This window comes from Bradyrhizobium sp. BWC-3-1 (genome assembly GCF_032917965.1).
GTDB lineage: Bacteria > Pseudomonadota > Alphaproteobacteria > Rhizobiales > Xanthobacteraceae > Bradyrhizobium > Bradyrhizobium canariense_D.
On sequence record NZ_CP136625.1, the window covers coordinates 7,625,081 to 8,547,826 of the forward strand.

Genomic DNA, 922,746 nt, shown 5'->3' on the forward strand with positions numbered 1-922,746 from the left:
AGCGGCGCTGCCGCAGCGCACCGGAAAGGCTCGCCTTCCCACCAGGACACAAATACCGCGGCAATACCGTACCCGATAATGTTCGTAAGCGCACGCACCTCGCTCATGAACTTGTCGATCGAGAATACGATCGCAATGCCCGGGACAAGCTCAGGACTGACCACCGTCAACGTTGCGGCCAGGGTGACGAAGCCGGCACCGGTAACACCGCTTGCGCCCAGGGGCGATGAACCAGAGCAGGGCGGCCAGCTGCAGCACAACATTGAGCACTGAACGCCGTCTGATACGCGATTGAGGGGTAGTGTCCGTCCTTTGCCGGCCATTGCTCGAGAATTAACCCCGTCCCGTACTGAACCAGGAAGGCCCACCCGAAATGCAGAACGTTGAGCACGCCGTTTGCGCGGCCGGTCAATTCGGCCGGAAAGTAATCTCCGATGATCGCGTAGCTGACGGCGATTGCTGATCCGACCACCGCCACAATGATCCATGACGGTAGCGACAGGAAAGGTGGATGCAAGATCAGCGCGAGTTCGGCTGCAATGAACACAGCAGCTATGATCGCGAGCAACGTTTCAATGTTCTTGCCATTCCGGCGCAGCGAATCGGCGACCGTACCGAGCAGCAATGCGCCAATGCTTAGGGCTATCGCCATGATGAGCAATTGTGTGACAAGGCTTGTTCGATCCAACCCTTTCACATCACTCAGCCAAGACGCTGCCCACAAGGACTGCAGGGCGCATGCGGATCCGATACACGTTGAAGAAATCGGCGCAATTCTCCAGAACCACCCATCCGTATAGACGGTCTTCAGACTGACTATGCCTCGAGGGCTCTTCGTAGCTGCGTCTTGCTCTGGAACTAGGGTCTGTACCTAATTAGCGAGTTCTGATTCCCTCGTGCCAAGTTGATTCGGCACGGGGGACTTCGATGCGCAAAGGACTGTTCTGGCTCAACGACAAGCAGTGGGCTCAGATAGAGCCGCATCTGCCAACGAACCAGACCGGCCCGGCGCGCGAAGACGATCGACGCATTATCAGCGGTATCATTCACATGCTCCAGTGCGGCGCACGCTGGCGCGATTGCCCGTCCGACTATGGCCCTTACACGACGATCTACAATCGGTTCAATCGCTGGGCTAAGCGCGGACATTGGCAGGCGATCTTTGAAGCGCTCGCCCGCTGCGGCAAGGACCGAGTGGCTTTGTCGATCGACTCCACCTCGATCAAAGCGCATCGCTCGGCGAGCGGCGGAAAAGGGGGGAGTGTGAACAGGCGATCGGCCGCTCGCGCGGTGGGCGGACCACGAAAATCCACGCGCTGAGCGACCCTGATTGCAAACCTTGCGCATTTCATCTCACTCCGGGACAAGCCGCAGACATTGCCGCAGGGCCGGCCCTTTTGAAGCTCGCGCCGCCCATGTCTTCCCTCGGGGACAAAGGCTACGATGGCGACGGCTTTCGCGCCGAAATCGTCAATCGCGGCGCGAAACCCGTCATTCCAAACAAATCCAACCGGGTAACCCTCCACAGCTTCAGCAAGCGCCTCTATAAAGGGCGCAATGTTATCGAGCGCTGTTTCTGCCGGCTCAAGGATTTCAGGCGTGTTGCTACTCGCTACGACAAACTTGCCAGAAACTTCTTGGCCGCCGTCCACCTCGCCGCTCTCGTCGCTTATTGGATCAATTGAGTCTGAACCCTAAAAAATAGATCACAGCTGCTGTGGTGGCACTGGATGCGGCAAGCACCTCAAATAGACCGCGCCAGCCTATCCAGTTAAGAAATGCCTCGGCTGGTGCGGTTGCCGTCACCGCGCCCAGTGCACCCAGCATGGTCATATAGCCATTGACGAGCGCCACGCGCTCTCTCGGAAACCAGAGGACAATTGTCTTCAGGCCAGACATGAGGGAAGCTGCAGTGCCAAACGCTATCATCGCGCGACCAAGCAGAAGCGACAGGAATCCGCTCGATAATCCGAAAAACGCAGCGCCTGCGGCGGCCAGCAGCAAGAGCGCACTTTGGACCCGGCGCGGACCAAAGCGATCCAAGAGCATGCCCAGCGGAATCTGGCTGCCGGTAACGACCAGAAAGTAGATCGAGGCCAACAGCCCCAAATCGGCTGTACCAAGCTCGAATTCAGAGGCGAGGTGGCCGCAAATGAGCGTATTGATCATCCGAAACAGGTAGGAAAGATAATATCCGGCGGCAAAGGGAAGGAACACGCAAGAGATGATCCGCCAGCTCCAAGGCCGGATGACCAGCTTTTCGCGTGATATCCGCCCAGCGGCATCGCTGCGCGTGCTTCTCCGAGCGCGGCTATTGGCTTTAACAGAAGGCGTTTGGCAACTGTCGAAAGTTGATCTTGCTGCCGCCCTCCTCGGCGACAGCACACGCTTCCGATTTTTTCACCTACGGCGGCCACACAGTGGCGTTCTTCTTCAATTGGCACTCGCGCAACAGCGCGTGACGCCCGGCCGCCCATTTCAGACCCGGATCGGCTGGAATTTCCAAGGCGATCGATTGTCTCCTGCAGCAAGGGCTGACCAAACCGTACGCGCTGGTCGACCTGCTCGGCAAAGGCCTTGAAGCGCTCAAGCCCGAGTAAGCACGCCTCGTGCTGCTTGGATGGCGGCATCGGCGGCGTCAGAGTGAGGTGGTATCGGGCATGGAGGGTCACTATTTCCGCCATCATCGCGACGTCCGTACGCAGACTGAGCACCTGCTCATTCGTTCGCTCGATCGCCTCGTAAACAAGACCCTCTGCAGGCGACGCCGGATCCAGGAAGCGCTCAAGAGCCGCCTCTACGACGACACTCTTGCCCATCCCTGCGCGGTCAGTCGCGGCTTCAAGTCGCCGGAAAATGCTCTCCGAAACTTGAATCGTTATCCTTCTGGTCGGTTGAGCTTCGCTCGGGCTCGGCTGCGCGTCCACCTCAGCTTCATTCCGACTTGAGCTCGGTTCTTCCCGGCGTTCGCCGCCAAGCTGCATACTCCAGCTTCCTTCTCTCTGCGACTGCACACCGCCCGCGCTTGCACGCGCGTGTGGATGTTCGGTCGAAATGGATGAATCGCCCTGCGATGACGCAGGACAAAAGGGCCGAGACCGCATGCCGCTTCAACCGCAGGGACATTCTGGTCGCAGTCTGGCGTACTGAAAGAAGGAAACGGCGGACTCTCCCAAAAGCCAGCGCCAGCGTCTCGTAGCCTCGTGTCCCTCAGACAGTCAGGTCGCCGACAGACAAGCGAGTTCGCGGACGGTACCTGCACCCTTCCTTGAAATCGAAAAAGCTACTGATCCGAAAAAGACGTCCAGAGGGATCTAGACGGCGCGCTCGCGCCGAGACGTCGCGAACGACCGCCGCGGATGCGCCGGCATCATCCCTTTCCGCCAAATGCGCCTCATACCAAGCGCACCAGCTCATGCGCGCGCGGCGGAATACACCCGCGCCTCGTCGATTTCCGGCATGCATCACCAGCGTGCAGTAGAACCTTACAACCGTTCGCGTGCCGCGCGTCGAGCCCGGCTCGTATCTGCTGGCCCGGTACGATCACTCACTTGTCGGGAGGCTTCAGGGGAACTGTCGGCCCCACTGGCGGAAGGCTGGATCGTGAAGCGGGCCCCTCGCTGTGGCTGCAGACGTAGCGCTCGTTGTGCCCGTCCTCGCCAGCGGCGAGATTCATCGGTCCCCCCGCGTTCCGGGCGTCGCTTGCGGATCCGATGGAGGACTGCCATGTTAATTGCCGCTGCCGACGGCGAACTTAGTTGCATTAGATCGGCTGCTATAGGCTCATCGCAGAACATTCCGCGACGGGCCCACCCTGCTCGCCCGCCTTGACGTCGGAGCCGTCGATGTACTTAAGTGCGACCCTGGTAAGCGTCGAGTTGGGGCACATCATGGATGTCGAGTTCTACAGGGGCTTTGCACAGCGCGCCCGCGATCTGGCCGATAAGGCCGACCCGTTCACGCGAAAGCGGCTTCTGGTGCTGGCCGAGAGATACGATGGCTCGGCAAGCCGTCGCCGGCCAGCCGCAACCTTACGCACGCTGCCGCTTCCCCGCACCGTGCCACCCGTCAGCTCCGTCTCCGATGCTGGCGAGGCTTGAAGAGCGCCGGCAGCGAGGTCGACTGCGACGCCAGCAGCGGCAGCAAGCATCAGCCCTCGCATGGGGCTCCAAGGCGCTGGATTTTCCGGGAACGATACACGACCTACACCGTGGAAGGATGCGCACCCAAACCGGAGTGAGCATGCGGGACGTCACGGGTCGACCGTCCTCACCGCGCGTCGGAAGCACTCGGTCGCCGAGCAGCTTGCCGGTGGAGGCATTCACCAAATTGGACCGATGAGCATGCCGGACAAACGACCGGCAGATGCGTGTCGGGACCGATCTGCTCCAGTCCTGTCAGCAGGTGCTGCACGTCTATGCCGGAGCGCGGGCACCTGAAAATTACTGATTGCTCCATCCGGCCAGCATAGGCCTGGATACTGCGCCCTGAAACTACGGTTGTTTACTGAGGGCGGGCGCGCACCTCCGGAGCACCGTGCGGCGACAGTAATGAAGCTTGATGGCGTCTGGAGGCGGCTCTGCGACGGGCTTGCGTATTCTTTGGCCCAGTGCTCAAGCCGCGCGGCTGGGTTCGCATCGTTGATCGATCGCGCAAGCGGGGGCACCTTCTCGGCGGCAATCTGGTTTTATCGTCCTCCATGGAATTCCTAACTCGAAATGGGCGCTCGTGTTGCGCGCTCTTGCATGGAGATCACGTACCTATAGTGCGCGTTTCACTTTCAGCCGGCAGCTTCCCGGCAAGGGTCGCTCGGACCTGACCTCCCGCCGGTGGGGCGCCGCTCGGAAAGACGTACCAAGACGAGCCGTCTCGAGCTGACGACGTGGACTTCCGATATGAGCGGATCCTCATCCGAGGCAACATCCAGATGTCGAGAGGAGGCGCCGCCAGGATGGACAAGGCGGCCGCCAGCGTAACAGTTCGGACGCCTGAAGCGGACTTGCCGCTGCAGTGACGAGGTGCGCTGTAGCCTGGCGGTTGGCGACGCTCCGCAGCAGGGCATTTCTCCAACGGAGAATCGGTCGCTCCGGCTGGGAGGACCATTGAGACCTAAGCGGCGTCCGCAGCACGGTCCTCACGGTGAAGGCCGCTTGTAGCCACGCGCCTGGGAGGAACAATCCGTTCGTGGACATGCGAAGAAAGTGTACGGTCGATTAGGAGGCTGATCAGTTTAGGGCGACTGTAGTGACCGCTTGTATCCATCACTCTCTTGCCCGTCGATTTCGATGAAGTCGAGATCGGCAATCACCTCTCCTTCACCTTCCTTCAGGGACTCGCCTATCAATTGACCGTCGGGGGCAACGATAGCGGTGAAGCAACCGCCCGAAATCGGACCGATAGCACCGCCCGTGTCGTTGGCCTGGTCGGCGTTGTGTCATGCGGTTGCGCTGACGACGAAGCAGGCCGACTCAAGGGCATGCTGCCGGGTGCTCACTTCCGTTTGTTGGGAGAGAAGGGGGCCGAAGATCGAACCGGGGTACATCGCTGAGTGGATCTGCTCGCCATCGGCAATCAAGGCTTATCTGGCCAGCGGGAGATAAGCTCCCAGCACGCGAGCTGGCCGATCCGGCCAACGGCGCTGTCTACGGCGCGAAGGCTGCCGCCACCGTCGCCTTGGCCCAGACCATCCGCTCGTGATAGGTGGGGGTGATCTTTTGGCAACGCTGAATCAGCGTGCCGTCCGCATCGAACAGGAGCTGAGTGTTGTAGATCGATCCTCCGTCCCGCTCGTTGGCGCCGATTGAAAGGACCATTTGGGCATCCTTCGCGGCTTTGGCGATCGCATGCGTCTCCGCAGAGGGAACCGTAGGGGATGGCTCAAGCAGCCTCTGATGCTTCTTGGCAAGCGTGAGGGGCGGCTGGACGAACGAAAAATACGGGTAGTATGGAATGATGGTCTCCGGAAACGTGGCGAAACGCACCCCTTCTTGCCTAATTTGCGAATCTTTTTCGTCATCTTCTCGACCGCCCCCTCTCGGCTGTACAACAGGGGGTGATCTGTACGGCGGCTGCTTTGACGATGTTTGTCATTGTATTCTGCTCATTGTCCGCATCGGAGGCGTGGCATTGGAACTGGTGTAGAGGACGACGGATGACTCTCACGGGGCGGGTTCGAGCACACCGGAAGGGATTATTGGACTCGGGGGTACGTACGTCCGCCATCGACAGCCACGTCGATGCTGGTGATGTAGGATGCGTCGTCGGAAGTGAGGAAAGTCACTCCTCGCGATCTTCCGCGGCTTCCCGAACTGCTTCGCGGGTATCTTCTCCAGCAGGGCCTTTCGGTGTGCTTGCACGCTGACCTCGGAAATGCCGAGCCTCCTAAACAGCGGGCCTTCGATGACGCCCGAGCTCTCGGCGTTTACCCGGACGCTCCGGCGGATCAGCTCGGCGCCAAGCCTTCGCGTGAAGTTGCGCCGTACAGCCTTCGATGCCGATACGGTCGATTTCGCCGCGATTCCGGCCTGATCGGACAAAGAAGACGTGAAAACGATCGCGCTGCCGTTGTGCATCAGCGCAATGCCTTTTGAACGTCGAAATAGGATCTGCGAAATTGACGTTCAAGACGTCAAAGCTCTTCTGCGTTGCTTCCGCGAGCGAGCCGAGATTCGCGGTGTCGGCACTGGCATAGAGACCGTCGAAATGGGGTACGATAGTCTCGCGCATTCCTTCGAAGAGGGATAGATGTAGAGCGTTTTGCCTCGAGAAATGATGACGTCCTTGATGGCATTGCGCATCGCGCTCGAAATGCCTCCAAGCACGAGGCCTGCCAATGTCCGCCTTGCTGCCCGAGACTCGACGGCCGGCTCGTGGACGCACCGCTCGTTTGCCCTGACATGCTCGGCTTTTGTCACCCCAATCCGCCGATGCAAGCGCAAAAGAAGTTTATGCGGCCAATGGATGATGAGTTCGCATCCTGGCTGATCGGCGACATCACGACGGGACATCGGCAGCGACAGGACCGGCCTTTTTTCTATTCGCTCGTTCGGCATCTCGAGGCTTGCACACCTCACTATCTTCAAACGAGCGCAGAGCTCGCGGCTCCAGATGGAGTTCACCCAGGAAGAGCGGGAGATGTACACGACCCTGCGCGCCAACCCAGATCTTGCGAAGCTGATGTTCAACGCGATGGCCCTGCGCTCGTTCGCGGACGATTATGACCGTTCGCCGATCCAGGTGGCACGATTTCCGATCCCGCTCCGGTCTTCGACCACGCCCGTGCTGGCCGCGCCTGCCCCTGCACGTGCCGCGACGGATTTGCCCCTCCCGGGGATGGTGCCGTTCCAGCGCGTGCTGGCGGTCGCCCCGCACAGGCTGACCTTGGTCGTCGTCGGCAACTTGGGGTTTCGTGAACGGGGGGATGCCGATCGAGCCGGCGCACGGCTTCAACCGGGTGGATGGCCTAATCGCAGCGGAATAGCTTGGCCTATTGGCAGCACTAAAACTCGCGGTCGTCACTCTCTGCACATTCCCGGTCCGAGCCTAATCCAATTCCCGATCTCATCCTGGCGCCATTGCAATGCCCATCATCGACCATCGCAGCGTCGAGTTAGCCGCTCTCGGGCGCGATGTGCTTCAGGGGTGCAAGGCGGTGTTTCGGTCCGAGATGCTAAAATTCGACGGTATGCCGTAGAGCAGCATCCGATGGGCCACGGCCATTCCCTTCGCTAGCCCGACCTTCGACTTGGCGCATGTTTACCCGTCTGGCGGCCCGCGTTGCCAAGCTCTTCAACTCCAAGCAGCCCTTGACCCTGCACGACGTCGTTCGTAGTGCGCTCAAGTTCATCTTCTCGGCCGCGTACTGATCCGAATGGGCGCTCCAGCATGCGCCGGACGCGCACGGGCTCAGGACCGATGTGGAAAGCCGATGCCTGCTGATCCAACGCACGCTCTGACTGCGTCGAGCGGTTGCGCTGTCGCAAATAATCCAGCCATGTCGGACAGTGATAGCGTTCGGTCCAAAGTTCGGGATCGGCGATATCGCGCGCGATGGACCAGCCGTAGGCGCCGCTGCGCTGCCTATACAACTGCACGTGCTGCATTACATTGTGAAAGTCCCACGCATTCTCTTGCGCCACCTGATATTCGATTTCGACTACAAGCGGCCCACTACGTCCGGTAATTGCAAGCCGTACTTCGGGATCAGCCAGCATCTCGGCGTCTTCCTCACGAGTGCTGATGCGTGGCATACGCAGCCAGAGTCCCAACACTGGAGACGCCAGCATTAGACCGGCCGAGATTAGGAGTGTGGTTTGCACACCGGCGGCGTCAGCCAAACAGCCCCAGGCCCAGCTCCCGACGGCAATCCCGCCTGATCCCGCCGCCTGGTAGGCCGCGAGCGAACGGCCCGCTACCCAGCGCGGAGCCGAAAGCTGCACCCCAATATTGAACAGCGCCCACGCAATCATCCATACGGCTCCCGCTAGGAACAGCGCAGCCGCTGTCAATACGGGCTCGCGGCTCAATGCTACTGCCGTAATCGCCCCGCCCATAGACAGAGCGCAGGCTCGGATCGCCGCTTCGCCATTTATGCGCTTGCGCACCTCGGTGATGTTGAGTGCGCCGATCACCGCGCCCACGCCAAAGGCGCTAAGCATGATGCCGTAGGTCTGAGCGCCACCATGCAATAGATCGCGCGCTACAAGGGGCATGAGAGCGATGATCCCGCCGCCGATCACGCCGGTTACCATGGAGCGGGCCAGTACAATCTTAATCGACGGCGAATTGATAATGTAGCGAACGCCCGAAATGATAGCGCGGCTAAGCCTTTCGGGGGGAAGACGCGAGGGGACGGGGATGCGTTTCCATAGGAACAGCGCGACTATCAGCGGAAGATAGAGCAACGCGTTGAGCGCGAACGTAGTCACCGCACCCGCGGTTGCAACTACAATGCCGCCAATGGCAGGTCCCACGCTGCGCGCAACGTTGTAGCTGATGCCGTTCAGCGTGACCGCCGCGGGGAGAGTTTCCAACGGAACTTGCTCACTGACCGAGGATTGCCAAGCCGGATCCATGAGCGCCATGCCGCTGCCGACCACGAAGCACAGCGCCAGCAAAAGATTCGGCGTGATCAGCCCGAGCCAGGCGAGCGTCGTCAACGCGGTCGCGCCGGCAAGCGCGATAACCACCGAGATCAGCGCCACGATACGCCGGTCATGCATGTCAGCGATCGCGCCGGCCGGCATCGAGATCAACATGACCGGCAACATCAGCGCGGTCTGCACGAGCGCGACCATGTCGGCCGACGACGTCATCTGCGTCATCGCCCAAGCCGCGCCGACGCTCCGAATCAGGGCGCCCAGATTGGCTAGCACGCTCGCCAGCCAAATTCGTCGGAAGGTGCTGTAACGGAGCGGCGCAGTGATGCCGTCGGCGCTATAGGTGTCTGGCTTGGGGGTATCGGTCATCTGCCTCGCCTCCAACGATTAGGGTCTGGACCAGATCGCTGATGGTCTTGAAAGTCCGATCGCGGCAACCGAGCAACCGCCTCATTGATTGGCGCAGCTGGGGTATGAGGCTCCTGCGAGACTTGCTAATTGCTCTGGGTATTCCTAAACACTGTTGCTTGCCACAGCGAGCGAGAGCCCCCTCTCGGCTTTTCAATTTCGCCCATACAAGATTGTGCAGTGCGATGATGTTCCGCCTCTGAGCAAAGCTCACCCCAGTCGGATCAGCCATGTCCTGCTCGATCATGGTATCGGCTACAAAATTGATGCACCCAACCGGTGAGCGCTGCATGAGCATCACTATCGCTATCGAGATATTGTTTTGTTAGCTGAAGTGCAGACCAGATGATCGTCGCAGCAGCCCGCAATTTGGCCTATCCGGGTCGCATTCGCTATGCAGAATGCATCGTTCTGCTTGAGTCAAACACGGCGTTATCGCTGCCTCAAATCGTGTGGTCGGCGAGCGCGGGCTGAGCTCCTGGCTTCGACCGCCACCATGTGACGTAGAGGGCGACCAGCCAGAGCACGGGCAGAAGCATCAGCAACGACGCCACGGCGGCGATTGTCGGGTCGATCTCGTGGCGCACGTTCTCCCACATCTTGAGCGGCAAGGTACGGACGGAGAAGCCGCTGACCAGCGAAGAGATGACGACTTCGTCGAAGGAGTGGATGAAGGCGAACACGGCACCGCCGATAATGCCCGGTTTGATCAGCGGCAGTGTCACCCTCAGAAAGGTTTGCAGCGGCCCAGCCCGCATGCTCATGGCTGCCTGTTCCAGCCGCTGGTCGAAATTCGCTAGAGTCGCAGAGACGATTACAACGACGTAGGCGATGGCCCCGATGCTGTGCGCGAGGACGATGCCGGTCCTTGAGCCGATCAGTCCGAGCTCAACCACGCCGAGGTAGGTGGCGATGCCGACGACGATAAGCGGAAAGGTAATTGGCGCCAGGATCGCCATCGTCAGGACCGCGCGCAGCCGCGGAAAGGTGCGGCTGATACCGTAGGCTGCGAGCGTTCCGACGATGGTCGACAGGGCTGCGACCGCAAAGGCGATTTGAATACTGGTCCAGGCGGCGCTTGTCCAGGAGGAATCGCCGAAGAAGGAGCCGTACCATCGCAGCGAAAAACCTGTGGGTGGAAATTCAAGCAACGACCCTGGGCTGAACGACATGATGATGACCACTAGCTCGGGAAACAGCAGGAAGATCATGACGAGTGCTACGAACACGGCTCCGACACTTTGCGGCCAGCGGCTTTCGCGCCCGGCTTTATAGAGCTGGACCACCCAGCGCTTTGCTCGATAGTGCGTAGTAAGCTCATTGAGATTGCGCGTCAGCCGACCAAATAAGGCCACCTGGTTTAGCCAGGACCTTCCCCGCGGTAGCGCTGCGCGGCTCTCTGCTCCGGAAAGGTCAAGCCCGAATATGGATAGCATGATGGCAGCAATCGCCAGCAAGATGAATGCCGAGGCGGCGATAGGTGCCAAGTTGAGCGAGCTCGTGACCTGCGCCGCGATGAATGTTGACAGCATGGCGTCGCGCAATCCGCCGAGGGCTTGCGGCGTGATATAGAAGCCGAGGCAAAGCACAAAGACGAGCAACGAGCCGCTGCGCACGCCCGGGAGGCTGAGCGGGAAGAAAACGCGCCAGAAGGCGGAAAAGCGCCGCGCACCCATGCTGCGGGCGGCTGCCATCAGCGAATTATCAATGCCCATCATGACGCTAAGCAGCGGCAACATCATAATCGGCAGCATGATGTGCACCATGCCGATATAAACGGCCATGCGGTTGTAGATGAGCGGGAGCGGACTGTCGACCACCCCAAGGTCCAGCAACAGATCATTGATTAGGCCGTGGTCACCGAGAATCACGGTCCATGCATAGGTGCGGGCGAGCCCGCTCGTCAGATAGGGAATGACAGTGAGCACGATGAGAGCTACACGCACGCGCTTCGACGCGGTCGCGATCAGATAAGCCGCAGGGTAGCCGATGCTGAGGCAAATGGCCGTGGCTATAAGACTTATCTCGATGGTCTGGAAGAGCACACGGACATTCGCAGGTTGGTCGATAAAGGCTCGATAGTAGACGACCGAGAAGGCGGGTGCATCGAGGCTAGTCAAGAAGAGCCCGACCATCGGTATGCCGAAGACTATGAGCAGGATGGCGAATGCTGGCACCGTGAGCATTCCCCCCCATTTCTGGATTTTCATTTGCGTGCCCCTCTCATAAACTCATACTGCCACGAAGCGGACGTCGGAACGCAGCCAGTCGATCCGCACATTGTCGCCCGGCCGGAATATCTCCTGGCCAGATGCGACGTGCTCGCGCACGGTGAGCACCGTGCACCCAACCCGAACTTGGTATTTGCGTAGCGGACCAGCATAGATCATGTCACTTACTATGCCAGCGATGAACTGGCGCTTGTCTGCATCTACGCGCTTCGGTGCTGTGGGAGCGGCGACGCAGATGCGTTCCGGCCGGATCATGGCCATAGTGCCGGACGGTTGCGTGGCATCGGAGTCGACGGCGAAACCGGGATTATCCAGGATGTTTGCCTCGCCCAGAAAATTCGCCACAAAGCGCGTCGCAGGACGGTCGTACAAGGCTTCCGGCGAGTCGCTCTGCTCGATCCGCCCGGCTCGCATGACGACGATGCGATCCGATAGAGTGAGTGCTTCATCCTGATCGTGCGTGACGCATATGGTGGTTTTCCCGAACTCCCGATGCAGGCTCTTGATCTCACCTTGCATCTGCTCGCGAAGGTTACGATCGAGGGCCCCGAGCGGCTCGTCGAGCAGGAGGATCGGTGGATCGGCGATGAGTGCGCGGGCAAGCGCCACGCGCTGCTGTTGGCCGCCGCTCAGTTGGGAGGGCATGCGGCCACTAAACTCCTTGAGATGCACGCGCTCAAGTATGCGATCGACCCGTGTTGTCCTGTCCGCGGCTTTCATACCGCGCATCTCTAGCGGAAACTCTAGGTTTCGGCGCACTGTGAGGTGCGGAAACAAAGCATAGCTCTGGAAAACGATACCTTGATCCCGGCGATAGGAAGGCACTGCGGCGACCGATTTCCCAGCAATGAGGATGTCGCCCTTAGTGGGTGCGACGAAACCGGCAAGCAACATCAGCGCAGTCGTCTTTCCCGAACCGCTAGGACCGAGAATGGTTAAGAACTCGCCGCGGTGAACTGTCAGTGACAAGTCTTCGACCGCGGCGACTTGCCCGTACATCTTAGTAACGCGGCAAAATTCGATCTGGGCGGAAACGGGAGCTTCCTTCAACGCATCACCATCAGCAAGTGGAAAAACGGTACTTTTGTCATGAAAGGTCACGAATAGCGCTCCAGTGCGATCGGGATGTGGCCCCCGAAAAAAACAAAGGGTGTCAGCCGCACTCTGTTCCTCCCCAGAGGTCGGCAAGGCGATCGTGGGATCGCCGCGCCGCGCAATGCTACTGAAGGATCCACTCGTTCCAGCGCCGAATCAGCCGCTCAGTGTTCGTCAGGCCATCGGATCCGGCCTCGAGGTACCATTCTCCATTTATGCGAATGCTATTTTCCATGTAGCGTGGATTGCTGGCGAGCTTGCTCGCCACGTTTTCCGGTATCAGCTTAAATGCGTTGAGGTTGGTCGGGCCATAGGAGATGAGCTTAGAGAAGGCCGCTTGGCGGTCAGCCCGCAAGGCGAATTCCAGGAACTTCTGCGCGTTGCGCACGTTCGGGCTGCCTTTTGGGATGACCCAATAGTCCCACGTCAGCTTGGCCTGGTTATGATTTATCTCGAGGGGCGCGCCTTGGTCTATCAACAAGTTTGCCCGTCCGTCGTAGGACTGAGTAACATCGAGGACCTTATCGTGCATCATCTGCTGAATCTCGGACCCATTCGCCCAAAACTTGCGGATATATGGCTTGATCTTGTCCAGGCTGGCAAAAACTCGATCGATATTCATCGGATAGATGGCGTCCGGAGCCACGCCGTCTGCCAGCAGAGCTTCCTCCCAGGGGCCCTCACCTCCGGTTTGGCCGGAGACGAGCGAACGAGCGCCCGGAAATTTCTTGACATCCCAGAACTCGGCCCAGGAGTTCGGCCGGGACTTGCCAGCCGGGAACTTCTGGGCGTTATAAACCATGACGAAGGAATACACGATCGGGGATATGCCGAAAGGGCGCTTGGCGAAATCCGCGATGCCAGCCAACTCGTCCTTCTTGAAGATCGAGTAGTCGATCTCCTCGAGCAAGCCTTTCCGACCTGCTATAGTGGCACTGCCTTGGGTTAGCGGGACTATGTCGACAGTAACGGATTTCGTCTTTGCCATCAGCTCAATCTGAGCCAACGTAGTCTGGTCGGTGATCGGGGTTACCTTGATGCCAGTCTCTGCTTGGAACGGTTTCACGTAGGCTTCGATGACCGCTTTTCCTGCGTCACCACCCCAGACCAACATTCGCAGCTCGTCAGAGGATTGCGCCGAAGCCCGGCGGATGCCGGAAGATAGCGCCCCGGCAGCTACGACAGACGACGTCGCCTGTATGAAGCGTCTGCGATCAATCAATTGGCTCATTGTTCGTCTCCCCTCCGTTTGGTTTAGCGCCCTAGTCGACAAGGGTCACTATCACACAAATTTACCGAGCCCCCGGAGGACAAATTCCTTTATATCGGTGCCAATAACGCAGAAGTTCTGCAATTGGGGCGCGGGATGCGAAGGTTTTCAGCCATTAAGTCCTAGTCTTTTGGGACTGGGGGATGTCCCGGGTTCTGTTGAATTTCTGAAGAGGTCGGCGTTGCCCACCTTGAGCCGGTAGGCTCGGGGTGCTGATTCCACAAAGGAGAGCAACGCCATGACGAGAGATATCACACCGGCTGGTTCGCCGGCGACCGGGGCTGTGGACGAAGCGTTTGCAGAAGTGCGGGCGAGCTTCGATCGGTTCTGCCTTGCGGCAGGGATCGAGGCGCTCGGCACGATGGTGGAGGCGGATGTCACGGCGGCCTGCGGGCCGCGCCACGATCGCGACGCGGCGCGGCGGGCGCACCGTTGGGGCCGAACGCGGGGACGGATCGGCTTCCACGGCGGCAAGATCGAGGTCGAGCGCCCGCGGGTCCGGGGCGTGGATGGCGGCGAGGTCACGATCCCGAGCTGGGAAACGGCGGCGCAGGAGGATTGGCTCGGTCGCTGGGCGATGAACCTGATGCTGATCAATGTGTCGACGCGCCGGTTCGGCCGCGCCGTCCGGCTGCCCGAAGGTGACGTGCCGGCACCGCCCGGATCGGGGGTTTCGAAGTCGGCGGCCTCGCGGAGGTTCGTAGCGCTGTCGGCGGCGCGGCTGGCTGACTTCATGGCTGCCGATCTGTCCGCGCTCGACCTTCTGGTGGTCCAAATCGACGGGCTGCATCTCGGCGACGATCTCGTGCTGGTCGCCGCGATCGGAGTTGACGGCGAAGGCAACAAGCATCCGCTGGCGCTGGTGGAAGGGGCGACCGAGAATGCCGCAACGGTTCAGGCCCTGCTGGACAACCTGGTCTCGCGCGGGCTCGACCCGACGATGCCAAGACTGTTCATCGCCGACGGCGCGAAAGCGTTGTCGAAGGCGATCCGCCGCACCTTCGGTTCGGCCGCTGCGATCCAGCGCTGCCAGATCCACAAGGCGCGCAACATCATGGAACGCCTGCCGAAAGAGCATCATGCGCCCACCCGTCGGGTGCTGCGCCAGGCGTGGGAGCTCGATGACGCCGACAAGGCTGAAAAATTGATCCGCAATCTCGCGCGTCGCCTCGACCAGCAATGGCCCGGCGTCGCGGCCAGCATCCTCGAAGGCCTCGACGAAATCCTGACTGTCGTCCGGTTGAAGCTGCCGAAGGAGCTTCGTCGATCGCTCGCCTGTACCAACATCGCCGAGAACATGATGGGCACCATTCGCCGCGTCACGCGCAACGTCAAACGCTGGCGGGATGCCGGTATGGCCTTGCGATGGGTCGCGGCCGGCATGATCGAGGCCAACAAGGGCTTTCGACGATTGAAGGCGCATAAGCAATTGTCGGTTCTGCGTGCAGCCCTTCAAGCTCACCACGATCGCATGACGATCAAGCCCGTTGCCCACGTCTCGAGGGCCGCGTAACATTCATCCCGGCAACGTCGGCCCGACGTAGTTCAACACCGATCGGGACATCCCCTGGGACTGAGCGAGATCGATAGCCCGCGCTTATAACGTCTCGTGGGCCGTCATGAACCAGGGGCCTTCAGTAAGGCAGACGCTCGTTTTGCTGCGAAATCACATTTCGATTATCTCTTGCGACAGGCGGGAGCGGGTTTCGGCATCGGTTTCGGGGACGCGGCATAGCCGAAGTATTCGTCGATCCAATTTCCAAGCATCAGATGGAACGTCATATTTGGCATCAGAACAGTCAGATCATTCTCCGGCTGATGACCGTCGGTTCTGTCCAGTCGATTCCGCTGGCGTAGCCGCACCGGGATTCTTTTAGCCGGCGATTTCGCCTTCGTGAATTCGCAGGCGGTCCGAAGGTTTGCCGATCGAGAACGTCCGCATCAGGGCTGAGACATAGCCTGACGCATACCGCCGAATTCGAGGCTGATCTGGGAGCCCTGCCGGAAAACATCTGCAATCCACCGGATACGAGCTGTAGTCGAACGTAAACGCTCAGCCTGGGCCCTGTTGAGGCTGGCTTGACGTTTTTGCGGAATCGCCACGGCATGAGATCTTCAATTCTGCTATTGGATGGCCGTCGATGATCGCCCCGAGAGTTTCGGCGATGTAGGTGGCCGGGCTGACATCGTTGAGCTTGCAGTCGCGATGATCGACGCAAGCAAGGTCCAATTTTCAGCCCCGAGCTCATGACCGGCGAAGAGCGCATTTTCCCGGTCGGGCAGACTGGCCGGAACGAGTGCTCCTTGCGCGGGGCTAGCCGGATAGCCTGCGATGACCGTACAATAGCTTCGATGGCGTATAGCTGTGCGATGTGCCGAACGGCCGGCGATTTACTGTTCCGGCCAATTTGACGAAGCGCCAGCGCAAATGGCTCCAGCAATGCACGAGGTCCATGGCCCTTGCAGTCGAGCGACTTCGGTAAACCGGTCATAACCGTCATAGGCATCGCATTCCAGGAAGCTTCCGCAAAAGCCATCCAGGACTGCTCCGCGAAGGCGCCGCTGCGAGCTGGGCATATCGGAACAGCACGATCGGAGGATTTGGGCCACGACCGGGCGTTCGAGGGCACCTGCACGGCATCTACGATAACATGAAGACCGCGGTGGAGACGATCTTTGTCGGCAAGGATCGTGGCTAAACTCGCGTTTCCTGCAGATGTGCAGCCACTACCTGGTCGACCCGGTTGCCTGCACGCCGGCCTCGGGCTGGAAGAAGGGGCAGGTCGAGAACCAGGTTGGGCTGGTCCGGGAACGCTTCTTCACGCCGCAGCTGCGGTTCAAAAACCTGGACGAAAGGCGCATCGCCATCCGGAGTTGGCCATCAGACGATCTGGGAGGTATTCGAAGGCGAACGTCCTAAGCTCGTCCCCTATGTCGGTCGGTTCGACGGCTTCCACGCGGTGCCGGCGTCGGTCTCGAAGACCTCTCTGGTGCGCTTGGTGCGCGGCGCGAGCTCACGGCGGCGGTGGTAGAGGGCTATCGATCAGCAGGGCGGGCAGATACGGGGCGCATACTCGACGAGCTTTGCGCGGTGACGGGCTGGCATCGCAAGCACGCGGTTCGGGCGCTTGCCAACCATGGCGCAATTTCTCCGGAGGCTAGGCGGAAGCGAAGGCCGACCTATGGCGCCCCTATAAGGATGCGCTGGTGGGGCTGTGGGAGGCCTCGGATCGGATCCGCGGCAAGCGGCTCAGGGTAATGATTCTGCTGCCTTCGCTTGAGCGGCATGGCCGGCTCAAGCTCGACCAGGCGGATCGAGCGTTCGTGCTCCGCGTCAGCGCAGCCACGATTGATCGTCTGCTGGTCGAGACCAAAACGGCCGCGGCCGGCGGTAAGCGCCGGCGGGTCGGCTTTTATTCGGCGGTACGGCGTGAATTCCCGATCCGGACGTTCAACGACTGGCACGATCCGCCGCCGGGGTTCTGCGAGCTCGACATGGTGGCTCATGGCGGCACATCTGTAGCTGGTTTATTCAGACGTTGACGATGGTCGACGTCGGCGACTGGTTGGACCGAATGCATGCCGCTGATGACGCGCGAGAGCGGCCTCGTCGTGCGAGCCATGGAGCGCGCACAGAACCTCTTTCGCTGGCTCGTTCTCTGCGCCGACTTTGACAATGACAGCGCGTTTAGAACGACGTTGTCGTGCCCTGGTGCCGCACGCAAAAGATCGAGGTGAGACGTTCGCGCGCCTACAAGAAGAACGATGAGGCTTTCGTTGAGCAGAAGAACGGCGCGGTCGTCCGGCGACGTGAGATATGGTCGCTTCGATGTTGTCGAGACGACGCGGGTGCTTGAACGTTTGTATGAGCATCTCATCTGCACACCAACTTCGCCAGCCGTCCTTCAAGCTGAAGAACAAGCGACGCGAGGGCGCGAGGTGATCGAACGCTATCATGTTCCAGCCACGCCGTATGAACGCGCGCTGGCGTATCCGAGGTTGCAGCAAGGTCGTCAAACGGCGCTCTCGAGAGCTTTAGCGCGCGCTCGATCCCGTGGCGCTGCTGGCCGAGATGAGAGACGCCCAGGCGGAGCTCCGCACGCGCGTCGACGCCCGATCGGGTAGGCTCGCGGCAGCAACCAGCCCATAGGCGCCGACAAAGAACGCAACAGCGTTCGCGAAGGGGCTCGGCAGTGACGTGCATCTGGGGGGAGCAGCGCATCATCCATCGGCGCATGCACAAGCCAAAGAAGCGCATGAGAATGCGATCAATGCTCGATCCGCACCTCGCCAACATCGAGCGCCGGCTGGCGGCCGAGCCCCGTCTGACCGCGCTGGCAATTCTCGGTCGCCTCGTCGAACAATGCCCAGGTTCAGCCCGCCGCAGCACACCATCGTGCAGCTCTTGTTGCGATCCCTCACGCGCAAAGCAGCCGAGACGATTATCCCGCGCACGCCTGAGGGTGCGGCACTGGCCGGTGATCCCGGCACTGGGGCCGCAGCGTATGATGGGCACTCCGCGACGTTCCCAGTCCCTCCGATCCTGCGAGCGATGACGCAACCTCGGACCGGCCGAGAGTCGGAGCTACATCCGTGAGCGAAAGTAACACCCTCAGGCGAGGCAAAACGGGGCTCAACTTTGAACGCCGATTGACACACACGGTGCCCCGACGGCCCTTCAAGAACGTCCAGCCGGCTCACCGATCCTACCGATGAGCCGTCCAAATGGACGTCCTTTTTACATCCCATCCCGAACCTCCGTCCAAGCCGGAGGCTTCTTTGCAAGGCTATCCAGATCCCGAAGCAAGGGCTCCGGCTAAGCGCTTATCGAATGCGGCGACGCACACAAGAAAAAGGCCGACAGATTCGTGCCAGCTTACCGTCTGCACGGCGCACCAAGGTCGCAATGATCTCTGCGGCCGCATCAATCTCACTAACATCCGGACGAACGACTTCTTTCGCCCGCCGCATTCCCGCATCCGCATGCCAGCAGACTGCGCACCTAACGCGCTCGGGCGACGAACCTCAGGCAACTAGCACCGTCTCTACCAGGTTCACCCAATAACCGATGCCGTAAGGCATCGCCTCGTCATTGAAATCGTATGCCGGGTTGTGCAGCGAAGCGGTCGATCCGTTACCAAGGAATATGAAAGCCCCCGGCCGCGCCTCGAGCATGTAGGAGAAATCCTCAGAGCCCATGCGAGGTTTATGCTTGTCGCTCACCGAGGCAGATCCGACAAGATTGCGTGCTGCCTTGATCGCAAGATCGGTCTCATCTGTATGGTTGACCGTGACAGGCTCGAGCCGCCGATACTTAAATTCGATTTCTGCACCAAATCCCTGCGCAATGCCCCGGGCTGCGGCCGGAATCTGTTGTTCGGCGAAATCGCGCAAGCTAGGCACGAGGGTCCTGACGGTGCCGGCTATTTCAACATCATCGGGAATGATGTTGTAGGCCGTTCCCGCATTCAGCTTGGTGACGGAAATTACGAGCGATTCGGTCGGGTCCGTATTACGCGAGACCAAGGTTTGCAGACCCATGATAATCTGTGCCGCGATGACAATTGGATCGATGTTCCTGTGCGGGCTAGCCGCATGGCCTCCCCTGCCCTTCACGATAATGTCGAATTCATCGAGCCCGGCCATGATCGGACCGTTGCAAATGCTGAACTTGCCAATGTCCAAGCCCGGCGAGTTGTGCATGCCAAAGACTTGGGAGATGCCAAAGCGGTCCATGATGCCTTCCTGGACCATCTTTTGGCCGCCGCGTCCATCTTCTTCTGCAGGCTGAAAGATGAGGGCAACGGTGCCCTTGAAGTTGCGGGTATCCGCAAGATACTTCGCAGCACCCAGCAGCATGGCGGTGTGACCGTCGTGTCCGCATGCATGCATTTTACCTGGTATTTTCGAGGACCAAGGCTTGTTTGATGCTTCAAGGATTGGCAAGGCGTCCATATCCGCCCTCAATCCGATCGTGGGCCCCTCTCCACCCTGCCCCTGAATCAACGCCACAATACCAGTTTCAGCTATCCCCGTTTCGATGTGATTGATACCGAAGGAAGCTAGTTTCTCAGCTATGAACTCCGCAGTATTCGGCAACTGGTAATCGAGCTCGGGATTTTCGTGGAGATAGCGGCGCCACGCGGTTGCCTCTCTCTGTAGATCCCAAAAAGTATCAATGTTATGCATGCCCGGTCCCAACCTTTCGAATTAGGCGCGATAGAGCGTGTGTGGTGTACGGCTGAGTATTTCGTTGCCACGCTCCGTCACCAAGACGGTTTCGCTGCAGCCACTCATGTAACCGCCCTCTCCGAGGAGAATGACCGGCATGTGAACGGTCATGCCAGCTTCAAGGACATCGATTGCGCCAGGTTCCAAGCTCATGTTGCCGCGCTCGTTCCAGGGAGCGCCGGTTTGATAACCGACCCGATGGTTTAGCGCCCGCGGGCGCCCAGATCGCTCGACCACCTTGCGTGCCGCCGCATCCACCTCTCCCGCTGTGACGCCCGGACTGATTGCGGCGATCGCCGCTTCAAGGGCCTCCTCTGCCAAAGCGTGGAGAGATTCGGTCTCAGAATGCCGGCCGAGCACGGCGCTGCGGACCAAAGGTCCGACGTATCCTTGCTTCGTCCCGCCGACTTCAACCATGGCAGGCTCGTTGTTCCTGATCGGATGTCGCGTCAGTTTGGTGTGTGGCAGCTTGGTCCGATCACCGAACCCGATTGAAACCAGCCGGACCTCGTCGCCACCCGCCTCCCTGACCTTGCCCTGAATGGTCGCGGCCATTTCCGCTTCGGTAACCCCATCCCGTAGCGCTCGCTGAAACGCGAGCACCGCCATGTCGGTCATAGCCATAGCATCGCGGATGGCCTTGATTTCCAGCTCGTTCTTCACGGCCATCACCGATGGGACAAGACGGGAGGCATCGGCGATCTTCATATCCGGAAGGCGGGCCTGAAGCGCACTTACATCGGCCGGCGCAAGATTCCAGCAGCCGAGCTCAAAGCCCACCCTGCGGCTTGCTAGGCCCAACCGCCGAAGAGCATCGGCGCACACGTTGGCAAAGTCCGGCTGCTCGGCATAAGCAATGATCTCATCGATGCAGCTTTCTGCGCGGACGCCGTTCAGCTCGAATTCGCGAACCACGTATGTCGGCGCCCGCCCGGGCACCAGGATCAACGGGAATGGCATGAAGTAGGCCCCCATTCCATCGTACCCGGTGAGGTATCGAAGATGACCATGGGCCGTGACCACCAGCGCATCGAGGTCAGCGCGAGCTACCGCCTCAAGCACCTCTTTCTGACGGCGCTCGTATTCTGATTTCTGAAATGGTGCTCCGGTGAAAGGAATCGGTGCGAATGCTGCGGTCATACAGTTAGCTCCATTGGTCAGCGCCTCGTGGCCAGATTAGACTGGCACCGTGGGGGGTTTGATGCTACTTTTGGCTCGGATGCGCAGCCCTCCTGCATTTCCATGAGACAAAGTGCGGGAAATCCGCGAGAAGGCAAGCGGGTAGGACCCGGCCATGCTGTCCTAGTAACCTCACGATCGTGATCGTGCCCGCCAAGCTCCTCGAGTCATGTGGTCGGTCGCTCATCCAACTGTACCACGGTGTGAATGCAGCAAAGCCCCTAACTGGCTCCGGTACGATCATCCTTTTCTCGTCAAGCGAAAACGGTTTCGACAACTCCTCCGCGTTGGTGCCATTCATTCGACGGTTTCGATCGCCCGCGCATATTCGCCCAATGCTTCGGCCGCGGTCTTGGTGCCGCTGCTGCAGCGTCGACCTTTCTTTTTAGAATTCGTGCGGCGCGAACGAGAAGCGGGCCCCGTTACATTGGCGTGTATGTTGGACCAATGCAGCAGACCGGTTGGTGCTGACGTCAAAGCATCATCGAGATCCGAACCGCGGCTATGGGGACGCGCCGAATTCGTGCTCCGTCGCCGGATTCATAAGGGCCAAGTCGGTGTCGTTATCGCCTGAGCGCCACGACCCGCTGATAAAACGTTTTTAGCTTGGGTCGTCTGACATTCCTAACTGTGCCTGCCCGCCTTGAGGATGCGCCTGCCCGATCACAATTTGCGTTTATTGGCTAGAAACCTCACTCCCGATCAGACGCAGGATTTCAGCCTTACCAGCGCAGAATGAGCGGAATCCGGCCGCGAAGGGCTGGTATGGATGAAAACAATGCACACACTCTCGGAGGCCCCAAATGGCATCACAGACGCCACGCTCTCTCGGAATCTTGAACCTTGAACGTGGTCCGGAAACCTTCAAGCCGAAGCCCGGCTCGTTAATGAACCCGGACACCTTCAAGTTCCCGGTTATCTCTGAAACCGTTGCGGGAGCTTGGGCTGACGTCGTGATCCGCGGCGATCAAGCACTCGAACCGGCCTACATCGCTGCTGCTCGGCGATTGGTCGAACGCGGCGCTGTCGTAATAAGCTCGAACTGCGGCTTCTCGATTCGGCATCAGGCAGCGGTGGCGGCGGCGGTGAATGTCCCCGTTGTGATGTCGAGCCTGCTCTTGGTGCCTTCTTTGCTTCGACAGCTGCCGCCCGCCGCAAAGCTTGCGGTCGTGACGGCTGATTCGACTCATTGCGGCAAAGATCTACTCGGGGTTGACGATCCGGCTGAACGGGCGAGGGTTGTTGTCGGAGGTATTGAAGGTGGGAAGTTGCTGCAAAACGAGATGCAGCGTCCGCCGGTGCCTACTGATATCGCCGATATTGAAACGGATGTCGCCGCCTGTGTTGCACGACTTGTCCACGCGCATCCGAACATCGGGGCGTTCCTATTTGAGTGCACGGGCTTCCCGATGGTCACAGCGGCGATCCGTCGCGCAGTAAGGCAGCCCATCTACGACGTCGTGGACCTTTGCCGGATCACGTTGGCGTCCGTTGGCTGAGGGGCCGTTACGGGACATGGAAGTTTCAACGCGCTGGAACCATACGGAATCAGCGTCCGGGAAAACATGTGCCGAGCGCTTTTTTGTGCAGAATTCCTTCAAATGGCGGCGCGTTGCGCTGTCTTTCTGCGCGACCTGCTCTTTAGTATCTGCCCAAGTGGCTCGCCAAGTCCGGCCGATAATCAGCCCACCTTCGACGGACAATACACTTACGAAACCCCAAACTCTGGAGAAACGGCGCGATGAAGGTCGTTAGCTTGTGGCATGCGACAGACGATGAGCTCAATTACATCAAAAAGAAGTTGCCAAGTTCTACCGAGCTTGTTGCACCAAAAGGCGAGTACTTTTCTCGCTTTGAAGCCTCCTACTCCGATTTGGAGCGCCACGCGGTGGACGCTGATGCGTTCATCGGCTGGACTCTTCCAGCGGGCATACCGGAAATTGCGCGCAAGCTTAAAATCTTGTCTTGGTTTCACTCCGGCGTTGACGACCTCGCTGAAACAGGGGTTCTCAGGCTAGCGAAGGAACGCGGTTTCAAAGTGACGAATATTCGTGGTGCAAATGCGGTTGCGGTTGCCGAGCAGGCGATGATGTTTGTGCTTGCCCTCGCGAAGCAGACCGTTATCAAGCACCAAGCAATGCACGATATGCGTAAGTTTTTTCCTCTGTTCGGAGACGAGAACCGATCGGCGATGCTGAGTGGTTGCACGATTGGAGTGGTCGGGGTTGGAAACATCGGAAGTCGCATTGCGAAACGAGCGAAAGCATTCGACATGCAGGTTATCGGGGTGCGTCGCAACAGGGACCTGCCCGCGGAATACGTAGATTCAATGCACGGGCTTGACGAATTGCATTCGGTGCTCGGGAAATGCGATTATGTAGTTCTGGCAACTCCCAATACGAATGAAACGTTTCGATTCTTTGGAAAGGCTGAGCTGGCTTCTATGAGGCCATCGGCGTTTCTCATTAACATCGCCCGGGGTAACTTGGTTGAAGAGAAGCCGCTTTATGAGGCGCTCACAACCGGTCGTTTGCGGGGGTACGCCGCTGATGTTTGGCCAACATACAAATTTGGGCGCGCGTTTCCAGTGAGCTATCAATCTCGTCTGGAACTGCACAGGCTTCCGAATGTACTCGGCTCCAACGACCAATCTCACAATGCCGATGGCGTTCTGGAACGGTATATCGAGTGGGGCGTAGAGAACATCGTCGAGTTTACGGCGGGAAGACCACTTTCGCGCGAGATTAACCTGGATCTCGGCTACTAGGAGCGGATAATCGAGTTCATGGATCGCCGAGAAATCGGCGATCCATGAGAGTGTTTGATCGATTCTTCTGCCGAACGGATACGGGTTCTCGAAGAGCTATTGTTGCCGACCAATGCCGTGGTAGATCTCCCGAGCGCGTAGCGATCGTCGCAATCTGTAATCCCCAGTAACAGAGCGAGCAACAGCTTCCTAGGCTGAACGAAGTAACGCCACGACCGGTTCACATGCCTCTGCGCGCATAATGGGCATTTCTTTTTTTCATAAGCTCAATGATTGGTGTTGGCGGAAGCATCCCGACCTAGACTAATTCGGACTCTGGATACGGCACCAGCCATCGATTTGGGTTGATCTTGTGAACGAAAGAACTCGTCATCTTTTGTGCAATTGATCTTCTACCGAAAACAATGGACAGGATTAAGCTGCTTTCAGCTCCATCTCGATTGGGCTGATGTAGCCGACGGCCGAGTAGCGACGCGTTCCATTGTACAACAAGGCTCGAGGACGCCCACAGGACTGTTCTTCGCGAAGTTCTTTATCGAGATCATCCCTGGTTTGGTCGGCGTTTACGTTCATGGAAGGGTCGAGAAGGCTGATGATGTTGCTTTCCGTGGCTCTCTGGATGGATCGCAAACAGATCGGCGCCCGGAAGGTTCAGCGTGAATGTTTGATCGGACGGCCTGCCGTGACGGCGAGCCTTTGACAGCTCAGCCGTTTGTCAGCATTGACACACTTGCGGCGCTCTGCGCTTCTCGATCTTGGCGTAGAAGGATCGAACGCCGTCAGCGGCTTGCTTTCTGTGGCATTCCAGAGCCTCTCACGACCAGAATCGGGGAGACACTCATGTCACGGCAGGCGGCAATGCGAGGGAGCGGGTCCGACAGGCGCTCTGCTGGCTCCACGAGATGCAATCTCGATCTGCCGGTGAAGCAGTCCAACGGCGACACGGCTTGGCGGCGACCGAGTTACTTCGCCATCCACCGGATCATGGAGAACCCGTTCTACGGCGGCGCCTATGCCTAAGGTAAGACGGCTGTAGCGCGGGATACAGCACTGCGGGGATGAGCGTGAAGATCCGCCGCAAGGCGCGGACCGAATGGCTGATGCTGAAGCCCAACTCTCACGAAGGGTATGTGAGCTGGGAGAAATTCGAGGCGATTCAGTAGGCATTACGGCGCGGCCAAGCATGGTGACGTGCTGTTGGTCGCTCTGATCCGGTGCAAATGCTGCGGTCGTAAGCTCACGCTCCGGTACTCCGGCATGGAACCATATTCCGCGCCACAGCTGCAGCCGCGCCTGGAAGGACGATGGCGGGGCCCACTGCATCGCCTTCGGCGGGTTGCGCGTCATTGATGCCATCGAAGAAGCGCTGCTTGGCGTCATCGGTCCGGGTGCTGTCGCTGCTGCAATCGCCGCCGCCAAGGAAGCCAGGGAGCGGCGCGACCAGGTGCGCGATGCTCTCAATCGCGACCTCGAAGTGGCGCGCTATGCCGCCGACCGGGCGTTCCGGCAAAATGAGACCGCTGATCCCGCGAACCGGCTGGTGGCCTGTGAGCTGGAAATCCGCTGGAACAGGGCGCTCGCTCACACGGGCGAGAGCGAGGGCAAGATCGCCGTGCATGATGTGGCGACGCCCGCACCCATTGCTGATCCTGCTTCGTTCGGCATTCTGCTTCGAACCTCAAAACGATCTGGGATGCGCCGACGACGGTTGCTCGTCTTAAGAAGTGCATTGTGCGCACCCTCATTCGTGATGTCGTGGCCGATATCGACGACGTGGCCTCGGAGATCGTTTTCATCATCCATTGGGTGGGTGGCGCCCACAGCGAGTTGCGCTCGCCGAGCGCCGGCGCGGACAGCGCAACAGCACCTCTGCAGACATCATCCAGGCCGTGTATCAACTGGTGCTGATCGCCAGCGACGATCTGATTGCCGGCCTCCTCGATCGCAACGGCCTCACCACCGGCAACGGCAATCGCTGGACCCGCGAGCGCATCACATCGATGCGCTCGAACTACCACATCCCGGTGCTCAAGCTCGCGGAGGACGGGATCGAGCCATGGCTCAATCTTAGCAACGCCGCAAAGCTCTTGAAGATCGCGCCCAAAACGCTCCGGCTTGCCGCTGAATGCGCATTTCGCTGATGGTGAGCGGTGATTTCACGCGATGGTGAGCAGGCATTTCGCGCGATCGTGAGCAGCCGCTTTGGCCGACATGGTGATTGGGTCAGGGGTTTGAGTTGGCGTCAAGAGTTTGATTGCGGGCGTTTTGTTTTCGCATGCTTTCTCCGGAGAGTTGAAGGCGGTGAGCGTTGTGAACGAGGCGGTCCAGGATGGCGTCGCCGAGGGTTGGGTCGCCGATAACGTCGTGCCAATGTTCGACGGGGACCTGACTGGTGACGATGGTGGAGGCGCGACCGTGGCGATCGTCGAGGATCTCCAGAAGGTCGCGCCGTTCGGGCGGATTTAGAACTGACAGGCCCCAATCATCGAGGATTAGGAGTTGAACGCGGCCGATGGTTTTAAGCAGTCGGCCATATCGGCCGTCGCCGCGAGCCAGGGCAAGTGCCTCGAACAGACGCGGGACGCGATGATACTGGACCGAACGATTGTCGCGGCAGGCCTTGTGGCCGAGGGCGCAGGCAATCCAGCTCTTGCCGTGCCCGGTTGCCCCTGTGACGAGCAGGTTCTCGTTGCGGTCGATCCAGTCGCCGCCGACGAGCCTGGCGAAGACGGCGCGATCGATACCGCGTGGCGTGCGCAAATCGACGTCTTCCACGCATGCGCTCTGGCGCAACGCGGCGTGAGACGGGTCGTGAGACGTTTGGTGTCGCGCTCGGCGGCTTCGCGATCGACCAGCAATCCGACGCGCTCCTCGAACGACAGGGCATCGAGATCCGGTGATCGTCGCTGCTCCTGGAGGGCCTTGGCCATTCCGGTCAAGCCGAGCGTAATCAGCCGTTCATGGGTCGGATGTGTCAGCATTGGGGGGTCTCCCTATCAGTGGAAATAGCCCTGACCGCGGATGTTGCCGTGGCGCAGGGGCTGGTGGTCGGAGGTCTCGTCGAGAAAAGCGCGATCAAGGCCGCTCTTGAGGATCGAACGGATCGAGGCGACGGAGCGAGCCTTGATCAGGATGCCGCGTCGGCAGGCGGCATCGACACGCGCGTTGTCGTAGCTCCTGGCCAGCGACAGGATACCGAGGCAGGTGCGAAAGCCTTGCTCGGGATGCGGCCGGGCCGCGATGACGGCCTGCAAAAACGCCGCGGCAGAGGGACCGATCTTCTCGCCGGCAGCGATCAATCCTCCCGGCGTCCATTTGCCGTAGCGGCGGTGGGCGCTCGGCATATGATCGGCGATGGTGGTATGGCCACGCCGGTTGGGCGCGCGGGCGTGGCTGGCGATCCTCTGTCCCTTGTGGAAGACCTCGATGGTCTTGTCGGCGATGCGGACATCGACGAGTTCACGGATCAGCCGATAAGGGGGTGGAATACCAATGGCCGTCGATCTCGACATGATAGTCGGGCGCGACGCGGCAACGCTTCCAGCGCGCAAAGACGTAGGGCTGGTCCGGCAGTTCTCCCAGCTTGGGACGATCGATCTCGGCGAACAGCTCGGTCCGGCTGGAGCCAAAACCGCGCATCTGGCGGGCGTTGAGTTCGACGACGAGGCCGCGGATGGCCGCATTAAGCTCCACCAGGGAAAAGAAGCGCTGGTTGCGCAGGCGGGCCAGGATCCACCGCTGGGCGATCTAGACGGCGACCTCAACCTTGGCCTTGTCCTTTGGCCGCCTCGGTCTCGCCGCCAGGATCGCGGTGCCGTAATGACCGGCCATCTCGGCATAGGTTCGGTTGATCCCGGGATCGTAGCGATCGGGGTTGGTCACGGCGGCCTTGAGATTATCGCAGACCACGAACTTCGGCACGCCGCCGAGATACCTGAACAGGTTGGCATGCACGCCGATCCAGTCGGACAGGCTCTCGCTTGGGCAGGCCTCGGCGTAGGTGTAGTTCGAGGCCCCCATCGCCGCGACGAACAGCTTCATGGCGCGCACTTCGCCGGTGATGGGATCGAAGATGTCGATGGTGTCGCCAGCGAAATCGACGAACACCTTCTCCCCACCGATGTGGGTCTGACGCATGCTCGGCTGCGCCCGCTGCTTCCAGGCCTCGAAAGTCGTGCAAAACCAGGTATAGCCAAAGCCGTCTGGATTGGCGGCGCGATACTCTTCCCACAACAGCAGGCGTGTCACGCTGCGCCGGCGTAGCTCCTTCTCCACATAAACCCAGTCGGGGGACGGTCGTCGGTCGCTTTGCGAGGCAGCCTTTGGCGCCGGGAACAGCAGCAGCTCCAGGCCCTCGTCATCCATGCCCTCCGGCAGCGGCCAGCTTAGCCCGGCAAGGCGGGCGCGACGCACGTAGCCATGCACGACACCATTGCTCACTCCTAACGTCCGCGCGATGACGCGCTCGGTCAGGCCCTGATGCCTCAAACGTAGAACTTCTCGGATCCGGCGCATCGACAATCTCTGGGTAGGCATCAGGCTTCCTCATTGGTTGAATGAGAAACCCGTAGCCCGGTTGAGTTGTCGGCCGAAGCGTCCGGCACCGCCAACCGGTGCTCACGATCGCCTGAAATCGCTGCTCACGATCCTCTGAAATCGTTGCTCACCATGCGGTGAAATCCGTGCTCACGATCCCGCGAAACACGCACGCTGAAGCCGGCGAAATCGATTCCATCCATCCACTGCCGGATGGTCCTTGGATCTTCGCCCACAACTCGCTCATAGCACCTGTTGCTCAATTAATCGCCGAACGAGCGCGCTCGGGCGCTGCTGCTCAACGCCCGTTCGTACAAATCGGTCGCCGCCATCCTCAAAAACGGCACTGACAGGACCGCGCCGCCCGCCGAGGAGGCGCCCATCCTCTTCCACGCGAACATCCGTGGCCGCACTTACCACAATTGATCAGGAGAGATATCAGCATGCTCATTCATCCCACCGTCGATCGTTTGCGCGCCCTCGGCCTTGCCGGCATGGCCGACACCTTCGTCGAACTGCAGAACAATCCCGAGGCGGCCGAGATGCCGCACGCCGATTGGCTCGGCCTCCTCGTCGATCGCGAGGTCACTGCCCGCGACAACCGCCGCCTTACGCGCCGTTTGAGCAGCGCCAAGCTGCGTCAAGCGGCCGCCGTCGAGAACGTCGACTTTCGCACCGCCCGTGGTCTCGACCGTTCGCTTTTCCAAACCCTCGCCACCTGCCAATGGATCCGTGAGGCCAACCACCTGGTCATCGTCGGCCCAACCGGCACCGGAAAGTCCTGGCTTGCCTGTGCGCTCGGCAACAAAGCCTGCCGCGACGGCTTCTCCGTGCTCTACAAGCGGGCACCCCGCCTGTTCGCAGATCTCGCGCAGGCGCGCGGCGAAGGCCGTCTGGCCCGCCTGATCACGGTCCTCGAGCGCGTCAATCTCCTCATCCTCGACGACTGGGGACCTGAACCGCTTACCGCCGACCAGCGCCGGGATCTGCTCGAGATTGTCGATGATCGCTACGACAAGGGATCCTTATTGATCACAAGTAAGGTCCCCGTATCGCAATGGCACGACGTCATTGCCGACCCCACACTTGGCGATGCGATATTGGACCGCATCATTCACAATGCCCACCGCATCGAACTCAAGGGCGACAGTCTGCGGCGTCAAGCTGGTGAAAAGAAAAAGCCGTGAGCACCTCCCGCACGATCGTTCCACCGGCCCACAGGCCCCTTCGGCGCGCGTCGCTGCGTCGCTCGTGGGGGCACTCCGCGCCGCGCACGGGGCCCTCCCATGGACCGCCGGAACGATCTTCGAACCAACCCGCCAGCCTTGACGAGGAGGCCGTTTCCAGCACACATAAACTCGTCAGTCGTGTTCGTCTCCAGTGATCGCCATCATCTGGAATCCGTGATCACCATCGCCTGGAACGCCTGATCACCATCTCTGGAATGCGCACGTCGGAGACGACGAACTCGACGGTATGCAGGCCGCGGGCCTTCAGGCCTTCCAAAAACTCCTTCCAGCTCGACCGGCTCTCCCGGTTGGCAAGCTCGAGCGCGAGCACCTGACGCCGGCCCTCCCAGTCGACCCCGATCGCGATCAGCACCGCCTGGCTCGCGATGATGCCATCGTCCTCTGACGCGCTCGTAGCGGGCGTCCAGGATCAGATAAGGGAACGGCTCCTTGAGCTTGCGTTCGCAGAACGCCTTCAGCGACGCATCCAGCCGCTTGTTGATCGCGCTGATCGCAGAGTCCCCCAAGCCCAGGAGCATCTTACAACCTACCATCTCCGTAGGCGTCTGGCGCACGGACCTACATCAGTGCGCATGCTAACGGAAGCAGCACAGTCGCATGCTAACGGAAGCAGCAAAGTCGATTGCACTGCGTGGAGCGGAAGCCATGGTCGTAAATGCATTATTGGTTCAGCGACTAGCCAGCGCGCGAACAGAGACACACAGTTCGCTGCGGGAAACGCGTCCCTCGAGGAAGTATCGCCGCAGCAGGTCAGGATCGTGATAGTGCCGCAGTTCCGGCCAGAGCGCCAGTTCCGCCACATTGAGGATTGATTGCCGCGTCCGCAATCATCGGTATCGAAGACTTGTTGATCGATCCATTTTTGGATGGAGTGCGCGTCGCTTGCAACATCGCGTAATCCCAAAGCAGCATTGGAGAACGACTCCCCTACGACCCGGTGGTCGCTCACCTCAGCTTAGCTTGCGCGAAGCAATACAGGTGCATCGGAGTATCCGCCCCTGACTGCCGGAACTGCAGAACGACTTAAGCGATCAATCCAACTTTCACCGGTAGCCAACCGAAGACCGACGTAATCGCAACGACGTGGGTTCGGCCATATGCGGGATCTTCACGAGACTTTCGGCGAAGTCGAAAGTTGCGCGTAAACTAGCGTCGTCGGCTGTTGCTCAACGGTCGCGGCAAATCTGCGGCCTCGCGACCGCCATTGACACACCACAGCCCTGCAGAGCCGTCGAGCGCTTTGCGGCCATCGATGGTCGTGTAGTGCATGCCTCCGGCGGAGACGCCGCTGCCTTGAACTGCCTGGCCGTGAACGGCATTCAGAATGATTTCGAGCTGAAGCGTGTTTGAAATCCGGTGAACCGTCACAGTGGTGTTCCCTTGCGTGACAGTCCTGCCGACTAAGCGCGCAGCATCCGCCCCAGAGCAAGCATCTGAGGCAAAGTGATTGGGTCGTTGGCGACACTCGACGCCACCGGGTGCGACGCGAAGCGTGCGACCACCATCTCCGCCTTAGGTGCGACATAGAGGCGTTGGCCGTGGATGCCCTTGGCTTCAAAGGCGTCCAGCTCATTGTGGCTCACCCACCACATGTTCCGATACGAATAGCCTGGCAGCCACGCGTAGTGGAATTTAGCGGGGTCATCGCCCTTTCGCACCTCGTGCGCCACGGACCTGGGAATGAGCTGCTTTCCATTCCACTCGCCTTCGCAACGCATCAGTTCGCCAAAGCGCGCGAGGTCGCGCAGGCTCGCGTTCAGACCGCCGCCGACCAACGGCATTCCGACCGCGTCGACAAGGACGTAGGCGTCCTCCTCGCAGCCGAGCGGCGCCCACAGCCGCTCTTGCAGCAACTGTGCGAACGAGCGGCCGGTCACGCGCGCCATCACCCAAGCCATCACGTCCGTGTTGACGGTCTTATATGCGAACTCCTCGCCGTGCGCTCCCTCCTTCTTGACGGTGCGCAGGTAGTCGCATAATGTCTGTGGCCCGTCGTAGCCGACTGGCCGCGGCCGTCCACCACAGGCGCGCGAATACGCCCGAACGCCGGAGCGCTCGTCGTCATAGATCTCCGTGTATGCCAGACCGGTCTGCATATCCATCACCTGGCGCAGTGTCGCATTATCCCAAGCAGTCCCGCGCAGCTCGGGCAGGTAATGCGGAATCACCTTGCCGTCATCGAGCACGCCCTCGTGCACGAAGGCCGCGGTGAGCGTACCCGCGTACGACTTCGTGACCGAGAAGCATGCGTGCGCCAAGTGCGGCTCGAGTGCGCCGAAGTAGCGCTCGTACACGATGCGCCCGCGATGCAGCACCACGATGCCGTCGCAGTAGGTGTCGAACAGCGCCTCGTCGAAGCGGCGGGTACGGCCGCTCATATCGTCGAATGTGAGTGCGTCGATGTTGGCTGCCTTGTCGCTGCGATCGAATGGCGAAGGCCCGCCCCGCCCGCGCCACACGTTGACACTCGCCGCAAGCTCACGCCTGTGCGACAATGACCAGCGGATCTGCGGGAAATTGAGGAAAGTGCCGCCCTCGAATGTGATACACTTGTCTGCTGGCGGGGGCGCACCGCGCATCCAGCCGAGGTCGCGCGGATCGGACGCGCGGCCGTCGAGGTAACGTTTTCCGTCGAATTCGAGGAAGGCCATTGACTTCGTCTCCTCCTCCGCATTGCCGATAGGGCTATGCCGCTTGAGATCTCTCACGATTTTGTTCCTGCGTTTGCGGACGCAAGCGCTCAGCCTTGCGCCACGCCCCAGATCTCCACAGTAGTCCTGGGATTGTGCATCATGGGCTTCGGCACCAGTGTCATGGGCGGAAGGGCGCCGCCCACGCAGTCGGCGAGGGTCTTGGCAAAAGCGATCGTCTCAGCTTCGGTACCAGTTGACGTGAAATAGCAGACCATGAGCTTCAAGTCCGAGGGCGCCCGACCGAACGGACGCAGGAGGTCCTCGATATAGCTCATAGTGAAGCGGGTCTGCGGCATGAGCTGGCCTTCCATGACGGGTTGCCCTTTGTTGTCGTAGGGTTGCGCAGGCACCTGGCCGCCGAGCCACACCGTATCGCGCAGCCGGATGGCTTGGCGGTAAGGTGTAGCGTAGGTCCAGTCCCACACGCGTGCGGGCCAGTGGTCCTCACGCGGGATGTACTTGTCGTAACCGTTCCGCAACTCGCGCATAGCCATGACCTCGACCTTGGTCAGAGCCTCCTTTGGATTGAGGCGGTGGCAGGGGACTACGGTCCCAGCGGGCCCAGGCTCGCGGAAGTGGCTCGCCCGCGCCTTGGAGAGCGGCATCCATTGTTCGCGCGTGTTGCCGAAGTAGTAGCCTTCCAGCTTGACGCTGTCCTGGAGCGAAGCGCCGAGCGCCGCCAACGTCTCAGCGTGTTTCTCCATGATGAAGTGGCTCTGGCCGACGCCATCCTCGGGATGAAGCACCACGCCATTGGCATCTTCTGCCGTGCGGTTGGCAACGGCGATGAACTCGCCCGCGCGCAGCCCACCCGTGACCGTTCGGCCGTTGAAGAGAGCCCGTCTCTGCGGCGGCACCGGACGCGGCACCGCTCGAACATCGGCATGCGTCCGCCAGCTGCGCTGGGCGATGGCCTGGATCTGGATCGTCTGGCCGGAAAACGGCTGCAAGGGCTCGGGCATCGTGCTGATCGCAGGCATGGGATCCACTTTGAAGAAGCGTGCCAGTGCTGCGATCACCTCCCAATCGTCGCGTTCAGAGGTGTAGTGCGCCTTGAGCCGCACCACGTCGTCGAGCGTGCAGGATTCGCTAGCGAGCGCCTCCGCCACGTTGGCCATTGCGCCCTTGATCTGCTTGTCGAGGTCGCCCGGATTGCGAATCCGTCCCGCTGTGTCGAAGTCGCCCGCGCCGCCGACAAAGCTCAACTCGCCTGCGCTAGCGGACAGATGGTGGGTGTCCGCGATGGGAAGATGCCATATGATCGGCGCAGTCATGTAGTTCTCCAATTCAACAGTCGATCGAAGTTGCCACCACATCCGCCGATATTGAGCAGGATGCTTTCACAGTTCTTCTCTGAGCTCGCACCAGAGCGGTCCCACCCCTGCGAGCCCTGACGACCATCAGGTCGCGTAATCCGGGCTGATGCGATCGAGGCGCCGTTTGAGGGCCGCCCACGTGCGGGAACCATAGCTCTTGCTCTCGCGATAACCGTTGCTCTGCGCCACGGTGTGAGCGACGACCTCATCAGGCGGCAGCGTGATCTTTTGCCCGCCCTGCGTGGCGGCGATCTGGATGCGGCAGGATTGCTCCAGGTAGTACAGGTTGTGGAACGCCTCAGCCACGGTGCGCCCGATCGCGAGCAAGCCGTGGTGTTTTAAGATCATCACCTCTTTCTCGCCGAGATCACGCGCCAGCCGTTCTCGCTCGTCTAGGTCATCCGCGATGCCTTCAAAGTCGTGATAGGCAATGCGCCCGTAGAGCTCCATCGAGGTTTGGTTCAGCGGCAGCAAGCCTTGGTCCTGCGCGGCCACGGCCATGCCGGCCAAGGTATGTGTGTGCATCACACAATGGGCATCAGCACGGTTCATGTGCACGGCGGAATGGATCGTGAAGCCGGCGCTATTGATCTCGGACGCTTGCTCTTTCTCGAGCGCATGACCATCGGGGTCGACGACAACCAAGCTTGACGCGGTAATTTCGTCGAACATCATGCCGTACCGATTGAGCAGGAAACGATCTTCTTTACCAGGCAGGCGGGCCGACAAATGAGTGTAGATCAGATCGTCCATGCCAAAATGGGCAATCAGGCGATAGGCTGCGGCCAGATCGCAGCGAATCTCCCATTCTGGGCTGTCGATATTGCGCATGTCGTTTCTCCTCTTTATCTCTTAAGCCAGACCACGATTGTCTCGAAGCGCCGACCGGGTTGATCAGTATCCTCGCTTTAGGTCGATCACGTTTCGTAGCGGCTTGTTTTCGAGGAATCGCTGCAGATTGTCGCCGAAGATCTCCAGAACGCGAGTGTTATAGTCGCTCAGCCAACCCGCAACATGTGGAGTGACAATGACGTTGGGCATCGCCCAGAGCGGACTATCCGCTGGAAGTGGCTCTCGCTCGAATACGTCGAGGAGAGCTCCGGCAATTGTGTTCGCCTGGAGTGCCTCGATGAGCTCGTGTTCTGCAATTACCGAGCCGCGGGCGATGTTGATCAGAAAGGCATCCCGCTTCATGAACTGAAGCTGCTCGCGCCCGATTAGCCTCGCGGTTTCCGCAATGTGTGGAACAGCAAGAACGACGAAGTCCGAGAGCCGCATCAGCTCGGCGAGTCCCTCCGGTGGGAAGAGCCTGTCGATGCCCCGAATCGGCTCGCTTACATCGCGTTTCGAGCCGATGACGGTCATGCCGGCGCTCTTGCCTCGACGTGCGATGCAGGCGCCGATCGATCCGAGCCCGACAACGCCGAGCGTCCGCTCCGAGAGGGGGGCGATCGATCGCGGACGCCACTCCTTGCGAGATTGCTCTCGCATGAACCGCGGGAAGTCCCAATGCAGCATTGTCATGCCCGCCATAACGAAGTCGGCGATGACTTCACCGTGCATACCCCGGACATTGGTGACGATGAGGTCACCGATGCGGTCGCGAAGCGGCATGACCGAGTCGACGCCCGCGCTGGCGCACTGGAACCAGCGCAACCGCCGCGCTTTGTCGAAGGCCGCGACAGGAAAGCTGTGTGCGACGAGAACGTCTGCCTCCGCCACATGCTTATCGAGCGACGCCGGATCCTTAGCTGTCAACACGCGAACATGGGGGAAGCGCTTGTGGATGAACGCGGCATGCTCATCTGCGCCGAAGGCATAGAGGAGGACCGTGACGACATCGTCAAGCGCGGATGTGGAGGATGGCATGACCTGACTTATCCGAATCAAACTTCTTTGACTGAGCTAACGCCACTGCAGAAGCGGCAACCGAACTGGATGAGGCTACAAAGATCTTCTGCGATGCATACATTCCCTACCTGTGATTACTCAGTTACATTTCTCAGAGCGTTCAGATCACCTCAAGTCGACACGCACACGGCTATCACTTCCGCTATCTTTGAACAGACGTTTTCTTCGATGCCGTAAGTCATTGAACATTCTTGGGAGTGTTTGATAGATCGAACATCGCACCCGAGCTGACGTAGGCGGCGGATCCGACTCATTTGGCGTGGAGTGCCGTTAGCCCACGGCCTTGCCGGCGACCTAGAGCAGCCGGAAGCGCTGGCCCCCGGGGGGGTGAATTCGGGAAAGAGTACGAAGGTCTCCGCGGGCTGATCGGCGAAGACATAGTTGTTGTGGATGAAGGCCGCGGTGGTGAGCTGTGCACTCCGCAGTCCGCTTGGAGGATGGCCTTGGGCCTTGGAAGCCGGCCACGACGCGGCGAACGCCAGAGTTCAGACGCCCTGCCAGCTTGAGCGTGCTGTGCGGTTATGCTTTGGACCGAGTAATGCTAGCGATCACGTTCGGTCTGATCGCCGCCGCACGACACCTGCTCGGTCGGCAACGTTTGAGGATGAAAATGCTCTTCACGACACCGGCCCCCGGGTCGCCGACGATAGTTGGACAGAACCTATGCTGTTCCTCGCGTTGTCCATTACTGTTCCTGGTCTTCCTCTCTTCGGCGGCCTAGCTCACCTTTGCGCCGCGTTGCATCTACTGATGATATTATTTCCTGTTTCGGCAGCCCCGGCCTGCGCATCGAATTCGCTTGTACGTCCCCATCCAAGCCATTGTGGCCGGAGGCTTCGACAGTTGGGGAACCGCAATGGGCGGAGCACGATTTTGGCACCAGGTCGCCAGACTGGATCAAAGTCCCCCCAAAGTCTAGCTCCTCCGGCTAAGCAACGGCTCCGTCGGGGCAGCGTGAAGCTCTTGCCCCCCTTGCGCGGCTGCGATCTGAATGCGGCGGGTTTGCTCCGGTAGCACATGTGGTGGAACGGGCAGCTCGAACGCGATGGGTTGCGATTCGTCGCCGAGCTTGAACTGACTAAAAAGCGCTTCACCGCCGCGACAAATGCCGATCCGAATCGGGTGGACCGCACGCCCAAGCCGCATTCCCGCCGACCTCAGACGACGGAAAACAAACGGGAGAAGCGATCGACTAAGGATTTGCCTTCCCCATCTGATCTACTTCTCAGATGACCTCAGTACGAGCTCAGAAGACGAGCAGGTGCTTCCGCTAACGTCCTAAAGAGTGACCGAGAACGTTGTTTGATTTAGAAAGCACCACCGATAAGATTCAAAGACTTACGGCCTCGAAGAAAACGTCTGTTCAACCATGGCGGCATCGATAATGTCGACGTGAGAATTGATCGCTCTCCAAAAAAAATACCAAACTTAGGCAATGGAGTTCAGGGGGAGCCAAAAATGGACCGGCACAGTTACTCAATCGGTGCGTACATCTGAGGGGTTGCCGCGCGCTTGCGGGGGCTAGCGAGCACGACCACCCTCTCATGCCGAACGCAAACCGCCGCATCACTGACCATGATCGGGCTTTGCCCGGGTTTCACGAGCGTCATTGTGCGCACCGGCTACTAACGCAAACACGTTCCTACAATGATTTTGCCTTCCGAGGGATGAGACCATGCACAACCATCGTTCTCCACTGCTTCTCAACCGCCGCCGCGCCGTCGGCCTGATCACCGCCGGGCTTGCAGGACCCTTCGTCGTCCGCTCGGCAGGCGCCCAATCCACCTTGCCCGAGCAGACCACCATTCCAGATACCTTAAAGGGCTCGGGAGAGCTCCGTATCGCCAACTATGGTGGCACAACGCATGAGGCACAGCAGAAGGCTTATTTCGAGCCTTTCGAGAATGCGACGGGCATCAAGGTTCGGGTCTTCCCGAGCGCCGATACGACCAAAGTCAAGGCGATGGTCGACACCGGCAATGTCGAGTGGGACCTGATCCACACCAGCCGCGGCGGGATCATGAGGCTGATGAAGACTGGCGATTATTTCGAGAAGATCGACTACTCGCTGATCGACGACGGCGTGGCCAAGGAGCACCGCTTCGAATATGGGGTGGAGCATTTGGTGTGGGCCAACGTGATGGCCTACCGCACCGATGCGTTCAAAGGCGCCGCGCCTGGAAGCTGGGTCGATTTCTGGGACACGAAGAAGTTCCCCGGCGATCGTGCCATGTACGGCATCGGCGCTGGCATGAATCCGGAGTTGGAATGCGCGCTGATGGCGGCCGGAGTGCCGGCCGACGCGCTCTATCCGCTCGATGTCGACAAGGCACTGGTAAGCTACGACAAGATCAGAAAGAGCATCGTCAAGTGGTGGGACACCGGCGCCCAGCCGCCGCAGATGCTGACGGACCGGGAGGTCGTCATGACCACGGTTTGGAACGGCCGCATGGCGGCGTTGCAGGAGCAAGGACTGCCGGTCGCGATTTGCTGGAATCAAGGACTGGCCATGCGCGATGCGTGGGGAATCCTCAAGGGCGCCAAGAATAAGATGAATGCCATGAAGTTCGTGGCCTATTCAACCATGGCAATCCCGCAGGCACGCTTCGCGCTCACTATTCCCTACGGTACGGTCAACGACGGCTCCAACAAGTACATTCCGCCCGAGCGACAAAAGGTGCTGCCTAGCGCGCCCGATATCAAGAAGCAGCTCGTGCCCTACGATTACGACTGGTGGACCGATAACCGCGATATGGTCAGAGCCAAGTTCACCAAATGGATGCTGGGCTAGTGCGCCCGTCTCGATCGTGGTGAAGGGCCTAGGGTCAACCCCAACGGATACTGTATGCTATGGAGCAGGCGTTAATTCCTTTGACTTCGCCTCAGGGCAATTACATGCGCGGCGCGTCGGTGTCGCTAACCGGTCTGGAAAAAAGCTACGGCCGCGTCATGGCCGTGGCCGGGGTGTCGCTCGACATCCGATCCGGCGAATTCCTCACCTTGCTGGGCCCCAGCGGCTCGGGCAAGACCACGACGCTCATGATGATCGCGGGCTTCCAGACTCCCAGCGCGGGCGACATCTCCATCGACGGGGCCTCGGTGGTCGCCATGCCACCCTATCGCCGCAACATCGGCATGGTGTTCCAAAACTATGCTCTGTTTCCGCACCTGACTGTGTGCGAAAACATCGGCTTCCCACTTAAGCAGCGTGGCGTCCCGAAAGATGAGCGAGCGAGGCTGGTGGGTGAGGCGCTTGAGTTGGTGCATCTGCCAGACTATGGCGGGCGCTATCCGCGCCAGCTCTCCGGCGGCCAGCAACAGCGCGTGGCGGTGGCGCGGGCCATCGTATTCAAGCCGCGGCTGCTGTTAATGGACGAGCCGCTGGGTGCCCTCGACAAGCAGCTGCGCGAAAATCTGCAGCTCGAGATGCGTCGCCTGCACGCCGAGCTTGGCGTCACCTGTATCTTGGTCACGCACGACCAGGACGAGGCGCTCACCATGTCCGACCGCATCGCCGTCATGAACGATGGCAAAGTGGCGCAGATCGGGAGCCCGGAGGATCTCTACGACCGGCCCAGCAATCGCTTCGTGGCGGGCTTCATCGGCCAGTCAAACTTCTTGCCCGGGGTCGTTTGCGGTGCGGAGAACGGCATCGTTGTGGCCAAGTGCGAAGGCGTGCTGGTGCGGGCCATGACTTCGCTGCGCCCGGCAATCGGCACCAAGGTCACCCTGACGATACGGCCCGAGCGTCTGCGCTTCGCCGACAGGGTTGTCGAAGCCGGACCAACCGTCAACCGCATGGGTGTCATCGTGACCGAAGCCGTATTCGCCGGTGAGCGCTGTCGCTACCTGCTGAAGGCCGACGACGGGACCTCGCTGGTACTTAAGGAAGCTTCGAGTGCGGCCGTCCGCCGCCGAGCCGTAGGCCAGCGCACAGCGATTGCCTGGTCGGTCGCAGACACAATCCTCGTGTAGGGCAAGCTATGTCTGAGGCGACGATCCCCCCCTCTTGCTCACTCGCAGCCAGGCCAAGTGAATGGTCTGCGTGGAATCGCGTACTCCCACGCGTCATTCCGCTGCTGCTCGCCGCACCGCTGCTGCTGTACATGGTGGTGTTCTACGCCTTGCCTGTGGCGTCAATGCTGCTGCGCAGCCTCAACGATCCCAGTTGGTCGATGGATCACTATGCGGCGCTGCTGGGCGACGTCGTCTTTCTCAAGGTCTTCTGGATCACGCTCAGCACGTCATTTGTCGTCACGCTCAGCACCTTCGTGCTCAGCTATCCGGTAGCGCTCGCGCTGTCCCGCGCACGCTCCAGCGCACCTTTCATCCTGATCGTGATCCTGCTGCCGTTCTGGACGTCAGTGCTGGTGCGCAGTTACGCCTGGATGGTGCTGCTGGGCCGCCATGGCCTAGTTAACGAAGGCCTACTGGCGCTCGGCCTGCTTGAACACCCGATCCGGCTGCTCAACACGACGCTAGCGACCCAGATCGCCATGACGCACATCATGATGCCTTACATGATCCTACCGATCGCCAATGCGCTGCGGCAGATTGACCCCTCGTTAGCGCTCGCCGCCTCGGGTCTGGGCGCTACGCCTTGGGGCGTCTTCCGACAGGTCGTCTTGCCCTTGTCCATGCCTGGCGTGGCCGTCGGCGTGCTGCTGGTTTTCGTGCTGGCGCTCGGGTTCTATATCACGCCCGCCCTGGTGGGCGACGCGCGCGAGATCACCCTCTCGATGCTAATCGCCAACGAGGTCGACCAGCTCCACTGGGGATATGCGGCGACTTTATCTGCCGTGCTGCTGGCGACGGCACTCGGCTTGATCGCTATTGTGCAGTTCCTGCCCGGCGTGGGCAACGCCTTCAGGATGAACCTCCAATGACTGCCTTGCGCTTCCTGCCGGCGACGATCGTCGGCCTAATCCTGCTGTTCCTCGCCTTCCCGATCATGGTGGTGTTCGTCGTATCCTTCTCCTCGGCAAACTACCTGACTTTCCCGCCGCCCGCCTTCGGCTTCAAATGGTACGTTGTTTATTTTGCCAGCGCCGACTGGCTGCGCGCAACTTGGCTTAGCCTCTGGGTGGCGGCCGCCGTCGTGGGGCTTTCGACGACGCTCGGCACGCTCGCCGCGATCGGCATCACACGCCTGCCACAGCCGCTGCGCCTCGTCGCCACCGGCCTCATCCTGTCGCCTCTGATCGTACCCGTGATAGTCGTTGCGATCGGTGTCTACTACACTTTCTCTCGTTACGGGCTAGTCGGCACGCCGGTGGCGATCGTGCTGGCGCACACTTGCCTTGCTGTGCCGTTTGTTGTCACTAGCGTCAGCGCCAGCCTCGCCGGCATCGATCGCAGGCTTGAACAAGCTGCGTTGAGCCTCGGCGCAACCCAGGCCGGCACGTTCTGGCAAATAACCTTGCCGCTGATCCGGCCGGGCATCCTCGTCGGCGCGCTGTTTGCGTTCATCACCTCGTTCGACGAGCTGGTCGTGTCCCTGTTTCTGTCAGGGTCCGGCGCTGTCACGTTGCCGCGCCGCATGTGGGACGATCTGCGCTTCCAGATTGAGCCCACGATCGCGGCCGTCTCCACGCTCACGGTCGTCCTGACGACGCTGCTGCTCGCCACCGCGCAGTTCTTGCGCAAGCGTAGCGAGCAACTGAGAACGACTTCCTAACGCCGGCATCCTAGTAAGACTCTTCGTGAGGAGCTCCCTTTCTAGCTTCAGGCGCAGCATCCATAAGGGCGAGGCCACGCTCTCGCAATACCTCGCGGCGATCGGCGCCCACGAAATGAATATCGGCGCCTTTGTCAGCCGGACGAAAAGCCTACGAGCCACAAATAAGGGGGGGCGCTGCCCCGGTATTGCAGTCGGAATTAACGACATCATCGATACGTCGGAGCTTTCGACCGAAATGGGCTGCCGATCTGCAAGTGCTGGCAGCCCCCGCGGATGCTTCTGTGGTCATGATGCTCAAGCGGGGCGGGTGCGACCATTGTCGGCAAGACGATAGCGACCGCTTTCGCGGCTACGGATCCGGCTGCGACGCTGAATCCGCGCAATGATGATCACACGCCAGGTGGCTCGTCCTCAGACTCAGCGGCCGCCGTGACCGCCCGTATGATTCCACTCGCATTAGGCACGCAGGCCGGAGGGTCCGTGATCAGGCCGGCATCCGACTGTGGCGTGGCTGCGATGAAGCCGTCCTATCGGCTGCTGCCGTCCGTCGGTGTGAAATGCTCTTCATGGAGTTTCGACACGGTCGGACTGTTCGTGGACCGGCGTGCAAGATCTTGCGCTGCCACTTGCAGCAATGACCGGTGGGCGGAGCGCGCGGAGCATCAGGTCGCGGCTCCAGCAGCGGGGCGTGCCGGCGCCACCGTCCGCATGGTCAAAGTTCCGGAAGCTTTGCGCGCCAACCTCACCGTTCTGACTTTCGAGGAGTATCGCGCGGTGTCCTGGGAATAGAAGGTGCATCGCGACGCGATTGCGCCGAAGCTTCGCGGGCACCGGGCACATGATCTAAAAGGCATCAGTGCTGCGGAGAGAGGAACCGCGGGCAGACGATCGCGACAAACTAAATGCAAGACGCTTCTCGTCTACATGGCGACGAATGATCCTGCTCGTACAAGTTTCGCAGCGTATTCGCGAGCCGTTCATCAAATACGCTGCCTTGTAACGATGACTGACAGTTGCTCCCCTTCGTCATTATCAGGCAGAGCAATCGACTCTCCAGCAAGCGCTTGCAATGAGGCGTGGCCGGTCATGAATGCGGGGCGAACAGTCCGTCCTTGACCGCGCTGAAGCACATCTGGATGCCTTTCCGATTAGCTGAGCGTTTTCGCCGACAAGGCAGAGTAGATCTTCTTCAGAGACAAAGAGCCAAGCAAACCGAAACGGGCTTTGCTACTGATAATAAGGTTGGGCTGGTCAATTCAGATTCTGAAGGAAAGCAACATATGCCGGATACTTGAGTTTGGTCGGAAAGCTCACCGAAGCAGCAGTATTAAACTACAACTCGCAATCAACAGTAACCAGGACGCGCGGAATTAGTTGACGATACTGTTTGGCCGCACTTATTCGAGCCGGCATCGCGCCCGACAGGGCTGGCGAGCCTGTTCCGGCCGCGGCACCGACAATGATACTAGCTGAGGCGGCGCGCGACCTCAATGTGCCCTTCATTCACGTCGGGCTCAGCACGGGCTTGATCGGATCTCGGCAAGCTGGCAGCCAGCCATGGCTGGTACCCACTCTACTCCGCCAAGGATCCGTCGATCTGCGAGGACATGATCAAGAGCATGAACGACGCCGGGCTCAGGTCTCTCGTATTCACCGGCGTGCCAATAGGCTCGAACCGTGAGCGCGACATCCGGAACGGCTGGGGCAGGCCTCTGAAGGTACCTGGAAGACAAAGCTCCAAGCGCTGCACCTCCCGGCTGGATAATACAGTGGCCGCAGCACGGCAGGCCATATTTCGATAGTTGGGCCAAGTAAGCAATTGCCAACGCCAGCGCGGATGAATTGGGCGATGTCGTCGTCGACCAGAGCTACGCGCCGATGGCGTGGAAGCATGTCGCGCGCTATCGCGATCTATGGAAAGGCGCTTTCGTGCTCAAGTGAATCATGCACCCTGACGACGCGGTCCGCGCGCACTCGGGTGGACGGCATCATGGTTTCCAATATGGTGCGCGGCAGTTCGACAATGCACCGTCGCCATTGGAGGTGCTGCCTGCCATCTGCGATGCTGTGGGCAACATGATGACCGTGATGCTCGACGGCGGCATCCGCCGCGGCCTCGACGTGCTGAACCAATCTGCATGGGCGCAAAGTTCGCATTCGACGAGGAGGACTTGCGCCGCAACAGGCGCTGAGCGATGCAAACCGTCGGCTTATAACTCGGTCTCGGCAGCGATATTCAGATTTCGGGAGCCAAATCGATAACATTAGAGGCGGAGTACGGCTGCTGTTGCAGGTAGATGAGCGGCGACCTTCATTAAATGAGCCGCTTACGCCAGCGCCAAGAAAGTCCACTTCGGTTAACAGATACAATTAGAGAAGCGCGCTCGGGTGCAATGTTCGAAATAGAAAACACTCCCGATGATATTCAAGGACTTACCGCATCAAAGAAAACGTCTGTTCAACCATGGCGGCGATGATAGTCATGTCGTGTGTGTCGGCTAGACACGTTCCGGCCGCTGTCGAGAAATACAACTAAGCAGTCACATTAGATGTATGGGTCGCCAGCTTCTGCGGCGGCGCGAGCTGAAGACATTGAAGGCGTCCTGTTCAATGTCAGCGGTTCGATCGGCTGTTGAATTGGAGAACGACATGACTGCGCCGATTTGGCATTTTCCGATCGCGGACACCCACAATCATCCGCTAGCGCGGGCCGGTCGAGCTTCGTCGGCGGCGCGGGCGACTTCGATGCAGCAGGACGAATGCGCAACCAGGGCGACCCTCAGAGATCAGATCCATGGCGAACATGGCGAAGGCGTTCGCCAACGAATCCTGCACCTTCGACAACGTGGTGCGCCTCAAGGTGCTTTCCACTGCCGAACGCGACGATTGGGAGGTGCTCGCTCGTGCCGTAGTCATGATGTATTCTCGCCGACAAGAGTGGAAATTTGCAGGGCCGCTGCGCCATGCGACCTGACGGCCCACCAACGATGAGTATGGGGACTTACCGGCCAGTCAATGAGTTAATGAAGTCAACTGGAGGATAGCATGAACGTCTTCAAAAAAATTGTCCTTTTTACCGACACCGACGGCCGCGCGCGCTTTCGCGAAGAAACGATAGACCTCACCGAAGGCACCCCGCAGATGCAGCTGTCAGCACGATTTGCGTGCAGTAGTTATCAGCTGCGTCAGACCCCCGCCGGGCTAACCTCTAAATTCCATTGCTCCGGCACTCCTTTGTGGGTCTTCATTCTCGGGGGGCAAATGGAGATCATTCTGCAGGATGGGAGTTCGCGTGTTTTCAAACCTGGCGATTGCTTTTACGGGGCCGACACGCCGCCCATCGGCGCACCTTTCAACGAGAAAGTGCATGGGCACGCGACGCGTACGGTTGGCCCCGATCCGTTAATCACCATGTTCGTGCACGGGTGAGTTGGTTGCCTCTTTGGAAGTCGATCCGCGCTCTGATCTATTGTCGCCGAGCGCCATCAGGCCGTCGACGACTTCCTCTATGCAGTTGCCCAGGTTCGCGTGTTGACAGCGATGGTGTCGAGGCATGCGTTGGCGGTGGGCTCAAACTCGCCGCCGTTTTATTGCAGATGCGCTATCTCTTGCCGTCTTTTAGCGCCCCTTGAAGTTTGCCTTTTGCTTCTCGAGCCAGTCCCCAATGCCTTCCTTGCGAATCTCGGTCCCGGTTAATGCAAAGTGATAGAGATCCTTATGGCTTTATGGCTCGCGAGATCATCAAGTGCACTGGCGAGCCGATTGACCATCTGCTTGGTCATTGGCAACCGGGGATGGGCGGCTGGGCGGCGATCTTCTAAGCGAGCCTCAACGGCACGTAACAAATGACCGAGCGGACGGCTTCGACCGAGGTCGCCAGGCCATACGCATGCAATGAGGCCGTGAGCTGGTCCAAGGACGCGCGTCGAGCGCCGCATCGGCGATCTGTCAGCCTGTGCTGGACGGTCGGCTCTGGAGTCCACTGTTTGGTCAGAATGATGGTGGCGTACAAGCGCTCACAAGCTCACACGGCTCTCCGCCAATGCACCTAAACCGATGTGGCCGGCGGCTGGAGAAGTAATATGCGTCGCCAGGACCTAGAATACGCCGTTGATCGTCGACCGTAACCTCCAAGCGTCCACTAATGATGACTCCGCCCTCTTCACCGTCATGAACCAGGTTGACCTTTCCTGTATCGGACCCCGGCGTGTATGTCTCCTTCAAGATCTGCATCGCGCGACCAACCGTACCATTTCCCACCTGCAGAAAGGAAATTCCTCCCTTGCCGATCTCCGTCAGATCTTTACTTTTGAAGAAGATCTGCTCCCTGTCCTCCTCCTCAAGCGAAAAAAACTCTGCCAAGCTGATTGGAATGACGTCCAATATGCGCTTCAACGCACCCACGGACGGATTCGTCTGCCCTGATTCGATCAAAGATATGGTCGAGTTGACCACGCCGGCCCGCTTTGCGAGCGCGCGCTGTGAGAGCCGATTGCGCTGTCTAATGTAACGCAGGCGAGCGCCGATTTTCTCGTGGACGCTGTCAGTCACCGCCCGAAGCCGGAACGTCCCAACGGTGGCTTCGCTACATTCTCCGGTCAAAGCCATGCCATCAGCCTTCTTATGTACATGCGATGCGGAGCCGCCAAAAATGCTGGCCGGCCGCGATTCCGCTGATCCGAAGTTTGACGCCGGTCATTCTCTTTGATCGTGAAGCAGTTACATTTCCGCGTCTGTACATTAGCGATAAGTCAATCGTGATTAATGCAACTGGTCCCGCACTGACGCCTAAATTCCTCGTCGAGACACCATTTTTCGTCGGATTTCATCACGCTATTGCTTGGCACATTCAAACCTAGCCGTGATACGACTATTCGGATGTGCGGCGAACAGGATGGGCGCTTTCCGACGCCATACTGGACAATGCGGTCTTAAAGGGCCTCCTATGAAACTCTGACCCGCCCCGCCCGTGCAAGGTCGTTTAATGAGGACGATGCAGTCTGCACAAATGTATCCGGCCTCTTGCAAGTGGGCCGCTGTTGCGGCCAGGCCATGATGAGATCCGCGCGTGCCGTTCCCAGATAAATGGTTCGGGCTCGAAGCCCGCTTTTTTGCACAGGGTTTACGGCGCGCCGATCGACTGTTTCGTCATCACCTTCACGAACCTCGCAGTCTGGAACAAACGGGATCAGCTAAAGGCCGGCCGTTCATAGCTTGCGCCGGGCTTGGTCATCACCACCCATGCGATCCGCGCAATCTTGGCCGCCAAGGCGACGGTGACCTTGTTAGTGTGCATGCGTGCCTGAAGTCCATCAAGCCACGCGCCAAGGCGGTATCGCGAGCGATCAAGATGAGTCACGCAGGAACGGGCGCCATGGATGATCATCCGGCGCAGATATCGATTGCCGCGCTTGCTTATCCCCAGCAGCTTCGTTTTGCCTCCCGTAGAATATTCTCTCGGGACAAGACCTAGCCAAGCTGCCATATCGCGGGCCTTTTTGAACTGGCGGGCAGATCCAGCTGCTGCCAAAAGCGCCGTCGCGGCCAGCGGACCAATGCCCGGGGATGGTCATCAATCGACGTGCGGTATCGCTTTGAGAGGCAATTGCCTCAATCTCGCGGTTGACCTCGGCAATCCGCAGCTCCAGCTGCCGCAGCTCGTCAAATGTAGATGCAAGAATGCGACGCATCGCCGAGGTTAGATCATTCGACTGATCGGCCAAAACCCTCGGCAGATCAGCCTTGAACTTGCCGGCGCCCTGGTGAATAGCGATCCCATATTCCAGGCAAAAAGCGCGCATCTGATTGATGAGGCACGTCCGTTGCGACATCATCCGATCGCGAACACGATGCAGCGCTTGCAGGTCAATGTGCTCAGGCGACCTTAGCTCGACGAAGCGCATCGTTGGTCTCGTCACGGCTTCGGCGATCGCCGCGGCATCGATGATGTCATTTTTGTTGGACTTCACATATGGCTTCACGAATTGAGCTGGGATAATGCGAACGGTGTGCCCCATGGCGGCGATCTTGCGGGCCAACCATTGCGAGCCGGAGCAGGCCTCCATCCCCACCAAAGCCGGTCCTGCACGTTCGAAGAACTGCAAGAGCGTATCGCGCCGAAAGGTCGCCTTCTGGATCGGCATTCCGGCGGCGTCGAGCCCAACGACGTGGAAAAGGTTCTTGCCAATGTCGATCCCAAATACCGTTGCCGGCCTGGGCTTGTTCCGTGTCCTCATTGCTTGCTCCTTTCAAAAGCCAACTCAGTCTGACTGAGAGGACGGGGCGGGTCATCCCATTCTGATGTCCCCAGTCAAGCACACAGCGCACGGTTTCTCATCTCCACGAGGACTCATCGTGAAGTTCTTGTGCCGATGGATCGTGCAGAGGAGAAGGCGGGACTCAAAGACGTCGGTGAACAGGCTCTGATTCGCGGGTTGGATACCGCATTTCCGTTTTTTCGTCTGGGGCTGTCCCTGGTCTAGCGTCGGGCGTCGATCGGATGATCGGCCACATAATGGATTTCAGGATTTCCCCTGCCGTGGTCCCGCCTTCACTTCTGCACGATTAATGTCTGCGACTGCCCCCTGATCTTGATTGCAACAAAGGGGGCTGTGGGCCGGTCGAGCGCACCTCACGACTCGAGCGGTCCACAGCCCCCAACGATGTCACGCCTGTCGAGGTGGCATGAGCTCGCGATTGATCGCCCAAATGAAGGCGGATAGCTCTCGGGCAATCGCCGTGACGATTACGGTTCGCCGCTTGCCCTTCCGCTCGAGTGAGCGGAAGCGTCCGCACAGCCTGGTTTGCGCTTTCCACGCAATCTCGCGCGCGACTCTCGGTGCGGCCTCCACCTTTGGCTGCTTGTCTCGGCTCACGCGCGGCGGATATCGATAGCTCCAGGCCGCCTCTACAAGAATACGTCGCGCCCGCCCATTACCGGCTTTGGTGATGCCGCCTCGCTTGACTTGGTCGCCAGTCGAGTTTTCTGTGGGCACCAGACCCAGATAGCCCATCAACTCGCGCGGATTTTGAAAGCGGGATAGATCACCGATCTCAGCCAGCACCCCCACAGCCGCAATGAGATCAATCCCACGCACCGCCTGCAGGGCCGACACAACCTCGGCGAGCGACCACTCGGGTACTACCTCGCGGATGGCATCTTCCAAACGCTCCAGCCGCTCACTTTCCTGGCGTATCCCCTCAAGTAACTCTTCGAATGCGATGCGCTGCTCGCGATGCTCGAGCTTCTGCGACATGAGCCATCTCATGTGGGCTGGTCCCCACGTTGTCTTGCCCGGATAGATGCGTCCCAGCCGCAGCATCAATGACGAGATCTGTTGACGCTTGCCCTGGAGGTCCTTCTTCACTGCTTGACGGGCGCGCGAGAGATCGCGCATAGCCTCATGGCGCTCGTCCGGCACCCACACCGCCGTGAGCTCGTCCGCGCGCAACAGCTTGGCGAGGCTTACCGCATCGCGCCGGTTCGTCTTCACTCGATCGCCGGCCTTCTTCGGAACGAGCGAGGGGGCCACCACCAGGCAGTCATGGCCGAGGCTCTTGAGCAGTCTGTAGAGACCGTATCCTGTTGGCCCTGCTTCGTAGCAAAACGTCAACTGACAGCATTTCGCTGCAAGCTTTGCCACCAGCTTTCGGATCGCTGCCTCCGTGGCAGGAAACTCCCCGAGATATCGTACCTCGCCGCCACGGCCGCCATCGGCAATGGCTATAGCATTGCGCGATTTTGACGTATCGATTCCGACAAAGACCTCGGTATGATGACCCACGACTCGCCCTCCTTGTTTGAGGCTCTACCCGGTCCATCCGGGCAACCCTCGTCGCAACATCGAGGGTGAGTCGCCTCATTTTGTGGGGGGACATACAGTCTAGTGGTGATGTGCATTGATCATCATCGCGCCAGAGCGCGGCCGCCCTCGCCTCCGAACAACGACGGACGATCCGGAAAATGGTCTTCGAGATAATTCGCGATGGTCCAGGAATCGACCACGGGCTTGTCATCGTGCAACAGCACGGGGACTTTTTTTCGAACCGTGCGCCGCAATCGCGCTCTCTCGGTGAAGCGCCAGGGCAGCGTCTCCGCCGACATCCCTTGTGTGCCAGCGCCATCCGCGTGCGCCGGCAATAGGGGCTGAACGGACGCGAGGCGTGTGCCGACGAGTTCGAAGAGTTTGAGTGACATGATTGCTCCCGTTGCTGCGGTTGGTGAACAGAATGGTTCCCGAGCTCACCGCCGCCTGCAACAGCGGCCGGAACTTTATACCTCCGGCCGGTGTTGTGAACGCGTTTTTACTTGCCGAGCTTGCCGAGCGCCTCGGTGAGCTCAGGAACCGCTTGATAGAGGTCGGCGACCAGGCCGTAATCGGCAACCTGGAAGATCGGCGCGTCCTCGTCCTTGTTGATCGCGACGATCACCTTGGAGTCCTTCATGCCGGCCAGATGCTGGATCGCGCCGGAAATGCCGACCGCGACATAGAGCTCGGGGGCCACGACCTTGCCGGTCTGGCCGACCTGCCAGTCGTTCGGCGCATAGCCCGCATCCACCGCGGCACGCGAAGCGCCGACGCCGGCCCCGAGCTTGTCGGCGAGCGGCTCGATGTACTTCGCGAAGTTCTCGCGGCTCTGCATGGCGCGGCCACCGGAGACGATGATCTTGGCCGAGGTCAGCTCGGGACGGTCGCTCTTTGCGACTTCCTCGCCGACAAAGGACGACAGGCCCGGATCGGCCGCCGCCGCGACGCTCTCGACCGACGCGCTGCCGCCTTCTCCCGCTGCGGCGAAGGTGGAGGTGCGCACCGTGATGACCTTCTTGGCGTCCTTCGACTTCACCGTCTGGATGGCGTTGCCGGCGTAGATCGGGCGCTCATAGGTGTCCGGGGCGACCACCTTGGTGATCTCCGAGACCTGCATGACGTCGAGCAGGGCCGCGACGCGCGGCATCACGTTCTTGAAGCGCGAGGTCGCGGGCGCGACGATGGCGTCGTAGCCGGGAGCCAGCGAGACGATCAGCGCGGCCAGTGGCTCGGCCAGATCGTGCGCGTAAAGCGCGCCGTCGGCGAGCAGCACCTTCTTCACACCGGCAAGCTTTGCGGCGGCGTCGGCCGCAGCCTTGGCGTTCTCGCCGGCCACCAGAACCTCGACATCCGCGCCGAGCGCCGCCGCTGCGGTCAGGGCTTTGTTGGTCGCATCCTTGAGCGACGCATTGTCGTGTTCGGCAATCAAAAGCGTCGTCATCAGAGCACCCCGGCTTCGTTCTTGAGTTTCGACACCAGCTCGGCGACGTCCTTGACCTTGACGCCCGCCTTGCGGCCCGCCGGCTCGGTCGTCTTGAGAACCTCGAGGCGCGCGGTGAGATCGATGCCATAATCGGCGGCAGTCTTGTCCGCAATCGGCTTCTTTTTGGCCTTCATGATGTTCGGCAGCGAGGCGTAGCGCGGCTCGTTGAGACGGAGATCGGTGGTGACGATCGCCGGTCCCTTCAGCTTCACGGTCTGCAAGCCGCCGTCGACTTCGCGGGTGACCTTGAAGTCGCTGCCTTCGACCTCGAGCTTCGAGGCGAAGGTCGCCTGCGACCAGCCGAGCAGCGCGGCCAGCATCTGGCCGGTCTGATTGCTGTCGTCGTCGATCGCCTGCTTGCCGAGAATGATGAGGCCCGGCTGCTCTTCGTCCGCAATCTTCTTCAGGATCTTGGCGACCGCGAGCGGCTCGACCGCACCCTCGGCCTTCACCAGGATGCCGCGATCGGCGCCCATGGCGAGACCGGTGCGGATCGTTTCCGACGCCTGCGCCGGTCCGATGGAGACCACCACGACTTCGGTCGCCTTGCCGGCTTCCTTCAGGCGCAGCGCTTCTTCGACCGCAATTTCGTCGAACGGGTTCATGGACATTTTGACGTTGGCGAGTTCAACACCCGATCCATCGCTCTTGACGCGGACCTTGACGTTGTAATCGACCACCCGCTTTACCGGCACCAAGACCTTCATCGATCCTCTTTCACTCAATTTGGGAAGGGAGTTATCACGAACTGATGAGTTGATCCGCGTTGATCGCGATCAAAGTGCAGATTTTGTGCGTAAGGGATGGTGCTATCTGTGGGGCTGGGCGATGAATGGAGCATGGAGGAGCAATCATGCAAGCCTGCCACACCTTCTGCGCGGAAGCGCTTGACCCATTTGGCGACGCTCTTAGGGCGTCGTGTTGAACCGGTGCGCCGCGTCGGCTTGGCTCAGCCACCTTCCACGCTTCCTGGCCATCGCCTTCGGGCGTTGGACGTCAATGGCGCATCCTTGTGTGAACGTTCATGTGGTCTCTGCTTGGACACAGGGAAGTTTTGCAACCTCAGCTCAGTTCAGATCGTCAACCTCATGAGAGACACAACTAATCCGTGCCAAGCGGCGAAGAAACACCGCGGCGGCGGCAGGCCGCCTCGACCGTATTCCTGAGCAGGCACGCGATGGTCATCGGACCCACTCCGCCCGGAACTGGTGTCAGCGCGCCGGCGACGCTGCGCGCACCCTCGAAATCCACATCGCCGACCAATTGCTGCTTGCCGTCGCGTTCAATGCGATTGATGCCGACGTCGATGACGATTGCACCGGGTTTGATCCAATCGCCACGAATGAACCCTGCTCGTCCGGCCGCCGCAACCAGAATGTCCGCACCACAACAGACCAAAGGAAGACCCTTGGTCCTGGAATGCGCTATGGTAACCGTACAGTTTTCTCGCAACAGGAGTTGTGCTAGCGGCTTCCCGACTATGTTGGAACGGCCGACGATGACTGCGGAAAGCCCGGCAAGATCCTTACGGACGCCCTTGATCAAAAGCATACATCCGAGTGGCGTGCAGGCGACCAAAGCGGGTGCGCCGAGCGACAGGTTGCCGACATTAATAGGATGGAAACCGTCCACGTCCTTTGCCGGATCGATGGCGGCAGTCACTTTCTGGGCATCAATGTGAGGGGGTAGCGGCAGTTGAACGAGAATGCCGTCAACGTCTTCGGCCGCGTTCAGGCGCTTGATCAACGCCAGAAGATCACTTTCACTGGTTGAGGCGGGTAGCTCGTGATGGAACGATCGCAATCCCGCTTCGACCGACCTACGCACCTTGTTGCGAACGTAAACCGAGCTTGCAGGATCATCGCCAACAAGCACAACGGCAAGACCAGGGGTCGCCCCCCGTTCCGCGAGAGTTTCGACGGCACTGCACAACTCGTCGTGAAGCTGCCTCGCAGCGGCAACGCCGTTGATCAGCGCTGCGCTCATGTCCCGTTTGCCCGTATCGTGATGCTCATCGAAAGACCACCGTGCGATCGCCGTTCAACAGGACCCGGTTCTCGGCGTGAAACTTGACGGCTCGCGTCAATACTGCGGCCTCCACATCTCGTCCGACCGCCGAGAGTTCCTCGGGCGTGAGGGAATGATCAACGCGTAAGACGTCTTGCTCGATGATCGGCCCCTCATCCAGGTCCGCGGTGACATAGTGGGCTGTTGCGCCGATCAACTTGACACCCCTTAACTGGGCTTGATGATACGGACGCGCTCCCTTGAAGCTTGGCAGGAACGAGTGATGGATATTGATGACCCGTCCGGACATCTTCTGACAGAGCCCATCCGACAAAATCTGCATGTATCGGGCCAAGATAATCAAATCGATGCGTTCCTGCTCGACCCGCGCCATTAGCTTTGCTTCCTGGACGAGCTTTGTGTCGGCAGTGATCGGCAGATGATGGAAAGGAATGTCGTAGGACGCGGCGAGGCGATAGAAGTCCTTGTGATTCGAAACGATCAACGGAATTTCGACATCGAGCATTCCCGTGGAATACTTAAACAGAAGGTCGTTTAGGCAGTGTCCGGCGCGGGAGACCATAATCATGACCCGTGGCTTCGAACTGGAATCATGCAATTGCCACGTCATGTCAAATGACTTTCCGACTTCGGAAAACTCCGACTGCAAGCGTGAGATTGCGATTTTATCCAGCGCGTCGAATGAAATGCGCATGAACAGTTTGCTGACGCTGCGATCGGAGAATTGAGCGCTGTCTCGGATATTGCATCCATGGCTCGTGAGGAAGCCAGAGACAGCGTGAACAATGCCGATCCTATCCGGACAGGAGAATGTCAGGACAAAGTCGGGCCGATTGACTTGTTCCTTCAATCCCGGGACAGGCGAACTCTGTGCAAAGGGGCTGGCGGATACGGCGCTAATTTCAGACATGACACCCTACCGATCAGGAAGCCGCCGCAGACACGGCCACGGCACCTTCGACGTCCTTCACCCGATTGTTGGCGGGATCATAGAACGCACGTAGCGAAGCACGGGCGGGCACACGCACGCCTGCGACCTCGACCTCCAATTTGCCGCCCTGCAAATAAGCCGCATCGACTCCTCCGCCGCCGGGGTTCTCGACATAGCCCAGACCAAGAGAGGCTCCGATGCTGTGACCGTACATGCCGGACGTGACGCGCCCTACGAGACGACCATCGTGCCAAATCGGTTCATTGTGGTAGAGCAACAGCGCGGGATCCTCGAGCGCAAGATGGACCATCTTGCGCTTGAGCCCGGCTTCCTTCTGACGCAGCAACGCATCGCGCCCAACAAATCCTTGCGGCTTCGACCAAGCGACCGCGAAGCCGAGCCCGGCCTCCAGCGGAGTATCTTCATCGGTGATGTCGTGGCCCCAGTGCCGGTATCCCTTCTCCATCCGCAATGAATTCAGCGCGTGGTACCCGGCAAGGCGCATGCCGAATGAAGCACCCTCTTCGAAAAGAACGTCGAATACGCCCTGGACGAACTCCGTGGGAACGTACAATTCCCATCCCAGTTCTCCGACATAGGTAATGCGGCTTGCCCGCACCTTGGCATAACCAAGATCAATGACCTTCGAGGTCGCGAATGGAAACGCACCGTTCGACAGATCGGCACCCGTCAGCTTGCTCAACAAACTCCTGGACTTCGGACCCATCACGCCGAGGACCGAGTAGGCCGAACTGACGTCGACGGCCAGCGCCCGTGCACCTTCCGGAATGTTGCGCTTCAACCAGGCCAAGTCCCTGACCTGCGTGGCGACGGCGGTTACGATGAGGAAGCGCTTTTCGCTTTCGCGGGTGATCGTCAGATCCGCCTCGATGCCACCACGCTCATTGAGCCACTGAGTGTATACGACGCGCCCGATCGGAACCGAGACGTTATTCGCACAAATCCTATTAAGAATGTGCTCGGCGTCCTCGCCCTCGAACACGAATTTGGCGAAGGACGATTGGTCGAATAGCCCGACGCTCTCGCGCACCGCGAGATGCTCCTCGGCGGAATAGTCGAACCAATTTTGCCGCCCGAAACTATATTCGTACTTGGCCTCGTGCCCCTTTGGCGCATACCAATTAGGTCGTTCGAAGCCCGCGACCTCACCGAAGCAGGCCCCCCGCGAGAGCAAGCGATCGTGTAGCGCGGAACGTCGGACACCTCTCGCTGTCTCCGGCTGCCGGAACGGCCAGTGCATCGCGTACAGCAAACCAAGCGATTCGACCGTTCGATCGCGGAGATAGCGACGGTTGGATTGGAACGGCATCACGCGTCGTATATCGACGTCCCACAGGTCCATCGGCGGGTGACCATCGACGATCCAATCGGCAAGCACCTTGCCCGCTCCACCCGCGGAACGTATACCAATGGAATTGAAGCCCGCCGCCACGAACAGATTTCGCACCTCCGGCGTCTCGCCAAGCATATAGCGATCGTCCGGGGTAAAACTCTCCGGTCCGTTGAAGAACAACTGGATTCCCGCCTTCGCCAGCATCGGAACGCGACGGATCGCCCCCTCAAGCAGCGGTTCGATATGATTGAGATCGTCCGGCAGCGTATCGAACTCGAAACTGTCGGGTATCCCCTCCATCCCCCAAGGCTTCGCAACCGGTTCGAACCAGCCGACCAGCAGCTTGCCGGCATCTTCCTTGAAATACGTGCAAGCATCGGCATCACGCAGCACGGGAAGATGCCTTTTGATCTCGGGCAGCGGCTCGGTGACAATATAGAAGTGTTCGGCCGCGTGAAGCGGGACGGTCGTACCCGCGCTTGCACCGAGGTCCCGCGCCCACATGCCCGCGCAATTGACCACAAATTCGGCGGCGATTTCGCCGCCCTTCGTGCGCACACCGACCGCGCGACCATTTTCGATCACGATCTCGGTTACAGCGGTGCCCTCAAATATCTTCGCCCCACGAAGCTTGGCGCCCCTCGCGAGCGCATGCGTCGTGTCCACCGGATTGGTCTGCCCATCCTTGGGAAGATGAACCGCACCCACGAGATCTTCGGTTGCCATTGACGGCCAAAGATCGCCCGCCTCCTTCGCCGTGAGGACGTTTACCTCCAACCCAAAACAACGAGCCATTGACGCTCCGCGCTTCAACTCCTCGAAGCGCTCCTGATGGGTCGCAATTGCCAGTGACCCGATCTGGCGGTAGCCAGTGTTTTGCCCCGACTCTCGTTCGAGCTGCCCATAGAGTTCGGTCGTATATTGGGCCAACCGCGTCAGATTGTGGGTAGCCCCGAGCTGACCCACCAAACCGGCGGCGTGCCATGTCGTTCCGGAGGTGAGTTGCTTACGTTCAAGCAGCACGACATCGGTCCAACCGCGCAGAGTCAGATGGTAGGCCAGACTGCAACCCATGATACCGCCGCCAACGATGACGACTTGAGCCGACTTTGGAAGATCCGTCATACCTAAAGCTCCAAACGACCGTTTGTGAAATTACCTAGCATTTTTTCACAAACATGAATAGCTTTTTCATGCTTATAGGTGTTTTTTCCAAAGTCGTCTCATATAAAGAATCGAGGCAGTCTGGGGCTCGGGTCGCAGACGTTCCAACGATTGAGCCGTGATTGACTGTCGAAAGTGGGTTGCTTGACTAAGTTGCAGGCCGGCTGGTCGTGACAGCAACGCGCCCGCCTTGGAAGGACGAGAGACGATGGCCATTAGATCGATACGCGCAGCCGATGAATGGGCCGCCTCCGAAGCGAAAGAAGGCTTGGATCTGGAGGCCGCCATCGGCGGACAGATTCGCGAGCTACGCAAGATCAAGAAGCTGACGCTGGCCCAGCTTGCCCAAGCCGCCGACATTTCGGTCGGCTACTTGAGTCAGCTCGAACGTAACCAATCGAAGCTGCCGATCGGGATATTGAAAAAGCTGAGCGACGTTCTCGGCGTGCATATGAACTGGTTCTTCAACGGCAACATGCAGGCCACGGCCGACGAACGGGATGTCGTCGTTCGCAAGGCGCACCGCCGCCGATTGACCTTCACCGGCCTCGGCATCGCCGAGGAGCTGCTCTCTCCCAATCTCGCCGGCCCGCTAGAACTTCTCATGAGTACAATCGAGCCGGGGGCCGACAGCGGGGAATACAGCCATGATGGCAATGAGGCGGGGGTGCTAGTCGCGGGACAACTGGACCTGTGGGTCGACGGGAAGCTGTTTCAGCTCGAGGAAGGAGACAGCTTCTCCTTTAGCAGCACTTCGCAACATCGATGCGCGAACCCCGGGACGGTGCCTGCTAAAGTCGTGTGGGTGATCACTCCTCCGCACTACTAGCAATGCTCACCGTTTCGCAAGCGCCGGCTTATAGCAACCGGGCGAGAGAAACGGCGTATCGCGGCTCGTCATCACTTAATCACCTGGCCTCCTTGGGGCGGCGGCGATGCAACGATCGAAAATCCGTTCCCGAGGGGCCGGGCCGCACGATAAAGGCCATAGCTAAGGGGCGGCCCGTAATAGAAATGAATACGCTCGAACGGCTCGCGGCCGGCACTGTGAAGAGGCGCATGTTGCGGAATCCGAGGCAAAGCGGCCACCGATTCCGACGGAAGGCGGCCAGCGATTCCGATCGAAAGCGGCCACCCAATCCGAACGAAGGCGGCCACCCTGTTGATAGGGTGAGACGGGGGGCGTTGTCGGCAATCTGAACGGGGCAAGGTCCCTCCTTTTGCGGTTCACGCAATGGGAGGTCCGATGCCCGCCGAGAGATTGCCGATGCGGAAGATTCGAGAAGTTCTACGCCTGAAGTATGCCTGTGGGGTGAGCGATCGGGTGATCTCCCGATCGGTCGGGATCGGTCGCACGGCGATCGCGGAGTATGTCCGCCGCGCCGCGGTGATCGGCATCACCTGGCCGATACCGGAGGAGCTCGACGACACAGCACTGGAGCGCAAGCTGTTTGCGCCAGCCGGCTACAACCCGCCGCGATCGAAGCCGCTTCCGGATTGGGGGCATGTCCATGCCGAGTTGCGCCGCCGCAGCGTAACGCTGGCGCTGCTGTGGGAGGAATACCGCGGCCATCATCCCGACGGCTACGGCTACAGCCGGTTCTGCGACCTCTACGTCGAATGGCGCCACGGCATCACGGCGACCATGCGGCAGACCCACGCGGCCGGCGAAAAGCTGTTCGTGGACTTCGCCGGCGATACCGTGCCGGTGTTCGACGGGCTTACCGGGGAGGTGCGCGCCGCCAAGATCTTCGTCGCGGTCATGGGAGCGTCGAACTACACATTCGTCCAAGCCCGGTTCAGCGAGGCGCTGCCCGACTGGATCGGCGCCCATGTGGATGCGCTCACCTTCCTGGGCGGAGTGCCGAAGGCGCTCGTCTGCGACAATCTGAAGGCCGGGGTGACGGTGGTGAGCCGCTACGAGCCAGGCGTCAACCGGACTTACCAGGATCTTGCCACCCATTACGGCACCACCATTATGCCGGCGCGGCCCCGCAAGCCGCGCGACAAAGCCAAGGTGGAGGCGGCGGTTCTTATCGTCCAGCGATGGATTTTGGCGCGGCTGCGCAACCGGCGCTTCTTCTCGCTCGCCGAGTTGAACGTTGCGATCCGCATCCTGGTCGACGAACTCAACGCCCGCCTGATGCGCAAGCTCGGTGCCAGCCGCCGCGAGTTCTTCGACACCATCGATCGTCCGGCCCTGATGCCGCTGCCGGCCGAACCCTATCAGTACGCCGAATGGCGTCGTGCCCGTGTAGCGCCGGATTACCATGTCGAGGTTCAGGGGCACTTCTACTCGGTGCCATCCCGCCTGATCCGCCAGGTCGTCGAGGTGCGGGCCACCGAGGCAACCATCGAGGTGTTCCATCGCGGCACCCGGATCGCCAGCCACGCACGCTCAGGCGTCAGGCGCCGCCACACCACGATCCCCGAGCACATGCCGAGCGCACATCGCCGATACGCCTTCTGGACGCCGGCACGTCTGCTGGCCGCCGCCGAGAAGATCGGTCCGTCCACGATCGCGCTGTGCCAGGCGATCATGCGGACAAAGCCCCATCCCGAGCAGGGCTTCCGATCCTGTCTCGGCATCCTGCGGTTGGAAAAGACCTATGGGACGCAACGTCTGGAAGCCGCGTGCCGCCGTGGGATCAGCATCGGCTCAGCGAGCTATCGGTCGATCGCCTCGATCCTCAAGACCGGCCTGGACAAAGCCTTCCTTCCCGACACCGCCCCCGAGGCCGATCCCATCCAGCACGGCAACATCCGTGGCCGCGGCTATTACCACTGACCACGAACAAGGAGACCTTATGCTCAGCAACCACACCCACGAACGTCTCGCTGCTCTCGGGCTCGCCGGCATGGCCAAGGCCTTCGACGATCAGCAACGCCAACCGGACGTTACCGCGCTGACCTTCGAGCAGCGCCTCGGCCTGATGATCGATCGCGAAGCAACCGAGCGAGAGAACAAAAGGCTCATCGTGCGCCTGAAGTTCGCCTCGCTACGGCAGGCCGCAATCGTCGAAGATGTCGATCTGCGCGCTCCGCGCGGCATCGACCGCGCCTTCTTTGCCAAGCTCGTCGATGGCGATTGGATCAGCCGCAAGCAAAATTTGCTCATCACCGGGCCGACCGGCGTCGGCAAGAGCTGGATCGCCTGCGCACTCGGCCACAAGGCATGCCGCGATAATCGATCCGTCTTATATCATCGCCTGCCAAGGCTGTTCGAAGCTCTTGCGCTCGCCCGCGGGGACGGACGCTATGCGCGGCTCCTCAAGACACTATCGAGGGTCGATTTGCTCATCCTCGATGATTGGGGCCTCGCACCGCTTACCGGCGAGCAGCGTCGCGATCTCCTCGAAGTCGTCGACGATCGACACCAGCGCGGATCGACCATCATCACCAGCCAGGTGCCGATCGAAAATTGGCATGAGGTCATCGCCGACCCGACCATCGCCGATGCCGTCCTGGATCGGCTCGTCCACAATGCTCACCGCCTCACACTCAAGGGAGACAGCATGCGAAAGATCACTGCGCAGCGCGCCAATCTTGACGCAGCCAAGAAAACCTGACCCAACTCCTCATGCCGGCAACGACACTCCGGCCGCCTTCGTCGGAACAGGTGGCCGCCTTCGATCGGAATGCATGGTCGCGTTCAATCGGAATCCCTGGCCGCAATCCCCGGAATCCGCAGCATGTCAATTGAAGCGTCGATCCCGCCGGCGGCGAGCCTCTCCGCTCCTGGCGCGCTTTAGGTAGTTGCGACGGCGATCCCCTGCTTGGTTGATCGCGACGAATTGTTCAGCGCACTCTGCATGAATGACCCGGCTCAACCGGCCCATGGTTGATCATGAGGCCGTTGCCGTTGCTCTATTTGCTTTGGCTTACAAAGTGGCGTCGGCCGCTTCGGCCGCGCGCCCAGCAAATCACGTATATGAAACTTCCAATAGAATATTCATGTTGACAGAATTGTCACACCAATTTATGTAGACAATCGCTTCGTCGTTGCGGATTTCAGTGGTGATCCAACCACGCGCACTTCGTACAGGAAATCTATGGTGGGCGACGGACGGGCGTGACCGTTGCCGCAGGCTCCGAGGATATGCCGCGATGTTGCATTTCGCCCGGGAGCAACAATTGCCGGTTACGATCGTGTCCGGCTTTCTGGGTGCGGGTAAGACGACTCTTCTGAACAACATACTGCAGCAGACGAGGCAGAGGCTGGCTGTTCTCGTCAACGACTTTGCCGCGCTGAATATCGATGTGAGGCTCGTCGCATCGCAGAGCGACTCCATCATTTCTCTTACAAATGGATGCGTTTGCTGCAGCATCAAGGATGATCTCTTAGGTTCAATTCTGTCTATCGCGTCTTCAGAACCGAGGTTCGATGGAGTTTTGCTCGAGACGAGTGGCGTGTCGAATCCGATGGCTATCGCCGATGCATTTATGCAGCCGGCGGTGTCTCGCCGACTAAAGGTTGATCGTACAATTTGCGTTGTCGATGCCGAGAACTTTCCGGGCCTCAACTTCGAAAACACCGAGTTGGCGATCGATCAGGCCGCGGTCGCGGACTATGTGTTACTCAACAAGACCGACCTAGTAACGCCGGCAGTCGTCGACGAAGTTATCACGACGCTCCGCGGCGCGTTGCCCATGATGAGAATCATAAGAACGCGCAACGCCGTCCTTCCGGCTTTCATGTTGCTCTCTGATAGCGACGTTGAGGCGCCACACCAGTTTCGTTCGAATCGGAAAACAACATTTCGGTGCGACCAAACCGAAAGCCCATGCCGCGATCGAGCCTGTGCCGCCTGCGGCGGCACCTACACGACTCGTGATCACTCCGGCGTGTTTGAGAGCTGGTCCTGGTCAGGCAATGTCGGCAGCCAAGCCAACTTTGCTGCGATCGTAAAGGCTCTTCCTGCCTCGATCCTGCGCGCGAAGGGCATCGTTCGATTCTCGGATTTGACCGATCAGAGCGGCGTTTTCCAGCTGATCGGCAAGCGCTCGACGATCGATCTACGCCTTTCATCCTCGGGCGATCAGCGAAGCGAGCTCGTATTCATAGGAATGCGCGGCGAACTGCCAACCGGCAGACTCGCGGAAATGTTTGAACGGCAAACCAACGGCGCTTGACGCCCGGAAGCAGGCAGGAGGAGCACAGATGGGTGCAGATACGATTTTTTACGGCGGGCCGATCGTCACGATGGATCGCGACCAGATGCAAGTTGAAGCGGTCGCGATTTCCAAAGGAAAAATACTCGCAGTTGGATCTTGGGAAGCCGTAAGCAGCTACCGCGATTCCGAAACCACCATGGTCGATCTCGCCGGGCGCACGATGTTACCTGGTTTCGTCGAAGCACATGGCCATCCTCTGCTTAGCGCCCTGTGTTGGGGCGATCCGGTGGTCGATATTCGCTCAGTGCACACGCCTACCTACGAGGCGGCTCTCGCCAAGATCAGAAGAAGGGTTAGCAAGGCAAAGAAAGGAGATTTCCTCTGGTTCCTGGGCCTTGACGCCCAGCTCCACGTGGGCGCCAAAGAGCCTAGCAAAGCAGAGCTCGACGAACTCTCACCGACGATTCCGATTGCCGTGCAGGTGTCGAACATGCACGGCATTTTTCTCAATACGGCGGCCCTTAAGGCACTTAAAATTACCCGAGAGACCCCGGTCGTTCCTGGCGGGCATGTTCGTTACGACGAGAATGGTGAACCATGGAAATTTGAGGAGCGCTCGCGCGACTACATCGTCGAGAGTTTCTATGCGATCTGCGGCGAGCAGCGTGGTATCGACTCGTTACGGGATTGGCTGTGGAAGTTCTCAAAGTCTGGATATACAACCAGCTCGGAAATGGGACTGACGCCAATGACAAGTGTCTTCTACAAGAAGACTCTGGAGCGCGAGCAAATGCCCATTCGGGTCTTTTGCTATCAGAGAGCTGTTCCCGAAGGAATCGAGACGATTCCCTTTGAGGGAGGAAACGATCGGTTTGCGATGGCCGGCATCAAGATGTGGGGTGATGGGTCCGTCCTCATGGGGAACGTGTGGTTGACGAAGCCATACCTCAACAACGAAATCACCCTTACGAGCATGGGTCTTCCGCGCAATAGCGTCGGTCATATGAACTACAAGCCCGAAGAGCTGAAGCGAATAATAAGGGCTTACGCGGCCCGCGGGCATCAAATGTCGGTCCATACGCATGGCGATCGCACGATCGATGCGGTTCTGGATGCGTACGAGGTGGCGCTCAATGAGTTTCCCGAAGCAAAGCGTCCATTTCGGCTCGAGCATTGCGGAACGTTGCGCGAAGACCAAATAGACCGCTGCAACAAGCTGGGCGTCGTCTGCAGCTTCTTCTTGCCTTACCTGTATTATTGGGGCGAAGCACTCCGCGACGCCCTCCTTGGGCCGGAAGCGGCCGCGAAGTTTGTGCCAGCCGGGAGCGCCGTCCGAATGGGGATGCGGAGTTCGCTCCACTGCGATCCGCCAATGACTTGGCCGCACGCGCTCCTTTGCCTACATCTAGCGACTACCCGTCGAAGCCGCGCCGGAAACGTCATCGGTCCGGATCAGATCATGGATATCGACTCGGCCCTTCGCTCCGTGACAATCGACGCCGCCTTCCACCTCAGAAAGCACAACGAAATCGGGAGCATCGAGGTCGGCAAATATGCAGATTTCGTGCTCCTCGACAAGAACCCTCGTACCGTCGATCCCGAGCACGTGCTCGATCTCAAGGTCCTCGGCACCTATGTCGAGGGTGAACGAATTTGGGAGTGCTCGGCTGATGAAGCGCCGACCGGACGGCACGCGGCATAGGATGGACGGCCACTTCTGGCCGTTGTCCCGACCATCACGAGAACTTCAAAACTGGCTGGACAGTGACCAAGAGCTGACCGCAAGCAGCGGTGGCAAGCTCGTTGAGGCGAGTGCATCGAGGACGCGAATGAAAGTGTCGCGTGCATTGATGTGCCTTGGCAGTAGCGAGCAACAACCAGTTTTCCATCCCAAGGATTTTGTGGGCGGCATCGATCGGCCGCGTATTCGCGATTCCGAGTAAACCCGCACCAAGTCTTTGCGGTCGCTGCACAGCGGGGCCATTCACAACCCATAATCAAAACGGAGATCAAGGTGGAAAAGACGACCATCTACAGGGCGAAGACCATCCGCACGATGAACCCATCCTTGCCAGTCGCCGACACTGTGGTGGTTCGAGGTTCTCGGATACTCGAGGTTGGCACGGCCGAGTCCGTGCGGCCGTGGTTCGCAGGCCAAACACCTCAGATCGACGATACCTTTCGAGATGCCGTGCTGATGCCCGGCTTTATAGACCCGCATGTCCACCCCGCTCTGGCTTCGATTCTCCTTCCGATGCATTGGATCACTGGCGTGGATTGGAAATTGCCCGGCCGCGCGCTTACCGCCGTTCGTGGACAAAATGAATTCCTCAATCGCCTGACGGAGATTGAAAGCCAGCTTCCTGAGGATGAGCCGCTCGTGAGCTGGGGTTATCACGAGTTGTGGCACGGACCCTTGAGTGGAGGCGCGCTTTCGCGTATCTCCAGCAGGCGACCAATCGTCGTCTGGCACCGTGGCTTTCACTCGCTTTACCTCAATGACGCCGCGATGGCATGGGCCGGAATAACGCGTGAGGACGCGGAAAAGCACCCTCAAGTGGATGCCGAGCGACAGTTCTTCTACGAAAGCGGCATGGCCATGGTGCTGGCACGCTTACGGAAGCATCTCCTCGAACCCGAACGTATCAAAGCTGGATATCGAGCCTTCAAGGACGTTATACATGCTGGCGGTACCACCACGATCGGCGACATGGCCTTTGGCAAAATCGGCGGAGAAGAGCTGGAATGGCAGCTTTGCCAGGAAGCCTTCGACGAAAATACGCCGTTCAGAGTGCAGATGACTCCGGTCGGGATTCCCTTCGGCGCGGACTCGGTCGACATTCCTGCGCGTATGGCTGATCTCAGATCTATTCGTGCAAGGAAAACCGTCCGCGCGCACTTCGGCAAATCGGTCAAGTTGTTCGCCGACGGTGGATTCTTCTCCAACCTGATGCAACTCAACTGGCCGGGTCGGATCGAGGGCCAAGATGGCCACTGGATAACGTCGCCTGAGATTCTACGCCAGGCTGCGGAGGCCTATTGGGATGCAGGAAACGTCATTCATATTCATACCTCCGCCGACCTGGGTCTAGAACTTGTTCTCGACACGCTCGAGCATCTGCAAGCTCGCCGGCCGCGATTTGGGCGCAAGCTCGTGATCGAGCATCTGGGAGTGAGCACACCAGAACAAATTCAGCGTGCAGCCGAGTTCGGAGCCAATGCTTCGGTCAACATCTATTACGTTCATGAGCTGAGCGACCGCTTCTACAAGGGCATACTCGGTTACGAGAGGGCATCGCAGATGTCCCGGCTCGGCACTTTGGCATCCAACAATATTCGCTTCTCCTTGCACTCAGACTTCAGCATGGCGCCCGCTGCACCGCTGGTGAACGCCTGGGTTGCAGTCAACCGCCTGTGCGAAACGGGTAAGGTTATGGGAGAGCACGAGCGCGTTTCGGTCGAGCAGGCGATGAAAGCCATCACTATCGACGCCGCCTACATCCTCGGAATGGATAGCGAAGTCGGCAGTATTCGCTCGGGCAAGAAAGCGGACTTCACTGTGCTGGACCGTGATCCGTTCGAAGTGCCACCCGAGTACATCCGCGAAATCAAGGTTCTCGGCAGCGTTTTCGAAGGAAAGTACTTTCCTAGTAGCTTTTAGAGCCCGTCAATGACGCTAGATGTCATCATAATTGGCGGATATCTCGGCTCGGGAAAATCAAGCCTTGTCAATCATCTCTTGCAGACATGGGACCCCAAAGAGACAGGAGTTATCGTAAACGACCTCGCGCCAATCAACGTCGATGCTCAACATGTGATTAAAGGGGCTGGACTGACGCTAGGCATTCAAGATGGTTGCGTCTGTTGCTCCGTCACCGATCGCCTCGGAGAAGCCTTTGATTGGATGGCCGCCTTTCGCCCGCGCCTCAAGCGCGTTCTGGTCGAGGCCAGCGGAGTTGGCGACCCTTGCCGCATTTCATACTACAGCCGAGGCATGCGAGAATTGAGCCTCAATGCCATGATTACTGTGGTCGACGCTTCAACTATCATCGATCGTCTGAACGACAAGTTTGTCGGCAATCTGGTCAAGCGACAAATCGAAGCGGCCGACCGGCTGATCCTTAACAAGATCGACCTTGCACCTGCAAGTCGGCTGTCCAAAGTCGGCGCGATCTTACACGAACTAAACCCAGAGGTGATCATTATACGCGCCCATCATAGCCAAGTCGATGCCAGTGCCATCTGCTTGCCGGATGGCACACCTACTCTGAGGCGCCGCCCCTCAAAGATGCTTCCCGCCGCGAGCGACGCTGAAACCGCCGATAATGCATTTAGCACCATGGTTCTGCGCACGAAAGATTCGGTCGACCAACGGGGGATGCGCCGATCTTTGACTCAACTGGCAAAAATAGCAGAGCGGATCAAGGGGGTTATTGTCACATCTGAGCAAGCAAACAATAGCTATCTCGTTCAAGTCGCGAGCGGCGACGTTCAGCTAATGCCGGCCAATCCGTTGGCTGCGTACCATGAGAGTGTACTGGTGTTTGTCCTGAGCGGTGACAATACGAACCTGCAAAAAGAGACTATTGAGGCGGCTCTTTCCAGGCACGCCCGTTGGACCAGTTCCGTTATCGGCTAGATTGATTCGCGCCAGTCCTGGTGTGACAAAATCTCGGATCTAGGCCGCTCCGCGCGGAGCCAATGCATCTGAATCCTTGGTGCTCTCGATTGCCATGTGACGCCGTCTCGTCCGCTAAGCGGCTGTGGAGAAGCGGTCTGATGCATCCACCTCCGCTTCCCGCCACCTCAGTCCAATACGAAGGAGGCCCTCGCGGCCTTCACGGATCCGAAGATGAACCGATGCACCTCTTGGACCCCGCGTGTCTCGTGCGTATCGGATGAGAGGGGTCCAATAATTGCGCACGAACCGGACTTCGGGCAGGAAGCGCTTCTGTTCCGGATACCTTGGCGCCGCATAGTCGTGGAGGATTCCTACGCCATACCCGGCACGAACCGCTTCCATTTGCGCGACCACGCTGCCGCATTCGTATCGACGTGAGATGAGCCGACCGAGAACGGAAGCATAGTCCAAGGCGCGGCTGTAAGTCATGTCCTCGACATGCGTCACGAACAAACGGCCGGCCAATTCGTCCTGGCTTATGATCGGGCCATCGCACCCAAGGTATTGCTCCGCCGCATAGACGCTGAGTGTGTAGTCGGTCAGCTTCGACAGGATTAGTCGCCCCTGTTTGGGTCGATCCAACGTAATAACGATGTCGGCCTCTCGCCGCGACAGCGAAAATGCTCCCGTTTTCACGATCCGGCGCATCACTCGCTGTACGTTCACCCCGCCGGGTTACTGTCGGGTCAAAAGCTGCACCAAATGGGCGGTATATGCACAAATGCATCATCTCCCAGCGAGGTAAAGCTCAAAGTATCCGCAGGAATGAATGCTAGAATGAAGCGCGCACTCGGTTCGCTCGGAACGAGCCTCTTATTCTAGGAGCCGTAGCAACTGTGCACTTCATCTCGTATTGACGTTGTGGCCAAAGAGCCGCCGACTGGGAGCTGCGAAGACGATGACCGCCCAAATCACCCCCTCAAGTCAACTCGATCACCTCCCGCTGTTTCTCTCTAAGCAGCATCCGGAGTTCATAAAAGTGTTTGAGGCCGTGAACGATCTGCCGATCGACGACACGCATTGTCACCTCATCACCGATCGAGATGCCGTAACAACTCCGCAGCGCTATCTGGAGCGCATATCCTTGGCCGGTTATGGTACCGCATATTACTTTCCACAGGGCGTGTATGACCGGTGGCTAAATGGTGACGAGGCAACCAGGCACGAGCTCAACAAGGCATTTGATATCCAGAGTAAGGTCGCTGGCATCACTCGTGATATCGCAGAAAGCGTATTCATGAAGTTTGTTGTTAAGGAGCTCTCGCAGTTTTTGAGCTGTGAACCAAGACTTGAAGCGGTCATTGAGGCAAGGAATGAACGCGGAAAGAATTACTGGGGTTACGTAAATAGCCTGCTTCGGGATGTGAACTACGAGAACATCATGCTGGATACGGGATATGCAGAAGGTTGTGGGGCGGTCGAGATATCGCGGTTTGAAGAAGCCATACTGCCCTGCCGAACCAACCGTCTCGCCAGGATAGAGATGATCCAAAGAGAGCTCTTTCCTCTCGACATTTCATTCGAGGAGTACGAGCAGCGCTTCGGAACGAGGATGCACGAAATGCTCGATGGAGGAGGAGAGGGAAATTATGGAAAGAAATCCTATGGGATGAAGTCCTATCTTCTCCCCTTTATAGGGTTGATCAGGCCACTTTACGATCGTGAAGTGGCTCGGGACTCCTGGAAGACTCTTAGGGACTCCTTTCACAAGATTCCGGCCACAGATCGAGAGGCCACGTACAATCTATCGAAAGATCTCCGCCGCTACAATTTCACAATCGCACTAGAAGAGTGCTTAAAGCGCGACATTCCAATGCAGATTCATACCGGAGATGGAGAACCTCCTTTTGTGATACTTCGCAATCAAGATCCCTTTTTTCTTGAGGAGGTGTGCCGCTTCGATCGAGATGGTGTAATGCGTATGCCGAAAATAATTCCTCTACACGCAGGTTATCCGTCAGTAGGAAAGGCCGCTTGGCTTAGTCATTTGTACCCAAACTGCTATTTTGAATTGTCGATCATGACACCACATGTGCATCAGAGTCTGTTCCAAAGATACATGCAAGTTATGGAGGTAGTTCCACTCTCCAAAATAATGTATGCAAGCGACGCCGCTCATATTCCTGAGCTCTATTGGCTCGCTGGTCGCTGGGGCAAGCGATACTTGGCACAGGCTCTCACTGAACACGTTGTGGGAGGAAGCCTTAGTTTTGATGAGGCAATTGAGGGGGCCAGAAAGATATTATACAAAAATAACAGATCGCTTTATAAGCTGGATTAAACGAACAGCTATTTCCTCTTCTATAACTCTCAAAAAGAAACGGAGTCTGAGCTGGTCCCGGTTGTCTGAACAAAAATTCCGCGTCGATAAGTGGAGCCTCTGCCGGGGTTAGGCCGCCGCGCGGAGCGGCGGAAGGTTGAAGTAGGCTTGATCCGGGGTCATGTCGTCAAGACTCGAATGCGGACGTCGTCCGTTGTAAAAATCGAGATACCGGCCAATCGAATGTCGTGCCTCGCCGACGGTTTCGTAGGCTCGCAGATAGACCTCCTCGTATTTGATGCTGCGCCACAGCCGTTCGACGAACACATTGTCCCGCCAGGCCCCTTTGCCATCCATGCTGATGGCGATGCGGTGGCTGGCAAGCACGCCGGTGAAGGCCGCACCGGTAAACTGCGAGCCTTGGTCGGTGTTGAAGATGTCCGGCTTGCCGTGACGAGCCAAGGCATCCTCCAGCGTCTCGACGCAGAAGGCTGCTTCCATGGTGATCGACAGCCGCCACGACAGAACACGACGGGTTGCCCAATCGAGCACGACCGCGAGGTAGACAAAACCGCGCTCCATCGGGATGTAGGTGATGTCCATCGCCCAGACCTGGTTCGGTCGCGTGATCTCCATGCCGCGCAGCAGGTATGGATGGATCTTGTGGCCGGGCTCGGGTCTGCTGGTGCGCGGACGGCGATAGAGCGCCTCTATCCCCATCCGCCGCATCAGCGTCTTCACATGCCGACGGCCGATCTTGCACCCCTCGGCAGCCAGCAGGCCTTTCAGCATACGCGAACCGGCGAAGGGAAACTCCAGATGCAGCCGGTCGAGACGCCGCATGATCGCGAGATCGGCGTCCGGCACCGGGCGCGGCTGGTAATAAACGCTGCCGCGGCTGATCTTCAAAACTTCCGCCTGCCTGGTGATCGACAGATCGTGCTCACGGTCGATCATCGCTTTGCGCTCAGCAATCCCGCCTTGGTGAGCGCGCCTTCTAAAAAATCGTTCTCCAGCGTCAGCTCCCCGATCTTGGCATGCAGCGACTTCACATCGATCGCAGGCGCCGCCGGCGCAGCGCCGCCAAGTCCAAAAACTCCGGAAGCGCCACCCTCCAGCTGCGCCTTCCACGCCGTGATCTGATTGGGATGGACATCAAAGTGCTCGGCCAGTTGGGCTATCGTCCGGTCCCCCTTCACCGCGGCAAGCGCCACCTTCGCCTTGAAAGCCGGAGTGTGGTTCCGGCGTGCTCGTCTGCTCATCGTCGCTCCTGATTCGCAGACACCAGCGTGCCCGCTGTCAGGCAGAAACTCCACTTACCGACCTGTTCAAATTTGCGGAGCCGGCTCTGTCACCTGAGACAATAAGCAACGGGCTCGCGATCACACTCGCGTTGATCGGCGATTGGAATCGCCGATAAAGATGTGGACGCCGAGCTCGTAGCAATCGGCGAAGGCGTCTGCGACTTGCTCCGGCGCGCGTGGCCGAGACGGCCGGACTCGAGGCTCAAGTCTGCTGCAACAGCAGACATCGCGCCGGAACTTTCCCGCCCAACCGCCGCGGCGGCGCTGGTTCACCGGGCGCCGACGGCGAGCCCTTGTCTGCGGCGGTATCGTTTCCTCTTTACCGAACCAGACCACGATCGTCTCAAAGACTGAGCGCGCTGGTTAGTACCCTCGCTTGAGGTCGACCACGTTCCGTAGCGGCTTGTTGTCGAGGAATCGCTGCAGATTGTCGGTGAAGATTTCTAAAAGCGAGTGTTGTAGTCGCTCAGCCAACCGGCCACATGTGGAGTGATGATGACGTTAGGCATTGTCCAGAGCGGGCTATCCGGTGGAAGTGGTTCTCGCTCGAATACGTCGGAGGGCTCCGGCAATGGTGCCCGCCTGAAGTGCCTCGATGAGCTCGTGTTCAGCAATTAAAGAGCCGCGCGGGCGATGTTGGTCAGAAAGGCATCGCGCCGCATGTACTGAAGCTGCTCGCGACCGATTAGCCTGGCAGTTTCCGGAACATGCGGAACAGCAAGGACGACGAAGTCAGAAAGCCGCATGAGCTCGGCGAGGCCCTCCGGCGGGAAGAGCCTTATCGATGCACGGGACCGCCTCGCTCACATGCGGTCGAAGCACGCAATCCGGTTGGCGACGCCTACTTCATCGAAGCTGGCGATCTCGCGGGTTGTGACTCAAAGACAGAGCGGCCCCTTGGGACAGCAGTGGTCGGCCGTTTTGGCTTCTCGGTATCTCGGTTCTGCTGGGAACGACCGCTGGCTCGCAGCGCGCTCTTGTACTAATGCCCGGTGTCGCGTTGCACATCTCGGCGCACGAGCTTCGTGCGGCAATGCGCATTGAATGCGAAACTGACCATTTCCTGGCTCCTATGTATGCCGGGTTCGCCGAATTGAGATCGGTTCGACCGTGTCTCACTATCATTGCAGGTCCCAGAACAATCTGGCTCGTGAAACAGCGTTGCGTTTGATTCCGACAGTAGCAATATGTCCATTTTGATTACTGCAACGAACCCCCTGTCGGCGCTCGAATTCAGCGTTCAAGCGTCTTTCGAAGGATTTCACTAGGCGATCGTCCGCCGTCCTGGCCGCAAGGCAGCCGTCGGCGATTTCAGCGGCGCAAAGGTGATTCGGAGATTCGGATGTGAGCACTCCGCAACGACCCGTCAATGCGGCGGCAGTATTGATGCGAGCCTCACGGACAAGGGGCATCGATCGAGACAACTGTCGACATGACTACCAATCCGAACGGCCGCACGGTATCCTAGGCTACCTACCGTACGGCTCGCGGAGCCGTGAGCGTGCTGCCGGCTCCGCGATCAGGTCATACGAACACTGAATATGGGTCAATCGAGACGGTGGCAGTCACGATCCAGCTTGGCCGGAAATCAGATCGACGTAGTGCTCCATCTCCTTCAAGCCGCCTACTCCGTTGCTCCCGGCGGCGATGTGCTGTCGTAGTTTTTCGATGCGCATCAGTTTCTTGTCACCGCGGTAGAAGATGCTTCGGAAGACAGGGACTATCTCGCATTTCGCAATGTAAGTACGATTTGCGCCATCTATCTGGCCCTTGGCCAACTCGATATCCAAAATTATGCTCAGAATGAGATGTGGTGCCGTACACCAATCCCAAGTCAAGCTTCCCAAGGAGTACGCAATGGTGGCCACACGGTTCGGATCCCTTTGTGTTCTGTAAAATTCGATTGGCTGAACCACGTGCGGGTGATGTCCAAGCAGTAGATCGACACCCTCCTCAACCAATGCATGGGCGGCCTCAATTTGTGAGAGCCTAGGAAAAACCTCATGCTCGAAACCCCAATGCACGGACGCCACGATGAAGTCACTGCCCTGCTCCTTGCAATCTCTGATCTGTGATTTAAGAAGCTCCAAGTCAGCTGGCACGTGTTTCGAGACGAGCCTTGAAACATGGACTCGATGGCCATGACCGTCCGGAAGTTGATGGGCATTAAGACCAAAAGTGGCCGACACAAACCCTATCTTGATTCCTTGTTTGGTAAGAAGCCGACCTTTGCCATACTCTTCGGCACGTCGCGGTGCGCCAATATCTAGAATTCCGTTCTGCAAGCAGAGATCTTGGGTGATCTGGAGCCCTTTAACGCCCAAGTCAAGTGAGTGATTGTTCGCCAAGTTCAGCACTGAAAAGTGCCTCCCCAGATGCTGCGTCAGCGCCGAATATTGGGCGGCCGAGCAACACATCGTGGCTGAACGGCCATCCCCCATGGCATCCCTGACGACAGCTTCTTCTCCCACAGGAGACTCATAGTTTCCGAACGAAATGTCTTTCCCAAAAACTACATCCTCGACGCCGTCGAAGAGTAGGTCCTTGGAGTGTTCTAGTCCATTGGCCTGGATCAAGTCTCCAACCGCGCCCATGGTCACTGATCTGCTCTTTTCGAACCGATCAGGCAGTTTGACGATCGAACTATCATTCAAAAAGATCGCGTCAGACACCTCTTTTGAAGTTCGCGTAATAGGGTTAGCGGCCTTGTAAAACCAGTACGCCCGATCAATCTCATTCATTTCTTCCCGGTCCGTGGCGGCACCCTCGAGCGGATGATCCCACCAGCCGAATAGCTTAGCCTTCCGAATAATCTCCAAGACTTCGGGGCTCGCGCGAAAAGTGTCCATAGCGGTGCGCGGAAGTTTTGGGAGCATAGCTCAGGTCTCCGGATCGGTTTGAGAGGGTTGTACTTCCAGGGCATACCTGTGCGCGATTGGACTTGCGATCGGGTTAGACTAGGAGGATTGATTGTCTCTGCGCAAGAATTTGGCTGCTTCTATTAACGCAGCAGCTTGAGAGAGGCTGCAGGAGCCTACGAGTATCGGGCGTTAGGTCGTTAAGCATCACGAGCCCGCTCGTTCGGTACGTACCCCAGACGTCGCCTGGATGAGCTCGATCGGACGATGCATGCTCGGTATCATAGAAAGGAGCGACTCGGTGTAAGGATGTCGCGGATGATTAAAGACGTCATCCGCCTCCCCAATTTCACAGACTTGACCCTTTTGCAGCACCGTGACTCTGTCGCAGATTTGACGAACCACAGGCAAATCGTGACTGATAAACAGCATCGTCAGCGATAGCTTTTCTTGAAGGTCCTTCAGAAGATTCAAAATCTGGGCCTGAATTGAGACATCCAATGCCGACGTCGGTTCATCACAAATCAGAAAGCTCGGACGGCTAGCCAAGGCACGGGCAATTGAAATGCGTTGCCGTTGGCCGCCCGAAAACGCATGCGGATATCGGCGGGCGGCGCTTGCTTCCAACCCGACAGCGTTCAGGAGTTCCAACATCAATGGTTCTGCCAGTTGCCTATTCTTTGCGAGTCCAAAGTGAATCATTGGCTCCATGATTATGTCTGCCACTCGCATATGCGAGTTTAGAGACGAGTATGGATCTTGGAACACCATCTGGGTCTGGCGGCGGATATGTTGGCGCACCTCGAACGTCGCGGCGTAGACATCCTTCCCATTGAAAAGCAGTTCACCGGTACTCGGAGGGTTCAGGCCAGCGACAATCCTAGCGATCGTGCTTTTCCCGGACCCGGATTCGCCGACAAGCCCCATCACCTCTCCGCGGCGGATGCATAGGCTCACATTGTCCAACGCTTTGAATGCCCCGTGCGTCACGCTTCCAAACAGCCGCGGAACTCCAAAAACCCGATTGACTCGGCGCAGCTCCACAAGTGCATCAGCGCCTCCAGAGCCGTGCTGCGAGTTAGATTCCAGCAACCACTTCATGGCGGCATCGATATTCCTAGCGCCCCCAGCGACCGGAAAACGACTAAGCTTCACGTCACCACGCGGAACGACCGATAGCAACGCTTGGCTGTATTCGTGACATGGACGACTAAGCACTGTCGATGTCGTTCCTAGCTCAACGACTTCCCCTGATTTCATTACCGCGACGCGGTCGGTGATTTGGGAGATCACTCCCATGTTGTGGGTGATGAGCATCACCGCTACCCGACGTTCACGAGCCAAGTTCTGAATCAGTTTCAAAATCTGTGCTTGGACGGTCACGTCGAGTGCCGTCGTCGGCTCGTCCGCAATGATTAGTTCGGGCTGCGAGCAGAGGGCGAGCGCGATGACCGCGCGCTGTCGCATGCCGCCCGAAAATTCATGCGGCCAGTTCTTCACTCGTTGGGCGGGCTCAGGGATGCCTACGGCCTCCAACTGACGCACCGCCTCGGCTCGCGCTTCAGCCCGTGACAAAGCCCGATGGGCCCGGATCGTATCAACCAGTTGCCTCTCAATCGTGAAGAGTGGATTAAGGCTGGTCAACGGATCCTGGAAAATGGTCGAGATGCGTCTCCCGCGCAACGCCTGCATAGCTTTGACGTCTCGCGCATCGATGATGTCGCCGGAAAGCCGAACTTCGCCCGCGCTAATTAGTCCTGGAGCCTGGAGCAAGCCCGTGATCGCCGCCCCGACAGTCGATTTGCCTGCGCCGGACTCGCCGACAATCCCAAGTATTTCGCCAGGTGCTATCTCGAGGCTGACATCGCGGACAGCATGAAGCGTGCCATGACGGCTTGGAAAGTCAACGCAGAGCCCGCGAATTGAAAGAACGGGAGGTCGGCCGGATGTCATGTTCAAAGGCCCCTCGGGTTCAGCACATCCCTCAACCAGTCCCCTAGAACATTGATTGCGAGCGCGAGCGTCAGGAGTGCTGCGGCGGGAAACACTAGAATCCACCACTCCCCCGCGAACAGAAAGTCCTGACCGCTGCGTATCAACGTTCCCAGAGAGGGCTGGGTGGGAGGCAGGCCCGCGCCGAGGTAGGACAAAGTGGCTTCTGTTATGATGGAAAGCGCAAGCGAGATTGTTGCGATAACGAGAATGGGACGGCGAACGTTTGGAAGGATGTGGCGCAGAAGCATCGTGCGCGTCGGCAGCCCGATCATTAGCGCAGCCTGGACATATTCGCGCTGCTTTTCCACCATGACCGCGCCGCGCACCGTGCGTGCGTAGGTGACCCATCCGGAAAATCCAATGGCCAAAATGACCATATAGATCGCGAGCGTATCGCGAACTCCGGGAGCCAAAAGCGTTCGAGACAAGCCCGAGATCAACAGAGCAATGAAGATGGCAGGGATAGACAACTGAACGTCTGCAATGCGCATGATTGCCGCGTCGGTACGCCCGCCGAAATACCCTGACACCAGACCTAGTGTGACGCCGATCGACATCGACAACAGGACAGCTACAAGGGCCACCAGAAGGGAAACCCGCGTTCCGTAAAGAGTCGCCGAGAGAACATCGCGACCTTGGTCGTCTGTGCCAAAGGCGTAAAAATGTCCGGCAAGATCGTTTGCGCTCCACGGGGGTGTGTTTGCCGATAAGAGGTCGAATGTGCGCGGGTCGAGAATGTCCTGCGGAGCCAGCAGAGGGGCGCCCAAGGCTGCAGCAATGAGGATTAGCAGGACCAAGGTCGAGAAAAGTGCCCCGGGAGAGCGCAAGAAGGAGTGACCGATATCTGAACCGAACAGCGCCGCAAACTTTCTGGTCAATCTCTTCACTTGATGCCCCCTACCGCGCGCAAACGAGGGTCCAAGAGGTAGTAGATGCAATCCACCACCATATTGATGGCAACAAAAATAAACGACACAATGAGAAGGTATGTTGCCATGATCGGCACATCTGAAAAACGAATCGAATTAACGAAGAGCAGCCCGACGCCGGGCCACTGGAACACCGTCTCCGTTACTACGGCGAATGCGATAATCGATCCTAACTGCAGGCCAGCAACAGTGACCACCGGGACCATGGTGTTCTTCAATGCATACGAGAAATAGATGAGCCGCTTAGGTAAGCCCCGCGCTCTCGCGAACCGGATGTAGTCGGAGTGCATGACTTCAAGCATTTCAGCGCGAACCAGTCGCAAGATCAGCGTAAGCTGGTAAGCTGCCAGTGAAATTGCCGGCAGGAGAATGGCCTTCCAACCGCTTTTGGTCAGTAATCCAGTTGTCCACCAGCCGATCTTTACTGTGTCGCCACGCCCGAATGAGGGCAGCCACCCAAGTTTAATCGAAAAGACATAGATCAGGCCGATGCCGATCAGAAAGTTAGGTAGCGATACCGCAATCAGCGAGCCAGTCATGCTCACCCGAGACAGTGCGGAGCTCGGACGCAGCGCCGTCATCACCCCGAGCGCAATGCCTGCCGACATCGCGAAGAAAAACGACAGTAGCGCTAGTTCGAGTGTCGCAGGCAGCCGTTCAAGGATTAGATCCAACACGGGCCGTCCCACGCGAGTGGAAATGCCAAAATCACCCTGAAGTGCAGAGCCGACGAACCGGAGGAATTGGATGTAAAAGGGGCGGTCGAAACCCAGTTCGGCCGCCAAGCGTGCGCGGTCCTCCTCGCTGGCCTCCTGCCCCAGCATGTTCTGCAGCGGATCACCGATAAAATGAAAGGCGGCGAAGGACAGGAAGGCCGTGACCAGCATCACCGGAAAAACAGACGCCAGTCTGCGCAGGAAGAAGCCAGTCATTTATCTACCTTGACGTTCTTTACATAGATCATGTTGCCGACGTGTGATGTGACCTGAATCTTGCTCTGCATTGCACGCGCTAACATTTGCGCGTGAATCGGAAGATAGAAACACTCGTCCTGGACGACCTTCCAGATTTCAGCGACGGTGGCGTTGTACTTTTCAATGCTGGCCTCCGAGCTAAGCGAATCAATTTTCGCGTCGATCTCTGGGTTCTTGAAATTCACCCCAGCCCAAGTGCCCCGAGAGTGAACAAGGTTTTCAAAAAAGATTTGAGAATTGAACCCACCCCAAGTCATCAGGTAGAAGTCGGTCTTCCGGTGAAGAACCAGTGGCCAGACTGCGGCGGAGGGCTGCACGTCCAGGTTTACAGTTATGCTAATCTTCGCCAGCATTGCCACTAGCGCCTCACAGATGCGTTCATCGCTAACCATGCCATCGTTGGTGCAATTAAGGGTTACAGAAAAACCATCGCCGTAGCCCGCTTCCATCATGAGCTGCCGCGCATTCGCGACGTCGAACTTCGGCATTCTTCCCAATTCTTGAGTAAAGCCGCTGGCGGATGGCGGAAGGATCGTCCCAAGCGGGATGGACTGACCCCGCATGATCGTCTTCTGGATGGCTTGACGATCAATAGACATATTCATGGCTTGACGGACCCGCTTATCCGCGAAGGGATTCCCCTTCACGTTTCCGCTTGTAAGTTTATCCTCCCCCATGTTGACGCCAAGAAAAACGGTACGGGATTCAGGGCCCTTAACCACTCGCAGATCGGGGCTCTGTTCGAGGCGCGAGACATCCTGGGGAGGAACATCTTGCAGAAAATTGACCTGGCCGCTAATCAAGGCGGATACGCGCGTCGCGTCCGACTGGATAGGTGTATAGATAATTTGATCGATGCTCAGCGGGAATTGACCGATACCCCAGTACTTGTCATATGCCACCAGTTCTGTCCGGCGATCGGACTCGCGGCTGACGAGCCGGTATGCGCCCGTGCCGTTTTCATGGCGCGCCGCATAGTTCTCTTTCTTCGCCATATAGTCCTGCGGGGCCACGGAATCGTTCTTCTCGGCCCAAGCTTCGTTCATTATCAAGACGGCCGTCAGATTCTCCGCCATCAGGAGGCTAGGGGCCTTGGTCTTGATCTGCACGGTATTGGCATCTTTTGCGACGACGGACTCGATCGCTTTTACGTATGTCCGCATGTTCGACGTCGGCGCCATGGCTCGTCGGATCGAAAATACAACGTCTTCTGCCGTGAAAGGAGCTCCGTCGTGGAAGGTGACGTTCTGGCGAAGCTTGAACTCCCATATGTCAGGCCGGTCGGGGAGCATGTGCCATTCTGTCGCCAGCACACCGATGAGCTTGCCATCATCGTCTCGTGACACGAGGGGCTCATAGATCTGCTGATTAAACGTATAGGTGGTGCCCTCGTTATAGGCATGCGGGTCAAGCGTTTGAACATCTAAACGGCGAGCCCATTTCAGCGTTTCCGCATTCGCGGAAGAAGCAATCGCAAGCAGCGCCGCCGCGCCCACGAAGGGTGCAAGGCGCACGTTCGCACGACGCGCCAAATATTTGAGCATAGACATTTTCTCCCTCTGGACAGCTGATTAGGATTTGTTTTGCGGCAGTCTGCTCGTTTGGCGTCGGCCGTCGTCTGCGAATTCGGACAGCTTTCTGTAGAAATTGTGCAAACTTCGTTGCAATGATGCAGGATCTCTGTGTGGCCAGCGGCTAACCGGTCTCTACCGGTCGTCGCCAGCTCTAGGCCGGCGCAAAAGCCGAGGGCGAGTAGCGTCCTGATCGAGAAGTACGGGCAGCACCAGCCGCTCAACCGACAGGCCGTGCGCTATGCGTGGGAAGGTGTCGAGCTAGACTTGTCGATGCTGGCCGACCAAGTCGGCGGCTGCGTCATGCTGCTGCGGCCGCTTTACGACCTCCTACCGCCTATGTGTTCGCTGCCGAGCGCCTGACGGCGGCGACTCCACGGTGCCAGTGTTGGCCAAGCGCCAAACGCGCACCGGCCGGTTATGGGCTATGTACGGGACGACCGCCCGTTCCCGGGCCATGCGCCGCCGGCCGCCCTGTTCTTTTACTCGCGCGACGGGCGGCGAGCATCCCGAGCGCCACCTCGGCTGCGCCGCCGGGATCCTTTAGGCCGATGCCTATGCGGGCTTCAACGCCCGCTATGCCATCCGATCGTCGCCCGGCTCCCGTAGGCCAATGACTTGGCCGCACGCCGTCCTTTGGCTACATTTATTGACCACTCGTCGAAGCCGCGCCCGAAACGTCATTGGTCCGGATCAGATGATGGACAGCGACTCGGACCTCCGCTCCGTGACAATCGACGCCGCCTTCCATCTCAGAAAGCACAACGAGATCGGGAGCATTGAGGTCGGCAAATATGCAGATTTTGTGCTCCTCGATAGGAACCCACGCACCGTCGATCCCGAGCACGTGCTCGATCTCAAGGTCCTCCGCACGTATGTCGAGGGAGAACAAATTTGGGAGTGCTCGGCCCATCAAGCGACGATCGGACGCGAGGCGACATAGCGCGGGCGACCAAACCCCCAAGAATGCGGATCCGCTTCCCGGGACTCCGTGGGGCGCCATTGGTCGGTCATCTCGTCGGGAACTGCGAGTCCTGAGCCCGCGTCAAGTAAGTGCCTTGAGCTCGCGGTCGGCGAGATCACGATCCTTGGCACGGCCACGGCGCCGTGGCCGACCGGCCGCACACGCCAAAGACCCCGCAGACCGGCCTAACGGCGATCAAAGAGCGGCTGGTCTGTGAACTACGGCTGTTCTGCGCCGATAGGTTGTTCTGCACCGATCTCTATTGTGGTTCAGCCCCAAGTGAGAACTCCGTCAGTGTTTCCAATATTTTCTACCGGATGAGACTGCCCATCAGGCGGCAATCGCGTCCGTGCTCCGCCGAATCTGAAGATTTTCACTGCGGAGTTCGCCGCCACGGCATCGTCGGATCCGCTCTTCCGCCGATCCGCATCTCCAGCATTCGCGCACGCGGCGCCCTCTTCGCCCAACGCAATCGATCTCAAGGCGCCTTCGCGGTGGGGATCGCACCCGGACGATCATCGCCCGGCGCCCAGCTGGTTCCCTGCCAAGTGTGGCCCCCCGCTGTCGATCAATTCCAGCGCCAGGCGTGGCGGCCCGGCTGCAATCCAGCGCTGATGGATGAACTTCGCCCAAAAACCCTGCGGCCCGGATGTATTTTGCCTTGCCCGCCGGGTTGCTATGCCCGAGCGAGCCGTGGAGAGCGGACCAACGATGGATTTCCGGCAGGGCTGGACGTCCGTGGAGCGGGCTCATCAGGAATTCGGGAACGGGAAACTGAGGCATGGCGCAGAAATTCGGGATCGCGGTGATGATGCACGAGACGAACACGGTCTCGCCGCCGCCCACGCCAATCGAGGACCTTTTGCGCGTGGTGCTCCTGTGATCGGCGGCGACGACGTGGCGCGGGTCACCGAGGCGGCGAGGACTGGCCCGAAAGGGGCGATTCTGCCGGTCATCGACGAGATCGCCCAACGTCTATTGGGGCATCGGCTGCTGACCGTGATGCGTCTGCACGCTGCGACCGTGGAGCTCGAGCGCCTCTACAGCAGCCACGCCGAGGCCTATCCCGCCGGAGGCAGGAAGTCGAAGCGCGGTCTGCCCTGGACTGACCATGTGCTGGTGCGGGGCGAGGTGTTCATCGGAACCCACCCGCACGACCTTAAATGGGCCTTCGATGACCATGCGAAACTGGCCGGTCTCGGGCTGGGCTCGGTGATCAATACGCCGATCCTGTTCGACGGACGCTGCCTGGGCGCCCTGAACCTTCTGCACGAGCCCGGGCGCTATCACCCCGGCGACGAGGCGGTTACCAAGCCGCTGGCCTATCTCCTGACCCCACTGCTGCTCGCCGCATGACCACGCCCGTCACCACCCTCCGCCGTCTGAGGCGCGACTCGTTCACCGCCGGCATCTGGCGCCTCTTGTGTTGGGGCTCCTGGTCCCCAGTCGCCGCGAGGCCGCACACATGCTCGGCTAGGCCTCGAAAACCGGCATCGGCCCGCTCTTCTTCCTGCACGGGGCGAGGCTGTCCCGTGTCGGGCGCGTCCCATTGGCGGCCGCACCGGGCGGTGCTGGTGTCTCGTGTTGCCCCTGCTGGGATTGGCCATCCGTCGCCTGCCCGCACCCGTTCTCAGCCCCAGCTTGGCGGCCGATTTTCTGTTCCTGACCCTGCTTCCGTCGACCGTGCAGTCGTCGATCGCCTTCACCGCTATCGGCTGCGGCAATGTGTCGGCGGCAGTTTGCAGCGCCTCTCTTTTCAACGTCTTGGGCGTGTTCATGACGCCGCTCTTGCTCGGTCTGTACATGAGCGCCCACAGTGCCACGCCTCTGGTCGGGCCACCTCAGTCCGATACGAAGGAGGCCCTCGCGGCCTTCACGGATCCGGAGATGAACCGATGCACCTCTTGGACCCGGCGTGTCTCGTGCGTATCGGGATGAGAGGTGATCCAATAGTTGCGCACGAAGCGGACCTCGGGCAGCAAGCGCTTCAGTTCCGGATAACGTCGCGCAGCATAGTCGTGGAGGATTCCTATGCCATGCCCGGCACGAACCGCTTCCATTTGCGCGACCACGCTACCGCATTCGTATCGACGTGACATGAGGCGACCGAGAACGGAAGCATAATCCAAGGCGCGGCTGTAAGTCATGTCCTCGACATGCGTCACGAACAAACGGCCGGCTAATTCGTCCTGGCTTATGATCGGGCCTTCGCGCCCAAGGTATTGCTCCGCCGCATAGACGCTGAGTGTGTAGTCGGTCAGCTTCGATAGGATTAGTCGCCCCTGTTTGGGTCGATCCAACGTAATAACGATGTCGGCCTCTCGCCGCGACAGCGAAAATGTTCGTGGTAACGGCACCAGCTGAACGACGAGCCTCGAATATTTCGCGGCGAGGATGCCGAGCCGATCTGCAAGGAAATAGTTGCCAAGACCGTCTGGCGCACCGACGCGCACAGTACCCGCGAGTGCTTGGCTGGCACCGCCGATGCTGGAGCCTACTCTGAGAAATTCGCTCTCCGCGCGCTCCGCCGCCGCGACTAACGACTCGCCCGCCGCGGTCAGAACGCACCCGGACGTATGTCGTTCGAGCAGCTTGGCGTTCAAGCTTCGCTCAAGGGCACTAAGTTGTCGCGCTACCGTGGCATGATTTAACCGAAGACTCTTCGAGGCCTTCAGGATCTGTCCTGCTCGCGCGACCTCAAGAAAGATCCGAACCCGTTCCCAGTCCATCGACTACAGTTTCTGCACAACGGAGCCGCACATTCGCTCGTTGATGCGCAGTTGTATGCGCTGCATACCAACGGCGATCAAGCTCTGTTTGCAGGAAATGCTCAAATGCCGACGAAGATTTCGAATTTCATTAATGGCCAGCTGGTGCCAAGCTGCGGCACCCGTACCGCGGCCATATACAATCCCGCCACGGGCGAACAGTCGGGCACGCTTGGATTGGCTTCGGTCCAAGACGTCCGTGCGGCGGCGACAGCGGCGCGAAAGGCGTTTCCGGCCTGGGCGAGCACCCCTCCTTTGCGCCGCGCCCGAATTCTCAACCGCTTCCTGCGAATTCTAGAGGATCGGATCGACGAACTCGCCCAAGTCATCACGGCCGAGCACGGCAAGGTGCTCTCGGACGCAAAGGGGGAGATTCAGCGCGGCATGGAAGTCGTGGAGTTTGCCACCGGCGCACCTCAGCTTCTCAAGGGAGAGGTCACCGAGAACGTCGGAAGTCGCGTCGACAGTTACTCTCTACGTCAACCGCTCGGCGTTGTTGCCGGGATTACACCATTCAATTTTCCGGCGATGGTGCCGATGTGGATGTTTCCGGTTGCCCTCGCGTGCGGCAACACTTTCATTCTCAAGCCGTCCGAACGCGATCCGTCCGCCTCGCTCATACTGGCGAAGTGGCTGAAGGAGGCCGGATTGCCCGATGGCGTCTTCAACGTCCTTCATGGAGACAAGGAAGCGGTCGACGCCATCTTGTCCGATGCCGACATAGTGGCCGTGAGCTTTGTCGGGTCCACTCCGATTGCCCGCTACATCCACGAAACGGCCACTCGAAACGGAAAGCGCTGCCAGGCGCTTGGCGGCGCCAAGAACCACATGATCATCATGCCGGACGCCGACATGGATCAGGCGGTTGACGCGCTGATGGGCGCCGCCTACGGCGCCGCGGGCGAGCGTTGCATGGCGATTTCGGTCGCGGTCCCGATCGGAGACGCGACAGCCGACCGGCTGATCGAAAAACTTGCGCCCAAGGTTCGCGCTCTGAAGATCGGCCCGGGAACAGATCCCGATGCCGAGATGGGGCCACTTGTGACCAAGCAGCATCTCGACAAGGTCCGTGGCTATATCGACATCGGTGTAGACGAGGGAGCAAATCTGATTGTCGATGGGCGGGACTTCCGGCGCCAGGATTACGAGAAGGGATATTTCATCGGTGGAACGCTGTTCGACTACGTCACGACCGATATGAAGATCTACAAGGAGGAGATCTTCGGACCGGTGCTCGCCGTCGCACGCGTCAAATCATATGACGAGGCCGCCGAGATGATCAACGTGCACGAGTTCGGCAACGGCACCGCCATCTTCACAAGGGACGGAGATGCCGCGCGCGAATTTGCGCATCAAATTCAAGTCGGGATGATTGGCATCAACGTACCGATCCCGGTTCCAATGGCATTCCACTCATTCGGTGGGTGGAAGGCGTCTCTGTTTGGTGATCACAACATGCATGGACCCGAGGGGGTACGGTTCTACACCAAACTAAAGACGATCACGACACGGTGGCCTACTGGCATTCGCTCTGGAGCTGAGTTCGTCATGCCGACGATGAGTTGACGGCGAAGAGCACGGATCGTCGATCTTCGTTTTCGGGCTCAGCTGTCTCGGCCTTCGCGAGTGCAATGTCCGAGCGTTGGAGCCCTCGATGGTAGGTCTCGGCAACGCCTTCGGATATAGAGAAGAGGCTTCGCGCACTAGGCGTTCCGATGTCTCCAACGCCGGCGCGGGCCACGGCAGCCCGCTTCTCGTTCTTCCCATTCGTCCTTGCAAGGAAAATGCACAGTTCATGGCGCGGCTGGAGCAGGTAACGACGGCCACCTTAGCGGTGAGATCGAACGGGGCATTTTCATTGTTGTTGCCTTCCCTGATTCCGCCTGCTCCGCCATTGCCGAGAAGCGCAAGCAACGAAGCAATCCAGACTGTCTCCGCGGAAACGATACTGGATTGCTTCGGTTCGCTCGCACTGTACCGCCAGAACCCGGGCTCATCGCTTCCGCGTTCGCTCTTTGAGCTTCGGCGGACGAATCGCGATGCCCCGGGATGACGACCAGTGTCAGATCAACCCACCCGCGTCCGCGACGCGGCGTTGGAGGTAGTCGGTGTCCCCAAAGGTGTTCTCGATCATGGTCAGACGTTTGAAGTAGTGGCCGATCTTGGCCTCCATGGTCATTCCGATACCGCCGTGGAGCTGGATCGACTGCTGGCCGACGAACTTGGCCGACTTGCCGATCTGCACCTTGGCCGCGGCGATCGCGTTGGAACGCTCTCGCGCGTCCGCGAAATCGCCGGCCATGGTCGCGAACATCGACATCGACCTCGCCTGCTCGGCGGCGACGAACATGTCGGAGGCGCGGTGCTGGAGCGACTGGAACGAGCCGATCGCGACGCCGAATTGCTTGCGCGTCTTGATGTACTCGACCGTGGTCTTGAGCGATTCGTCCATCAGGCCGACCGCCTCGGCGCAGAGCGCGATGCGGGCTTCGTCCACCACGCGCTCGATCAAAGCGAGACCATCCTCGGCATTGCCGAGCACCGCATCCGCGCCGACCTCGACGCCGGTGAAGGTAATGTCGGCGGCGTGCAGGCCGTCCTGGGTCGGGTAGGACTTCTTCGCGACACCCTTGGCATTCGCAGGCACCAGGAATACGCCGATGCCGGTGGTGTCGCGGCGGTCACCCTTGGTGCGCGCGGTGACGATCAGCGTGTCGGCATTCTCGCCGTTGAGCACGACGAATTTTTCGCCGTCGATGATCCAGCCGTCGCCCTTCTTCTTGGCGGCCGTAGTGATGTCGAACAGATCGTAGCGCGAGTTCTTCTCGAGCTGGGCGAAGGCAAAGGTCTTGCTGCCGTCGACGATGCCGGGCACGTGCGCGGCCTTCTGCGCCTCGCTGCCGGCGTGGCGGAGGAAGCCGCCGCCGATCACCACCGCCGGGAGATAAGGCTCGACCGCCATCGCCTTGCCGAGCGCTTCCATCACGATCATGGTCTCGACACCGCCGCCGCCGAAGCCGCCTTCTGCTTCGCTGAACGGCAGGCCGAGCAGGCCCTGCTCGGCAAGCTTGCCCCAGACGGCTTTGCTCCAGCCGCCCTTTTCCTTCATGTACTGCCTGCGGCTCTCGAAATCGTACAAATCGGCCAAAAGGCCGTCGATGCTGTCCTTGAGAAGCCGCTGCTCCTCGGTCAAATCAAAATCCATCTTGCTCTCCAAATCGGCGGAAAATCCGGCCGTCGCCTCACGCTCAGACATCAGTCCCGCGAAGGCGGGGATCCAGTAAACGCGGCCGCCTGCCGTGCTCGCGACTGGCGCGGCGTGTTGGGTCCCAGCCCACCGCGCAATTGCGTATAAGGGGTGACGACACCGTTTGTTACGCTGCTTCGCGGGTCAAAGTCCTAGCACCGCTTTGGCAATGATGTTGCGCTGGATCTCGTCGGAGCCGCCGTAGATCGAGACCTTTCGGTTATTGAAGTAGTTCGTCGCGATTTGGGCGGTCCACTCCATGGCTTCGTTCGAGCCATCATGGCCGTGTACATCGTAGGGCGCCGCAAGCGGGCCGATGACCTCCATCAAGAGCTCGGTGGTGGTCTGCTGTATCTGGGAGCCCTTGATCTTCAGCACGGAGGATGCCGGGTTGGGTTTTACCTTGCCGTGCTTGCCTTCGGCGGCGACGACGCGGAGCTGGGTTAGCTCGAGCGCCTTCAGCTCGATCTCGCAGGCCGTCAGCTTCTCGCGGAACGCGGCATCCTGGATGAGGGGCTTGCCGCCGGAGTCCATCTTTGAGGCCAAATCGCGGATGCGGCGCAGCCGCTCCTTGGAGAGACCGACGCGAGCCAAGCCGGTCCGCTCATTGCCGAGCAGGAATTTGGCGTAATCCCAGCCCTTGTTCTCCTCGCCGATCAGGTTTTCGTAAGGAACTTCCACGTCGTCGAAGAACACTTCGTTCACCTCGGTGCCGCCATCGATGGTCTGGATCGGACGCACCGTGAGCCCCTTCGATTTCATGCTGCAGACGATGAAGGAGATGCCCATCTGCTTCTTGGCGGAAGGATCGGTGCGGCAGAGGCAGAAGATCATGTCGGCATGCTGAGCCAGCGTGGTCCAGGTCTTCTGGCCGTTGATGATCCACTTGTCGCCCTTGCGCTCGGCCTTGGTCTTGAGCGAAGCGAGATCGGATCCCGAACCGGGCTCGGAGAAGCCCTGGCACCACCAGTCGTCGACATTGCCGATGCGCGGCAGGTACTTTTTCTTCTGCTCCTCGTTGCCGAAGGTGTAGATGACGGGACCGACCATGCTGACGCCAAAGGCGAGCGGCGGCTGCGCCGGATAGGACTGCAGCTCCTCGGTGAAGATGTAGTGCTGCACGCTTGTCCAGCCGGTGCCGCCATATACCTTGGGCCAGTGGCTGACGCCCCAGCCCTTTTTGTTGAGGATGCGCCACCACGCCACCATCTCGTCCTTGGAGACGTGGCGGCCCTCGACCAGCTTGCGCCTTGTATCCGGCAGCACGTTGGCGCGGAGGAATGTCCGCACTTCCTCGCGAAACGCCTGCTCTTCCTTCGTGAATGCGAGATCCATCGGATCCTCCTGTAAGATTCCTTCGGCGTCCCTAAGGCCGCGATCCATAACCGCCGGCCTTCGTTGTTACGAAAGCCACTCCCGTCCTTGTCCCAAAAATCCGGCCGCAGACCGTGGGTCCCGGCCGCGCGTGCGCGATTGCGCGACTAGGCCGTGACGATATGAATTACGGCAAGACCTCGAACAAACCCGCAGCGCCCATGCCGCCACCGATGCACATGGTGACGACCGCGTATTTGGCTTTGCGGCGACGGCCCTCGATCAAGGCGTGGCCGGCCAGGCGCGCGCCGGACATGCCGTAGGGATGACCGATCGAGATCGCGCCGCCGTCGACGTTGATTCTGTCGGGATCGATGCCGAGCTTGTCGCGGCAATACAGCACCTGCACAGCGAAGGCTTCATTTAGCTCCCAGAGATCGATGTCCTCGACCTTGAGGCCGTGGCGCTTGAGCAGGCGCGGCGCGGCGAAGGCCGGGCCGATGCCCATCTCATCCGGTTCGCAGCCGGCGGTGACGAAACCGCGGAAGATACCGAGCGGCTGCAGGCCACGTTTGGCCGCTTCCTTGTCGCTCATGATCACGGAAGCGCTGGCGCCGTCCGAGAGCTGACTGGCATTGCCGGCGGTGATGGTGAAACCTTCGCCGCGCACGGGCTTGAGTCGGGCGAGTCCTTCGGCCGTGGTTTCTGGACGCGGGCCCTCGTCCCGCGACAACGTCACCTCCTTGAAGGAAACCGCGCCGGTCGCCTTATCCGTCACCGCCATCTGGGTCGTGATCGGCGCGATCTCCTCCCCGAACTTGCCGCCCTGCTGGGCGGCCGCCGTGCGGCGCTGGCTCTCCAGCGAATATTCGTCCTGCCGCTCGCGCGAGATGCCGTAGCGCTTGGCCACGACTTCAGCGGTGTCGATCATGGCCATGTAGGCATCGCCGTTGATCTTGAGCAGCGCCGGATCTCGCACGTGGAAAGAATTCATCTTGTCGTTCTGCACGAGGCTGATCGATTCGCCACCGCCGCCGACGGCGATCTCGACTCCGTCAAAAATCACCGAACGCGCGGCGATTGCGATGGCCTGAAGCCCCGAGGCGCATTGCCGGTCGATCGTGGTGCCGGCAACGGTGACGGGCAGGCCGGCACGGAGCAGCGCCTTGCGCGCGATGTTGCTGCCGGTTGAACCCTGCTGAAGCGCCACCCCCATCACGACGTCCTCGATCTCCTTGAGGTCGAGCTTGGCGCGGGCGACGGCCTCGCCGATTGCATGGCCGAGCAGCGTCGCGCCCTCGGTGGCGTTGAGCGCACCGCGATAGGCCTTGCCGATCGGGGTGCGTGCGGTGGAAACGATGACAGCGTCGGTCAAGAACGACCTCCTGATGCGAGTTGGGTGGATTGTGTCGATTTCCGCTGGCGCGCGCCTGGCCATCGCCGCGAGTTCGGTACAGCTGATTGGGCGGTCGCGAAACGCCAGCGCGTGCGCGAGCCGTAATCAGCGGCTGCCTTCGACAATAGGTTAGGGAGCGTGACCTGGACGATGTTGTCGTCCCAAGGCGCGCCCTCGGGATAATACTGTTCGCCGGGACGGGTCATATTCCCCAACACATCATTCGCCCGCGCAAAGCGCGCCCGATGACAACGTCCGTCGCGAACCCTAACGCGCAATGCGCATCGGAGGGTCCAGCGAGCAGCGTACTCGAAGGCGAGATGACGTTCGGGTCAAGCCCTTCGGGCCACCCACGTCGCGCAATCGCGCAACATGAAATAACGAGAAGATTGGCAGCAACCATCACGCCGCTTTCGACGCAGCCGCGAGCGAGGCGAAGGTCTTGCCTTCGGCTGCGAGCTTCTTCAGCAGCGGCGCGGGCTCGAGGCTGGGGTCGTTGGTCTCCTTGGCGTAGAACGACAGCCGGTCGGCGATGTGCTTGAGGCCGACGCTGTCGGCCCAGTACATCGGGCCGCCACGGTAGATCGGCCAGCCGTAGCCGTAGAGCCAGACCACGTCGATGTCGGACGGGCGCGCCGCGATGCCCTCTTCCAGGATCTTCGCGCCCTCGTTGATCATCGGATACATCATGCGCTCGAGGATCTCGTCGTCGCTAACGATTCGCTTCTTGCGGCCGAGTCGGAGCAAGGTCTCGTCGATCAGCTTTTCGACCTCGGGATCGGGCATCGCCGAGCGCGAGCCGGCTTCGTATTTGTAGTAACCCTTGCCGGTCTTCTGGCCGAAGCGGCCGGCTTCGCACAGCGCGTCCGCGATCTCCGACTTGATGCCGCGATCCTTGCGCGAGCGCCAGCCGATGTCGAGACCGGCGAGATCGCCCATCGCGAACGGCCCCATCGGCATGCCGAATTTGGTCACGACGGCGTCGACCTGCTGCGGCAGCGCGCCTTCGAACAGCAGCTTTTCCGACTGCTTGCCGCGCTGCGCCAGCATGCGGTTGCCGACAAAGCCGTCGCAGACGCCGACCACCGCCGGCACCTTGGCGATCTTGCGCGCGATGCTCACCGCAGTCACCAGCGCATCCGGCGCGGTCTTGTCGGCGCGCACGATCTCGCACAGCTTCATGACGTTGGCCGGCGAGAAGAAGTGCATGCCGAGCACGTCCTGCGGACGCTTGGTCGATTTCGCGATCTCGTCGATGTTAAGGTAGGAGGTGTTGGACGCCAGCACCGCGCCCGGCTTGACGTACTGGTCGAGCTTGCCGAACACTTCCTTCTTGACCGCCATCGTTTCGAACACGGCTTCGATCACCAGGTCAGCATCACCGACGTTCTCGATGCCGACGACGCCGTTGATCAGCGCCATGCGCTTGGCAGGCGCATCCGCCGGGATGCCGCCGCGCGCCGCGGTCGCTTCCCAGTTCTTCTGCATGATGCCCATGCCGCGCTTGAGCTGCTCCTCGCCGGTCTCGATCAGCGTGACGGGAACGCCGGCATTGGCAAACGACATCGCGATGCCGCCGCCCATGGTGCCGGCGCCGAGAATGGCGACGCGGTTCACCGGCCGCGACTTGGTGCCCTCGGGCACGCCCGCGATCTTGCTGGCCTCGCGCTCGGCGAAGAAGGCATAGCGCTGCGCCTTGGACTGGTCGCTGGCGACGAGCTTAAGGAAGCCCTCGCGCTCCTTCTTCAGACCCTCTTCGAACGGCAGGTCGATGGCGTAGCCGACGGCGTCGGCCGCCGCGAACGGCGCTTCCAGGCCGCGGGACTTCTTGGTCATCGCGGCGACCGCATTGGTGAAGATCGAGCGGTCGGCCTTGGCCGCCGCGATCTTGGAATCGTCGTCGCGCAGACGGCGCAGCGGGCGCTTCTCGGCCAGCAGCTTGCGGACAAAGGCTTCGCCGCCGGAGGCCGGCCCTTCGACGATCTCCTCGATCAGGCCGTGCTTCAGCGCTTCCGCAGCACCGATCGGGTCACCGCCCACGATCATCTTGACGGCAAGCTCGGGACCAACCGCGCGCGGCAGGCGCTGGGTGCCGCCGGCGCCCGGCAGCAGGCCGAGCTTGACCTCGGGCAGGCCGAGCTTGGCCTCTTTGACCGCCACGCGGGAATGACAGGCCAGCGCGACCTCGAGACCGCCGCCGAGCGCGGTGCCGTGGATCGCGGCCACGATCGGCTTCGGCGAATTCTCCATTTCGGCCAGGACTTCGTTGAGGCCGGGCGGCTTCGGCGGCTTGCCGAATTCGGTGATGTCGGCGCCGGCGATGAAGGTGCGGCCGGCGCAGGTCAGCACGATGCCCTTGATGGCGGGATCGGCGATCGCGGCCTTGATGCACGTCAGAATACCGCCGCGCACTGCGGCACTCAGCGCGTTGACCGGAGGACTGTTGACCGTGACAATCCCGACTTCATCATGACGATCAAGCTTGACCACTTCGCTCACGCTGGGCTCCTCGGTGAAACAATAGAATCGGGTGGGTAGCGGACCAGTCTAGCTAGCAAGCCTCAAAGGCTCGGGGCGATGCTTCGAACCCAGCCTGGTGACGGTGACTGGCAGACTGCGCTCTGCCGTTGCATGTGAGTCGCAACCGACGATTTTCGGCAGACCGATTTCTTGCTGGACTGGTTGGATCGCTCTTTTGGGCCACCCGGGGCCGCGCTGTTCGTTTCCGAGCAGCATCAGGTTGCACGGCCACCGGATCATTTGCTGCTTATCCCGCGTGCTGCGTTGAAACACTCGGCATGCTTGACCATGCGGAGACGGTAATCTAACCATGCCAAGCTACCATGTCGTTCGGATAACCGCCTTTATTGGAACCCATCCGTTCAGCTGGGAGGCCATAGAGTAACAGGATGTCCATATCGATTAATGCAATGGCCCGCAGATTTACGCTTAAATTCTGCGCAAGCTCCTCTTTTTCGGCCTGAGTTGATCATGAGCCCGTCCGGGCTGGTCGATTCCGAGCAATCCCATGCGAAGGATTTTGCGCCCTTTGCGAAGTGCCGATTGCCCAGCATCCGTGGCGGCGTTACGCGAGACCGCGCGCTGAACTCTGCCAAGCTGATGCGCCATGTCGGCGAAAATCTGCACCATCCTGCTAGCGGACAGTTCTTGCGCCGACTGATGAAGTTAAATGCGACTCGCCTGCAATTCGCACATACGATCTACAGCAACCGGCCAAGCCTGAGGTGGTAGTTCCTATGGGCGAGTGTCGGTCATTGCTGGCCGCCGCGCGACCGCAGGAGCCACTCGGCACCGGCCATCAACACGAGCGAGAGAACGATTATGTGGCCAATGCGGTGGCGATACAGCTGGATTGATAGTCCGGGGGACCGTTGGGACCCGGATCTTCCAGTCATCACGCAAGTCAATGCCACGTTCAGCGGGGTCCGGCTTTAGGTCCGTACTCACAAAGATCAGCCAACGTCTCGAATCCGTGTGTTCGGAATGGCGCTTACGTTTAAGGCGGCTCTGCGAGGTTTTTTATGCGCCTAAAGCGGCCTGCACTCAAGCAAGACATGCGATGAGAGCACCGCTGGCAGCGCGATGCGTATGCGGCGCTTTGGAGCTAGTACCGAAGGGGTCGAATGGAAGACGGCAAAAACTGCCGTTGCCGATATTGCCCCGATTTGCCTCAGCTGCGCAATTTTGTCTTGATGATAGCCAAGCTTGCCGGCCAGCACATCTTGCGTGTTCTCGCCGAGCAGCGGCGGGGCACGCGGTATTCTGTGATCGGTGTCTCAGAGAAGGTCAGCGCGTTGCGGATCAAGGCCAGCTCGGATCCGACTTGTGCTTCACATTCACCCGCATGCCTCGCTGTCGGCGACGTGCGGATCCACGAACACTTAGTGAAAGTCGTTTACCGGACCACAAGGGACGCCGGCCTGCTCCAGCTTGTAGAGCCAATGCGCGACCGTATTTTTCGATAGAAGATCAGCAAAGATCGCCATGATTTCCCTGCCGTTGGCGACGCGATCGTTGTTCTTGAGGAATTTCGGATTGGTGGCGAGTTCAGGTGCATCGGGAGCGGCGCATACCCGGGCGAACTGCCGGTCATTGCCGACCATCAGCATCATCTCACCGTCCGCGCGGCGAAACGCGCCAACTGGCAATGCACCATTGCCCCATGTGCCGCAGGGGGGCTATTGCCATTCAGGAGATAAATTTGGAGATAGTGGCTGAGCGAGGCGATCACGGTGTCGAGCAGGCAGACATCGGTGTGCTACCCTGCCCCGCCATTGATCTTACGGTGATAGAGCGCCGCCAGGATGCCGATCGAGGCCTTCATGCCGGTCATGTAGTCGACGATCGAAGGACCGACCTTCATCGGCCCCGCACCCGGTTCACCGTCCATGTAGCAGGTGACACTCATAAAGCCCCCCATAGCCTGGCAGATCCCGTCATAACCGGCGCGCGGCGCATAGCGCCCGATCTGGCCGAAGCCGGTGACCGCGCAGTAGATGGCGCGGGGATTGATCTTCTTGAGCGACTCGTAGTCGAGCCCGTAACGCTTAAGATCCCCAACCTTGAAGTTCTCCATGAAGACATCTACGTCTTCGGCAAGCTGACGGATGAACTCCCGCCCCACCGTCTTGGCGATGTTGACGGTAACCGACTTCTTGTCGCGGTTTGCGCAGAGATAGAACGAATTGTTGTTATTCTCTTTGCCCTCGGGGCGCGCGCGCCGTCGCCGGTGCCGGGCCGCTCGATCTTGATCACCTCCGCGCCGAGATCACCCAGCATCTGGGCCGACAAGGGTCCGGCGAGCACATGCGTGAGGTCAAGGATCTTGTTCGCAGAAAGCGGCAGCACCGACATGAAGGTTTTCTGCTTAATGACTCTTCTGAGGCGGAACACGCACGTTCGCGCCTCGAGCTCTGTTCGTATACTCATCGCCCCGAAGCAGAGAATGTCCTGTTCCTGGTCAGTGGTGCTTCTGCGGAATCATCGAGCCGACTCATGCAAATATTACGAGGTGCCATCGCGCTTGCTTGCAGCATTCCGCAAGACCACGAGTGCGTCCACCGCGACTCCGTTTTTGGCAGTGAGTAGAAATGGATTGATGTCGATCGAGGCGATGCGACCACCAGCATCGGCGATCAAACTGGAGACTCCGACTAGCGCCTTGATCACAGAGCCTTCGTTCAGGGCTGGTTTGCCGCGGTAGCCCTTTATCTTCACGCCGGCCTTGGTCCGACGGATCAACTTTGTGGCCTCGGCGGCATCGATCGGCGCGCCAGCGAGCGCTACGTCTTTCATCAACTCGATATCGACGCCCCCCGTACCGAATAGCACCACCGGTCCCATCTCGGCATCAAGGGACGCGCCTATCACGAGCTCGAGATCGGCCTTGACCTGCCGCGCAATCAAGATGCCTTCAAGGTGCGGCTTTCCCTTTGATTTCTTGACACGGGTGGCGATCTCGTTGAACGCCCTTGTAACCTCGGCTGTGCTATTGAGATTGAGCACCACGCCGCCGATATTCGATTTGTGCAGAATGTCCGCGCTGACCACTTTTGCCACGACGGGAAAGCCGATCTTCTTGGCGACGCTTGCAGCCTCGTCGGCCGTCCGCGCTATTGCCTCCTTCGAGATCGGGATGCCATAAGCCTTGAGCAGCTTTTTGGAGGCGATCTCGTCGAGCGCGGCGCCGCTGGCACCATTCAAGGTCTTTTCCAGGAGCGCCCGGGCCTGAGGGTTGGAAGAGGAAACAATATCCGGCACGTCCTTTTCGAGTGCGGCATAATCGATCAGCGCCTTGATTGCGCCGACCGCGCGGTCCATACCTTGCATGACAGCGATATTAGGCAATATCTTGCGCAAGGCGGTTGTATGTTCGGTAAAGCCCATGGACACCGGGCTGATGTAGATTACGGGCTTCGTCGCACCGCCCGCCATGCCGTTGACGATGCGCAAATTGCGTTCGCGCAATTCATGCGGCATCTTCGGCAAGTCGGCGTCAATGATGACGATGTCAATATCTGGGTCGTCGATCATGATTTCGATCGATTTGATGTAAACTGATGGATCCACGACCGCTGCAAATCCCGCGTCCAGCGGATTGCCGATAATAGAGCCCGGCCCGAGCATCGTTGCGAGCTTCTCGCTGGCATTCTCGCTGAGTGGAGGAAAATTGAGCCCCACCGAATGGAATGCGTCAATCAAGAGCCCACGCTTTCCGCCGGACAGCGTCACCGCAGCGAGGCGGTTGCCTTTAGGCAGTTGCGCATGAACGAAACATTCGGTGGTTTCCACGAGTTCGTCGAGTCCACGCACTCGGATCACTCCCTCGCGCGTCGATATTGCATCAAAGGACTCGATGGAGCCCGCCAGCGACCCGGTGTGCGCCATGGCGGCGGCGCGTCCACCTTCGGAACTCCCGAGTTTCAACGCAATAACAGGTTTGCCAGCAGCACGCGCTGCCTTGCAGGCATTCCGAAAGGCTTGAGCGTTTCGCACGCCCTCGAGGTAAACCACGATCACTCGGACGGAAGGATCGGCGGCGAAATATGTCATCAGATCCGGGGTCTCTAGCCCGGCCTCATTGCCTGTGGTGACCATATAGCCGACACCGACGCCGCGATCCTCCAGCGCCTGACGAATCATCATCACGATGGCTCCGGATTGGCCAGCGATTGCGACCGCCCCCTGCTCCATAGTGACGATCCGATCGTCGAGATTGGTGAAGAGCCTTTCACCCGCACTCAGATTGCCGAGACAATTTGGGCCTGTTATTGCAATTCCTGTCTCACGCACCGCGACGTTGAGTTCGGCGGCAAGCCGCTGACTCTCCTCGTCCTGCAGCTCGCTGAAGCCCGATGTGACGATCGTTGCCGACCGCGCGCCTGCCGCGGCAGCATCCCGCACGACTTGAACCACGAAACGCGCCGGAACCAGCACGAGCACATGGTCCGGCTGTTCCGGAAGGGAAGCAAAATCCCTGTAACAAGTCACTCCCCAGACCACGTCTCTCCGTGCATTTATAGGGTAAAGGCCCCCATGATACTTGTACTTGATGAGATTATTCCAAATGCGCTCGGCATAATTGCCCGGCTTGTCGGTGGCGCCGACCAGTACAATGTTGCGCGGGTGCAGCATCGCGTGAATGCCTTTGACGGCGGGACTTGCATCATGCGCTGGCACCCAGCTGTTTGCTGGCAACGCGGTGGTCGGAACACGCTCTTCCATGGTCAATACTCCTTCTCTATTTCGTGCGCACACCGATACACTTAGGCTTGGCGGCTACGATGTCGACACGCCCTCACTGCTATCTCGATCGACCGCTTTCATTGAGGGGAGCTATCGAGCGGGTACACTGGAATTTCGACCTGGAATGGCCGGCATGTCCCTCGGATCCGCGACAATCCAAATCAACGCTTCGTTCTTCTGATGATGCGGTGCTGATTCCTAGAACCACTCTCGTAGACAGACACGCGACTTGCGCGCACGGACAGCATTATTCGAACCAAGCCGCACGACCAAAAGAACTCGGCGTCGGATGAATGGCCTGAAGAAATTTGGATTCCTCGGCTTGCTGCCTCCAAGTGGCACGAGACCTCAGTTGCGTTGCAGCTCTTATTCCGTCGCATTCTTAGTGAGCTCGGTAGCCGAAGTTCTTCAATGTAGAGGATTGCCCGGCCGAAATTCTGCGCATCGCTGGACGATCGCGCCGCTTTTCGTGCGACGGGAGACCATGAGCGAGAGCTCGCTGACCTTCTATGGCGTGGTTACCCGCAATTTTCGCACTACGTCGCTTGGCCAGACGCCCTGGTCTAGATCTTTCCAACTCACTGCATGATTGTCGCAAACGACGGTCGATCGGGCCGGCATTTCGCGCGTGCCGAGCTTCAATCAAGACGCTTCCTTCGCCCCACCCGCGCTACGGAGTTGGCTGAAGTATCACGTTGTCGATAAGCCTCGTCGAGCCGACATATGCCGCCACGCACAGTGCCGCGGGGCGGTACAGCGGACTAAGGGCGGGCTTGAGCGTGTCGGCGTCGACGAGCTCAAGGTACTGTAGGCGATCGACCGTTTCCAAATGCCTCTTGGCGATTGCAATCAGCTTGTCCGCGTTCCGCTCCCCCAAGCCGAACTCCTCCGCCGCGGCGAATAGGCCACGACTTATGGCGAGGGCCCGCCCTCGGTCTTCCTCGCCGAGATACCGGTTGCGGCTGCTCATTGCGAGACGGTCCGCTTCCCGGACGGTCGGCACGGTAACGATGTCGATCGGAAGATTGAGATCAATGGCCATCCGGCGCACAACCGCGCACTGCTCAAAGTCCTTTTGCCCGAAGAACGCGACGTCGGGCTGTACCATATTGAACAGCTTGCTTACGACCGTCGCGACCCCGCGAAAATGTCCTGGCCTGAAAGCTCCGCAGAGCGGCTTCGCGAGCTCGCCCGGTTCGACGAAGGTCTCGAATTGATCCGGATAGACTTCCCGCGCGGAGGGCGCGAAGACGATCGCAACACCGGCGTCGCGGCACAGCTTTTCATCGCGCTCGAAGTCGCGCGGATAAGTGCTGAGATCCTCGTTCGGCCCGAACTGAGTGGGATTGATGAATATACTGACCACGGTGACGTCGCATTGCGCATGGCTGGCCTCGATAAGCGCCAGGTGGCCGTCATGCAGATAGCCCATTGTCGGTACAAATCCGACACGTTTGTCGACTCGGCGAGGCTCCGTGAGAGCGCGGCGAAGCTCGCCGACCGCCGTGATTGTCCGCATTGTTACGCTTCGCATCGGGTTCGGTTGGAAGGCGTCCAGTTTGCGATCGTCTCAGCCATGCCTTCGGGAAGCCGATAAGCCTCCTGCGGTGCCGGGAATGTGCCGTTGCGGACATCGGCAACCCAACGCGACAGCGCCTCCTGCAACACTCGAAACCCATCGGCGTAGGTACGAACGAATTTTGGGACGTGGCCTTCAATTAAGCCAAGCACGTCGTGGAACACCAATACCTGCCCGGAGCAACCAGGACCGGCGCCAATCCCGATGGTAGGTATGGTCAGAGTTTCCGTCGCTCGCGCGGCGAGCTCGGCCGGGATGCCCTCCAGGACCAGAGCGAAGCAGCCGGCCTCCTGCAGGCGATGAGCGTCGTCGAGCAGGCGCAAGGCGTCATCGGCCTTGCGCCCCTGCACCTTGAATCCACCCATTACATTCACGCTTTGCGGGGTCAGGCCGAGATGACCCATCACGGGAATCTCGCAGTCGACCAGCGCACGTATCAATTCGACGCGTTTGGATCCGCCCTCGAGTTTTACGGCGTCGGCGCCACGCTGCAAGAAACCTCCGGCGTTGCGTATCGTGTCCTCCGGACTGAGGTGAAAGCTCAGAAATGGCATATCGGCCACGAGCAAGGCTTGAGGTTTCACACGCGCGACCGCATCGACATGGTGATTCATCATCGCCATGCTGACCGGCAGCGTGTTGTCGAACCCGAGGCAGACGTTCCCGACGCTGTCTCCGACAAGGATCATATCGACGATCGGATCCGCAATGCGGGCCGTAACCGCATCATAGGCGGTCGTCATCACGAGGCGCCGCCCCTCCTCCTTCCACCGTTGCAGCCCTGGTAGCGTGACTCGCTCGCCCGTGGCTTCTGAGGTGTGGCTCATGCTCGCCCCCTGTTTCGTCAGCCGGTCTTAGTTCGATTCCGCGCATCGAAGTGGTATAGGTTTCACGTCGCCTGCCTCACCTAGTGTCTCGAAGCAATATCGATCGGTACGATCGCGAGTGACCGGATAGGTCATGCGATCGGCAATGCATTTGTCGCGATCGAAGGCGAGGATTCTTGGTCTCAGCGGAGCGATCTCTTTCTCATCTAGGTAGGTCGAACCGCGGACGATGATCTGGTCGCCCACTTGGCAGGTGTGCGCGGCGGCCCCGTGGAGGGCCCAACGACGTGAGGCGGGTGCGCCGAAAATCACGTTGGCCGAAATTCGCGCCCAGGAGTTCTTGGTCCAGATATCCACGAATTCCATCGGCAGAATCCCTTCGCTCGTGCACTGATCCGAATCGAGCGTAATCGAGCCGCGATAGTGACTATTGGCCCCCGTAACGTGGATGTCATGCGGCTTTGCGGCCACCACTGTTCTCATCTGAAGGATCCCTTGAGCTGGGCTCGCGTCCTAAAGCCGACGCTCTCCTATGGAGCACGAGATAAAACTGTCAACTCAGAGGGAGGAAAAGAAAATACCTGCCAAAAAACGCCGGTGGACGGATTAGAACGTCCAATGGTCGCGCAACCATCGTGTAAGAACTTTCCACCCAATCGCCAGGGAAAAGCGGAGTGGCCCCAAGCTGGGCATTCGAGTGCATCGAGCGTCCCACATGGTCAACCGAGGATTCCAGATCTTGTCGGATCTGGCCGGCCGTCGGACCCATCATTTTAAGAGTAGACAGCCATTTCGAAGCCCGTATAGATCGCCGGGCAACATTCATCGCGAACAACCAGAACCGTCATGATTCGTCACATCGTCTTCTTCACCGCGAGCAGCAAAGCCCATGTCGATCAGATAATCGATGGTTTGTCGGTTCTCACCACGATCCCGCATGCGCGCCGGCTCGAGGTCACGCGTAACCGCAAAACTGACCAACTCGGGAATGACATCGACATCGTGGTTTATGGTGAATTCGACAATGAGGCTGAGCTCGCGGCTTACAAAGCGCACGAGCTCTACCGGGAATCGATCAGGCGGGTGCGGCCACTGAGGGAGCTGCGCTTCGCGGCCGACTATAGTTTGGCTGATGTCGCCTCGTAAGTCCGATGCACGTCGCAGAGCTTTCCTGGATCGAGCCAACCACGGCGTTGCGATGTCTCGCGGATCGACCATACCTCACGTTTCTGGATAGCGCGGCAAGCGACGCTCTGCTCGGACGCTATTCGTACCTGACTTGCGATCCATTCAGCACCTACGTAATCGCGGACGGACGGGCGAGCTGCGATGGTAAAGCTCTCGAGGGCGATCCCTGGGCCGCCCTCAGCGCGCACCTTTCCAGCTACCGGCAACAGCATCGCGGTGACCTCCCGCCGTTTCAGGGCGGTGTCGCCGGCTTCTTTTCTTACGATCTGAACACGACACTCGAGCGGCTGCCGTCTCCCGCGGCGCAGGGCCAAGGCTTTCCGCAATCGATCCTCAATTTCTACGACGTGGTGCTCGCCTACGACCATTCCGACAAACGGTGTTGGATAGTTTCCACCGGATGGCCCGAGCAGGACATCACACGTCGCGACAGCCGCGCTCGTCGACGAGCCGATGAACTGGCGGCCTTGCTTGCGTATCCACCTTTGCAACAGAGTTGCTCCCCTACCCAGGCAAGCTCATGGCAGTCGAACTTCAGCCGCAACGCCTATATCGCGGCCGTCCAGCGTGTAATTGATTTAATACTGGCGGGAGACATCTTCCAGGCAAACATCGCGCAACGCTTCAGCACTAGAGTTTCGAACCCATGGGATCCGCTTGAGTTCTATTGTCGACTCCGCGCGTTGAACCCGGCGCCGTTTGCCGCGTTCCTGCGTTACGGCAGGCGGACCATAGCATCCAGCTCGCCGGAACGATTTCTCAAGCTCGATGGTCGATGCGTTGAGACGCGCCCGATCAAAGGCACGATAAGGCGCTCAGCCGATTTGCGGGATGATCGCAAACGCGCTGAGGCCCTGCTTGCGAGCGAGAAAGACCGTGCCGAAAACGTGATGATCGTCGATCTCCTTCGTAACGACCTGTCGCGCGTTTGCGCTCCGCACTCGGTCGAGGTACCAGTGCTATGCGGCCTCGAATCCTATGCTTCGGTGCACCACTTGGTTTCGGTCGTCCGCGGCAAACTCGCTCATGATCATGATGCCGTCTCTCTGCTGCGCGCCTGCTTCCCCGGAGGCTCCGTCACCGGGGCACCGAAAGTACGGTCGATGGAAATTATCGCCGACGTAGAACGTGTCGCACGCGAGGTCTATTGCGGTGCGATCGGCTTCATTGCCTTCAACGGGCAGATGGACACAAACATCGCGATCCGAACCGTTACGATCAATGATGATCTCGCGGTCTTTCACGCCGGCGGCGGAATCACGGCGATGTCGGATCCAAGAACAGAGTACGAGGAGACACTCGCGAAGGCTCAACGCATCTTTGACGCATTTGGCGCAGGAGCATTGGGTCGCTCATGATCGCGATCATCGATAACTACGATTCCTTCGTCTTCAATATCGCTCGCTACTTTCGGGAACTTGGAGAAGTACCAGAGGTGATCCGGAACGATGCGACCAGTGTTAGCAATCTCGTCAGTCTCGGGCCGCGAGCGATTGTCATCTCACCGGGCCCGTGCACACCCACGGAAGCCGGCATCTCGACTGCCGTTGTTCGCGAGCTCTCCGGTCACGTTCCGATTCTAGGCATCTGTCTTGGACATCAATGCATCGGAAGCGTTTTCGGCGGACGGATCGCACGCGCACGTCGCCCCATGCACGGCCAGGCCTCGCACGTAACCCATGACCGTGAAGGCCTGTTCCGGACGCTGCCATCTCCACTTCACGTTGGCCGTTACCATTCTCTTGTTGTCGAGCTAGACGAGGCTTGCGAAGCTCCCCTGATGGTGACGGCGCGTTCAGACGATGCCGAAATCATGGCTCTCGCGCATCGCCATCATCCAACCCACGGCGTGCAATTTCATCCGGAATCGATACTTACTCGAGACGGACACACGCTGTTTTCGAACTTCTTGCGACTGGCCAAGGCTTCCTGCGTGTGAGAGCGATTATTGTTTGGTACGCGTGTGAGAGTCTGGCGGCGCATGATTCGAAAAAGGATCATAAGCAAGTTTGAGCTAGCTCCGCCAAGTGCCAACCTTGCATATGGATAAGTTCTGTCGCTGCGTTTGGAATCCGCTGTCCGAACGGAACCCGCGACGAGACGTGACGTAAGGTGCGTCGACGGCTCGGCCGGCTGCTGCCCTTCGAAACTGCCAGGGCATCGTTATGCCCCAACGAAGGAAGGAGACACGCAATAGTGAATTTCCAGATGCGACCAACGGGTCGCGCACGTGGGACGCAATTGATGCGCGAGTTTCGCAGAGCAATTCACCGAAGCCGCAAGCTATGTGACTTGGCTCGGGGATCCGCTGATCGGACGAGAAGCGATCGACGGCATGCGGGCGCCCCGACTGCCGAAACCGTTGCCATTCCCTGCCAGGCCGGTCAGTGAAACGGCCTGCCCTCCCCAAAAAACCGCTGCTGGATTTCTCCGACAGCGGCTCAGTCTAGGGAGAAAGCAGACAAGCCGGCCTGCCAGCGGGTTCGCACCAAGAGACCTCAGCTAGCTGCAACTCGGAGGGTTGCCCCTCTCGGTCCAAATGGCAGAGGCCGATGAGCTGCTCGATCCGGAGCGCGCCGTGCCCTAAGCGCAGGCGGCACCCCCGTCTAACCGAATATCCGAATACCGAAGAGGACAACGTCCTTGATCTCTGCAACAATGTCGGACCGAATCTCCTCCGGCAGCTAACCGCACTTGCAAGTTCGCCAACAAACAGCTGTGCATGCAAGGCGCGAAGCCCGGCAGATACAACGCCCACTTTGGCTGGATTTGTTCGATCCTTGTGGTGATCTGCAGACATCAACAGTGCGGCGACTAGGTCAAAGCAAGATTTTCCACACGAATGGCGGGGCCGCAGTCTTGCGCATGTACTCGTATAGCTCTTGCAGAGTCAGTTCAGCATCGAAATACACCTCGCAGTTATCCAAACGCACTTCGATTTTGAAGGTCCCCGCCGGTCCAAATGACCTTCTCCTCCCATCTATTGCCGTGGGCGTCTACATCTTCGCGGGTTGCAATAGTCATGTGGCAGTTCCTTAGATACGCAAGTAGGCAGGCCTCTTGGCCGCTGTTCAGCACGAGGCTGCCGTCAGTTGACATTTCGATCACCCTTTGGCTGGAGGAACTCCGCGTGATCTCGGTCTTGGCGTTTGATCTGACCGTAGCGCCCATTTCGGTAGCGATTAATGCGGCCAGCCGCGTGCTCACGCCTAAATTCCACGCCTGCTCTCTTTTCTTGACGGATTTCCGCATGCGCGGATGGCCGATCGCGTGCTTAAATTCCACGGCGGCGGCAGCTAGCGCGACGGAACGATTTCGAATTGGCGTGCGTGCGTCGTCTTTCGTCGCCGGCGGTTGACCGGCGCGTTATTTCCCACGCTTGTTGCGAGATACTGCTATGACCCGCAGTCGATCTATGGTGACAATGGCTTCCGATCCCGCTGACAACACCTCGGTATTGTGCGCTCGTATGTCTTTGTCGTCGAACTTCGCGCAAGGAGCCCAATGCTGATGATAAAGCCGTCCGACGCCTTCCGGATCGCGCGCATCGATCGCCTTCGAGAGCTGCTTCAAGGGAAACACTTGGGAAGTCCAACTGATCTGAGCGGCCGCCCAGAGCCGGACGCAGGTTCCCGATCCGGACGAGTTGGTCCAGACAAGTGCCGACAGCTGGAAACGGGCGCAACACTTAGCGGCATTGACGGCCTGCATCAGCATGAGAGCGATGGTACCGCGCGGTCGGCGGCCGGGCGTGATTGACACCAGCGAAGGCTTCCAAGATCGCGCCTTCGACGAGTGTGCTTATCTGCAAGACGGGCGACGTCTTGGTGCGATTTCTTGCCGCTACCGCGGCCCATTCTCGGGCTCGTGTTCCTACGTATTCTACTGCTTGCTCGCGTCGCTTCGTAGTAATCGCCCGCAGACCGCTCCGAGACAATGGCGTCGAGAATATCCGCCTCCAACGTTGGCGTGCGCGCCGACGAACCAGCGTTGCTCGACGCTAGAGATGGGCCTAGGAGCCGCGATGACGGCATTCGGGTCCTTCGGACGCCGGACGTCCCAGAGCGTCGGCGCGAACTCGCCGCGATGTTCATCGATGGCGAGCGCATGGTATCCATTGAGGATGTGAATCCGAAGCCCTGTTTCGAGGAAATCGAAGGTCGACCTGCTAATCCCCTCGATGCTGAACGCCTTGAGGCTGAGCGAGCCGACCGTATCCCAAACTCCGACCATCTTCACGTCAGCCCGTTGCGAGTACTTCAGCAACCAGCGCTCTTCGGTCGTAATATTCTGAAGGTTTGGCAAGCACCTCGGTAATCATCTTAGCGAACTCACTTACAAGAAGGGTCGAGAGATCTACGGTGAGAAAGAGACAGCCCAGTATGTTTATCAGGTCAAACGCGGGGCGGTGCGAAGTTACAAGCTGCTCTCGGACGGCCGACGTCAGATCGGTGCGTTTCATTTGGCCGGCGATATTTTCGGGCTCGAGAACGGCAATCTACATCGATTCACGACAGAAGCAGTCGTCGAGAGCACAGTTCATCTAATCAGACGCGAAAGTCTTGAAATCGCCGCCGAGAGCGACGCAGCAGTCTTTCGCAATCTGCTTGGCCTAAACAACCAAACACCTGCAGCATGCGGAGGATCATATGTTGCTGCTGGGACGGAAAAACTCACACGAAAGGATTGCGGCAGTCTTACTTGAAATGGATGAGCGGCTCACTGCCGCTGCCGTCATGTCGCTCCCAATGTCTCGTCGCGATATAGCCGATTACCTTGGCTTGACGCTCGAAACCGTGTCACGAGCGGTGTCCCTATTGCACAAAACTGGCATTCTCGACTTCATCGGCAATATGCAACGCGAAATCGTGATCTTGAATCGGCCCTCGCTTGCGCACTTCGATCGGCCACACTAGCCAGGATCAGATAGACGGGGCCGGGTCGGTGAGCAGCATCGCCAGATCTTTGTATTCCTCTGGCGAGTCGGGCCGGGGGCTGCTTTCTTCGGCTTTCCAACGGATTTTACCTCTGCCCCGGACGCATTAAAGAGGGACATGATCGTGGGACGATATTTTGTGACCACTTGACCTAGGGTGCCGGAGTTAGTGGAGCAGATGTGAGTCGGCGTGCGTGGCTTCAAAACCATGCCGAATCGGAGAAGGCTTGATCGCGACTATTAAATGAACACAAATGCGAGCAGACTAGAGCAGAGCGAACCCCGCGGCCGTTAGTGCCAAAGAGGCTAGCTGAGACAAGGTCGTGATTGCGCATGAAAGGCCTCGCGGCGCGCCATAGGGCGAGAGCAGCGACCTGCCTCGCAGTCACTCGATACGAATTCGCTGCATTGTTCCTGCCAAAACGCGAAGAGAATGCACTTTTTCCTCATTGTATGGGCTTTCTTCGCAGCCTCGCATCAAGATTAGCCGGTATCGGATCTTTGCAACTCGCGGCTGCACGCCTCATTCCAGGGCCGCTATCCCTTTCTCAATTCCTTCTGCTTCACCCCAGACACCCGCTCTAAGCCTTTTCATAATTGCGATACAGCTCTTCGAGTAATCTCATGACAATGCGCGGACTCCTGATCCTACTCGCCGTTTTCGTGGTCATGTTGGCGGCGCGCGGCCAGCATCAAAATGGTTTCACGCCACACTCGACCGCGCCCATGCCAACAGTCAATGTACCCTAGCCCACGCCTTCGGTCGGACCGAAAAGATTCGATTCACTCATACAACATTGGGGGCGCCTCGAGATGCTGCTCAGACTGATAATGTGTATCGCTACCTTGATAGCGAGCACCGCTTCCGCCTTTGCGTGGGGGCAACTGGGTCATTCGGTTATTGCGGAACTGACCAGCGACACTTGAGCCCGGCCGCACAAGCCAAGCTCAAGGAGTTGATCGGGGGCCAGTCTCTTGCTGCTGTCTCAAATTGGGCCGATGACTACAAATTTCACGCTGGAAGGAAAGAACACCTATCGATGGCACTTCGTCGATATCGACGTCGAACGTTCGACTTACGATGCGGCGATCGATTGCAAGGACGTGAACAACCACGGGTCCTGCATCGTGGAGGGCCTTCCGGCCGCGATCGCGATCCTGAAAGACAAGTCGAGCTCCAAAGATGACAAAATGCGCGCGTTGAAGCTCGTCGTTCATCTTGCGGGAGATCTGGAACAGCCGCTGCACGCAAGCGAACGAAACGGCGATCAAGGCGGCAATAAACTGCATGTTGTGTTGCATGCGAAGCGCTCCGATGGCACGCCCTACACCCAAGCATCAACATTCCACGGCATGTGGGAGGACTCTCTAGTCGACCTGCAGGCATACTCGTGGGGCAGTTACGCGGACGCGCTCGATGCGAATCCGTTGCCAGGGGTGGAAGCACCTCCATATGATGAGGCACGCATCGCTGGCTGGGCGAACGACACGCACACTCTTGGAATAAAAGCTTACCAGCTGCTGCCGGCTGGAACGCCCGTCCAAAATGACGCCGGTCATCCCGTGGACATCAGCAACGAATACGCCTCGGCCATCAAGGCGGATCTGGACAGCGAATTGGCGAAGGGAGGGCGCGCCTCAAAGCCATTCTCGATGATGCGCTTGGCTCTTAACTGCCAACTTTTCTCGCAACATTGCCGGCCAGGTCGACATTTTTCCTCAGCTCGCCAGCGATGCAACCGACGATGCCACGCCTCGTCGCCTGCGGCGGATTGCATCGCCCTCGCATTTGCGCATTGTCATAAAACAACTCACTTTGCCGTGTCGAAGATCGTCGAGCAGACATTGACGTAGATGTCGCTGCCCAGTCACTGTAAAATCAAGCAGCCTTCGGAGTGCGGAGCCTTGACGTTCTTATAGGCTTCTCGCTACAGCACTCATCAGCGCTCAATGGCGCGATTCCCTCCTTAGCCGCGCGCCGAACGCCACGGTGCGCGTTGCCGTAATCGTTAGCCGTATAATGCTGGGTCGCGCGATTGTCCCAGATCGCAACGTCGCCGGCCTTCCAGCTCCAGCGAACGGTATTCTCGGGTGAGGTAACGTAAGATAGGAAAATGTCGAGCAACCTTTGACTAGTCGCCTTCTGTAAGCCCACGAAATGTTGAACACCATTTCCAAGCACGAGGCTGCGCTGACCGGTCTGAGGATGAACTCGAACCACCGGATGCTTAGTTGCTCTTGTCGTGGCGGTGAGGCCCCCGTCGAAATGGTCTCTATCGGCTTCCGTGGCCCGACTCTTCTTCGCCTCATTGCACGGCTCGCTGTAGACAGCCCAAAGGTCGTCCGCAAGCTTCTGAAGCGGCGCCGGAAGGTCCAGATATGCGGATGCTGTATTCGACCATATTGTGCCCCCGCCGAACTCTGGAATTGCGACGCCGCGTAATAAGGAGAGCTTAGGCCCTTCGTCGGCGAAAGCGAGGTCAGTGTTCCGTTGATCGACGTGACCGCCACCGTAAGACGATTCCTTGATTGCGCTGACAGATGGATGAGCCACGAGCATTCCGAGGCGTACGGCAAAGCGTTCCCGCTCGGCAGCAGCGAGATAGTTCTGACCGCGGAGAAATAGTACTTTATGCTCGACGAGCGCGTGCTTAATCGCACGAATGACTTCGTCAGGCATATCTCCCGCCAATTTAAGGTTCTTGATCTCGGCTCCAAGCCTGGCTGATCGCGCGATGATGTCCATCCGCCGAATGCAGTTCTCCAGTGCCGTCGTATTGCTCATCATCTTCTCACCACCGCGATCACCTTGGACAGTTCCGACGTGGCCCGATCGCGAAGCGACGTCGGAAAAAACTGAACTTGTTACGTGACAGTTAGGTCCAAAGTACCCCTTCTGCTTGACCGGTTGTTAGTTGGTTCTCATGCACCGGTCTCAGATTGGCTCCTCAGCCTATTGCCTTGCGCTAAGTTGGACCCGCCGAAAGGCGGCAGTATCGTGATCGTACTGCACCATAGTTGCATGACCTCGCTTTGAGACCAGGGATCGTAAAAGCGATAGAAATCCAGTCAATGAAACGAAATCAGTTTTGTTTTGCGCGACAAGCAATGATCTCTTCGCCAAAAACGCAGGTGCTGAAATATTGCCGTGGTCGCCGTCCAGCGGTTCTCGCGCGCTGGACGAACATAACGTTTTCATAAGCGACCACTTATCCGACTCACATGGAACGCCGGACGAGAATTTCAAGAGTCCCTTACAGAGCGGACACCACTGCAGCCTCTGCTACGCTCTCTCTGTCGCCTTTTCATGATGGATGAGAGCAACGAGGCAAAAGGCCATTCAGCCGGCCATGCTGCCTAAGCCCTCGCGCACCGCTACCCTCGGCTGCATTTAGACGGCACCATCACGCAGCGCATCACAATCGTGCTGCTACTGATAGAAGCGCGCGCGTTTCGAGCGCGAGTCCTATAGCTGGCAGTTTTTCTAGATCCAAGCCTTGCCTGACGCCCGCACGGGTTTCGTCCGGAAAAGCGGTGGTGTGCGCCGGTAAACTGTCTCAGACATCACAGCAACACACGAGCTAGGCCACAGCGGTCCCACCAGCTAATATCAGATGCTTGCGCAGGATCGTCATTGTGCCGGCAAACCGTCGATCATCTACGGGATCTTCAATGTTAGTAGCCGCTCATGGCCAGGCGTTTCGTCTCCGGGTCCGTATCAGCCGGGAATGCGATTGCCTCGGCTTTGTCCTCGGCTGCGCGAACGCCGGCGCCGTGTCCTGCTCCGCCCTGGACCATCGCCCTGGACGGAGGATCTTTCAGAGGCCGTGGCGTCTCTTTTCAGACCAAAGGAAAATAGTGGCGGACGTGCTTCGGAAGCAGGGGATTCATCAGACAAGCCGTCATTCAAAATATGGGCGCCTGTACCCGGCGACTCATTTCGAGTAAGCGGCGGTCCCGGCGCACGCGGCGGTTACGATGAGTGCGCATGGCAGCCAAAGCCTGGCTCGTGGCAGCCGAATCCTCTTTGGGTGAGCGACGCTACCGCGACGAGAACTGCGTGCTGTGAGCCCGCTCGACCATCCATCTCGGGACTGGACGAGGCGATGCGCCGGTTGGCGAAGGATACTCAGACAGCAACTATTTTGTTGCTTTTTAGGGCTGATCGGAGGATTTTCTGCATTAAACGGGCATTTCGCGATGAAATGCACCTCTACGTGCTAGAGCCCCTTCTATGCAGTATGACAGGATCGACGCTCGGATCCTTGAGATCCTGCAGAAAAACAACCGTCTTACGAGCGAAGCCATCGGCGAACTCGCGGGACTTTCTCCTACTGCATGTCAGCGTCGTCTGAAAAGGCTGCGTTCAGAGGGTATCATCGAGGCCGATATATCGATCATTTCACCGAAGGCGGTAGGCAGGCCTATCCAAGCGCTTGTGTTCGTCAACCTGGAGCGCGAAAACTCCGAGATTATTGACCGATTTAAAAAGGCCATCAAAGAGTGCTCTCAGGTCGTTAGTGGTTTTTTTGTCACCGGTGAGGCCGACTTTGTCCTCTACGTTACCGCCCGTACGATGGAAGAATATGAGCAGTTCACCCGTCGTTTCTTTTATGACAACGCGGACATCAAGGGTTTCAAGACAATGGTGGTCGTGGACCGTGTAAAGGCAAGCTATGCCATTCCAGTTGAAGATCCTTCGGGGGATTGATCATACTCATACCGCAGAGTTCCTGCTTTCGAGTGTCTAGCCGCTCTTCGCGCCAACGGCGGACGGCAAGCATCGAATGAACGAATGAGCGGGGCAAGACAGCGGAAACCGGAATTGTGGGCCGCGATAGAGTCCTCCGGGATTCGGGCAGGGTAATTGGCCTTGCGCGGTCGACGCTGGCTTCCCTCACGCCGGCATCGGCATCGCCTTTAGATTCGCCACCGCATTTCCGCAACAGCGGATTGAGCGTGCTTCCATCAGATCGAGTACCTCGCGGCCCTTATTCGTGAGGCGCCACACACCATTTTTCGCGTTCAACGAGTTGCTGAGAAAAAATGTCAAGGTTCGGCAGTCGCGCGGCCATTCTTTTGGTGCGTTCATCCCAATCAGGACCGCTCGTTGCCAAAATGGCCATGTCCCGCTTAAGATCTGCCATCGATGCAAACCCAGATGGATAGCTCACTAGGATCTTCAAGACTGTGACTTGGAAATTCACCTGAACGACATCATCAATATCTTGCCTAACGCCACATGGCGGGGGCTTGACGAAGCGCTTCGACGCCGACTTGCTTGAGGCGTTCGCGCGTCCTCTCACCTCCGGTCGCGGCTTCCAGCAGTTTCGATGCGACATGCGCGCGGATGCCGCTGTCGCTCCAGGACACCTTCGCGCAGACCTCCTCCAAGACCGCTCGTAGGAGCGCTGTGGTATCGCTATCCAACATTGGTCATTCCCCCATCCTCAGGAGGAATCATAACATGAGCGACCGCACACCTGAATTCAAATGGATGGATCCGACCAAATCAAATCACGCTTCAATCGCACCTTCGCCCCCGCAGGAATCTGGATAATGTGCGGGTTGGTCTCACCGTTTCCTGACCATGCTCCTGCTAAGTGTTGCGCGCCGGTGCCCGATATCAGATGACTGAATCCTGCAATTATGCGACAGCTTTTGACGGAATTCACTACAACGCCTGTGCGACATTAGCGCTGTCTGGATCGGCGGGCGCCATTCCTGGATGGCATTTTGGAAGCGATTGCCTGGATCAGGCGATTGGCTTTAACACTCGCTAGCCTACCCTGAAGCGCAGCTGCACTTTCAACGTAAGCGCCAAGCCGAGGCCGTTCAGGCTTTGCGAAGTGCCAAGGCATGAGAGCTTCGATCTGAGAGATCGGCCAGCCCTGCGCGATCCGTTCGAGAGTTTGGGTAAGCCAGGCGTGCGGATCGACATCGTTCATCTTCGCGGTCTGCAGAAGCGCGGCGACGGTCGCCCAGGTCCGGCCGCCGCCATGGCTGCCCGCAAAGAGCGCATTTTTTTTGTGATGGTTTGCGGCCGGATTGCGCGCTCGACGGTGTTGGAGTCGATCTCGATACGACCGTCGCCTAGAAAGCGCTCGAGGGCGGTGCGTCTGGATGTGGCATAGCGGATCGCCTCGGCGACTTTGGATTTGCCCGACAGGCGCGGCAACTCCTTGTTCCACAGATCGAACAGCGCCGCGACAATTGCGGCGGACTTTTCCTGGCGCGCTTTCACCCGCGTCTCAGGATCCTGGCCGCGGATGTCGGCCTCGATCTCACACAGCCCGGCCATGGTGGTCACGGTCTGGGTCGCCAGGTGCGAGCTCTCGTTGACGCGAAGCTCGTAGAACCGTCTCCTGACCTGGGCAAGGCACGCTGCCAGCGTCACGGCCTCATTGGCACCCACTGACCTGGCGAGCCGATTGTAGGCGGCATAGCCATCGACCTGCAGGACGCCGGTAAAGCCCGCCAGATGCCGTTCGGCGCATTCACCGCCGCGACTGTCCTCATAGCGATAAGCGACCATCGGCGGACCGATGCCGCCAAAGGGCCGATCGTCGCGCGCATAGGCCCACAGCCAGGCCTTTTGCGTCTTGCCGGATCCGGGAGCCAGCGTCGGCAGGGTCGTCTCGTCGGCGAAGATCCGGTCGCCCTGCTTGATCTTCTCCAGCACATAGTCGGCCAGCGGCTGCAATTCGAAGCCGACCTTGCCCATCCATTGCGCCATCAACAACCGGTCGAGATCGACGTCGTCACGCGCGTAGATCGCTTCCTGCCGGTACAGCGGCAGCCCGTCGGCATATTTAGCCACTGCGATCTGGGCGAGAAGCGCTTCGGTCGGAAGGCCGCTCTCGATCAGATGGACGGGGGCTGGGGCCTGAAGCACGCCGTCGCGGTTGGGTAGACGTATTTCGGGCGCGTCACGATCGCGCGGAACTTCGCCGGCGTCACGTCCAGCCGCCTCGACATATCCTCGTCGATCAGGACCTTCTCCAAACCTTCGCAACCAGGGGGCACCTCGGGCTCGACGATGATCTCAACTCACTCCAGATTCGCCCTGAACTCCTTGGGCCGCGGCGCGCGTTTCGGCTTGTCCTGGCCGCCCGCCTTGGCCAGTTCGGCTTCAATGGCCGCCATCCCGGTGGCGATCTCGTCAAATACGAAGGCGATCTGCTCGTCGCTCGGCGTGTTGCTACGCAAGCGTTCCGAGCGCGTGCCCTAAAGCGTGCGCTCCAACATCTTCACGATCGCCCTCAACTCCACGATCCGCGCGTCGGCCGTCTGGTTGACCGCGGCAAGATCGGAATTCGTCGCAGTCAGTGTTGCAATCTCGGAGGCGATCCGGCTGTTCTCGGCCTCGATCGCCGCCCGCTCTTCTGCCAAGGCGAGGATCAGCGCATGGGCTTCGGCAAGGGTCGTCGGAAGCGCTGCAACGGGCGTCGTTATCACCGCCATCACAGCAGAGTCGTCGCCAATCTCCCAAACCTTTTAGCCGCCCTGGTTCAATTCGCCGCAGTTGGTCAGCCCACCGTTTGTGGGCGCTTCACACCCACCGGCCGCACCTTCGTCCAGTCCAGCCCGTCAATGAGTGCAAGCAACTGCGCCTGGTTCAGCCGCACCCGGGTCGACGCAACCTTTCGCCAGCAGAACTGCGTTTCCTCAAGCGTCTTCGCAAACAGGCATACCCCGCTGCCATCCCACCAGACCATTTTCATCTTGTCCGATCTTTTCGAACGGAAGATATAAAGCGCCCCGATGAACGGATCCGCGCCTCGATCGCGCACCAGCGCCATCAAGCCTATCGCGCCCTTACGGAAGTCGACGGCATGCTGGCCACGTAAACCTGAACGCCTGCCGGGATCATGCCTGCCGAACCGCCCGGATCACCGCAGCGAGCCGCGCAGGCTCCACGTCGCCACCGACCCGCACCACCACATCGCCGATAACGATTTCCACCATGTCGCTCGGCACCGCATCAAACCGTACGAACTTAACCGCATGACCTCGCGCCCCAGAAACCGGTGCGACCAGTCCCGAGGCCAGCGCCTTGCGTCGGCACGCAAACAACTGCGATGGATCGAGCCCGTGAGACCGCGCGATCACCGACACGTTCGCCCCCGGCAAAAACGTTTCCTTGACGATCCGTTCCTTCGCCTCCCGCGACCAAGTGCGATAGCTTCGCCCTGGACTGACCGCAAGCCGCTCGGGTGTGGCCGTGATAACTTCGAAATTCTTGGTGTCAGAGGTATGCTCGCTCACATGAGCTCCTGGCGAACAAATCACCAGGAGATCCTCTGACAATCGAACGTCATCCGCTACGTAGGGGCACCTACACGCTTACCTTTCAACGCTCCCAATCCCATGGAGCCTAACGCTTTGGCTCGTTACCGGCATCGTGAGAACATGCCCCATGCCTAGCCTTCGGAAGTCGCAGCCTTGAGAAAACTCTCTGCGCGAGCAGGGCGCCTCTTGCTTGACTGTCATCTCCAACCTTCAGTCTATGACAGAGGTTTGCGGTAGTTCGGCGCGTCGGACCCAGTGTCACAATCCATGTCGGCTTAGGCCGGAGAGAGTGGGTCATCCGCTCGATGTACGGCTTCATATGTCGTGGCATTGATCCACGACATCGAGATCGCCCCTACTCGGAGGCAGCAGGAAGCGGCTGCCGTCAGGGCCACAAGTCCTAAAGGGACCACGTCATCCGTGCCAGTCCAAAAGAGACGCGACCATTGCACGAGGGGGACAATGCCCTCCTCCGACCGTCGATAGCAATTGTGGTCGCAATATTCCTTCCGCGACGCGACATCTCGCACGTATCCCGAACCTAGAGGATGCGAACACGCGGAGCAGGCTCCATCTCCAAGTGGGGTTCTCTGGTTCACAAGTATAAATCTCATATGCGTCTCTCAGCGATCCGCCCGCGCAGCTGATCTTCGCAAATCACGAGCATTCAAGGCCATTGGGAAGAACGCATGCGCGCCGCTATCCTCAATTCGTATGTGGGTGATTCGATAAGCTAGCCAGCTCTCATCCAGCGAAGCCATTTCGATCGGCGTCCCGGCAGGCCGCGAAACGATCAACGCACTTCTTCGAGCAAAGTGCGGTTCGCCACCAATAATACCGGATCAGCCCGAATTTTCCGCCACATACTGCGCAACATTTTACTGAACCAACGCGCGACATATGGGAGATCTTATTCATTCCTCGACTCCTGTTGGCATTTAGCGGGTTACCCCCTTCGCTACAGGACCACTTTGACGCCACATTCGGGCGTCTGTTCCTGCCAACACTCGCTGCTTTGAGCAACTACGACGGCCAGTTTTGTTTTGCCAGGCGTTTGACGAAGCTAAACGCATATCCACGCGCTTCGTACCTGATTTCTGAGTTGTAATGAGTTTTCTATCTCGATTAATGCAAGCGCTGGCCTATCTTCGACTAAATAACGCATCCGATCGTCGCGCCTCGGTGGATTTCAGCGCATTGAGCCATTTCAACGCCGCAGGCAACGAAGCGAAGTTCTTGCGTTCGTCCGCGAGCTCCTTGAGCCGGCGGCACGGGATCGCCGCAGACATCGACTTGTGCCCAGGTAAGCGGCGGCGCGGAGCGCGGCGGGGCCGCACAGAAATCGACAAGCTCAATGTACTCTACCCTCCAGGACGAGCGCGAAACATCCAGCTTCCTGAAGAAGCTGCGCATCCTCCAGGAGCCGTAAAGCTCGCGGGCGTTTCGGCCGTTAACCTTGAAGCCGCGCGGCGCACATATTGCGCGACTTTCGGCTCAACCACGCCGGTTTCCTGCCAACCGCTCAAGCGGAAGTGTCAACGGCGTCCCATGACGCTATAGATCTCACTGACATCTGCGGCAGTCGTGCAGTATGGCGGCATTACGTTGTACTTCCGAGCGGCCGCAAAAGCAGATTTCGGTGCTAAGAACGCTGCAGCTTCGGACCGACGTCCGCCAAGTAGCCTGCATCCGTCCTTCTTAAGTCGAGTGCTGTGATGGTCCCGATGCGGCGGACGTCTGCAAGCCGAGTGTCATTTTGAAAAACTCGCGATGGCCTGCTCTTGCAGAGTGGCTAGGGAGTCGATTCGTTGACGAGCGTCCGGCTAGTTCCAGAGATCCAGGTTTGCTTTTGCGGCAGCGCAGGCTACTGGATTAGCAGTGTACGAACTGGAGTGAAAGAACGTGCGAGTCCGGTCTTTGGAATAATGCGCCTCGAAGATTTCCGTACGGCAGAGCAGGCGATATCTGGCGTGACGTTCGCCTGCTCGCACGCAAATAAGCTTCCGGTACGGCCCTAGCCGGTCATGACCTCGTCGGCGATAAATAAAACGCGGGCGGACTCGCAGATCCGCTTCATCTCAAGAACCCAGCGTGGATACATCCGCATCCCACCGGCCCCGAGCACCAAGGCTCCACGATGAACGCGGCTGGCTTTTCGGATCGGCATGCTGCTTCCAGCGCATCGAGCGTCGCCTGCTCACGAGCGGTGTCCGGAAACGGAACTGAGGTTACCTCGAAGAGTAACGGCGTGTATGCCGCATTGAATACGCCTCTCGCGCGACATCGCTCCGACCGTGTCGCCATGATAGGAATGCTGCAGGACCAGAATTCGCTGCGGGGCTCACCAATATTGTGCCAGTAGCCGAGCGCCATCTTGAGCGCCACTTCCACGCTGGTCGACCCGCTATCAGAGAAAAAGACGTAGTCGAGGCCCGAGGGACGAGCTTCAAAAGACACGCCGCAAGCTCTTCAGCGGGGTCCTGAGTATGGCCAGCAAAGATGATTTGATTAAGCCTGCCTGCCTGCTCCTGAATAGCGCCGACAATATGGGGATGACTCATGCGTCACCACCCAGCACGAGGAGATTGAATCGATGACCTGACGACCATCGGCCGTGTAGAGATAAGTACCGTCAGCATGCACCACCCTCGTCATTTCGGGCTGAACCGCATGTTGGGTAAACGGATGCCAAATGGGTGACCTCCGCTCTCGCATCATGGCCCGAAATCACCGCCGAGGAATGCCGCCTTAAAAGCTGCCTGGAGGGTATCTGCCGCGAGAGGAGAGATCCACGGCAATCTCCCTAACCAACGTACTCGTCCGATGTCGCAAACTGCGCTCTCAGTCTCCGCGTTCCTTTCGCCGACGAAAGCAACGCCGAGAACTTGGATCTGGCGCCTCCGTAACGCTTCTATCGACAGCAGCGAGTGATTGATTGTGCCGAGCGCTGTCCGCGCGCAAAGTACAACGGGAAGCCGCCACCGCTCGAACACGTCGATATAGAGTATACCTCCACCTAGCGGTACCATCAGCCCGCCGGCCCCTTCGATGACCAAAGATTGCTCTCGAACCTCCGGCACGTTGAGCGAATCAGCGTCGATGCGAACGCCGTCAATGTCGGCCGAATAGTGCGGCGACGCCGGTGTTCGGAGCCGATAGATCTCCGGTATGATGCGATCGACTGATAGGCCGGCCAACCTCGCGACGACCTGGCTGTCTGTTTCGCCTCCGAGACCAGCCTGAATTGGCTTCCAATAGTTGGCACCGAGGAGATGGGCAAGGCCCGCAGAGAAGATTGTCTTCCCAATTCCCGCATCGGTGCCGGTCACCACGATCCGCCGGCTCATCGAGACAAGCTCCTCGTCTCCTCGGCAAGCGCATCCAGCATCGCGCGAACCTCATCGTTGGCTACGTTGAGCGTTAGTGAGATTCGTAACCGAGCTGTCCCGGCCGGGACGGTAGGCGGCCGGATACCGCGAATATCGAAGGCGTGCGCCAGCATCGCGCAGGCGAGCTGCATGGCTCTCGCGTTGTCGCCGACATCGTGTGGCAAGATCTGCGAGGTCGATGACATTCGCAAGCCGCGGACCGCCATTTCGCGGTGCGCAAACGCCACAAGATCTGTTAGCTGCTCCTGACGCTCTGGCTCCTGCTGCAGGATGAGGAGCGCCTCTCGAACGGCAACGGCGATCAGCGGTGACGGCGCCGTGGCGAATATAAGCGGCCGACAGCGATTGACCATGAAGTCACGCATGGCTGTCGGGGCGGTTACAAGCACGCCAGCAGCCCCCAACGCTTTACCGCAAGTATGAGCGACGACCAGATTTTCGCGCCCCCGGTACAGCGCCGTGAGTCCTCGTCCTTCCTTCCGTAAACGCCAGTTGCATGGGCCTCATCCACCATCAAGAAGGCCTCGTGACGGTCGGCGATCGCGACTAGCTGCCCGAGCGGAGCGAAATCGCCATCCATGCTGTACAGGCTTTCAACGACGATCCAGATTCGGCCCATTCCACCATCAGCGCGCCAATCCCCAATTGTGGCTTCGATCGAGTGCGGATCGTTATGGCGACTGACTCGCAACTCGGCGCGTCCGCTTCGCGCGCCGTCATGGATGCTCGCGTGAACCAGAGAGTCGAGAACAACGAGGTCGCCGCGCTGCGGCAGCGTTGTTAGGATAGAAAAATTCGCGAGATCCCCCCCGCCGAACAAGAGCGCCGTCTCAGCGCCAAAGAATCGAGCGGCTTCCGTTTCAAGACGTTCATGCTCTTCGCAATTGCCGCGCAGAAGCCGCGAGCCACCGGCACCTGTTGGAGTGCCCGCCCAGATCGGGGCGGCGATAGCCCTCTGCATCCGCCGGGCGCTCGCGAGCGCCAAATAGTCATTTGAAACAAAATCGAGACCTGAACGCGGTCTGAGGGTCCGGAGTCGTCCCTCCTTGCTGAGAGTATGCAACGCTGCCAATTGATTTGACATTTTGGTTGGACGAGAAACATTGGGTTTCGATTGGCTACAGTGAGGTTGTCTCGGTCGACCAGACCACGCGTGGCGTAAATGCTTTTGCTTCCTCCCGATCAAACCAGGCGTAGGCGTGATCTTATCGCCTGGCATCGCGAGGCGCGCGGCTGCACCATTGAGATCGGGCCGTCATAGTGCAGATCAGTCTCAGTCACCGAGACCTGATGGATTTTGCCCCTCATCACCGTGATCAGCATTGTCTTCCTAGAGCAGCAATGTACGTGCCACGAGTCGACCGGTCATCCCCGTCCCGATTTGATGCCGAGCCGGTTCAGCAAACTCGCATCGCGATCGCGTTGTGGGTTCTTCGTTGTTAAAAGCATCTCGACGATGAAGATTGAATTCGCGCCGGCAAAAAAACACACCGCTTGCGACTCGTCGAGTGCGATCTGAGCAGTTGAGGTATCGAATTTTTCGCGTGCTGGAGAGCGCATGTCGGCCTGCAAGCTGAGGGCTTGCGTATTTCGTAACTACGTGGGGGGATCTGCGCTTAACTGCTACCATGGATTCTTCGAGACCGAGAGATTGTTGCGGGCTCTGCGAGCGCAGATGCGGATGGACTTAGCTTCATCGCGCCGCGATAGCAATCCGGCGGAGCAGTCCGATGTCGGACTGATGCCTTATTCCGACCGAAGAATGCATCAAACGTGCCGTGCCCATCGCGCGGCTGTTCGGTTTTCTCCGCCGCCGCTAACATGAGGAGCAAGGCCGATTGCTTTCGGCGACCCATGGGAAGCTTCTTCCAAATGCTGAAGACCGCAGTCGTCTGTCGTTGCAGATACGAAATTGCCGCGCGGCGTTGTCTCATCACGGCTCCGCAAATCATCAGCCGCGCGAAGTGTGCTCGTGCAGAGAACTGGGAGTCGCGAAGCCCAGTGCAAGCAGCACAAGACCGCATTCCTTGAGACGAGTGATCTACCTGTGCAACCGTCAAAGTTCGGGAGAGATAGTCGTACGTGAGGCTGGAGCTTATACCCCATCAGGAATTCTTACGCCTAATGGGGGAGCCGAGACGATAAAAGGTCCCCGGCGGGCATGCCGGGGACCTTCTTGGAGGTCAAGTTAGATTCATAGAGCCGCTTCTTGTCTCCTCTTGCTAGTTTGACAGAAACTTACCAGTTGCGCTGGGCACGGAACATGACCTGCAGAGCGCCCTGGTCCTTCAGCTCGTACGCGCCGGCCGGCTTGGCGATACCTGACTGCAACGGCAAGGTCACCGTGCTTCCGCTCGCGTACTTTTGGTCGAGGATCGCGTAAGCGACTTCGGACGAGAACGTCAGATTCTTCACGGGCGACCAGCGGGTGCTCAAACCGACGACCGAATAGTTGAAGTCGGGGTTGCAACCACCCAAGCCACTGGAGAGCGCAAGTGTCGCGACGAACGCGCCGCAGATGTACCCCTTCGCCGTCCCGTTGTACCGAACAGCACCGAAGCCGCCCCAGATGGCAGTGTTCCAGTATGGGTTCCAGTTATGGGTGTAGGCGCCGTTGAAACCGTACGTGGTCGTCAATTGCTGGCCAGCACCAGCAACGAAGACCGAGTCAGAGACACCTGCCAAGCCGACGCTTTGGTAAGCTCCCGCCAACCCACTACCGCCGTACATGGCGAAAGTGAACGGCATATACTGCTGGAAGTTGTAAACGCTAGCACCGTTCGTATACACCCCTTGGACGTTGATCGTGTCACCGGCGCCCGTCGGGACATTTTTGATGGACAACGCAAGCTGGCCGGCCCAGCCCCACTTGTCGTCTGGATGGCCCGTCGTTTCGTCGGCACCATAATAGCCAGCGTGGTTGTTATGCGCGACGACCGATGCCTGGAAAAGGCCCCAAGCCTGGTCGACACGCAGCATCGCCACGAGATCGGGGGACCGCGAACCGCCGATGTTGCCAGCGCCGTAAGCACCGGTGGCAAGACCCGCGGCGGTCGCACCGCTCACGTTCCAAATGTTTGTAGTATCACGAGCGACCTGATCTTCGGCCGAAAAGCTGGCCGTGATGCCCTGGCCGAAGTCAGCCGTATAGGCGAACTGATTGACAGCCTCCCAGCCTCCGCCACCAGGCAAGCCGTCGAATGAGTTTCCAGGGTAGTTGGTCCAGGGTGAAGAGAACTGTGACTGTGCGCGGCCAAATGTAAAGCCAGCGAACTGCATGAACGCGTAGTAGACAGAGAGCGAGCCGCCGGAGATCGTACCGCTACCACTTCCGGCGGGGTTATTCCCGGTATAAGCCGTCGCGCCATTGATGGCAGTCGTGCCGGCACCGCCATAGCCACCCGCGGTCCAGGTGAAAGCCAGTTCAGCGTACGTGCGAAGAAGACCATACTCGGTCGCGGTACGCGTATCGATGCTTTGGTCGAGACGGGATTGAGCCGTGTAGTAGTTGCTCAGGCGGTTGTGCGCGCCACCAAGGCCGCTAGCGGCGGCGCCCCAGACACTGTTCGTACCCAGCTGGGCTGAAGCGCGCACGTAGCCACCGAGTTTGATGCAAGTATCGGTGCCCGGGATGTAATAGAATCCGGCGCCATACAGCGTGCAGATCTTCACGTACTCAACCGCCTTGGCCTTCATGGGAAGATCAGCAGCCTGGACCCCGGCGCTCGCGAACATCGCCGCAGAACCGAGCATAAGACTCTTCGTAAGTTTCATGAATGAACTCCAAGTTGGAAACGTCGTTTCCGTCCTTCAAAGATCCGCCGCTGCTAGCCTCACCTACTAGGCGGGTGCTTGACGGACGACGTCGAGGCGCCCCCTCTCCGTCAGTCCAAGGTCTAATTCGCCGGATCAATTCTCGCAATTAATTAATTTATACAATCGACTCTTCACTGCTACATGTTGCAATTTTGCCACGAAAAAACAACGCCACAACAGGGCCGGCATCATCACTCGAAAAAAAGAACCCCCAGGGGGCATCCCGGAGGTTCTCCTTGGAGATTTTACATAATCGCTGAAAGCCTTTTCAAACGATCCGGCGCTCACATTGATGAAATTACTTGTACATGTCAATTGATGATTTACATAGCGCCCATGCCCGGCGCGGCCTTTCATGAGGCAGAGAACCCAGATACCTGTCAGGGGGACGTCGCGCAGCGGCCCATAGGGGTTTCTGGGGTTTGGCGGAATAACCAACATGGCTGAAAAAACAACAATCGACCGGGCCGTTAAGGACTTCATCTGGAATGTTGTCGAGATCCATTCCCAACTTGAGGAAATACATAAGAGCTGGGCAGAGCTACTGGGCCTAACCGAGCCACAGTGGTTGATCCTCATGGCTATCGACGAACTCGATGAAGGTCGTGGCGTCTCGGGGATAGCTGTTGCAAGCAAACTCCGAATTCATCCCGCGTTCGTTACCAACCAAACGAAAAAGCTAGAAACAATGGAGTTTCTGGCGCGCGAGCCATCGCCAGATGACGCAAGGTTCATTCAAATGTCCCTGACTGAGAAAGCTCGTGCGGAAATCTCGAAGCTCTCGACCAAGAGGGAAGCTCTCAACTCCACGTTATTGGAGGGGCTGGACGGGGCGTCACTAGACTATCTCAACAAGCGGCTAACCTCGATCGCGAAGAACAGCCGATTGGCATCGCAAAAGCTGAGTATTGGCGTGTTGTAGGCCTGAATGGATGAGGGCCGCATTAGCCTGGCCGCTTCCATCATTTGCCTCAACATGGAGATGGACCTGATCGCTGCAGCCAAGCGCCGGAGGCCGGCGACAAGTATTTGAGTCCATCCTGGTAGTTACATTCTATGGACTTCTTTGGGTCGTGCATCGCTCCCGTCCACTGAGCATCTATTCAAGCCCGCACGAAGATCATCTCGCGAACGATTTGTAGGTCCACGACAACTCACAATTTTAATGAGACCCACCGCAACAAGATCGGGAGAGAAAGGTAGCGCCGTTCGAGGCGCCCTAGCCGACGAGTCGTCCTAGGTTGAACCTTGTGAGAGCCTCTGCGCCAGCCACCTAAAGATGCAGTCATCCGAGGTAACGAAGTTGTCAACCGCCTCGCCTTGGCCTCCTCGAATGAGTTGAGGCATGACCAAGTCCACGTCGACGCGCGCCGCTATGCAAACAGCCTGTAGTTTGATAGCCTCGGACACGCTGACGACACCGCGCCCACCGGCGACCACGAGTATTGGACAATTTAATCGTCGAGTCAGCCGTGAGCGATATGCCGACGCCACGTCGTTATCCGCGTCATCGTCGGTGGACGTCACCCAACCAATGGATCTTAGGGAGCGCGTCCAATTCCAAACGCCACCATCACAAACCGCCGCGGCAACGCGGCGATCGAATGCGGCGAAATCAGTAGCTAAAGGGGCCGATAATCCGTCTCCGTAAACGCCAATCCGACTACTATCAACGTCCGATCGGACCGACAAATAATCCAAACAATGAGACAATACGACTTCCGATTCACCACGCGCGCGATTTGCGACGTCCGCGTGGGAGATAACCAAGACAGACATCCCGCGGCCAACCGCCACAGGCAAGACCCTGCCCAGCAGGGTCGCTGCTTTTTCTTCTTCGCTGCTGACGCAAATGACTGCCGGCGCGCGCGGATTGGGAGCACCAGCGGGCAAATAATAGCCTACAATCCCCCCCAGATCGTCGCACGCAATCTGCACGCTCTTCACCTCGCGGCCGAAGGATACTCCTACCCTCCGAAGGCCTGCTTCGACTTTGGCGGAAACGTCCGCGCTTCGTGGATCACCGTCGGGCACCAGCCTCCTAGCCACCTCGAAGGCAGTTAACGCACACAGCCACGCTTCCGTGGCTTCATCGAACTTTTTTTTGTGTATGTTGAGGTCAGCGATACGGCAATAAGCATCTCCGGTCCCGGTCCAATTCGCGTGCCAGGCCTGCCGAACTATTTGGGCGCAGTCGTCCACCGGCGGCAGACCGTCCAGGAACGCCGAAGCGCTCCGCCGTGCGGACGCAAGATCGCCCCTAACATGATGCCAAGCACCACAGTCCATCGATTTGCCCCTCGGTGAAGATCCTTACCCCTTCGCACAGCTTGAGCCCCTCATTCAGCTGCTCCTGTGGAGATCGACTTATTTTTAGAGAATTGCTTCTCAGGGTCGTGTTGTCTTATCTCCTTGTAATAAATTTACCGAGAACAGAGCGCCGAAATACCCCAATGGAGAGGGGTTCAAGTTAGAAAATCTGTACGCGAAGGCAGCTGCACGAGCTTTTTATGCGCGTCAGGCGGTCCGGCTTAGAGAAGCAAGAAAATGCGATACGAGGCCCACTCCTAGTGCAACCCCCGAGGCCGATAAGTGTTTAAGTCATTGTGACCACAGGGTCGGCCGTTTAAGCAGTGGTCTCTAGTAAGGCGCCAGCAACTTTCGGCCTTGACCGCTCCCAAGTAACGTACAAAGCGATTAGCCAAACCACATGCAGAAGCAAGAGCATCGATGCTACTAAAGCAATCGTTGAATCGATCTCATGCCATATGTTTCCCACATCCTCAATGGTAACGTGCGGATCGAGAATCCGGTGACTAGTGGCGTTTTAACGACTTCGTCGACAGAGTGAAGGAAGCAAACAAGGCCACGGCCCGCACCATTTCCACGAGCCGCTGCTACTCGCGCCTTGGTAGAGCATCGCGGCCCAGCACTTCGCCCGAAAACGACCGGCGAGCTCACTGAGATGGTGCAGTGCACTGGAGAGCCGAATGAGCGCACCGGTTCTGTGGAGACTTTCACACTGATCTAGGCGCGACCTTGAGTGCCGGACAGATCTAGCCCAAAGATCGCGAGCATAAGCCCGGCCAGTACCAGGAGAATGAACGCCCAGGTAGCGATTGCGCGCGAGAGCAAAGAGTTATCGACTTGAGCAATGCGAAGGCGTGAGACATGACTAGAAACGGCTTTTCGGTTAGCCAGCTAATCCCCAGATCCAAGTCCATCGAGTGCTTGTCGATGCACCAAGTGCGCCCTCCACAGAACCATCTCGTTCCAATCTGGTTTTTGCGGGTAGAAAAAGCGTTTGGTCCCGGTCCGTACTTGCCGTCCCAGCTCGGAATCGACAGCGTCCAGTCTGTACCTAAACAGCCAGTGTTCATCGCGCAGGACAGGTGTACCAGCATATGTTCCGTACTCGAGGGCAACATAAGTGTGCCGATCCCCCAAGAGCCGCTGCCAGTATTCATCTTGTGTCCCGTGCAGGTTGACGGAGGAGGAGGTCCCTAGATCTGGCAATGTTACGGAGGGCCCAAAGATTTTTGCAGCTCGCTCGTACCCTTTTTGCCCGGACGGTTGCTCGCACTGCAGCTCTCCATAACCGTAAGGACCCAGCCCGGTGTGGTAATCGATGATGATGACGTTGTCGCGGGCCGCCACATCAAGCTCGGCGACTATTTGTTCGAGGGTTCGGCGCGCTTCGGTCGGCCCGCTTCCCCCGTAAACAGTCCACCGGGCCTGGTGTACTGACCGCGCATCCTCGCTGAGCGGAATGCCTGTTCGCCGTGCAGCTTGCGATATTCGGCAATCGCAGCTTCTGCGCAGCGAATCCCCTCTTCTGTTCTGTCCGCAGGAACACAATATTGATCCAGCTCCTCATACTCCGGATTTGGGGGAGCCGGCTTTGAAAAATCGACAAAGTTGCGGTTGAGGTCGCACCCCTCTGCAGTCGACCTACGATCCCAGGCAAACCCGTAGCAATTCAGGGCGTGGATGAAGAGCACTGCGGTCGAGCGCGGCAGCTCCTCGTGAAACTTTGCTCGCAAAAATAGCAGTTGGGCTGCGGACCCGTGGTACCCCTCTGGACCGTGCGTGCCGGAAACCAGGACCAGGAGCTTCTTGGCATCCGGACTGCCAAAGTACGCCACATCCGTGAACAGCGCCTCGCCGGATGGCCCCTTTGAGCTGCACGGGTACGATCTCGATGTGGGCACCGCGGCCACGAATTTTTCCCGAGCTTCCAAATAAGAGTCGGAAAAAACGACAGAAGCGGTTTTCTGTGCGATGTCAAAGTTCACGCTGTTTTACCTCCACCTTCGTTCGCCTGCAGTATGCGGGACGAACGGTCAAAACCTCGCGAGGACTTACCCTGAACGGATCGCCCGCGATCTATTGCCGACACGTCGATCAAGTCGTCAGCCCTGCCAACGCTACGGGCTCCATGAGCCGCTTTTTTGCAATGTAGGTCCCCTCACCCCAGAAATACTGCGGCTCCTGGAGCAGCACGACACTTTACGACGTGTGTCGGGTACGCAAATTTCGCGCGTGCCACGGCGGTGGCATAATCTGTTCTCATGTTCGCCAAGCAGAAATGCAACGCATTGTCACGACCTGCTTGAGGCATCTGCGGCTCACTAAAAACGCCTCGCTTATTGCCGTTTTTGTTTACCGACTTCGATTCTTCGGACATTTCATCTGTTCGGTAAATCTGATTTTCAACATTGCTCTCACAATCGCGGAATTTTGCGCCGGCTTGGTAGGCGCGGGAACGTCCCGCCCCGAATTTCATCCACTCGCTGGCGAGACACCGTGATCGGGGCGCCTGCGCCTGGTATGGTCGGGGTTCGGCAGCGTGAATAACGCTCTGCGAAACCGCCATTCTAGGGCGGGAGCTCTTACAGATGCGCCCTTTTGCAATCGCTGCGTTTGGCTATCCACCTCCAGTGCTCTGCGTATCACGCAATTCCACGGCGTCTCTTCCTCTTGCGCCCGCTGTGCGCATTCTGCCGCGGATCAGCTACGACTATGAGCGATGCCATAGCCTCATTATGAATGCTGAGCGCAACAGCTGCTGTCGCTTCCGATTACCCAGCCCCTCACCCCTTCCGAAACTCGTTGCGCAGCCTCTCAGAGTCCGCTCCGCAAGCAGGTACAGATCGGAATTCGTCGACTCCTTCTTCGGGAAAGATTGCGCCAGGCGCGATCAAATGAACCTCGCCTGCTGGCGTAGACACCGGTATCCGTCGCAGATGTGGATGCTTCGATACATCCTCGATCTGGTTGAGCCGTCCATATGCGACTCCGGCCGCCTCCAGCCCTGTCATGGCGTCCTCACTTGAGATTTGCGAGAAGTGTTCGTTGACGATTTCATCCAAGGCTGTCCTGCTGCCGATTCGCTCCATGTTATCTGCGAAACCTAGCCGTCGGGTTAGTTCAGGTCGCTTAAGGAATTTGGTACAGAAGTTAATCCATTCGCGGTCGTTTTGAACGGAAAAGATGACGTCTTTTCCGTCTGCGCAGCGGTACGCTCCATAGGGGGCTAGAGATGGGTGATTGACACCTGCTCGTGCTGTCCGATATGCGCTGTAGTCGAACTGAAGGACGGGAACGTTCATCCAGTCTGCGACGGCATCGAAGAGCGATATCTGAATACTAGTGCCTTTCCCCGTGCACTGCCGGAGGAGCAGCGCCTGAAGAATAGCGTTGAGAGCTGTCATACCGGCTGCGATGTCGCACACAGAAACACCAACGCGCGCGGCACCGTGTGAAGTGCCGGTGATGGCGCAAAGCCCGGTCTCAGCTTGCACAATCAGGTCGTACGCCTTCAGACTTGAAAGCGCACCGCCATCGCCAAAACCAGAGATGTCACAGGTTATGAGGTCAGGAAAGCGCTTTCGAAGTTCGACAGAACCAAAGCCAAGCTTTGTTATGCTACCAGGCTTCAAATTTTGAATGAAGACATCTGCCTCGGCGATCATCGCGTCGAGAACCGCTCGGTCTTCCTCGATGGTCAGGTCGAGACAAATCGATTCTTTTCCACGATTCAACCAAACAAAATACGCGCTCTGACCTTTGACGAGCTTATCGTACTTTCGCGCGAAGTCACCGTCAGGACGTTCGACCTTGATGACACGGGCACCAGCATCCGCGAGCCTGGAGGAAGCATAAGGCGCCGCTACCGCCTGCTCGACGGCAATGACGGTAATACCTTCGAGTGCCTTTCTCATGCGGACGCCGCTTCGGCATGAGGCCATGCCCCTTGGCGGCGTCTGTAGTTGAGAATGCAAAGAAGTCTATTTTGCTCATTGCCCACAATCGACAGACCTTCATCTACGCCCATGCCCGGTCTGGCGAGGATCATGTCAGCCTGAGTAGCGACTGCAATATTAACCGCTGCTCGCGCCGACAAGTCCGTTTCGGTGCAGCTCCCACCAACGTATGCACCAACACCACTTTCCTTGCAGGCCAACACGGCTCTCGCAGTATCAGCTATGGAACCAACGTCGGGCATCTTGATCTGAACTAGGTGCGCCGCCTTCGCGTTCGCAAAGAGGCGGACGTCATCGAGCGTATTGCATTGCTCGTCGACTACAACTCGCGCTTCTGTGCCGCGCCTGTCAAGGCTTGCGACAATATTGGCGTATCCCTCCAATTGAGCTGCGGTTGAACCGAAGTCTGCTGGGCATTCAATATGCAACCGATAGCCTGGAACGTCATCCGCAACTCGCGCGATGAAATCAGCGATTTTTTCTGCGTGCATACCAATCTCGAGTCCGATCCAACCGTAGACATCAAAATGCAGGATTGGATGATAACCTGGCTCGCCGATCTCTTTTGTGCGTTTTGCGACCCATTTGACGAATTCACGAAATCTTTCGCCGGAGGGGCCGAATTTTTCACGCGAGTTGATCAGTCCATGCGGAAGCACATCCACAGACTTGAGGATCATCTTGTCGACGTTGATTTCTCTTGAATCCCCACTCTGAGCGTAGATCGGCACTGGCTTATCCGGCAGTGGCAAGTGGTATTCAGAGCAGATCACCTCCACCATCGTGGTCCGGGCAATGTGCGCAGCGGCGCGCAGCAACGCCTGGCTCACCCCATATTCGACGGCGAGCGGTAGCCGTTTATCCTCGTGGTACGCAAGCACGCGCTCGCAAGCACCAAGGAACTGAGAAACGTCAGCCGCAAGAAGTCGCGGGATCACGACGGATTTCGTGAGGGCTTGTATTGCCTCGAGCTGAAAAACTGGGTCACGACCGCCTGTGCCCGAATATTGTACGTTCATCATGTCGCCCCACACGATCACATCGTCCCACAAGACGAGGCCGATGCTGAGCGAACGCGCCGGCATGCGGATGCTCGTGAAGCCGGGCGTCAGCGGAGTCCCTAAGTAGCGAAAGCCATCCTGAGCCGCGCCTGCCCGTATTGCAGACTGATCGTCGTAGAAGAAGCTTCCGTTACCGGGGGCCAGAATAACATCTCTTACAGTAGGAGAGATTTTCATTTCGCTCTCAATCCAGCTTGTTACATCTCGACTGCCGTTGTGCTGCGGCGGGCATTCAATCCGGTAAGCTCTGCGGTCTGCGAGCGATTTTCTGCCAGGAGAGCCAGATCAACTGATCTGGAACCTCGACGTCCTTTGATCGGCTGCTGACCCCTTAGGTGAGAGGCACTGCCTTAGCCCCATTGACGAGCTTCAGAATTTGGAAGGCCCTCACGCCTTCCACGCCGCCTTCATAGCCATAACCGCTTTGTTTGATCCCGGCGTTTGGTGCATCCGCAGATACTCCCTTAAGATGATTCAAGCTAATGGCCCCCGCCGAGAGGCTGCGGATCATGCGCTTCTGAATTTCAGGGGACTCCGTGAAGAAGTAGGATGCAAGGCCATATTCCGTCGCGTTCGCCTCCTCGATCGCCTCTTCGATTGTACTGAATGGGGCGACAGTGAGAATTGGCCCGAACGGCTCTTCTCGTAAGACGTGTGATCCAGGGGGAACGTTGCTTAGAATTGTTGGTGACCAATAATATCCCGGCCGATCAATGCGTTTACCACCGGTTTCAACTCGCGCTCCGCGATCGACAGCATCCTTGGTCAGGCGCTCCATCCCTTCGACGCGTCTCGAATTCGCCATCGGTCCCATGTCTACGTTAGGATCATCGGGTGCGCCGACTCTGATTTTTTCTGCCGCCTGAACAAGCCTCGCCAGGAATTCCTTATAGATCGATCTGGCGACTAGAATGCGACTAGGAGCATTGCAGCTTTGACCAGCGCACTCGAACTTGTATTCGGATATCGCCGGAATGGCCTTTGTCAGGTCTGCGTCTCCAAAGACAACAACGGGGGAGTGACCGCCGAGCTCAAGAACGCAGCGCTGAAGATTGGTTGCCGCGGATTTGGCGAGTTGTTTGCCGACCGGCGTAGAGCCCGTGAAAGACAAAGCTCGGACGATAGAGGAACCAAGCAGGTATTCAGAGATCATCGCAGGATCTCCGAAGACCAGGCTCACAACGCCCGGCGGGATTCCCGCTTCCTGCAGGGCCTCGATTATGTGGGCTCCGGCACTCGGAGTTTCCTCTGCTGCCTTCAGGATTACAGGGCAGCCCGCGGCGAGGGATGCGGCAAGTTTTCGAGCATTGAGGACAGCTGGGTAATTCCATGGCGTGAATGCCGCAACGACTCCGATCGCTTCCGGTACGATTAGCCTTTCTGGGTCTATCGGCCATGGCGCAGATAATTTCGCTGCCTGAGCACCATTCCACTCGATCGTTTCGACGGCGCGAGCGTACTCGCCCTTCGCTTCTATTAGGGTCTTGCCTTGCTCCCTGGAAAGTGCTGCCGCCGCCACTTCCATTTTTTCTTTGAGAATCCGCGCCGCTCGAATGAGAAGCTCGCCACGCTCCTCGGCCGAGGTGTTTGCCCAAAAGAGCAGGCTAGCTTGCGCGGACCTCAGACAATCATCCAGATCCGAAGCCGACGCAACGGCCACTCGGCCGAATTCCTTCTCGGTGGCAGGATTGATAACGGGCAGATCCGCGCCCGTTCCGCCCGAGCGCCACGTTCCATTGATGAAAAGCTTGTAGTTTATGCTGTCGGACATTCGTGTATCGCCGCTCTGCCGTTCGCTGACGCTAGATTTTCGGTTCGCTGGCCAAGCCGGGCTCGGACTAAGTGATTGTCCCGGTACTGGCTCGCCATCACATTCAGTCAGGGCGCTTGCGATTGAGCAGCGCCATCGCTTCAGATATCTATGTACGCGCAAAGGCCCGCCACCACCCTCCATTGAAGCGCTGGCCGGGGGGGGCGGACTATCTCCGGCCGCCGTCTTTTAGATTTTTTCACCGTCGCGGACGAGTTCGTCCATGACGGAGCGGATCGCAGCCTCGGCAATTGATACGATCTCATCTACTTCGGCCTTGGTGGTCACGAGCGGCGGGGCGAAGCCCAGGATGTCACCATGCGGCATGGGGCGGGCGATCAGACCCCGATCTCGCGCTGCCTTGGAAACGCGAGCGCCAACCCGGAGAGACGGATCGAAGCGCTTCTTGTTGTTGCGGTCGGCGACGAACTCGATTGCACCCATCAGGCCAACACCGCGCACTTCACCAACGAGCGGCAATTGCGCGAACTTCTCCTTGAGTTGGGCTTGGAAGTAACCGCCGACTTGGCGAGCGTTACCAGGAAGGTCCTCCTGCTCCACAATGTCGAGAACGGCATTCGCCGTGGCGGCGCCGATCGGATGGCCCGAATAGGTGTAGCCGTGCGAAAATGCGCCAACCTTGTCAGCACCGTCTTCGAAGACCTTGTAGACCTTCTCCCCCACGATCGCGGCCGACAGCGGGAAGTAACCCGAAGTCAAACCTTTGGCGACCGTGATTAGATCGGGCTCGATTCCATAGTGCTGCGAACCGAACATGGAGCCCGTGCGGCCGAAGCCGGTGATTACCTCGTCGGCAATCAGCAGGACGTCATACTTCTTGAGCACCGCCTGGATCGCTTGCCAGTAGCCCTCTGGCGGCGGCGTGATACCGCCCGTGCCAAGCACCGGCTCGGCAATAAAGGCACCCACGTTATCCGGCCCGATGCGCGATATGAGCTGGTCGAGCTCAGCGGCGCGACGAGCGGAGAATTCGAGTTCGGTTTCCTCTGGATTGGCTCCCCAGTAGTGATGCGGAGCGCCTGTTCGCGCAACTTGAGGCAGCGGGAGGTCCATATAATCGTGGTAGAAGCTCATACCGGTCATGGAGCCGGAGAGAACGCTGCAGCCGTGATAGCCGCGTTCACGAGCGATGATCTTCTTCTTGCTCGGCTTACCTCGAAGATTGTTATAGTACCAGACGAGCTTTGCCTGCGTCTCATTGGCATCAGAGCCCGACATGCCGTAGAAGACCTTGCTCATTTTTCCGGGCGCCATCTTGACTAGACGATCGGAAAGAATCGCAAGCTCGTCCGTGGTGTGTGCAGCGTAGCAGTGGTAGTACGCGAGACGATAGGCTTGACGCGAGATCGCTTCCGCCACCTCGCTTCGCCCATAGCCAACATTGACGCAGTACATGCCAGCGAACCCGTCGATAAGCTGGTTGCCGCTCGCGTCCTGAATGCGAATGCCCTTGCCAGTCTCGATGATTACCGGCTCACCAAGCTTGCCCGTCGCAAAATCCTTGAGCTGCGTAAAAGGATGCAGAACGCTGTTTTTGTCCTTTTCACTGATTTCTTTGACATTAATGGCCATTTTTCACCACTTTCTTCGAGGCTGCGAGGTCCGCAAAGCGGATCTGTTCGGATTCAGGATTATCGGTGCGGCCGTACTTGAGACCTTCAGAATCAGCGACGCCGCGAGCACCATCAACTCGCCCGGGTCTCCAGCACGGAGGCAGGCCAGCCAACGATCGCAATCATCAAAGCTCACAAAACTTTCCTCCTCATCATCGAAAGCCAAGACGTCGCTAACTTGCCGAACGCCTCCGCTTTAGCGATCGGCGCCAGCTGCGAAATACTTTGAAAGATCATCTGAAGGTCCAGCGCCGCCTTTTGTTGAAATGCCTATCTATTCAGGATACTGATGTTAGATACATATTTGCGTCGTATCTCCTGTCGTTCGGAGTATTTCCTGCATCGCACAGGTATTTGACGCTGCGATTCATCCCAAGGCTGGAGCCGTTATGCAGTATGATCGGACAGACGCCCGCATCCTCGAGATCGTGCAAAAGAACAACCGCCTAACTTCCGAAGTGATCGGCGAGATGGCGGGGCTTTCTGCTACGGCGTGTCAACGACGTCTGAAGCGTCTCCGCTCAGATGGCATCATCGAGGCCGATGTCTCCATCGTTTCGCCGAAAGCCGTTGGAAGACCGCTTCAGATGCTCGTGCTCGTGAGCCTCGAGCGGGAGCGCGCTGACATAATTGACCGGTTCAAGAAGGCGATCAAATCATCAACTGAAGTCGTTAATGGATTTTATGTCACCGGGGACGCTGACTTTGTCCTGTACATTACGGCGCGCACCATGGACGATTATGAGCAATTCACGCGTCGGTTCTTCTATGAGAATCCGAACATCAAAGGCTTTAAGACCATGGTTATAGTGGATCGCGTAAAGGTGGGCTTTGCAATTCCAATCGAGTCTCCCGAGGACTGAGCGACCCTGCGTGGGCCCACTCCGCCGATGCGTGCGTTCACACGTTTTTTCTCGCTTGCGGCACCCATCGCTGGCGATATCGCGGAGGCCCGAACTATGGACCGAGCGCTAACAGTCCCCAGCATGCCTGGACTATGTGCGACAGCGCAACCGCTCGATTGAGTCGGAGCGCACGCTAGATCGGCAGTTCCCCCCCCGTGCGCATCCGCGGACCCGTTCGGTTCGGTGCGCTGGAAGGAAGATGCGCCCGAACTCGCTAGGAGCGAAGTTTTAACTGGCGATTCCAAACGCGCTACCAAATAGCTTTGGTCACCCGCTGCAGGAGGTTTTCGAATTGCGGGTATGTGCATTCTCGGTGGCGAGACGACCCACTGGTTATGGGCGGCCGCTTGGATGTCGGCCACCGGCCAATATTCAGCAGCATGTTCGTATTACTGAAAGATTCTCAGTACATGATCGCAATTCGCAAACGTAACGTGCGCCGCTCGCGGCCTATTTGACTGGCATGCTTTGCAACCGGGACGCGCTGGCCCCGCTTTTCGAACAGCGAGTTACATCCGTTGGGCTGCCGCAAAAATGCGGGCCACTCCCGAAGGAGTGGCCCGCCAAGTCAGGGAGGAAACGTCCCAACGAGGGACCTCTGGGATCAGGCCGCGGCCTGTTCGATCGGTGAAAACGGCAAGCCGAGACTTTCAGCCACAGCCTTGTAAGTCAGCCGGCCTCGGTAGACATTGAGACCTGCGCGCAGATGCGGATCTTCAAGCACGGCAGCAAATCCCTTTTTGGCGAGAGCCAAACCAAATGGAAGAGTCGCGTTGTTCAGTGCCTGGCTCGAGGTGAGCGGAACTGCTCCCGGCATATTGGCGACGCAATAATGGATGACGCCATCAACTTCGTAGGTTGGGTCGGCATGCGTAGTCGGATGCGACGTCTCGAAACATCCGCCCTGATCGATTGCGACATCCACGATCACCGAGCCTTTGCGCATCGAACTCAACATGCCGCGACTGACAAGCTTTGGCGCGCTCGCGCCGGGGACAAGCACCGCGCCAATGACAGCATCCGCCGCGAATACCTCCTGCTCGAGGGCCTCTATTGTCGAAAACCTGGTACGAACGCGGCCTTCGAACAGTTCATCCAGTTCACGGAGCCGGGAAATCGAACGGTCAAGAATCGTTACCTCGGCACCCAAACCTGCCGCCATCCGTGCCGCATGCGTACCAACCACGCCACCGCCTATCACCACGATGCGGGCCGGGGGGACACCAGGTACGCCACCAATCAGCAATCCCCGTCCACCGGCGTTGCGCCTGAGGGCGCTACCTGCCGCTTCGATGGCAAGCCTACCTGCAACCTCGCTCATTGGTGCAAGAAGAGGAAGTCCGCCGCGCGCGTCAGTCACGGTCTCGTAGGCGATTGCCGTGCACCCAGACTTGAGGAGGCCCTTGGCCTGCTCGGGATCGGGCGCCAAATGCAGGTAGGTGAATAGAATTTGGCTCTCTCGTAGCTGGGTCCATTCGGAAGGCTGAGGCTCCTTGACCTTCACGATCATCTCGCTAGATGCGAACACCTCCCGAGCGGAGCCCACGATCGTTGCGCCCGCCTTGCGATAGTTCTCATCCATTGCGCCAATGCCAGCGCCAGCATTCGTTTCGACGAGCACGCTGTGACCGGCGGCTGCGTATTCACGGACGGCTCCTGGCGTAAGGCCCACGCGGTATTCGTGGGTCTTGATTTCCTTGGGAACACCGATCTTCATTTGCGATCTCCTTGAGACTGCTTTTAATCGAAAAAGCGGTACCACCCGCGCCATAGATGGCTCAATCTTGCGGAAATTCACCATCTTTGCCTGCAATCATGCAGGATTCCAAACTGATAAGAGCCTGAGAAGGAAGCCTCAAGCCTACCAACTTAGCAAAGAACGCAGAATCGAATCCGACTAGCCCCGGCTTGTCGAGGTTGCAGCTAACCTGGGCCCAGCATACTTGGATGCAAGTTTCGCGAGCAGCCCGCTCAGAGAGCGTGCCATTCGCCTCATTAATCGCCGAGAACACCATGTGGTCATCCGCGCTGCATCGAGCCTTTCAAAAACTCGCCGACCGGCTCGCCGAAAGCACAGACCGTGACTCTGCCCAGCAGGGCATGGCGGATTTCGCCGAGGCGCTGAATCTATCTTGCTTCGCCTATCTTGCGCTCCCCCACAAACCGGGCGGCGCCCCGAACCTAATCTCGACGTATCCGCAAGCGTGGACAGCATACTACCTTCGACACAAGTATGAATCCGTTGATCCGGTGGTGCGTCAGGCGATCCGAGATAGTCAGCCATTTCAATGGGGGCTGGAATTTGGCCCGCCCATCCGATCGGAACGGGAGCGCGAATTATTTGAAGAGGCTGCTAAATTCGGCATCCGTTATGGATTCACACTTCCAATCCACGATGACAACGGTCCGCTCGCCGCGCTGAGCTTTGCCACCGATGACCGTCGCACCAATTTTGAGTGCTCGGTACTCAAACATGCCCAGAACCTGCGACTAATCGCTACGTTCTTCCATGCACATGCAAGGCGTTTCTGGACCGCCGATCGCATCGTCGGCGGTGTGGTGCTATCTCCCCGAGAGCTCGAATGCCTTGAATGGTCTTCGCGCGGCAAATCTGCTGGCGACATCGGGATTATTCTCGGCATCTCAGAGCGTACCGCGTGCTTTCACCTGGATAACGCCCGAACGAAGCTCGGCGTTGGCTCCCTCCGTCAAGCCGTCGTCCTATTGACCGAGGCAAAGTTTCGAAGATAGGGCGCCGCCTCGCCATAGACACCTGTGTGACTGCACAGGATGCGCCAGCCTCGACTTCTCTGCTTTGTTTGACGAAGCAAAGCAGGGAGGCAAGAATGATGCAGCTTATCACCCCAGATTATTACGGCGAGTTCCTCGATGATCTCGCCGAGATGCATCGACTGAGGTATCGTGTCTTCAAACAGCGCCTGGATTGGGACGTCGGGGTCAGCGGCGACATGGAGGTCGACGAGTTTGACGTCCTTCGGCCGGTGCATCTACTGAACCGCTCAACCAATGCATGCCTTCAGGGATGCGTCCGGCTTCTGCCTTCGACCGGCCCCACCATGCTGAGAGACACCTTCCCGATCCTTCTGGACGGGCAGCCGGCGCCACGAGGCGATCGGATCTGGGAGAGCAGCCGGTTTGCGCTCGATGTTCCGTCGGACGCACCGAAAGCCAAGGGCGGACTTGCTGCTGCCACTTACGAGCTGTTTGCGGGCATGATTGAGTTCGGCCTTTCCATCGAGTTGACCGAAATCGTCACTGTCACCGACGCCCGGATGGAGCGCATTCTTCGGCGCGCAGGCTGGCCGCTCCGCCCGATCGGAAAAGCTCGTCCTCTCGGAAACACCACGGCCATTGCTGGATATTTGGAGGTCTCGCCCGACGCGTTGCATCGCATCCGCAAAGCGGGACACATCTCAGGTCCGGTGCTCTGGGCACCAGTCATCCGAGCGGCCGCCTAGGATCTGGAAGCAAGTACAAACGGGTCATCGCTGCACATTGGAGCGGAAAGCCCATCTGCTTAAGACTTACGATGCACAAACCACGTCGATCAAGACCCTCCCTTCACGCCAGCAAGGCAATCGAACTGAAGCACCTGAGATCGGCTGTTGCTGCGGCCGATTGCGGCAGCTTCCGCGGAGCCGCGGAGTTGTTGAGGTCGCAACAATCGAGTCTAAGCCGAAGAATCGACGAAATCGAGCACCACTTGGGCATCGCAATCTTCGAGCGCTATAGCGGAGGCGTGCGACCGACGCAGGCCGGCCGCGCCGTGCTTCGGCTGGCAAGGACCATTCTGGAAGAATTCGACGCGCTCCTCGCCACCGCGATATCTGTCCATAACGGTGAAACCGGCCGTCTGACCGTCGGCTTCTGCACCTCACTTTCGGCAGGCAATCTGCAAACGTCGCTACTCGCGTTCAAAGAGCGATTCCCGCAGATCGAACTTGTGACGGTCGAACGATCGCGGACGCGTTTGGTCGCGGCGCTTCGAAACGGCGCAATCGATGTGCTGATCGTGACAGGGAGGCTCCCATTGTTGGACACTGAAGAAATGCCGCTTTGGAGCGAGCGTGTTCTGGTGGCCTTGCCCCATGATCATCCGCTCGCCGGGCGCGAGACTCTGTGCTGGACTGACCTGTGCGGCGAGACAGTGCTACTCAGCTATTATGACGCGGAAAAGGAGCTCGAAGATCTGCTGATTTCCAAGCTCCTCTCGCCCGTGGATCGCCCCAAGATCGAGCGCCACGACGTCAGTCGCGGAATCGTCAAAAGCCTCATCAGCATGCACACAGGAATAAGCCTGGTGCTCGAGTCCGATATGGGGGCAAATTTTGCGGGCCTGACCTACCGAGAGCTGCGCGATGGCACGGCTCCGAGCCGTTTCGACTTTTTCGCCCATTGGCGAGCTGGAAATAACAATCCAGCCCTGCAGGAGTTCCTGAAGCTGCTCTCTGAGCGCTATTCCCCGCCACCCGTCGGACGTTGACGCGCCCGTCGAACTTTCCGAAAGCTCCTGTCGGCAGCCATGAACCGCGCCAGCATGGGTGCAATGAGTTTCGATGGATCCTGGATTGGCTGTCCAGTCTCCTGGGCGAGGATTTCAGCGTATGACACCAGATCGCGGTGCACGCTTGCAGGTAGTTCGTGTGTCACCTTGATGGGCTTATCGTCTTCTAAGGCTCCGAGTTTGAGTTTTGACATCGTCCTCATCCTCTGTACGGTTCGAGCACCAGGTCACGGTTGACGATCACCCGCAGGGGAAATCCCGGACGAATCGTCAAGGTCGGCTGGATGTTGAGATTGCGGCGGACCACCTGCTGGCCCGTCTGGTTCATCGAGTCCGCCGCCCCGCGGCGGAGCGCAGCGATGAGGTCGCTGTTGGTGCTACCCGTATCCGATCCGGAATTCACCTCGGTGCCGACGGCGAGCAGCGTCGAAAGCGCAGCGGCCCCCAACAGCTCCTTCCAATGATTGTCGACCTCATCCTCAAGCCCAGAGTAGCCGGCGACATCTGCGCCCGGCTGCCGCTCCAGGACGATCGACCGTCCATTTGGCATGATGAGACGCGTCCACACCAGGAGCACGCGCGATTGGCCAAATGCGACTTGGCTATCATACGTCCCGATCAGCCTTGCTCCTTGCGGAATGAGGCGAGCTCGCCCAGTAGGGGAATCGTATACCGCTTCTGTGACTTGGGCCGTAATCTGCCCTGGCAGGTCGGACCGAATGCCCGTGATAAGAGCGGCCGGAATGACCGTTCCCGCCTGGACCACAAAGGGAGAGACCGATCTTGCCAGGCGATCGGGACTGGTGGTTCGACGGTCAACGGAAGCACTGACAAACGCAAGTTTTCGATCCTGGCCATTCTGGGCAAATGCTTCGTCAGATGATGGCGCTGCATTTGACGGGGCGTCACTTGGCGATGTGACAGGGGCCTGTGCGCGGACGTTCGTGCTGGCAAACACCTTGCTGGTGCGTGCCGCCTCGCTCTCCTGATTGACCCGCTGCTGTTCAGCGTCAACACCGAGCGGGCTGGGCGTCGAAGAGCCCTGTGCTGCGACGATCGGCCGGCCAAGATCGCCGGGTAAAGGTGGTCCAAGGCGCGGCACCTCCTTCGGGATCTCAGCATAATCCTTCGGCAAGGTTGCAAGCTGATCAGCGACATTGTGGTGGTCGGTCGCGTAAAGCTCCTCGGCGGCCGGCGAGCGCGATCGCTTCTCCTGCAGAGCCCAGAAGACCGCACCAGAGATGAGCACCAGCAAAAGGGCGCTGCCGCCCGCAAGCACCTTGCGCGATAGGCGCGTAACTTGCGGCCGATCTGGCCGGAGCCGAAGGGTTTCGGCGATATCTTCCGGCGGCTTAACCCGAGGAGCGTCCTTGGGCGTGTCATTCGGCTGGCCAGTCTCTGTCACAGCGACCTCCCGTCGGTTCGGAGGATCCTGACCCTCTGCTGGTGATCCTCGCCCAGCCTCAGTTCCGCGGCCGCGAACAGCCGGTCGACGATCAGCACATTGCCGTAAGCGCGATAGTTGACGAGCTCGGTCTTGCCATCGGGCCCGATCACGAACAGCGGCGGCATCTCGCCCTGGCCGATGCCGGGCGAAAACTCGATGTAGACCTTGCGCCCATCGTCATAGGCATTGACAGGACGCCACGGTGGGCTGTCTCCCTCGATGGCGTAGCGGTGACGGCGCTGCGCCTGGTCCGGGATGACGGGTGTGGGCGGCAGAGCTCGACCACGCGCGGTCCGATCCTCCGGATAGAACCACGCCACCTGTGGCATGTAGGGCTTTTCGCGGGACCGGAGCTCGACCAGGTAAGTACGCCGATCCGTGTTGACGACGAGATTGGTCTCGATCGCCGGACGTGTGGGCTTCACCATGATGTGCACACGTCGCGTGTCGCCACTGCCGCTTTCGGTGTCGCCGACCACCCAGCGCACGGTATCACCCGCGGCAACTGGTCCCGAGCCGATCAGCTGCTCGCCGGGCTGCAAGGCGATGTCGGTGATCTGCCCCGGTGCGGCATAGACCTGATAGAGAGCGCCCGGACTATACGAAAACACCTGCACCGCATTGAAGTAGCCGGCTTTGCGCGGCTGCACGCGTGCGGCGTCATTCGCGGTCTCAATCCGCTCGACGGGTTCTTTGGCTTCCGCGTTCCTGCCGCCGCGCGCCGCCTTCCAGGCCGGCGGGACATGCAGCGGGCGCGGCCGATCGTCGGCGAGCGCCGACAGATCTGGAGCTGGCGGGACATCGCTATCGTAACTGATTTGCGGCGGCTTGAACGTGGTGCACCCGCCAAGGGTGGCCACACCAATAACGAGAGCCAGAGCCAAGCTCGGGCGGCCCCTCTGTGACGCAATAACGAGACCTGACGGCATTGCTAACCCAGCTCCTTCGACCAGTTGATGGCGTTGACGTAAATGCCAAGCGGATTCTTGCGCAGGCCTTCGAGATCGCGAGGCATCTCCACGACGATCGTGAGGATCGCGCTCCACCGCTCGGTTGCGGCAAGCTGACCGTTGTCGTAGCGGCGTTCGACCCAAGCGAGGCGAAAGCTCTCGGGGGATGCCCGAATGACGCTCGAGACCTCGACCGCAATTTGCGTCTTGCCGAGCTTGGCGAAGGGATCGTTGTTACGGGCGTAGTCATTCAGTGCGGCCGCGCCGCGATCGGTTGTAAAGTCGTAGGCACGGAGCCAGTTTTCGCGCAGGACAATGGCGTCCATCGGCAGGCCGCGCACATGCTCGATGAAGCGCGCCAGGTGAAAAGCTACTTGCGGATCGGTCGGTTGATAGCTGGCGTTTGCTGGAGCAACGGCTTTGGCTTCGCCCAATTGATCGACCTCGACCACCCAGGGCGTGATCGTCCCGTGCGCCGATTGCCAGACCAGGGCGCCGGCGAGAGCAGCCGATAAGAAGAGGGAGCCAAAGGCCATCAGGCGCCAGTTCTTGGCCTGCACGCGCGAAGACCCGATGCGATCATCCCAGACCTGGGCTGCGCGTTGATAGGGAGTGACGGGCTCCGGCGTGCGGCCATAGTGAACAGCCGATCGTTTGAACATTGCTTGACCTCAGGAGATGGCAGGGAACCGAATTCGAAAGAAAGGAGGCGTCAGTGATCCTCCTGCGAAAGGTCGACAGATCCGCCGCCGCCTCCGTGATCACCTGAGCGGATCGCGTGCGTTGCCGCTGATGCGCCATGACTGATCGTCTGCGCCCGCTTCATCCGCCGCACCCATGCGGGCGCACTGTCGGAAGCTCTCGAGGAATCGCCTTCCCCCTTACCGGTATCGCTGGCCGCTCCACCAAGACCAGCTGCGACCGAGCGCAAGGGACTTGCAGCACCGGACGCGCTCGCCTCCGAGCCGGACTGACTCCCCGCCCGAAACACGCTCATGGTTCCACTTGCGATCGCGCTTCCACCGCGTGCGGCACCTGCAATCGCGCCGCCGGCGAGACCGGCAGCGCCGGCCGCAAGGCCAGCGCCAGCCGCAACGACACCACCGGCGGCAAGTCCTGTCCCGACGGCGCTGCCTGCGCCGAGCTGCGGACCCCCGGAGACGATGCCGTTGGCAATGCCGGGTCCGAAAATGCCGAAGCCCAACAAGGCGAGAGCGCCGAGCACCAGCGCCATCGCGTTCTCGATGGTCGGCTGGTTGCCGCCGAAGCCTGCCGTGAACTGCGAGAATAAGGTCGATCCAATGCCGACGATGACGGCGAGGACCAAAACCTTGACGCCGGAAGAGATGACGTTGCCCAGCACCCGTTCGGCCGCAAAGGCGGTCTTGCCGAACAGACCGAAGGGGATCAGGACGAAACCTGCAAGCGTCGTCAGCTTGAACTCGATCAGCGTGACGAAGAGCTGGATGGCGAGAATAAAGAAGGCGAGCAGCACCACGATCCAGGCGAACAGCAGGACCGCGATCTGGACGAAATTTTCGAAGAAGCTGACATACCCCATCAGGCCCGAGATGGAGTCCAGGATCGGACGGCCGGCATCGAGCCCCACTTGCGCGATCCGACCTGGCCGCAAGAAATCTGCCGATGACAGGCTCGTGCCCGAGGCTTTGAGGCCAAGACCTGCAAAGCTCTCGAAGACGATGCGGGCAAGGCTGTTCCAATTACCGATCAGGTAGGCAAAGACACCGACAAACAAGGTTTTCTTGACCAGCCGGGCAAGAATCTCCTCATCACTTCCGAGGGACCAGAACAGGCCCGCAAGCGTGAGGTCGATTGCAGCTAACGTGGTGGCGAGATATCCGACTTCGCCCCCGACCAGGCCAAATCCGGAATCGATGTAGCGGGTGAAGGTTTCCAGAAACTGGTCGATGACGGAGGTGCCACCCATTGCTCACTCGCTTTGGCTTGGAATGGAGGGTGAGAGCGACGGCAGCCGGCTTTCGTCCTTACGCGGCCGCGGGGAGGAAAATGGCGCCGTGCCCGCATTGCTATCCGAACCGTTTACCGATCCGCTTTTCCCCAAGAACTGGCTGCGCCGTTCCGCCCAGATCCTCTCGCATTCGAGAAGAGCCTCTTTCTGCTCGTAGGTGACGGTGCGGCATTGCTCGAGCTTTGCCGCCGCCGGATCGGGCTTCGCAGCGAGCGAGGCGGAAGATTGGGTCGCACTGTCGTCGCCGCGCAGGCGAATGGCGCAGGCGGCGACGACCAGGACTGTGAGGCTAACTGCCACCGCCATCAGCAGCCGTTCAAATCTGTTCTTCATCATCAGTGGAACATCTGCACGGTTGTCGGTTGATAGCCCTGACCTTGGGTCAGAAAGCGCCGCAGCTGCTCCCTGCCCTGATCCTGAGCGACGGCCCGCTGCGCGGATTCGAGCGATTGCGCGCGCCCTTGCGCGGCAACGGTCGCGATGAGGTCCGCAAGCTGCTGAGCTTGCAGCGCAAGGAGCTGGTTGCCGGCCTGACTTGCCTGCAGAGCACCTGACGCGCCCTGGCTCGCCGTGACCAGGGCCGACATCTGGGTGCGGTTGGTATCGAGATTGCCGACGACGGTTGCCTGCACCCGCATGGCGTCCTGCAGCCCGGCAACCGCATTCTGCCAGCGTTTCTGGGCGTTGGCGACGAGGAGCCCATTGGACATGCTCGTGGACGCCGGCGCATAAGTTGTCGAGAACGCACGATCGATCTGCTGGACATCGTAGGCAATGCGCTGCGCTTGACTGAGCAGCTGCTGGGTGCGCTGAATCGATTGCTCGAGCTGCTGCAACGACGAATACGGCAGGCCCGCCAGGTTCTTCGCCTGATTGATCAACATCTGCGCTTCGTTTTGCAGCGAAGTGATCTGGTTGTTAATCTGCTGCAGCTCGCGCGCGGCGGTCAGCACATTTTGCACGTAGTTGTTGGGATCGAACACGATCCACTGTGCCTTTCCTTCCCGGGGCCCTTGGGTCAGGCTAATTGCGATGATACTTGCTGCTAGAAGCGGACGGATTCGTTTCATGACAAGCCACCTTCCTTGGCAAGCTGCGGAATGAGATTGCAGGCCCAGCCGAGGTCGCGCGCCTTGAGCCAGCCGGTGACGAAATCGTCTCGTCCGTGCTCCTCAAGAACACTCTCGATGAGAGCCTGGTCGGTCTTGGACGACGCGGCCGCAAAAGCCAGCGCGACTTCGCCAAGACCAAGCTCGAACAGGCGGTTGCCCCGGCGCGACTGGCAGTAGTAGTCGCGCTTTGGCGTCGCGCGGGCGAGGATCTCGATCTGCCGGTCATTCAGTCCAAAGCGCCGGTAGACCGCCATGATTTGCGGCTCGATCGCGCGGTCATTGGGAAGCAGGATCCGGGTCGGGCAGCTCTCGATAATTGCGGGCGCAATTGCGGAGCCATCGATATCGGCCAGCGACTGGGTCGCAAACACGACGGAGGCGTTCTTCTTGCGCAGCGTCTTCAGCCATTCGCGGAGCTTGCCGGCAAAATCGGCATCGTCGAGCGCAAGCCAGCCCTCATCGATGATGAGAAGGGTCGGACGGCCGTCGAAGCGATCCTCAATCCGGTGAAACAAATAGGAGAGAACCGCCGGCGCGACACCGGTCCCGATCAACCCGTCAGTCTCAAACACCTGGACGGAGGTCTCTCCCAGCCGCTCACCTTCGGTATCCAGAAGCCGCTCAAACGGACCGCCGAGGCAATAGGGCTGCAGCGCGCGCTTCAAGGCATTGGATTGCAGAAGAACGGACAAGCCCGTCAGCGTCCGTTCCCGAACTGGCGCCGAGGCGAGCGAGGTCAAGGCCGACCAGACATGATCCTTGGTCTCGGGCGTGACCTCGATTCGCTCGCGCGCAAGAATCGATGCGATCCAATCGGCTGCCCAACCGCGCTCCGCGACATCGTCGATGCGCGCAAGCGGCTGGAGCGCGACGAATTCTGCCGAGTCGCCACCAACCGCGCCGCCGAGATCATGCCAGTCGCCACCCATGGCGATCGCCGCCGCACGGATCGACCCACCGAAATCAAAGGCAAAGATCTGGGCTTGCGGATATCGCCGGAACTGCAGCGCCATCAGCGCGAGCAGCACCGACTTCCCGGCGCCGGTCGGTCCAACGATCAGAGTGTGTCCGACATCGCCGACATGGAGCGAGAAGCGGAAAGGGGTCGATCCTTCCGTCTTGCCGAAGAACAGTGGAGGCTCCTTGAAATGGTGATCCCTCGCCTCTCCCGCCCAGACCGCGGAGAGCGGGATCATGTGGGCGAGGTTCAACGTCGAGACCGGAGGCTGGCGGACATTGGCGTAGGTTTGTCCCGGCAGGCTGCCGAGCCAGGCTTCGACGGCATTCACTGTCTCGGCCATGCAGGTGAAGTCCCGGCCCTGGATCACCTTTTCGACGAGGCGGAGCTTTTCGTCGGCCGCGTGCGGATCCCTGTCCCAGACCGTGACGGTTGCCGTCACAAAGGCTTCACCGATCTGATCCGAGCCGAGTTCCTGGAGCGCGTGATCTGCATCCATCGCCTTGTTGTGGGCGTCGGTATCCAGAAGCGTTGAGGCCTCGTTGGTCATCACCTCCTTCAGGATCGCGGCAATCGACTTGCGCTTGGCAAACCATTGCCGCCTGATCCTGGTCAGGAGCTTTAGAGCATCCGTCTTGTCGAGCATGATCGCCCGGGTCGACCAGCGGTACGGGAATGCGAGCCGGTTGAGATCATCGAGGATCCCGGGCGTGGTCGCGCTCGGAAACCCCACAACGGTCAGAACGCGCACATGAGCGTCACCCAGCATCGGCTCAAGCCCGCCTGTCAGCGGCTGATCGGCAAGGAGCGCGTCGAGATACATCGGGATTTCCGGCACCCGAACGCGATGCCGCCTGGTCGAGACCGTCGAGTGCAGGTAGGTGAGCGTTGCCTCGTCATCGAGCCAGCCGCATTCCGGCATAAACCCCTCAACGAGCTGCAGCACGCGGTCGGTCCGGTCGATGAAGCCACTCAGCACCTCGTGCGCATCCGCTCCCGCGCTGCGATGGCCGCCCTCGTACAGGAGACGCTCGGCCACAGCTGCAGTTTCTGCCGGCGGCAGACAAAGGAAGGTTAGGTAGTAGCTCGATTCATAATGGCTGCCGGCCTCCTCGAATTGCGCTTTCCGCTCCGCATCCACCAAGGCGGATGCGACATCCGGGAATGTGTCGGGCGGATAGCGCCCAGCCGAATGCCGTTGCGCCTCGACGAAAACCGCCCACCCCGATCCGAGACGCCGGAGCGCGTTGTTCAGCCGGCTTGCGACCGAAACGAGCTCAGCCGGCACGGAACTGTCGAGATCCGGTCCCCTGAACCGCGCCGTCCGCTGAAACGAGCCATCCTTGTTCAAAACAATTCCCTCGTCGACGAGCGCGGCCCAGGGCAGGAAGTCGGCAAGGCGCGTATTCGAGCGGCGGTATTCGGCAAGATTCATCATGGGACTATTCTCAAGCGCTGAGGTGACCGGGAACGCGAACGTGCCGGCGCACGACCTCGACGAATTCCGGATCGCGTTTTGCGGCCCAGACCGCGGCCATGTGGCCGATGAACGCCAGCAGAAGGCCGGCCAGCCACAAGCGCAGACCGAGGCCGAGTGCGGCGGCCAATGTGCCGTTGAGAATGGCAACCGATCGCGGTGCCCCGCCCATCAGGATCGGCTCGGTCAGCGCACGGTGGACAGGGGCGACAAAGCCCGGGACTGGCTCATCCATCAGATCACCACCCCGCCGCCGAACGAGAAGAACGACAGGAAGAAGCTCGAGGCGGCAAATGCGATCGACAGACCAAACACGATCTGGATCAGCCGCCGGAAGCCGCCCGAGGTGTCGCCGAATGCGAGCGAAAGACCGGTCACGATGATGATGATGACCGCAATGATCTTGGCGACCGGACCTTCGACCGATTGCAGGATCTGGTTGAGGGGCTGCTCCCAGGGCATGTTCGAGCCGGCGGCCCAGGCCGGCACGCTGGCCAGGTACAGGCAAGCGAATGCTGCAACTGACGTGAAACCTCGCCCGAGAGATGATCGTTCGTTCATGACTGATCTCCACTTTTCGAAAGGGTGTAGTCGCCCGATGGCCCAAGCCCGGTGACAGAAGCGAGTTCGCTCAATCGCCGTTCGGCACCGCGGCCAGAGAGCACGGCGATGACGTTGATGGTTTCGGCGATCAGCGCGCGCGGGACCGTGACGACCGCCTCCTGAATGAGCTGCTCGAGCCGGCGGAGCGCGCCAAGCGCGGTGCCGGCGTGAATCGTGCCGACACCGCCGGGATGTCCAGTCCCCCAGGCTTTGAGCAGATCGAGGGCCTCGGCTCCGCGCACCTCGCCAATCGGGATACGATCAGGGCGCAGGCGAAGCGACGAGCGCACGAGTTCGGACAGCGAGACGACGCCATCCTTGGTCCGCAGCGCCACGAGGTTCCGCGTCGTGCACTGAAGCTCCCGCGTATCTTCGATGAGAACGACGCGATCCGAACCTTTGGCCACTTCCGCCAGAAGCGCGTTCGTCAGCGTCGTCTTGCCCGTCGATGTGCCGCCCGCGACCAGGATGTTCTTGCGTGTAGCGACCGCATCGCGGAGCGCGTTCGCCTGCGCCGAGTTCATGATGCCGGCAGCGACATAGTCGTCCAGCCCGAACACGGCGATCGCGGGTTTGCGGATCGCGAAGGCGGGCGCCGCAACCACCGGCGGCAGCAGGCCCTCGAAGCGTTCCCCGGTCTCCGGCAGCTCAGCCGAAATTCGGGGCGAGCCGGCATGAACCTCGGCGCCCACGTAGTGCGCGACCAGCCGGACAATTCGCTCGCCGTCGGCAGCGGACAGACTCTCGCCGGTATCGATAAGGCCGCTCGACAGCCGATCGATCCACAGCCGGCCATCGGGGTTCAGCATCACCTCAACGACGGCCGGATCTTCCAGAAAGCCTGCGATGGCAGACCCAAGCGCTGTGCGGAGCATGCGCGCTCCGCGCAACTCGGCTTCCGAATGAAATGAATGGATCGCCACGACTGCCCCCCGGTTGACTGAGGGAGCTAGCGTCTAGCGGCCTCACATGAGGACAACTAGAAAAAGCAGAACATGCGCTACAGCAACAATGGGACCAAAGTGATCGTAGTCTGGCGTAGAAGAAGAAAGATTCGGGACGAACGCTTTGACGTGCCGAACATCATGACCCTGGACATCAGCCCGGCGACATGCGGGCTTCACCACTCCACATGATCATCCGCCTCCAGGATGGCGAGCTCGGCTGGTGGAATAACGACCTCAACCGAGTTCCAGCCTCCCGCCGGTTGACGTGTGACCGAAGCGCAAGCCTTCCGTTTCCGGCGCTCGAGCCACGGGACGGCGGCGAACCAGACCAGCGCTGCCACCTGCAGCAAAACGTTCACACCGAACGCGGTCTGATAGGCCGTTAAAGGATAATGCCCCGCCTCTAGAGACCATTGCTCCAGAATCAGTCCCGTCCCGTACTGCACGACGAAAGCCCAGCCAAACTGCAGGACATTCAGACCGCCATTGGCACGCGCAACCAGCTCGTCCGGGAAATAATCCGCTATGATGGCGTAGGTCAGAGCAGTGGCTGATCCGGCCACCGACACCACGCACCACGGGAGGAATGACGGCCAGGGCGGATGCAGGATCAGCACAAGCTCCGCCACCACAAACATCGCCGCGACCAAACCAAACAGAGCCTCGGTCTTCTTGGCCCGACGGCGCACCGAGTTGGCAAGGACGCCCAAAATCAGAGCGCCGAGACTCTGAGCGACCGCCATCACGAACAATTCGTTGACGAGTCTCGTTCGACCCAGCCGGTCCACATCGGAAAGCCACGGCGCCGCCCATAAGGATTGCAGTGCCCACGCGGACCCGATGCAGGTCGCCGATAAGGGCGCCATTCTCCAGAACCGCGCATCGGAATAGACTGTTTTCAGAGTGGCGGACTTCGTGCTGCCTTGTGGGCCCGCGGCTCGCTCGGGAACCACGAGATAGATCAAAATGGCAGCAAGCGCGCTTGCGGCGCCCAGCACGCCGAATAGACCCCGCCATCCGATCCAGTCCAGCAGCACCTCGGCAGGAGCCGTTGCGGTAACGGCCCCCAATGAGCCCAGCATGATCATATAGCCATTGATGAGGGCCATTCGTTCTCTTGGAAACCAGAGGACGATGATTTTCAGCCCGGACATCAGGGCTGCTGCACTCCCAAGTCCGACCATCGCGCGAGCAAAAAGAAGCGACAGGAATCCCGTCGATAGTCCAAAGAGCGCGGCACCCCCTGCAGCAACAGCCAAGAGCACGCTCTGGACCCGGCGCGGCCCGAAGCGATCAAGTAACATGCCGATCGGAATCTGGGCCGCCATAACGACCAGGAAATAGATTGACGTGAGCAGCCCGACATCGGCAGCGCCAAGCCCGAGATCAGAGGCGAGGCGCCCAGCAATGAGCGTATTGATGGTCCGGAACAGGTACGAAAGGTAGTACCCGGCCGCGAAGGGAAGAAACACGCAGGCGATGAGCCGCCACAAGGGACAAGGCTCAACGCGTTTTGCGGGCGATGTTTGCGCGCTCATTTGCTTCGGCGCGCTTCTGCTGGCCCAATTGGTCGCCTCAACAAAAGGAGTTCGGCAGGTTTCGAAAGTTCGAATTGCTGCCGCCCTCCTCGGCGGCAGCGCTCGGCTCGGAGTTTCCATCCGCCGCGACCGCGGACAGGCCTTCCTGACTCGGCTGTTCTTCCGCGCGCTGTGACGCGCCGGCATGAGCTTCACTGGCAGGTCGACTGCGCCTGCCCAGCCGATCGATCGTCTCCTGGATCAATGGCTGACCGAGCCGTACCCGCCGTTCGACCTGCTCCGCCAACACCTTGAAACGCTGCTGTCCGAGCAGGCACGCCTCCCGCTGCCCGGATGGCAGCATGGGCGGCGTCACGGTGAGGTGATAGCGCGCATGCAGGGCTACCGTCTCGGCGATGATCGCGATCTCGCGCTCGAGCCTGGCCATCCGGCCACTGATCCGGTCCAGAGCCTCATGAACGAGCCCTTCGATGGGCGGTGCAGGATTCAGGAATCGTTCAAGCGCCGTCTCGACGACTATGCTCTTGCCGAGCCCCGGGCGCTCGGTCGCAACTTCAAGCCGCTGAAACATGCTCTCGGAGAGCTGAACGGTGACCTTCTTGGTTCGCGCTCCTTCGTTCGGGCTCGGCTGCGCATCGCTGTCGGCTTGATTCACAATCGAGCTGGGCTGGCCTCCAAGCTCTCCATCGACTTGCATTGCTTGTTCACTCCCAACTTGCGGCCGCGACCTGCCCGCGCACCGCGGCACGCGCGGCGTCGATTTCGGAATCGAAACGGCCAAATCGCCCCCAGCGATGATGGACTTGCCACAAGGGCCAATCCGAACGTCACTTCAACCGCACCAACATCTGCGTCGTAGTCTGGCGCAGCCAAAGAAAGACAAGGCGGTTTCAAGAAGAGCTGGATTTGTAAGCCTGTGTCATTCGCGGGCAGCTAACGGCCTGTTGCAGCGGGCCCGGGCGCCTTGAGTGACGCGCCGATCCCTTGCGCGCTTCGTGGCGTGCTGCCGACCTGCGGTCGGCTTGTCTGACTCAGCGCAGCATCCATTGCTAGGAGCTGCCAGAGCATTGGGGTGCGTACTGATTACTCGTCCTTCTCAGAGCCGTGCATGTCGATGCTTACCTCTTTCAGGACGGTGGATCCGCTTGCAAGCCGCCGTCCGAGCGCCTCAACAAAACGATCGTAACGTTCCGCGCCCTTGGCGCGCGCGGCGGGCGTCGAATGTTCGGGGAGCGCCGGCGTTGAGGTCAGCCAGAAACGGATGAAGAGCGCGATGGTCTCAAGCGTGATGCCATCATTGCGCTCCAGGCGTTCGAGCACGCGCGCGATCCGGTCCAGACGCTTGGCGATCGCCGCCTCGCGCCGATCGGAATCATCGGGAGAAAGGAACGCGCCGATCGCGGCCTCGGCGACCAGGGACTTGGGCTGCCCCCGGCGTTGTGCGAAGGCCTCGAGGGTTTTGAAGGTTTCCGGATCGAGATAGATGCTGAGCTGGATCTTTTTCACGCTACCCCGCTCACAGATCCATCCCATCGTCCTGGTCGAGGCTGACCGTCCGCGCAACGCCCTGCATCGAGCGGTTCAGAGCTTGTGCCTGGACGGCATCGGCATCACCCTCATCGAGGTCGGTGTCGAACTCGTGTTCGCCGAGCGGCGCCTTGACCTCGATCTCCTCATGTTGTGGCAATTCCGGCTCGCGACGCAAACCACCGTTCGCCTCATCACTCCTGCGCTTGCGTCTGGTCAGTAGCTCGACTGACGGCGGAATTGGGGCGCCGGCCGACCAGTCATCCGGTCCTGCGGACAAGGTACGCGGATCGAAGCGGGCTGGCTTCAGCACACGTCGCTGGAACTGCGGATCCTCGTAGTAGCGGGCTTTCGTAGCGCGCACCGGGTGCACCCCGGAAATCATCACGATTGCCTCTTTAGGCGAGAGTTGCATGACCTCGCCTGGCGTCAGCAGCGGCCGCGAGGTCTCCTGACGGCTCACCATCAGGTGTCCAAGCCAGGGGCTCAACCGGTGCCCAGCATAGTTCTTCATGGCACGCAACTCGGTCGCAGTTCCGAGCGCGTCGGATACGCGCTTGGCGGTACGCTCATCATTGGTCGAGAAGGCGATCCGGACGTGGCAATTGTCGAGGATGGCATGGTTCGGCCCATAGGCGCGTTCGAGCTGATTGAGACTCTGGGTGATCAGAAAGCTGCGGATGCCGTAGCCTGCCATGAAGGCGAGCTGGCTCTCGAAAAAGTCGAGCCGGCCGAGCGCTGCAAACTCATCGAGCATCAGAAGGAGTTTGTGCCGGCGTCGGTCTGGATCCAGGCTCTCGGTCAACCGCCGCCCGATCTGGTTGAGGATGAGCCGCATCAAGGGTTTGGTGCGAACGATGTCGGATGGAGGCACCACGAGATAGAGTGAGACGGGCTCGGCGCCGTCGACGAGGTCGCGGATGCGCCAATTGCTTCGCGCGGTGATCTTGGTAACCACCGGATCGCGATAGAGCCCCAGGAAGCTCATCGCGGTTGAGAGCACGCCGGAGCGCTCGTTCTCGCTCTTGTTGAGAAGCTCGCGCGCAGCCGAAGCGACAACGGGATGAACGCTACCTCCAAGATGCGGGGTTGCGAGCATTGCGGTGAGTGTAGCGTCGATCGAGCGGGAGGGATCGGACAGGAAATTGGCGACGCCTGCGAGGGTCTTGTCGGCCTCGGCGTACAGGACATGCAGGATTGCGCCGACAAGGAGAGAGTGGCTGGTCTTTTCCCAGTGGTTGCGGCGTTCGAGTGCCCCTTCCGGGTCGACAAGGATATCGGCGATATTTTGAGCATCTCGCACCTCGCAATCACCACGACGGATCTCGAGAAGCGGGTTGTAGGCGGCGCTGGCCGGATTGGTCGGGTCGAACAAGAGCACTGGCCCAAATCGCGCGCGCCAGCCGGAAGTCAACTGGAAATTCTCGCCCTTGATGTCATGAACAATCGTGGAAGCCGGCCAGGTCAAAAGAGTCGGTATGACGAGGCCAACGCCCTTGCCAGAGCGCGTGGGAGCAAAGCAGAGCACGTGCTCAGGCCCGTCATGCCGCAGATAATGGCCCTCAAGCCGGCCGAGCACGATGCCGTCAGATCCCAAGAGACCCGCCCGCCTGACCTCGCGCGCATCCGCCCATCGTGCCGAGCCATAGGTGGTTACGTCCCTCGCCTCTTGCGCCCGCAAGACGGAGAGCATCATCGCTAGCGCAATTGCTGCGATGCCACCGCTCGCGGCAATGGCGCCGCCCTCCAGGAAGATCAATGGTGCGTAAGCGTCGAATTTGAACCACCAAGCGAAGAAGGCTGCCGGCTGGTAAATCGGCCAATGCCCAATCCTGAACCAGGCTGGTCCAAGCTGCGGTTGGAAGGCGAGCCGCCATGCCGTCCATTCGGTAGCCGCCCAAAGAAAGGCGAGTACGACGAGACAAACCAGGATGACCTGATGCCATATGATCTTTGTTGCGGACATGGATTGGAGATGTGGAGGCATTCATGGGGTGCGCACAAGCGGTGCCGCCCGTGCATCGTACTTGCGCGCGTCAGGGCGCAGAAATCAGCGGGTCAGGCGAACGGTCGCATTCGTGAAAGAAGATCCCCAACGGTCCGGTACTACCGGTGATACTAGCCACAACATGCAATGATCCATGTCGCGCTCCGAAAACGACTGGAAGAGCCGGCGATTATCCTATCGTTGCGTGACCGTCGCGGCTACGGCGTCGGACCTTACCCAACGTTTGCTCGATATGGAGGATTCGCCCTTGCTCCGATCAATTGGTGCTGGTCGCGTTCTCTTTCGGAAGTTGTCGTGCTCGACACGAGCGACTTGGCGACTTGGCGACCTGTCGACTATGCCCAAGGTCGGGCCAGGATGCTTCCCAGCAGAGAGGGCACGGAAATAGGTTCAATCATTAAGAACGCCGCGTTCATCGCATCAGCCGGGGCCTAACGACGCTTTTTGGCCCGATATGCCATTGATGCGCAGAAATCCCGCTAGCGACATCGAATATCGTACGGCGCGCACGATTTTGCGCAGCAAGCAAAGTCACGCCGGGGGCGATGGCAAACAGGCGTTTGAACAGATTGGCATCATGGCTTGCCCGCGCTGCGGCCGTGGTGTTCGCCTGCAATGGCATCGCTAGGGCGACCGACTGCCCGCGGCAGGACGCATTGGGAACGTCGCGCGTACTCGCTGTCAATCCGAAGGCCTATCCGCGCGTGGGATCGAATGAGTTTCCGAAGACCCTTCCTCTGGCAGATCACGAGGTCGTCCTCACCTTCGATGACGGTCCGAGGCCGCCGAACACACAAAAGGTGCTGGAAGCGCTCGCGCAGGAATGCGTGCGGGCCACATTCTTCCTTGTCGGCAGATCCTCGGCAGAATTTCCCGAGCTCGTCCGCCGCATCGCCTCACAGGGCCACAGCATTGCGCACCATAGCTGGTCGCACCAGATGATGTCCAAGATGCCGTTCGAGCAGGCAATGGACGACATCGATCGCGGCATTGCGGCCGATGAACTGGCGCTCAAGGGCGTGTCGACCAACGTGCCCTCGACGCCATTCTTCCGCTTTCCCTATTTCGGCTCGTCGCCTGCAATGCTCGACGCGTTACAGTCGCGCGGGATCGTCGTGTTCGGAACCGACCTTTGGGCGAGCGATTGGGAAGACATAAGCTCAGACCAAGAGCTCATGAACGTGATCGCGCAGCTAGAGAGCGCGAGAAAGGGCATCATCCTCCTGCACGATGCCCAAGCCCGCACTGCCGCGATGATGCCGGCGTTGCTGCGATATCTGCGCAAGAACGGTTATCGAGTCGTGCATTTGGTATCGGCTGCGCAGGCCGAGAAGAAGGCTGAGACGCGCCACTCCCTTTTGAGTTCGCTGCAGGCTGGTGATGGCCGAGAGTGGAAGCTGCTCGATTTCCGATCCTAAGGGGGATTCGAATCTCAATTGGTGCAATGCATGCTGAGTTGACAGCTAGATCCTGCGTCCGAATGGCAATATCCGTTGCATTCTAGCTGGTGAGCTGATGTCGGCGTGTACAAGGGTTGGCCTAAGGTCGTCGGCCTACATTCCACTGTTACGACTTGATGAAGCCAACCGCCTCAACATTGAACGGGTAGAATGGTCTCAAAACCTCATGAACTCTGCCGGCTCTCGTTGAGAAATGGAGATCCAGTCGTCAAGCCGGACCCTCAAGATTGCCCCTTTGACGCGAACAGGGTTCGGGTTGAATAGGAACGATGTGCAGCTCAATGATAGCCCGTCGTGCCCAGCAACTGCCGGCGGCCCCAAAGCAGAAATCGACGGGTCAGAGCGCGAGCCCCCGTTTGCGTCCAAAGCTCCACTCGACATTGGCCGGTCCCGCGATGCCGCTTACTTGTTTTCCCAGTTGGTGCTCAAGTGAAGGCGTCCACGGCACGAGCTGGAAACCAAGCCCATTGTCGATCATGGCGAACCGCCCAGAGGCCAACGATAGGCGCCGGCGATAGACCCCCGAAATCTGCTCACCTGCCTCAGTGGGCAAATGCGCAAGCCCTGATTCCTCGGCCAGACGTCGTCCGAGGGCTTCCAACTCACGGCGGCGAAGGGTCTCGACCAGGTTACGACCGAGTGTGATCTTTTCGCCGTTACGGCGGGCAAGTCCCTGCTGTGCCAGGACGTCGATCCGCCGATCGAGCGCGGTCCGCACCTCGGCGCCAAAGCCAGCGCGTGAGAGATCGGTAGGCTCGCGTGCCACAAGCTGTCGGTCGAGCCAGGTCGCTCCCTCCGCCGAGACCTGCTGCTCCAGCGCCACGTCCGAGCGCACAGCGAGCGCGATCCGTGCTCGACCGCGCGCATCGTCAAAGTGCCGGACCTCCACAATGGCGCCGATCGCCCCGTTGCCAGCCGACTCGATATCGGGGAGTTTCAGGTGATGCACGCGCCCGTCGATCCCGTCGATGATGGCAAACGCCGTGCCCTTGAGCTCGTCGTCGAGCCCGCGCGCCATAAGACGCCCGATGACCGGTTCGCCATGGCGTTCGCCTTCGAGTGCCCAGGACGAGGGCGCGCGTGCCGTGCCCTCTTTCGAGATTGTATTGTGCAGCCGCTTGATGATGTCGCCGCGCTCACCGAGCGCACGCAGCCGCGGCTGGGCGTCTGCGGCCAGTACCCACTGCGCAGGACCGGCGGGCGCGGCCACGCCGAGCCGCTCGAGTGTCCGCATCCGCCCGATGCGAATCTCCCGTAACGGGTCGCCCCCGGCAATCCCGTCCGGCCTCAGATCGATCACCCCGTCCGCCGCACCCGCTTCCCGGGCAAGCGCCCGGTCGAGCCTGGTCCAGCGTTCGGCCGTCACCTCCGCTTCAAGAACTTGGCGGATCTCGAGCTCCGATCGCGGGCCAAGCTCGCGCGTGACGAGATCGCCGGCCCGGGCGCGCAAGCCCGTCGAGATATAGTCACGGCTGATGACAAGGTCATTTCCGTCATCCGCGCGACCGCGCACCAGGATGTGGACATGCGGGTGCTCGGTGTTCCAATGATCGACCGCAACCCAATCGAGCCGGGTGCCGAGGTCGCGCGAGGCCTGATCCATCAGCTCCCGGGTAAAGATCCGCAAGTTCGCGAGTTCACCAGCATCGTCGGGCGAGACGATGAACCGGAAGTGATGCCGGTCGCCCTCGCAGCGCTCGGCGAACGCGCGGCCGTCGGCGTCATCGCCCGCGGCGTCAAAGAGCTTGCCCGGTGTCCCTTGGCGGCTGACCCCGTCGCGCTGGAGATAACCGATATGCGCGCGCAGCGCGCCCGGCGAACGCATCCGGCGTACGACCCGCGCCTTGACCATGGCGGATCGCGCGCGGTTGTTGAGGAGCCGCGTCGCGGCAAGGCTCACCGCGCGACCGCGCCCAAACTTGCTGCCACGGCTGCGGCTGCCCCGCGACACACCGCCGGCCTTCTGAGCAGCCTTTAACGTCTGCGCTAAGAACGGCTTCGTCCGAGGGGCGCGCGTCGAACGGATGCGGCCCGGGCGGATGCGGAAATCGTCGGGACCGGTCATCGCGCCCGCTGCAATCTGTCGAAAACGGAGCAACAATGTGGTGTTACCGCAAATCGCAAGTTGCTTCGGCCATTCGCAATGTTTTGCGGATCATTGAAATCTAAGCAATATCGCCCACAACCGACCGGCCGCACCTTGCGGCTTTTATCCTGCCCTCCCCGGTCGCTCACTCCCGGCTCTCTGCCCACCACTCTCAACGTTGCGACTGGCTTCGACATCACGCGACAAAATGCGATTGGGATCATCGGGACCGCACCTCGTCTGATCGCCGCACAAACAGCCCCGTCGCATGAGGTAGGAGTGCAGTGGTACCCGCCTTAGCCGCTGCTTTCGACGAATTCATTGTGCGGACGCCAGATGCCGAGTTGCCGTCCGGGAACAAGCTCTTGGACCGCTCAACAAGGAGTGGCGCTTGCTGCCACGCGGCGAAGCGTCTGGCGGCCGAACCACCGCTGTTGCGCTGCTCAATACCGATCAATGGTGCAAGTCGAGCGATGTAGATCTGTGTTTCATCCGGAAGCGGTCGACCGGTGGCCAGGTGCTCCTCGTACCGTCTTGGTCCAGCATTGTAGGCTGCGAGAAACCCTTCCGGTCCGAAACGATCGAGCATCTCGCGAAGGTACGCTGCCCCAGCCATAATGTTGTCGTGCGGATCAAACGGATCGATACCGAGATCGTAACGAACGCTAAGCTCGACCCAGGTCGCGGGCATGATTTGCATCAACCCGAGCGCTCCGCGAGGTGATACGGAGTGCGCATCACCACCGCTTTCGGCCTGCATGACAGCACGGATCCAACGCTCCGGGACCGCGAACCGATGTGAGGCTTCGGTCACGAAGGCGGCGTATGCACGGCCTGGAAGCAGGTTTGGGGAGCGCGCAGCTTGTGCCCGCGGTCCAACCTCCGCTCTGCTGGTCGATGGCGCTCCTAACGTCAGCAGAATTGCCAAAAAGCAAGCAGCGGCTCGAGATAGCAATGTGCGGACAGCCGCCAAGGACAGAGCTCTTCCCGGCCGGCACTGAGCCGGCGCGAGACGGCCGCGACGCGCGCCGATTGCCGACAATTCGGCCAGAATGGAGAAATGACGGTGCGATCGGCCGACTAGAGAGAGCGCAAACCATTGGAGCAATGCCGCCATTTGTCAGTCCTCCCTGGTCCACACCGGTACCGCATGCCCTACGACGGCCGATCTCGGGAGTGGTCCGAAATATCTGCCGTCCAAGGACCCGTCCGACTGCCAGTTCATCAGAAACACTTGGTCCTCAGCGACGACTCGGCAGCCCCGCCAAGCCGGCAATGGCCTGCCACGGCGGTCGCGCTCGCGTGCCTGGCCCAATTCGATGCCGTCGACGACGATTGTGAGTCCCGTTCTGCAGACGGTTTGTCCGGGCAACGCCAGCACGCGCTTGAGCATCGGAAGACCGCTCGGCAAATAGCCGTTGAAGTCGAGGAAGCTCGCAAGCGGCTCTGGTGGCCGAACGGCCACGAGCTCAGTAATGTGCAATCGTGCGGTCCCTTGCAAACGATAGAGGCCGATCGGCACACTTTCGGAAGCGTTCCAGATGTACGACAGTGAGGTGTCGGTGACCGGCCAAAGCGCGAGCGTTGTGGCCCCACATATCGCAAGGATGATCCTTAGCCGTCCCATCAGAGCACCATCCTGCGCCGGCGGAGCCACGCCTGGTGGCGCGCACGCGTGTAAGGTCGTGGCGTTTCGTTGACGGAAAGGCGGTTGTGGACGTGATGCCAGTATTCGGGGGCCGCATCGGCAGGATCGATGCCGAGTGACTCCACGGCATCGATCAACTGGAGAACGCGCTCGACCTTTCGCCAGCCCGCCAGTCGCAGCAGGCTTTCGCCGCCAGGGCTGACCCAAGGCACGGTCGAATACCGCTGCCCCGGTGTAATCGCGCGCAGAATGTCGATTCGAGACAGGATGGTCCCGAAGTCATTGGAGGTCCAGCGCACGAACGCAAAGATGCTGCCGGGAACGAACGAGAGAATGCGCCGGTGCTGGTCAATGATCTTCTCCGATACAGGCTTGCCGAACCTGATTCGGTTCTCGATCCGCTTTTCGAGCCACAAGAGCTCAACAGTCGTGAGGTCGCTCACCCGGCTACTCCATAGTTCTGAGTGAAATTTTGGACATGCCAACGGGTGCGCTGTCGCCAGCGCATCGACGTCAGAGCCTTGGTTTCGGCAGAACGGTTGTGATGATGCGCCGATGATCGGCGTTGTCGAAGCGCTGCAGCGTTCCTGCTGCTGCCGAGAATCACAGCCGAGTGGCTCCAATTCGTTAGAAGGAATCCGAAGGAGAGTACGTTAGCCGGGGTACTGACCGGTGCCCCTTCGCCGGCCGTGGTGCTGCGAAAATGCTTCACAGCGATTCGCGAACGGAACGCGCGGTGCGTGCCGGCGATCGACGGTGGAGGCGCATGACGGACGTCTATGCAGGGCTTGATGTGTCGCTGGAGGCGACGAACATTTGCGTGGTGGACGGCGACGGCAAGGTGGTCCGGGAGGCGAAACTCGCGACCGATCCGGACGCGATCGAGCTGTTCCTGGCGGAATGGGGAATCCAGCTGAAGCGCGTCGGGCTGGAAGCGTTCTCGTACAGTGCCTGGCTGTTCACGGCGCTGTCCGACAAGGGCCTGCCCGTGATCTGCATCGAGACCCGGCACGCCAAGGCGGCGCTGAACGCGATGCTGAACAAGACCGACCGCAACGACGCCAGGGGCATTGCGCAGATGATGCGGACCGGCTGGTTCCGCGCGGTTCACGTCAAGTCGGAGAGCGCACAGACGTTGCGGGCGCTGCTGGTCGGGCGCAAGGCTTTGCTCGGCAAGGTGCTGGACATGGAGAACATGATCCGCGGCCTGTTGCGCCCGTTCGGCCTCAAGGTTGGCGAGATCTCGGTCGGCCGTTTTGAGGCGCGGGTGCGCGATCTCCTGGCCGGGAAGAAGGAATTGGAAGCGATCGTCGTGCCGCTGCTGGACGCCCGCAACGCCATGCGGCTGCAGTTGGCAAAACTGCACCGCCTGGTGCTGGCGGCCGCACGCGGTGACGAGGTGGTGCGGCGGATGATGACGGTGCCGGGCGTCGGCGCGCTGGTGGCGCTGACATTCCGCGCCACCGTCGACGATCCGTCGCGATTCAAAAAGTCGACCAATGTCGGCGCCCATTTCGGACTGACGCCGCGGCGCTATCAATCCGGCCAGACCGACCGGATCGGCAGCATCTCCAAATGCGGCGACGAGCTGACGCGGGCGATGCTGTACGAGGCTGCGATCGCAATCCTGACGCGCATTCCGAAGACCTTCAAGCTGCGGCTCTGGGGCCTGCGGCTGGCCAGGAAGAAGGGTCTGAAGCGCGCGGCAACCGCGGTGGCGCGGGCGCTCGCCGTGCTGCTGCACAAGATCTGGATCGATGGCACCACCTTCCGGTTTGGCGCCGGCGGCAAGCGCGGCCGGGTCGCTGCGGCGGTGTAAGGGCCTCCGCGACCCGGCCGCTTCCACGCGCGCCTTTTCCTTCCGCCACGGCGGAGCGGCGTCTCCCGAGGAGACGGGGATCTGGGTGAGATCGCAACTTTTCTTGCCGGCGGCTTCATGACGAGGTTTGAAGCCATCAAGCACGGCGCTGGTTAGCCTGACCACCCTTTCCTCAGATTCCGGCTTGTGGTGGCCATCGTGCCAACCACGGATGTTAGCGAGTTCTCCTCGACGAGCGAGTGGCTGCAAAAGGACGTGACGCGCACCTGGCAATGATGTCGACGCCAGCGATCGCGAAGATTTGCGCGCGATCGCGTTCGCGCGCGCAGACTGGAGATAACAATCGTATTGCAGCGAAGCTTTGCGCGTGAGAGAGTCGAGGCCTGAGGCATCCTCGCTGCACGCGCCGCCGACTTGTTCACAACGTACTGCACAACTGGAAGTTAGTGTCAGTATGTTAGGAAAGTTACGGGAGCAGGAAGTCTTGGAGCCGCAGAACCTTAGCTTTGTTTCCGGTCCCCGATAGCACGAGCATCGCGTCCCCGATGGCACGAGGGTTCTGGTCCCTGATAGCACGAGTGAATTCACAGCTTATCCCCAGCAGGAAGGACGACGCCGCGCTTGCGCAGTCGCTTGCTCAACGGGCCGATGGGGACTGGTGCGAAATTTAGTCGCTCGGCGCCGTTTGGGTCCTGCGTGATGATAAGTTTGTAACCCGGCAGCGTCTGCCGACGGACGATCTGGCGCAGGTCGTAAGCGAAGTGCTTGATTGGCGATAAGCTGCCGGATTTGGCGTGGAGATGTACGACGTCGAAGCTCCAGCCACCGCCCTGACGACCGCCATGCTTGCGCACCAGCCGATAGAGCCAACGCTCCAGCCCGCCGGTTAGATCGAAATACGCGCGGTCAATCGTCAGCACGAGCGCTTCATCGAGAACGCCAGTGTAGAACCAATCGGGCAGGATCAGCTCGATTCCACGGGCATGCCCGTGCAGATCGGCTGTCTCTTTCCATTCGTTGATCCAGGAGAAGCGATGCCGCCGCCGTTCGCTCGGCTGCCGGATCGATGTCATCACAGTGGTCGATTGCAGCCGGTCGAGCGCAGCCTTCAGGCGGTCGTAGTCGCGCACGCTGCTGCCGCGGCCGACGAAGGTCAGGATCTCGTAAGGGGTCGCTGCCATCAGGCGAGACGTTTTCAGGCCGGCATCACGGGCTTCGACAATCTGCGAGGCAGCCCAGATCAGAACGTCCGCGTCCCAGATCGTCGCCATGCCATGTTCCGGCACGGCTTCGACACGAATGGTGATGGTCCCTGCGCGGAAATCGATGGGAACATTGCGCTTTGATTTTGCCAGCGAAAAGAACGGATACGCCATCAAGTCTTGTGCGTCCCGTGGCGCCAGATCGCCCGGGAGGGCGCGAAACAGACCGAGTTGGTCGCGCTCTGATCGCCGCCTGCTGCTTGCAGTGGAGTTGCTGTCCGGCATGGGTCAGCGCCGCTCCTTGCCGGCATACGGAATCGGTGTGTGCCGTTTCGCGGGCAGGACCGTGCCTGTGCCGGGATCGCTGGTGGACGTTTTGGCGCCACGGTCAACCCACGCCTTCAGGTCCTCGATCGCATACACAACGCGACCGCCGAGCTTGCGGTAGGTCGGGCCTGTCCCATAGGTGCGGTGCTTTTCCAGAGTTCGGCCGGAGAGTCCGAGAAAGCGCGCCGCTTCGGGCGTGCGCAGGTATCGCGGCGGCAGGCCGGCGTTCGGATCTGGCATTTGCGAGGCTCCGTGGTCGTCTGGAGCGCGGCCGGCTCGGCCCGCGCGTCGACGGTCACGATGGCGCAGTCAGCGTGCCAATGGGGATGCCGAAGATCGAACGATGATTTCCGGCACCCCTGCTCTACTCCTTGCGAGATGAAGGACGTAGCAATGCGCGATAGCCGCCGCGCATCAGAGCCAAACCAGCCTGCACCAGGCGGATGGTCCGGCTGCGCAATTCGTGGGTTTTCCAGGCGCGCTCGGGCATGCGTTTTCGGCCGAACAGCACCTCGGCGATGACGCGATAGGAAGCACCCTCCATGTGTCCATCGAGCGCACGCAGCACCAAGACGAGTCGTTCGCGCCGCTGCGCCGAAAGCTGATGAAAGGGAGGTCCCGGCGGGCGGCCGTTGATTGTGCGCCACAGCCGATGTGAGGCGTGGGCGCGGATCTCAAAGTCCGCATCGAGCGGCAGTTCGGCCGCATAAGAGACACCAAACTGCGGCGCCTCTTTGAGCCAGAGATGATGTTGTGCCCCTTGAATGCGCAATACGGCATGCCAGCCATCAGATGCCTGTCTGATGGCGCCCGATGAAAGGTCGGCAAGCTGTAGCCCCGCGCCGACCGTTTTAGAGCCGGACGCGCTGCGAACGACCGGCACCACCGTCGGCAACGCCTCAGGTGCCCAGAAGATAGTCTGTTGGTGAAAGGACCCCTGCGGGTCATGGGCGAAAGCAGACGCCCCATCTCCTTCGGAACTCGGAGGTCATCTGGGATCGATTTTCACGATAGGAAGCTCGATAGTTCGGGCTGCGCCGCAGTGACTCCCAGGCGAAATCCGCCATCTCGCCCGACTTGATAGCGTGCTGATACGCCTCCGGTGAGCGCCAGTCGAACTCAGACATTGCTGTTATCTCCTGCCGTAACTCGATTGCGGCGCAATGTCTATGAAGCTTGGGATTGTCGGGGAAGTCACCAATTATGCATTGCGTGATGCCTGCAGGCGATCACGCGTCAGCGGGGAAATCTGTTCTCAAGTGCGAATTCTTCATGACAGATTTTGCTATTTAGGAGCGCCGCCGCGAAGCAAGTCACGGTAGCCGTGGTCTGCCATCCATTTTGCGCGGGCCAGATGACTATCAAACGCATTGCGAGCGCGATCCGGTTCACGATCGGGATCGATGTGCAACACGATCCGGGTCACTTCTTTCCAATCCGCGCCATCGGCTTCGGCATCAAGAAGTCGCCAGTACGTCACGAGATGCTGCTCGTCATAGGTCGTCAGCACCGGCTCATGCGGCGCAACATCCGCGACATCGGGATCTAACGGTGGCTTCGTCATGTAGGCTTATGCGCGCACTTCGCTAATCTGCATTGTAAGCGAAACTTACCAAAATAGTTCGGTTATAGCCAGTGGTTTGATGGTCTGCCTAATGGCTGTTTGAGCGCATGAAAGCTCGTGCGCTCGTTGCCTGGAATGTGCGCCGGATCCGCGTGGATCGCGGTATTCCGCAAGAGCAACTGGCCTACGATGCCGGGATCGACCGCTCATATATGAGCGGCCTTGAGCGGCAATCCGAGAATCCGACAATTGATCTTCTCGACCGGCTCGCCGAGACGCTAGGCGTTCATTTATCTGAATTCTTTGTTCAGCCACCCAGGGGAGCGGCCACACCCAAGACATTGCCTAAGGGTCGCAAGTCAGCGCGTCTGCGTTCCAAGAAGCAATAGCATTTGGGCGAGTTCAAGCCATGCGGACAAGCGCCACGTAAGTGCGTGTCTTAAACTTGAAAATCGACGCGACCAAGCCGGTCCAGCTGCAGCTTTGCTCGGTCGGCTTTTCTCCAAGAGGGAGCCCCGCCCGAGGTCGTCGGGAGGGGCTTGGCGGTAATGAGCCTCACTCTCCGTTCTTGCGCGGCCGCGACCAGAGCAAGGTGTAGCCTTCGCCGCCTTCCTCATCGAACAGGTTCGCGTAGATCGGCGCGTTGAACGAGGGGTCGTCGAGCTTGAGCGAGAGGTAGTCGCGTCCCTCTTCGGAGCGCTTCGACCAGGCTGCCCCGATCTCCGCCCGGCCTACATAGATGCGGTGGCTGGGAGCGTTGTCGTTGGAGCGGTTGGTCTCGGCGACGATGCGGACGCCCTTGGCCTGCAAGCTCAGGGTGATGATCTCGCCCTGGAAATCGTTGCCGACCTTCTTGAAAGAACCGATGTTAGCCATGTCTCTTCTCCTGTTGTGTTTCGAGCCCGCGACCACCGCGGCCTCGATGGCGATCTAAAGGCCGAGGACGATCGGCGACGCACCCGTTCGGGCCGGAGCGCAGCGGAGGACGCCGTTGTGGCGAATTTCTTGCCTCGCGCGAGGAATGGGCGAAGCCCAGGGGAAGAAAATCGCATCAAAGGCGTTGCGGCTCAGACGATCGAGGCGCAGCCGGTCTTCGGCCAGATCAAGCCATCAAAGAGGCCACGTGGTCTGCGTGCTGAATCGCAATCTTGAGGAGAAGACTGGCGAATCTCGGTTCTGCTGAACAAGGGGTTGGTAGGGTTCGGCGCAGAAAGAGAAACAATCTGCCGCAAAGGGCGGTATCGTCCCGGAAGGAATGATCGAACGGAGCGCAGCTCCGCCGCAGCTATGTGGGCCAGACAGAGACCGGTACGGCTTGCTTAAGCGCCCCGAGGAGGGAACGCGGTTACCTCTCGCTCAAGCTCGTCGACCCCTCGTTCAACGTGACGCCCTGTGCCGTCTTACTCGGCCGATGATGGCGACGAAGCCTCAACGCCCGTGCGCGGCGGCTGTGAGAACTGGTTCAGGCGCATTCTCCACCACCCCGGCCGACTCCGACGGGGGGGGGTCCCCGCGAACACGACCAAGCGTGTCCATGCCGTGCCGCCGATGCAAACCGCACCTCCGCATGCGAACGCCTCGCGCCAAGCCAATGAAGGCACCCCGATCTGCGACAGGGCAAAAATCACCTGATAGCCGGTGATCGCTGCGGGGACCGCGAATACGGTTGCCATCGCAACGCGCAAGGTCAAGGACCGACTAACGGCGACGGCGACCTGACCAGCGGCAAGCGTCAGCGTGCCAGAAGCAATTCCGATAAGCAGTGCGCCGAAGACGCCCGCGCCATGACGAAATGCCAACATCCCGACACTGAGTGCGACGAAAAACGGTAGCGCATACACAGCAAGGGCAAAGATAGCCCAGCAGAACAAGCCAATGCCGAGTGTGTTGAGAACAAGCCCAATAGCGAGCATGGTGGTGGCTCCATGTGCATGGATTTATCAATCGCGCCTTCCACCACCACCACGGCGCAGTTTTGGATGTAAAAACGAAACGAGGCGGAGTTGCGGCGTGCAACTCCACCTTGGCGTCTTCGAGGCGACGGCGCTCACGCGCCGCCGAACCTCCAGACGGGAATGCCGAGCCGCTTCGCCTTGTCGGCGAGATTGTCCTGGATTCCCGTGCCCGGGAAATGCATGACGCCGATCGGCAGGAGTTCGAGCATCGCATCGTTGCGCTTGAACGGCGCCGCCTTGGCGTGTTTCGTCCAATCGGGTTTGAAGGCGATCTGTGGCACCTTGCGGGTGGTCGCCCATTTCGAGGCGATCAGTTCGGCGCCTTTCGGGGAGCCGCCATGCAGGAGGACCATGTCGGGATGCTTGGCATGTACCTTGTCGAGCCGATCCCAGACGAGGTGGTGGTCGTTGAAGTCGAGCCCACCGGTGAGTGCGATTTTCGGCCCTGGTGGCAACATGACCTCAGTCTCGGAACGACGCTTGGCGGCGATGAAGTCGCGGGAGTCGATCATTGCCGCGGTGAGGGTTCGGTGATTGACCAATGATCCCGACCGAGGACGCCAAGCTAAGCCGGTGTTGACCTCAAATCGCTCGATGGCCTGATCCCGGAACAGTTCCAGGCAGTTGCGGCGCTCGATCAGCGTGATGCCTTCGGTCGTCAGGCGCTCGAGTTCGACCGAACGTACTTCGGAGCCGTTCTGTTCGCGCTGGCTTTGGTGCTGCGCCTGCTCGTTGTCGTCGAGGTGGCGTTCGATGCGATCGACGGCACGGTGGAACAGGTTCACGGTCGACCAGAGCAGATCGTCGAGGTCCGGCTCGAGCCGCGTGTCGTTCAAGGTCGCAACCAGGGCATCGAAGATATCGGCCACGGCGCCGGCGATCATTTTGTCCTCCGGAAGGGGTCTTGGATCGGGCTGGTCGTCGAAGGGGCGGTAGCCGAAGAGTTGTATTTCCGTGAGGATGTGGTCGGTCGGGGAAGAGGCATGCGGCGGTTCGATGTCGTCATGGTCGGTCATGGGAAGAGGTCCTTTGCCGGATCGGCCGCGACCATCGCGGCCTTCGTGGCGATCCTCTGACGGCGGGCGGGCCGGGCCAGAACCCGACAGGGCCGAAGCGGCAGCGGAGGATGGCAGAGGCCGGCTATTTTGCTTCGCGATGCAAAGCGCGCGGCCAACTGCATGATGTGTCTTCACATCTCTGGCGCGCGGCGGAAAATAGCCGGACGTTAGCCATTGCCGGCCCTGGCCGCTTGCCGTCCGATCGCCCCCTAGAAGGCCGAGGTCGTGTCCTCTTCCGGTATTGACCTCGCCTATGACCGGCCTATCAACGTCGATCGAAGACCGGGAGCTATTCCGCGGCCACCGTCGACGAATGCAGGAAGCGAACGACATCCTCTGGCACAAGCTGAAACCGCAGCGCTGCTCGGAGGGCTTCGAGACCGAAGACATGCAGATCTTCGTTGAAGTCGCCCAGCTGGGGCGACAGCACGACCACTTCAATGCCGGCGTTTGCTGCGCGCTGACTGAGAATTGCCAGCACCGCATCACCGGCGGCATCGGCATCGCGCGCAATGTAGAGCCGGCGCAAGCTAGACGGCAGCGTCATGGCGGAGAGGTGATTAGCCGAAAGCGCTGCCGCCATCGGCATTGTCGGCAGCAGGTAGCGCAGCGACAGCATAGTTTCGATACCCTCGCCGGCAGCGAGCACGTCATCCACCACGCCGAACCGAACGGCGTTGCCGATCAGATCGCCCATCGCGCGTCGTGGGGTATCGATCGGAGCCTTGCCGAGCCGAACACCATCAAAGCAGTCCGGATCGAGCCAGGTCCGGTGCACGCCGGTGATCCGACCGTCAAGATCCGTGACGCGGGCGATCATCGCCGGCCAGGTTTCAGTCGGCAGATGGTCGTCGGGCCGATAGTAGCAACGTGGGTGGAAGCGCAGGCTGCCATCATGGTGGACGCGGGTTATTCCGCGGCGCTGCAGGTACGTTTCAGCCAGTGTCCCCTCGATCGGGCTGGATATCGCAAAGAGCCGACGGGCGGCTACCTGCGATCCGGGCGGTACGGCTGGGGGAATAGGTCTTGGGGCGGGCTTCTGCTCAGAACGAGGCAGGTTCAAAAAGCGCCTCGCCTCCTCGGCGACCTCACGAAAGTGTCGCAGAGCCAGAGTTTCGCGGATGATGTCGAGGAGATCACCATGCGCGCCGGTTGCGGCATCGGTCCACTTGCCCGCCGGCCCCTTCGGCGATTCCTGGAGCCGCACGAATAGCGAGCGGCCCGGGGTGTTGTGGACGTCGCCGACCAGCCAGTACCGGCCCGCCCGCTTGCCATTGGAGAGATAGTGTCGGCACACCGCCTCCGCCTCGCGCGCGAGGCGGCCTGCCAGTTCGGAAGCATCGCGGGGCATCAGGCGGCCTCCCGCTCACCGATGCGCGCAACCGGATAGGTATCGAGCACCTTCGACAGGATCTCGACGCCGCTCGCGTCCGTCGGCACGAACATGCGCAGCTTCCAGGAGATGATCTCTCCAAAGAGGCCGTAAGCCCGCAAGCGATCGCGCATGGTGTCGTTGAAGCCCGAGAGTTCGATGCGGTGTGCGCCCATCACTCGGACACGGCGAAGTTGGAATCCCTCCGCAAGCTCGAGGACGGTCCGTCCCTCCATCAGCGCGGCGAAGGCAGCGTCCGGCGTCAACGCCGGCGCGTCCGCCGCAAGGGCATTCGCGACCCAGGTCGCCGAGACCTTGCGGCCGATGATCCGCTCACCCGCATCGGTCTGCAGCCGATAGACCCGGGTCGACTCGTTCGGCAGCCGCGTCCAAATCGGCAGCAGCAAGCCGGCCACGACGTGGATCGTGCTGTCCGTGAACTCGGGCACCTCGGCAAGCTCCGCGAGCCAAGCCGCGGCGAAGCGTTCACGGTCCGCCCCGACCCAATGGCTTTCCGCCATCATGTCGAGGGGGATGCTGTGCTGCTCCATCGGCCGGATCAGGCGGACGCGCCGCTCGATCTCGCCGTCGTCGAGCATAAAGCTTGGGGCTGGGACATGCACCGCGGCTCGCCCCGAGCGCTCATTGATCATCAAGACAGCACGAAGATCGGAAAGACGACCGAGAGCGTCATCCAGGCTCACAGGATGATTGCGCTGGCGCTGGGTGATCGTGAGCAGCCGGGTCTCGGCGCTTGTGCTCGGATGGACGTAGATCGTCCGCCGATCGGTGACGACAAAGCTCTCAGCTCGGAGCGTTTCCAGCCCGACGTCATAGCTGCCCGACGCGACCGCGCCGTCGATCCGATCGGTCAACAGCTGCTCGAAGACGGTGAACAGGATATTCTGAAGATCGATCGTGAGCGCCAGCAACCTGTTCAGGAAAGTCGTGATCGGCGGCAGGTCATCCCTGAGCCCATTGGGATCCGTGAGCTTCAGGCCGGTCGCATCCTCGAACCTCTCGAGCAAGCAGCCCTCGACCTTGCCGCGCGCGAGCAGCGTGTGGAGTTGGCGCAACGCATCACGCCCGTATTGACTTTCGAGATTGTTCTCGGGCCGGAACAGGCCCTGCCCTCCGGTCTGGCGCTGGCCGCGCGTGATCGCGCCCAACGTGTCGAGCCGACGGGCAATGGTGCTCAGAAATCGCTTTTCGGCCTTCACGTCGGTAGCGATAGGACGAAACAGCGGCGGCTGCCCCTCGTTGGTCCGGTTGGCGCGGCCGAGCCCCTGGATCGCGGCGTCCGCTTTCCAGCCGGGCTCGAGCAAATAGTGGACGCGCAGGCGGCGATTCCGCGCCGACAGCTCGGCATGGTAGCTCCTCCCCGTGCCGCCCGCGTCGGAGAACACGAGGATCCGCTTAACCTCATCCATGAAGGCCGACGTCTCGGCGAGGTTTGCGGAAGCGGCCCGGTTTTCAACGACCAGCCGGTCTCCTTTGCGAACGATGCGGCGCGAGCGGCCGGTCACTTCGGCGACCATGTCGGTGCCGAAGCGCTGGACGACCTGGTCTAGCGCCCCAGGCACCGGCGGCAGCGAGGCGAGCTTCTCGATGAGGCGGTCCCGGCGGGCGACGGCCTCCCGGCTCTCGACCGGTTGGCCGTCGCGATAGACGGGCCGGGAGCAGAGGTTGCCCTCCGAGTCCGAGAAGGGCTCGTAGAGCTGGATCGGAAAGGAATGGGCGAGGTAATCGAGGACATACTCGCGTGGGGTGATGTCGACCCGGACGTCGCCCCACTCCTCGGTCGGGATCTCGGCGAGCCGGCGCTCCATCAGCGCTTCGCCCCTCGAGACAATCTGGATGACGGCGGTATGGCCGGCGTCGAGATCGCGTTCTATCGATCGGATCAGCGACGGCGTCTTCATCGAGGTCAGGAGGTGGCCAAAGAAGCGCTGCTTGGCGCTCTCAAAAGCAGATCGCGCGGCCGATTTGGCCTGGCGGTTCAGCGTGCCGGTCTCGCCGGTGATGTTTGCGGCCCGCATCGCGGCATCGAGATTACTATGGATGACGCTGAACGCGCCCGCGTAGGCATCGTAGATGCGAACCTGCTCGGGCGTGAGCTGGTGCTCGATGAGCTCATAGGCGACGCCCTCGTAAGAGAGCGAGCGGGCCGTGTAGAGACCGAGCGCCTTAAGGTCGCGCGCGAGGACCTCCATGGCGGCGACGCCACCCTCCTCGATCGCCTCGACGAACTCGGCACGCGTGGCGAACGGGAAATCGGCGCCGCCCCATAAGCCCAGCCGCTGGCCATAGGCCAGATTGTGCACGGTCGTGGCACCGGTCGCCGAGACATAGACGACGCGGGCATTCGGCAAGGCGTGCTGGAGCCTCAGCCCCGCGCGCCCCTGCTGGGAGGCCGCCTGGTCGCCGCGCTCGCCCTTCTGGCCTGCCGCGTTCTGCATCGCGTGGCTCTCGTCGAAGACGATCATTCCGTCGAAGTCGGAGCCCAACCATTCGACGATCTGCCGCACGCGCGAAAGCTTCTCGCCGCGCTCGTCGGTGCGCAGCGTAGCGTAGGTGGTGAATAGGACGCCTTCCGCGAGCCGGATCGGTGTGCCCTGCCGGAAACGTGACAACGGCGTCACCAGCAACCGCTCCATGCCGAGCGCGGACCAATCGCGCTGCGCGTCTTCGGTCAACTTGTCGGATTTGCTGATCCAGACGGCACGGCGCCGCCCCTTGAACCAGTTATCGAGCAGGATGCCGGCGACCTGCCGCCCCTTGCCCGCGCCGGTGCCGTCACCCAAAAACCAGCCGCGGCGAAAACGCACGGCATTCTCTGCGTCGTCGCGCGCGGCCGCCACCACGTCAAAGGTCGCATCGACCGTCCAGGAGCCCGCAAGAAATTCGGAATGCGCCTCGCCTGCATAGATGACACTTTCAAGTTGGGCGTCGGACAGGATGCCGTCCGCCACGACATTGGCCGGCAGATGTAGCCGGTGCGACGGCTTCGGCGGCGCGACCGAGGCCATCGCGGCAGACTGCACGAGTTTCGTCGGATGCGCACGCGAGTCCGGAATGCGGATCGCCTGCAGTCCATATTCCTCATAAAGCGCGTCGGTCAGTCGGGCGCCTTCGGGCGGCGACCATTCGACCGTCTCGTTGATCAGTTCTACGCCTTCGGGCGCTACGCGGCTCGAAGCGGACGATGGGCGTGGCGCAAATGCGCCGACCACTCGTGATACTGCAGGGCGCCTGATGACGTCGACCGCTATCGGCGTCGCGATGGGCAGCCTCGGCGGCACATACTGGGTCACCCAGTCAAGCAAGGTGGCGACATCGCGAAGTGAAGCCAGAAGGACTTTCGGATCTGCGGCGGGCAACTTGTCGATCACAAGCAGCCTTGTGTCGGTCTGCGTTCCGTGTTTCGCATAGACCGCGCCGTCGATGGCGACAGAAAATACCACCCGCCCGCTCTCCTGGAAACGAACGAAGGCGTCTCGCCACGCCGGATTGTCCGGCGCAAAGCTCGCGCCGGTAATGGCGACCAGACGCCCGCCATCGCAAAGGCGCGCCAAGGCTGAGGCGATGTGCCGGAAAGCCGCGTCCGCCATCCGTCGATCGACGTTCGCCAACGCGGAGAACGGCGGGTTCATCAAGACGACGCTCGGTACGACACTCGCATCGAGGTGATCATTGATCTGGGCGGCGTCGAACCGCGTGACCGTAACGTTGGCAAATAGTTGGTCGAGCAACGCCGCGCGGGTCTCGGCCAGTTCGTTCAGTACCAAGGTGCCTCCAGCGAGCTCGGCAAAGATGGCGAGCAAGCCGGTCCCCGCAGAGGGCTCCAAAACCCGATCGGACGGCGTGATGCCGGCCGCGGTGCATGCGGCGAGCCCAAGCGGGATCGGCGGCGAGAATTGTTGAAGGGCCTGGCTGTCCTCCGAGCGGCGTGTGTGGGTGGGAAGAAGACTGGCGATCTTCGCGAGCATCGGCGGCATCGCGGCCGTCGAGTCAGCCTTGGTCCGGATGGCCGGACCGAACTTGCGAAGGAACAGAACGGTTGCCGCCTCGCAGACATCGTAGGCGGTCTTCCAGTTCCAGACGCCAGTGGCGTCGGAAGCGCGGACGGCAGCTTCCATGGCGCCGCGCAGGACAGCGGCATCGATGCGCCGGCCGCGCTCGAGATCGGTCGAGAGCTGTCGGGCGGCCCTGACGGCGGCGGAGGTGAGAGATGCAGCGGCGCGCATCGAGAGCGGCGCGGCGGCCGCGCCGCCGGCGAGAGATTCGGTCATGGCAGGGTTCTTTCGGAGAGCAGGAAACGGGTCGAACCATCAGGTGCTCTCCTTAAGACCCGACGGCTCAAACCCTTCCCGGCCCGGCTCTCCCTCTCAGCTCTCGCCCATAAAAATGGGGACCGGCGCGGCACACCGGTCCCCAAGCAATTGCCGGACGGCCGGAGCCGTCCCTTCTGCGATATCACTCAGCCGCGTCGAGCTGTTGCGGATCATCGTCGCTCGCGTTGTCCCGATCCTCGTCCTCGGCGAGGAATTAGGGCAGCGGGCCCGCTTCACTCTCCTGCTCCCCTGACGCCGCATTGGGATCGACAAGACGCAGTGGCTCCGGCAACCAGCCCGAACCATCGAGAAGACGCTCGGCCTCCTTGGCCATGTCCGCCTTTTTCAGGTGGTCGATCAGTTGCGCGGACGATTCGCCTCTTGCTTCCCGCACCGCCTCCAGAATGCGCGGCTTGGTGACCCGGCCGAGATAATTGTCGACGGAGGGCTTCCAGCTCGCTTGAACCATGTCGAGGCCGGGCCGGCCGCTCGTGCCAGCACGTCAGCCCGGGCGAGCCGGGTGCGGACGCCGGGGGCGGATACGCGGCCCTGATTGTAGCGGTTGGCCGGCTCATGGACGGCGTTGACCGCAAATGACGCACAGTGAGCGAACAGGGATGCCTGTGCGGCGCCGTCGAGGGCTGTGAGCGCATCCCAGAGATCATTCTCGCCCTTCGGCACCGTGCTTTCCAGGAATCGTGCCGGGCCTCCACGGCCTTCGCGGACGCGCTTTCCCTCAAGCCAGTCGCTTGAGCCGGAAAGGTCGGCGTGCGAAGGCTGATCTCAAGGCAGCTTCCGGTCGATGCGAACCGGTAAAAAGCCATCAGCACGAAGTTGTACAGCACCGCCTGGAACGCAATTGCAGGATTTTCCGCCAGCGCATCCCGCAATGCCAGCGTGCGATGCGCTGTCAACTCCGTGATCAGGCGATCCGGCAGAGGTTTGGTCGCGTCCTCGTCATCGTCTTCAGTATCAGCAGCGCCGCCAGCAAACGCGATGACCGTGCGCTGGACGGAGCTACCTGCCTCCTTCGCCTCGATCCATTGTGTATCGGCGCCCTGACCGACATCAGGATCGACCGCGGCCACCTCGTCCTCCGGCCGGACGTAACCCCGATCCACCGAGAGGCGCCCTTCGAAATCGATGCTGACGAAGACGCCGGCGCGGGCGATCTCGGCCGGATCGTAAACCATCGGCCGGTCTTCGAACGCGAGTAGTGCCGTCTCGATTTCGCCGAGACGCTGGTCGACGTCGTCGGGCAACTCGTCGGCATCCTGATAGTCGGCTTCAAGCTTGGCTTGCTCCGCGCCGAGGGTGTCGACGGTGGCCTGATCCTCCAGGGAAAGATCGACAGGTTTGCCCTCGATTTTGCGCAGGCCCTCCGTGTGGCCGTAGGGGAATTCGACGGCGACCGAGCCTTCGGCTGCAATCGTCTCGGCTTCGGCTTTGAGCTTTTCTGTCACGAGACGGTCGAGCAAAGCAACGTCCTGAAGCCAACCGCCATCATCGTGCTCGAACAGATCCCGCAAAACGCCGCCACCAGCCTGCTCGTAAGCATCCAGCCCAATGAACTAAACGCGGCGATCGGACGCGCGCACGGTATTTTCCGTGAGCATTCGCCGGATCTGATAGGACTCATCATAGCCGGATCGGCTGACGTTCTCCCAGACCTGCTCCTGCCTGGCGTGGTCGGCTGTAACAGAGAAAGCCATGAGCTGCTCGAGTGTCATGCCGTCTTCGGCATAGACGTCGTGGAGCTTTGGCGACACCGACGCCAGCCGGAGGCGTTGCTTCACGACGGCCGGTGTCACGAAATGCCGGGCAGCGATATCCTCGTCGGACAATCCGGAGCCACTCAAGGTCTGGAATGCCCGGAACTGATCGAGCGGATGAAGCCCAATTCGCTCGCCATTCTCCGCAAGCGAATCGTCCTCAGCGATGCCCCCTCGCGCACAACGCAAGGAACTGCCTGGGTCTTTGCCATGCGCTTCTGCTTGACGAGAAGCTCCAGCGCCCGATAACGCCTGCCGCCTGCCGGCACCTCGAACATGCCGGTTTCATTGCCTTCGGTGTCCACAACCGCCCGCACATTTAGACTTTGCAGCAGCGTACGCTGCGCGATGCTTTCAGCGAGCTGCTCGATGGAAATGCCCGCCTTCACATGCCGGACGTTGGACTGGCTGAGGACCAGCTTGTTGAACGGAATGTCGCGTGAGGGGGACAGCGTGATCTTTTGGACAGCCTTCGTCATATCGATTCTCCACGACGGGCAGCCGAGAGCCTCTCTCTCGACCTCCAACCCGTCGCGGAAACGCCCCTGCCCTCTCACTCTCGTGCTCGCGGTGACGGAGGAGAACCTCACGCCGCTTCCTGATCCGCTCTCTCCGTGGTGATGTCGACAACCACTTCCGGCAAGAATCCAAGGAGATAGTCCGCGACCTTGCTGGCCTGGGAAGCGGCCCGGACAATTGCACGATTGTCCTCGCGCAAGACTTCAAGCCACGAGCCGATATAGTCGGCGTGCCGCACCGTGGGCACGATACCGAGCGAGGCGCAACCGAACGCGGACGAGATTTCCGCAACCAACTCCTCGAAGGCGTACTTCCTGGTACCAAAGCTGCCCGACAAGTCGCGGTTGAGACGTGATGGATGGCCGCTGGCATGCGCCAATTCGTGCAGGGCCGTTCGATGCCAATTGATCGGTTCGAAATAGGCTTGCGGTGGGGGCACCTGCACATAATCTTCCGTCGGCGCATAGAAGGCGCGGTTGCCGCCGATCCGGAAGTCGATGCCGCTCGCCTTGATCAGAGCATCGACCGTCGGCTCGATCATGCCGGGTGGCGGTGGTGGCGCAGCGGTTACGATGTCCGAAGCCAGCCCGTCGCATTGATCGAGATTGAAAACTGTGAAGCGCTTCAAAAATGGAACAGCTTGTGCCTCTTCGCCGGTCTCATGTGCGCGGCGCTTTTCGTCGACCGGCACAAAGCGGTCGGCATAGACGACGGTCGTGCCGCGCTCGCCCTTGCGGACGTGACCACCGAGCGACAGCGCCTGGCGGAAGGTAAGCCAGCTCTGACCGCTGAATCCACGTTCCGTGGCGGTACCCCAGAGAATTAGAATGTTTATGCCGCTGTATTGACGGCCGGACGCTGCGCTTTTCGGCATGGCCAGAGGCGCCTTTGCCGCCGCGGTACCCCAAGGCTGCACCCATGGCACTCGGCCAGCCTCCAGTTCGGTGATGATCTTGTTGGTGATTTCGTCATAAAGGTTTGCCCGGTCCTCACCGGTGCGCGTCCGAGTATGGTGTCTGGACATCGCGGATCTCCGCGACGGGCGCCGCGAGCCTCTCTCGCAGCCTGTAACCCGTCACGGCAAAACCCGGCCGACACTCTGACTCTCGCCTCTACCTGAGAGAATGCGACATCTGCGACGCGGCCCGCCTTTGGCATTGAGTCTCTAGGCCGCAGGCCCGACCAGGCGTGCGCCAGGGGCGCATCGCCTCCCAATGGCACCCGGAGAGCGTGAGCATAGCGACCCGAAGGGGCACGCGGGTCCGAGTGCCGTGACGAGACCGGTTCAATAGCGGCACCCGGGAACGGGGCAGTGATAGCGATCGCCGCAGGCGAGCCCCTTTTCCGAGTGCCCCCGGCGAGGAGCTCCGCATCCCCTTGCGCGAGGGATTAAAGCCGGATCGCCGAGACGCAAAGCGGCTCGGTTCACGAAAGCCCGATGCGGCGGAGCCGCACGCGCGCGAGCGGAAGAACTCCCCCAAAGCTTGAGTCGGAGAACCTAGATTTCCTCGCGCGCATGCGTCTGCGCGTCATAGATCCTGATCTGAAGCATGGGAAAACGCTTCTTGAGCTCTTCGCCACCTGCCCTGGCGCCGTCTCTCGTTGTAAATTCGGCTTTGAGCCGGCCGTCCACTTCAAGCGCGTAACCAGAGGCCGGCAATTCACGAGTGGCAGCAACCATTTCATTCCCATTGTGCAGTGAGGTGACTGGGAATGATGGGTAGCGTGAGTCGCCCAAACCGCGCCAGAGCCACCGGCCCAAGTTCGGTGATTGGCCAATGCACGTTGTGGATTGGCGCCTTGCCGGGATCGCATCAAGGATGGGCATTTGCATCATCCGAACAGGCGGACGGCTTTCCACGTGCGCGGATGCATGCACGATAGAGCCACGGCTCCACGTAACTGCCGTTCCAGAGACCCTGGCCGGTGCGCTCAGCCTCGCGCAGAGCTTCGCGATATCTGCCCTTCGAGTATTGGGGCCAATCCAACGCAAGACCGTTGCGTACAAGCCATTCCCCGAGATCCACACTAGCGACCGAGCAGGTCGCAACCGTGCGGCCATACGGGTCGAGGCTGACCGGGACACAATTGACAGGACGGCGGGCAATGAAGGCGTCAAGGTCGTTTGCGGCCTGCGCACCGCAACGATATTGCAAGCTGTCTTCGCCGCGGCACAGCTGGCTGCTTTCCGGTGCATCAATGCCCCAAAGCCGGATGCGCACGCCATGCATGTCCAGCGTGTCGCCGTCGATCACGCTGGCCTGTCCGACAAAATCATCGGCCAAGGCCCCGCTCGACAGAATGGCGAGAATCAATGCGACAGCGGTTCGACGCATTTGCAATGACCTTGTAGGTACCGCAAACCATGCGGACTGGATTTCGGCCAGTTATCGAATGTGCAGCGCCGGCGGGTGTTCCAGCCGCTTGGAATCATGAAACTGGCGTGCCGCGCAGCCAGCGCTCCTCGAAACGAGCCCAGAACAGAATTACGTCCGGCTGCCAAGTGAATTCATAAGCCTTCCAGACGCCGTCATTCTTTATATCTTGGCCGGTCGCGTTGACTGCCAGGCCGCCCAGCCGGCAAAATCGCGTAAATTTCGTCCCGGCGCGCCCGTTGGGATGAGGCAAAGGCGCTGCAGCGCCCTTACCGGACCTAGCGCTGAAAGTCGTCATGCGCGAGGTGGACAAGGAAGACAAGATTGCTGCGTGGCTGGTCTTGCACAGAGCGGCGGAACACGTGGACAAGCACCCGCCCCGACGATTTGGAATCGCTGCTCTGTGTTAGCAACCGGAACGAATCGAGGGCTGCAAGGATTCGTCCCTTGGCGGAGGAGCGATCGTGATGCTGATGACCAAGGAGAGCCGATTGATCCCTCGCCCGCCATCGACCAGGCCGTGAATGGCGACTTCCCCTGGCTGGAGATCCGGTGCGCGCGCTGCAAAACGCCGAGCGACATCGACCTCGCGGCGATGAGGCATCCGCCGACCACCTTCGTGCACGATCTCGCCAGCCGGCTTCGTTGCCGCACATGCGCCAAGGCGGGCCGGCGTCCGTCCACGACTCTGTTAAACTTTGCGTGGCAGCCGCGCCACCTTCGTACCGAAGGCTGACCGATGTGCTGGTGTGGACGGCCTCTCATCCCCACGGTTTGATGGCGCTCTTGGCGTCACAGAAGATGAGAGGAAAGTCTAATGAATGTCCCGTTCGTATCGACATGGATACTTCGAAGTCCGTGTTCCAGCTTCACGGTGTTGATGAGAATGAGATAGTGGTCGTTCGGCGCCAGTTTCGGCGAGCCGAGATGATCCGCTACTTCGAGCGGCTTCCGCCAGTTCTCGTCGCCATAGAGTCCTGCGGCAGCTTGCATCATTGGGGGCGCCTGCTGCAATCGTTTGGACACGATGGGTCGAGGGCGGTCACACCCAGAGCAGCGCGGCTCAGCGCTTCCTCGCGTCATAGGCCGACCAACTGGGAAATTCTGACTTGGGCGGAAGCCGATTGGCATAATGCGAATAAGAGTATTGGGGCCAATACTCTCGCCGATACGGCGAAACGACGGGAGAAATTGATCATATCGCAACAACCATGGGCGCGTCGTGTTATCCTACAGGCGCGAAGCCCACGTCGCAAAACCAGTCACTCGCTGCCCAGGCTTTATATGTGGCGGCACGCCAACCGTTACGTCGAGCCAGCGAGCAACTCGCCGCGCGCGTCTCCAGCTCGCTACGCACGACTTCTAGCCCTCCGTCGCGATGCATCTCAACCAGCTGATGGCGAATATTGACAAGTTCTTCCGCCGCTTCCGACGCATAGAGTTTTCCGAGGCCAAGCGTTTGGAAATGGTTCTTCACGCGTGCCGCGAGAACGCCATCCCGGCCGGCGGGCGTGACCACATGAAAACGCAGTGCCGCTGGTGCCGTCTCCACGACGCGTGCGGCAAGCCAGACCTCGTCATCAATTTCATCGTAATACGGATGCAGGCCGACCTCAGTGGCCTTTTGGGGGACAGCGCTTAGCTTCGCCTTGTTACAATCGGAGCAGGATGGAACGAGGTTTAGAGGAGTAACAGCCAATGCTGGATAATGCGCCTTGGGAAGGTGATGATCTAGCGTTGCCACGGGGCGCTGGGCACATAATGGGCATCGCCCTTGGGGTGAGGAACTAAAAATCTCGTCGTAGATGGCGCGCCCCGGAGCGCCGCTCTTCGCCATGCGCTGGGTATATACCTTCTCCATCTCCTTCGTGGTGACGGTGCCACCGACGAGTGGATCCTGCCCGAGTTGATGCAAGGCGTGCCGCTTCGCGGCTGCATCAAATGCAGTCGATGCATCGACGACTGCCTGAGTTACACCCTCCAAGCGCGCCTTAAGCGCTTGATTCCGCACCCGGCTGATGCAAGCAGTGAAGGATGCACGTGGCGTCGGTGCCGGTCGATCAAGCGTCCACATTAATTATCGTCTTCGCCATCAGCGCCGCGCGCGGCGAGTAGCCCTCGAATAATGGCCCTCGCCTCACCACCGAGCTCATTATTGAAACTTTCGACTATGGCGTCAAAATCGGCCTCGCGAGCAACCGCGTCTCTGAGCATCTTGTGAAAGCCAGAGTTTGTAACCTCGAGACCAAAAACTTCACGCGTTAGAATTCCTACATTCTCCCCGAAAGTCTCGATGTCGGGTCGCTCTGCTACCGAGCGCGCACCGGTACGACGAATCTTCCAGGCGCAACTTCGCGGCACCTCTTGGAGAACGACGGGAGAATGGGTGGCGATGACTGCCACTCCGTTTCGGTTGATTAAAAGATCGGACAGTGCGCGCACAAAAGCTGATAGAAGAGGTGGATGAAGGTGCGCTTCCGGTTCGTCGAGAAGGACGAGGGTCTTTTCTTCAACAGTTTCGACGAGCCGGGTAATCGTCAGCAGAACAATCTTGTGTCCAGAACTCAGCTTTGCGAACAGCTTACGCGCTTGCACTTTCAGTTCATCGTCGTCGATAATGTCATCGGCCAAGGCTGCGACTTCGGCGTCACGGAAGATCGGGTCAGCCTCCAACATCTCGAGCGCGCGGCGCCATCTGCTAGCCCGAGCCCCTTGCCGGCAAACTGAAACGCTGGTCCCGAACTCGATCGACAAGCGCTCCGGCGATTTTGGCGGAAGCGGCTTCCCGTCCTTGCTGAGGCCTGCCCGTTTGAGACCAATATATGCGTATTGCACACCTTCCGATTTATCCTGCCGAACCGGTAGTGGCTCGAATGGATCGAACGCACTGAAAGTCACTGACACCAAATTGGTGAAGAGCCGCTCCTCCAGCAAGTCATCAACCTCGATCGAAAACGCGCCAACCTCGGACGCCTCCGCATTCTTCTCGACGATTGCGCGGGTCATATTGTTGAGCAGTGTCGTTTTGCCGACACCATTTCGACCGATCAAAACATGAATGTTCGTTGGTGGCTGAGACTCCGGCTCGACAACGAACGCCAGGGTCAGCGGGTTGATGCGTCGCGAGGTCGGTCGTGGTGCTGTATAGCTGAATTCGTAGCGCGTCAGACGGACGCCGCCCCTGGCCATGCGATGGAATTGACCGCGAACGGTTGCCGGCGACACTGAGCGCAGCAGCGATGTGCCTGTGACTTTTTCATCGAGGGCGCGTTCAAATAGCTCGGGGTCAAGTGCGACATCCCGGAGACCGTGCAAAATTCTATCGCGCATCTCAGGGCCGAGATTGTTCAGGTCATCATAGTAACTGTCATCTTGCCCGAGGGAGAAGAACCTCTGGTCAAGCTCATCAAAGCTAGTTGGGATGTCCGGTCGGCGTTGGTTTTCAGCCATGCCGAACTCACCGATCTTGACACCACCAATGTCGTGCCGCTCGCCGCATCGAAGATGACCAAAGAGTAAAGAGTTGAGAATTTGAACCAATCGTCCCAGTTATCCGTTTGAAGATAGGCTGTCGACTGCGCTTGGACCGGCACCCGGGTGCCATGAGACAAGACAACAAAATATCCTCTTTGGCCCTCCACCATTCAGCTACCCCCTTCGCGGTCCGTCTCGGCTTCGGCCCGATTGGCTGTCGCTTCCAGTGTCGCTAGGGAGGCAAGGATGGCGTCGAAGTCCGGGGCGCGGCCGAAGATCATTGCCTGTGTGTTCGCATAGTCCCGGCGCAGCGCATCCACCATCGCCGGCGACGGTGTAATGGCGAACGTGCCCGGCTCGGCGGTAGCCAGATCAAAGTCCGGCCGGTCAAAGAACATCCTTGCATGGCTGACGCAGTCTTTCGCGAGCGTGACGTCGGCGAGGGCCGCTTGACCAGCATCCGACGAGAGTAGGCAATGCAGATCATAGTAGTGACGCGAAATCCGCTGGCCTTCCTGGCGCAAAACGCCACGACGTTCAAACCACCGTCGCAATCCGTGCGCGATCACGACCTTGTCCCAAAAAGTTCTACCGGATTCGATGGTCGTCACCTCTGGCACCGAGAGGTCGAGCGCATCTGTTTCGTCGGCTACATAAGGGCGGACCAACGCGGGTCGGTTCGGATCGAGCGCTGACTTGGCACCGGACTCGATACGCACCGCTGGACGTACGTAGCCTGCGTCGCGTGGCTCGACTTCGGGATACCACACGAGAAGCGTCTGTCCATCGGGGTCCTCGACATCAACCTCGATGCGGCCGGCCCCTGCGGTATCCTCGGCAAGTGCGGCCGCCAGGGCATTGCGAAGATCCCCGGTGACGTAAGCGTGGCAGGCATCGCGGATCGCGTCGAGACGCGCCCTTCGCTTATTTCCCGATAGTCTCTGAAGCTCCTCGACGGAGGCGGCTTGGTCGAGATCGTCCCGAAAGACTGTGACGTCGATGTCCTCAGAAAACCGTTGAATGAGCCCGTAGGCTTTGGAGAGCGACGTACCGCCCTTGAACAGAAGGCGCGGACCGTCTGATGAGAGTCGGTGATAGAGTGTGTTCAAGGTCCAGCAGACCCAAAAATCCTTCTCCACATTGCCGATCGGTGCGCCCAGCCGATTGGCCGCGGCTAGAAAGAGGTCAAGACGATCGCGCGCGGGCGCGGCAATCACTTCCCGGTAAGCTTCAGCACTCATGCCTGCGCCTCCGGCGCCGGTGAGATCAGCTCACGCAGGAAGTCCTGCATCCAAATCGGCAGCGCCGAGAAACCTTGGCGCAGGTCATCGCGGAGCGCAGGTCCATGTTCTGGGTCGGCAAAAAGGCGGCGAAGGTGGTTCGCCACGCGCTCATGCTCCTCTGGAGTGGCCAAGACGTCTTGCATCCAATGGAGCGCCTGGACGACCCGCATGGCGGGACGACCAGCCCAGAAGAGGCGGCTCGGCGCCGCCGGCTTGAAGTGAATTTCCTGGGCGCCAAGTTTGATCGGCTTGAGCCGCGTATCTACCAGCACTTCGATTCGAGCAGGTACGGCCGTCGTCAGACCAAGATCGTTGGCGGCGGTCATGCCGTCGACAACAAAGCGGGCCTGGTCACGGCGGGTGACAGCGCGGATCACCGCGCGATAGTCAGGTACGGTATCACGCCCTGTTAGCTGATTTCGGCGAGGACGATCATAGAGTCCACGATCAATCCGGCGCAGCTCTCCGGCGTCAACGAGTCGTTGCAGTACTTTATCCACGGCGGCACGTCCCCCGAGGTCAGCGAAGTCCGCTGGCGTCCATACGGTGTCGCCGTCGGACTGGATACGCGGGAGCAAACGGGAGCGGAGATCAGGGCTAGCTGAATCGGGCATGTCCGAAGGATTACGCATTTTTCGGACAAGTCAAAGTTCCGTTGTCCGAAGAAGGCTACATTTTTCGGACAATAGTGCTAGATTATGGCTGTCAGCGACTCGCCACATGGTATGTTCCTATTTTGTTCACGCGAGTCGGCTTGAAAAAGGCGATCGGAGTTTCGGAAGACCATGGCGCGCCCCTATGCGAGTGAAATGGCAAAGTTGGCTGACACCTTTGAGTGGGCGGCCTCGGCTGACGTCAGCCCATTGCGGAAAGCAGTCCGAACAGCTGGTCTGTCTGCCTTGCGCGCCATCGGCTCCGGCGGCTCCCTCACGGCTGCTCACGCGCTGGCAAGCTTCCACCAGCGTTTTACGGCACGGATCGCGGCTGTGGCCACACCTCTGGAAGCCGTCGAAGAACCGCTAGACCAGACTGTCACCACCTGGCTACTCAGCGCCGGTGGTGGCAACGTCGATATCATCGCCGCCGCCAAGGCGCTGATCGGACGCGAACCGCGGCAGCTGGCCGTCCTGTGCGGGCGCGAAGACAGCCCTCTCGCCCAGCTCTGCCGCGCTCATCCGTTCGTGGATCTGCTCATCTACCCACCCCCGGCAGGCAAGGACGGCTTCCTCGCCACGAATTCACTGCTTGGCTTCACCACGCTCCTTGCCCGCGCCTACGAAGCGGAGTTCGGCTTCGAGACCGAATGGACTGACGCCGCAGCGAGCCTCCGCCCGCTCGTGCAAGAGGATTCGAACGCAGCCGCCACCTGGGAAGACGCAACCACGCAGCTATGGTCGCGGCCAACGACGCTTGTCCTCCATGGTTCCTCGACCCGCATTGGCGCCATCGATCTGGAGTCCAAGTTCACAGAAGCCGCGCTCGGCAATCTCCAACTCGCGGACTATCGCAACTTCGCCCATGGCCGCCATCACTGGCTGGCCAAGCGCGGCGAGACGAGCGGGGTTCTCGCTTTCGTCACCGATGACGACCGGTCATTGGCCGAGCGGACCCTGGCGTTGATTCCGCCGGAGATTCCTCAGGCGCAGCTGAGTTTTGCCGGAAACGCCAGCGCCACCGCGCTCTCAGCTCTGGTTGCGGCCCTACGTGTCAGCGGTTGGGCCGGCGCCGCGCGCGGTATCGACCCGGGCCGGCCGGGTGTGCCTGATTTTGGTCGAAAGCTGTACAATTTACCGTTGCCTCGTGCAGGGCGAGCAGAAAGCCTTACCGGCCTCACGGCGCGGGACGCTGCGGCTATAGCGCGCAAGGCCGGCGTTGCTCCCAAGCGTATGGCGGGCGCCGGCGAGCTCGATCGCTGGCGGCTCGCGCTCGACACTTTCCGCGATGGGCTTCGTGCGGCGGCCTTTGCAGGCGTCGTTCTTGATTACGATGGCACTATTGTCGATACACGCGACCGCTTCATGCCAGCCAGCGAGTCGATGTGCGCGCAGCTAGAACGCATCGCAACAGCGGGGGCTTGGGTTGCTATCGCGACCGGCCGCGGCGCGTCGGTCCGCCGAGATCTTCAGGCTCGGCTTCCGAAGACGCTTTGGCCGAAGATTCTGATTGGTTATTACAATGGCGCCGAGATCGCGCGGCTGGACGACGAAGACGCACCGGATGGCTCCGAAGGCACGTGCGCTGCGCTTGCATCGCTCGCCGCAGCGCTGCGCAATCAGCCCGAACTCGCACAGGTCGCTCGGCAAACCGAACGGCGCTATCAAATTACGCTGGAAGTCACTCGAGTCATACCCGAAAGCCGGCTTTGGGACTTGGCACGGCAGATCATCATGATGACCGGTACGGCCGATGTCTCCGTCACCAGATCGAGCCATTCGGTCGACATCGTGGCGGCCGGAGTTTCAAAGCTAAATGTTCTGACTCATCTTCGTGATCTGGCCGGCACAGCGCCGTTGCTTGCCATTGGTGACCGGGGCCGCTGGCCTGGTAATGATTACGAGCTCTTGCGTGGGCCTTACGCACTCGGCGTCGACGAGATTAGTGTCGATCCTGCCACCTGCTGGAATCTGGCGCAGCCGGGACAACGTGGGCCTGCGGCCACGTTCGAATATCTCTCGTCTCTACAAGTGCACGACGGCATCCTCGGCTTTGCAAAGGACGCCCTCGCGTGAATCAGGACCTTGGCCTCAAGATACTGGGCCAGATCATGGACTGGCCCGATGAACGGGCGCGACAGGAATTCCAATGGCTCCGGCTCATGGCACGCCTGAAATACGACGGCTACCGAGACTTCCAGGCCGGCATGCGCTTTATCGAAAGCCTCGCAACCTGGCTGCAGCAATTTACGCCCGCCGAGCGCGAAACCGCATACGCATTTGTCCGCTACACCCTTGTCTATATTGGAACCAGCGAAATGCACCGCCTGGTCGAGCAATTTTATCCTCGAACCGTTCGGGACCGGATCATCCGCACGGTTGCAGCCGAGCGGGGTATCCCGACGTATCGTGTTCTCGCTGACGCCGACGCCCGCGCAGCGGCTGAACGGCTTCGGCGGCAAACCCTGTTCATGGGCCTAAGCGATGGTGCCCGGATCGACACTGTGCGGCACGCTAATGTCGGCTTGATCACCAATGAGCAGCTGGTTCTGGCTACACAGGTCGACAGAGACAAATGGGCGGACTTGCTCGAAAACCTGCGCGCCGACCTCGGCGATCCCGAAGCGCGCTTTCGTTTAGTCTATCTGATTGACGACTTTACCGGCACCGGAACCACATTTCTCCGGTACGATCAGAAAAAGCAGAAGTGGAAGGGAAAGCTCATTAAATTTCGTGAGTCGATCGAAAGTGCGGTGACAGCGCTGGGTGGCGATCGAATTCTCGCGCCGGGCTGGGAATTATGCATCCACCACTACGTCGCTTCGGCCGGCGCTGCCCAAGCTATCGTCCAGCGCCATCAAGAAGCACTGCCGGCACTCAACGGCGATGGATGGGCCAAACAGGTCCACGCTTCCTTCGGCACGATTCTGCCGCAGGATCTGCCAATCAACACCGATAGCCGGCATGCTGCGTTCATCAAGCTGACGCAGACTTACTACCATCCAAAGATCCAGACGAAGCATACCGAAGTTGGTGGCGCGCCCCATCTGGGTCTTGGCTATGGCGGCTGCGCGCTTCCGCTGGTGCTTGAGCACAACACGCCCAACAACTCGGTCGCGCTGTTGTGGGCCGAGACTGACGGTGGTGTACAGGAGAACGCAGTCGTGCCGGCGATGCGCCCCCTGTTCCGCCGCCGTCAGCGGCACGCTTAAAAGGGACGGCATGGCGAACCCTTTCGAGAAACGAGCGACCGAATATCTCCGAGACGACGAGGCTTTCTTAGCCGTCGTGACGCCGGAGCCGCTTGCGACCTTCTTCCAGAAACCTGCCAAAGAGGGGCGACTGTACGACAGGCTTGCGATGATCATCGGAACGCCGGGCAGCGGTAAGACCACTCTGGCGCGGCTCTTCCAGTTCTCGACGCTGACGACACTGCTTCGCAACCGCGGCCTGAACACCTATAAGGCATTGATTGACACCTTGACGGCTTGTGGAGCGATCGAAGACGAACGCCCAACTGTGATCGGCGGCCGCCTGCCGCTTGAAGCCGAGTACCGCGAGTTTTGGGAATTTCCCTATCCTGAGGATCTCAAGACGGGCCTCATGATCGCGCTGTTGCAGGCGCGAACCGTACTAACTTGGCTCCGCAACTTTCAAGCCGCTGGGATACCGCTCGATCGCGTGGAAATCATTCCGCGCGCTGAAGCTGACGCCGCGCTCACCGCGATTGGCGGAACGCATGGTCCCGCCCTGCTTACGCGGGCGCGCGAGGTTGAGCTGGCGATCTATAAAATCTCGGCGGCGTTGATGCCTCCCGACATCGAGGACATCGATCGCGAAGCCGCGGCCGTATATCGGCCGTTCGATGTGATCGAGTCGTTCCGTATTACCGACGGCGAACAGGTACTGCAGCTCAGGCCGCTGGTCATTTTCGATGATGCCCATAGCCTGCATCCGACGCAACTCGCTGCGCTGCGCCGGTGGCTCACCCGGCGCGAAATGAAGGTCGCCAGATGGGTGCTGACCCGTTTGGATGCGCTAACGCCCGGCGATGTGTTGCTGGATAAGATCCCGGGGCCCGAGGAACCCGGGCTGAAGCATACGCGCGAGATCACTGACATCTGGATGCAGAGCAGCGATGATCGCGCGGGCCAGCGTCGCGCGTTCCGCAAGATGGCGAAGGACATGGCTGGCCGATATCTGAGTCAGATGGAGGTGTTCAACCGACGGCGCCTTAATAACCTCGGCGACTTGCTTGCGACCGCGCCCGAGACGATACCGCTTGGCAAGCGCGACAGGCTTGCCCAACAAGTCGAGGTCTTGCAACACCGCTACGGCGTTTCCGCCGAGCGGCGGCGAGCGCTGGAACAAGAGGTCGAAACCTATCTGGCCGGCGCTCACGAAGATGGCGAGGACTTGCGGCTTGCCATGCTCGCGATCCTGCTGGAGCGCTACGCCAAACGCACCCCGCAACGGGGCTTGTTCGAGGAAGGCGGCGATGATGCCGAGCCAAACCGGCCCCTCACCGCCGACGCCGACGTGGCCGATGGCGCGCGCATTCACCTGATGCACCGTCACGATCGGCCGTATTATTTCGGTATCGACGCTCTTTGCGACGCCAGCTCCGAGAATGCGGAGCAATTCCTGCAGCTCGCTGCCCGTTTGGTGTCGCAATCGGAAACCCAGCTCATCCGCGCCAAAGCAGCAACCCTAAAGAGTGGTATTCAACATAAGCTTTTGCGCGAGCGCGCCGGTGAGATGGTGCGAGAATGGGACTTTCCCCAACACCAGCAGGTCCGTCGGCTGGCCGACGGAATCGCAGCCGAGTGCCTCGCCAAGAGTCTTGAAGGTAATGCCTCTCTGGGCGGCGGCGCCACAGCGTTTGGCATCCCGCAGGATGAATTCGAGGCGATTCCGGAGACCAATCCAAAATTGGCGCGCGTCCTGCAGTTCGGGGTGGCCTACAACGCTTTCGTGCTTGTGCCGAACCACGGCACCAAAAAGCGGGTGTGGTGTCTGATCGAATTGGGGGGGGTGTTTCTGCTCCATCAAGGACTGACCTTAAAGCGAGGGGGCTTTCTCGAACGGCGTGCTGAAGACCTCCTTCGCTTTCTGGGCGAGGGCTGAAATGGCACGCGACCGTCGCTGGGACCCCTGTATCGCCCATCACGGCCCGGAGGCGGATGCGTTCGTGGCGGACTACTTCGCCCTGAAGGATCGACGCGTATTGTTCGTTGCTGGCGCTGGGTTCGACCCCCGGTCTAGGACCGTAGCTGAACGTCTGGTTGCAGCAGGCGCGTCGGTCCGAGCCATCTTCTTCCAGGAGAATCGTCCGAATGCGCTGCAAGGCTTGATTGACCGCGCAAGCGCAAACACGGATGCGCTTCTTGCGGCGATCGCGGACCGCGAGGTCGTGCCCGTGGATATTTTCGGCGCCGATGGTGCGGTGACCGGTGGCCGAAATGTGGTAGCCATCCTCAATCGCCAGCAATTCGACGGGATCACGGACATCGTGATCGACATCAGCGCACTTTCGGTTGGCACCAGCTTCCCGATTATCCGCTATTTCTTGGAGCGCATCGAGCGGCGGAAGGGTCCAGCAAACCTGCATGTTTTTGTCGCGCACGATCCGAAGCTCGATGCGGACATCCGGTCGGTCCCGAGCGACTCACCCGGGTATGTGCACGGTTTCAAGGGAGGGTCGACCCTCGACAGCTTCGCGACCGCAGCGAAACTCTGGCTACCGCAACTTGCGGCTGGGCGTCGAAGAGCGCTTGGTCGGTTGCACGACTTCGTGGCGCCACACGATACCTGCCCGATCCTCCCCTTCCCGGCCACCAATCCTAGACTGGGCGATGCTTTGGCCGAGGAATACCTCACGGAATTGGAGAGCGGCTGGTTGGTAGACACGCGCAACATTGTCTATGCCGACGAGAGTGACCCCGTCGACCTCTACAGAACCATTCTTCGGCTGGACGACCTGCGAAAGCCCGTTTTCGCGGAGACGGGCGGCTCGCTCCTCGTGCTCTCGCCCTTCGGAAGCAAAGTCATGGCCTTGGGAGCGTTGATGGCGGCGCTTGAGCGCGATTTGCCGGTCGCGCATTTGGAGCCGATCGGCTACGATCTGGGCTCGTCGGTTCCCACGGAGATCGCCGCACCCAATCTTGTTCATATTTGGTTGGAAGGGGACGTGTATCCTCAACCCCGGCCGGCACTACTCATAGAGGGAAAGACTGCAAAATGACTGCTGTGGAGCGACCAAAAGCCTTTGGAGCTGGCCTAATCGCGCTCGATCTAGTCATCGGCTTGGATCCGCAGGCGCCCGTTCGTTCATGGGCGGGCGGAACCTGCGGCAATGTCCTCTCTGCTCTGGCTTATTTAGGCTGGGACAGTTATCCCATAGCCCGAATGAATGGCGATCCGGCCTCGGTCCGCGTTCGCGACGACATGGCGCGCTGGGGTGTCCGACTGGACTACGCCAACTGCGGTCCAACGGCACATACGCCTATTATTATCCAGGAGATCCGACGCGGGCGCGACGGCAGGCCCAAACATCGATTTTCCTGGTCATGCCCGCAGTGCGGGCAATGGCTTCCCGGCTTTAAGGCCGTGACGATCGAAGCCGTCGAAAAAGTAACCCCGGCATTGAACGACGCGTCGGTGTTTTTCTTGGACCGCTTGTCTCGGGCGACGCTGATGCTCGCCGCGCAAGCGGCCGAGCGAGGCGCGGTGGTGGTCTTCGAGCCATCGAGCAAAGCAACCGACAAACTATTCGCCGAGGCGATCGGCATCGCCCATATTGTCAAGTATGCGGACCAGCGGCTTGCTGGCGTTCAGGGCGTGATGAAGGACGGTACGGCAACGTTGGTTGAAGTCCAGACCCTGGGTGAGCAAGGCCTCAAGTATCGCCACCGCCTCGGACGATCCGTTTCAAACTGGCTTCATCTCAGCGCCATTGCTGCTCCACGTCTGGCAGATACCTGCGGTTCGGGCGATTGGTGCACGGCAGGCCTCATCGCGAAGGTTGCCGGGCGAGGTCAGGCGGGACTGCGACAGTCCGGCGCACAAGGCCTACGCGCTGCGCTTCGTTATGGACAGGCTCTTGCCGCCTGGAACTGCGGCTTCGAAGGAGCTCGCGGCGGCATGTATGCAGTCAGGCGCAAAGCTTTTGACCAGCAAGTCACAGCTCTACTCGCTGGCGAGCTCGATAACTTTACTGAAGGCGCGGTGGAATTTGGACCGGAAAGCATCATTGCCTGCCCTGCCTGCCCTCCAAAATCAGCAAATCGAAGACCCTTGGCCCGTGGGCGCGCTCGCTTGAAGAGGGCGGCCGCGTAGACCGCGGTCGCAATTCCGTCGATGGCCCTTCAGCAGCTCGAAGTCGCTCATGACGGCGAAGTCTCGATTGGATGCTCTCAGATCTAACCTGTTTACGACGGCACTGTTTGATTCTTTGAGGGATTACGTTTTTGGTGGCACCGGATCAGCCGCCGCGATGCCAAAGAGGGGAAACCAAAGTGGTGTCCGCCTGCTTGCACTCAGTTTGGAGAATGCGCTTCAACCATCTGGAGCGAGTTCATGCAGCGGGACGAATACAGAATATGACTGATTAGTGCGCAGCCGTCATGATAGCCAAGCGGGCTAATCATCTTAAAGCGCCGTCGAAATTCTTCCGAACGAAATCTCCCGGCGAGCGCCTCCAAAGCGGCGTGCCGTAGTCTTCCCCGTTTGCGGTCGGCGACGACGAGATCGAGTACCGGTCCTTCGGCCTTCACAGCGCCGCGTGGTAGAACGTGAGGTGGTCAACAGCGTGCGCTCGGTCTTTGGACGGACGTTGCGCGGCACGCCGCGCGACGGATGACAAGCCCGTTCGAAAGCGTACATCGTCCGCGAACCTCAGCGACTCGTGATATGGGTGATCATGCAGTTTCAACGCTATATGGCCACCGACGCGTTCGCGCGCGAGCTGGGCTCCCTTCACGCATTTCATGGCCGGAAAGTCGGGTCAGGGTTGCTTGAATATCTTGAACAGCAGGGACTGCTCTCTCCGCGGATGCGCATCCGCTATCCTGACCCGGTAGCGCGCCGATTTTGGCTGATGGCGCACGAACATTGGGGCCCACGCCAGTTGCGCCATCCAACCGAGCCGGACGGGCCACGTTGGGACGCCGCTGTCGAGCTGGATGAGGCGCTTTATCGTTGGCGAAATAGCTTGGCCTATGGCCCGTCAGACAATCCGCTCGACGATCCCAGCACCGCGCTTTTCCGAATTCATCCAACACCCGTCAGAAACGACGTTTGAAGTCTTGCTGGATATGCGCGTCGACGTAAGCAATGATGTCGAGACAAACATGTTCGACGCCATAAATGTCGAGACGTACTATTCTACGTGGCAAGTGCTGTTGGCTGCCGAGGTAGCAGACGCAGGGGTGCACATCAGAATTAATCTGGGCGACAAAGCTACCTTCCAGCGCACCATGGAAGCGCTGGACGCCGGCAGGCTTCCTCACGGTTCTGGCCCTTCCTATGATTTTGCGCCGTTCCATGCGGCGCGAAGATTTGCAGAGCATCAAGCAGCCCTGGATGCGGTCGTTTGGTTCGCCGAGGAGCGTTCGCGTGTTCTGTCGGACATCATCAAGGTACAAGGCGGCGGGCGCTTTCGGCTCAGGCCGACGCAGAGCGCGCAGTACGAACAAGAGACAGTCGCGTTGTCGGCGGCGGCGGTTGGCCGCTTTACCGTAAATCTCGACCAACTCGTTGCGGCAATCCGGTTTCTTGTGGAACGTTGGTCCGAATGGAAGCGAGAGGGGCGCCCGCTGATTGCGGACGGCTATCAAGCCGTTCTGGCAAAAGCCGTCATCCTGGCCCGGCTGGCCGGCAATGTGAATTTCGCCGAGTTGCGCGACCGTATCGGACGGGTCGGCGGATGGTTCAAGCCGGCTTTAGATGTCATATGGCCGGATTGGGCGGCGGAGGAGAAAGAGCGCGTACATGTTACGCTCAAGGCATCGCTGGCGACGGTCGGTTCAACGAGCGTTTCGGATGCTGATATCACCGCCTTTGTCGACTTCTTGGCAAAGGAGGGCCAAGAAGCGCTCTTCTGGCGGCTGCGATCATTCGAGGAGCATGCGCTGCGCGGCAACGAATTCGCGATCGAGGCCATGAAAAGCGATGTGCAGGGACTATCCGTCGTCGTCGAGCACATTGCGGCTGCCTTGGGCGGCACCGGCACCCAGCTTTTTCAGAAATTCAGGCACCTCTGGAAGGATTCGCAGGTCTTGCGTCTACTCGATCGCAGTCACGTTACGGATCTGCGTAAGCAGTATACGCTACCGAGCAACTGGGCGGCACAGAAAGCGGCGTTCCAGGCCTTGCGCGCGGAACCGGGCGGCGAGATTGTGGCCGACCTGGTAGCGGCACATCGAATCCGCGCATCTGTCCACGAGGCGCTACCGGAAGACGACCACTTCGAACTGGAAGCATTCTTTGTGGGTTTGATGCGCGCTGCGCTGCTTACATTTCTGCAGGTCCGCGGCTAGGCGAAGCGACACCACTCCTTCGACGCCGACAATGCGCGCAGACCGTTACTGGCGGACGGTATGTGCTCTTATGGTCCAAGGCATCGACCAACTCTTCAGAATGGGAATGTCCCACGACCCACTCAGGCAGTGTTGTAGCCCGGTCTGGCCGAAGGCCTTACTATGTGACGGATGCGCAATGGACCGATCGCTACTTTCACGGCCGACGGCGTGAACGGTCGCCTGAGTAGCCGACGTGGATTGTTTCTTAGATAAGCCGAGGAACCGCGAAGACGATATCCTTTGTTGGCTTTTCTTCCCCGAACAGAAATCGAGCACATTCGGCCAAGATTTTAAACGACGGTCTTTGTTTCTCGTCGTGAGGCGCTGCTTTCAAATATTGCTCGGTCTGTGGTCCCGCGCAAAGTGTTTGCCTGACGTCATGGGCGAAGACGCTTTCCTTTGCGAGCATACATCGGCTCGTAAGAATTGCGCCCTCCGCAACTGAGAGCGTGACTCCCCTGAGAAGCACCTGTTCATCGTCAAAAATAATATTGAACAAGGACATGCGCAAATCCACGGAGCTGCGTGGGCTTGCGATGATATACAGATTCTCATCCGAGCAGAAATAGGCGCCAAGCGACCGGCGAACCCCGCCTGGGACTTGACGCCACGATCGATAAATCGGCGCGTAATCAGAGCCGCGTTGTTTCGATAGCCGGCTTCTGGCCACAACCACATTTTGTTCTTCGTCTAATGCAAAGTGCAGATAGTTGCCGCTGTATTTCTGGATGACCTTGTCACTGAGATCGGTATCGATACCCAGCGCTGAAATGAAAGAGTGAGGCCGCGATCTTTTGTTGTCGCTCCATTTTGGCTCTCCTGAAACGTGCTCGTCATCGGGTGAAGGTCCAGTATCGGAGTGATTGTCTTGCGCCGCGCGCGGGGGCTCCTTAAGAAAAGCCAGACTTTCTACCGCTGTGTTGCCAGGGGTGAGATGTTCCGCTAGTTCGCGGTCTTCCCGCCATTTGGCCGATTTCGCTTCCCAATATTCCAGCAGGACGATTGCCAGGTTCTCAGATGGCCGAACGCGCGGCCTGCCGTTCGCGGTGTAGGCGACGCCAGCCAAGCGCTGGCCCGGCGTGACCTTTTTCGTTTCGTTGAGTATCAGGGGCCTGCCATTGGCCAGCTTGAACAGCTCCGTATGTAGATCTTCCCAATCCAGCCCCTTCGAGCAATCTTTTGCCGCGGTCAGAAGCGCTTGAACCGCCTTTTGGGCGTTAAGATCTAAAGGCATGCATCCCCCCGGTCAGCCCCCGATACAAGAGTATGCGGGCTTTTTACACGGAAATCGCAGAGGTTGCATACTTTCATCAGTTCATTAGCGGGTACGGATTTCGCTCTCGCGACTTGAACCGTCGAGACACCGCGCCGGGATATTCCCATCGCGAGTAGTCCGGACGAGGAGCAAGTGATGAAGACTTTTCTACTGGCCAGCGTCGCCGCGGTCGTGCTGGCGACCGCCGCCTTCGCCGAGGATAAGCCGGTGACCGAGCCGCAGCCCGCCGTAGGCTCCACGGCCGGACGCGGCAGCACCAGCCAGTACATCGTGCCGACGGCGCCCGGCGGCAATCCCGGTGCCCAGGCGGGCATGAACTGGACGTCGCGGAGCGGCAACACCAACCTCGGCGGTTACGTCGGTGGCAACACCGGCGGCGGTTACGAGGGCGGCGCGCGCGTTCAACTTCACTTCTAGCAAGACCGGTGTGTCCCGGCCTATTGCGGCGGGGACACACCATTCCCTCTCACGCCAAGGAGTTACTCCATGAAACGTCTCGTTCTGTCTGCCACGGCAGCTGTGGCCCTTGCGGGAGTGGCATGGGCCGATCAGCCCGACCGCCGGACCGATATCCATCACACCGACGGCTCGACGACGACGGTCACGACTGACCGTTCGGGCACCTTGGCCGTCACGCCCGGCCATGGCGGCGGTCAGGCTGGCCGCGGTATTCCGCACGACGATATCGTGAAGGAATACACGCGACCGGGAAGCCAAGTCCAACCGATCGAGCGTCGGTAGAACGGATACACCCCAACAACGTCTCATAACAACAGGAGAGAAAGATGAAGTCAGCACTGAAAATGGCCGCTTACACGCTGGGCTTTCTCGCGGTGATGCAGTCCGCTCACGCGGCGGATTGCACGCAGATCATGGGCAACGCCGAAAGCAAAGAAGGGGTCAGCGTCTGCAGCGACGGCAGCGTCGAGGTCGGCGGCAAGATCAAGGACGTGTCCACGCACACGCCGCTCGGTGGGCCGAACGGCTTTCCCCAGGAGACAGGCCGTAAGGCCGAGGAGACCGTCCATGCCGTCGGCGCGGGCGTTGAGCATGCGACCCACGAAGTGGGCAAGGCCTTCGCCAAGGCGTTTGGCTGGTAGCCCAAGGGACGACTCTCTTGTCCCGACTACAGGTGGGTCTCGTAAGATTGGATGGAGGGCCGATTTTCGGTCCTCCATTTTCCTAGTGGGTTTCCCGATTTCTTGGGTGCCTCGAGATCCGATCTTTTCCTGGCAGATCAGACCCAGATGTCGCTTGGCGCCGGAACAATGCGCTTGGTAGTGCGCTAAGGGATATCCTTGGCTCCGCCCGGGAATTGAGGGTGCAAACCGGCTGCCTCGTTTCGAGGTAACCGGCCTCAACGCTTCGGCGGGGATCTCCTCGTTCGTCGAAGCCTTACCCGTCGGAAATTCACTTCCGGAAATGAGAGATGGGTTTGCGACCCGGTCGGACCTCGATCATCCCAGGTTGATTCAATTGCTCTCATTCCCTCGCGTTGCACGCTGCTATTGTAGCACCCTCGAATCAAACGACTCCTTCGGACCAGGCCAGTTGCTCAGCCATGTCACCAACAACCACTGCCTCCTCCACCCCATCATCCATCAAGCGCTCGTTTCGAGACCTGTCGGATATCGAGGTCGCGGATATCGAAAGAGCATCAAGTCTCTCGCGCATGGGCTGGAGCGGTGGTTTTGGTTGGGACGAGCTGTTGCGCTCGCAACGCGTGGTCATGGTTTCCGAAGCTGGCGCGGGAAAGACTTACGAGTGCCAAACACAGCAGGCCAGGCTCTGGAAGGCTGGCGAACCAGCATTCTTTCTGGAACTCGCGACGCTGGGCGGCAGTTCAGTCCGCGATATGCTGACCTATGACGAGGAGCAGCGCTTCGAGGCGTGGCTACGCTCCCAATCCGAGATTGCGACCTTCTTCCTGGACTCTTACGACGAACTTAAGCTGACGCTTGGGAGCTTTGAGCAAGCGCTGAAACGTCTCAACAAGGCGCTGGCGGGGCAGCTCGGACGCGCGAGAATAATCGTCACAACGCGGCCGGTTCCGATCGACCGCGAGCTTTTTGCCGAACATTTGCCGATACCAACTGCGAGAAAGGCGACGTCTACAGCCGAAGCGTTCGCCGACATGGTGATGGACCGGCACCAACAAAAGATCAAGGATGAAACCAGGCCAAAGCCATGGCGCAATGTCAGTCTGATGCCGCTATCGACGGAGCAGATGCGCGAGTTTGCCGTTCTCCAGGGCGTGACCGATCCCGACAAATTGCTGGCCGACATCCGGGAGCGCGATGCGGAACAATTCGCGGAACGTCCCCAAGACTTGATCGAGTTGTGCTCGGATTGGCGCGAGCATCATCGCATTCGTTCCCATCGAGAACAGGTTGAGAGCAACATCGCCACCAAGCTGAAGCCGAGGACGGCCCCGAAGGAGAGAGTGGAGTTCTCGCAAGAAACGGCAATTGAAGGCTCCAGCCGCCTGGCTCTCGCTGCGTTGCTGACCCGGAAGGTTACCCTGCGCCACTCGGCAGATGCGGACAGCGTCCACGCAAGCGAGGCAGCGCTGGACGTATCCAAGATCTTGCTGGACTGGAGCGACGCGGCACAATCGGTCCTCTTGGAGCGAGCGTTGTTTGGCTTCGCCAGCTATGGCCGCGTTCGCTTTCACCACCGGTCCGTGCTCGAGTTTCTTGCCGCGAAGCGGCTCGACGCCCTGCTCGCCCGCGGTGTTTCGATCAAATCCATCAAGCGGCTCTTGTTCGTAGAGACGGCGCAAGGGGTACGGACGGTCCGCCCCTCGATGCATCCGGTGGCGGCGTGGCTTTCTCTTTGGCACCACACCATCTTTGATGATATCGTGGAACTTGATCCGGCTGTCGTTTTGGATCACGGCGACCCGCAGTCGCTGAGTGTGGCCCAGCGGATCAGAGCGCTCGAAGCTTATGTCGAGCGCTACGGCCGCGGCGGCTGGCGCGGCCTCAGCACCCCGGAAATCCAGGTTCATCGGTTCGCCTCGCCGGAACTTGCGCCGAGTGTTAGGAGGCTATGGAAATCCGGGATCGAAAATCCGGAAGTGCGAAGCCTTTTGCTCCGGATCGTTATTGCCGGAAAGCTAAAGGCGTGTGCGGACATCATTTATGCGATTGCGATGGATACTGCCGGCGATGATTATGAACGCAGCCTCGCAACTGAAGCCTTGGTGCACCTGAGCGACGAGCATCTCGAAGCACTGGCAGAGTCGCTCGAAAACGAGCCTGCTCGATGGCCTGACGCGATGGCCCGCCGTGCGCTGATCACCTTGTTCCCTACCCATCTTTCGGTAAGCCGATTGTCACGAATATTGAAGCGGGTAAAGCAGAATGTCCGTAGCATCGGCGAACTAAATCACCGTCTGCCACACGAGATTGAGATCGCGGGCCTCTCACCAGAGGATCTTGATGAATTGCGCCAAGCGCTGACGGATCTGATCCTTGATGGGATCGCGTGGGCCCCTGATAAATACCCGCATGTACGAACCAAACGCTACGAGCTGTTGCCGGCACTTATAGCAACATGCCGCCGGCAGGAGGCTGAAGGCGTCCGGACGGAAGCGTGGATTTCGTCGAGCCTACTTGCAATTCGGCTCTCAAAGAACGAGCATGGCACCGAGAGAGAGGCTCTAGCCAGATTGCGGCACGCGCTCGGAGAACTTTCTCCGGAAGCGCGAGAGACGGCCTTTTGGAAGGAAGATGCTTTCGTCGCGACGATTCATAAGGTCAAGGACGCCTGGCAACGCATCTTCGACGTGTCCCACCATGGTGGCATCCCGCTCGGCGAAAAGGATGCTGCATGGGTTCGAAAACGCCTCGCCGAGCGTCAGGAGCCGCTCGACCATCGCGAGATGATGCTATGGGCCGAGATGGTCTTGCTCACAAGCAACGCGACCGATCCTCAGACGCTGCTTGAAAGCCTCAAGCCGCTTGTTTCGGACTCGTCCGCCCTCACCACGATCATCGATAATCGCCTGAAGACGCAGGATGGCTCAGCCGAATACCGCCGGATGGAGGCGGAGCGAGCAAAACAGGCAAAGCAAGCCGAACGTCGGACAGCCAAGGCACATGCAAGCTGGATGATGTTTTGGCGTGAGATCGTGCAAAATCCGGGCGCGGTCTTTGCTGCGGATCGCGCCGCCGGTACAGCCTGGGATCTATGGCGGGCGGTCGAGCGCTCAGGTGAAAAAAGCCGGGCTTCAGGATGGAATCGACGCTTCATCCAGGAACAGTTCGGCGCGGCCGTCGCTAACCGACTTCGTGAAACAATGATGGCCGCGTGGCGCAGGGATAGACCGACGCTGCGCAGTGAACGCGCGGAAGAACAAAAGGACTCGTTCTTGGTTCGCTGGCAGTTTGGCCTCGCCGGGATTGCCGCAGAGGCGGAGGATCCAAATTGGGCCAAGCGGCTAACGGAGAGCGAAGCTGAGCTCGCCTGCCGCTACGCGCCGATAGAGCTCAACAGCTTTCCGTCGTGGCTCGAAGCACTTGCGGTCGAGTATCCGCAAACCGTGGATCGCGTCCTTGGTCAGGAACTCAGCGTCTCCCTGCAAGAGGTCACGAGAACGAACGGCTATTCGATGTTCCTGCAGAATATCAACCACGCACCGGCCATCGTAGCCGCCCTCTTTGTTCCGCGTATCCGCACTTGGTTGGCCGAGGTGGCGCAGAGTCAGACTCTCGCCAATGATCCGCAGTATGAGCAAAACCTGCGTCAGGCGATCGAAATCCTAATCAAATCGGGTAGCGATGACGATCGCAGCTTTGTAGAGCTGGCCGCACAGCAACGTCTCGCTGTGGGACTCACCCTTCCTTTCGCAAAGGTGTGGTTGCCAGCGCTTCTAAACCTAAATCCGGGCGCAGGCATCGATCTCCTGGAGAAGGGTCTCGCGAATATGCCGACCGCCAAGCTGGGCTCGGGCGTTCAGTTATTTGCGGACCTTTTCGGCCACGAATACGGCGGTCTTGGTTTCGATCTCCACGGGCCTGGATTTACACCACCGCTTTTGCTTCGCCTTCTCCGGCTCGCCTATGCCCAAGTTCGGATAGGCGACGATACGCAGCACGAAGGGTCGCATTCTCTTGACACGCGGGACCACGCTGAGCGGGGGCGGAGCGCAATCTTAAGCGCGCTGTTCGCTTCAATCGGCCCTGAAGGCTGGGCGGCAAAGATCGAAATGGCCGGCGATCCGTTGTTCGTGCATATCAAGGACCGCACCATGGCGCTCGCGCAGCAAAAAGCGGCGGAGGAAGCGGACAGCGTTGCGCTTACGGAGACGGAATTCTCAATTCTTGACAAGACCGGAGAGGCGCCACCAAAGAACCGCGAAGCGATGTTTGCGCTCATGCAGGACCGTCTCGATGACATTGACGACCTGTTGCTTCAGGACGTGTCGCCTCGCGAGCTATGGGCCAGCATCAGAGACGAGCACGTGATGCGGCGAGCATTAGCTGGCGTCCTTCGGGACGCCGCCAGGCAAAACTACACCATCGATCAGGAGGCGGTGACGGCAGACGAGAAGGAGACCGACATTCGGTTTCGATCGACTGTGTCCGGACAGCAAGGAACGATTGAACTCAAACTCGGAGATGAGCGCTCCGGAACCGACCTGTTCAACACGATCCACGATCAACTCTTGACCAAATACATGGCCGCCGACGAGTGCCGTACAGGATGTCTTCTTGTGACCATCGCAAAGATTCGCGAATGGGAGCATCCCCAGACCGGCAAGCTCATCGGGTTCGAGGAATTAATGTCCTTACTGAACGATGAAGCGCAACGAATATCGAGGGAACTCGGAGGGACAGCCAAGCTCATGGCAAGGGGATTGGACTTGAGACCTCGACTGTCTTCGGAAAAGAGCTCTCGGGCAAAGTGCCGCCTGGACTAGGTTACTTAATGGCCTGTCGTATCAGCCTCACCCGCTTGCCTTGGCACGACTGATGACACCTCCATAAAACTGACCAGCTTTGTATCGATGCCGTGAAAGACGGCGGCGAACTTCGGCTGGAACGGGCCCCGCTTGGTGACATTGTGACGTGCCTGACGGCCGATCGCATGCATGATGAAGTCGGCGACTTCGAGGCCGGGTCCGCCCTCCCGCCTTCGCATGAAATAGCACTCGACCGGCAGCGGCTTCCCATTTTGCACGAGAGTGAAGTTCTGGAACGCTGCTCGCGTGCGACGGTCTCCGAGCGTGCCTTCAACAGGTAGATCTGTCGTTAATGGGTTGCAAAACAGACGGCGCTCACCCATTGTGCGATACTGGGCAAGCCCGCTGGGCACTGTGATTCTGATTGCCGCAGCATCACAGCCTAGCGCTGTGAGGATATTCTCTTGGACAATCTTGCTATTCTCAACGCAGAGCTTGCTCATTGCCGTGCAGAACTCGAAGCAATCGGACGAGACGTAACTAGGCTGCTCGCTTGCGCTGCAACGCGAGGCGCCGCGGAAATCTTGCCCGAATTGGAGAAGGCATCGACGCGAATGCGCCAGGCGGCACAGCAGTTCGAGGCAGTGACGCGGGCGATCGCTGAAGGCAGCCAACGGCGTATTCATTGAAAACGGCTGCAGTCTGGTTGCGATCGGCCCCGCACTTCAATGCCCTGGGCCAGCGGCAACAAAGCAGCGTTTTAGATTACGCCAACTTGCATTTCCGAATTCCGATAGCCTCTTGAAGCAACTATGATGTTGCGCATTTTACGACACCAGCGGCATTCGTTGGCTAATTGGCAGGAAGAACAACCATCCTCACCTCAACCGCCCCCGGCAGGTGAGCTGGTGGTGTCGTCATTACATCAAAGAATGTAAAGTGGTCGAGGGCGGCTTGAGATTGACGGGTCCACCAGTTGCCCAGCCGCCCTCCCTTACGCTTATCGAACGGGAATTTTCGCAATCTCGATCGTTGGACGAAGCGTCTCCTGCTGCTCTGCCGAAAAACGACAGGAAAGTTAGTGGGAATGTAATCACCGCATGGTAACCTGCACATCCAATATCGGTCCACTAGCCGCGCGTTTTTCGATCAAGGCGTCCTGCTTTTCCCTAGTTCCGGACGTCTTCATTTCAGCTTGGGGCTTAAATGAATGTCGCAGCGAGTTTGCCGACTTGTTCCGCGACATTGAACGTCGCCAGCGATGCATACGCGATCAGGAATTTCTTCTGGAGGTGTTGGAACGCGACGGTCACGACGTGACCGAACAGAGGAGGCCGCTAGAGACAGATCGAGCGCACCTCGCTTCTCTCATTGCCGAACAGCTGAGGCTTTGCACGAAGTAAGTCGGTCGTGGAGCTGAACAGAACAGACCACACCCGGATGACGAGCACTGGTCCAAAGGAGTGTTCGACAAGGGCCATGCCGTCTTTTCCAGTTTGCACCGTGCGGATTCCGATCGATGTCGCCCAGGATTCCGAGATGATCTCGCCCACCATTCCGATTTGAAGTCGCCCACCCGTACTCTTTCGGCTTTGCGAAGGGGACCCTGGATGCCGACGGAGAGGCTTGCGATGCGCCGTGTGCGCGATGTGATCAGAATGAAGGCGGCCGGGCTGCCGAGCCGCGAGATTGCGCGACGGGTGGGCGCGGCGCCCTCGACGGTGCGCCTGGCGCTCCGGCGGTTCGAGGCCGCGGGCTTGAGCTGGCCGTTGCCAGACGACGTCACCGACACGGTTCTGGAACTTCGCCTGTTCGCGAAGACCGGCAATGGCAACCGTCAGGGTCACCGCCGCATCGCCGAGCCCGACTGGGCGACCGTGCACCGCGAGCTCAAACGCAAGCACGTGACGCTGTCGATCCTGTGGGAGGAATATATCGCCACCGAGCCCGGCGGATACCGGTACTCGCGCTTCTGTGAGCTCTACCGCGCCTGGGAGGGCCGCCTGTCGGTGACGATGCGCCAGGCCCATGCGGCCGGCGACAAGTTGTTCGTCGACTATGCCGGCGATGGCGTGCCGGTGGTGGTCGACCGCCTGACCGGTGAGCGCAGAACGGCGCAGATCTTCGTCGCCGTGCTCGGCGCATCGAGCTTCACCTACGCGCAGGCGACGTGGACGCAGGGGCTCGCCGACTGGATTAGCGCCCATGTTGGCGCCTTCGCGGCGATCGGCGGCATACCGGCGCTGGTGGTGCCCGACAACACCAAGGTCGCGGTCATTAAGGCGAGCCTGTACGACCCGCAGATCAATCGTACCTACGCGGAGATGGCGGCGCATTACGGCACCGCCATCTTGCCGGCGCGGCCGCGCAAGCCGCGCGACAAGGAAGGTCGAGCAGGCCGTCCTCATCGTCGAGCGCTGGCTGCTCGGCCGCCTGCGCCATCGCACCTTCTACAGCCTGGCCGAGGTCAATGCGGCGGTCGGCGAACTGCTCACGAGGCTGAATGAGGAACGGCCGATCCGGCGGCTCGGCGTGACACGCCGCCGGTTGCTCGAGGAGGTCGACCGGCCGGCGCTCAAGCCATTGCCGGCGTCCCCCTATGTCCTCGCCGAGTGGCGGATCCGCCGCGTCAGTCTCGATTGCCACGTCGAGGTGGAGAAGCATTACTACAGCGTTCCGCATCGCTTCGCCCGCGCCGAGGTCGAGGTGCGGTTCACGGCCCGTACCGTCGAGATCTTCCACAAGGGCGAGCGGATCGCCGCGCATCAGCGCATGAGCGGCAATCACAAACACACCACCGTGCCGGAGCACATGGCCTCCAGCCATCGGCGCTACGCCGGCTGGACCATCGCGCGTATCCGCCAGGACGCCGCCGCGATCGGGCCGGCGACCAGCGCGTTGTGCGACCTCATTCTCGACGAGCGCTCGCACCCCGAGCAAGGCTTCCGCGCCTGCCTCGGCATCCTCAGGCTCGCCGCCTCCTATGGGCGCGAACGGCTGGACGCCGCGGCTGCGCGGGCAATCGACATCGGCGCGCGCACCTATGGTTCGGTCAAGTCGATCCTCGCCAACAATCTCGATCGGCGTTCTGCTCACCAGCGTTCCGCGGACGATGCGCCGATCCTGCATGCCAACATCCGCGGACCGCGCTACTACAATTAGGAGATCATCCCTTGCTCACCCATCCGACCCTCGACCGCCTCAACGCCCTCGGCCTCCACGGCATGGCCAAGGCCTTCGCCGACATCGAAGCCACCGGTGAGGCCGCAAGCCTCGGTCACACCGAATGGCTTGCGCTGCTGCTCGAACGTGAAGCCTCGCTGCGGCACGACAAACGGCTCGCCACTCGCCTGCGTTACGCCAAGCTGCGCCAGCAGGCGTGCGTCGAGGACATCGACTACCGCACCCCGCGCGCTCTCGACCGCTCGCTGTTCGCTAAGCTTGTCGAGGGCCGCTGGATCGACGACCACGTCAATCTCCTGATCTGCGGCCCGGCCGGCGTTGGCAAGAGTTGGCTCGCCTCGGCGCTCGGCCACAAGGCCTGTCGCGACAATCGCTCCGTGCTCTATCAGCGCGTCCCGCGACTGTTCGACGATCTGGCGCTCGCCCGCGGCGACGGCCGCCATCCACGCCTGTTGCGCGGCCTTGGCCGTGTCGATCTGCTGATCCTCGATGATTGGGGACTCGAGCCGCTCGACGCCGGTGCCCGTCACGACCTCCTGGAAATCCTCGAAGATCGCTACGGTCATCGCTCCACCATCGTCACCAGCCAGCTCCCCGTGGACCAGTGGCATCTGCTCATTGGAGATCCCACCTATGCCGACGCCGTGCTCGATCGCCTCGTCCACAATGCCCATCGGCTCGACCTCACCGGTGAGAGCCTGCGCCGAACCCGGCAATCCGCCCGAAAGACTTGAGCCCGTGGCGCTGTGGACATGCCGCTGCGCTTGGACAACGCAATCGCGTCGCCCACATGCCCACAGCAACCGCAGAAGAAGAAAAACAGGTTGAAGTCGCGATTCCAGATTGACCACGCGGCTTGACCGATGCCAGAGAACCAGCCGGCCAGAACGCCTCGCCGCTGGGCGAGATCAAATCGGAAAGGTGGGCGACATCGTCTCGGAATCCACGGGCGACTTCATATCGGTACGCCTGGGCGACTTCGTCGGAATCCGCAGCACCGCAATCAGCGTTCTAAAGAAACTATGTGAATTGTGACCAAAGTGATTTTCTTGTGCCCTAAATGCGCAGGTGCCTTCGTAGCTGACCAAATCCGCCGGGAAGTCCGAGAGCCTGGTCACTTCAGGTGCGCATTCTGCAAAACCAACGTGCACCGGTGGCGGGACGAATATGATTTTGCGAACTGGCGCTCCGTACCGAGAAGCGATGGCTAAGAACTTCTTGGGAACTACACATATCGCCGCTTCGGTCCTAAGCGGATCATCTCCTTCCCATCTTGGTGTGCAGATCCTCTACGCGGCTAGGCTGGAGATGAATGTCTAAAGCCTTCTCCCCGGAGTGTGGGAAGAAAACGCGGTTCGGCTTCGCGTGCAGACTGCGGACGTAGTAGCCTTGTGCCCGAACGGCTGATTTGATTTCGTCGCTGACCTTGAGAACTCTTGCTCTTCTCTTGCGCCACTTGTGTGCAGAGTAAAGCAGGGGTACGGCAGAGCCTGTACTCAGAACGAGCAAGTCGCGCTTGCTGCTGCGATAGACATCATACATTTCGCCCCCGCGATCATATTGAAGTACGCATGAAATATATTTTGGTTGGCTCGATGAAGGAGCTTAGTATCTCGAATGGCAGCGCGGGTTGTAAATATGCAACGCGCGCGAGTTTTGGCTCGCTGCCTCCCAAATGATGGCAAACTGAGGTAAGATTGTCGATAAAGACAAGGAGTTCGTCGAAGCCGACCATGCCGTACGCCCGCTTGATCTCGAATTGATTGTCGAGAGAATCAAGACAACCACGTTGGAGCCCGAATTGGAGCAACAGGCCTAGGCTTTGTGGCTCGTCTTGTGATGCAGTCGCAATCAAGCCCCCGAGTTGAGCCGAACAGTCGCCCCACACCTAAAGGGGCTCTCCAGATATGACGTTCGCGCTCTAACGCCGATCGGCGGTGATACTTCTTTTGACCGTTGGTCGGGCCGACACAGGTGATGCAATGCTGTCTGACCTGGCGTCCATGTTGCTTGCAGAGCGTCCGTCGCAGTGCGGCAAATTACGCGAAATGAACTTCGCCATCGATCACGAGTCATCGAAGTGCCGGCCGCACGGAAAGCTGCAGCGCCAGAACCTTGGCTGTCCAACGTCAATTCACGATGCGATCGCCTCGGCTGGCGACACCTCTTCGCCCTGCGGTGGTCAGACACGTCGTCCAACCCGAGTTTGCGTGCTTAGATAGCGCTTCCGCGTGTGGATGCCGGTAGACGTTGCGATAACCGTAGGAAATCACCAGTTGTCCATGCCTGTTATTCGGCATCGGCACCGACGCCGCGTCCGCATTGAAGCGCGCACCATGATGAGTTGCGACGAGGTGATCTACCTTCGTGGCATTGGCATGCATGAGGTACGCATAGTCCGCGTCTCCGGTCAGCAAGGCCGACCGTCCGCTAGTGAGGGTGGCAAGGATGGTCAATCCGCTATCATTGAGATCGCGGGCCGGGCCTCGACTCCTTACCAATTCACCAAACGGAAAGCGGATTCTTGCGTTGGCGGGGCGTACGAGCAGATTGCCCTTTTGGGCGAGTATTCGCGCCAGTCGCGCCGCGCCAGGCCCCAGCCGCTGATTGGGAACAATCCAGCGACATTCTAGCAGATGGGGGAGGTGGAAGGCACCGTGAAGATGATCCCAATCCCAATGCGACAGAACGATCGGGGGCGCCTCGCTTCGATTGATGTCGAAATTGGAGGGGAATGTATGGCGATTGAAGGAGATCGGAAATCCGACATCGAAGTGCAGAATGGCGCGGCCGCGATCATCGCATAGGGAGACAAAGTTTGCCTGACCGACATCCCTGACCAGGACAGATGCCGCTTGTTGGACCCTTTTGAGAACAGTCGATATTGCGGCGCGCGTTGCCGGCTTCGGCAATGGCGCACAGGCAGTGACGAGCGAACGCGGCAGCCCTAGCCGTGGGGCGGCAGCGGCACCGAGAGTTTGGGGTCTCGATCGCGGCCCTCGGGTCTCGTCCGGTGTATCAAGCTGCCGCGCGTAGGTGAGGACTCCGCGTGCGTGCGCCGAGTAGCCGTTGCCTTCAAGTTGAGCGTGCCATGCCGGCAGGCCGGAGCCATCCCGCTCGATCTCGAGATAAAACCAATCGGCTGGCGCCGGTGTCGCGCCCGCAAAGTGGCCAAATCGGGCTGGTGTCGTCACTACGCGCATGAGCGCGAATGGTTTGGTCTGTTCAGCACGAAACCCGTCCAAGAGCCGCGGTCCGGCGCCATCAACATAGTCGGCATCGATGCAATCAAATTCGAAGGATGCACGGCGATGAGGGCTCGTGCTCAATGAATCCACTCGCGAGACGCGCGCGTACAGTCCTCTGCGGGGAAACTCTGGCGGGATGCGGATAAAGAAGAAAAAGAAGATAACCTCCCACGGTCAAAACTCACCGATGCGGCGCGTCTTAGCTGCGACCACGCCGATTGAGGGCGCTATTTTTTATCAAGAGGTCGACCAGCCGACAGGCCCAATTCAATGAAGGTGGCACTCCGACACAGTCAACTCGCCGTTCCAGAGTCTTTCGAGAAAGCCGCTTGATAAAGCTCCTCAATCCTCGTGACTTCATCCGGCGTTAGTTCGGAGAATTCGTTGTCGCGGGCACGCTTTGAGAGTTGTCCTCCATTCTGTTGCAGGAATCCGAAGAGGTTATTGAGCGTCCGCTCCGGCATTTCGATCATGTTCTCGATGCCCGCGCGGAAGGTATCGAAGCTCCGTAAAAATTGCGTTTCCTTTGGAAGATCTTGTTCGATGGTCCTCTGCACGCATTCGTACAGAAACTCGGCGTGGGGCGTCGCGTCGAAGAAACGATAAAAATCACCGGTATCGTTCAAGACCTTGACGTTGCCCTGTGGGGTCGATTCCCATTCAACACATGGAAGCAATCTAGTCGAATAGCTTTCCAACACGGTCTTGTATTCGCTGATCTTGTCGAGAATCGCGGCAGAAACCGGAAAGTGGATCCCGGCGGGATTGAATCCGCGCCGTGCCAGAACATGGTGCATCAGGTATCGGTGAATGCGTCCGTTGCCGTCCTCGAACGGGTGGATATAAACGAACCCGAAGGCGAGCACGGCGGCAGCGACGACAGGATCAAGCTCGTTTTCCGCCGCATGATCGAACGCGATCAGTCCGCGCACGAGGGAGGGGATATCTTCGTGACGCGCGCTGATATGATCCGGGACAGGTCGCTGCGTCTCACGGTCATGCTCGCCGACGAAACCACCTTCGTTACGGAAGCCAAGTTTCACGAAGCGCTCATCGCCGATCACGATGCGCTGCAGGCGTAGAAACTCCGCCTCGTCGAGCGGGGCCCGTCCCGCTTCACCGATGACCCGGCCCCACCGCTGGATACGGTCCTGTGGCGGTCTCTCTCCTTCAATGACGTAGCTTGACCTTGAATCCTTGAGAAGAAGGAAGGCGGCGGTTCGCGCCAGCAGATCCTTTGGAACCTGGCTCACCACGAAACGGGCGCGCTCCTTGAGATCCTGCGCAATAAATTCGCTCAGCGCTGCAGTCTTGAAAACAAGCGGACAAAATTCCGGCGTTCCTGGCAAATTGTTCCGGACGCGGTGTCGTGCCGAATTCTGTCCGGAGGTCGCATGTTGAAGTTCGGTATCGACGGCGTCGACGTAAGAGACTTTATCTGCCGCAGGCAGGTTGAGTTGGCGGCCCAATAGCCATTCATGCAGAAACCAGATACGACGCGTATACAGACCGGTCGGCTTCTGTCTCACAAGATCCGCAATCTCATCCTCGTTCACAGTGAGGAAAAGCCGTTTCAGGATTGCAAGGTCTAGTCCTTCATTCTTGAGAGCGAAGGTGAGATGCCCCTCAAGCGTCGCGTCCGGCGCATGGCGCGGCGTGTAGATGCGCCACCCCTCCTGCTCAATGATCCGGTGCTTTGTTCCGATTGCGGAAAGCACGCGCGGGACCGGGACGGATAGGCTGTAGGCGTCAACCAGCGCAGCATAGCCAACAGGAGTTGCTATCTCCGGCAGCCGCCGGTCATGAATAACAGACACTGGTCCTGAAAACTTTGTCTGCATTGTCCCAGATCCATGAAAAACGCTCTCGAATCGTGAATTTCACTCTCAACTTGGCCTTTGAGCCGCAAAACCCTTTTACACCGTGAAAAACACTCACACAACCCGGGAAATGTGAAATGTCTTCGCGAAAACCGTTGGGGTTCTCCCTCGCCCCACCCAAGGGAACACTTTTGAGAGGACCAGCAATCCATTTCTGATGTCCCCAGTCAAGCACACAGCGCACGGTTTCTCATCTCCACGAGGACTCATCGTGAAGTTCTTGTGCCGATGGATCGTGCAGAGGAGAAGGCGGGACTCAAAGACGTCGGTGAACAGGCTCTGATGCGCGGGTTGGATACCGCATTTCCGTTTTTTCGTCTGGGGCTGTCCCTGGTCTAGCGTCGGGCGTCGATCGGATGATCGGCCACATAATGGATTTCAGGATTTCCCCTGCCGTGGTCCCGCCTTCACTTCTGCACGATTATGTCTGCGACTGCCCCCTGATCTTGATTGCAACAAAGGGGGCTGTGGGCCGGTCGAGCGCACCTCACGACTCGAGCGGTCCACAGCCCCCAACGATGTCACGCCTGTCGAGGTGGCATGAGCTCGCGATTGATCGCCCAAATGAAGGCGGATAGCTCTCGGGCAATCGCCGTGACGATTACGGTTCGCCGCTTGCCCTTCCGCTCGAGTGAGCGGAAGCGTCCGCACAGCCTGGTTTGCGCTTTCCACGCAATCTCGCGCGCGACTCTCGGTGCGGCCTCCACCTTTGGCTGCTTGTCTCGGCTCACGCGCGGCGGATATCGATAGCTCCAGGCCGCCTCTACAAGAATACGTCGCGCCCGCCCATTACCGGCTTTGGTGATGCCGCCTCGCTTGACTTGGTCGCCAGTCGAGTTTTCTGTGGGCACCAGACCCAGATAGCCCATCAACTCGCGCGGATTTTGAAAGCGGGATAGATCACCGATCTCAGCCAGCACCCCCACAGCCGCAATGAGATCAATCCCACGCACCGCCTGCAGGGCCGACACAACCTCGGCGAGCGACCACTCGGGTACTACCTCGCGGATGGCATCTTCCAAACGCTCCAGCCGCTCACTTTCCTGGCGTATCCCCTCAAGTAACTCTTCGAATGCGATGCGCTGCTCGCGATGCTCGAGCTTCTGCGACATGAGCCATCTCATGTGGGCTGGTCCCCACGTTGTCTTGCCCGGATAGATGCGTCCCAGCCGCAGCATCAATGACGAGATCTGTTGACGCTTGCCCTGGAGGTCCTTCTTCACTGCTTGACGGGCGCGCGAGAGATCGCGCATAGCCTCATGGCGCTCGTCCGGCACCCACACCGCCGTGAGCTCGTCCGCGCGCAACAGCTTGGCGAGGCTTACCGCATCGCGCCGGTTCGTCTTCACTCGATCGCCGGCCTTCTTCGGAACGAGCGAGGGGGCCACCACCAGGCAGTCATGGCCGAGGCTCTTGAGCAGTCTGTAGAGACCGTATCCTGTTGGCCCTGCTTCGTAGCAAAACGTCAACTGACAGCATTTCGCTGCAAGCTTTGCCACCAGCTTTCGGATCGCTGCCTCCGTGGCAGGAAACTCCCCGAGATATCGTACCTCGCCGCCACGGCCGCCATCGGCAATGGCTATAGCATTGCGCGATTTTGACGTATCGATTCCGACAAAGACCTCGGTATGATGACCCACGACTCGCCCTCCTTGTTTGAGGCTCTACCCGGTCCATCCGGGCAACCCTCGTCGCAACATCGAGGGTGAGTCGCCTCATTTTGTGGGGGGACATACAGTCTAGCGGCGTGGCGGCTCGTTCACCGTTCAACAGACCGGCGCCCCGGCCACACGTTGGGGATGGAATTCTTAACAAGATGCAAGATTTTTAACGGAACACGACGCAAATTTTGGATTAAAACAGCGCCGCGATTGCAATCAGTTCTCTTTTTGTTCTATGGTGATGAATGTCCTTCCTTACTGAGCAGGAACTCGAAAGCCTGCGCATCGATCAGAGCGTTTTTCATATTGTCGGCCCGGGAGAGGAACATTTTCAGCTACTGACTGCGTTCGATGCCGGTCGACACGCAGCTTTTTTCCTGGGCCGCGTCCGATCGGTCAACAGCGGAAACCGATACGAGTTTCTCGCGGACGCGCCGGTGCGGGCGCAACTGGCGCGGATCAGCCGGGATAGGGCAACTTTCCAGGAGCAAAGCGAGAAACTCGCGACAGCGTTCAATGAGGCTCACGGAGGCAGCACGGCTGTCGGTGCCTTCTTGATCTTCTCGCTGTCTTGTTCAGGTGGCCGGTTATATGCACTTCTGAAATTCGAGGACGAAAAGGTTCTCAGCTACGACTACGACGTCAGCCGCGGCCGTTCGGGCAAGCCGAAGCCGACCTTCGGCGAGATTGAGCGGACTTTTGTCCAGAACCGCAATGCCCTGCAGAAGGCCGCGCTGATCAAGCTCGGCAAAGAGCGCGACGAAATCTGCGTTGTCGATCGTCAAAATCCGCAGCGGCCTGCGGCCTATTTCGAACAGTTCTTGCTCGTGCGACGCCAGCGAACGGAAGAGGAGCTGACAAGGACAATCGTCGAGGTCACGCGCAACATTGCGCACAAGCACAAAGACATACTTCCGCAGGACACGATGAAAAATCTGGCGCAACGCCTCTACGACGCCAGCCAATCAGGCGGTTCCGTCGACGGCGAAAGTGCTGAAAATTGGCTGAAGAGCATTTTCGGGCCGCTGCCTGATGATAGCCCCGTGCTGACCGACTTCAAGGCAAAGCTGAAGCGCGAAGGAATGGCGGGCGAATCGTTCGTGCTCCAAAAGAACGCAATTCAGGCTCCCAAGAACCGTCGCGTTGAGACGGCAAGCGGGGTCAAATTGACCTTCCCTGTCGGTTTGATGTCTTCAGTCATTTCGGTGAACCGCGACAGGGGCGAGATTATCATCAGGGACAAGATCACACTCGATGACTTCGAGATCAACACATCTGGTCGAACGCGTACGTGAGCTTGTCGCGAACGGCGCCGTGGCGGACGAACGTATTGACGCCCTCGTGTTGCGAGGCCGGCTACCGTCCGTCGATGCGCAGGTCGCCTGGCTCGGCTTCGTCGACGATGTCCCACCGCCGTTCTCGTCCTTGCAAGTCTATAATCCGGGTCTCGGTGGTGATCTCGTTGGGAGTGATATCTTTGATTCGACCCGCGAGATCGTGATCACGCTCGGAAAGCCAACTGCCGACGGCTGCGCCTTCTTTATCTTCCAGTCCGACATCCCACAATACTTGGCGCAGCGAACTGTCCTTCCGCGCCTCGCGATCGCCGACTTCAATTCCACTCAGGCATTTCGCGCACGAGGATTGGAGTTCGCTTCATGGGATTTCGCGCAAACGCCACCGCGAGCCGAGCCTTTGCTTGGGTCTATCGACCCCACTCGCTATGTTCGTGACTTTGTCCCCGACCGTGAAATCGTTACCGATCTCAATCCCTGGCTATTATTGGCCGCGCCAGCGGTTTCATCGCCGGCGTATCAAGCTTGGGAAACGGTTTCTGCCCGCAGACTGTTGGGCGGTCTCGTCTCCCGCGCCTGGCTCGAGGATGGCCAGGTCTGGCTGCAAGCGGCGGCGACGCCTCCGATCTATCGCATTAGAGCCGATGATCCTGCCCTGCCCGGCGCTCGTTCTCGATTGACTGAATCCGCCAACTGGGTTTTTCTTTCGGGGACAGATGTCGAGGCACGCCACCTGCTCTTTTCCGGTGAGTTGGCTCGGGCGAGCCGTCCTCAGCAAGATCTCGCCACGACATTGGAGCAGGCGCTTGAGGCGGCCAAAGCTGCCTATGAAGCTCACGTCCAATCATCGAGCCGCGAGACTCTGAAGGCGCTCGCCGATCTCCGCAAGACCGTGATTGATGAAACTCAGAAGGTAGCGCAACGGGCGCAGGATCTTGCGGCTACGCTCTGGCGCGACCTGGCCGTCTCGGCTGCGCCTTTTATACTGAAGATCCTGGGAGATGCGGCCAAGACACCGGGTCCTCTCATCTCTTCCTTATTCTACTTTGCGGCCGCCGTATTCATCGGTCTGTCGTTCGCGTTGCAGTGGCGGATCAATGGCGCGTTCTTCCAAAGCCAAGCCTCGTCCCGACGGAGCTGGATGCAAAGTCTTTTTAGTTACATCTCCGTTCGCGAGCGGGAAGAAATCGCTGAAACGCCGATCGAACAAGCGATGAAGAACTATCGGGAGACCCGCGGCGTACTGCTTGTGGTCTATGGACTGTTGATCGGAGCTCTCGTTGCCGCCGGTGTCCACACTCTACACGATGTAACGCCGTCACCTTCGAGCCCCGTTACAGGCGTCGCGCCCAGCCCAGTACCAGTTCCGCCGCCTCCGGCAAAGCCGCCGTAAATTTGAGCGGTTAAGATTTCTACTAGCCGCGTATCCGCGATCGAGATCCAACAGGGCTTGATAATAGTCGAATGCAACTGCGATAGCGTAATCGCCCCGTCACATTTCGGCACCAAATTCCATCGAAACTCTCGAGCGCGTAGCTGAATCTCATGCCCGCAGTCGATCAGACCGCCATTCCAGCCCAACCGAAGCGGTTTCAGCACCATATGCGGTGGTTGTCGGGACGCTTGGCCGGCGTCGGAGCAATCAAGATCGTGGCGATCGGCTCGTCGACCACAGCGGGTGAAGGCGACATCGTGCCCTATCCGCAGCGTCTCGAGCGGGCGCTGCGCGCAAGCTTTCCGGGCAGGAACTTCGATATTCTCAACCGCGGCGTCGGCGGTGAAGAAGCTCCAGACGAGCTACGAAGGATTCAAGGCGACGTACTCGGCGAGCAACCATCGGTCGTGGTCTGGCAGGTTGGTACCAACGCGGTTTGGAAGAACCAGGATCTGGACGCCACCGCCGGCGCGATCCAACGCGGTCTCGCGATGTTCGCAAATGAATTGATGGACGTCGTGCTCATGGACCTTCAGTACGTGCCGGCCGTGCTCACTCCGATCATGGAGGAGCGAGCACACCGAATGGTGGCATTGATTGAGACGGCAGCCGGCCGGGCCGGCTTCCCGGTCAACGTGTTCCACCGCTTCGCATTGATGAAGCAGTGGCATGAGGCAGAACGGGTCTCCTTTGACCGGATGGTCGATCCCACCGATCCTGACCGCCTCCACCACAGTGACTGGAGCGCCCGCCGGATGGCAGAGGCGCTCGCCAACACGATCGCGATCGGCGCCACTGGAGGCTCATGAATGAAACGAAGTGTTGAAGTTTTTCCCACGCGAGGATCCGTCATGGCTAGAATTGCTGCCAGCGTCATTGTGCTCTTGAGCCTCTTCTTGGCAAAGCCCGCGTCCGCTTGGGGACCCGACGGACACCGCTTGGTCGGGTCGATTGCTGACCAACTACTGACCCCGAATGCCAAGCAGCAGGTGAAGACCTTGCTGGGCGTCGACCTACGGCAAGCCGGGCCATGGCTCGATTGCGTGAAGAGCGTCCACAGGCAAAACGATGGCAGCCTCGCCTACGTCGTGGATCCCCAGTACGAACCTCCCTGCACCCCCTTCGCGAACGACCGTAACGCCATGGTCGATTACGCCGGCCGAAACTGGATCGATTGCGTCTATCCGGAAGGAGCGAGCGCGACCGCCAATCTTGGCTGTCACAATACGTACCATTTCGACGACGTGGCCGTTCAGCGCGACAAGTTCGATCGAAACTATGCGGGTACCAATGATCATGATTTGGTCGCGACTACCAACGCCGCGATCGCCGTGCTGCTTGGCCGGCCGGCTCCGCCGCCCTTCGACATCAAGGACAAGAAGGAGGCTCTGTTCATACTCGCTCATCTCGTGGGCGACATGGCACAGCCCCTTCATGTCGCTGCGCCGTACCTCGATCCCAACGGAAGCCTGGTCGATCCGGACGTCACGCACACGATCGACCCGTCGACCGAAACCGCGGGCGGCAACTGGATCCACGATAAAGCCGTCACCGTCGGAAACGACACTTTCCATCATGCCTGGGACGACACCCCATCCGATCTGGGAGACACCGCCCCGCTGGCTTTGGTGAACGTCGCAAAGGCCGTTCCGGCCGATACGGACCGCATCGAGAACTGGTCAGCAATTTGGGCCACGGACACGATCGTGGTGGCGAAACAGACGACGTCGAATGTGACTTACACGAAGATAGGTCCCAGGAAATGGACGATCTCCTTCTCGGATCGAGCTGCGTACCTTCAGTCGGCGGATACTATCAAGCGACAGCAGCTTGCCAAGGCGGGAGCCCGTCTCGCCGAGATCGTGAACCACGTTTGGCCCTAGTCAGAAAAGCACTCTCGCGGAAACGATCCGTCAATCTTCGTGCTCGGCAGCCGCGGGCGGCTCTTTGGGGGACAGCCCGGGCGTCGTCGTATTCTGTTTCTTGATCCGCATCGCCAGGATAGTCGCATAAAGATCACGCGGAGAGGCCTTGTCGAGGTCCTGCAGATCACGATAGTTGGCCAAGAAATCCAGGATGCTCGGCCTCAGTGGCCGTGTGTCTGTCGGCGCTCGAGTTTTGAGCTTGCGGTCGAGGTCGAGCTTGGTGAGCTCGATTGCATGCTTACGCCATTCGACCTCTCTATCTTGTCTGTCGCGCGCGCCTACGACAAATTTGGTGATCACCCCGGTAATGACGCCAACGATCACGGCGCCGGTCGCACCTACGACGGCCGTTACGGCCGTCAACGTAGCCGGCTGCAGCTTAGACAGCTCTTGAAAAAACTCTTGAAGCGCGCTCATGGAGAGGATCTCAGGCTGACATGGCTCCGCCCGCCTGACCTTCCGTTTTGCCGACAATGAATTTCCGTTCTAGGACCTTTCCGGTCGAATCCTTGGCGATCACGACCAATTCCGTCCCGCCCGCGCCCTGCGGCATCCGCATCTCTTCGTGACACGGCGGGTCGGGACAATCGCTCTCGTGCACCACCTTCCCGCTCAGCCGGACGGTAATGCGGGTCACGCCGATGCCACCCAGGATCGTGAAACGGAAATTCCTGCCTTCGACGGGCGGCTTTGCATCCAATTCCATTCGTGAAACCATTCGCTAGTGAAAGGATATCGCACCACTCACCGTCGCAGTGCCTTATTGAACGCTACTGTGGACACCATACTGCCAAGTGCTTCTTGCGCGAAGCGGATAGATAGCGGCCCTGCCACGCGGGATCGTCCGACAAGTGCGACCACGGTACCTTGCCCTGATCGAACTGCCGCTTGACGTAGGCACGCCAGGAATAGTGCTCATAGGTGGCAAGACAGGCGACACTGTACGCCTCCGCCAGAGATCGATTGCCGTGCACCACGACAAAATTGTCGTCGTTCTGCTCGCTGGCGGACCCGGAAAAGTTGTGGGATCCGGTGACCACCTTGCAGTCGTCTGAAAAGGGGTCGATCACGATCATCTTTGAGTGCGTGATCGCATGGCCGATGCCCGGGTTCTGGTTGGGAAACAGAAACTGGCTGCGCGTCACTTCCCCAATCCAGTCCGAAAAGGACTTCACGACGCCTTCGGGCTGCACCAGAGCCGTCTCAAACTCATGGGACTCGGTATCGAGACCTCTCAGCGAGAATTTTTCGCGGTTATCCGACGTGACGGTGCTGATGACACCCCTGACGTAGATCTCTGAGGCCCTTGCGACAATATCAGCGAGTGGATCGGGACCGGGCTGGAACATCACATAGAGGATCATGTCCTTGGCGCCCGTCACGAGCTCGATGAGCGCCTCGATGTCGATACCTTTCCGGACATTCTTCTTCGACTTGCTTCGGACCCGGGTGAACCAGACGTCTGTCCCGTTCGCCGGACGCGGCGATTTGGCGTTGTCGCCCACGAGATCCGGCGTGAAGTCGCTGCCAGCATCTCTCAGGCGGCCCCACTGCTCGAAATACAATCCGGCGATCTTTGGGTCGACAAACAGAATTCCATTATTGGCCTGCGTGCAGAGGCCGGTCGGCGCCCAATTCGTGCTTCCGGTCCACACCTTCGTTGCGACGTCGCCTTTGGTGGACACAACGACGGCGAACTTGTTGTGACCCAGGCCCTTTGAGCCGAGGATCCTGTCGTGGACGTCAACGCCGGCCGCCTTCAGCTCCTCGCGGACATCCGCGTTGCCGTCGCCCCCCTTGTCGGAGCCATTCGATAGCACCAGGTGCGCGCGCCGCTTCAAAAGCTTCAGCCGCGCGATCAGTTCCTCATCTGAGAGCTCGTAAATCGCCAGATAAAGCTCCAGCCTGGGATCCCCGATGACTTCATCGAGCAAGCGCAGGAGCGCCAAGCGAAGTTCACCCGAGAGAAATCGCCTCAAAGGCTCTTCGAGGTCGGCTATGTGATCCTTGATGTCGCGCGGCTTCCAGTTCTTCTCACGCGCGATGCGTGCGACGAATTGAGACATGACGAAGCCGCGATTGAAATACGCCTCTATGCCGTTGCCGGCTTGGCCATTCACGTGGATGGCTTCGGTCCAGCCGGAATCCGCCAAGGACAGCAGCGTGTTTTCTCCGACAATGCCCTCCCCGGACGATCCTACCGCATTGATGCGATAGCGGACCGTCTGGCCGTTGTTGGCGCCGTGATCCGTCCATTCGTATCTTTGGAAAGGCCATACATTCGACGGCCTTGAGCTATTTGCGTCATCAGCGCCATCGGCGGGCGGCTGATCGGTAAAGCCCACGCGATTGCGCAGGATCTCCGTGGGCGACCAATTCCCACCCACCTGGCGCTGGCGCTCAATCATGAAGCCCAGGCATCCGGGGATCGGTACGTCCGAAGCAGCACCGCTGGAGACGCGCCAAAAGAGCTGGACATCGTCGCAATCATGATAGGCAGTTGCTCGTATCTGAGTTCCATTGACCGTATTCGAAACCGCACCCGGCATGGCGATGCCTCCTCCCCTCGATGGGCATGTGACCCTTTGTCAGGCTCGGCTCAAGAAGCTGGTCGACACCTTCATCGGCTCGTCGGCCAGCGCAAACATCAAGTTCTGCAGCGCTATGCCAGAATGAAGCCGCAGCACATCGCCTATCTCCTTCGCGTCTACAGTGAATCTGACCTTGAGCAGACAGGCCGCGCCATCTTTCTTGCGAGCTCTCGCCAAGGTGAACAGGTTGCGGACGGTGTCGTCGACCTTGACGCCCTTCTTTGACGGAATGGGATCACCATTCGCATCGTATTCGGCATCGCGTTGCCAGTAGCGGTTCTCGTCGAAGAAAATCATTGGCGTGAACGATTTTGCGTCAGGGACGTAGCAGTTTCGCTCGGCGTCTTCGAAGATTTCGCGCATCGTGCCGCCGCTACCCCGGGCGTAGACGATGCCGGCGCGCGAGTTGGTGATGAGTGTCTCCTCGCGAATGCTATTGAGGAAGAACTTGGCGTAATGCGTCGCAAAGGGCGTGGTCGGCTCCTGACCATAGAGCCAGGTGGGCACACCGAGGCTGAGGCTCGGCTTGGCCGGTGCACGCGTCCTGGCGTCCAGAGCGGCGTTGATCCAGCGCCTCGCGTCGTCGAATTGGGTCTCGTGGCCCGGCGCGACCCCTCCGTCGCTGGTCACGAGCTGATCCAGCACAGGAAGCAGGGGCTCCTTCCCGAGGATGAACAGCGCCGCCGAGAAGGCCGCATCGTCGGCGCCCGCGAAAGTTGCGCCGACGTGAGCGGCCTCCATCGCACCGGGGCCGCCGCCCGTAACGATCATAAAGCCCTGTTCGGTCAGTTGACGCGCCAGCCTTGCTAGCGTCGCATAGGCAGGTTCCGCCCTCGACAGCTCGTGCCCACCCATAATGCCGACGAGCTTTGGCGTCTCCTGCGTCAGGAAGCGTCTGAGCGCGTCAGAAATGTTGGCATCGTGGTCGGCCTGCTTCCTCCGCACGTCCAGAGTCGCCGGGTTGTCAGCGCCGTCAGCGACATATTGCCGGAAGACCCGGAAATCCCACGCCTCCGCCAGTCCCATCTTCGAAGTCGGATCGTAGCCGCGCAGAAGATCTTCGGAAGAATACAAATCGGTGGGCAATTCGTAATCCAAGGGATGCTCCTAAAAAACTCAGTTCAGATCGAAGGGACGGGGAATCCGCCCAGCGGACGCCGGCCGGCCAACCACGGCAAACATTCTCGGTGCAAGTCAAATGCCTTAAACTACAGGTAGAGTGTGACATTCACTTCTCAGGTAGGCAAGGCCAAATTCCTTTCGTTCCGCCACGGCCATCCGGAGGGATCTCAGCCACCGCTCGTTTGCTCGCTGAAATCGTCAAGCCCATGCCGGCACTGAGCTCCCTGCAATTGGAAGTGCGGACAACGGCGAGGCTGACGAGGGTCGTGTCCCCGGTGGTGGTGTAGCTCGGTAGAGCAAAGCCGCCCGGACGCGCGCCTTCAAATAGCGCCGTAGCGGGCGGGCGGCTTTGCGGTGGTCACCGGCAGTTCTCCGGTAGGATCGGGTTGCGACACGCCAACGCAACCGAGGAACCACCGATGACCGAAGACATGATGAACCTGCGCACGCTGGTAGAGAAGACCCCCGACGCCGATCTGCTGCGCGAGATGATCGGCTTTGCCGCCCAGCGCCTGATGGAGCTGGAAGTGGAAGGCCAGACCGGGGCGGCCTACGGCGAGAAGAGCCCCGAACGCCTGGCCCAGCGCAACGGCTACCGCGACCGGATCTGGGAGACCCGCGCCGGCGCGGTTGAGCTGCGCATCCCCAAGCTGCGCAAGGGCTCCTACTTCCCGGGCTTCCTGGAGCCGCGACGCATGGCCGAGAAGGCGCTCACCGCCGTGGTTCAGGAAGCCTATGTGCAGGGCGTCTCGACCCGCTCGGTGGACGACCTCGTCCAGGCCATGGGCATGACCGGCATCTCCAAGAGCCAGGTCAGCCGGCTGTGCGGCGAGATCGATGACAAGGTGAAGGCCTTCCTCGCCCGTCCGATCGAGGGCGACTGGCCGTATCTGTGGATCGACGCCACCTACGTGAAGGTGCGCCAGAATGGCCGCATCGTCTCAGTCGCGGTGATTGTCGCGGTCGGCGTCAACAGCGACGGCCGACGCGAGGTTCTCGGCATGGACATCGGCCCTTCCGAGGCCGAGACATTCTGGACGGCTTTCCTGCGCAAGCTTGCCCGCCGCGGCCTGCGCGGCGTCAAGCTGGTCGTGTCCGACGCCCATGAGGGCATCAAGGCCACCGTAGCCAAGGTGCTCAACGCCAGCTGGCAGCGCTGCCGCGTCCACTTCATGCGCAACGCGCTGGCGCATGCCGGCAAGAGCGGGCGGCGCGTCGTGTCCGCCTTCATCGCCACCGCCTTTGCCCAAGACGACGTCGAGGCCGCGCGAACCCAGTGGCGCAAGGTCGCCGACCAGCTCCGCCCCAAGCTGCCCAAACTTGCCGGCTTCCTCGACGAGGCCGAGACCGATGTGCTCGCCTACATGACCTTTCCGCCACAGCATCGGACCAAGCTGCACTCGACCAACCCGATCGAGCGTCTCAACGGTGAGATCAAACGGCGGACCGAGGTGGTCGGCATCTTCCCCAACGAGGACGCCATCACTCGCCTCATCGGCGCGATCCTGCTCGAACAGAATGATGAATGGGCCGTCCAGCGTGCCCGCTACATGACACTGGAAACCATCGCGCCGTTGAGCGATGATCCGAGCGTCAGCATCACGGCTATCGCCAGCTGACCAGCCCGGCTCCAGCCGGTGAACGCGGTGACCCGCCGCCAGCTACACCACGCCACGGGACACGATCCTGACGAGAAGCAAACAAAGCTAAGTCGTTGGGTTGTTCGCACCATCCCACTCAAAAGCCAATTGAAGGAGACGCCCCTCGATGAGCTCCTCGCCGAATCCATCGAGCAGGGCAAGAATGAACCCAATCGATGACATCCTCGATATGTTCGAGACTCTGCATGAGCGGCTGGTGCGGGCGGAGGGCATGGTCGCTGACGAGATCCGGCGGCGTACGCGATGACTCCTCATGCCGCAGTCAGCGCGGTTCAGTGCCGTAAAGCCAGCTTGTACCAACGCGAGCACCGCGACCGCGCGCGGCCGACACCCGGACCGGTCGATGAAAATATAGAAAATCGACGACCGGGCCGCGATCCGACTACTCTTAAGCTTCGCCCGAGCCGGAAAACAGCACCGTCGGTGGCGCCGCGCGCGGCGGCGGGAGAGTCCGACCGCCCGGGGCTCCCGGTCTGCTCCTGAGATCGTATCGCTGGGCCAGGTCGAGTAGCCGCCGCTTGGTGAATGGGTCCGCGTTTTCCGCCAGATCGCGCGCCCGCTGTGCGAAGCCCCTATAAAATTCTTCCACGACGCCACCCCGCAACATCACTGAAAATCGGATTTCAACGTGAGACGCGCTCCGCGTCAAGCGGCCTGGTACATAAGAACAATTTTCGGCGATTGACTTGGGCTCGCGGCAGGAGGGGAACTAAGCTGCTCCCAGCAGGCAAAAAACATGACTCGGCTCTACCTCAGCCGGAAGCTGTGCCCGAAGTGCGGTAAGCCGATGACGGCCGTACCCGACGACGTCGCGCCCGGCCGGCCGCGCTACGTCTGCGTGGTCTGCGAGGACGATCCGCTGCGATCCCGCCGCCCGGAAGCGGGCGGAAGCCGCAGGGCTCTTCCTCGGAGGTCGCGCAAAATGTGCGTGATCCATCAGATCGAGTATGCTGTCGCGCAGAAGCCCGCTGATTAATCCTCATTGTCTAGCAAGGAAGTAGCCTACGACTTGCTGCTCCTCAGACTTTGCGTCCGGAGCGACGGTTCACGAGCCGTCTTCAGCGACTACGCGATCGGCTCCAGCTCAGAAAGGCACTTTTCCAGATTGGCCTTTGCTTGAGAGAGATAGGTCCTCATGGAAGAAAGCTGACCGACATCCGGCTTGGCTCGTCCAGAACTGGCAGCGCCCAAATGCTGACAAACCTTGACCAGGTCGCTTGTCATGTCTTCCAGAACAAACGTCAGGTTCTCAAGCGTCATCAATTGATAGAATAGTGGGCTTGAAATTGCTGCATCTTCCGCAAGCGGTCCATTTAGCCTCACGTCTACCAAAGGGACAAGCACATCGGGCGCGTCCTGACTTACTTTGCCCATGCAAGTGAGCAATGTGGTGTAGGTAGAGGGAACATAGATGACACGATCGACTACCGATTGGCTATAGAGAACGAGCGTTTCCTCGGTGAGGCCTTCGGTCGGCGTTAGATCAGACTGATCCTCAGTCGACATGATTTTCGCTTTCCTCGTTGTAGGCGTGCATTATAAAGTGCGACACTTTTGGCTGCACCGGCTCGACGAGCACGTGCGTTCTTTGCGCTTCCGACTTCTTTTCGTTTGCCGTTACCACCTGGGCACCTCGATAGGAGCGCTTTCCTACTACCTTCACATGATGCGCTTGCGCCGGCACGGGCGCGGGTGGCGCCATCGTCGGCGGCTCATGATTTGCCAGCATTTGCAGCACGTCAAACATGTTTAGTCGGGGAGGTCTATTGAACGGCAAGCCTCCGATCTGCACCAGGTGATCATAATCTGACTTCAATACCGGATCATGAACTGCCTTTCTGAGAATGTTGAGATAGAGTTCTCCGGCGTCCGCAGCGATCTGGGCCGGTGCATGCGGGAGAAGAGGCTGCACATGACGGCCGAACAGCGCCGGACGAGCCGGCTGCACGGCGCGCGGGGGTTGCACTGCGCGAGCCGGTTGCGCAGCGTTAATGGGTCGTGCAGGACGCGCGGCAGAAGCTTCCTTTTTTGAAAGCGCAATCGCGCCATCTCGTGTCATGCAAAAATGAGCTTCTTTCCCATAAGTCGTTCGCTCCACAAGACGGGCATTCGCCATCATGTGCAGTATCCGGCTCAGATTGGCCGGTTTGAGTCCGAGTTTTCGAGCGATCGCGGCCTTTTCCAGAGGCTTCCCGTCAGCGGAGCGAAGAAGCCTTAGTATCGCTAGGACGTGTTGCCGACTGAGAATTTCACTGACGTTCGCGACTTTGGATGTCGCAATCGACATCTCCAATAGATCGTAGAACGCACGCAAACGCTCCGCATAGGCCGCGTTCTTCGTCAAGAGGGCGGCGCTCGAACGGCGAAAGATATCAAACCACTGACGCAACTCGTCGTCGCGGCGCCTTCCGTCAAGCGCCTTCCAGAGCCAAGCGCCAAGCGCAGAATACAGGCATGCGTAACTTGCCTCGGACCCCTCCTTCAGGAGCGCAGACACGGCAAGCCTAGCTTCCGAAGCCGAAGCGTCGCCTAATTCGATTCTTTCGAGCGCGGCATCCATGACCATGTCCATACATCATAACGGTTAATAACGCTTTAGTACGCTTTACCGTGATTTTGCCTCTTGAATCTAGGTGGCCTGAGGCCAGCGATAAGAGTTCCAAACGGTTTTTTGTCCCAGTTGCTCAATGGGAACCTTATTGGGGCGCTTGGGCATAGGTAATATAGCACCTATGCGCCCGTCTTTGAACTCGGTGTCCGTAATGTGTTGAACGACGAAGGTTCGGGTGCCGAACTTCACTCCCATTTGGGCCGCAGTCGTCTGATGTCCCTCCATGGTTTGATCGTTTCCCATCGAGGGAATGAGCATCAGGTCGATATCCATTTTGGTGAACGGGTTCGTCTCGGCATCTGCGTCGCAGAAGTCCAAACAGATCGCGAAGCCGATAATTGCGGCCTCCGTTGCGAGAACGCACAACTTGGTACCCGGCGTGATGTCTTCCTTGCCCCAGCCCCCACCCGAGAAGGGAGCAATCTTATCGTAAACCAGCCGCTCGATCCCGTAGCCGTCGAAAACGAGCGCGCGATTGACGACCCCCTCTTTCGTAGCTTCGTGCCAGGTCCCCGCAACTACGACTTCGGGTGGCAACCGATCATCAGCCACGTCACGATCTTGAAGAAGAGCCTTAATCCGACCGCGTAGCTTTGGAGGTACAGCCAGTTCAGGCCAGACCACGGCAACGCACTCTTCGTCCAAACACTTCGTGATCTGCTCTTCGACGACCGCATCCGCATAGGGAGAATTCGCGCCCTTTACGACAAAGCGTTTCTCTCCGAGATGTTCGGAGACGTCTGTATCGAGCTTCAACTCCTCGAAAAGGCACGCGCCCATCTTCCAGTTGCTTTTATCCGCCGCAGAACAATGTAGGGTTCGGCCATTGAAAACCTCAACGGCGTACCCATCGATCTCCTTGGGAATGATGCGATGAAAGACCAAGCCACGCCGCTGATATGGTTGCGTTTGCGATAGCGACCTCGCCGTGCTTACGCTGTCTCGCGGGATGACGTAACAGTTATCCACGATCCATTGCGACGGCTCCTTCGGCCATTGAGAGCGGTACTGGCCCAGTGTCCAATCGACCGCTCGGATCAAACCACCGATCGTCTCCGCGATCTCTTCCAGCCCGTCGGGCAGCGTCCAAGCGATCGATCCCGTCGCGAGGGCATCCGTGAATTTCCTCTCCCGGCCCGCGATCCTTCCGTCAGCCATGGCACGATAAGCCTTGAGGACGGGCCCCGTCGAACTCAGAAACAGTCCATTCAGTTGGACAAGAACGCGCCGAAGGTTCTCGGCGCTGAAATCGTTAACGGTGGCATGCGTTGTCGCAAGCGCGCGTGCACGCTCCTTCCATGCACCGAATTCAACACTATCCTTGGAGTCTTGGCTAAGCGCCACCGTGCGTGACCTGAATCAAACGACAAATATACGATACGACTGTTAGTGGCTTCACTCTCAAATCGCAACCGCTAACGATCGTAATTCGAGCCGGTCAAAGCTTTGAACGCGGCAAGACGACACGGCGACCGCGCATTGAATCACCGTCGGCGGAAATGAGCTGCTGAGCACCAGTGGCGCGAGCTGAGTGCTCGCGGCGAACCGACGCGATTCGCCGCCCCCAGGTCCGTTTGCGCCGTCTAGGCGAGGCAGATAACAAGCCGACCTTAAGGTCTTCCCTAGGTTTCGCATGCGCCAACTCGACGAGGAGCGCTGCTCGATCAACCTTATCGAACGGATCATATGTCCCGTGTATCCAAGCCAGCCCGGGCGGGGGTCCCCGCCCCCCCGCAATTCAGCTGAAAGGTATAAGCTGCTGCGCAAAAAAACCGCAGCCGTGGAGATTTGTGCCCATCATGCCAGCACCGCTACGCCGACGCAGTCACAACACGCGCAGCTCAGGTGCTCATCCATTCTGGCCGCCCCGTCGTGCTGACATCTCCAAACAGGTATGCTATCTAGGATTGATATAATCTAAAGTTATAGCGAGCATACTGTCGCCGACAGCCTGGGTCGGCCGCCTTGTACAGAAAAGGGTTGTGATCATGCCCCTTGAGACAAAGCCTGCCGAGATCATCGGCACCCATATCGTGCAGGATCAGCTCATCTGGTACCCACGCGTAGGGCACGACAACAATACACGATGCGTTATATTCGTCCATGGCGTGACCGGCGATATCGTCAAGACGTGGCAAAGCAAGGAGCTCAAGGCCGGCTTTGTCGAGCTCATCCTCGCCGATGTCGCGCTACAGGACTACGACGTCTATGCCTTCGGATACTACACCAAAAAATACCGCGGGCCGCCGATCGACCACGCCGCCAAGGACCTCGCCAGCGCGGTGTCGAGCCTGCCAAGGCACTACGACAGCATCGTCTTCATTGCGCACAGCATGGGTGGTCTGGTGTGCATGCAATATATCATTGACAGGCTGCAGCGCCCGGACGGGCCTCCTCCGATCAGCGGGCTCCTGTTATACGGAACGCCGACCACAGGCAGCGATCTCCTCAAGGTCGCAAGGCTGGTTGGTTATGGAGTCGGCATGAAGATTCCGGTCATCAGTCATGCCATTGACCTGTTCCGGAAAAGCCAGCAACAGTTCGTGGACCTTGAGACCGGGAGCGAGTTTCTCACGCGCCTTTTCGATCAGTGGGCGCTGCGGGTCGTCAATGGCGGTCACGAAGAGGCCGGCGACCAGCGCATGTGGCTTGCCGTTCGCGTCGTGACCGGCAACAACGATATCGCGGTGAGCGAGGCCTCGGGCAAGGGGGTCTATGGTGCGATCGATTGGAAGCCCCTGCAATTCGATCACATCCAACTGGTCAAGCCTGCGGCCGCCAACGATAGGCGATACTTGGAGGCCAAGAGCTTTCTGCAGATCGCGCGCCGAACGGACCCCGACGTGCTGGATCGTGTCTGGAGGGCAAGCCAGGACACCTGGGCCAGTCGATTTGGCCGCGTCAGTAAGGATCTCGTGTTCTTCACGGAGATCGATTTGCGCAAGAGCACGCGGAGGAGCGGTGCGCTGGCAGCCTACGGAACGTGTACCACGATCTGCGAATACCGCTTCATCCTCGGCAGCGACTTCATCGACTTCGGCATCTCGTTTGCCGCCTCCGCCGAGCTCTGGGCCCGCCAGCCGGCGCCGGTCTACATTCACCAGGTCGGACTGGATCTGCTGCCGCAAGCCGAGCAGACTGCGCTCCGGCAATCCATCGACTCCACCCTCAGGAATGAGGACGATGAGGCGGTCTGGTCGACGTTCTTTCCCCGGCTTTCAATCAGCATCGATAACGTCGTGCTGCAAGGAGACGAGTTCAATTGGCCGACGACCACCAGGACATCAGCCCCCTGGCTGCTGCGGAGATTCCGTCTTCCCGCAGGGCTCGCGGCCAAGATCGGCACTATGGTGACGCTGAGAATGCGATACGATTCCGTCGTGCCGTCGTCACTCCCCCACTTTACCTTCTCGGCTCCCTGGATTGTGCACAAGGCTAAAGTCGACGTGGTGGTGAAAGGAGACTTCGAGTATTTCGTGCTGGGTCACAGGCTCGTTCCGGACGGCAAGGTCGAGCGACGGCTGGAGCAGGTGCTCGAGGGCCGCAAGGCGCATTTCTCCCATGAGGAGATCATGCTGCCCGGTTCCGGGATGGACGTCCGCTGGCGGCTGAGGGATCACAATCAAGCAACGCTCTCGTCGCCGGAACATGCAGGAGAAGCCTCATGAACGGATATGGCACCGTCGAGGCGATCTACCGTCAGCTGGGTATTGGGGTCATCAAGAAGGAAAATGGGGAGCGGATCATTTTCACAGCCGGCTCCGTCAAAGGCGGCGATCAGGGCTTCCAGGATATCGAGGAAGGCGAGGACGTGTACTATCGCGTGTTCAATGACAAGATCGACTCGATCGGCATCGCTCGCGACGTCTGGAAGAAGCACGATGGCGGCAAATAGCGGTTCTGGCGCGAAAGCTGTCCGTGAGGCGACATGAACGGTTACGGCAACAACCTCGTTATCTGCTGTGACGGCACCGGCAACGAGATCTCCGAGAACATTTCCAACGTCCTCAAGGTCTATCGCTGCCTGCGCAAGACGGACAACACCCACCCGACGCAGAAGGTGTTCTACGATCCCGGCGTCGGCACCGTGACGGAGCCGTCGACGTGGAATCGCTGGAAGGCCGACGTCAATTTGGTGCTGGGGCTCGCCACCGGCTTCGGGCTCGATGAGAATGTGCTCTCCGCCTACCGCTTCCTGGTCGAGCATTACAAACCGGGCGACAAAATATATCTGTTCGGCTTCTCGCGCGGCGCCTACTCCGTGCGGGTGCTGGCGGGGCTGATCCACAAGATCGGGCTGATCTCGCCGGAGCAGGTCAACCTCGCCGGCTCCGGCCTCGTCGCCTACAAGCAATATTCCGGCACCGGGCGCGGCAACGACATCGAAGACCTCAAGGATATCGCCATCGACGCCGACGGGCCGCTGCCGAAGGACCAGTTCGATCTCGCCGCGCAATTCGCGCGCATCACCTCGACGCGCTGGCCGACCATCCATTTCATCGGCGTCTGGGACACGGTGGCGAGCCTGATCGTGCCGCGGCGTGACAATCTCTTCTATCTGTTCAGCCTGGAGGAGCTCGCCTTCACGCTGCGCAATCCCAGCGTCAACATCTTCCGGCAGGCGATCGCGATCGACGAGCGGCGCTGCATGTTCCGCCTGAAAGCGTATGAGGAGCCGCAGGAGTTCTGGAGCCACCGCTACGTGCCCGACGAAAAAAAGGTGCCGCAGGACATTCTCCAGGTGTGGTTCGCCGGCGTGCATTGCGACGTCGGGGGCGGCTATCCGGAGGCCGAGAGCGGGGACTCGAAATATCCGCTGCTCTGGATGATCGAGGAGGCGACCAAGGCCGGCCTCAATTTCAACCCGCGCACGGTGAATCAGCTCGCCTGGGGCATCCAGCGCAAGAACAGCCCGTTCAGTTACGTCGCGCCTGCCTTCACCGGCAAGGCGGGCGAGCTGCACGATTCGATGAGTGCGGCCTGGCGCGTGCTGGAATTTCTGCCGAAGAGCGCGAGCTACAAGGAATGGCCGGACCGGAAGGTGGTGCTCGGCTTCTACATCCCCGATTGCGAACCCCGATTCATTCCCGAAGGCGCGCATGTGCACGAGAGCGTGCTGAAGCGGATGGCGGTGGAGCCGAAATATCGCCCGGTGAATCTGCCGAAGGATTATGTGACAATGCCGATGCCGGTGGGGCCGCTCACGGAGGTCAAGGTGGAAGCGGGGTGAGGTGCGCGTGGGCTCGCGATGAGTGAGGGAGCAACCTGCTCGCTTTAACCCGCGCCGCAGACGTATGATTCGGCGCGTTCAGTCGAAAGTGGCCGATGCGGTGGCAGGCACCACGAGCCCGACTTCGCGCCGGCCAATGCGCGCGCGGCCCACACCGGGCAATCAGATCGTGCCGCACACCGTTCCGTAATATTGCTCAACCAATCGAGCGTCGTTTCCTCGTCAACGAAGACCTCACCGAGGAACACGCCGATTTCTTATGCTCGCTCGTTGTTCGACGCAAATTCAATCGATGATCTTCATGTCGATTTGTTCTGGTCGGACATCGTCACCATTCCCGGCATCGGATCGTGTGACAAGGGACCAGATCGAGGCGCCGCCTTTGCGCGCTGATCTGATAGGACCGCCGCTCGAAGTCGGCGGGCCTAATGGGGCCGAGCGCGTCACCTTGCTCAATATGCTTGTCGGTCCTAGCGAACACGTCCTTGGTGACGGATAGACGCTCGGATATATTGAGTTGCCGGTAGACCATCAACATTCAAACATGCAAGGATTTGCGCTTCCCCAGCTGACCATGCTCCATCCGGCGGGGCTCTGAATCGATGTTGCGAGAAAAATTGGGTTCCTATTCGCCTGTGACGTAAAGACGTTGCACTTGCGCAACAGCTCTTCATGTTCCGCCTCGGAACAGTTGCTTTTGGACTCACCCCCCGAACCAAGTTCTGGAATCATCACTGGTAACCGGGCTGGAAGTGCTCATTCCGTAAACAATCAATTTTCCCGGACAGGCCGCAGGATCCACTCAGATCCTGGGGCCTTTTTCATGTCAGCGGCACCTGGACGTTCTGAGAAAAAGGTACACCATAGCTATGGAAAACGACGAAACAAAAAGGCTGCCCCAGGGACGGAGGAGTCCTGACGCATCCGCCTGCCGGACCCCGCTGGCGGGGATTGTGTCAAACATCGCGATCGGCCCCAGCCGTGGCGCGCGTCAGAAGCATTGAATCAAGCTGAAGCACCCGCGATAGCGGACCCTAATCGTTGTCTCGGCGCTTTGTGAACTGCTTCACACCTCCGTCACCGTTGGCCTGCTAGGCTCACTCTGCCGGGGATTTCAGGGGCCCGGCTGAAATAAACGCCGCTAGGACGCCGTATTTCGAGCCGGGCGGCGTAAGTTTGTGACCAGATCGTTTGCGGCGAGGCCACTGATCCGGTGAGGCATGGGGCAGCATTGAGCCTTCGAAGCGCATGAAAGAGGCCAGTGTGAGATGCCGATGATGGAAGCAGAGCAATCGGCTCGAACACAAGCTTGTCACAACAACATCCAACGATACCGCCGTTTGTTGCGAACCCGCCTGACCGAATTTGAGCGCAAGTTTATCGAAAAGCGCTTGAGCGAAGAGCGATCAGAGCTGGAGAGATTAGCCAACGCTCTTCGAAACAAACTTCAATCAGATCGCCCGGCTGCCCTGGATAATCGGTAGCGGCTGGGCGCAAATCAGCTCAGGCGTGTTTGTGCAATCCACAGAACGCGATCAGCAAAAGGTCCCTGACGTCAGCAATATGAGAATGGCTTCCAGCATGAGGAATAAAGCTCCTCAGGCGTGCTATGACGAACGCAACGTTTGATGGCGTAGCCTTTTTTTGCGTGGTGCCCTGATGAATTGGTGAGTTTTGCTGTCTCTTTTCCAGAGCGCAGTAGTCTCACTTTTTGCTGGCTTTTCCTAAACGGGAGCTGCAGACTTCCTCGCATTAGAAATTCAATTATTACGAGGAAGTGGTGATGGCGAAGCCCGCTGTTACTCGCGACGCATTCCGTGGGCTGTTTGCCTTTTACGCGGCCAAGGCTCACCACGACAAAGAGCCCGACGGGGAACGATCTCTGTTGAAGCTGTTCGGCTCGAGCCAAGACATTCCCGACGATTTGCTTGAGCTTTGGTCGGATCGCACTGAGGTGCTCGGGCCGGAGATCGTGGGCGACATAATCGGCCCCTGCACCCGGCAGCTCACCAACGGCAGGGCACACTATGACCATGCCAGCGACTTTCTCCATGCGCTCCTTAGTGAGATGGACCGTCACAAGCACTGACAAGCCGTAGCTCTTGATCTCCGAGTCCACGAAGCCAATCAGCTTCCTATCGGTGGATGTTGCGGTCATTAGGCCGCCTCCTTGCGTTCGTACCGGCGCCAAAGAGTGCTCAGCGGGAACAGCATGAGGATGAAAACGGCGCCATGACGATGCTGAAGAGCAGAACGTCGAATCGGCCGAGGGCCCCTTAGCCGGCCGGGCGGGCCAGCTGAAGCGAATCCCGCAAGGTCGAGCCGTCATACTCCGTGCGGAATAAACCGCGACGCTGCAGCTCGGGCACCAACTCGTCGACCAGCACCTATATGGCACCTGCAACATGAAGCCGTCGCAAGCTCCGGCGTCGAACCACTCCTGCATGCGGCGTTCCGAAGCGAAAATCATCCTGTAGCTGTTGATTTCTCGGGTCGCGTGCGTGCCTCAGTCGAAAAAGACATCAGTGCGGTGTGAGGTTAGAGCCCGCTGTCCGGAGGCCAGCTCGAGGTCGCACGATGCGTCGACTTGCACGAAACGCGGCCGGTGCTTCACGAGCGTCAATCGCGCCTGTAGCCGGAACACAGCGCCGGGACATACCGGATGGCGAAACCGAACCGCACGGAGGCTCACCGCTCGGCCTTGCGCGGCACCGGTGACCACATACGCCTCCTGCAAAAGAGCTGGAACGAGCGCCAGCAGCAACTGGCCCGGCACGATTGTCGCACCTCCGTCCAGTTCGCGCCTGGCACGCTCCGCATCGGAATGAAGCCAGTTCCGATCATCCGTCAGCGCGACGAAACGATCGACCTCATCCTGCGTCACCGATCGCCAGCGGCCGGGAGCAAGCTCGGTGCCCACAAAGGCTGCAAGATCGACCGCGCGCGCAACGCGAAGTGCGCCCGCGTGTGTCGGTGGTTCGGAGCGTGGTGGCATTTGAATCATCGCGGCCCGTCCTTCTTCAAACTGTCGCAAGCAGAGCGCTGCCGAGCCCGCCCGCAGCCGCGATCGCCGCCAGCCCGATCGCACCGGATGATTCCGATTGCATCTCGTGCCAGAGGCGTACGGCTAGGATCGCGCCGGATGCACCGATCGGATGCCCCCGCGCTAGTCCGCCGCCGCAGCGATTGAGCGAAGACTCCAACACCCCGATGCCGTCGATACAGGCAATCACTTGGGCCGCAAAGGCCTCCATGATCTCGGCCACGGCAATCCGAGCAGGCGCGATCCGTTCCGCTGCAAGGAGGCGCTCAGCCGCCGCAATCGGCGCCGTACCGGGCATGGCCGGGTCGCCGCCGCGGCGGGTCGCCGATATGATCCGCAAGGGCCGCCTCGCGTTGAGTCGTCGGGCCATCGTCTGGGAGACCACCAGCAGGGCTGCTGCCGCGTCAGCTTCGACCGCCACCGTCGCGCGCGTCACGCCGAATTCAGTGTCGCCCGCAAGTGGTGCAAGGCGTGTGCAGGTCGCCCCCGTCAGGGCACGGGGAAAGGGATCGTGCGACAGGTCGGCAAGCGGCGTGATCTCGGCCGCGCCGAGTGGATTTTGCAGCGCTTTGCGATGGCTTGCGACGGCGAATTCATCCTGCCGTGCACGCGAAATGCCGTATCTTTCAGCCAGCGTCGCGGCGGCGGCAATCATGTCAGGGTCCCGCTCCGGCCATGGCGCGAACGGAGGACGTTCGTAGGGCTGCGGCGCCTCGTCCGCATGGCGCGGCCGCACCGCGCGCAACGGCGCACGGCTGAAGCTCTCGACACCGCCGGCCATGACGGCGTCTGCTCGTCCGCTCCCGATACGCTCGGCGGCTAGCATGATCGCGTCGAGGCCTCCGCAGCATTGGCTATCGATGGTCAAGGCCGGGACGTGATCCGGAAGACCTGCTCGGAGCGCGGCGAGCCGTGCCGGGTTTCCGCCGCCGCATAATGCATTGCCGAAGATGACGTCGTCGATCGCCTCCGGCGCGATGCCGGTGTCGGCCAGCACGGCCCGAATTGGCGCCGCGCCGAGTTCGTCGACCTCCACCGCCTTGAACGCGCCGCCTCGAGGAGCGACCGCCGTCCGCCGTGCGGCGACGAGATAGGCGGCGCTCATCGCAGCACCTCGCAGGCGCCGGATTCCCACAGTCGCCGCAGCGCATGGAAATCAGTCTTGCCGGACGAGGTCATGGGCCAGTGCGGTGGCACGGCAAACCGGCGCGGGACCTTGTAGAGCGGCAGGCTCAGGCGCGCATGGCTGATCAGATCGGAAGACGCTACGCGCCCATCCAGACTCAGTCTCAGCAAAGCCACCAGCCGCTCGCCCCGAAGTTGGTCGACGGCGCCAAGAACCCCCGCCGCGGCCACGGCGGGATGTCCTTCGAGTACATGCTCGATCTCCTCTGGATGGACGTTCTTGCCGGCAGTGATGATCATGCGGCTGGCACGGCCAGCGAGTCGCAGGAAACCACGCTCGTCCAGCATGCCGATGTCACCGACCGACACCGCGTCGCCATGACGTGGCAGCACCGTTTCGCTTCCGCAGGCATACTCCATGAAGAGGAAAGGACTTGCCACGAACACTTGACCGGGCTCCCCGGGTGGAAGGCATCGCCCGAGATGGTCGCGAATGGTGAGACTGACGGCTGCGAACGAACGCCCGACGGAGTCCGATGGGACGTCCTCGTCGTCCTTCGCCACGGTCACAAAGCTCAACTCGGAGGCGCCGTAGAACTCGGAAAACCCCGTCGCGGGAAATTGCCGTCGCAGTTCGACCAGCGCGCGACCTTGCCATTTGGCACCTGACGACAGCATCCACCGCACGTTTGGGAACGGCGGCAGGCCGTCACGCATGGCGGCCTCAATCATCATTTCGAGCTGGGTCGGCACGCCGTAAATCACGCTGACCTGGTGGGCCGCGATCAGGCGGTTGACGAGATTTGGCCGGAACTGGCGGCACAGAATGACGGTTGCCCCGACATAGAGCCCATGCGCAAGACCGTAGAGAAATAGCGAATGCGTCAGCGCGCCCGGTGCGAGAACGATGTCGCCGGCGCCGATATCGAACTCGCGGTCCCCCGCCCGAAAACTCTCGATCCACGATTGATGGTGGCGGCGATATCCTTTCGGCATTCCAGTCGATCCCGAGGTAAAGCCGACATAGAACGGCGTCAGCGGATCTGGCTCGGCAATTGCCGCGGGCGACGGACCGGCGCCAATGGCATCCGCGACGGACTCGAACGGGCCGTGAGGATCGACAACCGCAAACACCTCTGTGTCTCTGGCCAATCCTGCATCGCCACTGACGACGATCCCAGGCGCCAGCGCCGTGATCGCAAGCCGCGCCGTCTCCGTCGGCCAGGACGGATCGAGAATTTGCGCTTCCCGACCTGCGCGGCAGGCTGCGAAAAACAGCAACACGAATGCCGGCCCGTTCGGTAGGTGCAAGGCGACGCCGCGGCCGGCCGGCACCACCTTCGCCAGATGTCCGGCTAGACGATCCACCGCCTGATCGAGGTCTTTCCAACTCACTGCAAAATTGTCACAAACGACGGCCGGTCGGTCCGGCGTTTTGCGCGCATGCCGCGATAGCGTTGCAGTGATGGTGGCGGCCGCGATCATGAACGGCTGACGATTGCGGCCGGATAGCTCCGGTGCGCCGCCTCCGCGACGAAGGCCGACGCCAGCGCCTTCAAGAGATCGCCCGGCACGAACACCGCGATTGCAACCAAGGCCTGCGGCAAGCTCATCCTTGCCATCCCCATTAGGCCGAGAATGCCGCAGGCATACTCCACGACGATACCGCCCATCGTCGCGGCAACGAGCGCCGCCGCGAGCACCGGCACAGTCCTCAGCCGGGCCATCACGAGACCCGACACGAAGGCCGCGGGAGCCCAACCCAGCAGGAAGCCGACGGAGGGTCCGAACAGCACGCCGAGCCCACCGCGTCCGCCGGACAGCAGCGGCGCTCCGAGAAGCACCACGAACAAAAACAGCAGCACCGCCAGCGCGCCATGGCGAGGGCCGAGGACGATCCCGGCCAGCATGACGCCGAGCGTCTGGGCCGTGATCGGCACCCCCACGGCGATCGGTAAGACGATGCTGGGCACCATGCCAAGCGCTGCGATGACGGCGGCTAGCAAGGCGATACGAACGATGGCGCGCGACTCCACGGGATTTTCTCCTACAACGGGGCTGACTGACGATCGACGGTCGACCGGTCGAAACCGCGGGCATCGAGTGCTTCCGCGACGCGGTCGGCCAGTTGCAGAATGTCGGCGACGAAAGCGGCCACCAGTCGCAGCGGAACTCGCCGGCACGTGCGTGCCTTCCAGGCCTCCTCGCGCGCGCGCCACCGCGTCATCAGGACGGGCACGAAACGCAGGACAAGAGCGACTGCGAGCGCCATCTTGCGAGGATTGACCCCAAGCGGGCGCAGCAAGCGGAGCACCGGCGTCAGCACATCCATCAACGCGCTCATCGTGGTGGTCATGCTGACGAGATCGGCAAGCAGAAGCATCGCTAGGAGCCGCATGGTGACGACGGCGCCGGCATTCCAACCAACCGATGCGGTCTGCACGCCGCCAACGACCACAAGCAACGGCAGCAATGGCCGCAGCAAGCTGATGCGCGCCATGCCGACGCGGCCGAAGCCAGCATAGACCCCGGCAATCATCGCCAAGGCGCCCGCCAGAATTCGCCAGTCGCCGACCGGCAGCAGAAGTACGCTGAGGAGAGCGAGCCCCGCAAGCTTGATGCCAGCCGGTACGCGGTGCAACCAGGTCTGTGGGGCGAGGCCGCCGGTCATCATGACGTTAGGGCGTCCCCTGACCAACGATCGTTGCATGGGCCCGGTAGGCAGCCAGGACTTCGACAGGTCGGCCGTCGAGACGGATGCGGCCCTCATCCAGCCAGATCACGCGATCGAACGCGGCGAGCAGCTCAAAATCATGAGACGCCATCACCACCTGCTCCGGCAGCGCCATGATCCTGCCGTACAACAACAATCGTGTCGGCAAGTCGAGACTGGAGAACGGCTCGTCCATTAGCAGGATCGACGGCTCCGTTGCGAGCAGCGCCAGGATGCAGACAAGCTGCTTCTGACCGCCGGATAGCTCATTGACGTTGCGTTCCGCCCATTGCGCGCAGCCGTGCCGCTCCAGCAGTGCCATCGCCTGTTGGCGCGCCTGTGGCGCTGGCTTTCCCCGCTCCGCAGGCCCAAAAGCGACCTCCTCAACAACCGTGGGGAAGATGAGCTGGTGGTCGGGGTTCTGAAACAGAAAGCCGACCTTGGCCGGAAGGTCTTTGCGATGCCGTACGGTATCGAGCCCCGCCACCTCGACGCGGCCACGTGTTGGCGGAAGCAACCCGTTCATAAGCCGCAGCATCGTGCTCTTGCCCGAACCATTGTCACCAATCAGGCCGATCCGGCGCTCAGCCAAGCAAAGCCCGGGAATGACAAGGACCTGACGGTGCGCGCGCCGAAGCTGCACTTGTTCGAAGATGATCTCTTCAGCCGCCCCGCAAGGGTGAAGACGGCTTGCGGGAGGCGCTTCGCGTCGGGCAGCTTCAATCAAGACGATTCCTTCTCCCCTGTCGCCCTACGGAGTTGGCTGAAGTAGCACGTTGTCGATAAGCCTCGTCGAACCGACATAGGCCACCACGCACAGTGCTGCGGGGCGGCGTAGCGGCCTTACAGCGGGCACTCCACGACCGGATGGCGATGGCCCGCCCTCGGTCTTCATCGCTGAGATACCGGTTACGGCTGCTCATTGCGACACGAGATTGCGAGTCGGTTTTTCGAAATCTGATGCCGCGCCGGCACGAGTACTGCAATGTAGCTGCCCAGATCGAAATCCGAGAAATGACGCATCGAAGAGGCCGCTTCAGTTGAGTCCCCCGATATGGAAGCTCTTCATTTCAAGATATTCCTCGATTCCGACCTGGCCCCCCTCTCGACCAAGCCCGGACTGCTTTACTCCGCCGAAGGGTGCGACTTCCGTCGAGATCAGCCCCGTGTTCAGGCCGATCATGCCGAATTCGAGCGCCTCGCCGACGCGCCAAGCGCGCTTGAGGCTCTCGGTATAAAAATAGGCGGCCAATCCGAAAGGCGTTCCATTGGCAATGGCGATTGCTTCATCTTCCGTCTCGAAACGAAAGAGCGGTGCGACCGGACCGAAGGTTTCCTCACTTGCAAGTTGCATCTGCGTTGTTGCGCTGGTCAAGACGACAGGTGCGACATATTGCGTGCCCGGCGGCAGAACGTGCCGCTTCGTGATGACTTTCGCGCCCTTCGCGAATGCATCTTGAAGATGCCGATTGATCTTGAGCACGGCCGCTTCGTTGATCATTGGACCGATCGAGACGCCAGGCTGTGTGCCGTCACCGACTGTCATCATGTCTACGCGGGCGCTCAACTTTTCCGCGAACGCATCATAGATGCCGGCCTGGACCAGAATGCGGTTCGCGCACACGCAGGTTTGACCACCATTGCGAAATTTGGAAACGATGGCTCCCTCAACCGCCGCCTCGAGATCGGCGTCATCGAATACGATGAAGGGTGCATTGCCGCCGAGCTCGAGAGAGAGCCGCTTCACACTATCGGCTGCACCCCGCATCAGTACGGATCCGACGCGTGTCGATCCGGTGAACGAGATCTTACGAACCGTCTCGTTCTGCAGCAGCTCGTTACCAATTTCCGTCGGCATGCCTGTGACAATGTTGACGACGCCCGCTGGTATTCCGGCTCGCTCCGCCAATAAACCAAGCGCGATTGCGGAGTAGGGAGTGAATTCAGACGGCTTGATGACGACAGTACAGCCTGCTGCCAGCGCGGGGGCAACCTTTCTCGTGATCATGGCGTTTGGAAAATTCCACGGAGTGATGATGCCGCAAACCCCGATCGGCTCCTTCAGCACCACAATACGGCGATCGGCTGTCGGAGACGGAATCGTATGACCTCCAATGCGCCGAGCCTCTTCCGCGAACCATTTCACAAAGGAGGCACCGTAGCGGATTTCGCTCCGTGCTTCGTCCAGCGGCTTGCCTTGCTCCAAAGTGAGAAGGTGCGCGAGATCCTCCAGATTCTCGATCATGAGCCTGTGCCAGGAGTCCAGCAGGCCCGCGCGCTCGGCATGTGTTTTCCTCTTCCACGGTCCGAAGGCTCGTTCGGCGGCTTCGATCGCAGACCGCGTTTCAGCGCGAGCCATATCTGGGACGGTACCGACGGCCTCCCGAGTGGCCGGATTCATGACCGCAATCGTGTTTCCTGTAACTGCGCCGACCCACTTACCGTCAATCAGGGCAGCCTGAACGAACAGATTGCCATAGCTTTTATGCTTCATGTCCATAACTCCGGTCGTCTTATTGGAGGGCCGCAAGTACCGCGGCAGTGATGAAGTTCGTCTGTCTTTTCCAGGAACGCCGCCGATGCTCTGAGCTGTCGCGCTTTCGAATTCGATCCGTCGCGCAAACCGAAAAAGCTTGCATTCGAATGCTTTACGCGCGGCTCGCCTCCAGCTCACGGGCGGCCATCCAGCTCTCCAGCCAAGCTGTGTGGAAAGCTCCCTCACCCACTTCAATATCCGTGGCAAGCGCCCGATGCAGTGGCACTGTCGTGTGGATCCCTTCCACTTTCAGGCTGTTCAACGCGGTCTGCAGGGTGACGATCGCGGCGCGACGATCGGGTGCCCAAACAATCAGCTTACCTACAAGAGAGTCGTAATAGGGCACTATCCGATAGCCTTCGAACAGCAGCGTATCGAAGCGGATATTGTCGCCTTCCGGTGAACTATATGTTGTCACCAAACCAGGCGATGGCATGAACATCTTGGCCGGATTCTCGGCGTTGATACGCACTTCAATCGCGTGACCGGTTTGAGTGATGTCGCGCTGCGCGAACCACAATCGTTCACCCCCGGCGATCCTGAGCTGCGCCTGCACAACATCAATTCCCGTAATTGCCTCAGTCACCGGGTGTTCCACCTGGATCCGCGTGTTCATTTCGATGAAGAAGAATTCCTGAGTCTTGCTGTCATAGAGGTATTCGAGCGTACCGGCATTGCGGTAGTTCACCCGCCTTGCCAGTGAAACAGCTGAATCACAAAGGGCATCGCGGACCGCTTTCGAAAGCATGGCCGCAGGTGCCTCCTCCCACACCTTCTGGCGCTTGCGCTGAAGCGAGCATTCCCGCTCGAACAGATGCACGACGTCGGTCCCGTCCCCCAGCACCTGCACCTCGATATGACGCGCATGCTGGATGTACCGCTCCATGTACAAACCGTCATCGCGGAAGGAAGCACGCGCTTCCGCCATGGCCTGCGGCACCAGCCTTTCCAGGCTTGCCTCGTCCTCCACGACACGGATGCCGCGCCCGCCTCCTCCCGCGCTGGCTTTGATCATTACAGGATAGCCGATGCGGGCGGCTTGTCGGCGCGCATCGCCGAGGTCACCGATCCGGCCTTCACTGCCTGGAACGACGGGAACCCCAGCTGCCACCGCCTCAGCGCGCGCCATTGCTTTATCGCCCATCTTCGCGATCGTTGCCGCGTCCGGACCGACAAATGCGATCCCCGCCGCCTCTACAGCTGAGACGAACCGCGGGTTCTCGGACAGGAAGCCGTAGCCCGGATGCACCGCGTCGGAGCCACTTGCCTTGATTGCCTGAACGATCGCCTGCACGTCCAGGTAAGACTTTGCGGCTTGCGGTGGACCGATCACAACCACCTCGTCGGCCATACGACAGGCGAGCGAATCCGTGTCGGCCTCGCTGGCGGCCTGAATGGTCCGAATACCCAAGGCCTTTGCCGCTTTATTAATTCGCACGGCAATTTCGCCGCGATTGGCGATGAAGAGCGACTTGATAGCCATTCCCACCTACTCCAATTCTGCAATGGCTTGATCGGCGTCGACGGTCTCGCCATCCTGCACCAGAAACCGAGCGAGCGTGCCGGCAACTCCCGCCTCAACGGGGAAGAAGGATTTCATGGCTTCGATTAGCCCGATCGTTTCGCCGGCCACGACGGGATCACCTTCTTGCTTGAACGGAGCGTCGTCCGGGGAAGATTTGCGATAGAAAAGGCCCGGTAGGGGCGCCAAAATTTGTTTGACCATGTCGGACATTTCCTCTTCTCTCGATCAGGCGTTTACAAGAATCTCGCGCACGCAACGTTCTGCGATTTGCGTAGCCATGCCTTGAGCTTCCGCAACGCTGACGAGCCGGAAGTGCAGGTGCTCCCCGGGCTTTGCTTGGCCCAATTTCCAGAATGCAGCTGAGGGAACCGTATAGGGGTTGATGAAGCCTCCCATCGAGGGACCGTCATTCACCAGAATGATCGGCGTCTGGCCGGCGAGATTAATCGCTCCCATGGGATAACCGTGATCGATAATGTTCGACGGTAACGATCCATGTTCTTTCGGCTTGTTGTAAGCCTTTTCCGTGAACGTCCATTCGGGGCCTTGCAGCCGGAAGCCGGTGCGATCCGACTTAGCGGAAAGTGTCCACGCGGAGCTCAGAAATCTTTCCTTGGCGGCCTCGTCGATCCAGTCATCGTTTGGACCCGCGCAGACCTCGATGGTCCACGTCCGGTCTGTGCGGATGTCAGGCCTATGGTTATTGGGCACCAGGAGGCCGGGGGTCGCTCTCGCTTCCCCAACAGGCAAATCCTGGCCGGCCTTGATGGAATGGCCGTCCATGCCGCCGACACCGGCTTTGTTAAAGGTGGAGCGCGAACCAAGCCGCTCCTCATTCGCGAACGCACCAGCGACCGCGATGTAAGCACGACCACCGACACGAGCTGCCCCTAGGGCTAGTGTTTGGCCGGCTCTTACGGCGAGCGACTGCCACATGGGGAATGGCTCGCCGTCAAGCGCCGGGCGCATGTCTGCACCAGTAACGGCGACTACCGTGTCAGCATCGAAGGAAAGTGTAGGCCCCAGGAACTGGCATTCGAGCCCCGCAGCACCTGGCTGATTACCGACGAGTACGTTCGCCAAGCGGAATGACCAGCTATCCATGGGGCCAGAGGGCGGAAAGCCCTGATTCCAATATCCGATGCGCCCCGGGTAGTCTTGGATCGATGTTTCAAGTCCGGCTTTCAATACCTTGATCATGTCGGTACATGCGCCTTGTTGGCCCCGCTCACTTTCGAGACCCAGTTGTTGTAGTTGCGGACCGCGAACTTCTGGTACTCCACGATCGTGTAGTCGTAGCGCTCCTCCTTCACCGCTAGCTCCGCGTCGTCATATTCCTCGCGCGTGACTGGAACGAACTTGATGCGATCTCCTGGACGAAAGAGACACAGACTTCCCTCGAAAGCCGGGCGTTTGCCAGTTGGATCCCAAATTGGCACTGGCGTGCGGGCAAAGATTTGGTAGCCGCCGGGCGTGGCGACAGGATAGATGGAGTTTGCGGCGCCGCCCAACCCAACTGCCCCCTCCGGCGTGTCCGTCCGCGGAGGGTTGTATTTGGGCGCGGTCAGACGCGCCCGCGGGTCGAGCGCCATCAAGAAGGGCAGCCCCGGCCAGAAGCCCAGGGACGCAACCCAATACTCCGAGGACGAGTGAAGCCGAACTAGATGGTTGACATCCTCAAGGCCATTTTGCTGCACCAACAGCTCGGGATCTGGCACCTTCCTCGCGATCTTCGCGCAGTAGTCTTCGACACAAGCCTTCGTCCATGGATCGAGGTAAAGCGTCGGCAGGTAGAACAGCCGGCTTTCCAGTTCGATATCCTCCGACGAGCCCAGAGAGTCCGAAAGCCGAGAGAACTCGCGGACCACATCATCATAGCCGATCAGCGTCGGCTCGTAGTGAACGAGCAGCGAAGCAAAGCAAGGCGCCGTCTCGATGACGCCGTGTACGTTTGCCTCCGCAGCCGCTGACGCCAGGCCCTGTGCCGTGAAGTTGAGATCGAGATTCATCTCGTTCCCAAACTCAATCAGCAGATATCGGTCGCCAGCAGGCAAGAACTTTGGCTGTTCGTAAATCACATACGCCTCCTCGCTGACGTCAACTAAGGTTCTCGGCGGATCGCCATTGGGCTACATCGTCGAGCGCATCGCTCAGACGGGCAACCAAGTCGTGCACTTGATCCTCATTGATGATGAGCGGAGGGCACAGGGCGATCGTATCGCCGATCGCGCGCACGATGAGACCGTGCTTTTGGGCCGCAGCAAAAGCCGCTGCTCCAACCTTGCTCGCGGCCGCAAAGGGACGACGTGTTTCCTTGTCGGAGACAAGTTCAATCCCGGCAATTAGCCCCGCTCCTCGCACCTCGCCGACAAGCGAATGATCGGCAAGCTCGCCAAGGCGAGCCTGAAGGATCCGCCCCATACGCGCGGCGTTTCCGACGAGATCGCGCTCTTCGATGATTTTGAGGTTTTCCAAAGCTACTCTGGTCGCGACAGGATGGCCCGATGCAGTAAATCCGTGACCGAAGGTACCGATCTTCGCCGTGTTGTCGGCGATGGCGTCGTACACCTTTTGCGAAAAGATCACCGCAGCAAGCGGCATGTAAGATGAAGTGAGTTGTTTCGAGACAATCATGATATCGGGCGTAAAATCGTAAAGTTCGCAGCCAAACGTCGCACCCAGCCGTCCGAAGCCACAAATCACCTCGTCGGCGACCAGAAGGATGTCATACTTGCGGCACAGTGCTTCAATTCCCTTCCAGTACCCGGCAGGAGGCGGCATCACACCGCCGGCAGCCATCAGCGGCTCACCAACGAAAGCCGCGACCGTTTCTGGGCCTTCCTGTAGAATCACCGCTTCGGCCTCCACGACCAAGCGCGCAGCAAATCCAGTTTCTGTTTCGTCGGGTTGAGCGAAACGATAAAAATGCGGGCAAGTTAGGTGACGGACCGGAATGACCGGCAGGTCAAAATCGGTGAGGTTATTAGTCAGACCGGTCAAACTGCCCGAAGCCACGGTAACACCGTGATAGGCGCGATTGCGCGCAAGGAACTTCTTTTTTTTGGGTCGCCCCGATGCATTGTTCATGTACCACACCATTTTAATCATGGTGTCGTTTGCTTCGGAGCCCGAGCTCGTGAAGAAGACGCGGCTCAGGGGAGCGGGCGTCATTCCGACAAGTTTTTCAGCCAACCGGATCGAAGGCTCCTGAGCCTTGTGGCTGAACGTGTGGTAGTAGGGAAGCTTGGCCATCTGCGCACTCGCGACTTGCACAAGGCGAGGTTCATCAAACCCGACAGCCACGGACCACAGACCTGCAAGACCCTCGATATATTCCTTGCCAGCATCGTCGTAGACGTAGATCCCTTTACCGCGATCGATGATGACCGGGCCTTCCCGCTCATGGGCCCGCGCATCGGTATAGGGGTGTAACGTTGTGGAGACGTCGGTATGAGCGAGGGAATTCGAAAGCTGTTTGAGCATCATGTAGTCCTTACTATGGGCATCCCGAGATCGCGCATGTCGCGGACCTCGGATATAAAAACCCAACGGGTGGTGTTTCGTTATAACGGAAGCGGCGCATCAAAACAGACTGCTCCCGGCATTCGTCAGCGCTTCGTTGCATCCGCGAGCCGATAGCGATCCAGCACGACCGCACCAACGAGCACGACCCCCAGCACGATCATCTGATAGTTCGATCCTATCCGTAGAAGGTCCATACCATTCGCCAGCACGGTGATGAAGATCACGCCCAAAAAGACACCCGTCGGCGAGCCCTCACCGCCACGAAGGGAGCATCCGCCGATGACCGCTGCTGCGATCGAGTTGAGTGGAAATTCACCGCCGAGCAATGGCTCGCCTGAGGACACCCGTGCGGTCAAAAGCCAGCCTGCGAAGGCGGTGATCGTCGCACACAGCATATAGCAAGCGATAAGATAGCGGTTGATGTGGACGCCAGCCACCATAGCAGAGCGGATGTTGGAGCCGATGGCATAGATGTAGCGGCCGAAGCGCATTTGCCGGACCAGTAGAAAGACGGCGAGCAGTGCTGGAAGTGCGAAGAAGAACGAGACAGGCAGGCCGAGGAAGAAACCAGATCCGATGCCATAGACGAATTCACGCGGCAGGCCGCTTACCTGCAGGCCCTGCGAGATAACAAGCGTCACGCCGCGGAAGATCGAGGCCGTCGCCAGTGTCACAATGAAGGCGTTCACCTTCAGCACCGCGACACCAAGCCCGTTTACTAGCCCGCAAATCAAACCCACGATGACAGTCGCGAGGAAACCTGCGCCAATAGCAAGACTGGGCGCTTCGGGATAGGCCAGCGAAACGGCAACCATGACCTGCGCCGATATGATGGAAGTCAGCGCAACGACTGATCCTACCGACAGATCGAATCCGCCAGCGAGCAGAACGAGCATCTGCCCGAATGCGATCAGCATCAGGAACACGCCTTGCTGCAGTATGTTGAGCATATTGGCCGAGCTGAGAAAGCGCGGATTTCCAAACTGGAACACGACGACGCAGACAACCAAGACGACCGGCAGCGCACCGAACGTCAAGAGTGTCGATACGGCATTGACGCTTGCTGAAGGCTTGATACCCGCCTGGGAGCGTATCAGAGTCATTGAAGATCCTTTTGTGGCGTATCGCCAAAGGCGTACGCGATGACGGCTTCCTCGTTGATCCCGTCTCCTTCCAAGCTCGCCGTGCACGAGCCCTCATGCATGACGTGGACACGATGAGAAAGATGAACCAATTCCTGGAGGTCGGAAGTGATGAGGAGGATTGCAGCACCTTCGGCGCACAGCCGTTGGAGTTGATGGTAGAAGTCAAGGCGGGCACCAACATCGATGCCAGCCGTCGGCTCATCGAACATATAGAGGTTCCGCTTTCGGCTCAGCGCTCGGCCGAGCACCACCTTTTGCTGATTGCCGCCTGAAAGCTCCTGAACTGCTTTATTGGGCTCAGCGGGTTGAACTTTCAGCCTTGCGAGCAGACCGTTCACAATCTTCGCGAGGACAGTCGTTCGCACGAAGCCGGCGTACGCCGACCCAGCTTCCCCGAGCACCTCAATTGCGATGTTTTCTGCTATCGGACGGTTCAGCGCGAGCGCCTCACCCCGGCGGTCCTGCGGCAGGTAAACCAACCCGCGTTTGAGCATGGCGGTCGGCGAATGAGCCTTGATGCTCTCGCCGACGAGCACAATTTCCCCTGCGTCAATCGCCTGCAATCCGAAGATCGCGCGGGCGACCTCCGCCTTACCGCAACCAACGAGCCCGCCAAGCCCGACAATCTCGCCGGCCCTGACCTCAAATGAGACGTTCTTGATCTTGTGCCCGGAGCAAAGCCCTTTCACCTCCAAGACAGCATGGCGAGGAGTATGCGGAATCTGGGGATAGAAATTCGCTATCTCCCGGCCGACCATCTCAGCGATCATCTGCTCGTTCGTCACGTCTGCCAGCCGATGAAAGCTCACAAAGCATCCATCTCGCAGGATTGTCACAACGTCGCCGAGGCGCTGGATCTCCTCCATACGATGGCTGATGTAGAGGATCGCCCACCCCTCTTTTTTCAACACCTCCACGGTGGAAAACAAATGCTCGGATTCGTCGTGGCTGAGGGTTGCGGTTGGCTCATCCAGGATCAACGCACCTGGTTTTCCGCCAAGTGCACGTACGATTTCCAGGAGCTGTTGTTCAGCGCGCGTTAGAGTGTCGACGCGTGCGTCGGGGTCGATGGCGACGCCGAGTTTCTCCATCGACCTCATCATCCCGGCGCGCATTGCGGCCTTGTCTAGAATCCCGCCTCGTGTTTTTTCTCGGCCAAGAGCGTAATTTTCCACCGCCGTCATCGAGGGCGCCAGGCCAAAGTCTTGCAGAACGGCGTTGACTCCACTCTCGCGCGCTTCCAACGGAGTAAGATCCGGGCAGGCGCGCCCGCACAGAATGCGGGCGCCTTCATTGGGCCTATTTGCTCCAATAAGTAACGAAACAAGCGTTGACTTGCCCGCCCCATTCTCTCCAAGAAGCATATGAACCTCGCCGCACCGAAGCGTAATGCTCACGTCCTTCAATGCGGCGAAACTCCCATAGAATTTGGATACGCCGGAGAGCGAGGCAAATACTTCGCCCTCCTGAAAGTCGCTAACGATGGTCATTTCTTGGTCGCTTCGACCGAAAATTCGACCTTGTATCCCGCTGGTGCAAACATGTCGGTCTTGCTAACCGATTTGATCGTATCCGCGGTCACCATCTGGGGCTTCGGCCCCGCACGCTTGGCCAGCAACTTCTGGCCCTGCAGCAGTCGCAGAACCATGTCCACAGCGAGGCGCCCTTGAAGAACAGTAAAGTCGGTGGGCGAAGCTTTCGTGGCTCCAGCGGCGATATCGTCGTACACCGGCGGGATAATATCGAACGCTGCGACGCTGACCTTCCCTCCTAAATTGGCGTTGCGAACTGCAACCGCAGCGGCCTGCGCGGCAATGTCGACGCCGACCAGCCAATTGAGCTTGTCGTACGTCTGTAGCGCGTTGTTGATCATGTCGAGCTGAACATTCAGGCCGGTATCGCCGCGCCGCGTCACCGCAATCTCGACCTTCGATTCGTTGATTGCGTCGTTGAAGCCGCGCACCGCGTCATCGGACCAGCCCGCTCCCTGCGGGCCCGGAAAGAAGCCAACTACCGTGGACTTTCCGCCAGACTGCTCGACGATGTATTTTCCGGTCTGGTAGGCGAGGTCGTAGAAGCTGACGAGGGCGTGACCGGAAACGCTCGGCTCTTTGACGCCATTGACGAAATCGATCACCGGAATGCCAGCATCCGTCGCCTTCTTGACCAGAGGCCCAACACCGTCAGCGCTGATCGCACCCAGAATGATGCCGTCGAATTTCTGCGCGATGCAGTTGTCCATCTGGCTGAGCTGGGTTGAAAGGTTCGTATACCCTCCGGCCTCGTAAAGCGTCATTGCGCTTCCAGCACGATGAATCTCAGCCGCGATGCCATAGTTCGCGGCAACCCAATAGCTGTCCTTGAGATGCGGGAAGAGTACACAGATGTTCCAGGGCTTCGTCACTTCCTCCCCGCCCAAGAGCTTCCAGTCGGCATCGGTCTTCTTATCCCCGTCAACAAGCTGCACAGGGAAGCTCGTAACCGGCTGCTGGCTTTGCGCGCTTCCCACAAAGGCGCAGCTGGCCAAAGCCGCAAGCACGCTCGTCCTCATCAGTCCTCTCATGTTCATTTCTTCCTGAAAGAGTGCGTTCTGTTGTTGTTCGGGTCTTCCGCCCGATTGTTTTACCGCTGAGCGGTATCGAGCACGCGGCGCATGGCAGCCGCGACGTCCCGCGCATTGGGCGGGTCCGAGTGAATGCAGACAGTTTGGAACGAGACGTCGAGGAGAGTACCGTCGACCGCTTCGACTTTCCCCTCTCGCACCGCCCGCTCGAGACGAGCGGCCGTCTTTTCGATATCGACCGCCGACTGGGTCCGCGGAATGATCAGTTCGCCGGCCGCGCCGTAGGAAAGATCAGCGAAAAACTCCGCTACGAAATGCGTCCCCACCGCCCTGGCCGCGCTCTCGTGAAAAGTGCCTGCCATTCCGAAGAGCGGAAGGTCGAATGTCTTCGCGGCCTCCGCCATTGCGGTGGCAAGCGCCATGTCGCGCGCGGCCATACCGTAGATGATGCCGTGTGGTTTCACATGGTTCAGGCTTTTCCCGACGGCGCGAGCAACACCAGCAAGAGCACCAATCTGATAGATGAATGCTGCGCGCAATTCCTCGGGGGACAAGCGCAGCTCACGCCGACCAAAGCCTTCACGATCTGGCAGTGAGGGATGGGCCCCAATCCTTTTTCCCTCGCAAGCGGCCAGCTCGACCGCCCGCATCATGGTCATGGGGTCGCCGGCGTGAAAACCGCACGCGATATTGGCGCAATCGATGAAGGGCATGATGCCGGCATCGTTCCCAAAGCGCCAATTTCCGTAGCCTTCCCCCATATCGCAGTTCAGCGTGACGCTCATCCCATAATCCGTCTAGTGTTATAACAGAATGAAATCTGCGCTTCCTAAATTTTGATGTCAACAGGATTGTCTAGTGTTATAACAAAAAAATCTAAACGGAGTTGAGCAATGCGCCCAGAAAACGACCTCCTTCCTGAAGCTGTACAGGGGCCGGTCCTCACTCCGGTCTCGCGGGACATGCTTCACGAGCAAATCTACGACCGTCTGAAGCGGAATCTGATGATGGGCCGGTTCACGCCTGGACAGAAGCTACCGCTGAGAACGCTCGCGAAGAGTTTAGGAACAAGCCTGATGCCCGTTCGGGACGCACTGCAGCGTCTCGAAAGTACCGGCTGCGTCGTTTCAACTGCCAATCGGACGATGGCAGTCCCTCAATTCAGCCCTAAGCAGCTTCAGGATATCTGCACGCTACGTATCGTCCTGGAGACGACCACGGCGGAGCGTGCAGCTATGCTGCGATCGGACGATGAACTAGCGTCACTCGCCGTATTCGTCAGGGACATTGACCGCTCAGCGGAAACAAACAGCATCGATCTCTTCTTAGAGGCAAATTACCACTTTCACATGCTAGTTGCCGATATGAGCCGGCTCGCGTTCGTCCGTACCCTTCTGGAACCGCTTTGGATGCACATCGGCCCCTCCATCAGGCAGTCCGTCCCAAACGAAGCGTTATTCCAAAGCGCTGCCCGACGGCACAAGGAAGTTTATGACGCGATTGTCGTGCACGATGCAAAGAGCGCTGCTATCGCCATTAAAAGAGACATTTTAGATGGCTACAACTTCTGAGTCCGCAGCTCCTGTGCGGCAGCTTGAAATTTGAAAGCGACCGATGCGTCTTTTTTAACCAACGTCTTGAGTCATGAGGGCAATAGGCTGGCGACCTAGCTCGCCGATGCTGCTACCTGGGTGGCTGTTGATGATCCTGGTAATGGTGTCGTCGGTAAACGGTACCCCTCCGGGAAGCTTTCAATTGCCGACATCTTCGGCTCGAACCGATTGCAAGGCCTAAGGCGACATAAGGCCATTTGGACCCATGCGACGGTCCGATGGTGGTGATTAGTCGCTCCCTGAAACCGAAATGATGTCGTCCTTGTTCCGGAATGTTCTCTCCTCCGCGGTACCGATCAATTATCACCCGGCCAGCGACCCACCAAGACTAGTAGTGTCTCAGTCGTCCTTCCATGTTGTACCGGAAAGTTGTCTCGCAGCAGATGATGTTCCTCATCGCGACAGGACGAGGGTGTAGCAATGACTGGCCTCTTTAATCCCTTGCATGTATCGCGTTTCCTTCAGTCGTATGACGTCGACGCCTTGGAAAAAGGCTTACGGCTCTCGATAGCAATCAATTTCGATGACTACATCGATATCGCACGCGCGGCGCCTACTAAAGGCCCACATACCCAAATTTTCGGCAGGATCGACCCGCACTCTGGCGCAAAAGAAAGACAAAGAGAGCCTGGCCGATGGGCTTCGTCTCTTCACCAACCCGTTTGCCGCTCATCCGGTTGATCTCGGCTGGTTCGACGAACCGGGCATCCGCATCTTCGCGGCGGAGAAGAATGGTATCTTTCATATCTCGTACCACCCGGAGGGCGATCTCTATGCGCGCCAGTTGCACAATCTCATTCGGCGAGCCCGGGGTAAACACTAAACACGGGCGGTGCGGGCTGGCTGTAGAGCTCGGGGTCTCACTTAAGCCAGACCGAGATATGTGTTTGCGCCGTTAGGATCGGAGAGGATGAGCGAGTGGCTATTGTTTTCATTACGGGAAGTGCAGACGGTTTTGGACGCGCGGCGGCCGAGACCTTGCTGAGCGAAGGGCACAGAGTGTTGCTCCATGCCAGGTTAAAGGACCGCATTCCTGCCATGGGCGACTTTGCTTCGCGCGCCGCGGGTTTTGCGGTTGGCGATCTCTGCAGCGCGCGAGAGGTCAAAAGCATCGCCGATCAAGTGAACGCGATCGGTCGCATGGATGCAGTTATTCATAATGCCGGCGTCTACACCGAACGAACCCGTGGCTCGACCCCTGAGGGGCATCCGAACACGCTTGCCGTCAATTCCCTGGCGCCATACATGCTGACGGCTTTGATCGAGCGCCCGGCTCGGCTGGTTTACCTCAGCAGCGGTTTGCATCATGGCGGCGAAGGTTCACTCGGCGATCTCAACTGGACCAAGCGACCTTGGGATTGGGCGAGAGCCTACGCGGAAAGCAAGCTTCACGTCGTCGCGCTCGCCGTCGCGCTGTCGCGACGGTGGCCACAGGTGTTGAGCCATGCCGTCGATCCGGGCTGGGCGCGCACGAAGATGGGCGGCCTCGCCGCCCCGGTAGACGTCGACACCGGTCAGCGCACACAGAGCTGGCTCGCCGTGAGCGACGAGCCAGCAGCCAAGGTCAGCGGCGGCTATTGGCACCGACTTAGGCAAGAAGCGCCTGCCAACGAGGCGACCCGTCCGGAATTCCAGGAGCGGATGATCGCAGAGTTTGCCAGGCTGACCGGCGTGGCACTTCCTTGAAGGCTCTGAGATCGGGTACCGCGCGTTAAGCTCTGCCGCCCGAGAGCTCGGCGCATGACCGGCAGGGACTTATCCGGGCGCGTAGCATTAGCCTGATCACCCTGAGGTCGCTATCAACCGCAACGCTGAGAAACAAGGCCCTATGGAAACTCTCGAAGCTGCAGTCACAGCTGCCTGGGCGGCGATCGATCGTGAGCGGAGTTATGTGACGGAACTCACTCGAAAGCTTGTTCGGATTCCATCGGTGAATCCAAAGTTTCTGAAGGACCCGATCCAGAATCGCGAGGACGCGGCTCAAGACTTGATCGAATCGACGCTAAAGTCACTTGGAATGGCGATCGACCGATGGGACGTGTTCGCGGGCAGACCGAATGTCGTTGGTCAGCTAGCCGGCTCTGAGGAGCGCAGCCTACTCTTATGCGGCCACATCGACGTGGTGCCGATCGGCGAGCGAAGCGCATGGACGATGGATCCGTTCGGGGGCGAAATTAAAGACGGTAGACTTTACGGCCGCGGCGCCATTGACATGAAGAGCGGTGTAGCAGCCGCCATAGCCGCGGTCCGAGGCATCAAGGCCGCCGGTATCGAACTTGATGGTCGCGTTTCCATCCATTCCGTCATCGATGAGGAAGCTGGCGGCTTCGGCGCCATTGATGCGGTGGAGCGGGGTCATCTTGCCAAAGCAGCCATCATTACCGAGCCAAGCTGGGGCAATATCCTGATTTGTGAGGGTGGCTTAGAATGGATCCGCGTTACCATTATGGGTCGACAAGGCCATTCCGCTTGGCGCTACAATGAAATTTGGCCGCAGCGCGACGAGCCTGATCGGTCGGCGCGAGCTGTAAATGCGATCGATATTGCTGCACGATTTCTGGACGCTCTTAGACACTTCGAAAGCTCGCGATGTCGCTATCGCCAGCATCCGCTATTGCCGCCGGGCATGAACACAATAAACGTAGGCGCGATGCGCGCCGGTGCGGGCCTCGGGCTGGATGGGTTGCCGCTCGTCATGACGAATCCTGCAATTATCCCGGACGTCGCGGTCATCGACCTCGACTACAAATTTCTTCCAAACCAAACGAAGGAAGATGTGCGGTCCGAGTTTGAAGCTTTTGTGCACCACTTCTGTCAGCAGGACCTCTGGCTCCAGCATAACCCGATCAAGGTCCAGTGGGAACTCAGCGGCCTGCATTTCCCGCCGATGAATACGCCATCCGATCATCCGATTGCACAGTCGCTTCTCAGGCGCCGAGCCCAACTCGGCGGCAAGCCGAAGATCACCGGATTCATCGCTGTCGCCGACTGCGCGCATTACGCCGGCGCGGGGGTGGACAGCATGATCTACGGCGCCTCTGGCGACGGTCTTCACAGTAGTGACGAGTACGTAGTCATCGCCTCGTTGGAGGAGACAACGAAAACTCTGGCCGCCGGAATAATCGACTGGTGCGGAATCAGATGAGTACATTTCTGGCCGAAAAACGTGCGAGCAGCGTTGCTGGGTAGACAAGACCGCGAATGCGATCGCCACGTTGCCGACGAGCCAGCAACCGAAGGCCAAACGCGCGTTGCAGGAGATCTGGATGGCCAAGATTAAGGCCGCGGCCGAGCTGGCGTTCGACGCGTTCATCGAGAGCTACACGCCGAAATACGAGAAGGCGGCCGACTGCCTAAGCAAGGATCGGCACACGCTACTGGCGTTCTACGACTTCCCGGCCGAGCACCGGAAACACCTGCGGACGACGGATGAGATGGACAAGCGATTTCTCTGCCGAGCCGAGGACTGCGAAAGTCGCTGCTAGTCCATTCTTTTGTTCGGTCGCGCTGCGGGCCATTCTTCCGTCCCGGCGACCGATCTCGCAGCCGCCGCGGGCAGGCGGTGAAGGCTGATCGCACTTGCGGCCACCGCACGGGCTTGGCCTTGACCGGCCAGAGCACGACGGCACGCGGGCGTGGAACGGGACTGCATTCCAGGCGTGGCTCGACCTTGCCGTCAGCCGCGATTATGGTTCTCCGGCGTGAGCGACCTCATGGCGAAGCGTAACGCGTCCGCTGCAAGCGTCACCGGACTGCCTATTTTCGCCCGCCGGATTGAGGCGCCCGCGTGCCGGTTTTTTGCCGCCGCGCTTTCCATTGCGACACAAATCTCTCGTAGCTTTGCTCCGCCTGGGCAGCAATCAACATGTCGCGGTCGCGCAGCGCCTTGATGTTGTAGGCATAGGCTGGGCCGGGACGGCTACCTTTTTGTTGTGGATTTCCGGCTCGAAGTTGCACCACGCAGGTCTTGTCGGCGACCAGCGCTGGGCGCGCCCATAGGTAATGAGCACAGTGGGCTTGCGAGCCACGGCGACCGCGGCGATCTGACGGCCCCGCCGGGCGCGGATGCACACGAAAAAAGCATGCAGAGAACCGGGCGCGTTGGCTGCCGCCCAGGCCGCCTCGACCAGCGTGGCGCGCGCATGACTACGCCCGATCTTGCTGATACGGCCGTGGTGGGCCGCTCCCAGCCCGGACTACCGCACCCGCGGGTTCAGCCCGCAATAGCTCACCAGCTTCTGCGGGCTGTTGGAGCGGCAGACGTCGCTGATCGCCGCCAGGATGCCGGCAGCGACCGCCAGATTCACCCGGTTATCGTGATCAATCTATTGACCGCGGAATCCTCGATTGCGTCCTGCGCGATCTGCCGGTCGAGTAGCATAGGCCTTCCGCCAGCCAGTCAACCGCTCGCGGACGTGCCGATCGATGGCCGCTCGCTCATCGTCCGGCAGCTGTTGAGCAGCCAACCACGCCCGGCCGCGAGCGTAGAAAGGATCGGCATGTGGGAACTTTGGGATCAGGTGTGCGTGCAGGATCGAACACACCTCGTTCTTGAGCCGCGTAATGCCGCACGTTCTGGTAGCGCCGCGCCACCAGCCTGCGCTTGCGTTCGGTCTCCGCGTCAGGTGTCCATATCTGCCGTAGGTATCTCGCCGCCTGCAGACTGGCGAGCGTGCCAGCATCGATCTTATCGGTCTTGACGTGAGCCTGGGCGATCGCCTTCAGCTGCAACGGATTGGATAATCAGCCGCGCCACGAACGGCGCCAGCACTCGCGAGACCGCAATGATGTTGCCGGTCGCATTCGCGCACTATCTCTTCACTGGCCAGCAGCAGGCGTCTTGCCAAATCCCTCAGCGCGGTCCGCGTCATATCAACTCGGCCGGCATGGCGGAGCCAGCCGTTCTCCCAAGATACCCTCCTCGAAGGTTCGGTAGACATCAATCCAACTTACCCCTTTGCAATTGCACCTGCTGCCAGACGCGTGAGCGGCGGGCGACACGACAACTACGGATTCACGCTCTCGGCCCAACCGGGCGAGCCGCAGAGGCGGACAGCTACTAACTCGAGCTCTCGGCTCATCGTGTGTATCGGCCTGCCCGCACATCGTGCTGCGGTGCCTCTGTCCCGATGGTCGCACGCACCATACGCCACGATGTCGAATACCGCAGCGGAACGATGCCACCGAGAAATCTCATACCGGTTACCAATCCCATTGAAAGCACCTTCGCTACCTGCGACACCGCACGATCCGATCGAAGGGTTGCCTGTCCAACAGGACGGCGCTCGTGATGGTCTTCAAACTGCCTGAAGCCGCGCAGAAAAGCTGGCGCCGTCTCGATGGCCACAACCAATTTCCAAAACTCGTTCTCGGGTGACATTCAACGACGGGATCGAGGTCATCGACAAACCGACTGACCGTCAGCTCATAACCGCCGCAGCCCGACCAGCCAGGCCGTCACCACAATTTTGCGACAGCTCGCGCGCTGGAACTGCTTGGCGGCAGAGCTGATGCGGGACGCCGCAGTCAGAGCCTGCGAGGACTGTATTCTTCCGGTTGAGCGTGATCGGGGCGGATTGAGCGCGCGACTGCGTTGCTATCGAGCTCGATGTGGCCAGCACCGATAAAGCGCGTCAGCCCCTCCCAGCGTGAGAGCGCGTAACGGATGGGCATCACCAGCTTGCCCTTTTGGCTGATCACCGCAAGCTTTGCGCGCAGCTACCGGTCGAAAGCTTTCCCGTGCCGACCCTTGGGCTGCTGGACGAGACGGCGCTCCGTACCTTGCCCAGCCCTTGGGAGAAGAAGTGAGCGTGTAGCCGAGCAGCCTGCCCGAGCACGTTCACGTTTGCTGCCGGGTCTCCGAGCTCGACGTGCTCTCAGCTGAGTACCGCGCCATCGTTGTGGCGCAACTACCAACCCTGGCTGGGATGGGCCTCTTTTCGCAACATCAGAGTTCGTTATTGTCGAACGTAACGCCCAACAAGAATCCGAACTTTCGGCGGCAGCAAGCAGCCCACCATAGAGCCACAGGTGGGGCACTTATCGCCATAGAATGTGCCTCGACGCCTTTTCATGCAAAGTAGCAGAGGAAACAGAATGTTCGACAGATCGAACGAACTCGGCGCCTGGGACCGCGATCACCTCTTCCACCCAGCTACGCAAGCTGGCGCCCATGCGCGAGGTGAAATCCAAACGCGCGTGATCACCGGGGGTAAAGGAGTCTACATCACAGATAAGTCTGGCAGAACCAGCCTTGACGCCTTTGCGGGTCTTTTTTGTGTGAATGTCGGATATGGCCGCCGGAAGATCGCGGAAGCGATTGCAAAGCAGGCGAACGAACTCGCCTATTACCACGCATTTGTCGACCACGGCACAGAAGCCCCGATCACACTATCCAAGATGATCATCGATCGCGCGCCGGCGGGCATGAGTCGCGTTTTTTTCGGTCTATCAGGCTCGGACGCGAACGAGACAAATATCAAACTGGCGTGGTACTACAATAATGTGCTTGGCCGGTCGGAGAAGAAGAAGATTATCTCCCGCTGGCGCGGCTATCACGGCTCAACGGTCATGACGGGCTCGCTGACAGGCCTTGAACTGTACCACAACGCCTTTGATCTACCGCGCGCGCCGATTCTCCACACTGAAGCCCCGTACTATTTTCGTCGCGCTGATACGACTATGAACGAGGAGCAGTTCGCCCAGGCCTGTGTCGACAAGCTTGAGGACATGATTGTAGCCGAGGGTGCCAATACAATCGCGGCGTTCATCGGGGAGCCGATCCAAGGTGCTGGCGGCATAATTCCGCCGCCCACCGGCTACTGGTCGAAGGTGCAGTCCGTGTTGAAGAAATACGACATTCTACTCATCGCGGATGAAGTCGTCTCCGGATTCGGCCGCCTAGGGAGGATGTTTGGCTCCGATCACTACGATATCAGACCGGACCTGATCACAATTTCAAAAGGCCTGACCTCCGCGTACGCGCCCCTCTCCGGCGTCATCGTTTCGGACAAAGTTTGGCAAGTTGTCGTGAAAGGCTCCGACCAACTCGGTACTATCGGCCATGGCTGGACTTGTTCCGCTCATCCTATCTGCGCAGCGGCTGCCATTGCTAATCTCGAGCTAATCGATGAAATGGGCCTGATCGCGAATGCCCGCGATACTGGAGCCTATCTCCGGTCTGCATTGGCTGAGACGCTGGGCAATCATCGAAACGTCGGCGAGGTGCGCGGCGACGGGCTCATGGCGGCGGTGGAATTTGTCGAGGATAGGGATAACCGCATCTTCTTCGATCCGTCCAAAAAAGTGGGGGAGCAGGTCGCTGCCGCGCTGCTTGAGCGCGGCGTCATCGGCCGCGCCTTGCCGCAGGGCGACATTCTCGGGCTCGCGCCACCGTTGTGCTTAACAAGGCACGAAGCCGATATCATCGTCGAGAGCATGGTGGATGCAGTCAATGCTGTGTTTGTCAGTTGATCGAGAACCAGACAGCGGTCCTTTTTAAGAACTATCGAAACGCGCCTCACAGCCGTGCCCTTCTCCGTCGCTGGTACTGGAACGGAATATCACTTTCATAGCGGCCTGGTGCGAGGCGGCATTGGGGAAAGCAATTCGCGCTGCAAAAGCAGGGGAAGGGATCGCACCGACGATCTCGCGATTGCCAGGCGGGGGCGTCGTTGAGATCGGAGAACAGGGTCTCGTTGAGCATTTCGTCGCGCATCCGGCGGTTGAAACTCTCGGCTACCTCCTTGCACGGGGGGCATGCCGTTAGAGGTGAACTCGGTGCCACGGTCCGACTCGATCATTCCCGGCTTGCCGCGTTGCTGTGCAATTGCCCTCAGTTCGCGGGTCCACGCGCCGCCCTGGGATCGACGTCGCCGGAACGGCGCCCGGGCATTCCTTAGTGACGTCGTCGACAACGCTGAGGATGCGAATGCGCTGGCCCTCGGCGAACTGGTGTGAACAAAGTCCAGCACCAGCGTGCGTTGGGCTTGGCCTCCACCCAGGATCGGAGCGCGAGCCTCCCCGGCCCTGCGGCGAGCCCGCCGCATAGCCGGATCTGATTGATCCCCGACGGCGCGTCCTCCGGCCTCCCGTCCCAGCAGCATGAACAGCCGGCGGTAGCCAAAACGTAGCTGCTCGTTGGCGAGGTCACGCAGCCGGCCACGGAGAGCCACGTCCGAAGGACAGATGGAGCGATAGCGGATCATCTTCCGATCCGCGCCCACGATCGAGCACGCCCGCCGTTCCGACAGGCTATAGAGGGACTGCAGATGCGCGACCGCAGCGCGCTTCGCGCCTCTTTGCCGCCCTCCGTTTGCGGAAGAAACCCGCGACGTTCGCCCTTCAAGAATCTCGATCCGGACCTCGTTCTCGCCTTTCTCGATGAGCTCGAGGAGAGCCAATTCACCAATCGTCGCGCTGAGCCACCTATCGAAATAGGTAGTGTAACGATCCTTGAGCTGGTCCCGGTTGTCTGAACAAAAATTCCGCGTCGATAAGTGGAGCCTCTGCCGGGGTTAGGCCGCCGCGCGGAGCGGCGGAAGGTTGAAGTAGGCTTGATCCGGGGTCATGTCGTCAAGACTCGAATGCGGACGTCGTCCGTTGTAAAAATCGAGATACCGGCCAATCGAATGTCGTGCCTCGCCGACGGTTTCGTAGGCTCGCAGATAGACCTCCTCGTATTTGATGCTGCGCCACAGCCGTTCGACGAACACATTGTCCCGCCAGGCCCCTTTGCCATCCATGCTGATGGCGATGCGGTGGCTGGCAAGCACGCCGGTGAAGGCCGCACCGGTAAACTGCGAGCCTTGGTCGGTGTTGAAGATGTCCGGCTTGCCGTGACGAGCCAAGGCATCCTCCAGCGTCTCGACGCAGAAGGCTGCTTCCATGGTGATCGACAGCCGCCACGACAGAACACGACGGGTTGCCCAATCGAGCACGACCGCGAGGTAGACAAAACCGCGCTCCATCGGGATGTAGGTGATGTCCATCGCCCAGACCTGGTTCGGTCGCGTGATCTCCATGCCGCGCAGCAGGTATGGATGGATCTTGTGGCCGGGCTCGGGTCTGCTGGTGCGCGGACGGCGATAGAGCGCCTCTATCCCCATCCGCCGCATCAGCGTCTTCACATGCCGACGGCCGATCTTGCACCCCTCGGCAGCCAGCAGGCCTTTCAGCATACGCGAACCGGCGAAGGGAAACTCCAGATGCAGCCGGTCGAGACGCCGCATGATCGCGAGATCGGCGTCCGGCACCGGGCGCGGCTGGTAATAAACGCTGCCGCGGCTGATCTTCAAAACTTCCGCCTGCCTGGTGATCGACAGATCGTGCTCACGGTCGATCATCGCTTTGCGCTCAGCAATCCCGCCTTGGTGAGCGCGCCTTCTAAAAAATCGTTCTCCAGCGTCAGCTCCCCGATCTTGGCATGCAGCGACTTCACATCGATCGCAGGCGCCGCCGGCGCAGCGCCGCCAAGTCCAAAAACTCCGGAAGCGCCACCCTCCAGCTGCGCCTTCCACGCCGTGATCTGATTGGGATGGACATCAAAGTGCTCGGCCAGTTGGGCTATCGTCCGGTCCCCCTTCACCGCGGCAAGCGCCACGTTCGCCTTGAAAGCCGGAGTGTGGTTCCGGCGTGCTCGTCTGCTCATCGTCGCTCCTGATTCGCAGACACCAGCGTGCCCGCTGTCAGGCAGAAACTCCACTTACCGACCTGTTCAAATTTGCGGAGCCGGCTCTCCTGAACAATGCTTTAGCAACATGCGACTGAAAGGTGCTCCGGTGTTAAACGCAACAGCGCGTAGCAATGCAACGAAGAACGCGGTTGACCTACTACACGTCGCTAGGGCCATTCGGCATTATGATGTTGCCGCGTCCCAAAGAGGCATAAAGCTTTCGCTGGGGGATGACTTTAGAGAATACGTCTCGATCACTCAATCGACTCCGACCAAGGGGCCTACATCTCCAGTTTTTCGGCCTGACCGCTCTCCAATTGAATCCGGGGAAGGATTTTGGGTCGTTGGTCGTGACAAGGGCAACGAAGTTGCGGTTTTGCAGGCAGTTCGGCTTTACGACCTTTCAAGCAGTAACCTTGCAGAACACCTTGAATCTCTTAAGGCGTTTTACGGGTCGCCAACCCAACATGCGCATCCTCACGACAAATGCGTATCTATTGCAGAAGGTGCAAAGAGAATGACCGGGAAAGTCGCCTACCACGGAGATGTGTGGGTGCGCAGAGACTACCGAGGGGCCGGTATGACAAGTATTTTAGCAGGACTCGCTTTTGGCGTGTCTTTTGCTATATGGGCTCCTGATTTCGTGTGTGCACTCGTGGCGCACTGGGCGATCTATAAGGGCGTGGTCTCACGATACGGATATACGCATCAAGAGAGAGGCGGCTCAGCACTACAGCTCGTGGAAGAGGGAATTGTCGACGACGATTGGCTGGTTTGGCTCACCGGCGACGAGCTGAGAAGCCGCATAGTCTCCGAAGAGAAAGCCGATCTGGGGTTAGGGTTGTAGTCAAGCCGCTGTTGGCTTGCCTCTGCTACGCGCGATGCAGTTGCTAAGGGACCGACGCGATTGCCGCTTGCGAGCATCAAATCTGCTCCATCACGCTCTCGGCGTCTGCTGGACCAACATACGACTTGTCGGGTGTTTCGATGGTTCTTTCCCGGCGTTGCCACAGCGTAATAGATAACCTTGATCTCTGCTATTTGACCACTGCGAGGATGAGAGAGTATGTCAAAAACACAATGCCCGGCCACGCGAGAGATTCCACTCGATCCGAGGAAGTCTGCGCTACTGTTCATCGACGTGCAAAACTTTTGCGTGCACCGTGATGGCGGTGAGTTCAAGAATGTGTCTGACACGGAGCTTGCAGCCAAGTATGGCTATTATTTCGATCGTCTGAGTACCATTGCGGTACCCAACATGCAGCGGTTGCAGGCGGCATTTCGTAGAACGGGCATAGAAGTGCTCTACACAACTATCGAAAATTTGACCAAAGACGGTCGAGATCGTGGGCTGAACTACAAGATCTTAGGCTTTCACGTGCCGAAGGGAGCATGGGACGGGAAAGTTATTGATCAGATCGCCCCCGGCGATGATGAAATCATACTGCCGAAAACGTCATCGAGTGCGTTCGTGTCCACTCAAATCGACTATTTGCTGCGCAATCTAGGGGTTAGGCAACTCGTGCTGGCGGGGGTCGTTATTGACGAGTGTGTCGAGTCTGCGGCGCGAGATGCCTGCGATCGCGGCTACCTCGTCACTCTCGTGCCAGATGCGTGTGCCACTTACAGCCAGCAGCGCCACGAGAACAGTTTGCGAGTCAGTGCAACTTATAGCCGCTTGGTCTCCACAGAAGCCCTAATTAAGGAGATCGGTGGCGCATTTTAGTCAGAGGCACCGACCAATAAGTGCCTTCGAGGAGGAATGCAGAGCGGTACCCCTCGCAAAGTAGTTGATGGGGACGCGGATCGCGTCTGGCGTGCATCGAGGCAGCTAAAAAGACGACCAAGCCGAGAATGATGTTAGAGCTGGCTCCGGAAATCTGGACAGGGCGATAAGTCGAGTTTCTGCCTGACGGCGGGCAGGATTGTCCCACGAATCAGGAGAGACGATGAGCAAACGAGCCCGCCGGCACGACGCACCGGCATTCAAGGCCGACGTGGTGTTAGCCGTGACGCTGGCCCAGCTGGCAGAGCATCGACGTGCACCCGAACCAGATCGCGCAGTGAAAGTCCCCAGCTTCAGGAAGCGGCGGCCGCGGTATTTGGCCCTGCAGGAGGCAACAGAACGACCGAGCCTGCCGTAGACGTGACAACGCGGCACGGCAAGATTGGGGAGCTGACGCTGGAGTACGATTTTTAGAAGGCGCGCGCAGCAAAGCTTGCTGAGCGCCAAGCGATGATCGCCGTGAGCACGACCTGCCAATCACGAAACAGGCGGAAGTTCTGAAGATCAGCCGTGGCAGTGTCGATTGTCTACCACGTCCGGTATCGCCCGCCGACCTCGCGATCATGCAACGTCGACCGGCTGCATTTGGATGTCCTTTCGCCGGTTCGCGAATGTTGCGAGACCTGCTGGCTGCCGAACGGTGCAAGATCGGCCGCCGGCATGCCACAACGCTGATGCGGCGGATGGGGATAGAGGCGCTCTACCTCCGGCCGCGGACCACTAGGCCCGAATCCGAGCACATGACTTGAGAAATAGGCGCTTCCCGGCGATCGATGAGAGTTAGAGAATTGATCTAACCGTCGCGATTGCTTTTCGTTCTCGCGCACACTTTTAGAGAGGAGGCACCGAACCGAGATCCACGAAGGCAAGTCACGCGCACTGGCGACTACTAGCGTTGATAGGTTCGTGGATTCGGACTCTCAGCTATTCAGGAGAGGCTGTTATGTTGGACCACGTGCAACGCGAATGCGTGCCGCCTCAGGTGCGACGAGGCGTTCGTTGCGCTCGTACTTTGACCCATACGCGACTTCACAGTTCGTCTCCGCGTATTTCTTCCCCATCAAACGGGGGGCGTGCAACTACATCATCCAGGCGGGAGACTCCCAGCTTTCCTTCAGGTTCTTGAGCCCAAGAGCGGTGATCAACCAGCAGCTCCGGAACATGCACCCCACCCGATCTGTTGCCAACATCAGGAGAGGTATGTGATGAGTGAATTCGTCGATCCCCTGTGTCGCTCTACCGCGTCTATCGTCTTTGTTGGTAGGAATCAGCAAGGTAACTGGGTCGTTCGAGAGAAGAACGGCGCGTTCGGCGGCCTGTTTGTGGACCGCGCCCAAGCCATCAAATTCGTGCTAAAGAGCGGGCATTCTGAGGCCGTCATCGAAATGTCGCCCGAACTCGAGTTCAATACTGCCGCCGAACCGTAAATCGCCTAATCGAGGGGGCGCGGAGGATCACTCCGACTGCGTGGAAGGATCGTGCGACTAAATTTGCAGCAGCGAGAGCAAGTGCCAAACAGCAAAGCAGGCTGCGAGTGAAATTGGGTCACGAACTTCCCCAGAGTCAAAGCCAACAGATAAAGTCGGACCCGATTTTACTCCCGCGTCCTTTTAGGCATATGAGGGGACTCACACGAATCTGGCCCCGACAGAATACTTATATCCCACGTCTTACCTGCCTCTACGCAGGGGAAAAGAAGTACTGCATCTGCACGAGGCATTCGCCCGGGAATCCCGCGGAGTGCCAAAGGCATAGGACGATACCTCTGCCATTAGTCGATGCCGGCCTGTCGGAGGATCGTGCCCGGGTCGTACGGTTCATTGATCATATGCCGATCACGACGACTGATAAGATCATTCGGAAAAGTCTACCGCCAAATGGCCGAAGACGAAGCTCGAACGGAAAGCAACAGAGCGACCGTTTCTGAGCCATTGGGAGCTGCCAAGATTGCGGCCTTACCGCGCAAAGCACATGTCAGCGTCGGCCCTTTGGCCGGTTCGCAAGTACGTTTCTAATCGAAAAGCTGGAATGAATACGTGAGATGCCTGGAAGCGTCGAGAGGATCTCCTTGTGAATCCGCTCAAACTCGACAGCATTGGCCGCTTCCACCCGCAGGAAGTAATCCGCTCCCCCGGTCATGAGGTAGCACTCTTGTATCTCCGGATATTTGCGTACCGCAGCCTCAAATTTATTGAGATACTCTACTGTCTGCCGTTCCAACGTAATGTTGATCAGAACGGCAAGACCTTGCGAGTCGGCACCCGTCTCGACGAGTGCCGTGTACCCGCGGATGACGCCTGCCTTCTCGAGCAGCTTGATCCGTCTCAGACACGCCGAAGGAGAAAGCCCAACTTCCTCCGCCAGATTGACATTGCTCGCCCGGGCGTTCACGCGGAGCGCGCGCAAGATATTGCGATCTATGCTATCCATCGCGCTGTACGATTTATTCGAGAAGTTAGTAGATTGTTTGAATTTGTAGCATTCCTCGAATAATCAAGCAAGGAACGCCCGGCACTTGCTCGAATATTGCGCTAACCCTTTCCTCATGGAAAGCCAGGAGACATTGGGCCGGACTGCTTCGAGGGCGGTGTTGGACGGGAAAGCGCAGGGCCTTCCGGGCTACATGACCGTCGATTTGGCCGCATTGCGCCGCAATTTTCAGCTCATTGCATCGATCGCGAATCCAGCTCGCGTGGCGGGATTGGTGAAAGCCGATGCCTACGGCCTGGGTGCCATCCAAGTGGCGAGGTCTTTGCTTGCAGCCGGCTGCAAGCACTTCTTCGTGGCACATGCGGCGGAAGCTATTGTGTTGCGACCTCATCTTCCGGGGGACGTGCAGCTCTTCGTGCTGAACGGTCTATTGCCCGGCGCAGAGGCTGCTTGCGCGTCTGCCGCTGTCATACCGGTGATCAACTCCTTAAGCCAGCTTCACGGATGGCGCGCTCAGGCCCGCATGGAGCGTAGGCGTCTTCCTGCCGTTCTGCAGTTCGACACTGGCATGTCACGGCTCGGATTGGCGCCCGCCGAGCGCGCTGCGGTGCGCATGGAAATAGCGCAATCGCCGGAGCTCGAGATTCTCTACGTCATGAGCCATCTCGCCTCCGCAGATGAGCCTACCAAAGCGCAAAACGCCGCGCAGCTCGCAGAGATGCAGATCGTGATAAAGGAATTCGGGCCGATACCGTCCTGCTTCGCCAACTCCGCTGGCGTGCTGATGGGAAAGGACTATCACGGCTCTCTCGTTCGCCCAGGGATCGCGCTCTATGGCGGTGCGCCGCAGGTAAACGCTGTAAATCCGATGGAGCCCGTCGTGAGCCTCTCTATCGCAGTTGCGCAGACCCGCACGGTTCCGGGTGGTGCCATGGTCGGCTATAGTGGAACGCACGTAACCCACGACTGCACCCGGCTTGCCACACTTTGCGCCGGCTATGCCGACGGGCTCCCACGCAGCTTGAGCGGTCGCGGAGCTGTCTACTTCGGCGGTCAACGTCTGCCCATCGTGGGGCGAGTCTCGATGGACAGCATGACCGTCGACATCTCCGATTTGCGGGATGGCGCGCTCGATTTCGGAAGCTTGGTCGAAGTGATCGGTCCTCATCAGACCCTCGAAATGCTGGCGACTGACGCCGGCACGATCTCCTACGAGATCCTCACCGGCCTCGGTCATCGCTTCCAAAGAAGCCATTGCTGAACTTGTCCCCAGTCAAACAGCATCATCTGGCAGAACATTGGAGCAGATAATGAAAGTCACCGTTTTAGGCGCGGGCGTTATCGGCGTCACAACCGCATTTCAACTTGGAAAGTTCGGGCACGAAGTGGTTGTTCTTGACAGACAGCCGGGTCCAGCGCTGGAAACGAGTTTCGCGAACGCGGGGGAGGTTTCCTTCGGCTACTGTTCGCCCTGGGCTGCCCCCGGAATCCCAACGAAGGCCATCAAGTGGATGCTCATGCGGCATGCACCATTAATCCTTCGGCCAAAGCTTGATGCGGCCATGCTCTCCTGGCTCCTCCGCATGTTGTCCAACTGCACGGCGAGCCGATATGCGCTCAACAAGGGAAGGATGCTGCGCCTAGCCGACTACAGTCGCATGGCGCTTGCCGAGGTGAGAGGGGAGGCCTCCCTGAACTATGACGAGCGCATGCAGGGAACCCTGCAGCTGTTCCGAACTCAGCAGCAGCTCGATGCATCAACTAAGGACGTGAAGGCTCTTGCGGCAGACGGCATCCCTTTCCAGGTACTGGATCGCGATGGTTGTGTTCGGGCTGAACCCGCGTTACGCTACGTTCGCGACCGCATAGTGGGAGGACTTCTGACTCCGAAAGACGAGACCGGCGACTGCTTCAAGTTCACCAATGCGCTGGAGCAAAGAGCCTCAGCATTGGGCGTTGACTTCCGTTACGGACATATCATCAATGGACTGGACATCGATGCCGGCCAGGTGCGTGGTGTGATCACCGATCGCGGGACTATTCGCTCGGACGCAGTAGTTGTCGCATTAGGGAGCTATTCACCTCTTCTCCTCAAGAAGATCGGAATCAAGCTGCCAGTCTATCCTGTCAAAGGATACTCGCTGACAATTACAATCACCGACGTTTCCCGTGCCCCCGAATCGACGGTCATGGATGAGACATACAAGATTGCAATTACCCGTCTGGGAGATCGAATTCGTGTCGGCGGGATGGCTGAAATCTCGGGCTACACCAATGACCTCGTCGAAGCGCGTCGACGGACCCTGGAGTGTTCCGTGATGGATCTGTTCCCTGGCGGAGATCCCAAGAGCGCATCCTTCTGGTCAGGCCTTCGACCCATGACCCCAGACGGCACCCCAATCATCGGCGGGACCAGGATCAGAAATCTCTTCTTGAACACCGGGCATGGCACTCTCGGTTGGACGATGAGCTGCGGCTCCTCTCGGGTCATAGCGGACCTTGTCTCGGGAAGAAAACCCGACATCGAAGCTGAGGATCTCGGACTAGAGCGTTACGAATAGTTCTGCGCCAAAGGAGCGAGCCACGAGAAGGCGAGGCTCCCAACGGACGCATCATCATCGCGTGGACAATTATGCCATCATGGACGAGCGGGGAATCCCAGCAAGCAGCAGGTTTGCCAATTGATCCGCCCCGTCGGGGCCATCGGAATAGTATCGCGGACGAGGAGGCGCTGAAGCAGTGCAAGCAAGGCTCCTTTCAAGAGAACTCTTAGTCAGAGGCAACCCCCGTAGGGTTCGACGTGCCCGTGGAATTTCGAGCTCTGCGCTGGGCGATCGTCGCATCCCAGCATCGCAGCCTTCGCCAGGCGGCAGAGACACTCAGAATCAAGCAGCCGACGCTTAGTCGCTCTCTTCGAAATCTCGAGCACGCCTTGGGCAGCAAGATCTTCCAGCGCACGAACGGCGGCACGCAACCAACCATTGAGGGTGAGGAATTCATCGAGATGCCCGGCGTATCGTAGGCGCAACTGACGCAATGACCGCTCGCCTCAAGATCCGCTCGCGTGGCGAGAGTGGTCGGTTGATCATCGGCATTCACACCTCCCTCTCAGCTGGCAATCTCCGGGCCACTCTCCTCGAGCATCGGCAGCGCTTTCCCCATGTCGAGAGACAATTGGTCGACGGAGCGAGCGACCATCTGATCTCGGATCTCGCCAGTTCCGCTATTGACGTCGCCTTCGCGGCCGAGTCCGCTCCAAGATGGAGCGGCAAGTCATTGTTGCTCTGGAGCGAACGCGTCGTCGCCGCCCTCCCCGCGAACCATCCGCTGACATGTCATGATGTGGTTCACTGGGATAAACTGAGGCGCGAACCGCTTTTGATTCGCCGACGAGCTGCCAAAATGGCGTGATGATCCCAAGCGGCCGATCGAAACCGCCGAGACATCGCTGACGTCCCGGCTCTGCGCTCATATGAATAGCGCAACGAGGAAGTCTGGTGGATGGGATTTTCTCCAGTTTCATATCGAGGAGCCTGACGAAATCGTCGGTAGGCGAAAGGTCGACTTGGTTCCGGCCCCCAGCGCAGCGACGATCTGGATCGCAGGCCGCGAATACTCGCAGTATTCGTCTCTCGTTCCTATCGAATGCAAGCGCCTGCCCATCCCCGCCAGCGCAACCCGCGATGACCGCGAGTACCTTTATAGCGCTCATTCCTCGACTGGTGGCGTTCAACGTTTCAAAGCTGCCCATCACGGTGCCGCTCACGCGATCGGCGCCATGATTGGATACATCCAGTCTCGTGAATTGACTTCTGGGACGCAGATTCGCACCTGGCTTCAGGGGTTGGTCGCAACTCCGGTCGATGGGTGGAGTCTGAATGATGAGCTCCGCATCACTAAGCGCGATACGGCGGCAAGGTAAGCGCTGCTGGAATCTATGCACCAGCGAAACGGAGGCCTTCCAGATATACAACTTCATCACCTCTGGATCGACATGGCTGCCCCCGTCAGAGGGCACGACGCACTCGGCACAGCCTGCCCTGTCGAGCTGACCGCATGACATTGCTTTCCCTCTTCCCTGTCGTCCATCGCGATCCGAGCCTGAGAGCGCTAAGCGCTCATATTGATTCACGACGAAGCTGAGATCGAGAGCGGGACTACACATGCTCACACGGGGGTATTTCATTGGCGAGATCGTAGACGCCCTGAGCGACGTTGCGGGCCAGGTCTCGACCCGCGGTCGCCTTGGCCTAACCGACCTCAACAAGCACGCGGAGGACTTCTTCAAGACGATCCTCAACCATCTTCTTTCGATCTCGCTCGTCAATCTCAACACCGATCGCAGCAATGAACCGGGACTTCTGGTGGTGGCTTCTCGCTCATGATCCCATCACCCGGCCGGAGCCTCGACATCGGGCGGGTTCATATAGGCTCGGAAACCGGCCAGATCCTCGTCGCTCGGATTCTCGGCCTCGGGAATGCACCGGATGGTCTCGGCGATGTCGCGACGCGTGACGTAGCTGATGATCGCGCCACCATTGCTCAGCTTCGTACTCCATCGAGCCGCACCAGCGGTTGGGACGGGCAAGGCCCGGCGCGAACGCAATGGGCTTCTTGTTGCCCTTCTTGCTCACCTCGTGCTTCGCGAGCGCCACCCGGATGAACTCAAGCGTGGTGAAGCCCATCTCCGTCCGCAGCAGGTCGATGCGCATCTGCTCGACAAGTTCGGGCCGCTCCTGGGCATCTCGCAATTGGGGCGCGCAGTTCGCGATCGTACTGGCGATATCCCAAGTCTCGGTCGAGATGGGCAGCCTTGAGATCGATTCCCGAATTCTCGGCGAGCTTGATAACCTCTTCGCAGCGCTGACGCCACGTCCGCAATAACGTAGGCGGCATAGATCCACATCGGCAAGAGCGCGCCCAACAGCGCGATCTTCCCACGCGGAGGTTCCCGATGAGTGAGTGGTCGCACCGGGCCAGCAGATACGTTTCAACGGCGCGGCACGCGACCCGTTGTAAGTCCTGTCGCACGTTGGGGTTGTATGCCGGACCTCGGCGAGGCGCGGTGTATTCGGTCGCGCGCATGAGCTGGTGCGCTTAGTATGACGCGCATCACTCCCACAGGAACAACGCCGGTGCGTCCCGTTCGCGCGATCACGGCGCGAGCGCGCCATCTAGATTGCGCCTGCGCCTGTTTCTGGGCCGGCAACTTTGTCGATTTCAAGCAAGGGTGCAGGCACCATCCGCGAAATCGCTCGTCTGCGGCGACCTGACTGTCTAGAGGGGCACGCGACTACGAGAGGTCTGGCGCGGTGAAGTCCGCCGTTTCTTTCGTTCGGTACGCCAGACTGCGACACAGGATGTCCCCGCGGTTGACGCGGCATGCGGTTCTTCGTCCCGTTTGTCATGCGGCATAGCAGGGCCGTTTCGACCGGACATCCCGACCACGCGAGCAAGTGCGGGCGATGTGCAGTCGCAGAGAGAAGCAAGCTGGAGTATGCAGATTAGCAGCGAGCGCCGGAAAACACCGAGCTCAAGTCGGAATGAAGCTGAGGTGGACGCGCAGCTGAGCCCAAGCGAAGCTCAGCGGACCAGAAAGATAACGATTCAACTTTCAGACAGCATTTTCCAGCGACTTGAAGCCGCGACTGACCGCCCGGGGATGCGCGAGAGGGTCGTCGCCCAGGCGGCTCTTGTGCGCTTCCTAGATCGGGCCGCCTAGGGATGCTTTTGTTTACACCGCCATCGATCGGAATGAGCAGGTGCTCAACTTCTGCATTTCGGGTGGGCTTTCCTCGTCCAGTACGGGACGGGGTGAATCTCGAGCAATGGCCGGCAAAGGAAGGACACTATCCCTCAATCCCCCTTGGCTAAAGAGTTAAATTGGAAGTCTCAGATTGCACTCAAGCGCAAGTCGACGGGCCAAAGCAGGTCAGTTCACGTCGCGATCCCGAGCGCCGAAATGGTCATCCTGGAAGCCGATCAGGACGTGGAGTGGTGAACTCGACCTTGCGCTGCCTGACTTCCCGCCTCTCCGACCGACTGATTGCCTGAGAAGCTCCAAGCAGCTGGTCGGATATGCGACATGCGTCGCAAGCACGACAGGAATGATACAAAAAAAGCGTAATTGCAATGAGCGCTGGCTGGCATGCGACTTGCTATTTTCTCCGCAGAGCCAGGTAAAGCGAATTTGAGCAATGACCAGTCTGACTGAGAGCGCAAGTCAAGTCGGTGCGGCGAACCTGCTGAGCGTCGGTTCGCGGGCCCCCTCGATCAAAGTGGAGAACTGGCTACGCGGCCAGCCCGTTAGAAAGTTCGAACGTGGGAAAGTATATATCCTCGAATTTTGGGCGACGTGGTGCCGGCCATGTATCGCCTCGATGCTAAATCTGGTGGTCCTGCAAGATAAGTACAGGAACAACGGAGTTGAGGTGGTGGGCATCGCGGCTCACGAACTAGCTTCGACGGAAAATGAAGCGCGAGCCAGCTTGGACGCCTGGTTGACAAAGAGCTTGTCAAATCTGAACTACGCGATTGCATTCGACTACGCCGGCGAAATGAACAAGCTTTGGCTGGATCCAAGCTTTTCTGTCGGGATTCCCACGTCATTCGTCGTTGACCGTGACCGCCGCATCGCCTTTATTGGCCATCCGACGCAGCTCGATCATGCCTTCCCCAAAGTTCTGAACGGATCCTGGGCAATGAGCGATGACGCCAAAGCGCTGGATGCGGAAAGCATAAACACGGGCCGACGCAGAAAGCGTGAACTATCGCAGAAGAGAGCTCTGGTGGAGCCGATCCTTGCCAGACTTGAGCCCGCCATGAAGAGAAAGGATTGGCCGGCAGCCCTTTCAGCTATCGAGGAGGCCCTCGCGGCGATGCCGGACGAGGTCACCTTCCGTGGGCTTCACGCGGAATTGTTGCTTCACAAGATACGCGACCTGGGGGCTGGCCTACCGGTGTTGCGCCAATTAGTTCGCGACGCGATCGAGAAGAAGTCCGTGGTTTGGATGAGCGTCGCGATTCGCCAACTGTTCGACCCCGCGAAAGACTACTCCGATTATCCACATGCGGAGCGGTTTGCCATGGGCAAGGAGCTCTCCGAACACATCCTGGCTGCGAATCCGCCCCGAGGCAGCGAGGGCGCGAAGTTCCTGTCGTACGGGGCGGTCGCTCAGTACTATTACGAGACCGGTAAGAGGGACCGCGCGGTCGAATTGGTCGAGCTGGCGCTGAAGTGGCTGGATGCAGCGCCTGCCGCGGATCTAGCGAAACGGGACGTCGTGCAGTGCTCTGTCCAGGCGTTGGCGAGCTACAGGCGTGAGAAGCTCTCTCAGGAGTGCTGTTCAGGCCCGCAAAACACGGCTCTCGAAAAACCGGAACCGAGATCGCCAAGGGAGGCAGCGTGAGCAATGCTGCTTGGCATGTCTTTTCGGCCTCGTGGTTTTGCGATCGAAATCGAAGCCTCTTGGGAATGTCGGGGCATTCACATGAAGTGAGGACAGGAGGCGCGAGCCGGCGGACGCAGGCGAGGCCGCACCACCATGAGTTCTTATGGCGAGTATTTCCTCAAGGTTGATCGCTCCGACGCGATAGCGGCGAGAGTGCCTGCTAAAGTGAAGAGTGGTCGGCGGCTGCTAAGATTGGCGTCCTAGAAGATGCTGGATGGCATCTTCGAATAAAGAAAAAGATAGAAAAGGGTGGTGACGCTGATGCTTTCCAGCTCTCAAGGAAGCTTTCTCAACGTTCTATCGCTGCTCTCGGAAGCGGTTCAGAACTTCGTTCTTCCGCGTGGACGGCAAGCCGATTCGGGAGAGGCGCCAGTCCGTGGCTCTGGACTGTGCTGTTCGGAGCCGTCAGATTCCCCTGCGCCCGCCCGTGAAGGAACACTGAGCGAAGTTGTACCTTCATTGAGCGCCCTCTTTGCGAGCACGGCGCCGGGGCGAGCATGATGTACAATCAGCGCCAGCGCCGCTCTGTCAAACCGGCCGCCCTGTTCCGGCAATCTGGGCCCTGGTACAAAGTTCTTTATGTCCAGGTGCTCATAGCGATCCTGATTGGCATTCTCGTTGGCTGGCTATGGCCCGCTGTCGGGACGAGTAGCTGGGTCAAAGCGCTTGGTGATGGCTTCATCAAGCTGATCAAGATGGTGATCGCGCCGATCATCTTCTGCACTGTTGTGTCCGGAATTTCGCATGTTCAGGATGCACGAAAGGTCGGCCGAGTCGGCGTCAAGGCGCTACTTTATTTCGAGATCGTGTCAACCTTCGCGCTCATCCTGGGTCTTTTGATGGGCAATCTCGCTCAGGTCGGTCGTGGGCTCGCTCCCAAGGGGGATGCCGCGGCCGTAGCCACCTATGTCAAGACGGCGGAAGCGCAGAAGACGGTCGATTTCCTCCTCAATATCATTCCGGATAGTGTAGTTGGCGCCTTGGCCCGAGGTGACGTGCTCCAGGTGCTACTGTTTGCGGTCCTATTCGGGTTCTCGCTGATGGCGCTTGGGGAGGGGGGTGAGCGGATGCGCGGTCTGGTTGACGATGCCGCACAAGCGGTGTTTGGAGTCATTAGGATCGTAATGAAGGCAGCGCCAATCGGAGCGTTCGGCGCCATGGCCTACACTATCGGCGAATTCGGACCGTCCGCGCTCGGTAAACTCCTCGGATTGGTTGCCCTGTTTTATGTGACAGCCGGGCTCTTCGTGATCATTGTGCTTGGCCTGATCGCGCGCTTGGTAGGCTTTTCTATTCTAAAGTTCATCAGGTACATCAAGGATGAGCTGCTGATCGTGCTCGGAACATCGTCGTCCGAAAGCGCGCTGCCGCAGTTGATGGAAAAACTGGAACGGCTCGGCTGTTCGAAGGCGGTCGTTGGCCTGGTGGTGCCGACAGGATATTCTTTCAATTTGGACGGGACGAACATTTACATGACGTTGGCGACCTTGTTCATCGCGCAAGCGCTCGGGATCGATCTCAATTTCGGCCAGCAGCTCACGATACTCATTGTGGCGATGCTCACCTCGAAAGGCGCAAGCGGTGTTACCGGTGCCGGCTTTGTCACCCTGGCCGCGACCTTGACTGTGGTCAGTCCTGAACTTGTCCCTGGCATTGCGATCGTATTCTCGATCGATAAGTTCATGAGCGAGGTGCGTGCGCTGACCAACGTCATCGGGAACGGTATTGCCGCGGTGTTTGTGTCCTGGTGGGAAGGCGAACTCGATAATGTTTCGCTACACGCGCAGTTAAAATAAATGTGCGAGCTCAGCCTAAATCGCTGACGAATGCCGCGGGCCAACAAAGCCGTACCGTTCAATCCTGATTGGGAGCAGGCGACCATCCGGTTGAGACATTTGTTTTATTCGAAAGTGCCACACAGATCAATGATTCCCCTTAAGCTGTCGATTTCGAAGCGAGCCGGCTTGACGTTCCCTTATGAGCATCATTTAGATCACGCATGATTCAGGCGTAGTAGCCAGGATCGCCCGATCGGGGTGATGGTCATTCATGGCGAACTCTCGTGACTAAAACCCCAGGATCAGGCCGCGGGATAACCCTGTAGCGAAGATCACAGTCCATCAGTTTACGAACTACGACATCGGTTCCGATCACATGGTTAGGTCGAGACGTTGCAGCGCGCGTGGGCTATCGTTGTCATCAAAGCAAACGTCCTTGAGAACACCGCTGTAGAGGTCGACGACGCTGTGCTTGGGAGAGAGCTATCGCCAAATTTCGGTGACGGCCTGAGCCGGTTAGGCGGCGGCGGTTGTGGGCTGACGGTCGGTGACTTGTCGATGACCTCGATCCCGTCGTTGAATGTCACACCGAGAACGGGTTCTGAGAACTGATTATGACCGTCGAGGCGGCGCCAGCTTCTCTGTGCGCCCGCGACCAGTTTGAAGACCATCGCAAGCGCGGTCTTGTTGGCTAGGCAGCCCTTCGATCGGATGGTGCGGTGGCACATAGTGGAGAAGGTACTTTCGATGGGGTTGGTAACCGGTATGAGAGTTTCTCGGTGCCGATGTTCCGCTGCGATATTCAGGATCGTAGCGTATGGTGCGACCATCGGGACAGAGGCACCGGGAGCACGAAAGGTGCGGGCAGGCCGATGCATTCGATGAGCCGCGAGCTCGAGTTAGTAGCTGGCCGCCTCTGCGACTCGCCCGGTTGCGCTGAGAGCGCGAATCCGTAGTTGTCGTGTCGCCCGTAGCTCCCGTTCTGTGGTCTGATTGGCAGGAGATGCGAATGCGACGAGTGATTGGCATCGACGTCCACCGAACTTTCGGGGAGGTGGTGGTTTGGGAGGATGACAGGCTCCGACATGCGGGCCGCATTGATATGACGCGGACTGCATTGGAAGGATTTGGCAAGACCCTGCCAGTGATGAGGTGGTGGTCGAAGCGACCGGCAACAGCATGGCGGTATCCCGGGTTCTGGCTCCGTTCGTGGCACGGGTGATTATCGCCAATCCGCTGCACGTGAAGGCGATCGCCCAGGCTCACGTCAAGACCGACAAGATTGATGCCGGCACGCTCGCCAGTCTGCAGGCGGCCGGGTACCTGCCGCAGATCTGGACGCCTGACGCGGAGACGGAACGCAAGCGTCGGCTGGTGGCGCGGCACTACCAGGTCGTGCGGCATCGCACGCGGCTCAAAAACGAGGTCCATTCGATCCTGCACGCGCACCTGATCCCGAAGTGCCCGCATGCCGATCTTTTCAACGGCCGCGGCCGGACGTGGTTGGCCGCCCAACCGTTGCCGGACGATGAGCGCGCAGCGATCGATCGGCACGTGCGTGAGCTTGACCGGCTGGCGGAAGATCTGGCCCTGCTCGACCGCGAGATCGCGCAGGACGCCATAGACGATTCCGCGGTCAACAGATTGATGACGATCACCGGCGTCAACTTGGCGGTCGCTGCCGGCATCATGGCGGCGATCGGCGACATAAGCCGGTTCAACAGCCCGCAGAAGCTGGTGAGCTATTTTGGGCTGAACCCGCGGGTGCGGCAATCCGGACTGGGCGCCGCTCATCACGGCCGCATCAGCAAGATCGGCCGCAGTCACGCGCGCGCCATGCTGGTCGAGGCGGCCTGGGCAGCGGCCAAGGCGCCCGGTTCGCTGCATGCGTTTTTCGTGCGCATCCGAGCCCGGCGCGGCCATCAGATCGCCGCGGAGGCCGTGGCCCGGAAGCTCACCGTGCTTTGCTGGCATTTGTTGACGAAGCGCGAGGATTACCTGTGGGCGCGCCCGGCACTGGTCGCCATCAAGACCCGCGCGATGCAGCTTCAAGCCGGACATCCGCAACAGAAAGGCAGCCGACGTGGGCCAGCGTATGCCTACAACATCAAGGCATTGCGCGACCGCGAGATGTTGATTGCCGCACAGGCGGAGCAAAGCTACGAGCGCTTGGTGACGCAATGGAAACCACGGCCAAAAACCGGCGCGCGGGCGCCTCAGGTCGGCAAGACAAAATAGGACAGCCTGGTGGCGCTTGCAGCCGATGCGCCACGCTTCGCCACGAGGTCGCCCGCGCCCGCCGAGGGTAACCCCGTCTGACGGCAAGTGCCAGCCAGGAATGTATTCCCGTTCCACGCCAGCATGCCGCCGTGCTCGGGCCGGTCAAGGCCAAGCCTTGCGGTGGCCGCAAACGCGGCCAGCCTTGACCGCCCCTGCGCGCGGCGGCTGCGAGATCGATGGCCGGGACGGAAGAATGGCCGCGGCGCAGCCGAACAAAAGAATGGACGTACGCGATTTCTGCAATCGTCATCTCGGTCATGAACAAATCGCTTGTCCATCTCATCCGTCGTGCGTAGGTGTTTCCAATGCTCGGCCAGGAGGTCGTAGAAAGCCAGCAGCGTGTCCCCATCCTTGCGCAGGCAGTCGGCGGTTTCCTGCAGCGGACGAACCGATTGGCCGATCAAGGCCGAGCTCCTCGGGCGTCTCTGTGAGCATTATGCGGCTGAGGGGCCTTAGTGGTTTTGTCGCACTTGGCCAGATAGTCACGCACTGCATCTGTTCGATAGAGTGGCCGGCCATCGACGTAGCGCCATTTCAGCGGATGGTTCGGGTCGCGCCGTCTCGAGTGCACCGGGCGTGCGCCGGATGACCGTGGCCGCCTCTAATGCGGTCAAGTTGGAGCTGCCCGGCAGCTTATCGATGTTGAATGTCGCGGGCGGCGGCATGCCACGGCTCTTGCGATGGCGCTTCGTGGCGCGCGGCATTTTCCTACTACCTGGCGATCCAAATGCCTCGATTTAAGTCTTTTCTTCCTTGCTGCCCATGGCCTCGGCCCCGAACCGTGATCGGTCTGAGGCAATAAGATCGTAGGCATCCCCAGCAAGAACCACAATCCGTAGACCCTAGCTAACCAATTCCAGCCATAGTTGAGATCGAGGGCTGATCGCCCTTCTTGCGTGGCACACCGGGCGCAGAGAGAGTGAAGGAATCATGATGGAGCCGGCCAACCAGCTGACACTCACCGATACGGTGATCCGCAACGCAACGCTGCCGCCGGGTAAGGCGCAGCATTATCTCCACGACGACAAGCTGCCCGGCCTCGCCTTACGCATGCGCGCCACCGGCGGCCGGACCTGGGTCTACCTCTTCACCAAGCCGGGGGTGAGGGGGACCCCGCGCAAGACCCTCGGCGCATGGCCCAAATATAATGAAAAGGCCGCGCGCAAGGCCGCTACCATCGCCGCAGGCGAGGTAGTCAAGGGCTTGGACCCGAACGACGCGAAGCGCGAGGCGAGGCGAGGCGGCAACAGGCAGCCGAGAAACAGCGCACCACGCTCGCGACGCTCATTGTCGAAGATGGTCCCTACCAGACGTCCTTGACCGAACGTCAAGTCGTCAACTGGAGGCCGGCAATGTCGGCGCTCCGGCGCGGGCTGAAGGATCACGCCGAGAGCGGCGTGGGGGACCTGACGCGACGGCAGATTATGGCTGCGGTCGACAAGATCGCCAAGACCGGCAAGCGCGGCGCAGCCAAGGACTTGCGCAAGCACGTGCATACCTTCCTCGAATGGTGCGTGGGCGAAGGGTACGTCGAGCACAACGTACTCGCTGGCTATCGCGCGCCCAAGGAAACGCGCGCGCAAAGGGTCGGACGCCGAACAAAGGGCCGCGCGCTGACCGATGAGGAGATCATCAAGGTCTGGGATGCATCCGGCAAGCTTGGGGCTTTCGGGCTCCTGGCACGCATGTGCCTGCTCGGCGGCCCGCGCCGCGGCGAGCCTACCATGATCGAGTGGCAAAAGCACATCATGGATGATTGCATCACCTTCGATGCGGCATGGACCAAAATGGGCCTACACCACGACGTGCCGCGCACCCATCTTGTTGACGAGGTGCTTACCGCCGCGAAACACTTCGAGCGGGCAACCTCGGACTATGTCTTCCCGTCACCAAAGACAGGCGGCCAGATGTCCGGCTTCACCAAGATGGTCGACCGACTGGCCAAGGAAGCGAGCGTCGCCAAGTTCACCATGCATGACTTAAGGCGCAGCTTGCGCACCATCATGTCACGCTGTGGATACGACAACGAAATTCAGCGGCTGTGTGTTGGGCAAAAACCAAGCGGAATCGATCAGGTCTACAATCATGACGGACAGTGGATCATCCGCAAGATGGCGTTCGAAGCGGCTCACGACTACATTGCGCAGCTGGTCACCGATCAGCTCTTGAATACCGGGGCGCAAGAGCGACGCGCCGGAGATCGCCCGGTCGGTACAGCTGTCAACGACAGTCCAGCCTTGCTTCTCGGCATGCAGGCGGCAGAGCCGCAACTGATCCTCCATCGAGGCGTCTCGTTGATTGTCCGACGAGTAGCGGGCATAGAGCGCGACCTTCATGAGGCGACCTCCTTACTCCGAGAGGCGGTCTCGCGTCCGGCTGTCTGCTTCGGCTTGAACGAAGTCCCGCGCGGCCTGTGGCGCCAGCAGTCGGACCAGATTGGCCGAGGCGTGGATCGGGCTTCGATGACGCAAGCACAGGCGGTTCGTGGGACGCATCGGCGACCACACGAAGCTTTTCGGCTGTTGTACGTCTCGGTCGCGCCACGATCGCGTCCTTGTCCTCGTGCGGAACACTCCGCTTCGTGACAATGATGCCAACTGATAGCGCGTTGGCAAGATAGAAAGATCTTGTAAATCAATGACTTGAATGGAAACGGAGCGAATGCTGGAGGGTGGCAGCGTAGCGGCGAGGCACGGGTCGACCGTCCGTCGTAGCGATCATATTTTGTGATCGCCTCCCTTGAAAGGGGGACGTCTTGCTATGATGGCACTCCCCAGCACCTTGGAGAGGCCGTCTTTGCCGGCACCGATAACAATTCCACCAGCCTTGCACTCCAAGGAAAACGTGGCTATATATCTGGATATAGCACGGAGGCAGGCGATGAGCAACAGTGCGCAGAAGAGAGCCCTCGAGAATTATCGGTCTCGTCTGACTGAGCGCGGCATCGCGCGGTTCGAGATCCAGGCGCTCGACGCCGACCGCGATCTACTCCGATCCCTTGCCCGGAAATTGACGGAGGAAGGTCCGGAAGCCGGGCAGCTTCGCCGCACCATACAGCAGGCAGTGGCGGGCGAGCCTGCGAAAGCGGGCGGGATTCTCGCCGCTTTGCGTCGCTCACCTCTGGTTGGCGCGGATCTCGACCTCGGCCGGCCGCGAGAAGAGGGACGTAAGGTCGATCTGTGACCCGCTATCTCCTTGACACAAATATCATCAGCAACGTCATAAAGCCGGAGCCGTCGGGCTCGCTGCTGGCTTGGATGGGCGCGCAGAAGGACAACGACCTCTTCATTGCTTCGCTTACCGTCGCCGAAATCTGTCGAGGTATCTTGGAGAAGCCGAAGGGCAAGAAGCGGAGCAGCCTTGAAACTTGGTTCGCCGGCCCCGAAGGCCCGCAAGCCCTGTTCGCCGGGCGCGTCCTATCGTTCGACGAGAAAGCTGGCCTCGTCTGGGCGCGGCTGATGGTCAATGGCAAAGCCAAAGGCCGTTCGCGAAGCGTCCTAGACACAATCATTGCCGCCGTAGCCGAAGCTAACGACTGCGTTGTCGTGACCGACAATGAAAAGGACTTCGAGGGCGTTCAGATCATCAACCCGCTCCGTAGCTTTGGAGGCCAGGAGGCAGGCAGGTGACGATAGCTCGAACGGTCCGGCCGATTCATTTCAAGGATATCGGCGGCAGCGAGTTCGAGCGCCTTGTGTTCGCCTACCACCTTTGCGACGGCTGGACTGATCTTGCTTGGTTCGGCCAGACGGGAAGCGACCAAGGGCGCGACATCATCGGTGCACGTCCGTTCGACGACCAACCGGGCGAGCGCACAGTGATTCAATGCGTCAATCGAGGCAGCCTGACCCAAGCGAAGGCTGAGAAGGATATGACGGCAGCGGTCAACGCCGCGACGGGCAAACCTGACGCTTTCAAGTTGTATGCCGCAGCTGTATCTCGGCCCAGCGTCGCGACGAGGTTCGCTCGGCAGCCGCGAAACTGGGCTGGTGATCTGGTCCGGCGCGGAGTTCGAGGAGCATCTGCGGCTTCGAGCCGAATTTCTCCTACGGCGCCTAGTCGAGGGCGTTCCATTTCCTGATAGCGAGGTCGAGCTGCGCAGTTTCGTCGATAAGTTGCAGGACGTCGATGACGACTAGGCCCTGTCGATGTTCGTCCGCGCCTTCGATCAACCGGCGTTTCGGATGCCGTTTCAACAAGAGAGCAATCTCCGCGCATTCCAACAGGCCATCGACGACACAATCCGGGTGCTCAGCACGGGGATATGGCAAACGCGAGAGGGTGCCGAATCCACCGACTTCCCTCGCTTCACCACATCCGCGATGCCGGCATCCGCAGCGCCCTGGAACTAACGGTCCGTGAACTGGATCAGCTCCGACGCCGGTTCAAGGCGCTACTTTCCTCTGGCGAAATCCGGCCTTTCTGCTGCGGCGATCCCGCTTGCCCAACCTTCATGCTTACCGACGCGGCGGCTCGTGAAATGGACCGAGCGCCTAGGCATTCAGGCGAGCCAGCTTTGCCTCGTCGATAACACGCTGAACGCGCTGGAGCAGGAGGTCATGCGCCATCAGTTCGATGACGGCCCTCGCGACCTTGAGATCAACCCGCACCATGTCGCGCCTCGAACTCCGCTAGCTGTTTGTCGAGATCATCTAGGCCTGACGCCGTGCCGGCCGGCTGTATGACGATCCTTCCGCTCTTGTCGATCATGACGGAGCCGATCTGCATGCCGGCCGCCGTTGCCGCCACAATCGCTCGCTTGACGTCGTTCTTTCTGAACGTGCTCGGGGCGCGAGGCATCAAAAGTCCCTTTCCGCTGCATTTGCTCGGAACATGCCTGCGGAGGCGCGGGCAGTCATAGGAATTCTTCGGGGGCGAACTTTTACCTACAGTTAGAGATGGGACTTAAGGCGCTTCCAGACCGAGTCCTCGCCAAGCCCAAATTGGCCTGCAACGATGGAGCAGGCGCTGGCAGGACCTCCCTTGGCTCGCACCGCCGCCCCACGTGTCGACTTAAGGTTGAAGGGCGGTTTACAGAGCGCGTCCACAAGAGCGACAATGGCGATATCGCGGAAGAGATAGGTCTGCTGGCTATCACCGGCTTTTGCGGCGCGGGGGCGCAATCGAAATCTGAGCGGCGTGCTTCGTCAGCAGCTCGCCTGCTTTCCATCTCTCGCCAGAGCTCCAGCAAAGCGTCCTGGGCGAGCCCATCGCCCTCCATGGCGGCCGTCATCATTACAAGGCGGTGATCGACGTGAGCCGCTGCGAAACGCTTCATTTGCTCTTTCGCAAAGCGCCGTCCGCCGCCTTCACTCGCGAAGCCGATGCTCACGTCGAAAATGTCGACCTTGTTCGATCGAGCCCACGCAAGCCAGTCCACGACGTGTTGGACTGCCTGTTCTTCATCAATCGTTGCCGGCAGGGTCATCGGTTCTCCCTTATTGGGAAGTGCCGCCGGTTCGTCACCGGCGGGCAGTGCTTTATGCGAGGCGAGCGACGGTCTCCGCAAGCGGCTTGCCCAGGATCGTCACACCCCAATTCTTGTTGCCGGTGTGGCTCTCCGTGCCAACATAGGCACATAGGAGACGTGCCAACACGGCCGCACCGGCCAAGGACGCGCGATCCCGGGCCTTGACCCGCTAATTCTTCTCAACTCTGCCACGCGAGTGTGGTTTAAGACTGTCGTTGCCCCATTCAGACAAGACGTGGCATCTGCCGCGGAAACAGTTGATCGTCTGGCAAAGCTACCGGTCGCCGAAATTGAGGCCATATTAACCTCGATACCGCTGGATTGGCTGTCACCAGCCGACCGAGACGGAATCGTTGTCTGATGGCGAGATGGTGGTCGTGACGCGCGGGCTAAGTTGCTTTTGCAGGGCTTGAAAAATGGCACATACATTTGACTTTGCCGTTCTCCGCCTCGTCCCGGATAACGCGCGCGGCGAGAGTGTCAACTTGGGTGTGGTCGTATTTCGAGATGGCGAGATAGACGTTCGCCTGGGGAAAGTTCTCACCCGAGCCCGTATGGTTTCCAGAGATCACCGACACTGATCTTGAAAGCGCGGTGGGAATTCTAAGCCGGTTGGGTAGTGTTGCCCTCTCGTCTCGGGAGCGACACAGCGCGCTCTCAAGCGTTGGAGCATTCAGCCTTGGGGATCTCGGATCGTTTACCGTCAATGACGAAAAGCCCGAGAGCTACCAATCCCAAATAGACATGCTGTTGGCAACGTTCGTTGTTGCACCGCGCTCGGCGATTGTAAGAGCAAAAGGCCCGTCACGCTTGGCGACGGAAGTTCGAAAGTTTTCCGCAACGAGAAGGTGCTCGCCGCTATCGGCGACGTTGGAGCCATCTCTGAGCATAAGATCGCTCCGGAATGGCCCATACCGAGCCGCCCAGCATTCGAGCTGATTTGGCGCTCCGCAATAGTGTGATGCGCGGCTGTGAACTGGTCAACCTCGACTTGATCGAGGATGGACCGCCGATCGTGTCCCGTGGCGTGGTGTAGCTGGCGGCGGGTCACCGCGTTCACCGGCTGGAGCCGGGCTGGTCAGCTGGCGATAGCCGTGATGCTGACGCTCGGATCATCGCTCAACGGCGCGATGGTTTCCAGTGTCATGTAGCGGGCACGCTGGACGGCCCATTCATCATTCTGTTCGAGCAGGATCGCGCCGATGAGGCGAGTGATGGCGTCCTCGTTGGGGAAGATGCCGACCACCTCGGTCCGCCGTTTGATCTCACCGTTGAGACGCTCGATCGGGTTGGTCGAGTGCAGCTTGGTCCGATGCTGTGGCGGAAAGGTCATGTAGGCGAGCACATCGGTCTCGGCCTCGTCGAGGAAGCCGGCAAGTTTGGGCAGCTTGGGGCGGAGCTGGTCGGCGACCTTGCGCCACTGGGTTCGCGCGGCCTCGACGTCGTCTTGGGCAAAGGCGGTGGCGATGAAGGCGGACACGACGCGCCGCCCGCTCTTGCCGGCATGCGCCAGCGCGTTGCGCATGAAGTGGACGCGGCAGCGCTGCCAGCTGGCGTTGAGCACCTTGGCTACGGTGGCCTTGATGCCCTCATGGGCGTCGGACACGACCAGCTTGACGCCGCGCAGGCCGCGGCGGGCAAGCTTGCGCAGGAAAGCCGTCCAGAATGTCTCGGCCTCGGAAGGGCCGATGTCCATGCCGAGAACCTCGCGTCGGCCGTCGCTGTTGACGCCGACCGCGACAATCACCGCGACTGAGACGATGCGGCCATTCTGGCGCACCTTCACGTAGGTGGCGTCGATCCACAGATACGGCCAGTCGCCCTCGATCGGACGGGCGAGGAAGGCCTTCACCTTGTCATCGATCTCGCCGCACAGCCGGCTGACCTGGCTCTTGGAGATGCCGGTCATGCCCATGGCCTGGACGAGGTCGTCCACCGAGCGGGTCGAGACGCCCTGCACATAGGCTTCCTGAACCACGGCGGTGAGCGCCTTCTCGGCCATGCGTCGCGGCTCCAGGAAGCCCGGGAAGTAGGAGCCCTTGCGCAGCTTGGGGATGCGCAGCTCAACCGCGCCGGCGCGGGTCTCCCAGATCCGGTCGCGGTAGCCGTTGCGCTGGGCCAGGCGTTCGGGGCTCTTCTCGCCGTAGGCCGCCCCGGTCTGGCCTTCCACTTCCAGCTCCATCAGGCGCTGGGCGGCAAAGCCGATCATCTCGCGCAGCAGATCGGCGTCGGGGGTCTTCTCTACCAGCGTGCGCAGGTTCATCATGTCTTCGGTCATCGGTGGTTCCTCGGTTGCGTTGGCGTGTCGCAACCCGATCCTACCGGAGAACTGCCGGTGACCACCGCAAAGCCGCCCGCCCGCTACGGCGCTATTTGAAGGCGCGCGTCCGGGCGGCTTTGCTCTACCGAGCTACACCACCACCGGGGACACGACCTGGACCGCCCCCTCCGGCACTCTTCGAGGGGGTTATAACACTCGACGTCGCGCAGCAGGAAATACAGGCAGAGCAGCGAGTTTTCGCATACCGGGCAAAGGGACCCAAGGCGAGAATCGATGAGGCTTTGGCGATCGCTCGCATGCATGCTTCGGAGATCGTCGACTGGAATAAACCTGATCAGCGCGAAGGTTTTATCCATCAGTGGGTGATGGCAGCCCGCTAGTTCATAGCTCGCTAACCTGCTGGTGCTCTTAACCAGTTCGGGCTGATATTTCGTCAGCTCAGCGTGGTAAGGTACGAAGCATGTCCGACAAGGGAAAAGCAATCGTCGAGATCAATCGACAGCTGGCGGCTGGTAGATGGCCGGTTGCTATGCTGGAGTTGCTGAAGGTGCTAGAAAAGCGAGAGCGAGAGTTCGGCTTCTAAGATTGTCCGCGCTTTCGACCCTTCAAAGGGATCACATTCCCAGGTCCCATTTGTCGACCCACAAACGGCGGATCCGGCTGCTCGGTGAAGTGTGGATCAAAAGCTATCCAGTCCTCCTCACGATAGCCGTAAACCCCATCCCACCAGCCTTCAGACAACTCTGCAGATACCCAAGGGATCTGCTCAGCTTCTTTCCCCTCATCCTCATTGCCGCGTTTCAGCGGAAGGGCGGTGGCCGGACTTGTCCACATGATGCCGCCTGAGGGCAGCTCCAGGTATTCGCAATAAGGAACGTCGGTGCACTCGTCGACCGCCTCGGCGAGCTCCTCTAAGTCGGCGGCGGAGAAGAAACCGACGATATCCTGATTCTTTATTAGGCGGACGAGGTAGGCTGGCATGGATCTCAGATCCTTTCTACAGAACGATTTTCTTTTTGACCTTGGGTCTCTTAGATGACGGACGAGCCTTCTCCTCCCGACGGCGCTTTTCAAGCTGTGCTCGCGCACCTGTTGGTATTCGCGAAGTCCGTCGTGAAATTCGCGGCTGCCGGCAGCCTTCTGCGTGCTTTGTCCGATCATTTCGGACGCTATGAGCTGCAGCGCTCCGCAAAACATTGTGTGTTCAGCTGCCATCCTATCGAAAGTACCGTCTTCGTGCCAACGATCGACTGAGTCTTGATCGAGGACGCCTTCTCGAGCTTTGCTAAACCATTCGCCGGCCTCGTCCTCGATCCGGAGATCATTCACAATGACCTCCTGCGGCCAATAGCCGTGGACCTCCTAAAACTTTGCAGAAGTACTGAGCGCCATCTGCATCTGTCTCATGAGCTCGTAAGGCTTTCCTGCGCCCCGGATGATACGAAGCATGTTGGCAGCACAATCTCGGATCGCCCACAAAAATTCGTCGCGGGAAAACTGCTGATCCTGCTTACGATCGCTCTCTTCCCTGCCCGGCCCGTCGCCGTCGATAACCTTGAATGACACTTATACCTCCCGCCACCCGGTAGGGGACTAGACTGCACCCTCACGGCCACACCGCCAAGCTCATATTGTTGCGCTGCCTCTTGCGCTATCGCCCTGGTTGCGCTTAGCTCAAGGAAAGGCTGGGGGGAACTACTCATGGCAATGACAATCCACGATGCAAAAATCGCGATCGGGATGTTGGCCCGCGGAGATAATCAACACGACGTAGCAGCTTGGTTCGGAGAAAACCAAGCGCGCATTGTCGAGGCATCTCAAGGAAAGTTCGGCACGAACGAAGCGGCGCCAGCTGCCGAATTGCCACCTAAAGGTCCACCCGGCATCAAGGGGCGCCGCCTGCACGCCTTTGTCGAAAAGGCAATAAAAGCACTTGAGGCGAGCGATAATGCTTCCGCTCTCCAGAGCCTGAAAGACGGTCTGGATCGCTACGATCGATCAGAATAGTCGCTGTCGCGCTCAAGAGCCTTGCGGCAAGGTGGGATCCAGACGAGCGCCGGATTTTCAGCCTGCATTTCTTTCGACCAGACAAGCCATGCGTAGCCGGTTGCGGTGGAAGCCAACCGGTCCACTCTGCCCTTAATCATCGGCACGCGTTCCGAGAATTGCGCAAATCTGCAGGGCGGATGTTGGACAAAGAGATTACGATAGCGGCCGACGCTCTCGATGAATACCGTCCTTGCAAGGATCGCTACCCCCTTCCTTGCCACGATTAGCGACCGCAGGACGAACTCCTCCGCAAGCCGAAACGGTGGATTTGTTATGACCCAATCTACTGCGTTCGCTTCATATGGGACCGCTAAATAGTCCCGCACCGCCCCGAACCCATAGGCATGAATGTCCGAGGCTAATACCTGCCCGAAGCTTTCAGCCAACGGTCGCGCCATGTAGCCAACTCCGCACGCGGGCTCCAAAACAGACTGCTGGTTAAAGGGCCCGAAGTCTTTCAGCACATGAGCAAGGAGCGCCCGCGTTGCCCACGGCGGGGTCGGAAAATCGTCCCGACTATCTGAGGCTTCGGTACGCTGCGCCATGACAGCGTGAGATCTGTTCTGTGCCATCACATGACCATACGCGATTTGTGGAGGAAGGGAATCCCTCGATTTGAGCCCCGGGTCAAGCCGACGCACTGCGGCTTGCGTTCGTGCTCCGGTTGCAATTGAATTCGGGCCGGTGATGGGGGAATCAGAATGAGGTCGATAATTGCAGCCGGCGTGATGGCACTCTTGCTATTGGCTAGTTCGGCGCCGACGGCTGAAGCTCAGTTCGAACTGTTGGCATTCGCCGTCTGCAAGAAGATCCCGGGCGACGCAGACAGATTGAAGTGCTTCGATGCCATCGGGAAAAAGGCGAGGATGAAGACTCAAGCACCGAGCCCACTCCGGTCAGAGGTAAGTGGACGTTCCGAGAGAGCAAATCCCCGATCGATGACAGCGATCAGCTCGTCGCAATGCTCCAGGGCGAAGCCGGTGAATCGTTGCTGATCCTCAGATGCTGGGAGAACAAATCGGAGGCCGTCTTTATCCCGCCCGATCTCGTTATTTCTGGCACCGCAAACCGCTACGACCTTCTAATCCGGATCAACGGAGATTCACCCGCAAGTGTGGCTGGTGTCGGCAGCACGAACGGAAGGGCGATTTTTATTCCCGGCGCTCGAGACTTTATGAATTTGCTCCCGGACCAAGGCAAGCTGTTCATCAGAGCAACTGGCTTTCAAGGCAGATTCAGCGACGGCACTTTCCTCTTGAATGATGTCACAGCCGCACGGAATCGGATCGCAGTGACCTGCCGCTGGACGACATCTAAGTCGAGCTCAATGAAGCCGAGCAAATGAGCTTGTTGACGCATTTTGGGGCGACATCATGAAAGCATGGCTATGTGTTCTGGCTGCGATCGTTGCGCTGATCATCGGCGCACAATTCATATCGTCATTCAACCGATCGGCGCCCTTCCGGAAGGCCGCACGGTCATTTTGATGCGCAAACCCTGGACCAGCGCAAAAGGGCTGGCATTCATCGATAGCCCAGACGCGTTCTGCGCACGAAACAGCGGAGGTGTTACGCTGCTGTGCCGCGGCATCACAGCAGGAGCGATAGCGAAGAACGCGACAATTCTGGCTCGGCTTCCTTACTCAGCGACACTTTATGGCATTAGCACTGGCGGCCGGACCTACGAGCGGTAAGGGTTCGTCCGGTACCCGTCCATCTTGACTAGAGAGAACGCTAATGGACGAATTCGCAATGCTTCTCGCGGAGTTGGACCGGTGCAAGGCAGAATTCGAGCACCTGCAGAAGGACCTCAGTCTCGCGACCGGCACGGGGCGGACCGATGTAGCTGCGCTTCAAGATACGGCACGCCGGATGAGCGGCATCGCAGCCCGTCTTGAGGCTGTGACGCGTGCGATCTCAAAAGGCACGGCCAGCGGAGTACATTGAGCACTCGCGCTCCTTGCCTGCCGAAACGCTTTAAGTCCGCGCTGGACCGGATCTCGGGCGCCTCACCCGACTCGCAGATTTTCCGCCGAGTCTTTTCCGCGGTTGTTCACGACATCGAAGCTAACCTTAGCTCCCTCTGCCAAGGAGGTGTAACCAGCCTTCTCAACCGCTGAGATATGGACGAAGACGTCCTTGCCGCCGCTGTCAGGTTGAATGAACCCGTAACCCTTCGTCGGGTTGAACCACTTCACAGTCCCCATAGCCACTTCAACTTCTCCATTTTGCAGAAACGAAAACTAGTACCGGAACTCAGACAAAAGCAAGGCAATCGTCTGGACGCGCGCACTCCCTCGGCTCGGCCCCTGCGGGCGAGCTTCACGCTGCCAACTTCGCCGGGACAACATCATCGTTCCAACGATGGATGATGCGCGTGGCAATAGTCTCTGCCGAAATGGTAGTGATCTGAGCGAAGCCGCCCACCCAACATGGCGTCCGGCCCTCAGCGTAGTCTCGGCTAGCGATGTCACGCTGTGTTTTCAGCGCCGCAATTGCGTGCGCTTCCAGCGTTGCCGGCGCCTTCTCTATTGCCGCACGGATCTCTCGCTCGTCCGCCTCGCTGTTGCACGGACATGGGTTGAAGCCCCGCGGAAAATCGATCACGCGCCATGGTTCGAGGTGCTCGCCGCCGGCCTGCAGCGTCGTCATCCGGAAACCGGCCGGGCCGTGCTGTTCTGAGATTCCTGCGACCGAAACTTCAAGTGGACTCGCAGCACCCATTGCGGCCATCCTGGCATTCAGCTCCATAAGCGTGGGACCGATTGCCTGCTTGAAGTCGTCAAAGCCGCTAGCCGCCATCGTCGACAAAGCGAGCGACACGGCCTGGAAAACAACAAATTGCTCAGCGCGGACCGTTGCGGCTGCTTTGAACTGGGGCAACAGGACAGCCTTGTTGCAAATCGCAGTGATTGCTTGATCTGCTGTGTTCCAGACAAGCCCGTCCGAGACGAGATGCGCGCCATCAGAGGCGACGATAAGGTTAGCTGCCGACACTATAAAAATCCTTGAACTGAAAATTGACAGTCCGTACGGCACTGACCGGCCGCGAGCCGCCAATTGCGAGGCCCAATCGACCGGCGAACGCCGCCACCGCAACAAGCGCCACGAAGCCTATAACCTGCTTGGCTGTGTTGCCACCGCCCCACCGAGCGGATAGGAGACAAACCGCACATTGTTTTTGGCATCAATGCGGCGACGTCGCCATTCTCGGCGCAGGATGGCCTTGCCGAACGCTCAGTTCATCGCCGAGCAGCTTCCTTTCTTGATCTGTGCTCTTCGTGGGGCCCCCCGTTTTCACCGGTTTGGACCCTATCCGGCTGGCTGATGCCGGCGCGCTGGATCCAGTCCGCCACTCGCGGGAGACGATCTCGACAATATTCGGAAGGTTCTTTCGGCCTGGTCGCGGTCGCTCTGAAATCCGGATTAATCCTAGCCGTCGCGCTTCGTGGAAGGCGGTCTGCACAGTGGTGCGACAAACACCTGCCAATGCGGCAAGCTTGTCGATCGGGAGGTCGCAGAAGCCATGGCGCTTGATCTCGCCCGCGAGAATGCACAAGACGGACCGCTGCCCCTCGGTGAAGTGGTGCCGCAGGTTCTCCGGCAGCGCGCTGGAGCCACCGAGCATTCTCCGTCGCTCGCGCGATGCCTTGCGATCCGGAGACCGCTGCGGGCGTCGGGGCAAGAACCGGCTTAGGCGCCGTTGACCGCCAGCACCGACTGGCTTCGCCGCGGAGAACCGTCGGTGCGGCCTGCGGCCCTCGATGCAGGCGGCAGGGTGCGATGCTTCGCGGTCGGAGAGCTTGCCGGCGCCATACCGCTCCCAGATCAGCCGGGGGTTGGCGTCTAGCTGTTTCGCACTCTCGCATGATGCGAATTGAGCATAGAGGCCAGAAGCCTCGACACCCAGCGTTTCGACCGCTGCTTGCGGGAGATCAGCAGCAGATGTAGAATTGTTGATCGTGGAACTGCTCTGCGAAGATTTGGCCTCGTCATCTGCCAGGATGGCGGGGCTTCGCATTTTGTAGGGGTCGGGTGGCCCATCATCGTTTTGTTTTGTGGCCGCACCCCATTGATGCCGCTCATGGCAGTTAAGGGCAGTTTTGCGCGTAAGAGATTGATTTAGCTCGATACCGTCCAGCTTCCCAAGCTGAGTACTGGCTTATGGCTGTCCATAAGGACTGCTACGCGCCAATTGGACTAATTCAACAAGGCGGCCCTCGCCGGAGGGAGACCCGGGGCTCGATGAAATCGGGACAGCGGTTGGCCGCGATGATCTGGACGTCGAGCTTAGGGTAGAGCTTGCGAAATGCGGGCAGCATCGGCGCCATGTAGATCATCGCAAACGACAGCGAACTCGTAACGCGCAGCATGCGCTTGGGCGACGGCGTGCGGTCCCTCACGCCATCCTCGGCTTTGGCGTCGTTCAGGAGCGGGCTGCAACGCTGCAACAAATCCTGCCCTGCCTCGGTCAGCCATTGCCGGCGCATGTTGCGCTCGATCAGCCGCACCGCGAACCGCTCCTCAAGTCCGCTCAGGTGTCGGCTCGCGGCCGCGTTCGACATCCGCCGAATGTCCGCAGCCCTTGGACAGGCTGCCGAGCTCGGCGGTCTTGGCGAAAATCTCTAGCTGGAGCAGCCGACCCAGTTTTGGCACATATCGGAAAAGAGACCTACGAGTTTGGTTGCCGCTTTCCGCAAGGCAAATTATTCGACACGCCGAACTCAGACGTGACTCGAGCCAATGGCGCGCCAGTAACTGCCGCCCGTTATTTTGATGGGCGCACCAGACTCGAACCTGGGACCCGCTGATTGAGAAACCACATCCGCCCTCAATCGATCAGTTTTCGCCTCCGTGCGTTCTATTTTTCGCGTTGAACGCGCACACATCTGCCAGGTTTGTGGCCCACAACTCTGCAAACAGCCGAAGAGCGATTCTTAATATGGATACATCCAATAAGTCGTATTCGAATCGTCGGGCATCGATCGCAGGGTCGGGGTCCGCTGCGGGGGTTTAAGATGCGTCGAAGACGAGATGATCCGGCCTATGTCATCGAGAACCGCGCGGCTGGTTGAGTACGTACTGTGATTTAGAGCAAACATTTCGCTTCCCACAGCAGAAACATCGACCGTTTCGATACCGGGCACGAGAGTTGGCCCGCTCTTGGTTACGAACCCCATTCGCGACGTGGATTGCGCTTTCTCCATGGAGGCGAGCAACGCGAGATCCGTCGAGGACGCGTATAACGTCACCGCGCCCGCCGCTGCCTTGATTTGGCTCGCGCGCTGAAGATAAATGTCGCGATCCACGTCCGGGGCCGCAAAAATCAATTCAGTAATCCCGAGCGCCGTCTGGCTCAGCGCGGCTTGCTGCAAGGCGCCCAAAACAACCTCGCTGCCCAGACTATGGGCAATCACGATAATCCGTGAGACTTTGCCCGCCGATTTAATGAGCTGGAGGAGATCGAACAAGCCATCCGGAGCGTACAAAGCACTCTCCCGATCGTAGTCATAGTCCTTCACTCCGCCCTTGGACGGCCAGGAGTACATCATGACACGGCCTTTGTAGTTCGCGTCGAAAGCAATTTGAGCCGCCTTGAAGGCTGCGTCGGAAAAGGCAACGTTGTAGCCGTGCACAAAGAGCATCAGGCTGTCGGCCGGATTTGCGATAGCGGAAGCAAAATCCTCACGGGAAAGACGATCGAGCTTCTGGATTCGGAAATGCTTTCCATCGGCCTCCGCCTCCTTGCGCATCCCGAACCAGCTTGTCTTCGGCGTTTCGACTTCTCCCATCTTGTGAACGATGGGAATGCTAACCGTCACGCGGCCAAATGTGTTGGTGGCCGCACGACTATAGGAGATCTGGGTCAATTCCAGACCGGACCCACCCGTCACCACGCGATTGGTGGCGAAGTAGACGGGTACCAACCCCTTAATCACCGGTCTATTGACCACCACCTCGGCTCCGGTGCTGCGTTTGTCGGGAGGCGCTTCCTCGCTCGCCTCACCGGTTGTCTGCCGCAAAGGGCGGTAGGCATGATAGTGCCGGACATGGTGGTAGTACCCGGGGCCATAGCGATAGCCGTATTTTTTGAACGCGCTCTCATGTTTCTGGGGCGCCTTCTGTATATGCCGGTTGGCCTGCTGCGAGGCCGGACCCTGGTGGGCGCAACCGGTCGCGAGCGCGCAAAACAAGACAATGAGCACTGTTCGAAGCTGCTGGAAGGCCTGGCCGAGCCGATGCAACCGGTTCGAACCTCGAATTGGCAAGACGAGCATGACCATCGATCAGCTACCTACTTTGCAAGGGTTTGGGAAACGTTGACCGTAGCGCCCAGCCATCCGCGATACCTGTCGACAGCAGGTCCGCTGGTAAGCCTGTAGGTGAAGCGAACCTCCGCCCCGCCGCCGTTGATCGCGCAACCGATATTGCTGGCACCATTGGCGGTCTCAACGTGCCACGTGCACCCTGTGATGCGGTAGCCGGGCTCAGCCGGGAAAATCTCGGCATAGTCCGCCGAATGCTCCGCAAATACGACCGGGTGATCGTCCTTGGTTTTGTCTACCGTATACGCCCGCTCGATCAGCTTCGGGTCGACGAGCTGCGACACCGGGATGTTCACGATGAGGCGGCGGTCTTCGGGCAGAAGCGTATGGATCGCTCCGGAGAGGATTTCGGGGATCTTCACACCGGCATTGGCTTGCGTCTGCACATGCGTGGAATTCAGTTTCGTCCAGTTCTCAAAAGAGATCGTTGTCTCGACCCACTTGGTCCAGCAAACAGAAGGCTTTGGAATGGCCGCGATCATGCTGTACAGAGGGCTTGCAGCAATCACGGTGGCGGGAATGATGAAGTTGACGCCAACAACATCCGCCTCGTTCCACTTGACGATGCCGCCAACTGCGATCCCCAGCAGGGCGCCGAACTCGTTGAATGCGGGGCCGCCGCTGTTGCCGACGTTCATGATCGTGTTCGTTTGCCAGCGACCGTTCGGGCTAGTCTGGTTGCTTATCAGACCGCTCGATATGCTCAGATCCAGATCGAGCGGATAACCGAGCAGATAAAGCTGAGTCCCCATCGGGGCTTGCTGGTTGTCATCGATCACGGGCATCGGACAACGAGAGGCGCCTCCGCTGTTTCCGGCGGGCTGCGACAGCTCGAGAAGAGCCAAGTCTCTGGCATCGTCGCGATGAACCGCAGTGACCTTGATCGGGTTCGCATTGCGCGACCCGAGACGGGCATTGACTTCGAAGCTCTTATAGTTCCCCTCGCGTCCGATCACATGACTGTTGGTCAGCACGAGGCTGTCGCCGATGAGCAGCCCGGAGCCGCCGCCGACTTCCTGCTTGTCGTTGTACATCACGCCAACGAACTGGACGTGAACCGTCCTGACGTTGTAACGCGCTGCAATTTGCACTGCCGCGCGATCCGCCTGCGCGGGAGCGCTCATGGATACCAAAAGACCGAGTGTCAGGACGGATAGAATGTCCTGACAGCGGCGATATCGAGAGGGCTGAGCTGTCCGTTTCCGTTCCATGCTGGATTACAATAGTTCATTATGGAATTGGGGTCGTACTTGGTGACTTTATAATCGCCGACCGAGCCAGAAGCTTTCTCGTTGCGGCACTGCTCCGGCGCATCGTCGCGGTTCTGTTCATGCGTGAAACCAAGAGCATGTCCGAACTCGTGGACTGCAACCGCACGGATGCAGAACGCGCGTCTATGGCGACAGCCTTTGCTCCAATGATCGAAACTGAAATTGAGAGTCATGCCCGATGGCTTGCCGTCGAGATACTTTCCGATGATGTCGGTGTGGGCGCCTTCATCAGCGACCCGCACGTGCACACCTGGCGCGCCGCCCGTACAGGACGGCCAAGTCTTCGCAAACCACACGCCACCTTGCGCCGCAGTCTCCCACGTTTCCGCAACCGCTTTTCGAACAAGATCGGCATACTTTTGATCCTTCGGCTGCAGGTTTTCCCAGCAGACCGGTATCTCTTTGATGTCCCATTTCGAGCCGCGGATGACCGTGCCGTACAATTCCATTTCGGAGACGCCCGAAGGAAGCGCAGGTTGAGCGTTCGCCGCCCAGCAGAACAAGAGAACGAGCAACAGAGCGAATCTGGGCAGCCACAGGCGAAACATTTTCCTACTGCGTCGGTGTAGGGGTCGGCGGGAACACAGGAACTGGCGCCACAATGAAACCATTTGTCCGAGGCCCAGCGCCCGTACGGCGCCCGGTGGACCCGGCTCCTCCTTGGAATTCCTGCGACTTTTCTCCTCCCGGCGAGGGTGCCGTGTAAATTGGATTGTCCTTTGATCCAAGCGGCGGCGTTTTGTCCGCATAGCCGGCGGACCCGGATTTGGCTCCGTTAGCAAGGACGGCATTCGGACCGTTGATGTAGATTCCGAGATTACTGAACTGCTGAGCGGAGGCCGAGGCCTGGACTGAGGCAGGCGTCCAGCGCGAAGAAGTGAGAGAGTATTTTGCCTCGACGCCGCCAGTAACCTGGACTGAAAACGTGTACGTCATTTGCGCCGGCTCCGCGCTCTCCGAAGGCATGGCCGGCGTGAGATTGTTGGCGGCTATGAGGATCGCGTTGTCCCGTAACCAAGCTGCGAGCGGCTTGGATGCATCGACAATGATACGCTTGTAGGCGGCGCGCTCCGGATATTTATGCTCGGCGAGGCCCTCGAGTTCGATCAAGTCCGCAGGCGCTCCTCGATAGCAGCCACGCTCATACCTTGCTGGATCCGCCGGCGCCGGCGCCGTATTGGAAGCTAGCTGGGCGTTCTGCTTCATCAGAAATGACCAGATCAGGTCATAGGTATCCTGGGCTGAAGCAGTGGGACCCACATGGGTCACGTCATTACTGCTCACGCTCAGAATCCTTTTGTAGTCGAATGCCGTACCGGATCCGAGCCCGCCGGTATCGGTCACCTTCAACTCCAGAAAGAATGTGCCGTACAGGAAGGGGTCGATGTCAAAATGAGCGTACCTATCGAACGCCTCTTCAGGCCGCCTCTTGTAGATCTTCAGGTATTCCTTTCGCCTCTCGCGTTCGAGCTGGTAGAAAGTCACGACCTCACACCTGATCGACTTGAGAAAGTACGGCAGCTCACCCGCCGTGATCACACCTGTCTGCGGGTCATGAATATGATACAGGCTGGTGCACCCGCTCACGGCAAGGCAGATGCCAATGCCAGCCGCGGCTCGGCTGAATATCCCCATATGAACGCCCCCGTCCGCGTGCCTGAGCACCGCGGATCTCCCGTGCACATTGAACAACAGTCCGCATGGGTTCGTCAATAGCATCGTGACAACAATGCAGCTTTTCGTTGTCCCCGCAGGATTTTGCGCAGGTTTTCACTGCGGCCGTACACTTCTGCGAAAGCGGCTCGGTTGTGGCGGCTCGGCACCGGCGATGAAGTGTGAGCAACTGGTCGGGCCAATTGCAAATTGGTCGGCGCACGCCTATCGATGGAATATATTGGTGGTGGTGATTGGGACGAAAATTTTGCCTGGGCGCGTGGACAACCGAGCCGAAACGTCAGTTTTTGATGCCTGGAAGAATTTTTTGATGCCTGGAAGAAAGAGGCGCGGGAGCTTGCCGAACGACAGGAGCTAATCACGAATGCCAGTCGGGATGATCTCAGGAAAGCTCTGATTGAGCTCGACGCGCTGTTTCGGAATGCTCCCGGAAGCGTGCACAAGGCCTACCGAAATCTTACAGAAAAGCGAATCGAGGACGCACGAGAGAGCTTCACCGGCTCAATAGGAGATGGCCATCTCTCGTGGTCGCTATCCTACGAGACGGCTGAACTGGCAGCCGTAAGAATGGGCGGCCTGATACGGGAACTTGATCGCGCGCTTGCTGATCGGCGGTCTCATTGGCCGATCAGCCGAGTGAGTGGCACGTCGAGCAGCTTAGATGCTGGTTCATTCCGCGGCAGGGCGTGAGCGCATTGCGTCCGGCTCGAAGGCTGCAAGCCTACTCGAAACGGGGCCTGCTCTTTCATCGGATCCTGCCCTCAGTGATAAAGGGCTACCCGGTGAAGGTCGTGGATACTCGCACATTGCATAGTACCGCATCGGATGCGAGTGAGTGGAAGGTGGGCGCTTGCCTGTTCAAGGCACTAGAGCTCCAGCCGGAGCTCTGTTCAACAGAGTGCGATAAGCGCTTCATCATCTCTGGCACTAACGCACCGTCAGCTGAGGACACCATTTCTCAGCAGATCGATCAGGCTCTGAAGGAGAACTGCATCGCGATTGTGTGGCCCGAGTTAACCGTCTCGCCGGAATTGCGCGAGCACATCCTCAAGCTCGTTCGAGATCGCGACATTACGGACGAGCTGGAAGCTCCCGAAATTCTAATTCCAGGGACCTGGCACGAGACAACCGACCATGGGATCGTGAACCGAGCCCGGATCTACAACGGCTATGGAGAGGAGCGCCTGATCTACGACAAGATCGCCCCTACGCGCACGATGGTTGGGGAACGGAAAACATCACTGCGGGTGACCGTGTATGTGTCCTGGCCACCGAAGGTGCTTTGATGGGGGTCGCCATTTGCCTGGATTTCTGTGACGTCTGCGAAAAGAGCCGGCTCCGCAAATTTGAACAAGACGATAAGTGGAGTTTCTGCCTGAAACGCGGCGATAATCGCCGTGAACAGGAGAGACCATGAACAGACGATCGCGCCGGAACCACACACCGGCGTTCAAGGCGAAGGTGGCGCTTGCCGCCGTCAAGGGCGACCGGACGATAGCTCAGCTTGCCGAGCAGTTCGACGTCCACCCCAATCAGATTACGGCGTGGAAGGCGCAGTTGGAGGGTGGCGCTTCCGGGGTCTTCGGCTCTGGGAGCATGTCGCCTGCCGCGCCTGCGATCGACGTGAAGTCGCTGCACGCCAAGACGCGGCAGCGTTTATTACCTGCCGCGTCCGGTGCCGGACGCCGATCTCGCGATCATGCGGCGTCTCGACTGGCTGCATCTGGAGTTCCCTTTCGCCGGTTCGCGAATGTTGAGAGGCCTGCTGGCTGCCGAGGGGTGCAAGATCGGCCGCCGGCATGTCAAGACGCTGATGCGGCGGATGGGGATAGAGGCGCTCTATCGCCGTCCGCGCACCACTAAACCCGAGCCCGGCCACAAGATCCATCCGTATCTGCTGCGCGGCATGGAGATCACACGGCCGAACCAGGTCTGGGCGATGGACATCACCTACATCCCGATGGCGAGTGGGTTCGTCTATCTCGCCGTGGTGCTGGACTGGGCAACACGCCGGGTTCTGTCGTGGCGGCTGTCGATCACCATGGAAGCAGCCTTCTGCGTCGAGACGCTGGAGGATGCCTTGGCTCGTCACGGCAAGCCGGACATCTTCAATACGGATCAGGGCTCCCAGTTCACCGGACAGGCTTTTACCGGCGTGCTCGCCGACAACGGCATCGCGATCAGCATGGACGGCAAGGGCGCATGGCGGGACAACCTGTTCGTCGAGCGGCCATGGCGCAGCCTCAAATACGAGGAGGTGTACCTACGGGCCTATGATAGCGTCAACGAGGCGCGCAATTCGATCGGCCGATATCTCGACTTTTATAACAGTAGACGTCCCCATTCGAGTCTTGACGGCAGCACGCCCGATCAAGCCTACTTCACCTCGCTGCCGCTCCGCCTGGCAGCATACCCCCGGCAGACGCGCTCCACTTATCGATGCGCAGATTCTGTTCAGACAACCGGGACCAGCTCAACCTGACTTCAAGCGACTGGGCGAGACAAAGAGGCTTTTAAGCGAAGCCAAGGATATCGAAGTCGGTTGAGGATGTCGTTGTACGCGACACCGAGCGAGAAGCGCATCAAGGTCGGCAGGATGCTCGGAGTCGAAGCGAAATTGCGCGTGCCACTCGAGTTTTGTCCGATGAACACCGCAATGAGGTTGTCGGTGAACTGATCCCCCGTGAAAGACGATGAGCGAACCGCGCCCGAGCCAACCGTGAAACTGCTCATCGCGATACCGTAGATGTAGGTGAAGTCGCCCGTGCCCTACTAGCGCCGCCGACTTGCTCCAGCGGTTTAGAAAAGTCGGAAGCCCGTAGGGCGGAACATTCGTACGCAAGGCCAGCGCGGCCCCACTCCTGTTCTGGACCCATCATCGAGAAGACGCCTCGCAAGTCCGACCGTAGCCCTGGCGCCCGGATATTTATCCAGCCGCCCTCCCGAGCATACGAAGAGCATGACGACGCCGTTCCCTCGTATAGCGTTTCCAACTATTGAGATTCACGACTTGGTGCATGAAGTGGTGGTAAAGAATTCGCACTGTTGACTGCGGCAAAGTGCATTCCCAGTCGGCACTTCGCGCGGCCGATCCCGATGCACGTCGATGATGATGACTTGGCCCTTGGGGCGGCGGCAACGGCCTCACATTTCATAGGAAGGCTGCGATTCAACTCATTTCGAGAGAGCTTAAATCGTACATAGCGTCATATTGTACGCTTTCGATCGCAGTTGCGCCTCCGTTGTGCCATTGCGAAGACAGTTATCGCGGGTGTGTCGGCTTATGGACAATACCGGCAATGGCATGAGTGATGCTTGTTGGAATAAGCGAGAGGTTAGATCGATGCCGTCGATGCATGTGCACTCGGCAGCCACCGGATCCTGCTGGACTGGGGGCGCTAGGGTGAGTGAGCCGTCGGCGCTGTCTTCATCTATCGCGGCCGCGGCTTGCGAAGGTGAAGTGTTGCGGTGATGGGCGACGAACCGAGGATGATGCATGAGCGAACCGACATGAGGGATGCAATGCGAGGGTGCCCCCTCAAGATCTCTTTGTTCCCAATGGCGGAGCGCGGACGTGGATAATATACAATCGATGACTGCACAGGAGCTGCGCTCTGCAATTAGTGGCGGCAGGGTCTTGGAGGTAACCACGACAACGGGCTGTGTCGTCGGATGTTCTTATTGCCCGCAGGACAAGTTCGCCGAACGGCAAAGAGCTATATCCGACGTGAAGCATCTTTCTTTGCAAGATTTCAAGCGATGCCTGGCCCGCGTACCAGCAACTGTGGACATCAGCTTTTCCGGGTATTCGGAGCCTTGGCTCAATCCGGCTTGCACCGAAATGGTTGAGCATGCCTACGCGTGCGGCCATGGAATCCGGATTTTCACAACCCTCGTAGGAATGAATGGGCGGGATCTAAGACGCTTGCGTGCGTTGCAGTTCCGCGGTTTCCTGGTGCACGTTTTTGACGACGGCACGCATATGGACAGTGGTCTCGTCAGGCGCAACTATGTCGATTTGATGCGTCAACTTGTTGATGCCGGCATTTCGTCACTGCTCTTCATAGTCATGGGCGAGGTGCATCCCGAACTAGTCGACATAATACCTGACGAAGCGCTCGTTCGCTCGCGTCCCCCGCGCAGCAGGCCTGCGAGCGGCGAGCTTAGGATGGTTGAAGCAAGACAGCCAATCGTTGGAGCGCTGACATGTCCTGACGAACGGCAATATCGGAATGTTCTTCTCCCAAACGGCGACGTTACTTTCTGCTGCATGGATTTTGAGCGACGGCACGTTCTGGGCAACCTTCTCCGCGACAGACACAAGGATCTCTTCGAAGGGGCGACATTTGGCAAGATTGCCAGTCGCATGAACGGCGCGGACGGTTTTCTGCTTTGTCGAACATGTGAATTCGCCGAGCCACTGAGGTCGGAATGCTCATCCTTGAGAGCAGTTGACCCTGACTGATCGAAACGAATCGGGAGCCCAGGCGAGGACGGCCTTGCCGCTCATCATCACATCAGCCGCGGGGACGACCCCGCCATGAACGGAGGTCGGCATGGCCTGGAGCATTTTGTTGGTCGCCGGCCTCCTGGAAGTCGCCTGGGCAATTGGCCTCAAATACACCGAGGGCTTTACCAAGCTCGTTCCGTCCGTGCTCACGCTCGTGGCCATGGCTGGCAGCGTGACCCTGCTCGGCCTCGCTCTGAAGACGCTGCCCATTGGAACTGCCTATGCGGTCTGGACCGGCATCGGCGCGGTCGGCACCGCGGCGCTCGGCATCATCCTGTTCGGGGAGCCGGCCGCCGCGTTTCGCTTTGCCAGCATCGGACTGATCGTGGCCGGCATTGTCGGGCTGAAGCTCGTGTCCTGACGAAAACGTCGAAAGCATTGACCCCACTAGGTCAACGCCGCAAGGATCGGAGACTTGCCGCCGTGATTGTCCGGCATGGACAATTGAGCTGGGCGCGTTCCAGCGCACCGCCGAGGGCGCTGCGCCGACAACGGCCCCGGTGATACTGTGGCCGAAGAAAGTCGCCGTGAACCAGATGCCGATGCAGTCCCTCTGGGCCGAGACCCGTTGACCGCTAGCCTCAGTGTCGCAACGCGAACGCCCATGGTGAGGACGATACGCCCATCGGCAACCGGCGTGCCCACGGCCATGGCGTCTGGCCCGATGTACCACGCGGAGCGGCACGAACAATTCGCCACCGAACTCGCGAATACGAATAGAACAGTAATGGATCCCAGGTATGCCGCTGATGCTCCGGGGCGCCGGCTAAGAAAGTTCGCTTGCCCGAGTCATACGATACTGCCCTACGGAGCTGCAGGGGAGAAGATGCATCACAGAACGATATGATCGGCAGAGCGTCTTCATTTGCTCCGAACTGCTTCCGACCATCCCGCCCAAGAGTACGAGACCATCCTACTCGTTGAGCATGGTTGGGCGGCAGTGGTGAGCTTGACTCACTCCCGATCGAGCCAGCTCGCCCGTGACTGTCACCTCACGCGGAGCAACCGCGTATTCTGGTGTAGGGGTAGCCATCAAGGATGTGCGTTCGCGTCGTCAGAACAGCTGGCTGGTCGACCACCCAACCGAATGCAGGCTCGATATAACCAAGGTACGGCAAAGCTGCCCGCCCATAAGCCCAGCCCGGCACGATCGGCCGCGCGTTGCGCAGCATAGTATCGTCCCCTGGAGTATTGCTTCCAATCGAGCACGAGACCGTTGCGCACCAACCATTCTCCAATATCGGTGCCACCAGCTGAACAGGTCGCTATCGTCCGTCCACACTCATCCTCCAGGACTGGCACGCAACTGACTTCGCGATCTTCAACGAAGCTTTCAAGATCGCGCGCGGCCCTGAGGCCACATTGATATGGATTGCCCTTGATATCTCGGCACATTTGGGTCTCATCCGGCGCGTCAATGCCCCAGAGTCGAACGCGTGTTCTGTTGATTTCAAGGGTGTCGGTGCTGATGACCTTTGCCGGCCCCGTCAGCCCGCCGGCCAGGACGATGCTGAACAGTGCGAGCATGGTCAACACCACGATCAAGCCTGGCATGGCGATTTTCTTTGTCGGACCGCAACCATTCCCGACGAGCGCAGCAGAGCGCTGCCAAGTGGCCAAAGGCGCTCGATCGCAGCAGTGCTAATGTTCCGTAGGTAAGATCGCTCGACAGATGATTCCTCCTGAATCAGCAGCGCACCCCTCCCCTCACCTCCAACCTCGCCCGCGATGCTGTGCGACCCGGCTGCTGCGCTGAGCGAACCGGGCCCGTGCTCCACGTCATTGCGGCAGTCCGCCTCGGCTGCATCGCGCACCGGCAGGACGCACTCCGTCGTGCGCGTCCGCTGATTAGCGACGAGGCAGGTGCAGACGGCCGGCCGCAAGTCGGCGTGATAAGATTTCCCGGTGGCCTTGTCCGAAATGAGCATAAGCTCGGCCGCCTTTCTGGCACCGATAGCAGCAAGCACGCGCCGTCCGCGGTCGCTGCTCACGGCAACTGTAAGGGAAAGCGTATGCATCGCTTGAGCAAAACGGGCGCTCCGAAGGCCATCGTTGTTATCAACGGCAACATGCCTTCTACAGGCGGTTCGCGACAACTCCGCCCGCAGTCACGCCGCCCAACTTGTTTCGCGAGCGCCAGCACAGCCATCTCAACCTCTAGCTGGACCAGGGACATAAGTGCGTAGCAACCCCCGAACCATGCGATGTTATAGAGATTGGCGGCGCCGAAGCCCGCGCCGTAGAGGGCCCAAAACGTGACGCAGACAACGATACCAGACTGATACGCCGTCGAGAGGGCAAGCGCCTTGCTGTACTGCAGATCGCGATGCGCGGTGTTGGACGGGATGAGCCGACTGGCGAGCGCCTGCATCGCAAACAACGGCACCAGAAGCGTCGTGGCATTCATACCAAATTGCGGCAGGTCGGCCGGAACAAAGAGTATGTTTTCCAGCAACAGGCCGAGCGCAAGACCAAACGCAGCCGCCGCCGCGCCGAACAACAGAAACAGCATCGAGCCGTGGACGAAGCGCACCTCGGAGACGCCAACCGCAAAGTGCGGCAGGATCTCGAAGAACATGAACACAAGCGTCGCGGCGATGGCTTGCAGGGCAAATGACAGAGCGCCCCGCTCGCGCATAGCCTCGACCAGAAGCTTGGCGGCGACGCAGCACGTCGCAAGGCCTATGGCGTAGCTCAACACAAGCTTGGCGCCTGTTACTATTCCCGGTTCGATATGCATGGTCCAGGTCCCTCTTGCCTTTTTACTCGGGCCTTGTGTGGAGACCGCTCGAAACGGCATTTCAGTTTCCGCACCTGGGTCGACCGCTAACGTCCTGCTTCCGCCATGTCGGACCGGGTGTGGACATAGCCTCCGCTCGGTCTGCGGGACTTCAATAGCAACAGCTATGCCACCCCCGCCACCGCGCTTAAGCCTCTGGTTGCGCATTGAAACGTTCCGTCCCCGCAAGGCTCGCCGTGTGAGTTAGCTGACATACTCTGGATGAAATTGGACACACATGGGTGCCCCGTCTTTGCTCAACCTGTGCCGTTTCGAACAATCGTTCTACCTCCCTCCTTGAATCGGAAATCCTGCGGCCGCCGGCGCGAAGACACCCTTCGCACGCGAACTAGCCGAGCGCGGCCGACCGCGCGAGGACCCAAGGGCATTCTCCAGCTGATCGGCGATGCGCTCCTGGTCCAGCAGCGTGTGGCGGGCCGCGCAGCCATTGCCGAGAAGCCCGACGCACTCCGGGACAAGCCGGCGCTGGAGCGGCTCTATTCGCGCATGAAAGACGGATACGAATTGAAGGAGCGGCTTGAGATGCTCCAGCGCAAACTGCGGGCCATCTCCGGAACGGCCAACGCGCCGACGGGCATCATCGAGACACGGCGCTCGCCGCGTCTGGAGGGTTATAGTCGTGCTGATCGCGATGGAAGTTGCGATCGGATGCGGTCAGACTGTTGCAGCAGCTCAGTGAAGTGCGGCTGGTCACAGCACGCGAGGCGCTTTCCTGGCGTCTGAGCGGGCCTACTAACGTATCAGGCCCGGTAGTTGCGCGGAACACGCTGTTCGGCGCACGCGGCGGCGTGTTTTGGCCAAGCCTTCGCCGTGCTCGTGCACGCGAGGTTCGACGAAATCCCGGTGCGGCTCGCGACCCAGCAAATAGGCGAGGCGACTTCCGGCGCAATTCTCCGGAAATCGATCAACGATCATGAGTGTATGGCAGACGCGCGGCAGAGCGTTCACCCCGACGATCCAGCGTGACCCGAGAAGACCCTTTGTCAGTTTGCGGCGGACCGCCACTGAGCTTGTCCGCTGTTGCCGAGTAGCTCGCGGAATACTTGCCCTTCCCCCGTCGTTCGCCAGCGCGCGGCCAGTGATGACCGGAACAAGGACGGTCGATTTCACCAGAGCGCCTCGCTATGAGCGATCGCCTTTCGCCGCTTTGACACATCGCCGCGGCTCGGTCGACGTCTCCTTCGGTGATTTCCCTTGCTTGGCTGTTAGCGAAAGGCTCCAGGATCGAGGAGCGCAGCGCACCGCGCGTGCTACAACTGAACATGAAAGCTCCGAACCGCGGTCCTCGGGTTGACTAACGCGACGGTCGCCGAGCTATACGCGCTCGGGACTCCCATGGAGCGTGCATGGCAGCTCCGCGTCAGCGAAAAACGGACGACAAGGAACTGCGCCGCGAATTTCAAGCGGTTTTGACCTCGCAAGCAGGCGCCATCCGACGTCGCTGTTGCCTGTAGACATTCCATCTGCAGGGATTGTCCTCAAAGCGCCCTCGCCACTCACGTGCGGGCGGCAACTTCCCCCAAATCCACTTCTGAACAGAACCCGCCATGGCGATGCTTAGCTGGCTCGTTCAGAAGGCCGGCGAGCCTGAGGCCTTCAAGGACTCCTTCGAGCCGCTGTTCGCGAACGATTGCGGCGAGCAGCGAAACGGCCTCCTCCCGATGGACGGTGAAGCCGACGTCAGGCGCTCGCTGAACCAAGAGGTCCATCAAGGTCGGAAGTTCAGCAACGTGGTCGCGTAAGGTCGAGACCACATCATTGGCGAGATAGGTCGCCAAATCCCCTTTCGCCGGCGGATCAAAGTCCAACTCGACCGCGGCGCGCTTCTCGATTGCCTCTCGTATCAACTCGCGCTGGCTTCGTGCATTCATCGAGAGCATGAACGCCGCATCCGCGAGCTTCTCGCGCGGCAAGCTTCTCAGTTCGACTATGCGAGCCTGGATGTCGCCAATCGAACTCTCACGCCCTGCATCTGCTCGCCACGCGTTAGCTCCTGCCCTGCTCTTTTGTACCCGAACCATCGTCATGCTCTCCGGCGGACGATATATCCCGGCGATACAGCGGAATGGAAGTGCAAAGTTGTGTGGTGCATGCGCGCAGTCCGCCTGACGAACGCGGAACCGGCGGTCGCGCGAAGGACTCAGAATGCGCTATTTTCGTGATGCGCTCGTGCTTTTCTAGTCTACAAGGCGCGGGATGGCATGTTGTCGGGTCGTGGCTACGGCGAGCGAAGGCCTGCTTCCAACATTCCGTCAGTAGGTGATAGGCAGCGAGCCGGTGGCGGCGGGCGGATCACCGCCAACCTTCCAGGGAGGACGAAACCGGCCAGATATTCCGGAAGACAACCAGACCGTGGACCAGATCCGAGACGGACGACGTTGCGTTTGCACCCTTGCTTCGGATCCGCTCGCTTTGGCTATCTTCGGGAATATTATAGCGGAAACCGAAAACTGCGTTTGTCCACATGCAAGGGCCCGCCGGGTAGATGGAAAGATTGGGACACCGGTTGAACGTGACCGGGTTAACGCCGATTTCACGCGTGATTTAGTTGCATCGCGAGAACGACGTAGCCGCCGTGGCAGGGCTCTCACCCGAAGTTTTAACCGAACTTGAATAGGACACCGTAACCGCCGCGTGGGTAACTCCACTCGATATCACCACTTTCTTCGCAGATCACCCTGCAGGTGCCGCATTCGATACACCCGTCGACTGTCACCTCAACATGACCTTTATCGCTGAGCTCGTAGCACCGTGCAGGACAGGCCTTCAACATCGACAAGAGCCGCGAGGATGGCGTGGTGTGCGGACGCACCTTGATATGGGCACGGCCGGAATCGACAAGATAACGGTTGTAGAATAGTTTATCCTCGACACGTTGGGATGGCTCGCTCGGCATTGTTTCTGGCTCCGTCGTTCGTCGTTGTCTTAGGTTTGGATCACCGCCAGGCCCGGGCAATGCGCAGGGCATCGCTAAACAGCCCACTCCAAGACCGCGCCTTGATGAATGAGCTCAGCATCAGCTTCTCTTTCTCGAGTTTTGGTGTGCCGTCGACGCGCACGTAATCCTGCATCGCCCTGGAGAAGAGCTGCGGATATGTGAGAAAGAAGTTCTGCGAGTGGGTATGCATGAGTGCCGGCATATCCTTGTACTTTTTCAGGTCCTTGATCACGAAAGAATCAGTTAGCATTTTCTTGTAAAGTGAAAGATTTTTGGCCGTCATCGGATCTTTTCGCGATCTGATAAGGCAGATCGCTTCCGCCGCGATACGGCCCGACGTCATCGCCAAATTGGACCCCTCGCGATGGATCGCGTTGTTAAGCTGGGCGGCGTCTCCGACGACCACCCAGCCCTCCCCGCAAAGCTGCGGGATCGCCCTGTACCCTCCTTCGGGTATCAAGTGCGCAGAATATTCCTTGACTTCCGAACCTTCGATGAGCGGCGCGACGGAGGGGTGACGCTTGAAACCCTCGAGCAGGCCGTAAGGTGTCTCGCCGGTACGCTGGAAGTCGGCAACAAGACAGCCAATACCGAGCGAGATGCATTCCTTATTGGAATAGATGAAGCCCATACCGGTCATGCCGCGGGAGATGGTTCCTGCCGCTTCGATGACGAGCCCCTCGTCGCCTTTGAGATTGAAGCGAGCATCGATTGTCTCACGCGACAAAAAATGCATCTCCTTAACCGCGAGTGCGACCTTGTCCGGTTTCGGCCGCCCTCTTAAGCCCGCACCCGTCCCGAGCACTCCGTTCACCCCCTCGGCCAGCACGACAACATCTGCATGGATTTCACCCCCATCGCGGTCTGTGCGCACCCCGACGACCCTGCCATGGGAATCCTGGAGGAGCTCGGTCACCGTGGTCTCGCACAGCACCGTAGCGCCGGCCTCGCGGACCTTCTGGGAGAACCATTTATCGAACTGGGCACGGATGATGGTGTAGCGGTTCGGCTTCTCCTCGTTGAAATCATCGGATCGATAGTGAATCCCGGTGTGCGAACGCTCGTCCACGATCCAGAAGCGTTGCTCGACTAGATGCCGCTCAAGCGGCGCATCTTCTCGGAAATTCGGGATCAGCTTCTCCAGCATATCAGCATAAAGGATGGCCCCTTGCACGTTCTTCGACCCGGAATACTCGCCGCGTTCCAGCTGCAGCACTTTCAGACCCCGCTCGGCCATTGTAAGCGCCGCCGCGTTCCCGCCCATGCCAGCACCGACGACGATGGCGTCGAATCTTTCCTGAATCATAACAAGCTCCCCTAGCCAGCGATGCGGTCGTGCGAGTGCGGCGATAGCTGCGCGCGGAATGCAGAGGTCAATGCCGGCAACAGTCGAATGGCGTCGGTGACGATGCCGATATGGGCAAAGTCGAAGATCGGAGCGTTCTTGTCAGTGTTGATGGCAACGATGAGGTCGCTGCCCTCCACGCCGACGCGATGCTGGATAGCGCCGGAAATGCCGGCCGCGATATAGAGCTTTGGCCGGATGGTTTTCCCGGTCTGGCCGATTTGTCGGTCCGAGGTGGCCCAGCCCTTCTGGACCAGCGGCCGCGAGCAGCCATATTCGGCGCCAAGCACGTCCGCGAGCTGGTGCACAAGTTGGAAATTTTCAGGCGATCCCAGACCGAGCCCTCCAGCGACGACCACGTCGGCATAGGCAAGGTTGGACTTTGCAGAATCGCGGTCTGGCAGGAAGGACAGGACCTTTGTGACGATATCTTCTTCTACAAGCCCGAGCGGATGCGAGATGACGCGCGAGACGGCGCCTGTCACGCGCTCGGGCATCGGCATCACGCGCGGACGGACGGTTGCCATCTGTGGACGATAGTTGAGTGTGTAGATCGTGCACAACAGTGAGCCGCCAAACGTCGGCCGGGTCGCCGCAAGCGAGCCGTCGGCATCGACATCGAGCTCGGTGCAGTCCGCAGTTAGGCCGGTGAGCAATGTGGTGGCCACTGAGCCGGCGAGATCGCGGCCGAGTGTTGTTGCCCCTAGGAGTAGGATTTCCGGCTTATAAGTGTTGACCAGCTCTGACAGGGCTTTCGTATAGGACTGGTTGCGATAATCGGCCAAGAGATTGTCCGCGACGATATAGGCGAGGTCGGCGCCGTAGCAGAAGGATTCGGCGACCGCCTGCTGCGTTGTCTCCCCGACCGGGCCGATGACAACCGCGGCGAGGTCAACATTGAGCTTGTCGGCGAGCCGGCGGCCGGCCCCCATCAGCTCCCATGAGACGGGGTGCACAACCCCGCGTTCCTGCTCGATGAAAACCCAGACGTGCTTATACGGCTTAAATCGCTCGGGCAGTTCCCTCTTGGTCGCCGCGCGACCACCACCCGCGGCCGGAGCTGCACTTTTCGGTGCGGTGCTCATCATCTGTACTCCCATTCGCATTCAGTAGCGGCTCGCCAGCGGCGCATGCTCCGCCTCCAGGTTGGAATTTGCGCTTGAAGATTTCTTCAGTTAAGCGTCGGGCCGGACGCCGGCCGGCATCGCGTCAGCACGGCCTGGCAGCAGCGTGGGGCCGATACAGCCGTTGCTGGAGCTTGACGACGAGCCCGGAAGCACGCGCTTCCGGTTCGTTCCGGATGCGGCATTCTGGGACGACGGTTTGGTTCCCGGCACTCCTAAGGCACCGACCGGGCCGGTCAGGCGTGCCGATCGATTGGTCCTCCTCATCTTAGAGATGCAACCGAGGTGCAACAGATCAAGGACCTGCGAGGGGCTCGGCTGGTACGATTGTCGGCCGCGTCGTTGCCGGTGGAAGCGCGATCTCATTGCTCCGAGTGCGCTTGTTTCTTGCCGATCATAGCGACAGGCCCGCAACTCCTGGCGAGGACAGGAGGGGCGGCGCTCAAGGCGCCCGGTCAACAGCGCCGCACGGCCGGCGCTGTTGAGCAACGGCTCTCCCCGCGAAACCTCGGCCAGGGATCGGCCAACGGGGGCGCACGAATCAAACGCACCTTTCAGCTCAGCCAGGTATGCGACCATCGCTTTGGCGCCGCGACGCATTATGGTGCCGGCAGGCAGCGCGCGCGAATCTGCGCGGCGTCAAAAATAAAATCGATGCGAACCAAGACGTGCATGCGCTGCTCCAAACTAGCTGAGCATATGTCAGCAATTGTCGTACCAATTGCGCAGGCGATGAAAATTGGCCGCTATTTCAAATCTTACTGAAGAAGTAAGTCGGATTGGCGGCCTCTCACGAGGTCGAAACATTCGAGACCGTACTGACCCGTGTCCGGAATGCGACAGAAGACACTCATCTGAACCTTGCTGAGTTTTCCGCGCAACATGTGCGGTCCCGCTGCCGGCGCATGATTGCAGGAGATAGGCACACCTGCGTACCAGCTCGAAAGGATGGAAATATCGGCGGCGAGTCGTGATTGGCCCCTAAGGAGCCGTGGTGATGAACTGCGGATCCGCGAGGCCGCAACTGCAGCTTTCCGCTTGAATTCGAAGCCATGGCTTGCTGTCAGGCTCTCGGGACCTTCACGGTCCAGAGCACGACATATAAGCTCAATTCACTCCAACAAATCGAGCTGGACCAATGCGGGATGCATGTTCGCTTGTGGTGCGGTCGCATCCTTCAGCACCTTGAATACGCGCTGTTCGATAGGGGAGGACGTGACGAAGTCGGCATAGGCGCGCTCAAGCGTGGTCTTGCAACGCGCGGTGATCTCAGGATCAGATGCACCAGTCAACTCCTCGCCTGCGAGATATTGACCCATGCGACGCAGGATGTGAAGCCGCGCCACATCGACGATTTTCGCATCGTACTCGACGCCGAGCAGTGCAAAAAAATCCTCTGCCGCCGAGGCCTTGTTCAATCGCGCAAGGATCCCATCCGTCGTCATTCTCAACCTCCATCTCGATCCGCGCCCAGAAACGACCAGGCTGGAATGTTTCAACCGATCGCGCGACGCGCGTGGCTGATTCGCTGTTGACGAGCGAGCTCTCGTGAATGTCGCGCCAAATCGCCACCACCGTTTCCTGCGCAACCAGACCTTGGTGCTCGATGGCATGCTTGCGGACGGGCGCGGGGATGGTTTCGCTTTGCTCGGCGCCGAAAGAAAGTTGCACGATAGCAGCAAGGTAATCGCGGCGAACCCTGAATGCTTGCCGATCATAATCCGGGGGGAGCGCTCGAGCAGCCCCGGGTCTAGCCCTTCGTAGCTGCGCCAGGTCCTTTAACAGCCCGTGGACGTGGATGCCGGATTCATTGGTAAAGACATGCTCGTCGACAATCGCCTTGTTGAGCGGGACGGTACGGGACGCAGCGGCTGCAACGACGACCGCGACTTTTTCCCAGTTCGGATAGCAGCACGCCGGTATCAACGCAACAGAGCTGTCTGAGTGCGTCGGCAACTTCCTTCAGCGGCGCGTTGTCGGCTCCGCCAGATATCAACCCGCGATCATCAGACGCCGCCTCGGCCCGTGGGTCGGGTGCGCGCAATCGTTTGCCCCGACCTGTTTTCACCCGCCATGCGACAGGTGGCCGAAAGCTCGTAGGATATACCCGCAATGGCGCCAAAGAGGGGTATCAATAATGAACTCAGCCTTTCAAGCTTGGGACGGCTTGGACGGCGTCATCAAGGCGGCGCAGATGATCCCGCCGACGTCCGGCCATCCGGCTCTCCCCGCTCTCTTCGCCGAAGCAAAGATCAAAATCATTGCATTCCGTGCAGACCGGCGTGGTACACATCACCAGGCCGTCATCTTCGCATAGCATGCGATAGAAGAAGCGCTTCCAGCGCATGTTCTTCGTATTGCGAGCCGCCAGCGGCCCGAAATGGCGCATGAGGACACGGGACAATTCATCCCGCTTCCGCAGGCCGAGATCTTCCCACAAGTGATTAGGCTCCATGGCGCGCCGCGCGATCATCGTCGCGAGCCAGCCGCCAACCTCGCCACGAGTGGAACGTTGCGCAAGCAGGAGGTCGCGTACCATAACTGTCTCGTCAGGCGCCGGTAAGGCGGACTGATCGCGCCAGGTATAGCTCCTGACCGGGGTGGATGGGAAGTATTGCACCAACAGCGCATTGAGCTCCTGGTTGGTCAAGCCAGCCCGCTCGGGAAGTTGGCCGCCATCCATGGCTGATGTGGCCAGAATGCAAGCGAGCACATGGTGATCGAAGTCATCATTGTCGCTGATGTCGACTTCTGCCGGATGGCGCCCGGTCAGAAGCTGGTAGAGCTCACTCGCGTCGCGCTGCTCGGCGGCGTGAGCTACCGATACGCGAGATGAGATCGTGTCGCCCGTTTTTCCTTGTGTGCCGATCATAACTTTCGCACAGCTTCTGAGTGGACGATGTCGGCCTTCCCGGATCGAGAAGGCCGACAACATGAACTATGCCGAAATAGCGGCAAGCTCGGCAGCGGTCTTGCCGACCTGGCTCTCGTCGACGGGCTTGATGATGCCGTGCTCCATAAGCATATCTTCGAGCTCGTCCATGCTGATTGGCGTCGGGATAGCGCCTTGTCCGGCATTATTGTGGATCTTGGTCGCGAGATTGCGATAGTGATCCGCCTGCTTGGAGTCCGGCGCGTATTCCAGCACGGTCATTCGGCGCAGCTCCGCGTGCTGCACGACATTGTCGCGCGGCACGAAGTAGATCAGCCGGCTGCCGAGCTTCTTGGCAAGAGCATCGGCAAGCTCCAGCTCCTTGTCGGTCTGCCGCTCGTTGCAGATCAGGCCGCCGAGACGCACGCCGCCGGAATTCGCATACTTCAGAATACCCTTCGAGATGTTGTTGGCGGCATACATCGCCATCATCTCGCCGGACATCACGATGTAGATTTCCTGTGCCTTATTCTCACGGATAGGCATCGCGAAGCCGCCGCAGACGACGTCGCCGAGCACGTCGTAAGAGACGTAGTCAATGTCCTCATAAGCGCCATTCTCTTCCAGAAAGTTGATGGACGTGATCACGCCCCGTCCGGCGCAGCCGACCCCCGGCTCCGGACCACCGGACTCGACGCATCGAATGTCCCTGTAGCCGAGCTTGATGACGTCCTCGATTTCGAGGTCCTCGACGCTGCCGGCATTCGCCGCCAGGCTCAGAATGGTGTCTTGCGCTTTGGCGTGCAGGATGAGGCGAGTCGAGTCCGCTTTGGGATCGCAGCCGACGATCAGAATCCTTTGGCCCAGCTCAGCAAGGGCCGCCAGCGTATTTTGCGACGTCGTCGATTTGCCGATGCCACCCTTGCCATAAAACGCGATTTGTCTCAGCGAAGACATGTTGCTCTCCATCAACCGATTGCTAATTTCTCGCGCCGAATGCGCGAGCCTGTTTCTCTCGTAGAAATCATGGGCACACGAATTTCGGGAAGGAGGCCATCGCTCGCCATCAGCGTCGGCGTGCCCTCAGCCCTCGCTCGTTGTTGCTCCATCCAGTTAGCAACTGGCGTGCCATTTCCTTCGCACCTGCATTAAGCCTCTGATCACCCTCGACTAACAGCGTGGCCTCGGACGCCAGCGTGCTGTGGCGGACCGGACAGCTGCAAGGGCTCTGACAGAAACCCGACAAAGCCTCGGCGCTCGGATTCCACTGCGAGCGCCGGCCAAGGAGCACAAACGGGAAATCCCGCGCCTTACGCCCGAGACAATTGAGGAGACGACATGTTGCAGATCGGGCTCGAGGACATCGCCACCATCAAAGGCGAATGTTCCACGACGGGCATGGCGGGCACTTGCCGCCAGATCGGGTGGCATATTGCTTGCTCAGTCGTGGAACGATGTTCCGTGTGACCCGATGTTGTGAGGACAATATGCTTGGAATTGGAAGTAAGTTGCCGCCGTTCGACATCATAGGCGTGAAGCCCGGCTTTCACCTGCAGGAGGAGGATGGGCAAAGCGCTTTCGAGACGCTGACTGAGAGAAGTTTCCCCGGCAAATGGAAAGTCATCTTCTTTTACCCGAAGGATTTCACATTCGTCTGCCCGACCGAAATCGCCGAGTTTGCCCGCCTGACGAAGGATTTCGCCGATCGCGACGCAATCGTGCTTGGTGGGTCGACCGATAACGAGTTTTGCAAGCTCGCCTGGCGGCGTGACCATAAGGACCTGCACCGTCTATCCATCTGGCAGTTTGCCGACACCAAGGGCGCACTGGTCGATGGCCTTGGAGTGCGCTCGCGTGATGGCATCGCACATCGCTATACCTTCATCGTCGATCCTGAGAACACGATCCAGCATGTCTATGCGACTAGCCTCAATGTCGGCCGCAGCCCCACCGACACGTTACGCGTTCTGGATGCGATACAAACTGATGAGCTCTGCCCTTGCAACCGCGAAATCGGCGGCGACACGCTTAAAATTGCCTGAGGCAACATATCGATCGTGCAGTTGGACGAGCGTTCCGGCCGCGGGACGTCAGACGCAATCGTTCTTCGATGATGTCAGGTGAGACGATGCTGCCGCAAACACTGCTAGCGCGTGCGACCCGCAATTCAGGTCTCTTTACCGGTCATGAACTCTGACGCCGCCGCCGCGATATTCGCGCGGCCGTCGCGGCGGCGATATCCACGTCTCGATCACGACGATGAACAGCGTTCACGGCCGCTTCGCTCACCTCACATCATCTCGAACACAAGCGGATGCCAGCGCGGCTGCCCATGAACATACAAACGCTTGTACGCTTCTGCGCCTGCCGGACGCACATCTCCCGCCGGATTTCCTTATACTTCGTCGTAGGCCGGACCGCGGTTCTCTTTTGTCTGCGGCTTACCGGCATGCAACTTCAAGGGGTCGATCCAGCGCCCACGGGTCGGAAAGAGGGTACCAATCTCTCCTCTTGGGGCATTCTAGGTTTCAGTCGCCGCGCCTTGAGCAGGGTGGACGCAGCGGCAGATGGCTTAGCGGCGAACGAGGCGTGCCTGCCGTCGATCGACGCGCTCGCACACCGTATTTTCCGGGCCCGGCAAATCTATATTCAGAGCCTAAGCAGCACGTTGCGACGAGCGATTCGCTTGAGTCGCTGATTGAACACGACAATCGGTCGGGTTTAGGTCAAGTAACCGGATCGACGGAGAAACCGGTCAGCTTGTTCGCCGCACGACCTAACCGTCGGCGCCGAGCCCGAGACGACCAACTGGCCGGCAACCGCACGCCGCCTGACGATCTCGATCATCACGCCGGTCGATTTCCGAAGCTGAATCCCATCTCAGCGCTGGTGGCCCAAGCCAATCCCCAAGGTAGACGCTTTCTGCCTTAGGGAGCCTTCGGATCGCTTCATAAGCTTTGAAACCCTAGCTACAGGGGTGCGGGCCCTTGAGTGCGCCTTGAGCAGCTTGACCTCGTCCTTACTATATTCTTTGCGCTTGGTGCTTTTCGCCACGTTATGTTCTCCGATTTCGCTTTGCACATCTATCCAGCGCCTTGTTTTTGAAAAAACGCCGCAACTGCTTCCCATTACCATATCAATGACCATCGGCAACTATTCAAGCTGGCTTTTATCTTCCAGATAAGAACATGAACTACACGCGAATTTGTTCTCTGTCCTTCTGTATCTTTGTCCGCGTGACAAACCCGATTCCCGACGCACGCCAGGTGGTTCAACATGGAAGCACGCTATCGAGACAGGGATGATCGTTTCGGTCCTTCAAAAAACAACTCGAAAGCGCTTCTTGCTTAAATACATCAACTTCACTCAAGAAGACGTTTCGCAGAGCAATATTCAGGCGCGGAGTAGCGCTGGATCGGCCAGGACGATCGTTGTGCTCCCGCGCATGATAAACCGGCCTTCACGAGTGTATGGCGTTACCGCGCGAAGAACGAACGTCTTCTCATACCTGCTGGGGTTCTGCGGAACTAGGTCGAGTAGTCACAAATGCGAATCCTGCGACGGCTGAGGTTTTCTTCGTCAGCAGATCGAGCACGGCTTGCTCTTCCTCATTTGACCGCCGCAGTATTCTTGATCGAAGGGGCCACGTAGAGATAGCCAGGAAATTCCATCCCCAGCGAACAAGATGCGAAACCATCGCCTGCCCCATGTCATGGACCCGATGAACGAGCGAGCGACCTGATCGTGATGTTTCGCCAGGCCGGGCACGACGGCATGGCAAACAACCCGCGGGCCTAGCGCCCTGTGAGCCTGGCACCGGCAGGCGATTGCTTGATCATGACATGGCAGAGCGCTTGGCCAGCACAATGCCGCTGGCGCGCCGCGGATCATTCGTGATCTGTGCACATTGATCTCCGCAGTCGAGTAAATGCAGGTCGAACTGGCCAAACCGGCGGAACGGAGTGTGCGTCATGTCGGAGGCGTCGCAACAAATCCAGGCAAGATGTGGAAATTTCTGCCGGAGCGTCAGGCAGGGCTCAGAGCCTGTGTCAATAGCGGCGAGCGTCTGCTCGATCATGGTCAATTCGCCTTGGCGCACCATCCACAAATCCTCATCGCCAGAATAAACGTTCAGGATCGGCATTCAGAACCGTTGTCGCCAAGCCAAGCCGTTGATGAGTCGAATGCCACTCCCAGACGTCCTTACCGTGATCTTTGCGGAACAGCTGCCATGCCGCGCCCGTCCTGTCGTGGCGCAGCAGCGCGATCTCGACGAGGCCACCCTCCGCATTGATATTGCCTGAGCAACACGGGCTCTCGACTAGATAGCCGCCAGGAACCGCAGTCACCTCTGGCGAGACATATCGGTAGCGCTCGCGCTTCGTGAGTGCGCGCACGATTCGCCACCGGTCGAGCTCGTTGGGATGGGCAGGCAAGCCGGCATGATGTCTCCTGATGATTGCCGCGTTCATTCCGCAATCTCCTAGAGTGCAGAGATTTCTGCCTCGATGCAGCCAACCACCAACTGCTTGCCGAAATCGACCATATAAATGAATAGGTTCGCTTCCGTATGGCGACCGATCTGGACGATCTCACCAACGTGCCCGACGCTGACCAGACACTCTTCCGGCGACGCGTCGGGAAAGGAACCGTCGTTGAGCAGATCTATCGCCGCCTTGACACGTTGGCCTGACTGGTATCTTGGCAGTCTTGGTTCGATCATCGGGATGCCGCTCCTGGCAAGGAAGGCTCCTCGCCTTCGCGGCTTCGCCTGACTAGATCGAGCTCCTTGCCTTTCATGCCGACGCGATAGCCGGAGCCGAGGAATTCGACCCCATAGATATAAAATTGTTGTAGGAACGTGCCGATCGAGACGACATAGCCAAGCTCACCTTTCTTGACCAGAACCTCACCAATCTCCTTGCCCAGATAAGTGCCGTCGTTGCGGATGGTGCGGTTGGCCCGCACCTTGTCGCCATAGTCAAACAAGGGGGCGTCCGTCAGCTCGACGATCTCACTATCGCGGGCGATGTTGCTCATGCTGTCGTCCCCGTTCCACAGTTCGATACAACGTCTCGCACAGCCGCGGCCGCCGCCCGTCAATGCGGAGCATCAACCGCCCGAGTTTCTGAACCGCTAGTGTTGTCATGACATCCATCGTGGCCCTCAAGCAGGCTCCTGGTGACGCGGCAGCGCCGCGTCGAGCACGCATGTATTGTCAACGGGGCAAACCGCCACGCATTGTGGCTCGTCAAAGTAGCCGGCGCACTCGGTGCATTTCTCAGGATCAATCAGGAAAACGCCGGCTCGCTCGGAAATAGCGAGGTTCGGGCATTGCGTTTCGCACGCCGAACAGCCCGTGCATTGCGACGCGATGATCTTGAACGGCATTACTTGAACCCATCCTCAGGCGGCGGAAGTCAGCGCGTTGGAGCGGGCCGCTGCATCGACCCTTTCAACGTGTTGGATCTTCCCCTCATTGACTTTATCGAGATAGAGTTTGAACCAGGCGGTGACCGAGCCATCGATGAACTCGCAGGCGTACCGATCGACCGGCTCTATGCCGGCCTTGATCAATTCGGCCTTCGGGCAGCCGCCGATCTTTGACACGAATATGGCGTGGCAATCCTTGATGGCGCCGATGGCCATTTCGAGCTTGCTGTCCTCGCCATGACCACCTTGGCAATAGGAATGTATTGCTCGATGACCAACGTATTTTGCGCCTGAAGTCGAGAGCTCGTAGACCTGGAACTCCTTGGCATGACCGAAGTGCTGGTTGATCAATCCCGAGCCCTTGGTTGCAACCGCCACCAGCACCTTGATTTCGCTGGACGCGCTGGCGAGCCGCGCAAGCGCCTCCTGCTTGGCCACAAGGTTCGCGGTGCGCGCCTTCTCAACCTTAGCCTGATACTCCTTCCGGGCCTGCTCGTCGTATTTGATGTCCATCGCCATGATTTTTTCCATGGTGAACTCCGCGCCGCGGTCCTCCCCGAGCAGTCCGACAGCGTCGGCCCGGCACTGGCGACAGTGACGCATCATGCTCATCTCGCTTTCGCAGCTATCCTGCAATGCTACCACTTCCTGTGCAGTCGGGCCGCGTTGCCCCCTGAGGCCGAAGACGGTCCCATGCTCCGGCGACGATATCAGCGGCATCACGTTATGCAGGAAGGCGCCGCGCGACTTCACGGCCTTGTTAACCTCGACCAGATGCTGATCGTTAATCCCCGGGATCATCACCGAGTTGACCTTGCACAGGACGCCGCGCGCGGTGAGCATCTCCAGCCCTTGGAGCTGTCGATTGCTGAGTATTCTTGCGGCTTCAATGCCGGTGCAGCGCTTGTGGCCGTAAAAGATCCACGGATGGATCTTTGCACCAATTTCGGGGTCGATCATGTTGATCGTGATCGTCACGTGGTCGACCTTGAGTCTCGCGATTGTGTCGACATGATCGGGTAGCGCAAGGCCGTTCGTCGAGAGGCACAGCTTGAGATCTGGCGCGAGCCTATTGACGAGCTCGAATGTCCTGAATGTCTTGTCCGGGTTCGCGAGCGGATCGCCAGGACCGGCAACGCCGACCACGCTCATCTGAGGGATCGCGGAAGCGACCGCCAGCACCTTCTTGGCGGCCTGCACCGGCGTCAACTTTTCACTGACAATGCCAGGACGCGATTCGTTAGCGCAATCGTACTTACGATTGCAGTAATTGCATTGGATATTGCAGGCGGGTGCGACGGCGACATGCATGCGGGCATAATGGTGGTGCGCCTCCTCGCTGTAACACGGATGGTTCTTCACCTTTTCCCAGATCTCAATTGGCAGATTGGCGATGCCAGCCTGAGATCCGCAGCTTGCCTTACCGCTGCCACCGATCGTACCGCAGCCCTTGTGCGTCGCCATGACTTGCATGGTCTCGCTGATCTCGCCGCCGCAGGATACCTGGTGTTGCGCTGAAGTACTCATTGTTCCAATTCTCTTCGCAAGCCGAACCCTTTCGGCAAGCATCCCCAGAGTCTTTCTGGAAAGCCAAGAGCAACTGGCGTGCCATTCCTGCAGGATGAATTTAACATTTCGCTTTCAAGTACTTAGCTAAGCCCTGGTCGATTGTTAGCTTTATCAATTCATGTTGGAAAGCTGACAAGGGTTGCGATCACAACAGCGCTGACACCATTGTTTTGAGGCCCGGCAGGCAGCGTCAGCTATGGCTTCGGCAAACGGCAGGCGGGTGGCGTCGCTTGAAAGTTGATCTTCCGTCAGAACGTGACGCCTAGGCAAAGCACAATCCGGAAAAGACGTCCGGGGCGCTTTGAAGGACAGGTTGATAAGGCGAGCCTAGAAGCAGAGAAAGCAGTCCTGTGACTGACCTATGCCATGGAAGATCACGCGGACCCCTGCGTGATGCTCCGGAAGGGCATTGTCAACCAGGTGAAGAGAAACGCCCGCTCGCCAGGGTCAGGGATCATCACGAAGGTTGATACTTCTGAGCCTGCGATCTGGGCCGGCGCGCGACTCAACCATTCAAAGCTGAACCTTATGGAGTCCAGCCATTGGCCTGACGCTGTTAAGACGCGCGGAATGCAACGAGCGGCCTGGCGGCCGCCGAAAAGGGGAGGTCGCGAAGGCCTCCCCACCAACGCCATCCCGCTGGCCGGATGCCTCGATGCTGCGCCCCGGCCAAGATACTGCCTTTGGCAGCGCGCGGCAGCACGATCTTGGTTCCGAACAAGGCTGCATGGGCTGTCGCGTTGACCGGTACGCGCTCACCGCGCCCGCCAAGACTTCCCTGGACATCCCAGTTGGACGACGTCCATAGACACGGAGTTTCATTTTTCGGTTGCTTCGCCGCCGCGCTTCTTGGCGTTTATGGTGATTGGTAGGGTGGTGTCGCTCGCCATCGCCGGTAGGTCGAGCACCCAGCCGTTTGCGATTTTAATCCAACCACCCCACAGCGTCTCGTGCTCCCAGCCGACGATCGGCTCCTCAAGATCTTTCTTGGGTACATAAATCGAAAGGCCTGTCTCAGGCGAACGACGAATCATGACCTTCATAGGGGCTCTGCAGGTTGCGAACTCTCGCCCGCACGCTCCTGACACGCACGCAACAGGGCTCTCTGTTCGGAAGTAATGTGCGCCAGGACTTGCAGCACACGATCGATCTCATCCAGCGCCGTCTCTCGCGAGAGCGAGAAGCGAACCGCACCGCGCAAAAACGCCGGCGCTACTCTCATCGCGCGCAGGACATGGGACGGCTCCATCGAGCCGCACGCGCAGGCTGAACCGAGTGAGGTGGCAATTCCGTCACGATTCAGGTGGTGGACGATGGCCTCCGCTTCGAGACGCTCGAAGGCAATGTTAGAGGTATTTGGCAGGCGGTTTTTGATATCACCAAGCACGATGCAACCGCCGAGCGCGAGAATGCCGCGCTCCAGCCGGTCGCGAAGGGCGCAAATCTGGATCTGATCTTGTATGAGGTGTGCCGCCGCGAGTTCCGCCGCCTTGCCGAGCCCAACAATGCCTGGGACGTTTTCGGTGCCAGCGCGGCGACGCCGCTCTTGCACGCCGCCGAAGATCAGCGGCCGGAACTTAATGTCCTTGCGGACATACAGCGCGCCGATGCCCTTCGGACCATGGAGCTTGTGGCCGGAGAGCGACAGCATATCGATGTCCGTCGTCTTCAGGTCAATGGGAATCCGCCCGACGGCCTGGACTGCATCGGTGTGAAAGAGCGCGCCGACTGAGCGCGCCATCTTGGCGAGGGACTTCACCGGAAAGATCGTACCGGTCTCATTATTCGCCCACATGATCGAGGCGACTGACGTACGCTCCGACAAGGCATTGCCATAACTCTCGATGTCCAATCGACCGCTTGCATCGACCGGAATGACATGGATCTTGATTCCTCGTCGGCCCAGCTCCTCGGCAAGAGACAGCACGGCCGAATGCTCAACGGCGGTTGTGACGATCTCGTCGCGTCCTTCCTGCACGGCGAGCGCGGACAGGATCGCAGTGTTGTCAGATTCCGTCGCGCCGGAGGTGAAAACGATTTCGTGATCGAATGCCGCGCCAATGAGAGCCTGCACATTTCGGCGCGCCTGCGTCAATGCGGGTGCAACCTCAATGCCGAATGCATGCCCGGACGACGCATTGCCGAATTGCCCAGAGAAGAACGGCAGCATCGCGGCGACCACCAAAGGATGTGCAGGGGTCGTGGCGTTATTGTCCAGGTAAATCGGACGCACGGAGAGTTCGCTCTGCATTTAAGCCCTCACTTTGGCAGCTCCGGGGAACGGGATCAGGCGGGCAAACTTTCCGAGCCGCTCGATCAGGCGCGCCTGAATAGCCGCGAGCGTCGTGCCCGCAAGCTTGCATACCCTGCAAGCGCCGGTTAGCCCGACCATGATCTTGTCGCCGTCTATTCCGACGAGCTCACAATGTCCCCGATCGCGCCTGAGGCTTGGCCGACTCTCATCGAGCACGGCGCGGACAATCCGCTCGCGATCGGAAGGCTCGATAGTCCGAGACTGCTTCGTAGGTTCAGCCTTCAGGCCCATGTTCGATGCTCATTCCATTGCCAAGCGTACCAAGGCGACTCAGCTGAACGATTTGCCGCATGAACAGCTCGATTTGGCATTTGGGTTATCGAAGCGGAATCCTGATCCTTCGAGCGACACCACGAAATCGATCGTGGTGCCGTTGAGATGCGCCCGGCTCGCGTTGTCGACAAAGACTTTAATCCCGCCTTGCTCGAACACGGTCTCATCGGAGCTTGGCTCATGAGCAAGACCCATTTTATATGTGAATCCCTGGCAGCCGCCGCCTTCGATCATGATCCGCAAACCGGTTGCCGGCTGCACTGTCGAGGAGATTGCGGCCTTCAGTGCGTTGATGGCGCTATTCGTTAGGTTGATCATCTCTGGCTCGTTCTCAGTTCTCTCGCAAAGCACAAATGGCAAATCCCATGCCAGTCGAGATGCAGATGAAACCAGCTTCTATTGCAGAGGCCCACCATTCGATTTGCGACCTGTCGGGTTCGCGACAGGCGGTTTTCCGGCAGCAGGATGTCATGCGTGCGAGGCCTCGTGATGGTGACAGCAGGTATCCCCGCAAATCGCGCCAAGCCGCCGTTTACGCTCTACGTCGCTGCAGACATCGCGGACGGCAAACAACTTGCAGGAAGGTAGGGGCACGTCGCATTGGGCGACCCGTGCACACCACAAATTGATGAGGAGACTTCCATGACCTCGATCGACAACACCGCTCTTGGCCCGCTGGACAAGGAGGGGCGATTGCTGAATGCGGTGCTTAAGAGTGAAACAACGAAGTCCGGGCGATTTGGGTTTCGAGGCGACATCGCGCTGAAGTTCCAAGCCCAGCTCGCCGACGAAAAACGACCGCCGGATTATTCCATCGAACAAGTTCTTGCAATTGCACAAGAAGGCGAACCAGCCATCCCAGTCCTTGCCGGATATCTGCATTCCTTCGCTTATCTACCCGAGGCCGCGAAGGTGCTGGATGGCAGGCTGAGCCCCAACGGCAGCTATTTCATCTTCTGCAACAACATTGATCTGCTCGCGAAGTACCGCACAAAAATAGGCGACATCACCTTCCGCATTCTGCCTTGCAACGAATCAACCGTATGGAAGGAGATGATGGACCTCGCCGGTATCGACAAGAACGACCTCAAGAAGCTCGGTACCGCCGCAAGGCTCGACTACTTGCTCGATGCAGCCAAGGAACTCGATGGATCATACACGGAGATCTCATACGAGGACGGCCTAGCCAAAATGGAGCCGGTGAAGAACAGAAGCGAAAACCGCCCAGTCTGAGGCATCGCCTCAGATCCCTTTCTCGCCAGCTCGACAGTCCGCCGCAAAGAGATTCACTGCAAACGCTTCGCCTGCGGCGGGCTCTTTCAAACCTTGGCGATGCACTTCCGGCCCAGCTTTTCGGGCAGATGACATGCCCACTCTGCTGGTCGTGTGTTGGCCAAGAGCACTGTCGTCATCACGCTGTGGCCGGCTCACCGCGACGGTCCGACTGAGCGGGTCTATCGTGATCAGGACATTCTAAGTCTGACCGGTTCATGGTCGCGGTCACACTTCAAAGGCCGATCGACGGTGTGTGGATTGGCTTTGGCGTTGTGCTCCAGGCCTTTGCCGGCCTGGGCGGCGCTGAGATGTCGCGCGAGGAGCGATCACTATGCTGATGGTTCACGGAAGGGCCGGCGGTGATCCGGACATTCCGGGGGTGCGCGATGTCCGTGCTGCGGAAGCCGGCGGCATCCGCCACTGCAGCGACCACGGATGGATGCAGAACTCGCGCCGACCCGGATGCGCGGTAGCGTACGTGCGAAATCGCCTGACAGAATCCGCCGCAGGGAGTGTGGAGGACGGAGTGGTCGCCAAAGGGGTGGAGGTGCTGGCAACTGTGTAGGAGTGCCCGAGTACCCGTCGCGGTAATCAGCAGCACCCGCAGGTCGAGCAGGCGGGTGGACTTCCCGTCAGCCTCGGCTTCGGCCACGCAGGCTTAGACCTATCGTCTCGGGCGTGCGCCTGATTACAGGCCCAGCAACAGCCCTTGCGATCTGCATGGCGTGCAACGCCGCGGCCTTTGAGCAGTTGATCCGCCGCAACGAACATCGAGGTCGGATGCCCTGAGGGATCGCTGAGGTCCTTGTGGATGCGGCCGACCAGAACATCACCCTGGCCAGCGGCGGCGATTGGTATCGGACCTCGTTTTTGGTGCGGTCGGACGACCTTCACGCCGGGCGCTTGCGCCATGATTGGGCGCACATGCTCCTCGCTGATCGGCTTCTCGCATTCGAAGTTGATGGGCGCGCAGCACGGGTACGCGGATGCAGGTCACACCAGTCACGATTATCCCGTCCGAGAAGATCTTGAAAGTTGGCAATTGAGATTGACACGCGTGAATTTCAGGAACCTTTTCCTTCGCAGCGGCGCCGGCCCCGCTGGTGACCCGCTAAGTTGCGCTTATCACGCGCTTGATGCGATTCTTCTGGTGCGATGATGCCCTTGCGGTCGCGGACGCGGCCCGCATTGATCTCGAGGATCACCAGCGGCAAGTTCGGATCCATTCGGAAAGCGGAGGAGTTGTCGACCACGACAGCGCCTGCCCTGACCGCGATCGGCGCGTCCGTTTTGGAGATGCCGTTGCCGTCCGAGAACAGGGCGATGTCGTCAGCTCCTCGATCACGACGCCCTTGCTCCAGAACGACATCGTCTTGCCGGGCGAGCGGGAGCTGGCCAGCGCTTCAGCCTGCCAAAGCGAAAGCCGCGGCTGTCCGTGGAGGCGAGAATTCGGCGCCCCCCGCCGCCGGTGACCGCCGACAATCGCGAGCACGGGATCGTTACTCACATTTTCCTCCATTTCCGTTTGAGCATGATCTGGTCGGAAACTCGGATTCCACTCTTCCGGATCAGCCTGTGCAGACAACAAAAAAGTGCGGGACCAATGGCGGCGGGGCTTCGGTAGAGCTGGTGCGTTCAGTGGACGAGTAGGCGCGCATGCCTCTCCGGGCCCCGAAGGCCGTGGTGGTCTTGGTCGCGCGTTTGGTGATCGTGAGCATGACCGCTACTTGTGCGGTATGCTTCGCAAGAATTGATGTTGAAGAGTTACTGATCGATGGTTTGACGCATTCGAGATCCGACACTCTCAAGTCGCCTTCAGCATTTTCTGAACCGACCACCTCCTTTTTTTAAGAACAACACGTTCTGTTCATTATGCTAGCCCAATAGAACATGGGATCGACGTCTGGGGCGGCGCAACCGGTAGGAGACTGCCAGATCGAACCTCGATGCTGCATTTAAGTTCTTCGAAGGGGCGGTTTGTGCCGGAAACGGCAAACATAACTGCGTGAGTAATGCTCGATGTGAGTAGCAGATCGATAGTGTCGAGCTACAAACCTGAGTATGTAAAAACGGCGGAGCCGGCATCCCTTGAATACAAGCACTAACGAGACACCCAGCAACGAAGAGCCGCAGGGCGTGGCATCGCTCGTTGTCGGCTAGGTTTTCCTTGTGGCGTGCGTGTCGCAATCGCCCTGAATGATTCTGCTGGTGGCGAGCGATTCGAAGGCGCTAATTGGGCCCGATGGTGCGTCTTCTGATTAACATTTCTCTTCATGTCTCCTCCTGCGGCTGGACGTTGGGAGCCCCAGGAGACTTCTCTCGCGGAACCGAACAAGATCCGCCGCAAGAAACCTTCTCGTCCCTGTAGTTGACCAAGGCTTGGAGCAGCCGTGGCATATAATACTTCTTCGCACGCTCCGCTGGCAATTCCGGCATAGCTTTCGGATCGTCTAGCCACGTCATCGCCCGCTCGATCAGCTCGATCGCATGTTGCTTGTCACCACTCTCGTGGTAGTACTGAGCGACCACCATATAGGAAGAGCAGTTGAGGCCGCCGAAGGCCTGCCCAGGATTGAGGATATGTTCCGAAACATCCCTGCCGATCGCAAAGCGTTCCGCACGCGGGAGGTGCGTGTTGTCGTTCTCCGCATCAAAGAGTTGCCTCATCGCGCCAACCAGCGCACTCAAAGCCTCTGACTGTGTCTCAATCGCATCTCGAACCAGTTGGCGTAAGACCTGGAAACCAGTCGCCGTGTCGCGCATTTTGTGAAGCAACAGATGCGCATGAATCTCCCGGAAGTGGAGATTGTCCGGCGTCGCGGCAATGCCCTCTTCGACGGCTAATAGCGCTGTCGGCCAGTCCTTTGCTTCCATCGCCGCTCCAATTCTCCGGTGCATTGAGCGTTCGCGCGCTAGGCGCTGGCCTTCCGCAATCCGTTTCGCATCAGCGAATTTAGCTTGATAGCTGCTGCGCCAAGTGCCGTTTATTATTTTCGGTAAGACGTCGTCGAGTGTGATCGGATGACCGATATAGGCAATGTGGCCGTCGCGATCGACGACGAACGATGTCGGAATCCCAACAGATGAGCTGGCATCCATCCAAAGCTTGTTCATTTCGCCCGTACTGTCGAACCCGATTCGATAGTTCAAATTTGAGAACTTCTCAGTCAACCATACGTCCAGCTTGGTACGAGCCTCATCCGCCGTTGGTGCTTGTTCGCTAGCTGCGACTCCGACGACCTCAAGCCCCTCGTCTTTGTATTTTGCTTGCAGCTCAATGAGATGGGGCATCGCCTCCTCACATGGACCGCACCAACTTGCCCAAAATTCGACGATGTACACTCCCCCTGGCTGGAACTTCGTAAGGGGGGCGCCACGCAGCCAGTTCTCGACTTTGAGCGAAGGAGCCGGGGTCGCCATGCACAGCACCATCATTTCTTCTCCAAAGTCAGTTGTTGCGAGAGCTTGTCTTTACACTGAGTTAGCAATCACCGTGCCAGGCGCCCCGCGCGCACTAAGCACATGAAAAAGCTTTGAGAAACATCCACACGCCCAATAGGTCCACTGTAGACTGACATGCTTTGCGTGAGCGTTAGATTTCGGGCACGCATCGCGCCCTTCCGGTCACCAAAACGCGAATGCGCATCCCCGAGCCGCGACGTAGGCTTCGCCGTAACGCTCGGCGGCGGGCTCAGGGCGCTGAGCGAGTTAAGGATCACCCCTTAACTGCCGCGCGATCTAGCCGGGGTGCCCAAGGCCGCTCACATCGCCTGCCGAGTGTCTGTTGATCTGGCGCAAAGGCGGAGACTGCGCGCGCAGCCCTGAACAAGGCGATGCTAGCCAGCCGACAGGCTACTCACGAGCATTTCTGCCGCACTGAAACCATGCAGAATTCGCAACCAAAGTCACCTAGCCCATCAACTCCTTGCGCCGTGGTTACTGTGGTCCGCGAGCACGAGACGGCGCGGTCGTGTCATTTGATCATTTGACCGATCCCCCCGAAGGACAGCCAATAGTCCATGTTCGGGCACGGTCAGCTCAGGAAAGCTGGGTTGATAGCGAAGAAAGTCGCTTCAACCCCGTGGCGCGTGCGTCTGACAGTTTGTTGGACACACCCGCGCGCAGGCGCTGCAGCCGATGCAAGCGCCTTCGTCATTCAGCACCATGATTTTTTTTTCGAGCTCATCGTCCTCCTCATCGAGATCGATGATTTGGCCAGCCTCGCTTAGCCCCTTCAGCGTCATGACCTCGCGGCCGCAAACCTTATAGCAGCGGCCGCAGCCGATGCACTTCTTGAGATCGATAGAAACCAGGTAATCCGGCTCCCAACTGCGGCCGTCTCGGGTCCTAAATGACATGGCTTGAGATCCGCTATGCTTTGTCTAGCGCTTGGAGATTTTGGCGCTTGCTTTCGAGCTCGCTGAAGGCAGCGTGGGCCTTCTGCGCCACACTCAGGATCGAGCACCAGTTGACCGGCAGCTCCTCGGAGAGGTCGTGGAGGTCCATCTTGGCTTGGGTCGCCTTCGCCGACAGCTTCTTTATTTCCGCTTTCAGCGCTTCAACATCGCTCATGCTTGCCTCAATAATTCGCCACTTCCGGGAACTTACGGATCATCTCAACGCCACTATTGACGAATTTGTCGCCTTGATCAGCGAGATCAGAGAAATGGTCGAAACCAAAGCGATGTACGTCGCGCAGCTGCTTGCTCACGACAACGAGCCGGCCGCCGATCAAGACGATCCGACCGAACCCTTCGTTGTGCATCTTCAGCATTGGGGAGATCATCACTCCGGTCGCCTTCTCGATCGAGAGCGCAACCGCGTGAAAGAACAGCTCCAGCCGCCATGTCGTCGCGGGGTCGGGATTGCCGACAATAGGCAGCGCACGGCGCTTGTGCTTGTCGAGAACGTAGGGTTCGAGCAAATCGAGATCCTCCTTGCCCTCTCAGGCACCGTGGGAGTCCTGGGCGCGCCAGATCTTGACGAGCTCTTTCAGAAATGGCGGCTCCGCCGCCGCGGGGGCTGGAGTGACTTCGGACGTATCTCCCATCCTCGTTCCTTCAGGTTTCGAAATCCACTGTACGTTCCGGGTCTTTGGCGAGCAGCTTTCGGAGCCAGGGCGGCGGCGAGCCCTTCAGCACGGTTTCGAGTTTGACGCAAAGTTCATCGATGGGCTCTGGTTGCAGCACCTTCATCGGATGGATCTTGCTCGCGACGACTCGTGCAGCACCCGAGCCGCCGATCGCCGCAACATAGAGGATTGCGCAGTCCCTGATCGCCTCGATCTTGGGCGCTAGCTTATCCTCATTGCCGTCTTCCGTGAGGTCACCACCGAACTGGATCGCCTCAATAAACCGATGCCCCTCCGGGCCGACCTCGTAGATCGCGATGTTCTTGGCCCAGCCGAAGTGCGCATCGACATGCTTCAAGTCCTGAGTGGCAAATGCAACTTTCATCCGTGTTGTTTTCTCTCCCTGCTCAATGCAACCGAGGCGAAACGACCTGCAGGCCAGAGTTGGTGAATCGCCAGCTGTCAGGCGTCGGCCGATGGTTGATCTCTCGGTCGGTGATAATGAGATTGGCGATGTCAAAGATCAGGTCGCGCGTGCCGCGATAACCAACCATTGTGAGGTGCGCAGCGCCAAGGCGATCGAACATGGGAAAGCCCACCCGGAAGAATGGAACATTGAGTCGCGAAGCCGCCTGGCGACCATGTGAATGGGACATCAAGAGGTCGCAGTCACGCGTCCTGGCAAGCTCTTCAAGATCCTCCAGATCGCCGATCAGGACGTCCTCGGTCCTGACACGCTGCAGCACCGGTGAGTTCGTCGTCGTCACCGCAGCAGTGACCTGCGCCCCCATCTCATGGAGCGAGCTGGAGAGATCAAATAGCAAGTCCGGCTCGGCGCCGATCGCGAGCTTGCGGCCGCCGATATGGAAATGAGCATCCAGCATGGCGTCTGCCAGCTGTCCACGCTGCCGGCGATACTTCGAGGGTACTGACCGGCCGGTGATCTGGCTCAAGAACGCCATAAATTCGTCGTTTGGGATAAGGCCACAGAGCCGCTCGAATAGACGGAACGGCGCGCCTGTCCGCACCTGCATGGTCTCGGCCGCACGGCGCATTTGCGCGCCGATCGCGATCGTCCAGGCCACCTGCCCCATAGTCGCAATTTCGTCCACTCCAATCCCCCCGATCGTAGTCGGCGTGAATTCGTCGGGGATGTGGCCGTCCAGCGAACCTGCAAGGTCCGGCAGGAAGGAGGGCTTGAGACCGAAATCCTCAAAGATCGTGCGAAGCTCGTCGAGGTCGCCGGGCGTGAGGTGGCACCCAGGTAGCACGTTAACGCGGGACGCATCGCGCGGTCTCGCTGGGTCGAACGGAGTCACAAGCACCTCGATCATCCGCGCCACCGTCTTGCCCCAGCCATCCTGCAAGGCATCCTTGAAATCCGGAGTCGAGACGTAGACAAGGGGGAGCTTTTCGAGCTGCGGGTGCTTCTGTCGGATCAACCGGATGAAGGCTTCGACGTCATCGCCGTTGGTTTCAGTGACCCCAGTTGAATTGATGCCAATGATCTCGGGCTCGATGCGATTGTAGATGTTGAGGATTGCCTGTTCGAGATTCTCGTGGCCGCCGAGCACGGTCGCAACCTCGCTCATAGCAGTTGTCTGCATCGGCACGGCTTCATTGAAATGGCGCACGAACAGCGTCAGCCCAAAGGAGGCGCAACCTTGCGGGCCGTGCAAAAGCGGCATCGCGCCGCGCAACCCCATGAAGGCAAACGCGCCGCCGATCGGCTGACTCATCTTGAGCGGATTGACCGAACAGGCTTTCTTCGAGGTAGTGACGATCGCCATGTCCCCTACTCCGCCGCCTGCAATGCCGGCGGCTGGAGATCGGACGGAGTGTCCTTACAAGCAATGCACCGCCCGCTGGAACTGGCGCACGGCTTGTTGGGCTCGGCGAGCTTCGGGCCATGCGCCGCAATCGCGCTCTCACCCTCGCTGGCCTCAGCTTGATTGGAAAAACTTATCGTCCTGACGCCGTTCCTGCTCGGGTCCCGAACTGGATCCGCGGCTTGCGCATGCATCTGGGCAGCCGTCCTTGCCTGAAGATTCCGGTCGAACTCATCCCATGGCGCGGCTTGGCGGAGCTGATCCCATATCGGATTGTAGAGCGCCTTCTCGATCTCCTCCATGAGCTTGAGAATCCCGACATAGCCCATATAGGCGTGGCAGCGCTCCTGGTTGATATCGAGCCACGGCATCGCCGCCTTTAGTGCGACGAATTGCGACTTGCCGCCCGAGAGCATGATATCGGCTTTTGCGTCCTTGAGCATCTTGTAGATCTCGCGAGGCGACATGTCCTCGATCATATGGGCGTCCTGGCCCATTAATTCCTTGATACGTTCCTTGTCCTTCTTGGTCGATTTCTTCACGGACGTGCCGACGATCTCGAGCCCGGCCTCCTGCAACGCGGCCACCATCGACCAGGATTTCACACCGCCGGTGATGAGAACAACCCTCTTGCCGGCAAAGCGCGGCTTGAAACGTTCAATCGCAGCCCAGGCCTTGGTCTCTTCGCGTGCGATCAGGGCTTGCGTGCGTTCCATCAGCTCAGCCGGCGCGCCACTTTCGATCAGCATGCGCGCGATCTGGCGGAGTGAATCGCTGGTATCCTCGATACCGTAGAAGGAGCCTTCAAAAAACGGGATGCCGTAGCGCTGCCTCATCTTGCGTGCGACGTTGATCATTGCCCTTGAGCAAACCATCATCGCGGCTTTGGCCCGGTGCGAATAAGCGACCTCGCGATACTTGCCGTCCCCCGAGATGCAGGACAGGATCCGGATTCCGAGCTCATCGAGCAGGGGCTTGATCTGCCAAAGCTCGCCGGACAGATTGTATTCACCGATGATGTTGATATCATACGATGTCGTGTAATCCGGCTCTCCGGTACCGATGACGTGCTCCAGCAGTGCTTCGCCAGCAAGCTTGTTACCAAGGTTCTTCGACCCGACAAATCCCGGTGAATTGATGGGAATGACCGGCTTGCCGAATTTGGCGGAGGCCGCCTTGCAGACCATATCGATGTCGTCACCGATCATTGCGGGCACGCATGTCTGGTAGACGAAGATGGCCTGCGGGTCGTATTTCTCTGTGATCTCCTTGACTGCCCTGTACAGCCGCTTCTCGCCGCCGAAGACGATATCGGTCTCGCTCATATCTGTGGTGAAGCTTCTGCGCCACAGATCGGAGCCGGACGAGACCGAACCACGATTGTCCCAGGAATTGCCCTCACAGGCGATTGGACCATGCACAAGATGGGCGACATCGGTGAAGGGCTGCAGCGCGACTTTGGCGCCATCGAAGGCACATCCGCCGGCGGCGCCGCCCGGCTTGAGCTGCTTGGTGCAACCATTCTTACGCTCGACCTTCGACTTGCTCGCGTTCCTGGCGCAGCCCGGTTCGTTAAAGACGTCCTGTATGGTCGTGGGAAGCGAAGTCATGGTGTCTCTCTCGGGGATGTTAACACACCGCAGACCACAAGGATGACCGGCGGAGAACCTGTGATCCCCGCCGCAGCGCCGCTGTTTCTGCGGACGATGAGGCGGGGAGCTCGCCTTAGCGTATGATGTCGAAGCTGTAGTCTGTCTTGCCAACCGAGCTGGTCTTTCGATCGATCTCATCAAAGATCTTGTCGAGAATCTTGACCAGCACATTCATGCTCCCCTGATAGCCCCACACTGGATAACGATGGTGATGATGGCGATCGAAGATGGGAAAGCCGATGCGGATTAGCGGCGTTCCGGTGTCACGCTCGAGATACTTGCCGTAGGTGTTACCGATCAGGAAATCGACCGGCTCTGTGAACAGGAGCGAGCGCATGTGCCAGAGATCCTTGCCCGGGAAGGCGCGGCAGTTTTTACCGAAGGGCGAGCTCGCGAACAGCGCCTGCATCCTCTGCTCCCAGGCCTTACTCGCGTTCGTCGACAGCACGTGGGTCGGCTCAGCACCGAGCTCCAGCAGGAATGCGGCCAGACCATAGCAGAGGTCTGGATCGCCGTAGATCGCGAACTTCTTGCCGTGAACATGCGCGCTAGAATCAGCCATTGCGTCTACCAGGCGCCCGCGCTCCTGCTCCAGCGCATTTGGAATTGCCTTGTTGGTGATACGCGACAGTGTCATCAGGAAATCGTCCGTGGCGCTGATGCCCAGCGGGTGATTGAAAGCGACGACCTCCTGATCGTGCCCTTTGATGAAGGACAACGTCTTCTCCGTGCAATACTGCTGCATGGAAATGGTTGCCTTGGCGTGGACAGCGTTCGCGGCATCCTTTAGTGTAGTGCCCCCATCATACATGCGGAACTCGCCGTCCGTGGGGGTATCGAACACGTCACTGTTATCCGCGAGGATGGTGTAGCCGATCCCCATCAGCTCGAAGATACGCCTTATCTCACGGATGTTTCCGACAGTGTAGCCGTCGAAGCCACCGATGAAGTTGATCGTGTTGTTCGCTTTACGCTCGAGTTTTGGGGCCGTGCCGGCTTTGCCATCCCAGAAATGCTCGAGGATGCCCTTGAGCGTATTGTCGTAGCCAGTAACGTGGCTGCCGACGAACGCAGGAGTGTGAGCGAATGGTACGTCGTAGTCCGCTGGGACTGAACCTTTTTCCTTTGATGTTTTGATGAAGGCATTGAGGTCGTCGCCGATAACTTCCGCCATGCAGGTCGTGGCGACCGCGATCATCTTCGGCTTGTACATGCTATAGCTGTTGGCAAGCCCGTCCGTGAGATTGTTAAGCCCCCCGAACACGGCCGCGTCTTCCGTCATGGACGAGGAGACGCACGAGGTCGGCTCCTTGAAGTGCCGTGACAGATGGCTGCGATAATACGCGACGCAGCCCTGTGAGCCGTGGACGAACGGCAGTGTGCGCTCGAACCCGAGGGCGGCGAACACCGCACCGAGCGGCTGGCAAGCCTTCGCCGGATTAACGGTTAGCGCCTCGCGGGCGAAGTTCTTCTCGCGGTACTCGGATGTCTTCGACCATTCTTTGATGCGATCGACTTCGGCGGGATCATGCGGATTCTCAAATAGCGCCTTCTTCTTGGCCAGCATCTGCTGGTATTCGTCTCCCCGGAAAAGCTCGGAGTGGTCGAGTATGTGTTCGGCGTTCTGTGTCATCATAGCACTCTTTGGGTTCTTGCGTTCGTTCTCCTGCCCTTCCCCTCCTCTGCGGAAAGAAACGGCCCGGGGTCGGCTTCCTATTCCGCTGCCATGAGGCTCGGCTGCGGAGCGTCCTTCCAAGGTGCCGTGGTCTTCCCCCAGATCGGGGAGTTAATCGCCATGTCCATGTCGCGGGCGAAGATCGCGAAGCCGTCATAGCCGTGGTAAGGACCCGAGTAGTCCCAGGAATGCATTTGGCGGAACGGCACACCCATTTTTTGGAAGACGTATTTTTCCTTGATACCGGAGCCGACCAGGTCTGGCCGGATCTTTTCGACGAAGCGCTCGAATTCGTAGCCGGTGACATCGTCGTAGATCAGCGTGCCATCTTTGACGTAGTGCTGGGCGGTGCGTTGGTAGTCATCGTTATGCCCGAACTCATAGCCCGTGCCGACAACATCCATGCCGAGGTCCTCATAGGCGCCGATGACGTGGCGAGGACGTAAGCCGCCGACGAACAGCATTACCGTCTTGCCTTCAAGCCGCGGCCGGTATTTCGCGGTCACAGCATCGACAAGCGGTTGATACTTCGCGATGACGCGTTCGGCGCCTTGCTTGATCTTGTCATCGAAGAAGCTTGCAATTTTTCGCAGCGACTCCGCGATTTTGGAAGGACCGAAGAAGTTGTACTCGCACCAGGGAATCCCGAATTTTTCCTCCATGTGCCGAGAGATGTAGTTCATCGAGCGATAGCAATGCAGTATGTTGAGCTTCGCCTTCGGCGTCGCCTCCAATTCAGCGAGAGATCCATCCCCCGACCACTGGGCGATGACGCGTAGGCCCATTTCTTCCAGCAGGATTCGTGACGACCATGCGTCGCCACCGATGTTGTAGTCGCCGATGATCGCAACATCATATGGCGTCGGTTCAAATTTAGGGCTGGTCTCTGGGGCGCTCTTGTCAAAGATCCAATCCCGAACGGCGTCGTTCGCGATGTGATGGCCGAGCGATTGCGACACGCCACGGAAGCCCTCGCACCGCACGGGCACGATGGTTTTGCCGCCATATTCCTTCGACTTTTCTCGGGAGACCGCCTCGATATCGTCACCGATCAAGCCAATCGGACATTCGGACTGAATGGTGATGCCCCTGCTGAGAGGAAATAGCTCCTGGAGCTCATCGATGAGTTTCGTAACCTTTTTATCGCCGCCGAACACGATGTCCTTCTCCTGAAAATCGGAGGTGAACTGCAGTGTCACGAACGTGTCGATGCCGGTCGTCCCGACGTAGTAGTTGCGCCGCGAGCCCCAGGAGTACTGACCGCAGCCGACCGGACCGTGGCTGATGTGGATCATGTCCTTGATGGGTCCCCAGACCACGCCCTTGGAGCCCGCATAGGCGCAGCCGCGGATGGTCATCACGCCCGGAATGGACTTGATATTCGACTTGACGCCACAATCCGACTTCCCCGCCTCGTGAACACTGAGATGCTTGGCGCGCCTTTTGGCAGTCTTCTCGGGGTAGACCGTCAACACCTCATCGATTAGCTGCTTGTTGCGCGCCTTGATCTCTGCAACGCCTTGGGTAGGTGTTCGGCTCATACAGGTTTCCTTTTCGATTGTGGTCTCAACAAGAAGCGACGCTTTTGCGGTAGACCGACGGATTTCCGATCCGGCGTTCAGGTAAGCGTGCAATCTGCGTGGGCGGTCCTACCGATCGCAACTTCGCGACGTTCATGCCGCAGCGGTCGTTCACGATCATGTAGCTCGTCTCGGCTGACCGGTTAGGAGCGCCATGTGTGACGCTGCCTATCGATGACCAAGACGCTTCTCGGTGAAGTCATGCCTGCTCTCCAGCGGTTGGTCATATCGGCTTCTTTATTCACTCGCGTGCGATCACGGGGCATGTCCCTGTGCATGGGATGCAAAGGACTAACAGCCGCCTCCTGCGCAGGGGTCTGCAACGAGTGTGCCAGCGCCGATTGAATAAAAAAGCAACGTTTATAGAGCTAGATAGCTGCCGGATGCGGATTGTTATAAACCTGACCCTGTCTGCCACCAACAAGCGTAGCCGCAACGCCCTGTCTGAAACAAAACAATCGGTTACGCTCTCCACCAGCGGCGTGGCTGGAGTCTGGCCGCGCCGACGTCACTCCAATGCGCAGCCTTGCTTCGTACGCGCCGATCCAGCGATCGCAAACACCATCCGTTCGAAGCGGATTTCAGCGCGGTTAGATGTGCCCATCGTGCTCGCGATCCCACCCCCAGCAAGAATCGCATCGAGCGCTCCACCACCTGCTGCGGATGTCTCCACAAGAACTCAGTTGCCCAGCAGCAGTCCTCTTCCACTTCCGCATGGTCTCTCGCTCCGGCGTTCTTTTATTTGATACTGCGGAGAGGCGCGCTCGGAGGGGCGAACAGCTGACGCCGTGGAGAGCACGTAAGCTGATCAATTCCCAAGCAGCGCGGTAACTTAAACTCCGCAAACGGTCACCCTGGGCTTGCCCGGATTTGAATTTGCCGGCTACGACACAGGGCGCTTCCGCATCAAACAATCTGCAGCTTTTGCGTTCGGCGTAGTTCGACAAAGGGGAACATCGGATTCTGACGCGTCAGACGGTTTGAGCGAATTCACGGAAAGGCCGGCAGCTTCGCAAGTGTCGGCAGTCGAGATAAGGCAGGTGGGATGCGGACCACTGGTCGATTTATCCTTTCTCGTTCCAGGACAGGATCGAAATTCCTTACGCTTACCTCCGTTGCGTGGCGTATCAATCGCCATTGAAACCCGTTTTGCTAACGCGCTCCGCCAGCCTTTTTGCAGAACAGCGCGCCGATGGTCCACTTGAACGGTATTTTTCTTGCCCAGGTAATTTATGGTAAAAAGGGCCAAGACCTCGGAGCGAAGTGCTCAGGTGCGGATTTCACGCATTGCAACGTTCGTAAATTGGTGCATCACCACTGTTCCGGCGGTACTCGCGCGCCTTTCGCTTCTGTAGGGACGAGTTGGCTGCTGCACTAAGCCGCCGCGTCGGTTCACGACCTAGCGTTAGACCCGTTAATCTTCCCTTTTGAGCTTCTCGCGCTCCTGCTGAAGCGCTTCGGTCTCTCGGGCGACCTCGCGTCCTTCGCCCAGTTGTTCCTGGAAACGCTGGCGGGCCTCGGCGAGAACAGCGGGGGCGAAGGATTCAGTCAGCCGAATCTCGATTGCAGATCGGGCACTGCAGGGTGAGTTCATGGGCCCTTTTGCCGCCGTCGGGTTAGATGTCATGACCCCTCCGTTTCGGCAGCTCTTAGGCCCGAATAAACGTGATCCGGCCCCCTTCGCCACGCTTCCGATGTGGCTTTATCTTTGTTTCGACGTCCTGATCGAACGCCGCCAGCATGCGCAGCAGCTTTTCCACGGAAACCAACTTGAACTGCCCTTGAAGCAGCTTGGAGATGTTGGGCTGCTTCACGCCGACGAGCTTCGCGGCTTCGGTCTGAGTGATCTCCCGCTCCGCCATCAACCGCTTCAGTGTACAATGAGGGCTGCCTTGAGTTGGTACTCGTCCGCGTTCGGGAGGCGGTTGGGCTGCATTTATTCCGTGTTGATAGCTTCCGTGTCGCGCAGGCGCTGCCATACGAGGCCAGATCGTCCCATATGCGGATCGGCAGCCAAAAGAGCTGCTGATCGGACCGCGTGAAGGTCATTTGAACGCTCTACCGCGCTCGAGTGCCTTCGGAGTTTTGGCTTAACCTGTTGCGGGTGTGCTCGTCTTGGGAGACGGCATATATTGGCCGGTGAGCACATATGTGTGTGCTTAAGAGTATGGACAGTATTCCTGTGCGCGCGCCTGCGGAATTCAGCGTAAGACACGCGTCACTTCCATAGAAGAGATTCTGGCCAGTCTGTGAACTCCAACTCGAAGCTACGTAGGCCGGTGGGTTTTGTCGTGAATTTAAGGGTCTTCCCTGAAAGGTCGGCCAATGAACCAGATGCGAATGTGAAAACTGTCGTGCCGGAAGTTGCGACCCCAATGCCTTGCTCGCCTTCCATGCTAGAGAAGTCGGTCGCCTCGGAGAGTTGCCCAATTGCAACTCCCTCCAGCGCGTGATGAAATTCCATGGAGGCCAAGTATGTCCTTTGGTCAGCAGCCCACTCGCTGACCGACACTGCTGTGATGTCTGCGTCGGTCAAGAGACCACCTGCGATCCGGCAGCCATATTGAACGGTAAGAATAACCCGCTCATTCCGAACTCCGGCAGGCTCTCGATCGGCGGCAGTGATCGTGCACGCGTACCGCCTTGTTTCCGCAACCGCCCCCATGCCTAGCCCGATCCACTCGAGAGCGGAACATAGTACAAAAGCGAGAGCGGGTCTTATCATTCGACTGCACCTGATCTGAAATACCGTTCCCTGCTCTGTACAATCTGACGCTACGGGCGATTCAAGCTCCTTCGATCGCTCTGCCGGATCAACGTTACTCAGGTGACTGCGGTGTCGCAGAATCGAGGCAAGCCGCATCCCCCGGCAGTGCCCTTGGATGGTGCCGGAACGATTTCATTGTCGGTGCTCAGTGGGCAGCACGTCGGTGAACCAAGGCTATGGGCCGAGCTTTTCAGGTGGGCGGCGGCCATGAGGGGCGCGACGGCCCCGGCGCCGGAGCTACATTCCTGACCCAGGCGCAGGCGCTCTGTGAGCGGACGCTATTTGACGCGGAATGCTCCCGTGGCACAGGTCCCGAAATTTTGCTTCACAATCTCAATGTAAAAGGAAACGTGGCCGAGACGAGCCGTTCAAAGGCAGACTGCCGCTCAAGCAGACGCTCCTCGAGCATCTTACGCTGGAGATCATCTAGCTCGCTTTGAAGCCTTCTGCGACAACGCCAAATGTCATTCCGTACGGATCTGATCTCATTCAAGCGATCGTCAATCGAAACCATCACGGATACCGTATCCAACTTGAACCAGCCATGGACAAGTGCTCAATCACGTCCTTCCTCGCTAAGACGCCGATAGATATCAGGACTTGGGCCATCTGCGGACATGATGTCACGATCTCCTCTCAGCGTGTCCTCTTGTATCGGCGTCCTTCAACGCAAGAGCGCGAAGTAGCGGTTGCTCCTGCAGAAGTTCAGCTTATTTTGCCCTCAGGCCGCAGGATTTCAAAAGCTAGCAGCAACGTGAGTGGGCCGACTAGGTAATCCAACCAACACCCGCCTGATCAGGGGTCAGGCCGGTCTCTGTCAAATTGGAGTAGCGATTAATCGGACGGTCGCACCGTCAAACTCTGGGCAGCCGCGCCTTTCAGACTTGAGCACGGCAATTGCCATGCCAGCGAACCTCAGGTGGAATTGAAAGAAGCCATGTTCGGTTCTGAGGCTCGTCCTTACAAACGAGCCGGGCTTCGTGGTGACGGCGCGCCAGAGCGGCCCGGATATAAGTCGGAGAGGCTTCAGTCGGCCGGGCTCGGCGAAATCGTGAACGATGCGCACCGCCGGGCGCCTCTCAGTGTCTCGCCCAGCTGCGTAGGTCTTGTTACCGCCGTTCCCGCGTGCGGCCGGCAAGCTAGCAAGCGAACCTCACCACAAAAGTATCTACGATCACCTCTAGCCGGGCCTGGCGCTTGTGGCATCTGTGACACTGAATGTAGTGATCAAACCAAGACATCAGACTTTGTTTGTTCGTCCGGACCCGTTCTACAACTAGATCAGCAACTTGCATCTCGGACGCAACTGGCATCGCAGTTGCTAATTGTCCAATGACACCGTGAGCGCTGAGCGCGGCCTGCGGAGTAAGACGGATACATCAACTTTGCGGGAGCGTATTGGCCACCCAATCGCTCGATGGAGCAACGATGCGGCCACAGGACAGCTTACTGCTTGCGGCACACTTGTTGTTGTCAGATCGACCATCACGCCGAACGTTGAGGCGCTAGGCTGATCGACCAACAGAAAGGGCGCGATCTAAGCTCAAAGCCAACTCGCGAATCACGTAAGCCCCTCAAGCCCGTGCGTGAACGCCGGCGGCGAGCTGCAAAGTCGCACATTTTGATGCAGCCTCGCTTCAGATGATCCGCTGCATACTGCGCCGGACCGTCGAGGAACGCGTGGCATCGCTTTCGACTGTTTCCTTGTTTAACAATCAGAACTAATGAGGCGGTGTATGAACATGTCAATCCCGGAGCTTCGGCTTGTCGCTGAAGCATCGATTTTAGCTATTGGGCTGCTGATGTCATCAGGAGCTAACGCCGACGATGATCTGATGAGAAACGCCAAGCAGATCTTCCATCCAATCCCCTCGGTCATTCCTGCGGTAAAAGACAATCCGGTGACGCATGGAAAGGTCGAGCTTGGCAAGATGCTGTTCTTCGATCCGCGGCTATCGGCGAGCGGGATCATTAGCTGCAATACGTGCCACAATCTCGGCACCGGCGGAGTCGATGCCGGTCCGACCTCCGTTGGTCACGGCTGGAAGGTCGGCCTGCGCCGGGCCCCAACTGTCTACAACGCAGTGTTCAATGCGGCGCAATTTTGGGACGGACGCGCCGCGGACCTCAAGGCGCAAGCCGCCGGCCCTGTGCAGGCGAGTGCCGAAATGAATGCGACTCCAGATCATGTGCTCGGTATCTTGAACTCAATGCCCAGCTATGTCGTCTTGTTCAAGAACGCTTTTCCGAACGAAGCGAGATCGGTCACGTTTGAAAATTTTGCGAAGGCGATCGAGGCTTTTGAAGCGACTCTCATTACACCTGCGGCTCCATTCGATCAGTATCTGGAGGGCAATACACATGCTCTCGATGATCAGCAGAAGTCAGGGTTGGCGCTGTTTATGGCGAAGGGATGTTCTTCTTGCCACAATGGTATCAATCTCGGTGGACAGGCCTACTTCCCGTTCGGCGTGATGAAAAAGCCGGACGCAAGCGTGCTTCCGGACGCCGATAAGGGCCGGTTTGCGGTCACCAGGGCGGTCGGCGACGAATATGTCTTCCGCGCGGCGCCATTGCGAAACGTCGCGTTGCGAGCCCCTTACTTTCATTCGGGACAGGTTTGGAGCCTGAAGCAAGCTGTTGCCCTGATGAGTGAAATCCAGCTCGGCACCAAGCTTAGCGATAGAGAGGAAAACGACATTGTCTCATTTCTGAACTCGCTGACCGGTCGGCTGCCTAAGATCGAATATCCGATACTGCCGACGCGCACCAACACGACACCAAAGCCTTCAATAGACAGATAGCCTTAGCAGCACCGGCCTCATTCCCTGCCGAACAGCAACAGATGCGCTCCAAGAACCCGGGGTCCCGCAATGACGCCAAAATGAATGATCCCCTGCTGTCACTGATAAGCAGGCACATAAAAAGCCGCCCGGCCTCAATGTGAGGCCGGGCGAAAGTCACGCGGGAGCGACGCTGCTTTCCGCATCGTTCCAGCTTTCGTCGGTAGGGAGGACTACCGGCGATCGACTTACGACGAGGGCATTCGCCGTCAAACAAGGAGAAGCGGATATCGCTCTGCACAACTTAGCGAGCCGCTTGCCTTTCGCTCCTGTCGTAAACTTCAGGACTTGCTCACCACTTGCCAGCTGTCCGGTTGGCACGGGCAGCGCCTTGATGGAGCTGGGATCCATCGCGCAGGCGGTTTGACTGCCGAGCCCTGAAACTCAACCGTCAGTTTGCCGTCACGCGCCAGTATTTTGGCACCGCCGAATACCAGCAAATCTTCCCGAAGACCGCGCGAAGGCGCAAATTAGGTATGAAATTCCGCAGGGGCGGTAAAATAGATTGTTGTGATGGGACGCATCCACGCGATGGATAAATGAAGCGATAGGACCGTGGTTCGCGTCGAGCGTAAGTGACTTGGAATTGTCACCTAATCGGTATGGCCGGCATGCGGTCGTCCGCCGGATTCGAGCTTGTCGCCACTGTATGCGATCGCCTCCGCCGGGGCAAACCGGCATTCGCAGGCGCTGGAAACTTTGGAAGCTCGCAAGGATATCGCGAGCTCCCAAAGCGCGTTCATCTTATTCACAGATACGTTGGCGACACGCTCCGTACGATCATGCCTCGGCCCGCAACTCACGTGCGGCGGCCACCATATTGACGAGCGCGGGACGCACCTCCTCCCATCTTCGAGTTTTCAGTCCGCAGTCGGGATTGATCCAGAGCTGCCGATCGGAAACTCGCTGCCGCGCCAACACAATCAGCTGCTTGATCTCGGCTGCTGCGGGAATGCGCGGTGAATGAATGTCATAGACGCCTGGCCCGATTTCATTAGGATATTTGTAGCTCTTGAAAGCGTCGAGCAATTCCATTTTGGAGCGCGACGCCTCGATTGAAATGACGTCGGCATCCATTGCTGCGATCGCATCGATGATTTCGTTGAACTCGGAATAGCACATGTGCGTATGGATCTGAGTTCCGTCAGCGACAGCGGAGGAGCAAACGCGGAAACTGTCCACTGCCCAATCGAGATAGTCCTTCCACTGCGATTTGCGCAGCGGCAATCCCTCCCGCAACGCAGCCTCGTCGATCTGGATCATGGTCGCTCCAGCCGCCTCAAGGTCGATGACCTCGTCTCGGATCGCGAGAGCGATCTGTCGGCATGTCTCGCTCCGCGGGATGTCGTCACGGACAAACGACCAGTTCAGGATCGTCACCGGTCCGGTCAGCATAGCCTTGACGGGTTTTTTGGTCAGAGACTGCGCATGTCGCCACCATTTAACGGTCATGGGCTTCGGGCGGGAGACATCTCCAAACAGGATAGGAGGGCGAACGCACCGCGAGCCATAAGACTGAACCCAGCCGTGCTTGGTGAATGCGAAACCCAACAGCTGCTCGCCAAAGTATTGAACCATGTCATTGCGCTCGAACTCACCGTGTACGAGCACGTCCAGGCCGATATCTTCCTGCCAATGCACGGTATGGGCTGTCTCCGCTTTCAGAAGCTGCTCGTACTGCGTGTCATTCAGCGCTCCCCGCGCATGAGCTGCACGCGCATTGCGGACGTCCGCCGTTTGCGGGAAGGATCCGATGGTTGTGGTTGGAAACATCGGCAATGCGAAGGCGACGCGTTGGACGTCGGCGCGCTGGGTGAACGCACTGCGACGGCGACGCATGCTATCGTCGATCGCGGCCATTCGTCCGGCGACGTTCGCACTGTGGATCTTCGGCGATGTTTCGCGGGTGACGGATGCATCCTCTGAGAGCGTGAGTTCATCGGCCACGTCGGCAGCATAGCCAGCCAGCGCTTTGCCCAATATCGAAAGTTCCTTGATCTTCTGCACTGAGAACGCCAACCACGTCTTCAGATTGGGATCGAGATCGATCTCTAGTTCAATGTCGGTCGGAACATGTAGCAGCGAGCAGGAGGGGGCAATCTGAACACGGTCCCTGCCCAGTTTTTTGACCATAGGAGCAAGTTGGTCGAGTAGCGCCGGCAGATTAGAGCGCCACACGTTGCGACCATCAACGACACCGAGCGAGACCACGAGATCTCTACCTGCTCTGGCGACAATCGCGTCCAACTGGTCAGGTGCACGAACCAGGTCGACATGAACCCCGGCAACGGGCAAGGCCAATACTGTTTCAAGATTGTCGCCGACACCCCCGAAGTATGTGGCCAGCATGATTTTAAGGGTCGGCACGGCCTTAGCGAAATGAGCATAGGCCCGGCGGACAGCGGCCCGAGATGCTTCGTCGACGTCCATCACTAGGCATGGCTCGTCGAGCTGAACCCATTCAGCGCCGCGCGAGGCTAGTTCGCGGAGAACATCGACATAGACGGGGAGGAGTCGATCAAGCAGCGACAGCGGATTGAAGGCGGGATTTACGCTTTTGCCGAGCTTCAGGAAAGTGACTGGGCCCACTAGGACGGGCCGCGTCTGATAGCCGAGGCTTCTTGCCTCCTCATATTCCTCGATCGGCTTCCGAGAGGCATACTTAAAGATCTGATCCTGGTGAAATTCCGGCACCATGTAGTGGTAGTTCGTATCGAACCACTTCGTCATCTCCTGTGCGGCTACGCCGGGCCCATGCTGAGCGTGACCACCGTCTTGAGCGCCACGCGCCATGGTGAAGTAGGTTTTGAGCGACACAGGACCTTCGTTCCAGCCGTAAACGTCGGGAATGGCGCCGACCATTAGGCTGGTATCGAGCACATGGTCGTAGAGCGAGAAGTCATTCGAAGGAATGACGGTCGCACCGCGGGATTTCTGCCGTGCCCAATTAGCGGCACGAAGTCCACTCCCCGCCTCGAGGAGCTCGGCTTCGCTGGATTTTCCCGCCCAGTAGCTCTCGAGCGCGAATTTGAGTTCGCGTCGTGGGCCGATGCGTGACGTCCCCAGTGTGGCAACGGGAAGCGAAAGGATTGACATAGCTTAGACCCCATGTTGGGGCAAAGGCCATGGCGGACGCAGACAGCGAACATCGCGTGAGCGACAACTGCTTGGCGCACACCGGGACGCCCCGCCCGTGGACGATATCTTGTCGAGGCAGGTCTCCTGGCTCACGGGTCGTCGCTGCTGTCCGGCCTTCCCGAAGCCGCATGGCTTCAGTGACTTCGTTGGACAGCGGCTCGCCGCTTACAGTTGCGGGGGCAGCGCCGGCATTGCACCGGCTTCCCTCTTAGCTCCAGATCAAACGAAATCCGGAGACCGCGACGGCTTGAATTATGCGCACGAGGATCGATGCGTCAACCTACCGATTCTCGCTGCGATATTGCCCAAGCGATTACGAGCGCACTAGGCGGGCACGACGGTCTTGCTCGCGGCCTGGTGAACACGCCCGGATCTGTGGAGGCTCCGCTGTGAAATGCATTCGCTCGTTGCTCGCGTAAGGGTTGAGCTCCACGACCGGAACGAACCCGGGCCGCTTTCGGTATCTGTGTGATCGCGAGGAGGCGACCTTTTCCGTCAGCAGCTTTTCGAACCAGCGCGTCGGGAAGGTGCGATCATCTCGGCCGGCATCCGTTTGGTCACAGCCCACGAGGCTCCCTAGACATTTCGAAAGCCGGATTGCTCCAGGACCGCACGGATGATCAGGTCGGCTCCTTGGTGTTCGGCGGCCCGACCAGGCACGAGGTCGTCCGCCTCCGTGAGGTTGGCCAAGATGATCTTCTCGGTGCAATAGGTGTTCACGTGCTGAGCGACTTTTGCGCCGGCTTCGATGCGTCCGTGGCCGCTCGACGCCGGTCTGCCTCGCCTCGACTCGCGGCCAGCGATGATAGGCCTTAACGCGGCCACTGAGCATCGAGGGCCTTGTCCTTGTTCGTGACAATTTCGACGGTGTCCTCCGACAGAGCCCTTTGAGGGGTTCCTCGGAGTCGCTCAGCGTCTTAAGCTCATAACGATGTTAATCGACCTCGATGCGCCCCATGCGGTCGTGGTCTCCTCAAGGTCCCACATCTACAACTTCGTTCGCGAAATCGAGCGATGAGGCCTTTTGGTCGCGGGCTGCCTATCCTGTCTTGGACGGGACACAGGTGTCAGGGACCGGACAGACCACCGCGCATTGCGGCGTGTCGCAATGGCCCTCGCACTCCGTACATTTTTTGGCATCGATAACGTAAATGTCGCGCTTCAGACTGATCGCCGCGTTGGGACACTCGAACTCACATGCGCCACAAACGGTGCATTGCGAAGCGACGATCTTGTAAGCCATGCCTTCCGACTCCTTAGGCGAGCGATGCCATGGGCGATCCCTTTCAAATGCCGTGCCAAACGCAGACGCGCTCAATGTTGGGCAATTTGCCCAATTCGGCTGTCCCGGGTCTGAGACCATGTTGCATCTGCGACAGCAACAGGTCGCTTCAATTTCAGGCTACGAGCCCTCGGCCCGTCTTGCGAGAGTCAGTCGCGACTTGACGCTGGAAGCGTCCGTCGGTTTGTTTGGCACGTCAGCGCGGGGGCAAGCGAGGCTGACGCTTCCTCAACCGGCGGCGACAAAAAACCGCCAACGGACGCAGGTCTACGTTGGATCTCGGCAAACCTCCGGTCACACACCCCGACTGGAGGTTTGTGCAAGCCTCGCTCATGGCTGCAACGCTAGCTGCGCGGAGGACTCGCTGGAGGCTTGCCAAAACGGGCTTGTGGTATAACAAGCTTCGGAGGGAAATGAAGTGGCGGCGGGACGAGCGACACTGGCCCTGCAGACCGAATTGCACTCAGCCTCATGCCTGGTGCCGAGTAGGCATGGCGGTGCTCCTGAGCGTCGCTTGGCCGCACTCAGCCACTCGCAACTATTTTAGACGAGCTGGAGCAGGGTTGAAAGATGACTGTGCAAATTGCTTCAGTGGCATGGCTTTTCCGAACAGATGGCCCTGCGCAAGGTCGAAGCCGAGTTCGGCCACAGCGATTAGGTCAGCCTGGCTCTCCACACCTTCGGCGACGGTGCGCACATTGTACTCTTTGGCTAGATCGACGATATGGCGGCACACCGTTCGCTTGAGGGGCCCATTCGCGCAGCCGCCGACGAACTGACGATCCACTTTCAATTTCATGAACGGGAATTTTGTCACCCCCATCAGCTGCGGCCAATTGGCACCGACATTGTCGATTGCAAGGCCAATGTTGTGAAAGCGAACCTCACGCGCAACCTCGACCAGGAGATCTAGGTTCTCGATCGCTTCCACGCTCTCGATTTCAATCGTCAAACCGCCGAAAGCGGCGTGCGACGGCATGCGCCGACAGAGATCGCGTACCGCCTGCGGGTCAATCAGGAATGCTGCCGGGAGATTGATGGAGAGATCGATCGAAGTTTGCTGCTCCAGAAGATACTGCCAATCCTTGATCGCGCGGTCGATCACGAACTGCGACAAGTTCCTAAAATGCGGATCGTGAGATTCCGGGATGAAATAGGCCGGTGGAACAACGCCCCAGGTCGGGTGCCGCATTCGCACATGCGCCTCGGCGCCGCGGCGGCTAAGGGTACACGCGTCAAACTTCGGCTCATACCAGAGCTCAAGCCAGCCAGCGTGTAAGGCTTCTCCGACATGGACCGCGGGACGGGGCGCCGGCTCTCTTGGCAAGAGTATGCCGATCCGATCGCGCAACGTCTCGGCTGCAAACGGCGCCCTGAGCGGCGGCAGCATAGCAAGTCCATATTCACTGCCGACCTGCTGCACTGCCGCCATGATGATCGACTCGCGCGCTCCGAACGCCAGCACTCGGCCTGCAAATTCTTCGCGTACCAGTATCTCGAGCAATCGTCCAGGCTCGATGCGGTCCGAGCCAATGCCGAGCAGGATCAGATCAGGGAACTCCGTGCGGAGTACATGCGGCAACTCGTCAGCAGTCCTGCATTCGCTGGTAACAAATCCCATATCCTCCAGCACATCCCGTAGAAAGGCGCGCAGATGCCGTTTGCCGACCGCCAGGCATGCCCGCGGCCGCACCTTACGTTGCCCGAAGATTACAGGTTTCCCTCCGACCAGTTCGGCCTGACCATGTTCCATCGCAACCACTCCCGTTCCGTGACGGTGCCTTAAACGAGGAGCGAAGGTCCAAACAAGCTGTGCTTCCCGATATCTTTCGATTGTTCGAGATAAGCTTAAGATAGTGCATTAGTGTGCAAAATCTTTCGCGATCTTGCTCAGACGATTTTATCGGGCGCACGCGTATGATACCTGTCGCGCTTCGCGCAACTTTGTACGATGTCGTACGCGAGGTGGGAATCTCTCCTTCGGACGGACCGAGCTGACGCTCTATGGCGCTGCGATCATCGTGGCGCACGATTTATTGAATAGAGTAGTTCGTGAGCGACGATCGGCAATCACTCTTACGAACGTTTGATCGACATGACCGGCGTGTGCCGTTTGGTGATTGTTTTCCAATCGAAGGCAGCCCATCATGAGTTCGCAGCTGCTCAAACCGGAGTCGATTCTGAGAACGGCAATGGCTTGCGATTACCTCAGCTCTGTTGCTTATAGCGAGTGTGGACGTGCTGCTTCCTACCGAGCCAGATAGTTGCTCTCAATTGCGTTTTCTGTATCCTCCTGAGCATGAATTTCCTCCAGAGGGCTCGGTCAGGTGTTCGTGTTGGCGCTGAAGGGCAAGGCACGTCCAGCGCGGGCACGGTTTTGCGCAAGAGCGTGCCAGGAGATGAGAACGCGGTCGCAAAAGCGGTCGAAGAGCTACTTTCCGAGTTAGGTGGCCTCGGACCGGAGTTCAGCCTTCACGGCGCGAAGCAGGCGGCGTTGCGCCTGATTCAGGATCCCGAACAGGGCTTCATTTTTGTCGTCGAAGAACAAGGCACCGGGCAGATTGTAGGGGTAGCTAGCATCTCGGCCGTACAGGCCGTGAGAGCAGCCGGAGCGTACGGCATGCTTCAGGAGCTATGGATTTCTCGTGACTTCCGCAGCTCTGACTGCGGTCGGCATCTGCTCGAGGCGGTAGATTCGGAGGCGAAGCGACGCGGCTGGCAGATGATTGAGGTTGCGTTGCCTCCGGATGGCTATCCGGCCCTAGAACGGGTACGCCATTTCTACGAGGAGAGGGGATATCGGGTTGGAGGATTGCGCGCGCGCAAGAGGCTCTGACAGTGGTACGACCTCTGCGCCACACACTTAAAGCGCTCCTGGGCTAGCGTGCTATCGGTAAAGTCCTTCACGCAGTCAATCCTGGGCTTGTTGCTTCTCAAAACGAACGCTTCACGCGTGCGTCGCGGCCCAGCATGATCGAGAACCTTTGACGCTGATGCGGTGCTGACTCCCACCGCGAGCGGTTACCTCTTCGGCCTTCTTGGCGAGAACGTTCGAAAATATCAGCGATCAATCATTCTGCATTGTGGGAAGCGATACCGCGACCCGCCCGACCAAAAGGCGACAGGTCGGCGGCGGCCCGTCGCGGGCGAAGCCCCGACCCAGCCTTACGAATCGTTCGTTTGCGCTTCCCATGCAGTGCGATTTACTGGCTCTGGTTTGAGATCACCCACACAAACGCCATCCATTCGTCACCAATTACATTCTCTCGGAAACTGGCCAGCCAGTCGTCTACCAGACTCATTTCCTGCATCTTGGTGCGGCGGACCGGCGCGTGAAAGGATTCCGCACCACCTTGCCACTCCTGCTGGCGAATTTCGAGGAAGGTGCGCGAGATCAGCCATCACACTGATCCGGTAGAGGATTCCGTAATGAGCAATGTGCCGAGTGCCGCGTCCAATACGACATTCGTGCAGCTCCCCCATGCGCAGGACTGGATGCAAGCGGACCGCTTCGCCGTTTGGCGCCAATACGAAAACGTGGGCCGAGGGAATCATGCGCGACAAAGAGCCCCCTTTTTTGATCGACCGTCAGTCCGTCAGGACCGCTCGTCGCGAAGAACCAGCTGAATCGTCCGACTTTCCCCACGCCATCACGCATCAGCGGTACGTGCCAGATGCTATTGTCGCGCGTCATTGCAACGAACAATACGGTCTCGTCCGGACTGAGCACCAGGCCATTCGGGCCCGGGCCATTAGAAATCAAGCAATGATCCGGCCGTCAGGGCACAGTCGAAATACCCGGCCGGTCCGATCGTGCAATCCAGTCTGGCCCTGATCGGTGAAATAGATGTCGCCTTTGGTCGCGATATGCAGGTCGTTGCAGCCTCTGAAGGACTCGGAATTGCGGTGGCCCAGCAACGGTCGGATGGTCCCTCTCTGTGGATCGAGCTCCAGGAGACCGTTGATATAGTCGGACACGAGCACCCGGCCGTCCGGAGCAACCTTCAGACGTTCGGCCAGCCGTCGTATTCGATGATCAAAGACCAGACGCCCTCCGGTGAAATCCGGAAATGCAGCCGAAGGGGATGTCGACGACATAGAGATTCCCGGACTGGTCGAACGACGGTCCCTCGATGAAACAATCTACTAGATATGCCCCGCGGTTCGCGTCTGCCCATTCCGAAGAAACAGCCGGGCGACGAAACTCCGCCGGCATCGACGAGAACACGCTAACCTCCATCAGCTTGGGCGGGTTTTCGAGATGCTCATGATGCGCCTTGGAGCCTGCGACGCGGCTGGCCCTCGTATTTGTAGCCGAACTGCTTGGGCATCGGGCCCTTGTTGCGATCGTTGCGCCCAGTTTGCTCCCAGGCGTGAGCCAGGATTCCGACCGCGCGCGACAAGCAGAAGACCCCCCGCGCGAGCGGAGAGGCGAAGCCCAGTTCGCCGTAAATGACCGCGGTCGCGCCATCGATGTTCATCGGAATGAGCTTGCTCTTGCGCTGTTGCATCACCCGCTCGATCGCGCGAGCGGCCTTGGCATAATCGCCGCCGACACTGCCCTCGTCAGCTGCGGCATCCACCAGCGCCAATAGCGGGGCCGCGCGCGGGTCGACTGGATGAAACCGATGGCCAAAGCCCGGCAGATATTTGCTGCGGGTTGCGGTGAAATGGTCGATTGCAGCGCCAGCGGCCTGCTCGATCTCTCGCCCTTGGCGCCGTCGCAGCACATCGTCGTAGAGTTCGATAGCCTGCTCCCCTGCTCCGCCATGCACGTCATCGAGCGTGTTGATTGCCGAGGCCATTGCGCCATTCAGGGGCAGGCCGCAGCTCACCGCCATTTGGGCAATTGCAATGGAGGGCGCGTGCGGCCCGTGGTCAACGGATCCAACCAGCGCAGCTTGCAGCAGCTGCTCCTGTGCTGGCGTCGGCAGATTGCCACGTAACATCAGCCAAATCATGGCGGGAAAAGAAACGCGGCCTATCAAATCTTCAATTGGATAACCCCGATAGGCGATGCGACCTGGCGCGATATCGCAAATGGAGGTTCGCCACCAACTGGCCGCTTGCTGTCTCAGTTCTTCTTCGCTCATTTCCGCTTCCGTCCTTTCAACCTGCCGATTGCCAACTGACGCAAGCCGTCGGATGTCATGATATCGGTCCGTCCGTGGCTGCGCGGACGGGCAGGAAATCAGCCTCTCCTTGCTTTGGCCTCCCGACGGCTCGGCTTGAGACTAGTTGCTCAACCTCCGCATACGAATAGCCGAGCCGCTGCAGCCATCGCTCAGTGTCTGCTCCGAGCGTCGCAGGTGGTGAAGGCTCCGAAAACTCCTCATCCAGCCGGAACCCCGGCCGCGTGATTCGTAACGGCTGCGCATCGTCTTGTTCTGGCGCCAAAGTCTCGATGAATCCGCGCTCAACGACCTGTGGCTGCTGCAACACTTGCGAGACCGTCAGCACACGGCCGGCAGGGACACCAGCCAAGTTCATTTGGGCCTCCCATTCCTCAGCGGGCTTGCAACTCAACGCCTTGTTCAACTCCGCGCTCAGCGCAGCGCGGTTCACCTTGCGCATCTCGCGTCCAGCAAAGCGTGGATCCGTCTTCAGGTCCGGTCGATCGATCAGGTCGCATAGGGCTTGGTACTGCTTCTGCTCGTTGGCGGAAATGTTCAGCGGGCCCGTTGCGGTGCGGAACGTGCCGGAGGGAGCCGCGGTAAAGTTCTCGTTGCCGATGGGCTGCGGCTCGATCCCGGCGTTCAGGTGGTTGGAGACGACCCATCCCATCGCCGCAATGGTGGCCTCGAGCAGGGACACGTCGATGAACCGACCCCGTTGCCTATGCCGCTGGTCGACCAGAGCCGCGGCGATAGCAAACGCAGCAGTCAGTCCCGCAATCGTGTCCGAGATCGGAAAGCCCGTGCGCAGGGGAGCCGAGGCTATATCGCCGGTGACGCTCATGGCTCCGGAGAGACCCTGGACGATCTGGTCATAGGCCGGACGGGCGGACCACGGTCCGCTCTGCCCAAAGCCGGAGATCGCGCAGTAGACCAGACGCGGGTTCAGCCTGACAAGCACATCAAAGCCGATGCCAAGGCGTTCCATCACCTTCGGGCGGAAGTTTTCGAGCACCACGTCGGCTTCCTTGACCAGTCGCAAGAACACCTCGCGGCCCGCTTCCGATTTCAGGTCCAGTGCAATCGATTGCTTGCCGGCGTTCACAGCGACAAACGAGAGTCCCTGCAGGCGCTCCGCTCTTTGCGGATCCGCGCCGAGGCGCCGCGCCAGGTCGCCGCCGTTCGGATTTTCCACCTTAATGACCTCCGCGCCAAGGCGCGCAAGATGGTAACCGCAGAACGGACCCGCCAACACGTTTGACAGGTCGAGAACGCGGATACCGGTTAGCGGCAGAGACATCTGAAGAGCCTTCTTGTAGGTGATCCGATAGCGAGCGCTTAGTACGCAACTTATTTCAGTTGCTGCGCAGCACGTTCCGCGAATCGATTCGTGAAGGTCTTGATCAGGTCGATCTTTGCGGCTGCGATCTTCGGATCAAAGTCGCCTAGGACAGCCAGCGGGATCTTGGCCGCCTCGATGTCCATCTGACCTGTTGGCGAGAACAGCGCTTTCGACGCGTTCATGATCTCGATGTTCACCTCGCGATTGTCGGTCTTGTATGCAGGAGGCATCGCGTCGACGAGTTGCTCCGTCGACGCCGTGTTGATCCAGCGGTGGGTTTTGAGCAAGGCGTTGACGAGGCGCTGGACCGTTTCTGGATTTTTGTCGATGAAAGTCTGCTGCAGGTAGAGACAGGCGGTCGGATAGATTCCGCCAAAGGCTTGTTTTGAGCCTTCGAGTGTGCGCGCGTCGAACAGCGGCGTCGCACTCTTTTTGCGCGCGAGAAGGGTCGCAATCGGGTCGAAATAGACGAGCGCGTCGATATTCCTGGCCTCGAGTGCCACCATACCGGGCGCCCCGCTGCCGACCGCGATAATGTTCACGTCGCGCGGACCCAACCCAGATTTCTTGATGTAGTAGCGCGCCATGGTGTCGGTCGATGACCCCGGCGCCGTGATCCCGAGCTTGAGGCCCTTCAGGTCGGCACCGGACTTGACCTTGTCAGCGAGGCCGCTGCGGACACCGAGCAACACGCCGGGAATGTCATTGAGCAGGAACACGCAGGAAATCTGTTTGCCCTGCGCATGCATCTGAATGGTGTGATCGTAAAAGCCGACTGTCCCGTCCACCGAACCGCCGACCAGCGCCTGCAAAGCCTTCGAACCACCGGCCTGGAAGTTTTCGACGGTCACCTCAAGGCCCTGGTCCTTAAACGAACCGAGCTTCACACCAAGCTCGAGAGGCATATAGTTGAGGATCTGTGATCCCACTGCGATCTTCAATTTTGTCTTCTCGGGCTCGGCGGCATGCGCTGAAATGAGCGGCAATACGGCTGCCGCGATAACCACCATCAGTCTCGCGAAAGCGTGCATGGGAACCTCCGTGAGAATGGGAGCGCTACGATCAAACTTCGTGGGCAGGTGCCGGCCGCCAGACCAGCAGCCGCTTTTCCACCCGGTCGACGATGGCATCGAGCGCGATGACGAAGGCGGAGAGGACGATGATCCCTGCGAAGACACCGGTGGCATCAAGGACACCCTCGGCCTGCGCAATCAGGTGCCCCAATCCTGCGGACGAACCGAGATATTCGGCGACCACCGCTCCCATCACGGCCATGCCGACAGATACCCGCAGACTCGACAGGATCCACGTGGTGGCGGACGGCAGGTAGACGTGGCGCAGCAGCGAGGACTTCGATGCACGCAGCAGGCGGGCATTCGCGAGCACGACCGGATTGACCTCGCGGACCCCCTGAAACGTGTTGAAGAATGCGACAAAGAGGACCAGCGTTACCCCGAGCGCGACCTTGGAGGTGAGCCCCAATCCGAACCAGATGACGAAGATGGGTCCCAGCAAGATGCGGGGGATCGCGTTGAACATCTTGATAAAGGGCTGGACCACCTCGGCCGCAAACGGGCTTAAGCCGAGCCAGATACCAAGCGCGGTGCCGATCCCGATCCCAGCCAGGAAAGACAGGACCGTCTCCAGCAGTGTTGTCCCAACATCGGTCCAGAAGTCCGATGTTGACATCCACTCGCCTATTCTTGCGACAAGCGTCGATGGTGCCGGAAAGAAGAAAGGATCGATCAGCCCGACCCTCACACCCAGTTCCCAGATCAGGATCACACCGAGGACGATGGCGAACTGCGTGAGAGCAACCTTACCCTTACCCCTGCGCATAGCTTTTCTCCACTTCGGCGCCGAGCAGCGACCAGATTTCACGATAGAGCGCGACGAATTCATCCGTGGTCTGGAGTGCCAAGACGTCGCGTGGACGGGACAGCGTGATCCTGACATCGCCAACCATGCGGCTGGCAGGACCGGCAGACATCACAACGACGCGGTCCGCCAGCGTGATCGCCTCATCGAGATCATGGGTGATAAAGACGAGGGAGCGCCGGTCCGCCTGCCATAGCTCGAGCAGGATGCGATGCATGAGGCGGCGCGTGTGAACGTCCAGCGCGGAGAAAGGCTCATCCATCAGGACGATCTTCGGCTCCATGATCAGGGTCTGGGCCATGGCAACGCGCTTGCGCTGGCCTCCGGATAATTGATGCGGATAGCGCTCCTCGAACCCCTTCAAGCCGACCTTGGCGAGCCAGGGCCGCGCCTGCTCGCGCGCCTTTGCGATCGAGCTTCCCTGAAACACGAGCCCGAGGCCGACATTGTCCTGGGCGGTTTTCCAGGGCAGCAGCCCTTCCTGTTGCAGCATGTAGCCGGACTGACCGTTCAGGCCCCTAAGCGATTTGCCGAAAATGCAAACCTCGCCGGCGGCCGGCTTCAGCAGTCCGGTGACAGTATTGAGGATGGTCGATTTTCCGCAGCCGGTCGGCCCGACCACTGCAACGAATTCGGTTTCGCCGACCTGGAGGTTCATGCTTTTCACGGCGGTGAAGTCGCCGAAGCGAATCATCACGTCGCGCAGGTCGACGGCAAGTGCCGGCTGCCCTTCCATTGTTTCGCTCCGCAGAACCTGTTCTAAGCCTCAAAACAGGTAACTGGCGCTACATCCGGAGTCAATTGCATTCTGCAATATAGAACCCAGATGAGCATTGAATACTGGACTTTCCTATCCATTCTGGATATCTGTTCTGCACCTCAGAACATGAGGACTGTATCAATGGCAAAGACAGGGGTTGATGCGGTCGGGCGCGCCCTGGCGATCCTCAAGGCCTTCGGCGCTGAGCGCGCAGCCATGACGCTGACCGAGATTGCCGAGGCGACCGACTTCTACAAGAGCACGGTCCTTCGCCTTGCCGCATCCCTGGAAGCGGACGGATTCCTGGTGCGGGGGACCGACCGGCTATTTCGACCCGGACCGGAGCTATGGCGCCTTGGGGCGCTCTATCAGCGTGGGCTGGACCTCGGTGACCTGATCAGACCCTCGCTCCATCGTCTGGTCGAAGCAACCGGAGAGACCGCATCCTTCTACATCGCGGAGGGCGACGAGCGCATTTGCCTTTATCGCGTTAATTCTCCGCGTTCCGTCCGGCATCACCTCGAAGAAGGACAACGATTGCCGATTGATCGCGGCGCTGCGGGCCGCGTTCTTACCGCTTACCGCGATTTTGCATTAGCTGGTGGAAAGAAGATCAGAGATCGTGGCTTCTACGTCTCGATCGGCGAGCGTGATCCTGAGGTTGCGGCCGCAGCAGTGCCCGTAATCGATGTCTACGGCAAATTGCGGGGCGCGCTCTCAGTCTCCGCCATTCGCACTCGCTTTGATGCAGATGCTCGGAAATCTGCCGTTGAAGTGCTGAAGTCCGAGGCTAAAGCGCTGATTGGTTTGCTGCCTGCAACTGAGCGCTGAGCTACAATGGCAGCGTTCTGTTTATAACGCACAGCTCAGCGGGTGCCGCAATGGCCTCTCCTGAGCGTAGCGCGCATTTCTCGCATTGTTGAGGCCTGCAGATCATCCTCGATCTCGACGCCACCCATCCCTACACGGACATCAGGAGGGAGGCTTCTTCAAGGCTATTACGCTGCTCGTGTGATGTGTGCTGGTGCGCGTGTTCTGGAGCCGTCATGGCGTGACGGCCAAGCTGCGGCGCGCCGACATCGATGCAAGCGCGGTTAGGACGTTTCGCGGATTGTGCGGCCTAAAGCCGGATGGGGTTAGACCGAATCGATCTGGGATTGAACGAAGCCGCTGTCGCAGCGTGCGTGGCGAGGTGGCGTAGATCGCCTCCTGGCTGAGAGGATGTGGGTGTTGGAGCCCCCCTCAGACAGGGTATTGAGATGGCCGATTTGAGCCCTCTTCGCCGCCGCATGATCGAGGATATGACAGTCCGCAATCTGTCGCCGGCGACGCAGCGATCCTACATCAGCGCGGTTTCGAAGTTCAGCCGCTATTTCGGCCGATCGCCTGAGCGGTTGGAGCTGGAAGACGTCCGGGCCTTCCAGGTGCATCTGGTCTCGACCGACATCTCATGGCCGGCGCTGAACCAGATCATCGTCTGTGCGCTACGGTTTTTCTACGGCGTCACGCTCGGCGAGGCGCCCATCCCGAAGCGCATTCCCTATGCGCGAGAGCCCCGCAAGCTGCCGGTCGTTCTCAGCGCCGACGAAGTGGTGCAGTTCCTCGAGGCGGTGTCGAGCCTGAAGAGCCGCGCCGCGCTCACCACCGCCTATGCGGCCGGCCCCAGGGCCTCCGAGGTCGCGGGACTGCGGATCGAGGACATCGACAGCACCCGCGGTGTCATCCAGGTGCGCCACGGCAAAGGCGCGAAGGATCGCAACGTGATGCTGTCGTCCCGACTGCTCGGCATCCTGCGCACCTACTGGCGGCTCGCCCGGCCGCGGCTTTATCTGTTCCCTGGGCGTGACGAAGGTCACCCGATTGATCCGACCGTGTTGCATGCCGCCTGCCGCTCGGCGGTCAAGGCTGCGGGCCTGACCAAGCGCGTCACGCTGCACACGCTACGCCACAGCTTCGCGACACATCTTCTGGAGAACGGAATCGACATCCGGATCATCCAGGTTCTGCTCGGGCACAATAATCCGTCGTCGAGGGCGCGCTACACGCAGGTCGCCACCCATACGATCCGGCCGCCCCAGAGCCCGCTCGACCGCCTATCGCTGGAGGTGACGCCACCGGCATGACAACGGCTCCGGGATCCGGCTTATGACCCCCCCGACGTCCGCCCGCACCGACCCGCCATCGACATTGCCGATATCTTGCGCCGGCATGGCGACGCCTATCGTCGTGACCATGCCGGTCATCACGGTCGCGTCGAGCGGCGGGTGGTGAGCGCCATTGTTGGGTGCCGAACCGACGCGCTCGGCGGCCACGTCGAGGCCCGCAATGACTGCGGCATGACGCGGATCGCCTATAATTCCTGCCGGAATCGGCATTGTCCGAGGTGTCAGGGGCCAGCCCGAGCCGCGTGCCGTGCCGCGCGAGAAGCCGACCTGCTGCCGGTTCCCTACTTCCACGTCGTCTTTACGCTTCCTGCACCGATCGCCGCGACTGCTTTCCAAAACAAGGCGGTCGTCTATGCCATCCTGTTTAAGGCCGCCGCCGAGGCGATCACCGACGCTTGCTGCCAATCCGCGCCGGCTCGGCGCGGAGATCGGCGGCGTCGCGGTCCTGCACACCCTGTGGAAAAGCGCTAACGCATCATCCCCACATTCACTGTGTCGTGCCGGGCGGCGGCCCGTCACCTGATGGAACACGCTGGATCGCCAGCCGACCGAACTTCTTCCTTGCTGTCAAACCGCTGTCCCGGCTCTTTCGCTGGCTTTTTCTCAAACGCCTGATCGGGGCCTTCAACGCCGGCGCCTTGCGCTTCTTCGGCGATCTTGCTCCTCTTGCCGAACTCGACGCTTTCGCTGGTCGCATCAAAGCCATGCAGCGCGTCAACTGGGTTGCTTACGCCAAGCGGCCCTTCGGCGGACCCGCACAGGTGCTGGCCTATCTCGGCCGCTATACCCATCGCGTCGCGATCGCCAACAGCCGGCTCGTCGCACCCGACAACGATCATGTTGCCTTCACATGGAAGGATTACCGCCAGGACGGCGCGACAAAGATCATGAAGCTCAAGCCCGACGAGTTCATTCGCCGCTTCCTGCTTCATACGCTGCCCGACGGTTTCCATCGCATCCGCCACTTCGGCTTCATGGCCAACCAATCGCGCTGCCAAGCTCGCCCTTTGCCGCGAACTTCTCGATCATGAGACAGCCCCAAACGACAGCCAGCCGCCGCCTGTGGATTCGGAAGCTCAAACCTGGGCCGAAGTTCCTGCCTGTCCGGATTGTGGTGGCGTCATGCGCATCATTGAGCGCTTTCGACACAGCTTCAGACGCTCCAGCCCTCGAACATCACCGTTTCGATGCGACACATCGTGAGCCAAGTCATGCCGTGCACGACGATCATCATTCGTCATTTCGCTCCCAGCGTCTCGATCATCGCGGACGATGTCGACTCCGTGCTTTCACACTGCGCGACAACAACGGTCCCATGCAGCAAAATGCCTATCGCGATCTCCAGTGAAGCGCGTCTGATCTCAACTCTTCCCCGACGCGCACATCTCGTGTCTCTGCCTCACGCGCCGAGCCAGCAGATCGGGCCTTCCGATCTCGAACGTGCTGCATGCTCTGGTCCTCGTCTTCGGCCAGAACGAACTTCAAACTGGATTAAGCCCGAGGGGCAGGGTCAACACCCACGCCTTCCTCGGCGGTGCAAAATCCATGCGCCAGATTCGTGTGGGCGTCGGCGGCGCCACTACGAAGATCGCGTGGTTGCCCCCCAGCGCATCCAGTACGACGGCAACCTATGGCGTGAGGACACCACGCGGCAATCCTCAGCGCGCGGCAATCCTCAGATGGGCTGTGACGGGCGTCTTTTGGAGACTCGTACGACTCTCACGGCTACTCGCCGTTCCCAGCCGGTGGTCGGCCGCAGTCGACTCTTCTGGCGCGATTTGGCGGATTGTTAGCAAAGTTGCGCGACTGTCCGACCGCCTACATCTGTTCGTCGGAGCCGTGGCCTCTCGCGAGATCTCGTGTCCGTTGCATCGTGCGGGAAAAATATTCGTCGCGCTCGCGGCGCACGCGCTCTTGATGCGCTCTGAAATTCGCAACTCGTTTGCTGATGTGCTCTCGCTCGGAGGTGTCCCAGCTCAACCGCCGGGGAGAATCGGGCGGGGAAGCTTTTGCGATTGGCGCGATGGGTGCTACCAGCTTTGGAATAGGCGCTACGCTCCGTGCGCGTTCTACGAGTGCCGCGGATTGTTGAACCAGCGCCTCCAGTTCCTTCTTCCAGTTCATCTTCCATGTTCTCCGAACAGTCATGGGAGCATGCTAATTTGGTGCGGTACGCTCGTCCAGCTACCCCTTTTGGTAGTTGCGAGGCCGCTGCTTGTCCGCAAAATAGTGGCCGATGAGCCATTTGGGCCGATGAAATTCGCGGCTTCCCTGCTAGGAGAACCCACCCACGTGACCTTCGTCACCCAAGTGACGCAACAGCCTGGAAGATCAGAACGATGCGACCTGGGTCAAACCCGTCGGCTGTGCCTGGTCTCTGGCATGAAAGCATGATCGCCCAGGCTCACCATACTCGAACTCCTCAAGCGAACTACGCGGTCGTGTCCCCGGTGGTGGTGTAGCTCGGTAGAGCAAAGCCGCCCGGACGCGCGCCTTCAAATAGCGCCGTAGCGGGCGGGCGGCTTTGCGGTGGTCACCGGCAGTTCTCCGGTAGGATCGGGTTGCGACACGCCAACGCAACCGAGGAACCACCGATGACCGAAGACATGATGAACCTGCGCACGCTGGTAGAGAAGACCCCCGACGCCGATCTGCTGCGCGAGATGATCGGCTTTGCCGCCCAGCGCCTGATGGAGCTGGAAGTGGAAGGCCAGACCGGGGCGGCCTACGGCGAGAAGAGCCCCGAACGCCTGGCCCAGCGCAACGGCTACCGCGACCGGATCTGGGAGACCCGCGCCGGCGCGGTTGAGCTGCGCATCCCCAAGCTGCGCAAGGGCTCCTACTTCCCGGGCTTCCTGGAGCCGCGACGCATGGCCGAGAAGGCGCTCACCGCCGTGGTTCAGGAAGCCTATGTGCAGGGCGTCTCGACCCGCTCGGTGGACGACCTCGTCCAGGCCATGGGCATGACCGGCATCTCCAAGAGCCAGGTCAGCCGGCTGTGCGGCGAGATCGATGACAAGGTGAAGGCCTTCCTCGCCCGTCCGATCGAGGGCGACTGGCCGTATCTGTGGATCGACGCCACCTACGTGAAGGTGCGCCAGAATGGCCGCATCGTCTCAGTCGCGGTGATTGTCGCGGTCGGCGTCAACAGCGACGGCCGACGCGAGGTTCTCGGCATGGACATCGGCCCTTCCGAGGCCGAGACATTCTGGACGGCTTTCCTGCGCAAGCTTGCCCGCCGCGGCCTGCGCGGCGTCAAGCTGGTCGTGTCCGACGCCCATGAGGGCATCAAGGCCACCGTAGCCAAGGTGCTCAACGCCAGCTGGCAGCGCTGCCGCGTCCACTTCATGCGCAACGCGCTGGCGCATGCCGGCAAGAGCGGGCGGCGCGTCGTGTCCGCCTTCATCGCCACCGCCTTTGCCCAAGACGACGTCGAGGCCGCGCGAACCCAGTGGCGCAAGGTCGCCGACCAGCTCCGCCCCAAGCTGCCCAAACTTGCCGGCTTCCTCGACGAGGCCGAGACCGATGTGCTCGCCTACATGACCTTTCCGCCACAGCATCGGACCAAGCTGCACTCGACCAACCCGATCGAGCGTCTCAACGGTGAGATCAAACGGCGGACCGAGGTGGTCGGCATCTTCCCCAACGAGGACGCCATCACTCGCCTCATCGGCGCGATCCTGCTCGAACAGAATGATGAATGGGCCGTCCAGCGTGCCCGCTACATGACACTGGAAACCATCGCGCCGTTGAGCGATGATCCGAGCGTCAGCATCACGGCTATCGCCAGCTGACCAGCCCGGCTCCAGCCGGTGAACGCGGTGACCCGCCGCCAGCTACACCACGCCACGGGACACGATCAACTACGCTGACGCCGAAGCAGCGGAGATTGTGCGTCAATGCGCGAATCGGTGCCGCCCGAATGGTCCGACCAGAACTACTCTACAGTATTGCTCAAATGGGAGATGGGAGTGGCGAGGGGTGTTGTGAAATGGTTTAACGCGACGAAGGGTTTCGGCTTCATTCAGCCGGATGGGGGCGGCCAAGATGTTTTTGTACACATAAGCGCCCTGGAGCGCGCTGGCCTCTCTGACCTGCGGGAAGGGCAGGCAGTCTCTTACGAGCTTAAAGTCGACCCGAGGCGCGGTAAAAGCAGTGCGGAAAATCTGCGTGTCTGATTTCATGTCGTAGGCGTCTGGCCTCAGCCCCCCGCCCAAGTCTGGCGCTTACCTCGGAACGACCCCAGCCTCTTTAAGCACTGGGGTCGTTTCATTTCTCGCCAATTTTCGACGTTTCGCGGGTCCGAATACAAAAGAACGTAGCTAGCGATGCTCGCTAGCGCATCGCCTCTTTGTCCTGTTTGGTAGACGGGTAACAGTCAGTCCGCCCGCTCGTCATAGCGCGATTTGAAGGCGCTCGCGAGCGGCTTATTGGTCGGAAGGTCATCCTCGCCGATCATCCTGGACCGGAGGTGGTGGCGCCGGCGCTGATCAAACCCGATACCGTGCTGCGGCGCGAGTTCAACAGTGTGGACCAACGAAGGGATGGGAAACCTAAGCAAGGACTCTCGAGCGTTCGAGAGGGCTACGATATCAGGCTATTGCTGCGCGAGCTCCCTTCGCCGGACGTTGGATCCGGTCAAGGTCGCCAGCCTCGAGGGCTCACAAGCAGGCAATTCGTAGATTGTGGGCAGGCTCCTCAACGCCCTCCATCAGGAGCCTTCGGGGATCTCGGGGAGCACGACGCCGCACCTGCGGCCGCGGTTGTGCATGCGGTCGCCGCGTTCTTTGCTCAGCCACACGCCTGGCGCGTACGCTGAAGCTGCAACCGCGTAGTCGCCCTTCAAGTGCTGGATGATCTCGCCGAGAAATGATACGCAGCGGCGATGATCGTTTACCTTCACATCAATAAGTGTCGGGGCAGGGCTGGATTGAATTTACCTTAATTGGGCGGGGCCATCTTTGGTTGAGTGCTCGTCGAGTCGCCACGCCATTATGGGATCGCTCTCCGCCCTAGAGCCTCTCGTCGTGGAGGTTGGCAATCCTCTTGGCGCAGCGAACCGGCTAGAACTGAAAATCGAATTTTGAGATGCACGAAGGCAATGCCGAACTCACCTATCGGAATTCCAAGGGGATTTTTGCTGAGCCGGGACATTTCGGGCGTCCACCACCGATCCGCGCCCCTCGTAGTCTAATTTATGTAACCGCGGAACGCTTCCGTCCATCATTAGGGCTTCGCACGGACCAACATACGGCCCGTTGGCATCGCGCGTTGAAGCCCACTTGAGGATTCAAAGCCGGAGCGGCTGCTAGCATCAGTGCTAAAGCTCGATCCGTCCTCCTAATGAACCAGCGCATGCGACGGCACCTTGAAACATCGTGCTTCCGATCGGCATCAAGCGTCGGCGCCTATCTGGGTCTTACGCCTCGACGCAACCACTCTGGCGAAACTGGGCAAGATATCACGATGGGGCGACCGTCTTCTCCCAACCTACCTGTACGAGGCGGCGATCGTCCTGCTTCATCGAACGAAGAAATGGTCCTCTCTTAGGGCTTGGGGCATGAAGCTCGCTAAGCGGATTGGCATGCGAAAGGCAAAGGTCGCCATCGCGCGCAAACTCGCCATCCTTCTTCACTGTATCTGGGTCTACGGCACATCGTTCGACTGGGGCCAGGGGAAGGAAGCCTGATCCGATCTTGTAGAGTTCCTGGTCCGGTCTGCCGGACTGGCGATGTCTCGCTGGGACGGTGTTGTGGCGGCCTCGGTTAATCAGGCGGTGGCGGCTCGTCCGCACTCCGCTGCAAACGTTGAGGCGCCCGACCCCGACATCATCATGAGGCGCTGCGCGACTTGGAAAGGACCATGATCCCAGCGAAGACCTCAACCAGCCCCGGCGATCCAATGCACGTATCAGCCGGCCCGCGCCGTCTCCGCAATCCGGACCAGCTCCGACGGCGCGAGCACTACCACCGTGCCGTGGGCGAGTTCAGAAATGTAAGTTTGACAACAAACCGCAATTAAAGGGCCGATTGACACCCAGCGCGCGCGTACGCAGGCGAGGCAATCGCGGCTCCCCGGAGATCATGATCCGCGAGCGCCCTGCTAAAGCTGCCGAAGCAGTGCCGGGACATCGTGAGTGAGACCTCCTCCTCGGTGTTGGCAGCTCGGCAATCTGCAGGCCGTCCGAACGCACGAAAGGCATCACGATGCTATTGCACCGTTCGTTTGGCGGGGTTGGCGAAGCGCAGCGCCTGGTGGCGAGCGACGCAGCTCTTCGAGTAAGGTCAGGCCCTCTTTCACGACGCCGGCCGGAACGACAGTCCCACTCAGGACGCCAGTCGAGGACACCGAGTGCCGTTTGTCGTGTGTCAACTATCAACTCTCGCAGTTGATGGAGAGAACGACCCATGCAACCGTAACGATCGGATACCACCGGTGCAGGTCGATTAACATCCGGAGAGACGCCCGTGCCATGCGGCGCCACGTCCATGGATGAAAAATGCGTACAAGCAGCGGCTGATCATCGACAAATCAAACGGGCGGATCCTTCGTACAGTGATGTTTAATAATGACGAGTGACGGCACAGAATCTCCGCTCCGCATCTGGCTCGCCGTCATCGTGCTAGGCATCGCCTCGTTTCACATCGTCTTGGCAGAGATAGCACCTATCGGGCTGTTGTCTCAGATCGCTCGCGACCTCGGACGAGATCAGGCAGGGGTCGGGCTCACGGTGGCCCTCTATGCCTGGATCGGTGCTGCCAGCGGTCTGTTGTCACCCGTTCTGCTTCAGAAGTTTCCTCGCAAGCCGCTACTCATCGCCTTGACTCTTATCCTTTCCGCAACAACGTTTGCGGCGACGATGTCTCACACTTTCGAAGGGTTGTTGCTGGCACGCACGGTGGGCGCTGTCGTTCACGGTTTCTATTGGGCCATGGCGGCTGCGGTTGCGTCTAAGATTGCGCCGTCCCGCAGTATGGGTGTTGCGATGGCAATCGTATTCGGCGGGATCTCGATGGCGACCGTTGTTGGCGTGCCGCTCGCGAACTTCGTCGGTCAGGTGAGCGGATGGCGTGCAGCGTTCAGATTAATTGGCGCCATCGGACTGATCACCTCAGCCCTGATGGTGGCAGTTCTTCCGAAAATGCAGGCCGGGACGCCAGCGGGATGGAGAGAGCTTGGATCAGTCTGCCGCAGGCATGACCTGTTGGGGATCTATGCCGTAACGACATTCATGGCGGCGGCGCATTTCGGGGCGTACACATTTATAGAACCATTCCTCAGCGAGATTCCAAACGTTGCCCAAGTCATGATCGGCGCGCTGTTGTTCGGCTTTGGCGGAGCAGGATTCCTGGGGAACATCCTGGCGGGCGTCCTCATCGACCGCTTCATGAAGCCCATCATCACTGCGGGGCTGCTTGCTCTGTGTCTGGCGCTCGTTGGCCTTGGATGGTTTGGTCCCCACTTGGGGACAGGCCGGGTCCTTGTCTTGCTGGTCATCTGGGGCGCTGCCGTCGCGGCGCTGTTCGCGGGACTCCAGACCTGGATCCTGCGCGCCGCCGGTTCGACAGTGATGACTGCTGCCGCGATGCACTCGGCGGTCATCAATTCGGCCATCGGCTTCGGAGCCGTCCTTGGCGCCCAGATGTTGACTGTAGCCGGCCCATCAGGAGTGATGCTGGCAGCTGGTATGGTCGTCATCATCCCTCTGCTGATAGTTCTCCCGCAAGCAGCCCCAGAGGGTGATCTAAAAAAGGGGGCGTTGCTTGATGGATAACGCCGCAGCCGTGCGCACCGCGCGGATCGCCGCGTGCCCTACCACGAATGTCGCACGAAACCTTCCGCTGGTACGCGAGCGTTGGACCAAAATGTTCGTGCAGCCAAGCGGACCGGTCGAAGGGGGTGAAACACCACGCCAGGCCTTGCCCGAGAACTCGTTGAGGAACTCGGCATCGAGGTTTCTGGCGATGTACGCGAACATCTCGGGCGATTGCGCCGTTGCGGCATTGCGAGGAGCATTCGGTCGAGCGGTCTACCGCACTGCGGAACACTTTTGCATTCTTTCCACACAACAATGTCTCTGTCCTGAGATTACCCGGCATTCTAGCATCATAATTGGCGCTACCCGACAGACGGGCAAGCTCGCCTTCTTCATCCCGTGAGCGTCCTCACGCTGGCGTGTGACGCGCTTCTCGATGATCGGTCCTATCGCGCTCAACCGAAGGCGCTCTTTGCTGGCTCTTCCGAGGCGCTGCCGAGCAGCTGAGCCATCATCGCCTTCCTGCGCGGAAGAGCAAGCTGATGACGTCTACTTGCGTGCTTTCCTGATTAAGCGCTCACCAGCATCACAATGGCACTCCAACCAGCGACTTCGATCAATTGCGTCCTTAGACCCACTGGGATCTCAAAGCCATGGTCTAGAACTGGGCTTACTGTCAATGAACTCGCATGATGGTGCCGAAGACGAGACGCAAGATCGGCGCGGCCTCTAGATCAAGTTTACGCTCTTGAGCGCATTGTGGCAGGTGGCTTCACTCCTTTCGGGATGGCCGTCGCATTGGATCATCGGCCGGTGGTCGGACGTGTCTGCGGATACCCATATCCGCGAACTCGCAGGCACCTACACATCGATGCCCGCGTCGGCCAAAAGGCTTAAGAGGGAGCTCATGCGCGGCGGCCATCGCGTCAACTTCTGACCTCGTGGACAAAGGCGGCGCACTCATCGTTGACAAGAGAGAGGCGCGGCTACGTCCATGATCCAATAGGTGCGTGCACGAAAATCGAGCTGTTCCAGAAGCTCCTAAAATCGGGCTGCAGGGCGGAGGACTCGAAACTGCGGACCGCAGAGCGGCTCGCTAGTTTGATGGCGGTCGTCTGCCCTCTCAGCTGGCGCGTCCTCTGGCTCATCATGCTCAATCGTACGGCCCGGACGCATCACCGAAGATCGCCTCCACGGACACCGAGATCGTATTGCCCGATGAACTCATCAAGGACGTCGGCATTCGACGAGGTCGCCTTGGAACCCCGCATTCTACTTGACCGAACTTGCACAATTGGGTGGCGACCTGGCCAGGGCCGCCGATCCGCCACCCGGAAATGTTGTCATTTGGCGCGGACTCTCCAGACACACCGGATCGAACTCTGCGCCGAAATTGGAGCGGTTGGAAATGTCGATAAATGAAGTGTCATCGAACAGTTCCACCGCTGCGGCTTTGGAATCGGCTGTTTGCGCAGTAAGCGCGAGTTTCCGGTGCGCCAACCTGTCGAGTAGATTGACTCGCCGCAACTGAGAAAACGGACTAGTGGCACACCCGATAAAAATCCATTAGCGTAGGCTTCCTATGTTTAGTTTGCCTGATTTGCGTGTACTGGAAGTCGCGGCCGTCGTCATCGAAGAGGGCAGCATGAGCGCGGCCGGCCTCAGACTTGGCATCACTCAATCGGCCGTTTCACAAGCGATGAAGCGCGCGGAGGCGCATATTGGCGCATCCCTCGTCCGTCGCGATCGTCGTCCCCTTGGGCCCACGGAGGCGGGGCAAGCTCTGCTCACCCACATGCGCGAGATAACCCTGCGCGTCGGACGAGCTGTCGAGAAAATGCGGGCCGCCGCAGCGCGTCCCGAACGCGAGGACCTTCGGCTCGGGATGATCGACACGTTCGCGTCCACAGTGGGACCACTGTTGGTCCGCAGCCTCATGGCGGGTTCAATCGCGCTTCGCGTGAGCGCGTATTCGGGGCTGGTACCCGCGCACGCCGAGGCATTGATGCGCAACGAGATCGATGCAGCTGTCACATCGGATCCAATGGAGGGCGTTGACGAAGTTACCCGCTTACCCCTATTGCGCGAGCCATTCCTCCTGGTAGCACCGATTGCCTGGGCGGATACTCTTCGCGATCGTCCACTGGACGACCTACTACTCGAGCACCGACTTATCCGCTACACCGCGCGTTCGCACATGGGAACGCAAATTGAACGTCATCTCCGGCGTCTAAGGATAGAGCATCCGCAGACGATGTCGTTCGACACGTCGGACTCGCTGCTCTCGATGGTCGCCAATGGCATAGGCGTGGCGATTACAACACCCCTGTGCATATTGCAGGCTGCCGTCCATCGACCGGCGCTCGAAGTCATGCCATTGCCGGCGACCGGCCTCTCGCGCACGATCGCGTTGGTGACTAAGCAAGGCGGATTAGGCACGTTGGCTGCGCGAATAGCGGATGATACTTGTGTGCTCCTGCGGAACTGGACCTTGCCCCAGATCGCGGCTCAAATTCCCTGGATGGCTCGTTCCGTCGGCAGCATCGTGTTGGATCCGCTCGCTCACGAGGACGCCGCCTGCCGGTGCGTTGCGGGTGGCTCCACCCGGACTCTCGACGAACAGTATAACCCTAATTAATCATACTTATTAGCCTTCATAACATCTCCGATCTTAGCTTTAACTCTCACCCGTCTTCGGAGAGAGTTGTTTGCGTAGCGTCCGAACCCGGGATCAGAGATGTCAGCGACTCGCACCGAAATAGACAGTCTAGGAACGCGCGAGCTGCCGCTGCGCGCCCTGTACGGCTTGGCCTCCCTGCGTGGGAGCGAGAACTTCGACATCTCACTCCAGAAGCTCGGTGATCAGCCGGCACTTCTTCGGGCACTAGCGCGCATCAAGCGCGCTGCCGCGGCGGCGAACCGTGAGCTCGGAGCCCTCGACGCCAAAGTAGCAGGAGCACTAATCGCAGCTGCGGACGAGGTCATTGCTGGTAAACACGATGGGCAGTTTATCATCGATTTGCTCGAAGGCTCCGGCGGTACATCGATCAACATGAACATGAACGAGGTTCTGGCGAACCGGGCCCTGCAAATTGTCGGTGAAAAGCCCGGTCGGTACGACGTGATCCATCCAAATGATCACGTGAACCTATGCCAGTCGACGAACGATGTGCTGCCCTCGGCGCTCAAGTTGGCGGCGCACGAAAAGTCCGGCGATCTGGTGGGTGCGCTGGACCAGGTGGCGGCCGCTCTTTCGGAGCGGGCCATTGTATTCGCTGACGTATTGCGCGTCGGCCGCACATGCATGCAGGCCGCCCAGCCGATGACGCTCGGTCAGGCGTTCGGCGGTTACGCATCAGCGATCAAGCGGCTCTCCTTGAAGCTGTCCGTGGCGCGCCAGGAATTGATGGTGCTTCCCCTCGGAGGCACTGCGATTGGCACCGGGCTCGGAGCAGTGCCGGGCTATCGCCGTGCCGTTTATGGACATCTTGCGGCAATCTTGGGCCACGCGGTACGCCCAGGCGACGACATGTTCGATGCCATGCAGAACGCCGACGCCTTCGCACGCGTGTCGTCGGAAATCCGCATCGCAGCAGAGGTAATGGCGAAAATCGCCTCTGACCTGATCATCCTTTCCTCTGGGCCAAATACGGGGCTTGGCGAATTGCGGTTGCCCGCTCTCCAGCCCGGTTCTTCGATCATGCCAGGTAAACTCAATCCAGTCCTGCCGATGATGATCCAGCAAGTTGCGTTCGCTATCGTGGGCAACGACGCCGCAGTATCTCTCTCAGCGTTGAGCGGCCAACTCGAAATCAATCACTTCGAGCCAGTCATCGCCTCGCGCCTCTTCGATTCGATCGAGCTTTTGACGCGATCGGCCAGAATATTTGCCGACCAATGCATCTCGGGGATCCGGGCAGACCGGGAACGGTCGCTCAGCAACTTGATGCAATCTTCGGCTCTTGCGACCGTGTTCGTACCGCGCCTTGGTTATGAACAGGTATCGACACTTGTGCTTACAGCCGCTGAGCAAATGCGGCCCTTCATCGAAATCGCGATCGACCGCGGACTTCTGAACCGTAGCGCGGTTTTGCAGATGCTGCACGAGAGCACCCGTTATCGCGAGAATGCCGCATGAGCCGCGATTCTGCACTTGCCCTTGTACGCGAAGGGCTCACGAGCATGCCGCGAGTCGATGCACAACGCCAGAGGATCAACCTACGAAGGTCATGCCACAGCCAACTCGCCATCGCCCTGTCTCCAACCCGATGCGGCGGATGAGACGATGCGCCGCGATCGAGAGGCCGCTTGTCCATAGGTCAGTGCTCCGGCCTCTCTTCAAGTCGTGCTTATACGGACGCGCCTGGCCGTAGTGCCAGGGGCAGTGATCGGCAAAGTCAGCAAACACGTAAGACATCGTCGATAACGTATTCTAACCATTCGCGTGGGGCCGTCCTGGCCTCCGCCAATCTTCACATCCTGTTCGGCCGGTAGCCCGATCAAGATGTGCAAGTTCTCCGATAGCTGGTTACGGCCTGATTCACCTGATGATACATTCACGAGGCGTGATCGAGTCCCGCAGGTTCGAACACTGGCCCAACATTTTTTCGTTCGTTCGCTGCCGTATTCAAGACGGCACTGAGGCACGCGAAATCCATCCGATGCCGAGAGGCAGCTGCGCGCGTCAGAATCTCATCCGTCGTATCGACTGGGCCCAGCTGAAGTTTCCCCACTCCTAGACGTTGTTTATGTCGTATGCGACATTCGGTTTGAGTATAAGGTAAGGTCAATCAAGATGCTCTGGCTGTAGGCCTTGTCGATGACCGTGCCAGTGTTTACCTGGTTTGTAGCAAAAGTTAGCATCACCTTTTGTATTGGCGCCATTGCATTTAGCTGCTTGCCATAGAGTAGCAAAGCGCAAAGGGGGTTCGCATTTCCATTCACCAATTCGGAAACACCGCATGTTACTGGTGTGATAGTCAGCTCTCGATTGAGATCACCCCCGCTTCACGGCCGACCACATTGCCACTGCCTTGGGGCGCTTCGACTTCCAGCCTTTCGCCGATATCAATGCCGTAAGAGCTGACGCCCTTAATTTGGCCGTTAGGGCGCGCAATCGGGCCGCCAAGCAGTTTGGAGTGGCGATCAGCACGGCGATCGGCTGGATGAAGCGGGTCGATGAGACCGGCAGCGTTGCTCGGGGCCAGATGGGTTGGAAAACCATTACCTTTCTGGCGGCCCTGCGCCATGACCGGATCGATGCGCCATGGTTCATCGAGGGACCAATCATGGCGTGAGCTTCCGGATCTATGTGGAGAAGGTTCTCCTGCCGACCCTTCGGCCCGGCGACATCGTCGTCCCGGACAATCTCGGCAGCCACAAAAGCAAAGCCGTGCGCCAGCTCATCCGCTTCGCCGGAGCAAAGCTCTTCTTCCTGCCAAAATACTCACCCGACCTGAACCCCATCGAACGAGTCTTTGCCAAACTCAAGCATCTGCTCCGCAAGGCAGCCGCACGAACCGTCGATGCGGTCTGCGCCGCCATCGGCGAACTCCTTTATGCATTTACACCCGAAGAATGCGCCAACTACCTCAAAAACTCAGGCTATCGAAGCTAGTCCCATCACGCTTTAACGGCGAGCCTCCCAGGAGGCTAGCGCCCAATGATCTGTGCCTCGATCATATCCGTTCTCAGCTCAACCCGCTATCCCGATCGCTCTTGAGGACCGTGGCGGAGCGCTCGTCTGAGCTCGCCGAACTGGTTGAACATGACGATGAGAGCGATTATTCCGGCGCCAAGCTCTGCGAGCGCTTGACTGGCTAACAGTCCGTTAAAACCCGCTACCAGCGGGAATAACAGTACGGCCGGTATGAAGAGATACCCCTGCCTGGCCAAGGACACAATTGCACTGAGGCGCGCTCTCCCAAATGACTGAAGCATTGCCGTCACGAAACTCTGCACCCCAAACAGTCCAAAGAAGAGATGGAACACGATGCAGGTCGAGACGGCAATTTCGGTGACGTACTCGTTATCGCTAAATAGGCTCACTAAAGGCCTTGCAAAAATCACAACGGCCGCAGAATACAGCACCGAGAATGCGATCGTCACGAAGAGCATGAACTTCGCAGCCCTCAATATATGAGCATAGTCGCGTGCGCCCCAACCGAAACCCAGGATAGCTTGAGCGCCAATACAGAACCCGGTGATAGGCAGTGCGCCGACCATCAAGATACGCACAGCTATTCCAACCGCGGCGATGGAATCGTCGCCGAACGGCGCAGCAGCTCCGTACAAGAGCATAACGGCAAGAGCAGATAAGATACTCGTCATTGTCGCCGGCGCGCCTACCAACGCGAGCTGTCTGATGCGGTCTGCTCGCAATGATATGTGAGATATCCTGACGAGAACCGTCCCGCCAAGCTTCGTAAAATACGCGATATACAGTCCGACAGCAGAGATCTGAGACACCAGCGTTGCGAGGGCTGCGCCTCGCACGCCAAGGTCAAGTGAAAATATGAAGACGGGATCAAGCACAGCGTTCAGGATAAACGCGGTCATCATCACCCACATGCTAAATCGTGTATAGCCTTCGGCTCTTACAATGAACCCGCTGACGGTATTTAGTAGCATCGGGGTGCACCCCAACAAAACCGTTCCCGCGTAGTCGAGCGCCACGGGCATGATGGTTGGGGTTGCTCCGAGCGTTGCAAATATCCCTGGCAGATTTGGAAGCAGAGTGAGGGTGACTATGATACCGATCGGAGCGGCGAGCGCGAGTGCCGTGCTTGCGCCTCGACTCGCTTCTAGGTACTCACGAGCGCCCAGATGACGAGATATGAACGACGCTGCTCCAACACCGATCCCCTGTCCGGCTGCGGCGAGCAGGACCACGATCGGCAAGGTCATGCTAACAGCTGCGATCGCCTGCGCGCCTAGGGCGCCAACAAAGATCGCGTTGACGACCTGCTGCAGCGCATGGATCGATAATCCAACAACAGACGGAATGGCGAGCCGCAGGATAAGACTCAAGAGATTCTGGTCCGATAGATCGACGTGCTGTTTTTTCTTTGGCATCACATTACGCTTGCTGTCGAGGGCGAATTCTGTATTCGGTCCATTCACGGACGAGTTCCAAATTCGACGATGGCGTACTCAGCGCAATCCTCTCTGGATCTGCTCTGGCACGCCGTGATCGCCTGGATAGGTTGACGTTTTCAAAACTGATTTTTGCCTGGGCATACGCCTCCCGTCAGTTGTAGCGAATACTGACTGAGGTGTTCGAGGGTAGCCCCCAGGTTCTGCTAGTCATATTGTGCCGTTCCGCCCTTTGGTTGAGCATCGTGCCGGTTGCGTTCACTTCTCGGGATGGTCGGCGGGGAAACGCGGCCAGACCCTAGAGCCTCAAGTTGGTTTTGGCATCTACCGGATCTTGTAGTAGACGCTCCATCATCTGCATGGCACAAGCAATGAACGTGCTCAGAACCACTGTGGTGGTTCGATGATGTCCTGCAATCTTTACACGATATCGGGTTCCTCAGCGCGATCGAGACGAACGGCAGGCTGCCGGCCCCGGCCAGCGTGGTGACTGGATTTGCGTCAGTAAATCGCGCCGCGCTGGCCGTCACTCGCGGACACGAACTGAAAATTCGTGTGGCCGCAACCGGCAGCCTGCCAGACCGGTTCGATGAGCGTGCCTTGAACAATTTCTGCTTCGATCGAAAGACCGCCCTGACGCCGTCGAGCGGCGGGCTATCTCGGACTGCCTGGCTCAGCCGAAATGGCGGCTCAGCGTGCAGTCCCACAAACACTCGGCATCACATGAAGATATCCCAAGCATTTAAGTTCGAGGCAGCGCACCGACTTCCAAACGTCCCGCAGACACATCGCTGTCATCGGGTGCATGGTCATTCCTATCGCGTCGAGGTCGTGCTGAACGGGGCCGTCGATCCGCACACCGGATTCGTAATGGATTTCTTCAACATGGAGGAAGCGTTTGGCCTTCTTATAAAGAAGCTCGATCACCATTGCCTGAACGACGTCCCGGGACTGGAAAATCCGACGGCGGAAAATATCGCCATCTGGATCTGGGAGCACGCGAAACCGCGCCTCGCCCAACTCTCGAGCGTGAGGGTGTACGAGACGACGGATAGTTGGGCGGAATATGACGGGCCCGATCGCTGAATTCAGCGCTGATTTGGGACTGTGTCGATGCGGCGCGCCTGTCGTTCTTCGGCTCAGAAGCGGACTTGCTCGATCTGCGATTCGGCTCTTCATCCGCCACGCCCGCGGCCAGATTTCCGCGCTCACAGAAGAGCCCTTGGATCCGACCGGAGCGCCCGGTTTGGCTATGAGGACACCCATCACGTGACCGCATTCGAAAAGCTTCCGGCCAAACGATTCGGAATCTCGCGTTGTGCTAACCGCGGAACGATCAGAGCGATTCGTCCTCAGGAGCGAATTCGATGCTGATTGTACCGGCGAGACGACCCGCCATTCCGGACGCTGCGGCTGGGCGACTTGGTGCTGCAGCAGGTCGGCGCTAGCCGCCAATGCGAGGAGCACGGGTTGATGCAAGATCGCGCAAGCCCGCATGTGCGCGAGCGTGCCATAGACATCGCCGTCAATACCCCCCGTTCGACACTTCGACGGGCGAAGCCTCAATTGAAGCTGGCGAGGTGCCGGACTCGAGCGTCCGCGCTGACTGGTCACGGATGCATCCCTTGGCCGACTGGTTATTTCCACCCAACCAATAGCTGCGGACGTAAACCGGGCGAACAGCTGTCCACAGGAACCGATGCCTCGCCCCGCCGCATCCGATAGAGTGCAGTCAGGCCCGCACCGACCGCGGGTTCATCCCGGGAGCCTCCGATCCCCAAACCTTAGCCGAAATGGCGGCCGCGCTCGAGTAATCGCCGGACTATCGCGTCTTGGCCGGCTCGTTTCGCGCCCAAAATTGGCGGGGATTGAATTTCTTGGCAACTATCTAAGCCTGCAGCAAATCAGCGGTCTCTTTTCAGACAGCAATTGCAGCGCGGTCAGGAAGTGAATAATTCTCCACCAAGAACCAATTGAAAAATGGGTACGCCACCCATTCGGGGAACATGGATTCTGTCCCTGTCCCGGGCGACGTCAATCCTGCGAGTTATGCTGCCGTGATGTCCGGCAACTCACGTGGCGGTGGCCTGCTCGGTCAGGTAACAACAGCATCCGCCTGTCGGAGCAGAAACGGATCCGCGACGCGCTCTTCGCCGAACACATGATTCCCCCAAGCTTCGCACCACCGGTTTGAAGCTCCGGACGCGCAAGGGACCGTGAAACCCTCCCAGGCATCCGTCGCTCACCACATCTGCACAATGAAGCGGCCGTATTTGGTCGCGATGTAGTCCTTCACCTCGGGCAAGCAGTAGATTGAGACGAAGCGCAGCAGCCGCGGATCATCCTTCCTGTCCGCCGCCGCAGGCACCCAGTGCGATCAAGTTACCGCGGTCGGCGAGCAGCGCCGCTACGCTAGCGGCGCGATCGAGCAAACCCGAGTTGATCGTTAGGATCATCGCTTGGCCAGGTGGGCATCGGATGCTCCGATGAAGGCGAGCTCGGCGGCGTTCTGGACGTGATCGGAACTCGCGTCGGCGCGGTGATCCGACGCGATCGCGACATAGAGCGCCGGCAGCACGAAAAGCGTGAACAGCGTGCCGATGGACATGCCCGCGACGACCACGAGCCCGATCGAGAAGCGGCTCGCGGCGCCAGCACCCGTTGCGGTCAACAAAGGTAAGAGGCCCGTGACCATCGCCGCGGTTGTCATCAAGATTGGGCGGAGGCGGACGCGCGCCGCCATCTCGATGGCCGAGCGGGAATCGAGTCTCTCCTTGAGCTGCAGCTGATTGGCGAACTGGACCATCAGAATACCGTGCTTGGATATCAGCCCAGCCAATGTCAACAGTCCGATTTGGGTGTAGATGTTCATCGTCGCCAAGCCAAAGAATAGCGGGATTAAGGCGCCGGCGATTGCCATGGGAACGCTGAACATAATGATGAGGGGATCGCGCAGACTTTCGAACTGCGCCGCAAGCACCAAGAAAATGACGATGAGTGCAAACGCAAAGGTGATGACTAGTTTGTTACCCTCCTGCACATATTGACGGGCGTCCCCGAGGAAGTCGTGACTGAACTCTGCGGGCAGTTTCATTGCCTCGACGTCGAGGAAGTCCACAGCCTGACCGATCGTGACGCCGGGCATCGGTACGGCTTGGAAGGTCGCGGAGTTGAGCTGGTTGTAGTGGGTGAGTGCGTTCGGATTGGTCGCAGTCTCGATGGAGACCACGGTCGATAGCGGCAGCATCGAGCCCGCCGCTGTCTTGACATAATAGCTCCCAAGTGATTCCGGCGTCAGGCGTTTCTCGCGCGGCACCTGCGGGATCACTTCGTAGGAGCGGCCCTGCAGGTTGAAGCGATTGACGTAGTTTCCGCCAAGGAGGGTCGCGAGCGCGCTACCGACGTTCTGCATGGTGATGCCAAGGTCGCTCGCCTTGGATCGATCGACCTTGATTCGCACCCCCGGCTGGTTGAACTCAAGGTCAGAGTCGCTGACCATGAACAGACCGCTCTTGCGCGCGGCATCCTTCAGCTCCGACATCTGCTCGTAGATGTACTGGAAACCGAGCGTCGACTTGATCACCATCTGCACTGGTAAGCCGCCCGAACCGCCCGGAAGCGGCGGCAAGCTAAAGGCAAATGCGTTGATGCCTTCCAGTTTGGACAGCTCGGCCTGGACCAGCGATTTCAGCGCGATCGATGAGCGCTTGCGCTCGGCCCAAGGCTTAAGCAACATCCCGGCCATGCCGCCCTGCGGACCGCTGATGCCGTTGAGCACGAAGCGAAAATCCGTCTCGGGAAACTTCTGGAGTGCCTTGTCGAGCTTGGCGCCGTAATAATCCAGGTAATCAATATTGGCGTATTTCGGCGCTTTTGTCAGTGCGAATACGATGCCCTGATCCTCCTCGGGTGCGAGTTCCTTGGAAGTGTGCATATACAGAAAGGCGACGAGGCCCAGCATGGTCAGCGCAAACAGCCCGGTAATCGGGCGATAGTCGAGCGAGCGGTCGAGCTTGCGGCCGTACCAGCGCGTCATGGCGCTGAACACACGATTCACAAACTTTGCAAACCGCCCCTCTTCAGCGCTCTTCAGGAAGACCGCGCACATCATGGGCGACAGCGTCAACGCGATCACGCCCGACACGATCACCGAACCCGCCAGTGTAAACGCGAATTCGCGGAACAGCGCGCCGGTGAGGCCGCCGAGAAAGCCGATGGGCGCGTACACGGCGGCCAACGTAATCGTCATGGAGAGGACGGGGCCGACGATCTCGCCCGCGCCGTTCGTAGCGGCCTGCGCGGGCGACGCACCTTCTTCCATATGGCGATGAACGTTCTCCACCACGACAATTGCGTCATCAACCACAAGACCGATCGCAAGCACCATCGCAAGGAGGGTCAGCAGATTGAATGAGAACCCCAGCGCCAGCATCATACTGCAGACGCCAATAATGGACAGCGGAATGGTGACGACCGGAATGATGACAGACCGCAAGGAGGCCAGGAACAGGAAGATCACCAACACCACGATCGCGACCGCCTCAAGGAGCGTCTTCTCCACCTCGTCTATCGATGATTGGATGAACTTGGTGGAGTCGTAGGCCACTTCCATCTTCAGCGATGGCGGCAGGCTGCGCTTCATTTCTGGAAGCAGTGCCCGAACGCCTCGCGCTATGTTCAGTGGATTACCTTCTGGGCTCGCCTGCACGGCGACGAAGATAGCGTGTTCGCCGTTCATCGCGACGCTGGCGTTTGTGCTCTGCGCCGCAAGCTCGACTGTCGCGATGTCCTCCATGCGCACAAAGCCGCCGTCATTGGCTTTGACGATCATGCGCTTGAATTCATCAACACTCCGCAGATCAGTGTTGACCGTGACGTCGGAGAGAGTGAAATAGCCCTTAGTCTGGCCGGCCGCAGCCTGGAAGTTGTTGGCCGCGATTGCAGCAGAAACATCAGCTGGCGACACGCCGTGGCCCGCCATTCTCGCGGGATCGAGCCATAACCGCATCGCAAAACTCTGGCCGCCGAGGATGTCTGCCGCTGCGACGCCGTCTACAGTTGACATAATCGGTTGCACCACGCGCGAGAGATAGTCGGAGATCGCGCTGGCCGTCAGTTCTTCGCTGGAGAAGGCGATATACATGACAGCTGTGGTCTGACCGGCAGATTTGGTGACGACCGGATCGTTCGATTCCTTAGGGATTAAATATTTGACCGAGTTGACCTTGGAGAGCACTTCAGTGAGCGCCTCGTTGGGCTCGAAATTGAGCTTGATATAGACCTGGATCGTCGAGGCACCGAGCACCGAGGAGGACGTAATGTAATCAACGCCTTCGGCCGAAGCGAGCGCTTGCTCAAGGGGCGTGGTGATGAACCCCTGGATCATGTCGGCGGAGGCGCCAGGATAAGAGGTAGTGATATTGACGACCGTGTTGGTCAGCTTAGGATACTGCCGGATTGGCAAAACGGTGGCCGCACCAATGCCGGTCAGCAGGATCAGGAGACTGACGACGATAGACAATATAGGACGTTTGATGAAGAGCTCGGTAAATGCCATCGCGATGCTCGCATTCAAGAGACTGACGGAAATTCGCCAGTAAGCCAGGCTACAGCAACAGTCATCAACGCGGCGACTGTGGCTAGGGGCACCTTCTCAGGGTATGGCCCCATGTTTCTCTTAAGCTAGCAACCGCCCCGGGGGGGGGCCGGCTCGAACCAGTAGAGCTGAGCCTCTGGGCAAAGCCGCAGACAATGTAAAGAGTCAGCTCCGTCGTAGCAGCCGATGTCCAAGATCACTGGGTCTTGCTTCTGGAGGGAGCACACAATGTGCTGATGGACCTCCAACGCGGAAGTGGGCTGACGTATTTCCATTTAACCTCGTCCCACGCCTCAATGGCAGCAATGCCTTGCAGCACACTTATCAACTCAGCTTAGGATTTCGCGCCGCCCCACCCTTCGGACGGTCCAGCTTCGACGCTGAAACTACAGACAAGCCGACGGGCAGCTCAACTCTACAGAGGTAAGCGGGGGTTATAGAACGGGTTGCATAACCTATACCAACGTTTGTCGACGAGCGACGCCCGCATGAGCCGCGCGAGACTTGTGATGTTGCTCGAGAGCACAGGCGTTTCCCTTCGGTCTTGTGCTTCACGATGAACCGGCCATCTCGGGTCCGCCCGCAAAGTAAGTGAATCCCAGGAAGGCGAAGGTCTCGGCCACCGCTCGCTGCGCGGCTGACGCGGGAGGGCCGCGAACCGCGCCAAACTCGATCAACGGGTTTTGTCCGCATGGAGCGCCGGCCAGTCGCGCATTGAGGGCCAAGAGCATTTCCTGGGCATCTGCCTTGCTCTCGAAGCCGATGACGAAGTCGTGCGCAAAGCGCACGGTCACAACGCGACCGCGCTGCATGGCGACCGCTCCAGTGGTCGACCCAGCGATCGAGGAGGTAATGCAGGAAGATGTTGGAAAGGAGCGGACTGATCCTGCCCTTTGCGGCGTGTGTCTTGCTTCTCGCCGCTCTCACGAACGCCAGCTCGCAGCCGCATCTCGATGAGCTGCAGGATACGAGGATCGGCAATCCTGTGCGCCACCATCCGCAGCAGCCACTCGTGGTCGACCGAATCGAAGACACTGGATATGTCATGATAGCCGGATCGAGGGCATCAAGCTCCATCTGAGGATCCCGCCCCGGCCGGGAGCCGTAGGAGAACCCGAGGAATTCGAGCTCATAGGCGGCGCTCAACACCTCGGCCACCGCGCTTTGGACGATCTTGTCCTCTAGCGGCCGGCACACCGAGAGGCCGCCTACCCCCGTCGGGTTGGGGATGTAGACGCGCCGCACCGGCTGTAGCCGGTAGGGACAGTGTGGACCCGTGCGCAGAGATCGCGGATTGGTCCGTGAGCCCCTCTTCGTACTTTGCCTCCCTTATCCCATCGACCTCCGCGCCGGCCTGCGGGCTTTTGTCGTCGAAACGCCCGAAGCAGAGCGTCTTTCTCGATGTGGTGCAGCAAGGCTGTGAACCGGTTTGGACATATGGTCGGCATGTTCCCCAACGAGGAGGCCATGGTTCGCCTCATTGGAGTGGCCCTGCTCGAACAGAACGACAATGGGCCGTCCAGCGCGCCCGTTACATGACGCTAGAAATCATCGCGCCTTTGAGCGATGATTCGAGCGTCAGCCTTCCGGCCGCCAGCTGACCGGCCCGGCCCTCTTGCCGGCCAACCGGTTGCCCGAGCGCCAGTTACAGCATGCTGAGGAACACGAGTATTTCTGACAGTGCTTTTCGCGCCCTACTGCGGAGCTCACGAAGACGCGATTGCTGGCTCTTGGAGCTCGACGCAAGATCGAACAAGCGGAATAAGAAAAGACCCAATCATCGAAGGGTCCTTGGGGTCGGACCACCGCGTCTGGGCTGAACGTTACAGTTCGCCGGGGCTCTGCGGCAGCCACTACAATATGTGGGGAACCGAGGACGGCTCCTACGCACCGGGCACCCGCACCCGATAACAAACTTACGCCGCCGCCAGTATTTTTACTCCGCTTTGCTTAGCATTTCTGCTCTGGACTACGCGCCTCATCGCCAGGAATGCCCTCACGCACGCTGCGGCACTTGACGAATTTCATTTTCATTCGACGCTGCCGAAGCCAGCATGAGGGACGCGTTGCGAGTAATCGCTGCGGCTTGGCCGTAGCGCAGCGCGGAAATTTACGCTAGCTTCCGCTCGCGAGTTTGCAAATGCCTACCCGCATCCGATCTTTCCGAAGACAACGAGCGACCATTCGACCGCTTGCCCCCTCCCATCCTCAGAGCTGGGATAATCCGGACAATGAGGAAATCTGGTTTGAGTTGGCGCGCGCCATCGGCCGTCAGATCGCACGGGATGAAAATCATGGCTCGGGGCAGCCGATAGAGGACCGGCATGACGACACCGTCATCGAAGAAAACGGCCGTAATATACGCGCGCTATTCGAGCGACATGCAAAAGGCGAGCTCGATTGACGGTCAGCTGTTACTCTGCCGCAAGGTCGCATTGCGCAACAACCTCGATGTCGTCGGCGAGTTTGTGGATGCCGCAAAATCTGGTCTTACCGAAGGTGCGCGGGACGGCTATCAGCGCTTGCTCAACGGTGTGCGAAGCCGGCAGTTTGACGTAGTCGTCGTTGAGCATTTCGACCGCTTGTCGCGCGATCCCGCAACCATCCAGCGTCTCAAGCAGGTTTTCGAGTTCAACGGCGTTGAGCTGATGGATCAGAAAGGAGTCTACGCGACCGCCACTGACATTAGCATCGCAAGTCTGTACAACACGATTTACAAGCCGCAGCTCGCCGAAAAGGTTCGGCGCGGCCATGACAACGCTGTTGCGAACGGAAGAATTCCGGGCTCATACGCCTATGGTTATCGGCCAAGGCCGGGCGCGCCCGGCGAGCGCGTAATCGATGAGAACGAAGCAAAGATTGTGCTCCGCATCTTCAAAGAATATGCAGCGGGCCGCTCGACCCGAACTATCGCCGCTGACCTCACCCGCGAAGGTGTGCCCTCACCAGGGGCAACTCGTCACAAGAACAAGGCGGGTCGCACCACCTGGAACCATCAGTGCATCACAGGCGGTCGGCATGGTCGCGGCATTATCGGCAACGAACTCTACATCGGCGAGATACATTGGAACGTTCGCTCGACAATTCTTAACCCAGAGACGCAGAAGAAACAGAAGCGCCGCAATCCAGCTGAACGCCACATTATCGTCAAAAAGCCAGAGCTGCGGATCGTTCCGCAAGGGCTCTGGGATCTAGCGCAGAAGGTTCGTAGGGTGCGCGCGGTGTCTATGTTCGGACCGACTGGCCAGCCGCGGCGTCGCGCCGTGAGTCCGCGCAACAATGAGCACCCGCTTGCCGGTGTGCTCCGGTGTGGCGTCTGCAATGGCCATATGCGAATCGCTCAATCCTCGCGTAACGGTGCGCCGCGCGCGGCATGCGCGAGCGCGCATCAGCGGGGCACCTGCGAGCACACCCGTAGCTTTGATATGGACGTTCTGCTCGAGGATGCCTCCGAAAAAATCCAGGTGAAATTGCTTTCGCCGAAAGCCATTGAAGAGGCGATGCGTACTTGGAAGGAGGAGCGCAAAAACGATCGGAACAATGGTAGCGAACACAATAAGCTAGAGCGTCGACGCCGCGTATTGACTACCGAGATCGAACGCCTCTCTTATGCCATCGCAAATAGCCGCCGCAAGCCGGACGAATTGCTCAAGCGGATCGATGAGTGCGACCTGGAGCGGGAAAGCGTTGAAGAGCGCTTGCGGCTGCTCGGCGGTGGCGGCGAAAATATAGTTGGCTTCGATCGCCCGAAATTCAGTGACCGATACTCCTCGGAGGTTAGAAGGCTTATCACCGCGCTCAAAACCAATCCGAAGGCGATCGAAACTCGCATTGCCTTCCGCAACTTGATTGAATGCATAGTAGTGCATCCGGTTCGCAAGCGGATGCCCTACGAATATACGCCCTACCTGAACAGCTCCGCGCTTTGCGGAAAGAACCTTTTTCCCGAAAACCGCAGCAAGGAGCGAGAGATAAGCACGTTTGCATACTACGACAATGGCAAGTCAGGGAAATCCGTGTCCTCGTAATAGACGCGGACCTGCATATGGTGGCGGCCGTCGCGGATCTCGCCGTCGAGATGAGCTGTCACGTCGCGAGCCTCTTCGCTTTTCGGTAACCAGCCCGTTTTGCGCAAAAACGGCCGGCTGCGCAAGCGCGGCTAGACCACCGCCGGCCCACGCCCCAGCGTCACCTCGACGATCTCCGGCGGCACGCCGACGCGGAGCGGCATGATGCTGCAACCGAGGCCGCCGGAGATGATGACGTCGCATTTGAGCCGGACATGGCCATAGGCGAGCCGGAGGCCGTGCTGTGGCGGAACCGCCGGCGACCAACCGAGCAGGCGGACCTGGCCGCCATGAGTGTGGCCGGACAGTTGCAGCGCGATGCGGGCGGGCACGCGCGGCGCGATATTGGGCTCATGCGCGAGCAGGATGATCGGCGCGTCGTCGGTGACCTTGGCAAGCGTCGCGTCGAGATCGTCGGCGCCGAAGCGTCCCGTGCTCCGGAAGCGTCGCGCCGGCAGAAAGGCGAGTTGATCGCCAAGGCCGGCGAGCCAGAATGCACGGCCATCCTTGGCGAGCCGCACGACGTCGTTCTCGTAGACGGGAATGCCGGCCGTCTCCAGCGCGCGATGCGCGACCGTCGGCCCGTGTCCAGCCTGCTGGACGATCCTGTCCGCCCAATAGTCATGGTTGCCCATGACGGCATGGACGCCGAGCGGCGCTTTCAGGCCGGCCAGCACCTTGGCCCATTCGCTCGCCGGAATGATGCGCGTGACCTGGTGCAGACCGGCAACATAGTCGCCGAGCAGCACGATGATATCCGCATTCAGCGCATTGGTGCGATCGACGATGGCTTCGATCCGCTCCAGCGACATCCAGGGATCGCAGGCATGGATGTCGGCGATCACGGCGATCTTCAGCGGGAAATCCGCCGGCCATTGCCGCGGGGTTGGATGATAGCGGGTGACGCGAAGCCGCAGCACCGGCTCGACGCCGACGCCATAGGCCGCGGTCGATGCGCCGAGGGCGGACAGTCCGCCGATGGAACGGATGAGGTGACGGCGCGTGATCATGGCAGCCTGATCGTGATGCAGCTTGTTGATGCGACCCTATTGAAGCGGAAATGGGGTGCTTTTGTGCAGACCCTCTGCACGAAATCACCGGAAATTCATGACGGCCCGACCGTCCGTACTTGCGCAGATCAGTCGTCGCTCTCGTCGGTGCCGAACAGGCCGAACTGTGCCGCCGTATCGCGCGATGGCTCGCTGATGCCGAGATGGCGAAAGGCGTGCGAGGTGAGCAGGCGGCCGCGCGGAGTGCGCTGCAGATAGCCGCACTGGATCAGATAGGGCTCGATGATGTCTTCGATCGCATCGCGCGGCTCCGACAGAGCGGCGGCCATCGTCTCGACGCCGACCGGGCCGCCGCCATAGTTCTGCGCGATGGTCGTGAGGTAACGGCGGTCCATCGCGTCGAGGCCGGCGGCATCGACCTCGAGCGCGCTCAGCGCGTGGTCGGCAATCTTGCGATCGATCCTGTCGGCATCGGCCGCCGAAGCAAAATCGCGCACGCGGCGCAGCAGCCGGCCGGCGATACGCGGCGTGCCACGCGCGCGTCGCGCGATCTCGTTGGCGCCATCCGCGCTCATGCCGACGTTGAGCACGCGGGCACCACGGGTGACAATGCTTTCCAGCTCCTCGATGGTGTAGAAATTCAACCGGACCGGAATGCCGAAGCGGTCGCGCAAGGGATTGGTGAGCAGGCCGGCGCGGGTAGTGGCGCCGACGAGGGTGAATTTCGACAGCTCGATCTTCACCGAGCGCGCCGCCGGACCCTCGCCGATGATGAGGTCGAGCTGGAAATCCTCCATCGCGGGATAGAGCACTTCTTCCACCGCCGGGCTCAGGCGATGGATCTCGTCGATGAACAGCACATCGCGCTCTTCGAGATTGGTGAGCAGCGCGGCGAGATCGCCGGCCTTGGCGATCACCGGGCCTGATGTCGCGCGAAAGCCAACGCCGAGTTCCTTGGCCACGATCTGCGCCAGCGTGGTCTTGCCGAGGCCGGGGGGACCGACGAACAGCACGTGATCCAGCGCCTCGCCGCGCTTGCGCGCCGCCTCGATGAAGATGGACAGATTCTTGCGCGCCTGCTGCTGGCCGACGAAGTCGGACAGCGATTGCGGACGCAGCGCAGTGTCGCCGACATCGTCGCTGCGGCGCTCGGGCGTGACCATGCGGTTGGCCTTAGGATCGCTCACTTCGCGAGCTCCTTCAGGCCAAGGCGAATGAGCTGCGCGGTCTCCGCATTCTCACCCGCGCTGCGCGATGCAGATGCAATGGCCGCGGCAGCTTGCGGCTGGCCGTAGCCGAGATTGACCAGCGCGGAGATCGCGTCCGCCACGGGCCGTGGCGCGCGCTGGTCGTCGACGGCGCCGGCGAGGTGCACGACCGCCGGATCGACATTGGCAAAGGCCGGCGCCTTGTCCTTCAACTCGGTGACGATGCGCTCTGCGACTTTGGGGCCGACACCCGGCGTGCGCGCCACCGCAGCCTTGTCGCGCAACGCGATCGCGTTGGCGAGGTCGGACGGCCCAAGCGTGCCGAGCACGGCGAGCGCGACCTTGGCGCCGACGCCCTGCACGGTCTGAAGCAGGCGAAACCATTCGCGCTCCTGATCGCTGCGGAAGCCGAACAGCTTGATCTGATCCTCGCGAACATAGGTCTCGATCGACAGCACGGCGGCCTCGCCCGGCGAGGGCAGATGCTGCAGCGTGCGCGTCGAGCAATGCACCTGATAACCGACCCCGCCGACGTCGAGGATGACGAAATCCTCGCCGTAGGAATCGATCAGGCCCTTGAGCTTGCCGATCATAAGCCTGCCACCTTCAGCCGCAGCGCGGTGCTCTGGCGATGATGGGCATGGGTGATGGCGATGGCGAGCGCGTCGGCGGCGTCCGCGGACGGCGGATCGGCCTTCGGCAGCAAAATCTTGAGCATCATCGCGATCTGCTGCTTGTCGGCGTGGCCGGCGCCGACCACCGTCTTCTTCACCTGGTTCGGCGCGTATTCGGCAACACTGATGCCGAACATCGCAGGCGCGAGCATGGCGACGCCGCGGGCCTGGCCGAGCTTCAGCGTCGCGACGCCGTCCTTATTGACGAAAGTCTGCTCGACCGCGGCTTCCATCGGCTTGTGACTGGACAGGACGGCGGCGAGCCCCTCATGGATCGCGAGCAGCCGGCTCGCCAGCGGCAAATCGTCCGGCGGCTCCACCGAGCCGCAGGCGACGTAGATCAGGCGGTTGCCCTCGGCCTCGATCACGCCCCAGCCGGTGCGGCGCAGGCCAGGGTCGATGCCGATGATGCGAACGGGGCCACGAATCGGGAGCGTCGTCATGAGCCAGTGATAGCGGCTGGCCGCCGTGGGGGAAACAGAAACAGAACGGAAGTAACAGGGGAAGTGCCCCCCTACCCGCCCATCTTCGCCAGCAGCGCGTCCGACACCTCGAAATTGGCGTAGACGTGCTGGACGTCGTCGTGCTCGTTGAGCAGGTCCATCAGCTTGAGCAGCTTCTCGCCCGTCTCGTCGTCGACTGCGACCGTGTTCTGCGGCTTCCAGATCAGCGCGGCCTTGCGCGGCTCGCCGAACTTGGCCTCCAGCGCCTTGGCGACGTCGCGATAGCCTTCGGTCGAGGCGTAGATCTCGTGGCCGCCTTCGCTCGAGATCACGTCGTCGGCGCCGGCCTCGATCGCGGCATCCAGCACCGCATCGTCGGAGGCGATGCTGCGGTCGTATTCGACGATGCCGGTTCGGTCGAACATGAAGGAGACCGAGCCGGTTTCACCGAGATTGCCGCCGGACTTGGTGAAGAAGGAGCGGATGTCGGAAGCCGCGCGGTTGCGATTGTCGGTCAGCGCCTCGACGATGACGGCAACGCCGCCTGGGCCGTAACCCTCGTAGCGGATCTCGTCATAATTCTCGCTGTCGCTGCCGAGCGCCTTCTTGACGGCGCGCTCGATATTGTCCTTCGGCATGTTCTCCTGGCGCGCCGCGGTGATGGCGGCACGCAGGCGCGGGTTCATGTTGGGGTCGGGCGTCCCCAGCTTGGCCGCGACGGTGATTTCCCGTGCCAGCTTGCCGAACAGTTTCGACTTCTGGGCATCCTGCCGCCCCTTGCGGTGCATGATGTTCTTGAATTGGGAATGTCCGGCCATGCGTGATCTTCTCTAGGGACTCGTGCGCCAAGGTGAGCGTGGGAAGCGCGGCCTTATAGGCCGCCACCCCCTTGGAAAGAAAGAGGCTCTACGACTTTAAGGTAACACCGTACGGGCCCGTGCCTAGATGTCAGGCATCGTTAACCCTGATTTCATTCCAGCCTGCGAAAATAGCCTCCGACCGTCCCGCGACAAGAGAGACCTGATGGCATTCGGACTATTTCGGAAGCGTCTGCCGGACATGGCTGCACCTGCGGCTGCCCCGCAGGCTGCGCAGCCGGCGGCCCATTCCGAGCCTGCCGCGGCCGTCGAAAGCGATTCGGCCAAGGAAATCCTGGAACTGCTGGAACTCGAACTGGGCGCCATGATTCGCCAGCTCGAGCGCGCCGCCAATTCGGTGGCCGGCGGCGCCGAGGCGACCGCCACGACACTTGCCGCCATCCGCGACCGCACCGACGCCCTGACCGGCCGGACCAACGCCGCGCAATCGAATGCCTCCACCTTCGCCCATGCCGCCGACAAATTCACCCAGTCGGCGCTGGGCATCGGGGCGCAGGTTCGCGAGGCCGGCAAGCTCGCCGACGAGGCCAGCGCCGCGGCACAGGAAGCCCGCGCCAATGTCGATCGCTTGCGCGAATCCTCGGCCGCCATCGGCAACGTGGTCAATCTGATCGCACAGATCGCGCGGCAGACGACGCTGCTCGCGCTCAACTCGACCATCGAGGCCGCGCGCGCGGGCGCTGCGGGAAGAGGCTTTGCGGTCGTCGCCACCGAGGTCAAGGCACTCGCGGTGCAGACCCAGGGCGCGACGGAGGAAATCACCAAGAAGATCGACGCGCTGCAGCGCGACGCCGCCGGCTCCGCGGATGCGGTGCACCGCATCTCGCAGGCGATTGAGGCCATCCGCCCGGTGTTCGAGACCGTCAACGGCGCGGTCGCCGAACAGAACGCCACCACCAGCGAAGTCTCCGGCAACGCGACCAGCGCGTCGCAGTTCATCATCTCGGTCGGCGACAGCGCAGCCGAGATCGATGCTGCGACCAAGGCGGCCGAGAGCCACGGCGAGAGCGTCGCCAGCGCAGGCAAGGCCGTGACCGCCTTCGCACAGAAACTGAAATCGCGCTGCGCCGTGCTGCTCCGCCAGAGCGAGCACGATGACCGCCGCAAGACCGAGCGGCTGCCCTGCCATCTCAAGCTAAAAACCGCCCGCGGCGTGCTGCCGGTCTACGAGATAGCGATGGACGGCGTGCTGATCGGCGGCGCGGACGCGGGCCGCCTTGCATCGCAAGCCATGGTCGAAGGCACCCTCGAAGGCGTCGGCGCCTGCCGCCTGCGCGTGGTCGAGCAATCCAAGGCCGGTGCCCGCGCGCAATTCGTTAGTCCCAATGACGAGCTCCGCGAGAAGATCGAGGACAGGCTGTGGTCGATCCACGAGGAGAACACGGAGTTTGTCACCCGCGCCATGGAGGCGGGTAACGCGCTGACCGCGATCTTCGAGCAGGCGGTTGCCCGCGGCGAGGTGAAGATCGACGACCTCTTCGACACCGATTATGCCGAAATCGCCGGAACCAATCCGCAGCAGTACCGCACCAGATATCTGGACTGGGCCGACCGCGCGCTGCCGGCGTTCCAGGAAGCCTTTCTGGCGAAGGACCCGCGCATGGCATTCTGCGCCATGGTCGATCGCAACGGCTTCCTGCCGGTGCACAACAGGATCTATTCGCACCCGCAGCGGCCGGGTGATGCCGCCTGGAACACGGCCAACAGCCGCAACCGGCGGATGTTCAACGATCCGGCGGGGTTGGCTGCCGCGCGCAACCTGCGCTCGTATCTGGTGCAGAGCTATGCACGCGACATGGGCAACGGAAATACGGTGATGATGCGCGAGATCGACGTTCCGATCCGCGTGCAAGGCCGGCACTGGGGCGGATTCAGGACGGCCTACAAGCTCTAGTGCGCGCTCAGGCAAGACGCCAAAGCGCGAATCACCTCCTAAGATCGATATTGGAATGGGAATGCCGCGGAGAGCCGGCGAACGGCTCTGACTGGAGGACTCTCAAGACATGTCCGTCGTACAACTTGCAGTACTGGACACTGGCTCCAACCGAACGCTTGCCGAACGGCTGATCGATCAGCTCGCCGACCGCATCGGCGGACTCGGCGTGGAACTCGCTGACATCGCCGGCAACGTCCAGGAAGTCGCAAGCCGCGTCGCGAACCAGTCGGAACGTTTCCACCACCTCCAGGAAACTGCCGAAACGATGGTGTCGGCCAATCACGACATCGCCAATGCGTCACAGGCGGTGCAAACGACCACGTCAGCGGCGGTGGGCGAGATCGCGCAGTCGCGCGGCGCAGTCGATGCCGCGGTGAGCCACATCTCCGAGCTCGTTGCAGCGGTGGAGCGGATCGAGGCGCGCTTGAGCGCCGTCGGCTCCGCGCTGGCACAAGTGGCAAAAGTGTCCGGCTCGATCGAGGCGATCGCAAAGCAGACCAACCTGCTCGCGCTCAACGCCACCATCGAGGCGGCACGCGCCGGCAATGCCGGCCGCGGCTTCGCGGTGGTCGCAAGCGAGGTCAAGAACCTCGCGGAAGCCACCCGCCAGGCCACGCACCAGATCTCCGACACCGTGCGCGATCTCGACGGCCAGATCGAAGGTCTGATCGGCGAGAGCAGCGATGCCTCGCAGCGCGCGAAGACGGCCGGCGAAGGCGCCCAGCGGATCTCCGGCATCATCTCGCGGGTCCAGCAGGGCTTCGCCTCCGTGGAAGCCGAGATCGGCAGCGTCACGCGCGCGGCAACCTCCAATCTCGGACATTGCGACACCGTCATCAGCGAGCTCAACGAGCTCGCCAAGGGCGTCGACCTCTCCTCACGCGATCTCAAGAACGCCGATCAACGCGTGACCAAACTGCTCGACACGTCCGAAGGGCTGATTGCGCTGATCGCCGACAGCGGCGTCGAGACATCGGATGCGCCGCTGATCCGAATTGTCGTCGAGACCGCAAAGCGGATCTCGGACGAGTTCGAAGCCGCCATCGGCCGCGGCGAGATCACGCTCGACCAGTTCATGGACGAGAACTATCGGGAAATCCCCGGCACCGATCCCAAGCAGTACAACACCAACTATGTCGACTTCACAGACCGCGTGCTGCCCCCGATCCAGGACCCGATCCAGAAATCCGATCCCCGCATCGTGTTCTGCGTCGCCTGGGCCAAGGGCGGCTATCTGCCGACGCACAACCCGAACTACCGCCTGCCGCAGGGCAAGGACCCGGTCTGGAATAACGCCAATTGCCGCAACCGCCGCCTGTTCACCGATCGCGCGGTGCAGAAGGCCGCGGCCAACACCAAGCCGTTCCTGCTGCAGACCTATCGCCGCGACATGGGCGGCGGGCAGTTCGTGCTGATGAAGGACCTGTCCTCGCCGATCATGATCCGCGGCAAGCACTGGGGCGCCTTCCGGATGGGCTTTCGGCAGAGCTGAGGGTCGTCGCGACGCGCTTGCGGCGGGCGCATGGCCTCCCTGAATCAAAAACCTCGAAAACAACCCCATGCACAGTAGCCGGGGCGAGTAGAATCAACGGCTTAAGCGCCAGATGAATCCGTCGATCCAGGCGCCTCTGAAGCGCTTGCGCCGTCGGGCAAAACAGGCGTATACTGCTATTATTCCGAAATCTCCACCCCTCCTCCTCTCCCCTCGCGAGAGAAGCCGATTTCCATAGCCCCGCCCCGCTTTCCGTAGACGGCGCTGGCCGCGCGCTGTACGGCCTTCCGGGCCTACGCTTGGGCGGCCCGGTAGCTGTGCTTGGCAATGAACGGACTACTTCTTTTGCTCGGTGGTCGTCGTGGCGGCCGGGGTGCCGTCGCGAGCGTGCCGTCGCTCGTCGCGTCCCGTACGCCTCTCTTGGCGCCGCTCTGTGCGTCCCGTGCGGCGTTCCTGGCGGCGCTCTGTTCGCCCGCTGCGCCGCTCCTGGCGGCGTTCTGTGCCTGACTTCGGCGCGTCCGCTGGCGGCGTGGTAGGCGCGGCGGCTGGCGCAGTGGTTTGAGCAACAGCCTCTGAGGCCGCCAAAATTGAGGACGAAACCACAAGCCCAAACACCCCTGCGTATCCAAGGAAGGTTAGTGCGTTGCGACGACAGACCTGTTTCGGCTCCGAACGTTCATTCATGGTCAGGCTCCCGGTTGCTGCCCCTTAGAGCATGTCACCAGCGTCGGTGGCCTAGTTATTGATCTGGATCAACTTGGTTCGGTGCTTCGAGCCACGTTGGGATTTCGGCCGATGGGATCGACACTCTCGGAAAGTGAGGGATGACAGTCCCTGCACTGACGATCAGTCCGTCGTTGAATTTGGTTCGCGCAAAATCCTTGGCTGCTGCTTCGCTTTCAAACGTGTTGGTTAGCCGCGGATGTCGCCGTCTTGACAGTGTGCCATCCAGCGGCACTTCAAAAGTGACGTACCAAGTGTGTTTCATGCCTAAAGCCGCCCCGTCGGTACGGTGGCCTATCCCCGCCAGACAAAGCAAAGCCGCCACCGGGACGAGGCGATGGCGGCTTCTTCCTGGCTTGCGAAACCGGCCTTTACCGCCTGGCTCCGACACGATTGACGCCACCATTCGCATTGCCGCCGGCGTTATGACGGACTGCGGCGCGCGCCACCGGGCGGGGCCTGAGCACGACGCCTGCCCGAGCAACGCAACCCGCTGGGTAGGCAGTGTATTGGCAATACACGACCGCATTGGCTGGGCCTGGATTGAGCGTGAGACCTGCAAGGCCCAACAGGGCGCTGGCAGCAATCCCGGCAACAGTCGCTGACCTGATCGAAAGATGCTTGCTCGGATGCATGGCGGACCTCTCTCTTGGAACTTGCGCAACTGAGGCTCATCGCCCTTCTCAGGTGCGGCAGAACATAGCGTAGTCGCCGCAGTGGGCGGGTTCGATTGATCTACATCAAGCTCCTGCGCGGAGAGAGCCGCAATCTCGCGAGCGGGGCTTAAGGAATTCATGGAAGGGTTTCTGTCATGCTCCGCTTCATTCTTGCTTCTCTTGCCGCTTTCGTTTTGCTCACCGCCTGCTTGATCCCCGATGATGCCGAGGCTCGGCGCGGCGGAGGTGCCTATCGGGGTGGCGGCGGTTATCGCGGCGGTGCGGTCGCAGTTCGAGGACCGCGAGGCGGCGGCGCTGTTGCGGTGCGCGGCGCAGGCTACCGGGGCTACGGCTACCGGGGCGGCTATCGCGGCTACGGCTATCGGGGCTACGGTGTGGGAGCGGCAGCGGTAGGCGCGGCTGCCGTTGGCACTGCTGCGTACCGCCGCAGTTGCTACGATGCTTACGGAAACTATATTTGCGCCTATTAACCCGTCGACCGCGACTTCCATCGCCTCGCGCTCAAGTCCGCGCCTGATCGAGCGAATAGGCGTGAACGGCGAAGAGCGGGCTTCGGGCTTTAGCCGGGACCGGCTGATAGACGGTGAACGGCTTCGGGCTTCGCATGGCTTGCTCCTGTTGAAGCTCGGGCGAACCCCGAGCTTCAACTTTCAGCCACCGTTAGCGCGTGCAGTAAAACCAAGATTTCGGCTGGAATTCATTGTCCCCGGAATCGTTGCGGTCCGCTGCCGCTGGGTCCAGTCCTGATCGCTCTCCCCGGCCAAGCCGCCGACAGCCGTTTTTCGGCCTATTAAACATTCGGCCGTGCCATTAGGCTCCGGGACCGAGGGGACTAGGATGGCAATGCGGTTTTGCCTGTTCTCACTATCCTGGCGATCCTTTTGCAGGCGGACCTTCGCCGCCCCGCTGGTCGTCGCATTGTTGCTGGCAACACTGGGGCCGGGTCGGGCGGCTGATCCTGAGCCCAAGCGCGTTTTGATGCTGCAATCATTCGGCCTCCGCTTCAAACCGTGGACCGATTTCGCTGAGTTTCTTCGCCCCCAAATGATCAAGCAATCGAAAGTCCCAATCGACTTTCAGGACCACTCGCTGCTAAGCGCCCGTGTGGACGACGACAAGGCGCTCGCACCCTTTATCGGTTACCTCCAAGCATTGTACGGGGCCAAACCTCCCGACCTCATTGTCGCCCTCGGTGCGCCAGCTGCCGAGTTTGTGCAGCGGTATCGCGCTCAGCTTTTCCCCAAGACACCCATGATGTTTACTTCCGTCGAGGCGCGACGGGTCCAATACGACAAGCTGACCGAGTATGACACCGTGGCCGCTGCGGCTCATAATTTTCCTGCCGCCATCGAAACTATTCTGAAGGTGTTGCCCGACACGAAAGTGATCGCCGTCGTGAATGGGGCTTCGCCCAATGAAACATTTTGGCAAGGGGTATTGGAGCGAGAACTCGCACCGTTCAGCGGGCGGGTTGAACTACGATGGTATAACAAGCTGTCATTTGAAGATATCCTGAAAGACGCGGCACATCTTCCACCTCACAGCGCCATCTTCTGGCATCTGATGAGCGTTGATGCGGCGGGTGTTACACATGAGGGCGCTGCCGCATTGCACAGGCTCTCGGCTGCCGCCAATGCTCCCATATTTTCTTATCTTGACGGATTTTTTGATGGCTCGATTGTCGGCGGCTCCATGCATTCGACTGAGAAGGGCATGACTATCGCAGCCGCGGCGGCAATCCGTATTCTAAACGGTGAAAAAGCTGGCGACGTAAAGGTCGCACCCAGCCAATTCGAGCTGCCAAGGTTCGATTGGCGGCAAATGCAGCGGTTCGGGATCAGCGACAGCCACCTGCCGCCCGGCAGCACGGTCTACTTCCGCGAGCCATCGGTGTGGGAACGGTATTTATGGCTGATCGCATCCGTCGTCGCGGTTTTTCTCATACAAGCCGGGCTTATTGCTATCCTGCTACGTGAGCATCGCCGTCGTCAATTCGCCGAAGTACAGTCGCGACAGCGCATGACTGAACTCGCCCACGTTAATCGCTTCGCGACCGCTGGCGAACTGACCGCCTCGATTGCTCACGAGATCAACCAGCCGCTTGGGTCTATTCTGACGAACGCCGAAACCGCAGCCGCGATCCTGCAATCGCAGCGTCCCGATATCGCTGCACTTTCCGATGTCGTTGAACTCAGGGAAATTGTGAACGATATTCTACAGGATGACCGGCGTGCCACCGAGGTCATTCGCAGGATGCGCAGCCTCCTAAAAAAGGCGCCGTTCGAATTGAAGCAACTGGACCTCAATGAGGTTGTGCAAGAGACGGTCAGATTTCTTTTGGCGCTAACCGTCAGCCGAAAATTCGAAATGGTCAACGTGATCACGCCCGATGCGCTACCGATCCTCGGCGACCGCATTCAGCTTCAACAAGTCATTTTGAACCTTGTGCTGAACGGGGTCGAGGCTATGAAGGACACGTCTCACGAAAGCCGCACTATCAGCATCCGGACTGCGCGCGTCGATCAATTCGCCGAGCTATCCGTGTCAGATCGCGGACCCGGCATTCCAGAAGACAAATTGAAACAGGTTTTCGAGCCGTTTTACAGCAGTAAAGCGGAAGGCATGGGCATGGGCTTGTCCATTGCGCGCACCATTATCGAAGCACACAACGGGTTCATATCAGCGAGCAATCGGGAGCATGGCGGTGCCTCGTTCACGATCAGGCTTCCCTTTGTCGCTTGATCCAAAACGGCGCCCGTACGCGGAGACGGACCCCTCACCCGAATGAGCCTGCGTCTACCAGCGTCGCTGCCCTCTCCCACAAGGGGAGAGGGCACAACAATGAGTCGCGGCAATTGATCGCGCCGTCGATCGACTTCCACAATCGCACGACTTTCGTCATCGCATGATTTTGCGCATTCGCACGATCATCTGTGGCCATCAATGACGCTTGTGAGCAAAATGCGTCAGAAAATGACGATTATCATATCAATTAGCCCAAAATTACTGCAGTGATCGCCGCACAAATTCGTGAACGTCATGGCCTGACGCGCTCACTGCGCAAAAATGCATTGCCGGACATGTCGACGCTTCATCGTTTCGCATCGATATGATTATTGTGCGCGCAAATTCGCTGACTAGATCGCCGCAAGCGATCGAGCGAGCAAGGGGATGCATATGGCAACTGTTCTCACCATCAACGGCGAAACGAAATCGTTCGACGCGCCACCTGACATGCCGCTGCTGTGGGTGCTGCGCGACGTCCTTGGGATGACCGGCACCAAGTTCGGCTGCGGCATTGCGCAGTGTGGCGCCTGCACCGTGCACGTCGACGGCAAGGCAGTCCGCTCCTGCGTCTTGCCGGTCAGCGCGGTCGCGAACCGCGCCATCACCACGATCGAGCATGTCGGCAGCACGCCAGCGGGCGCAAAGGTGCAGAAGGCCTGGCTCGATGCCGAAGTGATCCAGTGCGGCTACTGCCAGTCCGGCCAGATCATGTCGGCCGCGGCACTGCTGGCGGCAACGCCCAGCCCTGACGATTCCGACATCGACGCCGCGATGGCCGGCAACATCTGCCGCTGCGGCACCTATGTGCGCATCCGCGAGGCCATCAAGCAAGCCGCCTCCGGCCGTCAGTCGTGAGGTCCGCCATGATCACCGACAAGACTCTTCCTGACGTCTCCCGCCGTGCGGTTCTGACCGGCGGTCTCGCCACCGGCTTCCTGCTCGCCTTCCATCTGCCGCTCCGCGCCGCCGTCAACGAGCCGGAGCAGCCGAAGGACACGACCGACGGCAAATTCGCGCCGAACGCCTTCATCCGGGTCGAAGACACCGGCCGCACCGTGCTCCTGATGCCGCAAGTCGAGATGGGCCAGGGGGTCTATACCTCGATTGCGATGATCCTGGCCGAAGAGCTCGACGCGGATTGGGCAAAGGTTGCGGTGCTGCACGCGCCGCCCAACGACAAGCTCTACGCCAATCCGGCGTTCGGCCTGCAGGCCACGGGTGGTTCGACCTCGATCCGCGCCTGGTGGAATCCGTTGCGCGCCGCCGGCGCCAGCGCGAAGGCGATGCTGGTGCAGGCCGCAGCGGCGCAATGGCAGGTCGAGCCGGCAAGCTGCACGACATCGAAAGGCGAGGTCGTGCATGCCGCAAGCGGCCGCAAGCTCGGCTATGGCGAACTGGCACTGGCCGCACAGGGCCAAACGCCGCCGAAGGACGTCCGGGTGAAGGACCCCAAGGACTTCGTCATCATCGGCCAGCCGCTGAAGCGGCTCGACACGCCGGACAAGGTCAATGGCAAGGTCGTCTACGGCATCGACGCGATCCTGCCCGGCATGAAGATCGCCGCGATCGCCAATTGCCCGGTCTTTGGCGGCAAGGTCGGCAAGGTCGACGACAGCGCGGCGGTCAAAATTGCGGGCGTACGCAAGGTCGTGGTGCTCGAGGATGCGGTCGCGGTGATCGGCGATCACATGTGGGCCGCAAAGAAGGGCCTCGATGCGCTCAAGATCGAGTGGAACGAGGGACCGAACGCGAAGCTCAGCACGAAGGACGTCTGGCAGCATCTGCGCGCCGCCAGCGAGAAGGACGGCGTGGTCGCGAAATCGGTCGGCGACATCGCCAAGGGGCTCGCCAGCGGCGACAGGTTCGAGGCAAGCTTCGAACTGCCGTTCCTTGCGCATGCCTCGATGGAGCCGATCAACGCCACCGTTCACGTCAGGCCGGATGCCTGCGAGATCTGGACCGGCACGCAGATCATGACGCGCGTGCAGTCGGAGGCGGCGAAGGCTGCGGGCCTCCCGGTCGACAAGGTGATTGTCAACCAGCATCTGCTCGGTGGCGGCTTCGGCCGCAAGCTCGAGCCGGATATGGTGGTGGCCGCCGTGAAGATCGCAAAGCAGGTCGACTATCCCGTCAAGGTGATATGGACCCGTGAGGAGGACATCCAGCACGACGTCTACCGTCCGGTCTATCGCGACCAGGTCACGGCGTCGCTGGTCGACGGCAAGGTCGCGGCCTGGAAGTACAAGGTCGCCGGTTCCGCCGTGCTGGCGCGCTGGCTGCCGCCGGCGTTCCAGAAGGGTATCGACATCGACGCGGTCGATGCCGCCGTGGATGCACCCTACGACTTCACCAACTTCCATGTCGAATATGTCCGCGCCGAACCGCCGGCGGTGCCCACCGGCTTCTGGCGCGGCGTCGGTCCGAACAACAACGTGTTTGCGGTCGAATGCGCGATGGACGAGCTCGCGCGCAAGGCCGGCAAGGATCCGGTCGAATTCCGCCGCTCGATGCTGACGAAGAATCCGCGCATGCTCGCGGTGCTCAATCTTGCCGCCGAGAAATCCGGCTGGGGCCAACCGCTGCCACCGCGCGTCGGCCGCGGCGTCTGCGTCCAACCGTCGTTTGCAAGCTTCCTCGCCACCGTGGTGGAAGCGGAGATCGACGATATCGGCGAGATCGCGCTCCGCCGCATCGTCTCGGTGGTCGACACCGGTATCGCGGTCAACCCCGACACGGTGAAGGCGCAGATCGAGGGAGGCCTGGTGTTCGGCCTCACCGCCGCGCTCTATGGCGAGATCACCATCGAGAAGGGCCGCGTGCAGCAGTCGAACTTCCACGACTACCGCATGATGCGCATCAATGAGACACCGAAGATCGAGGTCTTCGTCGTCAGGAGCGGCGAGGCGCCCGGCGGCATCGGTGAGGCCGGTGTCAATGCCGGACCGCCGGCGCTGCGCAACGCTATCTACGCGGCAACCGGCGTTGCGCTGCGGCGCCTGCCAATCGATCGGAAACTGCTGGCTGCGGGGAAAAAGGCATGAGCGGCAAGATGCGTATCCTCACAAGCCTGGTCGTGATCGCCATCGTGCTGGCGGGACTCGGCCTCTGGTTCATCCGCGGCCCCGGCCCGCTCGACTTTGCCGGCGGCACCAAGGTGGCGCTGGCGGATTACCGCGCGGGCAAGCCGGCCGGCGTGCCGGCCAAGCTCGAGAAGGCTGGCATGGTCGAACGCGGCGAATATCTGACGAAGGCGGCCGACTGCATGGTCTGCCACACCAAGCCCGGCGGGACGGACTATTCCGGCGGGCTCGGCTTCAAGCTGCCGTTCGGCACGCTCTATTCCACCAACATCACGCCGGACAAGGACACCGGCATCGGCAATTACAGCGACCAGGATTTTCTCAACGCGGTCCAGCGCGGCAAGCGCCACGACGGCGCCCGGCTCTATCCGGCGATGCCGTACACGTCGTACACCTACATGACCGACGAGGACGTGCTGGCGGTGAAGGCTTATCTGTTCAGCCTGCCTGCGGTGCGTGCGAAGTCGCCGGAGAACACGCTGTCGTTCCCGTTCAACCAGCGCTGGGCGATGATGTTCTGGTCGGCCGTGTTCAATCCGGACACGCGCTTTGCGCCTGATACGTCGAAGAGCCCGGAGTGGAATCGCGGCGCCTATCTCGTGGAGGCGCTGGCGCATTGCGGCGAATGCCATACGCCGCGCAATCTCGGCTTTGCGCTGGACAACCGCAAGAAATTTGCAGGCGCGATCACGGCGGGGTGGCGCGCCTTCAACATCTCCTCCGACAAGGCCACCGGCCTCGGCAATTGGAGCGACGAGGACCTGGTCTCCTATCTGTCGCTCGGCCATGCGCCGGGCCACGGCTCGGCGTCGGGTCCGATGGGCGAAGCGGTCGACCACAGCTTTAGCCAGTTCGCGCCTGAGGACATAAGCAGCATCGTCGCTTATCTGCGCAGCGTGCCGCCGCAGCCCTCGCCCGACTTGCCCGCAATCACCGCGCCCGTCGCACCCGCCTCGCACAAGGACGGCGTCACGGCGGATGCGCGCGGCAAAATGGTGTTCGCCAGCGCCTGCGCCAGTTGCCATGGCTGGAGCGGCGAAAGCCCGGTCTCGCCGATGGCGACGCTGACCGGCACCTGGGCCGTCAACGACCCCGCCGCCACCAACGTCGCGCAAATCGTGCTGTCAGGCACCAAGCGCGACACGCCGGACGGCGCGCTGTCGATGCCGGCGTTCGGCAACGCCTATAGCGACGACGAGATCGCGGCGGTGGCGAACTACGTGACAGCGCGGTTCGGCGCGAAGGGCTCGAAGCTGACGGCGAAGGATGTTGCGGAGTTGCGGGAGCAGACGGCGGAGTAATTCTCGCGCCGACTGACGCTGCACCCTCTCCCCTTGCAGGAGAGGGTGGCTTCGCGAAGCGAAGCCGGGTAAGGGGTTGTCTCCACGCATCCAACTCGCATTTGAATTCGCGGAAGCGACCCCTCATCCGGCGCTTCGCGCCACCTTCTCCCACAAGGGGAGAAGGTGCAGCGGGATCTGCCGCTGCAATTCAGCTCAGCCAGAATTTCGGCGTCGTCGGCTCCAGCCTGCCGCCGGCGCGCACCGGCGCAATACGGAGCGCAAGCCCCGTCTCGTCATCCGTCTCGACCGCAACGCCGCTGAGCGTCGCAGCGCCCGCTGCCGGCTCGAAGCGGCCTGAGGGGATCCCGGAGGTGAACCTGCGCAACGGCTCCTCCTTCTGCATGCCGATGATGGAATCGTAGTCGCCGGTCATGCCGGCATCGGTCATGTAGGCGGTGCCGCCCGACAGGATCTGGTGGTCGGCGGTCGGCACATGGGTGTGGGTGCCGACGACCAGGCTGGCGCGGCCGTCGCAGAAGAAGCCGATGCCCTGCTTCTCGCTGGTCGCCTCGCAATGGAAGTCGACGACGATGGCGTCCGCGGCAATGCCGAGCGGGCAGGCGCCGAGCTCGCGCTCGAGGGCCGCGAAGGGATCGTCGAACGGGGTCATGAAGACGCGGCCCAAAGCGTTGACGACGAGCGCGTGCTTGCCGTTCTTGGTCTCGACCAACGCGGCGCCACGGCCGGGCGTCCCGCGCGGATAGTTCGCCGGCCGCACCAGGCGCTCCGCGCGCTCGATGAACACCAGGGCTTCGCGCTGGTCCCAGGAGTGATTGCCGAGCGTCACCGCGTCGGCGCCGGCGTCGAGAAACTCCTGATAGATCGCTTCCGTGATGCCGAAGCCGCCGGCGGAATTCTCGCCGTTGACGACGACGAAATCGAGCGACCAGTCTTTGACCATGCCGGGCAGATATTCGGCGATGGCATTGCGCCCGGCACGGCCGACGACATCACCCACGAAGAGAATGCGCAACTTCAGAACTCCGGAAATCGAATACGTCCGATTCCGTTAGCACATAATCCAGCGCCACGTCGTGGGCTAGTGCCGGAACCGCCTTGATCTCCTGCGCTGCAAAAGCGAGCCCGATGCCGACGATGGTCTTGGTTTTTCGCAGATGCGCGAAGGTGTGGTCGTAGTGCCCCGCGCCATAGCCGATGCGATGGCCGAGACGATCGAAGGCAGCGAGCGGCGTCAGCATGATGTCGGGAATGACTTCAGCGGCCCCAGGCGACGGCTCGGGAATGCCGAGCGGGCCGAGCATCAGGCGATCGTTCGGATGGAAGATGCGGAAGATCAGCGCCTGGCCGCGCGCAGTGACGCAAGGCAGCGCAAGCCTGGCGCCCTGCTCGGCGAGCTTCTTCAGCAGCGGTATCGGATCGATCTCGCTGCGGATCGGCGAATAGCCCGATACGATGCTGCCAGGCAGAAGCTGGAACGGCAGCCCGCGCTTGGCGAGCTTGGCGGCGGCGGCGATGCGTTTCTTTTCGCTCAGCGCATCGCGCGCCGCGAGGGCTTTGGCACGGAGTTCGGCTTTTGAATTCGACATGCGCGTGTTCCCCCGAGGCAGAACTAGTCCCGCTGTCATCACCCGCGAAGGCGGGCGATCCAGTATCCACAAACGCCACTGCTAGAACCTCAACGCCGCGGCGTACTGGATGCCCCGGTCAAGCCGGGGCATGACACCGAGACTGAACCGCGAGCGTGTCGGGGACGCAATTTCGACGGGTACGAACCAGAAGAAGAAAGACAAAAGTGCGAAGCCGCGAACGCCGTTGAAGCACTCGATCCCGGAGTTCCCTACGAAAGTAGGTGGGCACCATATGTCCGAGCCCACGGGCTCGGCCAGGGACAGTTCCCTAAAGGATCGATAAGGCCCCGGGGATAATGGCTCCTGACGCGCGTCGCAGCCCCGCTCGGGCAATGTAACAACGATGCTGACGAATCGCCAGCCCGGTGAACGATCAGCCGATGGCGATCCCGTTGCCGACGGTCCGGTTCAGGACCTGGGTCGACTTCTCGATGCGCTCGGCGGCAGAGTTCAGTGCGTTCACGACCGCGGTCTGGGTCAACCGGGCGCGCTCGACGGCGGCGTTGCGGAAATCCCGCAATTCGGTCAGCTCCTGCTCCATGGTCCGGATGCGGTTGCCGGCATCGACCAGTTCGTCGCAGACGGTCAGCGCTGCCATCACGGTGAGCCTGGCATCACCGATCTCGCCGAACTTTCCGCGCAGCGACTGGATCCGCGTCTCCAGGCTTTCAGCGAGCTTGAGCAGCCGCACCTCCTGGCCCTCCTCGCAGGCCATGCGGTATTGCCGGCCGTTGATGGTGACGTTGATGTGGCTCATCCGTCCTCTCCGGTATCGAGCACCGAGCGTATCGTGACGATCGCGGAATCCAGCCGATCGGATATCTCGCGGCTGGAGCGCTCGAGCTTGCGCGCCTTCACCAGCGCGCCGTCGAGCTCATCGGCAAGCCGCGAGCGGTCCGCGCCGAGCGCCTGAATCCGCGCCGCGAGCTCGTTCTCGTCGCGATCGGCATCGCGCCGCCGCTCCACCGCGCTTTCGAGCGAGTCGAGCGCCGCCATGAGCCTGCGGGTCGCGATCTCGATCTCGACGGCCGAGGACTCGGTCATGGCAGAGCTGTTGGATACGCGATCGTTCATGCAGTCAGCGGCGGAACCTGTGGCCTTGCCCTTGGGGTTTTCCTTTGGGCTTTTCCTGGGGCTTGCCGTCCGGCAAAAGACTCGGTTCGGCAAGCGGTTAGAAGCAGAAATTTACGTGGCAAGCTAGGGAATCGCAACGCCGCCGCGAAACCTATGCACTGCTAAGCAACTTTTGCGGCCAAACCGGCGTTTGATTGCCTTGGCCTGTCGGAACCGAGATGCTATCCCAGCCGCGACCCCAGCGGCCGAAAGGCTCCTTCCGGCGCGGCCAAATCCAGCCACAAGCGCCTCATTTCAGACGGATTTTCAGACATGACGCAGGTCGATCACAACCGTATGGCCAATGCGATCCGCGGCCTTGCCATGGACGGCGTCGAGAAGGCGAAATCGGGTCATCCGGGCCTGCCGATGGGCGCCGCCGACATGGCGACCGTACTGTTCACCCAATTCCTGAAATTCGACGTCGCCGCGCTGGACTGGCCGGACCGCGACCGCTTCGTGCTTTCGGCCGGGCACGGCTCGATGCTGATCTATTCGCTGCTGTATCTGATCGGCAGCCCCGAGATGACGATCGACCAGCTCAAGAACTTTCGCCAGTTGGGATCGCTGACACCCGGACATCCCGAGCACGGCCACACCAAGGGCATCGAGACCACCACCGGTCCGCTCGGCCAGGGCATTTCCACCGCCGTCGGCATGGCGCTCGCCGAGAAGATGCTCGCCGCCGAGTTCGGCAAGAAGATTGTCGATCACCATACCTATGTGATCGCTTCCGACGGCGATTTGATGGAAGGCGTGTCGCAGGAAGCGATCGCGTTGGCCGGGCACTGGAAGCTCAACAAGCTGATCGTGCTCTATGACGACAACGGCATTTCGATCGACGGCCCGACCTCGCTTTCCGACTCCGTCGACCAGGTGAAGCGGTTCAAGTCGGCGGGCTGGGCCGCCGAAAAGATCGACGGCCACGACCAGGCCGCAATCGCCGCCGCGATCACGCGCGCGCAGAAATCAAACAAGCCGACGCTGATCGCCTGCCGCACCACCATCGGCTTCGGCGCCCCGCATAAGGCCGGCACCAACAAGGTGCACGGCGAAGCGCTCGGCGCCGACGAGCTCAAGGCCGCCAAGGAAAATCTCGGCATTTCGCTGGAGCCGTTCTCGGTGCCCGACGACGTGCTCAAGGCCTGGCGCGCGGCCGGCAGCCGCGGCGCGGCGGCACGACAGGAATGGGAAGCAAGGCTCGGTGAACTCGGCAGCCGCAAGCGCGCCGAGTTCGAGCGTCGCCTGCGCCACGAGCGCCCGGCCGCGCTCGCGAAGGCGGTGCGCGCCTACAAGAAGGAGCTGCTGGAAAAGCCGATGAATGCGGCGACCCGCAAATCCTCCGAAGCCGTGATCGAAGTGATTGCCGGCGCGATGCCGATGGAATTTCTGGCGGGCTCGGCCGACCTCACCGGCTCCAACAACAACAAGGCGAAGTCCGCAACCGCGTTCTCGGCCAAGACGCCGAAGGGCCGCTTCATCCATTACGGCATCCGCGAGCACGGCATGTGCGCGGCGATGAACGGCATCTTCCTGCACGGTGGTTTTGCGCCGAACGGCGCGACCTTCCTGGTGTTCACCGATTATGCGCGGCCCGCGATGCGGCTCGCCGCATTGATGGGGACCGGGGTCGTTTATGTCATGACCCACGATTCCATCGGCCTCGGCGAAGACGGCCCGACCCACCAGCCGGTCGAGCATCTCTCAGCACTTCGCGCCATTCCCAACATGCGCGTGTTCCGTCCGTGCGATTCCATCGAGGTTGCCGAGTGCTGGGAGCTCGCGCTCAACCGCATCGACGGCCCGACGGTGCTGGCGCTGACCCGGCAGAACCTGCCGCAACTGCGCACCACCGCACCGAACGAGAGCCCCTGCCGGTTTGGTGCCTACGAGCTGGTGGCCGCCCAGGGCGAAGCCAAGGCGACGCTGTTTGCCTCGGGCTCCGAAGTGGAGATGGCGGTGGCTGCGCAGAAGCAGCTCGCCGAGCGCGGCATTCCGACCCGGGTGGTTTCGGTTCCCTCGCTCGAGCTCCTGCTAGCGCAACCAAAGGAGCGCCGCGACGAGATCATCGGCAATGCCCCCATCAAGGTCGCGATCGAGGCCGCCGTGCGCTGGGGCTGGGACGCCGTGATCGGCCAGGATGGCGAGTTCATCGGCATGCACTCCTTCGGCGCCAGCGCCCCTCTCAACAAGGTATTCCAGCACTTTGGCATTACCGCCGAGGCCGCGGTTAACGCCGTTCTGAAACGCGTTTCCTGAGAGTTGAGATTGCCGAAAAAAAGGACTACCTAACTTCCCATATGATCAAGCCCCGCCCGGCCGAACCGGGCGTCCGCCCTAAAAAAACCCTCGCAGGCGCGCTAGCGCGTTGTGCGGGATGACAACGGTCATTGAAGGAGACGAAACATGGTAGTCCGCGTCGGAATCAACGGTTTTGGCCGTATCGGCCGCAACATCCTGCGGGCCATCGCCGAGTCCGGCCGCAAGGACATCGAGGTCGTCGGCATCAACGACCTCGGCCCGGTCGAGACCAACGCCCATCTGCTTCGCTTCGACAGCGTCCATGGCCGCTTCCCCGGCACCGTGACCGTCGATGGCGACACGATCAGCCTCGGCGGCAACAAGATCAAGGTGACCGCCGAGCGCGATCCCTCGAAGCTGCCCTGGAAAGATCTCGGCATCGACATCGCGATGGAATGCACCGGCATCTTCACCTCGAAGGACAAGGCCTCCGCGCATCTGACTGCCGGCGCCAAGCGCGTTCTCGTTTCTGCGCCCGCCGACGGCGCCGACGCCACCATCGTCTACGGCGTCAACCACGACACGCTGACCCGGGAACATCTGGTCGTCTCCAACGGCTCCTGCACCACCAACTGTCTTGCGCCGATCGCCAAGGTGCTGAACGACCTCGTCGGCATCGAGACCGGCTTCATGACCACGATCCACGCCTATACCGGCGACCAGCCGACTCTCGACACCATGCACAAGGATCTCTATCGCGGCCGCGCGGCTGCGATGTCGATGATCCCGACCTCGACCGGCGCCGCCAAGGCGATCGGCCTCGTGCTGCCGGAACTGAAGGGCAAGCTCGACGGCGTCGCGATCCGCGTGCCGACCCCGAACGTCTCGGTCGTCGATCTCAAGATCGTGGCCAAGCGCGCCACCGATCCGAAGGAAATCAACGAGGCGATGAAGCGTGCCTCCGAGCAGCAGCTCAAGGGCATTCTCGGCTACACCACCGCGCCGAACGTCTCGATCGACTTCAACCACGACCCGCACTCCTCGACATTCCACATGGACCAGACCAAGGTGCAGAACGGCACGCTGGTGCGCGTGATGTCCTGGTACGACAACGAGTGGGGCTTCTCGAATCGTATGGCGGATACCGCCGTCGCGATGTCGAAGGTGATCTAACTCCGCTCTCGTGTCCCGGACGCGACGTAGCGTGAAGCGCTGCGTCGCAGAGCCGGGGCCCGTTTAACTAACCGCGGGACTCGCCGCAATTTGGGTCCCGGTTCTGCACGGCGGCACTACGCGCCGCAGTGCGCCCGGGACAAGGGCCTCCGATGACGAACAAATTCCGTACCCTCGACGACGTCGATGTGAAGGGCAAGCGCGTGCTGCTGCGTGTTGACCTCAACGTGCCCATGGAGAACGGCCGCGTCAGCGACGCGACCCGGCTCGAGCGCGTCGCGCCGACCATCACCGAAATCTCCGACAAGGGCGGCAAGGTCATCCTGCTCGCGCATTTCGGCCGGCCGAAAGGGCGCGATGCCAAGGACTCGCTCAAGCCCGTGGCCGAGGCGCTGTCGAAGGTCGTGAAGAAGACCGTCGCCTTCGCCGACGACTGCATCGGCGAGCCCGCGGTCAAGGCCGTTGCCGGCTTGAAGGACGGTGACATCCTCTGTCTCGAAAACACCCGCTTCCACAAAGAGGAAGAGAAGAACGATCCGGCCTTTGTCGCGGAGCTCGCAAAACTCGGCGACATCTGGGTCAATGACGCGTTCTCGGCCGCGCACCGCGCCCACGCCTCGACCGAAGGCCTCGGCCACAAGCTGCCCGCCTATGCCGGCCGCACCATGCAGGCCGAATTGGTCGCGCTGGAGAAGGCGCTGGGCTCACCGACCAAGCCTGTCATCGCTATCATCGGCGGCGCCAAGGTCTCGACCAAGATCGACCTGCTCGAAAACCTCGTGACTAAGGTCGACGCGCTCGTGATCGGCGGCGGCATGGCCAACACCTTCCTGCACGCCCAAGGCGTCGGCATCGGCAAGTCGCTGGCCGAGAAGGATCTCGCCGCGACCGCGTTGCGCATCATGGAAAAGGCCGAAGCCGCCAACTGCGCCATCATCCTGCCGGTCGACGCTACCGTCGCCTATCATTTCGCGGCCAACGCGCCGTCGCACGCCTATGGCCTCGACGCGATCCCGGCCGACGGCATGATCCTCGACGTCGGTCCGCAGTCGATCGCACGTGTCCATGCCGCCATCGACGATGCGGCGACGCTGGTCTGGAACGGACCGCTTGGTGCGTTCGAGATGCAGCCGTTCGACCGCGGCACGATGTCCGCCGCCAAGCATGCCGCCGAGCGCACCAAGGCCAAGAAGCTGGTCTCGATTGCGGGCGGCGGCGACACCGTGGCAGCCCTCAACCAGGCCCATGTGGCCGGTCAGTTCACCTATGTCTCGACCGCCGGTGGCGCATTTCTTGAATGGATGGAAGGCAAGCCCCTGCCCGGCGTCGAAGTTCTGCGCACCAAGTAATCGGTCGGCAAGTCGTCAGCCGCCTTCAAGCAGTGGCCTTGCAGGCCCAAACGGGAGAAAAACACAGATGGCTCGGATCACGTTGCGTCAATTGCTCGACCATGCGGCGGAGAACGATTACGGCGTCCCGGCCTTCAACATCAACAACATGGAGCAGGCGCTGGCGATCATGGACGCGGCCAACCAGGTCGACGCGCCCGTCATCATCCAGGCCTCGCGCGGTGCGCGCTCCTACGCCAACGACGTCATGCTCAAGCACATGATGGACGCGGTGACCGAGATCTACCCGCACATCCCGGTCTGCGTGCATCTCGACCACGGCAACGAGCCGGCCACCTGCATGACCGCGATCCAGGCCGGCTTCACCTCGGTGATGATGGACGGCTCGCTCAAGGCCGACGGCAAGACCCCCGGTGACTGGGGCTACAATGTCGGCGTCACCAAGACCGTAACCGACATGGCCCATCTCGGCGGCATCTCGGTCGAGGGCGAGCTTGGCGTGCTCGGCTCGCTCGAGACCGGCATGGGCGACAAGGAAGACGGCCACGGCGCCGAGGGCAAGCTCAGCCACGACCAACTCCTGACCAATCCGGATGAAGCCGTGAAGTTCGTCCAGGAGACCCAGGTCGACGCGCTCGCGATCGCGATGGGGACGTCTCACGGTGCCTACAAATTCACCCGCAAACCCGACGGCGACATCCTCGCCATGAACGTGATCGAGGAGATCCACCGCAAGCTGCCGAACGTGCATCTCGTCATGCACGGCTCCTCCTCGGTGCCGCAGGACCTCCAGGACATCATCAACGCCTATGGCGGCAAGATGAAGCCGACCTGGGGCGTGCCTGTTGCCGAGATCCAGCGCGGCATCAAGAACGGCGTGCGCAAGATCAACATCGACACCGACAACCGCATGGCGATGACCGGCCAGATCCGGAAAGTGCTCAAGGACAATCCCGAAGAGTTCGATCCGCGCAAGTACCTGAAGCCCGCGATGGAAGCGATGACCAGGCTGTGCAAGCAGCGGCTCCAGGAATTCAATACCGCGGGCCAAGCCTCCAAGATCAAGAAGGTGCTGACCACGGCCGAGATGGCCAAGCGCTACGCCAAGGGCGAGCTCGCCCCGAAGGTGGCGTAAGCTGCTCTATCCTTCCCCTCTCCCCGCCCTTCGCGGGGAGAGGGTTGGGGTGAGGGGCTCTCTCGGCAGATGAGATGACTGGGGGACCTGTACCCCCCTCACCCGGATCGCAAGGGCGATCCGACCTCTCCCCGCAAGCGGGGCGAGGTGAAGAGTCGCCCGGCCGGCCCAACGCTGCCCCAGCCCTTACCCTGCGACGAACGTTAACTCGGCATTTGCCCGAGAACGGTCTATTTTCACCGGCAAGGGCAGAATCGTTTTGGGAGGACATCTCGATGAATCTGACTGAGCTGAACAGGATCGCGACCGCCCTGGTCGCGCCCGGCAAGGGCATCCTTGCCGCCGACGAATCCTCCGGCACCATCAAGAAGCGTTTCGACGCGATCGGCGTGGAATCGACCGAAGAGAACCGCCGCGACTATCGCGAGATGCTGTTCCGCTCGAACGAAGCCATGAGCCGCTACATCTCCGGCGTCATCCTCTATGACGAGACGATCTGGCAGAACGCGAAGGACGGCACGCCCCTGGTCAAGCTGATCGAGAGCAGCGGCGCCATCCCCGGGATCAAGGTCGACGAAGGCACCCAAGCCCTGCCGATGTGTCCGGGCGAGCTCGTCACCGTCGGGCTCGACAAGCTCGCCGAACGGCTGAAGAAATATCACGAGCGCGGCGCACGCTTCGCCAAATGGCGCGCGGTGATCGACATCGGCAGTGGCATCCCTTCCATGACTGCGATCAGCGTCAACGCCCACGCGCTGGCGCGCTACGCAGCGCTGTGCCAGGCCGCGCAGATCGTGCCGATCGTCGAACCCGAAGTGTTGATGGACGGCGATCACGACATCGATCGCTGCTATGAGGTGACGAGCCGTGTGCTCAACAAGACGTTTCAGGAATTGCGCGTGCAGCGCGTCGCGCTCGAGGGCATGGTGCTGAAGCCGAACATGGCCATCTCCGGCAAGAAGTGCGCGAAGCAGGCTTCCGTCGAGGAGGTTGCGGAGAAGACGATATGGCTGCTCAAGGCATGCGTGCCCGCGGTGGTGCCCGGCATCGCCTTCCTCTCCGGCGGCCAGTCGGATGAAGAGGCAACGGCGCATCTCAACGCCATGCACAAGCTCGGCCCGCTGCCCTGGGGCCTGACCTTCTCCTATGGTCGCGCACTCCAGGCCGCGCCGCAGAAGGCCTGGTCGGGCAAGGCCGAGAACGTCGCGGCCGGACAAAGCGCATTCAGTCACCGCGCGCGCATGAACGGCCTCGCCTGCAAAGGCGAATGGCAAAGCAGCCTGGAACAGAAAGCGGCCTAGATCTTGTCGAACAAATCTCCTCCGCCGCGCCCGGCGCCGCGCCTTTATCTCGCGACGCCTGTCGTCGACGATCCCGCTTCGCTCCTGGCCGAGCTGCCCGGCCTGCTCGCCGCCGCCGATGTCGCGGCCGTGCTGCTGCGGCTGAAGCAGACCGATCAGCGCACCATGATCTCGCGGATCAAGGCCTTGGCGCCGCCGGCTCAGAAAGCGGGCGCGGCGCTGCTTGTCGATGGCCATCCTGAGCTCGTCGCACGCGGCGGCGCCGACGGCGCGCATCTGCCCGGCATCGCCGCGCTGAAAGAGGCGCTGCCATCGCTGAAGCCGGATCGCATCGCGGGCGTTGGCGGGCTGACAACGCGGCACCATTCCATGGATGCGGGCGAGATTGGCGCGGATTACGTGCTGTTCGGCGAACCCGACGCAAAGGGCCAGCGGCCGTCGTCGCAAGCGATCGCTGAGCGGCTGGACTGGTGGGCCGAGCTGTTCGAACCGCCCTGCGTCGGCTTTGCCATCTCGCTGGAGGAGGCCCACGAATTCGCCGCCAGCGGCGCCGATTTCGTGCTGGTGGGCGACTTCATCTGGGCCGATCCGCGCGGACCCAAGGCTGCGCTGATCGAGGCCGACGCTGCGATCAAGAAGGCTCATGCGACTGCGCTTGCAGACCAGGAGCACGGCTAGCGCCCGACATGAAGCTCCCGCGCATCATCATGCTGGCCACGCTGCTGCTGACGGCGCCCGCGGCCGCGCAGCTCCAGATCACGCCGCCGGTGGCAACGCCGGGCGCTTCGGCCGAGAAAACCAAAGACAAGCCGAAGGCCACGCCGCACACCATCACCAAGAAGAAGGAAGCGCCGCCGGCACCCAAACCTTCAGCCTCCCCCAAACCTTCCGCGTCCCCAAAGCCTGCTCCGGCCGCGACCGTGATTCCGGCGCCGCCGACCGACAACCCCAACGTCGATCTGGTGTACGGCGCCTATCAGCGCGGCCAGTACAAGACCGCCTTCGAACTCGCCACGGCCCGTGCCGAAACCGGCGATGCCAAAGCGATGACCATGCTGGGTGAGCTCTATTCCAACGCCATGGGCATCCGACGCGACTACACCAAGGCGCTGCAATGGTACAAGCGCGCCTCCGACGCCGGCGACCGCGAAGCGATGTTCGCGCTCGCCATGCTCAGGATGACCGGCCGCGGCGGCCCGGTCGACAAAAATGAGGCGGTCAAGCTGATGGCGTCCGCCGCCAAGCTCGGCGAACCCAAGGCGGCCTATAATCTCGCGCTGCTCTATCTCGACGGCCAGACCCTGCCGCAGGACGTCAAGCGCTCCGCCGAGCTGCTGCGCCAGGCGGCTGATGCCGGCCTGCCCGAGGCGCAATACGCGCTCGCGACCTTCTACAAGGAAGGCACTGGCGTGCCGAAGGATTTGGAACGGGCGGTGCGTCTGCTCCAGGTCGCCACGCTGACCGACAATGTCGATGCCGAGGTCGAATACGCCATTGCGCTGTTCAACGGCACAGGCACGCCGAAGAACCAGCCGGCGGCCGTCGCCCTGCTCCGCAAGGCGTCCCGCCAGGGCAGCGCGATCGCGCAGAACCGGCTGGCCTGGGTGCTGATCAACGGCATGGGCACGGCCGTGGACAAGGTCGAGGGCTTCAAATGGCATCTGGTGGCCAAGACCTCCGGCAAGGGCGATCCGGAGCTGGACAAGCAATTGTCCGATTTGCCGGCCGAGGACCGGGCCAAGGCCGAGGCCGCCGCCAGGAAATGGCTCGGGGCCAAATGACTTGACGTTGAGGCCCCCGCAGGGCACCCCATCCCTCAAACAGGCGCGATTTCGCGCCATTTCCCCCGATCAAGACCGGAAGCTCATGCTGTATTCCGCAACTATCAACGTCATGGTCAAGGCCGCGCGCCGCGCCGGCCGCAGCCTCAAGCGCGATCTCGGCGAGATCGAGCATCTCCAGGTCTCGCTGAAAGGACCGGCGAATTTCGTCTCGCTGGCCGACAAGCGCGCCGAGGAGATCCTCTACCAGGACCTCGCCAAGGCGCGGCCCGGCTACGGCTTCATCGGCGAGGAAGGCGGAACACGCGAGGGCTCCGACAAGAGCCATACCTGGATCGTCGATCCGCTCGACGGCACCACCAACTTCCTGCACGGCATCCCGCAATTCGCGATCTCGATCGGGCTTTCGCGCGAGGGCACGATCATCGCCGGCGTGATCTACAATCCCGCCAATGACGAGCTCTACATCGCCGAGCGCGGCAAGGGCGCCTTCCTCAACGACCAGCGGCTGCGCGTAGCCGGCCGCCGTCAGCTCAACGAATGCGTGGTGGCCTGCGGCCTGCCTCATATCGGCCGCGGCGACCACGAGGAATTCCGTCGCGAGATGACCGCGATGCAGGAGCGCGTCGCCGGCCTGCGCCGCTTCGGCGCCGCCTCGCTCGACTTGGCCTTCGTCGCCGCCGGCCGCCTCGACGGCTACTGGGAGCGCAATTTGCAATCCTGGGACATCGCGGCGGGCCTGATCATGCTGCGCGAAGCGGGCGGAACGATCACCGACATCGATACGCCGGGCGACGCGCTGGTGACAGGCAATGTCGTGTGCGGGAATGAATACGTGCACGGGGAACTGGTGAAGATCTTGCGGAAGTAGGCCGCAGCAGCACGACGGCTCGATCGACGACGGTTAGGAATCGTCGTCCTCATCGTCCTCGTCGGCTTCGTCGTCGCGATATTCACCGCCGATGGTCAGGCCCTCGATCGCCGTGGCGCCTTTCGACTTGATCACCCGGCGGAGCGGGACCGAACTCTCGCTTCGCAGTGCGTCCATCAACTGTTCCGAATGGGTGACAATCCAGATGTCGGCGCGGCGCGATGCCTTGGCGATGAGCCGGGCCAGCGGCGCAAGCAGCGACGGATGCAGGCTGGTCTCGGGTTCGTTCAGCGCAATGAACGGCGGCAGCCGATAGCCCATGAATACCGCGAGCAGGCAGATGTATTTCAGCGTCCCGTCGGATAGTTCATGAGCCCTGAACGGCCGCGGCATATCCGGCAATTGCAGATCGAATTCACACCTGCCATTTTCTTCCCATGCGCGGAGTTCGGCACCCGGGAATGCATCCTGGATCGCGTCCTGCAGGTCGTTGGCGTCTTCCCGAATGACATAGAGGGTCGCCAGGGTGGCAGCCAGATCGATGCCATCGGCGCTGAGCGAGGGCGTTGCGATCGCCAGACAAGGCTTTCGTATCGGTGACGCCGGATCAGTGCGAAAGTCATGATAGAATCGCCAGCCCAGCATTGCATTTCTGATCAGGTCGATTTCCGGGCATTGCTTGCCATCGGAAAAAGCCGCAAGCGCGGTCTCTGACGGCAGCACCGCATCCTTGTGAGCGTTCCAGGCGCCACTCTCGCCGCGGACGCTGATGAGCGAGTTTATCCGCTCCATCAGCTTGACCGTGCGTTTGCCGCGCGTCGTTTCGATCGTTTCGGCCTTGATCATCGGCTCGCCGGAAAATGCCGCCTGAAGCGGGCTGGGAAATCCGAGCTCGATGGAATATCTCATGCCGTCGAATGTCGCCGACAGCCGCAGCCGCCCGTCTTCGCCTCGCTTGCGTATGCCGGACCAGCAGACCGAATTCAAACCGCCTTCATCGGCGATCGTGCGGGTGATCTGACCGGTCGCCGCGTCGCGCAACAGCGACAAGGACTTGTAGAGATTGGACTTGCCGACTCCATTTTCGCCGACGAACACCGACAGGGGATGGATGGGTATGGAGAGCCGCCGAATGGAGCGATAGTTCGAGATCGCAATGTCGGTCGGACGCATCACATGCTCTCAATCGGCGGGCTATCTCCGCATTCGCAGTAAGGTGCGAATACGATGTTTCAATCCAGGGGTGCAGTCTGGATTGAGGCCTCCGAGAAATCAAGCCGACCGATCCGGCGTTCAATGGCCGACTCTCACCAGCGCAAACCCGACGGTCATCATCCGCGAAGGCGGATGATCCAGTATTCCAGAGACGCCGCTCGGATACGGAAAGGCCGCGGGGTACGGCATGCCCCGCCTGCGCGGGGCATGACACCTCACCTTACAGCTTGGCCGGCGCCGGCGGCCCGTACATCTCGCCCTGCTTCGCCGCCTTCTCCCGATCCCCGCCCAGCACGCGCTGCACCGAGACGAAGAACACCGGCACCATCAGCAGCGCCAGGATCACTACCGCGATCATGCCGCCCATCACGACACTGCCGAGCGCCTGCTGGCTGGCGCCGCCGGCGCCATGGGCGATGGCCATCGGCAGCACGCCGCAGATGAAGGCAAGGCCGGTCATCAGGATCGGGCGGAAGCGCAGGCGGCAGGCCTCGATGGTGGCGTCCACCAGCGGCTTGCCTTCTTTTCGAAGATCCTTGGCGAACTCGATGATCAAGATCGCGTCCTTGGCCGCAAGGCCAATGATGGTGATCAGGCCGACGGTGAAATAGACGTCGTTGGGCAGGCCGCGCAGCATCGCTGCGACCACGGCGCCGACGATGCCGAGCGGCACGGTGAGCAGCACCGCGAGCGGAATGGTCCAGCTCTCGTAGAGCGCGGCCAGGCACAGGAACACCACGAATACCGAGAGCCCGAGCAGGAACGGCGCCTGCGAGCCCGACAGCTTCTCCTGGAGCGACTGTCCGGTCCATTCATAGCCGAAGCCGCGCGGCAGCTTGCCGGCGAGCCGTTCCATCTCGGCGATGGCATCGCCTGAAGTGAAGCCGGGTTTCGCCTCGCCGGAGATGCGCACCGCCGGATAGTAGTTGAAGCCGGCGATCTGCGTCGGTCCGCGCGCCCATTCCACGGTGGTAAAGGACGAGAATGGCACGAGCTGGCCGCGGCTGTTCTTGACGTTGTAGTTGAGGATGTCCTCGGTCCGCATGCGGTCGCGGGCATCGGCCTGCACCACGACACGCTGCATGCGGCCGCGGTTCGGGAAGTCGTTGATGTAGTTCGAGCCGAGATTGGTCGAGATCGTATTGTTGATGTCCTCGAAGGTGACGCCGAAGGCGCCCGCCTTTTCGCGGTCGATCACGAGATTGACCACGCCGGCCTCGGGCAGGCCTTCGACATAGACCTTCTGAAGCACAGCGCTCGCATTGGCCTCCGCGATCAACTGATCGGCGGCGCGCATCAAGGCCGGATAACCCTTCTGGCCGCGGTCCTGGAGACGGAACGAGAAGCCCGAGGAGTTGCCGAGATTGTCGATCGGCGGCGGCTGCAGCGCGGAGATTTTTGCGTCGCGGATCGACGACGACAAATCGCGGTTGATGTCGGCGACGATCGCGGCCGCAGAATCCTTCGGCCCGCGTTCCGACCAGTCCTTCAGGGTGATGAAGGCCTGCGCGGTGTTCATGCCCTGGCCGGAGAAGCTGAAGCCGGTGAGGAAGGTGACGTTGTCGACGCCCGGACGCTGCGCCAGGTATTTTTCCACTTTCTCGATCACCGCCTCGGTCCGGCCGTAGGACGAGTCCGACGGCGTCTGCACGTCGGTGGTGACGAAGCCCTGGTCGTCGACGGGCAGGAAGCCGCCGGGCAGATTGACGAAGGCCCAGGACAGGCCGGCGAGCAGCGCGACATAGACCAGCATCAAGCGGCCGGTGCGCTTCAGCGAGAAGCCGACGGTGCGGGAATATCCCTCCTTGCTGCCGTCGAGCATGCGGTTGAACCAGCCGAACACGCCCTTCTTGGCATGGCCATGACCGGCCGCGACGGGCTTGAGCAGCGTCGCACACAGTGCCGGCGTCAGCGACAGCGCGAGGAAGGCCGAGAAGCCGATCGCGGCGACCATGGTCACGGAGAACTGGCGGTAGATGATGCCGACCGAGCCCGGGAAGAACGCCATCGGCACGAACACGGCCATCAAGACCAGCGTGATACCGATGATGGCGCCGGTGATCTGCGACATCGCTTTCCGGGTCGCTTCCTTGGGCGGCAGGCCCTCCTCGGCCATGATGCGCTCGACGTTCTCGACTACGACGATGGCATCGTCGACGAGGATGCCGACGGCGAGCACCATGCCGAACATCGAGAGCATGTTGATGGAATAGCCGGCGAGCAGCAGCGTGGTACAGGCGCCCAGCAGCGCCACCGGCACCACGATGGTCGGAATGATGGTGTAGCGGATGTTCTGCAGGAACAGGAACATCACCACGAACACCAGCACGATGGCTTCGACCAGCGTCGACAACACCTTCTTGATCGAGGCCTCGACCACGGGCGTGATGTTGTATGGAATCTCGTAGCCGATATTGGCCGGGAAGAAGCGAGACAGCTCCTTCATCTTCTCTTCGACGGCGCTCGCGGTCGCCAGCGCATTGCCGGTCGGCGACATCAGCACGGAAAGACCGGCGGTCGGCTTGCCATCGAGACGGGTGTTGAACTGGTAGCTGAGGCCGCCGACCTCGATCCGCGCGACATCGCGCAGCCGCACGGTCGAGCCGTCGGCATTGGCGCGCAGGATGATGGTGCCGAATTCATCCGGGGACGAGAGCTGGCCCTTGACCAGCACCAGCGCGGAGGTGCGCTGGGTCGAGGTCGACGGCTCGGCGCCGATGCTGCCGGAAGCGACCTGCGCGTTCTGCGCGGCAATGGCCTTGTTGACGTCGTCGGCGGTCAGACCATAGCCGACCAGCTTTGCCGGATCGACCCAGACGCGCAGGCTGCGTTCGGTCGAATACAGCGTGGCGCGTCCGACGCCGGGGATGCGGCGGATCTCGCCGAGCACGTTCCGGATCATGAAGTCGCCGAGGCCGACTTCATCCAGGCTGCCGTCGGTCGAGTTCAGCGTGATGATCTGGAGCACCGCGCTGGAGGCCTCCTCGATCAGAATGCCCTGCTGGATCACCGCGCGCGGCAGCCGCGCCTCGACGCGCTTGATGCGGTTCTGCACCTCGACCGAGGCGGCGCTGGTATCGGTGCCCGGCACGAAATTGGCGATGATCTCGACCTGGCCGAGCGAGTCGCTGGTCGATTCGAAATTGAGGATGCCGGAGGCGCCGTTGAGCTCCTCCTCGATCAGCCGCGTGACGCTGTTGTAGAGGTTCTCGGGCGAGGCACCGGGATAGCTGGTCGAGATCGAGATCGAGGGCGGCGCGATGATCGGGTACTGCGCGATCGGCAACAGCGGAATCGAAATTGCGCCGACCAGACAGATGAACAGCGCGACGACCCAGGCGAAGATCGGCCTGTCGATGAAGAAGCTCGCCATGGTCTATTACCGCATCAGCTTCTGGGCGTGCCGGTTGTCGGCGGTCGCATCCGCTTCCGACCAGGATTGCGGCTTGACCTTGTCGCCGGCGGCGAACTTCTGGAAGCCTTCGACCACGACCTTGTCGCCAGCCTTCAGGCCGTCGGTGACGAACCAGATGCCGTCCTGCACCGAACCGGTGCGCACCGGCTGCACCGAGATGCGATTGTCGTCCTTGACGACGAACACCTCGCTGCCGCCGCCGCCATTGCGCTGAATCGCCTGCTGCGGCACGGCGATCGCATCGCTATCGAGACCCTGGTCGATGCGGACGCGGACATACATGCCCGGCAGCAGCTCGCGCTTCGGATTGCGGAACTCACCACGCAAGGTCACCTGACCGGTATTGGCGTCGACCTTGGCATCCGAAAACAGCAACTTGCCGTCGAGCGAGTAGAGGGTGTTGTCGTCGAGCACGAGATGCACCTTGGCGGCGTCGGGCGCGATGCGCTCGAGGTCACCGCTCTCGAAGGCGCGGCGGAGCTGGTTGAGCTCGTTCACCGACTGGGTGAAGTCGGCGTAGATCGGATCGAGCTGCTGAATGGTGGCCAGATTGGTCTCGTTCTGAACCGCGAGCGCGCCCTCGCTGACCAGGGCGGCACCGACGACGCCGTCGATCGGCGCGCGTACGGTGGCATAGTCGAGATTGAGCTTTGCGCGCGCGAGATCGGCCTTGCGGCCCTCGACCTCGGCATGGGCCTGGCGCTCGGCCGCGATCGCCTTCTCGTTCTCGGCTTCGGGCGCGGCGCGCTGGCTGGTGAGCGTGGCGATGCGGCGCGCCTGCTGCTGGGACTGCATCAACGCGGCCTCGGCCTTGGCGACCGCAGCCTCGTTGGCCATCACCTCGACCTCGAACGGACGCGGATCGATCCGATACAGTGGATCGCCGGCCTTCACCTCGCTGCCCTGCCGGAACAGGCGCTCGACCACGATGCCGGACACGCGCGGCCGCACGTCGGAGACGCGCGTCGGCGCAATGCGGCCCGGCAGCTCGCGCACCACGGCACGCGGCTGCGGCTTGACGATGACGATGCTGACGTCGGGGTCGTTGGGCTGGGCGGCTGAAATGGCGGAGCTGGATTCGTCGCAGCCCGCCAACAGCGGCGTAAAGGCCGCGAGCATCATTGCAACGCATGCCGATCGCGCGCGAAGTCCTGACATGAAATGGGGTGCCCCGATATTGTTGAAACCGATCACGCTCGGCGCGAGGCCCGTTCTGGGCCATAGCACGCGGCTGATGCGGTCAAAATAGAGCGGACGTGCTGCGACGCAACGCACCTTGCGGGCGGCCCAATGTCACACGGCCTAGGGTGCTGAGTTCACGGCGTTTTTCGCGTCTCACCCGATTGTGAGTCCGGTTCCATCACCGCGTGCTGCGTCAGAAGACCGCAATTACCCCGCCGCCTTCATCCGGTAGTGGCTGACGCCCCACTCGGTTCCGTCGGCATAGCCGAACAGGCCCGAGGTCGCGAGAAAGAACCAGCGCCAGCGTCGCATTCGCTGGGCGGTCTCCTCGCCATGGATGTTGCGTAAGGCCGCCTCGACGGCGTCGCGATGCGCGTCGAAATTTGCGAGCCAGTCGTTGGCGGTGCGCTGATAGTGCGTGCCGCTCCAGCACCATTCCTTCTCGACGGTGAAAATATCGTCGAATTGCCTGACGAGGTGATGGCTCGGCATCAGCCCGCCCGTGGAGACGCGCTGCGCGATCCAGTCGTCGCGATCGGCCCGGTCGAACAGGTGAGAGCCGGAGCGATGGGCGACGATGTGCATGAAGAACCGCCCCTCCGGCGCGAGCCATGATCGCAAGCGCGTCATCAGCTTGCGCCAGTTCATCACGTGCTCGAACATCTCGACCGACACGATGCGGTCGAATTGCCCGTCGGGCGCGAACACGTTGATGTCGGCGCAGATCACCCGCAGGTTGAGGAGACCGCGCAGCCGCGCCTCTTCCTCGATATGGGCGCGCTGCGCCTGCGAGCTCGACACCGCCGTCACCTTGGCGTGCGGAAACTGCCGCGCCATCCACAGCGACAGCGAGCCCCAGCCGCAGCCGAGCTCGAGGATGGTCTGACCATCGGCGAGAGCGGCATGCTCGGCGGTCTGGCGCTGCGCCTCCTCCTCGGCCTCCCGCAAGGTGGTCGCGTCGGTCTTGTAGAAGCAGCAGGAGTATTTGCGGTTGGGACCGAGCACCTTCGCAAAGAACGAAGCGGGCACCTCGTCGTGCTCGGCATCCGCGTCCTCGGCGATCGGCCGCAGCATCATCCGCCCGGCGAAGGCGGCATCGTCCGCCCCGCCCAGCGCGGACAGGCGCGTCACCGTGCGCGAGCACAGGCGCTGGATCGCCGCGCGGATCACGACATCAGGCAACGGCACCCGTTCGGCAGTCCCGATGATCGCGGACACGACGCTCATGCGACGACTCCGTCTTGGGCGGCGGGTTTTGGCGCCAGGGGAAAAAGTGCGACTTGAACCTGTGGAATGCCGACGATTTGCAAAGTACGTCCTTACCAAAGCCCGGTTTCAGCTTTGGGTTCCCCAGCTCTGCCCGAAATCGGCGCATCCGGCGCTTTTTTTGGGCTGGCGCTGTGCCATAGTGCGCCCCGCAAGCAAGTTAACGGATGATACCGGCCATGCCGCCAGGCGCCTCGCCCCGCTCCTCCCTCGACATCGAATACACCAAGCTTTCCTCGCCCAGCGTCTTTCTGGTGCGGATGCTGGTCTTCCTGGTGCTCTGCACCCTGGTGGGCGTGGTGCTCTATAAGCAGATCATCCAGGCCTTCTTCGCCAATCCCGGCCTCAATGCCCTGATCGGCGGCGTGCTGTTCATCGGCATCATCCTGGCCTTCCGCCAGGTGATCCGGCTGTATCCCGAAGTCTCCTGGGTCAACAATTTCCGCATCGCCGATCCCGGCCTTGCGCCCGCCCGCCACCCCAAGCTGCTGGCGCCGATGGCGATGATCCTCGGCGGCGAGCGCACCGGGCGGATGTCGATCACCCAGACCACCATGCGGCACCTGCTCGATTCGATCGCGACCCGCCTCGACGAGGCCCGCGACATCTCCCGCTACATGACCGGGCTGCTGGTCTTCCTCGGCCTGCTCGGCACCTTCTGGGGCCTGATCGAAACGGTCGGCTCGGTCGGCAAGGTGATCGACGGGCTCAAGGTCGGCGGAGATTCCGGCGCCCTGTTCGACACGCTGAAGGAGGGGCTGGCCGCCCCACTCGGCGGCATGGGCATCTCGTTCTCGAGCTCGCTGTTCGGCCTCGCCGGCTCGCTGATCCTGGGCTTCCTCGACCTGCAATCGAGCCAGGCGCAGAACCGTTTCTACACCGACCTCGAAGACTGGCTTGCCACCACCGTGCGCGAATATGGCAGCGGCGAGGTGGCTGTTGCCGGCACTGGCGGTGGCATTGCCAGCGGCGAGCTTCAGGCCGTCGTCGAGCGCTTACGCTCCGTGCTCGAGGAAGGCAGCGGCAGCCGCGGCACCACCGCGGCGATGGCGAGCCTCGCCGAAGCCATCCAGGCGCTGGTCTCGCATATGCGGACCGAGCAGCAGATGATCCGCGAATGGGCCGACGGCCAGGGCGAGCAGAACCGCGAGATCCGGCGCCTGCTGGAGCGCATCGCGCGTCAGCCCGAGAAGGGTTAGCGACATGGCACTGGCGCGCGGTCGCCGCGGCGATACCTCCTTCAACTACTGGCCCGGCTTCGTCGACGCGCTGTCGACGCTGGTGCTGTCGATCGTGTTCCTGCTGTCGGTGTTCCTGGTCGTGCAGTTCTTCCTGTCGCAGGAGGTCACCGGCAAGGACAAGGCGCTGGAGCAGCTCAACGCCAAGATCGCGCAGCTCAACGAATTACTGTCGCTGGAGAAGCTCGGCAAGCTCACGCTCGACGACCAGGTCTCGTCGCTGAAGGCCGGCCTCGCTTCGGCCGAGAGCGAGCGCGACCGCATCAAGGGCCTCTATGAGGGGCTCGCCGCGGCCGGCAACGATGCGCAAGGCAAGTCCTCCGAGCTCGGCAAGGCGCTGGATTCCGAGAAGGCGGTTTCGGCCCGGGCGCTGGCGCAGATCGAGGTGCTGAACCAGCAGATCAGCGCGCTGCGGCGGCAATTGGCCGCGCTGGAAGAGGCGCTCGACGTTAGCGAGAAGCGCGACAAGGAATCGCAAAATCGCATCGCCGACCTGGGCTCTCGCCTGAATGTCGCCCTGGCGCAGCGCGTGCAGGAATTGTCGCGCTATCGCTCGGAATTCTTCGGCCGCCTGCGCGCCATCCTCGGCAACCGCCCCGACATCCGCATCGTCGGCGATCGCTTCGTATTCCAGTCCGAAGTTTTCTTCGACACCGGACAGGCGGTGCTGCTGCCCGAAGGCCGCGCCGAGCTCGACACGCTCGCAACCGCGCTGATCGATCTCGACAAGAAAATCCCGAACGAGATCCCCTGGGTGCTGCGTGTCGACGGCCATACCGACGTGCGCCCAGTCAACGGTCCGAACTTCAAGTCGAACTGGGACCTCTCGGCCGCGCGCTCGATCTCCGTGGTGCAGTACCTGATCTCGCTCGGCGTGTCGGCCCAGCGCCTGGTCGCCGCCGGCTTCGGCGAATTCCAGCCGCTCGACACGGCCAACACCGAGGAAGCCTACAAGCGCAACCGCCGCATCGAGCTGAAGCTGACGGAGCGGTAGTGAGCGCCCTCCACCTCCGCCCTTACCGTCCCGAGGACGAGGCCGCCTCGATTGACCTGTGGCATCGCACCTGGCAGCAGGCCTATCCGCAGATCGACTTCGCGGCCCGCCTGGACTGGTGGCGCGAGCGCTGGCGCAAGGAGCTGGTGCCGAAGGCTTCGATCGTGGTCGCGGAGCAGGACGGCGCGCTGACCGGCTTCGTCACCATCGACGGCGACGGTTATCTCGACCAGCTCGTGGTCGATCCCGCGCACTGGGGCTCGGACGCGGCGCGGCTGCTGGTGGATGAGGCCAAGCGCCTGTCACCGGCGGGCGTGACACTGCTTGTCAACAAGGACAACAGCCGCGCCATCCGCTTCTACGAGCGCAACGGCTTCGCGCATGCCGGCGACGAGGTGAACCCGACCTCGGGACGTCCGGTGCTGAAGATGATTTGGCAACCTTAGATTCTGGCGATCTTGATTCTGGACGCGTGACGGCCGTCACGTCGGGATCCCAGGACGTCAGCTAGTCGTTGTGCCCGCAAGTTGCGCCGGCAAGCGGATGGAGATGACCGATGAAATTGAGCGATCTGGCCAAGGGGTCTTCGGTCCTGCTCGGCGTCATCGTCGCCGGATATGTTTCGACGAGCTATGTCGACCAGCACCTCGCCACGCCGGTCAAGACGACGAGTGCTCCGACGAATGGCCTTGGGCCATCGGCCTGCGTTGATGAGGACGGGAGCTGGAAGAACTGGCCATGGCCGAACGTGCCGGCGCTGTCGCCGAAGTGCTGATAAGCAGTGCTGCCGTCAACTCGCCGCGGTGCGCTCTCGGCTCAAGCGGAGTTCAAGCTCGAACTGCCAGCTTTCGGCTTGGCGGATCGCGCGTTGGCTGTCTTCGCGAAGCCGGATCGACTCATCGATCGCTCGCTGCGCCCGCTCCAAAAGTTCGTGGGTTTCCTTGCTGAATGGCGGGGCCATGAGGCGCACTCCCATTGAGGCGGGAGCACAAATCATCTCTCAGGCACCGACGCCTACGGACGAGCCTTTGGCCGGCGATACCTGATTAGGCGCCACATCCGGGGGAACTGCAAGGTTCATCCACTCGGCTCAGGGGCGCGGGCTGCCCTATCCGAAATTCCGGAAGCCCACGATGGGCAATCCGAAACTCAGCACAACGATGACGCCGCTACCAGCGACAACAAGCAGCGCCGCTTTCCACCCCGCAAGGCCGCGCTTTTGCTGTCGAATAGCGAACAGGATGAGGAGGATGAACAGTACCGGACCGATCAGAACAATCATTCACAACACCGTCCACTCCGTCAGCTCAACGAACAACGCCTGCCGCATCGTTCTTGCTAGGAATCACCCAATCGATTGCGAGCAGGCAACTTTCGACGACAATGAAGGCGGCCAGACCGCCGAGCCAACCGAAGAAGACCACGGAAAAGGTAGCAAGCAAGAGCGCGCAGAAGACGTCGGCGACAAGCTTGCCGTTGCGCTCGCCTCGGGTCTGGTCGGCTGTCGAATAAGGCATTTGGCTTCTCCTGGGTCGGCCCGAACCCTAGCTTCAGCAGCCGCGGCCGTCCACTCCCTCCGCGCGCGCCAACGCTGTCCGAAATTCCTGAAGCCAACGACGAGCATTCCGAAACTCATCAAAACGACGACGCCCATGTTCTGCGACAGCCAGCAGCGCCGCTTCCATCGATCACCTTACGATGTGGCCGATTCGAATCGCGCAGCCGATCAGATCGACAAATGTCCGCTATCGACCCGGCTACGAAGGGAGACCACGTGGTGCGACGCCCTCGCCAAAAGCTCCGCTGTCATTCCCCGCGGAGGCGGGGAATCCAGTACGCCGCGGCTTATCGCTTGATCACTTCCGTCTCGATCGCCCGCCTGCGCGGGGGATGACAGCCTGAATGAAGCGGCAGTCCAGACTACCTCGCCTCACGCCCCCTCGAACTGCAACCTCGCCAGCCTGGCATAGAGCCCGTTCGCAGCGACGAGCTCCGCATGCGTGCCCTGCTCGACGATCCGGCCCTGGTCCATCACCAGGATGCGGTCGCACGACAAGACGGTTGCGAGGCGGTGCGCGATGACGAGCGTGGTGCGGTGGCGCATCAGCTCTTCCAGCGCGGTCTGCACCAGCGTCTCGCTTTCGGCATCGAGCGCGGAGGTGGCTTCATCGAGCAGCAGCAGCGGCGCATCGCGCAGGATCGCACGCGCAATCGCGATGCGCTGGCGCTGGCCGCCGGACAGCGTCACGCCGCGCTCGCCGAGCGGGGTGTCGAAACCTTCGGGCAGACGGCGGATGAACTCGGCGGCGTGCGCGAGCTCGGCCGCGCGCTCGACCTCGGCATCGGTGGCATCGGGTCGGCCGAAGCGGATGTTGTCGCGGGCACTGGCCGCGAACACGTTGGATTCCTGCGGCACCAGCGCGATACGCGAACGGAATTCGCGGGGATCGGCGGATTTGACCGGCACGCCGTCGAGCGAGATCGCGCCGCTGCGCGGATCGTAGAAGCGCAACAAGAGATGAAAGATCGTGCTCTTGCCGGCGCCGGACGGACCGACGATCGCGACTTTCTCGCCGGGACGCACGGCGAACGACACGGCATCGAGCACATTGACGTCGCGCCGCGCCGGATAGGCGAAGCTGACATGGTCGAAGCCGACTTCGCCGCGCGCCGGCACCGGCAGCGCGCGCGGCGAAGCGGGCGCCGTGATGTCGGGCTGCACATGCAGGATCTCGAACAGGCGCTCGGCAGCGCCTGATGCCGCCGAGATCTCGCCCCAGACTTCGCTGAGCTGGCCGAGGCCGGCCGCGGCGAAGGCCGCATAGAGCACGAACTGGCCGAGCCGGCCCGGCGTGATGGTGCCGGTCAGCACGTCGTGCGAGCCGATCCAGAGGATCGCGACCACGCTTGCGAACACGATGAAGATGATGATGGCGGTGAGCACGGCACGGGCCTGCGTGGAGGTGCGCGCGGCTTCATAGGCCTGCTCGACCTCGCCGCCGAAGCGCTTCTCGGCGAGGCTCTCGCTGGTATAGGCCTGCACGGTACGGATCGCACCGACCAGCTCGCTCGCATAGGCGGAGGCCTCGGCCAGCGTGTCCTGCGCATTGCGCGACAGACGGCGCACCCAGCGCCCGAAGGCGACCAGCGGCAGCACGATCAGGGGAATGGCGAGCAGCACGAAGCCCGACAGCCGCGGGCTGGTGATCACCATCATCGCCGCGGCACCGAAGAACATCATCAGATTGCGCAGCGCGATCGAGACCGAGGCGCCGACGGAGGATTTGATCTGGGTGGTGTCGGCGGTGAGGCGCGACACCAGCTCGCCGCTGCGCGCGGAATCGAAGAAGGCCGGCGACAGCGACAGCAGATGGGCGAAGACGTCACGCCTGAGATCGGCGACGATGCGCTCGCCGATCGTCATCACGAGGTAGTAGCGCGCGGCACTCGCCAGCGCGAGCACGGCGACGACGGCGATCATCACCGAGAAGTAGCTGTTGATCAGCTCGATGCCCTCAGGCGTCAGGCCGAAATCGATCATCCTGCGCACCGCGACCGGCACCAGCAGGGTGGTCAGTGCCGCGATCGTCAGCGCGACGAAGGCCAGCGCCGCCCGGCCGCGATAGCGGGCGACATAGGGCGCGAGCGCCAACAGCGGCCGCAGCTTCGCGCGGCTCTTCGCCGGCGCCTCGATCAGGTCGGCCTCGATCGACGGGGCTTCCGCGGACCCGGTTTCAAGCCGTTCTACTGCGCTCATGAGATCCGACCAAAAGACAAAGAGAGGTGCTCCGCTCCAGATAGGCCGGGCGAGCGGGAGTGGCAAATCCGGGATGTCCCTTAGGGGGCCGCCCGGTCCCCTACTAAGGCCCTGCAATGGCTTGTTTTACAGGGCCTCGTGGGGTATAGACCGCGCCAAATCCGTCATTCGATAGCCACTCAAGTGAGGCGCCGGGGCGCCGAGGAATTGCCATGAAAGCCGAAATTCACCCGAACTATCATACGATTAAGGTCGTGATGACCGACGGAACCGAGTACCTGACCCGCTCCACCTGGGGCAAGGAAGGCGACACGCTGAACCTCGACATCGACCCCAAGTCGCACCCGGCCTGGACCGGCGGCAACGCGCAGCTGCTGGATCGCGGCGGCCGCGTCTCGCGCTTCCAGAAGAAGTTTTCGGGCTTTCTCAAAAAGGATTGATCCGGCCCCTCGAGGCTGGAGACGAAAACGCCCCCGGAGAGCCGGGGGCGTTTTTTGTTTTGGGGGCGCTCGTCGCAGTGACGGGAGCTTACCGCTCGAACGCCGCCTTCAACGCGTTGAGATGCGGCACCAGCGGGTTGCCGATCGAGGAATGATCGACCGGCGGGGTGTGGATGGTGGTGTCCAGGCGGCGCACGCGAGTCTGGAGGCTCATCGAGCGATGGATCAGATCCTGGAGCTGCGACGGCAGCTTCTCGATGGTGTCGGTGGGACCGGGATCGGCGGCGGAGAGCTTGACCTTGGTCTTTTCGCGATTGGCCTGGCCCAGCGTCATCTCGCCTTCCTTCACGGCGCGATGCAGCAGCAGCCACGAGGCGAGCTGCATCAGGCGGGTGGTCAGGCGCATGCTCTCGGTCGCATAGGTGAGGCTGACGGCACGATCGAGCGCCTTGGCCTCGGAGCGGCCGGCGCCATCGAGATAGGCGGCGGTCTCCTCGACCAGGTCCATGCCCTCACGGAACAGAACGCCGAACGCCGCAGAATTGGTGAACCGCTCGCTGAGTTGAACGAGAGCGCCTTCGGCTTGCAAACGTTCCATGGTTAACGCCCCTTACGCAACTGTCTGACTGCCCGGCTTTGGCACCGGCTTATGATGAACAAATCATTGCGCGGGCCGGACGCCGAGTCCAGTGACAAGCGCGGATATGGTTTCCGCGGGTCTTTGCCCGGAATTCAACCGGTGCGAGACGAAAAAAAGCGGAGCTGGGCGCAAAAAAAAGAGCCGCCGGAAAACCGGCGGCTTTGAAAGTTGATAACAGGGAGGCGTCAAACAGAGTGGACAGGAGCCACTCGGTGTCCAAACAAGGACAGTTCCCAGTCATAAACTCGAAAGCTTAATGTGGAGTAAACGAGCGATTATCTTGAGGGTTCGTTAGCCATGTCGGTCAGTGGCGAGTGAGCTGCGGAACAAACTCTCCCCGTCGCCCCGGCCTAGTGCGCAATTGCGCACGGGGGGCCCTTAGCCACAGGGAAAAGTCGTCGCGCGAGCCGGCAACTCCGAGTCTTCGGAAAACTGCTCGCACGGCGTATGGGTCCCGGCCTCCGCCGGGACGACAGCTATTGTTTCGAGCCTACTTCTTGAAAACGCTGTTGGCCGCATCGCGCGAGGCGCGTTTCTTTGTTGCGGCTTCTTCCAATCTTGCGATCTCGCCCTTGAGCAGCGCGATGCGCTCGGTCAGTTCTTCCACCGACAACAGTGAGAGATCCTGTCCGATGTCATGGCTGATCTTCTTGCGCGGGCGGTCGTCGTCTTCCATCGCCATCCTGGTTCCTCCTGCGTTCGCCTCACAAGCGGCTGAGGCGGTTGCCAGCCTGCACCCCGCTGGCTAAGCAATGGCCTCGTTCCATCCCGCACCTTTGCTCAAGGACACATCATGGACAAGCTGCCCGCGCAAATGACCGTGGTCGCCATCTCGAAACCCGGCGGACCGGAAGTGCTGGTGCCGGAACAACGGGCGCTGCCGCAGCCCGGCCCCGACGAGATCCTAGTCAAGGTGCAGGCCGCCGGCGTCAACCGGCCCGACGTCGCGCAGCGCTCCGGCGCCTATCCGCCGCCGCCCGGCGCCAGCGACCTGCCCGGCCTCGAAATCGCCGGCGAAGTGGTGGCCGTCGGCAGCAACGCCAAGCGGCACAAGATCGGTGACAAGGTGATGTCGCTGGTCGCCGGTGGCGGTTATGCGCAGTACTGCATCGCGCAGGACGGTCAGGCGATGAGCGTGCCGCCGTCGCTGTCGATCAAGGAAGCCGGCGCACTGCCGGAAACACTGATGACGGTCTGGCACAATGTGTTCGAGCGCGGCGCCCTGAAGGCCGGCGAGACGCTGCTGATCCACGGCGGCTCTTCCGGCATCGGCACCATGGCGATCCAGCTCGCAAAAGCTTTCGACGCCAAGGTGATCGTCACCGTGGGATCGCAGGACAAGATCGATGCCTGCCTCAAGCTCGGCGCGGATCGTGCCATCAACTACAAGACCGAAGACTTCGTCGCCGTGGTCAAGGCGGAGACCAACAATGCCGGCGCCAATCTGATCCTCGACATGGTCGCCGGCGACTATGTCGATCGCAACTATGACGCCGCAGCGCTCGACGGCCGCATCGTGCAGATCGCGACCCTCAACGGGCCCAAGGTCACCGTCAACATCGCCAAGGTGATGGTGAAGCGCCTGACCCATACCGGCTCGACGCTGCGCCCCCGTAGTAATGCGGACAAGGCGGCGATGGTGGCCGCGATCGAGGCGAAAGTGATGCCGCTTTTGCGCGAAGGCCGCGTCAAGCCGCTGATGGACAGCACTTTCCCGCTGGAAAAGGCATCCGACGCGCACCGGCGGATGGAAACCTCGGCACATATTGGCAAAATTGTGTTGGAGGTCTAGGCCAACGGCCCACAGGGCAAGCCGGAAACCCTTTGATTTTCCTTGCTTTCGTGGCATCTATCGCGACGCACCGAACCACCTTGTTCCGTTCGGAAAACGCCGTGCACCGAAGAGCCTGCACCGAAGAGTTTGCGTCGAACGCGGAGAACTGACCTTGCGTCTGATCAGGTGCCTCGCGCCCATAGCGCTGGGCCTCATGATTCTCGTCTGCGCGTTCCCGGCGCGCGCGCTGGACGCTGTCAGCGTCCGCGGTGACGCGCCCGCGATCGACCTCACCGGCGTGCTCGAGCATCAGCGCAGCGACGCCGACCGCATCCAGGTCTCGACCGCGCCCGGCACCGACGGCATCGTCCGCCGCATCGAGGTGCGCGCCCGCGAAGGCGGCCAGAACTGGGTGGTGTTCGCGCTCGCCAACAACACCGACGACCAGCTCGACCGCCTGATCGTCGCCCCGCATTACCGTATCGTCTCCTCGGGGCTGCTGTGGCCCGACCTCGGGCTGTCGCGCATCGCGACCATCACGCCCTCGACCGGCGACCGGCCGGAGCGGCAGGAGAGCCCGACCGCCGACGTCTTCCGCGTCACCCTCGATCCCGGCGCGGTCGTCACCTTCGTCGCGGAGCTGCGCACCGACAAGCTGCCGCAGCTCTATCTGTGGGAGCCGGAATCCTACAAGGACAAGGTCAACTCGTTCACGCTGTACCAGGGCATCGTGATCGGCATCTCCGGCTTGCTGGCGCTGGTGCTGACAATCCTGTTCGTGGTCAAGGGCAGCATCATGTTCCCGGCCGCCGCGGCGCTGGCCTGGGCGGTGTTGGTCTATATCGGCGTCGATTTCGGCTTCTGGGGCAAGGTGCTCGACATGTCGAACAACGCCGAGCGCATCTGGCGCGCGGCGGGTGAGGCGATCCTGGCGGCGACGCTGCTGGTGTTCCTGTTCGCCTATCTCAATCTCAGTCGATGGCACGTGCGCTATTCCCACATCACCGTGGGCTGGCTCGCGTTCCTGGGATCACTGGTGGCGCTGGCCCTGTTCGACCCTGCGGTGGCCTCCGGCATCGCGCGCATATCGCTGGTGCTGATTGCCTTCGCCGGCTTCGCGCTGATCGTCTATCTCTCCACCCACGGCTTCGACCGCGCTGTGCTGCTGATCCCGACCTGGTTCCTGCTGGTGGTCTGGGTGGTCGCGGCCGGCATGACGGTCGCAGGCTCCGTCACCAACGACATCGTCGGCCCTGCGCTGCTCGGCGGCCTCGTGCTGATCGTGATGCTGATCGGCTTCACGGTGATGCAGCATGCGTTCGCCGGCGGCGGCGCCACCACCGGCGTCGTCTCCGACATCGAGCGCCGCGCGCTGGCGCTGGCCGGTTCCGGCGATTTGATCTGGGACTGGGACGTGTCCGCCGACAAGGTCTTTACCAGCCCTGAGACCGAGGCCCTGCTCGGCCTCAAGCGCGGCACGCTGGAAGGCCCGGCCGCCTCCTGGCTCGAAGTGCTGCACCCGCTCGACCAGGACCGTTTCCGCGCCGCGCTCGACAGCGTGCTCGACCAGCGCCGCGGCCGCTTGGTGCAGGATTTCCGCCTGCGCACGCCGGACGGTCACTTCATGTGGTTCGCGCTGAAGGCGCGCCCGGTGGTCGGCTCCGACGGCGAGGTCTCGCGCGTGGTCGGCACCCTCACCGACGTCACCGAGCTGCGCAACGCCGAGGAGCGCCTGCTGCACGATTCGGTGCATGACAATCTCACCGGCCTGCCCAACCGCAAGCTGTTCATGGACCGGCTCGGCGCCGTCGCGCATTTCGCCAAGACCATGCCGACGCTGCGGCCGACGCTGATGGTGATCGACCTCGACCGCTTCAAGCAGGTCAACGATTCCGTCGGCATCGCGGTCGGCGATTCCATCCTGCTGACGCTGGCCCGCCGCCTCACCCGCATCCTGAAGCCGCAGGATACACTGGCGCGGCTCGCCGGCGACCAGTTCGGCTTGATCCTGCTCTCGGAGCAGGACCCCGCCCGCATCACCGCCTTCGCCGAGACCATCCGCAAGACCATCCGCGCGCCGATCGCCTTCAACGAACGCGAGATCTTTCTCACGGCCTCGATCGGCCTCGCCTTGTCCGATCCGCAAGTTCAGCTCACGGACGAGATCATCAAGGACGCCGAGCTCGCGATGTATCACTCCAAGCGCATCGGCGGCGACCGCATCGACGTCTACAAGTCCGCGATGCGCGCGCGAAAAACCGACCGGCTGACGCTGGAGAGCGAACTGCGCCGCGCCATCGAGCGGCAGGAGCTCACGATCCTGTACCAGCCGATCGTGCGGCTTGAAGACCGTTCGGTCGCCGGCTTCGAGGCGCTGGTGCGCTGGGATCATCCCAAGCTCGGACGCATGGCGCCCTCGGAATTCATCACCATCGCGGAAGAGACTGGCCTGATCATCGACCTTGGCATGTTCGTGCTCGACCAGACCGCCAAGCAGCTCTCGATCTGGCAGCGCGCGATGCGCTCGCGCGAGCCGATCTTCGCATCGGTCAACGTCTCCTCGCGGCAATTGCTGCGCCACGATCTGATCCACGACATCCGCACCGTGCTGTCGCGCTCCTCGGTCGCGCGCGGCACGCTGAAGCTGGAGCTGACGGAATCGCTGGTGATGGAGAATCCGGAGCACGCGGCGCAGATGCTGACGCGCATCCGCGAACTCGGCACCGGGCTGTCGCTCGACGATTTCGGCACCGGCCATTCGTCACTGGCCTATCTGCAGCGCTTCCCGTTCGACACCATCAAGATCGACCAGTCCTTCGTGCGCACCACCAACCGCGGCACCCGCCCGGTGATCCTGAAGTCCATCATCGCGCTCGCGCACGACCTCGGCATGGACGTGGTCGCCGAAGGTGCCGAGACCGATTCCGACGCGGTCGAGCTCTACCAGATGGGCTGCGAATACGCGCAAGGGTTTGCCTTTGGCGAACCCATGGATGCCGACGCCGCGATGCGCCTGCTCACGGAAGTGCGCCTGGAAGCGGCGAGCTAGCTTCCCTTCGCCTCACCCAGGCCTGCGCCGGTCACTCTTCAGCTTGGTGAACCGCACGCTCGCACCGTCCGGCATCCGCATCGCCTTGAAACCCGCGGCGAGGCAGGCTTCGCGTTGCGGCATCTGGATATCCGGGCTGCGCAGGCTGTCCCACCATGAGGCACGATTCGCCGCGCGCGGCAGGGCCGCGCCGATAATCTCTTCGATCTGTTCATAGGTCAGCACGAATTCCGCCTGCTTCTGCCGCATCAGATAATCGCGCAACGCGTCGTAGTCGTTCACCGCTGTCCTCTTCGCTGGTCGAAGCTCCGCTTTGCCCAAAAACGTGAGCCGCGGAAACCAATTTTTAACTCATTCCGGCAGCGCCGTCCCGGCTTAAACACTACTCAAGCTTTCGGGCGCATTCACTGGTGTCGGGAGCAAACGATGTTGTCTCGATGGCGCGACGTCACGGCCCGCCGGCCATGGCGGCTTTCGGCGAAGCTGCTGATCATCTCGTCCGTGGTGACGGTGATCGGCTTTTCCGCCATTTGCGTCAACGTCATGCTGGACATGCGCCGCGGCGAGGAGGCGCTCGCCCGCCAGACGCTGGAAAACCTGGCGACGACCATCGAGTCCGACGTCAGCCGCAACATCGAGATCTACGATCTGGCCCTTAAGGCGGTCGCCAGCAACATGCTGCTGCCGGAAATCGCCACGGTCTCGAAGCCGATCCGTCACCTCATCCTGTTCGACCATTCGACCACGGCGAGGCATTTCGGCGCGATCCAGGTGTTCGACGCCGACGGCCGGTTGACCATTGACGCCTCGACGCTCGATCCCGTTGTCGTGAACCGGGGCGACGAGGATTACTTCAAGGCCCATCGGGACAATCCGCAAGCCGGGCTCTTCATCAGCCGTCCCATGCTGTTCCGCGGCGCTTATTCGATCGTGCTGAGCCGGCGCATCAGCGACACCGACGGCGGCTTCCTCGGCGTCGTCGCCGGCTCGATCCGCTTCAGCTATTTCCACGAATTGTTCGAGCGGCTGAGCCTCGATCCCGACGATACCATCACCGTGCTCAGGCGCGACCGTACCGTCATGATGCGGCGGCCGTTTGATCTCGACGTGATCGGCACGAATCTGGCCGACCGGCCGGTCTGGAAGGCCGAAAATCTGAAGGTCGGCAGCGCATTCGCCGGACAGGGGCCGATCGACGGCACGCCGCGGCTCTATGTCCGCAGCGGTGGGACCAGCCCGCTATTCGTGGTGGCAGGTAAGCCACTGAACACCGTGTTCGAGCTCTGGCAGAGGGAAGCCTACCGCATCGGCGCCGTGGTCGTGGCGCTCAGCCTGTTCATGCTGGCATCGACGCTGGTGCTCGCGCGCGAGATCGGCCGGCGCGCCGAGGCCGAGCGCAAGCTCGAGCAGATGGCGACGACCGACGCGCTCACCGGTCTGAAGAACCGCCGCAAGTTCGACCAGGTGATCGACGTCGAATGGCGCCGCGCGATGCGGCAGCAGACGCCGATCGCGCTGTTGATGATCGATGCCGATCACTTCAAGGCCTACAACGACACGTTCGGCCACCAGGCCGGCGACCAGGTGCTGGTCGGCATCGCCATCTGCATTTCCGATTCGGTGAGCCGCGCCGGCGACTGCGCCGCGCGCTATGGCGGTGAGGAATTCGCCGTGCTGCTGCCGGGCACCTCGGTCACGGACGCCCTCCTGGTGGCCGAGAAGATCCGCGCCAAGGTGCAGGGATGGTCCGACGACCACACGAGCTCCACGGTGTCCTGCGGCATCGCGAGCCTCGTTCCCACCACCGGCATGGACTGGCCGATCCTGGTCGCCGCCGCCGACAAGGCGCTCTACGCCGCAAAAGCCGGCGGCCGCAACCAGTCGGTGGTCGCAAGCTTGCCGAAGCTGTCGCTAGTGGCGTGAGGGTTTCGTTTCGTCATTGCGAGCGAAGCGAAGCAATCCAGACTGTCTCCGCGAAGACAGCCTGGATTGCTTCGTCGCTTCGCTCCTCGCAATGACGATCGGAGCGCTACTGCCCCAAATACTTCTTCATTTCCGCAATGAGCCCGTCACGCAGCTCCGGCCGCTTCAGTCCGTAGGCGATGTTGGCGCGGAGGAAGCCGGGCTTGGAGCCGCAATCATGGCGCTCGCCCTCGAACTCGACGCCGTAGAAGCTTTGCGATCTGGCGAGGCCGATCATGGCATCGGTGAGCTGGATCTCTCCGCCGGCGCCGCGCTCCTGGGTCTCCAGGATCTTGAAGATCTCCGGCTGCAGGATGTAGCGGCCGGTGATCGAGAGGTTGGAGGGCGCGGTGCCCTTGGCCGGCTTCTCGACCATGCCGTCGACCTCGAACATCTTGCCGGTGCGTTTGCCGACGCCGCAGATGCCGTATTGATGGGTCAGATGGTCGGGCACCGCCTCGACCGCGATGACGTTGGATTTTTCGCCGAGCTTGCTGGCGGTGTCGATCATCTGCTTCAGGCAGCCGGGCGAATTGAGCACGAGTTCGTCCGGCAGCACGACCGCGAACGGTTCGTTGCCGACGATGTCGCGTGCGCACCAGACCGCGTGACCGAGGCCGAGCGGCGCCTGCTGGCGGGTGAAGCTGACGGCGCCGGCCTCCGGCTGGTTCTGCGCCAGAACGTCCTGCTCGGTCTTCTTGCCGCGCGCGGCCAGCGTCGCATCGAGCTCGAACATCCGGTCGAAATGATCTTCGATGACATTTTTGTTGCGGCCGGTGACAAAGATGAAGTGCTCGATGCCGGCTTCCCGGGCCTCGTCATAGACGTACTGGATCAGCGGCTTGTCGACGATCGTCAGCATTTCCTTCGGCATCGCCTTGGTGGCGGGCAGGACGCGGGTGCCGAGGCCGGCAACGGGAAATACGGCTTTGCGGATTTTCATGGGATTGATCGAATACCTGAGGAACACGTGAAGGGAGCAATGGCATCTTGCTAGCTTGTTTGCAGCCGCCAACAAAGGCGGATGTGGGGCCTCATCCTCACAGAGTTAAGAAAAAGGCCACCATCAAAATTTCACCTTTGTTAAGCTGTTGGCAACCGTAACCAGGCCTCCTGAGGGCGGATTTTGGCCGGACAGGTGTGGACATGATGCAATCAATGGCAGGGCTGGCAAAACGGGGCGGGTCCGTGACCGGTGCGACGATGATTGCGACCGCCCTGCTGTTCCCACTTCCCGCCAGCGCGCAGGCTCAGAACGGTTTGTCCAATCTGTTCGGCGGTATTTTCTCCGGCCCGAACCAGGCGCCTTCGCCAGCAGCGCCCGGGCCCAGCGGCGCTCAAACGGGAGTTCAACCTTGGACCGGCGAGGATGGCGCCTCCGGGCATCCGCTGATGACAGCCGCCGCGATCCGAGAGGCCGCGGGTAACTTCAACAATTGCGTCGCAGGCATGTGGCCCGATGCCGCACGGCGCAACATCACGCAGGAAGATTTCCAGCGCTTCACGGCAGGCCTCGCGCCCGATCTGCGCATCATGGACCTGATGGATTCGCAGCCCGAGTTCACCAAGTCGATTTGGGATTATCTCGACATCCTCGTGAACGACAACCGCCTCGCCAAGGGCCGCGAGGTCCTGGCCAAATACAAGGCGCAGTTCGAGGCCACCGAAAAAGCCACCGGCGTCGATCGTTATGTCATCGCCTCGATCTGGGGCATCGAGTCCAACTACTCGACGCAGATGGGCGACCGCAGCGTGCTGCAATCGACCGCGACGCTCGCCTGCATCGGCCGCCGCCAGGCTTACTTCAAGGACGAATTCCTCTCCGCGCTGGAGATCCTCAACCGCGGCGATCTCAGGCCCGAACAATTGCGCGGCTCCTGGGCCGGCGCCTTCGGCCCGACCCAGTTCATGCCGACCGCATTCAAGCGCTTTGCCGTGGACGGCGACGGCGACGGCCGGCGTGACGTCGTCGACAATCCCTCCGACCTGATTGCGTCGACCGCCAACAATCTGAAGAAGGACGGCTGGCAGGCCGGCCAGACCTGGGGCTACGAGGTCGTGGTGCCCCAAGGCTTCAACTACATGCTGGCCGACCGCGCCAAGGCGATGACGGTAGCGCAGTGGGAGAAGCTCGGCCTCAAGCGCCCGACCAACCAGCCCTTCCCGCATCCAGCCGAGAAGGCCTATCTGCTGGCGCCGGCCGGTGCCCAAGGGCCCGGCTTCCTGATGCTGCAGAACTTCCGGGTCATCATGAAGTACAACCCGGCCGAGGCCTATGCGCTGGCGATTGGCCATTTCGCCGATCGCCTCCGCGGCGGCCAGCCGTTCGTTCAGCCCTGGCCGCGGCAGGAACGGGAGCTGTCCCGGACCGAGCGGCTGGAACTCCAGCAGCTGCTGGCCCAGCGCGGCTTCTACAAGGGCACCCCGGACGGCCAGTTCGGCGGCCAGACCCGGGAAGCCCTGCGCAACTTCCAGGCCTCGATCGGGGTCCCCGCGGACGGATTTGCCTCCTCTGATGCGCTGAATCGGCTGCGCGGGCAATAAAATCGCGCCGAAAGTAACCCTGAACAGGGATTTTGGCCGGCAGTCTTGACCGGGGCGGCGGTTCGCCGTGTATGGGCCAATAATTCTGGGCCGAGAATCTGGGCCCAGAATCTCAAGGATCTGAAGAGAATCTGAAAGAGAATCTGCCCGTTTGGCGCCCGATTCCGTTATTATATCGAGCCTGTCCTGATCCCTATTGCACGTGCCGAGATCGCATGTCGAAGAAGTCCCTGTTCAAGGTGCTGACCGAGACTGGCCCGCTGATCGCGCTGGGGACGGCGCTTGCGATTCTGGTGTCGGTCGCGGGACCCGCCTCGGCGCAGTTCTTCAACTTCCCCGGCTTCGGCGGCCCGCCGCAGCGCTCGGCTCCGCCGCCGCCGCGCAACGGCGGAGGCGGAGGCGGCGGATGGTTCGGCGGCGACTTCTTCGCGCCGTTCCAGCAGCAACAGCCGCAAGCGCCGCGCCAGGATTTTTCGCGCGCACCGGCGCCGGCCAAGCGCGACACCATTCCCGACAGGAACGTGCTGGTGATCGGCGACGCCATGGCTGACTGGCTCGCCTACGGCCTGGAGGACGCCTACACCGAGCAGCCCGACATGGGCGTGATCCGCAAGCACAAGACCACGTCGGGCCTGATCAAGTACCAGCCCAAAGGCGAGCCCTCGGACTGGACCGCTGCTGCGAAGGGCATTCTCGAGACCGAGAAGCCCGACGTGATCGTGGTGATGCTCGGCCTCAACGACCGCATCGCGATCCGCGAGGCGGCAGCACCCGATAAATCGGACAAGGCGACGGACAAGGACAAGAAGAACGACAAGGGCGCGCGCGGCAAACCACCGGCCAAGCCTGCCGATGCCAAGCCCGGCGACACCGCCGCGAAGCCGGATGACAAGCCGGCCGATGCCGACCTGCCGCAGGATGATGCCGACAACGCTGACGCACCGGCGGTCGCCGCGCCCGAGAAGACCGCGCGCAACCCGAACGGCCTTTACGAATTCCGCGACGAGCGCTGGGTCGAGCTCTACGGCAAGAAGATCGAGGAGCTCGCCAACGTCCTCAAGTCCAAGGGCGTGCCGGTGCTCTGGGTCGGCCTGCCCGCCATCCGTGGCCCCAAGGGCACTGCGGACATGCTGTTCCTGGATTCGCTCTATCGCGAAGGCGCGGCCAAGGCCGGCATCACCTATGTCGACGTCTGGGACGGCTTTGTCGACGAAGCCGGCCGCTTCTTGCAGAAGGGCCCGGACTTCGAAGGCCAGATCCGTCAGCTCCGCAGCGGTGACGGCGTCTATTTCACGAAACCCGGCGCGCGCAAGCTCGCCCACTATGTCGAGCGCGAGATCACCCGCCTGCTCGCCGGGCGCTCCGGCCCGATCGCGCTGCCGAGCGAACCGGCGACCCCCGACACCAGTGCCGAACCCGGCAAGCCCGCGCCGCGGCCGCTGGCCGGTCCGATCGTGCCGCTGGTTGCGGCCTCGATCTCGACCGATCAATTGCTGGGTGGGCCGGGCTCACGTCCTGCCGCCGTCGATGCGCTCGCTGCGAAGACGATGGTGAAGGGCGAGCCACTGGCTGCGCCCGCCGGCCGCGCCGACGATTATGCCTGGCCGCGCCGCGAAGTCGGCCGCGAGCAGGCCAAGGGCGATACGCCGGTCGCCACGACGACACCCGATCGCGGTACGCCGGGTGCGGCCGCGGCGATCGCCCCGCCAAAGCTTGCGCCGAAGAAGCCACCGGCGCCGCAGCAACCGGCACAGGCAGCGCCATCGATGCGCGATTTCTTCGGCTTTGGCTCGCCGCCGCCCCCGCCGCGTCAATTGGCGCCGGCGCCGCGCAATCCGAATCCCAACCCTGCGATCCCGCGTCCGCCTGGCAACGTCGGGCGATCGGCGGAAGTGTTCCGATAATTTTCTAAGCTGAGCTCTCGTGTCCCGGACGCGCTGCAGCGGGAAACGCTGCTGCGCAGAGCCGGGACCCAGCTCGTCCGACAGTCACAAAAAGAATGGGCCCCGGCTCGGCAACGCGGCGTACGCGCCGCGCTGCGTCCGGGGCCCTGATGCTTATCGCGCGTTGGCTTTAGCCTAGTAGCGCCAGCGCGGCGGCGGGCGGCGCGAAGGCCGCGCCATCAGCAGTGCCAGTGCAAAGCCGATGCCGCCGGCGACCAGCAGCGCGCCCATCGGGTTGTCCTGCACCTTCTGGGCAATCGCCTGCGAGCCGTCACGCAACGTTTCGGCCGGCTTGTCGTAGGCGTCCTTGGCATAGCTTGCCGCGGTGTCCGTGGCGTCACGTACGGCATCCTTGGCCTGGCCGTAAAGATTCTGCACACTGCCGGCGGCTTCGCGTGCCTTGCCGGACGCCTGTGTCTGCGTATCGCTAGCCAAATCTCCGATAGCGCCTTCCGCGCGTCCGGCGAATTCCTTGGCCGATCCGACAATCCGATCCTTATCCATGATGCTCCTCCTCGGGGGTCAGCCCAAGTAACCGATCAGGAGCGGCGCAGTTCCATCTGACTTGAAATTGGACTCAGAGAATCAGCCCGCCGTCGACGACCAATGTCTGGCCGATGATGTAGGACGACAGCGGCGATGCCAGGAACAGCGCCGCGCCCGCCATGTCAGCCGGGGTGCCCAATCGCCGCAGCGGAATGCGTGAAAGTGCACCTTCGAGCCGCTTGGGATTGTCGGTCGTCACCTTCGTCATCTTGGTGTCGACCAGACCGGGCGCGATGCCGTTGACGCGGATGTCATCTTCGGCCCAGGCCTCGCCCAGCGTCCGGGTTAGTCCGACCGCGCCGGTCTTCGACGCGTTGTAAGCGGGATTGCCCATGGTGGAATGATAGGCCGCGGTCGAGGACACCATAATCAGCGATCCCCGCGCGTCCCGCAACATGGGATGGAAGCGCGTGGCGCAGGCCATCAGGCTCATCAAATTGACCTCGACGACCTTGCGAAAGCCCGCCATCTCGAACTCGCCGCGGCGATAGAGCACCACGCCCTGTGCGAGCACCAGGATATCGAGCCGATCGAACGACGGCTTGAACGCTTCGACCGCTCCGGCATTGCCGACGTCGAGCTGCGCATAGGAAAGACCGGTGAGATCCGAGCCTTCAGCTTGCGAATATTCCTTCGCGTGAGCACGCGTGCCGCAGACCGCAACTTGCGCGCCCCTGACGCGAAAGGCTTGCGCAATGCCGTTGCCGATGCCGCTGGATCCGCCGACAACCAGCACCTGCTTGCCTGAGAAATCGAGCTCGTTCGTCATCGCTGGCCTCTCCCATTGTCTTGCTTGTTTGACCTGTCTGCGGATCGATGACAGCCTTGTCAATCACAACAAGAACAAGCAGGGCTCAGAGGAAACAGCATGGCCGATTTCAAACAACTCAGCCGGTCCGTGAAGGGCCTGACCGTTCTCGTTACCGGCGCGGCCAGCGGCATGGGACGCGCGACGGCGCGCGTGTTTGCCACTGAGGGCGCGAACGTTGCCGTCACCGATTATGACGAGCAGGGCGCGCTGGCCGTCGCGAAGGAGATCGTGGCAAGCGGCGGCGCCGCGAAAGCCTGGAAGCTCGACGTTGCCGACGGCGATAAGATCAAGCGCGTGGTCGGCGACGTCGCTGCACATTTCGGTGGACTCGACATCATCGTCAACAATGCCGGCATCTCCGTGCGCGTCGCGATCGACGACGACGCCTATGAGGAAGCCTGGGCCAAGGGCCTCGCGGTGATGCTGACGGCGCATCCGCGCATCATCCGCGCCGCGCTGCCTCACTTGCGCAAGTCGAAGAGCCCGCGCATCGTCAACATCGCCTCGACCGAGGCGCTCGGCGCCACCGCATTGCACAGCCCCTATTCGGCGGCGAAGGGCGGCGTCGCCAGCCTCACCCGCTCGCTCGCGGTGGAGCTTGGCCGCGAGGGCATCACCGTCAACTGCATTTGCCCGGGACCGATCCGCACCGCCATCACCGACCGGATCTCGGAAGAGCACAAGACCATCTACGCCAAGCGCCGCACGGCACTCGGCCGCTACGGTGATCCCGAAGAGGTCGCGCACATGACGCTGAGCCTGTGCCTGCCGGCAGCGTCCTTCCTCACCGGCGCGGTCATCCCTGTCGACGGCGGCCTGATGGCGCGCAACGCGTAAGCGGCACCAAAGGTGCGTAGCCTGGATGGAGCGCAGCGCAATCCGGGGTTCTCACCTGGCAGGAAGACTCCCCGGATTACGCTTCGCTCCATCCGGGCTACGGGCAGCTATGCGCGCCCAGCGTTGACATCGCTTGTTACGTGAGTAACTTTTTCCTCGACAGAGCGGGACCAACCGCTCGCGGTTCGCGGGAGAAACGTCATGACGATCGCCATCCGGCAGCTTCACAAACATTTTGTCGGCGAGGTCTCGGGCCTCGACCTGCGGCAACCTCTCACCGAGGCCGAGGCGCGCGAGATCGAAGCCGCCATGGACAAATATGCAGTGCTGGTGTTCCACGACCAGGACATCACCGACGAACAGCAGATGGCCTTTGCGCTAAACTTCGGCCAGCGCGAGGACGCGCGCGGCGGCACGGTCACGAAGGAGAAGGACTACCGGCTCCAGTCGGGCCTGAACGACGTTTCCAATCTCGGCAAGGACGGCAAGCCGCTGGCAAAGGACAGCCGCGCGCACCTGTTCAACCTCGGCAATTGCTTGTGGCATTCCGACAGCTCGTTCCGCCCTATCCCGGCAAAATTCTCGCTGCTGTCGGCCCGCGTGCTCAACCCGAAGGGCGGCAATACCGAATTCGCCGACATGCGGGCGGCCTATGACGCGCTCGACGACGAGACCAAGGCGGAGATCGAGGATCTCGTCTGCGAGCACTCGCTGATGTATTCGCGGGGATCGCTGGGCTTCACCGAATACACCGACGAGGAGAAGGAGATGTTCAAGCCGGTGCTGCAACGTCTCGTGCGCACCCACCCGGTCCATCGCCGCAAGTCGCTCTATCTCTCATCGCATGCCGGCAAGATTGTCGGCATGAGCGTCCCCGAGGGAAGGCTGCTGCTGCGCGATCTCAACGAGCACGCCACACAAAGCGAGTTCGTCTACGTCCACAAATGGAAGCTGCATGACCTCGTGATGTGGGACAACCGGCAGACCATGCACCGCGTCCGCCGCTACGACCAGTCGCAGCCCCGTGACATGCGCCGCGCGACGGTGGCGGGCACGGAGCCAACGGTGCAGCAGCAGGCGGCGGAGTAGTTTTCCATAGTCGTCCTGGACCAGCGAGCGAAGCAGCGCCGATCCAGGACCCATTACCACCGGTGTCCAGTTCGGCGAAGGCTGGTGGTTGCCAGCCTGCTTCAACAATTGCAGCCTGGGTAATGGGTCCTGGCCTTCGCCAGGACGACACTGAGGCGCTACGCGTGCCCCGCCTCGTTCGAGAGCATGCCGGGATCGATGCCGATCTTGCGCAGCGCGCGTCCGTATTTTTCGTCGACGTCGTCGCCGAAGATCAAATCCGAATCCGCGTCGCAATGCAGCCAGCCATTGCTCTGGATTTCGGTCTCGAGCTGGCCCGGCGCCCAGCCGGCATAGCCGAGCGCCAGGATGGCGTGCTTGGGGCCGGAGCCGTTGGCGATCGCGCGCAGGATGTCGACGGTCGCGGTGAGGCAGACGCCGTCGTCGATCCGGAGCGTCGCATTCTCGATGTAGAAATCGCTGGAATGCAGCACGAAGCCGCGGCCGGTATCGACCGGACCGCCGCGCAGCACCTTCATGCTTTCGGCATTCTCCGGCAGCTTGATGTGCTCGCCCTTGTTGATGATGCCGAGCTGCTGCAACAGCTCGGGGAAGTCGATGCTGCCGGCCGGATGGTTGACGATGATGCCCATCGCGCCTTCGGCGGAGTGGGCGCAGAGATAGATCACCGAGCGCTCGAAGCGCTCGTCGCCCATCACGGGCATGGCGATCAACAGCTGGCCGTCGAGGTAGCCCGCCGAACTCGGGAGCGCGGGGGCTGGCTTGCGGGTGCTTTCGCCCGTCCTCTTGCCTGTGGGAGCCATCGGTGAAGCACTCCGGTTTCAATTCCTATCCTGATGTCGGGCCGGGCCGCTGTCAAATCAAGGCTTTCAGGGACTTGATTCAAGTGCATCCATCACAAGCAATTCAATGGTTTGCCGCCGGGCGACCCTGTAAAGACGTACCATGCTGACAAGAGTTCCCCGGCGTGCGGCGATTGGCGTCGCGACAACCCTGCTCGCGTCCTCGCTGGCGCTTGCGGCCCATGCCGACGACGCATCGCCGTGGCAGCGCGACGGACATTCCGCGGTGCGGTTGCTGGCAGGATCGCGCAGCGGCGCCGTCCTGCTCGGCGGTATCGCCTTCCAGATCCAGCCCGGCTGGAAAACCTATTGGCGCATGCCGGGCGATTCCGGCGTTCCGCCGCGCTTCGATTTCTCGAAATCCGACAATGTCGAAGCGGTGACGGTGATGTGGCCGGCCCCGCAGAAATTCGACGACGGCGCGGGCGGCCATTCGATCGGCTATCACGACCAGATCGTGCTGCCCCTGCGCATCATCGCCAAGGCGGCCGACAAGCCGGTGACGTTGCGCGCCGAGATCAATTATGCGGTGTGCGAAAAGCTTTGCATTCCAGTCGAGGCCCGCGCCGAGCTTGGCTTCAACAGCGTCGCCTCGACCGAGGACGCCAATTTGCGTGCAGCGCTCGACACCGTGCCCAAACCTGCCGCCATCGGCGATCCCAATCCGCTCACCATCCGCGACGTGAAGCGTGATGGGCCCAAGAATGTGGTGGTCGACGTGGTCGTTCCGGATGCGCGCACCGTCAGTCTGTTCGTGGAAGGTCCGACGCCCGATTGGGCGCTGCCCATCCCGGCGCCGGTCGAGCCCAGCCCACCGGGCGTGAAGCGATTTTCTTTCGAACTCGACGGCCTGCCGCCGGGCGCCCAGCCCGGCGGCGCAGCGCTGAAGTTCACGCTGGTCGGACCGGAGAAGTCGTACGAGTTCAATACCAATCTGGAGTGAGTGGTCGTCCTGGCGTTCGCCCGGACGACATCTTTGATCCAACCGAATCTTAACGAATGGTTGCTAATCCCCAGGGCTACTGCGGCAAGTCTGCCGCAGCATTCGTGTGCGCCTCGGGGATCCTTCGAATTGGCCGTGATGGATGCAGAACCCACAACGACCGGACCTGCCGGCCTCATCGCGCGGCTGCGCGACAAATTGACGGGCGGGTCGAGCGAAGCGTCGCTGACGCGGCGGCTCGCAGGCACCATCTTCCTCATCCGCGTGATCAGCGCCGGCCTTGCATATTTCTCGCAGGTCCTGCTCGCGCGCTGGATGGGGACGTCGGACTACGGCGTCTATGTCTATGTCTGGACCTGGGTGCTGCTGCTCGGCAGCATGATGGACTTTGGCATCTCGGCCTCCGCGCAAAAGATCATTCCGGAATACCGCAGCCGTGGCGAGCATGCGCTGCTGCGCGGCTTTCTCTCGGGCAGCCGCTGGCTGACCTTTGCCGTTTCCGCACTGGTGTCGCTCGGCCTCGCCGGTATCGTCAAACTATTGTCGCCCTGGATCGATCCGGCCGAGGTGCTGCCGCTCTATATCGGCTGCATGACGCTGCCCGCTTTCGTCGTCGCCAACACCCAGGACGGCATCGCGCGCTCGCATGACTGGATGCAGCTCGGCCTGATGCCGCAATTCATCATCCGCCAGACCCTGATCATCGGCATCACGGCCTGCGCCTTCCTGCTCGGCTATCATCTCGGCGCGGTTGCCGCGATGATCGCGAGCGCGGGCGCGGTGTGGATCGCGATGACCGGGCAGATGGTGGTGCTGAACCGCAAGCTCGCCGATCACATCGAGGCGGGCCCCAAGGCCTACGACGTCGGCGGCTGGCTCGCCGTGTCGCTGCCGATCCTGCTGGTCGAAAGCTTCTATTTGCTGCTGTCCTATACCGACGTGCTGGTGCTTCAGCAATTCCGCCCCTCCGACGAGGTCGGCGTCTATTTCGCCGTGGTGAAGACGCTGGCGCTGGTCTCCTTCATCCACTACGCGATGTCGGCGACGACCGCGCATCGCTTCGCCGAATACAACGCGGCTGGCGACAAGGCGCGGCTGTCGGCTTACGTGGCGCATGCCATCAACTGGACGTTCTGGCCGTCGCTGGCGGCGACCATCGTGCTGCTCGCGCTCGGCAAGCCCCTGCTCTGGCTGTTCGGGCCGCAATTCGTGATCGGCTACGACATCATGTTCGTCGCCGCGATTGGCCTCGTGGTCCGTGCCGCGATCGGCCCGGTCGAACGGCTGCTCAACATGCTCGGCCAGCAGAAGATCTGCGCGCTGGCCTATGCGCTGGCCTTTGCGATGAACCTGGTGCTCTGCATCGCGTTGGTGCCGCGCTTCGGCGGCCATGGCGCGGCGGCCGCGACCTCGATCTCGCTCAGTTTCGAGACGGTGCTGCTGTTCTGGATCGTGCGACAGCGGCTCGGCCTGCACGTGCTGGCCTTTGGGAAATAGACTTCCGACTGCCTTCGCGTGCTGCTCTCGGGGAACGGCTGCTTCGAAGCCATGCCCGGGAACAACGCGAAACACCTATTTATTGCCAAGGGCGCAGCACGATTTTTCTTATTTGGCCCAAGCGGTTGCACCGCAGGGAAAGTTTATTCTACGTCGTATTGCCCAACTGACGAGATAAACCTAAGATTCCCTGGACATGATCGATCCACTCTACGTCGCCTCTGGTTTCGGCGTCGGCCTGCTGGTCGGGATGACCGGCGTCGGCGGCGGTTCGCTGATGACGCCGCTGCTGATCCTCCTGTTCGGGATTCATCCATCGACCGCGGTCGGCACCGACCTGCTCTATGCTGCCGCCACCAAGACCGGCGGCAGCGTGGTGCATGGCTGGTCGCGCAGCGTGCACTGGCCGGCGGTGCTGCGGCTCGCCTGCGGCAGCCTTCCGGCGAGCGCGCTGACGCTGCTGGTGCTCTGGAAGCTCGACCTCAAGAGCGATTCCGAGCGCAATCTCGTCAACCTCGTGCTCTGCTTCGCGCTGCTGCTGACTGCGACCTCGCTGATCTTCCGCAGATCGATCATGGAGCGCTATCGCCGGCGCCTGGAGCAGGTCGATGACCGCACCACGGCGATCGCGACGGTCGTCACCGGGATCGTGCTCGGTGTGCTGGTCTCGATTTCATCGGTCGGCGCCGGCGCGGTCGGCGTCACCGTTCTGCTGCTGCTCTATCCGCGCCTGCCGGTGGCGACCATCGTCGGGTCCGACATCGCCCATGCGGTCCCGCTGACGCTGATCGCCGGAATGGGGCACTGGGCGCTTGGCGACGTGGATTGGGCGCTGATGGGCGTGCTGCTGTTGGGCTCGCTGCCCGGCATCGTCGTCGGCAGCTTTAGCGCGACGCGCGTGCCCGAGACGGTGCTGCGCCTCACACTCGCCAGCGTGCTGTTCGTGGTCGCCGGCAAGATCATGTTCGCGGAGCTGCACCTGTCCTCGGCATTCGAGACGGCGCTGGCCTGGACGCACTGAACGAAAATGGCGGAGCTCGGCTCCGCCATTCGCCAGCGATCGCGGTCTACTCCGCGGTCCAGCCACCGTCGATCGACAGATTCGTGCCGGTGATCTGCGCGGCATCGTCGCCGCACAGGAACAGCGCGAGGGCTGCGACCTGCTCGGAGGTGACGAACTCCTTGGTCGGCTGCGCGTCGAGCAGCACGTCGTTGATGACCTGGTCGCGCGTGAGGTTACGGGCCTTCATGGTGTCGGGGATCTGCTTCTCCACCAGCGGCGTCCAGACATAGCCGGGGCTGATGCAGTTGCAGGTGATCTTGCTGGTCGCGACCTCGAGCGCCACGGTCTTGGTCAGGCCGGCGATGCCGTGCTTGGCCGAGACATAGGCCGACTTGAAGGGCGAGGCGACCAGCGAATGCGCGGAAGCGGTATTGATGATGCGGCCCCAGCCCTTCTTCTTCATGCCCGGGACGGCGGCGCGAATGGCATGGAACGCCGAGGACAGGTTGATCGCGATGATCTGATCCCATTTCTCCAGCGGGAATTCCTCGATCGGCGAGACGAACTGGATGCCCGCATTGTTGACGAGAATATCGACCGAACCAAAGCTCTTCTCGCCGAGCGCGACCATCCCGGCGATCTCGGCCGGCTTGGTCATGTCGGCCGGCGAATAGACCGCCTTCACGCCGAAATCGGACTCGATCTTGGCGCGCTCCTTCTCGATGTCCTCCGGCGAGCCGAACCCGTTGATGACGACATTGGCGCCGGCGGCGGCGAAGGCGCGCGCATAGGCAAGTCCGATGCCGCTGGTCGACCCGGTCACGACGGCGTTCTTGCCTGACAGACTACCCATATTATTCGCTCCTTCTTGGCGGGGGCGCAGTGACGTCCCCCGTGAGATCGTAGGTCACCATGGTCTCGCCGGATTGCGGCCGCTCGAGCCAATCCTTGTGGCGCATCGACAGATGCACGTCACGCACGCCGGCTTCCCAATGCTCGACCATGGCGACATGCGAGAAATCGTAATCCTTGGACGAGGATTCGTAGTTCTTGCTGCGGTAGATCAGGTGCACCACAGTCACGGTGCTTTCGCGCGATACCTTGGCAAGGAATTCCACGGAAGGGTCGTTCTTGAGATAATCGGGCAATTTGGAAATCAGGTCGCGCACGGCCCTGCGGGCGTTGTGCACCTGCTTGTTCTTGTCGGTGTTCATCCGCGTGCGGCTCGAGAAGCGGATGTCCTTCTCGCGCTCGGTCGCTTCGAGTAGCGAGGTCGGCAGATCGCCGCGGGCGCTGAACAGGTCGATCTGGAAGATCAGGAGATCGCGGTCGGTCTCGGCGTCCAGCACGTAGTCGAGCGGCGTGTTGGAGGCAATGCCGCCGTCCCAATAATGCTCGCCGTCGATCACGATGGACGGAAAGCCGGGCGGCAGCGCGCCGGAGGCCATGATGTGCTCGGGTCCGATTTTCTTGCCGAGCTTCCTGAACTCGAAATTGTCGAAATATTTGAAGTTGCCGGAGGTAACGCCGACTGCACCGACCGACAGCCGCGTCTTCAGATCGTTGATGCGGTCGAAATCGACCAGACGCTCCAGCGTCTTCTTCAGCGGGGCGGTGTCGTAATAGCTCTCGGCCTGCGGGCTGCCGGGCGGCCAGAGCGGCGCCGGCGGGATGCGCGGAACGAAGAAGCCGGGCACGCCGAAGGTCGCGATCAATGCGGCGCTGGTCGAATTGAACAGTTCGCGGCTGTGGTCGCTTTTGCCGATCGGCTTCCACGGCACCGGCGCGGAGACCATCTCCCAGAATTCCTTGAGCCGCTTGACGCGCGTCTGCCCTTCGTTACCGGCGATGATCGCGGCGTTGACCGCGCCGATCGAGATGCCGGCGACCCAGTCCGGCTCGAAGCCGGCATGGCAGAGCGACTGATAGGCGCCGGCCTGATAGGAGCCGAGCGCGCCGCCGCCCTGGAGGACCAGGACACGTTGCGCGTTCGCGGGGATAGTTGCGACTTCCGGGCTATGATCGGTCATGCGGGAACAGTAGCAGATGGCGAGCGACCGTGGCGACAGTCTGCCGCGGCGTCAATGCATCCCGTGATCAAGTCTGGCTTATCGGGAGTCCGTCGAGGCCAGGATCATGGTCCAGAACACCTTGTATTTGGTGCCGGGAGCATAGCCCGCCGCAATGCCCAATTTTGTGACACCGCTCTTGAGCATGTTCGCGCGGTGCGGGGGCGAGTCGCGCCAGCCGGAAAACGCTTCCGCCAGCGTATGATAGCCGGCCGAGACGTTCTCGACCGCAACGGTCGCCGGATAGCCGCCGGCGCTGAGGCGCTTGGCCAGCGGCGCGCGGACGTCATGGTCCATCTTGTTGGCGGCAGCCATGGCCTGGGACTGAGATTCGGCGAGCCGCATCAGTTCGGGGTCGATCACGAGGGTGCCGAGCCCGTTGTTCTGGCGGTATTGCGAGATCATGATCGCTGCGGCCTGCGCGTCGAGCTTTGCGCCCGGGACAGCCATATCGGCATACATCGAGGGCTGCTGGACCGATGCTTCGTTGCCGGCGCAGCCGGCGAGCAGCAAAAGGATTGATATCGCGGCCGCGACGCGCATGAACAGGAGCCCCCAAATCAGGCGCCGTTGTTGCATACCAACCGTGGCTGAAAGGTGAATATTGAGGAAAAATTGACCGGTTGACCCCGCTCAGGCGCCCCCAAATATCCGGTAGCGGCGGGGCTCCAGGCCGATCGTGTCGCCGGCGCGCAGTTCCCTGTCCCGCGGAGCGTCGATCTCGATGGTCTCTCCGCCTGATAATGCCACCTCGGCCCGCTGCACGGGACCGAAATTCCGGACGTGCTGCACGGCGCCCTCGAAGGCACCGCTGCCGGGCGGGCCAACGAGCATGTCGTGCCGCCGCACGAACAGTCTTGACGCGCCAGGCGCAAGCCCATCTGCCGCGAGCTGAAGCGGCCGGTCGCCAAGCCTGATGACGCCGTCGGCGATCAGGACCGGAAGCTCGATGGATTCGCCGATGAAGCTGTGGACGAAGGCGGTCGCCGGGCTCTCATAGACGTCATCGGGCGAGCCGATCTGCTCGATCTTGCCCTTGTCCATCACCACGACGCGGTTGGCGACTTCGAGCGCCTCCTCCTGGTCATGGGTGACGAAGATCGAGGTGACGTTGATCTCGTGGTGCAGCGAGCGCAGCCATTTACGCAGCTCCTTGCGCACCTTGGCATCAAGCGCACCGAAGGGTTCGTCGAGCAGCAGGATACGTGGCTCGATCGCGAGCGCGCGGGCCAGCGCGATGCGCTGGCGCTGGCCGCCGGAGAGCTGGCTCGGGTAGCGGTCGGCGAGCCAATCGAGCTGCACGAGATCGAGTAGCTCCTTGACGCGCGCACGGATGGTCGCTTCGTCCTTGCGGATCGCGCGCGGCTGCACGCGGAGGCCAAAGGCGACGTTCTCGAACACCGTCATGTGGCGGAACAGCGCGTAGTGCTGGAATACGAATCCGACGTGCCGCTCGCGCGCGCCCTGCGCCAGCGCGTCCTCGCCGTTGAAAGATACCTCCCCGGAATCGGGCCAGTCCAGCCCCGCGATGATCCGCAGCAGCGTGGTCTTGCCGGAGCCAGACGGACCGAGCAGCGCGAGCAGCTCGCCGTCATTGACCTTGAGGTCGACGCCGTCGAGAGCTTTGAAGCTGCCGAACTTCTTGACGAGATTCCTGACTTCAATGCTCACTTGCGTCATGTCCTTCGTCGAGATGATTTTCGAGAACGGTTTTCGCGACCAGCGTGATCAGCGCCAGCATCGCGAGCAGCGAGGCGATCGCGAACGCCGCGACGAACTGATATTCATTGTAGAGAATCTCGACCAGGAGCGGCATCGTGTTGGTCTCGCCGCGGATATGGCCGGAAACGACGGAGACCGCGCCAAACTCGCCCATCGCGCGCGCGTTGCAGAGCAGGACGCCGTACAGCACGCCCCATTTGATATTGGGCAGCGTGACGCGGAAGAAGGTCTGCAGGCCCGAGGCGCCGAGCGAGATCGCGGCCTCCTCCTCCTGCGTGCCCTGCTCCTGCATCAGCGGGATCAACGCCCGCGCCACGAAGGGGAAGGTCACGAAGGTGGTCGCAAGCGCGATGCCCGGCACCGCGAACAGGATCTGGATGTCGTGATCGCGCAGCCAGCCGCCGAAATAGCCCTGCGCGCCGAACAGCAGCACGAAGACGAGGCCCGAGATCACCGGGCTGACCGAGAACGGCAAATCGATCAGCGTGATCAGGAAGGTCTTGCCCGAGAATTCGAATTTTGCAATCGCCCAAGCCGCGACCAGGCCGAAGACGAGATTGAGGCCGACGGAAATTGCAGCAACCAACAGCGTCAACTTGATCGCGGACAGCGCCTCCGGGTCGGTCAGCGCGGCGAAATAAGCGCCAATTCCCTTCGAGAAGGCCTGCGCGAACACCACGACCAGCGGCAACACGACGAAGACTGATAGAAAGGTCATCGCCAGCGCGATGATGACGATGCGGACCGCGCGCGGTTCGGTGCGAAGGTTGTTCCGCGCGGCGGCTGCGTACGCGCGTGCCTTGGCGTCGGAGGCCGGGAGTGGGACGGAATCTGCGATCTGCATCGTCATGGCCCCGTCCTCACCGCACCGGAATCCGGCTCTGCGCCCAGCGCTGGAGCCGGTTGACCGCGAAGATAATGACGAAGGACACGACCAGCATGACAACCGCGATGGCGGTCGCATCGGCATAGCGGAATTCGGAGAGCCGGATCACGATCAGCAGCGGCGCGATCTCGGAGACGTTGGGCAGATTGCCGGCGATGAAGATCACCGAGCCGTATTCGCCGACCGCACGCGCGAAGGCGAGCGCGAGTCCGGTGAGCAGCGCCGGACCGAGCGAGGGCAGGATCACGCGAATGATGGTCTGCCAGCGGCTCGCGCCAAGGCTGCCCGCGGCCTCCTCGATCTCTGGGTCGAGATCCTGGAGCACCGGCTGCACCGTGCGCACCACGAACGGGATACCGATGAAGATCATGGCGACGAAGATGCCGACCGGCGTGAACGCCACCTTGATGCCGGCCGCCGCAAGCGGCGCGCCGAGCCAGCCCTTCTCGGCGAACAACGCGGTCAGCGCGACGCCGGCAACCGCCGTAGGTAGCGCGAACGGCACGTCGACGATGGCATCGAACAGCCGCCGACCGGGGAAGCGGTAGCGCACCAGCGCCCAGACGATGATGCTGCCCATCACCAGATTGACGCAGGCGGCTGCGAAGGCGAGTCCGAAGGACACGCGCAACGCATTCAGGGTGCGGCGGCTGGAGAGGATGTTCCAAAACTGCTCGGGACTCAGCTCGAGCGATTTCAGGAACAGGCCGGCGAGCGGAATCAGGATGATGATCGACAGCCAGGATAGCGTCAGCCCCATGGTGAGACCGAAGCCCGGCAATGTCCGGCGTCGTGCTGCGATTGCGCTCACCAGGCCCCCTGTTTAAGCCCCGCCGACAGCGCCCGATCAGTTCTTGTAGATCTGATCGAAGACGCCGCCGTCGGCAAAATGTTCCCTCTGCGCCTTGGTCCAGCCGCCGAAAAGTTCGTCGATCGTGAACAGCTCGACCTTCGCGAAGGAGTTTTCATGTTTTTTGGCGATCTCGGGATCGCGCGGACGATAGAAGTTGCGCGCCGCGATTTCCTGACCTTCCTTGGTGTACCAATATTGCAGGTAGGCATCGGCGACACTACGGGTGCCTTTTTTATCGGCAACCTTATCGACGATCGTCACCGGCGGTTCCGCCAAGATCGAGAGCGGCGGCGCCACGATCTCGAATTTCTCCGGACCGAATTCCTTGAGCGCCAGGTACGCCTCGTTTTCCCAGGCGAGCAGCACGTCGCCGACGCCGCGCTCGACGAAGGTCACGGTCGCGCCGCGCGCACCGGTGTCGAGCACCGGCACCTGCTGATAGAGCTTTCCGATGAAATCCTTGGCCTTGTCCGCCGAGCCGTATTTCTTCTGCGCAAAGCCCCAGGCGGCCAGATAATTCCAGCGCGCGCCGCCTGACGTCTTCGGGTTCGGCGTGATCACGGCGACGCCGAGCTTGAGCAGATCGTCCCAGTCCTTAATGGCCTTGGGATTGCCCTTGCGGACCAGGAACACAATGGTCGAGGTATAGGGCGACGAGTTTTGCGGCAACCGTTTCTGCCAGTCGGCCGTCGTGAGGCCTTTGCCCGCGATGGCGTCGATGTCGTAGGCGAGCGCAAGCGTCACCACGTCGGCCTGCAATCCGTCGATCACGGCGCGCGCCTGCGAACCGCTGCCCCCATGCGACTGCTTGATCTCGACGCTCTTGCCGGTTTCCTTCTGATAGGCACTCGCGAACGCCTTGTTGAACTCGACATAGAGCTCGCGCGTCGGATCGTACGAGACGTTCAGCAGAGTGATGTCAGCGGCAAGAGCCGCGCTTGCCAACAAGCCTGTCACGAGCAGTCCTGCCGCGAGCGGAACGATACGACGCATCATGTCCATCTCCATTCACATCAATGACGTCGGCGTCATCGATGGCAGGCATAACTCGGGGCGAAACGCGCTTAAGTCAACGGAACCGGATTTTCTTGTTCGTAGCCGGGCAGCGTAACTTTGCTACGAAGTCTTCATCGTGTGGATGCCGCATTCCGTCTTGGCCCGGCCACGCCAGCGACCGGCACGCTCATCCTCGCCTTCGGCCGTTCTGCTCGTGCAAGGCATACACCCAACCGATAGAAATCCCGACGCGACCAGGGGATGACGCGGCAATTTGGCGCGGGCGAAAATCGCCTCGAGTTCCTCACGCGAGACATTGGCGAAGGGATTGAACTTCAACCGCGTACCGTCGTCCTCGACCACCGGGATGTCGGCGCGCGAGTTGCCCTGGAAGCGCTTGCGGCCGTTGAGCCATGCATCGAACGGTTTCAGCGCCCGCGCCAGCGGCTCGACCTTGCGGATACGGCAGCAAGCGTCGGGATCGGAAAACCAGAGGTCGCGGTCGGGATCTTCGCGCGACAGCGTCTCCTCGGCAGGCTTGATCGAGCGGACGTCCTTCAGGCCCAGCGTCGCGATCAGCGTATCACGATAGGCCAGCGTCTCCTCGAACAGCCAGCCGGTGTCGAGGAAGATCACCGGGATCGCCGGATCGACATCCGCCATCACCTTGAGCAGCGTCGCCGATTCCGTACCGAAGGACGACACCAGCGCAAGCTTGTCGCGCCCGACCGTCTTCAGCGCAGCGGCGATGATTTCGGCGGGCGAGGCATCGCGCAAGGCGCGATCGAGGTCCTCCGCCGAGGGCAGCGCCGAGGCGGAGATTGCCGAAATTGGAGACGCGATTGCGTTCACGTGCCGACACCCTCGGAATGACGCAGCTGCATGCGCCGGTGCAGCGCCGTGATGCGGCCATCGCCGGTGGGCTGGTAGAAGACCGAATAGCGCTTCGCGGTCTGCATGAACGCTTCCGCGTCGGCCTGCTTCTTGACGTCGAAGGAATCGAAGCCAGCGCGCAGCATGAACACGAACTGGTCCCGCAGGATCTGGCCCGTCGCACGCAACTCGCCGCGGTAATTGTAACGCTCGCGCAGCAGCCGCGCCTGGCTGTAGGCGCGTCCGTCGCGGAAGGTTGGGAACACCAGCGCGACGACGGCAATCTTGCCGAGATAGGGCACCAGCTCGGCGATGTCGCGATTGTTCGGCCAGATCACACCGACCTTGCCGGTCCGCTTGAGCAACGCATCCGCCTCGCCGACGAAACGCTCGGCCGGCACCAGAATGTCGCCGCCCTCGGGCAGCGGCGTGTCGACGGCGAGCTTGACGAAGCTGTCGTCGGCGATCTTTCCGCCGTTAACGAGTGGCATAAACGCGCTCCTTGAAGGGTTCGACGCCGAGGCGTTTTACCGTGTCCATGAACAGCTCTTCGGGCCGTTCGCGCAGCGCCAGATAGGCTTCCACGATGTCCTCGACGACGTCGGCGACCTCGTCGAACTTGACGCCGGGGCCGATCAGATTGCCGAGTGCGGCACTCTCGTCGGCGCGCCCGCCGATGGTGATCTGGTAGACCTCCTCGCCGTTCTTCTCGACGCCGAGAATGCCGATATGACCGACATGGTGATGGCCGCAGGCGTTGATGCAGCCGGAGATGTTGATGTGCAACCGGCCGATCAGATTGGCCAGCTCATGATTGGCGAAGCGCCGCGTCAGTTCCTGCGCGATCGGGATCGAGCGCGCATTGGCCAGCGAGCAATAGTCGAGACCCGGGCAGGCGATGATGTCAGTGATCAGATTGACGTTCGGCGTCGCCAGCCCGAGCTTGTCGAGCGCCTTCCACAGCGCCGGCAGGTCGCGCTTGGCGACATGCGGCAAAGCGAGGTTCTGCTCGTGGCCGACGCGGATCTCACCGAACGAATATCTGTCGGCGAGGTCGGCGAGCGCATCCATCTGCTCGGCGGTGGCATCGCCCGGAGGCGCGCCGATCGGCTTCAGCGAGATCGTGACGATGGAATAGCCCTGGGCCTTGTGCGGGGCCACCGAGTTCTTGCGCCATGCCTCGAAATCGGGATCGGCCGCGGCCTGGCGCAGCTCGTCCGGCATGTGCGGCAGCTTCTCGTAGGCAGGATAGGTGAAGCGCGAGCGGATGTCCTCGACCACCTCGTCGTCGATCTGGAGCGAGGAGTTGCGGATGTGCTGCCACTCCTCCTCGACCTCGCGCGAGAACTTCTCGATGCCGAGCTCGTGCACCAGGATCTTGATGCGCGCCTTGTAGATGTTGTCGCGGCGGCCGTACTGGTTGTAGACGCGCAGAATCGCCTCGATGTAGCTGAGAATGTCGCGGCCGTGGACGAAATGCTTGATGGTCTTGCCGATGAACGGCGTGCGTCCGAGCCCGCCACCGACCAGCACCTCAAAGCCGGTCTCGCCCTTCTCGTTCTTGATCAGCTTCAGCCCGATGTCGTGGATCTTGATCGCGGCCCGGTCGTGGTCCGACGCGGTGATCGCGATCTTGAACTTGCGCGGCAGGAACGAGAATTCCGGATGCAACGTGGTGTGCTGGCGGATCAGCTCCGACCAGATGCGGGGATCCTCGATCTCGCCGGGCGCGACGCCGGCCCACTGATCCGAGGTGACGTTGCGCATGTTGTTGCCGGAGGTCTGCATCGCATGGATGCCGACCTCGGCGAGATCGGCCAGCGCATCCGGCAATTCGGCGAGCTTGATCCAGTTGAACTGGATGTTCTGCCGCGTCGTGAAATGGCCGTAGCCACGGTCGTATTTGCGCGCGACGTGGGCGAGCGCCCGCAGCTGGTTCGACGCCAGCGTCCCGTAGGGGATCGCGACGCGGAACATATAGGCGTGCAGTTGCAGATAGACGCCGTTCTGCAGCCGCAGTATCTTGAACTCGTCCTCGGTGAGCTCGCCGGAGAGGCGGCGCTTCACCTGGTCGCGGAATTCCGAGACGCGCTCGTTGACGAGCGTGCGGTCGATTTCATCGTAAGCATACATAAGAAAGCGCCTTAAACCTGAACCGGCTGTCCGATGGTCACGCCGGTGCGGCGGATCTGTTCGCGCAGATTTCCGGGTTCGACCTTGCCGTCTGCACCGACCTGTACCGGCGCGATATAGGGGCCGATCGCGCCGACGTCATCGGCAACGGATTCCGCAAGCAACGCCTTCGCCTCGTCGGAGTTGCGCACGATCGCGGCTTCCGACAGGTCCGCGGACCAGCTCTTGGCGGCGGTGCGGTAAACCACGATGCCGTCCCAGGTGCGGTTGGCGGTCACGACCGAGGGGCCGGCGATCTTGATCTTCTTCTGTTCAAGCGGGGAGGTCATTCGGCTGCATCCAATAGGTCAGAGATGATTTGCTTTGGGGTTTGGCGGCGAAGCGAGCCGGCATGCCGGACCACATCGCCGATGATGAGAATGGCGGGACCGCCGTTGGTCCGGCGGACCAGTTCGGGCAGATCGCGCAGCGTGCCGATCTCGCCTTGCGCATCGGGACGCGTGACGCGGGCGAATACGCCGACCGGCGTCTCCGGCGAACGGCCGGCGGCCAAGAGGCCGGCGCGTATGGCCGGCGCAGCCGTCATGCCCATGTAGACCACGACGGTCATCCTGGCGTCGGTCAGCGTCGACCAGTCCACGACTTCTGCGTCGCGCGCGTTGTGCGCGGTGAGGAAGGTGATGCGCGTTGCTTCGTGACGATAGGTGAGCGGCACCTCGAAATCGGCGGCGCCGCCGAGACCTGCGGTGATGCCGGGAACGATCGAATAGGCAACGCCGGCGGCACGAAGTGCTTCGACTTCTTCGCCGCCGCGGCCGAACACGAAGGGATCGCCGCCCTTCAGCCGCACCACACGCTGGCCGGATTGCGCGGCCTCGATCATGCGCTTGTTGATGGCGTCCTGCCCGATGCCGGGCTTGCCGACGCGGCGGCCGACCGGCACGCGCGTGGTGTCACGGCGGATGCGGTCGAGAATTTCAGGCGAGACCAGCTCGTCATGGAAGACGATGTCGGCATCCTGGAGCGCGCGCAACGCCTTGATGGTGAGCAAATCCGGATCGCCAGGCCCGGCGCCGACCAGCGCGACGGATCCTTCCGGCTTGTCGGCCCGCGCGAACGCGGATGGATCTGAAATCGCCTTGAGCGCTGCGTCCGCCTCGCCTTTGCGGCCGGCCAATACGGCGGCACCGATCGGGCCGTCGATGACGCGCTCCCAGAAGCGGCGGCGCAGCGGAAACTCGGCAATACGTTCGTTGATGGATTTGCGGAAGCCGCCGATGAACTCGGCGAGCTCGCCGATGCGCGCCGGCAGCAGCGCCTCGATCTTCTCGCGCACGCGCCGCGCCACCACCGGCGACGTGCCGCCAGTGCCGACGGCGACCACGACATCGCCGCGATCGACGATCGCCGGAAAGATGAAGCTCGAATGCTCGATATCGTCCATGACATTGACCGGCAGGCCGAGCGCCTTGGCGCGGACCGACATCGCCACGCCGACATCGCCGGCGCCGGCGCAAACCACCGCGATGATTCCCGAGAGATCGGCGGTCAGCGGATCGGTGGCCGAGATGTCGATACGCGCCGCGTCCTCGGAGCTCAGACCCAGGTCGTGATTGCCATCGATCGCATGCACGCGAATGCGCGCACCGGCAGCGGCCAGCACGCGCAGCTTGGCGCGCAAAAGCTCACCCGCACCGATGAGGACCACCGGACCGGCCTTGAGATCGAGGAACACGGGCAAGAACCGCATACGATACTCGCTTACCCCACATGCGGGGTTGACTGGAATTATTTTCTATATATGTGTCGTTTCAAGCGCGCAAAGAGAAAATTTTTTCTTCTCTCTTGCGCCGCAACTATAGAATTTTCGCCTCCAAACGCAAAGTGGCAGAGATGCATCTTCTCAAGGACAATTCCACTGCTGGCGGGCTGAGCAGCTCCGCTCTCGCCGAGCGCGTGCCCGCGCAAGAATTTTCTTCTGACCTTGCCCCGAGCATGGACCATCTCGACCAGCTCGAGGCCCAGAGCATCTACATCTTCCGCGAAGCTTTCGGCCGCCTCAAGAAGATCGCCCTGCTGTGGTCGCTCGGCAAGGACTCCAATGTCATGATCTGGCTGGCGCGCAAGGCATTCTTCAGCCGTCTGCCGTTCCCGGCCCTCCATGTCGACACCGGCAAGAAGTTTCCGGAGATGTATCGCTTCCGCGATCACTACGGCAAGGAATGGGATCTCGATCTGCGCGTCGAGCCCTGCCCGCCGATTGATGCCGTCGACCCAACGCTGCCGCCCGCCGCCCGTTCCGCCGCGCGCAAGACCGAGGGCCTCAAGATGGCGCTCGCCAAATACGGTTTCGACGGTCTGATCGCCGGCATTCGCCGCGATGAGGAGGCGACGCGCGCCAAGGAGCGCGTGTTCTCGCCGCGCGGCTTGGAGGGTAATTGGGACGTGCGCGACCAGCCGCCGGAGTTCTGGGATCATTTTAATGCGTCGCCGCCGCAGGGCGCGCATTTGCGCATCCATCCGATCCTGCATTGGACCGAGTCCGACATCTGGGCCTACACCAAGCGCGAGAACATCCCGATCATCCCGCTGTATCTGTCGCAAAACGGCAAGCGCTATCGCTCGCTGGGCGATCAGGACATCACCAATCCGGTCGCCTCAAACGCGTCGACTATCGACGAGATCCTGATCGAACTCGAGCAGACCAAGGTGCCGGAACGTTCCGGCCGCGCGCTCGACCACGAGACCGAGGACGCTTTCGAGCGCCTGCGCGTCGCCGGCTATCTCTGATCAAGGACGCGAGCGTCGTATGAACATGATCGTCACCCCCGCATCGCCCGCGACCCCGAACGGCACCACGCGTCCGCAGGTCCGCATCGTCATCGTCGGCCATGTCGACCACGGCAAGTCGACGCTGGTCGGCCGCCTGCTGCACGAGACCGGCAGCCTGCCCGACGGCAAGCTCGACATGCTCAAGGCCGTCAGCGCGCGGCGCGGCATGCCGTTCGAATGGTCGTTCCTGCTCGACGCGCTCCAGACCGAGCGCGACCAGGGCATCACCATCGACACCACGCAGATCCGCTTCCGCACCAATTCGCGCGACATCGTACTGATCGACGCGCCCGGCCACGCCGAATTCCTGCGCAACATGATCACCGGCGCCTCGCAGGCCGACGGCGCGGTGCTGATCATCGACGCGCTCGAAGGCGTGCGCGACCAGACGAGGCGGCACGGCTATCTCCTGCATCTGCTCGGCGTGAAGCAGGTCGCGGTCGTCGTCAACAAGATGGACCGCGTCGACTTCTCCGCAGCGCGCTTCAAGGAGATCAGCGACGAGATCTCGGCGCATCTGCAAGGCCTCGGTGTGAAGCCCACGGCCGTGATCCCGATTTCCGCCCGCGACGGCGACGGCGTCGCTGAGCGCACCGACCGCATCGGCTGGTACAAGGGTCCGACCGTGGTCGAGGCGCTTGACAGGCTCGAACCGGCGCGGCCGCTGGAGGCGCTGGCGCTGCGGCTGCCGGTGCAGGCGATCTACAAGTTCGACGACCGCCGCATCGTGGCGGGCCGGATCGAATCCGGCAGCCTCATCGCCGGCGACGAAATCGTGATCATGCCCGCCGGCAAGATCGCCAGAATCAAGACGGTCGAGAGCTGGCCGGTGACGCCGGTCGCAGGCCGCCAGGGTGCGGGCCGCTCGGTCGGCATCACGCTCGACCGCGAGCTGTTCCTCGAGCGCGGCGACATTATCGCGCATACGAACAGCGCCCCGCGCGAGACACGACGGCTGCGCGCGCGGATCTTCTGGCTGCACGACAAGCCGCTGGCCAAGGGCGACCAGCTCCTGGTTCGCTGCGGACCGAAGGAAAGCCGCGCCACCGTCGTCGCCATCGAGAAGGCGGTCGATCCCGGTGAGCTGTCGAGCGTCGAGAACAAGGCAATCGGCCGCAACCATGTCGGCGAGATCGACATTTCCCTTTCGAATCCGATTGCCACCGATCCCTACACGGAAAATCCCCGCACCGGCCGTCTCGTGATCGAGGTGTCCGGGCGCATCGCCGGCGGCGGTCTCGTGCTGTCGGTCGATGCCGGGCAGCGTGCCCTGCCCGTCGACATCGTGCCGGTGGAATCCGCGCTGCGGCCCGACGAACGCTCCGCGCGCTATCGTCACAACGGCGCCGTGGTCTGGCTCACCGGCCTCCCCGCCTCCGGCAAGTCGACTCTAGCCAAGGCGCTGGAGCGGCGGTTGTTCAGCAATGGCGGCTCACCGATCCTGCTCGACGGCGACACGCTGCGTGCCGGGCTCAACAGCGATCTCGGCTTCTCGGCCGCCGATCGCAGCGAGAACATCCGCCGCCTCGCCGAAGTCGCGACGCATCTCGCCCGTAACGGCCACATCGCCATTGTCGCCGCCGTCTCGCCCGCCCGCGAGGACCGCGCCACCGCGCGCCGCATCGCCGACACGTCGTTCCGCGAGATCTACGTCGCGACGCCGGCGGAAATTTGCGAGGAGCGCGACCCCAAGGGCCACTACAAGAAGGCCCGCGCCGGCACGCTCGCGTCGTTCACCGGTATCGGCACCGACTACGAGCGGCCCGAGGCCGCCGAGCTCGTGATCGACACCTCGACGCGGACGGTCGCCGAGGCGGCGGACGAGATCGAACAGATGCTCAAGACGACCGGCGTGCTGTTCGACGAACTCGTGGACCTCGCCGCGAATATTTGAAGCCGGGCTGCTGCTCCGCTGTCGTCGCCCGGCTTGACCGGGCGACCCAGCATTCCACCGACAGCAGTGATTCAGGCGAGAGGCCGCGGCGTACTGGATTTCCCCGCCTTCGCGGGGAATGACACCGTGCGTGGGCCGCCCACCTCGCCTTGACATTTTGACAACTTTTGGGGGCCTTCTCACGGCCCCGATTTTGGGGCTAATAAGACCCCGAAAGCCGCTCCTTGGAGCGCATTTTGCTGCTGTCGGGTCAAAAGCAGCCAAAAACAGCCATTTCCAACAAGAAAGCCCATCATGCAACGCGTCGACGCCCACGGACTGAAGATCGCTCCCGTCCTGTTCGATTTCATCGCCAAGGAAGCGGCCCCGAAAACGGGGATCGCGCCGGATGCGTTCTGGGCCGGGCTCGCCGCCATCATCAAGGAGCTGGGGCCGAAGAACCGCGCGCTGCTGGCGGTGCGCGACACGTTGCAGGCCAAGATCGACGACTGGCACCGGGCCAACAAGGGCAAGGCGTTCGACCTCAACGCCTATACCGCCTTCCTGAAGGAGATCGGCTATCTCCTCCCGGAGCCGGCGACGCAGAAGGTCGAGACCGCCAATGTGGACGAGGAGATCGGCAAGATCTGCGGCCCGCAGCTCGTCGTGCCGCTGACCAACGCACGCTATGCGCTGAACGCGGCGAATGCGCGCTGGGGCTCGCTCTATGACGCCTTCTACGGCACCGACGCGATCCCGCACGATCCATCCGAGAGCGGCAAGGGCTACAACAAGGCGCGCGGCGACAAGGTGATCGCAAAAGCGAAAGCCTTCCTCGATGCCGCCGTGCCGCTGGCGACCGGCAGTCACACCGACGTCACCGCCTATAGCGTGGTCGCGGGCCAGCTCGCGGTGAAGCTGAAGAGCGGCAACGCCACCGCGCTGAAGAACGCCGCGCAATTCGCAGGCTTCCAGGGCGATGCAGCCGCACCAAGCGCGGTGCTGCTCGCCAACAACGGCCTGCATGTCGAGGTGAAAATCGACCGCACCAGCGCGATCGGCAAGGACGATCCGGCCGGCGTCGCGGACATGGTCATGGAGTCCGCGGTCTCAACCATTCTCGACATGGAAGACTCGGTCGCTGCCGTCGATGCCGAGGACAAGGTGCTGGTCTATCGCAACACGCTCGGCCTGATGAACGGCACGCTGTCGGCCGATTTCGAGAAGGGCGGCAAAACGCTGACGCGCTCGCTCAATGCCGACCGCAGCTACAAGATGCCTGACGGCAAAGGCGAAGTGAAATTGCACGGCCGCAGCCTGCTGCTGATGCGCAATTGCGGTCACCACATGTTCACCGACGCGGTGCTGGACGACAAGGGCGAGGAGATTCCGGAAGGCTTGCTCGACGCCGCCGTCTCCGGGCTTCTTGCTGTCCATGATCTGAAAGGCAACTCCAAGGTCAAGAACAGCCGCACCGGCTCGGCCTATATCGTCAAGCCGAAGATGCACGGCCCCGACGAGGTGTCGCTGACCTGCGAGATCTTCGACCGCGTCGAGAAGATGCTGTCGCTGCCCGAGAACACGCTCAAGGTCGGCATCATGGACGAGGAGCGGCGCACCACCGTCAACCTCAAGGCCTGCATTCAGCGCGCCTCCAAGCGCATCATGTTCATCAACACCGGCTTCCTCGACCGCACCGGCGACGAGATCCACACCTCGATGGAGGCGGGTCCGATGATCCGCAAGAACGAGATGAAGGCGCAGCCCTGGATCAAGTCCTATGAGGACTGGAACGTCGATATGGGCCTGACCTGTGGCCTGCCCGGCCATGCCCAGATCGGCAAGGGCATGTGGGCCGCGCCGGACAAGATGGCGGACATGCTGGCGCAGAAGCTCGCCCATCCGCAGGCCGGTGCTACCACCGCCTGGGTGCCCTCGCCGACCGCCGCGACGCTGCACGCGCTGCACTACCACCAGGTCAACGTCACCGCGCGCCAGCAGGAGCTCGCCAAGGGCGGCCCACGGGCAAAGCTCGAAGACATCCTCACCATCCCCGTGTCGAAGTCGAACTGGGCGCCCGACGACGTCAAGCAGGAGATCGACAACAACTGCCAGGGCATTCTGGGCTATGTCGTGCGCTGGATCGACCAGGGCGTCGGCTGCTCGAAGGTGCCTGACATCCACGACGTCGGCCTGATGGAAGACCGTGCCACCTTGCGCATCTCCAGCCAGCACCTCGCCAACTGGCTGCATCAGGGCGTGATCACCGAGGCGCAGGTGATGGAATCGCTCAAGCGCATGGCGGTGGTCGTCGACAAGCAGAATGCGGGCGATCCCATCTACAAGCCGATGGCGCCCGCCTTCGACGGCACAGCCTTCAAGGCGGCCAGCGACCTCATCTTCAAGGGACGCGAGCAGCCGAACGGCTACACCGAATACATCCTCACCGCCCGCCGCCGCGAGGCCAAAGTACTTGGCTGACAACGCCTGGCTGACAAGGCGGCCTGCCGACCCGACTAGAACACCAAAAGCCCCGGCTCGCGCCGGGGCTTTTTCGTTGCGCTAGCTAAGCGCCCGGCTAAAACACTGCCAGATATTTCAGCAGCGAGACGATGCCGATGATGATGACGACGACGCGCGCGATCTGCTTGGCGCGGCCGTCCATCGGCAGCATGTTGATGAGGTAAAGTACGAGAATGACGACGAGAAAGGTGACGAGTACGCCGACCAGCATCGCTAGGACCCCCCTTTAGGCAAAATTGCTGACAGTCTCCTAACGCGCAGCTCGTGGCTTGGTTCCATCGACGCAACCCTTTGCAACTTCTAGTAAATACGTACTTCTACGATCAGCCGGCCTGCTGAAAACTTTACCCTTTTCCTTTCAGATGCGGAAACCGTTTGGGCCCTGAGCCGCAAACGGCATGCGATTGCCTTGTCTGACGGGCCCCTTTTTCTGCTGTTGCCGGGGCGCCTTTACGAACTTTGTATTGGGAATTGGGGACTTCGATGCTGAATCGTCTGACCGTATCCGCGCTGCTGAAGGCGGTGATCGCGATCACGTCGATCTGCGTGGCGATCGCGCTCTCGCTCACCGCCTACGAGTCCTGGGATCGCCTGAAGACCGCCAACCGCATCTCGCAGATCGCCGACACGTCCGCCGATCTGTTCAAGGCGATGCACAATCTGCGCACCGACCGCTCGACCACGGTCCGCCTCCTGAATGCGACCGAGCCGATGGACGGCGAGATCGAGAAATATCTGCGCGCGCTGCGCGATGCCCAAATGCCCGCCATGGCGCGCGCGATCGAGCTGCTGCCGGCCATGGACTTTCCGCAATCAGGCACGCTGGTACCGGAGCTTGCGCGCCTCTACAAGCTGCTGATCGAGGAGCAGAAGCAGTTCTGGGAGGATGTAGCCAAGCCGAAGGACCAACGCCGCGCCGGTCTGCCCAAGGAATATATGGAGACAACGCAGGGCCTGCTCGACACGCTCGACAAGCTCTCGAACACGTTGGCCGCCACGGTCAATCACCTGGACGCCGCGATCGACCAGCTGCTGTCGATCAAGCAGAACGCCTGGCTGCTCCGCAACACCGCAGGCGAAGCATCGCTGATCGTCTCGACCGGGCTGGCCGCCGGCAAGATCACGACGGAGGGCCGCTACGCCTATACCCAACATGTCGGCGGCACGAGCGCGATGTGGAAGGCGCTGGAGCTGTCGACGTCCGGCATGCAGTTGCCGTCGGGGCTCGCCTCCGCGATGGCCTCCGCCAAGACCTCGTATTTCGAGCCGCAATATCTGGCCTTGCGCGACCGTCTCACGGACGCGCTGGTCAAGGGTGAGAAGCCCGAGATGACGGCGAACCAATGGAGCCCGCTCACGGTCGCCCGTATGGCGAGCGCCGTCACAGTGGCAGAAGGTGCGCTCGATGCTGCCAAGATCCACACGCAGGAGCAGCGCGGCGCCGCACAGCGCGCACTGATCGTGCAGCTTACGCTGCTGGCGCTCGCCGTGGGGCTTGCCGTCGGCGCGATCATGCTGGTCAGCCGCCGCGTCATCACTCCGCTCAACACCATCCGGGACGCCATGCTGAAGGTCGCCGGCGGCGACCTTGCCGTCGATAGCGGCTATCTCGACCGCAACGACGAGATCGGCGCGCTTGCCGGCGCGCTGGAGACCTTCAAGCAGCAGGCCAACGACAAGCTCACGATCGAGGCGCAGGAGCGCGAACGCAATGCGGGCGCCTCCGCGCGCCAGCGCGCGGTCGAGACCTATGTCGGCGAGTTCGAGGGCGCGGTGCGCAAAACGCTCGGCGAATTGAGCGAAGCCTCTGGCGAGATGCGCAAGACCTCGGGCGATCTCTCCGCGGTGTCGCGGCAGACCAACGACCGCGTGCAGGTCGCCGGCAAGGCCTCCAATGACGCCTCCATGAGCGTCGACAGCGTCGCCGCCGCCGCCGAAGAGCTGAGCGCCTCGATCAACGACATCAGTCAGCAGGCCGCGCATGCCGCGGGCATCGCCAGCCGCGCCGTGACCCAGGCGCGCGAGACCGACGGCACGGTGCAGGGACTTCAAAAGTCGGCCGGCCGCATCGGCGAGGTCGTCGGCCTGATCAACACCATTGCGCAGCAGACCAATTTGCTCGCGCTTAACGCCACGATCGAGGCGGCCCGCGCCGGCGAGGCCGGTCGCGGCTTTGCCGTGGTCGCCTCCGAGGTGAAGTCGCTGGCGAGCCAGACGGCGAAGGCGACCGAGGAGATCTCCGAGCAGATCGCCGACATCCAGAAGGTCGCGGCCGACGCCATCAGCGCCATCCAGACCATCGGCGGCATCATCGGCGAAGTGAACGAGGTCGCGACCGCAATCGCCGCCGCCGTGCAGGAGCAGGGAGCGGCCACCCAAGAGATCACCCGCAGCACCCAGTTTGCGGCGCAGGGCACCAAGAACGTCTCGGACAACATCACCGGCGTCAAATCCGATGCAGACGCTGCTGCCGCTGCCGCCGACAACGTGAAACACGCCTCCGAGATGCTGGAGAGCCAGAGCCGCCAGCTCGGCCATGACGTCAGCGACTTCCTCGGCAAGATCCGGGCGGCATAGCCCACACTCTTGGTGTCGTCCTGGCGAATGCCAGGACGACGTTGAGGCCTATTCCTTCGCCACCACCGGCACCTGGCGGAATCTTGCGCGAATCGACTCGGGCAGCGGCGAGAAATTCATCGCGACGCCGCGGCGGTCGTTGGCATTGCGGCTGGCGACCACCAGGCCGTCCGCGCCCGCGACGATGTCGCCCTTGCGCAAGGTGGGATCGTCGTCGACCTTGACCTGAGCGAGCCCGACCGGATCCTTGCCGTTGCAGGTACAGCCTGCGACAATCTCATTGCGATAGCGGAACGCGTTAGGCAGGTCGGAATAGGATTTCCCCTTATCCGTCGTCGCGTCGTCGATGTTGCCGCCATAGACCAGCGAGGTCTCCGAGGCCGGGCAGAAGCTCTTGCAGGATTGCGCCTTGCTCTCGGAATCGTTTCCCTGCGCCGGGAAATAACGTCCGTCGCAGCCGCGCACGCAATAGGCCGTGCCGCCACCGTAGGAGGCCCGCTGGCGCGGCGGGTCGTAGCGCGGCGTGTCATCGGTCTGGAAAGGCATGCGAATCTCGGGCGCCGGCCGTCCGCGGAAGCCGCCGAACAGCGCCGAGAAAAAGTCCTCCGCATGGGCGGATGGCGTCAGCGCGAGGCCGAAGGAGGCAATGGCGACGAACGCCGCCGCGCCCCCGGCGAGTTTGCCGATCGAACGTCTCTTCATGTGACCTCACTCGACCCTTAGTTCACGGCCGAATTCGAAATGTTCAGCGCCTGCCGGCCTGAGGGCAGCGCGGTCACGGCTGGGCGCTTGCGCACGGAATCACTGCCTTTCGCCATCAGCGGCGCGTTCTTCGGTAGCACGACCACCTTGGCGCCGACATTGACACGGCCGAACAGGTCGGTGACATCCTCATTGGTCATGCGGATGCAACCGGACGAAACGAACTTCCCGATCGTGGTGGGATCGTTGGTGCCATGGATGCGGTATTCGCTCGACCCGAGATACATCGCACGCGCGCCGAGCGGATTGCCGGGGCCACCAGCGACGAAGCGGGGCAGATAGGGTTGGCGCGCGATCATCTCAGCCGGCGGATGCCAGTCCGGCCACTCCGCCTTGCGGCTGACGCTCTGCACGCCCGACCAGGTGAAGCCCTCGCGGCCGACGCCGACGCCATAACGGATCGCGCGGCCCTGGCCGAGCACATAGTAAAGGTAAGTATTGTTGGTATCGATGACGATGGTGCCGGCCGGCTCGCTGCGGTCGAAGCTGACAATCTGCCTGCGCAGGCGATCTGGCAGCGCGGCATCCTCGTCGGGCGCTTGCGCGTTCTGACTTGCATAGCCTTGGTTCGCATAGCCTTGGTTCGCATAGCCCTGGTTCGCATAGCTTGGGCTCGCATAACCCTGCGAATAGCCCTGGTCCTGCGGGTAAGCCTGATCTTGCGGATAGGTGTAGCCCAGCGTCTGTGCGCTTGCGGCGCCGAACGGCACTGCCAGCAAAGCGGTTGCAAAGGCAAAAGCGGTGATGCGGCGCTGCGATAAGCGGCGTCGGACTGCAGAGAACTTCGTCATGTGCTGCCCCGTGTGGATGCCTGCATCAGGGTGATGCGCTGGTTTGTTCAACGCGGTCCAACCGCTACAAGTTCCGCGGCGGGATGCAGCAGCGACGTCACAGTCAAGCGAGCGCTTCTTCGCGAAGCCGCGATGGAACCCGCAGGGCGCGAGGACGTTCTCCCCTGGTCATGGGCGCGAGGACTGAAGTCTCCGTGCCGGAGAGGTATTGTGCGCGTCCTTCCCAGTGAACGTATGACTCCCGGCAATGGCGAAGGCACTCCGCTTCCCGAGAGCCACGGCGAACTCCCGCCGGTGATCCGCCGCACCGAACTCGTCGCCTTCTCGCTCGCCGGACTGCTCCTCATCGCAATCGTCGCGGTGCTCTATGTCGGAAAGGCGTTCTTTTTGCCTGTCGTGATGGCGTTCGTCACCGGCACGATGCTCTCGCCGGCAGCGACCTTTCTGGAGTACCGGAAAGTGCCGCGCGGGCTTGCCGCCGTCTTGATCGTGTTCGCGGTGACCGCCGTGGTCGGCTTCATCGTCGCGCTGATCGCCTCGCCGGCGATGGAATGGAGCTCGCGCCTGCCCGAACTCGGCGCGCAGTTGAAAGACAAGGTCCACGTGTTCGACCGGCCGCTGGCGCTGTGGCGAGAGCTGCAGACGATGCTCGGCGGCTCGGAGGGATTGCCAAGCTTCCAGATGCCGAAATTCGAGTGGGTGCAGCCAACGATTGAATTCCTGTCACCGACCTTTACCGAATTCCTGCTGTTCTTCGTCACCCTGATCCTGTTCATCGCCAGCTGGCGCGACCTGCGACGGGCAATGATCATGACCTTCAGCGATCACGACGCACGGCTGCGCACGCTTCGCATCCTCAACGAGATCGAGGTCCATCTCGGCAACTACCTTTTGACTGTGACCCTGATCAACGTCGGCGTCGGCGTCGCCGCCGGAATCGTCTGCGCCCTCACCGGAATGCCCAATCCGGCTGGCCTCGGCGCGCTGGCGGCCACCCTCAATTTCATTCCGATCATCGGACCGGTGGCCATGTTCGCCATTCTGGTCGTGGTGGGGCTGGTCACCTTCCCGACCGTCAGCGGCGGCCTGATGGCGGCGCTCGCCTTTGGCGGCATCACCTTCCTGGAGGGACATTTCGTCACGCCGACCATCATCGGCCGGCGGCTGGCGCTCAATGCGCTCGCGGTGCTGCTGGCGCTGGCGTTCTGGACCTGGCTGTGGGGCCCGATGGGCGCGTTCCTGTCGTCGCCGCTGCTGATCGTCGCCCTGATCCTGAAGGAGCATCTGTTGCCTGAGGATTCGCCGCAGCTCCCGCAGGACTGACCGGTTTCCGTGAACGGAACTTACACCACGACGAAACGTTTCCCGGCTGTCTCAACCGTCAACAGCCCGGAGCCCCTGATGTCCACCACCAATGCCGAAGCCGGGATGAGAGACTGGACCGACAAAACCACCAGAGAACGCCTCGAGAAGGATGTAGCAGCCGTGAAAAGCGATATCGCCGCCCTCACTGATCAGATCACCGACGCGCTCAATACTTTTGCCAACTCCTCCAGCAAGCAAGCCCGCCGCGGCTATAGCCAAGCGCGCGAAAACGTGGATTCCGCGATCGACGACATGTCGGAACGCGGCAGCGCGATGATGGGCGCGGCACAGGAGGCCTACGGCTCGATCGAGGAGACGCTGGAGGACGCGATCACGCAGCGGCCGCTCGCGACCGTCGGGCTTGCGCTCGGCATCGGCTTCCTGATCGGCGCGGTCTGGCGTCGCTGAGATCGCGAACGGGTATCGAGACGGTGGCGCAGCGGCGCCGCCGGTGCCGGCTTGTGGGGATCTGAGGAGCAAGACCATGTTTCAGCGCATCATCGACGGGATCAGCGCATCCACCGGCACCACTGTGCGGCTGACCTCGCTGGCAGCAGGCGCGGCGTTCGCACTCTTCATCACCACGTGCTTCCTGTGCGCGGCGGCATTCATTTCGGTGCTCAACAAATATGGTCCGGTGCAGGCCTGCCTCGCCGGTGCGGGCATTTTCTTTCTGCTGACCCTCACCGCGGCGGTGAGCTATTGGGTCTACAAACGGCAGCTGCGCAAGCAAGCTCATATCGCGGCCGAGCGCGCCACGAAATCGGCGGCCTCGAGCATGCTCGCGGACCCCATGCTGCTCGCCACCGGTCTCCAGATCGTTCGCGCCATCGGGATCAAGCGGCTGTTGCCGATCCTGGCGATCGGCGGCGTCGCCCTCGGACTCATGGCGAGCCGCGCCGGCGCACCCGACGAGGCCTCGGCTGAGCCTGCCGAGTAGCAGCTACCGGGTTAGAAAATTTCGTCACGGGTCCCGCGAACGCGCCTATCCAATCGGCACCGGCGGCCCCGCGCCAATTTCGCGCCGTTTGCCTGCGCCATCACGCAAACGCTACTCGGATAGGCAGGCGGTTGCCGCTAAAAGCAGCGCCCCTGATTCCAAAAGCCATTTTTTCGATGAAACCGTCCGTCCAGGCGAACCTCGCCGCATTTCAACACGACCCCCGGCTCTATTTGACGCTCGGTATCGCCAACTGGTCGGTTTTCGTCGACCACATCCCGAACAACGTCGTCAATTTGCTGACGCTGCGCAATTTCGGCTTCAGCGGCGCCGCAGACTTGTTCGTGTTCGTGGCCGGCTATGGCATGGCCATCATTCACGGCAAGATCGCCCTGGAGCGCGGCTACGTCGTCGCGGCGACGCGCATCTTCCAGCGCATGTGGCGGCTCTACGCCGCCTATGTCGTCCTGTTCGTGATCTACATCGACGCCATCGCCTATGTCGCCTCGCAATCGATGGCGCCCGAGATCATCAACGAATACAACATCTCGGGCATCATCGAGCATCCGCTGCGGATCCTGATACGCGGACTGGTGCTTCAGGAAGAGCCGCTGAACCTCGATCTTCTTCAGCTGATGATCCCGCTGATGGCCCTCCTTCCACTCGCGCTGTGGGGGCTGTTGCGGCGTCCGAACCTGACGCTGGCGGCGTCGGTCGCGCTGTACGTTGCGGCGCGCTGGTTCGGCTGGAATTTCCGGGTTTATCCGGACCAGGAGTGGACCTTCAACCCGTTCTGCTGGCAGATGCTGATGGTGCTGGGCGGCTGGTTTGCCGTGACCGGCACGTCGGGCCGCGCGCTGCATGGCCTGTCCTGGCTGCGCGTGCTCGCAGGCGCCTATCTCGTATTCGCGATGGCAATCACGCTGATGCGACACTCGCCGACGCTAGCGGCCTATTTGCCGGATATCGTGCTCAACACCATCACGCCGACCGACAAGGAAGACCTCGCCCCCTATCGCGTGGTCCACTTCCTCGCGCTCGCTTTCCTCGCGACATATTTCGTCCCGGCCGATCATCCCGGCCTGCGACTGAAGCCGCTTCAGGCGGTGATCAGATGCGGCGAGGAATGGCTCGCGGTGTTCTGCGTCGGCGTGTTCCTGTCGTTTGCCGGCCATCTCATCCTGATCACCGGCGCCAATTTGGTGGTGATGCAGATTGCCGTGAGCCTGGCCGGCTTCGCGGCGATGGCCGCGGTCGCATATTACATCGCCTGGTCGAAGCGGCAGGACCTGCCCGCGGCCTTGCGGCAACAGGCCTAACCCGGCACCTTCCGATTCCCCTAGGCCGGCCATTACGGCTGGGCTATGCGGAGCGGCAGCGGATTGCATGGGGAGGCCGGGCGTGGTGATGGCGAATGGCGGGGATGAGGGAGCCGACGGCGCGCCCCGGCGCGGCCGGCCAAGGTCGATCGAGACCACCAACGCCATTCTCCAAAGCGCCTATGCGCTGATGGCCACTACCGGCCTTGCCGCCACCACCATTGACGCGATCGCGCGCCACTCCAGCGTCTCCAAGATGACGATCTACAAATGGTGGCCGTCGCGCGAAGCCTTGCTGATCGACGCCTTTCTTCACCATGCCGCGCAGATGCTGCCGCTGCCGCATGCAAGCTCGGGCAGCCCCGCCGCGCGCGCACGCCGCCATGCCGCCGCCTATGCCGAAGCCCTCCAGGGCGAGTTCGGCAAGGTCCAGCTCGCCGTCATCTCCGAATGCATCTCCAAGACCGGCTCGGCGGAGCTGTTCTACGCCCGCTACCTGCAATTCCGCCGCGACGCGCTGATCGAGATGATCGCCGCGGGCCAGAACGACGGCAGCATTCTGGCGGAAGCACCGCCCCAGGATCTCTACGACGCGATCTATGGCAGCCTGTTCTACCGCTACGTCTTCGGCATCGCGCCGATCACGCCGGCCTACGCGCGGACCCTGGTTGACCTCGTGCTGCGGCCGAAGAGCTAGCCTCGAATTACCGCGCAGGCCGGATCGGTGCTGACAGCTTGTCGGTGCGGTCGCGCTCGGTCATGTCCTCGACCGTCTCCATCGGCGCGGTCAGCTCGTAGACATAGGAGACGTCGGTGAAATAGCGCTTGGCGGTGCCGCCGAGCGCCTCGGGCGCGACGCGGTCGAGCAGGATCAGGCCGAAGTCGGAATCGGGGCGGCGCGTCGCTTCGCTGGTGTTGAACTCCTCCCAGCGGAAATAGAAGACCTCGCCGGACCCCTCGTTCGTCACCGTCCAATTGGCAGTGATGTGCGGATGCTTGCCGACAAGCGACAGGCCCTCGTCGGAGTGCGAGGCGAGCTCGAAGAACAGCAGCGACAGACTCTGCGCCGCGCGCGCGCTGACTGCGATATCAGGACCGGTGACGGCAATGCGGTCGGCATGCGGGATGGCGCGCGCCTCGAACAGGCCCTTCAGCTTGACACCCTGCCACTGGCTCTCGCTGAGCAGCGAGACGACGTTGGACATGGCGTGGATGCGGCCGATCAGGAGCTCGCGCGCGACATCGATGTCGGAGCCATGGCGCAGCGTGCGGGTCACGATCGACTGGATCACCGCCAGGATGTTTTTGACCCGATGGTTGAGCTCGTCGATGACAGCCGTCAGCCGGCGCTCGAAGCCGATTCTGACCTGGATTTCCCGGCTGAGCCGCAAATTGTTGTAGGCGACATAGCCGAACAGGCCGCACACCATCGCGGTGATCGCAAGGCCGATCGCCGCCACGATGATCGCAGTCTGCTCGGCGCGGCGCGCCGAATTGGTCTTGGCGTAATAGCCGAGCTGCCAGTCGCGACCACCGAAGCTCACCGTGCGCGTCGCCGACGGCGCCGGCCCATCGGCCGCTGTCGGGCGGGCCGAGACCACGCCTTGATCGTTGGCGACCAACTCGCCACCCTCCCGGCGCGGATCCTTCAGCGCAACCGCGAACAACGACATGTCGTCGTTGGTCAGCATCAGGGAAGAGAGCTCATAGGAAAATGTGATGAAGCCCGCCGGCTCCGTCGCGCCCTCGGGGATGACGGGAGCCGCCACAATGATGCCGATCGACCCGTCGCCACGCAGGAGGGCAACCGGTTCTGAGGCAACCGACCTCTTCTCCACTCTGGCGCGCGCCAGCATGGCGCCGCGCACCTGATCCTGGTCGTAACTGCGGCCGGGCAGCCCCTTGGTCTCGTTGCTGCGCGGCTCGAGATCCATCAGCACATCGATCGGCTGGGTGACACCTGCCGGATCGATCGGCTTGTCCTCATAGCTGCGGATTCGCGGATTGGGGAAGCCGGCGCTCGCGATCGCGGCTTGTGCTGCGGCAAGCTCGTTCGGCTTCAGGCGGGCGACCCAGCCCGCCACCACGAAATCGGTCTTGAAGGCGTAGATGGCCGAGCGCAGCGGCTCGAGCATGTTGGGCTTGAGCACCGACGGCGCCCGGAACAGGCCGGAGGCAACCCGCGCGAGCAGTTCGCGCTCGGTGAGCCGGTCCTGGACCAGGCTCGCATGGACATCGATCGCGCGCGCCAGCGCGATCCGGTCCAGCGCCAGCTCCTGGTCGTGGACGCGATAAGCCGCAAGCCCGGAGAGCAAGGCCCCGAGAAGAGCAATGAAGCCGATGATGAAACCCAGCCGGACCACGCGACTACTCAGGCGAAAGCAGGAGGTCGGCAATAAATACGGAGCATATGGACGCCGCTCGAACGGGCACGTGCCGAAACAGGGTGAACCCCAATCGCCGAGATAATGAAGGAGGAGGCATCGGTACGCAACTTGGTCGCCTGAGAAGCTTAAATCGGCCCGCCGATGGTCCGGCCGAGTTGGATTTGCTCCGGGCACCGGAGGTAATCAATTGCCGTGACCGAAATTTGTTCCGCGGACACGGCTCTGCCCACGGTGTTAACGGGGGAAACGCCTGCGTTAGGTCGTCGCGCCGGTCAGCCGGCCCGTTTCAAGCCGCCTTTGGCCTCAATGAAGCCGATGATGCGGTCCAGCCCCTGGCTTTTTTTCAGGTTGGTCATGACGAACGGCCGCTCGCCGCGCATCCGCCTGGCGTCCGTCTCCATCTTTTCCAGGGAGGCGCCGACATGGGGCGCCAAGTCGATCTTGTTGATGACAAGGAGGTCGGACCGGGTGATGCCGGGGCCGCCCTTGGACGGGATCTTGTCGCCGGCCGCCACGTCGATGACGTAAATGGTGAGATCGGCGAGCTCCGGGGAAAAAGTGGCAGCGAGGTTATCACCGCCGGATTCGATCAGCACGAGATCGAGTCCGGGAAACTTGGCGCGCATATCCGCCACCGCGGCGAGATTCATCGAGGCGTCCTCGCGGATCGCGGTGTGCGGGCAGCCGCCGGTCTCGACCCCGGCAATGCGATCCGGCGTCAGCGAGCCCGAGCGTACCAGGAATTCCGCATCCCATTTGGTGTAGATGTCGTTGGTGATCGCGGCGATGTCGTAGCGCTCGCGCATGGTCTTGCAGAGCAGGTCCATCAGCGCAGTCTTGCCCGATCCGACCGGACCGCCGATGCCGACACGCAAGGGGCCGTGAGATGTAGCCATTGCTTTTTTTCCTATCGTCGTCCTGGCGAAAGCCAGGACCCGTTACCACTGAATCCGATTGTCACGGCACGCTGCAGCCACATCTGTGCATAACCACGCGCACCCGTGGTTATGGGTCCTGGCTTTCGCCAGGACGACAGTGAAAGCGACGAACCCGCTCAAGATCTGAACAGCCGCGTATATTGCGTCTCGTGCCGCACGCTGGCGAGGTCGGCGCGGAACGTCGCGCCGCCGACATCGTCCAATGTCGCATTCAGCGCACGATTCGCCGTCGCGGCAACCGCGGCTTCCAGCCTCACCAGCACGCGCTGGCTGTCGGTCTGGCCGAGCGGAATGAGCCGGCTGGCCGCGGAAATCCAGTTCGAGACCAGCGCATGCAGGAAGGCGTGCAGCGTCGGCGCCAGCGGCACGCCGTGCATCGCAGCGACCACGCCAACGGCAACGGGATAGACCAGTGGCGTACGGCATGCCGCAACCATCGCATCCAGCCCGTCTGCATCCCACGCGGCGCGGGCGATGTCGATGAAGGCACGGCCCTGCGATGTCGTCTCCAGCTGCCGCTCGCGCGACGGCACGAAGGCCGCGGCGAGCTCGGCGATATCGCCCAAGGTGTCGCCCTCGCCCGCTTCAGTGGCGCGATAGGCGTGGACCAGAAACGTCGCATCGCAGAAGCCAGAGCCATCGCGAAGCATCGCATCGAGCCAGTCCGCCAGCGACGCGGTGTCGTTGATGTCACCGGCTTCGACCGCCCATTCGATGCCGCTGGAGTAGGAAAAGCCCCCGACGGGAAACGCCGGCGACAGCCAGGTCATCAACCGGTACAGCGCCGCCGCCTCGCACTCCGCGAGGTCGCGGGCCGCGACCGGCTCATTTGTGGTCATGAGCATGCTTGTGGCCGTGGTGATGGTCGGGGTGATCGCAATGCTCGTCGTGGTGGTGATGGTGATCGTGACCGTCGCCATGTGCGGCATGATCATGATGGTGATCATGACCGTGATGATCATCGTGGCCGTGATCGTGATGCGCGTGGTCGTCGTGTCCATGCGCATGTCCGGCATCCGCATAGGCGCCGCCTTCGGGATCGAACGGCGCCTCGATCTCGATCACGCGCGCGCCGAGGCCCTTCACCATGGCTTCGATGACGTGGTCGCGGCGGATGCGCAGGCTCTTGGCCATGATCTGCGTCGGCAGATGGCGATTGCCGAGATGCCAGCCGACACGAATAAGGTGGTGCGGATCGTGGCCGCGGATCTCGAGCAGCGGCTCGGGCGCAGCGACCACCTCGACCAGCCGGCCGTCCTCCAACACCAGCGCATCGCCGCCGCGCAGTGCGACGGCATTCTCCAGGTCGAGCAGGAACTCGAGTCCCCGCGTCCCCGTCATTGCCATGCGGCGGCGGTGTCGATCGTCGAAATCGAGCACGACCGTATCCGCCGGCGCTTCCGCGAAGCGGTGTTGTCCCCTGACCTGCGTCGCCCGGATCATGCGCGTTTACCCCGTTACCGTGTCTCGACCTTCTCGGGCGTGATCACTTCGATCTTCGGCGGCGCCGTAAAACACTTCACCGCGACGCGGCCGAACGTCTTCATGTGCTCCATGGCGCGATGCGGCACCAGCGCCTCGGCATTCTCCCACTGCTCGACGAACACCATCTTGGCGGGATCGGTGACGCTCTCATGCAGATCATAGGCGATATTGCCGGGCTCTTTCCGCGTCTCCTTGATGCAGGCGGTGGCGGCTGCAATGAATTCGGCGCGCGTTTCAGGCTTGATGGTCAAGGTGGCGACGACGTAGATCACGAGAAATCCTCCCGGCTTTTCTTCTGGGCTTCAGATACCGGGCGGGACCTTAGACCAGGCGGGATCGAACGCAAAACCCGGAAAAGCCGCTCCCGGATATGCGACCAGGACATGGTCCTGGGACATGCGTTGAGGCGCTATTTCAGTACATGAAATATCGCTGCGCCATCGGCAGCACCTCGGCGGGGGCGCAGGTCAAAAGCTCGCCGTCGGCGCGGACCTCATAGGTCTCAGGATCGACCTCGATATTGGGCGTGGCGTCGTTGTGGATCATGCTTTTCTTCGAGATTTTTCCGCGGGTGTTCTGGACCGCATAGAGCTTCTTGTCGATGCCGAGCTTACGCGCGAGGCCGCCGGTGATGGCGGCCTTCGAGGTGAACACCACCGAGGACGCGGTGCGCGCCTTGCCGAAGGCGCCGAACATCGGCTGATAATGCACCGGCTGCGGGGTCGGGATCGAGGCGTTGGGATCGCCCATGGGAGCGGCGACGATCATGCCGCCCTTGACGACGCAATCCGGCTTGACGCCGAAGAAGGCCGGCGACCACAGCACGAGATCGGCGAGCTTGCCCTTCTCCACCGAGCCGATCAGCTTCGAAACGCCATGGGCGATCGCGGGATTGATCGTGTATTTGGCGATGTAGCGCTTGACGCGGAAATTGTCGTTGTCCTTGCCTTTGTCCTGCGGCAGCGAACCGCGCTGCTTCTTCATCTTGTCGGCGGTCTGCCAGGTCCGGATGATGACCTCGCCGAGGCGGCCCATGGCCTGGGAGTCCGAGGAGATCATCGAGAGCGCGCCGAGATCATGCAGGATGTCCTCGGCCGCGATGGTCTCCTTGCGAATGCGGCTTTCGGCGAACGCCAGGTCTTCCGCGATCGAGGGATCGAGGTGGTGGCACACCATCAGCATGTCCAGATGCTCGTCGATGGTGTTGCGCGTGAAGGGCCGCGTCGGGTTGGTCGAGGACGGCAGCACGTTCTTCAGCCCTGCGACCTTGATGATATCGGGGGCGTGACCGCCGCCGGCGCCCTCGGTGTGGAAGGCGTGGATGGTGCGGCCTTTGAACGCCTTGATCGTATCCTCGACGAAGCCGGATTCGTTGAGCGTGTCGGTGTGGATCATCACCTGGATGTCGTAGTCGTCGGCGACCGACAGGCAATTGTCGATCGCGGCAGGCGTGGTGCCCCAGTCTTCGTGCAGCTTCAGCGCACAGGCGCCGGCCTTGATCATCTCGACCAGCGCGGCGGGCCGCGAGGCGTTGCCCTTGCCGGAGACGCCGAGATTGACCGGGAATGCGTCGAACGATTGGATCATCCGCCCCATGTGCCACGGCCCCGGCGTGCAGGTGGTGGCGAACGTGCCGTGCGAGGGGCCGGTGCCGCCCCCTAGCATCGAGGTGACGCCCGACATCAGCGCGTGCTCGATCTGCTGCGGACAGATGAAATGGATGTGGCTGTCGAAGCCGCCCGCGGTGAGGATCTTGCCTTCACCCGCGATCACGTCCGTGCCGGGGCCGATGATGATGGTGACACCGGGCTGGATGTCGGGATTGCCGGCCTTGCCGATGCCGGCGATCATGCCGTCCTTGATCGCGACGTCGGCCTTCACGATGCCCCAGTGATCGACGATCAGCGCATTAGTGATGACTGTGTCGGCCGCGCCCTGCTTGTTGGTGACCTGCGACTGGCCCATGCCGTCGCGGATCACCTTGCCGCCGCCGAACTTCACTTCCTCGCCGTAGCTGGTGAAGTCCTTCTCGACCTCGATGATGAGATCCGTGTCGGCCAGCCGCACCTTGTCGCCGGTGGTCGGGCCGAACATGTCGGCATAGACGGAACGCTTTATTTTGACGGACATCACAAGCCCCGTTTGCGTTTGAATTCTGGATCGGTGCTCACAGAGAGGTTCTCGCTGTGAGCACCATGTCGTCGAAGGTCGTATCGAGCCAAGAGTTACCGCCGCGGCAACCAGCGACAACCTGTTCGGCCCAGTCGGTATAATCGACGAGATCGTCACGTTCCTCGGCCGTCGGATCCGAATGTACGCGCGCGCCTATATTGCTGATCTTGTCGGCGATCTTGATCAGCCTGGCGCCAGCCGATTTTTTCGGTGCGTCGAGCACCTGACGCCGCCGCCGCTCCGGCTTCGACAGGCTCATATCGTCGGTGCACTCGTCGACAAGCGACGCGACACGGTCGGAGAATTTTTGCGCGAGCTCCTCGCGCGTGGTGTCGGTGTCCTCGATCGCATCATGCAGCCAGCCGGCTGCAACCAGTTCGGCGTCGGCGCCGTCGGTCGCGGTCGCAAGCAGGTTCGCGACCTCGGCGAGGTGGTTGATGTAAGGCTCATGACCGCGGCCCTTGCGCGCCATGCCGTTGTGACGGCGCGCGGCGAGTTCGGCGGCTTCGGAGACGAGGCGGACAGGTGACAGCATGGCAAAGTCCTCCGTTTTCGCCTCAACCATGCCGCGCCACGCTCGTTCCTGTGGAATTCACAGCTTCCCCATCACGTCGCCGCGGAAGCCGTAGATGGTCTTCTTGCCGGCCACCGCGACGAGTTGGACGTCGCGGGTCTGGCCGGGCTCGAAGCGGACCGCGGTGCCGGCGGCGATGTCGAGGCGCATGCCGCGGGCCTTCTTGCGGTCGAACTTCAGGGCCGGGTTGGTCTCGAAGAAATGGTAGTGCGAGCCGACCTGGATCGGGCGGTCGCCGGTGTTGGCGACCGTCAGCGTCACCGTCTTGCGGCCGGCGTTGAGCTCGATCTCGCCGTCCTGGATGAAGAGTTCGCCGGGGATCATGCTCTCGCTCCTACCTGATCGGCTCGTGCACAGTGACGAGCTTGGTCCCGTCCGGAAACGTCGCCTCGACCTGGATGTCGTGGATCATCTCGGGAATGCCCGGCATCACCTGGTCGCGGGTGAGAACCTGCGCACCCGATTGCATCAACTCGGCGACGGTGCGGCCATCCCGCGCGCCTTCGAGGATGAAATCGGAGATGAGCGCGATCGCCTCCGGATGGTTGAGCTTGACGCCGCGATCCAGCCGGCGGCGGGCCACGATCGCCGCCATCGAGATCAGAAGCTTGTCCTTTTCGCGAGGAGACAGGTTCATACGAAATCTCTTCCGTTCACTTCGTCAATTCAACCAGAGCCGCGGCAGCGCCGCGCCGGTGCGCGCCAGCACGGTCATCATGTCTGCGCGCAGACGCGCCGCATCTTGGGCACAGAACCGCGCCATTGCAAAGCCATTCCAGGCGGATATCCCGACCTCGCTGGCGAAGGATTCCGAGGCCTCGCGGATGCGCTCGATCAGGGCCTCGTCGCCGGGCACGATCAGCGCCGTGCCAATCGCAGCGCCGCCCCTGGCCACCGCCGATCGCGCAAGCTTTGCGCCAATATTGCCGTCGAGCCTGACGGTCTCGGCGAACACTAGCTTGCCGCCGCGACGCAGCCGCCAGCGATCGACGAACTCACCCTGCTCCATCCGTTCGCCCATCGCGGTACGGCCGAACACCACGATCTCGCACAGCAGGAGCGAGGCAGCCGCATCGAGGTCTATGTCGAAGCGACGACGCACGCGCGCGCGGTCGAACAGGATCGTCTCCTGCGGCAGCCAGCCGAGATGTGCGCCTGCGCCAACCTTCAGCGCTATATTGAGCTCCGCCGCCTGCCCTGGCGCGCGATAGACCTTTTCCGCGGCCGCCGTCGTCAGCGTCAGCTTCGAACCATCTGCGGCAGCGATCTCGATGTCGAAGCGATCGCCGCCGGCGACACCACCGGCCGTGTTGACGAACACGCCGGAGAGCCCCTCGTCCTCCGGCGAAGGGAAGCGCACGCGCAGGGAGCCGGACTCATGCAATATCCCGCGACGTGTCACACCGTCGCGCGCGTGGACGTCGAAGCGCACCGCGCCGCGGGCACGGTTGGCGTCGAACACCGAAGATGCCGTTAGAACGTCGCTGCGCATCCGCCCCCCAGCCGGTCGCGGCAGAATGGCCTACAGCGCCATCTGGCGGCTGATTTCGCTCGCGTCGAGATTGGAGCGGTCGCAGGTGAACTTCACCGCGCCGCGATCCATCACCGCAAAACTGTCGCCGAGTTCGCAGGCAAAGTCGAGATATTGTTCGACCAGCACGATGGCGATGTTGCCGAGATTGCGCAGGTACGAGATGGCACGGCCGATGTCCTTGATGATCGAGGGCTGGATGCCCTCGGTCGGCTCGTCGAGCAGCAGCAGCTTCGGCCGCATCACCAGCGCGCGCCCGATCGCGAGCTGTTGCTGCTGGCCGCCGGAGAGATCGCCGCCACGCCGTCCGAGCATGGATTGCAGCACCGGAAACAGGGAGTACACGTCGTCCGGAATGTGCTTGTCCTCGCGCCTGAGCGGCCCGAAGCCGGTCTTGAGATTCTCCTCGACCGTCAGAAGCGGAAATATCTCGCGCCCCTGCGGCACGAAGCCGATACCCTTGCGCGCGCGCTCATAGGGTTTCAGGCCCGTGATATCGTTGCCGTCGAGCACGATGGCGCCCGAGGAGATCGGGTACTGCCCGACCATGGCACGCAGGAGCGAGGTCTTGCCGACGCCGTTGCGCCCGAGCACGCAGGTGACCTTGCCGGGCTCGGCCGCAATCGACACGCCGCGTAGTGCCTGCGCCGCGCCGTAGAACAGGTTGATGTCCTTGACCTCAAGCATCGCTCAGCGCCCCAGATAAACTTCGATGACCCGCTCGTTGGACGAGACCTGGTCGATGGTGCCTTCCGCGAGCACGGTACCCTCGTGCAAGCAAGTGACCTTGACGCCGAGCTCGCGCACGAATGTCATGTCGTGCTCGACCACCATCACGGTGTGGGTCTTGTTGATTTCCTTGAGCAGCTCGGCGGTGAGATGCGTCTCGACGTCGGTCATGCCGGCGACGGGCTCGTCGACGAGCAGTAGTTTCGGATCCTGGGCGAGCAGCATGCCGATCTCGAGCCACTGCTTCTGGCCGTGGCTGAGGCTGCCGGCGAGACGGTTGCGGGCATCGGTGAGGCGGATCGTCTCCAGCACCTTGTCGATCTGCTCGGCCTCCGCCCGGCTGCCGCGCCAGAACAGCGTACCCTTGACGCTGTGGTCGACATTGAGCGCGAGCAGCAAATTGTCCTGCACGGTCTGGCTCTCGAACACGGTCGGCTTCTGGAATTTACGGCCGATGCCGAGCTCGGCGATGCGGGTCTCGTCCAGTCGCGTCAGATCGGTGACTCCGTCGAACAGCACGGTGCCTTCGTCGGGCTTGGTCTTTCCGGTGATGATGTCCATCATCGTGGTCTTGCCGGCGCCGTTCGGGCCGATGATGGCGCGCATCTCGCCGGGCTCGAGCGTCAGCGAGAGGTTGTTGATGGCGTGGAAGCCGTCGAACGAGACGTGCACACCGTCGAGATACAGCATTGCGGAGGTCGCGCGGGTGTCCATGACGTTCATTGCGCCTCCTCCGCCATTTTGGGTTGGGTGACGCCGTCTTCGGCCGCGGCGCTCGCAATGGTCGCGGCGTCGCGCCTTTCCTTCGACGAGTCCCACCAGGCGTTGAAAGTGCCGACGATGCCCTTAGGCAGCAGCAACGTTACCAGGATGAACATGGCACCCAGCATGAACAGCCAGTAGGGCGCGAGCATGCCGGAGGTGAAGAACGTCTTTGCGTAGTTGACGACGACGGCGCCGAGCGCGGCGCCGACCAGCGTACCGCGGCCGCCGACCGCGACCCAGATCACGGCCTCGATCGAATTGCCCGGCGCGAATTCGCTCGGGTTGATGATGCCGACCTGCGGCACATAGAGCGCGCCGGCGACGCCGGCCATGCAGGCCGACACTGTGAACACGAACAGCTTGTAGGATTCGACCCGGTAGCCGAGGAAGCGCGTGCGCGATTCCGCATCGCGCACGGCGATCAGCACCTTGCCGAGCTTGGACGAGACGATGGCGCGGCAGATCAGAAAGCCGGCGATCAGCGCCAGGCAGCTCAGCGCGAACAGCGCAGCACGCGTGCCCTCGGCCTGCACGTTGAAGCCCAAGATGTCCTTGAAGTCGGTCATGCCGTTGTTGCCGCCGAAGCCGAAATCGTTGCGGAAAAAGGCGAGCAGCAGTGCATAGGTCATCGCCTGGGTGATGATTGACAGATACACGCCAGTGACGCGCGAGCGGAAGGCGAGCCAGCCGAAGGAAAAGGCGAGCAGGCCCGGCACGATCAGCACCATCAGCGCGGCAAACCAGAACATGTCGAAGCCGTACCAGTACCAGGGCAGCTTCGAATAGTTCAGGAACACCATGAAGTCCGGCAGGATCGGATTGCCGTAGACGCCGCGGCTGCCGATCTGCCGCATCAGGTACATGCCCATCGCGTAGCCGCCGAGCGCGAAGAAGGCACCGTGACCGAGCGAGAGGATGCCGCAATAGCCCCAGATCAGGTCGATCGAGAGCGCCAGGATCGCGTAGCAGACATATTTGCCCCAGAGCGCGACGAGATAGGTCGGCACTTGCAGGAACGAACCTGCGGGCAGCAGCAGGTTGGAGAGCGGGATGAGGATGCCGCAGGCCACGACGATGGCAAGGAAGATGGTCGCGCCGCGGTCCAGCGATCGCGTCAGCATGTGAGGGGTCATGCTTCCACCGCGCGGCCCTTGAGCGCGAACAGGCCGCGCGGCCGTTTTTGAATGAACAGGATGATGAGAACGAGGATGGCGATCTTGCCGAGCACGGCGCCGGCGACCGGCTCCAGGAATTTGTTGGCGATGCCGAGCGTGAAGGCGCCGACCAGCGTGCCCCAGAGATTGCCGACGCCACCGAACACCACGACCATGAAGCTGTCGATGATGTAGCTCTGGCCGAGATTGGGGCTGACATTGTCGATCTGCGACAGCGCCACGCCGGCGATGCCCGCAATGCCCGAGCCGAGACCAAAAGTCAGCGCGTCGACCCGCGAAGTGGCGATGCCCATCGAAGCCGCCATGCGCCGGTTCTGTGTCACCGCGCGCATCTCGAGCCCGAGTACCGTGTAGCGCAGCATCGCGAGCAGAATGACGAACACCGCGAGCGTGAAGACAAGGATCCAGAGCCGGTTATAGGTGACCGTGATCTGGCCGATCTCAAACGCGCCGCTCATCCAGGAGGGGTTGCCGACCTCGCGGTTGGTCGGGCCGAACATGGTGCGCACGGCCTGCTGCAGCACCAGCGACAGGCCCCAGGTCGCCAGCAGCGTCTCCAGCGGACGGCCATAGAGAAAGCGGATGATGCTGCGCTCGATCACGACGCCGAGCGCGCCGGCCACCAGGAAGGCGAGCGGCACGGCGATCAGCAGCGAATAGTCGAACAGGACGGGATAGCGGGTACGGATCACCTCCTGCACCACGAAGGTGGTGTAGGCCCCGATCATCACCATCTCGCCATGGGCCATGTTGATGACGCCCATCACGCCGAACGTGATGGCAAGCCCGATCGCAGCAAGCAGCAGCACCGAACCGAGCGAGAGGCCGTACCAGGCATTCTGCACCATCGACCAGACCGCGAGCGAACTCTGGATCGAGCCGATTGCGCTCGCGGCAGCCTTGGTCACCGAGGCCGGCTGGTCGCCCATGCCGGTCAGCAGCGCCATCGCCTCCTGGTCGCCGCGCGCCTTGATGGTGGCAACGGCTTCGAGCTTCTCGAGCTCGGTGGCATCCGGCTTGAACAACAGGATCGCCGCGCGGGCGTCGCCCAGCGCAGCCTTGACGGATCGGTTGGTTTCCTTGGCGAGCGCGCCATCGACCGCTTCGAGCGACGTCTCCTCATGCGACTTGAAGACGGATTGCGCGGCCTGGAGCCGCGCTCCGATGTCGGGTGACTGCAGCGTCAGGCTGCCGATCGCCGCATCGACGCTGCGGCGAAGGCGGTTGTTGAGGCGGACCGCGCTCGCACTGTCGGGCACGCTGGCCACGGCCTGACCGGTCGCGGCATCGATCGACTTGCCGTCGGTGCCGGTGACGTAAACCTTCTTGCTATCAGGGTCGGCCATGAGCCGGCCGTCCTGAAGCGCGCTGATGATCGGAAAGGCAAGGGTATTGCCGCTGCCCGCGACCACGCCGATCGCCTCTTCCGTGTCGGAATAATCGTCGTTGGCGAATTTGGCGACCGCATCTTCGAACGGGCCGGCCAAGGCCGGCAGTGCGAACGCGATCAGGAAGAACGAGAGCAGGAGCGAACAGAGGCGGGCGGACAAATTGGCTGGCACTGTGAAAGACCCCGGCAGAAAAGGGTGGAGAAGGCGGCGGGATCGCCGCCCTCTCCGATCGTGCAATGGAGCGTCAGATCCGGATCAGGAGCCCGAACCGAGGCACTTGTTGGTCTTGGTGTTGAAGTTACCGCACTTCTTGCCGACCCAGTCGCCGACCAGGTCCTTGGAGCCGTCGAGCTCCTTCGACCAGGCGTCGCCCGCGACAAGACCCGGGGTCTTCCACACCACGTCGAACTGGCCGTTGGCTTTGATTTCGCCAATGAACACCGGCTTGGTGATGTGATGGTTCGGAAGCATCTTGGAGGTGCCGCCGGTCAGGTTCTTGGCTTCGATGCCGGGGAGCGCATCGATCACCTTGTCCGGATCGGTCGACTTCACCTTCTCGACCGCCTTGATCCACATGTCGAAGCCGATCACGTGCGCTTCCATCGGATCGTTGGTCACGCGCTTCGGATTCTTGGTGTAGGTCTGCCACGCCTTGATGAACTTCTCGTTCTCCGGCGACTTGATCGACTGGAAATAGTTCCAGGCGGCGAGATGGCCGAGCAGCGGCTTGGTGTCGATGCCGGCGAGTTCTTCCTCACCCACCGAGAACGCGACGACCGGGATGTCCTTCGCCTTGATGCCCTGGTTGCCGAGCTCCTTGTAGAAAGGAACGTTGGCGTCGCCGTTGATGGTCGAGACCACAGCGGTCTTCTTGCCGGCCGAGCCGAACTTCTTGATGTCGGCCACGATCGTCTGCCAGTCGGAATGACCGAACGGCGTGTAGTTGATCATGATGTCTTCCTGGGCGACACCCTTGGACTTCAGGTAGGCTTCCAGGATCTTGTTGGTGGTGCGCGGATAGACGTAGTCGGTGCCTGCGAGCACCCAGCGCTTCACCTTCTCGTCCTTCATCAGATAGTCGACGGCGGGGATCGCCTGCTGGTTCGGCGCGGCGCCGGTGTAGAACACGTTGCGCTCGCTCTCCTCGCCCTCGTACTGCACGGGGTAGAACAGGATGCTGTTCAGCTCCTTGAACACCGGGAGCACCGACTTCCGTGACACCGAGGTCCAGCAGCCGAACACGACCGAGACCTTGTCCTTGGTGATCAGCTCGCGCGCCTTCTCGGCGAACAGCGGCCAGTTCGAAGCGGGATCGACGACCACGGCTTCGAGCTTCTTGCCGTTGACGCCGCCCTTCTTGTTCTGCTCGTCGATCAGGAAGAGGATGGTGTCCTTCAGCGTGGTTTCGCTGATGGCCATGGTGCCGGAGAGGGAGTGAAGCACGCCGACCTTGATGGTGTCGTCCGCGGCTTTCGCACCAGAAATGGAAGCCAGACCAAGCATCAGTCCGGCGGTCGCGGCGAGAACGCCACGGCGGCTAAATGGCGCCGCTATATCGTGAGTGGATTTGCTATGCATGAGTGTCTCATCTCCCTGACGCAGACGTGAAAAACGCTGCGAAACGGCCCCAACGGCCGCCTGCGATTAACGGATTCGCAAGAACTGTGCCATGGATTAGACACCCTTCAACCGATTGTTTTTGCTGGTGAAATTGCCAGAAAACGAAGTATTGCACAGGCCGCGCCGCCTAAACATTGAGCAATTCTAATGTATGCGAATGCGGCAGGCAGGTTATTTTCTGAGCAAATTTGTCACTCTGGCTAAATTTCCGGCATAACTATTTCTGCACCGCGATCGCCGTTTCTGTGGGGCGTGCCTTGAAAGCGCCGCCTCAATGTTCCATATGAGGTCGAGGTCTCTTGCGAATCAGGAGACCGTTGCGAGCCGCGTGTTCTTAAGCCCTTACGGGCGTCTGGCTTGCCCCATCCCATCAAGCCATCCGACACCCCAAACACGCAGGTGTCCCACTCGACACCCTTTTGCGCGCGCCGCGCCGAATGCGCCGGGCGCCCGCTTTTGACATGGAAAGAACCCATCTTTTGACTTCGTTTCAGGATTTCGGCCTCGCCGAGCCCATCGCCCGTGCTCTCACCGAAGAGAACTACGTCACCCCCACCCCCATCCAAGCCCAGACAATTCCGACCGCGCTGACCGGCCGCGACGTCGTCGGCATCGCCCAAACCGGAACCGGCAAGACCGCGTCCTTCGCGCTGCCGATCCTGCACCGCCTGCTCGAGAATCGCATCAAGCCGCAGCCGAAGACGACCCGCGTCCTGGTGCTGTCGCCGACCCGCGAACTGTCCGGCCAGATCCTCGACAGTTTCAACGCCTATGGCCGTCACATCCGCCTGTCCTCGACGCTCGCCATCGGCGGCGTGCCGATGGGCCGTCAGGTCCGCTCGCTGATGCAGGGCGTCGAGGTGCTGGTCGCCACCCCCGGCCGTTTGCTCGACCTCGTGCAGAGCAACGGACTGAAGCTTGGCAGCGTCGAATTCCTCGTGCTCGACGAGGCGGACCGCATGCTCGACATGGGCTTCATCAACGACATCCGCAAAATCGTCGCCAAGCTGCCGATCAAGCGGCAGACGCTGTTCTTCTCGGCCACCATGCCGAAGGACATCGCCGAGCTGGCCGACGCCATGCTGCGCGACCCCGCCCGCGTCGCGGTGACCCCGGTCTCCTCGACCGTGGAGCGCATCCAGCAGCGCATCATCCAGGTCGACTTCTCCGCCAAGCCGGCGTTCCTCGCCCAGCTGTTGAAGCAGGAGCAGGTCAACCGCGCGCTGGTTTTCACCCGCACCAAACACGGCGCGGACAAGGTGGTGAAGACGCTCGAGAAGGCCGGCATCCCCGCCAGCGCCATCCACGGCAACAAGTCGCAGAACCACCGCGAACGGACACTCGCTCTGTTCCGCACCGGCGAGATCCGTACCCTGGTCGCCACCGATATCGCCGCCCGCGGCATCGATGTCGACGGCATCACCCACGTCATCAATTTCGATCTGCCCAACGTGCCGGAGACCTATGTGCACCGCATCGGGCGCACCGCGCGCGCGGGTGCCGAGGGCACCGCGATCTCGCTGGTCGCAGGCGGCGAGGAACTCGCCTATCTCCGCGACATCGAGCGGCTGATCAAAGTGGCGCTGCCGCGTGAGGATCGCCGCACCGACGCCGGCCGCCGCGATGCGGGCCCTCCCCCGCAGCAGCAACGACAGGGTCGGCCGGGCCGCCCGGGCCAGCGTCCGCAAGGCGCAAGGCATGGTGAGGGACGCCACGCTGACGGTCGCCGTGCCGACGAAAGGCATGCGGACGGGCGCCACCACAGTGCCGCCAAGCAGGGCGACGGAAGGCCCGGCAGTGGCCCGAAGGCAGCTCCTCGCAGCCGCTCCGGAGGCAAGGCGCATTCTTCGCCAAACGCCCGTCCGGAACAGCGTTCCGCGCATAGCGCCGGGGCGTCTGATGGGATACAAGGCGTTGCCTTTTTGCGCCGCGAGAGTCGGCCGAACGGCCAACCGAACCGCAAACCCCATTCGCACTAGCCGTCCACGACCTGGAGAAATTCATGGCTAAGGAAGAGCTGATCCAGTTCGAAGGACTGGTCACCGAAATCCTCCCCGACGCGCGCTACCGCGTGCAGCTCGACGCCGGACACGAGATCGTCGCCTACACCGCCGGCAAGATGAAGAAGAACCGCATCAAGACTCTGGCGGGCGACCGCGTGACGGTAGAGATGTCGCCCTATGACCTCGAAAAGGGCCGGCTGATTTTCCGCCACAAGGACGAACGTCCGAGCGGGATGGGCGGACCTCCGCGTCCCGGACAGCGCGGCGGCCAGTTCCGCCGCCGCTAGCGGGGGCCCAGCGCGCGAGCGCGGACCTGTAATTCCGACGTGTATGCTGATCCGCCGTGACCATCACGGCGGATCAAAAAATCGTGCACGTCAGCATTGTTTTGGGTGTCTGTTTCCAATAAAATGACTTAATCGATTTTCGGCCGGACGACATTAGCATCCACCGGTACAGCCGGTTCAGACACGCTGACGACCCTTCCAAAAATTCGATCTAACCTGTCCGCGCAAGCGGGCTCTGACATTGTGTTATCTGAGAAGGGACTACCCCCATGAGCATGGGAACCGTGAAGTGGTTTAACGCGACCAAAGGCTTCGGCTTCATCCAGCCCGACGATGGCGGCCAGGACGTGTTCGTTCACATCAGCGCTGTGGAGCGTGCAGGCCTCGGCACGCTGCGCGAAGGTCAGAAGATCTCCTACGAGATCGTCGCCGACCGCCGTTCCGGCAAGTCGGCAGCCGACAACCTCCGCTCCGCCGGCTGAGCCTACCGCTTACGGGCCCCGATCGGCTCGAGCGAACCAATCAATGAAAAGGCCGGGCGCGATGCCCGGCCTTTTTTTATTCCAGGATCTGCTCTCGTATTTCAGCACGGCGACTTTACACCCGTGTAAGGAACGCAGGTGACCTGGCGCGGCCGCGTGTAGGAGACATCGCTCAGCGTGATGCCCGTCTTCAGGACGAATTTGACAGAAGGCGTGTAGACGTAACTCGCCTGACTGAAGATAAGGTAGGTCGACGCGATCAAGAGCGATGGCGGAATCATCGAGGTGACCGTGGTGCCAGCTACCAGAGTCGGGGGCGGAGCCGTCAGCGTGGCCTGCGTCGCACCGTTGGCAATGGTGGCGGACTTGCTCCATTGAATCTTGGCGACCTTGCTTGAGTCGATATAGATCTGAAGGACCGTGCCGTTCACGAGCGTAGCGTCGTACGGCATGATCATCGATATGCTTGCCGTGAACGTGTCCTGCATGTCGCCATCGTCGACCGATGTCGACTGCGACGTCAAATCGGACAGAGTCCGTGCAATCATTGTGACTTTGCGATTGATCGCCACGGCCGATGAAAATTCGACGGTCCCGAAGAACATCACCAGCATCAGCGGCACGATGACCGCGAACTCGGTCGCCGCGATCGCACGCGTGTCGGCGACGAAGTCGCGCACGGAGCTTCGGGCATTCCTCCAGATATTCGCAATCGCCTGCATCTGTCCGCTCGGATCCATCTGTCTCAGAAGGGTTCATTCTTGAAGGCCGCGGTCGCAATCAGCAGCCGCTTGTTGTTGCAGCCCATGTTGAAGCCAAGGCCAGTGACGAAGAGCGGCCACTGATAGAACAGCCGCACCACGACGACCTGGTTGGCGGCCCCGGCACTGTATTGCACGCCGGTTGGATTGAAGCTGCAGGAATCACCATAATTGGTGAGGCTCAGCGCTCCGAACGAGTTTGTACTCACGACGTCGACGTAGAGCTTGGTGCAATCAAACAGCGCCGGGATCTGGCTGCAGACGTAAGCCTTGAACGTCGTTTGCGAGCAGGGTGTGCTGACGCCGGAGACCGCGCAGGCCGTGAGCGTGCCGGATTGCGCCTGCCCGGTCAGCAACACGCGCGCAGAATTTTGCGAGGCACTCTCGAGCACCTGGCTCGCCAGGAACATCAGCGCCGACTCGATGATGGCGAACAGCAACGCAAAGAACATCGGCGCAACGAGCGCGAACTCGACGGCTGCGGAGCCGCGGCGGCTGCCACGAAACCGGCGCAACGTGGCGAGGAGCGTGAATCTCGTAGGTGCAGGCGAAGGCATCAAATTCCCCAGCAGCAGCAATCATCTGCCATGTTCAATAGCGGAAACTGATTGTTTAAGTGTTTCAGGCGATCCGCACCCGGCGGCCCGGGCCGTTAAGAGCGCGTTAACCGCGAACGACCCGGACCAGGGAGACGAGGACACGGAAAGAGAAACTCGCGCGCGTGCGGCGGGCGGGGACGATCCTTGCCCCCAAATCCGCCAATCAAACTTGCTGGTTGGTCTTACTTGGTTCGTCTTGCTCAGTTCGCCTTAGTCAGTTCGTCTTGGCGCCCGCACCGGCACTGCCGCTCGCCGAGCTGCTCAACGAACCGGCCTGGCTCATCGTGCTGTTGAAGTAGGTGTCGCTGTCGCCGAGCGTCACGCGGCGCTGGCAAAGCGGCGCGCAGCTGTAGGACTCGCGTTCGATCCCGCGATAGACGGTAACGAGCCGGTCGCTCGGACCTTCGACCTGGACCTGGCGGTCGACCAGGATCTCGCCGCCGCGGTCGAGCGCGATGAAATTGGTGGCGCCATAGCCCTTTCCGGTGACGACGATCATGCCGCCGGGCTGGAGCGTGACGTCGGCGATCAGGGGATTGCCGACCACGATGGTTGCCACCTTGCCAGGCAGCCGCACCAGCTTGGCCTGGTCGACATTGACGGCGATGGTATCGGCGGACTCGGCAATGACGGCAGCCGGCGATGCCAGCACCGCTGTCGCAACCAGAAGACAGACGCGCGCATGACGGCGCAGCAGTTGTTTACGCATACTCTTACCCCCGGGACGTCACAAACCGGCAGAAGCGATCAGATAACAGCCGAGCCGGTGCCCGACCCGGCTAACCTGCCCTCAATTCGTGAACGTTCCGCAAACTCTCGGACTATTGTTTGAACGGACTGGCGTTCGCGGCTCTCGAGAACCTAGCGGCGGAACGGATAGGCAAGCTGCCCTCCGATTTCCTTCGGCATGGTGGCTTCATCCTTGCCGTAATCCTGCGGCAGTTGCCCCTCGGGCATGCGGAAAGTGCCGAACAGCAAGTCCCAGATCGGGAACGTGCCGGCAAAATTGGTGTCGCCGCCCTCTGCTAGCGCGGTGTGGTGCCAACGGTGGAACACCGGCGTCGCCAACACATATTTGAACGGCCCGAAGGTCCAGTTCAGGTTGGCGTGCACGAAGGCCGAATGGAAGGTCGTGAACGGGGCGAGCCAGACCATGGCGTTCGGCGAAATGCCGGCCATCAGCAGCACGACGTCGACCGCGATGGTACCGAGCACGAGATTGACGGGATGGAAGCGTGCCGCAGAAATCCAGCTGATCTCCTCCGAGGAGTGGTGGATCGCGTGGTACTTCCAGAACCCACCGCCGTGGAACAACCGGTGCAGCCAGTACAGCATGAAATCGGACAGCACCAGGAACAGCATGGCCTGGACCCAGAGCGGCAATAGCGCCAGCGGGCCGTGGCCGTTGTCGTAGAAGGCGATGAGCCCGTCGGCATCATGGATGTTGAAGACGAAGCTCGCACCGACGATCAGAAGGCCGATCCGCATGACACGTGCGAACACCGGAGCGATAAACCAGTAGCAGATGTCCGTGACGATCTCCCGCTTGCGCCACCACGGCACGCCGGGATTGCAGGCCCAGACATGCTCGAGCACGGTGAAGACCACCGCGAGCGCGAAGGTCGCGGGGATCACCTTCGCGATGGTCTCGCCAAGCATCAGGGCGATTTCCATGGGCAGGCTCGACATTGTCGCCTCTCTTGCGAATTGCTGGTCCCGCCTACGCGTACTCCCCCAAATTTAAGGGAGGGTGAAGCCGGTGCTGCGCTTGCTGCACATCCGGAACCGGAACGAATTGCAGCTGGCTGCCTTAAGGCGAAATTCACTCTGGCCAGCGGCAAGCGCGTTTGCCCGATCGAATTAACTCTCCCGAAAGAGCTCGGATCTCATGGTCGTTGCGTCAAGCACACCGCCGAACGAGGCGATCCCACCCCAGATGGAGTTTTGTTCATGAAGAACCTGATTGCGCGTTTCGCGAAAGATGAATCCGGCGCCACCGCCATCGAATACGGTCTGATTGCCGCCGGCATCGCGCTGGCCATCATCACCGTCGTCAACAATCTCGGCACCACGCTGAACGCCAAGTTCACCTCGATCAGCAGCTCGCTGAAGTAGGCGATCGATCAACGACTGCAAAAGCCCCGGATTTCCGGGGCCTTTGTTTTTAAGACGGCGAGTTCCAGTGGCGTTGAGCAAGTACAGAACCGATGCCGTGGTCGCGGCGAACGCGGCCGAGGCGGCGCAGACCGGCTCGCCGGCTTACTGGGTCTGCCTGGCCCTGCTGCTTGCGACCGTCGCGCTCGCCGCACGCATCGCCTCCCTCTGGTGAGCACGCCTTCGGCTGGTTCTACCCCTCAAGACCGCCGCCGCCGTTTTCGGTTTGTTTAGCACTGCCGGCTAGAATCCGGCGACGCCAGCTCCGCGGCACACCCAGGCCTCAAGACGCAGCCCATGATCCTCGACCTTGCGCGCCTTCTGCTCTTCCCGGCCCTGATGGCGTTTGCCGCCGCAAGCGATCTCTTCACGATGACGATCTCCAACCGCGTATCGCTGGCGCTGGTCGCCGGCTTTTTCGCGCTCGCTCTCGCCGGTGGCATGGCACCTTACGAGATGCTGGGCCATGTCGGCGCCGGCGCGCTCGTCCTAGTCGTGGCCTTCACCTGTTTTGCGATGGGCTGGGTCGGTGGCGGCGATGCCAAGGTGGCGGCCTCCGTCGCGCTTTGGTTCGGGTTCGCACAGCTGATGAACTTCCTGCTCTACGCCTCGCTGTTCGGCGGGGCGCTGACGCTGCTCCTGCTCCAGTTCCGGCAGTGGCCGCTGCCTTACGGGCTCGCTGGCCAGACCTGGCTCGCGCGGCTGCACGCCAAGGACAGCGGCATTCCCTACGGCATCGCGCTCGCACTGAGCGCGCTGATGGTCTACCCGGAGACCGAATGGGTGAAGGCGATCGACCTCGCTCACCTCGCATTGCGCTGAACGCATCGGGTAAACCCGGCGTTAAGGCGATTTAGATACGCCTCATTAACCATGCTTTGACGAATAGCTGGTCAACTGCCGATTACGGCGGCGTCAGCGTCGCGGCGTTTGTTGGAAAGTGAAGCGTATGAATAGGGCACGCATTGTCGTCCTGACGGTCGCCATCTGCGCCGGCGGTGTCGCCGCGTATCTGGCGAGCGGCTCGGACAATTCTGCACCGCCTCCTGCTCCGGTCGCGCAGCTTCCCACCGTCGACGTCCTGGTCGCGAAAAACGACATCGGCCTCGGCCAGACCGTCAAGCCGGAAGACGTGCAATGGCAGACCTGGCCGTCCGCGACCGCCAGCGCCACCTTCATCCGCCGCAACGAGCGCCCCGAGGGGGTAACCCAGGTCACCGGCTCGATCGCACGATCTCCCTTCATCCAGGGCGAGCCGATCCGGGACCAGAAGCTGGTCAAGGCCGAAGGCTCCGGCTTCATGGCGGCAATCCTGCCCACCGGCATGCGGGCGATCTCGACCGAGATCTCGCCGGAAACCGGCGCAGGCGGCTTCATCCTGCCCAACGACCGCGTCGACGTGCTTTTGACGCGCCGTCTCAAGAACCCGGACCAGAGCAGCGGCGCTCCCGATGTCGTCACGTCCGAGATCATCCTGGCCAATATCCGCGTCCTGGCCATCGACCAGGCTCCCAAGGAGAAGGACGGCCAGAACGCGGTGGTCGGCAAGACCGTCACTCTCGAACTCAATCCTGCGCAGACTGCGACGCTCTCCTCCGCACGCCAGAGCGGCACGCTGTCGCTGGCGCTGCGCAGCATCGTCGATGTCAAGCTGAGCGAGATCACGCTCGATGACTCCGCACAGAAGCGCGAGGGCATTTCGATCATTCGGTACGGTATCCCAAGCTCGACGGCGAAGGCACGATGAGGACTGTCGACATGAAATGCAGGGCGAATTTGGCGACGATGCGAACCCCGGTGGTCCGCGCCCTGTCGTTTTCGGCCGCCGTCGCGCTCGCGCTCAACCCGGTGCTCACCCCTGTGGTCGCCGCCGACTATCGCCCTGTGGCGCAGGCTGCGGCCGACGGTCAGATGAACGCGCGATTCCTCTCGCTCGGCATCGGCAAGTCGATCGTGATCGACCTTCCGCGCGACATCAAGGACGTGCTTGTCGCCGATCCGAAGATCGCCAACGCGGTCGTCCGCTCGGCGCAGCGTGCCTACATCATTGGCGCCTCGATCGGGCAGACCAACATCGTGTTCTTCGATTCCGCCGGCCAGCAGATCGCGGCCTATGACATCGCGGTCAAGCGCGACCTCAACGGCGTGCGGGCCGCGCTGAAGCAGGTCCTGCCGAACTCAGACATCCAGATCGACGGGCTAGGCGACGGCATCATCTTGACCGGCTCGGCCGCGAATCCGGCCGAAGCCCAGCAGGCCAACGACCTCGCCGTGCGCCTCGCCGGCGGCCCCGAGAAGGTCGTGAACTCGATCGTGGTCCGCGGCCGCGATCAGGTCATGCTCAAGGTGACGGTCGCGGAAGTGCAGCGCAGCATCGTCAAGCAGCTCGGAATCGACCTCACCGCCAACCTCAGCTACGGCACCTCGGTCGTCAGCTTCAGCAACTCCAATCCGTTCACGGCTCTTGGCCACAACCTCGTCGACGGCAATAACCTGACCACGAAGTTCGGCGCGGCCCCGTCGGTGCAGGCCACGCTGCGTGCGATGGAGACCGCGGGCGTGATCCGGACGCTGGCCGAACCGAACCTGACCGCGATCTCCGGTGAATCGGCAACGTTCATTGCCGGCGGTGAATTTCCGGTGCCTGCGGGCTATGCGTGCGACCCCACCACGCACGTCTGTACCACCCAGATCAGCTTCAAGAAGTTCGGCATCTCGCTCAACTTCACCCCCGTCGTTCTCACGGAGGGCAAGATCAGCCTGCGGGTAATGACCGAGGTGTCCGAGCTCTCGAACGAAAACGCGATCACGCTGTCCCAGGCCGTGACCTCGACCTCGGTCAACTCGCTCACGGTGCCCTCGATCAAGACCCGCCGCGCAGAAACCTCGCTGGAAATTCCCTCAGGCGGCGCGATGGCGATGGCTGGCCTGATCCAGCAGCAGACCAAGCAAGCGGTCAGCGGACTGCCAGGTCTGATGCAGCTCCCGGTCCTCGGCACGCTGTTCCGTAGCCGCGACTTCGTCAACAACGCGACCGAGCTGGTCGTGATCGTGACGCCCTACATCGTTCGCGCAGTTGCGCAAAAGGACCTGTCGCGGCCGGATGATGGCTTCTCCGCACCGGCTGATCCGCAGGCCGAACTGCTCGGCAACATCAACCGCATCTACGGCGTGCCCGGCCGGACCGAACCGGCCAAGAACTACCGCGGCACCTACGGCTTCATCACCGACTGAGGCGGAACGGGGACTTCATGAAGATCACTAGACCACCCCAGATTCGCAGGCGCGCCATCCACCTCGGCGGCGCGCTCGTCGGCATGGCGCTCGCCCTAGGCGGCTGCCAGCATGACGAAGCGGTCACGGCCTCCATTCCCGACGACTACAAGCAGCGCCATCCGATCGCGATCGAGGAGCAGAATCGTTCCATCGTCGTCTTCGTCGGCCATGCCCGCGGCGGCTTGACCGCCGCCCAGCGCGCCGACGTGATGGGCGTCGCGTCGGCCTGGATGCACGAAGGCACCGGCGCGATCCGGATCGACGTACCGTCCGGCACGCCCAACGCGCGTCCGGTCGCGGACACCATGCGCGAAATCCAGGCAATGCTGTCGGCGGCGGGCGTTCCGCCGCGCGGCATCAACGCCCGCTCTTACACGCCGGACGACAAGCGATTCCTGCCGCCGATCCGCCTCACCTATTCCAAGATCGCCGCAGTCGCGGGTCCCTGCGGCCTGTGGCCGGAAGATATCGGCCCTTCGATGAAGAACAAGAGCTGGTTCGAGAACAAGGACTACTACAATTACGGCTGCGCCTATCAGCGCAACCTCGCAGCGATGGTCGACAATCCGTCGGATCTCGAGCAGCCGCGGCCCGAAACGCCGTCCTACACGCCGCGGCGGACCGCCGCGTTCGAGAAGTATCGCAAGGGAATGCCGACGGCGGTCGCCTATCCTGAGGCCGACAAGGCCAAACTCAGCGACACCGGCAGATGATCAGCTACGCTCGCCAGCCCCAAGAAGATCAGTCCGAGGCATCGCTCCCACCGGTCGAGGAGCATATTGCGCCGGCGCCCCGCGTTTCCGTCCAGGCTTTCTGCGAGACCGTGGAAACGGCGGCCGCCGTGCAGTCAGCCGGCGAAGATCGCCGTCTCGGCAAGGCCCATCTGAAGATCCAGATGGGCGGAATGGCGGCTGCGGTGGAAGCCTACCGCTCGGCCCCCACGCCGAACGTGATCGTGCTCGAAAGCGACGGCCGCAACGACCTCCTGGGCGGGCTCGACCATCTCGCGACCGTCTGCGATGCCGGCACCCGCGTGGTCGTGATCGGCCGCATCAACGACGTCACGCTCTACCGCGAGCTGGTCCGCCGCGGCGTCAGCGACTACGTGCTCGCGCCGGTCGGCGCGATCGACGTCGTGCGCTCGATCTGCAACCTGTTCTCGGCGCCGGAAGCCAAGGCCGTCGGCCGCATTATCGCCGTGGTCGGGGCCAAGGGCGGCGTCGGCGCATCAACCATCTCCCACAATGTCGCCTGGGCGATCGCCCGCGATCTCGCGATGGACGCGGTCGTCGCCGACCTCGACCTCGCCTTCGGCACGGCCGGACTCGACTACAACCAGGATCCACCGCAGGGCATTGCCGACGCCGTATTCTCACCCGATCGCGTCGACACCGCCTTCGTCGACCGCCTTCTGTCGAAATGCACCGACCACCTCAGTCTGCTGGCGGCGCCGGCGACGCTCGACCGGGTCTACGATTTCGGCGCCGACGCCTTCGATTCCGTGTTCGACACGTTGCGCTCCACGATGCCCTGCATCGTCCTCGACGTTCCGCACCAATGGTCGGGCTGGACGAAACGCGCCCTGATCGGAGCGGACGACATCCTGATCGTGGCGGCGCCCGACCTCGCCAATTTGCGCAACACCAAGAACCTGTTCGATCTCCTGAAGGCCGCGCGCCCCAACGACCGGCCGCCGCTCTACTGCCTGAACCAGGTCGGCGTGCCGAAACGGCCCGAAATCGCCGCGGCGGAGTTCGCCAAGGCGATCGAGAGCCAGCCGGTCGTCTCGATTCCGTTCGAGCCGCAGATCTTCGGCTCGGCGGCCAATAACGGCCAGATGATCGCGGAGATCTCGGCCAACCATAAGTCGATCGAGATGTTCCTTCAGATCGCCCAGCGCCTGACCGGCCGCAGCGAAACGAAGAAGCAAAAGTCGTCCCTGCTTTCACCCCTGATTGACAAGTTGCGGGGAAAATAGGTCGCCGCATGGAGTTTTTAAGTGTTCGGTAAGCGTAGCGGAACAGACGCCGACGCCCGGGCCCCGAAGCCCGGTGCCGTGTCGCCAGAGCCTGCCCAGGCTTCGGCGCCCGCCATGTCGCGCGTGCCGCCGCCGCCGGCAATCTCCTCGCCGCCGCTCGCCCCGGCGAAGCCTGCGCCGACCATGGAAGCCCGCCGCTCGGACAATTATTACGAGGTCAAGGCGACCATCTTCGGCGCGCTGATCGAGGCCATCGACCTCGCCCAGCTTGCCAAGCTCGATTCGGAGTCCGCGCGCGAGGAAATCCGGGACATCGTCAACGAGATCATCGCGATCAAGAACATCGTGATGTCGATCGCCGAGCAGGAAGAGCTGCTCGACGACATCTGCAACGACGTCCTCGGCTACGGTCCGCTGGAGCCGCTGTTGTCGCGCGACGACATCGCCGACATTATGGTCAACGGCGCCGACACCGTCTACATCGAGGTCGCCGGCAAGATCCAACGCACCGGTATCCGCTTCCGCGACAATCAGCAGCTCCTCAACATCTGCCAGCGTATCGTCAGCCAGGTCGGCCGGCGCGTCGACGAATCCTCGCCGATCTGCGACGCCCGCCTGGCCGACGGCTCCCGCGTCAACGCCATCGTGCCCCCGCTGTCAATCGACGGCCCCACGCTCACGATCCGCAAGTTCAAGAAGGACAAGCTGACGCTCGATCAGCTCGTCAAGTTCGGCGCAATCTCGCCGGAAGGCGCGGAAATCCTCCAGATCATCGGCCGCGTCCGCTGCAACGTGCTGATCTCCGGCGGTACCGGCTCGGGCAAGACCACGTTGCTCAACTGCCTGACCAACTACATCGAGCACGACGAGCGCGTCATCACCTGCGAGGACGCCGCCGAACTCCAGCTCCAGCAGCCGCACGTGGTGCGACTGGAAACCCGCCCGCCCAACATCGAGGGCGAGGGCCAGGTCACCATGCGCGAGCTGGTGCGCAACTGCCTGCGTATGCGTCCCGAGCGCATCATCGTCGGCGAAGTCCGCGGACCCGAGGCGTTCGACCTGCTCCAGGCCATGAACACCGGCCATGACGGCTCGATGGGCACGCTGCACGCCAACAATCCGCGCGAGGCGCTATCGCGCTGCGAATCCATGATCACGATGGGCGGCTTCTCCCTGCCTTCACGCACCATCCGCGAGATGATCTGCGCCTCGATCGACGTCATCGTCCAGGCCGCGCGCCTGCGCGACGGTTCACGCCGCATCACCCACATCACCGAAGTGATGGGCATGGAAGGCGACACCATCATCACCCAGGACGTGTTCCTCTACGACATGGTCGGCGAGGACGCCAACGGCAAGATCATCGGCCGGCACCGGTCGACCGGAATCGGCCGCCCGAAATTCTGGGAACGCGCCCGCTATTACGGCGAAGAGAAGCGCCTTGCCGCGGCGCTCGACGCGGCGGAAGTGGCGCCCACGACGTGAGCAGGTCAACGCAGCCATGAACATGCAAGTCCTTGCCCTCGCCTTCCTTGCCACCGCCACCGTCGGCGGCCTCGCCTGGGTCTTCCTTTATCCAATGCTGTCCGGGGAACGGAAGGCCGAGAGCCGCCGCGCCTCGATCTCGCGGGCCGAGGCGCCCACGGCCCGCGCCGCCGAGAAGACGCAGCGCTCGCGCCGCGAGCAGGTCGAAACCTCGCTCAAGGATCTCGAGGCGCGGCGCCAGCAGGAGAAGAGCGTACCGCTCAGTGTCCGCCTGTCGCAGGCCGGCCTCGATTGGGCGCCGCAGAAATTCTGGATCGTGTCCGCCGTCGTGGCGGGCGTGCTGTTCGCAGTCGCCTTGTTCATCGGCGGCGGCCTGCTCGGTGCCGCCGGCTTCGCGTTTGCCGGCGGCCTCGGTCTGCCCCGCTGGGCGCTCGGCTTCCTGAAGAAGCGCCGTGAAAACAAGTTCCTGGCCGCCTTGCCCGATGCCGTCGACGTCATCGTCCGCGGCATCAAGGCGGGCCTGCCGCTGTTCGAATCGATCAAGGTGGTCGCCGCCGACGCGCCAGAGCCGCTGCGCTCCGAGTTTCTGTCCATCATCGAGACGCAGGCGATCGGCATGCCGCTCGGCGAGGCCTGCACGCGGCTCTACGATCGCATGCCGCTGCCCGAGGCCAATTTCTTCGGCATCGTCATCTCCATCCAGCAGAAATCGGGCGGCAACCTCTCCGAAGCGCTCGGCAACCTTTCCAAGGTGCTGCGCGACCGCAAGAAGATGAAAGAGAAGATCCAGGCGATGTCGATGGAAGCCAAGGCCTCGGCCGGCATCATCGGCTCGCTGCCGCCGATCGTGATGTTCCTCGTCTACCTCACAACGCCAGGATACATCTCGATGCTTTGGACTCATCCCACCGGCCAGCTCATGCTGGTCGGCTGTGTTGTCTGGATGTCGATCGGCATCATGGTGATGAAGAAGATGATCAATTTCGACTTCTGATGGTGTCTTATGGTAGAGTTCCTCGTTGCGAAACTTCACGACGTCCACTTCATGACGATGCTGCTGGCGGCCATTGCCGCCAGCGCCACCGTCTATACGCTGGTGATGCCGCTGTTCGCCGGCGAGGGCCTTTCCAAGCGCATGAAGGCGGTGGCGAACGAACGTGAGCGCATCCGGCAGCGCGAGCGCGAGCGCCTCCACAAGAGTGAAAAAGTCTCGCTGCGCCAGACGCCGAAGCAGCTCGTCTCGAAGGTCGTCGATGACTTCAACCTGACCAAATGGCTCGCGCAGGAAGCTGCGCGGGACAAGCTCATCATGGCCGGCTATCGAGGCCAGGCGCCCTACATCACCTTCCTGTTTGCCCGCCTGGTTGCCCCGATCGTGCTGTTCGTCGGTTCGGTCGTCTACGTGTTCCTGATCGCGCATATGCAGCAGTCCATGCCGATCAAGATCGGCATCTGCGTCGGTGCGGCCTATCTCGGACTCCAGGCGCCGATGCTGTTCCTCAGGAACGCGATCTCCAAGCGCCAACTCTCGATCAAGCGCGCCTTTCCCGATGCGCTCGACCTGCTCCTGATCTGCATCGAATCCGGCATGTCGGTCGAGATGGCGTTCCGGAAGGTCGCGGTCGAAATCGTGGGCCAGTCGATCGCGCTATCGGAGGAGTTCACCCTGACCACGGCCGAGCTGTCGTATTTGCAGGATCGCAAGGTCGCCTACGAGAACCTCGCGCGGCGCACCGGGCTCGAGGGCGTCAAGTCGGTATGTCTCGCGCTCCAGCAGGCGGAGCGTTACGGCACCCCGCTCGGCCAATCCTTGCGGGTGATGGCGCAGGAAAACCGCGACATGCGCATGAACGAAGCCGAGAAAAAGGCCGCGGCACTGCCGCCGAAGCTGACGGTACCGATGATCCTGTTCTTCCTGCCGGTGCTGTTCGTCGTCATCCTTGGACCGACTGGCATCAAGGTCACCGAGATGCAATGACCTTAGACGTGGACCGCGTACGGTCCGAGGATGCCTTCAAGATTGGAAGATCAAGATCGGAAGATCACGTCTGATCAGTCGGGCAGGCCGAGCGAGGCGACCGGCGTCCGCTTCGGCGCACCACGCCGGACGTCGCTGCGGGTCAACATTTCCTTGAGATAGGCGACATTGGCCGTAGCCTGGTCCGGCGGCAGGTCCGCCTTCACAATAGTCTCGGCTTCGGCGAAGCGGCCCTGGAGACCGACGACAAGACCGAGATTCTGCCGCACCCGCGCGCTTGCGTGCGGCGAGGCATAGGCTTGGCGCAGCGCGTCTTCGGCCTTCGGCAGATCTCTCGACAACATGTAGGACAGGCCGAGATTGGAGAGCACGCCGGGATCGCCAGGCGCGATCTTGAGCGCACTCGCATAGTAGGAGCGCGCTTCCTCGTGACGCCCCATCTGATCGAGCGCGGTACCCTGCACCGAGAGCAGGCGCCAATCCGGGTTATCGGGCGAATGCGCCTTCGACAGCACGTCGAAGGCTTGCTGGAAATTGCCGTTGTCGGAGAGCGCGCGGCCGTATTGGGCCATCAGCGCCTTGTTGCCGGGATTGGCGATGGTCGCCTGCTCGAGCACGGCGGCAGCCTGGGCGCGCTGGCCGTTGGCGCGCAGGGCCTGGCCGTAGGCGAGCGCCGCGTCGGCGTCCTTGGGATTGGCACGATAGCGCTCGCCATAGACTTCAGCAGCGCGCGCGGGATCGGTGGGAGCGGCTTCCGCCCGCGGCCCGACCGAGCCCGTGACGTCGGAGAGTTTCGACATCGCCGTGCAGCCGCCGAGACCCATGGCCACCGCTGCGACCAGCGAGGTGGACGCAAGAAGCCGGGCAAGACTTAACCGTTCACGACTGAACCGTTGACGCATGACGCTTTGACTCTCGAGCCGATTGATCGAGCCGAACGCGCCAGCAATAGACTGTTAACCCTAACGGCCGGTTAATGCTCCCGGCCCGGGCCCGTCACTGCGGCGCCTGCGGCGGCACCTCGCCGCCGAGACCCGCATCGAGGCCGAGCGCCTTCGCCTGCTCGTTCAGGTCCCGCAGCAATTGCAGTCGTTGCCGCGTCTCGATCGCGACATCGATGCCCGGACGCACGACCCTCGGCAATTCGCGTCGAAGATCGTCACGATTGACCAGACGCCTCGCGCGGAGCTCGTCGAGCTGAACGTCGTCGATGCCGAGCACATTTGCAGATTGCTCGATCAGTCGGCGCAGTAGTGACGTCACCGCGGCCTCGACATCATGCTTGCGTGCGGATCTCGAGAACTTGCTTTCCAGATCGGCCCAGACATGAGAGGTCACGAGATAGACGTGGAGCAAATTGGCCCAATCCACCTCGTCGTCGGCATAGAAGGCGCGGCGCAGCAGGAGCCGGCGCGCGAATGCTGCGACCTGATTCCGTTTCAGCGTGGTGCATGCGTCGATCTCGATGCCCGATTGGACGGCCGGATCTCGGGAAAAATCCCGTCCGGCCGGCAGTCTGACGACGCCGTGCGGCAGGTTGGAATCGAGCGGCCTGAAGACACCATCCTTGCGCGGACGTGAGTAGCGGGCGATCGCGAAGCGATACTCTGTGCGGCCGCCATGGGACATCGGGTCGGACATCGGGCCGAAATGGATGACGTTGAAGCCGGCATCGTCACCGGCCTGCCCGGTCGATGACGGACAGGACAGGACGTAGATCGTGCGCCAGAATGCTTCAGCGCTCTCGCTCGACGTGGCGCGCGGATCGGGAATCGAATAACGCGTCAGCCCTTCGACATGCCGGTGTCCGTGCAGGACCAGATCGACATTGAGCGATGTCGCCGCTTCGAGGAAGGTCGCGGGCGCGGCGAGATACATCAGCGGCTCGTCGGGCACGCCGAGAAACCGCTTTCCTTCTCCGGTCGCCTGCGGCAGTGGATGATGGTGCAGCGCCAGCACGCGCACGAGGTTTTCCACCGGCTCGGCATAATCGGCGCGGCCGCCCGACCCGAGGCTGCCCGCGAGCTTGACGCTCAGCCGCGCGGAATCCGAAACCATGGCGCTATAGGCGCTCTGGTCGACGTTGCCGCTCACGAGCGTCGTGAGGCTCGCGCGGTTGGAATCCAGCAGCACCAGATCGAGGCCGGCCTGACGGTAGTAGACGCTCTTCGAGGTCCGCGGCAAATGCAGGTAATCATAAACATCGTGGCGACCTGCACGCTGGCTCGGTCGCTTGACGTCGTGATTGCCGGCAATTGCCTGGATGTCGGTGAACAGCCCGGTCTGCCGGAAGGACGCAATGACGGCGATCGCTTCGTCGAGCGCAGGCGGCGCCGGGTCGTCCACGATATCGCCGGTGATCAGCAGGATGCGATCGGGAACATCCGCGAAGTCCGCCATCCTCTCGCGAATTGCGGCATTGAGCGTCTCGATGGTCGCAAGCAGTCGACCAGACCCGTCCAGATGCAGGTCGGAAATCTGTACGATGACGAACGATCTATCCATTTTGCGTCGCTTATTTGCGAATGCCGCGCCGCGCAAACGATGAGAGAAATGCCTTCGACGATCAGGTTCAGTCCGGTAGCAATCAGCCCGGGCCATGATGAGCCGGGTAAGAATTGACCCCATCCCCTGTTGTTGCACTCCGTGCAGAACCGTACGACACAATCTAAAATATTGGGCAATAATGCCACAACCGCAGCGCTAGTAAAGCCCTGCGGCCGCTCGCGTGGATCGTGTCCTCGGCATGAGACGGGGCTCGCCCGATGATGGTTTCGCTCACCCGATCAATATTCGATAGCGAGCCTCTTGCGAATTTCATCAATGCGCTTGTCCAATGCATCGAACCGCGCGTGAACGGAGCGGTCGTGGAGATAGAAGACGTAACCGCCGGCAAGGAACGCGAATATCCAATGATGATGCTCGACATAGCCAAAAATCGCCTCGACCGCCTGCCCGATGAAGGTGACCACGCTCCACACAAATTCCATTGCATTTCCTCCCGGCCGGCTTTGTCGTCGGCCGCCGGAGATCTGCACACCTGACGGCCGTTGCCGGAACCTAGCATGGCCCCTTTGCTGCGAGTAGCGGACCGCCGAACGGTGGCAGCAAAGCTGATTGCGGCGGCGGCAAAACTCTGCGAAATCTCGTCCGTTCGTATGACCCGCTCGATCTGACGATCCGGACCCGCCAATGCCTTCTGTCTTCGAGACGTCGCCTACCGCCATCCCGATCACCTTCGTCACCAAGTCGAGCTGGGATCAGGTCGCCGAGGGGCTACCGGCGGCGCAACGCCAGTTCGCCACCGCGAGCGCCTTCACCGCAAAGCCGGGCGGCTATCTCGCGCTGCCCGCGCCCGATGGCGCGATCGCGCAAGTGCTGTTCGGGCTCGAGGACGAGGGTGCAAAATCGCGCGACCTGTTCCGACCGGGCGCCCTGCCCGGCCTCCTGCCGCCGGGCATCTATCGCTTCGCCAATGCACCGCAGGATGCACGGCTCGCCGCACTCGCCTTCGCGCTCGGCAGCTACCGCTTCGCCCGGTACCGCAAGGCCGATCGCCCCGAGGTCAGCCTCGTTCCCCCCGACGGCGTCGACGCGACCGACATCAATCGCATGGCGGACGCCGCAATGCTGGCGCGCGACCTCATCAACACGCCGGCCAACGACATGGGGCCGGAGGAGCTGGCCGCAGCCGCGCAGGATCTCGCCGCCGAATTCGGCGCAAGCTTTGCCTGCACCATCGGTGACGACTTAAAGACGAATTTTCCACTGATCCACGCCGTCGGCATGGCATCTAGCCGCGCGCCGCGGCTGATCGACATTGGCTGGGGCGACCCGGCTCATCCCAAGGTGACGCTGGTCGGCAAGGGCGTCTGCTTTGACACCGGCGGGCTCGACTTGAAGCCTCCGAGCGGCATGCTGATCATGAAGAAGGACATGGGCGGCGCCGCCAACGTGCTGGCGCTGGCGCGCATGGTGATGGATGCGAAGCTGAAGGTGCGACTGCGCGTGCTGATTCCGGCCGTGGAGAACGCGGTCGCGGGCAATGCCTTCCGCCCGCTCGACATCTTCACCTCGCGCAAGGGCATCACGGTCGAGATCGGCAATACGGACGCAGAGGGGCGGCTGGTGCTCGCCGACGCGCTGGCGCTTGCGGACGAGGAAAAGCCGGACCTGCTGATCGATCTCGGCACGTTGACGGGAGCGGCACGCGTCGCGCTGGGGCCGGATTTACCGCCCTTTTACACCAATGATGAGACGCTTGCCGCTGACGTCGCACGATGCGCGGCGAGGGAGAACGATCCGTTGTGGCGCATGCCACTGTGGCCGCCTTACGATGCGTGGCTGGATTCCAAGACCGCCACTATCACCAACGCACCATCAGGCGGCTTTGCCGGCTCGATCATTTGCGCGCTGTTCCTGCAACGCTTCGTCGAGCATGCCAGGAGCTGGCTGCATGTCGACATCTACGGCTGGACGCCGTCGGCGAAGCCCGCACGCCCCGAGGGCGGCGAGTGCCAGGCCGCGCGCGCGATCTACACATTGCTGAGCGAGCGCTATGCGTGATCCAGAACACGATCTAAGCCACGATCCAAGTCACGATCCAAGATACGATCCAAGGCTGACACCGTCGCGCGGCGACATCGCCGCGAAATACCTCGAAAGCAAGGTGCAGGCGGATCGTTTCGTCACGGGCGAGGAATTCGAGATCATCGCGGCGATCGCGCCCGTGCGCGAGCAGCCGTCGTCGAACGCGATGCTAATGACACAAGCGTTGCGCGGCGAGGGCGTCACGGTTTACGACCGCAACGGCGAAGGCTGGGCATGGGGTCAACTTTCAGGTGACGGCTATGTCGGCTGGCTGCCGGACGCAGCACTCATGAAGCCCGCGGCCGCGCCGACCCATATGGTCAGTGCTTTACGAACCTTTGCCTTCCCCGGTCCCTCGATCAAGCTGCCGCCAGCAGACACGCTGGTGATGGGATCGAAGATCGCGGTTGCACGCGAGGACGGCAGCTTCGCCGTGACACGCGACGGACACTATCTGCCGAAGGCCCATCTCGCCCCGCTTGGTCATTGCGAGCCGGATTTCGTCGCAGTCGCCGAGCGTTTCGTCGGCACGCCCTATCTCTGGGGTGGCAAGAGCAGCCTTGGCGTCGATTGCTCCGGCCTGGTCCAGATGTCGCTGACATCGGCGGGCATCGGCTGCCCGCGCGACAGCGACATGCAGCAGGCCGGGCTCGGCCGCGCGCTGGAGCCCCATGAGCAAAGCAGCTTGCTGCGCGGCGATCTCATTTTCTGGAAAGGTCATGTCGCCATCGTCCGCGATGGCAGCACCATGGTTCACGCCAATGCGCATCACATGGCAACGGTGATCGAGCCGATCGAGCCGGCAATCGCAAGGATCAAGCAAGCCGGCAGCGAGGTCGCCGCGATCAAGCGGCTCTGACGGAGGCTACGTCGCCGCGGACCCGTTCTCCGCCGTCTCCAGCCGGAACGCCGCCGCAAACAGCGCGCGCGTGTAACCCGTCTTCGGGTTCTTGAAGAGCTCGGCGGCCTGGCCTTCCTCGACCACCTTGCCGCCACGCATCACGATCAGATGGCTGGCGAGCGAGGCGACGACGCGCAGATCGTGCGAGATGAACATGTAAGTGAGATCGCGCCGGCGCTGCAATTCACGCAGCAGATCGACCATCTGCGCCTGAATCAGCATGTCGAGCGCACTGGTCGGCTCGTCCAGGACGACGAAATCCGGCTCCAGCACCACCGCCCGCGCGATGCTGATGCGCTGGCGCTGGCCGCCGGAGAATTCATGCGGATAACGGTGGCGAGTATCCGGTTTCAGTCCGACGTCCTCGAGCGCCTTGACGACACGCTCCTCCCGCTCGCCTCGCGAGAGCTGCGGCTGATGCACGGTGAGGCCTTCGGCGACGATGTCGGCGACCGACATGCGCGGGCTGAGCGAGCCGAACGGATCCTGGAACACGATCTGCATGTCGCGCCGGAACGGGCGCATCTCCTTGAAGCGCAGGCCCTGGATATCTTTTCCCAGGAACACAATGCGTCCGTTCGAGGAGATCAGCCGCAGCAATGCGAGCCCCAGCGTGGTCTTGCCCGAGCCGGACTCGCCGACAACGCCGAGCGTCTCGCCCTTGCGCACGGCGATGCTGACGCCGTCGACCGCCTTGATGTGGCCGACCGTCTTGCGCATCAGCCCCCGCTTGATCGGGAACCAGACCTTCAGGTCGTGGGCTGACATCACCACCGGGGCATCCGGCTGCGGCGGCGCCGGATCCGGCTTCGGCTCCGCGGCGAGCAGGTCGCGCGTATAGGGATGCTTCGGGGTCTTGAAGACCTGCTCGACCGGCCCCTGCTCGACGATCTCGCCCCCCTTCATGACGCAGACCTGGTCGGCGATGCGGCGCACGATGCCGAGATCGTGGGTGATGAAGAGCAAGCTCATGCCGAGCCGGCCGCGGATCTCTGCGAGCAGCGTCAGGATCTGCGCCTGCACGGTAACGTCGAGCGCCGTGGTCGGCTCGTCCGCGATCAGGAGGTCCGGCTCGTTGGCGAGCGCCATCGCGATCATCACGCGCTGGCGCTGGCCGCCGGAGAGCTGGTGCGGATAGCTCTTCAGCCGCGTTTCAGGCTCGGGAATGCCGACCTGCGTGAGCAATTCCAGCGTCCGCCTGCGCGCCTCGGCATTGCTGGTCGGATTGTGCAGCTGAATGATCTCGCCGATCTGCGCCTCGATCGTATGCAGCGGGTTGAGCGAGGTCATCGGCTCCTGGAAGATGATCGAGATGTCGCTGCCGCGAATCTCCCGCATCTCCTGCTCCGACCGGTCGATCAGTTCCTGGCCCTTGAAGTGGATGCTGCCCGAGGGATGCGAGGCATTTGGATAGGGCAAGAGCTTGAGAATCGAGAGCGCGCTGACCGACTTGCCGGAGCCGGACTCGCCGACCAGCGCCAGGCACTCGCCGCGCTTGATCTGGAACGAGACCTTGTCGACCGCGAGCGTGGTGGCGCCCCCCTGGTGGAAGGCCACCGAGAGGTCGCGCACGCTGAGCAAAGGCTGGTTGATCGCGTCCATTGGCTTACCTGAACGTCTTGCGCGGATCGAATGCGTCGCGCACGGCCTCGCCGATGAAGATCAAAAGCGACAGCATGATCGCGACCGAGAAGAAGCCGGAAAAACCGAGCCACGGCGCCTGCACGTTGGACTTGCCCTGCGACAGCAACTCGCCGAGCGACGGCGAGCCGGGCGGCAGTCCGAACCCCAGGAAATCGAGCGCCGTCAGCGTCATCACCGAACTCGACACGATGAACGGCAGGAACGTCATCGTCGCGACCATCGCGTTCGGCAACAGATGCCGGAACATGATGACCTTGTTCGACACGCCGAGCGCCCGCGCCGCCTGGATATACTCGAAATTGCGCCCGCGCAGGAATTCCGCGCGCACGAGTCCGACCAGCGACACCCAGGAAAATAACAACAGGATGCCGAGAAGCACGAAGAAGCCGGGCACCAGCACCGACGACAAGATCAGCAGCAGATAGAGCGAAGGGATCGCAGTCCATATCTCGATGAAACGCTGGAACAACAGGTCGATCCAGCCGCCGAAATAGCCCTGCACCGCGCCGGCCGCGATGCCGACGATGGAGGAGACGATGGTCAGGCAGAGGCCGAACAGCACTGAGATGCGGAAGCCGTAGATCAGCCGCGCCACCACGTCGCGGCCCTGATCGTCGGTGCCGAGCCAGTTGTATTCGAGATCGCGGCAGCTCTTGAGGCCTTTCTTCTCGACGACGGGCTTGCACTGCGCTTCCGTCAACATCCAGGTCGGCCGCGACGGCGCCGGCGTCGGCAGATCGAGATTGTGGGTGTCGTAGGAATAGCGGATCAGCGGCCAGACGATGCTGCCGCCCTTGTCCCTGATCAGCTTCTGCAAATAGGGATCGCGATAGTCGGCCGCGGTTTCGAAGTCGCCGCCGAAAGTGGTTTCCGAATAGGTGACGACGGACGGCCAATAAAGGTGGCCGTCATATTTGATCAGGAACGGCCGATCATTGGCGATCAGCTCGGCGAACAGCGACACCACAAATAGGATCAGGAAGATCCAGAACGACCAATAGCCGCGCCGGTTCGCCTTGAAATTCTGCCAGCGGCGCCTGTTGAGCGGCGACGGCACGAACGGTTTGCGCGTGATCGGCACGGCACTGCCGAGCGGTGACTTCGCAGTGGTTTCGATCGGCGTGGTGGGGGCGGCCAGCGTCATCAGACCTCCCGCGCCTCGAAATCGATTCGCGGATCGATCCACATATAGGTCAGGTCAGAGATCAGGTTGATCACGAGGCCGACGAGCGAAAAGATGAAGAGCGTGCCGAACACCACGGGGTAATCGCGGTTGAGAACGCTCTCGAAACTGAGCAGTCCCAGTCCGTCCAGCGAGAAGATGGTCTCGATCAGAAGCGAGCCCGAGAAGAAGGCGTGAATGAAGGTCGAGGGAAAGCCGGCGATGACGATCAGCATCGCGTTGCGAAAGACGTGACCGTAAAGCACCCGATTCTCGCTGCAGCCCTTCGCGCGCGCGGTCATCACGTATTGTTTGCGGATCTCGTCCAGAAACGAGTTCTTGGTCAGGAACGTCATGGTGGTGAACGCACCGAGCCCCATAGCGATCAGCGGCAGCGTCAAATGCCAGAAGTAATCGATGATCTTCCAATACCACGGAAACTGCGACCAGCCGTCTGACGTCAGTCCGCGCAGCGGGAACCAGTTGAAGAACGAACCGCCGGCAAACAGGATGATCAGGAGGATCGCGAATAGAAAGCCGGGAATCGCGTAGCCAAGTACGAGCACGCTCGACGTCCAGGTGTCGAAGCGCGTCCCGTCCCTGACCGCCTTACGGATGCCGAGCGGAATCGAGATCAGGTAGGTCAGCAGCGTCAGCCAGATGCCGAGCGAGATCGAGACCGGCAACTTCTCCTTGACGAGCTGCAGGACGCTGACGTCGCGAAAATAGCTCTTGCCGAAATCGAAGCGGGCGAAATTCCAGACCATCAGCGCGAAGCGCTCCGGCGCCGGCTTGTCGAAGCCGAACTGCACTTCCAGCTTCTTGATGAAATCGGGATCGAGGCCTTGCGCGCCGCGATACTTCGAGTTGATGGCGTCGCCGCCGGCCCCCAACTGCCCCGGGGCGCGCTGCGCAAAGTCGCCGCCGCCCGAAATGCGCGAGGTCCCGCCGGTGTCCGCGCCCGAGAGCTGCGCGATCACGCGCTCGACCGGGCCGCCCGGCGCGAACTGCACGACGATGAAGGAGACGAAGAGGATCCCGAGCAAGGTCGGGATCATCAGCAGGATGCGGCGGGCGATGTAGGCGCTCATGGCTGCTTCGCCTGCTCGAGCCTGGCGGCCTTGCCGCCATCGTACCACCAGATGTCGGGAGCGCCGACGCCGTTGGCATAACGCGGCGGCTTCTGCGGATGACCGAATTGGTCCCAATAAGCAAGCCGGTGCGTCTTGTTGAACCAGTGCGGCACCCAATAACGGCCGGCGCGGAACAGGCGATCGAAGGCGCGGCAGGCGACGGTCAATTCCTCGCGGCTGTCGGCCGCCATGATCTTCTCGATCATGGCATCGATGGCCGGATTGGCGACGCCCGCAAGATTGTACGAGCCCTTCGTTGCCGCGACCTGCGACGAGAAGAACGAGCGCATGGCGTCGCCCGGCGTTGCCGACATGCTGAAGCGCTGGGTCGTCATATCGAAGTCGAAATCTTCCTGGCGTACCTTGTATTGCACGGCGTCGACGAGGCGCACGCTCGCTTCGATGCCAAGCGTCGCGAGATTCTTGATGTAGGGCCCATGGTGCGGCTGGAACGAAGGCTCGTCCAACAGAAATTCGATCCTGAAGATCTCGCCGTTCGGCAGCATCCTCTTGCCGTCCTTGATCGGCAGGCCGGCCTCGCTCAGCAATCGCTGCGCCCTGCGCAACAGGCTGCGATCCTGCCCGGAGCCGTCGGAGACGGGCGGCGTGAACGGTGCGGCGAACACCTCGTCCGGAACCTGGCCGCGAAACGGCTCCAGCAGCTTCAGCTCTTCCGGCGGCGGAGGCCCATCGCTCGCCATGAGGTCCGAGTTCTGAAATGGCGATACCGTGCGGGCATAAGCACCGTACATGATGGTCTTGTTGGTCCACTCGAAGTCGAAGGCGTCGATCAGTGCCTCACGCACGCGAGGATCCCTGAATTTTTCGCGCCGCGTGTTGATGAACCATCCTTGCGCGCCGGACGGCGTGTCGTCGGGCACGACCTCCATCTTGACGCGACCCTCCTTGACCGCGGGGAAGTCATAGCGGGTCGCCCAGATACGAGCGGTGAACTCTTCGCGGTAGAGATAGTTCTTGCCGGTGAAACCTTCAAAAGCGACATCGCGGTCGCGGTAGAATTCGTAGCGCACGACGTCGAAATTGTAGCTGCCACGACAGGGGGGCAGGTCGGCAGCCCACCAATCCTTGACGCGTTCGTATTCGATGTAGCGGTTGACCTCGAACTTGCCGACCTTGTACGGGCCCGAGCCCAACGGGATATCGAGCGATGTTTCGTCGAAAGCGCGAGAGGCATAATATGCTTTCGAGAAGATCGGCAGACTCGCCACATAGAGCGGCACGTCACGCGCGCGTCCCTTGGCAAAGGTGACGACCAGCGTCGCATCGTCAACGGCTTCCGCGCTGACCATGTCGCGCATCTGCACGATGATCAGCGGATGCCCCTTGGCCTTCAGCGACGTCAGCGAAAACGCCGCGTCGTGAGCGGTAAGCTTGGTGCCGTCATGGAATTTCGCCTCTGGCCGCATGGTGAAGCGATAGACCAGCCTGTCTGCCGATATATTTACAGACCTGGCGGCAAGCCCGTACATCCCGTCCGGTTCGTCATTGGCTCGCACCATCAGCGGCGCAAAAGTCATGTCCATGCCCTGCGCGCCATCGCCTTTGAGGATGAAGGCATTGAGCGAGTTGAAGGTCTGGTAGGACTGGTTGTACGCGCGCACCGACGGGATAAGCGAGAAGGTGCCGCCCTTCGGCGCGTCGACATTGACGTAGTCGAAGTGATGGAAGTCGGCGGGATATTTGAGGTCGCCGAAGGCCGACATGCCGTGGGCCTCTGCAGGCATCTCGGACGCTGTCGCGCCCCGGAGCCAGGCGGCGCTGAACGCGCCACCGGCACCCAAGGCCAGCACATGCCGGCGTGAAAGCTGCGCCATGCGAGAAATGCCCTTCACGACTTCTTTGCGATCCGCGCCGCCTTGTCCGCGTCGTACCACCAAATGAACGGGAAGCCGGACTGACCGTATTTGGGTAATTCCGCCGGCCGGCCGAACCGATCCCAGCGCGCGGTGCGCACCTTCGTATAAGTCCACTGCGGTACGACGTAGTGATTCCACAGCAGCACGCGGTCGAGTGCCTTGGTTGCCGCGACGAGATCGTCGCGACCCTTGGCGTAGATCACCCGCTCGATCAGCTTGTCGACCGCCGGATTCTTGATGCCGGTGATGTTGCGTGAACCGGCGATGTCAGCCGTCTTCGAGGACCAGAATTCGCGCTGCTCGTTACCCGGCGACTGCGACTCGCCCCAGGAGTTAGTGACGATGTCGAAATCCCACTCGCGCGTCCTGTTCTCGTACTGAGTGGGATCCACCGTCCGCACGCTGACAGCAATGCCGAGCCGTTCCAGCGACGGCTTGTAGAACAGCGTGATCCGCTCGAAGCTTGGATCCGAGTTCAGCAATTCAAGGGAGAACTGGGCGCCGGTCTTGACGTCGATCAGCTTGCGCTCGCGCACCTCGTAGCCAGCTTCCTTGAACAGGCGCAGCGCCTCGCGCAGATTGTCGCGAACGGCTTCCGGACTGCCGCCGACCGGGTTCGTGTAGGCCGTGGTGAAGACTTCGGGCGGGACCTCGGCGCGGACTGTCTCGAGGATCTCGAGCTCCTTGCCCTGCGGCAACCCGGTCGCCATCAGCTCATCGATGCCGTCGAAATAACTGCTGATGCGCTTGTACTGGCCGTAGAAGATCTGCTTGTTCATCTCCTCAAAGTCGAACGCGTAATTGAGCGCGCGTCGCACGCGCGGATCCTTAAACTTGGCGCGGCGCAGGTTCGGCACGAAGGCCTGCATGACGCCCGAGCTGCGATTGGCGAACTCCTCGAGGATCACGCGTTTTTCGGTGACGGCCGGGAAATCATAGGCTGTCGCCCAGTTCTTCGCGCTGTTCTCGGTGCGCCAATCGACCTGATCGGCCTTGAATGCCTCAATCGCCACGGTGGCGTCGCGGAAATACTCATAGCGCAGCTCGTCGAAATTATTGCGGCCCACATTGGCGGCGAGGTCGCGCCCCCAGTAATCCTTGACGCGCTCCAGCGCGATCGACCGCCCGGCAACGAATTCCTTGACCCGATAGGGGCCGGAACCTAGAGGCACTTCAAGCGTGGTGGCGGAGACATCGCGCTTGCGGCCCTGCGCATCCGTGCCCTCCCACCAATGCTTCGGCAGGACCGTGAGCTGCCCGACGATCTGCGGCAGTTCGCGGTTGCCCGGCGCGTCGAACACGAATTTTACCTCGCGCTCGCCGACCTTCTCGGCTTTCGTCACATGGCTGTAATAGGCCGAGTACTGCGGGTGGTGCTTCTTGAAGGAATCGAGCGAGAAGATCACGTCATCCGCGGTTACCGGCTTGCCGTCGTGCCATTTGGCTTGCGGCCGCAAGCGGTAAGTCACGAAGGAGAAATCATCCGGATGGCTGACGGCCTCGGCCAGCGCGCCGTACTCGGTCGAGACTTCGTCAAGCGAGGCCGTCGTGAGGGATTCGTAGATGAACGCCACGGCACCGGCGACTTGCCCCTTCACACCGGAGACGACGATGTTGAAATTGTCGAATGTGCCGACGGCGATCTGGCGCGCGACGCCGCCCTTGAGCGCTTCCGGATTGACGTAGTCGAAGCGCTTGAAATCCGCCGGGTATTTGATCTGTCCGAACAGCGACAGCGCGTGCCGCCAGGTGGGCTCGTTGGCGGATTGCGCGTGTGCCACGCCGACGCCGGAAAGGCCCCCTACGGAACCAAGGGCGGGGAGCGTTGCGGCAGCAGTGCCGGTGAGCAGGAGATCGCGTCGGGTAAGGGCCAAATCAACATTCCTGTCTTGAAGGAGGCTACTCCTTTAAGTTCCCAATATAGGCGAGGTTTCGACGGAATATGTTGCTTTTTCCTCATCTTGGAGGGCCAGCTGGCCGATCGCTGCGGCCAAACGCCCCGATAACAACGCCGCGAGGCCCGGATAAGCAAACGGCCAGGCTTTTCAGCCTGGCCGCGTACTAAGATCGAAGTCGATAGGCCTTACTTCGCCGCGGTCGGCAGCGGCTTCGGGCTGTCGGAGAGACTGTTCAGGTAAGCGATCACGTCGGCACGCTCGCTATCCTTCGGGATGCCAGCAAAGCCCATCGCGGTGCCCGGGACAGCTGCCTTGGGATTCGCGATGAACTTGTTGAGCGCATCGAAGTCCCAGGTGCCGCCCTTGGCCTTCATCGCGGCCGAGAAGTTGAAGCCGCCGCGGCCCTCGCCAACATGGTCGCCGACGACGCCATAGAGGTTCGGACCGACACGGTTCGGGCCGCCCTTCTCGAAGGTGTGGCAAGCGCCGCACTTCTTGGCAGCGGCGGCGCCCTTCTCGACCGAGGCGGTCTGGAGCAGCTTTTCGATCGGCTCGGCAGCCGCGGCGGCAGCGCCGCCTTCCTTGCCATGGCCGGCGTCTTCCTTCACGGCGATCTCGAAGCCCGGCTTCTCCGGCATCTTGGGCGAGAACAGCGCACTGGCGGTGAAGCTCGTCACCAGCAGAAGGAGACAGGTGCCGAGCACGGCACCGAGAATCTTGTTCAGTTCGAAAGAGTCCATTTCCGGCCAGGCCCCACACCGCAAGAAGGATCGAGCGGCCCAGTGCGGCCGCCAGGACGAGCCTCGGGGAATCAACGTTCCTTACTGTTTCCCCGAGTTTTGCCATTGAGATATCGGTTTGCCCGGGGTCTGGCAACCCGTATAAGCGAGCGGGCTTCACCCCCGTCCCCACCCCATTTCCCGGCGCGGAAAACGCCCCGTTTCCAGGCCCTTGAACCGATGATCGATCCCCGCATCCTGGTGCTGATTCCGGCCCGCATGGCCGCCACCCGCCTGCCCGGCAAGCCGCTAGCCGATATCGCGGGGCAGCCGATGATCGTGCACGTGATGCGCCGTGCCGAAGCGGCCGGGATAGGCCGGGTCGCGGTCGCAACCGACACCGCGGAGATCGCATCCGTCGTGACCGCCCATGGTGGCGAGGCCGTGATGACCCGCCCGGAGCATCCGTCCGGCTCCGACCGCATCCACGAGGCCATGCAGAAGCTCGATCCGGACGGCAAAGCCGAGATCGTGGTCAATCTGCAGGGCGATTTCCCGACCATCACGATCGACAACATCCGCGAGGTGTTGCCGCCGCTGCAAGACCCCGCCGTGGATATCGCAACGCTGGCGTCGCAGATCCACACCGAGGAGGAGGACCTCGCGCCGAGCGTCGTGAAGGCGATCGGAACCTCGCTCGGCGGCAGACGCATGCGCGCACTTTATTTCACCCGCGCAACCGCGCCGACCGGCGACGGACCGCGCTACCACCATATCGGTCTCTATGCCTATCGCCGTGCCGCGCTGGAGCGCTACGTCCGGCTTCCGCCGTCGCCGCTGGAATTGCAGGAGAAGCTCGAGCAGCTCCGGGCGCTCGAGGCCGGAATGCGCATCGACTTCACCATTGTCGATACCGTGCCCCGCGGGGTCGACACGCCGGCGGACCTGGAAACCGCCCGCAGCATCCTTTCCAAATCCTGAGCCGCTGTTACAAGGCCGAGCATGAGCAAGCTGAAAATCGCATTCCAGGGCGAGCCTGGGGCCAATTCGCACATCGCCATCGTCGAGGCCTATCCCGACGCCGAGCCGATGCCCTGCGCCACCTTCGAGGACGCCTTGTCGGCGATCTCGTCGGGCGAAGCCGATCTCGGCATGATTCCGATCGAGAATTCGGTCGCAGGCCGCGTCGCCGACATCCATCATTTGCTGCCGGCCTCCGGCCTCTTCATCATCGGCGAATGGTTTCTGCCGGTCCGGCATCAGCTGATGGCGGTGAAGGGGACCAGGCTCGAGGACATCAAGAGCGTCGAGAGCCACGTGCACGCGCTCGGCCAATGCCGGCGCATCATTCGCAAGCTTGGCATCAAGCCAATCGTGCACGCCGACACCGCCGGCAGCGCCCGCGACATTTCCGAGCGTAACGACAAGTCCGTCGCCGCGATCGCCTCGCGCCTCGCCGCGCAGATCTACGGCCTCGACATCCTCGCGGAGGACATCGAGGACGAGGCCCACAACACCACGCGCTTCGTGGTGCTCGCGCGCGAACCGAAATGGGCCGCACAGGGCTCCGGTCCGTTGGTCACGACTTTTGTGTTCCGGGTGCGCAATTTGCCCGCCGCGCTCTACAAGGCGCTCGGTGGCTTTGCCACCAACGGCGTCAACATGACCAAGCTCGAGAGCTATATGGTCGACGGCAATTTCTTCGCCACGCAGTTTTATGCCGACGTCGACGGCCACCCCGAGGACAAGGGCCTCGCTTTCGCGATCGAGGAGCTGAAATTCTTCTCACGCGAATTCCGCATCGTTGGCGTGTATCCGGGGCACCCGTTCCGCGCGACGATGGAATAGATTCGTGTCCCGGACGCGCGGAGCGCGAGCCGGAGCACCAGAGCCTTATCCGACCGCCTTAAGCCCGAACGCCTCCGCCAGCAGCGAATATGATTTCTTTCGTGCCCCGTGATCGTACACGGCGGTAATCACCATCAACTCGTCCGGCTTGCTCGCATCGATCAACGGCTGCAGCGTCTTCTGCACGGTTGCCCGGCTGCCGACGAACAGACGGGAACGGTTGCGCCGCATCGAGGCGCGCTCCGAGTCGGTATAGGGATAGGCCAGCGCCTCTTCGACGCTCGGCAACGGAAGATACTGGCCGCGGTCCCGGCGCAGGCGGTTGAGGTCGAAAGACGCGGCGAGCTTTTCGGCTTCGTCATCCGTGTCGGCCGCAATGACGGCGACCGCGAGGATCGCGCGCGGGCTCGCACTCCAGGCCGAGGGCTGAAAACGATTGCGATAATGCACCATCGCATCGATCGCATCGTGGGACGCAAAATGATGGGCGAATGCGAACCCCATGCCGATTTGCGCGGCGAGCTCCGACGAATAATCGCTGGAGCCGAGCAGCCAGATCGGCGGCAACGGCGTATCGTCGGGCATCGCAACGACGTTGTGATAGGGATGGCCCGAGGGGAATTCCCGGGTCTGCCACAGGATCAATTCGTGCAGCCGCTCGAGGAAATCGTCGCCTTCGCGACGGTCGAGCCGGCTGCGCAGCGCATAGGCCGTGGCGCCGTCGGTGCCAGGGGCGCGGCCGAGGCCGAGATCGATGCGGCCCGGAAACAGCGCCTCCAGCATCTTGAAGCGCTCGGCCACGACCAGCGGCGCGTGATTGGGCAGCATCACGCCACCGGAGCCGACGCGGATGTGCTTGGTCACCGCCGCGATCTGCCCGATCATCACGTCGGGCGCCGGGCTCGCGACGGAGGCGAGGTTGTGATGCTCGGCGAGCCAATAGCGGACATAGCCGAGCCCATCGACATGGCGCGCCAGGTCGATGCTGTTGCGCAGCGCCGCGGCGGGCTTTGTGCCGGTGGTGACGACGGAGAGGTCGAGGACTGAGAGCGGGATCATGGCGCGCTAACGTAGTGGAGGGCAGCGCGGCGGCAATGGGAGGGCGCGCAGATCTGACGTGCAGGCCAGGGCCCGCGCGCTCCGGACCCGCGCCGCGGCGTTGGGACAATAATCAATCTGGCAACATGAGTTTCATATTGCCCACTAAATATATTGCGCCAGTTAATCCGCAAGTTCTCCCTACTTGGCTGATATATTTATCTTTTTATACCAAACCGAGCTTCCCACTTCGATTCTAAATCACCGAATATTTTATGCCAACACCGCCAAAGTGGGCCACTTCCCATTACCGATGGGCTGTCGGATGCGGCCGCTTTGGCTTATCTTGGCCTTTCGCAATCTAGACCTGACCGCCGGCCGCCAACGACCCGGCGCGCCCTTGGAGAGTGAGTGGTGCCCATGACTGACGCGACAATGCCTGCCCACACCGGCGGGCAAGACGGGTACCTGAAGCGGCCTGCGATTTCCTTCGAGTTCTTTCCGCCCAAGACCGAAGATATGGAGCGCAATCTCTGGGACACCATCAACCGGCTGGCCCCGCTCGACCCGAAATTCGTCTCGGTGACCTATGGCGCCGGCGGCTCGACCCGTGAGCGGACCCACGCGACCATCTCGCGCATCCTGAAAGAAACCGCGCTGCTGCCGGCCGCGCATCTGACCTGCGTCGGCGCCTCCCGCGGGGAGATCGACGAGATCGTCGACCGCTATCACGAGGTCGGCGTCCGCCACATCGTGGCCTTGCGCGGCGATCCCCCGGGCGGCATCGGCACGGCCTATTCCAGCCATCCCGATGGCTACCAGAGCTCCGCCGACCTCGTCGCCGGCATCAAGAAGCGGCACGGCGATATCGAGGTGTCGGTCTCGGCGTACCCTGAGAAGCATCCCGAGGCGCGCGACTTCGACGATGACATCGACACGCTGCAGGCCAAGGTCGATGCAGGTGCGACCCGCGCGATCACGCAGGTGTTCTTCGATAACGACCTCTATTTCCGCTATCTCGACCGCGTGCGCGCGCGCGGGATCAACATCCCGATCGTGCCGGGCATCATGCCCATGCATAATTTCAAGCAGGCGAGAGCCTTCGTCACCCGCGCCGGCACCTCCGTGCCGGACTGGTTCGCCGCGAAATTCGAGGGGCTCGACGAAGACGCCGAGACCCGCAAGCTGGTGGCGGCGACCGTCGCGGCCGGCCAGGTGCAGAAGCTGGCCAAGCACGGCGTCGACACCTTCCATTTCTACACCATGAACCGCGCCGATCTCGTGTTCGCGATCAGCCATTTGCTCGGCATCCGCGCCAAGAGCGCGCAGAAGGCGGCTTAAGACACCATGACCGTATCCACCTCTCCCAAGCGAACCGCCCTGCTCAACGCCGCGCGCGAGCGCATTCTCGTGCTCGACGGCGCCATGGGCACGATGATCCAGAATCTCCAGTTCGACGAGGCCGCCTTCCGCGGCGAGCGATTCAAGAACTTCCATCGCGATTTGCGCGGCAACAACGACCTCTTGATCCTGACCCAACCGCAGGCGATCGAGGACATCCACGCCGCTTACTTGCGCGCCGGCGCCGACATCGTCGCGACCAACACCTTCTCCACGACCTCGATTGCCCAGGCCGATTACGATCTCGCCGACATCGTCTACGAGATGGCGCGAGAAGGCGCCCGCCTCGCCGGCAACGCCGCACGCCGCGTCGAGGCCGAGGACGGCAAGCCGCGCTTCGTCGCCGGCGCCATCGGACCGACCAACCGCACCGCCTCGATCTCGCCCGACGTGTCCAATCCCGGCTACCGCGCCGTCACGTTCGACGACCTGCGCAAATCCTATGGCGAGCAGATCAACGGCATGCTCGACGGCGGCGTCGATCTGCTGCTGGTCGAGACCATCTTCGACACGCTGAACGCCAAGGCGGCGCTGTACGCGATCGCCGAGATCACGGAAGAACGTGGCATCGACATGCCCGTGATGGTGTCGGGCACCATCACCGACAAGTCCGGCCGCCTGCTGTCCGGCCAGTTGCCGGAAGCGTTCTGGCATTCGGTCCAGCACGCCAAGCCCGTCACCATCGGCTTCAACTGCGCGCTCGGCGCGGAAGATCTGCGCGCGCATATCGCCGATATCGGCCGCGTCGCCGACACGCTTGTTTGCGCCTATCCCAATGCCGGCCTGCCCAACGAGTTCGGCCAGTATGACGAGACCCCGGAATACATGGCCCGCCTGGTCGGCGAGTTCGCGCGCGATGGCCTCGTCAACATCGTCGGCGGTTGCTGCGGCACCACGCCGGACCATATCGCGGCGATTGCGGCTGCGGTCGCGCCGCACAAGCCGCGCATCGTGCCGGAGATCGAACCTCGCTTGCGGCTCTCCGGCCTCGAGCCGTTCATCCTGACCGACGCCATTCCCTTCGTGAACGTCGGCGAGCGCACCAACGTCACCGGCTCCGCCCGCTTCCGCAAGCTGGTCACCGCCGGCGACTACACCGCCGCGCTGCAGGTCGCGCGCGACCAGGTCGAGAACGGCGCGCAGATCATCGACGTCAACATGGACGAGGGTCTTCTGGACTCGGAAGCGGCGATGGTGACCTTCCTCAACCTCGTCGCCGCCGAGCCCGACATTGCCCGCGTCCCCGTAATGGTCGACAGCTCGAAATTCTCCGTGATCGAGGCCGGCCTGAAATGCGTGCAGGGCAAGCCGGTCGTCAACTCGATCTCGATGAAGGAAGGCGAGGACAAGTTCATTCACGAGGCCAAGATCGCCCGCCGTCACGGCGCGGCTGTCGTGGTGATGGCGTTCGACGAGGTCGGCCAGGCCGACACGTTCGCCCGCAAGACCGAGATCTGCAAGCGCGCCTACGACATCCTGGTGAACCGCGTCGGCTTCCCGCCGGAAGACATCATCTTCGATCCCAATATTTTCGCGATCGCAACCGGCATCGAGGAGCACAACAATTACGGCGTCGACTTCATCGAAGCGACGCGCTGGATCCGCAAGAATCTGCCGGGCGCGCACATTTCTGGTGGTGTGTCCAATTTGTCGTTCTCGTTCCGCGGCAACGAGCCGGTGCGCGAGGCCATGCACTCGGTGTTCCTGTATCACGCCATCAAGGCCGGCATGGACATGGGCATCGTCAATGCCGGGCAGATGATCGTCTATGACGATATCGATCCCGAATTGCGCCAGGTGTGCGAGGACGTCATCCTCAACCGTGACCCCGGTGCGTCCGAGCGTCTGCTGGCGCTTGCGGAAAGATTCCGCGGCAACAAGACTCAGACCAAGGAAGCCGATCTCGCCTGGCGCGAATGGCCGGTGGCGAAGCGGCTGTCGCATTCGCTGGTGCACGGCATCACCGAGTTCATCGAGCAGGATACCGAAGAGGCCCGCAAGGCTTCGAAGCGCCCGCTCGACGTGATCGAGGGACCGCTGATGGCCGGCATGAATGTGGTCGGCGATCTCTTCGGTGACGGCAAGATGTTCCTGCCGCAGGTGGTGAAGTCGGCCCGCGTGATGAAGCAGGCTGTCGCCTGGCTGATGCCGTTCATGGAGGAGGAGAAGGCGCGCAATCTCGCCAACGGCATCGGCACGGAAGGCTCCTCGTCCGCCGGCAAGATCGTGCTCGCGACCGTCAAGGGCGACGTCCACGACATCGGCAAGAACATCGTCGGCATCGTGCTCCAGTGCAACAATTACGAGGTCATCGACCTCGGCGTGATGGTGCCCGCGGCCAAGATCGTCGAGACGGTGAAGGCGGAGAAGGCCGACATCGTCGGGCTGTCCGGCCTGATCACACCCTCGCTCGACGAGATGGCGTTCTTCGCCGCAGAATTGCAGCGCGAAGGCCTCAAGCTGCCGCTCTTGATCGGCGGCGCCACCACGAGCCGCGTGCATACCGCGGTCAAGATCGACCCGAGCTATCGCGCAGGCCCCGTGGTGCATGTCAACGACGCCAGCCGCGCCGTCGGTGTTGCGTCGGCGCTGCTGTCGCCCGAGAGGCGCGAGGCCTATGCCGCCGAAGTCCGCGCCGAATACGCAAAGATCTCGGACGCCCATATGCGCGCCCAGGCCGACAAGAAGCGGCTGAAGCTGGCGACCGCCCGCGCCAACCGCGTGCCGGTCGACTTCACCGCGAACAAGCCGGTGAAGCCGACCTTCCTCGGCACCCGAAGCTTTGACGACTACGATCTCGCCGAGCTGGTGCCCTATATCGACTGGACGCCGTTCTTCCAGACCTGGGAGCTCGCCGGGCGCTTCCCTGCCATCCTCGACGACGCCAAGGTCGGCGAAGTTGCGCGCTCGCTCTACGACGACGCGCGCAAGATGCTCGACCTGATCGTCAAGGAGAAATGGTTCCGCGCGCGCGCCACCGTCGGCTTCTGGCCGGCCAATGCGCAGGGCGACGACATCGTGCTCTATGCCGACGAGAGCCGGACCAGGACGATCGCGACGCTGCACACGCTGCGCCAGCAGCTCGAGAAGCGCGAGGGCCGTTTCAACGCGGCGCTGTCCGACTTCGTCGCGCCCGCCAACACCGGCGTGCCCGATTATGTCGGCGGCTTCGTCGTCACCGCCGGCATCGGCGAGGATGTGGTCGCCGACCGGTTCAAGATGGCCAATGACGACTACTCGTCGATCCTGTGCAAGGCGCTGGCCGACCGCCTGGCCGAAGCCTTCGCCGAGCGCATGCATGCCCGCGTCCGCCGCGAGTTCTGGGCCTATGCGCCGGACGAGGCGCTCTCGACCGACGAGTTGATCCTCGAAAAGTATCAGGGCATCCGTCCCGCCCCCGGCTATCCCGCGCAACCCGATCACACCGAGAAGGCCACGCTGTTCGAGCTGCTCGATGCCGAGAACACCGCCGGCGTGAAGCTGACCGAGAGCTATGCGATGTGGCCGGGCTCCTCCGTGTCGGGGCTCTATCTCGCCAATCCAGAGAGCTATTATTTCGGAGTCGGCAAGATCGAGCGCGATCAGGTCGAGGATTATGCTGCGCGCAAGGGCATGAGCGTCGCCGAGACCGAGCGCTGGCTCGCGCCGATTCTGAACTACATCCCGACGCGAGAGGGTGCGAGCGACAAGGGGGCGTTCACGGCAACGCCGGCGAACGACGAGACGTCGAAGGAGCTTGCGTCGCATCCGCCGGGCTGCACCTGCGCGGTGCACCTGGTCTGGCAGAAGAAGCGCGCGGGCGCGGGTTAGGCGCCCTCCAAACAGAAAATGAAAAATCAACCCCATGCACAGTAGGCATGGGGTTGAAAAAGCTCGATAATTTTTTCGGCGCTACCGAATGATTTTTTCGATATTACCGAAATCGCTTGCGGCGTCGGGCAAAACACCTGTAACATTCCATCATCGCCGACCGTGCCCGTTTGATACTCCCTCGCCAGTCGCCATCACGGCGCGTGCCACACGTTCGCTGTCGTCCTGGCGAAAGCCATCCATACCGGGTGATCCATTGGTGGTCATCGCAGGCAATACCGAACGACCAATCTTCGCCAAATGACCCGCTGGGGCAATGGGTCCTGGCTTTCGCCAGGACGACATTGGTGAAGCTATGCCTGGCATGTGCTGGGGCAACGCACAGCATCGAACGCAAAGCGCGTTCGCCGCGACCAATGGCGGTCGCCGCCGAAGCGCAGGGGAATCGGATGCTGAACGCCCAACAATTGATGTGGACACAGATTGCCGCCGGCATCGCCGTGCTGCTGTTTGGATTGACGCTGTTCAACCTGGTCCGCATGCGGGGCCGGATGGTGGCGGCGCGGAGCTGGGACAAGGTGGAGGGCATCATCACGGTCTCCCGGGTCGACCAGCCGACGGCGCATTCCTCGGACGATCGGAACGACGCCAAGCCCATCATCCGCTATCGCTATCAGGCCGGCGGCCAGGAGCTGGAAGGCGACAAGATCTTTGTCAGCGGCACCGTCATCACGACGAGGGTCCTGGCCGCAAAACTGACCGGACGCTATCCGGTCGGCGCCCATGTCGAGGTCCATGTCGATCCGAAGCAACCGACAGAGGCGCTGCTGGAGCCTGCCGCCGCGCAGAACGTCGCGGCCCTGGTGGCGTTCACAATGGTGTTCGGCGTCATCGCCGCCACCCTGACCGCGCATTCGTTCGCGGGCCACGTGCTCTACGCCGACAAGGGCGTCCCGCTGTTCGCGTTCGCGGTGCCGATCATCGTGCTCGTGGGCGGGGTGTTCCTCGCCGCCGATTATGTCCGGACGCGCCGGCTGGCGAGCGCCAGCCTGCGCTGGCCGACCGCGTCGGGCAGGGTCACCCATTGCGACGTGATCGAGGAAATCGTCGAGGAGAAGACCGAGCACGACAATCGACCAACGACTTCAAAGCTCGTCCACCGCTATCAGGTCGACCTGCGCTACGCCTACAGGGTCGGCAAGCGCGACTTCATCGGCACCGAAGTCGATTGGAACGGCACCATGATCTCCGGCCTGCGCGAGGTCGCCGAAGAGGCCGCGGCGAAATATCGGCCTGGGAAGAGCGTCCAGGTCTACTACGATCCGGACCAGCCCGAACAAGCCGTGCTGGAGCCTGCAAGCCGGGGAGGCGCGCTGGGGCCGCTGATCGGTGCCGCGGTCTGCGCGGTTGTCGGCGGCCTCTTCCTGACGATCCTGATCAAGGTCGGGTTCGCATAGCGGCGATCACCCCTTCGGCGGTGCCAGGGGCTGCACGATCTCCTTGAACGGCGCCAGCGCCTCGCACGCATCGGCATGCGCCGACAGCGCCGGATAGCGCGACGGCTCGAACAACTGCGGATGGGCCTCGCGGGTGAAGCGGACGACGCAGGCGACCACAATATCGGCGTGGCCGATGCGGTCACCCAGCCAGTACGGCGTGGTCACCTTGGCGCGCTCGGCCTCCAGCGCTTTCAGCACGTCCGCGATCTGCGCCTGGCAGCGCTCGACCCACAGCGTAAGCTGCTCCTTCCGCAGCACGCGTTCGTAGAGCAGGCTCACGGCCTTGTCGCCGAGGCCGGACGCGAGCGCGCAGATGCGCAAGTGACGCCGGCGCTCGGCGCCGGAGCGCGGCAGCATCGCCTTCTCCGGCCCGGCGAGCTCGTCGAGATAATCGAGGATGAACGTGCTCTCGATCAGCGCCTCGCCGTCGTCGAGCACCAGCGTCGGCACGCGGCGCAGCGGATTATAGGGCGCGATCTTGTCGGCGTCGCCGAAGGTCGACCACGGCCTGTGCTCGAAGGCGAGGCCGTAAAGCCGCAGCGCAATCGCGACGCGGCGGACGAAGGGGGAATCATATTGGCCGATCAGGAACATGGTTTTGCGCTCTTCTCTGGCTTTTGGACGAGGCAGGGCCGATCAGTTTCCACGGCAAGGCCGCAGTGGCGCAAGCAAAATCATGGAAGTGGAGCATTGCGCTGCATGCAACGGCGCCGCGACAGCGGCTGCCGGATGCGTTATCAAGGACGGCATCATGACAGCAACAATGGACATCAATCGGGAGCGGATCGCGGCGACCGAGGCCGTCATCCGTCCGCACATACGGCGCACGCCGCTCGTTGAGGCCGATCTCGCCGATTTTGGCCTGCCGGCTTCTCCCGTCACGTTCAAGCTCGAGATGCTGCAGCATTCCGGATCGTTCAAGGCGCGGGGTGCCTTCGCCAACCTGCTGTTGCGCCGGCTGCCGGAAGCCGGTGTCGTCGCCGCATCGGGCGGCAATCACGGCGCGGCGGTGGCGTATGCGGCGCAGCGGCTCGGCATCCCGGCCACGATTTTCGTGCCCGAGATCACCTCGCCGGCCAAAGCCGAGCGTATCAGAGGCTATGGCGCGAAACTCGTGATTGCGGGCAGCCGCTATGCCGACGCGCTCGCCGCAAGCGAAACCCATGTCGCGCAGACCGGCGCCATGGCGGTGCATGCCTACGACCAGGTCGAGACCTTGCTCGGTCAGGGCAGTGTCGGAATGGAGCTGGAGCAGGATGCACCGGGCATTGACACGGTGCTGGTTGCAGTCGGCGGCGGCGGCCTGATCGGTGGCATGGCGGCCTGGAGTGCCGGCAGGACGCGCATCGTCGCGGTCGAGCCGGAGCAGTCGCCAACGCTTCACGCCGCCTTCGCGGCAGGCGCGCCGATCGATGCGCCGGCGGGCGGCATCGCCGCCGATAGTCTCGCCCCGCGACGTGTCGGACAATTGATGTTTCCGATTGCGCGGGCCCATGTCGAGCGGGTCGTCCTGGTCGCCGACGACGCGATCAAGCAGGCGCAGTCGGCCTTGTGGTCGAGCCTGCGCCTGGTGGCCGAGCCCGGCGGCGCCGCCGCATTTGCCGCCTTGCTCTCCGGTCGCTATCGCCCCTCACCCGGCGAGCGGGTCGCGGTACTGGTTTGTGGCGCCAACACCAATGCGGTGAATTTCAACAGCTAGCGAGCTTCGCATGATCTGGAGCGCGTAGCCCGAATGAAAAGGGACGACGGTGCCACGCTCCGTCATTGCGAGCGCAGAGAAGCAATCCGGTATCTCTCGGCGGAAACAGACTGGATTGCTTCGTCGCAAGGGCTCCTTGCAATGACGGGTAGGAGGCAGCTCTGCACTATCCGATGATCGGCATATGCCTCGCCGCCGTCCGCGGCACCGTGCCATCGAGCCGCGGATCGTCGGCGATCTCAATCTGGCGGCGGAACGGGCGGAAGCCGAAGCGCTGATAGAACGCAACGGCCGACGGATGATCGAAGGTGCAGGTGTGCACCCAGACGCGGGACAAATCGCGTGACCATGCGATTTCAAGTGCATGGTTCATCATGAAGCGGGCGGCACCACTGCCGATCAGTTTTGCGGTGACGCCGAAATACACCAGCTCGCACTGGCCGGCCTCGCGAAAGTCCAGCTCCAGCAGGCCTTCATCGCGGCCGTCCACGACAAGCGTATAGACCTCGACGCCCGGCGCATGGATGACGGCAGCGAGCTCGGCATCGTTCATGCGCGCCCGCGAAAACCACAACCACTCCTCGCCGACGCGGCGATGGAGGTCGCGATACCAATGAAGCGCGGGGGTATCGACCTTGCGCAGGGTCCAAAGACCTGATGGAGCGCCGGGCGGATCGGCGCGGCGCGCGGGGCGCGCGGTCATCTCGAGATGGGTAACGACGGCGGCGATCTTGCCGGCGGGGATGTCGGAATAGCCGTCGGGGAGGATCATGGGATGCGTCCCTTTGAAGCTGAGCGCCGGCCACACATTCCGGGTCGTCCTGGCTTTCGCCAGGACGACGGCGGAGTTTGTGGATACGCCTCATTCACCGCGGCGTCAGCGTGATCGCCTCCGCCGCCGCCGCTTCGACCGCAGCGCGGCTGTAGAGCAGCGGCACATACTGGCCGGTCGCCCACAGCGGCGCGAGGTCGCGATAGTGGCCGCTGAAGGGATCGCCCGACTGGCCCGGCGTGTTGATGGTGCGGCTCGCATCCCAATTGCCGACGTCGAGCACCATGCGGAACGAGGCGCCGGCGAACAGCTGATAATCGGTGCGGCGGTAGGTGGCCGCGCGCGGCACATTGGCCGCGCCGCCGTAGGCCAGCGGACCGACCGAGAGCTGAGCGGCCGTCGCCTTGTCGGCAAGCGGCATCAGAGCATGGTCGAATTTTGCGACGTGCAGGCGGCCCCAGCGCCAGGTTGAGGAATCGGCCCCGAGCTTGGCCGTCACATCGGCCACCGCGGCGCCGAGGCTGTCGCGCAGGATCTGGTCGCGCGCGGCGGCGGGATCGGAGCCAAACGACGCGTCTGGAGATTCCAAGAAGGCAACAAGCGCCGAAATGCTCGACGCCTCGGGCGCGATCAGGTCGGCGGCCTTGGGCGCCGTGGTCTTCAACAGTACCGGTCCAAGATGATTGGCGATCCAGACCTCGAACACCGCAGCAGCGGCACTGTCGGCGGCATCACGGGCATTCCAGGGCTTGAGCAGTTCGAGGCCCTTCTTCACGTTGGCATCGTCCGAAGTGAGCGGCTGCAACAGCTTGACCAGCCGCCGGCCCAGCATCGTGGTGTCGTCGTTCTGCAGATCCATGGCATCGGCCAGCGTCACCTTGCTGTTGGCCTTCAGGACCTCGGTGATACGCTGCCAGCGCGCACTGTCCGCCCATTCGAAGCCGACCTTGCGCTCGCTGACGGGATAATCCGCCGGCAGGTTCATCTGGTTGGCGGTGGCGAGAAAGCCCTGCTTGGGCTGATAGGCCTTGGGCAGTTCGTCGAGCGAGAGAAAACCCTGCCATTCGTAGCGGCCGTCGCCGGGCACCGGCATCAGGCCATCATAGTTGGCGCGCCGCGGCGTCTTGCCGGCGGCGACCCAGCCGATATTGCCCTTGGTGTCCGCATAGACCTGATTCTCCGACGGCGCGCCCCAGCGCCGCATTGCGCCGAGGAATCCGTTCCAGTCCTTCGCGGTCATGTAGTCGGAGGAGCCGAAATAGGCCGAGGTGCCGGGCTCGAACCAGATCGAGCGCACGGCGAAGGCGCGCTTGTTGGCGTCATCGACATAGATCACCGGACCATGCCGGGTGAATTTCAGCTCGAGATCGCGATCGCTCTCGCCTTTCACCTGCTCTTTCTCGTGGACGATGCGCATGTCCTCCCAGCCAGTGCCATAGCGGTACTGGTTGGGATTCTCCGGATTGAGCTCGTAGACGTAGAGGTCTTCCTGGTCGACGTTGAAGATGGTGAGACCGAAGGCGATGGTGCCGTTGTGGCCGATTGAGATGCCGGGCAGCGCCGGCTCGCCCGCACCGATCACGGAGAGGCCGGGCGCATTGAGGCCGACGATGTAGCGCAGCGACGGCACGCTGTGCTCGCGATGCGGATCGTTGGCGAGGATCGGCCGTCCCGTCGCGGTCCGCGACGCCGCGATCACCCAATTGTTGGAGCCGATGGTGTCGCGTTGCTGGTCGGCCTCGGTGAGGTACTTGTCGGGATCGTGCGCGAGTGCGGCCTGGCGATCTTTCGGCGCGGCAAAGGCGACCGGACGCGTTGCCAGATCGTAAGGCGCCAGCACCGCCTTCGGCACGCTGCAGGGATCGAGACCATCGGGAATCTTCGTCGTCCAGGCCGGCTCGAGCTTGACGCGAAACCGATCGGCATCGAGGCCGGCCGCACAGGCGACCAACGAGCGCTTGACCTCGGAGGCGACATTGCGCGTCAGGCCGTGGCTGCGGATGCGGACGATGTCGTCCGCCGTCCACGGATCCGGCCTGGTACCGGCGATCCTGAATTCGATCGGCAGCGGGCGCTTGCCCGCGCGCACATCGGCGACATAGGCGTTGACCCCGGCGACGAATGCCTCCGCATAGGTCCTCCCCTTGGGGCCGTAAGCCGCCCATTCCGCATTCATATCGCCGCGATAGAGAAAGAGCCGCAGCGCCTTGTCCTGTTCGGCATAGGCCGGGCCGAAATCCTTAGCCAGCAGACCAAGTCCGCGCTTGCGCCAGAGATCGATCTGCCAGAGCCGGTCGCGCGCGGCGTTGAAGCCCTGCAGGAAAAACAGGTCGTGCTCATTGTCTGCATAGATGTGGGGGATGCCCCAGACATCGACCAGAATCTGCGCGGGAGCATTGAGACCGGCGACGTCGGTCTTGACCTGACGCGCGCTTCCGAGCGGGTCCGGCTTCTCACGCGCGAGGGAGGTCGAGGTGAGCAGCGCGGCGCAGATCGCGGCACCGCAGAGCTTTTGGACGACCCGGTTGAGATCCGTGTTCATTGTCGTTTCTCCCGTTTGTTGTTGTTTGGCGCGTCGTGCGCGCCCGTTATTCGCCCTCGTCGCTCGCGAGCACGCCCTTCACCGCCCTTGTCCATCCCGCAAGCTTCCGCTCGCGCGTCGCCTGGCTCATGTTGGGCTTGAAGCGGTGCTCCAGCCGCCAGTTATCGGCGAATTTGGTCGGCTCGGGATAGACGCCGGCCTCGAGGCCGGCAAGATAGGCGGCGCCAAGTGCCGTCGTCTCCTGGATCACGGGGCGATCGACCGGCGCATCGAGCAGGTCGGCGAGGCGCTGCATGGTCCAGTCGGATGCGGTCATGCCGCCATCGACGCGGAGCACGACGCTTGCCACCTCCGAGCTCGGCCAGTCGGCGCGCATTGCGGCCCAGAGATCAAAGGTCTGGTAGCAGACGCTTTCCAGGGCGGCGTGGGCAAGCTCGGCCGGGCCGGTGTTGCGGGTGAGGCCGAACAGGGCGCCGCGCACGCGCGGATTCCAGTACGGCGCGCCCATGCCGACGAAGGCCGGGACGAGATAGACGCTCTGCATGGAGTCCGACTGATCGGCGAGAGGTCCGGTCTCGGCGGCATGCTTGATGATGCCGAGGCCGTCGCGCAGCCACTGCACTGCCGAACCTGCGACGAAGATCGAGCCTTCGAGCGCATAGGTGCGCTTGCCCCCGAGCTGGTAGGCGATGGTGGTGAGCAGCTTGTTCTTCGAGGCCACGGGCGTGGTGCCGGTGTTGAGCAGGGCGAAGCAGCCGGTGCCGTAAGTCGATTTCATCATCCCCGGACGGAAGCAGGCCTGGCCGATGGTCGCGGCCTGCTGGTCGCCGGCGATGCCGCAGATCGCAATGGCGCCGCCGAACAAATCCGGCGTGCTCTCGCCGAAACGGGCGGAGGAATCCTTCACCTCGGGCAGCATCGAGCGCGGCACGCCGATGATCTCGAGCAGTTCGTCGTCCCACTGGCCGGTGTGGATGTTGAACAGCAGCGTGCGCGAGGCGTTGGTGGCGTCGGTGGCGTGGACCTTGCCGCCGGTGAGACGCCAAAGCAGATAGCAATCGACGGTGCCGAACATCAATTCGCCGCGCGCGGCGCGCGCCCGTGCGCCGGGGACGTGGTCGAGAATCCAGGCGACCTTGGTGCCGGAGAAATAGGGGTCGATGATCAGGCCGGTCTTCTGCGAGATCACGGGCTCGCGGCCGTCGGCTTTCAGCTTGGCGCAGATGTCGGCGGTGCGGCGGTCCTGCCAGACGATGGCGCGGTGCACGGCCTGCCCGGTGGCGCGGTCCCACACCACGGTGGTCTCGCGCTGGTTGGTGATGCCGATCGCGGCGATGTCCTTTGCGCCGATGCCGGCCTGCGCGATCGCGTCGCGGCAGACCGTCACGGTCGAGGTCCAGATGTCCTCGGGCTCGTGCTCGACCCAACCCGAGGCAGGGAAATGCTGCGGAAACTCGGCCTGCGCCTTCGCCGCAATGGAAATGTCGCCGCGAAACACGATCGCGCGCGAGGAGGTGGTGCCCTGGTCGATGGCGAGGACGAAAGACATGGAAGCAAACCTTGGGGTTTCTTTGGCGTTTTCCCGGCGTTGTCCGGTGAGGGGCTATTGTGTTTCGCCAAAGGGAGCGGATTAGGGCGGGAAGGTCAAGACGGCTGTCCTCCCACCCTCCCCCTGGAGGCAGGGTGGGCTCGCATGCAGCGAAGCGGAACGCGAACCGGGACGGGGTGACAGACTATCCGCGAAGTTGGTGCTTCGAATTCTGAGCAGCAGCCGTCTCGTCGACGCAAGCGATACCGCCTTTGCGGCTTCACCCCACCCCGCCTCGCGTTGCGCTCTGGGCAACACGAAGCGCCCCTCTCCTCTAGCGGAGGATAAGTGAAGCGCGCCCGGCGCACCATTGCAAGTAGAGCAGAAGTTACGCCGCCGCCGTCGTCACGCCGCCGTCGATGACGATGGTCTGTCCGGTCATGAAGCTCGACGCGTCGGAGGCGAGGTAGGCCACTGCGCCTGCGATTTCGTCGGGTTCGCCGATGCGGCGGAGCGGGGTGGTGGCGGTGCGGCGCTTTAGATTCGCTTCGTCTTCCCACAGCGCGCGGGCGAAGTCGGTCTTGACGAGGCCGGGCGCGATGCAGTTGACGCGGACGCCTTTCGGGCCCCATTCGCCGGCGAGCGAACGACACAGCGCGAAGTCGGCGGCTTTCGAGATGCCGTAGGCGCCGATCACGGTCGAACCGCGCAAGCCCCCGATCGAGGAGATGATGACGACGGAGCCGTTGCCGCGCTCCGCCATTTGCGGGATCGCCAGCGCGGAGAGCCAGATGTTGCTCTTGACGTTCGAGCCCATGATCTTGTCGAAGGCCTCGTCGGTGATGTCGAGCAGCGGACCGTAATACGGGTTGACCGCGGCGTTGCAGACGAGGATGTCGATCTTGCCATAGTGCTTGGTCGCACCCGCGATCAGCGCCTCGACCTCCTGCTTGCGCGCGATGTTGCAGGGGATGACGGTGGCCTCGCCGCCGGCCGCCTTGATGCCGTCGGCGACTGCCTTGCAGGCGTCGGCCTTGCGCGAGGAGACCACCACTTTGGCGCCGAGCTTTGCGAGCAGCTCGGCGGAGGAGCGGCCGATGCCGCGGCTGGAGCCGGTGACCACGGCGACCTTGCCGGTGAGATCGAACGGGGTGTTCTTCATTGTTATTGCTCCGTTGAGCCCGCTTATTCAGACGTCATCGCCCGGCTTGACCGGGCGATCCAGTATTCCAGAGACGGCTCGGCTAGAACCGAGAAGCCGCAGCGTACTGGATCCCCCGCCTGCGCGGGGGATGACAGCGACCTTGTAGCTAGATCAACCCGCCACCGTCCGCCACGCGGCGCTGGTGGTAGTCGGTGTCGCCGAACGAGTTCTCGATCATGGTCAGGCGCTTGAAGTAATGGCCGATCTTCGCCTCCATGGTCATGCCGATGCCGCCGTGGAGCTGGATCGCCTGCTGTCCCACGAACTTCAGCGACTTGCCGATCTGCACCTTGGCCGCGGCAATAGCGTTGCTGCGCTCCTTGGCATCCTGGAAATCGCCCGCCATGGTCGCGAACATCGACATCGATCGCGCCTGCTCGGTGGCGACGAACATGTCAGAGGCGCGGTGCTGCAGCGACTGGAACGAGCCGATCGGCACCCCGAACTGCTTGCGCGTCTTGATGTACTCGACCGTGGTCTTCAGCGACTCATCCATCAGGCCGACCGCTTCGGCGCAGAGCGCGATGCGGGCTTCGTCGACCACACGCTCGATCAGCGCGAGCGAGTCGTCGGGATTGCCGAGCGCCGCATCGGCACCGATTTCGACGCCGGTGAAGGTGATGTCGGCGGCGTGCAGGCCGTCCTGGGTCGGGTACGACTTCTTGGCGACGCCCTTGGCGTCGGCCGGCACCAGGAACACGCCGATGCCGCTCTTGTCGCGGCGCTCGCCCCTGGTGCGCGCGGTGACGATGAGGGTATCTGCATTCTCGCCGTTGAGCACGACGAACTTCTCGCCGTCGATGACCCAACCGTCGCCCTTCTTCTTCGCCGTCGTGGTGACGTCGAAGAGATCGTAGCGCGAGTTCTTCTCGAGCTGGGCAAAGGCGAGCGTCTTGCTGCCGTCTACGATACCGGGCACATGCGCGGCCTTCTGCGCATCGCTGCCCGCATGGCGCAGGAAGCCGCCGCCGATCACGACGGTTGCGAGGTAAGGCTCGAGCACCAGTGCCTTGCCGAGCGCCTCCATCACGATCATGGTCTCGACGCCGCCGCCGCCGAAGCCGCCATCGGCCTCCGCGAAGGGCAGACCGAGCAGGCCCTGCTCGGCGAGCTTGCCCCAGACCGCTTTGCTCCAGCCGCCCTTCTCCTTCATGTACTTCTTGCGGCTCTCGAAATCGTAGGAATCGCTCAACAGGCCGTCGATGCTTTCCTTGAGAAGCCGTTGCTCCTCGTTCAGATCAAAATCCATGTTCTTTGCTCTCCGGTATCGATTTCGTCATGCCCGGTCTTGTGCCGGGCATCCACGTTCTTTCGTGGCGCTAGGCGTGGATGGCCGGGTCAGGCCCGGCCATGACGGTGAGTGCGTGTTGATGGTGTACGATCAAAGCCCCAGCACCGCCTTGGCGATGATGTTGCGCTGGATCTCGTTGGAGCCGCCGTAGATCGAGACCTTGCGGTTGTTGAAATAGCTCGGCGCGATCTGGGCGGTCCAGTCCATGGCTTCGTTCGAGCCGTCGTCGCCGTGCACGTCATAGGGTGCCGCGAACGGGCCGATCACCTCCATCAGCAGCTCGGTGGTGGTCTGCTGGATCTCGGAGCCCTTGATCTTCAGCACCGAGGAAGCCGGATTGGGCTTGCCTTTGCCGTGCTTGCCTTCGTCGGCGACGACGCGGAGCTGGGTGAGTTCGAGCGCCTTGAGCTCGATCTCGCAGGCCGCGAGCTTGTCGCGGAAGGCCGCGTCCTGAATGATCGGCTTGCCGCCGGATTCGACCTTGGAGGCGAGATCGCGGATGCGGCGGAGCCGCTCCTTGGAGACGCCGACCCGCGCGATGCCGGTGCGCTCATTGCCGAGCAGGAATTTCGCGTAATCCCAGCCCTTGTTCTCCTCGCCGATCAGGTTCTCGATGGGCACTTCGACGTCGTCGAAGAACACCTCGTTGACCTCGGCGCCGCCGTCGATGGTCTGGATCGGGCGCACCGTGACGCCCTTCGACTTCATCGAGAACACGATGAAGGAGATGCCCATCTGCTTCTTGGCGGACGGGTCGGTGCGGCAGAGGCAGAAGATCATGTCGGCGTGCTGGGCGAGCGTGGTCCAGGTCTTCTGGCCGTTGATGATCCACTTGTCGCCCTTGCGCTCGGCCTTCGTCTTCAGCGAGGCGAGGTCGGAGCCGGAGCCGGGCTCGGAGAAGCCCTGGCACCACCAGTCGTCGACATTGGCGATGCGCGGCAGATACTGCTTCTTCTGCTCTTCATTGCCGAAGGTGTAGATGACGGGACCCACCATGCTGACGCCGAAGGCGAGCGGCTGCGGCGCCGGATAGGACTGCAGCTCCTCGTTGAAGATATAGTGCTGCACGGAGGTCCAGCCGGTGCCGCCATATTGCTTGGGCCAGTGGCTGACGCCCCAGCCCTTCTTGTTGAGGATGCGCCACCACGTCACCATCTCGTCCTTCGAGAGGTGGCGGCCCTCGACCAGCTTGCGCCGCGTATCCGGCGGCACGTTGTCGCGGAAGAATGACCGCACTTCCTCGCGAAACGCCTGCTCTTCTTTCGTGAATGCGAGATCCATCGGATCCTCCTGTGAATGTGTCGTCCCGGCGAAGGCCGGGACCCATAACCACCGGCCTTCGTTGGTTTGCGAAGGCCATTGTTGTTCGCGTGCCACACTCCTGCTGCGGAGTATGGGTCCCGGCTTTCGCCGGGACGACGGTTACTGGACGACGGCTACTGCAACACCTCGAAAAGCCCCGCCGCGCCCATGCCGCCGCCGACGCACATGGTGACGACCGCGTACTTCGCCTTGCGGCGGCGGCCTTCAATCAGAGCGTGGCCGGTGAGGCGCGCGCCCGACATGCCGTAGGGATGGCCCACCGCGATCGCGCCGCCGTCGACATTGATCTTGTCGGGGTCGATGCCGAGCTTGTCGCGGCAATACAGCACCTGCACCGCGAAAGCTTCGTTCAGCTCCCACAGGCCGATGTCGTCGACGGTCAGGCCATGACGCTTGAGCAGGCGCGGCACGGCGAATACCGGGCCGATGCCCATCTCGTCCGGCTCGCAGCCGGCGGAGACGAATCCGCGGAAGATGCCGAGCGGGTTGAGCCCGCGCTTCGCCGCTTCCTTGTCGCTCATGATCACGCTCGCGCTGGCCCCGTCCGAAAGCTGGCTGGCATTGCCGGCGGTGACCGAAAATCCCTCACCGCGCACGGCCTTGAGGCCGGCGAGGCCTTCTGCGGTGGTCTCGGGGCGCGGGCCCTCGTCCTGCGACAGCGTGACGTCCTTGAACGAGACTGCACCGGTGGCCTTGTCGGTCACCGCCATCTTTGTGGTGATCGGCGCGAGTTCGTCCTTGAACTTCCCGCCCTGCTGGGCCGCGGCGGTGCGGCGCTGGCTCTCCAGCGAATAGTCGTCCTGCTTCTCGCGCGAGATGCCGTAGCGCTTGGCGACGATCTCGGCGGTGTCGATCATGGGCATGTAGACCTCGCCCTTGATCTCGAGCAGCGCCGGGTCCTGCGCGTGGAAGCCGTTCATCTTGTCGTTCTGCACCAGCGAGATGGACTCGCCGCCGCCGCCGACCGCGATCTCGACACCGTCGAAGATCACCGAACGCGCGGCGAGCGCGATCGCCTGCAGGCCCGAGGCGCATTGCCGGTCGATAGTGGTGCCGGCGACGGTGACGGGGAGACCGGCACGGAGCAGCGCCTTGCGCGCGATGTTGCCGCCGGTCGCGCCCTGCTGGAGTGCTGCGCCCATCACGACGTCCTCGACCTCCTTGGGGTCGATCTTGGCGCGCGCGACGGCCTCGCCGATGGCGTGGCCGAGCAGGGTTGCGCCCTCGGTGGCGTTGAGCGCGCCGCGATAGGCCTTCCCGATCGGGGTGCGGGCGGTGGAAACGATGACGGCGTCGGTCAAGAGCGATCTCCTGATGCAAGTTGGGTGGCAAGTTGGGCGGATTGTGACGGTTTCTGCCGCTGGCGCAATTCGTGGCGCGACAGCTTTCCGACCGGCGTGCGCGGCAGATCGTGGACGAATTCGACCTCCGCTGGCAATTCGTGCTTGCCGAGCTTGCCGGCGAGCTGAGCGCGCAGCTCGTCGAGCGAGAACGGCTTTGCATCCGTCTTCAGCTTGATGAAGGCTTTGGCGGCCTCGCCGCGGTACTGGTCGGGAATACCGAGCACGATCACCTCGTGCACGCCTGGTATGGTATAGATCGCCTGCTCGATCATCTGCGGATAGACGTTGAAGCCGCCAGAGATGATCATGTCCTTCTTGCGGTCGACCAGGAAGAAATAGCCGTCGGTATCAACATAGCCGATGTCGCCGGTGAGGAAGCGGCCGTCGACGAAGGCCTCCGCGGATCCTTCGGGCTTATTCCAGTAGCCTTTGGTGACGTTCGGGCCCTTGATGCGAATCTCGCCGACTTCGCCCGGCGGCAGCACCTTCGTGGGATCGTCCAGGGAAACGACGTCGAGCTCGATGCCGGGCAGCATCAGGCCGATCGAGCCGGGCTTATCGGGACCTGTGGGCGGATGGCCGGTGCCGGGCGAGCAGGTCTCGGTCATGCCCCAGCCGCTGCGGAGCTTCTTGCCGACTTTGCGCTCGAAGAAACTCGCGATCTCCACCGGCAGCGGCGCTCCCCCGGAGCCGATCGTCGCCAGCGAGGAGAAATCGCGCTTGTCGAGATCGGGAAGGGCTGCGATCGCGATCCACATAGTCGGCACGCCGGGAAAGTAGGTTGCGCGCTTGATTTCGATGTCGCGCATCACCGCTTCGACGTCAAAACGCTGATGCAGCGAGATCAGATTGCCGCGCCTGAGCGAGGACAGCAGCACGACGGTGAGCGCATAGATGTGGAACAGGGGCAGCACGCAGATCACGCGCTCGACGACGTCGCCACGCGTCGCGCGCGACGGCTTGCCCCAGACGTCGTAGATCGACACGGCCGAGGTGAGATTGCCGTGGGTCAGCATCGCGCCTTTGGGCAAGCCGGTGGTGCCACCGGTATATTGCAGCAGCGCGACGTCGTCGGCGCTCACTTGCCGCCACTCTGCCGGCGCGGTGGCGCCCTCGACAAAGGCCTTGAAGGTGACGATGCGGGGATCGCTGGGGATCGCAGCCTGCGGCGTGCCGACCTTACCCCAATTATCGTCCTCGCAGACCACCAGGCGGTCGATCAGGCCCTTCTCCAGGAATTTCAGCGCGGTCGGCAGCAACGCCGCCAGGTTAGAGGTGACGAGCAGGCGCGAACCGGAATCGGAGACCTTGTGCGTCAGCGCGATCTCGCCGTCGAGCGGTGAGAGATGCGCGACGCGGGCGCCGGCCTTCAGCGCGCCGAAGAAATTGACGGGATGGTCCGGCGTATTGCCGAGGAACAGCGCGACCGAACTGTTCTTGCCGTAGCCGGCGCGCAGGAAGGCGGCGGCTGCGCGCTCAGCCATCGCGGCGAGTTCGGTGTAGCTAATCGGATGGTCGCGGAATTCCAGCGCGGTGCGCGGGCCGTACTCGGCGGCGGCTTTTGCCAGCAGATCAGGCAGCGTGCCCTGGACGATGGTGTCGTCCCAGCGCACGCCCTCGGGATAAAACTGTTCGCCGGGATGGGTCATTAGGGGTCGTTACTCTGCAAGGCGGCCGCGACGATGTCGTGTGAGGTGGGCACAAGCGGACCGGCTCCCTTCTCCCTTGTGGGGAAAGGTTGGGGAAGGAGGTGGCCACAAACGCCGGCGCCCGGGGCTGCCCCCCTCCCTGACCCTCCCCCACAAGGGGGGAGGGAACGGAGAGAGCGTTGCCCGGGACGAGACATCACAGCCACCGCCAATCCAATCACGCCGCTTTCGAGCCCGCCGCGAGCGAGGCGAAGGTCTTGCCTTCGGCCGCGAGCTTCTTCAGCAGCGGCGCGGGCTCGAGGCTCGGATCGTTGGTCTCCTTGGCGTAGTAGGAGAGCCGATCGGCGATGTGCTTGAGGCCGACGGTGTCGGCCCAGAACATCGGGCCGCCGCGGTAGATCGGCCAGCCATAGCCATAGAGCCAGACCACGTCGATATCGGACGGGCGCGCGGCAATGCCCTCTTCCAGGATCTTCGCGCCCTCGTTGATCATCGGGTACATCATGCGCTCGAGGATCTCATCGTCGCTGACGACGCGCTTCTTGCGGCCCAAACGAAGCAGCGTCTCATCGATCAGCTTCTCGACTTCGGGATCGGGCAGCGCCGAACGGGAGCCGGCTTCGTATTTGTAATAGCCCTTGCCGGTCTTCTGGCCGAAGCGTCCGGCTTCGCAGAGCGCATCCGCGATCTCCGACTTGATGCCGCGGTCCTTGCGCGAGCGCCAGCCGATGTCGAGGCCGGCGAGGTCACCCATCGCGAACGGCCCCATCGGCATGCCGAACTTCGTCACGACGGCGTCGACCTGCTGCGGAAGCGCGCCTTCGAACAGCAGCTTCTCCGACTGCTTGCCGCGCTGGGCCAGCATGCGGTTGCCGACAAAGCCGTCGCAGACGCCGACCACGGCCGGCACTTTTGCGATCTTGCGCGCGATCGAGACCGCCGTCACGAGGGCATCCGGCGCGGTCTTGTCGGCGCGCACGATCTCGCACAATTTCATGACGTTGGCGGGCGAGAAGAAGTGCATGCCGAGCACGTCCTGCGGACGCTTGGTCGACTTCGCGATCTCGTCGATGTTCAGGTAGGAGGTGTTGGAGGCGAGCACGGCGCCCGGCTTGACGTACTGGTCGAGCTTGCCGAACACTTCCTTTTTCACTGCCATGGTCTCGAACACGGCTTCGATGACGAGGTCGGCGTCGCCGACGTTCTCGATGCCCACGACGCCGTTGATCAGCGCCATGCGCTTCGCGGGCGCATCCGCCGGGATGCCGCCCCGCGCCGCGGTCGCTTCCCAGTTCTTCTGCATGATGCCCATGCCGCGCTTGAGCTGCTCCTCGCCTGTCTCGATCAGGGTGACGGGAAAGCCGGCATTGGCAAAGGACATCGCGATGCCGCCGCCCATCGTGCCGGCGCCGAGGATGGCGACGCGGTTCACGGGCCGCGGCTTGGTCCCTTCAGGAACGCCGGCGATCTTGCTGGCCTCGCGCTCGGCGAAGAAGGCATAACGCTGCGCCTTGGACTGATCGCTGGCGACGAGCTTCAGGAAGCCCTCGCGCTCCTTCTTCAGACCTTCGTCGAACGGCAGGTCGATGGCGTAGCCGACGGCGTCGGCCGCCGCGAACGGCGCTTCCAGGCCGCGCGACTTCTTGGTCATGGCGGCGACCGCATTGGTGAAGATCGAGCGGTCGGCCTTGGCCGCCGCGATCTTGGAGTCGTCGTCACGCAGGCGGCGCAGCGGACGCTTCTCAGCCAGCAGCTTTCGTACGAAGGCTTCGCCTCCGGCGGCCGGGCCCTCGACGATCTCCTCGATCAGACCGTTCTTCAGCGCTTCCGCCGCACCGATCGGATCACCGCCGACGATCATCTTGACCGCGAGCTCCGGTCCAACAGCGCGCGGCAGGCGCTGGGTGCCGCCGGCGCCCGGCAGCAGGCCGAGCTTCACCTCGGGGAGGCCGAGCTTGGCTTCCTTCACCGCGACGCGGAAATGACAGGCGAGCGCGACCTCGAGGCCACCGCCGAGCGCGGTGCCGTGGATCGCAGCCACGACCGGCTTCGGTGAATTCTCGATCTCGGAAAGCACGTCGTTAAGGGCGGGCGGCTTCGGCGGCTTGCCGAATTCGGTGATGTCGGCGCCCGCGATGAAGGTGCGGCCGGCACAGGTCAGCACGATGCCCTTGATGACGGGATCTGCGACCGCCGCCTTGATGCACTCCAGAATTCCGCCGCGAACCGCAGCGCTCAGTGCGTTGACCGGAGGGCTGTCGACCGTGACGATCCCGACTTCGTCATGACGCTCAAGCTTGACCACTTCGCTCACGGTGTCCCTCCTTGGTGGGGTAACTTTGTTCAATTTCGCATTGCGGAATTTAATTCCGCATCTTGACGGCAGGGTTATTTTGAAGCACGTGGCTTGTCAACGACTCCGCGCAAGAAGCAGATCAGGGATGAAGCGTACAGGAAAGAAGACAGCGACCGATCGGAATTTCGTCGTCGCGCTTTCCCGCGGACTTGACGTATTGCGCGCATTCCAGCCCAGCGACGGACTTCTTGGCAATCAGGAAATCGCGGCCCGCACCAATTTGCCCAAGCCGACGGTTTCGCGGCTGACCTATACCTTGACCAAGCTCGGCTATCTGACGCCGGTTCCCCGCTTCGAGAAATATCAGCTTGCGCCGGCCGCGATGGCGCTCGGCTACGCCGCGTTGTCCAATCTCGGCGTTCGGCATTTGTCCGAGCCGTTTCGCGAGGAAATGATGCGTGCGACCGGCGGTGCCGTCGCCATCGGCGGCCGCGACCGGCACAGCATGATCTATTTCGGGCAGAGCCGTGGCAGCGAGACGGTCGGCGTTCAACTGGACGTCGGCTCCCGGGTGCCGATTGCAACCAGCGCGATGGGCCGCGCCTATTTCTGGGCACTCGACGAAGACAATCGCGCTGAACTGTCCCGCGTCTTGCGCGAACATTACGGCAGCCGCTGGCCCAAGATGCGCGACGGCTTGGAACGTTCCGGCGAGACGGTCGCGAAATATGGATTTGCGATTTCGGTCGGCGACTGGCACGACGACATCGGCGCCGCCGGCGTCGCGCTCAGGCTCAACGACGGAACCGGTCCCTACGCATTCAATTGCGGCGCGCCCGCATTCCGCTTCACGGAAGAGCGTTTGATCAACGACATTGGACCGCGTCTGCTTGCGATGGTAAGGAACATCGAAGCGGCACTCGGGGGTCTGATGCCGCATTCCAAAAAAGACGTCAGCAAAAAGCTGAAATCAGGAGGGAAAGTTGCGCGTGTGGCCGAGGGGATCAGATAGCCTTTGTCATCATCGGGAGCGGTTCACATCGCCCCTTCGCTCACTGAACACAGTGGGCGAGACGAGATGACGCAGGCACAGCTCGCGCAGGGGACATCGCCCCTGCTCGCGGTTCGCGACGTCAGCGTCGTGTTCGGCGGCATCGTCGCGCTCAATGGTGTGTCCTTTGACATGCACAAGGGCCAGATCCTCGGCTTGATCGGCCCCAACGGCGCCGGCAAGACCACGCTCTTCAACTGCCTCTCGCGGCTCTACCAGCCGTCGTCCGGCGACATCCTGATGGAGGGCGCGAGCATCCTGACGCGCCCGCCGCACCGGATCGCGGAGATCGGCATCGGCCGCACCTTCCAGAACGTGGCGCTGTTTCCGAATTTGTCGGTGATGGACAATGTCCGCGTCGGCACCCATGCCCGCACCTCCAGCGACATCATCAGTGACTCGCTGCGGCTGGCCTGGGTTCGCCGCAGCGAGAGCGACGTCAACAAGAAGGTGCACGAGATCCTCGCCTATCTCGACCTCGAGGACGTTGCCCACACCGTTGTGTCGGGCCTGCCGTTCGGCACGCAGAAGCGCGTCGAGCTGGCGCGCGCGCTCGCTGCCGATCCGAAGATCCTGCTGCTCGACGAGCCCGCCGGCGGGCTCAACCACGAGGAAGTCCACGTGCTCGGCGACCTCATCCGCCGCATCCGCGACGAACGCCACATGACCGTGCTGCTGGTCGAGCATCACATGGGCCTCGTGATGTCGATCGCCGACCACGTCGTCGCGCTGAATTTCGGCAAGAAGCTCGCGGAAGGCACGCCCGCCCAGGTGCAGGCGGATCCCGACGTCATCAAGGCCTATCTCGGGAGCAAGGACCAATGACGACACTGCTCAACGTCAAGGACCTGCGCGCCTATTACGGCCAGGTCCAGGCGCTCCACGGCCTCTCCTTCTCGCTCAGCGAGGGATCGCTGACCACGCTGCTGGGGGCGAACGGCGCCGGCAAGACCACCACGCTGCGCGCGATCTGCAACATGGTGCGCTCGACCGGCGGCATCGAGTTCGACGGCAAGCCGCTGAATAACCGCTCCACCGAGAGCATCGTTCGGTTCGGCATCGCCCATGTGCCGCAGGGCCGCGGCACTTTCACCACCATGACGGTGGAGGAAAACCTCCAGCTCGGCGCCATCACCCGCAAGGACAGCGCCGGCATCGTCTCCGACATCGAGCGCATGTATGCGCATTTCCCGGTGCTCAAGCAGCGGCACACGCAGCAGGCCGGCACGCTCTCGGGCGGCGAGCAGCAGATGCTGGCGGTCGCCCGCGCCCTGATGCTGCGGCCGCGGCTGATGCTGCTGGACGAGCCTTCGTTCGGCCTGGCGCCGCTGGTGGTGCGCGACCTGTTCGGCATCCTCGGCAAGATCAACCGCGAGGACAAGGTGTCGATCCTGGTGGTCGAGCAGAACGCCCAGCTCGCGCTGGAGCTCGCCGACCAGGCCTATGTGATCGAGACCGGGCGCATCGTGATGTCGGGCAACGCCAAGGACATCGCGAACAACGAAGAAATCCGCAAATCCTACCTGGGTTACTGAGGAGCCGGCACGATGGAGCTGTTCACCAACCAAGTGCTGGCCGGCATCGCCACGGGCGCGATCTACGCCTGCATGGCGCTCGCCGTGGTCATGATCTATCAGGCGATCGACCATCTCAACTTCGCCCAGGGTGAGATGGCGATGTTCTCGACCTTCATCTCCTGGCAGCTGATGCAATGGGGCATCCCATATTGGGCTGCCTTCGTGATCACGCTGGCATTGTCCTTTGTCGGCGGCATCGCGATCGAGCGCATCCTGTTCAAGCCGCTCGCCAAGGCGCCGGTGCTGACCAACGTCGCCGGCTTTATCGCGCTGTTCGCGATCATCAACTCCTCGGCCGGCCTGATCTGGGACTTCACCATTAAGCAGTATCCGACCCCGTTCGGCTCCTCGCCCTTCCTCGGCAGCCAGCTGATCTCGACCCACCAGGCCGGCATGATCGGCGTCACCGTGCTGCTGCTGCTCGGCCTCTACTTCTTCTTCCAGTACACCAAGATCGGCCTCGCCATGCGCGCGGCCGCCTCCGTGCCTGAATCGGCCCGACTGGTCGGCATCAACACGAGCTGGATGATCGCGCTCGGCTGGGGCATGGCGTCCGCGATCGGTGCGATCGCCGGCATGCTGATCGCACCGGTCGTGTTCCTCGAGCCCAATATGATGGGCGGCGTGCTGATCTACGGCTTCGCCGCGGCGGTGCTCGGCGGACTGACCAGCCCGTTCGGCGCCGTGGTCGGCGGCTTCCTGGTCGGCGTCTTCGAGAACCTCGCCGGCACCTACATTCCCGGCGTCGGCAACGAGCTGAAGCTTCCGATCGCGCTCGCGCTGATCATTTCTGTCCTGGTCGTCAAACCCGCTGGCCTGTTCGGCCGGCAAATCGTCAAGCGAGTTTGATCATGAGCGCTGCAGAAGACGTCGTCACGGAAGCCCCGGCCGTCGAGGCGGTTCCGAAGCGGGCGATGACGCTGGGCACGGGCACCTCCCTGTTGGTGCTGGCGGTGCTGTTGATCGTGCCGGTGTTCGTCAAGAACTTCATCATCTTCCAGATGACGATGCTCCTGATCTACGGGCTCGCGGTGCTGGCCTTGAACATCCTGACGGGCGGCTCCGGCCAGTTCTCGCTCGGCCAGAGCGCCTTCTACGCCGTGGGCGCTTATACGTCGGCGGTGCTGATGGAGTACTTCAACGTCAACTATGCGCTGACAATTCCGATTTCCGCCGCGGTCTGCTTCGCATTCGGCTACCTGTTCGGCAAGCCGGCGCTGCGGCTGTCGGGCGTCTATCTCGCGCTCGCGACCTTTGCGCTTGCCACCGCGATGCCGCAGCTGCTGAAGCTGAACTTCCTCGAGCACTGGACCGGCGGCGTGCAGGGCCTCGTCGTCACCAAGCCCGACGCGCCGTTCGGGCTGCCTATGTCGCAGGACACCTGGCTCTACTACTTCTCGCTCGCCGTCGTGCTCGCGATCTACATCTTCTCGGTCAACCTGCTGCGCTCCCGGTCGGGCCGCGCCTTCATGGCGATCCGCGACAACGAGATCGCGGCCTCCTCGATGGGCGTCAACGTCGCACTGTACAAGACGCTGGCCTTCGGCGTGTCCGCCGGCATCACCGGCGTTGCCGGCTCGCTTGGCGCCATCGCCGTGCAGTTCGTCGCGCCCGACAGCTACACGATCACGCTGGCGATCTCGCTGTTCCTCGGCATGGTCGTCGGTGGCGTCGGCTGGCTGCCCGGCTCGTTCGTCGGCGCCGCCTTCATCATTTTCGTGCCGAACATGGCGGAGGGCATCTCCAAGGGCCTCTCCGGCGCGGTGTTCGGCGTACTCCTGTTCGCCGTCATCTACCTCGTGCCGCACGGCGCGAGGCAGATTGCGATCATGGGCCAGCAACTCGTCGGCCGGCTCAGAAAGAACTGACAACCCGTTGATTAAGCTAAGGAGACCCGAATTGTTTTTTGAAAGAACACTGCGAACCGCTGCGCTGGTGACGGCAACGGCGGTCATCACTCTCACCTCCGGCGCCGCATTCGCCCAGAAAAAATATGACACCGGCGCGTCCGATACCGAGATCAAGATCGGCAACATCATGCCGTATAGCGGTCCGGCCTCGGCCTATGGCATCATCGGCAAGACCGAAGAAGCCTACTTCAAGATGATCAACGACAAGGGCGGCATCAACGGCCGCAAGATCAACTTCGTCACCTATGACGACGGCTATTCGCCGCCGAAGGCCGTCGAGCAGGTCCGCAAGCTGGTCGAGAGCGACGAGGTGATCGTCGTGTTCAACCCGCTCGGCACGCCCTCGAACAGCGCGATCCAGAAATACCTCAACGCCAAGAAGATCCCGCAGCTGTTCGTCGCCACCGGCGCCACCAAGTGGAATGACCCGAAGAACTTCCCCTGGACCATGGGCTGGCAGCCGTCCTACCAGAGCGAAGCGCAGATCTACGCGAAATGGCTGTTGAAGGAAAAGCCGGACACCAAGATCGCGATCCTCTATCAGAACGACGATTTCGGCAAAGACTACCTCAAGGGCACCAAGGACGGCCTGGGCGCCAAGGGCGCGTCCATGATCATCATGGAAGAAAGCTACGAGGTGTCCGAACCCTCGATCGACGGTCACATCGTCAAGATCAAGGCGGCCAATCCCGACGTCCTGCTGATCTACGCGACGCCGAAGTTCGCGGCCCAGACCATCAAGAAGACCGCCGAGCTGAGCTGGAAGCCGCTGCAGATCCTCACCAACGTGTCGATCTCGGTCGGCAGCGTGATGAAGCCGGCCGGCTTCGAGGCCTCGCAGGGCGTGCTGTCGGCGGCCTATGCCAAGGACTCCACGGACCCGCAGTGGGCCAACGACCCCGGCATGAAGAAGTGGAACGAGTTCGTCGACAAGTACATGCCGGGTGCCGACAAGTCCGACACCAGCATGGTCTACGGCTACGGCGCGGCGTCGACGCTGGCCAAGGTCCTGGAGATGTGCGGCGACGATCTGACCCGGGCCAACATCATGAAGCAGGCGGCCTCGTTGAAGGATTTCGCACCGGACACCCTGCTGCCCGGCGTCAAGATCAACACCAGCCCAACCGACTTCGCCCCGATCGCCCAGCTCCAGATGCAGCGTTTCAAGGGCGAGAAGTGGGAACTCTTCGGCGAGATCATCAGCGGCGACATCGCCACGGAGTGACGCTCTGACGCTATAGTCGACACATCGAGAAGCCCCCGCGAACGATCGCGGGGGCTTTTTGTTGACGTCCCGCATCAATCTTGTTCAATGCGGCGGCGATCCGTTCCGGGTGGAGAAAGATGACTGCCGTTCGATTTCAGGTTGCGGGCGTTCTGGCCGCATTCGCGTTGTGCACTGCGATGAGCGGCCCGGTCTTGGCGCAGAAGAAATACGACAGCGGCGCTTCCGATACCGAGATCAAGATCGGCAACATCATGCCCTATAGCGGCCCGGCCTCCGCCTATGCGGCGATCGGCAAGGCCGAGGAAGCCTATTTCAACAAGATCAATGCCGAGGGCGGCATCGGCGGCCGCAAGATCAAATTCATCTCCTACGACGACGGCTATTCGCCGCCGAAGACGGTGGAGCAGGCCCGCAAGCTGGTCGAGAGCGACGGGGTGCTGCTGATCTTCGGCTCGCTCGGCACCTCCACCAACGGTGCCATCCGCAAATACATGAACGAGAAGAAGGTGCCGCAATTGTTCGTGGCGAGCGGCGCCTCGAAGTGGAACGATCCGAAGCAATATGCCTGGACCATGGGCTGGCAGCCGAGCTACGCCAGCGAGGCGCGCATCTACGCCAAGTACATCATGAAGGAGAAGCCGGACGGCAAGATCGGCGTGCTCTATCAGAACGACGATTTCGGCAAGGACTACCTGAAAGGGCTGAAAGAAGGCCTTGGACCCAAGGCCTCGATGATCGTGCTGGAAGATGGTTACGACACGTCGGAGCCGGCAATCGACGAGAACGTTGTGAAATTGAAGGCCTCGGGCGCCGACATCTTCGTCAGCATCACCACACCGAAATTTGCAGCGCAGGCGATCAAGAAGGCGGCCGAGATCAGCTGGCATCCGGTCCACATCATCTCCAACGTCTCGGCCTCGGTCGGCGGCGTACTCGAGCCGGCGGGGCTCGAGATCTCGCAAGGGATCCTGTCGGCGAGCTACACCAAGGACGCCTCCGACCCGCAATGGAATGCCGATGACGGCATGAAGAAATTCTACAACTTCCTCGCCAAATACGATCCCAAGGCCAACAAGCTCGATGCCGGCGTGGTGTTCGGCTATGCCGCCGCGCAGACCATGGTGAAGGTGCTGCAAATGTGCGGCGACGACCTCACCCGCGACAACGTCATGAAGCAGGCCGCCTCCTTGAAGGATTTCCAGCCCGACACGCTGTTGCCAGGCATCAAGATCAACACCGCAGCCGACGATTTCGCCCCGATCGAGCAGCTCCAGATGATGCGCTTCAAGGGCAAGAAGTGGGAGCTGTTCGGGGACGTGATCTCGAGCGAGCTCGACCACTGAAGTCGCGCAACTCAAACTCGCTCCTGATCGGTTCATCAACTCAAGCGGATGTCTCTTCTCGCAGTCGCACACGAGCGCGCGGCCGCCCCTGACTACTAAAGAAGCAGCCTCCGCGACCCCGCCGCAGGGGCTTTCTGTTGTAGGCATCAGGTAAATCGTATTGAATTGCGGCTGCGTCACCAAAAACAGGCAACACAAGAAAAGGGACGCACACACACCAAGAAAATAGGGAGATAGGAATGCCCGCTGTCACCGGCAAACTTGCGGCCGCGTCACTGGCGCTCGCGCTCATTGCGGCCTCGGCCTCCACTGCATCGGCCCAGAAGAAATACGACACCGGCGCGACCGATACCGAGATCAAGGTCGGCAACATCATGCCTTACAGCGGACCGGCCTCCGCCTACGGCATCATCGGACGGACCGAAGCCGCCTATTTCAAGAAGATCAACGACGAAGGCGGCATCAACGGTCGCAAGATCAACTTCATCAGCTACGACGACGCCTACTCGCCGCCGAAAACGGTGGAGCAGGCGCGCAAGCTGGTCGAGAGCGACGAGGTGCTGTTCATCTTCAACTCGCTCGGCACGCCGCCGAACTCGGCGATCCACAAATACATGAACTCGAAGAAGGTGCCGCAGCTCTTCGTCGCCACCGGCGCCACCAAGTGGAACGATCCGCAGAACTTCCCCTGGACCATGGGGTGGCAGCCCAACTACCAGAGCGAGACGCAGATCTACGCGAAGTGGCTGCTGAAGAACAAGCCCGACGCCAAGATCGCCGTGCTGTTCCAGAACGATGATTACGGCAAGGATTATCTCAAGGGCCTGAAGGACGGCCTCGGCGCCAAAGCCGCGTCGATGATCGTCGTGGAGGAGAGCTACGAGACCTCCGAACCGACCATCGACAACCACATCGTCAAGCTGAAGTCGACCGGCGCCGACGTCTTCATGAACATCACGACGCCGAAATTCGCAGCCCAGGCGATCAAGAAGAACGCCGAGATCGGCTGGAAGCCGCTGCACTTCCTCAACAACGTCTCTGCCTCCGTCGGCAGCGTGATGAAGCCTGCCGGCTTCGAGAACGGCCAGGACATCATCTCGGCCGATTATCTGAAGGACGTATCGGATCCGCAGTGGGCCAATGATGCCGGCATGAAGGACTTTCTCGCCTTCATGACCAAATACTTCCCCGAGGGCGACAAGCTCGATAAGGGCACGATCGTCGGCTATGCCGTGGCCCAGACCCTGGTTCAGGTCTTGAAGCAGTGCGGTGACGATCTCACGCGCGACAACGTCATGAAGCAAGCGGCGAATCTGAAGGACTTCCGCACCGAGGCCCTGCTGCCGGGCGTGAAGATCAACACCTCGCCGACCGATTTCGCGCCGATCAGCCAGCTTCAACTCGAGAAGTTCAAAGGCGAGAAGTTTGAGCTGTTCGGAGACGTGATCAGCGCCGACGTCGGCGGTTAGCCCCATCAAGGACGCGACGACGGAAACCCCCTGCGAACCATCGCAGGGGGTTTTTGCTTGCGCGGCGATTATGATCACGCGATTGCACAATCGAATGATGGCAAAGCCGGCTTACGCTTTGGCGCATGATGCGGTAGGCAGGAGAGCGGCGCGTTCGCCGCCAGTCTTTCCTGTCCGCTCAAGGCCCTTCGTCATGACCGACCGACGCCCCCTGCTCCGCGCGCTCTACGACGCCGCCGTTGCCGCCGCTCATCCGAGCACAATTCTGGCGCCGCACCTGCGGCCCGCGCCAAAGGGACGCGTGATCTGTCTCGCCGCCGGCAAGGGCGCGGCCGCGATGGCCGCCGCCGCCGAGCGGCATTATCTCGACACGCTCGGGCTCGCACCAGAACGCCTCGTCGGCATCGCCACCACGCGTCACGGCTACGGCGTGCCGACGCGCCGCATCCGCGTGGTCGAGGCCGGTCATCCCGTGCCCGACGAAGCCGGCCTGAAGGGCGCGGCCGACACGCTGGCGCTCGCGGCCGAGGCCGGGCCGGACGATCTGCTCTTGGTGCTGCTCACCGGCGGCGGCTCGGCGAACTGGATCGCGCCCGTCAACGGCATCAGCTTCGGGCAGAAGCAGGCGGTCAACAAGGCGCTGCTCCGCTCCGGCGCGCCGATCGGCGAGATGAATGTCGTGCGCAAGCATCTGTCGCGGATCAAGGGCGGGCGGCTGGCGCGCGCCGGCAAAAATGCCGCCGAGATCGTGACGCTTGCGATTTCCGACGTGCCGCATGACGATCCCTCCGCGATCGCCTCAGGTCCGACCGTGCCCGATCCGACCACGCTCAATGATGCGCGCGCCATTGTCGCCAGGTACAAGCTCGACATCGACGATGCCGTCCGCCGCGCGCTGGACGACCCCGCCAACGAGAGCTGCAAGCCCGGTGATGCCGCCTTCGCGCGCGCGCATTTCGAATTGATCGCACGTCCGAAGCAATCGCTCGACGCTGCGGTCAAACTCGCGCATGAGGCCGGTTACGAGACGATCGATCTCGGCGCCGACCTCGAAGGGGAGGCCCGCGACGTTGCCGCCGATCACGCCAGGCTGGCGCTTCAGGCCCGCGCGCAGGGCAAGCGGGTCGCGATCCTCTCCGGCGGCGAGCTCACGGTCACCGTGCGCGGCAATGGCCGCGGCGGGCCGAACCAGGAATATGCGCTGGCGCTCGCCGGCCTCTTGAAGGACACGCCTGACATCTCCGCGCTCGCCGGCGACACCGACGGCGCCGATGGCGGTGCCGGCAATCCCACTGATCCCGCCGGCGCGCTGATCGACGCGGCGACGTTCGCGAAGATGGCGGCGCAGCGGCTGGAGCCGCAGGCCTATCTCGACAACAACGACGCGACCACGTTCTTCGAGGCGACGGGCGACCTGTTGCTGCCGGGGCCCACGCTGACCAATGTGAACGACATCAGGGTAATCCTGGTCGACTGACACGGCGGCATCGCCATCCCGCCGGCGCCCCGCGCGGTTCGGCGGACGACATGGTTAACGATCTCTGAATTCTCGTCGGTGTCCTCTTTTCCAGGGGGCGGGCATCGCCGCCCTTAACCTCGCGTTCGCCGCAGTTTCAGGAACATGTCCCGAAATTGGGCGAATTGTCGGGCTGATCTACCGCGAGATGTACGCGCTCTCGCCCGACCAGGTGCACCCGGGCACGCCGATCAAGGACCTGATCGAGCATCGGCTCAAACTGGGCCTGAGCATCGGCGGAGAAGCCGGCGCCTATGTCCGTGCCCGCACCGAGGGTTCGGTCGTCAGTGAGCAGACGGTCCAGCAATTCGCCGACGGACGAATCATCGCCTACACCATTCATCCCCTGCCCGACGGCGGCGGCATGGCGACGCACGAGGACATTACAGAGCGCGAAGAGCTCAGTCGGCGGTTGCAGGAGCGCAACTTCCAGTTCGACATCGCGATCAACAACATGTCGCACGGACTCTGCTTCTTCAGCGCCGACCATCGGCTGGTGGTCTGCAACACGCACTTTATCGAGATGTACGGCCTGCCGCCCGACCGCGTTCGTCCGGGCACGCCGCTCCAGGAGATCCTCGACCTACGCTACGAGGTCGGCAGCGTGCCGGCGATGACGCGGGAGGAATACGCCAAATGGCGGACCGATGTCGCCATGTCAGCCGAGGCCATGGACAGCATCGTCGAGATGCAGAACGGGCGAACCTTCAAGATCAGGCACCGACCGATGCCCGATCTCAGGTGGGTCGCGACCCACGAAGACATCACCGAGCAGCGCAAAGCGGAATTGCAGATCGCGCATATGGCGCACCACGACGCGCTGACGGACCTCGCCAATCGCGCCCTGCTCGGCCAGCGCCTCAAGCAGGCGCTCGAACAGGGCGGGATGTTCGCGATCCACCACGTCGATCTCGACAAGTTCAAGGCCGTCAACGACACCCTGGGCCACCAGGCCGGCGACATCCTGCTGCAGGATGTCAGCCGCCGCCTCAAGCAGCTCGCGCGCGACAGCGATACGGTCGCGCGCATGGGTGGCGATGAATTCGTGATCCTCCAGACGCCGATTTCCGATTCGAGCGAGGCGGACCTGCTGGCGCGCGACGTTGTCAGGACGCTGAGTGCTCCGTTCGGGCTCGACGGACACCAGACCCATTGCGGGCGCGAGCATCGGGATCGCGATTGCGCCTGGCGACGGCTCGACGCCCGAGCAACTCCTGCACAATGCCGATCTGGCCCTGTATCGCGCGAAAAGCGACGGCCGCGGCATGCACTGCTTCTTCGAACCGGCCATGGGCGAAGAGGCGCAAAGCCGTCGCGCGCTGGAGCAGGACCTGCGCAACGGCCTTGCCGCCGGCCAGTTCGAACTGCACTACCAGCCGGTCGTGAAGACCGACGGCGGCGAGATCAGCGGCTTCGAAGCCTTGATCCGCTGGCGACATCCCCGGCGCGGACTGGTCGCGCCCAACAGCTTTATCCCGCTTGCGGAAGAGATCGGCCTGATCGTGCCGATCGGCGAATGGGTGATCCGGCAGGCCTGTGCCACTGCAAGCCGATGGCCGGACCATCTGCACGTCGCCGTCAACATCTCGGCGGTGCAATTCCGCCAGCCGGGCCTGACGGAGGTGATCGTCGGCGCGCTGGCGGCCTCCGGCCTCGATCCGCGGCGGCTGGAGATCGAGATCACGGAAAGCGTGTTTCTGCAGGACAGGAACGGAACGCTGACGACGCTGCACCAGCTCCGGGCGCTGGGCATCAAGGTCGCCATGGACGATTTCGGCACCGGCTATTCGTCACTGACCTATCTGCAATGCTTCCCCTTCGACAAGATCAAGATCGACCGGTCTTTCGTCAGCGGCGTGGAAAACAATGCGGCATCCCTCAGCATCGTGCGGGCGGTGGCGGCACTGGCGCGCGGGATGGGCATGACGACGACGGCGGAGGGGGTGGAGAGCGAGGAGCAACGGGACCGGATCGCAGCGGAGGGCTGCACGGAAATGCAGGGCTATTTGTTCAGCCCTCCGTTGCCCGCCGAGGAAATCGAGCGCCATTTCCTGTCCGCGAAAACACCTGCCATGCCCGACCGGTTCGCTCTGCGGCATAACCGCCGCCAGCCCGCCCGCGCTTCCGGGTTTGATGCCCGGTCGCCGGGCAATCAACCGTCAAAACTCGTTGGCGATCTTCGAGAGCATCCCGAGCAGGGCTTCGCGGTTGGACGGCCCGAGCAGCTCGTTCAGCCGGGCCTCGTGCTTGGTGGCGACGAGCTTCTTGGCGCGGGCCAGCACGGCCTTGCCCTTGTCGGTCAGCACCAAGATGTGCGAGCGGCGGTCGTTGGTGGAGCGGATCCGCGCGCAAAGGTCGCGGCTCTCGAGATTGTCGAGCATCGCCACGAAATTCGGGCGCAGGATGCCGAGGGTGGAGGCGATCTCGGTCTGGTTACGGCCGGGGTTTTTCTCGACCAGCAGCAGCACGGAGAACTGCGCCGGCGTGAGCTGGAGCGAGGCCATGCAGCGCAGGAAGTTCTCGAACACCTTGAGCTGTGCCCGCTTCAGGACATAGCCGAGCTGCTCCGAGAGCTCGCCGAGCTGGAGGGCTTCGCCGGGCCCGTCGGCCGCGTCCTTGCGGCCCTTGGCTGTGTCGGCGGGTTTTTCAGAAGACTTTTCAGCGGTTTTGGAAACGGTCATCGCCTCATGCTCGCAATCCCGTTAAGTTCGGGAGGATCGTTCGCCACCCTTGATGTTATATTTGATAATTGTTATGGACCATATCAAATATCGTCAGCGCTGTTCAATGGCTGTGAGCGGACCGTCCACCACAATCAGGGGACCGGTCCTGAATCTTTGAGGGGGAGCGTCCGGTCTTGAATACCACCATCATGCTGTTCCTGCTGCAGGACGGCATCACCAATGGCGCGATTTATGCGCTGCTCGGCCTGGCGCTGGTGCTGGTGTTCGCCGTCACCCGCGTCATCCTCATTCCACAAGGCGAATTCGTCACCTATGGCGCGCTGACCTATGCCTCGCTGGCCGCGGGCCAGATGCCGGGCACGGCCAAACTCGCGCTCGCCCTAGGCCTCGGCGCCTTCGCGTTCGACCTGTTCGCCGCGCGCAAGGCGCTGCACGGACGCCTGGTGCTGCGCAGCGTCCTCACCAATATCGTGCTGCCGGCCATCGTGCTGGCGCTGACCGTCTACTACGCCGCTCAGAAGCCGCCGGTTGCGGTCTGCATCGCGCTGTCGCTGGTGATCGTGGCGATGATCGGCCTGTTTCTCTACCGCATCGCATTCCAGCCGCTGGCGCACACCTCCGTGCTGGTGCTATTGATCGCCTCGGTGGGCGTTCACCTCGCGCTTCAGGGTTTGGGCCTTTTGTTCTTCGGCGCCGAAGGCCAGCGCGGACCTGCCGTGCTGTCCGGCTCCTTCACCAGCGGTGCGCTGCGCTTCACCGGCCAGAGCATCACGGTCTATGGCATTACCATCGCCTTCATCGTCGGGCTGTGGCTGTTCTTTGGGTTGACACTTTACGGCAAGGCGCTGCGCGCGACCGCTGTGAACCGGCTCGGTGCCCGGCTCGTCGGCATCCGCACCACGCTATCCGGGCAGATCGCCTTCCTGCTGGCGTCCGTCATCGGCGCACTGTCGGGCATCATGATCGTGCCGATCACGACGCTGTATTACGACTCGGGCTTCCTGATCGGCCTGAAGGGCTTTGTCGCCGCGATCATCGGCGGGCTTGTCAGCTACCCCCTCACCGCCGTCGCGGCGCTGGTCGTCGGCATCGTCGAGGCGTTCTCGTCCTTCTATGCCTCCAACTACAAGGAGGTGATCGTTTTCATGCTCTTGATTCCCGTGCTGCTGCTGCGCTCGCTCGCGGCGCCTGCGGTCGAGGAAGAGAAGGACTGACGCCAAGATGCAGAGCCGGCTCCCCATCCTCATCTTCGCGCTGATCATGGCGGCGATCCCGTTTGTTCCGGGCATGCCCCCATTCTGGATCGTGCTGCTCGACAATATCGGCCTCGCGGCCCTGGTCGCGATGGGCCTCGTGCTGCTGACCGGCGTCGGCGGCCTGACCTCGTTTGGACAAGCGGCCTTCGTCGGCTTCGGCGCCTACACCACCGCGGTGCTGTCGACAACCTACGGCATGTCGCCCTGGCTGACGCTACCACTGTCGCTGGTGGTCAGCGGATTGCTGGCGGTGCTGCTCGGCCTCGTCACGGTCCGTCTCTCCGGCCATTATCTGCCGCTCGGCACGCTCGCCTGGGGACTCGGCTTGTTCTATCTCTTCAGCAAGCTGGAATTTTTGGGAAGAAACGACGGCATCTCGGCGATCCCGCCGCTGTCGATCGGCTCGTTCAAAATGCTCTCGCCCGGCTCGATCTACTACGCGATCTGGGTTGCCGTGATCCTCTCGGCGTTGCTCACGATGAACCTGCTGGACTCCCGCACCGGCCGCGCCATCCGCGCGCTCCGGCGCGGCCATGTCGCGGCCGAGGCGTTCGGCGTGCACACCCCGCGGGCGAAAATGCTGGTGTTCATCCATGCCGCCGTGCTCGCCGGCCTCTCCGGCTGGCTCTACGCCCATCTTCAGCGCGCGGTGAACCCGACGCCGTTCGGCGCGCAGGCGGGCATCGAGTATCTCTTCATCGCCGTGGTCGGCGGCGCCGGCTATGTCTGGGGCGGCGTCCTGGGCGCGGCGCTGGTCGTGGTCCTGAAGGAAGTGCTGCAGAGCTATCTGCCGTTGATCCTGCCCGGCTCGGGCCAGGTCGAGACCATCGTGTTCGGCATCATGCTGGTGGCGCTGCTCCAGCTCGCACCCGGCGGCGTCTGGCCCTGGCTGATGTCGTTCCTGCCCCAGCGTACCAGTGGCAAGAAGCCAGACACTTCGCTGAAACTGGAGCAGCGCACCCGCTCGCCCGGCCAATCCAGCGTCCTGCTCCAGGTCGAGAAGGCCCGGAAACAATTTGGCGGCGTGGTCGCGGTGAACAACGTCTCCTTCGACGTCCAGGCTCGCGAGATCGTCGCGCTGATCGGCCCCAACGGCGCCGGCAAGAGCACCACCTTCAACCTGATCACCGGCGTGCTGTCGGCCAGCTCGGGCTCGATCTCCGTGCTCGGCAACAAGGTCGACAGGGCGCCGCCGCAGGAGATCGTCAAGCTCGGCATCTCCCGCACCTTCCAGCACGTCAAGCTGGTGCCTGATATGACCGTGCTGGAAAACGTCGCGATCGGTGCCCATCTGCGCGGCCATTCGGGGCCGATCTCCTCGATGCTGCGGCTCGACCGCACTGATGAGGCAAAGCTGCTCGCCGAAGCCGCCCGCCAGATCGAGCGGGTCGGACTTGGCGAGCAGATGCATCAGCTCGCAGGCTCGCTCTCACTGGGACAGCAACGGATCGTCGAGATCGCCCGTGCGTTGTGCGTCGATCCGATGCTGCTGCTGCTCGACGAGCCGGCCGCCGGCCTGCGCCACATGGAGAAGGAGCGGCTCGCGACGCTGCTGCGCGAGCTGCGCGACGGCGGCATGAGCGTCCTGCTGGTCGAGCACGACATGGGCTTCGTCATGAACCTCGCCGACCGCATCGTGGTGCTCGATTTCGGCACCAAGATCGCGGAAGGAACGCCGGCCACGATCAAGACCAATCCCGAAGTGATCAAGGCCTATCTCGGAGTGGCGGCATGAGCGCGCTGTTGTCCGTCGCCAACGCCCATGTCGCCTATGGCAAGGTCGAGGCCGTGCGCTCGGTCTCGCTCGAAGTCGGCCAGAACCAGATCGTCACCATCGTCGGCGCCAACGGCGCCGGCAAGACCACGCTGCTCTCCGCCATCATCGGCATTTTGCCGCTGAAAGGGCGTGTTTCATTCGCAGGTCAGGACCTGTCGCGGCTCGACATCGAGGACCGCGTCGCCATGGGGCTTGGCCTCGTTCCCGAGCACCGCGAATTGTTCGTGACCATGAATGTCGAGGACAATCTCGAGTTAGGGGCCTTCCGCATCGAGAGAAGCAAGGCGAAAGCCTCGATGGAGCGGGTCTACACGCTGTTTCCGCGGCTCAAGGAGCGGCGCAAGCAGCTCGCCGGCACGCTCTCCGGCGGCGAGCAGCAGATGCTCGCAATGGGCCGCGCACTGATGGGCGAGCCCAAGCTCCTGATGCTGGACGAGCCGAGCCTCGGCCTCGCCCCGATCATCGTCGCCGACATTTTCCGCATCGTCACCGAACTGCGCGCCGCCGGCGTCTCCGTGCTGCTGGTCGAGCAGAACGCGCAGGCGGCATTGAAGATCGCGGATCAGGCCTATGTCATGGAGCTCGGCGAGTTCGTGCTCAGCGGCAAGGCCAGCGACATCGCGGCGAACGAGCGCGTGGCGGCGAGCTATCTCGGCTTCCAGCACGAAGGCGCGAGTGTGTTGTAGTTTCGAGACGCTTCCTCAAACTCATCTGTCATCGTCCGCCTAGTGCGCAATTGCGCACAGGGGCGGACGATCCAGTATTCCAAAGACCGCTGTGCTTGAACCGAGGCGCCGCGGCGTACTGGATGCCCCGCCTTCGCGGGGCATGACATCGGAGGATTCAGGGAGAGACGAAGATCGTGGCCTAGCTTGCCCCCTTCTCCCCCTTCAGCGCCGCCACCTCCGCCTCCAGCTCCGCGATTTTCGCATCCCTTGCCGCCAGCGCCGCTGCCACATCGCCAGCGTCGAACTTCTGCGGGATGTGCTGCGGGCAGTTCGTGTCCCACGCTTCGATCTTGAACAGGATCACCTGCTCGGGCCGAGCCCGATAGCCTTTCGGCATCAGCGATGTCGTCAGCGCCTCGTCGTCCTCGACCACCCGCGCTTCGCCCCAGATCTTCACCCGGCGGCGATGGGCGTAGTCCATCACGAAGATGTAGGCCTTGGGATTTTCGGACAGGTTTCCCTGCGTGATGTATTGCCGATTGCCGGCGTAGTCCGTGAAAGCCAGCGTCTGCTTGTCCAGCACCTTCAAGAAGCCCTTCGGGCCGCCACGATGCTGGATGTAGGGCTGGCCGTCGGCCGAGGCCGTGGCGAGATAAAAGCTGTTGGCGTCGGCCAGGAACGCCGCGAGGTTCTCATCGACCTCGGTGCGCCAGCCGCGCTGCTCGGCATGCGCATAGCCTTCGCGTGATCCCTTTCGGGTCTGGATCGACTTCACCGCCGGCGTGAACGCCACGTCGCTGGCGTAGGTGTGAGTTGCCGTCATCGGACGATCTCCTGAAATCCCGGCGCATCCCCGCGTCTTCGCCATCCAAAATGGACTTTTCGCCGGCTAAAACAATCGGCCCGCTTGACACTTCATCATTGCGGTATATGCAATAATGCCATGGATCGCCTCGAAGCCATGCATGTTTTCGTCACCGTCGCCGACCTGCGCGGCTTCGCGCCGGCGGCACGAAAACTGCGGCTGTCCCCCTCCGCGGTGACGCGGCTGATCGCGGCGCTGGAGGAGCATCTTGGCGCGCGGCTGTTGCAGCGGACCACCCGTCAAGTGACCCTGACCGACGTCGGCACGCGCTATCTCGAGCGCGCGCGTCGCATCCTCGCCGATGTCGAGGAGGCCGACGGCTCGGCACGGGAGGAGCGCAACCGACCGAGCGGGCGGCTGGTGGTGTCGGCGCCGGTCGGCTTCGGCCGGCTGCATGTCGGGCCTGTCATGATCGCCTACCGCAAGCGCTATCCCGAGGTCGCCTGCGAATTGCGGCTGTCGGACAATCTGGTCAATCTCGTGGAAGATGCCGTCGACGTCGCGGTGCGGATCGGCCATCTCGCCGACTCCTCTCTCGTCGCGCGCCAGGTCGGCGAGATGCGGCGGATCGTGGTGGCGACACCTGGCTATCTCAAGCGCCATGGCGAGCCGAAGACGCCGGAGGCATTGCTCGGGCACCAGACCATCGCCTTCGGTCCATCCGCGAACTGGCGCTTCGTGCAGGACGGCCGCGACATCGAGGTGGCGCCGAATCCACGCTTCGCCAGCAACAGCGCCGACGCCGCCCTGCAATATGCCGAGGCGGGCGGCGGCGTGACCCGGGTGCTGGCCTATCAGGCTGCCGAGGGCCTGCGGCGCGGGCGGCTCAGAATCGTGTTGGCGAAATACGAGCAGCCGGCGTTGCCGATCCACATCGTCTACCCGACCTCGCGCCTGCTCTCCGCCAAGGTGCGCGCCTTCGTCGATCTCGTGGTGGAGACCGCGGAGTGGAAATTCGGGTGACGCCCTCACCCCTTCTTCGGCACGACGCGAAAGGTGCCGCTGGCGCGGGCGATCACGGCGCCGTCGGCCTTCGCGAGGCACTGCGCGAAACAGATCGTGCTGCCGGTCTTGATCGCCTCACCCTCGACCGCGAGCCATTGGCCGATCTCGCCGGCGCCGACATAGTCGACCGACAGCGAGATCGTGACCAACGAGGTCGTCCAGCCCGTCGCCTGCGCGCAGCTGTAGCCCATGGCGGCATCGGCCAGCGCCGCGATCAGGCCGCCATGGATCAGCCCGCGCGCGTTGGTGTGCGGTTTCGCCAGCCGCAATCCCACGGTGACGCCGTTGTCGGTCTTCCTGGAGTAAAGCGGCTCCCAGGGATCGGTGAGCGGGGCTTTGCGAAAGTGCGGCTCGAAGCCGGCGGGAATGTCGGTGCTGGTCATGTCCGTCTCGCGTTGGTGGCTCCCGCCATTGAACGCGGCAGACGGGACAGATGCACCACCTACAAAGTTTTAAACGGAATTTGCGCGGGTGTTTGAAAGGAGTGGCGCCGTCGCCCCGCTATCCCTGTCATCACCCGCGAAAGCGGGTGATCCAGTATTCCAGAGACGGTGACGTGATACGGAGAGGCCGCGGCGTACTGGATGCCCCGCTTTCGCGGGGCATGACGGCGCGCCCTAAAACGGCAGCCCCACGTAATTCTCCGACAGCGAGGTCATCGCGGCCTGCGACTGCGTGACATAGTCGAGCTCGGCGAGCTGGATGCGCGCGCCGATGGTGCCGGTGTCGGGGAATTTGTGCAGCATCGAGGTCATCCACCAGGAGAAGCGCACGGCCTTCCAGACCCGCGCCAGCGCCTTCGCCGAATAGGCATCAATGCCGGCGCTGGATTTTTCGTCGTAGAACTCGCGAAACGCACTCGACAGATAATGCGCGTCGCTCGCGGCCAGGTTCAGCCCCTTGGCGCCGGTCGGCGGCACGATATGGGCGGCGTCGCCGCACAGGAACATCCTGCCGAAGCGCATCGGCTCGGCGACGAAGCTGCGCAGCGGCGCAATGCTCTTCTCGATCGAGGGGCCCGTGACCAGGCTGTCGGCGGCGTCCTGGTCGAGCCGGCGCTTGAGCTCATCCCAGAAACGGTCGTCCGGCCATTGGTCGACGTGGTCGTCGAGCGCGCACTGCACATAGTAACGGCTGCGCCTGGTCGAACGCATGGTGCAGAGCGCAAAGCCACGGGCGTGGTTGGAATAGATCAGCTCGTGGCTGACCGGCGGCGTCTCGGAGAGGATGCCCAGCCAGCCGAACGGATAGATGCGCTCGAACTCCTCGATGGCCGAAGCCGGAACGCTGGCGCGGCTGACGCCGTGAAACCCGTCGCAACCGGCGATGAAATCGCAATCGATGGTGTGGGTGACGCCATCTTTCACGTAGGTTACGCGCGGGTGACCGCCGTCGAAATCCTGCGGCTGCACGTCCTTGGCCTCGTAGACCGAGGTGAGGCCGGCGGCCGTGCGCGCATTCATCAGATCGAGCGTGACCTCGGTCTGGCCGTAGATCATGACCGTCTTGCCGGTCGCAGCCTTCATGTCGATGCGGTGGCGGCGCCCGGAGAAGGTGAGTTCGATCCCTTCATGCACCAGCCCTTCGGCATGCGCCCGTGCGCCGGCGCCGATCTGGTCGAGCAGCGCAACTGTTCCCTCCTCCAGCAGTCCGGCACGGATGCGGCCGAGCACATAGTCCGGGCTCTGCCGCTCCAGAATGACATTGTCGATGCCATAATGATGCAGCAGTTGCCCAAGCAACAATCCTGCCGGCCCCGCCCCGATGATTGCGACTTTTGTCCGCAATACTTGCTCCTCCCGATCCTGTAGCCTTTCGGCGTGGCTCGCTTGTCGCGGCCGTCCGCGCACGATAATTATATCATATAACGGTTGGGCAAAAGGGAGTGCGCGGCGGCACGTCGCGCCAGTTCCGGCTTGAACGCGCCGGCCAACTAGATAACATGTTAATTAACGAGACCGGGCCATCGAAGCCCGCCGTCAAAAGAGGGAGAGACGCGTGATGAGGAAAGCCTGTCTGGCGTTGCTGCTGGCAGCAAGCGTGAGCCCTGCGTTCGCGCAGGACAAGACCTTCGATTTGAAGATCTCGCACTGGGTGCCGGCCTCGCATCCACTACAGAAATCGCTGGAGGACTGGGCTGCTGCGGTCGAGAAGGATTCCGGCGGCACCATCAAGGGCAAGGTGTTTCCGGCCCAGCAGATGGGCAAGGCGTTCGACCATTACGACATGGCGCGCGACGGCATCGCCGACGTCACCTATGTCAATCCCGGCTACCAGCCCGGCCGTTTCCCGATCATCGGCGCTGGCGAATTGCCATTCCTGATCTCGGATGCCAAGGGCGGCTCGATGGGGCTCGACGCCTGGTATCGCAAATACGCCGAGAAGGAGATGAAGGACGTCAAATACTGCCTCGCCTTCGTCCACTCGCCCTCCTCCTTCCACTCCCGCACCAAGAAGATCGTGATGCCGGAGGACGTGAAGGGCCTGAAGATCCGCCCCGCCCACGCCACCATGGCGAATTTCGTTACCTCGCTCGGCGGCACCAATGTGCAATCCTCCGCGCCCGAAGTGCGCGACATCATCGAGCGCGGCGTCGCCGATGGCGTCACCTTCCCCTGGGGCTCGCTGGTGCTGTTCGGCATCGACAAGGTGACCAAATACGACATGGAGGCGCCGCTCTACACCACGACCTTCGTGTTCGTCATGAACAAGGACAAGTACAATGCGATGTCCGACAAGCAGAAGGCCGCAATCGACAAGAATTGCACGGTCGAGATGGCGGGCGTGGTCGGCGAGCACTGGGGCAAGTTCGAGGATGCCGGCATCGACAAGGTCAAGGCGGAAACCGGTCACGAGGTCTACAAGCTGACGCCCGAGCAGACCGCCGCCTGGAAGAAGGCCGCCGAGCCGCTGGTGAAGACCTGGTCCGACGGCGCGAAGAAGACCGGCGCGGATCCGGACGCGGCGCTTAGCGAGCTGAAGGCATCGCTGAAGAAGTACAACGCGCTGGCGGAGTGAAGCTGCGACGCGATCGGCCTCTCCTCCCCTCTCTCCGTCTTTACGGGGAGAGGGGTGGGGTGAGGGGCCGCTTCCGCAAGAAGAGTGAGAGATGGACTCGTGGAGAGTCCCCTCACCCGACCGCATCTACGATGCGATGCGGCCTCTCTCCGCACGCGGGGAGAGGCGAGGAGCAGCAGCCGAGTCGAGAACGAGAATGACATCACCTAGGACACTCCCATGAAGCGCGCCTGGATGGATCGCGTGATCGATTCGATCGAGTGGATCGCAGCCGGCTTCGTCGGCATCGTCGCGCTCGACATCTTCCTGTCGGTGTTGCTGCGCAACACGCTGAACTATTCGATCCCCGATAGTTTCGACATCGGCCGCATGCTGCTCGGCATCCTCATCTTCTGGGGCATCGCCGCGACCTCCTATCGCGGCACCCACATCACCGTCGACCTCGTCTGGGGCAATGTCGGGCCGCGCTACCAGCGCTGGATCGACGTGTTCGCGACCCTGGTGCTGCTGTTCGTCGTGACGGTGCAGACCTGGACGCTGTTCGACAAGGTGCGCGGCACCTACAACGACAACGTCCAGACCTTCGACATGCACATGCCGACCTGGCCGTTCTTCGCGATCGCCTGGATCGGCGACGTCTCGGCCGTGCTGCTGATCGCGATCCGCACCTACCGGTTGATCTTCCATCCCGAAGAGATGCACGACCCCAAGCTGAAGGCGACGGAGTAATCATGAGCACCGATGCCGTCGCCGTAATCGGCTTCGTTTCCCTGTTCGCCCTGATGCTGCTGCGCGTGCCGGTCGGCATGGCCATGGGCCTCGTCGGCGTCTCCGGCTTTTCCTATCTCGTTGGCGCCACGCCGGCGCTGAAGCTGGTCGGCCAGACCTCGATGCGCACGGTGACCGACTACACCTTCGGCGTCATTCCGATGTTTTTGCTGATGGGCTCCTTCGTCAGCAATTCCGGCATGAGCCGCGAACTGTTCCGCGCCGCCAACGGCTTTGTCGGCCATTTGCGCGGCGGACTCGGCATCGCCACCGTCGGCGCCTGCGGCGGCTTTGCCGCGATCTGCGGCTCCTCGGTCGCGACCGCCGCGACCTTCTCCGCGGTCGCTTACCCCGAGATGCGCCGCTTCGGCTATCCGCAGTCGTTTGCCACCGGCGTGATCGCGGCCGGCGGCACGCTGGGTGCGATGCTGCCGCCCTCCACCGTGCTCGCCGTCTACGGCATCATCACCGAGCAGGACATCGGCAAGCTGTTCATCGCCGGCATCATCCCGGGCATCCTGGCGATGACCATGTACATGATCACGATCTTCCTGATCGGTTATTTCCGGCCCGACTTCCTGCCCAAGGGCAAGGAGCTGCCGTGGCGCGAGCGCTTCGCCGGCCTGAAGGACATCTGGGCGCCGGTGCTGCTGTTCGTGTTCGTGATCGGCGGCCTTTACGGCCTGCCCTATTTGCCGCGCTTCACGCCGACGGAAGCGGGCGGCGTCGGCGCCGCCGGCGCCTTCATCATCGGCGTGGCGACCGGCCGGCTCGACCGCGAGAAGATTCTGGCCTCACTGCTCCAGGCGACGCGCACGGCCGCCGCCGTGTTCACCGTGCTGATCGGCGCATTGATCTTCGGCTATTTCCTCACGGTGACGCAGACCCCGCAAAAGGTGACGGAATTCCTCACCGGCCTCGGTCTCGGCCCCTACGGCGTGCTGGCGCTGATCATGGTGATGTATCTCGTGCTCGGCTGCCTGATGGACGCCATGGCGATGATCATCCTCACCGTGCCGATCATCTTCCCCGTGATCATGCATCTCGGTTTCGACCCGATCTGGTTCGGCGTCATCATCGTCATGACGGTCGAGCTCGGCCTGATCCATCCGCCGGTGGGCATGAACGTCTTTGTCATCAAGAGCGTGGTGAAGGACGTTTCCTTCTCCACCATCTTCAAGGGCGTGATTCCGTTCGTGGCGACAGACCTGGTGCGCCTGGTGATCCTGATCGCCTTCCCGCTGCTGGCGACGTGGTTGCCGACGCGGATGATGGCGCATTGAGGAGGTGAAGCGATGACCACGCCGTCGCTGGAAACCAGATACGTCTTTACCGTCACCGCACGCATCGGCGACGTCGTCACCGCCGGCGAGACCGGTATCGGCATTCGCCGCATCATCCCGATCGTCGGCGGCGAGGTGACGGGTGCGATCACCGGCAAGGTGCTGCCGTTCGGCGCGGACTTCCAGACCATCCGCCCGAATGAGCTGATTGATCTCGAAGCGAAGTACGCGTTCCAAACCGATGACGGCGCCACCGTCTATGTCGAGAACAAGGGCATGCGCTTCGGCCCGGTCGAGCTGTTGCAAAAGCTCAAGCGCGGCGAGCCGGTGGATCCCAAACTGATCTATTTCCGCACCGTGCCGAAGTTCGAGACCGGGCATGAGAAATACCGCTGGCTGATGCAGCACATTTTTGTCGGTTCAGCAGCCCGGCATGCGGACCGCGTCGTGATCGACGTGCATCAGGTGATGTGAAGGCTTCAGTGCCCTTCGCCGTCGTCCCGGCGAAGGCTGGGACCCATACCGCGTGATCTGTCGATCGCGAATAGTCGGAGTACCGAACGACTTGGCCAAACTTCTCCCTGTGGTTATGGCTCCCGGCCTCCGCCGGGACGACACCGCATTTGGAGGGCGCCTTTTGCCCGCCTGACTGACCCAAGAGGCGCCTAGCCCCTTGTTGACTCCTCCTGAATTCGTTATACAACATAACTATTCTGACAAGGACGCAAATGACACAGGGAAACGCCGAGACCGCTGACGCGGGCGCCTCCGGGCTTTTGAAGATCGAGCGGGCGGACCGGGTTTTGACCGTCGGCCTCAATCGGCCGGCCAAGCGCAATGCGCTCAACGACGGCATCATCCTGGAGATCGGCGAGTGTTTTGCGGCCCTGCCCGAGGATATCGGCGCCGTCGTCATCCACGGCATCGGCGACCATTTTTCCAGCGGTCTCGACCTCTCCGAACTGACCGACCATGATGCCAGTGGCGGCCTTCTCCATTCCCAGATGTGGCACCGGGTGTTCGACCGCATCCAGTACAGCCGCGTGCCTGTGATCGCCGCGCTCAGGGGCGCCGTGATCGGAGGCGGGCTGGAGCTCGCCTGCGCGGCGCATATCCGTGTCGCCGAACCCTCGACCTATTTCGCGCTGCCGGAGGGGCAGCGCGGCATCTTCGTCGGTGGCGGCGGTTCGGTGCGCCTGCCGCGCCTGATCGGCGTCGCCAGGATGATGGACATGATGCTGACCGGCCGCGTCTATTCCGCGACCGAAGGCACCTCCTACGGCTTTGCGCAATATGTCACGGAAGCCGGCAACGGGCTCGGCAAGGCGATGGAGCTTGCGACCAAGGTCGCCTCCAACGCGCCGCTGACCAACTTCGCCGTGCTCCAGGCGCTGCCGATGATCGCGGAGGCCAATCCGCAGACCGGCCTGTTGATGGAATCGCTGATGGCGACGGTGGCGCAGAGCGACAAAGAGGCAAAACGCAGGATCCGCGAGTTCCTCGAACACAAGACCGCAAAGGTGAAGCCGAAATCATGAGCGCGCAGCCGTCCTCTTCCAGCATGGAGCGCGGCGCGAGCACTTCCCCGCTGCGGCCCATTTCGTTCGGCGATCCCGTCGTCAATATCGAGCGGCGCGACGACGGCACGATTTATCTGCGGCCCAAACAGCCGCTCGGCGATTATCCGGCCCGCATCACCGACCGCCTGCATCACTGGGCGAGCGCGACGCCCGATCGCGTCTTCATGGCCGAGCGCGAAGGTGGCCGCGGCTGGCGCAAGATCAGCTACGCCGAGCTGCTCGCCGCGAGCCGGCACATCGCCTCAGGGCTCATTGCGCGCGGGCTGTCGGCGGAGCGGCCGCTCGTCATCCTCTCCGGCAATTCGATCGACCACGCATTGCTCGCGTTCGGCGCGTTCTATGCCGGCATTCCGTTCTGCCCGGTGTCGCCGGCCTATTCGCTGGTATCGAAGGATTACGGCAAGCTCTCCTACCTGATGAAGCTGCTGACGCCCGGCCTTGTCTTCGCCGAGGACGCCGACAAGTTCGCCGACGCGCTCGCGGCCAACGTCTCGCTCGGCACCGAGATCGCCGCGTCCTACGGCCACGTGCCGGGCCGCGACGTCACCTTGCTCGCCGACCTCATTGCAACCCCGATCCGCGGCGATCTGGACGAGGTCCACGGCAAGATCGGCCCCGACACCATCGCGAAATTCCTGCTGACCTCGGGCTCGACCGGCAACCCCAAGGCGGTCATCAACACCCAGCGCATGATCTGCGCCAACCAGGTGATGCTGCGCGAGACACTCGCCTTCCTCAGGGACGAGCCGCCCGTCATCATCGACTGGCTGCCCTGGAATCACACTTTTGGCGGCAACCACAATATCGGGCTGACGCTCTACAATGGCGGCTCGATGTATCTCGATGCCGGCAAGCCGGTGCCTGGAGGCATCGAGGAAACCGTGCGCAATCTCCAGGAGATTTCGCCGACGGTCTATTTCAACGTCCCCAAGGGCTACGAGTCGCTGCTGCCTTATCTGCGCGACGACCAGGGCCTCCGCGCAAAATTCTTCGACCGGCTGCACGCGATGTTCTTCTCGGGCGCGGCGCTGTCGCCGTTCGTCTGGAACAGCCTCGACGAGCTGGCGGTGAAGGAAAAAGGCTACCGCGTACCGATGCTGACCGGCCTCGGTGCAACCGAGACCGCGCCGTTCTTCATGTCGGTCAACCCGCGCACCAGCCGCTCCGGCCATGTCGGGCTTCCCGTATCCGGCAATGACGCCAAGCTGGTGCCGAACAACGGCAAGATGGAAGTTCGTTGCAAGGGGCCGAACGTGATGCCCGGCTACTGGCGCCAGCCCGACATCACCGCAAATTCGTTCGACGAAGAAGGCTTCTACAAGCTCGGCGATGCCCTTAAGCCCGTCGATCCCGATGATCTCAATGCTGGCTTCGATTTCGACGGCCGCATCGGTGAGGATTTCAAGCTCGGCAGCGGCACTTGGGTCAGCGTCGGCCCATTGCGCGCGCGCTTCGTCGCGGCCTGCGCGCCGCTGGTGCGCGACGTCGTCATCGCCGGCATCAACCGAGACGAGATCTCCGCGCTCGTCGTGCTCGATCTCGACGGCTGCCGGCTGATCAACCCGACGCTGCCGACCGACGATCTCGTCGTCGCGACCCGCGACCGGCTGGTGCGCGAGGCATTTCGCGAACGGCTGACCCGCTTTCTCAGCGCGGCCACGGGATCTTCGACGCGGATCACGCGCGCGATCCTCATGGACACGCCGCTCTCGATCGACAAGGGCGAAGTCACCGACAAGGGCTCGATCAACCAGCGCGCGGTGCTCGAGCATCGCAGCCTGCTGATCGAGGAGCTCTACGCTGCCAATCCATCGGACCGTGTGATATCGGTCGGCTAAGAAAACATCGCACCAGGAGAACGCCATGTTGTTGAAGGATCAGGCAGTCATCGTCACCGGCGGCGCATCGGGACTGGGCGCGGCGACCGCGCGTAAGCTGGCGGCGCAGGGCGCCAGGGTCGCGGTGTGCGACCTCAATGCCAAGCTCGCGGAAACCGTGGCCGCGGAGATCAAGGGCGTCGCGGTGACCTGCGATGTTTCCGATGCGGCTTCCGCTGAGGCTGCGATCGCTCAGGCAACCAAGGCCCATGGACCCGCGCGCGTGCTGGTCAATTGCGCCGGCATCGGCGTTGCCAAGCGCGTCGTCGGCCGTGACGGCCCGATGGCGCTCGCGGATTTCGACAAGGTGATCAAGGTCAACCTGATCGGCACCTTCAACATGCTTCGCCTTGCCGCGAACGAGATGTCCAAGCTCGAGCCGCAGGCAACCGGCGAGCGCGGCGTCATCATCAACACGGCGTCCGTTGCCGCTTATGACGGCCAGATCGGGCAATCGGCCTATTCGGCCTCAAAAGGCGGCATCGTCGGCATGACGCTGCCGATCGCGCGCGAGCTGGCGCAGTTCGGCGTCCGCGTGCTGACGATCGCGCCCGGCCTGTTCCTCACACCGCTGCTCGCCAACCTGCCGCAGGAAGCCCAGGACTCACTCGCCGCCGCAATCCCGTTCCCGCGCCGGCTCGGCCACGCCGAGGAGTTCGCGGCACTGGCGCTGCACATGGTCGAGAATTCGTACCTGAACGGCGAAGTGGTGCGCCTCGACGGCTCGCTACGCATGGCGCCGAAATAGGGCGCAGCATATGTTCGTGAACCGGCGCGACGTCCAGATCCAGTGGGGTGACTGCGACCCCGCCAACATCGTCTATTACCCGCGCTATTTCGCGATGTTCGACGATTCGACGTCGACCCTGTTCGAAGTCGCCGGCTTCTCCAAGCAGGACCTGGTCCGCAAATACGGCTTGGTCGGCATTCCCATGGTCGACACGCGCGCCAAGTTCTACATCCCCTCGACTTACGGCGACTGGATCACCATCGAAACGAAGGTCGAGAGCATCAAGCGCTCGAGCTTCGAGGTGAAGCACAGCGTCTACAAGGGCGAGGCGCTGGCGATCGAGGGTTTTGAGACCCGTGTCCTGGTCGGCCGCGACCCCGTTAACCCCGACAAACTGAAATCGGCACCGTTTCCTGCGGAAATGGTAGCCAAATTCACCGGGAGCGAGGCCCGGAGCTAAATCGCCACATCACCAAAAGAGGGGGCTGAATTACCCCCCGATTTCTGCTTTCAAAGAAACACATAAAGGGAGGAATAGATGAAACGCTTTTACCTGACCGCCGCCGTCACCGCGGCCGCGCTTGCGCTGCCAGCCGCGCCCGCGCTGGCCCAGACCGCCGAGGTCACCATCGGCATCACCACCACCACCACCGGCCCGGGCGCAGCGCTGGGCATTCCCGAGCGCAATGCGCTGGAGTTCGTGCCGAAGGAGATCGGCGGCATGCCGCTGAAGGTGATCGTGCTCGACGACGGCGGCGATCCGACCACCGCGACCACCAACGCCCGCCGCTTCGTGACCGAATCCAAGGCCGACATCATCATGGGCTCGGCGCTGACGCCGCCGACCATCGCGGTGTCCAACGTCGCCAACGAAGCCGGCATTCCGCATTTCGGCCTGGCGCCGTTCCCGATTACGCCGGAGCGCATGAAGTGGTCGGTGGCGATGCCGCAGCCGATCCCGATCGTGGGCAAGGTGCTGTACGACCACATGAAGTCCAAGGGCGTGAAGACCGTCGGTTATATCGGCTATTCCGACTCCTATGGCGACCTCTGGTTCAACGATTTGAAGGCGCAGGCCGTGCCGATGGGCATAACCATCGCCGACGAGGAGCGCTTCGCTCGCCCCGACACGTCGGTGACCGGACAGGTGCTGAAGCTCGTGGCGGCGAATCCCGATGCCATTCTGGTCGGCGCTTCCGGGACCGCGGCCGCGCTGCCGCAGACCGAGCTGCGCGAGCGTGGCTATCAGGGCCTGATCTACCAGACCCATGGTGCCGCCAGTATGGACTTCATCCGCATCGCCGGCAAAGCTGCGGAAGGCGTGCTGATGGCCTCTGGTCCCGTCATGGATCCCGAGGACCAGCCGGACGAAGCCGCCACCAAGAAGCCGGGCCTCGCGCTCAACTCGGCCTATGAAGCCAAGTACGGCCCGAACAGCCGCAGCCAGTTCGCCGGTCACTCTTACGACGCCTTCGAGATTCTCAAGCGCATCATCCCGGCGGCACTCAAGACGGCGAAGCCAGGCACGCCGGAATTCCGCGAGGCGATTCGCCAGGCGCTGCTGTCGGAGAAGGAGCTTGCGGCGAGCCAAGGCGTCTACAATTTCACCGAAAAGGATCGCTACGGCCTCGACGAGCGCTCGCGCATCCTGCTCACGGTGAAGAACGGCAAGTACACGCTGGTGAAATAGACGCAACGGCAGGATTGAGACGACGAGAGCCGGCCCGATGGGCCGGCTCTTTTTGTTTGCAGCGAGCGTAATGCCGGATCGCGTTTGAACAACAGCACCGCTCTCTGAGTTCCCTCCTCCCTTGTGGGGGAGGGGACACACCTTTCTCGGGGCGCTAGATGAGTCTCATTCCAGGCCTCAAGCCGCCTGCCGCAGCGGGGTCCAGGCGAACTCCGGATAGTAACTGTCCATCATCCGGTCGACATAAGCGGTGAGGTTCGGAAATCCTTCGGCGCGACGGCGCAGTGCGGATTCGAAGAACGGCGTCAGGATCCCGGCGAGTGCACCGAAGGCGGTGGCATCGACGCCGCAGGGCTTGTTGCCCATCAGATAGGACTTGTCGCCGAGTTGCACCGAGAGCGCAAACAGCGAGCGCACGGCGAGATCGACGTCGTCATCGGGCGCGTGGCGGCCGAGTCCGGAGAGCAGGTAGTTCTCGGCGACACGGAATTGCGCATCCTCGCGCAACTTCTCGCGATTGTGCTCCGGCGCGCCGTCGAAGAAATGCGCAGGCCCCTTGGCGAAGTTGACCGGATCGACCCAGCGCGCCCCGACCAGCGCAAAATAAACGTGATGCTCGATCATGCGCTCGAATGCCCAGGCCTGCGCGCGCTCGACGAGCGACAGACCGGCGTCGAAATCGAAGCCGTAGCGGCGCTCGATATGGGCGCGGATGAAAGTGGAATCGGCGACCGCCTCGCCGCTATCGTCGATGAAGGGCAGCTGCCCCTTGGGTGATGCGGGTGGCATCGCCCGCTCCTTCCGGTAGGGCAATCCCGCCATCTTAAGCTGCACCTCCGTCTTGGTGACGAAGGGGCTGATTTCCGGCAGGCCGAAGCCGGCGCCAAAGCCGTAAAGCGTGATCATGAAGGCTCTCCTGAAACGACCGAAAGAGTTGAGGGAACTTAACCGCGGGCTGCTGCCACCATGGTGGCAGCAGCCGTGATATCTTCTGCGAAACGGGCCCCCCGCCAGGCGCGGGCCATGACATGACGGACCAGCGCGTCCGCGGCCTGGACCAGGAAGCGAGCCACCATGGTCGCGAGCGCAAGGCGGAGGTCGAGGACCATGAGATCAAGGGATACGAGGCGGCCGAACGCCCATGCGTACCAAGCTCGGGCTTGCAAAGTCGGGACTCGCAAAGGCTGGACCTGTAAAGGCGGGGTCCGCCACAGCGCAGCGGCCGGGCCGAAATGAGTTGGAATGATCATGGACAAATCCTCTTCAGTCGACGTGTTGTCCCGGTATAGAACTCCCCTGCTGCCAACATCCTGTCAGCAGCCGCGCGCCGCCTTCTGAAAAACCACTGACAAGAGATCCGTCATGAGACGCGCCGACCGGCTGTTTCAAATCATCCAGGTGCTGAGGCGCACGCGTAAGCCGCTGACGGCGGACGCCATCGCGGCCGAGCTCGAGACCTCGAAGCGCACGATCTATCGCGACATCGCCACGCTGATCGGCCAGCGCGTGCCGATCCGTGGTGAAGCCGGCATGGGCTATATCCTGGAAAAGGGTTTTGACCTGCCGCCTTTGATGCTGACACCCGACGAAATCGAGGCGGCGGTGCTGGGCGCGCAATGGGTCGCCGGCCATGCCGATCCCGCGCTGGCGCGTGCGGCTGAAGATCTGATGGCCAAGATCGCCGACACTGTCCCTGAGCGCCTGCGTCCGTTCGTGCTGGAGCCGGCAAGCCGGGCCCGACCGAGCTGGAACAGGGAGCCGGACCGCCTGGACATGGCTCGCACGCGCACCCAGATCCACGAAGGCAAGAAGATCATGCTGCGCTATCGCGACGAGCAGGGCCGCGCCAGCGAGCGCATGATCTGGCCGATTTCGATCGGCTATCTCGAAGCCGTGCGCCTGCTCGCGGCCTGGTGCGAGCTGCGCGGCGACTTCCGCAGCTTCCGCACCGACCGCGTGGTCGACGCGAGCTATCCCGACGAGAGATATCCTGAAAGGCGCGACGTGCTGCGCGCGAAATGGCGCCAGAGCCTGGTCTGGGGCCCGCCAAAGGACACGTGACGATGGATGAGAACGCCCCGATCGACCTGTCGAGCTGTTGCCAGAGTTGCGGCGCCTGCTGCGGCTATTCGGCGAACTGGCCGCGCTTCTCGATCGAGAGCGACGAGGAGCTTGCCGCGATTCCCGAAGCGCTCGTCAACGACCGTCAATCCGGCATGCGCTGCGAAGGCGATCGCTGTTCGGCGTTGCAGGGGAACATTGGAAAAGCGACCGCGTGCGGCATCTATGCAGTGCGGCCGGACGTGTGCCGCACCTGCATGCCGGGCGATGCCGAATGCGCGATGGCGCGACGGAAATTCGGGCTGCCGGTGATAGAGGCCGCCGGCGCATGATCCGGAAAAGTGTGCAGCGGTTTTCCGCCGAGATCATACGCCAATAGAGAGCTAGAGCGCGATCGATCGTGCTTTAGGCCGGGACGGCTTCGCCGATCTCGTCGTCGATCTCGTCGTCCAGCGGCGCGAGCACCGAGAGCGGCTTGGTCGACAGCGTGATCGGCTTGCGGCCACCCGACAGCGACGGCGAGGATTTCGCCGCGCCTTCGCGCGCAAGCGCGTAGAGCGTCGAACCGACACGGCCGCCGTTCTCGATCAGGTCGCGCTCGTTACAGCTGCCAGCGATCGCGACCGCCAGCGAGTGCAGATGGCTGCGCCGATAGCAGAACAGCGCCAGCCTGGCGCGCGCGTCAGGGGAAACACTTTCAACCAGCCTCGGCAGGCCACTCTCGCTGGCGCGGTACATCTCGCCAAGGAGTTCGTCGCGGACCGGGCAGGAATCGCCTTCAAAGGTATCGCGGCTTGAAAACATTGCAGTTCTCCCTCGTCTGGGAAGATGCAGTGCAATTCTCTAATGAAAGGTTAACCACGCTGCCCGGTAGTCACCCGGGGGTCCTTGCGCGTGGGCCGCGAATCAATGGGCTGGGCGGGGATCCAGCCGCGCTATCTGAGCCGATGAGTCAGGCGCGAACGCCTCCACGCGTCATGGCCGGGCTTGTCCCGGCCATCCACGGAAAGCCGAGAGGCGCGAAGAACGTGGATGCCCGGGACAAGCCCGGGCATGACGACCTCTTGTGGATGCCGATGGACGACCACCTACGCGCCGAGGCCGCCAGCGGTCAGTTCGCCGCCATGAAGATGGAGAGGCCGAAGCCAGTCAGATGGTGCAGGGCCTGGTCGACACCGATCAGGGTCCAGAACCAGGGATGCGCAAGATCGACACCGAAATTGGCTGAGACGAGGCCCTTGGCGCGGTCGATCGTGATGTGGATGACGAAGTCGATCAGCGCCACAAACCAGAATTTCGGCGCCACGATCAGGATCAGCGGCAGCGCAACCGCAAGGTGAACCAGGCAGTGCACCAGGAGCGGCAGGGCCCAGCCGTGCTTCTGGTCCTTGCCGTGCGCCATCCAGGCGGTCTGGAGGACGAAATCGGCGATGATGTGCTTGAACGTCAGCAGCAACATCCAACCAATGAGGGCTTCGACCGGAACCGCCGATGACAGGGGTGGAAACGACAAGGCGCCCTCGTTGACGTGACAAGAAGAATTGGAGCGTTCAGCGCAATCTCTTCCTGGACCGGTCAAATCGCCGGGACTTGCGATTTATGACACCTCCCGCGGCGGAATGCAGCCGGGGGGAACCGGAAAATCGCCAACTGTGGCTAACTGGTGATAGGATGACCAATCGCCGGGGCCGAGTTGAGTAAGGTTACCTTCGGCTCGGAATTTGCATTCCGCGGCCTGCGCGCTACCATCGTCAGTAGAGAATATCGTTCTTTTTTCAGACGTTTACGAATTACAGGGCGACCGCAGCGATCACATCCGCAAGCCGCCCGCCACCGGAAGCATAAGGCCAGAGTGCTGCCATGAGTACTGAGGGCCCGACGTCATCGCCGATCGAGCCACCGCCCCGGCGACCCAAGGTGATCAAGACCAATCAGCAGCAGGTCTTCCTCTACGTCGTGCTGACCCTGCTGTTGTCGCTTGCCACCGTCTGGGGCGGCCGCATGCTGGTGCACAATTCGGAGACGCTGACCTTTGCCGTCGGCGCCGCCAACAGCGACGAGGCGCTGTTCGCAGCCAAGCTCGCCGCCGTCCTGAAGAACAACGCCTCGCGCTTCCGGATCAAGATCGTCAACAACGCCGACAACGCCAAGGCGATCGCCCGGTTCGACCACAAGCAGGCCGACCTCGCGGTGCTGCGCACCGACGCCAAGGTGCCGCTGCGGGCACGCACGCTCGCGATCCTCGAGCACGATATCGTGCTGCTGCTCGGGCCCGGAAACAAGAAGATCAAGTCGCTCGCCAAGCTGAAGAAGAAGAAGGTCGCCGTCGTCGCCGACAACGACTCCGCGCTCGTCTTCGTCCGCGGTATCCTCGACGTTCCGGAGGGTGCGGACGCGGGGAGGATCCAGATGGCGCCACAGGGCGCTACGCTCGACAAGCTGCTCGCGCCGGCGAGCGGCTTTGGCGCAGTCGTCGCCATCGTCCACGCCTCGCGGGCGGTGCGGGACAAGGCGTATGAGCAGGTCGCCAGGCGCGGCGGCTTCACGCTGAACGCGATCGACGAGGCGAAAGCGCTGGCGCGCAAGATCCCCGGCATTTCCAGCGAGACGCTGACGGCGGGCACGCTGTCTGCATCGCCGGAAATTCCCGGCGACGATCTCGACACGATCGGGCTCGAATGGTTGCTGGTCGCCCAATCCAGGATGTCGCCGACGGCGGCCGGGGAGCTCGCGCGCACCGTCTACGAGAACAAGTCCGCGCTCGGGCTCGACAGCGGCTTTGCCACTAGGATCGAGCCCGCCTCCGTCGAGAAGGACGCCTTCGTGATGGCGCATCAAGGGGCGGCCGACTACATCAACGACGACACCAAGTCGTTCATGGATAAGTACAGCGACCTGATGTATCTCGGCGCTGCCGCGCTCAGCGTCATCGGCTCGATCTTCGCCGCGATCTACGCCAAGATCACCCGGATCGCGCCGGAGAAGGCCAGCGAGCTGGCCACCGCCATCCTCGACATCGGCGAGCGGATCGAACATGCGCATTCGCTCGACCAGCTCGAATGTCTCCAGGACGAGCTGGAAGGCATTTTACGCGGCGCCGTCATCGGCCTCAGAGACGGCACGATCAGTACCGACGGGCTCGACACCTTCAAGCTCGGCTACGAATTCGTCCGCGACGAGATCGGCATGCGCCGCGACTATCTCAAGCGCCATGCGGGCGCGGGCGAGAAGGCCGCTCAGGATGTGGCCCCTTCCCAGCACGACGAGAGCAATGTCGTGGTGGTGAAGACAGCTCAGAGTGCCTGACCCGGCGACGCCTTGCCGGCACGTCTTCGAGCGACCGGGGGCCCTAGGCCGGGAACCGTCCCTGTCCACAACCGTTTGTTCTCGGATCAACCGGAGACCGCGCCATGCGTGCACTCCTCATCATCTTCCTGCTGGGAATGTTGGCCGCGGTTGGCTATTTCGTTTATTCCGCGATGGCGGTCGAGGGCGAGCCGATCCCGACGGAAGGCTACGTGGCGCTGGCGTTGGGGGCCGGTTTTTCCATTCTTGTCGGCATCGGCTTGATGGTGCTGCTGTTCTTCAGCAGCCGTCGCGGCTACGACGAACCGCCGCATTTCAAGTAGCGGCGCGTGGTCCGGCGGACCGTCGTTGACGGCCTCGAGCCGGGCAGGCACTTTGGCAGCGAGGTTCCAGCCGGGGACCGCAAAGACGAAACTGAGCCGCCTGCCCGCATGTCCAAGCCGCTGATCTCCGCTCTGGCCCAGTTCGCGGCCGCCACGGCCGGCCGCAACATGACCAGGGCGGCCTATGTGGCCGTCGCCGTCGGCGTGCTTGCCATGGTGCTCCTGACGGTCAACCCGGCCTATGAGACGGCACATCGCTGGGTCGACGCCCTGCTTTGGACCTGTCTCGTGTACTTCGTATACGAATGGGTGGTCCGGCTGCGCCATATGACGCGACAGGGGCGCCTTGCACTCTACATGTCCTCCTCCGCCGGGCTGGTCGACGCGGTCGGTGCGTTGGCCGTGCCGGCCGCGCTGATTCTCGGGATCGAGCCCAGGACGGCGTGGCTGCTCAGCGTGCTCTGGGTGCTGAAGGTGGTGCCGGGCATTCCCGGCCTGCGGCAGCTCCGCCGCGTGCTGGTGCTGGAATCGGGGCCGCTGGTCAGCGTGCTCGTGATCTTCCTGATGGTGGTCTTCCTGGCCTCGGTTGCCGAATATTTCCTGGAACGGGACGTGCAGCCGCAGACGTTCGGCAGCGTGCCGGCCGCGCTGTGGTGGGCCGTCGCAACCCTGACGACGACGGGCTATGGCGACGTGGTGCCGGTGACGCCGCTGGGCCGCATGGTGGCGGCGCTGGTGATGATCTCCGGCCTCGGTGTGTTCGGCCTCTGGACCGGTATTTTGGCGACCGGCTTTGCCGCGGAGACCCGGCGCGACAATTTCCTCAAGACTTGGGAATCCGTCAGGAAGGTGCCGTTCTTTGCAGCGCTTGGACCGGCCGCCATCGCCGACGTCACCCACATGCTGCGCACCATGGAGCTGCCGGCGCGCACCATGATCATCCGCAAGGGTGCGCAGGGCGACTGCATGTATTTCATCGCCGCCGGCGAGGTCGAGGTCGACCTGCCCGGCAAGAAGGTGCGGCTCGGCGATGGCGCCTTCTTCGGCGAGATGGCCTTGCTCGGCAACAATTTGCGCGGCGCCAACGTCTCGACCACCAAGGTGTCGCGGCTTCTTGTGCTCGACCTCGTCGACTTCCGCGTGCTGATGGCGCGGCATCCCGATCTCGCCGAGACCATCGATGCCGAGGCGAAGCGGCGCGCGCTCGAAAACAAATAAATGGCGACAAGCAAATAAATGGAGACAAGAATGTCGGACACAGCCGACGCAGCCACTGGCCCGGTGCTCGAACTCGTTGGCGCACGCGCCACCATCCGCCTGAACCGGCCCAAACATCTCAACCGGCTCCAGGCCGAGGATCTCGGCGAACTGGTCAAACTGTTCGACCGGGTCGAGGCCGATCCTGCTATCCGCGTGCTGGTGCTGACCGGCACGGGGCGCGCCTTCTCCGCGGGCTATGACCTCAATTCCGTTGCCGAGCGCGCGGTCAGTGCGAACGAGCAGCAGAGCGCGGGATCGGCGTTCGAGGTGGTCGTCAACCGGCTGGAGGATCTCGGCGTCCCCACGATCTGCCGGCTCAACGGCGGCGTCTATGGCGGCGCGACCGACCTCGCGCTTGCCTGCGACTTCCGCATCGGCGTCGATACCGCCGAGATGTTCATGCCCGCGGCACGGCTCGGGCTGCATTACTACAGCAGCGGCATCAAGCGTTACGTGACGCGGCTCGGCGTCGACAATGCAAAAAAACTGTTCCTGACCGCGCAAAAGATCAGCGCGCCGGAGATGCTGCGGATAGGCTATCTCACCGACATGGTGGCGTTGGAGTTTCTGGACGAAGAGGTCGACAGGCTCGCTGCGGTCCTCGCCGGCAACGCGCCGCAAGCGATGCGCGGCATGAAGCGCGCGATCAACGAATTCGCCCGCGGCGAACTCGATCAGCAGGCCGCCGACCAGCGTCACCGCGACAGCATGCGCGGCGACGAGATCAAGGAAGGCATCAAGGCGTTCGCGGAGAAGCGACCGCCGAAATTCTGATCAGGCCCGCTTCGACCGCATCGCGCGCACCTGCGTGAGCCTGGGATCGCGGGCAAGCGCCTTGTAGCGTTTGCTCTCGATGGGATAGATCGCGATCCGGCCCTTGCTATCGGCATGAACGCCCCAGCCGAAGCGCTTACCCAGGCTCGACGCCCTCATGCACGCCTGCCCTCGGGAGAAGAACGCTTCGCGGGCCGCCTGCTTCTCCGTTTTCGTCGCCTTCACGGCGAGTTCGCGTCCCGGCGCAGACGTCGCGAAGATCACGTCGTCGGACGTGTATTTGTAAGGCGCCTTGGCGATCATCCCGTATTGCAGACACGCCACCGTCGGCTTTCCCGCGCGCAGCGGCGGCTCTTCGCCGGTACGCGCAGGACAATCTTCAGCAACCTGGATGAAGGTGTTGAAGCAGTTGGTCGTGTGCACCGGCTTCGTCATCTGCAACCCCGGTTCATTCAACCGCCAGCCGCCGCAGCATGCTGCGCCGCCATCTCAGCGTCCGCCGCGTTGATGCGCTGGAACGCGGGCCGCAAGGTCATGCGTTCGGCATAGCGGACGAACACGTCCTTTTTCGGCACAATGCCGAACATCATGGTCCAGCTGAACGCGACGCCCCACAGCACGTCGGCGGCCGTCATGCGCTCGCCGAGCAGATACGGTCCCTTCGACAGCTGCGCCTCGAGCGCGCCGAGCATGATGTCATAGTCGGCATACGGCGATTGCGTGATCGGTGCCGGCTCGCGCTGCATGAACTTGTCGATTAGGGCCGGCTCGAACGAGGCGCCGTAATAGGCGATCCAGCGCAGATACGGGCCGCGCAGCGGATCGTTCAGCGCGGGTGTCAGCCCCGCCTGCGGAAACAAATCGGCGAGATATATGGTTATCGCGACCTGCTCGGTCACCAGCGCGTTGCGGTGATGGATCGCCGGCACCTTGCCGAGCGGGTTGACGACGAGATAGGCCGGCTGGCGCTGCTCGCCGGCCTTCATGTTGAGGACATGAAGATCATAGGGCGCCCCCAGCTCCTCCAGCAGCACCCGCGTGCCGGTGGCCCGGGTTTGCGGCGAATAATACAGCGTGATGCGGTTCGGATCAGTCATGGCGGTCTCCATCTGCCGGCTGGCGATGGCGTTGTAGCGGACCATACCTGACATCCTGTGTCAGGTATGGTTTAAGGAATCATGCGCGCGAGCCGGATGCTGTCGATCCTCACCACCCTCCAGGCCAAGGGGCAGGTCACCGCGCCCGAGCTCGCGCAGGCCTGCGAAGTCTCGGTGCGCACGATCTACCGCGACATCGACGCGCTCGCGGCGTCCGGCGTCCCCGTCTATGCCGACCGCGGGGCGGAGGGCGGCTATCGCCTGCTCGACGGCTATCGCGTGCGGCTGAACGGTCTGTCGCAGAGCGAGGCGGAAGCGCTGTTTCTGGGGGGATTGCCGGGCCCAGCGGCGGCGTTCGGGCTGGATGCGGCGATGATCGCCGCACAGAACAAGCTGATGGCCGCGCTGCCCGCCAATTTGCGCGAAGACGCCGGACGGATGCAGGAGCGCTTTCACCTCGACGCGCCGGGCTGGTTCGGCGAGGCGGAAGAACCGAAGCATCTGCGCACGATCGCCGCCGCGACCCTGCGCGGGACACTGATCAAGATCCGCTACCAGAGCTGGCGCGCCGAGAAGCAGCGTCGCGTCGCGCCGCTCGGTCTCGTGCTGAAAGGGGGCAGCTGGTATCTCGCAGGTCTGGTCGACGGCAGCGTGCGGACCTATCGCGTCGCGCGCGTGCTCGACTGCACCGCGCTCGACGATCGGTGTGAGCGGCCCGCCGGTTTCGATCTCGCCGGCTATTGGCGGGATGCAACGCTGCGTCTTGAGGCCGAGATGCATCCCAATGTCGCGATCGTTCGGCTGTCGCCCTTCGGCGTGAAACTGCTCGATGCACTGAGCCAGCCTTACGTCAGGGCGCGTACGCAGCTCGAAGAGACCGCGGATGCGGACGGCTGGCGCATTGCCAGAGTGCCGACCGGAAAGACGTCATGGCATGCCGCCGCCGAATTGTTGCGGCTCGGGCCCGAGGCCGAAGTGCTGGAGCCGGCCGACCTGCGCGAGAAGATGGCCGAGCTGACAGAGGCGATGGCTGTGCGCTATCGCGCGGCGCGGAAAACAGGACGGCGGCGCGACGCGCCGCGACCGACGAAACACTCCTGAAACACGATTCTCCCCGCGCCGCATGAACGCATTCGCGTTTCGGCTCGACCGAGATGCAGGGACACAACAACGGCCCTTACGCCAAACTGGAGAATGAAAATGTTTCGTAAGCTTGCACTTGGTCTGATCGCCGCCGGCTCGCTCGGCGTTGCCGCTCTCGCCCCCACCGCCGCGTCGGCCCACGGCTTCCACCATCACTGGGGTCACGGCTGGGGCTTTGGCGGGGTCTACGTCAACAGCGGCGTCAACAATTGCTATCAGGAGCGCGTCGTCCAGACCCGCCACGGCCTGCGCGTCCGCGTCGTGAACGTCTGCGCGTACGGGATCTACTGATATCCCGCATTCACGACAAAGCCCCGATCGCACCGCGATCGGGGCTTTGCGCGTCGATCTTTCTTCCGCTAGCCGGCCTGTCTATGTCGCCGAAACCAGGCCCAGGTCTCGCGCGTCGTCCGGATGTAGCCGCGGCCACGATGGACGATTTCGCCGTCGACGATCCCGTTCAGCTTCGGCAGTGCGTGGAACGGGATCGAGGGATAGGCGTGATGCTCGACATGGTAGGGCATGTTCCACGCGATCCATTTGACGATCGCGCCGGTGTAGGTGGTGCGGGTGTTCTGGAATGCGCTGCGGGTACGCTCGCAGCCGGTGTGCTCGGCGTAGAGATAGGGACGCAGGAAGAACTGCCCAATGATCAACGGCACGATCCAAACCCAGAGCAGCAGCGCCGACGAGAACCACAACGACAGCACGAGCAGCAGCGCATAGAGCGCGACATAGGCGCGCGCCTCGGTGACGATGATGGCGCGCCTGTTCTCGGGGATCCATGGCACGACGACCTTGCCGGTGACGGCATGGCCGAGCATCAGCCACAGGCGGCCGGCGACCTGAAGCACGCCGCTATAGGCGAGCGCGAGCTGCGTGTCGGATTTCGGCTTCACGCCGACGACGAGCTCCGGGTCCCTCTCGGGGTCTTGGGTGTAGCGGTGATGGTCCCAGTGAAACAGGCAATAATATTCGTAGGGCAAGCCGATGATGAAGCCCGAGAGATAGCCGACCACGAGGTTGAGACCGCGACTTTTGAACGCGGTCTTGTGCGCGGTCTCGTGCACGGCCATGAACAGGAAGGCGACGAGATAGCCCTGCACCGCCATCAGCGGCAACGCCCAAAGGATACCCCAGGTCGTCGAGACCCGCCAGATCAGCGCGCCGACCAGTACGACCATGCCGTAATGGCCGAGGCTCTGCACGGCGCCCCTGAGGTTGGACCGCACCGACAGTTCACGCAGCATCGCCGGCGCCAACGGCTTCAGCCGATGGCCGGAGTCTGAAACGGTTGCGTCGCTCATGATCGGATGCCTGCCCTACTTGCCGAGAAGCTCCGCGATCTCGGCCTTGATAAAGGCCCGATCGCGCGGATTGTTGATCGGGTTGCCGGCGCGATGGCCGTGCAGCGACGGGATCGGATGCAGCACCGCAGAGCGCGCATTGACCAGCCGGCCGAGTTCGTCCTCGTTGTCGAGGACGTCGAAATAGCGGTCGGTCGCACCGGGCATCAGCAGCATGTGGGCCGTGATCGCACCGAGCGCGCGATCGAAATCGCCGTTGAATGTGGCGCAGCGACTGATATCGCCGTTCTGCCAGATCTCGATCTGCGCCAGGAGATCGTTGGCATCGCGCCGGGCAAACGCCGCGTCCCATGCACGGACGAGATAGTCGTCCAACGAGGTGAAGCCTGCTTCGCGCCAGATCTCGTCGCGATAGAAACCGTGCGACATCGCCCAACCCGCGTAGACTCGCCCCATGGCGCGATAGCCTGCGACGGGCTTCTCGGCGAAGCGGCCGTCACGGAAGGCGGGATCGGCGGTCAGCGCGGCCTTCACACTTTCCAGGAAGACGTAATTATAGGGCGCGCAACGGGCACTGCCGCAGACGACGGCCGCCCGTTCGACCATATCGGGATGCAGCGCCGCCCAGTGATAGGCCTGCATGCCGCCCATCGACCAGCCATAGACCAAGGCTAGCTTCGAGATGCCGAACCGCTCGGTGAGCAGCCGATGCTGGACAGCGATGGCATCGTGATAGCTCACGATCGGGAACGGCGCGGCGGTATTCGACGGCGAGGACGACAGGCCGTTGCCGAACAGGTTCGGAATCACGATGAAGTAGCGCGTGGGGTCGAGCACGCCGTCGGGGCCGATCAGCCACTCGGTGTCGGTGTGCTGCGCGCTGAACGAGGTCGGATAGAGAATGACATTGTCCTTGTCCGGACCGAGCGTGCCGTAGGTCTTGTAGGCGAGCTTGAGCGAAGGGACGACGTCCCCGGACTGGAGCCTGACGTCGCCGGCCTCGAAGATCTCGTAGTCGCGCCCTGCCGTCATGGACCGAACTCCCGCTCACGCGGCAAGCGCGCCGCGGACACAGCGATGCATCGATCATGCCGGTCCCGCAGACGCATCGGCGCGTCACGCTTAATACTGTACTTATAGTCCATTTATTGTGAATCAGCAAGATAAATCCGGTCGCGAGCCGGCTCAGGCGATGGCGGCCAGATAGCGCGCGACAGAGGCCGCGAAGGCGGCCTTGGCGCCTGCGGCGATGTTGCGGTCCCACCAGGCGCCGTAGATGCGATCGAAGGCCAGCGGCTCGACGGCAGCCGCAATCCGTCGCACTGCGGCGGCATTGAGTGGCATGTAGTTCGGATATGAGTACATGAAGCTGACGAAGCGGCGATCCATCGTGACCTGCGCGATATCGCCGGTGAGCAGCGCGCCCCTGCCGTCCGCACCCCTCGCATGGTGCAGCATGGTGGCGCCGGCGAAGTGACCACCGGTGCGCAGGAGCAGCACATCGTCGGAGATGCGATGGTTTTCGCCGGTCCAGTGCACGATCGACGCATGCGGACGCGTCACCCATTGGCGATCATCGGCGTGCAAATAGACCGGCACCCCGCCGAACGCCTCGCTCCAGTCGGCGAGCGCGCCATAGTAATGCGGATGCGAGATCGCGATCGCCTTCAACCCGCCGAGCGACCGCATATGCGCGATCGCCTCCGGCGTCGCCAGCGGTACGCAGTCCCACATCAGCCAGCCGTCCGCGAGCGGCACCAGCAGCGCCCGCTGGCCGATCGCAAAACTTGGCTCGAGCGCGATGCCGGTCAAGCCGAGATCGTCGCGCCAGGCCAGGCAGTGACGTTCCGAGAGCGCCTCGCGCGTGAGGAAAGTCTGGCCCTTCCAACCGACGTATTGCCGCTCGTCCTCGCAAATCTGACAGGCCGCGGGCGGATTTTCGCCATCCGGGAATTGCGCGCCGCAGGTTTCGCAGGTCCAGAGAGGCATGCCGTACTCCCAACAGAGACAATCCAACGTCAATAAGGAATTGCTGGCCGTGACTGCAAGGCCCGCCCCTGCGCACGCCTGGAACCAACCCGATCAGCACTCGTTAATGCCTCGTCCGCGCCAGAACGATTGGCTGAAAGGATCATGTCCCACCCGCCGTATCCCGGCTGAGACCACGTTTTGGCATCGATGACATCGCGGTCCCCCTCCTCGTCTCGTATCTGGCCCCTGTTCGCTCTCAACTTCTTCATGGCCGACATGCAGTCGGGCATCGGCCCTTTCGTCGGCGTCTTCCTCCAGGAGCGCGGCTGGGCGAGCGGGTTGATCGGTACCGCGATGACGATCGGCAATGTCGCGGGCATGCTGATCACCACGCCGATCGGCGGCTTCATCGACGCCAGCCGCAACAAGCGCATGTGGGTCGTGATTCCCGGCATCTGCGTGGTGCTCGCCTCCGCGATCATCCTGATCTCGCAAAATTTCTGGGCGGTGACGTTCTCGCAGATCGCACAATCGCTGGCGAGCGCCGCGATCGTGCCGGCGGTCACCGGCATCACGCTCGGCATCGCCAAGCAGAAGGGCTTCAACGCGCTCAACGGCCGCAACCAGGCCTTCAACCACGCCGGCAACATGGTCGGCGCCGCGCTGTCGGGCTATCTCGGTTACAAGTTCGGCTATGTCTCGGTGTTCGTGCTGGCGGCGGTGTTCGGCGCCATCGCGATCGCCTGTGTGATGATGATCCCGGCCAAGGCGATCGACGATCGCGCGGCGCGCGGCAGCAAGGAGGACGATCCCGACAGCGCGCCGGACGCGCTCACGATGCTGCTCAAGCATCGTGCACTGCTGGTGCTGGCACTGGCGCTCGCGCTGTTCCATCTCGGCAATGCCGCCATCGTTCCGCTCTATGGCCTGGCGGCGGTCGCCGAGGGCCAGGCCAACGGCCCGAGCTTCGTCGCGACCATCGTGGTGATCGCACAAGGCATCATGGTCATCACGTCGCTGATCGCAATGAAGGCGGCGAGCAAGCGCAACTACTGGCCCATCATTCTTGTCTCCTTCATGTTCCTGCCCATCCGCGGCGTGCTCGCCTTCTTCGTCACGGGATGGTGGGGCGTCGTACCGATGCAGGTGCTCGACGGCCTGGGCACCGGACTCCAGACGGTTGCCGTCCCCGGCATGGTCGCGCGCTCGCTCAACGGCACCGGCCGCATCAATCTCGGCCAGGGTGCCGTGATCACCGTGCAGGGTGTCGGCGCGAGCCTCAGCCCCGCGCTTGGCGGCTGGATCGCGCAATGGATCGGCTACGGCCCGACATTCCTGCTGCTCGGCGGTTTCGGCCTCGCGTCCATGGCGCTGTGGTTCGCGTTCGGCGCCCACGTGAAGAAGTATTGAGGCGCGAGCTTCACGTGCCAAAATTCTTCTGGATCGCCTTGTCGAGCGTCTCGCCGCCGACGAAGCGCTGGCGTAGCTCGCGCTTGAGCAGCTTGCCGCTCGGGTTCTTGGGCAGGGCATCGACGAAGATGACGCGCTTGGGCACCTTGAAATGCGCCATCTGGCCGGCGCAATGCTTGATGACGGACTCCTCGTCGAGCTTCTCCCCGCTCTTGACCACGACGATCGCAGTCACCGCCTCGATCCAGCGCGGATCGGGCAGGCCTACCACCGCCACCTCGGACACGGCGGGGATGCGGTAGACCATCTCCTCGACCTCGCGGCTCGCGACGTTCTCGCCGCCGGTCTTGATCATGTCCTTGACGCGATCGACCACGGTGATGTGGCCCTCTTCATCGACAGTGGCGAGATCGCCGGAGTGAAACCAGCCGCCGGAGAACGCCGCCGCCGTCTTGACCGGATCGTTGTAATAGCCGGAGAGCAGATGCGGTGAGCGGTGCACGATCTCGCCGACTTCGCCGACCTTCACATCCTCCATTGACGTATTGACCACGCGGGTCTCGACATTGAGCACGGGCTTGCCGGCCGAGCCGGCCTTGCGCAGCTGGTCCGCAGGACCCAGCACGGTCGCGAGCGGCGCGATCTCGGTCTGGCCGTAGAAATTCCAGAACTTCACGCTGGGCAGGCGGCGCTGGAGCTCGAGCAGCACCTCCACCGGCATGATCGAGGCGCCGTAATAGCCTTTCTGCAAGGTGGACAAATCCGTCTTGTCGAAATTGGGCGAGCGCAGCATCGCGATCCAGATCGTCGGCGGCGCGAAGAACGACGTGATCTTGTGCGTCTGGATCAATGAGAGAATGTTGTCGGCCGCAGGCTTGCCCGTGATCACGCCGGAGGCGCCGAGATAGATTTGCGGCCCCAGGAACACGTCGAGCTGCGCGCAATGATAGAGCGGAAGGGCGTGCAGGAATTTGTCGTCCACGCTCATGCCGCCGTCGATGATGCAGCTGACATACTGCCACATCACGGCTTCATGGGTCAGCATCGCGCCCTTGGGCAGCGACTCCGTGCCGCTGGTGTAGACGATCTGCGCGAGATCGCGGCTGTCGACGAAGGCCCCAAGGTACGAGCCGTTGGCATCGAGCAGATCGGCGAAGGTGGTGAGGCCCGCTGGCGCCGTGGCGGGATCCTCACCCGGCAGCCAGATCATCTTCTCGACCGCGCAATCCCGGGCGCTGGCCGCGCGCGCGGACTCGACGAAATCAGGGCCGGCCGCGAGCAGCTTTGCGCCGGAGCTCTTCAGGATGAAATTGATCTCGTCCGGATTGAGCATGAAGTTGATCGGCACCAGCACCGCGCCGATCCGGGCCACTGCGAACCGGAGCGCCGCAAAGGCATGCGAATTGCGCGAGAGCACGGCGAGGCGGTCACCCTTTTTCACGCCGAGGCCAAGCAGGCCACGGCCGAGCCGATTGCAGATCGCGTCCATCTCGGCAAAGGTCCAGCTCACATTGCCGCAGCTCACCGCGAGCTTGCCCGGATCGCGGCCCGCCGCACGGCGCAGGAGGTCGCCGATGGAATGCTCGCGGGCCTTCGAGATGGTGGCTGCGATATCGCCGGTCATTTCCATTCCCCTGAATTTTCTCTTTGCGTGAGGGCCGCCCAGCACAGGTCAGGCCATGGCATCACACGGTTCTCGTCTTTGCAAAAGCGTAGTCGGCGGGACCGGCCGCGTCAAATCACCCAGCGAGCGCGGCGCCGTTACGCAAGAGTTGACGCTTCAGGGAGGCAAATCTAGCCTCGTGCATCAACGATAAAACTTAGGGGGAAATGCCATGTGCCGGATTATTTGTGCTACCCTAGCGGCCGGATTGACTGCGTTTCTAATCAGCCCGTCTCTCGCCCAGCAGGCACCGCTCAAGATCGGCGTGCTCTCCGACTTCTCCTCAGTCTATTCCGACATCGGAGGCCAGGGGAATGTCGAGGCCACCAAAATGGCGATCGAAGATTTCGGCGGGCAGATGTTCGGCAAGCCGATCGACATGGTCAGCGCCGACGTGCTGAACAAGCCCGATGTCGCCTCCACCATCGCGCGAAAGTGGTGGGAGACCGAGGGCGTCGACATGATCATCGACCTGCCGACCTCGGCCACTGCGCTTGCAGTGATGGAGCTGTCGAAGCAGTATGAGAAGATCATGATCGTGACGGATGCGGCAAGCTCCGACATTACCGGAAAGTCCTGCTCGCCCTACACCGCGCACTGGACCTACGACACCTACGCCAACGCGCACACGGTCGGCAGCGCCATCGTCAAGAACGGCGGCGATAGCTGGTTCTTCCTCACGGCGGACTACGTGTTCGGTCATTCAGTCGAGCGCGACACCTCCGACGTGGTGAAGGCGGCCGGCGGAAAGGTGCTCGGCAGCGTCAAGCATCCGCTCAACACCGCGGACTTCTCCTCATTCCTGCTGCAGGCCCAGGCCTCGAAGTCCAAGATCATCGGGCTGGCGAACGGCGGTGGCGACACCATCAATGCGATCAAGCAGGCCGGTGAGTTCGGCATCGTCGCCGGCGGCCAGAACCTGGCTGCGATCGTGATGTTCATCTCCGACGTGCACAGCTTAGGGCTGAAGCTCGCGCAGGGACTGATCATCACCGAGGCCTATTACTGGGACCTCAACGAGAAGACCCGCGCTTTCGGCAAGCGTTTCATGGAGCGCGTCAAGCGCATGCCGACGATGAACCAGGCGGCGACCTACAGCGCGACGCTGCACTACCTGAAGGCGGTGCAGGCCGCTGGCACAAAGGACACCAAGACCGTGATGGCCAAGATGCGCGAGCTGCCGGTGAAGGATGCCTTCACCGACAACGGCAGCTTACGCGAAGACGGCCGCATGGTGCACAGCATGTATCTGTTCCAGGTGAAGAAGCCCGAGGAGTCCAAAGGCCCGTGGGACTATTACAAGCTGCTCGCCGAAGTCCCTGCCGACCAGGCCTTCCGGCCCCTGAAGGACGGCGGCTGCCCTCTTGTGAAGTGAGCCAACAGGACGGACAAGGCGTAGGTTCGCTAGCGCTGTCGGTACAGGCTCAGAGCTTGTGCCCCTTCTGTCGCAGCGCCTCGATGAGGCGCTGCTTCAACTCGTCGGCCGTCTTCTGACCGACGTCCTGACCGATCTGCGCGCTGGCCTGCGCCAGCGCATCCGACTTCTCCAGAAGCTTCTTCCCGGCTGGCTGGACATAGAAAGCCTCGATCTGGCGCAGCTCGTCAATGCTGAAGCTCTGCGCATAGAGAGCGGCGACCTGGTCGATCATTGAGGTGAGGGCCGGGGTGTAGATCTCGGAGCCGGGTGCCGTCACCGCGTCATAATCGCGCTCGATCTCCGGCCTGTCCTGCGCGACCCAGGGCCTCAGCTTGAGCAGGAGCTGCGGCAACAGCGCGCGATACTGATCCGCGATCTTCAAGGTGACCACGAGCTTGCGCGCCGCGCTCATCGCCTCCGGCGAGGGCGCTTGCGCCGATGCACCCGAGATCAGGAGCAGGAGTGTGCCGGCGATCGTCAACACAAGTCTGGACATAAACCCCTCCGTTGGATCTCTCCGCGAAAATGCAGGCCGGCGATACTCAACGACCCGCGGGCGCCACGGCAGACCTGTCCGCAGGCGCGCTTTCCAGGACGGTGTCGGCCTCCTCGATCTCCGTCACCTTCACGAACAGGTTCGGCACCCGTTCGGTCCGGTCGAGCAGCCAGGCGGCTGCGATCATGATGACGATGCCGACGACGGAGACCGCGAGCTGCTCCCAGACGCCCTTGGTGTATTGCGTCAGGATCCAGTGCGCCGAGAACGACAGGAAGACGCCAAGGCAGAAGATCGGCAGCGAATGCTGGCCGCAGAGGATCACAGGGCGCAGCCAGGCCCCGTGCAGGGTCCGCCATTTGCGCGAGATGAGGTGAGTCACCCAGATCGCCAGCGCCAGGAAATGCGTGAAGCGCAGCATGTCGAGGTCGGTCTTGTCGATCGGGTAGATCGCCTTGATCATCCATTTCGGGGTCAGGGCATCGAGCGCGGGGACGTGCCAGGTCATCACGATCAGCAGCGCGAAGGCGAGCCAGGCCGCGGCCAGCGCCATCGCCGCCCTGGACCACACCCATCTCGCGATCTTGTCGATCTGGCCGATGCCGCACCAGGCTGCGAACACGAACATCAGCTGCCAGCAGAACGGGTTGAAGTACCAGTGCGTGCCGGGCGGATAGGAGGCGACGTTCCAGTCGAACCAGCGCGCCAGCACGTAGAGCACCACGGATGCGGCGAGCGTCAGGTTCGGCCGGCGCACCAGGCACCACACGATGAAAGGCGAGGCGAAAACGAGCGTGATGTAGAGCGGCAGCACGTCGAGATTGACCGGCTTGTACTTCAGGAGGATCGCCTGCCCGATCAGCTCGTCCGGATGCGACAGGAAATTGAACACGTTGAACTCGTGCTCGTACATCGGATTGTCGAAGCGGCGCGCGGTGCGGGCGATCTGCGCCGTGAACAGCAGGAACAGCATGATGTGGGCGACGTACATCTCGACCGCGCGCCGCCACAGCCGCTTCAGCGCGGCGAGAAACCAGCCGCCAGCGACGATCGGCCCGTAGATCCAGCCGACCAGATAACCGGAGATGAAGACGAAGAATTCGGCGGCGTCGCTGAAGCCGTAATTGCGCAAGGTCAGCCAAGCCACGACGTCGTGCGGAATGTGGTCGAGGAAGATCATCCACAGACCGATGCCGCGGAAGAGATCGAGTCGCAAATCCCGCTCGACCGGCGCGAGCAGCGCTGACTGGTCCCGTGTGATCATGGCCCCGCCTCGTTCGGTGGGCGTCGCGCCGTCGCGGCGCCGCAAAATCGGATGCTAAAAAATTGAAATCAAAAGTCGCCTGGCCGTGTGGCCAGGGCCGACGGTAGCCGACCTTGCTGCGCGCGCAAGGGCATAGTCATCGGAGCGGGCGGCACAAGCGTGCCGTCCTCCGCGCTGCACCATGAAGGGCCCTTCAAGATAAAGGGCGAAAACAACCCCATGCACAGTAGCTAACTCCTTGCGGCGCCTGCTTAATTTATTTGACGCGTCGGGCAGATTTCGGCCCCGATAGCGGCCCGGCCGCCGCTGCCGTCAGCTGAGCTCGTCACCCGTCGCCTGCATCTCGTTGAGCATCGCCTCGGCCTTGTGGCGCAGCGGCAGCGCGCCGCTCTCGGCGGCGATCGCGATGGTCGCGCGCAGGGCGCTCAGGATCGCCGCCCTGGCCTCCGGATCCGACGGCGGCGTCACCACGGCCTCGCCGAACAGCGCCTCCGCCTCCAGGCCGGAGAACCCCTGTTGCCGCGCGGTGTTGCGCGCTTCGCGCAGCATGTTCTGCGCGGCCTGGACGTCGCCGAGACGGTGGGTGGCGAGCGCCAGGTAGATCGAGCTGCGAAGCACCGCCGAGGTATAGCCGACCGCCTTCGCTTCCTCACGCGCTTCCGTCAGCATGCCGCGCGCCCGGTCAAACAGCCCCTGCTCCAGATAGGCCATGCCGAGACGGCAGGCGAGCACCGGCACGAACAGCCGGATGCCGTGCTTCTGCGCCAGGACAAAACCATTCTCGAGAATGGCCGCGGCCGCCGCCGGCTCGCCGCGGCCGAGCATCAGCCAGCCGCCGCTATAGGCCGCGGCGACGCGGTCGTAGGGGCGGCCGGTCTCCTCCGCGATCGCTGCGGCTTGCTGCTGGAGCTGCTCGGCGGCATCGATCTGGCCCATCACCGTGTGAGTGACGCTGTTCATCATGCAGCAAAGCAGGAGCAAAGATCGTGGGGTCGTGCCGATCGGAGCACTCGCGGTCAGACCCGCAAGGTGGACGCGGGCGGTGGCCAGCATCTTCTCGGCGCGATCGTAGCGGCCGGAAAGAAAATAGGCCTGCCCGAGACTGTATTGCGCGAGATTACGCCAAGCGGGATTTCCCGAGCTTTCCGCCAGATGCACCACATCTTCCCCGATCGTGACAGCTTCAACCGGCGTTCCATAGAAATTCTGGGCACCCGCTCTCATGGTCATGGCCGCGACCTTGCGTTCAATATCGCCAATCGCATCGGCTCGCCGTTCGGCCTCGCTCCCCAAATCCAGGGCTTCGGCGACACGCCCCGACCCGGCAAAGGCCAATCGCGCCTCCATCCGCAGGTCGATGGCGTCCGTTTCGCGCGCGTGCGTCACCGGGATCTTGTCGAGAGAACCCATCGCGATCTCGAAATAATCGACCGCTTCGGCAAAGGCCGAGCGCACCAGACATTTTCGAGCCGCGCTCCTGCCATGCTGAAAAGCCTTCCGCCAATCCTTCGCTCGGGTCGCGTGATAGCAGAGCGTATCCGGACCGTCGGTCCACGCCTCGTCGGTCTCGAGAGCCGCCAGAATGCTGGCATGGATGCTTTCCCGCACCTTCTCGACCATCGAATCGTAGGTCACCTGCCTGACCATCTCGTGCCGGAACTCGAGCGAATCCTCCAACTCACTGTCGATCCTGACGAGCAACTCGGCCCGGTCGAGCGCGGTGAGGCAATCCTGCAGGACGTCTTCCGGCACGGCCGCTACTCTTCGCAGTGTGGCCTGGTCGGCCCGGGGTCCAAGCGCCGCGGCGATCTGGAGAAGCGATCGTTCCTGTCGTGACACACGATCCAGCCGCGCCGCGATCACACCCTGAATGCTGCTGGGGATGCCGAGTTCGTCCACAGGACGCGCAAGGGAAAGGTCGCCCCACTGGCCAAGAAGCATGCCGCTGTCCTTCAAACTGCGGCAGACCTCCTCAATGAACAGCGGAACGTTGGCCGTATGAGAGATGATCCGATTCTTCAGGTCTTCGTTGGTCGTGGCGGGACCAAGCATGTCCGCGAGCATGGCCAGCCCCGAATTGTCATCGAGAGGCCGCATCGCCACGATTTCCGCGCGGCAGCTCGCGATCCACACCGGCATTCCATTGGGCCGCGTCGTCAGCAGCACAAGCAAATCAGGGCATTGCAGCCCCGAAAGGGTCGCGACGACCGCATCGCTGGCCCGATCCATCCAGTGCAGGTCCTCAATCAAAAGGATCGTACGCTGACGACGGGCGACGCTCTCGATGATCGCACAGCTTGCGTCTGAAATCGCACGACCGCGCGCGTGAGGCTCCAATTCATCCCATTGCGGATCGGAAACCGGCAAATCCAGGATCGCGTCGAGAGCCCGCTGTTGCACCACCGGCAATTCGTCTCTGGGATCATCCGTCTTGGTCTGATCTCTTGCTGACGTATCGAGGATCGAGAGCAACAGGCGCTTGAGCGCGCTGTACGGCGCACCCTGGAGATTCGGGCTGCACTCGACATCGATCAGCCGCCAGCCGCCAGCCCGGAGGTCCTGCGCGAATTCATGCGCAAGCCGAGACTTGCCAATGCCGGCGTCACCCATCAGCAGAACCGTCTGCCGGCCGGCAGCAACCCTATCCGCAGCGCGCCACAACAACGCCCGCTCCGTCGTGCGGTCGACGAATCTGGAAACGCTCCGCGCACGTCGGACCCGCCAGCTCGACAGATCACTCGCACCCATCACCCGGTAGACAGGCAGGGGCTCGCCGAAACCACGGAGCGCCTTGCGGCCAAGGAATTCAAAGCGGACGTGTCCGTCCGCCAGCTCCTGGCAGGCTTCGGAGACATAGATCTGGTTCGCCTCGGCTGCCGTCTCCAGCCGAGCCGCGAGGTGCTGGGCTGCGCCGCCGATCTCGTAGACCTTGGAAAATTCGCTCGCGACCATGTAGGCCACCACATGACCCGAGTGCAGGCCGACCCGGACTTGAAGTCCTGGATCGCCCAGACTGCCAACACGCCGGACCAGCTCGATGGCCGCGTGGCAGGCTAAGGGCGCGTGGTTGTCGTCGGCGATCGGGGCGCCGAAGACGGCGGCCAACCCGTCACCCAACTCCTTGCTGACGATGCCGCCGAACTGGCGCACCGCGCCTCTCATCGCCGCAAGAGCAGGCTCGAGGCGCGACACCGCCGCCTCCGGCTCCAGTTCGGCAACAAGACCTGTGGAATCGACGACGTCGGCACGCAGAATCGTCACAAAGCGTCGTTCGCTGTCGGGGTCGACGGGCTGGCGCACCGCCGCTCCGCATTTGGAGCACCAGCGGTCGCCCGGACCAATCGCCGACTGACAAGCGAAGCAATGCATTCCAGCGCCTTCAACCACTGCCTCGGCAGCCTCACCCCAATCCCCGCGAGGCGTTCGACCCAACAATACCTATAGGAAAGTGCATGGCAATTGGGCTTGCGACATAGGCGACGTTACGGGATGGAGGCTCTCTGGACGAAATACATTCCTGAGTGGTAGCGTTGAGGGCGCACAACAAACAGCGTGATCGGCCGTAGCGTGACGCGTATTTTCGGCCACCGCACCAGAGATTTTGACAAACAGACATATGAAGGAAAGAGGCGATGGCCGGACTGGTATATAGCGGCAAGGCATTTCGAGACTTGATGAATAGCAATTACTATCCTTTGGCGAACATGAAGAAGAGCGTCGCGAAGCTCAAGGAGTCCGAGGACATCGACCTGCCGACCTTGGAATACGGCCAGTACCATTTGATTCTGAACCCGGCATCGAACTGGCCGCAGGGCAGCGCCAAGTACTGGCACAAGGAAAAGGGCCGGGCCCGCGTCGACCTCAGCACCCAGCCGAACACAGTCCCCCTGTCCAGGGATGAGCCGGGCGTCATTCCGCTGACGCGATGCGATCTGCTCGATGCCTGCGTCCGGAAATGCTTCAACTCCGAGCCGCCAATCCCGATGAAGACGAAGATCATCACCCACGAAGCCAGCGACGCTTTCGCGCACCGGCACGAGATCCGGCTGGAGTGGGACTACAAGAAGGGCTCGGACAAGCCGACGCTGCTCAATCTGACGATGGTCTGTCCGCACAGATCCTGACGCATTCTGTAGTACGCAAGACGCATCACGCCCGCGCGACTGGCGCGGGCGTAGTGTTTGCTTCCGATCGCCGTTCGCCCCAAGGGGGCAGCCCTCGCGCTTGCCAAGACCGTGCTGTCGAAGGAAGCAGCACTGCCAAGACGCTGGTCCTATCCACCGCCTCCAAAAAACCGGTTCAGCTCGTACGCAGTCTGCTGCGGAAGCTCCTCCGGGAAGAAGTGCCCGCCATCAAGCGGCTTTCCGTCGATGTCATCTGCCCACGCCCGCCAGAGCCCCAAGGGGCCGCCCTCGCTCGCATACCACGCGTTGAGGGGGCCGCGACCGCTCCAGAGCACGAGCACAGGGCAGTCAATTCGGCGGCCGGAACGACGGTCCGCCACATCGTGCGCGTGATCGAGTGTCGCGGCCGCACGATATTCCTCGCAGATCGCGTGAACATGCGCCTCATCGCTCAACGCGTCGATATAGGCTGCTCGCACCGCCGGACTGAAGCTGCCGGCCGAAGACCCCCAGCCATGCAGCGCATTGTCGATGATGGCGTCGGGGGCTGCCGACAATAACCGCTCGGGAAGAGGTTCAGGCTGCGCAAGCAACGACCACGGCCAATAGCCGACCGTCAGGTTCTTGTCGGCGCGCTCCCAGGCGTCGGCAATAGGAACGACATCCAGGACGGCAAGCCGCTGCACGCGTTCGCGGTGATCAAGCGCGAGCCGAAAGGCGACACGGCCGCCACGATCATGGCCCGCGACCGAGAAACGGTCGAAGCCGAGTTTCGTCATGACGGACACCATGTCGTTTGCCATTGCTCGTTTTGCATATGGCGCATGGTCCGGACTGGAGGGAGGACAATCGCTCCGGCCATATCCGCGAAGATCGGCGCAGACCACGGTGAACTTTTGCGCGAGCAACGGCGCAACGTCTCGCCACATCAGATGCGTCTGCGGAAATCCGTGCAACAGGAGAACGGCCGGCCCCGAACCGGCCCGACGGATGAAGATCCGGGCCTCGTCCGCCTGAACATCGGCGGCGTCGAAATCCTCGAACTGCATTGGCCCTCTCCTTCCGAACGACGGCAAGCCAACAATCGAGCACCGGACGGGCCCGGTGTCCTCGTGTTGACGCCCGGCGCCATCCTGGGTTCCTTCCCGGATGGCATGCTCTGGGCTGATCGCGCTTACGCTTGGCAGCTCCACCGACGGCGACGGGACGCGCTTCGGCATGGTCCGAACGAACCCAAGCTCAGCCAAGCAGGACATGCATGATCGAGGACGCCCCAAAACAAAAAATGGCGCGCGCAAGGCGTGCCATTTCCTTCTGTAAACCAACAAATTCAGCGAAGGCCGCCGGCGACGTGAAGCGTCTCGCCCGTGACGTAGGATGCGTCGTCCGAAGCGAAGAAGGCCACCGCGGCAGCGATCTCCTCGACCTTGCCGACTCGGCCAAGCGGAGTGGTGGATTCGATCCAGTTTCGCATGTCGCCCTCGTGCAGGCCGGCGGACACGACCCCCTCGGTGACGATCATGCCGGGATTGACGGCGTTGACGCGGATCTTGCGCGGCGCCAGTTCCTTGGCCAGCACGGCGGAGATCGCATCCACCGATGCTTTGGTGGCGGAGTAGACGGCGCCGTTCGGCGGCGCGAGGGTCGACGCCGCGGAGCTGATGTTGATGATGCTTCCGCCATTGGCGTTGAAGTGCCGCGCCGCCTCTCCTGAGACCAGGAGGAGGCCCAGCACATTGAGATCGAACTGCTTGTGGAAATGCTCCGGCGTGATGGCCTCGAGCGGCGCGAACTCGTAAACGCCCGCGTTGTTGACGAGGATGTCGATCGCACCGAGCGCCTTCACGGTATCCGCGACTACGCTTTTCACGTCCTTGGCATCGGCCAGATTACCGTGAACGGCGATCGCTTTGCCGCCCTTGGCGACAATGGCGGCGACCACGCTGTCGGCGGCCTGTTTGCTGGCGCTGTAGTTGACGGCGACCGCCGCACCCTCGGCTGCGAGCCGCGCGGCGATTTCGGCACCGATGCCTTTGGATGCGCCGGTCACGAGCGCAACTTTTCCTTCGAGTCTCTTGGTCATCACATTCTCCATCATCCGGCGCGACGCCGATATTCAATAGTTCAATACTAGTGAACTATTGAATGAGTTCAAGGGAGGTGCTATATTTTGTGCATGGTGCAGTTCGTTCACCCATCGCGGAGCGAGATTTCACTGGCTGGGGTGCTGGGAGCGCTCGCGGACCCTATGCGGCTGCGGATCGTCAAAAGCCTGGCCGCACAGAGTGATTGCATGTCGTGCACCGAGGCGGCGCCCTGCCCTGACATGGCGAAGTCGACCCTGTCGAACCATTTTCGCATCCTGCGCGAGGCCGGCCTGATCCGGACGTCAAAGCAAGGCGTCCAGCACCGCAATGTCCTGCGCGAGGAGGACATCAACGCGCGGTTTCCGAAGTTGCTGAAGATGATCCTGAGCTATCCGGAGTGAGCCGTTCCCCCACTCTTGCGCAAGGTGCGACCGACGTTTCCACCGGAGCGCGGCCAAAACAAAAATGGCCCGCGTGAAGCGGGCCATTTTCGGATCGGGACCGGTAAGGTCCGAACTTGGTTGCGGGGATAGGATTTGAACCTATGACCTTCAGGTTATGAGCCTGACGAGCTACCGGGCTGCTCCACCCCGCGTTAACCGTTGCTTTGCCTTCGTGAAAGCGCCGGGGACGGTGAATGAAGGGCCGGCGCTGTTCGCGTGGCTTGCTTCGTCCGTCCCGAAGGCTTCCTTGGAAGGCAACCCCGGGCAAAGCCCGTTGGGTGCGGGCGGTATGTACCAACCCGGGGTGCCTTTGGAAAGGGCTGTGGGGACGTTTTTTTCGACTTTATGACAGCGCGGTGGACGAATTTGCAGCCTATTTGGCCGGCCCTTGCCAGAAGTTCCACAAGGGGCCAGCTTGCGGCAACAAAACCAGGCGGAAACGCCACTTAATGGGGGAGAACGCCATGGACCACGCCTTGGATCGCCCCTCAGATCGCCCCCCGCCGAGCGCCCCGCTTCGGGGCCTCGAAGACGCCTTCCATGCCATGGTCGAGCGGTCGCGGGCCGAGCCGGCGCCTGGCCTCGCCGAGCGGCTCGACCGGCTGGCGCGGTTGCGCACTGTCGTCGCCGACAACGAGGAGCGCTTCCGGCAGGCGATCTCGGCCGATTTCGGTCACCGCTGCGCGGTCGAGACCAATATCGCCGAGACCATGATGGTGTTCTCCGAGATCCGTCATGCCACCAAGCACCTCAAGAGCTGGATGGCGCCGCAGCGCGTTTCGACGGCGCTGCAATTCCTGCCCGCGCGCAACCGGCTGATGCCGCAGCCGCTCGGCGTCGTCGGCGTCATCGCGCCCTGGAATTATCCGCTGCAGCTGACGCTCGCGCCCGCCATCGGCGCGCTCGCCGCCGGCAACCGCGTCATCATCAAGCCGAGCGAGCTCGTGCCGCATTTCTCAGCGCTGCTGAAGGAGACGGTCGCCGCGCGGTTCGACGCTGCGGAATTGCTCGTCACCGGCGTCGAAGACGAGGTCGCAAAGGCCTTCGCGCATCTGCCGTTCGATCATCTCGTGTTCACCGGCTCGACCCGGGTGGGGCGGCTGGTGGCGGAGGCCGCGGGGCGTAACCTGACGCCCGTCACACTCGAGCTCGGCGGCAAGTCGCCTGTTATCATCGACGCCTCGGCCGACCTCGAAGAGGCCGCCGAGCGCATCGCCTACGGCAAGCTGCTCAATGCCGGGCAGACCTGCATCGCGCCGGACTATGTGCTGGTGCCCGAGCGCGCGTTGCAGGCCTTCGCCGAAAAAGTTCGCGCGCAGATGCGGCGCATGTACGGCACCGATCCCGCCAACAAGGATTACACCTCCGTGATCTCCGACCGGCATTATGCGCGGCTGGAAAATCTCGTCGCGGATGCGGCAGGCCGCGGCGCAAAGATCCTGCAGCCGGCGGAACCGGACGATCCCAACTGGAAGGCGCACCGCAAATTCCCGCCGACGCTGATCGTGGGCGCAACCGAAGACATGGCGGTGATGCAGGAGGAGATTTTCGGCCCCGTACTGCCCGTGCTCGGCTATCGCGAACCGGCCGATGCCATCGCCTTCGTCAACGCCAGCGACCGGCCGCTGGCGCTGTACTGGTTCGGCAAGGACCGCGTTGCGCGCGACGAGGTGCTGGCGCGCACCGTCTCCGGCGGCGTCACCATCAACGACTGCCTGTTCCACTTCGCGCAGATCAACCAGCCGATGGGCGGCGTCGGCGCATCCGGCACCGGCGCCTATCATGGCGAATGGGGCTTTCGCACGTTCAGCAAGCTGAAGCCGGTGTTCTATCGCTCGAAATTCAACCGCCTCGCCGACCTCTATCCGCCCTATGGCGGCAAGATCGCGCGGCTGGAGAAGATGATGCGATTCATGTCGTAGGTTTCAGCACCTGTCATTGCGAGCGCAGCGAAGCAATCCAGAATCCCTCCGCGGCAAAGGTCTGGATTGCTTCGCTTGCGCTCGCAATGACGGAAAGAATGAATGCAGGGGGAAACATCAGTGACGGACACATTCGATTTCGTCGTCGTGGGCGCGGGCTCCGGCGGCTGCGCGGTGGCGGGGCGGCTGTCGGAGGATGCGGGGACATCCGTGGCGCTGCTCGATGCCGGCGGTCGGAACGACAATTGGCGGATCACCACGCCGTTCGGACTGGCTTTGCCATACAAGGCGGCGAACTGGGGTTTCGATACCGTGCCGCAGAAGGGATTGAACGGCCGGATCGGCTATCAACCGCGCGGCAAGGGACTCGGCGGATCCTCGGCGATCAACGCCATGGTCTATATCCGCGGCAACTAATGGGACTACGACCACTGGGCCTCGCTCGGCAATGCCGGCTGGTCATATGCGGACGTGCTGCCCTATTTCAAGCGCTCGGAGAACAACGCCGATTTCGACGGCGCCTATCATGGCAAGGGCGGCCCGCTGCATGTCAACAGACTGCGCGCGGACAATCCGATCCACGACATCTTCCATCAGGCCGCCCGCGAGGCGCAGTTCCGCATCCGCGAGGACTTCAATGAAGAGGATCACGAAGGGCTCGGCAGCTACCAGGTGACCCAGCACAATGGTGAGCGCTGGAGCGCGGCGCGCGCCTATCTGCATCCCCACATGGACAAGCGCGCCAATCTGCGTGTCGAGACGCAGGCGCATGCCACGCGCATCCTGTTCGAAAGTGGGCGCGCGGTCGGCATCGAATATGTCCAGGGCAAGCAGACAAAGAAGCTACGCGCCCGTCGCGAGGTGATCCTCGCCTCCGGCGCCTTCCAGTCACCGCAATTGCTGATGCTGTCGGGCATAGGCGACGGCAAGGCGCTTGCCGCCCACGGGATCGACGTCGTGCATCATTTGCCGGGCGTAGGACGCAATCTGCAGGATCATCCGGATTTCGTGTTCGTCTACGCCTCCGACTATCCACACTTCGTCCATTCGTCGCTCGGCCGGCTACCATCCCTGCTCCGCGCCATCCAACGATACCGCCGGGAGCGGCGCGGCCTGATGACCACCAATTTCGCCGAGTGTGGCGGCTTCCTGAAGACCCGGGCCGACCTCGATGTGCCCGACATCCAGCTGCACTTCATCATCGCGACGCTCGACGACCACGGCCGCAAGAAGCACAAGGAGGCGGGCTTCTCGTGCCATGTCTGCCTGTTGCGGCCGAAGAGCCGTGGCAGCGTCTGGCTGAAAAGCGCCGATCCGCTGGCAGCGCCGCTGATCGATCCGAATTTCTTGGGCGAGGCGGAGGATCTCGAGACGATGGTCGCGGGCTTCAAGACGACGCGAAGGCTGATGGAGACGCCCGCGATGCGCGCGTTGCAGAAGAAGGACATGTTCACGTCCGATGTGAGAACGGACGACGATATCCGCGCCATCCTGCGCGCGCGTGTCGACACCGTCTATCACCCCGTCGGCACCTGCAAGATGGGCACCGACGCGATGGCCGTGGTCGATCCGGCGCTGAAGGTGCACGGCGTGGAAGGTCTGCGCGTCGTCGACGCCTCGATCATGCCGACACTGATCGGCGGCAACACCAATGCGCCGGCGATCATGATCGGCGAGAAGGCGGCGGATATGATCAGGGGCGAGATGCGGTGACTCTACCTCGTCGTCCCGGCCTAGTGCGCAATTGCGCATGGGGGGCTGGGACGATAGCAGCTTCTCAATTCAGCAAGAACCCGCCGTCCACCGTCACCACACTGCCCGTCATGTACCGCGAGGCCTTCGAGGCCAGCAGCAGGATCGCGCCGTCGAGATCGGACTCGGCGCCGATGCGGCGCTGGGGAATGCGCTCGGTCAGGCGCTCGCCCGGCGGCGTCGCCCAGAACGCGTGGTTCATCTCGGTGTCGATGTAGCCGGGTGCCAGCGCGTTGACGCGGATGTTCTGCCCCGCAAGCTCCAGCGCCATCGCTTTGGTCGCCTGGATGATGCCGGCCTTGGAGATCGCGTAAGGCGACACCGCCTTCAGCACGCCGGTGCCGAGCACGGAGGCGATGTTGACGATGTTGCCTGCCTGCTTGCGCGCGATCATGCGGCGCGCGATCTCGGTCGCGAGGAAATAGGCGCCCTTGAGATTGGCGCCCATCACCGCGTCCCAATCGGCCTCGGTCTGCTCGGTCGCGAGCTTTTCGATCGCGATGCCAGCATTGTTGATCAGCACCGTGACCGGGCCGAGCGCGGCTTCCGTGGCATCGACGGCCCTGGCGATCGATGCGATGTCGGTGACGTCGAGCGCGACGGCGGCGGCGCGGCCGCCCTTGCCGCGGATCTCGTCTTCCAGGCTCTTCAGCTTGTCGGTCTGCCGCGCCGCGAGCGCGACGGCCGCGCCATGTGCCGCCAACACCCGGGCAAATTGCCGCCCCAAGCCCTGGCTCGCACCTGTGACGAGGATGGTTTCTCGACTGACGTCGAATAGGTCTGACATTGGGCGCGTCCCTGAGCTTTGGGGTCATCGGTTTTGGCCATCAATACAGACGATTTTAACGATCTGAAACCGGAATGATCGGTTCTGCGTTCACTCGTTCCATGGCAGGCTCCCGCGCATGAACAGTTTCGATCTCGCCGTCTATGCGGCGCTCGCCATCGCGATCGGCTTCGGTTTCAGGACCGGCCTGCTCGGCAGCGCCATGACGATCCTGGCCTATCTCCTCGCCGCCCCCATCGCGGTTGCGCTGATGCCGCTGATCGTCCCGCAGGTCGCGGGCAATCCGAATGCGCCGCTGCTGCAGAACTGGATCTGGTTCTTCGGCATCTTCGTGGTGGTCGGCATGCTGTTTGGACATCTCGGCCGGCTGGCGCTGAGCGACACGATACGCGACGCCGGCATCGGCGACCGCCTCGGCGGCGCCGCGCTCGGCGCCATCAGGGTCGGCCTCGTCGCCACCACCTTGGTGCTGGTGTTCGACCAGATCGTGCCGGCCAACCGGCAGCCGCCGTTCCTCGCCGGTTCGCATCTGCGGCCGCTGTTCTCGACGGTCGGCCAGATGGGCTTCAAGTCGCTGCCGCCGGAGGCGGCCTCCGCGATCGACCGTCTCAAGCAGGAGCGGCGCATCTGATGAGGCGCATTTGCATCGCCGCGCAAGCGTGCATGCATTTTGATGCGAGCCAATCCCTTATCAGCGGCGCCAAGGTTGGCTAGAATAGCGGCTCTAAAAACCTGCCTGACATTACGGGAGTGAAACAGTGGATCTTGGGATCAAAGGCCGCCGCGCCATCGTCTGCGCATCCAGCAAAGGCCTCGGACGCGCCTGCGCCATCTCGCTGGCCGAGGCCGGCGTTCACGTCACGCTGACCGCGCGCGGCGCCGAGGCCCTGAAGAAGACGGCCGACGACATCCGCAAGGCCTATCCTGGTGTGACCGTCACCGAGATCGTCGGCGACATCACGACGCCGGCGGGCCGCGAGGCGGTGCTGAAGGCCTGCCCCGAGCCGGATATCCTGATCAACAATGCCGGCGGACCTCCGCCCGGCGATTTCCGCAACTGGACCCGCGACGACTGGATCAAGGCAATCGATGCCAACATGCTGACCCCGATCGAGCTGATCAAGTCGACGGTGGACGGCATGATGGCCCGCAAGTTCGGCCGCATCGTCAACATCACCTCAGCGGCGGTGAAGGCGCCGATCGACATCCTCGGTCTCTCCAACGGCGCGCGCGCCGGCCTCACCGGCTTCATCGCCGGCCTCTCGCGCAAGACCGTGATCAACAACGTCACCATCAACGGCCTGCTGCCGGGCCCGTTTGAGACCGATCGCCTGCGCAGCACCGCGAAGGGGGAATCCGAGAAGCGCGGCATCACGCCGGACCAGGTTCTGGCCGAGCGCGCCAAGCTCAATCCCGCGGGCCGCTTCGGCGATCCCGAGGAGTTCGGCTACGCCTGCGCATTCCTGTGCGGCGCCAAGGCCGGCTTCATCACCGGGCAGAACCTTCTGCTCGATGGCGGTGCCTTCCCGGGAACGCTGTGAGGGCGGTCTGGTACGAGGAGACAGGACCGGCGGCGGACGTCCTCACCTATGGTGAGATGGCCACGCCGGTCGCAGGTCCAGGCGAAGTTCGTATTCGCCTGGAAGCCTCCGGCGTCAATCCGGCCGATGTCGGCCGGCGCGGGGGCGGCTATCGCGCCAAGGAATTTTCGCGCGTCATTCCGAACAGCGATGGCGCGGGCTTTATCGACCAGATCGGCGATGGCGCGACGCGGTTCAAGATCGGCGACAGGGTCTGGCTGTTCAACGGCCAGCGCAACGGCCGCGCCTTTGGCACCGCGGCCGAATATATCGCGCTTGCCGAGCATCTGGTGACGCCGTTGCCGGACAATCTCTCTTTTGCGCAAGGCGCGACGCTGGGCATTCCCGCAATGACGGCGTGGTGCTCCCTGTTTGCGGACGGGCCGATCGTCGGCAAGTCGGTGCTGGTCACCGGCGGCGCGGGTGCAGTCGGGCATTACGCCGTGCAACTCGCGAAATGGGGCGGCGCGCAGGTGATCGCGACCGTCAGCTCGGCGATAAAAGGCGAGCATGCGCGACAAGCCGGTGCCGATCTCGTGGTCAATTACAGGGACGAAGATGTCGTTGCCAAGGCCATGGCCTTCACCGGCGGACGCGGGGTCGACCAATTGGTCGATGTCGATTTCGGCGGCAACATCGCGACGACCCTGAAATTGATGGCCATGAATTCGACAAATCGCGGTCTACGCCACGAACGGCAACCGCACGCCGACCGTGCCGATGCGCGAGCTGATGGAGAAGTGCATTACGCTCCGCTCGCTCGTCTTGTTCGCGCTGCCGCCGGCGCTGCTTGCGGCGGCGCAGGCCGACATCTCGAAATGGCTGGCAGCGGGGCCGCGAATCCACAATGTCGCGGCGCAGTTTGCGCTGTCGGAGACGGCGCAGGCCCATGTCGCCGTCGAGAAAGGCGACAAGCTCGGCACCGTGGTGGTCGACTGCGCGCGCTGATATCGGCCGGAATCACCGCTGCTTGGTGATCTCGTCTTCGTCCCGCTGGCTTGGAGCGGATGAATCGGCCACCAGGTCTCCGTCGGTCCAGTCGACGCCGAATTCATCGAGCCCGTCGGCGAGCAGATCGCCCAGCATCGGCTCACCGAGCAGATAATGCGCCGTCTCGCGCCGGGGACTGCGATACTCCGCGCGTGCCTCCACGGCGCGTGCGCGCAAATCGTCCCAATCGTCGATCGTGCCGTCGCCGCGGCCGAGCCAGGTCAGCGCGACGAGATCGATCTGCTCGTCCTCGTTCATGGCCACGATGAAACTTCCGAGTTCGTTGACGACCGGATCGGAGCCGTCATCCTCGAGGACGTCGACCGCATCGTCATCAGTCGCATTCGAGCCGGAATCCGGATCGGAATCCGCCTGCTTGACGTCGAATTCACGCGCCTTTTCGATGATGAAGGCGACCTTCTCCGCGGAAATCGCAAGCTCTGGCATGGCTGGCCCTTTGTCTTTCCCTGGGTTCCCGCGATAACGCCGCACGGCGTCAGATGATCCATTGCGCCTGAGGGCGAAACTGCGCATGTTCCCCCGCAAAGCAAGAACATCAAACAAGAACATGGGGATGCGCCGGATGCAGTGGAAAGTCGGCAGGGTCAAGATCACCAAACTCGTCGAGATGGAGACGGTGGGTTCAACCCGCTTCATCCTCCCGGCAGCAACCAACGATGAAATCCGGAAGCTGCCCTGGCTGATCCCGCATTTCGCCACGGAAGAAGGCCGGCTGAAAATGTCGATCCATTCGCTGGTGCTCGAAACTCCTTCGCGCCGCATCGTGGTCGATACCGGACTTGGCAACGACAAGCAGGGCCGCAACGTCCCGACCTGGAACAATCGCACCACACCATTCCTGGAGACGATGATTGCGGCGGGCTTTCCGCCCGACAGCATCGATACCGTGCTGTGCACGCATCTTCATGTCGATCATGTCGGCTGGAACACGAAATGGGTCGACGGCAAATGGGTGCCGAGCTTCCCCAACGCGCGCTACGTCTTCGGCAAGACCGAATACCAGCACTGGCGCGACCACTCCACCGAGCCGGACAAGCAGGCCGTGTTTGTCGATTCCGTGAAGCCGATCGTCGATGCCGGCCGGGCGGAGTTGGTCGCGAGCGACCACCGGCTCAGCGAGGAGATCAGCATGATCCCAACCCCCGGCCACAGCCCCGGGCATATGAGCGTTCTGATCCGGTCGGACGGCGAGCAGGGACTGCTGACGGGCGACGTCGCCCATCATCCCTGCCAGATGGCGCATCTCGGCTGGTCCTCGAACGCGGATTCCGATCAGAGCCAATCTGCCGCGACGCGGCGCGAATTGTTCGGCCGGTTTGCCGACACCCCGACGCTGGTGATCGGCGGGCACTTTTCGGCCGGGCACATCAAGCGGGATGGGGACGCATTCAGGTTCGAGGCGCTGGCCTAGTCTCGTGCCCCGGACGAACCTCCCGAATCGAGAGGGCTGCAATGCGCCCTCTTTGAGCGGTTGAATTTCCCGCCGCCCTGTTCCATGAAGCTGTTTAACCGATCGGTCCATTCCAGGGAGAAACGAGAATGAAGCTTGTTCGTTATGGCGAGAAGGGTGCGGAAAAGCCCGGCCTGATCGACAAATCCGGCCAGTTGCGGGACCTGTCGGCGCATGTGAAGGACCTGACCGGCGAGGCCTATTCGCCCGAGAGCCTGAAGAAGCTGGCGGCGCTCGATCCGGCCTCGCTGCCCGCCGTCTCCGGCAAGCCGCGGTTCGGCGCCCCCGTTATCGGCATGTCGAAATTCGTGGCGATCGGCCTCAACTACAGCGACCACGCCAAGGAGACCGGCGCGGAAATCCCGAGCGAGCCGATCATTTTCATGAAGGCCAACACCTCGCTGTCCGGCCCGAACGACGCCATCGAGAAGCCGCGCGGCTCGACCAAGCTCGACTGGGAGGTCGAGATCGCCGCGATCATCGGCACGCGCGCAAAATACGTTTCGGAAGCCGACGCGCTCAACCACGTCGCCGGCTACTGCGTCTGCAACGACGTCTCCGAGCGCGCCTTCCAGATCGAGCGCCTGGGTCAGTGGACCAAGGGCAAGTCGCACGACACGTTCGGCCCGCTCGGTCCCTGGCTCGCCACCAAGGACGAGATCAAGGACGTGCAGAACCTGCCGATGTGGCTCGACGTGAACGGCCAGCGCCGTCAGACCGGCTCGACCAAGACCATGATCTTCTCGATGGCCAAGTGCATCTCCTATGTCTCGCAGTTCATGACGCTGCTGCCGGGCGACATCATCACGACAGGCACCCCGCCCGGCGTCGGCCTCGGCATGAAGCCGCCGACCTTCCTCAATGTCGGCGACGTCATCACGCTCGGCATCGAGGGCCTCGGCGAGCAGCGCCAGGAGATCGTCGCGGCGTAAGCCGCGGCCAGCGCACACTCGTCGTCATGCCCGGGCTTGTCCCGGGCATCCACGTCTCACAGTCTATCCACGCGGACGCGCGTGGATAGCCGGGTCAAGCCCGGCCATGACGGACGAGACACCATTTGCTCAAGACCGATCGCAGGGAATTGTCCCATGAAGCTCACCTTCTCCCCCGCCTCGCCCTTTGCCCGCAAGGTGCGCATCGCCGCGATCGAGCTCGGGCTGATCGACAAGATCGAACTCACGCCGGCGAGCGTCGCGCCCGGCACGGCCAACGAGGACTATTCACGCATCACGCCGCTGAAAAAGCTGCCGGTGCTGATCACCAATGACGGCGACGTCATCCTGGACTCGTATGTCATCGTCGAATATCTCAATGAGATGGCCGGCGGCAGCCTGATCCCCGATTACGGTCCGCGGCGCTGGAAGGCCAAGACCAATCATTCCCTGATCAACGGCATGCTCGATTCCATGCTGCTGTGCCGCTACGAGAAGATGGTGCGGCCGCAGGGCCTGCAATGGCAGGCGTGGTCGGACGACCATTGGAACCGGGCCTGGACCGGCATGGCGCGCTTCGAGAACATGCCCGATGTCCTCAACGGTCCGTTCGACATCTCGCAGATCGGCCTCGTCTGCGTGCTCGGCTATGCCGACTTCCGCTTCGCCGATTGCGGCTGGCGCAAGGCCTATCCGAAGCTCGACGCGTTCCACCAGAAAATGCTGGAGCGGCCCTCCGTGAAGATCTCAGTGCCGCCAGCGGCGTAGTATCGCGACGGCGGGGAGAAGGATGATGCTCGATCGCTTCCCCCGCCTCGGCATTCTCGGCGCGAGCCTCATGCTCGCGTTGACCGTCTCAACCACTTCCGTGCAAGCCGACGGCATGGTGCCTGGACAGCGAAACCTCGCCTGCGAACCGCCATCGTCAACCGACGACGGCTGGATGACTGCGTCGCCCGACAGCGTCGGCATGGACGGCGCGCAACTTTGCGGCATCGCCGCCCGACTCGGGCAACGCGCGACTTCGGTCCATTCGGTTGTCGTCGCGCGCCACGGCAAGCTCGTCTTCGAGCAATACTTCGCCGGCTACGACCAACCCTGGGGACAACCGGAAGGCCAGCGCGAATTCACCGCGACGACGAAGCACGACATCCGTTCGGCATCGAAGAGCATCGTTTCGCTGCTCGTCGGCATCGCGATCGATCGCAAGCTGATCGAAGGCGTCGACGAGCCTGTGCTCAAGTTCTTCCCCGATCATCAGGCGGTGAAGCAAGCGGGCTGGGAGGCCATCACGCTGCGCCATCTGCTGACGATGTCCTCGGGAATGAAATGGGACGAGGCGCGAGCATGGACCGATCCGAACAACGACGAGCCGCATCTCACCTTTGAAGCCGATCCGATCAGCTATGTGCTCGCAAGACCGATCGCCGCACCGCCGGATGTACTCTGGACCTATAATGGCGGCGGGACTGAACTGCTCGGCAACATCCTCGAACGCGTCTCGGGCAAGCCGCTAGAGACGTTTGCGCGCGAGGTGCTGTTCCAGCCGCTCGGGATCACCGATTTCGAGTGGAAGGCCTACCCGAAGAACGGCAAGATCGCGGCGGCCGCCGGCCTGCGCTTGCGTCCGCGAGATGCCGCCAAGCTCGGCCAGCTCGTGCTCGATCGCGGCCAGTGGAACGGCCAACAAATCGTCTCGGCCGATTGGATTGCACAATCGATCGCGCCGCGCTTCCAGGCGATCGGCTATTTCGGCGGCACGCTGTTCTACGGCTATCAATGGTGGATGGGCCGCTCGCTGGCCGGCGGGATGGAAATCAAATGGGTTGGCGCCTTCGGCTGGGGCGGACAACGCATTTTCATCGTGCCTGAGCTTGACCTCGTCATGATGACCACCGCTGCCCAATACGGCCAGCCGAAGGAAGGGCTGGCCGCGATCGACGTCCTCTCCAACATCGTCATTCCGTCCGTGCGTGACGCACGCTGAGTGCAAGGAAGCGAGCATGAGCCTGAAATACGCGGTCGGCGATCTCACCATCCATCGCATCATCGAGCAGGAAACCTCGTTCGTCCCGGCGCTGGAGATGTTGCCGGGGCTGACACCGGAGCTGCTGGCCGAGAACCGCGCGTGGATGAGGGAGGCGAAAGCCCTGGATGACAGCGACACATTGATGCTGTGCTTCCAGTCCTATGTGATCAAGACGCCGCACCACACCATTCTGGTCGACAGCTGCATCGGCAACGACAAGCCGCGGCCGCAGCGCCCGAAATGGAACATGAAGACCGACGACACCTATCTGCGCGGACTCAACGCTGCCGGATTCTCGCCTCACGACATCGACTTCGTGATGTGCACGCATCTGCATGTCGATCACGTCGGCTGGAACACGCGTCTGGAGAACGGCCGCTGGGTGCCGACCTTCCCGAAAGCGCGCTACGTCTTCGCCAAGCAGGAGTTCGATCATTGGACCGAGCAGAACGCGAAGGCGGAGGTGCCGCCCTTCGCCGACAGCGTGCTGCCGGTGGTCGAGGCCAAACGCCACGAGCTTGTCGGCAACGATCACCAGATCGGCGACCACGTTCGTATTCTGCCGACGCCGGGCCACACGCCGGGCCATATCGCCATCACGATGGGCCACGGCAGGGATGACGCCGTGTTCTCCGGCGACCTCATGCACTCGCCGTTGCAGACGCTCTATCCGGAGCTGTCGGTCAAGTTCGACCTCGATCAGGCCAAGGCGGCAACGACGCGCCGCAGCTTCCTGGAACGCTATTGCGATACCGACACGTTGTGCTGCACCGCGCATTTCCCCTCGCCGTCCGTTGGGAATATCCGGCGCAAGGGCAGTGGCTTCGTATGCGCGGCGGTGTAGTCGAATGGCGCAATCGTAGGGTGGGCAAAGCGAAGCGTGCCCACCATGCCAAACGCGTTGTAGAATGATGGTGGGCACGGCGCGCGAAGCGCGCCTTTGCCCACCTTACGATTCCACCCGTGTGGAGAAAGCAAATGACAATGCTCCCCGACATCCCGCTCCCCGCCGGCATCCGCTCACGCTATGTCGACGATATCAACGGCCTGCGCATGCATGTGCTGGAGGCCGGCTTCGAGACCAAGGGGCGGCCCTGCACCCTGCTGCTGCACGGCTTTCCCGAGCTTGCCTTCTCCTGGCGAAAGGTGATGCCGGCGCTGAGCTCGGCTGGCTATCACGTGATCGCGCCGGACCAGCGCGGCTATGGCCGGACGACGGGATGGAGCGCGGAGTATGACGGCGATCTCGCGCCCTTTTCGCTCTTCAACCTGGTGCGGGATGCGCTCGGGCTGGTGTCGGCGTTCGGCTACAGGCAAGTCGACGTGGTCGGACATGATTTCGGCAGCCCAGTCGCGGCCTGGTGCGCGCTGATGCGGCCCGACGTATTTCGTTCGGTGACGATGATGAGCGCGCCATTCGGCGGAGCGCCGCCGCTGCCGTTCAACACGGTCGACACGCCGGTAAAGCCAGCGGCCGAAGACCCCGTGCATCGCGAGCTCGCCGCCTTGCCGCGTCCACGCAAGCATTATCAATGGTACTATGCGACACGCCCGGCCAATGCCGACATGCACCGCGCGCCACAGGGCGTGCATGATTTCCTGCGCGCCTACTATCATCACAAGAGCGCGGACTGGACCGACAACAAGCCATATCCGCTGAAATCCTGGTCGGCGAACGAGCTTGCGAAGCTGCCGACCTATTATGTGATGGACCTGAACGAGACCATGGCCGAGACGGTCGCGAAGGAGATGCCCTCGCAGGCCGCAATCGCCGCCAATCAATGGCTGCCCGACCGCGAGCTCGGCTACTACAGCGCCGAATATGGCCGCACTGGATTCCAGGGCGGCCTGCAATGGTACCGCTGCGGCACATCGGGCGCATTCAACAGCCAGCTCCAATTGCTGGCCGGCCGCAACATCGACATCCCCTCCTGCTTCATCTCGGGCAAGCAGGATTGGGGCACCTATCAGCGTCCCGGCGTATTCGAGGCCATGCAGGCGCGGGCCTGCACGAAGCTGCTGGGCTGCCACCTCGTCGACGGCGCCGGTCACTGGGTGCAGCAGGAGCAGCCGGCCGAGGTGAGCCGCCTGCTGCTCGATTTCCTGGCGAAGAGCCGAAGCGTGGTTTGACCCGGGAACCCAAGCGCCCTATATAGTTTAGAATTATTCTAAACTAATCAGACAGGGCCGCCGTGAAGAATTTTGCCGATCTGACCGAGCGCGAGGTGCTTGCGGTCGCAATCTCCTCCGAGGAGGAGGACAGCCGCATCTACATGAGCTTCGCCGAAGACCTGAAGGAGCGCTATCCGGACTCCGCCAAGATCTTCGAACAGATGGCCGAGGAAGAGCGCGGCCATCGCCACATGCTGCTGGAAATGTACGAGCAGCGCTTCGGTCCGCATTTGCCCCCGATCCGCCGCGAGGACGTCAAAGGCTTCCTGCGCCGCCGTCCGGTCTGGCTCACCAAAAACCTGTCGCTCGACACCATCCGCAAGGAGGTCGAGACAATGGAATTGCAGGCCGAGCGCTTTTACGTGAAGGCCGCTGAACAGGCGCAGGATGTCGGCGTGCGCCGCCTGCTCGGCGATCTGGCCGAGGCCGAGAAGGGCCACGAAGAGGTGGCGGCGAAGCTGACGGACCGGATCCTGAGTTCAGACGTGCGCGCCGAGGAAGACCGCACCAACCGGCGCATGTTCGTGCTGCAATATGTGCAGCCAGGTCTCGCCGGCCTGATGGACGGCTCCGTCTCGACGCTGGCGCCGCTGTTTGCGGCTGCCTTCGCCACGCATCAGAATTGGCAAACATTTCTGGTCGGCCTCGCCGCCTCGATCGGTGCCGGCATCAGCATGGGCTTTGCGGAAGCGCTGTCCGACGACGGCTCGCTGACCGGGCGTGGTTCGCCCTGGCTGCGCGGTCTCACCTGCGGCTTGATGACGACGCTCGGCGGGCTTGGGCACACCCTGCCCTATCTCGTGCCCGATAGCTGGGCCAACGCATTCTGGATCGCGACGGGAATCGCCGGAATTGTCGTGTTCTTCGAATTGTGGGCGATCGCCTTCATCCGCGCGCGCTACATGGACACGCCGTTCCTCCAGGCCGTGTTCCAGATCGTGCTCGGCGGCGCGATCGTGCTGGCGGTGGGGATATTGATCGGAGCGGCGTAGGACGCCTTCATGCCCCGGCTTGACCGGGCATCCAGCACGCCGCGACCTGTCCGTGTCCAATCGGCGCCGGTGGAATACTGGATGCCCGGTCAAGCCGGGCGATGACTGCGAGTGGTTGCTTGGCTCACCGCGTTCCGTCTTGCTCAGATGTCAATCGCGATCAAACGGCGGTTGCGGTGCTGGGCCAAACTGCGCATCATTGTTCCACGCTAAGAACAGGAGATGCGGGATGGCCAAATCCGAATGGAGCTTCAAGAGCGCGGTCGAGCTGTCGGCGGCACTGACGGCCAAGAAGGTTTCCGCGGTCGAGCTCACGCAGGATGCGATCGACCGCATCGAACGGCACGACAGCAAGGTCAACGCGATCTGCGTCCGGGATTTCGACCGTGCGCTGGACGCCGCACGCGAGGCAGACGCCGCATTGGCGCGCGGCGAGCGAAAGCCGCTGCTCGGTCTCCCCATCACTGTGAAAGAATCCTACAACATCGCCGGCCTGCCCACGACCTGGGGCTGGACGCCGCAGAAAGATTTCAAGCCGGCGGAGGACGCGCTGTCGATCGCCCGGGTCAAGGAGGCCGGTGGCGTCATCCTCGGCAAGACCAACGTCCCCGTGGGCTTGGCGGATTGGCAGAGCTACAACGAGATCTACGGCACGACGAACAATCCGTTCGATCTCGGCCGCACGCCGGGTGGCTCGTCGGGCGGCTCGTCTGCGGCGCTCGCGGCAGGCTACGGACCACTCTCGCTTGGGTCCGACATCGGCGGCTCGTTGCGCGTGCCCGCCTTCCATTGCGGGGTCTATGCGCATAAGCCGACCTACAATCTCTGTCCAACGCGTGGCCACACGCCGCCGCCCTTTCCAGCCATCCCGATGGAGCGCGATATGGCGGTGATCGGTCCGATGGCGCGGAGCGCAGTCGACCTGCCCCTGCTCCTGGACGTGGTGGCAGGCCCCGATCCGTTGGACCTGGGCATCGGATACAAGCTCGCGCTGCCGGAGGCGCGACACCGCGCGCTGAAGGATTTCCGGGTGCTGGTGATCGACAGCCATCCGCTGCTGCCTGCGAATGCAGATATTCGCGGCGCGATCGAAAAACTGGCGGGGCAATTGACGGGCACGGGCGCGCGCGTGGCGCGCGAAAGTCCGCTGTTTCCGGACTTCACGGAGGCTTCTCGCCTCTACATGCGCATGCTGATGAGCTTCCTCGGCGCCTTCCTTCCGCCGGACAATCTCGCGGGCGCGCGTGCCGGTGCAGCGCAGCTCTCACCCGACGACAAGAGTCTCGCTGCCGAACGGCTGCGTGGTATCACCAGCACGCATCAGGCCTGGGTATTCGACGAGGGCGCCCGCGCCGGCCTGCGCGCGCAATGGCGGCAATTGTTCAAGACATTCGATGCGGTGATCTGTCCGATCATGCCCACGCCGGCCTATCCGCATGATCATTCGCCGGAGCAGGAAAAGCGCCGAATCAACATCGATGGCAAGGACCACGCCTATCCGGACCAGCTTGCGTGGCCCGGCATCGCCACGCTGACGGGCCTGCCGGCAACGGCTGTTCCACTCGGCCTATCGAAGGACGGCCTGCCGGTCGGCGTGCAAATCATCGGGCCCTTCCTCGAGGACCACACGCCGTTGAAGCTCGCCGAGCTGATCGAACGCGAGTTCGGCGGGTTCGTGCCGCCGCCCTTGTTCAATGACTGAGAGAAACCCCATGAGCAACGACCTCGAACAGCTCACCGCGCTCAACCGCGACTATGTGGCCTCGGTGCAGAATTGCGACGTCAAGCGCTTCGACGAGATTTTGGCGCCGGAGTTCTACTGCTCCAATCCCGACAAGACGCTGGTCGATCGCGAGGCCTTCCTGAAGCAGACGGCGCGGCCGATTGCGATCCGAAACCTCAGAGAGCACGACGTCATCATCCGTATCATGGGTGATTTCGCCATCATCCACGCGGCAACGAGCTACACCAATGCGGACGGCCAGCAGGCCACCGGGCGCTATACCGATTGCTGGGCGAAGACGAACGGGACGTGGCTGGCGGTGTCGGCGCACGTGTCGCGGTAAAGAGCGCGTCACACCACACATTCTCCGGCACAGCCAGATATTCGGGAGGCCGCGAGCTCACCGCTCCAGATTCTTCAGCAGCAATTTCAGCGCTGTCGCTGCAAAGGTCTGCATATTGGCCAAGCGGTCGTTGCTGCCCGTCTCAAGCGTCATCACCTCGACTGCGGGCCCGGCGACCGCCATGCAGCTGTGGCCCGCCGCATCGCCGTAGCGATTGCCGGTGGGACCGGACGCCCCGGTCTCCGACAGGCCCCAATCGCAGTTGAAACGGCTGCGCATCTGCCCGGCCAGCAATTGCGCGTAGGGCTCCGAGGAGGAACGAAAGCCCTTCATTCCTTCGTCCGAAATATCCATCAGCACGCGCCTGGCATCGCGAGTGTAGACCACGGCCCCGCCGAGGAAATAAGCGGACGCGCCGGGCACCGCGAGAAGGCTGGCCGAGATCAGGCCGCCGGTCGAGGATTCCGCAACAGCAATGGTCTGTTTGCGCGCGATCAGCTTCGCTGCGACCTGTTCCGCAATGCCGACGAGCTCTTTCATTCCTTGACCCCTTATTGCTTCGCAACCGAGCTCGGCCTTTCTAGCATATGACAGCGCCGTTGGCCGAGTTGCAGCCAACGGGCAGGCCTGCTTGAATGGCGGCCAAAGGGCGGAGCGGCCAAGCTCTGCCCGCGGGAAAGACGCGACGAGGAAACGTGAAGGACACGTCATGGCGTCCCTGATCGCCGGCGGAGTGGATTGCGATGTGCATCCGGCCGTGCCGCATCTGACCAGCCTGCTGCCGTACCTGAACGAGTATTGGCGCGATCAGGTGACGACGCGCGGCATGGTCGATCTCATCTCGCAATCCTACCCGCAGAACTCGCCGATCACGGCGCGGCCCGACTGGCGCCCCGAAAGCGGCAAGCCGGGTGAAAGCCTGGCGGACATGCAGCGCCATGTGCTCGATCCCTTCCAGCTCTCGCACGCCATCTGCAATCCGCTCTACGGCGTGCAGATGGTGTTTTCAGAGGATCTGCAGGCCGCCTTCTGCCGCGCGCTGAACGACTGGCTCGTGAAGGAATGGCTCGATCGCGATCCGCGGCTGCGCGGCTCGATCGTGATCCCCACCCAAAGCGTCGAGAAGGCCGTCGCCGAGATCGAGCGCTGTGCGACGGACCGCCGCTTCGTGCAGGTGCTGATGCTCGTGATGGGCGATACGCCGCTCGGCAAGCGCGCGCTCTGGCCGATCTACGAGGCGGCGGAACGGCTGGAATTACCGATCGGCATTCATGCCGGTTCCGCCTATCACAATCCGCCGACCGCCGTGGGCTGGGGTTCCTACCACATCGAGGATTATGCCGGTCAGGCCCAGGCGTTCCAGACCCAGCTCACCAGCCTGATCGTCGAGGGCGTGTTCGTCAAATATCCGCGGCTGAAGATGGTGATGCTTGAATCCGGGGTGTCCTGGATCTCCCCATTTCTATGGCGCCTGCACAAGTTCTGGCGTGGGGTGCGGATGGAGACGCCGTGGGTTGATCGCGCGCCGCTGGACATTGTGCGCAGCAACATCCGCTTCTCGTTGCAGCCATTCGATGCACCGCCGGATGAGGCGACATTAATTCGCCTGTTTGATCATATGCAGTCCGACGAATTGGTCGTATTCTCCACCGACTATCCGCACTGGCAGTTCGACGGCCAGGAGGCGCTGCCCGCAGGTCTCACCCCCGATCTCGTGCGCAAGATCATGATCGATAATCCGCAAGCGACCTATCCCCGCCTGACTTAGCCGCTGCCAAAGGAGGCAAGGCGATGAATATTCAGTTCCGCGAAAGCTCCGAAGCCGCTTCCCCACTGGCCGTCAAAACCGCGATCGCGGACTGCGACATCCATCCGGCACGCGCGACCCGCGCCGAGCTCTATCCCTACCTGGCCAAACGCTGGCAGCATCATCTCGAAGTGTACGGCGTCCATGCCTATCAGGGCATGATGGAAGGCCCGCCCTATCCGAAGGCCCAGCCCAACGCCTCGCGCCGCGACGCCTATCCGCCGGAAGGCGGGCCGCAGGGCTCCTCGCTGTCCTTCATGCAGAAGCAGCTGCTCGATCCCAACAACGTGCAGCTCGGCGTGCTCAATCCGCTCAACACCGGGCAAGGCATCCGCAATCACGAGCTTTCGGCGGCCTTGTGCTCGGCGATCAACGACTGGCAGATCGACAAATGGACCAGCAAGGACAAGCGGCTGAAGGCGTCCATCGTCGTCGGCAATGAGGACGGGCTGTCAGCCGCCGCGGAAATCCGCGAGCGTGCCGGCGACAAGAATTTCGTGCAGGTGCTGCTGCTCAGCCGCAATGTCGAGCCGCTCGGCCAGCGTCGCTACTGGCCTATCTATCAGGCTGCGGAAGAGGCCGGCCTTCCCGTCGGCGTCCACGCCTTCGGCTTCGGCGGCAACCCCATCACGCCGTCGGGCTGGCCCTCCTATTACATCGAGGAGATGGTCGGCCACTCGCAGTGCCAGCAATCGGCGCTCGCAAGCCTCGTGCTGGAGGGCGTGTTCGAGCGCTTCCCGAAGTTGAAGATGGTGATGATCGAGGCCGGCTTCGGCTGGGCGCCGTCGCTAGCATGGCGGCTCGACAAAGTCTGGCAGCGCCTGCGCAGCGAGGTGCCGCATGTCAAGCGGCCGCCGTCCGAATATATCCGCGAGCAGGTGTGGTGGACGACGCAGCCGATGGAGGATCCGGAGCGGCGCGAGGATCTGTTCGATGTCATCAAGTGGATCGGCTGGGACCGGCTACTGTTCGCGACCGACTATCCGCACTGGGATTACGACGAGCCGTCGCGCGTGCTGCCCGCGGGCGTCAGCGACGACGACCGCGAGGCCTTCTATCTCGGCAATGCGAAGAAGCTGTACGGGATCAGTTGATGGCGCGGCATGTGATTGCCGCGGTCGACGAGCTTCCGCCCGGCACGCGAAAATTTCTGGAGATCGACGGACGGCCGATCGCAATCTTCAACATCAAGGGTGAATATTTCGGCCTGATGAACCGCTGCCCGCATCAGGGCGCTGCGCTGTGCGAGGGACCCTTGATCGGGCTCGCGCAATCGAAGGATCCGGGCGAGATCGAATATACCAAGCTCGGCGAGATCATTCGCTGCCCCTGGCATGGCTGGGAGTTCGACATCCGCACCGGCCAGTCCTACTGCGACCCTCGCCGCTTCCGCGTGAAGGCCTACCCGGCCCATGTCGAGCCGGGTGCAAGCGTGGTGAAGGGGCCGTATGTCGCCGAGACGATACCCGTGAAGATCGAGAGCGACTACGTCGTGGTGGAGCTGTAGCGAGAAGCAGGTTGCGCGGACATGCGCCGGCACGATTTCAGGCCTTATTCCGCGTTGCCGCGATCATCCACTCACGGAATGCGGCGAGCTTCGGCGCTTCGCGGCGCCCCTCCGGCGCGACCAGGTAGAAGCCCGCATCGGCCGGCAGCGCGATCTTGAAGGGGACCACTAGTCGCCCCTTGGCGATGTCGTCCTGGACATAGGAGGTCCGCCCCATCGCCACGCCGATGCCGTCGATCGCGGCCTGGATGGTCATGAAGATCATGTCGAAGGTGATGCCGGGCTGCCTGGCGATGTCGGCCGGCAGACCCGCCGCCGTCAACCACAGCCGCCAGTCGTCGCTGTTGGCGTTGGAGGTGTGCAGCAGCATGTGGCTCTTGAGGTCCTCGGGACAGCGCAACGGCTTGTCGCCACGCAGCAGAGACGGGCTGCAGACCGGAAACAGCTCGTCCGCCATCAGCCAGTCGGCGCGCAAGCCCGGCCACTGGCCGCGCCCGTAGCGGATCGCGGCATCGACATTGTCGCGCTGGAAGTCGACGAGGCTGGTGGAGGTCGTGATACGGACGTCGATGCCGGGATGGTGCTCCTGGAAATCGGTCAGCCGCGGCAGCAGCCATTTTGCGGCGAGCGAAGCCAGCGTCGAGACCGTCAGCACCTTGTCATCGTCCTTGCGCAGCAGCCGATCGGTGGCAAGCCGGAGGTCGTTGAAGGCGGCGCGGACGCCCGGCAGATAGTCGCGCGCCTCGGCCGTCAGCGCCAGCGCGCGGTTCTGCCGGACGAACAGGCGGATGCCGAGCTCCTCCTCGAGCCTGCGGATCTGGTGGCTGATCGCGGTCTGGGTCACGTTCAGCTCGGACGCCGCCAGCGTGAAGCTGAGATGGCGCGCGGCGGCCTCAAAGGCCCGCAATCCATTCAGGGAGGGCAATCTGGCAGTCATCTGGCAGCAGGATACATGACGTTATTTCATGCGAAAGAGTACAAATTGTCGTTTGTCGCAGTGCACCCGGAAGCAGATATTAGCGGTCAACTTAGCTCCAGGAGCTGGCAATGTCTACTTTGACCCAGAATTCGATGACAAATCATCATGCGCCAGGGCTGATCCACCAGATCGGCGAGACGCTTCACGTTTGGCACGAGCGTTACCGGACCCGGCGTGAGCTCACCAACTGGTCCGCGCGCGACCTTCAGGACGTCGGACTGTCCTGGAGCGATGTCGCCTACGAGGCCGACAAACCCTTCTGGCGGGCCTGATTGGCCGCCAGGCCGGCGCCGCCTGACTGTGGGGGCGCCGGCGGTCCCTTTCCCCTTTGGTCCCCTTGGGGGCGCGTGTCATGAGCACCCTTCGCCTGGAAGATCTGAAGCAATATTCGGACACGCTGCGCACGCGACACGGCGAGGCGCTGCGCGTTCGTTTCGTCGAGCCGCGCGACACCGAGGAGCTCCAGCACTATTTTCGCTCGCTCTCGACGCGGTCCCGATACAACCGCTTCTTCGGCGCGATCAGCGAACTGCCGCAGGGCCTGCTGCACGAATTCCTTCAAATCGGCGAGCGCGAACGTTTTACCGTGGTGGCGACCATGATGGTCGACGGCTTCGAGACCATCGTCGCCGAAGCGCGCTATGCGCTGCATGCCGAAACCGCGACGCTTGAATTCGGTCTGTCGGTTGCCGACCGCTGGCAGGGCCACGGCATCGCCACCGTGCTGATGAAGAATCTTGAATGCCGCGCGGCCGCGCTCGGCGCCGACCACATGTTCGGCGACACGCTGCGCTCCAACGCCGCCATGATCTCGGTCGCGCGTAAATCGGACTTCGCCTTCGTCAACCATCCGGACGACTGGAAGCTAGTGCGCTTCGACAAGGAGATCTCCGTCGCACCGAAAGACATTCCCTGCGCGAGCTGGCGCCTCGTCGCTCTTTCCCGTCAGGCCGATAGCCCCTCAGCCTCGGCCTGACACCACTCGAGCCCGGCCTGGCGAAAACCAGAGCCGGGCATTTTTGCGCCGCTACTTCCCCGTGAACACCGCCTTGCGTTTCTCGATGAAGGCCTGCACCGCTTCCTTGTGATCGGCGGTCGTGGTCAGGCGAACCAGACGTTCGGCCTCGTGGTCGCGCGCGGTCTCGAAGTCGAACAGCAGGGCCTCGTCGAGATTGTCCTTCATGTAGCGCAACGCGAGGCGCGGACCTTCAGCGAGGGATTTTGCCAGTGCAAAGGCCTCCGCCTGCAATTTGTCATCGGGCACCACGCGGTTGACGAGGCCGATGGCCTCGCACCTGACAGCATCGACCCGATCGCCGGTGAACAGCAGCTCGCGCGCCCGCGCGGTGCCGACGAGGCGCGTCAACAGCCACGCGATGCCATAGTCACCGGACAGCGCGATGCGCGCATAGCCGGTGGCCACGAAGGCCGATTGCGCGGCAATGCGGATATCGCAGGCCATGGCGATGGCGAGCCCCGCGCCGACCGCCGGCCCCGGCAGCGCCGCGATGGTCGGCTTGCGCACCGACACCAGCGCGCCGGTGAGCAGGCGCTGCCGCTCCTGGAGATCGGCGACCTTGTCGTCAAAGGACATCTCCAGCTTCTTCGGGTCGCGATGCGCGCCCATGCCCTTGACGTTGCCGCCGGCGCAGAACGCTTCGCCGGCGCCGGTGATCAGCAGCGCGCCGACATCGGGGTTCTCGCCGCAGGAGCGGATCATCGTACGCAGCGCCGGGGTCAGCGCGTCCGACAGCGAGTTGCGCGCCTCGGGCCGGTTCAGCGTGATCAATGCGACGCGATCGCGGATCACGCAGAGGAGTTCACTGGTGCCGGTATCGATGGTGGTTTCCGTGGACATGATTCCCGCCCTTGTAGGATGGGCAAAGCGAAGCGTGCCCACCAATTGCTGTTTCGTCGTTGATAGTGGGCACGGCGCTATGCGCCTTTGCCCACCCTACGGCAGCTTGCCTCAAAACTTCTCCACCCAGGGCCGCAGCTCCAGCTCCCAGCTCCAGGCGCTGCGCGGCTGCTGCAACACGTTCCAGTAGCTCTCCGCGATGGCATCGGGATCGAGCATTGAATCCGGCTTCTCCGGCGCTTCCGTGCGCGCTGCGCTCCTGATGCCGCCATCGATCACGAAATGGGCGACATGGATGCCTTGCGGCGACAATTCGCGCGCCATGCTCTGCGCGAGCCCGCGCAGTGCGAACTTGCCCATCGCGAACGGCGCGGACTGCGCATAGCCCTTGACGCTTGCCGAAGCGCCGGTGAACAGGATCGCGCCGTGCTGGTTCGGCAGCATGCGCCTGGCCGCTTGCTGCGCCACCAGGAAGCCGCCATAGGCACTGACCGCAATGGCGTTCGCCACGTCGGCCGGAACGAGATCGACGAACGGCCCGCGCGCGCGGCCGCTGGCGTTGTAGACGACCACGTCGGGCATGCCGATCTCGCGTTCGACCAGGCCAAACAGGCGTTCGACCGCATCAGGCTCGGTGGCGTTGCAGGCATAGGCCTTGGCGCCGGTCTCGCTGCAGAGCGCGCCGAGCTTCTCGATTTTTCGCGCGGCCAGCGCGACGCGGATGCCCTGGGCGGACAACAACCGCGCCAGCGAGGCGCTCAGGCCTTCGCCGGCGCCGACGATGAGGGCGATCTTGTATTTCGGGTGTTCCATGGCGTGATCTCTCGAAGACGGGAAGCCGCTGATCTATGCACGGTCCGCGCGGACAACCAGCCGGGACGATCATAATTCCGCAGAGCGAATTGCGCCCTCACGGCGATCATGCCTCCCTGACAATTTGCGGCTTTATCCGCTTTCGCGACTGGAGCATGATCGACATCATCACAAGCGGCAAGCGCCAAATCAGCGCAAAATGACCGCAAGGCGGAAACGAAGAGGATGATCATGCGACAGCCGGCCCCCGCGCAGCCAAAACAGGTCGCGGCCGCACCATCCGGACTGCTGGCTCCCGATACCACCGGCATGAATTTCTACCGCGCCGATCAGGCACTCACCGATCTCCTCCGCATTCATCTACCGGAGACGCTATTCCGCCACATCGAGCCGCATCTCGATCGGCTGGGCGAACTCGCCGGCGGCGTGCTCGATGAATGCGCGCGGCTCGCCGACCGGCACACACCGGTGCTGCACCAGCGCGACAAGTTCGGTCGCGACGTGCAGTGGATCGAATACCACCCGGCCTATCGCGAGCTGGAGAAGGCCGCCTTCGGCGAGTTCGGCATCCACGCGCTCTCGATCCGCAAGGGCATCATGGGCTGGCCGGACAAATATCCTGTCGTCGCCAAGCACGCCTTCACCTTCCTGTTCAACCAGACCGAATTCGGCATGGGTTGCCCGATCAACGTCACCGACGGCTGCGCCAAGCTGCTCGCGAATTTCGGCAGCGAGGCGCTGAAGGCGAAATATCTCGACGGACTAACCCAGACCGACATGAGCAAGCTGACCCAGGGCGGCCAGTTCATGACCGAGAAGGAAGGCGGCTCCGATGTCGGCACGCTGACCACGACGGCCGTGCAGGAAGGCGACCATTGGCGCCTCACCGGCGAAAAATGGTTCTGCTCGAACGCCGACGCAAAGATCGTGATGCTGCTGGCGCGCCCCGAACGTGCCGGCCCCGGCACGCGCGGAGTCGGCCTGTTTCTGATGCCGCGCTTCCTCGACGACGGCTCGCAGAACCACTACCGGATCGTGCGTCTGAAGGACAAGCTCGGCACGCGCTCGATGGCCTCGGGTGAAATCAAGCTCGAAGGCGCGATCGCCTACGCGGTCGGCAAGCTCGACCGCGGCTTCGTGCAGATGGCCGAGATGGTGAACTCGTCGCGGCTCTCAAATGGCGTCAAATCCACCGCGCTGATGCGGCGGGCCTACCATGACGCGATGACGGTGGCGAAAAACCGCGTGGTGTTCGGCAACCGCATCATCGACCTGCCGCTAGGTCGGCGCCAGATGCTGAAGATCATGCTGCCGGTCGAGCAGGCGTTGTCGATGAGCTTTCTCACTGCGGACGCGCTCGACCGCGCCGAGGCCGGCAGCCAGGATGCGGCCGCACTGCTGCGCATCCTGACGCCGACCTTGAAATTCCGCGCCACCCGCGATGCGCGAAAGGTCTGTGGCGATGCGCTCGAGATGCGCGGCGGCATCGGCTATATCGAGGAATTCGCGACCGCCCGCCTGCTCCGCGACGCGCATCTCGGTTCGGTCTGGGAAGGCACCGGCAACATCGTCGCGATCGATGCGCTGAGGCGTGCGGTCGGCCGCCACGGCGCCGAATCCGCGCTGGCCGCCGATCTGCATGCTCGCCTCGATGACAGCCCCTCGGTGCCGCAGGCCTGGCGCGACCGGCTGCACACGCTCACCGATCGTGCGGTGGGCTTCGCACGCGAGGTCGCGGGAAAGGCCGACAATGAGGCCGATGCGCGCCGCGCCACCAGCCTGCTCTATCATGTCGCCGGTGCCGTCGCGCTCGCCTGGGAGGCGCATCGTATTCACGACATGCGGGGCGATGCGCGCAGGCTGTTGTTGTCGCGGCTGGTGATCGATCACCGGGTGTCGCCGAGCGATCCGTTCCGGCTGACGGAAAATGCCGTGCAGCAGAAGATCGCGGCGCTGCTGCTCGGCGATCGTGCAGGCAGCATGAGCGAGGTTGGCGAACTGGTCCTGGCAGCGTAGGCTGCACCCACGTTCGAAGCAAAAAAAGCGATAGGGAGTGCTCGATGAAGGCGGCCGTCCTCCATGAAGTCAACAAGCCCCTAGTCATCGAGGATGTCAGCCTGCCGAAGCCCGGCCCGCGCGAGGTCCTGATCCGGACCTCGGTCGCAGGTCTCTGCCACTCCGATCTGCACTTCATGGAAGGCCTTTATCCGCATCCGCTGCCCGCGGTGCTCGGGCACGAGTCGGCCGGTGTCGTCGAGCAGGTCGGCTCCGACGTCACCTATGTGAAGCCCGGTGATCATGTCGTCACCTGTCTTTCGGTATTCTGCGGCACCTGCGACAACTGCACCACGGGCCGCACGGTGCTCTGCACCGACACCACGGTGAAATTGCTGCCGGGGGTGTCCAATCGGATGCAATGGGCTCGCTCCGAGAAGCTGCATCAGTTCCTCAACCTCTCGTCCTTCGCCGAGCAGATGCTGGTGCACGAGAACGCGATCGTCAAAATCCGCAAGGAGATGCCGCTCGATCTGGCCGCGCTGATCGGCTGCGGCGTCATCACCGGCTACGGCGCGGTCGTGAACACGGCGAAGGTGACGGCCGGCGAGACCGTGGCCGTGATCGGCTGCGGCGGTGTCGGCATGGCCGCGATCAACGGCGCGCAGATCGCGGGCGCCGGCCGCATCATTGCCATCGACACCAACCCGGCCAAGCTCCAGCTCGCGACCAAGCTGGGCGCCACCGACATCATTAATCCGGCAGACGGCGACGTCGTGAAGCAGGTGCGCGATCTCACCAATGGCGGCGTGCATCATTCCTTCGAGGTGCTCGGCCGCAAGGAGACCGCGGAGCAGGCCTTCGGCATGCTCGCCTCGGGCGGCACGGCCACCATCGTCGGCATGATTCCGTTCGGCCAGAAGATCGAGCTGCACGGCTTCGACTTCCTGCGCGAGCGCAGGATCCAGGGCTCATCGATGGGCTCGAACCATTTTCGCGTCGACATGCCGCGGCTGGTGGATTTCTACCTGCGCGGCCGGCTGCATCTGGAAGACTGGATCTCGGCCAAGCTGAAGCTCTCCGAGATCAACGAAGGGTTTGCCAACATGAAGGCCGGCAAGACGCTGCGCAGCGTGATCATGTTTGACAGCTGATGGCTCGATGACGCGGGTCGCCCAGGATTAAGGCAACTGGTCCGGGCCGGCCAAGTCGCCACGCGACTCTTTCAGGAGCAGCAGCGCCGCAGCTGTCACGAGACCCGTGGCGAGCAGGTACAGGGGCGATATGTTCAAACCGGGCCCTTCGATGACCAGATAGGAGAACAATCCCGCGGTCGACGCGATGAAGCCGAGCCAAGCAAGCTTCGGAAAGCGAAATCCACGTTCGCCGCGCCAAAGATCATGCACGAGGTAGTACACGAGAAGGCTGTTGCAGAGTGCCGCCGGCAGCACGCCCAGGACGATTCCGTTTTCGAACGCGAGATAGGATAACACGCCGTCGACCTGAGCAATCACCGCGAAGGGCACATAGCGCGGATTGAGGCAGGCCAGCGCGATCGACGCAAGCTCGAACGCGTAGAAGTACCGCTCGTGCATCTTCGGGAGCAGATACGGCATGAGCATGAGCGATACACAGGCGACGAGCAGAATAAACTCCGGCCCCGCCCGTCGAGAGCGCGCGATGAAGATCGACAAGGCGAGCCCGCTCGCGGCCGCGAGCACCATGCCGACGGCGACTCCGATCGCGTACGGCAGTCCGCCAGCCAGCACCCAGATGTTCGCTGCGTTCATGGTGAGGCGATTGAAGGTGTGAGCTTGGTCCAGATAGACCGCGAACACGGAGGCCAAAGATCTACCGGCGACCAGAACCGGAATGGCGAGAACCACATAGATCCCGGGAACGGTGGCGAGCCATGCCGGGTGGATCCTGCGGCGCAGAATCATGCCGAGCACGAAGGGTCCCAGGAACACGCCCTGAGCCTTCACCGAAAATGCCATCGCAAATGACGCAACGCCATTTCGGTCCCGCATGAACAGCGCGATGGAAACCAGCGTGAAGTACGTCCAGATCGAATCACTCTCCGCCCACACCGCGCCGTTGAAGATCACCGTCGGTGCAAGCCAGACAGCGCAGAAGGCCAGGGAAGCTCGCGACGGCAGCTTTGTCGCTCGCCAGACGATCTGGGCCACAGTGATCGCGCAGCCCAACTCGAATACTGCCGAGATCGCTTTCACGAGGGAAAGTGGCTCGCCTAGCCAATCAAATCGGGCGGCAATCAGCAGGAGGTAGCTGTAGAACGGCGTGTAGTTGGTAAAGGCTTCGGCCAGCCCGGCGACTCCGTGATCGCGAGCAAAGACATACCAGGGGATCAGATGCTGAATGGCGTCATCGGTCGCGTGTTCCCGGGCAACGTAGCGGAGCGCAAGGCCGACAAGTCCACATCCGATCGCGACGGCGATTGCAAGCCGCCAACTCTCTGGCTGCGTCTTGTTCGGATTGACGTCATGACCGGGCCCGCGGATCGCGTCGATTCCAACAATGTCTTTTGTCACGCGATCACTCGTGAGGCTCCATTTCGTGACCCAACCTCTACGGGCCATCAATTCATAGCTGGATAACGTCTGGTTTCGCAGGTCTTAAGATTGCCGCGAAACGGTTGCTTGGTTAGCGAATGCTTTAGAGGAATTGACGCTCGTCGAAATGGCTGCCGGCGGGAAGGTAAGCCCGGCAAGACCAAATCTTGACCAACTGATGAACTGTCCTGGAGCATGATTGCGGAGGCTGGAGCGGCACTATCGCTGCAAATGTCGCGTGAAGATCCGCACCACATGGCCCCTGACCCGCGGCGCCTCGTCGTAGAGGTCTGAGGCGAGCCGCTCGATGGTCTCGCGCAGCGACAGGAACTGGGCCTGCCGCGCGCTGCTTTCGGTGCCTTGCATGCCCGCAAGCTCGTCCATGGCGGCGTCGCTGATCTGGCACTGCACGACCTCGCCGTCGTTCAGCATGGTGAAGCGAAAGGCGAGCCGTTCGAGATCATGGCCAATGATCCTGTCGCGCATGAGTGGCATCAATTCGTCCCGGTCGACCCCCGCGCCGAAAATGCCGAAAATCCCGCTGCTTGTCAGCAGCAAAGGCAATCCATGGCCTACTGAAATGCAACTTCGGCGAAACTGCGGAGCTTGCGGGAATGCAGTCGCTCGGATTCCTGCTGCTTGAGCCGTTCCAGCGCCTTTAAGCCGATCTCGAGATGCTGGCCGACGCGGCGGCGGTAGAATTCGCTGGCCATGCCTGCGAGCTTGATCTCGCCGTGGAGAGGCTTGTCGGAGACGCACAGCAGCGTGCCGTAAGGGACGCGAAAGCGGTAGCCGTTGGCGGCAATCGCGGCCGATTCCATGTCGAGCGCAACCGCGCGCGATTGCGACAAGCGGCGAATGACATCGGGCCCGCTGATCTCCCAATTGCGGTTGTCGACGCTCGCGACGGTGCCGGTGCGCATCAGGCGCTTGAGCTCGAATCCTTCGAGCCCGGTGACGTCCTCGACCGCCTCCTCGAGCGCCACCTGCATCTCCGCGAGCGCCGGGATCGGCACCCACAGCGGCAACTCACGATCGAGCACATGGTCCTCGCGCACATAGCCATGGGCGAGCACGTAGTCGCCGAGCCGCTGCGTGTTGCGCAGGCCCGCGCAATGGCCGAGCATCAGCCAGGCATGGGGCCGCAGCACGGCAACATGGTCGGTGACGTTGCGCGCGTTCGACGGACCGGTGCCGATGTTGATCAGGGTGATACCACGATAGCCGGGCGCGGCCAGGTGGAAGGCAGGCATCTGCGGCGTGCGCGCGGGCGCAACGCCCGTCGTCGCGCCGCCGCTGCGCGTGATCACATTGCCTGGAGCGACGAAGGCATCGAGGCCCGCCTCGCCAGCCTGAAGCCGCTGCTGGCAAAGCTGCGCGAAGGCGTCGACATAGAACTGGTAGTTGGTGAAGATCACGAAGTTCTGGAAATACTCTGGATCCGTGCCCGTGTAGTGGTAGAGCCGGCGCAGCGAGTAGTCGACGCGGGCCGCCCGAAACAGGGACAGCGGTTCGGGCGCGCCGGGCTGGAGCTCGAAAGTGCCGTCGGCGATGGCATCGTCCATGGTGGCCAGATCAGGCACGTCAAACGCATCGCGCAGCGATCGCGTCACCGGCGAGTTCTCGCTGGTGGTGATGGCGGCTTCGATGTTGATGTCGCGGCGATAGGCGAAGTGAACGGGGATCGGTTCGCTGGACTCGCCGATTTCGACTGGGACACCGTGGTTCTGGATCAACAGTCCGATCTGCTCTGTGAGATAAGTCCGGAACAGATCCGGCCGCGTGACGCTGGTCTCGTGCACACCGGGCCGCGCGACGAAGCCGTAGGCGAGCCGCGAATCCAGCCGCGCATGCGTCGCGGTGGTGATACGGACGAAGGGATAGAAGGCCCGCACCCGCGTCGTGATTGCCTCGCCGTTGACGTAAGCTTCGAACCGGTCACGCAGGAACTTCGTGTTGCGCTCGTAGATCTCTTCGAGGCGGGCGACGGCGAGGCCAGCGTCGGAATAGGATTCGGTGGCGATGGTAGGTGGAGATTGCATTGTTCGACGCCGGGTTGCTGGGGCTGAATCGAACTATAGCAAGAATGACGCCTCGCCGTCATCGCTCGCAATGACGGATGGGATGACGCGCTTTCGCGCGTCACTTCTCCCGGAACGCCCGCATGAACTGGTCGTGCAGCGGCTTCATCAGGTAGGACAGCATGGTGCGATCACCGGTCTGGACGAACGCTTCCGCGGGCATGCCGGGGATCAGCCTGGAGTCCCCGAGCTTGGCGACCTCCTCCGCGGACAGCGAGACGCGGATGGTGTAGTAGCTCTGGCCGGTGCGCTGATCGGTGGTGACGTCGGGCGAGACGCGGCTGACGACGCCGTTGAGCTCCGGCGTGGTGCGCTGGTTGAAGGCGGACAGGCGCAGCAGCGTCTTCTGGCCGATCTGGAGCTTGTCGATATCGACCGGATTGACCTTGGCTTCGACCTGGAGATCGTCGGCCTGCGGCACGATCAGCATGAGGGCGTCGCCGGCGGTGATGACGCCACCAACGGTATGCACGGTCGATTGCAGCACCATGCCGTCCTGCGGCGCGCGAATGTCGACGCGGCGAAGCTGGTCCTCGGCGGCGACCTTGCGCTCGATCATTTCGCCGATCTTGTCGTTGGTCTCGCGCAGATCCTTGGAGACCTCGCTGACCATGTCTTTGTCGACCTGGATGATCTGGAGCTCGGTCTCGGTGATCTTGCCCTTGGCCTGCGCCCGCGAGGCGATGTATTGCGCGCGCTCGCCGTTGAGGCGGGCGCTGTCGCGTTCGAGCGTGGTCAGACGGGAGATCTGCACCAGGTGCTTGTCATAGAGATCGCGGACCCCCACGAGCTCCTGCTGCACCAGCGAGATTTCCCTGTCCTTGGCTCGCTCCTGCGCGGAGAGGCCCTCGATCTCCTCGTTGAGCTGCTGGATGCGCTCGCGCAGCTGCGCCTTCTGGCCGGCGCGTCCGTTGACGCGGACGTCGAACAGCTTGGTTTCGGCGGAGAGCAGCGCCTTGACGTCGGGATCGTTGCCGCGATCGAGCAACGCTTGCGGGTAGTCGATCCTGTCGATTCCGCGCTGCTCGGCCTGGAGCCGCGCCGCACGCGCCTGCGCCGCGTCGAGATTCTTGGTGACGATGGCGAGATTCGCCTTGGTGACGGTGTCGTCGAGCCGCACCACGATGTCGCCGGCCTTGACCACGTCGCCATCGCGCGCACGCACCTCGCCGACCACGCCGCCGGTCGGATGCTGCACCTTTTTGACATTGGACTCGACGACGATCTGACCCGGCGCGATCAGCGCGCCCGAAATCTGCACCGTCGAAGCCCAGCCGCCGAGGCCGACCAGGAGGACCAGCACGATCCCAAGCCCGAGCATCAAGTGAAACCGGATCGACTGCCGTACGGTCCTCTTCGCGGCAGGCTTCGCGCCGCCGAGCGCCATCGTGCTCATGCCTTGGCTCCGCCTTCGCTGACGATCTTGATCGGCGCCGGCGGCGTCACGCGCGGCTGGAGCACCTGGGCGAGCACCTGTTCCTTCGGCCCGAAGGCCTGCATGCGGCCGTCGCGCAGCACCAGGATCTGGTCAACCGCTTCCACGCCGATCGGACGGTGCGCCACTACGATGACGATGGCGCCGCGCTCGCGCGTCGCGCGGATGGCGCGGGTCAGCGCCTCGTCGCCTTCGGTATCGAGATTGGAATTGGGCTCGTCGAGCACGATCAGGAAGGGGTTGCCATAGAGCGCGCGCGCCAGCGCCACGCGCTGCGCCTGGCCCGCGGAGAGCGCCGTGCCCTGCTCGCCGACCTGGGTGTTGTAGCCCTCGCGCATCTTGATGATCATCTCGTGCACGCCGGCTTCCTTGGCGGCGGCGATGATGCCGTCAGACGTGGCCTCGGGATCGAAGCGGCTGATGTTCTGCGCGATGGTGCCGCCGAACAATTCGACGTCCTGCGGCAGATAGCCGATGTGGCGGCCAAGCATGTCCGACGACCACTGGTCGAGCGCCGCGCCGTCGAGCCGCACCTTGCCGCGGACCGGCTGCCAGACGCCGACCAGCGCGCGGATCAGCGACGACTTGCCGGAGCCGCTCGGTCCGATCACGCCGAGGCCATTGCCGGCTTCGAGCGCAAAGGTGATGTCTTGCACGATGAGGCGCTGGTCGCCCGGCGGCACCATGGCGATACCTTCGACCGAGAGGCGGCTGGTGGGCGCCTGCAACTGGGTCGGCATCGTCTGCGCCGGCATCTGCTCGAGAAGGCGGGTCAGACGATGCCAGCTCTGGCGTGCCGCGACAAAGGATTTCCAGTGCGCGATCGCGAGGTCGACCGGCGCGAGCGCGCGTGCCGAGAGGATCGAGCCGGCGATGATGATGCCGGCGGTCGCCTCCTGGTGGATGACGAGATAGGCGCCGACCGCGAGCACGGCCGATTGCAGCATCATGCGCAGCACTTTTGCGACCGCGCCGAGACCGCCGGCGACGTCGCTCGCACGCTGGTTGCCGTCGAGATATTTTTCGTTGGCCTCGCTCCAGCGCGCGTTCATCCGGCCGGCCATGCCCATCGACACCATGACTTCGGCATTGCGGCGGCTGGCCTGGGCGAGATCGTTGCGCTGGGCGGCGAGCCCCATCGCCTCGCGCGCCGGCTGGCGGGACATCAACTCGGTGACCAGCGTCAACCCGACCAGGATGACGGCTCCGACCAGCGCGGTGACGCCGATCATGACGTGGAAGGCGAAGCAGATGGCGAGATAGAGCGGCAGCCAGGGCAGGTCGAAGAACGCGCTCGGTCCCATGCCGCCGAGGAAGGAACGGACATTGTCGAGATCCCGCAGCGGCTGAAGCCCCTCGTTGCGGCTGCCAACCAGCAGCGGCAGGCGCACGATGGTGTCGAACACCCGCTTGTTCAAGGCTTCGTCCAGGGCGGTACCGACCCGGCCCAAGATCCGGTTGCGGATCATGTCCAGCACGCCCTGCGCCATGTAGAGGAAACCGGCGAGGACGATCAGGCCGACCAGGGTCGGAATACTGCGGCTCGGCAGCACCCGGTCGTAGACCTCCAGCATGAAGATCGACCCGGTCAGATAGAGCAGGTTGATCATGCAGCTCATCAAGCCGACGCCGACAAACGCCGTGCGACAGGCGCGCAGCGCATCACCGAGCTCTGAGCGGCGGACGCCGGGAACGGCTGCCATCAGTCTGATCTCTTTCGGGTAGGGGCCAAAGTCCCTGATTTCAAAGGCAAATTCAGGAGTAATTGACCCGGATTAACATCGCGTTTGCGCTCATCGCCCAACGCAGTCGAACACCCGGGACCCCTATGGCCCACATCACCCCCGACCGACCCTGCACGCAAGTCCGGAATCTCACGATCTTGCGGCTTTTTCTTGCAGACATGTCACCTCTCCCCGGGCGGGGAGAGGTCAAAAGTTCGATCAATTGAACCCGGGCGCCATTAGAACCGGCCGCCGCCGCGGACCAGCCGCACGACCAGCAGCAGGATGACCGCGCCGATGGCGGAATAGATGATCTCCGATATCAGCCCGGTGCCGATGTGAATGCCGAGCTTCGGAAACAGGAAGCTTGCCACCAGCGCGCCGGCGATGCCGACCACGATATCGCCGATGATGCCGAACCCGGTTCCGCGCACCACCTTGCCGGCCAGCCAACCAGCGACGAGGCCGACGAACAGGATGACAAGCAAGCCTTCATTCGAAATGTACATAAATGAGGTCCCTCTCCGTGAACGGTTCCATGGAAGCGGAACCGGGATGAACGAGGTCTGAATGCTGTTCCCCCGTTCCCCGCTGGCGGTCCAAATATCATGACAGCGCGGTGACCGGCTCCGCCAGCACGCACCGTGCTGCCCGGCCCGGCCCGACCTCCACATTCCCAGGCAATTGCTCCAGGCAGCGCGGCTGGGCAGCGGCGCAGCGGGGCGCAAAGGAGCAGTTGTGCGGCCGCTCGCCCAGCGACGGCGGGGTGCCGGGGATGGTCTCGAGCCGCTGTCCCCGCTTGGCCCCGTGGACGGTCGAGGCGAGCAGGCCCCTGGCGTAGGGATGCACCGGCGAGCGGACGATGTCGCGAAGCGTGCCCTGCTCCACGATCTGGCCGGCATACATCACCGCGACCCGGTCGCAGATCTCGATGGCGACCCCGATGTCATGGGTGACGAAGATGACGGACATGCCGAACTCGCGCTGCAGCTCGCGCAACAGCAGCAGGATCTGGATCTGCACGGTGGCATCGAGCGCCGTGGTCGGCTCGTCCGCGAGCAATATCTTGGGACGACACGCGAGCGCCAGCGCGATCATCGCGCGCTGACGCATGCCGCCGGACATCTCATGCGGATAGGCATCGAGCCGCCGTTTTGCGGAAGGAATGCGCACGACCTCGAGCATTTCGAGTGCGCGCGCCCTGCCCTCCGCATACGACTTGCCTTCGTGACGCACCACGCTTTCGGCGATCTGCGCGCCGATGGTGTAGACCGGATCGAGCGCCAGCGCCGGCTCCTGAAAGATCATCGACACGGTTTGGCCGCGGAACGACGACAGCTGCTCGTCGTTCATGGCGAGCACGTCGCGGCCCATGACGTTGACCTTGCCCGTGATCTGCGTGCGCTTCTTCGGCAACAGGCGCATCAGCGCGCGCAAGGTCACGCTCTTGCCCGAGCCGGACTCTCCGAGCAGGCCCAGCACCTCGCCGTCGCCGAGCGAGAGACTGAGACCGTTCACGGCATAGACCGTGCGCTCCCCGGTGAAGCGGATGTTAAGGCCTGAGATCTCGACGAGCTTTGTCATGACGGAAGTTTCGGCAGCCTTTCGTGGTAGTCGGTGGCGCGCTGGAACGCGGCGCCGATGGTGAGCAAGGTCGCTTCATCGAACGAGCGGCCGATCAGCTGCATGCCGATCGGAAGACCGCTTTTGGTGAAGCCCGAGGGCACCGTGAGCGACGGCAGGCCGAGGTAATTCACCGGACGGGTGAACAGCGTCAGCCGCTGCAACAGCGCCGGCGCATTCGGCCCGCCGCCAACGTCGCTCTCCTCGATCGTTGGCGCCGGCACGGGGGACGCCGGCGCGATCATCGCGTCGACGCCCGATGTGGCAGCGTTGTGCGCGGCGAGCGCAGGTCCGCGCCAGCGCATCGCCTCGAGATAGGTGATGGCGGGGACCGCGAGGCCGTTCTGGAGCCGCATCAACACCTGCGGACCATAATCCTGCGGCCGCTCAATCATCCAGCGCTTGTGGAAGGCGGCGGCTTCGGCTGCGAGCACGAGCTGGCTTGCCGAGGACAATTGCCGCTGGTCGGGCAGCTCGACCGTGACGATGTCGGCGCCCTCACGCTTGAGCACCGCGACGGTCTCGTCCAGCACGCGCGCGACCTCGCCGTCGAGATCATCGACATAGAAGGACGAGGGGACGCCGACCTTGAGGCCCTTCAGCGAGCCCTTGGTCGCGCCGACATAGTCAGACAGCGGCTCATGACTGCAGGTCGAATCCTCGGGATCAGGGCCGGCCATCAGCGCCAGCAGCAGCGCGCAATCCTCGGCGGTGCGGGCGAGCGGGCCGACCGTGTCGAGCGACTGCGACAGCGGCATCGCGCCGGCGCGGCTGACCCGGCCGACGGTGGTCTTCAATCCCGTGACGCCGCAGAAATGCGCGGGCATGCGGATCGAGCCGCCGGTGTCGGAGCCGAGCGCCGCATAGGTCAGTCGCGCCGCGACCGCCGAGCCCGAGCCCGACGACGAGCCGCCGGTGATGTGCGCAGCGTTCCAGGGATTGCGAACCGGGCCGTAATGGGCGTTATGGCCAGTCGGGCCATAGGCGAATTCGGCGAGATGCAACGTGCCGAGGCGAACCTGGCCGGCGTCCTTCAGCCGCTGCAAGGCGGTGGAGGTGACGGTCGGAACGAAATCGCGGCGGATCAACGAGCCGCAGGTCGCGACGTGACCTGCGTCGTAATACATATCCTTGTGCGCGAGCGGCACACCGTGCAGCGGACCGCGGACTTCCCCCTTGGCGAGTTCGGCGTCGGCGGCATCGGCGGCCTTCAGCGCTGCCTCTGCCTCGATCGACATGAAGGCGTTGAGGTGCGGCTGCCACTGCGCGATGCGATGCAGCAGCGCACGCGTCACCTCATGCGAGGACACCTGCTTCATCGCGATCGCGCGCGCGACCTCGGTGAGCGTCATCAATGCGGGCTCGGTGCTCATTTCGAGACCTTGGCAGTCTGCGCGATCGGATAAAGCGCGGGCTCGAGATCGAACGGCAACGTGCCGGCAATGGCCGCAAAGCCCTCGAAGGCCGGTCCGATGGAATTGGAGATGCGCGTCGCGATCTCGTCGTCGACGGGAACGCCGGCGACCTGTGCCGTCGCCTTGATCTCTTTTGTCGTCGGTCTCATGCGGTTTCCTCCTTCGGCGCGCGGCTATGGCCTGAACCCGGGATCGCCATGTAGCACGCGGCCTCGTGGCCCATTCTATCGAGCGCGGTGAGTTTTGGTGTCGCATTTGCGCAGAGCGGCTCCGCAAACGGGCAACGGGTGTGGAAGCGGCAGCCCGAGGGTGGATCGATCGGATTGGGCGGATCGCCCGTGATCGGCGGCGTCTCGGTGCGGCGGTCCGGATCCGAGGACGGCATCGCGGCAAGAAGTGCGCGCGTATAGGGATGCGCCGGTTGGTCCCAGACCTGGTCGACCGGGCCGAGCTCGACGACCTCGCCGAGATACATCACCAGCACGCGATCGCTGATATAGCGCACGACGTTGAGGTCGTGACTGATGAAGAGATAGGTCAGGCCGAACTCACTCTTGAGATCGGCAAGCAAATTGAGCACCTGCGCCTCGACCGACTTGTCGAGCGCGGAGACGGCTTCGTCGAGAATCACCAGCCGCGGCGACAGGGCCAGCGCACGCGCGATGTTGACGCGCTGGCGCTGGCCGCCGGAGATCTCATGCGGGTAGCGGTTGGCAAAGTTTGCAGGAACCAGGCCCACTTTGCCCAGCAGCTCGCGCGCCAGCGCGCGCGCGGCGCCGTCGGCCATGCCGTGCACCTTTGGGCCGAAGGCGATCGAGTCCTCGATGGTCAGGCGCGGGTTGAGCGAAGCGTAGGAATCCTGGAACACCATCTGCATGCCGCGGCGCAGCTCGCGCAAGGAGAGCGACTGGCCGACGCTCATGCCGTCATAGATGATGTCGCCGGTGTCGCGCGGCATCAGATGCATGAGCAGCCGCGCGGTGGTCGACTTGCCGCAACCGGACTCGCCGACGATGCCGACGGTCTCGCCCTTGGCGACGGTGAACGAGACATTATCGACCGCCCGCACGGTGCGCTTTGCGGCGAACAGGCCGCCACGAACCGGGAAATGCTTGGTGAGGCCGTTGACCTGGAGCAGCGGCTGGGCGACGCCGCCGAGGTCTTCGATCGGCTCCAGCATTGCGACGGAGAGGTTGGTTTCGCTCATGGCTAGTTCCTGATGTCCATGGCGCTGCGCAGGCCGTCCGAGAGCAGGTTGAAGCAGATCGAGACCGCGAAGATCATTGCACCGGGGAGCGCGGCGACCCAGGGGTTGACATAGATCGCGGTCCGCAAGGTATTCAACATCAGGCCCCATTCCGGCTCCGGCGGTTTGGTGCCGAGGCCGAGGAACGACAGGCCTGCCGCGAGGATCATCGAGACCGAGATCAGGCTGGTCGCGTAGACGAAGATCGAACCGAGCACATTGCCGAGGATATGAACGCGCATGATGGTGAACGGTCCCGCGCCCGAGGCGCGCGCGGCGTCGACGAAGTCCATGTTGCGCACGCCCGTCGTGACGCTTTCGGCGACGCGGGTGATCTGCGGCACGAACACGACGGTCAACGACACGATGGAATTGAGGATGCCCGCGCCCAGCGCGCCCGAGATCGCGATCGCCAGCAGCACGGACGGAAACGCGTAGAACACGTCGATCGTGCGCATGATCGCAGTGTTGAGCTTGCCGCCGACATAGCCGGCAACGAGGCCGAGCGAGGTGCCGATGCAGAAGGCGAGGATCACCGGCAAAATGCCGATGAGAAGCGACAGCCGGCCGCCATAGATCAACCGCGCCAGCATGTCGCGGCCGAGTTCGTCGGTGCCGAGCGGGTAGCCGGATGTGCCAATGTGCCGAAGGCGGCGGATCATCGAGCCCTTGTAGGGATCTTCCAGACCGAGCCACGGCGCAACGATCGCGGAGAGGAAGATCAGCAGCAGCACCAGCGCGCAGACCATGCTGACCTTGTCACGCCGGATACGACGGCCGACGGTCGCCCAATAGCCGCGCGCCTTGGTCGCGGGCGCGGACTGAAGCGCCGTATCGCTGGTGACGGACAACGGAAGCTCGCTCATCGCTAGCCCCGTTTGATGCGCGGGTCGATCGCGGCTTGCGCGATGTCGACCATCAGATTGAGGAAGACGAAGAACAGCGCCAGGATCAGGATCGTGCCCTGCAGCAGCGGCAGGTCGCGCTGGAAAATCGCGGAGTTGAGCAGGAAGCCCGAGCCCGGCCAGGAGAACACCGTCTCGATCAGGATCGAGCCGCCGAGCATGTAACCGAGCTGAAGTCCCATCACCGCGAGCGCGGTGGGGGCGGCGTTCTTGATGACGTGGCGGAACACGCCGCGCTCATGCAGGCCTTTTGCACGCAGCGCCTCGACGAAGTCCTGGCTGAGAATGTCGCCGGTCAGCGCGCGCACCGTGCGAGTGACGATGCCCATCGGGATCACCGAGGTCGTGATCGCTGGCAGCACGAGATATTGCAAATGCGCCCAGTCCCAGGCCCAGGCGGCCGAGCCGCCGGGTCCGGCGCCGACAGCGGGCAGCCAGTTCAGCTGGACCGAGAAGATGATGACGAGCACCATGCCAAGCCAGTAATGCGGCACCGAAACGCCGGCGATGGCAAAGGAGGTCGCCAGCTTGTCGATCCAGGTCTCGCGGAAATAGCCGGCGATCAGGCCGAGCAGGATGCCCATGGTGAAGCCGATGATCGCCGCCGCAATCGCCAGCGTGACCGTGTTGCTGACCGCGCGCATGACCTCGGCGAGCACCGGGCGGCCCGTGGCGATGGAATTGCCGAGATCGCCATGAAGCGCGCGGAGCAGCCAAAGCCCGAACTGCACCGGCAGCGGGCGGTCGAAACCATAGGCTGTCCGGAGCTGCGCGGCGAGCTCCTGCGAGGCGTCTGCGGGGAGCACCGCGACGAGCGGATCGCCCGGCGTGATGTGCACGAGCAGAAAACACACCAGCGCGACGCTGATGACGATCGGGATGACGTAGACGATGCGTCTGGCGATATAGGCGAGCACGTTGTTTCTTTTCTTCCCTTCTCCCCTTGTGGGAGAAGGTGGCGCAAAGCGCCGGATGAGGGCTCTAACCCCGGATGCAGTGTTAACGAAAAAGAGAGAGGGTCATCCGCGGAAAGAGATCCCTCACCCGGCTTCGCTTGCGCGAAGCCACCCTCTCCCGCAAGGGGAGAGGGTGCACTGCGTATGAGGCGCGAACTATTGCATCGACACCAGTGAGAAGTCGATGAACCAGCTCTTTGGCTGCACGACGCCTGTCACCTTCGGGCTGATGGCGCGGGGACCGACGTCGTGGGCGACATAGAGGAAGGCCGCGTCATCGACGGAGGCCGCGTGCAGTTCGGCGAGCGCGGCGTCACGCGCGGCGGGATCGAAGGTCTGCCGCGCCTTCTTCACCAGCTCGTCGAATTTGGGATTGTTGATGAAACCCCAATTGTTCGAGACCGGCGGCGCCATGCCCGATTGCAGGAAGCGCACCAGCGCGAAGAACGGGTCCATCGCCGCATAGGTGACGTTGGTCGCGTTCGAGCCGTTGGCACTGGGATCCTTGGCGCCGCGGCGCCAGTTGGTGAACAGCGTATTCCACTCGATGACATCGAGCTGCACGTCGAAATAGCATTCGGCCAGCGCCTGCTGGATATATTCGTTCATCGGCAACGGCTGCATCTGGCCCGAGCCGGACGCAGACGTCTGGGTCTTCACCGTCAGCTTCTTGTTCGGGCCGAATCCGGCCTCCTGCATCAGCTTCTGTGCAGCAGCCTTGTCGTACTTGATCTCGAAGGTCGGTCTGCCGCGCCAGGGATGGCCGACCTCGAACGTGCCGGTCGCGGGCACCATCAGCCCCGCGAGCAGGCCGTCCTTGAGGCCTTCGCGATCGACGCAGAGGTTCGCGGCCTTGCGCACGCGGATGTCGTTCCAGGGCGAGCCCTCGACGCGCGAGAACTGCCACGGCCAGACGTGCGGCTGCTCGTTGGCGTAGAGCTTGAAGCCGCGCTGCTTGAGCTCGGGCAACGCGTCCGGCGCCGGCGCCTCGACCCAATCGACCTGCCCGGAAAGCAGCGCCGCGGTGCGCGCGTTGGCCTCCGGCATCGGCAACAGCACCATCTTGTCGACCTTGGGCACGCGGTCCTTGTTCCAGTAGCTCGCATTCTTGACCAGCTCCAGCCGCTCGCGCGGGGTGAAGCCCGCCATCTTCCACGGGCCGGTGCCCGCGGCGTCCTTGGCAAACGCGGTCCATGCGGCCTGCGACTTGGCCTTGGCGTCGGCGCCCTCCGCCTTGTCGTAGAAGGCCTGCCACTTCGCCGGGCTCGCCATGAAGAGATTGGTGAGGTTGATCGGCAGGAAGCTGTCGGGCTCCTTGGTGGTGAGCTCGACCGTCATGTCGTCGACCTTCTTCGCTGATGCCAGCGTCGGCATGCGCGAGGCCGTGACACCGACCTGGCTGGCGTCGAATTGCGGCGCGTCCTGCTTCAGCACCTTCTCGACATTCCACACCACGGCGTCCGCATTGAACGGCGAGCCGTCATGGAAGGTGACGCCCGGCCGCAGCTTGAAAGTCCATTTGGTCTTGTCGGCATCGTCGACCTTCCACTCGGTAGCAAGGCCGGGGATCACCACGCTCGCCTTGTCGGCCGAGGAAAGGTCCCAGCCGGTGAGCGCGTCATACATGGTGAGGCCGGTGAAGCGGTTGCCTTCAAAGCCCTGATCGGGCTGGCCCAGCGTGCGCGGAATATCGGCAGCCGTCATGGCGATGCGCAGCACGGTTTCGGCAGTGGCCGCGCGCGGCCACGCAGCCGCGCTACTGAGCGCCAGCAACGCGATCAGCGCCGCGCGGGTCTTGTTTTTCTTGATCAACATTGACTCAATCCTTTTCCGGCTTCGATGACTAATTTTGATGCAATCGTATGCAATGCCTATGCCAATGGGGAAACTTATTCTGCAAATTGCCCCTGCGACGACAAGTCCTTGTGATGACACGTCGGCGAAAGCACCTCGCTGCCTATTCTGGCATCAAGATTGCAGGTTTGGCTCCGATTGTCCTTGAAGTCTTCCTTGGAGCTTTGGCCCATGCGTATCCGACTATCGACCTGTTTCGCCGTGCTTGCACTGGCGTTGTCCGCGATTCCGGCGGGCGCCGAAACGGTGCTACGCTACGGCATCTCGATGGCGGACATCCCGCTGACGACCGGCCAGCCCGATCGCGGCGCGGGCGCCTATCAGTTCACGGCCTACACCATCTACGATCCGCTCGTGGCGTGGGAGATGGACGTCGCCGACCGGCCGGGAAAGCTGGTGCCCGGATTGGCCACCGAGTGGAGGGTCGATGCCGAGAACAAGACCAAATGGCGCTTCACCTTGCGCAAGGGCGTGAAGTTTCACGATGGCAGCGAGTTCGATGCCGACGCCGTGATCTGGAATCTGGACAAGGTGCTCAATGACAAGGCGCCGCAATTCGACAAGCGCCAGAGTGCGCAGGTCAAGACCCGCCTGCCTTCGGTCGCGAGCTACGCCAAGATCGACGACTTCACGGTGGAGATCACCACCAAGACGGTCGATTCCTTCTTTCCCTATCAGATGCTGTGGTTCCTGGTCTCCAGCCCGGCGCAATACGAGAAGCTCGGTAAGGACTGGGACAAGTTCGCGAGCCAGCCTTCGGGGACCGGCCCGTTCAAACTGACAAAACTGGTGCCGCGCGAACTCGCCGAGCTCACGAAGAATCCGGATTATTGGAACAAGAAGCGTATTCCCAAGGTCGACAAGCTCGTGCTGGTGCCGATGCCGGAAGCGCTGACGCGCACCAATGCGCTGCTGGCCGGGCAGGTCGATCTGATCGAGACGCCGGCGCCGGATGCCGTGCCGCAGCTCAAGGCCGCCGGCATGAAGCTCGTCGACAACGTTACGCCGCATGTCTGGAATTATCATCTGAGCGTGCTGCCGGGTTCGCCCTGGACCGACATCCGCCTGCGCAAGGCGCTGAACCTCGCGATCGATCGTGAAGCCGTGGTGGGCCTGATGAATGGCCTTGCGAAACCCGCCAAGGGACAGGTCGATCCGTCGAGCCCCTGGTTCGGCAAGCCGAGCTTCGAGCTGAAATACGATGTCGCAGCCGCCAAGAAGCTGGTCGAGGAAGCCGGCTACTCCAAGGCGAAGCCGCTGAAAGCGACCTTCATCATCGCACAGGGCGGCACCGGCCAGATGCTGTCGCTGCCGATGAACGAATTTTTGCAGCAGAGCTTCAAGGAGATCGGCATCGACATCGATTTCAAGGTCGTCGAGCTCGAGACACTCTATACGCATTGGCGCAAGGGCGCGGCCGACGAGATGAACGCCGGCATCACCGCCAACAACATCGCCTATGTCACCTCTGACCCGCTCTACGCCATCGTCCGCTTCTTCCATTCGAGCCAGATCGCGCCGGTCGGCGTCAACTGGGGCGGCTACAAAAACCCGAAGGTCGACGCGCTGATCGACGAGGCCAAGCAGACCTTCGACAGCGCCAAGCAGGATGAGCTGCTGGCGCAGGCGCACGCGCTGATCGTCGACGACGCCACGCTGGTATGGGTGGTGCACGACACCAACCCGCATGCGCTGTCGCCCAAGGTCAAGCAGTTCGTGCAGGCGCAGCACTGGTTCCAGGATCTCACGACGATCGGGGCGGAGTGAGGCTCAAGGTCGGCACCCCGCTTCCGCAAACACCACTGTCGTCCTGGCGAAAGCCAGGACGACACCTCTTATTAAGGCGACGGCCTGCGGCGTCGAACACCGCTGTCGTCCCGGCGTAGCCGGGACCCATAACCACCGAGTTGAATTCGGCAACGACAGCCAACTCCGATCTGGCGTACAGCTTCTGCTGCGGAGTATGGGTCCCGGCCTGCGCCGGGACGACACCGAGGGTTTAGCCGCTAGCAAGCGCCTCCCTTATTTCGTCAGCAGCGCATAGGCCCCGGTCCAACCTTCCGGCGGTGGATTGACCTGGAATTCCTTGATGCGCACTTCATAGAGCTTGAACAGCTTTTCCAGCGTGTCGGCATCCTCGCTCCTGCGGCCGCGGTCGATCGCGTCCAGCGCGCCCTGCCAGTCGCGGCTGCGATAGCAGGCGAGCATTTCGATGGTGACGTTGCGCAGCCGCTGGAAGGCGCCTGAAAGCATCACATCCTCGCGGCCGGCGATGGCATAGATCACCTCCGGCTCGGTCTTGCCCTTGACCATGATGAAGTCGAGTTCGAGGATCGCGAACTTGTCCTTGGCCGCGAGCGCGGTGCGCGAGCCAACGATAATGGGAAAGCCGTATTCCTTCGACTGGCCTTCCAGGCGCGAGGCCAGGTTGACGCTGTCGCCGAGCACCGAATAGTTCTTCTTCAGGTCGGAGCCCATGTTGCCGACGACGCCGATGCCGGTGTTGAGACCGATACCGACATTGAGCGGGATGTAGACGTGACCGCCATCAATGGCCTCCTGCTCGCGGTCCTTGTTGACCGCGTCGATCTTCTCCAACATCTGGATCGCGGCCTCACAGGCGTTGACCTCGTGCTCGGCATCGTCGAGCGGCGCATTCCAGAACGCCATGATGGCGTCGCCCATATATTTGTCGATATAGCCCTTCTGATCGATGATCACGTCGGTCAGCGGAGTCAGGAAGCGGTTCATCAGCGCGATCAGGCCCTGCGGATCGTGCTTGTAGGTTTCCGATATGGTGGTGAAGCCGCGCACGTCGGAGAACATGATCGTCATTTCGCGCTCCTCGCCGCCGAGGACGAGTTTTTCCGGTGACTGCGCGAGTTGCTCGACCAGCACCGGCGACATGTATTGCGCGAACATGCCGCGGATCTGCACGCGCTGGCGCTGCTCGCGCACGAAGCTGGCGAAGATTAGCGTCAGATAGATCGCGGTGGTCGAGAGCAGCGGATAAGTGAAGTCGATGAGATAGCGGTGCTGCGCATAGAAGAACCAGGACACTCCGATCAGGATAGCGGCGAAGGTCGCGCCGGCAAGCACGAGGCGAACTGGTCCGAGGTTCGGCGTGAAGATGATGACGAGCAAGCCGATGACGAGCGCGGCGAGCAGCTCGACGCCGAGCGCATAGTTCGGCTGGGAGATCACCGCGCCGCTCAGCACGCTCTCCAGCACCTGGGCGTGGATCTCGACGCCGGGCATGGTCGAGGACACCGGCGTGGTCTTGATGTCGTTGAGCCCAACCGCCGAGGTGCCGATCAGCACCAGCTTGCCGGCGATCTTGTTAGGCGGCACCGTATTGTCGAGCACGTCGGCGGCCGAGACGTAGATCGAGGGATCCTGGCGAGCGTAATGCACCCAGAGCTGACCGTTCCTGTCGGTTGGGATCTCCACGCCCTTGAGACGCACGGCCCGCACGCCGGTCTTGTCGGTCCGAACCAGCAAGGTCGGCGTGCCCGTGACGACACGCAAAATCTCGAGGCTGAGCGAGGGCATGACCATGCCTTGGGCGCGCATGATCATTGGCACGCGCCGGATCAGGCCGTCGCGCTCGGTCTTGATCGAGAACAGGCCGCGGCCGGCCGCGACCTTCTCGATCTCGGGCACGTTGCGCAACAGCCCGGGAAATTCGAACAGGAAGCGCTCAGCGCCCTCCTCGCCGACCGTTGCGACGCCAGTGAAGGGCAGCGACTTGTCGACCTCGGACGAAATCGCCCGCTGCCCGGTCTCGCCCAGGATCACGCGCGAGCGCTTGATCGCTTCGGAGAGGATCTGGTCGTTGCTCGGCAGCTCGCGCAGCTTGGCGCGGGTGGCGTCGTCCAGGTAGCGCATCTGGCTCGCGACCAGATCCGGGTTGAGCCGGTCGGCCTCCGAGAACACGACGTCGAAGCCGATCGCCACCGCGCCGTGATTGGTGAGGTTCTGGATCATGTCGGCGATCCGCGTCCGCGGCCACGGCCACTGGCCGAGCTTGGCGAGGCTCTTGTCGTCGATGTCGACGATGGTGACCGGCCGCGCCGTCTTGTGGCGCGGATCGATCAATTGAAACATGTCGAAGGTGCGCAGCCGCAGTTCCTGGATCGGAGGCGGATCCCAGAGCCGAGCGCCGGCAAATACGACCAGCAGCGCAAGGCACATCAGCCGCGCAAACCCGAACTTGCGCGCAAACCACCGCCGCAGGATCTTGAGACGTTTCATGGTGGCTGGATATCACGCTTTGGCGGTGAACGGCAGCGTGGATCGGGCCTGCCGACGATCGCGGCCCATCATGCAGCAATCAGGCATGGACGATGAAGTCGCTCGCCTGGAGGTGGGCGACACCCTTCAGAAGGATGGTGTCCGAAGCGTTGATCGTGATCAGGGTGTCAGCGGAGTTGGTCGGCGAAGCCGCCACGTGCTGCGCCATCCATGCCCCAAAATCGCTGGCGGTCACGACTGCCGACAAGTCGATATGGTCCTGACCGGGCGTGAAATTGGTGATCGTATCGTTGTTGGAACTGGCGGCGAACACGAACTGGTCCTGATGGCCTGTCCCGATGAAGTCATCTTGCCCGGCCGTGCCAAAGAGCAGGCTAACCGTATTGCTTGCGTTGTGACTGTCGGCCACGGTGAGCGTGACCGTCTGTATGGCCGCACCTTCACTTGCATCAGTGTAGGTCACGGTCTGCAGCGCGGAATTGATATGCGCCAAGGTATCTGACGTCGACGCCGGACTCAAATTGCTACCCGAGCCGGAGGCAACGAGCGTGAAGGTTTCATTGGCAGCCGCATCGGAGTCGGTGGCCGAGATACCGTGCACAGTGACTTGAGCGCCGTCATGCGTGAGGCTGATCTGGTTGACGTCCATTACCGGCGCATCGTTCGCGCCGTCCACGTCCACCGTGAGTATCGCAGTGCCGGTCGCGCCATGCGCGTCCGTCGTCTGGACCGTAAACGTATCCGCGAAGGGCCCTTCTTGCAACGCGTTGATCGCAGCCGCTTCGGGAACGTAGGTGTAGCTGCCGTCAGAGTGGACCGTCAGCGCGCCGTAGTGTCCTGGAGCCGTCCCGCAACTATCCGCATTCTGGACAGAATAGGTCAGCGTCACCGTCTCGTCGGCATCGGCGTCGGTGCCCGCGAGATTTCCGGTGAGATTGGAGAAGGTGTCGGTCGCCGCCGTGTCCGTAAGCTTGCCGAGGTTGAGAGCGGACAGCGTTGGCACGTCGTTGGCGCCCGCCAGGTCCACCGTGTATATCGCCGTGGAGGCGGCGCCATGTGCATCCGTGACCTGGACCGTGAAACTGTCGGAATAGTGCAAGCAGCCCGGCAGCGCGTTAATCGAAGCCGCATCGGGAACGTAGGTGTAGGTGCCGTTCGTGTTGAGCGCCAGCGCGCCATAGTGACCCGTGACCTCTCCGACTGCCTGGTGATCTGCGTTCAGCAAGGTGTAGGTCAGCGTATCGCCGGAGTCGGCATCGGTCCCGACCACCTGTCCGGTGAGGTCAGAGAAATTATCCGCTGCGCACGTATCGGTGAGCTGCCCGATGCTACCATCGGTCAACACCGGAGCGTCGTTGGCGCCTGTTACGGCAGCCGTGAATGATGCCGTGCCGACAGCACCTTGCGCGTCCGTGGTCTGAATCGTGAAGACGTCCGAACAAGGGCCTTCCGAAAGCGCGTTGATCGAAGCCGCATCGGGAACGTAGGTGTAGGTGCCGTTCGCGTTGACCGTCAGCGAGCCGTACAGGCCAGCCGTCGTCCCATGACTATCCGCGTTCAGAACGGCATAGGTCAGCCCCGCCGTCTCGCCATGGTCGGCGTCGGTTCCGACCAGCGTTCCCGTGACGTCCGAGAAGCTGTCGGCGGCGGAGGTATCGACGAGCGGATCCGTAGTGACCGCGGCCAAGGTCGGCGCGTCGTTCTTGCCTGTGATCGTGACCGTGACGTCGGTTGTGGCGGTCTCGCCGTAATCGTCCGTGCTCGTGATGGTAGAAACCACCTTCGCGGTCTGGTCCTTGGCGAGGAAGTCCAGCGCGCCGTCGGCGATCGAATAGCTCCAGGTGACGATGCCATTGTTCAGCCCGGCCTGCGGCAGAAGCGTCAGCCCGCTCTTGAGCGCCGCGATCTCGTCAAGCGAGAGCGACGAGGTGAGGTTAGTGCTGTGATCGGCGCCAAGCGAGGTCACGTCCTGGCCGGTGATCTGTGCCGACGGCAGGTCGGTCAGGTCGATGTCGGTGAAGTCAATCGCGCCGGTCGCAGGCGTTGAGGTATCGGAGGTGGCGAAGTCGCCGGTGGCGTCCGCCTGCTCGGAGACGCCCCCCGCCAGCACGCCGCCGGCGGTGAAGGCCGGGGCGTGGTCATCGGTCATCGTGATCAGCGTGTGGCCAGTGCCGTCGTCGCTCCCGGCGAAATGGGCATTGCTGTAGTCGGCGCCGGCCAGGTTCAGGCTGATGTGATTGCCGTCCGCATCGGTCACCGTCAGCACGCCGCCGGTCGCGGGATTGGAGTTTGCAACATAGACCGCGCTGGTGCCGAGCCCGTATTTGATCGTCGACAGGTCGATCGTGTCGTTCGCGGACAGCTCCGCGATCGATCCGCCGAACGTATCCGTATCGATCTCAACCGCGGCGCCGTCGCCCGCGAGGTTGATCGTCTGCGCGACCGTGCCTTCGAGCTTCAGCAGCGCACCGGCATCGACGGTGACCGAGCCCGTGCCGGTCAGCAAGCCGAACAGCGACAGCTCGCCATCATGGACCTCGATGCTGCCGGTATTGCTGATGGTGCCCGAGATCGACGCCGTGCCCCAGCTGTCGATGTGGCTGTGATTGACGAGTCCAGGCCCACCCAGGGAGATCGAGGCGCCGTTGAGGAGATCGATGACACCGTCATTGACGATCGACGACGCATTGCCGAAGACGCTCGTGCCGGCGACCGTCCAGGTGCCGCCGGACTCGTTATTGAAGGTCGCGCTGGCGACCGAGATATTGCCGTTGATGTGGCCGGTGTTGTTGATCGTGAGGCTGCCACCGATCTCGATGATCGCATCGGTCGCGGAGGTCACGCTCGAAGCGGCGGGCGGCCCGATGGTGCCGGAATTGTTGATCACCGAACCGGTCGTATCCTGCTGGATGTGGATCGCCGCATTGCCACCGGCGCCCACGATGGAGCCGGAATTGACGATGTGGATCGAACCGGTCGCGCCCGAAAACTCCAGCGTCGCGCCAACATCGACGATTACCTTGCCTGAACCGGCGATGCCGCCCGCAAGGTCGAGAATGCCGCTCTGGACCTCGATGATGCCGGTGTTGGTGACGCTGCCCGTGACCGTATCGACGCCGGCGCTGTAGAGATTGCCGGCATTGCTCAGGCTGCCGCCGTTGATCGAAACGTCGGTCAGATAGAGCTTCGAGGTGCCGTCGACCGTGATCGACCCAGCACTGCTGTTGCTAACGGTGAGATTTGCCAGCTTCAGCGTGCCGTGGTTGACCGCCTCAAGAGCCGCGGTGTTGGAGATATCCTCACCGGAGACGTCGAGCACGCCGCCCTTCGCCTGAATGAGATTGTGATTGGTGATGGCGTGAAGCGTGGCGGGATCAATCGTCAGCGTACCGCTGGTGACCGTGATCGTGCCGGTGTTGGTAATGTCGGCATTGTCGATGGCGCTGGTGCCGGTCGATTCCAGCGTACCGGCAATCGTCACCGTGCCGCCGTCGATGGTCGCGCCCTGAAGATCGAGTGTCGAGCCGGACTCGACCGAGACACTACCGCTGCCGGTGTCGGTCACCGTCATCCCGATCAGCTTCAGTGTCCCATGATTGATCGCCGCCAGCGTGCCGGTGTTTGCGATGGCTTCGCCGTTGATGTCGAGCTCGGCGCCATTGGCCCTGAGGATGCCGCCATTCGCGATCGAGCTTGCGGAGGTCGTCGCCAGCAGCGTCAACGCGCCCAGGGTTGCCTCGATCAGATAGTTGTTCGAGATGTTGGCGTCGGTAATCGCAGTTGTGCCGGTCGAATTCAGCGTGCCCGAAACGGTGAGCGCGCCGCCTGTCAGGCTCGCACCGTTCAATGTCAGCTTGCTGCCTGCATCGACCTTGACCGTGCCATGATTGGCGATTGCGGTGCCCGCAACTATCACGTCATCCAGCGTCAGGATGACGCCGCTCTCGACCGTCACGGCAGTGGTGCTCAGCGTCGCCGATTGATCGATCTTGCTGGCGCCGGTGACATCGATCGTGCCGAGACCGTTGATCGTACCACCGCTGATCGTCGCGCCGTTAACTGTCAGCTTGCCGTTGGCATCGACCGTGACGTTACCGGCATTCGCGACCGTCGAGCCCTGGTCGATCGTCAGCGCGCCATTCGTCAGCACCTCGATCGTGCCGGTGCTCGCATTCGTGATCGTCTCGTGGTCCAGCGCGTTGCCGGTGCCGCTGACCTTCAACGCCGCGTTGTTGTTCAGGATGCCGCCGCTCAGCACCGCAGCGCCGGTCAAATCGATCTCGCCATTGCCGGTGACCGTGCCGGTGCCGTTGATCGTCGCCCCGTTGACCGTCAGCTTGCCGTTGGCATCGACCGTGACGTTACCGGCATTCGCAACCGTCGAGCCCTGGTCGATCGTCAGCGCACCGTTCGCCAGCACTTCGATCGTACCGGTGCTCGCGTTCGTGACCGTCTCGTGGTCCAGCGCGTTGCCGGTGCCGCTGACCTTGAAGGCCGCGTTGTTGTTCAGGATGCCACCGCTCAGCACCGCAGCGCCGGTCAAATCGATCTCGCCATTGCCGGTGACCGTGCCGGTGCCGTTGATCGTCGCCCCGTTGACCGTCAGCTTGCCGTTGGCATCGACCGTGACGTTACCGGCATTCGCAACCGTCGAGCCCTGGTCGATCGTCAGCGCACCGTTCGCCAGCACTTCGATCGTACCGGTGCTCGCGTTCGTGATTGTTCCATGGTCTAGCGCGTTACCCGTGCCGCTGACCTTGAAGGCCGCGTTGTTGTTCAGGATGCCGCCGCTCAGCACCGCAGCGCCGGTCAAATCGATCTCGCCATTGCCCGTGACAGTCCCGGTACCGCTGATCGTGGCGCCGTTAACTGTCAGCTTGCCAGCGGAATCGATCGTGACGTTGCCGGCATTCGCGACAGTCGAGCCCTGGTCGATCGTCAGCGTGCCGTTCGCCAGCACCTCGATCGTGCCGGTGCTCGCATTCGTGATCGTCTCATGGTCGAGCGCATTACCGGTGCCGCTGACCTTGAAGGCCGCATTGTTGTTCAGGATGCCGCCGCTCAGAACCGCGCCGCCGGTCAGATCGATCTCGCCATTGCTGATGACCGTGCCGGCACCATTGATCGTGGCGCCGTTGACCGTCAGCTTGCCGGTGGCGTCCACCGTGACGTTGCCGGTGTTGGCGACGCCGGAGCCCTGGTCGATCGTCAGCCAGCCATTCGCCAGCACCTTGATCGTGCCGCCGGATGTGTTTGCGACGGTCTCGTGGGCGAAATCCGCCGTGCCCTTGATGTTGACCGCCCCTGAATTGTTCAGCGTGCCGTTCTTGAGGACGCTGCTGCCGTCGAGTTCCAGCGTGCCGGCGATGGTGACCGTGCCGCCGCTGATGGTGGCGGTGTCGACGATCAGCGTCGTGCCGGCATCGGCCTTCAGCGTGCCGCCGGCATTGTTAATTCCGGCGAGCGTCTTCAGCGTGCCGCCGAACAGCTCGATCGTGCCGGAATTGGTGATTGTGGTGCCGTTGGCGAAATCGCCGCCGCCCTTGAGCGTCAGGTAGCCGGCATTGGTGAGGACGCTGCTGTCCAGGAACTCAGCCTTGCCACCAACCGAGATCGTGCTTGCCGTGAAATTGGTGAGCTTCGAATCGGCCTTGAGGCTGATCTCGCCCGCAATCGTCAACGCACTCTTGTTGATGACTTCCGGCGCCTTGTGGCCGACCGCGGTGTCGTAGTCGTTCATCGTGATCGACTTGGCGTAGGCTGCCGTGTCGATCGTCACCGGATAGGACGGCGTCAGCCCATGCAGCTGGTCGGTGATGACGATGACGTCGTCATTGATGGTCGGGACCGTGCCGGTTGCCCAGTTGGCCGCATCCTTCCAGAAGCCGCCGGAGGGAGCACCGGGCTTATCGGTCGCGATCCACACCACGGCGGGAGCGTCGGTGCCGGTGATCGTGACGGTGATGGTCTGCTGCGAGGTGGCGCCTTGCGCGTCCTTGAGCGTTACGGTGTAAACCAGCGTCAGCACCTCACCCTTGGGGATGAAGTCGGCGAGATAGACCGGCAGGTCAGCCAGCGACCAGTTGATGGTGCCGGTGCCGTCTCCGGTGCTATCGGCGCCCGCCGCGATCGCGACCGACATCGCGCTCTGGAACGCCGCAAGCGGCCCCGGCGGAACGGTGCCGTCAGGCAGGGTCGCGCTGGTCAACGCCACCGACACCGTATGCTTGTCGGTGAGATCGACGTCGTCGAAGCTCAGCGTGCCCGACGTGGGAACATCGCTGGTGAGCGGGCCACCCGGCACGCTGGTGCCGCCTTCGAAGATGATGGTCGGAACGCTGGTGGTGATCACCGGCTTGTCGTTGGTGCCGGTGATCGTGATGGTGATGTCGATGGTCGACGTTTCGGGATTGACCGAGAAATTATTGTTGACGCGGACCTTGTAGGTCAGCGTCAACGTTTCGCCCGCCGCGAGGAAGTCGAAGACGTGGTCGGGAATCGTGTAGGTCCAGACCGCCGAGCCGTTGTTGTTGTTACCGGCGGCTGCGGCCACGCTGAGCTGGATCTGCGTTGCCGCGATGTCCTGCTTCTGGAGTGCAGAGAGCGCGCCGGTGACATCCTGCTGGCCGGCGTTCTTGTAGACAAAGTTCGGCGCATCGCCGAGGTCTATGCTCACCGTCGGCAGATCGGCCAGGTTTTGATCGACGAAGGTGATGCGACCGGAGATGGTATCGTAATGAGTTGTGTCGCCGGTCGTGCCCGCGCGCTCGATCATCTCGAACGCCGTCTTCACATTGCCGTTGAGATCGAGGCTTTGACGAACGGGCGGGCCGGGAATGCGGGTGCTGGTCGACGGATTATGGCCGGTCCCCTGCGATGCCGGCTCAGGGAGATGCGTAAAGGTCGCGGTCGCGGTGGCACCGGTATCCGTCTTGATGAAGACAATGTTGCCGGTCTGCGTGATCGAGTCGGTGAAGTTCTGGGTCAGCTTGGTGTTGCTGTTGTTGTCCGTGAACTTCAGCGTGAACACGTCCGTGATCAGCTTCTGGATGTCCGGCGACATCAGCGCATTGGAGATCGAGACGTTGCCGCCGCTGATCTGGATCATCTGGCCGGCCTGGTTGACCGTCGCGATCGGCAGCAGCGTGACCTTGTCGAACAGGATGTAGGAGCCCGTCGTGCCGTTCGGCTCGACCAGCACCTGGAAGCTTGCCTGCGGCTGCGGATCGCCGCCGCCAGCGGGAACGACGAAGTTGATCTGGCTCAGCACCGCCGTACCGCGGATGCCCATGGTGGCGACCGGCGTGTCGACCTTCATGTCGCCGTGCTTAGCGGTCTCACCGGCAACGAAAGTGATGGTGCCTGCGACCAGACTGAGCAGAGAGGAATTGTTCGACCCGTTGGGGTCGTAGACCATATCGTTCAGCACCATCCGCGCATTGGAGGACAGGCCGAACACCGTGCCGTCGATGAACGTAATGCCGAGCGTCGAGTCGCCGCCGGTCGAGACCACGTCGCCCTTCTCGACGTTGTCGCCATTGTTCAGGATGACGGAGACGCCGTTACGGACCGCGGTCGCGCTGCCGGAGAGCTTGGTGACGTGGCCGATGACCTGCGCGGCGGCAATGCCTGAGGCGGCCTGCGCGTATTGCACATGGCCGGTGAGTGCGTTGACGACGTCGCCGGTGAGGTGCGCGCCGTCGGGCGAGGCGATCGCCGCGCGCTTGTCGCCCCTGAAATAATCGTGAACGACGAAATCGTGCCCATCATGGGACAGCACGAGATCGAGACCGGCGCGCTTGAAATCGCCGTTGAAGATCAGGTTCGGGTCGGGAACCACGAATGCGCCATCGGGCACGTGGCCGTGTGCCTTCGCAGTAAAGGAATCGACATGGCCATCGGCGGGCGATCGGGAACCCAAGCCGTCCAAGGAAATCGCGGCGTCAAATTTGCCAGCGTAATTCAATCCGGGCACCAAAAAAGGAGTTAAAATCTAAGTAAGTATCGCTCGCCTAAACTTGCATATCATTACCAAGTCCTTAGCGAAACCACCTATTGCTTGTGTGATTTCGCATCACCAAGCGGTCGATGCTCTCGGACGGCTGGGCACCTGCAGGGAAGCCAAAGTAATCTTTCAAATACTCATAAGTAAAGTAGCGCTTATTTTCGCTCATTTTCAGTAACCTCATGTATTCTATTGCAGAAATCTGGCAATAGATACTTCTGTCATCTTTTGTTCGTGGTGCCCCGCACGACCCTGCGGCAAATACGGGGCCAAATCTGTGATCCAGCTAACAGAACTCGCGAAATAGCCAACCGTTAGCCATAGGGCGCAGAATCAGTTTCACGACAACTTCTGCCTGCAATTGGTCCCTCTTCGCGGCAACCGCCGCCCTCCTAGCCGGCGAATCGTAAAATTTTACGCAATATGAGCAGGCCCGTTTCAGCCTGTTGCCCGGTTTTGGGACCCCAGCCGGGCGCGTTAAGCAGAACAAAACCGCCCGCCTCGCACTATCTCCGCGAAAGCAACAAAGCCCGGCACGTGCAGGTCGAGGGGGACCTGGCGAAGCCGGAAGGGGATGTCAGATGGAGACCGCTGCTCGTTCGCGCGCTTGGCGCGCTATCCTTGTGCTGTGCGGATTGATCCTACTCGGATCGGCCGCCGAGCTTCGCGCTGGCACGCTACTATCGCCGGGAGCCGGCGTCCTCGTGCGCAAATCCGCCGAGCCGTTCGGCGTGTTCGCCTTCGCCATCTCAGCCGGCAGCCTGCAAGAGAAATGGCTCGCGCTGAGGTCCAGGCTCGACGATGACATGGTGCAGCTCGCGCTGTGCGACGGCGACCGGAACAATTGCGCTTCGCCCGCTGCGCTGAAACTGCTCGCGATCGTCGACCAGGCCCGCAGCCGTGACGGCCGCGCCCGGCTGGGCGAAACCAATCGCGCCATCAACCTCGGCATCCGCGCCGCCGATGACGGTTCTGAGGACGTCTGGAGCTCGCCGCTCGCGACCTTCGCGCGTGGCGCCGGGGATTGCGAGGACTATGCCATTGCCAAGCTCGCCGCTCTTAAGCTCGCGGGCATTGCCGCCGAAGATATCCGCATCGTCGTGGTGCGCGACCTCAGGGCCGGCGAAGAGCATGCGATTGCCGCTGCACGGCTCGACGGCCACTGGCTGATGCTCGACAACCGTCGCATGGCAATGGTCGAGGACGACGCTGCACGTAGCTACCAGCCGCTGTTCGTGCTCTACCAGTCGGCCGTGTTGAAATATGTCGACGAGCCCGTGCGGTTCTCGATGATCGCCGCCGAGGCGCGTTGATCTTGTTGTAGCCCGGTAAAAAGTACGCTTACCCCACAAAGCCATTTCGCCGCGCGATTCGGGACGCTAGCATGCCCGCGGCTATGCGGGGGCGACTGGAATGCGGTTCATCGTGCTGACTATGCTTGCGCTGCTGGCCTTGCCGGCGGCTCCAGGCTTCGCGCAATCCAGCCCGTCCGACCGCTCCGTCGCCGACAGGCTGCCGCTGTTTGCCAAGAACAACTGCCAGCAGATCCGCGATCCCGGCAATCAATTGTTCTGCGGTGATGCCGAGCTTGCCGCCGCCGCCGAGAAGCTGAGCACGGGAATCGAGGCGCGGCTTGCCCGCCTGCCCGATCGCCTGCCTGGGATCGAGGAGAACGCGATCTGGATCCGCCAGCGCAATCTCGGTTGCGGCATCGTCGGCCAGACCGCGATCCGCGCCGAAGATTTCGACCGGGTGAAGGCATGTCTTCTCAAGGTGACCGATGAGCGCGCAGCGATCGTACGCGATCCGGATTTCGACTGTCTCGCCGCCAACACCGCCGCGGGCGCGCTGATCTGTGCGGACCCGTCGCTGGCGCTGGCCGAGACTGAGTTGAACAGCCAGGTTCTCGGCCTGATCGGCAAGCTCGATCCGACCGCGGCGCGCTTTGCCTTCGCCGAATACGGCCGGTGGACGCGGGAGCGCGATCGCAAATGCAATCTGGTTGGCAAGGAGAACGTGCCGCTCGGGGAACTCGAGTCCGCGGAGGACTGTCTCGCCGGCTATCTGAAGCACAAGGCTGACGAGATTGGCACGGCGAAAGGCGATCCGAAGAAGGTGTTCGGCCGGCAGGTCGCAGCCCACTCGCCCGACACCGATGCCGTCGATTTCTGCGCCGCGCGAATCCACGCGGCCAATTCCTGCGGCAACTTCCTCCGCATCAACCGCGTCTACGCACTCGACAGCCAGGTGGGCGAGCAGGAGGCGCAGGTCACGGGCGAGATCGAGATGGCCGTGCTGGCGCCCTTCGCCACCTGCAGCAAGATCGCCACGACCTGTACGGGCACCTGCTGGGATGCCAGAACGGGTCGTCCGCAGCCCGGCGTCGGCAACAAGGAGCGCTCCACGGACGCCTTCAACGTCACACGCCGCCTGCGGATCCAGCGCACGTTTGCATTTGTCAAAGCCGCCGATGGCTGGCGCTGCCGGGAAGACGAACTGGCCCCGGTGAATTCAGGCACCGCGGGTGGAGGATCGTAGGGCTGTGTGCTCTCCCTCTCCCGCTCTTCGCAGGGAGAGGGTTGGGGTGAGGGGCTGCTTCAGCGAATCCGGTGACAGACTCTTGGGAGAGCCCCCTCACCCGGATTTGCTGCGCAAATTCCCGCCTCTCCCCGCATGCGGGAAGAGGCGAAGAAATCAAAACATCAGATTGTCCTTCACCAGAACCCAGCGGCCGCCCTTGACCTGCTGCACCTGGGTGATGGTGTTGGCGAGGTGGTCGGTCTTGGAGAATTTGGTCGGCGGCGAGTTGAAGATGTCGAGGAACTTGTCGCCCGATTCCAGCGCGTCCAGCATCTTCTGGCCGGTCAGATCCTTGCCCGCCTTGTTGGCGTAAAACGCGAACGTCATCACCGCATTGTAGCCAATGATGGCCTGCGTGTTGGCATCGGTGCTGAACATCTTCTTGTAGTTGACCAGCCAGTCCTTCACCTTGCCCTTCGCGGTGTCCTCATAGGGAATCTCGAAGCCGGACGCAGCATAGAGGCCTTCGACCGCCTCCTTGCCGAGCATGGGCACCTCCATCACGTTGGTCGGCGTCGCGCCGAGAAAGGTGACCTCCCAGCCGAGCTTCTTGGCTTCCGTCATCGCGCCGATGGGCTCACGGAGCACAGCGCCGAGCACAACGAGGTCGCAGCTGTCGGACTTCATCTTGGCGATCTGCGCGCTGAAGTCGGAGGCACCGCGCTTGTAGCTCGTGATCGAGGCCGGCTGCACCTTCATGGCAGTAAGCTGCTGGTTGAAGCCGTCGAGCACGTTCTTCCCGTACTCGTCGTCCTGATGCATGATGCAGGGTTTCTTGAAGTTCTTCCACTCCATCATGTATTTCAGCGCCGCCCGCGTACTCTCGACATAGGGCAGCAGATTGTTGAACTTCAGCCGCTCCTGCGGCTTGGCGGGATCGAACTTGAACGTGAACTCCGCCGCCGTCAGCGGGAAGAGCTGAAGCACGCCGGCGTCGAGCAGGATATCCTGCGCCGCCAGCACGGTCGGCGAGCCCATTGGCCCCACCATCGCGAAGATCTTGTCGCGCTCGATCAGCTTCTGCGACGCGAGCACGGCCTTCTTCGGATCGTAGCCGCTGTCCTCGACGACAAGCCGAATCTTTCGCCCCTGGACGCCGCCGGCGGCGTTGATCTCCTCGACCGCCATCTTCATGCCGTTCGAGACTGGCACACCCCAGCCCTTGATCGGCCCCGACAGATCCTGATGGGTGCCGATGACGATCTCGGAGGCCGAGATGCCCTCATTGGTGACCTTGGTCTGCGCCGCGGCAGGCAGACAGGTGAGCACCACCGCGCCTGCCGCAAAGCCGAACGTTTTCAACGATCTCGACATTGAAGTCTCCTCTCCTTGGGGCCCTTATGATGCGAAGGGTGGGGCCTTCACTCCTTCGCTGTTATTCAAATAAGATTGTTCAAGCCACCGCCCGCGCCGGATACATCGCGTCGATCTCGGCGGCATAACGCTTGTTCACGAAGCCGCGCTTCAGCTTCATGGTTGGCGTCAGCTCTTCGTCCTCCGGGGTGAGCTGGCGTTCGATCAGATAGAATCTCTTGATGGTCTCGACGCGGGCGAAATTGGCATTGACCGTTTCGATTTCGCGCCAGATCAGGTCCTGGATCTCCGCCGCGCGGCACAGGCTGGCATAATTGGTGAAGGGGATGTCGTGGTCCTGCGCGAATTTCTCGACATTCTCCTGGTCGATCATCACGAGGCAGGTGAGGTATGGCCGCTTGTCGCCGATCACCACGGAATCCGAGATGTAGGGCGAGAATTTCAGTTGATTCTCGATCTCGGACGGCGTGATGTTCTTGCCCCCGGAGGTGATGATGATGTCCTTCATCCGGTCGGTGATGCGGACGAAGCCCTCATTGTCGATGGTGCCGACGTCGCCGGTATGCAGCCAACCGCGATGGTCGATGGTCTCGGCTGTCCTCTCCGGCTGGTTCAGGTAGCCCATGAACAGGAAGTCGCCCCTGATCAGGATTTCCCCCTCGGGTGACAGCGCGACTTCGCCCCAGGAAACCGCCTTGCCTACCGAGCCGAGCTTGATCCGCTCCGCCGGCATCATGGTGGCGACCCCGCAATTCTCGGTCTGGCCGTAGACCTCGTGAATGTCGATGCCGAGCGCGAGATACCAGCGGATCAGCTCCGGCGCGATTGGCGCCGCGCCGGTGAAGGCGATGCGGCAACGGTCGAGCCCGATCATGCGTCGGATGTTGCGGAAGACGAGCCGGTAAGCGATGCCGTTGGCGAGCCGCAACGGCAGCGGCGGCGGCTTGCCTTCAATCCTGCAATCGACCATGCGATAGCCGATGTCGATGGCGCGGCGGTAGACCCATTGCTGCAACGGCGTCGCATCCTTCAGCGCGATGGTGATGGCGGAATAGAATTTCTCCCAGATCCGCGGCACCGCGAGGAAGATGGTCGGCTGCACCTCGCGCAGATTGTCCGGCACAGTCTCCGGACTCTCGGCAAAATTCATCACCGAGCCAAGCGCGACCGAGATGTAATAGCCGCCGATCCGTTCGGCGACGTGGCAAAGCGGCAGGAAGATCAGCCGGTCCTCGTTCTCGCGCGCCGGAATGAAATCGTTGGCGTGCCGCATCTGGTGCGTGACGCTACGGTTGGCGTGCATGGCGCCCTTGGGCGGACCCGTGGTGCCGGATGTATAGACGAGGACCGCGAGATCGCTTGCGCTACGACTGTCGACCATCTCCTGCCACAGCGCCTCGCGGCCGGCCATGTGGTTGCGCCCGAGCGCGCGAAACTCGTCGAGCGACATCACCATCTCATCGGAGAAGCCGCTGAGGCCCTCCATGTCGAACACGATGATCCTTCGCAGAGACGGGCAGCGTGCGCGACAGGCCAGGATCTTGTCGAGTTGCTCCTCGTCCTCGGCGAAGATCACCTTCGTCCGGGAATCGTTGACGAGATATTCGACCTGGGATGAGGCATCGGTCGGATAGATCCCGGAAGAGACGCCGCCGGCGCACAGAATGCCCATGTCGACATGGACCCATTCCGGCACGGCGTTGGCGATGATGGAAGCAACGTCGCCGGGCCTGACGCCGATGGCATGCAGCGCGTAGGCGACCTCCTTCGAGATCTCCAGCCATTCGCGCCAGCTGGTCGGCTGCCAGATCCCGAATTTCTTCTCGCGTATAGCCGGCCTGTCGCCCCGCGTCTCCGCGGCGCGCAAAAAGCTTTTCGCGATCGTGTCAGCGACCGTCAGCACCGCCGGTCGGGCCATGCACGTCTCCTCCCTGTCGCGTTCCCCTCCGCTGCCTGCCTTGCCGGCGGTCTATATTGGCGGATGGGCATTGGTATTTAAGGCTTTTTCTAACGCCAAGTCTTCCCTTAACGCCAAGTCTTCCCCTAACGTCTTCCTCTAACGCCAAGTCTTCTTCTTTTTCCAGCGCCGCTCGCCTCGTGCGCCCGCTTCCTTGGCGCCAAGATAGAATTCCTGGATGTCCTTCGAATGCATCAAACGGTCGCAGCTGTCGTTCATCACGATCCGGCCGATCTCCAGTACATAGCCATAATGCGCCGTCTCCAGCGCCACCTTGGCGTTCTGCTCGACCAGCAGGATCGACATGCCCTGCTCCTCATTGACGCGACGGATGATCGCGAAGATTTCCTTCACCAGGATCGGCGACAGCCCGAGCGAGGGCTCGTCGAGCAGCAACAGCGTCGGCCGGTTCATCAACGCGCGGCCGATCGCGAGCATCTGCTGCTCGCCGCCGGAGAGCTGTCCGGCCGGCTGGTTGATGCGCTCCTTCAGCCGCGGGAAATAGCCGTAGACGCGCCCCAGATCGTCCGCAACGCCGTTACGATCCTTGCGCGGATAGGCCCCCATCATCAGGTTCTCGCGCACGGACAGGAACGGGAACACCTCGCGTCCCTCCGGCACGTGGCTGAGGCCCAGCCGCACGATCCTGTCCGCCTCCATGCGCTGGATCGACTTGCCCATGAACTCGATGGCGCCCTTCTGCGGATCGAGAATGCCCGAGATCGTCTTCAGCACCGTCGTCTTGCCGGCGCCGTTGGCGCCCAGCAGCGTGACGATGCGGCCGCGCGGCACTTCGAGCGACATGCCGCGGATCGCCATGATCGGCCCGTAATAGCTCTCGATGTTGGAGAGTTTCAGGATGATATCTGGTGTCGCCACGGCATCCATCGCGTCAGGCTCCCAGATAGGCGGCGACGACATCGGGGTGCTGCTGCACTTCGGCCGGCGAGCCCATCGCCAGCACCCGGCCGTAGTTCAGGGCGATGACGCGGTCGGAGACGCGGTTGACCAGCGACATGTCGTGCTCGACCATGAGCACGGTGACGCCGAGCTCGCTCTTCAGGTCGCGGATCCAGAACGACATGTCGTCGGTCTCCTCCACGTTGAGACCGGAGGACGGCTCGTCGAGCAGGATCAGCTTCGGTTCCGAGCACAGCGCGCGCGCCAGCTCGATCACCTTGCGCACGCCGTAAGGCAGACCCGAGATCAGCTTGTCGCGGTAGGGCTCGAGATCGAGGAATTCGATGACCTGTTCGACCCTGCGGCGATGCACCTTCTCGTCGGCGCGCACGCCCGGCAGGAACAACAGCTCCTGCCAAAGCTGCGTGGTCGAATGCCGGTGGCGGCCGACCAACAGGTTCGACAACACCGTCGCATTCTCGAACAGTTCGATGTTCTGGAACGTGCGGGCGATGCCGAGCCTTGCGATGTCGTGGGGCGGCTGCTCCGTGATGTCCTGGTCCTCGAAGAAGATGCGACCCGAGGTCGGGCGGTAGATCCGCGAAATCAGGTTGAAAATCGAGCTCTTGCCGGCACCGTTGGGCCCGATGATCGAGAGGATCTCGCCCTTCTCGACCGCGAACGACACCGCATCGACGGCCTTCAGCCCACCGAAATGCAGGGACAAGTTCTCGGCGCGAAAATAGCTCATCGGTTGCGCTCCGACTTCACGTAGATCTTCTGCCGCTTGAAGGTGGCGCGCTTATAGAGCGGGAACAGCTGGAAGAAGAGTTTGATCTTGAGCCAGCGGCCGTAAAGCCCGAGCGGCTCGAATAGCACGAACAATACGATGATGATGCCGTAGATCGCGCCTTTCAGGCCGTTGAGCGAGGCAAAGGCCGCGACCTTGGACTGGACATTGGCTGCGGCTTGCGTGCCCGCTCCGAAGGTCGCTGCAATGCCGGCGATGATGCCGGGCATGTCGTCCTTGAGGTAGGTCAGGAACGGATCGATCATCACGATGAAGATCGCCCCCAGCACCGCGCCGTGCAGGCTGAAGGTGCCGCCGATCAGGATCACGATGATGAACTCGATCGAGAGCTGGAGCGTGAACATCTCCGGCGAGATGAAGGAGAGCTTGTGCGCGAACAACACGCCGGCGAAGCCGGTGATCGCCGCGGAGATCGCAAAGGACTTCACCTTGTACAGCGCGACATTGACGCCCATGCTGCGCGCCGCGGTCTCGCTGTCGCGGATCGCGACGAAGGCGCGCCCGGTGGGCGAACGCAGCAGATTGAGCGTACCGACGATGGTCAGCACCAGCACGGCGAGGCAGAGGAAATAGAAAGTGGGGCTGTCGCGCGGCACCGCAACGCCGAGCAGCGACAGCGTCTTCACCCGCATGCCCTCGTTGCCGTGGGTCACGCTCTCCCAACGCGCCAGGATCTCCTCGACGATCAAGGCGAAGGAGATAGTGGCGATGACGAGGTAGATGCCCTGGAGCCGCAGCGCGGGAAAGCCGACCAACGCGCCAATGCAACCGGACAGAAGGCCTGCGGCGAGGAAGTAGACCGGGAACGGCACGTTGTACGTCTGCAAGTACGCCGCCGTGTAGGCGCCGATCGCGAGGAACGCCGCGTGCCCGAGCGAGGCCTGCCCGGTGAAACCGGTCAGGATCAGCAGCGCCACGCCGACGGTCGCATAGATGCAGACGAAGACGAGCTGGCTCATCAGATAGCTGGAGAGCACATAGGGCGCGATCAGCAGCACGGCCAGCAGGAGACCGTATGAGACGTAATAGCCCGAATGCGGAAACAGCCTGATGTCGTCCTCGTAGTCGGTCTTGAACAGGAAGCGCATGCGTTCAGACCTTCTTGCGGACGTGAAGGCCGAACAGGCCTTCGGGCTTGAGCAAGAGCACGGCGAGCAGCACGATGTAGGGCGCGACGTCCTTCCAGCCCTCGGCCAGATAGAAGCCCGCCATGCTCTCGATGACGCCGATCAGGACGCCGCCGACCACGGCGCCGGGGATCGAGCCGAAGCCGCCGAGCACGGCGGCCGGAAACGCCTTGAGGCCGAGCACGAGGCCGACATTGGAATGGATGAAGGTGATCGGCGCCAGCAGCACGCCGGCGCAGGTCGCGACCGCCGCGCTGATCGCCCAGACGATCGACACCACGCGCTTGACCGGAATGCCCATGTAATAGGCCGCGAGCATGTTCTCGGAACTGGCGCGCATCGCAGTGCCGAGCGTGGTCTTGTTGAAGAACAGATAGAGCAGCGTGCACAGGATCATGGTCGCCGCGATCACCGAGAGCTTGTCGTAGGCGAGCACCAGCGGGCCGATGCGCAGCACGCCCTGGCTAAACGGCGTCTCGATCTTCAGATCATCGGTCCCCCAGATCATGCCTGCGATCGAGCGCAGGAAATAGCCGAGCCCGATGGTGGCCATGATGATGGAGAATTGCGGATAGCCGAGGATCGGCCGCACCACCACGCGCTCGGCCAGCATGCCGAACAGCGCCATCGCCGCCACCGCACCGGCAAAGCCGATCCAGTAGTTCAGCCCCATCATGCCGATGAAGGTGAAGGCAAAGAAGCCGCCCAGCATCATCAAATCGCCCTGGGCGAAATTGACGACCTCGGTGGCCTTGTAGACAAGCACGAAGCCGAGCGCGATCAGGCCGTAGACGCAGCCGAGCGCAACACCGCTGACCAGCTGCTGAACGAAATCCAGCATCGTCGCGCATCCTCCCGATACAACCGGCGGTTCTTCCTGACCGCCTTGCCGCATCTTGTGTTCAGTCGCTACGCAGTCGTTTCGCTGCGTTCGCGCCATTCGTCCCTTCACCAATTCAGCCTGAACCGCCAAGCGCTGTCAACAAACGGTGACTTGCCATTAGTCCAATCCGGATGACGGAATTTGCGGCAGCGCGATTCACGGTGCCGAAACATCTTCGGGGCATGGTCGCGAGCGATGCAAAACCGCAAGGTGTGGCCGTGATGAAGCGGGACGACTCGGCGCTCGAAGTCATGGGGTTAACGAAGTGTTTTGACCGTCTGGCGGTCGATAACCTCGATCTCACCATCCATGCCGGCGAATTCTATGCGCTGGTCGGCCCCAACGGCGCCGGCAAGACCACCACTTTGCGCATGGTTGCAGGCCTTTTGCGGCCCGATGCCGGCTCGGTCTCCATCTTCGGCATCGATGCGCTCCAAAACCCCGTCGCCGCCAAGCAGGTGATGGCGTGGGTCTCCGACGAGCCCATGATCTATGACAAGCTCACGCCGCTCGAATATCTCGAGTTCGTAGCCGGTCTGTGGGGCATCGCACCATCGGCCTCGGAACCGGTCGCCACGGAGCTCCTGAACTCGCTCGGGCTCGAGCTGCACCGGCACGAACGCTGCGAGGGCTTTTCCAAGGGCATGCGCCAGAAGGTCGCCCTCGCCGGCGCCCTGGTGCACGATCCCCGCCTCATCATCCTCGACGAGCCGCTGACGGGACTGGACGCCGTCTCCGCCCGCCATGTCAAGGGACTCCTGAGCGAGCGCGTCCGCGCCGGCTGCACCGTCATCATGACCACGCATATCCTCGAGGTCGCCGAACGCATGGCCGACCGCATCGGCGTGATCGCAGCCGGCCGCCTGGTTGCCGAGGGCACGCTGACTGAGCTCCGGCAGCAAAACGGGCACGCCGATACCAGCCTGGAAGATCTCTTCATCGCGCTGGTGACCCTCCAGGAAGCCGCATGAGCTCGGCCACCGCGCTGTCCTGGTTCGCCCGCCACGAGCTCCGGCTCGCCTGGCGCGAATGGCTTGCCATGATGACCGGCGGGCGGCGCAATCGAACGCGTGCCGCGGTGATCGGCCTGCTGTTCTTCGCGGCGCTGCTGCACGTCCCGGCCTGGGCGGTGATCGGCCGCTTCGCCGACCTGCAATTGCCGCTCGACAAATCCTCGCTGATCGTGATTTCGGCGACAATTTTTCTGGCCTGGACGCTGATGCTGTCACAGGCGATCGAATCGGTGACGCGGGTGTTCTACGCACGCGCCGATCTCGACCTCATCATGTCCTCACCCGCGACGCTGGCCAATCTGTTCTCGGTGCGCATCGCCGCGATCGCGCTCGCCATCACGGTGATGGCACTGCTGTTCTCGACACCCTTCATCGACGTGCTGGTGTTCGGGGGCGGCGCGCGCTGGCTTGCTGCGTTCGGCGTCGTCGTCGCGATGGGCCTGTCGGCCGCAGCGATCGCGATCGCCGTCACCATCCTGCTGTTCCGCCTGATCGGTCCGGCGCGGACACGGTTCGTCGCCCAGATCCTCGCCGCCATCATCGGCGCCGGCTTCGTGATCGCGCTCCAGGTGGCGGCGATCATGTCCTACGGCACGCTGTCGCGCTTCACCATCCTGACCTCGGGTAGCTTGGCCGCTTACGCGCCCGATGCCGACAGCATCTGGTGGTGGCCGGCGCGGGCGGCGATGGGGGACGCCGAAGCGCTGCTGCTGCTCCTGGCGCTCGGCCTCGTGCTGCTCGGAGGCGTCATGGCGATCTTCTCGGGCCGCTTTGCGGACACGGCGATCGATGCCGCCGCCTATGGCGCGTCCGGCCGTCGCAGCGCGAAGGAGCGCCCGTTCCGCGGCGGATCGCGGCAGCATGCCCTACGGCGCAAGGAATTTTCGCTGCTCTGGCGCGATCCCTGGCTGATCTCGCAGACGCTGATGCAGCTGCTCTATCTGGTGCCGCCGGCATTGCTGCTCTGGCGCAACTTTGCCGACAGCTCCGCGGCGCTGACGCTGATCACGCCCGTCATCGTCATGGCGGCGGGACAACTCGCCGGCGGGCTTGCCTGGCTGACGCTCTCGGGCGAGGACGCGCCCGACCTGGTTGCGACCGCGCCATTGCCGCCGTCCAGCGTCATCCGCGCCAAGATAGAGGTGGTGCTGATCGCGATCGGCGTCATCTTCTGCCCGCTGATCGCGGCGCTCGCTTTCGCCTCGGCGTTCCAGGCCGCGGTCAGCGCCGGTGCGGTCATCGTCAGTGCGGCCTCCGCCACCGCAATCCAGCTCTGGTTCCGGGTGCAAGCCCGGCGCAGCCAATTCCGCCGCCGCCAGACCTCGTCGCGGCTTGCGACCTTTGCCGAGGCGTTCTCCTCGATCGGCTGGGCTGCCAGCGCCGCGCTGGTGCTCACGCTGCCCATCGTCGGCCTCGTCAGCAGCCTGATCACCGCGAGCCTCGTCGCCCTCACCTGGAAGTTCAGCCCGCGGCGGGAGTAGTAAAGGCGCGAATCATAGGGCGGGCGTGACGGTGCGACACTGACGCGCTATTGATCGCGCACTGTTGGCCACGCGCTGCATTGCAAGCTAGACTTTCCCCTGAAGTCATCGGGGATGGATTCATGCGGCGACTGGTTTCGGCGGCTCTGGCGCTGTTCGGCGCATTCCTCTCACCTGCCACCGCCCAGCAGTCGCAGCGCAGCGAATGCTTGGCGATGGCGAATGCTGCGCCGCGCCTCATGTCCGTCGCGTTCAGGCAGGCGGCTGCTGCGCCCGAGGTCGAGATCACCTATGCCGGCCATTCCACCTATTTCATCGACACGCCCGGCGGCTTACGCATCGCCACCGACTATAGCGGGGCCTACCAGGTGGGCCGGCTGCCCGATGTCGTCACCATGAACCGGGCCCACAGCACGCACTACTCTTTATATCCCGACAAGCGCATTCCTCGTGTGCTGCATGGCTGGGGCGAGGACGGCAAGCCGGCCATCGTGTCGGAGCGCATCGGCGACACCTTCATCCGCAACGTCACGACCGACATCCGCCGCTATTTCGGCGACGATGCCGGCGCCGACATGATCCGTGACGGCAACTCCATCTTCATCTTCGAGGTGGCGGGCCTCTGCATCGGCCATCTCGGCCATCTTCACCACAAGCTCGATGACAGCCACTTCGCCCAGATCGGGCGGCTCGACATCGTGATGGTGCCGATCGACGGCACCTACACCATGTCGCTCGACGGCGTCTCCGAGATCACCAAGCGGCTGCGCGCCTCGGTGGTGCTGCCGATGCACCGCTTCGCCACCCCGCTCGACGATTTCATGCAACGCATCGGCCAGCAGTTCGAGATCGACCGGCGCATGGAACGAAGTTTCCGGATGTCCCGAGATGCGTTGCCGTCGAAGCCGACGGTGATCATCCTCGACGGGGTGTGACGCAATTTTCTCCAAGTCGGCTGCCGGCCGGTCGTGCTGATCTCCCGCAAAGGGAGATCGACATGACCGACTTTGCGAGATTATTGCACGCGGACGGACCGAGCCCCCAGCACGCGGCGGCACTCCAGCTTTATGGCCGCTTCGTCGGCGATTGGGACGCCGAGATCACCGCCCATGGACCCGATGGAACGAAACACACCGCGCCCGGCGAAATCCATTTCGGCTGGGTGCTGGAGGGCCGCGCCGTGCAAGACGTCTGGATCATTCCGCGCCCGGCCGGCATCCCGGCCTTGCCGATCTCCGGCAATTGGTACGGCACGACGCTGCGGGTCTACGATCCGACCATCGATGCCTGGCGGATTTCATGGTTCGATCCCGGCCGCTGCATATTCCGCCAGCAGATCGGCCGTCCACGCGATGCCGACATCGTGCAGGAAGGCACGACCGAAGCTGGCGACCTGACGCGCTGGAGTTTTACGGAAGTCACCGAGGATTTCTTCCACTGGCTCGGCGAGGTCAAGCCGGCCACCGCAACCGATTGGCGGCTGGTGGTCGATGTGAGGGCGAAGCGGCGCAAGGGTTGACGCCGGCGCCGCTGTACCGCGATGACGGGCGCGATTGCGCAACGCGCGTTGGTGCATGCGAGGACGAGGTGCTAGGCTCCCAAAACAAGAAGCATACATCAAGGGAGCGCACGCCGATGGCTGCAAGCGGTTTGCCCGCCAACACGAGCGGGCTATTCGTCGAGCCGCGCGAGGACTGGCTCGCGCTGCATCAGGAGGAGATCATCGATCCCTCACGGCCGATCGTCGATCCCCATCACCATCTCTGGAATCGCGGGCACCGCTATCTGATCGAGGAGATGGCGGCAGATATCGCCTCCGGCCACAACGTCATCGCCACCGTCTATGTCGATTGCCGCTCGATGTATCGCGCGCACGGGCCCGAAGCGTTCCGGCCGGTTGGCGAAGTCGAGTTCGCCAATGGCGTCGCCGCGATGAGCGCCAGCGGCGGTTACGGCAAGGCCGCGATTTGCGCCGGCATCGTCAGCCACGTCAATCTGCTGCTCGGCGATGCCGCACAACCGGTGTTGGAGGCCGAGATCGCGGCGGGCAACGGTCGCTTCCGCGGCATCCGGCATTCCTCGGCCTGGGACCAGGATCCTGCTGTCGCCGGCATGTATGCGAGCCGGCCGCAGGGATTGCTGCAGGACCCGACCTTCCGCAAGGGCTTTGCCTGCCTCGCGCCGCTCAACCTGAGCTTCGACGCCTGGCTGTTCCATCCGCAAATCGGCGAGCTGACCGAGCTCGCCCGCGCATTTCCCGACACCAGGATCGTGCTCGACCATTGCGGCGGCCCGGCCGGAATCGGCCGCTTTGCCGGGCGACGCGAGGAGGTGTTTCCGCAATGGCGCGCCTCGATCCGGGAGATCGCCAAATGCGAGAACGTGGTGGTGAAGCTCGGCGGGCTCGCGATGTGCCTGCTCGGCTACGACTTCCATTTGCGCGCGAGTCCGCCATCATCCAAGGAGCTTGCCGCGGCGTGGCGGCCTTACATCGAAACCTGCATCGAGGCGTTTGGACCCGAGCGCGCGATGTTCGAGAGCAACTTCCCGCCGGACAAGGGCCAGTGCAGCTACCAGGTGATCTTCAACACGTTCAAGCGTATCGCGGCGCCCCTGAGCGAGACCGAGAAGACGGCGTTGTTCTCGCAGACCGCGAGCAATTTCTACCGGCTCGATTTGCCTTAAAGGGATTGGCACCATGACGAGAACAGGGGCCGGGATGTTGATCCCGGCCCCTGTTCCGTCGTGACCGCTGGGAAGCGTCCTTGAACTGTTTGAACTCTAATTTGCGCCCATCAGCGAGGCCGGACGGCGCTCGCCGGTGGCGACGAAGATCTTCTTGAGCTTGTTGACGACGCGGATCAGGAAGCCGATCATCACGGGATTGGTCTTGCGGCAGAAGGCGATCTTCTTGACGTGGCCTTCGACATGCCATTTGGCATGTGCGCCGTCGCGGAAGAAGATGACGTCGCCCGGGCCGTAGCGCTTCGGCGGCATGCCGTCGCTTTCGAGCACGATCGATCCTTCCATGATCATGATCGTCTCGTCGATATCGTAGTACCAGTTGAAGCGCCCTTCGGTGCAGGCCCAGATGATGGTCGAAGCGGTGCCGTCGGCGCTGGTGGACAGGATGTGCGAGCGCGACACCGGATTGCCTTCGATAATCCAGGACGGCTCGATCGGCCGGAGCTCGAGATCTACATTGCAATGACTGTTTTCAATCAATGTGCGCGACATCTGTTTCCTCGGGGGATAAAATATGACCTGCCCGGATCTCGGCCCGGATTGTTCAAAGATGGCGGGAACGCTAGTAGCCGATTTTTAATTCTTTCTTACGGAGGGCCCGACAATCAGCCGCAAGTTGCAGACGCGAAACGGTTAACGTCGCAATTTCCCTGCAATTTCGCGCACATGAACCCTTCTTTTCCGGGGTGCGACAAAGTGCGCGAAGCGTCTGAAGGAGCCCTGCCGATGCCCCTCACCCCGGAGGTTCTCAAAGCTCACGGCGAGGTCGTCGCCTGGCTCGGCAGCCTCGATGTCTCCTTCGCAACCGAAGAGGAGCCCTGGTTCACCGTTGGCGGCATCGAAAGCCCTCGGCAGATCGGCAGTGACCTCCATGAGATGCGGCGGGCGGCGGATGCGCTCGAGGCGACACTCGACGACGAGGACGACGTCAACGAGGCCCGCGAGCAAATCCGCAGGGGCCTCGACCTGCCCGAGGCGAATGATCCGGTCGGTGCGCTCTACGATGCGGTGGCGGCCTCCGACGCCGTCGTGCGGGCCACCGATGGCAGCCCGTTCACGACGTTGTTCAACCGCTTCAGCATCGACAACAGCCCGATGCTGCGCAACCCGGCGGCGTAGTTACTTCGCCCATTCGCCCTTGCGAAACACCGGCACTTTGCTGCCGTCGGCGAGAATGCCGTCGATGTCGGTCTCGGCCGAGCCGATCATCCAGTCGATATGGATCAGGCTCTGGTTGCCGCCTTGCGCGGCGATCTGCTGCGGCGTGAGCTGCGCGCCATTGACGAAGCACTTCGAGTAGCACTGGCCAAGCGCGATGTGCGAGGCAGCGTTCTCGTCGAACAGCGTGTTGTAGAACAACAGTCCGCTCTGCGAGATCGGCGAGGAATGCGGCACCAGGGCCACCTCGCCGAGACGGCGCGCGCCCTCGTCGGTATCGAGCACCTTGTTCAGTACCTCCTCGCCGCGCGAAGCCTTCGCATCGACGATCCTGCCGTCCTCGAAACGCACCGCGATGTTGTCGATCAGCGTGCCCTGGTAGGACAGCGGCTTCGAGCTCACGACATGGCCGTAGACGCGCCGGCAATGCGGCGTGGTGAAGACCTCTTCGGTCGGGATATTGGCGTTGCAGCTGATGCCGTTCTTGGAGAGCGAAGCGCCGCCTTCCCATTCATGGCCGTCGGCGAGCCCGATGGTGAGGTCAGTGCCCGGTCCCGAGTACTGGAGCGCGCGGAAACGCTGGCCGTTGAGCCAGTTGGTGCGCTCGCGCAGCACCGCATTGTGGCTCGCCCAATTGGCCGGCGCGTCGTCGCGATCGACGCGGGACGCCGCGAAGATAGCGTCCGCGAGCTTGCCGATCGCGACCTCTTCAGGATCGTTCGGAAAGACTTGCTTTGCCCAGGATGGGCTTGGATACGCAATGATGTTCCAGTTGGTATCGAAATTGACGATCTTTTCCAGCGCCGGCTGATAGGCCATGGAATTGGCCTTGCTGGCGCGCGCGACCTTGGAAGCATCTTCGCCCGACAGCAGCATCGGATTGTCGCCGACGATGGCGAGACGGGCGGTGTTGTTGGAGAACGCCTTGGCCATGCCCTCGTAGAGCCAGTTGGCGGCGCGATCGAAGCTGTCGTCGTGGCCGTGGCGGTAGCGCGCCAGCGTCATCTCTTCGTCGGAGAGAATGGGCGTCACGATGCCGGCGCCGGCCTTGTAGGCATGCACGGCAATCCGCCGCACCAGCGGCAACGCGATCGCAGGTGCCGTCAAGAGCAGATCCTGGCCCGGCCGCAAGCCCAGGCCCACCTTCACCGCCACCTCGGCCAGCCGGTCGAGCTTCACGGGATCGATGGGAGTGGAGGTGTTGCGTTGATCAGTCATGCCGGGTCCTCTGCCGAACGTCTCTTGCTCAATTTAAGTCTAGCATCGCGAGACACAAGTGCGCGAGTGCCTTGCGACACCCCAAAGATACGCAGTTTCGCGCATTTTGGTTTTCAACGCGTTGCCGATTTCAGCACCCGGTCGACCATGGCGGGAGCAAGGCCGAGGTAATTTTTCGGTGATGTCAGCGCCTCGATCGTGGCACGGTCGATTCTGACAGAGACGCGGGCGTCGGAAGACAGCGCGTCCGCCAGCGTAAGACCTTTCTCATTGGCGAGCCGGCAGGCATCATAGACCACGTCATGGGCCTCCTGCCGTCCGATCTGCGGCGCAAGCCCCATCATGACGGCTTCGGCCACGATCAGACCGCGGCTGACGGCGAGATTCTCGTTCATCTTGCTTTCATCCACGATGAGGCCGGCGAGCGCGAATTTCGCCTGGTGCAACGCGCCGGCGGTCAGCACGAAGCTCTCGGGGATCGCCATCCATTCGGCGTGCCAGGGCCCGGTGGCGCGCTCGAAATCCTGCACCATGGCATCCAGCATGAGGCCGGCATGCTGGCGCACCGCCTTGGACGCCGCGAGCATGAGTTCCGAGGAGATCGGGTTGCGCTTCTGCGGCATGGTCGAGGAAGCGCCGCGTCCCTTGACAAAGGGCTCATAGACCTCGGCGAATTCGGTCGAGGCCATGATCATGATGTCGAGCGCGATCTTGCCGAGCGAGCCGGTGACCAGCGCCAGGAAATTCACGGCCTCGGCAAAACCGTCGCGTGCGACGTGCCAGGTCGAAGCGGGGACGCCGAGCCTCAGTTCGGCGCAGAGCGCTTCCTGCACCTCGAACCCCTTGTCGCCGAGCGAGGCCAGCGTGCCGGCGGCACCGGCGAACTGACCGACCAGGACGCGCGGCTTCAACTCACTGATCCGCTCGGCGTGGCGGTCGAACATCGCGAGCCAGATCGCGGTCTTGTAGCCGAAGGTGACCGGCAGCGCCTGCTGGAGATGGGTGCGGCCCGCCATCGGCGTGTCGCGGTAGCGCCTCGATAGATCGGCGAGGATCTTGCGCAAGCCCGCGATGTCCCGTTCGACGATCTCAAGCCCTGCGCGCAGTTGCAACACCACGGCGGTGTCCATGATGTCCTGCGTGGTCGCACCCCAATGCACATAGCGGCCGGCATCGCCGCATTGCTTCACCATCTGATGCACCAGCGGCAGGATCGGATAGCCGACGACATCGGTCTCCTGCCGCAACAGGTCGAAATCCAGCGCGGCAACGTCGGTCCGCGCGGCGATCTGATCGGCCGCGTCCTGCGGAATCACTCCGCATCTCGCTTCCGCCTTCGCCAGTGCCACCTCGACCTCGGCATAGCGCGCGACCGTCGCGATATCGGAAAACACCTCCCGCATCTGCGGCGTGCCGAAGGCATCGCGGAACAGCATGGAATCGAGCACGGTGGTCGACGCATGAAAAGCGGGCATGAGCGTTTCTTCGTGGTTGGTGTTTTGTGTGAGGGCAGCTTACGCACACGGAACTGTTCGGCAATGGACATTCACTATTCGTCACACATTCGATGCCGTCGCGAAGGCCAGGACAACGTCGGCAGCTGCCGCACGCCATTGCCTCAACACCGTCATTGCGAGGAGCCCTTGCGACGAAGCAATCCACGCTGGCTCCGCGGCGGCAGGCTGGATTGCTCGCAACGACGTGAGGAAATCGCGACAATCCGGCCGAAACGGCTTTATTCTAATCCAGGTTGCATTCCTCCCCGTAAACTGCATGCCTGCCATCACGCGATCGTGGTGAACCGGGCAGGCCCCTCGGCGGACTCACAGACATCAGCCGAAATCCGTTTTGCTTTCATTATTGCCCGATGTTGCCTTGAGGTCTGAGTTTTCGACGTGCAGTTTCTGTTCCGGGATCACCTGCTCGATACCGACTTGCGCGAGCTGAGCCGCGAGCAGGTTCCCGTTGCCGTGGAGCCGCAGGTCTTCGATCTCGTCGTCCACCTCATGGAGAACCGCGATCGGGTGGTCAGCAAGGACGAGCTGATCGACAAGATCTGGCACGGGCGCAGCGTCTCCGAATCCACGCTGACCAGCCGGATCAATGCGGCACGCAAGGCGGTCGGAGACAGCGGCGCGAGCCAGGCGCTGATCCGCACCATCTCACGCAAGGGTTTTCGTTTCGTCGGCGACGTCGAAACCAAGCGTGGGGCAACCGCGCCGGAATCCGATTTCGAAGCGAAGCTTCTACGGGCCCCGCTGCCGCTACCGGACCGCCCCGCGATCGCGGTGCTGCCCTTCACCAACATGAGCGGCGACCGCGAGCAGGATTATTTCTCGGACGGAATCAGCGAGGACATCATCACCGCGCTGTCGAAGCTGCGCTGGTTCTTCGTCATCGCGCGCAACTCCTCCTTCGTCTACAAGGGCCGCGCGGTGCACATGAACGAGGTCGCGCGCGAGCTCGGCGTGCGCTACGTGCTCGAAGGCAGCGTGCGGCGGAGCGGCGATCGCGTGCGTATCTCCGCGCAGCTCAACGACGTCTCGACCGGCAGCCATCTCTGGGCCGAACGCTACGACCGCGAGCTTGCCGACATCTTCGCGGTGCAGGACGAGATCACCGAGGCGATCGTCGCCGCGATCGAGCCGCAGCTCTATACCGCCGAGAGTTTTCGCGCCCAGCAGAAGCCGCCGGGAAGCCTGGATGCCTGGGACCTTGTGATGCGCGCATTGTCGCATTACTGGCGCATCACCCGCGAGGACAATGCCGCCGCGCAAGGACTGCTCGAAGAGGCCGTCGCGCTCGATCCCGCCTATGGCAAGGCACTCGGCCTGCTCGCAACCAGCCACATCTTCGGCGCGCATATGGGCTGGTCCGACATGGCCCCGACCGTGCCGGTCGCCGAGCGCGCCGCGCTCGCGGCGGTGGAGGCCGATCGCGAAGATGCCTGGGCTCATCATGGTCTGGCGTATGCTTATCTATTCCGCCGCCGCTTCGACGACGCGCTGGCGGAGTTCGAACTGGCGCTGAACCTCAATCCGAACTTTGCGATGGCGCACGCCTTCTATGGCGTGACGCTGTGCTACGCGGGACGATGGCAGAACGGCGATGTCGCGGCGCGCCGCGCGCTGCGGCTGAGCCCGCGCGACCCGCTCGCAGCAATCTATTGCGGCGTCGCGGCCTATGCCCGGTTCATCGGCCGCGATTACGAAGGCGCCGCACAGATGGCGCGCGAGTCGATGCGGCAGCGCGCCGATTTCGTCGGCGCGCATCGCGTGCTGACGGCCGCCGCCGGTATGTCAGGGGATTCCGCGCGCGCGGCTTCCGCCTTGGAAGGCTTGCGCCGCGCCCAGCCCGGCATCTCGCTGGCCTGGATCACACGCGAGCTGCCGATGCTGCGGGACGAGGATCGCGAGCATTATCTCGAGGGATTGCGGCGCGCGGGGATGAGGTAGCTAATTTCTCGTCTCCCGCTTGCGGGAGAGGAGAAGGGCGCCGCTACTCCTGCATCATCTCGCCGCTGCCGCCGAATTCGGCCGGGAAATCCTTGAGCTTGGGCAGTCCGTCGCGCATTGGCAGCACCGTCTCGGCGTAATTGACGTGGACGCCTGGTGCAAACGCGAGGGTGGGGATGGTGGCAGTGAAGACGTCGATCAGGCCGAGCGGCGGATGGTTGGTCATGAGATGACCGCCGCACTTCTTGCAATATTTGCGCTGGCTGAGCGGCGTCTTCGCAAAGGTCTCGACATTCTCTGCACCTTCGCTGATGCGCACGGCTTCGGGCTTCCACAGGCTGAAGGCGTTCACGGGACCGGCCGACCACGAGCGGCACGAGCTGCAATGGCAATAGCCCATCGCCTCCGGCGCGCCTGTGACCTCGATCGTGACTGCGCCACAGAAGCAGTTTCCAACATGTTTCATTAGGTCGTCTCCGTTGATGATTGTTCAGATTCCTCTCCCCGCTCCTGTTTGCCGATAACTCGGCAAGAAACGAATGCGGGGGTCGCAGCGAGGTTTGCTCGCACTGATAGCGTCGGGATGAGGGGGATTCACCCCGAGAAACGTTGAAGGTTGCGTCCGGCAAGCTCCGATACGCGCCTCGGCGCCGCCGCGCGTCCTCCTTTCGGGGGACGCGACGGAACGACGCGCAAGCTATACCGACTTGCGCCAGGGAATAAGCATCGACACCCGTTGTTTGTACTGCCGGTACTCGTCGCCGAAGAGATCGATGAGGTCGTGCTCCTCCAGCGCGATGCCGACGAAGATGTAGGCCGTGGTCACGGCGGCGAACAGCAGATGGCCCGCGGTCATGACCGGCGCCGCCCAGAACGCGATGATGAAGCCGAGATAGATCGGATGACGGACGAATTTGTAGAGCAGCGGCGTCTTGAAACGCGGCGGCGACGCCTCCTTGCCGACGAGATGATTGGTCACCTGATGCAAGCCGAACAACTCGAAGTGATTGATGATGAATGTCGAGGTGAACACCAGGACCCAGCCCACCAGCGACAGCGTGACGATCGTCACAGCAAGATCCGGGTTCGCGACGTCCCATACGACCCTGGGCAGCGGACGCCACTGCCAGAACAGGAGGAGCAATGACAGGCTCGCAAACAGCACATAGGTGCTGCGCTCGACCGGCTTGGGGACGTACTGCGTCCACCAGGCCTTGAATTGCCGGCGCGCCATTACGCTGTGCTGGACCGCAAACAGGGCCATCAGGAGCAGATTGATGATGATGGCCTCGGCCACGGGCGTGTCGGTCCCGGTATCGATGGTCTTCGGCACCACCAGCCCCATGACGAAACCGATGGCGTAGAGAATGGTGATGAAAAACACGAGATACGCCGCAATTCCGTACAGAAAGGCGATGAACTTGAAAATGCGTGAGCCCGCAACCGGGCCGATAGGATGAACCTGATGATCAATTTGGGTCATAAACAGCTCCGTTGTGCCAAAACGCCGGCACTTCATTGGTCGCTGCACCATGCCGCACCGGAGGTCCCAAGACTTTCGCGGACGGTTGATTTTCGCCTGAGACGACTTTGATTTTTGCTTGAGACGACAAAAACGTGCGATTTTGCTTTGAAAACAACGTGCTCGACGGCGACCTGCGGGAACTCACTTGCAGCGGAGCCGCTGTGCCGTTGCAGCCGCAGGTGTTCGATCTCCTGCTCTATCTGGTGGCGCAGCGCACGCGTGTGGTCAGCAAGGATGACCTGATCAGCCAGATCTGGAGCGATCGGATCATCTCGGATTCCGCCCTGAACAGCCGGATCAACGCCGCCCGCAAGGCGCTCGGCGACGATGGCGCAAGCCAGCGGCTGATCAAGACCATTCCGCGCAAGGGTTTTCGTTTCGTCGGCGAAGTCCGGGAAGAAGTGGCAGCCACGACTGCGCCCGCGCAGCCCGTCGCTGCCCTGCCGCGCGTCCTGACGGACCGTCCGGCGGTCGCGGTGCTCGCTTTCGAGAACATGAGCGGCGATCCCGCACAGGACTATTTCGGCGACGGCATCAGCGAGGACATCCTCACCGCGCTGTCGAAGCAGCGCTGGTTCATGGTGATCGCCCGCAACTCGTCCTTTACCTACAAGGGGCGCGCGGTCCACATCCGGCAGATTGCCGAGGAACTGGGCGTCCGCTACGTCGTCGAAGGCAGCGTGCGCAAGTCGGACAACCGGGTGCGCATCACCGCGCAGCTCAACGACGCCACGACGGGCAGCCATCTCTGGGCCGAGCGCTACGACCGCGAGCTGGTCGACGTGTTCGCCGTGCAGGACGAGATCACGAATGCGATCGCTGCGGCGATCGAGCCGCAGATCCATGCGGCGGAAAGTTTTCGCGCCCATCGCAAGCCCCCCGCGAGCCTGGATGCCTGGGATCTCCTGATGCGGGCGCTGTCGCATTACTGGCGCGTGACGCGGCGGGATCACGAGACCGCACGGGCGCTGCTGGAACGCGCGGTGGGGATCGACCCGAACTACGGCCAGGCGCTGTCGGTGCTCGCGGCGAACCACATGTTCGGCGTGCATCTCGGCTGGGCCGAGCTTGCCATGGTGGCGCCAGCGGCGGAAGCCGCCGCGCTCGCCGCGGTGCGCTGCGACCATGAGGATGCCTGGGCGCACGCCGCGCTCGGCAGCGTCTACTTCTCGACGCGAAGACTCGCGGACGCACTGTCCGAGTTCGAGCAGGCGCTCGCACTCAATCCGAACTTCTCGCTGGCGCAGGGCTATTACGCACTGGCGCTGTCCTATGCCGGGCGGCCGAAGGATTCATTCGAGGCAGCGCAGAGGGCAATGCGGCTGTCGCCGCGCGATCCATCCCTGGCGATCTATCACGGCATCGCCGGCTATGCCCGCTTCACCGAGCGGCGCTATGCCGAGGCCATCGCGCTCGCGCGCGAGGCAATCCGCCATCGCGGCGATCTCACCGGCGCCTACCGCGTGCTCGCGGTTTCTGCCGGCATGACCGGAGACGGCGTGCTTGGGGAGATGGCGCTGGGCGAGCTCCGCCGCACCCAGCCCAACATCTCGCTGCACTGGATTTCGACGCAATTGCCATGGGCCAATGAGGCCGACCGCGAGCACTATCTGGAAGGATTCCGGCGGGCGGGCTTGCGCTAGACGATCCTCACGCCGGGTCCGCGTCGCGCTTGCGGCGCAGATGGACGGATCGCGCGGCGCGGCGGCGCCGGCTTGGCCGCCAAACACCATAACAGGACGCGCTGTACATTTTTTGTGCGAACATTGTCGAGACTTTCATCTTGCGGCGCCGAATGAGACCGTGTGAGCCTCGATCCCGGATGGGGACTGGGATGGGCCGGCCGTAGCTTTGCGCGCCACGACGTGCGAAGCGTTTGCGGCTGGTCTCGCTTGAGAAAGATACGACATGTCAAAACGAGTGTTGCTTGGTGTCCTCCTGGCTTGCGGCCTCGCGGCCCCCGCGCTGGCGCAAGAGCCGAAGGCGGGTGGAGCGATCAATGCCGTGATTCAGCCCGAGCCGCCCGGCCTGATGCTGGCGATGGTCCAGAACGGCCCGGTGCAGATGGTGTCGGGCAACATTTTCGAAGGCCTGCTTCGCTACAGCCCCAAGCTCGAACCGCAGCCGGAGCTCGCCGAGAGCTGGAGCGTCAGCGAGGACGCAAAAACCTACACATTCAAGCTCAGGAAGGGCGTGACCTGGCATGACGGCAAGCCCTTCACCGCCGCCGACGTGCTGTTCTCGCTCGAGATGCTGAAACAGACGCATGCGCGCGCTCGCAACAACCTCGCGCAGGTCGACAAGGTCGAGGCCCCCGACGACTACACGGTGGTGTTCACGCTGAAGCAGCCGTTCGGTCCGTTCCTGGGCATCTTCGAGGTCGGCTCGATGCCGATGGTGCCGAAGCATCTCTATGAAAGCACCGACTGGAAGACCAATCCCTACAACAACGCCCCAGTCGGCACCGGCCCCTTCATGTTCAAGGAATGGCAGAAAGGCTCCTTCATCCGCCTGGTCAAGAACCCGAACTATTACGAGAAGGGCAAGCCCTATCTCGACGAGATCTACTGGCAGATCATTCCCGATGCCGCGGCGCGCTCGGTGGCGTATGAGACCGGCAAGGTCGACGTGCTGCCCGGCGGCTCGGTCGAGAATTTCGACGTGCCCCGGCTCTCCAAGCTGAAGGACACCTGCGTCACCGGCGCCGGCTGGGAGTTCTTCTCGCCGCTGGCCTGGCTGTGGCTCAACAACCGGCAGGGTCCGCTCGCCGACAAGCGGGTGCGGCAGGCGGTCATGTTTGCGATCGACCGCGAGTTCGCCAAGGACGTGATCTGGAACGGGCTCGGCAAGGTCGCAACCGGCCCGTCGGCCTCGACCATCAAATACTACACCGACGACGTGCCGAAATACCCTTACGATCCCGCCAAGGCCAAGGCGCTGCTGAAGGAAGCCGGCTACAAGGGCGAGAAGATCCGCCTTCTGCCGCTCGCCTATGGCGAGACCTGGCAGCGCTGGGGTGAAGCCGTGAAGCAGAACCTCCAGGACGTCGGCATGAACATCGAGACCATCGCCACCGACGTCGCCGGCGGCAACCAGAAGATCGGCGACTGGGACTACGACATCGCCTTCACCTACCTCTACCAGTACGGCGACCCCGCGCTCGGCGTCGGCCGCAATTACGTCTCCAGCGCGATTGCCAAGGGCCAGGTGTTCAACAACGTCGAGGGTTACTCCAACGCTGAGATCGACAAGCTGTTCGCCGAGGGCGCGGTGGCAACGCCGGACTCCAAGCGCAAGGAGATCTACGAGAAGGCGCAGAAGATCCTGGTCGAGGACGTGCCGGTGGCCTGGATGCTCGAGCTGCAATTCCCGACCATCATGCGCTGCAAGGTCAAGAACCTGATCACCACCGGGATCGGAGTCAACGACGGCTTCAAGGATGCATGGCTGGACAAGTGAGAGCTGCCGCCGTCACCTCTCCCCGCTCGCGGGGAGAGGGGATCGCTCCATCTCTGTCGCTCCAGGTCACATCACCGATATGATCCTCTAGATGCTCTCCTTTGTCGCTCAGCGTGTCGCGAAGGGCGTGATCGTCCTGCTTGCGATCGTCGTCCTCAATTTCTTCCTGATCCGGCTCGCGCCCGGCGATCCCGCCGTCGTGATGGCGGGCGAGGCCGGCGCCAGCGACCAGATCTTCGTCCAGCAGCTCAGGGAGAAGTTCGGCCTGGACAAGCCGATGCCCGAGCAGCTCTTCATCTACGTCAAGGGCATTGCTACCCTCGACCTCGGCTTCTCCTTCCGCCAGCAGGCACCGGTCGCGAAGCTGATCGGCGAGCGGCTGCCCGCGACATTGCTGCTGACGCTGACGGCGTTTGCGATCTCGCTCGTGCTCGGCGTTCTCTTCGGCACCTTCGCCGCGCGCTTTGCCGGAACCTTTCTCGACACCGCGATCACCGTCTTCGCCCTGATATTCTACGCAATGCCGATCTTCTGGGTGGCGCTGATGGGCATCCTGCTGTTTTCGGTCACCATGGATTGGCTGCCGAGCTTCGGCTACGAGACCGTCGGCGCCAACCTTTCCGGCCCTGCCCATGTGGTCGACGTCGCAAGGCACCTGATCATGCCGGCGATGACGCTCGGCCTGTTCTTCATGGCGACCTACACCCGCATGACGCGCGCCTCGATGCTGGAGGTGAAGCGTCTCGACTTCGTCAAGACCGCGCGCGCCAAAGGCCTGTCCGACGCCGTGATCCAGCGTCGCCACGTCCTGCGCAATGCGCTGCTCCCCGTCGTGACGCTCGCCGGCGTCCACTCCGGCACCCTGATCGGCGGCGCCGTCATCACCGAGACCGTGTTCGCCTGGCCCGGCATCGGACGCCTGATGTACGACGCCCTGCTCCAGCGCGACTACAATCTGCTGCTCGGGGTCTTCGTGATCTGCTCCGCCATGGTCCTGATCTTCAACCTCATTACCGACCTGGTCTATCGCCTGGTCGACCCGCGCATCGAATTCACCACATGAAACAGTTCTGGAAATCGATGTTGAGGAGCCCGAGCGGCGTCATCGGGCTCATCATCCTGCTCCTTGCGATCTCAGTCGCCTTGTTCGGTCCGATGCTGTTCCCGAACTCGCCCTGGCGCATGGTGCAGCGGCCGTTCCTGCCGCCGTTCACGCTCGCGACCGTGCCGCTCGGCACCGATGCACTCGGCCGCGACGTGTTCGCCGGCATGATCTTCGGCGCACGCGTCTCGCTGCTCGTCGGCATGGTCTCCACCCTGGTGGCGCTGGTCGTCGGCGTTCCGATCGGCGCCATGGCCGGCTATTTCGGCGGCAGGGTCGACGACGCCCTGATGCGTTTCACCGAGTTCTTCCAAACCATTCCGAGCTTTGCGCTCGCGATCGTCCTGGTCGCGATCCTGCAGCCCTCGATCTATTCGATCGTCGCCTCGATCGCGCTGGTAAGCTGGCCGCCGGTCGCGCGCCTCGTCCGCGGCGAGGTGCTGTCGTTGCGCACGCGGGAGTACGTCCAGGCCGCGGTGGTCACGGGCCAGAGCAACACCTGGATCATCCTGCGCGAAATCCTGCCGAACACGCTGTCGCCGGTGATCGTGCTGGCTTCGCTGATGGTGGCGACCGCGATCCTGCTGGAATCCTCGCTGGCGTTCCTCGGCCTCGGCGATCCCAATCTGATCTCCTGGGGCTACATGGTCGGTGCCGGCCGCACCGTGATCCGCCAGGCCTGGTGGATCACCGTGTTTCCCGGCGTCGCGATCCTGATCTCGGTGCTCGGGCTCAATTTGATCGGCGAAGGCCTCAACGACGCGCTCAATCCGCGGCTGTCGCGGGAGGGCCGCTGATCATGACCGCACCGCCCGCCGTCTCCGTCAAGAATCTGCGGATCGCATTGCCCAAGGGCGCCGAGCGTCCCTTCGCGGTCGACGGCATCTCGCTCGATTTGCGGCCCGGCAAGATCGTTTGCGTGGTCGGCGAATCCGGCTCCGGCAAGTCGATGTGCGCGCATGCGCTGATGGGCCTGTTGCCGGACACGGTCACCGTCACCTCCGGCGAGATCCAGTTCGAAGGACGCGACCTGCTCAAACTCGGCGACGAATGCTGGCGCGATCTGCGCGGCCGCCGGCTTGCGATGATTTTTCAGGAACCGATGACCGCGCTCAATCCGTTGATGCGGATCGGCGACCAGATGGCGGAGATGTTCGAGGCGCACGGGCTGCTCACGCCGAGGGAGCGGCGCGCAAAGGCGCTATCGCTGGCGCGCGAAGTCGGCCTCCCCGACCCCGAGCGCATCGTGCGCGCCTATCCGCACCAGCTCTCCGGCGGCCAGCGCCAGCGCGCCATGATCGCGATGGCGCTCGCGCTCGAACCGGCGGTGCTGGTTGCGGACGAGCCGACCACCGCGCTCGACGTCACCACGCAAGCGCAGATCCTGAAACTGATCCGCAACCTCCAGCGCAATCGCAACATGGCGGTGATGTTCATCACCCATGATTTCGGCGTGGTCGCCGACATCGCCGACCAAGTCGTGGTGTTGCGCCATGGCAAGGTGGTCGAGGAAGGCCCCGCCTCGGCGGTCTTCAACGCGCCGCAGCACGACTACACCAAGGCGCTGCTCGCCGCCGTGCCCTCGATGGACCCACCCGCCCGCAGCCCCCTGGACGACCAGGCCAAGGCGGTCGAGGTGATCGGACTGGACAAGACCTACGTCACCTCGGGCGGCTGGTTTCGCGAGGACCGCCGCGTCGATGCCGCGCGCGGGGTTAATTTCAATATCCTCAAGGGCGAGACGCTCGGCCTAGTCGGCGAATCCGGTTCTGGCAAATCGTCGGTGGCCCGCCTTGTGATGCGGCTGATCGAGGCCGACCGCGGCACCGTGAGGATCGGCGAGACCGATCTCACAAAGCTCGCGGGCAAGGCGCTACGCGCCGAGCGCCCTCGCATCCAGATGATCTTCCAGGATCCGTTCGCTTCGCTCAATCCGCGCCGCAAGGTCGGTCATATCATCGCCGACGGCCCGATCGCGGCCGGCACCGATCCGAAAGTGGCGTTCGACCGCGCCCGCGATCTCCTCAAGATGGTCGGGCTCGATGCCGGCGCGCTCGAACGCTATCCGCATGAATTCTCCGGCGGCCAGCGCCAGCGCATCGGCATTGCGCGCGCGCTCGCGCTCGAGCCCGAGATCATCGTCGCGGACGAGGCCGTCTCCGCGCTCGACGTCTCCGTGCAGGCGCAGGTCCTGAGGCTGCTCGAAGACCTCAAGGCCCGCCTCGGCCTCTCGATGCTGTTCATCACCCACGACCTGCGGGTCGCAGCGCAAATCTGCGACCGCATCGCCGTGATGCAGCGCGGCGTCATCGTCGAGCTGAAGCCGACCGCGCAGCTGTTCGCCGCGCCCGAGCATGCCTATACACGCGAATTGCTCGCAGCAGTCCCGGGGCAGAGAGAGCGCGCGCCGGCGTAAGTCAGCCGACGGCGGTTTCTACTTCGTTCGAGGATTCGTGTTGTTCCAGGTGGGGACTGAGTTTGTTACTCCGACGGAGGGCTGGTTGGACGTTCCGATCGACGGCGCCGTCACGGTCCCGACGGTCTGCCCGGAACTTCCGATGGTCCCTTGCTGTACCGGCGCTCCGGTGCGTCCGCTCGTGCTGCTTGGTGTAGCCGTCCCCGATGTTTGTGCGTTTGCAGCAAGTGGCGCGGCGGCCAATCCGAGAGCAATAAGTGCAGCAATGGTGCGTTTTGTTCTTGTCATGGCTGATCCTTTCGGGCGCGGTCTCTCAATCGCAATGCCGTTCGTCGAGGCGCCCGTGCACTGACTGACCTTACAACTCCACGCGCGAGAAAATGTGCCGCAGTGCCATCATCCCGTGGGCTCAACTCTTCATCACGATGCTACGAAGCGGTCCCCGCCGAACGGATGCGCCGTGCCATCGGCGCATCGCTGAAGGTACCCCGTTCCACCTCAGGAACGGAATAGTCACGGGCTTTTTATCCCTCGTGACCGCCCGCACGGCTGCAAAGCCGAGGCCGGGACCCCACATCCAGATGAAATGATTTCCATCATGTGATGATGGATTGAGCATCTATTGGAGCCGACATGGGCCAGGTTATTGAGTTTGTCTCGAAATCCGAGCGCGAGCGCATTCGCCTCATCCAGGAAGCGCGCGCGATCTACGACAGCATCTTCCCGCCGGCTGATCCGGTGAGCGAACGATCGAGTGGAGCCTCCGCGCGTCGCAGCGACGGAGGCAACCTCGCGTGATCAAGATCATTGCCGTGCTCTGCAACCTCGCCTCTCCAGCGAACTGTCATGAGCAGACCGTCACCACATCCGACTTCGCCGACGTCTCGATGCAATCGTGCCTGATGGGCGCGCCGCAGCTCGCCGAATGGATGAACCAGCATCCGGCCGAGCGCCTCGCCGGCTGGCGCTGCGTGATCGGCCAACAGGCCGGGCGGGGAATTTAGGATCGGACGGGCTCTCCCTGAACGATCCGCAATGTCTGGTCCACCGCCATGATCATTGCTGGTCGCACTTTATCATCTTCTTTGGCCTTGCGACCGTCACAGGGTGACCGGCATTGGCTCGCCGGATAGGCGCGCCTACCTGACCGGCGGGTTGGTGTTGCTCCAGGTCGGGACTGCGTTGGTCACGCCGACCGACGGCCAGTTATACGTACCGACCGACGGCGCCGTGACCGTCCCGACCGACTGTCCGCTCGACCCGTAGGCTCTGGGCTGTGCTGCCAACGATCCGGCGCTCCCATAGCTCGGAGCCACCACGCCGGTGCTGTAAGCTCGGCTTGACCGGTGCTTCTTGGCCTCAGCCGCGATCGGCGCGGCAAGCAACCCGACGGTGACTAGGGCGGCAATGGCGGGTTTGATGCTTGTCATGGCTGATCCCTTCGTTCGCTGCGGGCCCCTTGCCATCTGTTCATTCAGCCGCGGATTTCCATAGGCAGCCGTTCATAACTCCGTGCGCGGGCGGAGGCGCCGGGGAGCGGTCGCACGACTAGCACGCCCGCTCGCGTGCCTCGCCTTCGGATGGACCCGAATCAGCGCTAGTGCATTCACCTCATCGACTTCGTGTATTGAGGCGACATGACCGGTCCCGAACTGAAGCAACTCCGCAACGATCTCTCGGAGGTCCTCGAGCGCAAGCTTACCGCGGCCGACATGGCCCGGCTTTGCGGATTGCCGGAGAAGGGCGGCGCCGACACCATCCGGCGCTGGGAAGTGAGCGGCCCGACACCGTCGGCGACCAAGGTGCTGCGCGTGCTCGCGATGGCGAGCGAGCGCTATCCGATCCTGGAGAAGTTCGACGTCTTCGATCGTCATGACGTGCGCGAGGAAGACCGGCCCGCAAAGCGCGCTGCATTCCGCGAACAGATGCGCGATGAGGCGCGGCGCCGTCTTGGTTAATGAGATGCGCGCGCAAGTTAGCCTGATAACGCCGAGTTAAGCTTTCCTTCAGCACTTCTTAAGCCGACATTAAGCACAAAAATCGTTTACAGCCCAATAAGTTACGTTGGCTGCCGCTGTGCCATGGATGTGACAGCATTTTCGTCAAAAGCGAGCTATCTGCAAACCAACGACGGCGCGGAAAGCGCGACTGCCGGGGACTTAAGTGTTGGAGTTTGGACTATGAAGAAGATTCTGTTTGCGACCGTTGCGCTGCTCGTGGTGGGCGCTGCCGCACCGGCGGTCGGTGCCGATCTCGGTAACCGCAACTATTATAAGGCGCCCGCGCCCGCCTATGCCGCCCCGATTTACAACTGGACCGGCTTCTATATCGGCGGCCATGTCGGCGGCGCGTTCTCCAGCGACAACAATTTCAGCGGCCTCTCCACCGGCAATAACGGCAACGGCCGTTTCCTCGGCGGTCTGCAGGCCGGTGCGGACTGGCAGTTCAACCCGAACTTCGTTGTCGGCGTCGAAGGCCAGTATTCCTGGCTCTCCGGCAGCGTCGGCGCGGTGTTCCCAGCCGGCGTCGCCTACACCAACGACCAGCGCGGTCTCGGCTCGATCACCGGCCGCGTCGGCTACACCTGGGGTCCGGGCCTGCTCTACGTGAAGGGCGGCTACGCCTATTCCGACAACAACGAGAAGGTGACCGTCGGCGGCGTGCCGACCGGCTTCATCATCAGCGGCGACCACCGCAACGGCTACACCGTCGGCGCCGGCCTCGAATACATGTTCGCGCCGAACTGGTCAGCCAAGGCCGAGTACCAGTACTACAATTTCGGCGACGCCCACTTCACCGCGGGCCCGCTGGCGGGAACCGGCAACTTCACCACCGACGACCACACCATCAAGGCGGGCGTCAACTACCGCTTCAACTGGGCCAACTCGGCGGTCGCGCGCTACTGAACGGTTATCAAAGCCTTATCATGATGAAGGCCCGGCATCGTTGCCGGCCCTTCTTTTTTCGCTGTGCGGAACGCAACGCAACCAATTGAGCAACTTGCGATTTTTTAACCTGCCCCGAGGATACTCCGCCGCGAAAACATAAAGATCATGCGTGGGGGAATTTCGATGGCGATCCGTCTGGGCCTTGGCCGTTTGCTTGGTGGTATCCGGCCTCGTTTCAAAATGCCGACATGGGGCGTGCGCGGCAGCCTGTTCACGGCCTTCGCAGTGATCGCGGGCATGGGTCTCGTGATCGCGGCCGGCGCCGGCTTCGTCTTCAACCATCTCGGCAGCACTATGATGGACCTGAGCGGCCGCGATATCCCCCGCCTTTCCGCAAGCCTTCAACTCGCATCGCAAAGCGCAACGCTCGCGGCGCAGGGGCCGGGCCTGCTGGCGTCGCCGTCCGACGAGGCGCTGAACGAACGCACCAAGAAGGTGCAGGAGATCCAGCAGCTTGCCATGGCCAAGCTTGGCGAGATCATCGAGCTCGGCGCCGACAAGCAGATCGCAACCGCGTTGCGCGACACCGCCAAGAGCATCGACGAGGCGACCCAGAGCCTGGTGTCAGCCGCGCGCGAGCGGCTCGATACCGGCGCGCTGCATGACAAGCAATATGAAGCACTCCGCAAGGCGCAGCTCACCTTCGTCGGTGCGGCCGGTCCTGCCATGCTGGATGCGCAGACGCGTCTGAACGCGATCCTCGGTGCGGCGGAAGTTTCCGCTGACGATGCCACCGAAGCCGCCCGCACCGTCTCCCAGGTCGCGACCATCTCCGCCAACGGCAATCTGATGGCCGCCGACATGATGGCGGCGCTGTCGGCCAACAACAGCGATACGCTGGAGGCGATCGAGAAGGAGTTCAAGGCGACGCGCGACCGTGTCAAGTCGAACCTCGAGGACCTGCCGAACATGGCCTCGATGCAAGCGGTGCGCGACACCGTGCAAAAGCTGTTCGCCTTCGGCGAAGGCAAGTCCGGCGTGTTCAAGATCCGCCAGAAGGAGCTCGACGCCATCGACTACGGCCAGACCATCCTGGACGAGACCCGCAAGCTCAATGTCGGCCTCGGCATCAGCGTGCAGCAGCTGGTCGAGGGTGTGCAGAAGGAGACCAACGCGTCGACCTTCCAGGCGCGGCAGGAGATCTCGCTCGCGACCACCGCGATGCTGGCGCTCGGCGCACTGACGCTGGTCGGCTCGGCGCTGTTCGTCTGGCTCTATGTCGGCCGCAACATCCTGCGCCGCATTCGCGAGCTTCAACGCGCCATGCAGTTGCTCTCGGCCGGCGACCTTGACACCGAGATCGTCCGCTCCCGGCAGAACGACGAGATCGGCGCGATGAAGGAAACGCTGACGGTGTTCCGCGACAGCATGATCGAAGCCCGGGCGCTTGCGAGCGAGCAGGACAGGGATCGCATCGCCAAGGCCGAGCGTGCGGCGCAGATGGAGGCGAAGATCGCCGGGTTCGAGAGTACGGTGCGCTCCGCACTCGACAATCTCGCGCAGTCGGCCAATTCGATGCAATCGACCGCGCAGAGCATGTCGACCACGGCAGACCAGTCCAATGCGCTGGTGAACGCGGTTGCCTCCGCAGCCGAAGAGACCTCGGTCAACGTGCAGACCGTATCGTCAGGCACCGAGCAGCTCTCGTCCTCGATCGAGGAAATCAGCAAGCAGGTCGTCACCTCGGCCGCGATCGCCAGGAAGGCGGTCGACGAAGCGGGCGCGACCGACGCCACCGTGCAGAGCCTCGCCGACAGCGCGAGCCGCATCAGCGTGGTGGTCGACCTGATTCAGACCATCGCCTCGCAGACCAATCTGCTGGCGCTCAACGCCACCATCGAGGCGGCGCGCGCGGGCGAAGCCGGCCGCGGCTTCGCGGTGGTCGCCTCCGAGGTGAAGAGCCTCGCGAGCCAGACCGCCAAGGCCACGGAGGAGATCCGTAGCCAGATCGCCAGCATGCAGTCAGTGACGACGTCGGCGGTCGGCGCCATCCAGGGCATCGGCCGGATCATCGGCGAGATCAACGACGTCACTACGACGATCGCCGCCGCCGTCGAGGAACAGGGCGCGGCGACACGCGAGATCGCCCGCAACATCCAGCATGCGGCCGGTGGCACCAGCGAGGTTTCCAGCAACATCGTCGGCGTCTCCACGGCTTCGGCGGAAGCCGGCGCAGCGGCGAACGAAGTGCTCGGCGCCTCCGACGCGCTCCGCCGCGAAGCCGACATGCTGCGCGGAGAGATCGACGCGTTCCTCAACAACATGCGGGCTGCGTAAGGCGCCGTTCCGTAGCCCGGAATGACCGCTATGCAGGCCGCGCCAGCGTTCTTTTTCGGCTGGCGCGCCGTGACGGGCGGGTTTAAGCCGGTAGGATGAACGCAAAGACCGACACCGTGCAGTCCTCCGCCGACGCCCTGCGCTATCCCTGGGAACAGCATCCCGGCCCCGAACAGGTCGTCGAGGTGAAGCCAGGAGTGTTGTGGGCGCGGCTGAAGCTGCCGTTCCGCCTCAACCATGTGAACATCTACCTGCTCGCCGATGGTGACGGCTATGCCATGATCGATGCCGGCTTCGGCAATGAGGAGACGATCGAAGCCTGGACGAAGCTGTTCGACGGGCCGCTGAAGGGCGTCAACATCACGCGCCTGATCGTGACCCATTCCCATCCCGATCATGTCGGTCTGGCCGGGTGGATCGTCGAGCGGTTCAACTGCCCGCTCGTGATGTCGCAGGTCGAATATCTGCAATCGGTCTATCACCAGAACCGCGGCACCGAGGAGCGGCAGGAAGCGCAGCGGCTGTTCTTCCGCCGCCATGGCATGGACGAGTCGCTCACCGAAAAACTGCTCGGCCGCGGCCAGGACTATCTCAAGCGCGTCTCGGTGCTGCCGCCGTCCTACCGCCGCATCTCGCATGGCGATGACGTCGTGATCGGCACGCGCCGCTTCAAGGTGATCACCGGCGGCGGTCACGCGCTCGACCAGGTGATGCTGTACTGCGCCGACGACAAGCTGTTCCTCTCGGCCGACCAGGTGCTGAGCAAGATCTCGCCGAACGTCAGCGTGTGGGCGGTCGAACCCGACCAGAACTCGCTCGGCGAATATCTGGCCTCGCTCGCCCGCCTCACCACGACTCTCCCCTATGACGTGCTGGTGCTGCCTGGCCACGGCGTGCCGTTCTACGGGCTCAAGACCCGCATCAAGCAGCTCGCCGATCACCATGAGGAGCGCTGCCGCCTGATCGCGGAAGCCTGCCGCGAGGTGCCGCAGACCTCGCGCGCCCTGGTGCCCGTGGTGTTTAACAAGCACGTTCTGGACGAACATCAGATGGGTTTCGCTGCCGGCGAACTGGTCGCCCACGTCAATTACATGATCGTCGAGGGCCGGCTGACGGCCGAGACGCAGGACGGCGTGTTGCAGTTCAGGACGACCTGAGCGCTGACTTCAATTCAGCGGATGGTGCAGAGCAACATTGCATCTCGCGCGAACTTGATCCGGATCAAGTTTCAAATCGCACGATAGGGCATTTTGCCCAAATGCCCCGCAGGTCCAAATGTGGGATAGCGCATAGACATTGGAGCTGGAAAAGCTCTAAGGATATGCGGGTCTTTGGTCGGTTCCGCTGCAGGTTTGACGATGGATTACGCCCAGTTTTTCAATTCCGCCCTTGATCGTCTCCACACCGAGCGGCGCTACCGCGTGTTCGCCGATCTCGAGCGCATTGCCGGCCGGTTCCCGCATGCGCTCTGGCACTCGCCCAAGGGCAAGCGCGACGTCGTGATCTGGTGCTCCAACGATTATCTCGGCATGGGCCAGCACCCGAAGGTGGTGGGCGCGATGGTCGAGACCGCGACCCGCGTCGGCACCGGCGCCGGCGGCACCCGCAACATCGCCGGCACGCATCATCCGCTGGTGCAGCTCGAGGCCGAGCTCGCCGATCTCCACGGCAAGGAAGCCTCGCTGCTCTTCACGTCCGGCTACGTCTCGAACCAGACCGGCATCGCGACCATCGCAAAGCTCATTCCGAACTGCCTGATCCTGTCCGACGAGCTCAACCACAATTCGATGATCGAGGGCATCCGCCAGTCCGGCTGCGAGCGGGTCGTGTTCCGCCACAACGACCTCGCCGATCTCGAAGCGCTGTTGAAGGCTGCGGGCCCGAGCCGGCCCAAGCTGATCGCCTGCGAGAGTCTTTATTCGATGGACGGCGACATCGCCCCGCTCGCCAAGATCTGCGACCTCGCCGAGAAGTACGGCGCGATGACCTATGTCGACGAGGTCCACGCCGTCGGCATGTACGGCCCGCGCGGCGGCGGCATCGCCGAGCGCGACGGCGTGATGCATCGCATCGACATTCTCGAAGGCACGCTTGCCAAGGCGTTCGGCTGCCTCGGCGGCTACATCGCCGCCAACGGTCAGATCATCGACGCCGTGCGCTCCTATGCGCCCGGCTTCATCTTCACCACCGCGCTGCCGCCGGCGATCTGCTCGGCCGCGACCGCCGCGATCAAGCATCTGAAGACGTCAAGCTGGGAGCGCGAGCGTCACCAGGACCGCGCCGCCCGCGTCAAGGCGATCCTCAACGCCGCCGGCCTGCCGGTGATGTCGAGCGACACCCACATCGTCCCGCTGTTCATCGGCGATGCCGAGAAATGCAAGCAGGCTTCCGACCTCTTGCTCGAACGGCACGGCATCTACATCCAGCCGATCAACTATCCGACGGTCGCCAAGGGCTCCGAACGCCTGCGCATCACGCCCTCGCCCTATCACGACGACGGCCTGATCGATCAACTCGCCGAAGCCCTGCTGCAGGTGTGGGACCGCCTGGGTCTGCCGCTCCGCGAGAAGTCGCTGGCGGCGGAATAGGCTTCTTCGCCTTCTCTTTCGATCTAAGTTTCACCGTCCCGGAGCTTCCCCCTCCCCACCCTCCCCCACAGGGGGAAAGGGAGCGAGAGAGTTGCGCCTCCCTTACGTCGGGGGAGCCCCACAGCGTAGCGGTCGGTCTCGAATTTCCTGCAACGCGGACGGTCTCTCCGTTCCCTCCCTCCTTGTGGGGGCGGGTCAGGGAGGGGGGGTACCACGCGGGGACTCTCTCGGTAAGCCAGAAGCAGCGCAGCTTTAAGACTGCGCACCGCTTAACGACAACTCCGGTTCCCGCCGTGGCACGGCATTTCGCTGTCGCCTCCACCCGTCCAACGCGCTAGATTTACAGGGAAAATGAGATTGGGCGCGGCCAGCGCGCGCCCCGGGAGAAGCACGCTCGCCATGCTGCACGATTGGGGCGTGATCGCCGCCGCCTTCGGCTATATCGGCTTTCTGTTCCTGGTGGCGAGCCATGGCGACCGCCGCTCGCCGGCCGGGCGCGGCCGCGCCTCGGGGCTGATCTATCCGCTGTCGCTGGCGATCTACTGCACCTCCTGGACCTTCTTCGGCTCGGTCGGCTTCGCCACCCGCACCTCCACCGACTTCCTCGCGATCTATGTCGGCCCGATCCTGATGATCGGGTTAGGGGCCGGCGTCCTCCGCCGCGTGATCCAGCTCGCGAAGGCCCACAACATCACCTCGATCGCCGACTTCATCGGCGCGCGCTACGGCAAGAGCCAGGCAGTGGCGGCAACCGTCGCGCTGATCGCTATCATCGGCTCGGTGCCCTACATCGCGCTCCAGCTCAAGGCGGTCGCCTCCTCGCTCGAAACCATCCTGAGCGAAGACCAGGCCTTCTCCCACATCCCGATCATCGGCGACGTGGCGCTGATCGTGACGCTGGCGATGGCGGCCTTCGCGGTGCTGTTCGGCACGCGGCAGACGGACGCCACCGAGCACCAGCACGGCCTGATGCTGGCGGTCGCAACCGAATCCATCATCAAGCTCGTCGCCTTCCTCGCTGCGGGCACCTTCGTCACGTTCTGGATGTTCTCGCCGCACGAACTGATCGAGCGCGCGATGAAGACACCGGAGGCGGTGCGCGTCATCAACTATTCGCCGTCGATCGGCAACTTCCTGACCATGACGCTGCTGTCGCTGTGCGCAATCATGCTGCTGCCGCGCCAGTTCCACGTCAGCGTGGTGGAGAATTCCTCGGACGCCGAGGTCGGTCGCGCGCGCTGGCTGTTTCCGCTCTATCTCGTCGCCATCAATCTGTTCGTGATCCCGATCGCGCTCGCCGGCCTCGTCAGCTTCCCGTTCGGCGCCGCCGATCCTGACATGTACGTGCTGGCGCTGCCGATGGAGGGCGGCGCGGATCTGCTCAGCGTCGCCGTCTTCGTCGGCGGGCTGTCGGCGGCGACCGCGATGGTGATCGTCGAATGCGTCGCGCTCTCCATCATGGTTTCGAACGACCTCGTGGTGCCCCTGGTGCTGCAACGACGGCCGGAGGGGCGCACCGGCGGTGCCGATTTCAGCGACTTCCTGTTGCGTTCGCGCCGGCTCGCGATCTTCGCCATCATGGTGATGGCCTATTTCTACTACCGCGCGCTCGGCAACACCCAGCTCGCGGCGATCGGCCTGCTGTCTTTTGCCGCCATCGCCCAGCTTGCACCAAGCTTCTTCGGTGGACTGCTGTGGCGGCGCGCGACCGCGCGCGGCGCGATCGGCGGCATGCTGGTCGGCTTCGCAGTGTGGCTCTACACGCTCTTCATCCCGAGCTTCATGGATACCTCGACGGCGGGCATCCTGCTGCTCCAGCACGGCCCGTTCGGGATCGAGGCGCTGCGGCCGCAGGCGTTGTTCGGCGCCGATTTGCCGCCGCTGATGCACGGCGTGGTCTGGTCGCTGTCGCTCAACATCCTCACCTACGTGCTGCTGTCGCTGGCGCGCCGGCCGTCTTCGATCGAGCTGGTCCAGGCCGATCTGTTCGTCCCCAACACGCTCGCGCCAATTTCCCCGAATTTCCGCCGCTGGCGCACCACGGTCACGGTGCAGGACATCCAGACCACGGTAGCGCAATATCTCGGGCCTGACCGCGCGCGGCATTCGTTCGAGGCCTTATCCGCGCGGCGCAATGTGCGGCTGGAGTCCGGGGCGCCCGCCGATTTCGAGCTGCTGCAGCACGCCGAGCACCTGATCGCCTCCTCGATCGGCGCAGCCTCCTCGCGTCTCGTAATGTCGCTGCTGCTGCGCAAACGGACGGTCTCCGCCAAGGCTGCGCTAAAACTGCTCGACGATTCCCATGCGGCGCTGCATTTCAACCGCGAGATCCTCCAGACCGCGCTTAACCATGTGCGCCAGGGCATCGCGGTGTTCGATGCCGATCTGCAACTGATCTGCTCCAACCGGCAGTTCGGCGATCTCCTCAACGTTCCTCCGCATTTCATCCAGTTCGGCACGCCATTGCGTGAAATCCTGGAATTCATGGGCGTGAGCGAGCCGGCCGATCCGATCGAGCGCGAGGCCATGCTGGAGCGCCGGCTGGTGGCTTACACCACCGACGGCGAGCCTTATCTCGAGCGCCTGCCCGACCGCCACATGGTGATCGAGATCTTGACCAACCGCATGCCCGGCGGCGGCTTCGTCATTACCTTCACCGACGTCACGCCCACGTTCGAGGCGGCCGAAGCGCTGGAGAGGGCCAATGCGACGCTGGAAAAGCGGGTGCGCGACCGCACCGAGGAGCTGACCCGGCTGAATTCCGAGCTGGCGCTGGCCAAGAGCGCGGCCGAAGACGCCAGCATCTCCAAGACCCGCTTTCTCGCCGCCGCAAGCCACGACATTCTCCAGCCGCTGAACGCGGCGCGGCTCTATGTCACGAGCCTGGTCGAGCGTCAGCACAGCGGCGAGGAGACACGGCTGGTCGAGAACATCGACGAATCGCTCCAGGCGATCGAGGAAATTCTCGGCGCGCTGCTCGACATCTCCAGGCTCGACGCCGGCGCGATGACGACCTCGATCTCGAGCTTCAAGATGGCCGATCTGATGCGCTCGCTGGAGATCGAGTTCGCGCCGATCGCACGCGCGAAGAATCTGGCGCTCGTGTTCGTGCCGTGTTCGCTGCCCGTCGAGTCGGATCGTCTCTTGCTGCGGCGGCTGCTCCAGAACCTGATCTCCAACGCGATCAAATATACTCCACGCGGGCGCGTGCTGGTCGGCTGCCGCCGCCGCGGCGCCACGCTGAAGATCTGCGTCTACGACACCGGCGTCGGTATCCCGACGGTCAAGCGCGGCGAGATCTTCAAGGAATTCCACCGCCTGGAGCAGGGCGCGCGAATTGCCCGCGGCCTCGGCCTGGGCCTGTCGATCGTCGAGCGGCTGGCGCGCGTGCTCAAGCACGACATCGCCATCGATTCCAATGTCGGCGGCGGCTCGGTGTTTTCCGTGACGGTGCCGACGGCGAAGGCGATCACTCACACCGCGGCCGTGACCAGTGCGACGCCGCTCGCACGGACCTCGATCTCGGGTACCCTGATCGTCTGCATCGAGAACGACGCCGCGATCCTCGACGGCATGCGCACGCTGCTGAAGGCGTGGGACGCCGAGGTGATCGCGGTCGCCGATCCCGAGGCCGCGATCGCCGCAATCGAGACTGCGGGCCGCCGCGTGACCGGCCTGCTGGTCGATTACCATCTCGACCGCGGCAACGGCATCGCCGCGATCCGCGACATCCGCCGCCGCTTCGGTGACGGCATCCCCGCGATCCTGATCACCGCCGACCGCAGCCCCGCCGTGCAAATGGCTGCGCGCGACGAAAAGGTTGCGGTGCTCAACAAGCCGGTCAAGCCGGCTTCGCTGCGCGCCCTGCTCGGCCAGTGGCGCACGCAGCAGATGGTGGCTGCGGAGTGAAACTCCGCACTCAGGGCGCAAGCCTCGTAAACACGTAGTCGCGACTCTTCACACGAGCTTCGTGGCACGCGAAGCAGGTGCGATGCTGGGCCTCGTCGACCGGCTTGCCGTTGATGAAGCGACCAAATCCCCAGCCGCCGGTCGAGGCATATTTTTTGGAATCCTTGACCATCACCTGGACGGTGGTGGCTTCACCGGGAATCGTCGCGGACGCAAATTCGGGCGACTGTTTCCGCTTCCAGGCCCGCTTGACCAGAATTGTGCCGTCCGGGAACGGAAGCTTGTTGTCTTGATAAGCATCGATCGCGGTCCTGTTGCCGACGACGGCACGCAGCTCGTCCAGGGGAGCCGCCTCCTCGGCCGGCGCGATCAGCTCCCACTGCTTGTAGCCCTCCGGCACAGTGACGCCGAAGATGGGCGAGGCATCCGCCGGGCCCTGCGCGAAAGCGATCGTGACCAGATAGGGCACGCAGGTCAGGACAACGACGAGGAGGAGCACGGCAAGCACGATCATCGTCGTAGAAGACGGAACTTTTGACTTTTCGGATTTCATTTTCGCTGACGCTTCATTGAACTGCGTTCGCATGTCAGGCCTCGGTCCGGCCTTGCCGGACCGAGGCGCTGCCAAAATCCTCAGGCGCCGCCGTCGGCGTCGATGACGGCCTTGGCAAAGGCTTGCGGTGCTTCCTGCGGCAGATTGTGGCCGATGCCCCCAGTGATCAGGCGATAGTCGTACCGGCCCGAGAATTTCTTGGCATAGGCGCTTGGATCGGGATGTGGCGCGCCGTTGGCATCGCCTTCCATCGTGATCGCCGGGACGCTGATGACGGGAGCTGCGGCAAGCTTCTTTTCGAGCTCCTCGTACTTCGCCTCGCCCTGGGCGAGTCCGAGCCGCCAGCGGTAATTGTGGATGGTGATCGCGACGTGATCCTTGTTGTCCAGCGCCGCCGCGCTGCGCTCGAAAGTGGCGTCGTCGAACTTCCACTGCGGCGAAGCGAGCTTCCAGATCAGTTTTGCAAAATCATGCGTGTACTTCTCGTATCCGGCGCGGCCGCGCTCGGTCGCGAAATAAAACTGGTACCACCATTGCAGCTCGGCCGACGGCGGCAGCGGCGCGTTGCCCGCGGCCTGGCTGGAGATCAGATAGCCGCTGACCGAGACCAGCGCGCGGCAGCGCTCCGGCCAGAGCGCGGCGATGATGTCGGCGGTGCGCGCGCCCCAGTCGAATCCGGCGACCACCGCCTTCTTGATGTCGAGCTTGTCCATCAGTGCGATGATGTCGACGGCCATTGCCGCGGGCTCGCCGTTGCGCGGCGTTTCGGCGGAGAGGAAGTGGGTCGTGCCGTAGCCGCGCAGATAAGGGATGATGACGCGATAGCCGGCCTTTGCCAGGATCGGGGCGACGTCGACGAAGGCGTGAATGTCGTAGGGCCAGCCGTGCAGCAGGATCGCGACGGGACCATTCGCAGGGCCCGCCTCAGCGTAGCCGACGTTGAGGACGCCGGCATCGATCTGCTTGATCGCGCCGAACGACGCATTCGTCGCGGTCGAGCGCAGCGCTTCCGATTCGGCGCGGGCGAGGCCGATCACGCCGAGGCCAGCGGCGACAGTTCCGGCGGCGATGCCGAAAAACTGGCGCCGGTGCTGATCGATGATCTGTTTCATGATGCTGCTACCTTTCTGATAGTTGGAGGTGGTGCGTCAGATCAGTGCGACCGTGACGTCGATGTTGCCGCGGACGGCCTTGGAATAGGGACAGGTCTGATGCGCCTCATCGACGAGGCCGCGCGCGATCTCGCGATCGAGGCCGGGCAGGCTGACATCGAGGCGTGCCCTGAGCGAATAGGCGCCCTCGTCGAGCACGAGGTCGATCTCCGCATCGATCGCACATTTCCTGGGGAGCTCGATCTTCCGCTTGCGGGCCGCGATTTCCATCGCGCCTTCGAAGCAGGCCGACCAGCCGGCCGCGAACAATTGCTCGGGATTGGTACCGATGCCGTTGCTGCCCGGCGGCGACAGCTTGACATCCAGACGGCCGTCGGAACTGCGCGATATCCCGTCCTGCCGCCCGCCACTGGTGCGGGTCCGGGCCGTGTAGAGCAATTTTGCCGCTTGGGTCATGAATGTCTCCTTGCCGTCGCGCAACTCACTAGCAGCGGCTGCCGCGACACACCCGTTGGGACTTGTGAGAAGTTGTGAGGTCTCGGTTCGCGCGCCTCACAGGACCTGCATCCGCGGTCCGATCGCGGCGTGGGACGGCCTTGCCGGATTGCGATCATCTGGCTATCCGGTCCGTTCCAAAGGATCAGGACTTCGCCATGACCGAGCCGGCCGGCACCGCAACGGGAACCCTCTCGTTTGGGCCATTCACTGTGACGCCGCATGAAAGACTCGTCATGCGCGACGGCGTCGCGCTGCCGCTCGGTGCAAAGGCCTTCGACACGCTGCTCGCACTGATGTCGCGGCCGAACCAGGTCGTCAGCAAGTATGATCTGATGGCGCTGGTGTGGCCCGGCATGACGGTCGAGGACGCCAATCTGCGCTTTCACGTCGCGGCGCTTCGCAAGGCCCTTGGCGACGGCAAGGACGGTGCCCGCTACATCACCACGCTCTCCGGCCGCGGCTATTGCTTCGTGGCGCCGATCTCGCAGGTAAATATCCCGGCAGATCGGCGCACCGTAGCGCGAACGGAATTGCCGCCCGTCAAACTGCCGAACCGGCTGCAACGGATGGTCGGGCGCGACGAAGCGGTCGCCGCCGTCTCCGACAGGCTCATCCGTTCGCGCTTCGTCACGATCGTCGGCCCGGGCGGTGTCGGCAAGACCGCCGTTGCCGTTGCCATCGCTCACGATCTGCTCGCGACATTCTCCGACGCCGCACATTTCGTCGATCTTGCCGCGCTGAGCGATCCCGATCTCGTGATCACCTCGATCCTGCTGATGCTGGGCTTGCCGGCGCAAACCGACGATCCCCTGCCTGCGCTGCTCGCGCATCTCCGGGACAAGCGGACGCTGCTGATCCTCGACAATTGCGAACACGTCATCGCAGCCGCGGCCCCGCTGGCCGCCGAGATCTTCCACGCCGCACCGAATATCTACATTCTGGCGACGAGCCGCGAAGCCCTGCGGGTCGAGGGCGAGCAGGTGTATCGGCTGGCGCCGCTTGCCGTTCCGCCCGACCATCCCGGTCTGACGGCGGCCGCGGCGCAGACTTATCCCGCACTTCAACTCTTCCTCGAACGTGCCACGGCCGGTGGCGCGCAGATCGCGCTCGACGATGCCAATGCAGCGATCGTCGCCGGGATCTGCCGCAAGCTGGACGGCATGGCGCTGGCAATCGAACTCGCCGCCGGCCGGGTCGAAGCCTACGGCCTGGAGCAGACCGCGGCACTGCTCGACGAGCGCCTCAATCTGCTCTGGCAGGGCCAGCGCACGGCGCCGCCGCGACAGAAGACGTTGCAGGCGACGCTGGCATGGAGCTACGGGCTCTTGTCCGATATCGAACGTCTCGTGCTGCGCAGGCTCGCGGTTTTCGCCGGTCACTTCACTATCGACGCCGCACTCGAGATCGTGCCGGACGAACGCGTCGACCGCTCCCGCCTGTTCGATGCCATCGACGGCCTGGTGGCCAAGTCGATGGTCGCGGCGCGGCCGATTGGCGCCATGATGCGTTACCGTCTGCTCGACACGACGCGCGCCTATCTGCTCGAGATCGAACCTGATGACGCGGCGCTCGCCGCCCGCCACGCGACCTATTACCGGCAATGGCTGGAGCAGGCCGGCACGACATGGGCCACGGTGCCGAGCGCCGACGAGCGCGCGATCCACTTCTCCGCGCTTCACAACGTGCGCGCGGCGCTGGACTGGTGTTTTGGCACGGACGGCGATGCCAGCATCGGCATTGCACTGGCCGCAGCTGCAGCGCCAATTTTTCTCGCGATGTCGTTGCTGGTCGAGTGCCGGCGCTGGTCTGAACGGGCGCTGCTTGCGCTCGATCCTTCCTCGCGCGGCGGCGCCGAGGAAATGCACATCCAGGCCGCGCTCGGACTGACCTTGATGTTCACGCGCGGCGGCAGCGAAGCGGCGCGTGCCGCGTTGAGCCGAAGCCTTGCGATCGCCGAGGCGCGCGGCGACGCGCCGAACCAGCTCCAGCTGCTCGGGCGCATGCATATCTTCCACGAGCGGATGGGACAGTTCGACGCCGCGCTCGGCTATGCGCAGCAAAGCCTCACGGTCGCCGGGACACTCGGCGATGCCGCCTCCCTCGCCCTCGCCCATTCGCTCCTCGGTGTCTCCTTGCATCTTGCCGGCGAGCATCGCGACGCGTTGACGATGCTGGAGACCGCCTGGCATAAGCCGGGCACGGAACGGATCAGCACCGTCTATGGCTTCGATCACCGCAACCGGGCCGGCATCTCGCTCGCGCGCGAGTTTTGGTTGCAGGGCCGCCCCGCGGATGCGATGCAACTGGCCCGGCAGACGGTCGTCGAGGCCGCCCAGATGGACCATCCGATCACGCTCTGCATTGCGTTGATCTGGGCGGTCTCGATCGATCTCTGGAGCGGAGACCTCGATGCCGCGGAAGAGAACATCGACCGCTTCATCGCCCATGCCGAATCGCGCTCCATGGGGCCCTATCTTGCGGTCGGCCGCGGCGTCAAAGGCGAGCTGGCGATCCAGCGCGGCAATGCCGCCGAAGGCGTCGAGACGATCGGGACGTGTCTGCGTGAGCTCCACGATGCCGGTTACGAGTTGCTCACCACGACGTTCAACATCGCGCTTGTTCAGGGCTTGATGACGCGTGGGCAGATCGAGCGGAGCGCGCGCCTGCTCGACGACGCGATCCGCCTCGTCGAGCAAAGCGGCGATCATCTGTACATGCCCGAGCTGCTGCGCATGAAGGGCAGGGTTCTCTTGGCCAGAGCCCAGCCCGAGGCCGATCAAGCGGAAGCCCATTTCGTGCAATCACTGGCATTGAGTCGTCGCAAAGGTGCCAAGGCCTGGGAGCTGCGGGCCGCGATCGATCTCGCCGGTCTCCTTGTCGAACGCGGCCGGCGCGAGGAAGCGAAGCGGTGGCTTCAATTGGCGTATGAAGGCTTCGCCCAGGGCTCGGAAACAGCGGATATCAAGGCTGCCGAGAAGTTGTTGCAAACATTGTGACGCGGACTCTGGTGCGGAGTGAGGCGCGCACTCTCTCAAAGCGTCATTGCGAGCGCAGCGAAGCAATCCAGAATCTCTCCGCGGTAGGACGCTGGAACGCTTCGCTACGCTCGCAATGACGGAGCAAAGGGCAGCATCGCCATCCTCCAATTCAGGTTCAACTTGCAGACATGCCTTCGCGTCCTCGCGGCGCGTTTCGCCCGAGCTTTGCCTGGTCATTCCACCCTCAAAGCCAAGAGGGCGCAGGGAAGGCCGGGTGCCGGCTGGCACCCGCGGTCCGCTGCGCGAAAATGTAGCGCAAGGAAACCGCACAGCAGCATACAGGTGTAGCCAATCACTCGGCCTTCCCTGCGCGATGGTTGGACGGCTTATGCCGTGCTCTCCCGGGAGCCGAGTTCCTTTTGGCCTCCCTCGTCCCAACGAAAGTCACCGGCACCGCGCCGGTTGACGCGGATGCCGCATTCGCCAGGGCTTGACCGTAGCAACGACGGCCAGGACCACACGGTTTTGCCGTACGCACGGCTCGCCATTTCGCCGCAGTTTTTCCAGCCCTGTCGACGGAGCCGGAAACTTACAGACGAGACGAAGCCTAGCAGCGCCGCTCGTCGGAACGCAGCCTTGGGCTCACGGAGAGCAATCCGCCCTGCCCTTGGCCTCTCGCACCCGAACGCTGCCGCGTCCACCGCAAGCCCGGCTCGCGAACATGACGACCACAAGATCGCCCCTCAAGGATGAGCCGGGATGCGCGACACATACGCCATTTCCGAATTTCGGTAAAGTGGAATATTTTTGCGGCGGCGGATTGACGGGGGCGACACAGAGGAGGTCCGGTAGCCCGGATGAGCGAAGCTATATCCGGGGTTTTCGCTAGCTAGCCGCACTAGCGGTCCCGGATGTCGCTTCGCTCATCCGGGCTACAGGCTGCGAGAGGCGCTCGCTACAGGCTCACCCCGTCGGGGTACCCTGCTTCCATTGGCCGCCGGCGATTTTCGCGGCGGCGATCACGGCTTGGGTCCGACTTTCGACGCCGAGCTTTTGCAGGATCGCCGAGACATGCGCCTTGATGGTGGCCTCGGAGACGCCGAGCTCATAGGCGATCTGCTTGTTGAGCAATCCCTCCGACAGCATCATCAGAACCCGGACCTGCTGCGGCGTCAGCGTCACCAGCCGGTCGCGCAGGCGCGTCATGTCGGGGTCGGCGACTGCCGACAGATCAGTGTCGGCGGGAACCCAGACGTCGCCCTCCATTACCTTGAGGATCGCGTCGCGCAAGGTGTCGACGCCGAAGCGCTTCGGGATGAACCCGGAGGCGCCGAAGTCGAGCGAGCGGCGGATGGTGGCGCTGTCGTCGGACGCCGAGACGATCACCACCGGAATAGCCGGATATTGCGCGCGCAGATAGATCAGGCCGGAAAAGCCGGAGATCCCGGGCATCGACAGGTCGAGCAGGATCAGGTCGACGTCGGAGGTCTGTTCCAAAAGCTTGGTCAGATCCTCGAACGATCCAGCCTCGTCGATCCTGGCCGAGCTCAGGACGCCCGTCACCGCCTGCCGCAACGCGTCGCGGAACAATGGGTGGTCATCGGCAATGATGAGATGGGTCGAGGGAGCGTTCATCGTTCTCTTGCTGGCAATCGCACCGGGCCAGTAAGCCGGCGCGGGGCCCTGGTCAATTCTTTCCCGACCAGCCGTGGCATGCAAGTGGACATTATCCCTTTGCGGCAACGGGGTTAATCCACAGGCCGGCACTATGTTGCCGGATGGAAGGCTCGCAGTGTCAGGCGAGCGTCAGTGTGAAAGGCCGAAAGTCGTATTGGGGCGGGTTTCACGCCAATGTTACCTTGGGGGCAAGGCTTGGGTTGATCCGGCATGACCGGACATCCAGGGCGCGAGGAAACGATTTTTCGGGGAGCGACTCAACATGTCGACAATGGCTGTGTCTCAAGCAGGCGCGGGAGGGATGACGAAGGACGAACGGTTCGTCATTCTCGCCTCCTCGCTCGGTACCGTCTTCGAGTGGTACGACTTCTATCTCTACGGTTCGCTGGCCGGCATCATCGGCGCGCAGTTCTTCTCGGCCTATCCGCCGGCAACCCGCGACATCTTCGCGCTGCTGGCCTTCGCGGCCGGCTTCCTGGTGCGCCCGTTCGGCGCGATCGTGTTCGGCCGTGTCGGCGACATCGTCGGCCGCAAATACACCTTCCTCGTCACCATCCTGATCATGGGTCTGTCGACTTTCATCGTCGGCCTGCTGCCCAACGCTGCCACCATCGGCATCGCGGCCCCGATCATCCTGATCGCGCTGCGTCTCGCCCAGGGCCTCGCGCTCGGCGGTGAATATGGCGGTGCGGCCACCTACGTCGCGGAGCATGCTCCGAACGGCAAGCGCGGTTACTACACCTCCTTCATCCAGACCACGGCGACGCTCGGCCTGTTCCTGTCGCTGCTGGTGATCCTGTTCACGCGCTCCGCGCTCGGCGAACCCGACTTCGCGGCATGGGGCTGGCGCATTCCGTTCCTGGTCTCCGTGCTGCTGCTCGGCGTTTCGGTCTGGATCCGGCTTCGCCTCAACGAATCCCCGATCTTCCAGAAGATGAAGGACGAGGGGAAGAGCTCGAAGGCCCCGCTGACGGAAGCCTTCGGCAACTGGCAGAACGGCAAGCTCGTGCTGCTGGCGCTGTTTGGCGGCGTGATGGGCCAAGGCGTGGTCTGGTACACTGGCCAATTCTACGCGCTGTTCTTCCTGCAATCGATCCTCAAGGTCGACGGCTACACCGCCAACCTGCTGATCGCCTGGTCGCTCCTGCTCGGGACCGGCTTCTTCATCGTGTTCGGCGTGCTCTCCGACAAGATCGGCCGCAAGCCGATCATCCTCGGCGGCTGCCTGATCGCGGCGCTGACCTTCTTCCCGATCTTCAAGATGATCACCACCAATGCCAACCCGGCGCTGGAAAAGGCGATCGAGTCGGTCAAGGTCGACGTGGTGGCAGATCCCGCAGGTTGCGGCGACTTGTTCAATCCGGTCGGCACCCGCGTCTTCACCTCGCCTTGCGACACGGCACGTGCCTACCTGTCGCAGTCGTCGGTCAAGTACTCGACCACGCCAGGTGCGGCAGGCTCCGGCGTGAAGGTGATGGTCAACGGCAAGGAAGTTCCCTACGCCAACGCCAAGGACGGCAATCCGGCAGTGCTCGCCGCCGTGCAGGGAGCCGGCTATCCGAAGGCCGGAGATGCGGGCATCGTGAAGATGGCGCATCCGTTCGACATCTTCCGTCCGCAGGTGGCCGCGGTCGTCGGATTGCTGTTCGTCCTGGTGCTCTTCGTCACCATGGTGTACGGCCCGATCGCCGCGATGCTGGTCGAACTGTTCCCGACCCGCATCCGCTACACCTCGATGTCGCTGCCCTACCATATCGGTAACGGCTGGTTCGGCGGCCTGCTGCCGGCAACCGCCTTCGCCATCGTGGCCTCGACGGGCGATATCTATGCGGGCCTCTGGTATCCGGTCATCTTCGCGTCGATTACCGTCGTGATCGGCTTGTTCTTCCTGCCGGAGACCAAGGACGTCGATATCAAGTCGACCTGATCGACGCAGATCGAGATCAACACCAACCGGCCGCGGTCTCCGCGGCCGGTTTTGTTTTGGCCTACTGATTGCTACCGAGGAATTGCAGCACCACCTCGCGCCGGTGCGGGCGGGCGCGATGCTCGATCAGATAGATCGCCTGCCAGGTGCCAAGCGCGAGCTTGCCGCTCAGGACCGGCACATGAAGCGAAGTCTGGGTCAGCATTGTCTTGAGGTGCGCCGGCATGTCGTCCGGTCCCTCGGCATCATGCGTCCAGCCGGCGTTCTCGGGCGCGAGCCGGGACAGAGCCGTGGTGAGATCCACGAGCACGGAAGGGTCGGCGTTCTCCTGGATCGTCAGCGATGCGGAGGTGTGACGAACGAACAGCGTCAACGCGCCGTCTCGCGCGCCTGCCTCCGCCACGAACTTCGCAGCTTCAGCGGTGAGATCGGTGAAGCCGCGGCCGGGCGTCTGCACGGTCAGCAGCGACGATGCGATGGTGGTGGCTTGCACCGACGATGGCGCCGAGCGCGTGATGGATTTGGCTGATGTCATCATCACTCTCTCAATTCGGAAAGCTGCCGTAGGTGGGCAAAGCGAAGCGTGCCCACCGACTCACGCAACGAAAACAAAAATGGTGGGCACGGCGCGTCGCGGCCTTGCCCACCCTACCGCATCTCGCCACGCGCTAAATCTTCCCCGACACGTCCTTCTGCACGCGGTTGGCCATGTCGATCAGCCGGCGCCAAGCCCTTTCCAGGAATGACATCACGCGATCGACGTCCTGGTCGCTCGGCAGCGGGATCTCGATCCTGCGCTCGCCCTCGGCGGCCTTTGGTGCTTGCGCAAGCCGTCCCTTCAGCGTCTCGACTTCGGCCTGGAGCCTGCCGATCTCGGCGTCGAGCGCGGTACGTTCATCGGGCACCGCGTAGCAGGCCCAGCCGGCGCCGCTGCGGGTGCAGGTCGACACCGTGCCGGTGCGGCTGTCGAGCCGCAGCACCCCCTCGGGGATGGGCGTCATGCTGTAGCGGCCGTTTTCGCTGTCGGGCGCGGATTGCGCGGCGAGGCAGCCGCCGCTGATGGTCAACACCGCGGCGAACGCCGCCGCCACCAGCCATGATGCTGTGGATGAATTCGCTGCTCTCATCGCGTTCTCCGCCACGACGCGCCGGTAGCACGTCCAAAGATGGCGCTCATAAAGGTGGCACGTCTCGCAATTCTACACCCCGGCGAGGCGATCCGCCGCCCAAAACGCGCCTTTGACATGAACGATCACGGCGCCCCCTTTGATCCCGGCAGCCGGGCGAAATGGCGACGGCATCCGCCGATCCAGCGGAGACCTGCTGCGGTGCGGCGTCACGCTGTGTGCAGCGCTGCCGCCCGCGCCGATATTGCAAGATAAATCAAATACATAACAGGAATGGACACAATCGTGACTTGGCTTGACTTGATTATGGGCCATCAGTATGGTCCGCGCGGCTTTTGAGGGTGGCGGGCGTAATTTCCATTCAGCCGCGGCGTTTCGGGTCTTCGTTGCATGACACAGGGCACGGGACACGGCGAGAATGGAGATCGCGATAGATCGCCCGAGGAAGCTGCGCTTTCCGAACGGCTCGGAAATCTTGATCAGCGGTTGTCCGAATTCCGCGGCCGCCACGTCAAGTCCGAGCAACCCGCAGGTGACGGTGAGGACAGAGCGGCCAGAGCCTCGGCGATGGCGCTTGGTTTTCGGTTATCCTCCGAGTTGGTCGCCGGGGTCGTTGTCGGAGCGGGGATTGGCTGGGGTTTCGACCGCTTGCTGTCGACGTCGCCTTTCGGATTCATCGTGTTCCTGCTGCTGGGCTTCGTCGCCGGCGTGGTGAATGTGGTGAGAACGGCAGGCGCGGGTCAAAACAGGCGCGGTGGTTCTTAGGCGGTCCACACCAGGAGAGGAATGATCGTGCCGGCTCGTGCCGGTACGGGCCGGGCCCGACCGGCAGACCGAGACCCGCCGGCATCGCCCGGCAGACCAAGAGATGCCGCGCTGATGAAAATCGATCCGATCCACCAGTTCAACATCGAGCCTCTCTTCACCCTGGGCCATATCGGCAACCACACGATCGCCTTCACCAACTCGTCGCTCTACATGCTGGTGGCGGTCGCGATCATCTCGATCCTGATGCTCGCCAGCGGCACGCAGCTGGTTCCCGGCCGGCTGCAGTCGGTCGCCGAGATCTCCTACGAGTTCGTCGCCTCGACCATCCGCTCGACGGCCGGCGCGGAAGGCATGAAGTTCTTCCCGCTGATCTTCTCGCTGTTCATGTTCATCTGCGTTTCGAACCTGGTCGGCATTATCCCCTACACCTTCACGATCTCGAGCCATCTGATCGTCACCGCGGCGCTCGCGCTGCTGGTCTTCTTCACGGTCCTGATCTACGGCATTGCCAAGAACGGCCTGAAATTCTTCTCGATCTTCGTGCCCCACGGGGTCCCCGGCTACATCCTGCCGCTGGTGATGTTCATCGAGATCCTGTCGTTCTTCCTGCGGCCGGTTTCCCACAGCGTCCGTCTGTTCGCCAACATGCTGGCCGGCCACATCGCGCTGAAGGTGTTCGCGGGCTTCGTCGCCATGCTCGGCTTCTCGCTCGGCGCCCTTGGCTGGGTCGGCGGCGTGCTGCCGCTGGCGCTCACGGTCGCGCTGTACGCTCTCGAGATTCTGGTCGCGTTCCTGCAAGCCTATGTGTTTGCGATCCTGACCTGCATCTACCTCAACGACGCCATTCATCCGGGACACTGAGCGGTCCGGGGAATTTCCACCCAAAACCCAATCTTTCTTCCAAGGAGTCTAAAATGGATCCGGCAGCAGCAAAACTTATCGGCGCGGGCATCGCATGCATCGGCATGGGCGGCGCGGGCGTCGGCGTCGGCGTGATCTTCGGCAACTACCTCGCCGCGGCCGTTCGCAACCCCTCGGCCGCTCAGGGCCAGTTCGGCAATCTGATCTTCGGCTTCGCCGTGACCGAAGCGCTCGGCATTTTCTCGCTGCTGATCGCGCTGCTGCTGCTGTTCGTTCCGCTCTGAGAACGATTTTTCGCGCCGCTTCAACCGAGGCGACGCGCATGACTGCAACAGGAGTACTCCATGGCTGAAAGTCATGGCGGGGCGAAAAGTCCGGCGGCGGGCGCCCACACCGGGTCCGAAGGCGGTCACGGTGGCGGTTTTCCGCCGTTCGAGAGCGGCACTTATGCTTCACAGCTGGTGTCGCTCGCGATCTTCTTCGTCGCGCTTTACGTGATCGTGTCCAAGCTCGCTCTGCCGCGCGTCGGCGGTGCGATCGAGGCGCGTCAGAACAAGATCGAGGGCGACCTCGCCGAAGCGCAGAAGCTGAAGGACCAGTCCGAAGCGGCGCTGAAGGCCTATGAAAACGAGCTTGCTTCGGCACGCTCGCGCGCGCAGGCCATCGGCAACGAATCCCGCGACAAGGCGAATGCGCAGGCGGACGCCGAGCGCAAGGCCTTGGAAGAGCAACTGGCGGCCAAGCTCGCCGAGGCAGAGAAGACCATCGCCTCGACCCGTGCGACCGCCATGAGCAACGTCCGCGGCATCGCGGCCGATGCGGCAGGCACCATCGTGCAGCAGCTCACGGGCGTGGTTCCGGACGCGGCATTGGTCAATGCCGCCGTTGATGCGTCCTTGAAGGGTTAATCGATATGTTCTTCGATCCTGAAACCTGGGTCGCCATCGCCTTCGTGATCCTGATGGTCGTGTTCGGCTATCTCGGGGTCTTCAAGAAGGCCATGACTGCGCTCGACCATCGCGCCGATCGCATCAAGGCCGAGCTCGATGACGCGACGCGCCTCAAGCAGGAAGCCGCCAAGGTGCTCGCCGACTACAAGGCGCGCACCGCCTCGGCCGAACGCGAGGCCGCCGACATCATCGCCAACGCGAAGAGCGAAGCCGAGCGCATCGCAACCGAGGCCAAGGCCAAGGTGGAAGATTTCGTCGCTCGCCGCACCAAGACCGCGGAGGGCAAGATCGCGCTCGCCGAGGCTCAGGCGGTGGCCGATGTTCGCGCCGCAGCGGCCGAAGCCGCCGTCCAGGCCGCCTCCACGATCCTGTCGAAGTCGGTCAGGGGCCAGGTCGCCGACGATCTGCTCGCCAAGGGCATCACCGAAGTCAGGCAGAAGCTGAACTGAGGGATATCGCCTTCACCTATCAAAAAGCCGGCGCGATCAGCGCCGGCTTTTTTGTTTGTCGGGCACTGCATCGGCAAATCTGATGTCATCGCCCGCGAAGGCGGGCGATCCAGTATTCCAGAGACAGCCCTAATAGATCGAGAAGCCGCGGCGTACTGGATGCCCCGCCTTCGCGGGGCATGACGACTATCTTGACGTGGTTACTTCTTCTTCGCCCGCGCCTTCGGCTCGGGTGATAGCGCCTGCGGATCGAAGCCGACATAGAAGATGTAGCTATCGGCGTCCTTGGCCGAAGGCATCGGGTAGACCAGATCCTCGGCCACGAAGGTGAACGGCACGCTGCCGCCCTCCGACATTCCGACCGTGGTCCGGTAGGCCTTGGAAGCGATCACCTTCTCGCCGACGCCGCCCTGCACCACGGCGACGCGCAGCGGCACCTCGACGCTCGCAGGCGCGCCGGCGGGTCCGGCAATGACGCGGCCCTGGATGCCGATCCGGGCCGTGATATCGCCGCCATTGCGGGCGCATTCGCGCGCCATCTTGGTGATGGTGGCCTGGAAGCGGATCTCGTTGCCGACGGCCGGCTTCCCAGTGGCACCGACCGCGTAGGTGGAGGCTCCGGCACGCACCGTGACCTGCGGGCAATCAAGATCGTCATCAGCCGCCGGCTGGCCCGGCGCAGGCGCCGGCTTGGGTTGGGCCGGCTCGTCCGACTTGCCGCCGAACAGGCCCTTGAATCGATCGGTCAGCGACTGCGCCGCGACCGGCGAGATGGAGACGAGCGCAACTGACAACGCCAGCGCGACCGCCGCCCCCCGCCGCAACGCATTCCGCGATGACCGAAGCTCCTGCACCATCAACACCCATACTCCTGACGACATCCCGGCCGATCACCGGCCGGGTTGCGCCGTTATATCGTCAAAACCGGCGAACCCAAGGCAGCAAACAAGGAGACTTTGGCCGCATCAATCAACGGGCTCAGCCGCGGAAATCCTCGTGCAGCAGGCCGAACAGCAAATGGTCCTGCCAGACCCCGTTGATGCAGAGATAGCGGCGCGCCAGCCCCTCGCGGGAGAAACCGCACTTCTCCAGCACCCGGATCGAGGGCGCATTGGTCGGGATACAGGCGGCCTCGACCCGGTGCAGATTGAGCTCGCCGAACAGCGTCGGCAGCAGCACCCGCAGCGCGGCCGTCATGTAGCCGCGCTGGGCGTGGGGCTTGCCGACCCAATAGCCGATGGTGCCGGCCTGGACGATGCCGCGGCGGACATTGGCGAGCGTGATGCCGCCGACCATGGCGCCGTCGAGCTCCCGGAAGATCAGAAAGGGATAGGACCGGTCCGCGGCGATGTCCTCGGAATAGCGGCGCAGGCGACGGCGGAAACCGGAGCGGGTGAGATCATCCGACGGCCAGATCGGCTCCCAGGGGGTCAGGTAATCGCGGCTGGACTCGCGCAGATGGGCCCATTGCAGGAAGTCCGACATCTGCGGCGCGCGTAGCAACAGGCCGTTGCCGCGCGGCGCGAGAGCGGCGGGTCCACTGGATGGCAGGCGGAAGAGGGCCATGGTGATGCTTCCCGGGGCGGATCAACCCGTGCGCGGCTCCTAATGCAGCCGCGCCTTGGCGCGTGCCCGGGTCAATCCTTCCGCAAAAGACACCGCCGTGTCCAGACCCCTGCCACTGCCCAATGCGACAACCGCAGGGCGGCTGCGCGAAAGCAGCGCACGCGCCGCATCCCGGGTCGATTCGACGCTGACGGCGTCGATCCGGGCCACCAGCTCCTCGGCAGTCTGGGGCCGGCCATAGGCCAGCACATGCCGAGCAAGCTGCTCGGCGCGGGACGAGCAGCTCTCCAGCGCCATCAGCAGCCCCGCCTTCATTTGCGCCTTGGCACGCGCGATCTCGACCTCGGTCAGGGTCTCGACCGAATCATTCATGATGTCGACCACGACCTCCATCATCTCGGGCGCATCGGCCGGATCGGTGCCGGTGTAGAGGCCGAAGAAGCCGGTGTCGGTATAGGGGGCATGGAACGAGTAGATTGAGTAACAGAGGCCGCGCTTCTCGCGCACCTCCTGGAACAGCCGCGACGACATCCCGCCGCCGAGGATGTTGGTAAAGACCTGGAGCGAGAACAGCGACAGATCGGTCTGCGGCACGCCCTCCAGCGCCAAGGTCAGATGCGCCTGCTCGAGCTCGCGATGCACCACCTTGGTGCCGCCCTTGCCGAATTGTGCGGGTTGCGGCTTGGGACCCGCTGTCCCCTCAAAACTGGCAAAGCGCTGCTCGACCTCGGCGACCACCTGCTTGTGATCGACCGCGCCGGCGGCCGCCACCACCATGTCAGGGCCGCGGTAGTGCGTCGACAGATAGTCGCGCAGCGAGTCGCGGCTGAAGGCACGCAAGGTCTTCGCAGTGCCGAGCAGCGAGCGGCCCATCGGCTGGTCGGGATAGCAGAGCTCGTTGAGATGCTCGAACACGACGTCGTCAGGCGTGTCCTGCGCCGCGCCGATCTCCTGCACGATGACGTTCTTCTCGCGCTCGAGTTCGTCGGGCTCGAAGGCGGGATTGGCCAGGATGTCGGCGAGCACGTCGAGTGCGAGCGGCACGTCGGCCTTCAGCACCCGCGCATAATAGGACGTGGTCTCGGTCGAGGTGCCGGCATTGAGGTCGCCGCCGACCGCCTCGATCTCCTCGACGATCTCGCGCGAGGAGCGCTTCGTCGTGCCCTTGAATGCCATATGTTCCAGAAGATGCGAGATGCCGTGCTCGTTGGGCTTCTCGTCGCGCCCGCCGACGCCGGCCCAGACGCCGAGCGCCGCGGTCTCGAGATGAGGCATCTTGTCGGTGACGACAGTGAGGCCGGACGCAAGCTTGGAAATCTCGACGCTCATCCGGCAACTCCCTGTTTCGCGGCGCGGCTGACCGACAGCACGAACCGCTCGACCTCGGTCTGGTCGTTCTTCATCACCTTCATGTGTTCGGATTTGGTCATCAGACCATCGAGCCAGGCCGGCAGTTGCGGCCGCTGGCCGCAGGCCGCTTCGACCGCATCGGGGAATTTGGCCGGATGGGCGGTGGACAGCACGATGCTGGGAACCGTCCTGTCCGTGGTGTCGCGGTCGGCGACCGCAAGCGCGACCGCGGTGTGGGGATCGACCAGCTCGCCGGCCTCGCGCCAGGCGGCGCGGATCGCGGCCGCGGTCTCGGTCTCGTCGGCCCGGCCTGCGTCGAACCCCTCGCGGATCGCGGCCAGCGTCGCATCGGGCAGCACGAAGCGTCCCGATTGCTTCAGTGAATCCATCAGACGGCGCACGCCGGCGGCATCGCGCCCGCCAGCCTCGAACAGCAGCCGCTCGAAATTCGAGGAGATCTGAATGTCCATCGACGGCGAAGCCGTCGCGTGGACCTCGCGCACCTCGTAGATCCCGGTCTTCAGCGTGCGCGCCAGGATGTCGTTGACGTTGGCGGCGATGCCCAGGGTCCGCACCGGAAGACCCATGCGCTTGGCGACATAGCCGGCGAAGATGTCGCCGAAATTGCCGGTCGGCACAACGAAGTCCACCGCGCGCGCGGGTGCACCGGCGGCAACGGCGGAGGTGAAATAGTAGACCACTTGGGCGACGATGCGCGCCCAATTGATGGAATTGACGCCGGACAGCGACGTCGCATCGCGGAAGCGATGGTTGTTGAACATCGCCTTCACGAGGGCCTGGCAATCGTCGAAATTGCCCTCGACGGCAAGCGCATGGACGTTGGCCGCGCCCGTCGTCGTCATCATTCGCCGCTGCACCTCGGAGATGCGGCCATGCGGGAACAGCACGATGAGATCGACATTTTCGAGTCCTGCGAACGCGTCGACCGCAGCACCGCCGGTGTCGCCCGAGGTCGCGACCACGATGGTGGTGCGCTGGCCGCGCTGGGCGAGCACGTGGTCCATCAGCCGCGAGATCAGCTGCATCGCCACGTCCTTAAAGGCGAGCGTCGGGCCGTGGAACAGCTCCAGCACGAACTGGTGCGGCGCCATCTGGCGCAGCGGCACCACCGCCGGATGGCGGAAGGTGGCGTAGGCCTCGTTCGCCATACGGCCGAGCTCGGCGTCCGAGATCTCGCCGGCGACGAAAGGGCGGATCACCTCGACCGCGACCTCCCAATAGGGACGCCCGAAAAAGCCGGCGATGGCGTCAGGCGAGAGTTGCGGCCAGGTGGCCGGCACATACAGGCCGCCGTCGCGAGCGAGCCCGGTCAGCATCACGTCGCAGAAGCCGAGTTCGGGGGCCTCGCCCCGGGTCGAGATATAACGAGTCAAACTGCCCTCCAAAGGCCGGCCGAGCCTGGACTCGGTCCGCAAGCCTTTGATTTTACGAAATTACTTGTTAACAGCCAGAGGCTTTGGGCCACCATAAAGTGTTTTGCGGCATCAGGAAACCGCTTCGCGCCTGGGGCCGTCCAAGGAAAAAGGCTGCCAACGAAAAGCGCTGCCAACGAAAAGGGCTGCGGCAATGCCGCAGCCCTCTCTTGGAAGGTCTGTCGTTGTGTGCAGACCGGTTTGGCGTCTTGGGGTCACCGACCCGCAAAAACTGTTCGCGCAAGCTTTCGTCGGCTGTCACGATATCGTCAAGGGACAAAACGGAATGTGTGAGAAAATGTTCCTGTTTTTCCCGACACGTTTCGGCGCGGGCAAACGTTCGCCAGCAGCTTGGCGTCACGCATTACCATTATATCCCGAACGACAGCACAGTTCGGGAACGAACGACGGCTGCGCTCATTGTGTCGGCGGATGGTGTCGGCGCTATCCATGCATTGCCCGGCTGAGCGCCGAGACCGGTCCGCCCGCCGAACCGGCAGCATCCTGGTGCAGCCGGTTCGGTGCCCCGAGGCGTCAGTTCATCCCGATTTCCACCGCGATCCGGATCAGGTCGGAATGGTTCTTGGCACCGAGCTTCTGCTTGAGCAGAGAGGTGGTGTTGGCGACGGTCTTGTAGGAGATGCCGAGCGCCTCGGCGACCTCGACGATCTTGTCGCCTCGCCCCAACAGGCGAAGAATCTCGAGCTCCCGCGGCGTCATCTGCGAGGCAGGATTGGCCTTGATCGCCGCGCCGGAAAACGTCACGGCTTCCGCGAGCTGCGGTGAGATGAAATTGTCGCCCGCAACCACCTTGCGCACCGCCTTGAGCAGGATCCGGGGATCGTCGCCCTTGGAGACGTAGCCCTGGGCCCCGAGCTCGACCGCCCGCACCACGAAGGCTGGATCATCGTTCATGCTGAACATGATGATCTTGGCGTCGGGATCGTCCTTGCGAATGCGCCGCATCAGTTCAAAGCCGGAGACGTCGGGCAGGCTGATGTCGATCACAGTGACGTCGGGCCGCCTGCTGACATAGGCGCGATGCCCGGATTTGGCGTCGGTCGCCTCGTCGATCCGGATCGAATGGTCGGAGGAGAACAGGGTGCGGCAACCGGACAACACCACGGGATGGTCGTCGACAATCAGGACGCGGGTCGCCGGCTTGGCAGTATCTTGCATTGTAACTCTCTAGTTTTTCGATTCATAAACCGACGGGAACAAATGGAAAGAGCAAAATCCCCTGATGCGCGTTAGAATTGACCTAATGTGGCAACGGCTGTCCTTCAGTACACAATTGTTTCTGCCGCTTGGCCTGCTGTTCATGGCGGCGCTGATCATGGGCGGCGTCCTGCTGCACGTCTTCACGACCGGTCAGCTCGCCGAGGAGAACCAGCCGGCCCAACGATCGACCAAAGCCGTGGCCGAGGCCCTCAACAACGCTCTGCGTTCATCCGACCATCCGCGAAGGACCCTGGATGACTTCGTCCGGATGCTGGACGAGTCCTCAGATATTCAATTCCTTCCTGCAGGAGCGGTTGCTCCTCCCTTTGCGTCGAGGGGCCTGCAAGGTTCGCATGGCCCACCAAAATGGTTCGTCAGTCTCCTTTCCATTCCGGACTTGCACATCGCATTTCCGGTATCCCTCAACGGCGAGCATTTCGGCGACATCGTGTTTGTGCCGGACCTGTCCGCAGCGCTGTTCGAGACCTGGGTGGGCTTCCTCGCCTTGGCCGGCTTCGTCGTCGCGCTGACCGGGCTGACAGGGGTCGTCGCCTATGTGTTTGCGGGATCAGCCCTGCGACCACTGCAGGATCTTGGCGCAGGCCTCACGCGGCTACGACGCGGCGACTACGCAACACCGATCTCGGTCGGGGGACCGCCGGAAATCCGGCAAAGCTGCGAGGAGGCCAATGCGCTGGCCGAAACGCTGGTGCAGTTGAGCCAGGACAATCGCGACCTGCTGCACCGCCTGGTCTCGCTCCAGGACGACGAGCGGCGCGATCTCGCGCGCGAACTGCACGACGAACTCGGTCCGCTGCTGTTCGGCATCCGCGTCGGCACGATCGCATTGGTCGATGCCTCGCCCCCGGCGGGAAATCTCAGCAGTTCGGCGCAGGAGGTGTTGCAATCGGTCGAGGCGCTCCAGCAGACCAATCGCCGCATCCTCGACCGGTTGCGACCGCTCTACATCGAGGAATTGGGTCTGGAGACCAGTGTGCAGACGCTGCTCCGAAATTTTCGCAAGCAGGCGCCGTCTATCGACCTGACGGACACGGTCGATCCGAATCTCAACGCGATCGACGGGCCGCTGGCTCAAACCGTCTATCGCGTGATTCAGGAGGCGCTGACCAACGTGCTGCGTCATGCCGGCGCCAGCCATGCCCATGTGCAGGCGACCTTCGCCGGCGAGACGGTCGTCATCGAGATTTCCGACGACGGCGGCGGCTTTCCCGAAGGGAATCTGTTCGGCCGCGGCCTGACCGGCATGCATGAGCGCGTGCGCGCACTCAGCGGATCGCTGTCACTGCTGCGCGTGGACGACAGAACCTATGTGCGCTGCCGCCTTCCCGCCGAACCGGCACGCGAGGCGCCGGTCAGCGATTGAAGCGCTTTCGAGCGAAGTGGATACCGGTTCGCGTGAAGAAAACGCCAAAACAGAATCTGGTGTTCGGCTCTGATTAATCAGAACGGAAACTCTAGCACGCACAGCCAAGCTGCGCGTTCTGTCGCGCCGGCTCGCACAGCGTGGTGCGGATCTTGCCGTCGGGGCTGAAACAAAACGAGGCGCGAATGCGCAGCGCGCCGGCGACGGAATATTCGAGATCGACGCCGTGGGGTGCAGGATGGATTTCCTCCAACCCGAAACCGGCCGACGAGAAAGCGCTGAGCCGCGGCTGCCAATAGGCTTCGAGCTCGCTCCGGCCGCGATAGCGCTGCGTGCCGTTGCACGTGCATTCGACCTGGGCGTCATCCGCATAGAGGTCGAGGAGCGTCGCGAGGTCGCCCTTCCTGCAGGCATCCACCCAATCGACGACAATTCCCATCTGGTCGAAATCACTCACGCTGCAATCCTGTCTGCCGCGGAAAATTACTGGCGGCTTAGGACCACACTCGTGAATGTGCGCTGAATGGTAAACCCCGGGCGATACCGGGTTCCCTAAGTGGATCTACGGAGCTCAGCCCCGCCGCCGCCCTCTTGCCCACACGGCGAAGGCGATGAGCACGGCGCCTGCAAGGGTGAACCAGGTGATGGCGTATTGCAGGTGATCGTCCTTGAGATGGACATCGAGCGGCCCCGGCCGCGGAATGCCATTCTCGGGCGCCGGCTGCTCGAGGTCGACATAGAACGGCGCAACCGCGCCCCAGCCCAGCGCGCTCGCGATCGCCACGTGATCGCGCACGAACCACAGCCGCTTGCCGCGGTTCTCCGCCGGGGTCAGCCAGCCCGGTGCCTCGGGGAAGCGCAGATAGCCGGTGAACGAGACCGCCTGCCCGGTGACGAGCTTCCTGACCGCGCGATCCTCGACGCTGCGATCCTGCATGGTGTTTTCGACGAAGCCCGCATCGATCACCACCGTCTCGCCGCTCGGCAGCCGCGCCGGCAGGAAGGCCCAGGTGCCGGGGCCCGACGCGTCCTTACGCACGGCGGATCCGGAGGAATAGACCATCGCATCGGGCAACGGCGCGTAGGTCGCGGTAAAGCTGACACGGCGGAATTCATCGCGCGCGGGACTTAGCGCGGCCCATCGTGCCGGCGGCGGCAGAGCGACCGGTGCCTCCGCGAGGCGCTCGGTCAGTGCGGCGATCAGCTCGTGCTTGGCGATGCGGCGCTGCAATTGCCAGACGCCGAGCGTGACGCAGACCGCGGTCAGGAAAAGCGTGAACAGCGCGAAGCCGGCCACGCGGGGCTTGCGCGCGGTCTCGTTCATTTCGCGCGGTCGACCAGCCGGCCCGGCGCCGCCTTATGGTGGAATTGCAGTGCGATCAGCAGCGACTTCATCGCGCGCAACGGCAGCAGGGTAGTCGCAAGGATCAGCGGCAGCCACAGCACCGCGTGCAGCCAGTACGGCGGCTGGTACTTGACCTCGACGACGAGCGCGCAGCCGACCACGATCGCGCCGGCCAGCATGATGATGAAGATCGCCGGACCGTCACCGGAATCGATGAAGGCGTAGTCGAGGCCGCAACGCTCGCAACAAGGCGCAAGCGTCAGGAAGCCTGCATAGAGCTTGCCCTGGCCACAGCGCGGGCATTTGCAGGCAAGTCCGCGCAGCGCGCTTTGCAGGACGGTGGCTTGCGGCTCGGACGTATTGGCGGCTTCGTTCATGGCAAAAGGGTCTATCACAGTTTCTGCCGAAACCCCTGCGCGCAAAAAAGCAAAAGGGCGGCCCGGGGCCGCCCTTTCTCGATCGGAAGTCAGCCCGCTCAGTGCGCGCCGTGGGCCATGGTCTCGGCGCCGTGTCCCCAGACATAGATGCACAGGAACAGGAACAGCCAGACCACGTCGACGAAGTGCCAGTACCAGGCGGCGAACTCGAAACCGAGATGCTGGGTCGGCGTGAAGTGGCCAGCATAGGCGCGGAACAGGCACACCAGCAGGAAGATGGTGCCGACCAGCACATGGAAACCGTGGAAGCCGGTCGCCATGAAGAAGGTCGCGCCGTAGACGTTGCCGCCGAAGGAGAATGCCGCGTGGCTGTACTCATAGGCCTGCACGCAGGTGAAAAGCGCGCCGAGCACGACGGTGAGGATCAGGCCATATTTCAGGCCCTGGCGATCGTTCTCGAGCAGCGCATGGTGGGCCCAGGTCACCGTGGTGCCTGACGTGAGCAGGATCAGCGTGTTCAGGAGCGGCAGATGCCAGGGATCGAAGGTCTCGATGCCGTGCGGCGGCCAGGTGCCCGGCACGGTGCAGGCGCCGGCCGCGGTCCCGAGACCACAGCCGAACACCGCATCGCGGGTAGCGTGGACGGCGTCGGCCGGGAATAGCGCCGCGTTGAAATAGGCCCAGAACCAGGCGACGAAGAACATCACCTCCGAGGCGATGAACAGGATCATGCCGTAGCGGTGATGCAGCTGCACGACGCGGGTGTGGTCGCCCTTGTACTGGGCTTCCCTGATCACGTCGCCCCACCAGCTCGCCATGGTGTAGAGCACACCGACGGTGCCGACACCGAAGATGATCGGCGCAGCCGAGAACATGTGGTGCATCCAGGTGATCGCGCCGACCGCCATGATGAAGGCCGAGATGGAGCCGACGACGGGCCATGGCGATGGATCGACCAGATGGTAGTCGTGATGCTTGGTTTGCGCCGTTGCCATTTGCGGTCTCGCTCCTCAATCCCGTGCCTGTCAGGCACTTATCCCCTTATTTCCAACCCCGGCGCGTGAGCCCGGCGATCAGAGATTTCCCTTGCGTTTGTCGTCTTCGCTGGCCGCGAGCGGCTTCACCACCGGATCCTTCACCGGATAGAACGTGTAGGACAGCGTGATCGTGTTGAGACCGTCGTTCTCGTGGTCGTCGGCAATCGACGGATCGACATAGAACACGACCGGCATCTCGCGCTTCTCGCCCGGCGCCATGGTCTGCTCGGTGAAGCAGAAGCAGTTGATCTTCTGGAAATAGGATCCGACCGTCAACGGCGCGACATTGTAGGCGGCCTGGCCTGCGGTGGTCCGCGCGGCCTGGTTGGTCACCGTGTAGAAGACGGTCACGACCTGGCCTATATTGACCTCGATCTCGCTCTGCTCGGGCTCGAACTTCCAGGGCAGGCCGGGCGCGACGTTGGAATCGAAGCGCACCGCGATCTTGCGTGCGATCGGGCCGCTGGCCGGCGCCGAGGTCGCGACCTGGGTCGTGCCGTTGAAGCCGGTGGCGCGGCAGAACCAGTTGTAGAACGGCACCGCCGCGTAGGAGGCGCCGACCATCAGCGCGACCACGCCGCCGCAGATCGAGGCGACCACCACGTCGCGGCCAAGCCCCCTGGCAGGCCTGCGCCCCTTGGTGGCCGTCCGGCTCTGATCCCGCGATATGGTCGGCTTCTGATCCATGTTTCCTACATCGGCCGGACGAGCACGGCCGGCCCCTTGACCATGGTCACGGCAAAGAACAGCACTACGAGCACGCCGAGCGCGAGTGCGATCGCGATCGAGCGCTGACGACGGCTCTTCTTCTGCGCCTCGGTGAGGACGATTCCGTCTATCTCGGGTTTGTCGGCCATCCCTGTGATCATGCGCCCCCTACCATCGGCGCAAGTGCCCGGAACACGACCTCGGCCAGCAAGGTCGCAAACAGCGCGAACAGATAAAGGATGGAGAACGCAAACAGCTTGCGGGTCGCCCGCAGCGATTGGCTGCGCTCGCGACGGATATAGACGTTGATGGCGAACCCCAGCATGCCTGCGCCGAGGATCAGCGAGACGATGCCGTAGATGGCGTCGAAGTAGCCGAGCGCCCAGGGCGCGGCCGCGACCGCGATCAGCACGATGGTATAGAGCAGGATCTGAAGCCGCGTCGCGTCGGGACCGGCGACGTTGGGCAGCATCGGAATGCCGGCGCGCGCGTAGTCGTCGGAGCGGAACAGCGCCAGCGCCCAGAAGTGCGGCGGCGTCCAGAAGAAGATGATGGCGAACAGCAGCAGCGGCTCGACATCGACCGTGCCTGTGACCGCGGCCCAGGCCACCACGGGCGGCAGCGCGCCGGCGGCACCGCCGATCACGATGTTCTGCGCGGTCCAGCGCTTCAGGCCGATCGTGTAGATCACGACGTAGAAGAAGATGGTGAAGGCGAGCAGCGCGCCCGCGATCCAGTTGACCAGGATGCCGAGCGTCATCACCGAGAAGAAGGCGAGCGTCATGCCGAAGGTCATCGCCTCGGGACGGGTGATGCGGCCGCGCGGAATCGGCCGGTTCGCCGTGCGCGACATCTTGGCATCGATGTCGCCTTCGAGCGCCATGTTGAGCGCGCCGGACGCGCCGGCGCCGACCGCGATGCAGAGCAGCGAGGTGATGGCCAGCACCGGGTGGAAATGCCCGGGCGCCATCGCCATTCCGACCAGCGCGGTGAAGATCACCAGCGACATCACCCGCGGCTTCAGGAGCGCGATGTAATCGCCAACCTCCGCTTCGGAGATGCGGGGATTGATGTCGATGGCGTTGTGGTCGAGGACGGACACTAGACTGACTCGCTTGGTTGTCGAGCCGCGGCGCCCGTCACGGACGCCGCGAGCATTGGCTTACTGCACGCGGGGCAGCACTTCGAACTGGTGGAAGGGCGGCGGCGAGGGCAGCGTCCATTCCAGCGTGGTCGCACCTGCACCCCACGGATTGTCGCCAGCCGGCACCTTCTTCGCGAAGGCGTCGATCACGCAGTAGAGGAAGATCAGCACGCCGAAGCCGGAGATGTAGGAGCCGACCGACGAGACCAGGTTCCAGCCCGCGAACGCGTCGGGATAATCGACATAGCGGCGAGGCATGCCCGACAGACCGAGGAAGTGCTGCGGGAAGAACACCAGGTTCACGCCGATGAAGGTGACCCAGAAGTGCGCCTTGGCGAGCCCTTCATTGTACATGTAGCCGGACATCTTCGGGAACCAGTAGTACCAGCCGGCGAAGATTCCGAACACCGCACCGAGCGACAGCACGTAGTGGAAGTGCGCGACCACGTAGTAGGTCTCCTGGAGCACGCGGTCGACGCCGGCATTCGCCAGCACCACGCCGGTGACGCCGCCGACGGTGAACAGGAAGATGAATCCCACCGCCCAGATCATCGGCGCGCGGAACTCGATCGAGCCGCCCCACATCGTGGCGATCCACGAGAAGATCTTCACGCCGGTCGGGACCGCGATGACCATCGTGGCGGCGACGAAATAGGCCTGCGTCGCCGAGGACATGCCGACCGTGTACATGTGGTGCGCCCACACCACGAAGCCGATGCCGCCGATCGCGACCATGGCGTAGGCCATGCCGAGATAGCCGAACACGGGCTTGCGCGAGAAGGTCGAGACGATCTGGCTGACCATGCCGAAGGCGGGCAGGATCAGGATGTACACTTCGGGGTGACCGAAGAACCAGAACAGATGCTGGAACAGCACGGGATCGCCGCCGCCTTCCGGATTGAAGAACGTCGTGCCGAAATTGCGGTCAGTGAGCAGCATCGTGATCGCACCGGCGAGCACCGGCAGCGACAACAGCAGCAGGAACACCGTCACCAGGATCGACCACACAAACAGCGGCATCTTGTGCAGGGTCATGCCCGGCGCGCGCATGTTGAAGATGGTGGTGATGAAGTTGATGGCACCAAGAATGGAGGAGGCGCCCGCCAGATGCAGCGACAGGATCGCGAAGTCGACGGCCGGCCCCGGATGGCCGGAGCTCGACAGCGGCGCGTACATGGTCCAGCCGGCGCCGACACCGTTGGCGCCCGGCTCGCCCTCGACGAAGGTCGACATCAGCAGCAGCGCGAACGAGGCCGGCAGCAGCCAGAACGAGATGTTGTTCATGCGCGGGAACGCCATGTCGGGCGCGCCGATCATGAGCGGCACGAACCAGTTGCCGAAGCCGCCGATCATCGCGGGCATGACCATGAAGAAGATCATGATCAGACCATGGGAGGTCACGAACACATTGTAGGTGTGCGTCTCGTGGAAGATCTGCACGCCCGGATACATCAGCTCGGCACGGATCGCGATCGACATCGCGGCGCCGATGACGCCGGCGATGACCGCGAAGATCAGGTACATCGTGCCGATGTCCTTGTGGTTGGTCGAATAGACGTAGCGCCGCCATCCGGTCGGATGGGCGTGCTCGTCATGTCCGTGGTCTTGCGCGTGATCGCCGTGTGCCGCTGCGCTCGTTGCCATTTTCTAATCCTGCCTTGCGTCCCGATCGGACCTCTGGAGGTCCCGCCTTATGTCGCTTTCAGTTTCCTCGAACCCTGCGCCCGGCGCTCACTGCGTCGGGCCGGCCGTGGAGGCGTAGGTGCTGGTGCCGCCGCTCGCATATTTCTTCTTCGCGGTCTCGACCCAGGAGGCGAACTCCTGGTCGCTCACCACGCGGATGGCGATCGGCATGAAGGCGTGGTCCTTGCCGCACAATTCCGAGCACTGGCCGTAGAACATGCCGGTCTTGGTGGCCTTGAACCAGGTCTCGTTGAGCCGGCCCGGAATGGCGTCGATCTTGACGCCGAAGGCCGGCAGCGCAAAGGCATGAATCACGTCGGCCCCGGTCACCTGAACCCGGACCACCTTGTTGACGGGCACCACCATCTCGTTGTCGACGCCGAGCAGACGGGGCTGCTTGTCCTGGGCCATCAGCGAGTCGAACTCGAACTTGCCGTTATCAGGATAGGCGTAGGACCAGTACCACTGCTTGCCGGTCGCCTTGATGGTCAGATCCGCCTTCGGCACGTCGAGCTCGAGGAACAGGAGGCGGAACGACGGCACCGAAATGCCGACCAGGATCAACACCGGCACGAGCGTCCACGCCACCTCGATCAGCGTGTTGTGCGTGGTCCGCGACGGCACCGGATTGGCTCTCGCGTTGAACTTCACGACAACGATCACGAGCAGCGCCAGAACGAACAGCGTGATCAGCGTGATCAGCACGAACAGGAAATTGTGGAACCAGACGATGTTGTCCATCACCGGGGACCCGGACTGCTGAAGCGTCCACTCCCACGCAGCCGGCTGCCCCAGCTCGGCAAATGCCGCACCGCCCGTCGCCAGCGTCAGACCCGCCACGGCCAATCCCAGCAAGTGCCGGCCCACCGGGCCCATCGACATCTTCATGCCGTTCGCGCTCCCCTAACGAAATCACCCCAAGTGCATTCCCCTATTTTCGGGAAACGCTTTATTCGATCCCCCCGTCTGACAAACCGCCGCGCAAGAATACCTCCAAGAGGAATTGGGGCCAGATCGCTAGAACGCCGAAATCAAGCCTCTCAAACCATAATTCTTGATCTATCGCAATGCAGTCTTGAGCCTCGTCTGTCAGCCATCACCCGCAAGATATTTCCTAGTAACATCAGACAAAAATACCATTTCCCGGGATGCTGCCGCTTGACAGCGGAATTGCCCGCGGTAGGCACTTGGCGCACAGCCGCACAGGAACCTGATTCGTGCGGGCGATTGCGGCCGGGGCGGCGTGGAATTTGCTTGCGAATCGCCTTCAAGACGCCGTCATTCCCGTATCAGTCCGCCTGACGCGAGCGACCCAGGCGAGCAGAGGGACCGACCCGATGGGGTTTTCGAGATCCATGGCAAGGCGGGCTAAAAGCCAGGCTGGCAGCCTCACGATGCTGGCCGCTCTGCTGGCGGCGGTCGTCGTCCTGGCGCTTCCGGGCCTCGCCCATGCGCAGGGCGCGGTGCGCTCCGTCCATGGCGACTGGCAGATCCGCTGCGACACCCCGCCGGGCGCCCAGTCCGAGCAATGCGCCCTGATCCAGAGCGTGGTGGCCGAAGACCGCTCCAACGCCGGCCTGACCGTGATCGTTCTCAAGACCGCCGACCAGAAGAGCCGCCTGATGCGGGTGGTCGCCCCCCTCGGCGTTCTCCTGCCCTCCGGCCTCGGCCTCAAGCTCGACAACCAGGACGTAGGCCGTGCCGGCTTTGTCCGCTGCCTGCCCAATGGCTGCGTCGCCGAGGTCGTCATGGACGACAAGCTGCTCGGCCAGCTCCGCACTGCCAAGACCGCGACCTTCATCATCTTCGAGACCCCGGAAGAAGGCATCGGCTTCCCGCTCAGCCTGAACGGGCTCGGCGAGGGCTATGACAAGCTGCCGTAGTGCGAAGGGCGGTTAGGCCCGCGAATCATATTGTTTCCGTAATGTGAGACTTGGCGCCCTCGCGGAAGTGCCGGGAAACCATTATCTTGCCTCACATCCCCCGATAATGGACGGACGCATGACCAACCCTGCCACAACCTCCCTGCTCGACCGCGCCAATCTCGACCGCGACCAGGTTCGCAACGAGCTCGCGCGCGGGCTTGCCGGTGCCGACGACGGCGAATTGTTCCTGGAATACAGCCAGACCGAAGCGCTGATGTTCGACAATGGCCGGCTGAAGCAGGCGACCTACGATACCTCGCAGGGTTTTGGCCTGCGCGCCGTCAAGGACGACGCCGTCGGCTACGCGCATTCCTCCGACGTGTCGCTGCCGGCGCTGATTCGCGCTGCGGACGCGGTCGCGGCCGTGCGCGGCGGTTATTCCGGCAGCTTCGCCGCGCCTCCTGCGCATACCAACGTGCGGCTTTATAGTGACGACAATCCGCTCGATGCCCCCGGCTTCGAGACCAAGGTCAAGCTGCTCGCCGAGATCGACGCCTATCTGCGCGACAAGGATCCGCGGGTGCGGCAGGTCAGCGTCAGCCTGGGCGCGACCTGGCAGGTGGTCGAGATTCTGCGGCCCGACGGCGAGAGCTATCGCGACATCCGCCCGCTCGTGCGGGTCAACGTCTCCGTCGTCGCCGGTCAGGGCGACCGCCAGGAGAGCGGCAGCAAGGGCTATGGCGGCCGCGCCGGCTACGCCGAATTCATCGAAGCTAAGTCCTGGCGCGACGCCGCCGACGGCGCGTTGCGTGAGGCTCTGGTCAACCTGGAATCGATTCCCGCCCCCGCCGGCGAGATGGACGTCGTGCTCGGGGCCGGCTGGCCCGGCGTGATGCTGCATGAGGCAGTCGGACATGGCCTCGAAGGTGACTTCAACCGCAAGAAGACGTCTGCGTTTGCCGGTCTGATGGGCCAGCAGGTCGCGGCCAAGGGCGTCACCGTGGTCGACGACGGCACCATTGCCTCGCGCCGCGGCTCGCTGTCGATCGACGATGAGGGCACGCCGACCAACCGCACCGTGCTGATCGAGGACGGCGTCCTGGTCGGCTACATGCAGGACCGTCAGAACGCGCGCCTGATGAACATGAAGCCGACCGGCAACGGCCGCCGCCAGGGCTATGCCCACGTGCCGATGCCGCGCATGACCAACACCTACATGCTGGCGGGCGACCGCGATCCGGCCGAGATCCTGGCGTCGGTAAAGAACGGCGTTTTCGCCGCGAATTTCGGCGGCGGCCAGGTCGACATCACCTCGGGCAAATACGTATTTCAGTGCACCGAGGCCTACAAGATCGAGAACGGCAAGATCGGCGCGCCCTTGAAGGGCGCCATGCTGATCGGCAACGGGCCGACCGACCTGCATCGCATCCGCATGATCGGCAACGACCTCGCGCTCGATACCGGCATCGGCACCTGCGGCAAGAACGGGCAGGGCGTGCCGGTCGGCGTCGGCCAGCCGTCGCTGTTGATGGAACGCATTACGGTGGGTGGAACAGGCGGATGAGCGTCGAGAAGATAACTGTCACCACCAAGCGGAAGAGCAGCGGCTGGGCAGGCCAGCTGGTGCAGCTCGCCGGCATCGTCGCGGCGGTGTTCATCGCCAAGGGTGCGCTGGCCGAGCCGTTCTACGTGCCGTCGGGCTCGATGGAGCCGACGCTGTTGATCGGCGACGCCTTGATCGCCTCGAAATTCCCCTACGGCTACGGCACCTCGTCGCTGCCGATCCAGATCAACCTGCCCGAGAGCGGCCGCGTGTTCGCGGAAACGCCGAAGCAGGGCGACGTCGTGGTCTTCCGCTGGCCCGGCGACCGCTCGCAGGCCTGGGTCAAGCGCGTCGTGGGCCTGCCGGGCGACCGCATCCAGCTGCGCCAAGGCCAGCTCTTCGTCAACGATCGCCCCGCCGAGCTGAAGCCGGACGGCGTTGGCGCCGCCGAGGACGACAATGGCGGCAGCGAACCCGCCTATCGCTATGTCGAGACGCTGCCGAACGGCGTCTCGCATCTGATCTTCAAGATGCGCGACAACGGTCCGCTCGACAACACGCAGGAAGTGACGGTGCCGGCAGGCCATCTCTTCGTGCTCGGCGACAACCGCGACAACTCCGCCGACAGCCGGGTGCCCCTGCGCTCCGGCGGCGTCGGCATGTTGCCGATCGACAATCTGGTCGGCCGCGCAGATGCCGTGCTTGGATCCTGGGATCTCGGTATCCGGGGCCAGCCGGTGTGGACCTGGCTGTCCGGATTTCGCATGGCGCGGTTTTTCACCGCTGTGCATTGAACCGATCTCATGACCTTCGACGACGTCAGAAAATTCGCACTGACGTGGCCGGAGGTCGAGGACGGTACCTCCTACGGCACGCCCGCACTAAAGGTGCGCAAGAAGATGCTGGCGCGTCTGAAGGAAGATGGCGACAGCCTGGTGATGCCGGACGTCCCGGTCGACGAGCGCGCGATGCTGGTCGAGAGCCAGCCAAAAATCTTCTACTTCACCGATCACTACGCCGATTATCCGATAGTGCTGATCCGCCTGTCCAAGGCAAAGCGCGCGATCGTGGAGTCGCTGCTGCGGCGGTGTTGGCGCGCGCTGGCTTCGAAGGCGGCGCGAGCGGATTATGATGCACGCGTGAGCGCGTGACGACTGTCATGGATGAGGCCCGCTTCCTCGCGCTGGCGCTAAAGAACCCGATTAACGTCGCGATCCTCGATGAGCTCCACCAGCTCGCGCTGCCCGATGCGTGGCTGGTCTCGGGATGTCTCGTGCAATCGGTTTGGAACGTGCTCACCGGCCGTGCGATCGATCACGGCATTGCCGATTACGACGTCTTCTACTTCGACCCTGACACCTCCTGGGACGCGGAGGACGTCGTGATCCGCAAGCTGCAAGCGCGCCTCGATCATCTCGGCGTCAAGATCGAGACCCGCAACCAGGCACGCGTGCATCTGTGGTACCCGGCCAAGCACGGCCTGCCCTATCCGCCGCTGTCGTGCTCGACTGACGGTATCGACCGTTTCCTCACACAGAACACGCAAGTGGGCGTGCGGCGCTCGGACGACGGTTTCGACGTTTATGCGCCGCACGGCTTCGATGACGTGGCGGGCTTGATTGCACGCCCCAATCCAAGCCCGAATTTCTCCGCAGCGAATTACGCGGTAAAGGCCGCGAGATGGAGGGCGTTGTGGCCCGAGCTTACGGTGATTGCGCCGGAATGATCCGAGCTATCTCACCACGCCCGACGTGAATCCCGCCTTCCGCCGCGGCGGCTTGATCTCCTTTTTCAGGAAACAGCGCGCTTCGCGTCCCGTGTAGCCCGGGCGGGCATAGGTGAAGGCGCGGCATTTGTTGTCGGCGGTGCAGACGGCCTTGCAGGCTTCTTCGCCTTCGCCGTCCTTCATCTCGAAATTGCGCAAATCGCCGCCGGGGCGGTCGATGGAGGTCTCCACGCCTTCGACACGCGGCTCGATCACACCGGCGCCGCGCACGCCGGAGATGCAGCAGCTTCCCGGCACGCGCGCAGGCACCGTGTTCTTCAGCCAGCACACCGCCGAGCCGCCTTCGATGTCAGGATAGTTGAAGCTCCACGAGCGGCAACGGCGGTCGCGCTCGCACAGCAGCGCGCAATCCTCGGGATCGCCCGACGTGACCGGAGAGCTGAAATAATCTCCGCCTGGCCGATCGAACGCCGTCTGGGCGCGCGCAGGCCAGCTCGCAAACACGAGCGAAAGCAACGCGGCGCAGGCTACGACGCCTGCCAGGACGCTTGCCATGACGGCCAGGCGGCCCTTCCCCATCGGAACAGCTTTCGAGTTATTGACGACGCTCGGGTTTTTCAGCTGGCCATTTGATCGCCGCAAACCTGTACGGGCGATGAACGGCCCGAGTCCGATCGTTTGCCTTGGGTCTAGAACGCGTATTCCGCGTAGGCCGGTTCCACCGAGCGGTTCCAGGGACCGTTGAACTTGTCGAGCATCTCCTCAGCCGGCGTGCGGCCGGAATCGATAATGCGATCGAGCGGCTCCAGATGCCTGGTCTCGTCGCGGCCAAGCTGGTCGATCCGGCCGCGCCGGCGCAAGCCGGCATGCGCCAGAACGAGGCACTCCTTGGCGATCTCGAACAGATAGCGGTCCTTGATTCGCGACTTGAACCCGAAGCGTGGCACGTCGTCGCGCAGCGCCTGACGCTCATGCGCGGTCCAGTGCTTCACGAGGTCCCAGGCGGCATCCAGCGACACATCGTCGTAGAGCAACCCGGCCCAGAACGCCGATAGCGCCGGCAGACGGCCCCACGGGCCACCGTCGGAGCCGCGCATCTCGAGATAGCGCTTGAGCCGCACCTCCGGGAAAATCGTCGAAAGATGGTTGGCCCAGTCCGACAGCGTCGGGCGTTCCCCGGGCAAATTGTTGTTGCGGCCATCGAAGAAGGCGCGGAACGAGGAGCCCGAGACGTCGATGTAGTCCTCGTCGCGCTTGACGAAATACATGGGCACGTCGAGCGCGTAGTCGACATAGCGCTCGAAGCCCATGCCGTCCTCGAATGCCCACGGCATCATGCCGGCGCGCGCGTTGTCGGTGTCGCGCCAGATCTCGGACCGGAAGGAGAGAAAGCCGTTTGGCTTGCCCTCGGTAAACGGCGAATTGGCGAACAAGGCGGTTGCGGCCGGCTGGAGCGCAAGCGAGACACGCAGCTTCTTGACCATGTCCGCTTCGGAAGAGAAGTCGAGATTGGTCTGTACCGTGCAGGTCCGGTACATCATGTCGAGGCCGTACTGGCCGACCTTCGGCATGTAATTGGTCATGATCTTGTAGCGGCCCTTGGGCATCACCGGGATGTCGGCGCGCGACCAGGACGGCGTCATGCCGAGGCCGAGGAAGCCGATTCCGAGCGGCGTTGCGATCTCGCGCACCTGCGCCAGATGCGCCATCAGCTCACTCTGGGTCTGGTGCACGTTCTCGACGGGGGCACCCGAGAGTTCGAACTGCCCGCCAGGCTCGAGCGAGATCGCGCCGCCGCCAGTGACGTCGTAGAGGCCGATGATGTTGCCCTTCTCCATGATCGGCTCCCAGCCGAGCAGGAGTTTCATGCCTTCGAGCAGCGCGCCGATACCGCGCGCGCCCTCGTAGGGCACCGGACGGTGGCCTTCGAGCGTGAACGGCGTCTTCTCGTGCTCGGTGCCCATGCGGAATTCGGACGGGTCCTTGCAACCAGCCTCGAACCACGCGACGAGTTCGTCGCGCGATTGCAGCGGCGTCATATCGATCTGGTCTCGCGCCATATCAGACTCTAATCAAAAGCGCTTCGATCGAACGCGCGTGGGTGACAGGGATGGTCCGCGCAGCCACCGGCTGCACGGACGAGCTGGTTTGCCGCGCGATCATCGCAACGGCGTGGTTTCGTTGACGTGGGCAGGCGGCAGTTTCATCTCGCCGCACGAGCAGCCCAGACGGTCGAGCAGACCGCTGAGCTTCACGGCATCCGCATCGGACAGCTTCGAACCGACATATTTCTCGATCGCGGCCGAATAGGCGCCCCACATCCGCTTCTGCAATTCGCGGCCGGCTTCCGTGATCTCCACGAACTGGCCGCGCTTGTCGATCTTGCATTCACGCCGCGAGGCGAGGCCTTCGTCGACCAGGCGGTCGATCAGCCGCGATGTCGAATATTGCGGGATCAGCATCTGCCGTTCGAGTTCGACCGGCCGGAGTTCGCCCGAGGGCGCCCGTGACAGTTCGAGCAGCGCGTCATACCATGCGAGCGGCGGGAAGCCGGCCTTCTTCAGGTCCTGCTCGACGCAATTGAGCACACGGCTCTGCACCCGCATCAAGCGGATCCAGGCGGAAGTCGCCTCGGTCGATGGTTTGCGTTTCATGGTCCCGCTCAAGCTCGTCGCCCGTCTCTTACCCTATTCGATGCACCTGCATCAATCTTGACTATTTCAAGCAGATGCATGTAGTCGTTCTTTCGCCTGAACCAAGCAACAACAGGAGGAAATTCCATGAAATTGTACTATTCGCCCGGTGCGTGCTCGCTGTCCCCCCATATCGCGCTCCTGGAAGCCGGCCTGCCCTATGAACTGGTCAAGGTCGATATTCGGGCCAAGAAGCTCGAAAACGGTGAGGATTATCTGAAGCTGAACCCCAAGGGCCAGGTCCCTGCGCTGGGCCTCGATAGCGGAGAGATCGTGACCGAAGGCCCGGTGATTGTCCAGATGATCGCCGATCAGGCCTCAGCCAAGGCGCTGGCGCCGGCCCACGGCAGCGCCGAGCGCTACAAGCTGCTCGAATGGCTGAACTTCCTCACCTCGGAGGTCCACAAGAGCTTCGGCCCGATGTTCGCGCCGACGCTGAACGACGAGGCCAAGGCCTTCTTCAAGGACCGCGTCATGGGCAAGCTGAAATACGTCGACAGCCAGCTGGCCGGCCGCGACTACCTCATGGGCAAGCAGTTCACGGTGGCCGACGGTTATCTCTTCACGATGCTGACCTGGGGCGACCGGATGAAGTTCGACCTCTCGGCCATGCCGAACCTTGCCGCGTACAAGTCCCGCGTCGCGGCGAGGCCGCAGGTGCAGGAAGCGATGAAGAAGGAAGGGCTGATTCAGGCTGCCTGAGCGCACATGCGAAAGGCCGGATCGAAAATCCGGCCTTTCGTATTTTTTATCCCGGCTACGGGTTCAGAGAATCACGCCGCCGCCTTCTTCGGAGCGAAGCGGCCGTAGAAGGTTTCTCCCTTCGCGGCCATCTCCTCAAGGAGTTTCGGCGGGGTGAAGCGCGAGCCGTATTTCGCTTCCAGCTTGTGGCAAAGCTCGACGAATTTTTTCGGGCCCATGAAGTCGATATAGGACAGCGTGCCACCGGTGAGCGGCGCGAAGCCGAAGCCGAGGATCGAGCCGACATCCGCCTCGCGCGGATCGGTGATGACGTGGTCCTCCACGGTGCGCGCGGCTTCCACCGCCTGTACGACCAGGAAGCGCTGCTTCAACTCCTCGACGTCGAGGGTATCTGGGTCGAGCTGCTTGGGCTGCAGCGCGGACAAGCCGGGCCACAGGCTCTTCTGGCCCTTGCCCTTCTCGGGGTAATCGTAAAAACCCTTGCTGTTCTTGCGGCCCAGACGGCCCTGCTTCTCGACCATCTCCACCATCAGCTTCTTCTGATCGGGATTGATGGCGTTGGGGCCGAGGTCGGCTTCCGTCGCCTTCATGATCTTGAGCCCGAGGTCGAGCGCGACCTCGTCCGACAGCGAGAGCGGGCCGACCGGCATGCCGGCCATCTTGGCACAGTTCTCGATCATCGCCGGCGGCACGCCCTCGAGGAACATCTCGTTGCCCTCGGCGACGTAGCGGCCGACGCAGCGATTGGCGAAGAAGCCTCTGGAGTCGTTGACGACGATCGGCGTCTTGCCGATCTGCCGGACGTAGTCGAGCGCGGTCGCGATCGCGAGATCGCCGGTGTTCTTGCCCTGGATGATCTCGACCAGCATCATCTTCTCGACCGGCGAGAAGAAGTGGATGCCGACGAACCTGCCTTGGTCCTTGAAGGATTCCGCCAGCGAGGTGATCGGAAGCGTCGAGGTGTTGGACGCGAAGATCACGTCCGGCTTCATGTGCTCCTGCGCCTTGGCAAAGGTATCAGCCTTGACCTTGCGGTCCTCGAACACGGCCTCGATGACGAGATCGACGTCCTTGAGCGCGGAATAGTCCGCGGTCGCCGTGATGCGCGCGAGCAGCGCTTCTGCGTCGCCGGGCTTGGCGCGGCCCTTCTTGATCTGCTCCTCGATCACCTTTTGCGCATGCGCCTTGCCCTTGTCGGCGCTCTCCTGGTCGCGATCGATCAGGACGACGTCGAGACCGGCACGGGCTGAGACATAGCCGACGCTCGCGCCCATGAAGCCGGCGCCGATCACGGCAATCTTCTTCACCTTGGTCGGCGGCACATCCTTCGGACGGCGCGCGCCCTTGTTGAGCTCCTGCATCGACAGGAACAGGCTGCGGATCATCGCAGCCGCTTCCTTCGAGCGCAGCACCGAGGTGAAGTAGCGCGACTCGACACGGAGCGCGGCGTCGATCGGCAGCTGCAGGCCCTCGTAGACGCAGCTCATGATCGCGCGTGCGGCCGGATAATTGTCGTAGGTCTCGCGGCGATAGATCGCGTTGCCGGCCGGGAACATCATCATGCCGGCCTTGGAGAACACCGGACCGCCCGGCAGCTTGAAGCCCTTCTCGTCCCAGGGCGCAACAGCCTTGCCGCCGCCCTTGATCCAGTCCTTTGCCGCCTTGACGAGGTCGGCGGCGGGAACGATGGCGTGGATCAGATTCAGCGCCTTGGCTTTCTCGATCGTGACCGGATCGCCCTTGAGCAGGATCGTCATCGCGTCCTGCGGCGGCACCAGGCGCGGCACGCGCTGCGTGCCGCCGGCGCCCGGGAACAGGCCGACCTTGACCTCGGGCAGACCGAGGCGGGTCTTGGGATTCTCCGCCGCCACGCGATAGTGGCAGCACAGCGTAATCTCGAAACCGCCGCCGAGCGCGAGGCCGTTGATCGCCGCCGCCCACGGCTTGCCGGAGGTTTCGATCGAGCGCAGCACCTGCGAGAAGCGCCGGCTCTGCTCGAACAGCATCTGGTTCGCGGCCGTCTCGCCCTGCTCCCCAAACACTTTTGCGTAGGCCTGATTCATGCCCTCGAGCATGGAAAGATCGGCACCCGCGCAGAACGCCTCCTTGGCGGAGGTGATGACGACCCCCTTCACCACGGCGTCGGCCGTGGTCGCCTTGACGATCGCGTCGAGCTCGCTGGTCGATGTCTCGTCGAGCACGTTCATCGAACGGCCCGGGATGTCCCAGGTCACGAGCGCGATGCCGTCGGAATCGGTCTCAACCTTGAAGTTCTTGTAAGCCATGCTGGTTGCTCCCTGCCCTTAGACGCGTTCGATGATGGTCGCGGTGCCCATGCCGCCGCCGATGCACAGCGTCACCAGTGCGGTCGCCTTGTTGGTGCGCTCGAGCTCGTCGAGCACCGTCCCGAGGATCATGGCACCGGTCGCGCCGAGCGGATGGCCGAGCGCGATCGCACCGCCATTGACGTTGATCTTGGCGTTGTCGATGTCGAAGGCCTGGATGTAGCGCAGCACAACCGAGGCGAAGGCCTCGTTGAGCTCGAACAGGTCGATGTCCGACTTCTTCATGCCCGAGCGCGCGAACAGCTTTTCGGTGACATCAACCGGGCCGGTCAGCATCATCGCGGGCTCCGAGCCGATATTGGCGAATGCGCGGATCCTTGCACGCGGCTTCAGTCCGTACTTGCCGCCGGCTTCCTTGCTGCCGAGCAAAACGGCGCCGGCACCATCGACAATGCCCGACGAATTGCCGGCGTGGTGCACGTAATTGACGCGTTCGATTTCCGGATGCGACTGCACGGCGACGCCATCGAAGCCGCCCATCTGCGCCATCATCGTGAACGCCGGCTGCAGCTGCGCCAGCGACTGCATCGTCGTCGAAGGACGCATATGCTCGTCCTTGGCGAGGATGGTGAGGCCGTTGATGTCCTTCACCGGGACGACCGACTTGTCAAAGCGGCCTTCTTCCCAGGACTTCGCCGCACGCTGCTGGCTCTGCACCGCATAGGCGTCGACGTCGTCACGCGAGAAGCCGTATTTGGTCGCGATCAGATCGGCCGAGACACCCTGCGGCATGAAATAGGCCGGCACTGCCATCGACGGGTCCATCGGCCAGGCGCCGCCGGAAGCACCGATGCCGACGCGGCTCATCGATTCGGCGCCGCCGCCGATCACGAGCTCGTGCTGGCCGCTCATCACCTGGGCTGCGGCAAAATTCACGGCATCGAGGCCGGAGGCGCAGAAGCGGCTGATCTGCACGCCCGGCACCGCTTCGCCCAAGCCCGCCTTCAGCGCGGCAAAGCGCGCGATGTCGGAGCCGGCTTCGCCGACCGGATCGACCACGCCGAGAATGACGTCATCGACGGAATCTTCGGGCAGGTTGTTGCGGTCCTTGAGCGCCTTGAGCGGCACGGTCGCGAGCGCGAGCGCGGTGACTTCGTGCAGCGCGCCGTCCGCCTTGCCGCGGCCGCGCGGGGTGCGGACGTGGTCGTAGATGAATGCCTCAGGCATGACGCCCTCCTGATGTGATGATCTTGTGGTCGTGATCCGGTCGCAGCGAAAGCGGCTTCAGAACGCTTCCGCCGGCAGTTCCATGATGGTGGCGCAGCCGGCCTGGATGCGCGCGAGATTGGCGGCGGTCTCCGGCAGCATCCGCTCCATGAAAAAACGGCCGGTGACGAGCTTGGTCGAGAGATAGGGCGTCGTCCCGCTCTCGGCAATCTTGGCTTGCGTCACCTTCGCCATCTTCGCCCACATATAGCCGAGCGCGACGAAGCCGAAGAGATTGAGGTAATCGGTTGCGGCGGCACCGGCATTGTCGGGCTTGGCCATCGCGTTCTGCATCAGCCAGGTGGTGGCCTGCTGGAGATGGCCGAGCGAGGCCGAGAGCGGAGTGATGTAGGGCTTCATCGCCTCGTCGCCGCCGTTCTCCTTGGCGAAGGCCATGACCTCGCCGAAGAACGCCATGATGGCGCGGCCGCCGTCGCGCGGCAGCTTGCGGCCGACGAGGTCGAGCGCCTGGATGCCGTTGGCGCCTTCGTAGATCATGGCGATGCGCGCATCGCGCACGAACTGCTCCATGCCCTGCTCGGCGATGTAGCCGTGGCCGCCATACATCTGCTGCGCCTGCACCGCGTTGGCGAAGCCGTAATCGGTGAGAAAGCCCTTCAGAACCGGGGTCATCAGGCCCATGTGATCGTCGGCGGCCTGGCGGTCCTTGGGATCCTCGGAGCGATGGGCGACGTCGCTCTTCAGCGCGGTCCACATCACGAAGGCGCGCGCGGCCTCGTTGAAGGCGCGGATCGACAGCAGCGTGCGGCGCACGTCGGGATGGACGATGATCGGATCGGCCGGCTTGTCCGGCGCCTTGGCACCGGTGAGCGAACGGCCCTGGATGCGATCCCGCGCATAGGCGACCGCGTTCTGATAGGCCACTTCCGACTGCGCGAGACCCTGCACGGCGACGCCGAGGCGGGCCTCGTTCATCATCACGAACATGCCCTGCATGCCCTTGTTCTCTTCGCCGATCAGCCAGCCGGTGGCGTTGTCGTAGTTCATCACGCAGGTGGAATTGCCGTGAATGCCCATCTTGTGCTCGATCGAGCCGCAGACCACGCCGTTGCGTGCGCCGACCGAACCATCGGCATTGACCAGGAATTTCGGCACCACGAACAGCGACACGCCCTTGATGCCGGCGGGCGCGCCCTCAATGCGGGCAAGCACGAGGTGGATGATGTTGGGCGCGAGGTCATGCTCGCCGGCCGAGATGAAGATCTTGGTGCCCGTGATCTTGAAGCTGCCGTCGGCCTGCCGCACCGCCTTGGTGCGGAGCATGCCGAGATCGGTGCCGCAATGCGGCTCGGTCAGGTTCATGGTGCCGGTCCACTCGCCCGCCACCATCTTCGGCACGTAGGTCTGCTTCTGCTCCGGCGTGCCGTGGACGATCAGCGCCGCGGTCGCGCCCATGGTGAGGCCGCCACACATCGAGAACGCCATGTTGGCGGAGATCTGGAATTCGTTGACCGCCTGGCTCAGCGTCACCGGCAGACCCTGGCCGCCGAACTCGGTTGGTGCCGACAGGCCGAGCCAGCCGCCCTCGGCGACCTGCTTGAACGCCTCCTTGAATCCCGTCGGCGTGGTGACGCTACCGTCATCGGCGCGCTTGCAGCCTTCGAGATCGCCCACGCGATTGAGCGGCTGCAGCACTTCTTCGGCGAGCTTGGCAGCTTCGCCGAGAATGGCTTCGCGCACGTCGCTCGACGCGTCGGAGAAGCCGGCCAGATTGTCGTAGCGGTCGATCTGGAAGACGTCGTTGAGCAGGAAGTTCACGTCTTCGACGGGGGCTTTGTAGATCGGCATGGTGGTCTCCCGGCAGGCCTTGAAGTGACGGTATTGGCTTAGGATTGAGTGGCGGCAAGCTGTTCCGCCATCAGGCGATGCAGCATGTTGATCGCCTTCAGCGGCCGCACCATCACCTTGAAATGCGTGATGCGCCCCTCGCCGTCGAAGCTGATGATGTCGACGCCGTTGATCTCGATGCCGTCGATCATGGTCTTGAATTCGAGCACGGCGCCGCTCTCACTCTTCCATTCGCCGACATAGCTGAAGCCGGGACCGCCAAGCACCTTCTCAGCGCTGGCCAGATATTTGAAGGTGATGTCGCGGCCGCGCTGCGGCGCGTGCACGACAGGGCTTTCGAAGACGGCGTCGGGATGGAGCAGGTCCCAGAGCGCTGCCCGGTCATGCGACTTCATGTAGCCGTACCAGGACTCGAGGCCGGTCATTCAGGTGCCTCCCTAAAGGCTCGGGCAAAAAAACGCGAAAACAACCCCATGCACAGTAGCGCGAAGGTTGATTCCATTGGGGTTTTCGGGGCGGTTTTTGCCCTCGTTATTGGGTCGCCTCATATGCACATTGACGCATATGCGCCGATGCGCATAAAGTCAAGCCAATTGGTTAAGATCGACAACAGGAGGACCGGGTCATGGCTTTGGGCGACGCAATCCTCGCATGCCTGACGGAACGTCCGATGACGGGCTACGAGCTCGCCAAGACATTTGATTCCTCGATCGGCTTCTTCTGGAAGGCCGACCACCAGCAGATCTACCGCGAGCTCTCCAAGCTGCGCGACCGCGGCTACATCCAGGGCCGCGAGGTCGTGCAAACCGGCAAACCCAATAAACTGATCTATACGCTGACTCCGGAGGGTCGAACAGCGCTGCGGCACTGGGCCGCGCGGCCAAGCACGCCCCCTTCCATCAAGGATGACCTCCTGGTGCGGCTGCATGCGCTGGACAGCATCGGCCTCGAGCCCATGCGCACCGACCTGATGGCCCGGCTCGAGCACCACCGCGATCGCCACGAGAACTACGAGCGCATCCTGAAGAAGCGCTTTCCGGAAGGGGCGGCGTCCGGCGTGCTCGACCTCGGTAATCTCCTCCTGCTTCAGCTCGGCGCCCGGCACGAGCAGATGGTGGCCGATTTCTGCGAAGAAGCGCTCGAGGCCCTGTCGGCGATGAGCGCAAGCGGCACCGTTGTGCCGCTGGAGGATGGCAAGCGCGAGGGCAAGGGCTGAGGTGTCTCTGCTTCGTCATGGCCGCGCTTGTGTGCAAGCCACCCGCACCCCGCCGCCCAACTTTAAGACACCGTCAACGGGTTCCTTAACCCGTTATTTACCGTAACAGACAAAAGTCGATTTTCGAGGCAGACGACCCGCGCCAAATCCGATTGTCTTTGCAACCGGCACGCGAGGGAAGACTGGAGGCGCCGGGTGGGGCGCCGGAGTCGGAACCGGACAGAGTCATGAATTCGCGCGTATCGTGGAGTGTTGACGGCATCGATCCATCCGTCCGGGAGCGGGCCGAAGCTGCTGCGCATCGCGCCGGCATGTCACTCAACGATTGGCTGAACTCCACGCTCGGCGAGACCGCTCCGCCGAATTTTCGCGGACTTTACGACCAGCGCCCGCAGGCCCAGCAGGTTCCGAGTCACGTGCCGAGCCAGGAAAGCCGCGAAGTCGCCGACATCCACCAGCGGCTCGACGCCATCACCCAGCAGATCGAACGGATTTCGAAGCCGGCGCCGCGGCAAGATTCTTCGCGCCAAGATCCTTCGCGGCAAGACACTTCGCGGCCAGACGTCTCGCGCGAGCAGGGCGTTGCGCGCCAGCTCAACGACGCGATCTCGCGGCTCGATGCAAGGCTGTCGCAAATCTCAAAGCCGCAGCAGGCTCCGGCACAGCGACAGGCCCCCGTTGAAATGCGCCAGCGCCAGGCCGATTCGGTCGAGCGCGCGGCAGCACAGGTCTATCGCAACTCACCGCCCCTGAGCCCCGCTTCGTTCGACGTCGCGGTGGCCGAGATCACGGCACGGCAGAGCGAGCTCGACGGCTTTACGCCCAGGCAGATGCCGCCGCGCGCCGCGCCGCCGATCGCGCCCGCGGCAGCTCCTTACGCGCCCCCGATGGCGCCGCCCGCGCCTGCCTATGCTCCGCCGCCACCCCAGCCGGGGCCGGATTTCTCTGCGCTTGAGCGCCATCTGCTCAAGATCACGAGCCAGATCGAATCGCTGCAGCGCCCTGACAATACCGAGCAGGCGATCAACACGTTCCGCAGCGAGCTTGCGGAGATCCGCAACGCCATCACCGAGGCGATGCCGCGCCGCGCGATCGAATCGATCGAGAACGAGATCCGCTCGCTGCATCGGCGCATCGACGAGACCCGCTCCAACGGCACCGACGGTCAGGTCCTGTCCGGCATCGAGCACGCGCTGTCCGAGATCAAGCAGGTGCTCCGCACGCTGACGCCGGCCGAGCAGCTCACCGGCTATGACGAGGCGATCCGCAATCTCGGCGCCAAGCTCGATCTGATCCTGCGCGCCAATGACGATCCTTCCACGGTCCGCCAGCTCGAAGGCGCGATCTCGGCGCTGCGTGGCATCGTCTCCAACGTTGCCTCCAACGAAGCGCTGGCACGGCTCTCGGACGACGTGCAGCTGCTGTCGTCCAAGGTCGACCAGGTCACCCGTGCGTCCGGCCAAGGCGACAGTTTTGCGGTGCTGGAACAGCGCATCGCGGCGCTCACCGCCGCTCTGGAAACGCGCGAGCGCCCACAGCCATCCGAGAGCAGCGAGCAACTCGAAAGCGCGATCCGCGCCCTGTCCGACCGTTTCGATCGCATGCAGGTCGGCAACGACTCGGCTTCGACCTTCGCTCATCTTGAACAGCGGGTCTCGTATCTGCTGGAGCGGCTCGAGGCCGCCTCCGATCCGCGCAACGGCAATTTCAGCCGCGTCGAGGATGGGTTGCACGACATCCTGCGCCACCTGGAGCGGCAGCAGGCGACCTATTCCGCGCTGGCGGAGAGCCGCAACTCCGCGCCGCCCGCCGATTCCGGCATGGTCGATCTCGTCAAGCGCGAGCTCTCCGACATCCGCTTCAGCCAAGCCGAGACCAACCGGACCACCCAGGATTCGCTGGAGGCCGTCCACAACGCCCTTGGCCACGTCGTCGATCGTCTCTCGATGATCGAGGGCGATCTTCGCAATGTGCGCACCGCGCCGCCCGCCCCTGCGGCGCAGCCGATGCCGAAGCCGATGGCCGCTCCCATGGCGCCCGCGCCGATGGCGCACGAGCCGCGGCCGCAGCAACAGCACCCGAAATACGATCCGAAGCCCGAGCTGCCCAATCCAGCCGCCGCGCAGGCGGCGCACGCCGCCTTCGCCGCCGCGCCGCGCGAATTCCAAGCCGCCGCGCCGGCGGCGCCGCCGATGCCGATGGCACCGCCGGTTCCGCCACGCGCGATCAGTGAAATCCTGGAGCCGCATACCGCGCCCACGCGCGCCGCGCTTGCGCCCGAACTGCCGCCGGATCATCCGCTCGAGCCGGGCACAAGGCCGGGTGCACGCATCGCCACGCCGTCCGAGCGCATCGCTGCGTCCGAAAGCGCAATCAGCGAAATCCCGGCCGCGCCCAAGGAGCCGGTGTCGTCGTCGAGCTTCATCGCTGCCGCGCGCCGCGCAGCGCAAGCCGCCGCCGCGCAGCCACCCGAGAAAACCGGCCGGGCCGCCAAGGCGTCTGCCGGCCGCGCCAAGGACAAGGGCCAGGAAGGCGGGTCGACCATCACCTCGAAGATCCGCTCGCTGCTGGTCGGCGCGAGCGTGGTCGTGATCGTGCTCGGCACCTTCAAGATGGCGATGAACCTGCTCGATGGCAGCAGCTCGTCGCCAGCGCCGCAGGCGATGGAGAATACGTCGAGCGAGCCCGCGCCGCGAGCCCTGCCGTCCATTGAGAACAAGCCCGCCGCGCCAGAGCAGGTCACGCCCTCGATGACCTCGCCGACGCCAATCGGAAAGCAGTCGCAGAACAATGCCGCGCCGGGGTCCGTGACGAGCCCGAGCGGCACCGCTTCGGTCGAAATCCCGCAAACCGCGGCGCCAACCCCGCCTGCGGCGTCGAGCGACGTCACCGGCGCGCTGTCCGGCACGAGCCGCGCGAAACTCGCGATGATCCAGGTGCCGCCGACCGAGAAGCTGCCTGACGGCATCGGTGGCCCCGGCTTGCGCACCGCCGCGATGAAGGGCGATGCGACCGCGGCCTACGAGATCGGCGTGCGCTTTGCCGAGGGCAAGGGCGTGGCCGCGAATTACGACGAAGCCGCCAAATGGTACGACCGTGCGGCGCAGGCCGGCGTCGTGCCCGCAACCTTCCGCCTCGGGACACTCTACGAAAAGGGTCTTGGCGTGAAGAAGGACGCCGACATCGCCCGCCGCTACTACACGCAGGCGGCCGAGCGCGGCAACGCCAAGGCGATGCACAATCTCGCGGTGCTCGACGCCGATGGCGGCGGACGCGGAGCCAATTACAAGAGCGCGGCACTGTGGTTCCGGAAGGCCGCCGACCGCGGCGTCGCCGACAGCCAGTTCAACCTCGGCATCCTCTATGCCCGCGGCATCGGGGTCGAGCAGAACCTCGCCGAGTCCTATAAATGGTTCACGCTCGCCGCCGCCCAGGGCGATGCGGACGCGGCCGGCAAGCGCGACGACGTCGCCAAGCGGCTCGACCCGCAATCGCTCGCCGCCGCCAAGCTCGCGATCCAGACCTTCAGCGCCGAACCGCAGCCCGACGACGCCGTCAATGTTGCGGCCCCGAACGGCGGCTGGGACAGCGCCCCGCAGGCCAACGCGAAGCCTGCGCCGAAGCCGGTTGCCGCCAAGCGCGCGGCCTCGGCTGTGCATTAATCGGTTTAGTACGCTTTCTCCTCTTGTCGTCGCCCGGCTTGACCGGGCGACCCAGTATTCCAGAGGCGTCGGTTGGATACGGAGAAGCTGCGGCGTAGTGGATGCCCCGGTCAAGCCGGGGCATGACGGCGGAGAAGGTGGCGGAATGCTCGGTTCGCTGCGAGCCGTGATCTGATCTCTCTAAGCCCAATTCACCACGCCCGAAATTCCTGGTCCCGCCGGCCACCGAATTCCGCTATTGAAGGGCGCGGCAATCGTTCTGCCCTCCTGCGAGCATTCCGCGCAATCGATCCGTCTCGCGGGAAGCGTGGTCTCTCGATGCAGCTCTATCTCCCGATCGCCGATCTTCCGGTCAATGTCTTCCTCGTGCTAGCGATGGGCGCGGCGGTCGGCTTCGTCTCCGGCATGTTCGGGATCGGCGGCGGCTTCCTGATGACGCCGCTTTTGATCTTCATCGGCATCACGCCGGCGGTCGCGGTCGCCTCCGTCGCGAGCCACATCGCCGCCTCGTCCTTTTCCGGCGCGCTCGCCTATTGGCGGCGACGCGCGATCGACCCGGCGCTGGCAAGCGTGCTGTTATGCGGCGGCGTGACCGGGACGGCGCTGGGCGTGTGGACCTTCACGCAGCTGCGTGCGCTCGGCCAGCTCGATCTGATGATCGCACTGTCCTACGTCGTGCTGCTCACCACCGTCGGCAGCCTGATGTTCTCCGAAGGCCTGCGCGCCCTAATGCGGACCCGGCGCGGCGCGGTGCCGCCACGACGCACCCACAACTGGATCCATGGCCTGCCGCTGAAGATGCGGTTCAAGCGTTCCAAGATATACCTCTCGGTCATTCCGGTCGTGATCATCGGCGTCCTGATCGGCTTCATCGGCGCCATCATGGGCATCGGCGGCGGCTTCATCCTGGTGCCGATCATGATCTATCTGCTGCGGGTGCCGACCTCGACGGTGATCGGCACCTCGATGGTCCTAACGCTGGTCACGATGCTGTTTGCGACCCTGCTGCATGCGGTGACCAATCACCTCGTCGACGCGGTGCTGGCGCTGATCCTGATGGTCGGCGGTGTCACCGGCGCGCAGTTCGGCGCACGCGCCGGTCAGAAGATCCGCGGCGAGCAGCTGCGGCTGCTGCTCGGCCTCTTGATCCTCTCGGTCGGCGTTCGCTTCGCCATCGAGCTGGTGATCCGGCCCGAAGACCTCTTCACCATCCGCGAGATGGGGGTGAACGGATGATGCGCACAGCTCTCGCGGTCCTGCTCGTTCTGCTGCTCGGCTCCGTCGCACGCGCCGAGCGGCTGATCGTGTCGGTCTCCAACCATCGCGTCACGGTGACGCCGAATTATTCCGGCGAGGAGCTGGTGCTGTTCGGCTCGGTCGAGAAGGACGCCTCCACGCCCGCCGATCGCAAGAGCTACGATCTCGTCGTCACCGTGATGGGCCCGCGCGCCGAGATGGTGACGCGGCGCAAGGAGCGCACCTTCGGGATCTGGATCAACACCGACTACCGCCAGTTCCTGGAGGTGCCGAGCTATCTCGCGCTATTTGCCAACCGCTCCTTCGATGTCATCACCTCGCCCGAGATCGCGCGGCGCCAGCAGATCGGGCTTAACAACGTGCTGCTGACCCAGCGTGTCAGCGGCGACTATGCCGATGTGGTGCCGAACGACGTGTTCCGCTCCGCCTTCATCCGCCTGCGCACCCAGCGCGGTCTCTACCGCGAGGATCCGAGCGCGGTGACGTTCCTGACACCGACCCTGTTCCGCACCGGCATTCCACTGCCGGCGGAGGTGCCGATCGGCACCTATGAGGTGGAGATCAAGCTGTTTGCCGACGGCGCGTTCATCGGCAAGACCGAGACCGCGTTCGAGATCGTCAAGGTCGGCTTCGAGCAGTTCGTCGCGACCACGGCGCGGCAGAACGGCCTGATCTACGGGCTGGTTACGGCGGCGATGGCGCTGATGACGGGATGGATGGCCTCGATCGTGTTTCGGAAGGATTGAGGAGACTACGCTCTCTCCTCTCGTCGTCGCCCGGCTCGACCGGGCGACCCAGTATTCCAGAGGCCTGCGTTAGGCGACTCGCTCTCACAATTACGGCCGCGGCGTACTGGATGCCCCGGTCAAGCCGGGGCATGACAGTCGGGGCTACGGCGCCTGCACCACCGTCGGCACGCCGGGCTCGAGCAATCGCAGCCGCGTCCCGAAGCCGAGCACGTCGAAGGTCTTGCGTAGATCCTCGCTGTTCTGGCGGAAATGCGCCCAACCCTCCGTATGAACCGGCACGATCATCGCATCGGGGAAGGCGCGCGCGGTCTCGATGGTGTCGTTGGTGTCCATGGTCAGATGGAACGGCCCGCGCGTTTGCGCGGCGCCGGCGAAAGGCATCACCACGCCGCATTTGAAACGGCGCGCGACCTCGGCGACGCCGTCGAACCAGGTGGTGTCGCCGCTGATGTAGACCGATGTGGTGTCGGTCCGGCTCGACGACACCACGAAGCCGATGACGTCGCCTGACAGCGGCTCGATGCCGGCCGGCCCGTGACGCGCCGGGGTCGCAGTAATCGTCAGCGAGTTGCCGTCACGATCTTTCAGATGCGCCGTGCCCCACGGCGCCAAACCTTCGACATGCCCGCCGAGGCGCTGCGCGCCGGCCTCGGTGGTCAGCACGCGCTTCACATGTTTGAGAAAGTCGCGGCCGGAATTGTCGAGATTGTCCGAATGCTGGTCGTGGCTGAGCAGCACGGCATCGATCGGGCCGATCGCATCGGCCTTGAGCGCAGGGCCGATCGTCTTCTCCAGCTTCACATGCGGCAGCTGATAGGCGGTGTGCGCGTCATCGAAGGTCGGATCGGTGAGCAAACGGAAGCCATCGATCTCGATCAGCGCAGTGGGACCGCCGATCAGGGTGATGGAAATGGGCATGATGGACTCCTCTTACGAGACGGATTTGGCGGGCCGCGTCACCAGATAGATGCCGAGTGCGACCGGGATGATTCCGAGCAGATCGCGCGCCTCGACATGTTCGCCGAGCACGAGATACGCAAACAGCATGCCGAGCGGCGGCATCAGGAAATGATAGGCACTGGCAGCCGTCGCGCCACACACTTTCAAGAAATGAAACCAGAGCCAGTACGCCAGGATCGAGCCGCCGAGCACGAGGAAGGCGAAGGCGCCGATCAGGCCCGGCGTGAAATCGATGGGATGAACATCGGCGAAGGTGAGCGCCACCGGCGTCAGCACGATGCCGGCGGCGAGATTCTGCACGCCATTGCCGATCCACAGCGAGCCCTTCGGCGCGAGCAGCTTGAACAAAATGGTGCCGGCGACGAGGGAGGCGAGCGAGGCCAGCGTGAACACGATGCCGTGCAGCGAGTCGGTGCCGACCGACAGGCGGTGCCAGACGATCAAGGTCACGCCGGTGATGCCGAGCAGGAGGCCGCTCGCCTTGCGCCAGGTCATGCCTTCGCCGAGCAGCAGCGCGGCGAGGCCCGCCGTGAACACCGGATTGGCCGACACGATCAGGCCGCCGAGGCCGGCGGAGACCGATTGCAGCCCGGTGTAGCCGAGGCCGAGATAGAGCGCGTTGTTGGCGACGCCGAGCACGGCAAAGATCGCGGCATCGCGCCAGGACAGCGACCAGTCGTCGCCGCGGACCAGCGTGGCACCGATGATCAAGATGCCGGCGAGCGAGAAGCGCGCGGCGAGCAGGATCAGCGGCGGGCAATGGGTCACGCCGATCTTGCCGGCGACGAAGGCGTAGCTCCAGAGCAGGCAGAACAGGCCGATCGCAAGCGGAAGCGTGTTGAAGCGGCTGCGGGGAACGGCAAGCGAGGGGGCGAGCGACATGAGGGACATTCTCCTGAGCCCTCGATCTAGGGGGCCGACTTGCCATTTGGAAATTAAATGATTAACTTACTGCCAGTGGATTTTCGAATGGAGGCGCCCATGCTCGATCTGGAGCTCCTGCGCAGCTTCGTCTCGGTGGTCGATGCCGGCGGCTTCACCCGCGCCGGCGAGCGCGTCCATCGGACGCAATCGACCGTCAGCCAGCAGATCAAGCGGCTGGAGGAGGATGTCGGCCAGGTTCTGCTGCATCGTGACGGGAAGGACGTGCGTCCAACCGAAGCCGGCGAACGATTGCTGTCCTATGCGCGGCGGTTGTTGTCGCTTGCGGAAGAGGCGCGCGACGTGCTGCGCCAGCCCGACGGCGAAGGCGCAATCCGGCTCGGCATCCCCGAGGACTTTGCGGCGTATCGGCTGGCGAAACTGCTCGGCGCGTTCTCGCGCTCGCATCCGGGCCTGCGGCTCGATGTGCGCGCCGACCAGAGCAAGAATCTCGCCCGCGACCTCGATCGCGGCGAGCTCGATCTCGCGCTGTTCAAGCGCGCGGCCGGTGAGAAAGGCGCGATTGCGGTGTGGCCGGAGCAGGTGCATTGGGTGACCAGCAAGAGCCATCCGATCCACGCCGATGTGGCCTCCGTGCCGTTGATCGGCTTTCCGCTCGGTTGCCTCTACCGCGCCGGCGCCATCCACGCGCTGGAAAGCGCGGGCCGCATTTGGCACATGTCCTATACGTCATCGAGCCTGGCCGGCATCCAGGCCGCCGTTGCGGCCGGCATGGGCTTGAGCATCCTGTCGGAGATGGCGATCCAGTCCGACCACCGCGTGCTGACCGCGAAGGACGGCTTTGCGCCGATCAACCGGACCGAAGTGGCGCTGATGGCCGCGCCGGGCGCAAGTCCCGCGACGTTGCGGCTGGCAGATCGGCTGGCGGAGTTCTGCGACGACGTGCAGGCGAAAGCGGCTTAGCTGCACCGTGACGCGGCGATCGCGTGGACGCGGCGGTCGCCGAGCAGGTGCGCGACAAAACCGTTCATTGGAAAGATCTTTGCAAACGCCACATCGCGGATGCTGAGGCCGCCGGCATAGGCGCCGAAGGCGGGCATCACGGCACGCTCGCCGTCACAGGCGAAACAGCGGCGCTCCATCGAGCGGCCGCGCGCGGAGACACGCGCCTTGGGATGCAGATGGCCGGCGATCTCGCCGCTCGCGCCCGTCGGCTCGTGGCGGAAGGTGATCGGACCGATCGCAACTTCGTCGGCGACGGTGCCGCCGAGATCACGCGGCAGCGCCGGATCGTGATTGCCTGAGATCCAGATCCAGTCGCGGCCAGCCTGCAAGGCGGCGACCGCGTCGCGATCCTCCGCCGACAGCCGTCCATGCGCCGTGCGATCGTGAAAACTGTCGCCGAGCGCGATGACGATTCGGGGATCATGGCGGGAGATGACAGCAGCGAGACGACTGAGCGTCGCGATGGTGTCGTAAGGCGGCAGCAGCACGCCGCGCATGGCGAAGCTGGAACCTTTTTCCAGATGCAGGTCGGAGACGACGAGCAGGCGCTGCTCTTCCCAGAATAGCGCGCCGGAGAGATCGGCCGCGAAGGTCACGCTGCTGATGCTGACATTCGAAACGCGCATGTCCTCGATATCCCCTGAAACCAGCGCGCCTGCCCCCACGTCAAAACCTGCTGTTATCCCATCGCCTCTTTGACGAGCTCGTCGGCGGCCTCCGCCAGGAGCTCGTCTCCAGCTTCGCCATAGACTGACTCGCGGCCGATTTCCAGCATCACGGGGACGGCGAGCGGGGAGACGTGGTCGAGTTCCCGATGCGTGATGCGGCCCCGGATGCGGGTGAGCATGTCGCTGAGGCGTCGCAGATCGAGCAGGCCAGTGGCGGCATCGGCACGGGCGGCGCGCAACAGCACGTGATCGGCCTGGTGCTTGCGCAGGACGTCGTAAACGAGATCGGTCGAGAACAGCACCTGACGGCGGCTCTTCTCCTCACCGGTGTGCCGCCGCGCAATCAGGCCGGAGATGATCGCGCAATTGCGGAACGTGCGCTTCATCAGCGCGGATTCGGCAAGCCACGCTTCGAGGTCGTCGCCGAGCATGTCGGGATCGAACAGCGCGTCGAGGTCGATCCTGCCGTCCCGGATCATGGAGGACATGTCGCCGAGCGCCCAGACCGCGATCGCATATTCATTGGCGACGAAACCGAGCGGCCGGGCGCGGGCGCGCTCCAGCCGGCGCGTCAAGAGCATGCCGAGCGTCTGATGCGCGAGACGGCCTTCGAAGGGATAGCAGACGACGTAATGCTTGTTGGCGCGGGGAAAACTCTCGACCAGCAGCTCGCGCACCGCCGGCACGCGCGAGACGTCCTTTTGCAGCGACAGCCAGTCGCGCACCTGCTCCGGCAAGGCGCCCCACGCGCGCCCGTCATCGAGCAGGCGGCGAACCCGTTCGGCAAGATAGGTCGAGAGCGGAAACTTGCCGCCCATATAGGACGGCACCTTCGGGTCCTTGTCGTTGGCGCGCGAGACATAGACCTGGTCTTCGACCAGGGTTTCGTAGCGCACCACCTCTCCTGAGAACACGAAGGTGTCGCCCGGGCTGAGACCCTCGATGAAGGCTTCCTCGATCTCGCCGAGCAGCCTGCCGCCGCGCGCGATCACGCCGGTCGACCCGCCTGCTTTTCCTTGACCTCCGCCGCGCGAGCGCACCAGCCGCACCTTGAGCATGTCGTCCTCGACGATGGTGCCGACATTCATCCGGTAGCTCTGCCGCACCCTGGGATTGGCGACGCGCCAGCGTCCCTCCTTGTCCTGCTTGATCCGCGCGAAACGCTCATAGGTCTTCAGCGCGTAGCCGCCGGAGGCGACGAAATCGACCACGTCGTCGAAGTCCTGCCGCGTGAGATCGGCGTAGGGCGCGGCGGTGCGGACCTCACCGTAAAGCTCGTCGGAGAAAAACGGCTCGCCGCAGGCGCAGCCGAGCACGTGCTGGGCCAGCACATCGAGCGCACCCAGGCGCAGCGGCGGCGTGTCCTGCGCATTCTCCGCGATGGCGTCGATCGCGACGCGGCACTCCAGCACCTCGAATCGGTTCGCGGGCACCAGCACCGCGCGCGAGGCTTCGTCGAGCCGGTGGTTGGCGCGGCCGATGCGCTGCATCAGGCGCGAGGAGCCCTTGGGCGCGCCGATATTGACGACGAGATCGACGTCGCCCCAGTCGACGCCGAGATCGAGCGAGGAGGTACAGACCACGCCGCGCAATCTGCCCGCTGACATGGCGTCCTCGACCTTGCGGCGCTGGGCGACGTCGAGCGAGCCGTGATGCAGCGCGATGGCAAGATTGTCGTCGTTCATGCTCCAGAGGTTCTGGAACAGCATCTCGGCCTGGCTGCGGGTATTGACGAAGACCAGCGTGGTCTTGTTCGCCTTGATCAGCTCGTAGATCTCGGGAAGCGCATGGCGCGCGCTGTGGCCGGCCCAGGGCAGGCGTTCGCGCGTGTCCATCATCTCGACCAGCGGCGGTGCGGCGCCGCCGGCAAGGACGATGTCGGCCGCCGCTTCCTTGCCGCCGGGCTGCGGCACCAGGAAGCGCGCCAGCGATTCAGGCTCGGCCACGGTCGCCGACAGGCCGATGGCGCGCATCTGCGGCGCCAATCGCCACAGCCGCGCGAGCCCAAGGGAGAGCAGATCACCGCGCTTGGACGTCACCAGCGCATGCAGCTCGTCGAGCACGATGCGCTTCAAGGAGGAAAACAGAAACGGCGCATCATCGGAGGACAGCAGCAGCGCAAGCTGCTCCGGCGTCGTCAGCAAAATGTCCGGCGGATAGCGCCGCTGCCGCTGCCGCCGCGACGTTGGGGTGTCGCCGGTGCGGGTCTCGATTTTGATCGGCAGCGCCATCTCGGCGACGGGACGCTCGAGGTTGCGCGCGATATCGACCGCGAGCGCCTTGAGCGGCGAGATGTAGAGCGTGTGCAGGCCGCCGGTGCGTTGCAGACTGCGGCCGGTGGAGATCACCGATTTCGCCGAAGCTTTGGGCGCGGAGCTCAGCTCCACCAGCGTCGGCAGGAATCCCGCCAGCGTCTTGCCGGCGCCGGTGGGCGCGATCAGCAATGCGGATCGGTCCTCGCGCGCCTTTTCCAGCAGCGCCAATTGATGCGCGCGCGGCGACCAGCCGCGGGCCGCGAACCACGCCTTGAAGCGGTCGGGCAACAGCGCGGCAGGCTCGGCCGGGATTTTGCGGATGCGGGGCGGCACGGCATCACAGGTAAGCCGTGGGGACGGGTTCGTCGAGGGGGTGGGCAGGACGCGCCGACAGGCGTCATGGCCGGGCTTGTCCCGGGCATGACGAGCGTGAAGCTACCGCCCATTCAACGCTCCACGCATTCGCGGAGAGCCCCTACTCCGACATCGGCTTGTCGGAGATGTCCCAGTCCTTGCCGGTGAAGGTGGAGATGAAGAGCGTCTTCATCGGCGTGTAATCGTCAGGCGTGTAGTCGTAGGTGACGCCGTCGAGGAAATAAGGCGAGTGGAAGCCTTTGAGGTTGGAAGCCTGCTTCAGCACGTTGGCGCGGGTGAGCTCGTCGCCGCAGCGGCGCAGGATCTCGCCCATGGTGACGGCCTGGCCGTAGCCGGCGAAGGCGATGGTGTTGTCTTGATCGATCGCCGGCGTGTACTTCTTGCGCAGCTCCTCGAACGCCATGACGTCGGGGTCCTTCTCCCATTTGGGCAGGCCGACTTCCTTGTTGTAGCGGATGGCGACGATGCCGGCGGCGTTCTCGAGGCCCGCGGCATTGAGGATGGAGCGGCCGGTCGAGCCGGCCGACAGCAGCTGCAGCGGCTTCCAGCCGAGTTCGGCTACTTTCCGGATCGACTGCGACGAGGCCTTGCCGGTGGAGATGTTGTAGAAGACGTCCGCACCCGACTTCGAGAGGTTGATGAGCTGGGAATCGACCGTCGGATCGGTCAGATCGTAGGTCTGCTCCATGATCACCTTGGCGGTGCCGCCGGCGTCTTCCAGAACCTTCTTGAAGGGGCCGAGGAAGTCGCGGCCGAAATCGTCGTTCTGGTACAGGATGCCGACCTTCGCGTTCGGCTTCACGCTGACGACGTGCCGCGCCAGGATCCGCGCCTCGGTCGGATAGAGCGGCAAGCCCGCCATCGTCCATTTGAACTCTTTCGGGTTATTCCACTTCGACGCGCCGGTGTTGAGCAGCAACTGCGGCACGCCCTTCGAGTTGAGGTATTTGTGCACGGCGGTCTGCGGCGCGGTGCCGAGCGAGCCGTAGAGCGCGAGCACCTCCTCCTGCTCGACCAGGCGCCGCGTCGCCTCGACGCATTTCGGCGCGCTGTAGGCATCATCCATGGTGAGGAATTTGACCTTGCGTCCGTTGATGCCGCCCTTTTCGTTCAGCATCTGGAAATAGGCCTCGCCGACGCGCCCGAGCACGCCGTAGAGCGAGCCGGGGCCGGAATGCGGCACGGTCTGCCCGATCTTGATCTCGGTGTCGCTGGCGCCGGAATCGTATTTCTTCTCCGCGGCCCAGACATAGGGCGCGGGCAAGGTGGAGGCCGCGATGGTCGCGAGCGCGGCGGCGCTGAAATCGCGCCGCGATGGATTCCTGGTCATTGTTTGTTTCTCCCTGGTGCGCGCATTGTGCTGGCATCGCCGCACGGCTCGCAAGTGGGAAGTCGCGGCTTTGCGACGCAATGACGCTTAAAGCGCCGCTTATAGCGCCTAAACTCAAGTTTTCTCGGCGACCACGACGAGGCCGCCCACCGGTTCGTTGTTCTCGGTGCGTGGGGAGGCCTGCTCCAATGTGAGGAGCTTGAGGCCGGCCTTCGCCATCGCATCGCGCACATATTCCGCCGAATGGGCATAGCGCAGGCCTTCGCCGAGAACGATGCCGCTGCCGTCATGGGTCTCCAGCGTGAACGCAAGCACGCCGCCGGGCGCGAGCACGCGCCTGGCTTCGCCGAGCACCGGTGCGAGATCGGGGAGATAGACGAACGCATCGGCAGCGACGACGAGGTTTGCGCTCGCCTCGCTCCTGCTGCGCAGGCCTTCGATCATGTCGGCGACTTCGAGCTCGGCATAGAGGCCGGTGGCTCGCGCCTCCTTGACCATGCCGGGCGACAGATCGATGCCGATGAACTGGTCGACCTGTTTGGCGAAGGCGGCGGCCGCGAGCCCCGTACCGCAGCCGAGATCGATGGCGCGCTTGAACAGGGCGGGCTTCTTCGCGGCGACGCGGGCAGCCACCACCGCCTTGAAGATCAGCGACGGCGCGCGATAGCCGAGATCGTTGATCAGCACGTGCTCGAAGCGCGGGGCGTATTGATCGAACAAGGCCTGCACATAGGCCTTGGGCATCTCGGACAATTGCGCATCGCCGAGGCGTATCAGATGCAGATGAGCGCCATGCTGATCGCTCGGGTCGGACTCGCGCGATTTGCGAAAGGCCGCAATGGCCTTGTCGCGCTCGCCGAGTTGCGCGCGGATTTCGCCGAGCGTGAACCAGGCCGAGGTGAAATTCGGCGCAATCTCGATGGTCTGCTCCAGCAGGTCGGCGGCGGCCGCCAGATCGCCCTTGAGCTGGAGGTCGCGCGCGAACTCGAAGCGGCGGTCGGCCATGAGATCGCCGGAGGTCAGGAACAAGCGCAGGGGCATTGTGGGAACCAGGGAACGAAGCGGTGATGACTCGAAGATGCGGGGTCGCGACCTATATAACAGGCATGCGTCCGCAAGACATCCTGCTGCCAGTTGCCGCCGGCCTATGCTGTAAGCCGGGCGGCTTCCATATCGACCCCGTCCGGCCGGTCGAGCGGGCCGTGATCACCCACGGCCATTCCGACCATGCCCGCGCCGGCCACGGCGCGGTGCTGGCGACGCAGGAAACGCTGGACATGATGCGGCTGCGCTATGGCGAGAATTTTGCCGGCTCCACCCAAGCAATCCACTATGGCGAGGAGATCCGGCTCGGCGACGTCAGCGCGAAGTTTCACCCGGCCGGCCATGTGCTCGGTTCGGCGCAGGTCGCGGTCACCTGCAAGGACACCTGCATCGTCGCCTCCGGCGACTACAAGGATGCGCCCGACCCGACCTGCACGCCGTTCGAGCTCGTACGCTGCGACGTCTTCATCACCGAGGCAACGTTCGGCCTGCCGGTGTTTCGCCATGGCGATGCGGCCGACGAGGTCAAGAAGCTGCTGGCGTCGGTGGCGCTATTTCCGGAGCGCGCGCATCTCGTCGGCGCCTATTCGCTTGGCAAGGCGCAGCGCGTGATCGCTCTGCTGCGCCAAGCGGGTTACGACGCGCCGATCTATCTGCATGGCGCGATGGAGAAGATCACGCATTACTATCAGAGCCGCGGAATCGAGCTCGGCGAGTTGCGGCCGGCGAAGGGCGTCAAGAAGGCGGCGCTCGCCGGCACCATCACGCTGGCGCCGCCCTCTGCAACATCCGATCTCTGGACCCGCCGGTTTCCCGATCCCGTCACGGCATTCGCCTCTGGCTGGATGCGGGTGCGCGCCCGCGCGCGGCAACGCGGCATCGAGCTGCCGCTGGTGATCTCGGATCACGCCGATTGGGACGGCCTCACCGCCACGATCGCCGCGACCGGTGCCGGCGAGATCTGGGTTACCCATGGCCAGGAAGACGCGCTGGTGCATTGGTGCCAAAGCAAGGGTTTGCGGTCGCGGCCGCTCGATCTCGTCGGCTATGGCGACGAGGAGGAGACCGAGACGCCGCTCGCTGACGAGGCCGAAGCATGAACCGCTTCGCCGAACTTCTCGACCGCCTCGCCTACGAACCCGGCCGCAACAACAAGCTGCGGCTGATCACGAGTTATTTTCGCGAGGTCGCCGATCCCGATCGCGGCTACGCGCTGGCCGCGCTGACCGGTGCGCTGAGTTTCAAGCACGCAAAACCTTCTCTGCTGCGCGATCTTATCGCCCAGCGAACTGACCCGGTCTTGTTCGGCCTATCCTGGGACTATGTAGGCGATCTCTCCGAGACAATCGCGCTGATGTGGCCGAAGGCCGTGGGTGTCCACAACAACCCACCTCCCCCAACCCTCACCGAGGTCGTCACCACCCTGCGCACCCTCGGCAAGACCGAGCTGCCGAAGCAGCTCGAGCGCTGGCTCGACGAATTGGATGAGACCGGCCGCTGGGCGCTGTTGAAGCTCGTCACCGGCGCGTTGCGCATCGGCATCTCCGCGCGCCTGGCAAAGACCGCGGCCGCCGCGCTCGGCGACAAGGACCCGCATGAGGTCGAGCTGATCTGGCCCGGTCTCGCGCCGCCTTATCTCGACCTGTTCGCCTGGCTGGAAGGCCGCGGCGACAAGCCAGTCAATCGCGATCCCGCGCCGTTCCGTCCTGTCATGCTGGCGCATGCGATCGAGGACACCGATTTCGCTGCACTCGATCCCGCCGACTACATCGCCGAATGGAAATGGGACGGCATCCGCGTGCAGGCGGTGGCCGGCCGCGACGAGCACGGCCACATCACCGCTCGGCTCTATTCGCGCACCGGCGAGGACATCACCGGGAGCTTTCCGGACCTCGTGCCGTCGCTGCGGCTGCCCGGTGCCATCGACGGCGAGCTTCTGATCCTGCGCGAAGGGCGCGTGCAAAGTTTCAATGTTCTGCAGCAGCGGCTCAACCGCAAGGTCGTGTCTCCGAAGCTGATCAAGGAATTTCCGATTCATCTGCGCGCCTACGATCTGCTCGGCGACGACGAGAACGATTTGCGCGAGCTGCCTTTCGCGGAGCGGCGCGAACGGCTGGAGACCTTCATCGGTAAGCTCGACGATCCCCGCATCGATCTGTCGCCCACCGTCGCCTTCGCAAGCTGGGAGGCGCTGACCGCAGCACGCGCCGATCCCGCCAGCGCTGGTGCGGGCGAGGACGCGGACGCCGTCGAAGGCGTGATGCTGAAGCGGCGCGACGCACCCTATCTGCCGGGGCGGCCGAAGGGACAATGGTGGAAATGGAAGCGCGATCCGCACATCATCGACGCCGTGCTGATGTATGCGCAGCGCGGCCACGGCAAGCGCTCGTCCTACTATTCCGACTACACCTTCGGCGTTTGGACCGCAGGGCCGGGCAGTGACGAACTGGTGCCGGTCGGAAAAGCCTATTTCGGCTTCACGGACGAGGAGCTGCTCCAGATCGACCGCTTCGTGCGTCGCAATACCACCGAAAAATTCGGCCCCGTCCGCCACGTCGTGCACGAGCCAGACAAGGGGCTGGTGCTGGAGGTCGCCTTCGAGGGGCTGCAGCGCTCACCACGGCACAAATCCGGCGTCGCGATGCGCTTTCCCCGCATCAGCCGGCTGCGCTGGGACAAGCCGCCGCGGGAGGCCGACCGGCTGGAAACGCTGGAAAAGATGCTGAAAGCGGAGGCGGCCGAGGTTGAGGCTTAAGAAGCCCCGGGCGTGTGCTTGCCCGAATTAAAATCCCGTAAGCCGATTGACGCCCCCTCACAGGTTCCCCATGTCCCCGCCTTGCCCTATGATAGGTCGAATCCCCTGAGGAGTTTGAGATGGCCCACGACGTCAGAGATTTGCCGGCCGGCCGCAGTGACGGCCTGCACCGCTTTCTCGGCGGCTCGCCGCTGGCGGTCGCGTTTCGCCTGGTGCTGCTCTCGATCCTCGTCGGCGTCGTGCTGGCGGCGATCGGCTTCGACCCCTGGAATATCATCTTAAGCATTCGTCTTCTGTTCCAGCGTTTGTGGGATCTCGGCTTCGATACCGTGAACTGGCTGTGGCGCTACTTCCTGCTCGGCGCTGTCATCGTGATTCCGATCTGGCTGCTGATGCGCGTTTTCGGCGCGCCACGCAGGTAAAGGATTTGGAGCTGGCGGCCGATGCAATTGCGCTTTGTCGGCTGCGGCGACGCCTTCGGATCCGGCGGCAGGCTCAATACCTGCTTCCACGTCTCGGGGCGCGAAGCCAACTTCCTGATCGATTGCGGCGCGTCGGCTTTGCCGGCACTGAAGCGGCTGGAGATCGACCGCAATGAGATCGATCTCATCCTGATCACGCATTTCCACGGCGACCATTTTGCCGGGCTGCCGTTTGTCCTGCTCGACGCACAATTCTCGCGGCGGGCGCGGTCGCTCACGATCGCCGGCCCCAAAGGCATCGAGACGCGGCTGCGTGAGGTGATGGAGGGTCTGTTCGAGCACTCCTCGAAGACGAAACAGCGCTTCGAGCTGTCCGTCGTCGAGCTCGCGCCCGAGCAGAGCCAAAGCTTCGGCGCGGTGACGGTGACGCCCTATCCCGTCGTGCACGGCGAATCCGGTGGACCGTTCCTCGCTTATCGCGTCGAAGCCGAGGGTCGCACGCTGGCCTACAGCGCCGATACTGAATGGACGGAGACGCTCATTCCGCTGGCGCATGGCGCCGACCTTTTCATCGCCGAAGCCTATATGTACGAGAAGGTGGTCAAGAATCACCTCAGCCTGACGACCTTGGAACAGCACCTTCCCGAAATCGGCGCAAAACGCCTCGTGCTCACCCATATGAGCGAAGACGTGCTGTCGCGCCTCGACGACATCGCCCATCTCGCCGCCGAAGACAGCATGGTGCTCGTGTTCTGACATGCACGCACCCGTTCACTTGAAGATCGGTTCCCGTCAGGTCTTCGCCATCGCAGGCCCGGCGATGGTCGCCAACCTCACCACGCCACTGATCGGCGTGGTCTCGACCACCGCGATCGGACGGCTGGACGACGCCGCGCTGCTCGGCGGCGTCGCCATCGCGTCCGTCATCTTCGATTGCCTGTTCTGGCTGTTCGGTTTCCTGCGCATGAGCACGCTCGCCTTCACGGCGCAGGCGCTCGGCGCCGGCGAGACGCGCGAGCTGACCGCGATCCTGGTGCGCGGCTTCATCGTCGCCGGCTTGATCGGCGTAGCACTGATCGCGCTGCAACTGCCGCTGGCCATCGTGCTGTTCGACCTGATGGGCGGCAGCGAAGGCGTCACGCGCGCGGCGAAAACCTACTTCGTGATCCGGATCTGGTCGGCGCCGCTGGCGCTCGTCAATTATGTCATCCTGGGCTGGCTGGTCGGCCAGGCTCGCGCCAACCCGGCGCTCGCGCTCCAAATCGTCATCAATCTCGTCAACGCGGCGGCGACGATCCTGCTGGTGCTGGTCTACGACACCGGCATCGCAGGTGCTGCGATCGCAGCGCTGCTGTCTGAAGCGGCCGGATTCGGCCTCGGCATGATCGTCTGCCGCCGCTATGCGGACGGTGGGTTCGCGGTGCCGTACGCAGAGCTGTTCGACCGGGCCAAGCTGATGCGGCTGCTGGCCGTGAATTCCGACATCCTGATCCGTACCGCGGCGCTGATCGCCGTGTTCTTGTTCTTCACCGCCAAGGGCGCGCGGGCCGGCGACGTCACGCTGGCCGCGAATTCCGTGCTCAACAATTTTCTGCTGGTCAGCGCCTTCTTTCTCGATGGTCTAGCGAACGCAGCCCAGCAGCTTTGCGGCCGTACGCTCGGCGCACGCGACGCCAGGGGATTTGCTGATTCGACCCGGCTGGTGCTGCTATGGGGGCTCGGCTTCGCGCTGGTCGTGTCCGCGCTATTCGCGGTGTTCGGGCCGAACTTAATCGATTTCATGACGGCGAGCGAAAGCGTCCGTCGCGGCGCGCGGGAATTCCTGCCGTTCGTCGTGCTCGCGCCGATTCCCGGCGTGTTCGCCTTCGGCTTCGACGGCATCTATATCGGCGCGACCTGGGCGCGTGAGATGCGCAATCTGATGCTGGCCTCGCTCGCGATCTTCCTCGCCACATGGTGGGCGCTGCAATCGTTCGGCAATGCCGGGCTGTGGAGCGCGCTGATCGCCTCCTACGTCTCGCGCGGCGGATTGCAGGCCGCGCGCTATCCGGCGCTGTACAGGAAGACGTTTTCGAGGTCGTAGCTCTCGTGTCCCGGACACGCTGCAGGGTGAAACGCTGCTGCGCGGAGCCGGGACCCAAAATGCCGCGAGCGTGGGCCCCGGTTCAGCAGCGCATCACTAACGTGCTGCGCTGCGCTCGGGGCACGAGACCGCCTACATCCCCGGCCAGTCTTCCGCCGTCAGCGTGGCGGCGTCGGAGCCGACGATCTCGGAGAGAGAATCCCGCCCCGTCCGCAATAGGGTCGAGGCGAGGTCGCGCTTGATCTCGTCGACGATGCCGAGGCCCTTGTAGACCAGCGACGAATAGAGCTGGATCAGGCTCGCGCCGGCGCGGATCTTCGTCAGCGCGGCGCCGCCCGAGTCCACCCCGCCGACACCGATCAGGGGGAATGCGCCCTCGACGCGCACATAGGTCTCCGCGACCATCCGCGTCGACAGCCGGAACAGCGGCCGGCCGGACAGGCCGCCCTGCTCCTTGGCGCGCATCTCCTCGCGCAGCGTACTCGGCCGCGCGGTCGTGGTGTTCGATACGATCATGCCATCGACCCGGCGCGAGCGCGCGACCTGCACGACCTCGTCGAGCTGGGCGAGGCTCAAATCCGGCGCGATCTTGAGCAGCACCGGCGTGTCGCCGGCGCTCTCGCGCACCCGCTGGCGCGCGTCGATCACCCTGGCGAGGAGATCGTCGAGCAGCGCGCCTTCCTGCAGATTGCGCAGGCCCGGCGTGTTCGGCGAGGAGACGTTGACGGTGAAATAGCTCGCGACCGGCGCAAAGGTCTCGATCAGCTTGACGTAATCGTTGACCCGATCGGGCGAATCCTTGTTGGCGCCGACATTGACGCCGACGATGCCGCCGTGCTGCGCGCGCGCCGCAAGCCGGCGCAGGGCTGTCTCCGCACCGTCATTGTTGAAGCCCATGCGGTTGATCACGGCCTCGTCGCGCTCCAGACGAAACAGCCGCGGTCGCGGATTGCCGCTTTGCGGCTTCGGCGTCACCGAGCCGATCTCGACGAAGCCGAAGCCGAGCCGCAGCAGCGCATCCGGCACTTCGGCGCTCTTGTCGAAGCCCGCGGCCATGCCGATCGGATTGGGGAAGTTGAGCCCGAACGCACGCACCGCAAGCTTGGGATCGTCAGCGTGCGGCTTGCCCGGCGGCAGGAAGCGCAGGCCCTGGATCGCGAGGCGATGCGCATCCTCCGGATCGAGCCAACGCAGCACCGGCAGCGAGAGAGCGTCGAAAGCGCGGATCACGGGGCAAGCTCCGGAACATCGTGGCCGCCGTCGGAGCGCGTGTTGAGGTTCATCACAGCCATCACCGCGCCGAGATCGAGCTCGCCATAGAGATGCGGAAACAGCTCCTCATTGCGCGAGCGCTCCCAGCGCAACGCGCTGCCGAGCGCATCGCCGTCGACCTCGACCAGGAACAGCGCGCGCTGCCCGACATAATGCTTCTGCAGGGTCTCGGGAACCTGGGCGGCGGTCGAGAAATGGATGAATCCATCGCGCGAATCGTCCGCGCTGCCGCGATAAACGCCCTGCCGTTCCGCCTCGCGCCAGGCCGAGGCCGGACAGATTTTGTAGATCTTGACCACCGCTTACGCAGCCCTGTTTGCCCGGGGAGACAGCTCTTTGAGTCTCCTGGGGATTTTCGTCTCTCGTGGGTCGTTAAATCCCGGGCGGGACCGTAAAGGCCACCCCTGCCGAACTCAAGACTTAGACGCCGCCTCTTGCACCGAAAACGGAAAACCGATTGATTTGAGGATAGTTTTCCTGAGTTGCGACGGGCTGGACCTTCCATGGTCAGGCAGGCCAAAGCGCAGAGGATGCTCACCCACGACCAGATCTGGGGCGCGCTGGATCGGCTGGCGGCGCGTGCCGGCCTGTCGCCGTCCGGCCTCGCCAAGCGCGCCGGGCTCGATCCCACCACCTTCAACAAGTCCAAGCGCGTTACCTCCGACGGCCGCGAGCGCTGGCCCTCGACCGAATCGATCGCGAAAGCGCTGGCGGCGGCAAATTCCTCGATCGACACCTTTGCCAGGCTGGTCGGCGACGAGGCAGGCGGCGGCCGCTCGGTGCCGCTGCTCGGCTTCGCGCTGGCGGGCGCGAGCGGTGCCTTCGACGAGTCCGGCTTTCCCATCGGCAAGGGATGGACCGAATTTGCCCTTCCCGCCGTCGAGGGCAATCACAGCTTCGCGCTGCAGATTACCGGCGAAGCGTTCGCACCCGCCTATCGCGACGGCGACATCATCCTGGTCGCGCCCGGCGCGCCGATCCACAAAGGCGATCGCGTGGTGGTGAAGAGCAAGGCGGGCGAGGTGACGGTGGCGACGCTGAAGCGCCGCACGGCAAAGGCTCTGGATTTGCAGCCGCTCGATGCGACGCAGGCCGAACGCAGGATGGCGGCGAGCGAGGTGGTGTGGATCGCGCGGATCGTGTGGGCAAGCCAGTGAGGCCTCGGTGTCGTCCTGGCGAAAGCCAGGACCCATTACCCAGGGAGAAGTTGTGGCACCAATTGGCCACTCCGAGTCTCCGTAACCACATCCGGCGGTGGCTATGGGTCCTGGCTTTCGCCAGGACGAATCGGGGAGATAGGTCGCGCCTACAACTCAGTTCCGTAGCTCTCACGCACTCCGCGCCAGCGCGCCGTCGATCATGTTGACCGCGTTCTGCACGCCATACACCGCGACAAAGGAGCCGAAGCGCGGGCCCTTTTCCTGGCCGAGCAGCACCTGGTAGAGCATGTTGAACCAGTCGAGCGTCACGCCCGGACGGCCGTCCTTGCCCTTCTTGACCTGGTCGAGGAACGGCTCGCGGCGGCCGATCTCGTAGACGACGTTCTGGATGTCCTCGGCCGAGGCGTCCTGCGGAAGCTGCGATAATGCATCCCGCAAATCCTGCAGCGCCGCGCGCTCGGTCTCGGTCGGTTCGCGGAACGTCTTCGTCGGCGCGACGAAGTCGCGATAATAGTTGATGGCATAGCCGACCATCGCGTCGAGCTTGGGATGCGTCTGCGGGCTCACACCGGGTCGGTAGCGACCAATGAAACCCCACAGTGTCTCGGCATTCTCCGCATTCGACGACGACACCAGCGTCAGCAGGAGCTGGAACGTGACGGGCATGTCGAACTTCGGCGGATGGCCATTGTGGACATGCCAGACCGGATTGCCGAGCTGCTGCCTGGCGTCCTGCTTCGCAAAGCCGTCGATGAACTGCTGGTAGTCGTCGACATTGCGCGGGATGACGTCGAAATACAGCCGCTTGGCCGCCTTCGGCTCGCGATACATGAACAGCGACAGCGATTCCGGCGAGGCGTAGCGCAGCCATTCGTCGATGGTCAGCCCATTGCCCTTCGACTTCGAGATCTTCTGGCCCTTGTCATCGAGGAAGAGCTCGTAGTTGAAGCCCTCCGGCGGCGTGGCGCCGAGCGCCCTGGCGATCGCGCCGGAGAGTTTGACCGAGTCGATCAGGTCCTTGCCGGCCATCTCGTAATCGACGCCGAGCGCGACCCAGCGCATCGCCCAATCGGCCTTCCATTGGCACTTGACGTTGCCGCCGGTGACCGGCGTCTCGACTTCCTGGTTGGTATCGGGATCGAGGTAGGTCACCGTGCCGGCCGCAACGTCGCGGCGGATCATCGGCACCTGCAGCACGACACCCGTGGTCTTGCTGATGGGGAGGAACGGCGAATAGGTCGCGCGGCGGTCGGGACCGAGCGTCGGCAGGATGATCGCCATCACCTTGTCGTAGGCCGCGAGCATTTTGAGCAGCGTCGCGTCGAAACGGCCGGACGTGTAATAGTCGGTCGAGCTCGCGAATTCGTAGTCGAAGCCGAAATGATCGAGGAAGGCGCGCAGCCGCGCATTGTTGTGGTGCCCGAACGACGGGTATTCGTTGGAGAACGGATCCGGCACCCGCGTCAGCGGCTTGCCGAGATGCGCGGCCAGCATCTCCTTGTTGGGGACGTTGTCGGGCACTTTCCGAAACCCGTCCATGTCGTCGGAGAACGCGAGCAGGCGGGTCTTGATCTTGTTCTCGGTCAGCACATGAAAAGCGTGCCGCACCATCGAGGTGCGCGCGACCTCGCCGAAGGTGCCGATATGCGGCAGGCCTGATGGCCCGTAGCCGGTCTCGAACAGCACCTCGTCCTTCGGGCTTTTCTTCAGCCGCGCGACAATGGCCTTCGCCTGCTCGAACGGCCAGGCGTTGGATTGTTCGGCGAGCGCACGCAGATCGCTCGGATTCGCGGCAAGATCGATAACAGACATCTAAGGGGCCTCCGGGCCGCGGAAAATAGCGATTTCCGGGCAGAATGCAATTTTGTGAGACCCTCATCCTGAGAGCTTGTGACGCTTTTGCTCGTTCGGAGCGCCTCCGCAGCGCATAAATGATAACTCATTGACGAACTCAGAGCCGCCATTTACCGCGATAAACAGCCCCACTCCGGCGGCAGCTAGAGGTCGGTGCCGTGCTTGGATTAACGAGCGCTCCATAGGAGCGGGTCTCGAAGGATGCCCGTGAAGGGCGGGCCGCGCTCCCCACCATGAGGGTCTTCTTGCGCCTCACGTCCCGCGCGGCTTGACCCGCCGGGTCGGCAGCGCATTCGCCGGATCTTCCGGCCAGGGATGGCGCGGGTAGCGGCCGCGCAAATCGGACCGCACGGCACTGTAGCTGCCGCGCCAGAAACCGGGGAGATCGCGCGTCACCTGCACCGGGCGCTGCGCCGGCGACAGCAGTTCCAGCACCAGCGGCACCTTGCCGGCGGCGATCGAGGGATGGGTGTTGAGGCCGAACAATTCCTGCAGCCGCACCGCGATGGTCGGCCCCTGCTCGGCTTCATAGTCGATCGCGAGCACGCTGCCGGTCGGGGCCTCGAAATGCGTCGGCGCCTCGCGGTCGAGCCGCGCGCGCATCTCCCACGGCAACAAAGCCATCAACGCGTCGGAGAGATCGCCGACGGAAATATCCTTCAGCGCGATCTTGTCGTAGAGCGCCGGCACCAGCCAATCGTCGCGCCGCGCGATCAATCCGTCGTCCGAGAGATCGGGCCAGCTGTCGCCTTCGGCCCTGCGCAAAAACATCACGCGATCGCGCCATTGTTTGGCTACCTTCGACCAGGGCAGCCGGTCGAGTCCGGCGGCGATCAACCCGTCGGCGAAGATGCGCGCAGTGTCCCCCGAGGGCGACACGGCGAGCGTCGCCTCGGAGAGCGTGATCGCGTGCAGCGCGCGCTTGCGCCGCGCCCGCAGCGCCATCGCGCCGCGATCGAACGAGATCTCCTCGACGGATTCGATATGCTCGGCGAAATGCCGCTCGATCTCGTCCTGCGAGATTTGCGCCGCGAGCAGAATGCGCCCGCTCGCCGCCGTGCCGGTCATCTCGCCGACCGCGATATAAGGCGTGCGCGCGAGCGACGAGGTCTGATCCACCGCAGCACCCCGGCCGTTGGCGAGCACGAAGCTGCCATTGCCGCGGTTGCGCGCGACGCGATCCGGGAAGGCGTAGGCGAGCATCAGGCCGGTCGAGAGGTCACCTTCTGCGGTCGCCGCCTTCTCTGACGCCGCCACCTGCGAAGCCCAGCGCCGGGCGAGGTCGCGCGCGCTTGCGGCACGCGGGGAACGGTCGCGGCGGAACTGATCGCGCCGGTGCTCGAGATCGACGCTGTCGCCGCCGAGCCCGCGCTCGGTGATGATGGCCGCGATCTCGGCGGCGGCCTCGCCTTCGCCGGCACGGTGCGAATCCACGATCATGCGCGCGAGCCGCGGCGGCAGCGCCAGCGCGCGCAGGCTCTTGCCCTCCGCGGTGATGCGGCCATCGCCATCGAGCGCGTTGAGCTCGGAGAGCAGGCTTTTTGCTTCCTTCCAGGCCGGCTGCGGCGGCGGGTCGAGAAACGACAGCGCGGCAGGATCGGCGACGCCCCATTGCGCGAGATCGAGCACCAGCGAGGACAGATCGGCGCTGAGGATCTCGGGCTGGGTGTAGGGCGCTAGCGAGGCTGTCTGAGGTTCGTCCCAGAGCCGGTAGCAGATACCGGGCTCGGTGCGGCCGGCGCGGCCGCGGCGCTGGTCCGCCGCCGCGCGGGAGACGCGCACGGTCTCGAGCCGGGTCAAGCCGATGTCGGGCTCGTAGCGCGGCACGCGGGCGAGACCGGAATCGACCACGATGCGCACGCCCTCGATGGTGAGCGAGGTCTCCGCGATCGAGGTCGCCAGCACCACCTTGCGCGTGCCCTTGGGCGCCGGCGAGATGGCACGATCCTGCACGGCGGCGTCGAGCGCGCCAAACAGCGGCACGATTTCAATGCTGGAATCGTGTATGCGTTCGGCGAGGAAATTCTGGGTGCGGCGGATTTCGGCGGCGCCCGGCAGGAACGCCAGCACCGAGCCGGCATCGGCCCGCAGCGCCGAGGCGATCGCATCCGCCATCTGCCGCTCGATCGGCGCGTCAGCCTTGCGGCCGAGATAGCGCGTCTCGACCGGAAAGGCGCGGCCCTCGCTTTCGACGACGGGCGCTTCGCCCAGCAATTTTGCCACGCGGGCGCCATCGAGCGTTGCCGACATCACGAGGATGCGCAAATCCTCGCGCAAGCCCAGCTGCGCGTCGCGCGCCAGCGCCAGGCCCATGTCGGCATCGAGCGAGCGCTCGTGGAATTCGTCGAACAGCACAGCGGCGATGCCCGACAGTTCGGGATCGTCGAGAATCTGGCGGGTGAAGATGCCCTCCGTCACCACCTCGATGCGGGTCGCGCGCGAGATCTTCGAGCCGAAGCGGACGCGATAGCCGACAGTCTCGCCGGCGCGTTCACCGAGTGATTTGGCCATGCGGTCGGCGCTGGCGCGCGCCGCGATGCGCCGCGGCTCCAGCACGATGATCTTCTTGCCTTTGGCCCAGGGGGCATCGAGCAGCGCCAGCGGTACGCGCGTGGTCTTGCCGGCGCCAGGAGGGGCCACCAGCACGGCGGCATGATGCGCCTCCAGCGTGCGCGAGAGGTCGTCGAGCACGGCATCGATCGGGAGGGGCGTGTCGAAACTGCGGGGCAAGGCCTGTCCATTCGTCACGCCCGAACAAAAAGCGCGAAGCGCGTCTTCGCACGGAAGTCGCCGGGCATCCACGTCGTCACACTAGAAAACAGACGTGGATGGCCGGGACAAGCCCGGCCATGACGGAATCGTTGCGAGGTCGGATCGCTAGCCCTGCACCGGCGGCCGTCCAACGCTCTCATAGACGAAGCCGGCCGCAGCCATCTCCTCGGGGCGGTAGATGTTGCGCAAGTCGACGATGACAGGCTGCGCCATGGTCGCTTTCAGCCGGTCGAGGTCGAGCGCACGGAACTGCACCCATTCGGTGACGATCACGATCGCATCGGCGCCTTCCGCGCAGGAATAAGCGTCCTCACAATAAGTGATGCTGGGCAGCTCAGTCTTCGCCTGCTCCATGCCGACAGGATCGAAGGCCTTCACCTTCGCGCCCATGTCGATCAGGCCGGTGACCAGCGGGATCGACGGCGCATCGCGCATGTCGTCGGTGTCGGGCTTGAAGGTGAGGCCGAGCACGGCGATGGTCTTGCCGCGGAGCGAGCCGCCGAGTGCCTGGCTCACTTTTCGCGCCATCGCCCGCTTGCGGTTCTCGTTGACCGCCAGCACGGATTCGACGATGCGCAAGGACACGTCGTAGTCCTGCGCGATCTTGATCAGCGCCTTGGTGTCTTTTGGGAAGCAGGAGCCGCCGAAGCCGGGGCCGGCGTGCAGGAATTTGGTGCCGATGCGGTTGTCCAGGCCAATGCCGCGCGCGACCTCCTGCACGTTGGCGCCGACCTTTTCGGAGAGGTCCGCGATCTCGTTGATGAAGGTGATCTTGGTCGCGAGGAAGGCGTTGGCGGCGTATTTGATCATCTCGGCGGTGCGGCGTTCCGTGAACATCAGCGGCGCCTGGTTCAGCGACAGCGGCCGATAGATGTCGCTCATCACCTTGCGGCCGCGCTCGTCGGAGGTGCCGACGACGATGCGGTCGGGGAATTTGAAGTCGCGGATCGCCGCGCCCTCGCGCAGGAATTCGGGATTCGAGGCGACGACGACGTCCGCTTTGGGATTGGTCTCGCGGATGATGCGCTCGACCTCGTCGCCGGTGCCGACCGGAACGGTCGATTTGGTCACGACGACGGTGAAGCCGGACAGCGATTGCGCGATCTCTTTCGCAGCGGCATAGACGTAGGACAGATCAGCGTGGCCGTCGCCGCGGCGCGACGGCGTGCCGACCGCGATGAAGACAGCATCGGCATCCGCAACCGGCTTGGACAAATCGGTGGTGAACTCCAGCCGCTTGGCCTTGACGTTGGTCGCCACCAGCTCGTCGAGCCCAGGCTCGTAGATCGGGATCTCGCCGCGATGAAGGGCCGCGATCTTCTTCTCGTCCTTGTCGACGCAGATGACGTCGTGGCCGAAATCCGCAAAGCAGGCTCCGGACACCAGTCCCACATAGCCCGTGCCGATCATAGCAATGCGCATGAAAAACCCTGTTTGGCTTGGTTAACAAAACCCCAATTCCACGGCGGTTTAGCATTTTCCCGGGGTGAGGGAACAGCCCGCGTGCAAAAAACGGCACAGCAATTGTACCAGTAAAGAAATCGTAAGCCGCAAGGCGGCAAACTGCTCCGCGTTCACACAGATCTGGCGGAACACGCCTCGAAAAGAGACACCATGGCACCATCAGGCACAATCGCCGCGAGCGGGGGACTCAAGGCCCCGGCTGCTGCGCGCGTCGATTGGGTCGATTACGCCAAGGGCATCTGCATCGTCATGGTCGTGATGATGCATTCGGTGCTGGGGGTCGAGCTTGCCGCCGGCGAGACCGGTTTCATGCATGTTTTGGTGGCCTTCGCGAAGCCATTCCGGATGCCTGATTTCTTCCTGATTTCGGGTCTGTTCCTGTCACTGGTGATCGACCGGGACTGGCGAAGCTATCTCGACCGCAAAGTGGTGCATTTCGCCTATTTCTATGTCGTCTGGGTGACAATCCAGTTCGGCTTCAAGGCCCCCGCATTCGCAGCAGAAACGAGCTGGCGCGACGCCGGATTGCTATATCTGGAATCCTTCGTCGAGCCGTTCGGCACGCTATGGTTCATCTACCTCCTGCCGATCTTCTTCGTCGTCACAAAACTGACACGGCGCATGCCGCAGCCCGCGATATGGCTCGTCGCGGCCGCGCTGGAGTCGGCGCGCATTTCGACCGGCTGGACCGCGATCGACGAGTTCTGCGCGCGCTTCATCTATTTCTATTCGGGCTATCTGTTCGCGCCCTACGTGTTCGCGCTGTCGGACCGCGCGCGCAATCATCCCGCATGGGCGCTGACAGCGCTCGCGACATGGGTGCTGGTCAATGCCGGCCTCGTTGCGCTCGGCGCCAGCGAATGGAAAATCGTATCGCTCGTGCTCGGCTTCGCCGGCGCCTGCGCCATCATCACGATGGGCACGCTGCTCGCGCGCGTGCAATGGCTGAATGTCTTCCGCTTCTGCGGCGAGCATTCGATCGTGATCTATCTCGCCTTCTTCCTGCCGATGGCGGCGACACGGACGCTGCTCTTGCGCACGGGCATCATTCCCGACATCGGTGCGGTGTCGCTGATCGTGACCATCGCCGGCGTGATCGGCTCGCTCGCAATCTGGCAGATCGCACTGCGCCTTGGCGGCAACTTCCTGTTCGAGCGGCCCGATGCGTTCTGGATCGCGCCGAAGAAGACAAGCGCGGTGTTGCAGGCGGCGGAGTGATACTCTGCTGTCATCCCCGCGAAGGCGGGGATCCAGTATTCCAGAGGGCAGCAGTCGTATACGGAGAAGCCGCAGCGTACTGGATTCCCCGCCGTCGCGGGGAATGACAGCGGGGGATGCGGGAAATGACAGTGGGGATAGCGGCATCCGCAAGCCAAAAATCCACCTCCCAAGGCTGTCAAATCCCGCAAAAATTCATACATTGCGGCCATGCCCAAGAGCTCCCCAAAGACCACCGCCCAAGCTGACACCAAGGCTGCCGCGCCCAAGGCCGCCGAAACCAAGCCCGCTGCTGCGACAGCTGCTGCCAAGCCCGTTGCCGCGAAGGCGGCCGGCAAGGGCGACCATGTCTTCCTGGTCGACGGTTCCGGCTACATCTTCCGCGCCTACCATGCGCTGCCGCCGATGAACCGCAAGTCCGACGGCTTGCAGGTCAATGCCGTGCTCGGCTTCTGCAACATGCTGTGGAAGCTGTTGCGCGAGATGCCCGAGGACAACCGGCCGACCCATCTGGCGATCATTTTCGACAAGTCGGAAATCACCTTCCGCAACAAGATCTATCCTGAGTACAAGGCACACCGGCAGCCGGCCCCGGACGATCTGATCCCGCAATTTTCGCTGATCCGCGAGGCGGTGCGCGCCTTCGACCTGCCTTGCCTGGAACAGGTGGGCTTCGAGGCCGACGATTTGATTGCGACCTATGTACGGCAAGCCTGCGAGCGCGGCGCAAGCGCGACAATCGTGTCCTCCGACAAGGACCTGATGCAGCTCGTCACCGACTGCGTCACCATGTACGACACCATGAAGGACCGCCGCATTGGCATCCCCGAGGTGATCGAGAAGTTTGGCGTGCCGCCGGAGAAGGTGGTGGAAGTGCAGGCCCTGGCCGGCGATTCCACCGATAACGTTCCTGGCGTGCCCGGCATCGGCATCAAGACCGCGGCGCAGCTGATCGTCGAATATGGCGATCTCGAGCAACTGCTGTTCCGGGCCACCGAAATCAAGCAACCGAAGCGGCGCGAGGCGCTGATCGAGAACGCTGAGAAGGCGCGCATCTCGCGGCAGCTCGTATTGCTCGACGACAAGGTGGACCTCGAAGTCCCCCTGGATGATCTCGCCGTCCACGAGCCCGATGCGCGCAAGCTGATCGCGTTCCTGAAGGCGATGGAGTTTTCCACGCTGACGCGCCGCGTCGCCGAATTCTCGCAGATTGACCCGGCCAACGTCGATGCAGATCCCGGCTATTCCAGCGGCGCCAGCGTCTTCTCGCCGCTGCCGCCTTCGGACGTCGTGCCGGCCCCGGGACCCGGCGCGCCGGCGCAAGTTCCGGTGGGCCAGCGCAACCCTTCGGCGAGCAAGGAGGACAAGGCCGCGAGTCCGAAGGGCGCGCCGATTTCGCTCGCCGCCGCGCGGGAAGAGGCTTTGCGCAAGCTTCCGGTCGACCGCAGCAAGTACCAGGCCATCAAGACGCTCGCGGAATTGAACGCGTTCATCGCGCGCATTCACGATGCCGGCCATGTCGCGGTCGAGATCCGGGGAAACTCGATCGATCCGATGCAGGCCGACCTCTGCGGTATCGCGCTGGCGCTGGCGCCGAACGAGGCCTGCTACGTGCCGCTGGCGCACAAGCAGTCCGGCGGCGGCGCCGGCCTGTTCGACGCGGGCCTCGCGCCCGACCAGGTCAAGCACACTGATGCGATCGAAGCGTTGCGGCCGGTGCTGGAATCACCAGGCATTCTCAAGATCGGCTTCGACGTCAAATTCACCGCGGTGATGCTGGCGCAGCACGGCATCACACTGCGCAACACCGATGATGCGCAGCTGATCTCCTACGTGCTCGATGCCGGCCGCGGCTCGCACGCGCTGGAGCAACTGTCCGAGCGCTGGTTCGGTCACGCGATGCTCAAAGACAACGAGCTGCTCGGCAGCGGCAAGGGCAAGATCACGTTCGACCAGGTGCCGATCGACAAGGCCGCGTCGCTGTCGGCGGAAGGCGCCGACGTGACCTTGCGCGTCTGGCGCGTGCTGAAGCCGCGCCTCATCGCCGAGCACATGACCACGGTCTACGAGACGCTGGAACGCCCGCTGGTCGCGGTGCTCGCACGCATGGAGCGGCGCGGCATCTCGATCGATCGTCAGGTGCTGTCGCGTCTCTCCGGCGACTTCGCCCAGACTGCGGCCCGTGTCGAAGCCGAGATCCAGCAGATCGCGGGCGAGCCGGTCAATGTCGGCAGCCCGAAGCAGATCGGCGACATCCTGTTCGGCAAGATGGGACTGTCGGGCGGCACCAAGACCAAGACCGGCGCGTGGTCGACCACCGCTCAGGTGCTCGACGAGCTCGCCGAGCAGGGCCACGACCTCCCGAAGAAGATTCTGGAGTGGCGCCAGGTCTCGAAGCTCAAATCGACCTACACGGACGCGTTGCCGACCTACGTGAATCCCCAGACCCACCGCGTCCATACGACCTACGCGCTGGCCGCGACCACGACGGGCCGGCTGTCGTCGAACGAGCCGAATTTGCAGAACATTCCGGTGCGCACCGAGGACGGACGCAAGATCCGGCGCGCCTTCATCGCAACGCCAGGGCACAAGCTCGTCTCCGCCGACTATTCGCAGATCGAGCTGCGGCTGCTCGCTGAGATCGCCGACATTCCCGTGCTGCAGCAGGCGTTCCGCGACGGTCTGGACATTCACGCCATGACGGCATCGGAAATGTTCGGCGTGCCGATCAAGGGCATGCCGAGCGAAATCAGGCGCCGCGCCAAGGCGATCAATTTCGGCATCATCTACGGCATTTCGGCGTTCGGCCTCGCCAACCAGCTCGGCATCGCGCGCGAAGAGGCCTCCGCCTACATCAAGAAATACTTCGAACGCTTCCCCGGCATCCGCGCCTACATGGACGAGACGCGCGACTTCTGCCGGAGCCACGGCTACGTCACCACGCTGTTCGGACGGAAGATGTACTATCCCGACATCAAGGCTTCGAACGCCTCGGTGCGGGCCTTCAACGAGCGCGCCGCGATCAACGCCCGGCTCCAGGGCACCGCCGCCGACATCATCCGCCGCGCGATGACGCGGATGGAGGATGCCTTGGTCCAGAAGAAATTGTCGGCGCAGATGCTGCTGCAGGTGCACGACGAACTGATCTTCGAGGTGCCGGACGCGGAGGTCGAGGCGACGCTCCCCGTCGTGCAGCACGTGATGCAGGACGCGCCGTTCCCGGCCGTGCTGCTCTCGGTGCCGCTGCATGTCGATGCACGCGCAGCGAACAATTGGGACGAGGCACATTGACGCTACGTCTTCACTTCGCTCCTTCCAAACTTTGAGTGTCGTCCCGGCCAAGTGCGCCCGCACGGGGGCCGGGACGACCTATAGAGAGAGAGACACAGGTCAGAATTGTCCTCCGTGCAATTGCGCGATGGCACGGCGAGGCCTCGCATATTAAAATCGAGCCGTCTCCCGCACCGGTTCAGCCATGCCCCACGCCTCCGCCCTGCTCGGCTTCGCTCTCGTCTGCCTCGGCCTCGTGCTCACGCCCGGGCCGAACATGATCTACCTGATCTCGCGTTCGATCACGCAAGGGCCTGCGGCGGGCAACGTCTCGCTCGGCGGCGTGGCGCTCGGCTTCGTGTTCTACATGCTGTGCGCGGCATTCGGCATCACGGCGCTGCTGCTCGCCGTTCCCTTCGCCTATGACGCGCTGCGCTTTGCCGGCGCGGGTTATCTGTTGTGGCTGGCCTGGCAGGCAGTGAAGCCGGGCGGGCGCTCGCCGTTCCAGGTGAAGCAGCTTGCGATCGACAGCCCGCGCAAATTGTTCGCGATGGGGTTCGTCACCAATCTGCTCAACCCGAAGATCGCGATGCTTTACCTCGCGCTGCTGCCGCAGTTCATCGATCCCACCGCCGGCAGCGTGCTGGCGCAGTCAGTGGTGCTCGGCGCGATCCAGATCGCGATCAGCGTCAGCGTCAATGCGATGATCGCGCTCGCGGCCGGGTCGATCGCGCTGTTTCTCGCAAGCCGGCCAAGCTGGATGCTGGTCCAGCGCTGGCTGATGGGCACGGTGCTGGCCGGGCTTGCGGTGCGGATGGCGGTGGAAGCGCGGAAGGTGTGATTTTCCCCTCTCCCCGCTTGCGGGGAGAGGGAGAGAAAGATCAATCCAGCTTCGCCTCCATGCCCCGCTTCACCGCGGGGCGCGCCATCAGGGCCTCGTACCAGCGCTTGACGTTGGGGAAGTCGGCCAGGTCAACCTTGTGGCGAGGGTGACGCCAGGCCCAGCCCAGGATGGCAAAATCGGCAACCGAGAGCTCGCCGGCCACGAAATCGCGAGCCTCCAACCGGCGGTCGAGGACGCCGTAGAGCCGTCGCGTCTCCGCCATGTAGCGCTTGAGGCCGTAGGCGCGGTCCTGCTCGTTCTCGAGCGCGATGAAATGGTGCACCTGGCCCGGCATCGGCCCGAAGCCGCCCATCTGCCACATCAGCCATTCATAGACGGGGATGCGGCCCGAAAGCGATTTCGGCAGGAATTTGCCGGTCTTTTCGCCGAGATACAGCAGGATCGCCCCCGACTCGAAGATGCTGACGGGCTTGCCGTCCGGCCCCTCGGGATCGAGGATCGCGGGAATCTTGTTGTTGGGCGAGAGCTTCAGGAACTCCGGCGCCATCTGTTCGCCCTTGCTGATATTCACCGGGATCACCTTGTAGGGCAGCCCCATCTCCTCCAGCGCGACCGAGATCTTGCGGCCGTTCGGCGTGTTCCAGGTGTGCAGCTCGATGGTCATTTGTCGCGTGTCCTTGCCCAGCCTTCTTGCAGGTTTTCTTGCCCGAGATATCCGGCATCCACCTACCCCAGAACGTTGCACCCCCACAACCGGCCGCCCGGGATGGCCGATCCCTGTTGACGGGGGAAGCCCCCTCTGGAATGTCGAGGCCGTCGCGGATAAATTCCGCCACCTCCAAAAATGCTCCCGAGGGCCCGCCGTGTCTAAATCAGCCTCCCGCGCCCGCCTGTTCGAGATCATCCGCCGGCGCTCCTTCGGCCGCGGCGAGGTGACGCTCGCGTCGGGCCGCAAGAGCGACTTCTACTTCAACCTCAAGCCGACCATGCTCGACCCGGAGGGTGCGACCCTGCTCGCCGAGCTGACCTATGAGGCGCTGAAGGATGACCAGCTCGATTTCATCGGCGGGCTCGAGATGGGCGCGGTGCCGCTGGCCGGCGCGCTGGCGCAGATCTCCTGGATCAAGGGCCATCCCATCGCGGCCTTCTTCGTGCGCAAGAAGCCGAAGGAGCATGGCGCCAAGCTCGCGATCGAGGGGCTGCCCAGGGGCGAGACGCTGGAGGGCAAGCGCGTCGTGATCGTCGAGGATGTCACCACCACCGGCGGCTCGGCGATGAAGGCCGTGGAAGCGGTGCGCGAGACCGGCGCGGAAGTGGTGCTGGTGCTGACCATGGTCGACCGCGAGGAAGGCGCCGACGACACCTTTGGCGCGGCCGGGCTGCCGTTCCGCTCGCTGTACAAGGCGTCGGAGTTCTTGAAGGCTTGAGCGGCTAGACTTTTTCCGCCGTCGTGCCCGGGCTTGACCGGGCATCCACGTCTTTGCCGCACCAGAGATCCTGGATGGCCGGGACAAGCACGGCCATGACGAGGTCCACCCGTCCGGCGACGCCGCTCCTCCCCCCTCAACCGCTCATTTACCATCCCGCCTTATGGTGAATCATGTGCTGAGACCTGATGGTCCCGGCCGGTTGGGTAGCGCCGGGTGGAGTAAGCGTTTGCGTACAGTCATGTCCCATGCGCGCCGGTGGCGTCGCGCGATGCTCGTAGCCGCCACATTGGCAGCACCGCTGGTTGCGGCTCCGGCCCCGGTTTCGGCCGAAGGCCTGTTCGACTTCTTCTTCGGCGGAATGCAGCAGCAGCAGCGGCCGCAGCGTGAGGTGCCGCAGCAGCCGAGCTCCTACGCCGATCCATTCACCGGCCAGCAGAACGGCGCAAGTCCGCCATACGTGCCGCCGACACGTTCGGCTGCGGCCGGCGGCTCGGGACCGGCGTTCTGCGTGCGCAGCTGCGACGGCAAATATTTTCCGCTGATGCGCGGTCTCACCTCGCCCGCGCAGATGTGTCAGGCGTTCTGTCCTGCAAGCGCCACCAAGATCTATTTCGGCTCCTCGATCGACGGCGCGGCGTCGCAGACCGGCGAGCGCTATGCCGATAGCGAGAACGCGTTCGCCTATCGCAAGGCGCTGCGCGCCGACTGCACCTGCAACGGCCGCGAGCCGGTCGGCCTTGCTCCGGTCGATCTGGCGCTGGACTCGTCGCTAAAGCCCGGCGACGTGATCGCCACCAGCGACGGTCTCGTCGCCTATACCGGCATCCGCGTCGGCAACGACCAGGCCGCGGACTTCACCCCGGTCGCCTCCTATCCCGGTCTCACCGCGCAGGTCCGCGCACGGCTCGGCGAGATGAAGGTGGCGCCGGTGCGCGCCGACACGGTGGCGGCGGATGCCCCTGCCGCGGAGATCGTGCGCGAGACGCTCCCCGACGTGACGGTGCCGAAAACGCAAAAGCCGGCGAAGCGGGCTGGGCTGGACTAGCTCAGGCTCGTCTGTAGCCAAGCCGTCATTGCGAGCGACTTGTCCGCCGAAGCTCGAAGAGCGAAGGCGGAAGCGAAGCAATCCAGTCTGGCTCCGTGGAGGCACTCTGGATTGCTTCGTCGCAAGAGGCTCCTCGCAATGACGGAGGATGGTGGGTCACCGTCCGATGATCACGCCGATCACGTTCGGCGCCGCCAGATATTTCTCCTCGATCGCCGCGCGCGCGGCGGCGCGGTTGTCTGCCGTGAGCAGGCCGCGCTTCTCGGCTAAAATCATCCAGCAAAAACCCCACCAGTCGGTGAGCATGCCTTGGTCGTCGACGAGATCATAACCCTGCTCGGCGGCGAAGATGCGCGCATGCGCTTCGTCAAGCGTGTCGAGGAACAGATGGTCCTGCGCCGAAAACAGATCGTCGCTGACGTCGTCGATGGTGTAGCCCCAGATCGACTGGCACACCGCGTTGAACTCGCGGTCGAACTGGTCGTCGTCGACCGCGTGGCGCCGCGCCGCCTGATGCAGCCGCGACAGCGAGCGCGCGAAATCGGCGATCCTGGTGAGGGCAAATTGATCGAAGGCAATGGTGGACATGTAGTCCTCGCGAAGTCTGGCAGACGCTAGATATGGTGTCGGCAACACGCCGAATCACAATGATATATCAAAGACTTGCTAAAGTGTTCTTAATTTGTTCTGATGTTAGGCGCGATTGTTGGAGAGCGTCGTCCTGGCGAAAGCCAGGACCCATTACCCGGTCAGTGTTGCTTTTGCGGGTTGGGCCATGAGCACGAGCAGCTACTTCGTCTACATTCTCGCAAGCCGCCATCACGACACGATCTATATCGGAATCACCAACGACGTCCGCGCGCGGCTTGAGCTACATCGTTCGGGTCGCGGCTCGAAGTTCGTGCACAAGTATAAAATCTTCCGCCTCGTTCATGTCGAAGCCTACGCAACACTGCAGGAGGCGATCGCGCGCGAGAAGCAGCTCAAGTTCTGGAAGCGGGACTGGAAGATCAAGCTGATCGAGGAAGAAATCCCGATTGGAATGATCGGTCAGGCCTCATCTGACAGGCGGGTAATGGGTCCTAGCTTCCGCCAGGACGACACCTTCTTCGTTGCACCAGCCCCTGCTCAATTCGCCGCTGACATCAACTTATCCCCGCACGCGCTTGCGTAAAATTTGCCGCCGCATTGGCGCTTGATGGCGGCGCAGCGGGCGGCGGAGGATGCGTTTTGCGGAAGCGTGACGGCGCAGCTCAGGCCGTCGGCGCCGCGGCCGATCTTGCCGGCGGCGAAGGCGGCGCTGGACGCGGTGATGCAGACGACGAGGAAGGTGGCGGCGGCGATTTCGATCAGCCGTCGCGTCACAGGTCTCATCAGAGAGTTCATCGGGCGCCTCCTCCACACTGATGGCTGAATTGGCCGCCATTCTAGCACCAAATCCACGTTTCCCCGTATGCGTCCGGGTTCCCAAATCGGCCCGTTCCTTGCATAATTTTACGCCAAACGCAGTGCACGGTCGCACCAGCAATGGTTCCGTACAGAGGCAAGATGCGTAGGGTCAGTAGTGTTCTCGCGACCAGGAAGTGACGACTTTGCAAGATTCATCGTTCCAGCCCAATTTCTCCGCCCCCAACCAGCCCATCGACGAACTCGCTCTGGCTGAGATCAAGGGCGCGATCCTGGCGAAGCTGCGCCTTGCCATCGGCAAGGATGCGGGCATGGCCACCAAGCACGACTGGTACCAGGCCGCGGCGCTGGCGCTGCGCGATCGCATCGTGCATCGCTGGCTCACGGCCGAGAAGCACAGCTACGATGCGGGGCGCAAGCGGGTCTATTATCTCTCGCTCGAATTCCTGATCGGCCGCCTCTTCAGCGACGCGCTGAACAATATGGGGCTATTGAAGATCTTCGAGGTCGCGCTCGGCGATCTCGGCGTTTCCTTGCCTGAGCTGCGCAAATGCGAGCCGGACGCGGCGCTCGGCAATGGCGGCCTGGGCCGTCTCGCCGCCTGCTTCATGGAAAGCATGGCGACGCTGTCGATCCCTGCGATCGGCTACGGCATCCGTTATGATTACGGCCTGTTCCGTCAGATCATCAATCAGGGCTGGCAGCAGGAATATCCGGACGAATGGCTCGGCTTCGGCAACCCTTGGGAATTGCAGCGGCCCGAAGTGATCTATGACATTCGCTTCGGCGGCGGTGTCGAGCATGTCGAAGACAAGGGCCGCGATCGCGCGATCTGGCATCCGTCCGAGACCGTGCAGGCGATGGCCTATGACACGCCGATCGTCGGCTGGCGCGGCCAGCACGTCAACGCGCTGCGGCTGTGGTCGGCACGCTCGCCCGATCCGTTGAAGCTCGATGCCTTCAACACCGGCGACTATGTCAGCGCCAGCGCCGAGCAGTCGCGCGCGGAAGCGATCTGTAAATTCCTCTACCCGAACGACGAGAGCCCGGCGGGCCGCGAGCTGCGCCTGCGCCAGGAATATTTCTTCGTCTCGGCTTCGCTGCAGGACCTGATCAAGCGGCACCTTGCGTCGGACGGCCAGCTTCGCAGCCTGTCGAGCAAGGTCGCGGTGCAGCTCAACGACACCCATCCGAGCCTGGCCGTCACCGAGCTGATGCGGATCCTGATCGACGACCACAATTTCCGCTGGGACGAGGCCTGGAAGATCACGGTCGCCACGCTGTCCTACACCAACCACACGCTGCTGCCTGAGGCGCTGGAGACCTGGCCGGTCGAGCTGTTCGAACGGCTGTTGCCGCGGCATCTCGAGATCATCTACCGCATCAACGTGCAGCATCTCGCGCTCGCAGAGGCGCGCGCCCCCGGCGACATCGACTTCCGCGCCTCGGTGTCGCTGATCGACGAGCGGAGCGGCCGGCGCGTGCGCATGGGCCAGCTCGCCTTCGTCGGCTCCCACCGCATCAACGGCGTCTCGGCGATGCATTCGGACCTGATGCGGGAGACCGTGTTCCACGACCTCAACCATCTCTACCCCGGCCGCATCACCAACAAGACCAACGGCATCACCTTCCGCCGCTGGCTGATGCTGGCGAACCCGAAACTGACCGATCTGTTGCGCGAGACCTGTGGCGACGCCGTGCTCGATGATCCGACGCAGCTCAGCCTGATCGAGGCCCGCGCCAGCGACGTCGAATTCCAGAAGAGGTTCCGCGCAGTCAAGCTTCACAACAAGACGGCGCTGGCGCGCCTGATCGGCGAGCGCCTCGGCATCAAGGTCGACCCGAACGCGCTGTTCGACGTGCAGATCAAGCGCATCCACGAATACAAGCGCCAGCTTCTCAATGTCATCGAGACGGTCGCGCTGTACCAGGCGATCAAGGACGACCCCAACGGCAACTGGGTGCCGCGGGTGAAGATCTTTGCGGGCAAGGCGGCGGCGAGCTACCGCTACGCCAAGCTGATCATCAAACTCATCAACGATGTTGCGGAAGTCGTCAACAACGATCCCGCCATCGGCGGCAAGCTCAAGGTCGTGTTCCTGCCCGACTACAATGTCAGCCTTGCCGAAGTGATCATTCCCGCTGCCGACCTCTCCGAGCAGATCTCGACAGCCGGCATGGAAGCCTCCGGCACCGGCAACATGAAACTGTCGCTGAACGGCGCCCTCACCATCGGCACGCTCGACGGCGCCAACATCGAGATCCGCGACCATGTCGGCGCGGAGAACATCGCGATCTTCGGCATGGAAGCCGGTGACGTGATGATCCGGCGCAAGCAGGGGCTGGACGCCTCGGACGTGATCCGCAATTCGCCGAAGCTCCAGCGCGCCATCAATGCGATCGGCGCCGGCGAATTCTCGCCCGGCGATCCCGGCCGCTTCGAATCGATCGCGCATGCGCTGCGCTATCTCGACCATTACATGGTCAGCGCCGACTTCGATTCTTATTACGAGGCGCAGCGCAGCGTCGATGCGCGCTGGCAGGTGGCGCCGGCCTGGACCCGCGCCTCGATCCTCAACGTCGCGCGCATGGCGTGGTTCTCCTCCGACCGCACCATTCGCGAATACGCCGAGGAGATCTGGAACGTGCCGGTCAACCCCACCACGCCGCTGCTGCCGACCCTGCGCGACGTCGCGGGCTGAATTTCCGCGACGTGAAATCGGTTACCCACGAGGTAATTGCACAAGCCGGCGGCGGACGTGATATGACGTCCGTCATTGAACGCCGGATCAAGCAATGCACGCCAAGCTCCCGCACCCTTTCGACGACGCCACCCGCGTCACCGCCGGTGACTCGAGCTGGCAGGGACACACCAGCGACGATTACTGGGCCTTTGTCGGCCCGTTCGGCGGCGTCACGGCCGCGACCATTTTGCGCGCGCTGATCGAGCATCCGGAACGTGCCGGCGATCCGCTGGCGCTCACCGTGAATTACTGCGCGCCGATCGCCAAGGGGCCGTTCGATCTCGACGTGCGACTGGTGAAGGCCAACCGCTCCAGCCAGCACTGGAGCGTTGAACTGTCGCAAGGCGGCGGCGAGGTCGCAACCCTCGCCACCGCGGTGTTCGCCGAACGCCGGCCGTCCTGGGACCACAGGGTGGCGCAATATCCGGATGCAAAGCCGTTCGAAGAGACGATGCCGTTCCCAAAGATCGCGGCGTCCTGGGCCAACCAGTATGAATTCCGGTTCGTCGAGGGCGAGATGCGGATCGGCCCGTCCAAGCCCGAACTCGCCAGCACTTACTCAAAGCTCTGGATCAGTGATCGCGAGCCGCGCAAGCTGGACATGCCGTCGCTGATGTCGATGTCGGACGCCTTCTTCGGCCGCATCTTCCACGCGCGGCGCGAGCTGGTGCCGTTTGGCACGGTGTCGCTGACGACGTATTTCCACACTGACAGCGAAGAACTCGCGGCCGAGGACATCACCCGCGTGCTGGCGACCGCAGATTCAAAGATCATGCACAAGAGCTACGCCGACCAGAACGCCGAGCTGTGGTCGCCCCACGGAAGGCTGCTCGCGACGAGCACGCAGATCGCGTATTTCAAGGCGTAGCTGCTTCCGCAAGTTCGTCATTGCGAGCGCGGCGAAGCAATCCAGACTGTTTCCGCGGAGGGATTCTGGATTGCTTCGCTGCGCTCGCAATGACGGTGGAGAGACATCTTGAAAAGCAAAAGGGCGGCCTCGCGGCCGCCCTTTCGAATTTCAAACGACGCAAGCTTACTCCGCCGCGAGCTTCACGTCCGGTGCAGCGGCGCGGACCTCGGCGTCGACCTGGGCTTCGAACTTGGCAAAGTTCTTCTGGAACATGCCGACCAGCGCGCGGGCGGTCTTGTCGAACTCGTCCTTGTCCTTCCAGGTGTTGACCGGGTTGAGGATCTCGCTCGGCACGCCCGGCAGCGCGGTCGGGACCGCGAAGCCGAAATATTTATCGGTGCGGAATTCGACGTTGCGAAGCGAGCCGTCGAGGGCCGCGGTCAGCAGCGCGCGCGTCACCTTGATCGGCATGCGCGAGCCGGTACCGTACTTGCCGCCGGTCCATCCCGTGTTGACCAGCCAGCAGTCGACATTGTGCTGGGCGATCAGGTCGCGCAGCATGTTGCCGTAGACGGAGGGGTCGAGCGGCAGGAAGGGCGAGCCGAAGCAGGTCGAGAATTCCGGCTGCGGCTCATTGCCGAGACCGCGCTCGGTGCCAGCGACCTTGGCGGTGTAGCCCGACAGGAAGTGATACATCGCCTGCGCCGGCGAGAGCTTGGCGATCGGCGGCAGCACGCCGAAGGAGTCGGCGGCGAGCATCACCACGTTCTTCGGCTGCGGTGCGCGGCCGGTGCGCGAGGCGTTCGGGATGAACTCGAGCGGATAGGCCGAGCGCGTATTCTCGGTCTTGGAGCCGTCGTCGAAATCGACCACGCGGGTGTCTTCGTCCAACACGCAGTTCTCGAGCACCGCGCCGAAGCGGGTCGAGGCGGCATAGATCTCGGGCTCGGCTTCCTGCGACAGCTTGATGCACTTGGCGTAGCAGCCGCCTTCGAAGTTGAAGACGCCGTTCGGGCCCCAGCCGTGCTCGTCATCGCCGATCAGCGTGCGGTTCGGATCGGCTGACAGCGTGGTCTTGCCGGTGCCGGACAGGCCGAAGAAGATCGCCGCATCGCCCTTGGCGCCGACATTGGCCGAGCAATGCATCGGCATCACGCCGCGCTCGGGCAGATAGTAGTTCAGCGTGGTGAAGACCGACTTCTTCATCTCGCCGGCATAGTAAGACCCGCCGATCAGCACGATCTTGCGGGCGAAATCGATCGCGACGACATTCTCCGACTTGCAGCCATGGCGCTTCGGATCGGCGCGGAAGCTCGGCATGTCGATGATGGTGAGCTCGGGCACGAACGCCGAGAGCTCGATCGCCTCGGGACGGATCAGCAGCGTGCGGATGAACAGCGAGTGCCAGGCGAGCTCGGTGAAGACGCGGGTCTTGATGCGATAAGCCGGATCGGCGCCGCCATAGAGGTCCTGTGCGAACAGCGACATGCCTTCGGCGTGCTTGAGGAAGTCCTGGTAGAGCGTCTCGAACTGCTCTGCGGTGATCGACTGGTTGCCGGCCCACCACATCTTCTTGTCGGTGGTGGCGTCACGCACCGTGAATTTGTCCTTGGGGCTGCGGCCGGTGAACTCGCCGGTGTCGGCGCAGAGCGCGCCATCGGCCGACAGCACCGCCTCGCCCGCGGAGAGCGCGTATTGATAGAGTTGCGGCGCACCGAGGTTCCAGTGAACCTGCTTGAGATTCTTTAAGCCGAATTTGTCGGCGCCGAAGGCACCGTTGCGCACGCCCGTCTCTTGCACGAAAAATCCTCCTAGAACCCACTCAGCGCGATCATGCTTGGCGCCGCCGCGGTCACCGTGATTACAGGCCGTTCGGCCTCGGTTGGAACGACCTAATACTGATGAACGCAGGCGTTGCCAAGCTGATCCCTTCGGATTTGGTTTATTCAAGGACCGCGCCAAACGTCGCGCATGTCAGCTCTGAGCAGTCGCATCAAAAAATCAACAATGATCGCGCAACCAAATGCGCGTTTCGGCGTTTCACAAGGTTATTGCGACGCACAATGCCCAAGACGGTCTCGATGAAAATTCCAAGGCCACCCTATCGTACCGCGCCTTCGCCGATGAGCGCGAAGGGCCCCCACATCGCAGGATAGGCGTTGCGCGGAGACGAGGTGTCGTCAACGTAGGTTAACATCGCGCGGCGCAAGGCTTCGGCACGCCCGATTTGTGGTTCGTTTTTGAGCAGCTCGAAAGTCATCGTGGTCAGGCGGGTGGCAGCTTCCGAATCCACGGCCCAATGCGAGACCAGGAGCGCGCGCACCGGCGTAGAAGAACGAGCGCGCCAGTCCCGACAGGGCCTCGGCGCCGGGCTTGTCGCCCGCGATGGTGTTGCAGGCCGACAGCACAACCCAATCCGCATTGAGCTTGAGCTGAGCGACTTCACTCGCGGTGAGTAGACCGTCGTCGAGTTCAGTGGGCTGATCGGGAATGGAGAGCGCGAGCGAGGGCTCACCCAGTCCCTTGATGTCGCCGGCAACGAGGCCGTGGGTGGCAAAGTAGATGATGCCGTATTGAGCAAGCGCTGCACGCTTGAGCGTCGTCTCGCTGGCGTCGCGGCCGAGATGAATGTCGGCCTCGGAAGCCCCGACATCCCTGGCCACCGCGTTCAACTCATCGGCGGTGTCGGGCAGTTGCGGCAGCGCCTGCGCAAGCCGCGCGCGATCGACGCCGGCACCGCGCCAGAAATCACTATAGGCGATGGTCGCGATGCTGCGCGCGGCGACCTTGCCGTTCGCGGCGCGCCGCTCGGCGGGCCCTTCCAGTGCAGGATTGAACACGGGATCGCCGAAGCCGGTCATCGGCTTCACGCTTTGATCCCGACGCGCGAAGGCCCGCAGCGATTTCAGACTGCCCACCGACGGCAGCACCGAGACGGCCTGGCGCCGCAGCAGCCAGGCGGCGCCGCGATAGCCTTCGAGCGTGTCCGGGATCGCAGCCTGCGGCTTCTCCGTGACGAGCAGATGAAACGGCAATGCGGTCAGCGCAGCCGACGGCACCACCAGCAGGCTGTGCTTGTGCTTTGTCAACGCCTCGACCGGACCGAGCAGCGCGACATGGAGCTCGTTGGCGAGCGCCAGATCGAACAATCCGGATTTGCCGGAGGCGTCGCGCGCTTTGCCGACGTCGAGTCCCTTGCGGAATGCCGTCACCTTCTGCGTCAGCGCATCCGCGCCGAGTGGGATGGCCTTCCAGTCGACGCCCTCGCGCGTGATCGCGATGACATAGCTCTGCTTGTCGACGACGGAATAGAGCACCATCGCCTCGTCGGCCGACAGCAGCAGCCGGATGTCCTTTGCCGTCAACGGCAGCGGATTGGAGAGTGACGCGTAGTCGGGAAACTCGACCGCGAGCGTCTTCTGCAAGCCCGCACGCTCGTTGGCAATCATTGCAATCCGCGCGCGGCTGCGCTGTTCGGTTGCGAGATCGCGCTGCGCGGATTGCTTCGACACTGCGGCAACGATCGCCTTGTCGAGTGCCTCTGGCTCAGCCGCGAGATCCTGATCCCGGCGCACCAGCTCGGCGAGCCGGTCGCTGCCGGCGGCAAGCCGAACCGCGAGCTTGTTCACGGCGGATGCGGCGGAGGATTGCGTGCCGCGCTGGATCGCGGCGAGGGCCTCGTCGAGCGCCTTGTCGCCGGACAGCAGATCTTGTTGGCGCGCGGCGAACAGGACCGGCAAGACGATGCGCAACTGGGCGCGATCGCCCCGAAGAGTCCTTTCCGCGAACGGCAATGCGTCCGCGGCGCGCCCGGCCACGTAGAGGAAATAAGCCAGATTGCCGGTCGAGGTCATGACCTCGGGATGATCGGGCCCGAGTGCATTTTCGCGGATGACCAGCGCGCGACGATAGAGCGGCTCGGCGTCACCGTAGCGCTGCTGGTGCTCGTAGAGGCCGGCGAGATTGTTCAGCGAGCGGGCGACGTCGGGATGATCCGGTCCCAGCACCTTATCCCGGATCGCGAGCGAGCGCTTGATCGGCGCTTCCGCGTCCGCATCGCGATTGAGATCGCGATAGACCTGGCCGAGATTGTTCAGGACGGTGGCCACCGCCGGATGCTCGGAGCCGCCAGCCTTCTGGTAGATCGCGAGCGCCCGCTGAAACAGCGGCTCGGCTTCGGCATAGTGCTGCTGCTTCACATAGAGCGTGGCGAGATTATTGAGTGACTGGCCGACATCGGGATGCTCGCGCGACAATCCCTTCTCGCGAACGGCGAGCGCGCGCTTGAACAGCGGCTCAGCCTCGGCGTAGCGGCTCTGCCGCTGGTAGAGCGCGGCGAGGTTGCTCAGTTCGGCTCCGATCAACGGGGTTTCGAGACCGAGCGACTTTTCCATCAGCATGATGGCGCGCTTGTAGAGCGGCTCGGCCAGATCGTCGTGGCCCTGACCGGCATGAACCTGGCCGAGGTTGTTCAGCGCGGCGGCGAGTTCGCGACCTGTGTCGCTCTTCTCCAGGTTCGCGACCATACCTTGCGCCAAAGGCAGTGCTTCCGAATATCTGCCGGCGCTCATGAGGGTGTTGATCCGCGCGCTCTCCGCGGCGAGACCTTTCTGGGCGACGCTAGGCGTGACAAGCGATGCGGTGATCGCGAGCGTCAAACCCGCAACCAGCGTCCGTCTATTCCATTCTGCCATGACGCTCTCGCCGCCGCCTTCTGACCGGTAACGAACTTGGGTCGCGGCGATGGGCAGCAGCGTTCAATGTGTTGCGCTCTGGTTCATCCTGGTGCGCGCTTCGCCGGCGAGGCGAACCAGCATCTTGCGCAGCGCCGTGCCATCAGCCACCCGCTCCGGAAAATCTAGCCGCAAGACGGTCTGGCCGTCCTGCATGTCGAGGCCCTCCGGGTCGCAGCCGGTGCAGCGCCAGTCGCCCGCGGCAGCACCGAGCAGTTTTGTTGCATAGAGGCCCATGGCCTCGCGGTGGTCGGCATTCATGTGCTCCACCGCGCCCTCCTCCGCCGTCAGCAAGTCCTCGGCCCCCGTGAGGTCGGTCAGGAATTGCTCCGGCTTGAGGTCGACGATCCGGCCGAAGCCGGCGACCAGATGGGTTCCCGTAGGCCGGATCCGAAAGAAAGAGAAATCTTTAAAGGAAACAAAGGCTCCCGCTGAGGGATGAGCATTGAGATACCGTCGCCGGAGCAGATCCTTGTCGGCATCGGCCGGCTCGGCATGGCCGGACAGCATGATCCGGGCACCTTCCAGCGGATCGCCCGCCGCCCGCTCGTCCAGCATCAAGGACACCCGGCTGTCGGCGAGGATGTTCCTGGTGTGCACGGCCAATCCTGAGATCAGCAGGATCGGAGAGCCATCCGGATGGCTCGCCAAATTGACCAGGGAACAATAAGGATCGCCGCTGCCGGCCATCAATGTCGCCAAGGCCCCCTGCCGTGAGCGCCGCAGCAGCGATTTGGCGAGCTTTCCGGAGTCGAAGTCGGGGGGCGGTTGCATCGGCTTTCTCGGGTCAGGTGGTTGCATGGAGGGCCTTTTTTCGGGTAAACCGGGGCCCGGTTATGGGTCGAGATGCGGCGAATCTGCCGTGTTTCGTGGAACTCGGTCACACTTCAGCCTAGCTTGCATTGCTCGGTGACAAGGTTCGAATGCCAACATCGGCACCCATGTATGCGGCGCATCAGTGGATTGCTCGCCGTTTTCAAGCCACGACCCAAACGGAAAGCAGAAAGCAGAGGCTCATGCCCACAATCGCTTTGGTCGACGACGACCGCAACATTCTCACATCCGTCTCGATCGCGCTGGAGGCCGAAGGCTATCGCATCATGACCTATACCGACGGCGCCTCAGCGCTCGACGGTTTCCGCACCACCCAGCCCGATCTTGCCATCCTCGACATCAAGATGCCGCGCATGGATGGCATGGAGACGTTGCGCCGGCTGCGGCAGAAATCCGACCTGCCGGTGATCTTCCTGACCTCGAAGGACGAAGAGATCGACGAGCTGTTCGGTCTCAAGATGGGCGCCGACGACTTCATCCGCAAACCGTTCTCGCAGCGCCTGCTGGTCGAGCGCGTCAAGGCGGTGCTGCGCCGTTCGGCGCCGAAGGACCCGACCGTCACGCCGAAGGAGAACGACGCCAAGGCGCTCGACCGCGGCCTGCTGCGCATGGATCCTGAACGGCACACCTGCACCTGGAAAAACGAGCCGGTGACGCTGACCGTCACCGAATTCCTGATCCTGCAGGCGCTCGCGACCCGGCCCGGCGTGGTGAAGAGCCGCAACGCGCTGATGGATGCCGCCTATGACGACCAGGTCTATGTCGACGACCGCACCATCGACAGCCACATCAAGCGGCTGCGCAAGAAGTTCAAGGTGGTCGACAACGAGTTCGAGATGATCGAGACGCTCTACGGCGTCGGCTACCGCTTCAAGGAAGCCTGAGGCGCGCGCGCCTCCACGAAAGACCGAGAGCATCGCCGGTTCTGATTCCGTCGGGACCGGGATGGCTCTAGGATGCGGGGACCTTCGCACGAGCTGTCCTAACGCGGGCGTGAGCATTGCTTGACCGAACGCAGCCTGACGAGAACCAGAACGCCGAGGACGTCACCGCCCACGGCGCTCGGGATCAATTGAGCGAGGACAAGCCGGCCGTGCGGGGCTGGCGTCCGCTGAACTGGCTGAAGCGGGCCGGGCAGTTCTTCTTCGCGCTGTCCTTCTCGAGCCTGACCCGCCGCATCGTCTCGCTCAACCTCGCCGGCCTGGTCGCGCTGGTGGCGAGCATCCTCTATCTGTCGCAATTCCGCGCCGGCCTGATCGACGCGCGCGCGCAGAGCCTGCTGGTGCAGGCGGAAATCATCGCCGGCGCGATCGCGGCGTCCGCGACGGTGCAGACCAACGCCATCACCATCGACCCCGACCGGTTGCTCGACCTCAAGCCGGGCGAGACCTATGGCGGCTCGGACGAGTATTCCCCGCTGGATTTTCCGATCAATCCGGAGCGCGTGGCACCGGTGCTGCGCACGCTGATCTCGCCGACCAAGACGCGCGCCCGCATCTACGACCCGAACGGCAGCCTGCTGGTCGATAGCCGCAGCCTCGATACCGTGGTGCGCTTCCCCCTGCCGTCAGTGTCCGCCGAGAAGCCTGGCATGGTCGAACGCGGCATGGTCGCGGTCCGTACTTGGCTCAATCGCGGCGACCTGCCGCTCTATCGCGAGCTCGGCCCCGAGAACGGCAATGGCTATGCGGAGGTCGGCGACGCGCTCCAGGGCCAGAAGCGCTCGATGGTGCGGGTCAATGCGCGCGGCGAGGTGATCGTCTCTGTCGCGGTCCCCGTGCTGCGCTCGCGCGCCATCCATGGCGCGCTGATGCTGTCGACGCAGGGCGACGACATCGACCAGATGGTCACCGCCGAGCGCCTCGCCATCCTCAAAGTGGGCGGCGTCGCCGCCGCGGTCATGATCATGCTGTCGCTGCTGCTCGCCAGCACGATCGCAGGTCCGGTCCGCCGGCTCGCCGATAGCGCCGAGCTGATCCGCCGCCGGATCAGGACCCGCGTCGAAATTCCCGACTTCACCCGTCGTCGCGACGAGATCGGCCATCTCTCCGGTGCGCTGCGCGACATGACCAGTGCACTCTACAGCCGCATCGAAGCGATCGAGATGTTCGCCGCCGACGTCGCGCACGAATTGAAGAACCCGTTGACCTCGTTGCGCTCCGCGGTCGAGACGTTGCCGCTGGCGCGCAACGAGAACAGCCGCGCGCGCCTGCTCGAGGTGATCGAGCATGACGTCAAGCGGCTCGACCGGCTGATCTCGGACATCTCCGACGCCAGCCGTCTCGATGCAGAACTGCAGCGCCAGGATGCGATTCCGGTCGACCTGCGCCGCCTGCTGACGACGCTCGTCTCCGTCGCCAATGAAACCAAGCTCGGCCATGACGTCGCGGTCGAAATGCGTTTCGAGGGCCGCAGCCCGACCGACAATTTCGCCGTGACCGGCCACGATTCGCGGCTAGGACAAGTGGTCTCCAACCTGCTCTCGAACGCACAGTCCTTCTCCGAGCCCGGCAACAAGGTGCGCCTCACCTGCCGCCGCGTACGCGGAGAGATCGAGATCGTGGTCGACGACGACGGCCCCGGAATCCGCGACGACGCGCTGGAGCGCATCTTCGAGCGCTTCTACACCGACCGCCCTCATCAGGGCTTTGGCCAGAACTCCGGCCTCGGCCTGTCGATCTCCAAGCAGATCGTCGACGCGCATGGCGGACGCATCTGGGCCGAGAACCGCCTCGGCCCGGCGGACGAGGACGGCGCGCCCAGTGTTGTCGGCGCGCGTTTCGTGGTGAGGCTGCCGGCGCTATGAGCGACGGTGGGCCCAGCGTTCACGCCTCGGCGGTCAAGGTTGGAGATCTGGCGGTGCTGATCCGCGGGCCCTCGGGCTCCGGCAAGTCGCGCCTTGCCTTCGATTTGATCATGGCAGGACGCAGCGGCGTGCTCGAAACGGCCGTTCTGGTCGGTGATGACCGTGTCCATCTGGCGACAGTCGGCCGCGAAATTGAGGTCCGCCCCGCCCCGGTTCTGGCCGGCCTGATCGAGATCCGGGGGCTGGGAATCCGCCGCTGCGACTTTGTGGAGCATGCGACCGTCGGCCTCGTGGTCGATCTGGACGCCGCGGATGCGGAGCGGCTGCCGCCGGCCCAATCCCTGAAAACAGCCATTTTAGGTGTCGAAATACCACGAATCCCAGTCGGCCGCGACTATTTGCCCCTTCCTCTGGTTGTCGCGGCCTTGACCACTACCAAGAGTTCATCTCCCGTTAACCCTTCAGGCGATTGTTTGAAGGGAAATGGTAACCATATGAACCCCACACTCGCGACCGAATAGACCGGCGCAGCTCCCCTTATCCATCCGTCTAGATTCAGGGAGATACGCAACATCCCCTCTTGCGCGGGGGCTCTGGATGGTCAAAGTGGCGCGTTCGTGCGGTGCACCAAAAGCGCCCGCGAGGAGTTTTCCGATGATTGGTCTAGTACTTGTGACCCACGGGCGCCTTGCCGACGAATTCAAGGCAGCGCTTGAACATGTCATGGGCCCACAAAAGCAAATCGAAGCGATCACGATCGGCGCCGAAGATGATTCCGATCTCTGTCGAAGCGACATTATCGAGGCGGTTAACCGCGTCGATTCCGGCGACGGCGTCGCGATCCTCACGGACATGTTCGGCGGCACGCCGTCCAATTTGGCAATATCCTGCATGAGCCGGCCGAAGGTCGAAGTGCTCGCGGGCATCAACCTTCCCATGCTGGTGAAGCTCGCCAAGGTGCGCGAGGAGCGTCCGCTCCCCGACGCGATCGCGATGGCCCAGGAAGCCGGCCGCAAATACGTCACCATCGCCAGCCGCGTCCTCGCCGGCAAATGAGCGACGAGGCGCCGCAAGCCGGGACGGGCGTGCCCGCGGGCGCGATCTCCAAGGACCTCCTGATCATCAACAAGCGCGGCCTGCACGCGCGGGCCTCCGCCAAGTTCGTCCAGGCCGTCGAGCGTTTCAGCGCGCAGGTCTGGGTGACGCGCGGCGGCGAAACCGTCGGCGGCACCTCGATCATGGGCCTGATGATGCTCGCCGCCGGTCCCGGCACCACCATCACGGTCGCTGCGTCCGGCGATGATGCCGAAGCCGCGCTCGCGGCGATCACCGAACTCGTTGAAAGCAAATTCAACGAGGAAGGGATTTAGGCGGATTCGCTTCGATCAATTCCCCGGCGGCGCGATGTAGATGTTCCAGCTCATCGACGGACCGGCTTTGCCGTGAGTGAAACGGCGCGTCGTCATTACGATGCGCTCGGCCTTCGGCGCAACTTCGGACACCCATTTTTCGAACGCCGGCAGGCGACCATCGGCCGGGTCGAACACGCCGATGAAGCCGTATCGCTTGACGTCATCGGGCGAAATCAATCCGGACCCCCAGGCCTCTAGCGGCGTGAACGCGGCCGGATGATCCGGGCTGTAGAACACCATCGGCTGGATCGATTCCATGGTGCCGGCGACGACCGCCCAGTGCGAGGCGAAGCGCGCGTGCCAAGCCTGCGTCAGCTCGCGCGCGAGATCCGAGCGCGCGCCGTAAGTCGCCGTATTGCCGGCATTGGCCGCCATCTCGCGGGCGGCGATCCAGGGCGAGGCAATGAGCGTGGCAACGCTGAGCACGAGCCAGATCGCGACAATGTTGAACAGCGCAGCGCTCTGCACCCGCAACGCCGGGATCGCGACCAGCGCCAAGGGCACCAGGAAGAACAGCGAGATGCCCCAATCGGTCTTCATGTAGATGCTGAAGGCCAGCGCACCGAGCGCGGGGCCGACCGCGACGATGATCTGAATGAGCCAGACGTTGCGCGCCTGCGAAAGGTTCACGCTGGAATTCGCGCCGCGCGCCCAGGCCCGCGTGACGATGCGCAAGGGCGCACGCAGGAGCAGCCTGAACCAAGGTGGCGCCAGCGCCATCGCCAGCGCGGCCAGCGCCACCGGCAATGCCAGCAGCGCGACATTATGCAGGGCATAGCCGGTCACGAGCTGATGCACCTGGCCGCTGTCCTCGAGGCTGTAGGTATCGCCGGCATAGGTCAGCGGCACGAAATGCGCGTCCGCCAGCCACACGATGTGCGGGATCATCGCCACCACCATCGTCGCGATCGCAACCCACGGTGCCGGCGACGACAGGAATCTCATTCGCTCCGGATGGATCAGCGCGGCAAGCCCGATGGCGCCGATCATGGTCAGCACCCAGTATTTGGTCATCAGCGCCAGCGCGCCGGCAAGGCCGAGCAACACTCCGGACTGCCAGCTCCGCTTCTCGAACGCATTGAGATAAGCGAGCACGAGGAGCGGCAAGGTGACGAGCTGGAGCAGGTCGGGATTGTACTTGAAACCCTTGAAATTGAAGATCGGGTAGAGCGCGACCATCACCACGACCAGGAACGCGCGCCGCGCATCCACGACGCGCAGCGCGATGAGCCAGCAGATCACCATACCGGTGCCGACGGTCGCCATCGCCAGCGCATAGGTCGCCCAGTCCGTCGGCGGGAACACTGTGAACCAGAGGCCGGCGACCCAGCCCGACAGCGGCGGGTGCTTGCCATAGCCCCAGAGGAATTTCTGCCCCCAGCCCCAGGCTTCCGCGACGTCCATGTGAACGTCCTGCGCTGCCTTGAGATTGATCAGGATGAAGGTCCAGAGCACCGCATGCAGGATGGCGAGCTGGATCACCAGCCAGAGGCGCGCCTCGGGGCGGGTCGCGCTGGCAACCAGCCAGGCGCGAAAGCGGGCATAGCTCACCCGGGTCTTCGCGCGCGCTCGGGCAGACGGGATCGAGGTCGTCGTCATGGGCCTGGACATCAGGCGTTGCGTAGCGCGTTTCGGGCCTTCGTGGAATCAGCTTGGCGTGAACAAAGGCCCTGAAAATACAGCAATATGGTTGCCGCACGGGGATGTGAGTGGTATCCCGCGCCCATGACGACCGTCCCCATTTCCAACATCCGCAATTTCTCCATCGTCGCCCATATCGACCATGGCAAATCGACGCTGGCCGACCGCCTGATCCAGATGACCGGCGGCCTCACCGACCGGGAAATGGCGGGCAAGGAGCAGGTGCTCGATTCCATGGACATCGAGCGCGAGCGCGGCATCACCATCAAGGCGCAGACCGTTCGCCTCGCCTACCGCGCCAAGGACGGCAAGGATTACATCTTCAACCTGATGGATACGCCCGGCCATGTCGACTTCGCCTACGAAGTTTCGCGGTCGCTGGCGGCCTGCGAGGGTTCCCTGCTGGTGGTCGACGCCAGCCAGGGCGTCGAGGCGCAGACGCTCGCCAACGTCTACCACGCGCTCGATGCGGGGCATGAGATCGTTCCGGTCCTGAACAAGGTCGATCTTCCCGCCGCAGAGCCGGAGAAGGTCAAGCAACAGATCGAGGACGTCATCGGCATCGACGCGTCCGAGTCCGTGATGATCTCGGCCAAGACCGGTCTCGGCGTGCCCGACGTGCTGGAAGCGATCGTCACCCGCCTGCCGCCGCCGAAGGGCGACCGCGAAGCGACCCTGAAGGCGCTGCTGGTCGACAGCTGGTACGACGTCTATCTGGGCGTGGTGGTGCTGATCCGCGTCGTCGACGGCGTCATGAAGAAGGGCAGCCGGGTCCGCATGATGGGCACGGGCGCGGCCTATGACATCGAGCGCGTCGGCTTCTTCACCCCGAAGATGACGCAGGTCGACGAGCTCGGCCCCGGCGAGATCGGCTTCATCACCGCCGCGATCAAGGAAGTGGCCGACACCCGTGTCGGCGATACCATCACCGACGACAAGAAGCCGGTCACCGAGATGCTGGCGGGCTTCAAGCCGGCCATTCCCGTGGTGTTCTGCGGCCTGTTCCCCGCCGACGCCGACGACTTCGAGACCTTGCGCGCGGCGATGGGCAAGCTGCGCCTCAACGATGCCAGCTTCTCCTACGAGATGGAGACCTCGGCCGCACTCGGCTTCGGCTTCCGCTGCGGCTTCCTCGGGCTGTTGCACCTGGAGATCATCCAGGAGCGTCTGTCGCGCGAATTCGATCTCAACCTGATCGCGACCGCGCCGAGCGTGATCTACAAGATGAGCCTGACCGACGGACAGGAAATCTCGATTCACAATCCCGTCGACATGCCTGATGTGGTCAAGATCGCGGAGATCCAGGAGCCCTGGATCGAGGCCACGATCCTCACCCCCGACGAATATCTCGGCAGCGTGCTGAAGCTGTGCCAGGACCGCCGCGGCTCGCAGAAGGAGCTGACCTATGTCGGCTCCCGCGCCATGGTGAAATACGATCTGCCGCTCAACGAGGTCGTGTTCGACTTCTACGACCGCCTGAAGTCGGTCTCCAAGGGCTACGCCTCGTTCGACTATCATCTCACCGACTACAAGCCGGCCGATCTGGTCAAGATGCAGATCCTGGTCAACAACGAGCCGGTCGACGCACTCTCGATGCTGGTGCATCGCACCCGCGCCGAGGGGCGCGGCCGCGCCATGGTTGAGAAGATGAAGGATTTGATCCCGCCGCACATGTTCCAGATCCCGATCCAGGCGGCGATCGGCGGCAAGGTGATCGCGCGAGAGACGGTGCGCGCGCTGCGCAAGGACGTCACCGCAAAGTGCTACGGCGGCGACATCACGCGTAAGCGCAAACTTCTGGAGAAGCAGAAGGAAGGCAAGAAGAAGATGCGGCAGTTCGGCAAGGTCGACATCCCGCAGGAAGCCTTCATCGCCGCGTTGAAGGTGGACAGCTGAGGCGACGGCTTTAGGCCGCCGCGAGCGCGGCGAGACAGGTCCGGTCCGCGCTTTCGGGACCGAAAACAAAAAAACGCGAAAACAACCCCATGCACAGTAGCGAGGGGCTTGTTCGGATTGAACTTTTGATTTTCAGAATTTCGTTTGACCCGTCGGGCAAAACAGGGGCATGATGGCATCATGCAGCACGTGGCAATGCCGTGCGCATGAGAGGCAGCATCGGCCTCCCGACGCTTTGGGAAGATGTGGGCTTCAGGCGAATTGCTTCTACGCCGGTGGAAGCATCACTCCCGTCAACTCGCCCAGCCTGTCCAGAAGCCGCTCCTGAAAATCGGGATCAACTGCTTCGTGCGCCGGCTCTTGTTGCCGGAGGTCATGCCAGTAACGACCGCTGACCAGGGCGGCGGGATCATCGCTCGCCGCCAGCCAGGTCTGCGTCCGTTGTCCGGTGGCCACGCCGACCGGCGCGCCGGCACCGCCCATTTTGGTGCGCGCCCAGCCGGGATCGACGGCGTTGCTCAGCACCTGCGGCCAACGCCGCGCCAAGGCAAAGGCCAGTGCGACCATGTGCAGTTTGCTCTCCGCGTACGCCTTGGCCGGATCCCAGGTTCGCCTCGTCCAGTCGAGATCGCTCAACGATCCCTCTCCGCCGCGATGTAGTCCGCTGCTGAGATACACCAGCCGATCGGGGCGCTTCATCAGGGCGGTGAGCAAATAGGGCGCGAGCGTGTTGATTGCCAGGGTGGTGGCGTGGCCTTCGGGCGTCGGGCCGCGGCTGCGCTCGGTATAGACCCGGCGTTGTGGATGACCGCGTCCATTCGTCCGATTGCGTTGACCTGATCTGCCACGTGTCTCGTCTGGGCGGCGCTCTTGAGATCGCCGATCACGACCCGTGCGGAATGCGATTCAAGCTCGGAGATTGCGGTCGCACGTTCCGCTGATCGTGCGTGCAGGACGACCTGGTGGCCCTGTTCGAGCAGAGACTGGGCAGCTGCGCGGCCCAGACCGTCCGTGCTGCCGGTGATGAAGACGATTGCCATTGCCGCTCCTGTTCGATCCCCGCTTCGGCGCCTGCGTCGAAACCTCAAGGAGAATGCAACATGTTCGACTGATCATGCCGTGGCGCAAGGAGCGCCGAACGAAGACATCACAACCGAACAATCTTCCGGGATGCGCATTAACATCCGATAAGTTGGGAATGACCGCATGTCGAATTTCGTCATGCTGCTGGTCGAGGACGACTCACTCCAGCGCGAAGTTCTGTCCGACCTTCTCAAGGACGAAGGGTTCGAAGTCGTCGAGTGCGCCACTGCGGAAGCCGCGGAGCTTATCGTGGCGTCGACGGGCACGGAGCTACGGGCGCTCATCACCGATCACAACCTCGCGGGGAGAATGACCGGGCTTGAGCTCGCAGAATACGCTCGCAGTGCTCATCCGGGGCTCAACATCGTGCTGATGTCCGGGACGGTGATGGCGCCGCTGCCGCCCAACACGACCTTTTTGCGCAAGCCGTTTGCGCCCGCCCATTTGCTGGCGGCCGTGTAGAACCAGGATGCTCTCGAAGGTCATCCGCCCGAATTTTCTGCGCCGACGGTGTTCTCGCTCTCCGGCACCGTTAGCCGGACGGAATGACCCTGCCGCATGGCGAGCGATGCCGCGGCCACAGCCGCCTCGAAAGCGGCTTCCTTGGTCTGGTAAGTGTTCCGGATTTCGCCATCGTGGTCGACGTGCCAGGCACCGTCCCTGCCAACAATATCATAGGCTGCGAGGCCCATAGTCTATCCCTCCTTCATGCGTCCGGTGTTGCCTTGGACGCCTGGGTGCTGCTCACCGGGTCCGACGCCGGGAAACTGTCCTTCAAGCCCTTGTCCAGCTCGTCGTCCCTGGCCTTGTCGCGTCGGATGCCACGCTTGAGATCTTCCGCGTTCTTGTCCGGCGGTGCCGGATCGAATTTCTCGGTCATGCAAGTGTCCTTTCGCTACCTCAAACGCCTTGAGCTCCTGACCGTTCCTTCAGAGGAACCAACGCTGTCCGGTTTGGTGTTGAATGGAAAACCAGAGGGCGCCCGCAGCGCGGGTCTCTTTCATTCAGGTTGCGCCTCCAGCTATAATGCATCCTGAGATAGTATACGCATCGTTCCAATCAGGAGAATGCAATGAAAGGGTCGGTTCTTGCGTTAGGGGGCTTGCTGATTTTGTCGATCACATCAGCGAACGCAGCACCCAAAGCCACTGTCGCCCCGACCACGGCGGCCAGTTCGGTCGCATGTTCCACCTCGGGTGGCGGCTTTGGGAGCTATCCGTCAGGCTGCCGAAACGGAGCTAACTTCAAGACCTACAATGAATGCAAGGAATCAGGCGTCAAGCGCGGCTGGAGACACGAAGACATGGCGTGGTACTGCAGCGGTCTGGGACTGCAATAGCGAGCGGTCTTTGTGCTTTTCACGCCGCGAACTGGAGTGGCCCATGGAATGCACAATCCGTCCTGCACTTGAAGATGACGCCGCTCATATCAGCGCGGTCATCGTGCGTGCTCTGCGGGAAACCAACGCGAAGGATTATCCGAACGAGGTCATCGAAAGGATCGTGCGCGGCTTCAGTCCGGACGCTGTGCGGCAGCTCATTGGACAACGCACCGTTTTTGTCGCTACCATCCGCAGCCGCATCGTCGGGACCGCGAGCCTCGACGGGTCCGTCGTCCGCACTGTCTTCGTCGCTCCACACGTTCAGGCCCGCGGCATCGGCAAGCTGCTGATGGCCGAGATCGAGCGTACCGCACGCGAGCGCAACATCCCTTCGCTGACCCTTTCTTCCTCAATCACCGCTGAAACCTTCTACGCCGGCCTTGGATTCAGGGCGGCGCGCGACAGCTATCATGGTGACGAACGCACGATCGTCATGGAGCGATTGCTCGATGGCAGCTCGTAAGATGGGCTTGGCGCTTGCGAAACCCATCGCCCCTCATTGATCCTCCCCGCCAAATCCGCCACGATAGTGCCTCTCGCACTCGCGATGGAATGGAGCAAGGAAAGGCAAATGTCCGAGCTTCCTAGAGCTGGCCTGACTGAGCCGCCGGCGTCGACCATGCAGATGCTCGCGCACGCGCCCATGAGCGACGTCATCGATGCCTTGGCCGGCAGACGGATCACCGCGAGAGCGCTGGCGGAATTCTATCTCGCGCGCATCGCGGCCTATGACCGCGACGGGCCTAAGCTCAACTCGGTCCGTGCACTCAATCCCGATGCGCTCGCCGGCACGCTCGACGGCACGAGGCCGTCGGCCCAGCGGCCGCTGGCGGGCGTCCCTATCCTACTCAAGGACAATATCGCGACCGGAGACGAACAGCCGACCACGGCGGGCTCGCTGGCGCTGGAGGGCGCGCGCGCCAGGGATGATGCCACCATCGTCAAGGTGCTGCGGAGCGCCGGCGCGGTGATCCTGGGCAAGGCGAACCTGACGGAGTTCGCCAACATGCTCGCGATCGACATGCCCTCGGGCTATTCATCGCTGGGCGGGCAGGTGAAGAACCCCTACGCACCAGGGCTGATGGACGAGCACGGCATCCCGGTTCTGACCCCAGGGGGCTCAAGCTCGGGTTCGGCGGTCGCGGTGGCGGCCGGACTGTGCGCGGCCTCGATCGGTACCGAAACCTCGGGCTCGCTGCTGCACCCCGCCAGCCTGAACGGCCTCGTCACCGTGAAACCGAGCGTCGGGCTGATCAGCCGCGCCGGCATCCTGCCGCTTGCGCACAGCCAGGACACCGCCGGTCCGATGACGCGCACGGTGCGCGATGCCGCGATGTTGCTGAATGTGCTGGCTGCCAAGGACCCGCTCGACCCAGCGACGCAAGAGCAGCGGCGGCCGGCCGACTACACCGCCGGCCTCGTCGCCGACGCGATGAAGGGCGCGCGCATCGGCGTGCCGAGCGACCCCGCTGACCCGCTGAACGATTGCTATTACGGCAAGCTGCCGGCGAAGTCGGCCAAGCTGATGGCTGAGGTGATCAAGGTGCTGGAGGATCTCGGCGCCGTCATCGTGCGCGCCAGCATGCCCACACTTGGCTGGATCGGTGGGCCGGGCACGACCATGGCTGTGCTCAACCGCAATCCGCTCAGCGCCCACAAAGGCACGGTCGCAAGGCCGCCGGTCGTCTTTCTGTACGAGCTGAAGCACGATCTCAATCTCTACCTGAGGGATTGGGCGACCAACACTGACATCAAGACCATGGCCGACATCGTGGCCTTCAACGCAGCAAACGCCGACAATGCGCTGCGTTTCGGACAGGACCACTTCCTCGCCGCTGACTTGACCAGGGGCGATCTGAGCGAGCCCGAGTACAAGTCCGCACGTGCCATGGACCTGCTCTCCGCCAGGACGCGCGGCATGGACGCCTATATGAACCAGCACGAGCTCGACGCGGTGCTATTCCCCGGCGCCTATGGCGCCGCAATCGCCGCCAAGGCAGGTTATCCCAGCGTCATGGTGCCCGGCGGATTCGTCTCGGGGACAGACGACGGCAAAGACACGCCCGACTATCCGCTCGGCGTCACTTTCGCAGGGCGCGCCTGGAGCGAGCACAAGCTGCTGCGTCTGGCGTATGCCTTCGAGCAAGCAACCAACGCACGCAGGCCGCCGTCGGGTCTGCCCGAGCTGTGATGTCGCCCGTGTCAGCGCGAGCTGGCGAGACCGACGCTAGGACCAGCTTGATCCTCCCCGCCGGATAGATCACGATTGCCTCCTTACCGCTCACACCAAGAATGGGCGACGAAACGCGCATGAACGCAACTCCCGGATACCAAAGCCGGTATCGCTACCGCCGCGCGGCGAGCACGTTCGAAGGAGGGGTTTGCAACGCTGCGCGCCTCTCGCTGAGGGCATGATCGAACAGTTCGAGCACCAGGCCGAAGGCTGCCAGCTCCTCTTCCTCGATGGCGCCGTCATCGTAGCAGCCAAGTGTTTCGACGATGATGGCGTCGACCTCCTGCTGCATGGCCAATAGCTCGTGGTCGAATTCCGCGGTGCGCACCTTGGAAACCAGCGCCAGAATTCTGTTGCGATGGCCAGTGTTCTCGTCGCGTTCATCCCGATTCAGATATTGTCGCAGCCAGGCGCCGGCCGAGCCAATGCCGGAGAGAAGCAGGAGCGCAAACCAGAAGTAGTCGCCATATCTGTCGAGGAAGGTGCGCTCGGTCCCGTCGATCACGGCCGCCGCTCCCCGATGAACCGGCAGCTCGGCTTCCTTCTCGGTGTCCGGCTTGGTGATTTGCGCAGCGCCAGGCACCTGCCTGGCAATCGCCTGCCGGAGGGCAAATTGCTGGCGGTAAAACGCTGACACTGTCGTTTCGGACAAGGCTTTCCGGGCGACGATCAAATGGCTGACACTGACGGTCTCCACCTTGTCATCGGGCCAGGCTGGATTCGCATTGAAAATGCTTGGCGGAATTTCCTCCGATTCATAACGCGGATGCTTCAGGGCGATGGCTTCCGATGCGTCGATCGCGAGAAATTTCGGCTCGCCACGCGCCCGGGCGGTCGCGGCGACGGCGTCGGCAGTTATCTTGCTGTCGAGCGGACCGACAGCCATGAAGGCGTCGAGGCTCGGGTCACGCGCCAGCTCCTCGAGCTGGCCAGTGCCGAATTGAGTGACCGTGACCTTGTCCGGCTCCACACCGGCGGCGCTCAGGATGACTCTCAGCAACGCGGCGTTCGCCGGGGTCGCGCCGATCACCCCCACCCTGCGCCCTGCGAGATCGGCGACCTCCTTGATTTTGGGCGCCGGCTTTCGCTTGGAGCCCTTGCCCGCCGGTCCCGAAGAAGACCACAGCACGACGAAGTTCTTGCGCAAGATGACGACTGTTTGCGCGTCGGCCGGCATTTCCAGATCGCCGCGACCGACCGCAAGGTCGGCCTTGCCGGCACCGAGCAGAGCGAGAGCTTCGGCCGCTCCGGCGGTCGCGATCGGAGACAACCTCACCGTCCTGCTTTCGTTGGCAAAGGCCTCGGTCATCGCTTCGATCACCTTGTGATCGTTGCTTCCCGGCGGTCCGACGGCAATCCGAAGCGTTATCGGCCGCAGCGCGTAATACAACGTGCCCGCAGCGGCACCGAAAACGAGAAATCCGATGGCTAAAATCAGCAATAGGGTCTTCGTCTGTCTCCGCCCTCTGCGGGCTGCGTCACTGCGTTTCATCGGAGCATCAGACGAGGACATTTGCCGCTGCCGGTTGGAGGCCAAAATCGCTGCCTGTTTCGGAACAGTATCATGCTCTTCTGGAAAACGATAATGTCGGAGCAGCCCCAATAGTTTCTTGGCCCGGCGTGAGCCTTTCGAGCTTGCGCGATCATCTCTGATTCCGCACTTCACGTGGCGATGGCCGGATTGACGCCACACCAACTTGATCCCCCTCGCCAAATAGATCACCATCGTGCGATTGACCGCTCACGGTAGAATGGGCGAGGAAACGCGCATGAACGCAACTTCCGGATTTGGCCCCGTCGAGCGGGCACGGACTATTGCGCCGCTGATCGCGCGCGAAGCCGACGAGATCGAGCGGACGCGGCGACTGACCGATCCCGTCGTCGGCGCGCTGATCGAGAACGGGCTCTATCGCGCGCTGCTGCCGCAGAGCCTTGGTGGCGCCGAAGCGCCGCCGGAAGCCTTCATGCAGATGCTGGAGGAGATCGCGAAAGCGGATGCCTCCACCGCCTGGTGCCTCGGCCAATGCACGGTCTGCGCCATGATCGCGGCCTCGCTCGACCACGACACCGCGCAGGAGATCTTCAACACGGCGCCGGGCATCCTCGCCTGGGGCGCGATCGCGCATGAGGCGCGGGCGGTCGAAGGCGGCTATCGCGTCACGGCGCGCTGGGATTTTGCCTCCGGCTCGCGGCAGGCGAGCTGGCTCGGCGCGCATGTCCGCATCGTCGGAGCCGACGGCGCGCCGCGGAAAAATGCCGACGGCTCGGCGGAGGTGCGCACCATCCTGTTTCCGGTCGCGAGCGGCGTGCTGCACGACGTCTGGCAGGCGATCGGGCTCGCCGGCACCGGCACCGATTCCTACGAGGTCGCCGACCTGTTCATCCCCGAGCGCTTCACCGCGTTTCGTGACGTGCCGTCCGCGCTACGCGAGCAGGGTCCTCTTTACAGGATCGGCACCGGCTCGACGTTCAGCCTCGGCTTTGCCGCGGTGTCGCTCGGCGTGGCGCGCGCCACGCTGGATGCCGCGATCGCGCTGGCGCGCGGCAAGCATCAGTCGCTGGCGGCAAGCGCCATGCGCGACAACCAGGCGGTCCAGGGCCTGATCGGCCGCACCGAGGGCGACCTGCGGGCCGCGCGCGCCTATCTCTATGCGACGGCAAGTGCGATGTGGCGCGATCTCTGTACGACCGGCGAATTCAGCGCGGCACATCGGGGCTCGGTTCGCCTCGCCGCGACCTGGACCATCCACCAATCGGCCAAAGTGGTCGACACCGCCTATCACATGGCCGGCGCGACCGCCGTATTCCGCAGCAATCGTTCGAGCGCCGCTTTCGCGACATGCACGCCATCGCTCAGCAGATCCAGGCGCGCGACACGCATTACGAGGATGTCGGTAAGATGATCCTTTCAGGGGACCGCTGACGTCGAGCAGTTACGAAAGTGCACGCACGCTGACCTATATTGAGTTGCCCTCCGGCGTCTTCGTCGCTGAACCTTCGTGAATTTTCTCCGACTAATTTCCATAGCTACAGGAACGACAGCTTTTCCGCTGTAACCGCGCCGACCACATGGAAGTGATGATTCCGAATTCTTCTTAGCGCGCTGGATTTGCACAAGAGAGGTCCGTTATGGGCCGAACAGCTGGCAGGAAAGTCAGTTGCCATGCCATTCAGGGGCGTTCGCCGGGATGGCACCATGGTGGCATTCTCATTATCGCCATCCTCTGCATCGCATGCACTTTCCTGTTTGCGAGCGAGGCCGTGGCTCAATGCTCGGCGCGAGACGTCCTGCGGAATCACCTGAAGCTCAAGCAAGCGCCGTCTGGGCCGCAAATCCCAATCAAATCCGCCGTCGATGTCCCTGCGTGGAAGACGATCAGGATCGGGACGTTTGCAAACTTCTTCGCCCTCAGTAACGCTTTGGATGCGGCAGGTTGTGGCATCGGAAACTCGGCCGGCGAAATTCTCGCGCGGCCGACGTTTACCGTGAGCGCCACGACAACGAGCGTAGAGCTTTTCACGGTGTCGGCAGCCGAACTGGGCTTTCGGACCGACACTGCGTTGCTGGCAGACATCTACGCGCGCGCCAAACAATTGGGTTTCGGCCTGGCGGCTGCAGAAGTCGGACCACAACTGAGGCTTCAATATTTCGACCAGCCGATCGGTGAGTTTCTCATCATCGGAATGGAGCCAATCAGGACCTGGCAGGGCGCCCCCGTCATCTTGAATGTAGCCAATGGCGGCGCGGGACTTATCCTCATCGGCCAGGATGGCAGCGCCGACGCACAGATCCCCGTGGCATCCCGTTTTGTATTCGTGCGGTCCCATGAAACCGCTCCTGCCGAGGCCGTAACACTTGTCGGCCACTGAATTTCCGGGTTTGTGCATCTCGAGACGCAAGACAACAGGTCAGCACCTTAACCCTAGGCCACCAGCGCGGCGTCCTCGCCTACGCCGTCGATGCCGCGCTGCGCGGCGAGCAGGCTGATGATCTGCGCATTCGGCCGGGCCTTGCTGAACAGAAAGCCCTGGCCTTCGTCGCAGCCCTCAGTGCGGAGGCAGCTCAGCTCGGCTTCGGTCTCGACGCCTTCGGCGGTGATGGTGACGCCGAGGCCTTTGCCGAGGCTGACGATCGAGCGAATGATCGCCTGTGCCTCGCGATTGGCGCCGAGATCGCGCACGAAGGACTGGTCGATCTTGATCTTGTCGAACGGGAAGCTGCGCAGATAGCTCAGGCTGGAATAGCCGGTGCCGAAATCGTCCATTGAGATGCGCACGCCGAGCGCGCGCAGCGCGTGCAGCGTCGCCAGCACCTGGGCGCTTTTCTCCAGCAGCAGCGTCTCCGTGATCTCGAGTTCGAGCCGCCGCGGCGGCAGGCCGGAATGCTTCAGCGCATCCGTCACCACCGAAAGCAGATTGCCGCTGCGGAACTGGAGCGGCGACAGGTTGACGGCGACGCGGACGTCGTCCGGCCAGGTCGCGGCATCGTGACAGGCCCGGCGCAGCATCAGGCCGCCGAGCGGATTGATCAGCCCGGTTTCTTCCGCGACCGGAATGAACTCGGCCGGCGAGACCATGCCGCGCTCGGCATGCGGCCAGCGCACCAGCGCCTCGAAGCCGGTGATGCGGCCGCTCTGGAGGTCGATCAGCGGCTGATAGTACGGCCGCAGCACGTCGTTCTGAATGGCGTCGCGCAGCTCGACCTCGATCTTGCGGCGGGTCTGCGCTTTCGCATCGAGCGCCGCCTCGAAGAACGCGAACGATCCGCGCGCATCCAGCTTGGCGCGCGACAGCGCCATGTCGGCGCTCTTGAGCAGCTTTTCGGAATCGTCGCCGTCGCCCGGCGCCATCGCGATGCCGATGGAGGCACCGACCACCACGGAATGGCCGTCGAGCAGATAGGGATCGGCGATGGCTTCGAGCAGGCGCTTGGCCAGCAGCACCGCATCCTCGGGACGCGTCAGGCCGCTCTGCACGATGGCGAACTCGTCCGAGTTCAGCCGCGCCAGCGCGTCGTTCTCGCGCAAGGTCGAACGCAGCCGCTTGGCGACGCCACGCAGCAGCTTGTCGCCGACCGCGTGTCCCAGCGTGTCGTTGACCGCCTTGAAATTGTCGAGCCCCAGCATCAGCAGGGCGACCTTGTCGGTGCTGCGCCTCGTATGCAGCAGCATCTCGTCGACCTGCTGGCGCAGCAGATTGCGGCTTGGCAGACCGGTCAGCCCGTCAGCTGGGCCATGAAGGCGAGCCGCGCCTCGGCGCGCTTGCGCTCGGTGATGTCCATCAGCGCGAGCAGCACCGCGGGCCGCTCGGCATAGATCAGTTCGCGCGAATAGATCGCAAGGTCGATCAGGGCGCCGTCGGCCCTGACGTGCTTCCAGGTGCGTCCGGCCTGCTCCTCGCCGGCCGCATCGGCGGTCCAGGGCGGCTCACTGTCGAAAGCCTGAAGGGAACGGATCGTGAGCCGCTCGAACTCGGCGCGGCTGTAGCCGTAATGGGCGATCGCGGCATCGTTGACGCCGAGGATGCGCTCGTCGTCGAGTGCGCAAACGATCATGGGGACGGGATTGCCGTCGAACAGCAGGCGGAACGAGGCCTCGCGCTGCTTCAACTCGGTGATGTCGACGCGCAGGCCGACGACGCCGCCGTCCTCGGTCAGCCGCTCGTCGATCAGGATGACGCGGCCGTCCGCCAGCTTCTGCTCGTGGCGCGTGCCGGGCTGATAGAGCTTTTGCAGCCGTTCGGCGATCCATTCTTCCTCGTGGCCGGCAGCCTCTGGATAGTCGCCCCGGGCGACGCCGATGCGCAGCGTGTCCTCGAGGCGCGCGCCTTCCTCGAACAGATCGGCGGTCTTGCTGTAGATTTCCGCGTATTGCTTGTTCCAGAGGACGTAGCGGCCCTCGGCGTCGAGAAACACGATGCCTTGCGGCAGGATCTCGATGGCCTGGCGCAGGCGCTCATGGGATTTGCGCGCTTCCGCGATCGCGGCCTCAGCCTCGGCACGGCTGCGCAGAACTTCGTCGCGTTCGGACGGAAGATGAGGGGGGCGCGCGCGGGTGCAGGCCGCCGAGCACGCTGCCCATTCGCTTTTTCGGCTTTCGAAACCCCAAACTCAACTTCACTCGTCCCAGTCGCACCCAGCCCCGCAACTCTTGGGGCAAGTGTCTGAAAAAAAGGTAATCCTGGGTGGCATGGCGATGGGACGCACGGTCTGGCAGTCTCGACAAAACAGCCCTCATTGCCCGTTTGCAAGGCGCGGCCGTGCCGATGGGCGCTCCAAGCGCATCGCATTGTCGTCATCGGAGAACGAGATGGCGCAAAATTGCGCGCCGCCTTGAATCATTTCCGGGATCGCGCGCGATTGCATGCAGAAGGGAGTGAGCACGCGTGCCGCGCACGAATTTTGGTCAGTGCATGAGAGGGTTATCGCGTCGTTAAAAACGGCCGGCCGACGCCGCGGAACTGCGACGTTTGAACGAAATTTCAGCGGAAGGACTGTTTCTTAACCCTGGCGCGGTGTTGGGCTATAAGAATGTCAACATGAGTCCCCGCCACCTCGCCCCTCTCCTGCTCGTCATGACGCTCCTGGCCGCCGGCGACGCGCTGGCCCAGGACAAGGGCAGCGTCAACCCAAAACCGCTGCCGCCGCTCGCCAATCCGAACGATCCCAGTATCGGCGCCAAGGAGCTGTTCGCGCGCAAGCTGCTGCCGTCGAAGGGACCGGCGCACGTCATCGGCTCCTATGTGAAGGGCTGCATCGGCGGCGCCGAGCAGATGCCGCTCAACGGCGACAATTGGCAGGTGATGCGGCTGTCGCGCAACCGCAGCTATGGTCACCCCGCGATGATCGCGCTGATCAAGCGGCTTGCGGCAAGAGCGCACAAGGACGCGGGATGGCCGGGCATCCTGGTCGGCGACATCGCCCAGCCGCGCGGCGGGCCGGCGCTGTCCGGCCATGCCAGCCACCAGATCGGCCTCGATGCCGACATCTGGCTGACGCCGATGCCCGACCATCGGCTCTCGCGCGAGGAGCGCGAGGACATGTCGGCGGTGATGATGGTGCGCCCGGACCGGCTCGACATCGATCCGAAGGTGTTCACGCCGGGCCATGTGCTGGTGCTGCGCGACGCGGCACAGGAGCCGGCGGTGCAGCGCATCTTCGTCAATGCCGCGATCAAGAAGGCGCTGTGCCGCGAGGCCAAGGGCGACCGTTCCTGGCTGTCGAAGATCCGGCCGTGGTGGGGCCACGACTATCACTTCCACATCCGCATGCACTGCCCGGCGGGCGCGAGCGACTGCGAGGGCCAGCCGTCGCAATCCGAGGACGAAGGCTGCAAGCCCTCCGATCTCGCCTATTGGTTCAGCGACGGCGTGCTGCACCCCAAACCCCCGCCGGAGCCGCCGAAGCCGAAACCGCCGATGACGCTGGCGCAGATGCCGGCGGCGTGCAAGGCCGTGCTGCACGCGGGCAATGCGAAGCCGTAAAACTCTCCGCCAGGATGACGAATTCCTGGTTGGCGCTATGCGAACCGTCGCCTTTGACCTGTTCCGCCACCCTGTTATGATGACCCAGCGATCGCTTGCCGGACCGTAAGTCCGTCGGGCTTGCCGGAACAGCGCTTCCGCCGGTCGCAGCCTCATTCAACCAACGCCGTCTTGCGCGCGCCGCCTTGCGTGCCCTGAGCGCGCGCATGGAGCGCTTCCGATGTTCCGCCTTTCCGTGATTTTTTCGGCCTTGTTCGTTCTGGTCGCGAGCCTTTCGCCTGTCGCCGCCGAGGACAAGACCATCACCGTGTTCGCGGCAGCCTCGATGAAGAACGCGCTCGATGAGGTCGACGCGGCCTACACCGCCAGGACCGGCGTCAAGTTCAGCGTCAGCTATGCCGCAAGCTCCGTGCTCGCCAGGCAGATCGAGCAGGGCGCGCCGGCCGATGTATTCGTCTCCGCCGACACCGACTGGATGGATTACGCGATCTCCAAGAAGACTATCAACGAGCCGACCCGGGTCAATCTGCTCGGCAACAGCATCGTGCTGATTGCGCCGAAGGATTCCAGCCTCGACAACGTCCCCATCGGGCAGGGGTTCGACCTCGCAAAACTCGCCGGCGACGGCAGGATCGCGACCGGCGACGTCAAGTCCGTGCCGGTTGGGAAATATGCCAAGGCGGCGCTGACGAGCCTGGGCGCCTGGCAGGCGGCGGAGCCGAAATTCGCGATGGCCGAGAGCGTGCGTGCCGCGCTGACGCTGGTCGCGCGCGGCGAGGCCAACCTGGGCATCGTCTATTCCACCGATGCCAAGGTCGAGCCCGGCGTGAAGATCGTCGGCACCTTCCCGGCGGATTCGCATCCCGCGATCATCTATCCCGTCGCTGCGACGACGACGGCAAAGGGCGAGACCAGCGACTATCTCGCCTTCCTGCGCTCGACCGCCGCCAAGACCATTCTCGAAAAATACGGTTTCAAGTTCCTGATCAGCCCGACAACTTAACCTCTGCCACCTAGCTTCCGCGATTTTGATGCTCGACATCTCTCCCGCCGAATGGACGGCGATCCTGCTCTCGCTCAGGGTTGCCGTGATCGCGACGCTGGTGGCAACGCCGTTCGGCATTGCGCTGGCATGGCTGCTCGCGCGGCGTGATTTCTGGGGCAAGTCGGTGCTCGATGCGCTGGTGCATCTGCCGCTGGTGCTGCCGCCGGTCGTCACGGGTTATCTGCTGCTGCTCACTTTCGGCCGCCGCGGACTCGTCGGCGCTTTCCTGGCGGACCATCTCGGCATCGTATTCGCCTTCCGCTGGACCGGTGCCGCGCTTGCCTGCGGCCTGATGGCGTTTCCGCTGCTGGTGCGCCCGATGCGGTTGTCGATCGAGGCGATCGACCGCCGGCTCGAGCAGGCCTCCGAGACCCTCGGCGCCACTCCTTTCAAAGTGTTCTTCACGGTGACGCTGCCCTTGGCGCTGCCCGGCGTGCTCGCCGGCATGGTGCTTGGCTTTGCCAAGGCGATCGGCGAGTTCGGCGCGACCATCACCTTCGTCTCCAACATTCCCGGAGAGACCCAGACGATTTCGTCCGCGATCTATTCGCTGATCCAGATCCCGGACGGCGACGCCGCCGCGGGACGGCTCGTGATCGTCTCGATCGTGCTGGCGCTCGGCGCGCTGATCGCGGCCGAATGGTTCGCCCGCCGCGCCACCGCGCGCCTGCACGGGAATTGACCATGCTGCGCGTCGACATCGAAAAGCAGCTCGGCGAGTTCTCGCTGTCCGCGTCCTTCGCGAGCGAAGGCCGCGTCATCGGACTGTTCGGAGCGTCGGGCGCCGGCAAGACCTCGCTGGTCAACATGATCGCGGGGCTGCTGCGGCCCGACCGCGGCACCATCGTGATCGACGGCGAGACGGTCGACGACAGCGCGGCCGGCATTCATGTGCCGACCTGGCGCCGCCGCATCGGCTATGTGTTCCAGGATGCGCGGCTGTTTCCGCATCTCAACGTCGCGCAAAATCTCGACTATGGCAGGCGGATGAACCGCCTCGCGCCCGATCCGGCGCAGCACAAGCGCGTCATCGAGCTGCTCGACATCGGCGCGCTGCAGGGTCGCCGCCCCGGAAAGCTCTCCGGCGGCGAGCGCCAGCGCGTCGCGCTCGGTCGCGCGCTGCTGTCGCGGCCGCGCCTGCTGCTGCTCGACGAGCCGCTCGGCGCGCTCGACGAGGGCCGCAAGCTGGAGATCCTGCCCTATCTGGTGCGGCTGCGCGATGAGGCCAACGTCCCCATGGTCTATGTCAGCCACGACGTCGCCGAGCTGCGCCAGCTCGCGACGCAGATCGTGATGCTGAAGCAGGGCCGCGTGACGTCGTTCGGCGGGGTGAAGGTGCTGACGTGAGGGGTCCGTTGAGCAGGCAACGGATGAGGCAAGCCGCCGGCCCACCCTCCGCCGTCGTCCTGGCGAAAGCCAGGACCCATACCGCGTGATCTATCAGCGGCAGGTGGTGTGCGTACCAGCGAAGAAAACGTAACTGCCGGTGTTCGCAAAACTACTCCCCGGGGTAATGGATCGTACCGCGAGCGGCGATCGCACGGCATTGGATGGTGGCGGTGCCGGCCGAGTGATCCTCGCCGACACCGCTACCGAGACCCGCCACTACCAGCCGCGATCGACGTTGCGCACCTCACCCGTTCGCGCGTCCACATCGACCTCCATCCAGCGGCCGGCGCGATCACGGCCTTCGATCTGCCATTCGTCGCCGAGGAACTCGGTGTGCGAGACGGTCATGACGCCGATGTCGGTGGCGACGTCGAGCGCGACCTGCATCGAGATCTGATCGCCGGTGTCATAGGCCATCGCGGGCGCGGCCGATCCGAGCCCGATCGCGACGATGGCCGGCAAGATGAGCTTTCGCATGGATTACTCCTGTCGGATGCGTTTACGCCGCTAAGAACGAGCGGCATCGCGGAGCGTTCCGGGAGCAGCGGTCACGAAGACGCGCAAATCTTCGGCGGTTGCGGCGATTTGGGGGCGGTTCCAGCGTTGTCGCCATCGCTCTCCGCCGTCGTCCGGCGAAAGCCAGGACCCATTACCCCAGAGAGGAGAGTGGGTGGGCCAGATCGTCACCACCAGCCTTCGCAAAACAGCTGACGGTGGGTATGGGTCCTGGCGCCTGTGCGCAATTGCGCACTAGGCCAGGACGACGAAGAAGCAGACGTGCGCTTCATCAATGACCGCCAACGCGGATGTGGCGTTAAACCCCAGCCACCGAGCTCCACAGATCCGCCAGCTTGCGCCGCAGGACCTGCCTGCGCGTCAGCGGCGCGGGCGTTTCCTCGTCTTCCGGCAGGCGCAGGCCGACGACGTTGACTCGGCCACCGGAGATGGAGCGCGCCACGAGCACGATCGGATCCAGCACGAGCTCCGCGCCCTCTTTCGGCGCGCGGTCGAGATGGACGTCGAAATAATCAGCGAGCGTGTGCCCGCGCTCGTCCTCGCCGACCTCCACGCCGTAGATCTCCGCGAGCTCGGCGAGCGTGTGCTCGCCGGAGACCATGAAGTCGCCCAGCAGATGCGGGTCCGGCGCTGAGCTCGGCTGCATGTCGACGAAGAAGCGGTCAAGCGATTCGGCCTTTTCCGGCGGCGCCAGCAGATAGATGTAATCGCCGGGCGCGATCGGCTCGGCTTCCGCCGGCGTCAAAATGTTCTCCTTGCGGATCACCAGCGTCGGCTTCGACCAGGACGGGATCAGGCCGCGGCGAAAATACAGGCTCTTGGACCGCACCGGATAGCCGACGAGCTGCTGCTCGAGCTGGCCGGGCAAGTCCAATTCGACACGGCGCGGGCCGCGTTCGGCGCGCGGCAGCGCCACGTGCAGCTTGCGCGCGGCCGGCCCCAGGGTCCAGCCTTGCAGGAGGAGCGAGATGATGACGACGACGAAGGCGACGTCGAAATAGAGATAGGCCTTCGACAGCCCGACCAGCATCGGGATCGAGGCCAGGAAGATCGCGACCGCGCCGCGCAGGCCGGTCCAGGCGATGAAGATCTTTTCGCGCCAGTTGAAGCGGAACGGCGCCAGGCAGACGAACACGGCGATCGGCCGCGCCAGCAGCATCAGGACGAATGCGATCCCGACCGCCGGCAGCACGCTGCCGCCGAGCCGGCTCGGCGAGACCAGCAGGCCGAGCAGGACGAACATCACGATCTGCGCCAGCCAGGTCGCGGCGTCCAGGAAGGCCACCACCGAATTATGCGCGCGGGTCGGGCGGTTGCCGATGATGATCCCGGCGAGATAGACCGCGAGGAAGCCTGAGGCATGCATGATCTGCGAGCCGCCGAAGATGACGAGCGCGGCGGTGGTGACAAACGGCGCATGGAGGCCCTGCGGCAGCGCGACCTTGTTGAGCGCGATGACGACCAGACGCCCGCCGATCACCCCGACGACGGCGCCCAGCACGGCCTCCTGGGCGAACTCCATCAGCACATGCGCGGCCGTGCCTGTTCCCAGCGAGATGTACTCGACCAGCATCAGGGTCAGGAAGATCGCGAAGGGATCGTTGGTGCCGGATTCCACCTCCAGCGTCGCGCCGACGCGCGGGCGCAGGCGCAGGCCCTGGGTATGCACCAGCAGGAACACTGCGGCCGCGTCAGTCGAGGCCACCACGGCGCCGACCAGCAGCGACTCCGTCCAGTTGAGGTCGAGCGCATATTTCGCGAACGGCGCCGTGATCAGCGAGGTCAGCAGCACGCCGACGGTCGCGAGCACCATGGAAGGCGCGAGCACGGTGCGGATGCTGGCAAAGCGGGTCCGCAAGCCGCCGTCGAACAGAATCAGGGCGAGCGCGACCGAGCCGACCAGATAGGTGGTTCGGACGTCGTCGAACTGCAGCTGTCCGGGACCGGAATCGCCCGCGAGCATGCCGATCGCGAGGAAGACGAGCAGAAGGGGCGCGCCGAAGCGCAGCGCAAGCAGGCTTGACAGGATCCCGGCCAACACCAGGACGGCACCGAGCAATATGGCGAGGCTGACACTGTCGAGGGAAGCCATCCACCTTCCGGGTACGAAATCGCTGGAATTGCATCCTTATCGTCGGCGGACTCCCACGCCAACCCATTTTCTCCCGCTCGCGGCAATCTGCCCGCATTTTGCGGCCTTAACGCACTTCACTTGGCGGTGTATCGGTGGTCCGGCCGCGCCCTTTGTGGGATTCTCCGGCGCGCTCGAATCAACGCCTCCCGCCCGCTCCCCGACGAGACCGATAGACATGGACCTCAAAGACTTCATGGAGTTCGTGCAGACCACCGCGCGCAGCGTCGGGGCGGAAATCTCCTCGCCCTGGTTCTACCTGCAATTCGGGCTCATTCTGGCCGCGGCCGGCATCGCCTATGCCGCGGAAGCCGCCGTTCGCAGCCGCGTCGACATGACCTCGCTGGCGATGCGCTGGCCGCTGCCGCTCCGGCACTTCGTCCGGGTGATGGTCTCCAGCGCCTCGACGGCGGTTTTCACCCTGCTCGTGATCGTCTCCCGCGTGGTCATGTACCACGCGACCTGGCCGAGCCGCAGCTATCTCCTGATGGTCGCCGCCAAGCTGGGGCTGGCCTGGCTCGCGATCCGGCTCTTGACCTCGGTGCTGCGCAACGCCTTCATCGTCAAGCTGGTGTCGATCACGGCCTGGTTCGTCGCGGCGCTCTCGATCCTCGGCCAGCTCGATGCGACGGTCGACCTGCTCGACTCTTTCGCCATCGTGCTCGGCGGCCTGCGGCTGACGCCGTTGCTCGTGATCAAGGCGGGTGCGCTGCTGCTCATCGCGCTCTGGCTCACCAACATCGCCAGCAATTTCGCCGAGAGCCGGATCAACTCGACCACAGATCTGACGCCATCGGTGCAGGTGCTGCTGGTCAAGATCATCCGCATCGGCCTGCTTGCGGTCGCGATCGTGATCGCGCTCGGCACGGTCGGCATCGATCTCTCGGCGCTCGCGGTGTTCTCCGGCGCGGTCGGCGTTGGCATCGGTATCGGCCTGCAGAAGATCGTCGCCAATTTCATCTCGGGGATCATCCTGCTCGCCGACAAATCGGTGAAGCCCGGTGATCTCGTCACCATCGGCGACAACACCGGGCGGATCAGCGCGATGAAGACGCGCTATATTTCCGTCGCCGCCGGCGATGGCCGCGAATTCCTGGTGCCGAACGAGGATCTGGTGACGCAGAAGGTCGTCAACTGGACCTACACCGACAAGAACACGCTGGTGAAGATCGCCTTCGGCACCAATTACGACGCCGACCCGCGGCTGGTCTGCAAGCTCGCCGCCGAGACCGCGGCCGCTCACCCGCGCGCGCAGAAGGGCAAGCCGCCGAATTCCATCCTGACCGAGTTCGCCGAAGCCGGGATGAAGTTCTCGCTCACCTTCTGGATTGCCGACCCCGACGGCATGGACAACGTCAAGAGCGACGTGATGCTGGCGCTGTGGGACGCCTTCAAGCGCGAAGGCATCCGGGTTCCCTACCCGGTTCGCGAAATCCGCGTCCGCGGCGGCGCCCTGCCGGTGGAAACCATCATGGAAGTCCCGAATTAGGCCCGCTTTCAGGCGCAAGGCAGGGCAGGCCTGACTTGCATGAAGGCGCGCAATCATTAAATTGGGCGCGAAATCAAGCCTTTCCGCCGATATCGAGCCCACCCCAGAAGATTGCGCCCGCATGAGCTACGTCGAAGCTACCGATACCTCGCTCCGCAAGACCGGGCAGATCAAGCTGCATGGACCAAGCGCCTTTGCCGGCATGCGCAAGGCGGGAGCGCTGGTGGCGAAGTGCCTCGACGAGCTCACCGACATCGTCGGGCCCGGCGTTCCGACCGACCGCATCGACCAGTTCGTCCGCGACTTCGCGTTCAGCAACAATGCCTATCCGGCGACGCTGATGTATCGCGGCTACCGCTATTCAACCTGCACCTCGCTCAACCACGTGGTCTGCCACGGCATGCCCGGCGACCGTCCGCTGAAAGAGGGCGACATCGTCAACATCGACGTCACCTTCATCGTCGACGGCTGGTACGGTGATTCCAGCCGGATGTATGCAGTCGGCCCGATCGCACGCAAGGCGGAGCGGCTGATCGAGGTGACCTATGAGGCCATGATGCGCGGCATCGCCGCGGTGAAGCCCGGCGCCACCACCGGCGACATCGGCCACGCCATCCAGAGTTTCGTCGAGCCGCAAGCCATGAGCGTGGTGCGCGATTTCTGCGGCCATGGCCTCGGGCGCATGTTCCACGACGAGCCGAACATCATCCATATCGGCCGGCCCGGCGAGGGCGTGCAGCTCAAGCCCGGCATGTTCTTCACAATCGAGCCGATGATCAATCTCGGCAAGCCGCATGTGAAGATCCTCTCCGACGGCTGGACCGCCGTGACTCGCGACCGCTCGCTATCGGCGCAGTTCGAGCATTCGGTAGGCGTCACCGCCACCGGCGTCGAGATTTTCACGCTGTCGGAGCGGCACGGCGAGAAGCAGATCGGGTGATCCCGGCGGCTGACGTTCGCATTCGCCGGCTGGCGTGAAACGGATTTGCCGCCGCAATTGACGGTTGCAAAAACGGTTATCCGCGGCAATGCTGGCGGCCGATGCCCGCCAAGACCGACCACGACAAGAGCAAGCCCGAAGAAGCGCCGCACTATCTCGGCCATCGCGAACGGCTGCGCGAGCGCTTCTACAGCGCGGGTGCGGACGCGCTCAGCGACTACGAGCTGCTGGAGATGGCACTGTTTTCGGCGCTGCCGCGGCGTGACACCAAGCCGCTGGCGAAGTCGCTGATCAAAATTTTTGGCTCGTTCGCCGAGGTCGTGCACGCGCCGGTGGCGCGCCTGCGCGAGGTAGACGGTGTCGGCGAGTCCGCGATCCACCAGCTCAAGCTGCTCGCGGCGGCGGCGCATCGCGTCGCCAAGGGCGGGGTCAACAGCCGCAACGCGCTGTCGTCCTGGAACGAAGTGATCGACTATTGCCGCACCAGCATGGCGTTCGCCGACAAAGAGCAGTTTCGCCTGCTGTTCCTCGACAAGCGCAACCAGCTCATCGCCGACGAGGTGCAGCAGACCGGCACCGTCGATCACACCCCGGTCTATCCGCGAGAGGTGATCAAGCGCGCGCTGGAATTGTCCGCGACCGCGCTGATCCTGGTGCACAACCACCCCTCAGGCGATCCCTCGCCCTCGCAGGCCGACATCCAGATGACCAAGGCGATCATCGACATCGCAAAACCGCTCGGCATCGCCGTGCACGACCACATCATCGTCGGCAAGAGCGGGCATGCGAGTTTGCGCGGGATGCGGCTGATCTAGTAGCAATATCGCGGATCGACCGGGACATAGGAGCCGTCCCGGCGCTGCGCGTAGCAGCCGCGCTGATAGGCGTAATAGCCGGAGCGGCGGCGTTCGCCCTCGGAGGCGATCGCAGCGCCCGTGCCGGCACCGACGACGGCGCCGATGGCGGCGCCGCGGCCTCCGCCGATGGCGCCACCCACGATCGCTCCACCGACGCCACCGAGGATGGCACCGCCAATGGCGTCCTGCGCCGCCGCCTCATGAGCCGGCATCGCGATCACGACCGCCAGACATGCCGCGATAGCGAAACTTCCAATGCGAAGACCTCGAAGCATGCTCGCCCTCCCCTGTGGTCAGACGAGTCATAGCGCCGCAGCCGGATTCGGACCAGAAAAATCACCATTTCGGGACCCGGCGCGTCACGCTATGGCGTCGGAGGCTCGGATCGAAGGCGGCTCAGACCATGGCGCATGCGCAGCACGGGCCGGCCGCTTCATCTCATGCATCGACCCAGCGCTGCACGGCCTCGGCGGTGTCGGCTGGCGTGGTGTTGAAGCAGATCGCGGCGTCGGGCGCCAGGCGGTGGACGAGGTTGAGCACCTTCTCGAACAGCAGCAGACGCTCCCGAGGCTCGCGCAGCCCCGCGCCGATCACGATGCAGTCGAAATTCTCCTCGCGCAACGCTACCGTGACGGCGGCTTCCGCCGCGGCATCGAGATCGATCAGGCAACTCGTGACCTCGTAACCGAGATCGCGCAGGCGCAGCAGCTGCGCATCGATATAGTTGCGCACGAGCTCCGGCGTGAGCTGCGGGAATGCGCTGTAGTCCGCGTTGCCGGGTTCGATGCCGATCGCGAGGACGCGCGTGGTCATGTTGAACTCCCTGGCCAGACTGCCTCGCGTCGCTAACGGGCAGCGGCCCTGCCGGTTCCGTCGCGGACCGCCGCCCTGATCCCGGTCCTGCCGCTCATTTTCCCGGCGAGGTTGTAACCCACTTCACACGCGGCGCCCCGGCGGCCTGCCAGACTTGCAGGAGATCACGCTGGCCTCACGCCCTGATCACGGCACCTGGTTCATTTCGACTGACGCGCAGTTGCGAAAACTCATTCATTGCGGGAGCGGAAAATGATTTCATTCGAGAGTCTGAAAAGCGAATACGAGCGTAATTGGGCCAATCTCGAGATCCGGCCTTCGCGCCTCTCCGACGCGAACGCGATCGCGCGCAAAGCCATCAACGGCAAGGCGACCTATCAGCAGATCGAGCGGTTGACCGGCGTGCCCTGGTATTTCGCTGCCCTCTGCCACTACCGCGAATCCAATTTCGATTTCGACACCTATCTCGGCAACGGGGAAACGCTCCATCGCGCGACGACGCTCGTTCCGAAAGGACGCGGTCCGTTTGCCACGTTCGTGGACGGCGCCGTGGACGCCTTCAGAATCGAGAATTTTGTCGGCGCTCACGACTGGGGGATCGCGCGGATTCTGTTCCGGCTCGAAGCGTTCAACGGCTTCGGCTATCACGCCAAGGGCTGCAACTCGCCCTATCTCTATGGCGGTTCGACGCTGTATGGCCCGCCCGAGGCAAGGGCCGGAAAATTCGTCCGCGATCATGTGTTCGATTCGAACCACGTCGATTCCCAGCTCGGCACCGCGGTGATCCTGCATGCGATGATGTCGCTGGATTCCTCGATCACCCTCGACGGCAGCCCGCAATTCGCAAGCCGCGCCGAGCCGGAGGACGACGCGGCGTCGACGATCGTCCTCATGCAGCAGGCGCTCAACAAGCTCGGCGCCAATCCGCCGCTCGCGGAGGACGGCATCAGCGGGCCGAAGACCAGGGCCGCGGTCTCGCAGTTTCAGCAGCAGAACGGCCTGAGAGATACCGGACTTCTCGACGGCGCCACCGTCGGCGCCCTCACGCGCGCGGCGCAGTCGGGCCCCACCGGACCGACCGGCGATGTCTCCCGGATCATGAAGCGGCTGGAGGACCTCGCGCAATTGCTGCGGCCGCCGGTCGGCGGTGTGACGCCGGCAACGACGACATCGGGCAATACGCTGCCCGCCACCAATGATCCGATCAGCCTGTTCGAACGGCTCTTTTCCCTCGTCAACAAGTCAGCACCCATGCCAGGACCAGTCACCCTCACCCCAACCAGCCCCGCTCCCGTCGACCAGTTGAAGCAGGTCGTCGACCTGCTCGGCACCTTGCTCAACCGGGACGGCAAGCCCGTCCTCGGCCAGGTCAATGGCGCGCTCGGCGAGACCATCGGCAAGATGCTCGACGGCAAGAAGACTGCGCTCGGCATCGGCGGCTCGCTGATCACGGCGCTGCTGTCGTCGGTGACGGCGAGCCCCAATGCGGGAGGCCTTGCCGGGTTGCTCGGGACGCTCGTGTCGGCGGTGCCGGGCCTCGGCCAGTTCGCGATGCCGATCTCGCTGGCGCTCACAGCCTGGGGCGTGCTCGGCAAGATGGAGAAGTGGGCCCAAGGCACAGCGCCGCCGCCCAAGCCGACGACGTAGCCTGCCACCATCCTTCGAGACGCCCGCCTATGGCGGGGCCCTCAGGACGAGATTGCGTTTCGCGGCGCTACTGCCGCAGCATGATCAGGGGATCGGCGGTATCGGGGACGCGCCGCCATTGCGCGTTGTCGTCGGCCTCGAACTGCCAGGCCTCGCCGGCCTTCGACAGCAGGATGATCTGGCCGCGGTCTAGCCGCCATTGCGTCGGGTTGAACTGCGCGATGGCCGCATCGCATTTCGGCTTGAGGAAGACCTGGAAATTGTCCGGCCCGGCTTCCGTGTTGGTCAGCGTTAGCCCGCAGACAGGCTGGCCGTTGCCGCGCACGATCGACCAGTCGCCGATCATCTGGTCCATCGACTTCGCCATCGAGCGGGCGGCGGCGAGGTCTTGCAGGATGTAGACGCCCTCGCCCTGCCGCAGGCCCTCGAAGATGCCGGCCTCGACCTCGGTGAAGTCGATCACGGCCTCACCGCTCGCATCCTGCAAGCGGACGATGTCGAGACCCCTGACGCTCCAGGCGACGATGTCCTTGGTGAAAGGCAGCGCGGCCTTGCAGGCCGGCTCCAGCTCGAGCTTGAAGCCCTGCGCCGCGGCGTCGGCCTTGAGCGTGACGACGCAGGTCTTGCTGCGCTCGGTGGTCGAGAGCTCCCACTGCCCGGGCATCTCCTTCTTCAGGGTCGTCGTATCCTGCGCCTGCGCGATGCCGATCGCGGCCAAGCAGGCCACGACGGCGAATGTAACGACGCGAAGAACTCCCATCAGCGTCCCTTGAACGGCGTTTCGGCAACCGGCGTCAACGGCGCCTTGCCTGAGAACCAGGACTTGAGATTGTCGACCACGAGCTGATCCATCGCGTTGCGCGTCACCACCGAGGCCGAGCCGATATGCGGCAGCAGCACCACATTCTGCATGGCCTTGAGCTCGTCCGGCACGTTCGGTTCGGCCGCGAACACGTCGAGGCCGGCCGCGAGGATGGTGCCGGACTTGAGCGCCTGGACCAGCGCCGGTTCGTCGATCACCGAGCCGCGCGCAACGTTGACCAGCACCCCGCGCGGGCCGAGCGCCTTCAGCACCTCGGCGTTGATCATCTTGTTGGTCGAGGCGCCACCGGGCACGATCACCATCAGCGTGTCCACCGCCTTCGCCATCTCGATCAGGTCGGGGTAGTGCTTGTAGGAGACGTCCTTGGACGGGTTGCGGGTGTGATAGACCACCGGCACCAGCGAGGCATCGAGCCGGCGCGCGATCGCCTGTCCGATCCGGCCCATGCCGACGATGCCGACCTTGCGGTCGCGCAGCGAGCCGACGCTGAGCGGATAGTTCTGGGTCTGCCAGAGACCGGAGCGCACATAACGGTCGGCCTTGATGAACTCGCGCACCGTGGAGATCAGAAGCCCCATCGCGACGTCGGCGACCTCCTCGGTCAGCACGTCGGGCGTATTGGTGACGATGATGTTATGCTCGGCGGCGTATTTGGCATCGACGTGGTCGTAGCCGACGCCGAAGCTCGCCACCATCTCGATCTTGGGCAATTGCGACAGCGAATCCCGGTCGGCGCGCACGGTGTGATAGGTCACCGCCACGCCGCGGATCTTTTCGCGGATCGCCGGCGTCAGCCGCTCGAGATCGCCCCGCGTCTCCGCCTTGTGCACGACGAAATGATCGGAAAACCCGTTCTCGAGGATCGGCCGGACCGGCCCATAAATCAGAAGGTCGATCTTTTCGGACGAAATCGAACCGGTGGTCATCAGTTGTCCTTTCCAAGCGCGCTCTCGTGCCAGCGCCGTAAGACGAGGTGGGAAACTAGCGCCAGCACCCCATAGATGACAATCCCGGCCAGCGACAACAGCAGCAGCGCTGCGAACATGCGGGGTATGTTCAAGCGGTAGCCGGATTCTGCGATCCTGTAGGCGAGCCCGGAGCCGGCGCCGGCCGTTCCCGCCGCGATCTCGGCCACGACCGCGCCGATCAGCGACAGGCCGCCGGCAATGCGCAGGCCGCCGAGAATATAAGGCAGCGCCGCCGGCAGCTTGAGATAGCGCAGGGTCTGCTGTGGCGAGGCGCCATAGAGCTGGAACAGGCCCGCGAGGTTGCGATCGACCGAATTGAGCCCGAGCGTGGTATTGGACAGCACCGGGAAGAAGGCGACGATGAAGGCGCAGACCACGACCGCGGTCTGCTGCTCCAGATAGATCAGCAGCAGCGGCGCGATCGCGATGACCGGCGTGACCTGAAGCACCACGGCATAGGGGAATAGCGATGCTTCCACCCATTTGGACTGGTTGAACAGCAGCGCCAGCGCGATGCCGCCGACGCTGGCCGCGACAAAACCTTCAAGCGTGGTCAGCAGCGTCGCGGCAAGCGATTGCGACAGCACCGCCCAATCCTTGATCAGTGTCGCGAATATGACCGAGGGCGCCGGCAGCACGTAAGGCGGGATGTCCTTGATCCGGACCACGAGCTCCCAGGCGAGCAGTCCCGCCGCGAACACGATGACCGGTAGCGCGAAGCGCACCGCACGTTGCGCGCCGGACGGCTTCGCAGTGACGGAAGCTTGCGCGTTCATAGCGTCGACTGCCCTGCATAGGACGGCGCCAGCGCCGCCGACACTTTCCGGCAATAATCGGAATAGGCGACTGAAGTGCGAAACTCCTCGCCACGCGGCTCGACCGTCTCGACGCGGAAGTCGGCCTGGATGCGGCCCGGCCGCGCGGTCATGACCACCACGCGCTGCGACAGATAGACGGATTCGAACACCGAATGCGTGACGAAGATGACGGTCTTGCCGAGCCTGCGCCACAGCGCGAGCAAATCGTCGTTGAGGCGGAAGCGCGTGATTTCGTCGAGCGCCGCGAACGGCTCATCCATCAGGAGGATATCAGGGTCTGTGACGAGCGCGCGCGCCAGCGACACCCGCATCTTCATGCCGCCGGAGAGCTCGCGCGGAAAGGCGTCGGCAAAATCGGCAAGCCCGACGCTTGCGAGCGCCTCATCGGCGCGCGCGCGCGATTCCGCCTTCGGAACGCCTGAGAGCTTCAGCGGCAACCGCACATTCTCGCGCACGCTGGTCCAGGGCATCAGGGTCGGTTCCTGAAACACGAAGCCGATGCCATGACCTGGGTGAACATGACCTGGCTGCGGTGTGCCCTCACGACGCGCCAGCCGGACGATTCCTGACGACGGCGCGCTGAGTTCGGCGATCAGCCGCAGCGCCGTCGACTTGCCGCAACCTGACGGCCCCAGCAGCGAGATGAACTCGCCCTTGCGCACCGCAAGATCGAGCGGGCCGAGCGCCATCAGGCCGTTGTCATAGGCCTTCGTCACGCCGCGCAGGCTGACAGCCAGAGCCGTCAGGCCGGTCTCGACCCCCGCCGACGTTTGGACTGATGACATCGGGCCCTGCGCTACGGCTTGCTCGGGCGCAGCTCGGCGCCGACGCCCTTGTTGACGAAGCGCAGCGTATAGGATTTGCGGAAATCGAGGTCCGCCTTCACCACGCCCGCCTTCACCATCTTGTTGAAGAAGGAGGTGTAGCGCTCGTCGCTCATCGCGCCGATGCCGTTCTTCAGCGAATCGCCGGAATCGACGATGCCGTATTCCTTCATCTTGGCGACGGAATAGGCGAGCAGCTCGTCCGTCATCTCCGGATTGAGCTTCTTGATCATGGCGTTGCCCGCTGAATTGTCGCGGTAGATGTAATTGTACCAGCCGACCATGGAGGCATCGACGAAGCGCTGCACCAGGTCGGGCTTCTTCTCGACGACGTCGCGGCGGCTCTCGATCAGGGTCGAATAGGTGTTGAAGCCGTAATCGGCGAGCAGCAACACGTTGGGCTTGAAGCCCGCGGCCTTCTCGACCGCGAAGGGCTCCGAGGTGACGTAACCCTGCATCGCGCTCTTGGGATTGGCGATGAAGGGCTGCGGATTGAAATTGTAGGGGCGAACGTTCTTCTCGCTGAAGCCGTATTCGGACTTCAGCCACTGGAAATAGCTGGTCATGCCCTCCTTGGAGACGAACAGCGTCAGCGGCTTGAGGTCCTCGATCTTGGCGACCTTGGCATCGGGCTGCGTCAGCATCACCTGCGGATCCTTCTGGAACACCGCGGCGATGGTGACGACCGGGACGTTGTTGGCGACTGCGTCGAACGACATCAGCGTGTTCGCGGCCATGAAGAAATCGATCTTGCCGGCGATCAGCAGCATCCGGTTGTTCTCGTTGGGCCCGCCGGGCACGATGGTGACGTCCAGCCCGTATTTCTTGTAAGTGCCATCGGCGACGGCCTGGAAAAAGCCGCCATGCTCGGCCTCGGCGACCCAATTGGTGCCGAACATGACCTTGTCCAGGGTTTCGGCGCGGGCCGGGACGACCGAGACGAAAGCGGCCATCAGGCCCGCCGTTAAGGCTCGCCGCAGATGAGAGGGGCTCATGATGGGACTCCGTCGATCGCTTCTAGCCGATGTCCAAGCAACGCGATAAAACCGCAAGACATTCGGGGACGCGAGCCGGCCTGGCCCGCGTCCCCTGATACCCTAAATTACGCGACAAATTCGGGCAAAGAAACCTTGATGACGCCTTCCCGCGATTGGACCGAGATTCGCTGGGCCGATGCCAGCCTCGCGGAGGTTTCGCGCTGGATCGCGGTGCTGCCGCTGGCCGCGACCGAGCAGCACGGCCCGCATCTGCCGCTCGAGACCGACGTGCTGATCGCGGACGCCTATCTCGCGCGCGTGCGCGAGCTCCTGCCCGAGCGCGCTCCGGCCACTTTCCTGCCCGTTGAACCGATCGGGATTTCCACCGAGCATATCGACTATCCGGGCACGCAGACGCTGCCGACTGACATCGCGTTGAAAAAATGGACCGCGATTGGCGAGGACGTCGCGCGCCGCGGAGTGAAGAAGCTCGTCATCGTCACCAGCCATGGCGGCAACAGCGCGGCCATGATGCTGGTCGCGCAGGATCTTCGCGCGCATCGGAAACTGTTCGTGGTGACGACGTCGTGGTCGCGGCTGTCGGGCGCGGACAAGCTGTTCCCGGCCGACGAAGTGCGCCACGGCATCCACGGCGGCGCCATTGAAACCTCGATCATGCTGGCGCGCTATCCCGATCGGGTGCGCATGGATGCGATCGCGAATTTTCCCGCGAGCAGCATCGCGATGGAGCAGCAATATCGCTGGCTGTCGACGCAGCGACCCGCGCCGTTCGCCTGGCAGGCGCAGGATCTCCACGCGAGCGGCGCCGCCGGCAACGCGACGCTAGCCGTGGCCGCGAAGGGCGAGCAGCTGATCGACCAGGGCGCCCGCGCTTTTTGCGAGCTGCTTGCCGAGGTTGATAACTTCGACGTGAACAGGCTCGCAAAAGGCCCGCTCGGCTAGCGCTCATCCTTCTGGAATCATTCAGGAAAGAGCCAGACTCGAGCTCCGCCTTTGCCGAGTTCGAACCGGACGCGCGGAGCCTCCGTCCAACTCGGTACGCGGGCCACAAGGGACCGCCTCAACCCGGATGGAGTTTCACATGTCGATTAAGACCAAGATTTTCGCAGTTGCCCTCACCGCGCTCACCCTGACCGGCAGCGTCGTGGCCACCACCTCGCAGGCGCAAGCCAAGCCGCTCGGCTGGGGCGTCGGTGTCGGCCTGGGCATCGCCACCGCCGCCGTCGTCGGCTCCGCGATCGCCGCCAGCAACGATCCCTATTACAACCGCTATCACCGCTGCGGCTGGGCCGCCCAGTACAACGCCTTTGGCCAGTACGTCGGCCGCGTGCGTACCTGCTTCTGATTTGAGTCCCTGAGGCCGATCTCACGTGGATCCCGCGTCCGACACGGGCGCCTCATCCACCCCGTGTCGTGCCCCCGACCCCGCCCGGATGTCCCCCCGGGCGGGGTCAACCGTTTTGGACCTTGGAATTTGTTGCAGTCCCGTCACATCGCGGTGCGAACCATCTCCTGCGACAATCCGCACTAGTTGCTACTGCGAATTAATCGCAATAAGGTTTCCAGAGACTCAGGGGCTTGGGAAGAAATCGCGCCGGATCGAGATCATCTCGACCGATCGCGGAGCACCTAATCCTGATGACAGGGTCGCCGCGAATCGGCAGGGATAGTGCGGCGAGTGGACACACTCGCTTTGGGGGCGTGCGTTTTGACGTTGAGGGGTCACCGTTACAGGTATTTGCGAACGGCCGCGGCGATTGCCACGGGCGTCTTGACTTTGCCCGCCAGCAGCCGCGCGGCTGATCTGCCGCTGAAGGCACCGGCGCTGAAGGCCGTCTATGACTGGACCGGCCTCTACATCGGTGCGCATGCCGGCTACAGCCTCGGCTCGTCGCGCTTCGCGCTGAACGACGGCACAGGCATTAGCGACAGCGGCGTCTTCAGCGGCATGATCGGCGGCGTGCAGGCCGGCTACAATTACCGGCTCAATTCCGGCTGGCTCCTCGGCGTCGAAGGCGATTTTTCGTTTCCGAACTACATCACTTCCAACTCGATCGTGTCCTTCCTGGCGACACCCGCCAACACCGTCACGCAGCAATGGGACTACACTGCGAGCCTGCGCGGCCGCGTCGGCTACACCAGCGGTCCCTGGCTGGTCTACGCCACCGGCGGCTTTGCATGGATGGGCGAGCGCTATTTCGACACGCCGGCCGCAGGCGAAGCAGTCCCGAAAATCCTGAACACGCGGCCCGGCTGGATCGCGGGTGCCGGCATCGAATACGGCTTTGCGCCGCATTGGAGCGCACGGCTCGAATATCTCTATAGCCGCTTCGACGGCGCCAATGTCGCCTTCTCCACAGGTGCCCAATACAATTCGTCGTCGCTCGACTTCCAAACGATCCGGCTCGGCCTCAACCGCAAGGTCGATTGGCCGGGCATGCCGGGCTACAATCCCAAGAGCTTGGGGATCGGCTCGCTAATCGACACCGAATCGGATCGCTGGGAGATCCACGGCCAGAGCACTTATCTGCCGCAAGGCTACCCGTCGTTCCCCGCCCTCTACACCGGGCCGAATTCGCTCTCGCCATCAAGGCAGGCCAAGGCGACCTGGAGCAACAGCCTGTTCCTGAACGCAAAGCTGTGGGACGGCGGCGAGGTCTACTACAATCCCGAACTGCTGCAGGGATTTGGATTGAACGACACGGTCGGCGCGGCCGGTTTCCCCAACGGCGAGGCGCAGAAGTCGAACTTCCCCTATCCGCACTACAACACATCGCGCCTGTTCGTGCGCCAGACATTCGGCTTTGGCGGCGAGCAGGAAGAGCTCGCGAGCGGCCAGTTGCAGCTCGGACAGAAGGTCGACGTATCCAGGCTCACGGTGCAGGCCGGCAAATTCCCGGTGATCGACGTGTTCGACGGCAACGCCTACGCCAAGGACACCCGCAAGGACTTCATGAACTGGTCGCTGTGGGCGCCAGGCGCCTTCGACTATTCCGCCGACAAGGTCGGCCTCACCTACGGCGTCACCGCCGAGCTGAATCAGAAGCAGTGGGCGTTGCGCGGCGGCTACTTCCTGATGGTCGCCGAGTCCAATTCGAATCATTTCGACACCAGGGTCGGCGAGCGCGGCCAGTACGTGCTCGAGCTCGAAACGCGCTTCTCCCTGCTTGGCCAACCCGGCAAGCTCAGGACCATAGGCTGGCTCGACAGCGCCAACATGGGCAGCTTCCGCGAGACGCTGGACAATCCCGCGCTCAACCTCGACATCGCGCAGACCCGGCGCGGCCGTCTGAAGTATGGCTACGTGCTCAACCTCGAGCAGGCGATCACCGAGGATGTCGGTCTGTTCGGCCGTTGGAGCTGGAACGACGGCAAGACCGAGACGCTGGCCTTCACCGACATTCACCGCAGCCTGTCTGGCGGTCTTTCGATCAAGGGCACGAAATGGGGCCGGCCCGATGACGTGATCGGCGTCGGCGGCGCCATCAATGCCATCTCGCAGGACTATCGCGACTTCCTGGCCGCCGGCGGCCTCGGTGTTCTCATCGGCGACGGCGCGCTCAACTACCGCCGCGAGCGCATCCTCGAAACCTATTACGCCTATGCGCTGAACAAGAGTCTCACCCTCACTGCCGACTACCAGCTGATCGTCAACCCCGCCTACAACGCCGATCGCGGCCCGGTGTCGGTATTTTCCGGGCGGCTACACGGCGAGTTCTGAGCGCTTCCGGCTACGTGACTTACGCAGCCCGGATCGCGTCCAGGAACTTCCCGACCTCGACCTTGAGGCGGCCGCTCTCGCCGGACAGCGACTTCGCTGACGCGAGCACGGTGGAGGAGGCCGATCCGGTCTGGCTCGCGCCGCGCTGCACGTCGACGATGCTGGCGGAGACCTGTTGGGTGCCGCGTGCCGCCTGCTGCACGTTGCGGGAAATCTCCCGCGTCGCCGCGCCTTGCTGCTCGACCGCGGAGGCGATCGCCGATGCGATCTCGGACATGCGGGTGATGGTGTCGCCGATCGACTTGATGGCGCCGACGGAATCCTGCGTCGCGCTCTGGATTCCCGTGATCTGCTGGCTGATCTCGCCGGTGGCCTTGGCGGTCTGCTCGGCGAGCGCCTTGACCTCGGAGGCGACCACGGCGAAGCCGCGCCCGGCCTCGCCGGCGCGCGCCGCCTCGATCGTTGCATTGAGCGCCAGAAGATTGGTCTGGCCCGCGATCTGGCTGATGAGCTCGACCACGTCGCCGATCCGGCCGGCCGCCTTGGCGAGTTCGCCGACATAGTCGTTGGTCCGCGCAGCCTGCTGCACCGCTTCGCCGGCCACCCGCGCGGAGTCCTGGACCTGCCGGCTGATCTCGTCGACCGAGGACGCCATTTCCTCCGCGGCCGCGGCGACGGTCTGCACGTTGCTGGAGGCCTGCTCGGAGGCGGCTGCAACGGTCGCGGTGACCTTTTCCGATTGATCGGCGGTGCTCGTCAGCGTTCCCGCCGACACTTCCAGCTCCGACGATGCCGACGACACGGTGTTGATGACGTCGCCGATCAACGCTTCGAAATCGCGTGCGATCTGGTCCACGCGCTGGCTGCGCCGGAGCTTCGCCTCGGCTTCCACCGCGGCGGCCTCATCGGCGGCCTTCTTGGCGGAGAGCGAATCCTTGAAGTGCTGGAGCGAGCCCGCCACCTGGCTGATCTCGTCATTGCGGCCGGTCACGGGAATCTCGACCTCGTGCTGCCCGGCGGCAAGAGTTGCGATCACGTCCGCGAGCCGGCTGAGCGGCGTCACCACGCGCCTGCGCAACATCATCGTCACGCCACCGAGTGTCCCCAGCAGCGCCAGCACCGCCACGCCCGCGAGCGCGAGCATCGCCAGCGCGCCGTCGCGCGCGGCCGAGGCGCGCTCGGCAGCTTCCGCCAGCGCGGCATCGCGGACGCCGTAGAACATCTGGATGGCGGGGACGATGATGTTGGCCAGCTCTTCGGCATTGATGCCGTACTTGCCGTCGCCACGTGCCGCGGGCATCTCCTTGTCCACGGCAGCGGCTGCTTTCCCGAAATAGGAATCCGTCGCCGCCTTCAGCGCGGTGGCGATCCGGGGCGGGCTTCCGAGCTGGTCGATGCCGGCCTCGATGCGCTCGCGGTCGGCCTCGACACGTCCCTGCATCCGATCCATCAGCGACAATTCGGCCGCCGTGAGCGGTCGGCGAGCGCTCAGCGCCGGCGACAGCGTGGCGGCGCGGCTGCCGGCCGAGACGCGCAGATCCTGCGCCGTTCGCGCCAGGCTCAACAGCGCCGCAAGCGAGGAATCGGCATTGATGACCTTGGCTTCAAGCCGGTTCATGATCGGCTCGATATTGCCGATGACCTCGGCAACGCCTGGAAGGAAGCCCTTGATTACAGCGCCGTCGCGCGTCGCCAGGGGCACGCTCATCGCGCGATCTGCCGCCGTGATGATATCCTTGAGCCGCCGCGCAGTACGGTCCAGGTTTTCGATCATCGCTCCGGAATCATCCAGCACCATGATGGCGCGCCTTGCCCCCTCGAACGCGCCATCGACCGCTTTCGCCGCCTTTGCGGCGGCTTCGATCTGGACCTGCGTCGCAGAATTCTCCTGGAAGATCGGGGAAATGTAGGGAGCACGAAGGCCGGCAACGTGCTGACTGACCATCAGGGTCGCACCGAAGGCCTCGACCGTCTTGATCGCATCGGAGCGGTTCGTGAAGATGCGCGCCTGGGGTATCAGCACCTCGGCGCCAAGGATGACTGCAAACACCGTCACCGTCAGCATCGACAGCGCAAAGAGCTTCCCGATCCGCATTCTGATCCCCGAATACATTCCTGCAAATGCCGAGAACCTAGCTGGTGGCCGCTAAGAGCCCGTTAAGCAACGGCATGCCCGTAGTTCCGCGGGGTATTGGGGAGTGCCTTCGGGGACGGGGTCGCCGAAGTTCCTTCGCGATGCCCGATGGGACAGAATCATCGGCATTTCTTCCTCGAATACCTATATCAAGACCTGTGCGGCCATCCGCGCCACACTCCCTTACCTCGGAACATCAATGCTCTCCGCCGAACTCGCCATCGTCGTCGTCCTGATCGTCATCAACGGCTTGCTGTCCATGTCCGAGCTGGCCGTAGTCTCGTCGCGCCCGGCCCGGCTGTCGATGCTCGCCGCCAAGGGCGTCCGCGGCGCCGAGCGGGCGCTGACGCTCGCGGCCGATCCCGGCAAATTCCTCTCGACGGTGCAGATCGGGATCACGCTGGTCGGCGTGCTCTCCGGCGCGTTCTCGGGCGCGACGCTCGGACAGCGGCTGACGCAATGGCTGCTCGAGCTCGGCCTGTCCGCAGGAATTGCCGACATCGTCGGAGTGGGCCTGGTCGTCACGCTCATCACCTACGCCACCCTGATCGTCGGCGAGCTGGTGCCGAAGCAGGTGGCGCTGCGCGACCCCGAGAGCATCGCGGTCAGGGTTGCACCCGCGATGCACGTGCTTGCGAAGGTCTCGCTGCCGCTGGTCTTCCTGCTCGATCTCTCCGGCAAGCTGATCCTCACGCTGCTCGGCCATGGCGGCAAGTCTGAAGAAAAAGTGTCAGAAGATGAGATCCATCACCTCGTCAGCGAAGCCGAAAACGCAGGCGTGCTCGAGTCAGGTGAAAAGGAGATGATCGCGGGCGTGATGCGGCTCGGCGACCGGCCGGTCGGCGCGATTATGACGCCGCGCACGGAGGTCAACGAGATCGACCTGAACGATACGCCGGAAAGCATTCAAGCGACCATCGCCAAGAGTCCGCATTCACGCTTTCCGGTGTCCGACGGCGACCGCGACAAGCCGATTGGCGTGCTTCAGGCCAAGGACCTGCTTGTGGCCTTCATGAACGAGCGCACGCCGGATTTGCGCGTGCTGGTCCGCGAGGCGCCCGGCATTCCCGCCTCGGCCGATGCCCGCGACGTGCTGGCGATCCTGAAGGCTGCACCGGTGCATGTCGGCCTCGTCTACGACGAATACGGCGCCTTCGAAGGCATCGTGACGACGGCTGACATTCTGGAATCCATTGTCGGCGCCTTCCATTCCGAGGAAGGCCCGCCGGAACCGGCCTACGTCAAGCGCGCGGACGATTCGCTGCTGGTCTCAGGCTGGATGCCGGTCGACGAATTCGGCGAGCTGCTCGGCATCGAACTGCCGCCGCACCGCTACAACACCGTCGCCGGCCTCGTGCTGCAACAGTTCAACGTGCTGCCTGATGTCGGCGACGCCTTCGACTTTGGCGACTGGCACATCGAGGTGGTCGATCTCGACGGGCGGAGGATCGACAAGATTCTGGCGAGCCGGCGGAGCGAAGTAGAGACGGGGTGAGCCACTCTCGTCGTCCCGGACAAGCGCAGCGAAGCGGAGCGCAGATCCGGGACCCATAGCCACAGGATTGAGCTTGGCGAAGACTGGTAGTTGCGCGGTGCTGCTGTCTGCGCATGATCGACAGATCACGCGGTATGGGTCCCGGATCTGCGCTGGCGCTTGTCCGGGACGACGGCGGAGTTTGTGGTTAGAGCTTGCGCCAAGCTCTAGACCCTCACCCGAACCTCACCCCGATCCGCTTTTCCTTGCGCCAGATCACGGTGCAGGCGAGATGTTTTCCGTCGGCCTGCACAAGCAGGCTGAAATGGTCGGGGATGCCGACGGGACTGCTGACGTCGAGCGCGGCGCCGGTATCTGACAGGTTGCGGATAGTGCAGTCGATCGCGCCGCCGCCGCCGAACTCGATCGTTCCGGCCTTCAGCACGCGATGCCTTGCCTTGTCGCGCCGCTCGTCCATGGGAACAATCTACACCCAAAGTTGAATCAAACGTTAAACGCACCCCCTCGCGATGCTTTTGCGCGCGCGGCCGCGGCCCTGCAAGTGGACCGGCGTCCTACAGCGCCGGCTGGAACGTCTCCGTCCGTGCCATCCGCCAGGCGTCGCGGAAGCGTGGGTCTTCGGTGCCTTCGAGCAGTTCGCCCGGACGCAGCGACGGATAAAGCTGCGCGAAGGATTTCACGTCCGTCGTCGAGGTGCGCTGGGAGAAGTGGATCGGGCGCAGCTGCTGCGGATGTTCGAGACCGGCCGCGGCGATCAGCTCGGTCAGCGAGTGCAGCGTCGCCAGGTGATAATTGTGCACGCGGTCGATCTTGAGCGGCACATAGAGTGCGCGCGCCCGCGTCGGGTCCTGCGTCGCGACGCCGGTCGGGCAGCGGTCGGTGTGGCAGCTCAGCGACTGGATGCAGCCGAGCGAGAACATGAAGCCGCGCGCCGAATTGCAGTAGTCCGCGCCGATCGCCATGGCGCGCGCCATGTCGAACGCGGTGGCTATCTTGCCGGAGGCGCCGATCTTGATGCGGTCGCGCGCGTTGATGCCGATCAGCGCGTTGTGGACGAAACTGACGCCCTCGCGCATCGGCATGCCCAGATGGTCCATGAACTCCAGTGGCGCGGCGCCGGTGCCACCCTCGTTGCCGTCGACAACGATGAAGTCGGGATAGATGCCGGTCTCGATCATCGCCTTGCAGATCGCCAGGAATTCCCAGGGATGACCGATGCACAGCTTGAAGCCCGTCGGCTTGCCGCCGGAGAGCTTTCGCATCTCGCCGATGAACTTCATCATGCCGACAGGCGTCGAGAAGGCGCGATGCGAGGCCGGCGAGATGCAATCCTCGCCCATGGCGACCCCGCGGATCTTGGAAATCTCCTCCGAGACTTTCGCCGCCGGCAGCACGCCGCCATGACCGGGCTTGGCGCCCTGGCTGATCTTGAGCTCGACCATCTTGATCTGGTCCTGGGTCGCGACGCGCGCGAAGGCTTCGGGATCGAAGGCGCCGTCGAGATGACGACAGCCGAAATAGCCCGAACCGATCTCCCAGATGATGTCGCCGCCCATCTCCGCGTGATAGGGGCTGAAGCCGCCCTCGCCGGTGTCGTGCGCGAAGCCGCCCTTCTTGGCGCCGGCATTCAGCGCGCGCACGGCGTTCGGGCTGAGCGCGCCAAAACTCATGGCGGAAATGTTGAATACCGAAGCCGAATACGGCTTGGCGCAATCCGGGCCGCCGATGGTGACGCGGAATTTCTCCTCGGCATGCGTCTTCGGCGAGACCGAGTGATGCATCCACTCATAACCCTGGCGGTAGACGTCCTCCTGGGTGCCGAACGGACGCTTGTCGAGCTGCATCTTGGCGCGCTGATAGACCACCGCACGGATGTCGCGCGAGAACGGCATGCCGTCCTTCTCGCTCTCGAAGAAATACTGCCGCATCTCCGGGCGTATCTCTTCGAGCAAAAACCGGATATGGGCCGAGATCGGGTAGTTGCGCAGAACGGCGTGGCCCTTCTGCATGAGGTCGCGGACGCCAAGCGCCGTCAGCGCGCCGAAGATCAGGATCGGGATCAGCAGGATGTCGAAGATCTTGCCATCGGCAAATCCGATGCCGGTCAGCAGCGCCGTGACCACCGCGCAGATCGTCAGGACGATGAAGCGCGGAGAGAATGGCAGCAGCAGGGTTTCCATGATCCCCTCTTCCGCCAGCGGCAGCCGTTTGACCGACGGGTTGGGCGATTCCTGCGTTTTGTTCTCGTCGGCCACGATTCCCATCCTCTCGCCAGCATGAGGCGGTACGATACGCCCGCGCCTGTCATACGGATATGACGCGGCGGTTGTTTCACGCTAGCGAATTCGGCGGGGACAAATCAATCAGCCCGATGGGCGGGCTTTTGCGGTGCAGCAGGGCTCGGGAGGGACGGGCATTAACCGGTCAAGGCGCTTTACTCAGGCAAACGTCCTGGCTTTTGCCAGGACGAGACCGAGAGGGCCTACCGCTCGACGAACGCCTTTTCGATCACGAAATGGCCGGGCTTGTTGCCTGAGCCCTCGACGAAGTCGCGGCCTTCGAACATCAGTTTCAGCTCTTCGAGCATCGCCGGGCTGCCGCACATCATGATGCGGTCGGTCGCGATGTCGAGCGGACCCTGGCCGATGTCGTTGAAGATCTGCTCGGAGCTGATGAGGTCGGTGATGCGGCCGCGATTCTTGAACGGCTCGCGGGTCACGGTCGGGTAGTAGATGAGCTTGTCCGCGAGCAACTCCCCGAACAGTTCGTCCTCGCGAAGACCGGCGACGAGCTTCTCGCCATAGGCGAGCTCGGAGACCTGGCGGCAGCCGTGCACCAGCACGATGCTGTCGAACTGGTCGTAAACCTCGGGATCCTTGATCAGGCTGGCGAAGGGCGCGAGGCCGGTGCCGGTCGAGAGCAGCAGCAGCCGCTTGCCGGGAATGAGATTGTCGGTGATCAGCGTGCCGGTCGCCTTGCGGCCGACCAGGATGGTGTCGCCTTCCTTGATCTTCTGGAGACGCGACGTCAGCGGGCCGTCCTGAACCTTGATCGAGAAGAACTCGAGCTCTTCCTCGTGATTAGCGCTCGCCATGCTGTAGGCGCGGAGCAGCGGGCGGCCCTCAACCTCGAGGCCGATCATCGCGAACTGGCCGTTCTGGAAGCGGAAGCCGGAATCGCGGGTTGCGCGAAAGCTGAACAGGGTGTCGGTCCAGTGCTGGACGGAAAGAACCTTCTCTCGGTAAAACGCGCTCATGATTTTCGATATTCCGAATAATTGCGGTTTTAGGGCAAAAGCGTTGCCCGGCCCCTGAAAGCGGAGCGGACACCATTGCCATGGCGGAGGATTTCGCGAGTGTGATCTACGCCATTGAGACCAATAATCAACCTCGTTCCGGATGCAATTGATGCCGGTCAAACCGGCATTTGCGGCGGAAATGATCGCATCATTAGTGGATCTGCTGTCCGGCGTATGCGGAGGGCAATTTCTTTTCCCTCCGGGGCCCGAATACAGCACTTAATTTCCGCCCCGCTCGCGAGAATTTCATTAAGAATAGCTCTGATTTTCTCGGGTTGGCGCCGTTTCCCGGATTCTTCCGGCTTTTGGCGCCAAGAGCGACTGGAACTGGCGACTGCGACTGGCGACAGAGACAACAGAGACACATGGCGAGCAGCGAGCGGATCATCGTCCAGGCGATCAAGCGCTATTGCGCGAACCATGGCATCGCGCTCGATGTCCGCGCCGATGGCTGGCTGCTCGCGATGCGCCGGGGCGAGCAGCGCCACTTCGCGTTCGGCTACGACATCGGCCTCAACAGCGCCATCGCGCACCGACTGGCCAACGACAAATCGGCCACCGCCGAGGTGCTGGCGCTCGAGGGCGTGCCCTGCATTCCCCATCGCCTGTTCCTCAACCCCAAGTTAGGCGAGAAGGTTGTCGGCGTTGGCTGGCGAGAGGCAATGCTGGCGCTGCTTCACGACAATCCGCAAGGCGTGGTGGTGAAGCCGAACGAGGGGACGTCGGGACGATCCGTCTTCAGGGTCACGACGGAAACAGAGCTCGATCATGCCGCTGACGAAGCCTTTTCGATGAGCGCCGGACTCGTGATCTCGCCCTATGCCGTGATCGAGGACGAAGTTCGCGTGGTCCTGCTCGATGATGTGCCACTCGTCGTCTACAGCAAGCAGCGTGGCTCGGATTGGCGGCACAATCTCGATGCAGGGGCAAAGCCCGTGCTGATGCAGGACGGCGACCTTCGCGCAGCCTGCGCAAAGCTCGCCATCGACGCCGCCAAGGCCATCGGCATCACCTTCGCCTCGATCGACCTCGTGCACGTTGACGGCGTCTGGCGCGTGCTCGAGATCAATTCCGGCGTGATGATGGAGACGCTGGCGAAGCTGCATCCGGAGCTGGTGCAGAGGACGTACGATGCCGCGCTGGATCGGGTGTTTGGGGACGAACACTGAGCGACACGCGCGCTGTCGGCTTCAACCAACCGCCAACCGATACGCAGCCTTCGCGTTCACGCCGAACGCCTTCTCCCGCACCTGAGGCCCGAGCTTCATCAGGCAGGCCTCCAGCGCGCCCTTGATCTCACCATAGCTCCCCGCGAGCAGACATACCGGCCAGTCCGAGCCGAAGATCAGGCGATCCTCGCCAAAGCATGTCGCGGCGTGCGCGACGAACGGGAACAGCAGCTCCGCATTCCAGTCGCTCCAAACCGCTTCCGTCGCCAGCCCCGAGACCTTGCACCAGACATTGCCGCACGCCGCGAGTGCCGCGATGCCATTGGACCATTCGTCGCTTCCACCATCGGCAATCGGCGGCTTGGCTGCGTGGTCGAGCACGAAGCGCGCCTGCGGGAACGCTTGCGCGGTTGCGATCGCGGCCGGCAGCTCGCGGATGCGGACCAGGAAATCGTAGGCGAGATCGTGCGCGAACACGGCCGTGAGGCCGCGCTGGACGTCCTCGCGCAACAACCACTCCGGATCGGCCTCGTCATGGACCTGGTGGCGGATGCCGACCAGCTTGTCGCCGCCGGGCAAAGCGCGCAGCCGGTCCAGCGTCTCGCCAAGTGCAGCGTCGGTCAGATCAGCCCAGCCGACGACGCCAATCACCGAGGGCGTCGCATCCGCGATCCGCAAGAATTCCTCGGTCTCCGCCAGGGCGGAGCGGCACTGCACCAGGATGCTCGCGTTAATGCCGTTGGCTTTCAAGAGCGGCGCGAGATCGGCCGGACCGAAGGCACGCCGGATCGGCGTGAGCTCGGGCGCGTCCATCCAGGGATAGTCGGCGCGCGCGGGATCCCAGAAATGCTGGTGAGCGTCGACGATCATGCCTTACGCTCCGCCCGGCAATGGCGCGCGGGCATCGACGAATTTTCGCCCACGCAGCTCCTGCCAGAACGCCGCCGGCACTGCCTCCAACATCGTGATGTTGTCGGCAATTTCCGCGGCATTGCGCCCGCCCGTCACGGCGACCGTGACTGCCGGATGGGCCATGCAGAACTGCAGCGCGGCGGCTTTCAGCTCGGTGCCGTGCTTGCGGCAGAGCTCGTCGAGCGCGAGCGCGCGGGCGACGAGTGCCGCATCGGCATCGCTGACGGGGGTGAACAATCCGCCGAGCGGGGCAGAACCGAGGCCGAATGAGGTGACATCGAGCGAGCCGAGCCGCGACCTTTTCATTCCCATTGCCTCAACACTCTTCCGCAACAGCCAAAATCATCTCTCCCGCTTGCGACAAGCGCAAGCGGGAGAGGCACGCAGGAGCGCGGGGCTGGCGACGCTCCTACTTCAACATCTGCGCAACGTTGTCCTTGGTCACGAGATCGAGGCCGGTATAAACGATCTCCGGCACCTTCTCGCCCTTCTTGATGGCGAGCAGCGTGTCCATCGCCTTCTCGCCCATCTCGAACGGACGCTGGCCGACCAGCGCATTGGCGTAGCCATCGCGCAACAGCTCGAGCTGCATCTTCAGCGTATCGGCCACGACAAGCGTGAACTTGCCGGAATCGATATCCTTCTTGTACCTGGACGCGAAGGCCTTGAAGCCTTCGGGGGCGAACATCGGCCAGCCGCCGATGGGAACGATTGCGGCGAGGTCGGGCGTCGCGGTACGCATGTCAGTCATCTGCTGAACCGCCAGCGCGGGATCGTCGTTGCAGAACGTTGGAGAGCCCGCGACCTCGGTCCATTTCGAGCCCTTCAGCGCCTCGCGCACGCCGTCAACGCGTTCGGCGAGGTTCTTGGCGCCGGGACCACCCGAAACCATGGCGTATTTGCCGCCGTCGGGCCGCAGCTTCAGGAGCTCCTTGCCGAGGGCGACGCCGAACTCCTTGTTGTTGGTGCCGATATAGGCGATGCGCTTGGCGCCGGGCGCATCGGCGTCGAAGGTGATGACAGGGATGCCGGCCGCGGTCGCCGCGTCGATCGACTTGGTCATCGCCGCGACGTCGGCAACCGAGATGGCGAGGCCGTCGACCTTCTGGGTGACGAAGTCCTGGATGATCTGGGCCTGCGTCGCCGGCTCGTGCTCGACCGGCCCCTTGTAGATGCACTCGATATTGCCGAGCTCCTTGGCACGCTTCAGGCAGCCGTCGCGCGCGAAGTCGAAGAACGGATTGTTCATCGCCTTGGGCACGATCACGAACCGGTAGTTTGCGGCAAACGCCGGCGTAGCCATCATCGCCACCGCGATGCCGGCAAGTAGAAATTTCCTCATCGTCTCCTCCACCCTTCTTTGGCGCCTGTCCTCTCAAGATCGTCCGGGAAGTGGACAGGCGGCATTTTCGTTGCCGTCCCGGAACGACGTCGTTTCAGATCATCCGCGAGCGGATGCGGTCGACCAATACGGCCAGGATGATGATCACGCCCACCAGCGTCTGCTGCCAGTAGGAGCTGACCTGGGCGAGCACGAGGCCGTTGCGGATCACCTCGAGCAGCACGCAGCCGACGATGGCGCCGAGTGGACCACCGATGCCGCCGGCGAGATTGGCACCGCCGATGACGGCCGCAGCGATCACGTTGAGCTCGTAGGACGTCGCCATGTTGGCCGGCGCCGATCCGAGCCAGCCCGAGATGATGATGCCCTGGAGGCCTGCGGCGAGCGCGCAGATCACATAAACCTCGATCTTCACCCGCACGACCGGGATGCCGGTGAGTTCGGCCGCCTTCTCGTTACCGCCGAGCGCGAACACGTGACGGCCGAACGAGCTGTGGTGCAGCACCACGGCCATCGCCAGCGCGAGGACGATCAGATAAATGAATGGCACGGGCACGCCGAGCACGTCGCCGGAGGTGAGCGCGTAGAAATAACCGGCATCCGGCCCACCGGGAAAGCTGCCCCGTCCGTTGGAGACGACATAGCCGAGCCCGCGCACGATCGAGAGCATGCCGAGGGTGGTGACGAACGGCGACAGGCCGAGCACCGCGATACAGAAGCCGTTGACGAGGCCGGCGAGCAGCGCGACGCCGAGGCCGGCGAGGAGCGAGACCACCAGGATCAGGCCAGGGACATTGGCGAGCACGGTCTTGCCGTCGGCCGCCATGTGCACGAACAGGGATCCCGCCGGCGAGCCGGGCGCCGACAGCTCGGTCATCACCATCGAGGTGATCATGGCGGAGAAGCACATCATCGAGCCGACCGACAGATCGATGCCGCCGGTGATGATCACGAAGGTGACGCCGAGGGTAGCGATAGCGATGAAGGAGAAATTCTTCGCCACGTTCTGCATGTTGCCCTCGGTGAAGAAGTACGGGCTGGCGAAATGCATGACCACCAGCAGCACCGCCAGCGCGAGCAGGACATAGCCGGTCTGGGACGCGAAAATGCCGCGCTGCCACCATCTAATCTTGCCGATGTTCGAGAAGGTGATCGGAGATTCCATGGGCATGGCCATCACGCCGCCTCCTTCGCGCCGGTGATCAGGGCGGTGACTTCCTCGGGGGAGGTCTGGTGGATGGACTTGTCGGCCCGCTTTTCGCCGCGGCGCATGACGATAACTCGATCGCACACCGCGAACACGTCGGGCATGCGATGCGAGATCAGCATCACGGCAACGCCCTGCTCCTTCAGCCGGTGAATCAGGCCGAGCACCTGCTCGACCTGGCGTACCGAGATCGCGGCCGTCGGCTCGTCCATCATCACCAGCTTCGCGTTGGAGAGCCGCGTCCGCGCGATCGCAACCGCCTGGCGCTGGCCGCCCGACATCTGCTTGACGAGATCGTCGGGGCGCGTCTCCGAGCGTAGCTCGCCGAACAGCTCCAGCGCACGCGCCGCCATTGCCTTGTGGTCGAGCAACGCGAACGGCCCGATCCTGCGCTTCAGCTCGCGGCCGAGAAAGACGTTGGCCGCTGCGGTGAGATTGTCGGCGAGCGCAAGGTCCTGATAGACCACCTCGATGCCGACGCCGCGGGCATCGATGGGCCGGTTGAAATGAACCGCGCTGCCCGCGAAGCGGATTTCGCCGTGGCTGGGGCGGAAATTGCCGGCGATGATCTTGACCAGCGTCGACTTGCCCGCGCCGTTGTCGCCCATCAGGCCGACGACCTCGCCGGGAAGGACCTGCATGTCGACATCATGCAGCGCGCGGATCGCGCCGAACTCCTTGCCGATGCCGGCCAGCTCGAGGACCGGTGTCGCTTGTGCATTTATCATCAGCGGCCTTCCTCAGACGTAGCGGTTGACGAGGGATTCCAGATATTCCTGCCGGCCCGAGCGCGGCTGCGGGTCAAAGCCCGGGCCGTGCGCGCGGTCGGCAAGTTCGGCAAGCGAGCGCTGGCCGCCGAGAATGGCGCGGCCCTCGGGTCCGGCCCATCCCTCGTAGCGTTTCGCGAGCGGCCCAGTGAGCACGCCGGCGTCGAGCATGTCCGCAGCGGCGAGCAACGCCCGCGCGCAGGCGTCCATCGAGCCGACGTGGGCATGGATCAGATCGTCGGGATCGATCGATTGGCGGCGGATCTTGGCGTCGAAATTCAGCCCGCCGGAGCTGAAGCCGCCGCGGCTCAGGAGTTCGTGGAACACCAGGGCAAGCTCGGGCACGTTCATCGCGAACTGGTCAGTGTCCCAGCCGAGCAGATCGTCGCCGCGGTTGATGTCGAGCGAGCCGAACACACCCAGCGCCTCCGCCAGCGCGACCTCGTGATGGAAGGAGTGGCCGGCGAGGATGGCGTGGTTCTGCTCGATGTTGAGCTTGACGTCCTTCAGCAGGTCGTAACGCGCGAGGAAGCCGTAGCAGGTGGCGACGTCGAAATCATATTGATGCTTGGTCGGCTCCTTCGGCTTCGGCTCGATCAGGATCGGTCCCTTGAAGCCGATCTTGTGCTTGTGCTCGACGACGAGCGAGACGAAGCGGCCGAGCTGGTCGAGCTCGCGCTTGAGATCGGTGTTGAGCAGCGTCTCGTAGCCCTCGCGCCCGCCCCACAGCACGTAGTTCTGGCCGCCGAGCCTGTGCGTCACCTCCAGCGCGGCGCGGACCTGGCCGGCGGCATAGGTGAATATCTCCGGGTCTGGATTGGTGGCCGCACCCGCCATGTAGCGGCGATGCGTGAACAAATTGGCGGTGCCCCAGAGCAGGCGCACCTTGCTTGCGGCCATCTTCGCTTCGAACAGATCGGCGATGGCATTGAGGTTGGCGACGGATTCGCCAAGCGAGTTGCCTTCCGGCGCCGCATCAACGTCGTGGAAGGTGAAGAAGGGCACGTCGAGCAGGCGAAACAACTCGAAGGCGACGTCGGCCTTGGCGTGCGCCTGCGCCATTGCATCGGTGCCGTGGTGCCAGGGCCGCATTAACGTCTCGCCGCCAAAGGGATCGCCGCCGGGCCAGCACAAGGAGTGCCAGTAGCAGACCGCAAAGCGCAGATGGTCTTCCATCCTGCGGCCATGGATGAGGCGGTCCTTGTCGTACCAGCGGAAGGCAGGCGTGTTGCCCGCATCTCCGCCGGCGAAGGCGACAGGTACACTTGTATCGAAGAATTTCACTGACGCAGTCACTCAGGCACACTCCTTCAACGCGGGATAAAGTTCGCGCCAGCGGCGATAGGCCTCGTCATAGGCCGCGCTGACCGATGCGCGAGGCGTAAAGCTCGCGAGCCGCCGCGGACGGGTGCAAACCGCAGCCGCGTCTTCGCCGGTGGCGGCGAGCCGTCCGAGCCTGGCGGCGCCGAGCGCCGCTCCGACCTCGCCCTCCTCGACGCGGTGGACGGGGATGCCGAGCACATCGGCGCAGATCTGCGCCCACAGCGGCGAGCGCGAGCCGCCGCCGACGAGATCAACCTCGGGAAGCGGCCCGCCCGCCGCGCTCAGTGCCGCCAGATTGTCGCGCGCGGCGAAGGCGACGCCTTCGAGCACCGCCTGAACGATCTGGGAGCGCCCGGTCGCACCGCGCAGGCCGACGAAGGCACCGCTGGCGGCGGCGTCGTTGTGCGGCGTGCGCTCACCGTCGAGATAAGGCAGGAATTTGACCGGACTCGGTCCATCGACGCGCTCGCCGAGCGGCGCGAGCAGCGCTGGCGCCGGCGTCTCCATCACGCCCGCGAGCCAGGCCAGCGAAGCCGCCGCCGACAGCATCACGCCCATCTGATGCCAGCGGCCGGGCAGCGCGTGACAGAACGCATGGACCGCCGCGGCCGGCGCCGGTGCAAACCGATCGGTGACGCGGAACACCACGCCGGATGTGCCAAGCGACAGAAACGCATCGCCCGGCGCGATGGCGCCGAGCCCGATCGCGCTCGCGGCATTATCGCCGGCGCCGCCAGCGATCACGACATCCTTTGCCATGCCCCAGCGTTGCGCACAGTCCGGCGCGAGCGTCGCGCTGACGTCGCTGCCCTCGACTAGGCGTGGCATGTGATGGAGATCGAGCCCGGTGGCATGCAGCAGCAGGGGCGACCAGCGGCGCAGACCGACGTCGAGCCACAGCGTGCCGGCCGCGTCCGACATGTCCTCGACCATCTCGCCGGTCAGGCGATAGCGGACATAGGCCTTCGGCAGCAGCACCTTTGCGACCCGCGCGAAGATTTTCGGCTCGTGCCTGGCGACCCAGAGCAGCTTCGGCGCGGTGAAGCCGGGCATGGCCAGATTGCCGGCGATCGTGTGCAGCGACGGGCAGCGCCGCTCCAGCGCGACGCATTCGGCGTGCGAGCGGCCGTCGTTCCAGAGGATCGCGGGACGCAGCGGCCGTCCGTCCTCGTCCAGCAGCGTCGCGCCATGCATCTGGCCGGATAGCCCGATGCCGCGCACCCGTGCGACCTCGCGCGGATGGCGGGCGGCCAGATCGTCGACCGCGCCGACCGCCGCATCGACCCAGGCATCGGGATCCTGCTCGGACCACAGCGGCGCGGGATGCGACAGCGCAAGCTCGCGCGCCGCCGTCGCGACAACCGCGCCGGCTTCGCTCACGAGCACCGCTTTCACACCTGATGTGCCGATGTCGATTCCGAGATACACGCCGTCCTCCCTTTCGCCTGTTGCGGTGCGCGAACTCAAAGTCGCCTTATCCGCAACGGGTCGTTTTGAATTCCACCTGCCGCTAAGGCAGATTGTCCCGCATCACGATGTCGATCCTGATCTTCTCCTGTTCGCGCAAGATCGGCTCGCCACGGGCGAGCGCGAGCAGCACGCGCACGGCGGCGCGCGCTTCGTGTCCGGGGTTCTGCGAGATAGCGGCATGCATCACGCCCTGCAGCAGCAGCCGACGCGTCAACGCGGTGAGGTCGTGTCCGACGAACACCACCTGCTTGTCGCGACTGGCATCGCTCAACGCCTTTTCATTCAACGCGTTGGCGACGCCTTGCGTACCGGCGCCGACATTATAAAGACCCACGATGTCGGCATGCCGGCTCAACAGCCGCGTCAACACCTGCTCCGAACGCGCGTCCTCGTCGCGCCCTTCGAGCACCGGCAGCACGCTGAGGCCGGGGAATTCCGACGCCATCACCTGGTTGAAGCCAAAAATGCGCTCGGCATGATCGCGCAGGCCCTGCGAGCCCGCGACGATCGCGACCTTGCCGGACTTTTGTCCGACCAGCCGCCCGACCAGCGCGCCGGCAGTCCGCCCCGCAGCAATGTTGTCGATGCCGACATAATGGTGCCGGCGCGACGACGGCACGTCCGAGACCAGCGTCACGACCTTGGCGCCGGCATCGACGAGATCGTCGATCGCGGCGCGGACCCTGGGATGATCCAGCGCCACCACAGCGACACCGTCGTAATCATCCGAGAGCCCTTCCAGGGATGCCGCGAGCATGGACGGATCGAACACGTCGGTCGCGACGGTCTCGACGCCGAGGCGGCGGGACGACAACCAGCCCGACATCTCACCGAGATAATCCTGGATCTGCTGCATGAACGGGTTCGGCCCCGACGGCATCACGAAGGCGAAACGGCGGGCGCGGCCGCGGGCGAGCTCGGCGGCGGCCACGTGCGGCTGGAACGAATTGCGCTCGATCGCCTCCTTGACGCGCCGGACCGTATCCGGCCGCACGCCCGGCCGATTGTGCAGGACGCGGTCCACCGTCGCGAGGCTGACGCCGGCCTGGCGGGCGATGTCCTTCAGCGTCAGCGCGGTCGTGGTGAGCGTCTCGGCCATGGCTGAAGGCTAGCAGAGGTGTTTTGAGGTACGCAACTCATTTTGAGAGGCGGCAGCCATTTTCCCGCAGCTCAGCCCAGGAACAGCCTTTCCCGTCCGCCGTTGCCGCCTGTGCATAACGATATCACCCATGATCCGGGCGAGGGATTGAGCCCGACGCTCGAGCGCAACATCCAGGCCCTGGTCGAGCGCCGCCGCCGGGAGCAGCGCGCTGCCAAGGGTCAGGAAAAGCTTGCCGATGCGATCACGGCGTTCACCGGCAGCATGGCGTTCGTCTATCTCCATGTCGCTGTGTTCGGCTTCTGGATCATCGCCAATCTGCATTGGCTGCCGGGAATCCCGGCCTGGGACGAGAGCTTCGTAGTGCTGGCGATGATTGCTTCGGTCGAGGCGATCTTCCTATCGACATTCGTGCTGATCTCGCAGAACCGCATGAGTGCAGCAGCGGACAAGCGCGCCGATCTCGATCTCCAGATCAGCCTTCTCGCCGAGCACGAATTGACCAAGGTTGCCCGCCTCCTTACGCAGATGGCCGAGCGGCTCGATGTCCAGCCCGACTCGAAACGGGATCTGGAGGAGGCAAGCCGCGACATCGCCCCCGAGCGCGTGCTCGACAGGATCGAGGAGACGCGCTCCTGAGCTATCGGCTGGCCGACAGGTCGAGGGTCAGGAACAGGCTGTTGGGATCCTCGACATAGCCCTCGAACGGGCCGCAGAGGACAAAGCCATGCGCCCGGTAGAGCGCGAGCGCCGGCTTGAAATAGTCCCACGAGCCGGTCTCGAGGCTGAGCCGCGCCATGCCGCGCGCGCGGGCTTCTGTGACGATGTGGCGGAGCATCTCACCGCCAAAGCCGCGCCGCCGCGTGGTCTGGAGCGTGTGCATCGATTTCACCTCGCCGTGCTCGGCTGACAGCGTCTTCAGCGCACCGACGGCGACCAGCGTCTCGCCGTCCCAGCCGGTCCAGAACGCGATGTCGGGCGCGCGCAGTCCGGAGAGATCGAGCGCATGGGCGCTGCCCGGCGCGGTCTGCGCCCGCGCCGCCGTGACGTGATGATCGAGCAGCGCGATGACGCGCGGATCAAAGGTGTCGCCGGTGCGGATCTGCATCGTCACGGTCTCACATCTTGCCGTAGGACGCGCCGCGGCGCGTGATGATGACGTAGCGCGCGTCCTGTCTGGTCTCGTTCTCGAAGATCACCGCGCGCATCACATCGAAGTCGAGACAGTCGCCTTCGCGCAGGCGAACCGCCTTGGCGTCGATGTGCACGGCGCCCTCCAGCATCAGCAGCTGCTGGGTGAAGGCATTGCGGCCCCAAGGGCTGTATGGCACCCGCGCACCGGCCGGCAAATCGACGACGATGATCTCGATGCCGCTCGCCGCGTCCGTGGGCGACGCGTGACGGCGGCGATAGCCGCTGTCGGGATCGCGCCAGTGCGGCTGGTCGGCGAGCCGCACCAGCCGCTCCGGCGGCTTTTCGGCCAGCGCGACGACGTCGCTGAGCGACACGTCGAGCGCGGCGCAGAGTTTTCCCAGCAGCGCAGCCGTCGCACTGCTCTGCGCCCGTTCCACCCGCCCGATCATGGCCCGGCTGACGCCGGAGCGCGCGGCAAGCTCATTCAGCGTCATGCCGGCCTGCGTCCGAAGCGTCTTCAAGCGACGACCGATCGCGCGATCGAGTTTCTGCTGGTCCATTTTCTTTGCAGGTCCTGGTCTCTGATCCGAACATTGCCGACACGAGGACCGCACCCATCATGGCCGCGAGAAGCTTAAGCTGGGCGATGCGTGCGTGCCGGAAGCGAGGGGCCAATATATTAGAAACTTTGCGGAGCCTATAGGGCCGACTAGGATAGACCCAACGACGATGACCGGGAGGCGGCGACATGGGCGAACCGACGCAGCGGACGATCAAGGCCAACGGCATCAGCCTCAACGTCGCCGAGCAGGGCAAGGGGCCGATGGTGCTGCTCTGCCACGGCTTTCCGGAAGGTTGGTACTCCTGGCGTCACCAACTCGAGGCGCTGGGGGCAGCCGGTTTCCGCGCGGTCGCCCCTGACATGCGCGGCTACGGCAAGAGCGACCGGCCCGAAGCCATCGACCAGTACACGATCCTCCACATGGTCGGCGACCTCGTCGGCGTGTTCGACGCTTTCGAGGCGAAGGACGCCGTCATCGTCGGGCACGACTGGGGCGCGACGATCGCCTGGCACACGGCGCGCCTGCGGCCCGACCGCTTCCGCGCCGCCGCCATTCTTAGCGTGCCCTATCGACCACGCAGTCCGGTGCGGCCGACGAGCGTAATGCCACAGACGGCGGATGCGCAGTTCTATCAACTGTATTTCCAGGAGCCGGGTGTCGCCGAAGCAGAATTCGAAAGGGATACGCGCGCAACGCTCGGCGCGATGCTCTATGGCGGTTCCGGCGAAGGCGCGGCGGTGATCCGCGCCAATGCCGAGCGTCAAGGGCGGACCGCCGGTGTCGGCATGGTCTCTCGCAAGGACGGCATGCTGCCGAAGGTGCAGGTGCCGCTGCCGTCGTGGCTGAGCAGCGCGGACCTCGACTATTACGGCGCCGAATTTGCCCATAGTGGGTTTCGCGGACCGCTCAACTACTATCGCAACATCGATCGCAACTGGGAGCTGATGGGCGCCTTCGAGGGCGTCAAGGTGGTCGTGCCCTCGCTCTTCATCGCCGGCGACTACGACATGGTCATGGCCTTCCCTGGCGCCGCCGAGCACGTTGCCAACATGAAGCAATGGGTGCCGCAATTACGCGAGATCAAGATGCTACCGGGGTGCGGACACTGGACGCAGCAGGAACGGCCGGCGGAGGTGAACGCGGCGATCGTGGAATTTCTGCGGAGCCTGCCGAACTAAAGGATGGAGCGGGCGAAGGGAATCGAACCCTCGTATGCAGCTTGGGAAGCTGCCGTTCTACCATTGAACTACGCCCGCGGATGCGCAGCTTGCGCCCGCTCTGATTAGCCGAGACGGCGCATCTCGCCAAGCGCTTTGGCGCAGCCCGCCCGCCCCTTCTTAAGTTTCCGGTAAGATTTTGGGTGCGGCGGATTGTGGCGGTGTTATGGTCGCGGTCTGGGGAGAGCGTACGTTGCGTGGGGGCGTGTGTATGGTGGGGCATGGCTACGCGATATTCGACACGACCATAGGGCGCTGCGGCATCATCTGGAGCAGCACCGGGGTCGTCGCCGTGCAGCTGCCGGAGGCGCGGGAGATCGACACCCGCCGCCGGATTTTCCAGATCCATCCCGAGGCACGCGAGCAGCGGCCTTCCGCGAACGCCGAGTTCGCGATCGAGGGCATCGTGAGCTTGCTGCAGGGCAGCGATGCTGATTTTTCCGAGGTCAGCCTGGACGCGAGCGGGGTGCCCGGCTTCAACCGGCGGGTCTACGAGGCGGCCTGCGCCATCCCGCGCGGGGAGACGCGCACCTATCACGAGATCGCCAAGGCGCTAAGCGCCTCCGGCGCGGCGCATTCGGTGGCCCAGGCGATCGCGAAAAATCCCTACATGCTGATCGTGCCCTGTCACCGGGTGCTGGAGGCCGGCAATTACACCGACCGGCTCTCGCCCTATGGCGGCGTAATCTCCAAGCGGCGGCTGCTGTCGCTGGAGGGCACCCATCCGATCGCCAGCAAGACGCTGTTCGACGTCCTGCTGCCCGTTGCCCCACCGAGACCCTCCACCTAGATAGGCGGGATGGATGCAACAACGCTGCTGACCACCCCCTCGATGACCGTCTCCGAGTTTCGCTGCGACGCGGGACCGGACGACAGCCCGTTTGCGGAGTGCCGCACCGGCCATTCCATCGCCTATGTCCGCGCCGGCAGCTTTGGCTGTCATTGCCGCGCCGGCTTCTTCGAGCTGGTGGCGGGCTCGATGCTGGTCGGCGCGCCAGGCGAGGAATACACCTGCACACATGAGCACGTCGCCGGCGACGTCTGCCTGTCCTTTTTCCTCAGCGAGGATCTGGTCGACGCGCTCGGCGGCCGGAGCGACGTCTGGCAGGTCGGCGCGACGCCACCGCTGCCCGAGCTGATGGTGCTGGGCGAGCTCGCCCAGACGGCGGCAGATGGCAACAGCGACCTCGGTCTCGACGAGGTCGGGCAGATCCTCACCGGTCGTTTCGTCGATGTCGTGTCGGGCAAGGCGCGCAAGCCGACGACACCGACGGCGCGTGATCGCCGCCGCGCCGTGGAAGCCGCGCTCTGGATCGACGCCAACTCGCATGCCGAGGTCGACCTCGAACAGGCCGCACGGCAGGCAGGCCTCAGCCCCTTCCACTTCCTGCGGCTGTTCTCCGCCGTGCTCGGCGTCACTCCGCATCAATATCTGGTGCGCTCGCGGCTGCGGCATGCGGCGCGGCTGCTGACTGACGACGACATCGCAGTCACCGACATCGCCTACGACGTCGGCTTCGGCGATCTCTCCAACTTCGTCCGCACCTTCCACCGCGCCGCCGGCGTCTCGCCGACCAAGTTCCGCCAGGCTTCGAAGGGAGAGCGCAAGATTCTCCAAGAGCAGCTTGCCCTCAACTGACTAGGTTCGTCTCCGGCGCGCGCCGATTGTGGCGCGCTTTGGCAATGGAGACGACCATGTACGACCATATCGGATTGCGCGTTGCCGACCTCGACGCCGCCACGCGCTTCTACACCGCGGTGCTGGCGCCGCTCGGTTATGTCGTGTGCTCGAGTGGCGATGGTTATGCCGGCTTCGGGCCGAAGGGCGAGCCGGCGCTGTGGCTGCACCTGAACAAGGGGCGCAAAGCCGATGGCGTGCACATCGCGTTTCGCGCGGGGGATCATGACGCGGTCAAGGCATTCCACAGCGAGGGCTTGAAGAGCGGTGGCCGCGACAATGGCGGCGCCGGCCCGCGCAAGGATTACAGCCCGACTTACTACGCGTCGTTTTTGATCGATCCCGATGGCAACAATGTTGAGGCGGTCTGTGTGTGAACGCGGCAGCCCTCACCACACACACACGCTGTCATCCCCCGGCTTGACCGGGGTATCCAGTACGCCGCGGCTCCTCGATTCAATCACAGCGGCCTCTGGAATACTGGATCGCCCGATGGAGTCGGGCGATGACAGCTGGGATGACGGCGCTATCGCTCGCTTCTCTACATCAAGGAACTCAACCAGGATTGCATCATGGCCTCCATCCACAACGACATTCCCCTCAACGCCCCAGCGCGCGACGTCTGGGATGCCGTGCGCGATTTCGGCGCGCTGCATCGGCGGTTGGCGCCGGGCTTCGTCACGGCCTGCACGCTCGACGGCGACACGCGCATCGTCACCTTCGCCAACGGATCGGTGGCGCGCGAGGTGCTGGTCGATTGCGACGATGCCGGGCGGCGGCTGGTCTACGCGATCAACAACGAGCGGCTGAAGCATTACAGCGCCTCGGTGCAGGTGATCGCCGAGGGCGAGGCGAGATGCCGCCTGGTCTGGATCATCGACATGCTGCCGAACGAGCTCGCGCCCTATGTGCAGGGACAGACCAAGGACGCCGTCGCCGCCATACACCGCGCGTTTCCGGCCGCAGCTGCGTGATCTTTCTCACAGAGCCCAGCCCTCGTCCGCAATAACGATGGCGCCGTGCGTCCGGTTGGCTCCGCTCTCCCGGCGGCGCCACGCACGCGAGGAGCAGGCCATGAGAGGTGCGGACAAGGTGATCTGCCAGGCGGCCGCCGTGCTGCTGATGTTTTCGATTTCGAGCGCGCCGGCAAAGGCGCAGTTCTTCGGCGGCGGCGGTGCCGGCGGCGAGGACATAATGACCCAGATGGCGCCGATGCTCGAGATGATGAAGGCCAAGATGGGCAAGCGCCGCTTCGGCATGATGATGCAGACCATGGGCCCGATGATGAGCCGCATGATGGAGAATGGCGGTGGTGGTCTTGGCATGATGGGCGGCGGTGGCATTGGCGGCCTCGGCGCCGGCAACCTCGGCGGCGGTTTCGGCGCGCCCAATTACGGCGGCTACGCGCCGATGGGTGGAGGCGGCACCATGCCGGCCGGAATGGGCGGCATCGGCGGCGGCGATATCATGGGCATGCTCGGCGGCGCCGGTGGCGGCGACATGATGGCGATGATTCCGCAACTGATGCGGCTCGCCAATGTCGGCGGTGGTGGCGGCCATCGCCGCCACAGGCACCGCTAGTCCGCGGCGGCCGACAGAGCCGGCCTGATCGCAGGTTTGGTTTGGCGCGGTCCCCAGCGTGTCAGCACCACGCTGGAGCACGAGAGCAGGCCGAGCACGACCATCGAGCTCGCCGCCAGCCAGAAGAAGCTTTGCGCGGTGGCATCATGCGTCGACAGCCACCAGCCGACAGCCGAGATGTAGATCAGCCGCGCGGTCTGCGCCAGCACCGGGCCGATCACCTTCGCAGCGCCCTGCGACGAGAAATACATCGTCGAGGCGAGGCCGATGAAGGCGTAGAACGGCGCCACCGTCGACAAATATTGGTGGCTGGTGGCGCGCACGGTCGCGCTGTCCGTGAAGATGTTGACCCAGAGATCGGGGAAGGCCGCGACCAGGCACGCCGGTGCACCGACGGCGACGAAGGCGCTCGCCGCTGCGATCCAGGCGATGCGCCGGGCGCGGGCGATGCGGCCGGCGCCGACCGCCATGCCGATCATCGGCACCGAGGCGATGCCGAACGAGAACGCGATCGAGGTCAGCAGGAATTCCAGCCGCGCACCGATGCCGTAGCCGGCCAGGATCGCGGTGCCGAATTTCGCAAGCATGTGAGTGAAGATCGAGATCGTCAGCACCGATTGCAGCGGCGAGAAGCAGGCGATGGCGCCCACTTTGAGGATGTCGAAAAACATCGCCCATTGGATGCGAAGTCCGCGCAGCTTCGGCGTCACGCGGGCGCGGCCGGAGAACAGGTACCAGCCCATCACGCCGATATTCATGCAATAGGCAATCAGCGCGCCGGCGGCGACGCCGCGCATGCCGAATTGCGGCACCGGACCGAGGCCGAGGCCAAGCGTGCCACCGAGCACGATCTGCCAGGCCGCGGAATTGAGGATCAACAGCGACGGCAGCTTCATGTTGCCGGTGCCGCGCAGGACGCCGGCCATGGTGTTGAGCAGCCAGGGCAGCACGGCGCCGCCGAAAAACACCTGGGTGTAGGCGATCGCATGCGTCAGCACGTCGCCGCGGCCGCCGAGCATCTCAAGCACCTTGGGCCCGAAGATCAGCATGCCCAGCATGAAGACGAGGCCGAAGCTGATGCCGATCAGCAGCGCGTGCGCGGCGAGCGTCCCGGCACGCTCGCGATCGCCCGCGCCGAGCGCGCGCGCGATGGCGGAGGCCACCGCGCCGCCCATCGCACCGCCTGACATGGTCATGGTCAGGATCACTGTCGGAAACACCAGCGCCATCGCGGCCAGCGCTTCCACGCCGAGCCGTCCGATATAGGAGGTCTCCGCAATTACCGTGCAAGTGCCGGCTGAGAGCGCGACCACGTTGGGCCAGGCCAGTCCGAGCAGCGTGCGCAGGATCGGCCCGTCCATCAGCGCGCTCCTCACGGGGCGCGGAGGCGGCGGCAGCGGACGCTCTTGTTCATCGACCGGGATTTCGGCGATGTCTGACATGTCCTCTCCGGGCAAAGCGCCATTTCCGGCGCAGCAATGCTTGGGTGTGCCAATGAATTGGTTCGCGCAGGGCGCAACAAGAGGCTTGTTAGCACGACGCGCAGCGATTCCTCCTGCGCTAGGTGCAGGCGTGCCCTGCGGCAGCGCGGTGACGCCGTCGTCTACCCAATCGTCCAGAGCAATGGCGGACGACCGCTCGGTGTCGCGGACAGGTGCACGCCGATGTGCCGGCCGCACCCGGCCGCAAGCCCCTCGAACAACCCCGCCAGCACCTTGGCGCAAGCGGAGTGGTTATCGGCGACGTCTTCCATCAACCTCCAGCTCTGCTGACGGATTTCGAACGTGCCCTCGGATTGCGTCGTCTCAGCCGCATCGTCCTGCGCGACAAACAGCGCGTTGAGGAACGTCGCGAATTCGCTCGCACCGCCGCGGCCCATCGACAGCGCCGCAGCGACCTCATCGAAATATTGCATCCCGATCAGCTTGCCCGTGAGGTGCAGGAGATAGCCCGCATCCTCCGGACCGAACAGCTGCACCATCACGGGCGCGGCGGTGCGCACATATTCCATCGCATAGTTGCGATAGGCTTTTTCCAGTCTCGGCCTTGGCCAGCTTGCGACCGGCAACGCCGGAGCCGCGGCTGCATCGAACAGCGGGGCTTCGAGGTGCCGCGCGAACACGAGGCGCTGGTCGAGTTCGAGGGGCTGGTCATATTGATAATAGTAGCCTTCGAGCCCGTCCTGGCCGTCGACGCTCTGCTTCGTGCAGACGAACCCCAATCTGGTATCGCCGAGCGCCACGCCGTTGTTGGCGTGCCAGCCGCGCAGCATCGCGCGCGAGACTTCGCCCGGCACGCCGCAGATGGCAGTGCCTTTCCATATCCAGCGCGGCGGCGGATAGCGTATCCAGGCTTTGCGGTCGCTATCATACATGTATTCGACGTGCACGCCGCCGATCCAGTTCGAGAGATAGTGATATTGCGCGGCTGCCACGGCGGGCGGCAGATGGCTCAGCCCGAGCTTCTCCAGCCCCGGCAGGAAGCGCTCCTGCTGCTGGCGGCGGAACACGCGAAAGACGAACTCCGCAGCATCTGCCGTGCCGCGACGCGTGACCACGGTGAGGATCAGACCGGTGAAGTAGGCGTGATAGAGATCGGCAACCGCGCGCCAGCGTTTCCATTGAGCTTCCTGCGCGGGGTCTGGTGCGGTCATGTTCGCTCCCGATCGTTGTTCTGATCGAGTGTGTCACTGCATCCGGTGACGGACAAGTTGAGCCGCACGCAGGGAGCCCTGCACGCCGGCGCGCCAATTCCGCATCACGAATTTTGCGCAGGCTTAGTTTGCGAGGCTTTGGCGGCACGCTCGCGCTCGACGCGCTCGGTGACGTCGCGTGCCATCGCCACCGATCCTTGCACCACTCCAGCGGCGTCCCGCACCAGCGCAAAGGTCATCTCGATGTAGAGCTTGCGTCCGTCCTTGTGCAGCGCGCGGGTCAGTGTCGGCTTGCCCGCAAGCTTCATCGCGCCGCTGGCAAGCGCGGCCTCAAAACCTTTCCAGTGCGCGGCGCGCAGATGTTCGGGAATGATCAGGTCGAGATTCTGGCCCAGCGCTTCGTCCGCCGAGAAGCCGAACAGTGCGGACGATGCGCGGTTCCAGCGCATGATCGTGCCGGAGCGATCCGAATAGATCAGCGCGTCGGCGACGTCGTCGAGGATTCTTGCGTCGAGTTCGGATTGATCTGTCATTTCGCCACCTCGGACGTAGATTCACTTCCCATCTTGACACAGATTCGGTGTCATCGCCCGACTTGATCGGGCGATCCAGTATTCCAGAGGCGGATGTGATCGAACCAATAGGCTACGGCGTACTGGATGCCCCGGTCAAGCCGAGGCATGACAGCGGAAGGTGAGGCTATCCCTACACCCGGAAATGCTTGCTCAGCTTCAGGCCCTGCGCCTGGTAGTTCGAGCCGATGCGCTGGCCGTACATCGCGTCGGGGCGGGCCAGCATCTTCTCGTAGACGAGGCGGCCGACGATCTGGCCGTGCTCGAGGATGAACGGCACCTCGCGCGAGCGCACTTCGAGCACGGCGCGCGAGCCTAGCCCGCCGGCGCCGGCATAGCCGAAGCCGGGATCGAAGAATCCGGCATAATGCACGCGGAACTCGCCGACCAGCGGATCGAACGGCACCATCTCCGCGGCGTAATCGGGCGGCACCTGCACCGCCTCTTTCGACGCGAGGATATAGAACTCGCCGGGATCGAGGATCAGGCTGCCGTCGGGACGGGCCGAGATCGGCTCCCAGAAGTCCTCGACGGAATAGCCGGCGCGGCGATCGACGTCGATGACGCCGGTGTGGCGCTTGGCGCGGTAGCCGACGAAGCCGCCGCTCTTCTCGCCGGAGAGATCAACAGAGACGGCGACGCCGCCGGTGAGGTCGGCGTCGTCGATATCGACGAGACGCTCGGTCGCGTGCAGCCCCTCGAGGTCGTCGATGTTGAGGATGGCATCGCCGGTGCGGAAGCGCACCTGGCTCAGGCGCGAGCCCTCGCTGACCAGCACCGGAAACGTCTTCGGGCTGATCTCGGCATAGAGCGGGCCGTGATAGCCGGCACCGATCATGTCGAAGCGGCGGGTGCCGTCGGCGATCACGCGGGTGAAGACGTCGAGCCGGCCGGTCGAGCTCTTCGGGTTGGCGGCCGCGACGATTTCCGGCGGCAGCGCGAGGCTTTCAAGCAGCGGCACGATGTAGACGCAGTTGGTCTCCAGCACCGCGCCGTCGGCGAGGCTGAACTCGTGCAGCTTCAACTCGTCGATGCGCTCGGCGACCGTGGCGCCGGGACCGGGCAGGAAGCTGGCGCGAACGCGATAGGCGATATCGCCAAGACGCAAATCGAGGCTCGCCGGCTGGATCTGGCTTTCGACGAAGTCGTAAGCGGGCAGGATGAGACCGCCCTCCGCCATCGCCGCGATCATGCGGTCGGGCAGGATACCATTGGCGTCGGCGGCGACCGTGAACGTCAACCCGGGGTCCTCATCAGGGATCAAACACATCCCGACATGCGGGAAATATGAGCGTTTTACGGCTATCCGATGGACGTCTTGACGGAAAGGGCATTGCGGAATATGAGCATGACTTATCCCGTGGTGATTTGAGCCGGCCGGCTTGCAGCCACGTTAAATAAGTCGCTAAACAGGCCGGGGACCTCTGTGATCCCGGCCCGTGGAGATATTCCAGGCCGGTTTTTTTGTGACCATTCTCGATGGTCACGTCAGGAGGTCCTATGTCGAAGTCCCCGGCGCCAACCGCCCACTACCGTCCCGAAACTCGCCTGGTTCATTCCGGCACCTTACGCTCGCAATATGGCGAGACGTCGGAGTCGCTGTTCCTGACCCAGGGCTACGTCTACAACAGCGCTGAGGAGTGCGAGGCGCGGTTCAAGGGCGAGGACCCCGGCTTCATCTATTCACGCTACTCCAATCCGACCATCTCGATGTTCGAGCGCCGCATGATCGAGCTCGAAGGCGCCGAAGCGGCACGTTCGGCCGCGACCGGCATGGCCGCGGTGACGACCGCGATCCTGGCGCCGCTCAAGGCCGGCGATCACGTCGTGGCCTCGCGCGCGCTGTTCGGCTCGTGTCTCTACGTCGTGCAGGATTTACTGCCGCGCTACGGCATCGAGACCACGCTGGTCGACGGCCTCGATCTCGACCAGTGGCAGCGCGCCATGAAGCCGAACACCAAGACGTTCTTCCTGGAGAGCCCGACCAATCCGACGCTCGACGTGCTCGACATTCCCGGCATTGCCGAGATCGCGCATAGTGGCGGCGCGCGGCTCGTCGTCGACAACGTGTTCGCCACCCCGATCTGGCAGAGCCCGCTCGCGCTCGGCGCCGACGTCGTGGTCTATTCCGCGACCAAGCACATCGACGGCCAGGGCCGCTGTCTCGGCGGCATCATCCTGTCCTCGGAAGCGTTCATCGCCGAGCACATCCACAATTTCATGCGCCAGACCGGCCCGTCGATCTCGCCGTTCAACGCCTGGGTCCTGCTCAAGGGGCTGGAGACGCTCGCCGTGCGCGTGCGCGCGCAGACCGAGACGGCGGCGCGCATCGCGGACGTGCTGGCGAGCCATCCGAAGATTTCGCGGCTGGTGTTTCCCGGCCGCGCCGATCATCCGCAGGCTGCATTGGTGAAGAAGCAGATGCGCGGCGGCTCGACGCTGGTCGGCCTCGAGGTCAAGGGCGGCAAGCAGGCGGCGTTCCGCGTGCTCAACGAGCTCAAGCTCGCCAAGATCTCGAACAATCTCGGCGACGCCAAGAGCCTCGTCACCCATCCCGCGACCACGACGCATCAGCGTTTGAAGCCGGAGGACCGCGCCGCGCTCGGCATCAGCGAAGGATTCATCCGCTTCTCGGCAGGCCTCGAGCACGCGGACGATCTGATCGAGGATCTGACCGCGGCGCTGGAGAAGGCGTAGCCACGCATTCGACATCGTAGGGTGGGCAAAGCAAGCGTGCCACCATTCACGATCACAGTGCCGCTGGATGGTGGGCACGGCGCGAAGAGCGCGCCTTTGCCCACCCTGCAGCAGCTACATCGGCCGATAGGTCCGCACGTCCGCGGGCACGTTCACGCCGAGCTTGATTTGGCCGACGGAGCGGATGATGTCGTCGCCGAGGAGCTGGGCGAAGCAGGCATAGCCCCAATCGTTCATGTGCAGTCCGTCCGCGATCACGAAACTCTCGACCGGAAGGGATTGCTTCTCGTGCCAGTCGCGCATCACCTCGAAGCGCGGGAAGATACCGACGTGACGGAGCTCGGCGACCTTGCCGAGCAGCTTCACCATCTTGCCGGCGCTCTCGGCGCGCTGGTTGACCGCGGGCGAATATTGCGGATCGACCAGCACGATGTCGGTGCCGCCGGTGGCCTGGATGCGAGCGATGCCGTCCTCGACCAGTTTGGCGGTCTCGCCAGGATCGAGATTGCGCAGCACGGCATTGGTGCCGACCTGCCAGATCACCAGATCCGGATGCACGTCGATCACCTCTTTCTGGAGACGCTTCATCATCTCGGGCGCATCCTCGCCGCCGACGCCGGCATTGACGACGGTGATGTCGGCGGTCGGATAGTGCCGGTGCAGCTGCGCGGCAAGGCGATTGGGATAGTTGAACTCCGGCGAGCTCGCGCCGAATCCCGCGGTCGACGACGAGCCGAACGCGACGATGACGACGGGCTGGCCGGCGACGAGCTTGCCCGCGACATGCGGCAGCGAGCCCATCGCCTTCGAGCCGCCCTTCGGCGACAGGCAGGGCACGCGGCTAAAGATGTCGCCGGCGGATTTCGCGACCTGCTTCACCTTGTCGATGGCGCGCGCCGTGATGCCGCGCTGGTCGGGGGACGTCGCTGCGACGGTGGTCTGGGACGGTGAAGCGGGAGCCGGATCAGCCGACTGCTGCGGGGCCGGTGTTGCCTGCGCGGCCTGCGTCTGCGCGTGGGACTGCGAGGCCGGACTCAGCAACAGCAGCACCGCTGCTGCGGGCACAGCCAGCCATGCCGTCAGGCAAAAAGGGCGGAGAGAACTCATTAACGCTAGACCTCAATTTTGCTGCTGGGCCGGCTCCAGATGGGCAGCGTCGATCAGGAACTGTGCCAACGCCCGGCCAAGGCAATCATGGACCTGCTTCGCCAACTCGGGGCCGCGCGACGGGCTGAATAGGTCGAACTGGCCCTGATCATTCCACTGCCGCATGATCGCGAACCGATCGAACAGCGGAATATCGTGCTCCTGCGCCACCACCCGCATATTGTCGAGGTATGGCGGCACCGAGATCATGGTTTCGGTACGCGGACTGTACTGCAAATTCATCAAGACGACGTCAGCCCCTGCCTTTTGCAACGCAACAACCCCTTCGGTCACCGCGCCACGAAAATCATCGGGATCGATGGCCCGGATAGCATCGACAGTCCCGGTCTGCCAGATGACCAAAGTAGGCGTTTTTGCTTCCATCAGCTTAACGAAGCTGGCAGCCGCCTCCTCGGCCGTTTTCTTGCTCTGTATTTCTACGGAGACGTGCACAATCTCGGACGGCGGCAGCTTGTCCTTCAGGATGGCCTGCATCCGCGCCGGATAAGAGGCGTCCTCGGAAGCCGGAATCGTGGTCGAGCGACTGCCGATGACCAGGATTTCGAGCGGCTTGCCGGCCTTCACGGCATCGGCGACCTTGGGAAGCTGGCTTTCGCTGGTGAGCAGATAGGACGGCACTTCACAGGCTGCGGGCGCGGCTGAAGCAGCCGGCGCAGCATCGTCCGCGCGCGCCGGAGGCGCGGCGAGACCACCGCACAGCAGGATCAGGCTCAGGAAAACCTTCGCCTTCATCAGCCCCCTCCCGCCATATCGGCGCTGCCGACGGCGCTTTTGGTTTTCGAACCGCTCTTGTCAGCCACCCGCTTGTACCACGAAATCAGCCAGGCCATGGCCCACATGATCAGGATTCCGGAGAGACTTATTAGCGCATGCATGACCGGGCCGCCCGAGACTTCGGCCAGGATGAAATGGCCGGCAAAGGCGAGGAAGACGCCGAGACAGAATATCTCCAGGGAATGCGAGCCGCACAGGATCAGCGGCCGCAGCCAGGGCGATTTCAGGCCCGGCCAGTCCCGGGGCAGGACGCGCACGGTGAGCGCGGCCAGCGCCAGGAAATGCGTGAAGCGCAGCACGTCAAGGTCGGCCTTGTCGATCGGATACATCCACTGCTCGAGCCGCTTCGGCATGAAGTGGGAGAGCTGCGGCACATACCAGGTCAGCGTCACGTAGAATGCCGCAACCAGATAGGCGATCGCGATCCACATCGTCACCCGCGAAGCCAGAATGTGCGACATGCGTCGCGCACCCCCGAGCGCGCACCATGCCCCGAACACGAACAGCAATTGCCAGGCGAAGGGATTGAAGGCCCAGAAGCCGTTCGGATAGGCCGACAGATAGAGGTCGTATTCCCAGGTCACCGCGTAGAGCGCGACCGAGAGGCCGAGCGTCACGTCGGGGCGCCACTTCATCAGCCACAGGATCAAGGGCAGCGCCAGCATCAGCACGATGTAGAGCGGCAGCACGTCCATGTTGACCGGACGGAAGCGCAGCAGCAGCGCCTGCACGATCGTGACGTCGGGCTGCTTGAGGAAATCCATGATGCCCATCTCTTCGGTGTAGAGCGGGTTCTCGAACCTGGTCGCGACGTAGGAGATTTCGGCAAGGAAGATCGTGAACAGGAAGACGTGGGCGACATAGATCTGCCAGACGCGCCGCAGGATGCGCGCGGTGGCGACGACGATGCCGGACTCCAGCATCGCCCGACCGTAGACGAAGGCGGCGGTATAGCCGGAGATGAAGATGAAGATCTCGGTGGCGTCGCTGAAGCCGTAATTGCGGATCGTGAACCAGGTCAGAAGGCTCGGCGGCAAATGGTCGATGAAGATCAGCCACAGCGCAAGGCCGCGGAATAGGTCCAGCCGGAGCTCGCGCTCGCCGATGGCGGGCAGCGAAATGGCCGGCGCGGCCGCGCGCCGCTTCGCTCCCGCGGACTTGACCTCCACAGGTTTAGCGGTTCCCGCGATCGTCGATCCCGTCACTTGGTCGGCAATGGTCATCGGGGGCCTAAAAACCCTTCCGCAAATCGCGACGTGGCAAGGAGTGTACCGGTCCGGCCGTCATCTCGCAAAACGACCGGATCACAAGCAAGTACATTTGCAAGCCCATTTGGACGTGTACTTCCCTGCGAATTCTGGCGGGACGATGTCGCCAAGGCGTCTCCGGCGTTTGGTTCCCGGGCGGTTTTCGGTATGATGGCAATCATGTACCGCGCCGTGACCCGCCAGATCGAAGTGACCGTCGAGCCGAACTTTGTTCCGGAGCAGTCGTCGGCTGACCGCTCCCGTTATTTCTGGGCCTACACCGTCGTCATCACCAATTCCGGCGACGAGACCGTGCAGCTCAAGACGCGGCACTGGATCATCACCGACGCCACCGGCCGGCAGCAGGAGGTGAAGGGCGAGGGCGTCGTCGGCGAGCAGCCGACGCTCGCGCCCGGCGAACGCTTCGAATACACCTCCGGCGTCCCGCTCACGACCGCCTCGGGCTTCATGACCGGCCGCTACCAGATGGTCAGCGCGACCGGCGAGCGCTTCGAAATTGACGTGCCGACGTTCTCGCTGGACAGCCCGGACAACAAGCGGGTGTTGAACTAGGGCAGGAGATGGTGGGCGCGCTCCGCTTTGGCCGACCCTATCGCACCTGCAGGCTAACGCCTTACGCGTCTTCCACGCCTGCTTCATCCGGCGTGAACTCGTACACCGAGCTGCAGAACTCGCAGGTCACGACGACCTTGTCGTCCTTGACCATCGCGGCACGGTCGTCAGACGAAAAGCTCTTTAGCATCGATGCCACCGCATCGCGCGAGCAGGAGCATTGCGCCTTCAAGGGCAGCGGATTGAACACGCGCACGCCGCGCTCGTGGAACAGGCGGTAGAGCAGCCGCTCCCCGGACAGCTCCGGATCGATCAGCTCAACGTCTTCGACGGTCTCGATCAGCGAGCGTGCCTCGACCCAGGCATCGTCTTCAGCGACGGCGTGCACTTCGACGCCTTCGGGCGCATCGCCGGGATGCAGATCGGCCTGCCGCGCACGCTCGGGCGCCTTCGGCAGGAACTGCATCAGCATGCCGCCAGCACGCCAGCGATGCTTGCCGCCGTCGTTCGAACGCCATTCCTCGCCGACAGCGAGACGCACGCGTGTCGGGATCTGCTCGGAGCGCAGGAAATATTCGTGAGCGGCGTCTTCGAGGCTGCCGCCGTCGAGCGCAACCAGGCCCTGGTAGCGGCTCATGTCGGGGCCTTGGTCGATGGTCATGGCGAGATGACCGTGGCCCAGCAGCGCGCCGGAATGCGTGCCAGTATCTTTGGCCTCGCCGAGGCGCGCGGCGTCGTAGCGCGCATAGGCGCGCAGGCGATCCGGCGCCTGATAGTCCACGACCAGGAACGACACCGGACCGTCGGTCTGGGCCTGGAGAATGAAGCGGCCCTCGAACTTCAGCGAGGAGCCAAGCAGCGTGGTCAGCACGATGGCCTCGCCGAGCAGCTTGCCGACCGGCGCGGGATAATCGTGCTTGGTCAGGATTTCGTCGAGCGCCGGACCAAGCCGCACCAGCCGACCGCGCACATCGAGCGCGTCGACCTCGTAAGGCAGCACGGCGTCGTCGATCGGAACCGCGGATGGCGCGCGAACCGGGCCTTCAGGCCCGGTTTTCATATCAGGGGATTGGGAAACCATGGCGCTTTATCTGGGGTCGGAAGGCGGAATTGGAAGGGGGGAGGGCTGCATCCAGAATGCAGCACGGATCGTACGCAAGCACGGCAAATTCGGTGTCGTCCTGGCGAAGGCCAGGACGACGATGAAGACCTACTTCGCCGGCACGGCGGATACCGGCCCGGATTACTTCACTGCGTCGAAGCACCAGGCCAGAATGCCCTTTTGCGCGTGCAGGCGGTTTTCGGCCTCGTCGAACACGACGGATTGTGGACCGTCGATCACCTCGTCGGTGACCTCCTCGCCGCGATGGGCGGGCAGGCAGTGCATGAATAGCGCATCCGGCTTGGCAAGCGACATCAGCTGCGCATTGACCTGATAGGGCTTGAGCACGTTGTGGCGGTGCTCGCCTTCCTTGTCGCCCATCGACACCCAGGTGTCGGTCACGACACAATCGGCGCCGCGCACGGCGGCTTCGGCATCCGTGCCGAGCATGATCGGCGCGCCGGTCGCCTTGATGAAGTCGCGCATCGCCTTTTTCGGCGCGAGCTCCGGAGGCGTCGCGACATTGAGCTGGAACTTGAAGCGCTCGGCGGCGTGCGCCCAGGAGGCGAGCACGTTGTTGTCGTCGCCGGTCCAGGCCACGGTCTTGCCCTCGATCGGGCCGCGATGTTCCTCGTAGGTCATGAGGTCCGCCATCACCTGGCAGGGATGCGAGCGGCGCGTCAGGCCGTTGATGACGGGCACGGTGGCGTTTGCCGCAAGCTCCAGCAGCGCATCGTGATTGAGAATGCGGATCATGATGGCGTCGACATAGCGCGACAGCACGCGCGCGGTGTCGGCGATGGTCTCGCCGCGGCCGAGCTGCATTTCGGCGCCGGTGAGCATGATGGGCTCGCCGCCGAGCTGGCGCATGGCGACGTCGAAAGACACCCGCGTCCGCGTCGAGGGGCGCTCGAAGATCATCGCCAGGGTCTTGCCTTCGAGCGGCCTGACCGGCTGATGCGCCTTCTGCTTCGCCTTCATCGCGGAGGACGCAGCGAGCATGCGCTTGAGCTCCGACAGCGGCAGCTCGTTGATATCGAGGAAGTGCTTCGGTGTTTTATCGGGCGACTTGCTCATCAGCTTGCCGCCCGCTTGTTGCCGGACAACGCGGTGCAGGCGCGCTCGAGCCGCCCGACGCTGTCCTCGATCTCGGCTTCGGTAACGATCAAAGGCGGCAGGAAACGCACGACATTGTCGCCGGCACCGACGGTGAGCAGCTTTTGGTCGCGCAAGGCTGCAACGAGATCGCCGGAGGGCACCACGGCCTTGATGCCGATCAGGAGGCCCTCGCCGCGCACTTCGCTGACGACATCGCCGTGACGGTCGATCACGGAGGCGAGCTTCTGCTTGAGCAGCAGCGACATCCTCTGCACGTGGTCGAAGAAGCCGGGCTTGAGCATGACGTCGAGCACGGCGTTCGCAGCCGCGATCGCGAGCGGATTGCCCCCGAAGGTCGAGCCGTGCGAGCCCGGCGTCATGCCGGACGCCGCTTCCGCGGTCGCAAGGCAGGCGCCGATCGGGAAGCCGCCGCCGAGCGCCTTGGCCAGCGACATCACGTCGGGTTCGACGCCAAGGCGGCGGTACGCGAACAGATCGCCGGTGCGGCCCATGCCGGTCTGCACCTCGTCGAAGGCGAGCAACAGACCCTTCTCGTCGCAGAGCTGGCGCAACGCCCTCAGGAAGGCGGGCGTTGCCGAACGCACACCGCCCTCGCCCTGGATCGGCTCGATCAGGATGCCGGCGGTCTGCGGACCGATTGCCTTTTTCACGGCATCGAGATCGCCATGCGCAACCTGGTCGAAGCCCTCCATCGGAGGGCCGAAACCTTCGAGATATTTTGCCGATCCCGTTGCGGCCAGCGTCGCCAGCGTGCGGCCATGGAAGGCGCCTTCGAAGGTGATCATGCGATAGCGGTCGGGATGACCCTTTGCGGCGTGATAACGGCGCACGACCTTGATCACGCATTCCAGCGCTTCGGCGCCGGAATTGCAGAAGAACACGAAGTCCGCGAAGCTTTCATTGCACAGGCGCGCGGCGAGCTTTTCGCCGTCCGGGCTCTGGAACAGGTTCGACATGTGCCAGAGCTTGGTGGCCTGCTCCTGCAACGCCGCGACCAGCGCCGGATGGGCATGGCCGAGCGCATTCACCGCCACCCCGGAGGTGAAATCGAGATAGCGCTCGCCATTGGTCGCGATCAGCCAGCAGCCTTCGCCACGCTCGAAACCAAGGTCGGACCTGGCGAAAACGGGGAGCAAATGCGGCGCTGCGCTGTTAGTCATGATGGTCACTTGAATGTTGCGGACGGAGTGAGCGTGCATTGCGCAACGCACCATCGACCGGCCCGGAAAACGAAACGTGCCGCCTCTTGAGGGCGGCACGTGCGACTATCTTAGGCCTGGTGAAACGGGTGTCAATGCCGCCCGGAAAGCCTCGCGAAACGCTGAATCCGTAGTCTTGCGGTGCCGATTTTGCGGGATTTGGCCACGGAACATGTGGAAGCGAGTCGGCGGACTCTTGCGCGGGAGTCACGCCATATTGTAGCGTTTGGATTGTCAGATACGACATCTCGTGCAGTGGTTCTGATCTTTAAGTCCTTATGTACCGGCGTAAACGTTCGGGCGTTCAAGACGCGCCCGGCGAGCCTTAAGGGATTCTGGCGGCACGGGTTTTTGAAGGCTTAGGCATTCGCTGCGAGGCCCCAGGATGGCTGGCGCGCAGCGAGGGAAAGGGTGCAATGACGGTTTTGACCTGGTCCGATGATCGCGTCGAGCAGCTGAAAAAGCTCTGGGAGGCCGGACTTTCGGCCAGCCAGATCGCGGCGGAGCTCGGCAATGTGACCCGCAATGCCGTGATCGGCAAAGTGCACAGGCTCGGCCTTTCGGGCCGCGCCAAGAGCCCATCATCGGCAGCGCCGCGGCCGCGCAAGGCGCGCCCCGCGCAGCACATGATGCGGGTGAGCCGCCCGATCTCGCGCGGCAACACCGCGCTGGCGCAGGCCTTCGAGGTGGAGGCTGAGCCGGATCCGGTCACCTATGACAACGTGGTGCCGATGAGCCAGCGGCTGTCGCTGCTGGAATTGAACGAGGCGACCTGCCACTGGCCGGTCGGCGATCCCTCGAGCCCGGACTTCTTCTTCTGCGGTGGAAGGGCGCTGTCCGGACTGCCCTATTGCGCTCAGCACTCGCGCGTTGCGTACCAGCCGGCGTCGGATCGGCGCCGCGCACCGGTAAAGCCGGGTCCCCGTTAGTCGTCACGCGAAGACAGTTCAACAATTTCAGTGTCGTCCCGGCCTAGTGCGCAATTGCGCACAGGGGGCCGGGACCCATACTCCGAGCACGCAATAATCGTGCGGAAGGGGTCACTCCGAGTCTTCGCCAAACCACGTTCGGTGGTTATGGGCCCGGATCAGCGCTCGCTTCGCTCGCTTGTCCGGGACGACGGCTGAGAATGCAGGGACAGCTCGCCAACAAACAAGCCTGCAACCCTACACCTGCTCTGCCTTGGCAAACCGATCATCCAGCGCGTAGCCGGCGCCGCGGACGGTGCGGATCGGGTCCTGCTCGCGGCCGAGATTGAGCAGCTTGCGCAGGCGGCCGATATGCACGTCGACGGTGCGCTCGTCGATATAGATGTCGCGGCCCCAGACGCTGTCGAGCAGCTGTTCGCGCGAGAACACCCGTCCCGGGTGCTCCAGGAAGAACTCCAGCAGGCGATATTCGGTCGGACCGAGATCGATCGGCCGGCCCGAGCGCGCCACGCGGCGCTTGTCACGGTCGAGCTCGATGTCGCCAAAAGCAAGGACGGTGGCGAGGCGCTCCGGGCTCGCGCGCCGCAGCAGGCCTTTCACGCGCGCCAGCAGCTCCGGCACCGAGAACGGCTTGACGATGTAATCGTCGGCGCCGGTCGCAAGACCCCGCACCCGCTCGCTCTCCTCGCCGCGCGCGGTGAGCATGATGATCGGGAGCTGCTTGGTCTCGGGACGGGTGCGAAGCCGCCGACACAATTCGATGCCTGACAGGCCCGGCAGCATCCAGTCGAGCACGATCAGATCGGGGATGTGCTCCTTGAGGCGGGTGTCGGCGTCGTCGCCGCGCATCACCGTCTCGACGTCATAGCCGTCGCCTTCGAGGTTGTAGCGGAGAAGCTCGGTCAGGGCTTCCTCGTCCTCAACCACCATAATGCGTGCGCCCATCGGGTCGTCGCTCCTTAAATCTTCAGGTGTTCGGTACCGTGTTGGCAAAGGTCGTCATGTCGCCCTTCGGCCGCTTGTCGGTGATCGCCTGGCCCTCGATCATGTAGAACACGGTCTCGGCGATATTGGTGGCGTGGTCGCCGATCCGCTCGATGTTCTTGGCGCAGAACATCAAATGGATGCAGAACGAGATATTGCGCGGATCCTCCATCATGTAGGTGAGGAGTTCGCGGAACAGCGAGGTGCAGATGGCGTCGACTTCCTCGTCGCCCTTCCACACCGCCATCGCCGCCGGCAAATCATGCGCGGCATAGGCGTCCAGCACCGACTTGACCTGCTGCTGCACGAGGTCGGTCATGTGCTCGAGGCCGCGGAACAGCTTGAGCGGATGGAAGTCCGTCTCCAGCGCCGCAACCCGCTTGCCCATGTTCTTGGCGAGGTCGCCGATGCGCTCGAGATCGGTCGCGACGCGCATGGCGCCGACGATCTCGCGCAGATCGACCGCCATCGGCTGGCGGCGGGCGATGGTGAGCACCGCACGCTCCTCGATGCGCTTCTGCAGCGCGTCGAGCTCGGTGTCGATGGCGACGACGCGCTGGCCGAGCGGGACGTCGCGGCGGATCAGCGCGTCGACGGACTCGACGATCATGCGCTCGGCGATGCCGCCCATCTCGGCGACCAGGCGAGTGAGTTCCTGGAGGTCGGTGTCGAAGGCCTTTGCGGTATGTTCAGAACCCATGTCGCGTCTCCTAGCCGAACCGGCCGGTGATGTAATCCTGCGTGCGCCGATCGGACGGCGACGTGAAGATCTTGCTGGTGTCGTCGAACTCTATCAGCTCGCCGAGATACATGAAGGCGGTCTTGTCGGAGACGCGCGCCGCCTGCTGCATGTTGTGGGTGACGATCGCAATCGTGTAATCCTCGGACAGCTCCTGGATCAGCTCCTCGACCTTGGCGGTCGAGATCGGGTCGAGCGCCGAACAGGGTTCGTCGAACAGAATCACCTCGGGCCTCACCGCGACGGTGCGGGCGATGCAGAGGCGCTGCTGCTGGCCGCCGGAGAGCGACAGGCCGGAGGCGTTGAGCTTGTCCTTGACCTCGTTCCACAGCGCGCCGCCGCGCAGCGCCTTCTCGACGCGGCCGTCCATCTCGGACTTCGAGATCTTCTCATAGAGACGGATGCCGAACGCGATGTTCTCGTAGATCGTCATCGGGAACGGCGTCGGCTTCTGGAACACCATGCCGACGCGGGCGCGCAGCAAATTGAGGTCCAGCCTGGGGTCGAGAATGTTGGTCTGATCGAGCATGAGCTGACCGGTGGCGCGCTGGCCGGGATAGAGGTCGTACATCCGGTTGAAGATGCGCAGCAGGGTCGACTTGCCGCAGCCCGACGGACCGATGAACGCCGTAACGCGGTTGGCGCCGAGCGTCAGGTTGATGTTCTTCAGCGCATGGTGCTCGCCGTAATAGAAGTTCAGGTTACGCACGGTCACCTTGGGAGGCGCCTCGGGCAGCACCGCCGCATGCGGCAGTCCACCGGACGCGCTCATCGACACGGAAAGATCACTCATTTTGCGGTCCTCTCGGCGCCAAGGATGCGCGCGAAAATATTAAGGGCAAGAACGGTCAGGGTGATGAGCAGCGCCCCGCTCCAGGCCAACTGCTTCCAATAGGCATAGGGGCTCTGCACGAAGTTGTTGATGGTCACAGGCAGGTTCGCCATCGTCTTGTTCAGGCCGAGGCTGAAGAACTGGTTCGATAGCGCGGTGAACAGCAGCGGCGCGGTTTCACCGGCGACGCGAGCGGTCGCGAGCAGCACGCCGGTGATGAGACCCGATCGGGCAGCCCGATAAGCGATCCGCTTGATCACCAGCGAACGCGGCAGGCCGAGCGCCGAGGCCGCCTCGCGCAACGCGTTCGGCACCAGCAGCAGCATGTCCTCGGTCGTGCGCAGCACCACCGGGATCACGATGACCGCGAGGGCGAGCGAGCCTGCGATCGCCGAGAAGCCGCGCATCGGCACCACCACGGCGCCGTAGATGAACAGGCCGATGATGATCGAGGGCGCCGAGAGCAGGATGTCGTTGATGAAGCGGATCACCGAGGTCAGCCGGTCATTGCGGCCGTATTCGGCGAGATAGGTGCCGGCGAACATACCGAGCGGCGCGCCGATGCCGACGCCGATCACGGTCATGATCAGCGAGCCGACGATGGCGTTGAGCAGACCGCCCTCGTTCGATCCCGGTGGCGGCGTGTTCTCGGTGAACAGCTGGACATTGAGTCCCGCCAGCCCGTTGTAGAGCAGCGTGATCAGGATCAGCGCGAGCCAGGTGACGCCGAAGGCGGTTGCGGCGATGCAGAGCCCGCGGACGACGATGTCCTTGCGGCGTCGGCGTGAATAGATCGGATTCATGGCGCTAATTCCCCGCCTTCTTTTCCAGCCGCATCAGCATCAGCCGCGCCGCTGCGAGCACGAAGAAGGTCAGAACGAACAGCAGGAGGCCGAGCAGGATCAGGCCGGATTGGTGCAGGCCGTCGCTCTCGGCGAACTCGGATGCGATCGCCGCCGAGATCGTGGTGCCCGGCGCAAAGATCGATGACGAGATCCGGAACGAGTTGCCGATGATGAAGGTCACCGCCATGGTCTCGCCGAGCGCGCGGCCCAGCGCCAGCATGATGCCGCCGATGACGCCGACCCGGGTGTAGGGGATCACCACGCTGCGGACGACTTCCCATGTGGTGCAGCCGACGCCGTAGGCGGCTTCCTTCAGGACCGGAGGCACCGTCTTGAACACGTCGACCGAGATCGAGGTGATGAAGGGCAGCACCATGATGGCAAGGATCAGCGCGGCATTGAACAGGCTGAGATAGGACGGGGGACCTGCGAAGATCGCGCCCAGCACGGGAACGCCGTCGAAGATCTTGATCATGAAGGGCTGGAACGTGTTGGCCAGGAACGGACCCAACACGAAGAAGCCCCACATGCCGTAGATGATCGAGGGAATACCGGCGAGCAGCTCGATTGCCATGCCGATCGGGCGGCGCAGCCATTGCGGGCAGAGCTCGGTGAGGAAGATCGCAATGCCGAGACCCACGGGAATGGCGATCAGCATCGCGATGAAGGAGGTGACGAGCGTGCCGTACATCGGCCCGAGCGCGCCGAGCACCGGCGGATCTGCGGAGGGCGCCCAGCGCTGCGTCCAGAGGAAGGAGACGCCGTATTCTTTCATCGCCGGGAAAGCGCCGACGATCAGCGAAATGATGATGCCGCCGAGGATCAGAAGCACCGAGATCGCGGAGAGCCGCGTAATCCAGTAGAAGGTAACGTCGCCGACCTTGAACGCGCTCAAGGCCTTGGCGCGGTCATACGGTCCGGCGTCGTCGATTACATCGCTCTGAACGGCCATCTCTGCCACGCCGATCCCCTGTACCAAATAGTATACGTTTTTTGTTGGTCCGTGCCCCGGATGCAGCGCAGCGCATCCGGAGCACGAGCGTCGCGAACCTAGCTCTTGATGTCGGCAGCCCAGGTCTTCTCGATCAGCTGAACGACCGGATCCGGCATCGGGATGTAGTCGAGCTCTTCAGCCGCCTTGCCGCCGCTCTTGAAGGCCCAGCGGAAGAACTTGATGGCTTCCTGCGAGGCCGCCTTGTCGGTGGCGTCCTTGTGCATGAGGATGAAGGTCGCCGCCGTGATCGGCCAGGATTTCTCGCCGGGCTGGTCGGTCAGGATGACGTAGTAGCCGGGAGCCTTGGCCCAGTCGGCGTTGGAGGCGGCCGCCTGGAAGGCTTCGACGGTGGGCTGCACAGGCTTGCCGGCCTTGTTGATGAGACCGGTGTAGGTCAGCTTGTTCTGCTTGGCATAGGCGTACTCGACATAGCCAATCGAGTTCTTGGTCTGGCTGATGTTGCCGGACACGCCTTCATTGCCCTTGGCGCCGACGCCGACCGGCCACTCGACCGCGGTACCCTCACCGACCTTGCTCTTCCAATCCGCGCTGGCCTTGGCGAGGTAGTTGGTGAAGTTGAAGGTGGTGCCCGAACCGTCCGAACGGCGGACCACGGTGATGGCCTCCGAGGGCAGCTTCACGTTCGGGTTGAGCTTCTTGATCGCGGCGTCGTCCCATTTGGTGATCTTGCCGAGATAGATGCTGGCCAGCGTCTCGCCGTCGAACACCAGTTCACCGGGCTTCACGCCCTCGATGTTGACGACGGGCACGATGGCACCCATCACCATCGGCCACTGGACGAGGCCGTCCTTCTCGAGCTGCTCGGCCTTGAGCGGCGCATCGCTGGCGCCGAAGGTCACGGTCTTGGCCTGGATCTGCTTAATACCGCCGCCGGAGCCGATCGACTGGTAGTTCAGACCGTTGCCGGTCTCCTTCTTGTAGGCGTCGGCCCATTTGGAATAGATCGGGAACGGGAACGTCGCGCCGGCTCCGGTGATGTCGGCAGCAAAGGCCGCCGTCGTCGATGCGGCGACCATGCCAGCAGCGACGAGTGTTTTGAGGAAATTCATGCTGGTCTCCATACAGGGGAGCGAAGCGCCATCCGCGCCCGATCGCGCTCCCCGTGCCGCCCCTTTAGGAGCGGACAGCTGAGCTTTTACGAAGGTTTGGTGACAGTCGGATGACAGTGTTAAGCAGCTGAAATCGCTGGAATTTAGCTCAGAGCCGCAGGCTTGCCCTGGGGAAAACAGGCGGTGAAAGTGGCGCCCTGTTTGGGCACGCTTTCGATCAAAAGCCGGCCGCGATGACGGTTAAGAATATGTTTCACCAGCGACAATCCCAGGCCGGTGCCGCCCTGCGAGCGGCTGTCGCCGACATCGACCCGGTAGAAGCGCTCGGTCAGCCGCGGCAGGTGCTCCGGCGCGATGCCGGGGCCGAAATCCCGGACCAGCACCCGGATTTCCTGAGTTCCATCAGGGGCCGCGCCTGATATCAGCGACACGATAATGCGTCCACCGGAGGCGCCGTATTTGAGCGCGTTCTCGATCAAATTCTCGAACAGGCGGAGCAACTCCTCGCGGTCCCCCGCGATCAGCACCGGGGTCTCGGGCAGCTGGGTCTCGACCTCGACCTGGCGTTCCCGCGCCAGCGGTTCGAGCCCATCGGCGACCTGCAAGATGATCGGCAGCAGGTCGACCAGGGTGTCGGGCCGCACATGGGCCGACAGCTCCACCCGCGACAGCGACAAGAGATCGTCGATCAGGCGCGCCATCCGGGTGGCCTGGTTGTGCATGATGCCGAGGAAGCGCTCGCGCGCCTTGGGATCCTCCTTGGCTTGGCCCTGGAGCGTGTCGATGAAGCCGGACAGCGCGGCCAGCGGCGTGCGCAGCTCGTGGCTGGCATTGGCGACGAAATCGGCCCGCATTTCCTCGACCCGGCGCAGCGGCGTCTGGTCGTGAAAGGTCATCAGCATGCATTTGTCGGCGCCGCCAAAGGTGGTCGGCACCGGCACCGGCGTGATGGTCAGCTCCATCCAGCGGTCGACCGGGACATGGTCGAGATAGGTCGCGCGCCGCGGCTCGGTGGTCGCGATCGACTCGCGCAGCGCCGTGATGATCTCGGGCGAGCGCAGCGCGAACTGGGCGAGCTCATTCCGGCGCAGTGCCGGCGCGAGCTGGGCGGCTGCGGCGTTGAGATGGATGACGCGGCCGGCGCGGTCGAGCAGGACCGCGGGATCGGGCATGCCGGCGACCACTGCGGCGACCGCCGCGCTCTCGACCGGGTTGACGCGGCGGGTCTCTTCGCGCGAGGCGGCGGTATCGTGCAGGCGCCACGGGATCAGCGCTGCGGCCGCGATGCAGAGGAACACCGCAATCGCATGCAGCGCCGATAATTCCCCCAGCGAGACCACCACGGATAGCGCGAGCGCCGCGGCGATCAGGATGACGGTCGAGTGCCGCAGCCGGTCGGACCAGGGCGGGGAGGAGGGAGAAGTTGGGGCGTCGATCGCCATCGGGGCGGGCTTCTCCAAAAGGCCTTGCGCCGGTCAGGCGCCGCTGTCGCTGCGCTTTCTCACGTAAGCGGCTTCAGGCGCGGGGCCGGGGTCGAGCTTGAGCGCCGCCTGCTGCAGGCGCTTCGATCGCGCGCCGATGATAACTTCGCGAAACGTCAGCAAGATTACAGAAATGACGAAAGGGGACAGATAATAGAGGACGCGGAACAGCAGCATCCCGCCCAGCAGCTCCTCGCGGTCCATCTGCCAGAGCCCGACCAGCATCGCCGCGTCGAACACGCCAAGGCCTCCGGGCGAATGGCTGGCAAAGCCGAGCAGCGTGGCCGAGACGAAGATCACCGCGACCACCACGAAACCGAGATTGGGCTCGTCAGGGACCAGCACGTACATCGCGAGCGCGCAGAAGCCGAGATCGATGATGCCGATCGCGATCTGGAGCAGCGTCAGCGGGCCGCCCGGCAGCATCACGGTCCAGGGCCCGCGGCCGACCATGCGCGGCTGGGTCCAGACCCAGACCACGTAAGCGACCAGTCCGACGATGATCATCATCGCCAGCATCCGGTTCAGCCAGGGCGGAAGCATGTCGATCGAGGCCGCGGCTTCCGGATGATAGGAGATGCCGAGGCCCAGCACCGCGGCATTGCCGAGCCAGAAGGTCAGGCCGGCGAGGAAGCAGATCTTTGCGACGTCGATCGCGTTCAGGCCGTAGGCGGAATAGATGCGGTAGCGCACCGCGCCGCCGGTGAAGACGCTGGCGCCGACATTGTGGCCGATCGAATAGCTGGTGAAGGCAGCGAGCGCGTTAATCCGATAGGGCACGTGGGGATGGCCGATCGCGCGCACGGCGAACAGGTCGTAGAAGGTCAGCGTGAAATAGCCCGCAGCGACGAACAGCGCCGCCATCGCGATCTGGCTCGGCTCGGTGCTCTTGATCGCTTCGAGGACTTCGTTGACATCGATGCCGCGCAGCATGTGGTAGAGCACATAGCAAGCGATGCCGATGACCGCGACGCTGATCACAACTCCAAGCTTATGCAGGATTTGCTTCTGGCGCAGAAACGACATCGCCCTGCGTATGGCTTCCAGCATCTAAACCTCGAACAACGCTTCAGCGGCCAGGGTGGCCGGCGAACAGGCGGACGACACGCAGGCACCCGACGAATCCTCGCCGGCGGCTCCGGCATCGCGCATGCCCCCTGCCCCTCCACTAGCGCGTTTTGGGGCGGAGTGGAATTCGACAATTCGAACAAAAAGTCGTGGCTTCAAGGTTTTAGGCAGGTTGCGGGCTCCTGATGCACGGTTTGGCGCTTTCGGCGGCAAGCCTGACGCGAATCTCCATGGCCATCCTGGCGCAGACGCCATGAAGTTTTGATGATTTCGGCCGTACAATGTTCCGTCACGGCTTAAGTCGAAATCAATCTATGGGCGGGATTTCGCTGTTGAAAGAGGGTCGCGCCGCGCGCGGCCGCTGCGGCGCGCACGATTACGTGGCCGACGGCTCGCGCTCGATCATCCGGTTGCACTGCGACATCACAGACGTCATTGCGGCCGCCCGCAAGCGGCCGCGATGAGCACGTCGTTCGGAGGTAGCGTTCTGCTCAGGCCGCAAGCTGCGGGCGCACCGCCTCGATGCCCGCAATCCAGCCGGCCACGGAGCGCCCGATCGCTTCGGGGTGATCCTCCTGGAGGAAATGCAGGCCGGCGCCGAGACGAACCAGCGCGCAGTGCTTCAGGGAGGCTGCAAACCGTTCGGCAAATTCCGGTGAGACCAGAGCTCCGGGCTCGCCGGTGAACAGGAGCTTTGGATAGGACGACGCGGCCAGCGCTGCATGCGCGGACTGCAGAGCCTGATAGACGTCAGCGGGCTCGCCTGCGATCGGCAGTTCGCGCGGAAGTGCAAGAACGGGCCGGCGGCTCTCTGGTGTTGGAAACGGCGCGCGATAGGGCGCCATCTCGTCATCGCTGAGCTTGCGGGCGATGCCGCCCGGCAGCACACGCTCGACGAAGGCATTCGCCTCGAGGATCATCGCCTCGCCCTCGCCCGGCGTCCTGAATTTGCGGAAGGCCGCCCGCGCCGCCTCGGCATGCTCCTGCTCCGCGGCAACCTCGGTGTCGTGGAAGTCCTGCCAGGTCGGCATCGGACGGATGAACTCCATGAAGGCGAGCCCGCGCACGAAATCCGGCCGGCGCGCCGCAAGATGAAATGCGAGCGCTGTGCCCCAATCCTGCGCAATGAGATAGGCCGACGTAATGCCGCGCTGTTCGATGAAGGCATCGAGATAGCGGACGTGATCGAAGCGGTACGCGATGTCGGGCTTGTCGGACTGACCGAAGCCGATGTTGTCGGGCGCGAGGCAATGCGCGACCGGTGACACCAACGGCATGATGTTGCGCCAGATGTGCGAGGACGTCGGATTGCCGTGCAGGAAGAGCGCGACCGGCGCGTTCTGCGCGCCTGCCTCACGATAGGCCATGCTGCTTCCGAGGACGGACGCTTTGCGAATCTTGATGTCGATCTGCTTGGTCATGTCAGCTCCTTGAACACGGTTTGGAATGCGATGCTCTTGAAACGTTCGAGCGCTTTGGGATTGCGGTCGACCTTCATGCGCAGGATCGCGCCCTGCCAGGACGCGAGCAGGAAGTCTGCGAGCTCCTCGGGCTCGAAATCGGATGCGATCTCGCCGCGGGTCTGCGCCTCGGCGATGCAGGCGGCGAACGGCACGCGCCATTCGGCAAAGATGTCGGCGAGGCGCACGCGCAGCATCTCGCTGCTGCCGGTCGCTTCCAGACTGAGATCGCCGATCAGGCAGCCGCGACCAAAGCCGTCGGCTCCCAGCCTGCCCGTGATGATGTCGAGGTAGCGCTTGAGCCGTGCGCGGGGGCTCAGCGAGACATCCTGCAATGCCTCCGCGACCAAGCTCCTGGTGAGATCGAAATAGCGGTCGAGCACCTCGGAGGCGAACGCTTCCTTGGAGCGGAAATGATTGGTGAAGGACCCCTGCGGCGCGCCCGCAGCAGTGGTGACGTCGCGCACGCTGGTGCCGTGATAGCCGGTCCGAAACATGACCTTCAGGCCGGCGTCGAGAATGGCGTCTTTGAGCGAGGGCTTTGGCATGGCGAAGTAATACGCACGTACGTATTAATGTCAAACGCCCCGCCCTTGCCCTTGAAACCCGATGGCGGAGCAAGTGATGAGCGCGATAGCGGGCGCGCGTTTGCCTCTCAGCTCAGCCGCTCAGGCCGGCGGCATGCTGCGTGCGACCACCCGATCGCGCAGCCAGGCGCCGATGGCGGCGCCGACGAGGTAGCAGCCGAACATGGTCAGGCCGAGGTCGAGCCAGTAGCCGAAGCGACCGGGGACCACATGCGCGAACGAGGCCGCGACCAGGCCGGCAACAAGCACGGCGAGCCAGCGCGCGGTCACCTTCGAGGTGCCGTTGCCGCGCTGGACCACCGAGATCCAGCCCATGCAGAAGCCGAGCAGCAGCGAGCCGATCAGCCAGCCCAGATGGAACGAGACGAGATAGGGCATCGTCACCTCACCAGAAATTCGATGCGGCGGTTCTGCGCCTTGGCGTCTTCGCTGTCATTGCCGGCGACTGGCTGCGTGCTGCCGTAGCCGACCGCGGTGAACCGGTTGGCAGGCAGGCCGGCCTTGACCAGGTAGTCGATCACCGCCTGCGCGCGCTTCTCCGAGAGTGCCTGGTTGAAGGAATCCTCGCCGTCGGCATCGGTATGCCCGGCGACCTCGATATTGGTGGTGGGGCATCGCAATGCCGTCTCGATCAGATGATCGAGAATGCCGGCGGAATCCGGATCGATCTCGGCGCGCTTCGCCCCGAAGCGAATCTTGGCCTTGGCCAAGAGCTCGGAGAACAATTGTTGGCACACGGTGCCGTCGACCGGCCCGGCAGCGGGCTTCACCGTGATCTCCGGCTTGTACTGCCAGTTTTTCGGAAAATCCTTGCCGAGGCCTGCGCGGATGTCGTTGGCGGCACCTTCATAGAGCGCATCGCCCGACAGCTTCACCTCGCGGTCGGACACGACGAGCGTGCCGGTCGACAGTCGCGACAGCGCGCCGAGCGCTGCGACCACGGCGGGGCTGAACGAGCCGGGCGCGCCGACGCTGGCCTTGAGATTGTCGACGACCTTTTCGTTGAAGAATTTCCGCGACGCACTGGTGGCGATGGCCGCGTGGACATTGTTGTCGGGAACATAGCCGGTCAGCGTCACCGTCGCAGCCACCGGATCCTTGTAAGCCTGGAACACGTAAGGCGGCGCCTTGACGTCGTTGGCGGCGATCGAAAAGCCCTCGGGCAGGTTTTTAAGTGCCGCTGCGACCGCTTCGCGGCCGCCGAGATCGCGCGCCATCCCCGACACAGTGACTTTGGTGTCTGTGATCGTGATCTTGCCGTCCTTGAGCTTGCCGATCTGGTCGAGCAGCAGCATCGCAGCCGCCTCGAACCGCGGCGGTGCGCCGCGGGCCAAACCCATCTGATCGGCCACCTCGGTGCCGCCGACCTCCTTGCGGGCCGCCTCTGTCAGGCGGCCCTTCATCGACGGCAGCGGCGCGGAGCCCGACAGCGTCACCCGCACCACGTCGCGTTCGGCGTTCCAGACGAAGGGCTTTGCCTCGGGCACGAGGCGGGTCCGGTCGTCGACCAGGCGCACGCCGGGGACCGTCTCGACCGCCACAACGGCGTCGCGGCGCCCCTCCTCGGAAAACGCGTCCGCAGCCAGGCTGACGTCGCGGCCGTCCACCGCGATCCGGGTCTTGTCCAGAACGGTATCCTTTAGCGCCGCCGAGCTGCGGGCGGAAAGGTCCGCCTCGACCGGCAAAGTGTTATTCCAGGCCGCAAATCCCCACATGACGGCCAGGGGGATCAGCCCCGGCCACCATTTGCTGGCCCACCTGAAAAGCTTGTGCATTCGACGACCCGAACTCTGGAACCGGAGACAAAACAAACCCTTGGCAGGCTGTCAAACCGGAAATGACGCCCTTCCGAAGGCCGGGCCTGGACAATTGGAATAACTTTTTCTTCAAGGGTTCTTCCGTAAGTTGAAAGCGGAATGCCAAAGTCCGCCAGCGGGTCATGAAACAACTCCGTAACAACGTCATCCGCGCCGGGCTGGAAGCACTCTATTTCAGCGGCGCCCACCACCTGTTGCGCCCGCTTTTGTCGGGCGTCGGCGCCATATTCATGCTGCATCACGTGCGGCCGGCCCGCGGCGCGGCGTTCCAGCCGAACCGGCATCTCGAAGTCACCCCCGAATTCCTGCGTGCCACACTGCGCCACCTGCGCGCGCGCGAGATCGACATCGTCAGCATGGACGAGCTGCATGAGCGACTGGTGCGGCGCCGGTTCGACCGCCGCTTCGCGGCCTTCACGCTCGACGATGGCTATCGCGACAATCTCGATTTTGCGCTGCCAGTTCTGCGCGAATTTGACGCGCCCTTGGCGGTCTATGTCGCCAGCGATTTCGCGGAGGGGACGGGCCGGCTGTGGTGGGAGGCGCTGGAGGCCGTGATCGCCAAGACCGAGCAGATCGAGGTGACGATCGGCAATGCCGCGCTGCGGCTCGATGCGACGACGCCAGCCGCCAAGCAGGTGGCGTTCGATCGCCTGCACGACTGGTTGCGCGCACTGCCCGGCGAGCACGATCTCAAGCGCGAGATCGAGGCGCTCTGCACGAAGTACGGCGTCGACATGGCCGCGCTGTGCCGCAGCCTCTGCCTGTCCTGGGACGAGGTGAAGACATTTGCCGCCGATCCCCTGGTCACGATCGGCGCGCATTCCGTCAGCCATTGCAATCTCGCCAAGCAAAGCGAAGCGATCGCCACGCAGGAGATGGCCGTGAGCCGCGCGCGGATCGAGCAGGCGCTCGGCCGCAACGTTCAACATCTGGCCTATCCCTATGGCGATCGCGAGGCGGCGGGCGAGCGTGAATTCGTGCTCGCTGCATCCGCCGGCTTCAAGACCGCGGTGACGACGCGGCCCGGCATGCTGTTCGCCGAAAACGCCGGCCGCATGACGGCGCTGCCACGGGTCTCGCTCAACGGCAATTACCAGGACACGCGGATTCTGCCGGTGCTGACCTCGGGCGCCGCGACCGCGATGTGGAACGGCTTCCGCAGGATCGCGGCGGCTTAATCTCTCCGTCTTGGCTGCCCGAACTCAGACGTCGCATGGCGAAAGCCAGGACGACGATGCGGCACTTTCCTTGACTCCCCTCCGTACCCCGCTCAAAACGTCGCCAAACACCAAGGGAGGCACCATGTTCAACGATCTGTTCTCGCTCAAAGGCCGCGTCGCGCTGGTGACCGGTGGTTCGCGCGGCATCGGCAAGATGATCGCGGCGGGATTTCTCAGCGCGGGAGCCGCGAAGGTCTACATCACCGCGCGCAAGGCAGGACCTTGCGAGGCCACCGCGAGAGAGCTGTCAGGCCGATATGACGGTGAGTGCATCGCGCTGCCGATCGACATCTCGACCGTCGACGGCTGCGACAGGCTCGCTGGCGAAATCATCAAGCTGGAGCCGAAGCTCAACATCCTCGTCAACAATGCAGGGGCTGCCTGGGGCGCGGAGTTCGACGAATTCCCCGAAAGCGGCTGGGACAAGGTGATGGACCTCAACGTCAAGTCGCTGTTCTTCCTGACCAAGGCGCTGGCCAAGCCGCTGCGCGCGGCGGCTTCGCATGAGCGGCCCGCCAAGGTCATCAACATCGCCTCGGTTGACGGCATTTTCATCAATCCCGGCGAGACCTACTCCTATGCCGCGAGCAAGGCCGCGGTGATCCATTTGACGCGGCGCATGGCGACGAAACTGATCAAGGACAACGTCAACGTCACCGCGATCGCGCCCGGCGCGTTCAAGTCCGACATGAACCGGGCTGCGCGCGACCATTCGGACGAGGTCGCCAAGCGCATTCCGGCGCGGCGGATCGGAACCGACGAGGACATGGCGGGCGTGGCGATCTATCTCGCCTCGCGCGCGGGTGACTACGTGGTCGGCAACACCATCGCGGTGGATGGCGGCGTGGTGTACGCGAACGCGGGGCTGGAGATCGCGGGGTAGGCGGGGGCGCGTCAGCACGACGCCCTCACCTCACACTCCGGTGTCGTCCCGGCCTTCGCCGGGACGACAGGTGAGTATGTAGCGCGGCCGTCGCGCCTCGCTGGCGGCCCTTACGACTCGATCCTCACATATTCGAAATCGCCGGGCTTGTTGTCGATGCCGACTTTCGGCGGTGAGATCCAGGAGGCGAACTGGCCGGTCTCGGTGACGGGCTGCATCAGCGAGGTGATGAAGTCGCCGTCCGCGGTCGAGGGCAGCCATTCGTCCTTGCGCTTCGCCCAGGTGGCATCGTCGATCAAAATGCCGTCGGGCGTCGCGTGGATGCCCTTGAACTCGCCGATATGGCGGTGGAAGGCGACGTTGGGCAGCTTGAGCTGAAACTGGTAGCCCGCGGTCGAGATCACCTTGTTCCAGCGCAGCATGCCCTTGACGCAATCCTGGCTGTAATCGTCGCGCAGGCGCATGTTGAGCGCGGTCAGCGCCGGCTCGTCGACGAGCTTGATCTCGCCGTCGATGAACTTCAGCACCGGATAGGTGGCGTTCTTGAGCTGATGATCGTCGTCGATCTGGGTCTCGTGATAGCGGCCCTTGATGCCGGTGTTGAAGGCGTTCGCCGCGTTGGTCGAGACTTCCGAGCCAAACAGATCGAGCGACAGCGTATAGTGCAGGTTCAGCTTCTTCTGAATGGTCGGCAGGTCGATCACGCCGAGCGCGCGGACCTTCGCGATGTCGGTGGGATCGGTGATGCCGGCTTCGCGCATCGCATCGCAGGTGCGCTGCACGACGCGGGTGATGCCGGTCTCGCCGACGAACATGTGGTGCGCTTCTTCCGTCAGCATGAAGCGGCAGGTGCGCGACAGGGGATCGAAGCCGGACTGCGCAAGCGAGTGCAGCTGCATCTTGCCGTCGCGGTCGGTGAAGTAGGTGAACATGAAGAAGGACAGCCAGTCCGGCGTCGCCTCGTTGAAGGCGCCCAGCATGCGCGGCGAGTCGGCGTCGCCCGAGCGGCGGCGCAACAAATCGTCGGCCTCTTCACGTCCGTCGCGACCAAAGTACTTTTGCAGCAGGTACACCATCGCCCAGAGGTGACGGCCTTCCTCGACATTGACCTGGAACAGATTGCGCATGTCGTACAGCGAGGGCGCGGTCTTGCCGAGATGGCGCTGCTGCTCGACGGAGGCGGGCTCGGTGTCGCCCTGGATCACGATCAGACGGCGCAGCATGGCGCGATACTCGCCCGGGACTTCCTGCCAGGCCGGCTCGCCAAAATGCTCGCCGAACGGCACGACGCGGTTCTCTTCCTGGGGAGCAAGGAGAATGCCCCAGCGATACTCGGGCATCCGCACATAGTCGAACTTGGCCCAGCCGCGCGGATCGACCGAATAGGCGGTGCGCAAGTACACCAGCGATTCCTGGAAGCCTTCCGGCCCCATGTCTTTCCACCAGTCCATGTAGCCGGGATGCCAGCCTTCCAGCGCCTTGAGCACCTGGCGGTCTTCGGCCAAATTGACGTTGTTCGGAATCTTGGTCGAGTAGTCGACGTTCATGATGTTCACGTTCATGGCCGTGCTCCTTGGATTTCTTTCGTCATGCCCGGCCTTGTGCCGGGCACCCACGTTCTTGCTTGCTCAGCCAAGGACGTGGATGGCCGGGACATTCTGTACGAAGACGCGCTTCGCGCTTTTGCCCGGCCATGACGCAGCAAATGTCGTCACACCCGCGTCATATCGAATTTCGGCTTCTGGCCGCTGCCGTAGCGGCGCAGCGCGCCTTCCTCGCCGACCGCGTTCGGGCGCTGGAAGATCCAGTTCTGCCACGCGGTGAGGCGCGAGAAGATTTTCGATTCCATCGTCTCGGGGCCGACGAAGCGCAGGTTGGCTTCCATGCCGGTGAGGCTGTCGGGCGAGAAGCTGGCGCGTTCCTCCAGAAACACGCGGACCTCGTCGTCCCAGTCGATGTCGTCGAGTGCGAATGTGACGAGACCGAGCTCTTCGGCCTGCTCGGCGTCCAGCGCGGTGCCCATCGTGGCTTCCGCGCGTTCCACATCGGACGGATCGGCCTGGAAGCGCGACTGAAGCCGCGTCAGGCCATGGCTCATCGGATACGGGCCAAAATTCATCGCTGACAGTTCGATCGACGGCGGCGGGCGGTTGTCGCCCTGGCGCGTGCCGATCAGCATGTAGGAGCGGTCGGCGGCGAAGACGAGCTCGGCGAGCGTGCCGGCGAAGCAGGAGCCGGGCTCGACCAGCGTCACCAGCGTGCGCGAGGTGACGTCGATGCGCTTCAAGACGCGCTTCCAGTAGTGCCTGATTTCGTTGACCAGCCAGTGCGCCTTGTTGGCTTCGAGGAAGGCGTCGCAGGCGAGCACATGGGCGCGGTCGCCGTGGCTCTTGAACACCAGCATGGCGGTCTCGAGTTCGTTGATGCGCAGATGCAGGATGGCGTCGTCGAGTTCGCGCGCGACCTGGAGCGGCCAGAACGCGACACCCTGCGCCATCATCCCGTCGATATCGGCGGGCGGCGCGGCTTCAGGCGCCTTGATCGAGATCGTGGCGATGCGGGCGGCGCGGTCGACGTCGACGGTGACAAAGCCGTAGCGGATGCTCGTCTCATCGATGATGCGCTTGAGCGGCGTCAGCGCGATGCCCTTGCCGCTGCCCTTGCGCTTCGAGGCCTGGGCGAATTCCCTGGCGCGCTCGGCAACCTTGCCTTCGAGCTTGCTGTTCGGCGCGATCTCGTCGACCAGGCGCCATTGCACGGCGCGCTTGCCCTTCACGCCTTCTTCGATGGTGCAGAAGAAATCGGCGTGATCGCGGCGCACCTTGCGCTTGTCGACCACACGCGTGAGGCCGCCGGTGCCCGGCAGCACCGCGAGCAGCGGCACTTCGGGCAAGGCGACGGCGGACGCGCCGTCATCGGCAAGCATGATGTAGTCGGTGGCGAGCGCGAGCTCATAGCCGCCGCCGGCGGCCGAGCCGTTCACGACGGTGATAAAGCGCTGGCCGGAATTCTCCGACGAGTCTTCCATGCCGTTGCGGGTCTCGTTGGTGAACTTGCAGAAATTGACCTTGTGGGCATGCGTCGAGCCGGCGAGCATGCGGATGTTGGCGCCGGCGCAGAACACGCGGTTCTTGGCCGAGCGCATCACCACGACCTTCACCTCGGGGTGCTCGAAGCGCAGGCGCTGGACCGCGTCGGCAAGCTCGATGTCGACGCCGAGATCGTAGGAATTGAGCTTGAGCAGATAGCCCTCGAACAGGCCGCCATTCTCGTCGACGTCCATGGTCAGGGTGGCGACGTCACCGTCAACCGCGAGCTTCCAGTGCCGGTAGCGGGACGGCTCGGTCTGGAAATCGATGAATGTCGCGCCGCCTGCGAGGCGCCGATTTTCCTCGGCCATGGGCCACCCTTGAGTTCGTCTTGGTTTACCGTTAGATGCACAATAATGCATATTGTTGCGCGCGTCTAGACCTTAACGGCCCATACATGCATTTTGTTGCATGTCCTCTCCTAGGGCCGCTGCTGCAAATTGCTCGATCGCGTGAAGCGTCGCTCCCGGAGCTTCGCGATGCGGAGAATGCGCCGCGCCCGACATGACTTTCAAATCGACCGGGCAATAGCATTCTTGCTGCGCGATCTCGGCCTGACGCAGCGTCCCGTATTGGTCGTCCACGCCTTGAAGGATCAGGACCGGAACGCGAATATAGGCGAGATATTCCGAGATATCCCAGTCGCGGAATTTCGGATCGAGCCAGGCGGCGTTCCAGCCGTAGAAGGCGTTGTCGACGTCCGTGTGCCAGCGCGCGAGCTTTGCCTTCAGGTCGGTGGTCTCAAATGCCGTCTTGATGTCCGCAATCGACTTCACCGAGATGTCCTCGACGATGAAATGCGGCGCGATCAGTACGAGGCCGTTCAGGCGATGATCCTGATGCGCGCCGGCATAGATCGTCGCGATCGACGCGCCGTCGGAATGGCCGAGCAGCAGGCCACGCCTGAAGCCGATCGCGTCGAGGATCTTCGGCAGCACGTCGAGTGCCTCGCGCTGCATGTAGTCGAGCGGCCGCGGCAGCGCGACCTTGCTCGACTGGCCGTAGCCCGCGCGCGAATAGACGAAGATGCCGGCGGAGGTCGCCTCTCGCAGCTTCTCGGGGAAGTCACCCCAGAGCCCGACCGAGCCGAGGCCTTCATGCAGCATGACGATGGTCGGTGCATCGGCGGATTGCGGCGCCAGCCATTTGTATTCGAGGCTGGCGTCGCCGATGCTGAGGAAGCCGGTGGGGGCGAGGTTGGTCATGCTCTGTCGCTCTTCTCTCTCCGTCGTCAAGCCCGGGGCTTGACCCGGGCATCCACGTCTTCCCTCAATCGCGGATGCACGTGGATGGCCGGGTCAAGCCCGGCCATGACGACCTGTTGTCAATTCGCCCCGTCCCGCAGCTTGAACCGCTGGATCTTCCCCGTCGCCGTCTTCGGCAAGGAATCCACCACGTCGATCCAGCGCGGATATTTCCACGGGCCGATCTTCTGCTTGACGTGATCCTTGAGCATCTCCTGCAGGCCCGCCGTCGTCGCGCCGGGGCGCAGCACGACGAAGGCCTTCGGCTTCAGCAGACCTTCCGGATCGGCTTCGGGCACGACGGCAGCTTCCAGCACGGCGGGATGCGTGATCAGCGCGCTCTCGACCTCGAAGGGCGAGACCCAGATGCCAGAGACCTTGAACATGTCGTCGGCGCGGCCGCAGAAGGTATAGCGGCCCTCGGAATCCCTGACATATTTGTCGCCGGTGCGGGTCCACGGCCCCTCGAACGTGCGGCGGCTCTTGTGGCGCTGGTTCCAGTACCCCTCGCCGGCGGAGGGCGCATCGACCAGGAGCTCGCCGACCTCGCCGTCGGCGACATCCTGTCCGGCCTCGTTGACAAGCCGCACCGCATAGCCGGGCACCGGTTTGCCGGAGGAGCCGTATTTGATGTCGCCGGGCGCGTTCGACAGGAAGATGTGCAACAGCTCGGTCGAGCCGACGCCGTCGAGAATATCGACGCCGAAGCGCGCCCTCCAGCTGTTGCCGACGGACTCCGGGAGCGCCTCGCCGGCCGAGGTGCAGATGCGAAGCGACTTGCCGCCGCGCTCGCTCTTCATCGCTTCGTCGTTGAGCATCGCCGCGAACAGGGTCGGCACGCCGTAGAAGATCGAGGGATTGTAGCGGTTCATCAGGTCGAACATGCGTGCGGGCGTCGGCCGTTCGCTGTTGAGCACCACGCTGGCGCCGACCGACATCGGAAAGGTCAACGCATTGCCGAGGCCATATGCGAAGAACAGCTTTGCCGCGGAAAGACAAACGTCGTTCTCGCGAATGCCGAGCACCTGCTTCGCATAAGTGTCCGCGGTCGCCTGCATGTTCGAATGGATGTGCCGCACGCCCTTGGGCATGCCGGTCGAACCTGAGGAATACAGCCAGAATGCCGGCTCGTCGGAATGGGTGGCGGCGGTGGTGAACTGATCGCTCTCGTCCGCAATCTCCTCGGCGAGCTGCTTGTGGCCGTTCTGTTTGGCGCCGGAGACCACGACATGCTCCAGATCCGGCATGCGGCCGACGACGTCCTTGATGACGGGATAGAGCGCTTCCGAGACGAACAGCACGCGCGCGCGGCAATCGGCGAGGATGTAGGCGTATTGATCTGATGTCAGCAGCGTGTTGAGCGGCACCGGCACGATGCCGGCGCGGATCGCGCCCAGAAACACGATCGGGAAGTCGACCGTATCCAGCATGATCATGGCCACGCGCTCTTCGCGGCGGACCCCGAGCCGGCGCAGCATGTTGGCGGCGCGCCGCGTTTCGCGCTGGAGCTCGCCATAGGTGAGCCGTGAGACGGTGTCATCGAAGGCGAGCTTGTTGCCGCGTCCCTCCTCGACGTTCCGGTCGAGCAGCCAGGTCACCGCGTTATAGGATCCCTCGCTCACGGACTTCTCCCCTGAATTTAGAATTATAATTCATAGAAAGACACCGCCTCGGCTTGCTGTCAATGCCAGCAGGCACTATGTTTCATTAATACGCGCCGCAGGACCTCTTTAAAAGAAGACATCCGCTCAAGCAGGCCCATGATCCGCAGTCCATGACCGACAGTCCCGACGCCGAATCCCGATTTCTCGAACAGCTCGGCCAGCGCGTGCGCACCATGCGCGCGCTGCGCGGCATGTCGCGCAAGGTGCTCGCTAAGGTATCAGGAATATCGGAGCGCTACATCGCGCAACTCGAAAGCGGCAAGGGCAACGTCTCCATCGTGCTGCTGCGCCGCGTCTCCGACGCGATGGGCGCGCATCTCGAAGACCTGCTTCCCTCGGCCGATCCGACCCCGGACTGGCAGATGTTTCGCGATCTCCTGCGCAAGGCGACGCCGGCGCAGGTCGCACAAGCAAAAGATCTGCTCGCAGGCGGCAGCGCCTCCGCGCCGCGGCGCGCGCCGTTCTGCGGCATCGCGCTAATCGGCTTGCGCGGCGCCGGCAAATCGACGCTTGGGCGGATGCTGGCGAAGAAGGTCGGCTGGAGCTTTGTCGAGCTCAACAAGGAGATCGAGCAGCAGAACGGGCTGTCGGTCGCCGAGATCATCGCGCTCTACGGCCAGGAAGGCTTTCGCCGCATGGAGCAGGCGGCGCTGCAGCAGCTGCTCGCGCGCCACGAGCTGATGGTGCTGGCGACCGGCGGCGGCATCGTCTCCGAACCTCTGACCTTCGACCAGATCCTGTCGTCGTTCTACACGATCTGGCTGAAGGCCGAGCCCGAGGAGCACATGGCCCGCGTCCGCCGCCAAGGCGATTTGCGCCCGATGGCCGACGACCGCTCCGCGATGGCGGAGCTGCGCAACATCCTCTTGAGCCGCGAGCCGCTGTATGCGCGCGCGACGGCGGTGGTGGACACGGCGGGACTGTCCGTCGATGCCGCCGCGGCGCGCCTGGTTGATGCGGTGCGGCCGGTGCTGCAGAACGAAGCGCGCAGCTTCGGGCTGCGCAGCGTGGCGCTGTAGGTCCGAACTCCCATGACCGAGAGCGACGTCGCAATCGCCATGTTCGAGCGGATCGGCGGCAGCGCCACGATCGATCGACTGGTCGATCGCTTCTACGACCGGATGGATACGCTGCCGGAGGCGAAGATCATCCGCGCGATGCATGCGGACGACCTCGGCCTGATCAGGGATGTGCTGAAGCGCTATCTCACCGAATGGACCGGCGGCCCGAAACTCTATTCGGTCGAGAAGGGCCACCCGCGGCTGCGCCAGCGCCACATCGGCTTTGCCATCGGCGATGCCGAGCGCGACGCGTGGATGCTCTGCATGCGCGGTGCGCTGGAGGAGACGGTTGTGGACGCCGCAGCGCGGCAGGACCTCGACAAGGCGTTGTCCGGCCTCGCCGACTGGATGCGCAACCGCTAGTGATTTTTGCACGGGCGCGTAGCCCGGATGAGCGAAGCGACATCCGGGTCTTCACGATGACTTTCCCGGGTATCGCTTCGCTCACCCGGGCTACAAGAGTTGCGACCGCACCGCCTCCGCGCCCTCACGCAACAGCGGCAAAAATCGCTCGATCAATTCCTGCGCCGGCACGCGATCGACGTGCGCGCCCATGTTAATGGCGGCGACGATCACGCCGTCGTAGCGGCGGACGGGGACCGAGATCGAGCGGAAATGCGGCTCGGCCTCGCGGTCCACCAGCGAATAGCCCTGCGCGCGATCGGCGACGGTGCGCGCGAGCAGCACCTTGGGATCGGTTACCGTCTGCGGCGTCAGCGCTTCGCGCTTCGTCGCCGTCAGGCGCGCAGCAAGCTCGGCATCGTCGAGTTGACCGAGCATGGCGCGGCCGACCGAAGTGCAGAAGGCCGGAAGCCGGTAGCCGATTTCCAATCCGCCCGAGAACATCCGCGCCGGACTGCTGCGCGCGATGAACACGACCTCATCGCCGTCGAGCACCGCGAGCGAGGAGATTTCGTTGGCCGCTGTCGCGAGGCGGTCGAGCACCGGTTGCAGGACCGTGACGAGTTGGCTCGACCGCAGATACGACGCGGCGAGTGTCAGCACATGTGGCGTCAGCGAGAACAGCTTCCCGTCGCCACTGACGAAGCCGCCGCGCTGGAGCGTGAACAGCATGCGCCGCGCGGTGGCGCGGGGAAGCTCAGCGGCACGGGCGAGATCGCTCAGCGTCATCGGGCCGGCCGTGATGCCGAAGCATTGCAGCAGGCGCAGCCCGCGATCGAGGCTCTCGACGAAATCCGTCGCACGTTCGTCGCTCTCGCGTCGCTTCAGCTTGGGCATGGTGTCGGGTCATTCGTGCAAAATAGTGCTTGCTGCCGCGTCAAGGCATGCCATAATTCGCCCATTCGTTCAATAGGCGAACAAACGCCACTCCATAAAGGATGCACTCGCCATGATGAGCCAGGAGCAGAACGACCTGATCACCCGCACCGGTGCGAAGGACCCCTGCGGGAAGCTGATGCGATGCTACTGGCAGCCGGCGGTGCTGGTGGACGAGCTCGACGGCGATCGACCGATCCGTCCCGTCAGATTGCTCGGTGAAAACCTGGTGTTGTTCCGCGACGAGACCGGGCGCTACGGTCTGATCGATCGCCACTGCGCACATCGCGGCGCCGATCTCGCCTTCGGACGGCTCGAGCATGGCGGCCTGCGCTGCGCCTTTCATGGCTGGCTGTTCGACGCCACCGGGCAGTGCATCGAGACGCCGGCGGAGCCGAAGGACTCGAAGCTCTGCCAGAACATCCGTCAGCGCTCTTACCCTGTGGTGGAGAAGAGCGGCATCCTCTGGGCTTATCTCGGCGAGGGCGAGCCGCCGGCATTTCCCGAGCTCGACTGCTTCGTCGCGCCCGGCACGCACACCTTCGCGTTCAAAGGCCATATGGCCTGCAACTGGCTCCAGGCGCTCGAAGTCGGCATCGACCCCGCGCACGCCTCCTATCTGCATCGCTTCTTCGAGGACGAGGACACCTCGACGGCCTACGGCAAGCAGTTCCGGGGCGCATCGGCAGGCAGCGATCTGCCGATGACGAAGATTTTGCGCGAATACGATCGCCCGATCATCAATGTCGAGCACACCGAATACGGCCTGCGGCTGATCGCACTGCGCGAGATCGACGAGGAGCGCACCCATGTGCGCGTCACCAACCAGCTCTTTCCGCACGGCTTCGTCATCCCCATGAGCACGGAGATGACGATCACACAGTGGCACGTGCCGGTCGACGACGAGAACTGCTACTGGTACGCGATCTTCACCAGTTATTCGAACCCCGTGGACAAGCAGAAGATGCGCGACCAGCGGCTCGAGCTCTATGAGCTGCCGGACTACAAATCTCGCAAGAACAGGACCAACGATTACGGCTTCGACCCGCACGAGCAGCAGACGGCGACCTATACCGGCATGGGCACCGACATCAACGTCCACGACCAGTGGGCGGTGGAGTCTATGGGCGCAATCCAGGACCGCACCCGGGAGCACCTCGGCACGAGCGACAAGGCGATCGTGCAATACCGTCGGCTGCTGCGGCAGGAGATCGAGAAGGTCGCAGGCGGCGAGAAGCCGATGCTGCATCTCGACGAGGCCACCGCACGATCGATCCAGGGCCCGGCGACCATGGACGGCATCGGGCCGACCCGAGGCTGGGAGATCTACTGGATGGAAGTCGACGTCAAGCGCCGCCGCAGCGCGCCGTGGACGGCGCCGGTGCCGAAGGAGATTGCGGACAACGTGCATCGCCTGACGGCGGCGGAGTGATAATGCAGTTCGCCGCTAGCGAGGCGAGACGGCGGCTCCACATTCTCCGCTGTCATGCTCCGCGAAAGCGGGGCATCCAGTACGTCGCGGCCTCTCGTGAACACACGGACGTCTCTGGAATACTGGATCGTCCGCCTTCGCGGACGATGACAGTGTCCGCTATACTCTCGCCGAGCAAGAAGGAACTGCCAAAGTGACTTTCGTCGCGCGTCATGCGCTGTGGTCGGATGAGCAGAAGGACGCCGCATTGCGCGTGCGGCGCATCGTCGACGAGAAGAATCTCGAGGTCATCCGCCTCGCCTTCCCGGACCAGCACGGCATTTTGCGCGGCAAGACCATCGTCGCCTCCGAGGCGATCGCCTCGCTGGAGAGCGGCTGCTCCATCACCACCACCATGCTCGCCAAGGACACCTCGCACCGCACGGTGTTTCCGGTGTTCACGTCAGGCGGCGGCTTCGGCATGAAGGAGATGGAGGGCGCGGCCGACGTGCTGATGGTCGCCGATCCCACGACGTTTCGCGTTTTGCCATGGGCGCCAACCACGGGCTGGGTTCTCTGCGACCTCTATTTCAACGACGGCCGTCCCGTGCCGTTCGCGACGCGCGGGCTCTATCGCAAGGTGCTCGACGAGCTCGCAAGTCGCGGCCATGATTTCGTGGCGGGCCTCGAGGTCGAATTCCACATCTTCAAGCTCGACGATCCGCATATGCGCCCGGAGGATGCCGGCCAGCCCGGCACACCGCCTTCGGTGAGCCTGCTCAGCCACGGCTATCAATACCTCACCGAGCAGCGCTTCGACCAGATGGAGCCGGTGCTGGAGATCTTGCGGCGTGACATCGTCGCGCTCGGTCTGCCCTTGCGCTCGGTCGAGGTGGAGTTCGGGCCGAGCCAGTGCGAATTCACCTTCGCCCCGAAGAAGGGCATTGAGCCCGCGGACAACATGGTGCTGTTTCGCTCTGCCGTGAAGCAGATCGCGCACCGCCACGGCTATCACGCCACGTTCATGTGCCGGCCGAAGCTGCCGAACCTGTTCGCGAGCGGCTGGCATCTGCACCAATCGGTGGTCTCGCGCGCGAGCGGCGAGAACCAGTTCATGGCCAAAGACGGCGGCGAGCCGCTCAGCGCGTTCGCCCGCGCCTGGCTTGCGGGCCTGCTCGACCACGCCCGCGCGTCGACCGTGTTCACCACCCCGACCATCAATGGCTACAAGCGCTACCGCTCCTATTCGCTGGCGCCGGACCGCGCGATCTGGGGCCGCGACAATCGCGGCGTGATGATCCGCGTGCTCGGCGACGCCGGCGACGCCGCCACGCGCCTGGAAAACCGCATCGGCGAGCCCGCCGCCAATCCCTATCTCTACATGGCCTCGCAGATCCTCTCCGGCCTCGACGGGGTTGACCGCAAGCTCGATCCCGGCCCGTCTGCCGACACGCCTTACGAAACCAAGGCGCCGCTGTTGCCGAAATCGCTGCGCGACGCGGTCAGCGCGCTGAAGGACGATCCGTTCTTCCGCGAAAAGCTCGGGCCTGAGTTCGTCGATTATTACACCCACATCAAGAATGCCGAGATCGACCGCTTCCTGTCCGAGGTGACCGACTGGGAGCACCGCGAATATTTCGAGGTGTTTTGAGCCAGACACGCCCTCACCTCCCCGTGAGGCGACTTCGTCCGCTCAGTTCCGACGACATTTCACCGCTCCCGACGAACCATTTTCCAAGGCCCACGAAAACCGCCGGAAAGACGGGCGATGTAGATTTGCTCCGTGATCAACAAAGGAGTTCGGTCATGTGGGGTCATCTGTTCAGTTTGATCTATCGCCTGTCCTGCCGCGCCACTCTGATTGAGATCGGGGCGGGTCGCTCGTCGCGATAGAGGCCCAGCGGATTTAGGTAAGAGCGATTGACTAGCGAACGGAGGGTGTCATGCGAAAGCTGATCCTGATCGCGGCAATGTCGCTGCTGGCAAGCCAGGCCTATGCCGGCGGACCACGGAGCCTTAGCCTTGCGGCGACAAATGCGAGCCAGCAGACCGCCGAGCCGGGAACGACAGCAGCCACGCCGCCACAAGCTCCGGCGGCAGCACCCACGAATGTCCAGACGGCGACCACGGCCGCAGCTTCAACGTCTCCGGCAGCGACTGCGACGACAACCGCGATCGCTCCGGCCGCAACTCAGTCCAGTGCCGCGCCGATTGCCAGCACAAGAGAAACGACCAAGCCGAAACGTCGCCAGCCATCCACCGAGGCCCGCGTGATTCGCGAACTGCATCGGCACGGGATTTACTGGTGATTGCCAATGTCGTCCTGGCGAAAGCCAGGACCCATTACCCCAGGGAAAAGTTGTCGCACGCGGCTGCTAACCGCCAATCTTCGCCAAACTGAATTCGGTGGCTATGGGTCCTGGCTTTCGCCAGGACGATAACGTATGAGCGGCGCCCAGCATCGCGCCCTCACCCTCAAATCCCTAGATATTTGTGCTGCAGATCCGGCTCAGCCAACAGCTCGTCCGAGGTGCCGCTCCATACCGTCTTGCCGCGCTCGATGATGGTGTGGCGGTCGCAGATGCGGGCGAGGTGGTCGACGTTCTTGTCGACGACCAGGATCGACTGTCCCCGGCTCTTGAGCAGCGACAGGCAGCTCCAGATCTCTTCGCGGATCAGAGGCGCCAGGCCTTCGGTCGCTTCATCCAGGATGAGCAGCTTCGGGTTGGTCATCAGCGCGCGGCCGATGGCGAGCATCTGCTGCTCGCCGCCGGAGAGCTGGTTGCCCATATTGGAAGCGCGCTCGGCCAGGCGAGGAAACATCACGTAGATCGCCGCCAGCGTCCAGGGATTGCTGCTGCCGAAACGATCGGCCGCTGCCGCGACAAGGTTTTCGCGCACGGTGAGGTTCGGGAAGATCTGCCGCCCCTCGGGGACGAGGCCGACACCGAGTTGCGCGATCCTGTAGGACGGCTGCGTCCGCACTTCCGAGCCCGCAAAGCGGATGCTGCCGGCGCGCGCCGGCGTCAGGCCCATGATGGATCGGATGGTCGTGGTTTTGCCCATGCCGTTGCGACCCATCAGCGAGACCATCTCGCCTGATTTGACCGACAGGGACAAGCCGAACAGCACCTGGGACAGGCCGTAGCAGGTCTCGATGCCGTCGACCTCGAGCAGCGTGTCATCCATGGTGCGTCACCACATGGGCCTCGCCGAGATAGGCGCGCTTGACGTCCTCGTTCGCCCGAATCGCGGCCGGATCGCCGGAGGCGATGACGCGGCCATAGACCAGCACGGAGATGCGGTCGGCGAGCGCAAACACCGCCGGCATGTCGTGTTCGACCAGGACGATCGAGACCTCCTTGCGCAGCTCCTGGAGCAGCTGCACCATGCGCTGGGATTCGGTGACGCCGAGTCCCGCCATCGGCTCGTCGAGCAGCAAAAGTTTCGGCTTGCTTGCCAGCGCAACCGCCAGCTCGATCTGGCGACGCTCGCCATGGCTGAGCCTGGACACCAGGACATCGGCACGATGGACGAGACCGACGCGATCGAGCGCGGCATGCGCGGCATCGCGCAGGCCCTTCTCCTTGCGTGCATCGGCGAAGAAGCGGAACGAGGTGCCGGCATGCGCTTGCGCCGCGAGCGCGACATTGTCGGCGGCGGTGAAATCGAGCAGCAGCGAGGTGATCTGGAAAGAACGTGCCAGGCCCAGCGCGCAGCGGCGATAGGCCGGCAGATAGGTGATGTCGCGCCCCGCCAGCGAGACGCTGCCGGAATGCGGCTCCAGATGCCCTGTGAGCTGGCTGATCAGCGTGGTCTTGCCGGCGCCGTTCGGGCCGATGATGGCGTGCAGCTCGCCTGCCGCAACGTCGAGCGAGACGTTGTCCGTCGCAATGATGCCGCCGAAGCGGCGCACCAGCCTGTCGACGCGGAGCAGCGGCTCAGCCACGATTGAGCCTCCCGAGCAGGCCCATGATGCCGCCGCGGCCGAACAGCACGATCAGCAGCAGCAGCGGACCCATGATCAGCGCCCAGTATTCGGTGAGCTGCGACAAGAACTCTTCCAGCAACAAATACACCACCGCGCCGATGACCGGACCGAACAGCGTGCCCATGCCCCCGAGGATCACCATCACCATGAGGTCGCCGGAACGGGTCCAGTACATCGCGGCCGGGCTGACGAAATCGGTGTTGTTGGCGAGCAGCGCGCCGGCGAGGCCGCACATCATGCCCGAGATGACGAAGCAGACCAGCTGGTAGCGTTTCGAGGGAAAGCCGATCGCCTGCATGCGCTGCTCGTTGGAGCGCAGGCCCTGCAGGACGAGGCCAAAGCGCGAATTGACGATGCGCCAGATCAGGAAGACCACGCCGAACAGGCAGGCGAGGCAGAGATAATAGAATTGCGTGCGGTTCGACAGATTAATCAGCCCGGAGAAGTCGCTGCGCTTGTAGACGGTGAGGCCGTCATCGCCGCCATAACGCGCCAGCCCCGAGGCGACGTAATAGGCCATCTGCGCGAACGCCAGCGTGATCATGATGAAATAGACGCCGCGGGTGCGCAAAGACAGCGCGCCGATCACCAACGCATAAAGCGCGGAGGCCGCAAGCGCGACCGGAAACTGGATGAAGCCCGAGCCCACGCCTTCCTGCGCCAGCATGCCGACCGCATAGCCGCCGATGCCGAGATAGGCGGCGTGGCCAAAACTCATCATGCCGCCAAAACCCATGATGAGGTTGAGGCTCGCGGCCGCCAGGGCCAGGATGACGATGCGGGTGAGCAGCGTCAGGATGAAGATGTTGCCGGATGCTTGCGAATAGAGCGGCAGCAGCACGAGACCCGTCAGCAGCAGGACCGTGACGACCTTGCTCACAGTGAAAGCCTTCATCGGCGGTTGGCCGGAAACAGCCCCTCCGGACGCACCACCAGCACGATAGCCATCAGCAGATAGATCAGCATGGAGGACAGCGCGGGCGCGGCGGTGGAGGCCGCGGCGCCGCTCAGCACCTGCCGCAGCAGATTGGGCAGGAAGGCGCGGCCGAGGGTGTCGATCATGCCGACGAAGATCGCGGCCAGGAACGCGCCGCGGATCGAACCGATACCGCCGATCACGATGATGACGAAGGCGAGGATCAGAATGTTCTCGCCCATGCCGATCTGCACGGTGAGGATCGGCGCCTGCATCAAGCCGGCAAGGCCCGCGAGCGCGGCACCGAGACCGAACACCAGGGTGTAGAGCAGCTTGATGTTAATGCCGAGCGCACCGATCATCTCGCGATTGGAGGCGCCGGCCCGGATCAGCATGCCGATGCGGGTGCGCATCACGCCGAGATAGAGCAGCAGCGCAACCAGCAGCGCCACGACGATGATGGCGAGGCGATAAGCGGGATAGTGAATGCCCGGCAGGATCGGCACCGGCACGGTGAGCCAGGCCGGCAGCGGCAGCGCAAGGCCGGCCGGCCCCCAGATCAGCCGCACGGCCTCGTTGAAGAACAGGATCAGGCCGAAGGTCGCGAGCACGTGGTCAAGATGGTCTCGTCCGTAGAGATGCCGCAGCGCGGTCATCTCGAGCACGATGCCGAGCACGAGCGTCGCGCCGAGCGCCAATAGCGCACCGAGCAGGAAGCTGCCGGTCCAGGCTGCGAAGGTCGCGGCGAAATAGGCGCCCATCATGTACAGCGAGCCGTGCGCGAGGTTGACGAGATCCATGATCCCGAACACCAGCGTCAGGCCGGCGGCGAGCAGGAACAGCAGCAGGCCAAATTGCAATCCGTTCAAGAACTGTTCGACGACGAGCAGCATCAAAACTCTTTCAGGCGCACGCAGGTTCGCGCCGATGTTCGAACACGGTCGCCATCAGTGAAAGAGCTCCCCCTGCCTGGACAAGGCGGAAAAATGGGTAATGGCAGTATCGTTCCGAGGCAAGAGCGATTCGACACCCAACATGCACTTTGTTGCATGCCGATGCATCCGATCGGTCCTGGCCCTGCAATCGGTCTTGCAAGAAGACTGCCGCGCAGGATGGGTCAACCTGCCGCACCCAAACGGATCACCCTCCCTCCGTTGCGGGAGAGAGGGTGTGAATTCGTCGCAACGTGTGGATGGAGACGCCTAGTGCGACGTCATCTGCCGGCGAAGGTCATCCGGCTCGGCAAGCACGCTGTTGGCCGTCGAGGCCTCCAGCGCCGCCATCCGGAACAGATAGGCGAGCGTCGCCAATCCGGTGTCTTCCGCCATCTGCGCGAGTTCGAGCGCCATGTCGGACATGTAGCCCAGATTTTCGTCCTTGATCTGCGCCATGATCTGGCTGTCCCGCATCATGTTCGACATCTCAGGCGCTCTTTCGTTGCGCGGCAGCGAGGCCGCAGAGGTTGGCAAGGGCGATGCAATTGATACGCGGACCGTCCTGTTGGACGATGGAAGGCACGCCGATGCGATCATGCAGGGCATCGAGCGTCTCGCGGAGAATGTCGATCGTCGCCGCCATGGTCCATGCGTTCTCCACCAGTGCCGGCAGACCGAGCGGGGTCACGACGAAGCCGGCCTCATGAAAGCGCGGCAACCACCAGGTTTCCATGATCGTGCTGACCTGCGCGATCCCCTGACCGAGGCAGAACTCCTGCACGGCCGCCATCAATTGCAGGTTGAGCGCGCCGTCGCGGCGATCGCGCACGACGAAGTAGCGCGACCATTCCCAGACCAGAGGATCCACCGGGTAGCCGCGCACCGCTGCCAGATGGGGAAAGACCTCGCTCATCATCGAAGGCTTGGTGGTCGGGTAGAGCCGGTGACCGCCGATGACGCGGCGTCCCTCCAGCGCAAGCAGATAAACGGTGTCCTCGTCGTCATAGGAATCGATTTCGCGGCAATCCGGCCTGCGCAGCGTCTCCCAGCGCCGCTCTTCGACGAAGATGTCGTGCCGCAGCCGAAAATGCTGATCGAGTACATCTTCGTAAAGGTGGCGATTTACTGCAGAAATGGCGTGAATCATGAAAACCCCCATTCATCCTCAATGGAGGGCACCCTCTGCGAAAAGAGGATGGTTCGGTATTGGGAAATTTCCCAGTACGTCGCTTAGGGATTGATGATCTTGTTGCGAATCGCCAGTGCTACCGCATGCGTACGGTTGACGGCTCCGAGCTTGCGCCCGGCGGTTGCAAGATGCTCTTCGGCGGTGCGCTGCGTGATGTGCAGGATCTCGCCGATTTCCCAGGCCGATTTGCCCTGCGAGGCCCAGGCGATCACCTCGCGCTCGCGCGGGGTGAGGCGTGCCGAGGGATACGGCGCTGGATCGAGCAGACGGCGAATGTGGTCGAAGCCATACATCGCCATCAGGTGCAGTGCCGGCTTGCTGCGGGGATTGAGGTCGAGATGGACGCCCCCGAGCGACACCGCGGCCTCGTAGCCGGTGAGTCCGTGGATCGGCACAATGAAGCCGCGCGTCATGCGAAAATCGGTGGCGCGGTTCATCACCTCGGCCGCGTTCGGCTCGAGCTCCGCATCATAGGGTGCTTCCGACCATTCGAACGGGTTGACTGACTGGCGGCACAACCGCACCACCGGGTCGAAACGGTCGTAGTTATTTTCGGTGTAGAGACCAAACCAGCCCGCGGGCCAGCGCTTGGCGAGCACCATCTGTGCAAACTGTTGGTCGGGATTGGGCAACCCCGTCACGATGATGGTTTCAAAACCGAAGCGACCAAAGGCCGATTCGAGCGCATTCATGGCGTCGGGCACCTTGCGATAGGCCCCAAGCCCCTCGATGAAGTCGAGCGCTTCCCGGCCATAATCCACGGCGGACATCGGTGCGTTTCCTGACCCTCGCTGTGCGATATAGCACGTCTTGGGGCACTGCCTCAATTCACGGATTCCGTAGTTTCCCGGTATCCCATTGACCCCGAAGGCTTAATCTACTTGTGGAAGAAGGGACGTCAAGATACACCTACAATGTCTGAAGCGGGGAAACCACGATGGAAGACGAGGACATCGCCCTCAACAGCGTGCTCGGCCTGGAACTCAACCGCGTATTTTTCGCCGTCCGCGAAACGGCAAACAAGCAGAAGATCATCGAGTTCGCACGCGGGGTGCTGCAAAGCGAGCGCAGCAAGCCGGCAGAGAGCGCCACGCCGGACGGACCGGCGAGCTAGCACGCAATTGCTGTGAGCGCACGAACGGTCCGTTCGGCGCCATGCCTTCCTCTGATCTGAACCGAACAACCGAACGCGAATGTTTCCTTCCTTCTCCCCTTGTGGGAGAAGTGGCATAGGCGGCCTTCGGCCGCCGTTCTTAAAACAAAACGCCGACGCTTCGCATCGGCTATGGCGCCGGATGAGGGGTTGTTTCCACGCGTTCAAATGCGCGAGGCTCGTGCGGGGAGAGAACCCCTCACCCGCCTCGCGCTATCGCGGCGATCCGCCCTCTCCCACAAGGGAAGAGGGAAAGGCAGCGCCGACCACGATTACCTTCGGATGCCCAGGACATGATGACGCTGCGCCAGGTTGAAGTGATCCGTGCCGTGATGGTGACGGGCACGATCGGCGGCGCGGCGAAGCTGCTGAACGTTTCGGCGCCGGGCATCAGCCGCCTGGTGAAATATACCGAGCGCTCGCTCGGCATCCGCTTCTTCCAGCGCCAGAACGGCCGCTATTTCCCGACGTTGGAAGCCGAGAACATCTTCGAGCAGATCAACGGCGTCTACAAGAAGGTCGACGACCTCTCCGAGATCATCTCCAAGATCGGGCGCGGCGGATTGTCGGAATTGCGCATCGGCTCGGTGCCGAGCATTTCGCAAGTCATGGTGCCGCGCGCGATCGAGCGGGTCCGGCGGCGCTATCCGGATTTGGGCATCGACATCAACATCCTCAAGCTCGAGGAAGCCATCGATTATCTCATGCTCGGCCGCGGCGAGTGCGTGGCGATGAGCTACCGCCTGGAGCATTCCGGGCTCGACTTCATGCCGCTCGCCTCGGGCGAGCTCTATTGCATCGTGCCGCCGGGCCACGAGCTCGCCGGCCGCAAGCAGGTCTCCGCCGCCGAGATCACGCGCTATCCGCTGATCGGCATCGATCCCAACGATCCCTACGGGCGGATCATGGCCGAGATCTTCGCGCGCCACCGCCTCGAGTACAACATCACCATCCGCGCCCGCTTCGGCACCACGGTCTGCGCGCTGGTGAAGGCGGGGCTCGGCATCGCCATCATCGACCAGTTCACGGTGGCCCATGGGGGCTATCCCGGCATCGAGCTGATCAAGATCACCGAGCCGACGCGATTCGACACCTATATCGCGGTGAAGCGCGGCGCGCCGCTGTCGCTTCATGTCGAGTATTTCATCGAGTCCCTGCGCGCGGAGATGCGCGCGGTTGAGCCGTCGCGGGGCAAAGGCAGGGCCGCGCCGCCACGGGCGCGGAAGAGATAACATTATGTTAGGTTTGCAGCACAAAAGGGTAATTGTGTTAGACCGAGGAAAGGCTATCGTTCCTGGGGGAAGCCCCTTGGAATTGGGCGGATCTCCCCGCTAAAGGCCGGGATCAAACGCTCCCAACGAGACGATAGCGAACCATGTCAAAGCGCGGACCCGCCGCACCCAAAAAGCTCCTGACCGGCCTGATCGGCGCACCCATCGCGCATTCTGCCTCCCCTGCCATGCATGAGCGCGCCGCGGAGGGGCTTGGGCTGCGCGGCCATTACCAGCTCATCGAGGTCGCCGGCGCCGACGCGGGCGGGCTCCGCATGATGCTCGAGGGCGTGCGGCGGCTCGGCTTTGCCGGCGTCAACGTCACTTTTCCCTACAAGGAGGCGGTGGTCCCGCTGCTCGATGAACTGGCACCGGGTGCCGCCGCCATGGGGGCGGTCAACACCGTCGTCGTCAGGAACGGCCGGCTGATCGGCCACAACACCGACACGACGGGCTTTGCGCGCGCCGTCGCGCCGCTGCTGGCGGCCTCTGGAAACGCAGTCGCCGTGATCGGCACCGGCGGCGTCGGCAAGGCGATCGCGTTTGCCCTGGCGAGCCTTGACGTGACCGACATCCGTATCTTCGACAGCGAGCCGGCACGCGCCGAAAAACTCGCCGCGCTGCTCGACAAGCAGGGTGGCGCCAGGGTCGCCGCAAGCGTCGAGGCCGCGCTCGACGGCGCAACGGGCCTCGTCAACGGCACGCCGGTCGGCATGCTGCCGAACCGGGAAACGCCGGTCGCGCCGACGCTGCTACGTCAAAACCTGTGGGTCGCCGACGCCGTCTATTCGCCGCTGATCACGCCGCTGCTGGCGGCTGCCCAAGCCAAGGGCGCGCGGATCATGACCGGACGGGAGCTTGCGATCTACCAGGCCGCCGACGCTTTCGAACTGTTCACTGGCCTTGCCCCATCCACCGAGATCATGGGAGAGGCATTCGACGAGGTGATGGCGGCACGAAGCTCGGCCTGTCACGCAGCGTAACCGAAACGGCCGGACACAAGGCCGCGGACACCATCACGAAACAGGAGGAGAAACCATGAAATCGACTTTGCTGGCGGGCGCCCTGCTTGCCTTCGCGACTGCAACCAGCGTGCACGCCCAGGCGATCAAGCTCGCCGACGTCGCCGAGCTTTCCGGGGGCGGCGCCACCGTCGGCACCAACTGGAAGAACGGCATCGACCTCGCGATCGAGGAGATCAACGCCAAGGGCGGCGTGCTCGGCCGCAAGCTCGAAGTCACTCATGCGGATTCGCAATCCAACCCGGGCGTCGCGCGCGCGCAGGTGCAGAAGGCGCTCGACGCCGAGCCCTATGTGCTGCTCGGACCCGGCTATTCCGGCTCGGTGAAGGTGACCGCGCCGCTGGCGGCCGAAGCCGGCATCGCGCAGATCATGGGTGGCGAAGCCGCCGAGCTGACGCAAGGCGGAAACAAATTCCTGTTCCGCACCTCGTTCGGCCAGCAATCCTCGATGCCGAAGGTCGCCAAATACATTCACGACGACATGAAGGCGAAGTCGGTCGCCGTGGTCTGGGTCAACAATGACTTTGGCCGCGGCGGCCGCGATGTCGTCGTCAAGGAGCTCGACCGTCTCGGCTCCAAGGTCGTCGCCGATCTCTCCACCGAGGCGGGCCAGGCCGATTTCGCCGCCGACGTCGGCAAGATCAAGGCCGCCAATCCCGACGCCGTATTCGTCTATTTGAACGAGGAAGAGAGCGCACGCATCCTCAAGGAGCTGAAGCGCCAGGGCGTCACCGCACCGCTGATGGGCGAGACCACGCTGATCGGCCAGAAGGTGATCGAGCTTGCGGGCGATGCCGCCAACGGCGCGCGCGGCCATGTCGGTCTCACCACCGACGCGCCGGTCGACCTGATCAAGGCGTTTCGCGACAAGTTCGCGAAGAAGTACAATTACGTGCCCGACCATAACGGGCTGAAAGGCTATCTCGCGGTCTACATGGTGAAGGCCACCACCGACAAGATGGGCAAGGTCGATTCCAAGGCGTTCGCCGACACCCTGCATGGCCTGACCATCAAGGCCGCCGACGAGCCGGGCATCTTGATGGACGTCACCTTCAGCGAGACCGGCGACATCGACCGCCAGAGCTTTCTGGTCGAGGTGGTCGAAGGCAAGCAGGTCGTGAAACAGGTGATGCCGAAGGTGAAGTGAGGTCTTGCCCTTCTGCCTCGCCCCGCCCTTCGCGGGGAGAGGGAGAAGGACGAGCGAGGAGAGCGGGGAGACAGAGCGCGAGCGCCGAGAGGGGAAAATGTCCAATCTGTTCGATCTTCTGGTCGCTGGACTTGCCACCGGCGCGATCTATGCGCTGGTCGCGGTCGGCTTCACGCTGCTGTGGCAGACCTCGCAGACCATCAATTTCGCACAAGGCGAGTTCGTGATGCTGCCGGCGTTCCTGATGCTGGCGGCGATGCATGCCGGCGCGCCGTTCTGGCTCGCGATCATCCTCGGCATCCTGCTTTCGATGCTCCTGCTCGGCCTCGCCTTCAAGATGCTGCTGGTGGATCCGATGTTGCGCCATGGCGTGCTGCCGCTCGCGATCGCGACCATGGCGCTCGCGATCGGTCTCAAGGAGGCCGTAAAGCAGTTCTTCAGCGCCGAAGCCTCACCCTTCCCCTCGATCGTGCCGACCGGCGACGTCTCCATCCTTGGCCATGCCGTCTCGCTGCAAAGCATCGGCGTCCTCGTCCTCGCCATCCTTGCCGTCTTCGGCTTGACTGCGCTTCTCAACCGCACCTCGCTCGGCCACCAGATGCAGGCGGCGGCGCAGAACCCGACGGTGGCGCGCATCATCGGCGTCCCGGTCGAGCGCATGATTCTCCTGACTTTCCTGATCAACGCGTTCCTGGTCGCTCTCGCCTCGCTGTTGATCACGCCGATCTACCTCGCGAAATTCACGTCGGGCGAGGTACTGGGCCAGGCCGCCTTCATCGCCGCGATCGTCGGCGGGTTCAACCAGGTGCGCGGCGCGATCGCAGGCGGCCTCCTGATCGGCGTGCTCGACAATCTCGCGGCCGCCTATGTTTCAACGCAGTACCGCGCCGCCGTGCCTATGATCTTCCTGATCGCCGTCATCCTGTTCCGACCGCAGGGCTTGCTCGGCCGTGCCGAGGAGCGCACCGTATGAGCGGCTTCGCCAAACCTCTCAAGATCGCGTTCGGCCTCATCGTGGTCGCTGCGCTGATCGTTGTCCCCATGAACTTCAACCGCTATGGCCTGTTCATCCTGAGCCAGTGGGCGGTGATGGCCATCGCCGCAATGGGCCTCAACCTCACACTCGGTTATGCCGGCCAGGTCTCGCTGGCGCAGGGCGCCTTCGTCGGCATCGGCGCTTACGCCGCGGCGATCATGACCACGCATGGCTGGCCGCTGCCGGCGGCGATCGTCGTCGCGATCGGCTTGAGCTTCGCGGTCGGCTGGGTGCTCGGCTATCCCGCGCTGCGGGTGCAGCATCACTACCTCGCCTTCGTCACGCTCGCCTTCTCCACGCTGGCCTTCCTGGTATTTCGCAACGAGAGCTGGCTCACCGGCGGCATCTACGGCATCTCCAATATTCCGCGTCCGCACATTTTCGGCATCGCGACCAACAAGCCGCTGCCGTTCTACTATGTCTGTCTCGGCTCGCTCGCTATCGTGTCGCTCGCGGTGTGGTGGCTGATCCGCTCGCCGTGGGGCCGCGCCTTCATGGCGCTGCGCGAAAACCCGCTGCGGGCGCAGTCGCTGGGCGTCGACACGCGGCGCTATACGCTGATGGCGTTCGCGATCGGCTCGGCGCTCGGCGGCGTCGCGGGGGCGCTCTATGCGCCGCTGACGCAATATATCGATCCCGTGCCGTTCAACCTGTCGCTCTCGCTCGACCTCCTGATGATGGTGATCGTCGGCGGCGCCGGATTCTTCCTGGGTCCGTTCCTCGGCGCGATGATCGCGGTGCTGTTGCCGGAGTGGCTGCGCTTCACCGAGGGCTATTATCTGATGCTCTACGCGATCGCGGTGATGGGGCTGCTGATCTGGTCGCCGACCGGCATTTTGGGAATCCTCGACCGCTATCTCGCCGAACGCCGCACCAAGGCGGCCTCCGCCCAGCGCGCCGTCGCAAAGTCCCGGCTGGAGACAGCGCAATGAGCGCGGTCCTCGAAGTCACCGACATCAAGAAGAATTTTGGCGGCATCAGCGCCGTCGGCGGCGTCTCTTTCGACGTCCGCGAGGGCGAGATCCTCGGCCTGATCGGCCCGAACGGCTGCGGCAAGTCGACCCTGTTCAACTGCATTCTCGGCCAGCTCACGCCGAGCGGCGGCGAGGTCAAGCTCGACGGCAAGGTCGTCACGGGCTTGCGACCCGCCGAGCTCAACAAGCTCGGGGTCAGCCGCACCTTCCAGCTCCTGCAAGTGTTCCCCAAACTCTCGGTGCGCGAGAACCTGATCCTCGCGGGACAGGAGCACCAGGGCAGCATGGCCTCGCGCCTGGTCGGCCGCTCCGATGCCGGACTGACGGAGGCCGCCGACCAGATGATCGGCTTTTTCAAGCTCGATCATCTCGCCGACGAGCCCGCCGGCGGGCTCTCCTATGGCCAGCAAAAGCTGCTCGACGCCGCCATGGCCTTCATGGGCGGACCGCGGCTGGTGCTGCTCGACGAGCCCGCCGGCGGCGTCAACCCGTCGATGTTGACGGACCTGAAGGAGCGGCTGGTCGCGATCAACCGCGAGAAGAACGCCACCTTCGTCGTGATCGAGCACAACATGGAATTCGTGATGTCGCTGTGCTCGCGCGTGATGGTGATGGCGGAGGGCAAGGTGCTGGCGATGGGACGACCGGACGAGGTGCGAAAGAACCCCGCCGTGATCGAAGCCTATCTCGGACATTGAGGAACCAGCCATGAGCGATCCGATCCTCTCGGTTCACAATCTCGTCGGCGGCTACGGCAAGATGACGATCCTGAACGGCACCACCTTCGCCGTGCCGCAGGCCACCATCACCACCATCATCGGCCCGAACGGCGCCGGCAAGTCCACCGTGTTCAAGGCGATCTTCGGCCTGCTCAAGCTGCGTGAGGGCAAGATCAACTTCGCCGGCCGCGACGTCACCCATTTGAGCCAGCGCGCGCTGCTCAATGCCGGCATCTGCTACGTGCCGCAGGGCCGCAACATCTTTCCCGAGCTGTCGGTGCGCCACAATATCGAGCTCGGCGGCGTTTCGGCGGGCAAGGGCATCGACCTGCAGAGCCGGATCGAGGCCGCGCTCGACCTGTTCCCGGCGCTGCGGCGGAAATCGACGCAGCAGGCCTCCACGCTATCCGGCGGCGAGCAGAAACAGCTCGAAATCGCCCGCTCGCTGCTGCTCGAACCGAAGCTCGTTCTGATCGACGAGCCCTCAATCGGCCTGTCGCCACTGATGGTGCAGCAGACTTTCGACATCCTGAAGAGCTTGCGCGACCGCGGTGTCACCATTCTGATGATCGAGCAGAACGCCCGCTCGGCGCTGGAGATTTCCGACATCGGGATCGTGCTCGAGCTCGGCCAGACCCGCATGGTCGACAAGGCGGAGCGCATTTTGAATGATCCCCGCATCGGACAATTGTTCCTTGGCGGCGCGATGGAGGACAATGCAGCATGACCAAACGCTCGATCGCAACGGTCTCACTCTCCGGCGCTCTCGACGAAAAGCTCCGCGCCATCGCATCCGCCGGATTCGACGCGGTCGAGATTTTCGAGAACGATCTGCTGTCGTTCGGCGCAGGTCCGCGCGACATCGCAAAGCTCTGCGGGGACCTCAATCTCGAGATCTGTGCGTTTCAGCCGTTCCGCGATTTCGAAGGCATGCCGGAGCCGCAGCGTTCGCGAAACTTTGCCCGCGCCGAACGCAAGTTCGACCTGATGCAGGAGCTCGGCACCGATCTGCTGCTGATCTGCTCCAACGTGTCGCCGGCCGCGCTCGGCGGCATCGACCGCGCCGCGGATGATTTTCGCGAGCTTGGCGAGCGCGCGGCCAAACGGTCTTTGCGCGTCGGCTACGAGGCATTGGCCTGGGGACGCCACGTCAACGATTACCGCGATGCCTGGGAGATCGTGCGGCGCGCCGATCACCCCGCGATCGGTGTCATCCTCGACAGCTTTCACGCACTGGCCCCCGGCTTTCCGGTCCGCGCGATGGCCTCGATCCCCGGCGACAAGATCTTCCTGGTCCAGCTTGCAGATGCGCCGAAGCTCGAGCTCGACATCTTGTCGTGGAGCCGGCACTTCCGCTCCTTCCCCGGCCAGGGCGATCTGCCGGTCGGCGAGTTCATGGCCGCGATCGCGGCGACCGGCTATGCCGGGCCGCTGTCGCTGGAGATCTTCAACGACCAATTCCGTGCCGGCTCGGCCGTGCAGACCGCGGTCGACGGCCTGCGTTCGCTGATCCTGCTGGAGGACCAGCTTGCACCGGATTGGCCAAAGCTCATCGGCGAACCCTTGGCGCCCAAGCCCAAAAGTCGCGGCACGGGATTCATCGAGTTTGCCGTCAACGAGACCAAGGCCGGCGAACTCGCCCGCCTGCTCGCGCAGCTCGGTTTCCGCAAGACCGGCAAGCATCGCAGCAAGGCGGTGGAGCGCTGGTCGCAAGGCAAGGTCGAGCTCGTCGTCAACTCCGAGACCGACGGCTTTGCGCATTCGCACTACGTGACGCATGGCCCCGGCGTCTGCGCCATCGCGCTCGATGTCGACAATGCCGGCCTCGTTATGCAGCGCGCCGAAACACTGAAAGCGCGCACCTTCTATCAGCCGGTCGGGCCGGGCGAGCTCGAGATTCCCGCGATCCACGGCGTCGGCGGCAGCCTGCTTTACTTCCTGGACCAGGCCGGCAAGAACTGGGACACGGATTTCGAACAGGTACCGAGCGACGCTCGCGCGGACGCCCTGCTGGCCGTCGATCACATCGCGCAGTCGATGCCCTATGACGAGATGCTGTCGTGGCTGCTGTTCTACACCGGCATCCTCGACCTCAAGCGGCTGCCGCAGATGGAGATCGCCGATCCCAGGGGCCTCGTGCAAAGCCAGGCCGTCATCAACGGCGACCAGAGCCTGCGCTTCGTGCTCAACGGCTCATCCGCCAACCGCACGCTGCCGGCCCGCTTCATCTCGGAGTTTTTCGGCTCGGGCGTGCAGCACGTCGCATTTACGTGCCGGGATATCTTTGCGGCAGTCGCGGAGATGCGCAAGCGCGGCGCGGATTTCCTGGATATCCCGGACAATTACTACGACGACGTCGAAGCCAGATACGACCTCGCACCCGAGCTGATGAGGCAGCTGCGCGCCAACCACGTTCTCTACGACCGCGAGGGCGACGGAGAGTTTTTCCAGGTCTACACCCACATCTTCGACGAGCGGTTTTTCTTCGAGATCGTGGAGCGGCGGGATTATCAGGGCTTCGGCGCGGCCAATGCCGGGATCAGGCTTGCCGCGCAAGCGCGCGAGGTGCGGCCCGCGAGCATGCCGCGCGTGTAGCTTACTTTCCCTCTCTCCTTGTGGGAGAGGGTGGCTTGCCGCAAAGCGGCGAGACGGGTGAGGGGTTCTCTCCGCGAGACCTTACTTTTGAATACGCGGAAACAAACCCCTCATCCGGCGCTTCGCGCCACCTTCTCCCACAAGGGGAGAAGGGGCATCGTGCTTGTGGCTACTTCATCGCGCATTTGTCGTGGAAGCGATCCTGGTCGTTCTCGACGATGGTCGCGACCGTCTTCAGCGAGAGCTGGCCTTCGCCGTCCTTGACCACGTCCTGGAGGTAGAAGTTCTGCACCGGGATGTGGTTCTTGCCGTACTTGAACGGGCCGCGCAGCGACTTGAAGTTGGCCTTCTCCATCTCGGCCTTCATCGCGTCCTTCTTGCTGGTGTCGCCCTTCACCGCGACCACGGCGCTGTTGATGAGCTGGGCCGCGTCGTAGGCTTGCGCGCCGTAATAGGTCGGACGCAGCCCGGGGTACTTCTTGCGATAGTCGGCGACGAAGCGCTTGTTCTGCTCGTTGGGCAGATCATTCACCCATTCCTGCGCACCGGGCACCCCGAGCGCGTTCTCCTTTTGCAGCGGCAGCGACAGCTCGTCGACGGTGAAAGCCGTGTAGAGCGGCATCGTGCTCTTCAGCCCGGCCTGCGCATATTGGTTGAGGAACTGCACGCCGGCTGCACCGGGATAGAACACGAAGATCGACTCGGCACCCGAGGCCCGCGCCTTGGAGAGCTCGGCGGAGAAGTCGAGCTGGCTCGGCCAGACCGTGTATTCCTCGCCCTTGACCTCGCCCTTGAACGTGCTCTTCACGCCCGCCAGCATGTCCTTGCCGGCGGCGTAGTTCGGGCCGATCAGGAACACGCTCTTGACGCCCTTCTGGTTCATGTAGAGGCCCATGGCGGCCGGCGTCTGGTCGTTCTGCCAGGAGGTCGAGAACACGTAAGGCGAGCAGAGCTCGCCCGCGAGCTGCGACGGACCGGCATTGGCCGAGATCAGGAAGGTCTGCGAGTCCACCGCGGTCTTGAGCGAGGCCAGCAGCACGTTCGACCAGATGTAGCCGACGATGAAGTCGACCTTGTCGGACTGCACCAGCTTCTCGGTCTTCTGCTTGCCGACGTCGGGCTTCTGCCCGTCGTCCTCGTAAATCACCTCGACCGGCTTGCCGTCCATCTTGCGGCCGATGTGATCCAGCGCGAGCTCGAACGAATTGCGCATGTCGTTGCCGATCACGGCGGTCGGGCCGCTGAAGGTCGAAACGAAGCCGATCTTGATGGTGTCGCCGGCGGATGCCGGGCCTGCCAGCACCAGCGCCGCTGCGCCCGCCAGCCAGAATGCCGTCCTCATAACCACTCCCCTCCATATTATTATGCCCGGAAGCAGGGTGATTGCCGCCCCGGGGTCATCTCTATTGAACGCAAAATCTGTCGCGCCGCCAATGGTTCAGCGCCCGCCCTGCACCATATTTCGCCCCGAACGGCGATAGCAAGAAATATAATTCTACTTACTTCGGCTAAGGCTGCGGCGCTTTCTCGCGGGCGCGATACACCCGGCCTATGCCTCGATTGACGACGGCTATTGGACCGCGGCGCCTGATCAGCGTTTAGATGAGGATAGAGCCGCGAGATTCGGAAGGGCGCATCATGACCACGACACCGCACCGCGTCGTCATCGTCGGAGCCGGTTTCGGCGGGCTGGAGGCGACCCACCGGCTCGCCGGCAGCCCGGTCGAGATCACGCTGATCGACCGCCGCAACCATCATTTGTTCCAGCCGCTGCTCTATCAGGTCGCCACCGCCTCGCTCGCCACCAGCGAGATCGCCTGGCCGGTCCGGCACCTGATGCGCGACCGGCGCGATGTTACGACGCTGTTTGCGACGGTCAGCGGCGTCGATGCCGACAGGCGCTGCGTGCTGATCGACGACGGCAGCGAGGTGCCTTACGACACGTTGGTGCTCGCCACCGGCGCGCGTCACGCCTATTTCGGCCACGACGAATGGGAGCAATGGGCGCCGGGTCTTAAAACACTGGAGGACGCGACCACGCTGCGCCGTCATATCCTGGTGGCGTTCGAGCGCGCCGAGCGTGAGACCGATCCGGCCAAACGCGCGGCACGATTGACTTTCGTCATCGTCGGCGCCGGCCCCACCGGCGTCGAACTCGCCGGCACCATCGCCGAGATGGCGCACCACACCTTGCCAGCCGACTTCCGCAACATCGACACCAACAAGGCGCGCGTGGTGCTGATCGAGGCGGGTCCGCGGGTGCTGGCAGGCTTTCCAGATGATCTCTCGGCCTATGCCCAGGCCTCGCTGGAGAAGATCGGCGTCGAGGTCGTGCTCGGCCAAGCCGTCACTGAGATCAACCGCGAGGGCGTGGTGTTCGGCGGCAAGCTGCTCGAAGCCAAGACACGAATCTGGGCCGCCGGCGTGCGCGCCTCGCCCGCGGCGGAATGGCTGGGCGCACCGGCCGATCGCGCCGGGCGCGTCCAAGTGGAGGCCGATCTTACGATCCCCGGTCATCCCGAGATCTTTGCAATTGGCGACACCGTTTTGATCAACGCTTGGGACGGCAAGCCTGTGCCCGGCATCGCGCCGGCCGCCAAGCAGCAGGGCCGTCACGTGGCCGAGACCATCAAGGCCCGGCTGCGCCAGGAGCCGACAGGCCCGTTCCGCTACAAGCACTCCGGCAGCCTCGCGCAGATCGGCAAGCGGCTGGCGGTGATCGACTTCGGCCGCATCAAGCTGCGCGGCACCATCGCGTGGTGGATCTGGGGCATCGCCCATATCTACTTCCTGATCGGCTTGCGCCACCGCCTCAGCGTCGCCCTGAGCTGGCTCTGGATCTACGCCCGCGACCAGCGCGCCGCGCGGCTGATCACGCAGGGATCGAGCAAGGTGGTGTAGGGCTTCTTCTCCCTCTCCCCGTTCTTACGTGGAGAGGGTTGGGGTGAGGGGCCTCTCCGCGAACGAGATATTGGTGAGACCTGTACCCCCTCACCCGGATCGCAAGAGCGATCCGACCTCTCCCCGCGAGCGGGGAGAGGTTAAGTGAGGCGCGATCGCCGCCCCTACTTCACCAGCTCGCACCCACCTTCCGTGAGCGGTCGAAACGCCTGCTCCGCAGAGATCGTCGAGACCAGCTTGTAATAGTCGTAGGGATATTTCGACTCCTCCGGCTTCTTCACCTCGAACAGATACATCGGATGCACGACGCGGCCGTCCTGGCGGATCGTGGTGTCGCCGAACAGCTTGTCCTTGCCCTTGAACTTTTTCATCTCGGGCACGGCATCCTTGGCATTGTCGCTGCCCGTGACGGCGACCGCGTTGAGATAAGCGAGCGTGGAGGCATAAACTCCGGCCTGGTTGCCGCTCGGCATCTTGCCATTCATACCCGGCCGCGCCGCGAAGCGCTTGGCGAAGGCGCGGGTGTCGTCATTCATGTCCCAGTAGAAGGCTTCCATGAGCTGGAGCCCTTGCGCGACCTTGATACCCATGCCGTGGACGTCGTTGATGAAGAGCAGGAAGGCGACGAGCTTTTGTCCGCCCTGCTGTATCCCGAACTCGGCCGCCTGCTTCACCGCGTTGATGGTGTCGCCGCCGGCGTTGGCGAGCCCGATCACTTGGGCCTTCGAGCCCTGCGCCTGCAACAGGAAGGACGCGAAGTCGGACGTGCCGAGCGGATGCTTGGAGGAGCCCAACACCTTGCCGCCATGCGCCTCGATGTATTTCTGGGCTTCCGCCTCGATGCCCTTGCCGAGTGCGTAGTCAACCGTGAGGAAATACCAGTCCTTGCCGCCGCGCGACATCATCGCGGCCGCCGTGGTGTTGCCGGTCGCCCAGGCGTCGTTGACCCACTGGATAGTGTTGGGCGAGCAGGCCTTGCCGGTGAGATCGGAGCTCGCGGTGGACGACGCGAGGAACGTCATGCGGCTATCGCGCAGCAGCGTGTTGATGGAGAGGCCAACGGCCGAGTTCGGCACGTCGACGATGGCGTCGACGCCCTCGACATCGAGCCATTTGCGCGCGATTGCATTGCCGACGTCGGCCTTGTTCTGGTGATCGGCATAGACGATCTCGACCTTGATGCCCTTGCCGCCGCCGTTGAAATCCTCAGCGGCCATGCGCGCGGCCTCGACCGATCCCATGCCGTTGGTGTCCTGGAAAATGCCGGAGATGTCGTTGAGCACGCCGACGCGCACGACATTGTCCGAGATCTCGGCATTTGCCGCGCCGCCAATCAGGCTCGCGGCCAGCGCAAGCGTCCACTTCAAGTTCTTCATTGTTCCCTCCCCTGTCGTATTTGTTGTTTGCGATGACGACAGCGTCAGGCTGGCGTGATGCGCACAGGCAGGCTGTCGAGCCCGCGCAGCGTGTTGTTGAAGCGGCGCTGCGGCTCGCCCATGATCTCGATCTTTGCGATCCGGCGGGCCAGCGCCGCGAGCATTGTCTCGCCTTCGAGCCGCGCGACCAGCTGGCCGACGCACATGTGAATACCTGAGCCATAGCCAACATGGCCGGACGTGCGGCGGGTTATGTCGTAGCTGTCGGGCTTGTCCCAGCGCCCCGGATCGCGATTGGCAGCCGCCAGGAACATCAACACCTTCTCGCCCTCACCGATGGTCGCGCCTGACAGTTCGACTTCGCGCGTGGTCGTGCGGAAGAAGGTCTGCACCGGGCTTTCAAAACGAACGGCCTCCTCGAAAGCGTTGCGCGCGAGCGTAAAATCGTTGCGCAGGCGCTGCCACTGCTCAGGGAAGCGCGCGAGACAGTAGACCGCTGCACCGATGCCGTTGACTGTGGTGTCGAGGCCCGCTGACAGAAGCGAACGCACCAACAGCGGCGCTTCGGTCGCGGTGATGGCACCCTCGCCGACATGGGCGTGGATGCAGGCGCCGATGCCGCCGGGCGTGAGGCTGTCCCGCTGGCACTGCTCGGTGACGTAGGCCTGGTGAGGCGCCGAGCGCGCGATCGCCTCGTTGCGCAACTGGTTCGGCGGGCCGAAGGCGTTGAACACCAGGCTCGCATAGGGAATGAGATTCTCGCGTCCCTCAGGCTTAAGCCCGAGCGCATCTGGGAAGATCGACAGCGGATAGGCCTCGGCAAGGTCCGTGATGGCATCGAAGTTGCGCTTCTCCAGCAGCGCGTCCACACGCTCTTCCGCTGCCGCGGCAAAGCGGTCGCGCAGCCCCTTCATCACCGTCGGCGACAGCACCTTTGAGAGCACGGCGCGGGTGCGGGTGTGCTCGGGAGGATCGGCCTCGAGGATCAGGCTGGGCGGCCGCCACGGCGTCTCCTTCGCGAAATCGGCGAGGCCGACGCCACGACTGGAGCAGAACGTTGCGGGATCGTTCAGCACGGCATGAACTTCGGCATAGCGCGCCACGCCATAGACGTTCCACTTGTCGAGATAGACGACAGGTCCCGCCTCCCGCAGCAGCTCATGCGTGGGATAGGGATCGGCGAAAAAATCCATCGCGAACGGATCGACGTCGAGATGCGGGACGGCCGACGAACCGCTAATTTCCTGGGAGCTGGAAGTGCTCATGGAAGTCCTCCCTCATTTTGATCTTGTGAAAGGGCCGCGCTTACCTTTAGGTCTCCAGACACGCCGCGAGACAGAATCCCGACATGCCGCCGCCTTCGACCAGAGCCCGCCAGAAACCTGCGCCCGCCGAGACGGGACCGACGCTCGATCTTGACCGCTACGTCCCCGCGTTCATCACCTTCATCGCCAACAAGCTCTCGAACAGCGCCACCGCGTTCTATCAGCGAGAGTTCGGCGTCAACGTCACGGAATGGCGGATCATGTCGCTGCTCGCGATCGAGCCCGGCATTCCCGCCTCGCGCATCTGCCACGTCATCGGTTTCGACAAGGGCCCGGTGAGTCGGACGCTGGCCAGCCTGGAAAAGCGGGGGTTGATCTCGATCCGTACCGATCCCAATGACGGGCGCACCCATTCGATCTCGCTGACGGCGAAGGGCCGCGCCATCCATGACAAGGTGATCGTCGCTGCATTCGAGCGCGAACGGCGCCTGTTGTCCTGCCTGGACAAGGACGAGCGCGAGGTGCTGATCGACCTGTTGCGCCGCCTGCATGAAAATCTCGGCGCGGTGACCGGCAGCACCGAGACCTGACGGGCCACACAGCGGGCGCTGAGCCCTGTCATTTCCAGGCATGCGCCAACATTCGCCGGCGGCACCCTCTCTGCCGAGCATAGCTTCCTCCGATCCGACGCGGCGGTTCCTCCCGCCGTCATCCGTGTCTGGAACGGTTCGCATAAATTAGTTGCTTGGGCAACAAAAGAATCGTGCAGCATAATGCGGCAGGGCGGCTGGCGTAGTTGGGTTTGCCGAGCTCTCTTGTCCCGGACGCGCTGCAGCGTGAAACGCTGCTGCGCAGAGCCGGGATCCAGAGATGCCAATCACGAAGAATGGCCCCGGCTCTGCAGCGCATCACTGCGTGCTGCGCTGCGTCCGGGGCACAGGCCCAAGCGCTACAGACCGATCCACTCGCCCGGCGCATCGTCATCCAACCGCGCCACCGCATCGGCACGGCGCGTCAGCACCGCGCGCTGGTTGATGTAGCCCTTGTCGGTGATCTCGCCGCCGTCGACCGACGGCGGCTCGGCGAGCAGCAACGCGCGCGTGGCGTGGCCGGAGGAGTTGGCGCCGTGTTGCTTCAGTTTCGCCAGCCCCCGCGCGATCGCGGCTCTGATCTTCTCATGCGCGAGCACGTCGTTCACGCCTGCGGTCTCGGGCAGGCCGGCATGCGCGCGGCACGCAGCGATGTTCGGAAACACCAGGAAGCGCACCTCGTCGCCGCCATGGCCGGTGACGACGATGTCCTGCGCGAGCGGCGCCAGCGCGGCGATGCCGGCGAGGCGCAGTGTGCCGACACTGACCCAGGTGCCGGAATTGAGCTTGAAATCCTCCGCGACGCGGCCGTCAAAGAATAGGCCGCGTTCGGGCCGGTTCGCGTCGGCGAACTTCACGGCATCACCGATGAGATAAAAGCCCTCGTCGTCAAAAGCCTGCCTGGTCAGCTCCGGCGCCTTCCAATAGCCCGGCGTGACGTTGGGGCCGCGCACGCGCACCTCCAGCTTGTCGCCGGAGGTAACGAGCTTCAGTTCGGTGCCGGGAATGGGCACGCCGATATTGCCCGAGCGCTCCGCGAGGAAATGGCAGTCGGTGGCCAGCGGCGACGTCTCGGTCGAGCCCCAGGCCGAGACCATCGGCATCGCGCGGCCAACAGTCTTGACGGAGAGTTCTTCCAGCGCATCCCAGAGATTCTGCGGCAGCGCCGCACCGGCGTAGAACGCGAATTTCACCTCGCTGAAGAAGCGGCGACACAGCTCCTCGTCGCCGCGCAGCGCCGCGATCAACATGTCGAAGCCGCGCGGCACGTTGAAATAGACCGTCGGCATCACGCTTCTGAGGTTGGCGAGCGACATCGCAAACAGACCGGGCGCCGGCTTGCCGCCGTCGATATAGAGCGAGCCGCCATTGCGCAGCACGAGATTGAAATTGTGGTTCGCGCCAAACGTGTGGCTCCAGGGCAGCCAGTCGAGAATGACCAGATCGTCGCGCGCCCGTTCGAGAAAAGTCCAGGTCTGCGCCTTGGCCTGCTGGCTGGACGTCAGCATGCGCTGGGTGTTGATCACGGCTTTCGGCGTGCCGGTCGAGCCCGAAGTGAACAGGAGTTTTGCGATCGTATCGGGCGTCACCGCGGCGAAGGCCTTTGCGACGTCGGGGCTCTCGGGCGTTGCCGCGATAGTGCGAAAGGCCAGCGCATCGGCATCGTCGGCATTGCCGCTGATAATCTGCGCGCTATGCAGCGGCTTGATCGCGGCCAGCGCCGCCGCAAACGGCCTCGTCGCGGAGACATAGATCGCGGCGGGCTCAAGCAACGCGATCATGCTCTTGAGCTTGTCGAAGTCCTTTGACATCAGGGAATAGGCCGGCGAGATCGCCGCCGAGGGCACGCCGACATGCTGCGCCGCCAGTGCCAGCAGCGCATGATCGATGCTGTTGTCGGAGAGGATCGCGAGCGGGCGCTCCGCGCCGAGACCGTGCGCCAGAATCCAGGACGCCGCCGCGCGCACCTGGCGCAGCGCCTGCGCATAGGTAACGGTGCTCCATGGCGCTTCGGCACTGCTGCGCTCGGCGAGGAAAATCGCGTCGGGCCTCTGCCGCGCCCATTGCTCCAGCCAGTCGCCGACGCAGCGCGCGCCATCGCGCAGAGGCTCGGGCGAGCGCAGCACGATGCTGCCGTCGGCGCGATGCTCGGCAACGGTTCTGGGTGTCGCAAACAGGCTCGAAGCATCACCGCGTGGGGCGGCTGTCATGGTTTCCTCCTCGCCCGGAAGCCGGGACCGGTCGCAGCCTCGTCGCGGACCGCGTTGGCCAGCATGTTGGCCACGACAATTGTTCGGGCGCAAGCTGGGGCCAGGTGGGACGGCCCGCCGCCGTTCAAAGGGCTGGTCGCCGCGCATCCGCGGCATGGATTGCTGGCTGCACCTGATCTAGCTGCCTATTATTTGCGCAAATGCTCGTAACAGGGCGCTGACACGAAGGTCCGCCGGAGCTCGAAATATCCCACAAGCCACTGATCTCTCGGTAATATCCGCAGCACTTGTCCTGCCCGGATTCTGTACACAATGGCACATCGCTTGCTTCGATCGGGGTGAAGAGACGTAGCCGGAGATTTGTCGCCATGAAGGCTGAAATGGGGGCTGAGCAGCCTGAAACGGTCGCCGCGATCGTGGCCGCGCATCGCGCGGGCACGCTCACACCGGCGCAGACGGTCGCGCGCACCTATCAGCGCATCCGCGACCACAACGACCCCGCCGTCTTCATCAGCCTGCGCGACGAAAAGGACGCGATCACGGAGGCCGAGAAGCTCGCCACCAAGGACGCCGCCAGCCTGCCGCTCTATGGCGTGCCGGTCGTGGTGAAGGACAATATCGACGCGCTGGGATTTCCGACCACCGCGGCGTGCCCGGCCTTCTCGTATACCCCGACACATGATTCGACCGCGGTGCAGCGGCTGCGCGCCGCCGGCGCGATCATCATCGGCAAGACCAATCTCGACCAGTTCGCGACCGGCCTTGTCGGCGTGCGCTCGCCCCACGGCATCCCCAGAAACGCGATCCGCGAGGACCTCATTCCCGGCGGCTCGAGCTCGGGATCGGCCACCGCCGTCGGCGCCGGGCTGGTGCCACTGTCGCTCGGCACCGACACCGCCGGCTCAGGCCGCGTGCCGGCGATGCTCAACAACATCGTCGGTCTCAAGCCGAGCCTCGGCATGATTTCGACCGCTGGCCTGGTGCCGGCCTGCCGGACGCTCGACTGCATCTCGGTATTCGCTTTGACGGTCGACGACGCCGCGCTGGCGCTCTCCGTGATGGCAGGTCCCGATCAGGCAGATCCGTTCTCGCGCGACCGGCCGCTTGGCGCGATCACCCCGCTCCCGGCAAACCTGCGCCTGGGCGTGCCACGCAGCGGACAGCTGATCTTCTTCGGCGACAAGAAGGCGGAAGCGGCTTACGCCGAGGCGCTGAAGCGCTGGACCGCGCTTGGGGCAACGCTCGTCGAATTCGACCTCGAGCCGTTCTATGAGACGGCCCGACTGCTCTACGAGGGACCGTGGGTGGCCGAGCGCTATCTCGTGATCCGCGACCTGCTCGCCTCGGCACCGGAGGCGATCCATCCCGTGACGCGCGAGATCACCGCGGCCGGTGCGCGGTTGATGGCGACGGACACCTTCTCCGCGCTCTATCGTCTGCAGGGCCTGCGCAAGATCGCCGAACGCACCTTCACCAATATCGACGCGCTGGTGCTGCCGACGGCGCCGACGGCCTATACGACCGCGCAGGTGCGGGCCAATCCGGTCGAGCTCAACAGCCGGCTCGGCACCTATACCAATTTTGTCAATCTGCTCGATCTCTGTGGTCTCGCGCTGCCGGCGGCGATGCGCGCCGACGGCATCCCGTTCGGCATCACAATTCTTGCACCCACCGGGCACGATGCGCTGCTCGCCAGCATCGGCCGCGTGTTCCATGCCGATACCAAACTGACGCTTGGCGCAAAGGGCGTCGTGCAAGCCTCGCTGGCGCCGCTTGCCGCAAGCGGCGTCGACGAGATTCCCATCGCCGTGGTCGGCGCGCATCTGTCCGGCATGGCGCTGAACGGCGAACTGAAAGCGCTGAACGGCCAGCTGATCGAGGCAACCAGGACCGCGGCGGACTACAAGCTCTACGCATTGAAGACCACGCCGCCAAAGCCGGGCATGCTGCGCGTCGAGGCCGGCAAGGGCGCGTCGATCGAGCTGGAAATCTGGTCGCTGTCGTCGTCCGCCTTCGGCAAGTTCGTCAACGCGATTCCCGCGCCGATGGCGATCGGCACGGTGCGGCTGGCCGATGGCCGCAGCGTGAAGGGATTTCTCGTCGAGCCCGAGGTGCTGGGCGAGGCTCGCGACATCACCGCGTATGGCGGCTGGCGGAAGTATATGGCGGAAGCTACGACAGCGTAGGTCTCGTAGGTGGGCAAAGCGAAACGTGCCCGCCATCACCGTCAGCTTGGGGAGATGGTGGGCACGGCGCTTTGCGCCTTTGCCCACCCTACGCAACCGTGCGCGCGCCCCTAAACCGACACCGCGTAGATCTCGTACTCCCCGCGCACCAGCTCGATATGCGCGCGCATCGCGGCGGCGGCGCCCTGCTTGTCGCCGCGCATGATGGCGACGACAACGCGGTCGTGCTCGGCTTGCGACTTGGCGAGACGGCCGAGATTGCGGAACTGGGCGCGGCGAAACGGCTGTACGCGCACGCGCGTCGCCAGCGTGATCTCGGCGATGTAGCCGTTCTGCGATCCCGCATAGATCGCGTTGTGGAAGCGCTCGTTGACCTCGTGGAAGCGCTCGGGATTGCCGGCGTAGCTCAACACCCGCAGTTCTTCGTGGATGGCTTCCAGGCCGTGACGCTCAGTGGCGGACATGCGCTCGGCGGCAAGACCCGCACACAGCGCCTCAAGCTCCGCCATGGCCTCGAACATGCCCGTCAGCCGTTCGAACGAGGGCTGCGCCACCACCGCGCCGCGATGAGCGCGCGCTTCGACGAGGCCGCTTGCCACGAGCTGGCGCAGTGCTTCCCGCACCGGCGTGCGCGAAACGCTGAAGCGGCGCGCAATGTCGGTCTCGTCAAGCGGCGCGCCGGGCGGCAGAGCTCCGCGCACGATCTCGTCGGCGAGCTGCAGGCGCAGCTCCTCGGCGCGCGTGACCTTCTGCGCGGATGGCGACGCACGATCGACACGCGGCACCGCCGGTTCGGCCGGCAGCGCTCCGGGCGGAAGATCGTCAAGCGTCATACGGTCAGGTCTCTTTCGACTCGTCGATGATGCTGACATGGGCTGCGACGACGCGCCAGCCCTCCGGGAATTTTACCCAGGTCTGCATCTGCCGGCCGACCTTGCCCGGCATCGTGTCGCGATAGAACAGGGTGGAGGCAACCGCGGTGTCGCGGCCATAGCTGGTGATCACGGTTTTCGCGGTGCGGCGATTGAGGCCGACCGCCGAGCGGCCGGCGCGAAAGCCGGAGATTGCTTCATAGCCGTAGAGGTTCTCGCCGATGCCATAGCGCAGCGTGCGGGGATCGTTGCGGAAGAGCTCGCCGAGCACGGCGACGTCGTTGGTGATCAGGGCCTGCTCATAGCGCTCGAACGCAGCTTTGACGTCTGCGATCACCTCGGGGAGATCGATCTCCATCTCAAAATCCTCTTGGGCTGGGCGCGGCGGCAACACCCATCTTCTCCAACGCGAACGCGACGCGCAGCGCGATGTCCTCGCGCCATGGCGCGGCGATGATCTGCACGCCGATCGGCAGCGGATCGAGCGGCACCGGCACGGCGACCACAGGCAGGCCGATGAACGAGATCGGCTGGGTGTGGATGCCGATATTGGCGCGCACCGGCATCTCGACGCCGCCAAGATTGAAATTGACCTGGCCGAGCTTCGGCGCGGTGCATGGCGTCGCCGGTGCGATCAGCACGTCGACGGATTTGAAAATCTCGGCGAGTTGCGCGCGATACCAGCGGCGGAATTTTTGCGCGCGGTCGACCAGCGGCGCCGGCACCATGGCGCCCGCAATCAGCCGGTCGCGCACGGCGGGATCGAAATCGTTCGGCCGCTTGCGCAGCCGATCGAGATGCAGCGAGGCGCCCTCGGTGGTGGTGATGACATAGGCCGCCGCGCGGGCGCGCGCAGCTTCGGGCACGTCCACCACGCGCGTTGCGCCCAGCGCCTTGGCGACGCGGCTGACGGCTTCGACAGCTTCCGGAAACAAATTGGTCTGGAAGTACCCGCCGGCGATCGCGATGCGCAGGTCGGACACCGGATTGGCAAGCAGCGGTGTCGTCGGCTCCAGACCACGTGTGGTGGTGCAGGCGGCGTCGTCCGCATCCGGCCCCTGCATCGTGTCATAGGCCAGCGCGAGATCGGTGACGCAGCGCGCGAACGGGCCGAGATGATCGAGGCTCGCGACGAACGGGAACGAACGCGCACGCGAGAGCCGGCCATAGGTCGGCTTCAGGCCGAAGATGCCGCAGAACGAGGACGGCACGCGGATCGAACCGTTGGTGTCGGAACCGAGCGCGATCGGCACCAGCGCGCCACCAACGGCGCTGCCCGAGCCGCCGGAGGAGCCGCCGCTCATCCGCGTCGTATCGTGCGGATTGCGCGAGGGACCGTCATGGACGTTCTCGCCGGTGAAGTCGTAGGCGTATTCGCCCATATTGAGCGCGCCGACCAGCACGGCGCCGGCCGCTTCCATCCGCTCGATCAGCGTGGCGTCGCGGCTGGCGGGCACGCGGTCTCGGTTGATCTTCGAACCCGCGCGGGTGGCGAGGCCCGCGATGTCGAACAGATTCTTCACCGCAAAGGGCACGCCGGCGAGCGGGCCGACGGTCTTGCCGGCGGCGATATCGGCATCGATTGCGCGCGCTTTGGCGCGGGCGCGATCGGCGGCGATGTCGGTAAACGCATTGAGGATGGTGTCGTGCTGCTTGATGCGCGCAAGCGCTGCTTCGGTCGCATCGAGCGCGGACATCTTGCGGCCCGCAACCGCGCTCGCGATCTCGGAGGCCGTCATCTCTGGCTTGGTCGTCATGGCGGCGTCAGACCGTGAACACGGGCGCCGGCTCGGCCTCGTCCGGCAGCGCGAATTCGTCGACGAGGCGGCCGAGCCGCAGCGAGACCTCGAGATTGGCGCGGATGGACGCCCTCCATGCTTCCTCGACGGGCAACGCCAACGCTTTGGTGACAGCGTCGATATAATCGTCCAACGGTTCGGCCATCACGCTCCCAAACAAGCTCTCAGTGTGCGCCCAGTGTCTGCAGCGGCGGATGCGGGATCGCCGTCAGCAGCTCCTTGGTGTAGTCGTCCTGCGGATCGCTCAAGACCCTCTCGGAAGATCCTTCCTCGACGATTCGACCCGACCGCATGACAATGACACGATCGCACAACAAGCGCACTACGTTCAAATCATGCGAGACGAACAGATAACTCATACCTAGCCGGGCCTTGAGGTCCTGGAGCAGATTGAGGACCACGGCCTGGACCGAAACGTCGAGCGCGGCGGTCGGCTCGTCCAGGATGACGAGTTTCGGGTGCAGGGCGATGGCGCGGGCGATGCCGACGCGGGCCTTCTGGCCGCCCGACAATTGGTGCGGGAAGCGATCCAGCAGATTGTGCGGCAGGCCCACCATGGTGGCGAGCTCCTCGCAGCGGGCGCGGAGCGCGTCGCGCCCCCTGACGTCGCCGAGCTGCATGATGGGATCGGCGATGGCACGCACGGCGGTGAAGCGCGGGTTGAGGCTGTCGGTCGGATCCTGGAACACCATCTGGATGCGGCTGCGCTGCGGCAGCCGGGCAAAGCCGGCGGGCGCGATGCCGCCGATGTCCTCGCCGTCGAACTGGATCAGCCCCGAGGTCTGGTCCAGCAGCCGCATCACCATCATCGACGTGGTCGATTTGCCGCAGCCGGACTCGCCGACCAGGCCGACGCTCTCGCCGTGACCGACCGTGAAGCTGATGCCGTCGACCGCGCGGAACACGTCGGGCTCTACAGGCGGCTTGCGGCCGAACAATTTCCCGAGCGTGGCAGTGGCGCCCTGACGGGGATATTCCTTGACCAGCTTGTCGATGAGGAGAAGGGGCGTCTTGCCCGCCGCGGCGGTCGGAGCCAATTCCGCGGATGCTGCGCTCGTGGCGGCGAGTGCTGCGCCTTCCTCCTCCGGCAACAGATCCCGCAGGCTCACGCCGAGCCGCGGCGTCGCGCGCATCAGCTTCTTGGTGTAGGGGTGCTGCGGGTTGGCGAAGATGTCGGCGGCCTTGGCGGTCTCGACCACCCTGCCCTTTTCCATCACCACAACGCGGTCGCAATAGGCAGCCGCGAGACCGAGGTCATGCGTGATCAGGATGGTGGACATCGCCTTGCGCTTGGTCAGCTCGACGATCAGGTCCATCACCGCCTTCTGCGTGGTGACGTCGAGGCCAGTCGTCGGCTCGTCCGCGATCAGCAGCTGCGGATTGCAGGCGAGCGCGAGCGCGATGACGACGCGCTGGCACATGCCGCCGGACAATTCGAACGGATAGGCGTGATAGCGCTCGCGCGGGCGGGCGATCTTGACCTGCTCCAGCGCCTCGATCGCCTTTTCGCCGCGGTCCGAAACCATGGCCTGCTGGACATGGGTGCGCAGCACGTCCTCGATCTGGTCGCCGACCTTCCGGATCGGGTTGAGCGCGGCGCGCGGATTCTGGAAGATCATCGAGACTTCGCGACCGCGCAAATCGCGCATCTGGTCTTCGGTCGCAGCCTTGACGTCGATGCCCGAGAACATCACCGAGCCTTCGGCGATCCGCCCCGCGCGGTCGAGAATGCGCATCACCGCGTAGGAGGTCACCGATTTGCCGGAGCCGGACTCGCCGACGATCGCGAGCGTCTCGCCCTTGGCGACGGAAATGTTGACGTGCTGCACCGCCTTGACGATGCCGCGGCGGGTGGTGAATTCGACGGTAAGGTCCTGGACGTCGAGCAGCGGCGGGGCGGTCATGGGCACCTCCCAACTAAAAATGGCGAAAACAACCCCATGCACAGTAGAATGAGGTTGATTTCATTGGGGAATTTCGAGCGAAAAAGTACGCCTAACCCAGCCATCACGTCCTCCGCTGGGGGTCGACGATGTCGCGCAGGCCGTCGCCGAGGAGGTTGAAGCAGAACACGGCGATCATCAAAGCGAGGCCCGGGAATAGCGCGATCCACCATTCGCCTGACACCATGAAGCCGGCGCCTTCGGCGACCATGATGCCCCATTCGGCCGTCGGCGGACGGACGCCGAGGCCGATGAACGAGAGACCGGCGGCATTGAGGATGGCGTAGCCCATGGTCAGCGACATCTGCACGATCATGATCGGCATGATGTTCGGCAGGATATGCACGAGCAGAATGCGGAATTCGCCGTTACCGGACAGACGCGCGGCCTGCACGAAGCCGGCGTTACGGCGGACATTGGCTTCGGCGCGCGCGACGCGGGCATAGAGCGGAAAGTTCACGATGGCCGTGGCCAGGATGATGTTCTGCACCGTATTGCCGAGCGCGGCGACGATGCCCATGGCGAGCACGAACAGCGGGAACGCCATGATGGTGTCGGCGACGCGGCCGACGATGCGATCGGTCCAGCCGCCAAAATAGCCGGCCGCGATGCCGGCGAGCCCGCCCATCAGGAACACCAGGGCGACGGAGGCGACCGCGATGAACGTATCGAGCCGCGTCGCCACCACGACCCGGCTGAAGATGTCACGGCCCAATTGATCGGTGCCGAACCAGTGCGCGGCCGACGGTGGCTTCAGCGACGCCACGGTGTCGGACGCCAGCGGGTCATACGGCACCACATAGGGGCCGAAGATCGCGGCAAGGAGGATCACGATCAGCAGCGCGAATGCAAAGCCGGTGACCTTGTTCTCGCCGAGCACGTAGCGGGTCTGGTCGAGGAGCGCGACGAGACCCGACGTGCGCGCGGGGCCGACGGGTTCAACAGCAGGCGCAACGGTGCTCATGATTAGCCCTCCAACCGCACGCGCGGGTCGATCACGCCATAGAGAATGTCGATCACGAGATTGAGCAGCACGTACATCACCGCCATGGTCAGCACGAACCCCTGCACCGGCGCGAAGTCCGACGAGATCAGCGCTTCGACGGCGTAAGAGCCGATGCCTGGCCAGGCGAACACTTTCTCCACCAGCACGTTGGCGCCGAGCAGGAACGAGAACACCATGCTCAGCGTGGTGATGACGGGGAGCATCGCGTTGCGGAAGGCGTAGGTGACGATGACGGTCGCCGGCGACAGGCCGCTGGCACGCGCGGTGCGCACGAATTCGGAGGACAGCACCGCCAGCATCGAGGCGCGCGTCATGCGCGCGATCGGCGCCAGCGAGAAGATCGCAAGCGTCGTCGCCGGCAGGATGAGCTGGCTGCATGCCGAACGGAACGCCTCGAAGTCGCGCGCGATCAAGGTGTCGATCAGATAGAAGCCGGTCACCGTCGGCGGCGCGCTGTAGAACACGTCGAGCCGGCCGAGCGGCGCGGGCGACCAGCCGAGCCGGAAATAGAAGACATAGACCAGCACGAGACCGGTGAAGAACACCGGCAGCGAGACGCCGGCCGTCGTCGTCACACGACAGAGATGATCGACCCATGAGCCCGGCCGGGTCGCCGCCAGCACGCCGAGCGGGATGGCGATCACAACCGAGACGATGAGGCCGAGCAGCGTCAGCTCGGCGGAGGCCGGCAGGCGATTGCGGATCTCGGCCGCGACCGGCTGGCCCGTCGTGAGCGAGTTGCCGAAATCGCCATGGGCGAGATCGTTGGTGTAGCGGAAGAACTGCTCGATCAGCGGCTTGTCGAGGCCGAGCTTTTTCCGGATCTGCTCGACGGCTTCCTTCGTTGCGGCGGGTCCCGCGAAATACGCCGCGGGATCACCCGGCAGCGCGCGCGTGAGCAGGAAGGTGACGATGACGACCCCGATCAGCGAGGGAATCGCGAACATCAGGCGCTTGCCGATCATGGTCAGCATGGCGACTTCCTCTTGCGCGTTGAATGAACCCGACACGCGGCCACTCGCTCCGCTGCGTTCCCTCCCCCCTTGTGGGGGAGGGCTAGGGAGGGGGGTGGCTCCGGGAGAGATCGGAGTTTGTGGCTACCCCTCTCCCCACCCCTCCCCCACAAGGGGGGAGGGAGCCTGAAAAGCGTGCTCACCTCACTGCGAAGGACAGCGCCCGCCATCCCCTCACCCCTTCGCCATCGCGCGATAATCCAGCCTCCGGTGGAACCAGTATTGGTAGCCGCTGATGTTCTTCTGCATCGCGACGTTGACGAACGGCTGGTACAGCGGGATGCGCGGGATGTCGCTATAGGCGAGATCGACGAAGCCCTTCACGTCGGCGTCGTAGGTCGCGGTGTCGCCGGTGGCGGCAGCATTGCGTGCGCCGTCGATGAGCTTGTCCATCCCCGCCGACTTGTAGCTCATGGTGTTGAAGACGGAATTATTGCCGTGGTAGCACCAGTAGAAGAAGTATTCGGGGTAATCGAGCCAGCCCGAGAATACGTTGGTGAAGAGCGGCATTTCCTTCTTGTTCAATTCGGTGCGCCAGTTGGCGCCGGGCACCTTGTTGATGGTGGTCTTGATGCCGATCTGGGCCAGGCTCTCCTGCACCAGCACGCAGAGCGGCTCGTTGACCCCCGCGAAGTTGAGGTCGAACGAGATCGTGGTCTCGAAGCCGTTCGGGTAGCCGGCCTCGGCCAGCAGCGCCTTCGCCTTGTCCATGTCGGTGTTGTATTTGTGCGGCTGCGGCCAGGCGACTTCGGTCGGCTTGTCCTTGGGCGCCCCGAACATCGGGTTGGCCAGCCCGAACATCACCGCGTCCATGATCTTCTGATAGGGAATCGCGCAGGCGACCGCCCGACGTACCTTGGGATTGTCGAACGGCGGCTTGGTCACGTTCATGCCGATATACTGGATGCCGTTGGAGAACGGCAGCGACACCACGTTGAGCTTGCCGCTCGCCTTCATCTCCTGGAAATCCTTGAACGGCAGCTCATAGGAGATGTCGGCGTCGCCGCGCTCCAGCAGCGCGCGGCGATTGCCGGCCTGCGGCACCATGCGCCAGATCACGCGCTTGATCTTCGGCAGCGGGCCACCGACCCAATCGTCGTTGCGCTCCATCACCACTTCCGTGCCGGCGGTCCACTTCGTCACCTTGTAGGCGCCGGAGCCCGCGGTCTGCTGTTTGGTGAATTCGAGTCCCCAGGGATCCTTCTCGCTGGCGTTCTTCTTCACCAGTTCGGAATTGATGATGCAGGGCACGATCACCGCGAGATCGGGGATCGTCAGCTTGTCCTTCTTCAGGAAGTCGACACGTACCGTGTAGTCGTCGATCACGACGAACTGCTCGGGTTTCGTGAGCGAGCCCGCGCTCATCTGGAAGGTGGGAAAGCCGCCGACACTGACGGCGCGGTCGAGCGACCACTTCACGTCCTTGGCGGTCACAGGCGCGCCGTCGTGGAATTTGGCGTTCTTCTTCAGCTTGAAGGTGACCGACATGTCGTCGATCTTGAACTCCTCGGCGAGTTCGCCCTTGAACTTGTCGCGGTCGTAATAGGGCACGCCGCCGGGGCCGGTCTTCATCTCGTGGCTGAGCAGGCGGTCGTAGCAATTCCAGGACACCTCATAGCCGGGCACGTTGGTGCCGACGCCGTGGATATCGAGATTGTTGGGGCCGCCTTCCGAGACGATCAGCAGCGTCTCCGAGCGCGCATCGGCCTTGGCCGACGAGATCACGGACGGCATGGCCGGAAGCGCCGCGCCTGCGGCCAATCCGGAAACGGACTTGAGGAAATCGCGGCGCTTCATGGAATGGCTCCAACACAAAAGTTTTCTGGTTGGAACTGGATTCGCAAGGTTCGTGCCAAGGCTTAAGCAAGGATTAAACCAGCATAAGCCTATGAAATGTTTATGGGAAAAGGCTGCTATCCGGGCCGTCGATCAGAAGCCAAGCCGTCGGACATTGCATACAAACAGGTATATTTGCCTAAAAAATAGGCTTTCGACAATACCAGCCTATTGCGTGAGCGCGTCTCGCCCCTAGGTGGCGCGGCTATCGATCGCGGCCCGTCACCCCGGCCAGATCAGCTCCTGAAGTTCGACCAGATCATCCGCCTGCTCCTGCCAGCCCTCGATGCAGATGTGGCTGTTGAGGTCGCTGGCGCGATGCAGCAGCATCAGGGCCATCAGCCGTCGCTTGAGCGCGAAGTCGAGCTTCGCATAGCCAAAGCCTTCGAGCAGGTTGCGCACCCTGCCCGGCCGGCCCGCTGCCATGAAGGCGCTAGGGCCGAGCAGATCGTAGTCCCGCCATCCCGCCAGCACGTCGCCGAAGTCGAACAGGCCGGCGAGCGAGCATTGATCGTCGTGGCGGGCGAGCAGGAAGTTCTCCGGAATGTATTCGCCGATCAGGATCACCGGCGACGCATCCATCGGAATGAGCGCGGCCGCATCACGCAGGAGATCGTCGAGGCGGGCGAGGAATTTCGGCGCCAGGCCGAGACGCGTGTGCCGCGCCTTGCAGCCCTGCATCTGGGCCCGCATGAAGTCGTCCCAGCGCGGCTGGATCTGCGCGAGTGAGCCGAGCGGCGCGCGCTGCACGGCGGCGATGGTCTCGCCGATCTGTCGCAGCACGCGCTCCTTCTGCGCTTCCGGCAACGACGGCCAGACCTCCGAGCCGAGCGTGCCGGCAAGGCGTGTGATGATCAGATAAGGCCAGCCGTCGCGATCGCCTTCCGCGACGATCTCGGGAATTGGCAAATCAATGCGACCGGCAAGTTGGGCCAGCGAGCCGTGCTCGGAGACGAACTGCGCGCGGAGCAGCGGCGGGAAGATTTTCAGGATCAGGCGATCGCCGAGCCCGACCACGAGATTGGTGCCGGTCGCAAAGACGTGCGGCGCGCTGGCATCGAGATCGTGGCTGCGGGCGATGTCGAGCGCGATCGGCAGCCATCGCGGAGGGTCGGCGCGAAAGGCGCGAAAGCTTGCCGCGTCGGCGCAGTGAGGGAGTTTCATCGACATCGTAACCTAACGGCTGTTGAGCTCGTCATGCCCGGGCTTGTCCCGGGCATCCACGTTCTTCGTGCTGCGGCCAAGGCGTGGATGGCCGGGACAAGCCCGGCCATGACGCTGTGGAATGGCCTTGCGCCTTAACGCCGAGCTACCATCCCTCCCCCTACCTATCCGGGCTGGCGCGCTCGAACTGGCGCAGGATCTTGTTGCCGCGTTCGACCGCAGCATCGAGCGCGGCTTGCGCGCTCTTGCGGCCGGCAAAGGCCTGCTCCAGCTCGTCCTCGATCGCGCCGCGGATCAGCACGAAGGAGCCGAGCCGGATGCCCTTTGAATTCTCCGTCGGCGGATGCAGCGTGATCTCTTCGAACGACATCGCCGAGCCCGGATTGCGCTCGTAAAAACCTTGCGCGCGCGTCAGCTCGAAGGCGGCGCGGGTGACAGGCAGATAGCCGGTGTTCTGGTGCCAGGCGGCCTGCACGCCAGGCTGCGACAGATAGGCGAAGAATCGTGCCACGCCTTTGTATTCCTCGCGCGGACGGTCGCGCAGCACCCACAGCGTGGCGCCACCGATGATCGAATTCTGCGGCGCACCCTTCACGTCGGGCCAATACGGCATCATGCCGTAGCCAATCTCGAACTTCGAATTCGCCTTGATGTCAGCGCGCGTCGCCGAGGAGCCGATGAAGATGCCGCATTCGCCGTTCTGGAAGCGCGGCTCGGCCGACTGGCCGCGGCCGCTATAGTCGAACACTTTCGTTTTCTGCCACTCGCTGAGCTCGGAGACGTGACGCACGAGAGACGGATTGTTGATGGTCAGCTCGGCATCCAACGCGGCAAAGCCGTTCGCCCGCGTTGCCAGCGGCAGATTGTGGAAGGCTGAAAAATTCTCGACATGGATCCAGGACGGCCAGGAGGTGGTGAAGCCGCACACCGCGCCGCGATCGCGCAGGCGTTTTGCAGCAGCGCCAAGCTCCGGCCAGGTCTTCGGCGGCGCCTCCGGATCGAGCCCTGCGTCGCGGAACATGGTCTTGTTGTAATAAAGAATCGGCGTCGACGAATTGAAAGGGAAGGACAAGAGATTGCCGGCCGCATCGGTGTAGTAGCCGGAGACCGCGGGAAGGTAGTCATTGAGCGAGAACGGCTCCTTCATGTCCCGCATCAGGCTGAACACGGGATAGATCGCGCCCTTGGCCGCGGTCATGGTGGCGGTGGCGACCTCGTTGACCTGGACGATCGCGGGCTGGCTGCGCGAGCGGAAGGCGAAGATCGCGGCCGTCACCGTCTCGGTGTAACTGCCCTTGTAAGTTGGCACCACGCGATAATCCGGCTGCGAGGCGTTGAAGTCGGAGGCGAGCTTTTCCAGTTGGCGGCCGAGTTCGCCGGACATGGCGTGCCACCACGCGATGTCGGTCGCGGCCCGCACCGGCGCGGCCAATGAGAGGGCCGCAAAAACGGCGACGACCTGCGAAAGGCGCGATGCTGAAGTCACGATGGCTCTTTCCATGCCGCACCGACGAAAGCGGCTGCCCCTGCTTAAGGCGCGGCATTTGCGGTTTCAACCGGGAATGAGCCCCGGCCGCGCCGCACAATCACGTCGAGGCGCCCGGCGGGATGGCCTTCCCACGACCATCTGCTAGATTGCATTGAACCTTTTCCTCCCGCCATAGACTCCACCACTGAGGGGTTGAGTGTGCCAGTGTTGAACCGTGCCGAACGCACGCGGACCGGGGTGGTTTTCGTCGCGCTTTTGATCGCCCTCTGCGCGACGGGAGCTGCTGCGCGTGAGTTCCGCGCCGCCGACACCCAGACCGAGGATTATCCGACCGTGCAGGCGCTGCGCTACATGGGCGCCCTGATCGCCGAGCGCAGCGGCGGTCGGCACGAGGTCAAGGTCTTCCACTCCCGCCAACTCGGCGAGGAGAAGGAGACCATCGAGCAGACCCGGGTCGGTGCGATCGATCTCAACCGGACCAATGTGGCGCTGATCGGCAATTTCGTTCCGGCGATGAACGTGCTGGCGATGCCGTTCCTGTTCCGGTCCATCGAGCACATGCAGAAGGTGCTGGACGGGCCGATCGGCAGCGAGATCCTCGGCAGCTTCGAGCCCTACGGCTTCGTTGGCCTCGCCTTCTACGATTCCGGCGCGCGATCGATCTACAACGGCGCCCGCCCGGTCAGAAACGTCGCGGACCTCAAGGGATTGCGGATCCGGGTGCAGCAGTCGGAGTTGATGAGCCAGATGATCCGCGCGCTCGGCGCGGAGCCGGTCGAGATGCCCTATGGGCAGGTGCTTGCCGGGCTTGCCAACCACCTGATCGACGGCGCCGAGAACAACTGGCCATCCTACGTGACGACGGACCATTACAAACATGCCGGCTATCTCGCCCTCACCGAGCACACCATGAGCCCCGAAGTGCTGGTGATCTCGCTGAAGGCCTGGAAAAGCCTGTCGGCCGACGAGCAAACCATCTTCAGGGAAGCCGCACAGCGCTCCAGCCGCTTCATGCGCGAGAAATGGCGCGACCTGGAGGAGCAGTCGCAGCGCAAGGCGGAAGCAGCGGGCGTCACCATCGTCAGGGATATCGACCGCAAGCCGTTCGAAGACGCGATGGTCGCGATCTACGCCAAGGCCGGGCAGGATCCGGCCGCGGCCGCGCTGATCGAACGCATTCGCAAGGTGGAGTGAGGCCTCTTGCCCGGGCTTGGACACAGCGAGCATGCAGACAGGTCGCCCGGCCCGATGGGGCGGCTGCGCGCGCGGCTGGTCGGCGTGCTCCGGGCGGTGCCGATCCGTTGGCGCATCCTGTCGATCGCGGCGCTGAACTCCGCCGTGGTCATCGTGCTGGTCGGGCTGATCTGGAACGGCTCGCAGGTGCTCGGCTCAGCCTGGGACGACGTGCGCCAGGTGCGCGAATCCGACCGGATTCTGGCGCTGCTCGAAAGCGAGACCGGGCGGCTGCACAATCTGATCCACCGCTACATCAACCAGCCGAGCCCCGACCTGTTCGCCGAGATCCTGCTGCTGCGCGAGGCGGTGCTGGGGACGCTGACCAATCGCGCCGCCAAGGACCCGATGCTGTCGGGCTCGGTCGAGGAGCTGGAGCGCACCACCGACCGCTTCCTCAACGGCTTCGGCGAGCTGCGCGGCGTGCAGGCCACCATCGCGAAGACCTACGAGGATCAGGTGCAGGCACCGGCCAGGGACATGGCCGGCCTTTACTCCATCATCGAAGGCGCCACCGGCCATCGCGACGCGCTGATCTGGCCTTCGCTGGGCAAGTCGCGCGAGGCCTTCACCGCGATGCTGGTCGCGGCCAATTCCTACTATCTGTCGCTGTCATCGGGTGCGGCCGACGACGCCCGCCGCAACACCGAGACCATCGAGAAGACCATCCCCGTGATGATCGATCTCGCCGACAACGACCTCCAGCGCATGGCGCTGCGACGACTCGCCGCCCGGACCGCCGCGCTGCGCGAGGGTTTTGCAAAGCTCTCCGAGCAGCTCACGAACCGTACCGAGCTGCTGCGCAACACCATCGACGCCAACCAGGCCGAGGCGATCGGCGCCATCGACGATCTCTCAACCAAGATGCGCCAGCGCGAGCAAAAGGCGCAGGAGACGTTCGACCGCACGCTGGCGGACATTTCCCGTCGCGTTCTCTCCATCGCCGTGATCTTCCTCGGCATCATCCTCACCGCGGGCGTGCTGATCGCGCTGTCGATCCGGCTGCCGCTGCAGCAGATCATGGCGGCGATGCGCGCGATCACGCTCGGCGACCTCGGCCGCGAGGTGCAGGGCACGCGCGCGCGCGACGAGGTCGGGGCCATGGCGCGCGCGGTGGAAGTGTTCCGCGAGAACGCCATCGCGAAGCGCCAGACCGAGGACGAGCTGCGCGCGTCCAAGGAGAAGGCCGAAAGCGCGCTGCTCGAGCTCAACGCCGCGCAGCAGAATCTGATCGATGCCGAGAGGCTCGCAGCCCTCGGCGGCCTCGTCGCCGGCGTCGCGCACGAGGTCAACAACCCGATCGGCATCAGCCTCACCGTTGCGTCGAGCTTTGCCCGGCGCACCGAGATCTTCGAGGCCCAGCTCAAGGGCGACGGCGGCCTGCGCCGCTCGCAGCTGGAAGAATTCGTGCAGTCCTCGCGCGACGCTTCGCAGCAGCTCGTCGCCAACCTCCAGCGCGCCGGCGAGCTGATCCAGTCGTTCAAGCAGGTTGCGGTCGACCGCTCCCATGCCGAGCGGCGGCAGTTCTCACTCAGCGAAGCCACCGAGCAGATCATCGCGAGCCTGCGGCCGGTGCTGAAGCGGTCGCCGATCACGCTCCATGTCGACATGCCCGAGGGACTGCTGCTCGATGGCTATCCCGGCTCCTACGGCCAGATCCTGACCAACCTATTCCTCAATGCCGCCAACCACGCCTTTGCCGACGGCCGCGCCGGCACGATCACGATCTCGGCGCGGCCCCGCGGGGCCGACGACGTCGAGATCATCTTCACCGATGACGGGGCCGGCATGACCTCCGACGTGCAGCGCCAGGCCTTTGACCCATTCTTTACCACCAGGCGCAATGAAGGTGGCACGGGACTCGGCCTCCATATCGTCTATAACCTCGTCACCCAGCAGCTCGGCGGTCGCATGATGCTGGAATCCAAGCTGGGACAAGGCACTACTTTTCGCATTATCATGCCCCGGGTCGCCAAGGGCGGCGGGCAAAGCACAGAGACTGACGGGACTTCTCAATGGCCGAACAGGACGATGTCCTCCACCTGATCGACGACACCGGTACCGCATCGGAGGATGTTGACGCCCGGAAATGGAAGATCGCCGTCATCGACGACGATCCGGCCGTGCATGACGGTACGCGTTTTGCGCTCTCGGACTATTTCCTCAACGGCCAGGGCCTGGAGATCCTCTCCGCCCATTCCGCGGCCGAAGGTCGCAAGCTGATGGCCGCGCACAACGACATCGCCGCCGTGCTGCTCGACGTCATCATGGAGACGGACGTCGCCGGCCTCGAGCTGGTCGAGTATATCCGCAACGAGCTCAAGAACGAGACCGTGCGCATCATCCTGCGCACCGGACAGCCCGGTCAAGCGCCTGAACGGCGCGTGATCGTGCAGTACGACATCAACGACTACAAAGCGAAGACCGAGCTCACCGCCGACAAGCTGTTCACCTCGCTGACCGCGGCGCTGCGCTCCTACCAGCAGCTCGAGCGCATGCTGCAGACAAGGCGCGGGCTCGAGATCATCATCGACGCGGCTTCGACGCTGTACGATTTCAAGTCGATGCAGCGGCTCGCCGAGGGCGTACTGACCCAGCTTGCCTCGCTGCTCAACGTCGATTGCGCCGGTATCCTGGTTTTGCGCGACAATGGCGGCATCGACCCCGAGCTCTCGGTGCTCGCCGGCAGCGGCTGCTACAGCCGCTTCATCGGCACCACCTCGTCGAAGGCGCTCGACCCCGATCTGCGCGCGATGGTGGAAGCCGCGTTCCAGGGCCGCAAGAACGAATTCGCCGACCACCGCAGCGTGATCTATTTGCGCACCGGAAGCGGCCGCGAGGTCGTGGTGCTGCTTCAGGCCGAGCGCGAGCTGTCCGAGACCGACCGCTCGCTGGTTGAGATCTTCTCCAGCCGGCTCTCGATCGCCTTCGACAACGTCATCCTCTACCAGCAGCTCCAGGCCGCCAACACCCAGTTGGAAGACCGCGTCGCCCAGCGCACCCGCGCGCTGATGCAGGCCAACCGCCGCCTCTCGGCGCAATGGCTGCGGCTGCAACGCGCCAACGGCTTCAAGAACGAAATCCTCGGTACCGTTGCCCACGATCTGAAGAATCCGCTCGGCGTCATCCTCGGCCGCACCGAGATGCTGAAGGAGTTGATCTCGACCGGCGCGTCGTCAGGCGGCGTCGTGGCCCAGGTCGATCACATCCGCGATGCGACCAAGCGCCTGACCACGATGGTCGATCATCTGATCTCGGATGCGATGGCCGATGCCTTCGACATCACCATCCGCCGCGAGCCCGTCGACGTCGCGGCCCTGGTCAAGGAGGTCGCCGAGGCCAACCAGCCGCTCGCCGTCAACAAGCAGCAGGCGATCAGCGTCACCGCGCCCGTCAACGTCGTCACCATGTGCGACACCGACCGCATCCGCGAGGCGATCGACAATCTGATCAGCAACGCCATCAAATACTCACCGATCGGCGGCAAGATCGGCGTCGTCGTCAGCCATGAGGGCGGCGACACCATCGTCCGCGTCAGCGACGAGGGCGCCGGCCTGTCGCCGGAAGATCTCGGCCGCCTGTTCGGCCGGTTCCAGCGGCTGTCGGCAAAACCGACCGCCGGCGAGAGCTCGACCGGGCTTGGGTTGTCCATCGTCAAGCGTATTATCGACATGCACGGCGGCGAGGTGACCGCCGAGAGCGAGGGCCCCGGCAAGGGCTCGACCTTCACCATCACCCTCCCCGCGCCCGAAATTTCGTGATCTCAGGACCATGACCCAAAGCCAGCACATCATGATCGTCGACGACGAGGCCCCGGCCCGGGAGATGGTCGGCGATTACCTCAAGATGCACGGCTTCACCGTGACGCTGTGCGACGGCGGCAAGTCGTTGCGCACGGCGATCGACGGCAGCATGCCCGACCTCGTCGTGCTCGACCTCAACATGCCGGAGGAAGACGGGCTCTCGATCATCCGCGACCTCAAGAGCCGCATCAACGTGCCGGTGATCATGCTGACGGCGACGGCAAGCCCGATCGACCGCGTCGTCGGCCTCGAGCTCGGCGCCGACGATTACGTGGCCAAGCCGTGCGAGCTGCGTGAGCTGATGGCACGCATCCGCTCGGTGCTGCGCCGGAGCGCGCCGGCGAAAGCCGTGGCGGACACGGCGGCTGCGAAATCGGACAAGGAGCAATTGGTACGGTTCGGGACGAAGTGGCTCGATCTCGAAGCGCAGGCCTTGCGCGACGACGAGGGCAACGAGCATCCGCTGACCGCATCCGAGTTCGGGCTCTTGAAAGTGTTCGCGGCCAATCCGAAGCGCGTGCTGTCGCGCGAGCGCCTGCTGGAATTGGCCAATGCCCGCGACGCCGAAGCCTTCGACCGCGCCGTCGACCTGCGCATCATGCGCATCCGCCGCAAGATCGAGCCCGATCCGGCAAAACCCGCCGTGATCCGCACCATCCGCGGCGGCGGCTATCTGTTCTCGCCGGCGGGCGAGAAGGCGTAGCGCCTCCCATCGTCGTCCTGGCGAAGGCCAGGACCCATTACCCCAGGCAGAGATTGTGGCGCGAGGCTGGCAACCACGCGTTTCCGCAAAACGTCTCCCTGGGGTCATGGGTCATGGATCGGCGCTCGCTTTGCTCGCTTGTCCAGGACGACACGGGAGTGCGAACGCAAAGGCCCGAAATACGTTCCCGGCGCATCCGCTCGCTGCCTAATCCCATCCCCGTATTTTCCGTACATTGAAATTACACGCTTTTTTGCCCCGAATGTTTCGTCGCGGCTAATTCGACGAAACAATTTGTCGGCGCACGAAACCATTTTCCGCTTTTCGTGCAGACGTCCCGAAACGTTGGCTCATTAACACTTTGGTCCAAGGAAACGCCGCTCGGTTGCGGCGCTACGGGGAGCCAAGTCAATGCCGAACGTCATCGCCATCAACGCCCAAGCCAGCCAGAGCATCATTGCCGCTCAGGCGACCTCGGACGACATGCTTCTCGAAAGCATTGCCGACGGCAACCGGACGTCCATGCACATCCTTTATTGCCGGCACAATGTGCGCGTCTACCGCTTCATCCTGCGGATCGTGCGCGACGCGACCACGGCGGAAGACCTGGTCAGCCAGGTGTTTCTGGACGTGTGGCGGACCGCCGGCCAATTCCAGGGCCGCTCGCAGGTTTCGACCTGGCTGCTCTCGATCGCTCGCTTCAAGGCGCTGACTGCGATGCGCCAGCGCCGCTTCGAGGATATCGACCAGGAAGACGTGCGCCAGATCGCCGATGGTTGCGACACGCCGGAGACCTCGCTCGACCGCAGCGACACCAGCGCCATCCTGCGCGCCTGCGTTCAGAAGCTGTCGCCCGCGCATCGTGAGATCATCACGCTGGTCTACTACCATGAGAAGTCGGTGGAGGAGGTCGGACAGATCATCGGCATCCCGCAGAGCACGGTGAAGACCCGGATGTTCTACGCCCGCAAGCAACTGGCCGAATTGCTTAAGGGCTGTGGCGTCGAGCGCTTCGCCGCCTGAAGTTCAGATATTTCAATGGGATAGGACACAAGTTTAGACCCTACCCCGGACACGGAAGTGTTACCGCCGACGAAACAATTGAAACAAAGCACAACATCAGGCGGAAAAACTTCCCTCCTATAAAGCTCACATACGGTTTCGTTAAACCTCCCAAGACCTCCAGCGACCCGGACGGGATGCCCCCCTCCGGGTCGTTTTGTGTTTGGGGCACCGCTGCGGCAGCAGCACTCCCGTCACGAAGGCGTGACGCGGCGTAACGACTGCCTCTCTCATCCCGAACTGCCCTCGTGACCCTCTCCACGAGTGCCCCATGCTCGAACTTCTCTTCGCTGCCCTCGCCGGCATCCTCACCATCGCCGCGCCGTGCACGCTGCCGATGCTGCCGATCCTGCTCGGCGCCTCAATCGGCCGCAGCTCGCATCTTCGTCCGGCGATGATCGCGCTCGGCTTCGTCATCTCGTTCTCCGCGACCGCGCTGCTGCTCGGCGCCATCACGCGGCTGTTTAATTTCGATCCGAACGTGCTGCGCGAAGCGGCCTCGATCCTGCTGCTCGGCTTCGGCCTGTTGATGCTGTGGCCGGCACCGTTCGAATGGCTGTCGATCCGGCTCAACGGCTGGCTCGATCTCGGCAACTCCAGCGCCACGCAGCGCGAGGGCGCACTCGGCGGGCTCGTGCTCGGCACCACGCTCGGCCTGGTCTGGACGCCCTGTGCCGGCCCGGTGCTCGGCTCGATCCTGACGCTGGTCGCAACCACTGAGAATGCGAGCTGGGCCGGCACGCTGCTGATCGCCTACGCCATCGGTGCGGCCATTCCCATGCTGGCGATCGCCTATGGCGGGCAAGCCGCCACCACGCGGGTGCGCAGTCTCGCGCGCATCTCGCCGCGGCTGCAGCAGGGCTTTGGCGTCGTCGTGATCGGCTTCGCGCTCGCCGCCTATTTCCAATACGACACGCTGATCGTGGCGTGGCTCACCGGCTTCTATCCCACCGGCCAGATCGGCCTGTGATCATCCCTCAGCTTCACCGGAGGATCTTTCCATGACTTTCAAACTGCTCGCCGTCTCCGCCGCACTGATCGGCATCGCCGTAACAGGCGCCGTCATCCCCGGCATCTGCGACGAGGCCGCGCGCGCCGTCCCTGTCGTCACCGCGGCCGCCAGCCAGGACACCGCGCCCGACTTCGCCGGCATCAACAACTGGTTCAACTCGAAGCCGCTTAATATCGCCGATCTCCGCGGCAAGGTCGTGCTGGTGGACTTCTGGACCTATGGCTGCGTCAACTGCGTCAACACGCTGCCGCACGTCACCGATCTCTATGCCAAGTACAAGGACAAGGGCCTCGTCGTGGTCGGCGTGCACACGCCGGAGTTCCCGTTCGAGCGCTCGGCCTCCAATGTGCAGGCGGCGCTGAAGCGTCACGGCATCACCTATCCGGTGGCGCAGGACAATGATTCCAGGACCTGGAACGCTTACCGCAACCGATATTGGCCGGCGCAGTACATCATCGACCAGAACGGCAAGATCGTATTCCAGCACGAGGGCGAAGGCCGTTATGACGAGATCGACCGCACCGTGGCAAAGCTGCTGAACGCCAATAGCTGACGCCCGGCACGGGTCGCGCCCTTGTTGCTTGACTCCACGGACCCGTCCGTGGAGTTTCGCGGGCCACGTAATCAGCCGCCCGCGATGGACGACGCCACCAACAGCACCGACATTCGCCTTCGCGAGGGCGCCTCGATTGCGCAGCGGCTGGTCATGTCCGGCTTTGCGGCTGCCGTTGCGCTGTGCTTCACGCCGGGCCTGTTCACGCACGACACTCTGGAGGTAATCATCTCCGTGGTCGCGCTGCTCGTGGGAGCGGCGTTCGTCGGCATCATCATGCTGGCGCCGGCGGTGGTGTGGATCATCACGCCGGACGAGATCTTGATCGGCGAGCAGCGCCCGTTCGGAAAACTGCGGACGCGGATCGTCGCCAAGGACGACATCAGGGGATTGCAGGTTCCCGGCAGCAAGAGGGCGAAAGCCCGCTTCCAGCTCGCCTTCACCTTGGCCTCCGGTGAGCGCCTGACATCGCCGCCGATCGCCGATGTCACCCATGTGCACGACACGGTGGCGCGGATCGCCGCGCAATTCGACGTCCCCGACGTCGAGGCTCCGGTCAATCCGCTCGATGCCAGCAATCCCGAGATGCGTCTCGGCGACCCCCTCGAGCCGTTCTCGAAGAGAGACATCAGGATCGTCGCACTGATCGTCGTCGCATTGTGCGCCGTTCCCTACGCCTACAGGCTCTGGCGTGGCCTGTCGCCCGGGTCGGTCGACATCGTGCTGCTGCCCGTCGGCGCGCTCGCCGCTTTCGGCGTTTCCCGATATGCCAACCTTGTGACCGGCGCGTTCTGGATCATCCGCCAGGGCGATATCCGGGTCGAACGCCTGTGGGGCGACGGCACGTTGCGCGCCGACCACATCGAAGGGCGCGACGTCAAGACGATCACGGTCGAGCGCCGCGGCCGCTCCGAGGACGAGCACTGCATCGTCGTGATCCGATTGCAGTCCGGACAACGGTTTCGCAGCCCTCGCATCGGTTCGAGGCCTGAGGCCCGGGCCGTGGGGACGGAGATCGTCCGGCGGCTCGGGATCGCGCCGGAGAATAACCAGATCTGATATCGCGCTGCTTCCACATCGTCATGGCCGGGCTTGTCCCGGCCGTCCACGTCTTTTACCGCCAGTGCTAAGAACGTGGATGCCCGGGACAAGCCCGGGCATGACGGGGTTTGTGAATGCAAATTTGGTCGCCCACCCTAGGCGACGCCATGGCCACTGCTTTTCGCGCCATCCCCCGTTTGTGGCATTGCGCGCGGTCCGTCAAAAAACCAAAGCATTCTCGTGACATATGGTCTAAGGGTGCCTTGAACTTGCCATGAAGATGGCCCTGAGATTTGATGGTTCCAGATGATTTGGCTTTGGCCGCGGGGAGAGCTTGAAATGACGGATTTTCGTCGCCTGACCGGGATGTTTGTGGCTGCGATCGGCCTGATCCTGTCCGCGCCCCACGCCTACGCCCAGCAGCCCGACCGCGGCGACGAGCCGGGCCTGGTCGCCGACGATGCCTATGAACTCGATCCGGAATGGCAGAAGCAGGTCGTCTACTTCCGCACCACCGAAGCGCCCGGCACCCTCATCATCTCGACCGCCGAACGGCATCTCTATCTGGTGCAGCCTGGCGGTCGTGCGATCCGCTACGGCATCGGCGTCGGCCGCGACGGTTTTCAGTGGCAGGGTCTGGTGAACATCACCAACAAGAAGGAGTGGCCGGACTGGACGCCGCCGCCGGAGATGATCCAGCGCCAGCCTTATCTGCCGCGCTTCATGGCCGGCGGCCCCGGTAATCCGCTCGGTGCGCGCGCCATGTATCTGGGCACCACGGTCTACCGCATCCACGGCACCAACCGGCCCGACACGATCGGCACCAAGGTCTCCTCCGGCTGCTTCCGGCTCGTCAACCGCGACGTCGCCGATCTCTACGATCGCGTCCCTGTCGGCACCAAGGTCGTCATCCGGCAGAAGCCCGAGCTCTGATCTGATCTCCTCGCCTTAGCGAATATTCCTTTTCCCGATTATTTCGAGAGAGCAACATGATGCGCACTTTTCGTGGCGGCCTGCTGATCGGGCTCGCAGTCGCCGTGCTGGTCGCCGTCCTGGCCATCATCTATGAATTCTACGACACCCGCACCCTGAAGCGCACCGTACGCCGCGGAGAGGTGCTGTGCGGCGTCAACAAGGGCCTGCCGGGCTTCTCGATCCCCGACGACAAGGGCAACTGGACCGGCTTCGACGTCGATTTCTGCCGCGCGGTGGCCTCCGCGATCTTCAACGACCCGAGCAAGGCGAAATTCGTCGCGCTCGATGCCAACGAGCGCTTCAAGGAATTGCAGAGCCGGAAAGTGGACATCCTCTCGCGCAACTCGACCTGGAGCATGGCGCGCGAGCTCGACTACGATCTCTATTTCCCCGCGGTCGCCTATTACGACGGCGCAGGCTTCATGCTGCCGCGCGCGCGCAACAAGGAAACCGCGCTGGACCTGACCGGGAGCAAGGTCTGCGTCCAGACCGGGACCACCACGGCGCTCAATGTCGCGGATTACTTCCGTGCCAACAACATGAAGTATGAAGAGGTGAAGTTCGACAAGCTGGACGACGTGGTGAAGGCCTACGACACCGGCAAATGCGACACGCTCTCCGCCGACGTCTCCCAGCTCTACGCGCTGAGGATCAACCTGTCGAAGCCCGGCGACAGCATGATCCTGCCGGACATGATCTCCAAGGAGCCGCTCGCCCCCGTCGTGCGCCAGCGCGACGACGACTGGATGATGATCGTGAAGTGGACGCTGTACGCGATGATCAACGCCGAGGAGCTCGGCGTCTCCTCGGAGAACATCGACGAGGCCCTGAAGTCGAAGAAGCCGGAAGTGATGCGGCTGGTCGGCACCGAGGGCAATTACGGCGAGCAGCTCGGCCTGACCAAGGATTGGGTGGTCCGCATCATCCGCCACGTCGGCAATTACGGCGAGATGTACGAGCGCAACATCGGCGAGAAGTCGAAGCTGAAGATCCCGCGCGGCATGAACCAGCTGTGGAATGCGGGCGGCGTGCAGTACGCGCCGCCGGTGCGGTAAGGCGCTCTATCCGCCGTCATTGCGAGGAGCGCAGCGACGAAGCAATCCAGAGTCGCTCCTCGGTGACAGACTGGATTGCTTCGCTGCGCTCGCAATGACGAGCTTGGGGCAGGCGCTTTCCACTCTCTCAACTGTCATCGCCCGGCTTGTGTTTAGACCGGACAGATCACTGACAGGTGTTCGGAGACATAGCTGACACTTCAAACTGGGCTGGAATGGTCGATTCGGGAGGCCTTCCATGCCCTGGAACGAGGTGTCGGTGATGGATCAGCGACGGGAGTTTGTGCGGCTTGCGTTGCAGGAAGGGGCGAACCGGCGGGAGTTGTGCCGGCGGTTCGGGATCAGTCCTGATGTGGGCTACAAATGGCTGCGGCGTTGGCAGGCTGGAGATCATGAACTGGCGGATCAGTTGCGCCGGCCCAAGAGCATGCCCAAGCGGAGCGTGCCTGAGGTCGAGGCGCGGGTTCTGGCTGTGCGTGACAAGCATCCGGCTTGGGGAGCGCGCAAGATTGCCCATTGCCTGAAGCGCGGCGGCCAGACCGTACCGGTGCCCTCCACAGTGCATCGGATCCTGTGCCGGAACGAACGGATCAAGCCGAGCGAGAAAGCCGCGCCGAGCCCTTCAGGCCACCGGTTCGAGAGGGACGCGCCCAATCAACTCTGGCAGATGGACTTCAAGGGCCACATGCCGCTTGCCGACGGAAGGCGTTGCCATCCGCTAACCATGGTCGATGACCACTCCCGCTATGCGCTGTGTTTGAAGGCGTGCGCCAACGAGCAGCGACCTGATGTGCAGAGGCATCTGACCGACACCTTCCGACGCTATGGGCTGCCGGAGGCCTTCTACCTCGACAACGGTTCTCCCTGGGGCGACACCTCGGGCGTTCGCTGGACTGCGCTGAAGGTATGGCTGCTCAAGCTCGGCGTCAGGGTGGTCCATGCCAGGCCACGTCATCCTCAGGGCCGAGGCAAGAACGAACGCTTCCATCGCAGCTTGAAAGCAGAAGTGTTCGCTCTGCGCACGTTCCGCACTTTGGCGGAAGTCCAGCGTGCCCTCGATAGCTGGCGAACGGTCTACAATCTGGAGCGGCCCCACGAGAGCTTGGGCATGGGCATTCCCGCCGATCGCTACCGGCCCAGTTTACGCGCCATGCCGGATCGTGTGCCGAAGATCCAATACGACGCCGGGGAGATCGTTCGCACCGTCTCCTCGACGCGGAGCTACATCGCCTTCAAAGGGCAAATGTGGAAAGTCCCTCAAGCCTTCTGCGGCGAGCAGCTGGCCGTGAGGCCGCTCGACCGCGACGGCCGCTACGGAATCTTCTTTGCCAGTTGGCAGGTCGGATCAATCGACTTGACGCGCAGCCAAACTGTCAGTGATGTGTCCGAACAGGCGTCAGCTATGTCTCCGGTCTAAACACTTGACGGGCGATCCAGTACTCCGAGACATCAATCGCATACTGAGGGGCCGCGGCGTACTGGATCGCCCGCCCCAGTGCGCAATTGCGCACAAGGTGGGCGATGACACCCAATGCGACGCGACGGTGCGCCTCAATACCCCCGCGCCCTTGCCAGCTGCTCGGTGTGGTAATTGGCGTCGCCGAACAATTCCTCGCACACGCGCGCGCGCTTCATGAAGAAGCCGATGTCGAACTGGTCGGTCATGCCCATGCCGCCATGCATCTGCACGCCTTCCTGCACCGCGCGCGTGGCGGTGGTGCCGGCGCGGGCTTTCGCCACTGCGACGGCTGACGCCGCCTTGGCGACGTCCGTATCGAGCGCTTGCAGCGCCTTCATCACGGCGGCGCGGGTGATCTCGATATCGACATAGAGTTCGGCGGCGCGGTGCTGCAGCGCCTGGAATTCGCCGATCAGCTTGCCGAACTGCTTGCGGCTCTTCAGGTACTCGACGGTACGGTTGAACACCTCTTCGCTCAGACCCACCATTTCGGAGGCCACTGCGCCCCGCCCGATATCGAGCACGCCGTGGAGCAAGCCGGCTCCCTGGTCGACTTCGCCGAGCACGCTGTCGGCATCGACCTCGACATTGGCAAGCTCGATCCGCGCCGCATTGTGCGCGTCGACCATGATGGTGCGCTCGATCGCAACGCCCTTGGCCTTGGGGTTGACCAGGAACAGCGTCAGCCCCTCGCGCTCGCCGGCCGAACCCGCCGTACGCGCAGCGACGATGAGGAGATCGGCAACGTGACCGTCGACCACCAGCGCCTTGGCGCCGGAGAGTTTAAAGCCGTTGCCGGCGCGCACGGCCTGGAGGCAGGTCTGAAGCGGGCGGTGTTTTGCGCCCTCGTCGATCGCGAGCGTCGCGAGCAGGGAGCCGTTGGAAATCTTCGGCAGATACTCCGACTTCTGCGCGGCATTGCCGCCACGGTTCAGTGCCGAGGCCGCGACCACGCTGGTTGCGAGGAAGGGCGAGGGCATCAGCGTGCGGCCGATCTCCTCCATCACCACCCCGGCCTCGACATAGCCGAGGCCGCTGCCGCCGAACTCTTCCGGCACCAGCAAGCCGGCAAAACCCATCTCGGCGAAGGAATGCCAAAACTCCCTGGAGAAGCCGATGGGGTCTTTGCTATCGCGCAGATGCCGCAAATGCGACACCGGCGCCTTGTCGCTGATCAGCCCGCGCGCGCTGTCGCGGAGCATCGATTGTTCTTCGGTGAGGACGAGGGCCATGTGCAATGTCTCTAACGTCTGGCGGAATGCATGTCTGTTGTTGTCATTCCGGGGCACGCGAAGCGTGAACCCGGAATTTCGAGGTTCTCAGGTGCGCAACCGCGCACCTTAGTTCGGTCCTGCGGACCGCCCCGGAACGACGCTGGGGTTACGCCCCCGGCAAATCGAGGATGCGCTTGGCGACGATGCCGAGCATGACCTCGGTGGTGCCGCCCTCGATCGAGTTGGCCTTGGTCCGCAGCCAGGCGCGCGGACGCGCTCCTTGTTTCGAACGCTCGCTCTCCCATTCCAGCGCATCGACGCCGCCGGCCGACATCAGGATCTCGTAACGGCGCTTGTTGAGCTCGGTCCCGTAATATTTCATCGCCGACGAGAACGCCGGATGGGCCTGACCGGCCTTGGCGAGATCGACCGCGCGCTCGGCGCAGGCGGCAAGAGCCGCTTCGTCGACGTCGAAGCTGGCGATCCGGCCACGCAGCATGGAATCGTCGAGCCGTCCCTGCGCATCGGTGCCGAGGGAATCGGCCGCGATCTGGCCGAGCGGACGGCCGACGCCGCGCTCGCCCATGCCTGATATCATCGCGCGCTCGTGCTGAAGCAGATATTTTGCGACGTCCCAACCGCGGTTGACGGTGCCCACCACATGCGATTTCGGCACGCGGACATTGTCGAAGAACGTCTCGCAGAACGGCGAGTAGCCGGAGATCAGCAGGATCGGCTTGGTCGTCACGCCCTTCGAGGTCATGTCGAACAGGATGAAGCTGATGCCGTCGTGCTTCTTTGCGGCGGGATCGGTGCGGACGAGGCAGAAGATCCAGTCGGCGTAGTTGGCGTAGGACGTCCAGATCTTCTGGCCGGTGATGACGAAATGATCGCCGTCGCTCTCGGCGCGGGTCTGCAGCGAGGCGAGATCGGAGCCGGCGTTCGGTTCGGAATAGCCCTGACACCAGCGGATCAGGCCCGCGGCGATCTTTGGCAGATGCTCCTTCTTCTGGGCATCGTTGCCGTATTTCAGCAGCGCCGGCCCGAGCATCCAGATCCCGAAGCTCGACAGCGGGGGCCGCGCGCCGATCCTGGCCATCTCCGCGCGCAGCACCTTGTGCTCGGCGGCGCTTAAGCCCCCACCGCCATATTCCTTCGGCCAGTCCGGTACGGTCCAGCCCTTGTCGCGCATGCGTTCGAACCAGATGCGTTGCGGCTCGGACGAAAATTTTGCGTTACGTCCACCCCAGAACACGTCGGCGTCGGACGTCGCGGGCTTGCGCATTTCCGGCGGGCAATTGGCTTCCAACCAGGCGCGCGTTTCGCTGCGGAATGTTTCGAGATCGGCGGTCTCAGTCTCGCTGGCCCTGGAGTCAGTCATAGGTCGTTTCCATCAATCTATGTCGGTTTGTTGGGCGCGACTCTGGGCCAAGCTCCCGCGGAATTCAACCACTTCCGTGTCACGCATCCGCTATAGTCGCCGCCACGGCGAGCTTGAAAACAAAGAGGAAACAACAATGCGCCTGAAGCTTCTTTCGCCTGGCGAAATGAACGAGAGCCAGCGGCAGACCTATGACGAGTCGATTGCCGGCAAGCGCGGCAGGCCGCCGGCACCGATGATGGCCTGGCTCAACAGCCCCGACATGGCCCGTCACGCCACGCGGCTCGGCGAGGTCCTGCGTTACGATACGATATTTCCCACGAAACTTTCGGAGATCGCGATCCTGGTGACGGCGCGGCACTGGACCGCCCATTACGAATGGTACGCGCACAAGCGGCTGGCGCTTGCGGGCGGCATGGACCCTGACATCATCGACGCGATCCGCGACCGCCGCACGCCCGTCTTCGACGATCCCAGGGCTAAGATGATCTACGACGTCGCAAAATCGCTGCATGAGGGCCACGGCGTCGAGAAGGGCCTCTATGACGAGGCGGTGAAGCTGCTCGGCGAGCGCGGCGTGGTCGAGGTGATTGGTCTCTGCGGCTATTACACGCTGGTGTCGATGACGCTGAACACGTTTGAGTTCGAGCTGCCGGAGGGCGAGGTGCGGGAGCTGTCGTAAGTTGCCTATCCGGAAACGCTGGGTTTCGGGATCGGCCGGTAGCACTGTCCCGAGGCCGGACTTATGTGGAGTTCATCAACGGAGCAGCCGCATGTCGCAAAACCAAGCCGTCGCCGCCGGCACCAGGATCGGCCACGTCCATCTCAAAGTCGCCAATCTCGATCGCGCGCTGGGCTTCTATTGCGGCGTGCTCGGTTTCGAGCTGATGCAGCGCATGGGCTCGGGCGCGGCCTTCATCTCGGCCGGCGGCTATCACCACCACATCGGGCTCAACACCTGGGAGAGCAAGGGCGGCTCGCCGCCGCCGCCTGATGCGACCGGGCTCTATCACACCGCGATCCTCTATCCGACGCGGCCGGCGCTGGCGGATGCGTTGCACCGCGTGCTCTCGGCCGGCATTGCGCTCGACGGCGCCAGCGACCACGGCGTCAGCGAGGCGCTGTATTTGCGCGATCCGGACCAGAACGGTGTGGAGCTGTATTGGGACAAGCCGCGGGAGCAATGGCCATTCGGGCCGGACGGCAAGCTTTCGATGTTCACGAAGCGGCTGGATGTGGAGGAGCTGCTGAAGCAGCGGGAGGCCTAGTCCGCACCTCGCCACTGCACGAGCCTCAGGACCCATCCGGCCACATAGAGCCCGACGCCGAACACGGCATGCGTGAGTAGCGTGTTGAGACGCGCCACGTTGGGACGTGGCGCGCGATGGGCTGCAATGCCGAGGCCCATGCCCGGCTGCATGATCAGGAAAGGTGCCGCCACGCTGCCGATTCCGACGATCAATGCGGGGCCGACACGCGGGGAATGGAGCCAATCGAGCCCCCAGATCGCCAGCAAGACGGCCGCGAACGCAATGCCGATCAGGTAGTGCGCGGCCCACCCAATCAGGCGCTCGCGTGGAGCCGGATCGGGTGCCGCGATCTTAAGATGCCGATACTGTCCGCGCGCGAGCAGGATGAGCCAGCGACCTAGGAGTCCATAGTCTAGCGATGGGATTCCAAGAACATGCGCGCGGAGAACTGCCCAACCATCGATCACGGCCGTTGCACCGGATCCGATCAAGGCGGCGCCGACCAGAAATTCAATCATTTCACCCATTCGAGACCTCGCCTGCCGCGTCGGTTGAAGCCCGCGCCTGGATCATCCAGCATGCGGCGGTAAAACGGATCGCATCTGCCTCCACGTAGGGGGCGAAGGCGGGCCGCACCGCATCCACGACCCTTTCGCGCAATCCCCTGTCGGCGTCCTGCAGGATCGTTCCGACGGGTCCCAGCCAACCGACATAGCGAGCGAGTTCGCTGGCAGGAAAGCGGCATGGAATATCCACCGGCCGGATGTCGATCTCGGTCCAGCCGCTCTCCAGCAGGATGGTCCTGACCCGATCTTTGCCAGCGAAGGCGAACTGCCCCGGACCGCCGGATGGACGGGCAGGCATATTCGGCAGAAGGGGCGCGGCGGCTCGTTCGGCCGCCGTCATGAACGGATTCTCCGCTGCGCCCCGCCATGCAACGACGGCGAGCCCGGCGCCTTCGGCGGCAGCGCGCCTCAGATTTGCGAAGGCCGCAACGAAGTCTTCGAAGAACATCACGCCGAGACGTGAAATGATCGTATCGAAGCTCGCCGGGCCGAATTTATGGTGCTGCGCATCGGCGCAGATAAAGCTGGCCGAGGTGCCTTCGCGCTCGGCGCGGGCCAGCGCCGCCCCGATCATCGGCGCGGAGATGTCGATGCCGACCACACGGCCGCCTTGCCCGAGCTTTCGCGCGACCGCAACGGTCAGACCACCAGTGCCGCAGCCGACGTCCAGGACGCGACGATTGGAGCCGGCAGGAACGGCCTCGCACAGCGGCCTCTCGAATTGCTTGAACATCTCATCCAGGATGTCCTGGGTCTCGACCCAGGCGCGTCCGGCGGGACCATTCCAAAGCCTCATCTGCTCGATCGCCTTCTGCATAGCGTCCATGATGGTTTCCCCTTTCGTCTTGCCTTGGCGGCGTTGGACGCGGCATACTGCCAGCTCAAGTGAACTTGAGGTCAAGAGGCGTGATGACGATCGATATCGCCGAAGTCGCACGGCGCTCCGGTGTTCCGGCGTCGACGCTGCGATTCTATGAGGAAAAGCGGTTGATTGCCCCGATCGGCAGGCGCGGCCTGCGCCGGCTGTTCGATCTGGAGATCCTGGATCGCCTGGCGCTGATCGCGCTGGGGCGCGCGGCGGGCTTCTCGCTCGATGAAGTTGCCCGGATGTTCGCACCCGACGGACGGCCGCGTATCGACCGGCGGAAGCTTGCCGCCAAGGCCGACGAGTTGGACCGAACGATCCGCAAGCTTATCGCGATGCGCGACGGCCTGCGCCATGCCGCGGCCTGTCCGGCGCCAAGTCACATGGAATGCCCGCATTTTCGCCGCCTCATGCGGGTCGCGGCATTGGGAAAGGCGAGGTCGCCCAAGAGGGCCCCGCGCGCGCCGCGATCAGGCTGAAGGGGTCGATCGCCTTGTGTGCCCCCGCACCATGATCAACGCCGCCGCCACCAGCTCCAGCGCAATACACAGATAGAACGGCAGCTCATAGCCACCGGAGAAATCGCGCAGAAAACCGACCACGCCGGGGCCGAACGCATAGGTCACCTGGTTGATCGCAGTGTTGAGGCTGATCAGCACGCCGAACGAGGCGGAATCGAATTCCTGCTGCACGATCAGCGACGGCAGCGTGATGAGATTGCCGACCGAGAAGCCGAACAACGCGCAGGCGGCGATCAGCACGTAATCATTGTGCAAATTGATGACGACACACAGCGCCACGGCCTGACTCAGGAACGACAGCGCCGAGGCGAGCCGCTGGTTGAGTCGGTCGATCACCAGCGAGAACAGCACCCGGCCGATCACCGCCATCGCGGTCAGCACCGCAACCGCGACGGCCGCGCGCTCGCGCCCGATCACGGGATCGAGGAACGAGATCAGGTGGACGATGAAGCCGACCTGCGCGAACAGCACCAAAGCAAAGGCAATGGTCACGGTGAGGAAGCCGACATCGCGCAACGCCTGGCTACGAATCTGCGCCGACGATTGCGGCTTCGTTTTCGTCGCGGCGCGCCGGCCATGGAGATCGGGCGGGCGGCCAACGACAATCAGGATCACCGGCACGAGCAGTACCAGCATGGCGCCGGCGACGATAAACATAGCGCTGGCGAAGCCGACATGGCCGATCAAGCTCACCAGCAGCGGCACGCCGACGATGCCGCCGAAGCTTGCGCCGTTCAGCGCGAGGCTGATCGCCATGCCGCGCTTCTGGTCGAACCACAGGCTGATCGTGTTGGTGATCATGGCCAGGCTCGTGCCGGCCCAGCCGAAGGCGAGCACGGCGTTCGCGAGATAAAGCTGCCACGGTTCGCGCACCGCGCCGATCGCGACCGCCGCGGCCGACATCGCCAGCGTCCCTGCGATCAGGCCGAGGCGCGGGCCGTACTTGTTGACGGCTTCGCCGACGAAGACGACGAGCAGCGCGCCGAACAGATAGAAGAACGTCGTGGCCGACGAGATCAGCGAGGCCGACCAGCCGTGCGCACGCTGGAGCTCGGCGACATAGACGCTCTGGCCGTAGAAGCCGAGCCCCCAGCCGAAGGTCGCGAGCAGGAAGCAGACCGCAACGATGCGCCAGCCTTCGTAGCGGAGAGAGGATTCGTCGACGGATCCGTCGTGTCGAGGGTTATCGAGCATGCCGCTTACTCCGTCATGCCCGGACTTGTTCCGGGCATCCACGTTCTTCGATCCGCGCGCCCAAGACGTGGATGGCCGGGACAAGCCCGGCCATGACGACATCTAGTAACCTTCACCAGAAAACCACTTCGACCTGGATCGAACTATCAACGCTGCTGACAGCCTCCCGCCATCTCAGATCGCATCCGGGAACTCGCCCATGGCCGCGTCGAGCCGCGCTTTGCGGCGACGGGTCCAGGACGCCAGCGAGAGCACGGCGAGACCGAGCAGCACCGGCGGAAACACCACCATGTTCACCGCGGACCAGCCGTAACTGGCGAGCAGTTGGCCGGACGAGAACGAGCCGATCGCCATCATGCCGAACACCAGGAAATCGTTGAAGGCCTGCACCTTGTTGCGCTCCTGCGGCCGGTGCGTCTCCAGCACCAGCGCCGAGGCGCCGATGAAGGAGAAGTTCCAGCCGACACCGAGCACGATCAGCGTGGCGCAGAAATGCATCGCGGTGATGCCGGACAGGCCGATGCCGGCCGCGCCGGCCTCCAGCAGCAGGCCGGCGGCAACGATCTTGCGCGCGCCGAAGCGGGCGATCAGCGCGCCCGTGAAGAAGCTCGGCCCGTACATGGCGACGATGTGCCATTGAA

General features: G+C 62.4%; 782 protein-coding genes, 2 tRNA genes, 1 other RNA gene, 57 pseudogenes and 2 riboswitches (1 of these 844 running past the window's edge). Of the genes and pseudogenes, 368 read left to right on the plus strand and 474 right to left on the minus strand.

The genetic code is table 11. From position 1 onward, the window contains the following. Positions 1 to 29 precede the first annotated feature (29 nt). Positions 30 to 218, minus strand: a pseudogene (locus tag RX329_RS42185) (cation:dicarboxylate symporter family transporter); the annotation flags it as partial. Next, the gene (locus RX329_RS36675) at positions 167 to 820 is read right to left on the minus strand and encodes a hypothetical protein (RefSeq protein WP_317246473.1); all 654 of its coding nucleotides are present in this window, start codon (positions 818 to 820) and stop codon (positions 167 to 169) included. The gene RX329_RS36675 and the pseudogene RX329_RS42185, both read right to left, overlap by 52 nt. A gap of 107 nt (positions 821 to 927) precedes the next feature. Here RX329_RS36675 and RX329_RS36680 point away from each other — a divergent pair. Continuing rightward, a pseudogene (locus RX329_RS36680) lies at positions 928 to 1,685 on the plus strand (IS5 family transposase). Positions 1,686 to 1,695: 10 nt separating this feature from the next. On the opposite strand, the pseudogene RX329_RS36685 reads toward RX329_RS36680, so the two are convergent. Together RX329_RS36685 and RX329_RS36690 are read right to left on the minus strand one after the other, a co-directional pair. Next, positions 1,696 to 2,250: pseudogene (locus RX329_RS36685) on the minus strand (MFS transporter); the annotation flags it as partial. Continuing rightward, positions 2,166 to 2,984 (minus strand): hypothetical protein, encoded by an 819-nt coding sequence (locus RX329_RS36690; RefSeq protein ID WP_317246505.1) that lies wholly within the window; start codon positions 2,982 to 2,984, stop codon positions 2,166 to 2,168. The pseudogene RX329_RS36685 and the gene RX329_RS36690, both read right to left, overlap by 85 nt. An 861-nt stretch (positions 2,985 to 3,845) precedes the next feature. Here RX329_RS36690 and RX329_RS36695 point away from each other — a divergent pair. After that, positions 3,846 to 4,100, plus strand: a complete 255-nt coding sequence (locus tag RX329_RS36695) for a hypothetical protein (RefSeq protein ID WP_410706176.1) — start codon at positions 3,846 to 3,848, stop codon at positions 4,098 to 4,100. Between the two features lie 1,169 nt (positions 4,101 to 5,269). Further along, positions 5,270 to 5,548: a hypothetical protein gene (locus RX329_RS36700; protein ID WP_317245179.1), complete on the plus strand. Its 279-nt coding sequence runs from the start codon at positions 5,270 to 5,272 to the stop codon at positions 5,546 to 5,548. 94 nt (positions 5,549 to 5,642) lie between these two features. Here RX329_RS36700 and RX329_RS36705 read toward each other — a convergent pair whose 3' ends face one another. From RX329_RS36705 to RX329_RS36730, 7 genes and pseudogenes are all read right to left on the minus strand, one after another. Further along, entirely contained in the window at positions 5,643 to 5,981 is a 339-nt protein-coding gene (locus RX329_RS36705) for a nitrilase-related carbon-nitrogen hydrolase (RefSeq protein ID WP_317245180.1), read from the minus strand. Between the two features lie 177 nt (positions 5,982 to 6,158). After that, positions 6,159 to 6,572, minus strand: a complete 414-nt coding sequence (locus tag RX329_RS42190; protein ID WP_410706179.1) for an SDR family oxidoreductase — start codon at positions 6,570 to 6,572, stop codon at positions 6,159 to 6,161. A gap of 150 nt (positions 6,573 to 6,722) precedes the next feature. Further along, a pseudogene (locus tag RX329_RS42195) lies at positions 6,723 to 6,842 on the minus strand (ABC transporter substrate-binding protein); the annotation flags it as partial. 885 nt (positions 6,843 to 7,727) lie between these two features. Next, positions 7,728 to 9,467 carry an MFS transporter gene (locus RX329_RS36715; RefSeq protein ID WP_317245181.1) on the minus strand — a complete coding sequence of 580 codons (1,740 nt, stop codon included), beginning with the start codon at positions 9,465 to 9,467 and terminating at the stop codon, positions 7,728 to 7,730. A gap of 482 nt (positions 9,468 to 9,949) precedes the next feature. Next, positions 9,950 to 11,716 carry an ABC transporter permease subunit gene (locus RX329_RS36720; RefSeq protein WP_317245182.1) on the minus strand — a complete coding sequence of 589 codons (1,767 nt, stop codon included), beginning with the start codon at positions 11,714 to 11,716 and terminating at the stop codon, positions 9,950 to 9,952. A gap of 21 nt (positions 11,717 to 11,737) precedes the next feature. Next, positions 11,738 to 12,736: an ABC transporter ATP-binding protein gene (locus tag RX329_RS36725; protein WP_317246475.1), complete on the minus strand. Its 999-nt coding sequence runs from the start codon at positions 12,734 to 12,736 to the stop codon at positions 11,738 to 11,740. Between the two features lie 220 nt (positions 12,737 to 12,956). Further along, positions 12,957 to 14,063, minus strand: a complete 1,107-nt coding sequence (locus RX329_RS36730) for an ABC transporter substrate-binding protein (RefSeq protein ID WP_317245183.1) — start codon at positions 14,061 to 14,063, stop codon at positions 12,957 to 12,959. Between the two features lie 277 nt (positions 14,064 to 14,340). Between RX329_RS36730 and RX329_RS36735 the strand changes: the two genes are divergently transcribed. The 3 genes and pseudogenes from RX329_RS36735 (at position 14,341) to RX329_RS36750 (ending at position 17,645) form a co-directional block, all read left to right on the plus strand. Then, a complete protein-coding gene (locus RX329_RS36735; protein WP_317245184.1) occupies positions 14,341 to 15,615 on the plus strand; it encodes an IS256 family transposase in 1,275 nt (424 codons plus the stop codon). A gap of 1,123 nt (positions 15,616 to 16,738) precedes the next feature. Continuing rightward, positions 16,739 to 17,098: pseudogene (locus RX329_RS42200) on the plus strand (IS21 family transposase); the annotation flags it as partial. Between the two features lie 211 nt (positions 17,099 to 17,309). Then, positions 17,310 to 17,645: a hypothetical protein gene (locus RX329_RS36750; protein ID WP_317245185.1), complete on the plus strand. Its 336-nt coding sequence runs from the start codon at positions 17,310 to 17,312 to the stop codon at positions 17,643 to 17,645. 1,482 nt (positions 17,646 to 19,127) lie between these two features. Here RX329_RS36750 and RX329_RS36755 read toward each other — a convergent pair. Next, a complete protein-coding gene (locus RX329_RS36755) occupies positions 19,128 to 20,291 on the minus strand; it encodes a M20 aminoacylase family protein (protein WP_317245186.1) in 1,164 nt (387 codons plus the stop codon). Between the two features lie 21 nt (positions 20,292 to 20,312). Further along, a complete protein-coding gene (locus RX329_RS36760) occupies positions 20,313 to 21,473 on the minus strand; it encodes a Xaa-Pro peptidase family protein (protein ID WP_317245187.1) in 1,161 nt (386 codons plus the stop codon). A gap of 842 nt (positions 21,474 to 22,315) precedes the next feature. On the opposite strand from RX329_RS36760, the gene RX329_RS36765 reads away from it, so the two are divergent. The 3 genes from RX329_RS36765 (at position 22,316) to RX329_RS36775 (ending at position 25,299) form a co-directional block, all read left to right on the plus strand. After that, entirely contained in the window at positions 22,316 to 23,011 is a 696-nt protein-coding gene (locus tag RX329_RS36765) for a hypothetical protein (RefSeq protein WP_317245188.1), read from the plus strand. Between the two features lie 242 nt (positions 23,012 to 23,253). Beyond that, positions 23,254 to 24,279, plus strand: a complete 1,026-nt coding sequence (locus RX329_RS36770; RefSeq protein ID WP_317245189.1) for an NAD(P)-dependent oxidoreductase — start codon at positions 23,254 to 23,256, stop codon at positions 24,277 to 24,279. Between the two features lie 840 nt (positions 24,280 to 25,119). Further along, positions 25,120 to 25,299: a hypothetical protein gene (locus RX329_RS36775; RefSeq protein WP_317245190.1), complete on the plus strand. Its 180-nt coding sequence runs from the start codon at positions 25,120 to 25,122 to the stop codon at positions 25,297 to 25,299. Between the two features lie 217 nt (positions 25,300 to 25,516). Here RX329_RS36775 and RX329_RS36780 read toward each other — a convergent pair whose 3' ends face one another. Further along, positions 25,517 to 25,897, minus strand: coding sequence for a hypothetical protein (locus RX329_RS36780; protein WP_317245191.1), 381 nt, complete (start codon positions 25,895 to 25,897; stop codon positions 25,517 to 25,519). A gap of 271 nt (positions 25,898 to 26,168) precedes the next feature. On the opposite strand from RX329_RS36780, the gene RX329_RS36785 reads away from it, so the two are divergent. Beyond that, entirely contained in the window at positions 26,169 to 26,420 is a 252-nt protein-coding gene (locus RX329_RS36785; protein WP_317245192.1) for a hypothetical protein, read from the plus strand. A gap of 82 nt (positions 26,421 to 26,502) precedes the next feature. Here RX329_RS36785 and istB (RX329_RS36790) read toward each other — a convergent pair. Both istB (RX329_RS36790) and istA (RX329_RS36795) read right to left on the minus strand, forming a co-directional pair. Continuing rightward, positions 26,503 to 27,260 (minus strand): annotated as a pseudogene (istB, locus tag RX329_RS36790) (IS21-like element helper ATPase IstB). 15 nt (positions 27,261 to 27,275) lie between these two features. Next, positions 27,276 to 28,815, minus strand: a pseudogene (istA, locus tag RX329_RS36795) (IS21 family transposase). Between the two features lie 443 nt (positions 28,816 to 29,258). Between istA (RX329_RS36795) and istB (RX329_RS36800) the strand changes: the two are divergent. After that, positions 29,259 to 30,002: an IS21-like element helper ATPase IstB gene (istB, locus tag RX329_RS36800; RefSeq protein WP_317245193.1), complete on the plus strand. Its 744-nt coding sequence runs from the start codon at positions 29,259 to 29,261 to the stop codon at positions 30,000 to 30,002. Positions 30,003 to 30,267: 265 nt separating this feature from the next. Here the strand turns inward: istB (RX329_RS36800) and RX329_RS36805 are convergent. The 6 genes and pseudogenes from RX329_RS36805 to RX329_RS36830 form a co-directional block, all read right to left on the minus strand. Continuing rightward, positions 30,268 to 30,562: pseudogene (locus RX329_RS36805) on the minus strand (transposase); the annotation flags it as partial. Between the two features lie 700 nt (positions 30,563 to 31,262). Further along, a pseudogene (locus RX329_RS36810) lies at positions 31,263 to 31,433 on the minus strand (aspartate aminotransferase family protein); the annotation flags it as partial. 32 nt (positions 31,434 to 31,465) lie between these two features. Then, positions 31,466 to 32,716: a serine hydrolase gene (locus tag RX329_RS36815; RefSeq protein WP_317245194.1), complete on the minus strand. Its 1,251-nt coding sequence runs from the start codon at positions 32,714 to 32,716 to the stop codon at positions 31,466 to 31,468. An 89-nt stretch (positions 32,717 to 32,805) separates the two neighbouring features. Further along, positions 32,806 to 34,032, minus strand: coding sequence for a RidA family protein (locus RX329_RS36820; protein WP_317245195.1), 1,227 nt, complete (start codon positions 34,030 to 34,032; stop codon positions 32,806 to 32,808). Positions 34,033 to 34,158: 126 nt separating this feature from the next. Continuing rightward, positions 34,159 to 34,905: a class II aldolase/adducin family protein gene (locus RX329_RS36825; protein ID WP_317245196.1), complete on the minus strand. Its 747-nt coding sequence runs from the start codon at positions 34,903 to 34,905 to the stop codon at positions 34,159 to 34,161. 63 nt (positions 34,906 to 34,968) lie between these two features. Continuing rightward, positions 34,969 to 35,943, minus strand: a complete 975-nt coding sequence (locus RX329_RS36830; protein ID WP_317245197.1) for a D-2-hydroxyacid dehydrogenase — start codon at positions 35,941 to 35,943, stop codon at positions 34,969 to 34,971. A gap of 1,828 nt (positions 35,944 to 37,771) precedes the next feature. Here RX329_RS36830 and RX329_RS36835 point away from each other — a divergent pair. From RX329_RS36835 to RX329_RS36870, 9 genes are all read left to right on the plus strand, one after another. After that, positions 37,772 to 38,776, plus strand: coding sequence for an ABC transporter substrate-binding protein (locus RX329_RS36835; RefSeq protein WP_317245198.1), 1,005 nt, complete (start codon positions 37,772 to 37,774; stop codon positions 38,774 to 38,776). 104 nt (positions 38,777 to 38,880) lie between these two features. Next, a complete protein-coding gene (locus tag RX329_RS36840) occupies positions 38,881 to 39,960 on the plus strand; it encodes an ABC transporter ATP-binding protein (protein ID WP_317246476.1) in 1,080 nt (359 codons plus the stop codon). Positions 39,961 to 39,968: 8 nt separating this feature from the next. Beyond that, positions 39,969 to 40,871 carry an ABC transporter permease gene (locus RX329_RS36845; RefSeq protein ID WP_317245199.1) on the plus strand — a complete coding sequence of 301 codons (903 nt, stop codon included), beginning with the start codon at positions 39,969 to 39,971 and terminating at the stop codon, positions 40,869 to 40,871. Then, positions 40,868 to 41,662: an ABC transporter permease gene (locus RX329_RS36850; RefSeq protein WP_317245200.1), complete on the plus strand. Its 795-nt coding sequence runs from the start codon at positions 40,868 to 40,870 to the stop codon at positions 41,660 to 41,662. Before RX329_RS36845 ends, RX329_RS36850 begins: the two co-directional genes overlap by 4 nt. A gap of 333 nt (positions 41,663 to 41,995) precedes the next feature. Continuing rightward, a complete protein-coding gene (locus RX329_RS36855; protein WP_317246477.1) occupies positions 41,996 to 42,454 on the plus strand; it encodes an amidase family protein in 459 nt (152 codons plus the stop codon). Between the two features lie 818 nt (positions 42,455 to 43,272). Beyond that, the gene (locus RX329_RS42205; protein WP_410706181.1) at positions 43,273 to 43,467 is read left to right on the plus strand and encodes a hypothetical protein; all 195 of its coding nucleotides are present in this window, start codon (positions 43,273 to 43,275) and stop codon (positions 43,465 to 43,467) included. 142 nt (positions 43,468 to 43,609) lie between these two features. Continuing rightward, positions 43,610 to 43,927: an alpha-hydroxy-acid oxidizing protein gene (locus tag RX329_RS36860; protein WP_317245201.1), complete on the plus strand. Its 318-nt coding sequence runs from the start codon at positions 43,610 to 43,612 to the stop codon at positions 43,925 to 43,927. A 532-nt stretch (positions 43,928 to 44,459) separates the two neighbouring features. After that, a complete protein-coding gene (locus RX329_RS36865; protein ID WP_317245202.1) occupies positions 44,460 to 44,639 on the plus strand; it encodes a hypothetical protein in 180 nt (59 codons plus the stop codon). 71 nt (positions 44,640 to 44,710) lie between these two features. Continuing rightward, positions 44,711 to 45,094, plus strand: coding sequence for a hypothetical protein (locus tag RX329_RS36870; protein ID WP_317245203.1), 384 nt, complete (start codon positions 44,711 to 44,713; stop codon positions 45,092 to 45,094). A gap of 561 nt (positions 45,095 to 45,655) precedes the next feature. Here RX329_RS36870 and RX329_RS36875 read toward each other — a convergent pair. The 10 genes and pseudogenes from RX329_RS36875 to RX329_RS36920 all read right to left on the minus strand — a co-directional run bounded on the left by RX329_RS36875 (position 45,656) and on the right by RX329_RS36920 (position 56,394). Continuing rightward, entirely contained in the window at positions 45,656 to 46,273 is a 618-nt protein-coding gene (locus RX329_RS36875) for a cupin domain-containing protein (protein WP_317245204.1), read from the minus strand. A gap of 580 nt (positions 46,274 to 46,853) precedes the next feature. Further along, positions 46,854 to 47,901: pseudogene (locus RX329_RS36880) on the minus strand (IS110 family transposase). Positions 47,902 to 48,330: 429 nt separating this feature from the next. Beyond that, positions 48,331 to 49,449, minus strand: coding sequence for an IS110 family transposase (locus RX329_RS36885; RefSeq protein ID WP_275199710.1), 1,119 nt, complete (start codon positions 49,447 to 49,449; stop codon positions 48,331 to 48,333). 125 nt (positions 49,450 to 49,574) lie between these two features. Beyond that, positions 49,575 to 49,862, minus strand: a pseudogene (locus RX329_RS36890) (glutathione S-transferase N-terminal domain-containing protein); the annotation flags it as partial. Between the two features lie 107 nt (positions 49,863 to 49,969). After that, complete coding sequence (locus tag RX329_RS36895) at positions 49,970 to 50,914, minus strand: electron transfer flavoprotein subunit alpha/FixB family protein (RefSeq protein ID WP_317245205.1); 945 nt, start codon at positions 50,912 to 50,914, stop codon at positions 49,970 to 49,972. Beyond that, positions 50,914 to 51,663 (minus strand): electron transfer flavoprotein subunit beta/FixA family protein, encoded by a 750-nt coding sequence (locus tag RX329_RS36900; protein WP_085350746.1) that lies wholly within the window; start codon positions 51,661 to 51,663, stop codon positions 50,914 to 50,916. The genes RX329_RS36895 and RX329_RS36900 overlap by 1 nt, the downstream gene beginning before the upstream one ends. A 14-nt stretch (positions 51,664 to 51,677) precedes the next feature. Then, positions 51,678 to 51,824, minus strand: coding sequence for a hypothetical protein (locus RX329_RS36905; protein WP_410706184.1), 147 nt, complete (start codon positions 51,822 to 51,824; stop codon positions 51,678 to 51,680). A 233-nt stretch (positions 51,825 to 52,057) separates the two neighbouring features. Next, a complete protein-coding gene (gene folD, locus RX329_RS36910) occupies positions 52,058 to 52,942 on the minus strand; it encodes a bifunctional methylenetetrahydrofolate dehydrogenase/methenyltetrahydrofolate cyclohydrolase FolD (protein WP_317245206.1) in 885 nt (294 codons plus the stop codon). 25 nt (positions 52,943 to 52,967) lie between these two features. Continuing rightward, positions 52,968 to 53,894 carry a formyltetrahydrofolate deformylase gene (purU, locus tag RX329_RS36915; RefSeq protein WP_317245207.1) on the minus strand — a complete coding sequence of 309 codons (927 nt, stop codon included), beginning with the start codon at positions 53,892 to 53,894 and terminating at the stop codon, positions 52,968 to 52,970. A 13-nt stretch (positions 53,895 to 53,907) separates the two neighbouring features. Continuing rightward, complete coding sequence (locus RX329_RS36920; RefSeq protein ID WP_317245208.1) at positions 53,908 to 56,394, minus strand: FAD-dependent oxidoreductase; 2,487 nt, start codon at positions 56,392 to 56,394, stop codon at positions 53,908 to 53,910. 247 nt (positions 56,395 to 56,641) lie between these two features. Between RX329_RS36920 and RX329_RS36925 the strand changes: the two genes are divergently transcribed. The 7 genes from RX329_RS36925 (at position 56,642) to RX329_RS36955 (ending at position 66,187) form a co-directional block, all read left to right on the plus strand. Beyond that, positions 56,642 to 57,262, plus strand: a complete 621-nt coding sequence (locus tag RX329_RS36925) for a helix-turn-helix domain-containing protein (protein ID WP_317245209.1) — start codon at positions 56,642 to 56,644, stop codon at positions 57,260 to 57,262. A gap of 417 nt (positions 57,263 to 57,679) precedes the next feature. Next, a complete protein-coding gene (gene istA / locus RX329_RS36930; RefSeq protein ID WP_007599102.1) occupies positions 57,680 to 59,221 on the plus strand; it encodes an IS21 family transposase in 1,542 nt (513 codons plus the stop codon). 19 nt (positions 59,222 to 59,240) lie between these two features. Beyond that, positions 59,241 to 60,002, plus strand: a complete 762-nt coding sequence (gene istB, locus RX329_RS36935; RefSeq protein ID WP_007592724.1) for an IS21-like element helper ATPase IstB — start codon at positions 59,241 to 59,243, stop codon at positions 60,000 to 60,002. A 538-nt stretch (positions 60,003 to 60,540) separates the two neighbouring features. Then, positions 60,541 to 61,566 carry a GTP-binding protein gene (locus RX329_RS36940; protein WP_317245210.1) on the plus strand — a complete coding sequence of 342 codons (1,026 nt, stop codon included), beginning with the start codon at positions 60,541 to 60,543 and terminating at the stop codon, positions 61,564 to 61,566. Between the two features lie 28 nt (positions 61,567 to 61,594). Then, entirely contained in the window at positions 61,595 to 63,250 is a 1,656-nt protein-coding gene (locus RX329_RS36945) for an amidohydrolase (RefSeq protein WP_317245211.1), read from the plus strand. 312 nt (positions 63,251 to 63,562) lie between these two features. Next, positions 63,563 to 65,209: an amidohydrolase gene (locus RX329_RS36950; protein ID WP_317245212.1), complete on the plus strand. Its 1,647-nt coding sequence runs from the start codon at positions 63,563 to 63,565 to the stop codon at positions 65,207 to 65,209. Between the two features lie 9 nt (positions 65,210 to 65,218). Beyond that, complete coding sequence (locus RX329_RS36955; RefSeq protein ID WP_317245213.1) at positions 65,219 to 66,187, plus strand: GTP-binding protein; 969 nt, start codon at positions 65,219 to 65,221, stop codon at positions 66,185 to 66,187. A 114-nt stretch (positions 66,188 to 66,301) separates the two neighbouring features. Here RX329_RS36955 and RX329_RS36960 read toward each other — a convergent pair whose 3' ends face one another. After that, positions 66,302 to 66,877: a substrate-binding domain-containing protein gene (locus RX329_RS36960; RefSeq protein ID WP_317245214.1), complete on the minus strand. Its 576-nt coding sequence runs from the start codon at positions 66,875 to 66,877 to the stop codon at positions 66,302 to 66,304. A 250-nt stretch (positions 66,878 to 67,127) separates the two neighbouring features. Between RX329_RS36960 and RX329_RS36965 the strand changes: the two genes are divergently transcribed. Then, entirely contained in the window at positions 67,128 to 68,510 is a 1,383-nt protein-coding gene (locus RX329_RS36965) for an amidohydrolase family protein (RefSeq protein WP_317245215.1), read from the plus strand. A gap of 108 nt (positions 68,511 to 68,618) precedes the next feature. Here RX329_RS36965 and RX329_RS36970 read toward each other — a convergent pair. The 7 genes and pseudogenes from RX329_RS36970 to RX329_RS36995 form a co-directional block, all read right to left on the minus strand. Further along, positions 68,619 to 69,751, minus strand: a protein-coding gene (locus tag RX329_RS36970; RefSeq protein ID WP_317245080.1) for an IS3 family transposase whose coding sequence is annotated in 2 segments (ribosomal slippage) — positions 68,619 to 69,496 and positions 69,496 to 69,751 — 1,134 coding nt in all. Because the reading frame shifts where the segments join, the coding sequence is not laid out codon by codon here. Positions 69,752 to 70,236: 485 nt separating this feature from the next. Then, positions 70,237 to 70,539, minus strand: a pseudogene (locus RX329_RS42210) (NAD(P)-dependent oxidoreductase). A gap of 819 nt (positions 70,540 to 71,358) precedes the next feature. Further along, a complete protein-coding gene (locus RX329_RS36975; RefSeq protein ID WP_317245216.1) occupies positions 71,359 to 72,669 on the minus strand; it encodes a CapA family protein in 1,311 nt (436 codons plus the stop codon). 189 nt (positions 72,670 to 72,858) lie between these two features. Next, on the minus strand, positions 72,859 to 74,604 hold the full coding sequence (locus tag RX329_RS36980) for an ABC transporter ATP-binding protein (RefSeq protein WP_317246478.1): 1,746 nt from the start codon (positions 74,602 to 74,604) through the stop codon (positions 72,859 to 72,861). Between the two features lie 2 nt (positions 74,605 to 74,606). Then, entirely contained in the window at positions 74,607 to 75,533 is a 927-nt protein-coding gene (locus RX329_RS36985; RefSeq protein WP_317245217.1) for an ABC transporter permease, read from the minus strand. After that, entirely contained in the window at positions 75,530 to 76,507 is a 978-nt protein-coding gene (locus RX329_RS36990; protein ID WP_317245218.1) for an ABC transporter permease, read from the minus strand. The genes RX329_RS36985 and RX329_RS36990 overlap by 4 nt, the downstream gene beginning before the upstream one ends. Next, positions 76,504 to 78,093, minus strand: a complete 1,590-nt coding sequence (locus tag RX329_RS36995) for an ABC transporter substrate-binding protein (RefSeq protein ID WP_317245219.1) — start codon at positions 78,091 to 78,093, stop codon at positions 76,504 to 76,506. Before RX329_RS36995 ends, RX329_RS36990 begins: the two co-directional genes overlap by 4 nt. A 207-nt stretch (positions 78,094 to 78,300) precedes the next feature. Between RX329_RS36995 and RX329_RS37000 the strand changes: the two are divergent. The 4 genes and pseudogenes from RX329_RS37000 to RX329_RS42215 all read left to right on the plus strand — a co-directional run. Next, positions 78,301 to 78,664: pseudogene (locus RX329_RS37000) on the plus strand (IS66 family transposase); the annotation flags it as partial. A 156-nt stretch (positions 78,665 to 78,820) separates the two neighbouring features. Further along, positions 78,821 to 79,063 (plus strand): amidohydrolase family protein, encoded by a 243-nt coding sequence (locus RX329_RS37005; RefSeq protein ID WP_317245220.1) that lies wholly within the window; start codon positions 78,821 to 78,823, stop codon positions 79,061 to 79,063. A 900-nt stretch (positions 79,064 to 79,963) separates the two neighbouring features. Further along, positions 79,964 to 80,440: a GAF domain-containing protein gene (locus RX329_RS37010; protein WP_317245221.1), complete on the plus strand. Its 477-nt coding sequence runs from the start codon at positions 79,964 to 79,966 to the stop codon at positions 80,438 to 80,440. A gap of 225 nt (positions 80,441 to 80,665) precedes the next feature. Further along, positions 80,666 to 81,022 carry a bile acid:sodium symporter gene (locus RX329_RS42215; protein WP_410706187.1) on the plus strand — a complete coding sequence of 119 codons (357 nt, stop codon included), beginning with the start codon at positions 80,666 to 80,668 and terminating at the stop codon, positions 81,020 to 81,022. On the opposite strand, the gene RX329_RS37020 is transcribed toward RX329_RS42215, so the two are convergent. Beyond that, positions 80,926 to 81,813 carry a LysR family transcriptional regulator gene (locus tag RX329_RS37020; protein WP_317245222.1) on the minus strand — a complete coding sequence of 296 codons (888 nt, stop codon included), beginning with the start codon at positions 81,811 to 81,813 and terminating at the stop codon, positions 80,926 to 80,928. The genes RX329_RS42215 and RX329_RS37020 overlap by 97 nt on opposite strands. A gap of 105 nt (positions 81,814 to 81,918) precedes the next feature. Between RX329_RS37020 and RX329_RS37025 the strand changes: the two genes are divergently transcribed. Continuing rightward, positions 81,919 to 83,418: a CoA-acylating methylmalonate-semialdehyde dehydrogenase gene (locus RX329_RS37025; protein ID WP_317245223.1), complete on the plus strand. Its 1,500-nt coding sequence runs from the start codon at positions 81,919 to 81,921 to the stop codon at positions 83,416 to 83,418. A gap of 496 nt (positions 83,419 to 83,914) precedes the next feature. Here RX329_RS37025 and pimD (RX329_RS37030) read toward each other — a convergent pair whose 3' ends face one another. From pimD (RX329_RS37030) to RX329_RS37050, 5 genes and pseudogenes are all read right to left on the minus strand, one after another. Continuing rightward, positions 83,915 to 85,057: a pimeloyl-CoA dehydrogenase small subunit gene (gene pimD / locus RX329_RS37030; protein ID WP_317245224.1), complete on the minus strand. Its 1,143-nt coding sequence runs from the start codon at positions 85,055 to 85,057 to the stop codon at positions 83,915 to 83,917. Between the two features lie 186 nt (positions 85,058 to 85,243). Continuing rightward, on the minus strand, positions 85,244 to 86,434 hold the full coding sequence (pimC, locus tag RX329_RS37035) for a pimeloyl-CoA dehydrogenase large subunit (RefSeq protein WP_317245225.1): 1,191 nt from the start codon (positions 86,432 to 86,434) through the stop codon (positions 85,244 to 85,246). A 166-nt stretch (positions 86,435 to 86,600) separates the two neighbouring features. Then, entirely contained in the window at positions 86,601 to 87,788 is a 1,188-nt protein-coding gene (locus tag RX329_RS37040) for an acetyl-CoA C-acyltransferase (protein WP_317246479.1), read from the minus strand. Between the two features lie 42 nt (positions 87,789 to 87,830). Continuing rightward, positions 87,831 to 88,015 (minus strand): annotated as a pseudogene (locus RX329_RS37045) (dicarboxylate--CoA ligase PimA); the annotation flags it as partial. A gap of 196 nt (positions 88,016 to 88,211) precedes the next feature. Beyond that, positions 88,212 to 90,308: a 3-hydroxyacyl-CoA dehydrogenase NAD-binding domain-containing protein gene (locus RX329_RS37050; RefSeq protein ID WP_317245226.1), complete on the minus strand. Its 2,097-nt coding sequence runs from the start codon at positions 90,306 to 90,308 to the stop codon at positions 88,212 to 88,214. Positions 90,309 to 90,800: 492 nt separating this feature from the next. Here RX329_RS37050 and RX329_RS37055 point away from each other — a divergent pair, with 492 nt between their 5' ends. Then, positions 90,801 to 91,061: a hypothetical protein gene (locus RX329_RS37055; protein WP_317245228.1), complete on the plus strand. Its 261-nt coding sequence runs from the start codon at positions 90,801 to 90,803 to the stop codon at positions 91,059 to 91,061. A 422-nt stretch (positions 91,062 to 91,483) separates the two neighbouring features. Here the strand turns inward: RX329_RS37055 and RX329_RS37060 are convergent. From RX329_RS37060 to RX329_RS37080, 5 genes and pseudogenes are all read right to left on the minus strand, one after another. Further along, positions 91,484 to 92,684: pseudogene (locus RX329_RS37060) on the minus strand (CaiB/BaiF CoA transferase family protein); the annotation flags it as partial. A 150-nt stretch (positions 92,685 to 92,834) separates the two neighbouring features. Beyond that, complete coding sequence (locus tag RX329_RS37065; RefSeq protein WP_317245229.1) at positions 92,835 to 95,054, minus strand: acetate--CoA ligase family protein; 2,220 nt, start codon at positions 95,052 to 95,054, stop codon at positions 92,835 to 92,837. Positions 95,055 to 95,745: 691 nt separating this feature from the next. After that, positions 95,746 to 96,594 (minus strand): pantoate--beta-alanine ligase, encoded by an 849-nt coding sequence (panC, locus tag RX329_RS37070; protein ID WP_317245230.1) that lies wholly within the window; start codon positions 96,592 to 96,594, stop codon positions 95,746 to 95,748. A gap of 2 nt (positions 96,595 to 96,596) precedes the next feature. After that, positions 96,597 to 97,481: a 3-methyl-2-oxobutanoate hydroxymethyltransferase gene (panB, locus tag RX329_RS37075; protein ID WP_317245231.1), complete on the minus strand. Its 885-nt coding sequence runs from the start codon at positions 97,479 to 97,481 to the stop codon at positions 96,597 to 96,599. A 27-nt stretch (positions 97,482 to 97,508) separates the two neighbouring features. Then, on the minus strand, positions 97,509 to 97,964 hold the full coding sequence (locus RX329_RS37080) for an aspartate 1-decarboxylase (RefSeq protein ID WP_317245232.1): 456 nt from the start codon (positions 97,962 to 97,964) through the stop codon (positions 97,509 to 97,511). 363 nt (positions 97,965 to 98,327) lie between these two features. Here RX329_RS37080 and RX329_RS37085 point away from each other — a divergent pair, with 363 nt between their 5' ends. The 4 genes from RX329_RS37085 to RX329_RS37100 all read left to right on the plus strand — a co-directional run bounded on the left by RX329_RS37085 (position 98,328) and on the right by RX329_RS37100 (position 102,027). Next, complete coding sequence (locus RX329_RS37085) at positions 98,328 to 98,627, plus strand: Dabb family protein (RefSeq protein WP_317245233.1); 300 nt, start codon at positions 98,328 to 98,330, stop codon at positions 98,625 to 98,627. Positions 98,628 to 98,632: 5 nt separating this feature from the next. Next, positions 98,633 to 100,027, plus strand: coding sequence for an aminodeoxychorismate synthase component I (pabB, locus tag RX329_RS37090; protein ID WP_317245234.1), 1,395 nt, complete (start codon positions 98,633 to 98,635; stop codon positions 100,025 to 100,027). Continuing rightward, positions 100,024 to 100,608, plus strand: coding sequence for an aminodeoxychorismate/anthranilate synthase component II (locus tag RX329_RS37095; RefSeq protein WP_317245235.1), 585 nt, complete (start codon positions 100,024 to 100,026; stop codon positions 100,606 to 100,608). The genes pabB and RX329_RS37095 overlap by 4 nt, the downstream gene beginning before the upstream one ends. A 1,191-nt stretch (positions 100,609 to 101,799) precedes the next feature. Beyond that, positions 101,800 to 102,027 carry a hypothetical protein gene (locus RX329_RS37100; RefSeq protein ID WP_317245236.1) on the plus strand — a complete coding sequence of 76 codons (228 nt, stop codon included), beginning with the start codon at positions 101,800 to 101,802 and terminating at the stop codon, positions 102,025 to 102,027. 8 nt (positions 102,028 to 102,035) lie between these two features. Here RX329_RS37100 and RX329_RS37105 read toward each other — a convergent pair whose 3' ends face one another. Together RX329_RS37105 and RX329_RS37110 are read right to left on the minus strand one after the other, a co-directional pair. Continuing rightward, positions 102,036 to 102,431 (minus strand): hypothetical protein, encoded by a 396-nt coding sequence (locus RX329_RS37105; protein ID WP_317245237.1) that lies wholly within the window; start codon positions 102,429 to 102,431, stop codon positions 102,036 to 102,038. A gap of 120 nt (positions 102,432 to 102,551) precedes the next feature. Next, complete coding sequence (locus RX329_RS37110; protein WP_317245238.1) at positions 102,552 to 102,974, minus strand: DUF2235 domain-containing protein; 423 nt, start codon at positions 102,972 to 102,974, stop codon at positions 102,552 to 102,554. Between the two features lie 16 nt (positions 102,975 to 102,990). On the opposite strand from RX329_RS37110, the pseudogene RX329_RS37115 reads away from it, so the two are divergent. After that, a pseudogene (locus RX329_RS37115) lies at positions 102,991 to 103,585 on the plus strand (helix-turn-helix domain-containing protein); the annotation flags it as partial. Positions 103,586 to 104,580: 995 nt separating this feature from the next. Then, entirely contained in the window at positions 104,581 to 105,459 is an 879-nt protein-coding gene (locus RX329_RS37120; protein ID WP_317245239.1) for a S1/P1 nuclease, read from the plus strand. Between the two features lie 25 nt (positions 105,460 to 105,484). Here the strand turns inward: RX329_RS37120 and RX329_RS37125 are convergent, their stop codons facing one another. Continuing rightward, positions 105,485 to 106,390 (minus strand): TauD/TfdA family dioxygenase, encoded by a 906-nt coding sequence (locus tag RX329_RS37125; protein WP_317245240.1) that lies wholly within the window; start codon positions 106,388 to 106,390, stop codon positions 105,485 to 105,487. A 1,449-nt stretch (positions 106,391 to 107,839) separates the two neighbouring features. Here RX329_RS37125 and RX329_RS37130 point away from each other — a divergent pair. Further along, on the plus strand, positions 107,840 to 108,316 hold the full coding sequence (locus tag RX329_RS37130) for an Lrp/AsnC family transcriptional regulator (RefSeq protein ID WP_317245242.1): 477 nt from the start codon (positions 107,840 to 107,842) through the stop codon (positions 108,314 to 108,316). A gap of 246 nt (positions 108,317 to 108,562) precedes the next feature. Here RX329_RS37130 and RX329_RS37135 read toward each other — a convergent pair. The 12 genes and pseudogenes from RX329_RS37135 to RX329_RS37185 all read right to left on the minus strand — a co-directional run. Then, positions 108,563 to 108,812 (minus strand): annotated as a pseudogene (locus tag RX329_RS37135) (hypothetical protein); the annotation flags it as partial. A 25-nt stretch (positions 108,813 to 108,837) separates the two neighbouring features. Beyond that, positions 108,838 to 109,038 (minus strand): hypothetical protein, encoded by a 201-nt coding sequence (locus tag RX329_RS37140; RefSeq protein ID WP_317245243.1) that lies wholly within the window; start codon positions 109,036 to 109,038, stop codon positions 108,838 to 108,840. 410 nt (positions 109,039 to 109,448) lie between these two features. Beyond that, positions 109,449 to 111,060 (minus strand): annotated as a pseudogene (tnpC, locus tag RX329_RS37145) (IS66 family transposase); the annotation flags it as partial. Between the two features lie 74 nt (positions 111,061 to 111,134). Next, positions 111,135 to 111,407: an IS66 family insertion sequence element accessory protein TnpB gene (tnpB, locus tag RX329_RS37150; RefSeq protein ID WP_317245244.1), complete on the minus strand. Its 273-nt coding sequence runs from the start codon at positions 111,405 to 111,407 to the stop codon at positions 111,135 to 111,137. A gap of 67 nt (positions 111,408 to 111,474) precedes the next feature. Beyond that, positions 111,475 to 111,873, minus strand: coding sequence for a transposase (locus RX329_RS37155; protein ID WP_317245245.1), 399 nt, complete (start codon positions 111,871 to 111,873; stop codon positions 111,475 to 111,477). 1,387 nt (positions 111,874 to 113,260) lie between these two features. Beyond that, positions 113,261 to 113,361, minus strand: a pseudogene (locus tag RX329_RS42220) (3-methyl-2-oxobutanoate hydroxymethyltransferase); the annotation flags it as partial. A 71-nt stretch (positions 113,362 to 113,432) separates the two neighbouring features. Further along, positions 113,433 to 114,612, minus strand: a pseudogene (locus RX329_RS37160) (aminotransferase class III-fold pyridoxal phosphate-dependent enzyme). Next, positions 114,612 to 115,244, minus strand: coding sequence for a dethiobiotin synthase (bioD, locus tag RX329_RS37165; protein WP_317245246.1), 633 nt, complete (start codon positions 115,242 to 115,244; stop codon positions 114,612 to 114,614). The pseudogene RX329_RS37160 and the gene bioD overlap by 1 nt, the downstream one beginning before the upstream one ends. Then, positions 115,241 to 116,505, minus strand: a pseudogene (locus RX329_RS37170) (8-amino-7-oxononanoate synthase). The gene bioD and the pseudogene RX329_RS37170 overlap by 4 nt, the downstream one beginning before the upstream one ends. Further along, complete coding sequence (locus tag RX329_RS37175; protein ID WP_410706192.1) at positions 116,469 to 116,609, minus strand: aspartate 1-decarboxylase; 141 nt, start codon at positions 116,607 to 116,609, stop codon at positions 116,469 to 116,471. The pseudogene RX329_RS37170 and the gene RX329_RS37175 overlap by 37 nt, the downstream one beginning before the upstream one ends. A gap of 42 nt (positions 116,610 to 116,651) precedes the next feature. Continuing rightward, positions 116,652 to 116,804 (minus strand): annotated as a pseudogene (locus tag RX329_RS37180) (biotin synthase); the annotation flags it as partial. A 720-nt stretch (positions 116,805 to 117,524) separates the two neighbouring features. Continuing rightward, positions 117,525 to 119,060, minus strand: coding sequence for a porin (locus tag RX329_RS37185; protein ID WP_317245247.1), 1,536 nt, complete (start codon positions 119,058 to 119,060; stop codon positions 117,525 to 117,527). A 481-nt stretch (positions 119,061 to 119,541) separates the two neighbouring features. Between RX329_RS37185 and RX329_RS37190 the strand changes: the two genes are divergently transcribed. Continuing rightward, positions 119,542 to 120,024, plus strand: coding sequence for a MarR family winged helix-turn-helix transcriptional regulator (locus RX329_RS37190; protein WP_317245248.1), 483 nt, complete (start codon positions 119,542 to 119,544; stop codon positions 120,022 to 120,024). A 2,279-nt stretch (positions 120,025 to 122,303) separates the two neighbouring features. Here RX329_RS37190 and RX329_RS42225 read toward each other — a convergent pair. The 5 genes and pseudogenes from RX329_RS42225 to RX329_RS37220 form a co-directional block, all read right to left on the minus strand. Continuing rightward, positions 122,304 to 123,397 (minus strand): annotated as a pseudogene (locus tag RX329_RS42225) (DUF2817 domain-containing protein). Positions 123,398 to 124,195: 798 nt separating this feature from the next. Continuing rightward, a complete protein-coding gene (locus tag RX329_RS37205) occupies positions 124,196 to 125,326 on the minus strand; it encodes a CaiB/BaiF CoA-transferase family protein (RefSeq protein WP_317245250.1) in 1,131 nt (376 codons plus the stop codon). Further along, positions 125,323 to 126,606: a methylaspartate ammonia-lyase gene (locus RX329_RS37210; RefSeq protein WP_317245251.1), complete on the minus strand. Its 1,284-nt coding sequence runs from the start codon at positions 126,604 to 126,606 to the stop codon at positions 125,323 to 125,325. The genes RX329_RS37205 and RX329_RS37210 overlap by 4 nt, the downstream gene beginning before the upstream one ends. A 154-nt stretch (positions 126,607 to 126,760) precedes the next feature. After that, positions 126,761 to 128,200, minus strand: a complete 1,440-nt coding sequence (locus RX329_RS37215; protein ID WP_317245252.1) for an aldehyde dehydrogenase family protein — start codon at positions 128,198 to 128,200, stop codon at positions 126,761 to 126,763. Between the two features lie 228 nt (positions 128,201 to 128,428). Next, the gene (locus RX329_RS37220; RefSeq protein WP_317245253.1) at positions 128,429 to 129,832 is read right to left on the minus strand and encodes an aminotransferase; all 1,404 of its coding nucleotides are present in this window, start codon (positions 129,830 to 129,832) and stop codon (positions 128,429 to 128,431) included. Positions 129,833 to 130,262: 430 nt separating this feature from the next. On the opposite strand from RX329_RS37220, the gene RX329_RS37225 reads away from it, so the two are divergent. After that, positions 130,263 to 130,736: an Lrp/AsnC family transcriptional regulator gene (locus tag RX329_RS37225; RefSeq protein WP_317245254.1), complete on the plus strand. Its 474-nt coding sequence runs from the start codon at positions 130,263 to 130,265 to the stop codon at positions 130,734 to 130,736. A 646-nt stretch (positions 130,737 to 131,382) separates the two neighbouring features. Here the strand turns inward: RX329_RS37225 and ald are convergent. Beyond that, positions 131,383 to 132,495 (minus strand): alanine dehydrogenase, encoded by a 1,113-nt coding sequence (gene ald / locus RX329_RS37230; protein ID WP_317245255.1) that lies wholly within the window; start codon positions 132,493 to 132,495, stop codon positions 131,383 to 131,385. Between the two features lie 311 nt (positions 132,496 to 132,806). Here ald and RX329_RS37235 point away from each other — a divergent pair, with 311 nt between their 5' ends. From RX329_RS37235 to RX329_RS37245, 3 genes are all read left to right on the plus strand, one after another. Next, positions 132,807 to 133,529 carry a LuxR family transcriptional regulator gene (locus RX329_RS37235; protein WP_410706545.1) on the plus strand — a complete coding sequence of 241 codons (723 nt, stop codon included), beginning with the start codon at positions 132,807 to 132,809 and terminating at the stop codon, positions 133,527 to 133,529. 95 nt (positions 133,530 to 133,624) lie between these two features. Continuing rightward, a complete protein-coding gene (locus RX329_RS37240) occupies positions 133,625 to 134,257 on the plus strand; it encodes an acyl-homoserine-lactone synthase (RefSeq protein WP_317245257.1) in 633 nt (210 codons plus the stop codon). Between the two features lie 71 nt (positions 134,258 to 134,328). Next, a complete protein-coding gene (locus RX329_RS37245) occupies positions 134,329 to 135,282 on the plus strand; it encodes a LysR family transcriptional regulator (RefSeq protein WP_317245258.1) in 954 nt (317 codons plus the stop codon). On the opposite strand, the gene RX329_RS37250 is transcribed toward RX329_RS37245, so the two are convergent. The 15 genes from RX329_RS37250 to RX329_RS37320 form a co-directional block, all read right to left on the minus strand. Next, positions 135,255 to 135,497: a DUF2274 domain-containing protein gene (locus RX329_RS37250; protein WP_317245259.1), complete on the minus strand. Its 243-nt coding sequence runs from the start codon at positions 135,495 to 135,497 to the stop codon at positions 135,255 to 135,257. The genes RX329_RS37245 and RX329_RS37250 overlap by 28 nt on opposite strands. Before the next feature lie 5 nt (positions 135,498 to 135,502). Continuing rightward, positions 135,503 to 136,708: a TrbI/VirB10 family protein gene (locus RX329_RS37255; RefSeq protein WP_317245260.1), complete on the minus strand. Its 1,206-nt coding sequence runs from the start codon at positions 136,706 to 136,708 to the stop codon at positions 135,503 to 135,505. Further along, positions 136,705 to 137,679, minus strand: coding sequence for a P-type conjugative transfer protein TrbG (gene trbG / locus RX329_RS37260; protein WP_317245261.1), 975 nt, complete (start codon positions 137,677 to 137,679; stop codon positions 136,705 to 136,707). The genes RX329_RS37255 and trbG overlap by 4 nt, the downstream gene beginning before the upstream one ends. 2 nt (positions 137,680 to 137,681) lie before the next feature. Next, positions 137,682 to 138,362, minus strand: coding sequence for a conjugal transfer protein TrbF (trbF, locus tag RX329_RS37265; protein WP_317245262.1), 681 nt, complete (start codon positions 138,360 to 138,362; stop codon positions 137,682 to 137,684). 50 nt (positions 138,363 to 138,412) lie between these two features. Further along, positions 138,413 to 139,648 (minus strand): P-type conjugative transfer protein TrbL, encoded by a 1,236-nt coding sequence (gene trbL, locus RX329_RS37270; protein WP_317245263.1) that lies wholly within the window; start codon positions 139,646 to 139,648, stop codon positions 138,413 to 138,415. Positions 139,649 to 139,651: 3 nt separating this feature from the next. Then, a complete protein-coding gene (gene trbK-alt, locus RX329_RS37275) occupies positions 139,652 to 140,026 on the minus strand; it encodes a putative entry exclusion protein TrbK-alt (protein WP_317245264.1) in 375 nt (124 codons plus the stop codon). After that, positions 140,026 to 140,760: a P-type conjugative transfer protein TrbJ gene (gene trbJ, locus RX329_RS37280; RefSeq protein WP_317245265.1), complete on the minus strand. Its 735-nt coding sequence runs from the start codon at positions 140,758 to 140,760 to the stop codon at positions 140,026 to 140,028. The genes trbK-alt and trbJ overlap by 1 nt, the downstream gene beginning before the upstream one ends. Continuing rightward, a complete protein-coding gene (gene trbE, locus RX329_RS37285) occupies positions 140,757 to 143,198 on the minus strand; it encodes a conjugal transfer protein TrbE (RefSeq protein WP_317245266.1) in 2,442 nt (813 codons plus the stop codon). Before trbE ends, trbJ begins: the two co-directional genes overlap by 4 nt. Before the next feature lie 10 nt (positions 143,199 to 143,208). After that, entirely contained in the window at positions 143,209 to 143,472 is a 264-nt protein-coding gene (locus RX329_RS37290; protein ID WP_007600323.1) for a VirB3 family type IV secretion system protein, read from the minus strand. Continuing rightward, entirely contained in the window at positions 143,472 to 143,798 is a 327-nt protein-coding gene (locus tag RX329_RS37295; RefSeq protein ID WP_317245267.1) for a TrbC/VirB2 family protein, read from the minus strand. Before RX329_RS37295 ends, RX329_RS37290 begins: the two co-directional genes overlap by 1 nt. Next, the gene (trbB, locus tag RX329_RS37300) at positions 143,795 to 144,715 is read right to left on the minus strand and encodes a P-type conjugative transfer ATPase TrbB (protein WP_317245268.1); all 921 of its coding nucleotides are present in this window, start codon (positions 144,713 to 144,715) and stop codon (positions 143,795 to 143,797) included. The genes RX329_RS37295 and trbB overlap by 4 nt, the downstream gene beginning before the upstream one ends. A 245-nt stretch (positions 144,716 to 144,960) precedes the next feature. Beyond that, positions 144,961 to 146,280 (minus strand): MFS transporter, encoded by a 1,320-nt coding sequence (locus RX329_RS37305; protein WP_317245269.1) that lies wholly within the window; start codon positions 146,278 to 146,280, stop codon positions 144,961 to 144,963. Between the two features lie 82 nt (positions 146,281 to 146,362). Beyond that, entirely contained in the window at positions 146,363 to 146,980 is a 618-nt protein-coding gene (locus RX329_RS37310) for a hypothetical protein (protein WP_317245270.1), read from the minus strand. A gap of 428 nt (positions 146,981 to 147,408) precedes the next feature. Beyond that, a complete protein-coding gene (locus RX329_RS37315; RefSeq protein WP_317245271.1) occupies positions 147,409 to 147,831 on the minus strand; it encodes a CopG family transcriptional regulator in 423 nt (140 codons plus the stop codon). 10 nt (positions 147,832 to 147,841) lie between these two features. Continuing rightward, on the minus strand, positions 147,842 to 149,818 hold the full coding sequence (locus RX329_RS37320; protein ID WP_317245272.1) for a conjugal transfer protein TraG: 1,977 nt from the start codon (positions 149,816 to 149,818) through the stop codon (positions 147,842 to 147,844). 587 nt (positions 149,819 to 150,405) lie between these two features. On the opposite strand from RX329_RS37320, the gene RX329_RS37325 reads away from it, so the two are divergent. Beyond that, entirely contained in the window at positions 150,406 to 151,278 is an 873-nt protein-coding gene (locus RX329_RS37325) for a polysaccharide deacetylase family protein (protein WP_317245273.1), read from the plus strand. Positions 151,279 to 151,657: 379 nt separating this feature from the next. Here the strand turns inward: RX329_RS37325 and RX329_RS37330 are convergent, their stop codons facing one another. From RX329_RS37330 to RX329_RS37345, 4 genes are all read right to left on the minus strand, one after another. Next, positions 151,658 to 153,385, minus strand: coding sequence for a relaxase/mobilization nuclease domain-containing protein (locus RX329_RS37330; RefSeq protein ID WP_317245274.1), 1,728 nt, complete (start codon positions 153,383 to 153,385; stop codon positions 151,658 to 151,660). A 241-nt stretch (positions 153,386 to 153,626) separates the two neighbouring features. Further along, entirely contained in the window at positions 153,627 to 154,523 is an 897-nt protein-coding gene (locus tag RX329_RS37335; protein WP_317245275.1) for a lytic transglycosylase domain-containing protein, read from the minus strand. A 3-nt stretch (positions 154,524 to 154,526) separates the two neighbouring features. Continuing rightward, entirely contained in the window at positions 154,527 to 155,033 is a 507-nt protein-coding gene (locus RX329_RS37340; RefSeq protein WP_317245276.1) for a S26 family signal peptidase, read from the minus strand. Beyond that, positions 155,033 to 155,497, minus strand: coding sequence for a DUF2840 domain-containing protein (locus RX329_RS37345; RefSeq protein WP_317245277.1), 465 nt, complete (start codon positions 155,495 to 155,497; stop codon positions 155,033 to 155,035). Before RX329_RS37345 ends, RX329_RS37340 begins: the two co-directional genes overlap by 1 nt. A 323-nt stretch (positions 155,498 to 155,820) precedes the next feature. Here RX329_RS37345 and RX329_RS37350 point away from each other — a divergent pair, with 323 nt between their 5' ends. Then, complete coding sequence (locus RX329_RS37350) at positions 155,821 to 156,873, plus strand: IS110 family transposase (protein ID WP_317245278.1); 1,053 nt, start codon at positions 155,821 to 155,823, stop codon at positions 156,871 to 156,873. A gap of 584 nt (positions 156,874 to 157,457) precedes the next feature. Here the strand turns inward: RX329_RS37350 and RX329_RS37355 are convergent. The 5 genes from RX329_RS37355 to RX329_RS37375 all read right to left on the minus strand — a co-directional run bounded on the left by RX329_RS37355 (position 157,458) and on the right by RX329_RS37375 (position 159,966). After that, on the minus strand, positions 157,458 to 158,360 hold the full coding sequence (locus RX329_RS37355; RefSeq protein WP_317245279.1) for a replication initiator protein A: 903 nt from the start codon (positions 158,358 to 158,360) through the stop codon (positions 157,458 to 157,460). 3 nt (positions 158,361 to 158,363) lie between these two features. Next, positions 158,364 to 158,642: a helix-turn-helix transcriptional regulator gene (locus tag RX329_RS37360; protein WP_007605953.1), complete on the minus strand. Its 279-nt coding sequence runs from the start codon at positions 158,640 to 158,642 to the stop codon at positions 158,364 to 158,366. Positions 158,643 to 158,766: 124 nt separating this feature from the next. Further along, complete coding sequence (locus tag RX329_RS37365; RefSeq protein WP_410706546.1) at positions 158,767 to 159,288, minus strand: DUF2285 domain-containing protein; 522 nt, start codon at positions 159,286 to 159,288, stop codon at positions 158,767 to 158,769. A 58-nt stretch (positions 159,289 to 159,346) separates the two neighbouring features. Continuing rightward, positions 159,347 to 159,529 carry a transcriptional regulator domain-containing protein gene (locus RX329_RS37370; protein ID WP_317245281.1) on the minus strand — a complete coding sequence of 61 codons (183 nt, stop codon included), beginning with the start codon at positions 159,527 to 159,529 and terminating at the stop codon, positions 159,347 to 159,349. Between the two features lie 158 nt (positions 159,530 to 159,687). Next, positions 159,688 to 159,966: a DNA -binding domain-containing protein gene (locus RX329_RS37375; RefSeq protein WP_148778166.1), complete on the minus strand. Its 279-nt coding sequence runs from the start codon at positions 159,964 to 159,966 to the stop codon at positions 159,688 to 159,690. Positions 159,967 to 160,073: 107 nt separating this feature from the next. Between RX329_RS37375 and RX329_RS37380 the strand changes: the two genes are divergently transcribed. Further along, positions 160,074 to 160,355 carry a helix-turn-helix transcriptional regulator gene (locus RX329_RS37380; RefSeq protein WP_317245282.1) on the plus strand — a complete coding sequence of 94 codons (282 nt, stop codon included), beginning with the start codon at positions 160,074 to 160,076 and terminating at the stop codon, positions 160,353 to 160,355. A 166-nt stretch (positions 160,356 to 160,521) separates the two neighbouring features. Here the strand turns inward: RX329_RS37380 and RX329_RS37385 are convergent, their stop codons facing one another. From RX329_RS37385 to RX329_RS37425, 9 genes and pseudogenes are all read right to left on the minus strand, one after another. Continuing rightward, complete coding sequence (locus RX329_RS37385; RefSeq protein ID WP_007605948.1) at positions 160,522 to 160,842, minus strand: DUF736 domain-containing protein; 321 nt, start codon at positions 160,840 to 160,842, stop codon at positions 160,522 to 160,524. A gap of 524 nt (positions 160,843 to 161,366) precedes the next feature. Then, positions 161,367 to 161,879: a hypothetical protein gene (locus tag RX329_RS37390; RefSeq protein WP_317245283.1), complete on the minus strand. Its 513-nt coding sequence runs from the start codon at positions 161,877 to 161,879 to the stop codon at positions 161,367 to 161,369. A 134-nt stretch (positions 161,880 to 162,013) separates the two neighbouring features. Next, complete coding sequence (locus tag RX329_RS37395) at positions 162,014 to 162,937, minus strand: DUF2493 domain-containing protein (protein WP_317245284.1); 924 nt, start codon at positions 162,935 to 162,937, stop codon at positions 162,014 to 162,016. Between the two features lie 331 nt (positions 162,938 to 163,268). Further along, on the minus strand, positions 163,269 to 164,330 hold the full coding sequence (locus tag RX329_RS37400) for a toprim domain-containing protein (RefSeq protein WP_317245285.1): 1,062 nt from the start codon (positions 164,328 to 164,330) through the stop codon (positions 163,269 to 163,271). After that, a complete protein-coding gene (locus tag RX329_RS37405) occupies positions 164,330 to 168,643 on the minus strand; it encodes a bifunctional class I SAM-dependent methyltransferase/DEAD/DEAH box helicase (RefSeq protein WP_317245286.1) in 4,314 nt (1,437 codons plus the stop codon). The genes RX329_RS37400 and RX329_RS37405 overlap by 1 nt, the downstream gene beginning before the upstream one ends. 184 nt (positions 168,644 to 168,827) lie before the next feature. Then, positions 168,828 to 170,936 (minus strand): annotated as a pseudogene (locus tag RX329_RS37410) (ParB/RepB/Spo0J family partition protein). Positions 170,937 to 171,043: 107 nt separating this feature from the next. Then, a complete protein-coding gene (locus tag RX329_RS37415; RefSeq protein ID WP_317245287.1) occupies positions 171,044 to 172,000 on the minus strand; it encodes an ArdC family protein in 957 nt (318 codons plus the stop codon). A gap of 474 nt (positions 172,001 to 172,474) precedes the next feature. Next, a complete protein-coding gene (locus RX329_RS37420; RefSeq protein WP_007605933.1) occupies positions 172,475 to 172,657 on the minus strand; it encodes a hypothetical protein in 183 nt (60 codons plus the stop codon). 133 nt (positions 172,658 to 172,790) lie between these two features. Further along, the gene (locus tag RX329_RS37425; RefSeq protein ID WP_317245288.1) at positions 172,791 to 173,312 is read right to left on the minus strand and encodes a thermonuclease family protein; all 522 of its coding nucleotides are present in this window, start codon (positions 173,310 to 173,312) and stop codon (positions 172,791 to 172,793) included. A 520-nt stretch (positions 173,313 to 173,832) separates the two neighbouring features. On the opposite strand from RX329_RS37425, the pseudogene RX329_RS37430 reads away from it, so the two are divergent. Together RX329_RS37430 and RX329_RS37435 are read left to right on the plus strand one after the other, a co-directional pair. Continuing rightward, positions 173,833 to 174,087, plus strand: a pseudogene (locus tag RX329_RS37430) (hypothetical protein); the annotation flags it as partial. A gap of 65 nt (positions 174,088 to 174,152) precedes the next feature. After that, positions 174,153 to 174,413 (plus strand): annotated as a pseudogene (locus RX329_RS37435) (IS110 family transposase); the annotation flags it as partial. Positions 174,414 to 174,576: 163 nt separating this feature from the next. Here RX329_RS37435 and RX329_RS37440 read toward each other — a convergent pair. The 4 genes from RX329_RS37440 to RX329_RS37455 form a co-directional block, all read right to left on the minus strand. Next, the gene (locus RX329_RS37440) at positions 174,577 to 175,425 is read right to left on the minus strand and encodes a hypothetical protein (protein WP_317246507.1); all 849 of its coding nucleotides are present in this window, start codon (positions 175,423 to 175,425) and stop codon (positions 174,577 to 174,579) included. Beyond that, positions 175,425 to 176,891 carry an AAA family ATPase gene (locus RX329_RS37445; protein WP_317245289.1) on the minus strand — a complete coding sequence of 489 codons (1,467 nt, stop codon included), beginning with the start codon at positions 176,889 to 176,891 and terminating at the stop codon, positions 175,425 to 175,427. Before RX329_RS37445 ends, RX329_RS37440 begins: the two co-directional genes overlap by 1 nt. Positions 176,892 to 176,995: 104 nt before the next feature. Further along, complete coding sequence (locus RX329_RS37450) at positions 176,996 to 178,066, minus strand: nucleotidyl transferase AbiEii/AbiGii toxin family protein (protein ID WP_317245290.1); 1,071 nt, start codon at positions 178,064 to 178,066, stop codon at positions 176,996 to 176,998. Continuing rightward, positions 178,063 to 178,608: a DUF6088 family protein gene (locus RX329_RS37455; protein WP_317245291.1), complete on the minus strand. Its 546-nt coding sequence runs from the start codon at positions 178,606 to 178,608 to the stop codon at positions 178,063 to 178,065. Before RX329_RS37455 ends, RX329_RS37450 begins: the two co-directional genes overlap by 4 nt. 285 nt (positions 178,609 to 178,893) lie before the next feature. Here RX329_RS37455 and RX329_RS37460 point away from each other — a divergent pair, with 285 nt between their 5' ends. From RX329_RS37460 to RX329_RS37490, 7 genes are all read left to right on the plus strand, one after another. Beyond that, positions 178,894 to 180,837, plus strand: a complete 1,944-nt coding sequence (locus tag RX329_RS37460; RefSeq protein WP_317245292.1) for a sucrose-6-phosphate hydrolase — start codon at positions 178,894 to 178,896, stop codon at positions 180,835 to 180,837. After that, the gene (locus RX329_RS37465; protein ID WP_317245293.1) at positions 180,834 to 181,973 is read left to right on the plus strand and encodes a hypothetical protein; all 1,140 of its coding nucleotides are present in this window, start codon (positions 180,834 to 180,836) and stop codon (positions 181,971 to 181,973) included. Before RX329_RS37460 ends, RX329_RS37465 begins: the two co-directional genes overlap by 4 nt. 10 nt (positions 181,974 to 181,983) lie before the next feature. Continuing rightward, positions 181,984 to 183,888, plus strand: a complete 1,905-nt coding sequence (locus RX329_RS37470) for a hypothetical protein (RefSeq protein WP_317245294.1) — start codon at positions 181,984 to 181,986, stop codon at positions 183,886 to 183,888. A 1-nt stretch (position 183,889) separates the two neighbouring features. Further along, positions 183,890 to 185,005 (plus strand): hypothetical protein, encoded by a 1,116-nt coding sequence (locus tag RX329_RS37475; protein ID WP_317245295.1) that lies wholly within the window; start codon positions 183,890 to 183,892, stop codon positions 185,003 to 185,005. Further along, the gene (locus RX329_RS37480; protein WP_317245296.1) at positions 185,002 to 186,099 is read left to right on the plus strand and encodes a PfkB family carbohydrate kinase; all 1,098 of its coding nucleotides are present in this window, start codon (positions 185,002 to 185,004) and stop codon (positions 186,097 to 186,099) included. Before RX329_RS37475 ends, RX329_RS37480 begins: the two co-directional genes overlap by 4 nt. A gap of 583 nt (positions 186,100 to 186,682) precedes the next feature. Further along, positions 186,683 to 187,063 (plus strand): hypothetical protein, encoded by a 381-nt coding sequence (locus tag RX329_RS37485; RefSeq protein WP_317245297.1) that lies wholly within the window; start codon positions 186,683 to 186,685, stop codon positions 187,061 to 187,063. 49 nt (positions 187,064 to 187,112) lie between these two features. Then, positions 187,113 to 188,300 (plus strand): hypothetical protein, encoded by a 1,188-nt coding sequence (locus RX329_RS37490; RefSeq protein WP_317245298.1) that lies wholly within the window; start codon positions 187,113 to 187,115, stop codon positions 188,298 to 188,300. A 247-nt stretch (positions 188,301 to 188,547) separates the two neighbouring features. Here the strand turns inward: RX329_RS37490 and RX329_RS37495 are convergent, their stop codons facing one another. Then, on the minus strand, positions 188,548 to 189,576 hold the full coding sequence (locus RX329_RS37495) for a hypothetical protein (protein ID WP_317245299.1): 1,029 nt from the start codon (positions 189,574 to 189,576) through the stop codon (positions 188,548 to 188,550). Between the two features lie 177 nt (positions 189,577 to 189,753). Between RX329_RS37495 and RX329_RS37500 the strand changes: the two genes are divergently transcribed. The 4 genes from RX329_RS37500 to RX329_RS37515 all read left to right on the plus strand — a co-directional run bounded on the left by RX329_RS37500 (position 189,754) and on the right by RX329_RS37515 (position 195,544). After that, the gene (locus RX329_RS37500) at positions 189,754 to 190,035 is read left to right on the plus strand and encodes a hypothetical protein (protein WP_317245300.1); all 282 of its coding nucleotides are present in this window, start codon (positions 189,754 to 189,756) and stop codon (positions 190,033 to 190,035) included. Between the two features lie 69 nt (positions 190,036 to 190,104). Further along, complete coding sequence (locus RX329_RS37505; protein WP_317245301.1) at positions 190,105 to 190,359, plus strand: hypothetical protein; 255 nt, start codon at positions 190,105 to 190,107, stop codon at positions 190,357 to 190,359. Positions 190,360 to 190,403: 44 nt separating this feature from the next. Beyond that, positions 190,404 to 190,718 carry a hypothetical protein gene (locus tag RX329_RS37510; RefSeq protein WP_317245302.1) on the plus strand — a complete coding sequence of 105 codons (315 nt, stop codon included), beginning with the start codon at positions 190,404 to 190,406 and terminating at the stop codon, positions 190,716 to 190,718. A gap of 461 nt (positions 190,719 to 191,179) precedes the next feature. Beyond that, on the plus strand, positions 191,180 to 195,544 hold the full coding sequence (locus RX329_RS37515) for a hypothetical protein (protein ID WP_317245303.1): 4,365 nt from the start codon (positions 191,180 to 191,182) through the stop codon (positions 195,542 to 195,544). A 5-nt stretch (positions 195,545 to 195,549) separates the two neighbouring features. On the opposite strand, the gene RX329_RS37520 is transcribed toward RX329_RS37515, so the two are convergent. Continuing rightward, positions 195,550 to 196,212: a hypothetical protein gene (locus tag RX329_RS37520; RefSeq protein WP_317245304.1), complete on the minus strand. Its 663-nt coding sequence runs from the start codon at positions 196,210 to 196,212 to the stop codon at positions 195,550 to 195,552. Positions 196,213 to 197,157: 945 nt separating this feature from the next. On the opposite strand from RX329_RS37520, the pseudogene istA (RX329_RS37525) reads away from it, so the two are divergent. After that, positions 197,158 to 198,688: pseudogene (gene istA / locus RX329_RS37525) on the plus strand (IS21 family transposase). Positions 198,689 to 198,699: 11 nt separating this feature from the next. Further along, positions 198,700 to 199,443, plus strand: coding sequence for an IS21-like element helper ATPase IstB (gene istB / locus RX329_RS37530; protein ID WP_317245305.1), 744 nt, complete (start codon positions 198,700 to 198,702; stop codon positions 199,441 to 199,443). 523 nt (positions 199,444 to 199,966) lie between these two features. On the opposite strand, the gene RX329_RS37535 is transcribed toward istB (RX329_RS37530), so the two are convergent. The 4 genes from RX329_RS37535 to RX329_RS37550 form a co-directional block, all read right to left on the minus strand. After that, on the minus strand, positions 199,967 to 200,251 hold the full coding sequence (locus RX329_RS37535; RefSeq protein WP_317245306.1) for a hypothetical protein: 285 nt from the start codon (positions 200,249 to 200,251) through the stop codon (positions 199,967 to 199,969). A 587-nt stretch (positions 200,252 to 200,838) separates the two neighbouring features. Continuing rightward, positions 200,839 to 202,038: a metallo-hydrolase/oxidoreductase gene (locus RX329_RS37540; protein ID WP_317245307.1), complete on the minus strand. Its 1,200-nt coding sequence runs from the start codon at positions 202,036 to 202,038 to the stop codon at positions 200,839 to 200,841. A 212-nt stretch (positions 202,039 to 202,250) separates the two neighbouring features. After that, a complete protein-coding gene (locus RX329_RS37545; protein ID WP_317245308.1) occupies positions 202,251 to 203,798 on the minus strand; it encodes a Fic family protein in 1,548 nt (515 codons plus the stop codon). A 560-nt stretch (positions 203,799 to 204,358) separates the two neighbouring features. Then, positions 204,359 to 205,477 carry an IS110 family transposase gene (locus tag RX329_RS37550; RefSeq protein ID WP_275199710.1) on the minus strand — a complete coding sequence of 373 codons (1,119 nt, stop codon included), beginning with the start codon at positions 205,475 to 205,477 and terminating at the stop codon, positions 204,359 to 204,361. Positions 205,478 to 205,743: 266 nt separating this feature from the next. Here RX329_RS37550 and RX329_RS37555 point away from each other — a divergent pair, with 266 nt between their 5' ends. The 4 genes from RX329_RS37555 to RX329_RS37570 all read left to right on the plus strand — a co-directional run bounded on the left by RX329_RS37555 (position 205,744) and on the right by RX329_RS37570 (position 210,111). Then, entirely contained in the window at positions 205,744 to 206,793 is a 1,050-nt protein-coding gene (locus RX329_RS37555) for a nucleoid-associated protein (protein ID WP_317245309.1), read from the plus strand. Next, the gene (locus RX329_RS37560; protein WP_317245310.1) at positions 206,753 to 208,186 is read left to right on the plus strand and encodes a hypothetical protein; all 1,434 of its coding nucleotides are present in this window, start codon (positions 206,753 to 206,755) and stop codon (positions 208,184 to 208,186) included. The genes RX329_RS37555 and RX329_RS37560 overlap by 41 nt, the downstream gene beginning before the upstream one ends. 257 nt (positions 208,187 to 208,443) lie before the next feature. Beyond that, positions 208,444 to 209,037, plus strand: coding sequence for an SGNH/GDSL hydrolase family protein (locus RX329_RS37565; protein ID WP_317245311.1), 594 nt, complete (start codon positions 208,444 to 208,446; stop codon positions 209,035 to 209,037). 42 nt (positions 209,038 to 209,079) lie between these two features. Continuing rightward, complete coding sequence (locus RX329_RS37570; protein WP_317245312.1) at positions 209,080 to 210,111, plus strand: S1/P1 nuclease; 1,032 nt, start codon at positions 209,080 to 209,082, stop codon at positions 210,109 to 210,111. A gap of 30 nt (positions 210,112 to 210,141) precedes the next feature. Here the strand turns inward: RX329_RS37570 and RX329_RS37575 are convergent, their stop codons facing one another. The 4 genes from RX329_RS37575 to RX329_RS37590 all read right to left on the minus strand — a co-directional run bounded on the left by RX329_RS37575 (position 210,142) and on the right by RX329_RS37590 (position 213,842). Continuing rightward, positions 210,142 to 210,570, minus strand: coding sequence for a hypothetical protein (locus RX329_RS37575; RefSeq protein WP_317245313.1), 429 nt, complete (start codon positions 210,568 to 210,570; stop codon positions 210,142 to 210,144). A gap of 10 nt (positions 210,571 to 210,580) precedes the next feature. Beyond that, on the minus strand, positions 210,581 to 210,859 hold the full coding sequence (locus RX329_RS37580; protein WP_317245314.1) for a hypothetical protein: 279 nt from the start codon (positions 210,857 to 210,859) through the stop codon (positions 210,581 to 210,583). 64 nt (positions 210,860 to 210,923) lie between these two features. Further along, positions 210,924 to 212,702 carry a phospholipase D-like domain-containing protein gene (locus RX329_RS37585; RefSeq protein ID WP_317245315.1) on the minus strand — a complete coding sequence of 593 codons (1,779 nt, stop codon included), beginning with the start codon at positions 212,700 to 212,702 and terminating at the stop codon, positions 210,924 to 210,926. Between the two features lie 39 nt (positions 212,703 to 212,741). Beyond that, the gene (locus RX329_RS37590; RefSeq protein ID WP_317245316.1) at positions 212,742 to 213,842 is read right to left on the minus strand and encodes a hypothetical protein; all 1,101 of its coding nucleotides are present in this window, start codon (positions 213,840 to 213,842) and stop codon (positions 212,742 to 212,744) included. Positions 213,843 to 214,285: 443 nt separating this feature from the next. Here RX329_RS37590 and RX329_RS37595 point away from each other — a divergent pair, with 443 nt between their 5' ends. Further along, entirely contained in the window at positions 214,286 to 215,485 is a 1,200-nt protein-coding gene (locus RX329_RS37595; protein WP_085348740.1) for an IS256 family transposase, read from the plus strand. A gap of 430 nt (positions 215,486 to 215,915) precedes the next feature. Here the strand turns inward: RX329_RS37595 and RX329_RS37600 are convergent, their stop codons facing one another. The 4 genes from RX329_RS37600 to RX329_RS37615 all read right to left on the minus strand — a co-directional run bounded on the left by RX329_RS37600 (position 215,916) and on the right by RX329_RS37615 (position 219,482). Then, complete coding sequence (locus RX329_RS37600; protein WP_317245317.1) at positions 215,916 to 216,116, minus strand: hypothetical protein; 201 nt, start codon at positions 216,114 to 216,116, stop codon at positions 215,916 to 215,918. A gap of 476 nt (positions 216,117 to 216,592) precedes the next feature. After that, positions 216,593 to 217,033 carry a hypothetical protein gene (locus RX329_RS37605; RefSeq protein WP_317245318.1) on the minus strand — a complete coding sequence of 147 codons (441 nt, stop codon included), beginning with the start codon at positions 217,031 to 217,033 and terminating at the stop codon, positions 216,593 to 216,595. Next, the gene (locus RX329_RS37610) at positions 217,023 to 218,087 is read right to left on the minus strand and encodes a helix-turn-helix transcriptional regulator (RefSeq protein WP_317245319.1); all 1,065 of its coding nucleotides are present in this window, start codon (positions 218,085 to 218,087) and stop codon (positions 217,023 to 217,025) included. Before RX329_RS37610 ends, RX329_RS37605 begins: the two co-directional genes overlap by 11 nt. A gap of 69 nt (positions 218,088 to 218,156) precedes the next feature. Beyond that, complete coding sequence (locus RX329_RS37615) at positions 218,157 to 219,482, minus strand: hypothetical protein (RefSeq protein WP_317245320.1); 1,326 nt, start codon at positions 219,480 to 219,482, stop codon at positions 218,157 to 218,159. Between the two features lie 644 nt (positions 219,483 to 220,126). On the opposite strand from RX329_RS37615, the gene RX329_RS37620 reads away from it, so the two are divergent. The 5 genes from RX329_RS37620 (at position 220,127) to RX329_RS37640 (ending at position 225,457) form a co-directional block, all read left to right on the plus strand. After that, positions 220,127 to 221,806, plus strand: a complete 1,680-nt coding sequence (locus tag RX329_RS37620; RefSeq protein ID WP_317245321.1) for an esterase/lipase family protein — start codon at positions 220,127 to 220,129, stop codon at positions 221,804 to 221,806. Then, positions 221,803 to 222,033, plus strand: a complete 231-nt coding sequence (locus tag RX329_RS37625; RefSeq protein WP_317245322.1) for a hypothetical protein — start codon at positions 221,803 to 221,805, stop codon at positions 222,031 to 222,033. The genes RX329_RS37620 and RX329_RS37625 overlap by 4 nt, the downstream gene beginning before the upstream one ends. Positions 222,034 to 222,066: 33 nt before the next feature. Further along, positions 222,067 to 223,368, plus strand: a complete 1,302-nt coding sequence (locus tag RX329_RS37630; protein WP_317245323.1) for a DUF2235 domain-containing protein — start codon at positions 222,067 to 222,069, stop codon at positions 223,366 to 223,368. Positions 223,369 to 224,642: 1,274 nt separating this feature from the next. Further along, a complete protein-coding gene (locus RX329_RS37635) occupies positions 224,643 to 224,852 on the plus strand; it encodes a hypothetical protein (protein ID WP_317245324.1) in 210 nt (69 codons plus the stop codon). A gap of 299 nt (positions 224,853 to 225,151) precedes the next feature. Next, positions 225,152 to 225,457 (plus strand): hypothetical protein, encoded by a 306-nt coding sequence (locus tag RX329_RS37640; protein ID WP_317245325.1) that lies wholly within the window; start codon positions 225,152 to 225,154, stop codon positions 225,455 to 225,457. A 417-nt stretch (positions 225,458 to 225,874) separates the two neighbouring features. Here RX329_RS37640 and RX329_RS37645 read toward each other — a convergent pair whose 3' ends face one another. The 17 genes and pseudogenes from RX329_RS37645 to pxpA form a co-directional block, all read right to left on the minus strand. Next, positions 225,875 to 226,372, minus strand: a complete 498-nt coding sequence (locus RX329_RS37645; RefSeq protein WP_317245326.1) for a MaoC/PaaZ C-terminal domain-containing protein — start codon at positions 226,370 to 226,372, stop codon at positions 225,875 to 225,877. Positions 226,373 to 226,388: 16 nt separating this feature from the next. After that, positions 226,389 to 227,516 carry a thiolase family protein gene (locus RX329_RS37650; protein ID WP_317245327.1) on the minus strand — a complete coding sequence of 376 codons (1,128 nt, stop codon included), beginning with the start codon at positions 227,514 to 227,516 and terminating at the stop codon, positions 226,389 to 226,391. Then, the gene (locus tag RX329_RS37655) at positions 227,513 to 228,931 is read right to left on the minus strand and encodes an AMP-binding protein (RefSeq protein WP_317245328.1); all 1,419 of its coding nucleotides are present in this window, start codon (positions 228,929 to 228,931) and stop codon (positions 227,513 to 227,515) included. The genes RX329_RS37650 and RX329_RS37655 overlap by 4 nt, the downstream gene beginning before the upstream one ends. Positions 228,932 to 229,017: 86 nt before the next feature. Continuing rightward, the gene (locus RX329_RS37660; RefSeq protein WP_317245329.1) at positions 229,018 to 229,572 is read right to left on the minus strand and encodes a biotin transporter BioY; all 555 of its coding nucleotides are present in this window, start codon (positions 229,570 to 229,572) and stop codon (positions 229,018 to 229,020) included. An 11-nt stretch (positions 229,573 to 229,583) separates the two neighbouring features. Then, positions 229,584 to 230,210 carry an energy-coupling factor transporter transmembrane component T gene (locus RX329_RS37665; protein ID WP_317245330.1) on the minus strand — a complete coding sequence of 209 codons (627 nt, stop codon included), beginning with the start codon at positions 230,208 to 230,210 and terminating at the stop codon, positions 229,584 to 229,586. Positions 230,211 to 230,214: 4 nt separating this feature from the next. Then, positions 230,215 to 230,976 (minus strand): energy-coupling factor ABC transporter ATP-binding protein, encoded by a 762-nt coding sequence (locus RX329_RS37670; RefSeq protein WP_317245331.1) that lies wholly within the window; start codon positions 230,974 to 230,976, stop codon positions 230,215 to 230,217. 24 nt (positions 230,977 to 231,000) lie between these two features. Beyond that, positions 231,001 to 231,178 (minus strand): annotated as a pseudogene (locus RX329_RS37675) (pantoate--beta-alanine ligase); the annotation flags it as partial. A 107-nt stretch (positions 231,179 to 231,285) separates the two neighbouring features. After that, a complete protein-coding gene (locus RX329_RS37680) occupies positions 231,286 to 232,743 on the minus strand; it encodes an NAD-dependent succinate-semialdehyde dehydrogenase (RefSeq protein ID WP_317245332.1) in 1,458 nt (485 codons plus the stop codon). A 154-nt stretch (positions 232,744 to 232,897) separates the two neighbouring features. Beyond that, positions 232,898 to 234,268 carry an acetyl-CoA carboxylase biotin carboxylase subunit gene (locus RX329_RS37685; RefSeq protein ID WP_317245333.1) on the minus strand — a complete coding sequence of 457 codons (1,371 nt, stop codon included), beginning with the start codon at positions 234,266 to 234,268 and terminating at the stop codon, positions 232,898 to 232,900. A gap of 6 nt (positions 234,269 to 234,274) precedes the next feature. Next, positions 234,275 to 234,520 (minus strand): acetyl-CoA carboxylase, encoded by a 246-nt coding sequence (locus tag RX329_RS37690; protein ID WP_410706211.1) that lies wholly within the window; start codon positions 234,518 to 234,520, stop codon positions 234,275 to 234,277. Between the two features lie 15 nt (positions 234,521 to 234,535). Next, positions 234,536 to 235,510, minus strand: coding sequence for a biotin-dependent carboxyltransferase family protein (locus RX329_RS37695; RefSeq protein ID WP_317245334.1), 975 nt, complete (start codon positions 235,508 to 235,510; stop codon positions 234,536 to 234,538). After that, the gene (locus RX329_RS37700; protein ID WP_317245335.1) at positions 235,507 to 236,388 is read right to left on the minus strand and encodes a 5-oxoprolinase subunit B family protein; all 882 of its coding nucleotides are present in this window, start codon (positions 236,386 to 236,388) and stop codon (positions 235,507 to 235,509) included. The genes RX329_RS37695 and RX329_RS37700 overlap by 4 nt, the downstream gene beginning before the upstream one ends. Before the next feature lie 19 nt (positions 236,389 to 236,407). Then, entirely contained in the window at positions 236,408 to 237,796 is a 1,389-nt protein-coding gene (locus RX329_RS37705) for an aspartate aminotransferase family protein (protein WP_317245336.1), read from the minus strand. Between the two features lie 122 nt (positions 237,797 to 237,918). Next, complete coding sequence (locus RX329_RS37710) at positions 237,919 to 238,938, minus strand: ABC transporter permease (RefSeq protein ID WP_317245337.1); 1,020 nt, start codon at positions 238,936 to 238,938, stop codon at positions 237,919 to 237,921. Then, complete coding sequence (locus RX329_RS37715; RefSeq protein WP_317245338.1) at positions 238,935 to 240,470, minus strand: sugar ABC transporter ATP-binding protein; 1,536 nt, start codon at positions 240,468 to 240,470, stop codon at positions 238,935 to 238,937. The genes RX329_RS37710 and RX329_RS37715 overlap by 4 nt, the downstream gene beginning before the upstream one ends. Further along, positions 240,467 to 241,531 (minus strand): TMAO reductase system periplasmic protein TorT, encoded by a 1,065-nt coding sequence (torT, locus tag RX329_RS37720; protein WP_317245339.1) that lies wholly within the window; start codon positions 241,529 to 241,531, stop codon positions 240,467 to 240,469. The genes RX329_RS37715 and torT overlap by 4 nt, the downstream gene beginning before the upstream one ends. A 71-nt stretch (positions 241,532 to 241,602) precedes the next feature. Further along, on the minus strand, positions 241,603 to 242,328 hold the full coding sequence (gene pxpA, locus RX329_RS37725) for a 5-oxoprolinase subunit PxpA (RefSeq protein WP_317245340.1): 726 nt from the start codon (positions 242,326 to 242,328) through the stop codon (positions 241,603 to 241,605). A 108-nt stretch (positions 242,329 to 242,436) separates the two neighbouring features. Here pxpA and RX329_RS37730 point away from each other — a divergent pair, with 108 nt between their 5' ends. The 5 genes and pseudogenes from RX329_RS37730 to RX329_RS37750 form a co-directional block, all read left to right on the plus strand. Beyond that, positions 242,437 to 243,114 (plus strand): GntR family transcriptional regulator, encoded by a 678-nt coding sequence (locus RX329_RS37730; RefSeq protein WP_317245341.1) that lies wholly within the window; start codon positions 242,437 to 242,439, stop codon positions 243,112 to 243,114. A gap of 565 nt (positions 243,115 to 243,679) precedes the next feature. After that, entirely contained in the window at positions 243,680 to 243,979 is a 300-nt protein-coding gene (locus RX329_RS37735) for a hypothetical protein (protein WP_317245342.1), read from the plus strand. Positions 243,980 to 244,074: 95 nt separating this feature from the next. Further along, positions 244,075 to 244,842, plus strand: coding sequence for an SDR family NAD(P)-dependent oxidoreductase (locus RX329_RS37740; RefSeq protein ID WP_317245343.1), 768 nt, complete (start codon positions 244,075 to 244,077; stop codon positions 244,840 to 244,842). Positions 244,843 to 244,984: 142 nt separating this feature from the next. After that, positions 244,985 to 246,301 (plus strand): ArgE/DapE family deacylase, encoded by a 1,317-nt coding sequence (locus RX329_RS37745; protein ID WP_317245344.1) that lies wholly within the window; start codon positions 244,985 to 244,987, stop codon positions 246,299 to 246,301. Positions 246,302 to 246,317: 16 nt separating this feature from the next. Then, positions 246,318 to 246,605, plus strand: a pseudogene (locus tag RX329_RS37750) (transposase); the annotation flags it as partial. A 307-nt stretch (positions 246,606 to 246,912) separates the two neighbouring features. On the opposite strand, the gene RX329_RS37755 reads toward RX329_RS37750, so the two are convergent. Further along, the gene (locus tag RX329_RS37755; protein ID WP_317246508.1) at positions 246,913 to 247,116 is read right to left on the minus strand and encodes a hypothetical protein; all 204 of its coding nucleotides are present in this window, start codon (positions 247,114 to 247,116) and stop codon (positions 246,913 to 246,915) included. Next, a pseudogene (locus RX329_RS37760) lies at positions 247,017 to 247,463 on the minus strand (transposase). The gene RX329_RS37755 and the pseudogene RX329_RS37760 overlap by 100 nt, the downstream one beginning before the upstream one ends. A gap of 897 nt (positions 247,464 to 248,360) precedes the next feature. On the opposite strand from RX329_RS37760, the pseudogene RX329_RS37765 reads away from it, so the two are divergent. After that, positions 248,361 to 248,598: pseudogene (locus RX329_RS37765) on the plus strand (IS256 family transposase); the annotation flags it as partial. Positions 248,599 to 248,666: 68 nt separating this feature from the next. Here the strand turns inward: RX329_RS37765 and RX329_RS37770 are convergent. Beyond that, a pseudogene (locus tag RX329_RS37770) lies at positions 248,667 to 248,874 on the minus strand (IS66 family transposase); the annotation flags it as partial. A gap of 378 nt (positions 248,875 to 249,252) precedes the next feature. Here RX329_RS37770 and RX329_RS37775 point away from each other — a divergent pair. Next, entirely contained in the window at positions 249,253 to 250,629 is a 1,377-nt protein-coding gene (locus RX329_RS37775) for an aspartate aminotransferase family protein (protein WP_317245345.1), read from the plus strand. 193 nt (positions 250,630 to 250,822) lie between these two features. Here the strand turns inward: RX329_RS37775 and RX329_RS37780 are convergent. Together RX329_RS37780 and RX329_RS37785 are read right to left on the minus strand one after the other, a co-directional pair. After that, positions 250,823 to 251,450, minus strand: a pseudogene (locus RX329_RS37780) (DDE-type integrase/transposase/recombinase); the annotation flags it as partial. Positions 251,451 to 251,672: 222 nt separating this feature from the next. Continuing rightward, positions 251,673 to 252,805 (minus strand): IS3 family transposase gene (locus RX329_RS37785; protein ID WP_317245346.1). Its coding sequence is split into 2 segments (ribosomal slippage): positions 251,673 to 252,550 and positions 252,550 to 252,805, totalling 1,134 coding nucleotides; the frame shifts between segments, so codons are not numbered across the junction. Positions 252,806 to 252,914: 109 nt separating this feature from the next. Here RX329_RS37785 and RX329_RS37790 point away from each other — a divergent pair. The 4 genes and pseudogenes from RX329_RS37790 to RX329_RS37805 all read left to right on the plus strand — a co-directional run bounded on the left by RX329_RS37790 (position 252,915) and on the right by RX329_RS37805 (position 256,042). Further along, a complete protein-coding gene (locus tag RX329_RS37790) occupies positions 252,915 to 253,676 on the plus strand; it encodes a hypothetical protein (protein WP_317245347.1) in 762 nt (253 codons plus the stop codon). 219 nt (positions 253,677 to 253,895) lie between these two features. Continuing rightward, the gene (locus RX329_RS37795; RefSeq protein WP_317245348.1) at positions 253,896 to 254,555 is read left to right on the plus strand and encodes an isochorismatase family cysteine hydrolase; all 660 of its coding nucleotides are present in this window, start codon (positions 253,896 to 253,898) and stop codon (positions 254,553 to 254,555) included. Positions 254,556 to 254,778: 223 nt separating this feature from the next. After that, positions 254,779 to 255,355, plus strand: a pseudogene (locus tag RX329_RS37800) (IS3 family transposase); the annotation flags it as partial. 465 nt (positions 255,356 to 255,820) lie between these two features. After that, entirely contained in the window at positions 255,821 to 256,042 is a 222-nt protein-coding gene (locus RX329_RS37805) for a hypothetical protein (RefSeq protein WP_317245349.1), read from the plus strand. A 547-nt stretch (positions 256,043 to 256,589) separates the two neighbouring features. On the opposite strand, the gene RX329_RS37810 is transcribed toward RX329_RS37805, so the two are convergent. Continuing rightward, entirely contained in the window at positions 256,590 to 257,045 is a 456-nt protein-coding gene (locus RX329_RS37810; RefSeq protein ID WP_317245350.1) for an Lrp/AsnC family transcriptional regulator, read from the minus strand. A gap of 115 nt (positions 257,046 to 257,160) precedes the next feature. On the opposite strand from RX329_RS37810, the gene alr reads away from it, so the two are divergent. The 6 genes from alr (at position 257,161) to RX329_RS37840 (ending at position 261,430) form a co-directional block, all read left to right on the plus strand. Continuing rightward, the gene (gene alr / locus RX329_RS37815; protein WP_317246482.1) at positions 257,161 to 258,306 is read left to right on the plus strand and encodes an alanine racemase; all 1,146 of its coding nucleotides are present in this window, start codon (positions 257,161 to 257,163) and stop codon (positions 258,304 to 258,306) included. A 49-nt stretch (positions 258,307 to 258,355) separates the two neighbouring features. Then, positions 258,356 to 259,606 carry a D-amino acid dehydrogenase gene (locus RX329_RS37820; RefSeq protein ID WP_317245351.1) on the plus strand — a complete coding sequence of 417 codons (1,251 nt, stop codon included), beginning with the start codon at positions 258,356 to 258,358 and terminating at the stop codon, positions 259,604 to 259,606. 245 nt (positions 259,607 to 259,851) lie between these two features. After that, entirely contained in the window at positions 259,852 to 260,067 is a 216-nt protein-coding gene (locus RX329_RS37825) for a LysR family transcriptional regulator (RefSeq protein WP_317245352.1), read from the plus strand. A gap of 14 nt (positions 260,068 to 260,081) precedes the next feature. Continuing rightward, positions 260,082 to 260,456 carry a LysR substrate-binding domain-containing protein gene (locus RX329_RS37830; RefSeq protein ID WP_317245353.1) on the plus strand — a complete coding sequence of 125 codons (375 nt, stop codon included), beginning with the start codon at positions 260,082 to 260,084 and terminating at the stop codon, positions 260,454 to 260,456. Positions 260,457 to 260,517: 61 nt separating this feature from the next. Next, positions 260,518 to 260,967 carry a hypothetical protein gene (locus RX329_RS37835; RefSeq protein WP_317245354.1) on the plus strand — a complete coding sequence of 150 codons (450 nt, stop codon included), beginning with the start codon at positions 260,518 to 260,520 and terminating at the stop codon, positions 260,965 to 260,967. Between the two features lie 241 nt (positions 260,968 to 261,208). Further along, entirely contained in the window at positions 261,209 to 261,430 is a 222-nt protein-coding gene (locus RX329_RS37840) for an SMEK domain-containing protein (protein WP_317245355.1), read from the plus strand. Here RX329_RS37840 and RX329_RS37845 read toward each other — a convergent pair. Then, positions 261,425 to 261,757 carry a hypothetical protein gene (locus tag RX329_RS37845; protein ID WP_317245357.1) on the minus strand — a complete coding sequence of 111 codons (333 nt, stop codon included), beginning with the start codon at positions 261,755 to 261,757 and terminating at the stop codon, positions 261,425 to 261,427. The two genes, RX329_RS37840 and RX329_RS37845, sit on opposite strands and share 6 nt — an antisense overlap. A 1,485-nt stretch (positions 261,758 to 263,242) precedes the next feature. Between RX329_RS37845 and RX329_RS37850 the strand changes: the two genes are divergently transcribed. Both RX329_RS37850 and dctA read left to right on the plus strand, forming a co-directional pair. Beyond that, a complete protein-coding gene (locus RX329_RS37850; RefSeq protein WP_317245358.1) occupies positions 263,243 to 264,454 on the plus strand; it encodes a TlpA disulfide reductase family protein in 1,212 nt (403 codons plus the stop codon). A 542-nt stretch (positions 264,455 to 264,996) separates the two neighbouring features. Further along, positions 264,997 to 266,292, plus strand: a complete 1,296-nt coding sequence (gene dctA, locus RX329_RS37855; protein WP_317246483.1) for a C4-dicarboxylate transporter DctA — start codon at positions 264,997 to 264,999, stop codon at positions 266,290 to 266,292. A 498-nt stretch (positions 266,293 to 266,790) separates the two neighbouring features. Here dctA and RX329_RS37860 read toward each other — a convergent pair. Further along, a pseudogene (locus RX329_RS37860) lies at positions 266,791 to 267,068 on the minus strand (IS256 family transposase); the annotation flags it as partial. A gap of 233 nt (positions 267,069 to 267,301) precedes the next feature. Between RX329_RS37860 and RX329_RS37865 the strand changes: the two are divergent. Next, positions 267,302 to 268,512 (plus strand): annotated as a pseudogene (locus RX329_RS37865) (IS110 family transposase). On the opposite strand, the gene RX329_RS37870 reads toward RX329_RS37865, so the two are convergent. Next, positions 268,491 to 268,958: a hypothetical protein gene (locus RX329_RS37870; RefSeq protein WP_317246509.1), complete on the minus strand. Its 468-nt coding sequence runs from the start codon at positions 268,956 to 268,958 to the stop codon at positions 268,491 to 268,493. The pseudogene RX329_RS37865 and the gene RX329_RS37870 overlap by 22 nt on opposite strands. Before the next feature lie 526 nt (positions 268,959 to 269,484). Here RX329_RS37870 and RX329_RS37875 point away from each other — a divergent pair. Beyond that, positions 269,485 to 270,707: pseudogene (locus tag RX329_RS37875) on the plus strand (tyrosine-type recombinase/integrase); the annotation flags it as partial. On the opposite strand, the pseudogene RX329_RS37880 reads toward RX329_RS37875, so the two are convergent. After that, a pseudogene (locus RX329_RS37880) lies at positions 270,696 to 270,890 on the minus strand (recombinase family protein); the annotation flags it as partial. The pseudogenes RX329_RS37875 and RX329_RS37880 sit on opposite strands and share 12 nt — an antisense overlap. A gap of 544 nt (positions 270,891 to 271,434) precedes the next feature. Between RX329_RS37880 and RX329_RS37885 the strand changes: the two are divergent. The 5 genes from RX329_RS37885 (at position 271,435) to RX329_RS37900 (ending at position 275,060) form a co-directional block, all read left to right on the plus strand. Then, positions 271,435 to 271,737 (plus strand): hypothetical protein, encoded by a 303-nt coding sequence (locus tag RX329_RS37885; RefSeq protein ID WP_317245359.1) that lies wholly within the window; start codon positions 271,435 to 271,437, stop codon positions 271,735 to 271,737. Then, a complete protein-coding gene (locus RX329_RS37890) occupies positions 271,734 to 272,183 on the plus strand; it encodes a type II toxin-antitoxin system VapC family toxin (protein WP_317245360.1) in 450 nt (149 codons plus the stop codon). The genes RX329_RS37885 and RX329_RS37890 overlap by 4 nt, the downstream gene beginning before the upstream one ends. Next, positions 272,180 to 272,635 (plus strand): hypothetical protein, encoded by a 456-nt coding sequence (locus RX329_RS37895; RefSeq protein WP_317245361.1) that lies wholly within the window; start codon positions 272,180 to 272,182, stop codon positions 272,633 to 272,635. Before RX329_RS37890 ends, RX329_RS37895 begins: the two co-directional genes overlap by 4 nt. Positions 272,636 to 274,440: 1,805 nt before the next feature. Continuing rightward, complete coding sequence (locus RX329_RS42230; protein ID WP_410706222.1) at positions 274,441 to 274,605, plus strand: DUF3037 domain-containing protein; 165 nt, start codon at positions 274,441 to 274,443, stop codon at positions 274,603 to 274,605. Positions 274,606 to 274,928: 323 nt separating this feature from the next. Beyond that, positions 274,929 to 275,060: a hypothetical protein gene (locus tag RX329_RS37900; protein ID WP_317245362.1), complete on the plus strand. Its 132-nt coding sequence runs from the start codon at positions 274,929 to 274,931 to the stop codon at positions 275,058 to 275,060. A gap of 42 nt (positions 275,061 to 275,102) precedes the next feature. Here RX329_RS37900 and RX329_RS37905 read toward each other — a convergent pair whose 3' ends face one another. Beyond that, the gene (locus RX329_RS37905) at positions 275,103 to 276,302 is read right to left on the minus strand and encodes an IS256 family transposase (protein ID WP_085348740.1); all 1,200 of its coding nucleotides are present in this window, start codon (positions 276,300 to 276,302) and stop codon (positions 275,103 to 275,105) included. A gap of 463 nt (positions 276,303 to 276,765) precedes the next feature. Between RX329_RS37905 and RX329_RS37910 the strand changes: the two genes are divergently transcribed. Beyond that, entirely contained in the window at positions 276,766 to 276,888 is a 123-nt protein-coding gene (locus RX329_RS37910; RefSeq protein WP_317245363.1) for a hypothetical protein, read from the plus strand. On the opposite strand, the gene RX329_RS37915 is transcribed toward RX329_RS37910, so the two are convergent. Next, complete coding sequence (locus tag RX329_RS37915) at positions 276,885 to 277,634, minus strand: hypothetical protein (RefSeq protein ID WP_317245364.1); 750 nt, start codon at positions 277,632 to 277,634, stop codon at positions 276,885 to 276,887. The two genes, RX329_RS37910 and RX329_RS37915, sit on opposite strands and share 4 nt — an antisense overlap. 33 nt (positions 277,635 to 277,667) lie before the next feature. Next, positions 277,668 to 277,871: a hypothetical protein gene (locus RX329_RS37920; RefSeq protein ID WP_317245365.1), complete on the minus strand. Its 204-nt coding sequence runs from the start codon at positions 277,869 to 277,871 to the stop codon at positions 277,668 to 277,670. Between the two features lie 135 nt (positions 277,872 to 278,006). Between RX329_RS37920 and RX329_RS37925 the strand changes: the two genes are divergently transcribed. Then, a complete protein-coding gene (locus tag RX329_RS37925) occupies positions 278,007 to 278,312 on the plus strand; it encodes a hypothetical protein (RefSeq protein WP_317245366.1) in 306 nt (101 codons plus the stop codon). Here RX329_RS37925 and RX329_RS37930 read toward each other — a convergent pair. After that, the gene (locus RX329_RS37930; protein WP_317245367.1) at positions 278,294 to 278,899 is read right to left on the minus strand and encodes an SAM-dependent methyltransferase; all 606 of its coding nucleotides are present in this window, start codon (positions 278,897 to 278,899) and stop codon (positions 278,294 to 278,296) included. The two genes, RX329_RS37925 and RX329_RS37930, sit on opposite strands and share 19 nt — an antisense overlap. A gap of 416 nt (positions 278,900 to 279,315) precedes the next feature. Here RX329_RS37930 and RX329_RS37935 point away from each other — a divergent pair, with 416 nt between their 5' ends. Next, complete coding sequence (locus RX329_RS37935; RefSeq protein WP_317245368.1) at positions 279,316 to 279,699, plus strand: hypothetical protein; 384 nt, start codon at positions 279,316 to 279,318, stop codon at positions 279,697 to 279,699. Positions 279,700 to 280,090: 391 nt separating this feature from the next. Beyond that, complete coding sequence (locus RX329_RS37940) at positions 280,091 to 280,300, plus strand: hypothetical protein (protein WP_317245369.1); 210 nt, start codon at positions 280,091 to 280,093, stop codon at positions 280,298 to 280,300. Positions 280,301 to 280,362: 62 nt separating this feature from the next. Here the strand turns inward: RX329_RS37940 and RX329_RS37945 are convergent, their stop codons facing one another. The 7 genes from RX329_RS37945 to RX329_RS37975 form a co-directional block, all read right to left on the minus strand. Beyond that, positions 280,363 to 280,566, minus strand: coding sequence for a cold-shock protein (locus RX329_RS37945; protein ID WP_317245370.1), 204 nt, complete (start codon positions 280,564 to 280,566; stop codon positions 280,363 to 280,365). Between the two features lie 109 nt (positions 280,567 to 280,675). Beyond that, complete coding sequence (locus RX329_RS37950; RefSeq protein ID WP_317245371.1) at positions 280,676 to 281,350, minus strand: hypothetical protein; 675 nt, start codon at positions 281,348 to 281,350, stop codon at positions 280,676 to 280,678. 1,208 nt (positions 281,351 to 282,558) lie between these two features. Continuing rightward, positions 282,559 to 282,918 carry a LysR family transcriptional regulator gene (locus RX329_RS37955; protein WP_317245372.1) on the minus strand — a complete coding sequence of 120 codons (360 nt, stop codon included), beginning with the start codon at positions 282,916 to 282,918 and terminating at the stop codon, positions 282,559 to 282,561. Positions 282,919 to 283,290: 372 nt separating this feature from the next. Next, on the minus strand, positions 283,291 to 284,637 hold the full coding sequence (locus RX329_RS37960) for an alpha/beta hydrolase (RefSeq protein ID WP_317245373.1): 1,347 nt from the start codon (positions 284,635 to 284,637) through the stop codon (positions 283,291 to 283,293). A gap of 11 nt (positions 284,638 to 284,648) precedes the next feature. Continuing rightward, positions 284,649 to 285,803 (minus strand): serine protease, encoded by a 1,155-nt coding sequence (locus RX329_RS37965; protein ID WP_317245374.1) that lies wholly within the window; start codon positions 285,801 to 285,803, stop codon positions 284,649 to 284,651. 20 nt (positions 285,804 to 285,823) lie between these two features. Further along, on the minus strand, positions 285,824 to 286,498 hold the full coding sequence (locus RX329_RS37970; protein WP_317245375.1) for a M12 family metallopeptidase: 675 nt from the start codon (positions 286,496 to 286,498) through the stop codon (positions 285,824 to 285,826). Between the two features lie 4 nt (positions 286,499 to 286,502). Beyond that, positions 286,503 to 287,585 carry a hypothetical protein gene (locus tag RX329_RS37975; RefSeq protein ID WP_317245376.1) on the minus strand — a complete coding sequence of 361 codons (1,083 nt, stop codon included), beginning with the start codon at positions 287,583 to 287,585 and terminating at the stop codon, positions 286,503 to 286,505. Between the two features lie 659 nt (positions 287,586 to 288,244). Between RX329_RS37975 and RX329_RS37980 the strand changes: the two genes are divergently transcribed. Both RX329_RS37980 and RX329_RS37985 read left to right on the plus strand, forming a co-directional pair. After that, positions 288,245 to 288,910 (plus strand): hypothetical protein, encoded by a 666-nt coding sequence (locus RX329_RS37980; RefSeq protein ID WP_317245377.1) that lies wholly within the window; start codon positions 288,245 to 288,247, stop codon positions 288,908 to 288,910. Between the two features lie 127 nt (positions 288,911 to 289,037). Continuing rightward, positions 289,038 to 290,034: pseudogene (locus RX329_RS37985) on the plus strand (IS3 family transposase); the annotation flags it as partial. 74 nt (positions 290,035 to 290,108) lie between these two features. On the opposite strand, the gene RX329_RS37990 reads toward RX329_RS37985, so the two are convergent. Beyond that, positions 290,109 to 290,357: a hypothetical protein gene (locus RX329_RS37990; RefSeq protein WP_317245378.1), complete on the minus strand. Its 249-nt coding sequence runs from the start codon at positions 290,355 to 290,357 to the stop codon at positions 290,109 to 290,111. 859 nt (positions 290,358 to 291,216) lie between these two features. On the opposite strand from RX329_RS37990, the gene RX329_RS37995 reads away from it, so the two are divergent. Next, on the plus strand, positions 291,217 to 292,089 hold the full coding sequence (locus RX329_RS37995) for a radical SAM/SPASM domain-containing protein (protein ID WP_245329445.1): 873 nt from the start codon (positions 291,217 to 291,219) through the stop codon (positions 292,087 to 292,089). Positions 292,090 to 292,180: 91 nt separating this feature from the next. After that, positions 292,181 to 292,495 carry a quaternary ammonium compound efflux SMR transporter SugE gene (gene sugE / locus RX329_RS38000; protein WP_317245379.1) on the plus strand — a complete coding sequence of 105 codons (315 nt, stop codon included), beginning with the start codon at positions 292,181 to 292,183 and terminating at the stop codon, positions 292,493 to 292,495. A 671-nt stretch (positions 292,496 to 293,166) separates the two neighbouring features. On the opposite strand, the gene RX329_RS38005 is transcribed toward sugE, so the two are convergent. After that, positions 293,167 to 293,688, minus strand: a complete 522-nt coding sequence (locus RX329_RS38005) for a thermonuclease family protein (protein ID WP_007605661.1) — start codon at positions 293,686 to 293,688, stop codon at positions 293,167 to 293,169. 433 nt (positions 293,689 to 294,121) lie between these two features. After that, a complete protein-coding gene (locus RX329_RS38010; protein WP_317245380.1) occupies positions 294,122 to 294,874 on the minus strand; it encodes an energy-coupling factor ABC transporter permease in 753 nt (250 codons plus the stop codon). A 373-nt stretch (positions 294,875 to 295,247) separates the two neighbouring features. Here RX329_RS38010 and RX329_RS38015 point away from each other — a divergent pair. Then, positions 295,248 to 295,613: pseudogene (locus RX329_RS38015) on the plus strand (RMD1 family protein); the annotation flags it as partial. 817 nt (positions 295,614 to 296,430) lie between these two features. Here the strand turns inward: RX329_RS38015 and RX329_RS38020 are convergent. The 8 genes and pseudogenes from RX329_RS38020 to nifH form a co-directional block, all read right to left on the minus strand. Beyond that, positions 296,431 to 296,961 carry a hypothetical protein gene (locus tag RX329_RS38020; RefSeq protein ID WP_245285976.1) on the minus strand — a complete coding sequence of 177 codons (531 nt, stop codon included), beginning with the start codon at positions 296,959 to 296,961 and terminating at the stop codon, positions 296,431 to 296,433. Positions 296,962 to 297,533: 572 nt separating this feature from the next. Next, positions 297,534 to 297,830: a ferredoxin family protein gene (locus RX329_RS38025; protein ID WP_007600062.1), complete on the minus strand. Its 297-nt coding sequence runs from the start codon at positions 297,828 to 297,830 to the stop codon at positions 297,534 to 297,536. A 40-nt stretch (positions 297,831 to 297,870) separates the two neighbouring features. Next, positions 297,871 to 299,178 carry an FAD-binding protein gene (locus RX329_RS38030; protein WP_317245382.1) on the minus strand — a complete coding sequence of 436 codons (1,308 nt, stop codon included), beginning with the start codon at positions 299,176 to 299,178 and terminating at the stop codon, positions 297,871 to 297,873. A gap of 11 nt (positions 299,179 to 299,189) precedes the next feature. Beyond that, on the minus strand, positions 299,190 to 300,305 hold the full coding sequence (locus RX329_RS38035) for an electron transfer flavoprotein subunit alpha/FixB family protein (RefSeq protein WP_410706228.1): 1,116 nt from the start codon (positions 300,303 to 300,305) through the stop codon (positions 299,190 to 299,192). A gap of 1,148 nt (positions 300,306 to 301,453) precedes the next feature. Continuing rightward, positions 301,454 to 301,786 (minus strand): nitrogenase stabilizing/protective protein NifW, encoded by a 333-nt coding sequence (gene nifW, locus RX329_RS38040; protein ID WP_317245383.1) that lies wholly within the window; start codon positions 301,784 to 301,786, stop codon positions 301,454 to 301,456. Between the two features lie 106 nt (positions 301,787 to 301,892). Next, positions 301,893 to 302,322, minus strand: a pseudogene (locus RX329_RS38045) (homocitrate synthase); the annotation flags it as partial. A 162-nt stretch (positions 302,323 to 302,484) separates the two neighbouring features. Continuing rightward, positions 302,485 to 303,213, minus strand: coding sequence for a nitrogen fixation protein NifQ (locus tag RX329_RS38050; RefSeq protein ID WP_317245384.1), 729 nt, complete (start codon positions 303,211 to 303,213; stop codon positions 302,485 to 302,487). Positions 303,214 to 303,279: 66 nt separating this feature from the next. Next, positions 303,280 to 304,170 (minus strand): nitrogenase iron protein, encoded by an 891-nt coding sequence (gene nifH / locus RX329_RS38055; protein WP_007600043.1) that lies wholly within the window; start codon positions 304,168 to 304,170, stop codon positions 303,280 to 303,282. A 530-nt stretch (positions 304,171 to 304,700) separates the two neighbouring features. Between nifH and RX329_RS38060 the strand changes: the two genes are divergently transcribed. Beyond that, positions 304,701 to 305,255 (plus strand): peroxiredoxin, encoded by a 555-nt coding sequence (locus tag RX329_RS38060; RefSeq protein ID WP_317245385.1) that lies wholly within the window; start codon positions 304,701 to 304,703, stop codon positions 305,253 to 305,255. Positions 305,256 to 307,048: 1,793 nt separating this feature from the next. Here the strand turns inward: RX329_RS38060 and RX329_RS38065 are convergent. From RX329_RS38065 to RX329_RS38110, 10 genes are all read right to left on the minus strand, one after another. Beyond that, positions 307,049 to 307,315: a hypothetical protein gene (locus tag RX329_RS38065; protein WP_085394612.1), complete on the minus strand. Its 267-nt coding sequence runs from the start codon at positions 307,313 to 307,315 to the stop codon at positions 307,049 to 307,051. 10 nt (positions 307,316 to 307,325) lie between these two features. Continuing rightward, positions 307,326 to 307,685 carry a hypothetical protein gene (locus RX329_RS38070; RefSeq protein ID WP_007600036.1) on the minus strand — a complete coding sequence of 120 codons (360 nt, stop codon included), beginning with the start codon at positions 307,683 to 307,685 and terminating at the stop codon, positions 307,326 to 307,328. A gap of 11 nt (positions 307,686 to 307,696) precedes the next feature. Then, positions 307,697 to 307,936 (minus strand): nitrogen fixation protein NifZ, encoded by a 240-nt coding sequence (locus RX329_RS38075; protein WP_007600034.1) that lies wholly within the window; start codon positions 307,934 to 307,936, stop codon positions 307,697 to 307,699. After that, positions 307,933 to 308,253 (minus strand): nitrogen fixation protein NifZ, encoded by a 321-nt coding sequence (locus RX329_RS38080; protein ID WP_317245386.1) that lies wholly within the window; start codon positions 308,251 to 308,253, stop codon positions 307,933 to 307,935. Before RX329_RS38080 ends, RX329_RS38075 begins: the two co-directional genes overlap by 4 nt. A gap of 126 nt (positions 308,254 to 308,379) precedes the next feature. Continuing rightward, positions 308,380 to 308,604 carry a 4Fe-4S binding protein gene (locus tag RX329_RS38085; RefSeq protein ID WP_007600032.1) on the minus strand — a complete coding sequence of 75 codons (225 nt, stop codon included), beginning with the start codon at positions 308,602 to 308,604 and terminating at the stop codon, positions 308,380 to 308,382. A gap of 15 nt (positions 308,605 to 308,619) precedes the next feature. Next, on the minus strand, positions 308,620 to 310,173 hold the full coding sequence (nifB, locus tag RX329_RS38090; RefSeq protein ID WP_317245387.1) for a nitrogenase cofactor biosynthesis protein NifB: 1,554 nt from the start codon (positions 310,171 to 310,173) through the stop codon (positions 308,620 to 308,622). Between the two features lie 860 nt (positions 310,174 to 311,033). Further along, positions 311,034 to 311,258, minus strand: a complete 225-nt coding sequence (nifT, locus tag RX329_RS38095; RefSeq protein WP_007600030.1) for a putative nitrogen fixation protein NifT — start codon at positions 311,256 to 311,258, stop codon at positions 311,034 to 311,036. After that, complete coding sequence (nifS, locus tag RX329_RS38100) at positions 311,255 to 312,466, minus strand: cysteine desulfurase NifS (RefSeq protein WP_007600029.1); 1,212 nt, start codon at positions 312,464 to 312,466, stop codon at positions 311,255 to 311,257. Before nifS ends, nifT begins: the two co-directional genes overlap by 4 nt. After that, positions 312,467 to 312,760 (minus strand): NifU family protein, encoded by a 294-nt coding sequence (locus RX329_RS38105; protein WP_317245388.1) that lies wholly within the window; start codon positions 312,758 to 312,760, stop codon positions 312,467 to 312,469. It lies immediately after the preceding gene. Between the two features lie 39 nt (positions 312,761 to 312,799). Beyond that, a complete protein-coding gene (locus tag RX329_RS38110; RefSeq protein WP_317245389.1) occupies positions 312,800 to 313,120 on the minus strand; it encodes an iron-sulfur cluster assembly accessory protein in 321 nt (106 codons plus the stop codon). 324 nt (positions 313,121 to 313,444) lie between these two features. Here RX329_RS38110 and RX329_RS38115 point away from each other — a divergent pair, with 324 nt between their 5' ends. Beyond that, positions 313,445 to 314,035, plus strand: a complete 591-nt coding sequence (locus RX329_RS38115) for a hypothetical protein (protein WP_085394607.1) — start codon at positions 313,445 to 313,447, stop codon at positions 314,033 to 314,035. A gap of 674 nt (positions 314,036 to 314,709) precedes the next feature. Here the strand turns inward: RX329_RS38115 and RX329_RS38120 are convergent. The 13 genes and pseudogenes from RX329_RS38120 to RX329_RS38180 all read right to left on the minus strand — a co-directional run bounded on the left by RX329_RS38120 (position 314,710) and on the right by RX329_RS38180 (position 328,420). Beyond that, positions 314,710 to 315,596 (minus strand): annotated as a pseudogene (locus RX329_RS38120) (Asd/ArgC dimerization domain-containing protein). A 752-nt stretch (positions 315,597 to 316,348) separates the two neighbouring features. Continuing rightward, on the minus strand, positions 316,349 to 317,509 hold the full coding sequence (locus RX329_RS38125) for a TlpA disulfide reductase family protein (RefSeq protein ID WP_317246485.1): 1,161 nt from the start codon (positions 317,507 to 317,509) through the stop codon (positions 316,349 to 316,351). 641 nt (positions 317,510 to 318,150) lie between these two features. After that, positions 318,151 to 318,435 carry a ferredoxin III, nif-specific gene (gene fdxB / locus RX329_RS38130; RefSeq protein WP_085394605.1) on the minus strand — a complete coding sequence of 95 codons (285 nt, stop codon included), beginning with the start codon at positions 318,433 to 318,435 and terminating at the stop codon, positions 318,151 to 318,153. Between the two features lie 13 nt (positions 318,436 to 318,448). Further along, positions 318,449 to 318,649 carry a CCE_0567 family metalloprotein gene (locus tag RX329_RS38135; protein ID WP_007600023.1) on the minus strand — a complete coding sequence of 67 codons (201 nt, stop codon included), beginning with the start codon at positions 318,647 to 318,649 and terminating at the stop codon, positions 318,449 to 318,451. Positions 318,650 to 318,656: 7 nt separating this feature from the next. Next, positions 318,657 to 319,127, minus strand: a pseudogene (locus tag RX329_RS38140) (NifX-associated nitrogen fixation protein). Positions 319,128 to 319,137: 10 nt separating this feature from the next. Beyond that, a complete protein-coding gene (gene nifX / locus RX329_RS38145) occupies positions 319,138 to 319,533 on the minus strand; it encodes a nitrogen fixation protein NifX (RefSeq protein WP_085394603.1) in 396 nt (131 codons plus the stop codon). 22 nt (positions 319,534 to 319,555) lie between these two features. Beyond that, entirely contained in the window at positions 319,556 to 320,938 is a 1,383-nt protein-coding gene (nifN, locus tag RX329_RS38150; RefSeq protein ID WP_007600021.1) for a nitrogenase iron-molybdenum cofactor biosynthesis protein NifN, read from the minus strand. Between the two features lie 5 nt (positions 320,939 to 320,943). Beyond that, entirely contained in the window at positions 320,944 to 322,587 is a 1,644-nt protein-coding gene (nifE, locus tag RX329_RS38155) for a nitrogenase iron-molybdenum cofactor biosynthesis protein NifE (protein WP_317245390.1), read from the minus strand. Positions 322,588 to 322,702: 115 nt separating this feature from the next. Further along, positions 322,703 to 324,262, minus strand: a complete 1,560-nt coding sequence (nifK, locus tag RX329_RS38160) for a nitrogenase molybdenum-iron protein subunit beta (protein WP_317245391.1) — start codon at positions 324,260 to 324,262, stop codon at positions 322,703 to 322,705. Positions 324,263 to 324,342: 80 nt separating this feature from the next. Further along, positions 324,343 to 325,845 (minus strand): nitrogenase molybdenum-iron protein alpha chain, encoded by a 1,503-nt coding sequence (gene nifD, locus RX329_RS38165; protein ID WP_085394601.1) that lies wholly within the window; start codon positions 325,843 to 325,845, stop codon positions 324,343 to 324,345. A gap of 1,453 nt (positions 325,846 to 327,298) precedes the next feature. Next, positions 327,299 to 327,511 (minus strand): hypothetical protein, encoded by a 213-nt coding sequence (locus tag RX329_RS38170; protein WP_143275372.1) that lies wholly within the window; start codon positions 327,509 to 327,511, stop codon positions 327,299 to 327,301. A gap of 22 nt (positions 327,512 to 327,533) precedes the next feature. Continuing rightward, entirely contained in the window at positions 327,534 to 327,746 is a 213-nt protein-coding gene (locus RX329_RS38175; protein WP_317245392.1) for a helix-turn-helix domain-containing protein, read from the minus strand. Positions 327,747 to 328,102: 356 nt separating this feature from the next. Beyond that, positions 328,103 to 328,420, minus strand: coding sequence for a hypothetical protein (locus RX329_RS38180; RefSeq protein ID WP_317245393.1), 318 nt, complete (start codon positions 328,418 to 328,420; stop codon positions 328,103 to 328,105). A gap of 1,967 nt (positions 328,421 to 330,387) precedes the next feature. On the opposite strand from RX329_RS38180, the gene RX329_RS38185 reads away from it, so the two are divergent. Next, positions 330,388 to 331,455: a cytochrome-c peroxidase gene (locus RX329_RS38185; protein ID WP_317245394.1), complete on the plus strand. Its 1,068-nt coding sequence runs from the start codon at positions 330,388 to 330,390 to the stop codon at positions 331,453 to 331,455. Between the two features lie 819 nt (positions 331,456 to 332,274). Here RX329_RS38185 and metE read toward each other — a convergent pair. The 3 genes from metE to RX329_RS38200 all read right to left on the minus strand — a co-directional run bounded on the left by metE (position 332,275) and on the right by RX329_RS38200 (position 337,667). Beyond that, positions 332,275 to 334,590 carry a 5-methyltetrahydropteroyltriglutamate--homocysteine S-methyltransferase gene (metE, locus tag RX329_RS38190; RefSeq protein WP_317245395.1) on the minus strand — a complete coding sequence of 772 codons (2,316 nt, stop codon included), beginning with the start codon at positions 334,588 to 334,590 and terminating at the stop codon, positions 332,275 to 332,277. A 98-nt stretch (positions 334,591 to 334,688) separates the two neighbouring features. Further along, a riboswitch (cobalamin riboswitch) is annotated at positions 334,689 to 334,889 on the minus strand. A 782-nt stretch (positions 334,890 to 335,671) separates the two neighbouring features. Beyond that, positions 335,672 to 335,875 carry a 4Fe-4S binding protein gene (locus tag RX329_RS38195; protein WP_007600001.1) on the minus strand — a complete coding sequence of 68 codons (204 nt, stop codon included), beginning with the start codon at positions 335,873 to 335,875 and terminating at the stop codon, positions 335,672 to 335,674. A 577-nt stretch (positions 335,876 to 336,452) separates the two neighbouring features. Continuing rightward, on the minus strand, positions 336,453 to 337,667 hold the full coding sequence (locus RX329_RS38200; RefSeq protein ID WP_317245396.1) for an EAL domain-containing response regulator: 1,215 nt from the start codon (positions 337,665 to 337,667) through the stop codon (positions 336,453 to 336,455). Positions 337,668 to 338,213: 546 nt separating this feature from the next. Here RX329_RS38200 and RX329_RS38205 point away from each other — a divergent pair. Continuing rightward, positions 338,214 to 338,750 carry a GNAT family N-acetyltransferase gene (locus RX329_RS38205; RefSeq protein WP_317245397.1) on the plus strand — a complete coding sequence of 179 codons (537 nt, stop codon included), beginning with the start codon at positions 338,214 to 338,216 and terminating at the stop codon, positions 338,748 to 338,750. Positions 338,751 to 339,308: 558 nt separating this feature from the next. Here the strand turns inward: RX329_RS38205 and RX329_RS38210 are convergent. The 7 genes from RX329_RS38210 to RX329_RS38240 all read right to left on the minus strand — a co-directional run bounded on the left by RX329_RS38210 (position 339,309) and on the right by RX329_RS38240 (position 344,984). After that, positions 339,309 to 339,608 (minus strand): hypothetical protein, encoded by a 300-nt coding sequence (locus RX329_RS38210; RefSeq protein ID WP_317246486.1) that lies wholly within the window; start codon positions 339,606 to 339,608, stop codon positions 339,309 to 339,311. Between the two features lie 65 nt (positions 339,609 to 339,673). Continuing rightward, entirely contained in the window at positions 339,674 to 340,012 is a 339-nt protein-coding gene (locus RX329_RS38215; RefSeq protein WP_310473285.1) for a hypothetical protein, read from the minus strand. 167 nt (positions 340,013 to 340,179) lie between these two features. Next, the gene (locus RX329_RS38220) at positions 340,180 to 341,007 is read right to left on the minus strand and encodes a citryl-CoA lyase (RefSeq protein WP_317245398.1); all 828 of its coding nucleotides are present in this window, start codon (positions 341,005 to 341,007) and stop codon (positions 340,180 to 340,182) included. A 55-nt stretch (positions 341,008 to 341,062) separates the two neighbouring features. Further along, positions 341,063 to 342,328 (minus strand): CoA transferase, encoded by a 1,266-nt coding sequence (locus RX329_RS38225; protein ID WP_317245399.1) that lies wholly within the window; start codon positions 342,326 to 342,328, stop codon positions 341,063 to 341,065. Positions 342,329 to 342,378: 50 nt separating this feature from the next. Next, positions 342,379 to 343,500 carry an ABC transporter substrate-binding protein gene (locus RX329_RS38230; protein WP_317245400.1) on the minus strand — a complete coding sequence of 374 codons (1,122 nt, stop codon included), beginning with the start codon at positions 343,498 to 343,500 and terminating at the stop codon, positions 342,379 to 342,381. Then, entirely contained in the window at positions 343,433 to 344,209 is a 777-nt protein-coding gene (locus tag RX329_RS38235) for an ABC transporter permease (RefSeq protein WP_317246487.1), read from the minus strand. The genes RX329_RS38230 and RX329_RS38235 overlap by 68 nt, the downstream gene beginning before the upstream one ends. Beyond that, a complete protein-coding gene (locus tag RX329_RS38240; protein ID WP_317245401.1) occupies positions 344,196 to 344,984 on the minus strand; it encodes an ABC transporter ATP-binding protein in 789 nt (262 codons plus the stop codon). Before RX329_RS38240 ends, RX329_RS38235 begins: the two co-directional genes overlap by 14 nt. A gap of 90 nt (positions 344,985 to 345,074) precedes the next feature. Here RX329_RS38240 and RX329_RS38245 point away from each other — a divergent pair, with 90 nt between their 5' ends. The 3 genes and pseudogenes from RX329_RS38245 to RX329_RS38255 all read left to right on the plus strand — a co-directional run bounded on the left by RX329_RS38245 (position 345,075) and on the right by RX329_RS38255 (position 348,376). Further along, positions 345,075 to 345,839: an IclR family transcriptional regulator gene (locus RX329_RS38245; protein WP_317245402.1), complete on the plus strand. Its 765-nt coding sequence runs from the start codon at positions 345,075 to 345,077 to the stop codon at positions 345,837 to 345,839. Positions 345,840 to 346,267: 428 nt separating this feature from the next. Beyond that, positions 346,268 to 347,131 carry a site-specific integrase gene (locus tag RX329_RS38250; protein WP_317245403.1) on the plus strand — a complete coding sequence of 288 codons (864 nt, stop codon included), beginning with the start codon at positions 346,268 to 346,270 and terminating at the stop codon, positions 347,129 to 347,131. 57 nt (positions 347,132 to 347,188) lie between these two features. Next, positions 347,189 to 348,376: pseudogene (locus RX329_RS38255) on the plus strand (IS91 family transposase). 615 nt (positions 348,377 to 348,991) lie between these two features. Here the strand turns inward: RX329_RS38255 and RX329_RS38260 are convergent. Next, complete coding sequence (locus RX329_RS38260; protein WP_085351784.1) at positions 348,992 to 349,297, minus strand: hypothetical protein; 306 nt, start codon at positions 349,295 to 349,297, stop codon at positions 348,992 to 348,994. 470 nt (positions 349,298 to 349,767) lie between these two features. Here RX329_RS38260 and RX329_RS38265 point away from each other — a divergent pair, with 470 nt between their 5' ends. The 7 genes and pseudogenes from RX329_RS38265 to RX329_RS38295 form a co-directional block, all read left to right on the plus strand. Next, entirely contained in the window at positions 349,768 to 350,967 is a 1,200-nt protein-coding gene (locus tag RX329_RS38265; protein ID WP_085348740.1) for an IS256 family transposase, read from the plus strand. A gap of 177 nt (positions 350,968 to 351,144) precedes the next feature. Next, the gene (locus tag RX329_RS38270; RefSeq protein ID WP_219682983.1) at positions 351,145 to 351,351 is read left to right on the plus strand and encodes a cold-shock protein; all 207 of its coding nucleotides are present in this window, start codon (positions 351,145 to 351,147) and stop codon (positions 351,349 to 351,351) included. Between the two features lie 1,204 nt (positions 351,352 to 352,555). Further along, positions 352,556 to 352,862, plus strand: a pseudogene (locus RX329_RS38275) (transposase); the annotation flags it as partial. An 879-nt stretch (positions 352,863 to 353,741) separates the two neighbouring features. Further along, on the plus strand, positions 353,742 to 354,947 hold the full coding sequence (locus tag RX329_RS38280) for an MFS transporter (protein WP_317245404.1): 1,206 nt from the start codon (positions 353,742 to 353,744) through the stop codon (positions 354,945 to 354,947). Positions 354,948 to 356,511: 1,564 nt separating this feature from the next. After that, entirely contained in the window at positions 356,512 to 357,567 is a 1,056-nt protein-coding gene (locus RX329_RS38285; protein WP_317245405.1) for a LysR family transcriptional regulator, read from the plus strand. Between the two features lie 99 nt (positions 357,568 to 357,666). Then, a complete protein-coding gene (locus RX329_RS38290) occupies positions 357,667 to 359,067 on the plus strand; it encodes an aspartate ammonia-lyase (protein ID WP_317245406.1) in 1,401 nt (466 codons plus the stop codon). A gap of 1,075 nt (positions 359,068 to 360,142) precedes the next feature. Continuing rightward, positions 360,143 to 360,546 (plus strand): annotated as a pseudogene (locus RX329_RS38295) (IS630 family transposase); the annotation flags it as partial. A gap of 86 nt (positions 360,547 to 360,632) precedes the next feature. Here RX329_RS38295 and RX329_RS38300 read toward each other — a convergent pair. Then, on the minus strand, positions 360,633 to 362,051 hold the full coding sequence (locus RX329_RS38300) for an MATE family efflux transporter (protein WP_317245407.1): 1,419 nt from the start codon (positions 362,049 to 362,051) through the stop codon (positions 360,633 to 360,635). Between the two features lie 696 nt (positions 362,052 to 362,747). On the opposite strand from RX329_RS38300, the gene queD reads away from it, so the two are divergent. Next, complete coding sequence (queD, locus tag RX329_RS38305) at positions 362,748 to 363,110, plus strand: 6-carboxytetrahydropterin synthase QueD (RefSeq protein WP_085361592.1); 363 nt, start codon at positions 362,748 to 362,750, stop codon at positions 363,108 to 363,110. Between the two features lie 1,156 nt (positions 363,111 to 364,266). Here the strand turns inward: queD and RX329_RS38310 are convergent. From RX329_RS38310 to RX329_RS38320, 3 genes are all read right to left on the minus strand, one after another. Beyond that, complete coding sequence (locus RX329_RS38310) at positions 364,267 to 364,392, minus strand: hypothetical protein (protein ID WP_317245408.1); 126 nt, start codon at positions 364,390 to 364,392, stop codon at positions 364,267 to 364,269. 84 nt (positions 364,393 to 364,476) lie between these two features. Beyond that, positions 364,477 to 367,581 (minus strand): efflux RND transporter permease subunit, encoded by a 3,105-nt coding sequence (locus RX329_RS38315; protein ID WP_317245409.1) that lies wholly within the window; start codon positions 367,579 to 367,581, stop codon positions 364,477 to 364,479. A gap of 590 nt (positions 367,582 to 368,171) precedes the next feature. After that, entirely contained in the window at positions 368,172 to 368,432 is a 261-nt protein-coding gene (locus tag RX329_RS38320; RefSeq protein ID WP_317245410.1) for a hypothetical protein, read from the minus strand. A 628-nt stretch (positions 368,433 to 369,060) separates the two neighbouring features. On the opposite strand from RX329_RS38320, the pseudogene RX329_RS38325 reads away from it, so the two are divergent. Both RX329_RS38325 and RX329_RS38330 read left to right on the plus strand, forming a co-directional pair. Beyond that, a pseudogene (locus tag RX329_RS38325) lies at positions 369,061 to 369,221 on the plus strand (IS256 family transposase); the annotation flags it as partial. A gap of 723 nt (positions 369,222 to 369,944) precedes the next feature. Continuing rightward, complete coding sequence (locus tag RX329_RS38330) at positions 369,945 to 371,648, plus strand: recombinase family protein (protein WP_259217620.1); 1,704 nt, start codon at positions 369,945 to 369,947, stop codon at positions 371,646 to 371,648. On the opposite strand, the pseudogene RX329_RS38335 reads toward RX329_RS38330, so the two are convergent. The 6 genes and pseudogenes from RX329_RS38335 to RX329_RS38360 all read right to left on the minus strand — a co-directional run. After that, a pseudogene (locus tag RX329_RS38335) lies at positions 371,630 to 371,710 on the minus strand (acyl-CoA thioester hydrolase); the annotation flags it as partial. The gene RX329_RS38330 and the pseudogene RX329_RS38335 sit on opposite strands and share 19 nt — an antisense overlap. Before the next feature lie 69 nt (positions 371,711 to 371,779). Next, complete coding sequence (locus tag RX329_RS38340) at positions 371,780 to 372,697, minus strand: metallophosphoesterase (RefSeq protein WP_085351778.1); 918 nt, start codon at positions 372,695 to 372,697, stop codon at positions 371,780 to 371,782. A gap of 128 nt (positions 372,698 to 372,825) precedes the next feature. Then, on the minus strand, positions 372,826 to 373,860 hold the full coding sequence (gene ruvB / locus RX329_RS38345; protein ID WP_198957650.1) for a Holliday junction branch migration DNA helicase RuvB: 1,035 nt from the start codon (positions 373,858 to 373,860) through the stop codon (positions 372,826 to 372,828). Positions 373,861 to 373,880: 20 nt separating this feature from the next. After that, positions 373,881 to 374,498, minus strand: a complete 618-nt coding sequence (gene ruvA / locus RX329_RS38350; RefSeq protein ID WP_018454590.1) for a Holliday junction branch migration protein RuvA — start codon at positions 374,496 to 374,498, stop codon at positions 373,881 to 373,883. Beyond that, positions 374,495 to 375,022 carry a crossover junction endodeoxyribonuclease RuvC gene (gene ruvC, locus RX329_RS38355; protein ID WP_018454591.1) on the minus strand — a complete coding sequence of 176 codons (528 nt, stop codon included), beginning with the start codon at positions 375,020 to 375,022 and terminating at the stop codon, positions 374,495 to 374,497. Before ruvC ends, ruvA begins: the two co-directional genes overlap by 4 nt. A 71-nt stretch (positions 375,023 to 375,093) precedes the next feature. Next, positions 375,094 to 375,840 carry a YebC/PmpR family DNA-binding transcriptional regulator gene (locus RX329_RS38360; protein ID WP_085361596.1) on the minus strand — a complete coding sequence of 249 codons (747 nt, stop codon included), beginning with the start codon at positions 375,838 to 375,840 and terminating at the stop codon, positions 375,094 to 375,096. Positions 375,841 to 376,045: 205 nt separating this feature from the next. Here RX329_RS38360 and RX329_RS38365 point away from each other — a divergent pair, with 205 nt between their 5' ends. Both RX329_RS38365 and RX329_RS38370 read left to right on the plus strand, forming a co-directional pair. Continuing rightward, on the plus strand, positions 376,046 to 377,794 hold the full coding sequence (locus RX329_RS38365; protein WP_085361597.1) for a methyl-accepting chemotaxis protein: 1,749 nt from the start codon (positions 376,046 to 376,048) through the stop codon (positions 377,792 to 377,794). A 109-nt stretch (positions 377,795 to 377,903) separates the two neighbouring features. Then, positions 377,904 to 379,328, plus strand: a complete 1,425-nt coding sequence (locus RX329_RS38370) for a methyl-accepting chemotaxis protein (protein ID WP_085361598.1) — start codon at positions 377,904 to 377,906, stop codon at positions 379,326 to 379,328. A 739-nt stretch (positions 379,329 to 380,067) separates the two neighbouring features. On the opposite strand, the gene RX329_RS38375 is transcribed toward RX329_RS38370, so the two are convergent. Further along, the gene (locus RX329_RS38375; RefSeq protein WP_240543344.1) at positions 380,068 to 380,457 is read right to left on the minus strand and encodes a hypothetical protein; all 390 of its coding nucleotides are present in this window, start codon (positions 380,455 to 380,457) and stop codon (positions 380,068 to 380,070) included. After that, the gene (locus tag RX329_RS38380; RefSeq protein ID WP_083926371.1) at positions 380,423 to 380,686 is read right to left on the minus strand and encodes a hypothetical protein; all 264 of its coding nucleotides are present in this window, start codon (positions 380,684 to 380,686) and stop codon (positions 380,423 to 380,425) included. The genes RX329_RS38375 and RX329_RS38380 overlap by 35 nt, the downstream gene beginning before the upstream one ends. 176 nt (positions 380,687 to 380,862) lie before the next feature. Here RX329_RS38380 and RX329_RS38385 point away from each other — a divergent pair, with 176 nt between their 5' ends. The 5 genes from RX329_RS38385 to RX329_RS38405 all read left to right on the plus strand — a co-directional run bounded on the left by RX329_RS38385 (position 380,863) and on the right by RX329_RS38405 (position 387,896). Then, positions 380,863 to 381,198, plus strand: a complete 336-nt coding sequence (locus RX329_RS38385) for a hypothetical protein (protein WP_083926372.1) — start codon at positions 380,863 to 380,865, stop codon at positions 381,196 to 381,198. Between the two features lie 367 nt (positions 381,199 to 381,565). After that, positions 381,566 to 383,470, plus strand: coding sequence for a sensor histidine kinase (locus RX329_RS38390; protein ID WP_085351773.1), 1,905 nt, complete (start codon positions 381,566 to 381,568; stop codon positions 383,468 to 383,470). A gap of 435 nt (positions 383,471 to 383,905) precedes the next feature. Beyond that, on the plus strand, positions 383,906 to 384,370 hold the full coding sequence (locus RX329_RS38395; RefSeq protein WP_018454596.1) for a (2Fe-2S)-binding protein: 465 nt from the start codon (positions 383,906 to 383,908) through the stop codon (positions 384,368 to 384,370). Positions 384,371 to 384,378: 8 nt separating this feature from the next. Next, positions 384,379 to 386,556, plus strand: a complete 2,178-nt coding sequence (locus RX329_RS38400; RefSeq protein WP_085385092.1) for a xanthine dehydrogenase family protein molybdopterin-binding subunit — start codon at positions 384,379 to 384,381, stop codon at positions 386,554 to 386,556. Next, complete coding sequence (locus RX329_RS38405; protein ID WP_085351771.1) at positions 386,553 to 387,896, plus strand: c-type cytochrome; 1,344 nt, start codon at positions 386,553 to 386,555, stop codon at positions 387,894 to 387,896. The genes RX329_RS38400 and RX329_RS38405 overlap by 4 nt, the downstream gene beginning before the upstream one ends. A gap of 190 nt (positions 387,897 to 388,086) precedes the next feature. On the opposite strand, the gene RX329_RS38410 is transcribed toward RX329_RS38405, so the two are convergent. From RX329_RS38410 to RX329_RS38430, 5 genes are all read right to left on the minus strand, one after another. Then, positions 388,087 to 388,911, minus strand: coding sequence for a TIGR00282 family metallophosphoesterase (locus tag RX329_RS38410; RefSeq protein WP_085385086.1), 825 nt, complete (start codon positions 388,909 to 388,911; stop codon positions 388,087 to 388,089). Beyond that, entirely contained in the window at positions 388,889 to 389,485 is a 597-nt protein-coding gene (locus tag RX329_RS38415; RefSeq protein WP_085361600.1) for a 5-formyltetrahydrofolate cyclo-ligase, read from the minus strand. The genes RX329_RS38410 and RX329_RS38415 overlap by 23 nt, the downstream gene beginning before the upstream one ends. A 207-nt stretch (positions 389,486 to 389,692) precedes the next feature. Next, positions 389,693 to 389,852, minus strand: a non-coding RNA gene (gene ssrS, locus RX329_RS38420) — 6S RNA. A gap of 48 nt (positions 389,853 to 389,900) precedes the next feature. Further along, positions 389,901 to 390,284 (minus strand): cell division protein ZapA, encoded by a 384-nt coding sequence (locus RX329_RS38425; protein WP_007599950.1) that lies wholly within the window; start codon positions 390,282 to 390,284, stop codon positions 389,901 to 389,903. Beyond that, positions 390,281 to 390,601 (minus strand): DUF4164 domain-containing protein, encoded by a 321-nt coding sequence (locus RX329_RS38430; RefSeq protein WP_026232773.1) that lies wholly within the window; start codon positions 390,599 to 390,601, stop codon positions 390,281 to 390,283. Before RX329_RS38430 ends, RX329_RS38425 begins: the two co-directional genes overlap by 4 nt. Between RX329_RS38430 and RX329_RS38435 the strand changes: the two genes are divergently transcribed. From RX329_RS38435 to RX329_RS38475, 9 genes are all read left to right on the plus strand, one after another. After that, positions 390,570 to 390,728 (plus strand): hypothetical protein, encoded by a 159-nt coding sequence (locus tag RX329_RS38435; RefSeq protein WP_158091727.1) that lies wholly within the window; start codon positions 390,570 to 390,572, stop codon positions 390,726 to 390,728. The two genes, RX329_RS38430 and RX329_RS38435, sit on opposite strands and share 32 nt — an antisense overlap. 185 nt (positions 390,729 to 390,913) lie before the next feature. Next, entirely contained in the window at positions 390,914 to 392,899 is a 1,986-nt protein-coding gene (gene tkt / locus RX329_RS38440; protein WP_085351770.1) for a transketolase, read from the plus strand. A gap of 147 nt (positions 392,900 to 393,046) precedes the next feature. Further along, complete coding sequence (gap, locus tag RX329_RS38445) at positions 393,047 to 394,054, plus strand: type I glyceraldehyde-3-phosphate dehydrogenase (protein WP_085361601.1); 1,008 nt, start codon at positions 393,047 to 393,049, stop codon at positions 394,052 to 394,054. A 152-nt stretch (positions 394,055 to 394,206) separates the two neighbouring features. Then, positions 394,207 to 395,403, plus strand: coding sequence for a phosphoglycerate kinase (locus RX329_RS38450; protein ID WP_085361602.1), 1,197 nt, complete (start codon positions 394,207 to 394,209; stop codon positions 395,401 to 395,403). Positions 395,404 to 395,470: 67 nt separating this feature from the next. After that, on the plus strand, positions 395,471 to 396,538 hold the full coding sequence (gene fba / locus RX329_RS38455; RefSeq protein WP_085361603.1) for a class II fructose-bisphosphate aldolase: 1,068 nt from the start codon (positions 395,471 to 395,473) through the stop codon (positions 396,536 to 396,538). Positions 396,539 to 396,813: 275 nt separating this feature from the next. Beyond that, on the plus strand, positions 396,814 to 397,839 hold the full coding sequence (locus RX329_RS38460) for a class I fructose-bisphosphate aldolase (protein ID WP_085361604.1): 1,026 nt from the start codon (positions 396,814 to 396,816) through the stop codon (positions 397,837 to 397,839). 3 nt (positions 397,840 to 397,842) lie between these two features. Further along, on the plus strand, positions 397,843 to 398,517 hold the full coding sequence (locus RX329_RS38465) for a thiamine phosphate synthase (protein ID WP_018454607.1): 675 nt from the start codon (positions 397,843 to 397,845) through the stop codon (positions 398,515 to 398,517). A gap of 8 nt (positions 398,518 to 398,525) precedes the next feature. Beyond that, positions 398,526 to 399,620, plus strand: coding sequence for a tetratricopeptide repeat protein (locus tag RX329_RS38470; RefSeq protein WP_018454608.1), 1,095 nt, complete (start codon positions 398,526 to 398,528; stop codon positions 399,618 to 399,620). An 85-nt stretch (positions 399,621 to 399,705) separates the two neighbouring features. Continuing rightward, positions 399,706 to 400,491 carry an inositol monophosphatase family protein gene (locus RX329_RS38475; RefSeq protein ID WP_018454609.1) on the plus strand — a complete coding sequence of 262 codons (786 nt, stop codon included), beginning with the start codon at positions 399,706 to 399,708 and terminating at the stop codon, positions 400,489 to 400,491. Positions 400,492 to 400,524: 33 nt separating this feature from the next. On the opposite strand, the gene RX329_RS38480 is transcribed toward RX329_RS38475, so the two are convergent. The 4 genes from RX329_RS38480 to RX329_RS38495 form a co-directional block, all read right to left on the minus strand. Beyond that, positions 400,525 to 401,664 (minus strand): AAA family ATPase, encoded by a 1,140-nt coding sequence (locus RX329_RS38480; protein WP_085361605.1) that lies wholly within the window; start codon positions 401,662 to 401,664, stop codon positions 400,525 to 400,527. A 262-nt stretch (positions 401,665 to 401,926) separates the two neighbouring features. Then, a complete protein-coding gene (locus tag RX329_RS38485; RefSeq protein WP_085361606.1) occupies positions 401,927 to 405,079 on the minus strand; it encodes an efflux RND transporter permease subunit in 3,153 nt (1,050 codons plus the stop codon). Positions 405,080 to 405,085: 6 nt separating this feature from the next. Further along, positions 405,086 to 406,279, minus strand: a complete 1,194-nt coding sequence (locus RX329_RS38490; protein ID WP_085351844.1) for an efflux RND transporter periplasmic adaptor subunit — start codon at positions 406,277 to 406,279, stop codon at positions 405,086 to 405,088. 231 nt (positions 406,280 to 406,510) lie between these two features. Continuing rightward, positions 406,511 to 407,530, minus strand: coding sequence for an SAM-dependent methyltransferase (locus RX329_RS38495; protein WP_085385084.1), 1,020 nt, complete (start codon positions 407,528 to 407,530; stop codon positions 406,511 to 406,513). A 218-nt stretch (positions 407,531 to 407,748) separates the two neighbouring features. Between RX329_RS38495 and RX329_RS38500 the strand changes: the two genes are divergently transcribed. The 4 genes from RX329_RS38500 (at position 407,749) to RX329_RS38515 (ending at position 410,576) form a co-directional block, all read left to right on the plus strand. Beyond that, positions 407,749 to 408,768 carry a flagellar motor protein MotA gene (locus RX329_RS38500; protein ID WP_018454614.1) on the plus strand — a complete coding sequence of 340 codons (1,020 nt, stop codon included), beginning with the start codon at positions 407,749 to 407,751 and terminating at the stop codon, positions 408,766 to 408,768. Between the two features lie 4 nt (positions 408,769 to 408,772). Further along, positions 408,773 to 409,801, plus strand: coding sequence for a peptidoglycan -binding protein (locus RX329_RS38505; protein ID WP_085361609.1), 1,029 nt, complete (start codon positions 408,773 to 408,775; stop codon positions 409,799 to 409,801). Continuing rightward, positions 409,801 to 410,247: a GNAT family N-acetyltransferase gene (locus tag RX329_RS38510; protein ID WP_085361610.1), complete on the plus strand. Its 447-nt coding sequence runs from the start codon at positions 409,801 to 409,803 to the stop codon at positions 410,245 to 410,247. Before RX329_RS38505 ends, RX329_RS38510 begins: the two co-directional genes overlap by 1 nt. A 110-nt stretch (positions 410,248 to 410,357) precedes the next feature. Then, entirely contained in the window at positions 410,358 to 410,576 is a 219-nt protein-coding gene (locus RX329_RS38515; RefSeq protein ID WP_018454617.1) for a hypothetical protein, read from the plus strand. A gap of 15 nt (positions 410,577 to 410,591) precedes the next feature. On the opposite strand, the gene RX329_RS38520 is transcribed toward RX329_RS38515, so the two are convergent. From RX329_RS38520 to RX329_RS38535, 4 genes are all read right to left on the minus strand, one after another. Continuing rightward, on the minus strand, positions 410,592 to 410,762 hold the full coding sequence (locus RX329_RS38520) for a hypothetical protein (protein ID WP_157642917.1): 171 nt from the start codon (positions 410,760 to 410,762) through the stop codon (positions 410,592 to 410,594). Positions 410,763 to 410,909: 147 nt separating this feature from the next. After that, positions 410,910 to 411,083: a hypothetical protein gene (locus RX329_RS38525; protein WP_162847278.1), complete on the minus strand. Its 174-nt coding sequence runs from the start codon at positions 411,081 to 411,083 to the stop codon at positions 410,910 to 410,912. A gap of 25 nt (positions 411,084 to 411,108) precedes the next feature. Continuing rightward, positions 411,109 to 411,318: a hypothetical protein gene (locus tag RX329_RS38530; protein WP_085361611.1), complete on the minus strand. Its 210-nt coding sequence runs from the start codon at positions 411,316 to 411,318 to the stop codon at positions 411,109 to 411,111. A gap of 413 nt (positions 411,319 to 411,731) precedes the next feature. Further along, a complete protein-coding gene (locus RX329_RS38535; protein WP_085351760.1) occupies positions 411,732 to 413,558 on the minus strand; it encodes an ABC transporter ATP-binding protein/permease in 1,827 nt (608 codons plus the stop codon). Between the two features lie 212 nt (positions 413,559 to 413,770). Here RX329_RS38535 and rpmE point away from each other — a divergent pair, with 212 nt between their 5' ends. Beyond that, a complete protein-coding gene (gene rpmE, locus RX329_RS38540; RefSeq protein WP_018454622.1) occupies positions 413,771 to 413,998 on the plus strand; it encodes a 50S ribosomal protein L31 in 228 nt (75 codons plus the stop codon). 88 nt (positions 413,999 to 414,086) lie between these two features. Here the strand turns inward: rpmE and RX329_RS38545 are convergent, their stop codons facing one another. Next, positions 414,087 to 414,596: a DUF1465 family protein gene (locus RX329_RS38545; protein WP_085361612.1), complete on the minus strand. Its 510-nt coding sequence runs from the start codon at positions 414,594 to 414,596 to the stop codon at positions 414,087 to 414,089. A 532-nt stretch (positions 414,597 to 415,128) separates the two neighbouring features. Further along, a complete protein-coding gene (locus RX329_RS38550) occupies positions 415,129 to 415,320 on the minus strand; it encodes a DUF1192 domain-containing protein (RefSeq protein WP_007605502.1) in 192 nt (63 codons plus the stop codon). 111 nt (positions 415,321 to 415,431) lie between these two features. On the opposite strand from RX329_RS38550, the gene RX329_RS38555 reads away from it, so the two are divergent. Then, a complete protein-coding gene (locus RX329_RS38555) occupies positions 415,432 to 416,430 on the plus strand; it encodes an NAD(P)H-quinone oxidoreductase (RefSeq protein WP_085385083.1) in 999 nt (332 codons plus the stop codon). A gap of 154 nt (positions 416,431 to 416,584) precedes the next feature. After that, complete coding sequence (locus tag RX329_RS38560) at positions 416,585 to 419,461, plus strand: EAL domain-containing protein (protein WP_026232774.1); 2,877 nt, start codon at positions 416,585 to 416,587, stop codon at positions 419,459 to 419,461. A 12-nt stretch (positions 419,462 to 419,473) separates the two neighbouring features. Here RX329_RS38560 and RX329_RS38565 read toward each other — a convergent pair whose 3' ends face one another. Next, positions 419,474 to 419,743: a hypothetical protein gene (locus RX329_RS38565; RefSeq protein WP_018454627.1), complete on the minus strand. Its 270-nt coding sequence runs from the start codon at positions 419,741 to 419,743 to the stop codon at positions 419,474 to 419,476. A 144-nt stretch (positions 419,744 to 419,887) separates the two neighbouring features. Between RX329_RS38565 and RX329_RS38570 the strand changes: the two genes are divergently transcribed. Next, positions 419,888 to 421,384 carry a diguanylate cyclase gene (locus tag RX329_RS38570; protein WP_085385082.1) on the plus strand — a complete coding sequence of 499 codons (1,497 nt, stop codon included), beginning with the start codon at positions 419,888 to 419,890 and terminating at the stop codon, positions 421,382 to 421,384. A 106-nt stretch (positions 421,385 to 421,490) separates the two neighbouring features. Here the strand turns inward: RX329_RS38570 and RX329_RS38575 are convergent, their stop codons facing one another. After that, positions 421,491 to 422,366 carry a UTP--glucose-1-phosphate uridylyltransferase gene (locus tag RX329_RS38575; RefSeq protein ID WP_085351843.1) on the minus strand — a complete coding sequence of 292 codons (876 nt, stop codon included), beginning with the start codon at positions 422,364 to 422,366 and terminating at the stop codon, positions 421,491 to 421,493. Positions 422,367 to 422,569: 203 nt separating this feature from the next. Here RX329_RS38575 and RX329_RS38580 point away from each other — a divergent pair, with 203 nt between their 5' ends. Further along, the gene (locus tag RX329_RS38580) at positions 422,570 to 423,967 is read left to right on the plus strand and encodes a lytic murein transglycosylase (protein WP_198957649.1); all 1,398 of its coding nucleotides are present in this window, start codon (positions 422,570 to 422,572) and stop codon (positions 423,965 to 423,967) included. Positions 423,968 to 424,182: 215 nt separating this feature from the next. After that, positions 424,183 to 425,871, plus strand: a complete 1,689-nt coding sequence (locus RX329_RS38585) for an SGNH family hydrolase (protein ID WP_085351757.1) — start codon at positions 424,183 to 424,185, stop codon at positions 425,869 to 425,871. A 174-nt stretch (positions 425,872 to 426,045) separates the two neighbouring features. On the opposite strand, the gene RX329_RS38590 is transcribed toward RX329_RS38585, so the two are convergent. Both RX329_RS38590 and RX329_RS38595 read right to left on the minus strand, forming a co-directional pair. After that, entirely contained in the window at positions 426,046 to 426,414 is a 369-nt protein-coding gene (locus RX329_RS38590) for a CsbD family protein (RefSeq protein ID WP_018454632.1), read from the minus strand. A 73-nt stretch (positions 426,415 to 426,487) separates the two neighbouring features. After that, positions 426,488 to 427,225, minus strand: a complete 738-nt coding sequence (locus RX329_RS38595) for an SDR family NAD(P)-dependent oxidoreductase (protein WP_085351756.1) — start codon at positions 427,223 to 427,225, stop codon at positions 426,488 to 426,490. 99 nt (positions 427,226 to 427,324) lie between these two features. Here RX329_RS38595 and RX329_RS38600 point away from each other — a divergent pair, with 99 nt between their 5' ends. Next, positions 427,325 to 428,104 (plus strand): SDR family NAD(P)-dependent oxidoreductase, encoded by a 780-nt coding sequence (locus RX329_RS38600; protein ID WP_085385081.1) that lies wholly within the window; start codon positions 427,325 to 427,327, stop codon positions 428,102 to 428,104. 201 nt (positions 428,105 to 428,305) lie between these two features. After that, positions 428,306 to 429,193 carry a TauD/TfdA dioxygenase family protein gene (locus tag RX329_RS38605; protein ID WP_085351755.1) on the plus strand — a complete coding sequence of 296 codons (888 nt, stop codon included), beginning with the start codon at positions 428,306 to 428,308 and terminating at the stop codon, positions 429,191 to 429,193. 158 nt (positions 429,194 to 429,351) lie between these two features. Here RX329_RS38605 and RX329_RS38610 read toward each other — a convergent pair whose 3' ends face one another. Next, positions 429,352 to 429,996: a YqgE/AlgH family protein gene (locus RX329_RS38610; protein WP_018454636.1), complete on the minus strand. Its 645-nt coding sequence runs from the start codon at positions 429,994 to 429,996 to the stop codon at positions 429,352 to 429,354. Between the two features lie 142 nt (positions 429,997 to 430,138). Here RX329_RS38610 and RX329_RS38615 point away from each other — a divergent pair, with 142 nt between their 5' ends. From RX329_RS38615 to RX329_RS38625, 3 genes are all read left to right on the plus strand, one after another. Continuing rightward, positions 430,139 to 430,978 (plus strand): protein-disulfide reductase DsbD domain-containing protein, encoded by an 840-nt coding sequence (locus RX329_RS38615; protein ID WP_018454637.1) that lies wholly within the window; start codon positions 430,139 to 430,141, stop codon positions 430,976 to 430,978. A gap of 138 nt (positions 430,979 to 431,116) precedes the next feature. After that, positions 431,117 to 432,475 carry a flippase gene (locus RX329_RS38620; protein ID WP_085351754.1) on the plus strand — a complete coding sequence of 453 codons (1,359 nt, stop codon included), beginning with the start codon at positions 431,117 to 431,119 and terminating at the stop codon, positions 432,473 to 432,475. A gap of 196 nt (positions 432,476 to 432,671) precedes the next feature. Further along, positions 432,672 to 433,496 carry a sulfite exporter TauE/SafE family protein gene (locus RX329_RS38625; protein ID WP_027515482.1) on the plus strand — a complete coding sequence of 275 codons (825 nt, stop codon included), beginning with the start codon at positions 432,672 to 432,674 and terminating at the stop codon, positions 433,494 to 433,496. A 46-nt stretch (positions 433,497 to 433,542) separates the two neighbouring features. On the opposite strand, the gene RX329_RS38630 is transcribed toward RX329_RS38625, so the two are convergent. The 12 genes from RX329_RS38630 to cysG form a co-directional block, all read right to left on the minus strand. Further along, positions 433,543 to 434,331, minus strand: coding sequence for a 3-hydroxybutyrate dehydrogenase (locus RX329_RS38630; RefSeq protein WP_085351753.1), 789 nt, complete (start codon positions 434,329 to 434,331; stop codon positions 433,543 to 433,545). A 1-nt stretch (position 434,332) separates the two neighbouring features. Next, positions 434,333 to 435,508, minus strand: a complete 1,176-nt coding sequence (locus RX329_RS38635; RefSeq protein WP_085361615.1) for a DUF3734 domain-containing protein — start codon at positions 435,506 to 435,508, stop codon at positions 434,333 to 434,335. 78 nt (positions 435,509 to 435,586) lie between these two features. Further along, positions 435,587 to 436,090, minus strand: coding sequence for a CAP domain-containing protein (locus RX329_RS38640; protein WP_026232777.1), 504 nt, complete (start codon positions 436,088 to 436,090; stop codon positions 435,587 to 435,589). Between the two features lie 90 nt (positions 436,091 to 436,180). After that, positions 436,181 to 437,218 carry a sulfate/molybdate ABC transporter ATP-binding protein gene (locus tag RX329_RS38645; RefSeq protein ID WP_026232778.1) on the minus strand — a complete coding sequence of 346 codons (1,038 nt, stop codon included), beginning with the start codon at positions 437,216 to 437,218 and terminating at the stop codon, positions 436,181 to 436,183. Next, positions 437,208 to 438,119 carry a sulfate ABC transporter permease subunit CysW gene (cysW, locus tag RX329_RS38650; protein ID WP_085361616.1) on the minus strand — a complete coding sequence of 304 codons (912 nt, stop codon included), beginning with the start codon at positions 438,117 to 438,119 and terminating at the stop codon, positions 437,208 to 437,210. Before cysW ends, RX329_RS38645 begins: the two co-directional genes overlap by 11 nt. Before the next feature lie 10 nt (positions 438,120 to 438,129). Continuing rightward, positions 438,130 to 438,915, minus strand: coding sequence for a sulfate ABC transporter permease subunit CysT (cysT, locus tag RX329_RS38655; RefSeq protein ID WP_231190982.1), 786 nt, complete (start codon positions 438,913 to 438,915; stop codon positions 438,130 to 438,132). Positions 438,916 to 439,002: 87 nt separating this feature from the next. Next, on the minus strand, positions 439,003 to 440,016 hold the full coding sequence (locus RX329_RS38660) for a sulfate ABC transporter substrate-binding protein (protein ID WP_018454646.1): 1,014 nt from the start codon (positions 440,014 to 440,016) through the stop codon (positions 439,003 to 439,005). A 108-nt stretch (positions 440,017 to 440,124) separates the two neighbouring features. Beyond that, positions 440,125 to 440,856: a phosphoadenylyl-sulfate reductase gene (locus tag RX329_RS38665; protein ID WP_085351749.1), complete on the minus strand. Its 732-nt coding sequence runs from the start codon at positions 440,854 to 440,856 to the stop codon at positions 440,125 to 440,127. After that, positions 440,853 to 441,368, minus strand: coding sequence for a DUF934 domain-containing protein (locus tag RX329_RS38670; RefSeq protein WP_018454648.1), 516 nt, complete (start codon positions 441,366 to 441,368; stop codon positions 440,853 to 440,855). Before RX329_RS38670 ends, RX329_RS38665 begins: the two co-directional genes overlap by 4 nt. Beyond that, positions 441,355 to 443,010, minus strand: a complete 1,656-nt coding sequence (locus RX329_RS38675; protein ID WP_085361617.1) for a nitrite/sulfite reductase — start codon at positions 443,008 to 443,010, stop codon at positions 441,355 to 441,357. The genes RX329_RS38670 and RX329_RS38675 overlap by 14 nt, the downstream gene beginning before the upstream one ends. 11 nt (positions 443,011 to 443,021) lie before the next feature. Then, a complete protein-coding gene (locus RX329_RS38680) occupies positions 443,022 to 443,339 on the minus strand; it encodes a DUF2849 domain-containing protein (RefSeq protein WP_007599842.1) in 318 nt (105 codons plus the stop codon). Further along, positions 443,336 to 444,760, minus strand: coding sequence for a siroheme synthase CysG (gene cysG / locus RX329_RS38685; RefSeq protein ID WP_085361618.1), 1,425 nt, complete (start codon positions 444,758 to 444,760; stop codon positions 443,336 to 443,338). Before cysG ends, RX329_RS38680 begins: the two co-directional genes overlap by 4 nt. Before the next feature lie 245 nt (positions 444,761 to 445,005). Between cysG and cysD the strand changes: the two genes are divergently transcribed. The 3 genes from cysD to RX329_RS38700 all read left to right on the plus strand — a co-directional run bounded on the left by cysD (position 445,006) and on the right by RX329_RS38700 (position 450,196). Next, the gene (gene cysD, locus RX329_RS38690) at positions 445,006 to 445,800 is read left to right on the plus strand and encodes a sulfate adenylyltransferase subunit CysD (protein WP_085361675.1); all 795 of its coding nucleotides are present in this window, start codon (positions 445,006 to 445,008) and stop codon (positions 445,798 to 445,800) included. 19 nt (positions 445,801 to 445,819) lie between these two features. After that, positions 445,820 to 447,736, plus strand: a complete 1,917-nt coding sequence (gene cysC / locus RX329_RS38695; protein ID WP_085351745.1) for an adenylyl-sulfate kinase — start codon at positions 445,820 to 445,822, stop codon at positions 447,734 to 447,736. A 294-nt stretch (positions 447,737 to 448,030) separates the two neighbouring features. Continuing rightward, positions 448,031 to 450,196: a malate synthase G gene (locus RX329_RS38700; RefSeq protein ID WP_317245413.1), complete on the plus strand. Its 2,166-nt coding sequence runs from the start codon at positions 448,031 to 448,033 to the stop codon at positions 450,194 to 450,196. A gap of 97 nt (positions 450,197 to 450,293) precedes the next feature. On the opposite strand, the gene RX329_RS38705 is transcribed toward RX329_RS38700, so the two are convergent. Continuing rightward, positions 450,294 to 450,449: a Thivi_2564 family membrane protein gene (locus RX329_RS38705; RefSeq protein ID WP_007599832.1), complete on the minus strand. Its 156-nt coding sequence runs from the start codon at positions 450,447 to 450,449 to the stop codon at positions 450,294 to 450,296. Positions 450,450 to 450,721: 272 nt separating this feature from the next. On the opposite strand from RX329_RS38705, the gene RX329_RS38710 reads away from it, so the two are divergent. Then, on the plus strand, positions 450,722 to 452,815 hold the full coding sequence (locus RX329_RS38710; RefSeq protein ID WP_085351743.1) for a methyl-accepting chemotaxis protein: 2,094 nt from the start codon (positions 450,722 to 450,724) through the stop codon (positions 452,813 to 452,815). A gap of 48 nt (positions 452,816 to 452,863) precedes the next feature. On the opposite strand, the gene RX329_RS38715 is transcribed toward RX329_RS38710, so the two are convergent. Together RX329_RS38715 and RX329_RS38720 are read right to left on the minus strand one after the other, a co-directional pair. Further along, a complete protein-coding gene (locus RX329_RS38715; RefSeq protein WP_085351742.1) occupies positions 452,864 to 453,517 on the minus strand; it encodes a DUF2865 domain-containing protein in 654 nt (217 codons plus the stop codon). Between the two features lie 17 nt (positions 453,518 to 453,534). Further along, positions 453,535 to 454,368 carry a L,D-transpeptidase gene (locus RX329_RS38720; RefSeq protein ID WP_085351741.1) on the minus strand — a complete coding sequence of 278 codons (834 nt, stop codon included), beginning with the start codon at positions 454,366 to 454,368 and terminating at the stop codon, positions 453,535 to 453,537. A gap of 210 nt (positions 454,369 to 454,578) precedes the next feature. Between RX329_RS38720 and RX329_RS38725 the strand changes: the two genes are divergently transcribed. From RX329_RS38725 to RX329_RS38745, 5 genes are all read left to right on the plus strand, one after another. Beyond that, positions 454,579 to 455,691 carry an AI-2E family transporter gene (locus tag RX329_RS38725; RefSeq protein ID WP_026232782.1) on the plus strand — a complete coding sequence of 371 codons (1,113 nt, stop codon included), beginning with the start codon at positions 454,579 to 454,581 and terminating at the stop codon, positions 455,689 to 455,691. A 78-nt stretch (positions 455,692 to 455,769) separates the two neighbouring features. Then, positions 455,770 to 456,141 carry a YqjD family protein gene (locus RX329_RS38730; protein WP_085351839.1) on the plus strand — a complete coding sequence of 124 codons (372 nt, stop codon included), beginning with the start codon at positions 455,770 to 455,772 and terminating at the stop codon, positions 456,139 to 456,141. 76 nt (positions 456,142 to 456,217) lie between these two features. Then, on the plus strand, positions 456,218 to 456,673 hold the full coding sequence (locus RX329_RS38735; RefSeq protein ID WP_085361619.1) for a hypothetical protein: 456 nt from the start codon (positions 456,218 to 456,220) through the stop codon (positions 456,671 to 456,673). 176 nt (positions 456,674 to 456,849) lie between these two features. Beyond that, positions 456,850 to 457,992 carry an OpgC domain-containing protein gene (locus RX329_RS38740; RefSeq protein WP_085351740.1) on the plus strand — a complete coding sequence of 381 codons (1,143 nt, stop codon included), beginning with the start codon at positions 456,850 to 456,852 and terminating at the stop codon, positions 457,990 to 457,992. A 67-nt stretch (positions 457,993 to 458,059) separates the two neighbouring features. Continuing rightward, positions 458,060 to 458,689, plus strand: a complete 630-nt coding sequence (locus RX329_RS38745; RefSeq protein ID WP_026232784.1) for a TetR/AcrR family transcriptional regulator — start codon at positions 458,060 to 458,062, stop codon at positions 458,687 to 458,689. 7 nt (positions 458,690 to 458,696) lie between these two features. Here RX329_RS38745 and RX329_RS38750 read toward each other — a convergent pair whose 3' ends face one another. From RX329_RS38750 to urtA, 15 genes are all read right to left on the minus strand, one after another. Next, positions 458,697 to 460,355: an HWE histidine kinase domain-containing protein gene (locus tag RX329_RS38750; protein WP_018454661.1), complete on the minus strand. Its 1,659-nt coding sequence runs from the start codon at positions 460,353 to 460,355 to the stop codon at positions 458,697 to 458,699. Between the two features lie 296 nt (positions 460,356 to 460,651). Next, on the minus strand, positions 460,652 to 461,275 hold the full coding sequence (ureG, locus tag RX329_RS38755) for an urease accessory protein UreG (protein WP_026232785.1): 624 nt from the start codon (positions 461,273 to 461,275) through the stop codon (positions 460,652 to 460,654). A gap of 158 nt (positions 461,276 to 461,433) precedes the next feature. After that, entirely contained in the window at positions 461,434 to 462,162 is a 729-nt protein-coding gene (locus tag RX329_RS38760; protein ID WP_018454663.1) for an urease accessory protein UreF, read from the minus strand. Next, entirely contained in the window at positions 462,143 to 462,760 is a 618-nt protein-coding gene (locus RX329_RS38765) for an urease accessory protein UreE (protein WP_018454664.1), read from the minus strand. The genes RX329_RS38760 and RX329_RS38765 overlap by 20 nt, the downstream gene beginning before the upstream one ends. A gap of 14 nt (positions 462,761 to 462,774) precedes the next feature. Continuing rightward, positions 462,775 to 463,074 carry a putative quinol monooxygenase gene (locus tag RX329_RS38770; RefSeq protein ID WP_007599815.1) on the minus strand — a complete coding sequence of 100 codons (300 nt, stop codon included), beginning with the start codon at positions 463,072 to 463,074 and terminating at the stop codon, positions 462,775 to 462,777. 142 nt (positions 463,075 to 463,216) lie between these two features. Beyond that, complete coding sequence (gene ureC, locus RX329_RS38775; protein ID WP_085351739.1) at positions 463,217 to 464,932, minus strand: urease subunit alpha; 1,716 nt, start codon at positions 464,930 to 464,932, stop codon at positions 463,217 to 463,219. A 37-nt stretch (positions 464,933 to 464,969) separates the two neighbouring features. Further along, a complete protein-coding gene (locus RX329_RS38780; RefSeq protein ID WP_026232787.1) occupies positions 464,970 to 465,509 on the minus strand; it encodes an HD domain-containing protein in 540 nt (179 codons plus the stop codon). A gap of 57 nt (positions 465,510 to 465,566) precedes the next feature. Further along, positions 465,567 to 465,872 carry an urease subunit beta gene (locus RX329_RS38785; protein WP_007599812.1) on the minus strand — a complete coding sequence of 102 codons (306 nt, stop codon included), beginning with the start codon at positions 465,870 to 465,872 and terminating at the stop codon, positions 465,567 to 465,569. Positions 465,873 to 465,882: 10 nt separating this feature from the next. Further along, on the minus strand, positions 465,883 to 466,185 hold the full coding sequence (locus tag RX329_RS38790) for an urease subunit gamma (RefSeq protein WP_018454667.1): 303 nt from the start codon (positions 466,183 to 466,185) through the stop codon (positions 465,883 to 465,885). 24 nt (positions 466,186 to 466,209) lie between these two features. Beyond that, entirely contained in the window at positions 466,210 to 467,040 is an 831-nt protein-coding gene (locus RX329_RS38795; RefSeq protein WP_085351738.1) for an urease accessory protein UreD, read from the minus strand. A 30-nt stretch (positions 467,041 to 467,070) separates the two neighbouring features. Further along, positions 467,071 to 467,766: an urea ABC transporter ATP-binding subunit UrtE gene (gene urtE, locus RX329_RS38800; protein ID WP_007599806.1), complete on the minus strand. Its 696-nt coding sequence runs from the start codon at positions 467,764 to 467,766 to the stop codon at positions 467,071 to 467,073. A gap of 3 nt (positions 467,767 to 467,769) precedes the next feature. Then, positions 467,770 to 468,531, minus strand: coding sequence for an urea ABC transporter ATP-binding protein UrtD (gene urtD / locus RX329_RS38805; protein ID WP_018454669.1), 762 nt, complete (start codon positions 468,529 to 468,531; stop codon positions 467,770 to 467,772). Further along, the gene (gene urtC / locus RX329_RS38810; protein ID WP_026232788.1) at positions 468,528 to 469,706 is read right to left on the minus strand and encodes an urea ABC transporter permease subunit UrtC; all 1,179 of its coding nucleotides are present in this window, start codon (positions 469,704 to 469,706) and stop codon (positions 468,528 to 468,530) included. The genes urtD and urtC overlap by 4 nt, the downstream gene beginning before the upstream one ends. Beyond that, positions 469,703 to 471,310 (minus strand): urea ABC transporter permease subunit UrtB, encoded by a 1,608-nt coding sequence (gene urtB, locus RX329_RS38815; RefSeq protein WP_085361620.1) that lies wholly within the window; start codon positions 471,308 to 471,310, stop codon positions 469,703 to 469,705. The genes urtC and urtB overlap by 4 nt, the downstream gene beginning before the upstream one ends. 84 nt (positions 471,311 to 471,394) lie before the next feature. Continuing rightward, complete coding sequence (urtA, locus tag RX329_RS38820; RefSeq protein ID WP_026232789.1) at positions 471,395 to 472,717, minus strand: urea ABC transporter substrate-binding protein; 1,323 nt, start codon at positions 472,715 to 472,717, stop codon at positions 471,395 to 471,397. A 479-nt stretch (positions 472,718 to 473,196) separates the two neighbouring features. Here urtA and RX329_RS38825 point away from each other — a divergent pair, with 479 nt between their 5' ends. The 3 genes from RX329_RS38825 (at position 473,197) to RX329_RS38835 (ending at position 475,531) form a co-directional block, all read left to right on the plus strand. After that, positions 473,197 to 474,738, plus strand: coding sequence for a DEAD/DEAH box helicase (locus tag RX329_RS38825; protein ID WP_051112971.1), 1,542 nt, complete (start codon positions 473,197 to 473,199; stop codon positions 474,736 to 474,738). A 23-nt stretch (positions 474,739 to 474,761) separates the two neighbouring features. Continuing rightward, positions 474,762 to 475,049 carry a translation initiation factor IF-1 gene (infA, locus tag RX329_RS38830; RefSeq protein ID WP_007599789.1) on the plus strand — a complete coding sequence of 96 codons (288 nt, stop codon included), beginning with the start codon at positions 474,762 to 474,764 and terminating at the stop codon, positions 475,047 to 475,049. Positions 475,050 to 475,318: 269 nt separating this feature from the next. Next, positions 475,319 to 475,531 carry a cold-shock protein gene (locus RX329_RS38835; RefSeq protein ID WP_007599788.1) on the plus strand — a complete coding sequence of 71 codons (213 nt, stop codon included), beginning with the start codon at positions 475,319 to 475,321 and terminating at the stop codon, positions 475,529 to 475,531. A gap of 101 nt (positions 475,532 to 475,632) precedes the next feature. Here RX329_RS38835 and RX329_RS38840 read toward each other — a convergent pair whose 3' ends face one another. The 4 genes from RX329_RS38840 to RX329_RS38855 form a co-directional block, all read right to left on the minus strand. Further along, positions 475,633 to 476,253 (minus strand): TadE/TadG family type IV pilus assembly protein, encoded by a 621-nt coding sequence (locus tag RX329_RS38840; RefSeq protein ID WP_240550528.1) that lies wholly within the window; start codon positions 476,251 to 476,253, stop codon positions 475,633 to 475,635. 23 nt (positions 476,254 to 476,276) lie between these two features. Next, positions 476,277 to 476,849: a TadE/TadG family type IV pilus assembly protein gene (locus RX329_RS38845; protein WP_085351837.1), complete on the minus strand. Its 573-nt coding sequence runs from the start codon at positions 476,847 to 476,849 to the stop codon at positions 476,277 to 476,279. A gap of 256 nt (positions 476,850 to 477,105) precedes the next feature. Further along, on the minus strand, positions 477,106 to 477,600 hold the full coding sequence (locus RX329_RS38850) for a pilus assembly protein N-terminal domain-containing protein (RefSeq protein ID WP_018454676.1): 495 nt from the start codon (positions 477,598 to 477,600) through the stop codon (positions 477,106 to 477,108). 152 nt (positions 477,601 to 477,752) lie between these two features. Next, positions 477,753 to 478,580: a sterol desaturase family protein gene (locus tag RX329_RS38855; RefSeq protein WP_085361621.1), complete on the minus strand. Its 828-nt coding sequence runs from the start codon at positions 478,578 to 478,580 to the stop codon at positions 477,753 to 477,755. Between the two features lie 261 nt (positions 478,581 to 478,841). Here RX329_RS38855 and RX329_RS38860 point away from each other — a divergent pair, with 261 nt between their 5' ends. The 10 genes from RX329_RS38860 to RX329_RS38905 all read left to right on the plus strand — a co-directional run bounded on the left by RX329_RS38860 (position 478,842) and on the right by RX329_RS38905 (position 487,762). Further along, positions 478,842 to 479,006, plus strand: coding sequence for a Flp family type IVb pilin (locus tag RX329_RS38860; protein ID WP_007599783.1), 165 nt, complete (start codon positions 478,842 to 478,844; stop codon positions 479,004 to 479,006). Between the two features lie 73 nt (positions 479,007 to 479,079). Continuing rightward, positions 479,080 to 479,220, plus strand: a complete 141-nt coding sequence (locus RX329_RS38865; protein ID WP_162496356.1) for a hypothetical protein — start codon at positions 479,080 to 479,082, stop codon at positions 479,218 to 479,220. A 122-nt stretch (positions 479,221 to 479,342) separates the two neighbouring features. After that, positions 479,343 to 479,867, plus strand: a complete 525-nt coding sequence (locus RX329_RS38870) for a prepilin peptidase (protein ID WP_018454679.1) — start codon at positions 479,343 to 479,345, stop codon at positions 479,865 to 479,867. Between the two features lie 127 nt (positions 479,868 to 479,994). Then, positions 479,995 to 480,792 (plus strand): Flp pilus assembly protein CpaB, encoded by a 798-nt coding sequence (gene cpaB / locus RX329_RS38875; RefSeq protein ID WP_018454680.1) that lies wholly within the window; start codon positions 479,995 to 479,997, stop codon positions 480,790 to 480,792. 11 nt (positions 480,793 to 480,803) lie between these two features. Next, on the plus strand, positions 480,804 to 482,279 hold the full coding sequence (locus RX329_RS38880) for a type II and III secretion system protein family protein (protein WP_026232792.1): 1,476 nt from the start codon (positions 480,804 to 480,806) through the stop codon (positions 482,277 to 482,279). A 17-nt stretch (positions 482,280 to 482,296) separates the two neighbouring features. Beyond that, on the plus strand, positions 482,297 to 483,034 hold the full coding sequence (locus tag RX329_RS38885; protein WP_018454682.1) for a CpaD family pilus assembly protein: 738 nt from the start codon (positions 482,297 to 482,299) through the stop codon (positions 483,032 to 483,034). Continuing rightward, positions 483,031 to 484,299 carry a CpaE family protein gene (locus tag RX329_RS38890; RefSeq protein WP_018454683.1) on the plus strand — a complete coding sequence of 423 codons (1,269 nt, stop codon included), beginning with the start codon at positions 483,031 to 483,033 and terminating at the stop codon, positions 484,297 to 484,299. The genes RX329_RS38885 and RX329_RS38890 overlap by 4 nt, the downstream gene beginning before the upstream one ends. 21 nt (positions 484,300 to 484,320) lie before the next feature. Then, on the plus strand, positions 484,321 to 485,784 hold the full coding sequence (locus RX329_RS38895) for a CpaF family protein (RefSeq protein WP_026232793.1): 1,464 nt from the start codon (positions 484,321 to 484,323) through the stop codon (positions 485,782 to 485,784). Between the two features lie 16 nt (positions 485,785 to 485,800). Then, positions 485,801 to 486,778 (plus strand): type II secretion system F family protein, encoded by a 978-nt coding sequence (locus RX329_RS38900; RefSeq protein ID WP_026232794.1) that lies wholly within the window; start codon positions 485,801 to 485,803, stop codon positions 486,776 to 486,778. A gap of 9 nt (positions 486,779 to 486,787) precedes the next feature. Next, on the plus strand, positions 486,788 to 487,762 hold the full coding sequence (locus tag RX329_RS38905; RefSeq protein WP_018454686.1) for a type II secretion system F family protein: 975 nt from the start codon (positions 486,788 to 486,790) through the stop codon (positions 487,760 to 487,762). 74 nt (positions 487,763 to 487,836) lie between these two features. Here RX329_RS38905 and RX329_RS38910 read toward each other — a convergent pair whose 3' ends face one another. The 3 genes from RX329_RS38910 to RX329_RS38920 all read right to left on the minus strand — a co-directional run bounded on the left by RX329_RS38910 (position 487,837) and on the right by RX329_RS38920 (position 490,752). Next, a complete protein-coding gene (locus RX329_RS38910; protein WP_026232795.1) occupies positions 487,837 to 488,664 on the minus strand; it encodes a tetratricopeptide repeat protein in 828 nt (275 codons plus the stop codon). A 94-nt stretch (positions 488,665 to 488,758) separates the two neighbouring features. Next, entirely contained in the window at positions 488,759 to 490,267 is a 1,509-nt protein-coding gene (locus tag RX329_RS38915) for a metallophosphoesterase family protein (protein WP_085361622.1), read from the minus strand. A gap of 281 nt (positions 490,268 to 490,548) precedes the next feature. Continuing rightward, positions 490,549 to 490,752 carry a hypothetical protein gene (locus tag RX329_RS38920; protein ID WP_018454690.1) on the minus strand — a complete coding sequence of 68 codons (204 nt, stop codon included), beginning with the start codon at positions 490,750 to 490,752 and terminating at the stop codon, positions 490,549 to 490,551. A gap of 202 nt (positions 490,753 to 490,954) precedes the next feature. Here RX329_RS38920 and RX329_RS38925 point away from each other — a divergent pair, with 202 nt between their 5' ends. Beyond that, positions 490,955 to 492,328 (plus strand): leucyl aminopeptidase family protein, encoded by a 1,374-nt coding sequence (locus tag RX329_RS38925; protein ID WP_085361623.1) that lies wholly within the window; start codon positions 490,955 to 490,957, stop codon positions 492,326 to 492,328. Beyond that, a complete protein-coding gene (locus RX329_RS38930) occupies positions 492,321 to 493,211 on the plus strand; it encodes a C40 family peptidase (protein ID WP_085361624.1) in 891 nt (296 codons plus the stop codon). The genes RX329_RS38925 and RX329_RS38930 overlap by 8 nt, the downstream gene beginning before the upstream one ends. A 6-nt stretch (positions 493,212 to 493,217) precedes the next feature. Here the strand turns inward: RX329_RS38930 and RX329_RS38935 are convergent, their stop codons facing one another. The 6 genes from RX329_RS38935 to RX329_RS38960 form a co-directional block, all read right to left on the minus strand. Then, complete coding sequence (locus tag RX329_RS38935) at positions 493,218 to 494,855, minus strand: ABC transporter ATP-binding protein (protein ID WP_085351726.1); 1,638 nt, start codon at positions 494,853 to 494,855, stop codon at positions 493,218 to 493,220. A gap of 4 nt (positions 494,856 to 494,859) precedes the next feature. Beyond that, on the minus strand, positions 494,860 to 496,041 hold the full coding sequence (locus RX329_RS38940) for an ABC transporter permease (protein ID WP_018454694.1): 1,182 nt from the start codon (positions 496,039 to 496,041) through the stop codon (positions 494,860 to 494,862). After that, a complete protein-coding gene (locus RX329_RS38945; protein WP_018454695.1) occupies positions 496,041 to 497,150 on the minus strand; it encodes a microcin C ABC transporter permease YejB in 1,110 nt (369 codons plus the stop codon). The genes RX329_RS38940 and RX329_RS38945 overlap by 1 nt, the downstream gene beginning before the upstream one ends. After that, complete coding sequence (locus RX329_RS38950; protein ID WP_085361625.1) at positions 497,147 to 499,027, minus strand: extracellular solute-binding protein; 1,881 nt, start codon at positions 499,025 to 499,027, stop codon at positions 497,147 to 497,149. The genes RX329_RS38945 and RX329_RS38950 overlap by 4 nt, the downstream gene beginning before the upstream one ends. Positions 499,028 to 499,041: 14 nt before the next feature. Beyond that, positions 499,042 to 500,943 (minus strand): extracellular solute-binding protein, encoded by a 1,902-nt coding sequence (locus tag RX329_RS38955; protein WP_085351724.1) that lies wholly within the window; start codon positions 500,941 to 500,943, stop codon positions 499,042 to 499,044. 209 nt (positions 500,944 to 501,152) lie between these two features. Beyond that, on the minus strand, positions 501,153 to 501,707 hold the full coding sequence (locus RX329_RS38960; protein ID WP_018454698.1) for a c-type cytochrome: 555 nt from the start codon (positions 501,705 to 501,707) through the stop codon (positions 501,153 to 501,155). A 219-nt stretch (positions 501,708 to 501,926) separates the two neighbouring features. Between RX329_RS38960 and RX329_RS38965 the strand changes: the two genes are divergently transcribed. Together RX329_RS38965 and RX329_RS38970 are read left to right on the plus strand one after the other, a co-directional pair. Continuing rightward, entirely contained in the window at positions 501,927 to 502,667 is a 741-nt protein-coding gene (locus tag RX329_RS38965) for a 3-deoxy-manno-octulosonate cytidylyltransferase (RefSeq protein ID WP_018454699.1), read from the plus strand. A 21-nt stretch (positions 502,668 to 502,688) separates the two neighbouring features. Continuing rightward, positions 502,689 to 503,534, plus strand: a complete 846-nt coding sequence (locus tag RX329_RS38970; RefSeq protein ID WP_085351723.1) for a prephenate dehydratase — start codon at positions 502,689 to 502,691, stop codon at positions 503,532 to 503,534. A 45-nt stretch (positions 503,535 to 503,579) separates the two neighbouring features. Here the strand turns inward: RX329_RS38970 and RX329_RS38975 are convergent, their stop codons facing one another. Beyond that, positions 503,580 to 504,593, minus strand: coding sequence for an LLM class flavin-dependent oxidoreductase (locus RX329_RS38975; protein WP_085351722.1), 1,014 nt, complete (start codon positions 504,591 to 504,593; stop codon positions 503,580 to 503,582). A gap of 399 nt (positions 504,594 to 504,992) precedes the next feature. Here RX329_RS38975 and metF point away from each other — a divergent pair, with 399 nt between their 5' ends. The 3 genes from metF (at position 504,993) to RX329_RS38990 (ending at position 511,240) form a co-directional block, all read left to right on the plus strand. Continuing rightward, positions 504,993 to 505,913 carry a methylenetetrahydrofolate reductase [NAD(P)H] gene (gene metF, locus RX329_RS38980; RefSeq protein WP_085351721.1) on the plus strand — a complete coding sequence of 307 codons (921 nt, stop codon included), beginning with the start codon at positions 504,993 to 504,995 and terminating at the stop codon, positions 505,911 to 505,913. A 6-nt stretch (positions 505,914 to 505,919) separates the two neighbouring features. Next, a complete protein-coding gene (gene metH / locus RX329_RS38985) occupies positions 505,920 to 509,783 on the plus strand; it encodes a methionine synthase (RefSeq protein WP_085361626.1) in 3,864 nt (1,287 codons plus the stop codon). A gap of 449 nt (positions 509,784 to 510,232) precedes the next feature. Further along, on the plus strand, positions 510,233 to 511,240 hold the full coding sequence (locus tag RX329_RS38990; RefSeq protein WP_085351836.1) for a DUF3592 domain-containing protein: 1,008 nt from the start codon (positions 510,233 to 510,235) through the stop codon (positions 511,238 to 511,240). A 6-nt stretch (positions 511,241 to 511,246) separates the two neighbouring features. Here the strand turns inward: RX329_RS38990 and RX329_RS38995 are convergent, their stop codons facing one another. Beyond that, positions 511,247 to 511,876 carry a glutathione S-transferase family protein gene (locus tag RX329_RS38995; RefSeq protein ID WP_085361627.1) on the minus strand — a complete coding sequence of 210 codons (630 nt, stop codon included), beginning with the start codon at positions 511,874 to 511,876 and terminating at the stop codon, positions 511,247 to 511,249. Positions 511,877 to 512,033: 157 nt separating this feature from the next. Here RX329_RS38995 and RX329_RS39000 point away from each other — a divergent pair, with 157 nt between their 5' ends. Next, positions 512,034 to 512,981: a threonine/serine dehydratase gene (locus tag RX329_RS39000; protein ID WP_085385090.1), complete on the plus strand. Its 948-nt coding sequence runs from the start codon at positions 512,034 to 512,036 to the stop codon at positions 512,979 to 512,981. A gap of 166 nt (positions 512,982 to 513,147) precedes the next feature. Here RX329_RS39000 and RX329_RS39005 read toward each other — a convergent pair whose 3' ends face one another. The 9 genes from RX329_RS39005 to RX329_RS39045 all read right to left on the minus strand — a co-directional run bounded on the left by RX329_RS39005 (position 513,148) and on the right by RX329_RS39045 (position 526,947). Further along, entirely contained in the window at positions 513,148 to 513,753 is a 606-nt protein-coding gene (locus RX329_RS39005; protein WP_085361676.1) for a GNAT family N-acetyltransferase, read from the minus strand. 94 nt (positions 513,754 to 513,847) lie between these two features. Continuing rightward, positions 513,848 to 516,295 (minus strand): penicillin acylase family protein, encoded by a 2,448-nt coding sequence (locus tag RX329_RS39010; RefSeq protein ID WP_085361629.1) that lies wholly within the window; start codon positions 516,293 to 516,295, stop codon positions 513,848 to 513,850. A gap of 46 nt (positions 516,296 to 516,341) precedes the next feature. Further along, complete coding sequence (glpK, locus tag RX329_RS39015) at positions 516,342 to 517,844, minus strand: glycerol kinase GlpK (RefSeq protein WP_018454709.1); 1,503 nt, start codon at positions 517,842 to 517,844, stop codon at positions 516,342 to 516,344. A 367-nt stretch (positions 517,845 to 518,211) separates the two neighbouring features. Further along, positions 518,212 to 518,985 carry an SDR family NAD(P)-dependent oxidoreductase gene (locus RX329_RS39020; protein WP_085361630.1) on the minus strand — a complete coding sequence of 258 codons (774 nt, stop codon included), beginning with the start codon at positions 518,983 to 518,985 and terminating at the stop codon, positions 518,212 to 518,214. 148 nt (positions 518,986 to 519,133) lie between these two features. After that, on the minus strand, positions 519,134 to 520,276 hold the full coding sequence (gene pimD / locus RX329_RS39025; RefSeq protein ID WP_085361631.1) for a pimeloyl-CoA dehydrogenase small subunit: 1,143 nt from the start codon (positions 520,274 to 520,276) through the stop codon (positions 519,134 to 519,136). A gap of 132 nt (positions 520,277 to 520,408) precedes the next feature. Continuing rightward, positions 520,409 to 521,599: a pimeloyl-CoA dehydrogenase large subunit gene (pimC, locus tag RX329_RS39030; RefSeq protein WP_018454712.1), complete on the minus strand. Its 1,191-nt coding sequence runs from the start codon at positions 521,597 to 521,599 to the stop codon at positions 520,409 to 520,411. A gap of 155 nt (positions 521,600 to 521,754) precedes the next feature. Beyond that, a complete protein-coding gene (locus RX329_RS39035; protein ID WP_085351713.1) occupies positions 521,755 to 522,942 on the minus strand; it encodes an acetyl-CoA C-acyltransferase in 1,188 nt (395 codons plus the stop codon). Next, positions 522,939 to 524,633 carry a dicarboxylate--CoA ligase PimA gene (gene pimA, locus RX329_RS39040; protein ID WP_085361632.1) on the minus strand — a complete coding sequence of 565 codons (1,695 nt, stop codon included), beginning with the start codon at positions 524,631 to 524,633 and terminating at the stop codon, positions 522,939 to 522,941. The genes RX329_RS39035 and pimA overlap by 4 nt, the downstream gene beginning before the upstream one ends. A gap of 217 nt (positions 524,634 to 524,850) precedes the next feature. Next, complete coding sequence (locus tag RX329_RS39045; protein WP_085361633.1) at positions 524,851 to 526,947, minus strand: 3-hydroxyacyl-CoA dehydrogenase NAD-binding domain-containing protein; 2,097 nt, start codon at positions 526,945 to 526,947, stop codon at positions 524,851 to 524,853. A gap of 127 nt (positions 526,948 to 527,074) precedes the next feature. On the opposite strand from RX329_RS39045, the gene RX329_RS39050 reads away from it, so the two are divergent. The 11 genes and pseudogenes from RX329_RS39050 to RX329_RS39100 form a co-directional block, all read left to right on the plus strand. After that, complete coding sequence (locus RX329_RS39050) at positions 527,075 to 527,941, plus strand: IclR family transcriptional regulator (protein ID WP_018458483.1); 867 nt, start codon at positions 527,075 to 527,077, stop codon at positions 527,939 to 527,941. Between the two features lie 66 nt (positions 527,942 to 528,007). Next, positions 528,008 to 528,805, plus strand: a complete 798-nt coding sequence (locus RX329_RS39055; RefSeq protein ID WP_085361635.1) for an ABC transporter ATP-binding protein — start codon at positions 528,008 to 528,010, stop codon at positions 528,803 to 528,805. Further along, entirely contained in the window at positions 528,802 to 529,515 is a 714-nt protein-coding gene (locus tag RX329_RS39060) for an ABC transporter ATP-binding protein (protein WP_007599709.1), read from the plus strand. Before RX329_RS39055 ends, RX329_RS39060 begins: the two co-directional genes overlap by 4 nt. Before the next feature lie 12 nt (positions 529,516 to 529,527). Then, positions 529,528 to 530,406 carry a branched-chain amino acid ABC transporter permease gene (locus tag RX329_RS39065; protein WP_007599708.1) on the plus strand — a complete coding sequence of 293 codons (879 nt, stop codon included), beginning with the start codon at positions 529,528 to 529,530 and terminating at the stop codon, positions 530,404 to 530,406. A gap of 2 nt (positions 530,407 to 530,408) precedes the next feature. Continuing rightward, positions 530,409 to 531,425: a branched-chain amino acid ABC transporter permease gene (locus RX329_RS39070; RefSeq protein ID WP_026233593.1), complete on the plus strand. Its 1,017-nt coding sequence runs from the start codon at positions 530,409 to 530,411 to the stop codon at positions 531,423 to 531,425. 31 nt (positions 531,426 to 531,456) lie between these two features. After that, positions 531,457 to 532,692: an ABC transporter substrate-binding protein gene (locus RX329_RS39075; RefSeq protein ID WP_317245418.1), complete on the plus strand. Its 1,236-nt coding sequence runs from the start codon at positions 531,457 to 531,459 to the stop codon at positions 532,690 to 532,692. Between the two features lie 119 nt (positions 532,693 to 532,811). Then, positions 532,812 to 534,038 (plus strand): ABC transporter substrate-binding protein, encoded by a 1,227-nt coding sequence (locus RX329_RS39080; RefSeq protein WP_085361636.1) that lies wholly within the window; start codon positions 532,812 to 532,814, stop codon positions 534,036 to 534,038. Between the two features lie 239 nt (positions 534,039 to 534,277). Then, positions 534,278 to 535,507 carry an ABC transporter substrate-binding protein gene (locus tag RX329_RS39085; RefSeq protein WP_085351708.1) on the plus strand — a complete coding sequence of 410 codons (1,230 nt, stop codon included), beginning with the start codon at positions 534,278 to 534,280 and terminating at the stop codon, positions 535,505 to 535,507. A 193-nt stretch (positions 535,508 to 535,700) separates the two neighbouring features. Beyond that, a complete protein-coding gene (locus tag RX329_RS39090) occupies positions 535,701 to 536,984 on the plus strand; it encodes a glycerate kinase (RefSeq protein ID WP_085351707.1) in 1,284 nt (427 codons plus the stop codon). Between the two features lie 187 nt (positions 536,985 to 537,171). Next, positions 537,172 to 538,116 (plus strand): annotated as a pseudogene (locus tag RX329_RS39095) (PAS-domain containing protein); the annotation flags it as partial. A 25-nt stretch (positions 538,117 to 538,141) separates the two neighbouring features. After that, positions 538,142 to 538,984: pseudogene (locus RX329_RS39100) on the plus strand (putative bifunctional diguanylate cyclase/phosphodiesterase); the annotation flags it as partial. A 198-nt stretch (positions 538,985 to 539,182) separates the two neighbouring features. Here RX329_RS39100 and RX329_RS39105 read toward each other — a convergent pair. After that, the gene (locus RX329_RS39105) at positions 539,183 to 539,704 is read right to left on the minus strand and encodes a MarR family winged helix-turn-helix transcriptional regulator (protein WP_085351833.1); all 522 of its coding nucleotides are present in this window, start codon (positions 539,702 to 539,704) and stop codon (positions 539,183 to 539,185) included. Between the two features lie 176 nt (positions 539,705 to 539,880). Here RX329_RS39105 and RX329_RS39110 point away from each other — a divergent pair, with 176 nt between their 5' ends. From RX329_RS39110 to RX329_RS39120, 3 genes are read left to right on the plus strand one after another with little or no spacing between them, the layout of a single operon-like run. Beyond that, a complete protein-coding gene (locus tag RX329_RS39110) occupies positions 539,881 to 540,921 on the plus strand; it encodes a branched-chain amino acid ABC transporter permease (protein ID WP_085385074.1) in 1,041 nt (346 codons plus the stop codon). Between the two features lie 7 nt (positions 540,922 to 540,928). Then, positions 540,929 to 542,698, plus strand: a complete 1,770-nt coding sequence (locus RX329_RS39115; protein ID WP_085361637.1) for an ABC transporter permease subunit — start codon at positions 540,929 to 540,931, stop codon at positions 542,696 to 542,698. Beyond that, on the plus strand, positions 542,695 to 543,426 hold the full coding sequence (locus RX329_RS39120; RefSeq protein ID WP_018458475.1) for an ABC transporter ATP-binding protein: 732 nt from the start codon (positions 542,695 to 542,697) through the stop codon (positions 543,424 to 543,426). Before RX329_RS39115 ends, RX329_RS39120 begins: the two co-directional genes overlap by 4 nt. A gap of 181 nt (positions 543,427 to 543,607) precedes the next feature. On the opposite strand, the gene RX329_RS39125 is transcribed toward RX329_RS39120, so the two are convergent. Continuing rightward, a complete protein-coding gene (locus RX329_RS39125) occupies positions 543,608 to 544,231 on the minus strand; it encodes a pyridoxamine 5'-phosphate oxidase family protein (RefSeq protein ID WP_085361639.1) in 624 nt (207 codons plus the stop codon). Positions 544,232 to 544,351: 120 nt separating this feature from the next. Here RX329_RS39125 and RX329_RS39130 point away from each other — a divergent pair, with 120 nt between their 5' ends. Further along, a complete protein-coding gene (locus RX329_RS39130; RefSeq protein WP_085361640.1) occupies positions 544,352 to 545,236 on the plus strand; it encodes a LysR family transcriptional regulator in 885 nt (294 codons plus the stop codon). 5 nt (positions 545,237 to 545,241) lie between these two features. Here the strand turns inward: RX329_RS39130 and RX329_RS39135 are convergent, their stop codons facing one another. Both RX329_RS39135 and pobA read right to left on the minus strand, forming a co-directional pair. After that, entirely contained in the window at positions 545,242 to 545,661 is a 420-nt protein-coding gene (locus tag RX329_RS39135) for a PaaI family thioesterase (protein ID WP_018458472.1), read from the minus strand. Between the two features lie 234 nt (positions 545,662 to 545,895). Continuing rightward, complete coding sequence (gene pobA, locus RX329_RS39140) at positions 545,896 to 547,065, minus strand: 4-hydroxybenzoate 3-monooxygenase (RefSeq protein WP_026233588.1); 1,170 nt, start codon at positions 547,063 to 547,065, stop codon at positions 545,896 to 545,898. 214 nt (positions 547,066 to 547,279) lie between these two features. Between pobA and RX329_RS39145 the strand changes: the two genes are divergently transcribed. From RX329_RS39145 to RX329_RS39185, 9 genes are all read left to right on the plus strand, one after another. After that, entirely contained in the window at positions 547,280 to 548,296 is a 1,017-nt protein-coding gene (locus tag RX329_RS39145) for a TRAP transporter substrate-binding protein (RefSeq protein ID WP_085361641.1), read from the plus strand. 219 nt (positions 548,297 to 548,515) lie between these two features. Next, entirely contained in the window at positions 548,516 to 549,025 is a 510-nt protein-coding gene (locus tag RX329_RS39150) for a TRAP transporter small permease (RefSeq protein WP_085361642.1), read from the plus strand. Positions 549,026 to 549,027: 2 nt separating this feature from the next. Next, positions 549,028 to 550,347 (plus strand): TRAP transporter large permease, encoded by a 1,320-nt coding sequence (locus tag RX329_RS39155; protein WP_018458468.1) that lies wholly within the window; start codon positions 549,028 to 549,030, stop codon positions 550,345 to 550,347. Positions 550,348 to 550,359: 12 nt separating this feature from the next. Then, complete coding sequence (locus RX329_RS39160; RefSeq protein WP_085361643.1) at positions 550,360 to 550,821, plus strand: DUF3237 domain-containing protein; 462 nt, start codon at positions 550,360 to 550,362, stop codon at positions 550,819 to 550,821. Positions 550,822 to 551,075: 254 nt separating this feature from the next. After that, positions 551,076 to 551,885: a crotonase/enoyl-CoA hydratase family protein gene (locus RX329_RS39165; RefSeq protein ID WP_085361644.1), complete on the plus strand. Its 810-nt coding sequence runs from the start codon at positions 551,076 to 551,078 to the stop codon at positions 551,883 to 551,885. Then, complete coding sequence (locus RX329_RS39170) at positions 551,882 to 553,765, plus strand: feruloyl-CoA synthase (RefSeq protein WP_085361645.1); 1,884 nt, start codon at positions 551,882 to 551,884, stop codon at positions 553,763 to 553,765. The genes RX329_RS39165 and RX329_RS39170 overlap by 4 nt, the downstream gene beginning before the upstream one ends. 25 nt (positions 553,766 to 553,790) lie before the next feature. Continuing rightward, complete coding sequence (locus tag RX329_RS39175; RefSeq protein ID WP_085351697.1) at positions 553,791 to 554,552, plus strand: SDR family NAD(P)-dependent oxidoreductase; 762 nt, start codon at positions 553,791 to 553,793, stop codon at positions 554,550 to 554,552. A 10-nt stretch (positions 554,553 to 554,562) separates the two neighbouring features. After that, on the plus strand, positions 554,563 to 554,994 hold the full coding sequence (locus RX329_RS39180) for an acyl-CoA thioesterase (protein ID WP_085351696.1): 432 nt from the start codon (positions 554,563 to 554,565) through the stop codon (positions 554,992 to 554,994). A gap of 78 nt (positions 554,995 to 555,072) precedes the next feature. After that, the gene (locus RX329_RS39185) at positions 555,073 to 556,224 is read left to right on the plus strand and encodes an ABC transporter substrate-binding protein (RefSeq protein ID WP_085361646.1); all 1,152 of its coding nucleotides are present in this window, start codon (positions 555,073 to 555,075) and stop codon (positions 556,222 to 556,224) included. 177 nt (positions 556,225 to 556,401) lie between these two features. On the opposite strand, the gene RX329_RS39190 is transcribed toward RX329_RS39185, so the two are convergent. Further along, a complete protein-coding gene (locus tag RX329_RS39190) occupies positions 556,402 to 557,130 on the minus strand; it encodes a glutathione S-transferase family protein (RefSeq protein ID WP_085351694.1) in 729 nt (242 codons plus the stop codon). Between the two features lie 38 nt (positions 557,131 to 557,168). Next, a complete protein-coding gene (locus RX329_RS39195) occupies positions 557,169 to 557,474 on the minus strand; it encodes a hypothetical protein (protein ID WP_085351693.1) in 306 nt (101 codons plus the stop codon). A gap of 112 nt (positions 557,475 to 557,586) precedes the next feature. On the opposite strand from RX329_RS39195, the gene RX329_RS39200 reads away from it, so the two are divergent. Beyond that, complete coding sequence (locus RX329_RS39200) at positions 557,587 to 558,285, plus strand: helix-turn-helix transcriptional regulator (RefSeq protein ID WP_007599649.1); 699 nt, start codon at positions 557,587 to 557,589, stop codon at positions 558,283 to 558,285. A gap of 2 nt (positions 558,286 to 558,287) precedes the next feature. Continuing rightward, entirely contained in the window at positions 558,288 to 558,617 is a 330-nt protein-coding gene (locus RX329_RS39205) for a YkgJ family cysteine cluster protein (RefSeq protein WP_018458459.1), read from the plus strand. 73 nt (positions 558,618 to 558,690) lie between these two features. On the opposite strand, the gene RX329_RS39210 is transcribed toward RX329_RS39205, so the two are convergent. Continuing rightward, positions 558,691 to 559,089, minus strand: a complete 399-nt coding sequence (locus tag RX329_RS39210; protein WP_018458458.1) for a hypothetical protein — start codon at positions 559,087 to 559,089, stop codon at positions 558,691 to 558,693. A 307-nt stretch (positions 559,090 to 559,396) separates the two neighbouring features. Further along, on the minus strand, positions 559,397 to 559,744 hold the full coding sequence (locus RX329_RS39215; protein WP_018458457.1) for a DUF3307 domain-containing protein: 348 nt from the start codon (positions 559,742 to 559,744) through the stop codon (positions 559,397 to 559,399). A gap of 401 nt (positions 559,745 to 560,145) precedes the next feature. Between RX329_RS39215 and RX329_RS39220 the strand changes: the two genes are divergently transcribed. The 4 genes from RX329_RS39220 (at position 560,146) to RX329_RS39235 (ending at position 563,948) form a co-directional block, all read left to right on the plus strand. Beyond that, complete coding sequence (locus RX329_RS39220; RefSeq protein WP_085361647.1) at positions 560,146 to 561,591, plus strand: TAXI family TRAP transporter solute-binding subunit; 1,446 nt, start codon at positions 560,146 to 560,148, stop codon at positions 561,589 to 561,591. 104 nt (positions 561,592 to 561,695) lie between these two features. Then, positions 561,696 to 561,914, plus strand: a complete 219-nt coding sequence (locus RX329_RS39225) for a hypothetical protein (RefSeq protein WP_085351690.1) — start codon at positions 561,696 to 561,698, stop codon at positions 561,912 to 561,914. A gap of 108 nt (positions 561,915 to 562,022) precedes the next feature. Further along, the gene (locus tag RX329_RS39230) at positions 562,023 to 563,132 is read left to right on the plus strand and encodes a cyclic nucleotide-gated ion channel (RefSeq protein WP_317245420.1); all 1,110 of its coding nucleotides are present in this window, start codon (positions 562,023 to 562,025) and stop codon (positions 563,130 to 563,132) included. Positions 563,133 to 563,162: 30 nt separating this feature from the next. After that, on the plus strand, positions 563,163 to 563,948 hold the full coding sequence (locus RX329_RS39235) for an enoyl-CoA hydratase/isomerase family protein (RefSeq protein ID WP_085351689.1): 786 nt from the start codon (positions 563,163 to 563,165) through the stop codon (positions 563,946 to 563,948). Here the strand turns inward: RX329_RS39235 and RX329_RS39240 are convergent, their stop codons facing one another. Both RX329_RS39240 and RX329_RS39245 read right to left on the minus strand, forming a co-directional pair. After that, a complete protein-coding gene (locus RX329_RS39240) occupies positions 563,949 to 564,383 on the minus strand; it encodes a DUF6157 family protein (RefSeq protein WP_085351688.1) in 435 nt (144 codons plus the stop codon). Between the two features lie 17 nt (positions 564,384 to 564,400). Beyond that, the gene (locus tag RX329_RS39245; protein ID WP_085351830.1) at positions 564,401 to 565,045 is read right to left on the minus strand and encodes a glutathione S-transferase family protein; all 645 of its coding nucleotides are present in this window, start codon (positions 565,043 to 565,045) and stop codon (positions 564,401 to 564,403) included. A gap of 81 nt (positions 565,046 to 565,126) precedes the next feature. Here RX329_RS39245 and RX329_RS39250 point away from each other — a divergent pair, with 81 nt between their 5' ends. Together RX329_RS39250 and RX329_RS39255 are read left to right on the plus strand one after the other, a co-directional pair. Continuing rightward, positions 565,127 to 566,146, plus strand: a complete 1,020-nt coding sequence (locus RX329_RS39250; protein WP_085361649.1) for a helix-turn-helix transcriptional regulator — start codon at positions 565,127 to 565,129, stop codon at positions 566,144 to 566,146. 99 nt (positions 566,147 to 566,245) lie between these two features. Continuing rightward, entirely contained in the window at positions 566,246 to 566,479 is a 234-nt protein-coding gene (locus RX329_RS39255; RefSeq protein ID WP_018459448.1) for a hypothetical protein, read from the plus strand. Positions 566,480 to 566,547: 68 nt separating this feature from the next. Here the strand turns inward: RX329_RS39255 and RX329_RS39260 are convergent, their stop codons facing one another. From RX329_RS39260 to RX329_RS39270, 3 genes are all read right to left on the minus strand, one after another. After that, positions 566,548 to 567,495 (minus strand): fatty acid desaturase, encoded by a 948-nt coding sequence (locus RX329_RS39260; RefSeq protein WP_018459447.1) that lies wholly within the window; start codon positions 567,493 to 567,495, stop codon positions 566,548 to 566,550. Positions 567,496 to 567,510: 15 nt separating this feature from the next. Further along, the gene (locus RX329_RS39265; RefSeq protein WP_085385073.1) at positions 567,511 to 568,527 is read right to left on the minus strand and encodes an alpha/beta fold hydrolase; all 1,017 of its coding nucleotides are present in this window, start codon (positions 568,525 to 568,527) and stop codon (positions 567,511 to 567,513) included. A 153-nt stretch (positions 568,528 to 568,680) separates the two neighbouring features. Next, positions 568,681 to 569,484, minus strand: coding sequence for a hypothetical protein (locus tag RX329_RS39270; protein ID WP_018459445.1), 804 nt, complete (start codon positions 569,482 to 569,484; stop codon positions 568,681 to 568,683). 189 nt (positions 569,485 to 569,673) lie between these two features. Between RX329_RS39270 and RX329_RS39275 the strand changes: the two genes are divergently transcribed. Next, on the plus strand, positions 569,674 to 570,876 hold the full coding sequence (locus RX329_RS39275; protein WP_085361650.1) for an MFS transporter: 1,203 nt from the start codon (positions 569,674 to 569,676) through the stop codon (positions 570,874 to 570,876). Between the two features lie 10 nt (positions 570,877 to 570,886). On the opposite strand, the gene RX329_RS39280 is transcribed toward RX329_RS39275, so the two are convergent. Next, complete coding sequence (locus RX329_RS39280; protein ID WP_085361678.1) at positions 570,887 to 572,500, minus strand: acyl-CoA synthetase; 1,614 nt, start codon at positions 572,498 to 572,500, stop codon at positions 570,887 to 570,889. 211 nt (positions 572,501 to 572,711) lie between these two features. Here RX329_RS39280 and RX329_RS39285 point away from each other — a divergent pair, with 211 nt between their 5' ends. Further along, positions 572,712 to 573,914 (plus strand): ABC transporter substrate-binding protein, encoded by a 1,203-nt coding sequence (locus RX329_RS39285; RefSeq protein ID WP_085361651.1) that lies wholly within the window; start codon positions 572,712 to 572,714, stop codon positions 573,912 to 573,914. A 49-nt stretch (positions 573,915 to 573,963) separates the two neighbouring features. Here the strand turns inward: RX329_RS39285 and RX329_RS39290 are convergent, their stop codons facing one another. The 3 genes from RX329_RS39290 to RX329_RS39300 form a co-directional block, all read right to left on the minus strand. Then, a complete protein-coding gene (locus tag RX329_RS39290; protein ID WP_026233811.1) occupies positions 573,964 to 574,452 on the minus strand; it encodes a DUF2059 domain-containing protein in 489 nt (162 codons plus the stop codon). A 46-nt stretch (positions 574,453 to 574,498) separates the two neighbouring features. Continuing rightward, on the minus strand, positions 574,499 to 575,716 hold the full coding sequence (locus tag RX329_RS39295; RefSeq protein ID WP_026233810.1) for an OpgC domain-containing protein: 1,218 nt from the start codon (positions 575,714 to 575,716) through the stop codon (positions 574,499 to 574,501). Between the two features lie 312 nt (positions 575,717 to 576,028). Next, positions 576,029 to 579,085 (minus strand): ATP-binding protein, encoded by a 3,057-nt coding sequence (locus tag RX329_RS39300; RefSeq protein WP_085361652.1) that lies wholly within the window; start codon positions 579,083 to 579,085, stop codon positions 576,029 to 576,031. Between the two features lie 263 nt (positions 579,086 to 579,348). Between RX329_RS39300 and RX329_RS39305 the strand changes: the two genes are divergently transcribed. Then, positions 579,349 to 579,840 carry a hypothetical protein gene (locus RX329_RS39305; protein ID WP_018459438.1) on the plus strand — a complete coding sequence of 164 codons (492 nt, stop codon included), beginning with the start codon at positions 579,349 to 579,351 and terminating at the stop codon, positions 579,838 to 579,840. A gap of 149 nt (positions 579,841 to 579,989) precedes the next feature. Here RX329_RS39305 and RX329_RS39310 read toward each other — a convergent pair whose 3' ends face one another. After that, the gene (locus tag RX329_RS39310) at positions 579,990 to 580,889 is read right to left on the minus strand and encodes an alpha/beta fold hydrolase (protein WP_085361653.1); all 900 of its coding nucleotides are present in this window, start codon (positions 580,887 to 580,889) and stop codon (positions 579,990 to 579,992) included. Positions 580,890 to 581,170: 281 nt separating this feature from the next. Next, positions 581,171 to 581,923 (minus strand): SDR family NAD(P)-dependent oxidoreductase, encoded by a 753-nt coding sequence (locus tag RX329_RS39315; RefSeq protein ID WP_085361679.1) that lies wholly within the window; start codon positions 581,921 to 581,923, stop codon positions 581,171 to 581,173. Positions 581,924 to 582,016: 93 nt separating this feature from the next. Here RX329_RS39315 and RX329_RS39320 point away from each other — a divergent pair, with 93 nt between their 5' ends. Beyond that, positions 582,017 to 582,328: an ArsR/SmtB family transcription factor gene (locus tag RX329_RS39320; RefSeq protein WP_026233807.1), complete on the plus strand. Its 312-nt coding sequence runs from the start codon at positions 582,017 to 582,019 to the stop codon at positions 582,326 to 582,328. A 117-nt stretch (positions 582,329 to 582,445) separates the two neighbouring features. Here the strand turns inward: RX329_RS39320 and RX329_RS39325 are convergent. Beyond that, positions 582,446 to 582,522, minus strand: a tRNA-Met gene (locus RX329_RS39325). 312 nt (positions 582,523 to 582,834) lie between these two features. Here RX329_RS39325 and RX329_RS39330 point away from each other — a divergent pair. Then, the gene (locus tag RX329_RS39330; RefSeq protein ID WP_085361654.1) at positions 582,835 to 584,292 is read left to right on the plus strand and encodes a coniferyl aldehyde dehydrogenase; all 1,458 of its coding nucleotides are present in this window, start codon (positions 582,835 to 582,837) and stop codon (positions 584,290 to 584,292) included. Positions 584,293 to 584,412: 120 nt separating this feature from the next. Then, positions 584,413 to 586,005 (plus strand): annotated as a pseudogene (locus tag RX329_RS39335) (GMC family oxidoreductase). A gap of 64 nt (positions 586,006 to 586,069) precedes the next feature. Here the strand turns inward: RX329_RS39335 and RX329_RS39340 are convergent. After that, on the minus strand, positions 586,070 to 586,831 hold the full coding sequence (locus RX329_RS39340; protein ID WP_085361656.1) for an SDR family oxidoreductase: 762 nt from the start codon (positions 586,829 to 586,831) through the stop codon (positions 586,070 to 586,072). 118 nt (positions 586,832 to 586,949) lie between these two features. Between RX329_RS39340 and RX329_RS39345 the strand changes: the two genes are divergently transcribed. The 3 genes from RX329_RS39345 to RX329_RS39355 all read left to right on the plus strand — a co-directional run bounded on the left by RX329_RS39345 (position 586,950) and on the right by RX329_RS39355 (position 589,388). Next, positions 586,950 to 587,462: a CvpA family protein gene (locus RX329_RS39345; RefSeq protein ID WP_018457563.1), complete on the plus strand. Its 513-nt coding sequence runs from the start codon at positions 586,950 to 586,952 to the stop codon at positions 587,460 to 587,462. Positions 587,463 to 587,589: 127 nt separating this feature from the next. Then, positions 587,590 to 588,372, plus strand: coding sequence for an SDR family oxidoreductase (locus RX329_RS39350; protein WP_085361657.1), 783 nt, complete (start codon positions 587,590 to 587,592; stop codon positions 588,370 to 588,372). Next, the gene (locus RX329_RS39355) at positions 588,369 to 589,388 is read left to right on the plus strand and encodes an NADPH:quinone reductase (protein WP_317245421.1); all 1,020 of its coding nucleotides are present in this window, start codon (positions 588,369 to 588,371) and stop codon (positions 589,386 to 589,388) included. Before RX329_RS39350 ends, RX329_RS39355 begins: the two co-directional genes overlap by 4 nt. On the opposite strand, the gene RX329_RS39360 is transcribed toward RX329_RS39355, so the two are convergent. Continuing rightward, positions 589,372 to 589,848: a DUF3775 domain-containing protein gene (locus tag RX329_RS39360; RefSeq protein WP_018457565.1), complete on the minus strand. Its 477-nt coding sequence runs from the start codon at positions 589,846 to 589,848 to the stop codon at positions 589,372 to 589,374. The two genes, RX329_RS39355 and RX329_RS39360, sit on opposite strands and share 17 nt — an antisense overlap. Positions 589,849 to 589,984: 136 nt before the next feature. Here RX329_RS39360 and RX329_RS39365 point away from each other — a divergent pair, with 136 nt between their 5' ends. The 9 genes from RX329_RS39365 to RX329_RS39405 all read left to right on the plus strand — a co-directional run bounded on the left by RX329_RS39365 (position 589,985) and on the right by RX329_RS39405 (position 599,063). After that, a complete protein-coding gene (locus RX329_RS39365) occupies positions 589,985 to 590,833 on the plus strand; it encodes an MBL fold metallo-hydrolase (protein ID WP_026233400.1) in 849 nt (282 codons plus the stop codon). A gap of 128 nt (positions 590,834 to 590,961) precedes the next feature. Further along, positions 590,962 to 591,804, plus strand: a complete 843-nt coding sequence (locus RX329_RS39370; RefSeq protein WP_085361660.1) for a fumarylacetoacetate hydrolase family protein — start codon at positions 590,962 to 590,964, stop codon at positions 591,802 to 591,804. Between the two features lie 156 nt (positions 591,805 to 591,960). Then, complete coding sequence (locus RX329_RS39375) at positions 591,961 to 592,572, plus strand: glutathione S-transferase family protein (RefSeq protein ID WP_018457568.1); 612 nt, start codon at positions 591,961 to 591,963, stop codon at positions 592,570 to 592,572. A 25-nt stretch (positions 592,573 to 592,597) separates the two neighbouring features. Next, a complete protein-coding gene (locus tag RX329_RS39380) occupies positions 592,598 to 593,791 on the plus strand; it encodes a serine hydrolase domain-containing protein (RefSeq protein ID WP_085361680.1) in 1,194 nt (397 codons plus the stop codon). 16 nt (positions 593,792 to 593,807) lie between these two features. After that, positions 593,808 to 594,677: an MBL fold metallo-hydrolase gene (locus tag RX329_RS39385; RefSeq protein WP_085361661.1), complete on the plus strand. Its 870-nt coding sequence runs from the start codon at positions 593,808 to 593,810 to the stop codon at positions 594,675 to 594,677. 134 nt (positions 594,678 to 594,811) lie between these two features. Next, positions 594,812 to 595,963 carry an alpha/beta hydrolase gene (locus tag RX329_RS39390; RefSeq protein WP_085361662.1) on the plus strand — a complete coding sequence of 384 codons (1,152 nt, stop codon included), beginning with the start codon at positions 594,812 to 594,814 and terminating at the stop codon, positions 595,961 to 595,963. A 62-nt stretch (positions 595,964 to 596,025) separates the two neighbouring features. After that, on the plus strand, positions 596,026 to 596,997 hold the full coding sequence (gene mbfA, locus RX329_RS39395) for an iron exporter MbfA (protein ID WP_018457571.1): 972 nt from the start codon (positions 596,026 to 596,028) through the stop codon (positions 596,995 to 596,997). A 229-nt stretch (positions 596,998 to 597,226) separates the two neighbouring features. Continuing rightward, positions 597,227 to 598,699 carry an amidase gene (locus RX329_RS39400; RefSeq protein WP_085361663.1) on the plus strand — a complete coding sequence of 491 codons (1,473 nt, stop codon included), beginning with the start codon at positions 597,227 to 597,229 and terminating at the stop codon, positions 598,697 to 598,699. 10 nt (positions 598,700 to 598,709) lie between these two features. Continuing rightward, entirely contained in the window at positions 598,710 to 599,063 is a 354-nt protein-coding gene (locus RX329_RS39405; protein WP_018457573.1) for a nuclear transport factor 2 family protein, read from the plus strand. Between the two features lie 57 nt (positions 599,064 to 599,120). Here RX329_RS39405 and RX329_RS39410 read toward each other — a convergent pair whose 3' ends face one another. Continuing rightward, a complete protein-coding gene (locus RX329_RS39410; protein ID WP_018457574.1) occupies positions 599,121 to 599,603 on the minus strand; it encodes a CinA family protein in 483 nt (160 codons plus the stop codon). A 169-nt stretch (positions 599,604 to 599,772) separates the two neighbouring features. On the opposite strand from RX329_RS39410, the gene RX329_RS39415 reads away from it, so the two are divergent. Genes RX329_RS39415 through RX329_RS39425 form a run of 3 tightly spaced genes read left to right on the plus strand, consistent with a single transcriptional unit; the run spans position 599,773 to position 602,377 of the window. Then, a complete protein-coding gene (locus RX329_RS39415) occupies positions 599,773 to 600,831 on the plus strand; it encodes an amidohydrolase family protein (RefSeq protein ID WP_085361664.1) in 1,059 nt (352 codons plus the stop codon). Positions 600,832 to 600,854: 23 nt separating this feature from the next. Then, on the plus strand, positions 600,855 to 601,964 hold the full coding sequence (locus RX329_RS39420; protein WP_018457576.1) for an amidohydrolase family protein: 1,110 nt from the start codon (positions 600,855 to 600,857) through the stop codon (positions 601,962 to 601,964). Beyond that, positions 601,964 to 602,377, plus strand: coding sequence for a Rieske (2Fe-2S) protein (locus tag RX329_RS39425; RefSeq protein WP_018457577.1), 414 nt, complete (start codon positions 601,964 to 601,966; stop codon positions 602,375 to 602,377). The genes RX329_RS39420 and RX329_RS39425 overlap by 1 nt, the downstream gene beginning before the upstream one ends. A 37-nt stretch (positions 602,378 to 602,414) precedes the next feature. Here the strand turns inward: RX329_RS39425 and RX329_RS39430 are convergent, their stop codons facing one another. Next, positions 602,415 to 603,314 carry a transcriptional regulator GcvA gene (locus tag RX329_RS39430; protein ID WP_026233402.1) on the minus strand — a complete coding sequence of 300 codons (900 nt, stop codon included), beginning with the start codon at positions 603,312 to 603,314 and terminating at the stop codon, positions 602,415 to 602,417. A gap of 110 nt (positions 603,315 to 603,424) precedes the next feature. Between RX329_RS39430 and RX329_RS39435 the strand changes: the two genes are divergently transcribed. Together RX329_RS39435 and RX329_RS39440 are read left to right on the plus strand one after the other, a co-directional pair. Next, positions 603,425 to 603,628: a DUF1127 domain-containing protein gene (locus RX329_RS39435; RefSeq protein ID WP_007599575.1), complete on the plus strand. Its 204-nt coding sequence runs from the start codon at positions 603,425 to 603,427 to the stop codon at positions 603,626 to 603,628. A gap of 80 nt (positions 603,629 to 603,708) precedes the next feature. Continuing rightward, entirely contained in the window at positions 603,709 to 604,332 is a 624-nt protein-coding gene (locus tag RX329_RS39440) for a GNAT family N-acetyltransferase (protein WP_018457580.1), read from the plus strand. A 51-nt stretch (positions 604,333 to 604,383) separates the two neighbouring features. On the opposite strand, the gene RX329_RS39445 is transcribed toward RX329_RS39440, so the two are convergent. Together RX329_RS39445 and RX329_RS39450 are read right to left on the minus strand one after the other, a co-directional pair. Further along, the gene (locus tag RX329_RS39445) at positions 604,384 to 605,214 is read right to left on the minus strand and encodes an enoyl-CoA hydratase (protein WP_018457581.1); all 831 of its coding nucleotides are present in this window, start codon (positions 605,212 to 605,214) and stop codon (positions 604,384 to 604,386) included. Positions 605,215 to 605,325: 111 nt separating this feature from the next. Continuing rightward, entirely contained in the window at positions 605,326 to 606,027 is a 702-nt protein-coding gene (locus tag RX329_RS39450) for an SDR family NAD(P)-dependent oxidoreductase (protein WP_018457582.1), read from the minus strand. Positions 606,028 to 606,258: 231 nt separating this feature from the next. On the opposite strand from RX329_RS39450, the gene RX329_RS39455 reads away from it, so the two are divergent. Together RX329_RS39455 and RX329_RS39460 are read left to right on the plus strand one after the other, a co-directional pair. After that, positions 606,259 to 608,043: an acyl-CoA dehydrogenase family protein gene (locus tag RX329_RS39455; RefSeq protein WP_317245423.1), complete on the plus strand. Its 1,785-nt coding sequence runs from the start codon at positions 606,259 to 606,261 to the stop codon at positions 608,041 to 608,043. A gap of 44 nt (positions 608,044 to 608,087) precedes the next feature. After that, positions 608,088 to 609,176, plus strand: a complete 1,089-nt coding sequence (locus tag RX329_RS39460; protein WP_027515339.1) for a Zn-dependent alcohol dehydrogenase — start codon at positions 608,088 to 608,090, stop codon at positions 609,174 to 609,176. A 27-nt stretch (positions 609,177 to 609,203) separates the two neighbouring features. Here the strand turns inward: RX329_RS39460 and RX329_RS39465 are convergent, their stop codons facing one another. The 13 genes from RX329_RS39465 to RX329_RS39525 form a co-directional block, all read right to left on the minus strand. Continuing rightward, on the minus strand, positions 609,204 to 610,622 hold the full coding sequence (locus RX329_RS39465) for a hypothetical protein (protein ID WP_317246488.1): 1,419 nt from the start codon (positions 610,620 to 610,622) through the stop codon (positions 609,204 to 609,206). A gap of 192 nt (positions 610,623 to 610,814) precedes the next feature. Continuing rightward, positions 610,815 to 611,090, minus strand: a complete 276-nt coding sequence (locus tag RX329_RS39470) for a DUF1488 family protein (RefSeq protein ID WP_026233404.1) — start codon at positions 611,088 to 611,090, stop codon at positions 610,815 to 610,817. Between the two features lie 77 nt (positions 611,091 to 611,167). Beyond that, entirely contained in the window at positions 611,168 to 612,637 is a 1,470-nt protein-coding gene (locus RX329_RS39475) for an AMP nucleosidase (protein WP_085358017.1), read from the minus strand. A 100-nt stretch (positions 612,638 to 612,737) separates the two neighbouring features. Then, positions 612,738 to 614,072, minus strand: a complete 1,335-nt coding sequence (locus RX329_RS39480) for an HlyD family type I secretion periplasmic adaptor subunit (RefSeq protein WP_085354331.1) — start codon at positions 614,070 to 614,072, stop codon at positions 612,738 to 612,740. Then, positions 614,069 to 615,814, minus strand: a complete 1,746-nt coding sequence (locus tag RX329_RS39485) for a type I secretion system permease/ATPase (protein WP_085358019.1) — start codon at positions 615,812 to 615,814, stop codon at positions 614,069 to 614,071. The genes RX329_RS39480 and RX329_RS39485 overlap by 4 nt, the downstream gene beginning before the upstream one ends. 260 nt (positions 615,815 to 616,074) lie before the next feature. After that, positions 616,075 to 616,344, minus strand: a complete 270-nt coding sequence (locus RX329_RS39490; protein WP_007605178.1) for a GlsB/YeaQ/YmgE family stress response membrane protein — start codon at positions 616,342 to 616,344, stop codon at positions 616,075 to 616,077. Positions 616,345 to 616,441: 97 nt separating this feature from the next. Further along, positions 616,442 to 617,419 carry an ABC transporter ATP-binding protein gene (locus RX329_RS39495; protein ID WP_085358021.1) on the minus strand — a complete coding sequence of 326 codons (978 nt, stop codon included), beginning with the start codon at positions 617,417 to 617,419 and terminating at the stop codon, positions 616,442 to 616,444. Continuing rightward, complete coding sequence (locus tag RX329_RS39500; protein ID WP_018457592.1) at positions 617,416 to 618,831, minus strand: Asp-tRNA(Asn)/Glu-tRNA(Gln) amidotransferase GatCAB subunit A; 1,416 nt, start codon at positions 618,829 to 618,831, stop codon at positions 617,416 to 617,418. The genes RX329_RS39495 and RX329_RS39500 overlap by 4 nt, the downstream gene beginning before the upstream one ends. Further along, a complete protein-coding gene (locus RX329_RS39505) occupies positions 618,828 to 619,022 on the minus strand; it encodes a hypothetical protein (RefSeq protein WP_018457593.1) in 195 nt (64 codons plus the stop codon). The genes RX329_RS39500 and RX329_RS39505 overlap by 4 nt, the downstream gene beginning before the upstream one ends. After that, positions 619,019 to 620,080 (minus strand): ABC transporter ATP-binding protein, encoded by a 1,062-nt coding sequence (locus RX329_RS39510; RefSeq protein WP_085383889.1) that lies wholly within the window; start codon positions 620,078 to 620,080, stop codon positions 619,019 to 619,021. Before RX329_RS39510 ends, RX329_RS39505 begins: the two co-directional genes overlap by 4 nt. 2 nt (positions 620,081 to 620,082) lie before the next feature. After that, positions 620,083 to 620,985: an ABC transporter permease gene (locus RX329_RS39515; protein WP_085358023.1), complete on the minus strand. Its 903-nt coding sequence runs from the start codon at positions 620,983 to 620,985 to the stop codon at positions 620,083 to 620,085. A 2-nt stretch (positions 620,986 to 620,987) separates the two neighbouring features. Then, the gene (locus tag RX329_RS39520) at positions 620,988 to 621,941 is read right to left on the minus strand and encodes an ABC transporter permease (protein WP_085349306.1); all 954 of its coding nucleotides are present in this window, start codon (positions 621,939 to 621,941) and stop codon (positions 620,988 to 620,990) included. Positions 621,942 to 622,136: 195 nt separating this feature from the next. Continuing rightward, entirely contained in the window at positions 622,137 to 623,795 is a 1,659-nt protein-coding gene (locus RX329_RS39525; protein WP_018457597.1) for an ABC transporter substrate-binding protein, read from the minus strand. Positions 623,796 to 624,005: 210 nt separating this feature from the next. Between RX329_RS39525 and RX329_RS39530 the strand changes: the two genes are divergently transcribed. Further along, positions 624,006 to 625,601 carry an ABC transporter substrate-binding protein gene (locus RX329_RS39530; protein WP_085358025.1) on the plus strand — a complete coding sequence of 532 codons (1,596 nt, stop codon included), beginning with the start codon at positions 624,006 to 624,008 and terminating at the stop codon, positions 625,599 to 625,601. 255 nt (positions 625,602 to 625,856) lie between these two features. On the opposite strand, the gene RX329_RS39535 is transcribed toward RX329_RS39530, so the two are convergent. Further along, the gene (locus RX329_RS39535) at positions 625,857 to 628,088 is read right to left on the minus strand and encodes a CHASE2 domain-containing protein (RefSeq protein WP_018457599.1); all 2,232 of its coding nucleotides are present in this window, start codon (positions 628,086 to 628,088) and stop codon (positions 625,857 to 625,859) included. A 79-nt stretch (positions 628,089 to 628,167) separates the two neighbouring features. Further along, positions 628,168 to 636,054: a VCBS domain-containing protein gene (locus RX329_RS39540; RefSeq protein ID WP_410706265.1), complete on the minus strand. Its 7,887-nt coding sequence runs from the start codon at positions 636,052 to 636,054 to the stop codon at positions 628,168 to 628,170. A gap of 620 nt (positions 636,055 to 636,674) precedes the next feature. Here RX329_RS39540 and RX329_RS39545 point away from each other — a divergent pair. Both RX329_RS39545 and RX329_RS39550 read left to right on the plus strand, forming a co-directional pair. Beyond that, positions 636,675 to 637,406 (plus strand): transglutaminase-like cysteine peptidase, encoded by a 732-nt coding sequence (locus RX329_RS39545; protein WP_085349301.1) that lies wholly within the window; start codon positions 636,675 to 636,677, stop codon positions 637,404 to 637,406. A gap of 100 nt (positions 637,407 to 637,506) precedes the next feature. Next, positions 637,507 to 638,631 (plus strand): lysozyme inhibitor LprI family protein, encoded by a 1,125-nt coding sequence (locus tag RX329_RS39550; protein ID WP_085349300.1) that lies wholly within the window; start codon positions 637,507 to 637,509, stop codon positions 638,629 to 638,631. Positions 638,632 to 638,787: 156 nt separating this feature from the next. On the opposite strand, the gene RX329_RS39555 is transcribed toward RX329_RS39550, so the two are convergent. The 6 genes from RX329_RS39555 to RX329_RS39580 all read right to left on the minus strand — a co-directional run bounded on the left by RX329_RS39555 (position 638,788) and on the right by RX329_RS39580 (position 645,623). Next, complete coding sequence (locus RX329_RS39555) at positions 638,788 to 639,987, minus strand: ABC transporter substrate-binding protein (protein ID WP_026233521.1); 1,200 nt, start codon at positions 639,985 to 639,987, stop codon at positions 638,788 to 638,790. Positions 639,988 to 640,066: 79 nt separating this feature from the next. After that, complete coding sequence (locus tag RX329_RS39560; protein ID WP_085358029.1) at positions 640,067 to 641,905, minus strand: AMP-dependent synthetase/ligase; 1,839 nt, start codon at positions 641,903 to 641,905, stop codon at positions 640,067 to 640,069. A gap of 138 nt (positions 641,906 to 642,043) precedes the next feature. Further along, positions 642,044 to 642,832 carry an ABC transporter ATP-binding protein gene (locus tag RX329_RS39565; protein WP_085358059.1) on the minus strand — a complete coding sequence of 263 codons (789 nt, stop codon included), beginning with the start codon at positions 642,830 to 642,832 and terminating at the stop codon, positions 642,044 to 642,046. Positions 642,833 to 642,836: 4 nt separating this feature from the next. Next, entirely contained in the window at positions 642,837 to 643,595 is a 759-nt protein-coding gene (locus RX329_RS39570; protein ID WP_018458187.1) for an ABC transporter ATP-binding protein, read from the minus strand. Further along, positions 643,592 to 644,743 carry a branched-chain amino acid ABC transporter permease gene (locus RX329_RS39575; protein WP_018458186.1) on the minus strand — a complete coding sequence of 384 codons (1,152 nt, stop codon included), beginning with the start codon at positions 644,741 to 644,743 and terminating at the stop codon, positions 643,592 to 643,594. The genes RX329_RS39570 and RX329_RS39575 overlap by 4 nt, the downstream gene beginning before the upstream one ends. Before the next feature lie 4 nt (positions 644,744 to 644,747). Further along, complete coding sequence (locus RX329_RS39580; protein ID WP_018458185.1) at positions 644,748 to 645,623, minus strand: branched-chain amino acid ABC transporter permease; 876 nt, start codon at positions 645,621 to 645,623, stop codon at positions 644,748 to 644,750. 263 nt (positions 645,624 to 645,886) lie between these two features. Here RX329_RS39580 and RX329_RS39585 point away from each other — a divergent pair, with 263 nt between their 5' ends. The 5 genes from RX329_RS39585 (at position 645,887) to RX329_RS39605 (ending at position 650,844) form a co-directional block, all read left to right on the plus strand. Next, positions 645,887 to 646,636, plus strand: a complete 750-nt coding sequence (locus RX329_RS39585; RefSeq protein ID WP_085383890.1) for an ABC transporter ATP-binding protein — start codon at positions 645,887 to 645,889, stop codon at positions 646,634 to 646,636. Then, positions 646,633 to 648,159: a hypothetical protein gene (locus RX329_RS39590; protein ID WP_018458183.1), complete on the plus strand. Its 1,527-nt coding sequence runs from the start codon at positions 646,633 to 646,635 to the stop codon at positions 648,157 to 648,159. Before RX329_RS39585 ends, RX329_RS39590 begins: the two co-directional genes overlap by 4 nt. A 122-nt stretch (positions 648,160 to 648,281) precedes the next feature. Further along, entirely contained in the window at positions 648,282 to 649,094 is an 813-nt protein-coding gene (locus RX329_RS39595; RefSeq protein WP_085358033.1) for an MBL fold metallo-hydrolase, read from the plus strand. Positions 649,095 to 649,156: 62 nt separating this feature from the next. After that, positions 649,157 to 649,678, plus strand: a complete 522-nt coding sequence (locus RX329_RS39600; protein ID WP_085358035.1) for a hypothetical protein — start codon at positions 649,157 to 649,159, stop codon at positions 649,676 to 649,678. Positions 649,679 to 649,794: 116 nt separating this feature from the next. Further along, the gene (locus RX329_RS39605) at positions 649,795 to 650,844 is read left to right on the plus strand and encodes an amidohydrolase family protein (protein ID WP_085358037.1); all 1,050 of its coding nucleotides are present in this window, start codon (positions 649,795 to 649,797) and stop codon (positions 650,842 to 650,844) included. A gap of 96 nt (positions 650,845 to 650,940) precedes the next feature. Here the strand turns inward: RX329_RS39605 and RX329_RS39610 are convergent, their stop codons facing one another. Then, on the minus strand, positions 650,941 to 651,396 hold the full coding sequence (locus RX329_RS39610) for a cupin domain-containing protein (RefSeq protein ID WP_085383886.1): 456 nt from the start codon (positions 651,394 to 651,396) through the stop codon (positions 650,941 to 650,943). A gap of 234 nt (positions 651,397 to 651,630) precedes the next feature. Between RX329_RS39610 and RX329_RS39615 the strand changes: the two genes are divergently transcribed. Continuing rightward, positions 651,631 to 652,023, plus strand: coding sequence for a hypothetical protein (locus RX329_RS39615; RefSeq protein WP_085358041.1), 393 nt, complete (start codon positions 651,631 to 651,633; stop codon positions 652,021 to 652,023). Here RX329_RS39615 and RX329_RS39620 read toward each other — a convergent pair whose 3' ends face one another. After that, positions 652,024 to 653,280, minus strand: coding sequence for an aminopeptidase (locus RX329_RS39620; protein ID WP_085383885.1), 1,257 nt, complete (start codon positions 653,278 to 653,280; stop codon positions 652,024 to 652,026). It abuts the gene before it with no gap. 113 nt (positions 653,281 to 653,393) lie between these two features. After that, a complete protein-coding gene (pcaB, locus tag RX329_RS39625; RefSeq protein ID WP_085358045.1) occupies positions 653,394 to 654,755 on the minus strand; it encodes a 3-carboxy-cis,cis-muconate cycloisomerase in 1,362 nt (453 codons plus the stop codon). A gap of 420 nt (positions 654,756 to 655,175) precedes the next feature. Between pcaB and RX329_RS39630 the strand changes: the two genes are divergently transcribed. After that, positions 655,176 to 656,735: a winged helix-turn-helix domain-containing tetratricopeptide repeat protein gene (locus tag RX329_RS39630; RefSeq protein WP_018458174.1), complete on the plus strand. Its 1,560-nt coding sequence runs from the start codon at positions 655,176 to 655,178 to the stop codon at positions 656,733 to 656,735. A 43-nt stretch (positions 656,736 to 656,778) separates the two neighbouring features. On the opposite strand, the gene RX329_RS39635 is transcribed toward RX329_RS39630, so the two are convergent. After that, positions 656,779 to 657,201 carry a GFA family protein gene (locus RX329_RS39635; RefSeq protein WP_085358047.1) on the minus strand — a complete coding sequence of 141 codons (423 nt, stop codon included), beginning with the start codon at positions 657,199 to 657,201 and terminating at the stop codon, positions 656,779 to 656,781. Positions 657,202 to 657,432: 231 nt separating this feature from the next. Beyond that, positions 657,433 to 658,218: a methanethiol S-methyltransferase gene (mddA, locus tag RX329_RS39640; RefSeq protein WP_085358049.1), complete on the minus strand. Its 786-nt coding sequence runs from the start codon at positions 658,216 to 658,218 to the stop codon at positions 657,433 to 657,435. 134 nt (positions 658,219 to 658,352) lie between these two features. On the opposite strand from mddA, the gene RX329_RS39645 reads away from it, so the two are divergent. From RX329_RS39645 to RX329_RS39665, 5 genes are all read left to right on the plus strand, one after another. Next, positions 658,353 to 659,903, plus strand: coding sequence for a winged helix-turn-helix domain-containing tetratricopeptide repeat protein (locus tag RX329_RS39645; RefSeq protein WP_026233517.1), 1,551 nt, complete (start codon positions 658,353 to 658,355; stop codon positions 659,901 to 659,903). A gap of 265 nt (positions 659,904 to 660,168) precedes the next feature. Then, positions 660,169 to 661,719 (plus strand): ABC transporter substrate-binding protein, encoded by a 1,551-nt coding sequence (locus RX329_RS39650; RefSeq protein ID WP_085358051.1) that lies wholly within the window; start codon positions 660,169 to 660,171, stop codon positions 661,717 to 661,719. A gap of 91 nt (positions 661,720 to 661,810) precedes the next feature. Then, entirely contained in the window at positions 661,811 to 662,782 is a 972-nt protein-coding gene (locus tag RX329_RS39655; RefSeq protein ID WP_085358053.1) for an ABC transporter permease, read from the plus strand. Next, a complete protein-coding gene (locus RX329_RS39660) occupies positions 662,779 to 663,618 on the plus strand; it encodes an ABC transporter permease (RefSeq protein ID WP_018458168.1) in 840 nt (279 codons plus the stop codon). Before RX329_RS39655 ends, RX329_RS39660 begins: the two co-directional genes overlap by 4 nt. 2 nt (positions 663,619 to 663,620) lie before the next feature. Then, entirely contained in the window at positions 663,621 to 665,237 is a 1,617-nt protein-coding gene (locus tag RX329_RS39665; RefSeq protein WP_085383884.1) for an ABC transporter ATP-binding protein, read from the plus strand. Positions 665,238 to 665,255: 18 nt separating this feature from the next. Here RX329_RS39665 and RX329_RS39670 read toward each other — a convergent pair whose 3' ends face one another. Next, positions 665,256 to 665,525, minus strand: a complete 270-nt coding sequence (locus RX329_RS39670; RefSeq protein ID WP_085358057.1) for a hypothetical protein — start codon at positions 665,523 to 665,525, stop codon at positions 665,256 to 665,258. A 345-nt stretch (positions 665,526 to 665,870) separates the two neighbouring features. Here RX329_RS39670 and RX329_RS39675 point away from each other — a divergent pair, with 345 nt between their 5' ends. Together RX329_RS39675 and RX329_RS39680 are read left to right on the plus strand one after the other, a co-directional pair. Continuing rightward, on the plus strand, positions 665,871 to 666,035 hold the full coding sequence (locus RX329_RS39675; RefSeq protein ID WP_162847230.1) for a hypothetical protein: 165 nt from the start codon (positions 665,871 to 665,873) through the stop codon (positions 666,033 to 666,035). Then, positions 666,032 to 666,241, plus strand: coding sequence for a hypothetical protein (locus RX329_RS39680; RefSeq protein WP_007605116.1), 210 nt, complete (start codon positions 666,032 to 666,034; stop codon positions 666,239 to 666,241). Before RX329_RS39675 ends, RX329_RS39680 begins: the two co-directional genes overlap by 4 nt. A 135-nt stretch (positions 666,242 to 666,376) precedes the next feature. On the opposite strand, the gene RX329_RS39685 is transcribed toward RX329_RS39680, so the two are convergent. After that, entirely contained in the window at positions 666,377 to 666,667 is a 291-nt protein-coding gene (locus RX329_RS39685; protein ID WP_018458165.1) for a hypothetical protein, read from the minus strand. A gap of 207 nt (positions 666,668 to 666,874) precedes the next feature. Here RX329_RS39685 and RX329_RS39690 point away from each other — a divergent pair, with 207 nt between their 5' ends. The 6 genes from RX329_RS39690 to RX329_RS39715 all read left to right on the plus strand — a co-directional run bounded on the left by RX329_RS39690 (position 666,875) and on the right by RX329_RS39715 (position 676,959). After that, positions 666,875 to 667,195, plus strand: a complete 321-nt coding sequence (locus RX329_RS39690; protein WP_027570057.1) for a hypothetical protein — start codon at positions 666,875 to 666,877, stop codon at positions 667,193 to 667,195. 222 nt (positions 667,196 to 667,417) lie between these two features. Then, positions 667,418 to 668,143 carry an outer membrane protein gene (locus RX329_RS39695; RefSeq protein WP_018458163.1) on the plus strand — a complete coding sequence of 242 codons (726 nt, stop codon included), beginning with the start codon at positions 667,418 to 667,420 and terminating at the stop codon, positions 668,141 to 668,143. A gap of 165 nt (positions 668,144 to 668,308) precedes the next feature. Beyond that, on the plus strand, positions 668,309 to 670,462 hold the full coding sequence (locus RX329_RS39700) for a methyl-accepting chemotaxis protein (protein ID WP_018458162.1): 2,154 nt from the start codon (positions 668,309 to 668,311) through the stop codon (positions 670,460 to 670,462). Positions 670,463 to 670,557: 95 nt separating this feature from the next. Then, positions 670,558 to 671,619 (plus strand): MBL fold metallo-hydrolase, encoded by a 1,062-nt coding sequence (locus tag RX329_RS39705; protein WP_018458161.1) that lies wholly within the window; start codon positions 670,558 to 670,560, stop codon positions 671,617 to 671,619. Between the two features lie 201 nt (positions 671,620 to 671,820). Then, a complete protein-coding gene (gene hemA, locus RX329_RS39710; protein WP_085349285.1) occupies positions 671,821 to 673,050 on the plus strand; it encodes a 5-aminolevulinate synthase in 1,230 nt (409 codons plus the stop codon). A gap of 399 nt (positions 673,051 to 673,449) precedes the next feature. Next, the gene (locus tag RX329_RS39715) at positions 673,450 to 676,959 is read left to right on the plus strand and encodes a hybrid sensor histidine kinase/response regulator (protein WP_026233515.1); all 3,510 of its coding nucleotides are present in this window, start codon (positions 673,450 to 673,452) and stop codon (positions 676,957 to 676,959) included. Positions 676,960 to 676,969: 10 nt separating this feature from the next. On the opposite strand, the gene RX329_RS39720 is transcribed toward RX329_RS39715, so the two are convergent. The 3 genes from RX329_RS39720 to RX329_RS39730 all read right to left on the minus strand — a co-directional run bounded on the left by RX329_RS39720 (position 676,970) and on the right by RX329_RS39730 (position 679,080). After that, a complete protein-coding gene (locus RX329_RS39720) occupies positions 676,970 to 677,473 on the minus strand; it encodes a cytochrome P460 family protein (protein ID WP_085348235.1) in 504 nt (167 codons plus the stop codon). Between the two features lie 119 nt (positions 677,474 to 677,592). Next, positions 677,593 to 678,624, minus strand: a complete 1,032-nt coding sequence (locus tag RX329_RS39725) for an alpha/beta fold hydrolase (RefSeq protein ID WP_085357216.1) — start codon at positions 678,622 to 678,624, stop codon at positions 677,593 to 677,595. A gap of 36 nt (positions 678,625 to 678,660) precedes the next feature. Further along, positions 678,661 to 679,080 (minus strand): organic hydroperoxide resistance protein, encoded by a 420-nt coding sequence (locus RX329_RS39730; RefSeq protein ID WP_085357217.1) that lies wholly within the window; start codon positions 679,078 to 679,080, stop codon positions 678,661 to 678,663. Positions 679,081 to 679,277: 197 nt separating this feature from the next. Here RX329_RS39730 and RX329_RS39735 point away from each other — a divergent pair, with 197 nt between their 5' ends. Next, positions 679,278 to 682,118, plus strand: a complete 2,841-nt coding sequence (locus RX329_RS39735; protein WP_317245425.1) for an ATP-binding protein — start codon at positions 679,278 to 679,280, stop codon at positions 682,116 to 682,118. A 945-nt stretch (positions 682,119 to 683,063) separates the two neighbouring features. Here the strand turns inward: RX329_RS39735 and RX329_RS39740 are convergent. Further along, positions 683,064 to 683,735, minus strand: coding sequence for a response regulator transcription factor (locus tag RX329_RS39740; RefSeq protein ID WP_018459987.1), 672 nt, complete (start codon positions 683,733 to 683,735; stop codon positions 683,064 to 683,066). A gap of 343 nt (positions 683,736 to 684,078) precedes the next feature. Between RX329_RS39740 and RX329_RS39745 the strand changes: the two genes are divergently transcribed. Then, positions 684,079 to 685,704, plus strand: a complete 1,626-nt coding sequence (locus tag RX329_RS39745; RefSeq protein ID WP_018459988.1) for an MFS transporter — start codon at positions 684,079 to 684,081, stop codon at positions 685,702 to 685,704. A 61-nt stretch (positions 685,705 to 685,765) separates the two neighbouring features. On the opposite strand, the gene RX329_RS39750 is transcribed toward RX329_RS39745, so the two are convergent. Together RX329_RS39750 and RX329_RS39755 are read right to left on the minus strand one after the other, a co-directional pair. Further along, entirely contained in the window at positions 685,766 to 686,239 is a 474-nt protein-coding gene (locus RX329_RS39750; RefSeq protein WP_317246489.1) for a secondary thiamine-phosphate synthase enzyme YjbQ, read from the minus strand. A 133-nt stretch (positions 686,240 to 686,372) separates the two neighbouring features. After that, positions 686,373 to 686,831, minus strand: coding sequence for a hypothetical protein (locus RX329_RS39755; RefSeq protein WP_317245426.1), 459 nt, complete (start codon positions 686,829 to 686,831; stop codon positions 686,373 to 686,375). 390 nt (positions 686,832 to 687,221) lie between these two features. Between RX329_RS39755 and RX329_RS39760 the strand changes: the two genes are divergently transcribed. The 5 genes from RX329_RS39760 to RX329_RS39780 all read left to right on the plus strand — a co-directional run bounded on the left by RX329_RS39760 (position 687,222) and on the right by RX329_RS39780 (position 689,859). Then, the gene (locus tag RX329_RS39760; protein ID WP_085384953.1) at positions 687,222 to 687,596 is read left to right on the plus strand and encodes an AtpZ/AtpI family protein; all 375 of its coding nucleotides are present in this window, start codon (positions 687,222 to 687,224) and stop codon (positions 687,594 to 687,596) included. Positions 687,597 to 687,710: 114 nt separating this feature from the next. Beyond that, the gene (locus tag RX329_RS39765; RefSeq protein ID WP_018459993.1) at positions 687,711 to 688,460 is read left to right on the plus strand and encodes a F0F1 ATP synthase subunit A; all 750 of its coding nucleotides are present in this window, start codon (positions 687,711 to 687,713) and stop codon (positions 688,458 to 688,460) included. Positions 688,461 to 688,513: 53 nt separating this feature from the next. Then, positions 688,514 to 688,744 (plus strand): F0F1 ATP synthase subunit C, encoded by a 231-nt coding sequence (locus tag RX329_RS39770; RefSeq protein ID WP_007599451.1) that lies wholly within the window; start codon positions 688,514 to 688,516, stop codon positions 688,742 to 688,744. A 60-nt stretch (positions 688,745 to 688,804) separates the two neighbouring features. After that, positions 688,805 to 689,368, plus strand: a complete 564-nt coding sequence (locus RX329_RS39775) for a F0F1 ATP synthase subunit B' (RefSeq protein WP_018459994.1) — start codon at positions 688,805 to 688,807, stop codon at positions 689,366 to 689,368. Positions 689,369 to 689,373: 5 nt separating this feature from the next. Beyond that, the gene (locus tag RX329_RS39780) at positions 689,374 to 689,859 is read left to right on the plus strand and encodes a F0F1 ATP synthase subunit B (protein ID WP_018459995.1); all 486 of its coding nucleotides are present in this window, start codon (positions 689,374 to 689,376) and stop codon (positions 689,857 to 689,859) included. Positions 689,860 to 690,059: 200 nt separating this feature from the next. Here the strand turns inward: RX329_RS39780 and RX329_RS39785 are convergent, their stop codons facing one another. The 5 genes from RX329_RS39785 to RX329_RS39805 form a co-directional block, all read right to left on the minus strand. Further along, positions 690,060 to 690,716 (minus strand): hypothetical protein, encoded by a 657-nt coding sequence (locus tag RX329_RS39785; RefSeq protein WP_018459996.1) that lies wholly within the window; start codon positions 690,714 to 690,716, stop codon positions 690,060 to 690,062. Between the two features lie 121 nt (positions 690,717 to 690,837). Next, positions 690,838 to 691,425: a GNAT family N-acetyltransferase gene (locus RX329_RS39790; protein ID WP_007599447.1), complete on the minus strand. Its 588-nt coding sequence runs from the start codon at positions 691,423 to 691,425 to the stop codon at positions 690,838 to 690,840. A 39-nt stretch (positions 691,426 to 691,464) separates the two neighbouring features. Further along, positions 691,465 to 692,754 (minus strand): M16 family metallopeptidase, encoded by a 1,290-nt coding sequence (locus tag RX329_RS39795; protein WP_007599446.1) that lies wholly within the window; start codon positions 692,752 to 692,754, stop codon positions 691,465 to 691,467. Continuing rightward, positions 692,751 to 694,169, minus strand: coding sequence for a threonine synthase (gene thrC, locus RX329_RS39800; RefSeq protein WP_018459997.1), 1,419 nt, complete (start codon positions 694,167 to 694,169; stop codon positions 692,751 to 692,753). Before thrC ends, RX329_RS39795 begins: the two co-directional genes overlap by 4 nt. Before the next feature lie 573 nt (positions 694,170 to 694,742). After that, a complete protein-coding gene (locus tag RX329_RS39805) occupies positions 694,743 to 695,387 on the minus strand; it encodes a response regulator transcription factor (RefSeq protein WP_018459998.1) in 645 nt (214 codons plus the stop codon). Between the two features lie 85 nt (positions 695,388 to 695,472). On the opposite strand from RX329_RS39805, the gene RX329_RS39810 reads away from it, so the two are divergent. Continuing rightward, a complete protein-coding gene (locus RX329_RS39810) occupies positions 695,473 to 696,813 on the plus strand; it encodes a histidine kinase (RefSeq protein ID WP_085351970.1) in 1,341 nt (446 codons plus the stop codon). Positions 696,814 to 696,904: 91 nt separating this feature from the next. On the opposite strand, the gene RX329_RS39815 is transcribed toward RX329_RS39810, so the two are convergent. The 9 genes from RX329_RS39815 to coxB form a co-directional block, all read right to left on the minus strand. Continuing rightward, positions 696,905 to 697,270 (minus strand): nuclear transport factor 2 family protein, encoded by a 366-nt coding sequence (locus RX329_RS39815; protein ID WP_026233921.1) that lies wholly within the window; start codon positions 697,268 to 697,270, stop codon positions 696,905 to 696,907. Positions 697,271 to 697,384: 114 nt separating this feature from the next. Then, entirely contained in the window at positions 697,385 to 698,137 is a 753-nt protein-coding gene (locus tag RX329_RS39820) for an SURF1 family protein (RefSeq protein WP_085357797.1), read from the minus strand. Continuing rightward, the gene (locus RX329_RS39825) at positions 698,134 to 698,535 is read right to left on the minus strand and encodes a DUF983 domain-containing protein (protein ID WP_085351972.1); all 402 of its coding nucleotides are present in this window, start codon (positions 698,533 to 698,535) and stop codon (positions 698,134 to 698,136) included. The genes RX329_RS39820 and RX329_RS39825 overlap by 4 nt, the downstream gene beginning before the upstream one ends. 98 nt (positions 698,536 to 698,633) lie before the next feature. Continuing rightward, positions 698,634 to 699,530 carry a cytochrome c oxidase subunit 3 gene (locus RX329_RS39830; RefSeq protein WP_085351973.1) on the minus strand — a complete coding sequence of 299 codons (897 nt, stop codon included), beginning with the start codon at positions 699,528 to 699,530 and terminating at the stop codon, positions 698,634 to 698,636. Positions 699,531 to 699,608: 78 nt separating this feature from the next. After that, a complete protein-coding gene (locus RX329_RS39835; protein WP_018460004.1) occupies positions 699,609 to 700,259 on the minus strand; it encodes a cytochrome c oxidase assembly protein in 651 nt (216 codons plus the stop codon). Positions 700,260 to 700,264: 5 nt separating this feature from the next. After that, a complete protein-coding gene (locus RX329_RS39840) occupies positions 700,265 to 700,441 on the minus strand; it encodes a hypothetical protein (RefSeq protein WP_026233922.1) in 177 nt (58 codons plus the stop codon). Next, positions 700,438 to 701,382, minus strand: a complete 945-nt coding sequence (locus tag RX329_RS39845; protein ID WP_085357795.1) for a heme o synthase — start codon at positions 701,380 to 701,382, stop codon at positions 700,438 to 700,440. Before RX329_RS39845 ends, RX329_RS39840 begins: the two co-directional genes overlap by 4 nt. A gap of 60 nt (positions 701,383 to 701,442) precedes the next feature. After that, positions 701,443 to 703,068, minus strand: a complete 1,626-nt coding sequence (gene ctaD, locus RX329_RS39850) for a cytochrome c oxidase subunit I (RefSeq protein ID WP_007605061.1) — start codon at positions 703,066 to 703,068, stop codon at positions 701,443 to 701,445. 87 nt (positions 703,069 to 703,155) lie between these two features. Then, a complete protein-coding gene (gene coxB, locus RX329_RS39855) occupies positions 703,156 to 703,995 on the minus strand; it encodes a cytochrome c oxidase subunit II (protein WP_018460007.1) in 840 nt (279 codons plus the stop codon). Positions 703,996 to 704,444: 449 nt separating this feature from the next. Here coxB and RX329_RS39860 point away from each other — a divergent pair, with 449 nt between their 5' ends. The 5 genes from RX329_RS39860 to RX329_RS39880 all read left to right on the plus strand — a co-directional run bounded on the left by RX329_RS39860 (position 704,445) and on the right by RX329_RS39880 (position 708,241). Beyond that, entirely contained in the window at positions 704,445 to 704,990 is a 546-nt protein-coding gene (locus tag RX329_RS39860; protein ID WP_026233923.1) for an invasion associated locus B family protein, read from the plus strand. A gap of 118 nt (positions 704,991 to 705,108) precedes the next feature. Then, on the plus strand, positions 705,109 to 706,536 hold the full coding sequence (gene tldD, locus RX329_RS39865) for a metalloprotease TldD (RefSeq protein ID WP_007605058.1): 1,428 nt from the start codon (positions 705,109 to 705,111) through the stop codon (positions 706,534 to 706,536). After that, a complete protein-coding gene (lepB, locus tag RX329_RS39870; protein WP_027515268.1) occupies positions 706,533 to 707,309 on the plus strand; it encodes a signal peptidase I in 777 nt (258 codons plus the stop codon). The genes tldD and lepB overlap by 4 nt, the downstream gene beginning before the upstream one ends. 9 nt (positions 707,310 to 707,318) lie before the next feature. Further along, positions 707,319 to 707,666: an MmcQ/YjbR family DNA-binding protein gene (locus RX329_RS39875; RefSeq protein WP_085357793.1), complete on the plus strand. Its 348-nt coding sequence runs from the start codon at positions 707,319 to 707,321 to the stop codon at positions 707,664 to 707,666. A gap of 8 nt (positions 707,667 to 707,674) precedes the next feature. Further along, positions 707,675 to 708,241, plus strand: coding sequence for a nucleotidyltransferase family protein (locus RX329_RS39880; protein WP_085357791.1), 567 nt, complete (start codon positions 707,675 to 707,677; stop codon positions 708,239 to 708,241). Positions 708,242 to 708,247: 6 nt separating this feature from the next. Here RX329_RS39880 and RX329_RS39885 read toward each other — a convergent pair whose 3' ends face one another. From RX329_RS39885 to RX329_RS39895, 3 genes are all read right to left on the minus strand, one after another. After that, complete coding sequence (locus tag RX329_RS39885) at positions 708,248 to 708,820, minus strand: PAN domain-containing protein (protein WP_018460013.1); 573 nt, start codon at positions 708,818 to 708,820, stop codon at positions 708,248 to 708,250. 110 nt (positions 708,821 to 708,930) lie between these two features. Beyond that, positions 708,931 to 710,301 carry a glutamate--cysteine ligase gene (locus RX329_RS39890; RefSeq protein WP_018460014.1) on the minus strand — a complete coding sequence of 457 codons (1,371 nt, stop codon included), beginning with the start codon at positions 710,299 to 710,301 and terminating at the stop codon, positions 708,931 to 708,933. 99 nt (positions 710,302 to 710,400) lie between these two features. Then, a complete protein-coding gene (locus RX329_RS39895; RefSeq protein ID WP_007599417.1) occupies positions 710,401 to 710,895 on the minus strand; it encodes a MarR family winged helix-turn-helix transcriptional regulator in 495 nt (164 codons plus the stop codon). Positions 710,896 to 711,021: 126 nt separating this feature from the next. Between RX329_RS39895 and gstA the strand changes: the two genes are divergently transcribed. Then, on the plus strand, positions 711,022 to 711,636 hold the full coding sequence (gstA, locus tag RX329_RS39900; protein ID WP_085357789.1) for a glutathione transferase GstA: 615 nt from the start codon (positions 711,022 to 711,024) through the stop codon (positions 711,634 to 711,636). A 71-nt stretch (positions 711,637 to 711,707) separates the two neighbouring features. Here the strand turns inward: gstA and RX329_RS39905 are convergent, their stop codons facing one another. The 4 genes from RX329_RS39905 to RX329_RS39920 are packed head-to-tail and all read right to left on the minus strand — an operon-like array spanning position 711,708 to position 717,421. Then, positions 711,708 to 713,921 carry an FAD-dependent oxidoreductase gene (locus RX329_RS39905; protein ID WP_317245428.1) on the minus strand — a complete coding sequence of 738 codons (2,214 nt, stop codon included), beginning with the start codon at positions 713,919 to 713,921 and terminating at the stop codon, positions 711,708 to 711,710. 18 nt (positions 713,922 to 713,939) lie between these two features. Then, a complete protein-coding gene (locus tag RX329_RS39910; RefSeq protein ID WP_018460017.1) occupies positions 713,940 to 715,148 on the minus strand; it encodes an acetyl-CoA C-acetyltransferase in 1,209 nt (402 codons plus the stop codon). Between the two features lie 57 nt (positions 715,149 to 715,205). Further along, positions 715,206 to 716,996, minus strand: coding sequence for an acyl-CoA dehydrogenase C-terminal domain-containing protein (locus RX329_RS39915; protein WP_317245429.1), 1,791 nt, complete (start codon positions 716,994 to 716,996; stop codon positions 715,206 to 715,208). Positions 716,997 to 717,034: 38 nt separating this feature from the next. Further along, complete coding sequence (locus RX329_RS39920) at positions 717,035 to 717,421, minus strand: nuclear transport factor 2 family protein (protein ID WP_018460019.1); 387 nt, start codon at positions 717,419 to 717,421, stop codon at positions 717,035 to 717,037. Between the two features lie 200 nt (positions 717,422 to 717,621). On the opposite strand from RX329_RS39920, the gene RX329_RS39925 reads away from it, so the two are divergent. The 4 genes from RX329_RS39925 (at position 717,622) to RX329_RS39940 (ending at position 723,877) form a co-directional block, all read left to right on the plus strand. Next, complete coding sequence (locus tag RX329_RS39925) at positions 717,622 to 718,212, plus strand: PadR family transcriptional regulator (RefSeq protein WP_018460020.1); 591 nt, start codon at positions 717,622 to 717,624, stop codon at positions 718,210 to 718,212. 227 nt (positions 718,213 to 718,439) lie between these two features. Beyond that, positions 718,440 to 721,874 (plus strand): tetratricopeptide repeat protein, encoded by a 3,435-nt coding sequence (locus tag RX329_RS39930; RefSeq protein ID WP_085357785.1) that lies wholly within the window; start codon positions 718,440 to 718,442, stop codon positions 721,872 to 721,874. 318 nt (positions 721,875 to 722,192) lie between these two features. Then, positions 722,193 to 723,110: a sulfite exporter TauE/SafE family protein gene (locus RX329_RS39935; RefSeq protein ID WP_085357781.1), complete on the plus strand. Its 918-nt coding sequence runs from the start codon at positions 722,193 to 722,195 to the stop codon at positions 723,108 to 723,110. Continuing rightward, positions 723,107 to 723,877 carry a TIGR02186 family protein gene (locus RX329_RS39940; protein WP_018460023.1) on the plus strand — a complete coding sequence of 257 codons (771 nt, stop codon included), beginning with the start codon at positions 723,107 to 723,109 and terminating at the stop codon, positions 723,875 to 723,877. The genes RX329_RS39935 and RX329_RS39940 overlap by 4 nt, the downstream gene beginning before the upstream one ends. A gap of 144 nt (positions 723,878 to 724,021) precedes the next feature. Here the strand turns inward: RX329_RS39940 and RX329_RS39945 are convergent, their stop codons facing one another. Together RX329_RS39945 and RX329_RS39950 are read right to left on the minus strand one after the other, a co-directional pair. Continuing rightward, the gene (locus RX329_RS39945; RefSeq protein ID WP_018460024.1) at positions 724,022 to 724,798 is read right to left on the minus strand and encodes an MBL fold metallo-hydrolase; all 777 of its coding nucleotides are present in this window, start codon (positions 724,796 to 724,798) and stop codon (positions 724,022 to 724,024) included. 12 nt (positions 724,799 to 724,810) lie between these two features. Beyond that, entirely contained in the window at positions 724,811 to 725,722 is a 912-nt protein-coding gene (locus RX329_RS39950; protein ID WP_085357779.1) for a DMT family transporter, read from the minus strand. A 99-nt stretch (positions 725,723 to 725,821) separates the two neighbouring features. On the opposite strand from RX329_RS39950, the gene RX329_RS39955 reads away from it, so the two are divergent. Further along, entirely contained in the window at positions 725,822 to 726,685 is an 864-nt protein-coding gene (locus tag RX329_RS39955; protein ID WP_085384958.1) for a LysR family transcriptional regulator, read from the plus strand. Here RX329_RS39955 and pdeM read toward each other — a convergent pair. The 4 genes from pdeM to RX329_RS39975 all read right to left on the minus strand — a co-directional run bounded on the left by pdeM (position 726,682) and on the right by RX329_RS39975 (position 732,396). Further along, the gene (gene pdeM / locus RX329_RS39960) at positions 726,682 to 727,353 is read right to left on the minus strand and encodes a ligase-associated DNA damage response endonuclease PdeM (protein ID WP_018460027.1); all 672 of its coding nucleotides are present in this window, start codon (positions 727,351 to 727,353) and stop codon (positions 726,682 to 726,684) included. The two genes, RX329_RS39955 and pdeM, sit on opposite strands and share 4 nt — an antisense overlap. Positions 727,354 to 727,406: 53 nt before the next feature. Continuing rightward, the gene (locus RX329_RS39965) at positions 727,407 to 729,983 is read right to left on the minus strand and encodes a ligase-associated DNA damage response DEXH box helicase (RefSeq protein ID WP_085357775.1); all 2,577 of its coding nucleotides are present in this window, start codon (positions 729,981 to 729,983) and stop codon (positions 727,407 to 727,409) included. Positions 729,984 to 730,125: 142 nt separating this feature from the next. Continuing rightward, positions 730,126 to 731,355, minus strand: a complete 1,230-nt coding sequence (locus RX329_RS39970) for an ABC transporter substrate-binding protein (RefSeq protein WP_085384950.1) — start codon at positions 731,353 to 731,355, stop codon at positions 730,126 to 730,128. Between the two features lie 114 nt (positions 731,356 to 731,469). Continuing rightward, positions 731,470 to 732,396 carry a methyltransferase domain-containing protein gene (locus RX329_RS39975; protein WP_018460030.1) on the minus strand — a complete coding sequence of 309 codons (927 nt, stop codon included), beginning with the start codon at positions 732,394 to 732,396 and terminating at the stop codon, positions 731,470 to 731,472. A gap of 65 nt (positions 732,397 to 732,461) precedes the next feature. Between RX329_RS39975 and RX329_RS39980 the strand changes: the two genes are divergently transcribed. The 5 genes from RX329_RS39980 to RX329_RS40000 all read left to right on the plus strand — a co-directional run bounded on the left by RX329_RS39980 (position 732,462) and on the right by RX329_RS40000 (position 737,659). Further along, positions 732,462 to 733,499, plus strand: a complete 1,038-nt coding sequence (locus RX329_RS39980; protein WP_018460031.1) for a ligase-associated DNA damage response exonuclease — start codon at positions 732,462 to 732,464, stop codon at positions 733,497 to 733,499. Further along, positions 733,496 to 735,154: a cisplatin damage response ATP-dependent DNA ligase gene (locus RX329_RS39985; protein WP_085351992.1), complete on the plus strand. Its 1,659-nt coding sequence runs from the start codon at positions 733,496 to 733,498 to the stop codon at positions 735,152 to 735,154. Before RX329_RS39980 ends, RX329_RS39985 begins: the two co-directional genes overlap by 4 nt. Before the next feature lie 119 nt (positions 735,155 to 735,273). Beyond that, the gene (locus RX329_RS39990) at positions 735,274 to 735,576 is read left to right on the plus strand and encodes a DUF6460 domain-containing protein (RefSeq protein WP_018460033.1); all 303 of its coding nucleotides are present in this window, start codon (positions 735,274 to 735,276) and stop codon (positions 735,574 to 735,576) included. A gap of 21 nt (positions 735,577 to 735,597) precedes the next feature. Continuing rightward, complete coding sequence (locus RX329_RS39995) at positions 735,598 to 736,332, plus strand: MBL fold metallo-hydrolase (RefSeq protein WP_085384948.1); 735 nt, start codon at positions 735,598 to 735,600, stop codon at positions 736,330 to 736,332. A 1-nt stretch (position 736,333) separates the two neighbouring features. Further along, a complete protein-coding gene (locus RX329_RS40000) occupies positions 736,334 to 737,659 on the plus strand; it encodes an MATE family efflux transporter (RefSeq protein ID WP_085358622.1) in 1,326 nt (441 codons plus the stop codon). 132 nt (positions 737,660 to 737,791) lie between these two features. On the opposite strand, the gene RX329_RS40005 is transcribed toward RX329_RS40000, so the two are convergent. Beyond that, positions 737,792 to 738,889 (minus strand): quinone-dependent dihydroorotate dehydrogenase, encoded by a 1,098-nt coding sequence (locus RX329_RS40005; RefSeq protein ID WP_085358620.1) that lies wholly within the window; start codon positions 738,887 to 738,889, stop codon positions 737,792 to 737,794. Then, positions 738,886 to 739,230 carry a DUF952 domain-containing protein gene (locus RX329_RS40010; RefSeq protein WP_018460037.1) on the minus strand — a complete coding sequence of 115 codons (345 nt, stop codon included), beginning with the start codon at positions 739,228 to 739,230 and terminating at the stop codon, positions 738,886 to 738,888. The genes RX329_RS40005 and RX329_RS40010 overlap by 4 nt, the downstream gene beginning before the upstream one ends. 204 nt (positions 739,231 to 739,434) lie before the next feature. Here RX329_RS40010 and RX329_RS40015 point away from each other — a divergent pair, with 204 nt between their 5' ends. Further along, positions 739,435 to 740,088: a helix-turn-helix transcriptional regulator gene (locus tag RX329_RS40015; RefSeq protein WP_085358618.1), complete on the plus strand. Its 654-nt coding sequence runs from the start codon at positions 739,435 to 739,437 to the stop codon at positions 740,086 to 740,088. 171 nt (positions 740,089 to 740,259) lie between these two features. On the opposite strand, the gene RX329_RS40020 is transcribed toward RX329_RS40015, so the two are convergent. From RX329_RS40020 to RX329_RS40030, 3 genes are all read right to left on the minus strand, one after another. Then, positions 740,260 to 741,903 (minus strand): lysine--tRNA ligase, encoded by a 1,644-nt coding sequence (locus tag RX329_RS40020; protein ID WP_018460039.1) that lies wholly within the window; start codon positions 741,901 to 741,903, stop codon positions 740,260 to 740,262. 294 nt (positions 741,904 to 742,197) lie between these two features. Next, the gene (gene hrpB, locus RX329_RS40025) at positions 742,198 to 744,675 is read right to left on the minus strand and encodes an ATP-dependent helicase HrpB (RefSeq protein WP_085384947.1); all 2,478 of its coding nucleotides are present in this window, start codon (positions 744,673 to 744,675) and stop codon (positions 742,198 to 742,200) included. A 147-nt stretch (positions 744,676 to 744,822) separates the two neighbouring features. Next, a complete protein-coding gene (locus tag RX329_RS40030; protein ID WP_085358616.1) occupies positions 744,823 to 746,139 on the minus strand; it encodes a UDP-glucose dehydrogenase family protein in 1,317 nt (438 codons plus the stop codon). Between the two features lie 192 nt (positions 746,140 to 746,331). Between RX329_RS40030 and RX329_RS40035 the strand changes: the two genes are divergently transcribed. The 3 genes from RX329_RS40035 to RX329_RS40045 all read left to right on the plus strand — a co-directional run bounded on the left by RX329_RS40035 (position 746,332) and on the right by RX329_RS40045 (position 751,510). Beyond that, positions 746,332 to 747,399 carry an acyltransferase family protein gene (locus RX329_RS40035; RefSeq protein ID WP_085358614.1) on the plus strand — a complete coding sequence of 356 codons (1,068 nt, stop codon included), beginning with the start codon at positions 746,332 to 746,334 and terminating at the stop codon, positions 747,397 to 747,399. 210 nt (positions 747,400 to 747,609) lie between these two features. After that, positions 747,610 to 750,690, plus strand: coding sequence for a DNA polymerase I (gene polA / locus RX329_RS40040; RefSeq protein ID WP_085358612.1), 3,081 nt, complete (start codon positions 747,610 to 747,612; stop codon positions 750,688 to 750,690). A 184-nt stretch (positions 750,691 to 750,874) separates the two neighbouring features. Next, positions 750,875 to 751,510, plus strand: coding sequence for a LysE family translocator (locus RX329_RS40045; protein ID WP_085358610.1), 636 nt, complete (start codon positions 750,875 to 750,877; stop codon positions 751,508 to 751,510). A gap of 40 nt (positions 751,511 to 751,550) precedes the next feature. Here the strand turns inward: RX329_RS40045 and RX329_RS40050 are convergent, their stop codons facing one another. Next, entirely contained in the window at positions 751,551 to 752,177 is a 627-nt protein-coding gene (locus RX329_RS40050; protein ID WP_085358608.1) for a glutathione S-transferase family protein, read from the minus strand. A gap of 199 nt (positions 752,178 to 752,376) precedes the next feature. On the opposite strand from RX329_RS40050, the gene pyrE reads away from it, so the two are divergent. Continuing rightward, positions 752,377 to 752,940, plus strand: a complete 564-nt coding sequence (gene pyrE / locus RX329_RS40055; protein ID WP_018460046.1) for an orotate phosphoribosyltransferase — start codon at positions 752,377 to 752,379, stop codon at positions 752,938 to 752,940. Positions 752,941 to 753,211: 271 nt separating this feature from the next. After that, on the plus strand, positions 753,212 to 753,988 hold the full coding sequence (locus RX329_RS40060) for a DUF2865 domain-containing protein (RefSeq protein ID WP_083926594.1): 777 nt from the start codon (positions 753,212 to 753,214) through the stop codon (positions 753,986 to 753,988). A gap of 156 nt (positions 753,989 to 754,144) precedes the next feature. On the opposite strand, the gene RX329_RS40065 is transcribed toward RX329_RS40060, so the two are convergent. Continuing rightward, positions 754,145 to 754,576, minus strand: a complete 432-nt coding sequence (locus RX329_RS40065) for a hypothetical protein (RefSeq protein ID WP_018460048.1) — start codon at positions 754,574 to 754,576, stop codon at positions 754,145 to 754,147. A 187-nt stretch (positions 754,577 to 754,763) separates the two neighbouring features. Here RX329_RS40065 and RX329_RS40070 point away from each other — a divergent pair. Continuing rightward, positions 754,764 to 755,053 (plus strand): annotated as a pseudogene (locus tag RX329_RS40070) (GIY-YIG nuclease family protein). Between the two features lie 63 nt (positions 755,054 to 755,116). On the opposite strand, the gene RX329_RS40075 reads toward RX329_RS40070, so the two are convergent. After that, positions 755,117 to 755,362: a hypothetical protein gene (locus RX329_RS40075; RefSeq protein WP_317246490.1), complete on the minus strand. Its 246-nt coding sequence runs from the start codon at positions 755,360 to 755,362 to the stop codon at positions 755,117 to 755,119. Between the two features lie 218 nt (positions 755,363 to 755,580). Between RX329_RS40075 and RX329_RS40080 the strand changes: the two genes are divergently transcribed. Together RX329_RS40080 and RX329_RS40085 are read left to right on the plus strand one after the other, a co-directional pair. Continuing rightward, the gene (locus tag RX329_RS40080) at positions 755,581 to 758,097 is read left to right on the plus strand and encodes a glycogen/starch/alpha-glucan phosphorylase (protein WP_085384957.1); all 2,517 of its coding nucleotides are present in this window, start codon (positions 755,581 to 755,583) and stop codon (positions 758,095 to 758,097) included. A 94-nt stretch (positions 758,098 to 758,191) separates the two neighbouring features. Next, entirely contained in the window at positions 758,192 to 759,007 is an 816-nt protein-coding gene (locus tag RX329_RS40085; RefSeq protein WP_085352000.1) for an acyl-CoA thioesterase, read from the plus strand. Between the two features lie 165 nt (positions 759,008 to 759,172). Here the strand turns inward: RX329_RS40085 and RX329_RS40090 are convergent, their stop codons facing one another. The 3 genes and pseudogenes from RX329_RS40090 to RX329_RS40100 form a co-directional block, all read right to left on the minus strand. Then, the gene (locus tag RX329_RS40090) at positions 759,173 to 760,789 is read right to left on the minus strand and encodes a phosphoenolpyruvate carboxykinase (RefSeq protein WP_085358560.1); all 1,617 of its coding nucleotides are present in this window, start codon (positions 760,787 to 760,789) and stop codon (positions 759,173 to 759,175) included. 301 nt (positions 760,790 to 761,090) lie between these two features. Beyond that, positions 761,091 to 763,683, minus strand: a pseudogene (locus tag RX329_RS40095) (CHAT domain-containing protein). Positions 763,684 to 763,746: 63 nt separating this feature from the next. Then, positions 763,747 to 764,496 (minus strand): HugZ family protein, encoded by a 750-nt coding sequence (locus tag RX329_RS40100; RefSeq protein WP_085352003.1) that lies wholly within the window; start codon positions 764,494 to 764,496, stop codon positions 763,747 to 763,749. A gap of 242 nt (positions 764,497 to 764,738) precedes the next feature. Here RX329_RS40100 and RX329_RS40105 point away from each other — a divergent pair, with 242 nt between their 5' ends. From RX329_RS40105 to RX329_RS40125, 5 genes are all read left to right on the plus strand, one after another. Further along, entirely contained in the window at positions 764,739 to 765,440 is a 702-nt protein-coding gene (locus tag RX329_RS40105) for a response regulator transcription factor (RefSeq protein ID WP_007597749.1), read from the plus strand. A gap of 116 nt (positions 765,441 to 765,556) precedes the next feature. Beyond that, positions 765,557 to 767,362, plus strand: a complete 1,806-nt coding sequence (locus tag RX329_RS40110; RefSeq protein WP_162496303.1) for a sensor histidine kinase — start codon at positions 765,557 to 765,559, stop codon at positions 767,360 to 767,362. Next, positions 767,359 to 767,883, plus strand: a complete 525-nt coding sequence (locus RX329_RS40115) for an HPr kinase/phosphorylase (protein WP_018460057.1) — start codon at positions 767,359 to 767,361, stop codon at positions 767,881 to 767,883. Before RX329_RS40110 ends, RX329_RS40115 begins: the two co-directional genes overlap by 4 nt. Positions 767,884 to 768,016: 133 nt before the next feature. Beyond that, positions 768,017 to 768,418, plus strand: coding sequence for a PTS sugar transporter subunit IIA (locus RX329_RS40120; protein ID WP_007597752.1), 402 nt, complete (start codon positions 768,017 to 768,019; stop codon positions 768,416 to 768,418). After that, positions 768,415 to 768,732 carry an HPr family phosphocarrier protein gene (locus RX329_RS40125; protein WP_018460059.1) on the plus strand — a complete coding sequence of 106 codons (318 nt, stop codon included), beginning with the start codon at positions 768,415 to 768,417 and terminating at the stop codon, positions 768,730 to 768,732. Before RX329_RS40120 ends, RX329_RS40125 begins: the two co-directional genes overlap by 4 nt. A 15-nt stretch (positions 768,733 to 768,747) precedes the next feature. On the opposite strand, the gene RX329_RS40130 is transcribed toward RX329_RS40125, so the two are convergent. Then, complete coding sequence (locus RX329_RS40130) at positions 768,748 to 770,373, minus strand: glycosyltransferase family 39 protein (RefSeq protein WP_317246491.1); 1,626 nt, start codon at positions 770,371 to 770,373, stop codon at positions 768,748 to 768,750. Positions 770,374 to 770,499: 126 nt separating this feature from the next. On the opposite strand from RX329_RS40130, the gene lepA reads away from it, so the two are divergent. Then, entirely contained in the window at positions 770,500 to 772,311 is a 1,812-nt protein-coding gene (gene lepA / locus RX329_RS40135) for a translation elongation factor 4 (protein ID WP_018460061.1), read from the plus strand. Between the two features lie 267 nt (positions 772,312 to 772,578). Here lepA and RX329_RS40140 read toward each other — a convergent pair. Beyond that, positions 772,579 to 773,351 (minus strand): annotated as a pseudogene (locus tag RX329_RS40140) (SDR family NAD(P)-dependent oxidoreductase). Positions 773,352 to 773,517: 166 nt separating this feature from the next. Here RX329_RS40140 and RX329_RS40145 point away from each other — a divergent pair. Next, positions 773,518 to 773,856, plus strand: a complete 339-nt coding sequence (locus RX329_RS40145; protein WP_018460063.1) for a response regulator — start codon at positions 773,518 to 773,520, stop codon at positions 773,854 to 773,856. Positions 773,857 to 773,876: 20 nt separating this feature from the next. On the opposite strand, the gene RX329_RS40150 is transcribed toward RX329_RS40145, so the two are convergent. Beyond that, on the minus strand, positions 773,877 to 774,086 hold the full coding sequence (locus RX329_RS40150) for a hypothetical protein (protein WP_085352004.1): 210 nt from the start codon (positions 774,084 to 774,086) through the stop codon (positions 773,877 to 773,879). A 14-nt stretch (positions 774,087 to 774,100) separates the two neighbouring features. Then, positions 774,101 to 774,274, minus strand: a complete 174-nt coding sequence (locus RX329_RS40155; protein ID WP_007604975.1) for a hypothetical protein — start codon at positions 774,272 to 774,274, stop codon at positions 774,101 to 774,103. Between the two features lie 376 nt (positions 774,275 to 774,650). On the opposite strand from RX329_RS40155, the gene RX329_RS40160 reads away from it, so the two are divergent. Then, positions 774,651 to 775,238: a GNAT family N-acetyltransferase gene (locus RX329_RS40160; RefSeq protein ID WP_317245430.1), complete on the plus strand. Its 588-nt coding sequence runs from the start codon at positions 774,651 to 774,653 to the stop codon at positions 775,236 to 775,238. Between the two features lie 108 nt (positions 775,239 to 775,346). Beyond that, positions 775,347 to 776,966 (plus strand): amidase family protein, encoded by a 1,620-nt coding sequence (locus RX329_RS40165; protein WP_085358628.1) that lies wholly within the window; start codon positions 775,347 to 775,349, stop codon positions 776,964 to 776,966. Positions 776,967 to 777,120: 154 nt separating this feature from the next. Here the strand turns inward: RX329_RS40165 and RX329_RS40170 are convergent, their stop codons facing one another. Next, on the minus strand, positions 777,121 to 778,521 hold the full coding sequence (locus tag RX329_RS40170) for a TAXI family TRAP transporter solute-binding subunit (RefSeq protein ID WP_026233936.1): 1,401 nt from the start codon (positions 778,519 to 778,521) through the stop codon (positions 777,121 to 777,123). Positions 778,522 to 778,777: 256 nt separating this feature from the next. Here RX329_RS40170 and RX329_RS40175 point away from each other — a divergent pair. Together RX329_RS40175 and RX329_RS40180 are read left to right on the plus strand one after the other, a co-directional pair. Further along, positions 778,778 to 779,931 (plus strand): annotated as a pseudogene (locus RX329_RS40175) (acyl-CoA dehydrogenase family protein). Positions 779,932 to 780,137: 206 nt separating this feature from the next. After that, positions 780,138 to 780,878: a hypothetical protein gene (locus RX329_RS40180; protein WP_085358552.1), complete on the plus strand. Its 741-nt coding sequence runs from the start codon at positions 780,138 to 780,140 to the stop codon at positions 780,876 to 780,878. Between the two features lie 53 nt (positions 780,879 to 780,931). Here RX329_RS40180 and RX329_RS40185 read toward each other — a convergent pair. Continuing rightward, positions 780,932 to 783,018 (minus strand): annotated as a pseudogene (locus RX329_RS40185) (putative bifunctional diguanylate cyclase/phosphodiesterase). Between the two features lie 527 nt (positions 783,019 to 783,545). Here RX329_RS40185 and mepA point away from each other — a divergent pair. The 4 genes from mepA (at position 783,546) to modC (ending at position 786,882) form a co-directional block, all read left to right on the plus strand. Then, positions 783,546 to 784,490, plus strand: a complete 945-nt coding sequence (mepA, locus tag RX329_RS40190; protein WP_085358626.1) for a penicillin-insensitive murein endopeptidase — start codon at positions 783,546 to 783,548, stop codon at positions 784,488 to 784,490. Positions 784,491 to 784,710: 220 nt separating this feature from the next. Continuing rightward, positions 784,711 to 785,493, plus strand: a complete 783-nt coding sequence (modA, locus tag RX329_RS40195) for a molybdate ABC transporter substrate-binding protein (RefSeq protein ID WP_085358550.1) — start codon at positions 784,711 to 784,713, stop codon at positions 785,491 to 785,493. Between the two features lie 28 nt (positions 785,494 to 785,521). Next, a complete protein-coding gene (modB, locus tag RX329_RS40200) occupies positions 785,522 to 786,217 on the plus strand; it encodes a molybdate ABC transporter permease subunit (RefSeq protein WP_085352010.1) in 696 nt (231 codons plus the stop codon). A gap of 2 nt (positions 786,218 to 786,219) precedes the next feature. Beyond that, positions 786,220 to 786,882 carry a molybdenum ABC transporter ATP-binding protein gene (gene modC / locus RX329_RS40205; RefSeq protein WP_085352011.1) on the plus strand — a complete coding sequence of 221 codons (663 nt, stop codon included), beginning with the start codon at positions 786,220 to 786,222 and terminating at the stop codon, positions 786,880 to 786,882. Positions 786,883 to 787,140: 258 nt separating this feature from the next. On the opposite strand, the gene RX329_RS40210 is transcribed toward modC, so the two are convergent. Further along, positions 787,141 to 787,401 carry a PepSY domain-containing protein gene (locus RX329_RS40210; protein WP_018460075.1) on the minus strand — a complete coding sequence of 87 codons (261 nt, stop codon included), beginning with the start codon at positions 787,399 to 787,401 and terminating at the stop codon, positions 787,141 to 787,143. A 337-nt stretch (positions 787,402 to 787,738) separates the two neighbouring features. Further along, positions 787,739 to 789,532 carry a potassium/proton antiporter gene (locus tag RX329_RS40215; RefSeq protein ID WP_018460076.1) on the minus strand — a complete coding sequence of 598 codons (1,794 nt, stop codon included), beginning with the start codon at positions 789,530 to 789,532 and terminating at the stop codon, positions 787,739 to 787,741. A 211-nt stretch (positions 789,533 to 789,743) separates the two neighbouring features. On the opposite strand from RX329_RS40215, the gene RX329_RS40220 reads away from it, so the two are divergent. From RX329_RS40220 to radC, 3 genes are all read left to right on the plus strand, one after another. Continuing rightward, entirely contained in the window at positions 789,744 to 791,060 is a 1,317-nt protein-coding gene (locus RX329_RS40220; RefSeq protein WP_026233939.1) for a mechanosensitive ion channel family protein, read from the plus strand. A 121-nt stretch (positions 791,061 to 791,181) separates the two neighbouring features. Beyond that, on the plus strand, positions 791,182 to 792,000 hold the full coding sequence (map, locus tag RX329_RS40225) for a type I methionyl aminopeptidase (RefSeq protein WP_018460078.1): 819 nt from the start codon (positions 791,182 to 791,184) through the stop codon (positions 791,998 to 792,000). Between the two features lie 101 nt (positions 792,001 to 792,101). Continuing rightward, positions 792,102 to 792,815 carry a RadC family protein gene (gene radC / locus RX329_RS40230; RefSeq protein ID WP_018460079.1) on the plus strand — a complete coding sequence of 238 codons (714 nt, stop codon included), beginning with the start codon at positions 792,102 to 792,104 and terminating at the stop codon, positions 792,813 to 792,815. Here the strand turns inward: radC and RX329_RS40235 are convergent. Together RX329_RS40235 and RX329_RS40240 are read right to left on the minus strand one after the other, a co-directional pair. Further along, the gene (locus tag RX329_RS40235; RefSeq protein ID WP_026233940.1) at positions 792,812 to 793,132 is read right to left on the minus strand and encodes a glycine zipper domain-containing protein; all 321 of its coding nucleotides are present in this window, start codon (positions 793,130 to 793,132) and stop codon (positions 792,812 to 792,814) included. The genes radC and RX329_RS40235 overlap by 4 nt on opposite strands. 163 nt (positions 793,133 to 793,295) lie before the next feature. Continuing rightward, complete coding sequence (locus RX329_RS40240) at positions 793,296 to 793,670, minus strand: hypothetical protein (RefSeq protein WP_018460081.1); 375 nt, start codon at positions 793,668 to 793,670, stop codon at positions 793,296 to 793,298. Positions 793,671 to 793,922: 252 nt separating this feature from the next. On the opposite strand from RX329_RS40240, the gene RX329_RS40245 reads away from it, so the two are divergent. After that, positions 793,923 to 795,317, plus strand: coding sequence for a peptidoglycan-binding protein (locus RX329_RS40245; RefSeq protein ID WP_018460083.1), 1,395 nt, complete (start codon positions 793,923 to 793,925; stop codon positions 795,315 to 795,317). A gap of 67 nt (positions 795,318 to 795,384) precedes the next feature. Here RX329_RS40245 and RX329_RS40250 read toward each other — a convergent pair whose 3' ends face one another. The 5 genes from RX329_RS40250 to RX329_RS40270 are packed head-to-tail and all read right to left on the minus strand — an operon-like array spanning position 795,385 to position 799,745. Further along, the gene (locus tag RX329_RS40250) at positions 795,385 to 796,077 is read right to left on the minus strand and encodes an AprI/Inh family metalloprotease inhibitor (protein WP_026233941.1); all 693 of its coding nucleotides are present in this window, start codon (positions 796,075 to 796,077) and stop codon (positions 795,385 to 795,387) included. Continuing rightward, positions 796,077 to 797,066: a 2-hydroxyacid dehydrogenase gene (locus tag RX329_RS40255; RefSeq protein WP_018460085.1), complete on the minus strand. Its 990-nt coding sequence runs from the start codon at positions 797,064 to 797,066 to the stop codon at positions 796,077 to 796,079. The genes RX329_RS40250 and RX329_RS40255 overlap by 1 nt, the downstream gene beginning before the upstream one ends. After that, a complete protein-coding gene (locus RX329_RS40260) occupies positions 797,066 to 797,884 on the minus strand; it encodes an ABC transporter permease (protein ID WP_018460086.1) in 819 nt (272 codons plus the stop codon). Before RX329_RS40260 ends, RX329_RS40255 begins: the two co-directional genes overlap by 1 nt. Beyond that, the gene (locus RX329_RS40265) at positions 797,881 to 798,711 is read right to left on the minus strand and encodes an ABC transporter ATP-binding protein (RefSeq protein ID WP_085358545.1); all 831 of its coding nucleotides are present in this window, start codon (positions 798,709 to 798,711) and stop codon (positions 797,881 to 797,883) included. Before RX329_RS40265 ends, RX329_RS40260 begins: the two co-directional genes overlap by 4 nt. Positions 798,712 to 798,722: 11 nt before the next feature. Continuing rightward, the gene (locus RX329_RS40270; protein ID WP_026233942.1) at positions 798,723 to 799,745 is read right to left on the minus strand and encodes an ABC transporter substrate-binding protein; all 1,023 of its coding nucleotides are present in this window, start codon (positions 799,743 to 799,745) and stop codon (positions 798,723 to 798,725) included. A 138-nt stretch (positions 799,746 to 799,883) separates the two neighbouring features. Between RX329_RS40270 and RX329_RS40275 the strand changes: the two genes are divergently transcribed. From RX329_RS40275 to RX329_RS40285, 3 genes are all read left to right on the plus strand, one after another. Next, entirely contained in the window at positions 799,884 to 800,690 is an 807-nt protein-coding gene (locus RX329_RS40275; RefSeq protein ID WP_085358543.1) for a creatininase family protein, read from the plus strand. A 139-nt stretch (positions 800,691 to 800,829) separates the two neighbouring features. Next, the gene (locus tag RX329_RS40280) at positions 800,830 to 801,093 is read left to right on the plus strand and encodes a hypothetical protein (RefSeq protein ID WP_085384943.1); all 264 of its coding nucleotides are present in this window, start codon (positions 800,830 to 800,832) and stop codon (positions 801,091 to 801,093) included. Between the two features lie 393 nt (positions 801,094 to 801,486). Continuing rightward, positions 801,487 to 803,469 (plus strand): carbohydrate porin, encoded by a 1,983-nt coding sequence (locus tag RX329_RS40285; RefSeq protein WP_085357435.1) that lies wholly within the window; start codon positions 801,487 to 801,489, stop codon positions 803,467 to 803,469. A gap of 19 nt (positions 803,470 to 803,488) precedes the next feature. On the opposite strand, the gene RX329_RS40290 is transcribed toward RX329_RS40285, so the two are convergent. Beyond that, positions 803,489 to 805,564 (minus strand): methyl-accepting chemotaxis protein, encoded by a 2,076-nt coding sequence (locus RX329_RS40290; RefSeq protein ID WP_085357436.1) that lies wholly within the window; start codon positions 805,562 to 805,564, stop codon positions 803,489 to 803,491. Positions 805,565 to 805,802: 238 nt separating this feature from the next. Between RX329_RS40290 and RX329_RS40295 the strand changes: the two genes are divergently transcribed. Beyond that, positions 805,803 to 807,098, plus strand: a complete 1,296-nt coding sequence (locus RX329_RS40295; RefSeq protein ID WP_085349708.1) for a hemolysin family protein — start codon at positions 805,803 to 805,805, stop codon at positions 807,096 to 807,098. A gap of 214 nt (positions 807,099 to 807,312) precedes the next feature. Here RX329_RS40295 and RX329_RS40300 read toward each other — a convergent pair whose 3' ends face one another. The 3 genes from RX329_RS40300 to RX329_RS40310 all read right to left on the minus strand — a co-directional run bounded on the left by RX329_RS40300 (position 807,313) and on the right by RX329_RS40310 (position 810,354). After that, positions 807,313 to 807,555: a PilZ domain-containing protein gene (locus RX329_RS40300; RefSeq protein ID WP_085357437.1), complete on the minus strand. Its 243-nt coding sequence runs from the start codon at positions 807,553 to 807,555 to the stop codon at positions 807,313 to 807,315. Between the two features lie 97 nt (positions 807,556 to 807,652). Continuing rightward, a complete protein-coding gene (locus RX329_RS40305; protein ID WP_198957634.1) occupies positions 807,653 to 809,362 on the minus strand; it encodes an FMN-binding glutamate synthase family protein in 1,710 nt (569 codons plus the stop codon). 218 nt (positions 809,363 to 809,580) lie between these two features. After that, a complete protein-coding gene (locus RX329_RS40310) occupies positions 809,581 to 810,354 on the minus strand; it encodes a ferredoxin--NADP reductase (RefSeq protein ID WP_018460095.1) in 774 nt (257 codons plus the stop codon). A 407-nt stretch (positions 810,355 to 810,761) separates the two neighbouring features. Here RX329_RS40310 and RX329_RS40315 point away from each other — a divergent pair, with 407 nt between their 5' ends. After that, complete coding sequence (locus tag RX329_RS40315; RefSeq protein WP_085357438.1) at positions 810,762 to 811,565, plus strand: RimK family alpha-L-glutamate ligase; 804 nt, start codon at positions 810,762 to 810,764, stop codon at positions 811,563 to 811,565. Positions 811,566 to 811,586: 21 nt separating this feature from the next. Here RX329_RS40315 and RX329_RS40320 read toward each other — a convergent pair whose 3' ends face one another. From RX329_RS40320 to RX329_RS40355, 8 genes and pseudogenes are all read right to left on the minus strand, one after another. Further along, positions 811,587 to 812,435: an amidohydrolase family protein gene (locus tag RX329_RS40320; RefSeq protein WP_085357439.1), complete on the minus strand. Its 849-nt coding sequence runs from the start codon at positions 812,433 to 812,435 to the stop codon at positions 811,587 to 811,589. A 3-nt stretch (positions 812,436 to 812,438) separates the two neighbouring features. Next, positions 812,439 to 812,699 (minus strand): annotated as a pseudogene (locus RX329_RS40325) (aldo/keto reductase); the annotation flags it as partial. Positions 812,700 to 812,886: 187 nt separating this feature from the next. Beyond that, positions 812,887 to 813,819: a sugar-binding protein gene (locus RX329_RS40330; RefSeq protein WP_085384955.1), complete on the minus strand. Its 933-nt coding sequence runs from the start codon at positions 813,817 to 813,819 to the stop codon at positions 812,887 to 812,889. A 94-nt stretch (positions 813,820 to 813,913) separates the two neighbouring features. Then, positions 813,914 to 814,996, minus strand: coding sequence for an ABC transporter permease (locus RX329_RS40335; protein ID WP_018460100.1), 1,083 nt, complete (start codon positions 814,994 to 814,996; stop codon positions 813,914 to 813,916). Beyond that, positions 814,996 to 815,754 (minus strand): ATP-binding cassette domain-containing protein, encoded by a 759-nt coding sequence (locus RX329_RS40340; protein WP_085349702.1) that lies wholly within the window; start codon positions 815,752 to 815,754, stop codon positions 814,996 to 814,998. Before RX329_RS40340 ends, RX329_RS40335 begins: the two co-directional genes overlap by 1 nt. A gap of 12 nt (positions 815,755 to 815,766) precedes the next feature. Beyond that, positions 815,767 to 817,089 (minus strand): xylose isomerase, encoded by a 1,323-nt coding sequence (gene xylA / locus RX329_RS40345; RefSeq protein ID WP_085349701.1) that lies wholly within the window; start codon positions 817,087 to 817,089, stop codon positions 815,767 to 815,769. Beyond that, the gene (gene xylB, locus RX329_RS40350) at positions 817,090 to 818,544 is read right to left on the minus strand and encodes a xylulokinase (protein ID WP_085349700.1); all 1,455 of its coding nucleotides are present in this window, start codon (positions 818,542 to 818,544) and stop codon (positions 817,090 to 817,092) included. A gap of 82 nt (positions 818,545 to 818,626) precedes the next feature. Further along, positions 818,627 to 819,685 (minus strand): LacI family DNA-binding transcriptional regulator, encoded by a 1,059-nt coding sequence (locus RX329_RS40355; protein WP_085349699.1) that lies wholly within the window; start codon positions 819,683 to 819,685, stop codon positions 818,627 to 818,629. A 111-nt stretch (positions 819,686 to 819,796) separates the two neighbouring features. Between RX329_RS40355 and RX329_RS40360 the strand changes: the two genes are divergently transcribed. Further along, a complete protein-coding gene (locus tag RX329_RS40360) occupies positions 819,797 to 820,324 on the plus strand; it encodes a DUF1003 domain-containing protein (RefSeq protein ID WP_085349698.1) in 528 nt (175 codons plus the stop codon). A 1-nt stretch (position 820,325) separates the two neighbouring features. Here the strand turns inward: RX329_RS40360 and RX329_RS40365 are convergent, their stop codons facing one another. Beyond that, positions 820,326 to 820,793: a GNAT family N-acetyltransferase gene (locus RX329_RS40365; RefSeq protein WP_085384941.1), complete on the minus strand. Its 468-nt coding sequence runs from the start codon at positions 820,791 to 820,793 to the stop codon at positions 820,326 to 820,328. A 10-nt stretch (positions 820,794 to 820,803) separates the two neighbouring features. Beyond that, entirely contained in the window at positions 820,804 to 821,379 is a 576-nt protein-coding gene (locus RX329_RS40370) for an XRE family transcriptional regulator (protein WP_317245431.1), read from the minus strand. 188 nt (positions 821,380 to 821,567) lie between these two features. On the opposite strand from RX329_RS40370, the gene RX329_RS40375 reads away from it, so the two are divergent. Then, positions 821,568 to 822,560, plus strand: coding sequence for an alpha/beta fold hydrolase (locus tag RX329_RS40375; RefSeq protein ID WP_085357441.1), 993 nt, complete (start codon positions 821,568 to 821,570; stop codon positions 822,558 to 822,560). A gap of 4 nt (positions 822,561 to 822,564) precedes the next feature. Here RX329_RS40375 and RX329_RS40380 read toward each other — a convergent pair. Further along, positions 822,565 to 822,638 (minus strand) — tRNA-Gly (locus tag RX329_RS40380). 172 nt (positions 822,639 to 822,810) lie between these two features. On the opposite strand from RX329_RS40380, the gene RX329_RS40385 reads away from it, so the two are divergent. From RX329_RS40385 to RX329_RS40405, 5 genes are all read left to right on the plus strand, one after another. Then, complete coding sequence (locus RX329_RS40385) at positions 822,811 to 823,389, plus strand: methylated-DNA--[protein]-cysteine S-methyltransferase (RefSeq protein ID WP_085349694.1); 579 nt, start codon at positions 822,811 to 822,813, stop codon at positions 823,387 to 823,389. 9 nt (positions 823,390 to 823,398) lie between these two features. Next, positions 823,399 to 824,238 (plus strand): helix-turn-helix transcriptional regulator, encoded by an 840-nt coding sequence (locus RX329_RS40390; protein ID WP_018456083.1) that lies wholly within the window; start codon positions 823,399 to 823,401, stop codon positions 824,236 to 824,238. Between the two features lie 56 nt (positions 824,239 to 824,294). Further along, positions 824,295 to 824,654 (plus strand): VOC family protein, encoded by a 360-nt coding sequence (locus RX329_RS40395; RefSeq protein WP_026233083.1) that lies wholly within the window; start codon positions 824,295 to 824,297, stop codon positions 824,652 to 824,654. A gap of 195 nt (positions 824,655 to 824,849) precedes the next feature. Further along, the gene (locus RX329_RS40400; protein WP_085349693.1) at positions 824,850 to 825,251 is read left to right on the plus strand and encodes an SRPBCC family protein; all 402 of its coding nucleotides are present in this window, start codon (positions 824,850 to 824,852) and stop codon (positions 825,249 to 825,251) included. Between the two features lie 100 nt (positions 825,252 to 825,351). Further along, positions 825,352 to 825,858, plus strand: coding sequence for a hypothetical protein (locus tag RX329_RS40405; protein ID WP_026233082.1), 507 nt, complete (start codon positions 825,352 to 825,354; stop codon positions 825,856 to 825,858). On the opposite strand, the gene RX329_RS40410 is transcribed toward RX329_RS40405, so the two are convergent. The 4 genes from RX329_RS40410 to RX329_RS40425 all read right to left on the minus strand — a co-directional run bounded on the left by RX329_RS40410 (position 825,855) and on the right by RX329_RS40425 (position 830,353). After that, positions 825,855 to 827,300: an MATE family efflux transporter gene (locus RX329_RS40410; protein WP_085349691.1), complete on the minus strand. Its 1,446-nt coding sequence runs from the start codon at positions 827,298 to 827,300 to the stop codon at positions 825,855 to 825,857. The genes RX329_RS40405 and RX329_RS40410 overlap by 4 nt on opposite strands. A 161-nt stretch (positions 827,301 to 827,461) precedes the next feature. Beyond that, positions 827,462 to 828,511, minus strand: a complete 1,050-nt coding sequence (locus RX329_RS40415; protein WP_317245432.1) for a hypothetical protein — start codon at positions 828,509 to 828,511, stop codon at positions 827,462 to 827,464. A gap of 104 nt (positions 828,512 to 828,615) precedes the next feature. Next, entirely contained in the window at positions 828,616 to 829,044 is a 429-nt protein-coding gene (locus RX329_RS40420) for a PAS domain-containing protein (RefSeq protein ID WP_018456077.1), read from the minus strand. A 172-nt stretch (positions 829,045 to 829,216) separates the two neighbouring features. Next, the gene (locus RX329_RS40425) at positions 829,217 to 830,353 is read right to left on the minus strand and encodes a 2'-deoxycytidine 5'-triphosphate deaminase (protein WP_085358313.1); all 1,137 of its coding nucleotides are present in this window, start codon (positions 830,351 to 830,353) and stop codon (positions 829,217 to 829,219) included. 80 nt (positions 830,354 to 830,433) lie between these two features. Further along, positions 830,434 to 830,513: riboswitch (SAM riboswitch) on the plus strand. A 70-nt stretch (positions 830,514 to 830,583) separates the two neighbouring features. On the opposite strand from RX329_RS40425, the gene RX329_RS40430 reads away from it, so the two are divergent. Next, positions 830,584 to 831,780: an O-succinylhomoserine sulfhydrylase gene (locus RX329_RS40430; protein WP_007615678.1), complete on the plus strand. Its 1,197-nt coding sequence runs from the start codon at positions 830,584 to 830,586 to the stop codon at positions 831,778 to 831,780. Between the two features lie 114 nt (positions 831,781 to 831,894). Here the strand turns inward: RX329_RS40430 and RX329_RS40435 are convergent, their stop codons facing one another. The 3 genes from RX329_RS40435 to RX329_RS40445 are packed head-to-tail and all read right to left on the minus strand — an operon-like array spanning position 831,895 to position 834,944. Then, positions 831,895 to 832,887, minus strand: coding sequence for an SGNH/GDSL hydrolase family protein (locus RX329_RS40435; protein ID WP_026233081.1), 993 nt, complete (start codon positions 832,885 to 832,887; stop codon positions 831,895 to 831,897). Between the two features lie 12 nt (positions 832,888 to 832,899). After that, the gene (locus tag RX329_RS40440; RefSeq protein ID WP_085358309.1) at positions 832,900 to 833,679 is read right to left on the minus strand and encodes an SGNH/GDSL hydrolase family protein; all 780 of its coding nucleotides are present in this window, start codon (positions 833,677 to 833,679) and stop codon (positions 832,900 to 832,902) included. After that, positions 833,679 to 834,944 (minus strand): OpgC domain-containing protein, encoded by a 1,266-nt coding sequence (locus tag RX329_RS40445; RefSeq protein ID WP_085349686.1) that lies wholly within the window; start codon positions 834,942 to 834,944, stop codon positions 833,679 to 833,681. The genes RX329_RS40440 and RX329_RS40445 overlap by 1 nt, the downstream gene beginning before the upstream one ends. Before the next feature lie 204 nt (positions 834,945 to 835,148). Here RX329_RS40445 and apaG point away from each other — a divergent pair, with 204 nt between their 5' ends. After that, positions 835,149 to 835,541, plus strand: a complete 393-nt coding sequence (gene apaG, locus RX329_RS40450) for a Co2+/Mg2+ efflux protein ApaG (RefSeq protein ID WP_026233080.1) — start codon at positions 835,149 to 835,151, stop codon at positions 835,539 to 835,541. A 61-nt stretch (positions 835,542 to 835,602) separates the two neighbouring features. Here apaG and RX329_RS40455 read toward each other — a convergent pair whose 3' ends face one another. From RX329_RS40455 to RX329_RS40465, 3 genes are all read right to left on the minus strand, one after another. Next, complete coding sequence (locus RX329_RS40455; RefSeq protein WP_026233079.1) at positions 835,603 to 836,622, minus strand: Hsp33 family molecular chaperone; 1,020 nt, start codon at positions 836,620 to 836,622, stop codon at positions 835,603 to 835,605. A 162-nt stretch (positions 836,623 to 836,784) separates the two neighbouring features. Then, the gene (gene argF, locus RX329_RS40460; RefSeq protein ID WP_085349685.1) at positions 836,785 to 837,720 is read right to left on the minus strand and encodes an ornithine carbamoyltransferase; all 936 of its coding nucleotides are present in this window, start codon (positions 837,718 to 837,720) and stop codon (positions 836,785 to 836,787) included. Further along, positions 837,720 to 838,922, minus strand: a complete 1,203-nt coding sequence (locus tag RX329_RS40465; RefSeq protein WP_026233078.1) for an aspartate aminotransferase family protein — start codon at positions 838,920 to 838,922, stop codon at positions 837,720 to 837,722. Before RX329_RS40465 ends, argF begins: the two co-directional genes overlap by 1 nt. 455 nt (positions 838,923 to 839,377) lie before the next feature. Between RX329_RS40465 and RX329_RS40470 the strand changes: the two genes are divergently transcribed. Continuing rightward, positions 839,378 to 839,890 carry a GcrA family cell cycle regulator gene (locus tag RX329_RS40470; protein ID WP_007597869.1) on the plus strand — a complete coding sequence of 171 codons (513 nt, stop codon included), beginning with the start codon at positions 839,378 to 839,380 and terminating at the stop codon, positions 839,888 to 839,890. Between the two features lie 237 nt (positions 839,891 to 840,127). Here the strand turns inward: RX329_RS40470 and phoB are convergent, their stop codons facing one another. The 8 genes from phoB to RX329_RS40510 form a co-directional block, all read right to left on the minus strand. Further along, positions 840,128 to 840,835 (minus strand): phosphate regulon transcriptional regulator PhoB, encoded by a 708-nt coding sequence (gene phoB / locus RX329_RS40475; protein WP_007597871.1) that lies wholly within the window; start codon positions 840,833 to 840,835, stop codon positions 840,128 to 840,130. Between the two features lie 22 nt (positions 840,836 to 840,857). Continuing rightward, complete coding sequence (gene phoU, locus RX329_RS40480) at positions 840,858 to 841,574, minus strand: phosphate signaling complex protein PhoU (protein WP_018456067.1); 717 nt, start codon at positions 841,572 to 841,574, stop codon at positions 840,858 to 840,860. A 10-nt stretch (positions 841,575 to 841,584) separates the two neighbouring features. After that, positions 841,585 to 842,406 (minus strand): phosphate ABC transporter ATP-binding protein PstB, encoded by an 822-nt coding sequence (pstB, locus tag RX329_RS40485; protein ID WP_085349683.1) that lies wholly within the window; start codon positions 842,404 to 842,406, stop codon positions 841,585 to 841,587. Beyond that, positions 842,403 to 843,248, minus strand: coding sequence for a phosphate ABC transporter permease PstA (gene pstA, locus RX329_RS40490; RefSeq protein WP_018456065.1), 846 nt, complete (start codon positions 843,246 to 843,248; stop codon positions 842,403 to 842,405). The genes pstB and pstA overlap by 4 nt, the downstream gene beginning before the upstream one ends. 4 nt (positions 843,249 to 843,252) lie before the next feature. Beyond that, on the minus strand, positions 843,253 to 844,242 hold the full coding sequence (gene pstC / locus RX329_RS40495) for a phosphate ABC transporter permease subunit PstC (RefSeq protein ID WP_085384939.1): 990 nt from the start codon (positions 844,240 to 844,242) through the stop codon (positions 843,253 to 843,255). A gap of 98 nt (positions 844,243 to 844,340) precedes the next feature. Then, the gene (gene pstS, locus RX329_RS40500; RefSeq protein ID WP_085358361.1) at positions 844,341 to 845,354 is read right to left on the minus strand and encodes a phosphate ABC transporter substrate-binding protein PstS; all 1,014 of its coding nucleotides are present in this window, start codon (positions 845,352 to 845,354) and stop codon (positions 844,341 to 844,343) included. Between the two features lie 143 nt (positions 845,355 to 845,497). Beyond that, complete coding sequence (locus RX329_RS40505; protein WP_085349681.1) at positions 845,498 to 846,796, minus strand: ATP-binding protein; 1,299 nt, start codon at positions 846,794 to 846,796, stop codon at positions 845,498 to 845,500. Between the two features lie 33 nt (positions 846,797 to 846,829). Then, positions 846,830 to 847,885 carry a lysylphosphatidylglycerol synthase domain-containing protein gene (locus tag RX329_RS40510; protein ID WP_018456061.1) on the minus strand — a complete coding sequence of 352 codons (1,056 nt, stop codon included), beginning with the start codon at positions 847,883 to 847,885 and terminating at the stop codon, positions 846,830 to 846,832. Positions 847,886 to 848,235: 350 nt separating this feature from the next. On the opposite strand from RX329_RS40510, the gene RX329_RS40515 reads away from it, so the two are divergent. Beyond that, on the plus strand, positions 848,236 to 848,367 hold the full coding sequence (locus RX329_RS40515; protein ID WP_274535543.1) for a hypothetical protein: 132 nt from the start codon (positions 848,236 to 848,238) through the stop codon (positions 848,365 to 848,367). Positions 848,368 to 848,394: 27 nt separating this feature from the next. Here RX329_RS40515 and RX329_RS40520 read toward each other — a convergent pair whose 3' ends face one another. The 4 genes from RX329_RS40520 to RX329_RS40535 all read right to left on the minus strand — a co-directional run bounded on the left by RX329_RS40520 (position 848,395) and on the right by RX329_RS40535 (position 851,725). Continuing rightward, entirely contained in the window at positions 848,395 to 849,324 is a 930-nt protein-coding gene (locus tag RX329_RS40520; RefSeq protein WP_085358303.1) for a haloalkane dehalogenase, read from the minus strand. Then, positions 849,321 to 849,911: a TetR/AcrR family transcriptional regulator gene (locus tag RX329_RS40525; RefSeq protein WP_085349679.1), complete on the minus strand. Its 591-nt coding sequence runs from the start codon at positions 849,909 to 849,911 to the stop codon at positions 849,321 to 849,323. The genes RX329_RS40520 and RX329_RS40525 overlap by 4 nt, the downstream gene beginning before the upstream one ends. A gap of 120 nt (positions 849,912 to 850,031) precedes the next feature. Beyond that, entirely contained in the window at positions 850,032 to 850,328 is a 297-nt protein-coding gene (locus RX329_RS40530) for a hypothetical protein (protein WP_085384937.1), read from the minus strand. 2 nt (positions 850,329 to 850,330) lie between these two features. Further along, positions 850,331 to 851,725 (minus strand): OmpA family protein, encoded by a 1,395-nt coding sequence (locus RX329_RS40535; RefSeq protein WP_085358301.1) that lies wholly within the window; start codon positions 851,723 to 851,725, stop codon positions 850,331 to 850,333. 164 nt (positions 851,726 to 851,889) lie between these two features. Between RX329_RS40535 and RX329_RS40540 the strand changes: the two genes are divergently transcribed. Together RX329_RS40540 and RX329_RS40545 are read left to right on the plus strand one after the other, a co-directional pair. Next, positions 851,890 to 852,948, plus strand: coding sequence for a polysaccharide deacetylase family protein (locus RX329_RS40540; protein WP_085349676.1), 1,059 nt, complete (start codon positions 851,890 to 851,892; stop codon positions 852,946 to 852,948). Positions 852,949 to 853,072: 124 nt separating this feature from the next. After that, positions 853,073 to 853,873, plus strand: coding sequence for an SDR family oxidoreductase (locus RX329_RS40545; RefSeq protein ID WP_085349675.1), 801 nt, complete (start codon positions 853,073 to 853,075; stop codon positions 853,871 to 853,873). A gap of 110 nt (positions 853,874 to 853,983) precedes the next feature. Here RX329_RS40545 and boxB read toward each other — a convergent pair whose 3' ends face one another. From boxB to RX329_RS40565, 4 genes are all read right to left on the minus strand, one after another. Next, complete coding sequence (boxB, locus tag RX329_RS40550) at positions 853,984 to 855,435, minus strand: benzoyl-CoA 2,3-epoxidase subunit BoxB (RefSeq protein WP_085349674.1); 1,452 nt, start codon at positions 855,433 to 855,435, stop codon at positions 853,984 to 853,986. Positions 855,436 to 855,584: 149 nt separating this feature from the next. After that, positions 855,585 to 857,273 carry a 2,3-epoxybenzoyl-CoA dihydrolase gene (gene boxC / locus RX329_RS40555; protein WP_085349673.1) on the minus strand — a complete coding sequence of 563 codons (1,689 nt, stop codon included), beginning with the start codon at positions 857,271 to 857,273 and terminating at the stop codon, positions 855,585 to 855,587. A gap of 72 nt (positions 857,274 to 857,345) precedes the next feature. After that, positions 857,346 to 858,167 (minus strand): alpha/beta fold hydrolase, encoded by an 822-nt coding sequence (locus RX329_RS40560; RefSeq protein ID WP_085349672.1) that lies wholly within the window; start codon positions 858,165 to 858,167, stop codon positions 857,346 to 857,348. A gap of 119 nt (positions 858,168 to 858,286) precedes the next feature. Beyond that, positions 858,287 to 859,828, minus strand: a complete 1,542-nt coding sequence (locus RX329_RS40565; protein WP_085349671.1) for a benzoate-CoA ligase family protein — start codon at positions 859,826 to 859,828, stop codon at positions 858,287 to 858,289. Between the two features lie 152 nt (positions 859,829 to 859,980). Here RX329_RS40565 and RX329_RS40570 point away from each other — a divergent pair, with 152 nt between their 5' ends. Then, positions 859,981 to 860,889 carry a helix-turn-helix transcriptional regulator gene (locus RX329_RS40570; RefSeq protein WP_085349670.1) on the plus strand — a complete coding sequence of 303 codons (909 nt, stop codon included), beginning with the start codon at positions 859,981 to 859,983 and terminating at the stop codon, positions 860,887 to 860,889. Positions 860,890 to 860,901: 12 nt separating this feature from the next. Then, on the plus strand, positions 860,902 to 861,294 hold the full coding sequence (locus RX329_RS40575; protein WP_018456047.1) for a group II truncated hemoglobin: 393 nt from the start codon (positions 860,902 to 860,904) through the stop codon (positions 861,292 to 861,294). Positions 861,295 to 861,384: 90 nt separating this feature from the next. On the opposite strand, the gene RX329_RS40580 is transcribed toward RX329_RS40575, so the two are convergent. Beyond that, positions 861,385 to 862,170 (minus strand): IclR family transcriptional regulator C-terminal domain-containing protein, encoded by a 786-nt coding sequence (locus RX329_RS40580; RefSeq protein ID WP_085357722.1) that lies wholly within the window; start codon positions 862,168 to 862,170, stop codon positions 861,385 to 861,387. Positions 862,171 to 862,282: 112 nt separating this feature from the next. Between RX329_RS40580 and RX329_RS40585 the strand changes: the two genes are divergently transcribed. From RX329_RS40585 to RX329_RS40595, 3 genes are all read left to right on the plus strand, one after another. Continuing rightward, positions 862,283 to 863,641, plus strand: a complete 1,359-nt coding sequence (locus RX329_RS40585) for an aromatic ring-hydroxylating dioxygenase subunit alpha (RefSeq protein ID WP_085357720.1) — start codon at positions 862,283 to 862,285, stop codon at positions 863,639 to 863,641. 193 nt (positions 863,642 to 863,834) lie between these two features. Beyond that, on the plus strand, positions 863,835 to 865,271 hold the full coding sequence (locus RX329_RS40590) for a glutamine synthetase family protein (protein WP_026233074.1): 1,437 nt from the start codon (positions 863,835 to 863,837) through the stop codon (positions 865,269 to 865,271). 292 nt (positions 865,272 to 865,563) lie between these two features. Then, on the plus strand, positions 865,564 to 865,929 hold the full coding sequence (locus RX329_RS40595; RefSeq protein ID WP_085349666.1) for a hypothetical protein: 366 nt from the start codon (positions 865,564 to 865,566) through the stop codon (positions 865,927 to 865,929). A 166-nt stretch (positions 865,930 to 866,095) separates the two neighbouring features. On the opposite strand, the gene RX329_RS40600 is transcribed toward RX329_RS40595, so the two are convergent. From RX329_RS40600 to RX329_RS40630, 7 genes are all read right to left on the minus strand, one after another. Beyond that, on the minus strand, positions 866,096 to 866,809 hold the full coding sequence (locus RX329_RS40600; protein WP_018456043.1) for an ABC transporter ATP-binding protein: 714 nt from the start codon (positions 866,807 to 866,809) through the stop codon (positions 866,096 to 866,098). Next, positions 866,802 to 867,569, minus strand: coding sequence for an ABC transporter ATP-binding protein (locus tag RX329_RS40605; RefSeq protein WP_018456042.1), 768 nt, complete (start codon positions 867,567 to 867,569; stop codon positions 866,802 to 866,804). Before RX329_RS40605 ends, RX329_RS40600 begins: the two co-directional genes overlap by 8 nt. Beyond that, positions 867,562 to 868,506, minus strand: a complete 945-nt coding sequence (locus RX329_RS40610; protein ID WP_018456041.1) for a branched-chain amino acid ABC transporter permease — start codon at positions 868,504 to 868,506, stop codon at positions 867,562 to 867,564. Before RX329_RS40610 ends, RX329_RS40605 begins: the two co-directional genes overlap by 8 nt. After that, positions 868,503 to 869,420 carry a branched-chain amino acid ABC transporter permease gene (locus tag RX329_RS40615; RefSeq protein ID WP_007615745.1) on the minus strand — a complete coding sequence of 306 codons (918 nt, stop codon included), beginning with the start codon at positions 869,418 to 869,420 and terminating at the stop codon, positions 868,503 to 868,505. The genes RX329_RS40610 and RX329_RS40615 overlap by 4 nt, the downstream gene beginning before the upstream one ends. 309 nt (positions 869,421 to 869,729) lie before the next feature. Next, a complete protein-coding gene (locus RX329_RS40620; RefSeq protein ID WP_026233073.1) occupies positions 869,730 to 869,948 on the minus strand; it encodes a hypothetical protein in 219 nt (72 codons plus the stop codon). A gap of 1 nt (position 869,949) precedes the next feature. Continuing rightward, positions 869,950 to 870,609 (minus strand): acyl-homoserine-lactone synthase, encoded by a 660-nt coding sequence (locus RX329_RS40625; RefSeq protein WP_085384954.1) that lies wholly within the window; start codon positions 870,607 to 870,609, stop codon positions 869,950 to 869,952. 83 nt (positions 870,610 to 870,692) lie between these two features. Next, positions 870,693 to 871,421, minus strand: a complete 729-nt coding sequence (locus RX329_RS40630) for a helix-turn-helix transcriptional regulator (protein ID WP_018456037.1) — start codon at positions 871,419 to 871,421, stop codon at positions 870,693 to 870,695. 167 nt (positions 871,422 to 871,588) lie between these two features. Here RX329_RS40630 and RX329_RS40635 point away from each other — a divergent pair, with 167 nt between their 5' ends. The 9 genes from RX329_RS40635 to RX329_RS40675 all read left to right on the plus strand — a co-directional run bounded on the left by RX329_RS40635 (position 871,589) and on the right by RX329_RS40675 (position 880,568). Continuing rightward, the gene (locus RX329_RS40635; protein ID WP_018456036.1) at positions 871,589 to 871,765 is read left to right on the plus strand and encodes a hypothetical protein; all 177 of its coding nucleotides are present in this window, start codon (positions 871,589 to 871,591) and stop codon (positions 871,763 to 871,765) included. Between the two features lie 332 nt (positions 871,766 to 872,097). After that, positions 872,098 to 873,036 carry a LysR family transcriptional regulator gene (locus tag RX329_RS40640; RefSeq protein ID WP_085357716.1) on the plus strand — a complete coding sequence of 313 codons (939 nt, stop codon included), beginning with the start codon at positions 872,098 to 872,100 and terminating at the stop codon, positions 873,034 to 873,036. A 143-nt stretch (positions 873,037 to 873,179) separates the two neighbouring features. Then, positions 873,180 to 874,058, plus strand: coding sequence for a shikimate dehydrogenase (locus tag RX329_RS40645; RefSeq protein ID WP_085357714.1), 879 nt, complete (start codon positions 873,180 to 873,182; stop codon positions 874,056 to 874,058). 55 nt (positions 874,059 to 874,113) lie between these two features. Next, on the plus strand, positions 874,114 to 875,244 hold the full coding sequence (locus tag RX329_RS40650) for an ABC transporter substrate-binding protein (RefSeq protein ID WP_085357712.1): 1,131 nt from the start codon (positions 874,114 to 874,116) through the stop codon (positions 875,242 to 875,244). Between the two features lie 97 nt (positions 875,245 to 875,341). Continuing rightward, positions 875,342 to 876,217: a branched-chain amino acid ABC transporter permease gene (locus tag RX329_RS40655; protein ID WP_018456032.1), complete on the plus strand. Its 876-nt coding sequence runs from the start codon at positions 875,342 to 875,344 to the stop codon at positions 876,215 to 876,217. After that, positions 876,214 to 877,212, plus strand: coding sequence for a branched-chain amino acid ABC transporter permease (locus RX329_RS40660; RefSeq protein WP_085349661.1), 999 nt, complete (start codon positions 876,214 to 876,216; stop codon positions 877,210 to 877,212). Before RX329_RS40655 ends, RX329_RS40660 begins: the two co-directional genes overlap by 4 nt. Next, complete coding sequence (locus RX329_RS40665) at positions 877,209 to 877,952, plus strand: ABC transporter ATP-binding protein (protein ID WP_085357710.1); 744 nt, start codon at positions 877,209 to 877,211, stop codon at positions 877,950 to 877,952. Before RX329_RS40660 ends, RX329_RS40665 begins: the two co-directional genes overlap by 4 nt. A gap of 10 nt (positions 877,953 to 877,962) precedes the next feature. After that, complete coding sequence (locus RX329_RS40670; protein ID WP_085349659.1) at positions 877,963 to 878,700, plus strand: ABC transporter ATP-binding protein; 738 nt, start codon at positions 877,963 to 877,965, stop codon at positions 878,698 to 878,700. Next, positions 878,697 to 880,568, plus strand: coding sequence for a bifunctional sugar phosphate isomerase/epimerase/4-hydroxyphenylpyruvate dioxygenase family protein (locus RX329_RS40675; RefSeq protein WP_085357708.1), 1,872 nt, complete (start codon positions 878,697 to 878,699; stop codon positions 880,566 to 880,568). Before RX329_RS40670 ends, RX329_RS40675 begins: the two co-directional genes overlap by 4 nt. A 169-nt stretch (positions 880,569 to 880,737) precedes the next feature. On the opposite strand, the gene RX329_RS40680 is transcribed toward RX329_RS40675, so the two are convergent. Next, complete coding sequence (locus RX329_RS40680; protein WP_018456026.1) at positions 880,738 to 881,910, minus strand: ABC transporter substrate-binding protein; 1,173 nt, start codon at positions 881,908 to 881,910, stop codon at positions 880,738 to 880,740. A 296-nt stretch (positions 881,911 to 882,206) separates the two neighbouring features. Here RX329_RS40680 and RX329_RS40685 point away from each other — a divergent pair, with 296 nt between their 5' ends. Then, positions 882,207 to 883,469 carry an NAD(P)/FAD-dependent oxidoreductase gene (locus tag RX329_RS40685; RefSeq protein WP_018456025.1) on the plus strand — a complete coding sequence of 421 codons (1,263 nt, stop codon included), beginning with the start codon at positions 882,207 to 882,209 and terminating at the stop codon, positions 883,467 to 883,469. Between the two features lie 164 nt (positions 883,470 to 883,633). On the opposite strand, the gene RX329_RS40690 is transcribed toward RX329_RS40685, so the two are convergent. Together RX329_RS40690 and RX329_RS40695 are read right to left on the minus strand one after the other, a co-directional pair. Beyond that, positions 883,634 to 884,845: an ABC transporter substrate-binding protein gene (locus tag RX329_RS40690; RefSeq protein ID WP_085349656.1), complete on the minus strand. Its 1,212-nt coding sequence runs from the start codon at positions 884,843 to 884,845 to the stop codon at positions 883,634 to 883,636. A 44-nt stretch (positions 884,846 to 884,889) separates the two neighbouring features. Next, positions 884,890 to 886,110, minus strand: a complete 1,221-nt coding sequence (locus RX329_RS40695; RefSeq protein WP_018456023.1) for a cytochrome P450 — start codon at positions 886,108 to 886,110, stop codon at positions 884,890 to 884,892. An 83-nt stretch (positions 886,111 to 886,193) separates the two neighbouring features. On the opposite strand from RX329_RS40695, the gene RX329_RS40700 reads away from it, so the two are divergent. Further along, complete coding sequence (locus tag RX329_RS40700; protein ID WP_085357702.1) at positions 886,194 to 886,700, plus strand: MarR family winged helix-turn-helix transcriptional regulator; 507 nt, start codon at positions 886,194 to 886,196, stop codon at positions 886,698 to 886,700. A 359-nt stretch (positions 886,701 to 887,059) separates the two neighbouring features. On the opposite strand, the gene RX329_RS40705 is transcribed toward RX329_RS40700, so the two are convergent. Further along, entirely contained in the window at positions 887,060 to 888,910 is a 1,851-nt protein-coding gene (locus tag RX329_RS40705) for a feruloyl-CoA synthase (RefSeq protein ID WP_085357700.1), read from the minus strand. A gap of 368 nt (positions 888,911 to 889,278) precedes the next feature. Between RX329_RS40705 and atzF the strand changes: the two genes are divergently transcribed. After that, positions 889,279 to 891,096, plus strand: coding sequence for an allophanate hydrolase (gene atzF / locus RX329_RS40710; RefSeq protein WP_085384935.1), 1,818 nt, complete (start codon positions 889,279 to 889,281; stop codon positions 891,094 to 891,096). 110 nt (positions 891,097 to 891,206) lie between these two features. Here the strand turns inward: atzF and RX329_RS40715 are convergent, their stop codons facing one another. The 10 genes from RX329_RS40715 to ugpB all read right to left on the minus strand — a co-directional run bounded on the left by RX329_RS40715 (position 891,207) and on the right by ugpB (position 902,230). Next, complete coding sequence (locus tag RX329_RS40715; RefSeq protein ID WP_085384934.1) at positions 891,207 to 891,929, minus strand: GntR family transcriptional regulator; 723 nt, start codon at positions 891,927 to 891,929, stop codon at positions 891,207 to 891,209. A gap of 4 nt (positions 891,930 to 891,933) precedes the next feature. Further along, positions 891,934 to 892,326 carry an oxalurate catabolism protein HpxZ gene (hpxZ, locus tag RX329_RS40720; RefSeq protein ID WP_018456018.1) on the minus strand — a complete coding sequence of 131 codons (393 nt, stop codon included), beginning with the start codon at positions 892,324 to 892,326 and terminating at the stop codon, positions 891,934 to 891,936. A gap of 1 nt (position 892,327) precedes the next feature. Continuing rightward, positions 892,328 to 893,725, minus strand: a complete 1,398-nt coding sequence (locus RX329_RS40725) for an AtzE family amidohydrolase (protein ID WP_085384933.1) — start codon at positions 893,723 to 893,725, stop codon at positions 892,328 to 892,330. A gap of 7 nt (positions 893,726 to 893,732) precedes the next feature. Further along, complete coding sequence (locus tag RX329_RS40730; RefSeq protein ID WP_085384932.1) at positions 893,733 to 893,912, minus strand: DUF4089 domain-containing protein; 180 nt, start codon at positions 893,910 to 893,912, stop codon at positions 893,733 to 893,735. Positions 893,913 to 893,931: 19 nt separating this feature from the next. Next, positions 893,932 to 895,671 (minus strand): dipeptide ABC transporter ATP-binding protein, encoded by a 1,740-nt coding sequence (locus RX329_RS40735; protein WP_085349652.1) that lies wholly within the window; start codon positions 895,669 to 895,671, stop codon positions 893,932 to 893,934. 103 nt (positions 895,672 to 895,774) lie between these two features. Then, positions 895,775 to 896,674, minus strand: a complete 900-nt coding sequence (locus RX329_RS40740; RefSeq protein ID WP_018456014.1) for an ABC transporter permease — start codon at positions 896,672 to 896,674, stop codon at positions 895,775 to 895,777. A 2-nt stretch (positions 896,675 to 896,676) separates the two neighbouring features. Then, positions 896,677 to 897,690 (minus strand): ABC transporter permease, encoded by a 1,014-nt coding sequence (locus RX329_RS40745; RefSeq protein ID WP_018456013.1) that lies wholly within the window; start codon positions 897,688 to 897,690, stop codon positions 896,677 to 896,679. Positions 897,691 to 897,903: 213 nt separating this feature from the next. Then, complete coding sequence (locus RX329_RS40750; protein ID WP_085361895.1) at positions 897,904 to 899,526, minus strand: ABC transporter substrate-binding protein; 1,623 nt, start codon at positions 899,524 to 899,526, stop codon at positions 897,904 to 897,906. 261 nt (positions 899,527 to 899,787) lie between these two features. Further along, on the minus strand, positions 899,788 to 900,735 hold the full coding sequence (locus tag RX329_RS40755) for an aminoglycoside 3'-phosphotransferase/choline kinase family protein (RefSeq protein WP_317245433.1): 948 nt from the start codon (positions 900,733 to 900,735) through the stop codon (positions 899,788 to 899,790). 154 nt (positions 900,736 to 900,889) lie between these two features. Then, complete coding sequence (ugpB, locus tag RX329_RS40760; protein WP_085349649.1) at positions 900,890 to 902,230, minus strand: sn-glycerol-3-phosphate ABC transporter substrate-binding protein UgpB; 1,341 nt, start codon at positions 902,228 to 902,230, stop codon at positions 900,890 to 900,892. 186 nt (positions 902,231 to 902,416) lie between these two features. On the opposite strand from ugpB, the gene RX329_RS40765 reads away from it, so the two are divergent. The 11 genes from RX329_RS40765 (at position 902,417) to RX329_RS40815 (ending at position 915,072) form a co-directional block, all read left to right on the plus strand. Next, on the plus strand, positions 902,417 to 903,412 hold the full coding sequence (locus RX329_RS40765; protein ID WP_026233068.1) for a TRAP transporter substrate-binding protein: 996 nt from the start codon (positions 902,417 to 902,419) through the stop codon (positions 903,410 to 903,412). Between the two features lie 54 nt (positions 903,413 to 903,466). Then, positions 903,467 to 905,497 carry an ATP-binding protein gene (locus RX329_RS40770; protein ID WP_085385497.1) on the plus strand — a complete coding sequence of 677 codons (2,031 nt, stop codon included), beginning with the start codon at positions 903,467 to 903,469 and terminating at the stop codon, positions 905,495 to 905,497. After that, entirely contained in the window at positions 905,467 to 907,212 is a 1,746-nt protein-coding gene (locus RX329_RS40775; RefSeq protein ID WP_085361897.1) for a DUF3369 domain-containing protein, read from the plus strand. The genes RX329_RS40770 and RX329_RS40775 overlap by 31 nt, the downstream gene beginning before the upstream one ends. Positions 907,213 to 907,222: 10 nt before the next feature. Then, positions 907,223 to 907,957 (plus strand): response regulator, encoded by a 735-nt coding sequence (locus tag RX329_RS40780; protein WP_085361898.1) that lies wholly within the window; start codon positions 907,223 to 907,225, stop codon positions 907,955 to 907,957. A 411-nt stretch (positions 907,958 to 908,368) separates the two neighbouring features. Continuing rightward, positions 908,369 to 908,980: a sigma-70 family RNA polymerase sigma factor gene (locus tag RX329_RS40785; protein WP_018456005.1), complete on the plus strand. Its 612-nt coding sequence runs from the start codon at positions 908,369 to 908,371 to the stop codon at positions 908,978 to 908,980. 310 nt (positions 908,981 to 909,290) lie between these two features. Then, a complete protein-coding gene (locus RX329_RS40790; RefSeq protein ID WP_085361899.1) occupies positions 909,291 to 909,989 on the plus strand; it encodes a cytochrome c biogenesis CcdA family protein in 699 nt (232 codons plus the stop codon). 31 nt (positions 909,990 to 910,020) lie between these two features. Then, positions 910,021 to 910,584 carry a thioredoxin family protein gene (locus RX329_RS40795; protein WP_018456003.1) on the plus strand — a complete coding sequence of 188 codons (564 nt, stop codon included), beginning with the start codon at positions 910,021 to 910,023 and terminating at the stop codon, positions 910,582 to 910,584. An 84-nt stretch (positions 910,585 to 910,668) separates the two neighbouring features. Continuing rightward, the gene (locus tag RX329_RS40800; RefSeq protein ID WP_085385501.1) at positions 910,669 to 911,643 is read left to right on the plus strand and encodes a hypothetical protein; all 975 of its coding nucleotides are present in this window, start codon (positions 910,669 to 910,671) and stop codon (positions 911,641 to 911,643) included. Between the two features lie 321 nt (positions 911,644 to 911,964). Beyond that, positions 911,965 to 912,558: a L,D-transpeptidase gene (locus RX329_RS40805; protein WP_007597994.1), complete on the plus strand. Its 594-nt coding sequence runs from the start codon at positions 911,965 to 911,967 to the stop codon at positions 912,556 to 912,558. 59 nt (positions 912,559 to 912,617) lie between these two features. Then, positions 912,618 to 913,655, plus strand: coding sequence for an amino acid ABC transporter substrate-binding protein (locus RX329_RS40810; RefSeq protein WP_085362044.1), 1,038 nt, complete (start codon positions 912,618 to 912,620; stop codon positions 913,653 to 913,655). 238 nt (positions 913,656 to 913,893) lie between these two features. Next, positions 913,894 to 915,072 (plus strand): IS481 family transposase, encoded by a 1,179-nt coding sequence (locus tag RX329_RS40815; protein WP_317244478.1) that lies wholly within the window; start codon positions 913,894 to 913,896, stop codon positions 915,070 to 915,072. Between the two features lie 134 nt (positions 915,073 to 915,206). On the opposite strand, the gene RX329_RS40820 is transcribed toward RX329_RS40815, so the two are convergent. Both RX329_RS40820 and RX329_RS40825 read right to left on the minus strand, forming a co-directional pair. Continuing rightward, positions 915,207 to 916,346, minus strand: coding sequence for an acyl-CoA dehydrogenase family protein (locus tag RX329_RS40820; protein WP_085361900.1), 1,140 nt, complete (start codon positions 916,344 to 916,346; stop codon positions 915,207 to 915,209). A gap of 148 nt (positions 916,347 to 916,494) precedes the next feature. Next, positions 916,495 to 917,709, minus strand: a complete 1,215-nt coding sequence (locus RX329_RS40825; RefSeq protein WP_085361901.1) for an acyl-CoA dehydrogenase family protein — start codon at positions 917,707 to 917,709, stop codon at positions 916,495 to 916,497. Between the two features lie 136 nt (positions 917,710 to 917,845). Between RX329_RS40825 and RX329_RS40830 the strand changes: the two genes are divergently transcribed. Together RX329_RS40830 and RX329_RS40835 are read left to right on the plus strand one after the other, a co-directional pair. Next, complete coding sequence (locus RX329_RS40830; protein WP_085361902.1) at positions 917,846 to 918,391, plus strand: carboxymuconolactone decarboxylase family protein; 546 nt, start codon at positions 917,846 to 917,848, stop codon at positions 918,389 to 918,391. 91 nt (positions 918,392 to 918,482) lie between these two features. Continuing rightward, positions 918,483 to 918,977 (plus strand): VOC family protein, encoded by a 495-nt coding sequence (locus tag RX329_RS40835; protein ID WP_085361903.1) that lies wholly within the window; start codon positions 918,483 to 918,485, stop codon positions 918,975 to 918,977. Here RX329_RS40835 and RX329_RS40840 read toward each other — a convergent pair. Both RX329_RS40840 and RX329_RS40845 read right to left on the minus strand, forming a co-directional pair. Beyond that, positions 918,974 to 919,486, minus strand: coding sequence for a DUF2938 domain-containing protein (locus RX329_RS40840; protein ID WP_085361904.1), 513 nt, complete (start codon positions 919,484 to 919,486; stop codon positions 918,974 to 918,976). The genes RX329_RS40835 and RX329_RS40840 overlap by 4 nt on opposite strands. Then, positions 919,479 to 920,351, minus strand: a complete 873-nt coding sequence (locus tag RX329_RS40845; RefSeq protein ID WP_085361905.1) for a class I SAM-dependent methyltransferase — start codon at positions 920,349 to 920,351, stop codon at positions 919,479 to 919,481. The genes RX329_RS40840 and RX329_RS40845 overlap by 8 nt, the downstream gene beginning before the upstream one ends. A gap of 83 nt (positions 920,352 to 920,434) precedes the next feature. Between RX329_RS40845 and RX329_RS40850 the strand changes: the two genes are divergently transcribed. After that, on the plus strand, positions 920,435 to 920,869 hold the full coding sequence (locus RX329_RS40850; protein ID WP_085361906.1) for a helix-turn-helix domain-containing protein: 435 nt from the start codon (positions 920,435 to 920,437) through the stop codon (positions 920,867 to 920,869). Here the strand turns inward: RX329_RS40850 and RX329_RS40855 are convergent. Both RX329_RS40855 and RX329_RS40860 read right to left on the minus strand, forming a co-directional pair. Further along, positions 920,861 to 922,105: an MFS transporter gene (locus tag RX329_RS40855; RefSeq protein WP_085385503.1), complete on the minus strand. Its 1,245-nt coding sequence runs from the start codon at positions 922,103 to 922,105 to the stop codon at positions 920,861 to 920,863. The genes RX329_RS40850 and RX329_RS40855 overlap by 9 nt on opposite strands. Before the next feature lie 174 nt (positions 922,106 to 922,279). After that, positions 922,280 to 922,746 carry the final stretch of an MFS transporter gene (locus tag RX329_RS40860; protein WP_085385504.1) on the minus strand. It continues 781 nt past the right edge of the window, so the window shows 467 of its 1,248 coding nt (coding positions 782-1,248); its start codon lies beyond the right edge, outside the window; the stop codon is at positions 922,280 to 922,282.

What these genes read in the sequence shown, in the direction of transcription:
- RX329_RS38795 (WP_085351738.1), bottom strand. Translation starts at nt 467,040, where the DNA reads ATGCGCAGCGACGTTCTAACGGCATCTTCGGTGTTCGACGCCAACCGT.
- RX329_RS39255 (WP_018459448.1), top strand. Translation starts at nt 566,246, where the DNA reads ATGTTTCGTAAGCTTGCACTTGGTCTGATCGCCGCCGGCTCGCTCGGC.
- RX329_RS40000 (WP_085358622.1), top strand. Translation starts at nt 736,334, where the DNA reads ATGCACGCACCCGTTCACTTGAAGATCGGTTCCCGTCAGGTCTTCGCC.
- RX329_RS38380 (WP_083926371.1), bottom strand. Translation starts at nt 380,686, where the DNA reads ATGCATCCGAGCAAGCATCTTTCGATCAGGTCAGCGACTGTTGCCGGG.
- RX329_RS37320 (WP_317245272.1), bottom strand. Translation starts at nt 149,818, where the DNA reads ATGTCCGCAACAAAGATCATATGGCATCAGGTCATCCTGGTTTGTCTC.
- RX329_RS38360 (WP_085361596.1), bottom strand. Translation starts at nt 375,840, where the DNA reads ATGGCCGGACATTCCCAATTCAAGAACATCATGCACCGCAAGGGGCGG.
- RX329_RS37975 (WP_317245376.1), bottom strand. Translation starts at nt 287,585, where the DNA reads ATGGGGATATTCAGCCGAGCCGCGGCTGGCATTGGCATCTGCCTTGCC.
- RX329_RS38375 (WP_240543344.1), bottom strand. Translation starts at nt 380,457, where the DNA reads ATGGTGGCGTCAATCGTGTCGGAGCCAGGCGGTAAAGGCCGGTTTCGC.
- RX329_RS40015 (WP_085358618.1), top strand. Translation starts at nt 739,435, where the DNA reads ATGGTCAGGCAGGCCAAAGCGCAGAGGATGCTCACCCACGACCAGATC.
- RX329_RS40650 (WP_085357712.1), top strand. Translation starts at nt 874,114, where the DNA reads ATGAAATCGACTTTGCTGGCGGGCGCCCTGCTTGCCTTCGCGACTGCA.
- RX329_RS40410 (WP_085349691.1), bottom strand. Translation starts at nt 827,300, where the DNA reads ATGTCAGACATCGCCGAAATCCCGGTCGATGAACAAGAGCGTCCGCTG.
- RX329_RS37845 (WP_317245357.1), bottom strand. Translation starts at nt 261,757, where the DNA reads ATGCGCATCGACCTGCTGCGGACGGAGATGGGCTTCACCACGCTTGAG.
- RX329_RS40395 (WP_026233083.1), top strand. Translation starts at nt 824,295, where the DNA reads ATGTACGACCATATCGGATTGCGCGTTGCCGACCTCGACGCCGCCACG.
- RX329_RS38110 (WP_317245389.1), bottom strand. Translation starts at nt 313,120, where the DNA reads ATGATCAACCTAACGAATAGCGCCATCAACGCACTGAAGGCCGCAATC.
- RX329_RS39660 (WP_018458168.1), top strand. Translation starts at nt 662,779, where the DNA reads ATGAAACAGTTCTGGAAATCGATGTTGAGGAGCCCGAGCGGCGTCATC.
- RX329_RS37790 (WP_317245347.1), top strand. Translation starts at nt 252,915, where the DNA reads ATGCGACTGAAAGGTGCTCCGGTGTTAAACGCAACAGCGCGTAGCAAT.
- RX329_RS37505 (WP_317245301.1), top strand. Translation starts at nt 190,105, where the DNA reads ATGAAACGTCTCGTTCTGTCTGCCACGGCAGCTGTGGCCCTTGCGGGA.
- RX329_RS40330 (WP_085384955.1), bottom strand. Translation starts at nt 813,819, where the DNA reads ATGAGGAAATTTCTACTTGCCGGCATCGCGGTGGCGATGATGGCTACG.
- RX329_RS37390 (WP_317245283.1), bottom strand. Translation starts at nt 161,879, where the DNA reads ATGCTCGCTATTGGGCTTGTTCTCAACACACTCGGCATTGGCTTGTTC.
- RX329_RS38225 (WP_317245399.1), bottom strand. Translation starts at nt 342,328, where the DNA reads ATGTCTCTGCCGCTAACCGGTATCCGCGTTCTCGACCTGTCAAACGTG.
- RX329_RS38555 (WP_085385083.1), top strand. Translation starts at nt 415,432, where the DNA reads ATGGACAAGCTGCCCGCGCAAATGACCGTGGTCGCCATCTCGAAACCC.
- RX329_RS38205 (WP_317245397.1), top strand. Translation starts at nt 338,214, where the DNA reads ATGAATTTCCTCCAGAGGGCTCGGTCAGGTGTTCGTGTTGGCGCTGAA.
- RX329_RS38450 (WP_085361602.1), top strand. Translation starts at nt 394,207, where the DNA reads ATGACGAACAAATTCCGTACCCTCGACGACGTCGATGTGAAGGGCAAG.
- purU (WP_317245207.1), bottom strand. Translation starts at nt 53,894, where the DNA reads ATGTCTGAAATTAGCGCCGTATCCGCCAGCCCCTTTGCACAGAGTTCG.
- RX329_RS38635 (WP_085361615.1), bottom strand. Translation starts at nt 435,508, where the DNA reads ATGACCGATCATAGCCCGGAAGTCGCAACTATCCCCGCGAACGCGCAA.
- RX329_RS40305 (WP_198957634.1), bottom strand. Translation starts at nt 809,362, where the DNA reads ATGGGAATCGTGGCCGACGAGAACAAAACGCAGGAATCGCCCAACCCG.
- RX329_RS39600 (WP_085358035.1), top strand. Translation starts at nt 649,157, where the DNA reads ATGACCGACTTTGCGAGATTATTGCACGCGGACGGACCGAGCCCCCAG.
- RX329_RS39020 (WP_085361630.1), bottom strand. Translation starts at nt 518,985, where the DNA reads ATGAAGAACACCCCGTTCGATCTCACCGGCAAGGTCGCCGTGGTCACC.
- RX329_RS36845 (WP_317245199.1), top strand. Translation starts at nt 39,969, where the DNA reads ATGTCTGAGGCGACGATCCCCCCCTCTTGCTCACTCGCAGCCAGGCCA.
- RX329_RS38825 (WP_051112971.1), top strand. Translation starts at nt 473,197, where the DNA reads ATGCGCCGGGCGCCCGCTTTTGACATGGAAAGAACCCATCTTTTGACT.
- RX329_RS40560 (WP_085349672.1), bottom strand. Translation starts at nt 858,167, where the DNA reads ATGACCAACCTCGCCCCCACCGGCTTCCTCAGCATCGGCGACGCCAGC.
- RX329_RS37210 (WP_317245251.1), bottom strand. Translation starts at nt 126,606, where the DNA reads ATGAAAATCTCTCCTACTGTAAGAGATGTTATTCTGGCCCCCGGTAAC.
- RX329_RS39180 (WP_085351696.1), top strand. Translation starts at nt 554,563, where the DNA reads ATGTTCGTGAACCGGCGCGACGTCCAGATCCAGTGGGGTGACTGCGAC.
- RX329_RS40100 (WP_085352003.1), bottom strand. Translation starts at nt 764,496, where the DNA reads ATGCAACCGCCCCCCGACTTCGACTCCGGAAAGCTCGCCAAATCGCTG.
- RX329_RS39700 (WP_018458162.1), top strand. Translation starts at nt 668,309, where the DNA reads ATGGCGATCCGTCTGGGCCTTGGCCGTTTGCTTGGTGGTATCCGGCCT.
- RX329_RS38435 (WP_158091727.1), top strand. Translation starts at nt 390,570, where the DNA reads ATGGCAGAGCTGTTGGATACGCGATCGTTCATGCAGTCAGCGGCGGAA.
- nifB (WP_317245387.1), bottom strand. Translation starts at nt 310,173, where the DNA reads ATGAGTACTTCAGCGCAACACCAGGTATCCTGCGGCGGCGAGATCAGC.
- infA (WP_007599789.1), top strand. Translation starts at nt 474,762, where the DNA reads ATGGCTAAGGAAGAGCTGATCCAGTTCGAAGGACTGGTCACCGAAATC.
- RX329_RS39150 (WP_085361642.1), top strand. Translation starts at nt 548,516, where the DNA reads ATGAAGCGCGCCTGGATGGATCGCGTGATCGATTCGATCGAGTGGATC.
- RX329_RS40845 (WP_085361905.1), bottom strand. Translation starts at nt 920,351, where the DNA reads ATGGACGCTATGCAGAAGGCGATCGAGCAGATGAGGCTTTGGAATGGT.
- RX329_RS40440 (WP_085358309.1), bottom strand. Translation starts at nt 833,679, where the DNA reads ATGAAGGCGAAGGTTTTCCTGAGCCTGATCCTGCTGTGCGGTGGTCTC.
- RX329_RS36695 (WP_410706176.1), top strand. Translation starts at nt 3,846, where the DNA reads ATGTACTTAAGTGCGACCCTGGTAAGCGTCGAGTTGGGGCACATCATG.
- RX329_RS37805 (WP_317245349.1), top strand. Translation starts at nt 255,821, where the DNA reads ATGAGTGAATTCGTCGATCCCCTGTGTCGCTCTACCGCGTCTATCGTC.
- RX329_RS37555 (WP_317245309.1), top strand. Translation starts at nt 205,744, where the DNA reads ATGTCCTTCCTTACTGAGCAGGAACTCGAAAGCCTGCGCATCGATCAG.
- RX329_RS40630 (WP_018456037.1), bottom strand. Translation starts at nt 871,421, where the DNA reads ATGTCCGCCGTGGATTATGGCCGGGAAGCGCTCGACTTCATCGAGGGG.
- RX329_RS37730 (WP_317245341.1), top strand. Translation starts at nt 242,437, where the DNA reads ATGCGCCCAGAAAACGACCTCCTTCCTGAAGCTGTACAGGGGCCGGTC.
- RX329_RS39740 (WP_018459987.1), bottom strand. Translation starts at nt 683,735, where the DNA reads ATGAACGCTCCCTCGACCCATCTCATCATTGCCGATGACCACCCATTG.
- RX329_RS39585 (WP_085383890.1), top strand. Translation starts at nt 645,887, where the DNA reads ATGAAGCGGGACGACTCGGCGCTCGAAGTCATGGGGTTAACGAAGTGT.
- RX329_RS39750 (WP_317246489.1), bottom strand. Translation starts at nt 686,239, where the DNA reads ATGACATCAGCCAAATCCATCACGCGCTCGGCGCCATCGTCGGTGCAA.
- RX329_RS39340 (WP_085361656.1), bottom strand. Translation starts at nt 586,831, where the DNA reads ATGTCAGACCTATTCGACGTCAGTCGAGAAACCATCCTCGTCACAGGT.
- RX329_RS38745 (WP_026232784.1), top strand. Translation starts at nt 458,060, where the DNA reads ATGGGGAGGCCGGGCGTGGTGATGGCGAATGGCGGGGATGAGGGAGCC.
- RX329_RS38050 (WP_317245384.1), bottom strand. Translation starts at nt 303,213, where the DNA reads ATGATCGGCACACAAGGAAAAACGGGCGACACGATCTCATCTCGCGTA.
- RX329_RS37885 (WP_317245359.1), top strand. Translation starts at nt 271,435, where the DNA reads ATGAGCAACAGTGCGCAGAAGAGAGCCCTCGAGAATTATCGGTCTCGT.
- RX329_RS42190 (WP_410706179.1), bottom strand. Translation starts at nt 6,572, where the DNA reads ATGCACAACGGCAGCGCGATCGTTTTCACGTCTTCTTTGTCCGATCAG.
- RX329_RS38970 (WP_085351723.1), top strand. Translation starts at nt 502,689, where the DNA reads ATGAGCAAGCTGAAAATCGCATTCCAGGGCGAGCCTGGGGCCAATTCG.
- urtA (WP_026232789.1), bottom strand. Translation starts at nt 472,717, where the DNA reads ATGCATAGCAAATCCACTCACGATATAGCGGCGCCATTTAGCCGCCGT.
- RX329_RS38470 (WP_018454608.1), top strand. Translation starts at nt 398,526, where the DNA reads ATGAAGCTCCCGCGCATCATCATGCTGGCCACGCTGCTGCTGACGGCG.
- RX329_RS36765 (WP_317245188.1), top strand. Translation starts at nt 22,316, where the DNA reads ATGGCATCACAGACGCCACGCTCTCTCGGAATCTTGAACCTTGAACGT.
- RX329_RS37840 (WP_317245355.1), top strand. Translation starts at nt 261,209, where the DNA reads ATGCTCACACGGGGGTATTTCATTGGCGAGATCGTAGACGCCCTGAGC.
- RX329_RS38740 (WP_085351740.1), top strand. Translation starts at nt 456,850, where the DNA reads ATGAAACCGTCCGTCCAGGCGAACCTCGCCGCATTTCAACACGACCCC.
- RX329_RS38680 (WP_007599842.1), bottom strand. Translation starts at nt 443,339, where the DNA reads ATGACCTCCCCGCTTGAACAGAAGAAGATCAAGATCGCCGGCCCCTCG.
- RX329_RS40505 (WP_085349681.1), bottom strand. Translation starts at nt 846,796, where the DNA reads ATGGCGATCGACGCCCCAACTTCTCCCTCCTCCCCGCCCTGGTCCGAC.
- RX329_RS37625 (WP_317245322.1), top strand. Translation starts at nt 221,803, where the DNA reads ATGAACGGATATGGCACCGTCGAGGCGATCTACCGTCAGCTGGGTATT.
- RX329_RS39420 (WP_018457576.1), top strand. Translation starts at nt 600,855, where the DNA reads ATGAATATTCAGTTCCGCGAAAGCTCCGAAGCCGCTTCCCCACTGGCC.
- cysC (WP_085351745.1), top strand. Translation starts at nt 445,820, where the DNA reads ATGAACATGATCGTCACCCCCGCATCGCCCGCGACCCCGAACGGCACC.
- pimA (WP_085361632.1), bottom strand. Translation starts at nt 524,633, where the DNA reads ATGACCCATCCCGGCGAACAGTTTTATCCCGAGGGCGTGCGCTGGGAC.
- RX329_RS39840 (WP_026233922.1), bottom strand. Translation starts at nt 700,441, where the DNA reads ATGATCACAGGGATGGCCGACAAACCCGAGATAGACGGAATCGTCCTC.
- RX329_RS40725 (WP_085384933.1), bottom strand. Translation starts at nt 893,725, where the DNA reads ATGACGACCAAGCCAGAGATGACGGCCTCCGAGATCGCGAGCGCGGTT.
- RX329_RS37745 (WP_317245344.1), top strand. Translation starts at nt 244,985, where the DNA reads ATGGAAACTCTCGAAGCTGCAGTCACAGCTGCCTGGGCGGCGATCGAT.
- alr (WP_317246482.1), top strand. Translation starts at nt 257,161, where the DNA reads ATGGAAAGCCAGGAGACATTGGGCCGGACTGCTTCGAGGGCGGTGTTG.
- RX329_RS38840 (WP_240550528.1), bottom strand. Translation starts at nt 476,253, where the DNA reads ATGCAGGCGATTGCGAATATCTGGAGGAATGCCCGAAGCTCCGTGCGC.
- RX329_RS37605 (WP_317245318.1), bottom strand. Translation starts at nt 217,033, where the DNA reads ATGTCGACTGAGGATCAGTCTGATCTAACGCCGACCGAAGGCCTCACC.
- RX329_RS37185 (WP_317245247.1), bottom strand. Translation starts at nt 119,060, where the DNA reads ATGAAACTTACGAAGAGTCTTATGCTCGGTTCTGCGGCGATGTTCGCG.
- RX329_RS38610 (WP_018454636.1), bottom strand. Translation starts at nt 429,996, where the DNA reads ATGGCTCCCACAGGCAAGAGGACGGGCGAAAGCACCCGCAAGCCAGCC.
- pstS (WP_085358361.1), bottom strand. Translation starts at nt 845,354, where the DNA reads ATGAATTTCCTCAAAACACTCGTCGCTGCTGGCATGGTCGCCGCATCG.
- nifS (WP_007600029.1), bottom strand. Translation starts at nt 312,466, where the DNA reads ATGCAGAGCGAACTCTCCGTGCGTCCGATTTACCTGGACAATAACGCC.
- RX329_RS40300 (WP_085357437.1), bottom strand. Translation starts at nt 807,555, where the DNA reads ATGGACGAGCGGCGCGACAAGGCAAGGCATCGCGTGCTGAAGGCCGGA.
- RX329_RS38035 (WP_410706228.1), bottom strand. Translation starts at nt 300,305, where the DNA reads ATGATGAGCACCGCACCGAAAAGTGCAGCTCCGGCCGCGGGTGGTGGT.
- RX329_RS40615 (WP_007615745.1), bottom strand. Translation starts at nt 869,420, where the DNA reads ATGCTGCTCGTCGTCGAACAGTTCTTGAACGGATTGCAATTTGGCCTG.
- RX329_RS36870 (WP_317245203.1), top strand. Translation starts at nt 44,711, where the DNA reads ATGAACGTCTTCAAAAAAATTGTCCTTTTTACCGACACCGACGGCCGC.
- RX329_RS39950 (WP_085357779.1), bottom strand. Translation starts at nt 725,722, where the DNA reads ATGTCGCTCGCCCCCTCGCTTGCCGTTCCCCGCAGCCGCTTCAACACG.
- pabB (WP_317245234.1), top strand. Translation starts at nt 98,633, where the DNA reads ATGCACGTCGCAGAGCTTTCCTGGATCGAGCCAACCACGGCGTTGCGA.
- RX329_RS38960 (WP_018454698.1), bottom strand. Translation starts at nt 501,707, where the DNA reads ATGGACTCTTTCGAACTGAACAAGATTCTCGGTGCCGTGCTCGGCACC.
- RX329_RS39200 (WP_007599649.1), top strand. Translation starts at nt 557,587, where the DNA reads ATGAGACGCGCCGACCGGCTGTTTCAAATCATCCAGGTGCTGAGGCGC.
- RX329_RS39550 (WP_085349300.1), top strand. Translation starts at nt 637,507, where the DNA reads ATGCGGTTCATCGTGCTGACTATGCTTGCGCTGCTGGCCTTGCCGGCG.
- RX329_RS36925 (WP_317245209.1), top strand. Translation starts at nt 56,642, where the DNA reads ATGGCCATTAGATCGATACGCGCAGCCGATGAATGGGCCGCCTCCGAA.
- RX329_RS38885 (WP_018454682.1), top strand. Translation starts at nt 482,297, where the DNA reads ATGAAGATCACTAGACCACCCCAGATTCGCAGGCGCGCCATCCACCTC.
- RX329_RS36840 (WP_317246476.1), top strand. Translation starts at nt 38,881, where the DNA reads ATGCGCGGCGCGTCGGTGTCGCTAACCGGTCTGGAAAAAAGCTACGGC.
- RX329_RS38905 (WP_018454686.1), top strand. Translation starts at nt 486,788, where the DNA reads ATGGTAGAGTTCCTCGTTGCGAAACTTCACGACGTCCACTTCATGACG.
- RX329_RS39285 (WP_085361651.1), top strand. Translation starts at nt 572,712, where the DNA reads ATGTGCCGGATTATTTGTGCTACCCTAGCGGCCGGATTGACTGCGTTT.
- RX329_RS39620 (WP_085383885.1), bottom strand. Translation starts at nt 653,280, where the DNA reads ATGACTGATCAACGCAACACCTCCACTCCCATCGATCCCGTGAAGCTC.
- RX329_RS37560 (WP_317245310.1), top strand. Translation starts at nt 206,753, where the DNA reads ATGACTTCGAGATCAACACATCTGGTCGAACGCGTACGTGAGCTTGTC.
- RX329_RS36995 (WP_317245219.1), bottom strand. Translation starts at nt 78,093, where the DNA reads ATGCTCAAATATTTGGCGCGTCGTGCGAACGTGCGCCTTGCACCCTTC.
- RX329_RS38235 (WP_317246487.1), bottom strand. Translation starts at nt 344,209, where the DNA reads ATGCGCAGGGGTAAGGGTAAGGTTGCTCTCACGCAGTTCGCCATCGTC.
- trbK-alt (WP_317245264.1), bottom strand. Translation starts at nt 140,026, where the DNA reads ATGATGAAGAACAGATTTGAACGGCTGCTGATGGCGGTGGCAGTTAGC.
- RX329_RS37935 (WP_317245368.1), top strand. Translation starts at nt 279,316, where the DNA reads ATGCTCCAGGGCGAAGCCGGTGAATCGTTGCTGATCCTCAGATGCTGG.
- RX329_RS39185 (WP_085361646.1), top strand. Translation starts at nt 555,073, where the DNA reads ATGAAACGCTTTTACCTGACCGCCGCCGTCACCGCGGCCGCGCTTGCG.
- RX329_RS38880 (WP_026232792.1), top strand. Translation starts at nt 480,804, where the DNA reads ATGAAATGCAGGGCGAATTTGGCGACGATGCGAACCCCGGTGGTCCGC.
- RX329_RS39560 (WP_085358029.1), bottom strand. Translation starts at nt 641,905, where the DNA reads ATGGCCCGACCGGCGGTGCTGACGGTCGCTGACACGATCGCGAAAAGC.
- RX329_RS38075 (WP_007600034.1), bottom strand. Translation starts at nt 307,936, where the DNA reads ATGATCGAACCAAGACTGCCAAGATACCAGTCAGGCCAACGTGTCAAG.
- RX329_RS40115 (WP_018460057.1), top strand. Translation starts at nt 767,359, where the DNA reads ATGAGCGACGGTGGGCCCAGCGTTCACGCCTCGGCGGTCAAGGTTGGA.
- RX329_RS40240 (WP_018460081.1), bottom strand. Translation starts at nt 793,670, where the DNA reads ATGACCACGCGCGTCCTCGCGATCGGCATCGAACCCGGCAACGCGGAC.
- RX329_RS40170 (WP_026233936.1), bottom strand. Translation starts at nt 778,521, where the DNA reads ATGTCCTCGTCTGATGCTCCGATGAAACGCAGTGACGCAGCCCGCAGA.
- RX329_RS40375 (WP_085357441.1), top strand. Translation starts at nt 821,568, where the DNA reads ATGGGCGAACCGACGCAGCGGACGATCAAGGCCAACGGCATCAGCCTC.
- RX329_RS39050 (WP_018458483.1), top strand. Translation starts at nt 527,075, where the DNA reads ATGAAGCGTACAGGAAAGAAGACAGCGACCGATCGGAATTTCGTCGTC.
- RX329_RS39490 (WP_007605178.1), bottom strand. Translation starts at nt 616,344, where the DNA reads ATGTACATTTCGAATGAAGGCTTGCTTGTCATCCTGTTCGTCGGCCTC.
- trbL (WP_317245263.1), bottom strand. Translation starts at nt 139,648, where the DNA reads ATGGGTGGCACCTCCGTCATCGACCAGTTTCTGGAAACCTTCACCCGC.
- RX329_RS40155 (WP_007604975.1), bottom strand. Translation starts at nt 774,274, where the DNA reads ATGACCGAGAAATTCGATCCGGCACCGCCGGACAAGAACGCGGAAGAT.
- RX329_RS40840 (WP_085361904.1), bottom strand. Translation starts at nt 919,486, where the DNA reads ATGGGTGAAATGATTGAATTTCTGGTCGGCGCCGCCTTGATCGGATCC.
- RX329_RS37695 (WP_317245334.1), bottom strand. Translation starts at nt 235,510, where the DNA reads ATGATCAAGGTATTGAAAGCCGGACTTGAAACATCGATCCAAGACTAC.
- RX329_RS38765 (WP_018454664.1), bottom strand. Translation starts at nt 462,760, where the DNA reads ATGATCCGGGCGACGCAGGTCAGGGGACAACACCGCTTCGCGGAAGCG.
- pxpA (WP_317245340.1), bottom strand. Translation starts at nt 242,328, where the DNA reads ATGAGCGTCACGCTGAACTGCGATATGGGGGAAGGCTACGGAAATTGG.
- RX329_RS36980 (WP_317246478.1), bottom strand. Translation starts at nt 74,604, where the DNA reads ATGACATCCGGCCGACCTCCCGTTCTTTCAATTCGCGGGCTCTGCGTT.
- RX329_RS38605 (WP_085351755.1), top strand. Translation starts at nt 428,306, where the DNA reads ATGACGATCGCCATCCGGCAGCTTCACAAACATTTTGTCGGCGAGGTC.
- RX329_RS37245 (WP_317245258.1), top strand. Translation starts at nt 134,329, where the DNA reads ATGCACAAACCACGTCGATCAAGACCCTCCCTTCACGCCAGCAAGGCA.
- RX329_RS38950 (WP_085361625.1), bottom strand. Translation starts at nt 499,027, where the DNA reads ATGGCGCAGCTTTCACGCCGGCATGTGCTGGCCTTGGGTGCCGGTGGC.
- RX329_RS40545 (WP_085349675.1), top strand. Translation starts at nt 853,073, where the DNA reads ATGTTCAACGATCTGTTCTCGCTCAAAGGCCGCGTCGCGCTGGTGACC.
- RX329_RS38415 (WP_085361600.1), bottom strand. Translation starts at nt 389,485, where the DNA reads ATGTCGAATTCAAAAGCCGAACTCCGTGCCAAAGCCCTCGCGGCGCGC.
- RX329_RS38285 (WP_317245405.1), top strand. Translation starts at nt 356,512, where the DNA reads ATGTTTAGTTTGCCTGATTTGCGTGTACTGGAAGTCGCGGCCGTCGTC.
- RX329_RS40120 (WP_007597752.1), top strand. Translation starts at nt 768,017, where the DNA reads ATGATTGGTCTAGTACTTGTGACCCACGGGCGCCTTGCCGACGAATTC.
- RX329_RS37650 (WP_317245327.1), bottom strand. Translation starts at nt 227,516, where the DNA reads ATGAGCGCCGCCTATCTCGTCGCCGCACGGCGGACGGCGGTCGCTCCT.
- RX329_RS38835 (WP_007599788.1), top strand. Translation starts at nt 475,319, where the DNA reads ATGAGCATGGGAACCGTGAAGTGGTTTAACGCGACCAAAGGCTTCGGC.
- RX329_RS38185 (WP_317245394.1), top strand. Translation starts at nt 330,388, where the DNA reads ATGAACATGTCAATCCCGGAGCTTCGGCTTGTCGCTGAAGCATCGATT.
- RX329_RS36965 (WP_317245215.1), top strand. Translation starts at nt 67,128, where the DNA reads ATGACCGCCCAAATCACCCCCTCAAGTCAACTCGATCACCTCCCGCTG.
- RX329_RS40405 (WP_026233082.1), top strand. Translation starts at nt 825,352, where the DNA reads ATGAGAGGTGCGGACAAGGTGATCTGCCAGGCGGCCGCCGTGCTGCTG.
- RX329_RS40445 (WP_085349686.1), bottom strand. Translation starts at nt 834,944, where the DNA reads ATGACCATTGCCGACCAAGTGACGGGATCGACGATCGCGGGAACCGCT.
- RX329_RS39765 (WP_018459993.1), top strand. Translation starts at nt 687,711, where the DNA reads ATGAAAATCGATCCGATCCACCAGTTCAACATCGAGCCTCTCTTCACC.
- RX329_RS39665 (WP_085383884.1), top strand. Translation starts at nt 663,621, where the DNA reads ATGACCGCACCGCCCGCCGTCTCCGTCAAGAATCTGCGGATCGCATTG.
- RX329_RS38735 (WP_085361619.1), top strand. Translation starts at nt 456,218, where the DNA reads ATGTTTCAGCGCATCATCGACGGGATCAGCGCATCCACCGGCACCACT.
- RX329_RS39235 (WP_085351689.1), top strand. Translation starts at nt 563,163, where the DNA reads ATGTCGGACACAGCCGACGCAGCCACTGGCCCGGTGCTCGAACTCGTT.
- RX329_RS37640 (WP_317245325.1), top strand. Translation starts at nt 225,152, where the DNA reads ATGGCGAAGCCCGCTGTTACTCGCGACGCATTCCGTGGGCTGTTTGCC.
- RX329_RS39365 (WP_026233400.1), top strand. Translation starts at nt 589,985, where the DNA reads ATGCAGTGGAAAGTCGGCAGGGTCAAGATCACCAAACTCGTCGAGATG.
- RX329_RS38290 (WP_317245406.1), top strand. Translation starts at nt 357,667, where the DNA reads ATGTCAGCGACTCGCACCGAAATAGACAGTCTAGGAACGCGCGAGCTG.
- RX329_RS40835 (WP_085361903.1), top strand. Translation starts at nt 918,483, where the DNA reads ATGTCGCAAAACCAAGCCGTCGCCGCCGGCACCAGGATCGGCCACGTC.
- RX329_RS40510 (WP_018456061.1), bottom strand. Translation starts at nt 847,885, where the DNA reads ATGCTGGAAGCCATACGCAGGGCGATGTCGTTTCTGCGCCAGAAGCAA.
- RX329_RS38170 (WP_143275372.1), bottom strand. Translation starts at nt 327,511, where the DNA reads ATGACATCTAACCCGACGGCGGCAAAAGGGCCCATGAACTCACCCTGC.
- RX329_RS40675 (WP_085357708.1), top strand. Translation starts at nt 878,697, where the DNA reads ATGACCAAACGCTCGATCGCAACGGTCTCACTCTCCGGCGCTCTCGAC.
- RX329_RS40830 (WP_085361902.1), top strand. Translation starts at nt 917,846, where the DNA reads ATGCGCCTGAAGCTTCTTTCGCCTGGCGAAATGAACGAGAGCCAGCGG.
- RX329_RS38195 (WP_007600001.1), bottom strand. Translation starts at nt 335,875, where the DNA reads ATGGCTTACAAGATCGTCGCTTCGCAATGCACCGTTTGTGGCGCATGT.
- RX329_RS40050 (WP_085358608.1), bottom strand. Translation starts at nt 752,177, where the DNA reads ATGACCATCGAGCTGCACACCTGGAACACGCCGAACGGCCGCAAGATC.
- RX329_RS40045 (WP_085358610.1), top strand. Translation starts at nt 750,875, where the DNA reads ATGCCCCACGCCTCCGCCCTGCTCGGCTTCGCTCTCGTCTGCCTCGGC.
- RX329_RS37220 (WP_317245253.1), bottom strand. Translation starts at nt 129,832, where the DNA reads ATGGCCATTAATGTCAAAGAAATCAGTGAAAAGGACAAAAACAGCGTT.
- RX329_RS37400 (WP_317245285.1), bottom strand. Translation starts at nt 164,330, where the DNA reads ATGCCCCGCGATGCTTCCGAACTGGCAGGCCGCCTCGCGCGCGAGGCG.
- RX329_RS39085 (WP_085351708.1), top strand. Translation starts at nt 534,278, where the DNA reads ATGCCCGCTGTCACCGGCAAACTTGCGGCCGCGTCACTGGCGCTCGCG.
- RX329_RS40735 (WP_085349652.1), bottom strand. Translation starts at nt 895,671, where the DNA reads ATGACCGCCCCGCCGCTGCTCGACGTCCAGGACCTTACCGTCGAATTC.
- RX329_RS37635 (WP_317245324.1), top strand. Translation starts at nt 224,643, where the DNA reads ATGATGGAAGCAGAGCAATCGGCTCGAACACAAGCTTGTCACAACAAC.
- RX329_RS39975 (WP_018460030.1), bottom strand. Translation starts at nt 732,396, where the DNA reads ATGCCCCTGCGCTTGTTCCTGACCTCCGGCGATCTCATGGCCGACCGC.
- RX329_RS38990 (WP_085351836.1), top strand. Translation starts at nt 510,233, where the DNA reads ATGCTGAACGCCCAACAATTGATGTGGACACAGATTGCCGCCGGCATC.
- RX329_RS36960 (WP_317245214.1), bottom strand. Translation starts at nt 66,877, where the DNA reads ATGCGCCGGATCGTGAAAACGGGAGCATTTTCGCTGTCGCGGCGAGAG.
- RX329_RS39275 (WP_085361650.1), top strand. Translation starts at nt 569,674, where the DNA reads ATGACATCGCGGTCCCCCTCCTCGTCTCGTATCTGGCCCCTGTTCGCT.
- ureG (WP_026232785.1), bottom strand. Translation starts at nt 461,275, where the DNA reads ATGGCTACATCTCACGGCCCCTTGCGTGTCGGCATCGGCGGTCCGGTC.
- RX329_RS40685 (WP_018456025.1), top strand. Translation starts at nt 882,207, where the DNA reads ATGACCACGACACCGCACCGCGTCGTCATCGTCGGAGCCGGTTTCGGC.
- RX329_RS37515 (WP_317245303.1), top strand. Translation starts at nt 191,180, where the DNA reads ATGTCACCAACAACCACTGCCTCCTCCACCCCATCATCCATCAAGCGC.
- RX329_RS40280 (WP_085384943.1), top strand. Translation starts at nt 800,830, where the DNA reads ATGTCGATTAAGACCAAGATTTTCGCAGTTGCCCTCACCGCGCTCACC.
- RX329_RS39330 (WP_085361654.1), top strand. Translation starts at nt 582,835, where the DNA reads ATGGACCACGCCTTGGATCGCCCCTCAGATCGCCCCCCGCCGAGCGCC.
- RX329_RS36775 (WP_317245190.1), top strand. Translation starts at nt 25,120, where the DNA reads ATGTCACGGCAGGCGGCAATGCGAGGGAGCGGGTCCGACAGGCGCTCT.
- RX329_RS38370 (WP_085361598.1), top strand. Translation starts at nt 377,904, where the DNA reads ATGTCCGTCGTACAACTTGCAGTACTGGACACTGGCTCCAACCGAACG.
- RX329_RS38580 (WP_198957649.1), top strand. Translation starts at nt 422,570, where the DNA reads ATGATGCAATCAATGGCAGGGCTGGCAAAACGGGGCGGGTCCGTGACC.
- RX329_RS38900 (WP_026232794.1), top strand. Translation starts at nt 485,801, where the DNA reads ATGAACATGCAAGTCCTTGCCCTCGCCTTCCTTGCCACCGCCACCGTC.
- RX329_RS39105 (WP_085351833.1), bottom strand. Translation starts at nt 539,704, where the DNA reads ATGACCGTTTCCAAAACCGCTGAAAAGTCTTCTGAAAAACCCGCCGAC.
- phoU (WP_018456067.1), bottom strand. Translation starts at nt 841,574, where the DNA reads ATGGGTTCTGAACATACCGCAAAGGCCTTCGACACCGACCTCCAGGAA.
- RX329_RS40065 (WP_018460048.1), bottom strand. Translation starts at nt 754,576, where the DNA reads ATGTCCACCATTGCCTTCGATCAATTTGCCCTCACCAGGATCGCCGAT.
- RX329_RS40020 (WP_018460039.1), bottom strand. Translation starts at nt 741,903, where the DNA reads ATGTCTGTTATCGATCTTGCCGCGAATCCGAGCGATCTGCGTGCGCTC.
- RX329_RS39260 (WP_018459447.1), bottom strand. Translation starts at nt 567,495, where the DNA reads ATGAGCGACGCAACCGTTTCAGACTCCGGCCATCGGCTGAAGCCGTTG.
- nifE (WP_317245390.1), bottom strand. Translation starts at nt 322,587, where the DNA reads ATGACTTCGCTTCCCACGACCATACAGGACGTCTTTAACGAACCGGGC.
- nifN (WP_007600021.1), bottom strand. Translation starts at nt 320,938, where the DNA reads ATGGCGATCGTCACTACCTCGAAGAAAGCCTGTTCGGTCAATCCGCTC.
- RX329_RS40575 (WP_018456047.1), top strand. Translation starts at nt 860,902, where the DNA reads ATGACCGAGAGCGACGTCGCAATCGCCATGTTCGAGCGGATCGGCGGC.
- RX329_RS40620 (WP_026233073.1), bottom strand. Translation starts at nt 869,948, where the DNA reads ATGTCGAACATGATGCGGGACAGCCAGATCATGGCGCAGATCAAGGAC.
- RX329_RS40370 (WP_317245431.1), bottom strand. Translation starts at nt 821,379, where the DNA reads ATGGACCAGCAGAAACTCGATCGCGCGATCGGTCGTCGCTTGAAGACG.
- RX329_RS39545 (WP_085349301.1), top strand. Translation starts at nt 636,675, where the DNA reads ATGGAGACCGCTGCTCGTTCGCGCGCTTGGCGCGCTATCCTTGTGCTG.
- RX329_RS40800 (WP_085385501.1), top strand. Translation starts at nt 910,669, where the DNA reads ATGGACGACGCCACCAACAGCACCGACATTCGCCTTCGCGAGGGCGCC.
- RX329_RS39170 (WP_085361645.1), top strand. Translation starts at nt 551,882, where the DNA reads ATGAGCGCGCAGCCGTCCTCTTCCAGCATGGAGCGCGGCGCGAGCACT.
- RX329_RS39445 (WP_018457581.1), bottom strand. Translation starts at nt 605,214, where the DNA reads ATGTCCACGGAAACCACCATCGATACCGGCACCAGTGAACTCCTCTGC.
- RX329_RS39945 (WP_018460024.1), bottom strand. Translation starts at nt 724,798, where the DNA reads ATGCCCATTTCCATCACCCTGATCGGCGGTCCCACTGCGCTGATCGAG.
- RX329_RS37250 (WP_317245259.1), bottom strand. Translation starts at nt 135,497, where the DNA reads ATGTCAAAACTCAAACTCGGAGCCTTAGAAGACGATAAGCCCATCAAG.
- RX329_RS38135 (WP_007600023.1), bottom strand. Translation starts at nt 318,649, where the DNA reads ATGAGCGATGTTGAAGCGCTGAAAGCGGAAATAAAGAAGCTGTCGGCG.
- RX329_RS39670 (WP_085358057.1), bottom strand. Translation starts at nt 665,525, where the DNA reads ATGACAAGAACAAAACGCACCATTGCTGCACTTATTGCTCTCGGATTG.
- RX329_RS37620 (WP_317245321.1), top strand. Translation starts at nt 220,127, where the DNA reads ATGCCCCTTGAGACAAAGCCTGCCGAGATCATCGGCACCCATATCGTG.
- RX329_RS37480 (WP_317245296.1), top strand. Translation starts at nt 185,002, where the DNA reads ATGACTGCTGTGGAGCGACCAAAAGCCTTTGGAGCTGGCCTAATCGCG.
- RX329_RS39615 (WP_085358041.1), top strand. Translation starts at nt 651,631, where the DNA reads ATGCCCCTCACCCCGGAGGTTCTCAAAGCTCACGGCGAGGTCGTCGCC.
- mddA (WP_085358049.1), bottom strand. Translation starts at nt 658,218, where the DNA reads ATGACCCAAATTGATCATCAGGTTCATCCTATCGGCCCGGTTGCGGGC.
- istA (WP_007599102.1), top strand. Translation starts at nt 57,680, where the DNA reads ATGCCCGCCGAGAGATTGCCGATGCGGAAGATTCGAGAAGTTCTACGC.
- RX329_RS36760 (WP_317245187.1), bottom strand. Translation starts at nt 21,473, where the DNA reads ATGACCGCAGCATTCGCACCGATTCCTTTCACCGGAGCACCATTTCAG.
- RX329_RS39315 (WP_085361679.1), bottom strand. Translation starts at nt 581,923, where the DNA reads ATGACCAAGAGACTCGAAGGAAAAGTTGCGCTCGTGACCGGCGCATCC.
- RX329_RS38870 (WP_018454679.1), top strand. Translation starts at nt 479,343, where the DNA reads ATGATCCTCGACCTTGCGCGCCTTCTGCTCTTCCCGGCCCTGATGGCG.
- RX329_RS38385 (WP_083926372.1), top strand. Translation starts at nt 380,863, where the DNA reads ATGCTCCGCTTCATTCTTGCTTCTCTTGCCGCTTTCGTTTTGCTCACC.
- RX329_RS37190 (WP_317245248.1), top strand. Translation starts at nt 119,542, where the DNA reads ATGGCTGAAAAAACAACAATCGACCGGGCCGTTAAGGACTTCATCTGG.
- RX329_RS40745 (WP_018456013.1), bottom strand. Translation starts at nt 897,690, where the DNA reads ATGCTGACCATGATCGGCAAGCGCCTGATGTTCGCGATTCCCTCGCTG.
- RX329_RS38220 (WP_317245398.1), bottom strand. Translation starts at nt 341,007, where the DNA reads ATGAGCGAAGAAGAACTGAGACAGCAAGCGGCCAGTTGGTGGCGAACC.
- RX329_RS38730 (WP_085351839.1), top strand. Translation starts at nt 455,770, where the DNA reads ATGTCCACCACCAATGCCGAAGCCGGGATGAGAGACTGGACCGACAAA.
- RX329_RS36955 (WP_317245213.1), top strand. Translation starts at nt 65,219, where the DNA reads ATGACGCTAGATGTCATCATAATTGGCGGATATCTCGGCTCGGGAAAA.
- RX329_RS39920 (WP_018460019.1), bottom strand. Translation starts at nt 717,421, where the DNA reads ATGACCGGCCTCGAGTCCTGGTACGGCTACATGAAGTCGCATGACCGG.
- fba (WP_085361603.1), top strand. Translation starts at nt 395,471, where the DNA reads ATGGCTCGGATCACGTTGCGTCAATTGCTCGACCATGCGGCGGAGAAC.
- RX329_RS39835 (WP_018460004.1), bottom strand. Translation starts at nt 700,259, where the DNA reads ATGGATCAGAAGCCGACCATATCGCGGGATCAGAGCCGGACGGCCACC.
- RX329_RS38460 (WP_085361604.1), top strand. Translation starts at nt 396,814, where the DNA reads ATGAATCTGACTGAGCTGAACAGGATCGCGACCGCCCTGGTCGCGCCC.
- RX329_RS37575 (WP_317245313.1), bottom strand. Translation starts at nt 210,570, where the DNA reads ATGAGCGCGCTTCAAGAGTTTTTTCAAGAGCTGTCTAAGCTGCAGCCG.
- RX329_RS39480 (WP_085354331.1), bottom strand. Translation starts at nt 614,072, where the DNA reads ATGAGCACGATGGCGCTCGGCGGCGCGAAGCCTGCCGCGAAGAGGACC.
- RX329_RS37735 (WP_317245342.1), top strand. Translation starts at nt 243,680, where the DNA reads ATGACTACATCGATATCGCACGCGCGGCGCCTACTAAAGGCCCACATA.
- RX329_RS38315 (WP_317245409.1), bottom strand. Translation starts at nt 367,581, where the DNA reads ATGGCATTTACCGAGCTCTTCATCAAACGTCCTATATTGTCTATCGTC.
- RX329_RS37055 (WP_317245228.1), top strand. Translation starts at nt 90,801, where the DNA reads ATGAGCCCGTCCGGGCTGGTCGATTCCGAGCAATCCCATGCGAAGGAT.
- RX329_RS39410 (WP_018457574.1), bottom strand. Translation starts at nt 599,603, where the DNA reads ATGAAAGAGCTCGTCGGCATTGCGGAACAGGTCGCAGCGAAGCTGATC.
- RX329_RS40705 (WP_085357700.1), bottom strand. Translation starts at nt 888,910, where the DNA reads ATGACAGCCGCCCCACGCGGTGATGCTTCGAGCCTGTTTGCGACACCC.
- RX329_RS37570 (WP_317245312.1), top strand. Translation starts at nt 209,080, where the DNA reads ATGGCTAGAATTGCTGCCAGCGTCATTGTGCTCTTGAGCCTCTTCTTG.
- RX329_RS38925 (WP_085361623.1), top strand. Translation starts at nt 490,955, where the DNA reads ATGCCTTCTGTCTTCGAGACGTCGCCTACCGCCATCCCGATCACCTTC.
- modB (WP_085352010.1), top strand. Translation starts at nt 785,522, where the DNA reads ATGCTCGACATCTCTCCCGCCGAATGGACGGCGATCCTGCTCTCGCTC.
- RX329_RS38930 (WP_085361624.1), top strand. Translation starts at nt 492,321, where the DNA reads ATGCGTGATCCAGAACACGATCTAAGCCACGATCCAAGTCACGATCCA.
- RX329_RS40850 (WP_085361906.1), top strand. Translation starts at nt 920,435, where the DNA reads ATGACGATCGATATCGCCGAAGTCGCACGGCGCTCCGGTGTTCCGGCG.
- RX329_RS37065 (WP_317245229.1), bottom strand. Translation starts at nt 95,054, where the DNA reads ATGGAAGAGCGTGTTCCGACCACCGCGTTGCCAGCAAACAGCTGGGTG.
- RX329_RS39730 (WP_085357217.1), bottom strand. Translation starts at nt 679,080, where the DNA reads ATGACCCAAGCGGCAAAATTGCTCTACACGGCCCGGACCCGCACCAGT.
- RX329_RS38760 (WP_018454663.1), bottom strand. Translation starts at nt 462,162, where the DNA reads ATGCTCATGACCACAAATGAGCCGGTCGCGGCCCGCGACCTCGCGGAG.
- tkt (WP_085351770.1), top strand. Translation starts at nt 390,914, where the DNA reads ATGACGCAGGTCGATCACAACCGTATGGCCAATGCGATCCGCGGCCTT.
- RX329_RS39820 (WP_085357797.1), bottom strand. Translation starts at nt 698,137, where the DNA reads ATGAACGAGACCGCGCGCAAGCCCCGCGTGGCCGGCTTCGCGCTGTTC.
- RX329_RS39305 (WP_018459438.1), top strand. Translation starts at nt 579,349, where the DNA reads ATGGCCGGACTGGTATATAGCGGCAAGGCATTTCGAGACTTGATGAAT.
- RX329_RS39925 (WP_018460020.1), top strand. Translation starts at nt 717,622, where the DNA reads ATGGCTTTGGGCGACGCAATCCTCGCATGCCTGACGGAACGTCCGATG.
- RX329_RS38790 (WP_018454667.1), bottom strand. Translation starts at nt 466,185, where the DNA reads ATGAACCTGTCTCCTCGCGAAAAGGACAAGCTTCTGATCTCGATGGCG.
- RX329_RS37425 (WP_317245288.1), bottom strand. Translation starts at nt 173,312, where the DNA reads ATGCGTCGAACCGCTGTCGCATTGATTCTCGCCATTCTGTCGAGCGGG.
- cpaB (WP_018454680.1), top strand. Translation starts at nt 479,995, where the DNA reads ATGAATAGGGCACGCATTGTCGTCCTGACGGTCGCCATCTGCGCCGGC.
- RX329_RS40165 (WP_085358628.1), top strand. Translation starts at nt 775,347, where the DNA reads ATGTCCGAGCTTCCTAGAGCTGGCCTGACTGAGCCGCCGGCGTCGACC.
- atzF (WP_085384935.1), top strand. Translation starts at nt 889,279, where the DNA reads ATGAAGGCTGAAATGGGGGCTGAGCAGCCTGAAACGGTCGCCGCGATC.
- RX329_RS40420 (WP_018456077.1), bottom strand. Translation starts at nt 829,044, where the DNA reads ATGACAGATCAATCCGAACTCGACGCAAGAATCCTCGACGACGTCGCC.
- RX329_RS38715 (WP_085351742.1), bottom strand. Translation starts at nt 453,517, where the DNA reads ATGAAGAGACGTTCGATCGGCAAACTCGCCGGGGGCGCGGCGGCGTTC.
- RX329_RS37175 (WP_410706192.1), bottom strand. Translation starts at nt 116,609, where the DNA reads ATGCTGATCACGGTGATGAGGGGCAAAATCCATCAGGTCTCGGTGACT.
- RX329_RS42205 (WP_410706181.1), top strand. Translation starts at nt 43,273, where the DNA reads ATGATCAAGAGCATGAACGACGCCGGGCTCAGGTCTCTCGTATTCACC.
- tnpB (WP_317245244.1), bottom strand. Translation starts at nt 111,407, where the DNA reads ATGGCGCTGGTGCGCGATCGAGGCGCGGATCCGTTCATCGGGGCGCTT.
- RX329_RS38330 (WP_259217620.1), top strand. Translation starts at nt 369,945, where the DNA reads ATGACGACACCGTCATCGAAGAAAACGGCCGTAATATACGCGCGCTAT.
- RX329_RS37930 (WP_317245367.1), bottom strand. Translation starts at nt 278,899, where the DNA reads ATGGCGCAGCGTACCGAAGCCTCAGATAGTCGGGACGATTTTCCGACC.
- RX329_RS40365 (WP_085384941.1), bottom strand. Translation starts at nt 820,793, where the DNA reads ATGCAGATCCGCACCGGCGACACCTTTGATCCGCGCGTCATCGCGCTG.
- RX329_RS39280 (WP_085361678.1), bottom strand. Translation starts at nt 572,500, where the DNA reads ATGACCGGCGATATCGCAGCCACCATCTCGAAGGCCCGCGAGCATTCC.
- RX329_RS40320 (WP_085357439.1), bottom strand. Translation starts at nt 812,435, where the DNA reads ATGATCGTCGACGCTCACCAGCATTTCTGGGATCCCGCGCGCGCCGAC.
- RX329_RS40540 (WP_085349676.1), top strand. Translation starts at nt 851,890, where the DNA reads ATGAAACAACTCCGTAACAACGTCATCCGCGCCGGGCTGGAAGCACTC.
- RX329_RS40145 (WP_018460063.1), top strand. Translation starts at nt 773,518, where the DNA reads ATGTCGAATTTCGTCATGCTGCTGGTCGAGGACGACTCACTCCAGCGC.
- RX329_RS39880 (WP_085357791.1), top strand. Translation starts at nt 707,675, where the DNA reads ATGGATGAGGCCCGCTTCCTCGCGCTGGCGCTAAAGAACCCGATTAAC.
- RX329_RS38215 (WP_310473285.1), bottom strand. Translation starts at nt 340,012, where the DNA reads ATGTCGTCGACATCCCCTTCGGCTGCATTTCCGGATTTCACCGGAGGG.
- RX329_RS38590 (WP_018454632.1), bottom strand. Translation starts at nt 426,414, where the DNA reads ATGGATAAGGATCGGATTGTCGGATCGGCCAAGGAATTCGCCGGACGC.
- RX329_RS38125 (WP_317246485.1), bottom strand. Translation starts at nt 317,509, where the DNA reads ATGGTGCTGTGCATGGCGACCCCGGCTCCTTCGCTCAAAGTCGAGAAC.
- RX329_RS37995 (WP_245329445.1), top strand. Translation starts at nt 291,217, where the DNA reads ATGACTGCACAGGAGCTGCGCTCTGCAATTAGTGGCGGCAGGGTCTTG.
- RX329_RS39125 (WP_085361639.1), bottom strand. Translation starts at nt 544,231, where the DNA reads ATGACGGCAACTCACACCTACGCCAGCGACGTGGCGTTCACGCCGGCG.
- RX329_RS37810 (WP_317245350.1), bottom strand. Translation starts at nt 257,045, where the DNA reads ATGGATAGCATAGATCGCAATATCTTGCGCGCGCTCCGCGTGAACGCC.
- RX329_RS40775 (WP_085361897.1), top strand. Translation starts at nt 905,467, where the DNA reads ATGGCCGAACAGGACGATGTCCTCCACCTGATCGACGACACCGGTACC.
- RX329_RS37490 (WP_317245298.1), top strand. Translation starts at nt 187,113, where the DNA reads ATGTTCGACGCCATAAATGTCGAGACGTACTATTCTACGTGGCAAGTG.
- RX329_RS37240 (WP_317245257.1), top strand. Translation starts at nt 133,625, where the DNA reads ATGATGCAGCTTATCACCCCAGATTATTACGGCGAGTTCCTCGATGAT.
- RX329_RS38940 (WP_018454694.1), bottom strand. Translation starts at nt 496,041, where the DNA reads ATGACGCTGGCCGCCCCCACCACGCCGATCGAAACCACTGCGAAGTCA.
- RX329_RS40670 (WP_085349659.1), top strand. Translation starts at nt 877,963, where the DNA reads ATGAGCGATCCGATCCTCTCGGTTCACAATCTCGTCGGCGGCTACGGC.
- RX329_RS37295 (WP_317245267.1), bottom strand. Translation starts at nt 143,798, where the DNA reads ATGAACGAACGATCATCTCTCGGGCGAGGTTTCACGTCAGTTGCAGCA.
- RX329_RS39400 (WP_085361663.1), top strand. Translation starts at nt 597,227, where the DNA reads ATGGCCAAATCCGAATGGAGCTTCAAGAGCGCGGTCGAGCTGTCGGCG.
- RX329_RS40570 (WP_085349670.1), top strand. Translation starts at nt 859,981, where the DNA reads ATGACCGACAGTCCCGACGCCGAATCCCGATTTCTCGAACAGCTCGGC.
- RX329_RS39440 (WP_018457580.1), top strand. Translation starts at nt 603,709, where the DNA reads ATGAGCACCCTTCGCCTGGAAGATCTGAAGCAATATTCGGACACGCTG.
- RX329_RS39225 (WP_085351690.1), top strand. Translation starts at nt 561,696, where the DNA reads ATGCGTGCACTCCTCATCATCTTCCTGCTGGGAATGTTGGCCGCGGTT.
- RX329_RS40595 (WP_085349666.1), top strand. Translation starts at nt 865,564, where the DNA reads ATGCGAAAGCTGATCCTGATCGCGGCAATGTCGCTGCTGGCAAGCCAG.
- RX329_RS39080 (WP_085361636.1), top strand. Translation starts at nt 532,812, where the DNA reads ATGACTGCCGTTCGATTTCAGGTTGCGGGCGTTCTGGCCGCATTCGCG.
- RX329_RS40245 (WP_018460083.1), top strand. Translation starts at nt 793,923, where the DNA reads ATGATTTCATTCGAGAGTCTGAAAAGCGAATACGAGCGTAATTGGGCC.
- RX329_RS38600 (WP_085385081.1), top strand. Translation starts at nt 427,325, where the DNA reads ATGGCCGATTTCAAACAACTCAGCCGGTCCGTGAAGGGCCTGACCGTT.
- cysW (WP_085361616.1), bottom strand. Translation starts at nt 438,119, where the DNA reads ATGACGATGCAGATCGCAGATTCCGTCCCACTCCCGGCCTCCGACGCC.
- RX329_RS38915 (WP_085361622.1), bottom strand. Translation starts at nt 490,267, where the DNA reads ATGGATAGATCGTTCGTCATCGTACAGATTTCCGACCTGCATCTGGAC.
- RX329_RS36755 (WP_317245186.1), bottom strand. Translation starts at nt 20,291, where the DNA reads ATGCATAACATTGATACTTTTTGGGATCTACAGAGAGAGGCAACCGCG.
- RX329_RS40585 (WP_085357720.1), top strand. Translation starts at nt 862,283, where the DNA reads ATGATGAGCCAGGAGCAGAACGACCTGATCACCCGCACCGGTGCGAAG.
- apaG (WP_026233080.1), top strand. Translation starts at nt 835,149, where the DNA reads ATGTACCGCGCCGTGACCCGCCAGATCGAAGTGACCGTCGAGCCGAAC.
- RX329_RS40295 (WP_085349708.1), top strand. Translation starts at nt 805,803, where the DNA reads ATGCTCTCCGCCGAACTCGCCATCGTCGTCGTCCTGATCGTCATCAAC.
- RX329_RS39970 (WP_085384950.1), bottom strand. Translation starts at nt 731,355, where the DNA reads ATGACCAGGAATCCATCGCGGCGCGATTTCAGCGCCGCCGCGCTCGCG.
- RX329_RS38675 (WP_085361617.1), bottom strand. Translation starts at nt 443,010, where the DNA reads ATGTATGCTTACGATGAAATCGACCGCACGCTCGTCAACGAGCGCGTC.
- RX329_RS38660 (WP_018454646.1), bottom strand. Translation starts at nt 440,016, where the DNA reads ATGGAGATGGACATGATGCGTCGTATCGTTCCGCTCGCGGCAGGACTG.
- RX329_RS40790 (WP_085361899.1), top strand. Translation starts at nt 909,291, where the DNA reads ATGCTCGAACTTCTCTTCGCTGCCCTCGCCGGCATCCTCACCATCGCC.
- RX329_RS38230 (WP_317245400.1), bottom strand. Translation starts at nt 343,500, where the DNA reads ATGCCATCGTCGACCGGGTGGAAAAGCGGCTGCTGGTCTGGCGGCCGG.
- RX329_RS38535 (WP_085351760.1), bottom strand. Translation starts at nt 413,558, where the DNA reads ATGAGCGCAGTAGAACGGCTTGAAACCGGGTCCGCGGAAGCCCCGTCG.
- RX329_RS40755 (WP_317245433.1), bottom strand. Translation starts at nt 900,735, where the DNA reads ATGTCGATGAAACTCCCTCACTGCGCCGACGCGGCAAGCTTTCGCGCC.
- RX329_RS38280 (WP_317245404.1), top strand. Translation starts at nt 353,742, where the DNA reads ATGACGAGTGACGGCACAGAATCTCCGCTCCGCATCTGGCTCGCCGTC.
- RX329_RS39475 (WP_085358017.1), bottom strand. Translation starts at nt 612,637, where the DNA reads ATGCAATCTCCACCTACCATCGCCACCGAATCCTATTCCGACGCTGGC.
- RX329_RS37325 (WP_317245273.1), top strand. Translation starts at nt 150,406, where the DNA reads ATGGCAAACAGGCGTTTGAACAGATTGGCATCATGGCTTGCCCGCGCT.
- RX329_RS39780 (WP_018459995.1), top strand. Translation starts at nt 689,374, where the DNA reads ATGTTCTTCGATCCTGAAACCTGGGTCGCCATCGCCTTCGTGATCCTG.
- RX329_RS38945 (WP_018454695.1), bottom strand. Translation starts at nt 497,150, where the DNA reads ATGAGCGCCTACATCGCCCGCCGCATCCTGCTGATGATCCCGACCTTG.
- RX329_RS36900 (WP_085350746.1), bottom strand. Translation starts at nt 51,663, where the DNA reads ATGAAGGTCTTGGTGCCGGTAAAGCGGGTGGTCGATTACAACGTCAAG.
- RX329_RS36770 (WP_317245189.1), top strand. Translation starts at nt 23,254, where the DNA reads ATGAAGGTCGTTAGCTTGTGGCATGCGACAGACGATGAGCTCAATTAC.
- panC (WP_317245230.1), bottom strand. Translation starts at nt 96,594, where the DNA reads ATGCGGACAATCACGGCGGTCGGCGAGCTTCGCCGCGCTCTCACGGAG.
- RX329_RS36945 (WP_317245211.1), top strand. Translation starts at nt 61,595, where the DNA reads ATGGGTGCAGATACGATTTTTTACGGCGGGCCGATCGTCACGATGGAT.
- nifK (WP_317245391.1), bottom strand. Translation starts at nt 324,262, where the DNA reads ATGACACAGAACGCCGAACACATACTCGACCACTCCGAGCTTTTCCGG.
- RX329_RS40265 (WP_085358545.1), bottom strand. Translation starts at nt 798,711, where the DNA reads ATGTCATCAGTCCAAACGTCGGCGGGGGTCGAGACCGGCCTGACGGCT.
- RX329_RS38965 (WP_018454699.1), top strand. Translation starts at nt 501,927, where the DNA reads ATGATCGATCCCCGCATCCTGGTGCTGATTCCGGCCCGCATGGCCGCC.
- RX329_RS40825 (WP_085361901.1), bottom strand. Translation starts at nt 917,709, where the DNA reads ATGACTGACTCCAGGGCCAGCGAGACTGAGACCGCCGATCTCGAAACA.
- RX329_RS38500 (WP_018454614.1), top strand. Translation starts at nt 407,749, where the DNA reads ATGCCGCCAGGCGCCTCGCCCCGCTCCTCCCTCGACATCGAATACACC.
- trbE (WP_317245266.1), bottom strand. Translation starts at nt 143,198, where the DNA reads ATGATGAATCTTGCCGAATACCGCCGCTCGAATACGCGCCTTGCCGAC.
- RX329_RS37680 (WP_317245332.1), bottom strand. Translation starts at nt 232,743, where the DNA reads ATGAAGCATAAAAGCTATGGCAATCTGTTCGTTCAGGCTGCCCTGATT.
- RX329_RS38485 (WP_085361606.1), bottom strand. Translation starts at nt 405,079, where the DNA reads ATGGCGAGCTTCTTCATCGACAGGCCGATCTTCGCCTGGGTCGTCGCG.
- RX329_RS39070 (WP_026233593.1), top strand. Translation starts at nt 530,409, where the DNA reads ATGAGCGCTGCAGAAGACGTCGTCACGGAAGCCCCGGCCGTCGAGGCG.
- RX329_RS37420 (WP_007605933.1), bottom strand. Translation starts at nt 172,657, where the DNA reads ATGGTTGCTGCCACTCGTGAATTGCCGGCCTCTGGTTACGCGCTTGAA.
- RX329_RS38065 (WP_085394612.1), bottom strand. Translation starts at nt 307,315, where the DNA reads ATGGTGCGCCAAGGCGAATTGACCATGATCGAGCAGACGCTCGCCGCT.
- RX329_RS39425 (WP_018457577.1), top strand. Translation starts at nt 601,964, where the DNA reads ATGGCGCGGCATGTGATTGCCGCGGTCGACGAGCTTCCGCCCGGCACG.
- RX329_RS38570 (WP_085385082.1), top strand. Translation starts at nt 419,888, where the DNA reads ATGTTGTCTCGATGGCGCGACGTCACGGCCCGCCGGCCATGGCGGCTT.
- RX329_RS38245 (WP_317245402.1), top strand. Translation starts at nt 345,075, where the DNA reads ATGAGCATTGAATACTGGACTTTCCTATCCATTCTGGATATCTGTTCT.
- RX329_RS39915 (WP_317245429.1), bottom strand. Translation starts at nt 716,996, where the DNA reads ATGCCGATCTACAAAGCCCCCGTCGAAGACGTGAACTTCCTGCTCAAC.
- RX329_RS37080 (WP_317245232.1), bottom strand. Translation starts at nt 97,964, where the DNA reads ATGAGAACAGTGGTGGCCGCAAAGCCGCATGACATCCACGTTACGGGG.
- RX329_RS40335 (WP_018460100.1), bottom strand. Translation starts at nt 814,996, where the DNA reads ATGGCCATGCCCATGGAATCTCCGATCACCTTCTCGAACATCGGCAAG.
- RX329_RS40695 (WP_018456023.1), bottom strand. Translation starts at nt 886,110, where the DNA reads ATGAGCACTTCCAGCTCCCAGGAAATTAGCGGTTCGTCGGCCGTCCCG.
- RX329_RS39525 (WP_018457597.1), bottom strand. Translation starts at nt 623,795, where the DNA reads ATGTTGATCAAGAAAAACAAGACCCGCGCGGCGCTGATCGCGTTGCTG.
- RX329_RS37775 (WP_317245345.1), top strand. Translation starts at nt 249,253, where the DNA reads ATGTTCGACAGATCGAACGAACTCGGCGCCTGGGACCGCGATCACCTC.
- RX329_RS37085 (WP_317245233.1), top strand. Translation starts at nt 98,328, where the DNA reads ATGATTCGTCACATCGTCTTCTTCACCGCGAGCAGCAAAGCCCATGTC.
- RX329_RS38920 (WP_018454690.1), bottom strand. Translation starts at nt 490,752, where the DNA reads ATGGAATTTGTGTGGAGCGTGGTCACCTTCATCGGGCAGGCGGTCGAG.
- RX329_RS38910 (WP_026232795.1), bottom strand. Translation starts at nt 488,664, where the DNA reads ATGCGTCAACGGTTCAGTCGTGAACGGTTAAGTCTTGCCCGGCTTCTT.
- RX329_RS36735 (WP_317245184.1), top strand. Translation starts at nt 14,341, where the DNA reads ATGACGAGAGATATCACACCGGCTGGTTCGCCGGCGACCGGGGCTGTG.
- map (WP_018460078.1), top strand. Translation starts at nt 791,182, where the DNA reads ATGAGCTACGTCGAAGCTACCGATACCTCGCTCCGCAAGACCGGGCAG.
- RX329_RS39265 (WP_085385073.1), bottom strand. Translation starts at nt 568,527, where the DNA reads ATGACGGCAGGGCGCGACTACGAGATCTTCGAGGCCGGCGACGTCAGG.
- RX329_RS37580 (WP_317245314.1), bottom strand. Translation starts at nt 210,859, where the DNA reads ATGGAATTGGATGCAAAGCCGCCCGTCGAAGGCAGGAATTTCCGTTTC.
- RX329_RS39955 (WP_085384958.1), top strand. Translation starts at nt 725,822, where the DNA reads ATGCTCGATCTGGAGCTCCTGCGCAGCTTCGTCTCGGTGGTCGATGCC.
- RX329_RS39760 (WP_085384953.1), top strand. Translation starts at nt 687,222, where the DNA reads ATGACACAGGGCACGGGACACGGCGAGAATGGAGATCGCGATAGATCG.
- RX329_RS37535 (WP_317245306.1), bottom strand. Translation starts at nt 200,251, where the DNA reads ATGTATGATGTCTATCGCAGCAGCAAGCGCGACTTGCTCGTTCTGAGT.
- RX329_RS37990 (WP_317245378.1), bottom strand. Translation starts at nt 290,357, where the DNA reads ATGAGCAGTTTCACGGTTGGCTCGGGCGCGGTTCGCTCATCGTCTTTC.
- RX329_RS37460 (WP_317245292.1), top strand. Translation starts at nt 178,894, where the DNA reads ATGGCGCGCCCCTATGCGAGTGAAATGGCAAAGTTGGCTGACACCTTT.
- RX329_RS39435 (WP_007599575.1), top strand. Translation starts at nt 603,425, where the DNA reads ATGTCTACTTTGACCCAGAATTCGATGACAAATCATCATGCGCCAGGG.
- metE (WP_317245395.1), bottom strand. Translation starts at nt 334,590, where the DNA reads ATGTCAATCCTTTCGCTTCCCGTTGCCACACTGGGGACGTCACGCATC.
- cysG (WP_085361618.1), bottom strand. Translation starts at nt 444,760, where the DNA reads ATGCGGTTCTTGCCCGTGTTCCTCGATCTCAAGGCCGGTCCGGTGGTC.
- RX329_RS38625 (WP_027515482.1), top strand. Translation starts at nt 432,672, where the DNA reads ATGATCGATCCACTCTACGTCGCCTCTGGTTTCGGCGTCGGCCTGCTG.
- RX329_RS39515 (WP_085358023.1), bottom strand. Translation starts at nt 620,985, where the DNA reads ATGAGCGAGCTTCCGTTGTCCGTCACCAGCGATACGGCGCTTCAGTCC.
- RX329_RS38490 (WP_085351844.1), bottom strand. Translation starts at nt 406,279, where the DNA reads ATGTCAGGACTTCGCGCGCGATCGGCATGCGTTGCAATGATGCTCGCG.
- RX329_RS40740 (WP_018456014.1), bottom strand. Translation starts at nt 896,674, where the DNA reads ATGAGCACCGTTGCGCCTGCTGTTGAACCCGTCGGCCCCGCGCGCACG.
- glpK (WP_018454709.1), bottom strand. Translation starts at nt 517,844, where the DNA reads ATGTCTTTCGTCCTCGCCATCGACCAGGGCACCACCTCCTCGCGCGCG.
- RX329_RS39405 (WP_018457573.1), top strand. Translation starts at nt 598,710, where the DNA reads ATGAGCAACGACCTCGAACAGCTCACCGCGCTCAACCGCGACTATGTG.
- RX329_RS40805 (WP_007597994.1), top strand. Translation starts at nt 911,965, where the DNA reads ATGACGGATTTTCGTCGCCTGACCGGGATGTTTGTGGCTGCGATCGGC.
- RX329_RS39860 (WP_026233923.1), top strand. Translation starts at nt 704,445, where the DNA reads ATGGGGTTTTCGAGATCCATGGCAAGGCGGGCTAAAAGCCAGGCTGGC.
- RX329_RS39830 (WP_085351973.1), bottom strand. Translation starts at nt 699,530, where the DNA reads ATGGCAACGGCGCAAACCAAGCATCACGACTACCATCTGGTCGATCCA.
- ruvC (WP_018454591.1), bottom strand. Translation starts at nt 375,022, where the DNA reads ATGACGACGCTCCCGATTCGTGGCCCCGTTCGCATCATCGGCATCGAC.
- RX329_RS38575 (WP_085351843.1), bottom strand. Translation starts at nt 422,366, where the DNA reads ATGAAAATCCGCAAAGCCGTATTTCCCGTTGCCGGCCTCGGCACCCGC.
- RX329_RS38395 (WP_018454596.1), top strand. Translation starts at nt 383,906, where the DNA reads ATGGCAACTGTTCTCACCATCAACGGCGAAACGAAATCGTTCGACGCG.
- RX329_RS39675 (WP_162847230.1), top strand. Translation starts at nt 665,871, where the DNA reads ATGGGCCAGGTTATTGAGTTTGTCTCGAAATCCGAGCGCGAGCGCATT.
- RX329_RS39455 (WP_317245423.1), top strand. Translation starts at nt 606,259, where the DNA reads ATGCGACAGCCGGCCCCCGCGCAGCCAAAACAGGTCGCGGCCGCACCA.
- RX329_RS40610 (WP_018456041.1), bottom strand. Translation starts at nt 868,506, where the DNA reads ATGAAGGCTTTCACTGTGAGCAAGGTCGTCACGGTCCTGCTGCTGACG.
- RX329_RS39430 (WP_026233402.1), bottom strand. Translation starts at nt 603,314, where the DNA reads ATGACTGCCAGATTGCCCTCCCTGAATGGATTGCGGGCCTTTGAGGCC.
- RX329_RS38700 (WP_317245413.1), top strand. Translation starts at nt 448,031, where the DNA reads ATGCAACGCGTCGACGCCCACGGACTGAAGATCGCTCCCGTCCTGTTC.
- torT (WP_317245339.1), bottom strand. Translation starts at nt 241,531, where the DNA reads ATGAGGACGAGCGTGCTTGCGGCTTTGGCCAGCTGCGCCTTTGTGGGA.
- RX329_RS39465 (WP_317246488.1), bottom strand. Translation starts at nt 610,622, where the DNA reads ATGGCCCGTAGAGGTTGGGTCACGAAATGGAGCCTCACGAGTGATCGC.
- RX329_RS39575 (WP_018458186.1), bottom strand. Translation starts at nt 644,743, where the DNA reads ATGCGCTTCCTGTTCAAGACCGACTACGAGGACGACATCAGGCTGTTT.
- RX329_RS37140 (WP_317245243.1), bottom strand. Translation starts at nt 109,038, where the DNA reads ATGTTGGATAGCGATACCACAGCGCTCCTACGAGCGGTCTTGGAGGAG.
- pimD (WP_317245224.1), bottom strand. Translation starts at nt 85,057, where the DNA reads ATGGATTTTGATTTGACCGAGGAGCAGCGGCTTCTCAAGGACAGCATC.
- RX329_RS39300 (WP_085361652.1), bottom strand. Translation starts at nt 579,085, where the DNA reads ATGCATTGCTTCGCTTGTCAGTCGGCGATTGGTCCGGGCGACCGCTGG.
- RX329_RS39230 (WP_317245420.1), top strand. Translation starts at nt 562,023, where the DNA reads ATGTCCAAGCCGCTGATCTCCGCTCTGGCCCAGTTCGCGGCCGCCACG.
- sugE (WP_317245379.1), top strand. Translation starts at nt 292,181, where the DNA reads ATGGCCTGGAGCATTTTGTTGGTCGCCGGCCTCCTGGAAGTCGCCTGG.
- RX329_RS38175 (WP_317245392.1), bottom strand. Translation starts at nt 327,746, where the DNA reads ATGGCGGAGCGGGAGATCACTCAGACCGAAGCCGCGAAGCTCGTCGGC.
- RX329_RS40315 (WP_085357438.1), top strand. Translation starts at nt 810,762, where the DNA reads ATGGCGAGCAGCGAGCGGATCATCGTCCAGGCGATCAAGCGCTATTGC.
- RX329_RS39055 (WP_085361635.1), top strand. Translation starts at nt 528,008, where the DNA reads ATGACGCAGGCACAGCTCGCGCAGGGGACATCGCCCCTGCTCGCGGTT.
- RX329_RS40715 (WP_085384934.1), bottom strand. Translation starts at nt 891,929, where the DNA reads ATGACGCTTGACGATCTTCCGCCCGGAGCGCTGCCGGCCGAACCGGCG.
- RX329_RS39215 (WP_018458457.1), bottom strand. Translation starts at nt 559,744, where the DNA reads ATGTTGCTGCTGACGTTCAAGCACATCATCGCCGATTTCGTCCTCCAG.
- modA (WP_085358550.1), top strand. Translation starts at nt 784,711, where the DNA reads ATGTTCCGCCTTTCCGTGATTTTTTCGGCCTTGTTCGTTCTGGTCGCG.
- RX329_RS39720 (WP_085348235.1), bottom strand. Translation starts at nt 677,473, where the DNA reads ATGATCGTGCTTGCCGTGCTCCTCCTCGTCGTTGTCCTGACCTGCGTG.
- RX329_RS36815 (WP_317245194.1), bottom strand. Translation starts at nt 32,716, where the DNA reads ATGGCCTTCCTCGAATTCGACGGAAAACGTTACCTCGACGGCCGCGCG.
- RX329_RS38240 (WP_317245401.1), bottom strand. Translation starts at nt 344,984, where the DNA reads ATGGAAGGGCAGCCGGCACTTGCCGTCGACCTGCGCGACGTGATGATT.
- RX329_RS36990 (WP_317245218.1), bottom strand. Translation starts at nt 76,507, where the DNA reads ATGACTGGCTTCTTCCTGCGCAGACTGGCGTCTGTTTTTCCGGTGATG.
- RX329_RS39705 (WP_018458161.1), top strand. Translation starts at nt 670,558, where the DNA reads ATGAACGCAAAGACCGACACCGTGCAGTCCTCCGCCGACGCCCTGCGC.
- urtD (WP_018454669.1), bottom strand. Translation starts at nt 468,531, where the DNA reads ATGAACGTCATGGACACCCGCGCGACCTCCGCAATGCTGTATCTCGAC.
- RX329_RS37510 (WP_317245302.1), top strand. Translation starts at nt 190,404, where the DNA reads ATGAAGTCAGCACTGAAAATGGCCGCTTACACGCTGGGCTTTCTCGCG.
- RX329_RS40275 (WP_085358543.1), top strand. Translation starts at nt 799,884, where the DNA reads ATGACGCCTTCCCGCGATTGGACCGAGATTCGCTGGGCCGATGCCAGC.
- RX329_RS39930 (WP_085357785.1), top strand. Translation starts at nt 718,440, where the DNA reads ATGAATTCGCGCGTATCGTGGAGTGTTGACGGCATCGATCCATCCGTC.
- nifH (WP_007600043.1), bottom strand. Translation starts at nt 304,170, where the DNA reads ATGTCTTCGCTGAGACAAATCGCGTTTTATGGCAAGGGTGGCATCGGC.
- RX329_RS40785 (WP_018456005.1), top strand. Translation starts at nt 908,369, where the DNA reads ATGCCGAACGTCATCGCCATCAACGCCCAAGCCAGCCAGAGCATCATT.
- RX329_RS40810 (WP_085362044.1), top strand. Translation starts at nt 912,618, where the DNA reads ATGCGCACTTTTCGTGGCGGCCTGCTGATCGGGCTCGCAGTCGCCGTG.
- RX329_RS38785 (WP_007599812.1), bottom strand. Translation starts at nt 465,872, where the DNA reads ATGATCCCCGGCGAACTCTTCATCCAGGACGGCGAGATCGAGCTCAAC.
- metH (WP_085361626.1), top strand. Translation starts at nt 505,920, where the DNA reads ATGACCGTATCCACCTCTCCCAAGCGAACCGCCCTGCTCAACGCCGCG.
- RX329_RS38640 (WP_026232777.1), bottom strand. Translation starts at nt 436,090, where the DNA reads ATGCGCGTCGCGGCCGCGATATCAATCCTTTTGCTGCTCGCCGGCTGC.
- RX329_RS39905 (WP_317245428.1), bottom strand. Translation starts at nt 713,921, where the DNA reads ATGGCTTACAAGAACTTCAAGGTTGAGACCGATTCCGACGGCATCGCG.
- RX329_RS38630 (WP_085351753.1), bottom strand. Translation starts at nt 434,331, where the DNA reads ATGGGTAGTCTGTCAGGCAAGAACGCCGTCGTGACCGGGTCGACCAGC.
- RX329_RS38200 (WP_317245396.1), bottom strand. Translation starts at nt 337,667, where the DNA reads ATGGAACATGGTCAGGCCGAACTGGTCGGAGGGAAACCTGTAATCTTC.
- RX329_RS36720 (WP_317245182.1), bottom strand. Translation starts at nt 11,716, where the DNA reads ATGAAAATCCAGAAATGGGGGGGAATGCTCACGGTGCCAGCATTCGCC.
- RX329_RS38995 (WP_085361627.1), bottom strand. Translation starts at nt 511,876, where the DNA reads ATGTTCCTGATCGGCCAATATGATTCCCCCTTCGTCCGCCGCGTCGCG.
- RX329_RS40400 (WP_085349693.1), top strand. Translation starts at nt 824,850, where the DNA reads ATGGCCTCCATCCACAACGACATTCCCCTCAACGCCCCAGCGCGCGAC.
- RX329_RS40215 (WP_018460076.1), bottom strand. Translation starts at nt 789,532, where the DNA reads ATGGCTTCCCTCGACAGTGTCAGCCTCGCCATATTGCTCGGTGCCGTC.
- RX329_RS39290 (WP_026233811.1), bottom strand. Translation starts at nt 574,452, where the DNA reads ATGTCCAGACTTGTGTTGACGATCGCCGGCACACTCCTGCTCCTGATC.
- RX329_RS38390 (WP_085351773.1), top strand. Translation starts at nt 381,566, where the DNA reads ATGGCAATGCGGTTTTGCCTGTTCTCACTATCCTGGCGATCCTTTTGC.
- RX329_RS38020 (WP_245285976.1), bottom strand. Translation starts at nt 296,961, where the DNA reads ATGACGATGGTTCGGGTACAAAAGAGCAGGGCAGGAGCTAACGCGTGG.
- RX329_RS39360 (WP_018457565.1), bottom strand. Translation starts at nt 589,848, where the DNA reads ATGCCAGAGCTTGCGATTTCCGCGGAGAAGGTCGCCTTCATCATCGAA.
- RX329_RS40655 (WP_018456032.1), top strand. Translation starts at nt 875,342, where the DNA reads ATGTCCAATCTGTTCGATCTTCTGGTCGCTGGACTTGCCACCGGCGCG.
- RX329_RS37375 (WP_148778166.1), bottom strand. Translation starts at nt 159,966, where the DNA reads ATGACGAAGCCACCGTTAGATCCCGATGTCGCGGATGTTGCGCCGCAT.
- RX329_RS39160 (WP_085361643.1), top strand. Translation starts at nt 550,360, where the DNA reads ATGACCACGCCGTCGCTGGAAACCAGATACGTCTTTACCGTCACCGCA.
- RX329_RS40680 (WP_018456026.1), bottom strand. Translation starts at nt 881,910, where the DNA reads ATGAGGACGGCATTCTGGCTGGCGGGCGCAGCGGCGCTGGTGCTGGCA.
- RX329_RS39345 (WP_018457563.1), top strand. Translation starts at nt 586,950, where the DNA reads ATGAACAGTTTCGATCTCGCCGTCTATGCGGCGCTCGCCATCGCGATC.
- RX329_RS37025 (WP_317245223.1), top strand. Translation starts at nt 81,919, where the DNA reads ATGCCGACGAAGATTTCGAATTTCATTAATGGCCAGCTGGTGCCAAGC.
- RX329_RS39380 (WP_085361680.1), top strand. Translation starts at nt 592,598, where the DNA reads ATGCTCGATCGCTTCCCCCGCCTCGGCATTCTCGGCGCGAGCCTCATG.
- RX329_RS36725 (WP_317246475.1), bottom strand. Translation starts at nt 12,736, where the DNA reads ATGTACGGGCAAGTCGCCGCGGTCGAAGACTTGTCACTGACAGTTCAC.
- phoB (WP_007597871.1), bottom strand. Translation starts at nt 840,835, where the DNA reads ATGGGCGCACGCATTATGGTGGTTGAGGACGAGGAAGCCCTGACCGAG.
- RX329_RS38080 (WP_317245386.1), bottom strand. Translation starts at nt 308,253, where the DNA reads ATGAGCAACATCGCCCGCGATAGTGAGATCGTCGAGCTGACGGACGCC.
- RX329_RS40150 (WP_085352004.1), bottom strand. Translation starts at nt 774,086, where the DNA reads ATGGGCCTCGCAGCCTATGATATTGTTGGCAGGGACGGTGCCTGGCAC.
- RX329_RS37665 (WP_317245330.1), bottom strand. Translation starts at nt 230,210, where the DNA reads ATGATGACCGGCGGCCTCGCCCCACAGACCTGGTTGCACCGCGTACCG.
- RX329_RS38620 (WP_085351754.1), top strand. Translation starts at nt 431,117, where the DNA reads ATGGATGCAGAACCCACAACGACCGGACCTGCCGGCCTCATCGCGCGG.
- RX329_RS39875 (WP_085357793.1), top strand. Translation starts at nt 707,319, where the DNA reads ATGACCTTCGACGACGTCAGAAAATTCGCACTGACGTGGCCGGAGGTC.
- RX329_RS40235 (WP_026233940.1), bottom strand. Translation starts at nt 793,132, where the DNA reads ATGCTTCGAGGTCTTCGCATTGGAAGTTTCGCTATCGCGGCATGTCTG.
- RX329_RS39155 (WP_018458468.1), top strand. Translation starts at nt 549,028, where the DNA reads ATGAGCACCGATGCCGTCGCCGTAATCGGCTTCGTTTCCCTGTTCGCC.
- RX329_RS39655 (WP_085358053.1), top strand. Translation starts at nt 661,811, where the DNA reads ATGCTCTCCTTTGTCGCTCAGCGTGTCGCGAAGGGCGTGATCGTCCTG.
- pdeM (WP_018460027.1), bottom strand. Translation starts at nt 727,353, where the DNA reads ATGCGCGTTTCGAATGTCAGCATCAGCAGCGTGACCTTCGCGGCCGAT.
- pstB (WP_085349683.1), bottom strand. Translation starts at nt 842,406, where the DNA reads ATGAGTGATCTTTCCGTGTCGATGAGCGCGTCCGGTGGACTGCCGCAT.
- RX329_RS40340 (WP_085349702.1), bottom strand. Translation starts at nt 815,754, where the DNA reads ATGATAAATGCACAAGCGACACCGGTCCTCGAGCTGGCCGGCATCGGC.
- RX329_RS39320 (WP_026233807.1), top strand. Translation starts at nt 582,017, where the DNA reads ATGGTGCAGTTCGTTCACCCATCGCGGAGCGAGATTTCACTGGCTGGG.
- RX329_RS37940 (WP_317245369.1), top strand. Translation starts at nt 280,091, where the DNA reads ATGGACGAATTCGCAATGCTTCTCGCGGAGTTGGACCGGTGCAAGGCA.
- RX329_RS37610 (WP_317245319.1), bottom strand. Translation starts at nt 218,087, where the DNA reads ATGGATGCCGCGCTCGAAAGAATCGAATTAGGCGACGCTTCGGCTTCG.
- ruvB (WP_198957650.1), bottom strand. Translation starts at nt 373,860, where the DNA reads ATGGTCACGCCCGAGCGCCGCAGCGACGATGTCGGCGACACTGCGCTG.
- urtC (WP_026232788.1), bottom strand. Translation starts at nt 469,706, where the DNA reads ATGACCCCTCACATGCTGACGCGATCGCTGGACCGCGGCGCGACCATC.
- RX329_RS39270 (WP_018459445.1), bottom strand. Translation starts at nt 569,484, where the DNA reads ATGCCTCTCTGGACCTGCGAAACCTGCGGCGCGCAATTCCCGGATGGC.
- RX329_RS39145 (WP_085361641.1), top strand. Translation starts at nt 547,280, where the DNA reads ATGAGGAAAGCCTGTCTGGCGTTGCTGCTGGCAGCAAGCGTGAGCCCT.
- RX329_RS40075 (WP_317246490.1), bottom strand. Translation starts at nt 755,362, where the DNA reads ATGAGACCTGTGACGCGACGGCTGATCGAAATCGCCGCCGCCACCTTC.
- RX329_RS37970 (WP_317245375.1), bottom strand. Translation starts at nt 286,498, where the DNA reads ATGTTTCGCCTGTGGCTGCCCAGATTCGCTCTGTTGCTCGTTCTCTTG.
- RX329_RS40270 (WP_026233942.1), bottom strand. Translation starts at nt 799,745, where the DNA reads ATGAGCCCCTCTCATCTGCGGCGAGCCTTAACGGCGGGCCTGATGGCC.
- RX329_RS37470 (WP_317245294.1), top strand. Translation starts at nt 181,984, where the DNA reads ATGGCGAACCCTTTCGAGAAACGAGCGACCGAATATCTCCGAGACGAC.
- RX329_RS39370 (WP_085361660.1), top strand. Translation starts at nt 590,962, where the DNA reads ATGAAGCTTGTTCGTTATGGCGAGAAGGGTGCGGAAAAGCCCGGCCTG.
- RX329_RS38115 (WP_085394607.1), top strand. Translation starts at nt 313,445, where the DNA reads ATGACCTCGATCGACAACACCGCTCTTGGCCCGCTGGACAAGGAGGGG.
- RX329_RS38670 (WP_018454648.1), bottom strand. Translation starts at nt 441,368, where the DNA reads ATGCCACTCGTTAACGGCGGAAAGATCGCCGACGACAGCTTCGTCAAG.
- boxB (WP_085349674.1), bottom strand. Translation starts at nt 855,435, where the DNA reads ATGAACGTGAACATCATGAACGTCGACTACTCGACCAAGATTCCGAAC.
- RX329_RS39115 (WP_085361637.1), top strand. Translation starts at nt 540,929, where the DNA reads ATGCAGAGCCGGCTCCCCATCCTCATCTTCGCGCTGATCATGGCGGCG.
- RX329_RS39385 (WP_085361661.1), top strand. Translation starts at nt 593,808, where the DNA reads ATGAGCCTGAAATACGCGGTCGGCGATCTCACCATCCATCGCATCATC.
- pimC (WP_317245225.1), bottom strand. Translation starts at nt 86,434, where the DNA reads ATGGATCTCGCATTCACGAAGGAAGAGCAGGCGTTTCGCGAGGAAGTG.
- RX329_RS39735 (WP_317245425.1), top strand. Translation starts at nt 679,278, where the DNA reads ATGACCGAGCCGGCCGGCACCGCAACGGGAACCCTCTCGTTTGGGCCA.
- RX329_RS37370 (WP_317245281.1), bottom strand. Translation starts at nt 159,529, where the DNA reads ATGTCTGAGTTCGACTGGCGCTCACCGGAGGCGTATCAGCACGCTATC.
- RX329_RS37340 (WP_317245276.1), bottom strand. Translation starts at nt 155,033, where the DNA reads ATGGGACGGCTAAGGATCATCCTTGCGATATGTGGGGCCACAACGCTC.
- RX329_RS39745 (WP_018459988.1), top strand. Translation starts at nt 684,079, where the DNA reads ATGACGAAGGACGAACGGTTCGTCATTCTCGCCTCCTCGCTCGGTACC.
- RX329_RS37710 (WP_317245337.1), bottom strand. Translation starts at nt 238,938, where the DNA reads ATGACTCTGATACGCTCCCAGGCGGGTATCAAGCCTTCAGCAAGCGTC.
- cysT (WP_231190982.1), bottom strand. Translation starts at nt 438,915, where the DNA reads ATGGGGCTGACGCTATCCTGGCTGTCGATCATCATCCTGATTCCGCTC.
- nifW (WP_317245383.1), bottom strand. Translation starts at nt 301,786, where the DNA reads ATGACGACGGATGGGATCCTTGCGCGATTGAACAAGGCCTCGGCGGCA.
- RX329_RS39980 (WP_018460031.1), top strand. Translation starts at nt 732,462, where the DNA reads ATGCGTCCGCAAGACATCCTGCTGCCAGTTGCCGCCGGCCTATGCTGT.
- RX329_RS37500 (WP_317245300.1), top strand. Translation starts at nt 189,754, where the DNA reads ATGAAGACTTTTCTACTGGCCAGCGTCGCCGCGGTCGTGCTGGCGACC.
- RX329_RS40660 (WP_085349661.1), top strand. Translation starts at nt 876,214, where the DNA reads ATGAGCGGCTTCGCCAAACCTCTCAAGATCGCGTTCGGCCTCATCGTG.
- RX329_RS39770 (WP_007599451.1), top strand. Translation starts at nt 688,514, where the DNA reads ATGGATCCGGCAGCAGCAAAACTTATCGGCGCGGGCATCGCATGCATC.
- RX329_RS37020 (WP_317245222.1), bottom strand. Translation starts at nt 81,813, where the DNA reads ATGGACTGGGAACGGGTTCGGATCTTTCTTGAGGTCGCGCGAGCAGGA.
- RX329_RS38515 (WP_018454617.1), top strand. Translation starts at nt 410,358, where the DNA reads ATGAAATTGAGCGATCTGGCCAAGGGGTCTTCGGTCCTGCTCGGCGTC.
- RX329_RS39295 (WP_026233810.1), bottom strand. Translation starts at nt 575,716, where the DNA reads ATGATCACACGGGACCAGTCAGCGCTGCTCGCGCCGGTCGAGCGGGAT.
- RX329_RS40795 (WP_018456003.1), top strand. Translation starts at nt 910,021, where the DNA reads ATGACTTTCAAACTGCTCGCCGTCTCCGCCGCACTGATCGGCATCGCC.
- RX329_RS38890 (WP_018454683.1), top strand. Translation starts at nt 483,031, where the DNA reads ATGATCAGCTACGCTCGCCAGCCCCAAGAAGATCAGTCCGAGGCATCG.
- RX329_RS37545 (WP_317245308.1), bottom strand. Translation starts at nt 203,798, where the DNA reads ATGCAGACAAAGTTTTCAGGACCAGTGTCTGTTATTCATGACCGGCGG.
- RX329_RS40260 (WP_018460086.1), bottom strand. Translation starts at nt 797,884, where the DNA reads ATGAACGCGCAAGCTTCCGTCACTGCGAAGCCGTCCGGCGCGCAACGT.
- RX329_RS40530 (WP_085384937.1), bottom strand. Translation starts at nt 850,328, where the DNA reads ATGCCCTATCTCGTCTCGTTCCATCTGGGCTGGCTGATCGGCTCGCTG.
- RX329_RS38935 (WP_085351726.1), bottom strand. Translation starts at nt 494,855, where the DNA reads ATGGACGCGATCAACCAGCCTTTGCTCAGCGTGCGCGACCTCTCGGTG.
- pstC (WP_085384939.1), bottom strand. Translation starts at nt 844,242, where the DNA reads ATGGCCGTTCAGAGCGATGTAATCGACGACGCCGGACCGTATGACCGC.
- ureC (WP_085351739.1), bottom strand. Translation starts at nt 464,932, where the DNA reads ATGTCCGTCAAAATAAAGCGTTCCGTCTATGCCGACATGTTCGGCCCG.
- RX329_RS39005 (WP_085361676.1), bottom strand. Translation starts at nt 513,753, where the DNA reads ATGATCCTCCCCGACGGCTATTCCGACATCCCCGCCGGCAAGATCGCC.
- RX329_RS40535 (WP_085358301.1), bottom strand. Translation starts at nt 851,725, where the DNA reads ATGCACAAGCTTTTCAGGTGGGCCAGCAAATGGTGGCCGGGGCTGATC.
- pcaB (WP_085358045.1), bottom strand. Translation starts at nt 654,755, where the DNA reads ATGCCCGCTTTTCATGCGTCGACCACCGTGCTCGATTCCATGCTGTTC.
- mepA (WP_085358626.1), top strand. Translation starts at nt 783,546, where the DNA reads ATGAGTCCCCGCCACCTCGCCCCTCTCCTGCTCGTCATGACGCTCCTG.
- RX329_RS40455 (WP_026233079.1), bottom strand. Translation starts at nt 836,622, where the DNA reads ATGGTTTCCCAATCCCCTGATATGAAAACCGGGCCTGAAGGCCCGGTT.
- RX329_RS37440 (WP_317246507.1), bottom strand. Translation starts at nt 175,425, where the DNA reads ATGTGGACGCTTGATCGACCGGCACCGACGCCACGTGCATCCTTCACT.
- RX329_RS37820 (WP_317245351.1), top strand. Translation starts at nt 258,356, where the DNA reads ATGAAAGTCACCGTTTTAGGCGCGGGCGTTATCGGCGTCACAACCGCA.
- RX329_RS37910 (WP_317245363.1), top strand. Translation starts at nt 276,766, where the DNA reads ATGTCCGACAAGGGAAAAGCAATCGTCGAGATCAATCGACAGCTGGCG.
- RX329_RS38425 (WP_007599950.1), bottom strand. Translation starts at nt 390,284, where the DNA reads ATGAGCCACATCAACGTCACCATCAACGGCCGGCAATACCGCATGGCC.
- RX329_RS38405 (WP_085351771.1), top strand. Translation starts at nt 386,553, where the DNA reads ATGAGCGGCAAGATGCGTATCCTCACAAGCCTGGTCGTGATCGCCATC.
- RX329_RS39195 (WP_085351693.1), bottom strand. Translation starts at nt 557,474, where the DNA reads ATGATCATTCCAACTCATTTCGGCCCGGCCGCTGCGCTGTGGCGGACC.
- RX329_RS37395 (WP_317245284.1), bottom strand. Translation starts at nt 162,937, where the DNA reads ATGACCGACCATGACGACATCGAACCGCCGCATGCCTCTTCCCCGACC.
- RX329_RS40580 (WP_085357722.1), bottom strand. Translation starts at nt 862,170, where the DNA reads ATGCCCAAGCTGAAGCGACGCGAGAGCGACGAACGTGCGACGGATTTC.
- RX329_RS39605 (WP_085358037.1), top strand. Translation starts at nt 649,795, where the DNA reads ATGGCTGCAAGCGGTTTGCCCGCCAACACGAGCGGGCTATTCGTCGAG.
- RX329_RS40425 (WP_085358313.1), bottom strand. Translation starts at nt 830,353, where the DNA reads ATGTGTTTGATCCCTGATGAGGACCCCGGGTTGACGTTCACGGTCGCC.
- RX329_RS39935 (WP_085357781.1), top strand. Translation starts at nt 722,193, where the DNA reads ATGCAGCTCTATCTCCCGATCGCCGATCTTCCGGTCAATGTCTTCCTC.
- RX329_RS39130 (WP_085361640.1), top strand. Translation starts at nt 544,352, where the DNA reads ATGGATCGCCTCGAAGCCATGCATGTTTTCGTCACCGTCGCCGACCTG.
- metF (WP_085351721.1), top strand. Translation starts at nt 504,993, where the DNA reads ATGACTGACGCGACAATGCCTGCCCACACCGGCGGGCAAGACGGGTAC.
- RX329_RS38520 (WP_157642917.1), bottom strand. Translation starts at nt 410,762, where the DNA reads ATGGCCCCGCCATTCAGCAAGGAAACCCACGAACTTTTGGAGCGGGCG.
- RX329_RS37215 (WP_317245252.1), bottom strand. Translation starts at nt 128,200, where the DNA reads ATGTCCGACAGCATAAACTACAAGCTTTTCATCAATGGAACGTGGCGC.
- RX329_RS37485 (WP_317245297.1), top strand. Translation starts at nt 186,683, where the DNA reads ATGCAGTTTCAACGCTATATGGCCACCGACGCGTTCGCGCGCGAGCTG.
- RX329_RS39470 (WP_026233404.1), bottom strand. Translation starts at nt 611,090, where the DNA reads ATGCCACTCATGCGCGACAGGATCATTGGCCATGATCTCGAACGGCTC.
- RX329_RS38710 (WP_085351743.1), top strand. Translation starts at nt 450,722, where the DNA reads ATGCTGAATCGTCTGACCGTATCCGCGCTGCTGAAGGCGGTGATCGCG.
- RX329_RS39610 (WP_085383886.1), bottom strand. Translation starts at nt 651,396, where the DNA reads ATGTCGCGCACATTGATTGAAAACAGTCATTGCAATGTAGATCTCGAG.
- polA (WP_085358612.1), top strand. Translation starts at nt 747,610, where the DNA reads ATGCCCAAGAGCTCCCCAAAGACCACCGCCCAAGCTGACACCAAGGCT.
- RX329_RS37585 (WP_317245315.1), bottom strand. Translation starts at nt 212,702, where the DNA reads ATGCCGGGTGCGGTTTCGAATACGGTCAATGGAACTCAGATACGAGCA.
- RX329_RS40355 (WP_085349699.1), bottom strand. Translation starts at nt 819,685, where the DNA reads ATGGCCGAGACGCTCACCACGACCGCGCTGACGCTGAAGGACATCGCC.
- RX329_RS39240 (WP_085351688.1), bottom strand. Translation starts at nt 564,383, where the DNA reads ATGACGAAGCCGGTGCACACGACCAACTGCTTCAACACCTTCATCCAG.
- RX329_RS40690 (WP_085349656.1), bottom strand. Translation starts at nt 884,845, where the DNA reads ATGAAGAACTTGAAGTGGACGCTTGCGCTGGCCGCGAGCCTGATTGGC.
- RX329_RS37335 (WP_317245275.1), bottom strand. Translation starts at nt 154,523, where the DNA reads ATGGCGGCATTGCTCCAATGGTTTGCGCTCTCTCTAGTCGGCCGATCG.
- RX329_RS40750 (WP_085361895.1), bottom strand. Translation starts at nt 899,526, where the DNA reads ATGAAGCGCCGCGATTTCCTCAAGTCCGTTTCCGGATTGGCCGCAGGC.
- RX329_RS37795 (WP_317245348.1), top strand. Translation starts at nt 253,896, where the DNA reads ATGTCAAAAACACAATGCCCGGCCACGCGAGAGATTCCACTCGATCCG.
- trbJ (WP_317245265.1), bottom strand. Translation starts at nt 140,760, where the DNA reads ATGAAACGAATCCGTCCGCTTCTAGCAGCAAGTATCATCGCAATTAGC.
- RX329_RS38585 (WP_085351757.1), top strand. Translation starts at nt 424,183, where the DNA reads ATGTCGAAGAAGTCCCTGTTCAAGGTGCTGACCGAGACTGGCCCGCTG.
- modC (WP_085352011.1), top strand. Translation starts at nt 786,220, where the DNA reads ATGCTGCGCGTCGACATCGAAAAGCAGCTCGGCGAGTTCTCGCTGTCC.
- RX329_RS38850 (WP_018454676.1), bottom strand. Translation starts at nt 477,600, where the DNA reads ATGCGTAAACAACTGCTGCGCCGTCATGCGCGCGTCTGTCTTCTGGTT.
- RX329_RS39250 (WP_085361649.1), top strand. Translation starts at nt 565,127, where the DNA reads ATGCGCGCGAGCCGGATGCTGTCGATCCTCACCACCCTCCAGGCCAAG.
- RX329_RS39090 (WP_085351707.1), top strand. Translation starts at nt 535,701, where the DNA reads ATGACCGACCGACGCCCCCTGCTCCGCGCGCTCTACGACGCCGCCGTT.
- hpxZ (WP_018456018.1), bottom strand. Translation starts at nt 892,326, where the DNA reads ATGGAGATCGATCTCCCCGAGGTGATCGCAGACGTCAAAGCTGCGTTC.
- RX329_RS38495 (WP_085385084.1), bottom strand. Translation starts at nt 407,530, where the DNA reads ATGAGCGTCGTGTCCGCGATCATCGGGACTGCCGAACGGGTGCCGTTG.
- RX329_RS40525 (WP_085349679.1), bottom strand. Translation starts at nt 849,911, where the DNA reads ATGCCAAAGCCCTCGCTCAAAGACGCCATTCTCGACGCCGGCCTGAAG.
- RX329_RS38260 (WP_085351784.1), bottom strand. Translation starts at nt 349,297, where the DNA reads ATGAACTGGAAGAAGGAACTGGAGGCGCTGGTTCAACAATCCGCGGCA.
- RX329_RS40815 (WP_317244478.1), top strand. Translation starts at nt 913,894, where the DNA reads ATGCCCTGGAACGAGGTGTCGGTGATGGATCAGCGACGGGAGTTTGTG.
- RX329_RS40435 (WP_026233081.1), bottom strand. Translation starts at nt 832,887, where the DNA reads ATGAGTTCTCTCCGCCCTTTTTGCCTGACGGCATGGCTGGCTGTGCCC.
- RX329_RS38780 (WP_026232787.1), bottom strand. Translation starts at nt 465,509, where the DNA reads ATGCTGTCACCTGTCCGCCTCGTCTCCGAAGCCGCCGAACTCGCCGCG.
- RX329_RS36860 (WP_317245201.1), top strand. Translation starts at nt 43,610, where the DNA reads ATGCACCCTGACGACGCGGTCCGCGCGCACTCGGGTGGACGGCATCAT.
- trbB (WP_317245268.1), bottom strand. Translation starts at nt 144,715, where the DNA reads ATGCTCCGCACAGCGCTTGGGTCTGCCATCGCAGGCTTTCTGGAAGAT.
- hemA (WP_085349285.1), top strand. Translation starts at nt 671,821, where the DNA reads ATGGATTACGCCCAGTTTTTCAATTCCGCCCTTGATCGTCTCCACACC.
- RX329_RS36975 (WP_317245216.1), bottom strand. Translation starts at nt 72,669, where the DNA reads ATGCTCCCAAAACTTCCGCGCACCGCTATGGACACTTTTCGCGCGAGC.
- fdxB (WP_085394605.1), bottom strand. Translation starts at nt 318,435, where the DNA reads ATGTCATTTAGGACCCGAGACGGCCGCAGTTGGGAGCCGGATTACCTG.
- RX329_RS40730 (WP_085384932.1), bottom strand. Translation starts at nt 893,912, where the DNA reads ATGGCCGAACCGTTGGACGATTATATCGACGCTGTCACCAAAGCGTTG.
- radC (WP_018460079.1), top strand. Translation starts at nt 792,102, where the DNA reads ATGCCCGCCAAGACCGACCACGACAAGAGCAAGCCCGAAGAAGCGCCG.
- RX329_RS37360 (WP_007605953.1), bottom strand. Translation starts at nt 158,642, where the DNA reads ATGCCAGATCCGAACGCCGGCCTGCCGCCGCGATACCTGCGCACGCCC.
- RX329_RS39220 (WP_085361647.1), top strand. Translation starts at nt 560,146, where the DNA reads ATGAGTACTGAGGGCCCGACGTCATCGCCGATCGAGCCACCGCCCCGG.
- RX329_RS39500 (WP_018457592.1), bottom strand. Translation starts at nt 618,831, where the DNA reads ATGAGCACCGAGCCCGCATTGATGACGCTCACCGAGGTCGCGCGCGCG.
- RX329_RS39685 (WP_018458165.1), bottom strand. Translation starts at nt 666,667, where the DNA reads ATGACAAGCATCAAACCCGCCATTGCCGCCCTAGTCACCGTCGGGTTG.
- RX329_RS37685 (WP_317245333.1), bottom strand. Translation starts at nt 234,268, where the DNA reads ATGGCTATCAAGTCGCTCTTCATCGCCAATCGCGGCGAAATTGCCGTG.
- dctA (WP_317246483.1), top strand. Translation starts at nt 264,997, where the DNA reads ATGTACAATCAGCGCCAGCGCCGCTCTGTCAAACCGGCCGCCCTGTTC.
- RX329_RS39510 (WP_085383889.1), bottom strand. Translation starts at nt 620,080, where the DNA reads ATGAGCGAAACCAACCTCTCCGTCGCAATGCTGGAGCCGATCGAAGAC.
- RX329_RS38105 (WP_317245388.1), bottom strand. Translation starts at nt 312,760, where the DNA reads ATGGGCCTGAAGGCTGAACCTACGAAGCAGTCTCGGACTATCGAGCCT.
- RX329_RS37405 (WP_317245286.1), bottom strand. Translation starts at nt 168,643, where the DNA reads ATGACCGAATCTCTCGCCGGCGGCGCGGCCGCCGCGCCGCTCTCGATG.
- RX329_RS37130 (WP_317245242.1), top strand. Translation starts at nt 107,840, where the DNA reads ATGCAGTATGACAGGATCGACGCTCGGATCCTTGAGATCCTGCAGAAA.
- RX329_RS39530 (WP_085358025.1), top strand. Translation starts at nt 624,006, where the DNA reads ATGCGTATCCGACTATCGACCTGTTTCGCCGTGCTTGCACTGGCGTTG.
- RX329_RS38480 (WP_085361605.1), bottom strand. Translation starts at nt 401,664, where the DNA reads ATGCGTCCGACCGACATTGCGATCTCGAACTATCGCTCCATTCGGCGG.
- urtE (WP_007599806.1), bottom strand. Translation starts at nt 467,766, where the DNA reads ATGCTTGAGGTCAAGGACATCAACCTGTTCTACGGCGCGGCGCAGGCA.
- ctaD (WP_007605061.1), bottom strand. Translation starts at nt 703,068, where the DNA reads ATGGCAACGAGCGCAGCGGCACACGGCGATCACGCGCAAGACCACGGA.
- RX329_RS39165 (WP_085361644.1), top strand. Translation starts at nt 551,076, where the DNA reads ATGACACAGGGAAACGCCGAGACCGCTGACGCGGGCGCCTCCGGGCTT.
- RX329_RS38430 (WP_026232773.1), bottom strand. Translation starts at nt 390,601, where the DNA reads ATGAACGATCGCGTATCCAACAGCTCTGCCATGACCGAGTCCTCGGCC.
- RX329_RS40645 (WP_085357714.1), top strand. Translation starts at nt 873,180, where the DNA reads ATGTCAAAGCGCGGACCCGCCGCACCCAAAAAGCTCCTGACCGGCCTG.
- RX329_RS42230 (WP_410706222.1), top strand. Translation starts at nt 274,441, where the DNA reads ATGGCACATACATTTGACTTTGCCGTTCTCCGCCTCGTCCCGGATAAC.
- RX329_RS37475 (WP_317245295.1), top strand. Translation starts at nt 183,890, where the DNA reads ATGGCACGCGACCGTCGCTGGGACCCCTGTATCGCCCATCACGGCCCG.
- RX329_RS39175 (WP_085351697.1), top strand. Translation starts at nt 553,791, where the DNA reads ATGTTGTTGAAGGATCAGGCAGTCATCGTCACCGGCGGCGCATCGGGA.
- gap (WP_085361601.1), top strand. Translation starts at nt 393,047, where the DNA reads ATGGTAGTCCGCGTCGGAATCAACGGTTTTGGCCGTATCGGCCGCAAC.
- RX329_RS39805 (WP_018459998.1), bottom strand. Translation starts at nt 695,387, where the DNA reads ATGCAAGATACTGCCAAGCCGGCGACCCGCGTCCTGATTGTCGACGAC.
- RX329_RS39570 (WP_018458187.1), bottom strand. Translation starts at nt 643,595, where the DNA reads ATGAGCTATTTTCGCGCCGAGAACTTGTCCCTGCATTTCGGTGGGCTG.
- RX329_RS36895 (WP_317245205.1), bottom strand. Translation starts at nt 50,914, where the DNA reads ATGACGACGCTTTTGATTGCCGAACACGACAATGCGTCGCTCAAGGAT.
- RX329_RS37965 (WP_317245374.1), bottom strand. Translation starts at nt 285,803, where the DNA reads ATGAGCGCTCCCGCGCAGGCGGATCGCGCGGCAGTGCAAATTGCAGCG.
- RX329_RS36940 (WP_317245210.1), top strand. Translation starts at nt 60,541, where the DNA reads ATGTTGCATTTCGCCCGGGAGCAACAATTGCCGGTTACGATCGTGTCC.
- RX329_RS38060 (WP_317245385.1), top strand. Translation starts at nt 304,701, where the DNA reads ATGCTTGGAATTGGAAGTAAGTTGCCGCCGTTCGACATCATAGGCGTG.
- nifT (WP_007600030.1), bottom strand. Translation starts at nt 311,258, where the DNA reads ATGAAGGTCATGATTCGTCGTTCGCCTGAGACAGGCCTTTCGATTTAT.
- RX329_RS38340 (WP_085351778.1), bottom strand. Translation starts at nt 372,697, where the DNA reads ATGATCACGCGCCGTCACCTCATCCGTTCCATCGGCGGACTGTCCGCC.
- RX329_RS39120 (WP_018458475.1), top strand. Translation starts at nt 542,695, where the DNA reads ATGAGCGCGCTGTTGTCCGTCGCCAACGCCCATGTCGCCTATGGCAAG.
- RX329_RS38595 (WP_085351756.1), bottom strand. Translation starts at nt 427,225, where the DNA reads ATGACGAACGAGCTCGATTTCTCAGGCAAGCAGGTGCTGGTTGTCGGC.
- pimC (WP_018454712.1), bottom strand. Translation starts at nt 521,599, where the DNA reads ATGGATCTCGCATTCACGAAAGAAGAGCAGGCGTTTCGCGAGGAAGTG.
- RX329_RS36875 (WP_317245204.1), bottom strand. Translation starts at nt 46,273, where the DNA reads ATGGCTTTGACCGGAGAATGTAGCGAAGCCACCGTTGGGACGTTCCGG.
- RX329_RS39535 (WP_018457599.1), bottom strand. Translation starts at nt 628,088, where the DNA reads ATGAAACGTCTCAAGATCCTGCGGCGGTGGTTTGCGCGCAAGTTCGGG.
- RX329_RS37830 (WP_317245353.1), top strand. Translation starts at nt 260,082, where the DNA reads ATGACCGCTCGCCTCAAGATCCGCTCGCGTGGCGAGAGTGGTCGGTTG.
- RX329_RS39985 (WP_085351992.1), top strand. Translation starts at nt 733,496, where the DNA reads ATGAACCGCTTCGCCGAACTTCTCGACCGCCTCGCCTACGAACCCGGC.
- RX329_RS39785 (WP_018459996.1), bottom strand. Translation starts at nt 690,716, where the DNA reads ATGGTGCAGGAGCTTCGGTCATCGCGGAATGCGTTGCGGCGGGGGGCG.
- trbG (WP_317245261.1), bottom strand. Translation starts at nt 137,679, where the DNA reads ATGCCGTCAGGTCTCGTTATTGCGTCACAGAGGGGCCGCCCGAGCTTG.
- cysD (WP_085361675.1), top strand. Translation starts at nt 445,006, where the DNA reads ATGGACCATCTCGACCAGCTCGAGGCCCAGAGCATCTACATCTTCCGC.
- RX329_RS37415 (WP_317245287.1), bottom strand. Translation starts at nt 172,000, where the DNA reads ATGTCCAGACACCATACTCGGACGCGCACCGGTGAGGACCGGGCAAAC.
- RX329_RS38070 (WP_007600036.1), bottom strand. Translation starts at nt 307,685, where the DNA reads ATGAACGCGGCAATCATCAGGAGACATCATGCCGGCTTGCCTGCCCAT.
- RX329_RS38400 (WP_085385092.1), top strand. Translation starts at nt 384,379, where the DNA reads ATGATCACCGACAAGACTCTTCCTGACGTCTCCCGCCGTGCGGTTCTG.
- RX329_RS39310 (WP_085361653.1), bottom strand. Translation starts at nt 580,889, where the DNA reads ATGCAGTTCGAGGATTTCGACGCCGCCGATGTTCAGGCGGACGAGGCC.
- gstA (WP_085357789.1), top strand. Translation starts at nt 711,022, where the DNA reads ATGAAATTGTACTATTCGCCCGGTGCGTGCTCGCTGTCCCCCCATATC.
- panB (WP_317245231.1), bottom strand. Translation starts at nt 97,481, where the DNA reads ATGAGCCACACCTCAGAAGCCACGGGCGAGCGAGTCACGCTACCAGGG.
- RX329_RS36780 (WP_317245191.1), bottom strand. Translation starts at nt 25,897, where the DNA reads ATGCACGGCGATCTTGCCCTCGCTCTCGCCCGTGTGAGCGAGCGCCCT.
- RX329_RS39245 (WP_085351830.1), bottom strand. Translation starts at nt 565,045, where the DNA reads ATGACTGATCCGAACCGCATCACGCTGTATTATTCGCCGCAAACCCGG.
- RX329_RS38525 (WP_162847278.1), bottom strand. Translation starts at nt 411,083, where the DNA reads ATGATTGTTCTGATCGGTCCGGTACTGTTCATCCTCCTCATCCTGTTC.
- RX329_RS39190 (WP_085351694.1), bottom strand. Translation starts at nt 557,130, where the DNA reads ATGATCACGCTTTACGGCTTTGGCGCCGGCTTCGGCCTGCCGGAAATC.
- ruvA (WP_018454590.1), bottom strand. Translation starts at nt 374,498, where the DNA reads ATGATCGGCAAGCTCAAGGGCCTGATCGATTCCTACGGCGAGGATTTC.
- trbF (WP_317245262.1), bottom strand. Translation starts at nt 138,362, where the DNA reads ATGTTCAAACGATCGGCTGTTCACTATGGCCGCACGCCGGAGCCCGTC.
- RX329_RS40600 (WP_018456043.1), bottom strand. Translation starts at nt 866,809, where the DNA reads ATGGATGACACGCTGCTCGAGGTCGACGGCATCGAGACCTGCTACGGC.
- RX329_RS39695 (WP_018458163.1), top strand. Translation starts at nt 667,418, where the DNA reads ATGAAGAAGATTCTGTTTGCGACCGTTGCGCTGCTCGTGGTGGGCGCT.
- RX329_RS39895 (WP_007599417.1), bottom strand. Translation starts at nt 710,895, where the DNA reads ATGAAACGCAAACCATCGACCGAGGCGACTTCCGCCTGGATCCGCTTG.
- istB (WP_007592724.1), top strand. Translation starts at nt 59,241, where the DNA reads ATGCTCAGCAACCACACCCACGAACGTCTCGCTGCTCTCGGGCTCGCC.
- lepA (WP_018460061.1), top strand. Translation starts at nt 770,500, where the DNA reads ATGACGACCGTCCCCATTTCCAACATCCGCAATTTCTCCATCGTCGCC.
- RX329_RS39505 (WP_018457593.1), bottom strand. Translation starts at nt 619,022, where the DNA reads ATGAGACCGACGACAAAAGAGATCAAGGCGACGGCACAGGTCGCCGGC.
- RX329_RS37125 (WP_317245240.1), bottom strand. Translation starts at nt 106,390, where the DNA reads ATGAGCAATACGACGGCACTGGAGAACTGCATTCGGCGGATGGACATC.
- RX329_RS37350 (WP_317245278.1), top strand. Translation starts at nt 155,821, where the DNA reads ATGACGGACGTCTATGCAGGGCTTGATGTGTCGCTGGAGGCGACGAAC.
- RX329_RS37005 (WP_317245220.1), top strand. Translation starts at nt 78,821, where the DNA reads ATGGACAGCGACTCGGACCTCCGCTCCGTGACAATCGACGCCGCCTTC.
- RX329_RS36820 (WP_317245195.1), bottom strand. Translation starts at nt 34,032, where the DNA reads ATGACTGCGCCGATCATATGGCATCTTCCCATCGCGGACACCCACCAT.
- RX329_RS39995 (WP_085384948.1), top strand. Translation starts at nt 735,598, where the DNA reads ATGCAATTGCGCTTTGTCGGCTGCGGCGACGCCTTCGGATCCGGCGGC.
- RX329_RS40640 (WP_085357716.1), top strand. Translation starts at nt 872,098, where the DNA reads ATGATGACGCTGCGCCAGGTTGAAGTGATCCGTGCCGTGATGGTGACG.
- RX329_RS40290 (WP_085357436.1), bottom strand. Translation starts at nt 805,564, where the DNA reads ATGCGGATCGGGAAGCTCTTTGCGCTGTCGATGCTGACGGTGACGGTG.
- bioD (WP_317245246.1), bottom strand. Translation starts at nt 115,244, where the DNA reads ATGAGCCGGCGGATCGTGGTGACCGGCACCGATGCGGGAATTGGGAAG.
- RX329_RS36690 (WP_317246505.1), bottom strand. Translation starts at nt 2,984, where the DNA reads ATGCAGCTTGGCGGCGAACGCCGGGAAGAACCGAGCTCAAGTCGGAAT.
- tldD (WP_007605058.1), top strand. Translation starts at nt 705,109, where the DNA reads ATGACCAACCCTGCCACAACCTCCCTGCTCGACCGCGCCAATCTCGAC.
- RX329_RS40635 (WP_018456036.1), top strand. Translation starts at nt 871,589, where the DNA reads ATGGAAGACGAGGACATCGCCCTCAACAGCGTGCTCGGCCTGGAACTC.
- RX329_RS40030 (WP_085358616.1), bottom strand. Translation starts at nt 746,139, where the DNA reads ATGCGCATTGCTATGATCGGCACGGGCTATGTGGGACTGGTGTCCGGA.
- RX329_RS39485 (WP_085358019.1), bottom strand. Translation starts at nt 615,814, where the DNA reads ATGGCAGCCGTTCCCGGCGTCCGCCGCTCAGAGCTCGGTGATGCGCTG.
- istB (WP_317245193.1), top strand. Translation starts at nt 29,259, where the DNA reads ATGCTCATTCATCCCACCGTCGATCGTTTGCGCGCCCTCGGCCTTGCC.
- pimD (WP_085361631.1), bottom strand. Translation starts at nt 520,276, where the DNA reads ATGGATTTTGATCTGAACGAGGAGCAACGGCTTCTCAAGGAAAGCATC.
- RX329_RS40385 (WP_085349694.1), top strand. Translation starts at nt 822,811, where the DNA reads ATGGTGGGGCATGGCTACGCGATATTCGACACGACCATAGGGCGCTGC.
- RX329_RS37835 (WP_317245354.1), top strand. Translation starts at nt 260,518, where the DNA reads ATGAATAGCGCAACGAGGAAGTCTGGTGGATGGGATTTTCTCCAGTTT.
- RX329_RS38545 (WP_085361612.1), bottom strand. Translation starts at nt 414,596, where the DNA reads ATGGAACGTTTGCAAGCCGAAGGCGCTCTCGTTCAACTCAGCGAGCGG.
- RX329_RS38250 (WP_317245403.1), top strand. Translation starts at nt 346,268, where the DNA reads ATGGCCGATTTGAGCCCTCTTCGCCGCCGCATGATCGAGGATATGACA.
- RX329_RS40105 (WP_007597749.1), top strand. Translation starts at nt 764,739, where the DNA reads ATGCCCACAATCGCTTTGGTCGACGACGACCGCAACATTCTCACATCC.
- RX329_RS39650 (WP_085358051.1), top strand. Translation starts at nt 660,169, where the DNA reads ATGTCAAAACGAGTGTTGCTTGGTGTCCTCCTGGCTTGCGGCCTCGCG.
- RX329_RS40855 (WP_085385503.1), bottom strand. Translation starts at nt 922,105, where the DNA reads ATGCTCGATAACCCTCGACACGACGGATCCGTCGACGAATCCTCTCTC.
- RX329_RS39690 (WP_027570057.1), top strand. Translation starts at nt 666,875, where the DNA reads ATGACCGGTCCCGAACTGAAGCAACTCCGCAACGATCTCTCGGAGGTC.
- RX329_RS38265 (WP_085348740.1), top strand. Translation starts at nt 349,768, where the DNA reads ATGACCGAAGACATGATGAACCTGCGCACGCTGGTAGAGAAGACCCCC.
- pstA (WP_018456065.1), bottom strand. Translation starts at nt 843,248, where the DNA reads ATGAATCCGATCTATTCACGCCGACGCCGCAAGGACATCGTCGTCCGC.
- RX329_RS38030 (WP_317245382.1), bottom strand. Translation starts at nt 299,178, where the DNA reads ATGATTCAGGAAAGATTCGACGCCATCGTCGTCGGTGCTGGCATGGGC.
- RX329_RS38705 (WP_007599832.1), bottom strand. Translation starts at nt 450,449, where the DNA reads ATGCTGGTCGGCGTACTCGTCACCTTTCTCGTCGTCATTCTCGTACTT.
- nifX (WP_085394603.1), bottom strand. Translation starts at nt 319,533, where the DNA reads ATGAAAGTTGCATTTGCCACTCAGGACTTGAAGCATGTCGATGCGCAC.
- RX329_RS37705 (WP_317245336.1), bottom strand. Translation starts at nt 237,796, where the DNA reads ATGATGCTCAAACAGCTTTCGAATTCCCTCGCTCATACCGACGTCTCC.
- RX329_RS37355 (WP_317245279.1), bottom strand. Translation starts at nt 158,360, where the DNA reads ATGCCGGACAGCAACTCCACTGCAAGCAGCAGGCGGCGATCAGAGCGC.
- RX329_RS39940 (WP_018460023.1), top strand. Translation starts at nt 723,107, where the DNA reads ATGATGCGCACAGCTCTCGCGGTCCTGCTCGTTCTGCTGCTCGGCTCC.
- RX329_RS37925 (WP_317245366.1), top strand. Translation starts at nt 278,007, where the DNA reads ATGGCAATGACAATCCACGATGCAAAAATCGCGATCGGGATGTTGGCC.
- RX329_RS40520 (WP_085358303.1), bottom strand. Translation starts at nt 849,324, where the DNA reads ATGACCAAGCAGATCGACATCAAGATTCGCAAAGCGTCCGTCCTCGGA.
- RX329_RS39565 (WP_085358059.1), bottom strand. Translation starts at nt 642,832, where the DNA reads ATGGATGCCGTGGCGACACCAGATATCATCCTGAAACTCTCCAACATC.
- RX329_RS38550 (WP_007605502.1), bottom strand. Translation starts at nt 415,320, where the DNA reads ATGGCGATGGAAGACGACGACCGCCCGCGCAAGAAGATCAGCCATGAC.
- RX329_RS39580 (WP_018458185.1), bottom strand. Translation starts at nt 645,623, where the DNA reads ATGCTGGATTTCGTTCAGCAGCTGGTCAGCGGTGTTGCGCTCGGCTGC.
- RX329_RS39715 (WP_026233515.1), top strand. Translation starts at nt 673,450, where the DNA reads ATGCTGCACGATTGGGGCGTGATCGCCGCCGCCTTCGGCTATATCGGC.
- RX329_RS40780 (WP_085361898.1), top strand. Translation starts at nt 907,223, where the DNA reads ATGACCCAAAGCCAGCACATCATGATCGTCGACGACGAGGCCCCGGCC.
- RX329_RS40430 (WP_007615678.1), top strand. Translation starts at nt 830,584, where the DNA reads ATGTCGAAGTCCCCGGCGCCAACCGCCCACTACCGTCCCGAAACTCGC.
- RX329_RS38025 (WP_007600062.1), bottom strand. Translation starts at nt 297,830, where the DNA reads ATGCCGAGCGAGCCATCCCAACGTGTCGAGGATAAACTATTCTACAAC.
- RX329_RS39635 (WP_085358047.1), bottom strand. Translation starts at nt 657,201, where the DNA reads ATGAAACATGTTGGAAACTGCTTCTGTGGCGCAGTCACGATCGAGGTC.
- RX329_RS37495 (WP_317245299.1), bottom strand. Translation starts at nt 189,576, where the DNA reads ATGCCTTTAGATCTTAACGCCCAAAAGGCGGTTCAAGCGCTTCTGACC.
- RX329_RS39825 (WP_085351972.1), bottom strand. Translation starts at nt 698,535, where the DNA reads ATGAACGAAGCCGCCAATACGTCCGAGCCGCAAGCCACCGTCCTGCAA.
- RX329_RS40085 (WP_085352000.1), top strand. Translation starts at nt 758,192, where the DNA reads ATGCACGCCAAGCTCCCGCACCCTTTCGACGACGCCACCCGCGTCACC.
- RX329_RS37330 (WP_317245274.1), bottom strand. Translation starts at nt 153,385, where the DNA reads ATGACCGGTCCCGACGATTTCCGCATCCGCCCGGGCCGCATCCGTTCG.
- RX329_RS38860 (WP_007599783.1), top strand. Translation starts at nt 478,842, where the DNA reads ATGAAGAACCTGATTGCGCGTTTCGCGAAAGATGAATCCGGCGCCACC.
- RX329_RS39450 (WP_018457582.1), bottom strand. Translation starts at nt 606,027, where the DNA reads ATGGAACACCCGAAATACAAGATCGCCCTCATCGTCGGCGCCGGCGAA.
- RX329_RS39060 (WP_007599709.1), top strand. Translation starts at nt 528,802, where the DNA reads ATGACGACACTGCTCAACGTCAAGGACCTGCGCGCCTATTACGGCCAG.
- RX329_RS39755 (WP_317245426.1), bottom strand. Translation starts at nt 686,831, where the DNA reads ATGAGAGCAGCGAATTCATCCACAGCATCATGGCTGGTGGCGGCGGCG.
- RX329_RS39495 (WP_085358021.1), bottom strand. Translation starts at nt 617,419, where the DNA reads ATGACAAAGCTCGTCGAGATCTCAGGCCTTAACATCCGCTTCACCGGG.
- RX329_RS39460 (WP_027515339.1), top strand. Translation starts at nt 608,088, where the DNA reads ATGAAGGCGGCCGTCCTCCATGAAGTCAACAAGCCCCTAGTCATCGAG.
- RX329_RS37955 (WP_317245372.1), bottom strand. Translation starts at nt 282,918, where the DNA reads ATGTCGAACGCGGCCGCGAGCCGACACCTGAGCGGACTTGAGGAGCGG.
- RX329_RS36730 (WP_317245183.1), bottom strand. Translation starts at nt 14,063, where the DNA reads ATGAGCCAATTGATTGATCGCAGACGCTTCATACAGGCGACGTCGTCT.
- RX329_RS39210 (WP_018458458.1), bottom strand. Translation starts at nt 559,089, where the DNA reads ATGTTTTCAAGCCGCGATACCTTTGAAGGCGATTCCTGCCCGGTCCGC.
- RX329_RS39810 (WP_085351970.1), top strand. Translation starts at nt 695,473, where the DNA reads ATGTGGCAACGGCTGTCCTTCAGTACACAATTGTTTCTGCCGCTTGGC.
- RX329_RS37520 (WP_317245304.1), bottom strand. Translation starts at nt 196,212, where the DNA reads ATGAATACGCCGTTGGCTGCCTTCAGCGATCGCCCGCGTCACTGCCTC.
- boxC (WP_085349673.1), bottom strand. Translation starts at nt 857,273, where the DNA reads ATGGCCGAGGAAAATCGGCGCCTCGCAGGCGGCGCGACATTCATCGAT.
- RX329_RS40180 (WP_085358552.1), top strand. Translation starts at nt 780,138, where the DNA reads ATGGGCCGAACAGCTGGCAGGAAAGTCAGTTGCCATGCCATTCAGGGG.
- RX329_RS37960 (WP_317245373.1), bottom strand. Translation starts at nt 284,637, where the DNA reads ATGGTCATGCTCGTCTTGCCAATTCGAGGTTCGAACCGGTTGCATCGG.
- RX329_RS40700 (WP_085357702.1), top strand. Translation starts at nt 886,194, where the DNA reads ATGCCGCCGCCTTCGACCAGAGCCCGCCAGAAACCTGCGCCCGCCGAG.
- RX329_RS39790 (WP_007599447.1), bottom strand. Translation starts at nt 691,425, where the DNA reads ATGGCCCTCTTCCGCCTGCCATCCAGTGGACCCGCCGCTCTCGCGCCG.
- RX329_RS40820 (WP_085361900.1), bottom strand. Translation starts at nt 916,346, where the DNA reads ATGGCCCTCGTCCTCACCGAAGAACAATCGATGCTCCGCGACAGCGCG.
- RX329_RS37595 (WP_085348740.1), top strand. Translation starts at nt 214,286, where the DNA reads ATGACCGAAGACATGATGAACCTGCGCACGCTGGTAGAGAAGACCCCC.
- RX329_RS39885 (WP_018460013.1), bottom strand. Translation starts at nt 708,820, where the DNA reads ATGGGGAAGGGCCGCCTGGCCGTCATGGCAAGCGTCCTGGCAGGCGTC.
- RX329_RS40060 (WP_083926594.1), top strand. Translation starts at nt 753,212, where the DNA reads ATGCTCGTAGCCGCCACATTGGCAGCACCGCTGGTTGCGGCTCCGGCC.
- RX329_RS36920 (WP_317245208.1), bottom strand. Translation starts at nt 56,394, where the DNA reads ATGACGGATCTTCCAAAGTCGGCTCAAGTCGTCATCGTTGGCGGCGGT.
- RX329_RS38975 (WP_085351722.1), bottom strand. Translation starts at nt 504,593, where the DNA reads ATGATCCCGCTCTCAGTCCTCGACCTCTCCGTCGTCACCACCGGCACA.
- RX329_RS39555 (WP_026233521.1), bottom strand. Translation starts at nt 639,987, where the DNA reads ATGTCGAGATCGTTGAAAACGTTCGGCTTTGCGGCAGGCGCGGTGGTG.
- RX329_RS38530 (WP_085361611.1), bottom strand. Translation starts at nt 411,318, where the DNA reads ATGCCTTATTCGACAGCCGACCAGACCCGAGGCGAGCGCAACGGCAAG.
- RX329_RS38475 (WP_018454609.1), top strand. Translation starts at nt 399,706, where the DNA reads ATGCTGTATTCCGCAACTATCAACGTCATGGTCAAGGCCGCGCGCCGC.
- RX329_RS37225 (WP_317245254.1), top strand. Translation starts at nt 130,263, where the DNA reads ATGCAGTATGATCGGACAGACGCCCGCATCCTCGAGATCGTGCAAAAG.
- RX329_RS39205 (WP_018458459.1), top strand. Translation starts at nt 558,288, where the DNA reads ATGGATGAGAACGCCCCGATCGACCTGTCGAGCTGTTGCCAGAGTTGC.
- RX329_RS39775 (WP_018459994.1), top strand. Translation starts at nt 688,805, where the DNA reads ATGGCTGAAAGTCATGGCGGGGCGAAAAGTCCGGCGGCGGGCGCCCAC.
- RX329_RS39135 (WP_018458472.1), bottom strand. Translation starts at nt 545,661, where the DNA reads ATGACCAGCACCGACATTCCCGCCGGCTTCGAGCCGCACTTTCGCAAA.
- RX329_RS37690 (WP_410706211.1), bottom strand. Translation starts at nt 234,520, where the DNA reads ATGTCCGACATGGTCAAACAAATTTTGGCGCCCCTACCGGGCCTTTTC.
- RX329_RS36715 (WP_317245181.1), bottom strand. Translation starts at nt 9,467, where the DNA reads ATGACCGATACCCCCAAGCCAGACACCTATAGCGCCGACGGCATCACT.
- RX329_RS37380 (WP_317245282.1), top strand. Translation starts at nt 160,074, where the DNA reads ATGAAAGCTCGTGCGCTCGTTGCCTGGAATGTGCGCCGGATCCGCGTG.
- RX329_RS39725 (WP_085357216.1), bottom strand. Translation starts at nt 678,624, where the DNA reads ATGAAACAGATCATCGATCAGCACCGGCGCCAGTTTTTCGGCATCGCC.
- RX329_RS40625 (WP_085384954.1), bottom strand. Translation starts at nt 870,609, where the DNA reads ATGATTCACGCCATTTCTGCAGTAAATCGCCACCTTTACGAAGATGTA.
- RX329_RS40665 (WP_085357710.1), top strand. Translation starts at nt 877,209, where the DNA reads ATGAGCGCGGTCCTCGAAGTCACCGACATCAAGAAGAATTTTGGCGGC.
- RX329_RS39390 (WP_085361662.1), top strand. Translation starts at nt 594,812, where the DNA reads ATGACAATGCTCCCCGACATCCCGCTCCCCGCCGGCATCCGCTCACGC.
- RX329_RS39795 (WP_007599446.1), bottom strand. Translation starts at nt 692,754, where the DNA reads ATGAGCGTCGAGATTTCCAAGCTTGCGTCCGGCCTCACTGTCGTCACC.
- RX329_RS37645 (WP_317245326.1), bottom strand. Translation starts at nt 226,372, where the DNA reads ATGATTCAAATGCCACCACGCTCCGAACCACCGACACACGCGGGCGCA.
- RX329_RS39590 (WP_018458183.1), top strand. Translation starts at nt 646,633, where the DNA reads ATGAGCTCGGCCACCGCGCTGTCCTGGTTCGCCCGCCACGAGCTCCGG.
- RX329_RS37450 (WP_317245290.1), bottom strand. Translation starts at nt 178,066, where the DNA reads ATGAGTGCTGAAGCTTACCGGGAAGTGATTGCCGCGCCCGCGCGCGAT.
- coxB (WP_018460007.1), bottom strand. Translation starts at nt 703,995, where the DNA reads ATGAAGATGTCGATGGGCCCGGTGGGCCGGCACTTGCTGGGATTGGCC.
- RX329_RS40415 (WP_317245432.1), bottom strand. Translation starts at nt 828,511, where the DNA reads ATGACCGCACCAGACCCCGCGCAGGAAGCTCAATGGAAACGCTGGCGC.
- RX329_RS39890 (WP_018460014.1), bottom strand. Translation starts at nt 710,301, where the DNA reads ATGGCGCGAGACCAGATCGATATGACGCCGCTGCAATCGCGCGACGAA.
- ugpB (WP_085349649.1), bottom strand. Translation starts at nt 902,230, where the DNA reads ATGGAAAGAGCCATCGTGACTTCAGCATCGCGCCTTTCGCAGGTCGTC.
- RX329_RS36825 (WP_317245196.1), bottom strand. Translation starts at nt 34,905, where the DNA reads ATGCGCAATATCGACAGCCCAGAATGGGAGATTCGCTGCGATCTGGCC.
- RX329_RS38845 (WP_085351837.1), bottom strand. Translation starts at nt 476,849, where the DNA reads ATGCCTTCGCCTGCACCTACGAGATTCACGCTCCTCGCCACGTTGCGC.
- RX329_RS38615 (WP_018454637.1), top strand. Translation starts at nt 430,139, where the DNA reads ATGCTGACAAGAGTTCCCCGGCGTGCGGCGATTGGCGTCGCGACAACC.
- argF (WP_085349685.1), bottom strand. Translation starts at nt 837,720, where the DNA reads ATGAGCAAGTCGCCCGATAAAACACCGAAGCACTTCCTCGATATCAAC.
- RX329_RS40310 (WP_018460095.1), bottom strand. Translation starts at nt 810,354, where the DNA reads ATGAGCGCGTTTTACCGAGAGAAGGTTCTTTCCGTCCAGCACTGGACC.
- RX329_RS39010 (WP_085361629.1), bottom strand. Translation starts at nt 516,295, where the DNA reads ATGAACACGGATCTCAACCGGGTCGTCCAAAAGCTCTGCGGTGCCGCG.
- ald (WP_317245255.1), bottom strand. Translation starts at nt 132,495, where the DNA reads ATGAAGATCGGTGTTCCCAAGGAAATCAAGACCCACGAATACCGCGTG.
- RX329_RS40390 (WP_018456083.1), top strand. Translation starts at nt 823,399, where the DNA reads ATGGATGCAACAACGCTGCTGACCACCCCCTCGATGACCGTCTCCGAG.
- RX329_RS38210 (WP_317246486.1), bottom strand. Translation starts at nt 339,608, where the DNA reads ATGACGCGCGACAATAGCATCTGGCACGTACCGCTGATGCGTGATGGC.
- RX329_RS37095 (WP_317245235.1), top strand. Translation starts at nt 100,024, where the DNA reads ATGATCGCGATCATCGATAACTACGATTCCTTCGTCTTCAATATCGCT.
- RX329_RS40130 (WP_317246491.1), bottom strand. Translation starts at nt 770,373, where the DNA reads ATGACGACGACCTCGATCCCGTCTGCCCGAGCGCGCGCGAAGACCCGG.
- RX329_RS36865 (WP_317245202.1), top strand. Translation starts at nt 44,460, where the DNA reads ATGGCGAACATGGCGAAGGCGTTCGCCAACGAATCCTGCACCTTCGAC.
- RX329_RS40250 (WP_026233941.1), bottom strand. Translation starts at nt 796,077, where the DNA reads ATGGGAGTTCTTCGCGTCGTTACATTCGCCGTCGTGGCCTGCTTGGCC.
- rpmE (WP_018454622.1), top strand. Translation starts at nt 413,771, where the DNA reads ATGAAAGCCGAAATTCACCCGAACTATCATACGATTAAGGTCGTGATG.
- RX329_RS38855 (WP_085361621.1), bottom strand. Translation starts at nt 478,580, where the DNA reads ATGTCGAGCCTGCCCATGGAAATCGCCCTGATGCTTGGCGAGACCATC.
- RX329_RS39065 (WP_007599708.1), top strand. Translation starts at nt 529,528, where the DNA reads ATGGAGCTGTTCACCAACCAAGTGCTGGCCGGCATCGCCACGGGCGCG.
- RX329_RS39990 (WP_018460033.1), top strand. Translation starts at nt 735,274, where the DNA reads ATGGCCCACGACGTCAGAGATTTGCCGGCCGGCCGCAGTGACGGCCTG.
- folD (WP_317245206.1), bottom strand. Translation starts at nt 52,942, where the DNA reads ATGAGCGCAGCGCTGATCAACGGCGTTGCCGCTGCGAGGCAGCTTCAC.
- RX329_RS40210 (WP_018460075.1), bottom strand. Translation starts at nt 787,401, where the DNA reads ATGCGAAAGCTCATCTTGCCGGCCATCGTCGCGATCGGGCTCGGATCG.
- RX329_RS37630 (WP_317245323.1), top strand. Translation starts at nt 222,067, where the DNA reads ATGAACGGTTACGGCAACAACCTCGTTATCTGCTGTGACGGCACCGGC.
- RX329_RS37290 (WP_007600323.1), bottom strand. Translation starts at nt 143,472, where the DNA reads ATGGATGAGCCAGTCCCGGGCTTTGTCGCCCCTGTCCACCGTGCGCTG.
- RX329_RS40125 (WP_018460059.1), top strand. Translation starts at nt 768,415, where the DNA reads ATGAGCGACGAGGCGCCGCAAGCCGGGACGGGCGTGCCCGCGGGCGCG.
- RX329_RS40470 (WP_007597869.1), top strand. Translation starts at nt 839,378, where the DNA reads ATGACGGTTTTGACCTGGTCCGATGATCGCGTCGAGCAGCTGAAAAAG.
- RX329_RS40770 (WP_085385497.1), top strand. Translation starts at nt 903,467, where the DNA reads ATGGGGCGGCTGCGCGCGCGGCTGGTCGGCGTGCTCCGGGCGGTGCCG.
- RX329_RS37385 (WP_007605948.1), bottom strand. Translation starts at nt 160,842, where the DNA reads ATGGCTAACATCGGTTCTTTCAAGAAGGTCGGCAACGATTTCCAGGGC.
- RX329_RS40465 (WP_026233078.1), bottom strand. Translation starts at nt 838,922, where the DNA reads ATGACTAACAGCGCAGCGCCGCATTTGCTCCCCGTTTTCGCCAGGTCC.
- RX329_RS36850 (WP_317245200.1), top strand. Translation starts at nt 40,868, where the DNA reads ATGACTGCCTTGCGCTTCCTGCCGGCGACGATCGTCGGCCTAATCCTG.
- RX329_RS38365 (WP_085361597.1), top strand. Translation starts at nt 376,046, where the DNA reads ATGGCATTCGGACTATTTCGGAAGCGTCTGCCGGACATGGCTGCACCT.
- queD (WP_085361592.1), top strand. Translation starts at nt 362,748, where the DNA reads ATGAAGATATCCCAAGCATTTAAGTTCGAGGCAGCGCACCGACTTCCA.
- RX329_RS40255 (WP_018460085.1), bottom strand. Translation starts at nt 797,066, where the DNA reads ATGACCACCGGTTCGATTTCGTCCGAAAAGATCGACCTTCTGATTTAT.
- RX329_RS37905 (WP_085348740.1), bottom strand. Translation starts at nt 276,302, where the DNA reads ATGACCGAAGACATGATGAACCTGCGCACGCTGGTAGAGAAGACCCCC.
- RX329_RS40035 (WP_085358614.1), top strand. Translation starts at nt 746,332, where the DNA reads ATGGCACCATCAGGCACAATCGCCGCGAGCGGGGGACTCAAGGCCCCG.
- RX329_RS38505 (WP_085361609.1), top strand. Translation starts at nt 408,773, where the DNA reads ATGGCACTGGCGCGCGGTCGCCGCGGCGATACCTCCTTCAACTACTGG.
- lepB (WP_027515268.1), top strand. Translation starts at nt 706,533, where the DNA reads ATGAGCGTCGAGAAGATAACTGTCACCACCAAGCGGAAGAGCAGCGGC.
- RX329_RS38720 (WP_085351741.1), bottom strand. Translation starts at nt 454,368, where the DNA reads ATGACGAAGTTCTCTGCAGTCCGACGCCGCTTATCGCAGCGCCGCATC.
- RX329_RS38085 (WP_007600032.1), bottom strand. Translation starts at nt 308,604, where the DNA reads ATGCCGTTCAAGATCATCGCGTCGCAATGCACGGGCTGTTCGGCGTGC.
- RX329_RS37205 (WP_317245250.1), bottom strand. Translation starts at nt 125,326, where the DNA reads ATGAGAAAGGCACTCGAAGGTATTACCGTCATTGCCGTCGAGCAGGCG.
- RX329_RS38005 (WP_007605661.1), bottom strand. Translation starts at nt 293,688, where the DNA reads ATGCCAGGCTTGATCGTGGTGTTGACCATGCTCGCACTGTTCAGCATC.
- RX329_RS36830 (WP_317245197.1), bottom strand. Translation starts at nt 35,943, where the DNA reads ATGCCATCCTCCACATCCGCGCTTGACGATGTCGTCACGGTCCTCCTC.
- nifD (WP_085394601.1), bottom strand. Translation starts at nt 325,845, where the DNA reads ATGAGCCGAACACCTACCCAAGGCGTTGCAGAGATCAAGGCGCGCAAC.
- RX329_RS39415 (WP_085361664.1), top strand. Translation starts at nt 599,773, where the DNA reads ATGGCGTCCCTGATCGCCGGCGGAGTGGATTGCGATGTGCATCCGGCC.
- RX329_RS37900 (WP_317245362.1), top strand. Translation starts at nt 274,929, where the DNA reads ATGGCCCATACCGAGCCGCCCAGCATTCGAGCTGATTTGGCGCTCCGC.
- RX329_RS37715 (WP_317245338.1), bottom strand. Translation starts at nt 240,470, where the DNA reads ATGACCATCGTTAGCGACTTTCAGGAGGGCGAAGTATTTGCCTCGCTC.
- RX329_RS37850 (WP_317245358.1), top strand. Translation starts at nt 263,243, where the DNA reads ATGACCAGTCTGACTGAGAGCGCAAGTCAAGTCGGTGCGGCGAACCTG.
- RX329_RS38320 (WP_317245410.1), bottom strand. Translation starts at nt 368,432, where the DNA reads ATGCAGCGCGGTCGCGTTGTGACCGTGCGCTTTGCGCACGACTTCGTC.
- RX329_RS39595 (WP_085358033.1), top strand. Translation starts at nt 648,282, where the DNA reads ATGCGGCGACTGGTTTCGGCGGCTCTGGCGCTGTTCGGCGCATTCCTC.
- RX329_RS38010 (WP_317245380.1), bottom strand. Translation starts at nt 294,874, where the DNA reads ATGCATATCGAACCGGGAATAGTAACAGGCGCCAAGCTTGTGTTGAGC.
- RX329_RS40160 (WP_317245430.1), top strand. Translation starts at nt 774,651, where the DNA reads ATGAATGCAAGGAATCAGGCGTCAAGCGCGGCTGGAGACACGAAGACA.
- RX329_RS39000 (WP_085385090.1), top strand. Translation starts at nt 512,034, where the DNA reads ATGACAGCAACAATGGACATCAATCGGGAGCGGATCGCGGCGACCGAG.
- RX329_RS39375 (WP_018457568.1), top strand. Translation starts at nt 591,961, where the DNA reads ATGAAGCTCACCTTCTCCCCCGCCTCGCCCTTTGCCCGCAAGGTGCGC.
- RX329_RS39910 (WP_018460017.1), bottom strand. Translation starts at nt 715,148, where the DNA reads ATGCCTGAGGCATTCATCTACGACCACGTCCGCACCCCGCGCGGCCGC.